The sequence below is a fragment of the Nocardiopsis sp. LDBS0036 genome, from assembly GCF_041228755.1.
Classification (GTDB): Bacteria; Actinomycetota; Actinomycetes; order Streptosporangiales; family Streptosporangiaceae; genus Nocardiopsis; species Nocardiopsis dassonvillei.
Window position 1 is genome coordinate 4,931,513 of the sequence record NZ_CP141103.1, and the last position, 922,746, is coordinate 5,854,258.

Consider the following 922,746-nt stretch of genomic DNA (forward strand, 5'->3'; position numbering starts at 1 on the left):
CCCGCGCCGCCGGGTCCTTCAGCGGCTCGAACGCGTCGTCGTTGAAGATCGGGCAGTTCTGGTAGATCTCCACGAACGACGCGCCGGGGTGGTCGGCCGCCGCCCGCAGCACCGACGTGAGGTGCTTGCGGTCGGAGTCGATCGTGCGGGCCACGAACGTGGCCTCCGCGCCCAGCGCCAGCGACAGCGGGTTGAACGGGTGGTCCAGCGACCCCACCGGCGAGGACTTGGTGATCTTGCCCGGCTCGGAGGTGGGGGAGTACTGACCCTTGGTCAGCCCGTAGATCCGGTTGTTGAACAACAGGATGTTGATGTTGACGTTGCGGCGCAGCGCGTGGACGAGGTGGTTGCCGCCGATGGACAACCCGTCGCCGTCACCAGTCACCACCCACACCGACAGGTCCGGGCGGCTGGTGGCCAGCCCGGTCGCGATCGCCGGGGCGCGCCCGTGGATCGAGTGCATGCCGTACGTGCTCAGGTAGTACGGGAATCGGGAGGAGCAGCCGATACCCGACACCATCACCACGTTCTCGCGCGGCACGCCCAGCTCGGGCAGGAAGGACTGGAAGGCGGCCAGGATCGCGTAGTCGCCGCAGCCCGGGCACCAGCGCACCTCCTGGTCGGACTTGAAGTCCTTCATCTTGTATGCGGTGTCGGTCCTGGGCACCAGGCGCAGCCCGCCCAGGGCCTCCGGGACCCCGTGGACGTGGCCGTTCGCGCCGGTACCCGTCACGTTCTCAGTCACGGTCGATGACCTCCTGAAGCACGCCCGCGAGCTCCTCGGCCTTGAAGGGCAGGCCGCGGACCTTGTTGTAGCCGATGACGTCGACCAGGTACCTGCCGCGCAGCAGCAGGGACAGCTGGCCCAGGTTGATCTCGGGGACCACCACCCGCTCGTACCGGTGGAGGACCGTGCCGAGGTTGGCCGGGAACGGGTTGAGGTGGCGCAGGTGCGCCTGCGCCACCCGGCCGCCCGCGCGGCGCACGCGGCGCACCGCCGCGGTGATCGACCCGTACGTGCCGCCCCAGCCCAGGACCAGCACGTCCGCCTCCCCGCCGGGGTCGTCCACCGCCAGCTCGGGGATGTCGCGGGCGATCGCGTCGATCTTGGCCTGGCGCGTGCGGACCATCAGGTCGTGGTTGGCGGGCGTGTACGAGATGTCGCCGCTCTGCGCGTGCTTCTCGATACCGCCGATCCGGTGCTCCAGCCCCGCCGTGCCCGGCACCGCCCACGGGCGGGCCAGCGTCTCCTCGTCGCGCAGGTAGGGCAGGAAGGTCCCGCCCGGCCCGTTGGGCCCGGTCGCGAAGGCCGGGTCGATCCGCGGCAGCTCCGAGACCTCCGGCAGCCGCCACGGCTCCGAACCGTTGGCCAGGTACCCGTCGGAGAGCACCACCACCGGCGTGCGGTAGCGCACCGCGATCCGCACGGCCTCCAGCGCGGCGTCGAAGCAGTCCGCGGGGGAGGCGGGCGCCACCACGGGCACCGGCGACTCGCCGTTGCGCCCGTACAGGGCCATGAGCAGGTCGGTCTGCTCGGTCTTGGTGGGCATGCCGGTGCTCGGACCGGCCCGCTGCACGTCCACGATGACCAGCGGCAACTCGGTCATCACCGCCAACCCCACCGTCTCCTGCTTGAGCACCATGCCCGGACCCGAGGTGGTGGTCACGCCCAGGGAGCCGCCGAAGGCCGCGCCCAGGGCGGCGCCCACACCGGAGATCTCGTCCTCGGCCTGGAACGTGCGCACACCGAACCGCTTGTGCCGGGACAGCTCGTGCAGGATGTCCGAGGCCGGGGTGATCGGGTACGAGCCCAGGAACAGGGGCAGCCCCGACCGCTCGGACCCGGCGATCAGCCCGTAGGCGGTGGCCAGGTTGCCGGTGATGTTGCGGTAGGTGCCCGCCGGGAGCCGCGCGGGCTTGATCTCGTAGGAGACCGCGAAGTCCTCGGTGGTCTCGCCGAAGTTCCACCCCGCCTGGAACGCGGTCAGGTTCGCGGCCAGGATGTCGGGCTTGGCGGCGAACTTCGACTTCAGGAACGAGGTCGTCCCCTCCGTCGGGCGGTTGTACATCCACGACAGCAGGCCCAGGGCGAACATGTTCTTGGCCCGCTGCGCGTCCTTCTTGGAGATGTCGGCGCCGGACAATGCCTCCACCGTCATGGACGTCAGCGGCACCGCGCTCACCTTGAACGCGTCCAGCGTCCCGTCCGTCAGCGGGTCGGCCGTGTACCCGACCTTGGCCAGGCTGCGCTTGGTGAACTCGTCGGTGTTGACGATCACGGTGGCGCCCCGGGGCAGGTCGCCCAGGTTGGCCTTGAGGGCCGCGGGGTTCATCGCGACCAGCACGTCCGGGGCGTCCCCCGGGGTCATGATGTCGTGGTCGGCGAAGTGCAGCTGGAAGCTGGACACCCCGGGCAGGGTTCCGGCGGGAGCGCGGATCTCGGCGGGGAAGTTCGGCAGGGTGGACAGGTCGTTGCCGAACGACGCCGTCTCCTGCGTGAAGCGGTCACCGGTCAGCTGCATGCCGTCGCCGGAGTCCCCGGCGAAGCGGATGATGACGCGGTCGAGCTGTTCGATCTGTTTGGCCACTGAGATCGACGACCTCCTTGGTGAGCCGCCGGTCGTGACGGGCGGCGGCGCTCGGGTGTCGCCCCCGACCGGACCGCACCGTCGCGGGCCGGGTGCCTGGTTCGGGGACGTGGGGACAGCGTTCGCGGCCCTCGCGAGCGCCGGATGCGCCAACCCGGTCTCGCGCGGTGCGGCCGCGCCGCGACGGCCGGGCCGTGAAGGGGCCAGCCTTCAACGACACGGCCGCCCGCGCACCGGACCGAGGGGCTGGAGTCCCGACGGCCTGGTACACGCAGTGATGAGGGCCACGTTCGCACTATAAGACGTCGGGTGTGCCGGGACCGCGCGCGGGTGGCCATTCTCACACGGAGGGGGTCCGGAGGGGTGCGGCTGTGGACGAAGGTGCGGGTGGTGCGGGGGAGGTGGCAGATGAGAGGGAGATCAGTGATGCCTCGGACGTTGGTCCGGTAACGGGAACGCGGAGCGGCGACCCGCACGTTTGCCACCATGTACGCATTCATCGTCGGCTGAGCGAGGAGGTGGTGGCGTGTACGTCAGCGCGGCCCGCGCGGCCGGTCTGTTCGTCGGCGCCGCGGTGCTCGTCGTCCTGGTCGGCTGGCTGTGCGGAGCGGAGAAGGGCGCCCAGTTCTCCGTGGCCCTGGTGCTGTGCGCCGGCGTCCTGGTCTACCTCTTCGGGGAGTCCCTGGCGTTGCGCGCGATGCGCGCGCGGCCGGTGAGCGAGATCGAGCGCCCCGAGCTGTACCGGATCGTCCGCGAGCTGGCCACGGCCGCCCGGCAGCCGATGCCCCGGCTCTATTTGTCGCCGGTGCGCTCGCCCAACGCCTTCGCCACCGGCAGCAGCCCGCGCCGCGCCTCCCTGTGCTGCACCACGGGGCTGCTGCGCACGCTGGACGAGCGCGAGCTGCGCGGCGTGATCGCCCACGAGCTGGCGCACATCCGCGCCAACGACACGCTGATCAGCTCGGTGGCCGCCACCCTGACCGCGGTGATCACGGCGACGACCGCCATCGCCCTCCTGGTCCCGCTGGGGGACTCCGAGGAGAGCGACATGCCCACCCTCCTGGGCGGCCTGATGACGGTCCTGCTGGCGCCGCTCGCGGCCATGGTCGTCTACTGCGGGGTGGGGAGACAGCGCGAGTTCCGGGCCGACGAGCAGGCCGCGCGGCTGACCGGCGACCCGCTGGCGCTGGCCGACGCCCTGCGCAAGCTGGAGGTGGGCGCGCGCCGGTACCCGCTGCCCCGGGAGCGCAGCCTGCTGGCCTCGGCGCACCTGATGACCACCAACCCGTTCCCGAGCGGCGTGGGCCGCCTGTTCGCCGCGCACCCGCCGACGGCGGAGCGCGTCCGGCGCCTACGGGAGCTGCGCCGCAGCTGGGACCTGGGCCGCTGAGGCGGTGCCGGCGGACCCGCGGGGCGGCTCCGCCGAGGCGGCCCGACCACGCCGGTGCGGTGGAACGGCGACGGCCGCCCTCCCCCTCGGGGACGGGCGGCCGTCGTGCCCTCGCCGCCGGCTACGCCTGCCGGTCCGCCACCGCTAGCGGTAGTTGACGAACTGGAGCGCCAGGTCGAAGTCCTTCTCCTTGATGAGGTTCTGGACGTTCTGGAGGTCGTCCTTCTTCTTGGAGCTGACGCGCAGCTCGTCGCCCTGGATCTGGGCCTTGACGCCCTTGGGGCCCTCGTCGCGGATCAGCTTGGAGATCTTCTTGGCGTCCTCGGAGGTGATGCCCTCCTTGAGGCCGACGGGAAGGCGGTACTCCTTGCCCGAGAGCCGGGGCTCGTCGGCGGGGTCCAGGATCTTCAGGGAGAGCTTGCGCTTGACCAGCTTCTCCTTGAAGACGTCCAGGGCGGCGTTGACCCGCTCCTCGGAGTTGCCCCTGACCTCGATCCCGTCCTCGCCCTGCCAGGCGATGGTGGTCCCGGTGCCCTTGAAGTCGAACCGCTGGGCCAGCTCCTTGGCGGTCTGGTTCAGCGCGTTGTCGACCTCCTGACGGTCGAGTTTGGACACGACGTCGAAACTGGATTCGGCGGCCACGTTCGCTCACACCCCGCTAGGTCTTCATGGGTCGCGGGCGCCCGTGGACGCCCGCGTGGGTTCTCGTCGGTCCGCGCCGGATCCCGCGCGGACGGTCCTCAGAGCTTAGCCGCGCGCTGGTCGGGCGCCCGACGTGCCCGGTCGGGGCGCGCCCGGACAACCGATTTCAGGTTCGGGCGGATCATCCGCTATTCTCGGTGATGCGCCGCGACGAACACGTCGCCGCAGCCCAGGCAGGTTGCCCGAGCGGCCAATGGGAGCGGACTGTAAATCCGTCGGCTTTGCCTTCCAAGGTTCGAATCCTTGACCTGCCACACGGGGAGAAGGCCCCGGTGACCAGCACGAACGCTGGACACCGGGGCCTTCTCGCGTTCCCGGTCGTCCACGGCTGTTCACGGGTGTCCGTGGAACAGCTGCGGAACGCTCCCAGACGGCGCTCCCGGGCGTCCGCGCGGTCCGCGCCCGCCCCGCGCCCGTCCCGGGCCTGTCGCGGCCGCCCGCGCTGGCCGTCGTCCCCGGGGCCGACCGAGGCGGCCCGGGGTCCCCGCGCGGCGGCCCTGGCGCGCCTCCGCTCCGGCGCGGGTGTGACGCCCCGCAGTGGGGGAGACGCGGGTCACATCCCCCTCGCCCCCTGGTGGGTCGGAGGGCGTTCCGGACCCCGCGCGGCGCTGTTTTCCGGATTCGGCCGGTCGCGGATTCATCGCGGTCGGGACACGGGCGGATAACGCGAATGTCCGCTCTCCCTTCGGTGGAGCCGAGGGCCGGTCACGTGCTCGAATGAGGTCTGACCTGCGGTTTCGCTGTTGTCCTTGGAGGGCTGGCGCGCCGACCCCGTCCCTGCTGTGCTGATAGCGGATGGTGTGTCCGCTTCGCCGGTCCGGATCCGTCTTGGCACGGCGTCGGCCCTTTGGGTGGGTCGAGTGGAAAGAAAGCCAATGTGGCCATTCGCGGTCAGCACGAAAAGAATGGTCGAGACAATCTGGACAAAATGCTTCGCGAGTTTCGGCGTTGACAAAAACTGGGGGCCGGATGATGATTGCCCCAGTCCACCGCGACACAGGTGCAACAAGCGCCTGAGTCTTTTTCTGTCAATACCTCGTAACCGATTCTCGGGGGAAGTCATGTTCAAGAAGATGGCCGTTGCTGGCCTGGTCGCCGGTGCCGCGATGGGCGCGCTCCTCATGGGAGCCCCGGCTCACGCCAGTGGTTCGCACGGTGGTGACCAGCAGTTCAACCAGAACCTCCAGCTGGTTCCGATCCAGTCCTGCAACCTGCAGGCCAGCGTCGGCCTGGTCGCCGTGACCGTGCCGGTCCTGTCGCCGCAGACCACGGGCGACTGCACCAACGGCCCCGTCGGCACCAACATCAGCTAGTTCCGGCAATCCGTCCGCAAGAAACGCTATCTCAAACTTTCTCGAAGGGTAATTCAATGCTGCGTAAGCTCGGAGTTGTCGGCCTCGTCGCTGGTGCCGCTTTCGGTGTCGTCCTCGCCGGTTCCCCGGCCTCCGCCAGCGGTTCGCACGGCGGCGACCAGCAGTACAACCAGAACCTGCAGGCCATCCCGGTCCAGCTGTGCAACACCGACGCCACCGTCGGCCTGGTCGCGGTCACCATCCCGATCCTGTCGCCCGACACCACCGGCGACTGCACCAACGGCCCCGTCAGCACCAACATCGACTAGGAGACCCGGCATGCTGCGCAAGTTCACCACCGCCACCGCCATCGCCGGTGTCGCCCTGGGCGCCATCCTGGCCGCCACGCCCGCCTCCGCGGGTGAGTCGCACGGTTCGCACGGCGGCGACCAGCAGTACAACCAGAACCTCCAGCTGGTTCCGGTGCAGCTGTGCAACACGGACCTGACCGTGGGCCTCCTCGTCGGGGTCACCGCGCCGATCCTGTCGCCCGACACCACCGGCGACTGCACCAACGGCCCGGTCAGCACCAACATCGACTAGGAGACCCGGCATGCTGCGCAAGTTCACGGCGGCCACCGCCATCGCCGGTGTCGCCCTGGGCGCAATGCTCGCCGCCTCACCCGTGTTCGCCAGCTCGCACGGCGGCGGCCAGCAGTTCAACCAGAACCTCCAGTTGGTTCCGGTCCAGATCTGCAACGCCCAGCTGTCCGTCGGCCTGGCCGGCGTGACCGTGCCCATCCTGTCGCCACAGACGACGGGTGACTGCATCAACGGTCCCGCCACCACCAACGTCCAGCACGACGGCTCCGAGGACCACGACAGTGGCGCCCCGGAGGGTCACAAGGACGAGGGTGAAGACGGGGGCGACGGGTACTAGCCACCTCCGGGTGGCGGGGTCCCCGATCCCGCAGTGACGGAAGACGCGAGTGGTTCGTCGAGGCCCTCCGGCAGCCTGCCGGAGGGCCTTGTCGCAGGTAGGACATCCGAGGGAACCGACGTGGGGGGAGACGTCAGATGAGGCGCACGGTCCTGACGGGAGCGGTACTGCTGTTGGCCGCCACCGGCTGCGGCGAGCAGTTGAGCGTGCCCGACCCGCCCGAGGCCACGAGTGCTCCGGAGGCGGAGCAGAGCCCGCAGGGGGAGACCGCCGGCCCGCAGGAGCAGGCCAGCCCGCGGGAGACGCAGCCCACTCCGGAGGAGGACGCCAACCAGAGCAGCGGGACCTTCGTCCTCAACCGGTACGGCGACGAGAACGGGTTCGACGACCAGACCCCCACCGAGTACGTGGCCACGGAGTTCACCACCTTCACCGACATGGAGTGGGGCACGTGGGCGGACGAGGTGGCGCGCGGCGAGGGAGGGGTCAAGGGGACCTGGTGCATGCAGGAGGGGTGCCAGGACGATCCCTACGAGGTCGAGGTCGAGCTGGGCGACCCGGTGGACGTCGACGGCACCATGTACTTCTCCACGTACACGATCACCGACTACGGCGAGGAGATGTCCGAGGAGATGATCGGGACGCTGGAGGAGGTCGACGGCGGAACCCTGGCGCTGCCGGAGTCCGAGTGATCCGGACCGGCTGCCGGGGGCACGCCGCCGCGTCCGGCGGAGGTGACCTTCGCCTCCCTCCGCAGAATCATGCCAAAGTTCCTCAAAAGTACATAACTCCTGATCAAAACGGGTGACGCGGCCCTCTTCCCGGGACCGGAGGGGGCCGAAACGGGCGTGGCGCGCCCGCGAGGTCTCTAGTCTGCTGAGTTGTGGGACTCAACCAGTGGACGGACAACCACGCGGACGACGGACGCGGCGCCGACGGGCGGCCGACGCCACGGCACGGCCGCGCCTCGCTGCTGCGCCTGGCCGCCTGGTTCGAGGAGGCCGACCCGGACCGCGCCGACGCCCTCGCCGCCGCCTCGTACGCCCTCCATCCGGCGCTCCACCTGGAGGGGAGGGTGGACGAGGGTGTCGCCGCGACCACCAGCTGGTGGCAGGCCGACGCCGACCGCAGCACCGTCACCGAGCACCCGGGCGCCCGACCGCCCGAGCCGGTGAGCGACCACCGCGCCCAGCAGGCGCGCCTGCGCGACGCCGCCGAGTCCTCCGCCCACTGGCGCCGCGCCGGTGCCGCGCAGATCCGCTCCCTGCTGACCGAGCCCACGGGCCGCCGTGCCCGCCTGGACCTGTCCGGCGCCGGGATGGAGGTCCTGATGGAACTCCTCACCGCGGCCCTGGGATCCGGCGACGCCAGCAGGCGCCCCACCTCCGCCGGGGACCTGGAGTTCGCGCTGCGCCTGCACGTCGTCGCCGCGCCGGGCGCCGACGTCACCATCCGGGGCGAGGGCGGGGAGCTGACCCTGGAGGGGCTGCGCCTGCTGGTGACCCCCTACGAGCAGCACAGCCCCGGTGTCCTCGACCCGCTCCCGGAGGAGCCGGAGGAGGACGGGGCGGACCCCCTCGCGGCCGGTGCCCCGGAGGGAGGGGACGCTGCCCCGGAGGGGGAGGAGGCCTCCGCCGATTCCCGGACCCCCGTGGACCCGCTCGGCCCCGGGACCGACGAGGACCTCTCCGACCCGTCCGAAGAGCCGTCCGAGGACCCGCCGGCCCCCGCCGCCTCCGTAAGCCCGGACGCCCCCGCTGACCCCGAGGCATCGGTGCTCGCCTCCGTTCCGACGGCTCCCGAGGACCCTGAGGCTCCGGCAGGCACGTCCGTGCCCGGCGGCTCCTTGCCCCCGTTCGATCCGCGGGTCCCTGGCGCACCTGAGAGTGCGCAGACCCCAGACGATCCGCTGGCCCCCGCCGACTCTCCGCACTCTGCCGTCGCGGACCGTTCGACGGGCCCGCAAGCCCCTGCTGGCACTGAGGCTCCAACGGCTTCCTCCGCCCCGACAGACACGAAGAACCCCGAGACCCCAGCGGCCCCTTTCGACCCTCGGCTCCCGACTGCCTCGGGCCGCTCAGCCAGCCCGGGCACCCCGTCCGCGCCGTTCGCCCCCCGCAACCCCTTCGCCCCGGCCGCCTCCGAGGACCCGGAGGCCGCACCGTCCCCGGCCGCACCCCGTACCCCCCAGACCCCGGCCGCGTCGACGGAACCCCTCTTCCCCCAGTCCCCGACGGTCCCGCCGTACTCCGCGCACTCCGACGCCCCGCCCGCCCCGGAGATCCCCGGGACGCCCGCCGCCCCGTCCTACGCGGACATCCTGGGGATCCCGGTCCCCTCCGCGACCCCGGAACCCTCCCCGGCCCCCGACGCGGCGCCCCGCCCCGAGGACACCGAACCCACGGGTAACCTCCCTGGACCGGACCCGCGAGCCCCCGGTCCGGACGACCTGTCCGCGAACCCGCCCGAGAAGCCATCGTGGGAGTGATGGAGACGGACACCTACAGCGAGGACGCCGCGCTCATCGGCGAACGCCAGGCCGCGGCCCGCGCCCTCCTGGCCCATCCCCTGCTCACCGAGCGCACCCACCCCGCCGAGTTCGCCCTCGTGCGCTCCCACACCGAGTGGCTCGTCCAGCGCTTCCAACGCGTGCTCGGCTACCGCCTGACCGTCGCCGAGGACCACGCCCGGCTGGTCAAACGCGGTCTCGTCACCGAGGTCGCGCGCCCCCTCGCGCGCGGGACCGGCGCCCCCTTCACCCCGCGCACGCACACCTACCTGGCGCTGTCCCTGGCCGTCCTGGTCGAGGAGCAAGGCCCCACCACCGTCCGCGGCCTGGCCGCGCGGGTCCGCTCCGCCGCGCACGAGGCCGGGGTCGACGCCGACCCCGAGCGCGGCCTCGCCGAGCGCCGCGCCTTCTGCGCCGCCCTGCTCCACCTGGTCTCGCTCGGCGCCCTCACCGAGGACTTCGGCACCATCGCCGACCACCGTGAGGACCCCTCCGCCGACGCGGAGCTGATCCCGCACACGCAGGTCCTGCGCTCGGTCGCCGTCCACCTGCCCCGCGCCTCCGACGACCCCGACTCCTTCCTCGCCGCCGCACGCGACACCGACCCCGACGGCGACCACCAGGGCGAGACCGCCCTGCGCAGGCTCCTCGCAGAGACCGCCGTCGTCTACCGCGAGGAGCTCCCCGACCGCCAGCGCGACCGCCTCGCCGCGCACCAGTGGCGGGCCGCAGCGGCGCTCGGCAACCTCCTGGGCTGCGACACCGAGGTCCGCGCCGAGGGCGTCGCCCTCGTGATGCCCGACGAGGCGGGCGCCCGCCCCGCCTTCCCCTCCGACGACCCCGTCGGACAGGTCGCCCTGGCCCTGGTCCGCCACCTCTCCGGCCGCCTGCACCCCGGCCGCCCCGCCACCTCCGCCCCGGTCCCGGAGGAGGAGATGAACACCGCGCTGGAGGCCCTCTGCGGCGCGGACGCGCCCGCGCGGGCCGAGTGGGCCCGCACCGCGGGACCCGAGATCCCCGACCCCGGACGGCTCCGCGAGCGGGTCCTGGTCCTGCTGGCCGACCTCGGACTGCTGCGGGGCGCCCCCGGACGGTGGCGGCTCACCGCCGCGGCCGCCCGCTACGGGGCCGAAACGGACATCCGTGTCCCCCCGATCCAGGACAATGACGAAGACAGCCGGACACATCCCGACCCGGTGCGTGCCCCCGGCGACGACGAGGGCGAACCCGACGCTCCCGCCGACCCCCGCGGCGACCTGAGCCGGGTGGCGTCCGTGCTGCAAGCGGTGGCGAACGAGAAGGTGAGCGCGACCAGTGGTGACTCAGGAGACCAGCCAGGCCCCGGAAGCGGCGGCGGCGACGGGTCCGGCTGATTCCGCCGGTACCGGCGCCTCCGGCGGCGTCCCCCGCTACCGGCTCGAACGTGCGGGCATCCGCAACGTCTGGCAGTACGACGACCACGTCCTGGACTTCGCCGAGGGGCGGCTGCTGCTGCGCGGCCGCAACGGCGCGGGCAAGTCCAAGGCGCTGGAGATGCTGCTCCCGTTCCTGCTCGACGGCGACGTGCGCCGCCTGGACACCACGGGCACCAACCGCACCAGCCTGCGCTGGCTCATGGCCGAGGACACGCGGCCCGGCCGCCTCCACGGTGCCGAGGATGACGGTCCCGACCTGCTCGGCGGCCCCGGCGCGGAGGACGCGTCCGAGGACGCCCCGCACGGCGCCGACGCCTCCGGCGACCCCGCGGAGGAGGAGTCCGGCCCCGCCACCCGGCTCGGTTACCTGTGGGTGGAGTTCACCACCGAGCGCGGCGACCGCGGACTCGACGCCGCCGCCCGCTCCGGCAACGGCCGGGGGGCCTCCGCGCTGCTCGCCGGTACCGGTGCGAGCAGCGCCTCCGCCCTCCTCGCCGCCAGCGCGGCGGCCAGCGCCGCCGCCGAGTCCGACGCGGCGGCGCGGGAACCCGAGCCCCGAGACCCCGACGCCCCGCCCAGCCACCTGACCCTGGGCGCCGCCGTCATGGCGGTCGGCGACTCCGACCCGCGGTGCGTGTTCTTCGTCACCGACCGCCGGGTCGGCCACGACCTCGAACTCGTCACCGACGGCCGCCCCAAGCCCGTCGACCGCCTCCGCTCGGAGATCGGCGCCGACAACTGCTTCACCAGCCCCGTCCCCTACCGGGCCCGCGTGATGCACGACCTGTTCGGCATCGACGACTCCGTCCGCTACCGCAACCTCATCCACCTGCTCTACCGGCTGCGCCGCCCCACCATCGGCGACCGCCTGGAGGCCGGGGAACTCGTCGGCGTCCTGTCCGAGGCGCTGCCGCCCATGGACGAGACCGTCCTGGACGAGGTCGCCCGCAACATCGCCGACCTGGAGCGGGCCCGCTCCGACAAGGACGCCCTCACCGAGGCCGGGGCGGGCGTCACCGCGTTCCTGGAGGACTACCGGGGCTACCTCGTCCACACCCTGCGCGCCCGGGCCGCCGAGGTGCGCGAGCAGATCGACGCCGCCGCGGACCGCACCGAGGAGACCGAGCGGCTGCGCGCCGAACTCGACGACCTCATCACGGCGGAGAGCCAGGTCTCCGAGGAACGCGACCAGGCCCGCCGCACCCGCGACACCGCCCGGTCCGACGACATGACCCTCGCCGCGGCCCAGGGCGGCGCCGCCACGGCCACGGACGGCGAGCGCCGCGCCTACGACGCCGCCGTGGGCGCCTACATCCGCGCGGCCGAGGCCGCCTGGGTGGCCGCCGAGCACGCCGAACGGGTCGAACGCCACACCGTCGAGCGCATCGGCGAGGACACCGCCACGATCGAGCGCGCGCTCGACGTCCTGCGCCAGACCCACGCCGAGGCCGCGCGCGCCGCCTCCGCGGCGGGCATCGACCCCGGCGTCCTCGGCACCGTCCCCGACCCGGTCGCCACCGTCCACGCCCCCCGCGAGAGCACCACCCGGGTCGACCTGCGGGGACTGGAACAGGCCGTCGAGCGCGAACCCGTCGAGGGCGTGGACCTGGACGCCCTGCGCGAACGCCTGGGCCGCCTCCACGACCGCCTCACCGGAGCCGCCGACCGCGCCGCCGACCGCGCCGACCTGGCCGCCCGCCTGACCGGGCTCACCGCCGCCGAGGCCGCCGCCGACCGCCGCCTCGTCGCGCTGACCAGCGAGGCCGAGTCCGCCGACGCCGTGCTCGAACGCGCCCACCAGCGCGAGCAGGACGCCATCGCCCTCGTACGGCGCCAGAGTGCCGCTTACGCCGAGGGCGTCCGCGCCTGGTCCGCCCGGCTGCGCGACTCCAGCCACGCGCACGCCCTGGGCGGGGCCATCCACGAGCTGGAGGGCAGCGTCGAACTGCCCATCGACGACGCCCTGCGCGTCCTGGACCCCGCGGTCCCCGGCAGGGTGGCCCGCCTGGCGCACGCCGCCGTGGACCCCCTCCTGGAGGAACTGCGCGCACGCCGTGACGTGGCCGTCGGGGAGGAGGGCCAGCTCTCCGGCGAACTCGCCGAACTGGCGGACCGGCGCACCAAGAACGCCGAGCACGCCCCCGAGCGCCCCGGATGGGCCACCTACCCGCGCCCCGAGGGGGACGGCGTCCCGCTCTACCTGGCCGTCGACTTCGCGGACGGGCTCAGCACGCGCGAGCAGGCCGGTCTGGAGGCCTCCCTGGAGGCCAGCGGACTGCTGGCGGGCTGGGTCCGCGCCGACGGCGCCCTGCACGACCCGACCACGCGCGACCTCATGGTCTCCCCGGTGCCGGTCCCCGCGCTCTCGCGCCCCGTCCGCGGCCGGACGCTGCTCGACGTGCTCGTCCCGGCCGCCGGTCCCACCACCGGCCGCGGCGTCGACCCCGACACCCTGCGCGCCCTGCTCTCCTCCATCGCCCTGGACTCCGAGGCGGAGCGGGTCCGCGACCCCGAGGACGCCGAGGCCGAACCCCGCCACCGCAAGGACAGCCCAGGAGCCGTCGCCCTCTCCAGCGCCATGTCCCTGTCCGGCGGCTGGCGCCTGGGCGTGGCCTCCGGCGCCCACTACAAGAGCGAACCCGAGTACATCGGCGAGGCCGCCCGCAAACGCGCCCGCGACCGCACCACCGCCAACACCGACAGGCGCATGGCGATCGCCGAGGCGCTGCTCGCCGAGGCGGGCGAGCGCCGCTGGGCCGTCGAGCACTCCTACGCCGAACTCCTGGAGGTCTCCCGAGACCTGCCCGACGCCGCCCCCCTGATCCGCGCCTGGGCCGTCCTGGAGACCGCCCGGGACGACGTGGCCGCCGCGCGCCGCGCCCACGACGTGGCCCGCGACGCGGCCGAGGACTGCCGGGCCGAACTGCTCGACATCCGCGAGGGGCTGCGCCGCTCCTCCGTGGTGGAGGGCACCGGGGAGGGCGGACCCGCGGAGGGGGAGAAGGACCTGCCCACCGCGCGCGCCGACCTGGACAGCGCCCTGCGCGCCCTGGACCACCTGCGCGTACTCATCGCCTCCGCGCTGCGCGACCTGGACGTCCTGGCCTGGGAGCTCGCCGACCACGAGCACCACGTCGCCGCCTGGCGGGCCGTCCGGGCCGACCGGGTGCTGGCCGAGGACGCCCGCGCCGCGGCGATCGACGACATGATCACCGTCCGCCGCCAGATCGAGCTCGGCGACCGGGCGCGGGGCGTGGCCGAAGAACAGCTCGACGCCGCCCGCGAGCAGGTCGGGGCCAGGGCCGAGGAGGCCGCCCAGCGGCTGCCCGAACTCGAACGCGACGCCCAGCGCGCCCGGGACGAACGGGTCAGCGCCGAGGCGCGCCTGGCCGCGGCCACGCGCGAGCGCGCCGAGCAGGTGAGCCGCGCGCTCGCGGCCGGGGACGGCCTGGTCTCCTCGCTCACCTGGACCGACGCGTCCGGAGCCGAGGCCCCCGACGCCGTGCTGCTGCGCGCCGCGGGACTGGGCGCGTGCGCCGAGGACGACGCGCCCCTGGCCGCCTACCTGGCCGCACGCGCCGAGACCGCTCCCCCCGGGCCCGACGCACGCCTCGCCCTGCTGGAGGCCTTCGTCATCGGGATGGAGGAGGGCCTGGCCGCCCCGGAGGGCGACGACGCGGCGGACGTACCCCGGGTCGACGACAGCACGGTCCTGGCCAGCCGCGAGGACCTGGACCGGGTGCTCGCCTCGGCGGGCTGGACGCAGGTCCGCACCGAGATGAGCGAACCCCGGGGCGTCAAGCGCCTCACGGTCCACGACGAGGACGGCGCGCACGACGTCACCGCCTACGCCGAACGGATCGCCGCAGCGGTCGCCGGGGCCGAGGAGAGCGTCGCGATCGCGGAGGAGGAGGCCTTCGAGCGGCACCTGCTCGGGGAGCTGGCCGGCCACCTGGCGCGTCAGGTCGAGGAGGCCAGGGCCCTCATCGCCACCATGAACGACGTCCTCAAGGACGTCACCACCTCGGCCGGTCTGGGCGTGCGCCTGGACTGGCGGCTCGCCCCCGACGCGGGCGCGGACATCGAGGCGGTCGTGCCGCTCCTGGCCACCCCGGCCCGGGAGCGGACCCGCGTGCAGACGACCCGGCTGCGCGACGCGCTCCGGCGCTGCATCGAGGCCATCCGCCGCCTGGACCCCACCGCCACGGGGGGCGCGCAGCTGCGCGCGGCCCTGGACTACCGGTCCTGGTTCACCTTCACCGTGTACGTGACCGACGGCGCGGGCGACGAACGGCGCCTGGGGCACCGCACGGCGCTCAGCCAGGGCGAGCAGCGCGTGGTGGCCTACCTGGTGCTGTTCGCGGCCGCCGCCGCGCACTTCGACGCCCTGGCGGCCCGGGCGCCGTGGGCGCCGAGGCTGATCCTGCTCGACGACGCCTTCGCCAAGGTCGACGAGCCCACGCACGGACGCCTGCTGGGCCTGCTGGTCGAACTGGACCTTGACTTCGTCCTGACCTCGGAACGGGTGTGGGGCTGCTTCGCCAGCGTCCCCAGCCTCAACATCTACGAGTGCCTGCGGGACCCGAACGTGCCCGGGATCGCCACCCTGCACTTCACGTGGGACGGGAGCAGGAGGCGCCTGGTGGGGGTGTGAGGGGGGCCGCGCCGGGGGAGGAGGCCAGTCGGCCCCTCCCGCGGCGGAGACCGGCGTTCGGCGAGTGCTTCCTCCCGTCCTGTCCTAGTCTGCTTGTGCGGAGACGACACGTGAACGGGGTGACGAAGTGACTCGGGTACCCGAGACGTTCGAGGGTGGGACGGCGCTCCTGGACGCTCTGGCGCGCTCCGGACTGCCCCGGGAGGTCAGCTCCTGGGTCAGCGCGGCCCTGTGGGGAGAGGACGCCCTGGAGGCCCGCCTGAGGGGTGAACGGGTCCCCGAGCCGGAACCCGCCGCCGAGCCGCCCGCGGGCAGGGTCCGGCGGACCTACCTCACGGGGATCAGGGTCCAGGGCTTCCGGGGCATCGGCCGCCCCGCCGAGCTCACCTTCGACGCCGGTCCCGGGCTCACCGTGATCGTCGGGCGCAACGGCTCGGGCAAGTCCAGCTTCGCCGAGGCCGCGGAGGCGGCCCTCACCGGCCGCAACCCCCGGTGGGACTCCATGCCCACGGGCTGGCGCGACGGCTGGCGCAACCTCCACTACGACGAGCGCACCGAGGCGACCGTGGACGTGCGCGTCGCCGGGGACGAGGGCTCCACCCGCATCAGCCGCAGGTGGACGGGCGAGAGCGTCCGCTCCGCGCGCGGCGAGGTCGTCCACCCCGACGGCGAGGTCTCCCCCCTCAGGACCATGGACTGGGGCGACAACCTCGTGCGCTACCGCCCGTTCCTGTCCTACGACGAACTCGGCCGCACGGTCACCGGGCGTTCGGCCGAGCTGTACGACACGCTCACCGGCCTGCTCGGGCTCAGCGGCCTGGCGGAGGCCGAGCGGCGCCTGGCCAAGGTGTGCGACGGGCTCGCCAAGCGCCGCGACCGGCCCTCGCGGGAGCTGCGGTACCTGCTCGACGCGCTCCGGGCCTCCGACGACCCCAGGGCCGTGCAGGCCGTCCAGCTGCTCACCGCCTCCTACTTCGACATGGACGCCCTGCGCAGGCTCGCCTCCGACACCGGGCCCAGCGACCCCGAGCTGCACACGGTCCTGCGCCGCCTGCGGCGGCTGGCCGTGCCCGAGCGGACGCTGATGTCCGACGTGGTCAACGAGCTGCGGGGCGCGTCCATGGAGCTGGCCATGGCCGCGGGCAGCAAGGGCGACCGCGCGCACGGGGTGGTCAGGCTCCTGGAACAGGCCCTCGAACACCACCAGCGCCACCCCTCCGAGACCGAGTGCCCCACGTGCTCCGCGCCGCTGGGCGCCGACTGGGTGCGCCGGGCCAACGCCCAGCTGCGCGCCCTCAAGCCCCAGGCGGCCGTCGTCTCGGCCGCCTACGAGCGCGCCGACGCGGCCAGGGACCAGGCCCGCTTCCTGATGTCCCCGGCGCCGGGCTGGCTGCCGCCGGAGAGCGAGCTGGGCCAGGTGTGGTCGCTGTGGGAGTCCGGCGCGGACATCGAGGACCTGGCCGAGCTGGCCGAGCACATCGAGGCGGTCGGCCGCAGGCTGCGGGCGGCCGCGGTGAGCGCCCGCCGGGACGCGAGCGAGCGGCTGGAGGACCCGACCGGCGGCTGGTCGGAGCTGGCCGAGCAGCTCTCGGGGTGGCTGGACGACGCCCAGGACGCCCTCACCGCGCGCGAGGTCCTCAACGGGGCCGAGGCCGCGCTGAACTGGCTGTCGGAGCAGGCGAGGATCCTGCGCGAGGAGCGGCTGGGCCCGGTCGCGGCGCAGGCCGAGCAGGTCTGGTACCGGTTGCGCCAGGAACGCCACATCGACCTCCAGGGCATGCGGCTGATCGGCCGGGGCGCCCGGCGCCGGGTCGAGGTGGACGTGTCGGTCGACGGCGTCGGCGACCAGACCAGCGCGCCCGGGCTCCTGAGCCAGGGCGAGTTCCAGGCGCTGGCGCTGTCCATCTGCCTGCCGCGCACCCTGGTGGAGGGCAACCCCTTCGGCTTCCTGGTCCTGGACGACCCGGTCCAGGCGATGGACACCGAGACCGTGGAGGGCCTGTCCGCGGTGCTGGCGGAGGTGGGCAGGCACCGGCAGCTGATCGTGTTCACCCACGACACCCGCCTGTCCGACGCCCTGCGCCGACTGGGCCTGCCCGCCGACATCCGCACGATCAACCGGGACGCGATGTCCAACGTGTGGGTCGAGGCGGTCTGAGTCACAGTCGCGGCGCCGAAACCGCCGTGAACAGGGGTTTCGGCGTCCGGGCGCGGTGCGGGGGCATTCGATTTGGCAGACCACCCCCGGATCCCTGTATAGTCATGACCAGCGCAAGGGGGCAACACCCCCGGGGCGGACGAGAGAAAGCCCCACCAGCGCGCCCCTTTAGCTCAGTCGGCAGAGCGTCTCCATGGTAAGGAGAAGGTCTACGGTTCGATTCCGTAAAGGGGCTCCACCACTTGACGGGGTACGGTCCACTCAGGTGGGTGGCCGGAGGGAGCATCCGCCGGCCTGCACCGGGTCACAGCCCTGGTAGGGTTGTGGTCCCGTTGATCGGGGCGGGGTAGCTCAGTCGGTAGAGCAAGCGGCTCATAATCGCTGTGTCGTCGGTTCAAGTCCGGCCCCCGCTACCAACCCGCTGACCCCTGAGCCCACATCTCAGGGGTCGTCGCGGGCGTTTACTACTGTTTCCAGCGAGAAAGGCACTCCGAAGTGGCTGCCACCGACGTGAGGCCGAAGATCACCCTGGCCTGCCAGGAGTGCAATCACCGGAACTACATCACCCGCAAGAACCGTCGGAACACCCCCGACCGTCTCGCGATCAAGAAGTTCTGCCCGAACTGCCGCAAGCACAACGAGCACCGCGAGACCCGTTAGGTCCCGCGCGAGCGCCCCTGTCGAGCGCGATCGTCTCCGCCGCGACGTCGCAGAGGCAGTTCTCGAAGGCTTCCAGCCCGGTGAGCGATCCGCTCACCGGGCTGTTCGCGTGTCCGGGCCCCTTCACGACAGGAGCAGGAGAGAGCGTGGCGATCAACCCTGACTACCTCGGCCGGGAGTACCCCGCGCCGGAGGCCTACGAGGTCACCCGGGGCAAGATCCGGGAGTTCGCCGAGGCGGTCAACGACCCCAACCCGGTCTGCACCGACCAGGCCTCGGCCCGGGCGGCCGGACACCCCGACGTGGTCGCCCCGCCCACCTTCCCGGTCATCCTGGGGATGGCGGGCTCGGCCCAGGCCATCGCCGACCCCGACCTCGGCCTGGACTTCTCCCGGGTCGTGCACGGCGACCAGAGCTTCCGCTACAGCCGTCCGCTGCACGCCGGGGACGTCCTCAGCAGTGTCACCCGCATCACGGCCATCCGGGCCCTGGGCGGCAACGAGCTGATCACCCTGGAGACCGCGGCACACGACGCCGACGGCGAGCACGTGGTCACCGCCACGATGATGCTGGTCGCGCGAGGAGGAGAGGCATGAGCAGGCTGCGCCACGCCGACGTCGAGGTCGGCACCGAGCTGCCCGAGCGCACCTTCCCGGTCCGCCGCCTGGACCTGGTCCGCTACGCGGGCGCCTCGGGCGACTTCAACCCGATCCACTGGAACGAGCGCTTCGCCAAGTCGGTCGGACTGCCCGACGTCATCGCGCACGGCATGTTCACCATGGCCGAGGCCGCGCGGGTGATCACCGACTGGGCGGGCGACCCCGGCTGCGTCGTCGACTACTCGGTGCGCTTCTCCGCGCCCGTGGTGGTCCCCGACGACGACGAGGGCGCCGAGATCACCGTCGGCGGCAAGGTCAAGACCAAGAACGACGACGGCACCGTCACGGTGCTGCTGACCGCGCGGTCGGGCGGCGCCAAGGTCCTGGTGCAGTCCAAGGCCACCGTGCGCCTGGCGAGGTAGACGTGACCGCACTCTCCGAGTACACCACCCTGCGTCTGGGCGGCCCGGCGCGGACCTTCCTGGTCGCGGGCACCACCGACGAACTGGTCGCCGCCGTGACCCGGGCCGACGCCGCCGGCGAGCCCGTCCTCGTCCTGGGCGGCGGCAGCAACCTCGTGGTCTCCGACGACGGGTTCCCCGGAACGGTGGTCCTCGTGGACTCCAAGGGCGTCTCCTTCGAGGAGGCGGGCACCGACGACGAGGGCGAACCGGTCGTGCTGCTGCGCGCCGACGCGGGCGTGGAGTGGGACCCGCTGGTGGAGCGCGTCGTGGCCGAGGGCCTCAGCGGGCTGGAGTTCCTGTCGGGCATCCCCGGCCGGGTCGGCTCCACGCCCATCCAGAACGTGGGCGCCTACGGCCAGGACGTCAGCCAGACCATCCGCGAGGTGCTCGTCCACGACCGGCGCACCGGCGAGCGGCGCCGGATGACCAACGCCGAGTGCGGCTTCAGCTACCGCGACAGCGTCTTCAAGGGCGACGACCGCCACGTGGTGTGCGAGGTGGTCTTCGCGCTGCGCCGCTCCAAGCTCAGCCGTCCGGTCGCCTACGCCGAGGTGGCCCGCACCCTGGGGGCCGAGGCGGGCACCCGGGTGCCGCTGGAGCGGGCGCGCGAGACCGTCCTGGGGCTGCGCAGGGGCAAGGGCATGGTCCTGGACCCCGCCGACCCCGACACCCGCAGCGCCGGGTCGTTCTTCACCAACCCGGTGGTCACCGCCGAGGAGTTCGCGGCCGTGCGCGAACGGGCGGCCGCCCGCCTGGGCGCCGACGTACAGGTGCCCGGCCACCCCGACGCACGGGGGAACGTCAAGCTCTCCGCGGCCTGGCTGATCGACCGCGCCGGGTTCACCAAGGGGTACGGCGACGGCCCCGCGCGCATCTCCGGCAAGCACAGCCTGGCCCTGACCAACCCCGGCGGCGCCACCACGAAGGACCTGCTGGAGCTGGCCCGCGAGGTGCGGGCGGGAGTGGAGGAGGCCTTCGGGGTCCGCCTGGTCAACGAGCCGGTGATGGTCGGCGTCTCCCTCTGAACCGGTGCCCCGCGCCCCGGCCCCAGCCGCGCCCAATTTCGAAGTTGGGCGCGGCAAACTTGTTTTTCAGGGCAGGCTGATAAATCAATTCAGTAAAGCCATGAATTGCATTACCCTTCTGTTCTGCCATAAAGTCGGAGGCGTCGAAGGGGAGTAGTCCCCAATGCGTGCGATCGACACACTGGCCGCCCCGCGGCCCGGTCGTACGAGCCCGGCCAGGCCAGACGCGCCGAGCCAGGAGCGGACGAGACCTTTGACCCGGAAAAGACCGGGTTGAAGTGGTGTCCGCCTCCTTCTGCCCAGACAGCATCGGACGGAAGGGGAAACATGACGGGGTTCGCCGCCGGGCTGGCATTCAGCGCCTTCGCCATCTTCATCGCCGAAATGGGCGACAAGACCCAACTCGTGGCCATGTCCCTGGCCACCCGCTACCGGGCCCTCACGGTCATCCTCGGCATCACCGCCGCCACCGCCGTCGTGCACGCGGGCAGCGTCCTGCTGGCCGAGGTCCTGGGCGCCGCGCTCCCCACCGACTGGCTCACCCTCGCCGCCGGTGTCGCGTTCCTGTTCTTCGGCGCGTGGACCCTGCGCGGCGACGAGATGAGCGACAAGGACGAGGCCCGCGCGGCCTCCCGGCGCATCCGCTCCGCGTTCGCGACCGTCTTCGTCGTCTTCCTCGTCGCCGAACTCGGCGACAAGACCATGCTCGCCACGATCACCGTCGGCACCCAGCACCACTGGCTGCCCGTGTGGATCGGCTCCACCGTGGGCATGGTCGCGGCCGACGCCATCGCCATCGCGCTGGGCGCCGTGCTCGGCAAGAAGCTGCCCGAGCGCGCCATCCAGATCGGCGCGGCCACCCTGTTCTTCGTCGCGGGCGTCGCCATGCTGGGCCAGGGAGCCTGGATGCTCCTCGCCTGAGCCCTGAGCCCTGAGCCCTGAGCCCTGAGCCCTGAGCCCTGAGCCCTGAGCCCTGAGCCGGATGGGGCTGGCGGCTCCGGCGGGGCCGGGACCGCGCCCCGGACGGCCGGAGCCGGGGCGGCTCAGTCCCCGACGGGCTCCGGGTCGGCGGCCAGCCACGCGTCCACCCCGGCCAGCAGCTCCTTGCGCAGCGACTCCGGCGCGCCCGAGCCGCGGACCGACATCCGCGCCAGCTCGGCCAGCTCCGGGTCGGAGAACCCGAGCACCTCGCGGGCGATCCGGTACTGCTCCACCAGGCGCGGTCCGAACAGCAGCGGGTCGTCGGTGCCCAGAGCGACCGGAACCCCGGCGTCGAAGAGCGTGCGCAGCGGCAGCTGCCCCAGGTCGTCGTACACCCCCAGGCCCACGTTGGAGGTCGGGCAGACCTCCAGGGTCACCCCGCGTTCGGCGATCCGCTCCACCAGCCGCGGGTCCTCCACGGCCCGCACACCGTGCCCGATCCGGTCGGCGTCCAGCACGTCCAGGCACTCGCGCACGCTGCGGGGTCCCTGGAGCTCGCCGCCGTGCGGAGCGGAGAGCAGCCCGGCCCGCCGCGCGATCCGGAACGCCCCCTCGAACTCCAGGGCGCGGCCACGCCGCTCGTCGTTGTTCAGGCCGAACGACACCACGCCCCTGCCCGCGTACTGGCGGGCCAGGCGGGCCAGCACCTTGGCGTCCAGCGGGTGCCTGGTGCGGTTGGCCGCCACCATCAGGCCGACGTGCACGCCGGTCTCGCGCTCGGCGGCGCGGGCCGCGTCCAGGAACAGCTCCAGGGTGGCGGTGAGCCCGTCGAAGAGCGACGCGTAACCGCTCGGGTCCACCTGGATCTCCAGCCAGCCGGACCCGGCCGCGCGCTCGTCCTCGGCCGCCTCGCGCAGCAGCCGGTACACGTCCTCGGGTCTGCGCAGCACCGACCGGGCGATGTCGTACAGGCGCTGGAAGCGGAACCAGCCGCGCTCGTCCGTGGCGCGGAGCCTGGGCGGCCACTCCTCGACCAGGGCCTGGGGGAGGTGGATGCCGTGCTCGGCGGCCAGCTCCACCAGGGTGGGATGGCGCATCGATCCGGTGAAGTGCAGGTGCAGGTGTGCTTTGGGCAGCCGGTCCAACCGGCGGGCGCTGGTCGGTGTCTCCATGACGTAAGCCTGCCGTATGCGGGACGCCTCCGGTGCCAGTACGCCCCACCCGGCCGCGCGGGGACCGGTCCCCGTACACGCGGACGCGCCCCGGGGAACCCGTCCCCGGGGCGCGTCCGACGGCCGTGCGGCCTACTTGGCCTCGGCCAGCAGCTTCTGGATGCGGCTCACGCCCTCGGCGAGGTCCTCGTCGCTGAGCGCGTAGGACAGGCGCAGGTAGCCGGGGGTGCCGAAGGCCTCACCGGGCACCACGGCGACCTCGGCCTGCTCCAGGATGAGCTCGGCCAGCTCGGTGGAGGTCTGCGGCGTCCTGCCCCGGATCTCCTTGCCCAGCACGCCCTTGACCGAGGGGTAGGCGTAGAACGCGCCCTGCGGCTCGGGGCAGACCACGCCGTCGATCTCGTTGAGCATGCGCACGATCGTCTTGCGGCGGCGGTCGAAGGCCTCGCGCATCGTCGCCACGGCGTCCAGGTCGCCGGAGACCGCGGCCAGGGCGGCGGCCTGCGAGACGTTGGCGACGTTGGAGGTGGCGTGCGACTGGAGGTTGCCCGCGGCCTTGACCACGTCCTTGGGGCCGATGATCCACCCCACGCGCCAGCCGGTCATGGCGTAGGTCTTGGCCACGCCGTTGACGATGACGGTGCGGTCGGCGATCTCGGGCACCTCGACGGGCAGCGAGGAGAACTCGGCGTCCCCGTAGACCAGGTGCTCGTAGATCTCGTCGGACAGCACCCACAGGCCGTGCTCGTTCGCCCAGCGGCCGATCTCGCGGACCTGCTCGCGCGGGTACACGGCGCCGGTCGGGTTGGACGGGGAGACGAACACCAGGACCTTGGTGCGCTCGCTGCGCGCCGCCTCCAGCTGCTCCACACTGGCCAGGTAGCCGGTGCTCTCGTCGGTGACGACGAAGACCGGGACGCCGCCCGCGAGCTTGATCGACTCGGGGTAGGTGGTCCAGTACGGGGCGATGACGATGACCTCGTCGCCCGGGTCCAGCATGGCGGCGAAGGCCTCGTAGATGGCCTGCTTGCCGCCGTTGGTCACCAGGACCTGGGCGGGGTCGACCTCGTAGCCGGAGTCGCGCAGGGTCTTCTCGGCGATGGCCTTCTTGAGCTCGGGCAGGCCGCCGGCGGGCGTGTAGCGGTGGAACCGGGGCTCACGGGCGGCCTCGACGGCGGCCTCGACGATGTAGTCGGGGGTCGGGAAGTCGGGCTCTCCCGCGCCGAAGCCGATGACGGCACGGCCCTCCGCCTTCATCGCCTTGGCCTTGGCGTCCACGGCCAGGGTGGCGGACTCGGAGATCGCGCTGATACGTGCAGAGAGACGGGGTCGATCAGTCATGCGTCCCATGTTGTCATGCGCCCCTGGTCCGGGCGCGGGCGGGAAGGAGGGCGCAACCGGACGAAGGGGTCGTTCACCCTCCTCGGAGGGACGAACGGTTTGGTCACGGCGCCCCGAGCGCATACACTCTTTCGGGTCGGCCGGTCGTGGCCCAGGTGTTACCTGGCGCACGGTGTGCGCAGCGCACCGGAACCGGCTATGGTGGGATCGCAGTTTCCGCTAAGGGCAGTGGCTCAATTGGCAGAGCACCGGTCTCCAAAACCGGCGGTTGGGGGTTCGAGTCCCTCCTGCCCTGCACCTTCGCGCGTGCGGTGCGGCGCCCCGGCGGGCGCCGCACGGCACGGGCACCGAAACTACGGGGAACAAGTAGCAGCCCGCGACCCTAAGGACCCCAGGTGACTCAGACTGACGCCGACGCCAAGCCCGACAAGGAGCCCAAGCGTCGTACCGGTCCGGTGACGTTCACCAAGCAGGTCGCCGGAGAGCTGCGCAAGGTCCGCTGGCCCACCCGCCGCGAGCTGGTGACCTACACCATCGTGGTCCTCGTCTTCGTGCTGGTCGTCCTGGGATACGTCTCCCTCGTGGACTGGGGCTTCGGCGAGGCGGTCACCTGGCTGTACGGCACGTTCGGCACTCCGCAGGGCGTCTGACCACCACTTCCGCGCCGCGTCCTCCGGCAGGAGCCGGGACGCGGCCTCCTCGTCCGCGCGTTGGTCCCGGTCCGCCCGGAGAGACCGTAAGCTGGCAGAACCGGGTTCGACGTACAGCGCTGCCTCGTGTGCGTCGCCCCGAGAGCGAATCCGACGAGAGAAAGAGCAGCCGTGTCCGAGTCCCCACTGACCTCTGACGACTTCCCCGAAGAGGAGCCGGTTCAGTCGTCGGCGGAAGAGACCGGCCTGGCGGGCGAGCTGCCGGAGGACGCGACCGACGCGGCCGACACCGACAGCCCGGAGCTGACCGGTGACGCCGACCCGTCCGAGGCCGCCGACGACCACGAGGGCGTCGTGGAGGAGGACGAGGAGCAGGGCGAGGCCGCCGAGGAGGAGGCCCCCCGCCTGGACCCCGTTGAGGAGTTCAAGAACGAGCTCGTCCTGCTGCCCGGCGACTGGTACGTCGTGCACACCTACGCCGGTTACGAGAAGCGGGTCAAGGCCAACGTCGAGAGCCGCACCCAGTCCCTCAACATGGAGGAGTACATCTTCCAGGTCGAGGTGCCCGAGCACGAGGTCACCGAGGTCAAGAGCGGCAAGCGCCAGCAGGTCACCGAGAAGGTCCTGCCCGGCTACGTGCTCGTCCGCATGGACCTGACCGACGAGTCCTGGTCGGCCATCCGCAACACCCCGGGCGTCACCGGCTTCGTGGGCCTGTCCAACAAGCCCGCGCCGCTGAGCCTGACCGAGGTTGCCAAGCTCCTCGCCCCCGAGCCGGAGGTGGAGCCGGAGCAGGCGCAGCAGGCCCGGACCGCGGGCGGCGTCGGAGAGGCCCGCATGGACGTGGCCTACGAGGTCGGCGAGTCCGTCACCGTCATGGAGGGTCCGTTCGCGACCCTGCCCGCGACGGTCAGCGAGATCAACCCCGACACCCAGAAGCTCAAGGTGCTGGTGTCGATCTTCGGCCGCGAGACCCCGGTCGAGCTGTCGTTCAACCAGGTCGCCAAGATCTAGCCCGTCCACTCCCCGGCCCCGCCGCCCGGGCCCGCGATCGCGGAACGGCTGTCGGGGCACTCCACGCCCCCGCCGCCCGGGCTCGGGCCCCGCGGTCGTGAGGTGCCTGTCAGGGCACCTCCGTGATCGGCATAGACTTGGTGGGTCCGCCCCGTGGCGGACCCACTCGCGTGTCCCGCTCCGGCGGGGCGCGCCCCGGTCCGCCCGGTCCCGGCGGGCCGGCGCCCCGCGCCCGTCGAGCGCGGGGTCCCCGCCTCCTTCGGCAGCGGTTCCCCGGCCCCCGCGGCCGCGCGGTGCCGTCAGGGAGGCAACGGGACCAGAACACAACGCAGATCAGGCAAAGGACCCGATATGCCTCCGAAGAAGAAACTGGCCGCACTCGTCAAGGTGCAGCTCCCCGCCGGCCAGGCCACCCCGGCGCCGCCCGTCGGTACCGCGCTCGGTCCGCACGGCGTCAACATCATGGACTTCTGCAAGCAGTACAACGCTGCCACGGAGTCCCAGCGCGGCAACGTCATCCCCGTCGAGATCTCCATCTACGAGGACCGTTCCTTCAGCTTCGTCACCAAGACGCCTCCGGCGCCGAAGCTGATCCTGAAGGCCGCCGGTCTGGACAAGGCCGCGACCGACCCGGGCCGCAGCACCGCCGGTTCCATCACCGCCGAGCAGGTCCGCGAGATCGCGCAGACCAAGCTGCCCGACCTCAACACCGAGGACATCGAGGCCGCCGCCAAGATCGTCGCCGGTACCGCCCGCTCGATGGGCATCGAGGTCAAGTAGTCCCCGCACGGTGGCACCGGTCCGCGGAGACCGGAGCGACCGGGGACGCTCGACGTTCAAGAACCACCGTGGCAGGGCCAGGCGCTGGCCCGGTGACCACACGTTCCCCAGGAGAACAGAGTGAAGCGCAGCAAGAACCACCGCAAAGCCAGCCAGCAGGTGGACCGTGACAAGCTCTACGGCCCCGCCGAGGCCGTGAAGCTCGCCAAGGAGACCTCCACCGTCAAGTTCGACGCGACCGTCGAGGTCGCCCTGCGCCTGGGCGTCGACCCGCGCAAGGCCGACCAGATGGTCCGCGGCACCGTGAACCTGCCGAACGGCACCGGCAAGACCGCTCGGGTCCTGGTCTTCGCGACCGGTGAGCGTGCCGAGCAGGCTCTCGCGGCTGGCGCCGACATCATCGGCGACGACGAGATGATCGAGAAGGTCTCGAAGGGCTTCACCGACTTCGACGCCGTCGTGGCCACCCCGGACCTCATGGGCAAGGTCGGCCGCCTCGGCCGCGTGCTCGGTCCGCGCGGCCTGATGCCGAACCCGAAGACCGGCACCGTCACCCCCGACGTCGCCAAGGCCGTCACCGACATCAAGGGCGGCAAGATCGAGTTCCGCGTGGACCGCCACGGGAACCTGCACTTCATCATCGGCAAGGCCTCCTTCGACGACCAGAAGCTCCTGGAGAACTACCAGGCCGCGATCGACGAGGTGAACCGCCTCAAGCCGTCCGCCGCCAAGGGCCGCTACATCAAGAAGGCCGTGGTCTCCACGTCCATGGGCCCGAGCATCCCGCTCGAGGTCTAGCCTTCGCGGCTGCCCAGCGCAGACGAGAGCGGCCCCCGCAGTCCGAGAGGACGGCGGGGGCCGCTCCGCTTCCCCCGGGGTTTGTCCGGCCGCCGCACTGCGGCCGGACAAACCCCGGGGGTCCCAGCGCCTACCTGTCGGTGATCTCGTCATCGGCGGGCATCTCGAAGGAGGTCTCACCCAGGTTGGAGAAGACCATCGAGATGTCGGCCTCCTCGTCGGAGAAGTCCAAGCGCATCGGGAAGCCGTCGTCGGCCACCCAGACGGACACGTCGACGGGTCCGCTGACGCCGCCCAGCAGCTCGTTGACGGCGTCCTTCTGCTCCTGGTTCAGGGCCTCGACGTCCTCGCCGGTCATCGTGCCCTCGATGAGGGTGGTCGAGACGCCGCTGATCTCCTCGGCGCCCGTCTCCTCGATCTGCTCGATCTCCGCGAACGCCCCCACGATGTCGGGGAGCGCGTTGATGTCGAACATCTCCTCCGGGGCGATCTGGTCGGTGTCCTGGGCGCCGCGGACCCAGGCGGTGTCGACCTCCTGGAGACCGTTGTGGTTGGAGACGAGGGCGTCGCCCTCCGCCGGGATGATGACGATGGACGTGCCGATCTCCTCGGCGGTCAGGCCCAGGTCCTGGCCGGCCACCTCGGCCAGCTCCAGGAGCATCTCGCCCATCGAGGGCATGACCATGGTGACCTTGGCCGCCTGCGGGTCCTCCATGACCTCGTAGGTCATGTCCATGTCGATGTCGCCCATGTCGGGGTCGGGCATGACCATCGAGATGTCGAGGGTGTAGTTCTCGATGTCCTGGGTGCTCGCGCCGAGACCGGCGACCAGGTCCAGGACGCTGCCGCCACCGCCCTCCTCGGGCGACTCGGCCGCCGCCTCGGCGGGCTCCTCCTCCGCGGGGCCTCCTCCGCAGGCGGTGAGGGACAGGGCGAGGGTGCCGGCGGAGATCAGGACCGGCATACGGGTCTTCACGGGGTGTTCGCCTTCTTCTTTTGCGCGGGGGACACGGGCACGACTGGGAGCGGGGGTGCCCGGTAGCGTCATGCTGCCACGTCGGAGGGACATTCCGGTCCCTGCCGGCTCCTCCGCGCGGCCACCGATTCGACGCCGGCCGCGCCCAGGCGGTTCCGCGCCCGCCGGGGGAGTGAGCGCGATCACGGTTCCGGTCCTCCGGTGCGGAACGGGGGCTCCCGCGCGTGCGGTACGATGGGTTCTTGCCGAAGACCGCTGGTCGTCACCCGAACGGGTGACCTAAGGGCCCATCCGCGATGGGCGCCCGCGCAGGTGTACAAGAGCTTCCCGTTCCACGCCGCGCCCCGCGCGGCCACCGGAACGCGGTCATGCCCCGTGCGCCTCGCGCCCGGGGCTTTTTCTCGTGCTGACGCCGATCGCCCGGGCCCTTGGAGTCAACCAGCGTTCAATGTTGGAAGGAGTCCCATGGCGAGGCCGGACAAGGCAGCCGCGGTCGCCGAACTCACGGGCGAGTTCCGTGAGTCGAACGGCGCCGTGCTGACCGAATACCGGGGGCTCACTGTCGCGCAGATCACTGAACTGCGTCGCAGCCTCGGCCAGAGCGCGCGTTTTCGCATCGTCAAGAACACGCTGACCAAGATCGCGGTCACGGAGGCCGGTGTCGACGAGCAGGTCAAGGACCTGCTCGAGGGCCCGTCCGCCATCGCCTTCGTCCACGGTGACGTGGTCGAGGCCGCCAAGGGTCTGCGTGACTTCGCGAAGGCGAACTCGCCCCTGGTGATCAAGGGCGGTGTCATCGACGGCAAGTCGATGAGCGCCGACGACATCACCAAGCTGGCCGATCTGGAGTCCCGCGAGGTCATCCTCGCGAAGCTGGCGGGTGCGCTCAAGGCCAAGCAGGGCCAGGCCGCCGCCGTCTTCCAGGCGCTGCCCTCCAAGACTGTGCGTCTCGCGCAGGCCCTGGCGGACAAGCGCTCCCAGGAAGCCGCCTGACCTTTTGAAACCCGCCGGGCGCCGAGGGCGCTCGGACACTGACTCGCACGCGGGCCCGACAGGACCGCGTGTCCGCAGAGAAAGAGAGATCGCACCATGGCGAAGCTCAGCAACGAGGACCTGCTTGCCGCGTTCGAGGAGATGACCCTTCTCGAGCTGGCCGACTTCGTGAAGCTCTTCGAGGACAAGTTCGACGTCACCGCCGCCGCTCCGGCCGCCGTGGCCGTCGCCGCTCCCGGCCAGGGTGGCGGCGCCGCCGCCGAGGCCGAGGAGAAGGACGAGTTCGACGTCATCCTCGAGGGCGCTGGCGACAAGAAGATCCAGGTCATCAAGGAGGTCCGCGGCCTCACGAGCCTGGGCCTCAAGGAGGCCAAGGACCTGGTCGACAACGCTCCCAAGCCGCTGCTGGAGGGCGTCAACAAGGAGACGGCCGAGAAGGCCAAGGCCGCTCTCGAGGGCGCTGGCGCCTCCGTCACCCTCAAGTAGTCCCACGCGGGCCGCTGAGCGCCCGCTGGCCTGCTTCCGGCGGCCGTCCCTCCTTCCGGGGAGGGGCGGCCGCCTTCGTGCGTCCTGGAACCCCTCACCGCCTCCGGGCGGTCCTCCCGCGCCCCTCCGGCCCGCGCTCCTCCGCGCTCCGGCCCGAGACCGCGGCGCCCCCGCGGCCTTCCTTTCCCCGCGCCCCGGGCCCGGGCCGCGGCGCCTCCGACGGCGCGTTGACCTGGGGCGGGCCCGGAGTCCTTTCCCCGCGCACCGCCGTGTCCGTCACCGCTCGTCCCGTCCCCTGTGCGAAGCTGAGGGGGATCCGGCAGGTCCCGGAACCGGGGGTGCGTGTGCGAACTGTCCCCCGGACGCGCTAATCTCCCGTCCCGGGAAACCCGCTGAGGCCCGGAGGACGTGTTTACCCGCCTGAGGCGGGGGAATCCTTCGGATGTCGTTGGCTCCCGACCCCCGGGCCAGGGCAGGCGCACCAGTCCACCGACGAGGTCGCCCGACCGTTCCGGGCAGCCGGAATCCGGGCTCCTCCGCCGGGAGCGGGCTTGACGGATCGCCCTCCAGGGGTGATCCTGCCGGTGTCGTGAGTGGCGCTGTGGACCGTGAGTGGACAGCGGTGTGGTGTTCGGCTACACTGCTCTTTTGCGCTGCCCTTTGGTGATCCCTGTGCCGGTGAAGGCTGCCGCCACTCCATTTTTCCGGACATTCCGGTGGCCCGCTCCCGCTCGATGTGACCGTCTCAACCGCGTTGCGGCGGTCCCTCTCGTGACGGATCGTCTGGCGTGCGCGCTTCAACCGCCACAAGCCTTCGGAAGGACCCCTGTTGGCAGCCTCGCGCAACGCCTCCGCTAACGCCCTTGGTCCGCACCGCGTTTCCTTCGCCCGTATCCAGGAACCACTGGAGGTCCCGAACCTCCTCGCCCTTCAGACCGAGTCGTTCGACTGGCTGCTGGGCAACGACAGGTGGAAGACCCGGGTTGAGACGGCCCGAAACGCTGGCCGCAAGGACGTTCCGGAGCAGTCCGGTCTCGAAGAGATCTTCGAGGAGATCAGCCCGATCGAGGACTTCTCGGGCACGATGTCCCTGTCGTTCCGCGACCACCGGTTCGAGCCGCCCAAGTACTCAGAGGATGAGTGCAAGGACAGGGACATGACCTACTCCGCCCCGATGTTCGTCACGGCGGAGTTCATCAACAACGACACCGGTGAGATCAAGAGCCAGACGGTGTTCATGGGCGACTTCCCGCTCATGACCGAGACCGGCACCTTCATCATCAACGGCACCGAGCGCGTCGTCGTGTCCCAGCTGGTGCGCTCCCCGGGCGTGTACTTCGACAAGTCCGTCGACAAGACCTCGGACAAGGACCTCTACGGCTGCAAGGTCATCCCGTCCCGCGGCGCCTGGCTGGAGTTCGAGGTCGACAAGCGCGACTTCGTCGGCGTCCGCATCGACCGCAAGCGCAAGCAGGGCGTCACCGTCCTGCTCAAGGCGCTGGGCTGGACCACCGACCAGATCCTGGAGCGCTTCGGCCAGTACGAGTCCATCCGCAACACGCTGGAGAAGGACCCCACCGCGGGCACCGACGACGCGCTGCTGGACATCTACCGCAAGCTGCGCCCCGGCGAGCCGCCCACGAAGGAGTCGGCCCAGGCGCTGCTGGAGAACCTGTACTTCAACCCCAAGCGCTACGACCTGGCCAAGGTCGGCCGTTACAAGATCAACAAGAAGCTCGGCCTGGACACCGACTACCGGCAGGGCACCCTCACCGAAGAGGACATCGTCGCCACGATCGACTACCTCGTCCGCCTGCACGCGGGTGAGACCGAGAAGGAGACCGTCAACGGTCCCCGGCCGATCGAGACCGACGACATCGACCACTTCGGCAACCGCCGCCTGCGCACCGTCGGCGAGCTCATCCAGAACCAGGTCCGCCTGGGCCTGGCCCGCATGGAGCGCGTCGTCCGCGAGCGGATGACCACCCAGGACGTCGAGGCGATCACGCCGCAGACCCTGATCAACATCCGTCCGGTCGTGGCCTCCATCAAGGAGTTCTTCGGCACCTCGCAGCTGTCGCAGTTCATGGGCCAGACCAACCCGCTGGAGGGCCTGACGCACAAGCGCCGCCTCTCCGCGCTGGGCCCGGGCGGCCTGTCCCGCGAGCGCGCGGGCTTCGAGGTCCGCGACGTGCACCCCTCGCACTACGGCCGCATGTGCCCGATCGAGACGCCCGAGGGACCGAACATCGGTCTGATCGGCTCGCTCGCCGCCTACGGCCGGGTCAACTCCTTCGGCTTCGTGGAGACCCCGTACCGCCGCATCATCGACGGCAAGGTCTCCGACCAGGTCGACTACCTGACCGCGGACGAGGAGGACCTCCACGTCATCGCGCAGGCCAACACGCCGATGAACCCCGACGGCTCCTTCGCCGAGGCCGGTGTGCTCGTGCGCCGCAAGGGCGGTGAGTTCGAGCAGGTCAGCACGGACGAGGTCGACTACATGGACGTGTCGCCGCGCCAGATGGTGTCGGTCGCCACCGCCATGATCCCGTTCCTGGAGCACGACGACGCCAACCGCGCCCTCATGGGCTCGAACATGCAGCGCCAGGCCGTGCCGCTGCTCATGGCCGAGTCGCCGTTCGTCGGCACCGGCATGGAGTACCGCGCCGCCACCGACGCCGGTGAGGTCGTCCTGGCGCAGAAGGCCGGTGTCGTCGAGGACGTCACCGCCGACTACGTCACCGTCATGGCCGACGACGGCACGCGCAAGACGTACCGCATGGGCAAGTTCCAGCGCTCCAACCAGGGCACCTGCTTCAACCAGCGGCCGATCGTGGCCGAGGGCCAGCGGGTCGAGGAGCGCCAGGTCCTCGCGGACGGCCCCTCCACCGACCAGGGTGAGATGTCGCTGGGCAAGAACCTGCTCGTGGCGTACATGTCCTGGGAGGGCCACAACTACGAGGACGCGATCATCCTCTCCCAGCGCCTGGTGCAGGACGACGTCCTGTCCTCGATCCACATCGAGGAGCACGAGGTCGACGCCCGCGACACCAAGCTGGGCCCGGAGGAGATCACCCGCGAGATCCCCAACGTCAGCGAGGAGGTCCTGGCCGACCTCGACGACCGGGGCATCATCCGCATCGGCGCCGAGGTCGTGGACGGCGACATCCTCGTCGGCAAGGTCACGCCCAAGGGCGAGACCGAGCTGACCCCGGAGGAGCGCCTGCTGCGCGCGATCTTCGGAGAGAAGGCGCGCGAGGTCCGCGACACCTCGCTCAAGGTGCCGCACGGCGAGACCGGCAAGGTCATCGGCGTCCGCGTGTTCAGCCGCGAGGACGGCGACGAGCTCGCCCCCGGCGTCAACGAGATGGTCCGCGTCTACGTGGCCCAGAAGCGCAAGATCACCGACGGTGACAAGCTCGCGGGCCGCCACGGCAACAAGGGCGTCATCTCCAAGATCCTGCCCCAGGAGGACATGCCCTTCCTGGAGGACGGGACGCCGGTCGACATCATCCTCAACCCGCTGGGCGTGCCCGGCCGTATGAACGTCGGCCAGGTCCTGGAGGTCCACCTGGGCTGGTTGGCCAAGAACGGCTGGCTGGTCGAGGGGGTCGAGGAGGAGTGGCAGAAGTCGCTGGAGGCCATCGGCGCCACCGACGTGCCGCCGGACTCCCGCGTGGCCACGCCGGTCTTCGACGGCCTGCGCGGCGACGAGCTCAGCGGCCTGATCAAGTCGGTGCGCCCCAACGCGGACGGCAACCGCCTGATCAACGAGGACGGCAAGGCGCGTCTGTTCGACGGCCGCACCGGCGAGCCCTTCGCCGAGCCGATCTCCGTCGGCTACAAGTACATCCTCAAGCTCCACCACCTCGTGGACGACAAGATCCACGCGCGCTCCACCGGCCCGTACTCCATGATCACCCAGCAGCCGCTGGGCGGTAAGGCGCAGTTCGGCGGTCAGCGCTTCGGTGAGATGGAGGTGTGGGCGCTGGAGGCCTACGGCGCCGCCTACGCCCTCCAGGAGCTGCTCACCATCAAGTCCGACGACGTGGTGGGACGGGTCAAGGTCTACGAGGCCATCGTCAAGGGCGAGAACATCCCCGAGCCGGGCATCCCTGAGTCCTTCAAGGTGCTCATCAAGGAGATGCAGTCGCTCTGTCTGAACGTGGAGGTGCTGTCCAGTGACGGTATGTCCATCGAGATGCGGGACAGCGACGAGGACGTCTTCCGCGCGGCGGAAGAACTGGGAATCGACCTGGGTCGGCGGGAGCCGAGCAGTGTCGAAGAGGTCTAACTTCCGCATTCTTCGAGAGCAGGGGACGAATTAAGTGCTCGACGTCAACTTCTTCGACGAGCTGCGCATCGGCCTGGCCACGGCCGACGACATCCGCCAGTGGTCGCACGGCGAGGTCAAGAAGCCCGAGACCATCAACTACCGCACCCTCAAGCCCGAGAAGGACGGACTCTTCTGCGAGAAGATCTTCGGTCCGACCCGCGACTGGGAGTGCTACTGCGGCAAGTACAAGCGCGTCCGCTTCAAGGGCATCATCTGTGAGCGCTGCGGCGTCGAGGTGACCCGTGCCAAGGTGCGCCGTGAGCGGATGGGCCACATCGAGCTGGCCGCTCCCGTCACGCACATCTGGTACTTCAAGGGCGTGCCCTCCCGCCTGGGCTACCTGCTGGACCTGGCGCCGAAGGATCTCGAGAAGATCATCTACTTCGCCGCCTACATGGTCACGTGGGTGGACACCGAGGCCCGTGAGCGCGACCTCCAGTCCCTGGAGGCGCGGATCTCGGTCGAGAAGCAGCACCTGGAGCAGCGCCGCGACTCCACCGTCGAGGACCGCCACCGCAAGCTGGAGGCCGACCTCGCCGAGCTGGAGGAGCAGGGGGCCAAGGGCGACGCCCGCCGCAAGGTGCGTGAGGGCGCCGAGCGCGAGATGCGCCAGCTGCGCGACCGCGCCCAGCGTGAGATCGACCGCCTCGACGAGGTCTGGAACCGGTTCAAGAACCTCAAGGTCCAGGACCTCGAGGGCGACGAGATGCTCTACCGCGAGATGCGGGACCGCTTCGGCAAGTACTTCCGCGGCGGCATGGGCGCCCAGGCCATCCAGGACCGTCTGGCCAACTTCGAGCTGGACGTGGAGGCCGAGAGGCTCCGGGAGATCATCCGCACCGGCAAGGGCCAGAAGAAGGCCCGCGCCCTGAAGCGGCTCAAGGTCGTCTCGGCGTTCCTCAACACCACCAACAGCCCCATGGGCATGGTGCTGGACTGCATCCCGGTCATCCCGCCGGACCTGCGTCCGATGGTGCAGCTGGACGGTGGCCGCTTCGCGACCTCCGACCTCAACGACCTGTACCGCCGTGTCATCAACCGCAACAACCGCCTCAAGCGGCTGCTCGACCTCGGCGCGCCCGAGATCATCGTCAACAACGAGAAGCGGATGCTCCAGGAGGCCGTCGACGCGCTGTTCGACAACGGCCGCCGGGGCCGCCCGGTCACCGGTCCGGGCAACCGTCCGCTCAAGTCGCTGTCCGACATGCTCAAGGGCAAGCAGGGCCGCTTCCGCCAGAACCTGCTGGGCAAGCGCGTCGACTACTCCGGCCGTTCGGTCATCGTCGTCGGCCCGCAGCTCAAGCTGCACCAGTGCGGCCTGCCCAAGCAGATGGCGCTGGAGCTGTTCAAGCCCTTCGTGATGAAGCGCCTGGTGGACCTGAACCACGCGCAGAACATCAAGAGCGCCAAGCGCATGGTCGAGCGGTCCCGCCCGGTTGTGTGGGACGTCCTCGAAGAGGTCATCACCGAGCACCCGGTCCTGCTCAACCGCGCCCCGACGCTGCACCGCCTGGGCATCCAGGCCTTCGAGCCGCAGCTGGTCGAGGGCAAGGCCATCCAGATCCACCCGCTCGTGTGCACGGCGTTCAACGCCGACTTCGACGGCGACCAGATGGCCGTGCACCTGCCGCTGTCCGCCGAGGCCCAGGCCGAGGCGCGGCTGCTGATGCTGGCCACCAACAACATCCTCAAGCCGTCCGACGGCAAGCCCGTGACCATGCCCACCCAGGACATGATCATCGGCCTGTTCTACCTGACGACGGAGAAGCTCGGAGCCAAGGGCGAGGGGCGCTCGTTCCTCTCCCCGGCCGAGGGCATCATGGCCTACGACCTGGGGGACCTCGACCTCCAGGCGAGGATCAAGCTCCGGATCGCCGACGGCGCCCCGGCGCCGAAGGACTGGACGCCGCCGGAGGGCTGGACGCCGGGGGAGCCGTACACCCTGGAGACCACCCTGGGCCGGTACCTGTTCAACGAGACCACCCCGGTCGACTACCCGTACGTCAACTTCCAGGTGGGCAAGAAGCAGGTCTCGACGCTGGTCAACGACCTCGCCGAGAACTACCCCAAGGTCCAGGTCGCCACGACGCTGGACGCCCTCAAGGACGCCGGTTACCACTGGGCCACCCGGTCCGGTCTGACCATCGGCATCGAGGACGTCGTCGCGCCGCCGCGCAAGACCGAGATCCTGGAGGGGTACGAGCGCAAGGCGGACAAGATCCAGCGCGAGTACGACCGCGGTCTCATCACCGACGACGAGCGCCGTCAGGAGCTCACCGAGGTGTGGACGCAGGCCACCACCGAGGTCGCCCAGGACATGGAGAGCAACTTCCCCGCCGACAACCCGGTGTGGATGATGGTCCAGTCCGGTGCCCGAGGCAACCCGATGCAGGTGCGCCAGATCGCCGGTATCCGCGGCCTGGTCTCCAACACCAAGGGTGAGACGATCCCGCGTCCGATCAAGTCCTCCTACCGCGAGGGCCTGTCCGTGCTGGAGTACTTCATCTCCACGCACGGCCAGCGCAAGGGCCTGGCCGACACCGCCCTGCGTACCGCCGACTCGGGTTACCTGACCCGTCGTCTGGTGGACGTGGCGCAGGACGTCATCGTCCGCGAGATCGACTGCGGCACGGAGCGCTCGCTCTGGCACGAGATCGGCGAGAAGAACGCCGCCGGCGTCGTCGTGCGCAAGCACAACGTCGAGAACACCGGTTTCGGCCGGACCATCGCCGAGGACGCGGTGGACGCGGAGGGCAACATCGTCCTCCCCGCCCTGAGCGACACCTCCGAGCAGAACATCGACAAGCTCATCGAGGCCGGGATCACCCGCGTCCGCGTGCGCTCGTCGCTGGTCTGCGAGGCCAAGATCGGCGTCTGCACCACCTGCTACGGCCGCTCCATGGCGACCGGCAAGCCGGTGGACGTCGGTGAGGCGATCGGTATCATCGCGGCCCAGTCCATCGGTGAGCCCGGCACCCAGCTGACCATGCGTACCTTCCACATGGGTGGTTCGGCCGGTCAGGACATCACCCACGGTCTGCCCCGTGTCCAGGAGCTCTTCGAGGCCCGCATCCCCAAGGGTGTGGCCCCGATCTCCGAGATGGAGGGCCGGATCCGGATCGACGACACCGAGAAGAGCCGCAAGATCGTCGTCATCCCCGACGACGGCACGGACGAGATCGCCTACCCGGTCCCGATGCGCGCCCAGCTGCTCGTCACCGACGGCGACCACGTCAAGGTCGGCCAGCAGCTGATCCAGGGTGCGATCAACCCGCACGAGGTCCTGCGCATCCAGGGCCCGCGCGCGGTGCAGCAGCACCTGGTGTCCGAGGTCCAGGAGGTGTACAAGTCGCAGGGTGTGTCCATCCACGACAAGCACATCGAGATCATCGTCCGCCAGATGCTCAAGCGGGTGAACATCCTGGAGTCGGGCGACACCGAGCTGCTGCCCGGTGAGATGGTCGAGCGGCCGAAGTTCGAGCGGATCAACCGCCGCGTCGTGTCCGAGGGCGGTCAGCCCGCGGCCGGGCGTCCGGTGCTGCTGGGTATCACCAAGGCCTCGCTGGCCACGGAGTCCTGGCTGTCCGCGGCCTCCTTCCAGGAGACCACCCGGGTGCTCACCGAGAACGCGATCCACGGCAAGAGCGACCCGCTCCTCGGCCTCAAGGAGAACGTCATCATCGGTAAGCTCATCCCGGCCGGTACCGGCATTCCGCAGTACCGCAACATCCGGGTGGAGCCGACCGAGGAGGCCAAGGCCTCGATGTACTCGGTCTCCGGGTACGAGGAGCCGAGCGAGTACACCTTCGGACAGGGTTCGGGCGAGGCCGTTCCGCTGGAGGAGTACGACTTCGGACCGTACAACCGGTAGAAGCGGTTTGCTTGACTGACGGCGGCGGTATGCCACCCCTCGCGGGGGGTGGTACCGCCGCCGTTCCGCGCACAGGGTCCGCTGACGCGGACGGAAGACGGCGCTACTGCGCTGGCGGGAGAGGCACAGGTGACTGACAACGGGGGCGAACGGCGGGACTCCGACGCGGAGGACTCGTGGTTCAAGCCGAGCGAGAACCGCTACCGCACACAGTCGGACTACCAGGACCCGCTCGAATCCGAGGGGACCGCTGACACGGTCTTCCCGGACAGCGGGGGGTACGCGGGGCTGAGTTCGTCCCGTCCGGCCATGGTGGAGCCCTATCCGGAGGCGCTGGGCGGACCGCCGCCCCCCGTCTCCCACGGGATCTCCTACCCGGGCGCCGGGTCCGCGGCCTACCAGCCGCTGACCAGGATTCCGGGGGAGGCCGAGGAGCCCTCCCTGCCGAGCGTCGCGGCCAGCGCCCAGGTCCCGCTCCCGTCGGAGCGGGGCACCGACCGGCCCGAGGCCTGGTCCGACGGTCCCCGGACCCAGGAGATCCCCGCGCTGGACGACCGGGACGCCCCGGACACCGGACAGCCCCGGGACGAGCACTCCTCCGCACCCGGCTCCTCCACGGCCGCCGAACAGCCGTGGGGTTCCGGCGCACCGCTGGACGACGACCGGAACGCGCCCTCCTGGGAGGCGCCGTCCGACACCGTCGGCGGCGCGCGCGGCTCCGCGGCCCGGGACGCCGACGCGCCCGCCCGCGGCGATGACCGCGGTGCGTCGGCGCTGTGGCCCGACCCTCCCGCGACCGCGGGTTCGGCGCAGGGCGGTCCGGCCGACGGGCCCCGGTCCTGGGACACCCCGGCCTCCGGTGCGTCCGGACAGCCGTGGGACGACGCTTCCGCCTCCGGTGCGTCCGGTGGCCAGCCCTGGGAGGACGCTCCGGTCGCCGATCGGCGCGATCCGCTCGACGACGGCCTCGGCACGGCCTCGTGGGACGCCCCGGCCTCCGCTGCGGCGGGCGCCGCCGCCCGGCCGTGGGAGGACGACACTCGCTCTTCCCCTTCCTGGGACGCCGACGCGCCCGCCCGCGGGGATGACCGCGGTGCGTCGGCCCCGTGGTCGGACTCCCCCGGAACCGGTGGTTCCCTGGAGGGCGGTCCGGCCGGCGGATCCCGGCCCTGGGACGCTCCGTCCCCCTCCGCGCCGGGGCAGCCCTGGGAGGACGCCCCGGCCCGCGGTCGGGACACCGCCGACGACGGTCTGGGTCCCGCGTCGTGGGAGGCCCCCTCCTCCGGTGTGTCCGGTGGCCAGCCCTGGGAGGACGCTCCGGTCGCCGATCGGCGCGATCCGCTCGACGACGGCCTCGGCACGGCCTCGTGGGACGCCCCGGCCCCCGGCGCCCGGTCGTGGGAGGACGGGACCCGTTCGCCCTCCTCCCGGGACGTCGGCGCTCCCGGCGGCGGCGACCGGGACCCCGCTCCCTGGCCGGAGGCCTCCGGCAGCGGCGGCCCGGCGGAGGGCACCCGGCCCTGGGACCCCGGCTCCGCCGGTGACCGCGGCACCTGGAACGCCGACCGGGGCGCCCAGCCCTGGGACGACGCCCCCGCGGGCGGTACGCGCGACCCGCTCGACGACGGTCTGGGTCCCGCGTCCTGGGAGGCCCCGGCCTCCGGTGCGTCCGGCCGGCCGTGGGACGACAGCGCCCCGGGCCGCGGCCGTGACGCGGCCGACGACGGCCTGGCCCCCGCGTCGTGGGAGACGAGGCCCTCCTCCTCGACCGACCGGCCCTGGGGCCCCGACCCCGCCGGCGACCGCGGTCCGTGGACCGCCGACCGGGGCGGTCAGCCCTGGGAGGACGGCACACGCGCCTCCTCCGGCTGGGACGACGACGCTCCCGTCCGCGACCGCGGCCCGGCCTCATGGACCGACGTGCCCGGCCCCGACGGCAGCTCCTGGGACGACGACGCCCCGGCGGACCGGTCCTGGGACGACCGCGCCCCCCGGCACGGTGCCGACGAGCGCGGTGCCGACGCCTGGGACGACCGCCCCTACGACGACGACCCCCTTGGGGGAGACCGCGCACGCGGCCGCTCCTGGGACGACGACGAACTCGGCGGCGACTTCCGGGGCGCCGACAGCACCCCCGCGGGCGCCGACGCCCCCGACGCCTGGGCGCCCTCCGGCCGCACCGACGACCGGCCCGGCGCGGACTCCGGCGGCTCGTGGGGCGACGGGTACGGCGACGAGCTCTCGCCCTCCGGGCTGGGTACGGGCAGCGGCAACACCTGGGCGTTCGACCGCAACGACCCCCGGCTGCCGGACGTGGTCCGCGAGGCGGAGCAGCGCCGCAGGGAGTCCTCCTCCGGACGGGCCGAGACCGTCGACTGGGGAGGGCCCGACACCGGTGAGCTCTCCGCGGCGGTCCCCGGCGCGGACGACCCCCTGGGCGCGATCGCCGACATGCAGTCGCGCGCCCGGTCCAGGGACCAGGACCTGCCGGACGACCCCGGCGGGGCCACCCAGATGTTCGACGCCCGCGCCCTGGCCGGGGAGGGGGACTGGGAGGACGACGACGAGTTCCGGCGCGACGTCCCCCCGCGCGGTGACGACGGGGCGGACTACGGCCACTACGACGACGACCCCGAAGGGCCGGAGTACGCCCACGACGGGGACGCGGAGCGGCCGGAGCCGGAGTACGCCTACGACGACGACCCCGAGCCCCGCGGTGACGAGCGCGACGACCGCGACGACCCCGAGTACGAGGACGGGTTCACCCCGGCCGACTACGGGATGCCCGCCGCCCCGGCGGGCCGCAGCAAGCGCCGCAAGGACCCGATCGCCGACGAGTTCCCCGGCTTCGGCGACCGCCCCCTGGGCGGCGAGGCCGGTGACGCCTACCCCGGCTACGACAGCATCGACTTCCTCGCCGACACCGAGCGGGGAGCGACGCTCACCCTGTGGCTGGGCGTGGCCTCGCTGCTGCCCGGCGTGGGTCTGGTCACGGCCGTCCTGGCCCTCCTGGTCACCGGGCCCAGGGCCAAGAGGGCGATCCGCGAGTCCCGCGGGCAGCTCGACGGCCTCGGTCTGATCACGACCGGAACGGTCTTCGCCGTCGTCGGCATCCTGGTGACGGTGATCTCCGTCGCCCTCTGGCTGGTCCTGTAGCGCGGCGGCCGCCTCTCGGGGACAATCGTCCCCGGGAGGCGGCCTTCAGCCTTCGTCCGCGCTCTCTGCGAAGCGGGGCCGAGCAGCCCCGGGACCGCGTAGACTGGTGGTGACCCACGGCTGAGCGAGGATCCGTCCCGACGGTTCCCGCCATGTCGCACATCGTTTTGACCGTCCTGACGGCAAGCGGTAGCCTGTGTGATTGTGCCCGTGAGTCGACGGGTCGCACATGTGTGTGCGGCGCCCGGTTCCGCAGACGAGGACCTACGGTGCGCGGCGCATGTGAACCCCCTCCCATGATTCGGCCTTTCGGCCGGGTGTGATCTCGTTTTCGCCATGCGCGGGAACGAACGCGACACGCCCGACATCGGGGGTCGGGGAGGTTCGGGAAATCCAGCAGGTCAATAGCGATATCGGCTACGAGAACCGGCGTAGGTCACGAGGAAGACGGAGACGCGGTGCCCACCATCCAGCAGCTGGTCCGCAAGGGCCGACAGGACAAGGTCGCAAAGAACAAGACCCCGGCGCTGAAGGGGAGTCCGCAGCGTCGTGGTGTGTGCACTCGTGTCTACACCACCACGCCCAAGAAGCCGAACTCCGCTCTGCGCAAGGTCGCCCGAGTCAAGCTGAGCAGCCAGATCGAGGTCACGGCCTACATCCCCGGCATCGGCCACAACCTGCAGGAGCACAGCATCGTGCTCGTGCGCGGTGGCCGTGTGAAGGACCTGCCGGGTGTCCGTTACCGCATCGTGCGCGGCTCGCTCGACACGCAGGGTGTCCGTAACCGCAAGCAGGCGCGTAGCCGTTACGGCGCCAAGAAGGAGAAGTAAGCATGCCGCGCAAGGGCCCGGCGCCGAAGCGCCAGCTCATCACCGACCCGGTCTACGGCTCGCCGCTCGTCACCGCACTGATCAACAAGGTGCTGCTCGACGGCAAGCGCTCCATCGCCCAGAGCGTCGTCTACGACGCCCTGGAGGGTGCTCGCGAGAAGACCGGCCAGGACCCTCTCGTCGTCCTGAAGCGGGGTCTGGACAACGTCAAGCCCGCGCTCGAGGTCCGCAGCCGCCGCGTCGGCGGCGCGACCTACCAGGTGCCGGTCGAGGTTCGCGCCTCCCGGTCCACCACGCTGGCCCTGCGCTGGCTGGTCTCCTACGCGCGCCAGCGCCGTGAGAAGACCATGACCGAGCGTCTGATGAACGAGCTGGTCGACGCCAGCAACGGTCTCGGCGCGGCTGTCAAGAAGCGTGAGGACACGCACAAGATGGCCGAGTCGAACAAGGCCTTCGCGCACTACCGCTGGTAATTCCGGCGGGTTCGAAACAGACCGAGGGACGACGAGCCTCATGGCTGCTAAGACTGTTCTTGACCTGGCCAAGGTCCGCAACATCGGGATCATGGCCCACATTGACGCGGGCAAGACCACCACCACCGAGCGCATCCTGTTCTACACGGGTGTCAAGCACAAGCTCGGCGAGACGCACGACGGCGCCTCGACAATGGACTGGATGAAGGAAGAGCAGGAACGGGGTATCACCATTACCTCGGCTGCCATCACCACCCATTGGAACGACAACACGATCAACATCATCGACACGCCCGGCCACGTCGACTTCACGGTCGAGGTCGAGCGGTCGCTGCGTGTGCTCGACGGTGCGGTCGCGGTGTTCGACGCCAAGGAGGGCGTCGAGCCCCAGTCGGAGCAGGTCTGGCGTCAGGCCGACCGCTACGGCGTCCCGCGTATCTGCTTCGTCAACAAGATGGACAAGATCGGCGCCGAGTTCCAGCGCTGCGTGGACATGTTCCGCGAGCGTCTGGGCGCCAACGCCATGCCGATCCAGCTGCCCATCGGCGCTGAGAGCGACTTCAAGGGTGTCATCGACCTCGTGCTGATGAAGGCCTACGTCTGGAACGACGAGGCCGCGCTCGGCGAGATGTACGACACGACCGAGATCCCCGAGAGCCACGCCGACGCCGCCCGCGAGGCCCGCGACCAGTTCATCGAGACGCTGGCCGAGGCCGACGACGAGATCATGGAGATGTACCTGGAGGGCCAGGAGCCCACCGTGGAGCAGCTCATCCCCGCGATCCGCCGCGCGACCATCGCCGGTACGGCCGTCCCGGTCGTGTGCGGCACCGCGTTCAAGAACAAGGGCGTGCAGCCCCTGCTCGACGCGGTCACCGCCTACCTCCCCTCGCCCCTGGACGTCGAGGCCATCGAGGGCCACGACCCCAAGGACGAGAGCGAGGAGACCAAGCTCGTCCGCAAGCCGAGCAACGACGAGCCGCTGTCGGCCCTGGTCTTCAAGATCGCGAGCGACCCGCACCTGGGCAAGCTCTCCTACGTGCGCGTCTACTCCGGCGTTCTCCAGACGGGCACCCAGGTGCTCAACAGCCTCAAGGGCCGCAAGGAGCGCATCGGCAAGATCTACCGCATGCACTCCAACAAGCGCGAGGAGATCGCCGAGGTCGGCGCCGGCGACATCGTCGCCGTCATGGGCCTGAAGGACACCACGACCGGTGAGACCCTGTGCGACCAGGCGAACCCGATCGTGCTGGAGTCCATGACCTTCCCGGCTCCGGTCATCGAGGTGGCCATCGAGCCCAAGACCAAGAGCGACCAGGAGAAGCTGGGCATCGCGATCCAGCGCCTCGCGGACGAGGACCCCTCGTTCCAGGTCGCCACGGACGACCAGACCGGTCAGACCGTGATCTCGGGCATGGGCGAGCTGCACCTCGAGGTGCTCGTCAACCGCATGCGCGACGAGTTCAAGGTCGAGGCGAACATCGGCAAGCCGCAGGTGGCCTACCGCGAGACCATTCGCAAGAAGGTCGAGGGGCACACCTACACCCACAAGAAGCAGACCGGTGGGTCGGGCCAGTTCGCCAAGGTCAAGATCGACATCGAGCCCCTGGAGACCGAGAGCGGCGACGCCTCGGGCTACGAGTTCGTCAACGCCGTCACCGGTGGCCGCATCCCGAGGGAGTACATCCCCTCGGTCGACGCCGGCTGCCAGGAGGCCGCCGAGCTGGGCGTGCTCGCGCACTACCCGCTCGTCGGCGTCAAGGTGACGCTCCAGGACGGCCAGTACCACGAGGTCGACTCCTCCGAGATGGCCTTCAAGACCGCCGGTTCGATCGCCTTCAAGGAGGCGGTCAAGCTGGCCAAGCCGACTCTCCTGGAGCCGGTCATGGCTGTCGAGGTCACCACCCCCGAGGAGTACATGGGTGACGTGATCGGCGACCTGAACTCCCGCCGTGGACAGATCCAGTCCATGGACGAGCGTTCCGGCGTCCGTATCGTCAAGGCCCAGGTGCCCCTCTCCGAAATGTTCGGCTACGTGGGTGACCTGCGCAGCCGCACGCAGGGTCGAGCCAACTACTCGATGGTGTTCGACTCCTACGCGGAGGTTCCGTCCGCTGTCGCCCAAGAAATTGTGGCGAAGGTCCGCGGCGAATAGTCGCGAACACGTAACCAGCCCGCTCCCCGTCCACGCGGGGAGCGAGCACCAGACAGCTCTGTACGTCTAGGAGACATCCAGTGGCGAAAGCAAAGTTCGAGCGGACTAAGCCGCACGTCAACATCGGCACCATCGGTCACATCGACCACGGCAAGACCACGCTGACCGCGGCCATCACCAAGGTGCTGCACGACGCGTACCCGGACCTGAACCCGTTCACGCCGTTCGAGGACATCGACAACGCTCCTGAGGAGCGCGAGCGCGGTATCACCATCTCCGTCGCCCACGTCGAGTACCAGACCGAGGCGCGTCACTACGCCCACGTGGACTGCCCCGGTCACGCCGACTACGTGAAGAACATGATCACCGGTGCGGCGCAGATGGACGGCGCCATCCTGGTCGTGGCCGCCACCGACGGCCCGATGCCGCAGACCAAGGAGCACGTGCTCCTGGCCCGCCAGGTCGGCGTGCCCTACATCGTGGTGGCCCTGAACAAGGCCGACATGGTGGACGACGAGGAGATCTTCGAGCTCGTCGAGCTCGAGGTCCGCGAGCTCCTCAGCGAGTACGAGTTCCCCGGCGACGACGTCCCCGTCACCAAGGTCTCCGCGCTCAAGGCGCTGGAGGGCGACGAGGAGTGGGGCAAGGCCGTCCTGGAGCTCATGGGCACCGTGGACCAGTTCATCCCCGAGCCCGAGCGTGACACCGAGAAGCCCTTCCTCATGCCGATCGAGGACGTCTTCTCGATCACCGGTCGCGGCACCGTCGTCACCGGTCGCATCGAGCGCGGCATCGTCAACGTCAACGAGACCGTCGACATCGTCGGTATCAAGGACGAGAAGCAGACCACCACGGTCACCGGTGTCGAGATGTTCCGCAAGCTGCTCGACCAGGGCCAGGCCGGCGACAACGTCGGTCTGCTCCTGCGCGGCATCAAGCGCGAGGACGTCGAGCGCGGCCAGGTCGTCATCAAGCCCGGCACGACCACCCCGCACACCGAGTTCGAGGCCCAGGTCGTCATCCTGTCCAAGGACGAGGGTGGCCGCCACACGCCGTTCTTCAACAACTACCGCCCGCAGTTCTACTTCCGCACCACGGACGTCACCGGCGTCGTGACGCTGCCGGAGGGCACCGAGATGGTCATGCCCGGTGACAACACCGAGATGACCGTCCAGCTCATCCAGCCCGTCGCGATGGAGGACGGCCTGAAGTTCGCCATCCGCGAGGGTGGCCGGACCGTGGGCGCGGGTCGCGTCACGAAGATCCTCAAGTAGTACCCGTGCGGGGGCGGCCCCTTCGGAGCCGTCCCCGCCGTGGTGGGCGGGCCGTGGGTCCACGGCCCGCCCACCAGCACACAAGACGTCATCGGGCTCTGTGACGGTGACGCACCGCAGGGGCAAGCCCTGTTGCGGTTTCTCAAGGGAATAGGGGCTCACGGCTACAACGGCGGATCCGCCGGGCCTGGGCGTCTGTGACCGGGAACAGCTCACCGTTACGGACACTGAAGCGAAGGACGAACAGGCCACATGGCGGGACAGAAGATCCGCATTCGGCTAAAGGCCTATGACCACGAGGTCATCGACAGCTCGGCTCGCAAGATCGTCGAGACTGTGACGCGAACTGGCGCACAGGTCGCGGGCCCGGTGCCGCTGCCGACGGAGAAGAACGTTTACTGCGTCATCCGATCGCCGCACAAGTACAAGGACTCGCGCGAGCACTTCGAGATGCGCACGCACAAGCGGCTGATCGACATCATCGACCCCACGCCGAAGACGGTCGACTCGCTCATGCGACTCGACCTCCCGGCGGGCGTTGACATCGAGATCAAGCTTTAAGGACGCACAGACATGGCCACCAAGCAGATCAAGGGAGTTCTGGGCGAAAAGCTCGGCATGACCCAGGTCTTCGACGACGCGGGCAAGATGGTGCCCGTGACGGTTCTGAAGGCCGGTCCGTGCGTCGTGAGCCGCATCCGGACTCCGGACACCGATGGCTACTCCGCCATCCAGCTCGGCTACGGGCAGATCAACCCGCGCAAGGTCAACAAGCCGCTCGGCGACTACCTGCGCGCGCACGACCTGACCCCGCGCCGCCACTACGTCGAGGTCCGCACGACCGACGCCACCGAGTACACGCTCGGCCAGGAGGTCACCGCGGACAGCTTCGAGACCGGCCAGAAGGTCGACGTCACGGGCAAGAGCAAGGGCAAGGGCTTCGCGGGTGTGATGAAGCGCCACGGTTTCCGCGGCCTCTCCGCCTCGCACGGTACCCAGCGCAAGCACCGCTCGCCCGGCTCCATCGGCGGCTGCGCCACGCCCGGCCGCGTGTTCAAGGGCATGCGGATGGCCGGTCGCATGGGCAACGTGCGCAAGACCGTCCAGAACCTGACCGTTCACTCCGTCGACGCGGAGAAGGGACTCATCCTGGTCAAGGGTGCCGTCCCCGGTCCCAACGGCGGTCTGGTGCTCGTCCGCACCGCTGTGAAGGGGGACAAGTAAGCCATGGCCCAGATCGAGGTCAAGAACCCCGAGGGCGGCACCAAGGGCAGCGTCGAGCTGCCGGACACCGTCTTCGCCCAGCAGGTCAGCATCCCGCTGATCCACCAGGTCGTGAACGCCCAGCTCGCCGCTGGCCGTCAGGGCACGCACGCCACCAAGACCCGCGGCGACGTCCGCGGCGGTGGCAAGAAGCCCTACCGCCAGAAGGGCACGGGCCGGGCCCGCCAGGGTTCCATCCGCGCCCCGCAGTACACCGGCGGCGGCACGGTCCACGGACCCCAGCCGCGCGACTACAGCCAGCGCACCCCCAAGAAGATGAAGGCCGCCGCCCTGCGCGGAGCCCTCTCGGACCGGGCGCGCCACGGCCGCATCCACGTCGTCAGCCAGTTCGTGGCCGAGGACCTGGAGAGCAAGTTCACGCAGACCGCTCTGAAGGCGCTGCGCCAGGTCACCGAGTCCGACAAGGTCCTGGTGGTGCTGGCCCGCGACGACGAGCACAACCGGCGCGCCCTGCGCAACGTCGAAGAGGTGCACATCCTCGACGCGGACCAGGTGAACACCTACGACGTCCTGTACTCGGACGACGTGGTCTTCACCGAGGCGGGCTACGCCGAGTTCCTGGCCCACGCGGCCGGTGCCTCCAAGGCCGCGCAGTCCGAGGAGGACGACCAGTGAGGATCGCCGACCACCGGGACATCATCGTCGAGCCGGTGATCTCCGAGAAGAGCTACGGGCTCATGGACGAGAACAAGTACACGTTCATCGTCCGCCCGGACGCCAACAAGACCCAGATCAAGATCGCGATCGAGAAGATCTTCGAGGTGAAGGTCACGAGCGTGAACACGATCAACCGCAAGGGCAAGCGCAAGCGCACCCGCTTCGGTTACGGGAAGCGTCCCGACACCAAGCGCGCGATCGTCAGCGTCGCCGAGGGCGACCGGATCGACATCTTCGGTGTCTGACCTCTCCCGGGTCTGACCGCTACACACCAAGCAACACGTAAAGGAATGCGCGAAGAAGATGGGCATTCGTAAGTACAAGCCGACGACACCGGGTCGTCGCGGCTCCAGCGTGAGCGACTTCGTCGAGATCACGCGCTCGGAGCCCGAGAAGTCCCTGGTGCGTCCGCTCCACTCCAAGGGCGGTCGCAACGGCCACGGCCGCATCACCGCCCGCCACCAGGGCGGTGGCCACAAGCGCGCCTACCGCGTGATCGACTTCCGTCGTCACGACAAGGACGGCGTGCCGGCCAAGGTCGCCCACATCGAGTACGACCCGAACCGCACCGCGCGCATCGCGCTGCTCCACTACGTGGACGGTGAGAAGCGCTACATCCTGGCTCCGGCCGGCCTCAAGCAGGGCGACCGGGTCGAGAACGGTCCGCAGTCCGACATCAAGCCCGGCAACTGCCTCCCGCTGCGCAACATCCCCACGGGTACGTTCGTGCACGCGGTCGAGCTGAAGCCGGGCGGCGGCGCCAAGCTGGGCCGCTCCGCGGGCTCGCAGATCCAGCTCCTGGCCAAGGAGGGCAAGTACGCCACGCTGCGTATGCCCTCCGGTGAGATGCGCATGGTGGAGATCACCTGCCGCGCCACCGTCGGCCAGGTGGGCAACGCCGAGCAGTCCAACATCAACTGGGGCAAGGCCGGCCGCTCCCGCTGGAAGGGCAAGCGCCCGACCGTCCGCGGTGTCGTGATGAACCCGGTCGACCACCCCCACGGTGGTGGTGAGGGCAAGACCTCCGGTGGCCGCCACCCGGTCAGCCCCTGGGGTAAGAAGGAAGGCCGGACCCGGGCCAAGAACAAGGCCAGCGACAAGCTCATCGTGCGGCGTCGGCGTAGCGGTAAGAAGAAGCGGTAAGGAGCACGTCTGATGCCACGTAGCCTTAAGAAGGGTCCCTTCGTCGACGACCACCTCATCAAGAAGGTGGAGTCGCAGAACGAGAAGGGGACCAAGAACGTCATCAAGACGTGGTCCCGGCGGTCCATGATCGTTCCGGAGATGATCGGTCACACGATCGCCGTCCACGACGGCCGCAAGCACGTCCCCGTGTTCGTGTCCGAGTCGATGGTCGGCCACAAGCTCGGTGAGTTCGCTCCCACGCGTACTTTCCGCAGCCACGTCAAGGAAGACCGCCGTAGCCGCCGTTAGCGGTTGCAGCAGCAGAAAGAACCATTTCTCCACGGTGAGTGGAGATGAATTTCCGTGAGCGAGGGAAAAGCGATGGGAACGAGGGCACAGGCACGGTTCGTCCGTGTTACGCCCCGAAAGGCCCGCCGGGTGGTGGACCTTATTCGCGGGTTGCCCGCTGACGAGGCACAGGCGGTGCTCCGGTTCGCGCCCCAGTCGGCGAGCGAGCCTGTTGGCAAGGTGCTGGCTAGCGCCATCGCCAACGCCGAGCACAACGACAAGCTGGACCGCGGGACGCTGGTGGTCGAACGCGCGTGGGTGGACGAGGGTCCGACCCTGAAGCGCATTCGTCCGCGAGGCTTCGGCCGCGCCTTCCGGGTGACCAAGCGCACGAGCCACATCACCGTGGTCGTCGCTGAGCGCTCGGGCGCCTCGTCCAAGACGAAGGAAAGGACCCGATAGTGGGGCAGAAGGTAAACCCGCACGGGTTCCGCCTCGGAGTCACCACCGACTTCAAGAGCCGTTGGTACGCCGACAAGTCCTACAAGGACTACGTCAAGGAAGACGTCGCGATCCGTCGGATGCTGACCCGCGGCATGGAGCGCGCGGGCATCTCCAAGGTGGAGATCGAGCGCACCCGTGACCGCGTCCGCGTCGACGTCTACACCGCCCGGCCGGGCATCGTCATCGGCCGCCGCGGCGTCGAGGCCGACCGCATCCGGACCGACCTGGAGAAGCTGACCGGCAAGCAGGTGCAGCTGAACGTCTTCGAGGTCAAGAACCCCGAGATCGACGCGCAGCTCGTCGCCCAGGGCGTCGCCGAGCAGCTGAGCAGCCGCGTGGCCTTCCGCCGCGCGATGCGCAAGGCCATGCAGACCGCGATGAAGAGCGGTGCCAAGGGCATCCGCATCCAGTGCGGTGGCCGTCTGGGCGGGGCCGAGATGTCGCGCTCGGAGTTCTACCGCGAGGGCCGTGTGCCCCTGCACACCCTGCGCGCCGACATCGACTACGGCTTCTTCGAGGCCCGTACGACCTTCGGCCGCATCGGTGTGAAGGTCTGGATCTACAAGGGTGACGCGCCCGCCACCCGCGCCGAGCGTGAGGCGGCCCAGGCCGCGCAGCGCTCCGCCGGTGGCGGCGGTGGCGGTGGCGGCGGTCAGCGCCGCGAGCGCCCCCAGCGTCGTCGTCGCGGCGGTGCCGGTGGCGGCCAGCCGCAGAACGCCGAGGCCAAGGCCCCGGCCGAGTCCGCGAAGTCCGAGGGGAGCTGACCAGTGCTTATTCCTCGTAAGGTCAAGTACCGCAAGCAGCACCACCCGGATCTGCGCGGCAAGGCCAAGGGCGGCACGACGGTCACTTTCGGTGAGTTCGGCATCCAGGCCCTGGAGTCGGCCTACGTGACGAACCGTCAGATCGAGTCCGCTCGTATCGCCATGACGCGTCACATCAAGCGTGGCGGCAAGGTGTGGATCAACATCTTCCCGGACCGCCCGCTGACCAAGAAGCCCGCCGAGGTCCGCATGGGTTCCGGTAAGGGTTCCCCGGAGTGGTGGGTCGCGCCGGTCAAGCCCGGTCGCGTGATGTTCGAGCTGTCGGGCGTGCCCGAGGCCATCGCCAAGGAGGCGATGCGCCGTGCGATGCACAAGCTCCCGATGAAGTGCAAGTTCGTTACGCGGGAGGGGGAGTGATGGCCAAGTCCGTGACTGCCCATGAGCTCCGTGACCAGTCCGTCGAGGACCTGGTCGCCAAGCTCAAGGAAGCCAAGGAAGAGCTGTTCAACCTCCGCTTCCAGGCCGCCACCGGCCAGCTCGACAACCACAGCCGACTGCGTACCGTCAAGCGCGAGATCGCCCGGATCTACACGATCCTGCGTGAGCACGAGCTGGGTATCGCCCCGCTGTCTGGTGAGTCGGCGCAGGAGAAGGAAGCAGCCGAATGAGTGAGAACCAGACCGCGACCCGCAACTACCGCAAGGTGCGCGAGGGCTACGTCGTCAGCGACAAGATGGACAAGACCGTCGTTGTCGAGGTCGAGGACCGCATCACGCACGCCAGGTACGGCAAGGTCATCCGTCGCACGTCCAAGTACAAGGCGCACGACGAGGCGAACTCCTGTGGCGTGGGCGACCTGGTCCGACTGATGGAGACCAGGCCGCTCTCCGCGACCAAGCGCTGGCGCGTCGTGGAGATCCTGGAGAAGGCTAAGTAACCCCAGCCTGTCGGCGGCCGGCACCCGTGCCGGCCGCCGATCCCGGGGGTGAGACCACCTAGCCGTGCGGCAGTGGACCGCACGCATCACATCAGGAGCAGACGTGATTCAGCAGGAGTCGCGACTCAAGGTCGCCGACAACACGGGTGCCAAGGAGATCCTCACCATCCGTGTTCTCGGTGGCTCGGGTCGGCGCTACGCCGGGATCGGCGACACGATCGTCGCCACGGTGAAGGACGCCCTGCCTGGCGCTGGAGTCAAGAAGGGCGACGTCGTCAAGGCCGTTGTCGTGCGCACCGTCAAGGAGCGCCGCCGGCCCGACGGCTCCTACATCCGCTTCGATGAGAACGCTGCCGTGCTCATCAAGGACGGTGGGGACCCGCGAGGCACCCGCATCTTCGGCCCGGTCGGCCGCGAGCTGCGTGACAAGAAGTACATGCGCATCATTTCGCTGGCGCCGGAGGTGCTCTAAGCGATGAAGATCAAATCTGGCGACGAGGTCATCGTTCTCGCCGGCAAGAACCGGGGTGCCACCGGCAAGGTCGTCAAGGCCCTGCCGAAGGAAGACCGTGTCGTTGTCGAGGGCGTCAACCTGGTCAAGAAGCACAGGAAGGCCAACCCGGCGGGCGGCCAGCAGGGCGAGGTCGTCACCAAGGAGGCCCCGATCCACGTGAGCAACGTCGCGCTCGTGGAGGACGGCAAGGCCACCCGGGTCGGCTACCGCTTCGAGGAAGACGGAACCAAGGTTCGCGTCTCCCGCCGCACCGGTAAGGACATCTGATGACGGTTACCAACGACATCACCGCCCCTCCGATGCCGCGGCTCAAGGAGAAGTACCGTAACGAGATCGTTGCCGCCCTCAAGGAGGAGCACGGCATCGGCAACATCATGCAGGTCCCCGGTCTGACGAAGATCGTGGTCAACATGGGTGTTGGCGAGGCGGCTCGTGACGCGAAGCTGATCCAGGGCGCGATCGCCGACCTGTCGGCGATCACCGGCCAGAAGCCGCGGATCAACCGGGCCAAGAACTCCATCGCGCAGTTCAAGCTGCGCGAGGGCCAGCCGATCGGCGCCAGCGTCACGCTGCGCGGCGACCGGATGTGGGAGTTCCTCGACCGGCTGCTCTCCCTGGCCCTGCCCCGTATCCGGGACTTCCGTGGCCTGTCCCCGAAGCAGTTCGACGGGAACGGCAACTACACCTTCGGGCTGACCGAGCAGGTCATGTTCCACGAGGTGGACCCGGACAAGGTCGACCGGCAGCGTGGGATGGACATCACGGTCGTCACCACCGCCACGAGCGACGAACAGGGCCGCAGCCTGCTCAAGCGGCTCGGTTTCCCGTTCAAGGAAGCCTGAGGGGTAAGCACACATGGCCAAGAAGTCCCTGATCGCGAAGTCGCAGCGGAAGCCGAAGTTCGGCGTTCGCGCGTATACTCGATGCTCGCGGTGCGGCCGCCCGCGCGCCGTCTTCCGGAAGTTCGGCCTGTGCCGTATCTGCTTCCGTGAGATGGCCCACCGGGGCGAGCTGCCCGGTATCACCAAGTCGAGCTGGTAGTTTCCGGCGGGGCCGACCGTTCGCCCACCCCTGGGCGCACGGAGTCGGCCCCCCGAAGCGCCATCCTCGGCGCGTACAGCGTCCGTGACCGCACGATGCGGCACGGTCCGGCAACATCCAACCACCAGGGCACGGCAGTCCCGAAGGGGACCGCGGTGCCCACGACCACGCCGTAGGTCCGTTTGTGCACCTTCGCGGGAGTACCCGCGCAAGGGCAGGCTCTGGGAAAGCCCGCACTCGGAAACCGCGGTGAGGAAGGGCCAGTCGGCCATGACGATGACCGACCCGATCGCAGACATGCTCACGCGTCTGCGCAACGCGAATTCGGCTTACCACGACACCGTGGCGATGCCGTATTCCAAGATCAAGGCGCACATCGCCGAGATCCTCCAGCAGGAGGGCTTCATTCAGGGCTGGCGGACCGAGGAGGCCCCCGTGGGCCAGAACCTCGTCCTGGACCTGAAGTACGGCCCCACCCGGGAGCGTTCCATCGCGGGCATCCGCCGGGTCTCCAAGCCCGGTCTGCGGGTGTACGCCAAGAAGGAGAACCTGCCGCGGGTGCTGGGTGGCCTCGGCGTGGCGATCATTTCGACGTCCGGCGGCCTGATGACCGAAAAGCAGGCCAAGAAGCGTGGCGTGGGCGGCGAAGTCCTCGCCTACGTCTGGTAACAGGGAGAGATTGAAGCATGTCGCGAATCGGTCGACTGCCGCTCTCGGTCCCCAAGGGCGTCGAAGTCACGATTAACGGGCAGGACGTCACCGTCAAGGGTCCGAAGGGCGAGCTGAAGCACACCGTCGCCGAGCCGATCACCGTGGCCCTGGAGGACGGGGTCGTCACGGTGGCGCGTCCGGACGACAAGCCGGAGAACCGCTCGCTGCACGGTCTGACCCGTGCGCTCATCGCCAACCTCGTCGAGGGCGTGGCCAAGGGCTACACCAAGACGCTGGAGATCCACGGCGTGGGTTACCGCGTCCAGGCCCGCGGCTCCAACCTGGAGTTCTCGCTGGGCTACAGCCACCCCGTCGTGGTCGAGCCCCCCGCGGGCATCAGCTTCCGCGTGGAGAAGCCGACCATCCTCCACGTCGAGGGCATCGACAAGCAGCTGGTGGGCCAGGTCGCCGCGAACATCCGCGGTCTGCGTAAGCCTGACCCGTACAAGGCCAAGGGCGTGCGGTACCAGGGTGAGCACATCCGCCGCAAGGCCGGAAAGGCTGGTAAGTAGGCATGGGTAGCACCGTGAGCCGCAAGCGGACCACCAAGCGCGCCACCTCCCGTGCGCGCCGCCAGTTCCGCGTCCGCAAGAAGGTCGTGGGTACCGCCGAGCGTCCGCGCCTGGCCGTCTTCCGCTCCTCCAAGCACATCGTCGCGCAGGTGATCGACGACACCAGGGGTCACACCCTGGCCGCCGCCTCCAGCGTCGAGGCCGACCTGCGCGCCGACGAGGGCACCAAGTCCGACAAGTCCGTCAAGGTCGGTCAGCTCATCGCCGAGCGCGCCAAGGCCGCCGGTGTCTCCGCGGTCGTCTTCGACCGCGGCGGCAACCAGTACGCCGGTCGTATCGCCAAGCTCGCCGACGCGGCGCGCGAGGGCGGGCTGGAGTTCTAGCGATGACCTCTGCAACGGCCAAGATCAACCACGAGAAGAGGAACCACTGATGGCTGCAGCACCGCGGCGCGGCGCCGGTGGCGAGCGGCGTGATCGCCGTGACGATCGCCGCGGCGGCGCCGCAGACAAGGGTGTCTCCTACATCGAGAAGGTCGTGACCATCAACCGGGTCGCGAAGGTCGTCAAGGGCGGCCGTCGCTTCTCCTTCACCGCCCTGGTCGTCGTCGGTGACGGCAACGGCATGGTCGGTGTCGGTTACGGCAAGGCCAAGGAGGTCCCGGCCGCGATCGCCAAGGGTGTCGAGGAGGCGAAGAAGAACTTCTTCCGCGTCCCCCGCATCCAGGGCACGATCGTGCACCGGGTCCAGGGCGAGGACGCGGCCGGCGTCGTCCTGCTCCGTCCGGCCGCCCCGGGTACCGGCGTTATCGCCGGTGGCCCCGTGCGCGCCGTGCTGGAGTGCGCCGGCATCCACGACGTGCTGAGCAAGTCGCTCGGCTCGTCCAACCCGCTGAACATCGTGCACGCCACTGTGGCGGCTCTGAAGGGCATCAACCAGCCCGAGGAGATCGCCGCCCGCCGTGGCCTGCCGATCGAGGACGTCGCCCCGGCTGCCATGCTGCGTGCTCGCGCTGAGGCGAAGGCAGGAGCCTGACCATGGCCAAGCTCAAGATCACGCAGACCCGATCCAAGATCGGCGGCAAGGTGAAGCAGCACGCTGCTCTCCAGTCGCTGGGTCTGGGCCGGATCGGCAAGTCCACCGTCCGTGAGGACCGCCCTGAGGTTCGCGGGCAGATCACGATCGTCGCGCACCTCGTCTCTGTCGAGGAGGTTGCCGAATGAGCGACTACAACCCCGACGAGCTGCTCAAGCTGCACCACCTGCGTCCCGCCCCGGGCTCCAACAAGGCCAAGATCCGCAAGGGTCGCGGCGAGGCGTCCAAGGGCAAGACCGCAGGTCGCGGCACCAAGGGCACGAAGGCTCGTAACACCGTGCGTCCCGGCTTCGAGGGCGGGCAGATGCCCCTCATCCGCCGGGTGCCCAAGCTCAAGGGCTTCAGCAACGCCCGGTTCAAGACGACCTACCAGGTCGTCAACCTGGACCGGCTGAGCGAGCTCTACCCCGAGGGTGGCGAGGTCACCGTCGAGAGCCTGGTCGCCAAGGGCGCGGTTCGCAAGAACCAGCCCGTCAAGGTGCTGGGCACGGGTGAGATCTCCGTCGCCGTGCAGGTGAGCGCGCACGCGTTCTCCTCCTCGGCGAAGGAGAAGATCTCCGCCGCCGGTGGCTCCACCACCGAGCTGTAGGGGTCTTCCCCGCGATGAGCGACTGGGGGCGTTCGCCCGGCAGGTCTAGGACCGGCTGGCGGACGCCCCCACGCGTTGTGAGCGGTGATCGTTATGACTCACGAACTCAACTGCCGAGTGATCACTGTTACAGTGCCATCTGTTTGAGTTCATCGCTTGACGTACTGTGAATACTTCCGAGCAACGGGCGACCGCCCGGAGCTGACGTTCTACGACGATTCAGGATCGGCCGCGATGTCTGGAACCCGTTCCGCCGCCGAAGCTGCGCAGGAGGAGACGTGCTAGGTGCGTTCGTTCGTGCATTCCGCACGCCCGACCTGCGCAACAAGCTGCTGTTCACACTGTTCATCCTGACGATCTTCCGTCTGGGCTCGGTGATCCCGGCGCCGGGTATCAACTCCGCGGCGATCAGGGACCAGATGGAGGCGATCACCTCCTCGGACCAGTCCGGTGTGTACGCGCTCGTCAACCTGTTCAGCGGCGGTGCCCTGCTGCAACTGGCGGTGTTCGCGCTCGGGGTCATGCCGTACATCACCGCGAGCATCATCATCAACCTGCTCACGGTGGTGATCCCCCGTCTGGAGGCCCTCAAGAAGGAGGGCCAGTCCGGACAGAGCAAGATCACCCAGTACACCCGCTACCTGACGCTCATGCTCGGTGTCCTCCAGGCCACCAGCATCGTCGCCATGGCCCGGACGGGCGCCCTGTTCCAGGGGGCCATCCCGGTCAGCTCCTACATGCCCAACCAGGACATCCTCACCCTGGTGACCATCGTCTTCACGATGACGGCCGGTACCGCCATCATCATGTGGTTCGGCGAGCTCATCACCGAGCGCGGCGTGGGCAACGGCATGTCGCTGCTGATCTTCACCCAGGTCATCGCGATGTTCCCCTCCTCCATGGTCGCGCTGTTCCAGGAGCGCTCGATCTGGGTCTTCTCCCTCATCTGCATCGCCGGACTGGTGCTCATCACCGCGGTGGTCTTCATGGAGCAGGCCCAGCGCCGCATCCCGGTGCAGTACGCCAAGCGCATGGTCGGCCGCCGCATGTACGGCGGCAGCTCGACCTACATCCCGCTGAAGGTGAACCAGGCGGGCATCATCCCCGTGATCTTCGCCTCCTCGCTGCTGTACCTGCCGCAGCTGCTCGTGGGACTCATGGGACAGGACTCCACCCATCCCGTGGTGACCTTCGTGCAGGACTACTTCCTCACCGGCACCCACCCCGTGTACATGGCGACGTTCTTCGTCATGATCATCGGCTTCGCGTTCTTCTACGTGGCGATTACCTTCAACCCCGCTGAGGTCGCCGACAACATGAAGAAGTACGGTGGGTTCATCCCGGGTATCCGACCAGGGCGTCCGACCGCCGAGTACCTCGACTACGTGCTGACGAGGCTGACGACCCCCGGATCCCTGTACCTGGGTGTGATCGCTCTCCTGCCGATGGTCGCCCTCGGCGCCACCGGCGCCAGTGCGAACTTCCCCTTCGGAGGGACGAGCATCCTGATCATGGTCGGCGTCGGGCTGGACACGGTGAAGCAGATCGAGAGTCACCTCCAGCAGAGGAACTACGAAGGTTTTCTGCGATAAATGCGAGCAGTATTGGTGGGGCCGCCTGGGGCCGGCAAGGGCACCCAGGCCCAGATCCTCGCGTCCGAGCTGTCGATCCCCAAGGTGTCCACGGGCGACATCTTCCGGGCCAACGTCAGCGGCAAGACCGACCTCGGCAAGAAGGCCAAGGAGTACATGGACCGCGGTGACCTCGTCCCCGACGAGGTCACCAACGCCATGGTCAGGGACCGACTGGCGCAGGAGGACGCCGCCGCGGGCTTCCTGCTCGACGGCTTCCCGCGCAACGTCCCGCAGGCCGAGACGCTCAAGGGCATCCTCGCCGACCTCGACACCACCCTGGACGTCGTCCTGGAGTTGAGGGTGGACGAGGAGGAGGTCGTCAAACGCCTCTCGGGCCGCCGCTCGTGCCCCGAGTGCGGCCAGGTGTACCACGTGGAGTACGACGCCCCGAAGGTCGCGGGCAGGTGCGACAACGAGGGCGCCGAGCTGTACCAGCGCGAGGACGACCGCGAGGAGACCATCCGGCACCGCCTGGAGGTCTACCGTGAGCAGACGGCTCCGCTGGTGCAGTTCTACGAGGCCGAGGGCCTGCTGGCCACCATCGCCGCCACGGGGTCCGTGGAGGAGGTGACGGCCCGCGCCAAGGCCGCCATCGACAAGGTCGGGGCCGGTTCCTGATGTTCGGCAAGAACGATCCGGACGTGCAGATCAAGACGCCGGAGCAGATCGCCAGGATGAGGGCGGCGGGCCAGGTCGTGGCCCGCGCCCTGGACACCCTCCGGGCCGCGGTGCGGCCCGGGGTGTCGACCCTGGAGCTGGACTCCCTCGCGGAGAAGGTCATCCGCGACGCGGGCGCCGTCCCCTCCTTCAAGGGCTACCACGGTTTCCCGGGCTCCATCTGCGCCTCGGTGAACGAGGAGGTCGTCCACGGCATCCCCAGCGCGCAGCGGGTGCTGGCCGAGGGCGACATCATCTCCGTCGACTGCGGGGCCATCCTGGAGGGCTGGCACGGCGACTCGGCGATCACCGTCGCGGTCGGCGAGGGCCGCCCCGAGGACCTGCGCATGATGGAGGTCTGCGAGGAGTCCATGTGGCAGGGGATCGCCGAACTGCGTCCGGGCAGGCGCCTGGGTGACATCGGCCACGCGATCGGCGGCCACATCTCCCGCAACGGCGGCTACGGCAACGTCCGCGAGTACGGCGGCCACGGCATCGGCACCGAGATGCACATGGACCCGCACGTGCTCAACTACGGCAAGCGCGGCAAGGGCATGCGGCTGGTCGAGGGCATGTGCCTGGCGATCGAGCCGATGACCACCCTGGGCCGCCACGACGTGGTGCAGCTCGACGACGGCTGGACCGTGGTGACGCGCGACGGCGGTCGCGCCGCGCACTTCGAGCACACGGTCGCGGTGACCGCGGACGGGCCCGTCGTGCTGACCGCGCGCGAGTCCGACCGCGATAAAATCGCCGACATGGGGTTCGTCCAGCCGACCTGGTAGGGGTCTCGTCCCGCGCGGAGCGCGGGGGCCGCTTCCGGGCGAAGATGCGAGGTGCGCGCAGTGTCCGACCCGGTGCCGTCGATACGAACGTCCGACGCGGAACGCGACCGCGTGGCCCAGCTCCTCCAGGAGCACTTCGCCCAGGGGCGGCTGGACCACGAGGAGTTCACCGACCGCCTCGGCCGCGTCTACAAGGCCAGGACCACGGATGAGCTGGCCACGGTCACCAACGACCTCCCCGAGCGCGACCTCGCGGACATCCGCGGGGCCTCCTCCCGGGACGAGGAGTTCGCGGTGGCCCCTCCGATCAGCATGCGCGACCCGGCGCTGATGGTGCCGTGGGCCCTCTACGCCGGGGTCAACATCCTGTGCTTCGTCATCTGGCTGATCCTGTTCCTCACCACCGACTACGACTACCCGTGGTTCCTGTGGGTCATGGGGCCGTGGGGCATCGTGATGGGCATGGTGACCGTGGGGGTCCTGGCCGGGCAGAAGCACCACTCCGAAGGCGACGGGACGCCCTAGGGCGGAGGCCCGTGCCCGCCCGCGTCCCGGTGCGGTAGTGTGCTCCGTTCGGCGGTTAGGAGCACTTGCCGGAAGGGGATAGACTGTCCATGCCCATACGCGGGCTGTTGGGTCAGTCTGCCTTCTTCGCGCCACGTCCTCCAACCGACGTTCGCCTTTTGCAGTTGGCCTGAACTTCCAGTGTCCCTCGGCGTCGGTGACGGCCATCCGCCGTTGCCGGGGCCGTAGCGTCATGCGGGGCCACTGGGGTCGCGTCGGGTTGTCCTGATCAACCAAACGATGAGCGAGGCGTGGAAGGACATGGCCAAGAAAGACGGCGCCATCGAGATCGAGGGTTCCGTTGTCGAGTCCCTACCCAACGCTATGTTCAAGGTAGAGCTCGACAACGGGCACCAGGTCCTTGCCCACATCAGCGGCAAGATGCGGATGAACTACATCCGTATTCTCCCCGACGACCGGGTCGTCGTGGAGCTGAGCCCGTACGACCTCACGCGCGGGCGCATCGTTTACCGCTACAAGTAGCCCCTCACGGGCCTCGCGGCCCGGGAGAGTATGAGTTCGGAGTCACCATGAAGGTCAAGCCGAGCGTGAAGAAGATCTGCGCGAAGTGCCGCGTGATCCGCCGTAACGGCCGGATCATGGTCATTTGCTCGGACCCGCGGCACAAGCAGCGCCAGGGTTAGTCACCCCCGCTCCGCTCGCCGCGGCTTCACACACCGCGATCGGCCCGGCCGGTGCGCCAGCACCGCACCGGGCGCACGACACAACGAAAACCTGTTCCGACTCCCGCCGCCAGTGCGGCGCGGGAGCCACCCCCGGTCGGAGGCCGGGGCCTCGTCGATTGGGCGACGAGAGGGTGGAACGGGCCAGACCTCCGCATAGGGCATTAGGAGTCTCGCCCACATGGCACGTATCGAAGGCGTTGACCTTCCCCGCGACAAGCGGGTGGAGATCGCTCTCACGTACATCTTCGGGATCGGGCGCACCCGCGCCCTGGAGACCCTGAAGAGCACCGGCGTCGACGGCAACACGCGCGTCTACGAGCTGACCGAGGAAGACCTCGTCAAGCTGCGCGAGTGGATCGGCTCGAACTACCAGGTCGAGGGTGACCTGCGCCGTGAGGTGCAGGGCGACATCCGCCGCAAGATGGAGATCGGTAGCTACCAGGGCATCCGCCACCGCCGTGGGCTCCCGGTCCGCGGTCAGCGCACGCAGACCAACGCGCGCACCCGCAAGGGCAAGAAGAAGACCGTGGCCGGTAAGAAGAAGGCCGGTAAGAAGTAGTCCGCTCGGACTGGACTGTAAACACGCGTCCGGGAACGACAACGGACCGATGATCTCTGGGAGTTTCGCTCATGCCGCCTAAGGGCCGTCAGGGTGCCGCGCGCAAGGTGCGCCGCAAGGAAAAGAAGAACATTGTCCACGGGCACGCTCACATCAAGAGCACGTTCAACAACACGATCGTGAGCATCACCGACCCGACCGGTGCCGTGATCTCGTGGGCCAGCTCCGGCCAGGTGGGCTTCAAGGGTTCGCGCAAGTCGACCCCCTACGCCGCGCAGATGGCCGCCGAGGCCGCTGCCCGCCGCGCCCAGGAGCACGGCGTCCGCAAGGTGGACGTCTTCGTGAAGGGCCCGGGCTCGGGCCGGGAGACCGCCATCCGCTCGCTCCAGGCGACCGGGCTGGAGGTCGGCTCCATCCAGGACGTGACGCCGGTTCCGCACAACGGCTGCCGTCCGCCCAAGCGCCGCCGGGTCTGATCCCGCACCGGCGCCCGCGCACCTACCCGCGCGGGCGCCGCGCCTGGTTCCGCGCGCTCCCCTGCGGGGGGACCGCGCGGACGGGGTAGGAATCCGAGTAGTGGACACCGATGTGGTGTCCGCCGGGTGGCCGTCAAATAGCGGGCGGCCATGTGGAAGGGAAGACACGGACCATGTTGATCGCACAGCGTCCCACGCTCACCGAGGAAGCCTCCTCGGACCTGCGCTCGAAGTTCGTCATCGAGCCGCTGGAGCCGGGCTTCGGCTACACCATCGGCAACTCGCTTCGGCGCACCCTGCTGTCCTCCATCCCCGGCGCGGCTGTCACGAGCATCCGCATCGAGGGCGTCGAGCACGAGTTCACCACCGTGCCCGGTGTCAAGGAGGACGTCACCGAGATGATCCTCAACCTCAAGGGCCTGGTCGTCAGCTCCGAGCACGACGAGCCGGTGCTGATGTACCTGCGCAAGCAGGGCCCCGGTGTGGTGACCGCCGCGGACATCGCTCCGCCGGCCGGTGTCGAGGTGCACAACCCCGACCTGCACATCGCCACGCTCAACGGCAAGGGCAAGCTGGAGATGGAGCTGACGGTCGAGCGCGGCCGCGGCTACGTCTCGGCGACGCAGAACAAGCAGGCGGGACAGGAGATCGGCCGCATCCCGATCGACTCCATCTACTCCCCGGTCCTGCGTGTGACCTACAAGGTCGAGGCCACCCGTGTCGAGCAGCGCACCGACTTCGACCGCCTGATCGTGGACATCGAGACCAAGCCGGCCATCCGTCCCCGGGACGCGGTCGCCAGCGCGGGCAAGACCCTGGTCGAGCTGTTCGGTCTGGCGCGTGAGCTCAACGTCGACGCCGAGGGCATCGACATGGGCCCGTCGCCCACGGACGCCGCCCTGGCGGCGGACCTGGCGCTGCCGATCGAGGACCTCAACCTCACGGTCCGGTCCTACAACTGCCTCAAGCGTGAGGGCATCCACAGCGTCGGTGAGCTGGTTGCCCGCTCCGAGCAGGACCTGTTGGACATCCGCAACTTCGGTGCCAAGTCCATCGACGAGGTCAAGCAGAAGCTCGTCGACATGGGCCTGTCGCTGAAGGACTCCCCGCCCGGATTCGACCCCAGCTCGGCGGCCGACTCCTACAGCTCCGAGGACGACGAGGGCGAGTCCTTCGTCGAGACGGAGCAGTACTAACCGACCTTCGTCGCCCACATGGTCCCCGGCCGAGTGCGGCCGCGGACCGCATCACTAGGAGAACGACACCATGCCCACGCCTACCAAGGGCGCCCGTCTGGGTTCCGGGCCCGCTCACGAGCGGCACATCCTGGCGAACCTCGCCACCTCGCTGTTCCAGCACGGCCGCATCCGCACCACCGAGGCCAAGGCCAAGCGCCTGCGCCCGTACGCGGAGAAGCTGATCACCCTCGGCAAGCGCGGTGACCTGCACGCCCGCCGCCAGGTCCTGACCAAGATCACGGACAAGGCCGTCGTGCACGAGCTCTTCACCGAGATCGGCCCGCGCTACGAGAACCGTCCCGGTGGCTACACCCGGATCACCAAGATCGGTCCGCGCAAGGGTGACAACGCCCCGATGGCCGTGATCGAGCTGGTCGAGGCCCTGAGCGCCCAGGCCGCCGCCCCGGCCGCCAAGCCCGCGGCGCAGGAGGCCGAGGAGCCCAAGGCCGACGCGACCACCGCCGTGGCGGACGAGGCCGGCGACCAGCCGGCGGAGGACACCACCTCCGACCAGACCGCCAAGGCCGACGAGACGGCCCAGGCGGAGGGCCCGGCTGACGACAAGTAGCGTGCGGGGCGCGGGGACGCGAACGCGTCCCGCGCACGCACCGCTCGGCGAGTGCCCGATCCCCGCGGGGGTCGGGCACTCGTCTTTTTCGTGGACGCGGAGGAGTGGCGGGTTATGGACGAGACGACGGTCCGGGTGCGGTTGGACGTGGCCTACGACGGCACGGACTTCTCCGGGTGGGCCGCGCAGCCGGGCCGGCGCACGGTGCAGGGCGAGCTGGAGGCGGCTCTGGCGCGGGTGCTGCGCCTGCCGGAGGTGTCGCTGACGTGCGCGGGGCGCACGGACGCCGGTGTGCACGCGCGGGGGCAGGTGGCGCAGGCTGACATCCCCGCGCGGACGTGGGAGAGCGAGGGGGAGCGCGTGCTCCGGCGCCTGGCCGGGGTGCTGCCCAAGGACGTGCGGGTGCGCGCGGCGCGGCTGGCGCCGCCCGGGTTCGACGCCCGGTTCTCGCCGCTGTTCCGGCGGTACCTGTACCGGGTGAGCGACGCGCCCTACGGAGTGGACCCGCTGCTGCGGCGGGACGTGCTGTGGCACCGCAGCCCGCTGGACGTGGACCGGATGAACGCTGCGGCGGAGCGCCTGGTGGGCGAGCACGACTTCGCGGCGTTCTGCAAGAGGCGCGAGGGCGCGACGACCATCCGGGAGCTGCTGCGCCTGGAGTGGACCCGGGTGGACGAGCACCTGCTGCACGGGACGATCCAGGCGGACGCGTTCTGCCACAACATGGTGCGCGCGCTCGTGGGCGCGCTCCTGGCGGTGGGCGACGGGCGCAGGGACGCGGACTGGCCGGGCAAGGTGCTCGGCGCCGGTACGCGGGACTCGTCGGTGCACGTGGTGGGGCCGCAGGGGCTCAGCCTGGAGGAGGTGCGCTACCCGGCCGACGAGGAGCTGGCCGTGCGCGCCTCGGCGACCCGCCGGGTGCGGGAGCTGCCGTGCCGGGGCCATTCGGACTGAGCGGCGGCTCCGAGAGCGCGGGCAGCACGAGGCGGCGGGGAGGGAACCCCCCCCTTTACCAGGCTAGAGTCGCGCCGGACTCCGCGAAAGCGCGGAATCCGGCCTGTGGACAAGGGGAGGGGCACCGGTCTCCCGGATGCCCCCCGTGGCCTCAGTCGACGTGTGCCGGTCCCGGATCCATCCAGTGCCGGTGCAGCAGCGCGATCTGCTCGGGCAGTACCCGCGACACCGACAGCTCGGGCAGGTCGTCCACGTCGAACCATGCTCTGGCGCTGGTCTCGGCGCTGCTGAAGGCGCGGTCGCTGGTCCCGTCGCTGCTGGAGGCGGGGGCGGGGTCGGTCAGCGGCGCGCACACGAAGAGGAGCTTGTAGATGTGGCGGTCGTAGACCGGCACGTGGGGCCACAGGTGGCGGTCGAGGACCCCGGCGAGGTGGACCGCCCGCACGGCCAGCCCCGCCTCCTCGCGGACCTCGCGTTCGATCGCCTGCCTGGGGCTCTCCAGGACGTCGCACCACCCGCCGGGCAGGGTCCAGCGGTGGCCGTCCGAGATCTCGCGGACGAGCAGGACCCGGCCGGAGGGGTCGAAGACGCCGCCGCGCACGTCGAGCTTGGGGGTGGTGTAACCGGCTGCCGAGGCCACCTCGCGCTCGTACCCGGGGAGCTCCCCGGCGGCCACCATCTGCATCAGGTCGCGGGCCAGGGCGCCGACGCGGTGGAACCGCCCGATGTCGAACTCGTTGGTGCTGTACGCCAGCCCCGACTCCGACTGCGCCGTCAACTCCATCGCGATGCGCCGGATCCGTTCGGCGGGTTCTGTCATCGTCACGCTCTCCTCCGGGGCTCGCGGACCGGCCCGCCGGGACTCCTGCCCGCCGCGGGCGCCGACGGAACCCGCCCGTGGACACGAAGAAGGGGCACCCGGACGCCGGGTGCCCCTCGCGGGTGCCGGTGACCGCTCAGCCGCGGTTCTCACTGAGGCTGGTGTGGGCCTCCTGGAGGAAGCCCTCGCTGATGGCGCGCAGCTCGGTGGCGGACTCGCTCTCGGCGCCCTCCTCGGTGCCGTCGCTGTTGGCCGCCAGGGAGAAGAGCAGGTAGCGGCCCCACTGGCCGCTGCTGCCGTGGCCGCCGGAGTGCCCCAGGCGCTCGGCGGGGCTGCCCTCCTCGCCGGGCAGACCGGCGAACCACTGGGTGGCCACCAGGTCCTGTGCCTCCATCGCGGTGGCCGCCTCCTCGCCGGTGGGCATGGCGGCGACGCCCACGGTCACCGCGTGGCCCTCGTCCTCGCTGAGGTAGGAGGCGCGCACCATCTGGCGGCACTCGTTGTCGGCGAGCACCTGGCCGTAGTCGCCGTGGGCCCCGGCGGCGCAGTCCTCGGTGTCCTCGACGGCCACGCGGGTGAACGTGCCCTGGCCCTCGACCTCCATGCTCTCGGGGAAGAGGGCCTCGACGTCGAGCGCGCCCGGGTCGTCGGCCTCGTCGGCGACGGTCGTGGCGTTCGCACCGCCCGAGCCCATGCTGGTGGCGAGGAAGAACGTCCCGCCGCCCGCCAGGACCAGCAGCACGGCGAAACCGGCGATCATCATGATCCGGCGCTTGCGGGCGCGCGCGTCCGCGCCGCCGTCACCGTACCGGTAGTCGTCGTCGTTGTTGTAGCCGTCGTAGTCGTCGTAGTCGTTGATCCCCTGGGCGTCGAACTGCGCGGTGTCCACACCGGCGTCGTCGGGGACCTCGTCCCGGAACAGGGGACGGCCGCCGGGCGAGGCGGGGACGGGGCTGATGTGCTGCGTGGCGCCCATCGCGTCCGGGGGGAACACGGGCTCCTCCCGGCCGGGCGCCGGGAGCGCGGCGGGGGGCTGCTGCGGGGCCTGGAAGGCCTGCTGGGCGGACGGGGGAGCCGAACCGGGGGGCATGCCCGGGGGAGGGCCGACGGGCGCTCCGGGGTGGCCGGGAGCGCCGGGACGGCCCTGCGGTACGCCCTGCGTGCCGGGGGGGAACCCCGGGACGGGGCCCTGGGGTCCGGGCCGCTGGCCGGGGGCGTGCGGCGGCACGGGGGCGCCGGGAGGGAGGGCCCCGGGCGGAAGGGGCTGGCCGTGCTGTCCGGGCTGGCCCGGGGCGGCGTTCTGTCCGGGGGGTACGTGCGGGCCCGACGGCTGACCCATGCCCGGGTGGCCGCCGGTGGGGGCCTGGTGCGGGGGGTGCGCGCCCGTGGGCGCCCGCATCGGCGCCTGGCCGCCGGTGGGGGCTCCGTGCGGCGGGAACTGGCCGCCGGTGCCCTGCTGCGGCTGTCCGGGGTGCACGGGCGCCTGCTGCCCGCCGGCGCCCTGCTGGGGCTGCCCCGGAAGCGCGGGGGTCTGGCCGCCGGTGGGCGCGCCCACCGGGCCGCCGGGGTAGCCGGGCGCGCCCTGGGGCTGCCCTCCGTGGCCGTACGGCGGGATCTGGGGGTTCTGGGGGTGCTGCGGGCCGCTCGGGGGCTGGGGCGGAGCCTGCGGGCCGCTCGGCCCGCCCTGACCGCCGGGGTAGCCGGGCGCGCCCTGGGGCTGCCCTCCCTGGCCGTACGGCGGGATCTGGGGGCCGCTCGGCTGCGCGGGGGAGTGGTGGTGCTGCGGGTACGGGGGATGCTGGCCGGACGGGGGCGCGCCGTGTGTCTGCTGCGGCCCCGATGTGGGATGCTGGCCCTCGGCGTGGGAGGGCGATGACCCGAGCAGGTCCTGGCCGTCACCGGCCTCCGGTCCGACGGGTCTGCCGTCGGGACCGTACTGTGGCTGGTTCGGATGGGTACTGATGGGAGTCTCCGAGGGCTCTGGGGGTGGGACTGGGCCGCGGTCCACCGGCACGTGGCCTGGGCCGCGCGGTGCCGTCCGTTCCGGGTTCCCGTGGTGTCGGCGACCGTGACGGGCGTCTCCAAGGTCGCGTCGGTGCCCGTCATCACGGGAGCAGACCGGCCTTTCGGTGCAAGCGTAGCCAACGCGGGGGCGGGAACAGGACGAAGCACTCCCGGCAACGGGCATAATAAAAGACGGAGAGGTCACGGATGTGACCCCGTGCCGGTGTTTTCCCCGCCGAGCGCGGTCCGGCCGGTCCGCCCCGCCGCTGGCTTTGACCTGCGCGGCGGTGGCCAGGTAGGATATTCCGTCGTTGTGCGTTGAGTTGCCGTGGGCCCCGACCACCGGGCGCCGATCCACGCACCATCGTCTGCGCACTCACCATTCGGAGAGTCCTGTGACATGGCACGGGATATCCGGCCAGACGCCCCCGCAACCGCGGGTGTGTATACGAGTCCCCCATTCCCGCACGGGATGGGGCAGCCGACTGAAGAGCGAAGGCAAACGATCGTGCGCACATACAGCCCCAAACCAAACGATGTCCAGCGTCAGTGGCACGTTGTCGACGCTACCGATCTCGTGCTCGGGCGTATGGCGAGCCAGGTTGCCACGCTGCTTCGGGGCAAGCACAAGCCGTACTACGCGCCCCACATCGACACCGGCGACTTCGTGATCGTCGTGAACGCCGACAAGGTCGCCCTGACCGGCAAGAAGCTGGAGCAGAAGCGCGCCTACCGCCACTCCGGCTACCCGGGCGGCCTGCGCTCCGTCTCCTACGCCGACCTGCTGGAGAAGAACCCCGAGCGGGCCGTCGAGAAGGCCGTCAAGGGCATGCTCCCCAAGGGCTCCCTGGGCCGCCAGATGGCCAAGAAGCTCAAGGTGTACGCCGGTCCGGAGCACCCGCACCAGGCCCAGCAGCCGGTTGCGTTCGAAATCACCAAGATCGAGCAGCCCGCCTAGGCGTTCGCAGACTTTTACAGAGAGCACGAGGAGAACCGTGGTCGAGCCCACCGGCATCGAAGACGTCGAGCAGGAGTACGTGGAGAACCCGGAGGAGTTCCCCTCCGAGTACACCAGCGAGTCCGACGAGAACGCCGCCGCCTACGTCCCCACCGCGTCCGGCCCCAGCGCCGGTACCGGTCGCCGCAAGCAGGCCGTCGCCCGTGTCCGCATCGCCCCCGGTTCGGGCGAGTGGAAGGTCAACGGCAAGTCGCTTGAGGCGTACTTCCCGGACAAGGTCCACCAGCAGACCATCAAGGAGCCGTTCGTCTCCCTCGGGTTCGACGGCGCCTACGACGTCTTCGCCCGTCTCGACGGCGGCGGCACCAGCGGCCAGGCCGGCGCCCTGCGTCACGGCATCGCCCGCGCGCTGGCGTCCCTGGACCCGGAGAACAACCGCCCGACCCTCAAGAAGGCCGGTTTCCTGACCCGCGACGCCCGCGAGGTGGAGCGCAAGAAGGCCGGTCTCAAGAAGGCGCGCAAGGCTCCCCAGTTCTCCAAGCGCTAGTGCTCATGCGCCGGCACCCGCTCGGCTGAGCTTCGGCCCGTACGCCGTTCCCACCACCGGGGACGGCGTACGGGCTTTCGGTTTTCCCGGTGGCTTGTCTGGGCCACCCTCGCTACTCCACCGGCGCCGTGACCCGGCGCCGTCGTCGAAAGGGGCTGTCCGCCTGTGGCTCGGCTGTTCGGAACAGATGGTGTACGCGGTGTCGCCGGTCGGGACCTGACCGCCGCCCTCGCGCTGGAGCTGTCCGTCGCGGCGGCGCGGGTGCTGACCCGCGGCGGCGACGGGGCGCGGCCCAAGGCCGTGGTGGGCCGCGACCCGCGCGCCTCCGGCGAGTTCCTCGAGGCCGCCGTCGTCGCGGGCCTGGCCAGCACCGGTGTGGACGTGGTGCGCGTGGGCGTGCTGCCCACCCCGGCCGTGGCCTACCTGACCGGCGCGCTCGGCGCCGACTTCGGTGTGATGCTCTCCGCCAGCCACAACCCGGCCCCCGACAACGGCATCAAGTTCTTCGCGCGGGGCGGCCAGAAGCTGGAGGACGCCCTGGAGGAGGAGATCGAGGGCATGCTCGGCGTGCCCTCCACCCCCGCCGTGGGCGACCTCGTCGGCCGGGTCACCGACGCCGACGACGGCGCCGAGCGCTACGTCGAGCACGTGCTGGCCTCGGTGCCCCACAGCCTCAAGGGCCTCAAGGTCGTGGTGGACTGCGCCAACGGCGCCTCCGCCCTGGTCGCGCCCGAGGCGCTGCGCCGCGCGGGCGCGGAGGTCGTGGCGATCGGTGACCAGCCGGACGGCCACAACATCAACGACGGGTGCGGCTCCACCCACCTGGAGGTGCTCCAGGAGGCCGTCCGCCTGCACGGCGCGGACGCCGGTATCGCCAACGACGGCGACGCCGACCGCTGCCTGGCCGTGGACGCCGAGGGCCGCGTGGTGGACGGCGACCAGATCCTGGCGATCCTGGCCACCGAGGCCAAGGAGGAGGGCAGGCTCGCCCAGGACACGCTCGTGGTCACGGTCATGTCCAACCTGGGCCTGAAGCTGGCGATGGAGCGGGAGGGCATCACCGTGGTGGAGACCGCGGTGGGCGACCGCTACGTGCTGGAGGAGATGAAGCGCGGCGGGTTCGGCCTGGGCGGTGAGCAGTCCGGGCACGTGATCCTGCTGGAGCACGCCACCACCGGAGACGGCGTCCTGACCGGCCTGCACCTGCTGGCCGCGATGGCCCACCGCGAGCAGGGCCTGGCGGAGCTGGCCAAGGTGATGACCCGCCTGCCGCAGGTGCTCGTCAACGTGCCCGACGTGGACAAGGCCCGCGCCAAGGACTCCGCGGAGCTCGCGGCGGCCGTGCGCGAGGCCGAGGAGGAGCTGGGCGAGACCGGCCGGGTGCTGATCCGGCCCAGCGGGACCGAGCCCAAGGTCAGGGTCATGGTCGAGGCGCCGGAGCAGGAGCAGGCCACCGCGGTGGCCGAGCGGCTGGCCGCCGTGGTGCGCTCCGCACTCGGCTGAGGGCGGGACTCCTTCGGGGGCTCAACGCCCCGTGCTCGGGCGTCTCGGAGGGGGAACCTCCGGTGCCTGCCGTGCGGTGGCCCGTTCCTGGCGATCGCGCGTCCGGCACCCGCCAGGACCCCACCGGCGCCCGAGCCTCCACGCGCGTCCGGGCACGCGGACGGCCGGGCGCGCGTTCTCATGTGTGGCTGACCCGCGGAGCGCGGGTCCGGGACGCTGGAGTTGGTCACGGTGGCGGACACGCGGTACGGGCACGCCCTGACGATCGGGGTGGACATCGGCGGGACGAAGGTCGCCGCCGGTGTGGTGACGCCCGGCGGGCGCATCCTGGCCAGGCTGCGCACGGAGACCCCCGAACGCAGCAAGAGCCCGGCGGTCGTGGAGGACACGATCGTCTCGGTGGTGCGGGAGCTGCGCCGGGAGTTCCGGGTGCGCGCCGTGGGCGTGGGCGCCGCCGGTTTCGTCGACGAGCGGCGGGCCAACGTGCTGTTCGCCCCGCACCTGTCCTGGCGCCGGGAGCCGCTGCGCGAGGCCCTGGCCCTGCGGCTGGGGCTGCCCGTGGTGGTGGAGAACGACGCGAACGCCTCCGCCTGGGCCGAGGTGCGCGCCGGGGCGGGCCGGGGCGTGGACAACGTCGTGGTGGTGAACCTGGGCACGGGCATCGGCGGCGCGGTCGTACTCGACGGGGACCTGCACCGGGGCCGGTACGGACTGGCCGGGGAGTTCGGGCACATGACGGTGGTGCCGGGCGGACACCGCTGCGAGTGCGGGAACCGGGGCTGCTGGGAGCAGTACGCCAGCGGCAACGCGCTGACGCGGGAGGCGCGGGAGCTGGTGGCCTCGCAGTCGCCGGTGGCGGACGCCCTGCACCAGGCGGTGGGCGGCGACGCCGCCCAGATCACCGGGCCGCTGGTCAGCGAGCTGGCGCGCAAGGGCGACCGCGCGTGCGTGGAGCTGATGCGCGAGGCCGGGCAGTGGCTGGGTTCGGGTCTGGCCAACCTGGCCGCGGCGTTCGACCCGGAGCTGTTCATCGTGGGCGGCGGCGTGTCCGAGGCGGGGGAACTGCTGCTGGAGCCCGCGAGGGAGGCGTTCGGGCGCAACCTCACGGGGCGCGGCTACCGTCCGGAGGCCCGGGTGGCGGCGGCCGAGCTGGGCAACGAGGCGGGCCTCATCGGCGCCGCGGACCTGGCCCGGGAGGCGCTGCCCCGGTGGCACCAGCGGCGCCGACAGCGCCGCCTGGGGCGTTTCGGCAGGAGTTAGGGCCGGTCGGTCCCGTCGGGGGCGGCGGCGCGCGGCCGGAGCGTGGCGCGCGCCGCGTTGCGCGGGACCTAGCGGGACAGCGCCCTCACGTCGATGTCGATCGGGAACGGCAGGTCCAGCTTGAGGCGTTCTCGAGCGACGGTGACAGGGATGTAGCGGGGTTCCTTCGTGCCGTCCAACTCGTAGACGTAGACAGCGGGTCCGTTCTCCTCGTGCTCTATCCGCCAGAAATGCGGGATACCCGCCTGCGCGTACTTGAGCGGTTTGGTGGAGCGATCCCGGTCCTGGGACTCCTTGGACACGATCTCCACAGTGAGGAGTACATCTTCGGGAGGGACGTGGGTGGCCTGGTACCAGTCGAGGTGCTCCTCGGCTCCCTCCGCGAACTCGTAGACGATGAGATCGGGCTCCGGGCGTTGGCGCTTGCCGAGCTTCATGGTCATTTCCGAGAGGACGTCGACGTTGGGAGGCGCCGCTTCCTCCAGACGGGCCGCGAGGCGGATCATGACCTTGGCGTGGAATCGGGTCTGGGGGGAAAGCAAGACAAGCGCTCCGTCGATGAGTTCCATCCGGGGCACTCCCGGGGGAAGGTTGTCCATGTCGTCGGCGGTCCAGCCGCCGGGCGGGGGCATGAACCAGTCGGGGAGCGGCTCAGCGGTCATCGAAACCTCCCGGGTCGATTCCTGAGCCCATGCTAATGCGGTCGTCATCGCCATGACAGGACGGTAGCGCTCCGTGACCACGGTGCGCGGAGGTTCCGCGAAGAACTCCGGATTCCGGGTGAAAGTCCTGTTCGGAGGGGCTACCCGCAATTAACCGAACCTGGTTCTAGTGCGGAGGTCGCATCCTCTGTAGAGTTCCGCCATGGATCTCAACGCAATCTCCGCCCTCGTCTCGGGCGGCGCGAGTGGCCTGGGTGAGGCCACCGCCAGGGAACTCGCCTCCGCGGGCGCGACCGTCGTCGTCGCCGACCTCAACGCCGAGCGCGGGGAGGCCGTCGCCAAGGAGATCGGCGGTGTCTTCGTGCGCACCGACGTCTCCCAGGAGGACCAGGTCAAGGCCGCGGTCCAGGCCGCCGTCGACACCGGCAAACCCTTCCGGGTGGCCGTGTCCTGCGCGGGCATCGGCTGGGCCACCCGCACCGTCGACCGCAGTGGAAACCCCCACGACCTGGACAGCTACCAGAAGGTCATCCAGGTCAACCTCATCGGCACCTTCAACGTGCTGCGCCTGGCCGCGGCCGAGATCGCCAAGACGGAGCCGGTCAACGAGGACGGCGAACGCGGCTCCATCGTCAACACCGCCTCCCTCGCCGGCATCGAGGGCCAGATCGGCCAGATCGCCTACTCCTCCTCCAAGGGCGGCGTCATCGGCATGACCCTCCCGGCCGCCCGCGACCTCGCGGCCGTCGGCATCACCGTCAACACCATCGCCCCCGGCATCCTGGAGACGCCCATCTACGGCGAGGGCGAGGCCGCCGAGGAGTTCAAGCAGCGCCTGGCCGCGCCGGTTCCCTTCCCCAAGCGCCTGGGCACCGCCGAGGAGTTCGGCCGGCTCGCCCGGGCCCTGCTGGAGATCAGCTACGTCAACGGCGAGGTCGTCCGCATCGACGGCGCGCTGCGCATGCCGCCGAAGTAGGGAGGGCACCGTGTCCGACGAGGTTCTCTACACCGCCGAGGACGGCGTCGCCGTCATCACCATCAACCGGCCCCAGGCCAGGAACGCGGTCAACGCCGCGGTCGCCGCACGCGTCGCCGAGGCGCTCGACGACCTCGACGCGCGCAAGGATCTGAGCGTCGGCATCATCACCGGCGCGGGCGGCACCTTCTGCGCCGGGATGGACCTCAAGGCCTTCATGCGCGGCGAGGTCCCGCTGGTGGAGGGGCGCGGGTTCGGCGGCTTCGCCGAGCGCCCGCCGCGCAAGCCGCTGATCGCCGCCGTGGAGGGGTACGCCCTCGCGGGCGGGTTCGAGGCCGTGCTGGCCTGTGACCTGGTCGTGGCCGCCGAGGACGCCAGGTTCGGCATCCCCGAGGTCAAGCGCGGCCTGGTCGCCGGTGCGGGCGGCCTGCTGCGCCTCCAGCACCGCATCCCGCGCAACATCGCGATGGAGCTCGCACTGACCGGCGACTTCGTCGAGACCCCGCGCCTGGCCGAACTCGGGCTGGTCAACCGGGTCACCGCCAGTGGCGGGGCCCTGGAGGGCGCACGCGAGCTGGCGGCCCGCATCACCGCCAACGGCCCGCTGGCGGTGCGGGTGTCCAAGGAGGTCATCACCTCCTCCGGCGACTGGTCCACCGAGCGGATGTGGGAGAAGCAGAACGAGCTGACGGGCCCGGTGTTCGTCAGCCACGACGCCATGGAGGGCGCGGCGGCCTTCGCCGAGAAGCGCGCCCCCGTGTGGAGGGGTGAGTAGGCCCCCGGGCGCCGTACGGCGGTCGTCCCCCCGCCCGGGGGACGACCGCCGTACGCTGTCGGGGGCGACGGGAGCCGGTGCGCGCCCGCGCCCCGGCCCCGCGGGACTCCGGGGCTTTCGGGGGTCCTGACCTGCCGAGGACCCCGAACCGCCGTGGAGTGTCGTGCGTCACGGACGGGGGTGACGGGATCCAAGGCGCGCCGCCGCCCCCGGGCGTACGGGCCGCGGACCGCCGCGGCGGACGCCCCCGGCGCGTTCCCGGCGGACACCGCGGCCGGGCCCTGTCGAGGCCGACACATCCGAGGTGGGAGCGCTTTCGCGGGCGTGTGCCCCCGTCCCCGCGCCCGCAGGCGAAGGGTTCGCCTCCCCCGCGCCGACCCGGCGGCCTCCCCCGCGCCCCCTCCCGTCCGGGCGGGGAGGAAGTTCACGCAATTCCAGACGGTTTGAAGTCATGGGTTAACCTGGGTTCTACTTTGCCCACCTTGTCCTGTCCTGTCAGTCGTCCCGTCTCTGCGGGCTGACAGGAGCGGGAGCCTGATCCACCCTCCCCCCACACCCGGTAGACCGGGCGCGCGCTGGCGCGACCTCCGCTGTGCGACGGGTGTGTTCGGATCCGCGGAGCCTTGGAGTCATTTGTGGTCGCACTCAGTGTCGTCGTACCCATCTACAACGTCGAGAGGTATCTCGACGAGTGCCTGCGCTCCCTTCAGGTGCAGACGTGGGACGATCTCGAGGTCGTGATGGTGGACGACGGGTCCCCGGACGGCAGCGCGGCCATCGCGGCCCGGTACGCCGAGCAGGACCCCCGCTTCCGGCTGATCCAGCAGGAGAACGGCGGTCTGGGCGCCGCCCGCAACACCGGCATCGAGCACGCGCGCGGCGACTTCCTGACCTTCGTGGACAGCGACGACGTGATCCCGTCCTACGCGTTCGGCTACCACCTGGAGAGCCTGCGCCGGAGCGGCTCGGACTTCTCCAGCGGCAACGTCCACCGCCTCAACGAGCTGGGCACGCGCCAGTCGCCGATGCACCGCAGGATCTTCCGCACCGCCAAGACCGGCACGCACATCACGCGCGAGGACACGCTCCTGGTGGACCGGCTGGCCACCAACAAGGTCTGGCGCCGCTCCTTCTGGGACAGGCACGGGATGACCTTCCCCGTCGGCGTCCTGCACGAGGACATCCCCGTGGCCATCCCCCTGCACTTCCTCGCCGAGTCGGTGGACGTGCTCTCCGCGCCCGTCTACCTCTGGCGCGAGCGCCCGAGCGACGACAAGTCCATCACCCAGGACCGGCTGCGACCCCAGGCCCTGGAGGACCGCGTCAGCGCGGTCACCAAGGTCAGCGACTTCCTCAGGGAGAACCAGCCGCCCCTCCAGAAGCGCCGGTGGGACGCGGTGGCGCTCGGCAGCGACCTGCGCCTCTTCCTCCAGGTGCTCGACCGGGCCGACGCGGACTTCACCCGGCGGCTCGTCGAGCTCGGCAACGCCTACCTGGACCAGGTGGACGACAAGGTGCTGCGCGACCTCCCCGCCATCGAGCGCCTCAAGTGGCACCTTATCCGGCAGCGCAAGGTCGAGCAGCTGCGCGAGGTCATCGTCTTCAACAAGAGCGCCGAGCACAAGAAGGCCAAGATCGTCCGGCACGGGATCCGCTACTACGCGGACTACCCGTTCAAGGACGACCCCGCCCAGGGCGTGCCGCGCTCGGTCTACCGCGTGCGCTCGGAGCTCAAGCTCCGCCAGAAGGCCGAGGAGCTCACCTGGGTCGACGGCAAGCTCGTCGTCGGGGGCCGGGTCTGCCTGAAGTACCTGCGGCCCAACAAGCGCCTCCAGCAGCAGGTCCGCGCCTGGGCGGTCAACGCCGAGGACGGCAGGCGCGTGCGGCTGAACACGACCACGCACCAGGCCAACGAGTTCCGGCTCGCCCCGACGGTGGCCACCTCCCGCAAGGACTGGGGCGGCTACCGGATCGTCATCGACCCGGCCGAGCTGGGGGACGAGGGCGACTGGTACGTGGAGCTGGGCGTGGTCAACCGCGGCTTCCGCCGTGTGGACCGCCTCAAGAAGCCCGCCGCGGCCGACGTCCGGATGCTCGGCCCCGAGCAGGTCCGGCCGGGCGTGTGGGCCCGCCCGCACTGGGTGGACGACTTCGAGCTGCGCCTGACCGTCGAGCGCCCGGCGGTCGTCCTGGACGGCTCCGCGGTCGAGGGCTCCTCACTGGTCCTGAGCGGCCGGGCGACGGGAACCCCGACCGAGGGCCTGAGCGCCTACGTCCAGCGCTTCCCCGGCGACGTCGAGGTCCCGGCGAAGGTGGAGACCGACGGCGCGTCCGTGCGCGTGCTCGCCGACCTGGCCGCCCTCACCGACGGCTACCAGGACAGGGACGCCATCGCGGGCAGCGACCCCTACGAGGACTGGTCGGTCCACCTCCGGGACGGCTCCGGCCGCTCCCGGTGGATCCCCTTCGCCGAGGACGGCCCCGAGGGCCGCTACGCGCACTCCGGCCTGAGCGTGCGGGTGCTCCCCGACTTCGCCGGGCGTACCAGGGTCCGGGTGGAGCGGCCCCAGCCCCTGCTCACCGCCGTCTCCTGGGACGACGACGTCCTCGACCTGCGGGGCGACTTCCCCGAGACCCCCACGGGAGAGCTCTCCCTGGTGGTCAAGGCCGTCGGCCGGATGGAGGAGCACCTGTTCCCGGTGGAGGCCGCGGACGGCCGGTTCTCGGCCTCCGTCCCGCCCACCGCGATCCCCAACTTCGGCACGAAGGTGCCCCTCACGCCCGGCAACTACCGCTTCCTGCTGCGCACCGCCACCGGCGACAACCAGTGGGACGACCGCCGGATCGGCTTCTCGCGGGAGCTGCGCACCGCCAAGTTCCCCGCCCCCGAGAAGGAGGGCGGCTTCGACCTGGAGCTCAAGCCGGACGGCCGCGGGTGGCCCGTGCTGCGCCTGGGCTCGGTGCTGCGTCCGGAGGAGCAGGGGTCCTACGCGCAGCAGGTCCTGCGCGAGGAGGTCTACCCCAAGCTGCGCCGCAAGCCGGTGCTGCCCGGCATCGTCTTCGACAGCTACACCGGCAAGCAGTTCTCCGACAGCCCGCGGGACATGTACGAGGAACTGCGGCGCCGCGGCGTGGAGACGCCGATGTCGTGGATGGTGCGCAACCGCCAGATCACCCTGCCCCCGGGGCTGACCGAGGTCCGGCACACGAGCCGCGAGTACTTCGAGGCGCTGGCGCGCTCGGAGTTCATCGTCTCCAACGCCCACCTGCCCATGTGGTTCGAGAAGCAGCCCGGGCAGAAGGTCGTGCAGACCTGGCACGGGTCGATGCTCAAGCGCATCGGCTTCGACATCGAGCACGTCCAGTTCGCGGGCCGCAACTACCACGACCGGCTCCGGCACGAGACCAACCAGTGGGACTACCTGGTCTCCCCGAGCCCCTGGGCGACCCCGATCCTGCGCCGCGCCTTCGGCTTCGAGAACGAGATCCTGGAGACCGGCTACCCGCGCAACGACATCTTCCACCGCCCCGAGCGCGAGGCGGTGACGGAGGCGGTCCGCGAGCGCCTGGGCCTGCCGGAGGGCAAGAAGGTCATCCTCTACGCGCCCACCTGGCGCGACGACAAGTTCTACTCCGTCGGCAAGTACAAGCTGGACCTGCACCTGGACCTGCGGCGGCTGTACGACGCCCTCGGCGACGACCACGTGCTGCTGTTCCGCAGGCACCCCAACATCGTCGACCGGGTGCCGAACGTGGGCAAGGACTTCGTCTTCGACGTCTCGGCCTACCCCGAGATCCAGGAGCTGTTCCTGGTCACGGACATCCTCATCACCGACTACTCGTCGCTGATGTTCGACTTCGCCAACACCGGCCGCCCGATGCTGTTCTTCACCTACGACCTGGAGGAGTACCGCGACAGCCTGCGCGGGTTCTACTTCGACTTCGCCGAGACCGCCCCGGGCCCGCTGCTGCGCACCTCCGACGAGGTCATCGACTCGATCCGCGACATCGACGGGGTCCAGGAGGCCCACAGGGAGCGGTACGAGGCCTTCGTGAACCAGTTCTGCCCCCTGGACGACGGCAAGGCCGCGGCCCGGGTGGTCGAGCAGGTCTTCGGCAAGCTCCTCTGAACCGGGCGGGTTCGGGGGAAGGCAGGGGCCGCGCCGTCCGGCGCGGCCCCACGACAGGGAGGGTGAAGAGGGCCTTGAGGATTCTGCTCACCGGAGGAGCCGGGTACATCGGTTCCCACACGGCGGTCGAGCTGGTCGCGCGCGGGCACCAGGTGGTCGTCCTGGACAACCTGGTCAACAGCAGCGAGGAGGCCGTGCGCCGGGTCGAGAAGATCACCGGCGCGCGGATCCCGTTCGTGCGGGGCGACTGCACCGAGCAGGGCGTCGTCGAGCGCGTCCTGGTGGAGCACGGCATCGAGGCCGTGGTGCACTTCGCCGGGCTCAAGGCGGTGGGGGAGTCCGTCAGCCAGCCGCTGCGGTACTACCGCAACAACCTGGACGCCCTGCTCACGCTCGCCGAGACGATGGACCGCGTCGGGGTGCGCGACCTGGTGTTCAGCTCCTCGGCCACCGTCTACGGCGACCCCGACACGGTGCCGATCGCCGAGGGGAGCGCGCTGCGGGTGACCAACCCCTACGGCGCGACCAAGCTGTTCGGCGAGAGGATCCTGGAGGACCTCGCGGTGAGCGCGCCCGACTGGCGGATCACCGTGCTGCGGTACTTCAACCCGGTCGGCGCACACTCCAGCGGCCTGATCGGGGAGGACCCCAACGACATCCCCAACAACCTCTTCCCCTACATCTCCAAGGTCGCCGCGGGCAGGCTGCCCGAGCTGACGGTCTTCGGCGACGACTACGACACCGCGGACGGCACGGGGGTCCGGGACTACCTGCACGTGGTGGACCTGGCCCGGGGGCACGTCGCGGCGCTCGACCACCTGGCCTCGCAGAAGGGGCTCAGGGCCTTCAACCTGGGGACGGGGAGGGGCACCTCCGTCCTGGAGGCGATCCGCGCCTTCGAGGCGGCCTGCGGCCACACCATCCCCTTCCGGGTGGGGCCGCGCCGCGACGGCGACATCGCCACCTGCTTCGCCGACCCGGGGCTGGCCAACCGCGAACTGGGCTGGAGGGCCGAGCACACGGTGGCCGAGGCCTGCGCCGACGCCTGGCGCTGGCAGTCGGCCAACCCCGACGGCTACAGGTGACCCCGCGGAGCGCGGAGTGAGGCAGTCCTCCGCGCTCCCGGACCGCCGGTGCGCCCCGCAGCCGGGACAACCTTCTCCAAGCGCCGAGCGTCGATGAGACGATGCCGAAAAGAAGGGCAGAGCCGGGCATGGAACACGACTGGGACGAAGAGCTCGAAGAGTACGAAGAAGGCGAAGAGCACTTCTACGACGATGAGGGCGCCTTCGGCGTCGGGCTCCCGCTGACGGCCGGGTCCGCCCACGGGGAGTGGACCCGGCGGGACTGACCCCGGGGCCCGCTCAGCCGGCGGCGGCCCCCTCCGTCCTCCTCGCGGCCCGCTCCCCCGCGTCCCGGTGGGGCAGGAGCACGCCCAGGCCCCAGTGCAGCAGCAGGCCGCTGGCCAGCCCCACGAGCCACCCGTAGTCCGCCAGCGGCGCCAGGAACGGGACCAGACCCTCGGCCGGGAAGGGGCCCGACCCCTCGGGGGAGTGCGAACCGCCCACGGCCAGCACCGAGCCGACGCCGAAGGCCACCAGGGCGCGCCAGTTCCACCCGTGCCGGTACCAGTACTCCGAGCCGCGCTCGTACAGCGCGGGCAGGTTCATCCGCGTGCGGCGCAGCAGCCAGTAGTCGGCGAGCAGGACGCCCGCCACGGTGCCCAGGAGGCCGCCCACCGTGCCCAGCCAGGTGAAGATGTAGACGCTCTCGTTCTCCAGCAGCCGCCACGGCATGATCAGCACGCTGAGCACGCAGGTGGTGATCGCCCCGGCGCGGAAGCTGATCAGCCGGGGCCTGAGGTTGGACAGGTCGTAGGCCGGACCGACCAGGTTGGCCGCGATGTTGGTGGAGACCGTGGCCAGCAGCACGACGAAGACCGCGAAGAGCAGGCCGATCCCGCTGTCCATCCGCGCCACGACGTCGATCGGGTTCCACAGGGGTTCGCCGTAGACGGCCGCGGTGCCCGCCGTGACCATGACGGCCAGCAGCGAGAACAGCGTCATCGTGGTGGGCAGGCCCAGCGTCTGGCCCACCACCTGGGCGCGCTGGGAGGACGAGAAGCGGGTGAAGTCGCTGATGTTGAGGGTCAGGGTCGCCCAGTAGCCGATCACGCCCATCAGCGACGGGAAGAACAGCGCCCAGAAGGAGGGCCCCCAGTCCAGGGGCTCGCCCGAGTCCAGGGACAGCATCGGGGCCAGGCCCCCGGCCTCCACGGCCATCCAGGCCAGCAGCGCGACGCCGCCGAGGATCATCAGCGGCGCGGCCCACACCTGGGTCCGGCGCACGCCCTCCATGCCCCACAGGATGATCGCGAGCTGGGCGACCCAGAACAGGCCGAAGGACAGCCACAGCGTCCACGGCTGGCCGCCCAGCGCCGCCGACCCCGTCCACCCGTCGCCGAGCAGCCGCCCGAGCAGGATGTACACCCCCTGGCCGCCGACCCAGGTCTGGATGCCGTACCAGCCGCAGGCGACCGCGCCGCGCAGCAGCGCGGGCAGGTTGGCGCCGCGCAGGCCGAAGGAGGCGCGCGCGAACACGGGGAAGGGGATGCCGTACCTGGCGCCCGCGTGGCCGGTCAGCACCATGGGCAGCAGGACGACGAGGTTGCCCAGGACCACGGCGAGCATGGCCTGGCGCCAGTCCATGCCCGCCGCGATCAGGCCGCTGGCCAGGGTCCAGGCCGGGATGCTGACCGACATGCTCACCCACAGGGCGCCGAAGCTGCCGGTGCCCCAGGTGCGCCGGGACATCGGGACGGGTTGGAGGTCGGCGTTGACGTAGGGGCCCTCGGGCAGGGAGGTCCCCTCGGCGAGGGACACCCGGCCGTCGGGGTGGGTGACGGCGGCGGGTTCCGCCGGGGTCGGGCTGTGGGTCACGGGTCACCTGGTCTCGGTGGGCGGACGGGGAGGGCGGGGGATACGAGCGCTGCCGGACCCGGCGGGGGAACCCCGGGAAGGGCGGCGAAAAGTCCGGATTCGTTCCGGGCCGCCGAATATCCTCGCACGTCACAAGGCGCACAGGTGTCGTGGGCGGGTCGGGAGGGTTACCACGGGACCGCGCACCCCGAAGGGACGCGCCCGTGCGGTGGGGGACCGCCCCTGCACGACGGTATGCGCCTGGCCCCGGGCAAGGACGCGCCCGTCCGGACGCCCGTCCCGTCCGGGCGGTCCCCCGCCTGCGCGCCGGTCCCCGGCCGCGGCCTTCCTGGTCCCGGCCTTCTCCGGCTCTCCGCCCCGCGGCGCGGGTCAGGACACGGCCGGGACGACGTGGCGCCCGTAGGCCTCGATGACCCCGTCCACGTCGTCGTGCATCGCGTACACCGCGAACTGGTCCACACCCGCCTCCCGGAGCCGCTCCAGCTTCTCCACGTGCTCCTCCACCGGCCCGACCAGGCAGAACCGGTCGACGATGCCGTCCGGGACGAACGCGGTGTCGGGGTTGTCCGCCCGGCCGTGGTGGCTGTAGTCGTAACCCCGCCGGGCCCTGACGTAGTCGGTCAGCTCCCGTGGGACCGCGTCGGAGGAGTCGCCGTAGCGGGCGACCAGGTCGGCCACGTGGTTGCCCACCATCCCGCCGAACCAGCGGCACTGCTCCCGCGCGTGGGCGAGCCCCCGCTCGGAGCCGTCGGTGACGTAGGCGGGCGCCGCCACGCACACCGTCACCGCGTCGGGGTCGCGCCCGGCGTCGGCCGCGGCCGTGCGCACCGCCCTGACCATCCACTCGGTCAGGTAGGGGTCGGCCAGCTGGAGGATGAAGCCGTCCGCCTGACGGCCCGCCAGCTCCAGTGCCCGGGGCCCGTAGGCGCCCATCCACACGGGCAGGGCGCCGTCGCGCACCCACGGCAGGCGCAGGGCCGCGCCCTCCACGTCGGCCTCCCGGCCCTCGGCCAGGTCCTTGATCGCGCGCATCGCCCGGGACAGGCGTTCCAGGGTGGCGGGTCGGCGGCCCGCCACCCGCATGGCCGAGTCGCCCCGGCCGATCCCGCACACCGTGCGGTTGCCGAACATGTCGTTCAGGGTGGCGAACAGCGAGGCGGTCACCTCCCAGGCGCGCGTGCCCGGGTTGGTCACCATGGGCCCCACGACCAGGCCGCTGGTGCGCTCCAGGATCCGGCTGTAGACGACGAAGGGCTCCTGCCAGAGCACGACCGAGTCGAAGGTCCACCCGTGGGTGAAGCCGTACCCCTCCGCGCGGACCATCCGTTCGACCAGCAGGTCGGCGGGCGGGTCGGTCTGGAGGACGAGTCCGATGTCCATGTGCTGCCCTCTCGTTCAGACCAGGTACTGGCAGGTGGACCGGGGCACGTACCGGCCGTGCCCGGCCTCGCCCAGGTAGGCGCCGCGGTCCACCACGACCCGGCCGCGCGAGAGCACGGTGCGGGCCCGGCCGGTGACCCGTCTGCCCTCGTAGGCCGAGTAGTCCACGTTCATGTGGTGCGTCTCGGCCGACAGGACCTGCTCGGCGCGTGGGTCGTAGACCACGATGTCGGCGTCCGAGCCCGGGCAGATCGTGCCCTTGGCCGGGTACAGGCCGAACATGCGGGCCGGGGTGGCGCAGGCGATCTCGATCCACCGGCGCCTGCCGATGCGGCCCTCCACCACGGCCTGGTGCAGCAGGTCCATGCGGTGCTCGACCCCGGGCATGCCGTTGGGGATCCTGGAGAAGTCGCCCCGGCCCAGCTCCTTCTGCCCGGCGAAGCAGAACGGGCAGTGGTCGGTGGAGACCACGGACAGGTCGTTGGTGCGCAGCGCTCGCCACAGGTGCTCCTGGTGCTCCCGGGGCCGCAGAGGAGTGGAGCACACGTACTTGGCGCCCTCGAATCCAGGCTCGGCGAGGTTGTCGGCGGACAGGAACAGGTACTGGGGGCAGGTCTCGCCGAACACGTTGAGCCCCATCCCGCGCGCCCGGGCCAGCTCCTCCACCGCCTCCCGCGCCGAGACGTGCACCACGTACAGCGGCGCGCCCGCCACCCGGGCGAGCTGGACGGCGCGGTGGGTGGCCTCCGACTCCAGCAGGGCCCTGCGCACCTCGCCGTGGTACCTCGGGTCGGTCCTGCCCTCGGCCAGGGCCTGCTCGACCAGCACGTCGATGGCGATGCCGTTCTCGGCGTGCACCATGGTCAGCGCGCCGTTGGCGGCGCCGCGCTGCATGGCCCGCAGGATCCGGCCGTCGTCGCTGTAGAACACGCCCGGGTAGGCCATGAACAGCTTGAACGAGGTCACGCCCTCGTCGACGAGGGCGTCCATCTCCCCGAGCGAGGAGGCGTTGACGTCGGAGAGGATCGCGTGGAAGGCGTAGTCCACCGCGCAGTTGCCCTCGGCCTTGGCCATCCACGCGTCCACGCCCGCGCGCACCGACTCCCCGGGCCGCTGGATGGCGAAGTCGACGATCGTGGTGGTGCCGCCCCAGGCTGCGGCCCGGGTGCCCGTCTCGAAGGTGTCGGAGGAGGAGGTGCCGCCGAAGGGCATCTCCATGTGGGTGTGGCCGTCCACCCCGCCGGGGACGACGTAGTGCCCGGCGGCGTCGATGACCTCGGCGCCGCTGTCGGCCCAGGAGCGGGCGGCGTCGCTGCCGCGCAGCGCGAGCGCGGCCACCCTCTCGCCCTCCACCAGGACGTCGGCCTCGGTCTCCTCGGCCGCGGTGACGACCAGGCCGCCGCGGATGACGGTGCGTCGTGCCATGCCGCGCCCCCTCAGCCCCGGACCAGCGGGCCGTAGGCGTCGGGCCTGCGGTCGCGATAGAAGGCCCACTGTCGGCGGACCTCGTCGACCAGGTCCAGGTCCAGGTCGCGTACGACCAGCTCGGCGGAGGTGTCGGAGGCGACGTCGCCGACGAACTGCCCGCGCGGGTCGGCGAAGTAGCTGGTGCCGTAGAAGTCGTTGTCGCCGTACTCCTCCACGCCCACGCGGTTGATCGCGGCGACGAAGTAGGCGTTGGCCACGGCCGCCGCGGTCTGCTCCAGCTTCCACAGGTGGGCGGACAGGCCGCGGCTGGTCGCGGACGGGTTGTACACCAGCTGGGCTCCGGCCAGCCCCAGGGCCCGCCAGCCCTCGGGGAAGTGGCGGTCGTAGCAGATGTAGACGCCGATGCGCCCGGCGGCGGTGTCGAAGACCGGCCAGCCGAGGTTGCCGGGGCGGAAGTAGTACTTCTCCCAGAAGCCGTGGACCTGCGGGATGTGGTGCTTGCGGTACTTGCCGAGGTAGCTGCCGTCGGCGTCGACGACCGCGGCGGTGTTGTAGTAGAAGCCGGGGGACTCCACCTCGAAGACCGGCAGGACCATGACGATGCCCAGTTCCCTGGCCAGGGCCCTGAAGCGGGTGACGGTGGGGCCGTCGGGGACGGCCTCGGCCCAGCGGTGGTGCTCGGGGTCCTGCACCTGGCAGAAGTAGGGGGCGTTGAACACCTCCTGGAAACCGATCACCCGCGCGCCCCGTGCGGCGGCGTCGCGCGCGTGCTCCTCGTGGACGGCGAGCATGGATTCGGTGTCGCCCGTCCATTCGGTCTGGACGAGTGCGGCACGGACGTTGTGCGGCATGTGTTCCTCGTTCCTGCGTGTGCGCCGCCGGGGCGGGCGAGAACGGTTGTTACGTCCGCGTATGTCCTGCTGGCACGGTGGTGCGAGCGGGTGGTGCGCGTGCCGTCGCACCTTAGGTAACGTCGAATGGCCGGTCAATGTCCGACATCCGCGTTCTCCGCGCGCGGCCGGGTGAAGGAATTGCGCGATCATGCCCTTACGGGGTGCGATGTCCTTTCTGTGGCGCGGAGAATTCGGAGGAAAGGACATGTTTTCCGGCTTTTTCCCGCTGAATTTCGGATGAGGACACACACCCCTCCCGGCCGCCGCGCGGTCAGGCGGTGGTGCGGTCCCCGGTGACGGACGCGCCGCCGTGTCCGAGGGGTCCGAGCGCGCCCTCGCTCCGCTCGGCGCGGTCGTCGAAGACGAGGACGATGAGCAGGACCAGGAGGATCCCGATGAGGAACAGGGCGCCGCAGCCCAGGCTCAGGAACAGCCAGGGGGAGTACTCCCTGGCGCCTCCTGGCTTGCCCGGGGAGGGAGGGCCCGAACGGGCGAAGCCGGGCGCGGGAGGCGGCCCCGGGGGCGGCTGCCAGCCGGTGGGCGGCATGCCTGCGGGGGGAGGGCCCATGGGCGGCTGGTCGCGGTCCGCGGACCCGTCACCGGGACCGTGCGGGGGCTGGCTCATGGCGGGGCCTGGCTTTCTGCTGCGGGCGTCGGCTGGGCGCCGGTGCCGGGTGGCGCCGTGCGGGAGGCGGCGGTGGCGCGCCGCCGCCTCCTAGTGTGGGGGACATGGCACGACTGCTCATCGTTCACCACACGGTCTCGCCCGCGACCCGGCAGTTGCTGGAGGCGGTCCTGGAGGGCGCCCGCGACGACGACATCGAGGGGGTCGAGGTGCGTGCGGAGGCGGCGCTGTCGGCCACGGCCAGCGACCTGCTCGGCGCCGACGCCGTCGTCCTGGGGACCCCGGCCAACATCGGGTACATGTCGGGCGCCCTCAAGGTCTTCTTCGACACGGTCTTCTACCCCGCCCAGGGGGCGACCGAGGGACTGCCCTACGCGCTGTACGTGCACGGGGACGACGACGCCTCCGGCGCGGTCCGGTCGGTCGAGTCGATCGCCAAGGGCATGGGGTGGCGGCGGCACCGCCCGCCGGTCACCGTGACCGGCCGCCCGGCGGCCCGGGACCGCGAGGCCTGCTGGGAGCTGGGCGCCGTCACCGCCCTCGCCGCCCTGGAGCGCGCCTGAGCGGGCCCGCCGCGGGAACCGGGGCCGGTGGGATCCGACGCGGCACACGGCCCGCGGGCGGTTCCGCGGACCCGCCGCCACGGGGGCGGGCGAGCGGTCGGGAAGCCGGAAAAGGGCGGGAAAGTCTGGGTAAGGGGTTGGCTGGGCCGGTGTCGGATGCGGCGTGGCGGTTTCTCCGACTTCGACCGGCAGGTCAGGATGGGCCCAGGTCGTCGGGGAACGCGGGGAAGCGCACCCTTGCCCCGTCCGGCGCCGCAGACCTTCCGTCCGCCTCTCCACCCGCGACCGCCGTCCCCGGACGGGACCGGGCCCCCGACCAGCCCCTCCCCAGACACACCGCGTGGCCGCCCACTGGCCCAAGTCCTCAGGCCGCGCGGTGTTTTCTCGCCGAGGCGGCGCCGGTCCGCGGACCGGCGTCAGTAGCCCCGCCAGGCCCCCTGGTGGTAGCCGATGATCCTCGGGTGCATGAGGGTCGACTCCTCCACGTCCTCCTCGCGGCGGTCCTTGGGGAAGACCTGCGCGGCCTCCAGCAGGGCCGGGTCGAGGAAGCTCAGCGGCGGCGCGTCGTCGGGGACGCGCAGCTCGGGCGCGGACCCGGATGAGGTGAGGTAGAAACCCCAGTTGCCGAAGCTCGGCACGTCCACGTTGTAGGGGGTGGCCGCCAGGTCCGCCGCCTCCAGGGAGTCGCCCACGCCCCAGTAGGCCTCCGGAGCGAAGAAGGGGGAACCCGCCTGCACGACCATGCGGCCCTCCTCGGACAGGGCGTGGCGCAGGAGCGCGTAGAACTCCACCGAGTAGAGCTTGGCGGTGCCCACGGAGTCCCCGTCCGGGAGGTCGGCGATGATGACGTCGAACTCCTCGCGGTTCTCGCGCAGCCACTGGAAGGCGTCGGCGTTGACCACGTCCACGCGCGGGTCCTCGAGGGAGTCCCCGTTGAGGTCGCTGATCACCGGGTCGGTCGAGGCCAGCTCGATCACGGCCGGGTCCAGGTCCACGAGGGTGGCCGAGGCCACGTCGTCGTAGGCCAGGATCTCGCGCAGGGCCAGGCCGTCGCCGCCGCCCAGCACCAGCACGTCCTCGTGCGGTCCCGCCATCGCCGGGTGCACCAGCGACTCGTGGTAGCGGTACTCGTCCAGGCTGGAGAACTGGAGGCTCCCGTTGAGGAACAGGCGCACGTCCTGGCCGTCCAGGGACCGGGTGAGCACGATCTCCTGGTACTCCGAGCGCTCGGCGTGCACGATCGGGTCCCGGTACAGCGCCTGGCGCGCGTCCACCTCGAACTGGTCGGCGTAGGCGTAGGCCAGGCCGAGCACCGCGATGATGAACGCCAGGCCCAGGCTCAGGCCCGCGTAGGCCCGCCGGGTCAGCTCCGCGCGGAACAGCCACAGCACCACCGCCACGCCGACGACGGCGTTGAGCGCGCCCACCATCAGCGCGCCCTTGGGCAGGCCCAGCAGCGGGAGCAGCAGGAACGGGAAGGCCAGGCCGCCGATCAGGCCGCCCACGTAGTCGGCGGCGAACAGGTCGGCGACCGCGTCGGAGGCCTCCTGCCTGCGGATGCGCTGGATCAGCGTCATCAGCAGCGGGATCTCCATGCCGATGAGGAGCCCGATGGCGAACGACAGCACCACCAGGGCGGGCTGGTAGGCGGAGAACCAGGCGAACGCCCCGTACAGCAGCAGCACGGACAGTCCGCCGACCAGCGAGAGCAGGCCCTCGATCACCGCGAAGGCCGCGGCGGGGTGCGCCTGGAAGCGCTTGGACAACAGGGAGCCCACGCCCATCGCGAACACCATCACCGACAGGACCACGGAGGCCTGGGTGATGCTGTCGCCCAGCAGGTAGCTGCCGATGGCGACCAGCGCGAGCTCGTACACCAGGCCGCAGGCGGCGCAGACGAACACCGCCAACAACACGAGGAACCGGGCCGCCCTGGCGGATACCGGCAGTCGGGGCCGTGCGCGGACGGTGGTCTCAGTCAACGGAACTGCCTTCGTGTGGTGGTGCGGTGGTGCGGTTGCCCGGGGCAGGGGGCCGGTGGGGGGAGGGGCGTCAGGTCAGGGCCGCGGCGATGACGACCGCGATCGCCACGTGCGCGGAGGCGCTCACCCAGGTGGCCGGGTGCGGCTCGTCGTTGCTGATCATCTGGGCGATCTTGGCGGGGACGAGGAGGTCGATCAGCACGAACGACAGCGCCATCACGCCCAGGCCGATCAGGCCGTAGACGGCGGTCGAGAGCAGGCCCGCGCCCAGGCCGATCTCGGACTCGCTGGAGAGGATCGCCGAGGTGACGACGATGGCCGAGCCCAGCGTGTTCGCCGACACGAGCAGGACCGCGTTGCGGTTGCGGTTCTCCCAGATCAGCACGTGCAGCTTGCCGGGGGTGAGGAGGTCGGTGAGGAGGTAGCCCAGCACGAGGATGACGATGCCCACTCCGCCGTAGGCGAGGGCTCCGAGCGCGTTGAGGAGGATCTCGTTCATGGTCCTGTTCGCAGGTAGGGGATTTCGGTTGACGTGTTCGTGACGTGTGGGGAAGGAGACTACTTGCCGAAGCCGCTGCCGCCGCCGCGGTAGTTGCTGCCGCTGCCGTTGCTGCTGCTGCCGCCGCTGTAGCTGCTGCTGTTGTTGTCCCTGTAGCTGCTGCCGCCGCCGGTGCCCCCGCCGAAGAAGAAGAACCCTCCTCCGCCGGAGGACCCCGAGGACCCGTCGCAGTCGTCGTCGTCATAGCCCTCGATCTGGACCACGTCGTCGTCGGGGCAGTAGTTGTTGCTGTTGTTGGAGCAGGCGCTGAGCAGGATCAGGACCAGCAGGATGACGCCGATCACGACGAACACCGTGATGATGACGTTCCTGTTGCCGTTGTCCGCGGGCTTCTCGTATGCCTTCATGGTGCGGTTCTCCCGGAAGTGGGGGGAAGGGTCACGGTCGAGGTGGTCGTCACCAGCTCGCCGCTCTGGGGGTAGGCGTGCCAGGTGCGCCAGCCGAGTGGTCCGCCGGGGACCAGGTGCAGCGCGGTGACCGCCAGCGGATCGCCGGGGAAGGCGACGAGCAGGCCGCCGGGGGAGTCGTCCACCTCCCGGTGGATCCCCTCCACCCGGCGGGCCAGCTCGGTGCGGGACAGGGACTCCACGCGCGAGCCGAAACGGTAGCCGCCCAGGTCGGGGCGGTCGGCGCTGCCGGGCAGACCGCCGGGGAGGCCGGGCAGGCAGGCCACCGTCTCCACCAGCGGCTCCTCGGGCACCAGGGCCCCGGGCGACGGCTCCGGCGTGACGACCACCTGGTGGGAGGCGCCGAGCACCCGCAGCTCGACCCGGGCCCCCGGCACCCGGACGGTGCGGGCGGCCAGGGGGTCGACCAGCGGGTGGCGCAGGGCCCAGACCAGGTCGTCGGCGCTGGTGTCGACGAAGGGGGCGCTGATGCTCGCGCGCACGTTCCGGTCAGCTCCCCGGGTAGATGGTGAAGGTGCCCGGGGCGACCTTGGTGCCCGTGCTGGCCTCCCAGCGCCCGTGGTCGAAGCGCTCGAAGGACAGCAGCCGTCCGTCGTCGGACTCGTAGTCGGCGTAGTCCAGGCCCCCGGAGGCCTTGAGCCCGGTGGTGCCCTCGGAGCGGTAGGAGCCGGTGCCCTTCTCCTGGAGCCGGTAGACGGTGCCCTCCAGCTCGATGCTCTTGCCCTGGGGGATGATGTCCAGGTCGGGGCGGCCGGTCCACAGGGCCAGCTCCACGTCGGGGTCCTCCTCCACCGAGAGCCAGCGCTTGCCGCCCTCGACCTCCAGGAAGTGCTCGGACCAGGTGAAGCCGCCCTCGGACAGGCGCAGGGTGCCGCGGATCCAGGTCCGCTCGGTGCCCCAGTCGATCATGTCGCCCGCCTTGATGGCGCGCGGGTCGCCCGCGGTGCTGTCGCCCGTGTCGGCGAAGGGGTCCCGAGGCGGCGCGGGGGGCTCGGGGGCCGTTTTCGGTTTCTTGGCGCGCTGCGCGTAGACCAGGACGCCGATCACGACGGCGACGCCGACCAGGATGAGCAGCAGCAGGAGTTCGATGGCCAATGTTCCTCGTTTCGCGGTGGGGCATGGGGGAGCGAGGCCGTGCACGTCCCCTGCCTGCGTGTTCCCCGGGGCCGGGCAATCCTACTGACGCTCTGACGCCGCGTGCGAGGGGCCGGTTCCACATGTGACCAGATCAGGACACGAAAGACGCCCCGCCCGGGAACCTCTCACGGACGGTGGTCGTTGAGAACGGCCCCGTGTTCGGGAGCGCGCCTCGGCGCGCTCCCGGAACCGCCCCCGGGACACCGGCGCCCCGCGTCCGGCGGCTCGGGCCGAGGCGCCCACGCCCCGGTGCGCGGGGTTTTCAGGCCCGGGGGTCGCCGGTCTCCACAGGGAGGGTGTCGTCGCCTCCCCAACGGCTCCACGACCCCGGGTAGAGGCGGGCGCCGGAGTACCCGGCGTGCTCCAGGGCGAGCAGGTCGTGGCAGGCGGTGACCCCCGACCCGCAGTAGGCGGTGATGGTGTCGGCGGAGTCGGCGCCGAGGGCGGCGAAGCGTTCACGCAGGATTCCCGGGGCGGCCAGGAGCCCGTCATCGCCCAGGTTCGCGGTCCACTCGGCGCTGCGGGCGCCCGGCACGTGCCCCGGCCGGGCGTCGACGGGTGCGGGCCGCTCACCGGTGTAGCGTTCGCGGGCGCGGGCGTCGACCAGCAGGTGTGCCGGATCGCCCGCCTCGGCGCGGACGGTGTCAGTGTGCACGACGCGGTCGGCGGGCCAGGGCAGGGGGGTGCGGTGCACCGGCCGGGGGGTGACGTCGCCCTCCTCCAGTTCGCCGGCCCACGCCTGGAGGCCCCCGTCGAGGAAGGCCGCCGGGGTCCCCAGCACGCGCAGCATCCACACCAGGCGGGCGGCCACGGAACCGCCCGCGTCGTCGTAGACCACCACGGAGGAGTCGTCGCCGATGCCGAGGCGGCCGAGGGCGGCGGCGAAGTCGGCCGCGGAGGGCAGCGGGTGGCGTCCGCCCTCGGGGCTGGCCGGGGCGGCCAGGTCGGTGTCCAGGTCGGTGAAGACGGCGCCGGGCAGGTGTCCGGCGCGGTGGGCGTCGCGGCCGGAGCGCCCGTCGAGGTACCACCGGGAGTCGACGAGGACCACCCGGTCGCGGTGTTCGCGGAGCCAGTCGGCCGACACGGCCACCGGCAGGGTCAGGAGTTCGGACATGGGCACCACACTAGGCGTTCCGTCCCGGCAGGTGGGGAGGGGTGTGCCCGGTGTCCGCCGCCGTACCGGCCCGCGGGAGGGCGCCCGGACGCGGGACCCGGAAGCGGGCCCGGGGGCGCCGTTCAGGCGCCGCGGCCCCCGACGCCCCGGTCCATGCGGTGGACGCGCAGGATCCACCACAGGCCCAGCACCGGCAGCACCAGCGGGATGAACAGGTACCCGGCGCCGAAGTTCGACCACACCGTGTCGTCGGGGAAGACCCCCGGCAGGAGCAGGCTGACCGCGCCCACCGCCAGCACACCGACCAGTTCGACGCTGCACGAGACCAGCGCGACCCTGCGCGAGGTCCGCCCGGCCCGGGCCAGGCCCACCGCCGCCACCAGGTAGATCACCCCGGCGAGCAGCGAGAGCCCGTAGGCCAGCGGTGCCTCGTCGAACCTCGTGGCCAGCTGGTAGCCCCCGCGCGCGGTCGCGGCGAGCGCGAACACCCCGTACACGGCGACGAGCAGGCGGCCGGGGCCGGTGCGCAGGGTTCTGTCCCGGGTCGCGGCGGACTCAGACAACGGGGCTCCAGAGCTGTTCGAGGCGGACGAACAGGACGGGCAGGATCAGGCACGCGAAGGCGATCACCGCCGGGCCCCACCTGCTCCGCTCCATGAAGCCCCACACGGCGCACGCGGGCGGCAGCAGGGCGACCGTGGCCAGATAGGACACGAACATGGCCGTCTCGGCGGGCCGCTCGCCGCCGACCATGGTGACGACGGTGGCGGTCACCTGTCCGAGCACGAGCAGCCACAGGACAGCCATGCCTACCAGGTGCGGGACCACCATGGGCTGGTCGCGCAAGGTCGAGACGAGGCACCACCCGGCCAACGCCAGTGACACCATCTGAATCGTCATGGTCAGCCAGTCGACCACGCCGCCTCCGCTCGTCGTCCTCACGCCATGCCAGCGGGCTTCTACGACACAGCGTAGTACGTCGGGGTCACAGGATCGCACCGTCCCCCGGCGGCGACCGGGTCCAGGCCCGGCCGCCAGCGGAAACGTCCGATTCCGGACAGCTCTGACACGGGGCTTGCGAGGCGGCGGCACACCCGCGTCGGATATGGTCCTCGAAGCCGCATGTGTTCCAGCCGGTACACGGCTCAGGCCCGCGGCACATTCCCTCAGGCATCGTGTACGAAGACCGGAGCACCCCGTTGTCCTATCCCCAGTACCCTTCCGGCCCCCAGCAGCCTCCCCACGGTGACGGCACCGGCGGCTACCAGTCCTACGGCGGCCAGCCCGGCTACGGCGCTCCCGGCGGGGGCTACGGCGACCCGTCCGGCGGTCAGCCGCCCTACGGCGGTCCGGGCGGTCCGCCCCCCGGCCAGCCCCCCTACGGCGGCATGCCCCCCGGCGGTCCCGGAGACCCCTACGGCCCGCCGCCGAAGAAGGGCATGTCCACCGGCGCCAAGGTCGGCCTCGGCATCGGCGGCGGCTGCCTCGGCCTGGTGCTCATCGTGGTCATCGTCATCGTGATCATCGCCTCCATGGCGGGCGGCGGCGACAGCACGTCGACCTCCACGTCCTCGGCCCCCACCCAGCAGGAGGGCACGCAGGAGTCCGAGGGCGGCGCGGCCGAGGAGCCCGCCAACGAGCAGGGCGTCACCCTGACCGCCACCGCCGCGGGCACGGCCGGTGACACCATCGACGACACCGTCTACACGGTGCTCGACGTCGAGCTCACCAACAACGGCGACGAGCCGCTCGACATCAACCCGCTGTACTTCACGACCGTGCTCTCCGACGGGACCGAGCGCACCGACTGGGCCGACGCGATCTTCGCCGACATCCAGCACATCGAGGTCGGCACCCTCGCGCCCGGCTCCTCGGTCTCGGGGCAGATCGCCGTGGTAGGCGAGGTCGTGGTGACCGAGGTCCGCTACGACCCCAGTTTCGGCATGGAGGACCCGATCGTCACGACGGTCCAGTAGTCCACGCACGCACCGCGAAGCCCCGGCCGCGCGCCCCGCGGCCGGGGCTTCACGCTGTGTTCCCGACGTTCGCCGGTGTCCGGTCGGCTCTCCCGAGGTGCCCGGTGGGGCGTCCGGGCCCGACGACGGAGCGTTCGGGGGCGGCGGCAGAGCGGTCGGATCCGGCGGAAGCCGCTTTTTACCGCAAAGGGGATCCTTTTCGCGGCTGGCTCGGATATCGTCGCCGCACGCGCGTGCCCCGCCCGCACGCGCCCGTCCAGCGCGGTTCCCGCTCCGCCGCTCCCTGCGCATCCCCCGGAGCCCCGCCGTGTCCCTGCCCCCGCGTTCCCCCGCCACCGTGTCCACCGGCGGCAAGATCGGCCTCGGATGCCTGGGGTGCTTCGGCGCCCTGGTCCTGACCGTGATGATCGGCTCCTGCGCCAGTGCGCTGGCCGGAGGCGGCTCCGACCAGGCGGGGCCGCCGCCCCCGGCCGCCACGGTGACCGCGACCGTGTCCGAGACGGTGGAGCCGACCGCCACCGCGACCGAGGAGGTCGAGGTGGAGGTGACGGTCACCGCCACGGAGACCGTCACGGAGACGGTGACCGAGCGCCCGGACGACGGCGGCAGTGGCGGGAGCGGCAGCGGCGGGGGCGGCGGAGGCGACACCGGCGGCGCCCCGGCCTACTACGAGAACTGCGACGCGGCGCGCGCCGCGGGTGCGGCGCCCGTACGCCGCGGCGACCCGGGTTACGGCTCCCACCTGGACCGCGACGGCGACGGCGTCGCCTGCGAGTGACGGGGGGTCGGCCCGGGGCCGGTTCCGGGGGCGGCGTCGGAGCGGGTCGGAGCGCGGAGCGCCCCGACCCGTCGGTGCTCCCCCTACGCCGGGGTGGCCTCCTCCGCGGGGGCCTCCGCCTTCGCGGCGCCCCCCGCCAGCGCGCGCTTGATGACGGCGGCCTCCACCTGGTCGACGGCGTGGGCGGTCATCTTGTCGCCGTACCCGGGCAGGGCGCGGCTGCCGACGTACTTGCGGGTCAGTCGCACGGCCTCGGCGGTGGCCTCCCCGTAGTCGCCGTCGACCCCGCCCGCGCCCAGGGTGTCGCCGAAGCCCGCCCGGGTGACCTTGAGCTGGAGGAGCTTGACCGCGTCCCCCGTACTGCCGATCGCGAGTCCGAGCATGTCGTTTACCTCCGTGATCTCCCCGGGGGGCTTTTCGAACGTGCCGTCGCGGACGAGAGCGTAGGCCTTGTCGCCCGGACACGAGGTGGAGACGAAGTCGCGGTGCCCGAGCACCGTTCCGGCGATCGAGGTGTCCGGTTCCATCAGCCACTGGCGGAGCGCGCGCACGGCGTTGATCTGCTCCGGGGTGATGGCGTCCGTGGGACCGGTGGCCAGGGTCACCGAGTAGTGGGAGGTGTTGCCCCCCGGCTGCGCGGCCTGGGTCTTGTACAGCCCCCGGCCTTCAATGACATATCCGTGCGAACAGGACATAAAGGAATATCCGACGTCGGCCCAGCCGCGGGAGGGGCCGGTGTGGAAGGAGCGGGTGTCGCGCCAGTACTTGAGGCAGGCCGAGTGGTCCTTCGCGGCCAGCCCCTGGTCGGTGCTGTCGTAGTGGATGACCAGTCCGGATCGGGGATTGGCCCGGGTCGCGGGCGAGGAACCCCATCCCAGATCGGACCGAGAGACGTATTTGCTCGGTCGAGGCATGCCCCCCATTGTGTCAAGTCGACACTCCGAAGGGTAGAGGGGTGATCACTTTGTGTAGAAAATTCCTTGTTGTCGGCCACCCGGTGTGGCGGAGTCCCCGTACCCGGAGCCCTCTGCGGCACGATGGTGGCCGACCCGAACCTGGGAGGTAACCCGTGCGCTCCGCACACACCGCCGACACCGTCCGCGAGGCCGAGCGCGCGCTCATGGCGCGCCTCCCCGAGGGGGCCCTCATGCTCAGGGCGGCCACCGCACTCGCCGCCGAGTGCGCGCGGCTGCTGCCCCGTGTGTACGGGGCACGGGTCGTCCTCATGGTCGGCGGCGGCGACAACGGGGGCGACGCGCTGTACGCGGGCGCCGCGCTGGCCGCCCGGGGCGCGGCCGTGCGCGCCCTGATCGCCGGGCGGCGCGTCCACGAGGGCGGGATCGCCGCCCTGCGGTCGGCGGGAGGGCGGGTCCGCTGGTTCACCGACGCCCTCGCCGATGAGAGCGACCTGTTCGACGCCGACCTCGTCGTGGACGGGCTCGTGGGCATCGGCGGCAGCGGAGGCCTGCGCAGGCCGCACTCCACCCTGGCCCTGCTCGCCGCCAACGCGCCCGTCCCCGTGGTCGCCGTGGACCTGCCCAGCGGGGTGAACGCCGACACCGGCGAGGTGGCCGGGCACGCCGTGCGCGCCGACGTCACGGTCACCTTCGGCACCCACAAGCCCGGCCTGTTCGTCGATCCGGGCGCCGAACGCGCGGGCCGGGTCCGTCTCGTGGACATCGGGCTGACCCCGGAGCTGCCCGGGCCCGAGCTGGTCAGTCCGCGGGCTGCGGACATCGCCTCCCTCCTGCCGGTCGCCGGGGCGGAGTCGGACAAGTACCGGCGGGGCGTCCTCGCCGTCCGCGCGGGCTCCGACCGCTACCGGGGCGCCGCCGTCCTGTGCGTGGGCGGAGCGCTGCGCACCGGGGTCGGCATGGTGCGCTACGGGGGCGGCCCGGCCGTGGTCGACCAGGTGCTCGCCCGCTGGCCGGAGACCGTCGCCAGCCTCCTCGACCCGCAGAACAGCACCGACCTGTCGCCCGGGCGGGTGTCCGCCGTCGTGGTCGGCTCCGGCCGGGGCACGCACCCGGCCAACGCCGACGAGCTCCGAGCGGTCCTGGACAGCGACGTCCCGGTGCTGGTGGACGCGGACGGGCTCACCCTGCTCACCGGGCAGTGGGGCGAACCGCTGTGCGAGCTGCTGCGGGAGCGGAAGGCGCACACGCTCCTGACGCCGCACGCCGGGGAGCTGGCCCGGATGCTGGGCGCGGACCGGGGGGACGTCGAGGCGCGCCGTCTGGAGCACGCGGCCCGCGCCCGTGACCGTTTCGGGTGCACCGTCCTGCTCAAGGGGTCGACCACGGTGATCGCGCACCCGGGGGCCCCGGTGGTCGTCAACCCGACCGGAACGCCGCTGCTGGCCACCGCCGGGACCGGAGACGTGCTGTCGGGGGTGGTCGGCGCGCTCCTGGCCGCCGGGCTGCCCGCGAGGGAGGCGGCGATGTGCGGCGCCTACCTGCACGGACGCGCCGCCTCGCTGGCCCGGGACGGTGCCCCGATCAGCGCGTCCGACCTGTTGGAGGCGCTGCCGCTCGCGGTGGCCGAGGTCCGCCGGGCGGCCTGAGGCGGAACCGGGCCGGGACCGGGTCGCCCGCCCGGCCGAGGGGACGCCGTCCCCGGAACGCGCACAGCCGAGCCCCCATGGGTTCGCTCCGGTGCGGTCCGCTCGGGGCGGGACCGAAGGGTGCGGGCTCAAGCCCTGTCTGTCCGCCGTTCGCGTGCGGGGCCGGGGGAGGGGTGCCGGACCGCCGTGGGATGCTGGGGTCCCCTCCTCCGGACACGACGGGCATCCCCCATGTTCCCCGCCTCCGCACCCCCGGCCGGTGCCGTGTGATCACCGCAGCGGTCCTCCTCCCGCTGTTCCTCGTCGGAACCCTGGTCGCGCTGTACGCGGAGACGCGTCGCATCGCCGCCCACCGCGGTGGCGACTGGAGGAGCGGTCGTGCGGGGCTGTGGCGCGATGCGCTGCGGGCCGCACGGCTTCCCCGTTCGTGCGCGCGGATCTGGTGGGGGTTCTTCACCGTGGCCTGTGTCCTCTGGAGCGCGCGTGAGGGAGCGCCCCTCGTCGGAGCGGCGGGGTTCGTCTTCTGGGGCGTGATCGGTCTTCCGGGAAGCCCGTCCCACGACCTCCTGCTCCGGCTCCGGGCCGGGCGGGAGGCCGACGACCGGTCCGACCCTTCGGCTGTGCCTCCGGTCACCCTGTACCGTGGCCGGTTTCGGTTCCTGGGTGTCGCCGCGGTGCTGGTGATGGCGTCGCTCTCCGCGGTGCTCGTGTTCGGCGCGGGGGAGGGCGACTGGTACGCGCTGGTGGCGGCCCCGCTCCTGCCGGTCCTCGGGCTGGTGGTCTGGCAGCGGACCGTCTATCCGGAGATTCGCCTGACCGGGACGCGCCTGCTCCTGAAGCGGTACGCCGTGTGGGTCTCGATTCCCGTGGAGTGGGTCGCGCGGGTCGGCGCCGGGAACGGGGTCGCCGTCCACTTCCTCGACGGAAGGGCGTTCTGTTCGAGGGCCTGGGGGAACACCCCGGCCCGGGACGAGGAAGCCGCCCAACGGACCACCCGGTTCGTCCAAGAGGCACGGGAGGGGGTGCCTCCGTCCGCCGACCGGCCCCTGGGGTGGGGCCGGGACCTGGTGGCGGGCCCGTTCGCCGTGTGGCTCGGGCTCGTGCTCGCCTGGATGCCCACCGACATCTGATCCGCCCCGGTGCCGGAGCGCGGCCGGCGGTGGTGAGTCCCGGGGGAGCCTGGGGCGCGGGTACGGGCGCGGGCGCGCTGTGGCTGGCCCTCGCCCTCCACGTCACCGAGGCTCTGACGCACTAACCCTGGTCCCGCGTCGTCCGAGTGCCCAGCGCGCGGGCGGCGTCGATGCCCCGCTGCACGATGTCGGTGATGAAGTAGTCGCCCGGGTCGCGGTCGTCGCGCAGCCGGTGCACCAGGGAGTCGTCCACCCACAGGAACTCGGTGTGCTTGCCCGGCTCCAGGCGGGGCGCGTCCAGGTCGCCCTCCACCCGCACCAGGTAGTCCACCTCGTGCCGGGTCAGGCCGTCCCCGGGGTCCCAGTCCAGCCGGAACAGCTCCGCCAGCACCCCGGTCAGCCGCCAGCCGGTCTCCTCCCCGACCTCGCGCGCCAACCCCTCCAGCATGGTCTCGCCCTGCTCGACGTGTCCGCCGACGATGTCCCAGCAGTGCGGGAACACCTTGCGCGTGGGGGACCGGCGCTGGGCGAAGACCCTTCCCCGGTCGTCGGCGATCACCGCGGCCGCCACGTGGGTCCGGCCGTCGGCGGTGTCGGGGAACTCGATCCCGGGGGCCACCGTGATGCCTGTGCTCATGCGTCCTCCTCGTCCGCGGGCGAGCCTACCCCCCGGTCGCGGCGCGGCAGGCGCAGCGTCAGGAGCTTGGCCCGGGGGGCCAGCCCGCGGGCCAGGTCGAACACCGCCTCGGTGCGCGAGTGGTCCTCGTCGAGCACCGAGAACAGGTTCACCCCCAGGTAGAACGTGATCGCTCCGTAGGCCACCTCGCGGGCGGGCAGCAGCTTCCCGAGGGCGGATCCGCCCAGGACGCGGTTCCACTCCTGCTCGATGAAGGCGATCCACGGCTCCGAGCGGTCCCGGATCTGCGTGCGCAGCTCCGGTTTGGTGACGGCGGCGGCCACCAGTTCGGAGAACTCGGTGATGTAGCCGCGCTCCAGGTCGGTCCGGTAGATGAGCATCGCCGCCTCCACCAGCTCCTCCAGGGTGTTCGCCCGCGCCGCGATCTCCCGGTACATGGCCATGCGCTCGGCGCTGGAGCGGTCCAGCGCCGCCAGCAGCAGCTGGTCGACCCCGCCGAAGTGGTAGAAGACCAGCGCCGAGTTGGCCTCCGCGCGCGCGGCGATGGCGCGCGCCGACGCCCCGGCGTAGCCCTCCTCGCGCACGACCTCGCTGGCCGCCGCCAGGAGCCGCTCCCTGGTCTCCTCGCTCGTGCGCCGTCCTCCGCCGCCCTTGGCCATGGCCCTCCTTGCTCTCGGGGAGGTTTTCAGCATACGGTTTAATCGAGTGATTAAACCAAGCGATTTAATCGCATGCTGAAGGAGTTCCCCCGTGCCCCGAAGCGACTCCCCCGCGCCCTCCAGGGCGCGCCTGCTGCTCGCGGCCCTGGTCCTGGCCGCCTTCGCCGCCCTGCTGGCGCTCCGGATCCACCACTGGGGCGGCCTGGACCAGACCGCGCTGTTCTACGTCGGCCTGCCCGCGACGATCGCCCTGCTCGTGGTGTTCACCGTGCGGGCCCGCAGCGCCATGGGCGTCACCATGGCCGTCACCACCCTCTGCCTGGCCCTGGCCGGACCCCTGCTCGGTGAGGGCATGGTCTGCCTGCTCATCGCCGCGCCGCTGATCTACGGGGTCGTCGCCGTGGTCACCTGGACGGCCGGGGCGCTCGTCGCCTGGCGGGACCGCTCCCGGCACGCCCTGTTCGCGGCGCCGCTGCTGTTCGTGCTCGCCCTGGAGGGCGTCGCCGGAACCTCCCTGCTGCCCCGGGAGGACCGCGGCGGGGGCCACGTCCTGGTTCCCGCCACCCCGCACGAGGTCGCCGCCGCCCTGGCCGCCCCGCCCGCCTACGCCGCCCCCGACGCGCTCTTCCTGCGGGCCGTGCCCTTCCCCGAGCCCGTCTCGGCCTCCGGCGGGGGCCTGGAGGTGGGCGACACCCGGCACGTCCGCTTCACCCCGCGCCGCACGCTGGAACCGGGCGCCGAGCCCACGCCGCGCCACATGGAGCTCCGGATCACCGGGAGCGAGGTCCGCGAGGACGGCGGGCGCGTGGTCTTCGAGGTGGTCGAGGACACCGCCTTCGCGAACTGGATGGACATGCGCCGCGCCGAGGCCGTGTGGCGCGCCGAGGGCGGCGGAACCCGCCTGGCCTGGTCCATCGACTACGAGCGCACCTACGAGCCCTCGTGGTACTTCGGGCCGATCCAGTCCTACACGACCGACCTGGCCGCCGAGTACCTCGCCGTCACCTTCGGCGCCGCCGCCCTGGAGGGCTCCCGATGATCCCGGAACTGCCCGCGGCGCTGGTCCGCGGCGTCGGCCTGTTCGCCCCGCTGCTCCTGCTGGCCGGACTGTGCCTGTGGCGCGCGCCCCGCCCGCGCGAGGTCGCGGCGATGCTGGTGGCCGGGGCGTGGGCCCTGCTCACGCTCGTCCCGCTCAACCTGTACGCGCTGCGCGCGGGCTGGTGGTCCTTCCACGCCGAGGGCGCGGTGTGGCTGGGCATGCCCGTGGACCTGCTGCTGGCCTGGGCGGTGCTGTGGGGCGCGCTGCCCGCGCTGCTGCTGCGCCTGCTGCCGGTGCCGCTGCTCAGCGGCCTGCTCGTGTGGGTGGACGTCATCGTCATGCCGCTCGCCGAACCCGTCGTGGTGCTGGGCCCGCTCTGGCTGCTCGGCGAGTTCGTCGGCTCCGCGCTGTGCCTGATCCCCGCGCTGATGCTGGCCTACTGGACGCGCACCGGCCAGCTGGTGCACGCCCGGATGTGGGCGCAGGCGCTCCTGGCGTTCGGGGCCATGGTGGTCCTGCCGCTGGCCGCGCTGGACTCCCTGCCCGGTCCGGGCACGGCCTTCGTGGCCGCCCAGGTCCTGGCCCCGGTGTGCCTGCCGGGACTGGCGGCGGCCCGCGAGTTCGCGCGGGTGGGCGGCGGCACCCCGCTGCCCTTCGACCCGCCGTCGCGGCTGGTCACCAGCGGCCCCTACGCCTACCTGCGCAACCCGATGCAGGCCACCGTCGCCGGGGTGTACCTGGTCCTGGCCCCGGTGACCGGCGACCCGTGGCTGCTGCTCGGCGCGCTCGTGGCCTTCGCCTACGGCGCGGGGTTCGCCGCCTGGCACGAGGGCGGTCAGCTGCGGGCGGCGTTCGGCGGGGACTGGGATGCCTACCGGGCGGGCGTGCGGTCCTGGCTGCCCCGGTGGCGGCCGTGGCCCGGCCGCGCGCCGGGCACGCTGTACGTGGCCGCGGACTGCGCCATGTGCCGGGGCCTGGGCGGCTGGCTCACCGCCCGCGCGCCGGTGGCGCTGGAGCCGCGACCTGCGGCGGAGCACCCCGAGGTGCTGTACCGCCTCACCTACGAGAACTCCGAGGGACTGCGCTGGAGCGGGGTGTCGGCGCTGGCCCGGGCGCTGGAGCACCTGCACCTGGGGTGGGCGCTCGCGGGCTGGGCGCTCGACCTGCCGGGGGTGCGGCACTTCGCGCAGCTGTGCGCGGACGCCTTCGGAGCCGGACCGCGGCCCTCGCGCGAACCCCTCGGCGAAGGAGGAGGGGAGGCGGGCGCTCCCCGCGGCGGTGGGGCGCCCGCGCCCGGCGCGCGGGTGTGAGTCGGCGGCCGCGGAGCGCGGCGCCCCGGGGAACGGGAGGGCCCGGGAGGCCGGACCGGTGCGTGCGGGAGACCGCGGCGGGGCTCCGCCGCGGACCCGGCGCGCCTTCGGTCCGCGCCCCCGTCGGCAGGGTCGTTCACGCTCCGCGCCGCCCCGTTTCCAGCCGAAACGCAGAGCGCCGCCCGCGTCGAGCGCGGGCGGCACCTGGTGTTCCCCGCGGCCGGGGCCCTCCTCCCCGGCGTCGGAGCCGGAGCGGGCCGCCGCGGTTCCGGCCGGCCCGGACTCCCCGCCCCGGTTCAGGTGTCGGGCTCGACCGCTGATCCCAGGCCGGTCAGCCAGGCCAGGTGGCTCTGCAGGGTCGTTCGTCCGACCGGGGTCAGGCGGAACCAGGTTTTCGGTCGGCGCCCGACCGCTCCCTTGCGGACTTCGAGCAGTCCGGCGTCCTCCAGGGTGCGGCTGTGCTTGGAGACCATCGGATCGCTGACGCCGAGCAGGTCGCGCACGGTGGCGAAGTCGACCCACTTGGCGCTCTGCAACAGCGCGCACATCGCCAGGCGCGGGCCGGTCTCCAGGATCGGTTGGCGTGCGGCGGCGCCTCCGGCGGAGGCGCCGCCGCCGGGGCGGTGCAGCGCGGTCACTACTTGACCCTGCCGTTCTCGATGCTGCGGCGCACGGCCGAGCGGACCAGCATCTGCCCGGCGAGCACGAGGGCGGCCACGGGCACCAGCGCGGCGAGCGCGAAGCCGATCATGCCCTGGTCGACCAGGAGGTTGATGCCGATGTAGCCCACGCCCGCGACGGCCAGGGCGGCGATCCACATCAGCCGGGCGCCGGGGTAGGAGGTGATGTAGCGCGGCATGTACACGCCGCTGCGTCGGCGCTGGACGACCGAGTAGGCGGTGGCGACCAGGACCACGCCGAGGACGGCCCACTGGAAGTAGGGGCCGCTGCCCGGCAGGACGGCGGACCAGATCGGCAGTCCGGCGATGAGCACGCCCGCGGCGGCGAGGAAGACCCAGTAGGCGGCGGGCAGGTCGGTGTGGGCGGCGAGCTTGCGGCGGGCGTCGGCGACCTGGTCGAGCTCGGGATTGCTGGCCATGTCCATCTCCTCTTTCGCATCTACTTTCTATATGGAAAGTAGATACCAAGGATCGGGTCCTGTCAAACACGGCCGCGGCCCGGAAGAAGGCCGCCGGGACGCAGCCACCGCGTCGACCAGCGACGACGCGAGGAACACGAATGACCGACACGCCTCGCGTCCGGCGGACCCGCCGCCGGCCTCCGCCGCCGGGGGAGGGCCCCACGGCGCACTCCCCCGGCCGGACGGCCCACCGTTATGCTCGGTCGGGCCGATCCGTCCGGAAGGCGGCGGAAACGGGCCCGTGGTCTCCGCCCCCGAGCGAGCGCCCGTCCGCCCCCGAGTGAGCCCCCAGGCACGAGGTGACCGATGGAAGAACAGGCCATGCTCGCGCGTGACCTCGTGCTGCGCGTCTGCGCCGGAGCGACCGAGTTCGACCCCCACTGGATCCGGGCCGACGGCAAGGTCACCACCCCCTTCCTGGTCCCCCGCGACCGCAACCTCATCCGCGCGGTCGTCGCCGCGGGCCGCGCCATGGGCGTGGACCGGCTCCTGGTGTGCCGGACTAGGCCCGAGTTCTCCTACGACCCCGTCACCGAGGTCCCCCTCGACACCGACACCCTCATCGACCTCATCCGCGGCTGGGGGCCCGCGCCCACCGACTTCCTGGTCTGCGTCGAGGACTTCTCCGCCGCCGTCCTGGTCACCGCGGACGAGCTCACCGTCGCGGCCGGTCCCGCCGACTTCGTCCGCGAACTCGTCGGCGCCGACATCCCCCAGGCCCGCAGCCACTTCGCCGCGCGCGCCCGACGGGAGGGCGGCCCGGTCCTCACCCGCGCCGCCCAGCTCTACCACTGCGCCGAGACCGGCGCGCGCCACGCCCGCGGTTCGCGCGGGCCCGGCCCGGACCCGGCCGAACTCCTGGCCCGCAGCGCCGAACGCGCGCGGCGGCGCTCGCCGCGCGCGGTCCGCTCCCTGCGGGCCCTGCGCGGGGCCTGGGGGTGGCTCATGGTGGCGGCGCTGCTCGTGGCGCCCCTGGCCGTCCCCGGTCTGGGCGCCGCGTTCCCCGTGCTGGCCGCCTCCTTCGTCCTGCTGTTCCAGCTGGCCCTGCTGGCCCGCTCCCGCACGGTCTCCTTCGCCTCGCTGCTGCGGATGGCCGCGTTCGGCGCGCTGCTGCTGTGGCCCCTGGCGCTCGCCGAGTCCGCCGTCACCGGGCTGCTGGGCGGCGACCCCTACGGCGTCCTCGGCTACACCTACGTCGCCGTGACCGTGGAGGAGGTCGGCAAGCTCCTCCCGCTGCTGCTCCTGGCCCTGGCGGCCCGCCGAAGGCTGCGCCGCCTGGCCGCGGTGGACTTCCTGCTGCTGGCCGCGGCCTCCGGGGCCGGGTTCCAGCTGGCCGAGCGCCTGCTCACGCAGGTGGCCCTCGGAGGGGCCGGCCCGTCCGCCGGGACCGACCTGTTCCTGCCCGGCGGCAGCACCGTCACCGACCCCGCGGGCACCGTGCTCGCGGTCTTCTCCGGTCACGCCGTCACCACCGGCCTGGTCGGCGCCGCGATCGGCCTGGCGGTCGTCGGCCGCCGCTACGGGGCCTGGCTGTGGCTGCTGCCGCCGGTCGCGCTGACCCTGGCGTTCCTGGAGCACCTGAACCTGAACGCGCGGCTGGCCAACGCCCAGCTGCACCCGGCCTCCGACCTCGTGCACGGCCTCCTCGGCGGAGGGGTGCTCACCCCGTGGCTGCTGGTGCTGCTGTTGCTGTGCGCGGTGGCCATGGACTACCGGATGATCGCGACCGCGGCCGAGTCCACGCCGCCGCTGCCCGGGCAGCCGCCGCTGGCCCGCCTGCGCCGCCGGGCGCGGGGGCGTTCGGTGGCCATGCGGGTCCGCGTGCCCGCCGACATCGCGCCGCTGTTCCGCCGGACGGCGCTGTCCTGGGTGGACCTGCCGATCACCCTGGCCACCACGGTGTCCACGATCGCCCACGAGCTGGCCGTCGCGGCCATCGCGGCGCGACGCGGCCCCTCGGTGCTCTGCGACACCTGGCGGTTCCTGCGCTGGCGGCGGGCGAACGCCATGGGCGAGGCCCGGTCGGCGGGGCGGCCCTGGCGCCACTACCCCTCACAGGAGGAACTGACCCGGCAGGCGCGCGAACTGGCGATGCGGCTGGGGCTGGCGGCCACCGGAGGGGTCACCGGGGCGATGGCGGCGATGGGCGCGGCGGCGGTGTTCGCCGCCACCGCGCCCGGCCCGGAAGCGACCGGTACGCCCGCCTACGCGTTCGTGGCCCTCGACCGGATCCAGGGGTGGCTGGGCGGCCTGACCGGTGTGGACGTGGTCTGGGCGGCCGTGGTGCTGGTCGCGGTGCTCACGCTGCTGCTGTCCGGGAACGGGGTGCCGCACGCGCACCCGCGGATGCGCGAGTTCCTGCGCGCGCCGACCGCGAACACCGGGGCGATCCTCGGCATGCTCGCGCCCGGCCAGGTGGGGTACGCGCTCCTGGGCTGGGCGGGGCTGCTGCTGCCCAGGCGCGTGAACCGGCTCCTCGTACGGTGACGGCCCCGGCCCCCCGGCCCTGGGTCCGTTCCCCCGGCCGCGCCGCTCACGTGTGCCCGCCCCGCCGGGAGACTCCGGCGGGCCGGGGCGCCGGAAGCCCGCGTGGGTACGCGGGTGGGGCGGCCCCGGGGCCACGGGAGACAGGCCAGGGCCTCCGACGTCGTGGAGCCGGGCACGCGTCGTGAAGCGCTCGGGGAGGGCCCCGCCGCGGTCAGACCGCGGTGACGCCCCTCGGCGGCTCGAAGGCGCGCACGGGCGGCACTTCTCCGGTGAACGGTTCGACGCGCACGCGCACCAGCTGACCCGTGCACCCCTGGCTCAACGAGGACGTCCCCACGTCCTCCGTCAGCGCGTTCGGGTTCCCGTGCGCGCACGTCACGTCCTCCGACGAGGGGTCGTACCAGGCCCCCGTGGACAGCTGCACGACCCCCGGCCGCAGTGCGTCGCTCACCACCACGCCCGCCAGGCACGAGCCCGTGGCGCTGGACACCCGCACCACGTCCCCGTCAGCCACACCGCACGCCTGCGCCTCCTCAGGGCGCATCCGCAACGGCGCCCTTCCGCGCACCTTCTGCGACATGCTGTGCGCGCCCATGTCCTGCTGGCTGTGCAGCCTGCCGCTCGGCTGGTTCGCGATCAGCACCAGGGGGAACTCCCCGGACCGACCACCGGAGCCGTCCACCACGGGTGCCCCGACTCCGCAACCCGCTACCACTGACCCTCGGGCCCCAGCTCCGGAGGCCGTCGCCTCCGGTTCTCCGGCTCCGGCGTGGGTACCGGAACCCGCTACCACCGACCCTCGGGCCCCAGGCACCGAGTCCGTCGCCACGGACTCCCCGGCACCGGCCCCGAGCCCGGCCTGGGCGCCGGAACCGGTCACCACCGGTCCCGCCAGCCACACCGGATGCCCCGGGCAGTCCTCGTACCCGAACGACGCGATCGTCTCCGAGAACAGCTCGATCCGCCCGCTCGGCGTACGCAGGGCGTGGCCCTCCGGGTCGGCGCGGAACTCGCCCAGCAGCGCCTCGTCCTCCACCCGGCCGGGCATCTCCACCCGCCCGCGCTCCCAGAACTCCTCGAACTCCGGCACCTCCAGGCCCCGCCGCGCCACCAGCGACCGCCAGCGCCCGTACACCACGCGCATCCACTCGCCGCTCGTGCGCCCCTCGGTGAACTCCTCGCGCACCCCCAGCCTCTCGGCCAGGTCGGCGTAGGTGTCGTACTCGTCGCGCGCCTGCCCGTGCGGCGCCACCGCGCGCGGCATCGCCCGCACGCTCAGGTCGCCCTGGCTCGCGGCCATGTCGTCGCGCTCCAGCACCGTCGTGGCCGGCAGCACGATGTCGGCGTGCCGCGCCGTCGCGGTCCAGTGCGTCTCGTTCACCACCACCGTCTCCGGCCGCCCGAACGCCTCGGTCAACCGCCTCAGGTCCTGGTGGTGGTGGAAGGGGTTGCCCCCGGCCCAGTACACCAGCCGGATGTCCGGGTACCGCCTCTCCTCGCCGTCGTGGTCGTAGCGCCCGCCCGGCTCCAGCAGCATGTCGGCCACCCGCGCCACCGGGATGAACGAGTCCACCGCGTTGTTGCCCTGCGGCATCCTCGGCAGCCCCAGCGGCGTCGCGCCGCCCCCGTAGTTGCCCATGGACCCGTACCCGGACGCGAAACCGCCGCCCGGCAGCCCCACCTGCCCCAGGCAACACGCCAGCGCAAGTCCGGCCCACAACGGCTGCTCGCCGTACCGGGCCCGCTGCACCGACCACCCCACGTTGACCAGCGTGCGCCGCGCCGCCATCCGCCGCGCCAGAGACCGCAGCTCGTCGGCCGAGACCCCGCTGATCCGCTCGGCCCACTCCGGCGTCCGCGCGGTCCCGTCCGGGCCGCCCCGCTCGTCGCGCTCGCCCAGCACGTACGCGCGCAGCACGTCCGCGCCCACGGTGTAGCGGTCCAGGAAGGCGGTGTCGGCCAGGCCCTCGGTGAACAGCACGTGCATCAGCGCCAGCATCACCGCCGTGTCGGTCCCCGGGTTGAGGGAGACCCACTCGGCCTTGACGTCCTCGGGGGTGTCGTCCAGCAGCGGCGAGACCGACACGAACTCCACCCCGGCCCCGGACGCGTCGCGCATCGCCGGACCGGCGGTCTGGGCGGCGCGCCCGCCCGAGGAGGTCCACGTGTTGGACACCCGCAGCCCGCCGAAGCTCACCAGCAGCTCGGTGTGCTCGCGGATCCGCGTCCACGACGGGGCCCGGTGCAGCAGCCGGTTCGCCGCCGGGACGCCGATGATCCGCGGGAAGAGGACCTCCACCGCGCCGTGGCTGTAGGTGGTGCGCGAGCGCGTGTACCCGCCGATCACGTTGAGGAACCGGTGCAGCTGGCTCTGCGCGTGGTGGATCCGCCCCGCGCTGCCCCAGCCGTACGAACCGCCGTAGATCGCCGCGTTCCCGTACGCGCCGCGCACCCGGTCCAGCTCACCGGCGAGCAGGTCCAGCGCCGTGGACCACTCCACCTCGACGTAGGCGTCGTCCGGGTCACCCCGGAGCGGGTCCGGGCCGGGTCCGTTCTCCAGCCAGCGCCGCCGCACCGCCGGACGCGCCACCCGCGAGGCGTGGTGCTGGGCGGCGGGGGTGTTGGCGATCACCGGGGACGGCGCCGGGTCGTCCGGGTCGGGGAGGGTTCCGACCACCCGGCCGTCCTCGACGACCACCCGGTAACTGCCCCAGTGGGCGCTGGTCGGATACGACGACGTGCCGGACATGCTCGTTTCCCCCCTGGAATTCCCCTGCGCCCCACCAGGGGCCCGGACTCACTCTATGCACCGCACGGTGCGATGATGGGCGGCGCGGTCCCGCCCGGCGGAGGCGGCCGACCCGGCCGGACGGCCGGCGCCGCGACCGCGCTCCCGCGCGGCCGACCGGTGCGGACCGCGCGCAGGCGGACGAGTGGAGCAGGGGGACGGACGGCGATGGGCGAACTCAGGTCGCGGCGGTCGGTACTCGCGGTGCCGGGGTCCAACCCCCGGTTCGTGGACAAGGCGCGGGAACTGGACGCGGACGCCTTCTTCCTCGACCTGGAGGACGCGGTCGCGCCCCTGGAGAAGGACTCCGCCCGCCACGCCGTCGTCCGGGCGCTCAACGACGGCGGATGGGGAGGCAAGGTGCGGTCCGTCCGCGTGAACGACGTCACCACCGGGTGGGCCTACCGCGACGTCGTCACCGTCGTCGAGGGAGCCGGGGCCGAACTCGACGCCCTGGTCCTGCCCAAGGTCACCTCGGCCCGCGACGTCCAGTGGCTCGACACCCTCCTCACCCAGATCGAGCGCGCCGTCGGGCTGGAGGTCGGCCGGATCGGCATCGAGGCGCAGATCGAGGACGCCCGCGGCCTGGTGGCCGTGGACGGGATCGCCGCGGCCTCGCCCCGCCTGGAGAGCCTCGTCTACGGGCCCGCCGACTTCATGGCCTCCATCAACATGAAGAGCCTGGTCGTCGGCGAGCAGCCGCCCGGCTACGACACCGGCGACGCCTACCACTACGTGCTCATGCGCATCCTCACGGCCGCCCGCGCCCACGGGCTCCAGGCCATCGACGGCCCCTACCTCCAGATCCGGGACGTGGACGCGTTCCGCCGCTCCGCCGGGCGCACGGCCGCCCTCGGCTTCGACGGCAAGTGGGTCCTGCACCCGCTCCAGGTGGAGGCCGCCAACGAGGTGTTCGCGCCCTCCCAGGAGGACTACGACCACGCCGAGCTGATCCTGGACGCCTACGCCCACGCCACCACCGTGGACCGGCGCGGCGCCGTCATGCTCGGCGAGGAGATGCTCGACGAGGCCTCCCGCAAGATGGCGCTCGTGGTCGCGGGCAAGGGGCGCGCGGCCGGGATGGCCCGGACCCGCGCGTTCGACCCCGGGGCCTGAACCCGGACCCCGGCGGAGGGCGGGCGGGCCCCGTGCGGGCCCGCCCGGTCCGCGCGGGCCCTGACCGGCGCGGAGTCTGACACGCGCCCCACCCCGCTCTTACCGCGCTCTCACCCTCATACGGAACCATGGGCGCCATGGAAGCCACCGCCACGGTTCTGGTCGCCGACGACGACCGCGCGATCAGGGACTCACTGGAACGCGCGCTCCAACTGGAGGGCTACAGGGTCAGGACGGTACCGGACGGGGTCCAGGCACTCGCCGCCGTGCACGCCGACCCCGTCGACCTGCTCGTCCTCGACGTGATGATGCCGGGAGTGGACGGGCTCGGGGTGGCCCGCGTGCTGCGCGCCGAGCGCGACCGCACGCCCATCCTCATGCTCACCGCGCGCGTGGAGACGCCGGACCGTGTGGCGGGGCTCGACGCGGGGGCCGACGACTACCTCGCCAAGCCCTTCGAGCTGGAGGAACTCCTCGCCCGGCTGCGCGCACTGCTGCGCCGGGCCGCGCCCTTTCCCGAGGATGCATCGGAACAGGGACCGCTGCGCGTCGGCGAGCTGTCCCTGGACCCGGCCTCCCGCCGGGTCTGGCGCGGCGACCGCGAGGTCGAGCTGTCCAAGACCGAGTTCGACCTGCTCGAACTCCTGGTGCGCAACGCCGGGATCGTCCTGGACCACTCCACCATCTACGACCGCATCTGGGGCTACGACTTCGGCCCCGAGTCCAAGAACCTCGCCGTCTACATCAGCTACCTGCGCCGCAAGCTGGAGGACGGCGGTCCGCCGCTGATCCAGACCGTGCGCGGGGTCGGCTACACGCTCCGGCCGCAGGGTTGAGCCCCGTGCGACCCGACGACGGCACCCCGCGGGAACCCGGACACGGCGTTCCGCACGGCCCTGGAGCCTCGCCCGCCTCCGACGCCCCGCACGGCCCCGGTACCCCGCACGGCTCTGGCGCCGCGTCCGGTCTCAGGGCCCTCGTGTCCGCCGCGCGCACCGCCGTCCCGAGGTGGCGCCGGACACTGCTCCAACCGGGCGACTGGCGGCTGGGCACCCGCTTCGCGGTGATCTTCGCGCTGGTCGCCACCGTCGTCATCGCCCTGGTCGGCACCCTCGCCTACACCACCGCCGCCGCGCTCATCCGCTCCGACGCCCGCACCGAGTTCGAGAGCACCGTCACCGCCCTGTCCGACCAGCTCGTCGACTACCACCAGCAGGGGCGGGGCGGCTCCGCCGGTCCCGGACCGTTCCTGCCCAGCGACAAGTTCCAGCTCCAGCTCCTCGAACCCGACGGCAGCAGGACGGTCAACATCGCCGACCCGTCCGAGATCATCCTGTTCGCACCGTCGCAGAGGGACCTGGAGGTCGCCGAGGAGGCCCGGCCCGGCATCGTCGACATGCGCGAGCAGGCCATCGGCGGGCAGGAGTACCGGCTGGCCACGGTCTCCCTCGGCGACGGCGCCGGGGCCCTCCAGCTCCTCCAGCGCCTGTCCCCGACCGAGCTGATGATCGACCGGCTGGCCACGCAGATCCTGTGGGTGGGCCTGTTCGTCGCCCTGTGCGCGGCCGCCGCGGGCTGGCTGGTGGGCCACCGCACCACCGGCCGCCTGGTGCGCCTCACCGAGGCGGCCGAGTACGTCAGCTCCACCGGGCGGCTCGACCCCGTGGACCCCGGCCGGAGCGGCGAGAGCCGCGAGGAGGACGTCGGCCGCGACGAGGTCGGCCGCCTCACCAGCGCGTTCAACGCCATGCTCGCCCGGCTGGCCCGTTCCAAGGACGAGCAGCGCCGCCTCGTCCAGGACGCCGCGCACGAACTCCGCACCCCGCTGACCAGCCTGTACACCAACGTGCAGGTGCTCGACAGGGTGGACCGGCTCAGCCCGGAGGCGCGCGCCGGCCTCATCGAGGACCTGCGCGGCGAGACCCGCGAACTCACCGCCCTGGTCAACGAACTGGTCGGCCTGGCCACCGGCGACCACGAGGACGAGCAGATGAGCGCCGTCCCCCTCGCCGGGATCGCCGAGAAGGTCGCCAAGCGCACCCGCCGCCGCACCGGCCGCGACATCGTCGTGGACGCCGACGACAGCGTCGTGTGGGGACGCCCCGGCTCCCTGGAGCGCGCCGTCTCCAACCCGGTCGAGAACTCCGCCAAGTTCGACCCCGAGGGCACCGCGCCCATCGAGATCCGCGTGCGCGCTGGGACGGTGGAGGTCCTGGACCGGGGGCCCGGCATCGACCCGGCCGAACTCGACCACGTCTTCGAGCGCTTCTACAGGGCCGCCGTCGCCCGCGGCCTGCCCGGTTCGGGGCTCGGCCTGTCCATGGTCAGGGAGATCGCGCAGGCGCACGGGGGCAGGGTGTTCGCCCGCAACAGGGAGGGCGGCGGCGCCGCCATCGGCTTCCACCTGCCGCTGTTCACACCGCCGCGGGACGGGGAGCAGAAGGCGCGCGGGTGAGGATCCAGCGCTCACGCGGACGCCGCGTCGGAACCGCCGGTCACCGCCCGCTGCGCGTCGCACCGGCTCCGGCGCCGGCCCCCGCACCGGCGGACGCCTCGCGGTAGATCCGCTCGAACCGCTCCAGCGAGTCCTCCAGCCGGTGCAGCTCCGCCATGTCGCGGCTGCGCGCGCCCATTCCGAGCCGTCGGCCCTCGTCGGCGACCACCGACTCCACGCGTGCGGCCAGCGCCCCCGGGCTGCCGGGCGGGTACAGGTACCCGTTGCCGCCCTCCTCCACCAGGTGCGGCAGCGCCATGGCGTCCGCCGCCACCACCGGCAGGCCGCTCGCCATCGCCTCCAGGGTGGCGATGCTCTGGAGTTCGGCGGTCCCGGCGATGGCCCACACGTCAGCGCACCGGTACACGTCGGGCAGGTCGGCGTGCGGCACGAAGCCCAGGAACACCACCCGGTCGGCCGCGCCGACCTCCGCCGCCAGCTCCTCCAGCCGCGCCCGGTGCGCGCCGTGCCCGGCCAGCACGAGCTGCACCCCGTCGGTCAGGGCCACCGCGCGCACGAGTTCGTCCACGCGCTTCTCCTCGTCCAGCCGCCCCACGAACAGCACCGTCCTGTGGTCCGGCACGCCCAGCCGGGCGCGCAGCCGCCGCCGGGTGGCCGCGCCGCCGTCCAGCGGGCTGAACCGGTCCAGGTCGATCCCGCACGAGACCGGTTCGACCGGCCGGGTGAACCCCTGGTCGACCAGCAGCCGCGCCGCCGCCGGGGTGGGCGTGGTCACGTGCTCGGCCCGGGACAGCACCGCGCCCAGGTCCCACCAGGCCAGCCGGGCCGCGTGCGGGCGCAGCGGCGCGGGCACGTGCACGTAGTCGAAGAGGTTCTCCGGCATGAAGTGGTTGGTGGCGACCACGGGCACGCCTCGGGCGTGCGCGGCGGCGGCCAGCATCCGGCCGACGAGGAAGTGGTTCTGGATGTGGACGGCGTCCGGCCGCACCCGGTCCAGGAGCCGGTCCAGGTGGCCGCGCACGCCCAGCGGGACCGCGAGCCGCACGCTGTCGTGGACCAGGGAGGACACCGAGCGCAGCCGGTGCTCGACCACCCCGCCGCGTTCCGCCGTGTACGGGGCGCCCTCGGGGGAGGGGCACACCACGTGCACCCGCGCTCCGCGCGCGGCCAGACCGCGGGCGAGGCGGGCGGTGAAGTACGCGGCGCCGTTCACGTCGGGGGGATAGGTGTCGGTACCGATCAGGACCCGGGTGCGGCGAGTCGCGCCGACGGCGGGCCGGGGCGGTGCCGCCACCGCGGGGGAGGCGAAGGACGTGGACATGACCTGATCTCCTTTGTCGGGTCGCCGCGTACGCCCGAGTGTGGGTCACCCGCGTTGACCCCCGCCGACCTCTCGGTGGCCGCCGGGCGACCGCTCGGTGGCACGCGGCGCGGGGGAGGGAACCCCCGCGCCCCTTCCGCCTACCCACAAGTCCGGCCGCGCCGACAGACAACGGACCGCGGCTCGCGTGCCCCGGACCCGCTCCGCCGCGCACACGCCGCGCGGCCCCGATCCGCCGCGCCTTCGGTCCGTGACCGTCCCGCCCGCCGCCGGGCACACGACGGGCGGCCCCGGACCCGAGGGTCCGAGGCCGCCCGTGTGCGGGGGAACCGGGGTCTCGCCCGTCAGTTCCCGCCCTCCTCGTTCTGGGCCGCCTCCACGCTCTGCTCCCCGAGCGTCACCGTGACCTCCTCCTCGGAGCCGCTGCCGCCGTCGGGGACGACCCCCAGGGTCACCTCCTCGCCGGGCTGGCGGATCCGGATCTGCGCGATCAGCTCGTCCGGCGTGGACACCTGCTCGCCGTCCACGGACACCACCACGTCACCGGCCTGGAGCCCGGCCTCGGCGGCCGCGCCGCCCTCGGTGACCTCCACGATCTCCGCGCCGCCGACGCGGGAGTTGGTGATGGTCGCCTCGATCGCCGGGTAGCTCGCGCTGCCGTCCTCGACCAGCTGCTCCGCGATGGGGCGGACCTGGTTGATCGGGATGGCGAAGCCCAGCCCCACCGAGCCGCTGTCCTGCGAGACGCCCGCGATCGCGGTGTTGATCCCGATGACCTCGCCGTTCATGTTCACCAGCGGGCCGCCCGAGTTGCCGGGGTTGATCGCCGCGTCCGTCTGGATCGCGTTGATCACCGTGGACGTCTGCCCGGACTGCCCGGTGTTCACCGGACGGTTCAGCGCGCTGACCACACCCGTGGTCACCGTGCCCGACAGCCCCAGCGGGGAACCGATCGCGACCACCTCGGCGCCCACGCCGACCTGCTCGGAGTCGCCGAGGGTGGCCGGGGTGAGGTCGTTGCGCCCCTCCGCCTGGATCACCGCGATGTCGGAGACCGGGTCCGATCCCAGGACCTCGGCGCGCGCGGAGCTGCCGTCGTTGAACAGCACCTCGATCGGACCGCCCTCGGCGGCGGCCACGACGTGCGCGTTGGTGAGGATCTGGCCGTCGGAGGAGATGACCACACCGCTGCCGCCGCCGTTGGCGGTGCGGATGGACACCACGCTCGGCAGGACCGTGTCGGCGACCTCGCCCACCTCGCCCTCGGTCTGCGTGCTCTCCTGCTCCTGGTTGAGCGAGCTGATCGGCCCGCTCAGGCCGTTGGGGAACAGGTAGGCGGTGCCCAGGGCCGTCATCGGGCCCACGATGAGGCTCGTGACCAGGGCGGTGATCGCGGCGACGGTCACGATCCTGCCGGAGCCGCGTTTCCCGCCGCTTCCCTGCGGGGGCACCGCCCCGGGGAAGGCGCCGCCGAACGGGGGCTGCCCGCCGTGGCCGCCGTGGTCCCCGGGACCGCCGGGGCCGCCCGCCCCGAACGCGCCGCCGTCACCGTACGGCGGCTGCCCGTGCCCGACCGGCCCGTGGGGGCCGTTCTGCCCGCCGTGCGGGGGAGCGGGGTGGTGGGCGGAGAACTGCTCGTGCTGGCCGCCTGCGGCGGCGCCGTAGCCGCCCCCGGGCGGCGGGAAGGTGTAGGAGGCGTGCTCCGGGTCGTTGGGCCCGGTGGCCCACCTCGGCGGCTGTCCGGGCGGGGAGAAGGTCGGCCCCGTCCCCGCGGGGCCGGTCTCCGGCCACCCGTGCCGCTCGGCCCCCGGGTGTCCGCCCTGCTGGGACGGGAATCCCTCCCCCGTCTGTCCGGCCGCAGCGTACCCGCCGCTCCGCTCGGCGCCGGGGTGCCCGCCGGGCTGCTCGCCGCTCTGCCACACGCCGGTGTACCCGCCGGGCTCGTGCTGCGCGGGCCGCTCCACGCGCTCGCCCGGCTCCCCGGCCCCGGACTCCCCGCCGGCCCCCTGCGACTCGGAACCCCCGAAGGACCGCTGGGGCCCGGCGTGCTCGGCCCCGTGGGTCAGGTCGTCCTGTCCGGCGGGGACACCCCCGTGCTCCCCGCCGGACGCGCCGCGGACATCGGTCCCGTCACCTGTGGAGGAGCCCCCCTCGTGCGGGCCGGAGGGCCCCGCCTGGTCGGCGGGCTCGGCGGGACGGTGCTCGGGAAGCCCGCTCCCGGCCGCCGCACCGGGCTCGGTACCTGCACTCGGTTCGTTGGGGTTCAACTCATCCTCCGGCTGACGGGACGATGTTCAGTGACGTGTTCCATCATGCGGCGCATGGGTTAGAACAGGGTGAGAGCGCGATATGCCGGGGTTTCGAGTCCTTCCGCCCCTGCCGTGCCCCCGCTCGGTCCGCGTCGGCGGTCCCGTGGCCCAGCGCCGTCGGACCGGGCCGTCGGTGACCGGCCCCGAGGTCCGTGAGAGCATCCGAACCCCGACACTGCGACCCGACACGTCGCCCGTTACCCCGGCGCGCTTCCCGTAGGCGCCGTATGCACCACAATGCCCGAAACGATATCGTGCCGAAGCCCAAGCGAGACACCGGAGAAGAGCCGACCTTGATCAAGATCGTGCTGGCCGATGACGAACACCTCGTGCGGGGGGCCATCGCCGCCCTCCTCGGACTGGAGGACGACCTGGAGGTCGTCGCCGAGGTCGGCCGGGGCGACGAGGTGGTCGACGCCGTCCTCCGGCACGGCGCCGAGATCGCCGTCCTGGACATCGAGATGCCCGGCGCCACCGGGCTGGAGGTGGCCGCGCGGCTGCGGACGGACGCCCCCGACTGCGGCGTCGTCATCCTCACCAGCTTCGGCCGCCCCGGCTACCTGCGCCGCGCCCTGTCCTCCGGCGCGCGCGGCTTCCTGGCCAAGGACGCCCCCGTCGACCAGCTCGCGGGCGCCATCCGCCGTGTGCACGAGGGCGGGCGCTACATCGACACCGACCTCGCCGCCGCCGCGATGGTCGGCGGCGAGAGCCCGCTCACCGACCGCGAGACCGAGGTGCTGCGCGCCGCCTCCGACGGCGCCACCGTCGCCAGGATCGCCGCCGCCCTCCACCTGACCGAGGGCACCGTGCGCAACTACCTCTCCAACGCCATCGGCAAGACCGGCGCCGACAACCGCATGTCCGCCATCCGCACCGCCCAGGACATGGGCTGGCTGTAGGCCCCGCCGGGCCCCGGCAGACCGGGGCGCCGGCCGGAGCGGTCGCCGGTGCGGCGTGCGGGGTCCCCCCGCCCCCGGCCGGGCCGCCCCGGGGAGGCCCGGCCTAGAGGAAGCGCAGCACCAGCATCGCGGTGTCGTCGCTGCGCCCGCCCGGGGCGTACTCCTCCAGCTCCCGGTCGATGCGGCTGATCACCGCCTGGGCGGTCAGCCCCGCGCAGCCGGAGAAGATCTCCATCAGCCCCTCGTCGCCGAGCATGTCCGTGTTGCTGCGCCGCTCGGTCACGCCGTCGGTCACCGCCAGCACCACCTCGCCGGGGCGGATGTCCACGTTCTCGGTCGTGAACCCCACGTCCTCGAACGCGCCCAGCAGCGGCTGCGAGGCGCCGAACGGCAGTACCTCGCCCTTCTGGTTCAGCCGCAGCGGCAGCGGGTGCCCGGCCGAGACCATCCGCAGCCGCATCCCGCCCCCGCCGTCCGTGGCCGGGGTCATCTCCCCGTACAGCATCGTCAGGAACCGGGTCGAGGTGTTCTCGTCCAGGATCGCCATGTTCAGCCGCTGCATGATGTGCGAGGGCGTGAACCCCTCCTTGGCCAGCGCCCGCAGCGTGTGCCGCGCCAGACCGGTCACGGCCGCCGCCTCCGGGCCCGTCCCGCACACGTCGCCGATGGCGAAGCACCACCGGCCGCTCGCCGCGAACACGTCGTAGAAGTCCCCGCCCACCACGTTGCGCTCGTCGGCCGGACGGTAGAACACCGCGTGGTCCACGTTCGGGATCACCGGCTCCTTCTCCTTGGCCGGCAGCAGGCTGCGCTGGAGGGCGTCGCTCATCGCGGCCTGCTTCTCGTGCAGCCGCGCGTTCTCCATCGCCGACGCCACCCGGCTGCTCAGGTCGTCGGCGACGTCCACCTCCTCGCGGGTGAAGTCGTCCGACTCGTTCTTGCCGATCGTCATCCGCCCCAGCGCGCGCCCGTGCGCCACCAGCGGGACGCAGATCGCCGGACCGCTCGCCAGCTCCCGGACGAGCTGTTCGTCCAGCCCCTCCTTGGCCAGCTCGGCCGGGGACCACAGCGGCTGCGGCTCCCTCTGCTCGTGCGGCGGCAGCCCGGTCAGCAGCGCGCGCAGGATGTCGTTGTAGTTCTCGTCGCTGTGCACCACGTGCGTCAGCTGCGAGACGCCCATCTCGTTGATCGTCTCGATGGCGCACCACCGGCCCAGCCGCGAGGTGATCAGCTGCGCCGCCAGCGCGCCCGTCATCCGCTCGTCCAGCGTGCCCGCGAGCAGGTCGCTGGCCTCGGCCAGGAAGCTCAGCGAGGCCCGCCTGCTCAGCTCCACCTCGGCCAGCCGGGCCCTCTCCACCGGCAGCGCGATCAGGTTCGCGCCCTCCTGGAGCCGCTTGGCCGCCGACGCCCCGAAGTGCCGGGCCCGCCGGGAGGCCACCCCCAGCAGGCCGACCACCCGCCCGTCCACGATGAGCGGCGCCGTGACCAGCGAACGCATCCCCGCCCGCGACAGGCGCCCCCGGCTGGCGCGGGCGATCATCAGGTCGTCGTTGATCACCGCGCCCGGCTCCGGCGCCGACGACGGGAAGATCTCCTCCGTGCGCACGCGCAGCGGCCGCCACGGGGCGCCGCCCGGGGTCAGCCCGACCGCGGCGCGCACCTCCCACATGGTCTCGTCGGACGTGGCCAGCGTGATGTAGGCCGCGTCCGCGCCCAGCGCCGTGGCCGAGTGCTCCACGGTGCGCTCCAGCAGCTGCGGCAGGGACAGCCGCGAGCCCAGGGCGGAGTCCAGCGCCGACCACGGGGCGGGGCGCCCGGTACGGGAGGGGCTCCTGCGCACCGGCGGGGACTCCAGGGAGGCGCGCTCCCCCGAGTCGTCCTCGATCCGGAACCACACGGCCTTGTCGTTGCGCCCGTAGCTCACGCCCCAGCTCGACGCGATCGCCGACGCCAGGGCCAGCCCCAGACCGCCGGTGCGCCCGTTCTCCCGGGACGGGGAGGTGTCCACCGACAGGGGACCGGCCTGCGGGACCGCGCGTTCGGGCACGGAGTCGGTGACCATCACCTCGGTCGCGCCCTCCGACCGGCGCACGGTCACGTCCAGGGACGAGCGCGCGTGGATGACGGCGTTGGTGACCAGCTCGCTCACCAGCAGGATCACGTCGTCGGAGGGGTCGGTCACACCCCAGGACAGGAGGGTGTCGTGAACGAACTCGCGGGCCGCCGCCGCGGTCTCCGGGGCGGGAGGGAACTCTCGTCGAGCGACCTTCGACGCGTCGTGTGCTGGCAAGCCGTCGGTGTCCTTCGTCACTGGATGCGTGCGCGGGGGGTGGTGGTCACTGCCACGATACGCGTGCCGGGGTGACCGGTGCCGCGCGAACCGTCACTTCCGCCCGGCGGTCCGTGCTCCCGGGGGCCGCCCGGCGGTCGTACTCACGGGGGCCGCGCTCCCGGGGACCGCGCCGAAACCTGCCCGCCTCCGGACGCGGCGACGGGCGGACAACATCGCCAAGCCACCTGTGCGGGGCGGTCCGGGCGGTTAGTGTAAGTCGACACATGCGCTTCTTTCGGGTGGTACCTCTCACCGGTAGCGTGACGGGGGTGCCACCAGGGGGCCGGCGCGGCGGACACCGCGTGGCCCCCCTGTCCCGTGCGCGCTCCGCGGGGCCGATCCGCCCGCGGGCGCCCGGCCCACGGGGGCCGGGACGGGAGGCCGAGGTGGCGGAGCAGGCTGAGGAGGGGGTTCGATGCCCGAGGCGGTCAAGGAACTGGCGGCCGACGACCAGCTCGACGAGATTCTGCGGGCCCTGTACCGCATGCGCGACGGCGACTTCAGCGTCCGTCTGCGCAAGCGCGGCGGCGGCACCATGCGGGAGATCGCGTCCGTCTTCAACGAGGTGGTCGACCACAGCGAACAGCTCAGCGACGAACTCCAGCGCGTCGGCGACGTCGTCCGCAACGAGGGCAGGCTCAACGAGCGCGTCAACGTCAACCCCGCCCGGGGCGCCTGGGGCGAGAGCGCCCAGGCGCTCAACCTCCTGCTCGACGAGGTCGCCGAACCCGTGACCGACGTCGCCGGGGTCCTGGACTCGGTCGCGGAGGGCCAGCTCAGCCGCCGCGCCTCCACCGAGGGCCGCCGCGGCGAGCTCAAGGGCGACCTGCTGCGCCTGGCCACCACGGTCAACCGCATGGCCGACCAGATGAGCGGCTTCGCCGGGGAGGTCACCCGTGTGGCCCGCGAGGTGGGCACCGAGGGCAAGCTCGGCGGCACCGCGCAGGTCGAGGGGGTCTCCGGAGCCTGGCGCGAGGTGACCGAGTCGGTCAACCAGATGTCCTCGCGCCTGACCGACCAGATGCGCGACATCTCCGAGGTGACCACCGCCGTCGCCCGCGGCGACCTCAGCCGCAAGATCACGGTGGACGTACAGGGCGAGATGCTCGACCTCAAGGACACCGTCAACACCATGGTGGACCAGCTGTCCACCTTCGCCGACGAGGTCACCCGTGTGGCCCGCGAGGTGGGCACCGAGGGCAAGCTCGGCGGCCGCGCCAACGTGCGCGGCGTGCGGGGCATCTGGAAGGACCTCACCGAGAACGTCAACTCGATGGCGGACAACCTCACCAACCAGGTGCGCGACATCTCCCAGGTGACGACCTCCGTGGCCCGCGGCGACCTCACCCAGAAGGTCCAGGTCGACGTGCAGGGCGAGATGCTCGCCCTGAAGAACACCGTGAACACCATGGTCGACCAGCTCGACTCCTTCGCCGACGAGGTCACGCGCGTGGCGCGCGAGGTCGGTACGGAGGGCAAGCTGGGCGGCCGGGCCAACGTCAAGGGCGTGTCGGGCATCTGGAAGGACCTGACCGACAACGTCAACTCCATGGCCAACAGCCTCACCTACCAGGTCCGCAACATCTCCCAGGTGACGACGGCGGTCGCCACCGGTGACCTCACCAAGAAGATCACCGTGGACGCCCAGGGGGAGATGCTCGACCTCAAGGACACCATCAACAAGATGGTCGACCAGCTGGACTCCTTCGCCGGCGAGGTGACCAGGGTCGCCCGTGAGGTGGGCACGGAGGGCAAGCTGGCCGGACAGGCCCACGTCCGCGACGTGTCCGGGGTCTGGAAGGACCTGACCGACAACGTCAACTCCATGGCCAACAACCTGACCTACCAGGTGCGCCAGATCTCCATGGTCACGCGCGCGGTGGCCGCGGGCGACCTGACCAAGAAGGTCACGGTCAACGCCAAGGGCGAGATCCTGGAGCTGAAGGACACCATCAACGTCATGGTGGACCAGCTCTCCGCGTTCGCCGACGAGGTCACCCGGGTGGCCCGCGAGGTCGGCACCGAGGGCAAACTGGGCGGCCGAGCCGACGTCAAGGGCGTCTCCGGCATCTGGAACGACCTCACCGAGAACGTCAACTCGATGTCGCACAACCTCACCACGCAGGTGCGCAACATCTCCGAGGTGACCACGGCCGTGGCGGCGGGCGACCTCAACAAGAAGATCGACGTCAACGCCCAGGGGGAGATCCTGGAGCTCAAGACGACGGTCAACACCATGGTCGACCAGCTGTCGGCGTTCGCCACCGAGGTCACCCGCGTGGCCCACGAGGTGGGCAGCCAGGGCCAGCTGGGCGGCCAGGCCAAGGTCGAGGGCGTGACCGGCACCTGGAAGCAGCTCACCGACAGCGTGAACGGCCTGGCGGGCAACCTGACCACGCAGGTGCGGGCGATCGCCGAGGTCGCCAACGCCGTCGCCAAGGGCGACCTGACCCGCAACATCCAGGTCGACGCCCGCGGTGAGATGGAGCAGCTCAAGCACAACATCAACCTGATGGTGTCCAACCTGCGCGAGACCACCGCCACCCAGCGCGACGCCGACTGGCTCAAGTCCAACGTGGCCCGTATCTCCGGCCACATCCAGGGCCACCGCGACCTCAAGGAGCTGGCCCGCCTCATCATGACCGAGGTGACGCCGCTCATCGGCGCCCAGCACGGCGCCTGCTACCTGCCCGAGGACCAGGACGACCAGGAGAACTTCCTGTTCTACGCGGGCTTCGGCTTCGACCCCGACGAGGACCGCCGCCGCGTCCGCGCGGGCATCGGCCTGGTCGGCGAGGCCCTCGCCCAGCAGGTGGAACAGCAGATCTCCAACATCCCGCCGGACTACGTCAAGGTCCGGTCGGGCCTGGGCGAGGCCTCCCCGCGCAACCTGTACATCCTGCCGATCGTCTCCGAGGGGCGCTCGCTGGGCGCCATCGAGTTCGCCTCCTACGACGACTTCCGCGAGAGCCACAAGAACTTCCTGCGCCAGCTGGTGAGCCTGCTCGGCACCACCATCAACACCATCCTGGCCAACAACCGCACCGAGGACCTGCTCGAACAGTCCCAGCAGCTCACCAGCCAGCTCAGGGAACGCTCCAACGAGCTCCAGCGCCAACAGGAGGAGCTGCGCGGCAAGAACGCCGAGCTCCGCCAGAAGGCCACCCAGCTCGCCAACCAGAACCGGGCGATCGAGCTCCAGAACCAGCAGATCCAGCGCTCCCGCAACGCCCTGGAGGAGCGCGCCCACCAGCTCCAGGTCTCCTCCAAGTACAAGTCCGAGTTCCTGGCGAACATGTCCCACGAGCTGCGCACGCCGCTCAACAGCCTGCTGATCCTGGCCCGCCTGCTCGCCGACAACGCCGAGCAGAACCTGTCCGCCAAGCAGGTCGAGTTCGCCCAGACCATCCACAAGGCGGGCAGCGACCTGCTGCTGCTCATCGACGAGATCCTCGACCTGTCCAAGGTGGAGGCCGGGCGCGCCGAGGTGCAGCCCAGCGAGGTCTCCATCGCCCAGCTGGTCGACTACGTCGAGGCCACCTTCCGCCCGGTCACCGGGGACCAGGGGCTCGCCTTCGCCGTGGACGTGTCGCCGGACATCCCCGGCACGCTGTGGACCGACGAGCAGCGGCTCCAGCAGATACTGCGCAACCTGCTCTCCAACGCCGTCAAGTTCACCCCGCAGGGGGAGGTGCGGCTGCTCATCGAGCCCGCGTGGGCGCTGGAGGACGCCGACCTGGAGATGTTCGTCGAGAACGAGGAGGTCATCGCTTTCACCGTGGCCGACACCGGCATCGGGATCGCCGAGGACAAGCTCCAGGTCATCTTCGAGGCCTTCCACCAGGGCGACGGCGGCACCTCGCGGCGCTTCGGCGGAACCGGCCTCGGCCTGTCCATCAGCCGCAACTTCGCCCGGCTGCTGGGCGGCGAGATCCGCGTGCAGAGCGTGCCCAACCAGGGCTCCACCTTCACGCTGCTGCTCCCGGTGCGCCTGCCCGACGACGCGGGGGAGCGGGCCGAGGAGGCCGGGTCCCCGATCCGCGGCCTGAGCGGCATGGACTCGGCGCCGATGCTCGATTCGGGCCGGGGCGCGGACACCGGCGGCTTCGGCTCCTCCCCGCTGGACGACGGCTTCTCCATGCCGGACGAGGACTTCGACGCGGCACTGGCAGCCCTCACCGACATCAGCGACGAGCCGCTGCCCACGGTCCCGGTGCTCAAGGCGCCCGAGACCCACGCGGCGGCCGCCGAGGGCGAGGCGCCCGAGCAGCCGGCCGAGTCCGAGCCGCGCACCGACCCCGAGCGGCGGGCCGTGCTGAGCGGCCAGCGGGTCCTCATCGTCGACGACGACGTCCGCAACGTCTTCGCGCTCACCAGCGCTCTGGAGGCGCAGGGCCTGGAGGTCCTCTACGCTGACAACGGACACGCCGGAATCGCCAAGCTGGAGGCCAACGAGGACATCGCGCTCGTCCTGATGGACGTGATGATGCCCGAGCTGGACGGCAACCAGACCACCCAGCGGATCCGGGAGATGCCGCAGTTCGCCGGTCTGCCGATCATCTCGCTCACCGCCAAGGCGATGCAGGGGGACCGCGAGCGCAGCCTCGCGGCGGGAGCCACGGACTACGTGACCAAGCCGGTCGACCTGGACCACCTGCTGGACGTCATGCGGCGCTGGCTCACCGCGGGACGCGAGGAGACCATCGCCGGAGCGGCGGCCGACGGCGGGGGCGGCGCGGTCCCGGACGGGCACAGCCGCGCGACGTCCGGGCCGGAGGAGGCCGGCGCCGGGCATGACAATGATCCGAACGGGGAGACTGGCACCAGCACCCCGAGCGAAGACCTGGAGTAACCCGACGTGACCCAGAAGGCCAACATCCTTCTCGTCGACGACCGCGACGAGAACCTGATCGCGCTGGAGGCCGCACTCACCTCACTCGACCAGAACCTGGTCAGGGCCAACTCCGGTGAGGAGGCGCTCAAGCACCTTCTGGGCACCGACTTCGCGGTCATCCTGCTCGACGTGGTCATGCCGGGGATGGACGGCTTCGAGACCGCCGCGCACATCAAGCAGCGCGAGAAGACCAAGGACGTGCCGATCATCTTCCTGACCGCCCAGGAGGTCGACCGGCACCAGGTCTTCCGCGGCTACGCCTCGCGCGCGGTGGACTTCCTGCTCAAGCCGTTCGACCCCTGGGTGCTGCGCTCCAAGGTCGAGGTGTTCGTGGAGCTGCACCAGCTCAAGGCGCAGATGCGCGAACAGGCCCGCGCCCTCCAGCGCGGCCTGGGCCAGGAGACCGGCGAGCCCGGAAAGGTCCTGGCCGAGCAGCTGGCGCAGCGCTCCCGCCAGGTCCAGACCGACCTCGCCCAGCTGCGCGAGCACATCGTGACCAACTACCAGGACGTGGACCAGAGCCTCGTGGACGGCGTGCGCCGGGTGGACAGCGCGGTCTCGCGCCTGTCCACCCTGGTGGACACACTCCACGGCCCCGAATGACGAGGGCCCTCATCCTGGGAGGATTCCCCTTCGGGGGCTGGCCCGGGCGCCCGCGGGGCTCTGGAGGTGGCGGAGGCGGGTTTCCGCGGGAGGGCTGCGCCGCAGGCCTCGCTTGAGGGTGGTGGCGGGCGACGGGTGGGAGGAGCGGAGCCCCCAAGAAACGCCCCTCAGGCGGAGGGCCGGGGCGGCAGGGCCAGGCCGATGTGCTCGCCGATCTCCTCGATCAGGCCCAGGTCGGCCAGGCGGAAGCTGCCCCGGTTGCTGCGGCGGATCAGGGTGAGCGCGCCGCGCACGCCCCGGCTGCCCCGCAGGGGGACCGACAACAGCGACCCCGCGCCCAGCATCGACAGCAGCGGCGCTCCGGACGGGGCGTGGCCCAGCACGGCCTCGTCCTCGATCAGCGGGAACAGCAGGGACTGGCCCCGCTCCAGCACCTCGCCCGGGATGGCGGAGTCGCCGGGCGCCGCCGAGGCCACCGCCTCCCTCTGCGCCGGGAGCGCGTCGGCCGGCCCCGCGACCACGGCGCGGCGGGGCGCCACGGAGGAGGTGGGCAGGTCGCACACGTCCACGACCACCCAGTCGGCGTAGGAGTCGGCCAGCAGGTCGGCCGCGTCCGCGAGCGCGAGCGGTTCGCCCGCACCGCCCGGGCCGGCCGAGCGCAGCAGCAGCCGCGTCATCCGGGTCAGCACGTCCAGCCTGCGCGCGGCCAGCACCACCACCTGGTCCTCCACCTCCGTCTCCAGCGGGGCGGGGCCCTCCTCCTCGGCGCCGTTCATCGGCGGCGACATCGCCACCAGCACCAGCGGGTTGGGCTCGGTGGGCAGCTCCAGGCGCGTCAGGGTCAGGTGCACGTCCTCGGCCCAGCCGCGCTGGGCCAGCCGGGACTCCAGCGCGGCGTCGCCGTCGCCGCGCAGCACCGCGGCCAGCCAGGACTGCATGGCCGCGCGCTTGCGCAGGTCGACGAAGTGGGCGAAGGGCTTGCCGGTGAGGTAGCCCGGCGCGCTGCCCAGCCGCGCGGCCCCGGAGTTGTTGATGCGCCGGATGTAGCCCTCGTGGTCCAGCAGCACGGTGGGGACGCTCAGCTCCTGGAACATCGCGCGGAGCAGGGCCCGGTCGCCGTCGTCGCCCTGGCGGCGCGGCTCGGGCTGGGCGTGGGCCCGGGCCAGTTCGGCCCCCGCGTCGCCCAGCAGGCGTTCGGCGTACTCCAGTTCGGCCAGGGCCGCCTCGGCGGTGCCCTGGGCGTCGTCGGGATACATGGTGTGCGTGTTGCGCAGGGCCGCGATGCGTTCACCCAGTGCGGTGATCTCACGCTGCAACCCGGCGAGGTTCTCCGACACGCTCAGGTCTCCCGTCGTGGATGGCGTCTTCCCGAAGCGGGCGGATGTCCGCTGCCGCGGTCTTCCAAGGTTACGGTTAGTCCGAGCCCGGAAACGGCAAGGAGGCCCCGACTGTGTGGATCGAACGCCTGGCCCGGGATATCGGCGCGCTGGGGCAGGCGGATGGCACCACCCTGGAACGGGCCCTGGACCAGATGAGCAGGGCCGCGGCCCTGGGCGTCCCCGGCTGCTCGGCCGCGCTCGTCGTGGTCTGGCGCGAGGTCGAGGGGGCCGACGGCTCCGTGCGGCACGTGGTCACCGACTACGGAGCCTCCCACGCGGACCTGTCCGCGGCCTTCGAGCACCAGTACACCACCGACCAGGGGCCCACCGTCGAGGCCGTCCGCGAGATGGGCCGGGTGCGGGTGGGCGACATCCTGCGCGAACCCCACCGCTGGCCCCGCTACACCAGCATGGCGGTCCAGTGCGGGGACCGCTCCTCCATCACCCTGCCCAGTCTGCTGCCCGGCGAGGGCGACGACCGGGTGATCACCTTCGGCGTGCACTCCGGCCGGGCCGACGCCTTCGACGAGGAGGTCGTCGCCCCGCTGACCGCCCTGCTCGCCGAGCACGCCGCCGTGTCGCTGTACAGTGCCGGACGCCAGGCCGACGTGGCCAGGGAGACCGCCCACATGCGCCGGGCCATGTCCGCGCGTACGGTGATCGACCAGGCCAAGGGCATCATCATGCACGCCCGCGGCTGCGACGCCGACACCGCCTTCGCCGCGCTGCGCGAGGTCGCCCAGCGCAACCGCAAACGGGTGGTGGACGTGGCCCGCGACCTCGTGGCGGAGAACACCGGTCCCCAGCCCCGGATGCGCCCCGACCGAAGGTGAACGGGCGGGCAACACCGGGCGATGAGTCCCGAGCGTGATCGAAAAGCGCCATGATGAGGGCTCGGGGCCCTCCCGGAACTAGAAGGAGAAGTGACCGTGACGTCAGACATCTCGATCCGTCGCGAAGATGACGTCGTCGTCGTCACCCCCGCGGGGGAGATGGACGCGGTGACCTCTCCCGCGCTGGCCGACGTCCTCGACGGCCTCCTGGCCGCCGAGCCTCCCCGGGGGGTGGTGGTCGACCTCGCCAAGGTGTCCTTCTGCGACTCGCGCTGCATCGGCGTGCTCGTCGCCGCCTACCGGCAGGCGCGCGACCTGGGCGTGGGACTGATGGTCGCCGAGCCCCAGCCGCAGGTCAACCGCCTGTTCGTGATAGCCGGGATCGACCAGGTCATCCCGATCGCGGGCAGCACCGGAGCCGCGGCGGACTCCCTCAGGGGCTGAGCGGGGCCCGCGTCCCTGGTTCCCGGACGGTCCCGGACTCCCCGGCCCCGTCCACGAAGTGCAGCCGTACCAGGGAGCCCTCGCCGCTGCCGCTGATCTCCAGGAAGTCGCAGGTCTGCCGGGTGATCCACAGCCCGTACCCGCGCGGGCGCATGCTGTCGGCCGGGCGGTAGCCGGTGAGCGGGTCGAAGAGCCCGCCGCGCTCGTCGAACACGTCGCACACCCACCGCCCGGGGGCGCGCCAGACCTGCACGGTGCCCTTGCCCGCCCCGTGCTCCAGCACGTTGGCGGCCAGCTCGTTGACCGCCACCACCAGGCTGTCGATCCGCTCGGGCGGGAACCCCATGGACTCGCCGAGCGCCGCCAGGTCGGCGCGCAGCCGCGGCAGGGACAGCCCGATCTCCAGCCGGTGCGCGGGTCCGCTGACCGGCAGCGGCTCCGGGGCGACCGGCCGGGTGCCGAACGCGGCCGTGCCCAGGTAGGCGGGGTTGGGGCGGGGCCCGTCGGACTCCACCAGCACCGGGTGGGTGGCCACGACCGCGGACCGCGTCCGCGTGGTCAGGTCGCGGTCGTCGTGGACGCACAGCAGGCTCAGCCGCTGCGGGGCCAGCGCCGTGGACAGCACCGACTCCAGCCGGTGCCACTCGCGCAGCTCCATCCCCGAGACCGGCAGCGGCGGCTCGGCCACCACGACCACCGGCACGGGGGCGTGGACCAGCGCCAGGCGGTGCAGGGCGGCCAGGGTGCGCCCCGGGGCGTCGTAGAACCGGTTCCGCTCCAGGACGTGCACGCGCTCGCGCTCGGAGGCCGACAGCGCCCCGGTGAGCGCTGCCGCGCGTTCGCCGGAGACCGCGAGCACCGTGTGGGCGTTTTCGCGTACGGCTGAGCGCAACCGCTGCCGGGCCACCTCGTGGAACCGCTGCTCGCGGCGGAAGAGCAGTCCCTGGTGTTCGAAGGTCATCGGTACGTGGTGTCCGCGCCCGGGGCCGACCGTCCGGCCGCCGGGCGCCACTGTCTGTGTACCCGCTGCGGCCCCTCGGAGGAAACCCCGGGGGGCGGGTGGGCCGGGCACGCTGTGAGGGCGGGCACGGCTCAGTGCGCGGTCCCGGACAGTAGCAGACCGTCCGTCTCGTCCTCGTCGGCGCGGTCCTGTTCCGTCTGCTGCGGGCGGGAGCGCTCGTAGGCGAGCTCCGTCTCGACGGCGATCCGCTGCCAGGTGAACCGGGAGCGGGCCCGGTCCACGGCGGCGATGCCGTACGCGGTGCTCATGGTCGGGGTGTTGAGGACCGCGCGCACGGAGCGCACGACCTCGTCGGGGCGGCCGAAGCGCATCAGCACGCCGCTGGTGCGGTGCAGGACGGCCCCCGGGGTGGCGCCGGTGGCGGTGGCCACCACGGGCAGGCCGCACGCCATGGCCTCCAGCACGGCCCCGCCGTAGGGGTCGTAGGAGGCGGCGGACACGTACACGTCCGCGGAGCGCAGCAGGCGCGGCAGCTCCTTGCGCTCCACGGGCCCGGCCAGGTGGACGCGGTCGTTCACCCCGGCCTCCTTGGCCAGGAGCTCGATCCGGCGGGCGTTCTCGTCCAGGGCCACGTCCAGGTCCTCGGCGGTGGAGACGAGCAGCAGCTCCGCCTCGGGGAGGCGGGTCATGGCCTCCACGAGCCGGTCGGCGCCGCCGGCCTCGGTCAGGGAGGTGACCGAGACCAGGCGGGCGCGCTCCTCGCGCCGGGAGTGCCAGTGCTCGGCGGAGGCGCTGCCCTCCACGCTGAAGTGGTCGGGGTCCACACCGAAGGGCACGACGTTGACGTGGTGGCGGGGGACGCCCAGGCGGGCCAGCTCGACCTGCTGGTCGGTGGAGTTGACCAGCACGCGGTCGGCGCGCGAGGCGAGGATGGTCTCCATGCGGGCGCGCTCGGGGTGGTGGCCGAGGCCGGAGCGCTGCTCGCTGGCGTTGAGGGAGTGGAAGGTCTGCACGAGGGGCGTGCCGGTCTGGTCGCTCTCGCTGTGCGCCTGCGCGTGCAGGGCGGCCAGGCCGCTGGTCCAGCCGATCGCGTGCAGGACGTCGGGGCGGTCCTCGTCCAGGACGGAGGCCAGGGCGCTGCCGAAGGCGCCGGTGTGCTCGGCGTGCTCCTCGGGGGACAGCGGCCGGGCCGGGCCGGCGTCCAGGTAGGCGACGGAGACGCCGCGCGCCATGCGGGTGCGGCCGTCGGGCTGGTCGGGGTCACTGCGGCGGGCGTAGACCGTCACCCGGTGGCCCCGCTTGGCCAGCTGCCGGGACAGGGCGCACACGTGCAGGCTGGCGGGGCAGGCGGGCTCGCCCCTGTGGGCGGGGAGGGGGTTGGCGTGTTCGGCGACCATCGCGATCTTCACTGGGCTGAACTCCTTGGACACGGTCTCATCCGGTGTCCGTCGTAGGTGTGCCCGAGGCGACTCCGGAGCGGGGATCGGAGTCCTCACGGGCGGGGCTGGGGCCGTGGCGCCGGTTCCCGGGCCGTGGGGCCGGGAACCGGCGGGAAGGTGGCTGCGGGGGGAGGCGGGGCGCGGTCAGGGGAGGGCGGCACACGGTGCCGGACGGCGCGCCGGTGGAGGCCTCCCGGCAGCACGAGGAGCCGTAGGCGCATGGCGCGTACGGCTGCGGCTGAACGGAGGGGGGAGAGGAAGAAAGAAGGGAAGACGCACGGAGATCACACCAAACGACCGGTCGGGGAAGACTGGGGCCACCGTGCGTGACAGGATGATGCCGCACGGGGCTGGTCGTGTGTGTCTGCGTCTTAGACACCCAACGGGGTTCATTCTGCCAGACGGTTCGCGTCTCGACAACGTGACGCGAATCCGACACCAAGAACCGCGGGGGTTCGGTGCTGTCCGTAACCCCGGAGTTCTCCCGGTTGGTCTGCGGTTTCGCGGTACCCGTGGGTGGCCCCTGTCGGGTCGGCCGCACCGCCGCTACTGTCAGACCGGAACACCGGGAGTGCCCGGCGCGCACCGCGGATCGCCCGGCACGGCACGTCCGGCGGCGGGAACCGGGGCGGGAACTGCGTATCCGGGTGTTTTCCGCCATGATGTACGCGGATTTTGACCCACTCCGGCGGTGGCTCGGTACGGTGACAGAATCCAGACGTTGAACGGGACTCGACCAAGGCCCGGCGCGGGGCGCCGGGCAACCGGCCACGGCCGATGAAACGGGAGGAAGGGCGTATGGGTGTCGCTGGTGGGGAAGTCATTGTCACGGCCCTCACGCACCGGGGCGCTATCCGCCCCGCCAACGAGGACGCCGTCGTCATGGGTGCCCTGACCGTCGCCAGTGCGAACATGACCTCGCCGGTGCGTTGCGTCCTCCCGGTCGGGGAGCCCGTCATCCTGGCGGTCGCCGACGGGATCGGCGGTCAGGCCGCGGGGGAGATCGCCTCCGAGCACGCCGTGCACCGCATGGCCGAGATGGGTCCGCGGCTCAGCGGCCCCGAGGAGATAGCCCAGCTGCTGAGCAACATCGACGAGGAGATCAAGGACCACGCCACCCAGCACACCGAGTTCTCCGGCATGGGGACCACGGTCGCGGGCGTCCTGCTCAACAACGACGGCAACTTCTGGTTCAACGTCGGCGACTCCCGCACCTACCGCCTGGAGGGGCGCCGCCTGCGCCAGCTCTCGGAGGACGACTCGCCCGCGCTGCCCCCGTCCGAGGACGGCCGTCCGGTCACCACGAACTTCATCACCCAGTCCCTGGGCGGCAGTTCGGGCGGCACGATGGTCCCGCACGTGGGCCGGGACGACGCGGCCGACCCCAGCGCCTGGCTCATGTGCAGCGACGGCCTGTCCGACCTGGTCCTGCCCGAGGAGATGGAGCGGATGATCGCCGAGGCGGGCAGCGACGAGGCCGCCGTGTACGCCCTGTGGCAGGCCGCCATGGAGGCGGGCGGCAAGGACAACATCAGCATCCTGCTGGCACGCCGCGTCTGACCCGTCCCGCCCGACCCGGCCCCGACGGTCGGCCGGCGTTCCCGACCGAGCCGGTTCCGCCCACCGGCCCCGCCCCCTCCACCCACCAGCCTCCCCCGACGCACGGCCCCCGCGCGAGCGGACGCCGCCGACGCCCCCGTGTCCGCCCTCCCCGTCGCGGGGCGGGCGGACCGGGCACCGAACACGACGAGGGGCCCGCACGCCCTCCCCGCGGGGAGGCGCGTACGGGCCCCTCGGCCTTCCGGTACTACTTCTGCCCGGCGTCCCCGCCCGGGCGCCTGCGCATGCGCACGGCCACGAGCACGACCGCGGCGATGCCGGCGACCGCGACGACGGCCACGACCGCCAGCGCCACCGGTGACACGCCGCCCGACTCCTCCTCGGCCGCGGCCTCGTCCGCGTTCGCCTCGCCGGAGGGCTCCTGCGCCTGCTCCTGCGCCGTCTCCCCGGCGGGCTCCTGCGCGGTCTCGCTCTCCTCGGGCTCCGGCGCCGCCGCGGCGACGGCCTCCTCGGTCACCGAGAACGTCAGGGTGTCCTGGATCGGGTGGCCGTCGGAGGAGACCACGCGGAACCCGATGGTGTACTCACCGGCCTGGTCCAGCGGGGCCAGACCCACCGACACGTCCGTGCCGTCGAAGGTCAGGTCCCCCTCCTCGTAGGTGGTCTCCTCGTCCGGCCCCGTGACGACGACGGCGCTGCCGCTGCCGCCCTCCATCGGCGAGTTGTTGAAGCTCAGCACGACCTCCTCGGGCACGGTGTCCAGGGTGGCCCCGTCCTCCGGGTTGGACCCGGTCAGGACGTCGTGCGCCAGCGCGGGCGAGGGGGCCAGGGCCAGGGCGGCCGCGGCGAGGGGGGCGAGTACGGCGGCGGCCGCGCGCGCAAGCGCGCGTGCGGGGGCCGCGGTGTCGGGGGTGCGGGTGGTGGTCATGTCTTCCCTCAGTTCTCGGTACGTTCCGGCGTGCGCGCGGGGGCGTCGTGGAAGGACGCCCGGGAGGAGGGGAGGTCCGCGCGGGCCGTGCGCCGAGAGCGCGACGGGCGGGGGAGCGGTACGGGAGGCGGCGCACGCGACCGGTACGCGGGCGCCGAACGCGATGCCGGGCACGCGCAGCGGCGGCAGGGCCCGGGTGAGCAGGGCGGTCAGGAACCACAGGGCCGCCTCGCCGTGGGCGAGCAGCGCCGACGCCAGCAGGGCCGCCCACAGGTGCGCGAACAGCATGCCGGGCGCGAGGCCGAGGGTGTGGGTGAGCAGGCCGTGCCCGGTGTGGTCGGCGCCGGTGTCGAGGACGCCGGGGACGGGTTCGCCCGAACCCTGGAACACCAGGTGCAGGAGGATCTGCACGCAGGCCATGACGGCGAAGATGTCGCCGAACCCGCGCATCGTGCGGGTGAAGTACCACAGCAGGGGGAACAGGACCGCGGTCGCCGCGGCCAACCCTCCGAGGGAGGCGGGCGCCGCGGCCCACAGGTTGTGCCCGCCCCAGGCAAGCCCCGTGCACGCAGCGGCCAGAAGGGCCGTGCGCAGGAGGCGGAGTGTGCCGTGAGCGGGTCGCACGAGAAAGAACCTAGGCCGTGCCCCGGAGGGTCGCAAGATCCCCTGGGGACGGCGGACGCGCGGCCCGGGCGGACCGGCGCGGGACGCGGACGAGGCGGGGCCGGACCGGGGGAGGGAGCGAGGGGCTGGACCGCCGGGCGGGCCGACGCCCTCCGGCGGTCCCCGTCGCCCTCGTCAGTGACGACCGGCGGGGACGAGTTCGCGGCGCATGTAGCGGCGCTCCTCGGGGGTGGTCCCACCCCAGACTCCGTGGGCCTCTCCCGCCCGCAGGGCCCACCGCAGGCACTCTTGGCGAACAGTACAGCTGCGGCAGACGGCGATGGCCTGCTCGGTGTCGGCGCGCCCGATCCCGGTGCTGCTCACCGGAAAGAAGATCTCCGGGTCCTGCGAGCGGCAGTTGCCCTGCAGGACCCAGTCCTCGCTCTCGTGGTACAGGCGGTTCACGGGCGCCTCCGATCCGTGGCTGGTGGTCCCTGGCCCCGTGCCGCGTCACCACGGCCGGGTCAGGGGGTTTCTCCGCCCCACCGCCCTCGGGTGATCGACCCGGGAACTGCGGCGCGACGATGCGACCAATTGTAGTACGACTCAACGTAGTACTACACGGAGTCTGCGCGAAAAGACCGGAAATCTCAAGGGCGCCTCCGGGGGGCGGGCCGCCTCCCGGAGGCGGGCGCGCCCCAGGGTGGGGCGGGGGCCCGACCCTCCCCCTGCCCCCACGCGGCCGCGCCAAAGGCCGCGTCCTTGCGCGTGTCGGCGTTTCGGGTGTGCCGGCAGCTCCTTCCGGCGTACCGTGTGGCGCGGGCGCGGAGCCCCCAAGTGGCGTTATGTCGCGAGCTTTCCACCGAATTGATGTGACTTAACGCACGCTTAATATTGCTCCGCGAGGATCTATGTTTGACCCTGACGGTTGTCGGTCCACCGAACGCCGGCGACCGCCCTCCCCGGCGGAGCCCCGAGCCCGCCCCACACGGCCGCGGCGCCGAACCCCCTGTTGGGCGGGGCGTGAGCGTGTGTCCCGTCCGCTCCCGGACGTCCCCCGAAAGTCCAGGTCAGAGCTTTGGGGCGCCGCTAAATAAACAGGCCATACCCGTGGGCGGTCTGCCCAAACATCCGCGAGCGGCCTCCACGAAATGTCATTGACATTCGTTCGCTAAATTCGATCGACGTGCCACATCTACGAACGAACCTCCAAGCACGCGACCGGACTGACACCGGGGCCACGGCCTCGGAAAATCCAGGTGCCGCGGGCCGTGGAGGCGTGCGCCTGTCGCACCCGTCCCCGGAGGACGGACCGCACATGTGGCGGCTGGCGCGGGAGAACGGCATGGACGCCAACTCCCCGTACGCCTACGCGCTCTGGTGCCGGGACTTCGCCACGACCAGCGTCGTCGCCCGCGACGACGAGGGCCGTGTCGCGGCCTACGTCACCGGTTACGTGCGGCCCGACGACCCCGACACCTACTTCCTCTGGCAGGTCGCCGTCGACTCCGCGTACCGCGGACAGGGGCTGGCCCGCCGGATGCTCGACTTCGTCGGCGACCGGATCACCGACCGCGGCCTGCGCTACCTCGAAGCGACCGTCACCGCCGACAACACCGCCTCCCGCGCCCTGTTCGCCTCGTTCGCCCGGGACCGGGGCGCCGAGGCGGTGTGGAGTCCGCTCTTCACCGGGGAACACTTCCCCCAGGAGGACACCCCCCACGACCCCGAGGACCTCGTACGCATCGGACCTCTCGGAGCCGGGCCCGGAGCATGACCGACCGTCCGCACCGGACCCGTTCGACCCACCCCGTCGCCCAAGCCATGAGCCCACGAACCTGGGATAAAGGAACCGAGGAACACACGATGGAGACCTTCCAGCGCCTGGAGTCCGAAGTCCGCGGATACTGCCGGAACTGGCCGGTCGTGTTCGACCGGGCCGTCGGTAGCCACGTCTACTCCGAGGACGGCAAGCCCTACCTCGACTTCTTCGCGGGTGCGGGGTCGCTCAACTACGGGCACAACAACCCCGAGCTGAAGACCTCGCTCATCGAGTACCTGACCGACGACAAGATCGTGCACAGCCTCGACGCCTACAGCGTGGCCAAACGCGAGTTCCTGAAGACCTTCGAGGAGATCATCCTCAAACCCCGGGGCCTCGACTACAAGGTCCAGTTCCCCGGACCCGCGGGCAACAACGCGGTCGAGGCCGCGCTCAAGCTGGCCCGCAAGTACACCGGTCGCGAGACCATCGTCAACTTCACCAACGGCTTCCACGGCATGACCCTGGGCGCCCTGGCCGTCACCGGCAACTCGATGAAGCGCGGCGGCGCGGGCGTGCCGCTGGGCCACGTCGCCACGATGCCGTTCGACAACTACCTGGACGGCAAGACGCCGGACTTCCTGTGGCTGCGCAGCCTGCTGGACGACAGCGGCAGCGGCCTGGACAAGCCCGCGGCCGTCATCGTCGAGACGGTCCAGGGCGAGGGCGGCATCAACGCCGCCAGCGCCCAGTGGCTGCGCGAGCTCTCGGACCTGTGCCGCGAGTACGGCATCCTCATGATCGTCGACGACATCCAGATGGGCTGCGGCCGCACCGGCGACTTCTTCAGCTTCGAGGAGGCCGGGATCACCCCGGACATCGTCACGCTGTCCAAGTCCATCAGCGGCTACGGCCTGCCCATGGCCCTCACCCTGTTCAAGCGCGAGCTGGACGTGTGGGAGCCGGGTGAGCACAACGGCACCTTCCGCGGGTTCAACCCGGCCATGGTGACCGCCGTCGGGGCCCTGCGCCGCTACTGGAGCGACTCGGCCTTCTCCGACTCCGTCAAGGCCAAGGGCGACATGGTCGCCGCCCGCCTGGCCGAGATGGCCGCCGAGCACGCCGAGTTCGGCGCGCACGTGCGCGGCCGCGGCCTGGCCCGGGGCCTGGCCTTCGAGCAGACCGACATCGCCAAGAAGGTCGCCGCCGAGTCCTTCGAGCGGGGCCTGCTCCTGGAGACCTCCGGCCCCGAGGACGAGGTGGCCAAACTCCTGCCGCCGCTCACGGCGAGCGAGGAGGAACTCACGGCCGGTCTTGACATCATGGCTGACGCGGCCCGCGCCGCGGTCAAGGCGGCCCAGCCCGCCTAGGGACTCCCACAGGGGGATTTCCACACCACACGGTGCGGGGCCGGGCGGCGACCCTCGGGACGTCGTCCGGCCCCTCCCCGTGTGCCGTACCACCACAGGAGCGCCGAGAGCGCGTAGAGGGGGAGCACAGTGATCGTTCGCAGCATGGACGAGGTCAACGACACCGACGCCGACATCAAGACGGAGAACTGGCGCAGCCGCCGGATCGTCCTGGCCAAGGACAAGGTCGGCTTCTCCTTCCACGAGACCGTCCTGTACGCGGGCACCGAGTCGACCTTCTGGTACGCCAACCACGTCGAGCTCGTGCACTGCATCGAGGGCGAGGCCGAGCTGACCAACGAGGAGACCGGGGAGAAGCACATCATCACCCCGGGCACCCTCTACCTGCTCGACGGCCACGAGAGGCACACCGTCCGCCCCAAGACGGACTTCCGCGTGCTGTGCGTGTTCAACCCGCCCGTCACCGGTCGTGAGGTGCACGACGAGAACGGCGTCTACCCCCTCGTCGTCGAGGAAGACGCCTGAGGCCTGATCCCAGGACTGTCGGACCACGCGGGCGGGGCCGGTCGGCCCCGCCCGTTCGCGTTCGCGGAAGGCGGCGTCCGGGCGTCCTCGGAGTGTCGCGCGGGTGGCGCCCCAGGGTGACGGAGAATCGGACCCAAAGTTACGAGCACCAGGTGACCCGCCCTGAGCAGGCCAAAGGCCGGGTCACCCCGAGACTGCACGTGAATAACCAGTGCATAACGGACTAATCGGGTCCTGTTACTGCCGGTCCTGCCCGGGGAGGGAGTCCCCCGTACTTGTGCCGCCGCGCCCTGTCCCCGGGCGGCGGCCGCAGCCGCGGCCCGGCGCCGCGGGCCGCCCGCGCCAGTACCTATCCGAATGCGCGGCGCTGTCGTCCAGCCAGGCGAGGGCGCCGCTCCCGCGAGTCTTTCGAGGAGCAGTCGTGAAGAAGCCGGTACCCGCAGTACGCAGAGGAACCTGGGGCCGCCGTGACGCGCTCCGCCTGGGAGGAGTGGGGCTGGCCACCCTCGGACTGGCCGCCTGCACCCGCGTCGACGGCGGAGGAGGAGAGGGGGAGGAGGGCGCCTCGACCCTGGACCGGCTGCGCGAACAGGGCTTCGTGGCCGTCGGCCTCGCCAACGAGATCCCCTTCGGCTTCGTCGACGACTCCGGCAACCCGGCCGGGCAGTCCCCCGCCGTGGCGAAGGCGGTCTTCGAGGAGCTGGGCGTCCCCGAGATCCAGGCCTCCTCGGTGAACTGGGACGGGCTGATCCCCGGCCTGAACGCGAACCGCTTCGACGTCATCGCCGCGGGCATGTTCATCACCCCCGAGCGCTGCGGACAGGTCGCCTTCAGCGAGCCCACCGCGACCTCCCCCGAGGCCTTCATGGTCGCGGAGGGCAACCCGGAGAACATTCAGCACTTCACGGACTTCGTGGACAACCCCGACCTCATGCTCGCGGTCCTCAACGGTTCGGTCGAGCAGACCTACGCCGAGTACTTCGAGGTCCCCGAGAACCAGATGGAGCTCATCCCCAACCAGACCGCGGGCTACGAGCTGCTGGAGGCCGGGCGCGTGGACGCGATGTCCATGCTCAGCGTGTCCCACACCTACCTCCTCCAGGACCGGGGCGGCCCCTTCGAGGTCACCGAACCCTTCTTCCCCGAGATCGACGGCCGGGAGGAGAAGGGCTGGGGCGGGCTGTGCCTGCGCCAGCAGGACACCCAGCTCCTGGAGGAGGTCAACCGGGTGATCGCCGAGTTCAAGGAGAGCGGACGCCTCCTGGAACTGGGCGAGGAGTGGGGCTTCACCGAGGCCGACCTGCCCGACGACACGACCACCGCCGAACTCTGCGAGGGATGAACCCGCAGTGGACTTCCTGATCCAGCGGCTACCGCTCTACGCCGAGGGCGCGTGGGTCACCATCCAGCTCACCCTCGGAGGCATCGCGCTGGCCTTCGTCCTCGCCATGGTCTTCGGGATCATGGGGACGATCCGCCACTGGCTCCCCCGGGCCGTCGCCACGGTCTACGTGGAGGTGTTCCGGGGCATCGCCGCCCTGGTGCTGATGTTCTGGATGGCGTTCGCCCTGCCCCAGCTGACCGGTTACCAGCTGGCCGACAACTTCGCCGCGATCCTCGCCGTGGGGCTCAACCTGGGCGCCTACGGGGCCGAGGTCGTGCGCTCCTCCATCAACGCCGTGCCCAGGCCGCAGGTCGAGGCCACCGTCGCGCTGAACCTCTCCTGGTTCCAGCGGACGCGCCTGGTCGTGCTGCCCCAGGCCTGGGCCCAGATGCTGCCCACGTTCGGCAACCTCAACATCGAGCTGATGAAGGCCACCGCGGTGTCCTACCTCATCGGTGTGGCCGACCTGACGGCCGTGGCGCAGAACATGCGCCAGGCCACGGGTGAGACGGTGATCGCCTTCATCGGCGCCTTCGTCCTCTACTACCTGATCGCGCAGGTGCTCATCCTCGGCATGCGACTGCTCGAACGCCGCGCCAACCGCAAGCTGGGCCGCGCCGCGCCGGGCGGCGGAGGCCTGGCGTCCCTCCTGCGGCCCCCGGCCGTCGACGCGAAGGCGGGGGTGGCCAAGTGATGTTCTGGGACTTCGAGTGGACCTTCGAGGTCATGCCGGACCTGCTGGGCGGCCTGTGGGTGACCGTCCAGATCACCGTGCTCGGTTACCTGATCGCGCTGGTCCTGGGCCTGGCGATCGCCATCGCTCGCCGGACGCCGTTCTTCGGTCCCGTCCTGCACGCGGTCATGGAGTTCATCCGGACGACCCCGCTGATCATCCAGCTGGTGTTCGTCTTCCTCCTGACCCCGGCCGACATCTCCGCGATGACCGTGGGCGTCGTCGTGATCGGCGTGCACTACGCGGCCTACACCGCCGAGGTCTACCGCTCGGGCATCGAGGGCGTGGCCAAGGGGCAGTGGGAGGCGGCCCGGGCGCTGAGCCTGCCCGCCAGCCGCACCTGGGGCGCGATCGTGCTGCCGCAGGCGATCCGCAGGACCATCCCGGCGCTGGGCAACTACCTCATCGCCATGTTCAAGGACACGCCGCTGCTGCTGGCGATCAGCGTGCCCGAGCTGCTCACCGAGGCCCAGCAGGTCGGCAGCGCGGACTTCCGCATCGTGGAGGCCTACACCCTGGTCGGGATCCTGTTCCTGCTCGTGAGCATCCCGTCCGCCATCCTCATCCGACGACTGGAGCGACGCTATGCCGCCGTCTGACACCCCCGTGAACGAAGAACCCCAGGGTGTCGGCAGCGGCCCCCGGGACCAGTCCCTGATCGTCTTCGACGACGTGGTGAAGCGCTTCGGCGACCTCACGGTGCTCGACCACCTGAACTTCTCCGTCGCCCCCGGCGAGCGGGTCACGCTCATCGGCCCCAGCGGTTCGGGCAAGACCACCATCCTGCGCCTGCTGATGACCCTGGAGAAGGTCACCGAGGGCGTCATCTGGGTGGGCGGCGAGCCCTTCAGCCACATGCGCAAGGGGCAGGGCCTGACCCGGGCGAACGAGTCCTACCTGCGCGCGCGCCGCAAGCGCGTCGGCATGGTGTTCCAGCAGTTCAACCTGTTCCCGAACATGACCGTCCGGCAGAACATCACCGAGGCGCCCGTGCACGTGCTGGGCACCCCCAAGGGCGAGGCCAACGCCAAGGCCGAGGAACTGCTGGAGCTGGTCGGGCTCGGCGACAAGATCGACGCCCACCCGACCCAGCTCTCGGGCGGCCAGCAGCAGCGCGTGGCGATCGCCCGCGCGCTGGCCATGCAGCCGGAGATCCTGCTCCTGGACGAGGTCACCTCGGCCCTGGACCCGGAGCTGGTGGCCGGGGTCCTGGACGTGCTGCGCGAGGTCGCCGAGACCACGGACATCACGATGCTGTGCGTGACGCACGAGATGGGCTTCGCGCGCGACGTGTCGCACCGGGTGCTCATGTTCGACCAGGGCCAGATCGCCGAGGAGGGCACGCCGGAGCAGATCTTCGGCGACCCCAAGGAGGAGCGCACCAAGTCCTTCCTCCGCTCGGTGCTCGACAACGGTTTCTGAAGGGGCTCCCGCACCCGCGTACAGCCGGGGCCGCTCCTTGGGGGGCGGCCCCTCGGCGTGACGGGACATGTCGAGGCGAGTGGCGACATACCGTAGTCATTAAGTAGCTTTTAGTTTCCCCTTGGGCAGAATGAGAGTTCTGAGACAGGGGGGACTCTTGTGACCATGGTGCGAAGATGGGGGCTCGTCTGGGGGGTGCTGGCCGCCCTGGTGTTCGTCGCGGTGCCGATGCTCGCCCACCCCGTACTGCGCTCCGACATCCTCGACGACTCCCTGGTCCTCTTCCTGATCTCCTGGTCCCCGATGCTGATCGGCGGCATCCTGGCCTGGGCCATGGTCAGGGGCTTCGGCGCCCGCGACCAGCTGGACCGCCGCGTCGTCCAGGCGATGGACGGCCACCCCATCGGCCGGGAACTGGGCTGGCTGGGACTGTTCCTCGCCGGCTTCGTGGTGTCCATGGCACTGCTGTCGATGGTCTTCGCCACCTACGAGGCCGTGTTCGGGGCCGACCTGGCCATGTCCGAGGCCCTGGTCTCGCGCCTGCTGTTCCTGTTCACCCTGCCGTTGCTGGTCATGGACCGCTCCGGCATCACCCTGGACGGCAAGGGCACCGCCATGCCCGCGGTCGCGCTGAAGGTGTCCGAGCCCTGGCGCTGGCTCGGGATGGTCCCGATCGCCATCGCGCTGGTCCTGATCGGCTACCTGCTCATCCCGCGCCTGGGGCTGCCGGGGCCCTCCCTCCAACTGCTGGGCTACGTGCTCGCGTTCACCGTCATGGCGGTGTGCGAGGAGATCTTCTTCCGGGGGATGGTGCAGACCCGCCTGGAGATCCTCATGGGCCGCTGGGGCGGCATCGTCACCACCTCGGTGGTCTTCGCCCTCACCTACGCCCTCATCCAGCCCTACGACGCGGTGTCCCAGCTGCCGGAGGCCGACCTGGTGTACAACACCGGCCTGGCCCTGCTCACCTACGCCACGGCCAGCCTCCTCTACGGCTACCTGTGGACGTGCTTCCGCAACACGTGGATCCAGGTGGTGATGCGCGTCGGCATGTTCCTGATGCTCATGCCCCCCGATCTCCAGACCGGCGTCATGTGACCGGATCCGACCACCGGACGAACGGTAAAACCCGCGGTCGGAAGGGGAAAACAGCGGCAGGAAAGGGCATAGGGCTACAGAGGGACCACACCAGTCGCGTCGCGGTCATTTTCCCCTCACGGGGTTGTCACCTCGCGGTCATGGAAAAGGGGGAGTCTGCCCACTGTGAGCACGGAAACAGCGCCAACACCCGATGGGCCCGCCGCCGGTACGCCCGAGCTTCCCGCCGACAGGTTCATGGACAGGGAGGAGGGGTGGCTGCGCTTCAACCAGCGCGTGCTCGAACTCGCCGAGGACGAGGACATCCCCCTCCTGGAACGCGCGCGGTTCCTGGCGATCTTCTCCAGCAACCTGGACGAGTTCTTCATGGTGCGCGTGGCCGGGCTCAAACGCCGCCTGGCCACCGGCCTGTCCGTCGCCTCCTCCAGCGGACACCACCCCCGCGCGCTGCTCGGGCGCATCTCCCGGTTCACCCGCGAACTCATGCTCCGCCAGGCCGCCTGCTTCCATGACAGCGTCGCGCCCGCCCTGCGCGAGGTCGGCATCCGCGTCGTGCGCTGGAACGAGCTGGAGACCGTCGAGCGCGAGAACCTGCGCGGCTACTTCCAGCGCTCGGTCTACCCGCTGCTGACACCCTTCGCGGTCGACTCCGCGCACCCCTTCCCCTACATCTCCGGCCGCTCGCTCAACCTCGCGGTCGCCGTCCGCGACCCCCACGACGGGCGCCGCATGTTCGCCCGGGTCAAGATCCCCAGCTCCCTGCCCCGCTTCATCGAGCTGGGCGACCGCGAGGGCGGCCGGTTCGTCCCCGTCGAGGACATCGTCGCCGCCCACCTGCCCCAGCTCTTCGAGGGCATGCAGATCCTGGAGCACAACGCCTTCCGGGTCACGCGCAACGCCGACCTGGAGGTCGACGAGGACGAGACCGACGACCTCGTCACCTCCCTGGAGAACGAGCTGCTGCGCCGCCGCTTCGGCCCGCTCGTGCGCCTGGAGGTCGAACACGACATCAGCGACGAGGCCCTGGCCATACTCACCGAGGAGCTGGGCGCCGAGGAGGAGGAGATCTACCGGGTCCCCGGTCCGCTCAACCTCGCCGGACTGTCCCAGATCGCCGACACCGACCGGCCCGAGCTGCGCTACCCGCCCATGGTCCCCGTCGAACCGCGCGCCCTGACCTCCGGCGACCTCTTCGCCGCCGTCCGCGAGAACGAGGTCCTCGTCCACCACCCCTACGAGTCCTTCGCCACCACCACCGAGCGCTTCCTGGCCCTGGCCGCCACCGACCCCGAGGTCATGGCGATCAAGCAGACCCTGTACCGCACCAGCGGCGACTCGCCCATCGTTGAGTCCCTCATCGAGGCCGCCCGCGAGGGCAAGGAGGTCGTGGTCCTGGTCGAGATCAAGGCCCGCTTCGACGAGCAGAACAACATCCAGTGGGCCCGCAAGCTCGAACAGGCGGGCTGCCACGTCGTCTACGGCGTCGTCGGCCTCAAGACCCACTGCAAGCTGTCGATGGTCGTGCGCCGCGACGACGACGGGCTGCTGCGCCGCTACTGCCACGTGGGCACCGGCAACTACAACCCGAGCACCGCCCGCATGTACGAGGACCTCGGCCTGTTCAGCGCCGACCCCGAGGTGGGCGAGGACGTCAGCGACCTGTTCAACAGCCTCACCGGCTTCTCCCGCAAGAAGCACTACCAGCGCCTGCTCGTGGCGCCCGGCGCCCTGCGCGAGAGCCTGCTCGAACAGATCGCCGTCGAGATCGACAACAGCCTCAGGGGCGAGCCCGCCCGCATCCGGATCAAGGTCAACTCCCTGGTCGACCTGGAGATCATCGACGCCCTGTACCGGGCCTCCCAGGCCGGGGTGAGCGTCGACCTGTGGGTGCGCGGCAGCTGCGTCCTGCGCGCCGGGGTGCCCGGACTGTCCGACAACATCCGGGTGCGCAGCATCCTGGGCCGCTTCCTGGAGCACTCCCGCATCTTCGTCTTCGCCAACGGCTGGCGGCCCCAGGTGTGGATCGGCAGCGCCGACCTGATGCCCCGCAACCTCGACCGCCGGGTCGAGGCCCTGGTACGCGTGGCCGACACCGAGCAGTGCCGCAGGCTGGTGCGCCTCATGGACCTGGCGATGGACGACGGCACCTCGTCCTGGCGGCTCGAACCCGACGGGACGTGGACCCGGTTCACCCGCGACGACGACGGGCGACCGCTCACCGACCTCCAGGACAGCCTGCGCGGCGACCGCCACCTGCGCGTGGTGGAGGGCGGGTGAGCACCGTACAGAACGGGGGAGACGTGGAGGGATCGGTCGAGGGAGCCCACGGGGCCGGGCCCCTGCGCGAGACGGCGGTCGGCGGCTACCTCGAACCGATCCGCGCGGCGGGCGCCCTGCTGTGGCGCGAGGGCCCGGGCGGCACCGAGATCGTCCTGGTCCGCAGGCCCGACCGGGCCGACTGGTCCCTGCCCAAGGGCAAGCTCAAGAGCCGCGAGCACCCCGTGACCGGCGCGGTCCGCGAGGTGGTCGAGGAGACCGGCCTGATCCCCGTGCTGGGCCGCAGGCTCCCCCCGCAGCGCTACCTCAAGGACGGCTGGCCCAAGCAGGTGGAGTGGTGGGCGGCCACCACCGCCGACCCGGCCGCGGGGATCGACTACCCGCCCAACGAGGAGGTGGACCTGGTCGAGTGGGTGCCGGTGGAGGAGGCCCGCGACCGCCTCACCTACGACCACGACGTGCGGGTGGTCGACAACTTCCTGGCCGGGCCCGCGACCACCTTCCCCGTCATCCTGCTGCGGCACCTGTCGGCGGGGGACAAGGGCGCCTGGACCGACGACGACCTCCTGCGGCCCCTGGACGGGACCGGGCGCGCCGACGCCCTGGCCCTGCCCCGGGTGCTGGGCGCCTACGGGCGGCCCCGCGTGGTGACGTCGGCGGCGGCGCGGTGCACCGAGTCGCTGCTGCCCTACACGGTGGAGTACGACGTGCCCACGCGCACCGAGCGGGCGTTCACGATCCGCTCGTCCTCCAACGGCTCCCCGTACGGCGTGGAGGAGGCCCGCGAGGCGTTCGCGCGCGTCCTGGCCGAGGGGAGGCCGACCGTCGTGTGCACGCACGGAGAACTCGTCCCGCAGCTCATGGCCGAGGCGCTCACACGGCTGGGCGCGCCCTTCTCCCAGCAGCTGGGGCTGCGCAAGGGCTCCTTCTGGGTGGTGCACGTCACCGCGGAGGGCGGAGGGCTCGCGGCGGTGGAGCGGCACGCCGTCCGGGCCTGAACCCCGATCCGGCGGGGTGGCCGGGGCCGGTCCGCGCGGCGCTGCCATGATGCGGTCATGGCCAAACACAGGGTTGCGCGGAGCGTCGTGGTCGACGCTCCCGCCAAGCGGATCTTCGACATCATCGCGGCGCCGGAACGGCACGCCGAGTTCGACGGCTCCGACACCGTCCTCTCCAGCCTCTTCGGGCCGGAGCGGCTGGAGAGGGGCAGCGAGTTCGGCATGGACATGAGGATGTTCGGCGTCGGCTACCGGATCACCAACCGGGTGGTGGAGTACGAGGAGGACCGCCTCATCGCCTGGCGGCACTTCGGTCCGCACCGCTGGCGCTACGAGCTGGAGGAACTGGCGGAGGGGGGCACCCGCGTCACGGAGACCTTCGACTACTCCAGGGGCCTGCCGGCCTTCTACGTCCTCATGGGGATGCCCGCGAGGAACGCGCGGAGCATCGAGCAGACGCTGGTGCGCCTCAAGGCCGCGGCGGAGTCGCGGGAGGACTGAGCGGCTGTCCGGCCGGACGCCGACACGACAGACGCCGCCCGCGGATCGGGGGCCGCGGGCGGCGCTGCGGTGAGGAGAGCGGGTCCGCCGCGTCGGCGCCGCGCGCCCCCTCCTGCGCGGGCGCGCCGTGCTCAGCCGGACGCGCGGACCCGGCGACTAGCGCCGGTCGCGGTCCTTGTCCTCGTCCTCGTCGTCCTCGTGGTAGCCGTCCTTGTGGTCCTTGCCCTTGTGGTCCTCGTCGCCGTGGTCGCCCTTCTTGCGGTCGTGGCCCTCGCGGTCCTCGTGGTCGCCCTTGCGCCGGTCGTCGCCGTCGCGGCCGTCGCGGCCCTCGCGGTCGCCCTTCCCGCGCTTGTCCTTCTTGCCCTCGTCCTCGTGGTCGCCCTTCTTGCGGTCGTGGCCCTCGCGGTCCTCGTGGTCGCCCTTGCGCCGGTCGTCGCCGTCGCGGCCGTCGCGGCCCTCGCGGTCGCCCTTCCCGCGCTTGTCCTTCTTGCCCTCGTCGTCGTCCTCGCCCTTGTGGTCCCTGCCCTTGTCACCGTGGTCGTGCCCGTTGTCACCGTGATCGTGGTGCCAGCCGTTGTCGTGGTGACCGTGGTAGCCGTTGTGCTCCTCGTCCGCGACGGCGGGGGAAGCAGCGCCGATGACGGCACCGGCGGTCAGGGCCATAAGGGCGAGTCCAGCGATACGCTTCACAATAATCCTTGCTTTGAGTAGCCAGAAAATCACTGACAGTGATGAATGTAAGCTGGCGACCCTCGTTTGGCCAGTTCATCGGCGCAAGGAAGTCACATTGTTCTCGGGGAGCGTTCGCATTCCGCGACAGAACACGGAACTTCCCCACATGCCCTAAAGTTCGGCAAGGGCCCCTGTTCCACGCGTCTCCCGGCAACCGCGGCGCGCACCGGTGGGCCCGTGCACGATCGGGTCGAACCAGAGTCGGGGGCACACGTGGGAACAACCTTGGGCGACGTCTGGCGGGAAGTGCTGTCGGTCCAGCCCGAACCGGAGCGGTGGATCATCGTCACCGCGGCGGTGCTGGCCCTGGCGGCCGTGCTGCTCGGACCGCCCTGGCGGATCGGGCGCAACGTCGTCACCATCGCCCACGAGGGCGGGCACGCCCTGGTCGCCCTGCTCAGCGGCCGCCAGCTCACCGGGATCCGCCTGCACTCGGACACCTCCGGGGTCACCGTGTCCCGGGGCAAACCGACCGGCGTCGGCATGGTCCTGACCGTCTTCGCGGGCTACGTCGCCTCGTCGGTCATCGGCCTGCTCGGCATCCTCATGCTCATGTCGGACCGCGTCACCGCCCTGCTGTGGCTGAGCATCGTGGTGCTCGCCGCCATGCTCCTGATGATCCGCAACGTCTACGGCGTGGTGTCGATCGTGGTGACCGGCGCGGTGGTGTTCGGGATCAGCTGGTTCACCCCGCCGGAGGTGCAGGCGGCCTTCGCCTACCTGTTCATCTGGTTCCTGCTCTTCGCGGGCGTGCGGCCGGTGATCGAACTCCAGGCCCAGCGCAGGCGCAACCCCTCACCGCACTCCGACGCCGACCAGCTGGCCCGTCTCACCGGCGTGCCGGGAACCCTGTGGGTCGTGGTCTTCTTCCTGGTCAACGCGGCCGTGACCGGCCTCGGTGTCTGGCTGCTGCTCTTCTAGGCCGGTCCGCGCGGGCAAGCGGTCCGCCGACCGCAGGCGCGGCGGCCCCGGACACGACGGAGGGGCGCGACCGCTGTGGTCGCGCCCCTCGCGTGCGTGCTGTGGCCGTGTCCGCTGGCGACGTGTGTCCGGGAGGCTGCCCCGGGGGTGAGCGGCACGGGCGCTAGGCGCGCGGCGCCGTGAGCGCCTCCGAAACCGTCGTGAAGACGGGGATGCGCGTGTCGAGCGAGGTCACCCGCAGGGTCTGGAGCACCCGGTGGATGGGTGAGGCGATGGCCAGGACCGCCTTCTGCTCCTTGGCCGCCTTGTGCGCGCGGATCAGGACGCGCAGACCGCTGGAGTCGATGAACCGCAGGTCGGCGCAGTCCAGGACCACACGGCCGAAGGGCTGCGTGGTCAGAGCCTCGGTCACCGCCTCCTGGAAGCGGTGCTCGGTGGCCATGTCGATCTCCCCGTCCAACGCCAGGACCCGTCCGGCGTCGTGCAGGGTGGAGGAGATGTTCAGGTCGGGCATGGCGACTCCGGCGTATTCGGGCCTCGCCTGACGGATCGGCGCGGTGGGCCGCACGCGGCTCCACGAGCGCGTGCCGACCGGGACGTTGGTCGTGTTACCGCGGTGGCCAAGCTGATGGTTCATCAAGTTCCTTGCGTGATGCCCCCGGTGCGGGGGTGAAACGCCCTTCTCGCCTGGGTCTGCTGGACGGGTCCGCGTGAAACGCAGTCACCGGGCAAACGTACGGACCAGGGCCGGAAGTTCCTGCGTGCCCGTGCCCTTGCGATGGAGGCGGCGAGGACGGACGGTGCGCCGGTGGGCGCCGAGCCGCTGCCTCGGGCCACTCCCGCCCTCGGCAACTGTGCAAACCAGCCCGCGGGGGCGGGCATTCCCCGCCGGTGCGGCGGGGGTGGCCGTCGGACGGCGGTGCCTGGCCTCTTCCGAACGGTCGGTCGGACCGGCTCTGCGCCCGGCGAAGCGCCGGGTGTCTCCCATGAGAGGCCGTCCAGCCACGGACTTTACCACAGCGCCGTGGCCGATTCGTGACGTGAGCGACGCAAGGCCGTGCTCGCGTCCTTTGCTCCCCGTGTGCTTTATGAGGTATGCATCACATGCACTGGGCGTTCTCGACGGGTTCGGGGTCCGGTGTCCGGTCCTCGTCCCTCTGCTGGAGGGCCCACACGCACGCCGACAGTGTGAGCGGCACCACCACCGTCAGCGCGATAGCCGGGATCGCCACCCCCGAGTCGTTGACCGCGAAGCCCACCAGCGCGGTCACCAGGGAGCCGGTCAGTCCGGCCCGCAGCGTCGGCGCGTACTCGTAGGCCACCTGGAGCGCGCCGATCCGCCAGTGGGTCGGCCGGTGCAGCATCACGAACAGGAACACCAGCGCGCACGCCGCCAGCAGGGTCAGCTGCCAGTTGCCCAGGGTCCCCAGCATCGCGCTCAGCTTGCGGGCCACCACCGCACCCGCCTCCCCGCTGACCACCTGGGCCGCGAACGCCCCGAGGTGACTGCGGTCCCCCGGCGGGCGCAGGTAGTCCAGCCACGAGATCAGCGAGATCGCCGCCACCGTCACCAGGGCCACCACGGCCAGACGCACCGCCGTCACGCGCACCCCGGCGATCATCATCGTCGTCACCGCCAGGCCGGGGATCAGCGCGATCACCCCGCCGAAGTCGGTACCCAGGCCCGGCCAGCCCACGATCAGCACGGTCGCCGCCCCGACGACCAGGGTCACCGCCACGGCGGAGCGCCGCCAGCCCCGCGAGACCAGTTCGTGGGAGATCCCCGCCACCGTCATCAGCATGCCGGTCGCGAACGTCGCGAACGCGATGTTGCCGACCCCGTAGAACCGGCCCGCCACGATCGGCGAGTACCCCGTGGGCGAGTTCATCTGGAGGTAGGCGCCGAAGCACAGGTCCAGGAAGAGCACCGCGGTGGTCGCGCCCGCGACCACCGTCATCGGGCCCAGGGCGGTGCGCCGCCACGGTCCCGCCATGGCCAGCGCCACCACCAGGGCGTCCGCGGCCAGGACGCACACCAGCAGCGACAACAGCGGAGAGGACGAGGCCCACCACGGGATGAGGTTGGCCAGGTAGCTGGCCACGGGGAAGGCCGCCCCGGCCAGCGCCACCGCCCGCGTCAGCGTCAGCACGCGCGCGCGTTTGCCGCGCTGCCGGTTGGAGTAGCGGTGCAGCGCGTAGGCCGCCGCCGCGTAGACGAGCAGCTGGAAGGCGACCAGGCCGCTGAAGAAGCCCGGGATGGCGGCGCCCACCACCACCGCGGCGGTGTTGAACTCCACCAGCCGCCCGACGGCCTCGTCCGTCGCCGGCGGCCGGTCGGCCAGGTGCCAGGCCCGGCCGCTGGTCGGCTCGGTGGCCCGCATCCCCAGGGCGGTCAGGATGGTCGGCGTGGTGTCGGTGAGCACCACCAGCCCGGCCCGGCGGGTCGAGTCCGAGGCCAGGAAGGCCCCCTCCCCGGTGAACCCGGCCTCCGCGACCTCCCCGGACACGGCCACCGTGAGCTGGGAGGGCCCGGTGTCCATGGAGACGCCGACCACCATCAGCGACGAGCCGGTCGGCAGCACGCGCTCCAGCGTCCGCAGCCGCTCGTCCATGTCGGCCAGCGCCTTGTCGCGCTCCCATTCGGGGACGTCCTCGGGGTCGGGCTCGGGCGGGCCCTCGGCCTCCCCGTCCGCATCCTCGTCCTCGTCGGCGGCCTCGCCCACCGGCTCCTGCGCGGCCTCCCGGGCCTCCTCGTCGGTGATCGGCGGGTCCGGGTAGTCGGGGTAGAGGCGGGTGAGCCCGGCCAGTTCGACCGCCGCGAGGGAGACCCCCTCCAGACGGTCGGTGGTCAGTTCGCGCACGTCGTCGACGTAGTGGTCCACCCGTCCGGAGGCGTCGGCCACGCCCAGGGCGGCGCCGGGGCCCACGGCGAGCGTGGTCCCGCCCTCCTCGCGCACGGTCTGCCCGAGCAGGCCCACGGGGGCCTGGAAGGCGGTCCGCGCGTTCTGGCTGACGTAGGCGTCGAAACCCGGGACGACCGCGCCCGAGCCGGTGCGCTCGGGCTCCGGGGCGGCCTCGCACACCGTGAAGCGCTCCCGGATGGACAGGGCGCGCTGTCCGGCCGACACCGACAGCCAGCCGTCGGTCGGGCAGGTGCGCGAGGTGGCCGTGCGGATCGACACGTTGCCGATCGAACCCTCCTCGGCCATCCCCCACAGGGTCGGCGTGGTCTCGGGGTTCACGTCCTGCCACAGCAGCCCCGGCACCCCCACGAGCACCACGGGCCCCTCACGCTGCCCGGCCGACCCCTCGGGCCCGGACAGGGCGTCGGTCTCGGCGGGAGCCGAGGCGGACGCGGCGGGCGCTGCGCACAGCAGTACCGCCGCGGACAGCAGCAGGGCACCCAGACGCGTTCCCCAGTGCGCCCCCGATGTGACGAGCCGTCGTGGCATGGCGGACCCCCCGTCGCGCGCTCAGCCGGAACTGGTCGCTCACCCTAGCCATTCTTCGCGCCGCGTAGGGGGATTCACGCGGCCCGGCGCGTGGGGCGGCACGGGCGACGGCGTGCGCGAGAGGGGTTTCGGCCGGGAACCGGGCCGCGCGCGGACGGGGTTTCGGTCAGGGGGTGAGGCCCCACTCCCGGAGGGTCCGCGCGGTGTCGGGCTGCTCGGCGCCCCGGGTGACCCCGCCCGGGGTGCGGTCGAAGCGCGGGGCCGGGCCCGACAGGATCCGGTCGCCGTCGCGCACGAGTGAGCCGCGGGCGCGCACGTGCGGGTGGTCGGGGGCCTCCTCCAGGGACAGGACGGGCATCACGCAGGCGTCGGCGCCCTCGAACACCTCGCCCCACGCGTCGCGGGTACGGGTGCGCAGGACCTCGGCGAACCGCTCCCGCAGCCGGGGCCAGCCCGACCGGTCCCACTGGTCGGGCAGGTCCTCCCCGGCCAGGCCGGTGCCCTCCAGGAACGCGGCGTAGAACTGGGGCTCGATGCAGCCGACCGACACGTACCGGCCGTCGGCGCACTCGTAGACGTCGTACCAGGGGGCGCCGGTGTCCAGGTAGTTGGTGCCGCGCTCGTCGCTCCAGGAACCGCGCGCGCGGTCCTCGTGCAGCATCGACATCAGCAGCGCGCTGCCGTCCACCATCGCGGCGTCCACGACCTGGCCGCGACCGGAGGACTGGCGCTCGACCAGCGCGCCGAGGACGCCGGTGACCGCGAACATGGTGCCCCCGGCGAAGTCGCCCAGGAGGTTGACCGGGGGGACCGGCGGGCCCCCCGCGCGCCCGATGGCGTGCAGGGCGCCGTTCACGGAGATGTAGTTCATGTCGTGCCCGGCGGCGCGGGCGAGCGGCCCGTCCTGGCCCCAGCCGGTGACCCGCGCGTAGACCAGGCGCGGGTTGGCCTCCAGGCAGACCTCGGGGCCCAGGTCCAGGCGCTCCATGACCCCGGGGCGGAAGCCCTCCAGGAGCACGTCGGCGCGGGAGGCCAGGTCGCGGGCGAGCGCGAGGCCCTCCTCGGACTTGAGGTCGGCGGGCAGGACGGTGCGCCCCTCGCTCAGGTGGGGTCCGCCCGCTCCGGAGTTCATCGCGTCGGCGGCCGCGGGGCGGTCGAGGCGGATGACGCTGGCGCCCAGGTCGGCGAGGAGCATCCCGGCCATCGGAGCCGGGCCGATCCCGGTGAACTCGACGACGCGGATTCCGTTCAGGGGTCCCATGGGGAGGTCTCCAAGGCGGTAGAGGGGAGCGCGCGCGACCAGAACGGCGCTCGGTTCATTGTGCAGGCTCCGGTCCCGCCGTGCCACGGCGGCACCCCCGGGGCTGCTCGGGGGGAGAGGGGATCGGAGGGAGGAAAAAGGCGGGCGAAAAGGGAATCCTGTTTCGAAGACCCGCGATCCACTCCCCTTTTCGGTCAGTTACAAAAGCGCTCGCGCAAGCGGTGTTAATGTGTCGATACTCGCTGGCGGAAGAGCCCTTCACGGCTCCGGAAAAAAATTCCGTCACCCCGTCTCCGGTGACAGCGCACCGGAGCGCGCCCGTGCCGGACAGGGCACGGGAAAACCGCACCGACCTTTCCGAAAAGGACGGAAAAGCCATATCCAGCACCCCGGGGACCGTCACCTCGGGGAAGGACGCCCGCCGCCCTCGCCGGGATCCTCACCGCCACCGCCGGAGGACGAGCGCCGCGTCGTGGTCGAGCCCGCGGACGGACTCGGGGAGGACACCACCGCCACCGTCCTGCGCGACGGGAGGGAGGCCGGGCACACACTCCGGGAGGAGGTCGTGACCGAGCCGGTCGAGGGGCTCGTGCGGGTCGGCACCGGAGCCGACGGGGACGACGCGCCCCCGTCGGGAGCGGCGGGCCTGGACTGGCAGGCCCCGGCCCGGTGCGAGTCCGGCGGCGACCCCGGCGCGGGACGGCGACCGGAGGACCGGACGGACCACCGCCCGGAACCGCCGCAAACGGGACGACGCGCGGGAGCTGGCAAGATGTGGGGGTGACACAGACACCCGCACCCGACGACCGCTCCCGCCTGCTCACCCCCGCCGACGTGCGCACACTCGCGGAGCGGTTCGGTATCCGGCCCACCAAGACCCTGGGCCAGAACTTCGTCATCGACCACGGCACCGTCCGCCGCATCGTGCGGGTCGCGGGGGTCACCGAGGAGGACGCCGTCGTCGAGGTCGGCCCGGGCCTGGGTTCGCTCACCCTGGCGCTCCTCCCGCACGTGCGCCACGTGACCGCCGTGGAGATCGACCCGGCGCTGGCCGAGGCACTGCCGGGCACCGTCGCCGACCACGCGCCCGACCTCGCCGACCGGCTCACCGTCGTCCACGGCGACGCCATGCGCGTGACCGGGCTGCCCGGCCCCGAACCCACGGCGCTGGTGGCCAACCTGCCCTACAACGTGTCCGTGCCGGTCCTGCTGCACCTGCTGGAGCTGCTGCCCAGCCTGCGGCGGGTGCTGGTCATGGTGCAGGCCGAGGTCGCCGACCGCGTCACCGCCTCCCCGGGCGGCCGCGTCTACGGGGTGCCCTCGGCCAAGGTCGCCTGGTACGCCGGGGCCCGCCGCGCGGGAGCGGTCGGCCGCAACGTGTTCTGGCCCGCCCCCAACGTCGACTCCGGGCTGGTCGAACTCATCCGCCGCCCGCCGCCCGCCACCACGGCGAGCCGCGAGGAGGTCTTCCAAGTGATCGACGCCGCCTTCGCGCAGCGCCGCAAGACCCTGCGCGCCGCCCTGGCCGGATGGGCCGGTTCGCCGCCCGCCGCCGAGACCGCCCTGCGCGCGGCGGGCGTGGACCCCTCCGCCCGGGGCGAGTCGCTGGACGTGACCGCGTTCGCGGCCATCGCCGAGCAGCGCCCGCGGCCCTGAGACACGGCGGACCGGGCCCGACCCGGGCGGCCGGGGACTGGCCGGGAGCATCCGACCCGCCCGCCTGCGGTGGGTTCCCCGGACGTCCGAACAGGGGCCGCGCCCGCCGCCCGCCTCCGGAGGACAAGCCGCGGGGCGCCTCCCCGTCCCGGTCGGCGCCCCGCGTTTCCCGCGTCCCCAGCGGGTCCCTGTGTTTTCCGTTGTGGCTCTCGCGGCCCCGCCTCACGGGGGCGTGTCCGTCACTCCAAGGTGTCGGAGCGGCTCTTCCCGGCAGGCCGCTCGCGCCGGTGCCGGGCGAGCGCTCGGGCCGCCCCGGCCGCGCCCAGGCCCGCCAACAGCACCGGCAGCACCCACAGGACGTTGAACTCCCAGTCGCCCGTGCCGCGCATGACGAACCCGACCGCCAGGCCGAGGAACAGCAGACCCGCGACCAGCGAGCCCCAGTCAGTCCTACGCTCCGCCACGCTTCACCTCCACGACCCCGACCAGTGAGTCGGTGCGCACGTTGATCCGCGGGGCCCCGGCCCCGTCGCCGCCCCGCGCCTGCCCGTCCCGGGCCCCGGCGTCCGCCGAGGCCCCGTGGACCTCCTCGTGGTCCAGGGAGACCCCGAACATGTCGTCCCGCCCGTCCTCGGCGAAGTCCACGCCCCCCAGACCGATCTTCGAGTGCACCGCGACCTCCGCGTCCTCGGGCAGGACCAGCTCCACGCGGCCGGCCCCCATCCACAGCGACACGTCGACGGCCTCGCCGGGCTCCAGGTCCTCCAGCCCGGTCAGGTCCAGGGTCCCCGAGCCCACGGTGAGCCGGTGGTCGCCGGACTCGGCCGCGGCCACCGTGGTCGGCCGCCACGTCTCGTCGCCGATCCGCACCCGGGTCAGGTCGGTCACCGACGCCAGCACCAGCAGCAGAACGGCCGCCGCGCCCATCGGCAGCAGCCCCCGCGGGTTGCCCGCCCAGACGCCGACCAGCGCGTACACGCCGACCACCGCCAGGGCCCCGGCCAGGAAGAACACCCCGGTCTCCGGCCCGAACAGCAGGTCGGCCGTCCGCCCGCTCCACAGCGAGGACGACCAGCCGAACTCCAGCACCGACACCACGACCGCCCCGGCCACGACCGTCCACAGGGCCATGGAGGCCAGCGGCAGGCACCTGCCCCCGGGGGCGCGGCCCCCGTCCTCCGCCCCCCGCGCGCCGGGCTCGCCCGACCCGCCGGAACGCCCCTCCTCCTCGTCCTCGTCCCCTCCGGCGTCCCGCGCGGCGCTGCGCTCCGACACCACCGCCAGGTCCACCGGCCCGTGCGGCGCGGACGCCCACGGCTGGGCCGGGTTGTAGTAGGTCGCGGTCGGCTCCGGGGACGGCGTCGCGGGCGGCGGATCCGTGGCCCGCAGGTCCTCGCGCAGCTCGGTGAACGCCGTCCGAAGGTCCACGCCCCGGTTGCGCGCGGCCAGGAGACCCAACACCAGGGGCACCGCCAGCACCAGCGTCGACCACCCCAACCCGCCGACCAGGCTGAACGTCGTCGCGACCGCCAACCCCACCGCGAGCAGCTTGGGCACCGTCCGCGGCGGGATGCTGCGGTTGAGCATCTGCTCGAACGTCGCCGGAACACCCTGGGCGTCGCGCATGAGCATCCACGCGGCGATGTAGAGCAGCAGGCCCGTCGCCCCGGCGAACGAGGTCAGCACGAAGGCCGCACGCCACACCACCGGATCCACCCCGGTGTACCGGCCAAGGCCCGCGCACACACCGGCCAGGACCCGCTCCTCGTCCCCCTTGCGCAGCTCACGCGGGGAGGCCCCGGCGCCCGCCTCCGCCGTACCGGAAGCGGACGCGGCCGGGGCGCCCTCCGGTACCGGGTCGTCAGTCATGGTCACTCACCGCGCTCTCCTCACCCACCCATGGTCACCCGTCGCCGCCCACCAGCACATCCGGGACGACCCTGAACCCACCCTGACGGGGGCCTGGCCAGGACCAGGGGCGCGCCCCCGATGCCCGGTCCGCACCGGAGGGGGCATCCTGGACAGCACAGGACCCACGAACGCGGCGGGCGCGTACATCCTCCCCGCCGCACGGACGAAAGCGGTGATCGGGCGGTGGCAGCAACGGCCGCGGACACCCCGCGGCTCACCCGCGCGGTCAGGGGCAGGCTCCTCGGCGGCGTCGCCGCCGGGCTCGCACGCCACCTGGGCCTGGACCCGGTGGTGGTCCGCCTCGCCTTCATGGCGCTGTCCGTGGGCGGCATCGGCATCGCCGTCTACGCCGCCCTGTACTTCTTCGTGCCCAGCGACTCCTCGGAGGAGGAGGCCGCCGAGCCCGAGAGCCGACGCAAGGGCCGCGACCTCTCCCAGCTCATCGCCTACGTCGGACTCGCCGCCGGACTCGGCCTGCTCTTCCTGCTCTTCGGCGGCGTCTTCGACCCGCTGCTGTGGTTCGTGGTCTTCGGCACCCTCGGCGGCATCATCCTCTGGCAGCAGGCCAACCCGTCCCAGCGCGACCAGTGGATGACCAGCACCGTCAGCCGCTCCTCACCCAAGGGCATCATGCGCGCGGGCGCGGGCGTGCTGCTCGTCGTCGTCGGCGCCATCGGCTTCCTCGTCTTCCAGGAACAGCTCCAGAACGCCCGCGCCGGCCTGACCTTCGCCTTCACCGTGCTCGCGGGCATCGCGCTCATCGTGGCCCCCTGGATCATCGGGCTGATCCGCGAACGCGACCAGGAGCGCCGCGAGCGCATCCGCAACGCCGAGCGCGCCGAACTCGCCGCCCACATCCACGACTCCGTCCTGCACACCCTGACCCTCATCCAGCGCCGGGCCGAGGACCCCCGCGAGGTGCAGCGCCTCGCCCGCGTCCAGGAGCGCGCCCTGCGCAGCTGGCTCTACCAGCGGCCCGCCGACGCCGACACCACCGTCTCGCCCGCGCTCGAACGCGTCGCCGCCGAGGTCGAGGAGGAGCACGGGGTCCCCATCGAAGTGGTGTGCGTGGGCGACTGCCCCATGGACGACGCGCTGGCCGCCATGCTCCGCGCCGCCCGCGAGGCCATGGTCAACGCCTCCAAGTACGCCGGGACGGACAGCATCTCGGTGTTCGGCGAGGTCGACCAGGAGGAGGTGCTGGTGTTCGTCCGCGACCGCGGCGCCGGATTCGACATGGACGCCGTCCCCGAGGACCGCATGGGCGTGCGCGGCTCCATCCTGGGCCGGATGGACCGCCACGGCGGCTCCGCGCGCATCCGCACCGGCCCCGGCGAGGGCACCGAGGTGCAGCTGCGCATGCCGCGCGTCCCCGACCTGTTGTGACCCCCGGACCGGGAGCCCGGCGCGGGTGGTCCCGATCGCCGGCCCCGCCGCCGGAGGGACCGCCGAGACGACCGCCGCCGGGATCGGAGGGCGGCCGGAAGCGGACAGCCCCCGACGCCGGTGTCCCCGTCCGCCCCGACGTGGGTAGAGTCCACGGTGTGGCAGACGAGAACACGACCTTCAGTAGCGGAGACGCGGTCCCCCGCGTCGTGATCGTGGACGACCACCGGCTGTTCCGCAGCGGTGTGCGCGGTGAGCTCGGCGACGCCGTGAACGTGGTCGGCGAGGCCGGCGACGTCGACAGCGCCGTCCACGTCATCGGGGAGAAGCAGCCCGACCTCGTCCTGCTGGACGTCCACCTGCCCGGGGGCGGCGGCGTGGAGGTGCTGCGCCGCGTGCTGGCCCAGCACCCCCAGATCCGCTTCCTGGCCCTGTCGGTCTCCGACGCCGCCGAGGACGTCATCGGCGTGGTGCGCGGCGGCGCCCGCGGCTACGTCACCAAGACCATCTCCGGCAGGGAGTTGGCCGACGCCATCGTGCGCGTGGCCGACGGCGACGCGGTCTTCTCCCCGCGCCTGGCCGGGTTCGTGCTGGACGCCTTCTCCGCGACCGACGCCCCGCCGGTGGACCCCGAGCTGGACCGGCTCACCCAGCGCGAGCGCGAGGTCCTGCGCCACATCGCGCGCGGCTACGCCTACAAGGAGGTGGCCAAGGAGCTGTTCATCTCCGTCAAGACCGTGGAGACGCACGTGTCGTCGGTGCTGCGCAAGCTCCAGCTGTCCAACCGCCACGAGCTGAGCCGCTGGGCCACCGCCCGCAGGCTGGTCTGAGCCCGGCGCGGGACGCCGCGTCCCCCCCGGGCGCGGCCCGTCCGGGGCGGGTAGCCGGGGACCGGCGGGCGCGGACCGCGGGGCACGGCGAAGCAGGGGCCCCGGGGACCCCCCTTATCCATGGGACCACCGTCCGGGGGCGCGCCGCCACCCCCTCCCGCGACCTGTGGACAACCCCGGCCGCTCAGCGCAGCGAGTCGAGCATCCGCCCCAGGAACTCGGCCTCGGCCACGCCCGTGACCACCCGCGCGGGGCGGCGCTCGTCGTCCCGCGGGCGCGGGCGCAGGTCCGCCACGGTCATCCCCCGCGTCAGCGTTCCCGTCAGCTCCACCTGCACCGGGGCCTCGAAGGACTCCGTCACCAGGTGCGGGTCCACCAGCACCGCCGCGGCCAGCGGGTCGTGCATCGCGCACTGGCGGACCCCGAAGATCCCCGAGTAGAAGTCGGCGTAGAAGTCCAGGAACGCCGACGTGCGCTCGGCGCGCTCGCCCGCGACCGTCGCCAGCTCCGCCAGCCACTCGGTGGTGGCCACCGTCTTCATGGTGATGTCCAGCGCCACCAGGTCCAGGTCGAACCCGGCCGCGAACACCGCCTCCGCCGCCTCGGGGTCGTTGCTGATGTTGGCCTCGGCGTGTGAGGACACGTTGCCCGCCACGCGCACCGCACCGCCCATCACCACCAGGCGCCGCACCAGCCTCGGCAGCTCCGGCTCCAGGGCCAGCGCGATCGCCAGGTTCGTCAGCGGCCCCACGGCCAGCACGTCGATCCCGCCCGGGTTCTCCCGGACCAGGCGCACCAGCAGCCCGGCCGCCGTCTCCGACACCGGCCGACCCGCGGGCTCGGGCAGCTCCACGTCCCCCAGCCCGTTGCCTCCGTGCACGTGCGCGGCCAGCTTCGGCGGCTGCACCAGCGGACGCGCGGCGCCCACCGCCACCGGGACGTCCGGGCGGCCGTACAGCTCCAGCAGCCGCAGCGCGTTGTCGGCCGTGACGTCCACGCTGTTGTTGCCGAAGACCGCCCCGACGCCGACGATCTCCACCTCGGGCCGAGCGGCCAGGTAGGCGAGCGCGACGGCGTCGTCGATCCCCGGGTCGCAGTCGACGAACACACGCATGCTCAAGGAAACTCCCTCTCAGAACACGAGGGCCCCCGACCGGAGGCCCCTACCGAAACAGGGTAAGACGCCGGTCAGGGAGCTTTTGCCCGACAAAACGGGCCTGTGGGGGGCTGTCCCTGCGCACGGGGGCGGCAGCGTCACCGGACGGCCGTAACCTGGATGCCGTGTCCTCCCAAGAACAGCTTCTCGAAGGTCTGAACGGTCCCCAGCGCGACGCCGTCACCCACAGCGGCTCCCCGCTCCTGATCGTGGCGGGTGCCGGGTCCGGCAAGACCCGGGTCCTCACCCACCGCATCGCCCACCTCATGGCCGCGCGCGGTGTCCGCCCGGGTGAGATCCTCGCCATCACCTTCACCAACAAGGCCGCCGCCGAGATGCGCGAGCGCATCCAGGCGCTGCTGGGCGTGCGCGCCGCCAACAGCATGTGGACCATGACCTTCCACTCCGCGTGCGTGCGCATCCTGCGCAGGGAGGCAGCCAGGCTCGGCTACCCGAGCAGCTTCACCATCTACGACTCCGCCGACTCCGCGCGCCTGATGCAGCTGGTGTGCAAGGAGATGGACCTGGACCCCAAGCGGTTCCCGCCCAAGTCCTTCTCCGCCCAGGTCTCCAACCTCAAGAACGAGCTGGTCGACTACGACACGTTCGCCGGACAGGCCCAGACCGAGCAGGAGAAGAAGCTCGCCGAGGCCTACCAGCTCTACCAGCGCCGCCTGCACGAGGCGGGCGCGATGGACTTCGACGACCTGATCATGGTCACCGTCAACCTGTTCCAGATGTTCCCGGACGTCGCCGAGTACTACCGGCGCCGCTTCCGGCACGTCATGGTCGACGAGTACCAGGACACCAACCACGCCCAGTACGTGTTCATCCGCGAACTGGTCGGCGTGGCCGAGGGCTCCGACACCAGCGTGGTGCCGCCCGCTGAGCTGTGCGTGGTCGGCGACGCCGACCAGTCCATCTACGCGTTCCGCGGCGCCACCATCCGCAACATCCTGGAGTTCGAGCGCGACTTCCCCGACGCGCGCACCATCCTCCTGGAGCAGAACTACCGCTCCACCCAGACCATCCTGTCCGCGGCCAACGCGGTCATCGACCGCAACGAGGGCCGCCCGGCCAAGAACCTGTGGTCGGAGCAGGGCGACGGACCGGCCATCGTCGGCTACGTCGCCGACAACGAGCACGACGAGGCCGCCTTCGTGGTCGGCGAGATCGACAAGCTCACCGACGACGGAACCCTCACCCCGAGCCAGGTCGCGGTGTTCTACCGGACCAACGCCCAGTCCCGCGTGTTCGAGGACGTGTTCATCCGCACCGGGCTGCCCTACAAGATCGTCGGCGGAGTGCGCTTCTACGAGCGCAAGGAGATCCGCGACGTCCTCGCCTACCTGCGGGTCCTGGCCAATCCCGAGGACACCGTCAGCCTGCGGCGCATCCTCAACGTGCCCAAGCGTGGGATCGGCGCCCGCGCGGAGGAGTCGATCGAGCTGTTCGCCGCCCGCGAGCGCATCTCCTTCTCCCGGGCGCTGCGCCGGGTGGAGGAGATCCCCGGGATGGCCGCCCGCTCGGTCAAGGCGGTGCTCAACTTCACCGCCCTGCTGGAGGAGCTGGAGCAGACCGTGCCCGAGGGCACGCCCGCGGAGATCGTCGAGGCGGTGCTGAGCAAGACCGGGTACCTGTCCGAACTGGCCGAGTCCAAGGACCTCCAGGACGAGAGCCGGGTGGAGAACCTGGAGGAGTTCGTCGACGTCGCCCGCGAGTTCGAGCACACCTTCGCCGCCCTCCTGGAGGAGGAGCCCACGGAGGACGGGGAGGAGGCCGCCGGGGCCGTCGATCCGGGGGCGCCGACCCTGGTCGACTTCCTGGAGCGGATCTCCCTGGTCGCCGACACCGACCAGATCCCCGACGAGGACGACGAGGGCGGCGTGGTCACGCTGATGACCCTGCACGCGGCCAAGGGGCTGGAGTTCCCCGCGGTCTTCCTCACCGGGATGGAGGACGGGGTGTTCCCGCACACCCGCACGCTCGGCGACAAGACGCAGCTGGAGGAGGAGCGCCGTCTGGCCTACGTGGGCCTGACCCGCGCGCAGCGCCTGCTGTACGTCAGCCGCGCCGCCGTGCGCAGCGCCTGGGGGACCCCCTCCTACAACCCCGCCTCCCGCTTCCTGGACGAGATCCCCTCGTCCCTGGTCGACTGGCACCGCGCCGAGTCCACCCTGGCCGCCCCGCCCAGCCGCAGCATCGGCGGCCGGGGCTCCGGGGGCTTCGGCGGCGGGGGCGGTTTCAGCGGCACCTTCGGCGGCGGCTCACGGTCGCGCGGGGGAGCGAAGGCGGCCAAGGAGGCGCCCGCGCTCAGTGTGGGGGACCTGGTCAACCACGACTCCTTCGGCATGGGCCGGGTGCAGCTGGTGGAGGGGACCGGGGACAGGACCAAGGCCCGCATCGACTTCGGCGCGGACATCGGCGAGAAGGACTTCCTGGTCAAGTACGCGCCGATCGAGAAGCTCTGAGGCCGGGATCCGGCGAACGTGTCCCGAGCACTCCGGGCCGGGGGTAGAGTTGGGGAAGACCGAGCGAGACGGACGCGGTTCCCGCGGCCGGGCCGGTCGACCCCTTCCTCCGAATCACCGTTCCGAGCACTGCTTCGGTGCGGGTAGGCTCGGAGGGCGCTTCCAAGGAAACACGGAAGCGAAACAGGAAACGGGCTTTACCCCGATCAGAAACACCCCGAACCGCCGATTTGGCGGGGCGCGGAACACCTGATAAAGTAAAGACACAACAAAGCGGAAACGCACAACGCCTTCGGCGGAAAAGCTCACAGCAGCTTGTACACGAAGAGCGGTTGTTTCTTGAGAACTCAACAGCGCGTGTTTGATTTTCTTTAAGCCATGTTTGTTTTGGCCCCGTCACACAGAACCACTCGGTTCGTGTGCGGAGGTTCCTTTGATTAGCCGGGGTGACCCGGTTGGTCAGGATTACTTCTAGGTTTACCCGCCCAGACGGCTCCTTCGGGGGACGCGGGTCGGGTTGAGTGACCTTTATGGAGAGTTTGATCCTGGCTCAGGACGAACGCTGGCGGCGTGCTTAACACATGCAAGTCGAGCGGTAAGGCCCTTCGGGGTACACGAGCGGCGAACGGGTGAGTAACACGTGAGCAACCTGCCCCTGACTCTGGGATAAGCGGTGGAAACGCCGTCTAATACCGGATACGACCCGCCACCTCATGGTGGAGGGTGGAAAGTTTTTCGGTCAGGGATGGGCTCGCGGCCTATCAGCTTGTTGGTGGGGTAACGGCCTACCAAGGCGATTACGGGTAGCCGGCCTGAGAGGGCGACCGGCCACACTGGGACTGAGACACGGCCCAGACTCCTGCGGGAGGCAGCAGTGGGGAATATTGCGCAATGGGCGAAAGCCTGACGCAGCGACGCCGCGTGGGGGATGACGGCCTTCGGGTTGTAAACCTCTTTTACCACCAACGCAGGCTTCCAGTTCTCTGGAGGTTGACGGTAGGTGGGGAATAAGGACCGGCTAACTACGTGCCAGCAGCCGCGGTAATACGTAGGGTCCGAGCGTTGTCCGGAATTATTGGGCGTAAAGAGCTCGTAGGCGGCGTGTCGCGTCTGCTGTGAAAGACCGGGGCTTAACTCCGGTTCTGCAGTGGATACGGGCATGCTAGAGGTAGGTAGGGGAGACTGGAATTCCTGGTGTAGCGGTGAAATGCGCAGATATCAGGAGGAACACCGGTGGCGAAGGCGGGTCTCTGGGCCTTACCTGACGCTGAGGAGCGAAAGCATGGGGAGCGAACAGGATTAGATACCCTGGTAGTCCATGCCGTAAACGTTGGGCGCTAGGTGTGGGGACTTTCCACGGTTTCCGCGCCGTAGCTAACGCATTAAGCGCCCCGCCTGGGGAGTACGGCCGCAAGGCTAAAACTCAAAGGAATTGACGGGGGCCCGCACAAGCGGCGGAGCATGTTGCTTAATTCGACGCAACGCGAAGAACCTTACCAAGGTTTGACATCACCCGTGGACTCGCAGAGATGTGAGGTCATTTAGTTGGCGGGTGACAGGTGGTGCATGGCTGTCGTCAGCTCGTGTCGTGAGATGTTGGGTTAAGTCCCGCAACGAGCGCAACCCTTGTTCCATGTTGCCAGCACGTAATGGTGGGGACTCATGGGAGACTGCCGGGGTCAACTCGGAGGAAGGTGGGGATGACGTCAAGTCATCATGCCCCTTATGTCTTGGGCTGCAAACATGCTACAATGGCCGGTACAATGGGCGTGCGATACCGTAAGGTGGAGCGAATCCCTAAAAGCCGGTCTCAGTTCGGATTGGGGTCTGCAACTCGACCCCATGAAGGTGGAGTCGCTAGTAATCGCGGATCAGCAACGCCGCGGTGAATACGTTCCCGGGCCTTGTACACACCGCCCGTCACGTCATGAAAGTCGGCAACACCCGAAACTTGCGGCCTAACCCCTTGTGGGAGGGAGTGAGTGAAGGTGGGGCTGGCGATTGGGACGAAGTCGTAACAAGGTAGCCGTACCGGAAGGTGCGGCTGGATCACCTCCTTTCTAAGGAGTCTTTACAGGTCGGCATTACTTCTACAGCCGGCCGGACTCGAAAGTGGACCCGGCATCCTTCGGGGTGTTTGGGAGTGGCTGAAGATAGATCGAACTTGACCTCGGGCGACTAGAAGCGTCCGGGGGCGCGCTGTTGGGTGTCTGAGGAAACAACCTCTGCTCCGTAGGGAGTGGGTGTTGGTTCCCGCGGACCGCCTCTGAGAACTCTCAGTGTCGTCAGGACGAGGATCCTGGTGGTGTGAGTGGTGTTGGGGTATGCGGTTGGTGTTTTGATTTGTGAATAGTGTGCGCGAGCATCTTATTATCTGTAGTGGCCAAGTGATAGTGGCACACGGTGGATGCCTTGGCACCAGGCGCCGATGAAGGACGTGGGAGGCCGCGATAGGCCACGGGGAGCTGTCAACCGAGCTGTGATCCGTGGGTGTCCGAATGGGGAAACCTAGCCCGAGTTGTGTCGGGTTGCCGCCATCTGAATGTATAGGGTGGTTGGTGGTGACGCGGGGAAGTGAAACATCTCAGTACCCGCAGGAAGAGTAAACAACAGTGATTCTCCTAGTAGTGGTGAGCGAACGGGGAAGAGGCTAAACCGTAGGCGTGTGATAGACGGCAGTCGTTGCGTTTGCGGGGTTGTGGGACATATCTGTTCAGGTCTGCCGGCCTGGAGCGTTGATGTCGGTGTTAGTTGAAACCGTTGGGAAGCGGTACCGGAGTGGGTGAGAGTCCCGTAGATGAAGGTATCGGCTAGACGTTGATGTGTTCCCGAGTAGCGCGGAGCCCGTGAAAGTCCGTGTGAATCTGGCAGGACCACCTGCTAAGCCAAAATACGTCCTGGTGACCGATAGTGCACTAGTACCGTGAGGGAAAGGTGAAAAGTGCCCCGGTGAGGGGTCGTGAAATAGTACCTGAAACCGTGTGCTGTCAAGCCGTCAGAGCTGAAGCTTGTCTTTGGTGATGGCGTGCCTTTTGAAGAATGAGCCTGCGAGTCATGGTGTGTGGCGAGGTTAACCCGGGTGGGGTAGCCGTAGGGAAACCGAGTCTGAATAGGGCGATTTGAGTCGCATGCTGTGGACCCGAAGCGGAGTGATCTACCCATGTCCAGGGTGAAGCGGGGGTAAGACCTCGTGGAGGCCCGAACCCACCAGGGTTGAAAACCTGGGGGATGAGGTGTGGGTAGGGGTGAAAGGCCAATCAAACTCCGTGATAGCTGGTTCTCCCCGAAATGCATTTAGGTGCAGCGTCGCGTGTTTCTTGCTGGAGGTAGAGCTACTGTTTGGCTGATGGGCCCGACAAGGTTACTGACGTCAGACAAACTCCGAATGCCGGTTAAGTGAAGCGTGGCAGTGAGACTGCGGGGGATAAGCTTCGTAGTCGAGAGGGAAACAGCCCAGATCATCAGCTAAGGCCCCTAAGCGTGTGCTAAGTGGGAAAGGTTGTGGAGTTGCTGAGACAACCAGGAGGTTGGCTTAGAAGCAGCCATCCTTTAAAGAGTGCGTAATAGCTCACTGGTCAAGTGGTTCTGCGCCGATAATGTAGCGGGGCTAAAGCACACCGCCGAAGCTGTGAAGCTCACACGCATGTGTGGGTTGGTAGGGGAGCGTCGTGCGTCCGGTGAAGCTGCCGAGTGATCGTGTGGTGGAGGGCGTGCGAGTGAGAATGCAGGCATGAGTAGCGATAGCAACGTGAGAAACGTTGCCGCCGATTGACTAAGGGTTCCTGGGGCAGGTTAATCCGCCCAGGGTGAGTCTGGACCTAAGGCGAGGCCGACAGGCGTAGTCGATGGATAACGGGTTGATATTCCCGTACCCGTGCACGAGCGTCCAGTACTGAATCAGGTGATGCTAACCACGCTGGTGGTCTTGGGTCCCTTCGGGGAGCTTTGACTTACTGGTCTGGGAACCGAGCTTGTAGTAGGTAAGTGATGGGGTGACGCAGGAGGGTAGCTCTACCCGGCGGTGGTTGTCCGGGGGTAAGCGTGTAGGCTGAGAGGTTGGCAAATCCGCCTCTTATATGAGCTGAGACGTGATGCCGAGCCGTTTTTGGTGAAGTGAGTGATCCCATGCTGTCGAGAAAAGCCTCTAGCGAGTTCGTGTGTGGCCAGTACCCTAAACCGACGCAGGTGGTCAGGTAGAGAATACCGAGGCGTTCGGGTGAACCATGGTTAAGGAACTCGGCAAATTGTCCCCGTAACTTTGGGAGAAGGGGAGCCCTGTCTGGTGACGGATCTTGCATCCTGAGCTGGGTGGGGTCGCAGATAGCGGGGGGAAGCGACTGTTTATTAAAAACACAGGTCCGTGCGAAGTCGTAAGACGCTGTATACGGACTGACGCCTGCCCGGTGCTGGAACGTTAAGAGGACTGGTTAGTGGGGGTTCGCCCCTGCGAAGCTGGGAATCTAAGCGCCAGTAAACGGCGGTGGTAACTATAACCATCCTAAGGTAGCGAAATTCCTTGTCGGGTAAGTTCCGACCTGCACGAATGGCGTAACGACTTCCCCACTGTCTCAACCATGGGCCCGGTGAAATTGCACTACGAGTAAAGATGCTCGTTTCGCGCAGCAGGACGGAAAGACCCCGGGACCTTCACTATAGCTTGACATTGGTGTTTGGGATGGTTTGTGTAGGATAGGTGGGAGCCGGTGAAGCTGTCACGCTAGTGGCGGTGGAGGCGTTGGTGAAATACCACTCTGACTGTTTCGGGCATCTAACTTTGGACCGTGATCCGGTTCGGGGACAGTGTCTGGTGGGTAGTTTAACTGGGGCGGTTGCCTCCCAAAGAGTAACGGAGGCGCCCAAAGGTTCCCTCAGCCTGGTTGGTAATCAGGTGTTGAGTGTAAGTGCACAAGGGAGCTTGACTGTGAGACGGACGTGTCGAGCAGGAGCGAAAGCTGGGACTAGTGATCCGGCACCGGCGTGTGGAAGCGGTGTCGCTCAACGGCTAAAAGGTACCCCGGGGATAACAGGCTGATCTTCCCCAAGAGTCCATATCGACGGGATGGTTTGGCACCTCGATGTCGGCTCGTCGCATCCTGGGGCTGGAGTTGGTCCCAAGGGTTGGGCTGTTCGCCCATTAAAGCGGCACGCGAGCTGGGTTTAGAACGTCGTGAGACAGTTCGGTCCCTATCCGCTGTGCGCGTTGGAGACTTGAGAAGGGCTGTCCCTAGTACGAGAGGACCGGGACGGACGAACCTCTGGTGTGCCAGTTGTCCTGCCAAGGGCATGGCTGGTTGGCTACGTTCGGGAGGGATAACCGCTGAAAGCATCTAAGCGGGAAGCTTGCTTCGAGATGAGGTCTCCTGCCTCCTTGAGGGGGTAAGGCTCCCTATAGACGATGGGGTTGATAGGCCGGGTGTGGAAGCCTTGTGAGGGGTGGAGCTGACCGGTACTAATAGGCCGAGGGCTTGTCCGCTGCAGATAATTGGATGTTCGCGCACACTTTTCACGGGATTTTTCCGCCGTGGACGACTCCCCTTGGTGGGTTGAGTTGTTTGGGGTGGTGTGGTTTCCGTGGTGGTTATTGCTGGAGGGTCACACCCGGTCTCTTTCCGAACCCGGTCGTTAAGTCTCTTTGCGCTGATGGTACTGCCCTGTGGTGGGGTGGGAGAGTAGGTCGCTGCCACGGTTTTTCGTTGGGGGGGGGTCGCCTGTGGGCGGCCCCCCTCTTTTTGTGGTGGGGGTGGGGTGCCCACAAGGCGACCCCTCCCCCTTTTTCACGGTCTTACATGTGCACTTGTGAAATCAGTGGACGCCTAGAACCCGTAGTTGTACATCGAGCCGCCCGGGTAGACGGTTCCGACACCGTTGCGGTAGGCGTAGCCGCCGTAGGCGCCGCCTTCCACGAAGGTCCAGCCGCCCAGGGTCCTGCCGTGCAGGGCGACGTACCAGCCGGCGGCGTTGGGATCGCTGTACCCCCGCAGCGAGAAGTGGATGTGCGCACCGGTCGTCGAACCGCCGGCGCAGAGGCTGTTGCCCTGGGTACCCAGGTAGTGGCCGACCCCGACGTTGTTGCCGGGCAGCCACTGGTAGTTCTCCAGGTGGTAGTAGTCCGTGGAGTACCCGTTGTCGTGGATCACCCGCGTCCAGCCGGTGCACAGGCTGTAGGCGTAGCCGCCGCGGGCCGCGCGGGCCTGTCCGCTGCCGCCCGCGAAGTCCACCGAGCTGTAGGGACGGCCTCCGCTGTTGCCGTGCGGTCCTCCCGTCATGATCATCGACGAGCCGATGGCGAACGGCAGCCCGACGCCGATGTAGCTGCTGGTGGAGACCCCGGAGGGGTCCGTCGAGGCCGCGACGGTCTCCCGCTCGTCCTCCTCCAGCAGTGCGGAGTCGGCCAGGATGGACGAGAACTCCTCGGTCCCCTCCAAACCCACCGTCCACGCGGAGCCCTCGTAGTCGGCGGCGAACAGCCAGGCGTAGGGGCTCTCGTCCACGTTCATGGGCGCGGTCACGATGGCTACGCCGAACGCCGAGCCGTCGGCGGCCTCGCGGACGTCGACCCGCACGTCGCGCTCCTGGCGGGCGAGCGCGCCGAGGGACGAGTCCCTTGCTTGCAGGACGTCGGCGATCACCGATTCGGCCAGGACGTCCTCGGGGGACGCGGCGGCCGACCCGCCCGGGAGGGCTTCGGCGGTGTCGCTGTCGACGGTGATCTCGACGTTGTCGGCGGAGGCGAGCGGGGTGCCCGCCGGGATCGGTCGGGCGTGGGCGGTGGGGGCGGTGACGACCAGGACGGCCGAGGTCGCGACGGCCACGGCGGCGGCACCCAGGGTGCGGGTTCTGGAGCCCAGGGCACGGAGGCCGGGGGCGGAAGGGAGTGGCAACTCTTCTCCTTGTGGGGGGCGGAGCCAGCGGAACCGTGCGCGCAGGGGTGTGAGCGCACAGTTACCGAAGAGTAATGACGAGTTCGTGCCGCGACAAGGGGTGTAAGGGCGGCGCTTCACGCGGTGTCGCACGCAGAGGAAAGCCCCGCTCCCGCACTCGGGAACGGGGCCGACGGCCTCCTTGCCGGGTCAGCGGATGCCCGCGACCCTGCCCTCCAGGCCCAGGAGGAACTCCTTACGCTCCAGTCCACCCGCGTACCCGGTCAGCGAACCGTTCGCACCGATCACCCGGTGGCACGGCACGATGATGCTGATCGGATTGCGTCCGTTGGCCATGCCCACCGCCCGGGAGGCGGTCGGCCTCCCCAGTTCCTCCGCCAGCTGGCCGTAGCTCGCGGTCTCGCCGAACGGGATGGTCGTCAGCGCCGCCCACACCCTCAACTGCCAGTCGGTCCCCACGGGGGCCAGCGGCAAGGTGAACTCGCGCAGCTCGCCCGCGAAGTACGCCCTCAACTGCTCCTCGGCATCGGCGAACGGCTTGTGGTCGGCCACCCAGTCCTGCGGGACCACCCGCGTCAGCCCGTCCTTGGCGGGGGTGAGCACGCCGCCCAGGGCCGCGCCGTCACCGAACAGGGTCAGGTCGCCCACCGGCGACTCCATCGTCGTGTACCGCGTCGGTCCGGGCAGGGGAGCACGGAACTCCACCGTCGCCACCCTCGGGGGCGCCTTCGGCTCCACGTCGAACGCCAGCATGCCCTGTCCCTCCTGTCCGGGTCCCCCGAACGCCTGCGCCTGCCGCGTGCTCATGCCGATTCCTTCCGTTCCTGACGTTCCTTCGAAGCATCCCGCACGCCGTCCCGCACGACCACGTCCGCCCGAACGGCCGTGCCCTCCCGCTCACGGTCGGCCAACGACGCCCACAGCGCGTGGTTGGCGTAGGACCGCCACGGGCTCCACTCCCGTGCCTCGCGCGCGGCCGCCGCGGGGGTCGCCCGTCTGCCCCCCGCCTCCAGCGCCATCCGGACGCCCAGGTCGCCGTGCAGGAACACGTCCGGGTCGCCCAGACCCCGCATGCGCACGTAACCGGCGGTCCACGGACCGATGCCGCGCAGCTCCACCAGACGCCGTTCGGCCTCGTCCCGGTCGCATCCCGGCCCCAGGTCGATCCACCCCGAGGCGATCGCCTCGCACAGCCCCGCCAGGGCGCGTCCCCGCGCGACCGGGACGGAGAAACCGGCCGGGTCGGCCGCGGCGAGCGCGTCAGGGGAGGGGAACACGTGGGTGAGTCCTCCGCCCGGCGCTTCCAGGCCCGGAGCGAGCGGTTCGCCGAACCGCTCGACCAGCCGCCCCGCCAGCGTGCGGGCCGCACGCACCGACACCTGCTGGCCGAGGACCGCCCGGACCGCCAGTTCGGCCGGGTCCACGTGCCCCGGCGATCGCAGTCCCGGGTGGGCGGCCACGATCGGTCCCAGGAGGGGGTCCCCGCCCAGGGCCTCGGCCACCGCACCCGGGTCGGCGTCCAGGTCGAGCAGCCTGCGGCACCTGCGCACCGCGCTGGTCAGGTCGCGCGCCTCCGACAACCGCAGGCGGCACAGCACGTGCCCCCCACCGCTCACGGACACCCCGCCGTCCACAGCGTCCGCCGGACGAACGCCGCCCGTGGCACCAGCGCGGCCGGTCCTGCCCGCCCTGCCGGTCCCGGACCCCTCGGACAACTCCACCACGGCGGGACCGTGCGCCAGCATCAGCGTCCTGCGGTAGACCCCGTCCCGGTACTCCTCCACGCCCGGAACCGCACGGTCTCCGAGGAACCTCAGCATCCGGGCCAGGTCGATGGGCTCCCGGTAGGGCAGCCGCAGCGTGACCGTCCCCGGCTCGGTGGCCGGAGGGCGGGCGTCCCCCGGACGCGACCCCCCGGAAGCCGACGCACGCCGACCGCCCATGGTCCGCATCTCGGTGGGGGAGCGGTCGAACACCGCGCGCATCGTCTCGTTGAACTGGCGTACGCTCGCGAACCCCGCGGCGAAGGCGACGTCCGCCATCGGCATGTCGGTGGTCTCCACCAGCACCCGTGCCGTCTGCGCGCGCTCGGTCCGGGCCAGGGCCAGCGGCCCCGCGCCCACCTCGGCCGACAGCAGCCGGTTGAGTTGGCGTTCGCTGTAGCCGACCGCCGAGGCCAGGGCGCTGACGCCGCCCCGGTCCACGGCGCCGTCCTGGATGAGGCGCATCGCGCGGCCCACCACGTCGGCCCGCAGGTTCCACTCCGGCGAACCGGGGGTGAGGTCGGGACGGCACCGCTTGCAGGCGCGGAACCCCGACTCCTGGGCGGCCGCGGCGGTCGGGTAGAAGCGGACGTTGGCCCGTTTCGGGGTGACGGCCGGGCAGCTCGGACGGCAGTAGATACCCGTGGTGCGCACGGCTGTGTAGAAGACGCCGTCGAAGCGGGCGTCCCTGCTGTGTACGGCGCGGTAGCGCTGGTCGTCGTCCATCACGCCATCCATGTTCGCCGACGCGGCGCACCGAAGCTGGCGGTTTTCGGACATCGACGCGAGGGCCTCCCGGCTCCGGCGCCCACCGGCGCCGAGGGGCCCGCCGTCTCCGGGCCGGTCGACCCCGAGGGGCCCACCGGCCCGGAGGCCCGCCGTCTACGAGGGGCTCAGAGGGGGCCGCCGCGGTCGTCGCGCGTCCCGGGCGCGGGAGGGTTCGCGGGGGCGTCCGCGCCGCCGCGCACGGGGCCTTCCGTGCCGCTGGCCGGGGCGTCGGCGCCGCCGGGGATCCCGGTGGCCCCCGCGCCACCGTCCCCGGTCACGCCCTCGGCGGTCTCACCGTGGTCGAGGAGGTACTGCACGTACACCGGGCGCAACGCCTCCTGGACGTCCGGGTCGGCCTCGGCGGACAGCGCCTCGTACACGAAACCGGACAGCTGGGCGACGCTCGCCTCACTGGCCTCCTCGTTGCCCGCCGCCGCCTCGGCGGCCGGGATCAGCCTGAGGAGCCGCCAGAAGAAGCGCAGGTCCCACCGCTGCCGTGCCAGTTCGACGGCGCGGTCCCGCAGGTCCTCTGTGCTGGTCTGGTCGAATTCGGTGACATCGTCTCCCATGTTCGGACGATACCCGTCCCCGCGCCCGTCACCCGACAGTGACCTGCGTTACGCTTCATGCGAGTTCATCGTCTCGTCCCCGCGCACCCGGGGGCCTCCCACAAGGAGGGCCGGGCGGTCGGGGGAACACTCGTGAGGGGTTTGCCATGGCCGAGGGCGCACCACGGATCGTCGTAGCCAAACCGGGGCTGGACGGACACGACCGCGGTGTCAAGATCGTGGCCCGCGTGCTGCGTGACGCCGGTGTCGAGGTCATCTACACGGGTCTGCGCCAGACGCCCGAGATGATCGTGGCGGCCGCGCTCCAGGAGGACGCCGACGCCATCGGACTGTCCGTGCTCTCCGGCGCCCACATGACCATGTTCTCCCGGGTCCTGGAGCTGCTCAGGGAGAACGGCGCGGAGGACATCCGGGTGTTCGGCGGCGGGATCATCCCCGACGCCGACATCGCCGAACTCGAACGCCTGGGCGTCGCCAAGATCTTCACTCCGGGCGCTCCGACTTCGGAGATCGCCGACTGGGTGCGGGAGAACGTCCGTCCGGCGCACGCGGCCTGAGCCCCTCACGCGCCACAGGAGTTCCCTCCGGCCCCTTCTTCGCCGGGTGATGTTGGTCGCACCCGTCCAGGGGGCCGTATCCGGGCGAAAGGCGCCCCCGTGGTGTTATGTCGTGTCCCTGGTCACATATTTTCCCACGCGGGTGCTTCCGCGACGCCGCCTGAGCGGCTTTTGGGACGGGCCGGGGCCGGTCAACCCCGCCCCCGGTGTCTGGCGGCCGGATTTCAGGCGACTAAGCTTTGCGCATGTCGCGGGTGGCAACGCCGCGGCGATCTCGATCTTCTGTAAGCGGCGCAGACCGCGGGGTTGTGCCTCGTGCGCCCCGTGTGACACGTGTCAGTGGGTCACAGCCGATCCGGACGAGGCCACCCCGGTAGACATCCTGAGCCAGCGAGTTACAAGGACGGACCCTCGTGGACCTGTTCGAATACCAGGCGAAGCAACTCTTCGCAGAGTACGGGGTTCCCGTACCCCAGGGGAAGGTGGCGAGCACGGCCGCTGAGGCGCGTGCCATCGCTGATGAGTTCGCCGCCGCCGGCAAGCCCCGCGTCGTCGTCAAGGCGCAGGTCAAGACCGGTGGTCGCGGCAAGGCCGGCGGCGTCAAGGTCGCCGAGGGCCCCGAGGACGCCCAGGCCAAGGCCGAGCAGATCCTCGGCATGGACATCAAGGGCCACACGGTCCACCGTGTCCTGGTCGAGGAGGCCTCCGACATCGCGGAGGAGTACTACTTCTCCTTCCTGCTGGACCGCGCGAACCGCACCTTCCTGTCCATCTGCTCCGCCGAGGGCGGCATGGACATCGAGGAGGTCGCCGAGACCAACCCCGACGCCGTCGCCAAGTTCCCGGTCGACGCCCTGACCGGCGCTCCCGCCAGCATCGCGGCGGAGATCGTCAAGGCGGGCAAGCTGCCCGAGGCCGCGGCCGAGGGCGCGACCGAGGTCATCACCAAGCTGTGGGACGCCTTCGTCGGCAAGGACGCCACCCTCGTCGAGGTGAACCCGCTCATCCTGACCAAGGACGGCCGGGTCGTCGCCCTGGACGGCAAGGTCACCCTGGACGAGAACGCCGAGTTCCGCCAGGACCTGGAGAGCCTCACCTTCGCCGAGGAGGGTGACCCCCTGGAGGTCGCCGCCAAGGCCAAGGGCCTCAACTACGTCAAGCTCGACGGCGAGGTCGGCATCATCGGCAACGGCGCGGGTCTGGTCATGTCCACCCTGGACGTGGTCGCCTACGCCGGCGAGGCGCACGGCGGCGTCAAGCCCGCCAACTTCCTGGACATCGGCGGCGGCGCCTCGGCCGAGGTCATGGCCAACGGCCTGGACATCATCCTGGGCGACCCCTCGGTCAAGAGCGTGTTCGTCAACGTCTTCGGCGGCATCACCGCCTGCGACGCGGTGGCCAACGGCATCGTCCAGGCCCTGGAGCTGCTCGAGAGCCGCGGCGACGACGTCAGCAAGCCGCTGGTCGTGCGACTGGACGGCAACAACGCCGAGCTGGGCCGCGAGATCCTCACCAAGCGGGCCCACCCGGCCGTGCGACAGGTCGACACGATGGACGGCGCCGCCGCTCAGGCCGCCGAGCTCGCGGCGAAGTAGGGGAAACAAACACCATGGCTATCTTCCTCAACAAGGACAGCAAGGTACTCGTCCAGGGCATGACGGGCTCTGAGGGCACCAAGCACACCCGGCGCATGCTCGCCTCGGGCACCACCATCGTGGGCGGGGTCAACCCCCGCAAGGCCGGCCAGAAGGTCGACTTCGACGGCACCGAGGTGCCCGTCTTCGGATCGGTGGCCGAGGGCATGGCCGCCACCGGCGCCGACGTCACCGTCATCTTCGTGCCGCCCAAGTTCTCGCGCGAGGCGGTCTTCGAGGCCATCGACGCCGGGATCGGGCTGGCCGTGGTCATCACCGAGGGCATCCCGGTGCACGACACCGCCGCGTTCTGGGCCCACGCCCAGGCCAAGGGCAACAAGACCCGCATCATCGGCCCCAACTGCCCCGGGCTGATCACGCCGGGCCAGTCCAACGCCGGCATTATCCCGTCCGACATCACCAAGCCGGGCCGGATCGGGCTGGTGTCCAAGTCCGGGACGCTGACCTACCAGATGATGTACGAGCTGCGCGACATCGGTTTCTCCTCGGCGGTGGGCATCGGCGGGGACCCGATCATCGGCACCACGCACATCGACGCCCTGGCGGCCTTCGAGGCCGACCCGGACACCGACGTGATCGTGATGATCGGTGAGATCGGCGGTGACGCCGAGGAGCGGGCGGCGGAGTTCATCCGCGACAACGTGACCAAGCCCGTGGTGGGGTACGTGGCGGGCTTCACCGCTCCGGAGGGCAAGACGATGGGGCACGCGGGCGCGATCGTCTCGGGTTCCTCGGGCACCGCCGCGGCCAAGAAGGAAGCGCTGGAGGCCGTCGGCGTCAAGGTCGGCAAGACTCCGAGCGAGACCGCTCAGCTGGCGCGCGCGCTGTTCTGACGCGTTCCGGTACCGACAACGGCTCCGCCCCGCCGCTCAGCGGTGAGGCGGAGCCGTTGTCGTGTGCGCCCCGCGCCCGCCGCCGGCGGTCAGGCGGGGCGGCGGAAGTGCCCGGCCACGCCCACGACGACGTGGGGGATGATCATCACGGCGAGGAAGATCCCCCAACCGATGAGGGCCTCGCGGCTTCCGTCCAGGACGGCGGGCAGGCCCCAGAACAGGAAGACGAAGCCCACCCAGGGCAGCACGCCCCACCAGGGCGCCGAGCGGCCCCCGCCGTCCGCGCAGGCCGGTGCGGTTCTCCCCTCCGCCCGGCGGGGCGCCGGAACCTGTGCGCTCCCGCGTCCCGAAGCGGGGGCGCGCGTGTCCGTCGCGGGCAGGTCGTCGAAGAGGGGGACCAGGTCGGAGGAGGTGACGGCGCGCACCGCCAGGGAGGCGCGCTCCTCGTGCTCGTCGACGTCCAGGCGCCCCTCCTCGAAGGCGGTGCGCAGTCTGGCCAGGGCGACGTCGCGTTCGGCGTCGGAGAGGCGGTAGGGGCGCGGGTGTTCGGGGCCTGGCATGCGGGACCGCTCCGTTCGGGCCGGGGAGCCTCGTTCCCAGGGTAGGACGGCCGGAACGGGGATCCGGTTCCGTCCTCGCGGGCAACGACACGCGCGGCCGGGATACCACGGAGCATTCCGGTCCCTGGCAGCATAAGTCGGGTGAGTACGTCAGGATCTCCCCCCGACCGCGGCCGTCCCTCCCAGCGCACGCGGTCCAGCGGTGCGGCGGAGCCCGACGCGGCCGCCGCGCCCCGACCCGTCTACGCGACCGGCGGGATCGCCGCGGCCACCGCCGCGGCGCTGGGGTTGGCCGTGATCGTCACCCTCACCATCATCGGGTGGGTGGCCGCGCCGCACGACACCTTCGGCGAGGACATCATCGACATCCTCCAGGGTGCGGTGCTGGCCTGGCTGGTGGGCCACCACGTGTCGTTCTCGGTGCCCGACGGTCAGATCGCCCTGCTGCCGTTGGGGCTGGTGCTGTTGCCGGGGCTGCTGCTGTACCGGTCGGGACGGTGGCTGGCGCGTTCCTGCGACATCCCCCGCCTGCGGTACGTGTACCGGGCGGCGTTGGCGATCGCCGGGCCGTACGCGGCGATCGCGGGCACCCTGGCCCTGCTGGCGCGGACCGAGGCGGTCGAGCCGAGTATGCCGCGCGCGCTGGTCATGGGGTTCGTGACCGCCTTCCTGGCCGGAGGGCTGGGGGTGCTGCGCCAGCTGATGCGCGACAAGGAGGTGCCCGTCCGGGACCTGCTGCGGCTGATGCCCGCCCGATCGCGCTCCCTGCTGGTGGGGATGCTCGCCTCCACGGGGACGCTCCTGCTGGGCGGGCTGGTGCTGTTCCTGGTGGCGCTGGCGATGAGCCTGCCCGAGGTCGTCGAGACGACCCGGGTGCTCGGCCCGGGCCTGGTGGGGGGCGCGCTGCTGATCGTGGTCCAGTTGGCGTACCTGCCCAACGCGGTGGTGTTCGCGCTCTGCTACGCGCTGGGCCCGGGGTTCGCGGTGGGGGCGGGGACCGTCGTCGCGCCGACGGGGGTGTCGGTGGGAGCCCTGCCGATGCTGCCGATGCTGGCCGCGCTGCCGTCGAACGGGGCCGCGCCGGTGGCCTCGCTGTTGGCGTTGGCGGTGCCGTTCGTGGCGGGTGCGGTGGGCGGTGCCCTGACCCAGCGCAGCGCCCCGGACGTGGTCAGCGAGGCCGCTCCGCTGTGGGGGTTCGTGTGCGGTGTGACCACGGGGCTGCTGTGCGCGGCGCTGGCCGCGCTGGCCGGTGGGCCGCTCGGCGACGAGAGGCTGAGCGAGGTCGGGCCGTCGGCGTGGCAGGTGGGCCTGGTGGCCGCCCTGGAGGTGGGTGTGGCCGCCGCCGTCGTGGCGTGGGTGGCGAACTGGTGGTACACGCGGGGTGAGCGCCCGGCGCGCAGGGCCCCGCGTTGGACGGCCTGGCGTGGGCGGCGCCGCGCGAAGGAGGACACGGCGTCTTCGGCGGGGGAGGCGCCCGCCGCGAGGGCCACGCCGCGCTCCGCCAAGGGCGTGACGCGCCCGGCCAAGGAGGCGGCGCGTTCGGCCAGGGACGCGGCGCGCTCCGCTGAGGAGGAACCGCGGGAACGTCCGGAGGTGGAGCTGCCCCCGGACGTGCCGGTCGGTGAGGGTCTGGCCACGGTCACCCCGCTGCGCCGCCGTGAGCAGGAGGTGCGACCGGACCCCGAAGAGGACGCCTCGCCGGAGGCCCCCGAGGACGAGGAGCCGGACGCGGACCGGGCCGCCGAGCGCGCGGAGCGCAAACGCGCGCGCCGGGAGTTGCGCGACCAGCGGCGCGCGGAGCGCAGGGCCAGGCGGGCTGAGGGCGGGCGCTGGTGGCGCCGCCGGCCCGCCGAGGACGAGGAGTCCGAGGAGATGTACGGGATCACCTACGAGGCCGAACCCGACGGTGTCGACACCCCGCAGCGCTGAGGGGCGGCTGTCCGCGGGCGGGGAGGGGCCGGCCACGGTAGCCGCCGAAGCCCTGGCCCGGCTCCGGCCGCCGGTCGCGTGACCGCCGGACCCTCTCCCCGAACACGGCCGTGGGCCGTCCCGGTCTACCGGGACGGCCCACGGCGTTGACGGATGGTGTTCGCGGGCCCGCTCGTGCTCAGGTCCCGTGGGCCGCGAACCCGTTCGCGACGGGTCCTAGGCGTTCTCCTTGGGCGCGGGCTTCCTCTTCTGCGGTTCGAAGATGGAGTTGACCAGGTCGGTGCACCACTTGAGCAGCTCCAGGTCCCGCAGGGGCCTGCCGCCCAGGCCGCCGGACTTGGGCACCGGCACCAGCAGGGTCCGGGTGGTCTCCTTGCGGATCGACTTGGGGTACAGGCGCCGCAGCCGCAGCTCCTGCGACTCGCGCAGCTCCACCGGGGCGAAGCGGATCTGGTTGCCCTGCATCACCACGTCCGACAGGCCCGCGGACTTGGCCAGCACCCGGAACCGGGCCACCGCCATGAGGTTGTCCACCTGCTCGGGCGGGGTGCCGTAGCGGTCGGTGAGCTCCTCGTAGGCGGCAAGGATGTCCTCCTCGCTGGTGACGCTGGCGATGCGCTTGTAGGACTGCAACCGCAGCCGCTCGCCCGGCACGTAGTCGTGCGGGATGTAGGCGTTGATGGGCAGTTCGACCTTGGTCTCGACCTCCTCGGCCGCGTCCGGGTCGCCCTTGAGCTCGGCCACGGCCTCGCCGACCATGCGCACGTACAGGTCGAAGCCCACGCCCGCGATGGTCCCGGACTGCTCGGCGCCCAGGATGTTGCCCGCGCCCCGGATCTCCAGGTCCTTCATGGCCACGTACATGCCCGCGCCGGTCTCGGTGTGCTGTGCCACGGTGGCCAGCCGCTCGTAGGCGGTCTCGGTCAGCGGCCTCTCCGGCGGGTAGAGGAAGTAGGCGTAGGCGCGCTCGCGCCCGCGGCCCACCCGGCCGCGCAGCTGGTGCAGCTGCGACAGGCCGTAGGTGTCGGCGCGGTCGATGATCAGGGTGTTGGCGTTGGGCACGTCCAGGCCTGACTCGACGATGGTGGTGGAGACCAGCACGTCGAAGTTCTTCTCCCAGAAGTCGACCATCACCTTCTCGAGCTGCTGCTCGTTCATCTGGCCGTGCGCGTACGCCACCCGGGCCTCGGGCACCAGGCGCTGGATGCTCGCCGCCACCTTGTCGATGGACGCCACCCGGTTGTGCACGAAGAACACCTGTCCCTCGCGCATCAGCTCGCGGCGGATCGCGGCGGTGATCTGCTTGTCCTCGTAGGGGCCCACGAAGGTGAGCACCGGGTGGCGCTCCTCGGGCGGGGTGAGGATCGTGGTCATCTCGCGGATGCCGGTCAGGCCCATCTCCAGGGTGCGCGGGATGGGGGTGGCCGACATCGCCAGCACGTCCACCTGGGTGCGCAGCCGCTTGAGCGCCTCCTTGTGCTCCACGCCGAAGCGCTGCTCCTCGTCGATGATGACCAGGCCCAGGTCCTTGAAGCGGGTCTCCGAGGACAGCAGCCGGTGCGTGCCGATGACCACGTCCACCTCGCCGGATCGCAGCCCCTCGCGGGTGGCCTCCACCTCGCCGTCGGTCTGGAACCGCGACATCGGTTTGACGGTGACCGGGAAGGAGGCGTAGCGCTCGGTGAACGTGGACAGGTGCTGCTGCACCAGCAGCGTGGTGGGCACCAGCAGGGCGACCTGCTTGCCGTCCTGCACGGCCTTGAAGGCGGCGCGCACGGCCACCTCGGTCTTGCCGTAGCCGACGTCGCCGCAGATCAGCCGGTCCATCGGGACCGACCTGGACATGTCCTTCTTGACCTCGTCGATGGCGGCGAGCTGGTCGGGCGTCTCCACGTAGGGGAACGCGTCCTCCAGTTCGCGCTGCCACGGGGTGTCGGGGCCGAAGGCGTGCCCGGGGGAGGCCTGGCGCGCCGAGTACAGCCGGATGAGGTCGCCCGCGATCTCGCGGACCACCTTGCGGGCGCGGCTCTTGGCCTTGCTCCACTCGGCGCCGCCCATCTTGGACAGGGTGGGCGCCTCGCCGCCCACGTACCGGGTGACCTCGCCCAGCTGCTCGGTGGGCACGAACAGGCGGTCGCCCGGCTGTCCGCGCTTGGAGGGCGCGTACTCGATGAGCAGGTACTCGCGGGTGGCGCCCTGCACCTGGCGGCTGACCATCTCCAGGTAGCGGCCCACACCGTGCTGTTCGTGCACGACGTAGTCGCCGGGCTTGAGCTGGAGCGGGTCGACGGTGCCGCGCCGCCTGCTGGGCATGCGCCGCATGTCCCGGGTGGAGGACTTCTGTCCGGCCAGGTCGGTCTCGGTGAGCACCACCGTGCGCACCGACCGCAGCAGGAACCCGTGGTCGACCAGGCCGGTGGTGACGGTGGCGACCGCCGGTTTGGGCCGCTCGGTCAGGTCAGCGGACAGGGAGGCGCCCAGCCCGGCGTCGCGCAGCATCGCGACCAGGCGCTCGGCGGGGCCGTGTCCCTGGGTGACCAGGACGACGCTCCAGTTGTCGTGCAGCCATCCCTTGATGTCGGCCAGCGCGCGCTCGGTGTCGCCCCGGTAGGACTCGGAGGGCACCGCGCCGACGACGACGGCGTCGTCCTCCTCGGCCGCGCCGCCCTGCTCGTCCGCGGCGAACGGGGTCAGTCCCCACCAGGGCAGGCCCAGCTCGGCGGCGGTGGAGCGCAGCTCGGAGATGGACATGTAGGCGGACTCGCCCAGGTCGATGGGCGCCTCGCCGCCGGAGGCGGCGTTGATCCACGACGCGTCCAGGAACTCGGCGCTGGTGGCCTCCAGCTCCACCGCGCGGGTGCGGATGCGTTCGGGGTCGCAGCCCACCACCATCGCGCCCTCGGGCAGGTGGGCCAGGAACGGCTCCATGCGCTCGGCGAGCACGGGCGCGAAGGCCTCCATGCCCTCCACGGCGACGCCGTCGGCGATCTTGTGCAGGATCTCGGCCAGGGAGGGGTGCTCCTCGGCCAGCGCCCGCGCGCGCCCGCGCACGGTGTCGGTGAGCAGCAGTTCGCGGCACGGCGGCGCGAACAGCCCGGAGGAGGCGCTGGTACGCGGGTCATCGCCGCCGCCGGACTCGATGGAACGCTGGTCGGCGACCTGGAAGTAGCGGACGTCCTCGACGGTGTCGCCCCAGAACTCCAGCCGCAGCGGGTGCTCCTCGGTGGGCGGGAACACGTCCAGGATGCCGCCGCGCACGGCCATGTCGCCGCGCTTCTCGACCAGGTCCACCCGGGCGTAACCGGTGTTGGCCAGGGCCTGGACGACCTCCTCCAGCGGCACCTCGTCGCCGGGGCGGATGCGCACCGGCTCCAGGTCGCCCAGCCCGGACACCAGCGGTTGCAGGACGCTGCGCACCGGGGCCACGACCACGCGCAGCGGGGTGGTCAGCGGGTCGGAGGGGTCGGGGTGGGCCAGGCGGCGCAGGACGGCCAGCCGCTGGCCGACGGTGTCCGAGCGCGGGGAGAGCCGCTCGTGGGGCAGCGTCTCCCACGCGGGGAAGAGGGCCACCGAGTCCTCGGGCAGCAGGCAGCCGAGGGCGTCGGCCAGGTCGGAGGCCTCGCGCTCGGTGGCGGTGACGGCGAGCACGGGCCGCTGCGCGCCCACGGGGGCGTCGGCGGCCAGCGCCCCCACCATGAAGGGGCGCAGCGCCGCCGGGGCGACGAGGTCGAGGTGGGGATCGCGGCCGCCTCGGGCGGCCTCGATCGCGCTGTGCAGTGCCGGGTCCCTGGAGACGTCGGCGAGAAGTCCAATGAGGCTCATAGCACCAGAAAGTGGAAGTGGTCCGGATCAGGCGGTGATGGTCGCGGCCTGCACGGGAAGAAGGCGGCTGCGTGAGTGGACGCCCGGCACCTCTCAGACTATCGAGTCCGGCGGTCCGGCGCGGGCGGGGTGTGGACAACCGGCGACACGGGGCTGCCCCGTGCCGCCCGCGTCCCCGGCCTGGTGCCGCGGGCGGCGGCGCACCGGGTAGAACCGTCTCCGAGCTGCTTCTATTCCGTCTGACACGGTGCGAGGGCGGGTCGCCCCGCGCCCGCGGCATACGCTGGACGCGTTTGCCGGACCGCCCGAGGAGAGGAAGCGCGTGGTGAGTGCCAACAGGCGTGGGAGTGCGCCGCAGGGCGGTGTCGGGAGCCCGGACGCCCCGGTCTTCGCACCAGGTCCGGACGGGCTCGCCCACCTGGAGCTGATCCTCAACGGCGCCTACCCGTTGCCCGGTTTCATGACGCGGGACGAGGCGGTGTCGGTGGAGCGGGACGGCCGTCTGCCCGACGGGCGCCCCTGGCCGGTTCCGGTCACGCTGGAGGTGCCCGAGGAGCTGTCCGGAGCCGACCACCTGACCCTCTCCGACCCGGAGGGCGCGCCGCTGGCCGGGCTCGACGTCACCGAGCACTGGCGTGACGCGGGGGGCCGCCACCTCCTGGCCGGTTCCGTGACCCTGCTGCGCCCGCCCACCTACGGCGTGCTGCGCGAGCTGCGGCCCTCGCCCGCGGAGGTGCGGGCCCAGCGCGAGCTGGAGCCCTCCGAGCGCCCCCTGCTGGCCGTGGTCACCGACCGGCCGCTGCACCACCGCGCCCTGCACCAGATCCGGGCCGAGGCCGACGCGCTGGGCCTGGTCCACGGCGAGGGCGGGCGCGCCGACGTGCTGGTGATCGTCGACACCGGTCTGGAGGACGAGGGCATGGCCACGGCGGTGCTGGCCGCCGGGCCCCTGCTGCCCGCACGCACCTCCTTCGTGGTGTGCACGCTGCCCAGGAGCGCCGACCGCGCCCGGGGCCTGTTCGGCGGGCCGTGGGGGCCGCGCCAGGTGGGTCTGGCCGCGCACGTGGCCGCGTCCTACGGCGCCACCCACATGCTGGCGGTGACCGGTGGGGACGGCCCCGACGTCGAGCGGGTGATGGCCCTGCGCCCGCCCCTGACCGTGCTGGACCCCGAACCGTGGCGCTACCACTCCTCCGACGGGCTGTGGCTGCCCATGACCCGGACCGACCCGGCGTCCGCGCGGGTCGAGCTGACCGACGAGCAGGTGGAGACGGAGCTGGCGCACGGGCGCGAGCTGCCCTCGTGGTTCACCCCGGCCCGGGTGGGCGCGGAGCTGGCGCGGCTGCGCCCGGCCCGCACCTCCAGGGGCCTGACCGTGCTGTTCACGGGTCTGTCCGGCTCGGGCAAGTCCACGATCGCCCGGGGGGTGTGCGACGGCATCCGCAGGTCGGGGCGCCCGGTGACCCTGCTGGACGGCGACGTGGTGCGGCGCATGCTCTCCAGCGGGTTGACCTTCTCCCGCGAGCACCGGGAGCTCAACATCCGCCGGATCGGCTACGTGGCCTCGGAGATCACCCGGCACGGCGGGGTCACCGTGTGCGCGCCGATCGCCCCCTACGCCAAGGGGCGGGCGGAGGTGCGCGCGATGGTGGAGGAGTTCGGCGACTTCTTCCTGGTGCACGTGGCGACCCCGCTGGAGGTGTGCGAGGCCCGCGACCGCAAGGGCCTGTACGCCAAGGCGCGGGCGGGGGAGATCCCCGAGTTCACCGGGATCTCCGACCCCTACGAGGAACCGGACGACGCCGACCTGGTGGTGGACACCGAGAGCGTGGACCCGGCCGAGTCCGTGGCCAGGGTGCTGTCGGCCCTGCGCGCGGGCGGCTGGCTGCCCGAGCACGACGGCTGAACCGCGGCGCGAACAGTGGAGGACGAGAGTTGAACGACCCCCGAGACCCCCGGGACGTGCGGGACGCACAGGGCGGCAGGGACGGTGGCCCGCCGGTCGGGCACCGGGTGCTGCGCCTGGTCGAGGTGATGGACACCCTGCGCCGGGAGTGCCCGTGGGACCGCGACCAGACCCACGGGTCGCTGGCCAAGTACCTCATCCAGGAGGCCTACGAGACCCTGGAGACCATCGAGGAGGGCGACTTCGCGCTGCTGCGCGAGGAGTTGGGCGACGTGCTGCTCCAGGTGGTCTTCCACGCGGCGGTCGCCGCCGAGCGGCCCGAGGGGGACCCGGCGCGGTTCACGGTGGACGACGTCGCCGACGCCATCATCGACAAGATGACCCGTCGCCACCCGCACGTGTTCGGCGGGGTCGAGGTGTCGGGCGCCGACGAGGTGGGGTCCAACTGGGAGGCCATCAAGGCCGCCGAGCGGGCGGAGAAGGCCAGGGCGGCGGGCGGTGACGGGCGCAACTCGGTCCTGGACGGGGTGCCGTTCGCCCAGCCCGCGGTGCTGCTGGCCGACGAGTTGCAGAGGCGGGCGGTGCGCAACGGCTTCCCCGCCGACCTGGTCGGCGACGACGGGGCCGAGGGCGGGGAGCTGTTCTCGGCGGTGGCGGCCGAACGCGGTCGGGGCCGCGACGCCGAGAGCGACCTGAGGGCGGCGGCCCGCCGGTTCGACGCGCGTGTGCGCGCCGCCGAGGACGCCGCCCGCGCGGACGGCAGGGAGCCCCGCGAGCTGTCCGAGAGGGAGTGGCGGACCTACTGGGACAAGGCGGGCGAGGCCTGACGGGCCGGCCGTAGTGCGGCCGGTGTGAAGCGGGTGCCCTGGCCTGCGCTGATCTCCTGCTTGCGGCCGGTGCCGGCGCCCGGACCCCGCTGTGGGTACGAGACCACGGCGAAGGGGGCGGGTGGATCCGCTGGTCGCCGGTCCGGGTCAGGCCCCGGCGGGTACGGGGGCGTCCAGCTCCAGGGCCTCCGACGCCCGTGACAGCCTGTTGTCGAAACCGCCGAGGGAGGACAGCAGCGGGGCCAGCCGGAGCAGGAGGCCGCGTGCCAGCAGCGCCGGTCGGGTGCGCGGGAGCAGGAACGCCTGGCCCCGGTCGGCGATGTCCTGGTTGGCCGCCACGAACGGCCTCATCCGGGCCTCGTAGGCGGCCAGCGCCGCGCGGTGGTCGTCGTGGCGGGCGAGTTCCCGTGCCAGGACGTGGGCGCCGACCACGGCCAGGCTGCTGCCCTGCCCCGACATGGGGGAGGGGCAGTACCCGGCGTCGCCGAGCAGGGTCACGCGCCCGGTCGACCAGCGGTCCATGCGGATCTGGGCGACGGAGTCGAAGTAGAAGTCCGGGGCCCGCTCCATCGTCTCCAGGATCCGGTCGGCCTCCCACCCGTGCCCGGCGAAGGCGCGGCGCAGGAACTCCCTCTGCTGTCCGGGCGGCCTGCGGTCGACGCCGTTCTCCTCGCGCGCGGACAGCGCCAGCATGGCCTTGGCCCCCCGCGCGCGGGGCGTCTGGTACATGGCCACGAGCCGCCCCGGGGTGTTGAACAGCACGGCCTCGCGGTCCAGCCCCGGGTGGTTGGGCACCGTGAAGATGCTGATGTAGCTGCCCAGGAAGCGGCGGTGGGGGGCCTCCGGGCCGAACGCGAGCCGCCGGGTCGTGGAGTGCAGGCCGTCCGCCCCCACGACGAGGTCGAACACGCTCGGCCTGGACCGCTCGAAGGTCACGCGGACCCCGTCCGGCTCCTGTTCGATCGCGGTGACGGAGTCCCCGTAGAGGTACTCGGTGTACGCGGTGGTCGGCGCGTGGACCAGGCGGACCAGGTCGCCGCGCAGCAGTTCGGCGGAGCGGCCGTCGGCGGTGACCGAACTCGCCTCGAAGCCGCCCGTGCGCCTGCCGCGGGCGTCCACGGTCGTGGCCCTGGACATCTCGGTGGCCGAGGCCCGGACGCCGTCGAGCACCCCCATGCGCTCGGCGACGTCCAGGGCCGTGCCGCGCACGTCGATGGCGTAGCCGCCGGTGCGGGGCGCGGGGGCGCGTTCGACGACGGTGGCCTCGATGCCGTGGTGGTGGAGCCAGTGGGCGAGGGTCGGCCCGGCGATGCCCGCGCCGGAGATCAGGACGTTGCGTACGGCGGTCATGGGTTCTCGCTCCTTCGGGTGCCGTTGCCACCACGCTAGAACTCTACTTACCGTGCGTCAAGTAACTTACCGATCGACAAGTAAACTACTGGCCGGAAGGTCGGCGTTAGACTCGGCTGACCGGGTGGCGAGGGAACGGGAGTGACACGGGTGCCCAGAGCGCGGAGCGACACCAAGGCGCAGATCCGGGCGGTGGCCCTGGAGCTGTTCGCCCGCAAGGGGTTCGAGAAGACCAGCCTGCGCGAGATAGCCGAGCGCCTGGACATCACCAAGGCCGCGCTGTACTACCACTTCCCCTCCAAGAACGACCTGCTCACGTCACTGGTCAGGCCCCTGGGCGAGGACATGGAGGCGCTCTTCGCCAGGTACGGCGGCCGTGGCGGGGCCGACGACCCGCGCGCGCTGCTGGGCGACTACTTCGACGTCTGCGTGCGCCACAGCGCCCTGCTGCTCGCCGTCCTCAACGACCTGGGCGCGCTGGCCGACGTGGGGCTGGTCGAATCCGTCATCTCCTGGCGCCGACGCCTGGACGCCCTCCTCGTGGGGCCCGAGGGCGGCGTGCCCGCCCGGATGGGCGCCGTGATCGCCCTCGGCGGCATCCAGGACCTCTCGGTCATGTTCTCCCCCGAGGAGGCCGCCGACCACCGCGAACGCGCCATCGACATCGCCATGGCCGCCCTGGAGTCGGGCATGTCCGATATGGACTAGACCAATTCCGCCGGGTGCGCGCTTCCTCCCCGGTGCGGGGTCGCTAGTCTCGTGTCGGGTCCTGAACCAGTGGTCCGAGAAACCCCAAGAGACGGAGAGAGACCGTGGCGTCCATCGAGGCAGTACAGGCGCGGGAGATCCTTGACTCCCGGGGCAACCCGACAGTCGAGGTCGAGGTTCTGCTCGACGACGGAACCATCGCGCGCGCGGGCGTCCCCAGCGGCGCCTCCACCGGCCAGTTCGAGGCCGTCGAGCTGCGCGACGGCGGTGACCGCTACGGCGGCAAGGGCGTGACCAAGGCCGTCACGGCCGTCAACGACGAGATCGCCGACGAGCTGCTCGGCCACGCCCCCGACGAGCAGCGCATCATCGACCGCGCGCTCATCGACCTGGACGGCACCCCGGACAAGTCCCGGATCGGCGCCAACGCCATCCTGGGCGCCTCCCTGGCCGTGGCCAGGGCCGCCGCGGCCGAGGCCGGGCTGCCCCTGTTCCGCTACATCGGCGGCCCCAACGCGCACGTGCTGCCGGTGCCGATGATGAACATCCTCAACGGCGGCGCGCACGCCGACAGCAACGTCGACATCCAGGAGTTCATGGTCGCGCCGATCGGCGCTCCCACCTTCTCCGAGGCCGTCCGCTGGGGCACCGAGGTCTACCACGCCCTCAAGTCGGTCCTCAAGGCCCACGGCCTGGCCACCGGCGTGGGCGACGAGGGCGGCTTCGCCCCCAACCTGGACAGCAACCGCGCCGCCCTCGACCTGATCGTGGAGGCCATCGAGAAGGCGGGCTACACCCCGGGCACCGACATCGCGCTCGCCCTGGACGTGGCCGCCAGCGAGTTCTTCAGCGACGGCGTGTACACCTTCGAGGGCAAGGCCCGCTCCTCGGAGGAGATGGCCGCCTACTACGCCGAGCTGGTGGAGGCCTACCCGCTCGTCTCGATCGAGGACCCCCTCGACGAGGAGGACTGGGAGGGCTGGAAGAAGCTCACCGCCCAGCTGGGCGACAAGGTGCAGCTCGTGGGCGACGACCTGTTCGTCACCAACCCCGAGCGGCTCCAGCGCGGCATCCTGGCCGACACCGCCAACTCGCTGCTGGTGAAGGTCAACCAGATCGGCACCCTCACCGAGACGCTGGACGCGGTCTCCCTCGCCCAGCGCAGCGGTTACACGGCCATGATCAGCCACCGCTCCGGCGAGACCGAGGACACCACCATCGCCGACATCGCGGTGGCCACCAACGCCGGGCAGATCAAGACCGGCGCCCCGGCTCGCAGCGAGCGGGTCGCCAAGTACAACCAGCTGCTGCGTATCGAGGAGGAACTCGACGACGCCGCCGTGTACGCGGGCGTGTCGGCCTTCCCGCGCTTCGCCGCGCGCGGCTAGTCTGCCCCAGTGCCCCGCGAATCCGAGCAGCAGCGTCCAAAGGCCAAGAAGGCGGCCAAAGCCGACAGGCCAGGGCGCGGCCCTGCCCGGAAGACGGGGTCCTCGGGCACGGGCACGGGCCGCACCCCCCGGGTGCGGCCCATGCTCACCAGCCGCGCGGCCATCCTCGCGCTCGTGGTGTGCGTGATCGCGCTCAGCCTGGCCTACCCGCTGCGCGAGTACATCGCCCAGCGCGCCCAGCTCGCCGAACTCCGCGAGGAGCGCGCGCGCATGGAGCAGAGCGTGCAGGACCTGCGCCAGCGCGAGGAGGAGATGACCCAGGACGCCTATGTGGAGCGCGAGGCCCGCGTCCGGCTGCACTACCAGTACCCCGGCGAGACCGCCTACATCGTCATCCCGCCCGACTCCGAGGACGAGGACGAGGACGACACCGGCCCCAGCGAGCCCTGGTTCACCACCCTGTGGCGCTCGGTGGAGGAGGCCGACAGCCCGCCGCCCGACGACGGGCTCTGAGCCCGCGCCCTCAGAGCAGGGCGCCCGCGGCCCACGCCCCCGCCGCCAGTGCGGCCAGCGCGCAGCCCCCGGTCAGGGCCGCGTAGCCGGCGGCGGCCGGGACACGCCCCTCCCGGGCCAGGGAGAGGACCTCGTGGGAGAAGGTCGAGTACGTGGTCAGCGCGCCGCACAACCCGACGGAGAGCAGGGCCCACAGCCGCGGGGGGAGCGCCGCCGCCCCCGCCGCGCCGACCAGCAGCCCCAGCAGCAGGGTGCCCGCGACGTTCACGGTGAACGTGCCCCAGGGCAGCCCCGTGCCGACCGCGCGCGAGACGGCCCGGTCCACCAGGTAGCGCAGGGCCGCGCCCGCGCCGCCGCCCAGACCGACGAGCCACACATCCCAGTTCACGGCCGCCTCCTACGGACCAGCGCGCGGACCGCGCGCCCCGTGGCCCACGCGCCCAGGGCGGTCCCGGCCACCGCCCCGACCAGCGTGAGCGCCATGTAGGCCGCGGCCTCGGCGACCCGTCCGGAGGCCGCCAGCGCCCCCGTGTCCAGGACGTGGGCCGAGTAGGTGGTGAACCCGCCCAGGAAGCCGGTGCCGAGCAGCTGCCTGACCCAGGGCGGCGCGGGCCGGGGCCCGGCGGCGGCCGCGACCAGGACGCCGATGAGCACCGAGCCTGCGAGGTTGACGGCCAGGGTGGCCAGCGGCGGACCGCCGTCGGGGGTCGGCCAGGCCTGCGCCACCAGGTGGCGGGCCACCGCCCCCGCGGCCCCGCCGCAGGCGGCGATCCCGGCCATGGCGGCCACGTGCCGGGAGCGGGGCGCTCGGTCGTCGGCGGACATGGTTCTCCCCACACGTCGTGGCCCCGGCCGCGGGAGCCGGAACGCCGGTGCGCAGGGACCGTTGGCGGACGTCGCGGTCGGCTGACGGCAGGCCCCACCGCCGCGCGCCGACCGGTGTGACGGCGCCACGGACGCCTGAGGCCCGTGCGCCGCCATCCTACTCGCGGGACGCGGGGGTGTTCCGTGCCCGGCGACGGCTCCGCGCGGGAGGGGCGACAGGGACGCCCGCGCCTTCGGGTGCGTGTGCGGCCCTATGCTGGGTGCGCCATGACTTCCGCAGATCAGCCCGCGCCCGGGCACGCCGCCGGGCGCCCCGCTCCGGTCGCCGAGCGCGACACCGCCGCCGTCGAACTCCAACTGGGCCGCCCGCCGCGCGGTGTACGCGCGATCGCGCACCGCTGCCCCTGCGGCCTGCCCGACGTGGTGCGCACCGCGCCCCGGCTGGAGAACGGCGAGCCCTTCCCGACCCTGTACTACCTGACGTGCCCGCGCGCCGCCTCGGCCATCGGCCGGATGGAGAACGAGGGCCGCATGCGCCGGATGCAGGAGCGCCTGGGGGAGGAGCCCGAACTCCGGGCCGCCTACACCAGGGCGCACGAGGCCTACCTGGCCGAGCGGGCCGAGCAGGCGCGCCTGGACGGCGTCGAGCCGCTGCCCGAGGGCATGCAGAGCACCGGTGGCATGCCCACCCGGGTCAAGTGCCTGCACGCGCTGGTCGCCCACGAGCTGGCCGAGCCGGGGACCAACCCCTTCGGAGCCGAGGCGCTGGAGGAACTGCCGCACTGGTGGGACAGGGGCCCGTGCGTGTGTGTCGACGAGGACGCCCCCGAGGGCGACGAAGGGAACGCATCATGAGCGGTGTCGCGGCCATCGACTGCGGAACCAACTCCGTCCGGCTGCTGATCGCCGACGTCGTCCACGTGGGCGAGGACGAGGTGCAGGTGGTCGACGTCGACCGGCGCATGGAGATCGTGCGCCTGGGTGAGGGCGTGGACGAGACCGGGGCGTTCGCGCCCCAGGCGCTGGAGCGCACCTTCGAGGCGCTGCGCGGGTACGCCGAGGCCATCGAGGCGCACGGCATCGCCCTGGGCCCGGACGCGGTGCGCATGGTCGCCACCAGCGCCACCCGGGACGCGAGCAACCGCCAGGTCTTCGTCGACGGCGTGCGCGACATCCTCGGCGTGGAGCCCGAGGTGGTCACCGGCCTGGACGAGGCCGAGCTGTCCTTCGTGGGCGCCACCGCCGAGCTGGAGGCCGAGGGCCCGGGCGAGGACCTGGCCCCGCCCTTCCTGGTCGTGGACATCGGCGGCGGCTCCACCGAGTTCGTCCTGGGCGGCGCCTTGTCCGGGGACGACGGCGAGCTGGTCCGCGCGTCGCTGTCGGTGGACATCGGCTGCGTGCGCATGACCGAGCGCCACCTGCGCAGCGACCCTCCCACGGCGCAGGAGGTCGCGGCGGCGACCGCCGACATCGAGGCCGCGCTGGACGAGGTCGAGCGGGTGGTCCCGCTGCGCGAGGCCGCCTCGGTCGTGTGCGTCGCGGGTACCGCGACCACGGTCGCCGGTATCGCCCTGGACCTGCCCGAGTACGACCCCGAGCGCATCCACCACACCCGCGTGGGCGTCGCCGACCTGGACCGCATCACCGGGGAGCTGCTCAAGGCCACCTCGCGGGAGCGGTCGATGATCGGCGTCATGCACCCGGGCCGGGTGGACGTCATCGGCGCGGGCGCGCTCGTGCTGTCGCGGGTGCTCGCCCGCACGGGGGCCGACTCCTTCACGGCCAGTGAGCACGACATCCTCGACGGTGTGGCCTGGAGCCTGGTCGTGTGACGCCGCCCGCGGGAGGGCGCCCCACCGGGCGTCTTCCGCGGTGCGCGCAAGGGCGCCACGGGTGAGACGTGTCACCCCCCAGGGGCCTTGTGAATGCTTTCACAACCGTTCTGACCTGCGAAAACGTCGATAGGGTGGAGCGGGAAGTGGTGGGAAGGTGAGCCGGTGTGAACCTTCTCTGTCGGAGGGGGCTTGTGAAAGAATGCACAAGCGAAGGGACGAAGCACCCCGCTCCGACCCGGGCGGCACCCCGCCGCGACCACGGCGCGGGCGACCGAAGACCGTGACAACCTCGCGGCCCCTGGGAAGGGGCGCCACACAGAAGAACCGTTAGGGCGGAAATGCGATGACCGAGAGCAGGAACTACCGGCTGGTACACGGCGGAGGGGACGACGCGGAGATCCCGCACATCCTCATCGTCGGCGGCGGTTACCTCGGGATGTACACCGCGAGGCGGCTGGAGAAGAAGCTCGGGGCGGGCGAGGCGCGGATCACCGTCATCGACCCCAACTCCTACATGACCTACCAGCCCTTCCTGCCCGAGACCGCGTCCGGCAGCATCTCGCCCCGACACGTGGTCGTCCCGCTGCGCAAGGTCTTCAAGCGGGTCCGCGTCCTGGGCGGCAGGGTCGTGCGCATCGACCACGCCGACCGCACGGTCCGCTACGAGCCCAACGTCGGCGAGGCCCAGACCCTCGCCTACGACTACCTCGTCATGGCCGCCGGAGCGGTCTCGCGCACCCTGCCCATCCCCGGCCTGGCCGAGTGGGGCATCGGGATCAAGACGGTCGAGGAGGCCGCCTTCCTGCGCAACCACGTCCTGGACCAGCTCTCCATCGCCGACTCCACCGACGACGAGGCCATCCGGCGCAAGGCGCTGAACTTCGTCTTCGTCGGCGGCGGATTCGCCGGGGCCGAGGCCATCGCCGAGCTGGAGGACATGGTCCGCGACGCCGTGCGCCACCACCCCTCGATCGGCCTGGAGGACGTGCAGTTCTACCTCATCGAGGCGGCTGACAAGATCCTCCCCGAGGTCGGCCCCGAGGTCGGCAGCAAGGCGCTCAACCAGCTGCGCCGCCGCGGCATCGACGTCCGGCTCAAGACCTTCCTGGAGTCGGCGGTCGACCAGCACATCAAGCTCAGCGACGGCACCGAGTTCGACTCGGGCACGCTGGTGTGGACCGCGGGCGTCAAGCCCAGCCCGGTCGTGGCCGCCAGCGACCTGCCGCTCGGCCCCAAGGGCCACCTGGACACCAGCGAGTACCTGGCCGTCAACGGCGTGGAGAACGCCTTCGCGGGCGGCGACAACGCGCAGGTGCCGGACGGCAACGGCGGCTACTACCCGCCCAACGCCCAGAACGCGGTCCGCCAGGCCCCGGTCCTGGCCGACAACGTGATCGCCGCCCTGCGCGGCACCGAGCCCAAGGCCTACCGCCACAAGAACCTGGGCGCGGTCGCCGGGCTCGGAGTCCACAAGGGCGCCGCCCAGCTGTTCGGCAAGATCAAGCTCAACGGCCGCCTGGCCTGGTACGCGCACCGGTCCTACCACCTGTTCGCGGTCCCGACCTTCAACCGCAAGATGCGCGTGCTCTCGGACTGGACGCTCGCCCTCTTCCTGCGCCGCGACTACGCCGCGCTCCCGGAGATGGCCGAGCCCCGCCAGGCCTTCGAGGAGGCCAGCCACCCGCAGATCGAGGACGGCCGCCTCCGCCGGGTCAGCTGACCGGGCGCGGCCCACGCGACAGGCGCGCGACACGGTCGGCTTCCCCGAGGGGAGCCGGCCGTTTCCTGTCCCAATGCGGCCAAGCCAAGTCAAAGTGGGCAATCAACCCGCCCGGTATGATGGGCCACGCCCTCGTAGCCCAATGGAAGAGGCAGGCCCCCTAAAAGGGTCACAAGTGTCGGTTCGAGTCCGACCGGGGGTACCCACGGCAACCAGCTCCGACGACGCCTGCTCACCGAGCAGGCGTCGTGTGTTTCGCGGGCCGGACGCCGCCCCGTGTTCCCACGGGGCCTCCGCGTCGGTCCCTCAGCGCGTCGGCCCCTGCTGCTCCATCAACAGCTGCAACTGCGTGAACAGGCGCTCCCCGGGGTCCCCCAGGTCGATCCCGCTCACCGACGCCGCCCGGCGCACCCGGTACCGCAGCGTGTTCGGGTGGATGTGCAGCCGCTCCGCCGCCGCCCGCGCGTCCCCGAACGCCTCCAGGTAGGCCAGCAGGGAGCGCACCAGGTCGGCGCCGCCCGCGCGGTCGTGCTCGATCAGCCGGCTCACCCGCGGGTCCCGCAGCGACGGGTCCTCGCGCAGCCGTGCCAGCGTCTCGCTGACCAGCACCCGCGAGCGCACGTCGGAGATGGTCGCCACGTCCCAGCCCGGACCCCGGTCGGGAGAGCGTTCCACCGCGTCCAGGACCCGGTCCGCCTCCGCACGCGAGTCCGGCACGTCCCCCAGCCGCTCCACCAGCGACCCCACCGCCGCGCGCACCTCCAGTCCCAGCGCCGCGCGCGCCGCCGCCACCGTCTTGCGGGTCAGCGCCAGCACCGACCGCTCCACCCCGCGCCGCCCCTCCCGGACGCGCGCCAGGTCCGGCAGCAGCACGTAGACCCGACCGCCCAGCGCGGTCACCAGGGCGCTGCGCCGGTAGGCCGCGGTGTGCACCGACACCAGGTCGATCAGCTGGCGTCGGCGCAACTCGCGCTCGGGCCGGTCGGGGCGCTCCTCAGCCGCGCCCTCGGGCCCCTCGACCAGGGCGAACGCCACCACCAGCGCTCCCCGGTCGGCGTGCACCTCCACGGTGTCGGCCAGCGCTCCGGCGTCGATCCTGCCCTCCAGCAGGCTCGACAGCAGGTCCTCGCGCAGCCGCAGCCCCGCGCTGGCCTGCGTGCGCTGGCGGATCATCTGCAGCGCGGTGGTGCGCGCCGCGCCCAGCAGGGCCTCCTCCGCGTGCTCGGCCAGCGGCCGGTCGCCCTCCTGCACCCAGATCGCGCCCAGCGGCTGGCGTCCCGCGTGGATGCCCACGGCCAACCGGCGCCTGATGCCCAGTTCGGGGTGCTCCTCCACCCGCACCACCTCCTCGCCCGCGCGCAGCTTGGCGAACACCCCCCACTCGCGCAGCAGCGCCAGGTACGACTCCGGGCCGCGCCGCCCCAGCACCGACAGCCGCCGCAGCTCGTCCACCTCGGCGCCGCTGGAGTAGGCCAGCACCCGGCTCGCCGCGTCCTCGATGCTCACCAGCCCGCCGGTGAGCCTGGCGATGGTCTGCGCCATGGAGAACAGGTCGCCGCCGGACTCGCCCAGGTCCTCCGAGGCGGTCAGGCGGGCCTCGTCCAGGATGGACCGGCACACCGACTGCAACTGGTCCCAGCGCACCTCGGGGCGCACCGCGAGCAGGGCGATCCCCGCCTCCCGCGCCTCGGTGCGCAGCGCCCGCGCCTCGTCACCGCCTCCGGGCCGGGGGCGGCCGGGGCGCGTCCCGGCGGTCGGCGGCGCCTCCTCCGACGCCGGGTGCGCGCTGGTCTTGACCGCGACGGCCGTGGCGCCGCGCTCGGCCAGCGCCCTGACCAGGCGCCGCGCGGAGGCGCCCCGCGCCCCGATCAGCAGCACCAGGTCCCCCTCGCGCACCTCCGTGCGGTCCTCCGGGTCGAGGATGACGACGTTGTCCACCTGGACATCGAGCCCGTCCGGGGCGGCGGCCACGTCCACGACGGGGTCGCCCAGGGCCAGCAGCAGTCCGCGCAAGGGCAGACCCGTGGTCCTGTCATCGGATGAACCATCCTGAACAGGAGGAACCTCCGGCCGCGGGTGCGGTCGGGGCGCCCCGCCGCCGGAGGCGGGACGCGGGTCGGAAGCGGGGCGGTCGTCGCTCATGTGTGTCCCATTTTGTCCTGGAGAACAAATAAGGCGGGCAAAGAGTGGCCTGGTCCACAAGGTTCGCACGCCCTGCTTCTGGGAGCGTTGAGTCAGCCAACCCTGCTTGTTTCAGGGACATTCTTCACCGGGAAGGTGCCCATGGACGCCGTGACCAACGTCCCTCTGCCCCAGAACGAGCCCGTTCTGTCCTACGCGCCCGGCAGCGCCGAGCGCGAGGAACTCGTGGCCAAGCTGGAGGAGCTCGGCAGCCGGAGCATCGACCTGCCGATGCGCATCGGCGGCGAGAGCCGCATGGGCGGCGGCGAGCCCATCGACGTCGTGCAGCCGCACCGCCACGCCGCGGTCCTGGGCACCATGCGCAACGCCACCCACGAGGACGCCCGCGACGCCGTCGCCGCAGCCAAGGCCGCCGCCCCCGCCTGGCGCGCGATGTCCTTCGACGACCGCGCCGCCATCCTCCTGCGCGCCGCCGAACTGCTCTCGGGCCCCTGGCGCGCCACCATCAACGCCGCCACCATGCTCGGCCAGTCCAAGACCGTGCAGCAGGCGGAGATCGACTCGGCCTGCGAGCTGATCGACTTCTGGCGCTTCAACGTCTCCTACGCCCGCGACCTGATCGCCCAGCAGCCGCTGAGCGTCAAGGGCGTGTGGAACCGCATGGAGCAGCGCCCCCTGGAGGGGTTCGTCTACGCGATCACCCCCTTCAACTTCACCGCCATCGCGGGCAACCTGCCCACCGCCCCGGCCCTGATGGGCAACGTGGTCGTGTGGAAGCCGTCCCCGACCCAGCAGTTCGCCGCCGAGCTGACCATGCGCCTGCTGGAGGAGGCGGGCATGCCCCCCGGCGTCATCAACATGGTCACCGGTGACGGCCTCGCCGTCTCCGACGTCGCCCTCAACGACCCGGAGCTGGCCGGTGTGCACTTCACCGGTTCGACCAAGACCTTCCAGCACCTGTGGAAGAGCGTGGGCGAGAACATCGCCAACTACCGCTCCTACCCGCGCATCGTCGGCGAGACCGGCGGCAAGGACTTCATCGTCGCCCACTCCTCGGCCGACCCCGAGGTCCTGCGCACCGCCATCGTGCGCGGCGCCTTCGAGTACCAGGGCCAGAAGTGCTCGGCCGCCTCGCGCGCCTTCGTCGCCCGCTCGGTGTGGGAGCAGGTCCGCGACGACCTCGTCGCCGAGACCGAGGCCCTGACCATGGGCGACGTCACCGACCTGTCCAACTTCGTCGGCGCCGTCATCGACCGCCGCGCCTTCGACAAGCTGGCCAAGGTCCTGGAGGACGCCAAGTCCGACCCGACCCTGACCGTCCTGGCGGGCGGCACCGCCGACGACTCCGTCGGCTACTTCGTGCGCCCCACCATCATCGAGGGCACCGACCCGTCCCACGACGTGTTCCGCACCGAGTACTTCGGCCCGGTCGTCGCCGTCCACGTCTACGAGGACGAGAAGTTCGACGAGGTCCTCAAGACCGTCGACGAGGGCTCGGCCTACGCCCTGACCGGCGCCGTCCTGGCCAGGGACCGCGCCGCCGTGGCCAAGGCCAGCGAGGCCCTGCGCTTCGCCGCGGGCAACTTCTACGTCAACGACCGCCCGACCGGCTCCATCGTGGGCCAGCAGCCCTTCGGCGGCGGGCGCGCCTCCGGCACCAACGACAAGGCGGGTTCGGCGCAGAACCTGTCCCGCTGGTCCAGCCCGCGCGCCATCAAGGAGACCTTCGTCGCGCCGACGGTCTCCTCCTACCCCCACCAGGGCTGACGAGGGGCCCGGGCACCCTCCCGTCCTGAGGGGGCCCGGGAACCAGCCCGCATCCACCGGCGCGGCCGGGACGAACCCCGCCGCGCCCCGCCCGCGCCAGCCCACCGGCTCGCGCACGTCTTTCCCGAGGTCACCATGCTTCGCAAACCCCTGCTGCTCGCCGCCAGGTCCCAGACCTGCCGCACCATCGTCGAGCGCACCCCCGTCACCCGGGCCATGGTCAAGCGGTTCGTCGCGGGCTCCACCCAGGACGAAGCGCTCCCCGTGGTCGGGGAGCTGACCCGGGACCGCCACGTCACCCTGGACTTCCTGGGTGAGGACACCACCGACACGGCCCAGGCCGAGGCGACGGTGACCGCCTACCGGGACCTGCTGGCCGCGCTGGGCGAGGCGGGCCTGGCCGAGCGCGCCGAGGTCTCGGTCAAGCTCTCGGCCGTGGGCCAGTTCCTCAACAGCGACGGCGAGAAGATCGCCCTGGACAACGCCCGCCGGATCGCCGAGGCGGCCAAGGCGGTCGGCACCACGATGACCCTGGACATGGAGGACCACACCACCACCGACTCCACGCTGGGCATCCTGCGCGAACTGCGCCAGGACTTCCCCTTCGTGGGCGCGGTGCTCCAGGCCTACCTGCGCCGCACCGAGGCCGACTGCCGCGACCTGAGCGGGGCCGGTTCGCGCGTGCGCCTGTGCAAGGGGGCCTACGACGAGCCCGAGTCGGTGGCCTTCCGCGACAAGGCCGAGGTGGACAAGGCCTACGTGCGCGCGCTGCGCGTGCTGATGGAGGGCGAGGGCTACCCGATGGTGGCCTCGCACGACCCGCGCATGATCGCCATCGCCGGCTCGCTGGCCGCCGCCAACGGCCGCGGTGAGGACGACTTCGAGTACCAGATGCTCTACGGCATCCGCGACGCCGAGCAGGTCCGGCTGGCCGCCGAGGGCAACCGGATGCGGGTCTACGTGCCCTACGGCGACGAGTGGTACGGCTACTACATGCGCCGTCTGGCGGAGCGTCCGGCGAACGTGCTCTTCCTCGCCCGGTCCCTGGTCACGCGCGGCTAGCGCGGCCGTCACGGCTCCGTCGCCCGCGGGCGGCCCGGGCCGAGGGGGAGGGGGTCGGTGTCCTCGGGCGCCGGCCCCCTCCCGCGTGTCCGCGGGGCGGGCGCCCACGCGCCGCGCGAGGGCCGCGGGCCGGCCCCGGCCGGGCCGCGGCGCCGTGTCTGAACAGTGACCTTGCCCGTGGAACTCCGGATGAGGAGCGTACGTTACCTTGTGGGCAGCAATCCACGCGTGAAAGGGTCTTGACTAGACATGCGGATGCGGAGTTCCAACCCCGTCCTCAAGCGGGCGCTCCAGCAGGCCGGTCCTGCCGGGCACGCCCAGCAGGGGTTCAACGGCCAGCCGGGTTACGGCTACGGCCAGCAGCAGGGTCCCTACGGCCAGCCGGGGTACGGACAACCGTACCCGCAGCAGGGGTACGGCCAGCCCTACCCCCAGCAGGGCTACCCCGGCGGTCCGGTGCAGAGCACCGACAACCAGCCGATGACCATCGACGACGTGGTCGTGCGCACCGGTATGACGCTCGGCGTGGTCGCGGCCTTCGCCGTCGTCAACTACTTCCTCTTCAGCTCGGCTCCGGGCATCGCCGTGGTGCTCACCCTCGTGGGTGCGCTCGGCGGTCTGGTGCTGGGCCTGGTGATCTCCTTCAAGCAGATCACCAACCCCGTCGCCATCCTGAGCTACGCCGCCCTGGAGGGCCTGCTCGTCGGCGGCATCTCCGCGATCCTGGCCAACAGCCTGTCGGTCACCACCGGTGACGCCAGCGCGGGCGGCACGCTCGTGACCCAGGCGGTGCTGGGCACCGTCGTGGTGTTCGCCGTGATGCTCGCCCTGTACAAGTTCCGCGTCATCAAGGTGACCGACGGCTTCGTCAAGGTCGTCACGTACGCGGTCATCGGCGCCGCGGCCCTGATGCTGGTCAACTTCGTGGCCAGCTTCTTCATCGCGGGCGGCATCGGTCTGCGCGAGCCCAGCCCGCTCGGCCTGCTCGTCGGCCTGGTGTTCGTGGTCCTGGCCGCGCTGACCCTGGCCATCGAGTTCCGCGGCATCGAGGAGGGCCTCAACGCCGGCATCCCCAACAAGTTCGCCTGGCAGTTCGCCTTCGGCCTGACCGTCTCCCTGGTCTGGCTCTACATCGAGATCCTGCGCCTGCTCTGGATCATCAAGTCGATCTTCGCGGAGTAGTCCGCGCCCGACGCGCGGAGCACTCCCGCGGCCGCCCGCGGCGTCCGCACACCCACGCGAGGGGCCGCCGCCCGGACGGATGTCCGGGCGGCGGCCCCTTCGCCGTGGTCGGCGAGCCCGCGGCGCGCTCAGGCCTTCCCGCGTCGGGGCGCGGGGATGGAGCGGTTCCTGCGACGGCGGTCGTACTCCGTCACGAGGGCCTGCGCGTACCACTGGGGCAACTCGTACTCGTCGGCGAGCCAGTTCGACCGGTCCTGGCAGCGCACCAGGCCCGGTCCCCCGTCCAGGGCGTCGAACCACTCGTGGAGTCCCCGGCCGGTGACGACCGGGATGCGTTCGATGAGCTTGGCGTGGATCTCCGGCGAGTGGGTTACCGACATGGGCACCTCCGGCAGCGCGTTGGCGTGTGGCACTTACCTGCGACCCTGCATCAGGATCACGTTTTGGACAAGCCCCGGTCACCAGCTTTTACCTTGCAGGTGTGAGAACGTTCGTCTTGAAGGGGTATCCAGACGAACCCTGCTGTGACAGGCGGGGTTTCGTGCGTGTTCCGGAGACGGAGGGGCTGCCGGCCAGCTGCGCCCCCGGCGTCCGCGACCCTGACGCGGGGGACGGGAGCGGTCGGTCGCGGCACGGGCCGACGGGAGGGGCCGTGCACGGCGAAGGGCCCGCAAGCACCACCGGGACCCCGGCGGCGCGTTCCGGGCCCCGGGCCTCGCGGAGCGTCAGCTCAGGCGCTCGAAGACGGCGGCCATGCCCTGCCCGCCGCCGACGCACATGGTCTCCAGGCCGAAGGTCCGGTCGTGGAAGCGCAGGCCGTTGATCAGCGTGCCGGTGATGCGGGCGCCGGTGCTGCCGAACGGGTGGCCGATCGCGATGGCGCCGCCGTTGACGTTGAGCTGGGAGTCGATGTCGATGCCCAGCTGGTCGGCGGAGGGCAGCACCTGCGCGGCGAAGGCCTCGTTGATCTCGACCAGGTCGATGTCGCCCATGGCCATGTTGGCGCGGGCCAGCGCCTGCCGGGAGGCCTCCACCGGGCCCAGGCCCATGATCTCCGGGCTCAGGCCGGTCACCCCGGTGGACACGATGCGGGCCAGCGGGGTGATGCCCAGCTGGGCGGCCTTGGTGTCGCTCATGACGACCACGGCCGAGGCGCCGTCGTTGAGCGGGCAGGCGTTGCCCGCGGTGACGGTGCCGTCGGGGCGGAACACCGGCTTGAGCTCGGAGACCTTCTCGTAGGTGGTGCCTCGGCGGATGCCGTCGTCGGTGCTGACCACGGTGCCGTCGGGCAGGGTCACCGGGGTGATCTCGCGCTCCCAGAAGCCGTTGTCCAGGGACTTCTCGGCGAGGTTCTGCGAGCGGACCGCGAACTCGTCCTGGCGCTGGCGCGAGACGCCGGTGGCCTGGGCGACGTTCTCGGCGGTCTGGCCCATCGCGATGTAGGCGTCGGGCAGGTTGCCGTCCTCGCGCGGGTCGGTCCAGGTTCCGGCACCGCCCTCGGCGCGCTTGGCGGTACGGGCCTTGGCGTCGTCGAAGAGCGGGTTCTCGTTGTTGCCGTCGTCGCTGCTGCCGTTGACGAACCGGCTGACGGTCTCCACGCCCGCGGAGACGAAGACGTCGCCCTCGCCCGCCTTGATGGCGTGGTAGGCCATCCGGGTGGTCTGGAGGGAGGAGGAGCAGTAGCGGGTGACCGTGGTGCCCGGGACGGTGTCCAGACCCAGCTGGACGGCCACGATGCGGGCCATGTTGAAGCCCTGCTCGCCGCCGGGCAGGCCGCAGCCGAGCATCAGGTCGTCGATGCTGCCCGGGTCCAGCTCGGGGACCTTGGCCAGCGCCGCGCGGACGATCTGGGTGGTCAGGTCGTCCGGCCGGATGTCCTTGAGCGAGCCCTTGAAGGCGCGGCCGATGGGGGAGCGGGCGGTTGCGACGATGACTGCTTCGGGCATGGCTGCGTCCCTAACGGTTGAGGTGCTGCGTGTGCAGCTGTGGATCCGGAGGGCCGGGCGACCTGCTCCGGCCTCGGTTGTTACCGACCAGTAAACCTGGCCGGGGGTCCCGCACGCCACCCGGGGTCGGCGTTCAACCGCCCTCCCCGGAACGGTCGGCGTTCTCGGTCGTGGCCATCCCGGTCGACCCGTCCGGGTGCCCGCGGCCGCCCCGGAGGTGGAACGGGCCGCGCACGAGCGCCGCCCAGCGCCCGTGCCTGCCGGATGTGATGACCCCGCTGGCCTGGGCGTCCACCCGGGAGACCTCCGTTCCGGGGGTCTGGGCGGCCACCACGGCCGCGCGGTCCACCGGCAGGACGCCGCTGCTGCGCTCGGCGTCGTCCAGCTCGGGCAGCAGCCCCAGGGCGGCGCAGGCCGAGGGCAGGACGGCGAAGGCGGCCTGCGAGTACCCGAGAGCTGACGGATGAAAACGGTCAGGCCCGAACATGGAAGCAGGATCTGTCCGGAAATCGTCCGCCAGCACGTCGCTCATGGAGACCGCGCGGCCTCCGGCCTCGGTGACCGCGATGACCTGGGCGGCGGCGAGCTGGCGGGAGGCGAGGCGGGCCACCGAACGCAGCGGCCAGCCGATGGGCCGGACGGTGCCCAGGTCGGGGCAGGTGCCCACCACCACCTGCGTGCCGTGGTCGACCAGTTTGCGGACGGTCTCGCGGAGCTGGGCGACGGCGTCGTTGGGGCGCACGCGGCGGATGACGTCGTTGGCGCCGACGAAGATGACCGCGAGGTCGTAGCGGGTGGCCTCCTCCAGGGCGCGGGAGCGCTCGATCTGGACGGCCAGGTTGGCCGAGGTGGTGCCGGGGGAGGCGGTGCAGCGCAGGCGCACGGGGCGCTCGGCGGCCGCCGCCAGCCCCGAGGCCAGGAGGACGCCGGGGGTCTGGTCGGCCCGCTCGACCGCGAACCCGGCGGCGGTGGAGTCGCCCATCATCAGCATGCGGATCGGCGGTCCGGAGCCCCCGCCGTAGACGCCGTTGACCACGGGCCTGTCCCAGCGGGGGGAGCCGACCGCGCGCCGGGCCAGCCTGGCCTGGAGGTAGAGGAGCGCGACGGTGCCGCCGCCCACGAGCGTGAGCCCGCCGCCGCCGAACGCGGTGGCAGCGGCGATCCGTCTTGCGCGTGCGGCTCGCAGCACCGGACACCCCCGAGGCTCGGACCCGCCTGCCCTGGGCGGGACGGATACGAGCGAGGTTACCGGTGGGCAACCCCGGAATCACGTACCTGAGCGGTACACAATCCGCGCCCCGGGGTGAGGGGAGCGGTATGGGCGGAACAGGGGCGGACGGCCGTCCCCCGGGTGGGGGCGCGGGGGCCGCCGGGCGTTCGGGCACCGGCCGCTCCGGCCTTCCTCCGCGGGAGGGCGGCCGGTTCCCCGACGCAGCGGAACCGGCTGGTGGAGACCATTAGAGTCTGAACTGAGACGGGTCGGACCGGCCCAGCGCCCCGGGCTCGCCACCGGGGCGAGGACATGGCGGGCCGAAACCCGGCCGCCACGACGCAGAGGGAGCGCAAGTGCGGGTATACGACTCACTGATCGACCTGGTCGGGGACACTCCGCTCGTCCGTTTGAACAAGGTCACCCAGGTCCTCGGCCCGAACGCCCCGACGGTCCTCGCCAAGGTCGAGTACTTCAACCCGGGCGGCTCGGTCAAGGACCGCATCGCGCTGCGCATGGTCGAGGCGGCCGAGAAGAGCGGCGAGCTCAAGCCGGGCGGCACCATCGTCGAGCCGACCTCGGGCAACACCGGCATCGGCCTGGCCATCGTGGCCCAGGAGAAGGGCTACCGCTGCGTCTTCGTCTGCCCGGACAAGGTCGGCCCGGACAAGCTCTCGGTCCTGCGCGCCTACGGTGCCGAGGTCGTGGTCTGCCCGACCACCGTCGCCCCCGACCACCCGGAGTCCTACTACTCCGTCTCCGACCGGCTGGCCACCGAGATCCCCGGCGCCTGGAAGCCCAACCAGTACGAGAACACGAACAACCCGGAGTCGCACTACCACAGCACCGGCCCCGAGATCTGGGAGCAGACCGAGGGCCGCATCACCCACTTCGTGGCGGGCATCGGCACCGGCGGCACCATCAGCGGGACCGGCCGCTACCTCAAGGAGGTCTCCGGCGGCGCGGTGCGTATCGTCGGCGCCGACCCCGAGGGCTCGGTCTACTCCGGCGGCTCGGGCCGCCCGTACCTGGTCGAGGGCGTGGGCGAGGACATCTGGCCCGGCACCTACGACACCTCGGTGTGCGACGACATCGTGGCGGTCAGCGACAAGGACTCCTTCCTCATGACCCGCCGCCTGGCCCGGGAGGAGGCCCTGCTGGTGGGCGGCTCCTGCGGCCTGGCCGTCGAGGCGGCCCTGCGCGTGGCCCGGGACGCCGGTCCCGACGACGTCGTCGTCGTGCTGCTGCCCGACGGCGGCCGCGGCTACCTCGGCAAGATCTTCAACGACGAGTGGATGGCCGACTACGGCTTCCTGTCGGCCGAGACCGAGGAGGCCACGGCGGGCCAGGTGCTGGCCGCCAAGGGCGGGGAGATGCCCGACTTCGTGCACGCCCACCCGGACGAGACCGTCGGCACGGCCGTGGCCATCATGCGCGAGTACGGCGTCTCCCAGGTGCCGGTGATGAAGGAGGAGCCCCCGGTCATGGCCGCCGAGGTGGTCGGCTCCATCGCCGAGCGCGACCTCCTCGACGCCCTCTTCGACGGCCGCGCGCAGCTGGACGACCTGGTGGAGACCCACATGGGCAGGCCGCTGGCCACCGTGGGCACCGGCACCCCCGTGAGCGACTGCGTCCGCCTGCTGCGCGGGTCCGGCGCCCTGGTGGTGCTGCGCGACGGCAAGCCGGTGGGGATCCTCACCCGCCAGGACCTGCTGGCCCACCTGTCGGGCTGACCCCGTCCGCGGGAACCTCCGCGAAACCGCCACGGGGCCCGGACCGCGCTCGAACCGAGCACGGTTCGGGCCCCGCTGTGTACCGACCGGACATGTCGTCGCATACTCGAACACTGCTAATGTTCGCGACAGTTACTGGTAGGTAATAAATGGGGGCACGCGTGTCGCGGCTGTTGTCCTGGGTTCTCCGCTCCGTCTGGTCGTACGCCCGCGCCAAGGCCGAAATCCGCGCCGACTCCAGGGCGGCCCGCAGGTTCGCGCGCTTCGGCACGGGCTCGGCGATCGCCTTCCCCACGGCCACCCTCTACGGCGAGCCCTGGATCGAGATCGGCGTGCACACCGTCCTGGGCGGGGACATGACCCTCGCCGCCGGGATGGGGCCCGACTACGACCTGGGCCCCGGGACGGTCGTGCGGATCGGCTCGGGCTGCGCCATCGGGCGCGGCTCGCACATCGTCGCCCACAGGTCCGTGGACATCGGCGACCACGTGTACACCGGCCCCTACGTCTACATCACCGACCAGAACCACGCCTACGGCAACACCGAGATCCCCGTCGGCCTCCAGTGGCCGGTGGACGACCCCGTCAGCATCGGCGACGGCACCTGGATCGGCGCGAACGCGGTGATCCTGCCCGGCGTGCACCTGGGCCGCAACTCGGTCGTGGCCGCGGGCACCGTGGTCCGGCCGGGCACCTACCCCGACCACGCCGTCATCGCCGGCGTGCCCGGGAAGGTCGTGCGCACCCACGACCCCGAACTGGGCTGGGACCCGCCGCTGCGCGAGACCGGCACCCCCACCCGGGTGCCCACCCCCGTCACCGGGCTGCCGCCGGAGGTGCCCGCCGAGCCGCCCCGGCCCGGGTCCTCCACCCGCTTCCCGCCCGTCTAGGGCCGGTACGCGGGCAGCACGGTGCCGGGGGTCCCCGGGGACCCCCCGTTATCCAGGAAACCGCGGGGAGGGCCTCCGGCGCCAGCCCCGGTCCGGGCCTGTGGACGGCTCCCGGGCGCGCCCGCGCCCATCGGCGCCGGCCTGTGGAAAACGCGATCGGTGAGGTCAGCGGGCACTAAGGTGGCCCCATGAAGTTCGACGGGTTTGAAACGCTGGCCATCCACGCGGGGCAGGAGCCGGACGCCGGAACCGGGTCCGTGGTGGTGCCGATCTACCAGACGAGCACCTACGCCCAGGACGGCGTGGGCGGTCTGCGCCAGGGCTACGAGTACTCGCGCACCGGCAACCCCACGCGCGCGGCCCTGGAGGAGTGCCTGGCCGCCCTGGAGTCCGGGGTGCGCGGCCTGGCCTTCGCCTCCGGCATGGCCGCCGAGGACACCCTGCTGCGCACGGTGCTCTCGCCCGGCGACCACCTGATCATCCCCGGCGACGCCTACGGCGGCACCTTCCGCCTGGTCTCCAAGGTGGTCGAGCGCTGGGGTGTGCAGTGGGACGCGGTCGACCAGTCCGACCCCGAGGCCGTGCGCGCGGCCGTGCGGCCCAACACCAGGGTGGTGTGGACCGAGACGCCCACCAACCCCCTGCTCAACATCACCGACATCGAGGCCGTCGCGCAGATCGCGCACGACGCCGGCGCCCTGCACGTGGTCGACAACACCTTCGCCTCGTCCTACCTCCAGCAGCCGCTGACCCTGGGCGCGGACGTGGTCGTGCACTCCACCACCAAGTACCTGGGCGGGCACTCCGACGTGGTCGGGGGAGCGCTGGTGGTCTCCGACGCCGAGCTGGGCGAGCGGCTGGCCTTCCACCAGAACACCATGGGCGCGGTCCCGGGGCCGTTCGACTCCTGGCTGACCCTGCGCGGGATCAAGACCCTGGGCGTGCGCATGGACCGGCACAGCGCCAACGCCGAGAAGGTGGTGGCGGCCCTGGAGGGCCACCCCGCGGTGCGCCGGGTGTTCTACCCCGGGTTGGACGCCCACCCGGGGCACAAGACCGCCGAACGGCAGATGAGGGCCTTCGGCGGCATGGTCTCCTTCGCCCTGCGCGACGGTGAGAAGGCGGCGCTCGCCCTGTGCGAGCGCACCGAGGTCTTCACCCTCGGCGAGTCCCTGGGCGGGGTGGAGTCCCTGATCGAGCACCCGGGTCGGATGACGCACGCGTCCACCGCGGGCTCCCCGCTGGAGGTCCCGGCCGACCTGGTGCGGATCTCCGTGGGCATCGAGTCCGCCGACGACCTGGTGGCGGACCTGCTCCAGGCCCTGGAGGGCTAGGGAGGGGCGTCGCGCGGATCGGCTCTCGCCGGTCCGCGCCGCGGCTCCGTCGCCGCGGCGTCCGTCTCAGCTCCTCCCGCTCAGACCGCGGTGGGCGTGCGGTCCGTGGAGGGGGTGGACGGGTGCTCCCCGTCGCGGAAGCGCAGCCCCACCACGAGGCTCCCGGTGCGGGAGAGGGGGGTGCCCTCGCCGTCCTCGCGCAGGGAGCGGTAAGCGCCCCGGCGGTCCTGTCGGCGGATGCCGATGGAGACGGCGAGGAAGAACCCCGCGGCCAGGCCCAGGAGTACGACTCCGACGAGGGCGATAACGATGGGGATCATGGTGTTCTCCTCGGGGGGGAAGTTCCTATCCGTGTCCTGCGTGCCCTCCTCCGGAGAGGGGGGACGCCGAGCGGTGTCTCACCGTGGTGTTTCCTTTGCGGTGCCGCGGGGGTCAGGCGCCTGGGTCGAAGGGGAGGGGAACCGCCGACGCCCGTTCTGGGGAGTGTTCTTCCGGCGGTGTCGCGTACTGAGGGTGGCCTTCACTTAAAATGGGCTCATGTTGACCGGATGGACCTGATCTCCTGGTGTTCCGATCATCTTGTTGGTACAAGCTAGGTTGTTGGTCTCATACCCCGGCGAGGACTGATATATGCGGGCCGAAAGCAGATACCGACAGATCGCCCGAACCCTGCGGCGCGAGATCCAGGAGGGCTCCCTGACCCGGGGCGCGCAGCTGCCGTCGGAGAAGCAGCTGGAGGAGCGCTTCGAGGCGTCCCGCAACACGATCCGGCTGGCCCTGGGCATGCTGCGCAACCAGGGGCTGATCGTCAGCCGCCCCGGGCGCGGGCACTACGTCCAGGACGTGGTCCCCGAGACCTTCCACGCCAACCGCGTCGGCCCCGGGGGCCTCCACGAGTCCGGTATGACCGGGCAGGTCCTGGAGGAGCTCCAGCTCCTCAGCGCCACCCCCGACATCGCCAGCCGCCTGCGCGTCCCCGAGGGCGACATGACGGTCGTCCGCCGGATGTACCGGTTCTCCGGGGAGGTCTCGGCCTCCGTCAGCACCGCCTACTACCCCATGGACCTCGTCGAGGGCACCCCGCTCATGCTTCCCGAGGACGTGGAGAGCGCCCTGTCGGTGCTGGCCGAGTACGGACAGCGCCAGGTCGGGTTCGTCGACGAGCTGGAGACCCGCATGCCCAGCCCGCAGGAGGCGGGCCAGCTCGAACTCCCGCCCGGGGTCCCGGTGCTGACCGTCCACCGGACCGACCTGTCCGAGGAGCGCCCCATCCGGCTCGTGCACACCGTCTACGCGGGCCACAGCATCCGCTACCAGTACGAGAACGGCAACATGAACGCCTACCACCGGGACTGAGCACAAGCATGAGCACGTCGAGGAAGACGGTTGTCGCCGACCACCTGCGCGAGGCGCTGGCCAGGGGCGACTACAAGCCGGGGGAGCGGCTGCCGGGGGAGGAGGAGCTCGCCGAGCAGCTCGACGTCTCCCGCGCCACCGCCCGTCTGGGCATGCGCATCCTCCAGGACGAGGGGCGCGTCGCCATCCAGCCCGGACGCGGGGCCTTCGTCGCCGACCACCGGCCCATCGTCCACCTGGCCACCCCCGTGACCGGGGGCGGCGACTCCGAGCGCTTCGAGGCGGGCTACCAGCCCCACCTGCGCGAGGCCGGATACGACCAGGTCCAGGAGAAGATCAAGGTCAGCCTGGACACCATGCGCCCCAAGGTGGCCAAGCGCCTGCGCAGCGACGGGGCCGAGGGCCGTACGCGCGGGGACCTGGTGGTCATCCGCTCCTCCGACCGGTTCGTCGACGGCGGCCTGTGGCAGTCCCAGGTCACCTACTTCCCGTACGGCATCGCCAGCAACACCCCGCTCATGTCCCCCGAACGCCTGGAGGAGGGCGTCGCCGCCGTCCTGCGGTCACTGGGGTACCGGGAGGAGTGGAACTGGGACATCGTCGGCGCCCGGATGCCCTCCCAGGACGAGGCGGACTCCTTCGGGCTGGGGCCGGGCATCCCGCTGCTGGTGCAGGAGCGGGTGGTCTACGAGGGCATGCGCCCGCTGCGGTTCACCGAGACGGTCATGCCCGCCAACCGGCACCAGCTGCTCTACTCCGGCGGCGGCGCCCCCGAGGAGCTGTTGGTGCTGGCCTCCGACGTCAGCATCTTCGAGCGCTGACCCGCCGCGCCGCCGACGCGCCCGGCCGCTGACCGGTCGGGCCGTCGGCAGCCCGCGCGGAGTTCGGAGCCGACCACACCGGGCCGCTGTCCCGGTACCCGGCCGGGCGGGCTCCGGCGGAGTCCCGGTGTCCGCGCCGGTTCCCCGCCGCGGCGGCCAAGTCCGTTCCACGGGGATCCGGTCCGCCCTCGCGGCGCCCGGCTCAGCGCAGGTAGCGGTCCACCACCAGCGGCCCCAGCTCCTCGGCTCCGGCGTGCACCACCCGCGTCCCGCGCCGCCGCTCCACCAGCTCCTGGAAGGCGCGCAGCCGCGGATCGTCCGCCAGCAGGAAGAAGGTCACCTCGGCGCCCCCGCGCAGGACGGCGTCCAGCTCGGCGAAGGTCAGCTCCACCGTGCGGGGGGCCGGGGGCCAGGAGAACCGGGCGTCGCCGTCCTCGCCCAGGTGCGCGGTGGGCTCGCCGTCGGTGACCACCAGTACCTGCGGACGCAGGCCGCCGTGGCGCCGCAGGTGGGCGCGGGCCAGCCGCAGCGCGTGGTGCAGGTTCGTCCCGGGGACGCGGCGCCAGTCGTGCGCCACCAGTGAGGCGGGGGTCAGCTCCCGCGCCCGTTCCCCGAAGCCGACCAGGTGCAGCCGGTCCTGCGGGCGGCGCGTGGACACCAGGGTGTGCAGGGCCAGCGCGGTCCGGGTGGCGGCCTCGTGCAGGGACCGGGTCACCATCGAATGGGACAGGTCCACCAGCAGGGACACGGCCGCTGCCTCCGACGGCTCCGCCCCGGCCACCCGCACGTCCTCGGCCCGCAGCGCCACGCCGCGCTCTCCGGGGCGGGCCCGGCGCAGGGCCGCCTCGCGCACGGTCGCGACCGCGTCCAACGGCCGGTCGCCGTCCTCGTCGCGGGGCAGGGACAGGCCCGTGGGCTCCCCGCCGGGCGCGGTGCCTCCCCGGTGTGCTCCGCCGGGGCCCCCGCGTCCGCGCCGGGAGGCCTCGGCCTCGCGCAGCGCCACCTCGCCCAGGCGGCGCAGTTCGCGCGGGCTCAGGCCGTGGTCGGCCCCGTCCAGGCGGGCCAGGATGCGGCCGGCCTCCCCGCCCAGCAGCCCCGGCAGACGGCCCAGGGCGGTGGCGTCCGCCCGGCCGAGGGCCGCGCGGTCGCCGTCGGCGTACCGGGACAGGACGTCCTCCAGGGCGGACAGCCGCCGCCGGTCCTCCTCGGACAGAACCCCCGGGCCGCTCGCGGAACCCGCCACCGGGCCCCCACCGGTCGCGGAATCCACTCCCGGGTCCTCCTGGTCGGTCGCGGAACCCGTCTCCGGGAACCGCGAAGCGGACGCGGAATCCGCCTCCAGCGCCGAGGCGACCAGTACCAGCAGCTCCCGCGCCGCCGCCACGGCCTCCTCGGGCGGCGGGTCGGGTTCGGCCAGCGGGTCGGGGCCGCCCATGTACTCCCGGTACCGAAACCTCACAGGCGTCCGCCTCCTTCTCGTCCCGCGCACACGCACCGGCTATCTTCCCGATTCGGGAACCGGCAGTCCTGGCCGGGCGAGCCGGCCGCCGAACGGCCGCGCCCGAGAGGGCCCCGGCGCGCGGACGCCTCCGGAGGGCGCCGCCTGGAGACCGCCTAGAAGCGGTAGACCCCTCCGTCGGGAAGCGCGTCCTTGGACAGCCGGCGCTCCAGGTACAGGCCCTCCAGCGCGAACTCCACCACAGCGGCGGCCAGCCCCGGCGTCGGCGGGCCGTCCTCGTCCTCGGGGGCCGCGTGCCCGATCATCGCCGCGAGTCCCGGGACCGCGCCCACCCGCCGCAGCAGTTCGGCGGCGCCCACCAGGTCACCGGTCTCCACCGTGCCGCCGCCCGAGAAGCGGTCGGCGAGTTCGGACAGGTCCGCCGTTCCCAGGCGTTCGCGGAACACCTCCGCCACCGCCCGGCGCAGCAGCGCGTGCAGGATCTCCGCCTCGCGGCCCTCGGAACCCGTCTCGAACTCGACCTTGCCCAGCAGCGGCTCCACCGCGGCGGGCAGGTCGCACACCCGGGCCACCGGAACCTCCCCGCCGGTCAGGGCAGCCCGGCGCAGCGCCGACGCCGCCACCGTCTCGGCCGCGGACACCGAGAAGCGCACCGACACCCCCGAACGGGCGTCCACCTTCTTCGAGGCGCGGACCAGCCGGGTGAAGCGCGCCACGGCCTCCAGCAGGTGCGAGGGCACCGTCGTGCCCTCGGGCAGCGCCGCCTCCTGCCGGATGAGCGTCAGTTCGTCCGCCAGGGTCAGCGGGTAGTGGGTGCGCACCTGCGCGCCGAAGCGGTCCTTGAGCGGGGTGACGATGCGTCCCCGGCTCGTGTAGTCCTCCGGGTTCGCGCTCGCCACCAGAAGCAGGTCCAGCGGCAGCCGCAGGTTGTAGCCGCGTACCTGGAGGTCGCGCTCCTCCAGCACGTTGAACAGCGCCACCTGGGCCCGTGCGGGCAGGTCGGGCAGCTCGTTGACGCAGAACACGCCCCGGTTGGCCCGCGGCACCAGGCCGTAGTGGATGGTCTCGGGATCGCCGAGGGAGTGTCCCCGCGCCAACAGCGCCGGGTCCACGTCACCGATCAGCTCGCCCACGCCGGTGTCGGGCGTGCCCAGCTTCTCGCCGTAGCGCTCCGAGCGGTGCCGCCACACGACCGGCAGGCCGTCGCCCTCCCGTGCCGAACGGCGCACGCAGGCCGGGCAGACCGGTGTGTAGGGGTGGTCGTTGACCTGGCACCCGGCCACCGCCGGGGACCACTCGTCCAGCAGGGTCGCCAGGGTGCGGATCAGCCGGGTCTTGCCCTGGCCGCGCTCGCCCAGCAGGACGATGTCGTGTCCGGCCAGCAGGGCCCGCTCCACCTGCGGCAGCACGGTGGCGTCGAACCCGTGCACCCCGGGGAACCGGGGCTGTCCCGAGGCCATCCGCCGCAGCAGGTTCTCCCGCACCTCGGCGGCGACCGGTCGGTGGACGTGCCCGGATCCGCGCAGGTCCGCGCGGGTGCGCGGGAGCGGGGGCGGGGCGGGGGAGGGGGCTTCGGGAAGGGCGCTCACCCCACGAACCTATCCACAGCCGTCAAGGAGCGTCTGGTTTCCGGGGTTGGCGTGCTGTTTCCTGGATACAAGGGGGCCCAGGGGCTCCGGCCGCATCGTGCTGCCCGCACGCCGCACCGCTGTCGGAGTCCGTGTCAGTTCACCGGAAAACCTCCTGTTCGACGCCGAGGTGGAAGAATGGGACGCGACGGTGGAGTCCTGCGTCCGGCCGCGACGGCCGGCGAGACCGGGGGTGGCAGCTGGTGGCACGGTTCGGCGATGCACTGACGACGGGGGCCGACCTCGTGAACGCGGCCGAGCGCGCCGTACTGAGTGCCCTGGAACAGGTGGACGGCCCTACCGACCTGGTGTGCTTCTTCGTCTGCGGCGCCGACCCCGAGGAGGTCACCCTCGCGGGCAAGCGCGTCATGGAGCTGGCGGGCGACGCGGCCACCCTCGGATGCAGTTCCACCGGGGTCATCGGCGGCGGCCGCAGCGTCGAGGGCCAGGGCTCGGTCAGCGTGTGGTGCGCCGGTCTGCCCGGCGTGGAGATCACACCGTTCCGACTGGACACCGTGGTCGAGGACGACCACCTGGCCGTCATCGGCATGCAGGAGCCCGGCCCCCGCGACAGCGTGGCCATCCTGCTCACCAACCCCTACGAGTTCCCCACCCAGGCCTTCGTCCGCGAGTCCACCGAGGCCCTCGGCGGCCTGCCCCTCGTCGGCGGCATGGCCGACGGCATGCGCGGTGAGGAGTCGGTACGGCTCTTCTGCGACGGCGAGGTGGCCGAGCACGGCGCCATCGGCGTCCTCGTCGGCGGCGAGAACGTCCTCGGCACCGTCGTGAGCCAGGGCTGCCGCCCCATCGGCTCGCCCATGACCGTCACCAAGGCCGAGGGCAACCTCCTGCTCGAACTCGCGGGCACCAACGCCTACGAGAAGCTGGAGGAGCTGGTCGAGTCCCTCTCCGAGGAGGACCGCGAACTCGCCGAGCACGGCCTGCACATCGGCATCGCCATGGACGAGTACGTCGACCGCCACGAGCAGGGCGACTTCCTCATCCGCACCCTGGCCGGAGCCGACCCCGAACTCGGCGCCCTCACCATCGACGACATGGTCGAGGTCGGCCAGACCGTCCGCTTCCAGGTCCGCGACGCCGGTACCGCGGACGAGGACCTGGCCCGCCGCCTCAGCGACTTCGGCGCCGAACACCCCGTCGGCGCCGGTCTGCTCTTCTCCTGCAACGGCCGCGGGTCCTCCCTCTTCCCGCAGTCCGACCACGACGTCCTGGCCGTCCACCGCGTCCTCGGCGTCGACGCCGTCGCCGGGTTCTTCGCCGCGGGCGAGATCGGCCCGGTCGGCGGGGTCAACCACGTGCACGGGTTCACCGCCTGCCTGCTGGCCTTCGCCTAGAACACCGCTCCCCGCACCCGCGGCGGGGCCGGTGCGGGTGCTGCCGGGTCGGCGTCCGAGGCCACCGGGAGCCGGGCCGTGCCCGTTCCCGGAACAGATCCCACCGTGTTCCCGAGTCGGACTTTTACCGCTGTGAGGCCGACACCCGACACGGGCTGCTTGAGTGCGTTCGCGCCGGATTGCTTACTGGAAGTGTTCATTCTGGTAACTCCACGTGTTTGGCAGGGCGGGAATGTTCCACACGAGGCGCGAGCGCGCCAGAAGCACCGCGAAGACCCTGGCGTCCCTGGGCGCTCTCGTGCTCCTCGCGCCCCCGGCCCCGGTCCCGGCGCTCGCGGAGGAGGGCTGGCTGCGCCAGGAACCGGGTTCCGCCGACCGGATCGGCCTGGTCCTGGAGTCCGGAACGCTGCGCCTGGACGGTGACGCGGGCCGCGGGCCCGTGGCCCGCTGGGATCCGGAGCCCCGGCGCGGCGGTCTGGCGGTCTTTCCCCCGCAGCCGCTGGAGGCCCCGGCCGCCACCGTGGACGTGCGGGTGCGGACGGACGGCGGTCCGGGGGAGGTGACCACGGAACTGCGCGGCGACCGGACCGGCGGGGCCTGGACCGAGTGGCACCCCGTCGGGGACGGGCGGGTGACGCTGCCGCACGAGGTCGCGCGGGTACAGGTGCGGGTACGGCTCAGCGGGGAGGGGAACGGCCTCACGGGACTGCGGATCCGCCCGTTGGAGGAGGACGGGGAACCGCCCCGGGGCGGTGCTACCGGGGAGCCCGGCGACGGGCAGGACGGCCACGCGACCGCGCCGACCGGTCCCGCCGCCCCCACCGACCCCTCGGAACCGGTGGAACCGGGAAGCTCCGGCGCTCCCCCCGGCCCCTCCGCACCGGGAGGCCCCGAAACCCCCACCGACCCCTCGGGTCCCGACGACTCCGGCGACCACGGCGATAGCACCGAGCCGTTCTCGGCCACCCTCTTCGCCACCCGTATCGGACTGGTCGGCAACACCACCGCCAACGGCCACAGGATCCGCGAGAACGACCACTTCGCCGCCCTGCCCTCCCGCCGGGGCCTGGCGGTCCGGGGCGGCGGCGAGTACACCGTGCGGGTGTGCACCACCGGCGCCCTGGGCCCCGAGGGACGGGACGTCACCGAGGACCACCGGCCGCGCTGCGCCTACCTGCCGGTGTGGGACGTGGGGCCCTGGAACACCAGGGACGACCACTGGAACGCCGAACGCGAGACCTGGCCCGACCTGGCGCGGGGGCGCCCGCAGGCGCAGGCGGCCTACACGCTGGGGCACAACGGCGGTCTCGACGGGTTCGGGCGCCGGGTGCGCAACCCGGCGGGTATCGACCTGGCCGACGGCGCGTTCCGGCAGGGGCTGGAACTGCCCACCAACGGATGGGTGCGGGTCGACTACCTGTGGACCGGCGAGTACCGCAGGCGCGCGCGGATCACCGCGGCCGACCAGCGGCACCCCGTGGTCGTGCGCGGCGGTCCGGGGCTGGAGCACGAGCCGGTGGGCCTGGCCGCGCACAGCGCCAACGTCGACGTGGCCTGCCAGGCCGTCGGCGACGCGATGGCGGGGACGTTCGGGACGAGTAGCGCCTGGTACCGGATCGGTGAGGGCGACTACGTCCCGGCCGTGTTCGCCGACGGTGGGAACGGCGCCCCGGCCTGCCCGGAGCCGTGAGTCGCGGGGTCGCGGGGCCGTGGGGTGCGGCGACACGCCCCGGGTCGGCGGCGGGGCGCTCCGGGGCGTCGCGCAGATGCGGGCTCGGGCCACGGCCCCGGTCGGCGTCGGGGCGCGGGGCGGGGTATCGATGGTGTGCGGGCAGCACGGGGCGGGGGGAACCCCCTTCACCACGCCAGGCCGCGGCGGAACCGCCCCGGAAGGGGGAGTCCCCGCCTGGGGACAACCCTCCGGCGCACCCGGCCCCGGACGGCTCAGGTGCGGATGACCACGGTTCCGGCGGCCCGGTCGTGCAGGGCGCGCTTCTCTTCGCCGAACGCCGCCATGGACTCGGCCAGCGTGAAGATGTGGCCCACGACGGGCAGGGACTGCGGGAAGCCGAAGAACGCGGATCGGCCCATCGCCTGCCCCTGGCTGAGCCTGCCGCCGTCGGCGGCGCTGACCACCTTGATCCCGACCATCATCTTGCCGAGCGTGCGCCCCCAGGTGACCAGGTACAGCCAGTCGTAGAAGAACAGCAGCAGACCCCACCCGAACACGAACAGCAGCGCCCACAGGGTGCCCTCGGCGTCGGTGGTCTGGTCGCTGCCGGTCAGGACCACCGTCACGACGGCCATGAGGACGAAGAACACGACCGCGGCGATCACCACGAGGACGTAGTCGATGGCGCGGGCGGCCAGACGGCGGCCGAACGCGGCCCTCTCCGGTGTCGGGGTCGGGAACGGGCCCGGCACCGGACCCGGGAACGCGCCCTGCCCCGGCACGCCCCATCCGGCGCCCGGAGGGGACACGCCCTGGCCGGGCACGGGGCCGCCGGGACCCCACCCCCCGTTCGGGGGCGGGTACGCGCCGGGGCGGGGTTCCTGGGGGTTCCAGTGGAGCGAGGACATGTCGGCGGGAATCCCTCGGTTCGTCGGACCGGCGGCCGGGGAAGCCGCCGCGGGAGTGTGCTTCGAGACTACGACGCGGGGGACCCTCCGGAGGATCCCCGCCGCGCACACGAAGGGGCGCCCCGGTGAGGGGCGCCCCCAAAGCGGCGGGGGCGGTCGGACACCGCCCCCGTGATCGCCGAACCGCCGCTACATGCCGGTGTAGGGCACGGCGTCGATGATCTCGACGCCCAGGCTCTTGCCGTTGGGCAGCGTGTAGCTGACGTTCTCCCCCACGCGCTTGCCGTTGATGGCGGAGCCCAGCGGTGACCTGGGCGAGTACACGTCGATGGGAGAGCCGCTCTCCTCGCGGGAGGCGAGCAGGAAGGTGACCTCGTCGTCGTCCCCGTCGAACTTGACGGTGACGGTCATGCCGGGGCCGACCACGCCCTCGGTGTGGGGCGCCTCGCCGACCCGCGCGGTGCGCAGGATCTCGGTGAGCTGGAGGATGCGGGCCTCCATCTTGCCCTGCTCCTCCTTGGCGGCGTGGTACCCGCCGTTCTCCTTGAGGTCGCCCTCTTCCCGGGCCGCCTCGATCTTCTCCGCGATCTCGATGCGCCCACTCCCCGACAGGTGGTCCAGCTCGGACTTGAGCCGGTCGTACGCCTCCTGGGTGAGCCAGGTGACGTTGTCATCGCGGGTCTGGGTCACGGGAACTCCTTGTGTACTAGTAGCAAAGGCCACCAGGCGGCCAGAGCTGAACTTACGAGAATATCACCGTGCGTCGTGACACACGGGTTCCCGCGGTTCGGCGGTGCCTCCGGAGCCGGGCTAAGGGGCTCGGTGGATCAGTCCTGCGAACCTTGTTCCCTGCACGAGGCCACTTCTACCGTGGCGGCCTGACGAACCGTCTCAACGGTCGTGGTGACCATGCGGTTCCCGGCCTCGGCCTTCGAGCGCGTCTGGCCCACCTCGACGAACTGTTCGTCCAACGCCACGACCAGGCACTCGGCGCCGTTCCTGCTGTTCACCTCGTAGCTGATGGTGGCCTCCTCGGGCGTGGGCGCGGAGAAGGTGATCACCTGGTGGTACACACCGCCGCCCAGACCGCTGAAGTTCATCAGGGAGTAGCCCCAGCCGACCGCGCACGCCACCGCGAAGAGGGTGGCGATGACGAAGAAGACCGGCCCGTTCCCGTGGCGCTTGCGCAGCGCGGGAGCGGTACTGGCCGAGGAGTCGGCCGCTGTGTCGGCCGTGGTTTCGGCGCTCTTCACGGCGTCTTCCTCCGGGGTCGGCTGCATCGGGAATCTCCGAACAAGGGGACGGTGTTGTCTAAGATATCCCCGACCTGACAGCCTCCCCACGCGCCCCGCGCGGAAGTCGTCCGAGCCTGTGTACCGGGGGAGCCGGACGGCCGCGCCCCTCGCGTCCGTCCACCTAGTCAAGGAGACCCTTCGTTGTCCGAGCGCCTGCGGCTCATGGCCGTTCATGCCCACCCCGATGACGAGTCCAGCAAGGGCGCGGCCACCATGGCCCGCTATGTGGAGGAGGGCGTCGACGTGCTCGTTGTCACCATGACCGGTGGCGAGCGCGGCGACATCCTCAACCCCGCGATGGAGCGTCCCGACATCCGCGAGAACATCGCGCAGGTGCGCCGAGAGGAGATGGAGCGGGCCAGGGAGATCCTCGGCGTCCAGCAGGAGTTCGCCGGGTTCGTCGACTCCGGCCTGCCCGAGGGCGACCCGCTGCCGCCCCTGCCCGAGGGCTGTTTCGCCACCCTCCCCGTGGAGGAGGGCGCCGCGCCCCTCGTGGAGTCCATCCGCAGGTTCCGGCCGCACGTCATCCTCACCTACGACGAGAACGGCGGTTACCCGCACCCCGACCACATCATGACCCACAAGGTGACGATGCACGCCTTCGACACCGCGGGCGACCCCGACGCCTACCCGGACGCGGGCGACCCCTGGCAGCCGCTCAAGCTGTACTACTTCGTCTCCTTCCCGCCCGAGCGGTTCGAGGCCCTGGCCGACGTGCTGGCCGCGCGCGGGCTGGAGAACCCCTTCGAGGAGTGGATGAAGCGGATCGCGGACCGCGACCACCCCCGCTGGGAGATCACCACGCGCGTGCACTGCAGCGAGTACTTCGACGTCGCCGACGAGGCGCTCAAGGCGCACGCCACCCAGGTGGACCCCAACGGGTTCTGGTTCGCCGTGCCCAACGAGGTCGTCGCGGAGGCCTGGCCGAGTGAGGACTACCACCTGGTGCGCTCGCTGGTGGACACCGAGATCCCTGAGAAGGACCTCTTCGCGGGTGTCCGAGAAGCAGTGAGAGTATGAGTGGCATGAACACCCTTCTCACGTCCGCGACGGTGCTGGCGGGCAGCTTCCAGCTCGACAAGGACACCGTGACCCCCGGTGTGCTCGGCTTCCTCGTCATCTTCGCCATCGGCGTCGGGCTGTACTTCCTCATGCGCAGCCTCCTGGGCAAGCTCCGCGCCCTGCCCAAGGACGACGACTTCGGCGCGAGGGCCACGGCCTCCGACGACGGCGGGCCGGCCGACGCGGCGCAGGTCTCCGCCGAGGACACCGCTCCGCGGAGCTGAGGAGACGTCCCCGCCCTGCCCCAGCGGGACGGCGTGTCCGGGCGCACCGCCCGGGCCCACCGCTCGGTCCGAAGGCTCCGGGCCGCTCCCGCGCCCGCCGGACGAACACCCGGCCTCCTCCCGGGCGGTGGTCCCCGGCCCGCTCCGGCGGGTGCGCGACACCCCACCGCCCCGGGTGGCGGAGTTCACGGGCGCCGGGTCGGCTCCCGTGCCGTGGACTCCGCTCGGGCGGGTGCGCGACGCCCCGCCGCCCCGGATGGCAGAGTTGGGGGCATGTCCAACCGCCTGAGCGACGCGACCAGCCCGTACCTGTTGCAGCACGCCGACAACCCCGTGGAGTGGTGGCCCTGGGGTGAGGAGGCCCTCGCCGAGGCGCGTCGGCGCGACGTGCCCCTCCTCGTCTCCGTCGGCTACGCCGCCTGCCACTGGTGCCACGTGATGGCCCACGAGTCCTTCGAGGACGAGGCGACCGCGGCCCTGATGAACAGCCTGTTCGTCAACGTCAAGGTGGACCGCGAGGAGCGCCCCGACGTCGACGCCGTGTACATGGAGGCGACCCAGGCCATGACCGGCCAGGGGGGCTGGCCCATGACCGTGTTCGCCACCCCCGACGGCGCCCCGTTCTACTGCGGCACCTACTTCCCGCGCGAGCACTTCCAGCGCCTGCTGCGGGGCGTGGCCGACGCCTGGCGGGACCAGCGCACCGAACTGGTCGGCCAGGGCGCGCGCGTGGTGGAGGCGCTGAGCGGCCCGCGCACCCTGGCCGCCGCGCCCCCGCCCTCCGCGGACCGGCTCGACCTGGCCGTCCGCGCGCTGGTGCGCGACTACGACAGCGCCCACGGCGGTTTCGGCACCGCGCCCAAGTTCCCGCCGTCGATGCTGCTCTCCTTCCTCACCGCCCAGGACGAGCGCACCCGGCCCCTGCAGAGCGCGGACGAGTCCACGCCCGCCTGGCTCATGGCCAGCGGCACCGCCCTGGCCATGGCGCAGGGCGGCATGTACGACCAGCTCGGCGGCGGTTTCGCCCGATACTCGGTGGACCGCGAGTGGACCGTGCCGCACTTCGAGAAGATGCTGTACGACAACGCCCTGCTGCTGCGCGCCTACGCCCGGATGGGCCGCCGCCCCTCGGGTCCGGGGGTCTCCGACGCCGCCACCCACGCCCTGCTGCGCCGGGTCGCCGGGGAGACCGCCGACTGGATGCTGCGCGACCTGCGCACGCCCGAGGGCGGGTTCGCCTCGGCGCTGGACGCCGACAGCGAGGGCGAGGAGGGCACCTACTACGTGTGGACGCCCGCCCAGCTGCGGGAGGTCCTGGGCGAGGAGGACGCCGCCTTCGCCGCCGAGGTGTTCGGCGTGACCGAGGAGGGCACCTTCGAGCGCGGCGCCTCCGTGCTCCAGCTGCCCGCCCCGCCCGCCGACGCCTGGCGCTACCAGCGGGTCCGTGAGGCCCTGCTGGCGGCCCGCGCCGAACGGGTCGCCCCCGCGCGCGACGACAAGGTGGTGGCCGCCTGGAACGGCCTGGCGGTCGCCGCGCTGGCCGAGGCCGGGGTGCTGCTGGAGCGGCCCGACCTGGTGGAGGCCGCCCGCGCGGCCGCTGACCTGCTGCTGCGCGTGCACCTGCGGGACGGGCGCCTGGTCCGCACCTCCCGGGACGGGCGCGCGGGCACCAGCGCCGGGGTGCTGGAGGACTACGCCGACGTCGCCGAGGGGCTGCTCGTCCTGCACGGTGTGACCGGGGAGGCGCGCTACGCGCACGAGGCCGGGCGCCTGCTGGACACCGTCCTGGAGCGCTTCGGAGACGGCTCCGGCGGGTTCTACGACACCGCCGACGACGCCGAGCGCCTCTTCAACCGGCCCCAGGACCCCACCGACAACGTCACACCGTCCGGCCGGTCGGCGGCGGCGTCCGCGCTGCTCTCCTACGCCGCGCTGACCGGATCCGAGCGCCACCGCACGGCCGCTGAGGAGGCGCTGTCCCCGGTGGCGGTGCTGGCGGAGAAGGCCGCCCGGTTCGCCGGGTGGGGCCTGGCCACCGGCGAGGCCCTCCTGACCGGGCCGCGCGCCGTGGCGGTGGTGGGCGACCCCGACGACCCGAGGACCGCGGAGCTGGTGCGCGCCGCGCTGGTCTGGGCGCCGCTGGGCACCGTGCTCTCACGCGGCGACGGCCGCGACGACGGAGGGGTGCCGCTGCTGCGCGACCGCGCGCCGGTGGGCGGGCGACCGACCGCCTACGTGTGCGAGGGCTTCGTCTGCAAGCTCCCGGTCACCTCGCCCGAGGACCTGCGGGAGCAGCTGCTGGCCTGACGCGTCGCCGGGGCCTATCCCAGGTGCGTACCGGCGATGATCCGGTCCACCAGGTCGGGCCGGTAGCCCGGCTGGCGGATCTCCATGTACACGGTCGTGGGCTCGCCCGGCTCGTGTACGGCGGCGCTGCTCAGCGACCCGTTGCCGTGGCACTCGGGCCAGTCCCACACCGTGCCCTCCCATTCCCCGGTGTCCAGCGGCCGCTCCTCGGGAGGGTCCCCGCACGGCTGGGCGCCGGCGATCCCGCTCAGGTCGGCGGGGCCGCGCACCACGGTCGCGTACACACCGTAGGCCGTCTCCCGGGTGGAGTCCCAGTCCTCGGCGTCGGTCGCCACCAGCAGGCCCGGACCCGCGCCGGCCTCGGCCGCCGCGGGGAGGGCCTCCTGGGCGGTGTGGATCTCGTGGGCCCACACCGACGGCACCTCCAGGTAGACCCCCTGCGCGGCGTCGTGCACGGTGGTCAGGGACACCCCCGGCCTGCCCAGGGATCCCGAGAGGCTGGCGCCCGTCAGCACCAGCGCCCCCGCCAGGGCGGTCGCCCGCCGCCACGGCATGCGCAGCCGCTGCCACCACGGCACGGCCGCCTTGGGCAGGTCGGGCGCCATACGGATGGTTCTGACCCGGTCGGTGAAGGTTTTGGCGTCCGCCGGACGGCTTTCCCGGTCCACCGAAAGTGCCGACAGGATGAGTTCGTCGAGCGCGGGGGGCAGACCTGGCCGGATCTGGCCAGGAGCCACCTTCACCGGCGGACGCGAGGGCGGACGGCCGGTGATGAGCTCGTAGGCCACCGCGCCCAGCGAGTACACGTCCGACCGGACGTCCAGGTCACCGCCGGGAATGCTCTGCTCGGGGGACATGTAGCCGGGGGTCCCGGCCGCCGCGGTGAACCCCGACGCCTCGTCGATCGACTTGGCGAACCCCAGGTCCGCCACCAGCACCCGCTGTCCCACGGGTGAGGACTGGAGCAGCACGTTGGACGGCTTGATGTCGCGGTGGATCGTGCCGTGGTTGTGCAGCACCGTGATGCCCTGGCCGATCTCGGTGAGCAGCCGCAGGGCCTCGTCCAGGGGCAGTGTGCCCCGGTGGATGAGGTCGGCGACGCTGCCCTGGTCGGCGTAGGTCATCACCATGTAGGGCCGACCGTCGGGGAGCACGTCCACGTCGTGCACCGCCACCAGCCAGGTGGAGTCGGTCTGGCGCAGGATGCGCGCCTCCTCCAGGAAGCGGTGCTGGATGTCCATCTGGTGCGCCCAATTCTCGGCGAGTACCTTGATGGCCACCGAGTAGTTCAGCAGGTCGTCCTGCGCCAACCAGACCGTGGCGAAGGAACCCGACCCAAGGCGCCGGATGACGCGGTAGCGCCCGAAGGCCTCAGGTTGGCTCATCTCCGCCTCGGTCTGTCAGGGGTGAACACGCGGTCGTTGCCCACTAATACACCATCTGTACCTTCACATTGCCTCCCGCCGATATGATCCCCTCTCCGGGTGGCGCCGATCCCCTCCGGACGTGGAGACTGGAGGGGGCCCGACGGGCTCCGCGCCGTGCGCGGCGGCGAAGGCGACGATTTTTCACGAGTGCGGATCCGGACCGGGGCCGTAGACGTCCCGGTGACGTGTGACCCTCGAACGCAAGGGGCGCACCCGCGTCCGCAGCGGACGGCCGGATGTCTGCCGTCAGTCAGGGAGAGACCAGACATGCGCAGTAGTGACCACGCAGACCACGAGGAGAGCCCCGCGCCGCGGCGCCGGGTGGCGAGCAACGTCGACGAGGAGCTGGAGGACCTCGCGCGCCGGGCCAAGGCCGGAGACGCCATGGCCCTGGACGACCTGCTCCGGCGGATCCAGCCCGAGGTCCTGCGCCGCTGCTCCCGCTTCCTGCCCTACCGGCAGGACGCCGAGGAGGCGTGCCAGGACGCGCTGCTGCGCGTGGCGCGCAAGATCGACAGCTTCAAGGGCGACTCCCTGTTCACCACCTGGCTGTACACGGTGGTGTCCAACTCCGCCCGGCAGACCTACCGCTCCATGAAGCGGCGCTCGGCGGAGTTCCCCACCGAGGCCGAGCGCATGCCCCACCAGAGCGACCCCCGCACCACCAGCGTCATCGCCGGTTCCCGCATCGACCTGCTGGAGGCCCTCGACCAGCTGGAGAAGGACCGCCCCAACCTGGTGGCCCCCCTGGTCCTGCGCGACCTGTGCCAGATGGACTACAACGAGATCGCCTCCGAGCTCAACCTGGCCCTGGGCACCGTCAAGTCCCGCATCCACCAGGGGCGCAAGCACGTGCGCAAGTCCCTGGCCGTGACGTAGCCCCCTTCGGGCGAACTACGCTGGAGGCATCCCCGTCGGCACATCCTTTCCAACGGTGTGCTGTTCCAGATCCAGCTCTGAGAGGTTTCGCCAATGGGGCTTCGTGACCCCCTGTACTGGCTCTACGAGCGGCGCCTGGAGCGTCGGCTGACCAGTCAGGAGATCCCCCGCCACGTCGGTGTCGCGATGGACGGCAACCGCCGCTGGGCCAAGGTGAGCGGGCTCGGCGCGGCCGAGCAGGGCCACCAGGCGGGCGCGAACAAGATCTTCGAACTGCTGCGCTGGTGCGACGAGGTCGGCGTGCAGGTGGTCACACTCTGGATGCTGTCCACCGACAACCTCAGCCGGGACGAGTCCGAGCTGGGCCCGCTGGTGCGCATCATCGAGCAGACCATCGCCCGGCTGCGCGAGGAGGGGTGGAACACGCGCCCCGTGGGGGCCCTCGACATCCTGCCCGCGTCCACCGCCCAGGCGCTCAAGGAGGCGGAGACGGCCACATCCGGCAACCCCGGGCTGGTTGTCAACGTCGCCGTCGGGTATGGAGGTAGACGTGAGATCGCTGATGCGGTTCGGTCCCTCCTCCAAGCGGAGGCGGCCAAGGGCACCGGTATCCAGGAGCTTGCCGAGCGCCTGGACATCGAGGACATCGCACGGCATCTCTACACGCGCGGTCAGCCCGACCCCGACCTGCTCATCCGCACGTCGGGGGAACAGCGCCTGTCCGGCTTCATGCTGTGGCAGAGCGTGCACTCGGAGTTCTACTTCTGCGAGGTCTACTGGCCTGCCTTCCGCAGGGTGGACTTCCTGCGTGCACTGCGCTCGTACGGCGCGCGCAACCGCCGCTACGGATCCTGACCCCCCGAAGCCCGACCCCTTAACGCGGAGTTCACCGCGCGGAGGGAGAGGTCCCTTGGAAACGGGAGCACGGACGCGTAGCGTCGGAAGTAGCGGGTGGCGTTCGTCCACCCGTTCGGGAGGCCCCGTCTCATTGATCTCCTCCGCCATCGCGGAACGTCAACGAGGAGGGCCGGACCCGGCCCTCGCGGGCCAGGTCCCGGTCCTCCATGATCCCGTGACAGTAGGGCGCCCCAGCGGTGCCCAAGGGGAGAACGAGTGGCTAGTTCCTCGACCGATCGCCGTGACACCCAGTCCCCCGACCCCCGTACGGAGGTAGGCCAGGACGGACGCGTCTATGTGCTCGACACCAGTGTCCTGCTCGCCGACCCGGCCGCCCTGAGCCGGTTCGCCGAGCACGAGGTCGTCATCCCCGTGGTGGTGATCACCGAGCTGGAGAGCAAGCGTCACCACCCGGAGCTCGGGTACTTCGCTCGTCACGCGTTGCGCCGCCTGGACGACCTGCGGGTCGCCCACGGCCGTCTGGACGCCCCGGTACCGGTGAACGACGCCGGCGGCACGCTGCGGGTGGAACTCAACCACAGCGATCCGCAGATCCTGCCGGCGGGCTTCCGGCTCGGCGACAACGACACCCGGATCCTCACGGTGGCCCGCAACCTCCAGGAGGAGGGCGGGGACGTCGTGCTGGTGAGCAAGGACCTCCCCATGCGGATCAAGGCGGCCTCCATCGGGCTGGCCGCCGACGAGTACCGGGCCGAACTGGCCATCGAGCACGGCTGGACGGGCATGGCCGAGCTGGACGTGCCCGCGCACCAGATCGGCGAACTGTTCACCAGCGGCGAGAGCGACATCGACGCGGCCCGCGATCTCCCCTGCCACACCGGGCTGGTCCTGGTCTCCGAGCGCGGCAAGGCGCTCGGCCGGGTCCAGCCCGACAAGTCGGTGAAGCTGGTGCGCGGCGACCGCGACGTGTTCGGCCTGCACGGCCGCAGCGCCGAGCAGCGCATCGCCCTCGACCTGCTCACCGACCCCGAGGTGGGCATCGTCTCCCTGGGCGGACGCGCGGGCACCGGCAAGTCGGCGCTGGCGCTGTGCGCCGGTCTGGAGGCCGTCCTGGAGCGCCGCCAGCACCGCAAGGTGATGGTGTTCCGGCCGCTGTACGCGGTCGGCGGCCAGGAGCTGGGCTACCTGCCCGGGAGCGAGAACGACAAGATGACCCCGTGGGGCCAGGCGGTGCACGACACCCTGTCCGCGGTGACCAGCGAGGAGGTCATCGAGGAGATCGTGGACCGGGGGATGCTGGAGGTCCTCCCGCTCACCCACATCCGCGGCCGGTCGCTGCACGACGCGTTCGTGATCGTCGACGAGGCCCAGTCCCTGGAGCGCAACGTCCTTCTCACGGTCCTCTCCCGCCTCGGCCAGAACTCGCGGGTGGTGCTCACCCACGACATCGCCCAGCGCGACAACCTGCGCGTGGGCCGCCACGACGGCGTGGTCGCGGTGATCGAGAAGCTCAAGGGCCACCCCCTGTTCGCGCACGTCACCCTGACCCGGTCCGAGCGGTCGCCGATCGCCGCCCTGGTCACGGAGATGCTGGAGAACTGACGCGGTACCGCGGCGGGCCCGTCGGTCTGACGGGCCCGCCGCCCCGTGGAGCCCCCGGCGGGTTCCGGGCCGCGCCCCACGGGCGCGTGACCGGGCTTCTCAGCGCATCTCCGCCACCAGGCGGCCCAGGCGCCGCACCCGTTCCAGGTTGGCCTCGTAGCGGGCGCCGATCACCAGCAGCAGCACACCCGCGACGGCGAACGGCACCCAGTTCGGCACCAGCCGGGTCAGGTCCCACAGGGGCGGCCCGAACGCCCGCAGCGAGGTGGCCACCAGCACCAGCCCGCCCGTCACCAGGGCCGCCTGGAGCCGCCGACGCAGCCCCCACACGGTCACCGCGAGGCCCAGCACGAGCACGGCGGGCACCCGCCACACCATGCCGTCCTCCGTCAGCACCAGCACGACGGTGGGCAGGAACAGCAGGGCCAGGCCGCCGCCGTGGGCGGCCCAGCTCGAAGGCGGTTCGGCAGCCCTGCGGCTCCACTCCCAGCCCACGGCCAGCGCCGCCAGGGCGGGCGGCACCGTGTACGCCTCGGGCACGGCCACGTCCCACGCGGAGAGCACCATCCACAGCGCCGCCAGCATCAGCAGCGCGCCCACCAGCGCGAACCAGCGCCGTTCGGGCCGTGCGGCGGTCGCCAGCGCGACGACCCCGACCACGGCCAGCGCCAGCGCGACCAGTCCCAGCCGCGCCCCCGCCGCCGCGGTGACGCCCAGCGAGACCGCCGCCCACACCCAGGCGGGGACCTCCGCCGCCGGTACGAGCGGTCCGCGCAGACGCGGCGCGGCCACGGCCACCGCGGCGACCATCGCGATCGGCGCCAGCGCCGCGTGCTCCACCGGAGCCCCCAGCAGCAGGGGCAGGGCCAGCGCGAACCCGCCCGTCGCCGCCGTCGCCACCGCCGTGGCGCCGACCGCCGCGACGGTGGTCCGGGCCAGGGCCGCGGCCACCGCGGCGGCCACCGCGACACCCATCAGGGCGCCCGTGGTCGCGTGCTCCTGGACCAGCGCCCAGCCCGTGCCGAGCAGCAGGGTGAGGAGGCCGGTCAGCCCCGCCAGCCAGCCGAGCCGCCCGTCCCGGGTCAGCGCCGACCACAGCGCCAGGGCCGAACCCACCGCGAACACCCACAGCAGGGCGCCGAGGAACGGCGCGTCCAGGACCAGGGGCAGCGCGACGAGCGCGGGCGGCGCGGCGAGGACCGCCGCTGCCGCCGTCCGTCCGCGGTCGAGCAGGGCGACCAGGGCCACCGCCGCCGCACCGGCCAGCAGCATTCCGGCCGCCGTGCCGACGGCCTCCGCCGGGCCCGCCACGCGGTGCAGCCCCAGGACGGAGTAGGCGGGGTCGCCCAGCGCCCGCACGGGCGCCGTCCACGGCCCGTACGCGCCGGACAGCAGCGGCAGGCCGGGACTGTGCCCCCGCCCGGCCAGCAGCGGGGCGGACGAGAGCAGGAGCAGGCCCACCACGGTGAACACCGGCCGGGGGTCGCCCCCGGCACCGCCCGCCCGCGGGAGGGGGATCCGTCCGAGCACCACCGCGTTCGCCCCGGCCAGCAGCGCGCAGGCGGCCAGCAGCCACCACGCCGGAGGCGGCACGGTGTCCGAGATCACGAGGCCGAGCCCGAAGAACGCACCGGTCAGCAGGGCCAGCGCCCACAGGAGCAGGCCCGTCGCGTGGAGCACCGCGGGGCGGCCGGACCGGGCGTACAGCAGCAGCGCGACCAGGACGGTCGCCTCCACCACCACGAGGGCGGCCAGGGAGGTGTACCGGTCCGGGAGCGACCACAGGCCGCCGGTGAGCAGGGTCAGGGTTCCGGTGAGCGCGGGCACCCAGGCGCCGGGCCGACGCGGTACAAGGGCCGTGGCCAGCACCAGCGCGGCGCCGACCAGGAGGGCGCACACCACTGCCACCGCGTGCGGCGGGTCCAGCAGGTGCACGACCGTCAGCAGCGCTGGGGGAGCGGTCAGGGCGGCGGCGGGCACCAGCGCTCGGCGGCGCAGCAGGAACACCGCGCCCAGGGACAGCAGGGCGCAGACGAGCACGGCGAGCAGGTGGAACCCCGCGTCCGGGGCGGTCGTCGCCGGCAGGCCCAGCACGTCGGACACCGGTGTGGTCGGGGGACCGCCGTTCCACGGGGGCAGGGGCGCCCTGGGCAGCGCGGGCAGGTGCGCGGGTCCGGCGACCAGGGGGGCCGCCCCCAGGACCAGCAGGGCGATGGCCGCGGGGACCCCGGACGCGCCGGTACCGCCCGGGGCGCCCGGACCAGCGGCACCGCTCACGGCGCCCACGGGACCGGGGCCCTCCGGGACGTGGCGCAGCGGGCCGCGGGCCGACAGCAGGCCGGTCACGCCCGACAGCAGCAGGACCGCGGCCACGAACCACCGGGCTCCGACGTGATCGGCGCCCGCGGCGGAGGCGGCCAGGACGAAGGCCGTGTACAGCAGCGCCAGAACCGTGGTCAGCACCCACAGCACGGTCGCGCTGACCCGGAGGGCGCGCACGGGGACGCCCGCGCGGGGCCGTCCGAACCAGAGAGCCAGGAGCAGGTCGGCGAGTCCGGTCGCGGCCAGGACGGGCAGCGCCCAGGACCAGAGGCCGGGGGAGCCGGACGCCGCCAGCAGCAGGACGGGCACCGGCTGCAGGAGCAGGACGGCCAGGACGCGCGGCGTCCGCAGCGGCACGAGCAGCGGATAGGACGCCAGCAGCGCGCCGATGACGAGCAGCGCGGTCGCGGTGTAGCCGGGCCCGCTCCCGAGCCGCTCCGACGTCAGCAGCCACAGCGCGAGGGCGTCGACGCACAGCAGCGCGGCGGCCAGGCAGCCGAAGGTCTCCGCGGTCGCCCTGAGACCGCGCCGGTGCAGCGGCAGGGCCAGGGCGGCGAAGGCCGCCGTGGTGAGGCCGAGGACCCCGGCGCGGGCGCCGGTGCCCATGTCGCTCCACGTCCAGATGGCGAAGACCAGAGCCGCGATGCCGACGAGCACGCCGCCCAGCCCGAGGATGACGTTCTGCGCCGAGCGGCGGGTGACCTCCCCGGGCGCCCGCCCGGGGGGAGCCCCTCCCGTCTGCCCGTGCGCGTGGGCTCCGTGCCCGTCGGGGAGCGCGCCACCGGGCAGGACGGCCGGTTCCGGCGCGGCACCGGGCGCCTGTCCGGGGACCCGCGCGGGCCCCGGCGGCCGTCCCTGCGGTCCCGGAGCCCACGGCCGCTCCCCGTCGGCGGATTCGGGAACGGCTCCGGCCGGGGACGCGCCTCGGCCCGACTCCTCGCGCAGCAGTGCCACGACGGCGGCGCGCTCCTCGCGCAGGTGCCGCTCACGGCTGTTGAGCAGCGCGATCTCGGTGTCGATGTGCCACAGGCGCTGGGCGGTGGCGCCGACGAGCAGGAGCCCGCACCGCCGGCAGGAGCGGGGCTGCGCGGCAAGCGGGGCGCGGCAGTCCGGGCAGCTGAGCCGTGGGCCCGCGGGGGACGGCGGGGATCCGTGGACGTTCATGGCGCCATCCTGACCCCTGGAGCCGCCCGCGCACATCCGTACGGGTACTCAGGAACACCGTTCCCGGTGACCCCCGTCTCCTTTCGGCAGGTGTGGAGATCCTCGCCACAGTGCCGGGAGGACTTGACCCCTCCTTGACTGTACGTATCGAAGTGCAGGTCAAAGCACCGCATCGCGGATGCATTCCGTGATGTGATCCAAGGCATAGTAAATCTGGCGTTACTTCATCGTGACGATGATGCAGGCTGAACCCGCTGCACGAACATCCCCTCCCACGTGGGAACCCGCGCCGCGGTCGGTCGAACGGCTACCCCTTCCCTCGCGCGCGACACCCCGGGCCACGTGGTCAGCGGCGGCGAACTCTCACACACGCGGACCCCGTGGGGCGCGTGTGCGTCTACGCGAAAGGGCGATTTTGCTACTCAACCTCATCTCACTGCGACATGCGGGCGCCGTCGGCGCCGCGACCCTCGTCGCCGGCGGCACCTTCTCGGTCGCCGCGTTCGCCCAGAGCGACGCGGCAGACCCGAGCCAGCTCGCCTCCGCCGCGGTGGTCCCCGACCAGCGGTCGGCGGCGAGCGGCGACGGCGGGTCCGACCGGCCCGAGGACTTCTTCGCCGCGCAGGCCGGGCAGAGCGACCAGGAGCGCCAGACCCAGCGCGAGGAGAGCATGGAGCAGGCCAGGGCGGCCGTCGACGGGGCCGTCCGCGCCGACAGCGGGACGGCCAGCGACATCGCCGAGCCCGAGCCCGAACCCGAGGAGGAGCCCGAGGCCGACACCTCCGGCGGTTCCGACTCCTCCGGCGGCGGATCCGCCGGGTCGGCCCCCTCCGGCGACCCCAAGGACATCGCGCTCCAGATGGTCCTGGACGAGGGCTGGGCCGCCAGCGAGTTCCACGACTGCCTGGAGCCGCTGTGGGAGAAGGAGAGCAACTGGAACCACACGGCCGAGAACCCCAGTTCGGGCGCCTACGGCATCCCGCAGTCCCTGCCGGGCGACAAGATGGCCTCCCACGGCTCCGACTGGCGGACCAACCCGGCCACGCAGATCGCCTGGGGCATCGACTACATCAAGGACCGCTACGGAAACCCCTGCGGCGCCTGGTCCCACTCCCAGGCCAACAACTGGTATTAATAGGGCTTTCCCTGCCAATAACCCCCTCTTGGGAAAGGCAATCGTGCTAATCAACCGAATGTCGCTGCGTAGTACGGCGGCGGTCGGTGCGGCGACCCTCGTCGCGGGTGCGACCTTCGCCGTCACCGCGTTCGCGGATGACGAGCTCGATCCGGACACGGTGGCCAGCGCCGCCATTCCGGAGACCGAGGAACCCGCCGCCGACACCGAAGCCGGGGAGGAGTCGTTCTTCTCCGAGCAGTTGTCCCAGGAAGAACTCCAGACCCTGCGCAGTCAGGCTCAGGAGCAGCGTGACGCGGCTCTCACCGAAGGGGTCCTGACGGCCCAGGTCGAGGGAAGCGACATCGAGGAGGAGGAAGAGGAGGAAGAGGAGGAGGAGACTCCCGTCTTCACCGGCGACCCCAAGGGCATCGCCCTCCAGATGGTCACCGACCAGGGCTGGGCCGCCAGCGAGTTCCACGACTGCCTCGAGCCCCTGTGGCAGAAGGAGAGCAACTGGAACCCCAGCGCGCAGAACCCCAGTTCGGGCGCCTACGGCATCCCCCAGTCGCTGCCGGGCGACAAGATGGCCACCCACGGCGACGACTGGCAGACCAACCCGGCCACGCAGATCGCCTGGGGCATCGACTACATCAAGGGCCGCTACGGCACTCCCTGCGAGGCCTGGGCCCACTCCCAGTCCGTCGGCTGGTACTGACCCGCCGGGGCGCCCCCTGACGGAGGGCGCCGTCTCCGGTGCACACGCGAGACGCGGGGGCCGTTCCCTTCCGGAACGGCCCCCGTCGTGCCGGGTCCGCCGCGGTCGGCGGGCGGCGCGCTCACAGCAGCGGGTCGAACGTCTCCATGACGTCCTCGTGCAGGTCGTCGTAGTAGTCGGCGTCCTCGCGCGGAACGTTCACGCTGACCAGGTAGAACACCCGGTCGCCCTCGTGCTCTGTGCTGATCGCGTAGGCCCAGAAGCGCCGTTCCTGGCTCGCCCAGGTCTCGTTGACGAGGTCGGACTCCACCAGGGCGACGTCCCAGCCCTCCTCGAAGTCGCCGTCGTCGAACTCCTCCAGCTCCAGCTGCGTGTAGCCGGTGGTGACGTCACCCTCGACCTTCGTCCCGCCGTTGGTGTCCTCCAGGTACTCGGCGCTCGTCCCGGTGAACTCCTGCTCGGTCCAGCCGGTCACCCACACCTGGTGGTCGCTGCCCGGCGCGACGAACACCGCCAGCGTGTTCTCGATCTCACTGTCGTCCACCTGCCACCCGGCCGGGTAGTCCACGTGGAACCACTGCGACCGGAAGGTCTCCAGCTCGTCGTAGGACGGCGGCTCCCCGTTCTCGTCCCCGCCGCCGGTCTGGCCGCCCTCGCCCCGGCCCTCACCGCCGCCGCTGCCGGCACCGCCCTCGTCCCCGCCGACGGAGGCGGAGGGCTCCGCCGGCGGCCGCGCGCTCTCGGACGCCGACAGCGCCTCGGAGGCACCGTCCTCGGCCTCGGCTCCGGCGAACAGGGTGGCACCGACCACGGCAACGCCGCCGATCAGCGTCAGGACCACCACCGCGGCGCCCACGCCGACGAGGAGCCTGGTGTTCCCCGAGCCCGAGCCCGGACGCGCGCCGCCGTGGCCGCCCGAGTGGAGCGGGACGCCCGGACCCCCGGGTCCACCCGGGCCACGGCCCGTGCCGCCGAGACCGCCTCCCGCGGAGTGGGGCGGCCGGTGCTGGTGGACCGTGCGGTGCCCGTGCGCGAAGGGCGACGCGGGCGTCACCGGGTCGGCCGGTCCGCCCCGCGGCAGGCGCTGCCCCGTCATCGGGCCCTGAGGCAGCGGGGTCCGCGTGTGGGGGTAGCCGCCCCGCGGCCCCGTGCCGGGGTGGCCACCGCTCGGCGTGTGGTGGGGGCTCTGCCGACCGCTGACGCCGGGTGTCGTGTGCGGGCCGCTGCCGGAGGCCGGGGTACCGTCCGCGAACGCGCCCGCCCCCGCGGCTCCCACGGCGCCCGCCGCGCCGAAGCCGCCGCTGTCGTCGCCGCCCGCGTTCGGCCCGCCGCGCTCGCGCAGCAGCGCCAGCGCCCCGTCCGCGCTCAGCCTGCGCTCCGGGTCGCGCTCCAGCAGACCGGAGATGACCGGCTCCAGCCACCCGGCGCGCGTCATCGGCGGCAGCGGCGCGGACATCACCGCCGCGATCGCCGCGGTGATGCTGTCGCGGCGGAACGGGGAGGTGCCCTCGACCGCCGCGAACAGGGTCACGCCGATGCTCCACAGGTCGCCCCGGTGCTCGGCCGGACCGCCCGCCAGCCGCTCGGGCGGCATGTACTCGGGGGAGCCGATCAGCGCGCCGGTGCGGGTGATGCTCGGCCCGCCCTCCATCGTCGCGATGCCGAAGTCGGTGAGGATCACCCGGCCGTCCAGGGACGTCATGATGTTGCCCGGCTTGATGTCGCGGTGCAGGACCCCGGCCGCGTTCGCGGCCCGCACGGCGCGCAGCAGCGACCCGGCGATCTCCGCGACCTCGTCCGGAGGCAGGGCGCCCCGCTCGTCGAGCCGGTCCTGGAGGGACCCGCCCTCGACCAGCTCCATGACCACCCACGGGTTGCCGTCGTACTCGAAGACGTCGTGGATGGTGATCACCGTGGGGTGGCTGATCCGCGCGGCGGAGCGCGCCTCGCGCCGGACCCGGCCGTGGGCGTCCGCCCGCTCGGAGTCGGTGAAGTGGTCGGGAAGCAGCACCTGCTTGATCGCGACGTCGCGGTCCAGCGTCGGGTCGAAGGCCTGCCAGACCACCCCCATACCGCCGCGGCCGAGTTCACGGCGCAGGACGTAGCGGTCCGCGACGATGCGTTCACTGCCGCTGTTGCTCGACATGTACTGCCCTCTCGAAGGCGGGCTTCCAAGGTGCTCTGTTCAAGAATGTCGGACGCCTCCCGCACCCGGAAGGTTCCTGGTCCGGGCCCTTCGCGGCCGGGTGAGACACAACCGCGACCCGTGCGCACCGTGCGCCCCGCCCGGAACACGACCGCCCCGTCCGGCGCGCGCACGGGGCACCCCGCGTGCGGGGTGCCCCGTGGCGGAACGGCTCCGGACTACTGGGAGTTGGTCATCCGCAGCACGTCGAGGGCCTCGTCCAGCTGCGCCTCGGTGAGCTTGCCGTCCTCGACGTATCCGCGCTCGATGACCACCTCGCGGATGGTCTTCTTCTCCTTCAGCGACTGCTTGGCGACCTTGGAGGCCTCCTCGTAGCCGATGTAGCGGTTGAGCGGGGTCACGATCGACGGCGAGGACTCGGCGTAGACGCGGCACTGCTCGACGTTGGCCTCGATACCGGACACGCAGCGGTCCGCGAACACGCGCGAGACGTTGGAGAGCAGGCGGATCGACTCCAGCACGTTGCGGGCGATCATCGGCAGCTGCACGTTCAGCTCGAAGTTGCCGCTCGCGCCGCCGAAGGCCACCGCGGCGTCGTTGCCGACGACCTGCGAGGTCACCTGGAGCACGGCCTCGCACAGGACCGGGTTGACCTTGCCCGGCATGATCGAGGAGCCGGGCTGGAGGTCGGGCAGGAGGATCTCGCCCAGGCCCGTGGTCGGGCCCGAGCCCATCCAGCGGATGTCGTTGGCGATCTTGGCGAAGCCGACCGCGATGGTCCGCAGCTGGCCGGACAGCTCGACCAGGCCGTCGCGGGCGCCCTGCGCCTCGAAGTGGTCGCGGGCCTCGGTCAGCGGCAGGCCGGTGTGCTCGGCGATCTCGGCGATGACCCGGGCGGAGAAGCCCTCGGGGGTGTTGATGCCGGTGCCCACGGCGGTGCCGCCCAGCGGCAGCTCGGCCACGCGCGGCAGGACGGCCTCCAGGCGCTCCACGCCGTAGCGCACCTGGGCGGCGTACCCGGCGAACTCCTGGCCCAGGGTGACCGGGGTGGCGTCCATGAGGTGGGTGCGGCCGCTCTTGACCACGGAGGCGAACTCGGTCGCCTTGGCGCCGAGCGCCTCCTCCAGGTGCCGCAGCGCCGGGACCAGGTCGTTCTGCACGGCGGAGGTGGCGGCGATGTGGATGGAGGAGGGGAACACGTCGTTGGAGGACTGCGACGCGTTGACGTGGTCGTTGGGGTGCACCGGGGCCCCGAGGCGCTCGGTGGCCAGCGTCGCCACGACCTCGTTGGTGTTCATGTTGCTGGAGGTGCCCGAGCCGGTCTGGAAGACGTCGATCGGGAACTCGTCGTTCCACCTGCCCTCGGCGACCTCCAGGGCGGCCTCCCGGATCGCCTTGCCCAGGTCGTCGCTGATGACGCCGAGCTCGGCGTTGACCTTGGCCGCGGCGGCCTTGATCTGGCCGAGGGCGGCGATGTGCGCGCCCTCCAGGCCCTGGCCGGAGATCGGGAAGTTCTCGACGGCACGCTGCGTCTGGGCCCTCCACTTGGCCTCGGCCGGAACCCTGACCTCACCCATCGAGTCGTGCTCGATACGGAACTCGCTCATTGCAACCCAACTCTCCCTGGGAAAACCTGTGAGCCCCAGATTGCCAGACGCACCGGAGCACACCGCCACCTCACCCGGGGTTGGCGGTGTTGCGCGCGTCATGTTGACACCGTCGCCGCCCCCCGTGCCCGGTCGGCGGTCCCCGCAGGTCGGCGCGGTCAGGCCCCGATGCCGCGTCGGCGATCGCGGCGGCGCCAGCCCAGGAGGCGGCGCCTCCTGGGGGCGCGCACGCGCACCACGCCGAACAGGGAGAACCCGTCGATCTCCAGCACGGGGGGATGGGACAGCTCGGAGCGGCGCGCGGTGGTGGTGCGCCTGCCCAGGAACGACCAGCCGGTCATCCGCACCTCGACGCCCTCGGGGACGTCGATCTCCACGCGGCCCAGGACGGCGGTCACGGTCATGCGGTGGTGGTTGTGCATCAGGAGCGCCTCGCGCATGTCCACCTCGACCCTGCCGACCAGCGCCACGGCCAGCTCGTCGGGATAGGCCACCCAGCGGCCCCTGCGCTCGGCCCTGCCGAACAGACCCAGAACGGGCTGGCGGTCCAGGCGGATGGGCTGCTGCTCGGCGGGGAGGAGGTCGGCGGTGATCCCGGGCAGCTCGCCCAGGGTCCGGGCCTCGTGCGCGAGGGAGGAGCGCTCCTCGAACTCCTCCAGGTCCAGACGGCCGTCGGCGGCGGCCTCGCGCAGGACCCGCAGGACCCGTTCGCGGTCGGTGTTGGAGGCGCGGAGCCGATCGGGGGACACTTCCTCACTCACACCGCCCACACTAGGCGAAACCCCGGGCCGGTCGCCCGTCCGGGGAGCACCGCGCGTCGGCGCGTCCGGGGAGCGCTCCGCGTCCGCCCGCCCGGGCTCACGGGCGGACTCCGGCCGGAAGGCGCGGCGCCCCGGCCCGAGCGGAAAGCGCGGCGGGCCGGACCCGGACGGGGCGGAAAGCCCTGCGGCCCCCGCCCCGTCCGCCGTCACAGGTCCATCAGCGCCCGCCGAGCGACCGCGTCGGAGGCGGCGGCCAGCGGCCGGACCGCCACCCTGACCAGCGCGCGGGCGTTGTCGTCGCCCGCCACGCGGTTGGAGCCGAGCTCACCGCACCGCACGCAGCGGTGGACGATCATCCACTCCCCGTCCGGCCGCGCCGCCATGCTCAGCGCGTCCATCGCGCCCCGGCAGCCGGACGCGCGGTCGCCGGGGACCCGCAGGTCCACGTGCAGGCTGGTCAGGCAGTGCGGACAGTGGTTGCGGTGGGCCGTCCCCGGCGCGCGGGCCGGGATCTCCAGACGGCACCGCACACAGCGGAACGAACCCGCGCCGCCCGCCTCGCCGTGGGCGTGCAGCACGGTCTTGGGGCGCTGGGGACGCCTGGTGACACGGGTGTTGCGTCGGCCCACGCTCACACCTCCCCGAACAGGTCGAGCGGGAAGGGCGGTTCGGCCAGCGGCCGGACCGCGATCCGCATGAGGACGAGGTGGTTGTCGTCCGGTGAGACGGCGCTCTCGGACATCTCGTCGCACACGCCGCAGCGGTGGATGAGCGTCCAGGAGCCGCCGCGCGGTACCGCGACCGAGATCGGGGCCATGCGCCCGCCGCAGTCGGAGGCGCCGCCCCCGGCCCGGTCCAGGACGTGGCGGGAGCTCAGGCAACTCGGGCAGTGGTCGCGCGGTTCCCCGTCGGGACCTAGGCGGGACACGGACAGGCCGCAGCGCACGCAGGCGAAGGCGCCGGTGCGGGTGGCGGAGCGGTGGCCGGAGCGGCCGGAGGAATCGGTGGTGGACACCCGGAAGGTACTCCTTGCTGGGAAAGGGTGGCAGACAGCAGGGAGCAGGCCGAGCGCTTCTCGACGGAAAGGGGCGTGGCCGCCTCAGGCACCCGGGACCCGGGTACGGCGGTGGCACGCGTGACTGTGAGGCGCGCTCGGCGCGTTCCGGGGCATACTCACCCTTTTCCGTCCGGAGTCGTCCTCCGGATTCTCGTTCCTACGGGTCCGGAGGACGATCGTAGGCGGGCGCCCCGGCCGGGACAACGGGTTTTTCCGCCGGTCGGACCGCCCCGCGGGGCCCGCACTGCCCGCAGCGCCGCGGCCGCGCACGGCTCGGCGGGAGTGTTTCCACAGCCGGAGAAACCCGCTGGAAATCCCTCGCCCCCGCTGTCCGAGGAAACGCGCTTTCCTTCTCGTGACTTTGTGTTGGATTCGGCTCACGCGACCGCAGGGCGGTCGCTACGGTATGTGCCATGGCCAGGAAGAGCGTGAAGCGGGCGTTTCGGTACCGCTTCTACCCAACCGATGCGCAGGCGGCTGAGCTGTCGCGCACGTTCGGGTGCGTGCGCCTGGTCTACAACCGCGCCCTGGCCGAACACACCGCCGCCTGGAACACCGAACAGCGGCGGCTCTCATACACCGACTCCTCCGCGGCGCTGACCGTGTGGAAGAGGACCGAGGAGCTGGCCTTCCTTACCGAGGTCTCCTGCGTTCCGCTCCAGCAGACGCTGCGCCACCTGCACACAGCTTTTCGGAACTTCTTCGACCGACGTGCGAAGTACCCGCGGTTCAAGTCCAAGAAGAAGTCCCGGGCCTCAGCGGAGTACACCCGGTCGGGGTTTCGCTACCGAGGCGGGCAGTTGACCCTGGCCAAGATGACCGTCCCACTCGATGTGGTGTGGTCGCGGCCCCTGCCCGAAGGGGCACGGCCGTCCACGGTGACGGTCTCGCGTGACACGGCCGGGCGCTGGTTCGTCTCTCTGCTGTGCGAGGACACCATCACATCGGCCCAGGCCACTCGCGTCGTGGTCGGTGTCGATGCCGGAATCACCTCCGTGGTGACGTTGTCGACGGGGGAGAAGGTGGCCAACCCCCGCCACGAGCAACGCGACCGGGCGAAGCTGGCCCGGGCTCAGCGGGCGCTGTCGCGTAAGGCCAAGGGCAGCACGAACCGGGACAAGGCGCGCCGAAAGGTGGCGCGGGTGCACGCCCGCATCACCGACCGTCGCAGGGACTTCCTGCACAAACTCTCTACTCGACTCGTCCGCGAGAACCAAGCGGTCGTGATCGAGGACCTGGCCGTGCGCAACCTGGTCAAGAATCGCAGACTCGCCCGGGCAATCTCGGACGCGGCCTGGCGTGAGCTGCGCACGATGCTGGAGTACAAGTGCGCCTGGCATGGGCGGGACCTGGTCGTGGTGGACCGGTTCCTCCCCTCCTCCAAGGCGTGCTCGACCCCCGGGTGCGGGTACCTCAATGCGTCGTTGCCGCTGCGTGTAAGGGAGTGGACGTGCCCCGTTTGTGGGGTGGCCCATGACCGGGATGTGAACGCGGCGCTCAATCTCGAAGCCGCCGGGCTGGCGGTGTTGGCCTGTGGAGCTGGTGTGAGACCTCAACGGGAGTCCTTCCGGACGGGGCGACCGGTAATGAAACAGGAAGGCCACGGGGCGACCCGTGACGAGGCCCTGGCCTCGAGTCACCAGTAGGTGGTTCCGGATTCTTCTGCCTTCAGGCGGGAGAAGAAGTCAACAAACGCCGCTTCCTGCACACCTACGAGGGCATCCTCGCCGCCCCCGTGGACGTGCGCGAACTCGTCACCGGCGAGGCGCTGTGGCTGGCGATGCGCTCGGGCGTCTACGGGTGTGTCCCGCTGCTGGTCGCGGTCGGTTTCGGGCTGCGCCCCGGCCCCGGCCTGCTGCTCGTGCCGCTCATCGCCTTCCTCTCCGGGTTCGCCTTCGCGCTCTTCGGGATCTGGATCTCCGCTCTGATCAACTCGGTGCGGTCCATGGACTACGTGTTCAGCGGCCTGTTCACCCCGCTGTTCCTGGTGGCGGGCACGTTCTTCCCCCTCACCGAGCTGCCCGACTGGGTGCGTAACGCGGCCATGGCCAACCCGCTCTACCACTCGGTCGAGCTGATCCGCGGGGTGGTCTTCGGCGACCTCGGGGCCGGAGCGGCGCTGTTCCACCTCGGAGTGCTGCTGGTGTTCGTGGTCCTGATGTGGTTCCTGGCGTGCGCACGGATGAGACGACGCGTGGTCGGCTGAAACCCCCCGCACACGCGGACGGCGCGGGGGACACCGCCTCCCGCGCCGTCCGCGCGCTCACGCCTCCCGCGTCTACTCGCCGCCGCTGGGCGACCAGCGCAGCTCCACGCTGCTGCGCTGTCCCTCCTCGGTGACGCTCAGAGCCAGGCCCACGGCGCCCCACTGGCCGGGGGCCTCCACCTCGCTCTCGGTCAGCACCTGGCGCAGGTCCATGTACCCGGCCATCACCGCCGAGTCCATCTCCTGCATGGTCTGCTGGAAGACCGGGTCGTCGCCCAGGCGCCCCGTGGCGCTGCTCCCCTGGGACACCACCACGGCGTCGCCGTCGGTGCTCACCCCCGGCGGGGTGCTGTAGGAGTCGACGACCGCGCTCTCGACGAAGTCGCCCAGGATCTGCTCGTCACCGCCCACCGCGCGGTACTGGAAGGACGCCTCCCCGCCACCGTTGTAGGAGGACCCGAAGAAGCCCTCCAGGTCCATGTCGGTGACACCGAACGCGGTCGAGGAGCCCAGCAGCTGGGTGAACCCCTCCGGCAGCGGGGCGCCCATCGAGTTGAACTGGCGCTCCATCTCCTGCATCTGGCCGCTGCTCGTCATGAACGGGATCGAGTCGCTCTCGTAGGCGTCGGCCAGCGCCGTGTCCAGGCCGCTGGCGCCCACGGCCATGACCGTGCTCTCGGGCAGCGACTCCATCGCCGCCACGCTCGCCCCCGGCGTCTCGGCCAGCCACGCCAGGTCGGTGCCGTCCACCGTGAGGTCGAAGATGTCCGTGCGCGCCTCCAGGTACTCGCCGTCCACCCGCAGGGACGCGGTCATCCGGCCGCTCAGCTCACCGGTCTCGGCGGCCAGGTCGGCCTCGAACTCGCGGGCGAACTCCTCGACCTCCATCAGACCCGCGAGGTCCGACCACGCCGCGGCCAGGCTGCCGCCGGGCACCTCGGCCATGTCGCCGGAGAAGGTGTCGGCGTCGGCCAGGGGACCGTGCTCCTCCACCTGCGCGTGCAGGTCGGCCAGCGCCGCGTCGGAGGTGGTGAGGAGCGCGAAGTCGTTGATCACCTCGAAGTAGAGGTCGTCGTACTCGCCGCTGAGCCGCTCCAGGTTCTCCTGGGCGAGCCGCTCGTCCTCCACCGCGAGCGCGAACGCCCCGGCCACGCCGGCGCCCTCGCCCAGCTCGGCCTCACCGCTGGCGGGCCACATCGCGAAGCCCACGCGCTGGCCGATCCACTCCTCGACCTCGGACTGCCGCGCCTCGGGGAAGGCGGCCACGAAACCCTCGGCGACCAGCCCCGTCATGTCGCCGTCGGGCTCGTCCATCTCGGCCGTGACCTCGTCGGGGAGCTGGTCCACGAACCGCAACAGCTCCATGGCCTGGGAACCGTCGATGGACAGGTCGATCTTGCCGAACGCGAGCGCGCTGCCCGGGAGCACGTCCTCGGGCTGGGGGCCGCCGAAGCTGACCAGCGAGACGGTGGCCCACACCGTGCCGCCCATGAGGAGGAGCGCGGTGCCCGCGGCGGCCGGGATCAGCCAGCGCCTGTTGCGGCCGCCGCCGGAGGGCGGCGGCACCTGACCGCCGGAGTACTGGCCCCCGGGGAAGGGACCCGCGGGCGGCGGACCGCCGGGCGCGCCCGCGCCGAAGCCCGCGGGGTGCTGGCCGGGAGCCTGGGGCGGAGGGTAACCCTGCCTGGGCGGCTGAGGCTGCCACTGGGGCTGCTGTGGGGGATCGGGGTAGGACATCAAACCTCCGGCGGGGAATTCCTCGGCGCGTGCACCGCGCAACCAACGCCGGGTCTGATGCCGCGTCGACCCGGTGTGGTTCGCGTCCCGTGCCTTTTTCGGTAGGCCGGTGGGGAAGGGGCCCGGTGTCCCGTACCGGCCGGGACGGGACACCGGGGTGGAGCTTTCGCGGAGGTCTTCCGGCGGGGGTGTGACAGCCCTAGACCGACTCGGGCTCCTCACCGCGGTAGGGAGCCGAGGTCAGGTCGACGCCGCTGTAGGAGGCCAGCTTGCCCAGGCGGTGCTCGCTGAGCACCTGGCGGACGGTGCCGCTGCGGCCGCGCATGACCAGGGAGTCGGTGACGACCCGCGCGGACTCGTAGCGGACGCCGCCGACCAGCTCCCCGTCGGTGATGCCGGTCGCGGCGAAGAACACGTCGTCGGACGAGACGAGGTCGTCGGTGCGCAGCACACGGTCCAGGTCGTGCCCGGCGTCGAGCGCCTTGCGGCGCTCCTCCTCGTCCTTGGGCCACAGACGGCCCTGGATGACACCGTCCAGGCACTTCATCGCGCACGCGGTGATGATGCCCTCGGGGGTGCCGCCGATGCCCAGCAGCAGGTCCACACCGGTCCCCGCCCGGGCCGCCATGATCGCTCCGGCCACGTCGCCGTCGCTGATGAACTTGATCCGGGCGCCGGCGTCGCGCACGTCCTGCACGATCTGCTTGTGGCGGGGGCGGTCCAGGATGACGACGGTCACGTCCTGCGGCGACTTGCCCTTGGCGCGGGCCACGGCCCGGACGTTGTCGGCCACGGGAGCGGCGATGTCCACCACGTCGGCGGCCTCGGGACCCGTGGCGAGCTTCTCCATGTAGAACACCGCGGAGGGGTCGAACATGGTGTTGCGCGGACTCATCGCGATCACCGACACGGCGTTGGGCATGCCCATGGCGGTCAGGGTGGTGCCGTCGATCGGGTCGACGGCCACGTCCCAGTCCTGGCCGCCGCCGTCGCCGACCCGCTCGCCGTTGTAGAGCATCGGGGCGTTGTCCTTCTCGCCCTCGCCGATCACCACGGTCCCGTTCATGGACACGGTGCTGATCATGTGCCGCATGCCGCGCACCGCGGCGCCGTCCGCCCCGATCTTGTCACCCTTGCCCACCCAGCGGGCCGCGGCGAGCGCCGCGGTCTCGGTGACGCGCACCAGCTCCAGCGCGAGGTTGCGATCCGGGGCCTTGTGCGGGCTGCTGGACTGCGACATGGACACACCTTCCATCGGGAGAACAGGTCGGGGGCAGGTCTTAGGGTAGTCACCCGACGTGACACCCGCGGGGCCACGGGTACCCCTCGGGGCGGTCCCGGGTGGACGGGGACGGACTACTCTGGCGTGACCCGGACTGGAGTGAGGCGTGACAGTGGACAAGACGGACAGGCCCGCGAGGGTCTCCCCGCGCGGCGCGGCCACCCGCGGCGCCCTGCTCAAGGCGGCCTCCCAGGTCTTTCGCACGGTGGGCTTCGCCAAGGCCGGGGTGAGCGAGGTCGTCGCCGCGGCCGGGGCCAGCGTCGGCAGCCTGTACCACCACTTCAGCGGCAAGGCCGACCTCTACCTCGCCCTGTACGAGGAGTTCCAGCAGCGCCAGCAGGACCGCACCCACCAGGCGGTCGTGCGGGCCCGCTCCGAGGGGGAGAAGGACCCCACGCGGCTGATGAACATCGCCGCCCGCGCCTACCTGCTGGGGTGCATCGAGGAGAGGGAGACCACACGGCTGTTCTTCAGCGGTGACGGTCCCCCCGGGTTCGACTACCAGCTGCGGACCCGGCTCACCCAGTGGACCGACCGCAACGTGGCGCTGTTCCGCAAGGCCGACGAGCCCGTGGACGAGGCCCTGCTCATCGTCGTGAGCGGCGCGATGCTGCTGGCCGTGGCCGAGGTGGTCCAGCGCGAGGACGCCGAGGCCCGCCGACTCGCCGACGACATCACCGGACTGCTCACCCAGCTCGAACCCCGGCGCTAAGCGCACCCCGGGTCCGCGGGGCCCCGGACCTGGGGCAAGCTGGAGACGTCATGAGTGAGTACAGCCGGTCCAGCGCGACCTTCAAGAACTACGCCATCTCCCTCGGGATCATCGTCGGCATCGTCCTGATCATGGCGTTCGTGGTCTCCACGCGCTCGGGCGAGAGCATTCCGTCGGTGGAGTACCGGCCCGACGCCGACGTCCTGCGCGACGCGGCGGACTATCCGGTGACGGTGCCCTCCGCCGACCTGGAGCAGGAGGGGTGGACGCCCACCAGCTCCACGGTGGACGTGTCCGGACCGGTCCAGTGGAGCGTGGGATTCGCCACGGCCGAGGACAGCCACGCCATGGTGACCCAGAGCGACGCCGAACCCGGCGCCGTCCTCGCGGAGAGGGTCCCGGGCGCCGAGCGGGTCGGTACGGTCCAGGTCGACGGCCGCGAGTGGGAGCACCACGCCTCCCAGGACGAGAACGCCCTGGTCCTGCGCGAGGAGGGTGTGACCCTGGTCGTGTTCGGCCCCGCCGACATGGACGAGCTGACCCGTCTGGCCGAGGGCCTGGAGACCGACGCCGACGGTGGCGAGGGGTCCGCGGACGGAGCCTGAGCGGGGAACGCGGGCCCCGGCCGTCTCCGGACGCGCCCGCTTCCTTGCCCTGACGTAGACGTCAGGGTTTACGGTCGTCCCATGCGCATCGGTGAACTCGCCCGACGTACCGGGACCACGGCCCGGGCCCTGCGGTTCTACGAGTCCCAGGGGCTGCTCAGCGCACGGCGCTCGGCCAACGGCTACCGGGACTACGGCGAGGACGACTACCGGCTGGTCAGCGAGATCCTGACCCTCCAGGCCGTCGGCCTCAGCCTCGACGACACCCGTCCGTTCGTCGAGTGCCTGCGCTCGGGCCACGAGACCGGGGACTCCTGCCCCGACTCGGTCGAGGTCTACCGGCGCAGGCTCGCGGAGGTGGACGCCTGCCTGGAGCGGCTCGGCGCGATGCGCGACAGTCTCACGGCCAAGCTGTCCGAGGCCCTGGCCCGCGGGGCCGGGGGCCGCGGGGCGACGGGGCTGTGCACCGGTGAAGCGAACGATCCCGAGGAGCCGTGATGCCGTCCACGAATTCGACCGCCGAGGTGTCCGCGGTCACCGACGCGACCTTCGAACGCGACGTCCTCGACGTCGAGGGCCCCGTCCTGGTGGAGTTCTGGGCGGACTGGTGCCCGCCCTGCCGCATGCTGGCCCCGGTGCTCGACCGGATCGCCGACGAGCGCGCCGGAACGCTCGCCGTCCGCAAGGTCGACGCCGACGACAACCCCCTCACCACACGCGGGCACGGAGTGCTGTCGCTGCCGACGCTGATGCTCTTCCGCGACGGCGAGCCGCTGCTGAAGCTGGTCGGCGCGCGGTCCAGGGCGCGGCTGCTGTCGGAGGTGGACACCGCCCTGCGGGGCTGACCGGGCCAGGGGGAGTACCCGTGGGCACGCTGGGCCCTCTCCCGCCCCAGCACGACGGGGCGCCCGGTCGGTTCCTCCGACCGGGCGCCCCGTGTACCGGCTGTGTGCGCTCCCGGGGTGCGGGGGGCTGTGCGCTACTCGGCGCGCAGGTCGCGGCGCAGTTCCTTGGGCAGCGAGAAGGTCAGCGTCTCGTCGGCGGTGGTCACCGGGGTGACCGTGCCGTAGCCGTGCCCGGCCAGCTTGTCGAGCAGCTCGCGCACCAGGATGTCCGGCACGGAGGCGCCGCTGGTCACGCCGACCGTGGTCACGCCCTCCAGCCAGGAGTCGTCCATCAGCGAGGCGTTGTCGATCAGGTGGGCGGCGTCGGCGCCCGCGTCCAGGGCCACCTCCACCAGGCGGACCGAGTTGGACGAGTTGTCGGATCCGACCACGATGACCAGCTCGCACTCGGGCGCCATCGCCTTGACCGCGTCCTGGCGGTTGGAGGTGGCGTAGCAGATGTCGTCGCTGGGCGGGTCGAGCAGGTTCGGGAACCGCTCGCGCAGGGCGTCCACCGTCTGGGTGGTCTCGTCCACCGAAAGGGTCGTCTGGGAGAGCCACGACACGTTGTCCGGGTTGCGCACCTGGACCTTGTGCACCTCGTCCGGGCTCTCGACGATCTGGATGTGCTCGGGGGCCTCACCGCTGGTGCCCTCGACCTCCTCGTGGCCGATGTGGCCGATGAGGATGATGTCCCGGTCCTCGGCCGCGAAGCGCTTGGCCTCCTTGTGGACCTTGGTGACGAGCGGGCAGGTGGCGTCGATCGTCTTGAGGCTGCGCCTGTGCGCCTCCTCGTGCACGGCCGGGGAGACGCCGTGCGCGGAGAAGACCACGATGGCCCCCTCGGGCACCTCCTCGGTCTCCTCGACGAAGATCGCGCCGCGCTCCTCCAGGGTGCGCACCACGTGGGTGTTGTGCACGATCTGCTTGCGCACGTAGATCGGCGCGCCGTACTGCTCCAGGGCCTTCTCGACGGTGATGACAGCGCGGTCGACACCGGCGCAGTAGCCCCGGGGATTGGCGAGGAGCACACGGCGTTGGTTCGTGGCAGTCGTCATCGCAGTCATGTGTTACATCCTAGGTGGCTTGGGCGGCGTGCGACCCGGGTGTGGGAGAGGGCACTGAACAGGCCGCTTCGACGTGCGACCGGTGCCAAGGTGACGGTATCGCAACGGGGCGCATCCGGTTGCGCCTCGAAGTGGCGAAATCGTTCACTTCTCCCCTGCTCATGGTGTTCAACCCTCCTCTATCCTGGTTCACCATCACACGCATTGCAGGCGGTTCGCCCTCACCTCGGCCCTGCCGGTCGGCTGTTCGCGCGCCGCTCACCCCACTCGCCGAGACCACCAGGAGCCCCCGTCCTATGTCGAAACCGACGCTCGCCACGAAGCTGGTCGCCCTGGTCAGGGGCATCTTCGGGCGCAAGGAAACGGCGGCCGCGCCCGAGCCCGCGGCCCAGGAGGCGGCCGGGACCGCCCAGTCCCCCGCCCCCGCGACCGCGGAGACCGAGGACGTGACCGCGCGCGGCACGGACCAGGCCCAGCCGTCCGCGGAGAAGAGCACCGAGGCCGGGGCGCACGGGGCGGAGAGCGCCGACGAGCCGCAGGCCGCGCCGAAGACCGAGGAGCCCGCCGCGGCCGCCGCGCCCGTCGAGGCCGAGAAGGCTGAGGCCGCCGAGCCCGCCGCGGAGCAGGAGTCCGTGAAGGAGGAGGCCGAGGAGCCCGCGGCCGCCGCTCAGGACGAGCCCGCCGAGCCCGCCGTGCAGGAGAAGGCCCCGGCCGAGAAGAAGCCCGCCGCCAAGAAGAAGTCCGCGAAGTCCGCGAAGTCCGCGAAGGCTGCCGAGACCCCCGCCGCCCCCGAGGCCGCCGAGCCGGCCGTGGCCGGGGAGGCCGGAAGCGGTCGGGAGGAGCGGACCGGGCCCGCCACCCCCGCCACCGCGGACGTCCCCGAGGAGGGCGCCGCCATCGCGGAGGAGATCGCCGTCGCCGAGGCGCACACCAAGGTCAGCAGCGACGAGATCCTGGAGAGGGTGCGCAAGGGTGCCGCCCCCTCCCTGGAGGACCTCGCCGTGCCCACCTACGACGAGCTCACCCTGCCCTCGGTCCGCGCCCGTCTGCGCAAGCTCACCATCGAGCAGGTCCGCGACCTGCGCGCCTACGAGGTCGCCCACCAGAGCCGCCCCGAGTTCATCAAGATGTACGACAACCGCATCGCCAAGCTGGAGGCCGAGGCCTGACGCGCACGGACCGCCGGGGCGGGAGCGCCTCCGGCCCCGCCGACGGCCGCGTCCGCCGGGCACGGGAACCGCGGGGCGGTACGGAACGTCATAGGGAGTGACCACACCGGCGCTTCCCGTCCGAAGGGACACCAACATGCGTTCCGCTGCCCCCGCCGCCGCGCTCCTGGCGGCCACCGCGTTCTGGCTGACCGGATGCTCGGTCGGTATCCCCGGGACCGACCAGGAGGTCTCCGTGGACCCCGACGGCGTGTCCGTCGGCAGTGAGGACGGAGAGGTCTCCGTGGACTCCAACGGCGACGTCTCGGTCGGCAACCAGGACGGCGACGTCACCCTCGACGAGGGCGGCGGCATCTCCGTGGACAGCGAGACCGGCGACCTCACCATCGCCACGGTCGAGGGCAGCGTCACCGAGGAGTGCGACGGCCAGAACGTCAACGTGACCGCCAGCGGGGCCGAGGTCGTCCTCAACGGCCAGTGCGGCGAGGTCTCCATCCTGGGCAACGAGCTGACGGTGCACATCGGCAGCGCCGACTCCATCCGCGTGACCGGCGCCGACAACACCGTCCACCACGCCGAGGGCGAGCCCTCCGTCACCGACATCGGCCTCAACAACACCGTCTCCGCGGGCGGCGAAGCGACCGCCTGACCGCGTCCCTCCGCGTCCGGCGTCCACCCGGCCCCGCCGTACCGGGCCCGGCCGCCCGGCCTCCGCGCCTGGCGGGCCTGCCCCGAACTGTCCCCGCCCTGGCCTAGGCTCGGTTGGCATGGGCATGGACAGTTCCGCCGAGGCGCCGCAACCGGTACGCGTCGTCCTCAACGCCGTCGGCCAATGGATCGGCCGCCTGGGTCGCATCTGGGTCGAGGGCCAGATCGCCGAGCTGAACCGGCGCGGCCGCATGGCCTACATCACACTGCGCGACCCCGTCGCCAACGTGTCGGTGCGCGTGGTCTGCCAGACCTCGGTCCTGGACGCGCAGAGCCCGCCCCCCGAACCCGGTGCGCGCGTGGTCGTGCACGCCAAGCCCGACTTCTACGAGGTCCGCGGCACCTTCTCGCTGCGCGCCCTGGAGATCCGCCACGTCGGCCTGGGCGAGCTGCTGGCCCGGCTCGAACAGCTGCGCCGCACCCTGACCGCCGAGGGGCTCTTCGACGCCGCGCGCAAGCGCCCCCTGCCCTTCCTGCCCAATACGGTCGGGCTCATCTGCGGACGCGACTCCGCCGCCGAGCGCGACGTGCTGGAGAACGGGCGCCGCCGCTGGCCCGCCGTGCGCTTCGAGGTGCGCCCGGTCGCCGTCCAGGGGGACCGGGCCGTGCGCGAGGTGACGGAGGCGCTCAAGGACCTGGACTCGCACCCCGACGTCGACGTCATCGTCATCGCCCGGGGCGGCGGTTCCCTGGAGGACCTGCTGCCCTTCTCCGACGAGGCCCTCGTGCGCGCCGTCGCCTCCGCGGGCACTCCCGTGGTGAGCGCGATCGGCCACGAACAGGACGCCCCGCTGCTCGACCACGTCGCCGACGTGCGCGCCTCCACCCCCACCGACGCCGCCAAGAAGACGATCCCCGACGTCGGCGAGCAGCTGGAGATCATCCGCCAGCTCCGCGACCGGGGCCGCCGGGTGCTGCGGGGCGGCGTGGAGCGCGAACTCGCCTGGCTGGAGGGCGTGCGCTCGCGTCCGGCGCTCGCCAGCCCGGTGCGCGAGGTCGACCGGCTCGCCGAGCAGGTCGCGGACCTGCGCGACCGGGCCCGCCGGAGCCTGACCGTGTCGCTGGACCGGTCCGCCGACGGCCTCGGCCACACCCGGGCGCGCCTGCACGCCCTGTCCCCGGCGACCACGCTCGCGCGCGGTTACGCGATCGTGCAGCGCGAGGACGGGTCGGTGGTGCGCTCGGCCCGTGAACCGGACGCGGGGGAGTCCCTGCGCGTACGGTTCGCCGAGGACAGCCTGACCGCGACCGTGGAGTCAGTCCACACCGAAGACACCTCCGAGGAGGGGTAGGAGATGGCAGCCAAGGGCGCCAAGACCCGTGAAGAGGGCACCGCCGAGCCCGAGCTCAGCTACGAGGAGAGCCGGGAGGAGCTCAACAACGTCGTCCGGCAGCTGGAGTCGGGCGGACTCAGCCTGAAGGACTCGCTGGCCCTGTGGGAGCGCGGCGAGGAACTGGCCCGCGTGTGCGAGCAGTGGCTGGAGGGGGCCCGCGCCAAGCTGGCCGCCGCCATGGACGAGCGGCGGGGGGACGAACCGGGGGACGGCGACACGCCCTTCTGAGGCTCGGGGCCACGCCTGTCGGCCCGCGTCCTGCGGCTCGCGGCTACCTGCGGCCGTTCAGCTGGTCGCCCAGGTCGCGGATGTTGCCGGGCAGGCCCCGGAACACCCCGATCACCAGGACCAGCGCCGTACCCAGGAACAGCCAGGGGGCGACCTCGGCCAGCCGTGACGCCAGCCCCAGGAGCAGCACCCGGGCGAACCCCTCGCTGCCCAGGGCCAGCACGCTCTCCGCGGCGACCATGGCGACGAAGAACGCGATGGGCGGGCTGACCGACAGCGACAGCAGGTCGCTGGGCCGGACCAGGAACGCGCCGAGCACGCAGGCGAGGGTGAAGGCCACGCCCGGGGCCGCGGGGGTGCCCGCCCACTGCGCGATCATGGCCCCGGCGAAGCTGAACACGACGATGGCCAGCACACCGCCGCGTCCGGTCAGGCGGGGCGGGGCCCCGGGGACGTTCTCCTTCGGCCTGGGCACCGGACGCTCCCTCTTCCTGACATGCGGCACGTCCCTGACGCGGCCGTCGGGCCGCACGAAGTACGGTGCGCGCCCGCGTTCGGGGCCGTCCGCCTTCCGCGGGGGCATAGCCGTCCGCCTCCCCAGTGTGTTGCTCACGGTGTTTAGTGTGTCACTTCTCGTGAATGTTCGGTGTCTTTTCCACGGATCGTGTCGCCCTTCCGGCTACTTGTCCCATCCGCGACGAACACGCCTTCCTCCCCGTTGGACACCGGCTTGGGCCACTGCGGTTCCGAGGTTTCGCGAACAACGTCCGTTCCGTTCCCCTGCCCGCCCGAGTCCGGCCCACTCCGCTCCCGCGCGGCCGATCCGGCGCCGCCCGGGTCCGACAGCTCGGGCGCCGCCACCGCGCGCGGACGCTCCTCCACGCCCACCGGCCGGTCCAGCTCGCCGTCCACAAGCCCCAGCTCCCCGAACCGGCGGGCCGTCACCAGCACCCGGCTCTCCAGCGACCCCACGGTCTGGTTGTAGGCGCTCACCGTCCGGGTCAGGGCCCGGCCCAGTCCCTCCACGTGCCCGCCGAGGGTGCCCAGCCGCTCGTGCAGCTGCTTGCCCAGGTCGAACACGGCCCGCGCGTTCTCGCTCAGCGCCTCCTGCTGCCAGGCGTACTGCGCCGTCCGCAGCAGCGAGATCAGCGTCGTCGGCGTCGCGATGTGCACCCGCCGCCCCATCGCGTACTCCAGCAGCTCCGGGTCGTACTCCAGGGCCGGGGCCAGGAACGCCTCCCCTGGGATGAACAGCACCACGAACTCCGGTGCCGGGGTGAACGCCGACCAGTACGCCTTGGCCGCCAGCTGGTCCACGTGCGTGCGCAGGTGCCTGGCGTGCACGCGCAGGTGCCGCGCGGCCTCCTCCGCGCCCGCCTCCACGGCGTCCAGGTAGGCCGCCAGCGGGACCTTGGAGTCCACCACGATGTTCTTGCCGCCCGCCAGGCGCACCACCATGTCCGGGCGCCGCGACCCGTCGCGCGTGGCGGCCTGCTCCTCGAAGTCGCAGTGCGAGCCCATCCCCGCCAGTTCCGCCACCCTGCGCAGCTGGAGCTCGCCCCACCGGCCGCGCGCCTCGGGCCGTCGCAGCGCCGTCACCAGCGACTGCGTCTGGTCGCGCAGCCGCTCCGAGCCCTCGCGCACGTACTCGACCTGCTTGGCCAGCTCCGCGTGGGCCGCCGCGCGCCCCGCGTCGGCCTCCCTCAGCTGGCGCTCCACCCGGTCCAGGGTCCGCGTGAGCGGCTCGACCATGCGCTCCACCGCGCGGCGCCGCTCATCCAGGTCACCCCCGGCCTCGGCGCTGACCGCGCGCAGCCGCCCCTCCGCCAGTTCCATGAAGCGCTGGTTGGTCTGGTCCAGGGCCTGCGCGGACAGGGCGCGGAACCGGTCGGCCAGCTGTTCCTCCACGTAGGCCGCCCGCTCCTGGGCCGCGCGGGCGTCGGCCCGCGTCTCGGCCTCCCGGCCGCGGGCCAGGATCCAGCCCACGGCGGTACCGACCGCCAGACCGATCAGGAGCATGAGTACGAGTGCGAGGCCGTCCATGGCCGTCTATGGTGTCAGGCCGCGCCGTCGCGCGGCTCTCCGCCACGCAGGACATCGGTGAGCAGACCCGCCAAGTCCGGCATGTCCGCCGGCCCCGGAACCCGCCGGAACCCGCCGGGGCCCGACACGGGAACGCGGACCCCGCAGGTGCGCGGTTCCAGAGGGGAGCGGGGGCGCGCGCGAGGCCGCTTCCGGACATCCACTTCCCTTGTGCAAAAGTTTTCGAGAACCTGAGGTCTCCGTCCGGGGCCGGACCACCTCTCACCGGTTCCCGCACCCTGGCAGTCCCTCACTTCCCCAGGAGGCCCGCTCCCATGAGACTGGAGACCTACACCCGCGGCACCGGAGACCTCACCGTGCTCCTCGTCCACGGATCCATGGCCACCCACGAGACCTGGCACGCCGTCGAGGACGCGCTGGTCGAACGCGGCCGCCGCGTGGTCAGCGTCGACATGCGCGGCCACGGCGACAGCCCGCGCGGCTCCTACTCCGTGGCGGCGCTCGGCGACGACCTGGCGGACTCCCTGCCCGCCGGAGCGGACCTGGCCATCGGCCACTCCATGGGCGCGGTGGCGCTCTCCCTCGCGGTGGAGAGGCTGCGCCCGGCCCGCGCGGTGTACGTGGACCCGGCCTTCCGCCTGCCCCCCATGCACGCCGACGCGGGCGAGCGCGTGCGCCGCGTCTTCGTCACCGCCGACGCCACGCGCGTGCGCCAGAGCAACCCCAGGTGGACCGACGACGACGTCGAGAGGGAGGTCAGGGGCTTCGCCGCCTTCGACCCGGAGTTCTTCGACTTCGTCGCCGAGGAGATCGCCGGGCGCGACTTCCTCCCCGGCGAACCGGTCGTGCCCTCCCTCGTCCTGCGCGCGGGCGACAGCGTCACCGTCACGCCCCAGACCGCGGAGGAGCTGACCGGGCGCGGCTTCACCGTCCGGGTCGTGGAGGGCGCCGGGCACTGCGTCCACCGCGACGACCTGCCCGGGTTCCTCGCCGCGCTGGAGGGCTGGCTCTAGGGGTCCGGGTTCCCGCGGGAGCCGGGGCGGCAGGACTCCAGCGCCCTGCGCCAGCCGCGCACCGAGGGCCAGAACTCCTCCGGCACCGGCTCCGGCGTGAACAGCCACATCCGCTCCCAGGCGGGGGAGGCCCGGCCCGAGATCTCCGGGCGCGGCTCGTAGGGCGGCGGCCCGCTCACCGGGTACCAGGTGTACTCCAGCGGGTCGAGCAGCGCCATGAGCCGCTCCTCCACGCCCCGGTCGGGCCGCACCTTCACCAGCATCCACGGCCGGTACCGGCGCAGCACCTCCAGACCTCCGGCGACCACGTCCGGCTCCGTGCCGACCGTGTCGATCTTGAGCACGGTCGGGAAGGCCGACGCGTCCTCGTTCCACCGCGCCAGGGTGGTCACCTCCACGGCGATGTGCGACAGGTCGGCGCGCGCCGAGTGCACGAGCGTGTTGCACATGTCGTTGTGCCGGGCCCGCCGCAGGTGCGCGGTGCCGGTGTGGTTGCTCAGCGCCAGTTCCACCACGGTGAAGCCCAGGTCCGCCGAGGAGGACACCACCCGGGCCGCCGCCGCCACCTCCGGGGTGGGCTCGAACGCGAACACCGGGCGGCGTGTGCGCGCGGCGGCCAGCAGCGAGTACACCCCCACCCCGGAGCCCACGTCGAACACCGCTCCGGGGCGGGTGTGGTCGAGCATCGCCATGAAGCAGGCCAGGCTGTCGGGCTCGTGCCGGGCCAGCCCGAAGGCGGCCAGCCGCCGAGGAACGGTGAGGTCGCCGGGCAGCCGCAGGGTGAGGCCGTCCGGGCCGACGCGGCGCGTGTCCGAGTCCAGGCGGGGCAGGGAGAAGGCCACCTCGCGGGTCCACGGCGGAACCCGGTCCGGGTCCAGCCCGCCCAGCCGTCTGGGCAGCCGGACGCGGATCTTGCGGGTCGCGAAGCGCACGAGCGGGTAGCGGCGCACGAGCGCCCTCAGTTGGTCGGTGACCACGGTTGTCTCCCCCCAGGAAAGGTGCTGCGACGGCGGCGCCGGTGCACGGCGTCAGCCGTGTGCCCGGGCGCCTTCGTCCGACGCGGTCCGGGGCCGGTCCCTCCCACCGGCCGCCGTACCGCGCGCCTGCCGTGTCAGCGGCGGTGTGTCGGTCCAGGTCCGGGAGGCGGAGCCGTGCGTGCGACGGGTGGCCCGCGCACCGGACGGCCGCCGCCCCGGTTCCCGGCAGCGTTTGTCGAACCTACTGTGAGTAGCTTCTCCTGTGCACTGCGTTTCGGTGATTGGCCCTGTTTTCCCGCTCGGGCACCGCACGCGGACCCGCGCCCCGTCTTCTGCCCCGCCGTCCGCTGCGGGGGCCGCCCCGTTGACCGGCGCGGTTCGGCAATGGTGAGGTTTCCGGCCGCGGGCGGGGAACCGGCGACCCGGACGCGGCGGGACCGCCCACCCGCGGGTCCGCATAGACTCTGACCTTGTGAGTCTGTCTATCGGGATCGTCGGCCTGCCCAACGTCGGCAAGTCCACCCTCTTCAACGCGCTGACCAAGAACGACGCCCTGGCCGCGAACTACCCGTTCGCGACCATCGAGCCCAACGTCGGGGTCGTGGGCGTTCCCGACGCCCGGCTCGGCAAGCTGGCCGAGATCTTCGGCTCGGCGAAGGTCATTCCGGCGACGGTGGACTTCGTCGACATCGCGGGCATCGTGCGCGGCGCCTCCACGGGTGAGGGCCTGGGCAACAAGTTCCTGGCCAACATCCGCGAGAGCGACGCCATCTGCCAGGTGATCCGGGCCTTCGACGACCCCGACGTCACGCACGTCGACGGCGACGTCGAGCCCTCCCGCGACATCGAGACCATCAACACCGAGCTGATCCTGGCCGACCTCCAGACCCTGGAGAAGGCGCTTCCCCGCCTGGAGAAGGACGCCAAGCGCAACGCCAAGGACAAGGACGCCCAGGAGCTGCTCCAGGCCGCCCGCGACGCGCAGCAGGTCCTCGACGGCGGCACCTCGCTGTCCGCGGCCGAGGGCGTGGACCTGGACCGGCTGCGCGAGCTGAGCCTGCTCACGGTCAAGCCGTTCATCTACGTGTTCAACCTCGACACCGACGAGCTGGCCGACGGGGCGCTGCGCACCAAGCTCCAGGACCTCGTCGCCCCGGCCGAGGCGATCTTCCTGGACGCCAAGATCGAGGCGGAACTGGCCGAGCTGGACGAGGACGAGGCGCAGGAGCTGCTGGAGTCCATGGGCCAGACCGAGTCGGGCCTGGCCCAGCTCGCCCGGGTCGGCTTCGCCACCCTGGGCCTGCAGACCTACCTGACCGCCGGGCCCAAGGAGGCCCGCGCCTGGACGATCCGCAAGGGCGCCACCGCCCCCGAGGCCGCCGGAGTCATCCACACCGACTTCCAGCGCGGCTTCATCAAGGCCGAGGTGGTCTCCTTCGACGACCTGGTCGCCGCGGGCGACATGCAGACCGCCCGCGCGGCGGGCAAGGTCCGCATGGAGGGCAAGGAGTACGTGATGGCCGACGGAGACGTCGTGGAGTTCCGCTTCAACGTCTGACCGAGCCGACGACGAGGGGCCGTGGGAACGCGCCGAGCGCGCGTCCCCGCGGCCCCTCAGCGTGTCCCGGGTCCGGGATCCCTCCGGCCGGCCCGGACGGGGGTCAGCCGGCGCCGCCCTCCTCGCGCAAGCGCGGTTCGACGCGCCGCTCCGGGCTGTGCCCCGCCTTGTCGGCGTAGAAGGCGCGGACGCGGCCCATGTCCTCCGCGACGTCGCCGGTCAGTTCGAAGGTCGGTCCGAGCCCGGTGGTCATCGTGGTGCGGTCGACGAAACCGAGCGTCACGGGCATCCCCGTCTCGCGGGCGATGCGGTAGAAGCCGGACTTCCAGTGCGTGTGCGCCCCGCGGGTGCCGTCGGGGGTGATGACCAGGCCGAAGGTCTCGCCGGACCGCACACGCCGGACGACGTCGTCGACGACCCGGCCGGGATTCGCGCGATCGACGGGGATTCCACCGAGCGCGCGCATGATCGGGCCGCGCCAGCCCGTGAACAGGCTCTGTTTGCCCAGCCAGTGCAGCTCCAGCCCCAGGCGCCAGGAGATGGCGAGCATGAGCACGAAATCCCAGTTGGAGGTGTGCGGGGCACCGATCAGCACGGTGGGCCGTTCGGGCTTGGGTTCGGTGGTCAGCTTCCACCGGCTGAGGGACCAGAACACCCGGGCTGCGAGGTATCGGAGCATGCCGCCAATCTAGGGCACGCTCCCGGGCTCACACGGCGGATCCGTGCTCGGGGCCGGATCGGCCCGAAACCGTGGGGGGAGCGCGGCCGGGAGGCGGCGGCCGCTTCGCCCGGTGCGAGGAGATCCCGGTTACATCCCGTCAACGGTTTCCCGGACCGCGGGGACACATCTTGCTGCCTTCGAGGGAACTAATCCCTTTCCGGTCCGACCATAATTGCGGCGAAGTGTGTGGCCGCAGCAGGAGTTAGTGCAACCCTTGCCGTATTGTGCCCGTTTTGGGAAGTTAAGCCCATGTGCGCAATGTGCGGTTGGCGGGGAAACGCGGAGTCACCAAGGACGCTCCCAACCCGCACAATGCCTCACTATAGGGATGGGGTAGACAAGGGCATGGCGGAGACGCCGTCCGGAGCGGGCGGCACGGACCTGTGTGCAGGAGGCGGGGATGGCGAAGGCGTCGCGGCGCGGTGCCGCCGCGGGTGAGCCGGACGACGGCGGTGCGGGGCTCGAAGCCCCCCGCGCCCGACGGCCCCGGGCCGGAGCCGGAGGGCGCTGGTGGGTCGGTGTGGGCCGCGCCGTCCTGTGGGCCTTCATCATCGTGGTCGTCTTCAACGGCATCTGGTTCCCGCTGCGCGGCGGGTTCGCCCTTCCCGACACCTCCGAGGAGCCCGAGCAGAGCGACACCGTGACCTATCCGGAGACCGCCGCCGCGGCCTTCGGCATGCGGTTCGCCGAGGCCTACCTCGACACCGCCGACCCCGAGGTGCGCCTGTCCGACCTGGCGGCGTACGTCCCCGAGGGGGAGGCCGCCGCCCTGGACGTCCCCGCCGACAGCCTCACCGGCGACAACCTCACGGTGGTCGCCGTGCACGTGGAGGACGACCACAACGGCCTCGTCGTCGTGCGGGCCAACGTCAACGGCCAGCCCATGCGCCTGGACGTGCCGGTCTACGCCGACGGGGAGTCCCTGGTGGTCTCGGGCAACCCGGCGCTGCTGGCCGCGCCGACGCAGGCCGGCCTGCCCGAGGGGTCGGCCTTCGAGACCGACCCGGAGGCCGAGGAGCAGCTCGGGGAGGTGCTGTCCGGCTTCTTCGAGGCCTACGCGGGGGAACCGGCGCACCTGGAGCGCTATGTGGAACCGGGCGTCACCATCGCCCCGCTTCCGGAGAACAGCCTGGAATTTGGTGAACTGTCCGATATCACGGTGCCAACGCGGGCCTCGACCGGGAATGATGACGTACGACAGGTAGCGGCCACCGTCCGGTGGAACGTCCCGGCCTCCGACGGGACCGACACCGGGCAGATCACGCAGAACTACCTGGTCACCGTCGTGGACTCGGGCAGCGAGTGGCACGTGCGTGACATCCAGGGAGCCCCGCGCTCGTTCGGCGGTTGACGGGGCCTGTAGGCAAGGAGAAGAGAAGGACCATGCGCACACCAGAAACGACACCGGGGGGCGGCGCCTGACATGCTCCCCCTGCTGTCCTCCACACCGGACGTGTTCCACGCCGCCGGAGGTGCCGACCTGCTCTTCCTCGCGGCGCAGACCACCGAGAACGCCCCCGACACCGGTGGCCTCGCCGACTTCCTGAGGGGCTTCTTCGGACCCCTCTTCCTCGTCATCGTCTCCATCGTGGCGGTGTTCTTCCTGTTCACGAGGGAGATCACGAGGTTCGCGCAGTTCATCATCCTGGCGATCTTCATCGGGATCGTGTTCTACGTCCCCGGCATCATCGAGGTCATCGCCGTGGCGCTCGCCCGAGCGATGGGCGTATCGACCGAATAGGCGAGGGAGGCCGGGAACGTGGACCTGCCCACGTACACCAACATCTGGCGTATCGAGAAGCGGCTCTACAAGCTCTACGATTTCCGGCTGCCCATGCCGCTCCCGGTGGGCACCTTCGGGGTCGCCCTGGGCGTGTTCGCGCTCTGGGTGGTCCTGCTCAGCCTCGTCAACGCGCCCTTCGTGTTCGGCAACGGCTGGCACCTGGTGCTGTGGGTGGTCCCGCCCGGTGTGATCACCGTGCTGGCCACCCGGCCGGTGATCGAGGGCAAGCGCCTCACCGAGCTGCTCATCTCCCAGGCGCGCTTCCTGGCCGAAGCGCGGGTGTACAACCGCCTGGCCCCCGAGTACGAGCCCGCCGAGGTCCGCGTGACCGTGCGGGTGTGGCACCGCGACCCCGCGTCCGGTCCGCTCCCGTCGGCGTCGCGGCGCCGCGCCGAACCCGAGGCGGAGACGGCCGGGGACGGGGTCGCCGAGACCGTTGGGACCGCTGTCCGCCCGTCCCGCTCCGACGCGCCGCCGCTGCTCGGCGTGCGCGCTCCCGCCGACCCCGCCCCGTCCGCCGAGACCGAGGAGGAGGCCCCCGCCCGGGGCGGCTCCGGGAGGCCGGACCGGGGGCAGGAGAGGGCCCCCGCCGGGGCTCCGCGCATCCGGCCCCGAAGCGACGGGGAGACCGGGAGGCGGGCTCCGGTCCGGGCGAAGGCCGTCCCTGCCCGGTCGGAGACCGTGTCCGCCGGGGCTGAGAGCGCCCCGGCCGAGCCGAAGGCCGTCCCTGTCCGGTCGGAGGCCGCTTCCGCCCGGACCGCGAACGCTCCGGCTCTGGAGCGGGAGACCCCGGCGGAAAAGGCCCCGGCCGCTTCCGAACGCGCCCCCGTGGCCGTCGCCGCGCGCCCCGACCCCGAGGAGCGGCACGCCCCGTCGCGACCGCGCGGGGAGCGGCCCGACGCGTCCGCCGCCTCCGAAGGGGGCGGTGGAGCGCCCGACGGGCCCCGGCGCGGAGTCGGCCGCCGCGTGCTCAACTACTTCGGCTTCGCCCTGGGGTCCGCACCACGGGAACCCCGGGAGGAGGAACCCCGCGGGCCCGAGGCGGACACCGGTGAGGACCCCGAGGACGGCTTCGCGCGGGAGAGGATCTACGAGACCGAGGGCGAGGAGCAGCGCGACAGCGACGAGTGGTTCGCCCGCCTGCGCGCCTCCTCCGGCGAGACCCCCCTCGGCCTGACCTCCAAGAGCGCCTACAGCGTCGGCGACACCGCGGCCATGAGCCGGGGGGAGGTGGTCGACGCGGTGGACGAGCGGCGCGTCTCCGGCTCCGACGAGGAGGAGACCGCCGCGGCCCGGCGCCTGCGCGGCCGTACGCAGGGCCTCAGGGTCGCCAAGGACCTGGAGGAACAGCGCCGCACCGAGCGCGTGCGGGAGCGCGGCCCGAGGGAGCTGCCGACCTCCCGCGCCCGGGGGCAGGGGCTTCCCGGCACCGGCGAGGAGCCGGAGCCGCCCCGCCGCAGGGGGCGCCCCCACGCCGCCCCGTGGGAACTGGAGAAGAAGGCCGAGCCCGCGGCCGGCTACGGCGACCTGTCGGACTACGCCGCCCGTTACGCGGCCGCCACCGGCCGCCCCCCGGCCGAGGCCGGTGCCCTGCCCTGGCTGCCGCCCTCCTCCGCGACGCCGCAGGAGGAGGCCCGCGCGACCGAGGACGCAGACGCGCCCGCGCGCACCGAACGCCGGGAGGACCCGGTCGGGGCCGAGGACACCGCGAGTGCGACCGGTGCGCCCGGGACCACGGACGCGGACGGGGCGGCGGAGACCGCTCGTCCTGTGGCGCGTGCGGAACAGGACACGGCCCGGGACGGGTCCGGAGTCTCCGCGGAGGCCGTTCCCGGCACGGGTACGCGGGACGCCGAGGCCTCCGGGCGCGGGTCCGCCTCCGGACCGGAGGGCCCCTCGGTCGCCCCCCGCCGGAGCACCACCGGCTCCGAGGACGCCCAGCGCGGGCCCGTCACGGGAGACGAGGAGACCGTCCCGCAGCGCGGCCTCGCCGGACACGGGGACACCGCCGGGCCCGGGGACGTCACCGGGAACGGGAGCCCCACCGGGGCAGAGGAGACCGTCGAGCACCGGCCCGCCACGGGGCGCGGCGACACCGTTCTTCCCGAGGACACCGCCGGGAACGGGGACACCACCAGCCCCGAGACCGCCGCCGCGCGGACCGCTCCCCGCGGCGTGGACGCCCGTCCCGCTGTGGACGCGGCGGCTCAGGGCACGACCGCCCCGGACGACACGACCACTCCGGACACCCCCGACACCCGGGTCACTCCGGACACCGCCGTGCCCGTGGCACCCGCGGCCGAACGCTCTCCCCACAAGCCCGTCCTGGAACTCGACCACGGCACCGGCGAGCAGGACGCCATGCCCGGGACGCCGCGCGAGGAGTCCCAGGACCGCGGCCCCGAGTGGAACGAGCACATGTCCGTGCTCGACAACCACCTCATCACCGCCGACACCCCGGCGCCGCCGCGCCCGAAGTTCGCCGACGCCGTTCCCACACAGGAGCGCGACGCCAAGGACCCCTCGCGGTGGTTCGAGGACGGCAGGAAGCGCCACCCCGACCAGCCCAAGGTGGGTGACCGGGGCAACCCCCTCATCCCCGCCAACGAGCTGCGCGAGGAGAACGCCGTCCCGGCCGCATCCGGGGACGCCCCCGAGACCACCGCCGGCGAGGTGGCCGGTGAGGCCGCCCCGGCCGGGCGGGCCCCGGCCGACGAGCCCAAGCCGCCCACCCAGCTCGACCACGGAACCGGCGAACTCGTCAGCTTCGTCGAGGTCCGGGACGACCACGGGCGCGGGGACGGCAACGTCCGCGTGGACCCGGGCACCGACCAGGTCCGCCGACGCACCGCCTCCGACCTGGAGAGGGCCGAGGCCGAGGCCCTGGCCCGCCGCCGGCAGAACGTGCGCCGGGACGAGCGGGACCCCGGCGAGGCCCGGGGCTCCGACGGCGCAGCGGCACCCGCGGCCTCCGGTTCCGCCGGAGCCGACCGCGGCGACGCGTCCTTCCGCGCCCGTTGGAGCATGCGCGCCACCGGCACCGCCGACTCCGCGAGCCGGGACACGGACACCTCCGCCAAGACCGACCCGGCCGCCGGCCGCCGGAGCGGGCACCAGGGTACTGGGACCGCCCGCGCCGCCTCCGGGGCGCGGGAGGACCGCAACGGCGCCGCACGCGACCCGAGGGCCAACCCCAGCATGGCCGACGCCCTCGCGCAGGAGGGGACCTCCACCGAGGAGGAGCGGACCTCCCCGCCGGCCGTCCAGGACACCGGGCGGACCGAGGACGGGGCCCTCACGGACCGTCCCACCCCGACCGCCGGTCAGGAGCACCCCGTCGAGGAGCCGCGGGAGTCCGAGGACCCGCACGACGGCGTCTTCCACCGGGTGGCGCAGAACGCGCGCAGGCTCGGCCAGCTCTTCGGCCAGCCCGCGCCCGGAGAGGAGCCCGAGCCGCCCGCGCGCGAACCCGGGACCGCGCTGGAACTCGACCACGGCACCGGCGAACAGGAGCGCCTGGGCGACACCCCCAACGGCGTCCCCGCCCACCGGACCGAGGAGCCCGAACCCCGACGACGGGCCGAGGAGCCCGCCGCCAGCGACTCCGGCGGCACCCGGGGCTGGCGGCGCCTGGCCAAGGTCGTCACCGGCGGGGCGGCCCCCGTGCGCTCCGACCTGCCGCCCAGCGACATCGAGCGCCTGCGCACCCCGCTGGACGGTCCGCGCAGCCTCGTCGTGCTGGGCTGCACCGGCGGCGCCGGGCAGACCGTCACCGCACTGATGATCGGCCACACCCTGGCCGCGCACCGCGACGACCTCGTCGTGGCCGTCGACGTCAACCCCGGACCCAACGGCCTCTCCCGCCGCGTCGGCGCACAGACGCCCGAGACCCTCACCGGGCTGCTGGCCAACGCCGAGGCGATCCAGGACTACTCCCGGATGAGCGGCTACACCAGCCGGACCGCGACCGGCCTGGAGGTCGTGCAGACCCTGGACGACCCCTACGTGCAGACCCTGGACGACCGCGACTACGGTCAGCTGGCCTCGCTGCTCGGCGGGTTCTACGGCGTCACCCTGCTGGACCCGGCGGCCACGGGCGTGGCTCGGGCCCTGCCGGTCGCCGACGGGCTGGTGCTGGTCGCCCCGGCCAACGCCGACGCCGAGCGCGCGGTCTCCATGACCTTCGACTGGCTGGACGGCAACGGCTACGGCGCCCTGCGCGCCAGGTCCGTGCTCGTGGTCAACGGGGTCAGCAAGCGCAGCCTCCAGGATGTGGACGCCGCCGAGCGGGTGGCCCGCGGCCGGTGCCGCGCCATCGTCCGCATCCCCTGGGACGACCACCTGGGCTCGTCCTACACCAGGATCGACGTGGGCGCCCTGCGCCCCGCCACCAAGCGCGCCCACGGCGCCCTGGGCGGGGTCCTGGTCAACTCCCTCACCCAGCAGTAGCGCCGGAGGCGGGTCTCCCGGTCCCCCCGGACGCGGGCTCGGGCGGCTCCGGTCCCGGAGCCAGGGCCGGGAGGTCCCGGTCCCGGTGGCCGCGGCTTCCCGGCACGGGAGAACCCCCGTGTGGGGCGGGCTGGGGAGCCCGCCCCACACGGGGGCGCGGGACCATGCCCTCCGGGCGGGCACGCGTTCCGCTCGCGGCGGCCTGCGGCCACGCGGCGCGCTCGGGCGCGTCAGCGGCCCACGGGGGTGAACTCGCGGGCGGAGAGGAACTCCGGGCGCGGGGCGGGGGCGCTGAACGGTCTGTCGCAGGCGTTCTCGACGCTGTTGAAGACGATGAAGACGTTGGACCGGGGGTAGGGCGTGATGTTGCCGCCCGAGCCGTGCATGCAGTTGGAGTCGAACACCGTCACCCCGCCCGCCGGGCCGGTGAGCACGTCGATGCCGTGCTGGTCGGCCAGGTAGGACAGGGAGCTCTGGTCCGGGGTGCCCACGTGCTGGCTCTTCAGCGAGTCGCGGTAGTGGTCGTCCGGGGTCTGGCCCACGCAGGAGACGAACGTCCTGTGCGATCCCGGCATGATCATCAGCGCGCCGTTGTACGCGTAGTTGTCGGTCAGGGCGACCGAGAAGCTGACCGCCCGCATCCGCGGCATGCCGTCCTCGGCGTGCCAGGTCTCGAAGTCGGAGTGCCAGTAGAACGAGCCGCCGCCGAAGCCCGGTTTGTAGTTGACGCGGCTCTGGTGCACGTACACGTCCGAGCCCAGGATCTGGCGGGCGCGGTCGACCAGGCGCGGGTCGTTGACCAGGTCGGCGAAGACCTTGCTGACCTTGTGCACCTCGAACACCGAACGCACCTCGTCGGAGGAGGGTTCGACGACCACGCGCTCGTCGCCGCGCAGGTCGGGGTCGGAGCTCAGCCGCTCCAGTTCGGCGCTGTAGGCCCCGACCTCGTCCGGGGTGATGAGGGAGTCGATCTGGGTGTAGCCGCGCTCGTCATAGGCGCACAGCTCGTCGTGGGAGAAGGGGCCCTCGTCGGTCCCCCAGACGGCGGGGTCCCTGCGGTACAACAGGGCGGGTTCGGTGCTCTTACGTGTGGGGTACTCGTCCGCGGTGCTGGTCGGAAGGTCCATCTGCAGAGTCATGGTCGATCCCCTGGCGGGGTTCATCCTCTCCGATGTCGACGGTTTCTCCTACGACATGCGAACTTAACAAAGGGCGGGAAAGCCTACTTACGGCTTCTTTATGTGCGGTGTTTAGTGTCCCTTTTGTCGGGTATGACAGTTATACTATATGGAGGAAAACTGTGAGGGCGGCCGGTTTTCCTTTTCGCCCCCATCTTTACCTCGGGCCGGGGTCGTTCGCTCACCTGCGTTGCGTCACTCAGGGTGAATGAATGCGTACTGCTCGTGCGTCTTCCCAGGTCGTCCGCCCGCGCCCTTCGCCCTCGGGGTCGCTTGTGAAAGAACCCACTTTCGGAGTGCGCTAGATCACACGAATACGGTTCAGGGGCTGGTGCAGAACTCCGGGCGAAGGGTCGGGAGGTCATCCCCGATTTCGACGGAATTTCCCGCGGGGTACTGGTGGGAGAGGAGCGGTTGTCGCACAGTGGTGGGGTCCGTGCTTTCCTCCCACCCGCTCACAGAGGAGAAAAACGTGCCCTCCCCCCGCCCCCGTGCGCTTCCCCGCGCGCTCGCGGCCCTCAGCGCCGCCGTCCTCGCGGTCGTCCTGGGCTGGTCGGCCCCGGCCGCCGCCGACCACGTCCTGCCCCCGGGCATCCCCAGCGCCTCCACCGCCCAGAGCCAGCTCGACTCCCTCACCGTCCGGGCCAAGGGGCCCCAGACCGGCTACGACCGCGGCCTCTTCCCGCACTGGAGCGTCGTCGACAGCCCCTGCACCGCCCGCCAGTACGTGCTCGTCCGCGACGGCCACGACGTGGTCACCGACTCCGACTGCCAGCCGACCTCCGGCCGCTGGTACAGCACCTTCGACGACGTGTGGTGGGACGGCGACGTCTCCCAGATCAGCGTCGACCACATGGTTCCGCTCAGCGAGGCCTGGAAGACCGGCGCGTCCGACTGGACCACCGAGCGGCGCCGCGACTTCGCCAACGACGTCGACTCCCCCCAGCTGTGGGCGGTCACCGTCAGCAGCAACAGCGCCAAGGGCGACAAGGACCCCTCCCAGTGGATGCCGGAGAACACCGCGATCCACTGCGACTACGTCAAGGCCTGGGTCAACGTGAAGCACCGCTACGACCTCACCGTCACCTCCGCGGAGAGGTCCGCCATCCAGGACACCATCGACACCGCCTGCTAGGGCGCCACAGGGCGGGACGCGTGCCGACGAACACGCCACCGCCCCCCGGAAGGTCGGGCCCGTCTCCCCCGGAGGCGGGCCCGTCAGCGTCCTCCGGGGTTCTGGCGCGCCGTAACCCCGTCCGCTTCTCCCGTTCCGGGGCGATACTCCACTATGAAGGGGGCGAGGGCGGCGGGTCCGGGTAGGAACGACGGAACCCCGCCACGCGACGCGACCAGAAGGGCGAAGAGATGACCGGCACCAGGGGGACCCGTGGCACGACCCGCCTCGCGGTCCGCTACTTCGACGACCGCGTGCTGTTCAGCGACAGCGAGGCCTGGGCCTACTTCCGCCTGCCCACGGTCTCCTACGAGTTCACCACGCCCGAGGAGCGCCAGGCGCTGGCCACCAACGTCACCATCGCCCTCGCCGCCATCCGCATGAACGACGCCGAGGTCCACCTGCGCGTCGCCCACCGCACCTACCCGGCCGCGGAGTGGGCCACCCGGCTCGACGCCACCTCCGACTCCGGCCCCGGCTGGTACGACTACCTCGACGAGACGTACCGGCACGTGTGGGCCAAGGACTTCTGGACCAAGGAGGTCTACCTCGGCGTCCGCCTCGGCCAGCGCAACGCCGGCGCCGGACTCGGCCTGTTCTCCCAGGTCTTCGGCGCCTACCAGCGCACCGAACAGGTCCTGGGCCTCAACGACGACGCCGTGGACGACCGCGAGATCGCCCGCTGGACCGACCAGGCCGAGCGGCTCGGCCGCGCCCTGGCCGCCAGCTCGCTGCACGCCCGCCACGCCACCTCCGACGAGATCGCCTGGCTCATCCGGCACGCCGTCAGCGGCACCGCCGAGGAGATCCGCCCCTCGGCGGCCGGACGGCGCACCTGGGGCCGCGGCGAGATCGAGGCACTGGTCGACGGCGTCGTGCACAACGGCCGCTCCGCGCTGCGCCTCGAACAGCCCGCGGGGTCCACCCACGTCGCGTTCCTGTCCTTCGCCCGCTTCCCGGACCTGATGCCCTTCCCGGACGGCGAGCCCTGGATGCACCACGCCGACGCCCTCCCCTTCCCGGTGGAGATGTCCCTGCGGATGAAGCTCATCCCGCCCGCCAAGGCCTCCAAGGACGTCGGCCGCAAGCTCGCCCACGCCCGCGACATGGACGCCCACATCCGCGAGGCCGGGGTGGAGGCGCCCATCGCGCTCGCCGAGCAGATCGACGCCGCCCGCATGCTGGAGCACGGCATCACCAAGGAGCGCCTGCCCTTCGTCTACGGCTGGCACCGCCTCATGGTGTCCGCGCCCACCGAGCGCCTGCTCGGCCAGCACGTCGAGGCGGTCATCGAGCACTACCGCGACATCGGCATCGACGTCATCAACTCCACCGGCGACCAGTTCTCGCTGTTCAACGAGTCGCTGCCCGGCGACCGCATCCGCCTCAACGCCTACGCCCAGCGCCAGCCGCTGCGCACCATCGCGGGCGGCATGCCCACCGCCACCGTCGACGTCGGCGACCGCGTCGACCACTCCGGGGGCGGCTGGGTGGGCCCCTACGTCGGCGAGACCATCGGCCGAGCCCGCTCCATCGTCCACTTCGACCCCATGGTCGCCGCGGCCCGCAACCGCCCCACCGCCATCGCCATCACCGGCGAGCCCGGCGGCGGCAAGACCACCCTCGCCCTCCTGCTCATCTACCAGCTCGCCCTGCGCGGGGTCACCGTCGCCGCCATCGACCCCAAGGGCGACGCCGAGTCCCTGGTCGAACTCCTGCAAAGACGCGGCCGCAAGGCCCGCATGATGTCCCTGGGCTCGGCCCAGCCGGGCCTGCTCGACCCCTTCGCCTTCGGCGACGACCTGTCCGCCAAGAAGACCATGGCCACCGAGACCCTGCGCCTGCTCCTGCCCCGCATGAGCGAGGAGCGCGAGTCCGCCATGATCCAGGCCGTGGCCGCCGTCGCCAACCAGCCCCAGCCCTCCCTGGCCAAGGTCGTGGACCACCTGGTCTCCTCGCCCGGCGCGGCCTCGCGCAACCTGGGCGCCGTCCTGCAGTCCATGTCGGAGATGCGGCTGGCCAGCCTGTGCTTCGACCCCCAGGGCGAGGCGCGGATCGACACCGAGGGCTGGACCACCGTGTTCACCCTGGGCGGGCTCACCCTGCCCGACTCCGGCGTGGGCCGCGACGACTACTCCTACGAGCAGCGCCTGTCCGTCGCCCTGCTCTACCTGGTCTCCCAGTTCGCCCGCCGCCTGATGAACGGCCTGGACCGGCACCTGCCCAAGGCGATCTTCCTGGACGAGGCCTGGGCGGTCACCTCCACGCCCGAGGGCGCCAAGCTCGTCCCCGAGGTCTCGCGCATGGGCCGCTCCCGCAACACCGCGCTCATCCTCGTCTCGCAGAACGCGGGCGACCTCCTCAACGAGCAGGTCACCAACTGCCTGTCCTCGGTGTTCGCCTTCCGCTCCAGCGAGCGCTTCGAGGTGGAGAGCGTCATGTCCCTGCTGGGCGTGGAGACCAACGAGGACCACCTCGCCGTGCTGCGCAACCTCGGCAACGGCGAGTGCCTGTTCCGGGACCTGGACGGCAGGGTCGGGCGGATCGGCGTCGACCTGGTCTCGGAGAACCTGCTGCGCTGGCTGGACACCAACCCCACCCGCCAGCGCCCCGGCGAGGAGGAGAACCTGGTGCCCGCGGGCGGACGCGACGAGCAGCTCTAGGCGGTCAACCCAAACTGTTGCGGGTGTGACGCAGGAGCTCTCTCCCTTCCGGTGATCCTGCTGCCGGAGGCGTTGTGGGACGCCGACGGCCCCTCGGGGAGCAGGATCACCGTGGAGGGGGCGGGACGGCGGGCCCTTCCGGGCAAGGGGTGCGCGGCGCCTGGTTCGGGGCGCTCCCGGGTGGGAATCTCCTACCCTGTCGGGTTCCGCCCCGGGTGCCCGACCTCCCCAGCCCCGGCATTCCGACCCCCCACCGCTCACGAGGGACCGCCCATGCGTGAGGACGCCATCCGGCCGCGACCCGTCATCGACCCCGCCCTGCCCGACCGCCAGCGCCGGGAGGCCTCCCTGGGGGCACAGCCTCCGGAACCCCCGCCCAGAGGCGGCGGAGGGCCCCCCGAGGCCCGCCCTCCGAGGCTGTCCGACAGCGGTGTCCACCTGCTCGGCGTCGGGTTCACCACGACCCTGGCCCTGATCACGGCGGGCTGGTACCTGGGCATGGTGATCGCCAGCGTCAGCCTCGTCGCCTACGTCGCGGCCCTGGCCTTCCGGCGGGACGCCCACCCCGCCGTGCGGGCCGCGGGCGCCGCGGCGGGGGCGGGCACGCTGGTCACCGCGCCGGTTTGGCTGCTGGACGTCGTGCCCCAGGACCCCTCCCCGGGCATCCCGTGGGTGGTGTTCGGGGTGCTCGTCGCCGTGGTCACCGCCGACACCCTCACCTCGCGGGTGCGCCGGACCGACCGGGAGCGGTACCGGGAGCGCGTGGTGCTGCCCGACGACGTCAGCGAGGGCGACCACGCCCTGCTGGTGGAGGTGCAGCGCACGATCGACCTGGTGCGCGGGGCCCGGACCGAACTCGGCGGGGAGTCCCTGGACACCGACCGGGCGCTGACCGTCCTGCACGAGCAGGAGTGGCGCATCGCCTCGCTCCTGGCCCGGCAGCGCGAACTGCGCCGCTCCCACCAGCGCCGCTGGCAGCGGGCGGTCTCTCCCCGCGTCAGGGAGGCGCTCAAGCCCCAGCGAGAGCACCTGCACGCCGTCGAGGAGGCCGTGCGCGCCCGGGTCGCCCAGATCACCGAGTACGGACGCCTGGTCGAGCAGGCCGTCGCGGCCCACCGGGAGTGGGAGCAGTGCCAGGATGCGGTGGACTCGACCGCGGAGTACACCGAACACCTGGCCGCGGCGGGCTTCCTCGGCACCCGGGCCGCGGACGTCGCCGAACTCGCCGCCACCGCAGCCCTCGCCCGGCAGGTCCGCGACGAGCGCGTCAGCCGCCTGGCCGGACACGACCTGGTCGCCCACGGGTGAGCCCCCGCGGCCACCGCGTCCGGGGCGCGCGGCCGTGGGCCCCGGACACCGCGGCACCGGTTGTGACCAGCATCGCGGTAGTTGTCCGGATGCGGACAGTGGGGACTTCGGCAATCGTCCCCAAACGCCTCCGGCTTCTGACACATTGGGCGAATGAGTGAAGTCAGGGAGAGCGTCCACCCCCTCACCTCCGCCAAGGAGACGGTGTCGGTCGGGGTCGCCTCGGGCCGGGGCGGGTTCGTCGAACTCCTCCGGGACGCCCGCCGGAGCCTGCTCGACACGCTGGAGGACGGCGACCCCGGCGGGCGGGAGGTCCGCGAGGCCTCCGCCCGGCTCCACGACCACGTGGACCGGGTCCTGGCCGAACACGTCCAGCGCCAGCGCCGCTGGCCCGCCCGCACCGACGGCGAGCGCCTCACGCGCGCCTTCCGCGCCCTGGACGAGTCCGGCGTCATCGCCCGCGAGGAGTTCACCTGCTGCGAGCGCTGCGCCAGAACCGCCCTGGAGGGCGAACTCGCCGCCCGCAACTCCAGACCCGCCGACACCCCGGCGCGCGGGTACGCCTTCTACCACGACCAGGACGCCGCGCACGCGGTCGCGGGATCCTCGCTCACCATCGGCTTCGGGGCCAGCCACCCGATCCGCCGCGCCGCCGTGGGGGAGGAGGTGGCCGAGGCACTGCGCGCCCACGGGCTCACGGTCGAGTGGGACGGCGACCCCGACCGCAAGCTCCACGTCGGTATGGACTGGAACCGCCGCCGCTTCGGCCGGGGGGCCGCCTTCCCCGGGCCCGCCGTGGACGGCGAGCCCATGGTCCACGTGTCCTTCAACAACCCGGGGCCCTACGAGGTCCCCGAGTGGGTCTCCCACTACCAGGGCCGCGTGAGCGTCCGCGAGCTGTCCCGGATGGTCCTGCCCTGGCTGCCGCGCTTCTTCGTCGCCACGCTGAGCAGCGACCGGGGCCACACCATCGCCCTCGAACGCGACTTCGACCTCCTGCGCGTCCGGCACGGACCGGCGCTGTCCCGCGAGCGCGTGGAGGAGCCCCTCAGCCGCTGGGTGGTGGGCGCCGTCTGGCCGCGCGAGGAGGCCCGCTCCGCCCACACCGGGCTGGTGGAGGTCCACTACGCGGACGCCGCCGAGGAGGGCCTCGGCTTCATGGACTACGCCGAACCCCTGGAGACGGCCGCCGCGCGCCTGGTCGTCCACCAACTCACCCCGAGCAAGGGCACGTTCGCGGTGTTCACCGCCCCGAGCGGCGCCGTCGTGCAGATGGTGTGGGAGAGCGGTCCCCGGCTGTGGATGGAGAGCCCCTCGCCCGCCGAGGCCGTGTCGCGGGGCCGCTACGTCACCCTCTCCGAGGCGGAGGAGACGGTGCGCGTCCTGGCGGAGGAGGGGCGCGTGGCCCTGGCGGAGCTGGGAGAGCTGAAGCTCACCCACTGGTGAGCGGTCCGGGGCGGGCGGGGGCCGGCCGCCCGCGGCCGGCTCCCGTGGGGGCGCGGGTCCTCCGTTCGCCCGCGTTCCGCGCGTGGGGTGCCGGCGTCCCGCGGCGTTGACCGGTGTTCCGTGCCGCGCCCTCAGGCGTCGCCGTTCCCCGGTTCACGCGTTCGCGCGAACCCCAGCGCGGCCAGACCGAAGACGAGTCCGCCGACCAGGAACCAGGGGTTCCACAGCAGCAGCGTCCACATCCGCTGTTCCGGGCTGACGGTGGTCTCCCGGCCCGCGGGGTCGGCCAGCAGCATCACCTCGACGGTGACGGCGCGCAGCAGCAGCACGGCGCAGACACACCAGCCGAGGGTCCTGACCACCCGCCCCGTCGGGCCCGGGGGACGCGGCCTGGCGAGGAGCCAGCCCAGCGCGCCGCCGACGAGGCACAGCAGACCCACGCCCCACAGTCCCACCACCACGAACCACCCCGGGCGTTCCACGGCCACAGGGCCCGCCGAGACGCCCAGGCCCCAGTCGCCGCCCAGCGCCCAGTAGAGGTGGAGCACGGCGAAGGCGACCGCCCAGGCGCACGCGACGCGCCCCCACAGCCCCGACGCCGCCCCGTCCCCCCTGTCCCGCGGATCTTCGTGCATAGCGAGCAGCATGCCACCGCCCCGGCGCCCACGGTGCCGTGAGAACCAGTGCGCCCGGCCCCGGGGCCCCGCGGAGGGGCGCCCGGGACGGGGTCAGCGGAAGTCCGCGCCGAACCCGAAGTAGGCCCGGGCCCTCGCCGGGATCAGCAGCAGGCCCGCGACCGCCAGGTTCAGCAGCAGCACCAGCACGTAGACCGGCAGCTGTTCGGGGGCGTAGACCACCACCGTGAACATGTTGAGCACGAGGACCACCGCCGCGACCATCTGCAGGAGCACGACGCCCCCGTAGACCAGACGCGACCGGGTCAACAGGGCGGGCGCCGCGACCGTCGACAGCAGGCCCCAGACGTAGAGCTGGGCCATGGAGGCCCCGTTCACCTCCAGGGACCCGCTGGTGGACTCCACGGTGAACAGCACCGCCAGGACCAGCAGGTAGAGCCCGTTGAGCACCAGCATCACGGCCGCGGTGACCACGGTCGCGGGCATGCCCGTCCGGGGGCGCTCCCACGGCATCTGGGCGCCGGTGGCCGGGCCGCCGCCGTGCCCGGGGAACATCCCCGGGTGCCCGGGGCCGCCGACCGGCTGGCCGGGCAGCGGGCCCCGCCCCGTCGGCGTGCCCGCGGAGGGGAAGGGGAGGGAGAACTGGCCGGTCGCCCCGGGGGGCGGCTGCGGCGCGGGCTGGCGGCCAGCTGCGTGCGGTGCCTGCGGGTAGGCCCCGGGACCCGTGCCCGGGCCGTGCGCCGCCGTGCCGCCGGGGAGGTTCGGGCCGGTCTGACCGCCCGGGAAACCGGGACCGTGGGGGCCGGAGGGGAACGCCGGGTTGTGGGGTCCGCCCGCGAACCCGGGGCCGCCGGGACCGTGGGGGGTGTGGGGCCCGCTCGGGAACGCCGGCCCGCCCTGAGGAGCGCCGGGGCTGTTCGGGCCGCCCGGGGCCGCGTGCCACGGCGGGTGGGGGCCGGTGCCGGGAGCGCCCTGGCCCGGACCCGCCTGACCGGGGGTCCCCGGACCCGCGACGGGGAACGGCGGTCGGTAACCCCCCGAAGGGCCGGTGGGCACGGCGCCGCCTGGCGCGCTCTGCGCTCCGGTGCCGGGAGCCCTCCACGAGCCGCTGTCCGCCTCCTGGGGGCCGGTGAGGGGCAAGGGCTGCCCCCCGGTGCCGGGGGAGTCCTGCGCCCCGGCGCCGACGCCGCCGTCGCCCTCCTGCGCCTGCTTCTCCCGCTCCAGGAGGGCCAGCGCCTCGTCGGGGCTGGGCCGCGCCGAGGCGTCCCGGGCCAGCAGCGCCGCGATCAGCGCCCGCAGCGGCGCGCTCGCGGGGCTGTGCTCCGCGTCGTCCAACGACAGCCGCGGAGGCATCGGCGCGGTCAGCACCGCGCTGATGATCCCCGTGATGCTCTCCCGTTTGAAGGGTGAGCGGCCCTCCAGGAGCGCGTACAGGGTGACGCCCAGGCTCCACAGGTCCGACGCGGGCAGCGCGCGCTTGCCCTCGAACCGCTCCGGCGCCATGTACTCGGGCGAACCGATGTACACGCCGGTCTGGGTGAGGGCGGCGCCGCCGTCGACGTTCGCGATCCCGAAGTCGGTCAGCACGGTCCGGTCGTCGTCGGTGAGCATGATGTTGGCGGGCTTGACGTCGCGGTGGGTGACCCCGCCCGCGTGCACCGCCTTCAGACCGCCGAGCAGCGACCTGGCGGCCTCCTCGACCCGCTCCACCGGCATCGGACCGTGGTGGTCCAGCTGGTACTGGAGGGACTTGCCGCTGAGCAGTTCCATCACGATCCACGGGCTGTCCTCGTGTTCGAGGACGTCGTGGACCGTCACCACCGCCGTGTTGCTGATCCGCGCGGTGGCCTGGGCCTCGCGCAGTGTGCGGGCGTGCGCCTCGGCGCGGGCCTCGGGGTCCATGCCCTGGGGGAGGAGGACCTCCTTGATGGCCACGTCACGCTGGAGGGAGGGGTCCCAGGCGCGCCACACGGTGCCCATCCCGCCGGCGCCGAGCCTCTCCCGCAGCTCGTAGCGGCCGACGGAGGAGTGACCGGAGGCGGACATAGGCGCGCATCCCTTCAGGGGGTCGGGAGAGGGGTGACGATGCGCAGGACAATCTATCCGAGAAAAGCCCTACAGCAGCACTTTGTGACACTCGTCCGTGTTTCCTGAACCATTCTCCCTCCATTGCGGACAGTTCCCCACACCCCGGTGCGAGGGTGGCCGGTAGCGGTCACCCGCGCGGCACGGTACGGCGCGAAGAGGGGGACGGGACCCCTCGTTTCGGGTGTTCGCGAAATGTCATTCCGTGACCGCCGAGGCGTTCTCCTCGGCCTCTCCCGGCCTGGCCGGTCGGACGTGTCCGGACAGTTCCACCATGCCGATGCGGGGAACTCCGTGGTGGGAACGCCCGTCTCATCGGTCGGCGGATCCGTGGAGAGCGTGGCCCCGACGCCCTCGGCGATCACCATGCGGGCCTGGAGCGACCCGACGGCGTCGTCCGCCGAGACGGCGATGACGACGTCCCCGTGTTCCTCGCACGACCGTGATCCACCCTCCAGGTCGCACCCCTCGTACACAGGCGTCCACGCCGGGTCGTCCGTCCCCTCCAGGGGGTGGCTGCGCGGGGTGGGACCGAACCCGTCGGGCTCGGGGGAGGGGTCGACGGGCACGTACCTCGTACCGGCGGTCCAGGGGTCCTCGTGGAACCACGTCTGCGCCGGTTCCCAGTCGGGCGAGTCCAACACGGCGATCACCGGGGGGAAGCCGGCGACGTCGCGCACGAGCTCGGCCCGGGCCCGCCGGTCCTCCTCCTCGGCCGTCATCCACGACATGCCCGCGAGCAGCAGCGACGCCGCGACGACCGGGGAGAGCGGGAGGGCGAAGAGCTGTCCGGGTGGGAAGGGGCTGTTGAGTCGGAAGGGAACAGGGCGATGCCGTTGTGGACCTAGGTCAGGTTTCGGTCCTGCGGCAATGCGGACTCGGGGTTCCACCGAAGGCGGTTCTGGTATCGGGTGTCAGTCCGGTTGATGTCTCGGTGTCCGCTTTTGATGGTGAAACTGAGTGTGACGCCCCTCATAGTGCGGAGGTGGCTAGGAAATTGTGGCCTTGTGGTTTCTGGGTGTTTCGGAAGGCCGTTCGCACCCGCTACCTGCGCAAACGTTGGCAGAGGTCGTCTTTGTCCTCCGGGGTCTGGCCACATCGGGGGAGAGAAGGGGAAAACCCGACGCGTTGCGCCGGTTCCCCGACCCGCTGATGGCGCACCATAGAGGATGGGGTAGAGACATGCGGGGGCCTTGCGGTCGCGCACGGCCGCGTGCGGTGTGCACGCGTGTACGGGCGCATCGACGGGGCCCCGGTGTCTGCGAACATCGCCTTCGGCCGAACCACGACGCAGGAGCCAGCAGATGACGCATCAGCACGTCCGACGGCGGGGATGGCGACGCCTCCTGATGACGTTCCTCATGCTGACCGGTCTCGTCGTGCTGCCCCTCACCGGGGCCCAGGCGAACCCGCTGTGCCCGGGCGAGCCCGCGCCGCTGCCGGAGTCGGCGGGAAGCGGTTCCGACGGCCTGCTCGTGCCCCCGCAGTCGCAGTCCTCCATCGAGGGCTCCACGGACGGTCTGCCGCCCGACGCCAGCATGTACGGCCAGTACGGCACCGCCGGGCAGCAGTGGCACATGATCACCGAGTCCTGCGTCGACGGGATCAGCAACGGCGCGCAGGCGACCCTGGCCAACACGGCCTGGGACCTGTCCAAGACCATCAACCAGTCGACGATCACGGTGTACCAGGCCGCGACCTCCGACGGTCTCCTCGCCAGCTTCAACGAACTCGTCGAGAACGTGGTCGTCACGCTGAGGGAGGGCATCTGGCGTCCGCTGATCCCCACGGTCGTCATCCTCGGGGCCCTGTGGCTGGGCTGGTACGGGCTCATCCGGAAGCGGATGACGCTCACGATCGAGTCCAGCGTCTGGATGGTCGCGGCGACGGCCCTGGGGCTGTGGATCCTCGTCAACCCGTCCCAGATCATGGGTATGGCCAGTGGCCTGGTGAACTCCGGCAGTCAACTGGTGACGAGCACGATCGGGCAGGTGCCCTACGGAGGCGGTTCGGGGACATGCCCCTCAGGGGCAGAGCCACCGGAGCGCGCTGATTGGGAGTCCGAGGCCGACTTCCAGGTCAGGCGCAACGCGGACATGCTGTGGTCCAGTCTCGTCTGCCAGCCCTGGCTCGCCGGGCAGTTCGGCAACAGCGATGTTGGCGAGGTAGCCGCCTCGTTCCATGCAACTGACCTGATAGCTGCTCAGGGGATCAGCAGAATTGAGCAGCAGCAGATCGCTGACGAGGAGATCGACGCCAACGAACTCGTTGCGGAGAAGCAGGAGGCCTATGAGGCCATCGCCGCTGACGTGCAGGAGTTCTATCCCAGCGTCTACCCTCTCTTCGCGGGCGATGACCAGGGAAGCCGTCTGGGAGTGGCCACGCTCGCGCTTTTCGCCTCGGTCTTCGCCGGGGGACTGATCCTCGCGGGGTCCGTGGCGCTCATCGTGCTGAAGATCGCCTTCCTCCTGCTCTTCCTCCTCGCTCCCATATTCCTGCTCATCGGCATCCACCCGGGCTACGGACGCATGGTCCTGCTGCGCTGGGTCGAGCTGATGATCGGCTTCCTGCTCAAACAGATCTTCGTCGTACTCCTGATCTCGCTCCTGGTCATGTGCTACGGCATGGTCATGTCCACCAGCCTCGGCTGGGGCCTGCAGATGATCCTGCTGGCGCTCTTCACCGTGGCCCTCTTCGTCTACCGCAAGCCTTTCGCTTACCTGTTCTCCTCGGTCAACGCGAACACCTTCACCTCGCGCATCGTCAGTGACGCCGCGCAGAGCCAGGCGCTCAGCCGGAGCGCTGTGGTGCTGCCGCCGGTCGCCAACCTCAAGGCGCAGGCCTGGGGGCTGCGCCGGGGGCCGCAGATCGCCGGAGCGGCCGCGGGGGTCCCCGCGGGCGGGGGAGGGGTCCCGAACGGCGGTGTGGACACCGGGATCGGCGACGAGGTCCCGGCCGACGGCGGTCCGGTCCGCGCGGACGGAGCGCGGGCACGCGGCACCGCCGGGTACGGCAGGGTCCGCGACAACGCGGCCCCGCCGCTCAACGTCACCAGGAGCGCTCCGGCCGGCGGCGGTGGCGGCACCCGGCCCGCCGGGTCCGCGCGCAGCGGTGACCAGGCGCCGAGCCTCTCCGGTGGCAGCGCGGCCTCCGGGGCGATTCCGCCCCGACCCAGCGGCGGCTACACCGGCACCGGCGACAGCGGCTGGGCCTCCGTGTTCGGCACCGCCTCGGGGGGCCGTGGCGGCTCCGAGCGCCGGGACGGCGGTGGAAGCAGTGGCGGCGGTTCGGTGTTCGGCGGGGGCGCCCCCGCGGCCGGGAGCGGACGCGCCGCGAGTTCCGAGCGGCCCGAACCCAGTACCGGCCAGGGCATCTTCGGTGGACGCGCGGACACCCCGGCCCGGGGCAACCCGAACGCCAGGGCGTCGCGCTGGGGCTCACCGAGGGAGCGGCGCGAACGCCCCGCCCCCCAGCGTCCCGCCCGTCCCGCGCCCTCCGGTGAGAGCCGGGGCCGGGGCGATGGCGACGGCGGTTGGCTGACCGGGTCCGGCAAGCGCAGGGACAACGCTCCCATCACCCCCTTCTGGGGGGAGAGCGGTTCCTCCACGACGAGGGACCGCAAGCGGGACGTCCCCTTCTGGTTGAACGACGACTGACGAACAAAGGCCCGAAGCGATGCCCAACCCTCTCCCCGAACGCGCCCAGCGGGCTGTCTTCACCGGACTGATCGTCGTGCTGGTCGTCTTTGGGCTCTACCTGAGCCTCGGAGGCTTCGGGGGCGCCGAGGAGGACGATCCCTCCTCGGCCTCCCCGGAACCCGGAACCGACCAGGAGGAGTCGCCGGGCGGACCCGGCGGCCCGGACGGGCTGTCCACCGTCGAGCCGAGCCCGATCCCGACCACCGCCGCCGAGGACGTGGACGTCCTCGACTGGTTCCCCTTCACGGAGGCGGAACTCCAGGCGGCCGGTGCGGCGGCCCGGGCCTTCGCCGAGGCCTACGGAACCATCGACTACACCCAGTCCCCCGAGTCCTACTACGCCTCGATGGAGGAGCTTGCCACCCCCGAGTTCGCCGGGGTGCTGGCCGAGACCAGCAGGGTCGGCGCCTTCTGGAGCGAGATGTCCGAGGCCGGGGCGGTCGCCGAGGGGCGGGCCCAGGTCGACTCGGTACGGACCTTCGGCGCCGACTCGGTCACCTTCGTCGTGACGGCGCAGTCCATCACCGAGACGGGGAGCGCCGAGTTCGACGAGAACCTCGGTGAGTTCGCCGTCACCGTGGTGCGCAGCGGCGGCTCCTGGAGGGTCTTCGACTTCCAGCCCGCCGACGCCGGGCAGTTCGGAGAGGAGTGACCCCGTGATCTCCCTTTTCACCCGCAGGCCCTCTGATAGGGGTGCGGCGGGCCTGTGGTTCGGCGCAGCCGTCGCTATCGCGGTCGCCCTGATGACCGTGTTCGCGATGCTGGTGATCCCCGTGATCACCAACACCACCCAGCAGATCGGCTCCATGATGGCGAACGGCCTGGTCTGCGGGCCGGACACGGACGCCGAGCAGCCGGACGCGAGCGGCTACGCCATGGACTCCATTCCGGAGAACTACCTGCGGATCTACATGGAGGTCGGGGAGGACCGCGGGATCCCGTGGAACATCCTCGCGGGTGTGGGCCAGGTCGAGTCCCACCACGGGCGCTGGGAGGGCCCGGGGATCACCGAGGGGCACAACGACTGGGGTGCGGCCGGGCCGATGCAGTTCGGTTCCCTGGACGGCTCCGCGGCGGGCAACAGCTGGGGCGGCGAGCCCGTGCAGCCGGTGGACGAGCGCCCCGAGCAGGGGTACGGCGTCGACGGAAACGACGACGGGATCGTCAGCGTCTACGACCCCGCCGACGCGATCCCGGCCGCGGCCGACTACCTGATCGCCCACGGCCTGAAGGAGGACGTCCGGCAGGCCATCTACGGCTACAACCACGCCTGGTGGTACGTGGACGACGTGCTGGAGTGGGCGCAGCAGTACGCGGAGGGGGAGTACGACACGTCGGGTTCCATCGAGACCGCGGTCGCCTGCCAGCTCGACGCGCAGGGCGCCCCGATCGGGAGCGCCCCGGACGAGCTGACCCAGGCCGTGGTCGACTGGGCCCTGGCCCAGCGCGGCAAGCCCTACGTCTGGGGCGGCGTCGGCCCGAACGGGTTCGACTGCTCCGGTCTGATGCAGAAGGCCTACGAGAGCATCGGCGTCACCATTCCGCGGATCTCCCAGGACCAGTGGGGTTTCGGCCCCGAGGTCTCCCAGGGGGAGGAACAGCCTGGCGACCTGGTGTTCTTCCATGTGAGCCGGGCGGGGGAGCCCCCCGGCCCGGGGCACGTGGGCATGGTGATCGGCGACGGGCTGATGGTCGAGGCCTGGTGCACCAACTGTGGTCCGATCGCGGTGCGCGAGTACGATGACCCCAATCGTGCGGACATCATGGGTTTCACGCGTCCGCTGGAGCACCCGGACGTGCAGGCCCAGTTGGAGGCGCAGGACAGTCGTGGTTGACCAGAAGGCACCGCCCGGCAAGCAGGGGCTGCACGGGTGGAAGGCCGCCGCGGCGGTTTTCGGGTGCGGAACCCTTGCTGCCTTCGGTGTTTTCGGCGTCGTCGTTGCACTCCTCGGTAGCTTTCTGACGACCCTGACTTCGGGTTTTGGTGATACGGAGCAGCCTCCGGGAGCAGCCGGGGCAGGGGCAGCTGAAACCACTTCGCCACGAGACGAATTTGTGGCGGACAAGTTTGACCTTTGCCGTATATCTTTGCCTTCTATATCAGGCGTAAGCCTTAATCTTAACGAAGATTCGGAAGGTCCAGTAGACACGGCCATTGAAGGTGGGGAGCCTTCAGAAGATAGCCTTGTCCGTTCCGACGAGTGTTCCGGTGTCGTGCATCCAACGGCCACCACAACTACTCCTTGGAGCTTTCATTTCTCCTATCGCGCTGTTATCTTCTCCCCGGATGGCGGTCGAGACCAACTATCCCAAGGTGATCTGGAGCAGTGGAGGGATGAGGCTGAGGCTTCATTGCCTGGTTTCCAGGAAAGCGAGAATTTGGATTTCCTGGATCAGGCCTACTACGTTTATGGAGCGACCCCCAATGGCGGGTCTGAGTACATAGCGATAGCCCGAAAAAGGAGCGCCGTTCTCCAGTTCTCCATGGTGTCGGAGGATGGAAACACCCCTGCGCACTTCGAGAACGAGGTGGCCAAGTTCGAAGATCACCTCGACCTGGCTTTGCAGAACCTTATCCCGGAGTGAGGCGGCAGGGTGGAACCCATCGTCCTTCCCACGTCCACGGCATCTGGACCGTCGTGGGCATCCACGGTTCTGGACCGGTCAGGCGACTCCGGCCATGAAGTGGTGGCGGCACAGGGTCGCGTACGACTCGTTGCCGCCGATGTGCACCTGCTCGCCCTCGTAGATCATGACCCCGTCCACCACACGCGCGTTGTGGGTGGCGCGGCCGCCGCACCAGCAACGCGCGGACACCGGCAGGACCTCGATCTTGTCGGCGAGTTCCACCAGGCGCTTCGAGCCGGGGAACAGCTGCCCCTGGAAGTCGGTGAGGATCCCGTAGCAGTACACGTCGATCCGCATCCCGTCCACCACGCCCGCGAGCTGTCCCACCTGCTTGTAGGACAGGAACTGGGCCTCGTCGCAGATGACGTAGGGGGCCTTGCGGTCGGCGATGTCGTCGTACAGGTCCAGGTCGTCGCCCACCTCCACGGCGGGGGACTCCAGGCCCAGGCGGGACGAGATGATGCCCGCTCCGGCGCGGTCCTGCTTCGTGTACAGCACTCCTTCGCCGCCGCGTGAGTGGTGCTCCTGGAGGGCCATCGTGCTCTTGCCCGAGTTCATCGAACCTGTGAAGTACTTCAGCTCCGCCATGTCTCTTCCTGTGTCGCGGGCGCTGGCGCTGTCGACGGCTCGGGCTCGTCACCGTGTCGGGCTTCCTGCCGTGGCCAGCAGTGAACATACCAGTGACGTGCGGGACCTCCCGAACCACCGCCCGCCCGCCTTGCGCATCCCCGTTCGCCGCTTCCTCCTCCTCGCGGCCCCTCGCGTCCTCCTCGTTGGGAAGGGCCCTCCCCGACGAGGAGGACGCGAGGGGCGCGGTGTTTTCGGTCTCACCGCCTTCGGACACTGATCGGACCGGAAGCCGGGGGTATGGGATGCGGCACCTGCCATTTCCCCTTCCTGCGCCTTCTGGGCGGCCGTCGGAACCGTGAGGGTGCGCCTTCTGTGAAGTGTGTGCACGGGGTGTGGTCGTGTCTGCCGGTGTGAGCGCGAAGCTGTACACGCCTGACCAAAGGCAGGCGCGCCGCGCAGAAGTTGAGTCCGCTTCGATATATTTGATGCCCCATGTCCGAATCGCTCGGAAGTGGAATTGGCGAGGGGGAAGCGGCATTGCGGCGTGCTCAGGTCACCAGGCTCGTGGAGAGTCAGTGGTTCTCCAACATCGTGCTCGCGGTGATTCTGGTCAATGCCGTGATTTTGGGTTGGATGACTTATGGGGGTTCCGCCCTTCCGTATCTGGTGGTCATCGAGTACGTCGTCGTCGGCGTGTTCGTCGTCGAGATGATCCTCAAGATCCACGCCTGGCGGGGGCGGTTCTTCCGGAGCGCCTGGAACTGGTTCGACTTCCTGGTGGTGCTGGTCTCGGTGATCCCGGCCACCGGCCCGTTCGCCGTGCTCCGCATCCTGCGGGTGCTGCGGATCCTGCGGGTGATCACCGCCGTCCCGCAGATGCGGCAGATCATCACCGCGCTGTTCAAGGCCATGCCGGGGGTGGGAACGGTGATCGGCCTGCTCCTGGTGGTCATCTACACCTCGGCGATCATCGCCCACCAGCTGTTCGGTGAGGCCGTGCCGGTGTTCTTCGGCAATCTGGGCACGTCGCTGTACACGATGTTCCTGCTGATGACGACGGAGGGCTGGCCGGACGTCTCGGACGCGGTGCTGGCGGAGCATCCGACGGCCTGGATCTTCTTCGTGTGCTACATCGTGCTGACGGCGTTCATCATGCTGAACCTGGTCATCGCGGTGATCGTCACCTCCCTGGAGCAGGAGATCAGCGAGGTCCGCTGGGCCGAGGACCAGCAGTTGGAGGAGGTCCAGCACGAGGCGGTCATGGCCCGCCTGGTGGAACTCGGGCAGCAGGTCGAGCGCCTGGACCGGATGCTGCGCGAGCGGGACGCGGACCCCGGCGCCGCCGGCCTTCCGGGGAGCGTCCAGGCGGACCGGGCGACCCAGACAGCCCAGGCCGTCCGGACGATCCAGCCCGGGGAGCCGGCCGAGTCCGTCCGGCGCGGGAACGGGGACGCGGCGCAGCCGCCGCCTCCCTCACCCCTGTAGCCGAACAGACGCGGGCCCGGAGGCGGGCTGCCGGGTGTCCGCGTGCTCGTGTCACGCCCCGCGGACCAGAGGCGGCGACACGGGCGGGGGGAGGACGTGGGCGCTCGCAGCTCCCGGCCACGAACGTCGTTGAGGCGGGTGGACCGCCCGGAGACGGGGAGCGAGTGTTCCTCCGGCCCTGCATCGAGTCCAGCGGCTTCCCCGACTCGGCGGCCTCCGGGCCTCCATGCTCCGCGCGGTTTCCGGTCCCCCGTCTGTCATCCCGAACTGCTAGGCATGGGGGCAGTATTTCACCCCCTGAAGCCCGAGAAGAGAGTCCTCATGTCCGACCTCACCGAGTTCGCGGGCCTGCCCGTGGTCGAGTTCCCCGCCAGAGGCACGTGGGAGGAACGGCTCGAACGTATCCGGGAACGGGGCGGCGACCCGCGCGACCCCGCCTCCAGGGCCTGGCGGCTGCGGACCAGCGAGCACCTCCTAAAGACCCCCGAGGACAAGGGCGCCGACTACCTGGCCCGGTTCCTGTCCGAGGTGGACACCGGGCAGTTGACGGCACTCGTCATCGGTGAATGGGGTTATGCCTCCGACGGGGGTCTGTACCAGGCCGCGGACCTGCTGGTCGAGCACGCCGACGCGCTGCCGAACCTGCGCTCGGTCTTCTTCGGTGACATCACCTTCGACGAGTGCGAGCTGTCCTGGATCTCCCAGCCCGACCTGGCGCCGCTCGTGGCCGCCTTCCCCCGGTTGGAGGAGCTGACGGTGAAGGGCGCCGACGGCATAGAGGGGCAGCTCGGGCTGCACGTGCCCTCACACGAGGCGCTGCGCTCCCTCACCCTGGAGAGCGGGGGCCTGCCGGGCCGGGTCGTGCGCGAGGTGGCGTCCTCGGGTCTGCCCGCGTTGGAGCACCTGGAGCTGTGGCTGGGGATGGAGGAGTACGGCGGCAGCACCTCCCCGCAGGATCTGGCGCCGGTGCTCTCGGGCGAGGCGTTCCCCCGGCTGAGGTACCTGGGCGTGCGCAACGCCGAGCACTGGACCGAGTGGGTTCCGGTGCTGGCCGGGGCACCCGTCGTCAAGCGCCTGGAGGTGCTCGACCTGTCCCTGGGCATCCTGACGGACCAGGGTGCCAGGGAACTCGTCGACCGGGCCGAGGCATTCTCCGGACTGCGCAAGCTCGACCTGCACCACCACTTCCTGAGCGAGGGGATGGTGGAGCGGGTGCGGGCCGCGTTCGCCGGAACCGGGGTCGAGCTCGACCTCGACGAAGGGAGGGACGACGAGGACGAGGACTACGACGAGGACGAGGAGCCCTACTACTACACCGCGGCTTCCGAGTAGCAGGGTCGCGTGCCCGGAGGGAAAGTCCGACCAGTGGGGGGCTCGGTCCGGTCGGGGTGACGCGGGGCCGCGCGTCATCGCCCGTCGCCGTGTGTACCCGTAGGGCGGGTTGGGCAGTGGGATTCCGGCAACGGAAAGACACGACAACGACGGCGAGGAGGTTGTCATGGCTGAGCCCGAGAGCCCGCTCAAGGACAAGAACTACAACCTGGTCTGGGCCGTCCACCAGTCGCTGGAGAACGTCTGGCGCCTGGAGGGCTACATCAAGGACGCCGAGAAACAGGGCGACGACGAGCTCGCCCAGTGGTTTCGCCGGATCCAGGAGAACAACCAGAAGGCCGGCGAGCAGGGCAAGAAGATGCTCGTCGAGCGCATCAAGAAGGAGAACGGCTGAGGCACCGCGAAAGCGGCTCCACCAGCCGAGGCGGTTGACTCCGCCCCTCTCCTGATCCCGGCACCGAAAGGCGCCCTCGTTCCATCGGGGGCGCCTTCTCGCGTTCGAGCCGGCGTTCGGGTGCCACCGAGGCGCGCGTGACCGGTCCCGGCCACGGTGATGGGTTTCCTCGGTCTGGCTCCATGTCACCGTTCCGCGGTAGGAACGAGTGAGACGACTTCTGCGACCCCAGGGAAGGGTGTTATCCGTGAACGACGAGCAGGAGGACGGGCGCTGGACTCCCGAGGAGTGGGAGGAGATCAAGGCGCACCGTTCCCGCTACGCCGAGATCAAGCGCCGCGAGCGTCTGGGTGGGGCAGTGGAAAACGTGATGAGCGTCTATCAGTACTTGCATCATCTGGCAGACGAGGGCTCGGACGAGGCACGGAAGTACGATCGCCTTTTCAACTTCTACATGGACGTGGAGAAGAGCCTTTGGAAGATGACTAGGGAGGAGCAGGACGAGATCCTGGAGGAGTACCCCCGTCTGGTCGCGGCGCTCAAGGAAGAGCACGGCATTGAATGGTGAGGGAAGCCTTTCCGAGTCCCAGCGGGAGTGGCTGGTTCAGACGAGGATCAGGCAGATCACCCCGGCTGAGGAGCCTTCCAGAGCACCTGGTGAGCGTCCACGGGCGGTCATTCTCGGTGGTCAACCTGGATCGGGGAAGAGCTCGTCTCAGAGGCTTGTCCAAGACGAACTCGGTCAATCGCGGACTGCCTTGTACGACGGTGACGACCATGCCAAACGCCATCCTCTCTACGGGAGGATCGCCAAGGAGCACCCCTTCAACGGGCAGCGGATAGTTGAGCAGCATCTTCCCGATGATCTCCACCAGCGGTGCATGGACCATTTGAGAGCTGGTGAGACCAAGTACGACGTCGTCGCCAGCCACCCCCTTGGCCGGAAGGACTGGGCGGAAGGGTGGGTCAGGGGCTTCTCCGACGAGGGTTACCACGTCAGTGTCGCCTTCGTCGCCACCCACGACTCCAACAGCCTGCTGGGTATCGCGGACAGGTACCAGAGCTCACGTGATGAAGAAGGCGTGGGAAGGTGGCTTCGGCCCGAAGCCCATGACCGGTTCTACTCCGAGATCCCCGACGTCGCCCACCATCTGGAGTCCCGGGGGCTCGTCGACTCCATGTACGTCACCAACCGCGACGGCGGCCTCCTGTACGAGAACCATCGCGGTCCCGACGGGAACATGCGCGATCCGCTGGGCGCCCGCGACACCATCGTCCGGGAGCGCGCCCGGGAGCCGACAGCCGCGGAGGTCAGCCACTTCGCGTCACGTATGGCCTACCTACGAGATCCGGAACGGTTAGGGCCTGATCAGGAGGCCGAACCCGTCCACCCCCTCGTCTCCGAGACTGCCGCAGAGGCCGAGCGGCGCCACAGGGAGCACCGGCTGGAGAGCGCGGGCAGAAAGGGACCTTCGGTGTCGGAGACCACCCTCCCCGAGGCACTCCGGAAGGCAGTCGGACGCGACGCCGAACGGATCGCCGGACCTGGGCGGGAAACCCCCGAACCCCGGCACTCCCCTGAACAGTCCTCGCCCCCAAGCCCAGCTCCGTCCCCGCCTCCACCCTCTCCCACTCCGGAGCCCGCCACCGAACGCGTCGGCAGCGCACTCCAGGACCGTTCCAAGGACCTTGACGCCAAACTCGAACGGATCCGGCGGGAGCGGCTCCTCCGCGAGGAATCCCGGAACCCGGTTGCGGAGCGAGACAACCGCCGCCACAGGGAGACCAGCGACGACCTCGGCCGCGAGGTCCTGGAGCCCGAGCGCTGACCACGGCCCCCAGCAGGAAAAGCACCCCCATGCACATGAGCGACCCATCCCCCCAGAGCCCTGGACAGCCCGAGCCGTCTGGACGGTCCGACTCCTCCACCCGGCTCGACAGGATCGAAGATCAGGTGCACCGGCTCGCCGACGAGGTCCTCTCCCTCGTCTCCGTCAGCAGCCCTGAGGCCCCGACCGGCACGGACCGGCCGGGGCAGCCCGCCGCCGCGTGGGTCGACATGGACGGACGGCAGGCAGCGGTCGCCCTGGAGCGCCTCCAGGAGTGGATCACCCGGGTCCTCGTCCACCACCCCCGCACCATGACCCGCCTGCGCCCCTGCTGGTACCGGCACCCCGCCGTGGTCCAGATGCTGTTGGACCTCCACCGCGCCTGGGAACACGCCTACCGCGACAGGTCGGAGGACCCCTACCTCGCCCTGGAGTGGTGGCAGCGCCACCTTCCCCGCCTGGACCAGGACATGTCCGCCGAACTGGGACACTGCACCAGCGTCCGGCACGACCCCGACCGGGTGCCTCCGCCGCACGCCGACCCCGGGGACGTTCGCGCCTACACGGCCTGGTGGGGCGGCGGACGCGCACCCGGAGACGAACCCCCGGCGCTCTGAGGCGGCACCGCCAGTCCGCGCCGCACAGGTCCACCCACATCCGCTCCACACCCGCCCGTCCCCGCACGCTCAGGTCCTGCACGGCCCCGCCCACCCGCTCCAGCCTCCACACACCAGCCCCGTACCCGATTCCCCGTCCACCGGAGAGCCCTCATGTACTGCGACCAGTGCGGCACCCGTCTGCCCGCCGTCGCCAGCACCTGTCCCGGGTGCGGCACGGCGCCACCTCCGTCCGCACTGCGCGGGCGGAGCGGGCCAGCGGCGCGTCGCACTTCCTCCCGCGCCGCAGATGACGCCCTGGCACCGCCCTGGTCTCTGACGCGCTCCTCACCGGAGTCTCCGGGGGAGGGGGTGGCGCGGGAGCCCGGGGGCGACACCGGGGGCTACACGGGGCTCTCCCACATCGCCGGTCCCCACCCGGATCCGTCCCACCACGCCGGTCCGAGTTCCCGCCCGGACCTGGTTTCCCGCACGGAGCCGTCCCGCCGCGCCGACCCGGGGCCCGGTCCCGAACCGGATCCCCGCTCCGACCCGGAGCTCCCACGCCTTCCGCGCTCCACACCCGGCCCCGCAGGGGCGCCTCCGCGTACGGTCTCCGCACCCGAGGAGACCCTGACCGGGCGGCCTCGGCCCGGACAGCCCCGGCCCGAACGAACCGGGGAGGGACGGTCCGCGACGCCGCGCGACGCGCCCCGCCGGGCCGGGCGCGGGCCGGCCCGGCTGCGCGACAACGCGGCGGGCAACGCGGTCGCGCTGCTCGCGGCCTGGTTCAACCTGCCCCTCGCCGTGTTCCTGACCGCTGTCGGCGCGGTCTTCGGCGCGGTCGGCGGACTCGTCTCCGGCACGTTCGCCGGTGCCGGGGTGCTGCGCCAGCTCAACACGGTCTTCGCGTGGATCCTGCCGCTGCCCGTGAGCATGGACGACCTGTTACCGACTGCCGCCGTCCAGATCGGCGGCGTTATCGGCGCGTTGCTCGGGGCCGCCAACGGCGGGGCCACCATGGCCTTCCACGCCCTGGTCTCCCCGTGGCTCATGTTGTGGGAGGCCGACCCCGTCTGGCCGTTCGCCCTCGCCGTCGGCCAGGTCGTCACCGCCGTGGCCGTCGCCTCCGCCTACGTCGCCTACTGCGGCGCAGCCGAGCCTGCGAGGCTGCGCGTCTCCGGCGCCCGCCGCCCCAGCCGCCGCGAGGCCGAACTGCTGGAGCCGGTGGTCGCCCGGGCGGCAGCCCGCATGGGTCTGGAACGCCCGCCGAAGCTCCTCATGGACGACAGTCGCGAGCCCAACGCCTACGCGGGAATCCGGCACATCGTCGTCAACCGCGGCCTGCTCGACGCCCTGGACCACGACGCCGAGGCCGTCGCCGGGGTGATCGCACACGAGGTCGCCCACTACAAGCACGGGGACGCCGTCAGCCTCGCGTGGAACCGGGGCATCGCCTGGCCGGTCTTCCTCGTCCACGAGCTCGCCCACCGCGCCCAGGCCTCCGCCGTGTACTGGAGCTTCCTCCTCGCCCTGGTGCGCGTCCTGCTGTGGAGCGTGACCGTCACCATCCGCCTCCTGGTCATGCCGGTCAACGCCCGGCACTGGAGGCGTGCCGAACTGCGTGCCGACGCCGAGGCGCGGGCCGCCGGGTACGGCCCGGGGCTGTACAGCGCCCTGGCCAGGCTCGGCGAGGGTTTCGACGGAGCCCACAGCGGCTGGGACGCGGCCGTCCTCGCCACCCATCCACCCACCGAACTGCGTCTGGAACACCTGGAGACCCCCGGGACGCACCATCCGCTCTCCCCGACCCGGGTGCCGATGACCGGCCGTCCCCACTCCCAGCTGCTCAAGGACTGAACTCCATGACCGAGACCTTCGCGCCCGCCCCACCGGTCCGGTTGGATCTCCGCGACCGGGTGTACCTGGGCCTGGATCCGGCCGACGGATACAAACGGGTGTGGTCCTCCCCCGCGGACTCTGTCGGCGTGGTCGGGCCTCCCCGCTACGGCAAGACCTCCGGGATCATCATCCCCACCCTCCTGTACTGGGCCGGGCCCGTCGTCAGCACCACCACACGGGGCGACGTCCTGCGGTTCTGCGGGGACCGGCGCCGTCGGATCGCGGCCCCGGGCGGACGGGTGTACGTCTACGACCCCTTCGACAGCGAGGGATTCGGCACGATGCGGTGGTCCCCGCTGGCCGGGTGCGAGGACCCGTCGGTGTGCTACCGGAGGGTGCAGGCGATGACCGCTGCCGCCGGAGGGCTCTCCGACGGGGAGCACTGGCGCGGCGGGGCCGCGCTCGTCCTGCGCGGCCTGTTCCACGCGGCGGCGCTGTCGGGGGCGCCGATGGCCGAGGTCCGCCGGTGGCTGGCCGCCCAGGAGACCCGGCGCCCCGCACAGGTCCTGCACGCCCACCCGGGGGCGGCCCCCGGGTGGGCGGACGACCTGGAGTCCGTGCAGCTGCTGGGGGAGCGTGAACGCGGATCGTTCTACTCGGTGGCCCGCAACTGCCTGGACGCCACCGCCGAGCCCAAGGTCCTGGACTCCTGCTCGGCCGTCGACCTGGACATCGACGCGTTCCTGGACACCAACTCCACCCTGTTCATCGTCGGACCGAGCCACTACCAGGCCGTGGTGGCACCCATGGTCGTGGGACTGGTGGACGCGATCGCCCAGCGTGCGGCGGAGCGGGCCGCGGCTCGGGGAGGGCGCCTGGACCCGCCGCTCCTGCTGGCCCTGGACGAGGTCGCCAACATCGCGCCGCTGCCGAGCCTGCCCGCTCTGGTGTCCGAGGGCGGAGGCCGGGGCGTGGTCACGCTGTGGGCGGCCCAGTCACTCGCCCAGCTGCGGGTCAGGTACGGAGCCGACGAGCAGCAGGCCATCCTGACCGCCACGACCGCCAAGGTCATCTACGGGGGCATGTCCAACGAGACTGACCTCCGCAACGTGTCGTCCTGGGGAGGGGAGGCGCGGGAGACGGACGTGACGACCCACGGCGGGGGTGCCTCCCCGGGACACGGGCGGATGGCGGTCGTCCAGCCCGACCCGGCCCGCCAGTACTCCCTCAGCCCGACCTACCGTCCCGCGCTGCCGTTGGAGGCCATCCAGCGGATGCCGCCCCACAACGCCTGGCTGTGGTGGCGGTCCGAACCGCCACTGCACGTGGAGACCCGGCCCGCGGGGCTCGTCGGGGAGTATCTGCGGGTCAGCGGCTACACCCCGAAGCCATGACCGGGAAGCGTCGTTCGTGCCCGGCCTGCGGGGCCACTGCCGCCCGCCGCGAGTCCGTGTTCTGCACGGAGTGCGGTGCGCGTCTGCCGGAAGGGCGTCGCGGGTGGTGGGTCGGGCGCCACGTCCGGTGGACCGCGGCCGCGGTGTGCGCGGTCCTGGTCGTGGTCGCCCTGGCACGGGTGCCCGCATCTCTGACCGCTGATCCGAGCGCTCCGGTGCAGGAACTCGTCACGGCCCTGGAGGAGCACGACACCGAGAGGCTGTTCGACATGGCGGGGTTCGACGTCGGCGACGCGGAGTCGTTCAGCGGACTCCGGCCGCCGGAGTCCTCCGGGCTGCTGGGGTCCGACGTGCTGGCCGAGGGCTACGACCCTCCGGACATCCGGCTGGGCGAAAGCCACGGGACACACGACCCCGCGACCGGAGACGTCGGGCGTACACGCGGACCTCAGCCGCGTGCCACGCCGGTGACCTTCGACGGCGACTGGACGGTACGCGTCTGGACGGACCGCTCGGACACGGGATGGATCCGGGACTGGGAACTGCGCGAGGAGACGGTACTGCCCGCCGTCCTGGGCGAGATCACCCTGCCGTACACGCCGGTCGGGCCCCTGGTCATCGCCGACGTGAGGTTCGAACCCACCGGGTCGGACCGCGTACCGGGGTCGCGCAACCGTGCTGACGCCCTCGTCGGCACCTACACGGCCACCTACGAGCACCCGCTGTTCGAGCCGGTGTCGGAGGCCTTCGTGGTGCGGTCGGGCGCCACCACCGAACTCGCGCTCCCGGTCGGCGGGGTGCGCACGGGTGTGGCCGATGCGGTTGACGAGCAGATCCGCGCGCACGTCGAGACCTGCGCGGCGGAGGCCACCGAGCTGCGGCCGCCGGGGTGCGTCCTGCACTACGATCCGGGGCACTACTTTCCGCTGCGGGATGAGGCGCGCTGGGAGGTCGAGAGGATGCCGGAGGTGGTCCTGGAAGCCGTGGACACAGCCCATGGGCCGGACCAACCGACGGCCACTGTGACCACGGTCCACCCCGGGACGGCGTCGGTGACCTACGCGATCCTCGACGAGGAGGAGCGCACGGTGTCCGTCGACATCGTGGTCGGCGGGAACGTGGAACTCGACGACTCCGGGCGTCCGGTGTGGCGGCCGTGACCCGCATGGGTTCCCGTCCCGGTACCGGGACTCCGCGGGTATCCGCGCGTACCGGTCCCAAGGCCCCTCCTGCGGACGGCAGCTCCGGGCCGGGTCCTGCCACGGGGCCGCCCGACAACGCGGACGTGGCCGCTCCCGGCCACGCGACCGGACCCTTCGCCCCTGGTTCCGGTCCCCGCCGCACGATAGGAACGGGCTGGGACGGACTCCTCGAAACCCCCGGGAAGGCTGCTGTCCATGAGCGACGGGCCGCACGACGACCGCTGGACCTCCGGGAGGCGGAAGGAGGCCAGGGCGGAGATGGTCTACTTCCACGTGGGCGGGCACCGCGAGGACCTGAGCGGACGTACCTGGTCGGAGTACCCCGTCCTGCCCCTGCCCCCGCACGAGGCGGACACCGGCGAACACCCCGAACTCCGCGGAAGGAGGTTCGTCGAGGTCCCCGAATCCGGCTGGCACGCCCTGGTCGCCTGGGCGGTGGGCCCCGAGCACGCCGTCCGGTGCCCGGAGCGGCACCCGCCCTCCCCGGTGCACGTGACCTGCGAGAACCGCGGCAGGCGCGTCCAGCGGTGGGAGGAGAGGACGCGCACCGACCGGGCGGGCGTCGACCGCGGTGTCGACGACTTCCTGACGGAGGCCGGGGTCCCGCACCAGCCGTGCGGGTACCGGTGGTTCGCCGAGCTGCCCGGGGAAATCCGCGACGGCGACCACCTCTTCGGCTCGTTCTCCTCCCACCTGGCGTCGGTGGGCTCGAACGAGCAGGACCCGCCGGGGATGCGCCGGTCCATGAGGAACCTGGCCCGGCGCCTGTACGGGGACGCCGGACGGTCCGCGCTCCCGGACTCGCTCGGCGGCTCCTGAGGGGTGTTCGGGGGCGGTCCCGCGCGGCGGAGCGGAACCCTGGACGGCGGGGTGCGAGCGGTCGGGGCGGTACCCGCACGGCGCGGCGGTGCGAGGGGCGGCGCGAGCGGGTGAGCGGAACCCGACCCGGGTGGCGGTTCCGGGCGTGCCCGGCTGTCCCCGGGGGCTGCTAGGCATGGGGGAACCACCTCCACCTCCCCGGAAAGAGAGCCCCCATGGCCGATCTCACCGAGTTCGCAGGCCTGCCCGTGGTCGAGTTCCCCGCCGAGGGCACGCGTGAGGAGCGGCTCGAACAGGTCCGAAGGCGCGGAGGGGACCCGCGCGACCCCGCGTCCACGGCCTGGCGGCTGCGGACCAGCGGAAGCGACGGCAGGCGTCCCGAGGACGACTACGACCAGTACTTCTCCCTCTTCATGTCCGAGGTGGACACCGAGCGCGTGACGGCGCTGGTCCTCGGTGACTGGGTCAGCCCCGACCAGTGCGGTCCCGAGCAGGCCGTGGAGCTGCTGGTCGAGCACGCCGACGCGCTGCCGAACCTGCGCTCGGTCTTCGTCGGCGACATCACCGCCGACGAGTGCGAGCTCTCCTGGATCAACCAGGGGGACATGGCACCGCTGCTGGCCGCCTTCCCCCGCCTGGAGCGGCTGGCCACCCGGGGCGCCGACGGTATCCGGGGCGGGGGCGGCCTCAGCCTGCACGTGCCCTCCCACGGCCTGCGCTCCCTCACCCTGGAGAGCGGCGGTCTGCCGGGCCGGGTCGTGCGCGAGGTGGCGTCCTCGGGTCTGCCCGCGCTGGAGCACCTGGAGCTGTGGCTGGGGATGGAGGACTACGGCCGCGACGTCTCGCCCCGGGACCTGGAGCCGGTGCTCTCGGGCGGGGCGTTCCCCGGTCTGCGGTACCTGGGCGTGCGCAACGCCGAGGACGTGGACGCGTGGGTCCCGGTGCTGGCCGACGCGCCCGTGGTCGGTCGCCTGGAGGTCCTGGACCTGTCGTTGGGCGTCCTCACCGACCGGGGAGCCCGGGCGCTCGTCGAACGGGCCGACGCCTTCGCCGGTCTGCGCAGGCTGGATCTGCACCACCACTACCTGGACCAGGAGGCGGTGGAGCGCGTGGGCGCCGCGTTCGCCGGGAGCGGGGTCGAGGTCGACCTGTCCGATCCCCGGGAGCCCGAGGACTACGGAGACGGCGAACTGGAGTACTACACCGCGGCGGCGGAGTAGCCGGGACGCTCGGGGACCGGTCGGCCGGGGCCGGGCAGGGCGGGGGCGGGCCCGCGCCGCCTCACGCGGTGACGGCCTCCACGAGGTCGCGGCGCTCACCGGGCTCCTCGGGGCGCAGCGCCCGGGACACCCCGAGCAGGTCGGTGGGCGTGCCCGGCTCCGGGAGCAGGCTCGCCACCGTGCCGTCGTCGAGGTGCGTGCGCAGCTCGCTCGGGTGGCCGTCGGCGTGGTGCACGACCACCGCCTCCCCCAGGTCGCGGCACCACGTGCCGGGGAAACCGCAGCCCGCGTCCAACCCGGCGTCGGCCGAACGCGTGCCGTCCCACGTCAGCACGTGCAGCGGTGCCCCGTTCCCGTCGCGGTAGGTCAGGCGCAGGCCGTCCTCCACCTCGTGCACCTGGGCCAGCGACCATCCCGGGTGGTCCAGCACCGCGATGGTCCGCTCGAAGGACATGATCTGCGCGCGCGAACGCTCGTCGGCCGCCCGCGCGAGCACCGCGTCCTCCACGGCGGGCAGCGCCGCGAGCAGGACGGCGACCACCGCCACGGCGGGCAGCACCCCCGGCCGCCAGCGGTCGGAGGGCCGGTCCAACAGCATCGACGCGCCCATGCCCAGCGTCGCGACGGTCCCGGTCAGGAAGGCGGTGTTGGCGGCGGTCCCCCAGGGCAGCGTCATGACCTCCGGGGCCAGGAACGCGACGACCACGGGTGTGACCATGGCGGTGGCCGTCACGAGCGCGGCCGACGCGAAGGGATGGTTCACGCCGGACCTCTCCAGCCACTGGGACGCCAGCCAGAACATGAGCAGGACGACCCCGGCGACCACCGGCGCGAGCAGCAGCGCCCCCTGGCCCGCGCCGCTCATCGTCAGGGCGCGGGTGGTGTCCCAGATCCCCACGGGGAACAGGGACATCAGCGGAGCTCCCACCAGGCACAGGGCGAGGACCGCGCCGACCGCGGCGACCCGGGGCCGACCCGATGGTGCTCGTGGCTGCACACCGTCCAAGGCCGCATCATCCTCCTGGCGGAAATGACACGTTACGCCTGTTGTGACTTGGGGGCCAGATGTGCAAGGTGGGATTTCGGGTTGACCCTGAAGCCCCCGGAGTCGGCGGCGGACCAAGAACCGGTGATCCGTTTCCCCCGCGGCGGTGGACAGCCGTCCCGGCCGCTGCCCCGCCGCCGCGCCCTACTCGCCCAGCTGGCGGCGGAACGGCCTGCGCGCGGCGTTGAACTGCGCCCAGGACGGGTCGAGCTGGCTGCGCAGCTTGACCTCCCCCTCGGACCAGTCCGTCAGCACGGCCTCGAACTCGGGCAGCACGCCCGAGTCCGGGTCCAGGTAGTAGCGGTAGTCACGCCTGCCGCCCACGGTCTGGCGCATGAACAGCGCGCCGTTGTCCCCCAGCACACCCGAGATCCGGGCCTCCAGGTCGTCCAGCGCCGAGGCGGAGGCGCCGGCGGGCAGCTTGTCCTCGTCCGTGTGCGTGTACGGCACGATCACCTGCACGAACAGGGTGAACGCCGGGAAGTCGCGACGGGTCAGCGGGTGGCGGAGCAGGATCTCCACCGCGCCCTGGAGGGGGATGCGCCCGTGCAGCGTCGCCCAGCCGCCCGACCCGCCGAGCATGTCCGCCATCTGCCGCACCACGGCGGGCATCGACGTGGGCGGCAGCGGGTCCAGCGGCGGCTCGTCCAGCGGCGCCGTCTCACCGATCCACCGCACCCGGTCGTCCTCGCCCAGCGCCAGCAGGGTGACGTGCTCGGCCACGGCGGCGCGCGTGCTCTCGGGCAGGAACATGTTGTCGGGGTGGTACACGCCCACCTCGACCTTGCCGGTCGCGTGGTCGACCCGCATGGACACCGACACGTGCGACAGGTCGAGCTCGTGGTCGTCCAGGTTGACGGTGGAGGACAGCTGGTCGTGGTCGGCGGGCCGCACCGGCCGGAACAGCCACCGGGAGTCCTCGGGGGCCGAGCGCGCCCAGCGCTCGGACAGGATGCGCGCCTCCTCCGAGCCGCCGGGGCGCAGCGTCAGGGCGTAGGCGGGGCCGTCGGTCAGCCGGGAGGGGTCGTCCAGGGCGGCCAGCTGCTCCAGGAGCTTGCCCGGGTCGACGTCGGTCGACAGGTCGAGGTCCTCCAGGCCGCCGCTCGGCTTCGGGGCGCGGCCCACCTCCCACTCCATGTCCGGGTGGATGGAGCGGACCAGCGCGGTGACGCGCTCGGACACCTCGGCGGGCACGGGCTGGTCCGACTCGACCGCGCTGGCCAGGGCCTCGCGTTCGGCGGGCCAGGCGTCCCAGAAGGCGGTCACTGAGGAGGCGGAGTCGGTGGAGCGGCGACGACGGAACAGAGCCATGCCCCGATTTTCGCAGAAGCGGACGACCACACTCGCCGTCGCGCCCGGGGGCCGCCCGGCGGACGGTTCGCCCTCCCGAGGCCGCGGCCTGGTTCCCCGCCGGGCGTCGCCGTTGACCCCCGGTCGGAGGTTCCCGTCCCCCCAGGCGGGGACTCCGTCCCCTCCACGAGCGCATACCCTGGACCCACTATGACTTTGCGTGTACTCGCCGCCATGTCGGGCGGGGTCGACTCCGCGGTCGCCGCGGCCCGTGTGGCCGAGGCGGGCCACGACGTCACCGGTGTCCACCTGGCGCTCTCCAAGAACCCGCAGTCCTACCGCACGGGCGCTCGCGGCTGCTGCACCGTGGAGGACTCCCACGACGCGCGGCGGGCCGCCGACGTTATCGGCATCCCCTTCTACGTCTGGGACATGTCGGAGGAGTTCGACCGCGAGGTCGTACAGGACTTCGTGGCCGAGTACGAGGCGGGCAACACCCCCAACCCCTGCCTGCGCTGCAACGAGAAGATCAAGTTCGAGGCGGTGCTGGACCGGGCCGTCGCCCTGGGCTTCGACGCCGTGGCCACCGGACACCACGTCCGCAAGGTCGACGGGCGCCTGGTGCGCAGCGTGGACGCGGCCAAGGACCAGTCCTACGTGCTGGGCGTGCTCAACGCCGAGCAGCTGGAGCGCGCGGTGTTCCCGCTGGGGGACTGCACCAAGGACGAGGTGCGCGCGGAGGCCGAGCGGCGCGGCCTGTCGGTGGCGGACAAGCCCGACAGCCACGACATCTGCTTCATCGCCGACGGTGACACGGCGGGCTTCCTCAACCGGCGCATCGGCGAGCGGCCGGGGCCGATCCGGGACGAGGACGGCACGGTGGTGGGCACGCACAACGGCTCGCACACCTTCACCGTGGGCCAGCGCAAGGGCCTGGGTCTGGGCGGCGCCGCCCACCCGCGGTACGTGCTCTCCATCGAGCCGGTCGACAACTCCGTCACGGTGGGGCCGCGGGCGTCCCTGCGGGTGGACGCCATCACCGGCGTGCGCCCGGTGTGGAGCGGCAGCGAGCCCCTGACCGAGCCGACCGACTGCCACGTGCAGCTGCGCGCCCACGGCGAGGTCTACCCGGCGAGCGTGTGGCAGCGCGAGGCCGACGGCGGTCCCGAGCTGGTCGTCCGGCTGGCCGAACCCGCGACCGGCGTGGCCACCGGGCAGGCCGTGGTGGTCTACCAGGGCGACACGGTGCTGGGGTCGGCCACGATCTCCGCCACCTCCAGAACCGGCGCCGCGGTCTGAGGGGGCCGGTGCGGCGGTCCGGGCGGGCGCGGGGACGTGCCGCCCGGGGGCCCGGCGGCGGAGTGGGCTGTCCCACCTGGTTCGTCGCCCGCGATCCCTTGCCGAACTTAGGTAAGGCATAGCATAGTTGCGGGGCGAGGTGAGGGGGCCTGCCCATGCCGGAGTTCGATTTCCTCGACGGCCAGCCGTTCTGGATCGTCTACTTCACGCTGCTCGGCGTGGTCCTGTGCCGTGCCCAGGCCACGTACTGGATCGGCCGCGGCCTGGGCGCCGGGGTGACCCGCAGCCGTATGGGCGCCAGACTCGGCCCCCGGCTGGACGCCGCCCGGCGGCGCATCGACCGCTACGGCGCGCCCGTGGTCACCCTGAGCTTCTGCACCGTCGGCGTGCAGACCGCCGTCAACCTCGCCGCGGGCGCGATGCGCATGCGCTTCCCGCGCTACCTCGCCGCGATGTTCGTCGGCTCGCTGATCTGGGCGGGCCTGTGGGGCGTGGTCATCGGCGGCCTGGTGGGCACCTGGTTCTCCCTGTTCCTGGACTCGCCCTGGGCGGCCCTGGGCGTGGCCGCGCTGGCCTCGGCCGTCGTGGCCGTGATGGTGCTGCGCGCCCGCCGCTCCCGCGCCGCCGAAGAGCCCTCCGAGGAGCCCGAGGACGCCACCGACGCCCACCGCGCCTCCGCGGGTTAGCCCCGACGCGTCCCGACGGTAGCGCCTGACCGGGGCGCGTTGCCCTAACCTTGGGCGATGTGAGCGAACAGCACCCCTACCCCTGGCCCGCGGCGTCCTCCACCGGGGTCGGGTCCTGGCCGGGCGAGGACCCCGACGAGGCGATGCGCACGGTCCTCGGCGAACTCCCCGACCTGCCGCACCTGCCCGAGCTGCCCGCGCGCGGCGTCGGCGCCGACATGGTCGGCCGCACCTGCGGCCTCCTGGTGGAGTTCCCCGTGCAGGTCCAGCCCAGCGGCTGGCGGGTCGCCGACAGCCCCGGACGCGACCTGGGCCGCGCGGCCAGCCTCATGTCCTACGACCTCGACGCCCTCACCGAGCACGCCCACGGCTTCACCGGCACCCTCAAGGTGCAGGTCGCCGGGCCGTGGACCCTGGCCGCGTCGGTCGAACTGCGCAACGGCCAGCGCCTGGTCTCCGACCCGGGGGCCTGCCGCGACCTGACCGAGTCCCACCTGGAGGGCGTCCTGGCGCACCTGGGCGAGGTCCGCAGGCGGGTCCCCGGCGCCCGGCTCCTCGTCCAGGTCGACGAGCCCTCCCTGCCCGCCGTCCTGCTCGGCGCCCTGCCCACCGCCAGCGGCTACGGCCGCCTGCCCGCCGTCGACCGGGTGCGCGTCGAGGCCGCCCTGCGCGTCCTCTTCGCCGCGATCGACGCCACCGGGGCGGTCCCCGCCGCGCACTGCTGCGCCCCCGGAGTCCCCGTCGACCTGCTGCGCCGCAGCGGCGCCCGCGCGCTGAGCCTCAACGCCCTCCTCCTCACCCGCGACCACGACGAGACGGTCGGCACGGCCGTGGAGGCGGGCACCGGACTCCTGCTCGGCGTGGTCCCCTCCAGCGACGGCGCCGAGCCCGCGAGGACCGCCCGAATGTCCGACCCCGCCGCTACTGTCGATCCTGTTCGCGAGTTGTGGAACCGGCTGGGATTCTCCCCCGACCTGCTCTCCCGCGCGGTGGTCACCACGCCCACGTGCGGGCTGGCGGGCGCCTCACCCGGCCACGCGAGGGCGGCCCTGAACGCCTCCCGAGCCGGTGCCCGGGTCCTGCGGGACGAACCCCGAAGGTAGCGCCCGCAGCAGGCGAGCACGAGAGCGAGAAAGGTACCGAGTGAGCGCGCCCGACACCACCACCGACATCCCCGACGAGGTTCGCGCCCGGCACACCGAGCTGTGCCAGGAACTGGACGACCACAGTTACCGGTACTACCTGGGCACACCGGTGATCTCCGACGCCGAGTACGACACCCTCATGCGTGAGCTGGTCGGCATCGAGGACTCCTACCCCGCCCTGGCCACCCAGGACTCGCCCACGCAGAAGGTCGGCGCGCCCATCAGCGTCGACTTCGCCGCGGTCGAGCACCTGGTGCGGATGGAGAGCCTGGGCAACGCCTTCGACGTCGACGAGCTCAACGCCTGGGCCGACCGGGCCAGCGCCGAGGTGCCCGTCAACGGCTACCTGTGCGAGCTCAAGATCGACGGCCTGGCCGTGGACCTGGTGTACGAGAAGGGCCGCCTCGTGCGCGCCGCCACCCGCGGCGACGGCCGCGTCGGCGAGGACATCACCCTCAACGTGCGCACCATCGGGGTCGTCCCCGAGCGCCTGGACGAGAGCGTGCGCCCCGCCCCCGAGCTGCTGGAGGTGCGGGGGGAGGTCTTCCTGCCGGTGGAGGACTTCGGAAAACTCAACGAGCGCATCACCGCCTCGGGCGAGCACACCCCCTTCGCCAACCCCCGCAACGCCGCCGCCGGGTCGCTGCGCCAGAAGGACCCCCGCGTCACCGCCACCCGGCCGCTGTCGATGATCGTGCACGGCGTGGGCGCCTACTCTCCGGCGAAGGACGGCGGCGGGGAGGTGGCCTTCACCAGCCAGTCGCAGGCCTACCGGCTGCTGGGGGAGTGGGGGCTGCCGCTCAGCGACCGCTACCGGGTCGTCACCACCATGGACGAGGTCCGCGAGTACGTGGCCCACTACGCGGCCCACCGCCACGAGCCCGCCTACGAGATCGACGGCATCGTCATCAAGGTCGACGACTTCGCCCTCCAGCGGCGCCTGGGCTCCACCAGCCGCGTCCCGCGCTGGGCGATCGCCTACAAGTACCCGCCCGAGGAGGTCACCACCCGCCTGCTCGACATCAAGGTGGGCGTGGGCCGTACCGGGCGCGTCACCCCCTACGGGGTCATGGAGCCGGTGGTCGTGGCCGGGTCCGAGGTCGAGTTCGCCACCCTGCACAACGCGCGCGAGGTCGAGCGCAAGGGCGTGCTCATCGGCGACACCGTCGTGCTGCGCAAGGCGGGCGACGTCATCCCCGAGATCGTCGCCCCGGTGCTCGACCGCCGCGACGGCACCGAGCGGGCCTTCGCCATGCCCGAGTCCTGCCCCGAGTGCGGCACCACGCTCGGCCAGCAGAAGGAGGGCGACGTCGACCTGCGCTGCCCCAACGCCCGCTCCTGCCCGGGCCAGCTGCGCGAGCGCCTGTTCTTCGTGGCCAGCCGCAAGGCCCTGGACATCGAGGCGCTGGGCTACGTGGCCGCCACCGCCCTCACCCAGCCGCTGGAGCCCGCCCGGCCGCCGGTGCGCGACGAGGGCGACCTGTTCGACCTCACCGTCGACATGCTGCTGCCCATCCGCACCCACGTGCTCGACCCCGACACCACCGAGCCCAAGACCGACCCCAAGACCGGCGAGCCCAAGGTGGTGTCCTTCTTCGCCAACAAGAAGGGCGAGCCCAAGAAGACGGTCGAGAAGCTCTTCGAGCAGCTGGAGGAGGCCAAGTCCAAGCCGCTGTGGCGTGTGCTGGTGGCGCTGTCCATCCGGCACGTGGGTCCGCGCGCGGCGGAGGACCTGGCCCGCCACTTCCGCTCCATGGACGCCATCCGCGCGGCCAGCGAGGAGGAGCTGGCTGCGGTCGACGGCGTCGGCCCGACCATCGCCGCCTCCATCCGCGAGTGGTTCTCGGTGGACTGGCACGCCGAGATCGTCCGCAAGTGGGCCGACGCCGGGGTGCGCATGGAGGACGAGGACGACGGCTCCAGGCCGCGCCACCTGGAGGGGGTCACCGTGGTGGTGACCGGATCCCTGGAGGGCTTCAGCCGGGACGGGGCCAAGGAGGCGATCGCCGAGCGCGGCGGCCGGGCCACGGCGTCGGTGTCCAAGAAGACGGGTTTCGTGGTGGTCGGCGACAGCCCCGGCTCCAAGTACGACAAGGCCGTCAAGCTGGGGGTGCCGGTCCTGGACGAGGAGGGCTTCCGCGTCCTTTTGGAGGCCGGTCCCGAGGCGGCCGAGGCCATGCGGGTCAACCCCGCGCCCCGGGAGCCCGGGACCGAGGACGCCGAGGCCGGGGCCACGGGGACCGACGCCGTCCCCGGAACGTCCGAAACCGTCGCCGACGCCGAGGAGGCCGTCAGGGACGAGGCCTGAGGGCACGGGCCGCTCCCGCCGACCACGGCCGCGGAACCCGGGGCGTACCGGGCCCGCGGCCGTATCGGACCCGCGTACCTTTTCGGGGATCCCTCACCGCGCGCAGCCCCGCCTTGGTTAACTGATAGTTCCTGGCAAGCGACAGTTGGTGACGAAACCGCGTAAGGTGGACAGCAACGCACAGGATGCGGGTGTATCCGAAACCGGAATTCGGCCATGAGGGGTGGCCGGGTGCTGGGAACCCCGAGCAGGAGCGGCGGCGCCGTCCGGCGCCGCCGTACTCCGCGGCCCCCTCGCAAGGACCAGGCATGAAGGATCCCAACAGCACAAGGGACATCGGTCCCCGGGTCGGGACACCGCTCTGGCTGTACATGCTGGGCGCCACGGCCGCCGGGGCGGTCCTGCTCCTCGTCTCCGGACTCGGCCTGCGCACGGACGAGCTGCGCGCTCTCGCCGTCGAACCGCTCACCTGGGTTCTGCTGTGCATGATCGTCCTCGGCGAACTGCGCCCCCTCACACTCCCCGGCCAGGCGCCCGGCGACGGAGTGCCCACCTCGCTGCCCTTCTCCCTCGCGCTCGTCATCCTGCACGGCCTGCCCGTGGCCGCCCTGGCCCAGGTCACCGCGACCGCGGTCTCCGGGTTCGCGCGCGGCCACGCCCCCCACCGCATCGCCTTCAACGCCGCCCAGTACACGCTCTCGCTCGGCGTCGCCGACGCCGTCCTGCGCCTCCTGCTGCCCGGAGCGGTCCAGGGCACGTGGCTGCCCGCCGCAGGCGAACTCCTGACCGTCGCCCTCGCCGGGGCGGGCTACTTCGCGGTCAACCGCGTCCTGGTCCTGTGCGCGGTGGCCATGCACGAACGCGTGCCCCTGCGACAGGTCATGTCCAAGGGCCTGGCCCAGCAGGTGCACGTCAACAGCGTCCTGCTCAGCCTCGCCCCGCTCGTGGTCGTGGCCGCGACCCACTCGGTGCTCTACGTCCCGCTGTTCGCGCTCCCGCTCGGCGCGCTCTACACGAGCGCCATGCTGTCGGTCCAACGCGACCACCAGGCCAACCACGACGAGCTCACCGGCCTGGCCAACCGCAAGCTCCTCACCCTCCGGGCCCGCGAGGAGATCGCCCACGCCCAGCAGCGCGGCGGCAGCGTCGGCCTGCTCCTGCTCGACCTCGACCGGTTCAAGGAGGTCAACGACACCCTGGGCCACCCCACCGGCGACCGCCTCCTCCAGACCGTCGCGCGCAGGCTCACCCACAGCGTCCGACCCGGAGACCTCGTCTCCCGCCTGGGAGGGGACGAGTTCGCCGTCCTGCTGCCCCAGGTCCGCGACAGCGCCTCCGCGTGCGAGGTGGCCTTCCGGCTGCGCGGCGCCCTCGCCGAACCGGTCCGCCTGGACGGCATGGACTTCGACCTCCAGGCCAGCATCGGCATCGCCCTGCACCCCCACGACGCGCCCGACTTCGCGCTCCTCATGCAGCGCGCCGACGTGGCCATGTACGTCGCCAAGGCCGACCGCACCGGTGTGGAGTCCTACGACCCCGGCAAGGACCGCAACTCCACCGCCCGGCTCAGCCTGTACACCGAACTGCGCCGCGGCCTGTCCGAGGGCGCCCTGGAGATGCACTACCAGCCCAAGGTCGACCTGGGCGACGAACGCCCCATCGGCCTGGAGGCCCTGGCCCGCTGGCGCCATCCCAGCCGCGGACTGCTCACCCCCGAGGAGTTCATGCCGGTCGTGGAGCAGTCCAACCTGCTGCGAGCCTTCACCGGCCAGGTCCTGGACATCACCCTGGCCCGCGCCGCCGGCTGGCACGCCGAGGGCCTCGACCTGCCTGTCGCCGTCAACCTCGGCGTGCGCGAACTGCTCGACCCCGCGCTGCCCGCCACCGTCGCCTCCGCGCTGCGCGAGCACGGCGTACCGGCCGACCGGCTGGTCCTGGAGATCGGCGAGCACGCGCTGATCACCGACACCGACGCCGCCACCGCGGCCGTCCGCCGCCTGCGCGACCTCGGCGTCGGCCTGTCCCTGGACGACTTCGGCACCGGCCACTTCACCCTCGCCCAACTCGCCGGTCTGCCCCTGGACGAGGTCAAGATCCACGAGTCCTTCACCGCCCGCCTGGTGGACCGGACCGACAACGGCCACACCGTCGTCCGCGCGGCCATCGCCCTGGTCAAGGCGCTGGGCATGCGCGCCACCGCCGAGGGCGTCCAGAGCGGCGAACTCGCCCGCGCCGCCCGCGACACCGGCTGCCACGCCGCCCAGGGCCACCACTTCTCCGCGCCGCTGACCGCGCGGGAGGTCGCCGACTGGGTCGCCGCCCGCGACGGCGGGACCGCGGCCGGCACCCGCGTCTGACCGGGGAGCCGCCGAGCGGCGCCGGCCCCGGGGACCGCGCCGGTCGGCCGACCGGCGTTCGCGGACCGACCGGCGCCGGGACCGGCCCCGGAGCCATAGGATTGGTCCCGATAGTCCTTCCGCCGAAGAAACGGTTCGCATTCCATGACCGCCATCACCCGCGATGAGGTCGCGCACCTCGCACGGTTGTCGCGGCTGGCGCTCGACGAGAGCGAGCTCGACACGCTCGCCGCCCAGCTCGGTGACATCCTGACCGCCGTGGCCAAGGTGCAGGAGGTCGCCCAGGGCGACATCCCGCCCAGCTCGCACGCCCTGCCGCTGACCAACGTCTACCGCCCCGACGAGGCCAGGCCCGGCCTCGCCCACGACCAGGCACTGGCCGGTGCCCCGGCGGTGGAGGACCAGCGCTTCCGGGTTCCGCGGATCCTCGGGGAGGGTGAGTAGCGGTGAGCGACGTCATCAGCCTGACCGCCGCCGAACTCGGCGAGGCCATCCGGGAGGGACGGGTGACCTCCGAGGAGGCCACCACCGCCTACCTGGACCGGATCGAGTCCGTGGACGGTGAGATCAACGCCTTCCTGCACGTGCGCCGCGAGACCGCGCTGGAGCAGGCCCGCGCGGTGGACGCCCGCCGCGCCGCCGGTGAGGAACTCGGCCCGCTCGCCGGTGTCCCGGTCGCCCACAAGGACGTGTTCACCACCAAGGACATGCCCACCACCGCCGCCTCGAAGATCCTCGAGGGCTGGCAGCCGCCCTACGACGCCACCGTCACCGCGCGCCTGCGCGAGGCCGGGCTGGTCATCCTGGGCAAGACCAACATGGACGAGTTCGCCATGGGCTCCTCCACGGAGAACTCCGCCTACAAGGTCACCCGCAACCCGTGGGACACCGACCGCATCCCGGGCGGCTCCTCCGGCGGCTCCTCCGCGGCCGTGGCCGCGTTCGAGGCGCCCCTGGCCACCGGCACCGACACCGGCGGCTCCATCCGCCAGCCCGCCGCCGTGTGCGGCCTGGTCGGCGCCAAGCCCACCTACGGCGGCTCCTCCCGCTACGGGATGATCGCCTTCGCCTCCTCCCTGGACACCCCGGGCCCCTTCGCGCGCAACGTGCTCGACGCCGCCCTGCTCCACGAGGCCTTCTCCGGGCACGACCCGCGCGACTCCACCTCCATCGACGCACCGGTCCCGCCGGTCGTGGACGCCGCCCGCCTGGGCGACGTCGAGGGCCTGCGCGTGGGCGTGGTCAGCGAGCTGGACAGCGACGGCTTCCAGCCGGGCGTGCGCCAGCGCTTCCACGAGACGCTGGAGCTGCTGGAGTCCCTGGGCGCGAAGATCGTGGAGCTGTCCTGCCCGAGCTTCGACGCCGCCCTGTCGGCGTACTACCTCATCGCGCCCAGCGAGTGCTCGTCCAACCTCGCCCGCTTCGACGCCATGCGCTACGGCCTGCGGGTGGGCGACGACGGCACGCGCAGCGCCGAGGAGGTCATGTCGCTGACCCGGGCCCAGGGCTTCGGCCCCGAGGTCAAGCGCCGCATCATGCTGGGCACCTACGCCCTGTCGAGCGGCTACTACGACGCCTACTACGGCAGCGCCCAGCAGGTGCGCACGCTGATCAAGCGCGACTTCGACGCCGCGTTCGAGAACGTGGACGTGCTGGTCTCGCCGACGACACCGACCACGGCGTTCCCGATCGGCGAGCGCGCCGAGGACCCGATGGCCATGTACCTGGCCGACCTGTGCACGATCCCGTCCAACCTGGCCGGGAACGCGTCGCTGTCGGTGCCGTGCGGCCTGGCCCCGGAGGACGGCCTGCCCGTCGGCTTCCAGATCATGGCCCCGCCCCTGGCCGACGACCGCACCTACCGGGTCGCGGCCGCGGTCGAGCGCGCGCTGACCGAGCGCGACGGCGACCTGCTGGCCCGCAGCCCCTACGCGGTCGCCCGCTAGGAACCAGCGGCCGCGGCGGAGTCGTCGAGCGCCCGCCGTCCCCGCGAGGGACGGCGGGTGCTCCGTCCACAGGCCGGAACCGGGTCTGGTGCGGCGTCCGCGCGCGGCCCTAACGTGGATATCGGGGGGTCCCCAGGGGCTCCTGGCCTCGTGCTGCCCCGGCGGCACGGGACGGCGCAAAACCGAGGGCCCGCTCCGGAACTGCGCCGGAACGGGCCCTCGGTCACGACCGCTCCGCGGCGGCCGGAAGGGGACTAGCCCTCCAGGTCCTGGCTGCCCGCCGCCTTGCGCCTGCGGCTCAGGTAGAGGGCGCCGCCGCCCGCGCCGAGCGCGGCCACACCGGCGGCGACCAGACCGACGAGCGCGCCACCGGTCACCGGCAGGCTGGGCTCGTTCTGGTCGTCGGCGGGCTCGGACGGCTTGTCGACGGGCTCGGAGGGCTCGTCGCTCGGGGTCGGCTCCGGGCTCTCGGGCTCGCTCGGCTCCTCGGAGGGCTCCTCGCTCGGCTCCTCCGTGGGGGGCGGGGTCTCGCCGCCGCCGGTCCAGGAGACCGAGGCCGAGGCGGAGACGGTGACCTCGCTGTCCTGGGCGGTGATCAGGGTCTGGGTCGGCTGGTACTCCTCCTCGCCCTTGAACAGGCGGCCGGACCGCACGGTGGCCGTGGTCTCCAGGGAGAAGGAGGCGGTGCCCTCCGCCGCGCCCTCCGGAACGGCCAGGCCGACGGTGTCACCGTTGTTGACCGTGGTGACGGGCTGGCCGGTCTCCAGGTCGACCAGCTCGACCTCGACACCCTCGGGGGCCTGGACGCTGACCTCGATGCCGTCCGCGTCGCTGGTCTCGACGAGGAACTCGCCGATCGTCTCGCCCGCGCTGCCGGAGGCCTCGCCCGGGGTGATGCTCAGGGTCGGACCGGGCTCCTGCGGGAGGTCCTGGGCTTCCCCGACCAGGTAGTCATAGACCGCCCTGACGCCGTTCGGGTCGTTCGCGGTCACCTCGGCGCCGTTGCTGAAGTGCCAGATGGCGGCCTGGGTGGCGGCGATCGCCTCTTCATCACCGAAGTGGCGGGCGTTGCCCCGATTCAGCCCCGCGTTCTCGGCGAGCTGGGCGGCGCTGACGGTCGGGTAGCTGTTCTGGAGGATCCAGTGCACCTTGCCCGGCTCCGCGAAGTCGCCCCTGCCCGGGTAGTTCGCCCAGTCGTCCTCCAGGTACCAGGCGTTGTCCTTGATCCTGGTCTCAAGGTCGATGCAGTAGGCGGTGAGGGCGGTGCCGTTCTCCAACCGGAGGTCGAAGAGACTCGTGCTCTCCATCTCACCGTTGATCCGAACGTCCACGCCGGACGCGGCGGTGGCGGGGTACTGGGCGCGGACGGAGCCCTCGTAGGTCTCCACCGGGTCGGCGGAGGCCGGAGCGGCGAGCCCGAAGGCGAGGAGCGCGGCGGCGGAGGCGGCGAGAGTCGCGCGCCCGACGGAATGGGGGAGGGACACGTACGTCACGTCTTTTCCTGTGGGTGGTCTCAAGAGGAGCCAACCGGGTCTTTCACCGGGGCCGGAACGCCGGGCGGCGGACTGGTTGGTCCGATGGGAGTTCACAGAGAGGACGTCGAGCCCTCCTGCCGGGTTGTCCGCTTCCTGCGTGGAGGACATGAATTCCGGGAGAACGTGACGGGTTCGTTCCCGGAGGCCACGAGGCGTCCGTGCCCGAGGAACACCGGGGTCTCCCGTCCCCTCGGCCGGGTCCCGGACGCCGCCCCCGGTGGTCCGGGCCTCCCGTACCCCTGCGGCGGCCCCAACCACCGGGGCCGGCGCGCTTCCTCCGGCGTGCCCCCTCCGGGCGGGGCACGGACCCCGGCGGTACGGGTTCCGGCAGCACGCGTCCTGGCGACACGGGCCCCGGCCCCACATCCGCCAGGGCCCGCTACGAAGCGGCGGCCTGGGCGATGGACTGGGCGCGCCCCCGGACGTTCTGCCAGGCGATCCACTTGACCACGCGGTTGGCGACGGCCCGGTGCTTCAGGCCGTTGCGCCAGGACCAGCGCAGGCGCAGCCTGGAGCGCTCCCCCAGCGGTTCGATGAGGATCCGCAGCGCGCGTTCGCTGCCCTCCTGCGTCCAGGTGACCTCACGGCCGGGCACGCTGTGCGTGATCGACTCCCTGACCGCGTCCTCCGTGAGTCTGTTGGTCAGCTCCACGACGCCGTCCCCGAGCTGCCGCGACGAACCGGAGGCCGGATCCCACTCGCCCCGGCGCTCCGGGTCGCTGACCAGTTCCCACACCCGGCCGGCCGCCACGGGCACCTCGAGGTCGTAGTTCGTGTACTCCCACCCCTCGGGCGGCTGTTCGGCGGTGGCGTCGCCGTCCGCCGGGGACGGCTCCGGGGCCTGCGGACTCTCCGCCAACGCGCCGAGGTCGCGCCGGATCCGGTCGGTGTCCGCGCCCAGCCGGTCCAGGACCCGCCGCACCCGGCCGCCCTCGTCGTCGATCAGGGCCGTGAGCAGGGCCGCGTCACCCCCGGCCAGCGGGACGTCGTACTCGATCTCCTCCAGGCGGGGAGTGAACCGGAGCCATCCCTTCTCCTCCTCGTCGGACGGGACCGGCACGGTGACGTCGACGCCCAACAGGGCGAGGTCCTCGCGGAGGAGCCCGTCGATCGCCGCGCGCGCCTCCGCCAGGCCCACCCCGGAGTCCATGAGCAGGCGGGCCCCCGGTCCGCCGGTGACCAGCACTCCCAGGAACAGGTGCTCGAAGCCGACTTCGGTGCGGCCCGCGCGGGCGGCCTCGCGGCTCGCGGCCCCGGAGATCGCGATCCGGTCGAAGCCCCTGTTGAGGATGCTCCGTTTCGCCGACGGTTTCGTCATCGTTGTCCCCTCTTGGCTGCTTCGATGTGGCTCAACCGTTTCCCGTACTTCTTGTGGACGGCCTGACGGGTCACCCCGAGCGCGGCGGCGATGGAGCTCCATGACTCGCCCGACCGCAGCGCCTGTTCGACCTGCCGTAGCTCCAGAGAGTCGACCACCGCGCGCAGGGAGGCGACGGCGCGCAGCCCCTGCACGGGGGTCGAGGTGTCCGAGGCGGTGGCCGCCAGCTGTACCGCATCCATGGCGTCAACCTAGGTTGCGCGGCTACGGTTGTCAACCTAGGTTGCGCGGCTAAGGTTGTCAACCTAGGTTGCGCACTCTCGTGTTGTCAACCCGGGTTGCGCGCGTGCCGGAGCGCCCCCGCGCGACAGGCGGATTCGGTGCCCCGAACCCTTCCGGGGCCGTCCCGGGGCACGGCCGTCCGCCGTCCCCGCCGGGCAACGCGAAGGGCCCGTTTCCGTGGTCTCCCACGGAAACGGGCCCTCAGGCTCCACCGTCCTCGGACGGCGGGAGGGGTGTTAGCCCTCCAGGTCCTGGCTGTTGGCGGCCTTGCGCTTGCGGCTCAGGTAGATGGCGCCACCACCGGCGCCCAGGGCGGCCACACCGGCGGCGACCAGGCCAGCGAGCGCGCCACCGGTCACCGGCAGGGTCGGCTCGTTCTGGTCGTCGGCGGGCTCGGACGGCTTGTCGGCGGGCTCGGAGGGCTTGTCGCTCGGGGTCGGCTCCGGGCTCTCGGGCTCGCTGGGCTCGGGGGACTCCGGCTCGCTGGGCTCCGGGGACTCCGGCGGGGTCTCGCCGCCGCCCACGGTCCAGTCGGCCGAGGCGGACGCGGACACGCTGGTCTCGCCGCCCTCGGCGGTGATCAGGGTCTGGGTCGGCTGGGACTCCTCGTCCCCCTTGAACAGGCGGCCGGTCGCGACGGTCGCGCTGGCCTCCAGGGAGAAGCTGGCCTGGCCCGCCTCGGCGTCGGCCGGGACGGCGAAGCCGACGGTGTCACCGTTGCCGACCTCGGTGACGGTCTCGCCGGTCTCCAGGTCGACCAGCTGGACGCCCTCGGGGGCCTGGAGGTCCACCGGGATGGAGCTGGCGTTGGTCTGGATGAGGAACTCACCGACGGTCTCGCCGGCGGTGCCGGAGGCCGTGCCCGGCGTGATGCTCAGGGCCGGGGCGGGCTCGGCGGTCTGCGGCAGCTCCTCGGCGTTCTCGATCAGGTAGGTGTAGACCGTCCTGACAGCCTGGGAGTTGCCCTCGTCCTCGAGGTCCACGCCGTTGCTGAAGTGCCAGATCGCGGCCTGGGTGGCGCCCAGGGCGTCCCGCTGGCTCAGGCCCTCGACACCGGCGGCCGCGCCCAGCTCCTCGGCGCTCAGGGCCGGGTAGGCGTTCTGCAGGATCCAGTGGACCTTGGCGGGCGCGGCGAACTCGCCCTTGCCGGGGTAGTTGGCCCAGTCGTCCTCGTTGTAGAAGGCGCCGCCGCGGATCTGGGTCTCGAAGTCGATGCAGTAGGTCGTCAGGACCGTGCCGTCTTCGAGCTCCAGGTTGAAGAGGCGGGTGCCGATGGTTTCGCCGGTCATGCGGACGTCGGCGCCGTTCTCGGCGTTGCCGATGTACTTCCCGCGGACGGCACCATCGTAGGTCTCCGCGGGGTCCGCGGCCGCGGGGGCGGCCAGGCCGAAGGCCAGGAACGCGGCTGCGGTGGCCGCCAGGCCGGTACGGCCGACGGTGCGGGGGAGGGAGGAGATACTCAAATTGTGTCCCGGTGTGTTCTAGGGGTAACCGGATGGAAGGATGTCCGCCCAAAGGACGACGGGAACCGATGGGACGGACGGCGGTGGCCACGGTGCGACGGTCGCCGGAGGGAAAAACCGGTGCCGCCTGCTGCGTTCACCCGTTCCGGGGGGTCACCACGTCGGGGTCGGATCGTGGCGCCGTGTGGGGTGGGCGCGATCTTCCGGTGGGGCTCGCTGTGACGCGGGAGCCGGTCGCGCTTGCCGTGGGGGCCAACGCTCGCCTGATACTAGCGATCCCCTTCGCTACTTCCAAGCTGGTTCGCGGAAAATGTGACCGGATACGGGCAGGAAAAAATTCCTCGCAGGTAGATCCGCATTATGTCCAAAAGCTATGCAACGAAATCGGGACTTCCGCGTCCCCCAGCGCGGTCAGTCGCGTCGTTTACGTCCCACAACCAGGATGATCAGGCCGGATACCACCAGGGCCCCCGCGATCACCAGCAGCCCGGACAGCCAGGTTCCGGTGAGGGCCAGATCGTCCTCGGGGATTCGGTCCTCCGCTGTGGGAGATACCTCCTCGGCGGGAACCTCCTCCTCGACGGCCTCCTCGGTGGCGGGGGGCTCCTCCTCCGGCACGGGCTCCGGGCTCGCCGCGGCCACCGGCTCCTCGGTCTGCTCCGGGTGCCACGTGAACGTCGCGGTGGCCGAACTCGTCGCCGAACCCGCCTCCGCGGTCACCAGGGACCGGGTGCGCACGCCGTCCCTGCCGGTGAACAGGCGCCCCTGCGGCAGCGGGAAGTCCCGGCCGTGCAGGTGCAGGGTCGCCACGCCCGCCGGGACCGACGGGTCCACGTCCAGGAAGACCCGCTCGCCGTCGCCCAGCTGCGTGACCTGCTCCCCGTCCGCGTCGATCAGCCACGACGCCGGGGCGCCGCGCACCGACACCGACACCGGCTCCGCTCCGGAGCTGTGCACGGTCAACGGCCCCAGCGGCTCCTCGGGGGCGACCGCCTCCACGTGGGACGGCGACACCGCCAGGGACCGGGAGACGGTGTTGTCCGGCGCGGACGCGCTGCCCTCCACCAGGTGGTCGTACAGCGCCATGACGCCCGGGTCGTTGGCGCCGGGGTCCGGCCGCACCCCCTCCAGCACGTGCCACAGGGCGGCCTGGGTGCCCGCGATCGCCCGTGCCTCGTCCAACCGGGGCAGGTCGCTCCCCTCCAGTAGGGACTCCAGACCGACCGTCGGATAGGAATGGGAGACGATCCAGTCCGCCCGGTCGGCGGGATCCGTTTCCTGCGGGGTTTCGGTCCACTCCGGAACGTCCGACCACGCTGACTCCACGTAGGCCGCGTACGGGTGGACCTCCTCGTCCGCGGTCACCGTGTAGGCCCGGACCGAGGCGTGTTCGGCCACGCGCAGGCTGAACAGCGCCGTGTCGGCCTCCCGGCCGTCGGCGAGCACGAGCGGCGCGCCCTCGACGGGGTCGCGGTCCACACGTGAGAAGTCGTCGGCGCTGGCCGCCGGGGCGCCCAGCAGGGTGCCGATCAGGGCCGAGGTGGAAAGCAGCGCGGCGTACCGACGCAGGATGCCGGACATGCTCGTGCGCTCCCGTGAGAAGGCGGCGGCCGCAGTGCGGGGCCGCCGGCGAAATCGTCTTCCTGGGCCACCCAGACTAACGGTCCGGCACCCGGTGGCAGCGGACATTCCCCTGACAGCGTCCCAATCGTGTACTGGCCGTGATGTCCGGTGACCCGGCCGTGACTCCGCTGTCGGGCACCCCACTCCCGCGCGCTCGGTAGGCTGAGCTGGAAGGTATGTCGTCTACGGAAGCGGGTTTGCGGCGATGGCCCACGCGGTACGTCCCAGTTCTGCCACGAACAGCGGTCCTGCGCCGGTGGCCTACGAGCAGGCACTGGCCAGGTACGAGCCCGTGCTCGGCCTGGAGACCCACATCGAGCTGGGCACCGCCTCCAAGATGTTCTGCTCCTGCCCCACCGCGTTCGGCGCCGCCCCCAACACGCAGGTGTGCCCGGTCTGCCTGGCGCTGCCCGGCTCCCTGCCGGTCGTCAACGAGAAGGCGGTCGAGGGCGCCATCCGGCTGGGCCTGGCGCTGAACTGCTCCATCGCCCCCTGGGGCAGGTTCGCCCGGAAGAACTACTTCTATCCGGACATGCCGAAGAACTACCAGATCTCCCAGTACGACGAGCCGATCTGCGTCGACGGCCACCTCGACGTCACCGTCGACACCCCCGACGGCCCCCGCGTGTTCCGCGTGGACATCGAGCGGGTCCACATGGAGGAGGACACCGGCAAGACCTCCCACGTGGGCGGGGCCACCGGCCGCATCCACGGCGCCGACTACTCCATCGTCGACTACAACCGCGCGGGCATCCCGCTGCTGGAGATCGTGACCAGGCCCGTCACCGGCACCGGCGACCTGGCGCCCCTGGTGGCCCGCGCCTACGCCGCCGAGCTGCGCGACCTGGTCCGCTCCCTGGGCATCTCCGACGTGCGCATGGAGGAGGGCTCCATGCGCTGCGACGTCAACGTCTCCATCAACCCGCGCGGCGCCTCGGAGTGGGGCACCCGCAGCGAGACCAAGAACGTCAACTCGCTGCGCTCGGTCGAGCGGGCCGTGCGCTCGGAGATCGAGCGCCAGGCGGGTGTGCTCGACGCCGGGCAGAAGGTCGTGCAGGAGACCCGCCACTTCCAGGAGAACACCGGCCGCAGCATCTCCGGCCGCTCCAAGGAGGAGGCGCAGGACTACCGCTACTTCCCCGACCCCGACCTGGTGCCCGTCGCGCCCTCCGAGGAGTGGGTGGAGGAGCTGCGCGCCACCCTGCCGGAGCTGCCCGCCGCCAAGCGCGCCCGGATCCGCGCCGAGTGGGACCTCACCGACACCGAACTGCGCGACCTGGTCAACGCCGACGCCATCGACCTGGTCGCGGCGACCGTGGCCGAGGGCGCCCCGTCGGCCGAGGCCCGCAAGCTGTGGCTCAACGAGCTGTCGCGCCGCGCCACCGAGCAGGAGGTGGAGCTGGCCGCCCTGCCCATCACCCCGGCGCAGGTCGCGCGCGTCATCGCCCTGGTCGCCGAGGGCACGCTCACCAACAAGCTCGCCCGCCAGGTGGTGGAGGGCGTGCTGGCCGGTGAGGGCGAGCCCGACGCCGTGGTCGAGGCCCGCGGCCTCAAGGTGGTCAGCGACGACGGCGCCCTCGGCGCGGCCGTGGACGAGGCCATCGCCGCCAACCCCGACGCGGCCGACAAGGTGCGCGGCGGCAAGGTCGCCGCGGCCGGAGCCCTGGTGGGCGCAGTGATGAAGGCGACCCGGGGCCAGGCCGACGCGGGACGCGCCCGCGAGCTCATCCTGGCCAAACTCGGCGCGAGCTGATCCGTTACGGCGGCCTCCGTGCGGCACCGGGCCCGTGTGCCCGGTGCCCTCCGTCCGTCCCCCCCGCGGCGGACGGCCGTTCCGGGGAGGCCGTACTGTCTGTCACCCGGTTCGTCCCGTTCTGTCGGTGCCGGGTGGCACCCTGCATGGGCCGTGGGCTGCCGGGTAGGCGGGAGGGGCCCGGGACCCGCTTCCGGGAACCGCGCCGTGCCCGGAGAACGGGGGCGGATGCCCCGCGGGGCCGCGACGCGCCGGGGCGGGTACCGGAGGGGCGGGAGTCGGACATCACTGTGGGTGATGGTTCTGTCGTCATCTCTCATCCGGTCCTCAATCGCTGTGTGACCTTGGTTGCGTAGGGTTGCGACGCACGGGGACGTGTACGGTCCCCCGGGCCGTTCCGCCACCGGGCCCGTCCCAGTCCCGCGAGATCCTGGGCGGCAGACGCGGTGCCGGGTGCTGTGCCGCGCCCGGACTCGAACGACGCGAGGTGGGTGCTCCATGTCCGAGGAGAGAGCGTGACCGCGGCAGGACGCCGCGTCGACCGTGACGCGCCCGCTGGGAGGTCGGTGATGGGAACCCGGGCACGCCGCCTGTGGATCGTGGCCCTGGTGGCGCTGTTCCTGCTCTACCTGGTGGGGACCCTCGTCCCCTCGGCGCAGGACAGCGTGACCGCCGCGCTCGGCGAGTGGCCCACGTCCGTCGCGGCCGGGGCCGCCGGACTGTCGCTGCTCTACGCCTCGCGCCGCTGGGCGGCCACCGGCGCCGACCGGGACGCCCACGCCGACGGCGCGGACGGACCCTCCGCCCTGCGCCACCTCGGCTTCGCCGCGCTCGCCTGGTGCGCGGGTGGCGTCACTCACGGTCTGATCCGCCTGTTCAGCTCCGCCACGGCACTGTCGCTCACTCTGGGTGACCTCTTCGCCCTCGCGGCCCTGCCACTCTTCGTGATCGGTTTCACCAAGTTCGCGCCGTGGCCGGGCGGCCTGCGGACCGCCGTGCGCCACGTCACCGACAGCTACGTGTGCGCCGCCGCGGTCTTCTCCGTGGTCTGGCTGCTGCTGTTCTCCCCGCTCTACCAGGAACTCGGGGAGGGCGCCGGGTTCCTCGGCTTCGCCCTGGTCTACCCGGTCGCCGACATCGTCGTGCTGTGCCTGCTCGTGCCGCTGGTCTTCATGTCTCCGCACAGCACGCGGCGCGCGGTGCTGGTGGCCATCGGCGCCCTCATCGTCATCGCCGGGGCGGACATCCTCGGCGCGCTCACCCGCCTGACCGGCCCGCCCTTCCTCGGCGGGGTCGAACACCCGGTCAGGTTCCTGGGCTTCGCCCTGCTGGGGGCCCTGCCGTGGCTCGTGGAGCACCGGCCCGGCACCGACCCGCGCCGGATCACCGGCCGGGGGCTCTACCGGTTCGCGCCCGAACTCGCCGCGATCGGCGCCGTGTTCGCGGCCGCCGTGGTGCTGACCGTGGCGGGGGTCCGCCTGGTCGGGGTGGCGCCGGTGCTGCCACTGGCCGCGGGCACCGCGGTGGTGGTGCTCCTGGTGCGCATGGTGGGCATGCTGGAGGAGAACGCCACGCTCTCCCGGATGGTGCGCAACCGCGAGGTCCACTTCCACGAGCTGGCGCGCAACAGCGGCGACGTCATCCTCGTACTGGACCGCGACGGCGGCGTGAACTACGTCAGCCCGGGCACGGCCGAGGCCTTCGGCTACCGTCTCGACGACGTGCTCGCCGCCCCCGTCACCGCGCTCATCCACCCCGAGGACCTGGGGCGCACCAAGGCCGTCACCGACCTGTTCTCCGAGCGCGGCGCGCAGGGGGTGCACATGCGGCTGCGGGTGCGGGCGGCCGACGGGACCTGGCGGCACACCGAGTCCACCATGTCCCTGTACGAGCAGCCGGGTGAGCCCGACCGGCTGCTGGTGACCACCCGCGACATCAGCGCGCAGGTGGCGCTCCAGGACGAGGTGGAGCACCTGACGTTCCACGACGGTGTGACCGGCCTGCCCAACCGCGCCTACCTGGAGGAGCGGGCCAGCGACGTCCTGGCGCACCGGGTGATCAACGAGGAGCCCGCGGGCGAGGTCGCGGTGATCTTCCTGGACCTGGACGGGTTCACGGCGGTCAACGACTCCGCCGGGCACGTGCGCGGCGACCACCTGCTCGGCCAGGCGGCCCGCAGGCTGCGCGGCGAGGTGGACTCCGACGCTACCCTGGCGCGCTGGGGCGGCGACGAGTTCGCGGTGCTGGTCGAGAACGTGCCCCGGGTCCAGCGGGTGGTGGACCTGGCCGAGCGCCTGGGGAGGGTGATCGCCTCGGAGCCGTTCCCGGTCGCCGACCGGGACATCATGCTGACCGCCAGCATCGGCGTGGCCTTCGCCGAACAGGTCACCGACAGCGGCGAGCTGCTGCGCAACGCCGACGTGGCCATGACCCGCGCCAAGGAGCGAGGGGCGGGCCACGTGGAGGTGTACGCCGCGCACATGCACGACACGGTGGTCTCGCGCCTGGAGCTCCAGATCCGCCTGCGCGAGGCGCTGGCCAAGGACGAGTTCTTCCTGGAGTACCAGCCCGTCGTGGACCTGGGCAGCTCCCAGGTGACCTCGGTGGAGGCGCTGGTGCGCTGGGACCGCGACGGCGAGAGGGTCGGCCCGGAGGACTTCATCGGCGCGGCCGAGGAGTCGGGCCTGATCGTGCCGCTCGGCGAGCGGATCCTGCGCGAGGCCTGCGAGAAGGTCGCGGTGTGGCGGCTCTCGGACTGGGACATCGGCCTGTCGGTGAACCTGTCGGTCAAGCAGGTGCTGTCGCCGCGCTTCGTGGAGTCGGTGGCGGGGATCCTCGCCGAGTCGGGGCTTCCGGCCGAGGTGCTGACCCTGGAGGTGGACGAGGAGGTCCTGCTCGACGACGGCGGGGAGGCCGTGCAGCGCCTGGGCGAGCTGCGCGAGCTGGGCGTGCGGCTGGCCATCGACGACTACGGGATGGGCTACGCGTCCCTGGCGCACCTGCGCAGGTTGAGCGTGGACGCGATCAAGATCGACCCGTCGTTCGTGGCGGACCTGGGCCGCGACGACACGGTCACGCTGCTCACGCACACGATCATCCAGCTGGGGCGCGACCTGGGGGTGCAGGTCGTGGCCGAGGGCATCGAGCGCTCCGAGCAGCTGGAGCAGCTGCGCGCCATGGGCTGCGACCACGGCCAGGGGTTCCTGGTGGCCCGGCCCATGCCCGCGAGCGGTGTGGAGTCGCTCGTCGGCGGCGAGGCCGGGGTCAGCCTCTGACCGGACGGAACGCCGCCCGCGGCCCTGTCCGCGGCCGCCCCAGGCTCCCCGGAGGAGACCATGGCCGCGCGGCCGCGGGTTCCGGGCCGGACCGGTCGGCCGTCCTTCCGGGAGGGCGGATCGGGGGAACCCCCGGCCGCCGCCCGTGCGGTGTGCGTCACACGAAACCGGGGTGGCTTGTCAGCATTCGCCCAGTTCGTAGGGGTTGTCACGTCATCGGGCGAGGCCGCATGCTGACATTGACGTCTCAATATATGAGACAATATGTCGTTCTGGTTGACGGGCGCCCTCTCCGTCGGCCAATGTGGTCAGCATGCAGAGCAACTCCCTGATTCTCGTACTTGGTCGGCGCGCAGCCCGCTGAGTTTCCTCTGCTGCGCGCCACCCCTCAACCGCCGTCGGCGGTGGGGGTTTTTTTATTGCCAGGCCCAGAGTCAGACCCACCAGGCCAGAGCCCCCGTGCCGCTCTGACCCTCGCTGAAGGATCTTGAGATGACCGAGCAGATGACCGGCGCCCAATCGCTGATCAGGTCGCTGGAACAGGTCGGCGTTGACACTGTCTTCGGGATTCCCGGCGGCGCCATCCTCCCGGCCTACGACCCGCTCTACGACTCGGCCAAGGTGCGCCACATCCTCATGCGCCACGAGCAGGGGGCCGGTCACGCCGCCGAGGGCTACGCCTACGCCACCGGCCGTCCGGGGGTGTGCATGGCCACCAGCGGGCCCGGCGCCACCAACCTGGTCACCCCGCTCGCCGACGCGCACATGGACTCGGTCCCGATGGTCGCCATCACCGGCCAGGTCGCCTCCCCGATGATCGGCACCGACGCCTTCCAGGAAGCCGACATCTGCGGCATCACCATGCCGATCACCAAGCACAACTTCCTGGTCAAGGACGTGCGGGAGATCCCGCGGATCGTCGCCGAGGCCTTCCACATCGCCTCCAGCGGACGCCCCGGCCCCGTCCTGGTCGACATCTCCAAGGACGCCCTGCAGAACTCCGCCGAGTTCGTCTGGCCCGAGCGCCTCGAACTGCCCGGCTACCGCCCGGTCACCAAGCCGCACGGCAAGCAGGTCCGCGAGGCCGCCCGCATGATCGCCGAGGCCCGGCGCCCGGTGTTCTACGTCGGCGGCGGCGTCCTGCGCGCCGGCGCCTCCGCCGAGCTGCGCGTCCTGGCCGAGCTCACCGGCGCCCCCGTCGTCTCCACCCTGATGGCCCGCGGCGTCTTCCCCGACAGCCACCCGCAGTCGGTGGGCATGCCCGGCATGCACGGCGACGTCGCCGCCGTCGGCGCCCTCCAGAAGGCCGACCTCATCGTCGCCCTGGGCGCGCGCTTCGACGACCGCGTCACCGGGCGCCTGGACAGCTTCGCCCCCGACGCCAAGATCGTCCACGCCGACATCGACCCGGCCGAGATCTCCAAGAACCGCCACGCCGACGTGCCCATCGTCGGCGACTGCCGCGAGGTCCTCGCCGACCTGGTCGTGGCCGTGCGCGCCGACCAGGAGAAGGGCCGCCAGGGCGATTACGAGGCCTGGTGGCAGCAGCTCAACCGCCTGCGCAACACCTACCCCAAGGGTTACGAGGCGCCCGAGGACGGCAGCCTGTCCCCGCAGGCCGTCATCGAGCGCCTGGGCAAGGTCGTCGGCCCGGAGGCCACCTACGTCGCGGGCGTGGGCCAGCACCAGATGTGGGCCGCCCAGTTCATCGACTACGAGCGCCCCGGCTCCTTCGTCAACTCCGGCGGCCTGGGCACCATGGGCTTCTCCGTCCCCGCCGCGCTCGGCGCCAAGGTCGGCGACCCCGACCGGACCGTGTGGTCGGTCGACGGCGACGGCTGCTTCCAGATGACCAACCAGGAACTGGCCACCTGCGCGATCGAGGGCATCCCGGTCAAGGTCGCCGTGGTCAACAACGGCAACCTGGGCATGGTCCGCCAGTGGCAGACCCTGTTCTACGAGGGCCGCTACTCCAACACCGACCTCCAGACCTCCCCGCGCGACGAGAAGGTCCGCATCCCCGACTTCGTCCGCCTCGCGGAGGCGTACGGTTGTGTCGGCCTGCGCTGCGAGCGAGCCGAGGACATCGACGCCACCATCGAGAAGGCCATGGCGATCGACGACGCCCCCGTCGTCGTGGACTTCACCGTCAACCACGACGCCATGGTCTGGCCGATGGTCGGCCCCGGCGTCAGCAACGACAACATCCAGTACGCGCGCGACATGGCGCCGAACTGGGAACACGAGGACTAAGAGGAACAGGCGGAACCACCATGAGCAGTCACACGCTTTCCGTTCTGGTGGAGGACACCCCGGGTATCCTCGCCCGCGCCTCCGCCCTCTTCTCCCGTCGAGGCTTCAACATCGACTCGCTCAGTGTGAGCAACACCGAGTACCCAGGACTGTCCCGGATGACAATCGTGGTCAACTGCGACCTCCACCCCTTGGAGCAGGTGACCAAACAGCTCAACAAGCTGGTCAACGTCGTCAAGATCGTGGAGATGGACACCACCGCGTCGGTCCGACGCGAGCTCCTGCTCGTCAAGGTCAAGGCCGACGCGTCCAGCCGCACCCACGTGCTACAGACGGCCGAGCTGTTCCGCGCGCACGTCGTGGACGTCAGCCCGGACGTCGTCGTCATCGAGGCCACCGGCGACCCCGAGAAGCTCGATGCCCTGGTCAGGAACCTGGAGCCGTTCGGCATCCGGGAACTCGTCAAATCAGGGCTGGTCGCCCTGGGACGCGGACCCCGGTCGATCACCGACCGATCCCTCCGCACGGTCGAGCGCAGCGCGTAGCGGTGACCTTCGGTTCACCGCTCCCGCTGGTGGACCCGGGGCCCGGGCGCACGGACCCCACCGCGTCCCACACGAAACCGAGAAACAAGGAGCAACCCCAAGTGGCAGCACAGATGTACTACGACGACGCCGCGGACCTCTCGCTCATCCAGAGCAAGAAGGTCGCCGTGATCGGCTACGGCAGCCAGGGCCACGCGCACGCGCTGTCGCTGCGCGACTCGGGCGTGGACGTGCGGATCGGCCTCGCCGAGGGGTCCAAGAGCCGGGCCAAGGCCGAGGAGGAGGGCCTGCGCGTCCTCACCCCCGCGGAGGCCACCCGCGAGGCCGACGTCATCATGATCCTGGTCCCCGACCACATCCACCGGGACCTGTACGCGGCCGAGATCGCGCCGAACCTGGAGGCGGGCAACGCCCTCTTCTTCGGCCACGGCTTCAGCATCCGCTACGGCCTCATCACCCCGCCCGAGGGCGTGGACGTGGCCATGGTCGCCCCCAAGGGCCCGGGCCACCTGGTCCGCCGCCAGTACGAGGCCGGGCGCGGCGTGCCCTGCCTGGTCGCGGTCGAGAAGGACGCCAGCGGGCAGGCATGGGACCTGGCGCTGTCCTGGGCCAAGGGCATCGGCGGCACCAAGGCCGGCGTCATCAAGACCACGTTCACCGAGGAGACCGAGACCGACCTGTTCGGTGAGCAGGCCGTCCTCTGCGGCGGCACCGAGGAGTTGGTCAAGGCCGGTTTCGCCACCCTGGTCGAGGCGGGCTACCAGCCGGAGATCGCCTACTTCGAGTGCCTGCACGAGCTCAAGCTCATCGTGGACCTCATGTACGAGGGCGGCATCTCCAAGATGAACTGGTCGGTCTCGGACAACGCCGAGTACGGCGGCTACACCCGCGGCCCGCGCCTGATCACCGAGCAGACCCGCCAGGAGATGCGCAAGATCCTCGGCGAGATCCAGGACGGCTCCTACGCCAAGGAGCTCATGGAGGAGTTCGACGCCGGGCAGCCGACCTTCACCAAGCGCCGCGAGGCCGAGCAGAACGAGCAGATCGAGAAGGTGGGCGCCGAGCTGCGCCCGCTGATGAGCTGGCTCAAGGCCTAGGCAGTGCCTTTTGGGGGCTCCGCTCCGCTTCGCCCCGTGCTCGGGACCCGGTGAACCACGGGGACGGGCGGCCCTTGGCCACCCGTCCCCGTCGGGCTTCCCTACCTCGCCGGTAGACTTCCGACCAGCCGTCACCCCCGATCCGGGCAGCGCCCACCACCTGCGCGGTCGGGCCGCACCACCCGAAAAGGAACCGTTGTGCCCAAACCCGCCGTACTCGTAGCGGAAAAGCTCTCGCCCGCCGGAATCGCGCTGCTCGAGGAGGACTTCGAGGTACGCCACGTCGACGGCGCCGACCGGTCCCAGCTCCTGCCCGCCCTCGCCGACGTCGACGCCCTCATCGTGCGCAGCGCGACGCAGGTGGACGCCGAGGCGATCGCCGCCGCCTCCCGTCTCCAGGTGGTGGCCCGGGCCGGTGTCGGTCTGGACAACGTGGACGTGGAGGCCGCCACCAAGGCCGGCGTCCTGGTGGTCAACGCGCCCACCTCCAACATCATCAGCGCCGCCGAGCAGGCCATCAACCTGCTGCTGGCCAGCGCGCGCAACACCGCTCCGGCGCACAACGCCCTGGTCAACGGCGAGTGGAAGCGCTCCAAGTACACCGGCGTCGAGCTCTACGAGAAGACCGTCGGCATCGTCGGCCTCGGCCGCATCGGAGCCCTGGTCGCGCAGCGCCTGTCGGCCTTCGGCACCCAGGTCATCGCCTACGACCCCTTCGTGCAGCCCGCCCGCGCGGCCCAGATCGGCGTGGAGATGACCACGCTCGACGAGCTGCTGGAGCGCTCGGACTTCATCACCATCCACCTGCCCAAGAACAAGGACACGCTGGGCCTGATCGGTGACGAGGCCCTGAGCAAGGTCAAGCCCACCGTGCGCGTCATCAACGCCGCGCGCGGCGGCATCCTGGACGAGGACGCGCTCTACCGGGCCCTCAAGGACGGCCGCGTGGCGGGCGCGGGCATCGACGTGTTCGCGAAGGAGCCGTGCACCGACAGCCCCCTCTTCGAGTTCGAGAACGTGGTCGTGGCCCCCCACCTGGGCGCCAGCACCGCCGAGGCCCAGGAGAAGGCGGGCACCCAGGTCGCCCGCTCGGTCAAGCTGGCCCTCTCCGGCGAGTTCGTCCCCGACGCCGTGAACGTGCAGGGCACCGGCGTGGCCGAGGACGTCAAGCCGGGTCTGCCGCTGACCGAGAAGCTCGGCCGCGTGTTCACCTCCCTCGCGGGCACCATCGCCAGCCGCATCGACGTCGAGGTGCGCGGTGAGATCGCCTCGCACGACGTCAAGGTGCTGGAGCTGGCCGCCCTCAAGGGCGTGTTCGCCGACGTGGTCGAGGACACCGTGACCTTCGTCAACGCCCCGCTGCTCGCCAAGGAGCGCGGCGTCGAGGTCAACCTGGTCACCAGCGACGACAACACCGACTGGCGCAACCTCATCACGGTCCGCGGCGTGCTCGCCGACGGTACCCGCGTGTCGGCCTCGGGCACCCTGACCGGTCCCCGCCAGGTCGAGAAGCTGGTGGAGATCAACAACTACACCATGGAGATCGGCCTGGCCGAGCACATGGTGTTCCTGTCCTACGAGGACCGTCCCGGCGTGGTCGGCACGGTCGGCGCCCTGCTGGGCGACGCCGGTGTCAACATCGCGGGCATGCAGGTCATCCGGGACCAGGAGGGCGGCAAGGCGCTGATCGCGCTCACCGTGGACTCCGCGGTGCCCGACGAGACCCTCGCCTCGATCTCCGCCGAGATCGACGCCGACATCAGCCGCCAGGTCGACCTGGAGGACTAGGGAACCGGGAGTTCCCTCCGGGTGGTCGCGGCAGGGGGCCGCACCGCATCCGGCGCCCGCGGGCGCCGGATGCGGTGCGGCCCCTCGTTCTGTCCGGGGTCCGCACGGCGCGGTGAATTGTGCGGCCTTCGCGGCTCTTCTCCGCTTCTGTGTGGTTGCGGCCTAAGCCCGAGGCGCGTCGCGTCCGCGCCCTGACCGGCGATGACAACAGGGCGTCTCGTATGGTGAGAAACCCTGGCCATATAGTTGGACATCCGATATTCTGAGGTCCTAGGAGTCAGCGGCACCGGTTCCACAGCCGGAGGCCGCCGCCCGGCGCCGCGAGCGCCCCCACCGGGGCCCGTGCGGGCGTTCCACGGCAGTCGATCCCGCCCGGAGGGCTCCTCGTCCCCGTGGACACCGTCGCCCACGTTCCGCGCTCCGCCGCCGTTCGGCGCGATCCGCCCCGAACCCCGGTCCCGTAGTGCACCTCGTCGCAGAGCATTCCCTGGCCGCGCCGTTCCCGGCTCCGGTCACGCAACGCATCCGGAGGATCGCATGTACGACATGATCGAGTACCCGTCCGCGCCCGACTCCCAGGACGAGATCAACCGCGCCCTGCAGGACGCCCTCAACCGGCGGGCCTGAGGCTCCGGCGGCGGAGACGGCCGCGCGACCCCCGGCCGGAGGCGTCCGCACTCCGCCGGGGCGGTAGGGTTGTCTCATTCAGTGTTCATCCTGGTCTCACCATATGAGAAGCGGCCGGTGGGGCCGTGTCGAAGCAGAGGCAGTCCGTATGGCAGCGCGCACCGTGAAACTGGCGGTCATTCCCGGCGACGGGATCGGTCCCGAGGTCATCGCCGAAGGGCTCAAGGTGCTGGAGGTCGCGGCCTCCCAGCACGACCTCGCCGTGGAGACCACCGAGTACGAGCTGGGCGCCAGGCTCTGGCACCGCACCGGTGAGACCCTGCCCGACTCGGTCGAGGCCGAACTCGCCGGGCACGAGGCCATCTACCTCGGCGCAGTCGGCGACCCGTCGGTCCCCAGCGGCGTCCTGGAGCGCGGCCTGCTCCTGCGCCTGCGCTTCGACTTCGACCACTACGTCAACCTGCGCCCCGTCCGCCTCTACCCGGGGGTGGACAGCCCGCTCGCGGGCGTGGGCCCCGAGGACATCGACATGCTGGTGGTCCGCGAGGGCACCGAGGGCCCCTACGCGGGCGCCGGGGGCGTCCTGCGCAAGGGCACCCCGCACGAGATCGCCACCCAGGACAGCGTCAACACCCGCTTCGGGGTGGAGCGCGTCGTGCGCTACGCCTTCGACAAGGCCGCCTCCCGCCCCCGCCGCAAGCTCACCCTGGTCCACAAGGACAACGTCCTGACCTTCGCCGGCGAGCTGTGGCAGCGCGTGGTCCGGGAGGTCGGCGCCGAGTACCCGCAGGTCTCCGTGGACTACTGCCACGTCGACGCCGCGTCGATGTTCTTCGTCAACCAGCCCGCCCGCTTCGACGTGGTGGTCACCGACAACCTCTTCGGCGACATCATCACCGACATCGGCGCCGCCATCACCGGCGGTATCGGGCTGGCCGCCAGCGGCAACATCAACCCGGACAACACCTTCCCCAGCATGTTCGAACCCGTTCACGGCTCCGCGCCCGACATCGCGGGCCAGGGCAAGGCCGACCCCACCGCCACGGTGCTCTCGGCCGCGACCATGCTGGAGCACCTCGGAGTGCCCGAGGCGGCCCGCCGGATCGAGGCCGCGGTCGCCACGGACCTCAAGACCCGTGCCCAGAACGGCGCGGTCCGCTCCACCTCCCAGATCGGCGACGACCTCGCCGCGCGAGTAGCCGAGCAGGGCTGACGCACACGCCGGAAGCCCTGCCCTCCCTCCCTGCGGCGCGGCTGACGGCCTGGTCCACCCTCACCGTCGACGGGCGCGCCCGGGTTCCCGAGCGCGCCCGTCGCCGTGTCCGCGTGCGGCTCCGCTCCCCGAGCGGTGCCGCCCTCGCGTGCATCACTCCTGCTCTGGCACCGGGTGCGCTCTTCAGACAGACTAGATCCCAGGCCGGCGATGCTGCCGGCCTGATGCACCCGAGAGGACCACCGACACCATGAACAACGACACCACCACAAGCGGGTTGACGTTCGACATCCAGCTCTCCGACAGGCGGAAGACCCCGCAGGAACGAGAGGCGCTGCTGGAGAGTCCCGGGTTCGGCAAGGTGTTCACCGACCACATGGTGAGCATCCACTACACCGAGGGGAAGGGGTGGCACGACGCTAAGCTGGAGCCGTACGGCCCGCTGAGCCTGGACCCGGCCACCGCCGCCCTCCACTACGCCCAGGAGATCTTCGAGGGCCTCAAGGCCTACCGGCACCCCGACGGCTCGCTCGCCTCCTTCCGCCCCGAGTCCAACGCGGCCCGCTTCAACCGCAGCGCGGCGCGCATGGCGATGCCCGAGCTCCCCGAGGAGCTCTTCCTGAAGTCCATCGAACTCCTCCTGGAGCACGACGGCGACTGGGTGCCGACCAAGGAGGACTTCAGCCTGTACCTGCGCCCGTTCATGGTCGCCACCGACGTCGGCCTGGGCGTCAACCACCCGTCCCGCTCCTACGTCTACCTGCTGATCGCCTCGCCGGTCGGCTCCTACTTCTCGGGCGGCGTCCAGCCGGTGACGGTGTGGCTGTCCAGGGACTACACGCGCGCCGCGCCGGGCGGCACGGGCGCGGCCAAGTTCGCGGGCAACTACGCGGCGAGCTTCCTCGCCCAGGCGCAGGCGGTGGAGCAGGGCTGCGACCAGGTGGTCTGGCTCGACGCCCGCGAGCACCGCTGGGTCGAGGAGATGGGCGGCATGAACCTGTGGTTCGTGTTCGGCTCGGGTGAGAACGCGCGTCTGCGCACGCCCCCGCTGACCGGGACCCTGCTGCCGGGCATCACCCGCGAGTCGCTGCTGACCCTGGCCCCCGACCTCGGCATCCCGGCCGAGGAGGCGCCCATCTCCACCGACGAGTGGCGTGAGGCGGCCGAGTCCGGCGAGCTCACCGAGGTGTTCGCCTGCGGCACCGCGGCCGTCATCACCCCCGTCGGCCGGGTCAAGGGCGACGACGGCGAGTTCACCGTCGGCGACGGCACCCCGGGCCCGGTCACCATGCGCCTGCGCGAGGAGCTGGTGGGCATCCAGACGGGTCTGCGCGCCGACAAGCACGACTGGATCACCCGGTTCTGACACGTCCCCGGCGGGCCGTCCTCCCCCGGGCGGCCCGCCCCGGTTCTCCCCTCCCCCTCCTCCGGGAGCCTCCGTGCCCGGCGTCCGAAGCGGCCGACGCCGACGGGGCCGCCGCTGTCGGACCCTCCACCGGGGAGGCGGGACCGCCGCGTGCCCCTGCCCGTGGCCGCGGACGGATCCGGGGAGGAAGGTCGCCCCTTCCCCCGGTGACGTCGGTCACCGCCGCGCGTCGACCCGCCCGATCCGGGGGCGTGCCCCCGGGCGGTTCACGAGGGGCGACGGTGCTCCCGGGCGCCTTCGGCGGGGTGTCGGGTATGTCCGGTACGAGAAACCGACGTCTCGCATGGTGGGACAATCCGCCGTTGAGCACCGAGAACTCCGCCACCGTGTGGCACACTGACCTCATGCCGTCTCAGGTGCTCATTATCGTGAGGCGCGCTGGCTGACCATCGGACGCCGCCAGCGCGCTGACCTCTCGTGTCCACGAGGGGTCTTTTTTGTTGGCGGGGCCCGGTCGGCCACACCACAGCATCCACCTTCGGGAGTTCCACCCATGAGGGACGACAGTTTCCACGTCTTCGACACCACGCTGCGCGACGGGGCCCAGCGCGAGGGGATCAACCTGCGGGTCTCCGACAAGCTGGCCATCGCCAAGCTGCTGGACGACTTCGGGGTGGCGTTCATCGAGGGAGGGTGGCCGGGGGCCAACCCCAAGGACACCGAGTTCTTCCAGCGGGCTTCACGAGAGCTGACGCTGGAGCACGCGCAACTCACCGCGTTCGGCGCGACCCGCCGTGCCGGTGTGCGGGCCGCCGACGACCCACAGGTGGCCGCACTGCGCGACAGCGGCGCACCGGTCGTCACCCTTGTCGCCAAGAGTGACGACCGGCACGTCGAGCGCGCGCTGCGCACGACCCTCGACGAGAACCTCGCCATGATCGCCGACACGGTGTCCCACCTGAGCGAACACGGCCAGCGCGTATTCGTGGACTGCGAGCACTTCTTCGACGGATACCTCCACAACCCCGACCACGCGCTCGACGTGGTCCGCGCCGCCGCCGGGGCCGGTGCCGACGTCGTCGTCCTGTGCGACACCAACGGCGGCATGCTCCCCACCGACGTCACCCGTATCGTCACCGAGGTCCGCGAGGCCACCGGCGCACGCCTGGGCATCCACGCCCAGGACGACACCGGCTGCGCCGTCGCCAACACCCTCGCCGCCGTGGACGCGGGCGCCACCCACGTACAGTGCACCGCCAACGGCTACGGCGAGCGGGTCGGCAACGCCAACCTCTTCTCCGTGGTCGGCGCGCTCACGCTCAAGCGCGGCCAGGAGGTCCTCCCCGAGGGCTGCCTGGCCGAGATGACCCGCGTGGCCACCGCCATCGCCGAGATCGTCAACCTCACCCCCGACACGCACCAGCCCTACGTGGGGGTGTCGGCCTTCGCGCACAAGGCGGGGCTGCACGCCTCCGCGATCAAGGTCGACCCCGACCTGTACCAGCACACGGACCCCGCGCTGGTCGGCAACGCCATGCGCATGCTCGTCTCCGACATGGCCGGGCGGGCCTCCATCGAACTCAAGGCCAAGGAGTTGGGCCTGGACCTGTCCGGAGACCGCGCCCTGTCGGGGCGGGCCGTGGAGCGGGTCAAGGGCCTGGAGCTGTCGGGCTACAGCTTCGAGGCCGCCGACGCCTCCCTGGACCTGCTGCTGCGCGAGGAACTGGGGCAGCCGGTCCGCTACTTCGACACCGAGTCCTGGCGCGTCATCACCGAACGCCGACCCCGGGCCGGGTCCAGCCCCCTGGCCAGCGACTACGAGAGCCTCACCGAGGCCACCGTCAAACTGCGGGTCAAGGGCGAACGCGTGATCGCCACCGCGGAGGGCAACGGCCCCGTCAACGCCCTGGACCGGGCGCTGCGCAGCGCCATGGAGGGCGTGTACACCGCGCTGGCCGGGCTGGAGCTGACCGACTACAAGGTCCGCATCCTGGAGGGCAGCTCCGGCACCAACGCCATCACCCGCATCCTCATCACCTTCAGCGACGGGGTGGGGGAGTGGACCACGGTGGGCGTGGGCCCCAACGTCGTCGACGCGTCCTGGGTCGCCCTCGAACAGGCCGTCACCTACGGGCTCCTGCGCCAGGGCTACCCGCAGGGCTGATCCGGAAGCCGGAGCCCTCCGGGGAGCGGACGAGGGGGCGGGGCGGCAGCCGCCCCGCCCCCTCGCGACGACCGCGGCCGCCCTCCAGGACGACCTCTCCATCGCTTTTCGTGTCCATATCGATACCCAGAGTCATGGAATGGGCGTGCGCGGTCGGCCGGAAAAAGCACGGACGGCATCCGGACGGGCCCTCAGTCCCCGGAGCCGTTCTCGGGGTGGACCCAGCCGTTGGGCTCGCACCCCTGGAGGCCCAGGGTCTGCTGCTGCATCACCGGGGCCGGCTCCCCCTCGCCGGGGCAGTCCACGTGGCCGTGGCCCAGGGTGTGGCCCACCTCGTGGTTGATCAGGTAGATCCGGTAGGTCTCCAGGTCGTCCTCGAAGTGGGGGACGCCCGACACCCAGCGGTTCTGGTTGATGATCGCCCGGTTCCCGTTCGCGCAGGACACGTACCCGTCGGTGTTCAGCGGGGCGCACAGCCGGTCCACGGTGTCCGGGGCCGCCAGCAGCACGCGGACGTCGGCGTCGTCGCCGTCCACCCGCTGCATCGCGCGCTCCCCGTCGTCGCCCCAGCTGCGCGGGTCGCCCAGGATCTCCTCCACGGCGGCCGCGAAGTCCTCGGACTCCCCGGGCAGCCCCTTCTCGACCTCCACGGCGAAGGTGGTCACCGGGCCGTCGCCCATGACGTCGCTCTCGCCCTCCAGCACGGAGAACTCGCCGTCAGCGCTCTCGACCTCCTCCTCCACGGAGCGGAGCAGCAGCGGGGCCTCTTCCTCCCCGGCCCGCTCGGCGGAGGAGCCCGCTTCGGGCGCGGCGGCCCCGCCCGCCGAGTCCCGGTCCTCCGCGGAGGTGCGCCGGTCGCCGCCCTCCTCGGGGACCCCGTCGCCGACCGGCCCCGTCGCGGAGGTCTCGGCGGGCTCTCCGAAGTCGGGTCCGGAACCGGGCACGCTCACCATGAGCACGGTGGAGGCCCCGGAGACCAGGCACAGACCCAGCGCCAGACCCATCGGGTACCGGCGGCGCTTGCGGTGCCGGGCACGGGGACGACCCCCGGGCGAAGCGGACGTGGGCACGGGAACCAGCCTCTCGACGGCGGACGACGGACCCAGCATGCCAGAATCCGGCCCAAGGAAAGGCCAAGGCATTGTCCGGGAAGAGCAGGTATGAGAGGGAGTCAACGTCCTGCGGTCTTTCACGGCTTCCGTGTGCTTTGGTACCGTCCGCGGCGCGGTCCGGATGTGTCCTTCCACTCCCCCCGGACGGGTCCCGTCCGCTCCCGGCCACCCGCCGCGCCGATACCCTTCAACCGCAAGCGAGACAACAGGGCTGCTGGGAGGCATCAGGTGCGCATCGCGCGGTTCGCGTCCGGTGACGAGGTCGGGTTCGGCCTGGTAGAGAAGGATTCCGACACCGGGGAGGAGTTCGTCGCCCGGCTGAGCGGCCACCCCCTCATCGGCGACATCCAGCTGACCGGCGAGCGGGCCAAGCTCTCCGACGTCCGGCTGCTGTCGCCGGTGCTGCCGACCAAGGTGGTCTGCATCGGCAAGAACTACGCGGACCACGTCGCGGAGATGAAGGACGTCACGGGGGAGTCCACCGACGAGCCCGTCGTCTTCCTCAAGCCCTCCACCGCCGTGACCGGGCCCCGCGACCCGATCTTCCGCCCCGCCGTCTCCGAGCGGGTGGACTACGAGGGCGAGCTGGCCATCGTCATCTCCCGCCCCTGCCGCGAGGTGCCGCGCGAGCGCGCCAAGGACGTCATCTTCGGCTACACCGTCGCCAACGACGTCACCGCCCGCGACCTGCAGAAGAAGGACAAGCAGTGGACGCGGGCCAAGGGCTTCGACTCCTTCTGCCCCATCGGCCCCTGGATCACCACCGGGATGAGCATCGAGGAGGCACAGGACCTGGCCGTCACCACCACCGTGGACGGCCAGACGCGCCAGGACGGGCGCACGTCGCAGTTCATCCACGACATCCCGGACATCATCGCCTACGTCACGTCCTTCATGACGCTGCTCCCCGGTGACGTGGTCCTCACCGGAACCCCCGCCGGGGTGGGTCCGGTCGAGGTCGGCCAGGAGGTCGCGGTCACGGTGGAGCGGTTGGGCACCATCACCAACCGCGTGGTGGCCCGCGACTGAGGGCCCCGCTCCGCGCGCCGGTCCGGCGCGGGCCAAGGGGTCGGCGGCGCCCGCGCCGCCGACCCGCGCACGAGTGGAAGGCAGTCCGTTGACCATCCCCCGACGCCGCCGCACCGGTGCCCTCGTCCTCGCCGGTGCGCTCGCCCTCGTGCTCCTGGCCGGGGGAACCGCCTACTGGACGGCCGCGCGCACCGACGACGGCGGCACCGGCACACCGACAGGGGGACCCGTGAGCGAACCGCACCGCATCATGCTGGCGGGAGACTCGATGACCCAGGGCGCCAACGGCGACCGGACCTGGCGCTACCACCTGTGGAACCACCTCTCCCCGCACGTGGAGGAGTTGGACTTCGTCGGCCCCTACAGCGACCCCGCGAGCCGCGACATGATCCTGCCGGTCCCCACCGCCGAGGACGAGGCGACGCCGAGCCCGGACGGCGACCCCGCCGGGGACTACCGGGAGGACGGCGCCGACGGGACCGCTCCCGGGCCGGGCCCCTCCGCTCCCGGTGAGCGGATCCCGCAGGACGGTGCCGTCTGGCCCGGCGCGGACGGCGACCCGGACACCGCCGAGTACCGGGACCCCGACTTCGACCAGGACCACAACGCCCTGTGGGGCCGCACCCTGCGCGACGCCTCCTCCTCCATCCGGGAGGACGTCCGCGTCCACCGCCCGGACGTGCTGTGCGTCATGCTCGGCGTGAACGACCTGCTGTGGCCGGTCACGATGGAGGAGATGGAGTACCGGCTGCGCGGCTACGTGGAGGCGGCGCGCGAGGCCAACCCGCACCTGCGCGTCGTGCTCGCCGAGACCGTGCCCATCGCCCTGGCCGAGTCCGACGAGGGCTTCGCCCTGCGCGTGTACGCCTACAACGTCCTGATCCGCGAGGTCGCCGCCGACATGTCCACGGAGCGCTCGCCGGTGATCAGCCTGGACGTGGCGGGCGGCGAGGACTGGGACCCGGCAGCCGACACCTACGACGGCACCCACCCCAACGCGCGCGGGGAGGTCAAGATCGCCGCGGCCTTCGCCGACGCCCTCGCGGAGGGCTACGGGATCGGGCGCCCCTACCCGCGCCCGCTCCCCACGGCCTCCGCGGGGGAGTGAGGCGGGGCGCCGGGCCCGCCCCGGCCCGTTTTCCGGACGGGGGCGGTTCCGTGCGCGCGGCGGGGACCAGCGGGTTCCCCCGGGCCCCCGTCCGGCGCGGATACCCTGGGCGCGTGACTGAGACTTCGATTCGTACCCGCTTCGCCCCGTCCCCCACGGGCATGTTCCACGTCGGCGGCGCGCGCTCCGCGCTGTTCAACTGGGCGCTGGCACAGCAGCGGCCCGAGGGCCGCATGGTGCTGCGCGTCGAGGACACCGACGCCGCACGCAACCGCCCCGAGTGGACCGAGGGCATCATCCGCGCGCTGGCCTGGCTGGGCATCGGCGAGGAGGACCCGCACTTCGAGGGCCCCTACTTCCAGTCGGAGTACGCGGACAAGCACCGCGAGACCGCGCAGGAGCTGTACAAGAACGGCCGCGCCTACTACTGCGACTGCACCCGCGAGCAGGTGCAGGAGCGGCGCGACAACCCCAACCTGGGCTACGACGGCTTCTGCCGGGACCGGAACCTGGCGCCCGGCCCGGGCCGGGCGCTGCGCTTCCGCGTGCCCGAGGGCGGCCCCACCGTCGTGGACGACCGGATCCGCGGCCGCGTGGAGTTCGAGCACTCCGCCATCGAGGACTTCGTGATCGCCCGCGCCGACGGCTCGCCGCTGTTCGTACTGGCCAACGTCGTCGACGACGTCGAGATGCGCATCACCCACGTCGTCCGCGGCGAGGAGCACCTGTCCAACACCCCCAAGCAGCAGTTGCTGTGGGAGGCGCTGGGGCTGACCCCGCCGGTGTGGGCGCACCTGCCGGTCATCGTCAACGAACAGCGCAAGAAGCTCTCCAAGCGCCGGGACAAGGTCGCCCTGGAGTCCTACCAGGAGGAGGGCTACCTGCCGGAGGCGATGGTCAACTACCTCATGCTGCTGGGCTGGGCGCCGGGCGACGACCGCGAGATCATGCCGTGGTCGCAGATGCAGCCGCTGTTCCGGGTGGAGGACGTCAACAGCTCCAGCGCCTTCTTCGACGAGAAGAAGCTGCGCGCCTTCAACGGCGAGTACATCCGCGAGCTCTCCGCCGAGGAGTTCGTCGAGCGCTGCCAGCCGTGGCTGACCGGCGACGCGGCCCCGTGGGACCCGGCCGACTACGACCCGGCGGTCTTCGCCGCCGTCGCCCCGCTCGCGCAGAGCCGCGTGGCGGTACTCAGCGAGATCGTGCCGAACGTGGACTTCCTCTTCCTGCGCGAGCCCGTGGAGGACGAGAAGAGCTGGGCCAAGGCCATGAAGCCGGGCGTGGGGCGGGAGATGCTCCAGGCCGCCCTGGCGCGCTTCGCCGACCCGGAGCTGCCGTGGGCCGCCGAGGACCTCAAGGCCGCCACCGAGGAGGTGGGCGCCTCTCTGGGCCTGAAGCTGGGCAAGGCGCAGGCCCCCGTGCGCGTCGCGGTCACCGGCCGCACCGTCGGCCTGCCGCTGTTCGAGTCGCTGGAGCTGCTCGGCCGCGAGCGCGTCCAGGAGCGGCTGACCGCGGCCCTGGCGAAGCTGGACGCACAGGACGGCCCCGCCGGGTCCTGAGGCGGACGGGGGTGGTCGGAGCCACAGCCCGGCCGCCCCGATTCCGGTTCGCGACCACTCCGAATGTCCGCTAGAGTTGTCCACGTCGCCGAGGGGGACGGGGAAGCGAAAGCGGACCGGGTCCTCCCAGAGCACTGGGGTATGGTGTAATCGGCAGCACGACTGATTCTGGTTCAGTTAGTCTAGGTTCGAGTCCTGGTACCCCAGCGCAGGTCAGCGTTGAGGCGCTGACCGCGCGGGTCGCAGACCCGAAAGCGCGCCCCCGTCGTCTAGTGGCCTAGGACGCCGCCCTCTCAAGGCGGTAACGGCGGTTCGAATCCGCTCGGGGGTACACAGAGGGAGAAGCTCTCACCAGGTGGGGGCTTTCTTTCTGGCCGGTGCATGCCACCGGTGTCCGGTTGGGGCGGGTATCTCGGTAGAGGTCCGCCCGGACCAGTCCGGCCCCCGTCGTCTAGTGGCCTAGGACGCCGCCCTCTCAAGGCGGTAACGGCGGTTCGAATCCGCTCGGGGGTACCAGCAGGCGAGGCTCCATCCACCAGGATGGGGCCTTTCGTGTTCTCCGGCCCCGGAAGCCCTCCGGAACCGCGCGGCCCCCTCCCGGGCCGCGGAAGGCGGGTCCGCGGCGCTGAGACGCCCCTGGGATACTGGGTGGGCGCGGTTCCCCGGCCCCTCAATCCCTGTCGGAGCGTATGAAGAGCGACCCTGCCTCCCCAGCCGTCCGGACCGGACCGGCGCCCCCGGGCGCGCCGTGACCGGCCGTGAGCTCGGCCCGGGCAACCACCAGGACAAGGAGCTGCGCGAGGTCCTCAAGGATCTGTGCGAACAGGGGTGGGTGCTGAGGCAGGAGGGACACTGGGGGCGTCTGTACTGCGACTGCGGCTGCACCCGCATCCAGGTCCCCGGGACGCCGCGCAACTCCGGCCGGGCCGCGCGCCGCATCCGGCAGGAGGCGCGGCGCTGTCCGATGCCCCCGGACGACCCCCGGCGGGGCGCGGGCGGACCCCGCGAGTGAGGACGGTCCGGGCGTCGGCGGTTCCGGCGGCCCAGGCCGTGGTGGGGCCCGGCCGTTCCGGGTATCCTTGTGTTGACGTTTGCCAACGGATGGGTGGCGCCCGGCGGGTTCGGGGGCCTCGCGGCCGTTGACCGCGGCCGGTAGCCCGGCGCACATCGGAGGACGCTCCGGAGGAAGGCGAGGCCGATGGCCGAGTACGAGTTCGTCTTCGTCGTGGACGGGTTCGACCTGGACGACCACGACACCGTCCAGGCCCTCAGCGAGGGCTTCGACGCCCTCGTCTCCTCCTGGCACGGGTCCCTGCGCCTGTCCGTGGCCGCGCTCGGCCCGGACGCGGTCACGGCGGCCAGGTCGCTGGTGGAGCGCGTCCACGTGACGGTGCCCGGCGTGCGGATCGTCCGCCTCGACCGGGAGCTGGTCGGGATCTCCGACATCGCCGAGATCACCGGTAGGAGCAGGCAGAACGTCGACCAGTGGGTCCGCGGGCAGCGGCACGACGGCGTCCCCTTCCCCGCGCCCGAGGCGGCCGTGGGCCGATCCCTGGTGTGGCTGTGGTCCGAGGTCAACGCGTGGCTGCGCGGGATCGGCCTGGACGACGGTCAGCTGCGGCCCACGCGGACGGAGATGTCCGAGATCGACTGGCTGCTCCAGACCTCGCGCAAGGTCGAGCTCGCCCTGGTCCGCCACGCCAACAGCCCCGACGCGCGCCGGGTGGCCAGGCTGCTGGCCGCGCACGCCCGCACCACGCGCGAGTTCATCCACTACCTGGTGAAGAACCCGCGGGTGCGCGACGCCCGCGGCCGCTACACGGTGCTGGTCTGCTCGCCCCGGGACGAGGCGGTGGACGTCTTCCGCAGGCTGGAGGCGTTCGAGCACCCGGTCGTGCTCGCCACGGTGACCAACCGCATCCACGCCCTGGTCATGGTCGACGGGGAGGGTGAGCGCGGTGACGCGACCGAGCTGGTGCCCGGGATGACCGTGCGCGACTGGCTGGGGATGATCGCCCTGTCGCCCGAGAGCGAGTTCACCGTCGCGTCGGAGGGCGCGTCCACCAAGACCGCGCCCATCACCGCGCGGTCGCCGATGGACCTCGTCGGCGCCTGACCCCGCCTCCGGGCGCTTCACCACGACCCCCTCCGGTGGGCCGCCTTCGGGGCGGCCCGCCGGGGTGGGGCGGCCCGGCTAGTGCGCGCCCTCGTAGCTGTGCAGGGACTCGCTGATCTTCTCCGCCGCCGACAGGACCGCCTGGGAGTGGATGCGGCCGGGGGAGCGGGTCAGGCGCTCTATGGGGCCCGACACCGACACGGCGGCGATCACGCGCCCCCCGGGGCCCGACACCGGCGCGGACACCGACGCCACGCCCTGCTCGCGCTCGGCTACGCTCTGGGCCCACCTGCGGCGGCGCACCTGGGCCAGGCTGGCCGCCGTGAACCGCGCCCCCAGCAGGGAGCGGCGGATGCGGTCGGAGTCCTCCCAGGCCAGCAGTACCTGGGCGGCCGAACCGGCGTTCATGGGCAACTCGCTGCCGACCGGGACCGTGTCGCGCAGCCCGCTGCTGCGCTCGGAGGCGGCCACGCACACCCGCAGGTCCCCCTGGCGGCGGTAGAGCTGCGCGCTCTCCCCGGTCAGGTCGCGCAGCTGCACCAGGACGGGGGAGGCCACGGCCAGCAGCCGGTCCTCGCCGGTCGCTATCGACAGCTCACCCAGGCGCGGGCCCAGCACGAAGCGCCCCTGGCTGTCGCGGGTGACCATGCGGTGGCGCTCCAGCGCCACCGCCAGCCGGTGGGCCGTCGGCCGGGCCAGACCGGTGATCTGTACCAACTGGGCCAGGGACGCCGGTCCCGACTCCAGGGCGTCGAGGACGGACATGGTCTTGTCCAGGACACCGACGCCGCTGGATGAGCTAGAGTTGTCCATGGCTTGATATTGCCGTCTCGAAATATGGAATGCAAGTCAGGCCGCAGTCCGCGCAGGGCTCCACACGAGACGCGCCCGAGACGATTACGAGAGAGGCGATCGCCCATGGCACGCACGATGGCCGAGAAGGTCTGGGAGGAGCACGTCGTCCGGCGTGCCGACGGCGAGCCGGACCTGCTCTACATCGACCTCCACCTCGTCCACGAGGTGACCAGCCCGCAGGCCTTCGAGGGCCTGCGCCTGGCGGGCCGGTCCGTGCGCCGCCCGGACCTGACCATCGCCACCGAGGACCACAACGTCCCCACCCAGGACCTGCTGGCCCCCATCGCCGATCCGGTCTCCCGCAAGCAGGTCGAGACGCTGCGCAAGAACTGCTCCGACTTCGGCGTGCGGCTGCACCCGATGGGCGACATCGAGCAGGGCGTGGTGCACGTGGTCGGCCCCCAGCTGGGCCTGACCCAGCCGGGCATGACCATCGTCTGCGGTGACAGCCACACCAGCACCCACGGCGCGTTCGGCGCCCTGGCCTTCGGCATCGGCACCAGCCAGGTCGAGCACGTCCTGGCCACCCAGACCCTGCCGATGGCCCCCTTCAAGACGATGGCCGTCACCGTGAACGGCACGCTGCGGCCGGGAGTGTCCGCCAAGGACGTCATCCTCGCGGTCATCGCCAAGATCGGCACCGGCGGCGGCCAGGGCTACGTCATCGAGTACCGGGGCGAGGCCATCGAGGCCCTGTCCATGGAAGCCCGCATGACCGTGTGCAACATGTCCATCGAGGCGGGCGCCCGCGCCGGGATGATCGCCCCGGACCAGACCACGTTCGACTACATCCGCGGCCGGGCGCACGCGCCCCAGGGCGAGGACTTCGACGCCGCGGTCGAGCACTGGAAGAGCCTGCGCACCGACGAGGGCGCGGTCTTCGACGCCGAGGTCGTGCTGGACGCCGACGAGCTCAGCCCGTTCGTCACCTGGGGCACCAACCCCGGCCAGGGCGTGCCGCTGGACGCCTCCGTGCCCGACCCCGCCTCGTTCGAGGACCCCTCCGCCCGCGCCGCCGCCGAGAAGGCCCTGGCCTACATGGACCTCGCGGCCGGAACGCCGATGCGCGAGGTGAGCGTGGACACCGTCTTCCTGGGCTCGTGCACCAACGGCCGCATCGAGGACCTGCGCGCCGCCGCCGAGATCATCCGCGGCCGCAGGGTGGCCGAGGGCGTGCGCATGCTCGTCGTCCCCGGCTCCATGCGGGTCAAGGAGCAGGCCAACGAGGAGGGCCTGGGCCGGGTCTTCGAGGAGGCCGGCGCCGAGTGGCGCGAGGCCGGCTGCTCGATGTGCCTGGGCATGAACCCCGACCAGCTCAAGCCCGGCGAGCGCAGCGCCTCCACCTCCAACCGCAACTTCGAGGGCCGCCAGGGCCGCGGCGGACGCACCCATCTGGTGTCGCCGCAGGTGGCCGCCGCCACCGCGGTGCGCGGCACCCTGTCCTCGCCCGCCGACCTGGCCGCCCTCTAGCGCGCCCCGTTAGGAGAGACCTCTCATGGAGAAGTTCGACGTCCACACCGGTCGGGCCGTGCCGCTGCGCGCGAGCAACGTCGACACCGACCAGATCATCCCGGCCGTCTACCTCAAGCGGGTCAGCCGGACCGGCTTCGAGGACGGCCTGTTCGCCGAGTGGCGCAAGTCCGACCCCGACTTCGTCCTCAACCGCCCCGAGTACCAGGGCGCGTCCGTGCTGGTGGCCGGGCCGGACTTCGGCACGGGCTCCTCGCGCGAGCACGCCGTGTGGGCGCTCCAGGACTACGGCTTCAAGACCGTGCTGTCCTCGCGCTTCGCCGACATCTTCCGCGGCAACTCGCTCAAGGGCGGCCTGCTGACGGTCCTGCTGGCCCAGGAGGTCATCGACCGCGTCTGGGCGGCCGTCGAGGCCGACCCCGCCACCGAGGTGACCGTGGACCTGGTCGAGCGCGAGGTGCGGGTTCCGGCGGCGGACGTGCGGGAGCCCTTCGAGCTGGACGACTACACCCGCTGGCGGCTCCTGGAGGGCCTGGACGACATCGCCCTGACCCTGCGCCACACGGACGAGATCGGGGAGTTCGAGGGCACCCGCAAGCCCTGGCTGCCGGTGACCCTCTAGACACTGATCGGCTTCTGGGCCGGGGATTCGCGGCCTGTGTGACGCAGGCCACCCCCGGTCCAGAAATATTTTACCTTTACATGCTGTGAGCGCCTGCTTACGGGTCTTCCGTCCTTAAGCTCAGCGTGTCTCGTGCCCGGAATCCGGTTATACGTAGGCATTTGAGGCTCGCAGAAGGGGTCAAAAGGGACTGAAGCCGGGGGTGTCTCCGGTCTGGACCGGAGTCCCGCGGAAGCTGCCGCGCAGGTGGGGATGGGCCCGACACGCCCTGCCCGTAGGCGTTTGTATTTGTGTAAGGGCCTCTGCTTCCCCTAATTTCGTGCGAGCAAGGGGGAACCGGAGGAACCTTATGAACAAGCGTGACCTGATCGACGCGATCTCCGATCGGCTCGGAGACAAGAAGACCGCGACCGAAGCGGTCAACGCTGTGCTTGACACCATTCAGGCCACCGTGGCGTCGGGCGACAAGGTCGCCATCACCGGCTTCGGTGTTTTCGAGAAGTCCGAGCGCGCGGCCCGCACGGCCCGCAACCCCGCCACCGGCGCCACCATCAACGTCCCCGCGAGCTTCGTTCCGAAGTTCCGCGCTGGCGCTGACTTCAAGGCTCTGGTCAACGGCGACAAGAAGTAACCCGCCACCGCACGGCGACGGGTCCGTCCGCCCGGGTCCCCTTCGAGGGGCCCGGGCGGAACGCGTTTGTGGGCCCTGTGAGGTCCATGGGACGTACGGGGAGCCCAGGAGGGGTGCGCCAGAGTCTTTGCGAGGCTCATGTGGCGCAGGAGGAGCTCCAGGAAGGCGCGTCAGGGCCTCATGAGGCCCGTGAGGCGCATGAGGGGCACCAGGAAGGCGCGCCAGGGCCTCATGAGACCCATGTGGACGCATGAGGGGCGCCCAGGGCCTCTGCGGCGCCCGAGCGGCGGGACGGGGGTGTTCCGGCCTTCAGGAGGGCTCAGGGCGCGTTCTGCGGACACAGGCCGCCGTCCACGAGTTCCCACAGCCCGCGCGTCCTGGGGCCCACGCCCAGCGCCACCGCGGCGCGCAGGTCCTCGAACGTGTCCACGTCGCGCCGCACCGACGCCACGTCCGGCACCACCAGCTCCCTGACGCCCCCGGACAGGTGGCGGACCCGCGAGGGCCCCTCGAAGGCCGGGGTGAACGGGTGCCCGGGCGCGGCGGCGAACAGCGTCGTGCCCACACCGGGAGCATCCGCCAGGAAGGAGCGGCCGTGCCCGGCCGCCGCGGCCAGGACCCGCTCCAGTTCCTCGGGACGCAGCGCGGGCAGGTCGGCGGACAGGGCGCACACCCCGAGCCCGGGCAGACGCCGCCGCGCGAAGGCCGCCCCGTGCTCCAGCGCCGGGTTCAGCCCCGTGCCGGGCTCTCCGCCCACCACGACCGCGCCCAACCGGGCCAGTTCGGCGCCCGCGCGCGCGTCCTCGGTCACCGCGAACACCGCCGCCACCCCGGGGCAGGCCCGCGCCGCGGCCACCGTGTCGCAGGCGATGGCCAGCGCCAGGTCCTCGCGGCGGCCCCCCGCGACCGGGGCCAGCCGCGTCTTGGCGCGGCCGAGGCGCTTCACCGGGACGACCAGGGACCAGCGCGCCCCGGGCCGCGGCGCCCCGCCCTGTTCTCCACAGCCGGTCACGGTCCCCCCGGAACGTCGGTACGGCACGACAGTGACGAGGGTAGGCGTTCGGCGGGGAGCCGTCGGCGGCGACGCCCGCGACGGGCCGTATCCGCCGAACACGCCCTACACTGAATCGGTTGTGCTGTGCGGCCTCGACGGGCCCGGAGTGATGGAGTGAGGAGTCCCGTGGCCAAGCAACGAGAATCCCGGTGGGTGAAAGCGGTCGTCTCCCGGATCGTCCGGTTCGTCCTGTGGTTCGTGACCAAGCCGGACTGGAGGGGCACCGAGCACGTCCCCGCCAAGGGCGGCGCGATCATCGCCCTCAACCACCTGTCCCTCGCGGACCCGCTGACGGTCGCCCACTTCCTCTACATCGGCGCCCGGCGCTGGCCGACCTTCACCATGAAGGAGGGGGTCATGCGCATCCCCGTGGTGAGCGCGGTGGCCAGGAGCACCGGCCAGATCCCCGTCAAGCGCGGCAGCACCGACGCCGTCAAGGCGCTCCACGAGGCCGAGCTGGCGCTCACCCGGGACGGGGCCTCGGTGATCTTCTACCCCGAGGGCACCTGCACCCGGGACCCGAACCTGTGGCCGATGACCGCCAAGACCGGCGTGGCGCGCCTGGCCCTCACCACGGGCGTGCCCGTGGTCCCGGTTGCGCACTGGGGCGAGCAGCACATCATGCCCTACGGCACCAAGAAGGTCAGGCTGTTCCCGCGCAAGCGCGTGGAGTTCCTGGCCGGACCGCCCGTGGACCTGTCCCGGTTCCGGGACCAGCCGCTGACCGGAACGGTCCTGCGGGAGGCCACCGAGGCGATCATGGCCGACATCACCGCCCTCCAGGCGCGGATCCGCGGCGAGGAGCCGCCCGCGGTCCCCTACGACCCCAGGAAGGCGCGGGCCGCGGCCGCCGGGAGCGAGGAGCGGCCCCCCGTGGAGGGCGGCACGGCCGCCGCGGCGGACAGCACGGCGCCGGCCGACGACCAGGCCGGGGCGAAGAGCGACAACGGCGGGAACAGCGTGGGGGCATGACGGAGCCGATGGGTAGCGACGACGTGAGGATCGCCGTTCTCGGCGCGGGATCGTGGGGCACCGTGTTCGCGAACATCATCGCGGACGCGGCCGACCTGACCAGGGAACGCCGTCCGGACGGCCCCGCCGCCGAGGTGGTCCTGTGGGGGCGGCGGTCCTCGGTGGTCGACGCGGTCAACGAGACCTCGCAGAACCCCGACTACTTCCCCGGGATCGCCCTCAACCCGCGCCTGCGCGCCACCACCGACGCCCCCAAGGCGCTGGCGGAGGCCGACGTGGTGGTGCTGGCGGTGCCGTCGCAGACGCTGCGGGCCAACCTCGTGGACTGGCGCCCCCACCTGCGCGAGGACGCGGTGGTCGTCAGCCTCATGAAGGGCGTGGAACTGGGCACCCGCATGCGGGTGAGCCAGATCATCGCCGAGGTCCTGGAGTACTCCGAGGAGCGCATCGCGGTCGTCTCGGGCCCCAACCTGGCCCGCGAGATCGCCGAGCGCCAGCCCGCCACCGCCGTGGTCGCCTGCCCGCACGAGCCGACGGCCGTGCGGCTCCAGAGCCTGTTCAGGTCGGCCTACTTCCGCCCCTACACCAGCACCGACCTGGTCGGGGTGGAGATCGGCGGCGCGATGAAGAACGTGATCGGCCTGGCCGTCGGCGTGGCCGAGGGCATGGGCTTCGGGGACAACACCAAGGCGTCCCTCATCACCCGCGGCCTGGCCGAGACCACGCGCCTGGCGGTGGCCCTGGGCGCGGACGAGCACACCCTGTCCGGCCTGGCCGGGATGGGTGACCTGGTCGCGACATGCTCGTCGCCGCTGTCGCGAAACCGGACTTTCGGTGAGAAACTGGGCGCTGGTAAAACCCTCGAACAGGTCGTCGCGGAGACCAAGCAGACGGCCGAGGGGGTCAAGTCCTCCGAGTCCGTCCTGGAACTCGGATGGGCCCACGGGGTCGACATGCCGATCACCGAGGCCGTCGTCAAGATGATGCACCACGACCTGAGCCCGGCCGAGGCGCTGGCCGCCTTCATGGCGCGCAGCGCCAAGCCCGAGCGCTACGGGGTCTGAGAGCGAGCACGATGTCACACACACCAGGGTCCGCGGCGGGAGCCGGGGCCGAGGGCGAGTACACGCGGGCGGTCTCCCTCCCGCAGGCGCCGGTTCCCGCCGAGCGCCCGATGCGCATGCCCGTCCACCGGGCCACCACCTACGCGTTCGACACCTCCCAGGAGTACGCGGACGTGCTGGCGGGCACCCGGCCGGGTTACTCCTACGCGCGCATCGACAGCCCCACCGTGGACGCGTTCTCCGACGCCGTCGCGGCCCTGGAGGGCGCCGGTGTACCGGGTCCGGTGCGCGGACAGGCCTTCTCCTCGGGCATGGGCGCGCTCAGCACGGTGTTCATGGCGCTGACCGAGGCCGGGTCGCACGTGGTGGCCTCACAGTCCATCTACGGCAACACCCACTCGCTGCTGGACCGGCTGCTGCGCCGGTTCGGCGTGCGCACCGACTTCGTGGACATCACCGACCTCGACGCCGTGCGCGCCGCCGTGGGACCCGACACCCGGATGGTGTTCACCGAGACGCTGTCCAACCCCACCATGACCGTCTCCGACCTGCCCGAGCTGGCACGGATCTCCCACGAAGCCGGCGCCGCCCTGGTGGTGGACTCCACCTTCGCCTCCCCGGCCGTGTGCCGACCGCTGGAGCACGGCGCCGACGTGGTCGTGCACTCGGCCACCAAGTACATCGGAGGCCACAGCGACACCACCGGTGGCGTGGCCGTGGCCTCGCCCGACCTGATCGGGCGCATTCGCTCCGCGCGCGTGGACCTGGGCCCCTGCCTGGCCCCCGACGAGGCCTACCTGCTGCACCGGGGGCTGGAGACGCTGCCGCTGCGGGTGCAGCGCCAGTGCGAGAGCGCGGCGGCCCTCGCCGCGGCACTGGAGGGACACCCCCTGGTGGAGCGGGTGGACCACCCCTCGCTGGCCTCCCACCCCCAGTCGGCGCTCGCCGACAAGCTGTTCGACCGCGGCCGCTACGGCGCGGTCGTGACCGTGCACCCGCGCGGCGGACGCGAGGCCGGGATGGCCTTCGCCGACCGGTTGCGCGTGGCCACCATCGCCGCCTCGCTGGGCGGCACGCACACGCTCGCCGGACACGTCGCCTCCACGTCGCACCGCAGCATGAGCGAGCGGGAACTGGCCGCCGCGGGCATCTCCCCGGGGGCGGTGCGCTTCTCCGTCGGCCTGGAGGACCCCCGTGACCTCGTCGAGGACGCCCTGGCGGCCCTCGGCGGGGACAGCTGACACACCGCGGGGTTCCACCCGCTCCGGTTCCAACCAACGGCGAGATAGGGTCAGGCAGCATGTCGTCCGAACAGCGCAAGATTCGGGTGGCCGTCGTCTTCGGCGGGCGTAGCTCCGAACACGAGATCTCCTGCGTCACCGCGGGCAGCGTGCTGTCCGTCGTCGACCACGACCGCTACGAGATCGTGCCGGTCGGTATCACCCGTACGGGCAACTGGGTGCTGACCTCGGGCGACCCCGAGAGCCTGCGCATCGACGCGGGCACCCGAGCGCTGCCGTCGGTGTCCGAGGACGGCGTCGACCTCGCGCTGCCCTTCGACTCGGCGGGCCAGCTGATGGTCGTGGACCCGGTCAAGGGCCCCGAGCGCCTGGCCGGGGTGGACGTGGTGCTGCCGCTGCTGCACGGCCCCTTCGGCGAGGACGGCACCATCCAGGGGCTGTTCGAGATGATGGGCGTGCGCTACGCCGGGGCCGGGGTGTTCTCCAGCTCCGCCTCCATGGACAAGGTCTTCATGAAGGCCATGCTGCGCGGCAACGGCATCCCCACCAGCGACTTCGTGGCCATCACCGACCGCCAGTGGCGCACCGAGCGCAAGAGGGTGCTGGACGACGTGGCCGAGCTGGGCGCCACCGTGTTCGTCAAGCCCGCCCGCGCGGGCAGCAGCGTCGGCATCAGCAAGGTGGAGGACTCCTCCGACGCCGACGCGGTGGTCGCCGCGGTCGAGGCCGCCCGCGAGCACGACCCCAAGGTCCTGGTGGAGGCCCAGGTCGTGGGCCGCGAGGTGGAGTGCGGCGTGCTGGAGTCCGAGGACGGCGGCACGCCCGACGTGTCCCTCCCGGCCGAGGTGCACGTCGCCGACGGCTTCGACTTCTACGACTTCGAGGCCAAGTACCTGTCCACGAGCAGCCTGACCATCCCGGCCGAGCTCCCCGAGGAGGCCACGGCGCGTCTGCGCGCGCTGGCCGCCGAGGTGTTCGAGGCGATGGGGTGCGAGGGCCTGGCCCGAGTGGACTTCTTCTACACCGAGGACGGCGACATCCTCGTCAACGAGCTCAACACCATGCCCGGCTTCACCCCGGCGTCGGCCTTCCCGCAGATGTGGGCCGCCACCGGCGTGGACTACGCGGCCCTGGTGGAGCGGATGATCTCCACGGCGCTGCGCCGCGCCCCCGGCCTGCGGTAGCAGGGTCCCTCCCCGGGCGGGCGGCCCGAGCGTTCGCCCGACCGTGTACTCTCTGGGGTTTCTCTCCGAAAACGCGTACGCTGGAACGGTGCTCTCGTTACGCTCAGCAGCGTTCCGGATACCGCAGGGGGTACAGATGACGTGTGCTGCTCAAGAGCGGGTGGAGGAGACGAAGATGGACCTCCCGACGCTGGCTGAAAGCCTCGAACTCCCGGATGGTTACCGCACGGAGATCATCAACGGGAGCATTATCGTGTCGCCGACACCGACCTACCGGCACGCCAGGGCTGTTAGGAAGCTTGAAAGGGTTCTCTCTCACGTAGAGGAAGAGGGGCTCGACATGCTGCAGACGGCGACGGTGGAAGCCAGTGGGACCGGGGACCGCTACGTTCCCGATCTCCTGGTTATACCGACGGCTCTGGCCGAGGGCGAGGGGTGGGACGGTCCGGAGTGGATTCGGCCGGCAGAGGCGTTGGAGCTCGCGGTGGAGGTCGTCTCTCCGAGCAGTGCCCTCCACGACTGGCAGGCCAAGGCACGGGGGTACGCCAGAGCCGGAGTACCCCTCTACTTGGTCGTCGACCCCCGCAGGAGTGAGGTCGCGCTCTTCTCCGACCCCAAGGGCGACGAGTACCAGGAGGTCGCTCGCGCCGTACGGGGGGGATCGGTGAACCTCCCCAAACCCTTCGACGTCGAGATCGAGGCCTCCGCGCTGCTCACGTGAGTACGGGCACGCCCGAGTCGGGCGGCGGAAGTATCCACAGGCGGGCGACCGGGTGGTTGCCCGCCTTCTGCGTTCGCGAGGACACTGGTACACGGGGGCGGGCCCACCCGGGTAGACGGGGCCACGGAGGTCCCTCCGCGAGCGTACGCCCACCGCGACCGAGCCACCAGCCCTCCCCGCCAGCCTGTGGACGACCCCGGCTCCGGCTGGCGGAACGCTGATCGCCGCCGGTGGCGCCGGGAGGGTCCGGCTCCGGTCAGCCCTGACCGTGTCCGCCCGGGAAGGGACCGCCGGGAAGCTGCCCGTCCGGAGCGCCCGGTCCCGGCAGGGGGCCCTTGGGGTCCGGCCGGTACGGCGGGGTGGGGACCAGCTCGCGGGTGAGGAGCACCGCGCCCGCGGTGGCGGCGGGGAAGACCACGACCGCCAGGAACGGGATCGCCAACAGGAAGTACGTCGGCACCGCGTAGCCCAGCACCCGCGCCCGCCGCGTGCCCATGTGCCGGCGCCGCTCGCGGATGGTCGTCAGCCCGCGCCGGTCGAACGCGCTCGCCAGCAGCTCGACCGCCAGCAGCCACCCGCCCAGCACGGCGGCCAGCACCGGACCGACCACCTGGCCCACCAGCGGGATGAAACCGATCGCGAACACGAACACCGTCACCAGCAGGGATACCGCCACGATCGCCAGCGACTGCCGGACGGCCCGCCACATCGACGCCATCAGCGGCTCGTCGAGCTCGCCGGGGTCGTTGCCCAGCTCCTTCTCGACCAGTTCGGTGACCTTGTCGTAGATCGGCCCGCCCAGGGTCAGCGTGACCGTCGTGAACAGCACCACCATCAGCAGGAGGGACCCGGCCAGGACCGCCACGGACACGGCGCCGCGCAGCAGTCCCTGCCACAGGGGGTCCCAGCCGTCGGCGAAGGGCGTCGCCCAGTCGGCCAGGTCGGTCAGGTTCACCACCAGGAGCACGAACAGCGTCAGGAACACCAGTGACGTGATCAGGGCGGGAAGGGCGCCGAGCAGGAACAGGCGCGGTTTACGCAACAGCAGGGTGAAGCCGCGCAGGAGGGCGCCGACGCCACCGAGGAACTCACGAACAGGATTGGCCACGGGGGAACCCTAGAGGAGACCGCTCCCGCTGTCAGATCCGGGCCGGGCGCCCCCGGCCGTCATCCTCCGCGCTGGGACCGGCGCTTGAGCGTGCGCCGGTAGTCCTGGAAGCGGGCTTTGGCGATCACCGACCGGTCCGTGGTGCGCAGCACGATCCCCTCCGCCCGGCCGCCAGCGCCCCCGTCCAGCGCCACCCGGGTGCCCGGCAGGTGTTCGGCGATGAACTCCGAGGTCTCGGCGACGCCTTGGGGAAGCTTGTCGGCGGGCACGGTGGCGAGCCGGGGTGTGAGCTCGATCCCCTCGCGCTCGGCGAGCAGGGAGAGCGCGTCCTCGGGGAGGAAGCCCTGGCCCCCGCCCTCGCGCCAGGCGGAGATCTCCTGACGCTGCCGGGACAGCACCTCGGCCGTGACGGCCGCCGAGTCGAACATCCGGTACCCGACGGCGCGGTCGCCGGTGTACTCGCGGCTGGCCGCGGTGACCTTGCCCCCGTACACCTCCAGGTAGTGGACGGCGATCCCGGTCATCGGAGGGGTGATCCGGTCGGCCAGGGCGCGCAGGGCCTCGACGATGCCCAGGGCGGGGTTCCCGATCAGGTCGCCCCTGGCGTACAGCAGCTCCTCGCGGCTGCCCAGCACGTAGTCCCCGGAAGGAAAGGAGACAATACGGGCATTCGCCCCATCCACCTTCTCGGTCAACACGACGTCGCCGGTGAAGGCGGTGGCCTCCTCCAGCAGTTCCCCGTTCTTGGGGTCGAGGGTGTGGTAGGTGGGGATGCTGGGGTACTTGGTGGCGGAGTTGAGAACGGACAGGTCGAGCGCGCGCAGGTCGGGGGCGGTCATGATCACTCCAGGGGGCTCATCCGGCTCATCGGGCTCGCCCGTTCCAAACGGTCTGTCGGGGCGGCACGGTGGGACGGTATCCCAGTGCCGCCCGTCCCGTCCCCCCGTTTTCGGTCAGCCCCCCGCACGCGTGCACCGCGGACTCCGGGGGAGTACGGCCTGTCCACAGGCGCGAACCAGGGGTGGTGGTGGAGGGCCGGGCGGGGCATGCTCGTGATGGGGCTCCCGCCGGTGCCACAGCGCAGTACGCCCCCGTACCAAGGTCTGCACCGCCGTCCGCCGTCCCGAACACCGCGGCCCGGGCCTGTGGACAGGTGTGCCGGTTCCCCGGCCTCGGTCAGTCCGTGCTGACGTCGCGGTACCAGCCCTTCTGCCGGGACAGCTCCTCGTGCGTGCCCTGCTGGATCACCCGGCCGTCGCGCACCACGTAGATCCGGTCCACACGGTCCAGGCCCGTCAGGTCGTGCGTGACCAGCAGGGTGGAGTACCCCTCGGCCGCGGCCAGCAGGTCCTCCACCACCGCGTCGCGCGTGTCCGGGTCCAGGTGGGCGGTCGGCTCGTCCAGCACCAGCACCCGGGGCGCCGCCAGCAGGGCGCGGGCCAGTGCCAGCCGCTGCACCATCCCGCCGCTCAGGCCCAGGCCGTGCGTGCCCACCCGCGTGTCCAGCCCCTCGGGCATCGCCGTCACCTCGTCGGCCAGCCGCGCGCGCCGCAGTGCCTCCCACAGCTCCTCGTCCTCCGCGCCGGGCCGGGCCAGCCGCAGGTTCTCCCGCAGCGTCGAGGCGAACACGTGCGGGTCCTGCGGCACCCCCGACACCACCCCGCGCACCTCGTCGGCCGGGTAGGACGTGACGTCCTCCCCGCCGATCTCCACCAGGCCGCCGTCCGGATCGCGGAACCGCAGCAGCACCGAAGCCAGCGTGCTCTTGCCCGCGCCGCTGGGGCCGATCACCGCCACCGTCCATCCGGCGGGGATCTCCAGGTCCACCCCGTCCAGCGCCCACGGTTCGCCGGGTCCGTAGCGCACCCGCAGGTCCCGTACCCGCACCGTCGCGTCCCCGTGCGGGTCCAGGCCCGTGCGCGTGGGCGCGGCGACCGCGGGCGGGGTGTCCAGGACCCCGAACAGCCTGGCGCCGCTCGCCCGGATCGCCCCCAGCCTTGCCGCCACGGCGGGCAGCGGCGCCACGATCTCGAACGCCGCCAGCGTCACCAGCACCAGCACCGCCAGAGACACCGCGTCCAGCGTCCCGCCCGCCACGGCGGCCACACCCAGGAACAGCGCGCCCCACACGGTCAGCCCGGTGATCAGCGCGCTCGCCCCGGCGCCCAGCCCCAGGATCGCGGAGTCCCTGCGCGCCAGCCGGGTCAGCTCCTCGTCGGCCGCGTACACCCGCGCCACCTGCTGGTCCATGGCGCCGTAGGCGACCAGGTCGGGCGCCCCGTGCAGGGTGTCCACCAGGGTCGTCGACAGCTCCCCGCGCGCTCTGGCCTGGCGCCTGCCCGGTTCCCGGCCCAGCGCGGCCGCGGCCAGCGGCACCGCCAGCCCCGCCAGTAGCAGGCCCGCCGCCAGCAGCAGCCCTCCCGGGACGTACAGCGCGGTCAGGACCAGCACCGTGACACCGCCCGTCACCACCGAGACCAGGGGCGGCGTCAGGCCGCGCACCAGCAGGTCCAGGGTGGCCTCGGTGTCGTTGACCAGTCGGGACACCAGGTCGCCGGACCGGAAGCGGCCGAACGGCTCGGTCCTGGCGAGCCGCTCGTACACCCGCACCCTGACCTCGGCCAGCGTGCGGAACGCGGCGTCGTGGGTGACCAGCCGCTCCAGGTAGCGGGCCACTCCGCGGCCCACGCCCAGCGCGCGGGTGACGACCACGGCCACGCCCAGCGCGGTGATGGGCGGGTGGTCGGCGGCGGTGGCCAGCATCCACGCGGCCACGCCCAGCAGGGCCACGGCCGCGCCGGTCGCTGCGGCGCCCAGCAGCACGCCGAGCGCGAAGCGGCCCCCGCGGGGCCGGGCCAGTGCCGTCATCCGCAGCAGCGGGTCGCGGCGGCGTTCGCGCCCGGGCACCCGGAGCGTGTCGGGGGCGGCGGTGTCGGCGCTCATCGCGACACGTTCCCTTCCTGGGTCGGCAGTGGTAGCGACGCGGTCCGCAGGGTGTCCCCGAGGACGCCGCGCGCCCACCCGGTGTCGTGGGCGACGATGACGGCGGTCCGTCCCTCCAGGAGCCGGGCGACGGCCGTGCGCACCGCCGCGGCGCTCTCCGGGTCCAGGTGGGCGGTGGGCTCGTCCAGCAGGACGAGCGGGGCGTCCCGGCACAGCGCCCGCGCCAGCGCGATCCGCTGCCTCTGCCCGGCCGACAGCCGGGCGCCGCGCTCGCCGAGCCGGGTGTCGTAGCCGTCGGGGAGGGCGCGGACGAACGCGTCGGCCTCGGCCAGCCGGGCCGCCTCGCGGACCCGCTCCAGGGAGGCGTCGGGCGAGCCCAGCCGGATGTTGTCGGCCACGGACACGTCGAACAGGTAGGGGTTCTGGGGGACCCAGGCGGTGCCGAGGCGCCAGTCGTCGGCGTCGATCCCGCCGAGGGGCTCCCACCGCCCGCCCGGCGCGCGCACGCTGACGCGCCCGCGGGTGGGCTCGTTCAGCCTGAGGAGCAGTGACAGCAGGGTGGACTTGCCCGCCCCGCTGGGGCCGGTGAGCAGCAGGTGCTCCCCGGCCGCCACCTCCAGGTCCAGTCCGGACAGGGCGGGCACGTCCCGTCCTGGGTAGAGCAGTTCCACGTCCTCGAAGCGGATGTCGCCCCCGGCTGCGGGGGCGGGCCGGCCGGTCGCCGGGGCGGGGGAGGAGGGGCGGCCGGATCCCGCCGCCGGGCCCTCGGCGGTGTCGTCGGAGGCTGCGGCCCCGGTCCGCGCCGTTCCGCGTCCGCGTTCCAGCTCGGTGAACACCTGCTCGGCGGCGGACACGCCCTCCATGCTCGCGTGGAACCGGGCGCCCACCTCGCGCAGCGGCAGGTAGGCCTCCGGCGCCAGGATCAGCACCAGCAGCGCCGTCTGGTAGTCCATGTGGCCGCCCAGCAGGCGCAGGCCCACCTCCACCGCGACCAGCGCCACCGCCAGGGTGGACAGCAGCTCCAGCGCGAACGCCGACAGGAAGGCGATCCGCAGCGTCCCCATCGTCGCCCGCCGGTGGTCCTCGCCCACCCGGCGCAGGATCTCGGCCTGCGCCTTGGCCCGGCGGAACACGGCCAGGGTCGGCAGCCCCTCCACCACGTCCAGGAAGTGTCCGCCCAGACGGCTCAGCAGCTTCCACTGCCGGTCGGTGCGCTGCTGGGTGTGCATGCCGATCAGCGCCATGAACACCGGGATCAGCGGCACCGTCACCAGGATGACGATCCCCGAGATCCAGTCGGCCCAGAACACCACCCCCAGCACGGCGAGCGGCACGATCGCGGCCAGGACCAGCTGGGGCAGGTAGCGGGCGAAGTAGTCGTCGAGCGCGTCCAGGCCCCGGGTGGCCAGGGTGACCAGCTCTCCCGCCTTGGGTGAGCCCTGCTCGCCTCCGGGTTCGGCGGCCCACACCCTGCCCGACCCGGTCACGTGCGCCACCAGCCGGCGGCGCAGCTGCGACTTGGTGCGCGCGGCGCTGTGCAGCGCGGAGGTCTCGGCCACGTAGGACAGCAGGGCCCGGACCACGGCGACGGCCGCGACCGCGCCGACCACCCAGCCCAGGGTGTCCAGCCCCTCGCCCCGCCAGGCGCCGGTGACGGCGCGGGCCAGCAGCCAGGCCTGGACCAGGATCAGGCCGGTGATGAGCACTCCGCTGGCCACGGAGACGGCCAGGTGCGCGCGTACCGCGCTGGCGGTGCGCACCAGGCGCGGGTCAAGGGGCTTCATGGGTGCGGGACCTCACGACGTCGTTCGGGTCGGGTGCACGGCTGACCCGGAGTGGCTGGGGCCTTCACGGTGGCACGGTGCCGTCCCGGTCGGCCGGAGCGGGCGCGACGGCCCCAGTATCCACCGGGTGCGCCCCGCGGACCGGCCGACCCCGCGGCCCTCCTCCGGACGGGGCGGCCGGAAGCCTCCCGGGCGGGTGCGTCCGCCGGGAGGCTCCGCGGCGCGCTCAGGCTGCGGGTTCGGGGTTCCTGTCCCCGTGGTCGGTGCGGGTGACGGTCGCCCCCGTCACGGTCTCGCCGGTCACCCTCCTGCGGAACACCCAGTAGCTCCACCCCTGGTAGAGGAGCACGAGCGGCAGGAACACCACCGCCACCCACGACATCACGGTCAGCGTGTACTCGGCGGAGGAGGCGTTCGCGACGGTCAGGCTGAACGCGGGGTCGGTGGTGGAGGGCAGCACGTTCGGGAACAGCGCGGTGAACAGGGCGGCGAACGCGGTGAGGATGGTCACCGCGGTGCAGGCGAACGACCACCCCTCGCGGCGCCGCCAGGCCGCCGCGACCCCGCCCGCCAGGGCGGCGGCGGAGAGGGCGACGAGCGGCAGGGTCGTGGTCCCGTCGCCGTGGGCGAGCTGGGTCCAGGCCAGGAAGACCGAGCCCAGCGGTACCGCGGCGCACGCGGACCACAGGGCGGCCCGGCGCGCGCGGGTCCGCACCGGCCCGTCGGTCTTCAGGGTCAGGAAGATCGCCCCGTGCAGGGTGAACAGGGACAGCGTCGTCAGCCCGCCGAGCAGGGCGTAGGGGTTGAGCAGGTCGGCCACCGAGGAGGTGACCACCTGGTCCGAGCCCATGGCCACACCCCGGACGACGTTGGCGAAGATCACGCCCCACAGGAAGGCGGGCGCGGTGCTGCCCGCGAAGATCGCCCGGTCCCACCAGGCGCGCCACACGGAGCTGTCGCGCTTGCCCCGGTACTCGAACGCCACGCCGCGCAGGATCAGCGCGACGAGGATGAGGAACACCGGTGCGTAGAACCCGCTGAGCAGGGAGGCGTACCAGGCGGGGAAGGCGGCGAAGGTCGCGCCGACGGCGGTGATCAGCCACACCTCGTTGGCGTCCCAGACCGGCCCGATCGCGTTGATGGCGACCCGGCGGTCGACGGAGTCGCGCCTGCCCATGAAGGGCATGAGCGTGCCCACCCCGAAGTCGAACCCCTCCAGGACGAAGTACCCGATCCACAGGACCGAGATGGCGGTGAACCAGATGACGGCCAGTTCCATGGTCCTTGGCTCCTAGTAGCTGAAGTGCGGGATCTTGGACTCGTCCTCGTCGTCCTCCAGGTCGGGGACGAGGTGGGAGGGTCCGGCCTTGACGTACTTCAGGAGCAGGCCGACCTCGACGACGAAGAGCACCCCGTACACCGCGGTGAACCCGGCCAGGCTCGCCGCGACGGCCCCCAGGCTCACCCCGGGGGAGACGCTGGCCGCGGTGAGCAGCTCACCGTGCACGGTCCAGGGCTGGCGGCCCATCTCGGTGAGCACCCAGCCGAAGATGTTGGCGGCCAGCGCCGAGGGCAGCGCGAGCATGGCCGCGTAGTAGAACCACTTGCCGGTCGGGGTGCGCTCCCTGCCCCAGGTGAGCAGGAGGCCGAGCGCGGCCACCGCCACCCCGAACATGCCCAGGCCCATCATCAGGCGGAAGGACCAGTACACGACGAACACGTTGGGGGTGTAGTCCCCGGGGCCGTAGTACTCGTCGTAGGCCTCCTCCAGGTTGTTCATCCCGTGCACCTCGCCGTCGAACTGGCCGGTGGCGAGGAAGCTGAGCACGTTGGGGATGGTGATGTCGATGGGGTTGTAGCGCTCCTCGGTGTCGCCGACGGCCAGGGCGGAGAAGGCCGCGCCCTCCTCGGTCTCCCACAGGGCCTCGGCGGCGGCGAGCTTCATCGGCTCGTACTCGGCGGCGAGCTTGGCCTGGTGGTCGCCGGAGAAGACCACCAGGGCACCGGCTACCAGGGTGAAGACCAGGCCGACCTTGAGCGTGCCGCGGAACAGGGCGAAGTCCTTCCGGGGCGGGACCACACCGGGGACGCCGGTGTCGTTGTGGTGGCTGTTGCGCCAGAGCTTGTAGGCGCTGACCGCCACGACGAACAGCCCGGCGGTGACGAACGCGGCCGAGACGGTGTGCAGGTAGGTGGACCAGGCCTGGTCGTTGCTGAGCACGGCCCAGATGTCGGTGAGCTCGGCGCGCCCGTTCTCCTCGTTGACCGTGTAGCCCACGGGGTGCCGCATCCAGGCGTTGGCGGCGAGGATGAAGTACGCCGAGAGGTTGGTGCCGATGGCGACCGCCCAGATGCAGGCCAGGTGGACGCCCCGCGGCAGCCGGTGCCAGCCGAAGATCCACAGCCCGATGAAGGTGGACTCCAGGAAGAAGGCGAGCAGGGCCTCCATGGCCAGCGGGGCGCCGAAGACGTCGCCGACGAAGCGGGAGTACTCGCTCCAGTTCATGCCGAACTGGAACTCCTGCACGATGCCGGTGACCACGCCCATGGCGAAGTTGATGAGGAAGAGCTTGCCGAAGAACTGGGTGGCCTGCAGGTACTCGTGCCTGCCGGTGCGGTACCAGAGGGTCTGGAGCACGGCCACGATGAACGACAGCCCGATGGTCAGGGGTACGAACAGGAAGTGGTAGATCGTGGTGACACCGAACTGCCACCTCGCGAGTTCAAGGGCTTCCATACCCGCCTCTCCAAGTACCGACCGCCGGTAGTACTACAAATCGTAGTTCTACAGCGTGTCGTAGTTCCAGCGGGTCCCGCGGAAAACGGTGTTCCGTGCGTCTCGCTGGTAGGTGTGCGGGCTCTCCGGGGCGCGTCGGGGAGGGCTGTCGACGGACCTCCACCGCCGTCACCTGCGGGGAAGCCGCCCGGGAGGGAGGGGCGAGGCCGCGAGACGAGCCGTCGTGTGCGTTCGGACACACGCGCTCCGGGGCGCCTGGCGCTCCGGGTGGGGCCGGGCGCGGACGGTCGCGGGCGGGACCGGCTCGGTCCACGCGACGGCCGGGCGCGAAAGGTTCCGGACACGGCGACGGCGGCCCACCCGCGAGTGGGCCGCCGTCGCCGTGTCCGGGGAAGCGGGGTCAGTCGCCGGAGGCGCCGTCCCGGCGCTGGTCGATCATGCCCTCCATCAGGTCGATCTCCTTGAGCTGGGAGTCGGCCATCCCCTGCGCGAAGTCGGTGACCAGGTCCTCCTGGCCCAGCTCCACCTCCGCCTCGGCCATCTCGATGCCGCCCTTGTGGTGGGCGATCATCAGCTCAAGGAAGAGGAGTTCGGCCTCCTCGCCCGTGGCCTCCTCCAGGGAGACCATCTCCTCCGAGGAGGCCAGGCCCGGCATCGTGTCGGGGACCTCGCCGCCCCCGCCGCCGTGGTCGTGGCCCTCCATCCAGGCCATCGGCTCCCGCACGCCGCGCGCGTTGAGGTCCCAGGCCATCAGCCACCCCTGCATGATCCCGATCTGGGCCTGCTGGGTGCGGGCGATGTCGGTGGCCACCGTGCGCAGCTCGGGATCCTCGGTCCTCTCCAGGATGAGCATCGACATGTCCACGGCCTGGGCGTGGTGCGCGCTCATGTCGCGCAGGAACCCGGCGTCGGCGCCGGTGTCCAGCGGGTAGGACGGGCGTCCCAGCAGGTAACCCCCGCCCAGGGCCAGTACGACGAGGATCACAGTGATCCACATCGGTACCGAGCGCCAGGACACCCGCGACGGGGTCTCCTCGTCCGCCGCCCCGTCCTCCCACGGGGGCCCGTCGTCGTCCGGGACATCGCCGACGTGGTCGGCGGTCCCGGCCGCGGGACCGTTTTTCTGTTCCATAGGAACCATCCTGGTCGAATCGCCCAACTCTGGTGCCAAAGTAGAGGATAGGTAAGTCCCTAATGTCACCATCCATCCCAGGAGACCCAGTGGCCAAGAAGAAGACGGCGGAGGAGCGTCGCCGCCGCGCCGCCGAGCTGAAGGCGCAACGCCTCAAAGAGGAACGCCGCCGCAAAATCCTTACCACCACCGGTATCACGACCGCTGTGGTCCTGGTCGTGGGTTTGATCGGTTTCCTCGTCTTCATGGAGTTCCGCAGCCGCACGATCTCGGGGGTGGAGGAGTACGAGGTCGGCTCCTACGTCCACGTGGACACCGGGCAGCGCGTGAACTACGAGCAGTCCCCGCCCGTGGGCGGCGACCACTGGAACGCCTGGCAGAACTGCGGCGTCTACACCGAGCCGGTGACCCACGAGTTCGCGGTGCACTCCCTGGAGCACGGCGCGGTGTGGATCAACTACCGGCCCGACCTGCCCGAGGACCAGGTCCAGACGCTGACCGACATGTACAGCTCCGGCGACTACCTGGTGATCAGCCCCTACGCGGGTGAGCTGGACGCGCCGATCGTCGCCTCCAGCTGGGGACGCCAGATCACCGCCGAGAGCGCCGACGACGAGAACCTCCAGCGCTTCGTGCGGCTGTACGAGCGCGGCACCGACGTTCCCGAGCCGGGCGCCGCCTGCTCCGGCGGCGTGGCGGAGAACGCCGAGGAGGTCGACGCCATGCTCGGCAGCGGCGCCGGCGTGGACGCCGAGACCATGGAGGGCCCCGAGGGCGGCGACGCCGGAGCCGAGGAGGGCACCGGGGACGAGGCGTCCGACGCCCCCTCCGACGCCGCCGAGGACGAGCCGTCCGCGGAGGAGTCGGCCGGGGCGGAGAACTGACGGGACTTTCCGCCGTCACCGTGACCCCGTGATGACCGACGTGGGGCCGTCAGCGTCCGCTGGCGGCCCCACGCGCGTGTCGGCCACAGGTCGTACGGGTCGTCCACAGGCCGCGCGGGCCGCTGGTGGGCGGGCTTGGCGGGGTAAAGAGGCCGCGCCTTCGCCCGCCTCGGTGTGCCCGCGCACCGGGCCCCGTCGTCAGCGCACGCGCCCGTCCCGCCCGGCCGGGAACGCCGCCGCGCCGCGGCCGTGCCGGTGTCCGTCGGGAGGGCCCGCCGGGGACTCCCGCGCCACCGCGCCGGTCGCTCCGAGCGCGGGCGCGGACACAACCCTCTCGACGGGAGAACGCTCCCGGCCCCTCATCACGGGTGCCGGGTCACAGCTCCCCTTCGGGAAGCGCGGAGACGTGTTCGACGATCAGGTCGCTGACCGTGGACAGCGCGGCGGCGGGGGCGCCGTGGGCGGCCGGGATCGACAGCTCCACGTACGCTTCGTGGCCGATCGCCGTGTACATGGTGGGGGCGTCCTCCGGCTGCGGCAGCCACGGAACACCGTTGACCTCCTGTAGGTAGGAGGTGCTGGTCAGCGTCACCGGGCGCTCCACCCCGCAGCGCAGTCCGATGGGCGGGTCGCCCCAGGCCGCCGTGAGCTCCGAGTCGGGCCGCACCTGTGCCCGCTCCGCCCCCAGCAGGGTGTCGGGGAGCGCCGCGACGAGGTCGGCGCAGACCTCGGCGGTCGCCGCGTCCGCCTCGGGCGGCTGCATCCGCACCGTCTGCGCGCCGCAGCCCGTCGCCACCAGGGCCAGGGCCGCGACCACACCGGCGCACGCGAACCGACTCAGCACAGCAGACCCCGCTCCGGACGACGCGATGCGTCAGATGTTGACGATGGGACAGGTGAGAGTCCGGGCGATGCCGTCCAACCGCTGGATCCGGGCCACCACGAGGGTGCCCAGGGAGTCGATGTCTTCGGCGCTGGCCTGGACGATGACATCGTAGGGCCCGGTCACGTCGTGGGCCTTCTCGACCCCCTCGATGCCCCGGATGCGCCCCGCCACCTCGGCTGCCTGACCGACCTCGGTCTGGATCAGGATGTATGCCTGCACCATGAGTACTCCTTCGTGTCGCCGGTCGGAGCGGCGAGTGGTTCACGGCCGAGCCAGGGTGCGGCCGATGACGGACGGATGACAAGCGTGGGTCCGGACCACCGCGCCGGAGCGTCACCGTACCCTGATCCCTGTGCGGAACACCATTGGGGGTCTTGGTGAGTTCGCTCTGATCGCACGCGTGACGAGCCAATTCCCCACCACGGACGATGTAATCCTCGGACCAGGGGACGACGCGGCCGTCGTCGCGTCCCCCGACGGCCGGACGGTCGCGACCACCGACCTGCTGGTCGAGGGCCGCCACTTCCGGCGCGAGTGGTCCACCGCCCGTGACGTGGGGCACCGGGCCGTCGCGCAGAACTTCGCCGACGTCGCCGCGATGGGCGCCCGCCCCACCGGCCTGCTCATCGGCTTCGCCGCGCCCGCCGACCTCCCGGTGCCCTGGGCGGAGGAGTTCACCGCCGGGGTCCGCGACGAGTGCGCGGTCGCGGGCGGCGCCGTCGTGGGCGGGGACATGGTCGGCTCGGACACCCTCACCATCGCGGTCACCGCGCTCGGCGACCTCCAAGGGCGGGCGCCTGTCCGCCGCGACGGCGCCCGCCCCGGCGACGTGGTCGCCTACACCGGCCACCTGGGGCTGTCGGCCGCCGGGCTCGCCCTGCTGGAACAGGGGATCGACGGCCCGGCCGAGTGCCTGTCCGAGCACCGCAGGCCCAGCCCGCCCTACGCCCGCGGGGCGGAGGCGGCCCGGCTCGGGGCCACGGCCATGCTCGACGTCAGCGACGGCCTCGCCCAGGACCTCGGGCACGTCTGCCGGGCCAGCGGGGTGCGCATCGACCTGGAGGGGGAGGCGCTGCGCCCCGAGCCCGCGCTCGTCGAGGCGGTCCGCGTCCTGGGGGCCGGAGCCGACACGGCCGAGCGGGCCGCGCGGGACCTCATGGTCGCCGGGGGAGAGGACCACGCCCTCGCCGCCGTGTTCCCGCCGCACACCGTTCTGCCCGCCCACTGGTCCAGAGTGGGAACCGTCGTGCGAACAACAGGTGAAAACGCTGAGGAAAACACAATTCCGGTCACGGTCGACGGGCGGGTTCCACCTCGCGGAGGATGGGATCATTTCCGGCGCTGAGGTGCCCGATGGGATTTGTCCTGTTTAACTCTCGCGCTAGGCTTTGCGAACGCGGCCTTTCCGGGCGCGGCACCCGCCCTGCGGGAAGCGGCGGCCCCAGGAAGTCCCCGGGAGCGACCGACGGTCGGAGCAGGAAGCCACGGCTTCGCCGGTGTCCCCCGCACCGGACGGGGCACACACGGCGGAGGGCGACGGGGGAGGGACCGGAAACCGGCGGCTCTCGGCGGAGGGCGCTGGCAACGTCGAGGGGCGGTTTATGGGGCGGCATGGCTGGCGGAACGGCAACCGCCGGGGTGTGCACCGCAGCGAGCCGGAGGACGTCGGCGTGCTGCGGCGGCTCGGCGGCCTCATCGAGAGCACGGTCCCCAAACGCGTCGAACCCCCGCGGCTGCTCAACGTGCTCGTCGTCTCCGGCGTGATCCTCGGCCTGCTCCTGTTCGGGTACAGCACCACCCAGATCTACCTCCAGTTCGGCGGCACCCCGGGCGCGACCGAGGCCCCCGGAACCCAGGACGGGGTCCAGCCCACGCACGACGCCTCGCCGGGGACCGACACCGAGGAGCCCGCGGCCCAGGGCGAGGGGGAGCAGGGGCCGCAGACCCAGGCGGGTTCGGAGCCGACCACGGTCGTCTACCGCGTCACGGAGTCCACGGCGGTCGGTTTCAGCGGCCACGTCACCGTCACCAACACCTCGCACGCCAGCCTGGACGGCTGGGAGCTGGCCCTGGCCTTCGACTCCGCGGAGATCACGCACGTCAACGGCGCGGACTGGGCGGAGATCGAGAACGGCATCCTGGCCCGCCAGCCCGCCGACCAGAACAGCCTGGAGCCGGGCGACTCGGTGGCGCTCACCTTCGAGGCGGTCGGCGTGCCGCAGAGCCCGATCCGCTGCTCCCTCAACGGGCACGTCTGCGAGCTGTGAACCGGGGGAAGCGGGGACGCGGGCCGTCTCCGGGTCCGCAGGGGCCCCGCCGGGATGCCGGGGCGGACCCGGCCTCCGACAGGTCCCCGACAAAGGGCGAAGGCCTCCGACCGAGAGGGTCAGAGGCCTTCATGGAAGGTCCGGAGGGCTGGGAACCCTAGCGGGTCACCTTGCCGGCCTTGATGCACGAGGTGCAGGCGTTCACGCGCTTGGGCGTGCCGCCCACACGGGTGCGGACGGTCTGGATGTTGGGGTTCCAGCGGCGGCGGGTGCGACGGTGCGAGTGGGAAACACTGTTACCGAACCCTGGTCCCTTGCCGCAGACGTCGCAGACAGAAGCCACGGTAACTCCATTCAAGCGCTCGGGATCGCGCACGTCGCCGCACGCGAAGGTTCATCCGACCGGGAGAGGTCGGGCGGACTGGTCGGCGGTGACGCCAACCGTGGAAGGTTACACGAAGGACATGGCCAGGCGCGCAGCGCGGGCCGACGACCGGTGTCCGTACGCGTGATGGCGGGCCGCACCGTGGTCGAGAACGACCGGGGCGAGCGCCGGGAGCATCGAATACGCCACGCGGGCATGGCGGGAACGCGATGAACTTCCACGAGTATATCCCGGTTGGGAGGGGCGGGAACCGCGGGCGGGGAACCGCCGCCGGAATCCGGAGAGCCCGCCCTCCCGAGACGCGCCCGCACAGCCGAGGGGCGTCCGCCGGAGCCGGGGCGCCCGCCCTCCGGTGGGACGCCCTCCAGGACCGGCGATGCCGCTGGAACCCTCCGGCCCGGGGGTCCCCGGGTTCCAGCGGGCCGACCGGGGCGGTGGGAAGGCACACGAGCGTCGCACCGGAGGACTACCGTGGCGGTGACCGGCGATCCGAGACGGGAAGCACACGTGAGCACCTGGGACGAACCGCTGAGCAGGGGGCCCCTCAGGGGCAAGACGGCCAAGGCCCTCGCCGAGAAGCTCGATCTGCACACCCTCGGCGACCTGCTGCGCTACTACCCGCGCCGCTACGACCGGCGCGGCGACCTGACCGATCTCGCGGCACTGCGCGAGGGCGAGGAGGTCACCGTGCAGGCCCGCGTCCTGGACGCCAAGCGGCGCACCGTGCCCGCGCGGCAGGGACGACGCCGCATGGACATGATGGAGGCCACCGTCACCGACGGCACCGGGCGCCTGCACCTGACCTTCTTCAACCGGGGCTCCTACCACCAGGGGGCCCTCGTCCCCGGGCGCCTGGCGATGTTCTCCGGCCGGGTCTCCACCTTCAAGGGCCGCCGCCAGCTCGACCACCCCCAGTACGAACTCCTCGACGAGGACGGCCACGAGGGCGAGCGGGCCCGGGCCTACGCAGAGGAGCTCATCCCCGTCTACCCGGCGGTCAAGGGCCTGGACTCCACCACCATCGCCCGCACCGTCGACATCGTCCTCGCCGACGTGGACAGCCTGCCCGACCCGCTGCCCCCCGAACTGCGCGAACGGCGCGGGCTCCTCGGCGTCGCCGACGCCCTGCGCCGGATCCACCGCCCCGCCGAGTGGTCCGACGTCGGCGCCGCCCGCCGCCGGTTGAAGTGGGACGAGGCCTTCGTCCTCCAGCTCGCGCTCGCCCAGCGGCGCCACCGCGCGGAGGACCTGCCGGCCAAGCCCCGGCCCGGCGCGGTCGGCGGTCTCCTGGACGCCTTCGACGCCCAGCTGCCCTTCACGCTCACCGAGGGCCAGCGGGAGGTCGGCGAACGCCTCGCCGAGCGGCTCGACGCCGCCCACCCCATGCACTGCCTGCTCCAGGGCGACGTCGGCGCGGGCAAGACCCTGGTCGCGCTGCGGGCCATGCTCCGGGTCGTGGACTCCGGCGGCCAGGCCGTCATGCTCGCGCCCACCGAGGTCCTGGCCCAGCAGCACCACCGGTCCATCAGCGCCATGCTCGGCGCGCTCGGCCGCGCCGGACAGATCGACGGCGCGGAGAACGCCACGCGGGTGGCGCTGCTCACCGGTTCCATGAACGCCGCCGCCCGCAGGGAGGCCCTGCTCGACGCGGCGTCCGGCGCCGCGGGGATCGTCGTGGGCACCCACGCCCTGCTCCAGGAGCACGTGTCCTTCGCCGACCTGGGGCTGGTGGTGGTCGACGAGCAGCACCGGTTCGGCGTGGAGCAGCGCGACGCCCTGCGGGAGAAGGCCGTGGACGGGCGCCCCCACGTGCTGGTCATGACGGCCACGCCCATCCCGCGCACCGTCGCGATGACCGTCTACGGCGACCTCGACGTGGTCGCGCTCACCCAGCTGCCCACCGGTCGCGCGCCCGTGTCCACGCACGTGGTGCCCGCGAGCGAGAAGCCGCACTTCCTGGCCAGGGCCTGGGAGCGCATCCGGGAGGAGGCGGGCGGCGGGCACCAGGCCTTCGTGGTCTGCCCGCGGATCGGCGACGACGCCAAGGAGGAGGCGGAGGAGGAGGTCGGCGCGGGCGACGGCGAGGAGGCCGCGGGCGCCCGGCCGCCCCTGGCGGTGCTCGACGTGGCGGCGCGGCTGCGGGAGGGGCCGCTCTCCGAACTGCGCGTGGAGGTCCTGCACGGCCGGATGGCGCCCGACGACAAGGACGCGGTGATGCGCCGGTTCTCGGCCGGGGACACCGACGCCGTCGTCTCCACCACCGTCATCGAGGTGGGCGTGGACGTGCCCAACGCCACAGTGATGGTCATCATGGACGCGGACCGCTTCGGCGTCTCGCAGCTGCACCAGCTGCGCGGCCGGGTCGGCCGGGGCCAGCTGCCGGGGCTGTGCCTGCTGGTCACCGACGCCGAGGAGGGTTCCCCGGCGCGTGAACGGCTGGCCGCGGTGGCCGCGACCACCGACGGCTTCGAACTCTCCCGGGTGGACCTGGAGATGCGCCGCGAGGGCGACGTGCTGGGCGACTCGCAGTCCGGAGCCCGGTCCAGCCTGCGGATGCTCACCCTGCTCAAGGACGAGGAGCTCATCGGGGAGGCGCGCGAGGAGGCCACGGCCTACGTGGCGGCCGATCCCGGGCTGACCGGGCACCCGCCGCTGGCCCAGGCGCTGGAGACGCTGCTGCCCGAGGAACGTGCGGAGTACCTGGACAAGGCCTGAGCGGCCGGGGCGCCCGCGCACCCCGGCCGCTACCGTGGGGGCATGACCCGCATCATCGCCGGTACGGCCGGTGGACGGCGCATCTCCGTCCCCGAGGGCCGTAACACCCGCCCCACCAGCGACCGGGCCCGCGAGGCGCTGTTCTCCTCCGTGCAGTCCGACCTCGGCTCCCTCGACGGCGCCCGGGTGATGGACCTGTACGCGGGCTCGGGGGCCATCGGCCTGGAGGCCCTGTCCCGGGGCGCCGCGCACGCGCTGCTGGTGGAGGCCGACCGCCGGGCGGCCCAGGTGCTGCGGGACAACATCCAGACGCTCGGGCTCCCCGGGGCGCGCCTGGTCGCCGACCGCGTGGAACGGGTGGTCGGCGCGGACAACACCGGCGACCCCTACGACGTCGTCGTCGCCGACCCGCCCTACGCCGTCACCGACGCCGAGGTCGCCGGGGTGCTGGCCGACCTGGTCGGCCGCGGCTGGCTGGCCGAGGACGCCGTGGTCGTCGTCGAACGCTCCAAGCGCGGTGCCGAACCCTCCTGGCCCGAGGGCCTGGAACGCGACCGCAGCCGGGGGTACGGGGAGGCGGTTCTCTGGTACGCCCGCCCGTCGCCCACCACCACCCTCACCTGACGCCTGCGGCGCGGTACTTCCGTGCCCGTCGCCCACCACCACCCTCACCTGACACCCGCACCACACCCGTCCCAGCCCCGCGCGCTGGGCCTCCCGCCCCGTACGCCTCGCCCCCAGCCCCGGCGCGCCTCCCGGGCGACGGAGGGAAGCGGGGTTAGAACACGGCCAGGAGGAGGACGCCGGTTCGGGAGGGGGGAGGCCCGGTTCGGCCGTCATGGCCGGCGGTGCGCCCAAAGCGCGCACACGTCCCGACCACGGGCGGAGACGACCGCTAAGCGGGTGTTGCCCGTATCCGCGCGGGGACCAACCCCTACCATCGCGGTACCCGAACGTCGTTCGTTGCTGAAAGGGGCGATCCACCGTGCGCCGTGTCGTCTGCCCGGGTTCCTTCGACCCGGTGACCTACGGTCATATCGACATCATCGGCCGGGCGGCCAAACAGTACGACGAGGTCGTCGCCGCCGTGCTCAACAACGTCAACAAGCGCGGCCTGTTCACGGTCCCGGAGAAGCTCGACATGCTCCGGGAGGGCGCCTCCGGGTTCGACAACGTCCGGGTCAGCGAGTTCGACGGCCTCCTCGTCGACTTCTGCCGGTCGAATGGCATCGAGACCATCGTCCGCAGCCTGCGCTCGGTCAGCGACTTCGACTACGAGCTCCAGATCGCCCAGATGAACTACCAGCTCTCCGGCGTGGAGACCGTGTTCATGACGGCGAACCCGCAGTACTCCTTCCTGTCCTCCAGCCTCGTGCGCGAGATCGCCCAGCACCGCGGGGACGTCTCCAGCCTGGTCACCCCCTACGTCCAGGAGCGACTGCGCGAGAAGTACGAGCAGAAGAGGTCCGAGGGCCTCTGATCCGGGGCCTCCGGGCGCCCGGCTCCGCCGTCCTCCCCGCCACCGGGCCGGGGGCTGATTTGGGCGGCAGGGTACATGCTGGGTACAATCTCGGTTTGACCATGGGTACCGTCGGTTCTCGGCGTGCCCCGACACCGGCCGTGCCCGTCGCACGCGACGCCTCCCGCGCGTCCGGTGCTGCGCCCGCAATCCTCGTGAAAGCCCGATGACCCTGTCTCGCCTAGATCCTCGTGACCCGTTCGTGGTCGACACCCGCCAGCTGGGCCGCCAGCCGGGGTCGATGCGGACCGTCAACCGCATCGTGACCGTCCCCGAGGCGTTCGCCACGGCGATGGCGGCCGTGCCCGAGGGCAGCGAGGTCGAGTTGGACCTGCGCCTGGAGGCGGTGATGGAGGGAGTCCTCGTCACCGGCACCGCCCGCGGCCAGCTCACCGCGGAGTGCTCGCGCTGTCTGGACCCGATCTCGGAGGGCGTCGAGGCCGGATTCCAGGAGCTGTACCGGTACTCCGCCGACGACGAGGCGGCGGTGACGGGCGAGGACGCGGACGACGAGGATGAGGACTACTATCTGGAGGGCGATCTCCTCGACCTCGGACCCGTGGTCCGAGACGCCGTCGTGCTCGCGCTCCCGCTCACGCCGTTGTGCGGTCCGGACTGCCCCGGCCTGTGCTCCGAGTGCGGTGCCAAAATCGCCGAGGCCGGGCCCGACCACGGCCACGGCGACAACATCGACCCGCGTTGGGAGGCGCTCCGCGAGATCGCGGACGACCCCGGCGAACGATGAGCTCGTGCACCGATCGCGGACGGCCGCCCCCGGGCGCGCCCCCGCCGACCGGGGCACACCTTCCCCGCCACAGTGCGCGGGGTGACCGAGAGAAGCGACCTCCCGCGACCGCGCGGGGGTGACCCAGGAGGATTGAAGTGGCCGTCCCGAAGCGGAAGATGTCGCGGAGCAACACCCGGACCCGCCGTTCCCAGTGGAAGGCGTCGCGCCCGGTGCTGGTCAACTGCCCGCGCTGCCGCGACCCCAAGCAGCCCCACATCGCGTGCCCGACCTGCGGCACCTACAACAACCGCCAGGTCACCAACCCGGCCTAGGCGCGCCGTGGATCACATCGCTGGTCCTGCGCACCGCAGCCGAACGCGTCCGGCGGATGACGGGTCCGGGTCCTCGTACCCGGTTCCCCAGCCATCTCGGGGCGGATCCCGCACAGGGGTCCGCCCCGAAGTGCTGTCACCGGTCGGCGGGCGGTCTGAGCGGCCGCGCCCGTGCACGTGCTGAGTCACGTGCCCGTGCCCGTGCCTCCCCGCGTGCGCGGCGGGTGCCCGCGCCGGTGCGGGCGGTGTCCGCGCGGATTCGGACCCCTGTCCCCGTACTCCCCGAGCGCCGCCGTACGCGGGTTTGTAGAGTGATGTCGAGGAACAAAGCGTGATACACGACGAGCACCGGCGCGCGGGAGCGTGCGCGCGCCGCACGGCGGTCCGGGTTCTCCCGGGTTCCCGAGTTCGTGGTGGCTGCCGGGGGAGCGGAGCCTCCCGCGACGGTCACCTCGTTTTCGAGCACCCTGACGGAGCCGCGGGGGCCGCACCCGACTCCAGCCGTCCGCGCGCCGCAGCCCGGCGCGTACGAACAGGGAAGTGAACGAGTGGCCAACCAACTCCCCGTCTCCGAAGCCAAGGCGTTCCACCAGGCCATCGGCGTCGAAGTCGATCCGAAGATCCTGCTCAGGGCGCTGACCCACCGCTCCTACGCCTACGAGAAGGGCGGTCTGCCCACCAACGAGCGCCTGGAGTTCCTCGGGGACTCCGTGCTCGGCCTGGTGGTCACCGACACCCTCTTCCGCAAGCACCCCGACCTGCCCGAGGGGCAGCTCGCCAAGCTGCGCGCCGCCGTGGTCAACATGCGCGCCCTCGCCGACGTCGCCCGGGGGCTGGGCGTCGGCGCCTACATCCGGCTCGGCCGCGGTGAGGAGGGGACCGGGGGCCGCGACAAGTCCTCGATCCTCGCCGACACCCTGGAGGCCGTCATCGGCGCCGTCTACCTGGACCGCGGTCTGGACGTGGCCTCGGAGTTCGTGCACCGCCTCTTCGACCCGCTCATCGCCACCGCCTCCGGGCTGGGCGCGGGCCTGGACTGGAAGACCTCCCTCCAGGAGCTGACCGCGGCCGAGATGCTGGGCGTCCCCGAGTACCACGTGGACGAGAGCGGGCCCGACCACCAGAAGACCTTCCGCGCGACGGTCCGCGTCGCGGGGGAGAGCTACGGCCTGGGCGAGGGGCGCAGCAAGAAGGAGGCCGAGCAGCAGGCCGCCGAGTCCGCGTGGAAGGCCATCAAGGCCCGCTCCGAGGCCGCCGGCGCGGCCGGTGCCGTCTCCGGCGACGGGCAGGGGTGAGGCGGCCGTGCCCGAACTCCCCGAGGTCGAGGTCGTCCGGCGAGGCCTGGCCGAACACGCCCTGGGCCGCACGGTCGGCGCCGTCGAGGTCCTGCACCCCCGCGCGGTGCGCCGCTACCTGCCCGGTCCCGCCGACTTCGCCGCCCGCCTGTCGGGCCGCGTGCCCACCGCCGCGCGGCGCCGCGGCAAGTACCTGTGGCTCGTCCTGGACAACGGCGAGATGCTCCTCACCCACCTGGGCATGAGCGGGCAGATGCTGGTCCAGCCCGAGGGCAAGCCCGACGAGAGGCACCTGCGGGTGCGCCTGCCCCTGTCGGACGGCACCGAGCTGCGCTTCGTCGACCAGCGCACCTTCGGCCACCTGATGGTGGACGTGCCCGGGGTACGCGAGGACGTGCCCTCGTCGGTGGACCACATCGCCCTGGACCCGCTGGACCCCGACTTCGTCGCCGAGGACTTCGTGCGGGCGCTGCGGGCCCGGCGCACCGAGGTCAAGCGGGCTCTGCTGGACCAGTCGCTGATCAGCGGGGTGGGCAACATCTACGCGGACGAGGCGCTGTGGCGGTCCCGGCTGCACTGGGCGCGCTCCACGCGGGAGCTGTCCGACGCCGAGGCGGTGGAGCTGCTGGGCCACGTGGTCCAGGTGATGAACGAGGCCCTGGAGGTGGGCGGCACCACCTTCGACGGCCTGTACGTCAACGTCAACGGGGAGAGCGGCTACTTCGAGCGCGGGCTCAACGCCTACGGCCGCCGTGACCGCCCGTGCGGGCGGTGCGGCGCCCTGATCGTCCGCGAGGCGTTCATGAACCGCTCCTCCTACAGCTGTCCCACCTGCCAGCGGGCACCCCGCGGCCGCGCATAAGGCCCCTTTGGCGTGTCGGCAAGCAAAGTATGTCTGCCAGGTAAGTAAGGAGTCCGTCCGTGGGGGACGAGGTCGAGGCCGTCCGGGTGACCGCGTGGGTGCGCGGGCACGTGCAGGGCGTGGGTTTCCGCTGGTGGACGCGGTCCAAGGCGCTGGAACTGGGTCTGGTCGGGGCGGCGACGAACCTGCGGGACGGCCGCGTCGAGGTGGTCGCCGAGGGCCCCAGGGGCGCGTGCGAACGGCTTCTTGGCCATCTCAGGGGCGGTGCAACACCCGGTCGTGTGGACTCCGTGGTCGAACGTTGGTCCTCGTCTGGGGGGACGTTCACCGGATTCGACGAACGGTGAGTATGCTTGTGGGGTAACGCGATTCGAGCACACCGCGCGACCGCGGCGGTCCCCAGGGACTCGCGGCGGGACCTCGCGGGGTGTGAGGCGACCGTCGTGCGGCCAGTCCGCGCGTTCCGGCTGGACCCGGGGTGGCCGTGTTCGGATCGTGCGCTGCCACCTGCCCTGGATGCCTGTCCGGGGCGTGGCCGTTACTGACTGTCGTAATCCAATCTTGACCAGCGGCGCGCACAGTGAGACTCTGGAAGACACATCGCGCAGATCTTCCACCCGGGCCGGACCACCATCGGTCGGCTTTCCACGGGACATCACGTGCGCGGATCACCACTGGTCACTCAGTGTGGAGGACCCACATCATGGCGAAGGCTCTGTTTGGCCACGTCGGCGTCTCCGACCCCCGGATGGTCTCGGAGGTGCGGCGGCTCCGGAACCGGGTACGCGACCTTGAGGACGAGATCAGCCGTCTCCAGGCACAGAACGACCAGCTCAGCATGGCCGTCACCGATGCCGCCTCCGGCGCGACCGACCGCGAGCCGGCGCTCGCCTGACCTGACGACGTCGACGTTTCGGGCGCAGCCAGAGCTGCTCTTTCCGATGTGCTCGACCCACTGACGGGGACGCCGAACACGCGAGCCAGGCGTCCCTGGCCGAACCGTCGACGGACCGGGTCTGCTTGTCCCCAGTCCGCTTCGCCGCAGTCTTTCCTTTCCCTTGCGGCTCTTTTTACCGTTGTACCCGGCGGACCCTTTCGCAACCCTACGTGTCCGCCGGACATCCCCCCTCTTCCCCGCCCGGGCGCGGGCCCCAGGGCCGTCCGCCCGGGACACCAGCCCGAACCCCACCCTCAGGTCACCGCTTCGTGGCACCCTTAGGTGGTCGCGCTGTGTATCAACGGTGACCGTCGTGGGAGGTGTGGGTGTACCTGAAGAATCTGACGCTGCGCGGCTTCAAGTCGTTCGCGTCGGCCACCACCTTGCGTTTCGAGCCCGGGATCACCTGTGTGGTCGGTCCCAACGGCTCGGGCAAGTCCAACGTGGTGGACGCCCTGTCCTGGGTGATGGGGGAGCAGGGGGCCAAGTCCCTGCGCGGCGGCAAGATGGAGGACGTCATCTTCGCGGGCACCTCCACCCGCCAGGCGCTGGGCCGCGCCGAGGTCAGCCTCACCATCGACAACACCGACGGTGCGCTGCCCATCGACTACACCGAGGTCACCATCCGGCGGACCATGTTCCGCAACGGCGGCTCGGAGTACGCCATCAACGGCGACACCTGCCGTCTCCTGGACATCCAGGACCTGCTCAGCGACTCCGGCATCGGCCGTGAGATGCACGTTATTGTCGGCCAGGGGCAGCTGGACACCGTCCTGCACGCCGGTCCCGAGGAGCGCCGCGCCCTCATCGAGGAGGCCGCGGGCATCCTCAAGCACCGCAAGCGCAAAGAGAAGGCGATCCGCAAGCTCAACGCGATGCAGGGCAACCTGGACCGGGTCACCGACCTCACCGCGGAGCTGCGCCGCCAGCTCAAGCCCCTGGGCCGCCAGGCGGAGCTGGCCCGCAGGGCCGCCGTCATCCAGGCCGACCTGCGCGACGCCCGCCTGCGCCTGCTCGCCGACGACATCGTCACGCTCACCGGTCAGCTGGCCAAGGAGGAGGCGGACGAGAAGGAGGTCCTCGCCCGCCGCGGGGCCGCCGAGGCCGCCCTCACCCAGACCCAGGAGCGCGAGACCGAGCTGGAGGCGCAGGCCGCCGAGGCCGCGCCCGCCCTGGCCCGCGCCCTGGAGACCTACCACGCGCTGTCGCGCCTGACCGAGCGCCTGGACGCCGTGCGCGGCCTGGCCAACGAGCGCCACCGCAACCTGGCCTCCGTCTCCGACGAGCCCGTCCACCGCCGCGACCCCGAGGAACTGGAGATGGAGGCCGAGGAGGCCGCCGCCCAGGAGGAGGAGCTGCTCACCCGGCTGGAGGAGGCCCGCGAGGCCCTGGAGGCCACCGTCATCGAGCGCTCCGCCGCCGAGGACGCCCTGCACCGCGAGGAGAAGCGGCTGGAGGCCGCCAACCGCGCCTCCGCCGAGCGCAGGGAGGGCCTCGTGCGGCTGTCCGCGCGGGTGGAGAGCCTGCGCGGCCGACTGGCCTCGAACGGGGACGAGATCACCCGGCTGGAGGAGTCCGCCCGCCAGGCCGCCGAACGCGCGGAGCGGGCCCAGGCCGAGTACGAGATGGCCGCCGAGGAGGCGGCCGGTCTCGACGAGGGCGACGCCGAACTCGACGCTGCCCAGGAGGAGGCGGCCCGCCGCCTGTCCGAGGCCGACGCCGGGATCAACCGGCTGCGCGACGCCGAGCGCACCGCCGAGGGGGAGCGGGCCGCGCTCGCCGCGCGCAAGGAGGCTCTGGAGCTGGGGCTGGCGCACAAGGACGGCGCCGGCACCCTCCTGGGCGCCGACCTGCCGGGGATGCTCGGCAGCCTCGCCGCCCTCGTCCAGGTCGAGTCCGGTCAGGAGACCGCCGTGGCCGCGGCCTTCGGCACGGCCGCGGGAGCGGTCGCGGTCAGCGACCCCGACACCGCCGTGGCCGCGCTCGACCTGCTCCGGTCCGAGGACGCCGGCCGTGCCGGGATCGTCATCGCCCAGGCGGTCCCCGCGGTGCCCCGCGGGGAGTGGCCCGTGCTGCCCTCCGGGGTCCGCTACGCCCTCGACGCCGTCGTCGCCCCCGAACACCTGGCCGGAGCGGTCACCGCCCTGCTGGACCGCACCGCGCTGGCGGCCGACGCCCACGCCGCCCGCGACCTGGTCCGCAAGGTCCCCGGCGTGCGCGCCGTCACCCCCGAGGGGGACGTGTTCTCCGCCGCGCTGGTGCACGGCGGTTCGGCCGCCGCGCCGAGCCTGCTGGAGGTCCAGGCGGCCGTGGACGAGGCGGCCGGGAGGCTGGAGACGGCCACCGAGGCCGCCGGACGGATCGCCGCCGAGCTGGAGGAGCGCAGGCGCGAGCGCGCCGACCTGGCAGCCGAGGTCGAGGAGCTGACCGCGCGCCGCCGCCAGGGCGACCGCAGGCGCAACGAGTCCGCGCAGCGCTTGGGCAAGCTGGGCGGGCAGGCCCGTTCCGCCGAGGCCGAGTCCGAGCGGTACGCGGCCGCCGCCGCCAAGGCCGCCGCCGCGCGCGGCGAGGAGGCCGCCAAGCTGGAGCGGCTGGAGGAGGAGCTGGCCGAGGCCGAGGAGGTGGCCGCCTCCATCGAGGAGGACGCGCCCGACCCCGAGACCCGCGACGAGCTCGCCGCCCAGGCCTCGCGGGCCCGCGCCACGGAGATGGAGCGCCGCCTGTCGGTGCGCACCGCCGAGGAGCGCGCCCGCTCGATCGAGGGCCGCGCCGAGCGGTTGCGCGCCCAGGCCTTCGAGGAGCGCCGCGCCATGGAGCGCGCCGCCGAGCGCCGACGCACCCGCGCCGCGCAGGCCACCATCGCCGAGGCCGCCGCCGAGGGCGCCCGCCTGGCCCTGGAGCGGATCACGGTGTCCCTGGCCGCGGCCGAGGCCGAGCGCACCGCCGCCGAGGCGGACAAGGAGGCGCGCGACGCCGAGCTGCGGACCGTGCGCGCCCGCGTCCGCGAGCTGTCCGTCGACCTGGAGAAGCTGACCAGTTCGGCGCACAGCGGCGAGGTGGCCCGGGCCGAGCGCCGCCTGCGCCTGGAGCAGCTGGAGGTCAGGGCGAGCGAGGAGATGGGCGTCGACGTGCCCACCCTCGTCGCCGAGTACGGGCCGAACGTGCCCGTGCCCCCTCCGGGCGACGCCGAGGAGGACGCGGTCCCGCTGCCGTACGTGCGCGAGGTGCAGGCCAAGCGGGCCAAGGCCGCCGAGCGCCAGCTCAACCAGCTGGGCAAGATCAACCCGCTCGCGCTGGAGGAGTTCGCGGCGCTGGAGGAGCGGCACGCCTTCCTCAACGCCCAGCTGGAGGACCTCAAGAAGACCCGCCGGGACCTGATGGACATCGTCCAGGAGGTCGACGCCCGGGTGCAGGAGGTGTTCTCCTCCGCCTACCTGGACGTGGAGCGGGAGTTCGCGGCGATCTTCGGGCGGCTCTTCCCCGGGGGCGAGGGGCGGCTGCTGCTCACCTCGCCCGAGGACATGCTGACCACCGGTGTGGAGGTGGAGGCCCGTCCGCCCGGCAAGAAGGTCAAGCGCCTGTCCCTGCTCTCCGGCGGCGAGCGCTCCCTGACCGCGGTGGCCTTCCTGGCCGCGATCTTCAAGGCCCGGCCGTCCCCGTTCTACGTGATGGACGAGGTCGAGGCGGCCCTGGACGACACCAACCTCCAGCGCCTGCTGGTGATCTTCGAGGAGCTGCGGGCCGCCTCGCAGCTGATCGTGATCACCCACCAGAAGCGCACCATGGAGGCGGCCGACGCGCTGTACGGCGTGACGATGCAGGGTGACGGCATCTCCCAGGTGATCAGCCAGAAGCTGGAGCGCCCCGCCTGACGCACGACCGGGGCCGCCCTCCCGGAGGGGAGAGCGGCCCCGTGCCTTCTTCGGGCCTCCGCTTCGCTTTGGCCCGACCGTCGCCCGCCATCGCCCGCCGGGGGCGCTTCGCGCTGAGGCGGGCTACCACCCTCAACGGGCGCTGCGCGCGGTTTTTCCCTGTTCGGGCGTCCGAAGAACGGGAACCTTCGGATCCTCCGGTGTGACGGCTCGTTCCCCGCAGTCCCACCCACGAATCCTCCAGAACCCCGTGGACGCCCGAACCAGCCCCCTTGGGGAACCGGCCTGAGCGGAGCCCCGAGGGGTGCTGCTAGCCGCGGTCGATGGTGATGACCGGGGAGGTCCAGGTCTCCCAGTGGTCGGGGTTGTCCGGGTCGCCGAGCGCCTTGAGCGCGCGGGCCTCCAGGCGGTACTGGCCGTCCCGGACCGGGGTGATCCGGTCGTGGCGGTCCAGGACCGTGCCGTCCCACGCGTAGCTGAAGAACGACGTCCCGGTCGCGCTGCGGTTCACGTGGTCCACCGACACCCCGACGTTGCGGTCCGGGTGCACGGGGCGCCCGGTGCGCTCGTCGACGACGGTCATCTCCAGCAGCGTGACGTGGTGGTCGAAGTGCGCGATGACGTACGGGACGTCGGGCAGGCCGTCGACCCACTCCAGGGTGTAGGCGGCGCCCTCGGGCTGGTTCTCGAACGTGCCGCCGCCCTCGCCCACGCACTCCAGGCCGGAGAACGCGCCGCACTCGGTGATCCTGGTCAGCCACGGCAGTTCGAGCACGTTGCCGCTGCCGTCGGTGATCGGGGTCATGGCCTCGATCTGCTGGTAGTCGCCGTTGTAGGCGGCGTAGGGGACCCGGTAGGTCTCGCCGCCGGTCTCGGCCACGGAGACGTAGCCGCCGTAGATCATCTGCTGGAAGTCCTGGGCGGGCGGGGTGAAGGTCACCTGCACCTCGGCCGTGCCGCCCGGCGCGACGGTCACCTCGTCCCGGTCGAAGGCCACCTCGGCGGAGGCGTCGTTGTAACCGGGGGTGAAGGTGTTGCCGTGGGTGCCCAGAGCGCTTTCGTGGTCCAGGGTGTAGGTGGCCTCCTCGTCACCGTCGTTGGCGATGGTGATCGTCTCGGTCACCTCGCCCTCGGTGGCGCCCAGGGACAGCTTGCCCGGGGTCACGGCGGTGGTGGCCAGCACGGCGCCGGGCACGTCCATCATGCCCGCGCCCTGGCGGTGGACGTTGTCGGTGTAGCCCGCGTCGGGGTCACCCCACCAGGCCTTGGGGTCGGCGCTGTTCTGGAGGACGTCGCGCACCTCGTGCGCGCCGAGGTCGGGGCGGGCCTCCAGCAGCAGCGCGACGCCGCCCGCCACGTGCGGCGAGGACATCGAGGTGCCGCTGATGGTGGCGTAGCCGCCCTTGGCCATGGGGTAGGTGGAGTTGATCAGGCCGCCGGGCGCGCCGATGTCCGGCTTCAGGGCCAGGTCGGGGGACAGGCCGAAGGAGCTGAAGGAGCTGATCAGCCCGCCGGTCGGGTTGGGGATGGTGGTGCTCTCACCGGTCCAGGACAGGGTGACGGGCTCGTCGCCCTCCAGGAGTTCCAGCAGGTGGGCGCCGGAGGTGTCGGAGATCCCGATGGAGAACGCGCCCTGGTCGACGATGCCGCCGCCCGCGAACATGCCGGGGACGTTGTTGTACATCACCACGCCGGTGGCGCCCGCGGCCACGGCCGCGTCGTACTTCTCGGCGAAGGTGCACGCGCCGCGCACCATCAGGGCTGTTCTGCCCTCGGGGTCGGCCTCCAGTTCGTCGCCCAGGGACGGGCAGCCGCGTCCGACGTGGACGAGTTCGTCGGTCTCGCCCGAGGCGGGCGGCGGGGAGGCCTCGCCCATCTCCATGTAGGCCAGGGTCTCGCCGCTGGGGTTGGCGGTCGCCGACGCGGACCGGATGTGGGTGTTGTCGTAGGAGGCGACGCCGATCACGTCCTCGCCCAGGCCGGGGGCGCCCGCGGAGTACAGGCCGGTGTCGCCCTCGTTGCCGATGGAGGCGACCACGACCATGCCCTCGTCGACCAGGTTGTCGGAGGCGACCGCGGTGGGGTACTGCGGCCAGGAGTGCGCCGAGCCGATGCTCATGTTGAGCACGTCCATGTCGTCGGCCAGGGCCCGCTCCATGGCGGCGATCATGATGTCGGAGGTGGTGGAGCCCTCGCAGCCGAACACCTTGTAGGCGCCGAAGTCCACGCCGGGCGCCACACCGGTGACCTCGCCCCGGGCGCCGACGATCCCGGCCACGTGGGTGCCGTGGCCGTGGCAGTCCTGGGGGTCGTCGTCGGGGGCGGGCACGGTGGTGGGGTCACCCGCGTTGAAGTCGTCGCCGACGAAGTCGTACCCGGTGACCACCCTGTCGTTCGGGAAGCCGCCGCCGCCCAGGTCGGGGTGGGTGTAGTCGACGCCGGTGTCCATGACTGCCACGCGCAGTCCCTCGCCGGTGAGGCCGAGTTCGTTCTGGGCGATGTCGGACCCGGTCATCGGCAGCGCGGTGTCCAGGTCGGGGACGCTGGTGTCGCCCTCGGGGACCTCGTAGGTGACGACGGGGTAGATGGCGCTGACACCGGGGATCTCCCGTGCCGTGCCCACCTGTGCGTCGTCCATCTCCACGGAGAAGCCGTTCCAGAGGTCGCCGAACGAGTGCCGTTCGGTGTACTCCAGGCCCGACTCCTCGGCCTCGGCGCGGAACGCCTCGTGCTCGTTCTCGACCTGTGCCGAGGAGGTGCCGGCGGTGGTCGGGGGGCTCTCCAGTTCGATGAACCACAGGCCGTCCGCCTGGTGGGTCAGTTCGCCGTTCTCGGCGGAGGGGGCGGGGTGCAGGGGGGCGAGCTCGGAGGCGTCGTCGGCGCTGGCCGGTGCGGCCGCGACCAGGCCCGCGACGAGTGTCAACCCGGCGAGCGACGCCAGGCGCGTGCGGTGGGGTACCACCTTGTCAACACATCCCTTCTCGGTGCGCGCCTCAGGACACCGGGGGAGCGGGGGTACCCCACTGGGTAAGGCTGTGGTGCTCAGGGGGATACGCCGCTTAATGTCCGTCATCGGTTAGTCGGCGCGCATAGCAACGAGATCATTGCCGTGCGCCATGAAAGTGTCAATGCTCACCAAGGCTCAATCTGGACACACAGGGGCCTGAACCATCCCTCTGCTTTGCAGAAGTAATCAAAACCGGCATTCTTCTCTTTTTTCGCGAAAGCAATAAAAGATGCGAAAAAGGGTGGTCCGTTACCGTGCGGCGCCTTCCCTGCCGCCCTCGGTGAAGAGGCGCGGCCCCGCCGGAGAAAGCGCAGGCCAGAGTAGCCGTCGGGGTGACCGCGGGGGCATGCGGCGGGCCGAGTACGCTGGGGGTTCCGGGCCGCCCGCGGGCGGCCCGAACGGTGTCGACGGAGCGAAGTCCGGTGGCGCGGCCACAACCGGCCGTCCAACCCGGCGCTGTCCCGCAACTGTGAGGCCCCCTCGGGGGACGAGCCAGGTCGCCTCCCCGACACCGACGTCCCCGTCCTCGTGGGAAGGACAGGCCGCCTCCGTCGGGACCGCGCAGCTCCTTCCCCCCGCCCGACAAGGAGCACCGTGCGGACCGCACGCCACCTTTCCCCCGTCCTTCTCGGCGCCGTGCTCGCCCTGACCGCCTGCGGTGCACCGGACGGCGGCGAGCCCGAGGCCGAGCCCGCCACCGAGGCCGCCTCCGTCCCCTGCGGGCCCCCGGAGCCCGACCCCGAGCGCCTCTCCGTGGGCGACGGCACCTTCCCCGTCACCGTCACCGACGCCACCGGCGAGGTCACCGTCGAGGAGGCCCCCGAGCGGATCGTCTCCCTGTCGGCCAGCCACACCGAGATGCTCTTCGCCATCGGCGCGGGCGACCGGGTCGAGGCCGCCGACGAGTACTCCGACTACCCGGAGGAGGCCCCCACCACCTCGCTGAGCGGCTTCGAACCCAGCGTGGAGGCCATCACCGAGTACGACCCCGACCTGGTCCTGCTCGCCCGCAGCGCCGAGGCGACCGCCGCCCAGCTGGAGGACGTCGGCATCCCGTCGCTGGTCCTGGACGCCGCCCAGGACCTGGAGGACACCTACGCCCAGATCCGCATGCTCGGCGACGTCACCGGCCACACCGAGGAGGCCGACGCCGAGGCCGCGCGGGTCGAGGACGAGTTCAACGCGATCGTCGAGGGCGTGTGCGAGGAGACCGGCGACGCCGGCCTGTCCTTCTACCAGGAGCTCGACGAGACCTCCTACTCCGCCACCTCCGACACCTTCGTCGGCCAGATCTACGCGTCCTTCGGCCTGGTCAACATCGCCGACGAGGCCGACGCCGACGGGGCCTCGGGCGGCTACCCGCAGCTGTCCCAGGAGTACGTCGTGGAGCAGAACCCGGACCTGATCTTCCTGTCCTACGGGGACGAGTCGACGGTCGCCGACGTGGCCGGGCGCCCCGCCTTCGACACCGTCACCGCGGTGCGGAACGACGCCGTCTACCTGCTCGACGCCGACATCGCCTCCCGCTGGGGGCCGCGTGTGGTCGAGTTCGCCGAGCTGGTCGGCCGGGCCGTCACCGAGAACGCGGCGGACTGACGTGCGGGGCGGTGCCGGCTTCCCCCTGGGGTGGGTCGCGGGCGGGTCGGTCGCGCTGCTCGCGGCGGCCCTGCTCGGCGTCTCCGCCGGAGCGGCCTCCCTCTCCGCGGCCGACATCGCCCGGCACCTGCTCAGTCTCCTGCCGTTCGGTGCGCAGTCCCCCCTCACCGAACGGGAGGCGGCCGTCCTGGTGGAGCTGCGCCTTCCGCGCGTGGTGATGGGCGCGCTCGTCGGCGCCCTCCTGGCCACCGCGGGCGGCGCCTACCAGGGCGTGTTCCGCAACCCGCTGGCCGACCCCTACCTCCTCGGCGCCGCCGCCGGGGCCGGGCTCGGCGCGACGACGGTCATCGTCTTCGGCGCGCAGTTCAGCGACTCCCCGCGCGCCCTGGTCCCGGTCGCCGCGTTCGCCGGCGCCCTGCTCGGCGTGGCCGCCGCCTACCTGCTCGGGTCCACCGCGGGCGGGGGCGGCACCGCCGCGCTCGTCCTGGCGGGCGTGGCCGTCTCCTCGTTCCTGTCCGCCGCCCAGACCCTGGTCCAGCAGATGGGCGTGGACGAACTCCAGCGCATCTTCGCCTGGCTGCTCGGCGGACTCGGCAGGGGCGGCTGGGACGACGTGCGGCTGGTCGCCCCGTACGCGGTGGTCGGACTGGCCGTCCTGCTGGCCAGCGGTTACCTGCTGGACATGCTCGCCCTGGGCGACGACAAGGCGGTCAGCCTGGGACTGAACCCGGCCGCCGTGCGCATCGTGGTGATCGGCGCGGCGTCCCTGGCCACGGCCGCCGCCGTGTCGGTGAGCGGCCTGATCGGCTTCGTGGGGATCGTCGTCCCGCACGTCGTGCGCCGCCTGGTGGGCTCCAACTACCGGGCGATCCTGCCGGTCACCGTGCTCCTCGGCGGCGCCTTCCTGGTCCTGGTGGACATCGTCGCCCGGACGCTCATCGCCCCCGCGGAGCTGCCCATCGGCGTGGTCACCGCCTTCCTCGGCGCGCCCTTCTTCGTGCTCATCCTGCGCACCACGCGCCACCGCGGCACCTGAGTTCCCGCTGTCACCGGTGGTTCCGGGGCGCCCCGGAAGGGGAGGGGCCTACCGGTACCCGCTTCGTTCCCGGCGCGCCACCCGGCCGTGACGCGAACGCGTCGCACACTCTGGAACACTGGAAGGTGCTATGGACATCACCTTGCTCGTCGCCATCATCATCGCCGTCGTGCTCCTGGCCGCCGGTGGGTTCTTCCTGGTCACGACCCGGCGCTCGGTCGAACCGGGCAAGGACGAGACCGAACCCGAACCCACCGGCGCCGCCGCCGGGGCCACCGCCGTGGAGGACCGGGAGCGGGATCCGGGGACCGTCAGCACGCCCCCCGCCCAGGCGCCCCCGCCCGTGCGGGAGACCGTCGAGCCCGCCCCGCCGGAGCTGGAGACCCCGCCGCCCTCGGCCGGGCGCATGGTCCGCCTGCGCGCGCGGCTGGCCCGCTCGCAGAACGCCTTCGGCAAGGGGCTGCTCAACCTCCTGTCCTCCGACTCCCTGGACGAGGACACCTGGGAGGAGATCGAGGACACCCTCATCACCGCCGACATCGGTGTCGCCTCCGCCGCGCAGATCGTGGAGAACCTGCGCACGCGCGTCAAGGTCCTGGGAACCCGCGGCACGGAGGAGGTGCGGACGCTGCTGCGCGAGGAGCTGCTCGCCCAGATCACCACCGGGGCCGACCGCGCCGTGCGCACCGGCCCGCACGACGGACGCCCGGGCGTGGTCATGGTCGTCGGGGTCAACGGCACCGGCAAGACCACCACCACCGGCAAGCTGGCCCGCGTCCTGGTCGGCGACGGCCGCAGCGTCGTGCTCGGCGCCGCCGACACCTTCCGCGCCGCCGCCACCGAACAGCTGGAGACCTGGGGCAGCCGCGTGGGCGCCCCGGTCGTGCGCAAGGAGGAGGGCGCCGACCCCGCCAGCGTGGCCTTCGACGCCGTGGCGCGCGGCGTCGAGGAGGGGGCCGACACCGTCATCATCGACACCGCCGGACGCCTGCACACCAAGACCGGGCTCATGGACGAGCTGGGCAAGGTCAAGCGGGTGGTGGAGAAGAAGTCCCAGGTGGACGAGGTCCTGCTCGTCCTGGACGCGACCACCGGGCAGAACGGCCTGCGCCAGGCCCGGGTGTTCGGCGAGGTCGTCAACGTCACCGGCATCGCCCTGACCAAGCTCGACGGCACCGCCAAGGGCGGCATCATCGTGCAGGTCCAGCGCGAACTGGGCGTGCCGGTCAAGCTCGTCGGGCTCGGCGAGGGCCCCGACGACCTGGCGCCCTTCGACCCCGAGGTCTTCGTGGACGCGATCCTGTCCACGGAGTGACGGGGGACCCGACGACGCACGGCCGGACATCCGCACGGGTGTCCGGCCTTCTCGTGTCCGGCCCCTCGCGGCCGGGGCGGGTCCGCCGACGCGCGTCGCCGCCCGCGCCCCCGTCCGCCCCGCCCGTGTCCGGGGGCGGAACGCGGATGTGACGCACGACACGTGACGGAAACCCCGGCGCAACACGGGCGCGCCGGTACCTGACCGCGCCCGCGCCGAACCCGTGAGATGTGACCCTGCGTGCCCGCGGTGTCGCCCACCGGTGGTGTGACGGGGGTCGCTCTGTGCCGATGCACGTGCGTTCGCGCGGACTGGGGCTTCGGTTCATGGCGCCTTAACACTGCCGTCTGTCCTTTTACCGGCGCGCAACACACCGGGTCCTGGCGAGAAACACCCCGGTCCGACAGTTGCCTGCGTGGTGTTCTGCATCGGGCCCGATGATGCGCTCGCTGACCGCCGCCCTCACAGACACAATCCCCCGTCCGTCCTATGGAGGCGACGCAATGATTGACTCCGGCAACACGGCGTGGCTGCTGATCAGCGCAGCCCTCGTGATGCTCATGACCCCGGGCCTGGCCTTCTTCTACGGAGGCATGTCACGGGCCAAGAGCGTCCTCAACATGATGCTGATGAGCTTCGCGAGCATCGCGGTCGTGAGCGTGCTCTGGGTCGTCATCGGCCACTCGCTCACCTACTCCGACGGGCCCGGGGCGCTCGACACCTTCATCGGCGGCCTGGACTACGTCGGCCTGTCCAACCTGATCGGTGAGATCGAGCCCGCGGCCGAGGACGGCACCGGCGGCTACCCGCTGCTGGTCGACGCCGGGTTCCAGATGATGTTCGCGGTCATCACCGTGGCCCTCATCAGCGGCGCCATCGCCGACCGCGCCAAGTTCGGCGCCTGGCTGCTGTTCGTCCCGGTCTGGGCTCTCCTGGTCTACTTCCCCGTCGCCCACTGGGTCTGGGGCGAGGGCTGGATCGAGCAGCTGGAGATCGGCGGCTACACGGTCATCGACTTCGCGGGCGGCACCGCGGTGCACATCAACGCCGGCGCCGCCGCGCTGGCGCTGACCTTCGTCCTGGGCCGCCGCAAGGGCTTCGGCTCGGAGTCGATGCGCCCCCACAACCTGCCGTTCGTCCTGCTGGGCACCGCGCTCCTGTGGTTCGGCTGGTTCGGCTTCAACGCGGGCTCGGCCTACGCCGCCGACGGCACCGCCGCCCTGGCCCTGGTCAACACCCAGGTCGCCACCGCCGCCGCCACCGGCGCCTGGATGCTCGTCGAGCGCTTCCGCTACGGCAAGGTCAGCGCGCTGGGTTTCGCCTCCGGCGCCGTCGCGGGCCTGGTCGCCATCACCCCGGCCGCCGCCAACGTCACGCCGCTCGGCGCCATCGTCGTCGGCCTGCTCTCCGGTGCGGTCTGCGCCTACGCCATCAGCTGGAAGTTCAAGTTCAAGTACGACGACGCGCTCGACGTGGTGGGCATCCACATGGTCGGCGGTATCGTCGGCTCCCTGATCCTCGGCCTGGTCGCCGCGGGTGTGGCGGGCGGCTCCGACGGCCTGCTCTACGGCGGCGGCATCGGCCTGCTGGCCGTCCAGACCATCGCCGTCATCGGCGTCATGCTCTACTCCTTCGCCGTCACCTGGGTCATCGCCAAGGTCATCCACCTCGTCATCGGGTTCCGCATCCCCGAGGAGGTGGAGACCAACGGTCTGGACCACGAGCTGCACGCCGAGTCCGCCTACGCCTTCGACGAACTCGACGAGCTCGAGGACGCGACGGAAGCGGTCTCCCTGCCGACGCCTCCGGGCGGGGAGACGGCCTCGCCGAAGGCCAAGGCCTAGACCTCAGCGTCGAGGCCGCGGGCCTTGCGCCACTGATCCGGCGAGGTGTCCAGGGGCTGACGGAGAGAGATCTCCGTCAGCCCCGTTCGTGTGCTCAGCCACTTTTCATGGCATATATGGGCATTTCTGGCACCGTATTGGCTGTGGCCTGTGTATCCGTTCGGTACCCTCTGAGCGGTACGGCGGTAGAGCCCGGGCGCACGGCGCCCGACCGACGGCTCCGCCACGCGGGCGGCCCCGTTCCCGGCTCCCCCGAAAAGGGGCACGCGGCACAACCGGGAGCCGCGCATTCGCATCCCACACCAGGAACGGGTCGGGGACCGGCGCGTCCACCCCGCCGTCCACCCGGAAACCATGCTGATTCGTACAGTGCCCCACATGTCGGGGTCAGGAGGCAAGATGGCGCCGGTTAGTCACATCACGGGTCGCAGAGGCGGGCGCGTGGCCCTCGCCGCCGCGGGCGCGGTCGTCGCCCTCGGCTTGTCCGGCTGCTCCATCGACCTCAGCCACCTGCGCCCCGGGGGCGGCGGCGAGGAGGAGCCCAGCCCGGAGGCCGCCGAGCCGGTCGCCGCGGCGCCGCTGATGGAGCAGGCCCTGGCCGACCTGGCCGCCTACCCGGCGCTCACCGCCACCGGTCAGGTGGCCGAGAGCGTCGGCTCCGCCGACGTGCGCGACGCCTCGCTGACCGTCGCCGACGGCGGCACGGCCAGCGGCACCATCCGCGCCAACGGCATCGAGGCCGAGCTGATCAGCGCGGACGGCAGGATGTTCCTGCGGGCCGCGGAGGACTTCTGGCTCGACCAGGGCGTCTTCAGCCCCGACTTCGACGACTTCGACGGGAACTGGGTGCGGGCCTCCTCGGCCCAGGCCGGGTTCAACCCGAGCGTCTCCCTGGCCCCGCCGGAGCTCTCCGCCATCCTGGGCGGCATCGAGCTGGACTCGGAGGAGGCCGTCGAGGAGAACCTGGATGGCACGCTCACCTACCGGATCGACCTGGCGGGCGAGCGCAACCAGGTCTGGATCAACGCCGAGACCAGCCAGATCCAGCGCATCGCCATCGAGGAGCTCGTCCCCGAGGAGGCCGAGACCGGCCCCCAGGTCCGCCTGGACCTGGCCGAGGCCGAGACCGCCGCCGTCGAGGAGCTCTACGACGGCGTCACCGCCGCCACCGAGGAGGAGCTGACCTCCTCCCGGGACGCCCGCATCGAGGTCGGCTGGGAGGGCAGCCCCTCCATGACGTGCGAGGACGGCCCCAACTGCACCTGGACCGGGACCGTGCGCGACGCGGGCGGAGACGGCAGCGGCGAGGTGGCCGTGAGCATGGCCGTCACCTTCAGCAACGCCGACATCGGCGAGCAGACCTGCGAGGACAGCGGCACCCTGGAGGCGGGCGGCACGCTGGAGCTCTCGTGCAGCGCCGACTACAACATCGTCAGCTCCGTCCAGCAGACCTACCCGATCGACGGTGAGGCCCAGCTGTCCACGCGCGGCCTGACCGGCGGCCAGCAGGAGGAGATGCTGGCCGCCCTTTCCGAGCAGCGCGAGGCCACCCTGTCGGGCGGGGCCTCCCCCTCCGAGGAGGCGTCGGAGACGGCCGAGGAAGAGGGCAACTAGAGGTACCGGCGGGGCCGCGGCCCCGAGCGCACGGCTGCCGAGGGCGGGGACGGTGTTCCCGCCCTCGGCCGTGTCCGGACCCGCCCGCCGAGGGATACTGCAAGGTGGTCCCGGCCGGTAGGCTGGGAGACCAACTCCGAGACGAAGGACTGGCCACACTCGTGTTCGAGACGCTTTCCGACCGGCTGACATCGGTCTTCTCCTCGCTGCGCGGTAAAGGGCGCCTGTCCGAGGAGGACATCAACGCGACCGCGCGGGAGATCCGTCTCGCGCTGCTGGAGGCGGACGTCGCGCTGCCGGTGGTCCGCGAGTTCATCGCGCGGATCAAGGAGCGCGCCCGGGGCGAGGAGGTCTCCAAGGCCCTCAACCCGGCCCAGCAGGTCATCAAGATCGTCAACGAGGAACTGGTCGGGATCCTCGGCGGCGAGACCCGGCAGATCCGCTTCGCCAAGAACCCGCCGACCGTGATCATGCTCGCGGGTCTCCAGGGCGCCGGTAAGACCACCCTGGCGGGCAAGCTCGCCCGGTGGCTGGCCGCCGACCGCAACACGCCGCTGCTGGTCGCCGCCGACCTCCAGCGCCCCAACGCCGTCACGCAGCTCCAGGTGGTCGGTGAGCGCGCCGGGACCCCCGTGTTCGCGCCCGAGCCCGGCAACGGCGTCGGCGACCCCGTCCAGGTCGCCCGCCAGTCCGTCGAGCACGCCCGCCGCAACAACCACAACGTGGTGATCATCGACACCGCTGGCCGCCTCGGCGTGGACAGCGAGATGATGCAGCAGGCCGCGGACATTCGCGACGCGGTCAACCCGGACGAGATCCTCTTCGTCGTCGACGCGATGATCGGCCAGGACGCGGTCAACACCGCGCAGGCCTTCCTCGACGGGGTCGGCTACGACGCGGTCGCGCTCACCAAGCTCGACGGCGACGCGCGCGGCGGCGCGGCCCTGTCCATCCGCCACATCACCGGCCGCCCCATCATGTTCGCGTCCACCGGCGAGAAGCTGGAGGACTTCGACCTCTTCCACCCGGACCGGATGGCCTCGCGCATCCTGGACATGGGTGACGTCCTCACCCTCATCGAACAGGCCCAGCGCACGTTCGACGAGGCCGAGGTCGAGAAGATGGCCTCGACCATGGCGTCGGACGAGGACTTCACGCTCGACGACTTCCTCCAGCAGATGCAGATGGTCCGCAAGCTCGGCCCGATCGGCAACCTGCTCGGCATGATGCCCGGCATGGGCCAGATGCGCGAGCAGATCGACAGCATCGACGACAAGGACCTGGACCGCATCCAGGCCGTCATCCAGTCGATGACCCCGGGCGAGCGCGCCAACCCCAAGATGATCAACGGCTCGCGCCGCCTGCGCATCGCCAACGGTTCGGGCACCCAGGTCAGCGATGTCAACGGCCTGGTCACCCGCTTCTTCGAGGCGCAGAAGATGATGCGCAAGATGAAGAGCGGCGGCATGCCGGGTATGCCCGGGATGCCGGGCATGGGCGGCGGTGCCAACCGCAAGAAGGCCAAGGCCCAGGCCAAGAAGGCCAAGAAGGGCAAGCAGCGCAGCGGCAACCCGATGAAGGCCCGCCAGCAGGAGGCCGACCGCGCGGCCGAGCGCCAGCGCCGCCAGGAGGAGGGCGGCCAGCAGCCGCCGCAGCTGCCCCCGGGCCTGGGAGGCGGCGGCCAGCCCACGCTCCCGCCCGGCTTCGGCGGCCCCAACATGCCCGACCTGTCCAACTTCAAGCTGCCCAAGCAGTAGGCGCGGCCGGTAGCGGCCCTCGCGCCCGTCGGCCGACGGGCGGAGCGCTACCATGCGTGTGGCGCGACCGACCGCACCGCGGACGCGGACGGGCCCACGGCCCGGATCGCGTGCCCGCCTCCCCGGAGGCGGGCGGTCGGCGCCGCCCGGGAGACCGGGCGGGGCGGCCCGTCCACGTTCCGGGGACGGGCCGCCTCCGCGTCCGCCGCCCATCCGTGCACAGATGTTCCGGTGTCGTGTCCGGGGAACACGTCCGCGTCTGGCACAATGAGTAGTCGACTAACGGTGCCGGGCCAGCCCTCTAACTAGCCCGCCACCCACGTCTGTCCCGTCGGGTGCCGCAACCCCACGTGGTTTCGCCGCCGGGCGCCTTACACCGTTAATCGGGAGAAGACCACTCCAGTGGCTGTCAAACTGAAGCTCAAGCGTATGGGCAAGATCCGTACGCCCCAGTACCGCATCATCGTCGCCGACGCCCGCACCAAGCGGGACGGCAAGGCGATCGAGGAGATCGGCAAGTACCACCCCAAGGAGCACCCGAGCCTCATCGAGGTCGACTCCGAGCGGGTCCAGTACTGGCTGTCCGTGGGCGCCCAGCCCTCCGACGCGGTCAAGGTCCTCCTGCGCAAGAGCGGTGACTGGCAGAAGTTCAAGGGCCTGCCCGCCCCGGCTCCGCTCCAGGTCGCCGAGGCCAAGGACCCCGAGGCCAAGGAAGCCGCCTTCCAGGCCGCTCTGAAGGAGCTCGTGCTCCCCGGCGCCGAGGGCAAGGGCAAGGGCCGCAAGTCCGAGAAGAAGGCGGACAAGGCGGACAAGCCCGCCGAGACCGCCGAGACCACCGAGACTGAGAAGTCCGAGGGCGAGGCCTGACGTGCTGGAAGAGGCGCTTGAGCACCTCGTGAAGGGGATCGTTGCGAACTCCGACGACGTCCAGGTGAGAGCCAAGCGGCTCCGCAAGGGCAAAGTCCTGGAGGTCCGGGTCCATCCCGACGACCTCGGCAAGGTGATCGGCCGCAACGGCCGCACCGCCAAGTCCCTGCGGACCGTCATCGGCGCCCTGGCCGGGGGCCGCTACGTCCGCGTGGACCTGCTGGACCTGCACGAAGTGCGCTGACGCGCCTCTCGGGGCGCCGACCGCCAGCGGTCGGCGCCCCGCAGCCGTGCCCGGGACCCCGGGGCCCGTGCCCACCGCACGCGCCCGGTCCCGGGCACAGTTTTCTCACCCCCCGAGGGGCGGAAGGAAGAATCCCCATGCGACTCGTTGTCGGCCGGATCGGCCGCGCGCACGGCGTCCGCGGCGACGTCGCGGTGGACGTGCGCACGGACGACCCCGCGGCCCGGTTCGCCGACGGCTCCGTGCTGGCCACCGACCCGGCCGAGGCCGGTCCGCTCACCGTCGTCTCCACGCGCCGCCACAGCGGCCGCCTGCTCGTGCGCTTCGAGGGCGTGGCCGACCGCGACGCCGCGGAGGGGCTGCGCGGCACCGCCCTGCTCGTGGACTCCGAGGACATCCCGCCGCTGGAGGACCCGGACGAGTTCCACGACCACGAACTCATCGGCCTGGCCGCGGTGACCACCGGCGCGGAGCCGGTCGGTACGGTCGCGGACGTGCTCCACCACGCGCAGGACCTCCTGGTGGTGACCACCCCGGACGGCGCGGAGGTGTACGTGCCCTTCGTGGCGGCCCTGGTCCCCGAGGTGGACGTGGCCGGCGGCCGGATCGTCATCGACCCGCCGCCCGGCCTGCTCGACCTCGCCGACTGAAGGGGCGCGCCGTGCGCATCGACATCATCAGCATCTTCCCCGAGTACTTCGGCCCCCTGGACCTGTCCCTGATCGGCAGGGCCCGCGTGTCCGGGCTGCTCGACGTGCGCGTGCACGATCTGCGCTCCTGGACCCACGACCGCCACAACACCGTGGACGACACCCCCTACGGCGGCGGCCCCGGCATGGTGATGAAACCCGAGCCGTGGGGCGAGGCGCTGGACGAGGTCGTGGGCGAGGGCCCCGCGCGGCTGATCCTGCCCACTCCCAGCGGACGCCCCTTCCGGCAGGCCGACGCCGAGCGCCTGGCCAAGGAGGAGCGGCTGGTCTTCGGCTGCGGCCGCTACGAGGGCATCGACTCGCGGGTCGCGGCGGACGCCGCGGAGCGGATGCCCGTCGAGGAGGTCAGCATCGGCGACTACGTGCTCAACGGCGGCGAGTCCGCGACGCTGGTGATGGTCGAGGCGATCACCCGGCTGCTGCCGGGCGTCCTCGGCAACACCGAGTCCGCGGTGCAGGACTCCTTCGCCTCCGGCGGCATGGAGAACCTCGTGGAGGGGGCGGTCTACACCAAACCCGCCACCTGGCGCGGCCGGGAGGTGCCGCCGGTGCTGCTGTCGGGCAACCACGGCGCCGTGGACCGCTGGCGCCGCGACCAGGCTCTGCGCAAGACCGCGCGCAACCGCCCCGACCTGGTGGAGGCCCTGCCCGAGGAGGCGCTGGACCGGCGCGACCGGGAGGTCCTGGCCGAGGAGGCCGTTCGAGACGCCACCTGAGATGTGGCAGACTGGGTGGGTTCCCCCTCGGTGACCGGCGGCATCCGCATGCCGGCGGTACGACGTCGGCCTCTGTGACGGTCACCCGGGCGGTTCGACAGTACAGACCCATTCGGGCCCTCGCCCGCGTACCCCCTCCCCTGCCGGGGAGCAGGACGCGGAGCGCTATCGATGAGGATTCGCGAGATGCACACCGCCATTCAGGAGCTGGAGAAGGCCCAGCTTCGTTCCGACGTCCCGGAGTTCCGTCCGGGTGACACCCTCAACGTCCACGTCCGTGTGACCGAGGGCAACCGTACCCGTGTCCAGGTCTTCAAGGGCGTCGTCATCCGCCGCCAGGGCTCGGGCAACCGCGAGACCTTCACCATCCGCAAGGTGAGCTACGGCGTGGGCGTGGAGCGTACCTTCCCGATCCACACCCCGGCCATCGAGAAGTACGAGGTCGCCGCCCGCGGCCGCGTGCGTCGCGCCAAGCTGTACTACCTGCGCGACCTGCGCGGCAAGGCCGCCCGCATCCGCGAGCGCCGCTAGTCCGCGACCGGGTGGCCCGGGGCCTCCTCCCGGCGTTTTTCCGTGTCGAATCTCTCCGCTCCCGCCAGGGAGGCAGGATAGGCTTCGGCTCGATGAGCAAAGACGAGAAGGACCTCGGCTCGGACGGGGTCCAGGACGAGGAATCCGCCCAGCCCGGTCCGGAGGAGCACGACTCCGCCACTGGCTCCCGAGCTCATGAGAGCTCGGGAGCCAGTGCTGTCTCCGGTACCGACGGCGAGGAGCCGGATGAGGGGGCGGACGACGAGATGAGCAAGTCCCAGAGCACCGAGAAGAAGGGGTCGTTCTGGAAGGAACTCCCCGTCCTGATCGTGATCGCCGTGGTCCTGGCGTTCGTGATCAGGACCTGGCTGGTGCAGGCCTTCTACATTCCCTCCACCTCGATGGAGAACACCCTCCTCGTCGGGGACCGGGTGCTCGTCAACAAGGTCGTCTACGAGCTCCGCGACATCGAGCGCGGCGAGGTGGTCGTCTTCGACGGCAACGGGTCCTGGGACGATCCGAACACCGTGTCGGTCCCCGAGCCCACCAACCCGGTCTCGGCCGCGTTCACGTGGGTGCAGCAGCAGCTGGGCGCGGCGCCCACGGGCAAGGAGTACATCAAGCGGGTCATCGGCCTGCCCGGTGACACCGTGGAGTGCTGTGACGAGCAGAACCGCGTCCTGGTCAACGGGGTCCCCCTCGAAGAAGAGGCCTACCTGTACCCGGGCAGCGTGGCCACGCACACCGAGTTCGGCCCGATCGAGGTGCCCGAGGGACACCTGTGGCTGATGGGGGACCACCGGGCGATCTCCTCCGACTCGCGGCTCAACCAGAACAACCCCGGCGGCGGCGCGGTCCCGATCGACCACGTCGTGGGACGGGCCTTCGTGATCATCTGGCCGGCCGGGCAGATCGGCCCGCTCAGCATCCCCGAGTCCTTCGAGGAGCTCAACGCCGCGGACGAGTGACGTACCGCGCGGGCGGTCCGACGAGAAAATCCGCACGGCGGAGTACACGGGGCCCTTCCGTGACGCATGATGGAGGCTGGACGGTATCGGCGTCCCCCGACGCGCGGGGCCGCCGTCGACCGGGAACATCCCGGCCGTCGGCGGTGTCCGGGTGGGAGGGGACCGGCACACCACGACCGGAGAGTGCGACGAAAGCGAGCGCGTGGATGAGTTCTGAGGACCTGGAGAAGTACGAGGCCGAGATGGAGCTCCAGCTCTATCGCGAGTACCGCGACGTCGTCGGTCTGTTCAGCTACGTGGTGGAGACCGAACGGCGGTTCTACCTCACCAACCACGTCGACCTCCAGCCGCGTTCGACCGAGAACGGGGAGATGTACTTCGAGGTCGTGATGGAGGACGCCTGGGTCTGGGACATGTACCGTCCGGCCAGGTTCGTCCGCAACGTCCGCGTGGTGACGTTCAAGGACGTCAACGTCGAGGAGATCACCAAGGCCGACCTGGAGATGCCGCCCGCAGAGGGGAGCGGGCAGAGCTGATCCGGCCATCGGGCGGCCGGGGAGACCCCGGGGGCCCGGCCCCCGGGTCCGGCCTCCCTCCTCCGGACGCCGCCGGGGTTTTCCACAGGAGAGAACCGGCTCTGGCGCCGTGAACGGAGATCACCGACCGTGGTTACGGGAGGTGGTCGACCTTGGACCGGTGGGCCGAGTACCGAAGGACGCTGGGCGGCCGCGGCGAGGACCTCGCCGCGGCCTTCCTCCGACGCGCCGGGATGCGGGTGGTCGCCCGCAACTGGCGCATCCCCGACGGGGAGATCGACATCGTCGCCCGGGACGGTCCCGTCCTGGTCGTCGCGGAGGTCAAGACCCGTACCTCCGTCCGGCACGGGCACCCGGTGGAGGCCATCACCCCCGACAAGAGGCGCCGCCTGCGCCGCCTCGGACACGCCTGGGCGGTCCGGCACCGGGTGCCCGCCCACCCCCTGCGTGTGGACGGCGTCTGCGTCCTGATCAGCGGCGGGCGCGTGTTCGTCTCCCATGAGCGGGGGATGGCATGATGACGCTCGCCCGCACCCGCTGCATCGCCCTGCTGGGCGTCCAGGGGCACATCGTCGAGGTGGAGGTGCACCTGGGCGGCGGCGACTTCGGGGTGACCTTGGTGGGGCTGCCCGACGCCGCGCTCCGCGAGGCCAGGGACCGCATCCGCGCCGCCGTCGTCAACAGCGGCGAGGAGTGGCCCAGCGGCCAGATCGTCATCAGCCTGTCCCCGGCCAGCCTGCCCAAGTCCGGGAGCCTGTTCGACCTGGCCATCGCCGCCGCCGTCCTCGCCGCGGCGGGCTCGGTGCCGGTGGAGCGGCTGGAGGACAGCGTCCTCATCGCGGAACTCGGCCTGGACGGCCGGGCACGGCCGGTGCTGGGGGTCCTCCCGGCGGTCGTGTCGGCCGCCGAGCAGGGCTACCGCAGGTTCGTCGTCGCGCGGGGGAACGCCGCCGAGGCCCGGCTGGTGCCCGGCGCCGAGGTGACGGCGGTGGACAGCCTGATGGACCTGTGCCAGTGGCTGCGCGGGGAGTACTTTCCCGAGGCGCACGAGGCGGAGGCCGTGCCCCGTCCCCGGGAGCCGCGCGGCCAGGGGCCCGACCTGTCCGACGTCCTGGGGCAGCCGGTGGCCCGCCGCGCGGTGGAGATCGCCGCGGCCGGCGGCCACAACCTCATGATGCTGGGGCCTCCCGGCACCGGCAAGAGCCTGCTCGCCGAACGCCTGCCCACCGTGCTGCCCCCGCTCAGCCCCGCCGAGGCGCTGGAGGCCACCGCGATCCACTCGGTGGCGGGCATGCTGCCGCCCGGCGCGCCCCTGGTCACCGCGCCCCCCTTCGCGGCTCCGCACCACACCTCCACCCGGGCCTCGATCATCGGCGGGGGCAGCGGCTACCCCACGCCTGGCTGGGTGTCCAAGGCCCACCGCGGCGTGCTCTTCGTCGACGAGGCCCCGCAGTTCGGGCGCGGGGTGCTGGACTCCCTGCGCGAACCCCTGGAGCGCGGCGAGGTGGTCCTGGCCCGCGCCTCCTCGACGGTGACCTTCCCGGCCCGCTTCCAGCTGGTGATGGCCGCCAACCCCTGCCCCTGCGCCAAACCCGGCGCCCTGTGCACCTGCCCCGCCGGTGAGCGGCGCCGCTACTTCTCCCGCCTGTCCGGGCCCCTGCTGGACCGGATCGACCTCAAGGTGGAGCTGCAACCGGTGTCGAGGGCCGAGCTGCTCGCCGACCGCGCCTTCGCCGAGTCCTCCGAGGTGGTGGCCGCCCGGGTGGAGAAGGCCCGCGCCCGCGCCGCCGAGCGGCTGGCGCACACGCCCTGGACCACCAACGCGGCCATCCCCGGGGCGCAGCTGCGCCGGGAGTTCCCGGTGGAGACCGCCGCGCTGCGGGTGCTGGGCAGAGCGATGGACCTCGGACAGATCAGCGCCCGGGGGGTGGACCGCGCCCTGCGGGTCGCCTGGACCCTGGCCGACCTCGCCGACCGGGACCGCCCCGGCGAGGAGGAGGCGGCCTACGCCTTCGCGCTCTGGGCGGGGCGCGCGTGGTGAACACGGACACGACGGAGGGGAGCGGGGGGACGGTGCGGGACGCGGAGGACGAGGCGGACGCGCGGGCGCGGGCCTGCCTGACGGCGGTGGCCCCGCCGGGGGACCTGTGGCTGGGGGCGATGCTCGCCGAGCACGGCGCGGAACGGGTGTGGGCGCTGCTGGCGGCGGGGGCGCACCCGCCGCCGGTGCCTGTCGAAGCCGGGGAGGACGGCCCGGGACCGGAGGCGCAGACCCTTCTGGAACGCAGGTGGGCGCGGTGGGGCGCCGCGGCGCGGGCGGTGGACCCCGACGGGCTGCTCGGCGACTCGGCGGCGGCCGGCATCCGCTTCGTGGCCCCGCGGGACCCCGAGTGGCCGGGCCGCCTCGACGAACTGGACCTGCCCGGAGGGCGGCGCTCGCACGGACTGTGGGTGCGCGGCGCGGGGGACCTGCGTCACCTGTGCCTGCGCTCGGTGGCCGTGGTGGGCGCGCGCTCGGCCACGCCCTACGGGGAGCACGTGGCGGCGGAGATGGCCTACGAGCTGGCCGAGCGCGCGGTCGTGGTGGTCTCCGGCGGCGCCTACGGGATCGACGGGGCCGCGCACCGGGCGGCCCAGGCCCACGGCGGCACGGTCGTGGTGCTGGCCTGCGGGCTGGACGTGGACTACCCGCGCGGGCACGCGGGCCTGTTCGCCGACGTCGCCCGCACCGGGGTGCTGGTGAGCGAGCGGCCGGTGGGCGCCACCCCGCGCGCACCGGACTTCCTCGTACGCAACCGGCTGATCGCCGCGCTCACCCCGGGCACGGTGGTGGTGGAGGCCGGACGGCGTAGCGGTGCCCTCAACACCGCCTCGCACGCGGCCGAGCTCAACCGGGCGCTGATGGCGGTCCCCGGCCCGGTCACCTCGGCGATGTCGGTGGGCTGCCACCTGCTGCTCCGAGACTGGAACGCGAGCTGCGTCACCTGCGCGGACGACGTCGTCGCCCAGGTGAGCGCGCTGGGTGAGCTGCCGCCGGAGTCCGGGCCGCTGCGGGTGTCGGCCGAGCTCGACCAGGACAGCGCCCGCGTCCTGGCGGCGGTGCCCAGGTCCGGCGCCGGGCCCGCGGTGATCGCCGTGGCCAGCGGGACCCGTCTGGAGAGGACCCTGCGCTCCCTGGGGATGCTGGCCGCGGCCGGACTGGTGGAGCGCTGTCCGTCGGGCTGGCGGCTGCCGCAGTGAGCGGGCGGAGGCCGCGACCGGCAAGCCGGTTCCCGGCGTGCGCCGCGGGGTCGGGGCGGTCAGGGGCCGCCGGACGGCCGCCGGGGCCGTGCGGCACCGTGGACGGCTACGGCCGCCGGGCCTGGCGAAGACGGGTCCCGCGCGCCGCGTACGCTCCGTGGTCCGCTCCCGCCACATCCGGTCTTCGGCCCGGGCGGGGCGAAGCGGTGGCGGAACTCCATCCGGGCTACCCGCGGTCCCGGGGGCGGCACGCGCGGGGGCGGAGCCGGTACGCGGTCCCGGGGGTGGCACGCGGACCGGCGTGCGGCGACGGTAGCGCGCCCCGCATGACGGGTACGGTGACGCCATGACCAAACCCTACAGTGACGCCCTGGTGGCGGACGGGCCGCTGTTGTTCGTCTCCGGACAGACCCCCGAGGGGCCCGGGGGAGAGGTCGCCGGGGACATCGGGGGGCAGACGCGCCAGATCTTCCGCAACCTGGAGGCCGTCCTGTCCCGCCACGGCGCGGATCTGGGCCACCTGGTCAAGCTCACCTACTACCTGCGCCACATCTCCGACCTGGAGGAGTTCCGCTCCGCCCTGCTGGAGTGCCTGCCCGACGGGCACCTGCCCGCCGCCTCCCTGGTGGAGGTGAGCGGACTGGTCGACCCCACCCACCTCGTGGAGGTCGAGGGGGTCGCCTGTCTGCCCTCCGGGAGGTAGGCGTGCTGGAGAGCTTCGCCGCGCACCTGTCGGGCGAGCTGGGGCGCTCGCCCCACACCGTGCGCGGCTACCTGGCCGACCTGCGCTCCCTCCTGGCACACCTGGAGGAGCGGGGGCGGAGCGTGCGGGACCTGGACGTGGACCTGGTGCGCGGGTGGCTGTCCCGTGCCCGCGACGCGGGCGCGAGCCGCGCCACCGTGGCCCGCCGCGTGGCCGCCGTCCGCGCGTTCACCCGGTTCCTGCACCGCGAGGGCGTGCTGGCGGCCGACCCCGGCCCGCGCCTGGCCAGCCCGGCGCAGCAGCGCTCCCTGCCCATGGTGCTCGACGAGCGCCAGGCCGCCGCGGCGCTCGCGGGGGAGACCGAGGGCACCCCGACCGGCCTGCGCCGCCGCGCGGTGGTGGAGACGCTCTACGCCACCGGCGTGCGCGTCGCCGAGCTGTGCGCTCTGGACCTCGCCGACGTGGACCGCGAACGCGACACCGTGCGCGTCCTGGGCAAGGGGGCCAAGGAGCGCACGGTTCCCGTGGGCGGTCCGGCCCTGGACGCCCTCGACGCCTGGCTGAGCGGCGGCCGCCCGGAGATGGCGGGCGCCACCAGCGGCTCCGCGCTGTTCCTGGGGGCGCGGGGCGGCCGCCTGGGCGTCCGCCAGGCCCGCGAGGACGTGCACGCCCACCTGCGCGCCGTCGGTGCGGACAGCGCGCCGCACGGTCTGCGGCACAGCGCGGCCACCCACCTGCTCAACGGCGGCGCCGACCTGCGCAGCGTGCAGGAGTTCCTGGGCCACGCCAGCCCGCGCAGCACGCAGATCTACACCCACGTGTCCGTGGAGCGCCTGCGCGACACCTACCGCCGGGCCCACCCCCGCGCCTGACCGCTCCCCGCGCCGCCTCGGTCCCGTCTCGGCGCGCCCGGTCGGCGTACCGCGCGCCCGCGGCCCCGCCCGCGGTGGCGGGCGGGAGGGCGCGGACGCGGCACCGCCCGCACGGGGCGGTCCTCCGGGGCCCGGGAGCCGTCCGCTCCGCCGTCGGTGGGCGTCGGCGGGGCCGGGGCCGTCCGCGCCCGTGTGGCGAGGCGGGCGGCGGGACCGGCAGCAGGCGGAACTCGCCCAGGCCGAGCAGGGAGAGCGGATCGAGGTGGTCGTCGCCGCGGAGCAGGCCCCAGTGCAGGCAGGGCCGGTCCGGGCGGTGCGGCGGCGCGGCGGCGAGCGTGCCCAGAACGTCCCCGGCGGCGACCGGGTCGCCGCGGACCAGGTCGGACTCCACCGGCAGGTAGGTGGTGCGCAGGTCGCCGTGGGTCACGCTCACCAGCGGTGTGCCCGCCACCCGGCCCGCGAAGTGCACCCGCCCGGCACCGGCCGCGCGGACCTCCTGGCCGGGCTCAGCGGCCAGGTCCACGCCCAGGTGCCCGGGCAGCCAGCGCTGTTCGGGCGGGTCGAAGGGGCGCAGCACCCGGACCGGCGGGTCCACCGGCCAGCGCCAGTCGGCCTCGGCGGGGTGGTGCGGGGACAGGAGGGAGAACACCAGGGACAGGGTCAGGAGCAGTGAGGGGGCCATACCTCCAGGGTCCGGACGCGGGGGCCGCGACACCAGGGGGAGTCCGTGCCTGTGGACGACCCCGCCGCGGAAAGGGGGCGCCACGCGGCGCAGGTCCCGACGTATTCCCGATGGAGATAGAATCATCTGTGGCCCGTCGGGCCGATCACAATACGCACGTCCACGAGCCTCCTCAGCGAGGGGCCGCACCCGCGGTCCGTGCCGCCTCCGGGCGGTGCGGCGGTACGGCCGGGGCGTCAGGAACAACCGAGGGCGGGGCCCCTCCCCGCCACCATCAAGGAGGACCAGGTCATGGCCACAGTCGTGACGATCCGCCAGCTCCTGGAGAGCGGCGTCCACTTCGGGCACCAGACCCGTCGCTGGAACCCCAAGATGAAGCGCTTCATCTTCACCGAGCGCAACGGCATCTACATCATCGACCTCCAGAAGTCGCTGGCCTACATCGACCGCGCCTACGAGTTCGTCAAGCAGACGGTCGCCCACGGCGGCACCGTCCTGTTCGTCGGCACCAAGAAGCAGGCGCAGGAGGCCATCGACGAGCAGGCCCGCCGCGTCGGCATGCCCTACGTCAACCAGCGCTGGCTGGGCGGCATGCTCACCAACTTCTCCACCGTGCACAAGCGGCTCCAGCGCCTCAAGGAGCTGGAGGAGATCGACTTCGACGACGTCGCCGGCTCCTCGCTCACCAAGAAGGAGCTCCTCAACCTTCGCCGTGAGAAGGAGAAGCTGGAGCGCACCCTCGGCGGTATCCGCGACATGTCCCGCGTGCCCAGCGCGGTCTGGATCGTGGACACCAAGAAGGAGCACATCGCGATCAGCGAGGCTCGCAAGCTGAACATCCCGGTCGTGGCCATCCTGGACACCAACTGCGACCCGGACGAGGTCGACTACCCGATCCCGGGTAACGACGACGCGATCCGCAGCGTCAGCCTGCTCACCCGCGTGGTCGCCGACGCCGTCGCCGACGGTCTCATGGCCCGCTCCGGCGCCTCCGAGGCCTCCGGCGAGCGCAAGTCCGCCGAGGAGCCCCTGGCCGAGTGGGAGCGCGAGCTCCTGGAGGGCAAGGCCGACTCGGCCGAGGCTCCCGTCGAGGCCGCCGAGGCCGCCGCCGAGCAGGCCCCGGTCGAGACCGCCGCCGTCGCCCCGGCCGACGAGGTCGCCGCCGAGGCCCCGGCCGAGGCCACCTCCGAGGACTCCCCGGTCGACGCGCCCGCGAAGGCCCCCGACGCCGAGTAGTTCCGTGCCTCCGAGCACCGTCGCCGCCCCGCCGCTCCCGGCGGGGCGGCCGCTCGGTGCCCGGGACCGGATCCGCTTCACTTTCCGTACAGACTCTCCACTCCAAGGGAATCCGAGAACAGTCATGGCGAACTTCACCGCCGCGGACGTCAAGAAGCTGCGCGACATGACCGGCGCCGGCATGATGGCCTGCAAGAAGGCCCTGACCGAGGCCGACGGCGACTTCGACAAGGCCGTCGAGGCCCTGCGCGTCAAGGGTGCCAAGGACGTCGGCAAGCGCGCCGAGCGCACCGCCGCCCAGGGCATGGTCGTCCTCAAGCAGGAGTCCGAAGGCAAGGCCACCCTCGTCGAGCTCAACTGCGAGACCGACTTCGTCGCCAAGAACGACCAGTTCATCGCGCTGGCCGACCAGGTCGCCGACTTCGTCGCCGCCCAGGACAGCGACGACCTCGCCACCGTCGCCGCCGCCGAGATCGAGCCGGGCAAGACCCTCCAGTCCTTCATCGAGGCCAAGAGCGCGGTCATCGGCGAGAAGCTGGAGTTCCGCCGCTTCGCCAAGTTCGAGGGCGCCTACGTCGCCAGCTACCTCCACAAGTCCGACCCGGACCTGCCCCCCACCATGGGCGTCCTGGTCGAGCTGGACAAGGCTGACGAGGAGGTCGGCAAGGACCTCGCCCAGCAGATCGCCGCGCTGGCCCCGCAGTACATCGGTCGGGACGACGTCCCCGCCGAGGTCGTGGAGAACGAGCGCCGCATCGCCGAGCAGACCACCCGCGAGGAGGGCAAGCCCGAGCAGGCCATCCCCAAGATCGTGGAGGGCCGCCTCAACGGTTACTTCAAGGACGTGACGCTGCTCGGCCAGCCGTTCGTCAAGGAGAACAAGAAGACGGTCCAGAAGGTCGTCGACGAGGCGGGCGTGACCGTCAAGCGCTTCGTCCGCTTCAAGGTCGGCCAGGCCTGAGGGTTTTGAGATGATGGAGGTGCCGGGGAGACTGCTCCCCGGCACCTTCGGTGGATATGGGCGGGTGGCGGGGCGCGTGAGCCCGGCCGACCGCATCGAGGATCACTCGGGGGACCCTGTGCCGCTCGGGGACGACAAGGGAGGCCACAGGCTGTGAACGAAGCGACGAGCACCGAACCGGCGATGCACGGTTCCGGGTGGAAGCGCGTGATGCTCAAACTCTCCGGAGAGGCGTTCGCGGGCGGCGGCGGCCTGGGCATCGACCCCGAGGTCGTCCAGTACGTGGCCGAGTCCATCGCCGAGGCGGTCTCCGAGGGCATCCAGGTCGCGGTGGTCGTCGGCGGCGGCAACATGTTCCGCGGCGCCCAGCTCACCGAGGGCGGCATCGAGCGCGGCCGCGCCGACTACATGGGCATGCTCGGCACCGTCATCAACTGCCTCGCCCTCCAGGACTTCCTGGAGCGGCTCGGTGTGGACACCCGCGTGCAGACCGCGATCCACATGAGCCAGGTCGCCGAGGCCTACATCCCCCGCCGCGCCGTCCGCCACCTGGAGAAGGGCCGCGTGGTCATCTTCGGCGCCGGTCTGGGCGCACCCTTCTTCTCGACCGACACCACCGCCGCCCAGCGCGCGCTGGAGATCGGCGCGCAGGCGGTCCTCAAGGGCACCCAGGTCGACGGGGTCTACGACTCCGACCCCCAGCGCAACCCCGACGCGGTCAAGTTCGACAAGCTCAACTACAACGAGGTCCTCACCCGCGGCCTCAAGGTCATGGACGCCACCGCGGTCAGCCTGTGCATGGACAACGGGCTGCCCATCGTCGTGTTCGACCTGATGAGCCAGGGCAACATCCTGCGCGCGGTACGCGGTGAGAAGATCGGCACCATCGTCGGGCCGACCCCGGTCTAGACAGCCTCCGCGACCACAGCAAGCCACGACACCAGGGAGCGCCCACATGATCGAAGAGACCCTCCTCGAGGCCGAGGAGAAGATGGAGAAGGCCGTGACCGTGGCGAAGGAGGACTTCGCCACGATCCGCACCGGACGCCCCACCCCGGCGACCTTCAACAAGATCACCGTCGACTACTACGGTGCCCGGACGCCGATCAACCAGCTGGCCTCCTTCTCGGTCCCCGAGCCGCGCATGGTGGTCATCTCGCCGTTCGACGTCAACTCGCGCACCGACATCATCAACGCCATCCGCAACAGCGACCTGGGCGTGAACCCCTCCGACGACGGCCAGGTCATCCGCGTGGTCTTCCCCGAGCTGTCCGAGGAGCGCCGCAAGGAGTACGTCAAGGTCGCGCGGACCAAGGCCGAGGACAGCAAGGTCTCGATCCGCAACGTCCGCCGCCGCGCCAAGGACACCTTCGAGAAGGCCGTCAAGTCCGGCGACATCGGCGAGGACGAGGCGCACCGCGCCCAGGCCGAGCTGGACGAGCTGTCTTCGAAGTACGTCGCGTCCGTCGACGAGCTGCTGAAGCACAAGGAATCGGAACTGCTCGAGGTTTAGCCGGTGACCCTTCCTTCCTCCAGCGACTCGGGAGGCGATGACCGCTCGCCCGAGCACAGACCCGGCGGCGGGCCGCGGGGCGGTCCCGATCCGGACGGGCAGCGCTTCGTGCTGCACAAACCGGGGGGTGAGCCGGTCCGGACGGGCCGCAACCTCCCGGTGGCCATCGCCAGCGGGTGCGCCCTGGGCGCCCTCGTGTTCTTCTCCATCTTCCCCCTGCCCCAGCTGTTCACGATCATCACCTCCCTGGGGGTGCTGATCGGCCTGCGCGAGGTCAACCGGGCGTTCGCGGGCAAGGGCATGGGCCTGGCACTGGTACCGCTGGCCGTCGGCGGCGTGGCCATGCAGGTCGCCGCCTACTTCGGGGGAACCGACTGGCTGGTGGGCACGACCGCGCTGACCGCGATCGTCGCCCTGGTGTGGCGGCTGCGCGGAGGTACGGAAGGGTTCGTGGCCGACGTCGCGGCGAACCTGTTCACCCTGGTGTACCTGCCGTTCCTCTTCGGCACGTGGCTGCTGCTCATCTCCCATCCCGAGGACGGCCAGTACCGCCTGGTCACGTTCATCGTGGTGACGATCTCCAGCGACATCGGCGGGTACTTCGCCGGCATCCTGCTGGGCCGGCACAAGATGGCGCCGGTGATCAGCCCCAACAAGACCTGGGAGGGCTTCGGCGGATCGGTCGTGGGCTGCGCCGTCGCGGGCGCGCTGTGCGTGACGCTCATGCTGGACGGCCCCTGGTGGGTCGGCGTGGTCCTGGGCCTGGCGGTCGTGCTGGCCGCTACCGTCGGGGACCTCATCGAGTCGCTGTTCAAGCGCGACCTCGGGGTCAAGGACATGGGCAGGTTCATGCCCGGGCACGGCGGCCTCATGGACCGCCTGGACTCGCTGCTGATCGCCGGTCCCGTGACGTGGATGGTGCTGAGCCTGCTGCTGTAGGCGGCGGCGGACGGGGCGGGTCCTCCCGGGGGCCCGCCCCGTCGGCGTCCCCGCGTCTGGCCCGCCGACCGGGCGGGTGGATACGCTCGTCGGGTGGAAGAACCGCTGATCGAACGAATGCGCGTGTACGGCGAGACGGTCTTCGCCGAGATGACGCGGCTGGCCGTGGAGACCGGATCGGTCAACCTGGGGCAGGGGTTCCCCGACACCGACGGTCCCCGCTCCCTGCTGGAGGCCGCCTCCGGGCACATCCTGGAGGGGGTGAACCAGTACCCGCCCGGTCCGGGCCGTCCCGAGCTGCGGCGGGCGGTGAGCCGGTACCGGGCCCGCCACTACGGCATCGAGCTGGACCCGGACACCGAGGTCTACGTGACCGTCGGCGCCACCGCCGGGATCGCGGCCGCGGTGCTCGCCCTGGTGGAGCGCGGTGACGAGGTGATCGTCTTCGAGCCGATGTACGACTCCTACGCCGCCATGATCACGCTGGCGGGCGGGGTGCGCAGACCGGTGACGCTGCGGCCGGACCCCGTGTCCGGCCGGTTCACCTTCGACCCCGCGGAGCTGCGCGCGGCCGTGGGCCCCCGCACCCGGATGGTGCTGGTGAACACGCCGCACAACCCCACGGGGACCGTGTTCACCGCCGAGGAGCTGGAAGAGGTCGCGCGGGTGTGCCGCGAGCACGACCTGATCGCGTTCACCGACGAGGTGTACGAGTTCCTCACCTTCGACGGGCGGCCGCACGTGCCGCTGGCCACCCTGCCGGGCATGCGCGAGCGGACGCTGTCGGTGTCCTCGGTCGGCAAGATGTTCGCCGTGACCGGGTGGAAGACCGGCTGGGTGATGGGGCCCGAACCGCTGGTCAGCGCGGTGCGCACGGTGAACCAGTTCCTCACCTTCTCCGCGAACGGCGCGCTCCAGCTGGCCACGGCCGACGCCATCGACCAGGAGGAGGAGTGGGTCGCCGCCCAGCGCACCGCCCTCCAGGGCAAGCGCGACCGCCTGGTGGAGGGGCTGACCGGGGCCGGTTTCGAGGTGGACGCGTGCGAGGGCACCTACTTCGTCATGGCCGACATCCGTCCGCTCGGGTACGCCGACGGGGTGGAGGTGGCCCGCGCGCTGCCCCGGGAGGCCGGGGTGGCGGCGGTGCCCGCCCAGGTGTTCTACGACCATCGGGAGGAGGGCGCGCACCTGCTCCGGTTCGCGTTCTGCAAGAGGGACGAGGTCCTGGACGAGGCGGTCGCCCGCCTCTCCGGCTGGCACGCGCGCGGGCGGTAGGAACCCGCCGCCGTGCGCTCAACCGGAGCGCACGGCGGCGTCCGTCAGGCCCGCGGGTCCGGGCGCGAGCGCGCGTCCATCACCTCGACCAGGCGCCGCTCGGCGTCGGGGCCCGCGGTGATCCGGGGCAGACGCCACATCAGGGCGGCCCCGGCCACCCACCACACGAGCACCATCAGCCACTCGTTGGGCCAGCTCAGCGCCGCGGGCATGCCGGGCAGGTAGAGCAGGAGCAGCCCCACGGACAGCACGAGGGCCACCACGCCGACGGGGACGCCCGCCGGAACGGTGAAGGGCCGCTCCATGGCGGGTTCGCGGCGTCGCAGTACGAGGAAGCTGACCACCACCGTGACGAAACCGACCACGATGTTCAGGCCGCCCGCGTTGACCAGCCAGCCCAGCATCGGCTCGCCGAAGAACGGGGACACCAGGGAGAGCGCTCCGACGAACAGCACGGCGTTGGACGGGGTGCGAAAGCGCGGGTGCAGGCGGCCGAACCAGGCCGGGAGCATCCGCGAGGCGGCCATGGCGTAGATGAGGCGGCTGCCGCCGATGAGGAAGGCGTTCCAGCTGGTGAGCAGGCCCGCGACGCCGCCGAGGACGAGCAGGTTGCCCATGGTCGCGCTGTCCCACATGGCGGCGACGGCGTCGGCGGAGGCCAGTTCCGAGTCCGCCAGTTCGGCCGGGCCCAGACCCGAGCCCGCCGTCAGCATGACCATCACGTACCAGGCGGTCGCGCAGAACACCGACAGCACCAGCAGGGTGCCGACCACGCGGTACGGGAGTCTGATCTCGGAGGCCGACTGCGGGATGACGTCGAAGCCGACGAAGAGGAACGGGACCGCGACCAGGACCACGAACATGCCCGGGGCGCCGCCGGTGAACAGCGGCCGCATGTTGTCCACGGAACCGCCGACGAACGCGCCGGTGACCATGGCGGCCCCGGTGAACAGCAGGAACAGCACCGCGATGGTCTGGAAGACGCTCGCGGGCTTGATGCCGACGTAGTTGACGGCGGTCATCAGCACGGCCGCGGCCACGCCGACGGCGACCAGACCGGCGTGGACGTCGTACCCGGCGACGGTCCACAGGCGGCCGACCGCCATGTCGGGGAAGAGGTAGACGAGGGTCTGGGGGACGGCCACGGCCTCGAAGGCGACGACGGAGACGTAGCCCAGGATCATGGCCCAGGAGGCGGTGAAGGCCCCCTTGGGGCCGATGGCGCGCATGGCGTAGTGGTGCTCCCCGCCCGCGTGCGGCATCGCGGCGACGAGCTCGGCGTAGGCGAGGCCGACGAAGGCCATGATGACGCCGCCGATCACGAAGGCCAGCGCCGCGCCCGCGCTGCCCGCCGCGCTCACGAAGTCGCCCACCAGCACGATCCAGCCGAAGCCGATCATCGCGCCGAAGCCGAGGGCGAGGACGTCACCCCTTCCCAGCACCCGGACGAAACTCTGGCTGTTGTCGGACACGGGGTCTCCCAACGGTCGTGCCTGTGGTGCAGGACACACAAGCACGCGGCGGCGGTGAGCGGAAGGGCCCGTCGCGGAGGTTTTTGCTCCTGTTTCGCTTCCGCCACTCACACCACTTGCGTACCGGGGCGGCGTCCGGGCCCCGCCGCCGACCGGCGCGGACGTCCCACCCGCGAACGCGCGGTTCGGCGGTCGGACGCGGTGGGTGTTCCTGGCGGACGGCCAGGCGTCCGTCCGTGAGCGCGGCCTCTCAGGACCGGGAGGCCGACGGACTCCACACCATGGTCCGCTGGTGCACGTGCCCTCCCTCGAAGCGCACGCCCGGCACCACGGGGGCCGGTCCGTGGGGTTCGAACCCGGCCCGCGCGAAGAAGCGCACGGCACCGGTGTTCTCCACGAGGGTCTGCAGGTGGCAGCCGCGGGATCCCTGCTCGCGCAGCCGGTCCTGCCACTCGCGCACCAGAGCGGCGCCCACGCCGGTGCCGCGTGCCCGGGACTCGACGTTGACGTGCAGGTGGGCGGGCCAGCGCGGGTCCGAGAGCTCGCCCGCGGCAGGCCTGCGCCGGAGGGCGGACACCGCCGTGTCCAGCAGGGCCCGGGCGAAGAAGGCCGCCGGTCCTCGCCGCAGCGCGAGCCGGTGCTCCCGGATCGCGCGGTCCATGAGCTCGCTCTCCCCGGGCATCGCGGAGGGGTCGGGGCAGCCGGTCAGGTAACCCGCCATCCGTCCGTCGACCAGGGCGACCAGGAGTGATTCGGGCACGTGGTCCATGTAGGGATCCAGGTAGATCGCGGCCTCGGACGGCAGGTGCCCCCAGAGCGTTCCCGACGGCGACCCCTCGCCCGCACGGGCGAACAGCGCCCGCAGTTCGGCGCGGTCGTCCTCGCGGAAGGTCCGGATCTCGGTACTGGCCACAACGGCACCCCTCAACTGTGTATCAAATACAGTGTATAAGATACACAGTTCGGCGCCCGGGCCGAAAGGGGCCCGGGCGCCGCACCGGTCGCTCCGCTGGGATGCTGCTTTCCGACCGGCCTCAGCTCACGGGGGCCGGTTCGGGCGCCCACAGGGTTCTGGAGGCGGCGGGCGGCGGGTGGGACGAAGCGAAGCGAAGGCCCGGAGAGGACACCGCCTAGGACCCGGGCTCGAACCAGACCGCGCCGAGCGGGGGCAGGACGACCTCCGCCGAGAACGGCTGCCCGTCCCAGGGCACGGGCTCGGCGTCCACGCGGGCGGGCGCCGGGTGGTCCGACCCGCCGAAGCGCGCCTCGTCGGTGTTGAGCACCGCGTTCCACCGGCCCCCGGAGGGCAGGCCCATCCGCCGCCCCGTACGGGGCACCGGCGAGAAGTTCACCGCGCAGGCGAGCACAGAGCCGTCGTCGCCGTGGCGCAGGTACGACAGCGTGTTTCCCTCGCGGTCACCGCCGTCCAGCCAGGTGAAGCCCGCCGGTTCGGTGTCCTGGGACCACAGCGCGGCCCGGGGCCGGTAGGCCTCGTTGAGCGTCCGCACCAGGCGCTGCACCCCCGCGTGGTGCTCGAACTGGAGCAGCCACCACGGCACGCCCTCCCGGTGCGACCACTCGTCGCCCTGGGCGATCTCCCCGCCCATGAACAGCAGCTGCTTGCCCGGGTGGGACCACATGAACGCCAGGAGCGCGCGCAGGGTCGCCGACCGCTGCCACTCGTCGCCGGGCGGCTTGTTGAACAGCGACTGCTTGCCGTGCACCACCTCGTCGTGCGACAGCGGCAGCACGTAGTTCTCGCTGTAGGCGTAGACCATCGAGAACGTGACGTCGTCGTGGTGGTACTGGCGGTGGACCGGCTCCTTCTTGACGTACTCCAGGGTGTCGTGCATCCACCCCATGTTCCACTTGAACCCGAAGCCGAGCCCGCCGTGGTCCACCGGCGTGGTCACGCCCGTGTAGGCGGTGGACTCCTCCGCGATCATCGCCACGTGCGGGTTGCGCCGGTAGACGGTGGTGTTGAGCTCCTTGAGGAAGTCGATCGCCTCCAGGTTCTCCCTGCCGCCGAACACGTTCGGCTCCCAGGCCCCGGAGTCGCGCGAGTAGTCCAGGTAGATCATCGAGGCCACCGCGTCCACCCGCAGGCCGTCGACGTGGAACTCCTCCAACCAGTACAGGGCGTTGGCCACGAGGAAGTTGCGCACCTCGGTCCGCCCGTAGTTGAAGATCAGCGTTCCCCAGTCCGGGTGCTCGCCCCGGCGCGGGTCGGGGTGCTCGTACAGCGCGCTCCCGTCGAAGCGGGCCAGCGCCCACTCGTCCTTGGGGAAGTGCGCGGGCACCCAGTCCAGCAGCACGCCGACCCCCGCGCGGTGCAGGGCGTCCACCAGGTGGCGGAACTCGTCCGGCGTGCCGAACCGGGGCGTGGGCGCGTAGTACGAGGTCACCTGGTATCCCCAGGAACCGTCGTAGGGGTGGCCCGCCACGGGCAGGAACTCCACGTGCGTGAACCCCATGTCGGTCACGTACGCGACGAGTTCCTCGGCCAGTTCGGCGTAGCCCAGCCCGGGCCGCCAGGAGCCCAGGTGCACCTCGTACACGCTCATCGGCGCCCGGTGCTGCTCCACGCCCTTGCGCTCGGCCATCCACTCCTGGTCGGACCACACGTGCGTGGAGGAGGTGACCACGGAGGCGGTCGCGGGCGGCATCTGCGTGCACCGCGCCATCGGGTCGGCCTTGTCGCGCCAGTGCCCGTCGGCGCCCAGGACCTGGAACTTGTACAGGCCGCCCTCACCGATCCCGGGCACGAACAGCTCCCACACACCGCTGGATCCCAGGCTCCGCATCGGGTGCCCGACGCCGCTCCAGTGGTTGAAGTCGCCGATCATCCGCACGCCGCGCGCGTCCGGCGCCCACACCGCGAACCGGGTTCCGGCCACCTCGCCCATCGCGGTGTCCTCGACCCGCACGTGCGCTCCGAGGGCGTTCCACAGCTCCTCGTGGCGGCCCTCGCCGATCAGGTGCAGGTCCAGCTCGCCCAGGGTCGGCGCGAACCGGTACGGGTCGGCGGCCACGTGTTCGGCGCCGTCCTCGTAGCGGGCGCTGATCCGGTAGTCGGGCACGGAGCCGAGCCTGCTCCGGGACACCTTCGCGGAGAACACGCCCCGGTGCAGGTGGTCCAGGCGCAGCCGCGAGCCGTCGGCCAGGACGGCGTGCACCTCCACCGCGCCCGGCCGCAGGGCCCGCACCACGGTGCCCCGGCCCTCGGCGTGCACGCCCAGCAGCGCGTGCGGGTCGTGGTGGTGGCCGTCCACCAGCCGGTCCAGGGCGGCGACCAGTTCGGGGTCGGGCCCCTTGCGCCGGGAGGCGGCCGGTGGTTTCGCCGTCGCGGCCCTGCCGTTCGTCGCGGCCCTGCCCTTCGCTGCGGCCCTCCCGTTCGCGGAGGCCCTGCCCTTGGAGGCTGCCGGGGCCTTCTCACCGGTCCCCGCCGTCGCGGCCTTCCTGACGGCCTTGGCCGCCTTGCCCCCCGCGGGCTTCCCGGCGGCGGGTTCCACCGCGGCCGCCGTCTCGGCGACCGACACCTCCTCCACGACCGGGATGCTCTCCACGGCCTTCTTCTTCGGGTTCTTCCCGTTCGTCGCAGTCTTGGCTGCGCTGGCACGCGGACGTTGTTCGCTGCGCGGCGAGGTCAATGCGGACTCCGTGGTACTCGTGCGGACGGATCGGGGGGCGTGGTGGTCGAAGGGGCGGCCGCCGCGCTCGGGAGGCGGCCGCCGACGTGCTCAACCGGGCACGGGAGGCGCGGCGGCGGTGGCGATGGACTCCAGCGGGACCCGCAGCCAGTTCGGCCGGTTCCGGGCCTCGTACAGCACCTCGTACACGGCCTTGTCGAACTCGAAGGCCCGCAGGACCGCCAGGTGCTTCTCCGGGTCGGCCCCGCCGCCGTCGGCGTAGCCCCGGCAGAACGCCTCCCGGTTGTGCCGGGCCCAGGAGCGGGCCGCCCACTCCAGACCGGGGTCGCCCGGGTGCCCGATCAGCAGGTACCCGGCCGCGTAGTCGAAGGAGCGGAGCATCCCCGCCACGTCCCGCAGCGGGCTGGACAGGCGCTGGCGGTCGCGCACCGGCACGGTGGGCTCGCCCTCGAAGTCCAGCAGCACCCATCCGGACGCGGTCCGGATCGCCTGCCCCAGGTGGTAGTCGCCGTGGATGCGCTGTATCGGCAGCGGCTCGTCCACCTCGGAGAAGTCGGCGTAGGCCTCCATCACCCGGGGCGCGTGCTCGGCCAGCTCCGGCACCTCGGCGCTGGCCATCGCCAGGCGCTCCACCATGGCGTCGGCCATCTCGGCCGCGCCCGTCGGGGTGAGCACGTCCGTGGGCAGGGTCCGGGCCAGCGACCGGTGCACCTCGGCGGTGGTGCGGCCCAGCTGGGCCGCCTCGTCGGTGAACGCGGACTCGCGCCCGTCCCCCGGCCCCTCCAACAGGGCGCGCACGTTGGCGGTGGCGAGCACCCACCCGTCCGTGGCGTGCGGGATGTAGGTCTGGAGCATGGCCAGCGTCGTGGGTGTGGAGTGCCCGGCCAGGTCGGCCTCGATCCACCCGCACGGCCGGGCCACGTACGGGGTTCCCGACAGGGCCATGTTCAGCTCCAGGTCCGGGTTGGGCCCGGGCCAGAGTCTGCGGAAGGTCTTGAGGATGTAGTCCTCGCCGAAGACCAGCGACGTGTTGGACTGCTCGCCGGTGAGCAGCCGCCCGGATGACCCGGTGCGGACGCTGTCGCCCGGCAGGCTGCGGAAGCGCACCTTTCCGGAGGGTTCGGCCCCGGTGGGGGCGGCGAACCGCTCCAGGAGCATCCGGGTCAGCTCCTCGTCGTGGGCGGCGTCGTAGACCACCCTGGGTCTGCCGCCCGCCACCTGGCACACGCCGATGGCCACGCGCGCCAGGTCCGGTGGCAGGGAGCGCGGCGGCCGCGAACCCAGCAGCACCTGGTAACGGGAACTGCGGCCCCGCTGCCCGGCCTGGAGGACCAGGACGTTCAGGTCCGGGCCGTCGGGGCCCGACGTCACCAGCGTGTACCTGCTCTCGACCCGGATCTGGCGGATGGGGATCCCCTTGCCGGAGAACCAGCGCTGTCTCGGTAGCCAGACGGCCAGGAGTTCTTCGAGTTGGGACATGTCAGAGCGACCCGTTTCCCTTCTCGCCCCCACCCCGGCCCGTGCGCTCCGCGGCCGGGCCGGAGAGGCCCGACGCGCGCACCGCGCTCCCGTGGGAGGGGGTGCGGGCGCCGTCGCCGAACGCGGGGGAGAACCCGGCCGGGATGCTGGACGTCGTGCTCACTGGATGGTCCGGTGCGTGCGTCCGGGCCGCGGCCGCCGACACCGGCGAGGTCTCGAAGGTGGCGTGCACCCGGGCCCCGGCCTCGGGCAGTCCGTAGGACGGCATACCGTCCCGGTTCGTGCCCGCGGACTCCCGGTCGGCGGTGGTGGGCAGCTGGAACCAGTAGAAGCCGTGCCCGGGCAGGGTGAGCAGGTAGGGCAGCTCCCCGATCTCGGGGAAGCGCACACCGCCCACGCACTCCACCGGGGCGACCCCGGCGTAGCGCCCCAGGTCCAGCTCCACGGGCTGCGGGTACCGCGACAGGTTGTTGACGCAGAGCATCCGGTCGTCGCCGTGCTCGCGGATGAAGGCCAGCACGCTCGGGTTGGTGGCGTTGAGTTCGGTGAAGGCGCCGGTGCCGAACACGGGGTGGCGCTTGCGGATCTGGATCATGCGCCGCGTCCAGTGCAGCAGCGAACCGGGGTTGTCGCGCTGGGACTCCACGTTGAGCGCTTGGTACCCGTAGACCGGGTCCATGATCAGCGGCAGGTACAGGCGGGCCGGGTCGCCCTTGGAGAACCCGGCGTTGCGGTCCGAGCTCCACTGCATGGGCGTGCGCACGGCGTCGCGGTCGCCCAGCCAGATGTTGTCGCCCATGCCGATCTCGTCGCCGTAGTACAGGACGGGCGAGCCCGGCAGGGACAGCAGCAGGGCCGTGAACAGCTCGATCTGGTTGCGGTCGTTGTCCAGCAGGGGCGCGAGCCGCCTGCGGATCCCCACGTTGGCGCGCATGCGGGGTTCCTTGGCGTACTCGGAGTACATGTAGTCGCGCTCCTCGTCGGTGACCATCTCCAGGGTCAGCTCGTCGTGGTTGCGCAGGAAGATCGCCCACTGGCAGTTGCGGGGGATCGGCGGCGTCTGGGCGAGGATCTCCGAGATCGGGAAGCGCTGCTCCTGCCGGACCGCCATGAACATGCGCGGCATCAGCGGGAAGTGGAAGTTCATGTGGCACTCGTCGCCGCCGGACTCGAAGTCGCCGAAGTAGTCGACGACGTCGGACGGCCACTGGTTGGCCTCGCTCAGCAGCACGCGGTCGGGGTAGAGCCGGTCCACCTCGGCGCGCACGCGCTTGAGGAACTCGTGCGTCTCCTTGAGGTTCTCGCAGTTGGTGCCCTCGCGCTCGTACAGGTACGGCACGGCGTCCAGGCGGAACCCGTCGATGCCCAGGTCCAGCCAGTAGCGCAGGACCTCCAGGATCGCCTCCTGGACGGCCGGGTTCTCGAAGTTGAGGTCGGGCTGGTGGGAGAAGAACCGGTGCCAGTAGTACTGGCCGCGGACCTCGTCGTAGGTCCAGTTGGACGTCTCGGTGTCGACGAAGATGATGCGGGCCTCGTCGTAGCGGTCGTCGGTGTCCGACCACACGTAGAAGTCCCCGTAGGGCCCGTCCGGGTCCTCGCGGGAGGCCTTGAACCACGGGTGCTGGTCACTGGTGTGGTTCATGACCAGGTCGGTGATGACCCGGATCCCGCGCCGGTGCGCCTCGTCCAGGAGCTCCACGAAGTCGGCGGTGCGGCCGAACTCCGGGAGGATCTTGAAGTAGTCGGAGATGTCGTAGCCGCCGTCGCGCAGGGGCGACTCGTACATCGGCAACAGCCACACGCAGTCGATGCCCAGCCACTGGAGGTAGTCCAGCTTCTGCACCAGCCCGGCGAGGTCGCCGGTGCCGTCGCCGTTGGAGTCGAAGAAGCCCCGGGCGAGGACCTCGTAGAAGACGGCGTGTTTGTACCAGTGGGGATCACTGGTGCCGCCGGAGGACATCAGCGGGCCGGTGGCGGCCCCGGTGGCCGGGGCGAGCGGACCGTGTTCGGCGTGACCGTGTCCGCCGGGGCCGGGCTCGTCTTTGCTCATCTACTACTCCCCACCAAGAATGTTCGACGTCGGTTCAACAGGCGTTTCGGACACGGCGGGGCTCCGGCGGAGCAGCTCCGCCGGGCCCCGTGCGCTGGTTTCGGGGCCGCTATCTGCCGCTGACGGTGAACACGTGCGCGGAACCGGCCGCGGGGTCGAGACGGACGTAGTTGTCCGCACCCCAGGTGTAGGAACGGCCGGTCAGCTCGTCGGTCACCCTGAACTCCTCCTCCCTTGTGAGGCCGATGGACGGCAGATCCAGGTGCACCGTCGCCTCGCGTGCGTGGTGCGGGTCGAGGTTGACGACGGCGATCACGGCGTCGTCGGGGTCCTTGGGGCCGGTTCCGGGCCGGTGCTTGGAGAAGCAGACGATCTCGGGCCGGTCCACGTGGTGGAAGCGCAGGTTGCGCAGCTCCCGCAGGGCCGGGTGCTCCCGGCGCAGCCGGTTGAGCAGCGTGATGAGGCCGGTGAGGGTCTCGCCGGAGGCCTCGGCCGCGGCCCAGTCGCGGGGGCGGTACTGGTACTTCTCCGAGTCGAGGTACTCCTCGCTGCCCGGCCCGGCGGGGGTGTTCTCGCACAGTTCGAAGCCGGAGTAGACGCCCCAGGTGGGGGAGAGCAGGGCCGCCAGCACGGCGCGGACGGCGAACGCGGGCCGACCGCCGTGCTGGAGGTAGGCGTGCAGGATGTCCGGGGTGTTGGCGAAGAGGTTGGGGCGCAGGTAGTGGGCGCTCTCCCGGCTCAGCTCGGTGAGGTAGTCGGTCAGCTCGTCCTTGCCGTTGCGCCAGGTGAAGTAGGTGTAGGACTGGTGGAAGCCGACCTTGGCCAGCGTGCGCATCATGGCGGGGCGGGTGAAGGCCTCGGCGAGGAACAGCACGTCGGGGTGCCTGTCGGCGACGTCGGCGAGCAGCTTCTGCCAGAAAGCGACCGGCTTGGTGTGCGGGTTGTCGACGCGGAAGACGCGTACGCCGTGCGCGATCCAGTGCTCGACCACCCGCAGGACCTCCGCGTACAGGCCCTCGAAGTCGCGGTCGAAGTTGAGCGGATAGATGTCCTGGTACTTCTTGGGCGGGTTCTCGGCGTAGGCGATGGAGCCGTCGGCCCGGGCGGTGAACCACTCGGGGTGCTCGGTCACCCAGGGGTGGTCGGGGGAGCACTGCAGGGCCAGGTCCAGGGCGATCTCCATGCCGTGCTCGCGGGCCTCGGCGACGAAGGCGTCGAAGTCGGCGAGGGTGCCCAGGTCGGGGTGGACCGCGTCGTGGCCGCCGTCGGCCGACCCGATGGCCCACACCGAACCGGGGTCGCCGGGACCGGCGGTCAGCGCGTTGTTGGCGCCCTTGCGGTGGGTGGTGCCGACCGGGTGGATGGGCGGCAGGTAGACCACGTCGAAGCCCATGTCGGCGATGGCGGGCAGGCGCTTGGCCGCGGTGGCGAGGGTGCCCGAGAGCTCCTGGCCGGGCGCGGTGTCGACCTGGGCGCCCTCCGAGCGCGGGAAGAACTCGTACCAGGAGCCGAACAGCGCGCGCTCGCGGTGGACGACGACGCTGGTGCGCTTGGACCTGGTGACCAGCTCGCGCAGGGGCGCGCGCTCCATCTCGGCCAGGACCTCGGGGGTGAGCGCCGCCTCGAAGCGCTCCACCGGGGTCATCGAGGTGTCGCGCAGCGCCTTGGCGGCGGCGTTCAGGAAGGGGCGGCGCGGGACCCGTCGCCCGGCGCGGGCGAGCAGGCGGGCGCCCTCCTCCAGGACGAGTTCGGTGTCCTGGCCCAGCGGGAGCTTGACGCCCGCGACGTGGTGCCAGGTGGCGAAGGGGTCGGTCCACGACTCGACGGCGAAGGACCACGTCCCCTCCGTGGGGAGGCTGACGCAGGCCTCGTAGCGGTCGGTGCCGGGGGCGTGCTCGCGCATGGGGACGAGCTGTTCGCGGCGTCCCTCGGGGGAGTAGACGACGACGCCCGCGGCGAGGGAGTCGTGGCCCTCGCGGATCACCGTCGCTCCCACGGTGAAGCGTTCGCCCGGAACGGCTTTCACCGGTCCGAGGTCGTTCTCTGGAGAGATATCGAGGATGGGCAGGCGTCCGATCACTGGCTACACCGTAATTGTCGTGGTTCGACGTTCGGAACCGTGCTGTTTTTCGGCAGGCGGAAATAACCGGGAGTTAATCCGGGGCAAGACGGAGTTCACGGAGCATCCGGAACAGAAACTGTCCGGATTAAGGCTTCGGTGCCCTCCGCTGTCTATCGTCTGCCCTCTTGTGGTGTTTGGCGGAGTGCCAGGGCCGGATAATTTCTGTGATCCTCGCCACACTGGATGCGTGTGCTAAGAGCCGGTGTTTGTCGGGTTTCTGCTGAGTAAACCTCTCAAAGCGGTCATAAGGATGCAGCAGATTCAGGTGTCTCTGTGGTTGTTTTCCGATGCATTCTGTGGAAATGACGGAAAACTGATCGGTCATGTTGGACGGTGTGCTGCGGTGGGTAGGGATGACCGAATGCACGCGCGAGCTGTATGGCCGTATTCCGGACATCCGCGCGTGACCGAATAGTCGTCTAAGGAACTTTTGTCACGGATTCGGGCATCCGTGGCCCGGGAGTCTCCTCGGTGCTCGCTCTCCCTCCCTGCTCCGGGTGTGTGACGCGCCTGTTTCGTGGTGATTGAAGAAATATGTTCGTTCTGCGGTGCTTTGCTTGGCATTGAGGAAGTTTTTCGCTGACGCGCCCGTTAACCCGGCCTGCCCTTTGCGTCCGCCCTGAGACCGTGGTCGATGGAGTTGTCCGCCCGCACGTCCCGCGGGCGGGGCGGCACACGGCCGTAGGGGGCGACGTGACGGAGTCCAACCAGCGCCCGCCGCGTGGGCGGCGGCACGAGGCCCCGCGCCGGAACTGGCGCGGGGCCCTCTCCCGTGCGGTACCGGCCGCCGCGGGTCCGCGTGTGCGGCGGTGGGCCGAGGCCCTGCGCCGGAAGGTGTCGGAGCCGACCCCGGCGGGGGACCGCCGGGAGACGGTCCAGCGCCTGGCCGGAACCGGCGCGGTCGCCGGTCTGCTCACGGCGGCGCTGGTCATGCCCTGGGTCGGCGGCCTCGGCCTGGCGGCCAGGGACTCCGCGGCGGCCTTCATGGCCCTGCCCAGCGACCTGGCCGTGCCGCACCCCGCCGAGCGCGTGCTGCTGACCGACGTCGACGGGGAACCGATCGCCGAGGTCGCCGAGCGCGAGCGCGACGTGGTGCCGCTGGACGAGATCAGCCCCTGGGTGCCCGCCGCCCTCATGGCGATCGAGGACGACCGCTTCTACGAGCACGCCGGACTGGACCTGCGCGGCACGCTGCGCGCCGCCGTCCGCACCGTCCTGGGCAACACCCAGGGCGGGTCCACCATCACCCAGCAGTACGTGAAGAACCTCCTCATGGAACAGGCCGACACCGAGGAGGAGCTGGCGAGCGCCAACGCGCGCACCCTGACCCGCAAGGTGCTGGAGCTGCGCTACGCCATCGAGCTGGAGGAGAAGCTCACCAAGGACGAGATCATGGAGGGCTACCTCAACCTCGCCTACTTCGGCCAGAACGCGTACGGCATCGAGGTCGCCGCCGAGCGCTACTTCTCCGTCCCGGCCTCCGAGCTCGACCCCGCGCAGGCCGCCACGATCGTGGCGCTGGTGCGCGCGCCCTCGTACTACGACCCGCTCACCAACCCCGAGGCCTCCGTCGAGCGCCGCAACCTGGTGCTGGACCGGATGGTCGCCACCGGACACCTGGAGAGCGCGCAGGCGCAGGAGTACAAGAGCCGGGGCCTGGAGGTGGACGAGACCCCGCGCGCGGGCAGCTGCTTCAGCAGCGAGCAGCCCTTCTTCTGCGACTACGTCATGCGGTGGCTGGGCGGCTCCGACGCGCTCGCCGGGACCCAGGAGGAGCGCGACCGGATACTGGAGCGGGGCGGCATCACCGTGCGCACCACCCTGGACCTGGACATGCAGGAGGCCGCCGAGCAGGCGATCGAGCGCTACGTCCCCGCGGGCGACTCCCACAAGTTCGCCGCCGAGGTCCTCGTGGAGCCCGGTACCGGCCGGGTGCGGGTGATGGCCCAGAACATGCGCTACGGCTTCGACGACGAGCCGGGCACCACCTCGATCAACCTGTCCGTGGACCACGAGGACGGCGGGTCGCTGGGCTACCAGGCGGGTTCGACGTTCAAGCCGTTCACCCTGGCCGCCGCCCTGGACGCCGGGCTCAAGTACGACACCAGCTTCTCCTCGCCCGAGTCCACGACGGTGAGCGGCCTGGAGAACTGCGAGGGCGGCAGGATGGCGCCCTGGGACGTGCGCAACGCCGGGGAGAGCGACGGCGGCAGGCACAACATGATCAGCGGGACGAAGGGCTCGGTGAACACCTACTTCGCCCAGCTCCAGGAGCGCGTCGGCCTGTGCGAGACGGCGGAGATGGCCCAGAGCCTGGGCATCCACCGCGCGGACGGCGAGGACCTGCAGGTGTGGAGCTCCTTCACCCTGGGCGACCAGGAGGTCTCCCCGCTCACCATGGCCAGCGCCTACGCCGTCTTCGCCTCCCGGGGCACCTACTGCGAGCCGGTCCCCGTGGCCTCGGTCCTCTTCGAGGGCGAGGACGGCGAGGAGGTCGAGATGGGCACCGAGTGCGAGGAGGGCGCGCTGGACACCGAGGTCGCCGACGGCGTCAACCACCTGCTCCAGCAGACCTTCGAGGGCGGTACCGCCAACGGCCTGGAGATCGGACGCCCTGTGGCGGGCAAGACCGGCACCACCGACAGCGCGGCCTACGCGTGGTTCGCGGGCTACACCCCGAACCTGGCCGGGACCGTGGTGGTCGGCGACATCCGGGGCGGGGAGCAGCACACGCTCCAGGGCGTGACCATCGGCGACCGCTACTACGGCATCGTCTACGGGGCCACGCTGCCCGGCCCGATCTGGCAGGCCACCATGCGCGAGGCCGTGGCGGACCTGCCGGAGGAGGAGTTCGCCCCCTCGCCGAAGGTCTACGGCAAGGCCTCGGACAAGCCGTCGGGCGGCGGTGGCGACAACGGTGACAGTGACGACAGTGACGCCGGTGGAGGCGATGGAGGCACGGCTGGCGGTGACGGCGGCGTCGCGGCCGGTGGTGGTGGCGGTGGCGGCGGTGCCGGGGGTGACGATGGCTCGACCGGCGGCGGTGGCACCGGTGACGGCGGTGGGGGAGCCACCGGCGGTGGTGGCGGGGGTTCGACCGGGGGTGGTGGCGGTACCGGAGGCGGCGGAGGATCGACCGACGGCGGTGGAGGCACCGGTGACGGCGACGGCGGGGGTTCAACCGGTGGAGGCGGCGGTACCGGTGGCGGCGGCGGTGGTGGTGGAGACGGCAGCGGTACCGGCGGAGGCGGCGGCGGTACCGGTGGCGGCGAGTCCCCGGGCGGGGACGGCGGCGCGCCCTGGGGCGGCGCGACCCCGGGACCGCAGGTGCCCGAGGGCGGCGCCAGTCCCGGGGGCTGAGGCCCCGACGTGCGCTGACGCGACCCGGGAACACCCCGGCGCTCCCCCTTGTTCATAATGGACGAAACCGACAGGGGAGCGCGCGAGCGCTGAGAGTGCGGCACCAGGCCGCAGACCCTTACACACCTGATCTGGGTCATGCCAGCGAAGGAAGTCGTAGGAACCGTCACCGGTGGCGTGCTCCCGCGCACCGGGGACGTCCCGGCGCGCACGGAACGCGTTCCGGCGCCGCTCTCGGCCGCACGGGCCCCTCGCATCCCCCGGCGAAGGGACACCATATGAAGAGGGACACCACCCCCCAGGGCGCCGGCTTCCGGCGCGACCTCCTCGGCCGACTGCGGAGCTGGCGCACCGTCGACATCGTCGTGGCCTCCGTGATCGGCGTCGCGGTCGGCGTGGTCTTCTGGCTCTGGAACATCGTCTGGTCGGTCACGACCCCGCTGTTCGTCGGCTTCCCGCCCGCGCAGGCCGTCGTCTACGGCATGTGGCTGATCTCCGGCGTACTGGGCGGCCTGATCATCCGCAAGCCCGGTGCGGCCCTGCTCACCGCCATCGCCGCCGCCTCGGTCTCGGCGCTCCTGGGCACCCAGTGGGGGATCATGGTCATCCTCGACGGCGCCCTCCAGGGCATCCTGCCCGAACTCGTCTTCCTCGCCTTCGGCTACCGCCGCTGGGGCATGGGCGTGGCCGTCCTCGCGGCGGCGGTCGCGGGCGTCTCCCCCGCCATCCGCGACAACCTCGCCTACAACGTGACCTGGCCGCTGTCCTACCAGGTCACCTACGGCGTCATCGTGGTGGTCAGCGCCGCCCTCATCGCGGGCGTGGGCTCCCGCCTGCTCACCACCGCCCTGGCCCGCTCCGGGGCGCTGGCCCCCTTCCCGTCCGCGAGGGGCTGACCGTGGCCTCCGCGAACGGGCGCCGGACGGCGGCCGGGGGCCCGGGCGCGCGCGTGGAGCTCTCCGGCTGGGGCTGGCGGCACTCGGGCCGCGGGTCCCACGCGCTGCGCGGCGTGGACCTGGTGATCGAGCCGGGCGAGCGCGTGCTGCTGCTGGGCGCCTCCGGCGCGGGCAAGTCCACCCTGCTGCACTCACTGGCCGGTCTGACCGGCGAGGACGCCGCCATCAGCGGCGACCACGAGGGCACCCTGCTCCTGGACGGCGAGCCCGCCGACCGGAGCCGGGGCTCGGTCGGCCTGGTCAGCCAGGACCCCGAGACGCAGCTGGTGATGGCGCGCGCGGGCGACGACGTCGCCTTCGGCCCGGAGAACCTGGGCGTGGCACCCGACCTCATCTGGCCCCGGGTCCACGAGGCACTGGAGGCCGTGGGCTTCCCGTACGGACCGCGCCACCCCACCGGGGCGCTGTCGGGCGGTGAGAAGCAGCGCCTGGTGATCGCCGGGGCCCTGGCGATGCGCCCCCGCCTGCTGCTGCTGGACGAGCCCACCGCCAACCTCGACCCCGCCGGGGCCGCGCTGGTGCGCGGCGTGCTGGCCCGCCTGCTCGCCGAGACCGAGGCGACCCTGGTGCTGGTCGAGCACCGCGTGGCCGACGTCGTGGACCTGGTGGACCGGGTCGTGGTCGTGGCGCCCGGCGGCGGGGTCGTCGCCGACGGCCCGCCGGGAACGGTGTTCGCCGAGCACGGGCGCTCGCTGGCCGCGCAGGGAGTGTGGGTGCCCGGGCACGAGCCCGCGCCCGTCCTGGCGCCCGCGCCGGGCGGGGAGCCCCTGCTGGAGGCCGTGGGCGTCACGGCGCGCACCCCGAGCCAGCTCGGCGTGCGCGCGGCGCCCCGGCGCACGGTGTTCGAGGGGGTGGACGCCACCGTCCGAGCCGGAACCGCGACCGCCCTGACCGGACCCAACGGCGCGGGCAAGTCCACGCTGCTGACCCTGCTCGCCGGACTGTCCAGGCCCCACCGGGGGGCGGTGCTGCCGCGCGGGCCGTTGGCCGGGGCCGACCCGCGCCCGCTCGTGCGCTGGCCCGCCCGCAGGCTGGCCCGGCACGTGGGCACGGTCTTCCAGCACGCCGAGGACCAGTTCGTCACCGCCACCGTGCGCGACGAGCTGCGCTTCGCCCCGCTGCGCGCGGGTATGGGCGAGGCCGAGACCGAGGCCTGGGTGGGCGAGCTGATGGAGCGTCTGCGCCTGTCCGCGCTGGCCGACGTGCACCCCTACACGCTCTCGGGCGGGGAGAAGCGGCGGCTGTCGGTGGCCACGGCGCTCAGCTCGGGCCCCGCGCACGCGCCCGACGCGCTCGTCCTCGACGAGCCCACCTTCGGTCAGGACACCCGGACCTGGACCGAACTCGTGGAGCTGCTCGCCACCCTGCGGTCCGCGGGCCGCGCGGTGGTCATGGCCACCCACGACGACCTGCTGCTGCGCAGTCTGGCCGACGCGCGGGTGCGCGTGGCCGGGGGCCGGGCCGTCCAGGAGGCCGCCGCACCGGGCGCCGGGGCGGAGCCGCCCGGCCCGCCGGAGCCGACCGGGCCCGCGGGGCACGCGGCGGCGGGAAGGGGGAGCCGTGGCTGACCGGAGGCCGTCGGACACACCCGGGAAGGGAACCCGTACGCCGGACGGGATCCGGGAGGCGGACGAGGTCCCTCGCGCACCGGATGAGCTCCGTGAGCCGGAAGGGGTTCACGGGCCGGACGAGGTCGGCGCCTCCGCTGAGGCCCGGGGGTCTGGCGGGGTCAGCGCCCCGGCAGGGGACGCGCTCACCCTGGAGGCTCCCGAGGACGGCGGGGCGCGCTTCTGGCTGGTCGGGCTCAACCCGGCGGCCAAACTGCTCGCCGCCCTGCTGCTGGGCGTGGGCCTGGTCCCGGCCGTGGACGCCGTCACCGGCGGCACCGTGCTGGCGGGCGTCCTGCTGCTCCTGCCGTTCAGCGGGACCGACCGGCGCACCCTGCTCGTCCTGGGCGGGCCCTTCCTGCTCATGGGGCTCTCCAGCGGACTGGTCAACTACCTGTACGGGGAGCACGGCGCGGAGGGCGCGCTGGGCGCCGCGGTGCGCCTGCTGGCCATCGCCCTGCCCGGACTGCTCGCCGCCGTGAGCAGCGACCCCACGGAGACCGCCGACGGCCTGGTGCAGCGGCTCCGGGTCCCCGAGCGGCCCGCCATGGGCGTGCTGGCGGCGCTGCGGCTCGTCCCGATGCTCGCCGACCAGTGGCGCACGATCACGCTGGCGCGGAGGGCGCGCGGGCTGGAGGCCGGGCGCAACCCGGTCAGGGCGGTCACGCTGTTCTTCGGCCGCCTGTTCGCCCTGCTGGTGCGCTCCATCCGCACCGGGACGCTGCTGGCCGCGGCGATGGACGCGCGCGCCTTCGGGACCGGGCCGCGCACCCGGGCCCGGGAGAGCCGCTGGCGGACCGCGGACACGCTGCTGCTGGCGGGGGCCGCCCTGCTCCTGGCGGCGGCCTACACCCTGTCCGCTCGGCTGGGCACCCTGGTGCTGCTCTTCTCCTGAACCGGGTGGTAAGCAGTTCGGAGACAGTGACGTCCGAGTAGTGAGGGGCAGTGGACCGTGGGCGAGTTCGTGCGTGTGGAGACCGATCCGGACCACCCGGCCGTGGCCGTGATCCGGCTGGACAGGCCGAAGGTGAACGCGCTCAACGCCGCGCTCACCGCGGAGATCGCCGAGGCCGCGACCCGGGTCGCCAAGGACCCGGACGTGCGCGCCGTGGTGGTCTACGGCGGCGAGCGGGTGTTCGTCGCGGGCGCCGACATCAAGGAGATGGCCGACCTCACCGCCGCGCAGATGCTGGGCTACGCGCGCGACCTCCAAAACGCCCTGAACCTGGTGGCCCGCATCCCCAAGCCGGTCGTGGCGGCGGTCACCGGGTACGCGCTCGGCGGCGGCCTGGAACTGGCCCTGGCCGCGGACTTCCGCGTGGCGGGGGCCGGGGCCAGGCTGGGCGTGCCCGAGATCCAGCTCGGCGTCATCCCCGGCGCGGGCGGGACCCAGCGCCTGCCCCGCCTGATCGGTCCCTCGCGGGCCAAGGAGATGATCTTCAGCGGCCGCCACGTGAAGGCGGACGAGGCCCGGGAGATCGGCCTGGTGGACCAGGTCGTCCCGGACGAGGAGGTCTACCGGGCCGCCGTGGCGCTGGTCGCCCGGTACGCCGGGGGACCGGCCGTCGCGCTGGCCGCGGCCAAGGAGGCGGTGGACCGGGGCCTGGAGACTGACCTGGACACCGGTCTGGAGATCGAGCGCCTGCACTTCGCGGGTCTGTTCTCGACCGAGGACCAGAAGGACGGCATGCGCAGCTTCGTCGAGCAGGGACCCGGCAAGGCCGCTTTCAAGGGGCGCTGAAGAGGCGCCGCGCAGAGCTGATCGGGCACCGAAACAGCAGGTCGGGGCGGCGGCACACGGTGCCGTGCCGTCCGTCCCGCCGCCGTTTCGGTGGATTCGAGAACTTTTCGCCCCGCTCGTCGGATCGAACGGTGTCACGGGGGGTTCGGCCGAACGTCCGCATCCGGCCAGTCCGGACGGGAGGGAGGGAACCGCCCACGCCAGTTTTCCGTCATACTCGTGAGGGTCGCCCCCGGACGGACGCGCCGCCTGAACCCCGGACGCCCGGCGGTGCGGAAGCGACCACACGGGCCCGAGACGGGACGAACAAGCCAATGGTGACCCATCCCCCGGCCGTTAAGCTGGACGCGGTGGTATGTGGTCTTTTGAGGGGATGAGTTCTCGATGGCAATGTCGGCAGGTTTCCCCATGGGTGAGGAGCTGCCGGAGCGCATCGGCCACTACGTCATCCGCCGCCGCATCGGGCAGGGCGGCATGGGCGTGGTGTACCAGGCCGAGGACCCCCGGACCGAGCAGTTCGTCGCGGTGAAGGTCCTCAAGCCGGAGGTCGCGGGCGACCAGATCGCCCGGGCCCGCCTCGCCCGCGAGGTCGAGACCATGCGCCGCGTGCACAGCCCCAACGTGGCCGAGGTCATCGAAGCCGACACCCAGGCCGAGCTGCCGTGGGTGGTCACCGAGCACATCCCCGGCCCGACCCTGGACGCCACGGTCACCAACCACGGCCCCCTGCGCGGCCGGGCCCTGACCCGCTTCGTCACCGGCATGGCCCGCGCGATCCGCGACATCCACGCGGTGGACGTGATCCACCGCGACCTCAAGCCCGGCAACGTGATCATCTCCAACGGCGAGCCGATCGTCATCGACTTCGGCATCGCGCACGCGGTGGACGGCGCCAAGCTGACCCAGACCGGCACGTTCGTGGGCACGCCCAGCTACCTGTCCCCGGAGGTCATCGAGGGCACCGACCTGGGCCCGGCCACCGACATCCACGCCTGGGGCGGCACCGTCGCCTTCGCCTCCACCGGCCGCCCGCCCTACGGCGCGGGCACCTTCGAGGTCATCTTCTTCCGCATCCTCAACGGCGAGATCGACATGGACGGGATGCACGAGGCGCTGCGGCCGCTGGTCAACCGCGCCGTCTCCCGCGACATGCGCAGCCGCCCCACGGCGGAGGAACTGCTGGAGGAGGCCAGCCGCCTCAACCTCGACCTGCCCTGGACCGAGGACGCGGGAGGCCGTCCCAGCGGGCTCACCGGCAGCCACACCGTGTACCACCCGACCACGGCCGGGGGCACGGGGGAGGAGCCGGGCAGCGGCGGCCCGGGCGGCGCAGCCGCGGCGGGCGCGGCCGGTGCCGCGCTCGGCGGTGCGGCGGGCTACCTGGCCGGTCGCGCGGCCCAGGGCGACCAGGGCTGGGGTCCCCCGCACACGGGCGGCGGTCCCGCCTCCAGCGCCTGGTCCCCGTCCGGGGACCCCGCGCGCCCGACCTCCGCCGCGCACTCCGGCGGTCTGCTCGACGACCCCGGGTCCACCGACGACCTCTCGGGCGCGGCGAACGGCCGCCGCGTCGACGACCCGGAGTCCACCGACGACCTCTCGGGCGCCCGGCGCGGCTGGGGCGACGAGGACGACGGGCTGCCGGGCACCGAGCGCATCGCCCCGCGCGACGCCGGGGACCCGGACGACCCGCAGGGGACGATGCGGATCAGCCCGGTCCGCGACGAACCGGACGACGCGCTGGGCACGCGTCACATCCAGCCCGACGAGTTCTCCCGCGAGGACCCGCAGGGCACGATGATGATGGACCCGGTGGACCGGGACGGGTACGCCCGGCGCCCCGTCGACGAGCGCGAGGACGAGGGCTACCAGGCCCCGCACACGCAGTTCTTCAACACCCCGCTGCACAAGGGCGACTTCGCCGACATCCTCACCCCGGTGGACGACGGCCGGGGCAGCAACCAGACGCAGGAGTTCGACGAGGACGGGTACGAGGAGCGGCGCGGCGGCCTGCTGGGCCGGTTCCGGCGCGGCGGCAACGACCGGGTGAGCGACTACTTCCAGGACGACTCCGACGAGGAGGGCGAGGAGTACGAGGAGCGGTCGTGGCGGATGCACCCGCTGACGATCCTGCCCATGCTGGTCTCCGTGGCCGGTGTGTCGCTGCTCTTCCCCTGGTTCGGGCTGATCCTGGGCGTCGTGCTCATCGCCGCGCTGGGCGCCCTGGACGTGGTCAAGGCCGAGCACGCCCGCCGCCTCCAGACGCGCGGCCCGCGCAGCTCCGACAACATGGTGGTGGCGCTCAGCTTCCCGTGGGCCTTCGGGCGCATGGCGCTGCGCACGCTCGGCTTCGGGCTGGTCTACCTGCTGGCGGGCATCCTGGTCGGCATGATCTACGCGCGGATCGCGGACGTGCCGGGTCAGGGCGCCAACTACACCGGCGCCTTCGCGATCTTCGTGATGATCCTGCTCAGCTACGTCATGCCGAGCGGGCGCGAGGCGCGGCACCAGGCGGTGTGGCTGGTGCGCCGGGTCCACTACCGCAACCTCTACGTCTACATCGGCGTGTGCATCGGCCTCGTGCTGCTGACCATGCTCATCCTGTCGTTCGGCCTGTCGGCGGCCCCGGACTGGGTGCCGATCGGCGGTCCCTCGGACTGGTTCGACGGACAGTGACCCCCGCCCGGTGGCCGTACGGCTCACCGGGCACCGCGAAGGCCCCGGGCTCCGGCCCGGGGCCTTCGGCGTCTCCGCCGGGCGGGGGAGGCCCCCACCTGTTACCGGTGGTGTGACCGGTTCCGGCGGGATCGGCGGCGACTAGGGTGGGAGCGGGAGGCGGGCGCCCACGACCGGTGTCCGGCGCCGGCGGTCCGGCCCGGGTCGGAGCATCAGCGGCGGACCGGCGGTACAGCGGTGGTTAGGGTTGCCTCAGTCACACCGGGGGCCAGGGGTTGGCCTCCAAGCTACTAGCCAGTAACATCTGGGCTATGAGCACATCGCGGGACCTGCCTGGACGTGAAGGCGGCCCCGCCGTCGGATGACCGAACGGCATTCGGCATTGTTGGCAGTAGGGGGCGCGCCAGCGTCCGGCCGCCGCACGGCGGATCATGGAGTGCAGGGAGGTCGGCCACCGGCCATGAATATTGTCGTTTTGGTCAAGCAGGTCCCGGACACGGCGACCGAGCGGAAGCTCAACCCCGATGACAAGACGCTGGACCGCGCCGCGTCCGACGGTGTCATCAACGAGCTCGACGAGTACGCCATCGAGGAGGCTCTCCAGCTCAAGGAGAAGCACGGCGGCGAGGTCACCATCCTGACGATGGGACCGGACCAGGCCACGGACTCCATCCGCAAGGCCCTGTCGATGGGCGCGGACAAGGCCGTCTTCGTCAACGACGCCGCCCTCCACGGCTCGGACTCGCTCCAGACCGCCTACGCCCTCGCGCAGGCCCTGGGCACCATCGAGTTCGACGTGGTCGTCCTGGGCTCGGAGTCCACCGACGCGCGCACCGGCGTGGTCGGGGCCGCGCTCGCCGAGTACCTCGGCCTGCCGCAGCTCACGTTCGCCCGCAAGGTCGACATCGACGGCAGCACCATCAGGATCCAGCGCCAGACCGACTACGGCTACGACCTCGTCGAGGCCCAGCTCCCGGCGGTCGTCTCCGTGGTCGAGAAGATCAACGAGCCGCGCTACCCGTCCTTCAAGCTCATCATGCAGGCGAAGAAGAAGCCGGTGGACAAGAAGTCCGCCGCCGACGCGGGCATCGACACGGCCAGGGTGGGTCTGGCCAACGCCACCACCGAGACCGTCGACTTCGACGCCGCACCGCCGCGCGCCGCGGGCACGGTGGTCAAGGACGAGGGCGACGGCGCCGCGAAGATCGCCGAGTTCCTCGTCGAGAAGAAGTTCGTCTAGGTCGAACGAGAGACTCAGGGAAGGTTCAAGGGATATGGCTGAGGTCCTCGTCCTCGTCGACCACGTCGACGGACAGGTCAAGAAGGTCACCACCGAGCTGCTGACCGCCGCCCGCCGCATCGGCGAGCCCGCGGCCGTGTGGATCGGTGACGGCGCCGAGACGGGCAGGGGCACCCTGGCCGAGTACGGCGCCGAGAAGGTCTACGTGGCTTCGGCCGAGCTGAACGACCACGTCGTGGCCCCCAAGGCCGAGCTGCTCGCCAAGCTCGCCCAGGACAAGGGCGCCGCCGCCGTCCTGGTCTCGGCCACCGCCGAGAACAAGGAGATCGCGGGCCGCACCGCGGTCAAGCTGGGCTCGGGCGTGCTCACCGACGTCGTGGACGTCAACGCCGAGGTCGTCGCCGAGCACAGCATCTTCGGCGGCACCACCATCACCCACGCCCGCGTGCGCACCGGCGTGCCGGTCGTCGCGGTCCGCCCGAACTCCGTCCCGGCCGAGGCCGCCTCCGGTGCCGCCGCCGAGGAGCAGGTGTCGGTGGAGGTCTCCGACGCCGCGAAGACGGCCAAGGTCGTCGAGCGCGTCCACGAGGAGCAGGGCGAGCGCCCCGAGCTCACCGAGGCCGCCATCGTGGTCTCCGGCGGGCGCGGCGTGGGCTCCGACGACTTCTCGGTCGTGGAGAACCTGGCCGACTCGCTGGGCGCGGCCGTGGGCGCCTCCCGCGCCGCCGTCGACTCCGGCTGGTACCCGAACCAGTTCCAGGTCGGCCAGACCGGTAAGACGGTCAGCCCGAACCTGTACGTGGCCCTGGGCATCTCCGGCGCGATCCAGCACCGCGCGGGCATGCAGACCGCCAAGAACATCGTGGCGATCAACAAGGACCCCGAGGCCCCGATCTTCGAGCTGGCCGACTTCGGCGTCGTGGGCGACCTGCACGCGGTCACCCCGCAGCTGACCGAGGAGATCAACAAGCGCAAGTAGTAGCGCGTTTCGACACGCGAACGCCCGGCCGGGGACCTCCCCGGCCGGGCGTTCGCGTGCCCGGGGGCCGTTTCCGGGCCCGCCGCCCGGGTAGGCGGGCCGCACGGCGGCGAACGGGGGGCCATGGCGACGGAGACCGCGAAGGTGCGCGCGGGACGGCGCGTGGTGGAGGTGCGCAGGCCCGGCAAGCCGCTGTTCGGCGAGGGCGGGGCGACCAAGGAGGACCTGGCGCGGTACCACGCCCGGATCGCCCCCCTGATGCTGCCGCACGTGCGCGACCGGCCGGTGGCCCTGGCGAGATTCCCCGACGGGATCGACGCGCAGGGGTTCTTCGTCAAGCACCCGTCGGTTCCGGACTGGGTGGCCACTGTGGAGACCAGCGGCGGCCGGATGATGCTGTGCCCGGACGCGGCCGCGCTGGTCTGGTGCGCCGACCAGGCTGCGGTCACCCTGCACGCCTGGCAGTCCCGGGAGCCGAGACTGGGCCTGCCCGACCGGATGGTGATCGACCTCGACCCCGCCGGGGACGGCCCCGAGGCCTTCGCCGCCTGCCGCGCCGCGGCGCGGGACGTGCGGGAGGTGCTCGACGACCTGGGCCTGGCCGCCTACGTGATGACCAGCGGCTCCCGGGGCCTGCACGTGCGCTCGCCGCTGCGGCCCGAGGCCGACGACCAGGAGGTCCGCGTGCTGGCGGAGGCGGTCGCGGACCGGGTGGCGGCCCGGCGGCCGGAAGAGCTGACCACCGAGGTGCGCAAAGCCGCGCGCGGGGACCGGTTGTTCGTGGACTACCTGCGCAACGGCCGCGAACAGCTCGCGGTGGTGCCGTACTCGGTGCGGGCCAGGCCGGGCGCGCCCATCGCGGCGCCCCTGACCTGGGAGGACCTGGAGAAGGTGGAGACTGCCCGGGACCTCACGATCGACCTGGAGCGCGAGGAGTGCCCGTTCGCGGGGATGGGCGGGCACGCCCGCTCCCCGCGCCGGGCCCTGGAGCGCTTGGGCTGAGGCGCGCGGGGAATGTCAGGAGTCCGGGGCGCCCTCGGGCTGGACACAGGGTGAGGAGGCGGAGAGTGCCAAGCTGCCGTCTCCCGCCACCTGCACGGTCATCCCGAAAGCGTCCTCCGCGTGTTCGACGGACAGGAACATGTCCTCGGGCCGCAGATCCTCGAACACCTGGTAACCGTTGGAACTCCAGTGCTCGTGGAGCAGTTCGAAGGTGGCGTCGTTGTCCTCGACGGGCAGGCCCCGCACCCAGAACGTCTCGCTGACGGTGACCCGGTCCCTGGACCCGCCGTCCGTGGGGTCATCGCAGGCGGCGACGATGGTTCCGCGCCGTTCCTCCAGTTCCGCCTCCTCCGGGAGCGCGGTCATCGTGTTGTCGATGTGCTCCCGGACCTTCTCCGCGGCCTCGTCCTCGGTCATAGTCGCCTCCGTTCCCGATCCCCCGGACTCGCCGGGGCCACAGCCGGTCGCCACCAGGGCGAGGGCGATAACCCACGCCCACGGTCTGAATCTGATCACGTGCCGCTTCCTATCCCTTATTCCGCCTGCCCCGCGATGACCCTGCCCATGTGGAGCAAGGATTTCGTCCTGGGGTCGAAGTACTCCGAGTGAGCGGGGCCGAGCGGCCAGGAGCCCCCCACACTGCCGGGGTTGGACTCGAACACGTTCGCTCCGAATTCCGGATCGGTCGGGTCCATGCCGTGCGTGAGGCCCGTCAGGTTGGTGATGCCGTCGTTCTCCGCTGTTGAGACGTGCACGTTCTCGGCGGGAAGGTTCAGGTCGGTCACGTGGTCGGCGTTGGTTCCGGGACTGCCCACGAGTATCACTTCGTCCGTGTCGAGTCCGGCGTCGCTCTGCGCGGTGTGCCCGACCACCGTGGAACCGTAACTGTGGCCTATGACGGTGTTGTGGGACGGCGGTCCCTGGTGGGTGGAGCGCAGTCCGTCCTGGAAACTGCTCAGCTCGCTGACCGCGTCCTCCGCCCGTCCTTCGAAGGCTGCCTCGGGAACGTTGGGGGCGTCGTACCCGATCCAGCTGATCACGGAGTGGCTGCCGTTCGGGTCCGCGTTCGTCGCGGACTCCAGGAGGTTGTCTCCTCGGCCGACCTGGTCGTTGATGCTCTCCCAGGTCGTCGTGGTGCCCGGCACCAGGGTCGCCACGTTGTCGGCGGTGTCGGGGTTGCCGTTGGCCACGATCGCCCGTCCGTCGCCCCCGGTGTCCAGAGCCAGCAGGTACCTGTCAGCGCTTTCGTCCTCCAGGCTCTCCCGCAGCTCCTTCAGCTCCTGGAGCTGGTTGTCGAGCGTGTCGTCGTTCGCCATGGCCAAAGCGATCGCGTCGGACCCGTTGCTGCCCCGGGCGGCCGCCTCCCCGATCTCCTCGTCCCGTTCGGCGATCTCCTCCTCGAACCGCTCGATCTCGTCGTCGAGATGGTCGCGGTTCAGTCGGTCGCGCACGGCCGCCGGGATGCCGTCGAGCTCGCGCAGCAGCTCGGGATGGTCCCGCACGGCCTGGTCCTGCTCCTCCTCGGTCATCGAGGTCCACCACAGGTTGACGACGGACGGGTGCTCGTCACCGCTCAGCTCGTCCGGGACCATGCTGGGGACCGCGTCACCGAAGTAGGACAGCTGGCCGCCGGTGAGCAGGGACGACTCGATCAGACGCTCCAGGCTGTCCTGGCTGGGGCCGTCGCGCAGGTCCCTCTCGGTCTGCTCGGCCTGCTCCATCAGGGTTTCCCAGTGCCCGGAGTGCTCGGAGAGCAGTTCCGCGCGCAGCGTTTCCAGCTGGGCGACCTTCATCCCCTCACGGGTTCCCTCACCGAGGATGGAGCCGCTCCCCTCGGAGGCGCCGACGGCCGCTTCGGCGTCGGCCTTCTCCTCCTCCCAGCGGGTCTCCAGCTTGGCGCGCTCGGCACGGTAGGTCTCGATGTCGAGCCCCCACTGGCGCAGGACCGCCGCGCCGTAGGTCAGGGAAGCGGCGGCCTCCTGCCAGGAGGACAGTTCCTGGGACGAACTGGAGACGATGTTCCAGGCGACGAGGTCGGTGAACTCCCCGGCGGAGGACCGGAACCGGCTGTGGGTGCCCTCGGACTGGCCGAGCATGTTCTGTCGGACGGCGTCGAGCTGGTCGGCGCCCGTCTCGATGGCGCCGACGTCGGCGGCGATGTCCTCGGGCAGACCGAGGGACATGGAGGAGAGGTCGCTCACGGCAGGGGTCTCCGCGGTTGGTGGGGGCGGGGGACAGGGGTCAGAAGTTGATCTGGATGTCGAGGGACTCCAGACCCTCCTGGTACTCCTCGGCGTTCTCGTGGTCGGTGTCGGTGATGGCCAGGTCGGCGCCCTGCACGTTCTGCGCCAGGTTGATGCCGTTCTGGGCGACCCTCCGGATGTGCTCCATGGTGTCGAGGCCGTAGTCGTCCAGACCGCCCGTCACGTGCTCGGACACGGCTCCCGTCAGGCCTTCGACGGCGGCCTCGAAGTCGGTGCCGAGGAAGACCATCGCCTCGGCCAGGGCTTCGGCCTCCTGGGCCTCGGACATGGCGTCGACGGGGTTGACGCCGGTCGAACCGGACACGGGAACTCCAGAGGGTGAAAGAGGGGTATCGGAGAGGAAGGTTACAACAGGTGCGTAAGAGCCTCCGGGAGGGGGCGGCCGCCCTTCGCGGTGATCCCTGTGCGTTCCTACCTGCGGTAACAGCGCTGAAGCGAACGAGAGGCCATTCAGACTCGTCTTTGTCCGCATGTGGTCAGGCCGTGCCGCGGGCGGGGCCCGCGCGGCGCGCGGACGACGGCCCCTGGTGGTGTGGCCCTCGGGTTTCGGGGAAGGAATCCCAGCTCAGACACCGGCAGTCGACCGCGGGGGAGTCCCATGGAGGGCATCGGGGCCCAGATCGGCCTCGTCCTGGTCCTGGTCGTGGTGAACGCCGTGTTCGCGGGCAGCGAGATCGCCCTGATCACGCTGCGGGAGGGGCAGATCAGGCGGCTGGAGGAGCGCGGCCCGGGTGGGCGCGCGGTGGCCCGGCTGGCCCGCGACCCCAACCGGTTCCTGGCCACCATCCAGATCGGCATCACCCTCGCGGGCTTCCTCGCCTCCGCCACCGCCGCCGTCTCCCTGGCCCGGCCGCTGGTCGAGCCGCTGGGCTTCCTCGGCTCCTACGCGGCCCCGGTGTCGGTCGTGCTGGTCACCGTCGTGCTCACCTTCGTCACCCTGGTCCTGGGCGAACTCGCGCCCAAGCGCATCGCCATGCAGCGCGCCGAGCCCTGGGCACTGCTCGTGGCCCGCCCGCTCAACGCGCTGGCGCTGCTCTCGCGCCCCGCGATCTGGCTTCTCAGCGCCTCCACCGACCTGGTCGTCCGGCTCGGCGGGCTCGACCCGCACGGCGCCAGGGAGGAGGCCACCGAGGAGGAGCTGCGCGACATGATCGAGGCCCAGGGCCATATGACCCCCGAACAACGCACCATCCTCTCCGGGGCCTTCGACATCACCGGGCGGACGCTGCGCCAGGTCCTGGTCCCGCGTCCCGACGTGGACACCGTCCCGGCCGACCTGCCCGCGTGCGAGGCGGCCCTGCTCCTGGCCGAGCACGGCCACTCGCGCGCCCCGGTGGTCGGCCGGGACGACGTGGACGACGTCGTCGGCGTGGTGCACTGGTCCGACCTCCTGCGGGGCGAGGGCGCGGCCCGGGAGCTGGCCCGCGAACCGCTGCTGCTGCCCGACTCGCTGACGGTCTCCGCCGCCCTGCACCGGCTCACCGTCGAACGCCAGCAGCTGGCCGTCGTGATCGGTGAGAGCGGCGAGGTCAGCGGCATCGTCAGCCTGGAGGACCTGCTGGAGGAGGTCGTCGGCGAGATCTACGACGAGACCGACACCGACGAGCGCGCCCCCGCCCGGCTGGACGGCGGCGCCCTGCGCCTGCCCGGCGTGTACCCCGTCCACGAGCTGGAGGACCTCGGCGTCGTCCTCACCGACCGGCCCCGGGGCAGTTACGTGACCGTCGCCGGGATGGTCCTGGTCCTGCTCGGCCACATCCCCGACGAGCCCGGGGAGAGCGTGGACCTGGGCGGCTGGACGGCCACGGTCACCGAGGCCGACGGCCGCGTCGTCAGCGAACTCCTGCTCACCCCCGCCCGCTGAGGACACCGGGCGACAAGGGCGGTCTCGGAGTCGCTGAACAGTTGGCCAAGAGGCGGCAAGTCCCGTTGCCCGCGCCCCGGGCAGGGGTGACCGTGGCACCAGTGACGCCGAAGCAGGGGAGGGCCGATGCACGCGGACCGCAGGCCGGACGCCTACACGGGACTGGACCGGATGCCGATCGGGGACCAGTGGCGGCACGGGTCGTCCGGGAGCGTCGTCCAGGACGTGGACCCCTACGACGACACGGTCCTGACCGAGTTCCGCCTGGCCGACGAGGGCGACGTGGACCTGGCCTACCGCGAGGCGCAGCGGGCGTGGCCGGGCTGGGCCGCGACCCCCGCCGCCGAGCGCGCCGAGGTCTTCGTCCGCGCCCTGCGCGTCCTGGACGCGCGCCGCGAGGAGATCGTCGACTGGCTGGTCCACGAGGCCGGGGCGATCCGCGAGCGCGCCGAGTTCGAGTGGGGGCTGGTGCGCAGCGGCATGGTCGAGGTGACCTCCTACCCCACGCGGGTCATGGGCCGGATCCTGCCCGGCATCACCCCGGGCAAGGAGAACCGTGTCTACCGCGAACCCCTCGGCGTGGTCACGGTGATCAGCCCGTGGAACTTCCCGTTCCAGCTCTCCCACCGCTCCCTCGCGCCCGCCGTCGCCCTCGGCAACACCGTGGTCCTCAAACCCGCCGAGAACACCCCGGTCACGGGCGGGCTGCTGCTCGCCCGGATCTACGAGGAGGCCGGACTGCCGCCCGGGGTGGTCAACGTGGTCGTCGGCAGGGGCGGTGAGATCGGCGACGCCCTGGCCACCCACGAGCTCTGCCGGATGATCTCGTTCACCGGTTCCACCGAGGTCGGCCGCCACATCGCCCGGCAGGCCCCGCTCACCAGGCGCGCGCTCGAACTCGGCGGCAACGGGCCGCTGGTGGTGCTGGAGGACGCCGACCTCGACCTGGCCGCGGACGCCGCCGTGTTCGGCTCCTACTACCACCAGGGCCAGATCTGCATGGCCACGAACCGGGTCGTGGCCACCGCCGCCGTCCACGACGAGCTGGTCGAGCGGATGCTCGTGCGCGCCCGGGCGCTGCGGGTGGGCGACCCCTCCGACCCCGCCACCCGGATCGGCCCCGTCATCGACGACGAGCACTGCGCGGGCGTGCGGGACGTGGTGGAGCGCTCCGTCGAGCAGGGCGCACGGCTCCTGCTGTCCGGCGAACCGACCGGCCCGGCGGGCAGGGTCCTGCCGCCCCACCTGCTGCTGGCCGACAACAGCGCGCCGAGCGCGGCCGAGGAGGTGTTCGGCCCGGTGGCCACGGTCATCCGCGCGGAGGGGGAGGAGGACGCGCTGCGCATCGCCAACGACACCGAGTACGGGCTGTCCAGCGCGGTGCACACCCGCGACGCCGAGCGGGGGGTGCGCTTCGCCCGCCGCCTGAGGGCGGGCATGACGCACGTCAACGACTCCACGCTCAACGACGAGGCCAACACCGCCTTCGGCGGCGAGAACCACTCCGGGATCGGCCGGTTCGGCGGCGAGTGGGCGATGGAGGAGTTCACCGCCGACCACTGGGTCAGCCTCCAGCACACGCGCCGCAGGATGCCGTTCGGCCCGGAGTGAGCGGGCCCGGACCTCCGGTTTCCTTCGCCGCGACCCCGTACCCGTGGCGGGCCCCGACCGTCCGACCCCGCCAGGAGCACGCGACCGTCGCGGGTCGGAGCCTCATCTGCCCCACCGGCCAGAACCCGGGCCCGCCGGTCAGCGCCTGCGCAGGACCAGCAGCAGGTTCCAGGTGACGACCTCGCGCAGCAGCGGCACCCGTACGACCGGCCTGGCCCATCCGGGCAGGTAGCGGGGGCGCACGTCCACCACGTCCACGTCGGTGCGCCCGCGCGTCCAGCGCAGCATCTCCCCGGCGTGCGCGGCGTACATGGTGCGGCCGAAGTCGTTCTTGGGACGGCGGCCGTGGCGCCGCGCGAACCGCTCCGCCGCGTACGCGCCGCCCAGGTAGTGCCACGGCGAGGTCTCGTGCCCGCCCCACGGGGACAGCCACAGCGTGTACGACAGGTACACCAGCCCTCCCGGCCGGGTCACCCGCACCATCTCGTCGGCCATCCGCGTCCGGTCCGGCACGTGCTCCAGCACGTTGGAGGAGAAGCACACGTCCACCGAACCGCTGCGCAGCGGCAGGTCCAGGGCGCTGCCCTGGACGCCGTACGCGTCGGCGTCGCGCCCGTGCAGCGTCATCTCGTGGGCGTCGGCGTCCACGCACAGGCAGCGGGCCCCGGCCGCCCTCAGCTCGTCGGCGAAGTAGCCCGGGCCGCCGCCCACGTCCACCACGAGCCTGCCGTCCAGGGGCGTGTAGGAGCGCAGCTGGGCGACGGTGTCGCGGGCGAGCGTGCCGTAGAAGAACGCCGGGTCGGTCTGCTCCACGCGGAAGGCGGTGAACAGCCGCACCGACCGGCCCAGGGTGGCGCGGAAGGGGACGGTGCCCTCCTCGGCGGCGTTCGCGGTCACGTGCCCGCCTCCGACACCACGAAGTGGCGCAGGTGGCGCCAGTGGTCGCCGCCCCAGTACTCGTCGGAGGCGGCGATCCGGCCGCCCGGGACCAGCTCGGCGATCCGCTCGGTGCGCAGGGTGTGCATCCGCATCGGCGCCGGGTAGCGCAGCAGCACCCGCTGGGCGAGGGCCACCAGCGGCCACGGCGCGTACCGGAACACCAGCCCCTTGAAGGTGCGCCGCTCGGACTCGGGCACGCCCAGCACCATGGCCCCGCCGGGGCGCAGCACCCGCGCGAACTCGCGCACGTAGCCCTCGGCCAGGACGGGAGGCAGGTGCTGGAGGACCAGGTCGGTGTAGACCAGGTCGAAGGAGGCGTCCCCGAACACCGACAGGTCCGGGCGCTCGTTCAGCACGAACTCGATCCGCCCCCCGGAGCGGTCCAGGCGGCGGGCCTCCTCCAGCATCGGCGCGGAGATGTCCACCCCCACGACCTCGGGGAAGTGCGCGGCCAGGGCGTTGGACAGCCGTCCCGCGCCGCACCCGAAGTCCAGCACCCGGCCCCCCTCGGGGCGGATGCCCAGCTCCTCCAGGCGGGCGACGGACGGGTCGATGTCGGCCCGTCCGGAGGCGAGGAACTCGTCGTCGTCCCAGCCGCCGCCCCTCTTGGCGGGGTCCACGCACACCGCCCACAGGGGTTCGGTGGAACCCAGCCGCGTCCAGTCGCGGCGGACCTGTTCGAGTCCCACCCGCATCACCTCCACGGTGCTCGCGACCCGCCGGAACACAGCACCTGGATCGTGTTCCTGTTCCGGGCATCCAGGCCGGGAAGGCCTGCGACAAGGGTCCAGGGAAAAAGTGGAACGTGTTGTATTCTGGCACCCCTTCTCCGGATCGGCCAACTACGGCGGGAGAGATGCCGATGCCGCCTGTTCCCCCCACCGCGCGCGGGCACGACGGTCCGGGCGCCGAGGCCGCGCGGCCCGGCCCGGTCGGGGCACCCAGGGTACGCCGCCCCTCTGAGGAACCCCCCGGGAAGGGCCCCGGCCCCGGCGGAACGGTCCGCGCCGCGTGGGCTGCCGCCCGCCGCCTGGCCCGCGACCGGCTGGCCCTCGTGGGGTTGGCGGTGGTGCTGGGGGCCGTGGGGCTGCGGGCCTACGTCCTGGGCGAGTCCTACTTCGTGGAGGACGACTACCTCTTCTTCGCCAACGCCCACGCCAGCGACCTGGGGCCGGACTACCTGCTCACCCTGCACAAGGGCCACCTGATGCCCGGGGCGCTGTTCCTCGTCTACCTCCAGACCGCCCTGTGGCCCTACGAGTGGTGGGTCAGCGCGGGCACCATGCTCGCCCTCCAGGCCGCCGCGCTGGTGGGGTTCCTGCGCCTGGTGTGGGAGCTGTTCGGCCGCCGCTGGGCGCTGCTCGTCCCGCTGACCGTGTACGCGCTGGCACCGCTGACCGTGCCCGTGCTGGGCTGGTGGTCGGCGGCGCTCAACGCGGTACCCCTCCAGCTGGCCCTGGTGCTCGCCGTGCTGTGGACCGTGCGCTACCTGCGCACGGACGACCACCGCCTGGCCTGGCGGGCGGGCGGCGCCGTCGTGTTCGGCATGCTGTTCACGGTCAAGGCGATGTTCCTGCCACCGGTGCTGTTCGCCGTGGCCGTCGCCCACCTCTACCCCGGCGGACTCGTCGCCGGGGCCCGGCGGGCGTGGGCCCTGCACCGCCCGTTCTGGACGGCGATGGGCGCGCTGCTGGCCGCCTACGCGGTGTTCTACCTGGTGCGGATGCGCGCGGCCGGGGGCGGGGAGGGCGCGGGCGTGCCCCAGAGCGAGCCCGCCCTGACGATGCTGCGCGGACTGCTCACCGAGGTGTTCCCGGTCGGCGCCCTGGGCGGACCCCTGGAGTGGGGCCCGGTCACCCCGACCGGCGGCCTGGTCGACGTGCCGGGCGTGACCGTGCTGGCCGCCTGGGCGGTCTTCGCCGTGATCGTGCTGGTCAGCCTGCGGATGCGGCGCGGGGCGTGGCGGGCCTGGGCGCTGCTGCTGGCCTACCTGGTGGTCGTGGACGTCATTCCGACGATCATCGCGCGCGGCCGGTTCCAGGACGTGGCCGCCGCCGACCCCCGGTACGTGGCGGACGCGGCGCTGGTGTTCGCCCTGTGCCTGGCCCTGGCCTACCTGCCCACCAGGGAGGAGCGGGCGCGCGCCCTGGTCGGCGGCGCCTCGTCGGCCCCGGTGGGCGGGGAGCCCTACCGCGTGCGGCCCCGGTGCGCCGCCCGGGTCGCGGCCGCGCTGGCGACGGCGGTGTACGCGGTGGCGGCGGGCTACTCCACCCACGCCTACGCGCAGACACTGAGCGGCGACCGCCTCCAGTGGTACCTGGACACGGTGCGCACGGCGCTGGCGGACGTCCCGGAGGAGGGCGGCCTGTACGCGCGCCCGGTCCCCGAGGACGTGGTCCTGGAGTGGAACGGCCAGCGCCGCCTGAGCTCGTGGGTGCTGCCGCCGCTGGCGTCGGACGACGTGGCCGAGCGGATGGCCGCGCCCGAGGAGGCCGCCACCGCGTACGTGTTCAACGACGCCGGGTTCCTGGTCCCGGCGCGGCCCTCCGACGACAGCGACATGTTCGCCCCCGGGCCCGCGGACGAGTGCCTGGAGCCCTGGGAGGGGCTGGTGTCCTGGCCGGTGCAGGCGCACGGCGGCGTCGCCCAGGTCGTCACGCTCGGCTACACGGCCGAGGAGGACGTCGGCGTGGTGGTGGCCCTGGGCGACGACTGGATCGAGGTCGAACTGCCCGCCGCGGAGGAGAACGGCACCTGGTACGTGCCCGCGGGCGCCCCCGGCGAGCAGCTGTCGGTGTTCGTGCCCGAGGACCCCGAGGACCGGGGCGGGCTGTGCCTGAACTGGGTGTCGGTGGGCGGTATGGCGCCGACGGTGGAGGGCAACCCGTGGGCGCCCGAGGAGGACGACCGGGCCGGGAGCTAGGCGGAGGACCGTCCGCGGGAGAGGCGCTGGGACCATCGGCGGCTGGGCTCCTCCACCCACCGGTGGCTCGCGGCGGCCAGCAGCACGGTCCCGATCGTCACCGGCACCGCGTCCAGCCAGAACGACCCGGTGAAGATCTCCTGGCCGGTGAAGTCGCGCCACAGGTAGAGCACCATGAACTGCCACAGGAACACGCCGTAGGAGATCCGCCCCAGGAACTGGCACACCCGGTGCCGCAGCAGCGAGTCCAGCCACCGGCCCCCGCGCCAGGCCCGCGCCTCCCGCAGCGGGAGGGCGGGCCCCGCCGGGCGCGGCGCCAGCGCGCACGGGGCGATCAGGAAGAACGCGAACCCGATCCCGGCCAGCGAGTCCACGGCCGAGGTCCAGATGTCGCCGGAGCCGATGAAGCGGCCGCCGGAGGCCTCGGTGGCCTTCAGGGCGAAGAACCCGCCCGCGACCAGCCAGCACACCCCGGGAGAGGAGCCCAGGGTCCGGCACAGGCGGCGCACCGGGCCGTCGGCGCCGGGTTCGCGCCAGGCCCACTCCGAGAGCACGGCCAGCGCCATGCCGACGGCGAACAGGCCCGCAGCACGGGGCAGCCAGGCGTGCATGTACTCGCGGGGCTCGGGATAGAACTGCGGGACCAGCGCGGCCAGGCCCAGCAGCGCCATGACCCCCAGGCCCGCGAGCAGCCGCCGGCCCCGGGCGTCCACGCTCCGGCCGCCGCGCGCCCACAGCGCCAGGACCAGACCGAACAGCGGGAGCAGCAGGTAGAAGCTGACCTCCACCGACAGGCTCCACATCTGGCCGAGGCCGTAGGGGCCGGTGCCCACCCACGGCGGGTCGGTGTTGAAGGGGAAGGTGAGGGTCAGGACCTCCCACCAGTACCGGAGCGAGCCGAGTTCGTCGCGGGAGTAGACGAGCAGTGCCGTCACGGCCACCAGCCAGTAGGCGGGCAGGACGCGCACGGCGCGGCGCCACAGGTAGGGGCGGGCGCGCGGCCCGCGCGTCCCGTCCAGGGCCGCGCGGGCCCAGGGGCGGTACAGCAGCACGCCCGAGAGCGCGAAGAACAGCGGCACGGCCACGTCGAAGGCGGACAGCAGGCCGCCCAGCACCCCCGGCGCCAGGGAGTCGCCGGTCTCGGTGGCCACGTGGAACACCAGGACCATCAGGGCGGCCACGGCGCGGACGCCGTCGAGGGACTCGTGGCGGCCGTCGACCTGCGGCAGCACCAGCGAGGGATCGGGGGTGCGCGCGCTGGCGAAGTGGGCACCGGCGGCGGGGTCCCCGGGCGCGGAGGAGGAGGTGGGCGCCATGGGCCTTCCCGGACTGGGTGGAGGGAGGAACGAGTAACACTAGAACGCGTTATAAAAATTTCGACACGCCCTGGTGACGTCGTTCGCTACTGGGCAGTACTCTACCCGGAACTGAACCTAGTTCCACTAGACCCAGTTCCAGATCTGGACTCTCATACGCCCAGGAGGGCACATGCGCCGTACTGTTGCGGTCGTTCTCGTCGCGTTTGGGGTCTTCTTCCTCGCCTTTGCCCCCATGATGCGCACGTGGCTGTCGAGTTCCCTGATGAAGACCCCTCTGGACTACTACAGCGAAACGGTCCTCGAGGCGGACGGGGCCACCTACTTCAACATCGAGGACGTCGAGCTCGTCGAGGACGCCGCCCTGGAGGCGCGTTCGACCATCCGGGCCGACGTGGCCTCCAGCACCGACGAGACGGTGGTGTGGGACCAGTTCACCTGGGTCAGGGACGCCGAGACCGACTTCGGCATCACCTCCAGCAGCCGCCGCGCCGGGCACGACCGCGTCACCGGGGAGGCGGTCGACTGCTGCGACTCCATGGTCAACGACGAGTCCGTCGCCCAGAGCGGCCAGGCCTGGAAGTTCCCCTTCTTCACCGAGCAGCGCGACTACGACTTCTACGAGACCACCGCGCGGGAGGTCGTCCCCATGGAGTTCCAGGGGATCGAGGAGGTCGGGGGCGTCGAGGCCTACAGGTTCGTCCAGGAGGTCGAGGACGAGGTCATCGGCGAGCGCACCCTGCCCCGCTCGGTGGCCGGGATGGAGGGCGAGGGCGACGTCACCGGCGACGAGGTCTTCTCCATCACCCGCACCTACTGGATCGAGCCCGTCACCGGCTCCCCCCTCAAGATCGGCGAGGACCAGAACCGCGTCGTCGTCGTGGACGGCGAGGAGGTCCTGACGCTCTTCGACGCCGAACTCGTCTCCAACGACGAGTCCGTCCAGAACGCGGTCGCCAACTCCGAGCAGGGACGCACCGTGCTGCCCCTCCTCCAGACCACCCTGCCCGTCGTCTGCCTCGTCGTCGGTGTCGGATTCATCGGCGTCGCGGTCGTCCTGTTCGTCACGGGCCGCCGTCGTGACCACCACCACTGACCCCCGCGCCCGTCCCTCGCCGGCGCGCCCAACCGGGCGCGTCGGCGTGCGTCACCGCGCCCCCCGGCCGCGGTGACGGAGAGGACGCGGGCCACGGGGCCGGCGGCGGCCGGGGCTCCGCGCGGCGACGGGGGGACGGTCGGCGCGCTCGTCCGCGCGTGCCGCCCCCGGCAGTGGCTCAAGAACCTCCTCGTCCTGGCCGCGCCCGCCGCGGCCGGGGCCCTGACGCAGACCGGGGCGCTGCTGACCAGCGCGGCGGTGTTCGCCCTGTTCTGCGCGGCCGCCAGCGGCACCTACCTGCTCAACGACGTCCACGACGCCCGACGCGACCGCGCGCACCCGCGCAAGCGCCACCGCCCGGTGGCCTCCGGCGCGCTCCCCGTCCCCGTGGCCGTCGCGGCCGGGACCGCGCTCAGCGCCGCCGCGCCGCTGGCCTCCCTGGCGCTGGGCGACCCCGTGCTGTCCGCGCTGGTCGCCGGGTACGTGCTGCTCACGCTCGTCTACACCCGCTACCTGCGGGACCTGGTGGTGTGCGACCTGGTCGCGGTCGCCGCCTGCCACGTGCTGCGCGCGGTGGCGGGCGGGGTGGCCGTCGGCGTGCCGCTGACCTCGTGGTTCGTGATCGTGGTGTCGCTGGCCGCGCTCCTGGTGGTGGTCGGCAAGCGCGAGGCCGAACTGCGCGCGTCCGGTGCCGCGATCGCCGGGAACGGCGACGCCCCCGCGGGAGCGGTCGCCGCGGCGACCGCGGTCCGGCCCGCCCTGCGCGGCTACAGCACCGCCTACCTCTCCCAGACCCGCACCATGGCCTCGGGCGCCATGATCGTCACCTACTGCCTGTGGGCGCTGGAACCGGGCGACGGCCCCAGGACGGTCTTCCACGCGCTGAGTATCGTGCCGTTCATCATGTTCGTCCTGCGCTACAACCTGCTCGTGGACCGGGGGGTGGGGGAGGAACCCGAGGAGATCGCCCTGCGCGACCGGCCCCTCCAGCTCATCCTCTGCGGACTCGCGGCCCTGGTCGCGGCGGGGATCCACCTGTGAACCCGCCGCCGGACCGGCCGGTCCTCCTGCGCGGGTGGGGGCGCACCGCGCCCACGGCCGCCCGCGTCGTGCGCCCCCGCACGCCCGCCCAGGTCGCCGAGGCGCTCGCCCGGGCGGGGGAGCGCGGGGCGCTGCCGCGCGGACTCGGGCGCTCCTACGGCGACGCCGCCCAGGACGCCGGGGGCCTGGTGCTGGACTGCACCGGGCTCACCGGCCCCGTGCGCGTGGACGCCGAACGCGGCGAGGTCACCGCCCCCGCGGGCACCAGCGTGGACGCCCTGCTCGCGCACCTGCTGCCCCGCGGCCTCTTCGTCCCCGTCACCCCCGGGACCCGCCGCGTCACCCTGGGCGGTGCGGTCGCCGCCGACGTCCACGGCAAGAACCACCACACCGACTCCTCCCTGGGCGCGCACCTGCGCTCCCTCACCCTGGTCACCCCGGACGGGCGCACGCGCCGCCTGGGACCGGAACCCGGCGGCGACCCCGACCTGTTCTGGGCGACCGTCGGCGGCATGGGCCTGACCGGGGTGGTCACCGAGGCCACCCTGGGCGTGCTCCCCGTCCGGACCGCGTACATGCGGGTGGACACCGACCGGACGCCGGACCTGGAGGCCACCCTGGAGCTGATGGCGCGCCCCGGCCACCGGTACTCGGTGGCCTGGCTGGACCTGTTCGCCCGCGGGGACGGTCTGGGCCGGGGCGTGGTCACCCGCGCCCACCACGCCGAGACCGGCGACCTCCCGGAACCGCTGCGCCGCGACCCGCTGCGGTACCGGAACACGAGCCTGCCCGTGCCGCCCCTGACCCCGCCGGCGGCGACCCTGAACCGGTGGACCGTCGGCGCGTTCAACGCCCTCGAACACGGCCGGGCGCCCAGGAGGCGGCGCGGCCGGATCCAGCCGGTGGGCGGCTACTTCCACCCGCTGGACGCGCTCGACGGGTGGAACCGGCTGTACGGCAGGCACGGCGCCGTGCAGTACCAGTTCGTGGTGCCCTTCGGCGCGCAGGACGTCCTGGAGTGGATCGCCGGGGAGCTGTCGCGCACGCGCGCGCCCTCGTTCCTGGCGGTCCTCAAACGGATGGGGCGCCCCACACCGGGACCGCTCTCCTTCCCCCGGCCGGGGTGGTCGCTGGCCGTGGACCTGCCCGCCGACCTGCCCGGTCTCGGCCCCCTGCTGCACCGCTTCGACGAGCGCGTGGCCGGCGCGGGGGGCCGCCTGTACCTGGCCAAGGACAGCCGGGCCAGCCCCGAGGCCGTGCACGCCATGTACCCCGGCCTGCCCACGTGGCGCCGGGTGCGCGGGCGGGCCGACCCGGACGGGGTCCTGGTCTCGGACCTGGCCCGCCGACTGCGGCTGCTGTGACAGCACGGCCCTTCGGTGGCACGATGACGGCCGTCCCCGGCAGCCGGGGACGCACACTCCGGAAAGGCAGGGACAGCCGTGCGCGACTCGGTGGGAGCGGTGCGGAGCGTGCTGCTGCTCGGCGGCCGCAGCGAGATCGGCCTGGCCATCGTCGAACGGCTGGTCCGCGAGGGCGCCCGCGAGGTGGTGCTGGCCGCCCGGGGCGGGGTGTCCTCGCCGCCGGGCGCGCTCACCGCTCTCGGGGCGCGGACGCACTCGGTGGACTTCGACGCCGGTCTGCCCGACACCCACACCGGTACCGTGGCGGCCGCGGTGGAGCTGGTGGGCGACCTGGACGTGGTGGTGGACGCGTTCGGGGTGCTGGGCGAGCAGTCCGGGTACGAGGCCGACCCGGCCGCCGCCGCCCGCGCCGCCGCCGTCAACTACACCGGGCACGTGTCCGCCGACCTGGCCGTGGCCGCCCGCCTGCGCGAGCAGGGCCACGGGACGCTCGTGGTGCTCTCCTCCGTGGCGGGGGTGCGGGTGCGCAGGTTCAACTTCGTGTACGGGTCGGCCAAGGCGGGCCTGGACGGCTTCGCGCAGGGCCTGGCCGACTCCCTGCACGGGTCCGGCGCGCGGGTGCTGGTGGTGCGGCCGGGCTACGTGCCGACGCGGATGTCGGCGCACGTGGCGCCCGCCCCCTTCCCGGCGACGCCGGAACAGGTCGCGGACGCGGTGTCGGCCGGGCTGCGCTCGGGGGCCACCACCGTGTGGGCGCCGCGCGTGCTCCAGCCGATCTTCGCGGGCATGCGGCTGCTCCCGCGCCCGCTGTGGCGCCGCCTGGGCCGCTGAGGCGGGGCCCCGGGTGCCGCGCCAGCCGCGCCGCCGGTCAGCGCGGGCCCGCCTCCTCGGCGGTCAGCCGGTAGAACGCCAGCGGCACCAGGCAGCACAGCATCACCGCGGCGGGCACCAGCGTGCTGCCGACCAGCATGCCGCGCAGCGCCTCGTCGCTCTGCCGGACCGCCTCCCCGGCCCCGGACTCCACGTAGCCGCTCACCGCCAGGGCCAGCGACAGCAGCCCGGTTCCCACCGACTGCGCCATGGCCTCCCCGGCGGTCCACACGCCCGAGAGCACGCCGCCCTGCCGCCGCCCGGAGGCGTCGGCGGTGGCCAGGCAGTCGGCCAGCATCGACCACGGCAGCAGCGTCGTCCCCGACAGGCCCACGCCCACCAGCACGGAGGACAGCACGGCGCCGGGGAGGCCCCAGATCGGGATGAGCAGCAGACCCAGACCGCCCAGGGCGAACACCGCCGCCGCGTACCCGGCGGCGCGGCGCTTGTCCACCCGCAGGGACAGCCGCCGCCACAGCGGGGCCGAAGCGATCAGCGGCACCAGCACGCACACCATGAGCACGCTCGTGTAGCCCGGCTCGCCCATGACGTTGGCCGTCACGTACGGCACGCCCGCGACCATGGTGCCGCCCGCCGTGGCCATCAGGAGGTTGGCGGGGAAGAGCACCCGGAAGTGCCGGTGGGCGAAGGCCACCCGCAGCTGGGCCGCCAGACCCTCCGTGCGGTGCGCGAACACCGGGCGCGGCGCCCGGCGCGTGCCCACCACCGAGCCCAGCATCGACACCAGCACCACGCAGCCCATGAGCAGGCCCATCAGCCGGTACCCGGCCACGGGGTCCGCGGGGGCCGACTGGACGACCGGCGCCAAGGCGCCGCCCAGCATCAGGGCGAGCCCGACGAACGCGGTCCGCCACGTGTTGAACGTGGACCGCTCGTGGTAGTCGGAGGTGATCTCCCCGGGCATGGCCGTGTGCGGCACCTGGAACACCGACGAGGCCAGCGCGGCGGCCACGAACACGGCCGCCACGTACACCGCGGCGGAGCCGCCCTCCAGCGGCGGCCCGGCGAACATCGCGGCGAACAGCACCGGCAGGGTCAGCGCCCCCGCCAGCATCCACGGGCGCCGCGGCCCCCACGGCGAACGCGTCCTATCCGACCAGATCCCGATATACGGACTGACCAGAAGGTCGACCACCTTGGGCAGGAGCACCACCGCCCCGGCCAGGGCGGGGCTCACCGCGAGCGTGTCGGTCAGGTAGATGAGGAGCAGCAGCCCGGGCACCGTGTTGAAGATCCCCGTGGCCACCGCGCCGCTGCCGTACCAGGCGTGCACGGAACGGGGCAGCGGAGCGCCCGGCCCGCCGACCGTGCTCCGGGCGGCGGCCTCCGGAGCGGCCCCTCCCACCGCGGCGCCCCCGGGCCCGGTGCCCCCGGACGCCGCGGAGTCGGCCGCGGCGGTCACACGCGCCCGTCCGCGGACGTCGTGGCCTCCGGCGCCGCGGCGGATCGTGCCGTCCTCGGGGCCTCCCGGCCCTCGGGAGCCGCGCCGCCCTCCCCGCCGCCGTCGCCGTACAGCTCCTCGTGCCCCACCGGGTCCACGTCGTGCGCCACGGGGCAGCCCGCCGGGAAGGTGCCGATCCGGTTGACGTCGTACCCCTTCGGGTAGCTGCGGATGTTCGGGTTGTCCTCCGCCCACAGCGGCTCCTCGCGCGGCTTCATCCGGCGCACCACCAGGGCCCGCAGCCTCAGCGCCAGGTCCGCCGCCCGCCGCCACGCCCTGCTGGGCGGCTCGTAGCGGAAGGTCTCGATGAGCGACTCGTCCAGGATCGCCATGGAGAACTTCCGGGCCAGCCCGGACACGCGCCGCGGGTAGAAGGACACCATCAGGTCGAGGGTGGCGTCGGAGACGGCCCGGCCGCCCTCGGTGTAGGCGAAGCGCTCGCGCTCGTAGGAGTCGAGGAGCTCCCGGAACTGTTCGTAGGTCTCGGGGATGTCCTTGATCCCCATGTACCGGCCGAGCCTGCGGTAGTAGTGCGTGATCGCCGAGATCTCGTGCTGGCTCAGCCTGCGCCAGCCGTAGCCGCGGTCGTTGATCCAGCGCACCGGCATGACCACGAACGTGCTGAGCACGTAGCGGTAGTCGTCGTTGCTGATGTCGTAGGAGCGGTGCATCTGGTTCATCCGGCGCAGCGCGTCGCGGCCCTGACCGGGCTCGAACCCGTACCGCATCATGTTGTTGAGGATCAGCGCGGTGTCGTCGTAGCGCTTCTGGGTGCTGCCGGTGAACTCGTCGGTGCGGCCCAGGAGTTCGCCGATGCTGGGCACGGCGTAGGTGCGGTACAGGGCGATGCCCAGCGCCCGGCCCATGTCCCAGGGGAACTCCTGGGAGTTGAGGATCTGCATGATCCGTACGCAGTCGGCCTCGTGGTCCAGGTGGTGGATCTCGTCTCTGAGGTCGAAACGCTTCATCTGCGGTTCCTTCGGGGAGAGGGGGTCGGTCGGGCGGGGGAGGGGGATCGGGGCGCGAGGGGACGCGCGGCGTGGGGGCCGGGGGCCGCTACCTCTCCGCGTCCTCCCCGGCAGACCCCGCGGGCGCCTCCCCGCCCGCCGGTGCGACCGCCTGGTCCGGCGCGGGCACGCGGGCGCCCGTGGCGGCGACCTCGCGGGTCACCATGCCGTGCGGGACCGGGCAGCCCTGGGGGAAGGTGCCGATCCGGGACGGGTCGTAGCCTTGGGGGTAGCTGCGGATGTTGGGGCTCATCCTGGCCCAGCGCGGCTCCCGGCGCGGCGGCATCAGGCGCACCACACGGGCCCGCAGCCTCAGCGCGCCCGCGCTCAGCCGCCGCCAGGCGGCCGAGGGCTCGGGGTAGCCGAAGGCGCGGATGAGCCGGTCGTCGAGCAGGGCCTTGGTGAAGGGGCGCACCACGGGCCGCTGCCAGGCCGGGTAGAGGTCCACCATCAGCCCCAGGGTGGCGTCGGAGACGGCCCGGCCGCCCTCGGTGTAGGCGAAGTGCTCGCGCTCGTAGGAGTCGAAGAGTTCGAGGAACCCGGCGTAGGTCTCGGGGATGTCCTTGATCCCCATGTGCCTGCCGAGCTTGCGGTAGTAGTTGGTGCTGGCGGCGATCTCGTGGTCGCTCAGCCTGCGCCAGCCGTAGCCGTGGTCGTTGATCCAGCGCACCGGCATGACCACGAAGGTGCTCAGGACGTAGCGGTAGTCGTCGTTGCTGATGTCGTAGGAGCGGTGCATCTGGTTCATCCGGCGCAGCGCGTCGCGGCCGCGGCCCGGACCGAATCCGTGCTCCATGATGTCGTTGAGGATCAGCGCCGTGTCGTCGTAGCGGTGCTGCGTGCGCTCGGTGAACTCGCGCGTGTGCGCCAGCAGCTCGCCGATGCTGGGCACGGCGTAGGTGCGGTACAGGGCCAGGCCCAGGGCCTGTTCGATGTCCCACGGGAACTCGTGGCTGCCGAGGATGCGCACGATCTGCTCACAGTCGTCCTCGGCGTCCAGGGCATGGATCCGGTCGCGCCACTCGAACCGCTTCATGGGCAACTCCAGTCACCTTCGTGCGGGCCCGCTCGGACGGGGCCATGGTCTGCGGGTGTGGCGCGCCCGCGGCGCTCCACGGGGCGCACTTTACCTGGAAGCCCCTTGTGTACACCGGTTCCGGGGGGGACGAACGTGTCCGCAAACCCGGCAGGGCGTCCGAAACCCCGAAGTCCGTCCCCGGCGGGCCACGCGAAAGGGGCGGGGGACCGGCCCCCGCCCCTTCGGTGGAGCGGACTCAGGCGGCCATCCGCTCGGCCACCCGGTTCACCAGCGTCACCAGCACCGCCTTGGCCGACTCGCGCTCACGCGCGTCGCACAGCACGACCGGGATCGCGGGGTCCAGGCTCAGCGCGGTGCGGACCTCCTCGGGCTCGTACCGGTGGGCGCCCTCGAAGCAGTTCACCGCCACCACGAACGGCACGCCGCGCCGCTCGAAGAAGTCCACCGCGGCGAAGCACGTCTCCAGGCGGCGGGTGTCGGCGATGACCACCGCGCCCAGCGCCCCCTCGGACAGCTCCTCCCACATGAACCAGAACCGCTCCTGACCCGGGGTCCCGAACAGGTACAGCACCAGGTGGTCGTTGATGGTGATGCGGCCGAAGTCCAGCGCCACGGTCGTGGTCGTCTTGGCCTCCACGCCCGACAGGTCGTCGATCCCGTAGCTGGCCTCGGTCATCACCTCCTCGGTGCTCAGCGGCGCGATCTCGCTGACCGATCCGACCATCGTGGTCTTACCGGCCCCGAAACCCCCCGCCACGAGGATCTTGAGCGCCGCCGGAACGGGCGCCTGCGTGTCGTCAGAGTCGCTGGATGCCATCGAGAACCGCCTGGAGTACGTCCCGGCTGACCGGGCTCTTCGCTGTGTAGGGGGCGCGGGCCAAGGCGAGGCCGCGGTTGAGCAGGTCGCTGAGCAGGACCTTGACCACGGCCACCGGGATGTCCAGGTGCGCGGACACCTCGGCGACCGACTGGGGCCGTCGGCACAGCTCCAGGATGCGTATCTGCTCGGGCTCCAGCGCCATCTCGTCGACCTCGGCCCGCTTGGCCGCGATCACGACGCTGATCATGTCCAGCTGCACGGTGTCGGCGTGCTCGCGGCCCTGCGCGATCACGTACGGCCGTACCAGCGGTCCGGCGTCCTGCTGTCCGACCGCCGCGCCCTCGTCGAACCCGCCGACCGCGTCCCTCTGGGGCAGGCCGTGCGGATCCTCCTCGGGCGGCAACTCGTTGTGCGCTTGCATGGCGTCCCCTATCGCGTGGCTTCCCCTGAAGCGCCCTCGCGTCTGGGCGCGGCGTCCAGATAACGGCCCACCTGCTCGACCAGCACGTTCATCTCGTAGGCGATGAGGCCGACGTCGGCGCTCTCCTCGGCCAGGACCGCCAGGCACGCCCCCCGGCCGGCACCGGTGACGAACAGGTACGCGCTCTCCATCTCCACGACGGTCTGGAGCACCTCGCCCCCGCCGAAGTGTCGGCCGGTGCCCCGGGCCAGGCTCTGGAACGCGGACGCCACCGCGGACAGGTGCTCGGCGTCCTCCTTGACCAGCTCGCGGGAGCGGCCGATCAGCAGCCCGTCGGCGGAGAGCACGATCGCGTGGCGGGAGCCCACCGCGCGGTCGAGCAGCTCGTCCAGCAGCCAGTCGATGTCCTTCTTGCCCGCGCCGCTTCCACTGTCACGCTGGGCGCTTTCGGGAGTACTCGTCACGGTTACGCGTCCTTGTCGGTGTCGTTGGTCTGCTGCTTGCCTTCGCGCCGTCCGCGGTCCGTACCCTTCTGGAACGCGGACATGTTCCGGCGCAGGCGCGCCAGACGCTCCTGGCCGTCCTGGGCCGCGTTCGAGGAGGACCCGCCCGCCGTCGCGGGGCCGCTCTGGGGGTCGGCGGCCAGCTGCGGAGCCAGGTTCTCCTGGGGCCGCCGCTTGGGCAGCGGCGGCCGTCCCCCGCCCGCCTCGACCATGGCGGGCGGTTCGGCGGCGGAGGGGTCGGGGACCGCGCTGACGGACGGGGTCCGCGTGGGCAGCGGCGTCCGGGTGGGCAGCGGGGGGCGGTCGCCGTCCGCGTCGAGGAGGTCCGCGCCGCCCGCCGGGGCCTCGGCGGCCTCAGCGGTCACGGTGTCGTCCCCCTCGCCCCCGGCGGAGTCCCCGGAGTCCTCGTCCTCGCGGTCGGGGGCCTCCTCCTTCGGCGCGGACACCGAGGTCAGCACGGGCTTGACGCGCCTGCCGGACGACAGCTCGCCGCCGGGCGTGCGGTCCAGGATCTCGCGCACGTCCCACACGTGCTCGCCGCTCTCGTCGGAGGGCAGCGGGGAGCGGTCGCCGGAGATCAGCTCGTGCGGCAGCAGCACGATGGCCTGCACGCCCCCGTACGGCGACGGGCGCAGGTGCACGCGGATGCCGTGGCGGTGGGCCAGGTGCGAGACCACGAACAGGCCGAGGCGCATCTTCTCGTTCAAGCGCATCACGTCGAACTCGGGCGGGCTGGACAGCAGCGCGTTCGCCGAGGCGAACTCGCTCTCGGTCATGCCCAGGCCCCGGTCCTCGATCTCGACCGTCACGCCGTTGGGCACGTCCTCGCTGCTCAGACGCACGTGCGTGTGCGGCGGGGAGAACATCGCGGCGTTGTCGACCAGCTCGGCGACCAGGTGGATGACGTCGGCCACGGCCGGGCCGTTGAGGTGCACACGGGCGATCCGCTCGCGCTTGACGCGGGTGTAGTCGCCCGACTCGGAGATGGCGCCGCGCAGCACGTCGATCAGCGGCATGGGGCGGTGCCAGGTGCGGCCGGGCGCCTCTCCGCCCAGGATCAGCAGGTTCTCGGCGTTGCGGCGGGAGCGGGTGGCCAGGTGGTCGAGCTTGAACAGCTGGGCCAGCTGCTCGGGGTCCTCCTGCTCGCGCTCCATCCGGTCCAACAGGCGCAGCTGGCGGTGGACCAGCGTCTGGCTGCGGTGCGCGATGTTGAGGAACACGCGGTTGACGCCCTGGCGCAGTTCGATCTGCTGCACCGCCGCGTTGACGGCCGCGCGCTGGGCGGTGTTGAACGCCCTGGCCACGTCGCCGAGCTCGTCGTCGTCGGCGGCCAGTTGGGGAACGGCCGTGCAGGTGTCCACCTGCTCGCCCGCGTGCAGGCGGCGCATGAGGTCGGGCAGGCGGTGCTCGGCCATGTCGTTGGAGTCCTCGCGCAGGCGCAGCAGGCGCTCGGTGAGCGTGTGCGAGGAGCGGCGGGCCAGCAGGAAGGCGGCCACGGTGACGACGCCGACGCCGAGGCTGCCCGCCACGGCGAGGAACACGGCCTGGTTGGCTTGGGCGCGGGTGACGTCCGCGGCGTACAGGGCCTCGTCGGCGCCGATCGCGGTGAGCTCGGAGAGGACGTGGTCGTAGGACTCGTCCCACGCGGCGTAGTCCACCGGCATGGACAGGTCCTGGACCTCGCTGGGCACCAGGGTCACCGGGTCGGTGACCGTCTCGGTGGTCGCCTGGCGGTCGATGATCTCGTCCTGCATGCGCTGGAGGTCGGCGTACTCCTGGCTCGCCAGCAGGTTCTCCAGCCGGGCCTCCTGGCCCTCGCCTCCCAGGTAGTGGCCGTTGGCCGCGAGCGTGCTCTCGTAGGAGCCGACCAGCTCGGTGAACCGGCGCTGGTCCTCCAGGGTCAGCTCGTCGGTGGCGAAGGCGCGGGCGACCTGGGCGTCGGACTGCGCGAACAGGTCGACCGTGCGGAACATGTACGTCGCGGTGAAGCTGGAGCTGACCGCGTTCCCGAGGTCGCCCTCGCGTGCCTGGCTGTCGAAGCTGTCGGCGCCGTGCAGGATCAGCTCGTTGTAGTAGTCCAGGACGTCGGCGCGGGAGGCCTCGCCCGCGTCCACCGCCGAGCGGATCGCGCCGATCTCGCCGTACTGCGCGTGCAGCATCTCGATGTGGTGGCCGCTCTCGCCGGGGGCGATGTCGGCGAAGCCGATGAGCTCGCCCACGACCTCGCCCAGGGAGGCGTCGGTGCTCTCGCGGGCCTCAGCCAGCTGGCCCTCGATCTGCGCGTCCCCCGGGTTCTCGATGTGGGCGATCGTCTGCGACCGCTCCCGCATCACGTCCACGAGGCCGACCGCGGCGGGGGTGACCAGTTCGTCGGTGGCGTTGGCGCGGAGGATCTGGATGACCGCGTCCCCGGCGAGGGCCGCGGTGAGGACCAGCCAGAGCACCACCAGGGCGGTGGTGGGGATCATGACCATTGCGCGGATGCGGGAGGTGATGCTCCGACCGCGTCGCTCGGGTACTGCCTGCACGGTTCTCCTGTCGATCCGCGTCCGGGGTCTTGTGGGGGTGGGGCCGCCGGGGGAGTCGGCGCGTCCCGGTCCGCCTGTGCGCGGCCTCGTGCCCCGCGGGCTGCGTCCGTGGGGGCTCTCGACACGGGACGTACCGCAGGGTAACCACAAACGCGGTATTTCGGCGTGGGGGATCGTACCTCGCCGGTGAAACGCTGAAATATCCGGGTGGTGGAGGCAGTCTGCCATGGGAGGCGAGAATGTCCACCTCTCGGGTGGGCGGTAGGGGTGTTTCCTCCTGTGAAGCCTTGTGACAATAGGGCAAAGGTCACATATGGCGGAGAGTATGGCAAGTCCTGCTCCGGGTGACCGAACCGGCCCTCCCCCGGACCCGGCCGCCGCCGCGAATGTCCGCGTTCGCCCCTCGCCCCGGCGCCGCACGCACTAGCGTTGCGTGTCGAAGAGGGAACACCACGTGACGGGGGGACGCGCATGGGCCAGCCGACGGGCGGGGGAGCGCTCGCCGTGGAGGCCGCGGTCGCGGGGGTCCCGCTGCTGGTGGCCTGCGCGGCGGCGCTCTACCTGAGCCTTCAGTACCGCCGCTACGGCCGCCCGCACGGCTGGCCGGGCCTGTGCACCGCGGCCGCCCTGGCCACGGGCGCCGGTCTGGCGGCGTACGCGGTCTGGCCGCTGCCCGCCTCCGTCGACGGCCTGTGCGCGGATCCCCTCGGCGGCGGCCGGTCCGACCGGGAACTCCTGCCCGCGCCCGGGGAAGCCGGGATCCTCGCCCTGTTCCTGGCCGTCGGTCTGCTGGCCCGGCACCGCTTCCGCCGCGGCGCCGCGTTCACCGTGCTGCTGGGGGCGGCCCTGGCCGCGGCCGTGGTCGCCGTCCGCGCCACCGGCCTCCTGGGCCTGTACCCGTGCGCCTACGCCGAGGCCCCGCCGGGGCTCGTGGCCTGGGGCGCGGCCGCGACCCTGCTCGGCTGGCTGCTCGCCCGGTGGGCGCTCCCGGCCGGGTACGCCCGTGGCTGGCCCGCGGCCGTCGCGGACCGCGCCGTGCCCGGACCGGTGCGCAGGCTCACCGGCGCCCTGCTGGACCTGGGCCTGTGGTGGTTCGGCGCGGCCGCCCTCGCCGTCTCGGCGCACGCGCTCGGCGCCGAGGGACCGGGAACCGGGACGCGTACGACCGCCCTGCTGTGCCTGGGCGGGGCCCTCGCCCTGGTCCCCGCGCTGACGCGTCGCGACCGCGCCACCCCGGGCGCCGCCTCGGTGCGGCTGGCGTTGCGCGATCGCGGGTACCCGGCCCCGGCGGCCCGCTGGCGGGTCCTGACGCGCACCTGCCTGCTCCAGGGGCCCGTCGTCGTCCTCCTGGCCCTGGGCCTGCCCTGGTACGCGCTCGCCGTGGCCGCGGTGCACGTCAGCAGCGCCCTGGTCCGACCCGACGGCGCGGGCGCGGCCGACCTGCTGTGCGGGGTGCGCGTGTGCGCCCGCGCCACCCTGGACGGCGCCCTGCCCTCACGCCTGGTCCGCTACTCCGCCCCGCGCGGGGAGCCCCTCAGCGCCAGGCCAGGTAGCCCAGCAGCAGCCCCGTGAACACCAGGATCGCGCCCAGGCCCCCGAACAGCACCCGCACGTAGTGCGACAGCCAGGGCGCGGACACGATCCGGGCCCGCTCGGGCGTGTCGGGGTCGTAGGCGACGGTCACGATCTCCCCGGCACGGGAGGCCGTCCACCCGGTGTTCTCGTGCTCGGCGTGCACCTCGTGCCCGTCCTCGGTACGGAACTGCACGATCATCCGGGAGGCCGTGGAGGTCTCGTGGTAGCCGATCACACGCGCCTTGGCGCGCATCCCGTGGCGGCGCAGCCGCAGTTCCAGGCGCGTGTCACGTGTGACCGCCCAGAGCATGACCACCCCGGCCAGGAGCGGGATCAGGGGATAGAGGGTGGCCATCGCGCAGTACGTCCTCTCAGGTGTCCGGGGTGCTCGTACGGTCGGGGGAGCCGGAGGGGCCGACCAGGCCGCCGACCATGCGGGCCAGCGTCGCGTGGACCTCCTCGACGGGGCGCCCGGGCTGGAGCGTGCGCCAGTCCAGAGCCACCGTCACCACCATGCCGAACAGGGCGGACCCGGCCAGGCCGGTGTCCAGGTCCGGTCGCAGCGACCCCTCCGCGGCCAGGTCGTCCAGCAGGCCGGTGATGACCCCGATCGCCTTGTTGCGGATCTGGAGGATCGTCGCGTACCAGGCCCGGTTGGTCCGCCAGGCCTCCGCCATGAGCAGGCGGGCCAGGGACTCGTGCTCGCCGATGAACACCACCCCGGCGCGCAGCACGGCGGCGAGCGCGTCGCGGGGGGCGGCGCCGGCCCCGGGCGGGGGCACCGCGTCCTTGAGCGTGTCGGCCAGCCGGGTCACGCCCCACTCCATCAGGGCCGCGTACAGCTCGCCCTTGCCGCCGAAGTTGTAGTAGACGGTGCCCTTGGCCACCCCGGCGCGCTCGGCGATCTCGTCGACGGTCGTGGCGCCGTACCCCTGCTCGGAGATCAGCGTGACCGCGGCCTCGAACAGGCGGCGCCGGGTGGCCTCGCGGCGGCCGCTCACGGGGTGGTCGGACGTGCTCGCACTCATCCGGTCCATTCTCGCCCATACTCGTACAGGTCGCGCCATGTCCGTCTCCCCGGCGCACGTCACAGCTTCAGCGCCGGGTGGAGCGCGCCCATCGTCCACACGCGCTTGCGTTCCACCGTCCACCATGTGAGCAGCAAGGGCACCACCAGCCACAGCGCCATCACCCCGAACGCCGCCCGGACCAGGTCCGGGTCGCCGCCGCCGATCATGTGGCGCAGCGCGGTCACGCCCCAGTGCAGCGGCAGGAACGGCCCCACGGCCTGGAAGAAGGCCGGGCTGGTCTCGATCGGGTACGTTCCGCCCGCTGAGGTGAGCTGGAGCACCAGCAGCGCCAGCGCCACCACCCGCCCCGCCGCGCCGAAGGCCACGTTCAGGTACTGCACCGTCGCGGCGAACGCGGCGGCGGTCAGCACCAGGAAGGCGATCAGCAGCGGCCAGTTCCCCGCCTCCAGGCCGAGCAGCAGGTGCAGGGCGGCCATCATGACCAGCACCTGGCCGACGCCGAGCAGGAGCGGGGCGACCCGCCCGGCCAGCGCCACCCGCCAGGAGGGGGCCGAGGAGGCCAGGGCCCGCGAGGACAGCGCGGGCAGGACCATGAACACCACCATCGCGCCCACCCACAGCGACAGCGGCACGAAGAACGGCGTGAACCCCGTCCCGTAGTCGGGCGCCTCGTTGGAGACGGCGCTGTCCAGCCGCACCGGACGGCTCATCGTCGAGGAGGCGTCGTCGCGCCCCTGTTCGGAATAGGTGGGAACCTGGTCCGCGCCCTCGTCGAGCCCCTCGGCCAGCTCGTCGGAGCCCGAGGCCAGCTCCTCCAGGCCCGAGTGCAGCTCGTCGGCGCCGCCGCTGAGCTCGCCCAGCCCCTCGTCGAGGTCACCGGCGCCGTCGGCGGACTCCGCCAGCCCGTCGCGCAGCTGCGCGGACCCCTCGGCCAGCTCGGCCAGGCCCTCGTCCAGCTCGTCGGCCCGCTCCCGTGCGTCCTCCGCCCTCTCCACCATCGCGGGCAGGTCCTCCGAGAGCGCGGCGGCCTCCGAGCTCAGCGCGGCGGCGTCCTCGGCGGTCGCGGTGATCGCGTCGCGGTTGTCCTCGACGAACCCGGCCGCCGACCCGGCGACATCCAGGGCCTCCTGGAGGTCGCACAGCAGGGTGTACAGGTCGGGGTCCTCGGTCTCCAGCTCGGGGTGCTCCTCCAGATAGGCCGCCAGGCGCCCGTCCACCTCCTCCAGGGCCCCGGTGTCGACCTCCGGCAGCTCCTCCAGGGCCGCGGACAGGGCCGCGGTGACCTCGGCGGCGTTCCCGGCGTGCTCCTGGAGGGAGGGGATGTCCTCCTCCAGCTGCGGGAGCCACTCGTCGGCCAGCGCGTCGAGCTTGTCCACCTGGGCCGAGACCTCCTCGGAGGCGGTCGCGGCGCCGCTGGCCAGGTCCTGCGAACCGGCGTACAGCTGGTCGAGGCCGCCGCTGAGCTCCCCGGCGCCCGTGTGCGCCTCGCCGACGCCCCCGGACAGCTCCGAGGACCCCTCCTCGGCCTCGCCCGCGCCGCCGGAGAGCTCGTCGGCCCCCTCCGCGGCCTCCTCGGTCCTGCCGTGGATCTCGTTGAACCCGAGGAAGATCTGGTCCAGGTAGCCGTTGATCGCCGACGCCGCGGCGGCCTCCTGGATCTCGCGGAACGCGCTTCCGGCCAGCTGGCGGACGATGAAGCTGTTGGAGTCGTTGTAGTGCGCCTCCAGGGTCGCCGGGGAGGGGGACTCCCGGTCGCGGGAGGGGGAGGTCAGGTCGGCGCTGAAGTCGGAGGGGATGGTCAGGGAGACGTAGTAGGTGCCGTCGGCGACACCGCGCGCGGCCTCCCGGGCGCTCACCAGGTGCCAGTCCAGGTCCCCCCGCTCCAGGAGGGTGTCGGCGAGCTCGCCCCCGGCGTCGACCTCGCGGTCCCCGACCTCGACCGGCTCGTCCTCGTTGACGAGGGCGACCGGCAGGCGTTCCATCCGGCCGAAGGGGTCCCAGAACGACCACAGGTACATCCCCGAGTAGAGCAGCGGGATGAGCAGGAGGGCGGCCAGCGCGGCGGCGGGCAGCGGCGAGCGCAGGAAGGAGCGCACGGTCAGCAGCCCGAGCCGGGGCACCGCGAGGGGGCGCACGAGCGGGCGCGAACGCCTACGCCCGGCCACGGTCCCCGCCCTCCTCCCGGCCGCCGCGCAGGATGTCCAGGCCGACGTGGCGGCGGTGCCGACCGCGGCGTCCGCCGGTGCCCGGCCCCGCGGCGGACGCGCCACCGGGGGAGTCCGCGCCTCCGGTACCGGTCGCGGAGGCGGACGGGGACCCGGCGCCGGAACCGGACGGGTCGCCAGCGTCCTGGCGCAGCGGGATCGGCCCCTGGGTGTCCGGCCCCGCGACCTCGGCCAGTTCGCCGGAGTCGGCACAGGTGGCGACCACCGTCAGCCCCTCGTCCGACAGCGCCTTGAGGGTGCGCCACAGGTCGGCCTGGTGCCCGGGTTCCAGGCCGCCGTCGACGTCGTCCACGGCCAGCAGCCGGGGTTCGGCCAGCAGGGCCAGGGCCAGCCCGAGGCGGCGCCGTTCGACCATGGACAGCTCCCGCACCAGCGACCGGCGGTCCAGCCCGCCCAGCCCCGCGGCCTCCATGGCCTCGTCGGCCAGGCTCCGCGCGGCGGGGCGCATACGCAGCAGCAGCCCCTCGGACAGGTGCTCGCGGACCCGGAGCCGCTCGTCCAGGGGGTTGACCTCGTCCATCAGCCCGAGCGAGCTGATCCGGCGGACCCGGCGCGCGTGCCGGGGCAGGGCGTGGCCGTCCACGTACAGGGTTCCCTCGGAAGGGCGCATCCGGCCGGTCAGGGTGAGGAGCAGGGCGCTGCGCCCGCCCCCGGAGTCGGCCCGGAAGACGGTGAGCGTGCCCGGCCGGGCCGTGAATCCCACGTCGGTGTACACGGGGCCCTCCCGGGTGGCGAGCCCGACGCCCTCGGCCTGTACACGAGCTCCGGTCGCCCGTCGCATCCCTCGGCCCCCTCCGGTTTTTGAACTGACCAGTCAGTGCAAAACTGCGAAAACCACCGTACAGCGCGCATACGCCTCCTCCGGGCACCGGGAGCTGTGGAGTGTCGCACAGCGCCGCCGCCCGCTTCCGTGCGCCGCGCGCGAACGGGTAATGGGATTGGATGGGAGGACGCGTACCACCGAATGAACGGGAGGATCGGGATGTCGGAGATCTCCGAGCGGGTCGCGAGGGTCCTGGACGACCCGGAGAACTGGCCGCGCGACCCCAAGGAGGCCGTCGCGCTCCAGCGCAGGCTCGCCGACCGGGTCCGCGTGGAGCCGTTGGACGTGGACGCGGTGCGGCTGGTGGCCGGGCTGGACGTCAGCTACTCCACGGACAACACGGCGCTCTCCGCGGCGGCCGTGGTCATGGACGTGCGGACCCTGGAGGTGGTCGAGTCCGTCGCCATCTCCTCCGAGCCGTCCTTCCCCTACATCTCGGGGCTGTTCGGGTTCCGCGAGTCCCCGCCGGTCCTGGAGGCGCTGGGGCAGCTCAAGGTGACCCCGGACGTGTACCTGTGCGACGGCTTCGGCCTGGCGCACCCCCGCCGCTTCGGGGTCGCCTGCCACCTGGGGGTGCTGCTGGACCTGCCGGTGGTGGGGTCGGCCAAGTCGGTGCTGTTCGGCAGGCACAGCGTGCCCGGTGAGGAGCGGGGGTCGTGGACGCCCATGGTGGCCGGGCGCTCGGAGGTGGTCCCCGACTCCTTCGCGCTGGCCGACCAGGGCAAGGAGGTCCTCGGACGCGTGCTGCGCACCCGCAGGGGGGTCAAGCCCGTCTACGTGTCCGTCGGCCACCGGGTGGACCTGGAGGGCGCGGCCGAGCTGGTGCTGCGGCTCTCACCCAAGTACCGCGTGCCCGAGCCGGTCCGGCACGCCGACAAGCTCTGCGGCGAGCACCGCAAGGCGGTACTCGCCGCGAAGGAGGGCCGGACCGACTGACCAGGGCGGGGACAGGGCCCCCTGGCTCCCGGTGTCCTGAGCCCCGGCCGAGCCCGCGAGGGCGCGGGAACGCGAGGGGCGCGCCGGGGTTGTGCAGGACGAGCCGAGCCGCTAGCGAGGAACGAGCGTCAGGCGTGGGCGAGGACGAAGAACTCCTGGCTCCCGGCGCCCTGAGCCCCGGCCGAGCCCGCGAGGGCGCGGGAACACAGCCCTACCAGCTGGTGGGGACCGGGCGCCCCTCGTTGTACCCGGCGGCGCTCTGCACGCCCACCACGGCGCGCTCGTGGAACTCCGCCAGCGAGGAGGCGCCGGCGTAGGTCATCGAGCTGCGCACACCGGCGACGATCTGGTCGATCAGGTCCTCCACGCCGGGGCGCTCCGGGTCCAGGTACATCCGGCCCGTGGAGATGCCCTCCTCGAACAGCGCCTTGCGGGCACGCTCGAACGGGGAGTCCTCGGCGGTGCGCAGCCGGACCGCGCGGGCCGACGCCATGCCGAAGCTCTCCTTGTACTGCCTGCCCTCGGCGTCGCGCATGACGTCGCCCGGCGACTCGTAGGTGCCCGCGAACCACGAGCCCACCATCACGTTGGACGCGCCCGCCGCCAGGGCGAGGGCCACGTCGCGCGGGTGGCGCACACCGCCGTCCGCCCACACGTGCCCGCCCAGCTCGCGCGCGGCCTCGGCGCACTCCAGCACGGCGGAGAACTGGGGGCGGCCCACGGCCGTCATCATGCGGGTCGTGCACATCGCGCCCGGGCCCACACCGACCTTGACGATGTCGGCGCCCGCCTCGATCAGCTCGCGCGTGCCCTGGGCGGTGACGATGTTGCCCGCCACGATCGGCACCCGCGGCGACAGCGCGCGCACCTTGGAGACCGCGGTCAGCATCTTCTCCTGGTGGCCGTGCGCGGTGTCGATGACCAGGGTGTCCACCCCGGCCTCCAGCAGCTCGGCGGCCTTGCCCGTCACGTCGCCGTTGATGCCGACGGCGGCGGCCACGCGCAGGCGGCCGTCCGCGTCCACGGCGGGCGTGTACAGGGTGGAGCGCAGCGCGCCCGTGCGGGTCAGCACGCCGACCAGGGCGCCGTTCCCGTCCACGACCGGGGCCAGCCGGTGGCGGAAGTCGTGCAGCATCCCGAACGCCTCACGCGGCTCGGTGCCCGCCGGGATGGTCATCAGCTCGGCGGACATCACGTCGCGCAGCTGCGCGAAGCGGTCCGTTCCGGCGCAGTCGGCCTCGGTGACCACGCCGACGGGCCTGCGGTCCCCGTCCACCACGATCACGGCGTTGTGCGCGCGCTTGGGCAGCAGGTTGAGCGCCTCGCCGACGGTGCTGGACGGGTTGAGCGTGATGGCGGTGTCGTAGACCAGGTGCCGCTTCTTGGTCCAGGAGACGACGTCGGAGACCACGTCGAGGGGGATGTCCTGCGGGATGACCGCGACACCGCCGCGCCTGGCGACGGTCTCGGCCATCCTGCGCCCGGCGACCGCGGTCATGTTCGCCACGACCAGCGGGATCGTGGTTCCGGTGCCGTCCGGCGACGACAGGTCCACGCTGAGCCGGGAGCCCACGGAGCTCCGGTTGGGGACCATGAACACGTCGCTGTAGGTCAGGTCCTGCTGGGGTGCCTTGTCGTTGAGAAAACGCAATGCCTCTACCTCGGTCGAGACCGAAGGGGGTGGACCATCCGCCGCATGCCGCGCGCGGCCGCCTGTTGATCCCCCTCTTACCGGTCAAGTATGCCGTCACGAATTAGGTCGGTCGACATCCGATCTGGCATGATGACCCGGATCCCCGCCGACACAGCCCTTCCCCGCCCCTGTCAGCGCGTCGTCGGGCGCCGGGGCCCGGATGGGCGTTCCTGGAGAGCCCGCATGCCGCGTTTCACTTTCGCGCAAGTCAAGGAAGAGACCTACAAGGCGAAGGACGCCTGGTGGACGGTCTTCCTGGTGGACCCCCTGGCCGGACGCCTCGTCGTCTGGACCGCGAACCGCACCGACATCACGCCCAACCAGCTGACGCTGGGGGCGGGGGTCTTCGGTCTGCTCTCCATGCTGTGCTTCGTCGCGCCGGTCCTCGTGCCGGGCGGTGAGGGGTGGAACTGGGCCTGGCTGCTGGCGGGCGGACTGCTCTTCCACCTCAGCTTCGTGCTGGACTGCATGGACGGCAAGATCGCCCGGCTCAAGGGCACCGGCACGGTCTTCGGCAGCTGGGTGGACTTCGTCTTCGACCGCATCCGCTTCTTCGGCTGCGTGATGGCGCTGCTGATCGGCCAGTGGCTGCTCACCGGACACGAGATCTACCTGATCGCGGCGCCGGTGGTGGTCTTCTTCGACCTGCTGCGCTACCTCAACGGCCCGCAGGTCGCCAAGACCCGCCGGACCATGAACCAGAACCTCGCCGAGCTGACCGGGGACACCGACCGGCTCGCCGCCGCCCAGCGCGAGGCCGACCCCGAGGACGAGGACATGGGGGAGGCCCCCGCCCGGCCGGGCGCCCCCGCCCCGACCGGCCTCTACCCGCGCGTGCGTGACCGGCTCCTGCGCCACCGGGTGCGCCCGCACCTGTTCAGCGGCATCGAGTTCGAGATGTTCCTGTGCGTGGTGGCTCCGGTGACCGCGCTGGTCTCCCTCTTCACCCCGCTCGACAGCCTGATCATCCCGGTCGCGGTGTTCTCCGTCCTGGCGCTGGCCTTCTTCGAGGTGATCCTGGTGCTGCGGCTGTGGAAGGACACGAACAGGTTCGAGGCGCGCCGCCGCCAGCTGCTGGCCTCGGGCGCCGTCCCCGGCACCGCCGCGGCGCCGCACCCGACCAGCGGGAGCTGAGCCGGCCCTCCCCACCGCGGGCGGGATCGACACGGGAGGGGCGGGTCCGCTTCGGCGCGGACCCGCCCCTCCCGTGTACGTCGCGCCCCTCGCGCGGGGCCGGGTCAGACCCCGGCCTTCTCCTTCTCGCGTCCGCCGTCGCCGTTCCCGCCGCTGCCGGTGTTCCCGTCTGCGTCGGTCCCACCGGCGCCGCTCGGCGCGCGCAGCGCGGAGTCCTGGCGCAGGAACCACGTCAGCTGCGGTTCCACCGCCCAGCGCAGGCCCGCGCGCACCCACGGGGTGCACAGCAGCAGCGTCAGGGCCACGCCCAGCAGGACCGTGACGACCATCTCCGTGGCCCCGGACATCAGGCTGTACCAGGGCGAGGCCTGCAACAGGACGATCACCACAGAGTGCCCCAGGTACACGTACAGCGTGTAGGCCCCCAGGGACGTGAACCACGTGCGCTGCTTGGGCATCAGGGCCAGGACCGCGAAGGACATCACCAGCGCGAGGGCCATGAAGCCGACCCGCACGCCCAGACTCGGCAGGATCGGGTCGATTTCGCGGTCGGTGAGGCTGTTGGTCCAGAAGAGCCAGGAGCGGCTCATCTGCTCGGAGATGGGCACGGCCAGCGCCGCCGTCACCCCCAGCACCAGCACGGACGCGATCCGCACCCAGAGCCGGTCCAGGTAGGCGAAGTGCTCGCGGCGCAGGCTCAGCCCCAGGACGAAGAACGGCAGGAAGCTCACCACGCGGCCCAGGGAGAGCGTCTCCCCGAGGCTCGCCGTGGCCCCGAACACGGAGATGAGCACCGCGACGAGCACGGGCCAGCGCAGCCGCTTCCAGACCGGCACGCTCAGGCGCCACACGAACAGGGCGACCAGGAACCACAGGGCGTAGGTCGGCTGGAGCACCGACATGGTCTCGGGCAGGCCGCCGCGTTCGACCGCGTAGATGGACTGGTGGATGGTCCAGAAGATCAGGTAGGGCACCGCGAGCGACACGACCAGCTTCTCGACGCGGTTCGACGAGGCGTCGAAGGACCGCGAGAGGTAGCCGCTGATCATGATGAACGCGGGCATGTGGAAGAAGTAGATCCAGTAGTAGAGGGCACTGGCGGGCCCGTACTCGCGTAGTGGGCCGATCGCGTGGCCGACGACGACCAGGGCGATCAGGACGAACTTGGCATTGTCCAGACGGGCGTCACGGCCTGGACCCGGGGCCGCCGTGGTGGGGGCGACCGCGCCGTGCCCCGGTTCCTGACGCTGGGATGCCGGACTGGTCATGGATGAGGCCACGAGTGGACTCCGAGATCATCTGCTTCTGGGACGTGTGTGCTCTCCTCCGGCCGTGCACGCGGCCCGTGGGCCGACCGCGGGGCCGGAACGCGGGTGGCGCGGTGCCGCGTGGGGCGCGAGGGGGACACCGTAAGGTCGGATGAATGAACATGTGCTGCGTTACCTTACTGTGATGTAGCAAAGTATGCCAGCGGTTCTCCGGAGATCGGTGGAAAGTCGCCGGAGTCCTGCCTCGGTTGAGGTGGGGTTGGGGCTCGTGAAACATGTGTGGCACGAGCGGCTCGGCAGGGGGTAGCTTTCCGTGTGCAGACCCTAACCCATCAGCGCCACCGTCTTCTACAGAGGGTGACGGGCCGGGTCTGCTCCGGACCCGGCCCGCGGAGGTCACGCCGCTGACTGTGTGGCCTCGGCGGGCGCGCCGCTAGGCTGCTCTCGTCAGACGGGCGGTTCCGACCCGGTCGAGATACGGAAGAAGGCGGTGGAAGCCGTGCCGCACGCGGTGGACCCCAACCGTGCCGCTCAGCACGGGAACGTGGTCATGCGACTCCTCGACGAGCTCTTCCCGCTCGTGGAGGGGTTCTACGTCGACCTGCACAAGAACCCCGAGCTCTCCCACGCGGAGCACCGCACCGCCAGCGGTGTCGCCGAGTGGCTCACCCGGACCGGTTACGAGGTCCACAAGGGTGTCGGGGGGACCGGCGTGGTCGGCATCCTGCGCAACGGACCGGGGCCCACGGTGATGCTGCGCGCCGACATGGACGCGCTCCCGCTGGAGGAGCGGACCGGACTGCCCTACGCCAGCACCGCCCGCGCCGTCAACGACGAGGGCGCCGAGGTCCCCGTCATGCACGCCTGCGGGCACGACGCCCACACCGCCTGCCTGGTGGGCGCCGCCGACCTGCTCTCGGAGACCCGCGACGAGTGGGCCGGAACCGTGATGGTCGTCGCCCAGCCGGGCGAGGAGACCCTCGACGGGGCGCAGGCCATGCTGGAGGACGGGCTGTTCGACCGCTTCGGCCGCCCCGACGTCATCCTCGGCCAGCACCTGGGCCCGCAGCCCGCCGGACTGATCTCCCACCGCGCCGGGGTCATCCTCGGCGCCTCCAACTCCTACCGCGTGCGCGTGTACGGGGAGGGGGGCCACGCCTCCCAGCCGAACACGACCGTGGACCCGGTGCTCATCGCGGCGAGCATCGTCACCCGCCTCCAGGGCGTGGTCTCCCGCGAGGTCAGCCCGAGCGAGATGGCGGTGCTCACCGTCGGCAGGATCCAGGCGGGGACCAAGGCCAACATCATCCCCGACGAGGCCTACCTGGAGATCAACACCCGGGCCCTCAACGACAACGTGTCCGCCCAGCTCGAAGCGGCCATCGAACGGATCGTGCGCGCCGAGGCCGCCGCCTCAGGAGCCGCCCGCGAGCCGGAGATCGAGCGCTTCCAGGGCGCGGGGGTCACCCGCAACGACCCCCAGAGCACCGCCGACGTGGCCGCCGCGCACCACGCCTACTTCGGCGACGAGTACGTCATCCACCTGCCCGACCCGTTCCCGGCGACCGAGGACTTCAGCTACTTCGGCCTGCCCGGCGACCCGCAGCCGATCCCGTACGTGTTCTGGTTCGTCGGCGCCACCCCCCACGACGTGTGGGAGGCCGCCCCCGGCGACACCCCGTACGAGAAGATGGGCAACGTCCCCAGCACCCACTCTCCGTTCTTCGCGCCCGCCCGGGAACCCACCCTGCGCGCCGGGCTGGCCGCGATCACCGTGGCCGCGCTGTCCTACCTGGGTGACGACAGCCCGAAGGCGTCGGCCGAGGACACGCCCAACGACGCCTACGACAGCGCCTACCTCGCCTCGTCCTGGCCCGCTCCGGAGGAGGACCGGGCCCAGACCGCATGGCCCGCTCCGGAGGAGGACCGGCCCCAGTCCCCCTGGCCCGCCCCGGACGACGACCGGGCCAAGTCCACCCACGAGGCCGACATGGACTCCGTGATGGAGGCCCAGGACGAGGAGCACCGCCAGGAGTGGCGCGACGGCAAGACCGAGGAGTCCACACTGTCCGCGGACATGGCCGCGCTGCTGGAGGACGACGACCGGCCGCGCCCGCCGTCCGGCCCCTCCTACGGGGGCCCGCCCCCGCCCCCCGACGACGACCGCCCCGGCTCCGAGTACCGCCTCTGACCACGGATGGCCGAACGCCGGCTGCGCCATCCCCGGGAGATCCCCCTCCTGGTCGTGTGCGTGGGGGTGACCCTGCTCGCCGTGGTGGGCGCGGTCAGCCGCGCCTACTCGGGTGAGCCCAACCAGCCGCTGCTCCTGCTGAGCATCCCCGCGCTCGTGTACTTCGTGCGCGGGCAGCAGTACGCGCGCCAGCGGGTCAACGGGGTGCGCATCACCGAGAACCAGTTCCCCGAGGCCCACCGGATGGTCACCGAGGCCGCCGCCGCGTTCCGCATGAAGAAGGTGCCCGAGGCCTACGTCGTGCTGGGCAACGGCGAGCTCAACGCGTTCGCCTCCGGGCACGGCTTCCGGCGCTACGTGGCCGTCACCAGCGACCTGTTCGAGGTGGGCGACCGGCTGGCCGACGCCGACACGCTGCGGTTCGTCATCGGCCACGAGGTCGGCCACATCGCGGCGGGCCACACGTCGTTCTGGCGCCAGTTCGGGATCTCGGTGGCCAACGTGATCCCCGGCGTGGGCACCAGCCTGAACCGCGCGCAGGAGTACACCGCGGACAACCACGCCCACGCGTTCTGCCCCGAGGGCATGCAGGGGCTGCGGGTGCTCGCCGCGGGCAAGTACCTGTACCCGGCCGTGGACTTCCACGACATCGCCGCCCGCGCGCGCACCGACACGGGCTTCTTCGTGCTGCTGGTCAACCTCCTGTCCAGCCATCCCGTGAACACGTTCCGCTTCGCCGCCCTGGCCGACCGCACCAGACCGGGAAGGGTCTTCTAGAGGCGGGGTCCGCCCCGTGCGGGACGGGGTCGTTCCGGGCACAGGGACCGGTCCTTCCAGCTTCCGCGCGGTCCGCCCGTGCGGGACGGGGACCGTCCTTCCGCCCTAGCCCTGCCCGACCCGCCCGGCCAGCCGCGCCGCCGCCTGCGCGGGCAGCGGCTCGTGGCGCGCGTACTCCCGGCTGAACACGCCCGTGCCGTGCGAGATCGACCGCAGGTCCACCGCGTACCGGACGATCTCCAGCTCCGGCACCTCGGCGCGCACCACCGCCCGACCGCCCCGCACCGACTCGGTCCCCACCACCCGGCCGCGCCGGGCCGACAGGTCGCTCAGCACCGCGCCCAGGTAGGCGTCGTCCACCTCCACGGACACCTCGTCCACCGGTTCCAGCACCGCCAGCCGCGCCGCGGCCGCCGCGTCCCTGAGCGCCAGCCGCCCCGCCTTCTGGAAGGCCATGTCCGAGGAGTCCACCGAGTGCGCCTTGCCGTCGTAGAGCGTCACCCGGATGTCCACCAGCGGATACCCCGCTCCGGAGCCCGCTCCGTCCCCCGACCCCGCGCCGCCCTTCGCGCCGGTCCCCGTCCCGACGCCGTCCGCCATCTGCGCGCGCACGCCCTTCTCCACGGACAGCACGAACTGGCGGGGCACCACCCCGCCCACGATCTCGTCGACGAACTCCAGGCCCGCGCCCGACTCCAACGGCTCCACGCGGATCCGGCAGACACCGAACTCCCCGTGCCCGCCACTCTGCTTCACGTTCCTCCCGGTGCCCTGCGCCGGAACCGCGAAGGTCTCCCGCAGCGGCACGCGCACCTCCCCGGTGCCGACCCGCACCCCGTGGCGGTGCTCCAACCGGTCCAGCGCGGCGTCCAGGTGCGCCTCGCCCAGGCTCCACAGCACCATCTGGTGGGTCTCGGCGTTCACCTCCACGCGCAGCGACGGGTCCTCCGCCACCAGCCGGGCCACCGCCTGCGAAAGCTTGTCCTCGTCCCCCGAGGACTCCGCGCCCACCGCCACCGGCAACAGCGGACGCGGGAAGCGCCACGGCGCCACGCGCACCGGCCGCTCCGGCTCGGAGAGGGTGTCGCCGGTGCGGGCGTCGGGAAGCCTCGCCACCAGGCACAGGTCTCCGGCGACCACCTGGCCCACCGGCCGGTTCTCGCGGCCCAGCGGCACGGACAGCGGTCCCGTGCGCTCGTCGTTGCCGGTCCGGTCCAGCTCGTCCTGGCCGGTCAGCCCGCACGGGACTCCGTGGCCGTGCAGGTGGACACGGGTGTCGGGGCGCAGGGTCCCCGAGAAGACGCGCACCAGGCTCACCCGGCCCACGTACGGGTCACCGGCGGTGCTGAGGACCTGCGCGACCAGGGGGCCGTCCGGATCGCAGGACAGCCCCGCCACCGGTTCGCCCTCCGGTGTGGAGGTCTCGGGAAACGGGCGCCGGGTCGGGTCCGGGCACGAGAGCGGCAGTTCGCGCAGCAGTTCGCGCACACCCACCCCGGTCGTGGTGCTGATCGCCAGGACGGGATGGAAGCCGCCCGCGGCGACCGCCTTCTGGAGGTCGTCGATGAGCAGGTCGGGGTCGAGTTCGCCGCCCTCCATGTAGCGCTCCATGAGGGCCTCGTCCTCGCTCTCGGTGATGACCTCCTCGACGAGGGTCTCCCGGAGCGGTCCGGCCGCCTCGCGCAGCCAGTCCGGCACCGGACGCGCCGAGGGGGCGGATCCGGGCCCGCCCCCTCCGGCGCGGCCGGAACGCTTCGCGCGCTCGGAGCCGTCGGAACCGCCGACGCCAGCGGACGCGCCGGAGTAGTCGTAGTACCGCTCGGAGACCAGCCCCCACACGCCGACCACGCGGCGGTCGTCCCCCGTGCCCTCCACGGCCGGGACGTAGGCGGGGTGCACGCCCGGACCGAACGCCTCCCGGCACTGGGCGACCACCTCGTCGTAGTCCGCGCGCGGGTGGTCGATCCTGGTGACGGCCACCGCCCGGGGCATGCCGACGGCGGCGCACTCCTCCCACAGCACGCGGGTGCGGCCGTCCACGCCCTCCAGGGCGGACACGACGAACAGGGCGGCGTCGGCCCCGCGCAGCCCGGCGCGCATCGCCCCGATGAAGTCCGCGTACCCGGGGGTGTCCAGCAGGTTGACCTTGACGTCGCCGACCATGACCGGGTTGACGGTGAGGTTGACCGACCGCCCCTGCCGGATCTCGACCTCGTCGTGGTCGCTGACGGTCGTGCCCTCCTCGACGCTGCCGGGGCGGCCGACCTCCCCGGCGGCGGCGAGCAGCGCCTCGACCAGGCTCGTCTTACCGGCGCCGGACGGCCCGACCAGCGCGATGTTGCGGATGTCGCGGGGCCCGTCGGCCCTCGGTACGGCTCCGGCTGAGGCTCCGGTTCCGTTGACGTTGCGATCTGCCATCCCTGCTACCCAGCCCTTCGTGGTCCGAGCGGTGGCCGCACGGAACGGGCGGACCCGCTCATGCTGTGACCTGTGTCACTTCTACGGTCGCCCTTCTCGGGCCGCACGGCAAGAGGTGGTCAGGAGCTGGAGCAGCCGTGGATGAAATACGGCACGTGCACTATGACTCGTTTCGGACCCCTACTATTGCCCCGTGCCATGGTCGGAGTCTCTCCCTCAGTTCAGCCTCGCCGGGACCGTCCTGACGGTCCTGCTGCTCCTCTTCGCGGCGTTCGGCGAACCCCTCCTCGGCAGGAAGGCGTTCACGTGGCTGTCCCGTAGGCGCGACGGCGACGCGCGCGCCCTCACCCTCCTGCACGCCGTCACCATGGGGATCCACGTGCTGTGGGGCCTGGTGGTCTTCGGGGTGCTGCTGCTCTCGCCGAACCTGGTCGCCGCGGACCTGGGCCTGCGCCTGCCCGACGCGTGGGGGCCGATCGCGGGCGGCGCCGTCGGCGGCCTGCTCGCCCTCACGGTGTTCTGGCTGCTGGTCAACGGGCTTCCGAGGGGGTCGGGGCGCTCCGGCCGCGGCGGGAGGCCGGCGCGCGGCAGACGCGCCCAGGGCGTGAGCGCCCGAGGACGGCGCTCCTCCGCGCCGCTCAGCCTCCCCCAACCCGAGCGCGACCGGGGGCTGCTCGCACCGCGCACCACCGCCGAACGGGCGATGGCCGCCGGGGTGGCCGTCACCGGGGGCGTGTTCGGGGAACTGCTCTACCGGGGCCTGTTCATCCTCCTGGTCGCCAGCATGGGCGTGCCGCTGTGGATCGCCGCCGCGCTGTCGGTGCTGCTGTTCTCCGTCGCGCACCTCTACCAGGGCTGGTGGGGCCTGGTCAGCGCCGGCGCCTCCGGCACCCTCTTCACCGTCCTGTACCTGGGGACCGGAAGCGTCTGGGTGCCGGTCCTGGTCCACGTGGCGCTCAACCTGCGCTCCCTCGTCTTCCCACCCGCCGACGTCCGCGAGGCGGGGGAGCGGGAGCGCCGCGAGGACGAGGGGGACCCCGAGGCCTACGAGGAGTACGACGAGTACGGGGAGTACGACGAGTACGAGCACCACGGCCACGGGTACGAGGACGGATCCTCCACCGGGGAACAGCCGCTGACCGACGCCGAGGAGGGCGGGAGCGCGGACACGGCGGTGGCGCCCGCGCCGCCGGGCACGGGGACTCCCGCCCACGGGACCCCGTCCCACGGAGCCGTGCCGGGCTACGGCGGCACCCCCGGCCATGGCGGCCCCTCGGTCTACGGGGACCTCCCGGACCAGGGACGGAACCTCGGCCACGGCGACCCCTACGGGCACGGCGGCAACCCCGGACACGGCGGGCACTCCGCCTATGGGGACCTCCCGGCCCGGAGCGGGGACTTCGGCCCCGGCGCCCCCCACACCGACAGCGGTCCCCACACCCACGGCGGCGCCTTCCAGCAGGACCTGTACAGCGGCCTGTCCACCTCGGGACCCGCCTCCGGGCACGGCGACCCCCTCGGCGACGGCGGCCCGCCCGGCCACGGTGACCGCTTCGGCGGCGGTGACCAGGGCGGTCACGTCGGTCAGCCCGGTTACGGCTATCAGCCCGGTTACGGCGGCCACCGCTCGGACGGCACGCCCCACCCCGCCCCGCCCCGCCCGGGCCCCTCCCACGGCGGTCCGCCCCCCAACGCCCCGCTGTACCCCGGTGCCTCCCGCCCCGACCCCCTCCCTCCCCACGGGGCGCCGGCGGACCCCTCCCACGACGGCCTCCTGGGCGGTGGCCGCCGCGACGAAGGCCGCGGAGAACGCCGCCTGTACCCCGACGAGTGGATCGACCGCCGCTACGGTGACACGAACACCACACCGGGGCCCGAACCCGACCGCTGGAGCTGATCGGGCACGATGGTGGGGTGTCCGACGCCATTGACCACCCGCGCGCCCAACCCCGTGAGCACCGCTACCGGCTGACCACCTCCGACGGGGTCGGCATCGACGCCGTGCTCCTGCGCGGCGCCGGGTCCCGCACCACCGCCGTGATCCTCGCCAACGGGTTCACCGGCACCCACCGCAACCCGAGCACGCGTGCCGTCGCCGAAGCACTGCTCCCGTTCGGCGACGTGATGACCTTCGACTTCCGCGGCCACCACGGCTCCGGCGGGCTCAGCACCGTCGGCAACGCGGAGATCCACGACCTGGAGGCGGTCGCCGTCCGCCTGCGCGAACTCGGCTACACCTCCCTCTCCACCGTGGGGTTCTCGATGGGCGCGGCCGTCGCGATCCGGCACGCGGCCATCTACGGCGGAATGGACGCGGTGGTCTCGGTCAGCGGACCCAGCCGCTGGTACTACAGGGGGACGCGCGCCATGCGGCTGCTCCACCTGGGCATCGGCCGCAGGGCGGGACGCCTGTTCCTGCGCGGCTTCCGCAAGGTCAGGGTCATCGACAAGGAATGGGACCCCGTGCCCGCCGAACCCCGGGAGATCGCCGGGGAGGTCTCCCCGACGCCCCTGCTGGTCGTGCACGGCGACTCCGACGCCTACTTCCCCGTCTCCCACGCCAGCGCCATCCACGACGCCGCCCGGGAACCGCGCGACCTGTGGATCATCCCGGGGATGGGGCACGCCGAACGCGCCGTGACCCCGGAGCTGACCGCGCGCATCCGCGACTGGCTCGTGGGGAAGGTCGGCGGCGAGAACGCCTGAGCGGGCGGCTGAGCAGGGCGGATCGGCACCGCGTCGACAGGTGTGCGCGTGTCGGCTACAAAGGACGGATGATCCGATCTCGTTCTTCCCCATCCGGGAACGGAACACCCTCGGAGGCGGCCCCGACCGGGGCGGCCGACGACAGCGGCACCACCGACACCACCCCGCCCGCCCTCCCCGGCCTGCGCGGACGGGGCTTCGCCCTGCTCATCGCGGCGACCGCGGTCGGCCTCTGCGGCTTCGCCGCCGTCCTGCCCCTGGTCCCCCTGTGGGCCAGCCGGGGCGGCGCGGGCGAGTTCGGCGCCGGGAGCACCACCGCCGTCTTCATGCTCACCACCGTGCTCACCCAGCTCGCCATGCCCTGGCTGCTGGAGAGGGGCGGTTACCGCTGGGCCTTCCCGGCCGGCGCCCTGGTGATGGGGCTGCCCACCCCGCTGTTCGCCCTGACCGCCGACCTGGGACCGCTGCTGGCCGTCTCGGCGGTGCGCGGAGTCGGCTTCGGCATGGTCAGCGTCGCCGGAACCGTGCTCGCCGCCCGCCTGGTCCCGCACCACCAGGTCGGCCGGGCCACCGGTTACTACGGGCTGGCGGTCGGTCTGCCGCAGGTGCTCATCCTGCCCGGCGGCGTGGCGCTGGCCCTCAACATCGGCTTCGACACCGCGTTCTGGCTCACCGGTCTGTGCTCGGTCCTGGGCGGGGTCCTGGCCTGGGGCATCTGGTACGCCGACGGCGGCCGCAACCGTGCGGCGCTGCGGAGCACGGTCCGGGCCGCCCCCGAACCCGGCCCCGCCCCGGACGCGTCCGCGGGCCGTCCGCTGCTGCGGGCGCTGGCGGCGCCGCTGGTGCTCATGCTGCTGACCGCCTCGTCGGCCGGCGCGATCATCACCTTCCTGGCCATCCCCCTGGAGCAGGCGGCGTGGCTGGTGGGCGGCGCCCTGGCCGCCTACGCGCTGGCGGTGGTGGCGGGCCGCTGGACCGCCGGGATGCTGCACGACCGCCACCGGCGCGCCCTCCTGCTGCTGCCGGGCATGGTCGGCGCGGTCGCGGGGATGGCCCTGGTCACCGCCGCGCTGTGGTCGGTCGGGGACGCGCCGGGTACGGGGACGGCGCTGCTGGTGCTCCTGGGGTCGGCCGTGTTCGGCCTCGGCTTCGGCGCGGTCCAGAACGAGACCGTCACCCTCATGCTGAACCGCGCCGGTCCGGCCGGGTACGGCCGGGCCAGCGCGGTGTGGAACATCGGCTACGACGCGGGTTCGGGCGCCGGGGCGATGGTCCTGGGGCTGCTGATCCAGCTGACGGGGTACGGGCCCGCGTTCGCGGTCACGGCCGTGGCGCTGCTGGCATCGGTCCCGCTCGCCCTCGGCGGGCGCGCGGGGCGCGGGGCCCGCGCGCGAGGCTGATCCCGCCGGTCAGGCAGGGCCCGCCCGGGCCGGGACGGCCGGTCCCCGGACGACTAGTACGACGAGATGTGCACGTGGTCGTAGTGGTTCTGGGTGTTGTCGCCCCGGTCCTCCATCCACTTCCACTGGCGGGAAGCGGAGTGCCAGATCTGCTGCTCCCAGATGATGTACTTGATGCCCAGCCGGTCGGCGTTGTCGATCCCGAACTGGGAGATCTGCGAACCCAGGGACTGGTTGGCAGCAGAGGGCAGCGCACCGCCCGCGCTCATCATGAAGTCGCAGGCCTGGCCCGTGCCGTGGTCGTCGGCGCTGGAGCGCAGGCAGCCGACCGGGTAGGGCGCGCCGAACGTCTGCACGATCTCGTCGCGGATCGCCGCCATGCGCGGCGTGGCCCCGTCCCAGCCCCAGCCCCGCGCGCTGGCCGGGATGCTGCCGTCACCCGGGGTCTCGGGGATCTGCTCCGCCTCGTACTCCTCGATCCTGGCCTCGACCTCCTCGCGCTCCTCCTCCAGCGTCTCGACGAGCTCCTCGGCCTCGGCCAGCTCGGTCTGGAGCTCCTCGTTGACCAGGGCGGCCTCGTCCCGCGTCTGGATGAGGTCGTAGATCTGCTCGGACTGGCTCTGCCCGAGGTAGTTCAGCGTCGCGGCGTCGGCGAACATGCTCTCCGGGTCGCTGGAGAAGATCACCTGGAACGCGGGGTCGAGGCCGCCGCCGCTCTTGTACTGGGTGGAGGCGATGGTGGACACACCGGTCCGGGAGGCCTCCAGGCGCCCCTCGACCTCCTCCAGGTCCTCCTCCGCCTTCTCCACGCGGTCCTTGATCTCGTTGAACTGGAGGAGTTCGCCGTCGTAGCTCTCCTCCAGCTCCTCGGCCCGCCGGTTCAGTTCGTCGATGTCCACCTCGTCGTTGTCCGGCTCCGCCAGAGCCGTTCCGGGCAGGGCGACCAGCAGGGCCGCCGCCAGGGCGCTGAGGGACAGGGCGGCACGCCTGCCGCGCGCGAATGAGGGAGGAGTGGGTGTCATGTCTGCTCCGAGGATGGTCCGAGCGCATCCGGTCGGCCTGCGGCGTGTGACGGGGGGAGCCGCGGCGGTGGGAGATACTCAGCAGACCATACGAGATCTTGGCGTTACATGCCTAGTGCGTTACTCACGTGACTTGGGAGACTGCGCGGGGATGTGTCCGAAGATACCCGGAGCCGGGGACCGGACCGGACCCCGGCCAGCCGTTCCGGGTCCGGGCCCGCAGGAGGGAGGCCGGGACCCTCAGCTCGCGCCGCCGAAGGCGCTGGGCAGCTGTACGCCCGCGGGCTCGGGGGGCTCGGCGGGCATGAACCAGTCCGAGCGGCGGATGTCGCGCAGGGCCCGCTTGCGCGTCTGCGGGTCCAGGCGCTCGATGTAGACCATGCCGTCGAGGTGGTCGGTCTCGTGCTGGAGGCAGCGGGCCATCAGCCCCGTGCCCTCCACGGTGACCGGCTCGTTGCGCAGGTCCACCCCGGTGACGACGGCGTACTCGGCCCGGGTCGCGGGGTACCACAGCCGGGGGACCGACAGGCAGCCCTCGTCGCCCTCCTGGACCTCCTCCGAAAGCTCGGCGATCCTCGGGTTGATCACGTAGCCGATCCGGCCCTCGACGTTGTAGCTGAACACGCGCAGGCCCACGCCGATCTGGTTGGCGGCCAGACCCGCCCGCCCGGGGGCCTCGACCGTCTCCAGGAGGTCGTCCACCAGCGCCCTGGTGTGCTTGTCGAAGCGGGTGACGGGTGTGGTGGGCGTGACGAGGACGGGGTCGCCGAAACGGACGATGGGGCGCATGGTCATGTGCCCCAGGGTAGTCGGAAGCGTGCTCCCGACGGTACGGAAGCGGAGAATCCGGACTCGGGGCCCGGAGGCGGCTCCGGGCGGCTCAGGCCGCGGCCAGACCGGGGCGCAGGGAGTCGTCCAGCACCATCTCGATGTAGTCCAGTGCGGCCCTGCGCCGGGCCAGCGCACTCTCGTACAGGGAGGGGGCGCTGACGTTGCGCCGCACGCGCAGGCACTCGTTGACGATGCGCTGCCACCGGTCGGGGAAGGCGTGCAGGGCGTAGGCGCCCGCGCCGCTCTTGGAGGTGATCTCCCCGGTCTTGAGGGTGAAGTGCAGGCGGCTGACGCTCAGCACGCTCCAGGAGGGCGCCAGGGAGCCCAGGGCGGCCAGGCCGCGCGGCGTGACCAGGCGGCCCGCCTTCTCGCGCCAGCGCCGCCACTGCTCGTCCAGGGAGCCCAGCGACCAGGCGCGCAGGCTCTCGGGCTCGTCCCACACGTCCAGTTCGAGCGGGTGCGGGCCGCGCACGGTCACGCCGTGCTCGGCGAGGATGTGCCATGTGACGGGGTTGACGTCGGCGCTGGCCCGGTTGCGGAAACGGCCGCCGATCACCGAGGCGACCGGGCCGCAGGCCGCGGGGTCGCGGGTGAGGTCGTCCCAGGTGACGTGGACGCCGTTGAACTGGGGTCCGGTGGCGGCGGCGCGGGTGCGCGCGTGGACGCGTCGCAGCAGCTCCAGCTCGCGCCTGCCGGGCGTGTGACCGGTGACGATCACGAAGTCGACGTCGCTGGTGTGCGGGCGGAAGTCGCCGAGGGCGACCGAACCGGTCAGGTAGAGGCCTTCGACCAGGCCGGGGGCCTCCTGGTCGGCGTACGCGAGAAAGGTCTGGGCCAGCGTCTGCACCCGAGGGTGGACGGCCATGCTCACTCCAGTCTGGATGGTTCGGTGCGGATCTGGGGGCGCGGTCCGTCCGGAGGTGGGGAGTCCGGTCGGGCGGCGGCCCGGAGCGTTCCCGCGGCGTGTGCCGCCTGCGAGTACACGCTCCATCGGTACCAAGTGTGAGCGGGCCGAGGGGGTCATGGCAAGTGATCGCGCCGGACCCGCATCCTGTCTCCCCACGTCAGGTGGTGTGCGGCTATGGAGACTTGGGGGAGTGCACACCCTTGACAGAGAACGGCGTGATGTGCAAAGGGTCCTCGCGCGCGTGCGGGGCGGTCCGGGCCGGCCGGAGCGGGGCGGGGCGCGGCGCTCCAGCCGTGGCCCCGAGGCGGCCGGACGGGAACGGACACCGGCGGAAAACGGCGCGCTCCGAAGACGGCCGAGAATCCGCGTCCTCTCAGGCAGGAAGGCTGCCGCACATTCCGCGGCACGTGCATCCGCACCTGACGAATGCATGAGAAAAGCTTTGCTGGGTATTTCTCTAGAGAGGTCGGGGCGAAAGCGGTTATTCGTCCGCCGGAGAATGGGTGTGGTGTCCGCCATGCCCCGCCGGGGACCGGTTGCGGGGCGGGAGGGAAGGAGCGGTTCGTCGGAGCAGGTGGGGGCGGCTTCCTCCCTCGGCGTCAAGGATAGCCCCCTTCGTCCTCCGGAACCCGTGAGTCCTACACCACTCTCTCCAGAAGTGGACATGCCCTGTTTTTTAGGCGATTGTTATGGTTCACGCAGACCCCCGGTGGTCATAACCACCACAGCCATTGTTCGCTTTTTTCCTCCGCGTAACACCGCACAACCCCCGTGAAACTGAGCCGCTTTACGCTCGGCGGGCAAGGCAGTTCCCCCCGCAGATGTACCGAAGGAGACGCGCATGGTCCCGACGATGGTCCTCGTAGCCGACGACTCACGTGACACCCACCGCCGGGACGCCCTGTGGGGCCTGGCCGAGGCGGTGGCGAGCAGGGGAGAGGTGCCGGTGACCCCGGCCTTCGGCAGCCCCGACGACGTCGCCGCCACCGTCCACTCCGTCCGGGGGCCCAAGGTGGTCGTCCCCGCCTTCGTCGCGGGCGGCGACGTCGCCAGCGCCCACCTGCTCTCCCGGCTCGGCCTCGGCCGTATGAGCGACTCCTGCCAGACCCCGCCCCTGGGAGCGGTTCCGTCGATCGTGGCCGACCTCGCCGGGCGGCTGGCCGACTCCGGCTGGGGTCCGTCCGACGGCGTGGTCCTGGCCGCCGACGGCACCACCGGCACCGAGGAGCACCAGGTCGTCATGGACGTGGCGCGCATGCTCAGCCGCCGCCTCGACTCCCCGGTCCAGGTGGGCTACCTGCGCACCTGGGCGCCCTCGGTGGTCGACGCCGTCGACCGGCTGCGCCGCCACGGCCAGGACAACGTCGCCGTCGCCGCGTGGAGGCTCGTGGACGGCCCCGACTTCGACCTGCTGCGCGGTCTGGACGTCACCGCGATCACCGAGCCCCTGTGGCCCTCCGAGCTGGTCGTGGACACCCTCCTCGCCCAGCACCGGGCGGTCAGGGGGCGCCTGGCCTGAGAACGCGGTCCCCGACGAGCCGACACCGACGGTGACACCGTCCGCCGCACGGGTGATCGCGGGAGTCCGGGGCGCCGCTGCGCCGTTACCGGGGGCGCGCGGATGGGTAGGGGGCAAACGGGCGGGAACTCCCCGCACCCACAAACACGGCATCCGTACCGCGCCGCCTCCCGCACGGCGCGGTGGCGACCGGACGCGACTCCTCCGGCGGCCCCCGCCTCCCCCCGCCGGCGCGGAGGTCTACCCGCGACCGGTCCGGGACCCGAACAGAGCCAGTGCGCCGCGGACCGTGCGGTCCGCGGCTCCGCCGACCCGCGAGGGGCCCACCCCGAACCGTCATCGACGCGAGCGAACCTAAGGTGGATGTATGAACGACGTCACAGCGCAGTTCGTCGATGACCGGCAGCGTCGGCGGCTGGAACGGCGCTTCGGCAGCCACGTCGGCGAGTGGCTGACCGAACTCCCGGGGATCGTCTCCGGGATCGCCTCCGACTGGGGGCTGACCGTCGAGGGCCCGGCCCCCCACGGCCGGACCTCCGTCGTCGTCTGCGTCGTGCGCCCGGACGGCGACCGCGCGGTCCTCAAGCTCTCACCGGACACCGGCCTGGCCGCGTCCGAGGCACGGGTGCTGCGGATGTGGGAGTCCTCCGGGCGCGTACCCCGCGTGTGGGAGGTCGACAACGCGCGGGGGGCCATCCTCATGGAGTGGATCGGCGGCGAGACCGTCGCGGCGGGCGGGCGGGTGCCGCCGATGGAGACCGTCGGCGCGCTCATCTCCCAGCTGCACTCCGTCGAGGTGCCCCGGCGCGAACTGCTCGAACTGCGCCCGCTGACCTCGCGGGTGCAGTTCATCTTCGACCTGTGGAACCGCGAGCGCGCCGAGGGGCCCGCCGCCGAGGTGGTGTCCGCGTCCGCCATGCACCAGGGCTTCTGCCGGGCCCGCGACCTGGCCAACGGCACGGTGGACGTCGTGCCCGTCCACGGCGACCTGCACCCGGGCAACGTCATCGACGGCGGCCGGCGCGGCCTGGTGGCCGTCGACCCGCGCGCCTGCCTGGGGGACGCGGCGGTCGACGCCGTGGACTGGGCCCTGTGGAAGGCCACCAGCCTGCCCGAGGTGGTGCAGCGCGTGGACGTGCTCTCCCGCGTCCTGGGTGTGGACGGCGACCGGTTGATGGCGTGGGCGCGCGCGTTCGCGCCCTGCCTGGCGGTGGCCAAGGCCAACCGCGGCCACGGCGGCACCGACGAGTTCGACATGCTCGTCGAACTCTCGGAGGGGGAGGCCTTCGTCCTGTGACGCGTGCCGGGCGGCCCCGGCGGCCGACCGCCCCGGCACGCGCCGACGGGTTCAGTCCCCGGGCTGGGCCGAGCCCGCCCTCTCGAAGCGGTAGCCCCGGCCCGCCTCCGTGATCAGGTAGCGCGGGCACGCCGGGTCGGGCTCCAGCTTGCGGCGCAACTGCGCCATGTACACCCGCAGGTAGTTGGTCTCGCTCTGGTAGGCCGGGCCCCACACGTCGTGCAGCAGCTGGCGCTGGCTGACCAGCTGGCCCGCGTGCCGGGCCAGGATCTCCAGGATGTGCCACTCCGTCGGGGTGAGCCGGACCTCCTCGCCCTCCCGCAGCACCCGCTTGGCGCCCAGGTCCACGGTGAAGGAGGGCGTGCGCACCACCGGGGCCTCGTCCACGCGCACCGACCGCCGTTCCGCCGCGCGCATGCGCGCCAGCAGCTCGTCCATCCCGAACGGCTTGGTGACGTAGTCGTCGGCGCCCGAGTCCAGGCAGCGCACCTTCTCCCCGGCCGAGTGCCGCGCCGACAGCACGATGATCGGCACCTGAGACCACCCGCGCAGCCGCTGTATGACCTCCATGCCCTCCATGTCGGGCAGCCCCAGGTCGAGCAGGACCACGTCGGGGTGGTTGTCCGCGGCCAGCCGCAGAGCGGACGCCCCGTCGGCCGCGGTGTCCACGTCGTGCCCGCGCGCCCTCAGGTTGATCCGCATGGCCCGAATGATCTGCATGTCGTCGTCAACGACCAGGACCCGCATCGGTCCCCTCCCCGTCTCCGGTGTCCGTCTCGCTCTTCTCCACAGCACGGAGCGTGAACACCATGGTCAGACCGCCGCCGGGCGTGTCCTCGGGGTCGAGCCTGCCGTGCATCGCCTCAACGAAACCACGCGCGACCGCCAGACCCAGACCCACCCCCGTGCCCTGGGGGGCGTCGCCCAGGCGCTGGAAGGCCTCGAACATGCGCTGTTTGCCCTCGTCTGAGACCCCCGGCCCGCGGTCCACCACGCGCAGCTGCACGCTGTCGCCGTGCGCGCTCGCCGAGACCAGCACCGGCAGGCGCGGGTCCGGGTTGTACCGGACCGCGTTGGAGACCACGTTGGCCACCGCCCGCTCCAGCAGCCCGGCGTCGGCGCGGACGCGGGGCAGGCGGTCGGGCACGTCCACCACGACCGCCTCGTGCGGCAGGCCCAGCAGGGTGACGGGCACGACCTCCTCCAGTCCCACCGCGCGGAGTTTGGGGCGCACGTTGTCGGTGTGCACCCGGCTCATGTCCAGCAGGTTGTCGATCAGCCGGTTGAGCCGGTCGGTGGACTCCTCCACCGTCTCCAGCAGGTCCTCGCGGTCCTCCTCGGTGAGGGTGATGTCGGTGGCGCGCAGGCTCGACAGGCTCGCCTTGATCGAGGTCAGCGGGGTGCGCAGGTCGTGCGAGACCGCGGCCAGCAGAGCCGTGCGGATGCGGTTGCCCGCCACCTGGCCGCGCGCCTCGGCCGCGTCCCACTCCAGCCTCTGGTGCTCCAGGGCGATGCCGATGTGCGCGGCGAAGGCCCGCAGCACGCCCCGGTCGGCGGCGGGCAGCACCCGGCCGCGCAGCGCCAGCGCCAGGTTGTCGGAGATCGAGACCAGGACGTCGGCCTCCTCGGGGGACTCGCACGCCGGGGCGCCCACGCTGTGAGCCGCGCGCCAGCGCTCGTCGTCCAGCCGCTCCAGCAGGGTCGCCGACCGCTGCCCGAAGGTCTCCCGGATCCGCCGCAGCAGGGCCTGGAGGGGCTCCTTGCCCGCCAGGACGCTGCTGGCCAGCAGCGTCACCGCGTCGGCCTCGGCCCGGGCGCGCGCGGCCTGCGCCGACCGGCGCGCCGCCATCTCCACCACGATCGCCACCAGCGCCCCCACCAGGGCGAACGCGGTCAGCGCCAGTATGTTGTCCAGCGATACCGAGGGCCGACCGTGCAGCGGGGACAGCAGCACGGTGAGCAGCACCGCGCTCCACAGCGCCGACACCAGGGCGGGGCGCAGGCCGCCCACCGCCGCGGTGGCCACGGTGGCCAGCAGCAGGAGCATCGCGTCCGAGGCGGCGCCCACGTCCTCGAACAGGGGCAGCGCCATCACCAGCGACAGCAGGGTGGGCGCCAGCAGCGCCAGCGACCAGCCGGTCACCCGGCGGTGCTCGCCCAGTCCCCGGCCGGGCGGCGGCAGCGGCCACCGGCCGCTGCCCACCCGCTCGTGGGTGACGATGTGCACGTCGATGTCCCCGGAGTCGCGCGCCACGATCGCCCCGACCCCGGGGCCGAACACGTACTGCCAGGTGCGGCGGCGCGAGGACCCCAGCACGATCTGGGTGGCCTGGACGCCCCGCGCGAACTCCAGCAGCCCGGTCGGCACGTCGTTGCCGACCACCTGGTGGTAGGTGCCGCCCAGCTCCACGAGCAGCCTGCGCTGCCGCAGCAGGTCGTCTGTGGGCGCCTGCGCCATGCCGTTGGGCGGCACCACGTGCACCGCCAGCAGGTGGCTGGGCTGGGGGTGCCCGCCCCGCGAGCGTGCGGCCACGCGGGCGGCCCGCCGGATCAGCGTCTCCCCCTCGGGGCCGCCGGTGAGCGCCACCACGACCCGCTCCCGGGCCTCCCAGGTCCGCCGGATCTCGTGCTCGCCGCGGTAGCGGGCCAGGCTCTCCTCCACACGGTCGGCGGTCCACAGCAGCGCCAGCTCGCGCAGCGCCGCCAGGTTGCCCTCCCGGTAGTAGTCGGCCAGGGCCGCGTCCACGCTCTCGGCCGGGTGGATGTCGCCGCGCGCCATCCTGCGGCGCAGCTCCTGGGGGGTGACGTCCACGAGTTCGACCTCCGCGGCGCGGCGCACCACGTGGTCGGGGACGGTCTGCCGGGGGCGCACGCCGGTGATCTGGTGGACCACGTCGTTGAGGGACTCCAGGTGGTGGATGCCCACGGTGGACAGCACGTCCACGCCGGCCTCCAGCAGCTCCTCCACGTCCTGCCAGCGGGTGGCGTTGGGCGAGCCGGGCGGGTTGGCGCGGGCGAGGTCGTCGACCAGCGCCGTCCCCGGAGCGCGCGCGATCACGGCCGCGGTGTCCACGGAACCGGACGGCAGCGGCGGGACCCGCTCCAGCCCCTCCAGGAGCGCGGAGGTCCGTGCCCGGCGGTGGGTGTGGGCGGCGGCGACCACGACGTCGGTGCCGCGCTCGGCCCGGCTGCGGGCCTCGGCCAGGGCGTTGTGCGTGGTGCCGACGCCGGGGGCCGATCCCAGGTAGATGCGGAGCTTTCCTCGTGCCACGGGATCCATTGTCGGGGCAGGGAAGGGCCGCCGCGGACGGTTCGGGCCGCGGCGCGGGCCGGTCGCGGCCACGGGCATGACGCGGCGGCCCCGGTTGGCGATACTGGGGGGACATACCGACGCACACGCCCGGGCGCTCCTCGCGCGGCGGGCGGTGCCCGGCCGCCGCGCGCGGCCGACGAGCATTGGTGAGGAGGCCGGCGTCCGCCCGCCGGACGGGGCGACGCCGCGGAGCCGATGACCTATCCCCCCGACGACGGTTCGTTCCCCGGTCCCCCCGGCGGGGAGCCCTTCCCCGGACGGCCGGGACAGCCCCATCCGGGACCACGGCCCCAGCCGGGCTCCCCCGGGCGGCCGCACCCCGGCCCGGAGCCCGCCGGGGGCTTCCCCGGACAGCCGGGGCAGCCGCCGGGCGGCCGGCCGCCCCACGGGCCCGGCCACCCCCGCGTCCCGCCCGCCCAGCCCGGGTACGGCGCGCACGGGGGCACGCCGCCGCTGCCGCCCGTTGCCGGCCACCCGGCACAGCCCGGTCCGCGCCGGCGCCCCCGCAGGGGCCTGGTCGTCGGCGGCGCCGCCGCGGCCGTCCTGCTGGCGGCCTCCCTGGGCGTCGTGGTGTGGAACATCGCCGACGGCCGCCCCTACGCGGGACTTCCCGACTGCGGACGGCTGCTGCCCGCCGAGGTGGTGGACTCCGTACCCGGCACCGAGAGCCCCCGCGCCGAGGGCGAGTACACCACCGTCGAGGACGACGGGACGGCGTACCTGGCCGAGGCGGGCGTGCTCGGCTACCTCAACTGCAGTGTCGGGAACGTCGACGGCTTTCCCCTGCACGTCACCGCCTCCCTCTTCGAGTACGAGGACGGCGGGGAGGCCGTCGAGAGGTTCCACGGGGAGCTCGAGGACCAGCTCCGCGACCGCGAGCTGGGGCACCACGAGGAGGAGCAGGACCAGACGGCGGTGCTCCTGGACTGGCGCCCCGTGTCCGCGGGCGACACCGGGTACGCGGTGCTCTTCGAGGGCGACGGGCACACCGACGGCGACGCCTACGGCTCGGCGGTCTTCGTCACCGTCAACGTCGGTGTGACGGTCTCCTACACCGTCGGCGGAGGCGACGGCGTCGGCGAGGCCGAGGCCCTGGACTTCCTCGCCGACTTCGCCGGACGGGTGGAGCGCCAGCTCTCCCGAGAGGGGGAGCGGGCCTGAGGTCCTCCCGGGGGGCGGACGGCCGCCCCCGGGGCCCGGCCGGACGCCGCCCTACGGGGCGGGGATGAGCTTGCCCGGGTTCAGGACCCCCTCCGGGTCCAGCGCGGCCTTGACCGCGCGCAGCACCTCCCCGCCCAGGGGGCCGATCTCCGCGGCCATCCACGGCAGGTGGTCGGTCCCCACCGCGTGGTGGTGGGTGATCGTCCCGCCGTTGGCGGCGATCGCCTCCGAGGCGGCCCGCTTGGCCCGGCCCCAGCGCTCCAGCGGCGCGGCCCCGGCCGCCGTCACCACCGTGAAGTACAGCGAGGCGCCCGTGGGGTAGGTGTGCGACACGTGGCACATCACCACGGCGCCGCCCTCCCCGTCCTCCAGCGCCCCGGTGAGCGCGCCGGAGACCGCCGCGTACAGCGGGAGCAGGCCGCTCCAGGGGGCCGCGGTCTCCAGGGTCTCGGCCAGCACCCCGGCCGACAGCAGGGAGTCGCGCAGGTAGGGCGCGGAGAACCGGTTGCCGCGCCAGTGCGCCACCGGCCCGGGGCCCAGCGGGGTGCCGCCCGCCCCGGCCATGGCCTCCCGCGCGGCGGCCGCGCGGACCTCCACCTCGGCGCCGGTGCCCTCGAAGCCCAGGACCGCCTGGCAGCCGGGCGCGGACTCGCGCCCTCCCACGGCCGCTCCCACGAAGGTCTCCGCCTCGTCCAGGACCCGCGCCATGGTCGGCCGGATCCCGGACTGGGCCAGGGTCCGCAGCGCGTCCACGCCCGCCGCGAAGTCGGGGAAGGACCACGCCTCGTCCAGCACGCGCTCGGGGCGGCGGCGGATCCGCAGGCCCACCTCGGTGATCACGCCCAGCGTCCCCTCCGAGCCCAGCAGCAGGCGGCCCAGGTCCGGACCGGCCGCCGAGGCGGGCGGTCCGCCCGTGTCCAGGGTGCCGCGCGGGGTGGCCGCGCGCAGCGAGACCACCATGTCCTCGAAGCGGCCGTACCCGGAGGAGGCCTGCCCGCTGGAGCGGGTGGCCGCGTAGCCGCCGAGGCTCGCGTACTCGTAGCTCTGCGGCAGGTGCCCGAGCGTGCACCCGTGCTCGGCCAGCAGCGCCTCGGCGCGCGGGGTGCGCACGCCCGCGCCCAGGACGGCGGTCATCGAGGCGGTGTCCACCGACACCAGCCGGTCCAGGCGGCGCAGGTCCAGGCAGACCACGGCGCGCAGACCGCCGCGCAGGGGCGCGACCCCGCCCACCACGCTGGTGCCGCCGCCGAAGGGCACCACGGCCACGCGCTCGGCCGAGCACACCTCCAGGACGCGCCGGACCTGGTCGTGGTCGGCGGGGTACAGGACGGCGTCCGGCGCGGGGTCGGCCCTGCCCGCGCGGCGCAGCAGCAGGTCGGGGGTGCTCTTGCCGCCGCTGTGGCGCAGCCGGGCGGCGTCCCCGTCGTCCACGTGGCCGGGCCCGACCACACCGGCGAGCAGTCCGCGCAGCCGCTCGTCCAGCCGGGAGGGGGGCAGCTCCACCCGCTCCTCGGGGACGGGGGGCAGGTCCGCCAGAGGGGCCCGCAGCACCTGGGAGACCAGGTCGCGCAGGCCGGGGTCCAGCGCGCGCGCCCGGGCGGGGTCGCCCCATCCGAACCAGCTCATCTCGGGCGCCGCCTCCGAGGAAGTGTCGTCAGTCATGCTCTACAGTTTTACATATGGCGTCAATACGTAACGTTGAAGACCGCATCCTGGACGCGGCCCGCGCCTGCGTCGAGGCCTTCGGGGTGCGCCGCACCACCCTGACCGACGTGGCGCGCCGCGCCGGGGTCAGCCGACCCACCGTGTACCGGCGCTGGCCCGACGCGACCGCGCTCGTGGCCGACCTGCTCACCCGGGAGCTGCGGCGGATCCTCGCCGACCAGGGCGACGGCCCCGGCGGGCCCGCCGGGGAGGACGTGCGCGCCCGGCTGGTCCGGCACGCGGCCGGGGTCGCCCGCGCGCTGCTCGCCCACCCGCTGTTCGTCCGGATCGTGGACACCGAGCCCGAACTCCTGGCCACCTACACCTTCCAGCGGCTGGGCACCAGCCACCGGGCGGCCCTCGAACTGGTGGAACCGGTCGTGGCCGAGGGCCAGCGCGACGGGTCGGTGCGCGCGGGCGACCCCGCGGTGCTGGCCCGCCTCGTACTGGTCACGGTCCAGGGCACGGTCACCTCCCGCCGCCTGTTCGCCGACGTCACCGACGAGTCCGGCCTCGTCGACGAGCTCGCCGCCCTCCTGGACGGCTACCTCCGCCCCCCGAACCAGGAGAGCCCATGAGCCTCGCGGTCCCCGCCTCCTCCTCCCTCAACACCGCCCGGCGCGCGGCCGACCTCGCCGCGCTGGAGCACGACCCGCGGATCGACCTCCTGGTCGTCGGCGGGGGAGTGACGGGCGCCGGAGTCGCGCTCGACGCCGCCGCGCGCGGCCTGTCCACCGCCTTGGCCGAACGCCACGACCTGGCCTTCGGCACCAGCCGCTGGAGCTCCAAGCTGGTCCACGGCGGCCTGCGCTACCTGGCCGGGGGACAGGTCGCCATCGCCTACGAGAGCGCCCGCGAGCGCGACGTCCTCATGCGGGTCACCGCGCCGCACCTGGTGCGGCCCCTGCCCATGGTCGTCCCCGTCCACCGGGGGAGCGGACTCGCGCGCGCCCTGTTCGTCCGCGCCGGGGCGGGGGCGGGCGACCTGCTGCGGATCATGGCCGGGACGCCCGGCGGCGTGCTGCCCCGGCCCCGCGTGGTCGGTCCGCGCCAGACCCTGCGCCTGCTCCCGGGCGTCGCGCGGCGGGGGCTCCTCGGCGGTGTCGTGTCCTTCGACGGCCAGCTCGTGGACGACGCCCGCCTCGTGGTGGCCCTGGCCCGCACCGCCGCCCGCGAGGGCGCCCGGATCCTCACCCGCTGCTCGGCCGAGAGCCTTGCCGCCGACGGCGCCGTGCTGCGCGACGGGGTGACCGGCCGGATCGTCCCCGTGCGCCCGCGCGCGATCGTCAACGCCACCGGGGTCCACGCCGACCGGCTCGACCCCCACGTGCGGTTGAGCCCCAGCCGGGGCAGCCACCTGGTACTCGACGGCGCCGCCCTGGGCCGCCCCCGGGCCGCGCTCACCGTGCCGGTCGACGGCAGCGCCAGCCGCTTCGTGTTCGCCCTGCCCCAGCCGGACGGCCGGATCCTGGCCGGGCTCACCGACGAGCCCGTGGACGGCACCGTGCCGGACGTGCCCGAGGTGCCCGACAGCGACGTGGACTTCCTGCTGGACCAGTTCAACCGGGCCCTGGAGACCCGCCTGGAGCGCTCCGACGTCCTGGGCGCCTTCGCCGGGCTGCGCCCGCTGGTGCACGGGGTCGGGGACAGCGCCGACCTGTCCCGCGAGCACGCCGTCACGGTCGCCCCGAACGGCACCGTCACCGTGGTCGGCGGCAAGCTCACCACCTACCGCGCCATGGCCGAGCAGGCCGTCGACACCGCCGTGCGCTCCCGCGGGCTGTCCGCGGGCCCCTGCCGGACCCGCGCGCTGCCCCTGGTCGGCGCGGCCCCGCGCGAGGAGCTCGACGCCGTGGCCGCCCCGCGCCGCCTGGTGGCCAGGTACGGCACCGAGGCGGTCGCCGTGCTGGCCGAGGCCGACGCCGACCCGGAGCTGCTCGCTCCCCTCGTCCGCGGGGTCACCGGGGCCGAACTCCGCTTCGGGGTGCGCCACGAGGGAGCCATGGACGCCGCTGACCTGCTGGACCGCCGCACCCGGGTCGGGCTCGTCCCCGCCGAGCGCTCCGCGGCCGAGGCCGCCGCCGAGGAGGCGCTCGGGGCCGTGGACTGAACGGCGGGACGGGCCGGGGGGAGACGGGCTGGAAAACGCGCGGGATTTCGGGGACTCACCACACCCGCATCCCCTGTCCCACAGGGTTCTGATCGCGTAAGGTCGTAGCCGTTCCCGCCGCCCCTCCCCCGAAGGCGGTTCCAGGACGCTCCCGCAGCCGCCCCCTTCCCCCGGTTCGCCTGCCCACTGAACCGCCCCGCCGAAGGAGTCCTCCCATGCCCACGCTCGTCTCCGTGCCGGCTCTGGCCAAGGCCGAGGACACCGTCCTCACGGGTGTACCGGACGAGTACCGGCACTACTTCAGCGGACGGCCGCCGGTCCCCTTCACCAAACGCCACTGGGAGTTCCCCGGCGAGCCCGCCAGCGTGCCGCTGGCCCGCGCCTTCCTGGACACCTGCGCGGCCGCCCGGGACAGCGACTACCGCTACGTCTTCTCGCTGCTGGGGACCGAGCTGGCCACCAACGCCATCCGGCACAGCCGCTCCGGCGAGGAGGGCCAGACCTTCGTGCTGCGGGTGACCCGGGCGCCCAACGGGCTCACTCTGGTCTGCCGGGACAACGGCAGGCCCACGCGCTCCCAGCCGGGAGAGGACCGCCCGCTGAGCGCCGGACCGCTGGAGGGCGACCGGCTCACCGCGGAGAACGGCCGGGGCCTGGCCCTGGTCGACAGCTTCGCCACCGCCTGGGGCGACAACGGCCACCCCAGCATCCGCAAGGTGTGGTTCCACCTGGCCTACGACCTCACCGGCAGCTCCTGGCCCGCCGCCTGAGCCCTCCGAGGGCGGGGAGGCCCGGGCGGGGCGCATGAGCGACTGATCCTTCCGGGGGAGGGCAGACGCGGGAGGCGCGTGCGCGTTCCGGACGCGTCCGGTCCCCGCCGCGCGGACGCGCCCGCGGCCACCCGGCCCCGGCGGGCCGGGCGTGCGCTCTTGCCACCCGGGCGCGGGCGTGTCAGCATACCGACCAGTAGCCACATGTGGCGCGGATCACGGGACGGCGCGATCCCCGGTCCGCACGGGCCCGCGGGCCCCGTAACACCGCACGCGGCGCCCCGGGCCGACGCCCTCACCTCCGCGGTCCGCGCCGGTCTGCCACTCCCCCCGACCGCCCCATCGCGCCCCCCGCGCGGCCCGCCCCGAGGTGTCCGCCCATGGATTCCACCATCGCCACGATCGCGCTCCCGGCGGCACTCGCCGTCATCATGCTCGGCCTCGGCCTGAGCCTGACCGTCGGGGACTTCGTCCGACTGACCAGCATGCCCGGCACGGTCGCGCTCATTCTGGGCTGCCAGATCCTCGTCCTGCCCCTGGTCTGCCTCGCCCTCGTCCTGCTCTTCGACCCGCCGCCCGCCCTGGCGGTGGGCATGATGCTGCTCGCCGCCTCGCCCGGCGGCACCACCGCCAGCCTGTACAGCTACCTGTTCCGCGGCAACGTCGCGCTCAACATCTCCCTGACGGCGCTCAACTCCCTCACCGCCATGGTGACCCTGCCGCTGATCACCAACCTGGCCATCGCCCGCTTCATGGGCGACGGCGACACCCTCGGCCTCCAGGTCGGCAAGGTCCTCCAGGTGTTCGCGGTCATCCTGGTCCCCGTCGCCGTCGGCATGCTCGTCAGGGCGAGGGCGGACGCCTTCGCCCGGCGCATGGAGAGGCCGGTCAAGATCGCCTCCGTCGCTGTGTTGTTCGGCGTCATCGCCGTCGCGCTCTACCAGGAACTCGACAGCATCGGCGACTACATCGTCTCCGTTGGGCTGATGGTGCTGCTGTTCAACATCGCCAGCCTCACCATCGGCTACTGGGCGCCGCGGGTCCTGGGCACCGGCCGCCCCGAGGCGATCGCCTCCTGCATGGAGATCGGCCTGCACAACACCACGCTGTCCCTGGCCATCGCGCTCAGCCCGGCCCTGCTCGGCAGCACCGAGATGGCCGTTCCGTCCGCGGTGTACGGCGTGCTGATGTTCTTCACCGCGGCCGCCACCGGCCTGCTGGTCACCCGCGGGGGAACCCGTGAGGAGGCCCCGGCGTCCGGCCGCTGACCCGCCCCCGCCGGGGGCCGGCCCGCCTGATCCGGCCGGGGCCGCTCACCTGCTGTCGAGGTAGGCGAGCACCGCGCGCACCCGGCGGTGCCCGCTGTCGGAGGGCGACAGCCCCAGCTTCGCGAAGATGTTGCCGACGTGCTTGTGCACCGCGTTCTCGGTGACCACGATCCGTTCGGCGATCTCCCCGTTGTCGAGCCCCTCCGCCATCAGCGCCAGGACCTCGTTCTCGCGGCGGGTGAGCGACTCCAGGGGGTCGCGGACCCGGCGGGCCAGCAGCTGCTGCACCACCGCCGGGTCCATCACCGTGCCGCCCCCGGCCACCCGCCGCAGCGCGTCCACGAACTCGCTGACCCGGCCCACCCGGTCCTTGAGCAGGTAGCCCACCCCGCCGCGGCCGTCGGCCAGCAGCTCCCCGGCGTAGTCCCTCTCCACGTACTGCGAGAGCACCAGCACCGGCAGCGCCTCGTGCCTGCGGCGGGCACCGATCGCCGCGTGGATGCCCTCGTCACGGAAGTTCGGCGGCAGCCGCACGTCCACGATGGCCAGGTCGGGCCGGTGGCGGTCCACGGCGTCGGCGAAGGCCGCCGCGTCCGCGGCCACCTCGGCCACCTCGAAGCCCCTGGTGGAGAGCAGCAGCTCCAGCCCCGCCGACAGCAGCACGTTGTCCTCGGCGATCACGATCCGCACGGCATCTCCACGTCGATCACGGTCGGCCCGCCCGCCGGGCTGTCCACGCGTACCGTACCGTCCAGGGCGGCCACCCGGCGGCGCAGTCCCCGCACGCCGCTGCCGCGCTCCTCGTCCACCCCGCCCGAGCCGTCGTCGCGCACCGTCACCCGCAGCACGCCGTCCTCCCGTCCCAGGCGCACGGAGATCTCCTCGGCCCCGCTGTGCTTGACCGCGTTGGTGACCGACTCGGTGACCACGAAGTAGGCCGCGGTCTCCACCGCCACCGGGAGCGCGCCCAGCTCACCCACGTCCAGGCGGGTGGGAACGGTGGTGCGGGCGGCCAGCGCGGTCAGCGCCCCGGACAGTCCCCGGTCGGCCAGGATCGGCGGGTAGATGCCCTGGATCACCTCGCGCAGCTCGGCCATCGCCTCCTCGGCGCCCTCGTGGGCGTTTCGGAGCAGCGCGGCCACGGCCGGGTTCTCCACAGCCTCCCTCGCCACACCCAGCTGCATCGCGATCGCCACCAGCCGCGCCTGGGTGCCGTCGTGCAGGTCGCGCTCGATCCGGCGCAGCTCCGCGCCGTGCGCGTCCACCACGTCGGCGCGCGTGCGGCTCAGCTCGTCCACCCGGGCCGCCAGCAGCTCCGCCTCGGTGGGGGCCAGCAGCGCCAGGGTCATGCGGGCGTGGGCCCGGGCCGCAGGGACGGCCGCGCCCAGGCCCAGCGCGCACCCGATCACCGCGTAGGCGGCCCCGGTGACCAGAGCGGTGCCCCAGTCCAGCACCGGGAGCCACAGGAGCTGCAACGGCTCCTCCCCCGGGACCGCCCACCAGAACAGGTACTGCGGCGCACTCAGCGGCATCGCGAGGGCCAGCAGCCCCACGAGCCCCAGCACGATGCTGGCGGGCGCGAACACGGGCAGCCACAGCAGGACGCGGCGGGTGGACGGCCGACCCCACAGCTCCCGGAAACCGGACGCCTCCCGCCCGCCCACGCGCGGGACCGGCACGCCCAGGAAACGGGAGGCCCACCCCTGGTGCCAGGAGGCCCACCGGCCCAGCAGCCCCACCCAGCGCGGGAGCAGCACGAATCCCAGGCCCCCGATCGGGATGGTCAGCGCCACGGCCAGGGTCAGCGGCAGCATCGCCAGCGTCACCAGACCCGAACCCAGAACCACCAGCAGGTACGTGCTGGCCCGCAGCGCCTGCCTCCAGACCGCACCCATGCCCGCCGTCCCTTCCTCTCGCCCGTCGACCAACGACAGTCTGGCCCATCGCGGACACCCCGGGCACTACAGCCAGCCACCCTCTCCGCCCCGCGGCCGCCGCCGACCGCGCGAGCGCGTCGACGGACCCGCCGGACACTGCCATCGTGGACGGGGAACCCCCACCCGCCTCCGGAACGGAGCCCGACCGGTGACCACAGCGACCGACCCCCCGCCGACCGGTGCGTCCGCCCCCGCGCCGTCCCGACACTGGACGGCGTTGGACGCCCGGCCCGGTCCCACGCGCCGCAGGTTCGCGGTGGACACCGCCGTGGCCCTCCTCCACCTGCTGCTCTCCGGAGGCCTGCCCGACCCGCACACCCTGGGCGCCCAGCCGCTGGACTGGGTGCGCCCGGTCCTGTGCGCCGTCGTCGCGGCCGGGATCGTGCTGCGCTGGAGATGGCCCGCCGCCTCCTTCGGCGCGGTGCTCGCCGCCGGTCTGGCGGCCACCGTCGCGGGATGGGGCCAGATGCCCCTGGCCGCCGCCGCGTGGGCGCTGTACCCGCTCGCGCTGACCGCCGAACGCGGCCCCACCCGGCCGCGGCACGGGTTGTATCTGCTGGCGGGCGTCCTGGCTATCGTGGCCTTCGGAACCAACGGCGCGGCCCTGGACGGAGTGCTCCGCGACCTCGGCGTCGGCTCGGTGCTCCTCGGCCTGTCCTGGCTGCTGGGCCGCTCGGTCCGGGAACGCAGCGTCCAGGAGGCGCGCGCGGTCGCCGCGGTGGCGCGCGAGGCCCGGGTCCGGGAGCGGCTGCGGGTGGCCCGCGAGGTGCACGACGTGGTGTCCCACACCCTGGGCGCGGTCGGCATGCGCGCCGGGGTGGCCCGCTACACGGGAGGGGACGCCGAGGACCTGCGGGCGGCCCTGGCCGACATCGAGGCCGCCAGCCGCCAGGCCTCGGACGAGCTCCGCAGGGTTCTGGTGTCCCTGCGCGGCGACCACGACGCGCCCCTGGGACCGCGGCCGGGACCGGCCGACCTGGAGGCCCTCGTCGCCACCGCGGAGAGCACGGGGATCACCTGCCGCCTGCGGACGGAAGGGGCCGGGGCGCTGCCCCCGGCCGTGGCGGACAGCGTCCACCGCGTGGTCCAGGAGGCGCTCACCAACGCCATCCGGCACGCGCCCGGCTCCGCCTGCGAGGTCACCGTCCTGGGCGGCGCCGCCGCCGTGGAGGTGGAGGTCATCGACACCGGGCCCGCGCCCGGCCGCGTTCCCGTACCGGGCAGCGGAACCGGCCTGGCCGGGATGGCGGAGCGTGTCGCCGCGCACGGCGGCACCCTCTCCGCCGGGCCCCTCCCCGGCGGCGGTCACCGCCTCCGCGCGCACATCCCCTTCGGACCCGGGCCCGGGTGAGGCCGTGCGGCGACTGCCAGCGCCCCGTCGCACACGGCGAGCCGCGTTCCAAGGCCCGTCCACCGGGAACGCGCGGCGCGCCCGTGTGCCGGACGGTGCCCGTGCGCTTCGCGGAACCTGTGTACCGAAGGAGTTACGTGTGACTATGACTCCTTGGGTGCCGGGTGACATTTGTGTGCTGGACAGTGTCTGAGCGTCGGGTGACACCCGTGCGCCGACAGGCGGCGGAACACGGGAACCCACCCGCGAGCGGAGTCCGCCAGACTGTGTCCCGGGGCCCGCGCGCCGCCGCGGCGACGCGCCCCGGTATCCGTCCGAGGGCAGGGGGACAGACATGGGTGAGGCGGCGCCGGTGCGGATCGTGGTCGCCGACGACCAGGACCTGCTGCGCGGTTCGCTGCGCATGCTCATGGACAGTGACCCCGGCCTCACCGTGGTCGGCGAGGCGCGCACCGGGCACGAGGCGGTCGACCTGGTCGTGCGCACCCGGCCCGACCTCGTCCTCATGGACGTGCGCATGCCCGGACTCGACGGGCTGGCCGCCACCCGCCAAATCTGCGCGCGGACCACCGCTACCCGCGTGGTCGTCCTGACCATGTTCGACCTCGACGAGTACGTGTACGGGGCGCTGCGCGCCGGGGCCAGCGGGTTCCTGCTCAAGAACACCGCCCCCGAGGAGCTGCTGCGCGCCGTCCGCGTGGTCGCCGACGGCCAGGCGCTCCTGGCCCCCGAGGTCACCGGCCGCCTGATCGCCGAGGTGGTCCGGTCCAGGCAACCCGAGTCGGACGGGTGGGCCGACGTCCCGCTGACCCCGCGCGAGCGCGAGGTCGCCGCCCTGGTCGGCGGGGGGCTGTCCAACGCCGAGATCGCCGACCGCCTCGTCCTGAGCCGCGCCACCGTCAAGACCTACGTGAGCCGCCTGCTCACCAAACTCGACGCCCGCGACCGCGCGCAACTGGTGGTCTTCGCCTACGAGACCGGCCTGGTCCGGGCCGCACGCCGCGACTGACCCGGCCGCCCGGCCCCACCGGTAACACGTGCGCCCGCCTCGGACGTCCCCCGGGGTTGACGGTGCGACTGTCCACTCCGGGCCGACGCGCCGGTCCGCCCCCGGGCCCCACGATGGTCGCCATGATCGAGATACGCGGACTCACCAGGCGCTTCGGCGCCCACACGGCGGTGGACGGGCTCACCTTCACCGCCCGCCCCGGCCAGGTCACCGGATTTCTGGGGCCCAACGGGGCAGGAAAGTCCACCACGCTGCGGACACTGCTCGGGCTGGAACGGCCCGACGGGGGCCGCGCCCTGGTGAACGGGGTGCCCTACACCTCGCTGCGCAGACCCGCAGCCACCGTCGGCGCCCAGCTCGACGTCGGCGGCGCCCACCCTTCCCGTACGGCCCGCGCCCACCTGGGGTGGATCGCCCGGGCCAACGGTCTGCCCGCCTCCCGGGCGGAGGAGGTTCTGGAGTGGGTCGGCCTGGCGCACGCCGCCCGCTCGCGGGTGCGCACGTTCTCGCTGGGCATGGGACAGCGGCTCAACCTGGCCGCGGCCCTGCTCGGCGACCCGGAGGTGCTCGTGCTGGACGAACCGGTCAACGGGCTCGACCCCGAGGGCATCCGGTGGATTCGCGGGTTCACCCGCGGGCTCGCCGACCGCGGGCGCACCGTCCTGCTCTCCAGCCACCTCATGGGAGAGGTGGCCAGGATCGCCGACCACCTGGTGGTCATCGACAGGGGACGGCTGGTCGCCGAGGGCGGACCCGCGGAGCTGACCGCCGGACACGACTCACTGGAGGAGGCCTTCTTCGCCCTCGTCGGCCGGGGCCACGAGGAGTGGACCGGGGGCCAGCGGTGAACGGCGTCCTGCGCGCCGAGGCGGACAAGTTGCGCACTCTCGTCTCGGTCTGGATCACCTGCCTGGCGACCCCGCTCCTGACGGTCGGGCTGGCCTGGCTGTCGGGTTGGTCGGTCGGCCGGGCCCTGGAGAACGACCCCGGGATGCTGGTGCGCGAGGTCGTCCCCGAACAGAGCGGCTTCGACGCGATCATGTACGGGCAGGCCGGAATGGTGGTGCTGGGCGTGCTCGCGGTCAGCGGCGAGTACACCGGCGGACAACTGCGCACCTCGCTGCTGGCGGTGCCCGACCGGCCCCGACTCCTCCTCGCGAAGGCGACGGCGGTGGTCCTGGCCGCACTGCCCGTCGCGGCGGTGACCGTGACCGCCGCCTTCGCCGCCACCCAGTTCGGGCTGGGGGAGCACGGCTACCCGCTGGCGGACGTCGTCGGCGGCCCGGTGCCGGGCGCCCTGGCGGGCGCCGTCCTGTACTGGGTCCTGCTGGCCCTGCTCGCGGCCGGGCTGACCGTCGTCGCGCGCAACGCGATCGTGCCGCTGACCGTGCTGATCAGCACGGTGCTGGCGCTGTCCTTCTTCCTCTCGATGCTCACCGACGCGGCCGACTACCTGCCCGACCGCGCGGGGGTCCAGATGTTCCTGCTCGGAGGACCCAACCGGACCGACCTGTCCGCCCTCCAGGGCGGCGCGGTCATGGCGGCCTGGGTGGTGCTGGTGTGGGCGGCGGCGGTGTGGCTGTTCCGCCGGCGCGACGCCTGACCCGGGGGAGGGGCCGGGGCGCCGCCGCGCGTGCCCCGGCTCAGTCCCCCGGCCCCTCCTCGTCCTCGTCGCGGGTGAGGGTGTCCACGGCCACCGCCACGCTGATCACCAGGGCGGGGTCCCCGGCGAGGTCGGTGCGGTGGGTGTTCACGTCCACCGCGTAGGTGTCCAGGACGCGGAACCACTTGCGGGACACGTGCGCGACGGTGCCGTGCTCGTCGCTGATCACGTACTCCTTGCCGAGGAAGTCCCCGGTCACCTCCCAGTCCGGCGCGCCCTCCACCTCCACCACGAGCTTGTCGCGCAGCGGGTTGACCAGGCGCTTGCGCACGGTGGCGGTGGCGCCGCCCTCCCGCTCGACCCTCATCTGGTCGCGCAGTCTGAACAGCTTCTTGCGGATGACGGCGAGGACGGTGTCGCCGGTGTCCTTGAGCTCGAAGGTCGTGCGCAGCCGCAGCGCCTTGCCGTCCACGAGGAAGACCTTCTCACCCGCCTCGTCGGTCACCCAGTAGTCGTCACCGATGTCGAAAACGCGTTCGCGTACCAGGAACTTCATGCCTCGAAGTTAGGGCACGCGCGCCCGCCGCACCAGAGGCCGTCCGCGCCTGTGGACAACGCCTCCCGGGCAGGGCCGTGCGGGCACGCGCAGGACGGGGGACCGCTCGACGCGGCCCCGCGCCGGCACCGCCGCCGGACGGGATCGTGCCCGCGAAAGTCCGCCCGCTCCGGCACAACACGCGCCGGAGCGGGTACCTATGGGCACATCCCGACCCGGAAAGGTCCCCATGACCTGGCACACCCGGCCCATGGCCGCGTTCGACACCGAGTCCACCGGCCTGGACCTGGCCAACGACCGGATCGTCACCGCCGCCCTGTGGCGCATCGACCCCGCGGCCCGCACCAAGGAGGTCACCACCTGGCTCATCGACCCCGGGATCGACATCCCCCAGGAAGCCACCGACATCCACCACATCACCACCGAGCACGCCCGCGAGCACGGCCGCCCCGCCGCCGAGGCGGTGCCCGAGATCGGCGCCGCCCTGGAGAAGGCCGCCGCGGACGGAGTGCCGGTGGTGGTCTACAACGCCCCCTACGACCTGGGCCTGCTCTCCGCCGAACTCCGGCGCCACGACGCCGGGGCGCGCTTCGACGGGACGCTGCGCGTCCTGGACCCGCTGGTGATCGACAAGCGCTTCGACACCTTCCGGCGCGGCTCGCGCAAACTGGTCGACGTGTGCGCCCACCACGGCGTGCGCCTGGACGCCGAACAGGCGCACGGGGCCGCCGCGGACGCGCTCGCCGCCGCCCGGCTGGCCTGGAAGCTCGCCGCCGCACACCCCGAACTGGCGGCCATGGACATCGACGACCTGCACGCCGCACAGGCGGTCTGGAAGGCCGAACAGGCCGCGAGCTTCCAGGACTACCTGCGGCGCAGGGACCCCGAGGCGGTCGTGGACGGCTCCTGGCCGCTGCCCGGTCCCGCCTGACCGGGCACCGCCCGCCGCTCCGGGGCGGCCGGACGACCACGGGCGGCCCCAACACGCGGGGCGGTGGCACCGGGAGTTCCCGGTGCCACCGCCCCGCGTGGCGTCACACGTCCTGCCCGCCGCGTGCCCCGTCCACCGTGTGTCCGGGGAAGTCCAGGAAACGTGGTGTCGGGTGCCGTGGAACGAAAAACGCCGACCGTGGCGGTCGGCGTCGTTCTGGCTGGTCAGCGGGGTGAATCCGCTGGTTCGTCCTGTGTGCCCCCTGCAGGATTCGAACCTGCGCACACGGCTCCGGAGGCCGTTGCTCTATCCCCTGAGCTAAGGGGGCTGGCTTGCGTGAACAACTGTAGCAGGGGCGCGCCGCCCTTCGTCCACCCGTCGCCGCCGCGCCCGCCCCGGCCCGGCGATGACCGCAATCCGGTGGTGCCGTGTCGCCCGGCGGCGGTAGTGTCGCGCCCGTGAACGCCCTACCCACACGGGTTCTCGTCGTCGAGGACGACGACGTCATCCGCGAACTCATCCGCCTCAACCTCGAACTGGAGGGGTTCGAGGTGTTCACCGCCGTGGACGGCCAGGACTGCCTCGACCGCGCCGCGCACATCGACCCGCACGTGGTCACCATGGACGTCATGATGCCCCGCGTGGACGGCTGGACGGCCGTCGAGCGCCTGCGCGCCGACGCCCGCACCCGCGACCGCCCCATCATCATGGTCACCGCGCGCACCCAGGAGACGGACCACCAGCGCGGCAGGCGCGTCGGTATGGACGCCTACCTCACCAAGCCCTTCGACCCCGACGTGCTCATCGACATCATCCGGAGCCTGGTCGACAGGGGCCTGGAGTGACCCCCGGACACCTGGAGGCCGCCGTCCGCGCGGCCGCCGCGCGGGCCCTGGACCTGGCCCCGGACGCGATCCCCTTCGTGTGGCCGCGCAACGACCACGCGGACGGGGGCGCCGACGCCGCCACCGCCCTGCCGCCCCGCCTGGCGGGCGTCTCCGGCGGCCGGGAGACCGACCGCCGGGGGGACCGCCGCGCCGAGGTCCGCGACCGCGTCGCCGCCGAACTCTCCGCCATGCGCGACGAGGGCCTGGTGGACTTCGACCGCGTCACCGGCGACGGCCGCGGCTTCCTCAACGTCACCTTCACCGGGCGCCAGCGCGACGCCCTGCTCGCCGCGGCGGCCGACGGGCCCCGCTTCCTCACCGGCCGGGACTGGGACGGCGAGGGGGAGTGGCCCGCCTCCGCCCTGCACGAGGCCGGGCCGGTCGCCCAGGCCCGCAGGCTCGCCCGCGCCGACGCCCGCGCCCGCGTCGCCCTGGCGGTCGGCCCCCAGGCCCCTCCGCCCGCCCCCGGCGAGGCCTCCTGGCGCGACCCCTACCTCGACGGCGGGCACCGGGAACTGCTCACCCCCGCCGCGCGCGCCCTCGGCGCGGTCGGCGAGGACAGCGCGCGCGTCGCCTTCTGCCGCTCGGTGCCCGAGCACCCGCGCGGCACCGAGACCACCGGGCGCGACCTGCCGGTGCTGCCCTCCGCCGAGTACCCCGGGGCCTGGGCGCGCCTGACCGACGCCAACCCCGCCTTCCGGATGCGCTACGCCCACGCCCACGCGACCAGCCTCGTGCGCTGGAGCGCCGAGGGCGCGCCGCCCCCCGCGGCCAGCCCCGACCGCACCGCCGCCGTGCGCGGCCTCCTCTTCGACGGCCCCAGCGCCCTGGACACGGCCGCCCGCCGAGAGGAACCCCATATCCTGGTCCGATACCTGGAGGCGCTGACCAGTGCCTACGATGAGTGGCGGACGTGTTCCGCCGCGGTCCCAGAAGCCTCTGAGCGGACCGCCGCGGACCCGGCCCTGCCAGCAGCCGTCGCCGGGGTCCTCCGCACCGGACTCCTCCTGCTCGGGGTGTCAGCGCCCACAAGGCTGTAGACGCCCCGTGCCTCCCGGTGGGCCGTACCCGTCCCTGGTGTTCCGATCGGTTCGGTGGACAATGGGGGGTGCCGCCGACCCGCACAGCCGTACAGTCCCAGCCGAAAGCCCATCATGAGCCGCTACGCCCACCCCGCCGGTTCCCGCCACGCGGAGATCCTGCCGGAGGACAACCCGCCGCTGCCGCCCGAGGACCTCAACGCCCTCGACCCGCGCGTGTGGCCCGCCACCGCGCGCCGAACGGGCGGTGAGCTCACCGTCGGCGGCGTCGGCGTGCGCGAACTCGCCGCCACCCACGGCACACCGCTCTTCGTCATGGACGAGGAGGACTTCCGGGGCCGCGCCCGCGACTACCGCACCGCCTTCTCCGACGCCGACGTCTACTACGCGGGCAAGGCGCTGCTGACCAAGGCCGTCGCGCGCTGGGTCAACGAGGAGGGGCTCAAGCTCGACGTGTGCTCGGGCGGCGAACTCACCGTCGCCCTGGCCGCCGGGGTCCCCGCCGAGCGCATCGGCATGCACGGCAACAACAAGTCCGCCGCCGAGCTGCGCCGCGCCGTCGAGGCCGGGGTGGGCCGCGTCATCATCGACTCCCTCGACGAGATCGAGCGCCTCGGAGCGATCGCCGCCGAACTCGGCGCCCGCCCCAAGGTCCTCATCCGCGTCACCACCGGCGTGGAGGCGCACACCCACGAGTTCGTGGCCACCGCCCACGACGACCAGAAGTTCGGCTTCGCGATGAGCACCGGCGCCGCCGCCGAGGCCGTCCGCCGCGTCCTGGCCGCCCCGCACCTGGAACTCGTCGGCCTGCACTCGCACATCGGCTCGCAGATCTTCGACACCTCCGGCTTCGAGGTCGCCGCCCGCCGCGTGACCCGGTTCCTCACCGGCGTCCACGAGGAGCTGGGCGTCACCCTGGCCGAGCTCGACCTCGGCGGCGGCCTGGGCATCGCCTACACCTCCGGCGACGACCCCCTGGACCCCAAGACCATCGCGGGGAGCCTGACCTCCATCGTGCGCCGCGAGTGCGAGGAGGCCGGACTGCCGGTGCCCCGCATCGCGGTCGAGCCCGGCCGCGCCATCGCGGGCCCGGCGGGGATCACCGTCTACGAGGTCGGTACCGTCAAGGACGTGGAGGGCATCCGCACCTACGTCAGCGTCGACGGCGGCATGAGTGACAACATCCGCACCGCCCTGTACGGCTCGGAGTACACCAGCCAGCTCGTCTCCCGCGAGAGCGACGCCGAGCCCATGCTGTCCCGCCTGGTCGGCAAGCACTGCGAGAGCGGCGACATCATCGTCCACGACCTCTACCTGCCCGCCGACCTGCGCCCGGGCGACCTGGTGGCCGTCGCCGCCACCGGGGCCTACTGCTACTCCATGGCGAGCAACTACAACCACCTGCCCCGGCCGGCCATGGTCGCGGTCCGCGGCGGGAGCTCCCGCGTCATCGTGCGCAGGGAGAACGAGGAGGACCTCCTCCGCCTCGACGTCGGCTGAACGGTCCCGACGGCGGCCGGGGCCGCCCCGAGACGAGGATTCACGAGAGAAGTGGGAGTCACGCCCAAATGGCGATGAAGGTGGCGCTGCTCGGATGCGGCGTGGTGGGCTCGGAAGTCGTCCGCCTGGTCAACGAGCAGTCCGAGGAACTGGCCGCGCGGGTGGGCACGCCCATCGAGATCGGGGGCATCGCGGTGCGCCGCCTGGGCCGCGACCGCGGCGTCGACCCGGCGCTGCTGACCACCGACGCCACGGCCCTGGCCACGCGTCCCGACATCGACCTCGTGGTGGAGGTCATCGGCGGCATCGAACCGGCCCGCTCGCTGATCCTCGCCGCGATCAAGTCGGGCAAGTCCGTGGTCACGGCCAACAAGGCCCTGCTCGCCGAGGACGGCCAGACCCTGCACGCCGCCGCCCGCGACGCCGGGGTCGACCTGTACTACGAGGCCTCCGTGGCGGGCGCGATCCCGCTGCTGCGGCCGCTGCGCGACTCGCTCGCGGGGGACAGGGTCAACCGCGTGCTGGGCATCGTCAACGGCACCACCAACTACATCCTCGACCGGATGGACTCCCTGGGCGCCGGGTTCACCGAGTCCCTGGAACAGGCGCAGGCCCTCGGGTACGCCGAGGCCGACCCCACCGCGGACGTGGAGGGCTTCGACGCGGCGGCCAAGGCCGCGATCCTGGCCCGGCTGGCCTTCCACACCCAGCGGGTGACCGCCGCCGACGTGCACCGCGAGGGCATCACCGGCGTGTCCGCGGGCGACATCGCCAGCGCCCGCGCGATGGGCTGCGTGGTCAAACTCCTGGCCATCTGCCAGCGCTCGCAGGACGGGGGGTCGGTGGGCGTGCGCGTCCACCCGGTGATGCTCCCGGTCGAGCACCCCCTGGCCAGCGTCAAGGAGGCCTACAACGCGGTGTTCGTGGAGGCCGAGTCCGCGGGCCGCCTGATGTTCTACGGGGCCGGGGCGGGGGGCACCCCCACCGCCAGCGCGGTCCTGGGCGACCTGGTCGCGGTGGCGCGCAACCGCCTCGCCGACACCTCGGTGGCCGAGGGCGGGCACGACACCGGGCTGCCGGTGCACGACATGGGCGAGACCATCACCAGCTACCACGTGGCGCTGGACGTGGCGGACCGCCCCGGCGTGCTGTCCAAGGTCGCGGAGATCTTCGCCGACCACGGGGTGTCCATCAAGAACGTGCGCCAGGAGGGCAGCGGGGACGACGCCCAGCTGGTGCTGGTGAGCCACCCCGCCCCCGACGCCGCGCTCAGCGCCACGGTCGAGGACCTGCGCGTCCACGACATGGTGCGCGAGGTGGCCAGTGTCATGCGCGTGGAGACCTTCGCCGACTGAGCGGACCGCGCGCCGCGGAGGGCCGGGACCCCGCGCAGGGCCGCACGGGACCCGTGCGGCCCTCCGCCGACCCCCATGTCCGTATGATGAGACATCAGACCGCGATTCGAGATAGTGCGGGCGTGGTCATAGACTCGTAGCTGGTGGGGACGACGGACGCGCCGCCGGGCCGTCCGGGAACCCCGCCGCTTCCACCGCGCGTCAAGCGAAGCCGCATCCACCCGAAAGGGACAAGTCGTGAGCATGGCACGGGCGTGGCGAGGCATCGTCGAGGAGTACCGCGACCGCCTCCCCGTCAACGAGAGCACCCCCGTTGTCACCCTCCAGGAGGGCGGCACGCCCCTGCTGCCCGCCACGCGCGTGTCCGAGCTCACGGGCTGCGAGGTCTTCCTCAAGGTCGAGGGGCTCAACCCCACCGGGTCCTTCAAGGACCGCGGCATGACCATGGCCATCACCAAGGCCGCCGAGGACGGCGCCAAGGCCGTCATCTGCGCCTCCACCGGCAACACCAGCGCCAGCGCCGCCGCCTACGCCATCCGCGCGGGCATGACCTGCGCCGTGCTGGTGCCCCAGGGCAAGATCGCCATGGGCAAGCTGGCCCAGGCCCTCGTCCACGGCGCCCGCCTGCTCCAGGTCGACGGCAACTTCGACGACTGCCTCGAACTGGCCCGCAAGCTCAGCGTGGACTACCCGGTCGCCCTGGTGAACTCGGTCAACCCCTACCGCCTCCAGGGGCAGAAGACCGCCGCCTTCGAGATCGTCGACGCCCTCGGCGACGCCCCCGACGTCCACTGCATCCCCGTGGGCAACGCGGGCAACATCACCGCCTACTGGATGGGCTACACCGAGTACTCCAGGGACGGGATCTCCACCCGCAACCCGCGCATGCTCGGCTTCCAGGCCAGCGGCTCCGCGCCCATCGTCAACGGCGCGCCCGTCACCAGTCCGAGCACCATCGCCACCGCCATCCGCATCGGCAACCCGGCCTCCTGGAAGCTGGCCGAGCAGGCCCGCGACGAGTCCGGCGGCCTCATCGACAAGGTCACCGACCGCCAGATCATGGCCGCCTACAAGCTCCTCGCCGCCGAGGAGGGCGTGTTCGTGGAGCTGGCCTCCGCCGCCAGCGTGGCCGGTCTGCTCCAGTCCGTCCAGGCGGGGCTGGTCGAGCCCGGCAGCCGCGTGGTGTGCACCGTGACCGGCAACGGCCTCAAGGACCCCGACTGGGCGCTTGCCGGAGCCTCCTCCGCCACCACCGTCCCGGTCGACGCCCTCGCCGCGGCCCAGGCCCTCGACCTGGCCTGAGACCGGTCGTCCACAGGGCGGAGGGAGTGCCTTCCGCCCTGGCGGGGACGCCGGTAACCTCCGACCGGGAGGGGTGCGGCCCCGCGCCCGCGAGGGTGTGGGCCCCCGACAACCACCCTCACCGCGCACCCATCATCCTTGCAAGACCCCGGTCCCGCCTGTGGACGAGTACCACGCGGGGGCTTCCCGAGAGCCCCCGCCAGGAGAGAGCCCCACGTGAGCCCATCACGCCCCACCCGGGTGTCCGTCCAGGCCCCCGCCACCAGCGCCAACCTCGGACCGGGCTTCGACGCCCTGGGCCTGGCACTGCGCCTGTACAACACGTTCGAGGCGTCCCCGCGCGAGGACGGCGAGCTGCGCGTGCGCGTCGAGGGGGAGGGCGCCGACGAGGTCCCCCTCGACGAGCGCCACCTCGTGGTGCGCGCCATGCGCGAGACCTTCGAGCGGGCCGGGGAGCAACTGCCCGGGCTCGACCTGACCTGCGTCAACGGGGTCCCGCACGCACGCGGTCTCGGCTCCTCCTCCTCGGCGATCGTCGGCGGCGTGGCCGCCGCCAGCGCCCTGCTGGGGCGCACCGGCCCCGACGGCGGACCGGACCGCGACGGCATCTACCAGATCGCCGCGGACATCGAGGGACACCCCGACAACGTGGCCCCCTGCGTCTACGGCGGATACACGGTCGCCTACCGCGACGGCGACCGCTGGGGCGCGGTGTCCCTGGCACCGGACCCCCGCGTCCTGCCGGTGCTGTGCGTGCCCGAGTGGCGGCTGTCCACCGAGCGGGCCCGCGGGCTGCTGCCCGAACGGGTGCCCCACGGCGACGCCGCGTTCAACGCCGGGCGCGCCGCGCTGATGACCGCGGCCGTTTGTGGCCATCCCGAGGCCCTGTACGCGGCCACGCGGGATCGGCTACACGAGTCCTACCGCGCCCCGGCCATGCCGGACACCCTCGATCTCATCCGTGACCTGCGGCAACACGAGAAACTGCCCGCGGTGGTCTCCGGGGCGGGGCCGACGGTCCTGGTCCTGTGCTCCACGGGGGCGGGGGAGGCGTCCGCGGATTCGCCGGAAATCGCGGACCAGATTGATTCGATCCGCCGGAGGGCGGGTAAGAATTGGGACATACGCCCCCTGCTCGTGGAGCTGGCGGGGGTGCGGTCCCCATCTCCCCATCCGTAGCACCTGTGTCGAGGAATAGCCGTGGCCTGTGGTGGTGTTAGGCTAGGTGAAGCACCAGATGCCCCGTTGCGGGGCGAGTGCTCATCCGCCACAACGGCCTTCGCGTCCCATACTCCGGTGGTCCGGTCCCACGACCAACCGGAAGCGGCGGCCGACGTGTCGAGTCCGCGGTTCTCCCGCGACTGTCGCCAACGTCATCGCAGCCCGCTCCTCCTCGGATGAGCGTGTCTCCACGATGGACGGGCAACACCACCGAGCCATCCGCCCCGACGTCTGGCTGTACCCAGAGCCCGTCGCGATTGGGTACGGGACCGCCTTCACGCCGGTTTCCGAACATCCACGTGGGGCACGCCCTACCCGGCCCTGCCGGTTCGCACCACCGGGCCGGCCGCTCCAGCACCCGCTGACGGCCGACGCCCGCTCCTTGGGAAGGACCCTTAGTGAGCGACACCACCGAACTCCGAACGGACGCGGCGGTCGAAGACAAAGCCACCACCGGCGTTTCCGTGACGGAGGCTGGCGATGGCGCGCCGACAGCCACGCCCTCGCGGTCCCGCACGGCGTCGCGCGGCACCGGTCTCGCGGCCCTGAAGCTCCCCGAGCTCCAGAAGCTCGCGTCCAGCCTGGGTATCACCGGTACGGGGCGCATGCGCAAGAGCGACGTCATCGCCGCGATCGAGGCCAAGCAGGGCGGCCCGGTCGGCGGCCCCACGAAGGCCAAAACAGCAAAGAGCGCAGAGACGGCGTCCAAGGCCGGTAAGGTCGAGGCAACCGACGGCCGGGCCGAGGCTCCCGAGACGCCGGGCACGGACGAGGCCCCGCGCAAGCGCGCGGACAAGCAGCCGTCGGACCAGGCCGTGACCGACCCCCAGGGCGGACGGGGCGACAAGCCCTCCCGCGGTCGTCGTTCGTCCCGCCGACGCGGTGACGAGCCCGGCGACCAGCCCCGGGCCGTGGACGGCGCCGAATCCTCTACCTCCGCGAGCAGCGTGACCAAGACATCCAGCACCCCCCAGAAGAACGGCCCCGACTCCGCCGAGGACCGTGACAACAGGTCCGGGCAGGGTCGCGAGCGCCAGCGCAACCGCCGCAACCGCAACCGCGGCGGTGACGACCAGAACGCGAACAGCAACGCCCAGCAGGGTGGTGGCGGCCAGAACCAGGGCCGCGGCTCCGGTGGTGGCGGTGGCGACGACGACGACTTCGGCGGACGCCGCCGCGGACGCCGCCGGGACCGTCGGGACCGCCGCGGACGCGGCGGGGGCCAGGAGCCGGAGCCGGTGATTGGCGAGGACGACGTCCTGCTGCCGGTCGCGGGCATCCTCGACATCCTGGACAACTACGCCTTCGTGCGCACCACCGGCTACCTCCCCGGCCAGAGCGACGTCTACGTCTCCCTGGCCCAGGTCCGCAAGCACGGCCTGCGCAAGGGCGACCACATCATCGGCGCGGTCCGCCAGCCCAAGGACGGCGAGCGCAGGGAGAAGTTCAACGCCCTGGTCCGCCTGGACTCGGTCAACGGCATGTCGCCCGACCAGGCCAGGGGCCGCCAGGAGTTCTCCAAGCTGGTCCCCCTGTACCCCCAGGAGCGCCTGCGCCTGGAGACCGAGCCGCAGATCCTCACCACGCGCATCATCGACCTGGTGGCGCCCATCGGCAAGGGCCAGCGCGGGCTGATCGTCTCCCCGCCCAAGGCGGGCAAGACGATGGTGGTGCAGGCGATCGCCAACGCCATCACCGAGAACAACCCCGAGTGCTACCTGATGGTGATCCTGGTCGACGAGCGGCCCGAGGAAGTCACCGACATGCAGCGCACGGTCAAGGGCGAGGTCATCCACTCGACCTTCGACCGGCCCGCCGAGGACCACACGGTCGTCGCCGACCTGGCCATCGAGCGCGCCAAGCGGCTCGTGGAGATGGGCATGGACGTCGTCGTCCTGCTGGACTCCATCACCCGCCTGGGCCGCGCCTACAACCTGGCCGCCCCGGCCAGCGGGCGCATCATGTCCGGCGGTGTGGACTCCACGGCGCTCTACCCGCCCAAGCGCTTCTTCGGCGCGGCCCGCAACATCGAGGGCGGCGGCTCGCTGACCATCCTGGCCACGGCGCTGGTCGAGACCGGCTCGCGCGCCGACGAGGTGATCTTCGAGGAGTTCAAGGGCACCGGCAACATGGAGCTCAAGCTCAACCGGAGCCTGGCCGACAAGCGGATCTTCCCGGCGGTGGACGTGGACGCGTCCAGCACCCGCAAGGAGGAGATCCTCATGTCCTCCGAGGAGCTGGGCGTGGTCTGGAAGCTGCGCCGGGTGCTGCACGCGCTCGACACCCAGCAGGCCATCGAGCTGCTCCTGGACAAGATGAAGGAGTCCAAGAGCAACGCCGAGTTCCTGCTCCAGATCCAGAAGACCACCGTGGGTCCCGAGCGCTGACCCGCGGCCCCCGGGTCGAAGCAGGCCCCTCTCCCGTTCCGGGAGGGGGGCTTCGTCGTGTCCGCGCGGTGTGTCCGCGGCAGGCGGTCCCGCCCGGGCGGGACCGCGCTCCACCGCTTTCCTTTCGAATCGCGGAAGAGTCAGCCCGTGAGACGAAAAAGATCACTACTGTGTTGCGGATCACAGAAGGGTGTATCCCGCGGCGGGAAAACGATTTAGGGTCTCGCCGTCGAGTAGTCCCCGCACCAGGGAGCCGCCCGGATGGACAACCTCGCCCCACTCAGCCTCCTCGCGCTCGCCCCGATCGTCCTCGTCGGCGTCCTGCTCGTCGGATTCCGTCTCCCGGCCATGTACGCGATGCCCGCCGGATACGTCGTCGTGGTCGCCGTCGCCGTCCTCTTCTGGCAGACCGACTGGGTCGCGATCGCCGCCTCCACCGTCCAGGGCCTCATCCTCGCGATCGGCCTGCTCTACATCATCTTCGGCGCGCTCCTGCTGCTGTCCACCCTCACCAAGAGCGGCGCCATCGCCACCATCCGCACCACCTTCACCGACATCAGCCCCGACCGCCGCGTCCAGGCGATCATCATCGGCTGGCTGTTCGGCAGCTTCATCGAGGGCGCCTCCGGCTTCGGCACCCCCGCCGCCGTGGTCGCGCCGCTCCTGCTCGCCCTGGGCTTCCCCGCGATGGCCGCCGTCATGGTCGGACTGGTCATCCAGAGCACGCCGGTCAGCTTCGGCGCGGTGGGCACACCCATCCTCGTCGGCGTCTCCGGAGGTCTGGAGGGGTCGTCCGCGGTCGCCGTGCGCGCCGCCGAACTCGGCCTGGACATGCCCGGGTTCGTCAGCCTCATCGGGTTCCAGACCGTCCTGCTGCACGCCGTCGCCGGAACCCTCGTCCCGCTCTTCATCTGCTGCATGCTCTGCGGCTTCTACGGCGGGAACCGGCGCTTCTCCGACGGCCTCGGAGTGTGGAGGTTCGCGCTGTTCGCCGCCTTCGCCATGACCGTCCCCTCGGTCCTGTACAACCACTTCCTCGGCGTGGAGTTCACCAGCCTCCTCGGCGGCCTCACCGGTCTGGTCATCGTCGTCCTCGCCGCACGCCGGGGCTTCCTCATGCCCAAGCGGACCTGGGACTTCCCGCCCCGCGAGGACTGGCTGGCCCGCTGGAGCGGCACGCTCTCCCCGGGGGACGGCGAGACCGCGCGCGCCGACGGCGGACGCGTGGGGTTCCTGGCCGCCTGGGCGCCCTACCTCATGGTCGCCGCGCTGCTGGTGGCCACCCGCACCATCACGCCCCTGGAGGACTGGCTGACCGGCGTCGCGGTCGGAGCCACCGACATCTTCGGCACCCCCGTCTCCCAGCTCGTCGAACCCCTCTACTCTCCCGGCGCGACCTTCATCCTCGTCTGCCTGCTCACCTACGGCCTGCACCGCATGACCCGCCGCCAGATCGCCGACTCCTGGCGGATGGCCGGATCACAGCTGGCCGGGGCGGCCGTCGCCCTGCTCTTCGCCGTCCCGCTCGTCCGCGTCTTCATCAACACCGGAGGCGACTTCGGCGACACCGCCATGGAGAGCATGCCGCTCACCCTCGCCGCCGGAGCCGCCGAACTGGGCGGGACCGCATGGCCGCTCTACGCCCCCTGGATCGGCGCCCTGGGCGCCTTCGTCGCGGGCTCCAACACCGTGTCCAACCTGATGTTCTCCCTCTTCCAGTTCTCCACCGCCGAACGCATCGGCATCCCGCCCGAGACCGTCGTGGCCACCCAGGCCGTGGGCGGAGCCGCGGGCAACATGATCACCGTGCACAACGTGGTCGCCGCCTCCGCCGTGGTCGGACTGGCCGGACGCGAGGGAGACCTCATCCGCCAGAGCCTCCTGCCCATGACCTACTACGTGCTGCTGGCGGGGTCGGTGAGCTACGTCCTCGTCTACGGGTTCGGCCCCGGCGCCGGCACCGTCATGCTCCTTCTGCTCCTCGCCGTGCTCGCCGCGCTCGTCCTCCTCATGCGCCGGGCCGACGCGGACAAGCCCCCCTCCCGCACCGCCGGAACCGCCCCCGGAGGAGGCCGCGGGAAGGGGGAGGAATAGGTACTGGTCCCGGCAACGTTGTGGGTCTGGCAAACTGGTAGCGGGGAGTGGCCCGCCCTGCTTCGGCTGGGCCCGCCGCCCCGTTACCCGGATCGCCGCGACACCGGTTCGCGCATGGCCCACGACGACCGACCCGCCCCTGGCGGCCCGGCCCGTCATGCGTCCGGCGGTTGCGCCCCTGATGAGGAGACACACATGAAGGCCGACATCCACCCCGAGTACGTCGCTACCGAGGTGACCTGCACCTGCGGTGCCCACTTCACCACCCGCAGCACCGTCACCGAGGGCAAGATCCGCGCCGAGGTGTGCTCCGAGTGCCACCCGTTCTACACGGGCAAGCAGAAGATCCTGGACACCGGTGGCCGCGTCGCCCGCTTCGAGAAGCGCTTCGGCAAGCGCAAGTAGCGCCGCCCGCTGTCCCGCGGGGCCGGAGCACCCGGCCCCGCGGGACCAGGCTGACCCCCGAGGGGGAGACGGACAGGCGAGGTAAGCACAACACGACGGGGACGGGCGAACGTGAAGCTGGACGACCTACTGGGGGAGTACTACGAGCTGGAACAGCAGCTCGCCGACCCCGAGGTGCACGCCGACCAGGCCAGGGCGCGCACGCTGGGCAAACGCTACGCACAGCTCACCCCCATCATCGAGACCTACCGCGCGCTCAAGGAGGTCGAGAGCGACATCGACACCGCGCGCGAGCTCGCCGCCGAGGACTCCTCCTTCGCCGAGGAGGCCGACCGCCTGACCGAGGAGGCCGAGCGGCTCACCGAGCGCCTGCGCGTCCTGCTCATCCCCCGCGACCCCGCCGACGACAAGAACCTCATCATGGAGGTCAAGGCGGGCGAGGGCGGTGAGGAGTCCGCCCTCTTCGCCGGCGACCTGGTGCGCATGTACCTGCGCTACGCCGAGCGCCAGGGCTGGAAGACCGAGGTCATCGACTCCACCCACTCCGACCTCGGCGGGTACAAGGACATCACGATCGCCTTCAAGAACAAGGGCACCCCCGAGCCCGGTTCGGGCGTGTGGCCGATGCTCAAGTTCGAGGGCGGCGTGCACCGGGTGCAGCGCGTCCCCGTCACCGAGTCCCAGGGCCGCATCCACACCTCCGCGGCCGGTGTGCTGGTCGTCCCCGAGGCCGAGGACATCGAGGTCGAGATCCACGAGAAGGACCTTCGCGTGGACGTCTACCGCTCCTCCGGACCCGGCGGCCAGAGCGTCAACACCACCGACTCCGCGGTGCGCATCACCCACCTGCCGACCGGCATCGTCGCCTCGTGCCAGAACGAGAAGAGCCAGCTCCAGAACAAGGAGCAGGCCATGCGCATCCTGCGCGCCCGCATCTACGCCGAGGCCCAGGCCAGCGCGGACGCCGAGGCCGCCGCCGAGCGCAAGAGCCAGGTCCGCACGGTGGACCGGTCCGAGCGCGTGCGCACCTACAATTTCCCCGAGAACCGCATCTCCGACCACCGGGTCGGATACAAGGCCTACAACCTCGACCAAGTCCTCGACGGGGAACTCGGCGGGGTCGTCAAGGCCCTCGTGGACGCGGACACCAAGGAAAGGCTCGAAGCGGCTCAGTCGTCATGAACGTCCTGCTCGACGAGGTCGCCCGCGCGACGCGCAGACTCGCGGAGGCGGGCGTGGCCTCACCTCGCGCCGACGCCGAGGAACTCGCGGCGTTCGTGCACGGTGTCCGTCGAGGGGAGCTGCACACGGTCGCCGACTCCGACTTCGACGCCCGCTACTGGGAGTGCGTCTCCCGGCGCGAGGCCCGCGAACCCCTCCAGCACATCACCGGCCGCGCCTACTTCCGCTACCTCGAACTCCGCGTCGGGCCCGGGGTCTTCGTGCCCCGCCCCGAGACCGAGATCATGGTGGACTGGGCCATCCAGACCCTGCGCGCCATGGACGTCGCCGACCCCCTGGTGGTCGACCTCGGCACCGGCTCGGGAGCCATCGCCATCTCCATCGCGCAGGAGGTGCCGCGCTCGCGCGTGCACACGGTGGAGGTCGACCCCGACGCCCTGGCCTGGGCCCGGCGCAACATCGACGCCAGCGGCCACGCCGACCGGGTCACCTCCCACCACGGCGACATGCGCACCGCCCTGCCCCAGCTCAACGGGCGCGTCGACCTGCTCATCAGCAACCCCCCCTACGTCCCCACCCGCGAGGCCGGAGCCATCCCGCCCGAGGTGCGCGACTACGACCCCGCCCCCGCGCTGTGGTCGGGCGAGGACGGCCTGGACATGATCCGCGCGCTGGAGGCGGTCGGCCGCAGGCTGCTGCGTCCCGGCGGCGCGATGGCCGTGGAGCACCACGACGGCCAGGGCATCGACATCCCCTGGCTCTTCCCCGAGGACAGGGGCTGGCGCGACGTCCTCAACCGCAAGGACCTGGCCCGGCGCGACCGCTTCGTGGTCATGCGCCGCGCCGACGAGGACGGCTGACGTGCTTTCCCCCGCCCCCCGTATCCCGGTCCGACCGTGAACCCGGTGGACTCCGTTCAAGAGTGAGGTGAACGCAGGTGAGCCGCATCTACGACTGCGCGGACGAGACCGCCCGCAAGGACGGCATCGCCGACGCCGCGTCCGCGGTACGCCGAGGCGACCTTGTGGTGCTGCCCACGGACACCGTGTACGGCATCGGTACCGACGCCTTCAGCCCGACCGCCGTGGCCAGGCTGCTCGCCACCAAGGGCCGGGGCCGCGAGATGCCCCCGCCGGTGCTGGTCGGCTCGATGCGCGCCGCCAACGCCCTCGTCGACGACCTGGGCAACCACGGCCGCGACCTCATGGAGGAGTTCTGGCCCGGTCCGCTCACCCTGGTCTGCACCGCCACCCCCAGCCTGTCCTGGGACCTGGGCGACACCAAGGGCACCGTGGGCGTGCGCATGCCGATGGACCCGGTCGCCCTGGACCTGCTCAAGGAGGTCGGGCCCATGGCGGTCAGCAGCGCCAACAAGTCCGGCCAGCCCTCCGCGACCCTTGTGGAGGAGGCCATCGAGCAGCTCGGTGACGAGGACGTCGCCGTCTACCTGGACGGCGGCGAGACCGAGTCCCGCGTCTCCTCCACCATCGTCGACCTGACCTACGCGGTCCCGCGCGTGCTGCGCGCGGGCGCCATCTCCATCGAACAGCTGCGCGCGGTGTGCGGCACCGTGATCGGCGAGCTGCGCAAGGGTCCCCGCAAGCCCGTGCGGCCGGAGGGCGGCGAGGCCGGGGACGCGCAGGCCCCGGCACCGGAGCCGCAGACCCCGCGGGACGAGGACGAGAGCGCTCCCGGGACCGCTCCCGACGGCGACAAGAACTAGAGGGGCCAGGACGTGCGTGAGTACGCGCTCACCTTCGTCATCGCCGCCGCGGTGACCTACCTGCTCGTTCCGCTGGTGCGCCGGTTCGCCATCGCCTTCGGCGCCACGCCGCCGGTGCGCGACCGCGACGTGCACACCGAGCCCATCCCGCGACTGGGCGGGCTGGCCATCTACGGAGGGTTCGCCGCCGCCCTGCTGATCTCGGCCCAGCTGCCCCACCTCCAGGACGTCTTCCTCGCCGACACCTGGATGGGCCTGCTGCTCGCGGGCGGGCTCATCACCATCGTCGGCGTCATCGACGACCGCTGGGGCATGGACGCGCTGAGCAAGCTCGCCGGGCAGACCGCCGCCGCGGGCATCCTGGTCTGGCAGGGCGTGCAGCTGCTGTGGCTGCCGCTGCCCGGCACCCAGCTCTCCCTGGGCCCGTGGCTGGGCGCGATGGTCTCGATCCTGCTGATCGTGGTGACCATCAACGCGGTCAACTTCGCCGACGGCCTCGACGGCCTGGCGGCGGGCATCGTCGCCATCTCCTCCCTGGCCTTCTTCGCCTACTACTACGTCGTCGCGGTGGAGCAGGGCTTCGTGCGCCAGTCCTATCCGGCGATGATCGCGATCATCCTCGCGGGCACGTGCGCCGGGTTCCTCTGCCACAACTTCCACCCGGCCAAGGTGTTCATGGGCGACACCGGGGCCATGCTGCTGGGCCTGCTGCTGACCTCGATCACCATCACGGTGACCGGACAGTTCGACGCCAACACCGCGCGCGAGGGGTTCAACTCCGGCCTGGTGGTGTTCCTGCCGATCGCGCTGCCGCTGCTGGTGATCGCTCTTCCGCTGGCCGACCTGGTGCTGGCCGTCGTGCGCAGGACCCTGGCGGGCAAGTCCCCGTTCGCGCCGGACCGGGGCCACCTGCACCACCGCCTGCTGGACATGGGCCACAGCCACGTGCGCGCGGTGCTGCTGATGTACCTGTGGGCGGGGATCGTGGCCTTCGCCGCGGTCGCCCTGTCGGTGTTCGACTCCTGGGTCATCGTGTTGGCGGTGACCGCGCTGGTGGCCACGTGTGCGGTTGGCCTCATCGCGCTGCCCCGCCTGCGGCGACGCGGACTGCTGTTCCCGCGGCGCAAGGAAAGCGTCAAGACGGCCCCAGATCACGATTCGCCAACTGATGGCTGAGCGGGCCCTCGGGGGCCGTACCTTGGAGCCGAGGAAAGGCGCTTCTGACCTGCGGATACGGTGGCGGAACAGGTGTGGCGAAGGCGACATGAGCGTGGAAGACCGCCTGGATCGGGCACTTTGCGGGCCGTTAAGGTCGCGTTAAGGAACCCCCGGATTCAGCACCAAAAACCTTGTGATAGCTTTCACGAGCAGGCAACCACGACCCCAGACGGAGCTTCGCCATGCAGGAAAACGACGCCTGGAGGGCCTTCCGCGGTGCCGCGCTTCCCGGTGTGGCGTGCGCCCTTCTGGCCTTGGCGGTATCGGCGCTTCTCGCCGGTGCGCCGGGCCTGGCCGGCTCCGCGCTGGCCTCGGTGGTCGTTCTCGGCTGCTTCGGTCTGGGACAGGCGGGCGTCATCCTCGTCACCCGCCGGAACAAGGACCTCTTCCTCGCGGCGAACCTCGTGGGCTTCGTCATCAAGATGGCGGTGCTCGGCGTTGTCCTGGTCACCCTGGGCAACAGCTCCTTCGTGGCCAGCCTGAACAGCCCGGCCTTCGTGTACAGCGCGTTGGCCGTCGTCCTGGCCTGGCTGGGCGGCCAGACCTGGACGATCTCCAGGACGAAGACGCTCCACGTCGACCCGGTCGAGAGCGCGGAGAACGGGTGATGGAGTGCCCCGGCCGTGCCCCTCGAAACGGGCGTAATACGATGCTTCCCGACGGCTGGGACTCCGAGTCCCCGTCCGAGCTCACATGCTATATTCCGGAGCGAGATGAGCAGCGAACCGACCAGGAGGACAGACGCGCACGAGGATTCGGTGCCGCGTCAGTCCGACGGGTGGGCCCTCTTCTCCACTCTGCTCTCGGGCGTGCTCGTCTGGAGCGCGATCGGCTGGGCCGCGGACGAGCTGTTGGGTTTCCAGGCACTGTTCCTGCCCATCGGGGCGGTTCTGGGAATGGCGGGCGCGATCTACCTGATCGTCGCCAAGTCCCGTCGCTCCTGAGTCCCCCCACCAGTCCGGCGTCGCGGTTCGCGCGACAACGCTCCGCAACAACCATCAACGAGGCTTTCTTGCGTCACGACGAAAGGATTCGCCGTGAGTGCTGACGTGCGCATTCTCGCGGCCGAACCGAATTGCCACTTGTTCGGTGACAACGGGTGCGGTTTCACGCCGCCCACGATCGGGATGTTCTTCCCCGAACCGTGGTATACCAACATCCCCGGCAGCGCGGGTATCGACCTCTACCTGGTCCTGCTGCTCGTCGCGGTCGGTGCCGTCCTGCTTCTGTGGTCGTGGTTCAGCCGCAAGCTGAGCCTCGTCCCCGGGCGCAGGCAGAGCGTCGGAGAGATGCTGGTCCTCTTCGTGCGCGACCAGATCACCCGTCCCACGATGGGTGCCAAGGGCGACCGGTTCCTGCCGTTCATGACAGCGGTGTTCACGCTGATCCTGGCCATGAACTTCACCGGCCTGATCCCCGGTATGTTGCCGGTCAACAGCAACCTGGCCTTCACGGCCATGCTGGCGGCGGTCATCTACGTCATGACCATCGTGATCGGAATCCGCAACCAGGGCGGCTGGGGCTATTTCCGGAACCAGATCTTCCCCCCGGGAATGCCCAAGGTGATCTACATCCTGGTCACCCCCATCGAAATCCTCTCGGTGTTCCTCATCCGGCCGGTGACGCACGCCCTCCGTCTCTTCGCGACCATGTTCGCGGGCAGCCTGCTGCTCGCCGTGTTCGCCTACGGCGGCTGGTACATGCTGAACCTGACGGCCGGACCGGTCCTGAGTACGGTTTCGGTGCTCTTCTCCGGTGCCGCTCTGCTCGGCTACCTGGCCTTCTTCCTCTTCGAGATCCTGATCATGGCCGTCCAGGCGTTCATCTTCACGCTGCTGGCCAGCCTGTACATCAACCAGTCCCTCGAAGCGGCCCACTGAACCCCGCACACCCCCAGGTCCCCCCGGGCCGGGCAGGGGTGTGGGAAGCCACAGATCCGTCCACACCGGCGAACTGACCCACTTGCGAAGCGCAACGCCGGACGTCGAGTAAAAGGAAACATCAATGGACATCGCTGCGATCACCGGCAACATCAACACCATCGGTTACGGCATCAGCGTCATCGGCGCCGGTATCGGTGTCGGTATCGTCTTCGGTCTCGGTATGCAGGCCATCGCCCGCCAGCCCGAGGCGCGCGGTCCGCTCCAGACCAACATCTACCTGGGCTTCGCCCTCATCGAGGCCCTGGCCATCCTGGGCTTCGTTCTCGCCTTCGCCGCCCCCACCGGTTCCTGACCAAGGTTTGCCGGCGGAATCTGATGGCAACTGACGCGAAGGAGGGCTGACCATGTTGGTGGAGTTGGCAGCCGATTACAACATTCTGCGGATCGACTGGGTGAAGTTCACCTTCGGTGCGATCGCGCTCGCCGTGGTCTACTTCTTTGTCGCCCGCAAGGCGGTGCCGAAGGTCATGGCGGTCCTCGACGAGCGTCACGACGCCATCGAGGGCGGCATCGAGCGCGCCAAGAAGGCCGAGGCCGAGGCCGAGGTGATCCGCCAGCAGTACCGCGAGAAGCTCGAGGAATCGCACCGCGAGTACGCCCAGGAGCTGGAGAAGGCCAAGGAGCAGCGGGCCGCGATCATCGCCGAGGCGCGCGAGGAGGCCCAGGCCGAGGCGCGACGCATCGTCGAGGCGGCCCACGCCCAGATCGAGGCCGACCGCCAGCAGGCCCTGGTGCAGCTGCGCAACGAGGTCGGTGCGCTCTCCACCGAGCTGGCGAGCCGCATCGTCGGTGAGACCCTCAGCGACAGCGCCGCCCAGAACCGCGTCATCGACCGGTTCCTGGACGAGCTGGAGCAGACCGACAGCACGCAGCAGGCAGAGGTGCGCTGATGCGTGGTATCAGCCGCACGTCGCTGGCCGAGGTGACCCGGCGCCTGGACGAGAACGTCCTGGCGTCGGCGGGCACCCCGCAGAGCGGCGTCTCCCTGGGCAGCGAGCTCTTCGAGGTCGTCGCCCTGCTGGGGAACGAGCACTCGCTGCGCCGCTGGCTCGCCGACCAGGCGAACCCGGCCGAGGCCAAGAGCGGCCTGATCGGGCAGCTCCTGGAGAGCAGGGTGTCGCCGTCCGCGGTCCTCGTGGCCGGTGACGTGGTCTCGGCCAGGTGGTCGGGTCCGCGCGACCTGGTGGACGCGATGGAGCGGATGGCGGTCTACGCGACCGTCGCCCAGCTCCAGACCGCCTCGGGGCTCGACGAGCTGGAGGACGAGCTGTTCCGCTTCCAGCGGATCGTCATCGCCCAGCCCGCGCTCCGCGACGCCCTCACCCGTGACGGGGCCGCCCCCGAGCTGCGCCTCTCCCTCGTGGAGAACCTGCTCTCGGGCAAGGTGCACCCCGCGACGCTGGTCCTGGTCGGTGAAGCGGTCGCCCGACCCAGGGGACGTACCCTGGAGCAGGCGCTGGACAACTTCGGACAACTCGTCGCCGAGCGCGCCAAGCGCTACGTCGCCGTCGTCCGCAGCGCCGTCGCCCTGAGCGAGCAACAGCAGTCCCGGCTCGGAGCCGCGCTCTCGCGCGCCTACGGCCGCGACATCCACCTCAACATCGAGGTCGCCCCCGAGATCGTGGGTGGCCTGTCCATCCAGGTGGGTGACGAGGTCATCGACGGGACCATCGCCGGGCGTATCGCCGAGGCCCAACGCCGCCTGGCCGGCTGACAGAACGCAAGGCAAGCACGCACGGCGCCAGCCCGGCGCCATTTGAGAGCAAGGACAACGTAGAGATGGCGGAGCTGACGATCCGGCCGGACGAGATCCGGGACGCGCTACAGCGCTTCGTCCAGTCGTACGAGCCTGAAGCCACCCGCGCGGAAGAGGTCGGTACCGTCACCTACTCCGGTGACGGCATCGCCCGCGTCGGTGGCCTTCCCTCGGCGATGGCGAACGAGCTGCTCCAGTTCGAGGACGGCACCCTGGGCCTGGCCCAGAACCTCGAGATCGGTGAGATCGGTGTCGTCGTGCTGGGTGACTTCACCAGCATCGAGGAGGGCCAGAAGGTGCGCCGCACCGGCCAGCTCCTCTCGGTGCCGGTGGGTGACAACTTCCTCGGCCGCGTGGTGGACCCCCTGGGCGCCCCCATCGACGGCAAGGGTGAGATCGAGTCCACCGAACGCCGTGAGCTGGAGCTCCAGGCGGCGACCGTGATGGAGCGCAAGCCCGTCCACGAGCCGCTCCAGACCGGTATCAAGGCGATCGACTCGATGACCCCGGTCGGCCGCGGCCAGCGCCAGCTGGTCATCGGCGACCGCCAGACCGGCAAGACCGCGGTCTGCATCGACGCGATCATCAACCAGAAGGCCAACTGGGAGTCGGGCGACCCCGACAAGCAGGTGCGCTGCATCTACGTCGCGATCGGCCAGAAGGGCTCGACCATCGCCGGTGTGCGTGGCGCCCTCGAAGAGGCCGGCGCGATGGAGTACACCACCATCGTCGCCGCCCCGGCGTCCGAGGCGGCCGGCTTCAAGTACCTGGCCCCCTACACCGGCTCGGCCCTGGGCCAGCACTGGATGTACGAGGGCAAGCACGTCCTCATCGTCTTCGACGACCTCACCAAGCAGGCCGAGGCCTACCGTGCGGTGTCGCTGCTGCTGCGCCGCCCGCCGGGCCGCGAGGCCTACCCCGGTGACGTCTTCTACCTGCACTCCCGGCTGCTGGAGCGCTGCGCCAAGCTCTCCGACGAGATGGGCAAGGGGTCGATGACCGCCCTGCCGATCATCGAGACCAAGGCGGGCGACGTCTCGGCGTACATCCCCACCAACGTCATCTCCATCACCGACGGCCAGGTCTTCCTGGAGTCGGACCTGTTCAACCAGGGCCAGCGCCCGGCGATCAACGTCGGTGTGTCGGTCTCCCGTGTCGGTGGCGCCGCGCAGACCAAGGCCATGAAGAAGGTCTCGGGCACCCTGCGGCTGGGCCTGGCCCAGTACCGCGAGCTGGAGGCGTTCTCCGCCTTCGGTTCGGACCTGGACGCCGTCTCCAAGCAGCAGCTGGAGCGCGGTGCCCGCCTGATGGAGCTCCTCAAGCAGGGCCAGTACTCGCCGTTCTCCATGGAGAAGCAGGTCGTCTCGATCTGGGCCGGCACCACCGGCCGCGTCGACGACGTCCCGGTCGAGGACGTGCGCCGCTTCGAGGAGGACTTCCTCGACCACCTGAGCCGCGAGCACCAGGGCATCCTCGACACCATCCGCGAGAGCGGCAAGTTCGAGGACGAGACCGAGAAGTCCCTCGACTCGGCGCTGGAGAAGTTCAAGCAGGGCTTCCAGACCTCCGCCGGGACCCTCCTGGGCACCGAGGCCGAGGCCGAGGCGCTGGACGAGGAGAAGGTCGGCCAGGAGACCATCAAGGTCGCCAAGGGCGGGAAGTAACCCATGGGTGCACAGCTTCGCGTCTATCGCCGGAGGATCCGCTCGACGAAGTCGATGGCGAAGATCACCCGCGCGATGGAGCTCATCGCCACGACGCGCATCACCAAGGCGCAGCGTGCGGCGGAGGCTGCTGGGCCCTACGCGCGGGAGATCACCCGGGCGGTCTCGGCCCTGGCCAGCCGGGTGACCGATCACCCTCTGCTGACCGAGGCCGAGAACCCCACCCGCGCCGCCGTCCTGGTCATCACCAGCGACAAGGGCCTGGCGGGCGCCTTCTCGACCAACGTGCTCAAGGAGGCGGACTCCCTCACCCAGCTCCTGCGCGAGCAGGGCAAGGAGGTCCTCACCTACATGGTGGGCCGCAAGGGCGTGGGCTTCTACAAGTTCCGCGACCGCCCCCTCGAGGCGCAGTGGGAGGGCTTCACCGAGCGCCCCACCTACGCGCACGCCCAGGAGATCGGCTCCGCCCTCATGGAGAAGTTCTCCGCCGACGCCGCCGACGGCGGGGTCGACGAGATCCACGTGGTCTCCACGGAGTTCGTCTCGATGCTGACCCAGCGCGCGGGGGCCGTCCGGGCCCTGCCGCTGGAGGTGGAGGAGGTCGACAGCTCCGAGCTGGAGGCCGTGCACGGGAGCGAGCCGCTTCCGCTGTACGAGTTCGAGCCCTCGGCGGAGGAGGTCCTGGACCAGCTGCTGCCGCAGTACGTCGTCAACAGGATCTACTTCTCGCTCCTGGAGTCGTCCGCCTCCCAGCAGGCCTCCCGCCGCGCCGCCATGAAGGCGGCCACGGACAACGCCGAGGAACTCGCCAAGAACCTGACCCGTCTGGCCAACCAGGCACGTCAGGCTGAGATCACCAATGAGCTCAGTGAGATTGTCGGCGGTGCCGACGCGCTCGCTGCTGCCAGCGCGGGAAGTGAGTAACAAAAGTGACTGCGACAGTTGAAGGGACGGCTGGGGCTGGCACCGCCACCGGCCGGATCTCCCGGGTCACCGGCCCGGTCGTCGACGTGGAGTTCCCCGTCGGCTCCCTGCCTGCCATCTACAACGCCCTGCACACCGACGTGACCATCGGCGGCAAGGCCAAGACCATCACGATGGAGGTCGCCCAGCACCTGGGTGACAACCTCGTGCGCACGGTCTCCCTGGCCCCCCAGGACGGCCTCGTCCGCGGCGCCGAGGTGCGCGACACCGGCGCGCCCATCAGCGTGCCCGTCGGCGACGTCGTCAAGGGCCACGTGTTCAACACCCTGGGCGAGTCCCTGGACGTGCCGACCGCGGAGCTGGGCGTCACCGAGCGCTGGCCGATCCACCGCAAGGCCCCGGCCTTCGACCAGCTCGAGTCCAAGACCGAGATGATGGTCACGGGCATCAAGGTCATCGACCTGCTCACCCCGTACGTGCGCGGTGGCAAGATCGGCCTGTTCGGCGGCGCCGGTGTGGGCAAGACCGTGCTCATCCAGGAGATGATCACGCGTATCGCCCGCAACTTCGGTGGTGTGTCCGTGTTCGCCGGTGTCGGCGAGCGCACCCGTGAGGGTACGGACCTCTTCCTGGAGATGGACGAGATGGAGGTCCTCCAGGACACCGCCCTCGTCTTCGGCCAGATGGACGAGCCCCCGGGCACCCGTCTGCGGGTGGCCCTGTCCGCTCTGACGATGGCGGAGTACTTCCGCGACGTCCAGAAGCAGGACGTGCTGCTGTTCATCGACAACATCTTCCGTTTCACCCAGGCGGGTTCGGAGGTCTCCACGCTGCTGGGCCGCATGCCCTCGGCCGTGGGCTACCAGCCCAACCTGGCGGACGAGATGGGCCAGCTCCAGGAGCGGATCACCTCGACCCGCGGCCACTCGATCACCTCGATGCAGGCGATCTACGTGCCCGCGGACGACTACACCGACCCGGCTCCGGCGACCACCTTCGCCCACCTGGACGCGACGACCGAGCTCTCCCGCCCGATCTCGCAGAAGGGCATCTACCCGGCGGTGGACCCGCTGACCTCCACCTCCCGCATCCTCGACCCGCAGTACGTGGGCGAGGAGCACTACCAGGTGGCCCAGCGCGTCAAGGAGATCCTCCAGCGCAACAACGACCTCCAGGACCAGATCGCCATCCTCGGTATGGACGAGCTGTCCGAGGAGGACAAGATCGTCGTCAACCGGGCGCGCCGGATCGAGCGCTTCCTGTCGCAGAACATGTTCGTGGCCGAGAAGTTCACCGGCACCCCGGGCGTGTTCGTCCCCCTGGAGGAGACCATCGCCTCCTTCAAGGGCCTGTGCGACGGTGAGTACGACCACCTGCCCGAGCAGGCGTTCCTCGACGTCGGCAACATCGACATGGCCGTCGAGAAGGCCAAGAAGCTGCAGGGTTAGTTCTCCGGCCGGGCCGGTCCCCGACAGCGGTCGGGGACCGGCCCGGCCGAATCACCCGCTAGCCGAGGAGTTTGTGGCAGTGTCGAAGAAGCTTTTCGTCGAGATCGTCTCGCCCGAACGTGAGATTTGGGCGGGCGAGGGCGACATGGTCATCGCGAAGACCGTCGAGGGTGAGATGGGCGTCCAGCCCGGGCACGTCCCGGTGCTGTCGCTGCTCGCCCACGACGCGGTCGTCCGCGTGCTGGGCGCGCGGGAGACCGGCGAGGTCCGGGCCGCCGCGCACGGCGGGTTCGTCTCGGTCTCGGGTGAGGGACGCGTCTCCATCCTCGCCGAGACCGCCGAGCTCGCCGAGGACATCGATGTGGACCGCGCGCGTACGGCGCTGAAGGGCGCGGCCGAGTCCGGCGACAACGTCGCCCTGGGCCGTGCCCGCAGCCGTCTGCGGGCCGCGGGCGAGGAAGTCGCCTAGCGTAGGACGGCGGGACGAGTGGTGGGCATGCAACGGCTCCGGCCCGGAGCACCCTGGTGGGAGTCCGCGCTGTGGGTGTTCCTCGCCCTGCTCGTCGTCCTGCTGGCGCTGGCGCTCGCCGTCACCCTGCGCCGCTGGATCCTCGTACGGCGCGGCGGCGCGGTGGAGTGCTACCTGCGCGCCGTCGGGGCGCGGGGCCGCAGGGGGTCCTGGCGTATCGGCTTCGGCCGGTACGGCACGGAGAACCTGGGCTGGTTCCCGATCTTCTCCCTCAGACCGCGGCCGACAGCCAGGCTGTCGCGCCGCGGTCTCGTCGTCGTGGGGCGGCGCGCCCCCGCCGGGGACGAGGGCCTGCCCGCGGACCTCACCGTGCTCCAGGTGGGCTGGTTGCTCGCCGACGGCTCCGACCCCCGCGAGGCGGCCTACGAGATCGCCATGGGCGAGGGCACCCAGACCGGCTTCCTGTCGTGGCTGGAGTCGATGCCCCCGGGAACGCACTGGGAGAGCTGAGTTTGCGCGTGGGTGGTTCCCCCGCGCGCCCCCGTGTGCCTAGCATGGCCGACATGAGTACGATCGTCGCTTTCTCCGTCGCCCCTCTCGGAACCGGTGAGTCCGTCGCCCCCGCCGTCGCACGCGCGGTGCGGGTGGTCCGGGAGAGCGGACTGCCCAACGAGACCTCCGCCATGTTCACCAGCGTCGAGGGTGAGTGGGACGAGGTCATGGACGTCGTCAAGCGCGCCGTGCAGGCCGCGGGGGAGGGCGCCTCCCGGGTCAGCCTCACCCTCAAGGCCGACGTCCGCGAGGGCGTCACCGACGGCTTGCGCAGCAAGGTCGAGGCCGTCGAACGCGAACTCGGCGACGCCTGAGACCGGGCCTTTCGCGGGGCGCGGCGCGGCCGTGCCCCGTGTCCTCTTCCCCTGGGCGGCCGGACACGGCAGGATGCGGTTCCATGCTCGCCTCGCGACTTCCCCGGCTCCTGGGCCCCGCCCTCCTCGTCCCCCTGCTCGCCGCCTGCCAGCCCTCGGGCGGCCACGTCGGCGCCGTGGCCACGGGCCACTTCTCCGCCGCGCACGTGTTCCCCGTGCTGGTCGTGGCCTGGTGCGGTGACGCCTCCCCCCGCCAGATCGACCTGACCGGCGGCGGACAGCGGATCCACCTGATCGCCACCCGCGACTTCGACGGCAACCGGACCGAGGTGGACCTGGCCGCCCCCGGTGACGCCTGGCGGATCACCGACGGCGACGGACGGCAGGTCTACCGTCTGGTCCCGGAGTCGGAGGGGGAGGAGTACACGGTCGGAATCGGCTCGCGGGAGGCCCCGCCGGGCGAGGAGACCGAGCACGACATCGGCACGGTCGCGTTCACGACCGGGGTGCTGGCCGAGGAGCAGGGCGTGTACGCCGCCGCCGGGGGGTCGGCCGAGGCGGAGTTCGTCCCGGAGGAGGAGTTCCCGCCCGAGTGCTGAGGGGCCGGGGCCGCCCTCGTCCCGGAGTGTCCGGCGCCCCCGCCCTCCCGGCCCCGGGCCGCGGCCGCGCCGCGTGTGTGCCTCCCGTGCCCGCGTGTCTGCCGCCGTGCCGCGCCGACCGCGCATAGTGTGCCCACGGCCGGAGCGGCCCCGCTCCGCGGAACGGGGGGGACATGGAAGGCGACGCCGCGCAGACACTGGGCATGCTGCTCCTGATCCTCATGGCGGCCTTCCTCGCCCCGCTGGTCACCGACCGGCTGGCCGCGTTCGTGGTCGTCCCCTCGGTCGTGCTGGAGATCGTCTTCGGCATCGTCCTGGGGCCCTCCCTCCTCGGGCTGGTCCGCGAGACCGAGACGGTGGCGATGCTTGCCGACCTCGGGCTCGCGCTGCTCATGTTCATGGCCGGGTACGAGGTCGACTTCGCGCGGATCAGGGGCAGGCCGCTGCGACGGGCGGCGCTGGCCTGGCTGTGCTCGGTCGCCCTCGGGCTGGGGACGGGGTGGGCCCTGTTCGGCGCCTCCCAGACGGCCCTGATCATCGGCCTGGCCCTGATCACCACCGCGCTGGGCACGGTGCTGCCCATCCTGCGGGACTCCGGGGGGCTGGAGGGCGCCTTCGGTGCCCGTTTCATGGCGTCCGGGACGATGGGGGAGTTCGGGCCGATCGTGCTGATCACCCTGCTGCTCAGCGGTTACCGCCCGTTGGAGGCGACGCTGCTGCTGGTCGGGTTCTTCGTCCTCGCTGGTCTCTCGGCCTGGCGCGCGACCCGTCCGCCCTCGGAGCGGCTGACGCGGCTCATCCGGGCCACCCTCGGCTCCAGCACCCAGGTGGCCGTGCGCCTGTGCATCCTGGTGATCGTGCTGTTCGTGTGGCTGGCGGCGAGCCTGCGGCTGGACGCGCTGCTGGGCGCCTTCGCGGCGGGGATCATCGTGCGGCTGATGTTCACCACCCACCATCCGGGCTCGGTCGAGCGGGTGGAGTCGAAGATGGACGCCGTCGGTTTCGGCTTCCTGATACCGGTGTTCTTCGTGGTGACGGGGGTGCGCTTCGACCTGTCGGCCCTGCTGGCCGACCCGGTGGCGCTGCTGCTGGTCCCCCTGCTGCTGGCGGCCTTCCTGGTCGTGCGGGGCGGCCCCGAGTACCTGCTGTCGCGGGGCGACGTCCCCGGGCGCCAGCGGCTCCCCCTGGCGCTGTTCTCGGCGACCGCGCTGCCCCTGATCGCGGTCCTGGCGACGATCGGGACCGACACGGGCGCCCTCGACGGCGCCACCGCCGCCGCGCTCCTGGGCGCGGGCGTGCTGAGCGTGCTCGTCCTGCCCCAGGTGGGCGGTGCCCTGCTGCGCCGCTCCCGGACCGCGGCGGGGGAGGCGGAGCGTTAGCCCCTGCCGCCGGGCCGACCGAACGGTGCGGACGGGGGCGCGCCCGGCCCGTGGGAGGGTGCCGGGCCGGGCGCGGTCAGGGGGCGGTCAGCCGACCTGCGGGTGGGCGTGTCCGGACGGGACCGCGGCGCCGGAGAAGTACTCCCTGGCGGTCGCGGTGTTGGCCAGGACCGCCACGGTGACGGCGAAGAGCGCCGCGACGATCTCGGGGACCCCGCTGACCGGGGTGAGCAGCAGGGCCAGGATCACGACGGCGTAGACCGCGTTGACCGCGGTCACCGAGGTGCGCACGCCGCCGCGGTTCCGGTTGACCATGACGGCCAGGACGGCCGACAGCGCGCCGTAGACCAGGCCGACGGCCGCGCCGGTCAGCACGGCCCAGACGGGCACCTGAGCGCCCTCGGCGATCATCGGGACGGTGGCCATGGCGGTGGCGCCGACGAGGGCCATCAGGCTCATGATGATCTGGTAGACCGCGATCAGGACCAGCAGCACGAAGACCGCGGTGACGGTCGCCGGTCTGGCTCCGGTGGTCATCTGCGTTCCTTCCTTCGTCCGTTCCCGTGTCCAGAACCCATAACCCCAGTCCGGCCGAAGACACGCGTCCCACCGGACGATTTCCGTCCGCGCAGGTCGCGGACGCCCACTGGGACGGCGTTCCGGGGCGCGGGCGGCCCGGGGCGGCGTGGGGAGCGCGAAGGGGTCTCGTTCACGCGGAGCGGGACCCCTCGGGGTGCGGACGGGCGGCCGGGCGCGGCCCGGAGGCCGCGGCGGGCAGCGGGCGTCAGCGTTCGCCGCCGGGCTTCCACAGGACCTCGTCGCCCTCCCGGGCGACGTACCGGCCGAGGATGAACAGCAGGTCGGAGAGCCGGTTGAGGTACTGGGCGGTGAGCGGGTTGACGGTCTCGCCGTGCTCCTCGACGGCCGCCCACACGCTGCGTTCGGCCCGCCGGACCACGATCCGGGCGGTGTGCATGAGCGCCACGGTGGGGGAGCCCCCGGGCAGGATGAAGCTGCGCAGGGTGGGCAGGTCGGCGTTGTAGGCGTCGCAGGCCTCCTCCAGCCGGGTGACGTACTCGGTCAGGACCCGCAGCGGCGGGTACTCCGGGTCGGGCACGATCGGCGTGGACAGGTCGGCGCCCAGGTCGAACAGCTCGTTCTGGATCCGTCCGAGCAGGTCCCGGACGTCGTCGGGCAGCTCGCCCAGCGCCAGGGCGGTGCCGATCGCGGCGTTGGCCTCCTCGGTGTCGGCGTAGCCCACCAGGCGCGTGTCGTTCTTGCCGGTCCGGCTCATGTCGCCGAGCGCCGTCGTCCCGGAGTCGCCGGTGCGCGTGTAGATCTTCGACAGCACGACCGGCTTGTCGGTGTCCCGTTTGGTCATGCCCTCCACCCTAGGGTTCGGCCGCGCTCCGGCGGGTGCTGCGGTGGGCCGGAGCACCTGGCGTGACGGAGGATAACTGTTCCATATCAGCGCGTGAAGGTGATGCAACTCACTGATACATTGGGGAGCCAGGGAGCTACCGAAAGTAGTTGCCCGTGGTGTCCATGTGCGGTACCCGGATGCGAGAGGGGGTCATCCGGGAACCGCGGAGGGGGAGACACCGCGGCGGGCGGCGTGGAACCGGGGGGTTCACGCCGCCCGCCCTGTTGCGCGGGGGGCGTACGCCCCTCACACGGATCGTGCGCGGACTACCTGAGCCAGCCGTCGCCCAGGCGCGGGAAGTCGGGCGCGGCCGTCGTGCGCAGCACACCGTTCACCGGCAGGGTGCTCTCGGCGAAGAACTCCACGCCGTGCGCACCGGCCGCCGACAGCTCGGCCACCGAGTCCCAGTTGATGTGCTCCATGGTGTCGTCGGCGGTGTGGTAGTACGGGTCGAACTGCTCGCCCGCCGTACCGCCGTACCACTCGACCTGCTCCTCGGTCTTGACGCCGTCGGCGCCGCTGAACAGGCCGCCCGACGGGATGCCCGCGGTCATGAAGGCCTGGTAGTCGCTGCGCCCGCTCAGCACGCCGGGCTCGCTGACCTGGTCCTGGGCGGCGAAGTAGTCCTCGAAGACCTTCGCGATCGCGCCGGAGCCCGACGGGGCGGCCACGGACCCGGGCAGCTCCATCCGGCCGTCCAGCACGAACCGGCCGTAGTTGTGCGAGCCGATCATGTCGAAGTTGAGGTAGAGGGCGATGTCCTCGACCTCCTGCGCGGTCAGGTCCTCCACGTACCGGGTGGAACCGACCAGGCCCTCCTCCTCGGTGCCCCAGAAGGCGAACCGCACCTTGTTGTCGGGCTCCTCCTGCTCGGCCAGCTGGATGGCGGTCTCCAGCAGGAAGGCCGCGCCGCTGCCGTTGTCGTTGATGCCGGGGCCGTCCTCGACGCTGTCCAGGTGGCCGCCCACGACCACCACGTTGTCGTCCCGGCCGCCCGGGGTCTCGGCCAGGACGCTGTAGGAGGTCTCGTTGCTGACCTCGGCGTCCACGCTCACCCGCAGCTCCAGGCCCTCGGCGGCCAGCAGCTCCGCGCCCAGCGTTCCGGACACGCCCAGGGCGGGGATGGCCGAGTGCTCGCCCACGGTGCCCAGGAAGACCTCGTCCTCGTTGTTGACCACCAGGGCGGCCGCGGCCCCCGCGGCGGCGGCGTTGTCCACCTTGTCCGAGAACGGGCAGGTGCCGCGCACGGTGATCGCGACCGCGCCCTCGGGGAAGTCGGCGAAGTCGTCGGGGGAGCAGCCGCTCGCGGCGCTGTCGGCGTTGACGGCCACCGCCGGGGCGGTGACGTCGCCCGAGCCGGAGTAGCTCATGGTCGCGTAGTCGGTCTCGGCCTCGTAGGCGACCTGCTCCGGCGCGGTCTGGGCGAGGACGGCCGGGGAGTTCTCCCGCCACAGCTCGTACTCGTACTCGTGCCGGTAGGGCTCGTACCCGGCGCGCTCCAGCTGGTCCTCGATGTAGAGGGCGGCGACGTCGTAGCCGGGGGTGTTCGTGGCCCGGTTGCCGCCGTTGTACTCGGCGATGGTGTCGAGGTTCTCCAGGTGCTCGCGGATGGCCTCCGCACTCACCCGCTCCGACAGCGGCGGGTCCTCGCCCGGCCTGCCCGCGTGCGCGGGCGGCCCCGCGTGCCCGGGGGCTCCGGAGTGGTCCGGGGGCCCGGCGTGCCCGGGCGGCCCGGGTTCGGCGTGGGCGGGGGAGGACGCCAGGGCGGCGACGGCCATCAGCACGGCCGCGGCGCCGGCCGTGGCGGCGCGGCGCCGGGAGGCGGGGGCGGCCGCTCCGCGCGGCGGCTTCCCTTCGGAACTGGTGCGCAAGGATCTTCCTCCGGAGTGCGGGGGTCCACCGCTCCTGGGAGTCGGGGGATGGACACCTTGGGTAGGCGAAGTACCGGTGCAGCCTGACACCGCGGAGGTGCTCCGGGCAAGGACCGATGGCCACAATTGCCACAATCAGCCACAGACCTTACGCATGGGGTGGCAGTGTGGTTCCATGGACGGCCCCGCGTGAGCAGAACGTCTCGTCGACCCGTGCCCGCCCGGGGAGGCGGGCCTACTCCTCGTCCTGGTGTTTGCGCGGCTTGTACTCGACGCCCACCCCGCCCATCACGGCGATGCCCCGCACGTGCACGATCGGCGCGTCCGGGTCCACCACGCTGGGGGTGTTCTCGGAGACGCCGAAGCCTCCCATGAGCGGCAGGCCGTGCACCCGCACCTGCACGTCGTCGGGCACGGTGATGCCCACCCCGCCCATGACGGCGCAGACCCAGATGGTGGTCTCGCGCTGGGTGAACCGGGCCTCGCGCAGGTCCAGGTCGATCCCGCCCAGCGCCGCGAAGGCGGTGAAGGCGCCCGGCACGACCCAGTTGCCCGACCGGGCGGCACCACCCAGGACGACGACCGCGGCCCGGCTGGTGGGTTCCTGGTCCACGACCCGGCCGCCGCCGTAGAGCGGCCGGGGCGAACGGAAGTCGGTGGGGGCCACGGAGGCGCCGGGAGCGTTCGGCGCCGGGAGGTCCTCGGTGAGGGGGACCAGCTCGCCGACGGTCTTGGCCCGGTAGACCGCGTCGAGCCGCTCGCTGTGCTCGTCCGGGTCCAGGCGCCCCTCGGCGAGGGCTTCACGCAGGCGGTGCGCGACGGAGTCGCGGTCGGCGTCGGAGGCGCGCATCCGACCGCGCTCGGGGGGAGTGATCTCGCTCATTGCTTCCACCATAGAACCATTCTCCCGGCGCCGCGCGGTGTGCCGCATCGGGGAAAATCCCCCAGAGATCCCCGAGACCCGGCACCGCGGCCCGGGGTCAGTCCTCGGGGAGCAGCCCGCGTCGGATCGCCTGGCTCACCGCCGACGTCCGGTCGCCCACGCCGAGCTTGTCGTAGACCCGCATCAGGTGGGTCTTGACCGTGGTCGGACTGATGTGCAGGGCTCGCCCGATCGCCGCGTTGGTGCGCCCCTCGGAGGCCAGGCGCAGCACCTCCACCTCGCGGGGCGACAGCACGGCGGCGGGCTCTCCGCGCCGGCGCATGCCGGTGAACAGCCTGCCCGCCAGCCGTCCGGTCAGGACGGTCTCCCCGCGCGCCGCGGCGCGCACGGCCTCGGCCAGCTCCGCGCGCGGGGTGTCCTTGAGCAGGTACCCGGTGGCGCCCGCCTCCACCGCGCGCAGGATGTCGGCGTCGGTGTCGTAGGTGGTGAGCACCAGCACGTGCGCGCCGGGCCGCTCGGCGCTGATGCGCCCGGTGGCCTCCACGCCGTCTCCACCGGGCATGCGCAGGTCCATCAGCACCACGTCCGGCTCCAGTTCGGCCGTCCGCACGACCGCCTCGGGGCCGGAGGCGGCCTCGCCCACGACGGTGAGGTCGGCCTCGGCGGCGAGCATGCCGCGGATACCCTCGCGGACCACCGGGTGGTCGTCGACCAGCAGGACACGGATCACGGTGCGCACTCCTCGTCGCCTCGGGGGGTCTGCGGGGGCAGGGGCAGCGACATCCGGACGCGGGTGCCGCGCCCGGGGGCGCTGCCGACCTCCACGGCGCCTCCGGCGTCGTCGGCCCGGCGCCGCATGTTCGCCAGCCCGTTCCCGGGCGCGGTCCGCCCGGGGTCGAAGCCGACGCCGTCGTCGGCGACGGTCAGCTCCACCGGACCGGGGCTCCCGTCGGGGGCCCGCGTGTACTCCAGGGCCACCCGCACGTGCCCGGCCCGGGCGTGCCTGCGGACGTTGGCCAGGGCCTCCTGCGCGGTGCGCAGCAGACAGATCTGCAGGTCGTTGGACAGGGCGGCCGGGGCGCCGAGCACCTCGGTGTCCACGGGGACGCCGAGCTCGCCGCCCAGCCGGGAGGCGATCCTGTCCAGGGCGGCCTCCAGGGTCTGGCTGTCCAGGCCCACCGGCTGGCGGGCGGCCACCATGGCCCGCGCCTCGGCGAGGTTCTCGGCGGCGGTCTCGCGCATCAGGGCGAGGTGGCGCCGGGCCAGCTCCGGGTCGGAGTCCATCTCCGACTCCACCGCCTGGGTCAGCGCGACGATGCTGGTGAAGCCCTGGGCCAGGGTGTCGTGCACCTCGCGGGCCAGGCGCTCGCGCTCGGCCATGGCCCCGGTCTCCTCCGACAGCCGCACGACCTCCAGGCGGCTCTCGCGCAGTTCCCTGATCAGGTTGGCCCGCTCGTAGCTCTGCTCGATGATCCGTCCCAGCCAGCCGCCGAACCACAGCGTGTAGCCCACCATCACGCCGTTGATCAGGAGGTTGACGGCGATGTCGTCCCACTCGCTCAGCCCGAGCAGGCCGCGCAGCGGCATCGGGACCAGCAGGATCGCGCCTACCGTCGAGACGGCGGCCGGGACCGGGGAGGTGATGAAGCACAGCGGGGCCACCGCCACGACCAGGAAGGTCAGGGCGGGGTTGACCGTCACCGCGGGCAGGCACAGCACGAGCAGGACGGCCATGAGGACCGCCGGGCGGATCCGCTCCTCGCGCATCACCAACCGCCTGGCGAACAGGTAGTACACGGCCGTCACCGCGGCCATGAGCCCCACGAGCGGCCACCGCCAGAAGGGGTCGCTGGTGACCAGTGCGATGGCCGCCATGGCGGCCATCACGGAGGTGAAGTACACGTCCCACCACACGCCCAGGTCCCAGGCGTGCCGTTCGTCGCGCCCCTCCTCCCCGGCCGGGGCGCCTTCCCCGGACGGGGCGCCGCCGGGCCCGGGGGACGGCGCGGGCGTGGCGTGGCCGCCCCCCGGAGCCCGTGCGGCCACGGCGATCACCCGTCCTTCCGCGTCTTCCACCGGAACGTCAGCAGTACCAGCGCCAAGCCCACCACACACCACACGCCCAGCGCGAGGGCGACCCCGGACAGGTCCCACGAACCGCCGGGTTCGAGGGCGGCCATCTCGGCGGGGAAGAACGCCGCGCGCAGGCCCTGCGCCATCCACATCAGCGGGAAGAGCGCGGCGGCGTCGAGCACCCAGTCGGGCAGGGCGACGACGGGCACGAAGATCCCCGAGATGAACTGCAGGATCAGGAAGGGCACGACCACGATGCCGGAGGCGGAGCGGACGTTGCGGGCCAGGGAGCTGACCGCGATGCCCAGCAGCGAGCAGGAGACGGTGCCCAGCACGAACACCCACCCGAGCGTCGCCCAGGCGGCGGGCCCGTCGGGCATGCGCGCCCCGAAGGCCAGGACGGCCACGCCCAGCAGCAGGACCAGCTGGCCCAGGGCCAGGAACAGCACCACCACGGTCTTGCCGACGAAGTAGGCGGTCGGGGGCATCGGCGTGCCGCGCAGGCGGCGCAGACCGCCCCGCTCGCGCTCGTTGGCGATGCCCAGGCCCAGCTGCTGGAAGCTGACCGACATCAGGCCCATCGCCACCAGGCCCGGCAGGTAGTAGTCCACGGCGGGCATGCCCATGTCGAACATGCCGTCGAAGATCGACGAGAACATGACCAGGATCAGCGCGGGCAGGGAGAAGGTGAAGATCACGCTCTCCCACTCGTGCGTGAACTCGCGGATCTCCAGCCAGCCCCGGGACAGCCCGACGCGCAGCGCGCCGGGCAGGCGTCCGGAGGGGGCCGGCACGGCGGGGTCCGTGGGAGTGCGGTCGGTCGCGGTGCTCACGCGGACACCTTCCTCTGGGCGGGGCGGCCGTCCCTGCCGTCGCCCTCCCCGCGGTTCCGGTCCTCCTCGCCGATCAGGCCCAGGTAGACGTCCTCCAGGGTGGGGCGGTGCACGCTCAACCCCGGGACCTCACCGGAGAACAGGGCGGACAGCTCGCCCACCACCCGGGCGGGCTCGTCGGTGCGGGTCTCGCGGCGCTGCCCGTCGACCGTCCAGCCGACGGTGGCCCGGGCCGAGGCGCGCCCGCCCAGGGTGGCGGGGGATCCCTGCGCGCGCACCCTGCCGCGCGCGACCACGCACACGCGGTCGGCGAGCGCCTCGGCCTCCTCCAGGTAGTGCGTGGTCAGGACGATGGTGGTGCCGCCCCGGGCCAGGTCGCCGATCAGCGTCCAGAAGTCGCGCCGGGCCCCGGGGTCGAAGCCGGTGGTGGGCTCGTCCAGGAAGAGCAGTTCCGGCCTGCCGATGATGCCCAGGGCCACGTCCAGGCGGCGGCGCTGGCCGCCGGACAGAGACGTGACCCGCGCCCGGGACTTCCCGCCCAGACCGACCAGGTCGACCACCGCGTCGGGGTCGCGGGGGGCGGGGTAGTAGCCCGCGAAGTGGCGGACCACCTCGCGCACGGACAGCTGGGGGATCAGCGTCTCCCCCTGCCACACCACCCCGATACGCGAGCGCCACCGGCGACCGGCGGCGCCGGGGTCCTCGCCCAGTACGCGGACGGTGCCGTCGTCGCGGCGACGGAAGCCCTCCAGGATCTCGACCGTGGTGGACTTGCCCGCGCCGTTGGGGCCGAGGAGGGCGAAGACCTCGCCGCGCCGGACGCTCAGGTCGACTCCGGCGACGGCCTCGTCGTCGCCGTACTTCTTGCGGAGGCCGTGGACCTCGATCGCTGTCTCGCTCATGCCACCGACTCTCCCGCGGGCGGGACCCCCGGGGTATCGGCCGCCGGGTCGCACCCGTGTCCTCCGGATGGAGGACGCCACCCCGACCAAGGGAGGGGGCGGCCCCGGGAGCGGGGGCTCCCGGAGCGGACGCGGACGGGCCCCGGGCGCGCGCTCGCGCCCGGGGCCCGTCAGGAGAAGGGGGCCGCTCAGAACAGGCGGAGCACGTCCGGCTCGATCCCGCGCAGCTCGTCGTAGTCCAGCACCACACAGGCGATGCCGCGGTCCTCGGCGAGCACACGGGCCTGCGGCTTGATCTCCTGGGCGGCGAACACGCCGCGCACCGGCGCGAGCTGCGGGTCCCGGTTGAGCAGTTCCAGGTAGCGGGTGAGCTGTTCGACGCCGTCGATGTCGCCGCGGCGCTTGAGCTCCACCGCGACGGTGGCGTTGGCGCCGTCCCGGCACAGGATGTCCACCGGGCCGATCGCCGTGGGGTACTCGCGGCGGATGAGGGTGTAGCCGTCGCCGAGGGTGGTGATGTGCTCGGCCAGCAGCTCCTGGAGGTGGGCCTCCACACCGTCCTTCTGCAGGCCGGGGTCCTTGCCCAGCTCGTGCGAGGAGTCGTGCATGACCTCCTCGACGGTCAGCACCAGCTTCTCACCGGACTTGCCGTGGGTGACCGTCCACACGTCGGGTCCGTCGGCGACGGTCTCCTCGCGCAGCTTGCAGGGCGGGTTCATCCAGTTCAGCGGTTTGAACGCCCGGTCGTCGGCGTGGATGGACACGCTCCCGTCGGCCTTGATGAGGATCAGGCGGGGAGCCATGGGCAGGTGGGCGGTGAGGCGGCCGACGTAGTCGACACTGCACCGAGCGATGACGAGACGCACGAAACGTCACGTTACCGCCTCCGCCGCACGCGCGGGGCGCAACCGCGTATCGTCCGCCCTCCCCGTTCGGCGCTGGCGACCGCACCCACAGGGATGTGCCCCCGAGGGAAGACAGGTCTGTCCCCTCGGTGCCATGACGGGGCGCGGCCGGGCCCCTAACGTCGCCAGGGGCGCGCGCATCCGCGCGCCCGCGACGACGAAGGGACCCCCATGTCACTGACGGTCTCCCCCGACCTGCTGGAGAAGGCGAAGCACGGCCCGGTCGAGGACGCCGACTTCATCGCCTGCATCAAGGACTCCCTGCCCTACGCCTGGGAGGTGGTCAGCGGACTGGCCGAGGGCGCCCGGACCGCCGAGTCCGGCTTCGAGACGAACGAGGTGCCCCCGCCCGGCGAACAGGAGAGGGGCCAGCTGCTGCGCCTGCTCGCCAGCGACGCCATGCGCGGCGCGGTGGAGCGGCACTTCGGCCTGCGCCTGGCCTTCCAGAATTGCCACCGCGTGGCCCTCTTCGCGCCCGGGGCCGAGGAGGCCCGCGCCGAGTTCACCTCCCCGCGCGCCCAGCTGCTCAACCAGTCGCCCGAGCTCGTCGACTGCTAGAGGCGGTCCTGTCAGGGGTGGTCGCGCCCTCCAGGAGGGGCGGTGCTCCCGCGCCGCGGCCGGGGTGCGGCGGCACCGCCACCGCCGCACCGGATGGCACCGAGTGCCCGACTCGGGCATCCCGTGCGCGGGACGGTTCGGCCGGGCCCGTAGTCTGGGCGTATGGTGCAGGAATTTGACAAGGTCGGTGTCGTCGGACTCGGCGCGATGGGCGCGGGTATCGCCGAGGTGTTCGCCCGCGCGGGGTTCAACGTCACCGGGGTCGAGATCGACCAGGCCGCCGTCGACCGCGGCCGTGCCCACGTGGACCGGTCCCTCTCGAAGGCGGTGGACAAGGGCAAGCTCACCGAGGACGAACGCACCGGGATCGACGCCCGGCTGACGTTCACCACCTCGCGCGAGGACCTCGCCGACGCGGACTTCGTCGTCGAGGCCGTCCCCGAACGGATGGACATCAAGAAGGACGTCTTCGCGGACCTGGACCGGATCTGCCCGCCCGGCACGATCCTGGCCACCAACACGTCCTCGCTGTCGGTCACCGAGATCGCCGCGCTCACCGGCCGCGCGGACAAGGTCGTGGGGCTGCACTTCTTCAACCCCGCCCCGGTCATGAAGCTGGTCGAGGTCATCACCACGGTCTCCACCAGCGCCGAGACCGTCGACGTGGTCTGCGAGGTGGCCAAGCGCATCGGCAAGACCCCCGTGGCGGTCGGCGACCGCGCCGGGTTCGTGGCCAACGCCCTCCTCGTGCCCTACATCAACGACGCGATCCGCCTGTACGAGCGCAAGGTCGCCACCCGCGAGGAGATCGACGCCTCGGTGCAGAAGGCCGCGGGCCTGCCCATGGGCCCGCTGGCCCTCGCCGACCTGGTCGGCCTCGACATCTGCCTGGCCGTCATGGACGTCCTGTGGGAGGAGTATCGCGACCGGCGCTACGCCGCCTCGCCGCTGCTGCGCCGCATGGTGGCCGCGGGCCGCCTGGGCCGCAAGTCCGGCCAGGGCTTCTACGCGGGCACCGACGACGCCCCCGAGCCCCGCCCCACCGGCCGCTACGCGCAGATGATCCAGGAGGAGGAGACCCTGGACCTGGGCGAGGTCCTCCTCGCGCCGCAGATCGACGACGCCATGCGCATGGTCGGCGACGGCTACGCCTCCGCCAGGGACGTCGACACCGCCATGCGCTTCGGCTGCGGTTACCCCAAGGGCCCCACCGAACTGCTGGAGGAGCGCGGCGCCGAAGCCGTGGTCACCACCCTGGTCGCGATGGGCGAGTACGGCCTCACCGACATCCCGGTGCCCGCCCCGCTGCTGATGGACCAGCTGCCCGACGCGCCGGAGGGCGAGGGCCACGGCGGCTGCGCCTGCCACGCCTGACGCGCCGAGCGGAGGCGTCGCCGTCGCGGGGCGCGGGCCCCGGTCCGCGGTACGCCTCCGCGCCGGCCCCGCGCCGGGCACAGGAGCGCCACGGCGCACGGGACCGCTCCGGCCACCGTGCCGGGCCGCCCGTCGCGCGGGGAGGCGAAGACGGCCGCCGCCGATCCTGTGGCGGCGGCCACTGCCGGTCCTCTTCTAACCTGGACGGTGTGAGCCCGCGCCGTAACTCTCCCCGCCGCACATCCGCCCGGGGCCGCAAGGCCCCCGGCGGCGCCCCCGACGACGAGGACGCCCTCATGCTGCGCGTCACCGGCGGACAGCGCCGCGAGACCGGCCCTGACGGCGAGTGGGTGACGCGCCGCATCCCCGGCGCCGCCGCCACCAAGGTCTACCGCTGCCCCGGCTGCGCCCAGGAGATCCCGACCGGCATGGCGCACGTCGTGGCCTGGCGCCCCTACGGTGACGGCGACGACCGGCGCCACTGGCACTCCTCCTGCTGGGACCGGCGCTCCCACCGCGCGCCGCGCTCCCCCCGCCGCTGAACCCCGGCCACCTACCCCGGACACGAGGAGCCATGGAGATCCGAGCCACCACGGTGCTGCCCGCCGTGAGACGACCCGTCACCCTGCACACCGCCGACGGCCTGGAACTGGTCGGCGAGCTGGCCCTGCCCGAGGGCCGCGACCCCAAGGCCACCCTGGTGTGCCTGCACCCCCTGCCCACCGCCGAGGGCATGATGGACAGCCACGTCCTGCGCAAGGCGTCGTTCCGGCTGCCCGCGCTGGCCGACATCGCGGTGCTGCGGTTCAACACCCGCGGCACCGGTTCGCGGCACGGCACCAGCCAGGGCGAGTTCGGCGAGGGCGAGACCGAGAAGCACGACGTGCTCGCCGCCATCGAGTTCACCGAGTTCGAGGGACTGCCCGAACCCTGGCTGCTGGGCTGGTCGTTCGGCACCGAGCTGGCCCTCAAGTGGGGCGCCGACCCGCAGGTCAAGGGCGCGATCCTGCTGTCGCCGCCGCTGCACCGCGCAGGCGAGGCCGACATGGAGGTGTGGGCGCGGACGGGCAAGCCGGTGGTCGCCCTGGTCCCCGAGCACGACGACTACCTGCGCCCCGACGAGGCCAGGAAGCGCTTCGAACCGCTCTCCCAGTGCGAGGTCGTCGGGGTGGAGGGCGCCAAACACCTGTGGGTGGGCGAGCCCTACGTGCGCCGCGTGCTGGACGAGATCGTCAAGCGGGTCAACCCCGAGGCCTACCCGCTCCCCGTGGAGTGGGACGGCCCGTACGAGAAGGACGTCCAGACCCTCGGTTAGCCCCGCGCGGACCTGACGGTCACTGCCGCCGCTGTCGTCCCCGGCCTCCCCGCTGACGGTCAGGTGCCGCCGCCGCGCCCGGCCCCCGGGCCCGCCGCGGGAGGCGCCGTCCCGCCTCCGACACGACGAAGGACCCGCTCTCCCCGGCGTCAGCCGGGGGAGGCGGGTCCTCGCACGTGGGGGAGAGCGTCAGCCCCGAGTGGGCCGCGACCCTACTCCTGCCACCAGTCCTCGTCGTCGGCGCCCTTGCCGGAGTGCACCGGCTGCCGGGTCTCCTCGGCGGCCGGAGCGGGCTCCTGCGGGATCGCGGCCGGGGCCGGAGCGGGGGCGACCGGCGCGGCGGGAACCGGGGCCGGGGCGGCCGGGCCGCCACCGCCGAGCAGCTGGCGCAGCTGCTGGAGGTGCGACTGGATGCTGTCGCGCTGGCGGTTGAGCTCGTCGACCTCCTTCTTGGCGGCCGTCATGATCCGGTTGGCCTCGGACTTGGCGTCCCCGAGCTGGTGCTCGGCCTTGGACTTGGCCTCGGCCTCGATCTGGGCGGCGTTCTTCTTGGCGTTGCCGACCAGCTGCTTGGCGTGGTTCTCGGCGTCGCGGCGGGTCTGCTCGGCCTGCTGGCTCGCCTTGGTGGCGCGCTGCTCGGCGCTGGCGGCCCGCTCCTCGGCCTCGTTGACCATCTTCTGCGTGGCGGCCTGGGCGGCGGCGAGGCGCTCGGCGTCCTGGCGCTCGGCCTCGGCGCGGCGGTCGGCCAGCTGGAGCTCGAACTGGTCCTCGGCCTCGGTGCGCCGGGCCTCGGACTCGGCGTAGGCGCGCTCGGCGTTCTTGCGCAGCTCCTCGGCCTGGCTCTTGGCCGACTGGATGGTCTCGTCGCGCTCGCGCTTGGCCGCGGCGCGGGCCTGGGCGCACTCGCGCTCGGTGGTGGTGCGCAGCTTGGCGATCTCGCCCTCGAAGGTCGCCCGCTTCTCGGCGATCTCGTGGTCGACCGCGGAGCGCTTCTTCTGCACCTCGCGCTCGGTGGTGGAGGTGAGCTCGTCGGCCTCGCGGCGGGCGGTGGTGGAGATCTCCTCCGCCTCGGACTCGGCGGTCTGACGGGTCTCGTCGGCCTCGCGCTGGGCGAGGGCGCGCACCTCGGTGGCCTCGGACTCGGCGGCCGCGCGCATGTCGGCGGCCTCGATCTTGGCGGCCGAGCGGATGTCGTTGGCGTCGATCTGCGCGCTCTGGACCAGCTCGTTGGCCTGCTCCTCGGCCAGGCGCAGCAGCTCCTCGATACGCGAGCCCAGACCGGAGTAGGAGGGGCGCTCGCGCTCCTGGAGCTGGCGGTTCTTGGCGTTGAGCTCGGCCTTGAACTTCTCGACCTGCTTGGAGTACTGCTTGAGCTCGTTGCGCAGGCTGGCCGCGTAGTCATCCACCTGGGTGCGGTCATACCCACGCAGCACCACGTCGAATTCGTGCGGGGTGTTGTCCTCGTCGAAGATGTTGTTGAGCTGGGTGTCGATGTTGTTTGACGGCATGTGGCGGAATCCTGAACGGGTGCGAGACGGCTACTTGCAAGGGGCCGGGGACGGCGGGGAGGGCGGCAGTGCTGTCCCCGGGGACGGGTCCGGTCGCGAGCCGGGGGAGGGGACGGGTGACGACGGGCTGGTGAGCCCCTGACCGCCCCGAGATCGTCCGCGTGCGCCACGTCACCTGACACGGCGGTACGGCCGACCCGACTCGGCTACCGGACTGCAAGACATGGACCAACGCCGGAATAGCGCATCCGGCAGCTAGCCGACTTTATCAAGCGCGGAACACCTGGGAAGGGGGTTTCGGGTAACTTCCGGTGGGCTCCGAGGCTAACCACGCCACTGGCGTTCAACCTGTGACTTGTCCGGAACGCCCCCGTGACGCTATCCGGAAATTCCGGGACGGTTGTCGTCCCTTTCCTCGTGCGCCCCATCCGCACTCTGGACCAGCTCGGTGAGCACGCCGCCGCAGTCCTTGGGGTGCAGGAAGACGATCCTCGACCCCGCCGTCCCCCGTCGAGGCCGGGCGTCCAGCACGCGCACGCCGCTCTCGCCGACGCCCGCCGCGGTGGCGGCCACGTCCGCGGTACCGAAGGCGACGTGGTGGACGCCCTCGCCGTTGCGCTCCAGGAACTTGGCCACCGGGGAGTCCGCGCGGGTGGGTTCGAGCAGCTGGAGGTAGGTGGCGCCGCCGTCGTCGGTGCCGTTGACCCGGAGCATGGCCTCGCGCACGCCCTGCTCCTCGTTCACCTCCTCGTGCTCCACCTCGAACCCGTACGTGGACCGGTAGAAGGCCACCGAGGCGTCGAGGTCGCGGCAGGCGATGCCCACGTGGTCGAGCCGGGTCAGGCCGGAGAACGGGACGGCGGGTGAGGACGGGGCCGCGGGTGCGGAGGGGGAGGAAGGGGTGGAGGAGGAGGGCGGGGTGATGAACTCGCTGGCCGAGTGCGGTGCGTCACTCATGGGGTGAACCTCCCGGGGATCGCTGACGGCGGTGTGGGTATCGTTGCAGACCAGGTGCGTCACCCATGCATTTGGAGGCCAGTTACGATGCCCGGTTCCGTCATCGTCGGTGGGGCACGGACCCCCACCGGCAGACTCCTCGGCTCCCTCGCCGGGTTCTCCGCCGCCGACCTCGGGGGCTTCGCGATCAAGGCCGCGCTGGAACGCGCCGGCATCACCGGCGAACAGGTCGGATACGTGGTCATGGGACAGGTGCTCCAGGCGGGCGCGGGCCAGATCCCGTCCCGCCAGGCCGCCGTCAAGGCGGGCATCCCCATGAACGTGCCGTCGGTGACGATCAACAAGGTCTGCCTGTCCGGCCTGGACGCGATCGCCCTCGCCGACCAGCTCATCTCCGCGGGCGAGTTCGACGTGGTGGTGGCCGGGGGCATGGAGTCCATGACCAACGCGCCGCACCTGCTGCCCAAGTCGCGCAAGGGCTACAAGTACGGGTCGGTCGAGGTCCTGGACGCGACCGCGCACGACGGCCTGACCGACGCCTTCGAGGGCGACTCCATGGGCGCCTCCACCGAGCGCCACAACGGCAAGCTCGGCATCGGGCGCGAGGAGCAGGACGCCTTCGCGGCCCGCTCCCACCAGCGCGCGGCCGCCGCGGCCGCCGCCGGGTACTTCGACGCCGAGATCGTCCCCGTCCAGATCCCGCAGCGCAAGGGCGACCCCGTCGTCTTCTCCGCCGACGAGGGCGTGCGGGCCGACACCACCGCCGAGAGCCTGGCCCGCCTGCGCCCCGCCTTCGACAGCGAGGGCACCATCACCGCGGGCTCCTCCTCGCAGATCTCCGACGGCGCCGCCGCGGTGGTCGTGATGAGCCGCGCCAAGGCGGAGGAACTGGGCGCCACGGTCCTGGCCGAGATCGGCGCGCACGGCAACGTCGCCGGTCCGGACAACTCGCTGCACTCCCAGCCCTCCAACGCCATCCGGCACGCGCTGGGCAAGGCGGGCCGCTCGGTCGAGGACCTGGACCTGATCGAGATCAACGAGGCCTTCGCCGCGGTGGGTCTCCAGTCCACCCGCGACCTGGGCGTCTCGGAGGACATCGTCAACGTCAACGGCGGCGCCATCGCGCTCGGTCACCCGATCGGCGCCTCCGGGGCCCGCATCGCCCTGCACCTGGTCCACGAGCTGCGCCGCCGCGGCGGCGGGTTCGGCGCGGCCGCCCTGTGCGGCGGCGGCGGCCAGGGCGACGCCCTGCTGTTCACGGTCCCCGCCGAGTAATCCAGCTGACGACGCCCGCCGAGCGGTGCCGCTGACGGTTTCCGCCCGGTAGTGCCGTTCGGTACCGCCGCCCGGGGCGCCCATCGAGCGGTGCCGCGCCGGGCCCAGGGCCAGGCAGCCACGGCCGCCGGACTGCGGCCGACCCCCTCGTGGACGCCGTCCGCGGGCGCCGGGAGATCCCCGGACGCCCGCGTGGCGGACCGCGCGGGGGACCCGATCCGAAGACACTGTGTACCCGGGAGAGCCCCGGGGACACGACGCACCTGACAGCCGCGGGGCGGGGGCCACGAGCCCTCGCCCCGTCCTGCTCCGCCCACACCGAGGAGTTCCATGGACACCCCCCGACTGGTCGAACGGGTCCGCGAGGGCGACCGCCGGGCACTGGCCCGCGCGATCACCCTGGTCGAGAACGGGGCCGCCGCCCTGCGCGAGATCATGGCGGGCCTGGCCCCGCACACCGGCCGTGCCCGGGTGGTGGGTTTCACCGGCTCCCCGGGGGTGGGCAAGTCCACCACCACCAACGCCGTCGTGCGCGCGGCCCGGGCGAAGGGGCTGACCGTCGCCGTGCTCGCCGTGGACCCGTCCTCGCCGTTCACCGGCGGCGCCCTGCTCGGCGACCGCGTGCGGATGCAGGAGCACGCCACCGATCCGGGGGTGTTCATCCGCTCCATGGCCAACCGCGGGCACCTGGGCGGGCTGTCCTGGGCCACGCCGCACGCCCTGCGGGTGCTCGACGCGGCCGGGTTCGACGTGATCCTGGTGGAGACGGTGGGCGTGGGCCAGGCCGAGGTGGAGATCGCCGGGCAGGCCGACACCACCGTGGTGCTGTGCGCCCCGGGCATGGGCGACTCGGTGCAGGCCGCCAAGGCGGGCGTGCTGGAGGTCGCCGACGTCTTCGCGATCAACAAGGCGGACCGGGAGGGCGCCAAGTCCACCCTGCGCGAGCTGCGCCAGATGATCGCCATGAAGGATCGCACCGACCAGGAGTGGAAGCCGCCGATCGTGATGACCGTCGCCTCCAGGGACGAGGGCGTCGACGAGCTGTGGGAGCGGATGGACCAGCACTTCGCCCACCTGGAGGCCAGCGGCGACCTGGCCCGTCGCCGTCGCGCCCGCGCCCGGGACGAGGTGCAGGCGATCGTGCTGGACCTGCTGCGCTCGCGGATGGGCGGGGCGGGCGACGACACCGGCCTGGACGCGCTGGCCGAGGACGTGGCGGAGGGGAGGAGGGACCCCTATGCCGCCGCTGACGTGGTGCTGAAGGAGTTGGGCACTGACCTGGGGTGAGGCTGGTGCTGGTGCTGGTGCTGGTGCTGGTGCTGGTGCTGGTGTGTGGTGTTGGTGCTGTGCTGGTGCTGGTGTTGGTGCTGGTGCCGGTGCCGGTGCCTGTGGTGATGTCAGTGGCGGCCGTGTTTTCCGCAGGTGGTCGGGTTTTCCACAGGGCGCGTATTGGTGCTGGTCGTGGGTGGGGTGGTGATGGTTTCCTGGAAATAGGGGGGATCCCACCCAGTAGGCGTTTTGGCATGCCCCTAAATGTCCCATGTCCGGCGCCTCCATGTCCCATATTTCAACGGGGATGATGAATTGAGGGGCAGGGAGGGGCCGCCCACAGGTCTCTCCCCTACGCCCTTCTTGTCGGGGGTTTCTGGCGGCAACGAAAGCGCGCCAGCTGCCGCGAAGTGGGATGGCCCGCGGAAAACGGTGAGCGTCGGGTGAGGGCGGGGGCGGCCGACGAAAAGCGGCACCAAAGGCGGGAGCGACCACCGGAGGGCGACCAACGCCCAGGGTGTAGGGATGGTCGGGCTCTGCTGCGTCGGCACCAACGGCAAGCAGGCCCTCCAGCCTCGGGCAACGACCCCGACCCCTGCGGCCGGGGAGGGCGACAATCGCTCTAACGTCGAGTGCTCATTCTGGCCGTGCCTTTTTGGACACCTTTCAAGCCCGCCCCAATTGCAGCCTTTCAATCAAGAGCGACCCCAGGAAAGAAAGGCTTCTAATTCCGGCTGTGAATAGTGGAGAAATGGCGGACGCTGGCCTATAATAAGAAGCATGGAGATGATGATCGCAGCACCCAAAGTGGCCCCCGGGGAATGTTCCCCGGCCGTGGCCGCGCTGGCCGGTGCGCGCAAGATCATCGACCAGGCGTTGAACGCCGAAGTGCCACCCGGAGCCGATGAGGCCGCCGCTGAGGAGATCGCGGCGCTGTGGGCCCAGCTGGACCAGATCCGGTATCAGGCGTTGGCGCAAATGGCGCGCCTGTACGCGCGCGGTGAGGTCGCCCGCTACAGCGGCTACAGCACGCTGGACAAGTGGTTGGTGCACCACGGCACGATGCCCACCGCTCAGGCCAAGGATTTGGCCCGCCTGGCCCAGCACGTGCACGAGGAGACGCTGCCCGCCACTGCCCAAGCAGTAGCTGAGGGCAGGGTGGTGTTGGGTGAGGCGGTCGCGATCGCCAAAGCCACCGACAAGGCCGTCCAGACCCGCGATGAGGACCACTTTCCCGATGAGGGGGAGTATCGGCACGGGTTTGAGTCCGCCCTGGTGGCCGCCAAGGCGGAGCGGCCCGCGTTGTCGGTCAACCAGCTCCAGTCGGTGGCCCGCCAGGTCGCCTACCGTTTGGACCCCCACCGCCTGGACCGCGACCACGAGACCGCTCATGCCGCCCGTGGACTGACGGTGCATGACACGTTCCAGGGCAGCTACCAACTTCAGGCCTGGGGTGGGGCTGGGGATGCGTTGGTCGTGCGCGCGGCCATCGACACCTTCACCACCCCACCCAGCGAGGACGACACCCGGTCCCGGTCCCAGCGTGAGCACGACGCGCTCATCGCGGCGCTGCGTTTCGCCACCACCCACACCGGATGCGACAACGCTCCGGCTCCGTTGGCGCAGATCCGCATCGTGGTGCCCGTGCAGACCTATCTGGACGCTCAGGGTCAGGAAAGGCCCGCGTTGGACGAGCACGGTCGGGTGATTCCGGTCGGGCTGGTGCACGAGTTGGCCGCCGATTCTGAGGTGGTGCGGATGCTCACCGCCCCGCCCACCGGGCAGGTGTTGGATGTGGGCCACAGCCGCCGCCTGGCCTCAACCCGCCAACGCACCGCCGCCTTCCACGGACACGCCACCTGCGCCCACCCGGGCGGATGTGAGGTACCGGTGGCGTTGTGCCAGGCCGACCACGTGCAGTCGTTCTCCCGAGGAGGGCGCACCGTGGTCGCCAACCTGCAACCGTTGTGCGGGCCGCACAACCGGGCCAAGTACCAACGCGAACTGCGCACACACCGACAGCGGGAACGGCACCATCCGCCCGACAGGATTCCGGTTCCCCCACTCCGGGAATGACCCCCGGGTCGTGCCGGTCCCCGGCATGCCCGCGCCCGACAGGCGGCCCGGGCCCCGTGCCCACCGTGGTCGCTGCCACCGTCGCCCGCCCCCGCCCCGGGGGCCGGTACCGCTGCCCGAGGCCCGACAGCCCCGCTGCCTTTGGTGCCAACGCAGCAGAGCTCCACCACGCGCGAAGGCCGACCGTTGGTCACCCTCCCGGGCCACTTCGCGGCAGCTGGTGCCGCTGCCTTCGGCCACCACCCGCAACCAGGTCGTTGATCGGAGTCCCCGGACACCCGCCGCCTTCGCTGCCACCGCAGCAGAGCCCAACCGCCCCCGAACACCAATCGTTGGTCGCCTTCCCGCACCGCTACGCGGCAGCTCGTGCGCTCTCACCATCGCCAGCCCCTTCCCCCGTGTGCCGGTCCGGAGCAAGGGTCCTCTGGGAGAGCCCGACACGGAAGCGGCCGGTACGGACCGCGACGGTCCGCACCGGCCTACTTCCGGCCAGGCCCATTTCCAACGGGCCCGCCTCCAGCCCGGCGTGTGCCGGACCGGAAGCCGACTACCCGGCCAGCGCCGTGTCGATGGCGTTCATGAGGCTGCCGTTGGCGTCGTCGCCGTCAACGGACCAGATCATGACGCCGCCCAGGCCCTGGGCCTGGGCCCAGTCGGTCTTCTGGGCCATGGAGATCTCGTCGTCGTAGGTCCAGAAGGTGCTGCCGTTGTACAGCCAGGCGGTGCCCAGCGCGTCGTCGCGGTACAGCTCGTAGCCGCCGGTGCCCACCAGGTCCTTCAGGACCTTCCAGTCGTCGATCCCCGCCTCGTAGCTACCGGGGGCGGGACCGGTAGCGCTCTGGAAGAGACCGTCGCCGTTCGGACCGGGCTCCACACCGGTCCAGCCGCGGCCGTAGAACGGCACGCCGAGCACCATGTCGGCGGGGTCGACGCCGCGGTCGAGGTAGGCCTGGACCGTGGTCTCGGTGGAGTACAGGTCCGGGCCGGGGTCGGCCGGGTCCAGGAGCAGGTTGGACTGGTGGTTGGCGGCGGTCTCCCAACCGCCGTGGTAGTCGTAGCCCTGCACCGTGATGAAGTCGAAGTCGGTCATGAGCTGCGGCATCTCGAAGCCGAGCTCGACCTTCTCCGGGTCTGCGGGCAGGAACGCGGTCAGCTCGTACTGGCGGCTCGTCTCGGCCTCCAGGGCGTCCAGCTGGTCGCGGAACTCCTGCACCAGGGCGGTGAAGTTCTCCTTGTCCTCGGGGCGGACGGTGTTGTGCTCGTGGCCCGCCGATCCCGGCCACTCCCAGTCCAGGTCGATGCCGTCGAAGACGCCGTAGGCGGAGCCGGGGCCGCCCGCGCCGTCGAACACGGGCAGGTTGCCGCGCAGGAACTGGTCGATGCACGAGGAGACCATGCGCTCACGCGACTCGGCGGTCAGCGCCGCGTCGGAGAAGTGCTCGGACCAGGTCCAGCCGCCCAGGGAGATGTTGACCTTGAGGTCGGGGTACATCTCCTTGAGCTCGCGCAGCTGGTTGAAGTTGCCGCGCAGGTCCTGGTCCCACGTGTCGCCGACCCCGTCGACGCTGTCGGCGGCCCCGAAGGAGCGGCCGTAGTCGGCCCAGGCGTCGCCCTGGCCGAGCTGGTTGGCCATGAAGCACTCGCCGTTCGCGTTGATGTTGCCGAAGGCGTAGTTGATGTGGGTGAGCTTCTCGGCGGTGCCCGAGGTGACCAGGTCGTTCACCAGGTAGTCGCGGCCGTAGATGCCCCACTGGGTGAAGTAGGCGACCCGGCGCTCCTGGGGCGGGTCGGTGGGGCCGCCGCCGTCCGCGTCGGTGGTGGCGGTGACGGCGCCGCTCTCGGGACCCCTGTTGTTGGAGGTGTCGTAGGCGCGCACGGTGAACGTGTGCTCGGTCTGGGGCGCCAGCCCGGTGACGGTGGCGGTGGTGCCGGTGACCGCGCGGACGACCTCGCCGCCGGAGAGGACCTCGTAGCCCGCGACCCCGGCGTTGTCGTCCGCGGGGCCCCACTGCAGGGCCACGGTGGTCGAGGTGGTGCCGGTGACGGTCAGGCCGGTCGGCGCGGTGGGAGGCTCGGTGTCCTCCTCGCCGGGCTCGCCCGAGCAGCCGCCGCCGTTGACCGTGCAGTCCACGGGAGCGGTGTCGCCGCCGCCGTGGGTGCCGTTGAACCCGATGGAGTAGCTGCCGCCCGCCGGGACGGAGGCGCCCCACGAGGGCGGGGTGACGGTGTAGGCGTCGCCGGAGCGGCTGAGGGTGGCGTTCCACAGGCTGGTGATGGCGGTGCCGGACGGGAGCCGGAAGCCGATGCTCCAGTCGGTCAGCGCCGACCCCGAGCCGTTGGCGATGGTCAGCTGCCCGCCGTAGCCGGTCTCCCAGCGACTGGTCTCCACGTAGGTGACGGTGACGCCCGCGGTGTCGGCCGACGCGGCCGGGACGGGTGCCAGTGCGAGGGGTAGGACGACCGCGGCGGCCAGTGCCGCGATTCGTTGGCGAAGTCGTGCTCTCACGGTTGCTCCTGGTGCGTGAGCGGTGTGGGGGTTGGCCTTCCGCCGCGGGGGCGGAGGGCTGCGGGGTGTGCGCCCAGGGAGTGCGGTGTCGCGAGCTGACCGGTGGCGGGCTCGGCGGCGCGCGTGAGAGGTGGCGTGTGCGCGGCAGGGGCATGGCGGGCCTCCGACCTGGGGGAGGAAGGGGGAGGGCGGTGTGGGGGGCCGGTGCGGACCGTCGCACATCGGTCCGCACCGGCCGTGGCGGCGGTGCTCCCCGGATCAGAGCACCGACGCCGCTCGGTCCCGGTCCGGGGTCGCCGGACCGGAAGTCTGTCGGCTGCGGTCGCGGGGCGCGTTCCGGGTGCCCGGGCCGCGCGCGGAGCCCGTCCCCGCCGATCCCGCGTCACCCGGAGGGCGCGCGGTCGCGGCGGGAGTGGACGGCTCCTAGTCGCTCAGCGCCGTGTCGATGGCGGCCATGAGGCTGCCCTCGGCGTCGTCGCCGTCGATGGACCAGATCATGACCCCGCCGAGGCCCTTGTCCCGGGCCCAGTCGGTCTTCTGCGTCATGGCGGTCTCGTCGTCGTAGTTCCAGAGCGTCTGGCCGTCGTAGATCCAGGCGGTACCGGCCCCGTCGTTGCGGAAGACCTCGAACTCACCGGACTCGACCTTCTCCTCCAGGACCTTCCAGTCCTCGGTGCCCGCCGCGTACGTCCCCTGCGCGGGGCCCGTCGCGGTCTGGAAGAGGCCGTCACCGTCGGGGCCGGGTTCCACGCCCGTCCACCCCTGTCCGTAGAAGGGCACGCCCAGGACGAGCTTGCCGGGGTCCACGCCCCGGTCCAGGTAGGCCTGGACGATGAGCTCGGTGGAGATCACCGGCTGGGGGTCGCGGGCGTCCACGACCAGGTTGGACTGGTGGTTGGTCGTGCTCTCCCAGGTGCCGTGGTAGTCGTAGCCCTGCACCGTGACGAAGTCGAAGTCGGTCATGAGCTCGTCCAGCTCGTACCCGGCGTCCAGGCGCCAGCCTCCGGCGGGCATGAACGCGGTCAGCTCGTAGTGGCGGTCGGTCTCCTCGCCGAACGCGTCCAGCTGGTCGCGGAACTCCTGCACCAGGGCGGTGAAGTTCTCCTTGTCCTCGGGGCGGACGGTGTTGTGCGGGTGGCCGTCGGAGCCGGGCCACTCCCAGTCCAGGTCGATGCCGTCGAAGACCCCGTAGGCGGCGCCCTCGCCGCCCGCGCCGTCGACCTCGGGCAGGTTGCCCCGCAGGTACAGGTCGACGCAGGAGCTGACCAGCCTCTCGCGGGACTCCTCGGTCAGGGCCGCGTCGGAGAAGTACCGGGACCACTCCCAGCCGCCGAGGGAGATGTTGACCTTGAGGTCGGGGTACATCTCCTTGAGCTCGCGCAGCTGGTTGAAGTTGCCGCGCAGCTCCTGGTCGGGGTCGTCGGCGGTCCCGTCGACGCTCTCCGCGGCGGGCACGGGGTGCGCGTAGTCGGCGACGGCGCCCTCCTGGCTGGTCCCGTCACCCGTGGCGCACACGCCCTCGGCGGTGACGTTGCCGAACGCGTAGTTGATGTGCGTGAGCTTCTCCGCGCTGTCGCTGTCGACCAGGTCGCGGACGTGGTAGTCGCGCTCCCCGGCGCTCCACTGGGTGTAGTAGGCGACGCTGTAGCTGTCGTGGGAGGGGCCGCTCCCGTCGTCCCCGGCGCAGGGGGAGCCGTTGACCAGGCAGTCCACGAGGTCGGTGGCGCCGTCGGAGTGCAGCCCGTTGAAGCCGAAGGAGTAGCTGCCGCCCGCCGGAACGCTGGCGCCCCAGTGCGGCGGGGTGATCGTGTAGCCGCCGGGGGTGCCCGCGAGGGTGGCGTTCCACAGCTCGTGGATGCGGCTGCCGTCGGGGAGCGAGAACTCGACGGCCCAGTCCTCGACGGGGGTGTCCGAGGCGTTGTGGACGGTGATCTGGCCGGTGTAGCCGGTGTTCCACCGGGCCGACTCCGTGTAGGTCACCGTGAGGTCGGCGGGGCCGGTCTCCTCGGCGGCCGCGGCGGGGACCGCGGTCACCGCGAGCGGGGCGAGCAGCACGGCGGCCGCGGCGGCCGCGAGGCGGGTACTGAAACGTCGTGCTCTCACGTCGTGGCATCTCCTGGTGCGGGGGCGGGGGCGGGGGCGGGGGGACGGACGACCGTGCTCCTGGAGCGGATGACCCCGCTCTCAAAGCGGATGGACCCTGCTCTCGGAGCGGAGGGGATGGGCTGCGGTCGTGTGCGGGGGATCGCGGGGAGAACCGCGGTCCGTCAGCGGGGTTCGGCGGCCTCCCAGGGGGTGGTCCACGGGCCAAGTGAGGACAGGTCGTCACCTTGAGCCTCTGACGTGGGGGGATAAATTTTTAGGAAACTTAACTAATAATTCCGCGCTCCGTCAAGACCCGGCGGGGACTCTCCGTTCTCCCCCGCGTGCGCGGCGGTGGGCTCCGCGTGCCCCTCGCCGGAGGACCGGTGGATTTGCCGAGCTGGCGGGGTGGACCAGTTCCGAGCGCGGAACCTGTCCCTTTGTGGCCACGGAAAAGTCTTGCCTTCTTTCTCGTCCGCTGTTAGGCGCTCTGTGTGTTTCCCGCTCCGGGGCCCTCCCGGCCTCATGCAACCCCCATGTCACACCCGCCTCGGAGTGCCGGTTCCGTCACTGCGGTCGACCTGGGTGGAGGCCCGGGCCGTGCCCGGCGCGGCGCCCGGCGGCCGGGCCGCGCGGGAGCGGGGGCGTGCCCCCTTCCGGTCAGGCGGGCGCGCCCTCCCCGCTGACTAGAGTGAACCCGTGGGTAACCCGTTGAATCTTCCGTTCGACCCGATCGAGCGGGCACACGACAACTGGACGCGCAGATGGGGGCCCTCGCCCGCCATGGCGGCGGTCACCTCGGTCATGCGCGCGCAGCAGATCCTGATCGGGGAGCTGGACGGCGCCCTCAAGCCGTTCGGCCTGACCTTCGCCCGCTACGAGGCGCTCGTCCTGCTCACCTTCAGCGGTTCCGGCTCGCTGCCCCTGGGCAAGATCGGCGAGCGTCTCATGGTGCACCCGACCAGCGTCACCAACACCATCGACCGGTTGGAGGGGCAGGGCTTCGTGCGCCGCCGCCCCAACCCGAGCGACGGTCGCGGCGTGCTGGCCGAGATCACCGACGCCGGGCGCCGGGTCACCGAGGAGGCGACCGGGGCGCTGCTGTCCATGGACTTCGGCCTGGGCTGCTACTCCGACGAGGAGCTGTGGCGCATGCACGAGATGTTCACCCGGCTCAGGGTGGACTTCGGCGACTTCCCCGAGCCCGTCGCGGAGGCCGCCGAGGGCCGCTGACCGCCCGCCGCGCCCCGGCGCCGCGGGCGCCCTCCCTGTACATCATTAGTTGGACGTCCTACTATCTCGGTATGGCGAACACCACGAGCGGTCCCAGCGGCGGCGGGGCCCGGGAGATCGAGGCCGGACGCGAGCGCTGGCAGCGCCGCTACGACTCGGCGCGCACACGCGACGCCGACTTCACCTCCCTGTCCGGGCGCACCCTGGAACCCGTCTACGGTCCCCGTCCCGGCGCCGAGGTCCCCGGTTTCGAGCGCATCGGTTGGCCGGGGGAGTACCCCTACACCCGCGGCCTCCACGCCACCGGCTACCGGGGACGGGCGTGGACCATCCGCCAGTTCGCCGGGTTCGGCAACGCGCGCCAGACCAACGAGCGCTACAAGATGATCCTGGCCTCGGGCGGGGGCGGGCTCTCGGTCGCCTTCGACATGCCCACCCTCATGGGCCACGACTCCGACTCCCCCCACGCGCTGGGCGAGGTCGGCCACTGCGGCGTGGCCATCGACTCCGTCGCCGACATGGACCTGCTCTTCGACGGGATCCCGCTCGGCGAGACCACCACCTCCATGACCATCAGCGGTCCGGCCGTCCCGGCCTTCTGCATGTACCTGGTGGCGGCCGAGCGCCAGGGGGTGGACATCCGCACCCTCAACGGCACGCTCCAGACCGACATCTTCAAGGAGTACATCGCCCAGAAGGAGTGGCTCTACCCGCCGGAGCCGCAGCTGCGGCTGATCGGCGACCTCATGGAGTACTGCGCGGCCGACATCCCCGCGTACAAGCCGCTGTCGGTGTCGGGCTACCACATCCGCGAGGCCGGGGCCACGGCCGCCCAGGAGCTCGCCTTCACCCTCGCCGACGGCTTCGGCTACGTCGAACTCGGCCTCTCCCGCGGGCTGGACGTCGACACCTTCGCGCCGGGGCTGTCCTTCTTCTTCGACGCGCACATCGACTTCTTCGAGGAGATCGCCAAGTTCCGCGCCGCCCGCCGCATCTGGGCGCGCTGGCTCCGTGACGTCTACGGCGCCAGGACCGAGAAGGCGCAGTGGCTGCGGTTCCACACCCAGACCGCGGGGGTCTCCCTGACCGCCCAGCAGCCCTACAACAACGTCGTGCGCACCGCCGTGGAGGCGCTCTCGGCGGTCCTGGGCGGCACGAACTCGCTGCACACCAACGCCCTGGACGAGACCCTGGCGCTGCCGACCGAGCAGTCCGCCGAGATCGCCCTGCGCACCCAGCAGGTCCTCATGGAGGAGACCGGGATCGTCAACGTCGCCGACCCGCTCGGCGGATCCTGGTACCTGGAGTCGCTCACCGACGAACTGGAGGCCGAGGCGGAGCGGATCTTCGCGCACATCCTGCGCATGGGCGGGGGCGAGGGCGCCGAGCACGCGATCGGCCCGATGACCTCCGGCATCCTCGCCGGGATCGAGAACGGCTACTTCAGCTCCGAGATCGCCGAGTCCGCCTTCCAGTACCAGCAGGCACTGGAGAAGGGCGACAAGAAGATCGTGGGCGTCAACTGCCACACCAACACCGTCTCCGGCGAACTGGACATCCTCCGGATCAGCCACGAGGTCGAGCACGAGCAGAAGCGCGCGCTCGCCGAGCGCCGCGCCGCACGCGACGGCGCCGCCGTGGACCGCGCCCTGGCCGCCCTGCTGGCGGGCGTGCGCTCCGGCGGGGGCAACCTCATCCCGCTGATCATGGACGCGGCCCGCGCCGAGGCCACGCTCGGCGAGATCTGCGCGACCATGGGGGAGGAGTTCGGGACCTACACCGAGGACCCGCGGTTCTGACCCGTCCGAGGCGCCCGGGGGCGCCGCCCGTCGTCGTGCACCCCCGGGATGCCCGAACGGAGCCCCCTCGGCCCTCCGCCCGCGGCCGCCCCGCGACGCGGGGAAGCGCGACCCGTTCGCGTCCGGACCGACTCGTCCACAGGCGGTCCACGTCCCGCCCGCGCATACGGCAGGATGGAGGCATGCAGCCTTCGGACTTTTCACCGAACAGTGCCGTGGACCTCGGCGCGCGCAAGGCGGCCATGGAACGCGAGGCCAAACAGCGCGCGGCGGAGTCGGCGGGTCGATCCAACCCCTACGCCGTCAACGTCGACGAGGCCACCTTCCAGGCCCAGGTCCTGGAGCGGTCGATGTCGACCCCGGTCGTGCTGGCCGTCCTCGCGGGCTGGTCCGAGCAGTCCAAGCAGGTCGAGGACGCCCTGGACAAGATCTCCGCGGCCTCCGGCGGCACCTGGTTCCTGGCCAAGGTCGACAGCGAGGCCAGCCCGCAGCTGGTCCAGGCCCTGCGGGTGCCCACCACCCCGATGATCGTCGTGGTGATCCAGGGCCAGCTCCTGCCCGGCCCGGCGGGTCCGGCCACCGAGGAGCAGCTCACCGCCTGGCTGGTCGAGGCGTTCGCCGCCCTCAAGGAACAGGGCGCGCTGCCCCCGGGCCACCCCGGCACCATCACCGGTGAGCCCGGCGCCGAGGGCGCCCAGGGCGCGCAGGCGGCCCAGCCCGAGGAGCCCCAGGGCCGTCCCGTGGACATCGAGGCCCAGGAGGCCCTGGACCGCGGCGACTTCGAGGCGGCCGCGGCCGTCTACGCCAAGGCCGTGGAGGCCGACTCCGGCGACACCGAGTCCAGGGCCAAGCTCGCCCAGGTCCGGCTGGTCGGCCGCCTCCAGGAAGTGGACGCGGGCGCCGCCCTCCAGGCCGCGGCCGACCGGCCCGAGGACGTCGCCGCCCAGACCACCGCGGCCGACGTCGAGATGTACGGCGGCAGGTTCGAGGACGCCTTCGCCCGCCTCGTCGACACGGTCAGGATCACCTCCGACGAGGACCGCGACAGGGCGCGCACCCACCTGCTGGGCCTGTTCGAGCTGCTGCCCCCGGGCGACCCGCGGGTCAACGCCGCCCGCCGCAAGCTCACCTCCGCGCTGTTCTAGGAGCCGTGGTCGGCGGGCAGGCCGCCGACCACGGCTTTCCCGTCGGCCACGGGCAGGCCGCGCCGACCGCGGGACATAACCCGCGCACAGCGGGTACAACCCCGTCAGGAGACGGGCTCACCGCCCGTCGCGGAAGTGGCAGGTTCACCCCATGGCTACCGACGACACCACCGACAGACGCGGCGGACCCCTGGTCACGATCTCGGCCACCTACGGCGCGGGAGGCAGCGCGGTGGGCCCCGCCGTCGCCGCCCGGCTCGGCGTGGCCTTCCTCGACCGGGCCGTGCCCAGCGCGGTGGCCGCCCGTATCGGTTGCTCGCTCGACGAGGCGCTCCAACGCGACGACCGCGCTCCCGGCAGGCTCGAACGCCTGCTCTCCAGCGCCGCGCGCCTGCCCACCGTCACCCTCGGCAGCGTGGACACCGCCCTCATCGGCAGCACCGACGAGGAGGGCCGCCTCCTCTACGACCACGAGTTCGTGGAGCAGACCGAACGGGTCCTGGGCGAGGTGGCCCGACAGGGCGGCGTCGTCCTCGGCCGCGCCGGGGCCGTGGTCCTGCGCGACCGTCCCGGCGCCCTGCACGTGCGCCTGGACGGCGACCCCGACGCGCGCCTGCGCCGGGCGCGCGGGCTGTGGGAGTCCGGAGACCACGGCGAGTGGACGGGCACCGACTCCGACGAGCCGCCCAACGCGCGCCTGCTCGACGACAACGACCGCGCCCGGGCGGCCTACGTGCGGCGCTTCTACCGCGCCGACCCCGCCGACCCCCGCCACTACCACCTGGTCCTGGACGCGGTGTCGCTGTCGCTGGAGGCCTGCGTGGACCTCGTCGTGCGCGCCGCCCGCGACCGCGCGACCGTCCCCTCCGGGGGCGCCTGAGCCGCCGTGCATTGTCCGCCGTGACACCCGCGCGCTGGCGTAATTTATGCGATTTTTTACCAGCGCGGTAATTGTCACCTTGTGCTGACGGTTGGGGCTTGACTCAGGTAAGGTAAGGCGACTCGGTCACGGGTCAGCCCCCGCCCGGAACCGGGGTCCGAGTGGCGGTGCGCGAGCACCGTGCCCACAGGACACACGGCACCCCCCATCCCGCGCACGCGCGCAGGCGGCGCCGTGCACCGGCGAGCGCCCCGGCGGGGCGCCCCGGACGCACCACACCAGCCAGAGCCAAGGAGCAACACGTGGCCACCCTTCCCAGCGTTTCCTACTCCATCACCGTCCGCCTCGAACTGGACGCTGGGGGCAGTGCGGTCGGCAGTCTCACCAACGCCGTCGAGCAGGTGGGCGGCATGATCACCGCGCTGGACGTGGCCGCCGCCGGACACGAGCGCATCCGCATCGACGTCACCTGCGCCGCCCGCGACACCGAGCACGCCCAGGCCATCGTCGACGCCCTGGGCGCCGTCGAGGGCGTGGTCGTGCACAAGGTCAGCGACCGCACCTTCCTCATGCACCTGGGCGGCAAGATCGAGATGAAGTCCAAGGTGCCGCTGCGCAACCGCGACGAGCTCTCCATGGCCTACACCCCCGGCGTCGCCCGCGTCTCCCAGGCCATCGCCGCCAACAAGGACGACGCCCGGCGCCTGACCATCAAGCGCAACAGCGTCGCCGTGGTCACCGACGGCTCCGCGGTCCTGGGCCTGGGCAACATCGGCCCCGAGGCCGCCATGCCCGTCATGGAGGGCAAGGCCGCCCTGTTCAAACGCTTCGCCGACATCGACGCCTGGCCCATCGCCCTGGACACCCAGGACGTGGACGAGATCGTGCGCACCGTGCAGGTGCTGGCGCCCGGGTTCGGCGGCATCAACCTGGAGGACATCTCCGCCCCCCGCTGCTTCGAGGTCGAGGCCCGCCTGCGCGAGCTGCTCGACATCCCCGTCTTCCACGACGACCAGCACGGCACCGCCATCGTCGTGCTCGCCGCCCTGCGCAACGCTCTGCGCGTGGTGGGCAAGAAGCTCGGCGAGGTCCGCATCGCCATGTCCGGCGCGGGCGCGGCCGGAACCGCGATCCTCAAGCTCCTCATGCACGCCGGGGCGCGCGACGTCATCGTCAGCGACGTGCACGGCGCCGTGCACGCCGGGCGCGAGGACCTCGACCCCAACCTGCGGTGGATCGCGGAGCACACCAACCCCGAGGGCTACAGCGGCGACCTGCGCGGTGCCGTGGCCGGGGCGGACGTCTTCATCGGCGTCTCGGCCCCCAACCTCCTCAACGGCGACGACATCGCCGAGATGAACGAGGACGCCATCATCTTCGCGCTGGCCAACCCCGACCCCGAGGTCGACCCGGACGTGGCCCACCTGCACGCCTCCGTGGTGGCCACCGGCCGCAGCGACTACCCCAACCAGATCAACAACGTGCTGGTCTTCCCCGGCTTCTTCCGCGGTCTGCTGGACGCCCAGAGCCACGACGTCACCTCGGACATGATGGTCGCCGCGGCGGAGGCCCTGGCCGACGTCGTCACCGAGGACGAGCTGGGCCCCAACTACATCATCCCCAGCGTGTTCCACTCCGACCTGTCCACGCACGTGGCCACGGCCGTGCGCGAGGTCGCCCAGCGCGGCCAGGCGGCCGCACAGGCATAACGGCCCGGAAACACCGGCGGTCCGCCCGTCGTTCCGGGGTAGGTGGGAGGGCATGGACCAGCCGATGACCGGGCGCCTCCTGGTGGCCGCCCCCATGCTCCAGGAGGACTCCTTCCGCCGCTCGGTGGTGTTCGTCGTGGACGACGCCGACGACGGCACCCTGGGGGTGATCCTCAACCGCCCCCTGGGGATGGCCGTGGACGAGGTCGTCACCGACTGGGGCGCCTACGCCAGCGAACCGGCGGTGATGTTCTCCGGGGGTCCCGTGGGCCTGGGCTCCGGCATCGCCCTGGGGGCGGCCGGGCCCGGTGAGCCCCCTCCCGGCTGGTCCCCGCTGGAGGGCCTGGACCCGCACCTGGGCCTGGACGGGATCGGCGTGGTCGACCTCGACGGCCCCGCCCAGGTGCTCGGCGGGGCGCTCGGCGCGTTCCGCCTCTTCGCGGGCTACGCGGGGTGGAGCGCGGGCCAGCTGGCCGGGGAGATCGAGGAGGGGGCCTGGTACGTCGTCGACGCGGTCGCCGACGACGTCTTCACCACCGCGCCCGAGGGGCTGTGGTCGCGGGTGCTGCGCCGCCAGGGCGGGGAGATGGCGCTCCTGTCCACCTTCCCCGACGACCCCGCCATGAACTGAGCAGCCGGGCGGGGCGCGGCACCCTATACCGTGGAACGCAGACGTCGAAAGGTGTGAGGCACGATGGCGATGGACATCCTCAACAAGGTCCTCCCGGACAGCGAGACCAAACCGGACATCTCCCACGACGGCGGGGACCGGGAGCGGTTCGCCCACTACGTGCAGAAGGACAAGATCACCGCGAGCGCCGTGACCGGCGACCCCGTGATCGCCCTGTGCGGCAAGGTGTGGGTGCCCAACCGCGACCCCAAGAAGTTCCCCGTGTGCCCCGAGTGCAAGAAGGTCTACGAGGAGATGATGAAGTAGCCCTCCCGCCCGGACGGCCGACGGCTTCCGAGGAAGCGGCCGCGTGTCCGGCGCGGACCCCGCCGTGCCCGGGCACCGCGCGCGGCGGACACGACGAAGGCCTTGACACACGGCGTGTGCCAAGGCCCTCGTGTCACCCGGGGGCCGACCGGTCGCGTGACGGGGCCCCGCGGACCCCGCTCCGCGCGGGCGCGCGGGAACCGGTCAGGCGGTCCTAGACCGCGGACTCCCCGTCCCCGTCGGGGGCGGGACCGCGCCTGCGGGCCGCGTACACCGCCGCGCCGCCCGCGCCGACGGCCACCGCGGCCGCGGTCAGCAGGCCGGCCAGCGCGACACCGGTGTTGGGCAGGCCCGGAGTGCCGCCGCCGTCTCCGTCACCGGGGCCGGGCGTGGGGCCTCCGTCACCGCCCCCGCCCGGAACCCGGACCTCCTCGTCCACGCTCACGGTCAGCGAGACCGGGTCCAGCTGCTCCCCGGCGGCGTAGAAGTCCGCGAACGCGGGCACGCCCTCGGCGGTCAGGGTCGCGGGGATCGGCTCCCAGCTCAGGACGCCCTCCTCCAGCGTGTAGTCCACCCCGGTCAGGTCCAGGTCGGCCAGCGCCACGTCCTCGTACGTGACCGGCTCCTGCCCGCTCAGCGGCTTGCTGGTCACGTCGGCGTACAGCACGCCCGCCGCGCCGTCGACCGTCACGCGCGGGTCGCTGACCGTCATGCTCAGCAGCGGGTCGGCGCCGTCATGGACGTGGCCCTCGAAGAGCACGGTGCCCTCGAACGCGATGTCGGCGGTGGACGCGGACAGGTCCACCTCACCGCTGCCGTCGGTGAACGCGAAGGTCCCGTCCTCGTTCTGGCTGGCGCCGTCGCTCGGGGTGATCTCGCCCCGGGCGATGCTGCCGGTGATGTAGTCGCGGAAGGACTCCTTGACGCCCCAGTCCGCGCGGCCGTTGTGGACGGTGAGCGGGCCCTCGGCGGGGTCGGTCGGCTCCCCGGTCGGGTCGGTCGGGTCCGTGGGCTCCTCGGTGGGTTCCTCCACGGCGGTGAAGGAGACCGGCGTCCACACGTCCTGGTCGCGGTTGGCGATGTCGGTGTGGTCGTTGAACACCGCCACGTAGCACTGCGTCCGCGCGCAGTCGTGGACGGTGCCGTCCGTCTCGTAGGAGCCGGTCACCCGGAGTTCGGCGCTGAAGGAACCGTCCTCGCCGGGGGCGTCGGCCCCGCGCAGCCACACCGCGCCGGTGTGGTGGGCCGGGTAGGAGTCGGCGGACTGCGGGACGGCGGTCAGGGCCGCGTAGACGCCCTGGCCGGGGCGGAAGCCCGTGCCCTCGACGGTGACGGTGTCGCCCGCGGGGTCCAGGTCGCTGGCCGGGGCCACCGTGACGCGCGGGTCGTGCACCGGCTCCCCGGGGCCGCCCGGGTCGGTGACGTCGTCGATCCCGGCGGTGAAGGAGAGCGGGTCCATCGGGGCGCCCGCGGCGTAGAAGCCCGCGAACGGCTCCACCGCGTCGGCGTGCAGCGTGCCCGCCGTGGAGGTGAAGGTGATCTCCTCGCCCTCCACGGCCACCTCGGCGCCGGTCAGCTCGGTGACCGCGACCTCGCCGTACTCGACCAGGCCGCCCGGGGGCAGGTTGGGGTTGGCCCCGCCGAACTCGCGGCTGGTGACGTCGGCGAAGACCGTGGCGGTGTCGCCCTCGAACACCACCCGGGGGTCGGAGACGCGCACCTCCAGAACCGGGCCCTGGCCGTAGTCGTGGCCGCTGAAGACGACCGTCCCGGAGAAACTCACGTCACCGGAGGCGTCCTCCTTGGAGACCGTGCCCCCGGCGGTGGGGAAGTCGACGGTGCCGTCGGCCAGGAGGGTCGCCCCGTCGGAGGCCTCGTAGCCGCCGTGCGCGATCGGGCTGCCCACGTAGTTGCGGAAGGACTCCTTCACGCCCCAGGAGGCGGAGCCTCCGGTGAGGGGAAGCACCTCGTCGGCGGAGGCGGTCGGGGCGGCGGCCACGGCGAACGTGCCGCCCAGGGCGGCCGCGCCCGCGTAGGCGGTGAGGAGGCGCAGCGTCCGGCGGAGTCCGCCCGGTGCCGTGCTCCCTCGGGTCGGGGTGGTGGTCATCGTCGGTCCAATCCGTGAGGGGGATGGTGGTGGTCGGTCCCCGGCGACTGCCGGGGCCTGTCGTGCGGCGGATCCCCGTGGAGCGGGCGCGGTGGGGTGCGCCTGGGGCGAGGGGGGTGGGTGGGGTGCCGCGGCGGCGTGCCGAACGGGGGTTCGGCACGCCGCCGCGGGTTCCCGCCGTGCCCGCCGGGGGACGGGCGGGCACGGTGGTCGGGGGAAGCGGCGGTCGGGGGAAGGGCCTCGGAGGAGCCCTTCCAGGGGTCTCCAGGAGGCGCCCTTCGGGAGGCGGCTTCCCGGACGGGTTTTCTCCGGAGGGGTTCTCCCCGGAAGGGCCGCTGTGGGCGGGGCCGGGAGGGGTTCGCCGAGGCGGCCTTCAGAGCGGCTCCCACGGGAGCCCCGGGCGGAGGAGTCCGTCGGGGCACCGGCGTCAGACCGTGTCCACGGGGGCTCCCCGGGCCCGGCGGCGGGTGGCGACCAGTGCCGCCGTACCTGTCAGGACGGCGACCGCGGCGGCCAGGACCAGTCCGTACAGCGTGCTGCCGGTGCGGGGCAGGGGGCCGGAACCGCTGCCTGAGCCCCCGCCGGTTCCGGCGTCACCGGTACCGCCCGAACCGCTGCCCGAGCCTCCGCCCGATCCGCTGCCTCCTGAGTCCCCGGAGTCTCCTGAGCCGCCGGAGCCCCCGCCGGTCCCGGAGTCCCCTCCGTTTCCGGAGCCGCCGAAGGAGACGGGAACGAACACGTCCTGGCCGCGGTCGCTGGAGCGGGTGTGGTCGTTGCGCGTGACCACCGCGCACTCGGTTGCGGGGTCGGCGCAGTCGGTGTTCTCGTCGCTGGCCCTGACCCTCAGTTCGACGCTGAACCCGCCGTCGGTACCGCCGCCGGTGTAGGGGACGGCCAGCCCCTCCCCGTAGGGCGGCGGGTTGCTGGAGACCCAGACCGAGGCGCCGCTCGACCCCTCCATGTCCACGCCGCCGACGCAGGGGCTGGGCGCCCGGTCGGGACCGGCGCCGCTGGTGTCGCACAGGGCCACGTAGATCCCCTTGGCGGTGTCGTATCCGGAGCCGGTGACCGTGACGGTCTCGCCCTCGGGGTCGAGTCCGCTGGTCTTGGAGACGCTCAGGGTCGGGTCGCCCGGCTCGCGGGGCACGGGGGCCGCGGGCACGGCGGACTGCGGCCGGCTCTGCGGGCTCGTCCCGGGCTCGGTCCGAGGGGCGGGGGCCGAGAAGGCCACCGGGACCCGGCCCACGACCGCGTCGGGGGCCGGAGCCGAGAACAGGGTCACCGGGGCGCTCCTGCCCGGTCCGGCGAGGACCTCCGGAGCCCGCCGGGCGGTGTCCCCGCCCCGGGTGCCGACGGCCGCCCCCGCCGGGTCCGCGTCGGCCGCGTCGGTCGTTTCCGCGGCGGCGCGGTCCTCCTCGGAGGACTCCGCGTCCGCGTCGGCCTCCGGGGCCGGGGGAGCGCCCTCGGCGGTGTCCTCGCCTCCCGGCCCGGCGCCGACCTCCACCAGGCGCACCTCGAAGGGGGTGACGGAGGCGTCCAGGCCGGCGTCGGCGGCGAACCCGGTACCGGTGGCCAGGCTGAGGCTGAAGGTGCCGCGCGCGTCGACCTCGACGGTCACCGCGTTCGCGGTGTCGGCGACCGGTTCGCCCCCGCCGTCCTCCGCGCCGGGGACGGCCCAGGTGGCGGCCTCCAGCAGGGAACCGGGGTCGTGTCCGATCCCGGAGACGGTGACGGTGTCGCGCCCGGGGTCCAGGCCCCGGGCCCGGTCCACGGTGGTGACGCGTGGACGGGCGGGATCCTGACCGGGGCTCCGGTCGGGCGAGGGGTCGGGGACGGACTGGGCGAGTGCCGCCGCCGGGGCGGACAGCACCAGCGCGGCGGTGAGGACCAGGGGCGGGACGAGCCCGCGGCGCCGCCCGTTCCTCGGGCGGAGGGAAAGCGCTGCTTGCATCGGGGGCCTTCGCGTTCGTGCGGGTTCGGTCGGGGTCCACCACCCGCGTGAGGAGAACTTCGGTGAGGTTATGCTTACCTTTGCTAAGTGAGCCTTACCTAACCTGAAGTTCGCGCCGGAACAGTTGAACACCGAACCATCGGGCTTGTCAAGATGATGACGAGGTGTCATAAAAAGCGTTGTCGCGTCCCGCCCTCCCGGCGACAGCGCCCGTGCCCCCGGCACACGGAACCCCGAAAGCGACCGCCATGCCCCACACCGTCCCCCGGCCCCTTCCGCGCGAACGCTCCCGCCCCACCGGCCCCCGACTCGCCGCCCTCCGCGTCCGCCCCGCCGCTCCCCGCGCCCTCGCCGCCGCCTGCGCGCTCGTGCTCGCCCTGACCGGGTGCACCGGCGGCGCCTCCGGAGGCGCGGACCCCGCGGCCTCCGGCGACGCGCCCGGCATCCCCGACCTCGCCGAGAACCGCCTCCAGATCCTGGAGGAACCCGCGGCGCCCGAGCTGCCCGTGACCGTCGACTCGGTGGTCCTGGACCCCTACCGCACCAGCTCCGACCCCCTGGAGTACGAGCAGGTCGAGGTCACCGACGCCAGCCGCGTCCTCCCGCTCACCGGCAGCCTCGCCGAGATCGTCTTCACCCTGGGCCTGGGCGACAACGTCGTCGGCCGCGACGTCGGCGCCACCTTCGAGGAGGCCGCCCACCTGCCCACGGTCAGCGAGGCGCACGAGGTCTCCGCCGAGAGCGTGCTGTCCCTGGAGCCCACGGTCGTCCTCGCCGACACCCAGACCGGGCCGCCCGAGGCCATCGAGCAGATCCAGAGCTCCGGCGTCCCCGTCGTCATCGTGGAGGAGGCCTGGTCCATCGACGACATGTACCCGCGCTTCGAGCGCGTGGCCGAGGCCCTCGGCGTCCCGGCCAGCGGCACGGCCCTGGCCGAACGCACGCGCGGGCAGATGGCCGAGGTCAGGGCCGACTCCACCGCGGTCAGCGGCGACCCCCTCGTCGCCTTCCTCTACCTGCGCGGCACCGCCGGGGTCTACCTCCTGGGCGGACCCGGCTCGGGCGCCGACGCCATGCTGGCCGAGATCGGCGCCCGCGACGCCGGGGTCGAGATGGGCCTGACCACACCCTTCACCCCCATCACCACCGAGGCCCTCATCGCGGCCCAGCCCGACGTGCTCCTGGTGATGACCAAGGGACTGGAGTCGGTCGGCGGGATCGAGGGGCTCGTCCAGATCCCCGGCGTCGCCCAGACCCCGGCCGGCGCCGCGCGCGCCGTCGTCGACTTCGAGGACGGCGTCCTGCTCAACTTCGGCCCCCGCACCCCGCAGGTCGTCGCGGCCCTCGCCGACGAACTCGCCGCCGTCAGCGCGGGGGAGGGGGAACGGTGACCGCTCCCCGCAGGCCCGCGGACGACGACGCCCAGGGCCTCCCCGAAGGGTCTGTTCAGGCGGCCACCGGCACGCCCTCCCCCGAGCAGGGCGGAACCAGCACCCGCGAACCCGTTCCTCCCGCAGTCCCGTCAGGCACATCGTTCACTCCGGCCACCCCGAAGGTCCCTTCCGAAGCAGCCGTTCCCACAACCGCACCGGCCGCCTCGAAAGCCACGACCGCACCAGCCGCCCCGCGGGACCGGCGCGCCCTACACCGCCTGCGCGCCGCGCTCCTGCTCGCCTCGCTCACCGGCGGCCTCGTCGCGGTCGCGGTCGTCGCCGCCGGGGCCGGGGCCTACCCCATCCCGCCCGGGCAGGTCGCCGCCTCGCTCCTGCACGCCCTCGGTCTGGAGGCGGGCACCCCGCCCGACCGGATCGGCCACACCGTCCTGTGGGACGTGCGCCTGCCCCGCGTCGTCCTGGCCGTCATGGTCGGCGCAGCCCTGGGCGCGGCGGGCGCCATGATGCAGGGCGTCTTCGGCAACCCCCTGGCCGAACCCGGCGTCATCGGCGTCTCCTCCGGTGCGGCCGTCGGCGCTATCGCCGTCATCTTCACCGGCCTGACCATCCTTGGCCACTGGACGATCATCGCCTCCTCCTTCGTGTTCGGCCTGGCCACCACCCTGTTCGTGTACGTGTTCGCGCGCTCGCGCGGACGCACCGAGGTCGTCACCCTGCTGCTCACCGGTATCGCCGTCAACGCGATCGCCGGTGCGGCCATCGGCCTGATGACCAACTTCTCCCAGGACGCCGAGATCCAGACCATCACCTTCTGGCAGCTCGGCAGCGTCTCCACCGCCACCTGGGCCAAGGTCGCCGCCATCGCCCCGTGCCTGCTGCTCGGGCTGTCGGTCATCCCCTTCCACGCGCGCCGCCTGGACCTGCTCGCCCTCGGCGAGGGGCCCGCCCGCCACCTGGGCGTGGACGTGGAGCGCACCCGCCTGGTCCTCATCTGCGCCATGGCCCTGCTGACCTCGGCCGCCGTCGCCTTCGCCGGGATCGTCTCCTTCGTGGGCCTGGTCGTCCCGCACATCATCCGCATGGTCACCGGCCCCGGGCACCGGGTCCTGCTGCCCGCCAGCGCCCTGGGCGGCGGCCTGCTCCTGCTCGCCGCCGACCTGCTCGCCCGCACCGTCGCGGCCCCCGCCGAGATCCCCCTGGGCGTGGTCACCGCGGCCCTGGGCGGGCCGTTCTTCTTCTACCTGCTGTACCGCACCCGTGCCCGGCAAGGAGGCTGGTCGTGAGCGCCCTCGTCCGACTGCGGCGGCGGGTCGCCGCCGCGGCCTCCCCGCTGTACCGGCCGCCCGTGCGCCCCGCCCCGGTCCCACCCGGCGAGGAGATACTCCGGGCCGAGGGCGTCACCGTCCGCCGGGGCGGCCGCGCCCTGCTCGACGGGGTCGGCCTCACCGTGCGGGCCGGGGAGCTGCTGGCCCTGGTCGGGCCCAACGGGGCGGGCAAGTCCACGCTGCTCGCCGCCCTGTCCGGGGACGTCACCGGGGCGCCCGGCCGGGGGGAGGCCGACACCGGGACCGTCCGCCTCCACGGCCGCCCGCTCGCCGACTGGACGCCCCCCGAGCTGGCGCTGCGCTGCGCGGTCCTGCCCCAGGAGGCGGCGGTCAGTTTTCCGTTCCCCGTCGCCGACATCGTGTCCATGGGCCGCGCCCCCTGGGCGGGGCTGGCCGCCGCGGCCGAGGACGAGGCCCTCACCGCCGCCGCTATGGAGGGCACGGGCGTGTCCGACCTGGCCGAACGGCGCTTCCCGACCCTGTCGGGGGGTGAGCGCGCGCGGGTGATGCTCGCCCGCGTCCTGGCCCAGGACACCCAGCTGCTCCTGCTGGACGAGCCGACCGCCGCCCTGGACATCCGGCACCAGGAACTCGTACTGGATCTGGCTTCCCAACTCGCGGAGCGCGGCGGTGCGGTTATCGTGGTCCTGCACGATTTGGGGCTTGCGGCAGCCTACGCCCATCGTGTGGCGATACTCTCCCGAGGACGGGTCGCCGCGCAGGGCTCCCCCGCCGACGTGTTCACCGCGTCGCTGCTCAGCTCCGTCTACCAGCACGAGGTCGAAGTCCTACCGCACCCGCGTACCGGAGTCCCGCTGGTCGTCCCCCTCAGGTAGGGGACGGGTGCACACGGAAGCGTCCACAGGAGTAGGTCGTATTGGTGTCCACAACTGAACGGCAGTTCCACGAGGGTCCCCGGCCCGGACGCGGGGAGGGGCGTGGACGTCGGGCCTCCGGCGGCCGACGGCGCCGCCGCCCCAGGCCCAGGGCCACCCCCGGCGACGTCGTGCGCGGCATCGTCCGGTTCTTCGGCGAGATCATGCTGACCGCCGGTCTGCTCATGCTCTTCTACGCCGGATACGAGGTGTACGGCTCCCAGTGGGAGACCGACCGCGAACAGCAGGACCTGGCCCAGGGGCTGGAGGAGGCCTGGTCCGCCGAACAGGCGGCCGCGGAGGCCGGTCCGGACTCCGAGCCCCTGCCGGGCAGCGCCGACAGCCGCCTGTACGTGCCGAGCCTGGACCTGGACTGGGTGGTGGTCAACGGCACCACGCAGGAGGACATCCGCTACAGCCCCGGCCACTACACCGAGTACCCCAGCTCTCCCGGCGGCGAGGGCAACTACGCCGTGGCCGCCCACCGCACCCCCGGCCTGTTCTGGGACCTGGACCTGCTCCGGAACGGCGACGTCATGGTGCTGGAGGACGGGGAGAACTTCTACACCTACGAGGTCTTCCGCGACGAGACGGTCCTGCCCACCGACGTGTGGGTGATCGAGCCGGACCCGTTCGACGAGGCCACCGACGAGGAGCCGGGCAGGTCCCTGCTCACCCTCACCACGTGCGCGCCCAAGCTGAACAACACGCACCGCCTCATCGTCTGGGCGGAGCTGGTGGAGACCACGCCCAAGTCCGAGGGGATGCCCGACTCGATCGCGCACATGGCTCCCCAGGCCAGCGAGTAAGGAACGCGAATGTACGGTCTGATCTGGCGCGTCCTGCCCGGTCCGTGGATCGCCAAGCTCATCATGGCGCTCGGACTGGTGGTGGGCGCCGCCCTGCTGCTGTGGTTCTTCGCCTTCCCGGCGATCTCGCCGCACATGCCCTTCAACGACGGCGCCGTCGACGTGGGGGGAGCCCAGACCGGGAGCGGCGCGGAGTCCGGGGGCGGTTCCGGCGGGGAGGCTGGGACGGACGGGGCCTCCGGGTAATCCGGGACGATGGTGGACGACGAGGCGACCGGCGGGGACCGGCGGCCTTCCGGGCGGTCGGGACACGCCGTGTGCGCGGCGCCACTGGCCTGCCTCCCGGAACGGTCCACGGCGCCCGCTAACCTCATGGGGGTGAGCAACGGGGGACGATTCGCAGCATGACGGTGACGCAGACCACGACGGAGGACCGGCTCAGAGGCCTCCGCGCATGGCAGCGGGAGGCGTTCGAGGAGTACTTCCGCCGGGAACCGCGGGACTTCCTCGCCGTGGCCACCCCCGGTGCGGGCAAGACCACCTTCGCCCTCACCCTGGCCAGCGAACTCCTCCAACGCCACACGGTGCGCGCCATCACCATCGTGTGCCCCACCGACCACCTCAAGAAGCAGTGGGCCGAGGCGGCCGCCCGGTTCGGCATCGCCATCGACCCCGAGTTCCGCAACGGCCAGGGCGCCCTGGGCCGCCAGTACGTCGGCGTGGCCGTCACCTACGCCCAGGTCGCCGCCCACCCGATGCTGCACCGCAACCGGACCGAGGCGCGCAAGACCCTCGTCATCTTCGACGAGGTCCACCACGCCGGGGACGCCCTGTCCTGGGGCGACGCGGCCCGCGAGGCCTTCGACCCGGCGGCGCGCCGCCTCTCCCTGACCGGGACCCCCTTCCGGTCCGACATCAACCCCATCCCCTTCGTCGACTACGTCCAGGACAGCGCCGGGGTGCGCCGCTGCTCCTGGGACTACAGCTACGGGTACGGGCCCGCCCTGGCCGACGGGGTCGTGCGCCCCGTCATCTTCATGGCCTACTCCGGCGAGATGCGCTGGCGCACCCGCGCGGGCGACGAGCTCGCCGCCAGGCTGGGCGAACCCCTCACCCAGGACGCGCTCTCCCAGGCGTGGCGGGCCGCGCTGGACCCCAAGGGCGACTGGATCAAGCGCGTACTCCAGGCCGCCGACCGCCGCCTGACCGAGGTCCGCAAGACCCACCCCGACGCGGGGGCCCTGGTCATCGCCAGCGACCACGAGAACGCCCGCGCCTACTCGCGCATCCTGCGCCAGATCACCGGCAAGGGCGCCACGGTCATCCTGTCCGACGACCCCGGGGCCTCCAAGAAGATCTCCCGGTTCGCCGCGGGCGACGACCGCTGGATGGTCGCGGTGCGCATGGTCTCCGAGGGGGTGGACGTGCCCCGGCTGATGGTGGGCGTGTACGCCACCTCCACCAGCACCGCGCTGTTCTTCGCCCAGGCCATCGGCCGCTTCGTGCGCGTGCGCCAGCGCGGCGAGGTCGCCTCGGTCTTCCTGCCCTCCGTGCCCACCCTGCTGGAGTACGCGGGCGAGATGGAGCGCGAGCGCGACCACGTGCTCGACCGGACCCCTGGGGAGGGCGACGAGTACCCGGAGGAGGACCTGCTCCGGGAGGCCAACAAGAAGCGGGACACCCCCGACGCCGGGGAGGAACTGCCCTTCGAGACCATGGAGTCGGCGGCGGAGTTCGACCGCGCCCTCTACGACGGGGCCGAGTACGGCGGCGTGCCGGGCTCCACGGAGGAGGAGGACTTCCTGGGCCTGCCCGGTCTGCTCGACCCGCAGCAGGTCTCCCAGCTCCTGCGCAAGCGCAAGGCCGACCTCAAGGCGAGCGAGGTCAAGGCCCGCAAGGTGGAGGAGCCCGCCGAGGAGGACGGGCCCACCCACCAGGTCCTGGCCGACCTGCGCCGCGAGTTGAGCGGTCTCGTGGGCGCCTGGCACCACCGCACCGGCAAGCCGCACGGAGTGATCCACAACGAGCTGCGCCGCGCCTGCGGCGGGCCGCCCGTCGCACAGGCCACCCCGACGCAGATCCGCGAACGGATCGCCAAGATCCGCGTCTGGGCCGTCGGCGGGCGATAGGCCACCCGAAACGGGCAAACACTTCGCAAGCTCGCGCATGTCCCATAAGCCCTTCGTGTCCGCTTCATTACCTTGTGTGAGATGAGTGGACACAGCCCTCGCGGCGGCTCAGCCGCGCTCTGCACCGGACTGCTGATGTGCGGGTTCGCCCTGGCCGGGATGGTCACGGTCACGGCGCCCGGCACCGTGGCGACCGACTCCCCGCGCGCCCAGCTGGCGCCGGGGGAGTCCGAAGCTCTGGAGCCCTGCCTGCCCGGCGCCGCCAGGGTCACCGACCCCGACGCGGCCGGTCGGCCTCCCGGCGGCAGCGAGGTGACGCCCCGTCAGGCGGCCCTGTACGAACAGCAGCTCCAGGAGGCACTCGTGCCCCTGCGGGGACAGGACCTCCAACCGCCCCACACCGTCCCGGTCGTGGTGCACGTCATCTCCGCCGAGGACGGCCGCGGCGAGGTCAGCGACGAACGCGTCCAGCGGCAGATCGACGTGCTCAACGCCGCCTACGGCGGCGACACCGCCGCGGACCCGGCCCGGGCCGCCGAGGCGGCCCGGGCCGGGGGCACGAGCGACGCCGAACCCATCGACACCGGCTTCCGCTTCGAGCTCAGCGAGGTCACCCGCACCACCAACGACGAGTGGTTCACCAGCTTCGCCGAGCACCGCGACACCGTCCACGCCAGACTGCGCCAGGGTGACGCGGCGACCCTCAACATCTACACATCGAACCTGGGCACCGGCCTGCTCGGCTACTCCTCCTTCCCCCAGGACTACGAGGACGCGCCCGAACAGGACGGCGTGGTGATCTCCCACGACACCCTTCCCGGCGGCGACCGCGACCGGTTCAACCTCGGCCACACCGGTACCCACGAGGTGGGCCACTGGCTCGGGCTCTTCCACACCTTCCAGAACGGCTGCTCCTCGCCCGGCGACTACGTGGACGACACCGCCTACGAGCGCGAGGCCGCCTCCGGCTGCCCCGAGGGCCGCGACACCTGCCCCGAGCAGGAGGGCGAGGACCCCGTCACCAACTTCATGAACTACAGCGACGACGCCTGCATGACCCACTTCACCAAGGGCCAGGCCGAGCGCATGGTCGAGCACTGGGCGGCCTTCCGCGCCTGACGAGGCGGCGCCCCGCCGCGCGTGGCCGGGACCGTGCGCGGGCCCGGCCGCCGCTAGGCTTGGTCCCATGGCAGCGAACACGTACCTGACCGGGATCAAGCCCACCGGCGACTTCCACCTGGGCAACTACATCGGCGCGATCAAGCCCGCCCTGAGCGCGGCCACGGCCTACGACACCTACTACTTCATCGCCGACTACCACGCGCTCAACACCATCAAGGACGCCGACGAGCTCCGCCACAGCATCCGGTCAGGCGCTGCCACCTGGCTCGCGTGCGGGCTCGACCCCGAACGGACGATCGTCTACCAGCAGTCCCGGGTGCCCGAGACCTTCGAGCTCACCACCATCCTGAGCGCTCTGACCCCCAAGGGCCTCATGAACCGCGCGCACGCCTACAAGGCCGCCCGCGACCGCAACAACGAGGCCGGGATCACCGACCTGGACGCCGGGATCAACATGGGGCTGTACAACTACCCCATCCTCATGGCCGCCGACATCCTCGTCATGGAGGGCACCCACGTCCCCGTGGGCCGCGACCAGTCCCAGCACATCGAGTACACCGCCGACATCGCCGGGTACTTCAACCACCGCTTCGGCGAGTCCTACAGCTTTCCCGTCCCCAAGGGCGTCATCGACGACAGCGACGCGAGCATCCTGCCCGGCGTCGACGGCCGCAAGATGAGCAAGTCCTACGACAACCACATCCCGCTCTTCCTGCCGGAGAACAAGCTCAAGAAGGCCGTGCGCCGCATCCCCACCGACTCCACGCCGGTCGAGGACCCCAAGGACCCCGACAGCTCGGTGCCCTTCCAGCTGCTCACGCACTTCGCCGACGCCCAGAAGGTCTCCGAGGTGCGCAAGCGCCTGGAGGCGGGCGGCATGGGCTGGGGCGACCTCAAGAACGAGCTGTTCGAGGCGATCAACGCCGAGCTGGGCCCCAAGCGGGAGCGCTACGAGGAGCTGATGGCCGACCCGGGGCGGATCGACGCCGTCCTGGCGGCAGGGTCCGAGCGCGCGCGCGAGCGCGCCCGCGCCACCCTGGAGCGCGTGCGCGCCGCCGTCGGCGTCGCCTGACACACGGGGGCGGCGGGTCAGCGCGCTGACCCGCCGCCCCCGGTCTCCGCAGGAGACCTCAGCCGACCAGCGGCTCGCCCTCCAGGTCCACACCCGCCTCGCGCAGCCGCTCCAGCGCCGCGTCCACGGTCGGGCGCGACACCCCGGCGGTCAGCCCGAGCAGCACCCGCGTGCGCAGGCCCTCGGCCACCGCGTCCAGGGCGGTCGCCTTCACGCAGTGGTCCATGGCGATGCCCACCACGTCCACCTCGTCCACGCCGCGCTCGCGCAGCCACGAACCCAGCGTCACCCCGCCCTCCCCGGTCACGCCCTCGAAACCGCTGTAGGCGGCCGTGTAGTGCCCCTTGTCGAAGACCTCCTCGGCCAGCGAGGCGTCGAAGCCGGGATGGAACTCCACCCCCGGCGTGCCCGCCTCGCAGTGGCGCGGCCAGCTGTCCACGAAGTCGGGCTCCTCCGAGAAGTGCTCCCCCGGGTCGATGTGGAAGTCGCGTGTGGCCACCACGTGGTCGTAGTCGCTCGCACGGGCGTACTCGGTGACGGCGGCCGCGGTGCTGGCCCCGCCCGCCACCCCCAGGTTCCCTCCCTCGCAGAAGTCCTTCTGCACGTCCACCACGATGAGCGCCCTCACAGCGGCACCCCTTTCCTTGTCGTCGGATCCGCCCGGGCCCGTGCACCACCGCCGGCCCGACCCGCGCTGACCACCGTGTCGGAGATCACCCGGACGGCCGTCCGCCGGTGCGCGTGCCCTCACGCACCATCCTCTAGTGGAACACCGTCGGCAGCGCGGCCTCACCGCGCGACATGCGCAGGGCCTCCTCGGGCAGTTCCGCCACCGCCGCCCGGTGCCGCTCCCGGGCCTCGTGCACGCTCTCGTGGCCCACCACCACGCCGTCGGCGACCAGGGGCCGCAGCAGCGGGCGCGTTCCCACCTGTGAGGACGGCGGGTGGGGGTAGATCTCCTCGGACACGGCCGTCCCCTTGTCGTCCAGCCGCCGCACCGCCCACTTGCGCCCGCCCCGGCTCGGCTTGCCCACCGAGCGCTTGGCCACCGGCTCCAGCGGGGCGTCCGCCTCCAGACCGCGCGCCCGCGCCACCAGCTTGTACACCAGGGACACCGTCGGCGCGCCCGAGCCGGTCACCAGGGAGGTGCCCACCCCGTAGCCGTCCACCGGCGCCACCGCCAGGGCCTGGATGGAGTGCTCGTCCAGGTCCCCGGTCACCACGATGCGGGTGTCCGTCGCGCCCAGGGAGTCCAGCTGCGCCCGCACGCGCCCGGCGTGGGCGGCCAGGTCGCCCGAGTCGATCCGCACCGCGCCCAGCCCGGGGCCGGCCAGCTCCACGGCGGTGCGCACCGCGCGCTCCACGTCGTAGGTGTCCACCAGCAGCGTCGTCCCCTCGCCCAGGGACTCCAGCTGCGCCTTGAACGCGTGCCGCTCGCTGTCGTGCAGCAGCGTGAACGCGTGCGCCGCCGTCCCGCCGGTCGGCACGCCGTGGGAGCGCCCGGCCTCCAGGTTGGAGGAGGTGGAGAACCCCGCGACGTAGGCGGCGCGGGCCGCGGCGACCGCGGACCGCTCGTGCGTGCGCCGCGAGCCCATCTCGATCAGCGGCCGACCGCCCGCCGCCACCGCCATCCGCGTCGCGGCCGAGGCGATCGCGCTGTCGTGGTTGTACACCGACAGGGCCAGCGTCTCCAGGAGCACGGCCTCGGCGAAGGAGGCCTCCACCACCAGGATCGGCGAGCCGGGGAAGTACGCCTCGCCCTCGCCGTAGCCCCACACGTTGCCCGAGAACCGGTAGTCGGCCAGCCACTCCACGGTGCGCTCGTCAACGACCCCGTTGTCCGACAGGAAGTCGAGTTCCTCCGTGCCGAAGCGGAACCGCTCCAGCAGTTCCAGGAAGCGGCCCGTTCCGGCCACGACCCCGTACCTGCGTCCCTCCGGCAGCCGCCGGGCGAACATCTCGAACACCGAGTGGCGGGCTGCGGCGCCGCTGTGCAGCGCCCCCTGGAGCATCGTCAGTTCGTAGTGGTCGGTGAGCAGCGCGCTGCTGCTGTCCTCGCTCATGCGCACGAGCCTAATCTGTGCCGGGTGGGACGGAGGAGGTCGCCCCCACCAGCACCGGGCCGCCGTAGCCTCGGCGTTCGCCAACAATACCCATTTGGTTGGTAGGGAACCGGATGTAGGTACTCTGGGGAGCATGCTGAGGATTGATCGCGCGATCTACGACAGGATCGTCGCACACGCCCGCCGCGACCACCCGGACGAGGCGTGCGGCGTCGTGGCCGGACCCGAGGGCTCCGACAGCCCCGAACGCCTCGTCGAGATGGTCAACGCCGAACGGTCGCCGACCTTCTACCGGTTCGACTCCCTCGAACAGCTCAAGGTCTGGCGGGAGATGGACGACCGCGACGAGGAACCCGTCGTGATCTACCACTCCCACACCGCGACCGAGGCCTACCCCTCGCGCACCGACGTCTCCTACGCGTCCGAGCCGGGCGCCCACTACGTGCTCGTGTCCACGCGCGAGCCCGACACCGTCGAGTTCCGCTCCTACCGGATCATCGACGGCCAGGTCACCGAGGAACCGGTGGAGGTCACCGGTCCCGGCGACGGCGCCGCGACCGCCCCGTAGGTTCCACACCACAACGGGCGTCGCCCAGGAATGGGCACCGCGCGCCCCCTGTTGGCAATGAACGCACACCAACGACCGCTAACGGAGAAACCCTCATGGCCATCGAGGTCCGCATCCCGACCATCCTGCGCAACCTGACCGGCGACGCCAAGGTCGTCGAGGGGTCCGGCGACACCCTCGGCGAGCTGTTCGCCGACCTGGACAGCCGACACCCCGGCATCGCCGGGCGCCTGGTGGACGATGGCAAGCTGCGCCGCTTCATCAACGTCTACCTCAACGACGAGGACGTGCGCTTCGTCGGGGGTCTGGAGGCCAAGCTCTCCGACGGCGACAACGTGACGATCCTGCCGGCCGTGGCCGGCGGAAGCCGCTAGGCCGCACATGCGCTACGACTCCCTGCTCGACTCCCTCGGCGGCACGCCGCTCGTCGGCCTGCCCCGGCTCTCGCCCTCGCCGCAGGTCCGGCTCTGGGCGAAACTGGAGGACCGCAACCCCACCGGCTCGATCAAGGACCGCGCCGCGTTCTTCATGATCGAACAGGCCGAGAAGGACGGGCTGCTCTCCCCGGGGTGCACCATCCTGGAGCCGACGTCGGGGAACACCGGCATCTCGCTGGCCATGGTCGCCAAGCTGCGCGGCTACCGCATGGTCTGCGTCATGCCGGAGAACACCTCCGCCGAGCGCAAGCAGCTGCTGGCCATGTGGGGTGCCGAGGTCCACTTCTCCGACGCCGCGGGCGGCTCCAACGAGGCCGTCCGCGTCGCCAAGGAGATGGCCGCGGCCCACCCCGACTGGGTGATGCTGTACCAGTACGGCAACCCGGCCAACGCCCGGGCCCACTACGAGACCACCGGGCCCGAGATCCTCGCCGACCTGCCGGGGATCACCCACTTCGTGGCGGGGCTGGGCACCACCGGCACCCTCATGGGCGTGGGCCGCTACCTGCGCGAACACCGGCCCGGTGTGCAGATCGTGGCGGCCGAGCCCCGGTACGGCGAGCTGGTGTACGGGCTGCGCAACCTCGACGAGGGGTTCGTGCCCGAGCTCTACGACGAGTCGGTGCTCACCACCCGCTTCTCCGTGCCCTCCGAAGCCGCCCTCAGGCGGACCCGGGAGCTCCTGGACAAGGAGGGCATCTTCGCGGGCGTCTCCACCGGCGGCGCCCTGCACGCCGCGCTGGGCATGGCCCGCAAGGCCGAGAAGGCGGGGGAGAGCGCCGACATCGCGTTCGTCATCGCCGACGCCGGGTGGAAGTACCTGTCCACCGGCGCCTACGAGGGCACGCTGGAGGAGGCCGAGGAGCGCCTCGACGGCCAGCTCTGGGCCTAGGCTCCAGGGTCTGCACGACCCGCCCGGCACCCGCCTCGACCCCTCCGGAAGCGGCGGCCCGGGCCCGGCGGAGGCCGGCACCTTCGGGTGCCGGCCTCCGCGCCGTTCTGAACACCGGGGAAACACGCCCCGAACAAACAAGACATACGTCGTCAAGCGGTGTGAAAAATTCACACGTGATCGAGGTCGCGTGAGACGCGGGCCACATTTTGTACCACCCGGGCGGGCATTGGGGTACACCCGTAACAACGGGACATCCGCAGAACCAGCCGCCATCCGCACTCCGCACAGTCTCTCGGCGGGAGTGCCACGGACGCCGCGCGGCCCATCGAGAAGGCGACGACGACGTGCGACTCACGATTATCGGGTCCTCGGGGAGCTTCCCCGGGCCGGACAGCCCGGCTTCCTCCTACATGCTCGAAGCGGACGGCTACCGCCTCCTGCTCGACATGGGCAACGGCGCGCTCGGAACTCTCCAGCGGCACGTCGACATCTACTCCGTCGACGCCGTCTACCTGAGCCACCTGCACGCAGACCACTGCTTCGACCTGTGCTCGTACTGGGTGGCCAGGGCGTACCACCCGGGCGGCGCCAAGCCCCGCATCCCGGTCTACGGGCCCGGCGGGGTGGCCCGGCGGATGGCCGAGGCCTACGGTCTGGAACCCGACCCGGGTATGACCGAGGTGTTCGAGTTCCACGAACTCTCCCCCGGGCCGTTCCGGATCGGCCCCTTCCAGGCCCGTGTCGACCACGTCAACCACCCGGTGGAGGCCTTCGGTATCCGCCTGGAGCACGGCGGCGCGTCCATGGCCTACTCCGGTGACACCGGGGTGTGCGACTCCCTGGTGGACCTGGCCGCCGACACCGACCTGTTCCTGTGCGAGGCCGCCTTCCAGGACCACCTCGACCACCCCAAGGACATGCACCTGACGGGCAGCGAGGCGGGAGAGCACGCCAGCCGGGCCCGCGCCCGCAGCCTGCTGCTGACCCACCTGGTGCCGTGGAACGACGACGACGTCACCCTCACCGAGGCGCGCTCCACCTACGACGGGCCCATCGGCCTGGCCCGCAGCGGCCAGGTGCACGAAGTCGGCGGCTGACCGGGGACGGGGCCGGGGCAGGCCGCGCGGTTGCGCACTCCAGCACCGCGGGGCACTCCACGGATATACGCTCTTGTCCATGGCCCGACCTGACGGACGCGTTCCGACCCAACTCCGCCCTGTGACCATCACCCGCAACTGGCTCCGCCACGCGGAAGGCTCCGTACTCGTCGAGTTCGGGGACACCCGCGTGCTGTGCGCCGCCAGCGTCGAGGACGGCGTCCCGCGCTGGCGCCGGGGCACCGGCGAGGGGTGGGTCACCGCCGAGTACGCGATGCTGCCCCGCTCCACCGACACCCGGGGCTCCCGAGAGTCGGTCCGCGGCAAGATCGGCGGCCGCACCCACGAGATCTCCCGCCTGGTCGGCCGCTCCCTGCGCGCCGTCGTGGACTTCAAGGCGATGGGCGAGCACACCATCACGCTGGACTGCGACGTGCTCCAGGCCGACGGAGGCACCCGCACCGCCGCGATCACCGGCGCGTACGTGGCGCTGGCCGACGCGATGAAGTGGCTGCGCAAGCGCCGCAAGCTCAAGAACAACCCGCTGACGGGCTCCCTGGCCGCGGTCAGCGTCGGCGTGGTCCAGGGCCAGCCCCGGCTGGACCTGAACTACCTGGAGGACTCGGTCGCCGACACCGACATGAACGTCGTCATCACCGGCGACGGCAAGTTCATCGAGGTGCAGGGCACCGCCGAGGGCGCCCCCTTCGACCGGGACCTGCTCAACCAGCTGCTCGACCTCGCGGTCTCCGGCTGCGGGGAACTGACCGCGATCCAGAAGAAGGCACTGTCGGAGTGACCGCCACCCCACGGGCCCATGCCCGTACCGGCGGTGCGCCCCGGGGAGGGGGAACCGTGAAGATCGTCCTGGCCACGCGCAACGCGAAGAAGGTCCCGGAGATGCGGGCCATCCTGGCCGACGCCGGGGTGGAAGCGGAGGTGCTCTCCCTCGACGCCTTCCCGGACGCACCGGAGGTGCCCGAGACCGAGGCGTCCTTCCTGGGCAACGCGCTGCTCAAGGCTCGGGCCATCGCCGCGCACACCGGGCTGCCCGCCGTCGCCGACGACTCCGGCATCGCCGTGGACGAACTGCGCGGGATGCCCGGAGTGCTGTCCGCGCGCTGGGCGGGCCGCTTCGGCGCGGGCGACCAGGACCGGGCCAACCTGGACCTGGTCCTGGACCAGATGGCCGACACCCCGGCCGAGCGCAGGGGCGCCGCGTTCGTGTGCGCGGCGGTGCTGGTGATGCCGGACGGGACCGAGGCGGTCGCCGAGGGCGTGCTGCGCGGCCGCCTGGTGCGCGAGCGCCGCGGGGAGAACGGCTTCGGGTACGACCCGGTGTTCGTCCCCGAGGGGGAGAGCCGCACCACGGCGGAGCTGTCCCCGGAGGAGAAGAACGCGATCAGCCACCGGGGGATCGCCTTCCGCAAGCTCGCCCGGGAGCTGGCGGACATCCTCTGAGGTCCCGGACGTGTTCCGGGGGCCGCGTCGGTCCCCGTCCCCGGGGCGGTCTCGCCCCGGGGACAGAAAATCCCGTCCTCCCATGTTTGGCCCCGCGGGACCCGGGAAGGGTCTGTGTCAGACGACAAGCAAGCCGACGAACGACCAGGCCCCGGACTGGAGTCCCCTCCGAGTCCAGGCGGATTTGACGCCGCCGCTGAGGTTGCCTAAACTCGATCGGGTCGCTGCGGGACGGCGAGACACCCCACGGGGTCGACTCGGAACCGGACCGCTGTCCTGACCTCCTCTCCAAGCTTCGATGGTTCGAGCACGCGCTCGGAGCGTGTAGGCTCGGGGAGTTGCCTCGAAAGAGGAACTGGTCTTCTTGGTCCGGTGCAATTTCGCAAAAACCGCCGATTTGGCGGGGCGCGGAACACCTGATAAAGTAAAGACACAACAAAGCGGAAACGCACAACGCCTTCGACGGAAAAGCTCACAGCAGCTTGTACACGAAGAGCGGTTGTTTCTTGAGAACTCAACAGCGCGTGTTTGATTTTCTTTAAGCCATGTTTGTTTTGGCCCCGTCACACAGAACCACTCGGTTCGTGTGCGGAGGTTCCTTTGATTAGCCGGGGTAACCCGGTTGGTCAGGATTACTTCTAGGTTTACCCGCCCAGACGGCTCCTTCGGGGGACGCGGGTCGGGTTGAGTGACCTTTATGGAGAGTTTGATCCTGGCTCAGGACGAACGCTGGCGGCGTGCTTAACACATGCAAGTCGAGCGGTAAGGCCCTTCGGGGTACACGAGCGGCGAACGGGTGAGTAACACGTGAGCAACCTGCCCCTGACTCTGGGATAAGCGGTGGAAACGCCGTCTAATACCGGATACGACCCGCCACCTCATGGTGGAGGGTGGAAAGTTTTTCGGTCAGGGATGGGCTCGCGGCCTATCAGCTTGTTGGTGGGGTAACGGCCTACCAAGGCGATTACGGGTAGCCGGCCTGAGAGGGCGACCGGCCACACTGGGACTGAGACACGGCCCAGACTCCTGCGGGAGGCAGCAGTGGGGAATATTGCGCAATGGGCGAAAGCCTGACGCAGCGACGCCGCGTGGGGGATGACGGCCTTCGGGTTGTAAACCTCTTTTACCACCAACGCAGGCTTCCAGTTCTCTGGAGGTTGACGGTAGGTGGGGAATAAGGACCGGCTAACTACGTGCCAGCAGCCGCGGTAATACGTAGGGTCCGAGCGTTGTCCGGAATTATTGGGCGTAAAGAGCTCGTAGGCGGCGTGTCGCGTCTGCTGTGAAAGACCGGGGCTTAACTCCGGTTCTGCAGTGGATACGGGCATGCTAGAGGTAGGTAGGGGAGACTGGAATTCCTGGTGTAGCGGTGAAATGCGCAGATATCAGGAGGAACACCGGTGGCGAAGGCGGGTCTCTGGGCCTTACCTGACGCTGAGGAGCGAAAGCATGGGGAGCGAACAGGATTAGATACCCTGGTAGTCCATGCCGTAAACGTTGGGCGCTAGGTGTGGGGACTTTCCACGGTTTCCGCGCCGTAGCTAACGCATTAAGCGCCCCGCCTGGGGAGTACGGCCGCAAGGCTAAAACTCAAAGGAATTGACGGGGGCCCGCACAAGCGGCGGAGCATGTTGCTTAATTCGACGCAACGCGAAGAACCTTACCAAGGTTTGACATCACCCGTGGACTCGCAGAGATGTGAGGTCATTTAGTTGGCGGGTGACAGGTGGTGCATGGCTGTCGTCAGCTCGTGTCGTGAGATGTTGGGTTAAGTCCCGCAACGAGCGCAACCCTTGTTCCATGTTGCCAGCACGTAATGGTGGGGACTCATGGGAGACTGCCGGGGTCAACTCGGAGGAAGGTGGGGATGACGTCAAGTCATCATGCCCCTTATGTCTTGGGCTGCAAACATGCTACAATGGCCGGTACAATGGGCGTGCGATACCGTAAGGTGGAGCGAATCCCTAAAAGCCGGTCTCAGTTCGGATTGGGGTCTGCAACTCGACCCCATGAAGGTGGAGTCGCTAGTAATCGCGGATCAGCAACGCCGCGGTGAATACGTTCCCGGGCCTTGTACACACCGCCCGTCACGTCATGAAAGTCGGCAACACCCGAAACTTGCGGCCTAACCCCTTGTGGGAGGGAGTGAGTGAAGGTGGGGCTGGCGATTGGGACGAAGTCGTAACAAGGTAGCCGTACCGGAAGGTGCGGCTGGATCACCTCCTTTCTAAGGAGTCTTTACAGGTCGGCATTACTTCTACAGCCGGCCGGACTCGAAAGTGGACCCGGCATCCTTCGGGGTGTTTGGGAGTGGCTGAAGATAGATCGAACTTGACCTCGGGCGACTAGAAGCGTCCGGGGGCGCGCTGTTGGGTGTCTGAGGAAACAACCTCTGCTCCGTAGGGAGTGGGTGTTGGTTCCCGCGGACCGTCTCCGAGAACTCTCGGGTCCTTGCCGTTGTGGTTGGGGATGTGAGTGGTGTTGGGGTATGCGGTTGGTGTTTTGATTTGTGAATAGTGTGCGCGAGCATCTTATTATCTGTAGTGGCCAAGTGATAGTGGCACACGGTGGATGCCTTGGCACCAGGCGCCGATGAAGGACGTGGGAGGCCGCGATAGGCCACGGGGAGCTGTCAACCGAGCTGTGATCCGTGGGTGTCCGAATGGGGAAACCTAGCCCGAGTTGTGTCGGGTTGCCGCCATCTGAATGTATAGGGTGGTTGGTGGTGACGCGGGGAAGTGAAACATCTCAGTACCCGCAGGAAGAGTAAACAACAGTGATTCTCCTAGTAGTGGTGAGCGAACGGGGAAGAGGCTAAACCGTAGGCGTGTGATAGACGGCAGTCGTTGCGTTTGCGGGGTTGTGGGACATATCTGTTCAGGTCTGCCGGCCTGGAGCGTTGATGTCGGTGTTAGTTGAAACCGTTGGGAAGCGGTACCGGAGTGGGTGAGAGTCCCGTAGATGAAGGTACCGGCTAGACGTTGATGTGTTCCCGAGTAGCGCGGAGCCCGTGAAAGTCCGTGTGAATCTGGCAGGACCACCTGCTAAGCCAAAATACGTCCTGGTGACCGATAGTGCACTAGTACCGTGAGGGAAAGGTGAAAAGTGCCCCGGTGAGGGGTCGTGAAATAGTACCTGAAACCGTGTGCTGTCAAGCCGTCAGAGCTGAAGCTTGTCTTTGGTGATGGCGTGCCTTTTGAAGAATGAGCCTGCGAGTCATGGTGTGTGGCGAGGTTAACCCGGGTGGGGTAGCCGTAGGGAAACCGAGTCTGAATAGGGCGATTTGAGTCGCATGCTGTGGACCCGAAGCGGAGTGATCTACCCATGTCCAGGGTGAAGCGGGGGTAAGACCTCGTGGAGGCCCGAACCCACCAGGGTTGAAAACCTGGGGGATGAGGTGTGGGTAGGGGTGAAAGGCCAATCAAACTCCGTGATAGCTGGTTCTCCCCGAAATGCATTTAGGTGCAGCGTCGCGTGTTTCTTGCTGGAGGTAGAGCTACTGTTTGGCTGATGGGCCCGACAAGGTTACTGACGTCAGACAAACTCCGAATGCCGGTTAAGTGAAGCGTGGCAGTGAGACTGCGGGGGATAAGCTTCGTAGTCGAGAGGGAAACAGCCCAGATCATCAGCTAAGGCCCCTAAGCGTGTGCTAAGTGGGAAAGGTTGTGGAGTTGCTGAGACAACCAGGAGGTTGGCTTAGAAGCAGCCATCCTTTAAAGAGTGCGTAATAGCTCACTGGTCAAGTGGTTCTGCGCCGATAATGTAGCGGGGCTAAAGCACACCGCCGAAGCTGTGAAGCTCACACGCATGTGTGGGTTGGTAGGGGAGCGTCGTGCGTCCGGTGAAGCTGCCGAGTGATCGTGTGGTGGAGGGCGTGCGAGTGAGAATGCAGGCATGAGTAGCGATAGCAACGTGAGAAACGTTGCCGCCGATTGACTAAGGGTTCCTGGGGCAGGTTAATCCGCCCAGGGTGAGTCTGGACCTAAGGCGAGGCCGACAGGCGTAGTCGATGGATAACGGGTTGATATTCCCGTACCCGTGCACGAGCGTCCAGTACTGAATCAGGTGATGCTAACCACGCTGGTGGTCTTGGGTCCCTTCGGGGAGCTTTGACTTACTGGTCTGGGAACCGAGCTTGTAGTAGGTAAGTGATGGGGTGACGCAGGAGGGTAGCTCTACCCGGCGGTGGTTGTCCGGGGGTAAGCGTGTAGGCCGGTGTGTTGGCAAATCCGCACACCATGAAGGTTGAGACGTGATGCCGAGCCGTTTTTGGTGAAGTGAGTGATCCCATGCTGTCGAGAAAAGCCTCTAGCGAGTTCGTGTGTGGCCAGTACCCTAAACCGACGCAGGTGGTCAGGTAGAGAATACCGAGGCGTTCGGGTGAACCATGGTTAAGGAACTCGGCAAATTGTCCCCGTAACTTTGGGAGAAGGGGAGCCCTGTCTGGTGACGGATCTTGCATCCTGAGCTGGGTGGGGTCGCAGATAGCGGGGGGAAGCGACTGTTTATTAAAAACACAGGTCCGTGCGAAGTCGTAAGACGCTGTATACGGACTGACGCCTGCCCGGTGCTGGAACGTTAAGAGGACTGGTTAGTGGGGGTTCGCCCCTGCGAAGCTGGGAATCTAAGCGCCAGTAAACGGCGGTGGTAACTATAACCATCCTAAGGTAGCGAAATTCCTTGTCGGGTAAGTTCCGACCTGCACGAATGGCGTAACGACTTCCCCACTGTCTCAACCATGGGCCCGGTGAAATTGCACTACGAGTAAAGATGCTCGTTTCGCGCAGCAGGACGGAAAGACCCCGGGACCTTCACTATAGCTTGACATTGGTGTTTGGGATGGTTTGTGTAGGATAGGTGGGAGCCGGTGAAGCTGTCACGCTAGTGGCGGTGGAGGCGTTGGTGAAATACCACTCTGACTGTTTCGGGCATCTAACTTTGGACCGTGATCCGGTTCGGGGACAGTGTCTGGTGGGTAGTTTAACTGGGGCGGTTGCCTCCCAAAGAGTAACGGAGGCGCCCAAAGGTTCCCTCAGCCTGGTTGGTAATCAGGTGTTGAGTGTAAGTGCACAAGGGAGCTTGACTGTGAGACGGACGTGTCGAGCAGGAGCGAAAGCTGGGACTAGTGATCCGGCACCGGCGTGTGGAAGCGGTGTCGCTCAACGGCTAAAAGGTACCCCGGGGATAACAGGCTGATCTTCCCCAAGAGTCCATATCGACGGGATGGTTTGGCACCTCGATGTCGGCTCGTCGCATCCTGGGGCTGGAGTTGGTCCCAAGGGTTGGGCTGTTCGCCCATTAAAGCGGCACGCGAGCTGGGTTTAGAACGTCGTGAGACAGTTCGGTCCCTATCCGCTGTGCGCGTTGGAGACTTGAGAAGGGCTGTCCCTAGTACGAGAGGACCGGGACGGACGAACCTCTGGTGTGCCAGTTGTCCTGCCAAGGGCATGGCTGGTTGGCTACGTTCGGGAGGGATAACCGCTGAAAGCATCTAAGCGGGAAGCTTGCTTCGAGATGAGGTCTCCTGCCTCCTTGAGGGGGTAAGGCTCCCTATAGACGATGGGGTTGATAGGCCGGGTGTGGAAGCCTTGTGAGGGGTGGAGCTGACCGGTACTAATAGGCCGAGGGCTTGTCCGCTGCAGATAATTGGATGTTCGCGCACACTTTTCACGGAGCTTGCTGCTCACTGTGATTCCCTGTCCTTTGGGGTGGGTGGAGTTGGGTGGGTGGTGTGTGGTTTCCGTGGTGGTTATTGCTGGAGGGTCACACCCGGTCTCTTTCCGAACCCGGTCGTTAAGTCTCTTTGCGCTGATGGTACTGCCCTGTGGTGGGGTGGGAGAGTAGGTCGCTGCCACGGTTTTTCGTTGAGGGGGGTCGCCTGTGGGCGGCCCCCCTTCTTTTTGTGGTGGGGGTGCGGGTTCCTGGGTGGGCCCCCCTGTTTCCAGTCAACCGGGTGCGGGGGTGGCGGTGCCAGAGCGTCTCGCGTCCTGTGGACAACCAGCCGTCCCCTCGAAGACGCGGCAGCCCGCCCGGGCCCCTGCCCGTTTCTGTTTTCGCTGGTGGGACAATTTCCGCATGACGAAGACAATCCCCTCAGAGCTTCTGGCCGCGGCGGAGGCCGCGAAGGGTTTCATGCCCACGGACGAGGGCGCCGCCCTCTTCGAGACCGCCGTCGCCTACGCCCAGGTCGGGCCGATCGTGGAGATCGGCACCTACTGCGGCAAGTCCACGATCTTCCTCGGCGCGGCCGCCCGCGCCACCGGGGCCAAGGTCCTCACTGTCGACCACCACCGGGGCTCGGAGGAGCACCAGGAGGGCTGGGAGTACCACGACGCGTCCCTGGTGGACGAGGCGACCGGCAGGTTCGACACCCTTCCGCACTTCCGGCGCACGATCACCGAAGCGGGCCTGGACGAGGAGGTCATCGCGCTCGTGGGCCGGTCCACCGATGTCGCGGCTGTCTGGGGTACCCCGCTCGGCATGGTCTTCATCGACGGCGGCCACAGCGAGGAGGCCGCCCAGAACGACTACGATGGTTGGAGTCCCCACGTCGCCCCCGGCGGGGCCCTCGTCATCCACGACGTGTTCCCCGACCCCGAGGACGGCGGCCGACCGCCCTACAACATCTACCGGAAGGCCCTCGACTCGGGGGAGTTCAAGGAGATGCGCGCGGTGGGCTCCCTGCGGGTGCTCGAACGCATCCGGGGGAAGTGAGCGGGCTAACAGTCTTTCCGATACACAGCTGCCCAGGGTAAGCCTTGGGTAAGAAGTGACAGTACGCTTACCTGCTCGGACTTGACATGGTTACGGGCGGGTATCGTGGCCTGGAGGGCTGAGCGATGGCGGCGTTATTCCCCGAATTACCGCTTCGGTCCTGACTCGAACTGAACGATCCGGGGCACTTGCGCGTCAAACATCAGGACGGCACGGTGCCGGACGTGATTTGCCATGGGGGCGGGGAACTGAGCGAGAGCACACACGGCGAAAGCGGGGCGGACGGACAGCGTCCCGGGAAGGACACGCCGGACACCAGGAACACCTCTGCCGAAGAGCTGTCCAACAAGCACAGTCCCGAGAGTGGAGTACCCAACATCGAGGGGGACCAATCCACTCATGACACTCCTGGAGGAGAAGAAAGCGTAGGAGAACAGCCCGAACCGGAGTTCATCAACCCGGTCACCTTCAAGACCAGCGGTACCTTCCTCCGTGACAAGGTCGCCCAGAACCTCGCGGAACAGGGCTTCGGTTCCGACGACACCGGCGACGACGCCGCGGAGGACTCCGGCGTTCCCGCCGACGCGCACGGCACCGATGCGGTTCACACCTCTCCCGCGGCCGGCTCCCCCGCCTCAGCCGGCAGCACGGGCACGGAGGAGTCCGACACGCGCGAGGACGGGGGTCGGGGGGACGGACGGTCCTCCCAGGCCGCCCCGCCCTTCGCGGCCGACGACACGTCCGTCGACCAGGACGGTACGGCCGGCGCCGACGAGCCCCCATCGCCGGTGTCCGACCGGACCGAGCCCATCTCGCTCGACTCCGTCCGCGCCGCCGCCTCCGCGGAGGCGGCGGAGACGTCCGACGACGCCTCCGGCAACGCCGGTGCCGAAGAGGGCGGGACAGACCTCTGGAGCCCGCGCGGGCAGGAGCGCACGGGAGTTCCCAAGAGCCCCGTGGCCGGAACCGTGACCGACGTCCAGGACTTCGAGGACGGGTCCGCCGAGGCCGCCACGTCCGCTGTGCCCGCCGCACCGGACGCGGTCGCTCCGGACCGTGACGGAGAGCAGAGGATCGACGAGTCCTCCGCGGCCGAGACGGCGTCCCTGTGGCCCGAGCCGCGTCGCCTCTCCTCCTACGTGGCCGATTCGCCCTCCCGGGAGCAGGACCGGGGCGCCCGCCCCGGTTTCGCCGCGGCCGCGGCCGGAGCGGCGGGTGCCGCGGGAGCGGCCGCCGCCCACTCCGGGGCACACGGCGACCCCAGCGGTCCCGGTGACACCACCAGTTCCAGTAACTCCGGTGGACCCAGCGGTCCCACCGGCCCTGGCGGCCCCAAGGGTCCGGCTGGGCCTGGCGGTACCGGGCCCGGCGGGCCCAAGGGCCCGGGTGACCCCAAGGCACGGGGTAAGAAGAAGGGCGCCGGTCAGAAGGCCAAGAAGCCCATGTGGTGGAGGATCCTGCGGGTCTTCCTCATCGTCACCGGCGTGTTCTTCATCATCGGGTGCGGTGTCTTCGCCTTCTTCTACAGCACCGTGGAGGTTCCGGACGCGGCCAAGGCCGACGTCCTGGAGGAGGGTTCCACCTTCTACTTCGCCGACGGCGAGACCGAGTTCGCCTACCGGGGCACCCACCGGGAGATCCTGTCCTACGACGAGATGACCGCGGGCGGCGACCACGTCGTCGAGGCGGTCATCTCCGCGGAGGACCGCGGTTTCTGGACCGAGCCCGGGGTGTCCGTGAGCGGCACCGCCCGCGCGGTCTGGTCCACCGTCACCGGCCAGCAGGTCCAGGGCGGCTCCACCATCACCCAGCAGATGGTCCGCAACTACTACGAGGGCATCTCCCGGGACGTGTCCATCACCCGCAAGGTGCGGGAGATCATCATCGCCCTCAAGGTCGACCGGAGCGAGTCGAAGGAGTGGGTGATGGAGCAGTACCTCAACACCATCTACTTCGGCCGCAACGCCTACGGAGTCCAGGCCGCCTCGCAGGCGTACTACCACAAGGACGTCCAGGACCTGGAGCCCGCCGAGGCCGCGTTCCTGGCCGCCGCCATCCAGCAGCCCACCCCCTTCGGTGAGGCCGACGTGGAGACCACCCCCTCCATGGAGCGGCGCTGGGAGTACGTCGTCAACGGCATGGTCACCACGGAGGCCATCACCCAGGCCGAGGCCGACGCGATGGAGTTCCCGGCGCCCGAGCCGGAGCGGCCCAGCGAGGGCACCGACCTGAGCGGCTACAAGGGCTACATGCTCCAGGAGGCCATGAACGAGCTGGAGCGGCTCGGCTACACCGAGGACCAGATCAACCGCCAGGGCTACAGGATCGTCACCACGTTCGACCAGGACATGATGGACGCCGCCTACGCCGCGGTGGAGGAGATGGTCCCGCCCGAGAACCGGCCCGAGGGCGTCAACGTCGGTCTGACCACCGTCGACCCGGCCACGGGCGAGGTCCTGGCCTTCTACGGCGGCCACGACTACTGGGAGAACCAGTACGACAGCTCCTTCCTCGGCGCCGCGCAGACCGGTTCGGCGTTCAAGCCCTACGTGCTCGCCACCGCCCTGGAGCAGGGCTACAGCCTCAACTCCACGGTGGACGGGCGCGGGCCGCGCACCATCGCGGGCTCGCGCATCCAGAACGCGGGCAACTCGCCGGGCGGCATCATGACGCTCACGCAGGCCACCCAGGTCTCCAACAACCTCGGTTTCATCGAGCTGGCCCAGGAGGTCGGTTTCGAGAACGTCCGCGACACCGTCTACGCCGCCGGGTGGCCCGAGGGGAGTGTGCCCGACAGCCAGCTGGTTCCGGTCATGCCGCTGGGCGCCTCCAGCGCCCGCACGGTCGACCAGGCCAGCGGGTACGCCACCTTCGCCAACGGCGGCGTCCACGTCGAGACGCACGTGGTGCGGGAGATCATCGACTCCGAGGGCGAGAACGTGCGCCCGGAGGTGGAGAGCAACAGGGCTCTGGAGGAGGAGACCGCGGCCGACGTCACCCACGCCCTCCAGCAGGTGGTCAACGGCGGTACCGGTACCGGGGCGCGGCTGGCCAACCACCCCACCGCGGGCAAGACCGGTACCACCGACGGCAGCGTCGCCGCCTGGTTCGTCGGTTACACCCCGCAGCTGTCCACGGCGGTGGGGATCTACAGCGGCAACAACGAGGGCTTCAGTATCCCCGGATACGGCTCTCTGTCGGGCGGTACGCTCCCGGCGTCGCTGTGGAACCGGTACATGAGCACCGCGATGGAGGGTTACGAGCCCGGTTCGTTCCCGAGCCCGGCCTTCAGCGGCACCACCGAGAACTGGGCTCCGGACGTGTCCACCGAGCAGCCCCAGCAGCCGCAGCAGCCGGAGGCGCCCGCGGAGCCGGAGACGCCGGTGGAGCCGGAGGTGCCCACCACGCCGGAGACGCCGGTGGAGCCGGAGGTGCCCACCACGCCCGAGTGGCCGGAGATCCCCGGTCCCGGGACCGATCCGGGTCCCGGTGAGGGCGGCGGCGGAGAGGAAGGCGGTGGCGGTGGCGGCGGTGAGAGCCCGCCGGCCAGACGCGACGACCTCTGGTGAGGTCCGGATCCGGTGGTGACCGGAGCCGGTGAGAACGGGGTGAGGGCCCGGCGGTGCGCACCGCCGGGCCCTCACCGTGTGTCGGGTCCTTCGTGTCCGGCCTCCGACGCATCCGCACCGGTCGGCGGACCGTGCCCTGTCCGCCCGAACCGACCTCGGTTCGCGGGGGCGGGCGTCCACGGGGTTCTGGAGGTGCCGGAGGCGGGTTCGTGAGGAACGGGCGAACCCGCCCTGGGCGCCGAAGGCGCCCGCATCGAAGGGCGCCCGGACACGAGCGGGACCGCGCCGCAGGCGTCCGCTGAGGGCGGTGGCGGGCGACGGGCGGGACGAAGCGGCGGTCCAAAAACACCGCCTAGTCGGCGGGGTCCCCGTCCCAGGTGTGCAGGAAGACCCGCGAGCCCGGTGTGGTCCCGGTGAGCGCGTCCACCGCCAGGATCACGGCGGCCGAGGTCCACGTGCTGCGCTCCACCGGCCAGCGCACCTGCTCGGCGAACTGGTAGCCCGTCCAGTACGCGCCGTCGTCGGCGTCGCGCAGGTGCTGCACGTCCCGCAGGAGGCGCACGCCCGCGTCCACGTCGCCGACGGCGGCCAGGGCCAGCACCAGCTCCGAGGTCTCCGCCGCGGTCACCCACGGCTGGTCGCTCACGCAGCGCACGCCCAGCCCGGGCACCACGAAGCGGTCCCAGCGCTCGGCGATGCGCTCCTTGGCGGCGGCGCCGCGCACGGCGCCGCCCAGGACGGGGTAGAACCAGTCCATCGAGAAGCGCCCGCGGTCGGCGAACAGGTCCTCGTGCCCGTTGATGAGCACCGCGAGGCGGTCGGCGGCGGCCGTCCACGCGGGGCGGGAGCGGCCCAGGCGCGCGGCCAGGGCGGCGCCGCAGCGCAGCGCGTGGTGCACGCTCGCGCACACCGTCAGCAGGGCGTGGTCCCCGGGGGCGCCGTTCTCCGAGCGGGCCCACAGGATCTCGCCGTGCTCGCCGCGCAGGGCCAGGACGAACTCCAGTCCCTCCTCGACCACCGGCCACATCCGCTCGGCGAACGCGGTGTCGCCGGTGACGAGCAGGTGGTGGAACAGGCCCACGGCGGGGTAGGCGGCGTGGTTGGCCTCGCGCAGCCGCGTCACCGGGACGCCCTGGCGGAACTTGGCGGGCCACCCGCCCCCGGGCGCACGGCTGTCGGCCAGCCACAGGTAGGCGCGTCGGGCCGCCTCGGCGTGTCCGGGCGCGCTGCGGCCGGTCACGGTCAGGGCCATGGCGCACTCCACGTGGTCCCACACGTCGGTGTGCCCGCCGGGGAACCACGGGATGGCCCCGCCGTCCTCCTGACAGCGCGCGAGGTAGGAGGCCGAGCGGTGCAGCTGCCCGGCGTCGAGCACGCCGGGCAGGCTCAGGGCGTCGTGAGGGGCCGGTCCGGCGGTGGGCGCGGGCGCGGGGGTGACGGACATCAGGCGTCGTGCGGTTTGCGCACGTACACGACCACACTCTTGCCGATGACCGGGTTGAGCAGGCGCTCGGCGACGCGGGTCACCGCGGGGGCCTTGAGCATGTCCCACACCAGCATGTCGTGGTAGGCCTTGGCGAGCGGGTGGTCGTCCCGGTCGGTGCCCACCGCGCACTTGATCCACCAGTAGGGCGCGTGCAGGGCGTGCGCGTGGTGGTGCGGGCCGATCTCGAAGCCGGTGGCCTTGAGCTTGGCCTCCAGTTCGGCGCGCGTGTAGATGCGGATGTGCCCGCCCTCGTTGGTGTGGTACTCCTCCGACAGGGCCCAGCACAGGCGCTCGGGCAGGAAGCTGGGCACGGTCACCGCGGCGATGCCGCCGGGCCGCAGCACCCGGAAGAGTTCGGCCATCGCGGCGGTGTCGTGCGGGAGGTGCTCGAAGATCTCGGCCGCGACCACCCGGTCGAAGCTGGCGTCGTCGAAGGGCATGTCCAGGGCGTCGCCCTTGACGGTCTCGGCCCTGGCCTCCTCGGGAGCCTCGCCCTCGTGGCGCATCGCGGCGAACATGGTCTCGACCTCGGCGAGGTCGGCGACGTTCTGGTCGAAGGCCACGATGTCGGCGCCGCGTCGGTAGACCTCGAAGGCGTGGCGGCCGCCGCCGCAGCCCAGGTCGAGCACGCGGTCGCCCGGGCCGACGGGGAACAGGTTGAAGTCGACGGTGATCAGTGGAGGCTCCCTGGGGATCTGGCTCGGGGATCTGGGTTGGGGGCTCCGCGGCCGCGGACGCGGGGCGGTGGATCGCCGCGTGGCCCGACGGGGCGGCGCGCGGCTCGGGCCGGTCAGGCGTCGTTCGCGCGGGCCCGCTCGGGTGCTGGCGGGGACGCGGGCTCGGCGGGCCCGGGGCGCGTGTCGCCGTCGACGGGGCGGTTGCCCCTCACGGCGTCGATGGTGGAGGCGTAGCGGCGCGCGGTCAGCTCGGCGACGGCTCTCCACGTGAAGCGTTCCTGGACCCGGCGCCAGGCGGCGGCGCCCATGCGCTCGCGTTCGGCGTCGTCGTCGAGCAGGGCGGCGAGCGCCTCGGCGAGCACCTCGGGGTCGCCCGGGGGCACCAGGCGCCCGGCGTCCCCGTCGGTGCCCACGACCTCGGGCAGCGCTCCGGCGTGGCTGGCCACCAGCGGCGTGGCGCAGGCCATGGCCTCCACCGCGGGCAGGGAGAACCCCTCGTAGAAGGACGGGACGACCGCCACCTGCGCGCTGGCGATGAGTTCGGCCAGGGCGGTGTCGTCGATGCCGCTGACGAACTCGACGCGGTCGCGCAGGCTCAGCTCGTCCACCAGCTGGTCGGTGGGGCCGCCGGGCTTGGGTCTGCTGACGACGGTCAGGGTGATGTCGCGTTCGGTGGCGAGTTTGGCCGCGGCGCGCAGCAGGACCGCCACACCCTTGAGGGGGCTGTCGGCGCTGGCGGTGCACACGATGCGTCCCGGTACGCGCTCCAGTGCGGGGCGCGGGTGGAAGTGGCGGGTGTCCACGCCCAGCGGGGTGACCTCCATGGCGGAGGGGGCGACGCCGAACTCGCGGGCGATGTCGTCGGCGGAGGACTGGGAGGGCACCAGGATCGGGTCGAGCCGGCGGGCGACCCTGGCCTGCATGCCCACGAACCCGTACCAGCGGCGCTTGGTGAGCCTGTGCAGGCCCCGGGCCTCGGCCAGTTCGATCCTGCGGTCCACGCTGATGGGGTGGTGGATGGTGGTGACCAGCGGCAGCCCGGCGGACCTGATGCCGAGCAGTCCCCAGCCCAGTGTCTGGTTGTCGTGGACGACGTCGAAGTCGTCCAGGCGGCGGCGCAGTTCGCGGTTGGCGCGCAGGGAGAAGGTGAGGGGCTCGGGGAACCCGGCGGTCCACATGGTGGCGACCTCCAGGGCGTCGATCCAGTCGCGCCACTCGCGTACGGGCGGGGCCTTGAAGGGGTGGGCGTCGTTGTACAGGTCCAGGGAGGGGACCTTCTCCAGGGTCACGCCCTCGTCCAGGACGGGGTAGGGCTGGCCGGAGAGGACGGTGACCTCGTGGCCCAGGGCGGCCAGTTCGCGCGAGAGGTGGCGGACGTACACGCCCTGTCCGCCGACGTGCTGCTTGCTGCGGTAGGACAGCAGGGCGACGCGCAGGGGGCGCTCGGCACGGGGCCGTGGGCTCGGTGTGGTGCCCGACTGGGTCAAGAGTCCACCTCTTCGTTGGGTCGCGGGCCCGGTCGCCGTGGGCGCGGATGCCGTCGGCCGGTGACAGGCGTGCGCGTGCCTATGTTACTCGGCAGTTGTGTTCGGACCGGCGTCGGGCCGGTTGGTAAGGGATCCTATGTCGGGTGCCCTGCGGTGGCGCTCCGGCGGGGCGCGTCGCCGCGTTCGGCGCGGCGGGCGCCCGGACGGCCGGGGGAGGGGTGGTGTTCATGCGCGGTACACAAATGAGAACAAATTCTACAAAGCCTGTCAGGCGATCCGAAAACCCCGGTCCTCTTTTCGTATTGCTACTGCTACGTCGGGCGATGAGGTGAGGATCATGGGCTTGGCCGGCCGTCTTCGGGGGAATCCGTTGGATAACGTGTTCTCGTAACAGCCGCCGCCTCCGGGTGGGCGTCGGCGACGGGCATCAGTGCCGCGGCGAGCGGGCAGCGCGCGGGCTGACGACGAAGGGGAGATCCTGTGGCGGTGCGGGCGGCGAGTGGAACGATGTCACGAAGTCAGACCCAGCGCCGCAGGCGCATCGTGCAGACCGCGGCCGCGCTGGCCGTGCGCGGTGGTGTCGAGGCCATGCAGATGCGTTCGGTGGCCGAGCGCGCGGGGGTCGCCCTCGGCACGCTCTACCGGTACTTCCCCTCCAAGATGGACCTGGTGGTGGCCGTGGTCACCGAGGAGCTGGACCTGTTGGAGGGCGGTATCGTCCGCCGCCCGCCCACCGCCGACACCCCCGCCGAACGCGCGGTCGACGTCCTGCTGCGGGCCACGCGCGGGCTGATGCGCGAGCCGGAGCTGGCCGACGCGCTGGTGCGCTCGCTCATCATGGCCGAGGTCAAGATCGAGCTCGACGTGCGCATCTCCGACCTGGTGTGGCGGGTGGCCACCGGCAACCTGGAGGGAGCCGAGGAGGAGGGCGGCGCCGAGGTGGACCGCGACAGCACCGGCTACGTCCTGGCGGGCTCGTTGACCAGCGTGTGGATCTTCGAGCTGGTGGAGGTCCTCAAGGGGCGCCGCGACGTGGACGAGGTGGAGCGGCGGCTCCAGACGGCGGCCGAGCGCCTGCTCGCCCCGTTCTGACCCGCTCACCCTCCCCCCGCGCCGGCGGGGGACCGGCGTCAGCCACCGCCGAAGAGCAGCCCCAACAGCCCGTCGAGCAGACCTGTACCGCCCCCGTCGTCGTCCCCGTCCTCCTCGGGCGGGCCGCCGGGGGCGTCGTCGTCTCCGGGTTCCTCCCCCTCGGGCGCGTCCGGACCGCCGTCGGGGCCCTCGCCTCCGGGGGGCGGGCTCGGCTCCTGCGCGGGCGGTGCGGGCGTGGTCCGCTCCGGAGCCGGGTCGGGGGCCTGGTGCCCGCTGCCGCCGCCGTCCTCCTGCCGCGGCTCCGTGCCGGCCCCGGGTTCGGCGGACTCCGTCGACGCGGCCGGGGGCTCCACGGTCGGTCCGGCCTCCGGTTTGGTGTCCGCGCTGGTCGCGTCGGTCTCCACCTGCGGGACCAGCGGACCGCGCTCGGCCTCGTCGGGCCCGGAGCCGATCATCGTCGAGGGGCCGCCCACGGCGCTGGCCCAGCCCCACAGCGCGACCGCCAGCACCACGGTGGCGAGGCCGGAGACGGCGGGCAGCGGCCAGCGGCGGCGGGCGGTGCGATGGTCGTCGGGGTCGTCACCGGAGTCGGGTCCGGCGGGGGATCGGGGGCCGGCCAGCGGGGTGACCGCTTCGTCGCGCACCGGGTGGTCGCGCGTGGTCAGCCGGTCGCCGGGCAGGGCGCGGGGCGGCGCCTCGGGGCCGGGCTCGGCCGCCTCGGCCTCCTCCTCGACCGCCCCGGCGGCGCGGGAGCGGTGCATCGGGTACCCCTCGCCGGTGAGGGGGTGCATCTGCGCGGCGATGCGCTCGCGGGCCGCGGCGAGGCCGGGGTCGGTGCAGGTGCGCACCACCGCCTCGCGCAGGCCGGGCGGAGGGCCGGGCGGGCGCAGCAGGGCCAGGGCCTGGGAGACGTCGTGCACCTGGGCGCGCCAGGCGGCGGTTCCCGGGCCGCCGGTGTCCCCGGCACCGTCCGGCGCTCCCGCCTCCCGGGAGGGGCGGGGGTCCGGGACGCGGCGCCCGCCGTCGCGGCCGTCCAGGTTCTCGGCGGCGCGGCGGATCGCCGAGCGCGACAGCTCGCCGCAGATCTGGGGGTCCAGGCCCAGGACGCGCGCGACCGCGGAGGTGGGCAGCGCGTGCCGCAGGTTCAGCTCCACCAGTTCGCGGTGGCTGGCGGGCAGCCGGGCGAACATGCGGGCCACCGGCTCCTCCGCGGGCACCGTGGCCAGCCGGGTGTAGGGGCTCACGTGGGCCAGGCCGCGGCGCTGGCAGGCCGAGCGGACCAGGGCGTACAGCCAGGAGCCGAGGTCGGCCGGGTCCGCGCGCCGCGAGTCGAGGACGACACCGGCGACGAGGCCGTCGTGCACGGCCTCGGCCGCCTGCCCGGTGTCCTCCTCACCCAGTAGCGACCAGGCGTACCGGTACAGGGACGGGGCGAAGGCGTCGTAGAGCGCCTCGACCGTCGACGGTTCGCCTGGTTCGCTACCTCTGGTCACTTTTCTAACCCCCCGTTTCCCGCGACGGTAGCGAGGGGCGCGGCGACGCGTGGGTGAATCGTCTACCTGTGTCTTGAAGGTAAGTCTTCTGTAACCTCGGGGCCGGACGCGGGACCCGACGGTCGCGGATCGGCTACTCTCCGCCGCGTGACGGCGACCCTATGGCGATCATCCGCTCGACGGAGCGGCGGGCGCGCGCGGAGGTGTCGGCGTCGACCGTGATCTCGGTCGTGCCGAACCGCAGCGCGTTGAGCAGCTTGTCCGCGTCGATCATCTTCATGTAGTGGCACTCGGCGCGCGAGTTGACCGCCTCGAACTCCGTGTTCGGGTTGGCGTTGCGCAGCTGGTGCAGCATGCCGGTCTCGGTCGCGATGAGGACCTTCTTGGCACTGGTGTTCTCCGCGGCGGTCAGCATCCCGCCGGTGGAGAGGACCTTGACGCGCTCCTGCGGTACGGCGCCGCTGCCCACGAGGTAGAGGGCGGAGGTGGCGCAGCCGCACTCGGGGTGGACGTAGACCTCGGCGTCGGGTTCGGAGGCGACCCGCTCGCGCAGGGTGTGCCCGTCGATCCCGGCGTGCACATGGCACTCGCCCATCCACACGTGGATGTTGTCGCGGCCGGTGACCCGCTTGACGTGGGCGCCCAGGAACTGGTCCGGCAGGAAGAGGATCTCGCGGTCCTCGGGGATGGAGCGGATGACGTCCGCGGCGTTGGAGGAGGTGCAGCAGATGTCGGTCTCCGCCTTGACCGCGGCGGTGGTGTTGACGTAGGCGACCACGACCGCGTCGGGGTGCTCGGCCTTCCAGACGCGCACGTCCTCGGCGGTGATGGTGTCGGCCAGCGAGCACCCGGCGTTGGGGTCGGGCAGCAGGACGGTCTTGTGCGGGGCGAGGATCTTGGCGGTCTCGGCCATGAAGTGCACACCGCAGAAGACGATGGTGCTCGCGTCGACACCGGCGGCCAGGCGGGACAGAGCCAGGGAGTCGCCGGTGTGGTGGGCGACGTCCTGGATTTCCGGGCGCTGGTAGTTGTGCGCGAGGATGACAGCGTCGCGCTCCTTCGCCAGGCGGTGGACCTCTGCGGCCCATTCCTGCCTGGTCATGGTGTCCGCCGTGGCGGTGACCGGTGCCATGTCCAACTACTTCCTTGAGGCTGTGGGCAACGCCGCGCGGGCGCCGTGCCGGGGAGGGTCGGTGCGGATGAGGACAAGTTTTTGTCTGTCAGGCACAAACCTGATGAAGCTTAACATGACGGGTAACGGAAGGGACAGGGTGGACATCCCTCAGGAAAACGGACAGGTCGCGGCGTCCGTCTGCTCCGCGTCCGACCACGCGGAGCTGTCGGTGCACGAGGCGCTCGCGGTCGTGCTCCAGATCCGTGCCGGAGAACTGTGCGTCCTGCTGTGGCGCAGGGCCCTGCCGCCCTGCGAGGGCGCCTGGGCGCTGCCCGGCGGCAGGCTCGGCCGGGGGGAGAACCTGGGCGCCTCCATCCGGCGCCAGCTCGCCCAGAAGGTCGACGTGAGGGATCTGTCACACCTGGAGCAGCTGGAGACCCGCAGCGACCCCGACCGCGTCCCCCGGCGCCGCACCCTGGCCACCGCCTACGTGGGGCTGGTCCCCGCCGACGTGGACCCGGTCGTGCCCGACGACACCGGCTGGCACCCGGCCGCCGACCTGCCGACCATGGCCTTCGACCACGCCTCCATCGTCCGCTCCGGACGCCAGCGGCTGCGCGCCAAGCTCAGCTACACCAACGTCGGGTTCGCCCTCGCGCCGCCGGAGTTCACGATGTCGGAGCTGTCCGGCTACTACCGGGCCGCGCTGGGCCACGACGTGGCCGCCACCAACCTGCGCCGCGTCCTGCTGCGGCGGGGGCAGATCGAGGAGACCGGCCGCTCGGTGCCCTCGGGCCGCTCCGGGGGCAGGCCCGCCGCCCTCTTCCGGTTCCGCGACCGCAGCCTCCAGGTCACCGACGCCTTCGCGGTGCTGCGCCCGCCCAGCTGAGGCCTCCGCGGGCGGGCCCGCCCGGTCCCGCCCCCGTGAGCCGGTCCTCCCGACCGGGCGCCGCGGCCGGGCCGCGCCGTCGGGAGCGCGCGGTGCGCGCCGGTCCCGGGCCGCGGCCCCCTCCCCTGCCCGGGGACCGTCGTCGGCGGCTTGTACACTCCCTGACCGTGGCAATTCGTACTGCGGTCTTCGACGTCGGCGAGACACTCGTCGACGAGACGCGGATCTTCGCTCGCTGGGCCGACCGCTTCGGCATCCCGCACATGGCCTTCTTCGGGACCATCGGGGGCGTGCTCGCCTCCGGCGGCACCCTCACCGACGGCTTCCGCCTGCTCGTGCCCGGGTTCGACCTCGCGGCCGAGAGCGCGCGCTGGCGCGCCGAGGACCCCGACGGGGAGCGCGAGCACTTCGGCGAGGCCGACCTGTACCCCGACGTGCGCCCCGCCTTCGCGGCCATGCGCGCGTCCGGGATCTCCCTGGTCATCGCGGGCAACCAGCCGCCCGAGGCCGGGCCGACCCTGACCGCCATGGACCTGGGCGTCGACGGCATCGGCATCTCCGACGTCTGGGGCGTCAAGAAGCCCGAACCCGCGTTCTTCGACCGCGTCCTGTCCCTGGTCCGGGCCGCCAGCCCCGGCACCGAACCCGGCGAGATCGTCTACGTCGGCGACCGCGTCGACAACGACGTCCTCCCCGCCCGCGCCGCCGGGATGCGCACCGTCCTGCTGCGCCGGGGCATCTACGGCTACCGCCACGCCGCCGCCGAGGAGGCGGCCCGCGCCGACGCCGTCCTGGACGACCTGCACCAGCTCGCCGACTGGATCGGCCGTCAGAACTGAGGCGGCACGCCGAGGGGCCGGGTCCCACGACCCGGCCCCTCGGCGTGTCCGCGCCACCTTCGGTCCCGGTACGGTCACGGCCTCCACCTCACGGTTTGACCAGCGCGCGCGGGGGTAACGTGCGAACGGCCTGCCCCTCGCCACACCTCACCTTTCCGGACCCTCCGGTTCCCCGAATGGAGACGACACCGCCGATGATCGCGTTCGAGGGCGCCGCCAAGCTCTATCCCGACGGCACGGTGGCCGTCGACCAGCTGGACCTGACCGTCGAGACCGGCCAGACGACGGTCTTCGTGGGTCCCTCCGGCAGCGGCAAGACCACGTCGCTGCGGATGATCAACCGCATGGTCGAACCGACCGGGGGCACCGTCCGCATCGACGGCGAGGACGTGCGCGAGCGCGACCCCGCCGCGCTGCGCCGCTCCATCGGCTACGTCATCCAGCAGGCCGGGCTCTTCCCGCACCGCACCGTGCGTGACAACATCGCCACCGTGCCCCTGCTGCTCGGCTGGGGCCGGGCCAGGGCCAGGGCGCGCGCCGCGGAGCTGATGGAACTGGTAGGTCTGGAGCCCGCCCAGGCCAGGCGCTACCCCCACCAGCTCTCCGGGGGTCAGCAGCAGCGCGTCGGCGTCGCCCGCGCGCTGGCCGCCGACCCGCCCATCCTGCTGATGGACGAACCCTTCAGCGCCGTGGACCCCGTCGTGCGCGCCAGCCTCCAGGACGAGCTCCTGCGCCTGCAGAAGGAGCTGCACAAGACCATCGTCTTCGTCACCCACGACATCGACGAGGCCGTCCGGCTCGGTGATCGCATCGCCGTCTTCCGCCCCGGCGGGAGGCTCGCCCAGTACGACACGCCCCAGAACCTGCTGGCCGCGCCCCAGGACGCCTTCGTGGAGTCCTTCATCGGCTACGACCGGGGAGTGCGGCGCCTGTCCTTCTTCCCGGCCGACAGGCTCTCCCCGCGCCAGGACGCCGTCCTGGAGGAGAGCGTGCGCGCGGGCGCCGCGGTCGCCCCGCTCGGGAACGAGCCCTGGGCCCTGGTCGTCAGCGGCGACCGCATGCCCCTGGGCTGGGTCAGCGCGCGGCAACTGGCCGACGCGCCCGCCGACACCGCCCTGGGCTCACTCGAACTCGCGCCCTTCGGCCACACCTTCGACGTGGGCACCGACTCCCTGCGCGCCGCCCTGGACGCGGCGGTGCTCTCGCCCGCGGGCCGCGCGGTCGGCGTCGACGCCGACGGTCGGGTGGTCGGCGTGGTCTCGCAGGACGACCTGGGCGCCGCTCTGTGGTCGGTGACCGAGTGATCGCCGAGGCCGTCGCCGGGGTCTGGGACGCCGGGTCCGCGGCCGGATCCGGCACCGGGGCGCTCGCCGGGGCGTGGGACTGGGTCGTGCGCGTCGTGGACTGGGGCGTCGGGAACTGGAGCCACCCCGGCGACCCGGACCGGGGCGTCCTGCCCCGCCTGACCGAGCACATGCGGCTGTCCTACCTGTCCATCCTCATCGGACTGGCGGTCGCCCTGCCCCTGGGGCTGGCGTGCGCGCGCTGGAAGCCCCTGTACCCGCCGGTGCTGACCGGTGTGAACGTGCTCTACGCGGTGCCCTCCATCGCCCTGTTCTTCCTCATGCTGCCCTACACCGGGTTCAGCGACTGGACGGCCGTCGTGCCGCTGGCCCTGTACACCCTGGTGATCCTGCTGCCCAACGTGGTGGACGGGCTGCGCCAGGTTCCCGACCACGTGCGCCAGGCGGCCGTCGCCATGGGCTTCGGTCCGCTGCGGCGCCTGCTGTACGTGGAGATGCCGGTGGCCGTGCCGGTGGTCATCGCCGGGTTGCGGGTGGCCTCGGTGGCCACCATCAGCATGGTCAGCGTCGCCTCGCTGGTGGGCCTGGGCGGGCTCGGCCGGCTCATCCTCAGCGAGGGCTTCCGGCGCCAGTTCGACGCGCCCATCGTGGTCGGCATCGTGCTCACCGTGGCCCTGGCGTTCGTCACCGACGCGGTGCTCGTGCTCGCTCAGCGCCTGCTCACCCCCTGGTCGCGCCGCGACGGCGCCGTACCGCGCCGCAGGCGCCGGGCGGTCGCGGCGGAGGCGGCCGCGGCGGACCCGGCAGTGGGTTCGGCAGCGGAGCCGCAGGCCGCGACCGCGGCTGGGGGACGGTCGCCAGCGGACCCGGGCACCGGTGGCACGGCGGGGGAGAGGTAGCCATGGACATCCTCAACGACCTGGTCGCGTGGTTCGCCGACCCGGCCCAGTGGACCGGCGGCGCGGGCATCCCCGCGCGCCTGGGCGAGCACGTCTACTACTCGCTGCTCGGGCTGCTGCTGTCCGCCGCCGTCGCGGTCCCCCTGGGACTGCTCACCGGGCACACCGGTGTGGGCGGCTTCCTCACCACCAGCCTCGCCAACTTCGCCCGCGCCCTGCCCACCATCGGCGTCCTGTTCCTCATCGTGCTGGCCGCCGGTATCGGGATCGTGCCCGTGCTGTGCGCGCTGGTGGCGCTGGCCGTGCCCCCGATCCTGGTCAACACCCACGAGGGCGTGCGCGGTGTGGAGCCCCGGCTCAGGGACGCCGCCGTCGGGATGGGTATGCGCGGCCACCAGGTGCTGCTGCGCCTGGAACTGCCCGTGGCCACGCCGCTCATCCTCATCGGGATGCGCACCGCCGCCGTCCAGGTGGTCGCGACCGCGACCATCGCCGCCTACGTGGGGGTCGGCGGCCTGGGCCGCTACATCGTCGACGGCCAGGCACGCCAGGACCTGACGATGATGCTCGGCGGATCGGTGCTGGTGGTGCTGCTCGCGGTCCTGACCACGCTCGTGTTCGCCGGACTGCGGCGGCTCCTGGTCGCCCCCGGCCTGCGCCAGGCCGCGCCGCAGGGCTAGGCGGAGCCGGACCGCGCCGCGGAGCCGGGCCACACCACAGAACCGGGCCGGGTCACAGGGCCAGGCCACCCCAGAGAGAAGGTCCCATGTACAAGAGAATCGCCCTGCCCCTGGCCGCGCTGCTCCTGACCGGGTGCGGCGCCAGCGACCCCTACGCGGAGGAGGGCGGCGGCGGGTCCGGAGGCGGCTCCGGCGACGCGGTCGTCATCGGCTCCGCCGACTTCCCCGAGTCCACCCTGCTCGCCGAGATCTACGGCCGGGCCATGGAGGCCGAGGGCGTGGAGGTCGACTACCAGCTCGGCATCGGCAGCCGCGAGGTCTACTACTCGCAGATCGAGTCCGGCAACCTGTCGGTGTTCCCCGAGTACAACGGCGCGATCCTGGCCTACCTCGACGAGAACGCGCCCACCGGCAGCAGCGAGGAGACCAACCAGAGGGTCACCGAGGCGCTGCCCGAGGGCCTGGAGATCCTGGACTCCTCCAGCGCGGAGAACAAGGACTCGGTCACCGTCACCAGCGAGGTCGCCGAGGAGCACGGTCTGGCCAGCCTGGAGGACCTGGCCGGTGCCGCGGGGGAGCTGACCCTGGGCGGCCCGCCGGAGTTCGAGACCCGCCAGCAGGGCGTGGTGGGCCTGGCCGACGTCTACGGTGTGGAGTTCGGCGAGTTCCGTTCCCTGGAGGTGGCGCTGCTGACACAGGCGCTCCTGGACGGTGACATCCAGGCGGCCAACCTGTTCACCACCGACCCGCAGATCACCGCGAACGACTTCGTGGTCCTGGAGGACCCGGAGAACCTGTTCGGCGCGCAGAACATCACCCCGCTGGTCAACGGCGAGCAGGTGGACGAGACCGCCCGGGGCGCGCTGAACGCCGTCTCCGCCGCCCTGACCACCGAGGCCCTCACCCAGCTCAACGAGCGGGTGGTCATCGGCAACGAGAACGCCGCCGACGTCGCCCAGGAGTGGTTGGAGCAGGAGGGGCTGGCCTGAGCGGTCGGCTCCCGGCGGTCGAGGGGGAGCCGGGGTCGAGGCGGCGGCGGAGTCCGCGCGCCTCGACCCCGCGGGGGTGAGCCGTCCGCACGCGCCCACCCCCGGGGCCTCGGCCCTTCGCCCACCGCACCGGCCGCCTACTCCACCAGCCGGTACCGGCCGGAACGGCGGGCCAGGGCCGCGCCCTCGCCCCGTACCCCCGGCAGGTTGGTGACGTCGGCGAAGAAGACCACGTGGTCGCCGACCGCTACTTGCTGGCGCACTGAGCACTCCAGCGCGGCCAGGGCCTCGTCCAGCACGATCGCGCGGGTGTGCTCGCCCCGGTGGTGGGGCTGGTCCGTCACCAGCAGGCGCGCGCTGGGACGGCCCTCGGCGGAGAAGCGCCCGGCCACCGCCCGCTGGCCGACCCCCAGCACGTTGACGGCGAAGGCGCCGACCTCCTCGATCACCTCGGCCATGTAGCCGCTGGCGTCCACGCTGACCGACACCACTGGCGGGTCGGCCGAGACCGACCCGAAGGCGCTGACGGTGGCCCCCACGTCGTCGCGTCCGTCGGCGACGGTCACCACCGTGACGCCGACGGGCAGCAGGGCCATCGCTTCCAGGTACGTCAACGGATCTCCCACAGCCCCGGCATCATCAGCGGGCCGCCGACCGGCAGCCCCATCGCCACGGCCACGTGCTCCAGGGGACCCCAGGCGCTGACCACGGTCTGCGGGCCCGAGGCACCCACGTCCTCGCTGGACTCGTGCTGGCGGATCCGGTCGAGCGGGTTCGGGCGGGGGAAGGGCCGCACCGGGAGCGGCCCCGCGCCGGCCTTCTCACGGGCCAGCCGGACGGCGGTCTCCAGGCCGCCCAGCTCGTCCACCAGACCGCGCTCGTGGGCGTCGCGGCCGGTCCACACCCGGCCCCGGGCCACCTCGTGCACCTGCTCGCGGGTCATCCCGCGCGCGGCGGCGACCTTGCCGGTGAAGTCCTCGTAGATCTCGTCCAGGAGCGCGTTGACCCGCTCCCACTCGGACTCGGTGAAGGGCCGGTCGGTGTCGAACATGCCCGCGTGCTCGCCGGTGCGCACGGAGTCGCTGGTCACGCCGTACTGCTCCTTCAGCGCGCCCAGGACCGGTTTGCCGGTGATCACGCCGATGGAGCCGGTCAGGGTGCCCGGCTGAGCGACGACCGCGTCCGAGCCCAGGGTCACGTAGTAGCCGCCGGAGGCGGCGACGTCGCCCATCACGGCCACCACGGGGATGCCCGCCTTGCTGGTCAGCTCGGTCTCGCGGCGGATCGCGTCGGAGGCGGTCGGGGAGCCTCCCCGGCTGTCCACCCGGAACACGACCGCCTTGACCTGGGGGTCCTTGCGCGCGGCGCGGAAGGCCGCCGCCACGGTGTCCGAGCCCATGACGGTGCCGCCGCCCAGGGGCGAGCGCCGGGTCCGGCCCAGGCTGATCGTTCCGGTGGCCGAGATCAGCGCGATGTGGCCCCCGGTGTTGCGGGACAGCTGCTGGGGCGCGGTGTGCTTGCGGTGGTAGCGGGTGACGAACTGCAGCTGAGGCTCACCGCTCAGCTCCCCGAACAGCTGCGCGTACACCTCGTCCCGGTGGGCGAGCCCGTCCACCAGCTTGTGCTCGACCGCCTCGCGGGCCAGGAAGGGGCCCTTGGAGACCAGCGCGCGCACCTCCTCCCGGGGCAGCCCCCGGGCCAGGGAGACCGCCTCGACGATCTGGTCGCCCAGCGAGGTGACGATCCGGTCGCTGGCCTCGCGCTGGGCGGCGGTGTAACCGGTCTCGGTGACGCTGTTCATCGCGTTCTTGTACTCGTGGCGCGCGCCCACCTCGTAGGACACGTCCAGCTTGTCCAGGGCGCCCTTGACGAAGGTCGTGCGCATCATCAGGCCGGTCAGGCCGAGCACGCCGGTGGGCGCCATGACCACGCGCGAGAACGCGCAGGCCAGGTAGTAGGGCAGGTTGCCCTCGCCGGTCTCGCCGAAGGAGTCGGCCCAGGCCACCGCGGGTTTGCCCGCCGCGCGGAAGTCGGCGACGGTGTCGCGCAGCTCCTGGACCTTGGCGAATCCCAGGGACCGGGCGTCCACCCGGACCAGGAGGGCCGCCACCCGCGGGTCGCGCGCGCCGCGGCGGATCCCCTCCAGGACGTCCAGGTACTGCTGCCTGCGCCGGTTCATGATCTGGCTGAGCGGATCCCCGGGGGCCTGGTCGGCGACCCCCTCCGTCAGGTCCAGCTCCAGCACCAGCGGCCCCTGGGGGCGCTGTCGGGTCTTCATGATCTTCGCGAGGTCCACCATGGGCCCAGCGTAGTGCTCCGGGGTGCGGGACGCCGTCCGGAACGGGTTGAATCGGGCGATGCGGTCGTCGGGCGCGCTAGGGTCAACGGTGGTTCGAGCACGGGATCCACGAGAGGGACGACGGCATGGCGGGCATCCACGGGCGAGGGCGGCGGGCGCGCGCCGCACGCGTCGGCACGGGAACGGTCGCGGCTGCCGCGGCGCTGCTGCTCCTGTCGGCCTGCTCCGGAGGGAGCGAGGCCGAACTTCAGCTCGGCGAGAGCGGGCCCCTGCCCGCGGCGGAGCCCCCGGCGCCGGAGGAGTTCGCCACCGAGAGCATCGAGGGCGTGTCCCTGAAGGTCCCCGAGGGCTGGCAGACCCAGAACGAGGGCGGCGTGCTCTGCGTGAGCCCGCCCGGACAGGAGCCCTGCGGGTACGGCTCCGTGCAGTTGACCCCGCACGCGGCGGAGAACCACCCCCAGGGCTGGCCGGGCGAGGGCGAGGCGTTCAGCGAGGAGGGCGGCTGGGCCGCCGACACCGGCAGCTGCCGCAGCCTCAACACCGCCGCCTCCGGGGGCATCGGCGTGGAGGGGGCCGAGCTCGCGGTCTCCGACTTCACCGACCACGCCGACGGCCTCACCTCGCACCACTCGGTGTGGAACGTGGCGTGCGTCAACGGCGACACCTTCGAGGTGCGCATGTGGTTCCTGCCGGTCAGCGACGTCCTGCTCTACGTGTGGTCGGCCGACTCCCAGTACTCCGCCGTGTACGACGAGATCGCCCTGTCCATGGACACCAGCGAGTACCAGAGCTGACCGCCACGGTTTCGGTTCGACCGATTACCCGATCGGGTGTCCCCGGGGTCCGATGAGGCCGTAGGGTCGTACTCGTTACGACGACGGCCGCCCGCGCGGGCGGCGCGGTCGCAGGCGACGTGAATCGGGGGCAGCACTGGTGACCACCATCGGAGCGGCGGGACGTGTCGTTCAGTACACGCTCGACAACGGATTGCGTCTGGTGACCGCTGCGGCCTCCACGGGCCAGGTCGCCTCCGTGAACCTGTGGTACGGCGTGGGGTCCCGGCACGAGGTCCCCGGGCGCACGGGGTTCGCGCACCTCTTCGAGCACCTGATGTTCCAGGGCAGCGGCGGCGTCGCCAAGGGCGAGCACTTCGAGGAGGTCGAGAGGCTCGGCGGCGACATCAACGCCTCCACCTCGACCGACCGCACCAACTACTACGAGACGGTCCCCGAGCACGCCCTGGACCGGATCCTGTGGCTGGAGGCCGACCGGCTGGCGACCCTGCGCGAGGGCATGACCCAGGAGGTCCTGGACAACCAGCGCGACGTCGTCAAGAACGAGCGCCGCCAGCGCTACGACAACCAGCCCTACGGCACCGCCCTGGAGCGCATCCTGCGGCTGGCCTACCCCGAGGGCCACCCCTACCACCACCCGACCATCGGCTCCATGGCCGACCTGGACGCCGCCGACCTCGACTACGTCAAGTCGTTCCACAGGGCCCACTACGGCCCGGACAACTGCGTGCTCACCGTGGTCAGCGACCTCGACCCCGAGGACGTCCGGGGCCGCGTGGAGAAGTTCTTCGGTCCCATCCCGGCCCGCGAGAGCGTCCCCGAGGCGCCCGACGCCGCCCTGGAGGCCCCGCTGGGCGGCCCGGTCCGCGACGCGGTCACCGAGACCGTGCCCGCCGCCGGGGTGTTCCTCGGGTTCCGCGTCGCCCCCTACGGCGAGCGCGGGTTCGACGTCATGCACCTGGCCTCGGCCGTCCTGGGCCAGGGACAGGGCAGCCGCCTGTACCGCTCCCTGGTGGTGGACCGCCCCATCGCCGCCGACGACGGCGGCGGCGCCGCCGACATCCTGCCGTTCCGCTACACCGACAGCCTGATGCTGGTGAACATGCTCGCCCGCGAGGGCGTCAGCGGCGACGTTCTGGAGGAGGCCATGCGCGAGGAGATCGCCAAGCTGGCCGCCGGGATCACCGAGGAGGAGCTGGACCGGGCCCGCGCCGTCCTGGAGCGCGACCACCTCCAGTCCATCTCCAGCCCCTCCGGGCTCGCCGACAGCATCAGCAGCTGCACCCAGCTGTTCGACGACCCCGAGCTGGCCTACACCTGGCCCCGGCGCTGGGACGACATCACCGCCGAGGAGGTGCGGGCCGCCGCCGAGCGCGTGCTGGTCGACGACAACCTGCTCGTCGTCCGCTTCGACCCCGAGGAGTCCGGGGCCGCCGAGGCGGCCGGGGCCGACACCGTCGACGCCTGATCCGGGTTCCGTTACCGCAAGCCGCAGAAAGAGCCGCAGAGCATGCCGCACAAGTCGCGTCCGGACCTCGGTGCCGTAGCGTCCTACACCTTTCCCAAGCCCCGCCGCCTCACCGTCGGCGGCGGCACGGTCGTCGCCATCGACGTACCCGGCCAACAGCTCGTCTCCCTCCGCCTCGTGCACCCCCACGGCGGTGCCGCCGAGCCGCTCGACGCCATGGGCGTCAGTGCTCTGACCAGCGAGGTCCTGGAGGACGGTCCCAACGGCAACAGCTCCCTGGCGCCCGCCCTGGAGCGCCACGGCGCCGAGTGGGTCTCCCGCGTCAACTGGGACGCCTTCATCACCGGCCTGGACGCCCCCGCGGGCCGCCTGCCCGAGGCGGTGCGCCTGTTCGCCGACGCGGTGCGCCGTCCCGCGCTGAACCCCGACGACGTCGTCCGCCGCCGCGACCAGCTGCTGGAGCGGTTCTGGCTGGAGGCGGCCTCGGCCAGCACCCTGGCCATGCGCAGCCTGGGCGGGCAGCTGTTCACCGGCCGCTACGCCACACCGCTCGCGGGCGGCCCGGTCAAGCTGGCCGACGTCACCCCCGAGACCGTGGCGGCCTTCCACGCCGACTCCGTCGCCTCGGTGGCCGGAACCCTCGTGGTCGTCGGCGACCTCACCGGGATCGACCTGGAGGACCTGGGCAAGACCGTGTTCGGCGACGCCGCCGCCGTGCGCGCGCCCGAGCCGACCGAGCCCGCCCCGCCGCCCGGGGAGCTGCCCCGCGTCCTGATCGTGGACCGGCCCGGCTCCGTGCAGTCCGCCCTGGTCATCGCGCACCGCGCCCCCTCCCGCTCGCAGGTGGACCTGCCGCGCGCCGAGGGCGTCAGCGAGGTCCTGGGCGGCATGTTCACCTCCCGGCTCAACCTGGAGCTGCGCGAGCGCCTGGGCTACACCTACGGCGCCGGGTCCCGCTTCGACCTGCGCCGCGACAGCGGGGTGTTCTTCATGTCCGCCCAGGTCGAGGCGGACACCACCGCCCACTCGGTCACCTCCTCGCTGGAGCAGGTCGCCAAGCTGCGCGAGTCGGGGGTCACCGAGGAGGAGCTGGCCGCCGTGCGCGACTCCAACACGGTGGGCCTGCCGGTCACCTACGCCACGGCGCGCGCCATGGCCGGGGCCCTGGTCGACATGGTGGTGCACGACCTGCCCGAGGACCACGTGGACCGCGTCCGGGCCGGGTACGAGAGGCTCACCAAGGAGTCCCTGGACAGCGCCGCCACCGAGTACCTGCGCCCCGAGGAGTCGGTCGTGGTGGTCGTCGGCGACGCCGAGCGCCTGCGCCAGCCGCTCACCGACACCGGGGTCGGCCCGGTCGAGGTGCGCACCCCCGACTCGCTCTGGACCTGAGGCCGACGGGTGCGCGGGCGGTCCGCCCGCGCACCCGCGCCACCCCGGCCAACAGGCACGGGAGTCTCATAATGAGACCTACGTCACTGCATGCTCGGGTCGTCGTCGGACATAACGAAAGCGAACCTATGTGTCCGTGATGTGGCAACCACCAGCATGGATCCGGCGTCCTGCTGGTATAACGAGTGATCCGTGCACCTACGTGGTGACAGCGACCGCAATGCTCCCGCAGGAGGCCACCATGGCCGGTGAATGGACCCGTGGATAACCGTGTCCTCCCTAGAGAACCCCCACACGCAGCGCCCCGAGGCGTCGCGCTCCTCCGCACGGGCGGAGGCGGTCGACGCCGCCGAGCCCCGTCCCGAGGGACGCCTGCTCAAGGGGCGCTACCAGTTGGTGTCGGAGATCGCCCGCGGCGGTGTCGGCACGGTCTGGCGCGCCACCGACCTGGTCATCGACCGCGAGGTGGCCGTCAAGGAGCTGCGCCTGCCCGCGGACCTGAGCCGCTCCGAGCGCGAGTCGCTCCTGCAGCGCACCACCCGTGAGGCCCGCGTCGCCGGACGCCTCACCCACCCCAGCCTGGTCACCGTCCTGGACGTCGTGGACGAGGACGACCGCCCCTGGATCGTCATGGAGCTGGTGGAGGCCTCCACCCTGGAGGAACTCATCCAGGTGGGCGGCCCGCTGCCCTACCAGCGCGTGGCCGAGATCGGCCTCCAGCTCATCGACGCCCTCAAGGTCGCGCACGCCGAGGGCATCGTGCACCGCGACGTCAAGCCCGACAACGTGATGATCAGCCAGGCCGGTCGGGTCGTGCTCACCGACTTCGGGCTGGCCGCCTGGAACGGCGAGTCGGCGCTGAGCGCGTCCGGGCGCATCATCGGCTCCCCGGCCTACATCCCGCCGGAGCGGGCCAAGGCCGGCCCGGTGGGACCCGAGTCCGACCTGTGGTCCCTGGGCGCCACCCTGTACGCGGCGGTGGAGGGGCACCCTCCCTACGACCGCAAGGGCTACATCAAGATCCTGCGCCAGGAGCAGCTGGACGAGCCCGCCGAGGCCGCCAGCGCGGGCCCGCTGGCGCCGGTGCTGGCCGGTCTGCTCCGGGTGGAGCCCTCGGAGCGGTTGACCGCCGAGAACGCCACCAAGATGCTGCGGATCGCCGCTCTGGCGCCGTGGGCGCCCGAGACGAGCCCGGAGACGGCCGCGCAGGGCACCGCCACGCCGGCCGAGCCCCGTCCCGAGGGCGAGGAGCGCGAGTCGGCCCGCGAGCACTTCAAGGCGGGCGCGCACGTGCTGGCGGAGTCCATCAACGAGCGGCTGCGCAACAGCCCCGAGGCGATGAACTCGATCATGACCTCGATCCGCGAGTCCACGGACACGCTGGGGCTGACCAGTTCGGGCAAGCACGCCGAGCGCAGCCGCCTGCCCGCGGTGGCCACCATCGCCGCGGTCTCCCTCGGCGTCCTGGTGCTGCTCGCGGTCATGCTCTGGGCGCTGCTCGGCCGCTAGCGCCGCCGCGGCGGGACCCTCCGCGCGGGCTGAGCGGGGTGGGATGGGTGGGGCCGGCGGGATTCGAACCCGCACTGTACAGCACCTAAAGCTGCCGTCTCCTGCCAGTTGGACTACGGCCCCTCGCGGACAACTGTACCGGTGCCGGGCGCGGGGCCCGGCCGCGGCGTGCACACGGGCCCGCCGCGCCCGGGGGCCGCCCCCGGCACCCGTGTCACAGGCCCAGTTCCCTCTTGATCCGGTCGACGTGGCCGGTGGCCTTCACGTTGTAGAAGGCCTTCTCCACCCGGCCGTCGGTGCCCACGACGACGGTGGAGCGGATGACGCCCTGCACGACGCGGCCGTAGTTCTTCTTCTCGCCGAAGGCGCCGTAGGCGCGCAGGGTGTCCTTGCCCGGGTCGCCCAGGAGCGGGAAGGTCAGACCCTCCTTGTCGCGGAACCTGGCCAGCTTGTCGCTCGTGTCCGGGGACACGCCCAGGACGGTGAGGCCCGCGGAGTCGAAGTCGCGCAGGTTGTCGCGGAAGTCGCAGGCCTGCGTGGTGCACCCGGGGGTCATGGCCGCCGGGTAGAAGTACAGGACGACGCGCTTGCCGGTGGAGGCCAGCACCTCGCTCAGGGTGACGGGCTTGCCGTCGGCGTCGTCGAGGGTGAAGTCGGGTGCCTGGTCGCCGGGCTCCAGGCGGATCGGGTCGCTCACGTGGTGTCCCCCTTGGGTTCGCGGGCGGGGCGCCGCCCCGCCGACTCTCGCCCTCACCCTAACCACACCCGCCTTCCGGTGCCCCGTGAGTCGACGCTTCGCGGGCTGTGCCAGGCTGGGGGTACGGTGTTCGGTTGCGATTCCGGTTCGGTTCGCCCGCATCCGGAGTGACCAGCGACGCGATCACCTATTGTTGACCGCACTCGTCCCGTCGTTCGGCCCCGGCGACGTCCGCCGCGCACCGGGGACGCCGCGTCGGCGGCGCCCGGCGGGCCGGAACACACCCGCTTCGCTTGGAGAGTATTGGCGACGATGCCTGGATTCACACTCGACGAGGTCAGGGCCCGGACCCTCAAGGAGCGCGACTCCTGGTGGACGGTCTACCTCGTGGACCCCATCGCGGTCCGGCTCGTGCGCCTGGTGGCCAACCGCACCTCGATCACACCCAACCAGCTGACGGTGGTCGCGCTCTTCCTGGGGCTCGGCGCGGCCGTCTGCTTCTCGCTGGGCTACCGCCACTTCCTGGCGCTGGGCGCGCTGCTGTACCTGCTGTCCTTCCTGATGGACTGCACGGACGGCAAGCTGGCCCGGCTCACCGGATCGGAGTCGCTGTTCGGGTCGTGGATGGACTACGTCTCCGACCGGTTCCGGGTGCTGGTGTGCGTGGTCGCCCTGATGGGCGGGCAGTACGTCGTCGCCGAGAACGCCGAGGGCGACGGGCCGGTGTGGTTCGTGTGGCTGGCCCTGGCCGTGGTGTTCCTGGACATGCTGCGCTACCTCAACGCGCTCCAGGTGTACAAGGTCCGCAGGGAGATGCGCTCGCACCTGGCCGCCGCCCTGGAGAGGGCCCGCGCCACCCTGTCGATGCTGGAGCCGGAGGAGGACGACACCGGCTCGGCCACCGGCGCGGGCGGGCGGACGATGAGCGACGGCGGCGAGCAGGCGGTGCTGCGCCACGGCATCGGCGTGCTGGAGCAGATCCTGCACAGCCAGAACGAGCGCGAGGCCCGCAACCAGCGCACGGCGGGCAAGCAGCCCGACCTCACCCTGCCCAAGGTGGACCTGCACCAGGAGTTCCGCAACCGCTTCCCCTGGTACCAGCGGTTCTGGTCGGCCCTCAACGCCAGACGGGTCAGGACGCACCTGGTGGGCGGCATCGAGTTCCAGATGTCGGTGTTCGTGATCGCGCCGCTGGCGGCCGCCGTGTTCGGCGCGCCGTCCCTTATCGGGTGGATCACCGCTGTGGCGGGTGTTTTGCTCCTCGCCTTCGAGATCGCCATCATCTATAAACTGTGGTTGTCCACGCGGGACTTCTTCCGCGTGGTCGACGGAATCGACAGCGCGCTGAGATTCTCCGGTCCGTCCGACGGCGCGGAGGAAGGGAGCCGGGACACCGGCTCGGACACGGGTTCTCAGACGACCCTGCGCTAGTGGAGAGAGGCACCCATGACGGGACGTGACACCGAACCGCGCCTGACCCCGGCGGACGTCGTCGCCGAGATCAACCGCGAACAGCGCCAGCTCGCCGAGACCCTGGACGAGTTGAGCGTGCAGGCCCGGCCCGCCAACATCGCCCGCAAGCAGATGGAGAGGGTCCGCGAACGCGGCGCCCGGATCGTGGACGAGGCGCGCGCCCTGGTGGTCGGGGGCGGCGCGGTGCGCGTGGAGAGCCACCCGGTGGAGCCCGAGGAGGGCAGCATCGTCGTCAAGGGCGACGGCCACGTCGTCACCACCTACCAGTCGCGCGGTCAGCTCCCCCCGGAGGCGCTGCTGCTCGCGGTCGGCGTCGGGGCGGTCGTCGCGGTGGGCGTGGTGGCCTGGGCGGTGCACCGCAGGAGGAAGTAGCGCCGGAGCGGCGCACGTTCGGAGGGGTCCGCGTCAGCGGGCCCCTCCGTGTGTGCGGCGACCGTCGGGCCGGGCGTCCAGGGGGCGCTGGGGCGGTGTCCGGCACGGGCCGCGGGCCACGCGCGGGCCCCGGGGCGCCGCCTGTTTCCCCCGCGGGAGTGCCGCCGGCTTCAGCCGGTGGGTGGATCGCGGGCGCCAGGACGTGGGGCCCGCGCCGCCAGGCGGGCTTTGAGGCGTGGACCACCGGCGGGCGGGTTCCGTCAGCTGGCTTCTCCCGCCTTCAGGCGGGGGAGGAGGTCAAAGGAAGGTCTGGCCCTCGCCCCGGTAGGTGGGCACGGCGCCCGCGTACTCGCCGGTGTCGGAGTCCACCAGGTGCAGGGTGTCGAAGCGCTCGCACAGTTCTCCCGCCTTGGCGTGGCGCATCCACACCCGGTCGCCGACGGACAGGCCGTCGGCCGCGGCGCCGAGCAGGGGCGTCTGCACCTCGCCCGCGCCCTCGTTGACGCTGTAGGAGAGCCCGGCGGGCAGGTGGGGGAGCGGGGCGCGGTGGGCGTTCACGGGGCCCGAGGCGGGGTAGCCGCCGCCCAGGGCGGTGGCCACGCCCGGTCCGGGCCGGCGCACGACGGGGAGCGCGAACAGGGCGGCGGGGCGTCCGCCGAAGGAGCGGTAGTGGTCGAACAGGTGCGGGTGGTAGAGCCCCGAGCCCGCCGCCAGCTCGGTCACGGCCCTCTCCCGGCCGGTGGTGTGCAGGCTGCCGGTGCCGCCGCCGTTGACGAAGCGCAGGTCGGCGACCTCCCTGACGGCGTGGACGATGGCGGCGCGGCGCTTGGCCAGCTCCACGGCCGAGCGGCGCTGGACGGCGCGCAGGAGGCGTCCGTAGAGCGGTCTGCCGGGCGGGGCGTCGCCCACCCCGGCGATCTGGCCCTCGTAGGCCATGATCCCGTCCAGCTCCAGTCCGGGGCGGGCCGCGACCGCGCGGGCGAACGCGGCGGCCTGGGCCGGGGTGCGCACGGGGGAGCGGTAGGTGCCCACGCGCAGGCGCGGTCCCACGGGCTGCCAGCTGGTGTCGACGTCCAGGCACACCCGGACCGGCGGGGCGTCGGGGCCGCGGGATTCGGCGGCGTCGGCGACGGCGGCGCCGATCAGGTCCAGGTGCGCGGTGTCGTCCACCATCAGGGTGATCGCGCGGGCGGCGCGGGGGTCGCGCACGAGCCTGGCCAGGGCCTGGCGGTCGACGGTGGGGTAGGCGACGAGGACGTCGTCGCTGAGGGGGCGGTCGCCGGTGGCCAGCCAGAGGGCCTCGGGCAGGGTGAAGGCCATGACGCCCGCGTAGCCGGGCAGGGCGAGGACGGTGCGCAGCAGTTCGCGGCTGCGCACGGACTTGCTGGCGATCCGGATGGGCCTGCCGTGGGCGCGGCGGGTCAGGTCGGCCGCGTTGGAGCGCAGGGCGGCGAGGTCGACGAGGGCGAAGGGGGCTTCGAGTCCGCGTGTGGCGGACTCGTACGTTTCGCGCAGACTTGTCATGTCCTGAGCATGCCAGAACATGAATGTCTTTCATATTCTCGGCGGAAAAGGGGACCCGGTACCCCCGTGGCGGGCGGTCCGCGGACAACCTCGCGACAACCGGCCCCCGGTGTCGCGGGGGCGATACCCTGGGGTGTCACGGCTGATCAGCCGTCCGACCCCGGGAGTGGTTCTTTCCATGAGTGAGCGTGAGTACGTCCTGACCCTTTCGTGCCCCGACAGCCGGGGCATCGTCGCCGCTGTGGCCAACCTGCTGTCCGACCACGGTTGCAACATCACCGAGAGTCAGCAGTACGGCGACCACTACACGGGGCGCTTCTTCCTGCGGATGCAGTTCGTGGCGGAGCGGGGCGGCGACGGCGTGGTGGGGGAGGACGTCCTGCGCGGCGCCTTCGCGGCGCTGGCGGGCGACTTCGGCGGCCGGGGCGGCGACGCGTTCGTGGAGTGGACCCTCAACCCCCGCGACGTGCGCCCGCGCATGATCGTGATGGTGTCCAAGTTCGGCCACTGCCTCAACGACCTGCTCTACCGCCAGCGCAGCGGCCTGCTGGACGCCGACATCGCCGCCGTGGTCTCCAACCACCCCGACCTGGAGTTCCTGGCCGACTCCTACGGCGTGGACTTCCACCACCTGCCGGTCACGGCCGGGAGCAAGAAGGAGCAGGAGGCGCGCCTGCTGGAGCTGGTCGACTCCTACGACGTGGACCTGGTGGTCCTGGCGCGCTACATGCAGGTGCTCTCCGAGCAGCTGTGCGCCAAGATGTCCGGCCGGATCATCAACATCCACCACTCCTTCCTGCCCAGCTTCAAGGGCGCCCGGCCCTACCACCAGGCCCACGCGCGCGGTGTGAAGCTGATCGGCGCGACCGCCCACTACGTCACCGCCGACCTCGACGAGGGCCCGATCATCGAGCAGGAGGTGTCCCGGGTGGACCACACGCACAGCCCGGAGCAGCTCACGGCGATCGGCCGGGACCTGGAGTCGGTGGCGCTGGCGCGCGCGGTCAACTGGCACGCGCAGCGCCGCGTACTGCTCAACGGGGACAAGACGGTCATCTTCGGCTGAGCCGGACGCCCGCCGCGCGGCGGCGGGGTGCGGTCCGCGCACGGGGGCGCCCGAGGGCGCCCCCGTGCGTTTTCCTGCCCCGACCAGATCCTCGACGCTGTTTTGGGTCGGAGATGGGACTGACCTTGCCCGTTCCGACCAGGAAAAATTACTCACAGTGCTTTGTCGGATACAGTGTGTATGTATATGGTGTGGTCAGTTCGACATCCTTCCGGCCAGGACACGGGCCCGGGTTTCGGTCCGGCCCTCTGGGAGGGCACATCCGCCGGGAAGACGCGGGGAGCGGTCCGGGGGCGCCTTCGGCGCCGCGACCGTCCGTGCGGCCCGCACACTGCGTAGGGGGACCCAGTGACGGACATGAGAACCGAGACCAAGGTGCCGGGAGCCCGCGAGTCGGGCCGGACCAGCCGGGGGGACTCCTCGCGCGATGAGGGCGGGCGCACCCAGATCGCGGACGGCGTGGTCGCCAAGATCGCCGGCATGGCCGCGCGTGAGATCGGCGGCGTCCACGCCATGGGCGGCGGGACCGCGCGTGCGGTCGGCGCGGTCAGGGACGTGGTGACCCGGGGCGGCGACAGCGGCTCGGTCGCGCGGGGCGTCTCGGTCGAGGTGGGTGAGCGCCAGGCCGCCGTCGACATCGACCTGGTCGTCGAGTACGGAGCCGCCATCCAGGACCTGGCCGCGGCCGTGCGCCGCAACGTCACCTCGGCGGTGGAGCGCATGACCGGGCTGGAGGTCACCGAGATCAACATCCGGGTGGACGACATCCACCTGCCCGACGACGACCGCGGCGAGGACGACGGCGAGTCCGCGCCCCGGGTGCAGTGATGGCGGCCGCCGACGGGGACCCGGGCGAGGTCGCCCGGCGCCTGGTGCGGGAGGCCGAGCGCTTCCCGGACGTGGTGGAGCTGTCCTCGGGGGGTTTCGGCACGCTGACCACGCCCGTCCCCGGAGGACGGGTCCTGGGGGTGGCGGTACGCGACGACAGCGTCGAGGTCGGCGTCGTGGTCCGGTTCGGGCGGCCCCTGCCGGAGATCGCCGCCGAGCTGCGCCGCGGCCTGACCCCGGTCGCCGGGGGCCGTACCGTCCACGTGTCCGTGGAGGACGTGGTCGCGGGACTGCGGGACGGCGCCCGTACGGGTGGTTGAGCAGGCAGCATCGGGTGCTGGACAAGAGGGGGAAGCCATGTGGCCCATCGTCGGACTGTCCTACGGGACGGTACTGGGTCTTGCCGCCGCGTTCGGCGGGTTCACGGCCTTCGCGCTGGTCCTGATCCTGGGGCTCGCGGGGTTCGTCGCCGGTCGGGCGATGGAGGGCGAGATCGACCTCACCGCGATGTTCTCGCGGCGCTCCGCCTGAGATGTGAGGGAGCGGACGTGGCCGGAGTGCGGACCAGTACGGTTCCCCGACAGAGGGAACGCCCGGGCGACGAGGTCGCCCGGGAGCGGAGCGGGGGCGGGGGAGGACGCGACCCCGGCGGCCGCACCGTCATCGAACCCGGTGTGGTCGAGAAGGCGGCCGCGCGTGCGGTCCGCGAGGTCCCCGGCGCCCTCCCCGCCCGGTCGCGCACGGCGCGGGCCCGGGTGAGCGGCGAGGTCGTGCTGCTCAGGCTGAGGGTCGGCGTCCGCTACCCGCACTCGGTGCGCGAGGTCGCCGCACGGGTGCGCGGGCACGTCGGGCGGCGGATCGAGCAGATCACCGGAAAGCGGGTCCACCACATCGACATCGAGATCGCGGAGTTGGTGCGCTGACATGACCACCGTGGAAGAGGTGCTCGGACGCCCCGACCAGGGCGTCGACCGCCGGGCCAGGCGGGTGGCCGTCCACACGTTCCGTCCGCGGCGGTCCTGGCCCGCGGTGATCACGGGCTTCGTGATCCTCCTCGTGGCCGTCGTGGCCGCCGCCGAGGTGATCTCGGCCCTGGCGGGAAGCCCGCTGGGGCTGATCCCGGTCGGCGCGGCCAGCGGGTACGCGGCGACCACGACCTGGTCGATGCCGTCGGTGCAGATCGCCTCGGCGGTCCTGGCGCTGATCGGGCTGGCCCTGATCGTGGCAGCCCTGGCCCCCGGACGGGGGCGCTGGACGGCCCTGCGCACCGACGACCCCGCCCTGGTGGTGGGGCTGACCCGGCCCGCGCTGCGCCGGGCGGTGGCCGCCGCGGCCGAGGGCGTCAGCGGCGTCGACGGCGTGCACGTGACGGTGCGCGGCAACAGGATCCGGGTGCACGCGCGCACCGGGATGCGCGGGTCGGCGGGGCTGCCCGCCGAGGTGACCGCGGCAGTGGAGCGGCGGTTGGAGGAGCTGGCGCCGCTGCGCAGCATGCGGATCGCCACCCACGTGCGGTACGCGGAGGGTTGACCATGGCTGGTGACAGGTCGCGCAGGTCGGCGCGGGGAAACCGGTGGGGGCTGGCGGTCGTGGGGGCGGTGCTGCTCGTCGCCGGGCTGGCGTCGCTGGCCGCCGGGCGCGGCCTGTTCGGCGGGGGAGCGGCCGACAGCGCCCTGCTCGGCCCCGGGGCCCGGGAGGCGCTCGACCAGCAGTGGGTGCCCTACGCGGTGGTCGCGGTGGCCTTCGTCGCCGGTTTCCTGGCCCTGCGCTGGCTGATGTCCCAGGGGCTCAACGACACGGTGGGGCGCCTGGTCCTGGAGCGCGGGGAGCAGGGGCGGGTGGAGATGTCCGAGAACGTGGCCCGCGGGGCCCTGGAGCAGGAGGTCGCCGACTACCCGGGCGTGCGCCGCGCCCGCGCGAGGCTGACCGAGTCCGCCGAGGCGCCGCACCTGCGCCTGGCGCTGACCCTGGACGACGACGCGGACGTGGCCGGGGTGTGGCGGCGGGTGAGCTCGGAGGCGCTGGCGAACCTGCGCCGGGCGCTGGACCTGGAGCAGGTCCCGGCCGTCGTGCGGATGTCGATGACGGCACCTGCCAAGAACCCGCGGCGCAGCCTGGCCTGAGCCGTTGCCGCCGATTGTCGGTGCCTGCTGTTAGCTTCGCCACATGACTCGAACGACTTTCGTGAACCTGCCCGTCAAGAGCGTCGACGCCACCCGGGAGTTCTTCAGCGCGCTGGGCTTCGGCTACGACGAGGCCTTCTCCGACGACAGGGCGCTGTGCATGGTCGTCAGCGACACCTCGCGCGTCCTGTTCCTGTCCGAACCCTTCTTCGCGGAGTTCACGCCCTCGGGGATAGCCGACACCTCCGCGGGCGCGGAGGTGATCACCTGCCTGAGCGCCGACAGCCGTGAGGACGTGGACCGGATCGCCGAGGCCGCCGCCGTGGCCGGGGCGACCCACGCCAGGACCACCGAGCACACCGGCATGTACTCGCGCTCCTTCGCCGACCCCGACGGCCACCTGTGGGAGTTCCTGTACATGGACGCGACCGCCACCATCTCCTGAGCGACGGCGGGCGCGGGCCCCGGGGCCCGCACCCGCCGGCCGCGTCAGCGCACGGCGTCGCGCTCGTGGCGGATCCGGCCGTCGCGCAGCACGGTGCGCACGCTCGTCTCCGGCGAGGCCAGGACCCCGATGTCGGTGAGCGGGTCGCCGTCGACCACGACGAGGTCGGCCCGCGCCCCGTCGCGCAGGGTTCCGACGACCCCCTCCAGCCCCAGCAGGCGGGCGGCGTTGACGGTGGCGGCGCGCAGCACGTCCGCGGCGGGCTGGACCCGGCCGCGGATGGCGAACTCCTGGCTCTGGCGGTCCTGCATGCCGCCGAGCAGGTCGCTGCCGAAGACCAGGTTCACCCCGGCCTCGTGGGCCATGCGCAGGGCGTCCAGCCCCCGGTCGAGCACGGTGTCCACCTTGGCCTGGCTGGCCGCGGGCAGCCCGTTGGCGGCCCCCTGCCGGGAGAGTTCCTGGTAGGTGACCAGGGTGGGCACCAGGTAGGCGTCGTGCTCCAGGAACAGCTCGATGCTGCTCTCGTCGATGAGGTTGCCGTGCTCGATGCAGCGCACGCCGAGGCGGAGCCCGCGGTTGACGGCGCGGGCGGTGTAGGCGTGGCCGGTCACGTAGCGGTTGGCCGCCTCGGCCTCCTCCACCACGGCCCGGATCTCGTCCTCGGAGGACTGGGTGGAGTCGATGCGGTCGGTGGGGGAGGCGACGCCGCCCGAGAGCATGATCTTGAGGTGGTGGGCTCCGGTGCGCAGCTGCTCGCGGGCCGCGCGGCGGAACTCCACGGGCCCGTCGCAGACGATGCCCGCGCCGGGGCAGCAGGCGTGGGTGTCGTTGCCCTGGCGGCCGGGCGTGCGGAAGTCGCCGTGGCCGCCGGTCTGCGACAGCGCCTTGCCGCCGAACATGAGCCGGGGGCCGTCGACGAGCCCCTCCTCGACCGCCCTGGCCAGCCCCCAGTCGCCCCCGGCGACGTCGCGGACGGTGGTGAAGCCGCGCCTGAGCATGTCGCCCAGGGACCGTCCCGCGTAGCTGGCGATGTAGGCGGGCGACTGGTCCATCGCGGCGCCGAGGTCGGCGCTGAAGGCGGTCGGGTGCACGTGGGCGTCGATCAGGCCCGGCATGAGGGTGGCCCCCGCCAGGTCCACGGTCGGCACCCGCGGTCCCACCTCGGGCGGGGTTCCCCGGCCGCTGCCCGCGACGAGGCCGTCCCGCACCAGGAGCCAGGAGCCGGGGGTCCTCGTGCCCGCCTCGGGGTCGAGCAGCCCGGCGCCCGTGAAGAGGATGTGCGGTTCTGACTGGCGGGTCATGGATACCTCCGTCGGGGTTCGCGTTGTTGCAATATATGTTGCACCACGGGGAGGGGGCCACCCCGAGGGGGTGGTATCGCTTGGGGTGCGGCGCAGTCCGGGGCGCCGGGACGGAGGGGTGATGGCGGACTGGATCGAGGCCGCGCTCGGCGGCGGACGCCTGGGCCGCGCGGCCGAGCGCGTGGTCAGGGTGCTGCGGGACGAGCCGAGGTTCGCCTCCTACGCGAGCACCGCCGAGCTCGCCGAGCGGGCCGGGGTCAACGTCGCCACGGTCGTGCGGGCCGCGCAGGCCCTGGGGTTCACCGGCTGGCCCGCCCTGCGCGTCGAACTGCGCTCGCGCTACCTGGCCTCGCTCAGCGCCGGAGAGGTCCTGGCAGAACACGCCGGGTCCGACGCCGACCCCGTGCGCGAGGCCTTCCGCGCCGACCGCGAGGGGCTGCGCGACCTGGAGCGGACCCTGGACCCCGCCCGGGTGCGCGCCCTGGCGGGCGCGGTGCACGGGGCGCGCCGGACGCGGGTGGTGGGTTCGGGCACCTTCGCGGCGCCGGGCGTGCAGCTCGCGCACGCCGCGGGGATCATGGGCTACGACGTGGAGCGCCTGGAGCTGGGCGGAACCGGCCTGGTCAGCGCGCTGGCGCGGATGGGCCCCGGCGACCTGTTGCTGGCGTGCGACCTGTGGCGGCTCCCGGTCGCGCTGCGCTCGGCGGCGCGGGTGGCCCGTGAGCGGTCGGTGCCGGTCGCGGTGATCACCGACCGCAGGGACTCCCCGCTGGCGGAGGGGGCGGCGCACGTGCTGCTGGTGCCCAGCGAGGGTGTGGGCATGTTCCCCTCGCTCACCCCGGTGATGGCGGTCGTCCACGCGGTGCTGGCCGAGCTGGCCCGCCTCGGCGGGGACGAGGTGCTGGCCGCGGTGCGCGACACGGAGCGGCTCTGGGAGAGCACGGAGCTCTTCTGAGCGACGCCGGGGGGAACGACCTGGGAAGACGCGGTGACACGACTGTGACGTGATCAGGGTCACGTTCGCTGCAATAAGTGTTGCATTTCACGCGGCGGGGCTGCTTACATGGCCCGGTCGGGCCGCCCCGCGGGCGGTCCCTCCCGTGCACGTCCCCCGAACCCAACCTCGCCGCGAAGGTGGCCCATGCAGACGACCCATCTCGTGATCCTCGCCGTGTACATCCTGGCCATGATCGGGATCGCCCTCTACTTCGTGCGCTCGGGCAGGCTGCGCGGCGGTGACGACTTCCTGTTCGCCGGACGCAGCCTCCCCCGCCCGGTCATGATCGCCACCATGCTGGTCACCTGGGTCGGCTCGGGCACCATCATCGGCGGCGCCAACTTCGCCTACACCTACGGCCCGACGGCCGGGATGGTCTTCTTCGCGGGGACGCCGCTGGGCATCCTGGTCCTGCTCCTGGCGGCCCGCCGGATCCGCCGGGCGTCCCGGCACACCATCCCCGAACTGCTGGAGGTGCGCTTCGGCATCGGGGTGCGCACCGTCGCCGCCGTGGTCACCACCATCGCCTTCCTGGGGCTGACCGCCTCGCAGTTCGTCGGCGGCGGATACGTCGTCAGCCTGGTCACGCCGCTGTCCGCCACTCAGGGCACCGTGCTCATCGCGGTCGTCGTGACGCTGCTGACCGTCACCGGAGGCCTGTTCTCGGTCGCCTACACCGACTTCGTCTCGGCCATCCTCATCCTGCTCAGCCTGTTCGTGTCGGTGCCGTTGGTGTTCGCCGCGATCGGCGGCCCCGGCGCCTACTGGGACGGCCTTCCCGAGCAGGCGACCACCTTCAGCGGCGGACTCACCGCCCTGCAGCTGCTCGGCTACTTCCTGCCGCTCTTCCTGCTCCTGCTCGCCGACCAGAACATGTACCAGCGCCTGGCCGCGGCCAAGGACGAGCGCGAGGCGCGCTCCTCCACCCTGGGCATGTTCGTGGGCAGCTTCTTCGTCTTCGTGCCCGTCGTGCTGCTCGCCACCTGCGCCGCCATCCTCATGCCCGGCATCAACGGCGACATGGCGGTGCTGAGCCTGGCCTCCGAGGGCTACCTCCCGGTGGTGCTGGGCGGTCTGATCCTGGCCGGGGCGGTCGCCTTCGTCATCACGACCGGGTCCTCGTACATGCTCTCCTGCGCCTCCAACGTCGCCTACGACCTGTACGCCCGCTTCGCCGGGGACGGTGTGGACGAGCGCCGCAAGCTCGTGGTCCAGCGCCTGTCGGTCCTGGGCATCGCGCTCGCGGGCCTGGCGCTGAGCCTGTTCTTCCCGACCGTGCTGGAGCTGCAGATGTACTCCTACACGGTCTACGGCGCCGCGATCACCCCGGTGGTCCTGTCGGTGCTGTTCTGGAAGCGCGCGACCACCGCGGGCGCCGTCGCGGCGCTGGTGGTCGGCGCGGCCACCACCATCGGCTGGCAGATCGCCGGGACCCCGGGCGGCCTCAACGCGGTCATCGTCGCCCTGCCCGCCGCCCTGGTCGCGCTCGTCGTGGCCAGCCTGGTCACCAAGGCCCCCGACCCCGCGCGGGTGGCCGCGGCCGAGGAGCCCGCGCCCACCGGAACCGACGCCTGACACACGCGGGGACCGCTCCCGACCGGGCGCGGTCCCCGTACTCTCTCCCCGCGCCCCGGCGGGCGGCCACGTCGGCCGCGAGGAAGACGGATCCCTCAGCACTCGATGACGTTGACGGCCAGGCCGCCGCGCGAGGTCTCCTTGTACTTGTCCATCATGTCGCGGCCCGTGTCGCGCATGGTCCGGATGACCTTGTCCAGCGACACGAAGTGGCTGCCGTCGCCGCGCAGCGCGATGCGCGCGGCGCTGATCGCCTTCACCGAGGCCAGCGCGTTGCGCTCGATGCACGGCACCTGCACCAGGCCGCCGATGGGGTCGCAGGTCAGCCCCAGGTTGTGCTCCATGGCGATCTCGGCGGCGTTCTCCACCTGCGCGGGGGTGCCGCCCAGCACCTCGGCCAGCCCGGCGGCGGCCATCGAGGAGGCCGAACCCACCTCGCCCTGGCAGCCCACCTCGGCACCCGAGATCGACGCGTTCTGCTTGAACAGGATGCCCACGGCCCCCGCGGTCAGCAGGAACCGCACCACGCCCTCGTCGCCCGCGCCCGGGCTGAAGTGCAGGTAGTAGTGCAGCACGGCGGGCACGATGCCCGCGGCCCCGTTGGTCGGCGCGGTCACCACACGGCCGCCCGCGGCGTTCTCCTCGTTCACGGCCAGCGCGTAGAGCGTGATCCAGTCGCTGCCGCGCATGGGGTCGGAGTCCACCCCCGTCGGCGCCAGCAGGCCCGACTCGTCGCAGTTGCCGCCCAGCTGCCGGTACAGGCGGTGCGCCCGCCGGGGCACCTTCAGCCCGCCGGGCAGGCTGCCCTCGGTGGTCACCCCGCGGCGCACGCACTGGCGCATCGCCTCCCACAGCACGAGCAGCTCGGCCCTGATCCGCTCGGGGGAGCGCCCGAACGCCTGCTCGTTGGCGAGCATCACCGCGCTGATCGACATCCCGGTGTCGGCGCAGATGCCCAGCAGCTCCTCGGCGCTGGAGAAGGGGTGGGGCACCCGGGTGTCGTCGGCCTTGATCCGGTCCGCGCCCGCCGCGCGCTCGTCCACGACGAACCCGCCGCCCACCGAGTAGTACACCTTCGCCGCCAGTTCGGCGCCGGAGGAGTCCAGCGCCACGAACCGCATCCCGTTGGGGTGGTCGGGCAGGCTCTCCCTGCGGCGGAAGTCCACGTCCACGGCCGGGTCGAAGGCCACCGGCGGCCCCTCGGGCTCGCCCAGGTACAGGGTCCCCTCCCGGCGCACCCCCTCCACCAGTTCGGGCACCGCGTCCACGTCCACGTGCTCGGGGGTGTGCCCCATCAGCCCCAGGACCACCGCGCGGTCGCTGCCGTGCCCCTTGCCGGTGAGCGCCAGGGAGCCGTACAGCTCCGCGCGCACGCGGGCCACGCCGTCGAGCAGGCCCTCCTCGCGCAGTCCGGCCACGAACGTGCGCGCGGCCTTCATCGGCCCGACCGTGTGCGAGCTGGACGGTCCGATTCCGATCTTGAACAGGTCGAACACGCTGATGGCCATGGCTGTCCTCCTCGTCGAGTACAGGGCCCGGGCATGGGATCGCCGTGCGGGGCCGCCCGGCCCCGCACGGCGCGGCTCTACAGGTTCGGGTAGAGCGGGTACTTCGCGGTCAGCGCCTGGACCCGGCCGCGCAGCGCGGCCTCGTCGAACTCCGGCTTGAGCGCCTCGGCGATGACGTCCGCGACCTCGGCGAAGTCCTCGTCGCCGAAACCGCGGGTGGCCAGCGCCGGGGTGCCGATCCGCAGACCGGAGGTGACCATCGGCGGGCGCGGGTCGTTGGGCACCGCGTTGCGGTTGACCGTGATCCCGATCGAGTGCAGGCGGTCCTCGGCCTCCTGGCCGTTGAGCTCGGAGTTCACCAGGTCCACCAGGACCAGGTGCACGTCCGTGCCCCCCGAGAGCACCTTCACGCCGACCTCGGCCGCGTCCGGCCGCGTCAGCCGCTCGGCGAGCAGCCTGGCGCCCGAGACCGTGCGGCGCTGGCGGTCGGCGAACTCCTCGCCCGCGGCGACCTTGAGGGCCACCGCCTTGGCCGCGATCACGTGCTCCAGCGGCCCGCCCTGCATGCCGGGGAACACCGCGGAGTTGATCTTCTTGCCCAGCTCGGCCTTGGCCAGGATCATGCCGCCGCGCGGGCCGCCCAGGGTCTTGTGCGTGGTCGTGGTGACCACGTCGGCGTGCGGCACCGGGTTGGGGTGCAGCCCCGCCGCGACCAGACCGGCGAAGTGCGCCATGTCCACCATCAGGAGCGCGCCGACCGAGTCCGCGATCTTGCGGAAGCGGGCGAAGTCCAGCTGGCGCGGGTAGGCCGACCACCCGGCGACGATCATCTTGGGCCGGTGCTCCTCGGCGAGCGCCTCGACCTCGTCGTAGTCGACGGTGCCGTCCTCGTCGCGCACGTGGTAGGCCACCGCGTTGAGGATCTTGCCGGAGTAGTTGATCTTCATGCCGTGGGTCAGGTGGCCGCCGTGGGCCAGGTCCAGGCCCAGGATGGTGTCACCCGGCTTGAGCAGCGCGAAGTACACGGCCGTGTTGGCCTGCGCGCCCGAGTGCGGCTGCACGTTGGCGTGCTCGGCGCCGAACAGCGCCTTGGCGCGGTCGATGGCGAGCTGCTCGACGACGTCGACGTGCTCGCACCCGCCGTAGTAGCGGCGGCCCGGGTACCCTTCCGCGTACTTGTTGGTCAGGACGGTGCCCTGGGCCTCGATCACCGCCTGGGGGGCGAAGTTCTCCGAGGCGATCATCTCCAGGGTGTCGCGCTGGCGGGCCAGCTCCGCGTCGACCGCGGCCGCCACCTCGGGGTCCAGTTCGCCCAGCGTCTGGTTGAGCGTGTTGTCAGTAGCCATCGGGGGCCTACTCCTCGCCTTCGGTCAGCTTGGTGTACTCCTCGGCGGAGAGAAGGTCGGTGGGCTCCTCGGAGATCCGGGCCCTGAACAGCCAACCGTCCTCGAAGGGCGAGGAGTTGATGGTCTCGGGCTCGTTCTCCAGGATCGCGTTGACCTCGGTGACCTCACCGCTCACGGGCGAGTAGACGTCGCTGACGGACTTGGTGGACTCCACCTCGCCGCACGGCTCGTCCGCGGTCACCTCGCTGCCGACCTCGGGCACCTCGACGTAGACGATGTCGCCCAGGGACTCGGCGGCGAACGAGGTGATCCCGACGGTGGCGATCCCGTCCTCGACCACGACCCACTCGTGTTTGGCGGTGTAACCCAGCTCCGTGGGAACGCTCACTTCAACTCTCCTTGGAGGTGTTCCATTTTCCTGCCGCGCGCCCGTACGGCTGCCCGGCCCGGCCTACGCCCGGTCGCGCCCCGTGCGTGCGGGTCCCCTGTGTGGGGATCCCGCCGCGCCGGGGCGTGCGGGCCTTCGGGGTGTGAAGGCCCCTGCTCCTACGACTGCCGCTTGTAGAACGGCAGCTCGACCACGTCGACGTCCTCGCCCCGCCCGCGCACGTCCACGGTGAACGCGCCGGTCGAGGTGTCGAGGTCGCCGTCCACGTAGGCCATGGCGATGGGGCGGCCCAGGGTGGGCGAGGGCGCGCCGCTGGTGATGGTTCCGACGGGGGTGCCGTCGCGCAGGACCTCCTGGCCCTGGCGCAGCGGGCGGCGCCCGCGCGCGACGAGGCCGATGAGGCGGCGGGGGCGGGAGGAGCGGGAGGCCTCCTCCAGGGCCGCGCGGCCCACGAAGTCGCCCTTGTCGAACTTCACGACCCGGCCCAGACCGGCGTCGAAGGGGGTGAGGTCGGCGGTCAGCTCCTGCCCGTACAGCGGCATCCCGGCCTCCATGCGCAGGGTGTCGCGCGCGGAGAGCCCGGCGGGGACGAGGCCGTGCCGCTCACCCTCGGCCATGAGGGCATCCCACACCTTGGGGGCCCTGTCCGCGGGGCTGACGAAGATCTCGAAGCCGTCCTCACCGGTGTAGCCGGTACGGGCGAGCAGGACGGGCTCGCCGGCGACGGTGTGCTCGTACCCGGCGTAGTAGCGGATGCCGTCCAGGTCGGCGTCGGTCAGCGGAGCCAGGACGTCGACGGCGCGGGGCCCCTGGACGGCGATCAGCGCGTACTCGGCCGACTCGTCGCGGACCTCGACGTCGAAGCCCGCGGCCCGCTCGGCCAGGGCCGGGGCGACGACCGCGGTGTTGGCGGCGTTGGCCACGACGAGGTACTCGTCCTCGCGGAGCCGGTAGACGATGAGGTCGTCCAGGACACCGCCGTCCTCGGCGGTGATCATGGAGTAGCGGGCGCGCCCCACCTTGACCTGGGACAGGTGGCCGACCAGCGCGTGGTCGAGGGCCTGGGCGGCCTGCGGGCCGGTCAGCCGGATCTCGCCCATGTGGGAGAGGTCGAACAGGCCCGCGGCCTCGCGCACCGCACGGTGCTCGGCGGTCTCGCTGCCGTAGCGCAGCGGCATGAGCCACCCGGCGAAGTCGACGAGGGTGGCGCCGGCCTTCTCGTGGACCTCGCGCAGCGCTGTCGCGCGCGGCGCGGATGCGGCATCTGACATGGGCACTCCCGAGAGGATGGGCGTCGTGACGTGCGTGGCGTTGCCATCCTCCCCCTCTGTCATCTGTGCCTGAGAGCTTCGCCGCGCGCTCGGCGCGGCTTGCACCTTCGGCGAGGGACGGCTGTCCCTGCTTTCCAGAGTGGTCTCGCCCGTACGGTCCGCTGTGCCTGAGAGGTTGTCTTCGGGGAGGGATTGCTCCTTCGGCGGCCCGCGCTGGATACGCGGGCACTCTCCCGTACGGGGTCAGCAACACGTTCAGCCTAGCAGCGGCCGTGAACGGCGCCCAAGGGTGCCCGGTGCCGCGCGGGAGCTCCCGCGCGGCGCCCGTGAGCGGCGCCGTCGCGCGCCGTCCGCGCCGTGTCCGGCGCGCCCCCTCCGGTCTTCGACACTCCGTCCGCCTCCACCCTGGAGCGGGAACGCGGGGATTAGCGTGTGCGGAGAGTACCGACCGGGGAGGGAGACGGATGCGAACCGACACCGGGAGGACGGCGCGCTCGCTCGCGGCCGGATGCGTCCTGTCCCTGGCCGCGGGCACGGGGTGCGCCGGGGCCGTGGACGGACCGCGGGAGCCGGATGGGCACGCCCGGGAGGGGGCGGAGGCCGGGCCCCCGCCCCTGACGCGGGGCGACGTGGCCGCCGTCGAGCGCGAGGACCTGGAGGCGGTGTTCGCCGACGCGGGTGTGGAGGGCGCCTTCGTGCTCCACGACGTGATGGAGCGGGAGGCGACCGTGGTGGGTCCGGAGCGGGCCCGCGAGCGCGCGGTCCCCGCGTCCACCTTCGACCTCGTCAGCACACTGGTGGGGCTCCAGACGGGCGCGGTCGGGGACGTGGACGAGGTGGTGCCCCACGGGGGCGGATCCCGGTCCGCCGACCGGCGGGAGCGGGACACGGCCCCGCGCGAGGCCCTGCCCGACTCGAACGTCCCCGTCTACCAGGAGGTGGCCCGCCGGGTCGGGCACGGGCCGATGGCGGCCTGGGTGGACCGGCTGGACTACGGCAACCGTTCGGTGGGCGACGCGAACGCGCTGGACCGCTTCTGGCTGGAGGGGCCGCTGGAGATCTCCGCGATGGAGCAGACCGCCTTCCTGGCCAGGCTGGCCCGCGACGAACTGCCCGTGGACGACGCGCACCAGGAGGCGGTGCGCGCACTCGCCCTCCTGGAGGAGGGCGACGGCTACGCCCTCCACGCCAAGGCCGGGCGGGGCCGGGAGGCCGACCCCGCGCCGGGCTGGTGGGTCGGCTGGGTCGAGCGCGGCGAGGACCTGTACACGTTCGCGCTGCGCGTCGAACCGGAGGGGGACGAGGACGCCGAGCTGGCCGAGTCCCTGGGACGGGAGATGCTCGTGGAGCTGGAGGTCCTGCCCGAGGAGGGGCGCACCGCCTGAGCGCCGCGGGGCCCGCGACGCGCGTCGGCCCGCCCCCGTCACGGGAGCGGGCCGACGCGCGCAGGAGAGTCCGTTCCTGGACGGGCCTCAGCGAAGCGGAGGTCCCAAGACCACCCGCTAGGCCTTGCGGCGCTGGCGCACGGCCTCGGCCAGCTGGGTCAGCACCTCGCCGGTGGTCTCCCAGCCCATGCACTTGTCGGTGATCGACTGGCCGTAGGTCAGGGCGGCGGGGTCGCCCAGCTTCTGGGCCCCCTCGACGATGAAGCTCTCCAGCATCACGCCGATGACGCCCGTCTGGCCCTCGGCGACCTGGGCGGCGATCGCGGCGGCCACACCGGGCTGGCGGGTGTGGTCCTTGCCGCTGTTGGCGTGGCTGGCGTCGATCATCAGGCGGCGGGGCAGCCCGGCGCCCTCGATGACGTCCAGGGCGGCGTTGACCTGCCCGGCGCCGAAGTTGGGGCCGCTGCGGCCGCCGCGCAGGATGACGTGGCAGTCCGGGTTGCCCTCGGTGACGACCACCGAACCGGCGCCGGTGGGGTCGATACCGAAGAAGGTGTGCGAGGCGGCGGCGGCGCCGACCGCGTCCACGGCCACCTGGACGTCGCCGTCGGTGCCGTTCTTGAAGCCCACGGGCGTGCTCAGGCCGCTGCTCAGCTGGCGGTGCACCTGGCTCTCGGTGGTGCGCGCCCCGATCGCGCCCCAGGAGACGACGTCGGCGATGTACTGCGGGGTGATGGGGTCGAGGAACTCGGTCCCGGCGGGCAGCCCGAGCGCGTTGATGTCCAGCAGCAGCTTGCGCGCGGTGCGCAGGCCCCGGTGCACGTCGTAGGTGTCGTCCAGGCCGGGGTCGTTGATCAGGCCCTTCCAGCCGACGGTGGTACGCGGCTTCTCGAAGTACACGCGCATCACGACGCACAGCTCGTCGCGCAGGGAGGGCACCAGCTCCTTCAGGCGGCGGGCGTAGTCCATGGCGGACTCGGGGTCGTGCACCGAGCAGGGGCCCACGACGACCAGCAGGCGGTCGTCCTCTCCGTCCAGCACCCGCTTGACCTCGGCGCGGGACTCCTCGACCAGGGCGCTGCGCTCGGCGCCCAGCGGGAGCTCGGCCAGCAGGTCCCGGGGCGCGATGAGCGGCTTGTAACTGGCCACCCGGGTGTCGTTGGTGCTCGGCATGGTGTTCCCCTCGGGTCCCGTCTGTCGTGTTTTCCGCTGTCGCCACGAAAACCGTCTTATGAAAACAGTAGCGCGGACGGTTCGGCGCTCCGCTGCCGCGTCGGCCGGCACGGTTCGCGTGACAGAAAACACCACACCGGTTTCGGGTGCCGAAAAGCGTCTCATTGCGTGAGACGGAATTCTCCCGGTTCCCGCGGCCATTTCCGTCGGGGGCGGCTCCGGAGCCCGGTCGGTCACCGCTCCAACCCCGGGAGGTCCTCCTCCCAGTACTCGCGCGGGTTGCGCGCGCCGTCGGCGACCGTGCCGCGCTCGGCCTCGGCCCGACGCAGCTGCACGCGACGGATCTTACCGGAGACGGTCTTGGGCAGCTCACCGAACTCCAGGCGGCGCACCCTCTGGTGCGGTGACAGGCGCTCGCGCGCGTGGGCCAGGATCGACCGCGCGGTCTCGGCGTCGGGGGCCACCCCCTCGGCCAGGGCCACGTACGCCTTGGCCACCGCCAGCCGCAGCGGGTCGGGGGAGGGAACGACGGCCGCCTCGACCACGTATTCGTGCTCGACCAGAACGCTTTCGAGTTCGAATGGTGAGATGCGGTAATCTGAGGCCTTGAACACATCGTCGGATCGACCGATATAGGTAATGTAACCGTTCGAATCCCGGCTGGCGATGTCACCGGTGCGGTAGCGGTCCCCGCGGACCACCTCGCGGCTGAGGCCGGGGTTGTCGGCGTAGCCTTTCATCACCCCCACCGGCTCCCGGGCCAGGTCCACGCAGATCTGCCCGGTGTCGGCGGGCTCGTCGGTGGCCGGGTCCGTCAGCACCACGTCGTAGCCCGGCATCTCCCGCCCCATCGACCCGCGCACCACGCGCTGACCGGGGCCGTTGCCCAGCAGTACGGTCGTCTCGGTCTGCCCGAACCCGTCGCGCACGGTCACGCCCCAGGCCTCGCGCACGCGGTCCACCACCTCGGGGTTGAGCGGCTCCCCGGCGGCCACCGCCTCGCGCAGCCCCACGTCCCACGCGGCGGGGTCGGCCTGCGCCAGAGTCCGCCACACCGTCGGCGGCGCGCACAGCGTGTCCACCCCGCAGCGCACGATCGCGTCCAGCAGCCCCGCCGCGTCGAAGCGCTCCTGGTTGACGACCAGCACCGTCGCCTCGGCGTTCCACGGCGCGAACACGCTGCCGTAGGCGTGCTTGGCCCACCCCGGCTCGGACACGTTGAGGTGGACGTCGCCCGGCCGCACACCCAGCCAGTACATGGTCGACAGGTGCCCCACCGGGTACGAGCGCTGGGTGTGCACGACCAGCTTGGGCAGGGTGGCGGTGCCGGAGGTGAAGTACAGCAGCAGGGGGTCGTCGGGGTGGGTGGTGTGCGGGGGGTGGAAGTCCAGACCGGCGTGCTCGGAGTCGGCGTAGTTCAGCCACCCCTCCATGTAGCCCGTGCAGATCCGCGTCCAGTGCCCCCGCAGCGGGGCGAACTTCTCGGTCTCGGCGGCCGAGCACACCACGTGCGCGATCTCGCCGCGCTCCAGCCGGTCCAGCAGGTCGCCCTCGGACAGGGAGGTGGGGGTGGGGCAGACCACGGCGCCGAGCTTGGTCGCGGCGAGCAGGGTCTCCCACAGCTCCACCTGGTTGCCCAGCATCAGCAGGATCCGGTCGCCCGGGTGCACGCCCTGGTTGTTCAGCCAGTTGGCCACCTGGGCGGAGCGCTCCGACATCCGCCGGTAGGTGTACCTGGCCTGGCCGCCGTCCTCCTCCACGATCCACAGCGCCGTCCGGTCCGGACGGCGCCCGGCCACCTCGTCGAAGTAGTCCAGCGCCCAGTTGAACCGGTCCGACCGGGGCCAGGTGAACTCCCGGTGCGCCCTCCCCTGGTCCTCGCGCAGGTCCAGGAGCAGGTCCCGGGCGGCGCGGAACTCGGCCGCGCCCGCGGCTGCCGTCTCTCTCGACATGTGGCGACCTCCGGTTCGTGGACAGGGCGCCGACCGCACTGTCCGCCGGTCCCGCCCGGGCTGGGCGGTGCAACGGGTGTGCCCCGCTGGTCCTACCCGGGATGCGCCGCCGTGACGCTTGGGGCCCGTGGTCCGGACGGGCCCTTGACCTCGGGTGACGGTTCGGGCGTCCGGACGGGGAGGCGCCGGGCGTGGCGTGCGTCGGTGGCGGTGGGCGGCGCGCGTGCGGTGGGGCGGAGGCACGGGAGAGCACAACCCCGTCCGCAGTCGGGCGCCCGGCGCCGCGGGCCGGGACGGTGACCGCATGCGGCCCCGCGGGGCGGGTTCCGCTGGCTCTAGGATGTGTGGACATGGAGGAACTTCGCGGACACCACGGAACCTGGCGGATCGACGACGAGACGATCCGTGTCCGCTTCGACTCCGGCCGCAAGGTGCCCGCCCTGTTCCGGTCGCTGGGGAGCTGCTCGGTTCCGCTGGCCGCCGTCCGCGAGGTCGACTTCGACCGGGGCACCCGCAAGCACGGGTGGCGGCTGCGGCTGCGGCTGGTGGAGGGCGGCGACCCCTACGCGCTCCTGGGCGTCCCCGGCCGGGACGCGCTCACCCCGCTGCTGATCACCGGCCCGCACGACGGAGAACTCCTCGCCGAGTACTACTCCGAGCAGATCGCCTCCTCGGCCCGCTTCGCCCGCGAGACCCTGACCGGGGAACTCGACCCGCGCGAGGTCGCCCGGGGACTGGTGGCCCGGCCCCCGCTCCAGGTCCGCACCGCCGAGGGCACGGCCTCCTTCGACGGCACCCGCGTGCGCCTCCAGTGGGACAACTGGCTGGCCAGCACGGCCAAGCAGAAGGAGAAGGCCCGCGACTACCAGCTCTCCGAGATCGAGACCGCCCACTGGCACCCGCCGGTCGACGTCACCGAGGGCTACCTGCGCATCGTGCTGCGCGGGGTGACCATCCCCGAGGCCACGGCGCTGGACCACGACTTCTTCACGCTCGCCTCGCACGGGACCAAGGGCAGCGAGGAGACCCTGCTGATGGCCGCCACCGTCAACGCCCACGTCGCGGCGGCCGAGGACCCCCGGCAGGAGCGCGCCGCGCTCGGAGCGGCGGACGACGACGGCAGCGAGGCGGTCTTCGCCAAGATCCGCGAACTCGGGCGGCTGCACGCCGAGGGCCTGCTCACCGACGACGAGTTCAGCGCCAAGAAGGCCGAGCTGCTCGACCGCCTCTGACGGCGTCCCGTGCGTGTTCGCGCCCGGTGGACACCTGGGACGCCGTACCCTCTCCTCGTCGTTCTCCGTCAGGCGTCCGCCGGACACCTCCGTCCGCGGCGCCCGACTCCGCCGGGGTCCCCGGGGAGGAACCACGTCCACGAACACGTCCACGAAAGGCCCCACGCTTTGCGTACCTTGTACCCGCCCATCGAGCCGTACGACTCGGGGATGCTCGACGTCGGCGACGGACACCGCGTCTACTGGGAGCTGTGCGGCAACCCCGCGGGCAAGCCCGTGGTGTTCCTGCACGGTGGCCCCGGCGGCGGATGCGTGCCCGACCACCGCAGGCTCTTCGACCCGGAGCGGTACCGGATCCTGCTGTTCGACCAGCGCAACTGCGGCCGCTCCACCCCGCACGCCAGCCAGATGGACACCGACCTGTCCACCAACACCACCTGGACGCTGGTGCAGGACATGGAGCGGCTGCGCGAGATGATCGGCGCGGAGTCCTGGCAGGTCTTCGGCGGGTCCTGGGGCAGCTGCCTGGCGCTGGCCTACGCCCAGCGCCACCCCGACCGCGTCAGCGAGCTGGTCGTGCGCGGCATCTTCACCCTGCGCGAGAGCGAGCTGCGCTGGTTCTACCAGGAGGGCGCCTCCCAGCTCTTCCCGGACCTGTGGGAGTCCTACCTGGCGCCCATCCCCGAGGAGGAGCGCGGCGACCTCATCGCCGCCTACGCGCGCCGCCTGAACTCGCCCGACCGTGAGGAGCGCCTGGCCGCCGCGCGCTCGTGGAGCGTGTGGGAGGGGTCCACGGTCACCCTGCTGCCCAACCACGAGCTGCGCGAGCACCACGCGGACGAGGACTACGCGCTGGCCTTCGCGCGGATCGAGAACCACTACTTCGTCAACCGCGGGTTCCTGGAGCCCGACCAGCTCATCGACGGGGCGGAGGCGATCCGGCACATCCCCGGCGTGATCGTGCAGGGCCGCTACGACGTGTGCACCCCGGCCCGCACCGCCTACGACCTGCACAAGGCGTGGCCGGAGGCGGAATTCCACATCGTGGACGACGCCGGGCACGCGTTCAGCGAGCCGGGCATCCTGGACCACCTGATCGAGGCGACCGACCGCTTCGCGAAGTAGGCGGTCCGGCCCCGGGGCGGGAGGGCCGCCCCGGGGCCGCGGGCGGGACGCGGGGGTGGAGTCCCCGTGCTCCTGCGCGCCCCTGAGCCCCGAGCGCCCCGACCGGTCCGGCCGGGGCGCGAACGCGGCCGGGGCCGTGCGCGGGAGGGACCGCGCGAGGCGTCCGCCGGGAGCGGGACGGTGGGGACGTGCGCCCGCCGCCCTCCCTAGTAGCCGCGCTCGTAGGAGCAGCTCATCCCGGCCTGGCCGCCGATCTCGAACAGGCCCAGTTCGTCCAGCTGCTGGAGGCCCCGGTGGCGGGACAGGTTCCACGACGCGAACCCGGCGTCGTCGGCCTCCTCCACGAGGTCCTGGAACCCCACCAGGGCGCAGTCGCGTTCGTCGCCCTCCAGTTCGAGCAGACCGGGGATCGCGTCGGCGGACAGGTCGCGCAGGTACCAGGTGTCGATCGTGGACAGGTCCAGGTCCCGGTGGCTCTCGGCGATCCGCAGGTCCGGGTTGCCGTAGGCGAACACGGCCAGTGCCGTTCCGGCCAGGGCCGCCGTGACCCGGGGCAGCCAGGCCGCCGAACGGCCCAGGGTGTCGAGCGCGCCCGCCACGAGCAGCAGGCCGAACACCCCCGCGCTCCACACGATCCACGCCTCGGCGCTGGCCCGCATCCGGGTCAGCCCGTAGGTGTCGATGTACAGCTGCAGGCGCAGCATCGCCGAGGCCAGGATGACCAGGGTGAGCGTGCACAGCAGCCCGAGCAGGACGTTGCGCAGGACACGGGTGGTGCTGGAGGGCAGGATGCGTACGACCACCGCGATGACGCACAGGACGAGCAGGCTGACCACGACCAGCTGGAAGAAGCCCTGGCGCGCGTACTCGGCGTAGGTGACCCCGGCGACGCGCTGGACGTACTCGTCGCCGCCGAACATCGCGACGGCCTGCACCGCGAGGAAGGCGGTGAACAGGAGGACCAGGGCGCCGAGCGGGATCGTCCACACCCACACCGGCAGGGGAGTCCGCTCGGGGGAGGGGTTCACGGGGAGGGGGTCCACGGGAGTGGCGCGGGGGGCGTGCCTCGGCGCGTGGCGGCGGCGCGCGGCCAGCACGGCGGAGCCGGTGAGCAGCATAGCCGTCACCATGGCGAACAGGTCGCCGAACGGGTTGAGGTCGCCCTCCCGGAACAGGTCGGTGAACATCCGGCCCAGGTAGCTGCCGAACACCGGGTCGGCGAAGGCGAAGAGCACGCCGAAGACGAGCAGCAGCCCGACGGTGGCCACCGTGGTGACCAGGACCGGCCCGACCAGGCGGCGGGATCGCGAGCTCTGCAGCGGAGCGGCCAGGAACCGCGGTGTGGAGGGCAGGTTGCGCAACAGGGCGAGCGAGCCGGTGACGACGCCCGCCGCGCCCTGGCGGGAGGCGGGGTTGCGCGCGGCGAAGGCCATGGAAGCGAAGAGGAAGGACGCGGTCAGGGTCCACAGGAGCACCCAGCCCGCGTCCCGGAACACCGCCGTGAACAACAGGGCGGCGGCGAGCACGCCGTAGACCGCCGACCAGGTGTGGGAGTAGCGGTCAGGTGTGGGTTCGGGGTCAGGGGCGGCAGAGGAGTGAGGAGCAGAGAGGCGGGGGGCAGAGGCCGCTGGGGTGTGCGGGGCCGCGGGGTGGGAGGAGGTCTGAGGGGTGGGGGCGGTCTGAGGACCGGAGGCGGATGGGGAGGCGGTGGCAGTGGTGTGTGGGACTGCGGGGCGGGCGAGAGGTTGAGGTGAGGGCGTGACGGCTGGAGCGGCCCCGGCGGCCTCAGCGGTAGCGGTTTCGCCAGCACCGGTGGAGGCGGTATTGGTGGCCTCGCCAGCCTCGCCAGCCTCGCCAGCCTCGCCAGCCTCGCCAGCCTCGCCAGCCTTGGTGATGCCGGTGGCACCGGTGGCCTCTTCGCTTCCAGGCGTACGTGTTCCGCTGCTGTCGGATTCACCGGCCTCCGTGGCCTCCGGCGCCCCTTCCATCTCGGCCGAGGGATCGGCCCCGCAAACCGCACGGGTCTCTGCGGCCCCAGAAGCCGGATCTCCGGTCTCAGGGGAGACCCCGGCGTGCTCCGCGTCCGCTGCGGCTACGGAGGAGTTCCCGGGTCGCGGTTGTCCGTCGTCCTTGGCGGGGACGCTCTGGGCGACCGGATCGGGGACACCCGAACCCCCGGCCACGGGGGTCCGCGTGCTCCCAGCGGTGCCAGAAGAGCTCCCGGGCCCCGGTTCCCCGTTTCGTTCCTCCTCGTCCTCCATACCGCTCTCGGGGATGGCCGGGCGCACCATCAGCGCGGCGAAAGCGGTCAGACCCGCGACCACACCGGTGATGACCAGGCCGATCCCGGGCCGGTCGAACGTGGCCAGCAGCGCGGCCACCACGCCGACGCCGAGCACGGCGACCGGCAGCCACGCGGGTGCACGGGGCAGGGGCACCCGCGGCCGCTCCCGGTACCGGTAGGCCGGGTCGTGGTACGTCTGCTGGTAGTGCTGCGCGTAGGACAGGTGCGCGAACGTCGTGCCGTACTGCTGCGGTTCCCGGTGGGCGCTCCGCGGCCTTGCCTGCCCCACCTGTCCCGGGTGTTCCGTCTGGTCTGGAGGGACCGGATGCCTCTCCTGCTCCGGCGGGCCCGGCCGTCCTGAGACTTCCGACGGACTCAGTCGCCCCGTCCGTAACGGTGGATCCACCCGCCCCGGTTGCCCCTCCCGCTCCACCTGCTCCGCTGGACCCGGTGGCACGGGGGTCCCTTCCGGTCCCGCCACGGGGGCGGCCTCCGCCGCCGACCTACGGTTCTCGGGATTCCCGGTGGTCTCGTCCTCGCTCACCCGTGTGCCCCTTTCCCGACGGCACCGGACGGCCCGGTGCTGTCGGCAGTGGGACAGCGTGTACGCACTGGTGGTTCACACAACATCCGCTTTATGGACAAAAGCGAAGTCATGGACGTGCGCCGGTGCGCCCGTCCGAGCCGTACAGCACGGCCGTCCCGGCTAGAGTCGGGGATCACACCCCTTCCGCGCGAGGAGTCCGGCGACGATGCGAGTCGAGGTCGACTACGACCAGTGCGAGAGCAACGCCCTGTGCATGGCCGCCGCACCGGAGGTCTTCGAGGTCCGCGACGACGACTTCCTCTACCTGCTCACCGAGGAACCCGCCGCCGCGTCCCGCGAACGCGTCCGCCAGGCCGAACGCATGTGCCCCAAGAGGGCCATCACCGTGCGGGAGTGACCCCCGCGGCCGCCAACGCCTCGTCCCACGTCGTCGGCTTCTCCAGCAGACCCCGGTAGCGCATGGTCTTGGGCGTGGAGCGCAGCCCCAGCACACCGGTGAGCATTCCGCCCCGGCCCAGGAAGGCCACGAACTTTCGGTCCTCCGGGGAGCCGTGCACGAAGGCGACCTGATCGGCGGGCGCGCCCTGGCCCAGCAGCTGGACCTTCATCCTGTATTGGTCGGACCAGAAGTAGGGCACCGGCGTGAAGGGCGTGCGCCCGCCGTCGCCCGCCAACAGGTTGTGCGCCGCGGCCTCGCCCTGCTCGCCCGCGTTGGTCCAGTGCTCCAGGCGGATCCGCCCGCCGTAGCGCGGGTGCGGCCAGTTCGCCAGGTCCCCGACCGCGTACACGTTCGGCACCGAGGTCGCGGAGTACTCGTCGCACGCCACCGAGCCGTCGGCCAGCAGCTCCACCCCGGACCCGCGCAGCCACTCGGTGTTCAGGTGCACGCCGATCCCGGCGACCACGAGGGAGGCCTCCACCGCCGAGCCGTCGGCGAGCCGGACCCGCTCCACCCGGCCCCGGCCCTCGAAACCGGCCACGCCCACGCCCAGGCGCACGTCGACGCCGTTCTCCCGGTGCAGCTCCGTGAGGACCTCGCCGATCCTCGGGTCCACGACCCGGGTCAGCGGTGTGGGCGCCGCCTCCACCAGGGTCACGTCCATGCCCACCGCTCGGGCGCTGGCCGCCACCTCGGCGCCGACGAAACCGGCCCCGACCACCACCAGCCGACCACCGGAGTCGAACTCCGACCGCACCGCCTCGGCGTCGTCCAGGGTGCGCAGCACGTACACGCCCGCCAGGTCGGTGGCGGGGCGGCGCGCCCGCGCGCCCGTGGCGATCACCAGGCCGTCGTAGCGCACCGTCGAGGCGGCGCCGCCCGGACCGGACACGCTCACCTCACGGGCGGCGGTGTCCAGCCCCACGGCCCGGCTGCTCGGACGGAAGTCCAGGTCCAGCGCGTCCACGGCCTCGTCCTCGCGCAGACGCAGCGCCCGGTGGCCCACCAGCCAGCCCGGGCCGCCGCCCGGGGGCTCCATACCCACCCCGGTCAGGACCTCCTTGGACAGCGGAGGCCGCGAGTAGGGCCGGTGCGCCTCCTCGCCCAGGAGCGTCAGCCGCCCCTCGTACCCGCGTTCGCGCAGCGCCTCGGCCGTGTGCAGCCCGGCCATCCCCGCTCCGACGACGACGATGTCGTTGAGGGTGTCCCGCACGGTGGTGTCCCTTCCGGTGGTGGTTCCCGAGGTCGGGGTCGGTCAGAGCGGGCGGACCTCGCCGACGGGGGCGCCACCTCCGAGGACGTCCACGCGCAGCCGGTCCTGGACGGGGGAGACGTCCACACCGAGGGTCCGCAGCGCGTCGAGTGCGACCAGCGTACGCGCCCGCTCCTCGGCGTCCCCGTCGCTGATCTTGACGGCGACGGTCTCGCCGGTGGCGGCGCTGAGCACCAGCACCCCGTCGGCTCCGCCCTTGGCCACCAGGCCGGGCATACGCCTCATGAGGTCGGTGTCGATCCGGTCGCTGCCCGCCACGTACAGCGGGTGGGCGCTCATCGCCTCGACCACGGCCCGTTCAGGACCGCCCTCGGGGGCGGTGCGCATGCGCCACAGACCGCGGGCCAGACCGGTCAGGGAGACCGCCATCTGGGGCGCCCCGCAGCCGTCCACGGCGGTGTGCGCGACCGGCTCCTCGCACAGCTCCTCGATGGTCTCGCGGACCAGGACCTGGAAGGGGTGCTCTGCTTCCAGGTAGTCCCCGGTGCTCCACCCCCGGGCGACGCAGGCGGCGAGCATGCCCGCGTGCTTGCCCGAGCAGTTCATCAGCACGCGCTCGGGCTCGCGTCCGGCGCGCACGAACGCGGCGCGCGCCTCCCTGCCGCCGGGGGCGGCCGGGGGACAGCCCAGGGCGTCGGCGGTGAGCCCGGCCGCGGCCAGGATGCGTTCGGTCTCGGCGGTGTGCGCCTCCTCACCGGAGTGGCTGCCCGCGGCGATGGCCAGCGAGGGCCCCTCCAGGCGCGCGCCCGCCCGCAGCATCGCCAGCGCCTGGAAGGGCTTGGCCGAGGAGCGCGGGAACATGGGCTGGTGCACGGGGCCGCGCGCGTAGGCGATCCGGCCGTCCGCGGCCAGTCCGACGACCGCGCCGTAGTGGACGCTCTCCAGCATTCCGGACCGGACGACCTGTGCCAGGGGGACGTACTCGGGCAGCGGGCTCTGGGGCATGCGGGCTTCTCCTCGCCGTTGAGGTCGGGGCAGGGTGCGCGTGGAGTGTCCTCCTGTGGGTGGACACGACTGAGAACGTTACATAACCCCCCTTTCTTCCGGTCGCCCCGCGGTCGCGGAACCGGCCCGACCGCAGACGCCTCGCGGTCCGGGGGCTGACCGGAGCGGTCGGCCCCCCGCCGCCGGGAGGGGCCCGCCACGTGCGCGGGGTCCGCTGTCGGACGCGGGGAGTAAGGTCGTTGCCGGTACGCGGCGAGGTGGGACGGCCGTTCGACACGAGGTACGAGGGAGTGGGTCACACGATGGGAACGCTGCGGATGGGCGCGCTGACCCGGCGCAGGGTCGGCATGCGGGCGGCGGACCTGGAGTACGCGGTGCTCGACATGGAGACCACTGGCCTCGAACCGCGCGAGGGCGCGCGCATCGTGGAGATCGCCGTGGTGCGCGTGTGCGGCGACGGCAAGTTCGTGGAGGAGTTCAGCACTCTGATCGACCCGCGCGCGCCGGTGGGCGGCCGGGAGTTCCACGGCATCGGCGAGGGCGACACGGTGGGCGCCCCGACCGCGGCCCAGGTGGTGCCCAGACTCACCGAACTGCTCTCCGGGGCGGTCGTGGTCGGCCACAACCTCGACTTCGAACAGCGCTTCCTGGCCTCGGAACTGGTGCCCGCCGGGCTTCCCACGGGCCAGGCCGGGCTGTGCACGCTGCGCGCGCTGCGCTCCCAGGTGGAGCTGGAGCGGTACTCGCTGCCCAAGGCCTCCCACCGGCTCAGCGGAGACTGGCCGACCGGACAGCACACCGCGCTGGGAGACGCCCGTGCCTGCGCCAAGCTGCTCGCGGAGATGCTCACCAACGCCCCCGGCGAACTGCGCTACGGCGGTCCCGCGCCCAAGCGGCTCACGGTGCCGGACCCGGTTCCCGGCCCGGTCGGCGCTGCGGGGCCCGTCCGCTGGAAGCCGCGCACGTCCTCGGTGCCCGGCGGACTGCCCCCGTTGAGCCCCTGGCAGGCGCGGTGGCGGCCCCACGAGCTGGACCCGCTGCTGTGCGGCGGGGCCTTCGGCGCCACGGACCGCGCCATCGCGGAGATGGCCGCGCACCGGGACACCCGCTTCCGCGAGCGGCTGGCCGCGGCCGCCGCGGTGACGGGCGGGCTCGCGGCCACCGCCGCGGGCGGCCTGCTGCTGCGCATGGCCGGCGGCGGGGGCACGCGCGACCTCGGTTACCCGGCCGGACGCGGCGACGGCTCCCCGGAACGGCTGCTCGGCCGGATCGGCCGGTCCGTGCTCAGGGACCGGCCGGGGTTCACAGACCGGACAGGGTGAGGAAGAACGCCACGATCAGCGCGCTTCCGCCGAATGTGGTGAGCAGCGCCTTGCCCGGTTCGGTGAGCCGGGCCGACACCAGTCTCACGCGGGGGCGCACCATCTCCGGGCTCCGCGCGGCGGCCACGGAGCCGCCGCGGCCGGGGCGGGGCGCCGGGATCCGCCCGGGGACGTAGCTGGGGACCTTGTTGAACATGGCGACCGCCACCAGGACGGCGCCGAGGAGGATCAGTACGAGGGACACGTCGGAGAGGGCCTCACACTCGGTCGAAGGGGCGCCCGCCCCGAGGGGCGGGCGGGGTCACCGATTCTGACCGATGTCGCCGTACCGTTGCGACTTGATATCGCCTCGCCAACGTTGTGGCGCAGGTTATGGGCCAGCCCTTATGACTGCGTGTTTACGAGTCACCACTCCGGGTGTTCTTCGTGGCGGTTTGCGGAAGAACGGTGTCCACGGTTTCGGTCGCCACGCCGAGGGCGCGGAGTACGAACCGTGTGACCAGGGCGTGGGTCTCGTCGAGGTCGATCTCCCCGCTGACGAGGGGCAGGCGCTGGGAGCCGACCATCGACAGGGCCAGCCGGGAGACGGGCTCGGCGGGCAGGGGATCGAACTCGCCCGCGGCGGTGCCCTCCTCCAGGATCTCGGTCAGCAGGCGCTGCATGGGCGCCACGTGGGCGGCGAGCGCCTGGTAGGCGTCCGGGCCGAGGCTGGCCCCGAGTTCGGCGGCGGGCGGGTGCGGATGCGCCAGGATGCCCTCCAACTGGAGGCGGACGAACGCCGAGAGCCGCCGCGCCGCCGAGACGCCCGAGGGGAGTTCGCGCCTGTACCGCTCGACGAACGCGCTGTTGACCTGCTCGGTGAAGGCCAGGAGCAGCGCGGGCTTGTCGGGGAAGTAGTTGTACAGGGCGGTACGGGTGATCCCCGCGGAGTTGGCCACGTCGGTCATGGAGATGCGGTCGATCCCCTGGGTCCGGATCAGCTCGTCGACGGCGTCCATGATGCGATCCCGTGTGCGGGCACGGTGGGCGGCGATGGTCGGCGCCGTGATCTTGGGCATCCTCCTATGGTGTCACGCCCGGGGGCGGACCGTGGCGGTCTTCGGTGACCGTGCGCGACGGTGGTGGCAGGGCGGCCGGGAGGGCCGGAGCGGGTCCGGGCACGCTCCGGAACGACCGGGCCCCGCCGGGGCGGGCCCCGCCGGGGCGGGGCCCGGCGGGCGGTCGGCGGCGCGCCCGCCCGGCCACCGGTTCCGCCCGCGCGGGCGTCATCCCCGGGGCGCCGTCAGCGTACGGGTCAGGAAGTCCCGGATGCGCTCGGCGGTGCCGTCCAGGTGGCTCTCCAGCAGGAAGTGGCCGCCTCCGGGCACCAGGCGGATCTCGGCGTCCGGCAGGTCGCGGGCGAAGGCGCGCGCGCCGTCGGGGCCGAAGATGCGGTCCTCGGCTCCCCACACGGCCAGGAGCGGGACGCGGCTCTCCCGGAAGTACGCGTGCACCCGCGGGTAGAGGGGCGGGTTGGTGGCGTAGTCGCGCAGGAGGGCGAGCTGGACGAGGTCGTTGCCGGGGCGGCTGATGTCGCGGTGGTCGGCCGTCCAGGTGTCGGGATCGACCAGTTCGGGGCGGTTCACCCCGTGCAGGTACTGCCAGCGGACCGCGTCCAGGTCGAGGGCGGTGCGGACCGCCGGTTCCGTCGCGGGCCCCGGATCCTTCGCGTAGGCCCACACGGGCGCCCAGAACTCGGGGACGAAGCCGTCCTCGTAGGCGTTGCCGTTCTGGGTGACCACCGCGGTGACCGCCTCCGGGGCGCGCAGCGCGAGCCGCCACCCGACGGGAGCGCCGTAGTCCTGCACGTACATGGCGTAGCTGGTGACGCCGAGCCCGGCCAGGAGCGCCTCCGTGACGTCGGTGAGCGCGTCGAACGTGTACGCGAACGCGTCGGCGGGTGGAGCGTCGGAGTGGCCGAAGCCGAGGTGGTCGGGGGCGATGACGCGGAACCGGTCGGCCAGCCGCGGGATCAGTCGGCGGAACATGCGCGAGCTGGTGGGGAACCCGTGCAGGAGCACCAGGGCGGGCGCGTCGCGGGGCCCGGCCTCCCGGTAGAAGACGCGGTGTCCGCGCACGGTGGCGTACTGGTGGCGGATCTCCGTCATGACTAACCCTCCAGGGCAACTTTGATGGTTATCTCTGCCACCAGTGGAGCGGATGCGGGGTAACCTGTCAAGTCGATGAAGAGGGTTAGTTCGGGAGGCGGGTGGACATGGTCGACGAGGAGGCGCTGCTCGAAGCGCTGAACAGCACCCCGGTGGTGGACGGCCGACGGCGGGACCTGTGGGCCGACGACGCCGCGCCGCGGCGGTGGGCGCGCGAGCACGGCGGTTCCGATGACGCGGCGGCGATCGACTGGCTGCGGACGGCGAGGGACGTGCTCCAGGCCGCCACGCGCGGACCCGTGCCCGAGGCGCGGATGCGGGGGATGCTCGCCGGGGTAACCCGGGTTCCCGACATCGACGGGGCGGACCTGCGGTGGACTCTCCGGGCGCCGCCCGAGCGGACGCTCGCGGTGGAACTGGTGCTCGCCTGGTACGACGTCCAGGAGCGCAGGCCCGGGCGGCTGCGCCCCTGCGGCAACGACGAGTGCCGCCTCTTCCTCCTCGACCGCAGCCGCGCCAACACCGCCCGCTGGTGCTCGATGAGGACCTGCGGCAACCGCCTGAAGGCCCGCCGCCACCAGGAGCGCGCCCGCCGGGCCCCGGAGGCCTGACGGGCGCGCGGTCGGGGCTCAGGCGGCGTCGGCGTCCGCCCCGGTCCCCGGCGCGTACATCCGGCCCAGGTTGGCGAACACCTCGGTGTTGAGCTGGTAGGCCAGCCGGGTCTCGGCCACCAGGCGGGCGGCCGCGGCCTCATCCAGGGCCAGGGAGTCGAGCCGCTCCCGGTACCCGGCGCGGAAGCGGGGCAGGCTGCCCAGCGCGTCGAAGACGTAGAAGGAGACGCCGGCCGCGTCGGTCAGGCCGTAGGCGCTGGCGGCCACGCGGCGGATGAACTGCCCGCCGGACACGTCGCCCATGTAGCGGGTGTAGTGGTGCGCGACGAACCCCTCGGGGTGGTCGGCCATCTGCTCGATGCGCGCCGCGTAGGTGCGGGTGGCCGGGGTGGGGGCGATCCTGTCGCGCCAGTCGGCGCCGAGCAGGTGCTCCAGGTCGCGGACCAGCGCGGGGACCCGCTCCAGTTCCGGGTAGTGGAACCTTCCGGCGACGGGGTCGTCCGCCAGGCGCCGGCCGGTCTCCTCCAGCGCGACGTAGGCGAAGTAGTGCTGGGCGACCATGCCGGTGTACCCGTCCAGGGGGAGCGTGCCGTCCATGAGGGCCCGGGTGAAACCGTGGTCCTCGGCGGCCTGGTGGTCGCTCCAGGTCGCCGCGCGCAGGCGTTCGGAGAAGGTCCCGGGGGTGTCGGGGGCGGTCGTCGCGGGAACCTCGGCCGTTGCGCTCATCGGTGCTCTTCCGCCTTCCGTCCGGCACGTTTATGACATCATGTCATTTAGACGGAGGCCGCTGTCAAGGGGGATATGACACCCTGTCATGAAAATCTGCCGGCGTGCCGAGGGGTGCCGGGCCCGTCTCCCCCTCCGCCTCCGGGCCCGCCGCCCGGGCTCCCTCCCGGAGGCCGCCGCACCGCTTCCGTGCGCGTCTCCCGCAGGGGCGCCGACCTCTCCGGAGGGGCCTCGGGTACGCTCGAAGAAATCCAGCGCGTGTCCCCCGTCACACCCTGCATGTGCTCGTGCATGGGCGCATGCTCGTTCCGTCCGCACGTCGGGGCGGAGCGTCAGCGGGTTCCCACCGCGGGCCAACAGGCCCTCACACAGGGAGAACAGGGCTGTGATCCCGGTCTCCGGCGTCGGATGTGTCTCGTCACGGCCGCTGGTCAACAGGTCACCGGGGCGATTATCGTTTGGGTGTCGTGCGGTCCGGACCGCCGGGAGAACCCGGGGCGCCCCCCGGGGTCACACGGCGCGACACGGCACCCACGAACCGGCAGACCAAGGGCGATGAGTGGATACCAGGAGAACAGGGCACGATCCCGTGACGGTGATCGGCGGGGAGGCGGCACGGGCCGCCTCCGCCAACGACGCTGCCCCGCACGACGGGGCCTTCCTGGGCGACGACACCGTCCCGAACGAGCGGGTGGAGGCTGCTGTCGAACCGGTTGACGTCCTACTCATAGAAGACGACCCCGGGGACGCCTTCCTCGCCGAGGAACTGCTCGACGAGACGGCCCTGCCCACGCACATCACCTGGGTCCCCACGCTCGCCGAGGCGCGCCGGCACCTGGAGGGCTTCCGGGGCTGCGTGCTGCTCGACCTCAACCTCCCCGACGCCCACGGGCTGGACCTGCTCCGCGAGGTCCTGGAGGGCGCACCCGAGGCCGCCGTCGTCGTCCTCACCGGACTCGACGACGAGCACGAGGGCGTCGCCGCCGTGGCCGCGGGCGCCCAGGACTACCTCGTCAAGGGCCAGGTCGACGGCTCCCTGCTCGGCCGCAGCCTGCGCTACTCCCTGGAGCGCCGCCGCGCCGACGAGAACGCCCGCCAGCTGCGCGAGGCCCGCATGAGCGCCCGCGAGAACATGCGCCTCGAACGCGGACTCCTGCCCCAGGTCCTGCTCCAACGCTCGCCCCTGGAGCACCTGGCCTACTACCGCCCCGGCCGCAAACGCGCCCTGGTCGGCGGGGACTTCTACGACGCGGTCGAAAAGGACGGCACCACCCACGTCATCATCGGCGACGTCAGCGGGCACGGCCCCGACGAGGCCGCGCTCGGAGTCAGCCTGCGCATCGCCTGGCGCGCCCTCATCATGGGCGGCGTCGATGAGGACAAGGTGCTGACCAGCCTGGAGGACATCCTGGTCACCGAGCGGGCCCAGGAGGAGATGTACGCCACCCTGTGCATGGCCAGCCTGGACACCGGCGACGACCGGGTCAGGCTCCGCGTCCTGGGCCACCCGCCGCCCATGGTCCTGCGCGGCGGCGCCGTCGAGGAGACCCGCGTCACCCCGCAGCCTCCCCTGGGCGTCTTCCCTGTCGAGCAGACCGACACCGACACGGTCGTGCTCCCCACCGGGGCGACCATGCTCTTCTACACCGACGGCCTCGTGGACGCCTACGACGGCGCCCCGCCCGCCCGCCTGGAGGTCGCGGGCCTGCGCCGGATGGTCTCCGGCGTGCTGGAACGGGGCACCTCCCTGGCCGGGCTGCCCGAACGCCTGGTGGACGAGGCCGAGCGCAGCAACGGCGGACCGCTCCAGGACGACGTGGCGATGCTGCTCATCACCCACGGAGAGCCCGAGTGACACCGGCGACCGGAGAGGGGACGGCCATGGAGACCGAGGGATCCGGGCCCGCCCCGGACACCGGCGTGCACGGCGCGGCCTCGACCGGCGGCACGCACTTCGTCAACGGCACCAACCGCGAGGGGAAGCGCTCGGCCCACCAGTCGTGGAGCCTGCGGCGGCGCGTCACGAGCCTGCTGGCCGTGGTCGCCGTCGTCCTGGTCGTGGCGGTGTCCGTCATCACCCTGGCGGCGTTCCAGGCCCGCGAGTCCCTGGCGCTCCAGGTCGACTCCCTGACACCCGCCGTGAGCGCGGTCGAGCAGACGCACTCGGCCTACCTCACCCAGGACCACGCCCTGCGCGGCTACATCCTCACCCAGGACCGCGAGTTCCTCCAGCCCTACGTCGAGAGCCAGCTGACGCTGACGGAGAACCAGGCCGTCCTGGCCCAGCTGGCCGAGGACAACCCCGAGGTGGCCACCAACGTCGACGACCTGCTCACCGCGGGCCGGGTGTGGACCGAGGAGTTCGCCGAGCCCGCCTTGGAGCGGGTCAGCGGCGGCCAGGAGGTCACCCAGGAGGAGCTGCGGCGCGGCCGGGTCCTCTTCCTGGAGCTCAGCCGGATCAGCGACGCCACCACCAGCCAGCTGGAGGCGGAGATCAAGGAGGCCCGCGAGGGCCTGACCCTGGCCACCCAGCAGGTCGTGGCCCTGCTGGTCCTGGTCGGCCTGGTCGTGGTGTTCCTGTCGGTGTTCCTGTGGGTGATGCTCCAGCAGTGGGTTCTGCGCCCCCTGGAGGAACTCGCCGGGCACATGCGCCAAGTGTCGGAGGGCTACTACGCCCACCGGATCTCCCTGCACGGCCCGCCCGAGATCGTCCGGCTCGGCCAGGACGTGGACGCCATGCGCGAGCGCATCGTGCAGGACCTGGACGAGGTCGCCTCCGCGCGGCGCAAGCTCCAGGAGCAGTCCGTCCTCATGGAGAACCAGACCGAGGAACTGCGCCGCTCCAACCTGGAGCTGGAGCAGTTCGCCTACGTCGCCTCCCACGACCTCCAGGAGCCGCTGCGCAAGGTGGCGAGCTTCTGCCAGCTGCTCCAGCGCCGCTACCAGGGGCAGCTGGACGAGCGCGCCGACGCCTACATCGACTTCGCGGTCGAGGGCGCCAAGCGCATGCAGACCCTCATCAACGATCTACTGGCCTTCTCCCGGGTCGGCCGGGTCAGGAACTTCGCGCCGGTCGCCCTCGACGACGCGCTGGACGACGCCCTGAGCAGCCTGTCCACCCGTCTGGAGGAGGCCGACGCCGAGGTCACCCGGGACCCGTTGCCGACCGTGCAGGGCGACCGCACTCTCCTGACCCAGGTGTTCTTCAACCTCGTGGGCAACGCCGTGAAGTTCCGCGGCGAGGAGGACCCCCGGGTCCACATCAGCGTCGAACGGCGCGGTGACGAGTGGGTGTTCTGCTGCTCCGACAACGGGATCGGAATCGAACCGCAGTACGCGGAGCGCATCTTCGTGATCTTCCAGCGGTTGCATACCAGGGACAAGTACACGGGAACCGGTATCGGCCTGGCGATGTGCAAGAAGATCGTGGAGTTCCACGGGGGACGGATCTGGCTGGAAACCGGCTCCCGGGACCCCGGGGAATCCGAAACCTCAGGTGACCGGGACTCTGGTCGAACCGGAACGCGCATATGCTGGTCCTTGCCCGCCGACCCCGCGGAGGACGAGGACCCGGCCCCCGACAGGGGAACCGCCGAGCCCCTCGCCGTCGATAACGGGGACGAGGGCACCGAGGACGCCGAGACCACCCCCGAGGACTCGGCTCCGACGGCCGCACGACAGCCCACGGGTACGGACAACCCTGGGGAGGACGGCGCCGAACCGGGCGACAGGCCCGGCGGCGTCCGCTCCGCCCAGCCCGACACCGGTGGCGGTACGGTTCCCCCCGGTCACGGGGCGGGACCCTGAGCAGGGGTCTGGAAGCTTGAGCGAGGTCATGTTGGTGCATCCCATCGAGGTGCTGCTGGTCGAGGACGACCCCGGCGACGTCCTGATGACCAGGGAGGCGTTCGAGGAACACAAGCTGGGCAACCGCCTGCACGTGGTCTCCGACGGTGTCGAGGCGCTGCGCTTCCTGCGCCGCGAGGAGGAGTTCGCCGACGCGCCCCGTCCCCACCTGATCCTGCTCGACCTCAACCTGCCCCGCAAGGACGGCAGGGAGGTGCTGGAGGAGGTCAAGAACGACGAGGACCTCGCGCACATCCCCGTCGTGGTGCTCACCACCTCGGAGGCGGAGGAGGACGTGCTGCGCAGCTACCGCCTGCACGCCAACGCCTACGTCCCCAAGCCGGTGGACTTCGACCAGTTCATACGGGTGGTCCGGCAGATCGACGACTTCTTCGTCAGCGTGGTGCGCCTGCCCAAGGGGTAGGCGGCGCGCCCGTCCCACGGGAGGGCCGCGGCAGCGCCAGAGACCCGCGCGGGGACCGGCGGGGGAGGCCCGCGCGGTCGGCCCTCCGCGGGGTTTTCCGCAGCCGCGCACGGGGACTACCGCGGTGTGTCCGCCCGCGGTTCCATGGATATAGGGGGCCACCCACCCCTCCCGCTTCGCGCTGCCCCGCCCGGCCCGGCGAACGCGCGGGAGCCACAACACGTGGCCGCAGCGGTTTTTCGTTACGGTAAGGGCATGAGCTTGCCGGAACCGCGTGACCCCGCTGGTCCCTACCGCGTCAGTGTGGTGTGCCTGGGCAACATCTGCCGCTCGCCCATGGCGGAGAAGATCCTCGCCGCCGACCTCGAACGCGCCGGGATGAGCGACCTCGTGGCGGTGGACAGCTTCGGCACGGGCGACTGGCACGTGGGCGGCGGCATGGACCCGCGCGCGGCCTCCACCCTGCGCGTGCACGGATACCTCACCAGTCACACCGCCCGCCAGTTCGCCCACGAGGTCCTCGCCGACCGGGACCTCGTCCTCGCCATGGACCTGGACAACGTCGACGAGATCCGGCGCATCGTCGACGAGTACGGTGAGGAGTACGGGTTCGACATGTCGCGGGTCCGCCTCTTCCGCTCCTTCGCGCCCGGCACCGGACCCAACCCGGAGGTCCCCGACCCCTACTACGGAGGCGACGACGGGTTCACCGCCGTACTCAACATGGTGGAGTCCGCGGCCAAGGGCCTCACCGGCGAACTCGTCACCCGGTTGAGGCGGTAGCGCGGGTGAGGGGGGAGCGGATCGTGCGGGACTTCGGAGGCGACGGCGGCGACGGGCACGGGGAGGGCCGCCGCAGGGACCCGGTCAACGGAACCATGGCCGAACGCCTCACCGTCCTGCTCGACCGCGACGTCAGGCGCGCCGCCCGCGCGGGCAGCAGCCACGACTGGGACATCTACTACGCCGAACTCACCGACGGCACCCGCCTGTTCGTCAAGTCCCTCGTGCGCGGAGCCCCGCCCAACGGGGTGCTCACCGCTGAGGCGCGCGGCCTGGACTGGCTGGGCCGGACCTTCGGCTCACCCGCCGTCGACGTCGTGGCCTGGGACGACCGCATCCTCGTCCTGCCGTGGATCGAGGAGCGCGAACCCACCGCCCAGGCCGCCGAACGCCTCGGCCGCCAACTCGCCGGGATGCACCTGACCGGCGCCGACCACTTCGGCGCCGACTGGCCCGGCTACATCGGCCCCCTCACCATGGACAACACCCCCTCCCGGGACTGGCCGCGCTTCTACGCCGAGCAGCGCCTGCGCCCCTACCTGCGCCAGGCCCTGGACCAGGGCTCCCTCACCCCGTCCGACGGCCGCGTGGTCGAGAAGGTGGTCGACGCCGTCGCCGACCTGGCCGGAGAACCCGAGGAGCCCGCGCGCGTCCACGGCGACCTGTGGAGCGGCAACGTCCTCTGGCGGGCTCAGGACGCGGTGGTCATCGACCCGGCCGCGCACGGCGGGCACCGTGAGGCGGACCTGGCCATGCTGGCCCTGTTCGGCCTGCCCCACCTGGAACGGGTCCGCGACGCCTACAACGAGGTGGCGCCGCTGGCCTCCGGGTGGCGGTCGCGGGTCGCCCTGCACCAGCTGCACCCGCTGCTGGTCCATGTGTGCCTGTTCGGCGCCGCCTACCGCACCACGACCCTGGAGGCCGCGCGCACCGCCCTGCGCGGCGGCTGACCGTGCTGGTCGTTCCGCGCGGCGGCTGACCGTGTCGGCCGGTCTGGACGGTGTTCGGCCGTGCCGAGCGTCCCGTGTGTCGGCCGCTCCGCGTGCTGTTCCTCCTGAGGGGTGGCTGGGGCCGTGCCGACAGTCCGGTGCCGTCGGGACCGGGGGAACCGCTGACCCCCTCCGGCGGGAACGGCTGGGGGGTCCCGCACTATGCTCGCCAACGTGCCAGGCGGATCGCTGAACCCTCCTGTAACTGAGCCCCCACACATTCCGGGTGGCGCAGCGGAGGAACCTAGGGAGCGCTTCTCGTGACTTCACCCTCCGACATAGACGTGATCGTCTTCGACGTTCTGGGGACCATGGTCGATGAGCCCGCCGGTATCGGGCGCGGCATCCGGACACTGCTCCCGGACATCGACGACGTGAGGGCGCGCGAGTTGGTCCAGGTGTGGAACAGGCATGTCGATGAGCAGCAGCAGGAGATCCTCGCGGGCCGCCGCCCCTACGCCAACAGCACGGTGATCGACCTCGAAGCGGCCACACGCGTCGCGGCCGAGGCCGGTGTCGACGACGCGGACGCGATCCGCTCGCTGGCGGCCTCCGCGCAGCGGTTGGCGCCGTGGCCGGACTCCGCCTCCGCGCTGGACCGGATCGCCTCGTACTTCCCGGTGGTCGGACTGTCGAACGCCAGCCACCCGGCGCTCACCCGTATCAGTGCACATGCCGGGCTCCGCTGGCACCAGGTGCTCTCCGCCGAGGACGCGCGCGGCTACAAACCCCATCCCGACGTGTACCGGCTCGCGATCGCGAACGCGGACTGCCCGCCGGACCGCCTGCTCATGGTCGCCGCCCATGCCTGGGACCTTCGGGGCGCGCAGGCCCTGGGTATGCGGACCGCCTACGTCGAACGCCCCGTCGGGGATCCTCCGCGCGCGACGGACCGCTTCGACCTGGCCGTGAAGAGCCTCGACGAACTGGCCATAAGCCTCAACGCGATCTGACGGCCCGAGAGCTCCGCCCCTTGAACCAAGGGTGTGGATTCCGGAGCCTGAGTTCTTGAATCGAGGGTCGAGGACCTGGGAACCGAAGCCTGGAGCCTCGAAACCTGGGACCGAGTGTCCGGTCTCCCAAGCCCGGTGACCCAAACCCGGATTCGAGGCTGTGGAAGCCGAAGCCCGGAACCTCGGACGGAGAGCCCGGGGAGCGGAGCCGGTGACCCGTGTCCGGCGGCCTGGACCGGCCCTATTCGGCCGGGTAGACCCGGCCGGGCGGTTCCCGGAAATTCCCTCGCTCCCGCTCGCCTCACCCGGTACGGTCTGGGAGTGCCGCCGCCGCGGAGTCCACGAGACCCGCGCGTGGCCACCCCGTCGGTTCCCACGAGGAGAGCAGGCTTCGTCCATGGCATGTCGTATCAGTGAACTCGTGCTCTCCTGCCGCGACCCCGAGGTGCTGGCGCGGTTCTGGTGCGAGGTCCTGGACTTCGTCGTGCTGGACCGCGAGGAGGGCTGCATCGAGATCGGGCCGCGTGAGGGGTTCGGCGGCCTGCAGCCGACGATCATCCTCAGCCGCACCGAGGAGCCGGAGAGGGCGAAACCCCGGCTGCACATCGACGTCAACGCCACCGACCGCGACCAGGACGCCGAGCTCGAACGCCTTCTCGCCGCCGGTGCCGTGTTCGCCGACATCGGTCAGAGCGGGGAGGAGCCCTGGCACGTCCTCGCCGACCCCGAGGGCAACGAGTTCTGCCTGCTCAGGGCCCGCCTCGACCGGCTCTGACGGCCTCCGTCCGCACCGGCGGCCAGCCCGCCTGCGTGGTCGCGGCCGGTAACGGCACCAGCCGCTCCCACCGTTCACCACCCGCCGCGCACCGGCCGGGCCGGACCCGCCGGAGGCTCGCCTTCCTGACGCCTACCGCCGAGGTCAGCGGGGGGAGTCCCCCGGCGGCCGCCGCGTGCGCCGGACACGGGCGGCGGTGGGCGGTAGGCCCTCACCCGGCGGTGAGCTCCAGAACGGCCTTGCCCCGCAGGCGGCGTTCGAGGAGGGCGGCCACGGCCTCGTCGGCCCGGTCCCACGAACCTCGCCAGGAGATCCCCGGATCGAGGTCTCCCGAGGCGACCCGACCGGCCAGCCAACCCAGGTCCCCGGCCGGAGCCACGCCGTTCTGGAGGTGGAACGCGGTGATGGAGCGGCTGTGCCGCCCGTCGTCCACGAGGAACGCGTCGAGCGGGAAGTGCTCGGGCTGCCCGGTCACGTGTCCGACGGCCACCAGGGTTCCCCCGGCGTTCAGCCTGTCGAAGGCCGTGACCAGCTGGGGGCCTCCGACACAGTCCACGACCCCGTCGAACAGGTAGTCGGGTTCCCCGGGTTGCGACACCACCTCGTGGGCGCCCAGGCCGCGCAGTTCGGCGCCGTGGGTCCGGGGTCCACCGGTGCAGGCGGTCACATGCGCGCCGCCCATGCGGGCGAGTTGGACCGCGTACCGTCCCACGCCACCGGTGGCCCCGGTGACCAGGATCCTTCTGCCGAGGAGGAACCCCGCTTCGCGCAGGGCGCGCAGAGCACTGGTGGCCGCCACCGGGACGGTGCTGAGGGCTCCGTGGTCCGCGCCCTCCGGGGCGGCCCCCAGGGAGGCCGTGTCGACGGCGCGCAGTTCGGCCCAGCCCCCCGCCGCACCCAGGGTGACCACCGCGGTTCCAACGGCGGGGCCGGACCCGTCGGCGGCGGGGCGTTCCACGAATCCCGCGGCGTCCCACCCCGGCACGGTCCCGTCGGGCAAATGGGAGACGGTGGACACCTCGCCGAAGTTGAGGGACGTGGCGGTGACGCGGACCAGCGCCTGGTGCGGGGCCGCAACCGGTTCGGGGGCCTCTCCGAGTCGCAGGTGGTGGGGTGCGGTGCGGTCGACGACCAGGGCGCGCATGTCCGGGCTCCTTCGCGGGACGGGGTGGACGGGATCAAAATATGGCACTCAGGGGCATTATGCGTCAAGAGGCTAAAGCGTCCAAGGAGCCAAAGCTGCCAAGGGGCTATGGGCGTCGAGTGGCGGTCTGCTTCGGTACACTGCGGCCATGGCCAGCACCCGTCCCCGCCCCGCCGCCTCCGAGGAGTCCCTGCGCGAACGCAAGAAGCGCCGCACCCGCCGGGCCCTGGTCGACACCGCGCTGGAGCGTTTCACCCGGGCGGGGTACGACCAGGTCACGCTGGACGAGGTCTGCGCGGAGGCGGAGGTCTCCAAGCGCACCTTCTTCCGCTACTTCGCGAGCAAGGAGGAGCTGGCCATGGCTCCGTTGCAGGACCTGTGGGGGGCGTTTCTCCGGGTGCTGGAGGAGAAGGGGCCCGACGGCCGGCCCCTGGTGGAGCTGGCACGCGACGCGATCCTCGAAGCCGTGGAACACGTGGCCGACCGGGAGTGGACGCACGCCGCCCGGCTCAGCCTCAGCCTGGCCGGGAGCACCCCGGCGATCAGCGCCCACAACCTCCAGTTCTGCGAACGCACCACGGTCCGGGCCCTGGCCGTGCTGGGGGTCGGCGACCAGGGCGACCCGCGTTCGCGGCTCGCCCTGGACATGGTCGCCTCCGCGGCCCGGTACGCGCTGGCCGACTGGGCCGCCGCGCCGGGCACCCCCACGGTCCCCGACCTGCTCGCCCGGTACCGTCGGGCCTTCGACGCCCTGCCCGGCGGCCTCACCGTGTCCGCCCCCGAGCGCTGACGGCGTCCGCAGGCCGCGAGGGAACGGCACGTGCCGCCCGCCACCAGCGGGTCGGGGCGGCACGCCCTAGATTGGTGGCATGGCTGACGCACCCGAGGCACAGAGCACACCCGAACACGACGGCCCCGAACTGCACGTCGCCCTCATCGGTTACGGCAAGGGCGGTGAGGTCTTCCACGCGCCGCTGATCGACGCGGTTCCGGGACTGCGCCTGTCCGCGGTGGTCACGGGCAACCCCGACCGCCGCAGGGCCGCCGAGGCGCGCTACCCCGGCGTCACCGTGTACCCGAACGTCGCCGAACTGTGGGCCGACGCCGAGCGTTACGAGATCGCGGTCGTCACCACGCCCAACGACACCCACGCCCCGCTCGCCCAGGCCGCCCTGGAGGCGGGCCTGGCGGTGGTGGTGGACAAGCCCTTCGCCCTCACCGCCCTCCAGGCCCGGGAGCTCACCGACCTCGCGGACAAGCTGGGCCGGGTGCTCACCGTGTACCAGAACCGCCGCTGGGACGCCGACTTCCTCACCCTGTGGGGTCTCATCGAGGAGGGGAGGCTGGGCCGCGTACACCGCTTCGAGTCGCGGTTCGAGCGCTGGCGTCCCCAGGCCAAGGGCACCTGGCGCGAGAGCGGCGGGGTCGAGGCCGGGGCCGGGCTGCTCTACGACCTGGGCCCGCACCTGATCGACCAGGCGGTCAACCTGTTCGGCCCGGTCTCCTCCGTCTACGCCGAGATCGACGCCCGGCGCGAGGGCGTCAACGCCGACGACGACGTCTTCCTGGCCCTCGACCACGCCCGGGGCACGCGTTCCCACCTGTGGATGAGCGCGCTCACCGCCCAGGGCGGGCCGCGTTTTCGCGTGCTGGGGGACGAGGGGGCGTTCACCAGCCACGGCATGGACGGCCAGGAGGCCCGGCTGACGGCGGGGGAGCGGGCCGACGCCGACGACTGGGGCGTGGTTCCCGAGGCGGACTGGGGCGTGCTCGGGGTGGACGGCCACACCCGGCCGGTGCCCAGCGCGCGCGGCGCCTACCCGGAGTTCTACGCCGGGGTGCGCGACGCGGTCGGCGAGGGCGAGCCCCTGCCGGTGGACCCGCACGAGGTGATCCACGGACTGGAGGTCATCGAGGCCGCCCGGCGCAGCGCCCGCACGCGGTCGGTGGTCGACGTCTGATTCCCGGCTCCCGCGGGAGGCCCGGGCGCTCCCCGGACCGCCCGCATGGGCCTATGTTGGAAGGACCCGCCCCAGCTCGCCCCGGGGTTTCGCCGAACGCCGAAGGAGACGCACCGTGGCCCAGGTCCTCGTGGTCGCCGACGAACTCACCGGTGCCAACGCCACCGGTGCCCGGTTCGCCCGTACCGGGATGCGTGTGGCCACGGTGACTCCCGAGCACGTGAGCCGGGTCGTGGGGGACTACGACGTGGTCGTGGCCAACCTGGACAGCCGCCATGTTCCCCCCGAGCACGCCGCAGACCTGGTCACGGACGTGGTCGAAGCGGTGTGGCCGGTGGGGCTGGTGGTCAAACGGACCGATTCCACGCTGCGCGGCAACATCGGTGCCGAACTGGAGGCCACCTACGACGCCGTGCGCGAGCGCGTACCCGCCGGAACACGGGTGCGGGTGCTGTTCGTTCCGGCCTTCCCGAGTTCGGGGCGCATCACCGAGGACGGGTTGCAGTTCCTCAACGGGTTGCCGCTGGAGCGCACCGAGCTGGCCGACGATCCGCTGTGCCCGATGACCACCAGTTCCGTCGCCGACATCCTCGCCGTCCAGACCGACCTTCCGGTGCGCCACGTGCCCGTGCGGCAGGTGACGCAGACGATGCTCACCGCCGAACTGCTCGCCGGTGACGAGCCCGTGGTCGTGTGCGACGCGAGCACCGAGCAGCACCTGACCGACATCGCCGAGGCCGCGGCCGCCGCGCACCACGACACGGGGATCGTGTGGCTGGCTGCCGACCCCGGGCCCACGGGGGCGCTGTTGGCCTACGCGCTGCGGTTGAGGGGCCAGGCGGGTTCGCGCGGGCCGCTGCTGGGGGTGGTGGGCAGCACCACCGAGCTGACCCGGCGGCAGTTGGCCACCGTCGCGCGCACGGGCGCGGTGCGGTTCGTGGACCTGGACGCGGTGGAGTTCAGCGTGGGGGACCGCGCGGACGAGGTCGCCGAGCAGACCGCGCGGGAACTGTCCGAGCAGCTGACCTCCTCGGGCTTTCCGGAACTGTGCGTGCTGCGGGTGGTGACGCCCTCCGACCGGGTGCGCGAGCTGCCAGTCCAGGTCCGCGCGGAACTGCCCGGCCGGATCGCGCGGCTGGTGGCGGACGTGGTCAACGAGGTCGCCGACACCACGGGGGCGCACGCGCTGCCCAGCGGGCTGTACCTGACCGGCGGGGACCTGGTGGCGAGCCTGTTGGACGAGCTGGACGTGCACGCGTTCGATGTCGGGGGCGAGATCGTTCCGCTGACGGTGCACGGCCACCTGAGCGGGGGACCGCTGGACGGAACACCGGTGGTGGCCAAGGGGGGTCTGGTCGGGGACGACATCACCCTGGTGGAGTGCCTGACGAAGCTCCGGCGGGCGGTGCAGACCCGGTTGCACCAGGTGCACTCGGAGGTGTCGGAGCACGTGGTGCCGACGCCGCTGCGCGACACGGTCTGACTCGACTCGGCCGGGGGGACCCTACCCATCGGGCTGGTCGAGGCCGCCGAGGCCGAGGTGGTGTTGCCGGTACTCTGCGGCCATGGTCTTTCCAGGGCCGGGCCCATCATCCGTTTTTCCTGTTTCTCAAGAAGTTGGGAGAACGGCTGCTTGCCGCTGGTAAGTTCGCAGGTCGTCGGCGCTCCCCGCGCACGCGGGGATGGTCCCTCGACACCGGCGTTGGGATACACGTCCGCCAGGTGCTCCCCGCGCACGCGGGGGTGGTCTGTTGACGCCATCCAGCCAGGGTGCGCGGCACCCAGGTGAAGCGCGGCCTGGTCACCCCTCCTTCCGTCACCGAGGGTGGAGAGCGTTCCCGAGACGCACCCACACCCTTCGGAAGTAGGCCATGAGCACCACGTTCTTCGACGAGGACCTGCTGAGGACCGTCGCCGCCGAGCCGCACCGCCCGCTGATGTTCGTCAACGCCGCCGTGTACACGTTCGACCCGCTGATCGGCGACCTGACCGGTGCCGACCTTCTCCTGGACGGGAAGGAGATAGCCGGGGTCGGTACCGGCCTGCACACGGCCGCCGAGGACGACGGCGCGGTCGTCGTGGACTGCTCGGGGCTGACCGTCGTCCCGGGCGTGGTCGAGAACGACACCGTCGCCGGACTGCGCAGGAGCCCCTCCGACAGGGTCGGCACGCTGGCACCCGGGAACCCGGCGACCTTCGTCGTGCTCTCCGGGCACCGTCCCGGGACCACCGCGCTGGAGCAGGTGGTCTGGAGCCCTGAGCGAGCCGCCGCGGTCGTCATCGACGGCGAGTTCGCCCTGTTCAACGGCCGACGTCTGGTCGAGCCCCGGACCGAGCGGTTCCCGGGGCCGACGCGGACACCGGCGGACAGCCCGTACCTGGGGATGTGGATCGACGAGACGGGCTTCATCCACCAGGAACTGACCGCCGACGGCCGCTACGACGAGACGCGCGGCGGACGCCCCCACGCCTACCAGGGGTCGTTCTGGATCGAGGGGGACCGCATCGTCTACCGCGACGACCTGGGATTCTGGGCCTACGGCCGCTTCGCCGACGATGTGCTCCACCACGCGGGCTACGTCTTCCACCGCGGGTGAGCGCACCCGCCGGACACGGGCCGCACCTCGCAGGTCAGCGGGGGAGGCCGCACACCGCCCACCGGCGGGGTCCTCGCCACGACGGCCCCGAGGCCCGGCCCCCGCGCGCAGACGTCGGGGGCCGGGCCTTCAGGGGCGGTTGTGCCTTGTGTGACGGGGATGGACATCCCGGGACAACAGACCCGTTGTCAGTTGTCGATCGCCTGGTAGAGCGTGGTCCAGAAGTCGTGGATCAGCCGCGCCGAGTCCGGGACGGACATCCCGACCTGGGTGAGCACGATGCCGGTGAGCCGGTTCTCCGGGTCGGCGTAGGTCGAGGTGCCGCTTCCGCCGTCCCAGCCGAACTGGCCGACGGGCGTGTAGTCACCCCGGTAGGTGCGCACCGCCATTCCGAAGCCCCAGCCGCCGTGCTGCCCCTGGCCGAACGACACGTGGACGTTCTCGGTGGCCATGGCGTTCCGGGCGGCCTGCTGCGCGGGCGTGAGGCGGTTGGTGGTCATCAGCTGGACGGCGGGCCGGGACAGGATCCGCTCGCTCCCGTGCATCCCCTGGTTCAGCAGCATCCGGAAGTAGGCGTGGTAGTCGTCGACGGTGGAGACCAGCCCGCCGCCACCGCCCTGGAACGCCGGAGGCTGGCTGTGCCGTCCTCCTTCGGCCGGGTCCCACACGTGGAACTCCCCGGTCTGCGGGTCGGGGGCGTAGAGCGGCGGCAGCCGGTCCGTCTTGTCGGCGGGCACGTGGAAACCGGTGTCCCCCATACCCAGGGGCTCGAAGACGCGCTCGCGCAGGAACGCATCGAACGACTTCCCCGTGACCCTGGAGACGAGCACGCCCAGCAGGTCGTTGCCGACGTGGTACTGCCACTGCTCGCCGGGCTGGTGCATCAGCGGAAGCGTGCCCAGGCGGCGCATCCACTCGTCCGGCTCGGGCATCGGCTCCGGCAGGTCGGGCGTGAGCCCCTGCGCGAAGAGCGCGTTCATGATCGGGGTGCCCAGCGCGCTCCGGTCGATGCCGAGCCCGAACGTGGAGGTCAGCACGTCCCGTACGGTGATCGGCCGCCGCGCCGGAACGGTGTCGTCCAGCGGGCCGTCGATCCGCCTCAGCACCTGCCGGTCGGCCAGTTCGGGCAGCCACTGCTCCACCAGGTCGTCCAGCCGCAGCCCGCACTCGTCGAGCAGGACCATCGCCGCCGCCATCGTGACCGGCTTGGACGTCGAGGCCATCCGGAAGATCGTGTCCCTGCGCATCGGGGCGCCGCCGTCATGGCGCATCGTCCCGATCGCCTCGACGTGCGTCTCACCGCCCCGGCTGACCAGGGCGACCAGCCCGGGGATCCGCCCGCTCTCGACGTGCCGTGTCAGTACGTCGCGCATCCGCCGCAGTCCCGCCTTGGAGAAGCGGCCGTTGTCGTTTTCCATCGTGGATCTCCGTGAGTCGTCAGGTGGTCGGGGGATACGGCTGCTCAGAGGCTGCGGGCGGTGATGTCGCCGTGGGAGGTGGTGGCGCGGATGTCCAAGGTGGTCTCGCCGTCGTTCTTGAGGGCGTTGTGGACGCGGCCGTGGGGGGTGCCCGCGTCCAGGGCGGCGGAGACGCCGGGGGCGGCGCTGACGGTGATGTCGCCGGACTCGGTGCGCACCTCGACCGTGCCCTGGGTGGCGTGGGCGATGACGATGTCGCCCCTGGCGGTGCTGACCTGGGCGGGGCCGCCCAGGCGGCCGAGCGTGACGTCGCCATCCTGGAGGGTGAGGTGGGCGCTGGCGGCCTCGTCGAGCTTGACGGGGCCCCGGGCGGCCTCGAAGGCGACCCGGCCCAGGCGTCCGACGCCGCGCAGTCCGGCGCTGGCGGCGGTGGCCTGGAGGTGGGAGCCGGTGGGCAGCTGGACGGTGATCTCCACCGATCCGGAGGGGCCGAAGGCCTGGTTCTTGGCGGGCGGGGCCTGGACGCGCAGGACGCCGTCGTCGTAGGTGACGGTGGTCTGCTGGGCGGCCTTGACGTCGCGGTTCTTGTCGGGGTCGGCGGGCTGGACCTGGACGGTGGTGTCGGTGCGGTCGGCGGCGATGAGCTGGACGCGTCCGGCGGGGATGTCCAGGACGGTGGTGATGGCGGTGGGGGTGGGGAAGGTGTGCATCGTACTTCTCCTTCTTCTGGTGCGGCGCCGGTGCGGGCCGCTGTTTCTGATGATGGAAAAGCTACGTTGCGTTCATGGTTATGGCAACAGATTTCTCGCGAGAAAACACCGTATTAGCAGGTAGATTCAGGGAAATTGTTGCAATGATTCTGAATCTAATGCAACGGACTTCACTCGTTTCGTTGCAATGGGTGGAAGTGAACGCTAGGGTGGGCGCACCCACGCCCCACGAAGGAGACCGCGATGCCCGGAGGCAGGCTCACCCAGTCCGAACGCCAGCGCATCGAGCTGGGACTGGCCCAGGGACTGGCCTACGCGCGGATCGCCAAGGACCTGGACCGTCCCACCTCGACCGTCACCCGCGAGGTGACGCGCAACGGCGGCCCCACCTCCTACCGCGCCGACCTGGCCCACCGCGCCACCCAGCACCGCACCCGCCGCCGCACCAGGACCGCGACCCGGGCCGGGCAGGCGCCTCCGCAGGCCTACGGACGCGACGCCGAGGCCGTGCGCGAGTACGAGGAGGCCTTCACCGCCGTCTTCATGCAGTCGGGCCTGCCCAAGATGACGTCCCGGGTCCTGGTGTCCCTTTACACCACCGACGAGGGCAGCCTCACCGCGGCCGAACTCGTCCAGCGCCTCCAGGTCAGCCCGGCCTCGGTCTCCAAGGCGATCACGTTCCTGGAGGGCCAGGGCCTGGTGCGCCGCGAACGCGACGAACGCCGCCGCGAACGCTACGTCGTCGACGACGACGTCTGGTACCAGTCGATGCTGGCCAACGCCCGGGCCGAGGCGCACCTCGTCGAAGCCGCGCGTCAGGGAGTCCAGGTCCTGGGTCCCGGCACTCCGGCCGCCGTGCGTTTGGAGAACATCGCCCGCTTCGTCGACTTCGTGCGCGAGAGCATCATCCGCGCCTCGGAGCAGGCACGCGAGGTCCTGCACACCAAACCCGAACCCGTCCCGGACGGCGCCGACGAGCCGTCCCCGGAACCCCGGTAGGCATCCGCTTCGGCGGTCACGGCCACGTGCGGACGCTTCTCCGAAAGGCCGCCCGGGAGCACGCGGTGGGCCCGGCGCGCACGCGGACCGGACCGGGCCGTCCCGGTCCGCGCGGTCCGGCGTGCGTGTCCCCCGCGCCTTCGGGGTCCTCGCACGCCAACGCCCCCGGCCGGGGAGCCGGGGGCGTCAGCGCGGAGCCGGGGGTCAGGCGGCCCGTGTCCGCGGCTCCAGGTGCTCGGCGGCGAGCCTGTCCACCGTCTCGGCGAGGGCCCTCGGGTACTCCAGCGGTCCCATGTGGCCCGCGCCGGGGATCTCCCGCACCTCCCGGCAGTCCTTCAACAGCGACGCGATGTGGTGCGCGTGCCACGGCGGGGTCAGCTTGTCGTCGGTGCCCACCATCACCACCGTGGGCACCGAGATCTGCCGGGCGGTCTCCTCCGCCTCCAACGTGCAGATCACCCGTCCCCACGCGCCTCGGGACACACCACCGCACGCGTGCACCATCCTCATGCACAGCCGCACCATGCGCGGATCGGCTCTCCTGCCCATCACCATGGACTTCAGTACCGCCGTGGTGAGGGCGTTGCGCGGACCCAGCGGTATCGGGGCCCTGAGGAAGACCTGCGCGCCGAACGTGCCCAGCGGGCCGGGCAGCGGGATCGCGGTCGACCGCATCGGCAGCTCCTTGCACCCGGTGTTGGTGAGCAGCACCGCGGCGGCCCTCTCCCGGAACACCGGGTGCGCACCGGCCGACATGATGGTCATACCGCCCATGCTGTGCCCGGCGACCACGGCCTTCTCGCCCTCGGGCACGGTCGCCTCCAGGACCGCGCACAGGTCCTCGGCCAGCTTCCGCGCGCCGTACCCCGCCCTGGTCAGCGGCGCCTGGGTGCGTCCGTGGCCGCGCTGGTCGTAGAGCACCACCCGCAGGGACGGGTCCAGTTCGCGCACCACCGGCCCCCAGGATGCGAGCGAGGTCGCCCAGCAGTGCGCGAGGACCACGGTCGGCCCGTCCTCCGGGCCGCGCACCTCGACGTGCAGCAGTGTGCCGTCGTCGGAGCGCACCTGGAGTTCTCGGACCTGACCCACGTGTCGGGTTGCCATCGGGGATACCTCTCACTCGGGGGAGACCGCGCCGGGTGCCGGAAGGCGCCGCGCCCCGGGTCGGCGCGGGCCGGGGCGTGCGCGGACGCGTTCAGTCGTCGGACGCGTCGATGTCCACGTGGGGCACGGCGAAGGGCGGTGAACCGGCCCCGTTGACCGGATGGCCGCCCCACAGGTTGGGTTCGTCCAGAACCCCGGTGCCCTCGAACCCGTCGGGGGTGCGCACCACGACCGTACGCGCGCCCGCGCGGAAGGCCGCGGTCACCTCGGGGCTGGGGGACAGCCGCCCCCGCCAACGGTAGTCACCGGTCAGGGGGGAGAAGTGGCCCGCTAGGTGGGCCTGGACCCGCACGGCGACGCCCTTGTCCTCCGTACCCTCCGCATCTGCCGTATCTCGCGTATCCGCCGCGTTCTCGACACCCGACCCATCCTTCACACCGTCAGTATCCGGTGACTCCGGCGACCCCTCAGCATCAACCGCAACCTTCGTACCGGGCGCCCGCTCCGACCGCTGCGCGCCGCTGTTGACGGGCAGCACGACCGTCACCGGGCCCCGGTACTCCTCCTCCTCGTCACCGAACCCGCTCATACCGCTCCCCTTCCGGAGCCGCTTCGGCGCGGACCGCGGGCCGTCGGGCGCCGCGGCCGCGGGAGCGGTCCACCCGCAGGTCGTAGTTGTGGGGGTCGAACCAGCGCGTGCGCAGCGCGAACTCCCAGGTGAAGGTCGGCCACAGCGTGGTGTTGCGGCCCTGCTCGTTGAGGTACCAGCTGTCGCAGCCGCCGGTCACCCAGACCGTGCCCTCCATGGCCTTGGCGACCATCTCGTTGTAGTCGCGCTGGGCCTTCGGGAGCACGTCCATGCGGTCCAGGCCGTTGCGGCACAGGTACTTCAGCGCCTGCATCGTGTACCGGATCTGGGCCTCGATCATGAACAGCTGCGAGGTGTGCCCCAGCCCGGTGTTGGGCCCGGCCAGCACGAAGGCGTTGGGGAACCCGGCCACGGTGGTGCCGCGGAAGGCCTGCACGTCCGTGCCCCAGTGGTCGGAGAGCGAGCGCCCCTCGGCGTTGAAGATCCGCCGCGCCACGGGCGGGTCGCTCACGTGGAAACCGGTGCCGAGGATGATCGTGTCGACCTCGTGCTCGGTCTCGCGGCCCGAGGCGTCGCGGGTGACCACGGCGTGGGGGCGCACCTCCACGATGCCGTCGGTGACCACGTCCACGTTGGGCCGGGCCAGCGCCGGATAGTAGTCGTTGGACATCAGGATGCGCTTGCAGCCCGCCCGGAAGCTCGGCGTGAGCTTGGCCCGCAGCTCGGGGTCCTTCACGCTGCGGCGGATGTTGGCCCGGCCCAGCCCCTCCACGATAGAGAGCAGCCTGGGGTTCTTGGCGAAGCCGAGGACATAGGTCTCCCTGCCCCAGTAGATGCTCTTGCGGGCGATCTGCTGGGTGAGCGGCACGTTGCGGTACAGCCAGCGCTCCAACCGGGTGATGTCGCGGTCGTGCCGGAACATCACCCACGGGGCCGTGCGCTGGAACAGCGTCAGCCTCCCGGCCTTGGGCTGGATCCTGGGCACGAACTGGATCGCGGACGCCCCGGTGCCGATCACCGCGATCCTGCGGCCGGTGAGGTCGTGGTCGTGGTCCCAGGCCGCCGAGTGGAACATCGTCCCCTCGAAGGTGTCCAGGCCCTTGATGTCGGGATAGGAGGGGTCCGCGAGCGGTCCCGCCGCGCTGATGAGGAACTGGGCGGTGACGGTCCCCCGGCTGGTCTCGATCCGCCACCGGTTGCCCTCGGGCTCCCAGTGCGCGGACCTCATGTCGTGGTCGGGACGGACGTGCTCCCGCACCCCGTGCTCCCCGGCGACCCGCTCCATGTAGTCGTGGATCTCGGGTTGGGGGGAGAAGCTGCGGCTCCAGTGCGGGTTGGGCGCGAAGGAGAACGAGTACAGGTGGGAGGGGACGTCGCAGGCGGCGCCCGGGTAGGAGTTGTCACGCCAGGTGCCGCCGATCCCGTCGGCGCGTTCCAGAACCACGAAGTCCTTCAGACCGGCCTGCTTGAGGCGGACGGCCATCCCGATCCCGGCGAAGCCGGAGCCGATGACGGCCACCCGGAAGTGGGGTGGTGCTTCGGTCACGTCTTGGTCCCTTCGTGCGGACCGGCCCGGACGCGTCGCCGTCCGGATCGGCGGGTGTGTCCCCCGGGGGCGCGGCGCGTTTCGCCCCCGGGGAAGTTGTCACCCCGTGAGGCGCGGCGTGTTCCGCCTCCGGGGAGCGGGCTCCCGGGGACGTGGCGCGTTTCGCCCCCGGGAGGCGGGTCCACCGCCGGGGGACGCGGCGCGTTTCGTCCTCCGGCGGTGGGGTCTGGGGCCCGCAGGCCGCGGTGCCTCCGGACCGGAGTCCGCGGCCTGCGGGTTCGGGGGCGGACGGGGAGCGGGCCCGTTCCCCCGAGGGGGCCCGGCCGCGGGGCGTCGACAGGAGAGACGTCCGCGGCCGGGGAGTGGCAGGGTCAACCGAGCAGGCCGGCCTTCTTCCAGAAGTAGCGGCCCAGGCCGGTGATGGCACCGGCGGTGTCCAGGGTGCTCACCACCTTGCGGGCGGCCCAGGTCTTGGTGCCGATCCAGTGGGGGTTGTCGCGGGCGACCCGGGAGGCCTCGCGGGGGTCGAGTCCGACCTGCGCGTACACCTTGGGGTTGATCAGCCGGGTGGCCGAGTAGTAGGTGACCAGGCCGAGGATGATCCGGCTGTAGGCCCGGTTGAGCGGGCCGCGCGTGGCCCAGTCGCGCTGGAACTCCTCGCGGGCGTAGCGCATGTGCCGCGCCTCCTCCACCACGTGGATGCGCGAGACCGAGCGCACCAGCGGCAGGATCTGCTCGTCGGGCACCGCCTCGCGCTGGAGCTGGTCGAGGACCTCCTCGACGAACAGCGCCCCGGCGAAGATCAGCGGGCCGTGCGCGATGGTCTTGAAGAGGTTGCCGAGGTGGAAGGCGACGGGGTCGAGCTTGTGCGTCTGCCAGCCGAGCTTGCCCACCATCTTGGCGAACATCACCGTGTGGCGGCACTCGTCGGCGATCTCGGTGTAGGCGTACTGGACGTGGTTGGTGCTGGGGTCGTGGTGGTAGGCGTGGCGGACCAGCATCTGCATGAGGATGGTCTCGAACCAGATGCCGATGGTGGCGACGCTGGCGATCTCCAGCCGGGAGAGCTCCTTGCGCTGCTCCTCGGTGAGCCGGTCCCACAGGTAGGTGCCGTACAGCGAGAGGCGCTCGGGGCGGATCGCCCACATGTCCTTGTCCACGGGGGCGTCCCAGTCGATCTCGACGAGCGGGTCGAAGGAGGCCTTGGCCGAGCCGCGCAGCAGGCGCTTGGCGATGTCCTCGCGGTCGGTGATCTTGGGCTTGGCGGTGATCTCAGCGGTCATCTGTGTGTTCCTCCTCAGGACGCGTCCGGCCGGACCAGGGGGTTGGCGTGCCGCGAGTGGAGTCCCCGGGCGATCTCCGCGTCGCCGAAGGCGCCGTCCGACAGGAGCAGGCCCACCTGGAGCGACACGATCTGTTCGGTGGTGCCGGGGAAGTGCCGGAACAGGTGGAGCCCGGCGGTGCCGAGCGCGGTGGAGGCGGTGTCGCGGCGGGCGTACCTGGCCCCGGCCGCGCGGACCACCGCCATGACGGTGTCGCGCGCGCTCTCGGCGGGGACGAGGCCGTCGAGGGCGACCCCGGTGGCCCGGGAGCTGTTGTGGATCGGGGTGTCGACGTAGCCGGGGTGGACGGTGGTGACGCCGATGTGCGAGCCGTACTCGGCGCGCAGGCAGTCGGCGTAGGCGGTCAGCGCCCTCTTGGAGACCGTGTAGGCCCCGGCGAAGGGCAGGGACAGGTTCGCCAGGAGCGAGGCGGTGATGAGGACGCGTCCCCTGCTGCGCAGCAGCGCGGGCATCGCGGCGGCGGTGACCCGCCAGGTGCCCAGCAGGTTGACCTCCAGCGCCTGGTGCACGTGGACGTCCGGGGCCTGGCCGATGTCCACGGCCGGTCCGACGCCCGCGTAGTGGATCAGCAGGTCCAGGCGTCCGTCGAGCCGGTCCAGGGCCTCGGCGACCCCCTCGCGCACCTGTGCGTCGTCGGTGATGTCGCAGCCGACGACTCCGGGGGCGGGCTTGCGGTCGATGCCGACCACGTTCACACCGAGGTGGCGGAGGACGGCCACCGTGGCGCTGCCGAACGCGCCGGAGGCGCCGGTGACGAGGGCGTTCTGGCCGGGCAGTCGTCGCAGGTGACGCGGCAGGGGGGTCCTCATGTGATCTCCTCCACAGTTCCTGCCGGAACGTTACAACGAGCATTGTCACAATGCAATGGGGTGACGCGGGAAATTTACTGACGAGTAAGGTTCGCGGTTGTCCCTAGGCTGGACCCATGGCCGAATACCGCATTGACGAACTCGCCCGGCTCGCCGACACGACGGTGCGCAACGTCCGGGTGTACCAGGACCGTGGCCTGCTCGCGCCTCCCCGCCGGGAGGGCCGCGTGGGCATCTACTCCGAGGCGCACCTGGCGCGTCTGCGGCTGATCGGCCAACTGCTCCGGCGCGGCTACACCTTCGCCAACATCGGCGAGATGTTCCGGGTGTGGGAGCGCGGAGGGGACCTCTCCGACATCCTGGGCTTCGAATCGGCCATAGGGGACGCTTGGAGCGACGAGATCGCCGGCTACCTGACCATGGGCGACCTGCGCGAACTCTTCGGCCACGGCGTCACCCCCCGCACGGTGAAGCGCTCCCTGGACCTGGGCGTGCTCGAACGCGACGGGCTGCGCTTCCGGGTGCCCAGCCCGCGGCTGCTGCACGCCGGGGTGGAGCTGGTGAAGCTGGGCATGACCGTGGACTCGGTGCTCGACATAGCGGAGAACCTGCGCGACAAGGTCGGCCACGTCGCCGAGCACATGGTCCGCCTGGTCGCCGACCACATCATCGCCGAGTACGCGCCCGGCACGGTGGTCCGCAGCGAGGAGACCGCCGAGATGGCCGAGCTGATCCGCCGGGTGCGCCCGCTCGCGCAGCAGGCCGTGGACGCGGTGCTGGCGCAGGCGATGGCGGAGAACCTCACCAACGTCATGGGGGAGCACTTCGCCCTGGCGATGGAGTACCTGGACAGGGAGGGCGCGGGCAAGGAGGGCGTCGGAGGGGGCGCGGCGGCGCCGCCGAAGGGCTGACGGGGGTGCGCCTGAGGGCCTTCGGCGCGCTCGTCGGCCTTCGCGGCCCGCGGATGCCGGGTTCGCGGGCGGTTCCGGTGCGCGGGCACGTCTGAGCGCTGGCTACCTGTTCGAGGACCGGGTGTCGCGGCGGTTCCGGCGCGCGAGCGCGTTTCCACAGGCCGAGGAGCGGTCTGGCGGATGCTGGGCGGGCGGGGGACACTGGAATCCGGGGGCGGTACGCCCGCCCGGAAGCGGCACGTGGCGCCCCCGAAATCCAGCCTAGACCGGTTCCCCCGACGCCACCAGGGCTCCCGCCGTCCCTGTGGACGACCGGCCCCGGGGCACCGGTCTCACGTTCGTGCGTCCTCCCCAACGGCCCCGGTCTCCCCAGCGGCCCCGGTCGTCCCGCCGGTGGCCGCCGCGTCCGCTGACGGCGCCTCCGAGTCCACCACCGAGAGCGGGAGCGAGGCGGTGAACCGCAGCTCGGCGAAGGCGCCGGCCGGAACCGCCGGGGAGGCCGGGAACACCGGCCCGACCCGCTGGTACCGCTCACCCTGCTCCGGCCGGGTGTCCTCCTCGCCCTTGTTGGGCCACATCGACATCGCGCGCTCGGCCTGCGCGGTGATGGTCAGCGACGGGTTCACCCCCAGGTTCGCGGTGACCGCCGAGCCGTCCACCACGTGGACGCCCGGGTGGCCGTACAGCCGGTGGTAGGGGTCGATGACCCCGGTCTCCGGGCTGTCGCCGATCGGGCAGCCGCCCAGGAAGTGCGCGGTCATCGGGACGTTGAACACGTCGCCCACCGTGCCCCCGGGAAAGCCGTCGATGCGCTCGGCCAGCCGGGTGGCCGCGTCCTGTCCCGCGGGGATCCACGTCGGGTTCGGCTCGCCGTGGCCCTGCCGGGAGGTCAGCCTCTTCCTCCCGCCCAGCGGCCCCCGCCGCACCGACGTCGTCAGCGAGTTGTCCAGCGACTGCATCACCAGGCCGATGATGGTCCGCTCCGACCAGCGGCGGGCGGAGAGGCTGCGGGCGAACACCACCGGGTGGCGCGCCGCCAGCCCCAGGAACCGCAGCCAGCGCGGGATCCGCCCGCCGCCGGGCACCTGCATCGCGGTGAGCAGCGCCATCGCGTTGGAGCCCTTGCCGTAGCGGACCGGTTCGATGTGGGTGTTCTCGTCCGGGTGGATCGAGGACGTGATGGCCACGCCCCGGGTCAGGTCCTCCTGCGGCCTCACCCGGCGGGTCATCGCGCCGACGAGAGCCTCGGAGTTGGTGCGGGTGAGCGTGCCCAGCCTCGCCGACAGGCGGGGCAGCGCGCCCGAGTCGCGCATGCGGTGCAGCAGCGTCTGGGTGTTGTAGGTCCCGGCGGCCACGACCACCTGGCGGGCGGTGAACGTGCGGGCGTTCGAACGCCGCCGGGGCGCGTCGGTCCTGACGGTGTCGGCGGCGAAGCCGCCGCCCGGCAGTTCGCGCAGCCGCTCGACGGTGGTCAGTGGGTGCACCTCGGCGCCGTCGCGCTCGGCGAAGTACAGGTAGTTCTCGGTCAGGGCGTTCTTGGCGCCGTGGCGGCATCCGGTCATGCACTCCCCGCACTCCGTGCAGGCACGCCGGTCGGGGCCCGCGCCGCCGAAGTAGGGGTCCCCCACGGACGCGCCGGGCTCGGCCCGGCGGCCGTCGCCGTCCCGTCCGTCGCCGAAGCACACGCCCACCGGGGTGAGACGGAAGGTGTGCCCCACGCCCATGTCCTCGGCGATCGCCTTCATGTGCACGTCGGAGGGGGTGACGGTGGGGTTGGTGCGCACGCCGAGCATGCGGCGGGCCTGATCGTAGAACGGCGCCAGCTCCGACTTCCAGTCGGTGATGTGCCGCCACTGCGGGTCCTCGAAGAACGGGTCCAGCGGGTGGTACAGCGTGTTGGCGTAGTTGAGGGAACCGCCGCCGACGCCGGCCCCCGCCAGGATCACCACGTCGCGCAGCAGGTGGATGCGCTGGATGCCGTACATACCGAGCCGGGGCGCCCACAGGAAGTTGCGGACGTCCCAGGACGAGGAGGGCAGCGTCTGGGGCGTGAAGCGGCGCCCCGCCTCCAGGACGCCGACGCGGTAGCCCTTCTCGGTGAGGCGCAGGGCGCTCACCGAACCGCCGAAGCCCGAGCCCACGACCAGGACGTCGTAGTCGAAGCGGTCGGCGCGGTCACCGGTCGCGGATCCGGTCTCGGCCCTGGTTCCGGTCGGGGTTTCGGTTGGGGTTTCGGCCGCGGTCTGTGAGGTGGGAGCGGAGGGGCTGGGGGTGGCGGTGGGATCTGTGCTGCGCTCTGGGGGCACGGTGGGACTCTCTCCAGGTCAGACGCGGTTTCCCGTAGTGCGCCGGATACGGGTCCGCAACATTGAATGCGCCATCTAGAAATGTGACAACAACTATTGTAATGTTCGTCACTACCGCCGAGTAGGGTGTGTTCCATGTAACACACGTGGCGTGCCTCGGCGCAAGTTCGGCTCCCCCTCGCCGCCCACGGGCGGCGGAACACTGGAGGTACTCATGCCCAAGGCTTCCGGCGAGGCGTCCGAGGCGCCTCAGGACGCGCCTGAGCAGCACGAAGCCGGTGGCGGGACGCGCTGGCGCAGGTTCGCCCTCGTGGCCGTCCCCGGGTTCGCGGCCGCCGCGGTCCTCGGAGGCATGACCACCCAGGGCCTGCTCGCCGCCTCCTTCGCGGTGTCCGGGGACAGTTTCAAGATGTCCGCCGACCAGCTCGTCGGCACCGGCTTCACCCAGTACGGCGACGCCGCCACCTCCGTCGACGGCTCCTCCCGCCCGGTCGGCCTGTCCTCGGTCGGCTCCGCCGAACTGACCAACCTGTGCATGTCCTCCCTGTGGGACCTGCCCATCGGCCAGGCCACCCTCGTCATCACCGCGGGCGAGTCCACCCCCGTCCAGGGCACCAACCTCGTCCTCGACATCGAGCAGCTCCAGGGCGACGCCGAGTTCGGCTCCATCGAGATCGGCCGCGACGCCAGCACGCTGGACCGGGCCGAGGGCGGCCAGGGACCGGCGGGCGGCTTCGGCCTCCAGTCCCAGAACATCACCGTCTCCGACATGGAGCTGACCACCTGGGCGGTCACCTCCGGATCCCTGAAGCTGTCCGGTCTGAGCCTGGCCGTCCGGCCCGGCGAGCACGAGTGCTTCTGATCCCATGGCCCACGCACTGACCCTGCTCCGCGGGGGCCGGGCGCGCCTGCGCGACTGGCGGCGCGGCCGCCCGTTCTGGGGCGGGCTCCTCCTCGTCATCGCCGGAGTCGAGCTGCTGGTCGCACCGGCCGCGCAGAGCCTGATCCTGCCCATCGACCTGATCGCCTACACCGGTATCGCCGGTGTGTCGGGTCCGCTCATCGCGGTACTGCTGATCACCCTGGGAGCGCTGAGCTGGTTCCAGCCCGCGCAGCACCTCTTCTTCGGGGTGGTCGGGCTCATGCTCGCCCTGGTGTCCTTCGTGACCTCCAACTTCGGCGGCTTCGTCATCGGGATGCTGCTCGGCATCGTCGGCGGCTCCCTCGTCTTCGCGTGGGCGCCCCGCGTGGTCCGCCGCCGAAGGCGCGGCCGGGGACGCCGACGGGTCGCGGACGCCGACGCCGCCGGTCCAGGGGTGTCTGCCGGGGCCCCTCCAGGGGCCGCCGTCCCCCGCGGCCCCGAAGCGCCCGACGGGACCGGTGGGCGCGCGGCCGGGGAGGAACCCCCGACCGCCGTCCCCGCCGAGACCGCGCCCGACGCGGGCGTTCCCGGGGCCCCTCCCGACAGGGACACCGGTTCCGCGACACCCGACGGGTCCGTCAGCGCCCCCCGGCCTCCGTCCCGGCCGCTGGCCGCGCTCGCCCTGCCCCTGGCACTGGCCGTGACCCTGGTCGGCGCCGCCGCGCCCGCCGACTGGCCCTGGGACTGGTTCCTGCCCCCGGGCGACGAGGAGGAGCAGCCCTCGCCCTCGCCCTCCCCCTCCCCCTCCCCCTCCCCCTCGGACGAGCCCTCGGCGAGTCCCACCGACCGGCCCACCCCGCCGGGGCCCGGGCCCGGCGCGGGCGAGGGGGACGGTCCGGACGAGCGGCCCGAGGACGGGGAGACCGAGGAGGAGCCGGAGGAGGGCGGTCGGGACCGGGAGGCGAACCCGGACGAGTGCGAGATGGGCACCGGTGAGTCCGCCCTGGCGGGGTCAGAGGAGGAGTTCCTGGACGCCGTCCGCGCCTGCCAGGCGGCCCAGGACGCGGGGGAGCTGCCCGAGGTTCCGCTGGAGGAGGCCCACGACTGCTCCACCGGCTCGGTCCGCGCCTCCGGCCTGACCGCCGACCGGCTGACGATGAGCGGCGCCCGCTACGACGGCGTGGTGGAGTGCCCCACCCTCGACGGCCCCCGCAGGTACATCCGGCTGACCATGAGCCGGGCCGACTTCGTCAACGCCGAACTGTGGTTCGAGGACGCCGGAACCCGGATGAGCCTGGGCCTGCCCACCATGGTCATGGACGGGTCCGTCCAGATGCACATCACCCGCATGCACGTGCGCATCCTGGGGATCCCGCTCACCTTCACACCGGACTTCCCGCCCCCGCTGCTGCTGCCGTACATGATCGTCACCGACGTGGACGTGGACGACCCGCTGGCCAGCACCGACGTCATGAACATCCCCGACCTCAACGGCCGCTACGGCGCCGCCTCCGCGACGCCCGCGCCCCCGCCCCGTCACAGACCGGGGTCGATCAGACGGCTGGCCCGGCCCACGTGCGACACGTACAGCGCGTCACGGGCCCGGGTGCAGGCCACGAACAGCAGCGTCCGCTCCTGCTGGAAGGCGTGCTCCAGCGCCACCTGGTCGCCGTCGGCGGCCTCGATCGCGGCCTTGGGCGGCAGCAGGTGGTCGCTGACGCCGATCAGCGCCACGCACCGGAACTCCTGGCCCTTGAGCCGGTGCATCGTCCCCACGCGCACCGCCTCGGCGGCGCCGCTGTCCTCCAGCTGGGCGGTGGGAACGCCCCTGGCCTCCAGCTCCTTGGCGATGCCGCGCACGATCCACTGGTTGCGCCCGGCCACCGCGATCTCCGCCGGGTTGACCCCGGCCTCCAGCCACACCCGCACCCAGTCGCCCAGCGCGGTGAGCTCCTCGGCGCGGTCCTCGCAGCCGCGCACCACCGGCGCCGGACCGCGCAGCAGCGAGCGGTACCCGGCCAGGGTGTCGGCGTTGTCGTCCATGCCCAGGGCCGCACGGCGGTCCAGGATCGGCATGCTCCAGTCCAGGATCTCCTGGGTCACCCGGTAGCTCACCCGCAGCCGCTGGCCGCGCCCGCGCACGTTGATGCCGAGCGAGGCCAGCGACACCCGGTTGTCGGACACCCGCTGGTGCGGGTCACCGACGATGAACAGGTCGTCCGGCCCCTCCGGGACGGCGGCGCGCAGCATCCGCCACTGGGCCGGGTGCAGGTCCTGGGCCTCGTCGACCACGGCGTGCCGGAACAGCGGCTCGCGGCGGCCCAGGATCCGCGCGGCCTCGGCGGCCAGCTGGGGGTAGGACCACATCCCCTCCACCCTCATGGCGCCGACGTAGCGCCGCACGGTCTCCCACACCTGGCGGCGGTGCTCGGGCGCCAGGTGCTGCACCCGCCCGCTGCGCTCGCAGCGGATGTAGTCGGGCAGCAGCTCCAGGCCCTTGGCGAGGATCACCTGCTCCCACTCGTCCACCAGGAAGCGGCCGGAGAAGGGCAGGCCGTCGGCCACCGCCACCGCGCGCCAGCGCCGGGCCAGCTCGTCCTTGCCGACCATGCGGGGCGCCACGCTGGTGTGGGTCTGCACGACGGAGCGGGCGAGGCTGTCGATGGTGGCCACGCGCACGCGGGCGCGTACGGCGGGGTCGGGCAGCAGCTGGTCCATCCGCTCGGCCAGGGACTGCGCCAGCGCCCGATTGTAGGTGGTCAGGAGCACCGACTCGCGGGTGTCCTCGGGGCGGGCGGCGGCGTCGCGCTCGGCCAGGTAGGCGGCGCGGTGCAGCGCGATCACGGTCTTGCCGGTCCCCGGGCCGCCGGTGACCTGCGTGGACCCGTTGTAGTGCGCCTCGGTGATCCGGTGCTGGTCGGGGTGCAGGGTCAGCTGCCACTGGTCGAAGGGGGCCCTCAGGGCCCCGGCCAGCTCGGGCGGGCCGCTGGGCGTGGGGTCGGCCTCGGCGGGGTCGATCCCGGCCGACACCTCGGGGCGCAGGTCGCGCGCGAAGCGCAGGGCCTCGTCGCGCGGGCGCACGGTGACCAGGCGGTAGTGGGTGCCGTCGGCGAGGCCGCCGTCACCGGTCCGGCCGTGGCCCGCGGCGTCGGGGACGACGACGCCGGACCAGTCGGGGGCGATGCTGACGACCCGGACGCCCGGGTCGGCGGCGCCCGCGACGGACTCCAGGTCGGGCTCGTCGCCGACCTGGCAGGCGCGCATCACGGCCAGGGTGTTGAGCTGGACGTCGGGCGTGAGGCGGGTGAAGTCGCTGAGAAACGTCGGGGCGATCGCGAGGGCGGACACGTCGTGGTTTCCTCCGGTCTTCGACCAAGGTGGTGTCTGTGGTGCTCGGGGAGGTCGGAGCGGATGGTCTGGCCTGGGAGAACGGCCTGTGCGGCCGCGGCTCCCATAGGAAGGATGCTCGCCGCGCAATTCCGGCAAACGCCGCTCCCGACGCGTTTCCCGCCGGGTTTCGGAGGCGCTGGTGCCTTTGTGTTATGCCTGTTCGGAGGGGTGTTTGCGGAGGTGTGTTCGAGAGGTGCGCGAAGGTTTTCCGGGACGGCCGGGCGCGGCTCGCGTGACCTGCGGTTCTCCGGCCGGATGCTATGTCCGTAACAGGGGTTATGTATCTGACCGAAATCCGCTCGGCGGCAGGGTCGGGTGGCGGAAGAGTCCCTGTCCGCGTGGGCACAGCGGGGAGTGCGAGGAAGCCCCGACCGAGCGCGGAGGGTGGGACCGAAAACCGGAAGGGGAGGGAGGGGAGCGCCGGGCCCGTACGGCGGGCCGCGCGGCGGGGGAGCGGTTCACGGGGTGGCCGGTTGCGGACACGCGCTGTGCAGACGCGCGCCGACGCGAGATCGTGTACCAGGGGGAGGCAGGAACCACGTGTGGTTCAGGACTCTGCCGGGGTCCGTCCTACCCCGGCAGAGTCCTCAACCACCCTAGAGAAGCGGTACCCAGTCCCCGACCTCCCCAAAGCGCGCCGGGCCGCGAACCTGCGGTGATCGGGGACGCGGGTGCCGGTCGCGACCCCGCGGCCGCTCCCGCCCGTGTGAGGGGCCGGTCCGCGGCGGCGCCGGTTCCGCACCGCGCTCCTTTCCGCCCATGCTCTACCGTGGTGGTGACAAAAGGAGCGGGAAAGGACCGGGCGAGCGACAGTGGCCTCCAATGACATGAGTCGGATGCGTGTCTCCGACGCGGAGAGGGACCAGGTGGCGGAGGTCCTGCGGGAGGCGGCGGCACAGGGGCGCATCACCCTCGACGAACTCGACGAACGGCTCAACGCCGTCTACGCGGCCAAGACCTACGCCGACCTCGAACCGGTCACCGCCGACCTGCCGACGGGCGCCGAGACGCTGCCGGGCGCCGTCGCGCGGCCGGTGGAGGGCGTCCTCCCGGAGCGCCACGACGGCGGTGACGCCCTCGTCATCCGCTCCCAGGGCGGTGGCCCCGTCATCCGCAGGGGCGCGTGGCAGGTGCCGCGCCGCGTCGAGGTGCACAACAAGTACGGCCTCACCCGGCTCGACTTCCGCGAGGCCTCCCTGACCAGCGCCGTCGTCGAGGTCCACGTGGACGCCTCCTGGGGGAACGGCACCGTGATCCTGCCCGAGGGCGCCACCGCCGAGGTGGAGGCGGACGCCTCCTGGTTCGGCACACTGCGCAACAGCACCGACTCCCTGCGCCGGGCGTCCGCCCCGCACTTCGTCATCACCGGTTCCTGCCAGGGCGGCTCCCTGACGGTTCGGTACAAGCGGTCCTTCTCCTGGGGCGGCCTGGCGGGTCTGGGGAGCTGAGCCCGGGATCCCGCGCGGGGGCGGCAGGCCTTCGCGAGCGGGAACCGGTCCCGTGCGCGGCCGGTCCCGGGCGTCCCGGGGGCGGCAGGCCCGGCACGGAGGTTCCGACGCGTCCCGGTTTTCGGCCCCCCGCACGGGTCCGTGCGCCTTCGTCCGGATACCGGGCCTCCGCCGGTGCGCCATGATGGGTGCGGCGCGCGGCCCCGCGCACGCGCGCCGGACGACGGAGAGGGGCGGCAGGGTGGGCTTGTGGATCGCGGCGGTCGGAGCGGGCGCGTGCGCCCTGGCACTGGGCCCCTACGCCTGGACCTTTCTGGGCAGCGCCGGGCGCCGCGGGGAGGTCGACACCGTCCCGCACCGGCCCGTGGCCGTGGTCCTGGGGGCCGCCGCCTGGAACGACGGACCCTCACCGCTGCTCGCCCGCCGCCTGGACCTGGCCGTGCGCCTGTACGAGAACGGCCGGGTCGAACGGATCATCGTCTCCGGCGACAACCGCGAGGTGTCGCGCCGCGAGACCGACACCATGACCGCGTACCTGGTCGCGCAGGGCGTGCCAGCCGACCGGATCGACGCCGACCGCCACGGCTACCGCACGTGGGACACCTGTGTGCGGGTGCGCGACCTGTTCGGGGTGCGCGAGGCGACCATGGTCACCCAGTCCTTCCACCTGCCCCGCACGGTCGCCCTCGCCCGCGCCGCGGGGATCGACGCGGTCGGGGTGGGCGACTCCAGCATGGGCGCCCGCCGCCGCTCCACCGTGATCGGCTACGCCCGTGAGGTCGCCGCCGCGGTCAAGGCCCTGCGCGACGCCGTGCTGCGCCCGGCGCCCGCCCGGAGCGAGCTCTAGCGGCCCCCGCCCGGACTGAGTCCCGGCGGGTCCCGCCCGGACCCGCCCCGTCGCACCGCCCCGGTCGTCCACAGGCGTGAACCGCCTCTGGTGCCGCCGCGCGGCGCGGGCCTAGCTGTACTGACCACGGAGGTTGGTAACACCCACCCCGCCTGACACACACAAAGAGGGCCTCCGGTATCGGTGTGGATTGCGACATCTACCACCGAACCGGAAGGCCCTCGATGCCCCACACTACCCACGCCAACGCCACACTCACACCCGCAGGGCGCCTGGCGTTGGCCCGCTGCGTGGTCGAAGACGACTGGCCGCTCAGGCGTGCCGCCGAACGCTTCCAGACCAGTACCACCACCGCCAAACGCTGGGCCGACCGCTACCGCACCCAAGGCCAGGCCGGGATGGACGACGCCTCCAGTCGCCCGCACCGCTCACCCCAGCGCACCCCCGCCCGCCGCGAACGCCGCGTGATCAAACTCCGCTGCACCCGCCGATGGGGCCCGGCCCGCATCGGCGGCCACCTGGGCATGCATCCCTCGACCGTGCACCGGATCCTGACCCGCTACCGCATGCCCCGACTGTCCCACCTGGACCGGGCCACTCACCGGGTAGTACGCCGCTACGAGCGCGCTCGACCGGGCGAGCTCGTGCATGTGGACATCAAAAAGCTCGGCAACATCCCCGCCGGGGGCGGACACCGTACCCAGGGACGCGCTCAAGGCCGCCGCAATCGCACCACCACCGCGCACGCCCCGCGCAACAACCACGGCAACCCCAAGCTGGGCTACGGCTACCTGCACACCGCCATCGACGACTACTCCCGCCTGGCCTACACCGAGATCCTGGCCGATGAGAAAAAGGAGACCGCCACCGGGTTCTGGGAGCGAGCGCACGCCTACTTCGTCTCAGCGGGGGTCGTGGTGGAGCGGGTGCTAACCGACAACGGGGCCTGCTATACGTCCCACCTGTGGCGCGGCCTGCTCTATGGCCAGGGCATCAAGCACAAACGCACCCGCCCCTACCGGCCCCAGACCAACGGCAAGGTGGAGCGCTTCCATCGCACCCTGGCCGACGAATGGGCCTACGCCCGCCCCTACCAATCCGAGAGCGAAAGGCGGGAGGCGTTCCCCGGGTGGTTGCATCACTACAATCACCACCGGTTCCACACCGCGATCAGCGGCCCTCCCGCCTCCCGCGTTCCTAACCTCTCAGGTCAGTACACCTAGCGTGGTAACAGGGGGGTCCCCGGGCTCCTCCGCTTCGTGCTGCCCGCCCCCGGCCTCGGGGTTCGGCGCCGTCGCACCGTCCCGGTTGTCCACAGGTGGATTCGCGCGTACCGGCTCAGGCGGGATAATCGGCACCATGAACGCGACCACCGACCCACACGACGGCGCGGAGAACGTGGACTGGGCGACCCTGGCCCCCGAGGGCGGCGCTCGCATCCCCGAGCTCCTCGGCCAGCTCGCCGGGAGCGACAGCGCGCTCTCCGAACTCCACGACATCATCCACTTCCCCGCGCCCGGACACCTCGCCGCACCCAAGGCGGTCGACTTCCTGGTCGACCTCGCCTGCGCCGAGTCCACCCCGGCCACCGACCGCTGGCGTCCCCTCAGCCTGCTCCTGGAGCTGGTGGCCGGGCACGCCGAGGACCGCTTCCCCGAGACCCGCGACCTGGACCAGTGGCGCGACGAGGTGGCCTGGGCGGCCTCCAACGACGCCGAGAAGGTCCGCCAGCAGTACCGCGACTGGGCCGAGGAGGCCCCGGACGAGCAGCACTACCACCGCATGCGCAACCGGCTCGCCGTGATGGAGCAGCCCGACGGCGCCGCGATCCTCCAGGCCGAGCTGGACACCTACGAGGCCGTCCGCGCCCGCGTCCCCGACCTGGTAGCACTGCTCCACGGCGGCGCCAACCGCGGCGGCATGGACCGCGCGGGGGAGTGGGTGAGCTACCTGCTGGCCTTCCTGCCCGACGACGCCGAGCGCATCACCACCGAGATCACCGGAGCCTCCCAGGTCCTGCTCGCCAAGGACCTGCGCCCCGCCCCGCAGGCGCCCACGAGCCTGCGCGACGTGATGAACGCGCTGGACAGCGGCGGCGACCCGCTCCCCGCGGAACTGTTCGCCCTCGGCCTGCTGGCCAGCCCGAACGACATCGACGTCTCGGTCGGCCTCACCCACCAGATGGCGGGCGGGAACCTGTACAACTCCTTCGCCGCCTCGGTGGCGATGCTGCTCATCCACGGCGAGAAGACCCCGCGCGAGGCGCTGCGCCGCGTCGGCCGCGGCGGCGGCACCTCCATGGGCTACCAGGGCCTGTTCAACGAGTCCTGGCCGCACTGCGGCGGGCACTCCCCGCAGGTCCTGGGCTTCCTGGCCCTGGGCCGCGCGGGCGACCGCGCCCGCCGTCTGCGCCTGGACATCCTGCCCGGCCTGATCAATGGCGAGGAGGACTCGCGCGCCCTCGTGACGGGTGTCGGCCTCGAACTGGTGCTCGGCCCCCGCAGCAAGGGCCACACCGCCGAGGAGCACGCCGAGGCCGACTACGACGAGGAGACCCTCAAGGTCCTCTGGACGATCGCCGAACTGCCCGCCTCCGCCTGGGAGGACGAGGAGTTCACGCGGACCCTGAGCGCCTGGGCGCTGCCGGACAACGCCGAGGACTTCTGCGCGCTCGTGGGTGTGGAGTCCCAGCCCGAACCGGAGCCGGAGCGGGCCGCGGTCCCGCAGCCGCAGCAGCCCGCCGCCCCCCAGCCCGGCGGGCTGCTGGGGCGCCTCTTCGGCGGAGGACGGTAGGGCGCGCCCGGTCCACCGGCGCGGCGTAACCCCCGGCGCCGGTGGACCGACCGGTCGCGATCGCCCGCCGCGGCCCCGGGCCGTCGCGTACGGCTCCGGGGCCGGGGCGGCCTCAGCCGTCCGTCGGGCCCGGTTCGCGCTCCAGCGCCAGGGCCTCGTCCACAGCGGTCTCGTAGTCGCCCAGGAACGTCGGGTCGGGCCGCAGCACCACCGAGCCCAGCGCCGCCACCGCCGCCGGGACCTCACGGAACCACCCGTACACGGTGGCGAAGGTGCGCTCCTCCAGGCTGGAGTCGGCCACGCCCACCGCGTCGATGCCCGCCGAACGGCACAGCCGCACGGCGCGGGGCAGATGGAAGTCCTGTGTGACCACGGTGGCCTCCCGCACTCCGAACACCTCGTGGGCCCGCACGCACGAGTCCCAGGTGGAGAACCCGGCGTAGTCGCCGACGATGTGCTCTCCCGGCACCCCGGCGTCCACCAGGTAGGCGCGCATCGTGTCGGTCTCGTTGTAGTGCTCGACGCTGTTGTCACCGGTCACCAGGACGACGTCGACCTTCCCGGCGAAGTAGAGGTCGGCCGCGGTGTCCAGCCGCCGGGCCAGCAGCAGACTGGGCCGCCCGTCGGGGCGCACACCGGCGCCCAGCACCAGCGCCACCGGGCGTTCCGGCACGGAGGCGGCTGTGTGGCGGTGGTCGGAGGTGGAGGAGAGCACCCACAGGAACGGCACGCAGCCCGCCACCATCGCGAACACGGCCAGCACGGCGAGGCGCCCCAGCCACGTCCGGCGTCCGCGGCGGCCAGCGGAGGCCCCGGCGCTCCCGGTGCCGGAGACGGCGTCGCCGGTGCCGCCCCCGGAGCCGCCGGAACCGGGGGAGGGTTGGTCACGGAGGACACCGGTGTCGTCGTCGGACGGGGGACTCTGGGATGTGGCGGGATCTGGGATCGTCACGCTTGGGAAGACGCCCGGCCCCGCTCCGGAGTTCCGGTGCGGCGCAAGTTCCGGTACGGCACAGCGGACCCGGCCGCTCCGGTGCGGACCGTCCGGTTGTGGCCGGGCTTCGCCCGGTTCGGGTTCGGCACGGCCCCGGTTCCGACCCGGCTCCGGCTCAGGCCCGCGAAGCAGTCGGCGTTCCGGTCCCGGTTTCCGGCCGGATCCATGCCCGGCTCGGGCCCGTTCCAGGGCCGCTGACCGTCTGTCCGCACGGCCCCCTCCGGGGCTAGAGTCGCCGCATGTCCTTCCAGCCACAGCACGAAGACCTGCCCGCGCGGCTCCGGCGCCTGGCCGACCTCAGGCCGAGGAACATGCGCGACGGCTCCGGCATGCACGAGTACGACGGCAAGGCCGCCGACCTGTCGCCCGAAGGGGTCCGGGAGGCCCTGGCCGGACTCGGCGGCGACCCCCTCGACGACCCGCACGACGAGGCCCACCTGGCCGCCTTCGAGAACGCCCTGCGCTACGAGCTGGGCGAACTCCAGCTGCACCGCGCCAACCCCCTCTACCACGTCAACGAACTCGACCTGTCGGGCTACGACCGCGCGTACGCGCCCCAGGCTGAGCGCGACGCCGCACGCGTCGCCCACCTGGCCGAGTGGCCGCGCGTGGTCGACAACGCGATCGCGGCCCTGGACCGGCTGCCCGCCCCCCTCGCCGAGTCCCTCCTCGGCGCCGTCCGGGGTGTGGCCGACGGTCTCCCCGAGGACGTGCCCGCCGACGTGCGCGACGCGGCCCTCGCAGCGCACGCGCGCCTGCTCGCCCACGTCGAGAAGGCGGTGCGGGAGGGTCCCCGCAGCGCCGGGCTCGGCGCCGGGCCGCTCGCCCGACTCATGGGCAGCGGTGAGGCCGTCGAGGTCGACCTCGCGGACCTGGCCGTCCGCGCCGACGCCGAACGCGACCGCCTGCGCGCGCGTCTGGCCGAGGCCGTCGGGCGCCTCGCGCCCGGTCGCGACACCATGGAGTTCGTCCGCGAGCTCACCCGCCAGCACCCCGACACCGACGGAGTCCTGGACGCCGCCCGCCGCTGGACGGAGCTGGCCGTGGCGTTCACCGCCGAACGCGGCCTGGCGCCCCACAACGACGGCGAGTGCCGCGTGGACGTCTCCCCGCCCTCCCAGCGCTGGGCCACCGCGATGATGGCGTGGTCGGGCCCGTGGGAGGCCGACACGCCCTCCTTCTACTTCATCACCCCGCCCGACGCCTCCTGGACCGCGGAGGAGGCCGACGAGTGGCTGGAGATGTTCAGCCACACCACCCTGCCCGCCGTGAGCGTGCACGAGGTGGCTCCCGGCCACTTCTCCCACGGCCGTGCGCTGCGCCGGGCGCCCGGGCCGGTGCGCCGCGCCCTGCACTCGATGACCTTCGCCGAGGGCTGGGCGCACTACGTTGAGGAGGTGTGCGTGGACGAGGGCTTCGGCGCCTACGCCGCCGAACGACTGGGCGACCCCGCCTGGACCGCCGACCACTACGAGACCGGGGTGTGGGTGGAGGCGCTCATCCGCGTCACCCGCCTGTCCGTGGCGATCGGCATGCACAGCGGCACCATGACCGTGGAGGAGGCGGCCGCCCGCTTCGCCGAGGACACGCCGCTCCAGGGGCCCGCGGCCCTGGCCGAGGCGCGCCGCGCCACCTTCGACCCCACCTACGGCCGCTACACCTGGGGAAAACTGGAGATCCTGCGGCTGAGGGAGCGGGCGCGCGAGCGCTGGGGCGACGGATTCACCCTTGAGCGCTTCCACCGGGCCCTGCTGGACCTGGGCTCCCCGCCGATCGGTCTGATCGGCACCGCGGTCGAACGCGGCTGAGCCGGAGGGCCGGGGCCGTCCACAGCCGCCAACAGGGGCTGGCGGGGCGGGCGGCGGCGCGGGACACTCGGATACGGGGGGACCAGCCCCTCCCACGGCGGCGCACGGCGCCCCCGGCATCGAGCCTACGCCGCCCGCCCCGCCCCGGGCCAGAGCGACCTTCGGCCTGTGGAAGACCCGCGCGGGCCCGGCCCGCGCGGGACTCAACTCGTGCGGGCCCGGCCCGCGCGGGACTCAACTCGTGCGGGCCCGGCCCGCGCGGGACAGCGGCCGTCCCGACCGCCCCGCCGCCTACTCCGGGGCGACCCGGCCCGGCAGGCCCAACCCGGCCAGCGCGGGGCGGACCCGGCCCCGGGCCTCGCCCAGGGCCCGGGCCGCCGTGTCCGCGTCCACGTCGGCCAACAGCGACACCAGCGCGACGCGGGTGTCGCCCCCGGCCGCGTTCAGCGCCCGCGCGCACACCCGCTCGTCCAACCCGGTGGCCTGCGTCAGGATGGTCACCACGCGGCCGCGCAGCTTGCCGTTGGTGGCGTCCACACCCACCATCAGGTTCGAGTACGTCCGCCCCATCCGCACCATCACCGCGGTGGAGAACGCGTTCAACGCCAGCTTCTGCGCCGTGCCCGCCTTCATCCGGGTGGACCCGGCGATCACCTCCGCGCCGGTGGCCATGCCCACGTGCACGTCCGCCTCCCGCGCCAGCGGCGCCTGCGGGTTCGCGCTGATCAGCACCGTCGCGGCCGAGCGCTCCCGGGCCGCCTCCAGCGCCCCGCCCACGTACGGGGTGCGCCCGCTGGCGGCCAGGCCCACGGCCAGCGACCCCGGGACGATCCCGGCGGCGTCGGCCCGGCCCGACTCCCAGTCGTCCTCGATCCCCTCCACGGCCCGCGCCAGGGCCTCCCCGCCGCCCGCGTGGTGGGCCACCACCCACGAGGCGGGCACGCCGTAGGTCGGCGGCAGTTCGGCGGCGTCCTGGGCCGCGATCCGCCCCGAGGTGCCCGCGCCGAAGTAGTGGATGGCCGCCCCGCTCTCCAGGGCGGCCACCCCCAGCTCCACGGCCCGCGCCAGTTCCGGCAGGACCGCGCCCACCGCGCCGGGGACCGTGACGTCCTCGGCGTTGATCTGTCGCAGCACGTCCAGCGCCGGGAGCAGGTCGATGTCGTGGGTACCGGAGTTGCGGGCCTCCGTGGGCGCGCGCACGATCACGGCCGCACCGCCCCCGTTCTCCCCGGAGGGCAGCGGGGCGCCGGCCTCCCGAGGGGCGTCCCCGCCTTCCGGCCGGGTTCCGCGCCCGTCGTCGTGCACAGCGCTCTCCTGTTCGGTCCGCACCGGTGCCGTTCCTTTCCCTCGTTCGACCGTCCCGCCTCCGCCGTCGGCCGGAGCCGGGCGGCGGAGGCGGGACGCGTACGGTCAGCCGTCGTTGTCGTCCGTGCTCCCGCCGGGGGCCTCGCCCCTGCGGCGTCTGCGGTCGTCGTTGATCCGCAGCCCCCGCACCGCCTCGAAGGTCGTCTCCAGCGCGGTGCGGCTGTCGGTGTAGCGGCTCTGCGCCAGGCCCACGAACAGGCAGTCCACCACGGTCAGCTGCGCGAGCCTGCTCGCGGTGGCCCCCGAGCGGAACGTGGTCTCGCGGGCCGCGGTGGTCAGCACGTGGTCGGCGAACCCGATCGGCGAGCGGGGGAAGTTGGTGACGGCGACGGTCCGGGCGCCGCGCCGCCCCGCCTCCGTGAGCGCCTGCACCGTGTCTATGGTCGTTCCGCTGTGGGAGATGCCGATCGCCACGTCGCGCTCGTCCAGCAGCGCCGCGCTGGTGAGCATCACGTGCGCGTCCGACCACGCGAACGAGGTGAGCCCGATCCGGTGCAGCTTCTGCTGGAGGTCGGCGCCGACGAACGCGCTCGCGCCCACCCCGTACACGTCGATGCGCCGCGCGCCCGCCATCGTGTCGATGACCGTGCGCAGCACCTCCACGTCCAGGGCGGCGCCGGTCTCCTCCACCGCGCGCGCGTCGGTGTAGGCGATCTTCTGCACCACCGTGACGAGGGTGTCGTCGGGATTGATGTCGCTGGACAGCTCCGGAGCCGCCCCGCGGGCGCCGCGCGCCTGACCGGCCTCGGTGGCCAGGGCCAGGCGCAGCTCCCGGTAGCCGCTGAAGTCGATGGTGCGGCAGAACCGGATCACGGTGGCCTCGGACGTGGCGCAGTCCTTGGCGAGCTGGGTGATGGAGGAGGCGGCGGCCCGCTCGGGGTCGTCGACGACGTGCTGCGCGACCCGTCGCTCCGCGGGCGCGAGGGAGGGCAGGAGCGACCGGATGCGCAGGACCGTCGTGGGGACGGACGGCGCGGAGACGTGTCCGCTCTCCGCCCGGCCGCCCGCAGGCTTCGGGATTTCCGCCATGGAGGAAAGTTTCTTTCGGTCGTGGTGAAGAGTCAACGAGGTGAGGGGAAAAAGCGGGAGAATCCAGGATTCCAAGGGACGGCCGCGGCGGCAAGTGCGGGGTGCGTGATTGCGATATCCCAGCTCAGGCGGCACCCTGGAGCCAGGGGCGTCGGGGTTCACCCGCTCGCACGCGCGCCCCGCGAGGGGGAGGGTGCTGTGTCGCTGAGCGACCCGGCGAGGCGGTGGCACGACACGGCCGGACAGGCCCGGCAGGGCGCGTCCGGGCACACCGCCCGCGGGCTGCGCGTCGGACTGCTCGGGCAGTTCGGCGTCGAGATGGACGGGGCCCCGCTGCGCCTGCGCGGGGACAAGCGCCGTGCCCTGCTGGCCACGCTCCTGCTCAACACCGGGCGCACCGTCCCCACCGCGCACCTCATCGAACGCGTCTGGGGGAGCCCGGCCTCCCCGTCCGCGCGCAGCGCCCTCCAGGTCCACGTGACCCGCGTGCGCGCGGTCCTGGACCAGCACTGCGGCACCCCGCTCATCACGGGCGGCGACGGCGGCTACCGGGTCGACCTCGCCGAGGACCAGTGCGACCTGCTGCGCTTTCGCTCCCTGGTCCGCCGCGCCGACGGGGGCGCCGACCCCTCCGACCGCGCCGACCTGCTCATCAGCGCCCTGCGCCTGTGGCGTGGCCCGGTCCTGGCCGACATCGTCAGCCCCGTCCTGCACGAGCGCGACATCCCGCCCCTGAACGAGGAGCTCCTGCGGGCCGCCGAGGAGGGGTTCGGCGCCGCCCTGGCCCGGGGCGACCACGAGCGGGTGGCCGACCAGATCGGCCCCATCGCCACCGACCACCCCGAGCGCGAACCCCTCATCCGCGTTCAGATGACCGCCCTCTACCGCTGCGGGCGCCCCAGCGAGGCCCTGCGCGTGTACGCCCGCACCCGCGACGCGCTGGCCGAGCACCTGGGCGCGGACCCGGGCCGCGAACTCCAGGAGACCTTCCACGGCATCCTGCGCGGCGACCTCGACCGCGCCCCGGGCACCAGCGTCCCGCGCCAGCGCGCCTCCGTCGAGGAGGGCGCCGGGGTCCGGCCCCTCTCCGCGGACACCGGACCGAACACCGGGTCAGCCGACGCGCCGGGCACCGAACCGGAGGCGGGATCCCACGCCGGACCCGGGCCGGGCGCCGATCCCGACGTCCCGGCGGGGGCGGAGGAACGCGACGACCGCGGCGACGGTCCGGTCCACGCGCCCGCCCCGGTGTCGGCCGCCCTCGCCCCGGCGGAGCTGCCCGCCGCGCCCTCCGCGCTGCTGGGTCGCGAGGAGGCCCTGGCCGAACTGGACCGGCTGGTGGACCCCTCCAGCACCGCCCCCGGCAGCGCGCTGGTGCGCGGCCCCGCGGGCGCCGGGGCCAGCGCCCTCGCCCTGAGCTGGGCCCGCGCGGCCGCGCCGCACTTCCCCGACGGACAGCTCTACGTCGACCTCCGCGGCGGCGACGGCAGCCCCCGAGACCCGGTCGAGGTGCTGCGCCGTCTGGTGCGCTCCCTGTCCACCGGCACCCGCGGCACCGAGGCCATGGACGCCGACGAGGCCGCCGCGCGGGTCCGGACGCTGTTGGCGCACCGGCGCGTCCTGCTGGTCCTGGACAACGCGGCCTCCGTGCGCCAGGTGCGCCCCCTGCTCCCCGGCGGCACCGGGTGCGCGGCGCTCGTCACCAGCCGCTACTGGCTGACCGACCTGCTGGTGCGCGACGGTCTGCGCGCCCTGCCCGTGGGGCCGCTCCCCCCGGACGCCGCGGTGGACCTGTTGCGCCCGCGGGAGGGGCGGGACCGGCGCGCCGAGTCGGTGCTGCGCCGCCTCGCCCAGGTTCTGGGACACCTGCCCCTGGCGCTGCGCATGGCGGCGGTCTGGCTCGACGACACCCGCCCGGACCGGTCCGCCGCGGAGCTGGTGCGCCGACTGGAGGGGGCGGACCCGGCACGCGGGAGCACGCCCACGGCCCGGATGGCCGCCGTGCTGCGTGCCGGGCCCCGGGAGGGACGGCACGGCCGCGGGGAAGTACCGGCCGAGCCCCGTCCTCCCGACACCAGTGTCGAACGGGGATCTTACGTTCGGCTTTCACCCAGGTGAGAAAGCGGCCGCCCCCGGGGGGACGCGGAGTGCGCGCCGCGTCGCCCAGCGCGGTGTCCGCAGGTGCGCGGCGGGGGATGGCCAAGAGCGTGTAGCGAAAAGGATGAGATATACCCACGGGGGTCCTCATCACTCCCATGAGTCGCTAGGGTCAACCTCATGACAGAGAACAACGATCCCAACATGGACCCGGCGGGAACCACGCAGCACTTCCGCCGCTTCGTCGACGAGAACCCGAGCACCGAGGAGCCCGCGCGCCGCCCGGTCATGCCGATCGTGCTGGCCGTCGTCGGCGCGGTCCTGCTCATCGCCGTGATCGTCGCGCTGTTCCTGGCCTTCGCCTAGGCACTTCGAGGCAGGGGACCGAGGGGAGGACCGCCACTCCCGCCGGTTCGTAACCGGTTCGCGGCCCTCCTGCGGTCCTGCTAGAGTTAACGACGTCGCCAGGGGAGGCCCGCAGGGCCGGTACCATGGCATGACAGGCGCCATTAGCTCAGTTGGTCAGAGCAGCTGACTCTTAATCAGCGGGTCCGGGGTTCGAGTCCCTGATGGCGCACAGACAACGGCCCCGGGTCGAAGGCACCGCCTTCCGCCCGGGGCCTTCGTGTTGCCCGCCCGCGCCGCCACCGGCGCGGGGGAGGCGGCCGCGGTGGTGTGCCCCACATCGTGCGGTTCGCGGCGCGGGGCACTCCGTCGGTCGGGTAGAGTTGTCCCTGTCGCCGCGGCCGGAAGGCAGGGCGATGAACAACAGGCGTCATTAGCTCAGTTGGTCAGAGCAGCTGACTCTTAATCAGCGGGTCCGGGGTTCGAGTCCCTGATGACGCACCCGAGGCGAGGGCCCCGGCCGGAAACGGCCGGGGCCCTCGCTTTCTCTGTGGGGACGCCCTGTACGGGAACACTGTGCGGCGACACCCTGCCGCGTCCTCACGCTTTCCGCGCGCCTCCCCGAAGGCGTTCACCCCCCGCGCCCCGCCGGAAGCTCTCCGCCGCCCCTTCCGGAAACCGCTCCCGGAACCCGCGTGCGCGCGGGCCGCCCTCCGTGCCCGCCCGGACGAGGACGCGGCTCCGGAAAACGTCATAGGTCTGTGATGTGCTGCTTCGTGTTTGCGGCATCCCATAGGGGTGAAGCGGGGGAGAGGCCGTGGAAGCACACCGTGACGGTCCACTGCCATTCCGTCGTTTTCGCAGATGAAATTGACATAAACCCCCAGGTAGTGAATTGTTACCTTCTCGCCGCTTCTCTCAGGTCGGCGAGCCCCATGCATAACTTTCGGAGTATCCCCATGTCGAATTTCTCCCCCCTCCTGCGTACCGCCGGCGTCTCGGTGCTCGCCGCGGGCAGTGTGTTCGCCCTCAGCGGCTGCGGCGCCCTCATGTCCTTCATGGGTGCCGGCAACGTGATGGAGCTCAACGTCGGCGACTGCTTCGTCGAGGAGCAGATGAACACCGCTCTCGCCAGCGGCGAGGTCAGCAACATCCCGCTGGTGGACTGCGCCGAGGAGCACGACTCGGAGTTCTTCTTCGCCTACGACATGACCGAGGCCGAGTACCCCGGCGAGGACGCGACGCTGACCCAGGCCGAGGAGCTCTGCACCGGCGAGGAGTTCACCAACTTCATCGGCGTCCCCTACTCCGAGTCGGAGATCTACGCCGGTCACCTCTACCCCACCCAGGAGTCCTGGGACCAGTTCAACGACCGCGAGATCATCTGCTACGCGACCACCTCCACCTCGGGCGAGATGGTCACCGGTACCCTCTCGGGCGCCAACCGCTGAGCGTCCCCCGGACAGCGCAGGCCCTGCCCCGCCTTCGCCCCCCCGGCCGCACGAGCGGCCCTTCCCCCCTCCCCATCCCCCTCCCACCTGCGGCGACGAACGCCGCGCGGTGTTCGGAGCCCTCGGTCCGGCGAGTCCGGACCCGGGATGACGACGTCCGCGAGCCCCGTGCACCCGGACAGGTGGCGCCGATCCCCTCCCCCCGCGTCGGCATCAGTACCCAACGACCCAGTGGAGTTCCCCATGCTGTCCGCAACGCACCGCCCGCTCTTCGGCCGTGTCGTCCTGGGAACCCTGGCCGTCGGCGCCACCCTGGTGGCCACGACGGCCTGCGGTTCGCTTCCCCTGCTGCCCCCCGCCCTCCAGGGCGGAGGGGAGACCGTCTCTCCCGCGCCCCGGGAGACCGTGGAGCCGACCGAGTCCACGGAGACCGCCGAGCCGGTGGAGACCGAGACCACCGAGCCCGTCGCCCCGGGAGACGGTGACGTGTTCTCCCTGGAGGTGGGCGACTGCTTCATCGAGGAGGAGATGAACACCGCGCTGTTCAGCGACGGGATCAGCGAGGTCCCGCTGGTGGACTGCTCCCAGGAGCACGACTCGGAGTTCTTCCACTCCCACCAGATGACCGACGCCGAGTACCCCGGCGAGGACGCGACGATGACCGAGGCCGAGGAGGTCTGCACCGGCGAGGAGTTCACCAGCTTCGTCGGTGTCGAGTACGCCTACTCGGAGATCTACGCGGGCCACCTCTACCCGACCCAGCAGAGCTGGGACATGCTCGGCGACCGCGAGATCATCTGCTACGTGACCACCTCCAACACGGGCGAGATGGTCACCGGCACCCTTGAGGGCGCCAACCGCTGAGGGCCGGGACCGCGGGGCCCTGTCCCCACCCCGCTCCTCCCTCCCGCCGCTCCCCCCTGAGGCGGCGCGCGTCACGCGGTGCCCCGGGAGGTAACAGAACCTGACACATCCGGACCTGGGACGAAACCTTCTCCACGTCCCCGGCATCTGGGTATGTGTCGCCGATTCCGTCCCCCATCGGCATCAGTACCGAACGATCCAGTGGAGTCCCCATGTTGTCCGAAATGCGCCGCCCGCTCTTCGGCCGCGTCGTCCTGGGAACCCTGGCCGTCGGCGCCACCCTGGTGGCCACGACGGCCTGCGGTTCGCTTCCCCTGCTGCCCCCCGCCCTCCAGGGCGGAGGGGGGACCGTCGCCCCCGAGCCCACGGACGCCGCGGCGCCGACCGCGTCCGAGGAGACCGCCGAGCCCGTCTCTCCCGGGACCGTCGACGTGTTCTCCCTGGAGGTGGGCGACTGCTTCATCGAGTCCGAGATGGAGACCGCGCTGTTCAGCGACGGGATCAGCGAGGTCCCGCTGGTGGACTGCTCCCAGGAGCACGACTCGGAGTTCTTCTACTCCCACCAGATGACCGACGCCGAGTACCCCGGCGACTCGACGGTCCAGACCGAGGCCGACGAGATCTGCACCGGTCAGAACTTCACCGACTTCATCGGCGTCGACTACCTCGACTCGGAGATCTACGCCTACTACCTCACCCCGACCCAGGACAGCTGGGACCAGGCCAACGACCGCGAGATCATCTGCTACGCGACCACCGCCAACATCGGTGAGATGGTCACCGGTACCCTCGCGGGCGCCAACCGCTGAGCAGCGGGGACCGCGGGGCCCTGTCCCCACCCCGCTTCCCCTCCCGTCGTCCCCGTGGACGGGTGACCCCCGGCACGCGGAGCCCCGAGAGTCCGATTCGTCCGATCCTGGGATGAAAAATCCTCCGTGGCCGCGGTGAGAACGGCCCGCGCCGCCCCTCGCGGGGCGGCGCGGGCCGCCGTCGTCTCCGGGGTCAGATCCCCAGACCGCTCGGGCCGGTCCGGTCGCGCAGTGCCACGAGGTCCTCGGCCTCCACCTCGATCTCCCCGTCCACCTCCGCCGGGGGCAGGCCCTGGCAGGTGAGGTCCTCGGGCCGGGCCCCGTCCACCAGGTAGGCGTCCACCGCGTCGGCCACGCAGTCCAGGCCGCCGGGGAGGTAGAAGCCGTGCCCGCCGTCACCGGCGACGGTGATCAGGGAGCTGTCCAGCCGGTCGGCCATGGCCGGGCCGCCCTCGTAGGCGGTGTTGGCGTCGAACTCACCGGCGATGACCAGTGCCTCGGGGTAGCCCTCCCGCTCCAGCTCGACCGGGGGCTCGGGCCGGTCGAGGCCGTTGAAGGTGCACGGGTGGGGAACCGCCCAGTAGGCGCCGCTGCCGTAGGGGTGCTCCTCCCGGTACTCCCGGGCGTCCGCGTGGTAGGTGCTGATCCGCTCGGGCCACTCGGCCTCGCACAGCACCGCCGTCTGCAGGTCGATGGTGGCCGTGCCGTACTCCTCCTCGGCCAGAGCGCCCGCCTGGGCGGCGATGGGCTGGGGCAGGGGCTGATCGTGCACGATGTACCCCAGGATCTCCGAGACCACGTCCCACCGGTCCTGGAAGCGCGAGTACATGCCCACCTCCATGTGGAACAGGTGGTTGTCGTAGAACACGCCGGGCGCGACCTCGAGCGGTTCCTCCCGCAGCCGCTCGGCGGTCGCCTCGAAGGTCGCGTAGACCTCCTCCCGGGTCGAACCGAAGCCGAAGACGTCGTCGTACCCCGCCACCCATGCCGTGTAGCGGTCCATGTTCTCGCTGTATGCCGGCGCCTGCATCATGAAGACGTCGCGCCAGACGCCGTCGGGGTGCACCGACGAGTCCAGCACGCTGCGGTCCAGCCGCTCGGGGAACAGGCTCCCGTAGACCGCGCCCAGGTAGGTGCCGTAGGAGTAGCCCAGGTAGTTGGTCTTCTCCTCACCCAGGGCGGCCCGGATGACGTCCATGTCGCGGGCGGTGTTGGCGGTGGTCATGTGCGGGCGGACGTCGCCCTCGGCCTGCTCGCAGGCGCGCTGGTAGCGGATCGCGGACCGGGTGGCCTCGGAGATCTCCTCGTCCGTGGGACTCGGGTACACGGGCGGCGGCTCCGAGTCGCAGTCCAGCCTGGGAGAGGACCCGCCGGTGCCGCGGGGGTCCATGCCGATGACGTCGTACACCTCGGCGACCCGCAGGCCGCCGACGAGTCCGGTGCCCGTCTGCGGGTCCAGCGGCAGGGGCATGCTCCGCCCGTGCCCGCCCGGCCCCCCGGGGTTGGTGAGCAGGATGCCGCGCCGCTGTTCGGGGTCGGCGGCACGGGCCCGGCTGATGGCCACGGTGACGCGCTCGCCTCCGGGGTCGGAGTAGTCGAGCGGGACCACGACGTCGGCGCACTCCAGTCCCTGGAGCACCTCCTCGGTACAGGGAGCCCAGGCCAGTTCCTGGTCGTGGAACTCGGCGAGCGCGGTGTCGTCGGCGGGGGAGTCCAGGGGATCGGCCGCGGCGGGGGAGGCCGCTGCGAGGGATGCGGCCAGGGCCGTCACCAGGACGGTCGAGGCCAGTGTGGTTGCGCGTGCTGTGCGCACGGGGGTCGCCTCCGCGTCTTCGGTCCGTTCGGGGGAACGGGATCGTGTACTTCGGAGACGTAACCGTACGAACCGCCCGTGTGATGACAACACCCACAAATGTCATGAGTGTGCTCATGTGGCCGGGTTCGGCCAATCGACGCGGCAACCATATGTGACGGTTTATCGATTTTTGTTCGTTTTGTGATGTCGATCGTGTCGCTCGGAAGACGCCGTTTGGTCACGAAGGTGGTCTGGACCACACGGATCGGGTTACCGTGAACCCTCTATTAGGAAACTTTCCTAATAGAAACGGAGTCCCTGCGCCCCCGAAGGAGCCCCGTGGCCACCGAAATCGCGGCCTCCCCGCCACCGCCGCGCGCCGGAAGCGGCGCGTCGGCCCGCACCGACGAGCCCGCGCCCCCGCTGAGGCGGATCTGGCGCCACTACGCCGCCGTCAAGGTCCGCAAGGCCGTCGTCGTGGTGTTCGTCGTCGCCAACGTGACCTTCTTCCTCGGCCGCGCCATGCCCGGCGACCCGATCGACGTGATGGCCGGACGCCTCACGCAGGGCGGCATGTCGATGGAGGAGGCCCGGGTCATCGCCATGAACTCGCTGGCCTACGACCCCGACGCCCCCCTGTACCAGCAGTGGTGGGACTTCCTGGTCGGCCTGGTCACCTTCGACCTGGGCATGACCATCAACCGGCCGGGCCAGAGCGTCATGGAGGCCATCGGCGCCTACCTGCCCTGGACCCTGTTCAGCATCGGCGTCGGCACCGTCATCGCCGTCGTCCTCGGCCTGGCCCTGGGCATGGTGATGGCCTACTGGCGCAACCGCCTCCTGGACCACGTGCTCAGCGTCCTCGCCTCGGTCCTGGGCGCCGTCCCCAACTACCTCATCGCGATGGCCCTGGTCTTCGGCGGAGGCATGTACCTGGGGTGGTTCGACCCCATCGACCTGCGCGGCACGATCAGCCCCGGCGTCCAGGCGGGGTTCAACGCGGAGTTCCTCGGCGACGCCCTGTACCACGCGGCCCTGCCGATCGTCACCTACGTGCTCGCCATCATCGGCACCTGGATGCTCATCATGAAGGCCTCCACCACGGAGGTGCTCGGCGAGGACTACGTGACCGTCGCACGCGCCCGGGGGCTGCGCGACCAGCGCATCGCCGTCTCCTACGTCGGGCGCAACGCGGTCCTGCCGCTGGTCGCCCAGATCGCCATCTCCTTCGGCACCCTCGTCGGCGGCGCGATCTTCGTCGAACAGGTCCTGGTCTACAAGGGCGTCGGCGGCCTGCTCCTGGACGCCGTCAACTACCGCGACTACCCGCTCCTACAGGGGCTGCTCATCATCATCACGTCCTGCGTGGTGGTCGCCAACCTCGTCGCCGACCTCCTCTACAGCCGCCTCGACCCGCGCATCCGAACGTAGGAGCCCACCGGACATGGCCGTCACCACCACCGCAGCCCCCGGGGTCTGGGGAACGATCTGGCAGGGCCTCACCCGCAGCACCAGCGGGTTCGTCGGACTCTGCCTGGTCCTGAGCGTCCTGCTCTTCTCCTTCGTCGGGCCGCTGCTCATCGACCACCACAACCCCACGGACGTCACCGCGATCTGGGGACCGATCACCGCCGAGCACTGGCTCGGCACCAACCACCAGGGCAAGGACACCTTCACCCAGCTCGTGCTGGGCGGACGCGAACCCATCTGGGTCGGCTTCGTCGCCGCCGTGATCACCGTGGCGATCGCGGTCGTCCTCGGCGGCGTCGCCGGCTACGTGCGCGGCCGGATCGACCACTTCCTGCTCCAGCTCACCGACATCACGATGACCATCCCGTTCATCGTGCTGATGCTGGTCATCGCGTCGTTCTTCCGCACCTCCTCGCCGCTGGTGGTCTCCTTCATCATCGGCCTGGTCACCTGGCCCTACCTCATGCGCTCCATCCGAGCCCAGGTGCTCACCCTCAGGGAGCGCGAGTTCGTCGAGGCCGCCCGGCTCCAGGACCTGGGCACCGCGCGCATCCTCTTCGTCGAGGTGCTGCCCAACATGGCGGGCTACATCTTCATCAACTTCATCATCGCCATCACCAACGCGATCTACGCCGTGGTCGGCATGTACCTGCTCGGCCTGCTGCCCAGCACCGCCGACAACTGGGGCCTGATGATCCAGCAGGCCTGGAACAACAACGCCTTCCTGCTGCCCCAGGCCGCGCCCTTCCTCATCGCCCCGATGGTGATGATCATGCTCTTCCAGATCGGACTGGTCACCATGACCCGGTCCCTGGAGCAGGCCCTCAACCCACGACTCCGGGACAGGTGAGCCATGACCGACCACACCGCCGCCCCGCCGTCCGCCGAGGGCCCCCTCCTGTCGGTGAGGGGGGTCGACGTGGGCTACCGCACCGGCCGCAGGAAACAGGTCACCGCGGTACGCGACGTCTCCTTCGACCTCCACCCCGGTCAGTCCATGGCCCTGGTGGGGGAGTCCGGCTGCGGCAAGACCACCCTGGGCCTGGGCCTGCTCCGGCTGCTCCCGCGCACCGGCGTCCTCTCCGCGGGCGAGGTCCTCTTCCGCCGCAAGGACGGCCGCCTCGTCGACGTGCGCACCCTCGCCCGCGAGGACCTGCGCCGTTTCCGCTGGAACGAGGCGGCCATGGTCTTCCAGGGCGCCATGAACGCCTTCAACCCCGTGCTGCGGGTGCGCGACCACTTCCTCGACACCTTCCGCGCCCACGACCGGGGCCGCCGCACGCGCGCCGAGGTCCTCGAACGCTCCGCCGAGCTGCTGAGCATGGTCCGGCTCGACCCCGCCCGGGTGCTGGACAGCTTCCCCCACGAACTCTCCGGCGGCATGCGCCAGCGCACCCTCATCGCGCTCGCCCTGGCACTGGAGCCGCAGCTGCTCATCCTGGACGAGCCCACCACCGCCCTGGACATCCTCACCCAGCGCTCCATCGTCGAGCGCCTCGCGGAGCTGCGCGAGGAACTGCGCTTCTCGATGGTCTTCATCACCCACGACCTGGGCCTGGCCGCCGAACTCGCCGACCGCGTCGGCACCATGTACGCGGGACGGCTGATCGAGACCGGCACCACCCGCGACATCTTCCACCGCGCCCGGCACCCCTACACCTCGGCGCTGATCAACTCGGTGCCCCCGGTCACCGGCGACCTCAGGGTTCCCGAGTCGCTGCCCGGAGGCCCGCCCAGCCTCTCCGCGCTGCCCCCCGGCTGCTCCTTCGCGCCGCGCTGCAAGCACGCCGTCGAGCGGTGCGCGTCCACCCGGCCCGTGCTCGACGTGCTCACGCACCGCCCCGACGGGCTGAGCCACGCCGCGGCCTGCCTGCGTTCGAACGAACTCTCCACCGAGGGGGCCACCCGTGACTGACCGGACCGTTTCAGCGGACCCGCGGCCCGAGCCCGGTGCCGCACCCGCCGGCGACGCAGGGGACGCCCCGCCGCCGGTGCTCAGCCTGCGCGGCGCGCACCAGGTCTTCTCCACCCCGCGCGGCGACGTGCCCGCCGTGGCGGGGGTCGACCTGGACGTGCGCCCCGGACGGGTGCTGTGCCTGGTCGGGGAGTCCGGCTGCGGCAAGACCACCAGCGCCCGCATGGCCGCGGGCCTGGCCGACCCGGTCCGGGGCTCCGTGCTCTTCCGGGGCAGGGACGTCGCGGAAATGGACCGGAGCGAGCGGAGACGCTTCCGCCGCTCGGTCCAGTTCATCCACCAGGACCCCTACGCCTCGCTCAACCCCGTGCGCACCGTCTACTCGACCGTCTCCGCGGGGCTGCGCCGCCACGGCCTGGTCAAGGACAGGCACGAGGCCCGCCGGGCCACCGCCGAACTCCTGCGGCGGGTCGACCTCACCCCGGCCGAGGAGTACCTCGACAAGTACCCGCACCAGATGTCCGGCGGCCAGCGCCAGCGCGTGGCCGTGGCCCGCGCCCTGGCGATGGAACCCGAGGTGATCATCGCCGACGAGTCCACCTCGATGCTCGACGTGTCCATCCGGGTCAGCCTGCTCAACACCCTCGGCGCGCTGCGCGACGACCTCGGCGTGGGCTTCCTGTTCATCACGCACGACCTGGCCGTGGCCAAGTACTTCGCCTGGGAGGGCGAGATCGCCGTCATGTACCTGGGCAGGATCGTCGAGCACGGTCCCACCCCGCGCGTGGTCAACGATCCCCGACACCCCTACACCAAGGCGCTCATCGACGCCGTCTGCGAACCGGACCCCGACCTGGCGCACGGCCGGGAACGGATCAGGCTGCGCAGCTCCGAGATCCCCGACCTGACGGACCTGCCGTCCGGGTGCGACTTCCACCCGCGCTGCCCCCTCTACGAGGAGGGCCGCTGCGACACCGTCCGGCCGCCGCTGGCCCCCGCGCACGACCGGCTGCTCGCCTGCCACGTCGTCGGCCGGGGCTGAGTCCGTGCTCGCCGTCGTCGGCCGCTTCGGACTCCTCGCCGGAGCCTTCCTCGCCCTGACCAGCGCACTCATGCTCGTCCTCACACCCCCCGGCACAGCCGAGTTCGTCATCAGCGCCCTCACCGTCGTGATCGGCCTGGTCGTGCTCTCCCTCGGTCTGCTCGCCGTCCTACTCGGAAGGAATCGCCAATGACCCCTCCCACCCCCCACCCCCTGATGCGGGACCTGAGCCGCAGGCGCCTGCTCCGGACGATCGGCCTCGGCGCGGCGGGCGTCGCCGGCGCCGGAGTGCTGTCCTCCTGCGCGGGCGGCGACAACGCCGAGAGCGGCGCCACGCAGTTCACCGGCGTCTTCGACTTCGACCTGGCCGCCCAGACGCGCAACGTCGCCGTGGAGGACGGCGCGCTGCTGATGAACTCCGTGTACGCCGACCTCTTCCTGCCCGCGGGCGCGTTCTACAACTGGGAGACCCACGAGTGGGACTACCTGCTCCTGGAGAACAGCGCCTGGGAGGGCGACGACCTCGTCGTGACCCTGCGTCCGGGCCTGAAGTGGAGCGACGGCACCGACCTGACCGCCGAGGACCTGCACCAGAACTACGCCATCCGGGTCCTGGAGGCGCCCGCGTGGTCGGTGGGCTTCCCGCAGATCACCGAGTTGGAGCGGCTGGACGACCTCAGCGTCCGCGCGCGCTTCGACAACCCCTTCCCCGGCATCGAGCTCCAGGTCGTCAAGCACCGGATCTTCTCCAAGTCGACCTACGGCGACTTCGGGGAGCGCGCGATCACGATGGTGGCCGACGGCGTCCGCCAGGGCGACGACGAGCACACCGAGTTCAACGCCGAGTTCATCGAGTTCAACCCCGAGGAGATCATCACCAGCGGGCCCTACACCTTCGACCGGGCCCAGATGTCCGACGCGCGGATCACCCTGGTGCGCGAGAGCACCGGCTACCGGGGCGAGGAGGTGAACTTCGAGGAGGTGGTCGTCCACAAGGGTGACAACCGCCAGGCCTCCCTGCTCATCCAGCAGGGCGAGGTCGACTACTCGACCCTGGCCACCTCCGCCGCCGACCAGCAGGCGTTCCGCGGCGTCGAGGGGTTCCGGTGGATCGAGCACCCCGGCTACGACGGCTGCGGACTGATGTTCAACTACGCGGCCAAGCCCGAGCTCAAGGACGTTCGGGTGCGCAAGGCGCTCAAGCACCTGCTCGACAGCGACCAGATCGGCCAGGTGGCCCGGGGCGAGGCCTACGACCGGGTGCGGTACTACTCCGGGCTGGTCGACCTCCAGACCGAGCAGATCTTCACCCCCGAGGAGCTCGCGGAGTTCGCCGCCTACGACCACGACCCGGACCGGGCCACCGAACTGCTGGAGGAGGCGGGCTGGACCAAGGAGGGCGGGGTCTGGCACACCGCCGAGGGTCAGGAGGCCAGCTACGAGATCATCGGCGTCGCGGGCTGGGGCGACTTCGAGCTGACCGCCACCCAGGTGGAGGAGGCCTGGAACGCCTTCGGGATCAAGACGACCGCGCGCAACGTGCCCGCGGACAACCCGTGGGGCATCTGGGCCGCAGGTGACTTCGAGGTGGCCGTGCGCCACTGGGGCAACCCGGAGATCCCGCAGTACTGGGGCGCCTTCCAGATGAACTTCCTGGTGGAGAACGCCCGCACCGGCGAGACCCCGGGGCAGGACTTCGACCTGAAGGTGGACAGCCCCAGCCGGGGCGAGGTGGACCTGGAGGCGCTGGTCGAGGTCGCCAAGACCGCGCAGACCGAGGAGGAGCAGACCGAGGCCCTCAAAACGATGGCGATCGTCTTCAACGAGCTGCTGCCGCGCATCCCGATCTGGACCTACAAGTACCTGGCCCCGGCCCTGGAGGGCGCGCGGGTGGAGTCCTTCCCCGAGGACCACCCCGCCGCCCAGAACCAGATCTACCGGGACAACCACATCATCCTGTCGCTGATGCAGGGCGGCCTGGAGGCTGCCGGGTAGGGGCCGACGGGACCGGGGGACCGGACCGCACCCGGGGGCGGGGCCGCACGGCCCCGCCCCCGCTGTGCGCACTCTCTCTTTTGTGCCGGAATGATGACCCTTGATGTGCATTCGCGGCTGAGGAAGGTAGTCTCCTGTGCGTCAGAAGGGTGGTGCCGCAAACACCGCCCGTTTCCTCTGCGAACGTCTCCGGAAGGGAAGCTCCGACTCCCTCTCCGGCGACGCGGAATGCGTTTTGGGCCCGCCGTCGCGGCAGTTTGACGGATGCGTTCGCGTACGTTCGAAAGCACGGGAAAAGACACTGTACTCCCAGTTCAAGGCTGTTCTCGGAAGGGTTCCGGGTGCGGCGGGGGACAGGGCGACAAAGAACGACAGGAGAGCCATGACCCCCGCTCCCCGCTGTTCCGCGCCCCGGGCGTCCCGGCCCGGAGAGGAACGCCGGAGAACCGTCGCACCCCGGTGGCGGCGCTTCCGCGCCACTGTGGACTTGGATTCGGTCAGTCCGTACACCTATTTCCGGACTTGCAGCTGCGAACGGGAAGATGCACGTGCGCCCTCCCGGACCGCGTCCCGCGCGGTCGCGCGTGCATGCGTCCGTGCCGGCCGCCGCGCGGACGCGCGTGCGCTTCCCGGGAGTGTTCCGCCGGGGGTCCGCGGACCCGTGACCCGAGGAACACGACCCGGACGAGTCGCCGTCCGGTGAGCCCGGACACCTCCTCCACACCCCCGGTCGCTGAAAGGAACCTCCCCATGCCCAAGGACCTGTACGACCTCGGCGAGGTGCCCCCGCTGGGCCACGTGCCCGCGCGCATGCACGCCTTCACCCTCCGGCGGGAGCGCTACGGCCAGCCCCGCGAGGCCTTCGCGCGCGAGGTCGTTCCCGTGCCCCGCCTCGAACCCGGGCACGTCCTCGTCTACACGATGTCCGCGGGCATCAACTACAACAACGTCTGGGCGGCCATGGGCCACCCCGTGGACGTCATCGCCATGCGCGAGAAGGTCGGGGCCGCGGAGGAGTACCACATCGGCGGCTCCGACGGCGCCGGGGTCGTCTGGGCCGTGGGCGAGGGGGTCCGCGGCGTGGAGGTCGGCGACCACGTCATCATCGCCCCGGGCCAGTGGGACGAGAGCGCCGACGACATCCGCATGGGCCGCGACCCCATCGCCTCGCAGAGCATGCGTGTCTGGGGCTACGAGAACAACTTCGGCTCCTTCGGCCAGTTCACCCTGGTGCGCGACATCCAGTGCCACCGCAAGCCAGAGAACCTGCCCTGGGACGTGGCGGGCGGCTTCCTGGTGAGCGCGGCCACCGCCTACCGCCAGCTCTTCGGGTGGGAGCCCAACGTGGTCCGCCCCGGCGACCCCGTGCTGATCTGGGGCGGGGCCGGGGGCCTGGGCACCTCGGCCATCCAGCTGGCCCGGCAGGTGGGCGGCAAGCCGGTCGCGGTGGTCTCCACCGAGGACAAGGCGCGGATGTGCCGCGAACTGGGCGCGGTCGGTGTGATCCAGCGGACCGAGTTCGACCACTGGGGGAGGGTTCCGGATGAGGGGGACACCCAGGCCTACGCCTCCTGGATGCGTGGGGTACGCGCCTTCGGCAAGCGCTTCTGGGAGGAGCTGGGGGAGCGGCGCGCGCCCCGGATCGTGTTCGAGCACACCGGCGCCGACACCCTGCCGACCTCGCTCTACCTGTGTGACAACGCCGGGATGGTGGTGCTGTGCGGCGCCACCTCGGGCTTCCAGGCCGACGTTGACCTGCGCTTCCTGTGGATGCGGCTCAAGCGCCTCCAGGGATCGCACTTCGCCTCCCCGGCACAGTGCCGTATGGTGATCGACCTCGTCGCGGGCGGCCAGCTCGACCCGTGTGTGACGAGGATCGTGGAGTTCGACGAGATCGGGGAGGCCCATCAGTTGATCCGGGACAACGCCCAGCCGCCGGGGAACATGTCCGCGCTGGTCAACGCCCGCGCGGGGCAGACCGGGCTGGACGTCTAGCCCCGGTGCGGACGGGTTGCTGACACCTGGCCGGAAACAGACACGGGTCCATAAATCTCACAAAAACATCTGGGGTCACAGCACCTCCACGAGAGTGTTCTCGCACGTCAGAGATGCTCCCCCGAGTGCTTTTCTGAGGCTTCCCCGATTCGTCTGCCAAGGCTGTCGACCTTTGTTAGTCTGGCGAACCGAACGACGGTTCTCGGTGGAAGTACAGGAATTGTGCGGGGCATGGATACTTGTCTCCGGATGGGGTGTCGCACCCGTCTGGTCCCCGCTCGGGCGGGGGCGCCCCGGCCGAGACCTTCTTCCGGCGCACGGGGCACCCGGCTGCCACGGGGGTCCCGCCCGGGATCCCGGGGCGGCCGCCTCCCCGGGCAGGGCGGTGGAGCGGCGCCGCCGCCGAGCCAGCCCCACCGACGCGAGGAGACGAGATTGTGGCAGAGGCGCCGTCGCCGCGAGACAGCCCCGCTCCGCACCCGCGCGGGGGCGGGTCGATGACGTCAGCGGAGGACGGGCAAGCAGCCAGGCGGGAGGGACGGTTCCGACGAGCCATCTCCCGTATGGTCAGAGCCCAGGAACCCCCCTCACCGGAGACCCAGCAAGGAAATCCCGTGCATCATCCCGTGCATCCGCACTCGCAGAATTCCGGCCGCGCGTCGGACCGGGACAGCGCCCAGCCCACGGGCGGGTCCGCTCCCGAGTCGGGCGCGACGGAGCGCGGCGACGCCGCGCCCCCCGCGACCGGCCCCTTCTCCGGCTCCGCCGAGAACGGGTACCGACCCGCCTCCAGGACCAGCGTCCCCAACCCCTACACGACCCGGCGGGTGAACGTCGACGACGTGGACACCGGGGCCTCCCCGGTCAACCAGTGGCGCGGCGTGGGCCTGGACGAGCCCGAGCCGCGTACCCCACCCATCACCGCCACCACGGACACCATGACTGACACCTCCTCACCGACAGAGCGCGCGGAGCGGCCCCAGGCCCCCGCGGCGCAGACGCAGGCGGCGCCCGCGGACACCACGCCGCAGCCGGCCCCGCGGCCCGAGCAGGCGGGGCGGCAGCGGGCCGAGGCTCCGCACGGGCGGACGCGGCTCCCCGAGGAGCAGGGCCGCTCGCCCCGGCCCGAACAGGCGGACTCCCACCGACAGGACCCGCCGCAGGCCGCTGACGACCACCGCCGGACCGAGCAGCCGCAGGCCGACGCACCCCAGGCCGACGACCACCGCCAGCCGGAGCAGCCGCAGGCCGCCGCGCCCGCCCAGGGCCACCAGCAGCCTCCCCAGGCGTGGCCCGCGCCCCAGCCCTACCAGGTGCCGGGCGAGCGCCCCGCGGCCCCGCAGGTGCAGGGCCAGCACGGGTACGCCCAGCAGCCGGTCCCCGGTCCGGTCGGCCACGACCCCTACGCGGCCCCCGCGCCCTACCAGGCGCCCCCCGGCGCGCAGTACGGCCCCTACCACCCGGCCGGGCAGGAGCCCCACCACCCCTACCCGCCGCACCCGCAGGCCGCCCCGGCGCCCTACCCCGCCGCGCCGCCGCAGCACGGCGGTTACGCGCCCCAGCCGCAGGGCCAGCACCCCTACCCGGCGCAGCCCGCGCACTACCCGGCGCAGTACCCGCCCCAGCCGCTGGTCACCTACCAGAGCGCCTACCCGGCGCCCTTCCAGCCCCCCGGCTACGTCATGCACGGCCAGCCGATGTTCTACCCGGGCCAGTACAACCCCTACGGCCAGCCGGTCCAGCACATCATCGTGCTCACCGCCGGACAGCAGCCGCAGGTGATCAGCGCCGAGTCGGCCAGCACGCTCTTCGCCGAGCACGCCGAGACCCGGACCGACTCCGCCGAGCGCGAGGACCGGGCCCTGACCCGTGCGGGCTCCGGCACGGACGCGGGCAAGGAGCAGCCCGAGCGGGAAGAGGAGCGGGAGGCCCCGGCCGAGGCCGCCGCGGAGCCCGCCGAAGCGGCTCCCGAGGCCCCCGCCGAGACGCTGACCGAGCGCAGGGCGGCCCTCATGGACGCGATCGCCCCCGCCGCCGCGGCCGCCCCCGCGCCCTCCGAGGGCGGCGACAGCCTCCTCAACGAGGCCCTCGCGGGTCTGGCCATGCGCGACCTGTCGCTCGTGGACGCCCTGCTGGAGATGGTCGAGGAGCTGGAGACCGACGCCCAGGACCCCGACCTGCTCGACAAGCTCTTCCAGATCGACAACTTCGCGACCCGTATGCGGCGCAACGGGGAAAACTTCCTGGTGCTCACCGGACATGACGGCGGCGAGTCCGACGCCCACGACGAGATCGTCCCCCTGCTCGACGTGGCCCGCGCCGCCACCTCCGAGATCAAGGACTACCCCCGCGTCCGGATGGGCAAGATCCCGCAGACCTCCATCACCGGTATGGCGGCCGACGACATCAGCCACCTGCTCGCCGAACTGCTGGACAACGCCACCGCCAACTCGCCCGAGCACTCCCAGGTCGTCATCAGCGCCCAGCAGATGACCGACGGGCGCCTCATGATCGTCGTCGAGGACGAGGGCGTGGGCATCCCCGAGGGGCAGCTCGCCGAACTCAACGACCGCCTCGCCGGCGAACCCGTCCTGGACGCCGACGTGCCCCGCCACATGGGCCTGTACGTCGCCAGCCGGATCGCCAAGAAGCACGGGCTGGAAGCCAGGCTCGAACCCCGATCCTTCCGCGGGGTGAGCGCCTACGCGATCATCCCCAAGGAGCTGCTGCGCGTGGCCACGCCGCGAACCCCCGGACAGGCCCGCACCTCGACCGTCCCGGCGAGCGCCCCGCCCGCCAAGCCCGTCGCGCCCGCCCCGGCTCCCGCCCGCCCCGCCGCCAACGGCACGGGCAGGCCCTCCGCGGCGAGCGGTTCGGCGGTGACCTCCGCCGGGCTGCCCCGGCGCAGCGCCACCCCGCACGGATCGCCCCTGCGGATGATGCCCCGCCCCGGGCAGAAGCCGGACGCCGCGCCCCAGGCCCGCGAGGACACCCCGCCCAGGCTCACCGGCGAGGCCCGGGCCGAGCAGATCCGCGACGAGCTCGGCGACTTCTTCGACGGCGAGCGCGAGGCCCGCGAGGGCGGCGACGAGCCCAAGGACGACAAGAAGTGACGGTTCCCGACCCCGTCCAGGGCGCCCCTCCCGGCGTGCCCCCGCAGACACCACAGCAGCGAACACGACCCTCGGCCCAGGCAGGTAAGGCACAGCGATGACTGAATCCGTGAACGACAGTGTTGAGAACTTCTCCTGGCTCATCGACCGCTTCGTCCGTGACGTGCGCGGTGTCGAGCACGCCGTCGTGGTCTCCTCCGACGGCCTGGTCCTGACACACTCCAGCGACTTCCCCGAGGAGCACGCCGAGCAGCTCGCGGCCATCGCCAGCGGCCTGCACAGCCTCGCCGTCGGCGGCGCCAACCTCTTCCAGAGGGGCGAGTGCGAACAGCTGCTGGTCCGCTTCAACCACGGCCACCTGTTCATCATGGCGATCAGCGACGGCTCCTGCATGGCGGTGCTCACCGCCCCGGGCACCGAGCTCAAGATCGTCGGCTTCCAGATGACCAAGCTCGTGGAGAACGTCGCCCACGTGCTCACGCCGCAGCTGCGCTCGCAGCTGCGCGAGGTCATCCAGAACTGACGACGGTGCCCGTTCGGGAGGAGAGGTTGCCTCGGCTATGAGCTTCCGCAGGCGAAGGAGTAACCGTGTCCGTCCGTTCACCTTCACGGGTGGGCGGACACGGTCGCGGCATCCGCTGATGGTGCAGACCCTGGTCTCGACGTCCGAGCCCGGGCAGGAACCTCCTGGCACCCTCATGCCGGAGTCGATCAGTATCTACAAGCTGTGCCGGGAGACCCGGTCGCTGGCCGAGGTGTCGGCCGAGTTGAACATCCCCCTGGGCGTCACCCAGGTCCTGGTCAGCGACCTGGCCGAACAGGACCTCGTGTACATCCACCCGACCATCACCGGCAGCAGTCCATCGGAAAACCAGGTTCTGGAGAGGGCTCTTCGTGGTCTCGAACGACTTTTCCAGTGACAAGAGGTCGAATCGCAAGAAGATGTCGAGCAAGATCGTCATCGCCGGGGGCTTCGGCGCCGGCAAGACGACCTTGGTGCGCTCGGTGTCGGAGATTCCCCCTGTCACGACCGAGGCGATCATGACCGAGGCCAGCATCGGTCATGACGACACCTCGATCACACCCGACAAGACGACCACCACCGTCGCGATGGACTTCGGTCGCATCACCATCGACGACGAACTGGTCATGTACATGTTCGGCACACCGGGCCAGGCGCGTTTCTGGTTCATGTGGGACGATCTGGTCCGCGGCGCGGTGGGTGCCGTCGTCGTGGTCGACTGCCGGAGGCTCGCGGACTCCTTCGACGCGGTCGACTACTTCGAGACGAACAAGCGCATCCCCTACATCGTGGCGCTGAACAAGTTCGAGGGCCGCCTCGAGTACACCTCCGAGCAGGTCCGCGAGGCGCTGGAGGTCAGTCCCGAGGTGCCGATCATCGACTTCGACGCCCGGAACCGCCTGTCCGGGGGTGAGGTGCTCAAGACGCTGCTCCGGTACGCGTTGGAGCACAACCGCGCCAGCGAGCCCGTCGCCTGACGGACGGGGAGACCCCGGTCTTCCCACCGCCCCGCAGATTCCCCAGGAAAGTTAGCGACAATGCGCAAGATCCTTATCGTCGGCGCGGGCCACGCCGGCCTGCACCTGGCCCATGGGCTCCTCACCCATGGATACGACGTCACGGTGATCACGGGGCAGTCCTCGATGGAGATCCGGACCGGTCGTTGCTCGGTCGCCCAGTTCACCTTCCCCACCGCTCTGGAGTACGAGCGCAAGTTCGACCTCGACTTCTGGAGTGCGCTGGCTCCCCAGATCCGTGAGCAGAAGCTGTTCATGTACATGGAGGGCGGGGTGTCGAGCGCTTTCAGCGGTAGCTCGCATCCGGGCAACGGTTACTCCGTCTCGGTCGACCGCCGGGTGAAGATGGCCGACTGGCTGGAGTTCTTCGAGGACCGGGGAGGCAAGGTGGTGATCCACGGGGTCACCGTCACCGATCTGGACTACTTCTCGCGGATGTTCGACCTGATCATCGTGGCCGTCGGCCACGGTGAGCTGGGACAGCTCTTCGACAACGACACGAGCCGCTTCAGCGGTGCCAGGCCCCGCTCCATCGCCCAGGCACACATCTACGACGTGTGGCCCGACCCCGAGGGCAACGACAACATCGGCTGGGCGGCCACGGCCCAGAGCGCGGGCAACCTCATGCTCATCCCGATGCTCGGCCAGGACGGGCCCTGCCACAACCTCCTGCTCGTGGACCGCAAGGGCGGTCCGATGGACGCCTGGCCGGACCGGCCAGGCCAGGAGGAGCAGCTGCGCCGGATGAAGGACCTGCTGAGGAAGCACGCGCCCGACGCCTTCGAGCGGATCAAGGACGCCAACCTCACCGACGGCCGCAGCACACTGGTCGAGGAGCTCACGCCGCAGGTCCGCAACCCGGTGGGCAAGCTGCCCAACGGGGGCAGCGTCCTGGGCATGGCCGACGTGGTGGTCACCATGGACCCCTACACCGGACAGAGCTGGAACAACTCCACCCGGTGCGCCCAGGCCTACCTGGAGGCGATCATCGAACGCGGCGACCAGCCCTTCGACGACGACTTCCTGGTCGCGGCGTTCGACCGTTTCTGGGAATTCGGTCAGGACAATCAGGAGTGGGCGGAGTTCGCCTCCACGCTGTGGGAGCGCGAACTGCCTCCCCACCTGGGAGTGGTGATGGAGGCCGCCGCCCGTTACCGCGAGGTCGGCGACCGTTGGATCCAGGCGTGGGACAACCCCTCCGACTTCAAGAACTGGCTGTTCAACCCGGAGGCCGCCATGCGGTACATCGAGGAGGTCAAGGAGAGGCACGGGGACTGAGGGCGAACGTGCCGCCTCCGCGATCTGGTGCCCGGTGCCCTGAGGGGCGCCGGGCACTTTGTGTTCCGCCCCCATTCTGGCATGCATTAATTCCCCATACGGTTGTCCGAATCAAGCGTCCGAAAAAGCGGAGTTCGTTGTCAGCGGTTGTGAGCAACCGTTACGCTCTTTCGGGTTGGTGCCTGTTAGTCCCCAATGGACCATTGTGGGGCAAGTTACTCCTTGTCCCCTCGGCGGTCTTCCGTGGACATGGAACGAACCGTCACACCGAAACCGCCCTTGACGCGGCGGGGAAACCCCGGTCTTGTGCATATGCACGGACGCGAATACCGCCGGGTCTCCTCGGACGCGAGGTGGGGGTAAGCGCCCCCGGGTGTTTTCCGGGGCGGCGGGTGACGGGTGGGCGAGAGGAAAGGCAGCGATCGTGAGCGGCAGATCAGACGGAGCCCCGGCCCACGGCCCCTGGGAGCCCATCGCAGTCGTCGGACTCTCCTGCCGGCTCCCGGGCGCGCGCACGCCCGACGCCTTCTGGCGGCTGCTGTGCGAGGGGCGCGAGGCCATCACCCCGCCGCCCGCCCGGCTGGGCGAGTCCCCCACGGGACGCGGGAGTACCTGGGGCGGCTACCTCGACAACGCCGAGGACTTCGACGCCGCCTTCTTCGGTATCTCCCCGCGCGAGGCGCTGGCCATGGACCCCCAGCAGCGCCTGATGCTCGAACTGAGCTGGGAGGCGGTCGAGAACTCCCGGACGGCGCCCGGCACGCTGCGGGGCGCGCGGGTGGGCGTGTTCACCGGGGCCATCGGCTCCGACTACGCGCTCCTGTACGACCGCGGCGGGGCCGGGGCCATCACCCACCACACGCTGACGGGTACCCACCGCAGCATGATCGCCAACCGGGTCTCCCACGCCCTGGGCCTGGTCGGGCCGAGCCTGACCGTCGACGCCGGGCAGTCCTCCTCCCTGGTGGGCGTGCAACTGGCGGTGGAGAGCCTGCGCCGGGGCGACTCCGACGTCGCGCTGGCGGGCGGGGTCAACCTCATCCTGGTCGCCGAGAGCACCGAGAGCGTCGCCAGGTTCGGCGGGCTCTCCCCGGACGCGCGCTGCCACACCTTCGACTCCCGGGCCAACGGCTACGTGCGCGGTGAGGGCGGGGCCGTGGTCGTGCTCAAACCCCTCGGCCGGGCCCTGGCCGACGGCGACCGCGTCCACGCCGTCATCCACGGCGGGGCGGTCAACAACTCCGGCGCGGGCGAGTTCCTCACCCGCCCCACCGTCGACGGGCAGGAGGCGGTGATCCGCGCGGCCTACGCCGACGCGGGCAAGGACCCCGGCCAGGTCGCCTACGTGGAGCTGCACGGTACCGGGACTCCGGCGGGCGACCCGGTGGAGGCGGCGGCCCTGGGCGGCGTCTTCGGCCGGGGCGCCGAGGAACCGCTGCGGGTGGGCTCGGCGAAGACCAACGTCGGACACCTGGAGGGCGCGGCGGGCGTCGTCGGCCTGGTCAAGACGGTGCTCAGCCTGGACCACCAGCAGATCCCGCCCACCCTGAACTTCGCCGAACCCCACCCCGACATCGACCTGGACGGCCTCGGGCTGTCGGTGCAGACCCGGCGCGAGCCCTGGCCGACCCACACCCCCCTGGCGGGGGTGTCCTCCTTCGGCATGGGCGGCACCAACTGCCACCTGGTCCTGGGGCCGGGGCCCGTGCCCGAGCGGACCGGCTCCGACCCGGTGACCAAGCGCGTCCTGGACCCGGTGCCCTGGGTGCTCACCGCCCGCTCGCCCGAGGCCCTGCGCGCCCAGGCCTCCGCGCTGCACGCCTACGTCTCCTCCCGGCCCGGCGTCAGGGCGCACGACGTGGGCCTGTCCCTGGCCACCACCCGCGACGTCATGGAGCACCGCGCGGTGGTCCTGGCCCCCGGGGAAGACAGCGACCGCGAACTGGAGTCGGTCCGACTGGAGGGCGGTCCCGACACCGAGCCCGGCCACGACGGCCCCGTCCTCGTCTTCCCCGGACAGGGCGGCCAGTGGGCGGGGATGGGCCGCAGCCTGCTCGACGGCGAGGGGGTGCTGGCCGAGGCCTTCACCCGGCGCCTGCGCGAGTGCGAGAGGGCGCTGGAGCCCCACACGGACTGGTCGGTCTCGGCGGTGCTGCGCGGCGACTCCCAGGCACCCCCGCTGACGGGCGAGGGCTCCAGGGCGGACGTGGTGCAGCCGGCGCTGTGGGCGGTCATGGTCTCCCTGGCGGGCGTGTGGGAGGACCTGGGGGTGCGGCCCTCGGCGGTGGTCGGGCACTCGCAGGGTGAGCTGGCCGCGGCGTGTGTGTCGGGTGCGCTGTCCCTGGAGGAGGCGGCCCGTATCGTGGCGCTGCGCAGCCGGGCGCTGACCGCGCTGTCGGGCAGCGGCGGGATGGCCTCGCTGGGCGTCACGGCCGAGGAGGCCGCCGAGCTCGCGGCCGACATCCCCGACCTGAACGTGGCCGCGGTCAACGGCCCCGAGGCGGTGGTGGTCTCGGGGAGCCCGCGCGCGGTGCGCGAGGCCGTGGAGCGCTGTGTGGACCGGGGTGTGCACGGGGCGCTGGTCGACGTGGACTACGCCTCGCACTCGGCGCACGTGGAGCGCATCCGCGACACGATCGTCCGTGACCTGGGCGAGGTGCGCTGGCGGGCGCCGCGGATCCCCTTCTACTCCACGCTCGTCGGCGCGCGCCTGGACGGGGACGGCCCCGCCCTGGACGCCGGGTACTGGTACACGGCGTTGCGCGAGCCGGTCCTGTTCGCCTCGGCGGTCGGCGCGCTCATCGCCGACGGGAGGCGCGTCTTCATCGAGGTCGGCCCGCACCCGGTGCTCTCCTACGGGGTGCGGCGCTCCCTGGAGGCGGCGGGTGTGCGGGGGCACGTGCTGGAGACCCTGCGCCGGGGCGACGGCGACCAGGCCCAGTTGCTCACGGCGGCGGCGCGGGCCTTCACCACCGGTGTGGACATCGACTGGCCCATGCTGTTCGAGGGCACCGGCGCGCGGCGCATCGACCTGCCCCCCTACCAGTTTCAGCGCCGGCGTCACTGGCCCGACGACCTGGCCGCGCGCCGTCCCGCCTCCGGGGCCCCGGCCCCCGAGAGCGAGGACGACCAGCGGGCGCGGGAGCGCACGGCTCCGGTCCTGGAGCTGGTGTGCGAGCACACCGCCCGCGTCCTTGACCGGGAGGCACTGGACCCGGGTGAGGAGAAACGGGCCTTCCGGGACCTGGGCTTCGACTCCATCATGACGCTCGAACTGGGCGACGAGCTGGAGGAGCGGACCGGGGTCCGCCTGGAGGACACCGTCCTGTTCGAGTTGCCCACCCCGGCTGAGCTGGCCGCCTTCCTGGTCACCGAACTGGGGCGGGAGGAGGTCACCACCGCCTCCGCGCCGTCGCGGTCGGCTCCCGTGCCCGCGCCCGCCCCCGCACCGGCCCGGCCCGCCGACGAGGACGACCCCGTCGCCATCACCGCGATGGCCTGCCGCCTGCCGGGAGGCGTCTCCTCGCCCGAGCAGCTGTGGCGCCTGGTCGAGGACGGCGTGGACGCCACGGGCGATCTGCCCGACAACCGATTCTGGGACCTGGACTCCCTCTACGACCCCGAGCCGGGCGCGCCCGGGCGCACCTACACCCGTCGGGGCGGCTTCCTGTACGACGCCGACCTCTTCGACGCCGACTTCTTCGGTATCTCCCCGCGCGAGGCCGACGCCATGGACCCCCAGCAGCGGCTGCTGCTGGAGACCTCCTGGGAGGCGGTCCGGCGCGCCGGGCTGTCCGACGAGGCCCTGCGCGCGGAGAACGTGGGCGTCTTCGTGGGGGCCATGCCCAGTGACTACGGTCCGCGCCTGGCCGACCCCGTGCGCGGCAACGACGGCGGGTACCGCCTCACCGGGTCCACCCTGAGTGTGGCCTCGGGCCGCATCGCCTACGTGCTGGGGCTCAACGGCCCGGCCATGACCATCGACACCGCCTGCTCCTCCTCCCTGGTCGCCGTCCACCAGGCCGCCGAGGCCATCCGCCGGGGCGAGTGCGCCATGGCACTGGCCGGGGGAGCGACCGTCATGGCCACGCCCGGCATGCTCCTGGAGTTCGCCGCCCAGCGGGGGCTGTCCGCCGACGGCCGCTGCCGTGCCTTCGGGGAGGGCGCCGACGGCACGGCCTGGGCCGAGGGCGCCGGAGTACTGCTGCTGGAGCGCGCCTCCCGGGCCCGCCGGGCCGGACGCCCCGTCCTGGCCCTGATCCGGGGCGGCGCGGTCAACTCCGACGGCGCCAGCAACGGGCTCACCGCGCCCAACCCGCAGGCCCAGCAGCGGCTGATCCGCAGCGCCCTGGCCGACGCCGGACTGGAGCCGGGCGAGGTGGACGCGGTCGAGGCGCACGGCACCGGCACGCGTCTGGGCGACCCCATCGAGGCCAAGGCGCTCATCGCGGTGTACGGCCGGGACCGGGACGGGGAACCGCTGCGCCTGGGCTCGCTCAAGTCCAACATCGGGCACGCCCAGGCCGCGGCCGGGGTCGCCGGGGTGATCAAGACCGTGCAGGCCCTGCGCCACGGACGGCTGCCCCGGACCCTGCACGCCGACGTTCCCACCACGCAGGTGGACTGGGAGGACGCCGGGGTGCGCCTGCTCCGGGAGAACGAGCCCTGGCCCGACACCGGCCGTCCCCGGCGCGCCGCCGTGTCCTCCTTCGGCATCAGCGGCACCAACGCCCACCTGGTGCTGGAGGGGGTCGTCGACGAGGGCGCCCCGGTCAGCATGGTGGACCTGCCCTTCCAGCGCCGCAGACACTGGACCCGGCCCCCCGCCCCGGAGGCGGCCCCCGCCGCGGCCCCGCGGCTGCTGGACGGACCGGGTCTGGAGCTGGTCGACGGCAGCACCGTGTTCGGCGGCCGGATCGGTGAGGCCGCCCACCCCTGGACGCGCGACCACCGGCTCCTGGGCCGGGTCGTCCTGCCCGGGACGGCGCTGGCCGAACTGGCCCTGTACGCCGGAGCGCACACCGGCGCCGCCGCCGTGGCCGACCTGACCCTGGAGCGGCCCCTCATCCTGCCCCGGGGCGGGGAGACCTCCGTGCAGGTGACCGTCGCCGCGCCCGACGCGCGCGGGCGCCGCGCGGTGAGCGTGCACTCGCGCGGCCCCGACGCGGGGGAGTGGACCCGGCACGCCTCGGGCGCGCTGGAACCCGACACCGGCGGGGAGGCTCCGTCCGCGGGGGCCTGGCCGCCGCCGGAGGCGGCCCCGGCGCCGTTCGGGTATGACGAGGACTACGGGCGGCTGGCGCGGCGCGGCTACGCCTACGGGCCGGTCTTTCGCGGGCTGCGATCGGTGTGGCGGGGGCGGGGTGACACGCTGCTGGCCACGGTCGCCCTGCCCGAGGGGCGCCGCGGGGGAGCCTTCCGCGGCCCCCACCCGGCGCTGCTGGACGCGGCCCTGCACGCCGTGCTGCTCTTCGGCGAGAGCCGGGACGGTCCGCCCCTGGTCCCGTTCGCGTGGAGCGGGATGCGCGTCCCCGACCGCGACGGCCCGCCGCCCGCCGAGCTGCGCGTGGTCCTGGAGCCGCTGGGCGGCGACCGCCACCGTCTCACCGCCTTCGACGAACGGGGAGACCTGGCGGTCGGCGTGGACGAGCTGGCGCTGCGCCCGATCGACGCCGAGGACCTGCCCCCGGCCCCCGACGAGGAGCCCGGGCTCTACCGGGTGCGCTGGGACCCGGTTCCGGCGCCGGAACCGGCCGCGCGGGTGCCCGTCGGACTGGCCGCCCTGGGCGACCTGGCCCCCGACGCGCCCGTCCCCGACACCGTCTACGCCGAGCTGCCCCCGCGCGCGGTCTACGCCGACCACGACCCCGTCCCCTCCTCGGTGTACGAGGGGCTGCACGCGGTCCTGGACACCGTGCGCACGTGGCTGTCCGAGGACCGGTTCGCGCACGCCCGCCTGGTTCTGGTGACCTGGCGCTCGGTGTCCACCTCTCCCGAGGACCGGCTGGGCGGCCCGGCGGCCTCACCGGTGTGGGGCCTGCTGCGCTCGGTCCAGCGCGAGCATCCCGACCGGTTCGTGCTGGTGGACTCCGACGGGTCAGAGGACTCCCACCGCGTCCTGCCCGCGGCCGCGACGCTCGGCGAGCCTCAGCTGGCCCTGCGCTCGGGTCGGGTCCTGGCGCCGCGCCTGGTCCCGGCGCATGCGGACGACGTCCCCGTGCCGCCCGGTCCGGCCTGGCGGATCGAGGTCGACGGCCCGGACGGTTCCGCTCTGTCGGCGGCACCCGCCGCCGCGGCGCCGCTGGAGGGGCACCAGGTGCGTGTCGCGGTCCGCGCCGCCGGTGCGGCCCCCGACGTGGAGGCCTCCGTCCGGCGCACCGGCGCACAGGGCGCAGGCGTGGTCCTGGAGACGGGCGCGCAGGTGCACGACCTGGTCCCCGGCGACCGCGTCACCGGCCTGTTCGACGACGCCTTCGCCACGACGGCCGTCGCCGACCGGCGCCTGCTCGCACGGGTTCCGCGCGAGTGGGGCCTGGAGGAGGCCGCGGCCGTCCCGTTCCCCGCGCTGACGGCCTACCACGCCCTGGTCGACCTGGCGGCCGTGCGCCCCGGGGAGAGCGTCCTGGTGCACGACGCGGCCCGCGGCGCCGGACCGGTCGCGGTGCAGCTCGCCCGCCACATGGGCGCCCACGTCCTGGCCACCGCCGACCCGCGCCAGTGGCCGCTGCTGGTCGGCCTGGGGCTGTCCGAGGACTGCCTGGCCTCCAGCCGCGACCCCGGCTTCGCCGCCGCCGTGCGCGAGGCCAACGGGGGCAGGGGCGTGGACGTGGTCCTGGACACGCGTGCCGGGGACGGTGTCGACGCCCTGATGGGCCTGCTCGTCGCGCCCTCCGACGGCGGCGGAGTGGGCGGCCGGTTCGTGGAGATGACCGGGACCGGTCCCCGCGACGGGGCCGAACCCCCGGTCGCCGACCACCCGGGGCGCGGCTACGAGGCCTTCCGACTGGCGGACGTGGACGCCGAGCGGGTCGGGCAGATGCTCACCCGCGTCATGGAGCTGTTCGCCTCCGGTGTCCTCAGCCCGCTCCCGGTGGACGTCCACGACCTGCGTGACGCGCACCTGGCACCCACCGACCCGGACGGGGCCGTGGTCCTGGCCGTCCCGGCGCCCTTCCCCCAGGACGGCACCGTCCTGGTCACCGGGGGCACCGGCACCCTGGGCCACCAGGTGGCCCGGCACCTGGTCACCGGGTACGGGGTGCGCCACCTGACCCTGATCAGCCGCAGCGGTGCCGCCGCGCGGGGCCAGGACGGGCGCACCGACGAACTGCGGCGCCTGGGCGCGCAGGTGGAGGTGCACGCCTGCGACGCCGCGGACCGCGACGCGCTGGCCCGCCTGATCGACTCCCTGCCCGGGGAGCGGCCGCTGCGCGCCGTCGTCCACACGGCGGGGGTGCTCGACGACGCCACCGTGCTGTCCCTGGACGCCCAACGGCTGGAGGCGGTGCTGCGGCCCAAGGTGGACGCCGCCTGGAACCTGCACGAGCTGACCGCGGACCTGGACCTGGGCGCCTTCGTCCTGTTCTCCTCGGTGACGGGGACCCTGGGCAGCCCGGGGCAGGCCAACTACGCGGCGGCCAACGTCTTCCTGGACGTGCTCGCACGCCTGCGCCGCGAGCGCGGGCTCCCCGCCCTGTCGCTGGCCTGGGGCCTGTGGGACGAGGCCAGCGGGATGACCGCCCACCTGGACGGCGGTGACCTGGGCGCCCTGGGCCGCGCCGGACTGCTCCCGATGCCCGTCGACCGCGCCCTGGCCAAGATGGACGCCGCCCTCTACCTGGGGGGCGACGTCCTGGTTCCCGCCCTGCTCAACCTGGGGGACGGCGCCGACCTGCCGATCCTGCGCGAGCTCGCCGGACCCGCCGGGGAGGATGACCCGGGCACGGGCGGCGGCGGGGAGCCGCCGCTGTCGCGGCGGAGTCTGACCGGGCTGGCCCCGGCCGAACGCGGACGGTTGCTGCTCACCGAGGTGCGCGAGCGCACCGCGCTCGTCCTGTCCCGGCAGGACGCGGGCCAGGTCCCGGCCGACCGCCCCTTCCGCGAGCTGGGCCTGGACTCCCTGACCGGGGTCGAGCTGCGCAACCGGCTGGGCGCCGCCTCCGGCCTGCGCCTGCCCGCGACCGCGGTGTTCGACCACCCCACCCCGCGAGCCCTGGCCCGGTTCCTGGAGGGCCTGCTCTTCCCCGCCGAACCGGAGGAACCCGGGGACGCGCGGAGGTCCGGGAACGCCGAACCGGAGACGGAGCCCGGTGACGCGGGCAGCAGCATCGACGACATGGACGTGGAGGACCTCCTGCACCTGGCCCTGGGCCGGGAGGGGGCCGCGTCCGACGGTGAACAGGAGACGGCTGATGGCTACCGATAGCGCTCAGAACACCAAGCTCGTCGCCGCGCTGCGCTCCGCTCTCAAGGAGAACGAGCGCCTGCGCGGCCGCAACCGGGAACTGGACCGCAGAAGCGACCCCGTGGCCGTCGTGGGCATGGGGTGCAGGCTGCCGGGGGGAGTGGACTCGCCAGAGGGTCTGTGGGATCTGGTGGAGCAGGGCACCGACGCGATCGGGCCCTTCCCCGAGGACCGGGGCTGGGACCTGGACGCCGTGCTCGGCGGTTCCGAGCCCCTGTCCGCGATGGACCAGGGCGGCTTCTTGGAGGGCGCCGCCGACTTCGACGCCGCGTTCTTCGGGATCTCCCCGAAGGAGGCCGCCGCCATGGACCCCCAGCAGCGCCTGCTGCTCGAACTGAGCTGGGAGGCCCTCGAACGCGCCGGGATCGACCCCTCCTCGCTGGCCGGGACGCCCACTGGCGTCTACGTGGGGCTGATGGCTGCCGAGTACGGCCCCCGGCTCTCCGACGCCCCCGAGGACGGGCACCTGCTCACCGGCACCATGCCCAGCGTGGCCTCCGGCCGCATCGCCTACACCCTGGGCCTGGCGGGTCCCGCGCTGACCGTCGACACCGCCTGCTCCTCCTCCCTGGTCGCACTGCACCTGGCGGTGCGCGCCCTGCGCGAGCGGGAGTGCTCCCTGGCGCTGGTGGGCGGCGCCACCGTCATGGGAACCCCCGGAGTGCTGGCCGAGTTCAGCCGCAAGCAGGGGTTGTCCGCCGACGGCCGCTGCCGGGCCTTCGGCGCGGGGGCCAACGGCACCGGGTTCGCCGAGGGGGCGGGCGCGCTGGTCCTGGAACGCCTCTCCGACGCCAGGCGCAACGGACACCGCGTGCTCGCCCTGGTCCGGGGCAGCGCGGTCAACCAGGACGGCGCCTCCAACGGGCTCACCGCGCCCAACGGGCCCTCCCAGGTGTCCGTGGTGCGGGCCGCCCTGGACGACGCCGGAATCTCCCCGGACGGGGTGGACGCGGTCGAGGCCCACGGCACCGGGACCACCCTGGGCGACCCCATCGAGGCCCAGGCCCTCATCGAGGCCTACGGGGGAGAGCGCGGGGCCCCGCTGCTGGTGGGCTCGCTCAAGTCCAACATCGGCCACACCCAGGCCGCGGCCGGGGTGAGCGGTGTGGTCAAGGCGGTGCAGTCCCTGCTGCACGGGACCGTCGCGCCCACCCTGCACGCCGAGGAGCCCTCGACCCACGTGGACTGGGACTCCGGCGCGGTCCGCCTGGCCACCCGGGCGCACCCGCTGCCCGACCTGGGCCGGCCCGCCCGGATCGGGGTCTCCTCCTTCGGGATCAGCGGAACCAACGCCCACGTCATCCTGGAGGCGCCGCCCGCAGAGGCCGCCGACACCGGGACCCCGGCCTCCGCGCGGGAGAGCGGACCCGTCCCGGCCCCGCGGACCCTGCCGTTCGTGGTCTCCGCGCGAGGGGAGGAGGCCCTGCGGACACAGGCCGCGCGCCTGTCGGCCCACCTGGGCGCCGCGCCGGCCACCGATCCGGGCCGCGAACCCGAGGGCGGCCCCGGGGAACACGCGGCCCTGGTGGCCACGGCCCGTGCCCTGGCCACCACCCGCGCGCGCCTGGAGGACCGCGCCGTCGTCCTGGCCTCCGACACCGGCGGCCTCACCGCCGCCCTGGACGCCCTGGCCGAGGGGCGCCCCGACGCCGCCCTCGTGCGCGGGCGCGCGGACACGGGCGGCTCCGTGGCCTTCGTCTTCTCCGGTCAGGGATCCCAGCGCCTGGGCATGGGCCGCGGCCTGTACGAGGCCCACCCCGCCTTCGCCCGTGCGCTGGACGAGGCCGTCGACGCCCTGGACCGCCACCTGCCGCGTCCGCTGCGCACGGTGATGTGGGCGCGGGAGGGCACCGCCGAGGCCGAACTGCTGGACCAGACCCTCTACACCCAGGCCGGGGTCTTCGCGGTCGAGGTGGCCGTGGTGCGGCTGCTGGAGTCGCTGGGCGTGGTCCCCGACCACGTCGTCGGCCACTCCATCGGCGAACTGGCCGCCGCGTACGCGGCGGGCGTGTTCACGCTGGAGGACGCCGCCGCCCTGGTCGCCGCCCGCGGTGCGCTCATGCAGGACCTGCCCGAGGGCGGCGCGATGGTCGCGGTCCAGGCCGAGGAGCGGGAGGCCCGCCAGGCGGTCGCCCGCTCCGGCGGACAGCTCTCCGTCGCGGCCGTCAACGCGCCCGACAGCGTCGTGCTGTCCGGGGAGGAGACGGCCGTGGCCGCCCTGGCCGACCACTTCGCCCGGCAGGGCCGCCGCACCAAGCGGCTGACGGTCTCCCGCGCCTTCCACTCCCCGCTCATGGACCCCATGCTCGGCGCCTTCGCCCGCGCCGCCGAACGCGTTTCCTACCACAGGCCCGTCCTCCCCCTGGTGTCCAACCTGACCGGAGCCCGTGCGGGGGAGGAGGTCCGCGAGCACGGCTACTGGGTGCGGCACGTGCGCGAGGCCGTCCGCTTCGCCGACGGCGTCGCCCACCTGCACAAGGCCGGGGTCACCGAGTTCGTGGAGGTCGGCCCGGGCGGCGTGCTCAGCTCCATGGTGCAGTCCTGCCTGGGCGGGGACCGGGGGGCGCGGGTCACCGCGCTGCTCGGCGGGGAGCGCGACGAGCAGCGCGGGTTCGCCGAGGGGCTGGCCGCCCTGCACGCCCGGGGCGCGCACGTGGACTGGTCCGCCTACCTGCCGCCCGGTCCGGTGACCGCCCTGCCCACCTACCCCTTCCAGCGCGAGCGCTACTGGATGAACCCGCCGGCCGGGGGCCGCGTCGTGGTCGAGACCGGCGCCGGGGCGACCGCCGCCGGGGGCGGTGCCGCGCCCGGCGCGCGCGCCGACCTCACCGCTCTGGGCGATGACGAGCGCACCGAGGCGCTGCTGGACCTGGTGCGCCGGGAGTCGGCCGCGCTGCTCGGCCACGCCTCCCCGCGCGACGTCCGCTCCGACCAGGGCTTCCTGGAGATGGGCCTGGACTCCCTGGGCGCGGTCCGCCTCGGCGAGCGCCTGAGCGCCGCGACCGGTCTGGACGTGTCGGCCACCACCGTGTTCGACCACCCCGAGCCCCGGGTCCTGGCCGCCCACCTGAGCGCGGAGCTCGCCCCCGAGGACATCGACGCCTCCCAGGCGGCCGGGGGCGACGAGCGGGTCCGCGCCGCGCTCGCCCGGATCCCCGTGGACCGGCTGCGCTCGGCCGGACTCCTGGAGGCCCTGCTCGCCCTGGACACGGGAGTGGCGGCGGGGGACGCGGGGGAGGACGGCGCAGCCGAGGAGGAGGGCGCCAACACGGACGTGGACTCCATGGACGTCGACGACCTCATGCGCATGGTGTACGGCCGAGACTGAGGAAGCGAAGGACACGCGATGCACAAGCCAGCCGACGGCCGCCCCGACGAGCGTGTGGTCCAGGCGCTGCGCGCCTCCGTCAAGGAGAACGAACGCCTGCGCGAGCAGAACCGGCGCCTGGTGGAGGCCGCGACCGAGCCGGTGGCGATCACCGGGATGGCCTGCCGCTACCCCGGCGGCGTCCAGACCCCCGAACAGCTGTGGGACCTGCTGATCGCCGAGCGGGACACCGTCTCGGCCTTCCCCGACGACCGGGGGTGGGATCTGGCGGGGCTGTTCGACGACGACCCCGACCGGCCCGGCCGCAGCTACGTGCGTGCCGCCTCCTTCCTCGACGACCCGGCCGGGTTCGACGCCGCCTTCTTCGGGATCTCCCCCAAGGAGGCCCAGGCCATGGAGCCCCAGCAGCGCCTGCTGCTGGAGTGCGCCTGGGAGGCCGTCGAGCGCGCCGGAACCGACCCCACCACGCTGCGCGGCACCCGCACCGGCGTGTTCGCCGGGGTGGTCGCCGTCCCCTACGGGCCGCGCGCGGTGGACGCCACGGACGGCAGCGAGGGCCACCTGATCACGGGCACCGCCCCCAGCGTCGCCGCGGGCCGCGTCTCCTACACCCTGGGGCTGGAGGGCCCGGCGGTCAGCTTCGACACCGCCTGCTCCTCCTCCCTGACCGCGCTGCACGCCGCCGTGGAGTCCCTGCGCCGCGGCGAGTGCGAGCGCGCCCTGGTCGGCGGGGTCAGCGTGGTCACCGACCCGGCCGTGTTCGCCGGGCTCAGCGGCCAGCGCGCGCTCTCGCCCGACGGCCGCAGCAAGGCCTTCGACGCCGCGGCCGACGGCACCGGCTGGAGCGAGGGCTGCGGAGTGCTCGTGGTGGAACGCCTCTCCGACGCCCGCCGCCACGGCCGCCCCGTCCTGGCCCTGGTGCGCGGCGTGGCCGTCAACCAGGACGGTGCCAGCAGCGGGCTCACCGCGCCCAACGGATCGGCCCAGCGCAGGGTCATCACACGGGCGCTGGAGGCCGCCGGGGTCACCGCCGACCAGGTCGACGCGGTGGAGGCGCACGGCACCGGCACCGCCCTGGGCGACCCCATCGAGGCCGAGGCCCTCATCGCCACCTACGGCAGGGCGCACACACCCGAGGCCCCGCTCCACCTGGGCTCACTCAAGTCCAACATCGGCCACACCGTCGCCGCCGCCGGGGTCTCCGGCGTCATCAAGACGGTGCTGGCGCTGCGCAACGAGACGCTGCCGCGCACCCTGCACCTGACCGAGCCCACCCCCCGAGTGAACTGGTCGGCCGGGACCGTCGTCCCGCTCACGGAGGCCCGGCCCTGGCCGCGCAGGGAGGACCGCCCCCGCCGGGCCGGAGTGTCGGCCTTCGGTATGAGCGGCACCAACGCCCACGCCGTGCTGGAGGAGGCGCCTGCGGCGGAACCCGCCCCGGCCGCCCCCGCCGACGCGCCCCCCGCCGCCAGCGACCTCGTGCCCTGGCCGGTCTCGGCGCGGGGCGCGGCCGCGCTCGCCGCCCAGGCCGCCCGTCTCGCCGACCACCTCGACGCCCACCCCGACCTCGCTCCCGCCGACGTCGGGCACACCCTGGCCACCGCTCGCGCCGACCTGCCCGACCGCGCGGTGGTCCTGTCCGCCGACACCGACGGCTTCCGCGAGGCCCTGCGCGCCCTGGCCGAGGGTCGCGACACCGCCGCCGTCGTGCGCGGGCGCGTGCGCGAACAGGCCAAGACCGCCCTGGTCTTCCCCGGCCAGGGGTCGCAGTGGATCGGCATGGCCGTGTCCCTGATGGACACCGTCCCCGAGTTCGCCGACCGGATCGACCAGTGCCAGAAGGCGTTCGCGTCCCACCTGGACTGGTCCCTGGCCTCCGTGCTGCGCGGTGAGCCCGGAGCGCCCGGTCTGGAGCGCATCGACGTGGTCCAGCCGGTGCTGTTCGCCGTGATGGTCGCCCTCGCGGACCTGTGGCGCGCCCACGGCCTGCGCCCCTCGGCGGTCGTCGGCCACTCCCAGGGCGAGATCGCCGCCGCCCATGTGGCCGGGGCCCTCAGCCTGGAGGACGCCGCGCGCGTGGTCATCACCCGCAGCCGCCTGCTCACCTCCCTGGTCGGCCGGGGCGCCATGGCCACCCTGGCGCTGTCCGCCGACGAGGCTGCCAAGCGCATCGGGCCCTGGGAGGGGCAGCTCTCGGTGGCCGTCGTCAACGGACCCGGCACCGTGGTCGTGGCCGGGGACAAGCAGGCCGTCGCCGAACTGGTCGGGGACTGCGAGGCCGACGGGATCAAGGTCCGCCGCATCCACGAGGACGTCGCCGGGCACTCGCCGCACGTGGAGGCCCTGCGAGCGGACCTGGTCGCGGCGCTCGCCGGCATCCGTCCCCGGCCCACCAACCTCCCCCTGTACTCCACCGTCACCGGGGAGCGCATCGAGGGCACCGCCCTGGACGCCGAGTACTGGTACCGCAACCTGCGCCGGACCGTGCTGTTCGAGCCCGCGGTCCGCGCCCTGCACGAGGCCGGATTCACCGCGTTCGTGGAGGTCAGCAGCCACCCGGTGACCACCTACGGCATCCAGCAGACCGTGGAGGCCGCGGGCGGCGACGAGTCCGCGGTCCTGCACACCCTGCGCAGGGAGGAGGGCGGCTACGGGCACTTCCTCACCGCCCTGGCCCGGGCCCACGTGAGCGGCGTGGCCGTGGACTGGACGCGCGCCCACGCTCCCCACGCTCCCCGGGCCGTGGAACTGCCCACCTACGCCTTCCAACGCGACCGGTACTGGCTGGTCCCCGGCCGGGCCTCGGACGTGCTCGGCTCCGGTGCGGACCCGGCCGGGCACCCGCTGCTCGGCGCCGCGGTGGACCTGCCCGACGGGGAGGGGCACCTGTTCACCGGCCAGCTGTCCCTGGCCACGGCACCCTGGCTCGCCGACCACGCCGTGGGCAGCACGGTCGTCCTGCCCGGCGCCGCCCACCTGGACCTGGTCCTGCACGCCGCCGAGCACGTGGGCCTGCCGAGCGTGGCCGAGCTGACCCTGCTCGCGCCCCTGGCCCTGCGCCCGGGCGCCGACACCCGGCTCCAGGTAGCGGTGTCCGGACCCGACGCCTCCGGGCGGCGCTCCGTCCGGGTGCACGCGCGTCCCGCCGACCGGTCCGACGGGTGGACCCTGCACGCCGAGGGCCTCCTCGAACCCGCCTCCGCACCCGGAACCGCGTCCGCCCAGACCGCCCCGCCACCGGAGGCCGAACCCGTGCCCGTGGACGGCCTGTACGCCGACCTGGCCCGCGACGGCTACGGCTACGGCCCCGCCTTCCAGGGACTGCGCGCGGCCTGGCGCGAGGGCGGACGGGTGTGGGCCGAGGCGCGCCTGCCCGACGGCCACCGCGAGGACGCCGCCGCCTTCGGCGTGCACCCCGCCCTGCTGGACGCCGCCCAGCACGCCATCGCCCTGACCACGCCCGGGGAGAGCGGCCGGGTACGGCTGCCCTTCTCCTGGACGGGCGTGCGCCTGTACGCGTCCGGGGCCGATCACCTGCGGGTGCACGTCAGCCCGGTGGGCCCCGACGAGTACGCGCTGACCATGACCGACACCGACGGCAACCCCGTCCTGACCGCCGAGTCCCTGGCCGTGCGCCCCGTCGACGCCGCGCGTGTGGAGGAGGAGGCCAGGCGGGCCCTGCCCCGGGAGCTGTACGCCCTGGAATGGCCCACCGTGGACCTGGCCGACACCGGGCCGCTCCCGGCCCTGGCCGTCCTGGCTCCCGACACCACCGGACTGACCGAGGCGCTCGCCCGCACCGGTGCCGTCGTGCACCTGGTCACCGGCCTGGAGGAGCTGCGCGAACTGCCCGGGGAGACCGTCGTCCTGGCGCCCTTCGCCGCCGCGGTCCCGGAGGCGGGCACCGCGCGGGTGGAGACCGCCGAGGAGACGCCCGCGGCCTCGGGCGCGGGCGTTCCCGAGGCCGCGGGCGCCAGTCTGCGGCGGGCGCTGGAACTGCTCCAGGAGTGGAGCGCCGACGAGGGCGCGACCGACCACCGCCTCATCGTCGTCACCCGGGGCGCGGTCGCGGTGGCCCCGGAGGAGGACGTCACCGACCTCGTCCACGCCCCGCTGTGGGGTCTGCTGCGCTCCGCGCAGGCCGAACAGCCCGACCGGTTCACCGTCGTGGACCTGGACGGCTCCGACGCCGCTGCCGCCACGCTCACGAGGGCCCTGGCCAGCGGCGAACCGCAGCTCGCGCTGCGCGGTTCCACCGCGCACGCCCCCCGCTTCACCAGGGCGCGCGTCCCGGGGGAGTCCGCCGCCCCCGACCTCGGCGGCGGAACCGTCCTGGTCACCGGCGCCACCGGCGTGCTCGGCTCGGCGGTCGCCCGCCGCCTGGTCGAGCGCCACGGCGCGCGCGACCTGCTGCTGCTCAGCCGCCGGGGCGGCGGCGCGCCCGGCGCGACCGCGCTGGTGGAGGAGCTGACCTCCCTGGGCGCACGAGCCGCGTTCGCGGCGTGCGACGTCTCCGACGCGGACGCCCTGGCCGCCGTCATCGACGCGGTGCCCGAGGAACGGCCCCTGCGGGCGGTGGTGCACGTCGCCGGGGGCATCGACGACGGTGTGCTGGCCACCCTGACCCCCGAGAGCCTCGACGCGGTGATGCGGCCCAAGGCCGACGCCGCCCACCACCTGCACCGGCTGACCGAGCACCTGGACCTGGCGGCGTTCGTGCTCTTCTCCTCGGCCGCGGGCGTCCTGGGCAGCCCGGGCCAGGCCAACTACGCCGCCGCGAACACCTTCCTGGACGCCCTGGCCCACCACCGCCGCTCCCGGGGCATGGCGGCCCAGTCGCTGTCGTGGGGCCTGTGGGAACGGCTGGGCGAGGCCGGTTCGCACCTGGAGGCCGCCGACATCTCACGCCTGCGCCGTCTGGGCATGGCGCGGACCCTGGAGCAGCGGGAGGCCCTGGACCTGCTGAACGCCGCGCTGGCCTGCGGAGCGCCCCACCTGGTTCCGCTGCCGCTGGACCTGGAGGGCGTGCGCGACCGCGCCGCCCGCACCGGTCAGGTGCCGCCGCTGATGCGCGGACTGGTCCGCCAGCCCCGATACCGCGCCTCCAAGGGCGGGGCCGCCGAGGGGGCGGGCGTGTCCGCGGCGCTGGCGGCCAGCACCGGGGAGGAGCGCGAGCGCCTGCTGCTGGAGCTGGTGGGCGCGCTCACCACCGAGGTGCTGGGCCGTCCCGGGGACGAGAGCCCCGACCCCGACCAGGACTTCCTCGAGTTGGGCATGGACTCGCTCACCGCCGTGGAACTGCGCAACGAGCTGCGCGCTGCGACGGGGCTGCGTCTGACCGCGTCGGTGGTGCTGGCGCACTCCACGCCCGCCCGGCTGGCCCGCCACCTGGCCGCAGAACTTCCCGAGCCGGGGAGCGCCGCGCCGACCGCCGTCGCGGACACGGCCGGGGCCGACCCCCTGGAGGGGACCGTGCCGCTGTTCCGCGAGTCGTGCCGCCAGGGGCGGATCGCCGACGGCATCCGCATGGTCCAGGCGGCCTCCCGCCTGCGCCCGGAGTTCACCGGTCCGGAGGACTTCGGCGCGCTGCCGCGCCCGGTCACGGTGGCCCGGGGACCGGTGCTCCCGCGCATGGTCTGCCTGCCGTCGCTGGTCATGGTGTCGGGCGTTCAGGAGTACGCGCGCTTCGGCGCGGCCCTCCAGGGGCTGCGCGAGGTCGTGGTCCTGCCCCAGCCCGGCTTCACCCCGGGGGACCCGCTGCCCCGGACCCTGGAGGCGGCCCTGGCCGTGCAGGCCCGGGCCGTGCGCGAGGTGGTCGGCGACGAACCCTACGTGCTGGTCAGCCGCTCCTCCGGCGGGTGGGTGACACACAGCGTCGCCACCCTCATGGAAGCCGGGGGGCACGCGCCCGGGGCGGTGGTCCTGATGGACACGCCCATGCCCGAGGAGCCCACCGCCTTCCCGATCATCCAGGCCGGAGTGCTGGAGCGCGAGACCCGGTTCGGGCTGATGGACGGCACCCGGGTCACCGCCATGGGACGCTACATCGGACTGTGCGCGGACTGGGAGCCCGCGCCCACCGCTGTGCCGACCCTGGCCGTGCGCCCCGGACAGCAGATGCTCGACGCCTCGGGGACGCCGATCGGCGGCCGGGACTGGCGGTTCGACTGGCCGCTGCCGCACGAGGCCGTCGACGTGGACGGCGACCACATCACCATGCTGGAGGAGCACGGGCCGGACACGGCGCTGACCGTCCACCGCTGGTTGGAGGAGCACGTCCGTTAGCGCGCGGACGGACCCGTGCCCTCCGCCGTGGGGCTTCCTGCGGCGAGATCCGAGAGCCGACTCCGGCGAGGGCACGGGCCAGGGCCCGGGCATCACATCGGGCACGCCTTCGGCCGGTCCGCCGGGCGGCGGCGTACGGACGGGTCCCGGCGCCGCGCCGCCGGGAGGGGCGCACGCTACGGTTTTCCGCCGCGTCCGGGCCCGCGGAACAGAACTGGCCCGCCGGGCGTTGGCCGGTACGTGCCCGCGGCGCCCCTTCGCCCGCCCGCGACCGCGCGCCCACCGCGCGGACCCGGCGGCGAAAACCGGTTGCCGTCCCTCCTACCCTTGACTACTGATGAGCACCACCACGCCCGCGCCCGCCGCGGACACGCTGCGTTCCCGGCTGCGCGACCTCATGCCCTCGGACCGCCACCGGCTCCGTCGGCGTATCGACGGCCTGGCCAAGATCGGCGACGAGCGCCGCCGCGCCTCCGTCGCCGCCCAGATCTCCGGGGACGTCGACGAGGCGCTCCTGCGCGTGAACCTGCGCCGCGAGTCCGTGCCCGAGCTGAGCTACCCCGAGTCCCTGCCGGTCAGCTCCCGGCGCGACGACATCGCCGAGGCCATCCGCGACCACCAGGTCGTCATCGTCGCCGGTGAGACCGGCTCGGGCAAGACCACCCAGCTGCCCAAGATCTGCCTGGAGCTCGGGCGCGGCGTCATGGGCACCATCGGCCACACCCAGCCCCGGCGGCTGGCCGCCCGCACCGTCGCCGAGCGCATCGCCGAGGAGATCGGCACCCCGCTGGGCGAGACGGTCGGCTACAAGGTCCGCTTCACCGACTCCTCCAGCGACAGCACCCTGGTCAAGCTGATGACCGACGGCATCCTGCTCGCCGAGATCCAGCACGACCGCATGCTGCGCCAGTACGACACGCTCATCATCGACGAGGCCCACGAGCGCAGCCTCAACGTCGACTTCCTTCTGGGCTACCTCAAACAGCTGCTGCCCCGGCGCCCCGACCTCAAGGTCGTCATCACCTCGGCCACCATCGACCCCGAGCGCTTCTCCCGCCACTTCGACGACGCCCCCATCGTCGAGGTCTCCGGGCGCACCTACCCGGTCGAGGTCCGCTACCGGCCCATCTCCGAGGAGATCCTCGACCCCGAGGAGAAGAACCCGGGCGGCGGCACCGACCGCGACCAGACCCAGGCCATCCTGGACGCCGTGGACGAGCTCGGCCGCGAGGCCCCCGGCGACGTGCTGGTCTTCCTCAGCGGCGAGCGCGAGATCCGCGACACCGCCGAGGCCCTGGAGAAGAGGAAGCTCCCGGGAACCGAGGTCCTGCCGCTCTACGCGCGCCTGTCCACGAGCGAGCAGAGACGCGTGTGGTCCTCGCACAGCGGACGGCGCATCGTCCTGGCCACCAACGTCGCCGAGACCTCCCTGACCGTCCCCGGCATCAAGTACGTCATCGACCCCGGCACCGCGCGCATCTCCCGCTACTCCCACCGCACCAAGGTGCAGCGCCTGCCCATCGAGGCGGTCTCCCAGGCCTCCGCCAACCAGCGCAAGGGCCGTTGCGGCCGCGTCTCGGAGGGCATCTGCATCCGGCTGTACTCGGAGGAGGACTTCCTCTCCCGCCCCGAGTACACCGACCCCGAGATCCTGCGCACCAACCTGGCCTCGGTCATCCTCCAGATGGCCGCCCTGGGGCTGGGCGACGTCGCGGCCTTCCCGTTCGTGGACGGCCCCGACCACCGCCAGATCAAGGACGGCGTCAACCTCCTCAACGAGCTGGGCGCCCTGCACCCCGACGAGTCCGGGGGCAAACGCAGGCTCACCCCGATGGGCCGCCGCCTGGCCCAGCTGCCCATCGACCCCCGCCTGGGCCGGATGGTCCTGGAGGCCGAGGAGCGCGACTGCCTGGGCGAGGTCCTGGTCATCACCGCGGCCCTGTCCATCCAGGACCCGCGCGAGCGGCCCGCGGACAAGCAGCAGCAGGCCCAGCAGGCGCACGCCAGGTTCACCGACAAGGAGTCGGACTTCCTGGCCTACCTCAACCTGTGGAACCACCTGCGCGAGAAGCAGCGGGAGCTGTCGGGCAACCAGTTCCGCAGGTTGTGCCGCGATGAGTACCTCAACTACCTGCGCGTACGCGAGTGGCAGGACATCCACGGCCAGCTCAGGCAGGTCCTGCGCTCCATGGGAGTGGAGGTGCCGCACCCCCGCGAGGAGGCCGCCGACCCCCGCGGCGTGCACATGTCCCTGCTGGCCGGACTCCTGTCGCACGTGGGCCTCAAGGACCCCGAGAAGCACGAGTACCTGGGCGGACGGGGCGCCCGCTTCGCCGTCTTCCCCGGTTCGGCGCTGTTCAAGAAGCAGCCCCGCTACGTGATGGCCGCCGAACTGGTGGAGACCTCCAAGCTCTGGGGCCGCATGGTGGCCCGGATCGAACCCGAGTGGGCCGAGGAGCTGGCCGGGGACATCGTCAAGCGCAGCTACAGCGAGCCGCACTGGGAGCGCAAGCGCGGCGCCGTCATGGCCTTCGAGCGCGTCACCCTCTACGGCGTGCCCATCGTCGTGCAGCGCAAGGTCTCCTACGGAAGGATCGACCCCGAACTGTCCCGGGAGCTGTTCATCCGCCGCGCCCTGGTCGAGGGCGACTGGGAGACCCGCCACCACTTCTTCCACGACAACCGCAAGCTCCTGGACGAGGTGGAGGACCTCGAACACCGCGCCCGGCGCCGCGACATCGTCGTGGACGACGAGACGCTGTTCCAGTTCTACGACGCCCGCCTGCCGGACTCGGTGGTCTCGGCCGCGCACTTCGACTCCTGGTGGAAGAAGGCCCGCCGCACCGAGCCCGAGCTGCTGGACTTCACCCGCGAGGAACTCATCAACGAGGGCGCGGGGGCGATCAGCGAGGACGACTACCCGGACGTGTGGCGCCAGGGCGAGTTCACCTTCCCGCTCAGCTACCAGTTCGAGCCGGGCAGCGACTCCGACGGCGTCACCGCGCGCGTCCCGGTGAAGTTCCTCAACCAGGTGGAGGACACCGGGTTCGACTGGCAGATCCCGGGTCTGCGCGACGAGCTGGTGACCGCGCTCATCCGCTCGCTGCCCAAGCCGCTGCGCCGCAACTTCGTCCCCGTCCCGGACAACGCCGCCCGCGCCCTGGCCGGGCTGGTCCCCTACGAGGGGCCGCTCACGGCGGCGCTGGCCGCCGAGCTGACCCGGATGGCGGGGGAGCGGATCGCCCCCGGCGACTTCCAGCTGGACCGGGTGCCCGACCACCTGCGCATCACCTTCCGGGCCGTGGACGACCGGGGCCGGACCCTGGCCGAGTCCAAGGACCTGGAGAAGCTGCGCGCCAAGCTCAAACCGCGCCTGCGCGAGGCCATCTCGGCCGAGGCTAAGGGCGTGGAGAAGAAGGGCCTGACCTCCTGGGACTTCGGCCCGCTGGAGCAGACCCTGGAGCGCAAGGCGCTGGGGCCCAAGGTCAAGGGCTACCCGGCGCTCGTGGACGAGGGCGACAGCGTCGCGATCCGCATCTTCGACACCCGTCCCGAACAGCGCGCCGCGATGTGGGCGGGCACCCGCCGACTGCTGCTGCTCACCGTGCCGTCCGTGGCGAACGTGGTGAGCAAGGGGCTCAACAACCCCGACAAGCTGGCCCTGGCCGACAACCCGCACGGTTCGATCCGCAGGATGCTCGACGACGCCGAGGCGGCCGCGGTCGACCACCTGCTCGCCCGCGAGGGCGGGCCGGTGTGGAACGGCGAGGACTTCGCCAAGCTCGCCGACCGGGTGCGCGCCGACCTCGGCGACACCCTGGCCGAGATCCTGGACAGGTCCGCGCGCGTCCTGGTGCTGTGGCGCAAGGTGTCCAAGAAGGTCAAGGGGACCACGTCCCTGGCGGTGCTGCCCTCGCTCAACGACGTGCAGGGCCAGCTCGGCGACCTGGTGGGCGAGGGGTTCGTGACCCGCACCGGCCTGGCCCGCCTGGACGACCTGCACCGCTACCTGCGCGGGGTGGAGTACCGACTGAACAAGCTGCCGGAGAACCCGCGCCGCGACCAGGTGAACATGTCCAAGGTGGAGCAGATGCGCCAGGCCGTGGCCAAGCTGCGCGGGAGCCTGCCGCCCGGCCGCGCGGCCGACCCGGACGTGGCGGAGCTGCGCTGGATGCTGGAGGAGTACCGGGTGAGCCTGTTCGCGCAGGAGCTGCGCACGGCCTACCCGGTCTCGGACAAGCGCATCCTGAAGGCGGTCGAGGCCGTCAAGGCCGCCGAACGCAAGTAGGGGTCGCGGCCGTCGGGGCGTCCCGGCGGCCTACTGCGAAAGAGCCCTGCCCGGTTGACCGGGCAGGGCTCATCGTCATTCGAGCGTCTTGGCGATGTCGCTCATCTTGCGGTACAGGCGCATGCTCCCGGGGATTCCGCGGAACCCGTGTTTCTCGTAGAAGGTGTGCGCGTCCTCGTCCAGGGCGTCGACCACGAGGAACCGGACCGCGAAGACCTGGTTGCCCGCCAGCGCCCGTTCGAAGGCGTCCACCAGCAGAACCGGGCCGAGACCCTGTCCCTGGTAGCGGGTGTGCAGTGCGAGCCGCGCCAGCAGCACCGCGGGAATCCTGTGCATGCTGCCCCGCGCCAGGGTTTTGGGCAGCTCCTCCCTCTCCAGGCTCATGGAGGTGAAGGAGTAGTAGGCCGCCACCTCCGTGCTGCCCTCCTCGCACCAGACGAAGGTGGCGGCGGTGTTGTTGGCCCGGGCGTGCAGCGCGCTTCTGCGCAGCCAGGAGTCCAGTTCCTCCTTCCCGCAGGAGAAGGAGTCGGTCCGGTGCGCCCGCTGGAGGGGCTGGCAGACGAACACGTTCGGATTACCTCTTCACGATGGAACGGTGCTTGCGCACCGCGGAGGCCAGTTCCTCGATCGGCTGCGCGGGTTCCTCCAGGGACTCGACCATGGCGTCGAAGAACGCTGCGGGGACCGTCGTGGTCTGCTCGCGTTCCACGATCTCCTCGGCCGCCTCCCGGGCTACCCGGACAACGAACTTGGAAGTGGACTCGTGGCTGATACGGGCCGCCTCGAGGAGCAGGTCCTTGTCCTCGGGCGTAAGGCGGACTTCGATGCGTTCTGTGGCGGTGCTCATACGATGGGTTCCTCTGGGGTGGGCGACCTTCCGCCCAGTTGCTGTCACAGCCAGGCGGGAGTGTAACCAATTGTACGGTACTTGTACGTAACTCTCCATCGGGAAGTGGTGTTCCATGGAGTAGGCGCACCATCGCGTTCTGTTCAGGTGGCGGGCCGGAGGCAGGTTCTGCACCGTTTGGGGCAGTCTTGCGCCGGGCTGGGAAAGTACTTCGGGACACCGGGCTCGCCGGGTCCGCTCTCATAGCTGAGGATCAGGGCCTGTAGCATGCGCCGTGTGCCTCAGTGGTGTAGACCACTGTCGGGCGGACATCACAGGCGCGAGGGAAGCGAGGCCCCCGGTGGGCGAATCGGCGGACAGCTCGGTGGACGGCAAGCGGCTCCTGCTGGTGGGCACCTACACCCCCGACTCCGACCCTCCCGGGGAGGGAGAGGGGATCTACCGCGTCTGGTTCGACCCCATGACCGGCGAGATGACCCACGGCGGCGCCGCCGCCCGTACCCCGGGCCCCTCCTTCCTCGCCTTCCGCGAGGACCCGCCCACGGTCTACGCGGTCAACGAGCGCGAGAAGGGCACCGTCACCGCCTTCCGGATCGACGGCGCAGCCGGGCTCACCGAACTTGGCCAGTCCCCGACCGGCGGCGGGTCGCCCTGCCACGTGCTCGCGCGCGGCTCCGAACTGGCGGTGACCAACTACGCCAACGGCGTGGCCACGCTGTACGCCCTGGCCGAGGACGGCTCCCTCGACGGAACGGCGGCGGAGTTCGCGCACTCCGGAAGCGGCCCGGTCACCGACCGCCAGGAGGGGCCGCACGCGCACAGCACCGCCGCCCCCGACGACCATCACCTGCTGGTGGCCGACCTGGGCACCGACGAGCTGCGCGTCCTGCGCGGCGGCGAGGAGGTCGGCGCCGTCTCCCTGCCCCCGGGCACCGGCCCCCGGCACACGGCCGTCCTCGGCGAGTACCTCTACGTAGCGGGTGAGCTGGACTCGCGCGTGCACGTCCTGCGATGGAACCCCGACGAAGGCACCGCCGAGCACCTGGGCTCCGTCGAGGCCACCGGAGAGGAGGCCGCAGGCGAGAACTTCCCCGCCGAGATCCTCAGCAACGGCGACCACGTGTACGTGTCCAACCGGGGCGCGGACACGATCGCCACCTTCGCCGTCCGCGACGGCGGCGCCCGTCTGGAGCACGTCGCCGACACCCCGGCCGGAGGGCCGTGGCCGCGCAACTTCACCGTCGTGCGCGGCCACCGCGAGGAACCCGACCACCTGGTCGTGGCCGCCCAGAACGGCGGCTCGCTGGCCTCGCTTCTCCTGGACCCCGGCACGGGCGTCCCGGCCGACACCGGCCACCGGCTGCGCCTGCCCGTCCCCGTGTGCGTGCTCCCGGTCCCGATCACCCGCATCCGCCGCGCCGGGGGAACCCGGGGCTGACACCGCGTCCCCCGCGACGTGAGCGGGACGCCGCGCCCGCTCCCTCGCGTTGGCCGTGGCCCGGGAACACCCCTTCCCGGGCCGCGGCCGTCACCGCCTTCCACCGGCCGTGGTGTCCGCCCGTCCCCGGGAGACACACGGCCGGGGTTTCAACAGCAGCACCAGCTCCGTGTGCCGTCGCCGCGCCTGAGTCGGAACCGCCTCCACCGGCCTGCCCGGCTGTGTCCTCTCGATCTCCGCCGCCAGCTCCTGGGCGGTGTCACCGCTCAGCATCACCATGCGGCCGGTGTGCGCCGCCCAGTACTGGCCGGTCGCGTTGCCGTGCCACACCGTCCACCCCCGCTTGCGGTAGGTGGCGCGTAGGCGCCCCACCTCCTGGGGGACGGAGGCCTCCACGGTCTCCAGGGTCATGACCGCGCCCATCCTGCACCGCCTTCCAGAACCCGTAGTGCCTTCCGCAGCTCCCCGGCGCCCGCGCACACGACCAGTCCGGGCACGTTCCATCGCAGTTCGAAGAACATCCCAGGTCCGCGCGGGGATTGGAAGCTCCCCCACCGAGAGGCGGAAGCGTTCGCCAGAAGCGGGCCGTGCCCGCTCCCGGAGCGGCTGCCGGGGGTGACGCACCGGAGGGGGCGGCCCCTATCCGCCGATGGGGAACCGTTGACGTTTTCCCCTCGGTCCCGCCGTGCCTTCCCACTTACGGACCACGGCATAGTCACAATGTGTGCATTATTGATAACGCAAAGCTTACGCGCCGGTCGGTCCCGAGGAGGACCGGCCGGACCTTCCTGGTCACAGCCGCCACCCTGGCCCTGGCGGCGGGCGCCCTGTCGACCGCCCCGGGGTTCCGGGGCTGGTGGGCCCCGGCCCCCGCCTCCGCTGCCGTCACGGTCAACCCCGTCGCCCCCGCACTCGGGTTCAACGCCATCTCCGAGGGCGACACCTACCTGGCCGGGACCGAGTCCGAGGGTCCGATCGCGGTCGGCGGCGACCTGTCCTTCGGCCGCGACTACCGGGTGCGGATCCACAACGACGGCACCTTCACCGACACGGGGGAGAGCAACCCCGTGGCGCTGCTGGTCCAGGGCGAGGTGGACTTCGAGGACAGCGATCCGCAGGGTGTGCTCAGCATCCCCACGGGCGCCTACGTCAAGATCGGCGACCTCGACGACGCCGACGTCTACACCACCGACCTCAACAACGCCTCGGCCAACACCCGGATCGTCCCCCAGGGCGCCGGTTACGAGGGCTATCCGCGGGTCCAGCTCAGCACCATGCAGCCCGCCGACTCCGTGGGACCGGCGCCGGACCTGATCGACTTCGAGGAGGCCTTCTCCGCCTTCCGCTCCTACTCGTCCGGGTTCGCGCTCTGCTCCACCACGGCCACGCTGACCACCCCCAACGGCGACCCGATCGACCCGGACGCCATCCCCGAGGGCGCGGACCTGCACGTCAGCCTCACCCCCGGAGAGCAGAACGTCCTCAACCTCACCGCCGAGGAACTGAACTCGCTCTCCCAGCTGACCTTCGACGACCCGCCGAGCCAGGACACCCCGCTGATCATCAACGTCGACACCTCGGGCGTCGGCGGCGACTTCACGTGGGAGGGCCCCACCGGCGCCGGGTTGAGCTCCTCCACGGCCCCCTACACCCTGTGGAACTTCTCCGACGCCCGGACGGTCACCATCCCCGTGGGCACCGACAGCATCGAGGGCACCGTCTACGCCCCGAACGCCGCGGTCAACCACTACTCCTCGGCCAACATCGAGGGAACGGTGGTCGCCCGCGAGTTCACCCAGGACGTGGGCGGCCCGCGTGAGAGCCAGCGTGACACACGCGTCGTCCGGCCCTTCGAACTGCACTACCACCCGTTCGACGCCGAGCTGACCACGTGTGACGCCGGTCCGTCGCCGGACCCGGACGAGCCCACGGACCCGGATGAGCCCACGGATCCGGACGAGCCCACGGATCCGGACGAGCCCACGGACCCGGACGAGCCCACCGACCCCGACGAGCCCGGGGACCCGGACGAGCCCGGCCGTCCGGACGAGACGGACGACCCCGACGACCCGGCCCCGGGCTACCGGTAGGGGACACCGGCCGCCCGGGCCCTACCCCTCCGGGGAGGCCGCGCGGGTCCGCGGGGCGGGGTGAACCCCGCCCTGTGACCCGCGTCTCAGGCGACCCCCTACAACCCCGGGGCCCGCAGAACTGTGCGCCCCGGCCTTCGTCCTGGTCACCGCCATAACGGACAATGGGCAAAGATCCGCCTCCGCGACCTCCCGAGGGAACCGCCCATGCCCACGACCAGGACCAACATCCGCCACAGGGGCCTGACCGCCCGCGACCTCGCGCTCATCGCCGTGTTCGCCGGGCTCATCGCCGCCCTCAGCGTCACGGTCGCCATCCCGCTGCCGTTCTCGCCGGTGCCCATCACCCTCCAGACCCTGGGCATCATGCTCGCCCCCAGCCTCCTGGGCTGGAAGCGCGGCCCCCTCGCCGTGGCGGCCTTCATCGTGCTCGGCCTGGCCGGGCTCCCGCTCTTCGCGGGCGGCATGGGCGGCGTCGGCGTCCTGGCCCGGCCCTCGGCCGGGTTCATCGTCAGCTGGGTCTTCGCCGCCCTGGTCATCGGCCTGCTCACCGACCTCATGGTCCGCGGCTCCCGGGGGCGCTACCGGTTCTGGGCGGGCCTGGGGATCAACGTCGTCGGCGGCATCCTCGTCATCTACGCCATCGGCGTCCCCTGGATGGCCGTCGTCATGGGCGACGGGGTCCTGGCCGCCGCCTACTCCATGGTGGCCTTCCTGCCGGGCGACCTGGTCAAGGCCGTGGTCACCGCGCTCATCGCCAGCGCCGTCTACCGCGCCTACCCCATCCCGCCCGCGGGCCGCCCCGTCGTGGAGGCCGGTACCGGCCGCGGGGAATCCTGATGCTGCGCCTGGAGGGCGTCTCCCACTCCTACGACGACCGCGCCGTGCTGCGCGACGTCACCCTCGACCTCGCCGAGCACCGCATCGGCGTGATCGGGGCGAACGGATCGGGCAAGTCCACGCTCGCCCGCACCCTCAACGGCCTCGTCGTCCCCGACGAGGGCCGTGTGACGCTGGGGGAGTGGGACACCCGGCGCCACGCCAAGCAGATCCGGCGCAGGGTCGGCTTCGTCTTCTCCGACGCCGCCAACCAGATCATCATGCCCACCGTCGCCGAGGACGTGGAGATCGGCCTGCGCTCCCTGCGTCTGGGCCGCGAGGAGACCGCCCGCCGGGTGGAGGCGGCCCTGGTCCGCTACGGGCTCGACGGCCACCGCGACCACCCCGGCCACCTGCTCTCGGGCGGGCAGAAGCAGCTCCTGGCCCTGGCCTCGGTACTGGTCACCGAGCCCGAGGTGCTGGTCTGCGACGAGCCCACCACCCTGCTCGACCTGCGCAACACCCGCATGGTGCACCGGACCCTGGACGGCCTGGACCAGCAGGTCGTCCTGTTCACCCACGACCTCGACCTCCTCGACGGCTTCGACCGGGTCCTGGTCATGGACGCGGGCCGGGTGGTCTTCGACGGTGTTCCCGGCGACGCCGTGCCCCACTACACCAAGCTCATGGACGAGCGGTGAGCGCGGTCGGCCTCTACGTCCCCGGCGCCGGGTTCCTGTACCGGGTCCCGGCCGGGGCCAAGCTCCTCGCGCTGCTGCTGGTCGGCGTCGGCCTCGTCGTCTGGGGCGGTCCCCGGGTCGCCGTCGGCGCCCTGGCCGCCGCGCTCGCCGTGTACCCGCTGGCCGGTCTCCCGCTGGGGCGGGCCTGGTCGGCGCTGCGCGCGCTGTCGCCGTTCCTGCTGGCCATCGGCCTGTTCCAGGTCCTGTTCGCGGACTGGCAGACGGCCCTGCGCCTGTGCGCGCAGCTGGCCGCGCTCGTCCTGTTCGCCAACCTCGTCACGCTCACCACCCGCGTGCGCGCGATGCTCGACCTCTTCGAACGCATGGCCCGCCCGCTCAGGCACGTCGGCGCCAACCCCGACCGCGTCGCCCTCGTCCTGGCGCTCACCGTCCGCTCCATCCCGATGGCCGCCTCCGCCTGGCAGGCCGCACGCGAGGCCTACCGCGCGCGGGGCCTGTCCGGCCGCCCCCACCTGCTCGTGGTCCCGGTCATCGTCCAACTGCTGCGGATGGCCGACGCGACGGGGGAGGCCCTGGTGGCCCGGGGTATCGACGAGGACACCCACCGCTGAGGATTCGCCCGCGGAAGCGGACGAAAAGAAGGGCCCGGGTACCGATTCGGTATCGAGATGTTCGTATTCGCGACATTTCATTGAATAATGGCGGTACTTCAGCCCATCCGCGTGTCAGCGAACCGGTGATAGCGTGCCCCGGCATCCCCCCGCCGACACCCGAGCCCGGTCCGTCGCCGTCGTGGCGGCCGTCCTCGCGGTGCTCATGGCCTTCACCCTGCCCGGCGCCACCCCGGCCTCCGGGGCCGTCCCGCCCGGCCCGGACCCCGCTCTGTCCCGGTCGCCGGTCTCCAGGGACGCGTTCCCCCCGGTGCCCTTCGCTCCCGTTGACGCGCCCGCCACCGGAGGGCGGGGCCTCACACCGGTCCAGCGCGAGGAACTCACCGAGCGCATCGGGGCGATCGGGGAGGAGCACCCGGCCGACTTCGCGGTCGCCGTGCAGGACCTGCGCACCGGCGCCACCTTCAGCCACGGCGCCCACCGGCAGTTCCCCACCGCGAGCGTGGCCAAGCTGACCATCCTCACCATGCTGCTGCTGCGCGCCGAGGAGGAGGGCCGCGACCTCACCGGGGCCGAGCGCGCACAGGTCTCGGCCATGATCCGCCACAGCGACAACGAGGTCACCGACGGCCTGTACTCGCGGATCGGGTTCACCGACGGCTTCGTCGAGGGCGCCCGGACGCTGGGCTTCACCGACACCGACCCCCATCCCCGAGGCAGGTGGGGCGCCACCATGACCACCGCCGCCGACCAGGTGCGGCTGCTGCGCGCCCTGTACTGCGACGGGAGCCCGCTGGCGGAGGAGGACCGGGCCTACGCGCGCGGGCTGATGGAGTCCGTCGCCGCCGAGCAGTCCTGGGGGATCTCGGCCAGCGCGGGCCCCGCCGACACCGTCGGGCTCAAGAACGGGTGGACCCCGCGCGAGGCCAACGGCGGCCTGTGGAACGTCAACAGCGTCGGCTACGTGGCCGGACCCGGGCGCGAGTACCTGATCGCGGTCCTGACCGACGGCAGTCCCGACTACACCGCAGGCGTCACCCTTGTGGAGGAGGTGGCGGCCACGGTCACGGCGGCGATGGAGGAGGCCCGCGCCGCTGGGCCCCCGGACGAGTGACCGCCCCGGGCTCCGGCCCACGTGTGTGCCCCGCCCGGAGGGCTCCGGACGGGGCACAGGCCGGGCCCTTTGCGAACCCGCCTCACCCACGGGGGTCGGTCCGGGCGTCCGAACACGGGACGGGGCGGAGCGCAGGCCCGGAGCGTACTGCCTAGTCCAGCGGACCGCCGGCGACGTAGAGGACCTGGCCCGACACGAACCCGGCCTCCTCACCGGTGAGGAAGGCGACGGCGTTGGCGATGTCCTCGGGCACGCCCACCCGGCGCACCGGGATCTCGGCCTCCTTGAAGGCCTTCATGTCCTCGTACTTGACGCCGATGCGCTCCGCGGTCGCCCTGGTCATGGCGGTCTCGATGAAGCCGGGCGCGACCGCGTTGCAGGTCACGCCGAACTTGCCCAGCTCGATCGCCAGGGTCTTGGTGAACCCCTGGAGTCCGGCCTTGGCCGCCGAGTAGTTGGCCTGGCCCCGGTTCCCCAGCGCGGAGGAGCTGGACAGGTTGACGATCCGGCCCCAACCGCCCGCGGTCATGTGGGCCTGGGCGGCCCTGCTCATCAGGAACGAGCCCCGCAGGTGCACGTTCATCACGGTGTCCCAGTCCTCCACGGACATCTTGAACAGCAGGTTGTCGCGCAGGACGCCCGCGTTGTTCACCAGGATCGCGGGCGGGCCCAGGCGCTCGGCCACGGTGTCGACGGCGGCGGTCACCTGGTCGGGGTCGGACACGTCGCAGCCCACGGCCAGGGCGGTGCCGCCCGCGGCCGTGACGCGGTCGACGACCTCCCGGGCGTCGGACTCCCTCAGGTCCAGCACGGCGACGGACCGGCCCTCGCGCGCCAGGCGCTCAGCGACGGCGGCACCGATCCCACGGGCCGCACCGGTCACGATGGCCACACGGGGCGTTGGTGACATGGGATTACCTCCAAGAGTTCGCGTGGTGGGCGCGAGGAGATCCTATCCACATGCCAACCGGTCGGTAGGTGGACGGGGTGCGCTCGGGACGGGGCCGCCCGCGGGTGGGGAGGTCCGCGGCGACCCGCCTCACGGGTCGGACGAAGTCGTCTCCCCGTTTGCCTGCACATCGTCGGGGCTTGGCCTACGATTGCCTGCAAGACGAAGATGCACGTGCATTCGAGTCGTGCAGCGGCACGCGCCCGACCTGCACGCGGACACGGTCCGTCCCCGGCCGTGTCACCGACGCCCACACAGCGGTGCGTCAGGGAGGAGTGGAAGGCATGGAGTGCGCTGAGGCGGTGGCCGACCCGGCCGGTGGCTGGTGGCTCAGGGTCCTGACGCACGGTTCCCGCCGCTGGAACACCCCCGTCTGCGGAGACCGGCACGACGCCGTCACGTGGAGCTTCGAGCCGCGCCCCCACTCGGTGGGGGCCGCGCGCGAGATTTCCGAGGCGCTTCTCCACGAATGGGAGATGCACTACTTGTCCAGCGATGTCGCGGTGGTCGTTTCGGAATTGGTCACCAATGCGCTCCGGCATGGTGGCCCTCTGCCCTTGACAGGGCAGAGCGAGGGCGGTATTCAGCTCTCGCTCATGCGCAGCGGCAGTGAATTCATCTGTGCGGTTCGCGACGGTGGGGACCGGCTGCCGGAGAGAAGGGAAACCGATCTCGACCTGGAGGGCGGCCGGGGGCTTGCCCTGGTGAGCGCTTTCGCGCGAGAGTGGGGCGTGATTCCCACGCCGCCCGGTGGAAAGTTCGTTTGGGCGCAATTCGTGTGAGTGCCGGGGTTCCCGCCGGGCGCCGCGCCGGATCACTCCCGGCGGCGGGCCCTCCCCGGAGGTGCTGGGGGATCCGCCAGCGAGGCGAAGGCACCACTGCTCTATCGTTCTATCGTGTACCTGTAGTGTCTTGTCCGCACGGCAAAGGTGTCCCTTCACACGGATACCCTTGTGCGAGGAATGAGGGAGAGGCGGCGAACGTGGATATCGCTCGATTGCGCCAGGGGAGCGGCCCCACTGTGCGCCGCATGCTGATCGGGCACGAGCTGCGCCAGCTTCGCGAAGCGCGTGGTATCAGCCGAGAGGACGCCGGGAACAAGATTCGGGCATCGGCGTCGAAGATCAGCCGTATGGAACTCGGCCGGGTCGGTTTCAAGCTGCGCGATATCGAGGACCTCCTCAAGATGTACGGGGTCTCCGACCGCAAGAGGATCAAGGAAATCCTCGAAGTCGCGCGCGAATCCAACAAGCCCGGTTGGTGGAAGGAGTACGGGGAGTCACTGCACAAGTGGTTCATCCGCTACGTCGGCTTCGAGGAGGCCGCCGACCACATCCGCATCTACGAGTCCCAGTTCGTCCCGGGGCTGCTCCAGACCGAGGAGTACGCGCGGGCGGTCATCTCCGGCGGAGTGGAGACCGACGAGGTCACCGAGCAGCGCGTCGACGCCAGACTCAAGAGACAGCGGCGCCTGCGCACCGACACGAGCATGCGCATGTGGGTGATCCTCGACGAGGCGGCGGTCCGCAGGCCCATCGGCGGGCCGGAGGCCGGGCGCGAGATCATGCGCGGTCAGCTGGAGTGGCTCATCCAGCTCAGCAAGGAGTACGACAACATCACCCTCCAGATCGTCCCCTTCGCGGTGGGCGCGCACGCGGCCGAGGCGGGATCGTTCACACTCCTGCGCTACTCGGAGTTCGAGCTCGCGGACATGGTCTACCTGGAGCAGCTCACCGACGGCGAGATCATCGACCGCAGGCCGGTGGTGGAGGCCTACACCAAGGCCATGACCCGGCTCAGCGTCGCCGCGGCCACGCCGGACGAGACGCTGGAACTGCTGGAGCAGATGCTGGAGGACCTGGACAAGGAAGTCGGCTGAGCAACGGCGTGGGACGGGAGGAGGGGATCCCGAACACGCTCCCAGGGATACGAGAGGCTCGCCGAGGCGGGCCTTTCCGGGTTTCGGGGCAGGTGCGCGCGGGTGGGCGGCCGGCGGCCGCGGACCGGTCGGGGCGCGGTGACCGGGGAAGGGGTCACCGCCGAGCGGTAACCCCTCCTGTATGTCTCGGGGCGGAACGCGCCCGATGGGACGAAAGGTCCTAGCTGAGCAGGTTGTCGAAGTCCCCGTCCTTGGCGCCCAGAATGAGGCAGTCGATCTCCTCCTGGGTGTAGACCAGCGCCGGTCCGGACGGGAACCGCGAATTGCGTACGGCGATGGAACCGTCGCCGAGGCGGGCCATCTCGACGCAGGCGCCCTGGGAGTTGCTGCGCCGGGCCTTCTGCCAGGCCGCCTCGGTGAGCTGGGTCGCGGGGATGCCGTTGTGTGCGGTCATGCTGCTCCTTTTTCCGTCGAGGGGAACGTCCGTGCTTATGCACCGCCAAATGCACGTGCATTGGCACCGACATGTTCACAAGCATAGCGTGACCCCCGCCACTTGTCCGAGGGTTTGGTGGTATGTAAGCGCCATGTAACCCATGGCCTTCCCACGTGTCGTTCCCATGTATCCCGGGGGCTGTTTCGGCCGGGAGGTAAAGGTGCGTGAGAACACGCGGCTTTCTCCGACCGGGGAACAGGGTGCGAGAACACGCGGACACGCCGGACCGCGGGTGCGCGGGGGCGCGAAAGCGGAGACCCCGCCCGCCGGGAGAGCGGTGCGGGAGGGCGCGGGCACGCGTCGGCCCCGTCGGCCGGGGCGGGAGCCCGGGGCCGACGGGGCCGGTGCGGTGGGACGCGGTGAGGGTCAGGAGCAGGACAGCGCGGTGCTCAGCGCCTCCAGGTTGCCCCGCATGATCGACGGGTAGTCGTCGCCGGGGGAGTCCTCGGTGACACCCTCCAGCGGGTCGAGCACCTCCACCTGTGCGCCGGTCTCGGCGGCGATGGTCTCGGCGGTCGCCGCGGGCATCAGCGGCTCGGTGAAGATCGTCTCGATGCCGCGCTCGTTGACGACGTCGGTGATGGCCGCGATCTGCGAGGGGGAGGGCTCGGTCTCGGGGTCCACCCCGCTGACCCCGATCTGCTCCAGGCCGTAGGCCTCGGTCAGGTAGGTGAAGGCGGTGTGCCCCACGACCACCTCGTCGTGCTCGCAGGAGGACAGCCCCTCCTCGTACTCCTGGCCGATCGCCTCCAGTTCGGCGGTCACCGCCTCCACGCCCTGCGCGTAGCCGTCGGCGCCCTCGGGGTTGACCTCGGCCATCCGGTCGCCGAGCGCCTGGGCGGTCTGGGCCATCAGGTCCACGTCCAGCCAGAAGTGGGGGTCGTACTCGCCGTGGTCGTGCTCCTCCTCGGCGGCGGCCTCCTCCTCCGCGTGCGCCTCGTCCTCGGCGTGGTCGTGGCCCTCCTCGCCGTGGCCGTGCTCCTCCTCGGCGTGCTCGTCACCTTCCGCGTGGTCGTGGCCGCCCTCTCCCGCCGGGTGCAGCTCCACGACGTCGGCGACGTTGAACGCGCTCTCGGAGGCCTCCTGCGCGATCGCCTCGTCCACGGCGGGCTGGAGGCCCTCCACGTAGAAGGCGATGTCGGACTCGCTGACCTCGGCGACCTGTCGGCCCGTCAGCTCCAGGTCGTGGGGCTCGGTGCCGGGCTCGGTGAGCTGGACGACCGCCACCCGGTCGCCGCCGATCTGCTCGGCCAGCCACTCCAGGGGGTAGACGCCGGTGACCACGGTCAGGTCCGCGTCGGCGGGTGAGACACCCGAGTCGTCCGCCCCCTCGCCGCCGCTTCCGCAGGCGGTGATCGTCAGAAGTGTGGCGGCGCCGAGGGCGGCGGCCCGCACGGTTGTCCCAGTTCGCATGGGTCAATTGTCGGAAGAATGAAAACGGTTGTCAATTTGTCTCTTTGGATCGGAACGCTCACGCGTCCCGGAACCGCCGCCCGCGGGCGCGCGGAGCGGGCGGCCGGACGCGGGACCGGAGGCGCCGCGCGGCTCCCCGCCGCCCTCCCCGTCCGACCGGTTTCCACCGCCCCGCAGCGGTTGCGGACCCTCCCGCCGCCGTGCGGCCCGGCTCAGGTGGACTCGGAGAAGCGCTCCACGTCGTCGGTGCGTCCTGCGACCACGATCACGTCGCCCTTGTTCAACACCGTCTCCTGGGTGGCGTAGGTGAACTCCTCGCCCATCCGCTTCACCGACACCACCGTGATCCCGTAGTGCTGGCGGACCCGCGTCTCGCGCAGCGTCTTGCCGATGAGCTCCTTGGGCGCCTTGGTCTTGCCCAGCGAGAAGCCCTCCTCCAGCTCCACGTAGTCGAGCATCCTGCCCGACAGCAGGTGCGCCACCCGCTCGCCCATGTCGTGCTCGGGCAGCACCACGTGGGTGGCGCCGACCTGTTCCAGGATGCGGCCGTGGCGGCGGCTCGTCGCCTTCGCCCAGATGTTGGACACGCCCATGTCCACCAGCAGGGAGGTGGCCAGGATGCTCTCCTCCAGGTGGGTGCCGATGGCCACCACCGCGCTGTGGAACTGGCCCGCGCCCACCTGGCGCAGCGCCTCCTCGTCGGTGGCGTCGGCGATCACCGTGTGCGTGAGCGCGTCGGCGAAGGACTGCACCAGCCGCGGGCTGGAGTCCACGCCCAGGACCTCCCACCCCCGGCTGACCAGCTCCAGGCCGAGCGAACTGCCGAACCGGCCCAGTCCGATGACCAGGACCCGCTTGTCGGTGAGTCTCCTGTGCTGCTGCACGGTGTCCCTTCCTTCCCTCGGCGTGCCCTCAGCCGATGATCGGCCGGGCCTCGGCGAGATCGTAGCGCCGGCGGTGGTCCCGGAAGGCCAGCGCCGTCACGAAGGTGATGGGGCCGATCCGGCCCGCCACCATCAGCAGGGCCAGCAGGAACTGGGCCCACGGCGCCAGGTCCGCGGTGATGCCGGTGGACAGGCCCACCACTCCCACGGCCGACACCACCTCGAACATCACCGGGAGAAGCTCGAAGGGGGTGGTGCGCACCAGCAGCACGGTGGTGAAGGCCACCACCGTCGCGGACAGGAACACCAGGCTCAACGACTGCCGGATCACCTCGGGCGACAGCTGGCGCCCGTAGACGTGCACCTTGTCGTTGCCGCGGACCTCGGCCGCCACCACGAGGAAGATCACCGCCAGGGTGGCCACCTTGATGCCCCCGGACGTTCCGGCGCTGCCGTTGCCGACGAACATCAGCATGATCGTCACCAGCAGTGTGGCGTCCTCCATCTCCCCGGTGTCGACGGAGTTGAGGCCGCCGCTGCGGGGCATCACGCCGTGGAAGAAGCCGTCGACGAGCTTGGCCCACCAGTGCATCTGCCCGAGGGTCTGGGGGTTGTGCCACTCCATCACCGTGACCAGCAGCGCCCCGGCCGCGAAGAGGATCGCGGTGGTGGTGACGGTGAGTTTGGTGTGCAGGCTCCACAGGCGCGGGGTGCGCAGCTCGCGCCGCAGCTCCAGCAGGACGGGGAAGCCGATGCCGCCGAGGATCACCGCGAGGGCGATCGGCACCAGGACGAACGCGTCGCCGGAGAACCGCATCATGCTGTCCCCGTACAGGGAGAGCCCGGCGTTGTTGAAGGCCGAGATCGAGTGGAAGAAGCCCGAGTAGGCGGCCTCCCCGAGCGGCATGTCGTAACCCAGCCACATCCTGGGGGTGATCAGCAGGAACGTCAGGCCCTGGCAGATGAGGAAGATCAGGGCCACCCGGCTGACCAGACCGCGCACGTCGCCCACCCACAGGCTCCGGGTCTCGGTCTGCACGGTGAGCTGCATGCGCAGCCCGAATCGGCGGATCATCGCCGTGCCCAGCAGGGAGGCCAGGGTCATGATGCCCATGCCGCCCACCTGCATGAGCGCCAGGACCACCCCTTGGCCGAAGGTGTTGAGGTCGTTGCCGATGCTGACCACGCTCAGCCCGCACACCGAGAGCGCCGAGGTCGCGGTGAAGAAGGCCTCGACGAACCCCAGCCCCCGGTGGTCGGGCGTGGTCAGCGGGGTCATCAGCAGCGCCGTGCCCAGCAGGTCCACGATCACGTAGGCCATGAGGAACACACGCGCGGGCTGGCGCCACGTGCTGGCCTCACGGGTGGCGCTCAGTTCCCGGCGCAGTTTGTACGACAGCCTCGCCGCCCTGAGCGGCAGGAGCGAGCCGCGCAGCCTGCGCAGCCCCACTCTCAGCCGGTTCTCGCTCATCGCCGACCGCGGGTCGGGAAGGGTGCCACGGTGTCTCCTTAGACGTTCCTGGGCGCGGGGAGGTGTGCCGGAGGGTTGCGATCATGGCACGCCGACGGTCCGTCCAGCATCGTAACCGCGCGGGGGGTGTGCCGGTGGCGCCCGCGGCGGTCTCCACCAGCGGGGACGCGGTCCTGCGAACGGGCCCGCGGCGGCGCCCCGGCGCGGCCCGGCCGCGGTGCCCGGGTGCGCCGCGCCCCAGGTCAGGCGTGGCGTGCACCCTCGTGGTCGGCGTGGCCGGGCGGCTCCAGCTGCAAGGTGGAGTGCTCGACGTCGAAGTGACCGGTCAGGCACGCGTGGAGTTCGTCCAGCATGCGGCCGCTGTCGCGCAGGTGCTCCTCGGCGACCACCACGTGCGCCGACATCACGGGCACCCCGGAGGTGATGGTCCAGGCGTGCAGGTCGTGGACGTCCAGGACGGCGGGGTGCCCGAGCAGGTGGTCGCGGACCTCGCTCAGGTCCATGCCCTGCGGTGTGGCCTCCAGGAGGATGTGCACGGCCTCGCGCAGCAGCGCCCACGCGCGGGGCACGATGATCGCCGCGATGCCCAGTGAGACGAGGGTGTCCACCCGGTCCCATCCGGTCAGCCAGACGACGACGCCGCCCGCGATCACCCCGACCGAGGCCAGGGCGTCGCTCAGGACCTCCAGGTAGGCGCCCTTGACGTTGAGGCTCTCGCGTGCGCCCGAGCGCAGGACGAGCAGCGCGCCGATGTTCATGACCAGGCCGAAGGCGGCCACGGCGATCATGCCCGGCCCGGACACGTCGGCGGGCTCCCGGAGCCGTTCGACCGCCTCCACCACGATGAACCCGCACAGGACGAACAGCACCAGCGCGTTGACGGCGGCGGCGAGGATCTCCGCGCGCTGGTAGCCGAAGGTGCGCCTGCTGGTGGCGGGCCGGGCCGCGATCCACACGGCCACCAGGGCCAGCGCCACCCCGAAGGAGTCGGTGACGGTGTGCCCGGCGTCGGCGAGCAGGGCCAGGCTGTCGCTGAGCGCGGCGCCGACCACCTGGACCACGGCGACGGCGAGCATCATCCCCAGGACCACCGCCAGCCGCCTGCTGTTGGCGGCCCCGGCGGTGACGCCGTGCCCGTGCCCGTGGTCGTGTCCCAGGCCCATCAGCCCTCCCGTCGCGACGTCCTCTCCCGGGGCCGCCGTCCGCGGCGCCCATGGTTCAGCCTCCACTGTTTATACAGCCTGCGCTGTCTATACAGCAAGCCATGTACAATGGTTTTCATGTTGACCTCCGAGCAGCGCCTGTCCGCCATCCAGCGGCTCGGACGCGCCCTGTCCGACCCCACCCGCTGCCGCCTCCTGCTGGCGCTCCTCGACGGTCCCCACTACCCCGCCGGACTCGCCGACCAACTGGGGCTCACCCGCCAGAACGTCTCCAACCACCTCGCCTGTCTGCGCGACTGCGGCCTGGTGAGCACCTCCGCGCGCGGGCGCCAGGTCAGCTACGCGCTCGTGGACGACTCCCTGGCCCACGCCCTGGAGGACCTCCTGCGCGTGGTGTGGGGGACCGCCCAGCCGCACGAGGCCCCCGGGGAGCCCCGGTCCGCCTGAGCGCCGCCGCCGCGGGGGCGCCGGCGGTGACCGGCCCGGTGCGCGTGCCCGGCGCGCGGGCTTCCCGCCGTCGCGGGCCGGGCGCCCGGCTCCCCGCCGCGCCCGCCTCGTCACCCCCGGTGCCTCCGCGTTCCGCGTGTCCGGGTCCGTTTTCCGGTTGGCCGGAAGTTGCCACCGTGATGTCCGTTACAGGGCGCGCCCCCTGTGCGGCCACAGGAAGCCGCATTTCATCCCGTCCGACTCCGACTTACGGATGAGGACACCTACTTTGGTCAGAAACGGACCCTGACAGAAGGCTGACGCTTCCCTGAGACTTCCCTGAATCGTGCGGGGGAAGCCCCAAGTCCCGATATAACGCGACGTATGGTGAGTAGTGCGCCCGGCAGGTGCACGAGGCCCGGGAGAGGCGGCCGACACGGCCGTCCCGCACCCGGCAGCCAGACACCGGCACCCCTGTCACCACACCTTCGATCCCGGTCCCAGCACCGGCGGACGACCGTGTGCTGCCCCGGCGCGTACACGCGCTCGACGACCCACACATCACGGCCCGCCCCGTGTCCGCAGTGAACTAGGAGCGAGAACCTCTCATGTCCAGATCGGCCGCAAGGGCCCGCGCCGCGGGTCTCCCCCGGACGGGGACCGCTGCCACCAGCGTGGAAGGGACCCAGGTATGAACCGCGCCGCGGTCATGTCGCTCGGCAACCGGGCACTGGTCCTGCTCATCACCCTGGCAGTCCTCTTCTTCGGAGTCCTCGCAGCGGCGTCGGCCAAACGCGAGCTCTTCCCCGACATGTCCCTGCCGATGGTGATGGTCTCCGGCACCTACCAGGGGGCCGCCCCCCAGGTGGTGGAGAGCCAGGTCACCGAGCCGCTGGAACAGGCCGTCCAGAGCGTCCCGGGCGTCACCACGGTCACCTCGACCTCCAGCACCGGCTCCTCCCAGGTCACGGTCGAGTTCGACTACGGCCAGGACCAGGACGACCTCGTCCGCCAGACCCAGATCGCCGTCGACCAGGTCGCGGGCATGCTCCCCGAGGGCGTCGACACCAGCGTCATGTCCTTCAGCACGGACATGATGCCGGTCGTGATGCTCGCGGCGGGCGCCGGGGACGGCGACGACCAGGCCATGGTCGACCCGCTGGAGACCCACCTCATCCCCGAGCTGGAGTCCGTCGAGGGCGTGCGCTCGGCGACGATCACCGGCGCGGTGGAGTCCGACGTGGTCGTCACGCCGGACGAGGACGAACTCGCCGCCAACGGCCTGTCCCCGCAGAGCCTCGTGGACGCCCTGCAGTCCAGCGGCCTGCTCCAGCCGGGCGGGGACGTCGAGTCCGACGGCCGCAGCCTGAGCGTGACCACCGGTGACCAGTTCACCTCGATCGAGCAGGTCGAGGAGGTCTGGCTCCAGCCCGCCGCCGCGGGCGCGGACATGTCCGCCGCGGCGCCCGGCGCGCCCCCGGCCGCTCCTGCCGACCCGGTCCGGCTCTCCGAGGTCGCCGACGTCGAACTCGTCCAGGACGAGGCCGCCAGTCTGGCGCGCGTCAACGGTGACCCGAGTATCGGCGTCATGGTCATGAAGACCCCCGACGGCAACACCGTCGAGGTCTCCGAGGGAGTCCAGGCGGTCCTGGACGAGCAGGCCGACGTCCTGGGCGAGGACATCGACATCAGCGTGGTCTTCGACCAGGCCCCCTACATCAACGAGTCCATCATCGCGATGCTCGAAGAGGGCGGCATGGGCCTGCTCGCCGCCGTGATCGTCATCCTGGTCTTCCTGTTCTCGATCCGCTCCACCCTGGTGATCGCGGTGTCGATCCCGGTCTCGGTGCTGATCGGGTTCCTGGGCATGCAGGCGTTCGACTTCTCGCTGAACATGCTCACCCTCGCCGCCATCACCATCTCCATCGGACGTGTGGTGGACGACTCCATCGTGGTCCTGGAGAACATCCGCAGGCACCTGGACTACGGCAAGGAGCGGATGGCCGCGGTCAAGCAGGGCGTGCGCGAGGTCGCCGCCGCCGTGGTCTCCTCCACGCTCGCGACCATCGCCGTGTTCCTGCCGCTGGCCTTCGTCGGCGGCCAGGTCGGCGAGCTGTTCCTGCCGTTCGCGGTCACCGCCAGCCTGGCCCTGGCCGCCTCCCTGATCGTCTCCATCACCCTCATCCCGGTGCTGTGCTACTGGTTCATGCGCCCCAAGGAGATCGGGGACGCCACCCAGGAGGAGATCGAGCGCGAGGAGTACGAGCGGGAGATGCGCAGCCCGCTCCAGCGCGCCTACCTGCCGATCATCCGCTGGATCACCACCAAGCGCAGGACCGCCACGATCACCACGCTCCTCGCCAGCGTCGCGATCTTCGTCGGCACGGTCTTCATGGCCGGCGGCATCGAGACCGACTGGATGGGCCAGTCCGAGGAGAACACCTACCAGGTCGTCCAGGAGCTGCCCCCGGGCACGTCCCTGGAGGTCGCCGACGAGGAGGCGGCCAAGGTCGAGGACCTCCTCGCCGGCTACGCCTGGGTGGAGTCCTACCAGACCAACGTCGGCGGCGGCGGTATGGCCGCCATGTTTGGCGGCGGCGGTGCTGCCCAGGTGGACTACAGCATCACCGCGGACCCCGACACCGACCAGGCCCGCAACCGCGAGGTGCTGCGCACGGCCCTGGAGGACCTGGACACCGAGTACGAGCCGCGCCTGAGCGCCATGGCCGCCATGGGCGGTTCGGGCATCGAGGTGCGGGTCAGCGCCGACGACCAGGACACCCTGGTCGAGGCGGCCGGGATGGTCGAGGAGGAGCTGCGCGGCATCGACGGCGCCGACGACGTCGCCAACAGCATCTCCGAGTCCCAGCCCGCCCTGGAGGTCCGCGTCGACGGCGAGGAGGCCGCCGAGCGGGGCATGACCGAGGCCATGATCGGCCAGCAGGTCACCGCCGCCTTCAACGGACAGAACGTCGGAAGCGTCACCCTCGACGACACGCGCCGCGACATGGTGGTCCGCGTCGACGAGGCGCCCCAGACCGTGGCCGAGCTGGAGGACCTGCCCGTCACGGGCCCGAGCGGCCAGGCGGTCCCGCTGTCCGACGTCGCCGAGGTGGCGGAGGTGCAGCAGCCGCCGGAGCTCACACGGATCGACGGCATCACCAGCGCCACCGTGTCGGCGAGCGCCACCGGTTCCGACCTGGGCGCGGTCAGCGCCGAGATCACGCAGGCCCTGGACACCATGGACCTGCCCGAGGGCGCCACCGCGACCCTGGGCGGCGTCAGCCAGGACCAGAGCGAGGGCTTCGCGCAGCTGATGCTGGCGATGGTCGCCGCGATCGTCATCTGCTACCTGATCATGGTGGCGACCTTCAAGAGCCTGCTCCAGCCGCTGATGCTCCTGATCTCGGTGCCGTTCGCGATCACCGGTTCGCTGGGGCTGCTGCTGGTCACCGGCACCCCGCTGGGTGTGGCGGGCATGGTCGGCATGCTGATGCTCATCGGTGTGGTGATCACCAACGCCATCGTCCTGATGGACCTGATCAACCAGAACCAGAACAACGGGATGCCGCTCAGGGAGGCGATCGTGGAGGGTGCCCGGCACCGTCTGCGGCCCATCCTGATGACGGCGCTCGCGACCGTCGCGGCGCTGACCCCGATGGCCCTGGGCATCACCGGCGGCGGGGCGTTCATCTCCGCGCCGCTGGCGATCGTGGTGATCGGCGGTCTGCTGTCCTCCACCGTGCTCACGCTGATCCTGGTCCCCGTCCTCTACCAGTTGGTGGAGTGGGGCAGGCAGCGCGGTGCGGCCCGCAGGCAGGCGCGCCGCGAGCTGCGCAGGGAGCGTAAGGCCGCGGTCGCCGGGACCGAGCGCACCAAGGAGCCGGTCGGCTGATCCCAGGCCGTTCCCGGTTCGGGGGCGCTCCGCGCACGGCGCGGGGCGCCCCTCGCCGTTGTCCGGGCGGGTCGGCCTCGCTCCGGCGGAGTATCGACCGGCTACGACGGTGCGAACTTGAGTTCGATCATGAAAAATTCGGCAAAAGTGTTTCATGGGACGACTTGGCGGTAGTGGCGTGGTATCCGCGCCCGGCCCGCCGGGCGGGAAGGGTGCGGTCGCCGTGTCCCGTGGGTCTGCGGGTGTGGAAGGGCGGAGTGCAGCGCCCGCCTCCGTGTGCGGAGAGTGACCACACGGGGATCGAAAGATATTTGTCGCGCGACAACTTTTTTCGCCCCGTCGCTTTTGAAGGCGTTTCTGAGGGAACGTACTCCCCGCACGGCGACCGTACCCCGCCCGACGAGAGCTCCCGACAGCGCGTCAGGAGCGAGGGCCGCGCCGCAGGTGCTGACAGGCGACACAAGCACAGAAGGACAGAGCACCGGGGGGTCCTCTCTTGTCCGAGAACACCGCACCGAAGTCCCAGGCCGCCGCAGACCACACGACCGTCATCCCCAGGCCGCGCAGGCCGATGCCCGACGAGGACGCCACGGCGGAGGAGCTGCTGTCCGTACTCGTGAGGCTGGGGGAGGGGGACCCGCAGGCCAACGGGCTGCGTGAACGGGTCATGGTCCTCTACCAGCCGTTGATCAACAAGATCGCGCGCCGCTACGGGGGGCGCGGCGAGCCGCTGGAGGACCTGAAGCAGACCGCGATGGTGGGGTTGGCCAAGGCCGTGCGCGGTTACGACCCGGCCCGCGGCAAGCCCTTCATCTCCTACCTGCTGCCCACGGTGACGGGGGAGATCAAGCGGCACTTCCGCGACCACACCTGGGCGGTGCGGGTGCCGCGCCGCCACCAGGAGAACCGGGTGAAGCTGCGCCGGGTCACGAGCGAGTTCCAGCAGCGGCACGCGCGCACGCCCACGATCGCGGAGCTGGCCCACGAGATGGGGCTGCCCGAGGCCGAGGTCAGCGAGCTGACACAGGTCTCGGAGTCCTACCGGTCGCTGTCCCTGGACGCGCCCGACTCCTCCGATTCCGAGGGGCAGGAGGGCACGCGCCTGGAGGACCACCTGGGCTGTGAGGACGCGGCGCTGGACCGGGTGGTGGAGCGCGAGTCGCTCAAGCCCGCGCTGGGGCGCCTGCCCGCCCGCGAGCGGGAGATCCTGCGGCTGCGGTTCTTCGGGGACCACACCCAGTCCGAGATCGCGGACCGGTTGGGGTACTCCCAGATGCACGTGTCCCGGCTGCTGTCGGGGGTGCTGGAACAGCTGCGCGAGGAGGTCGGCGCGGCCGGACCGGACCGCTCCTGAGGTCTTCCGGAGGGGGCCGCGGGGCCCCTCCTCCGGACGGCGGGGGACCACCCTTCGCGGGCCCGGGGTGGGAAGCGGGAGCAGCGCATCGTCCTGCTGCTCATCATCGGGCGCGGCGCCCCTCAGCGGCGGACGCCCCGGTACCTCATGCGGGTGCGCAGCGGCAGCGCCGAGACGTAGCGGTCCAGGCGGTCGGCGTAGCCGTCGGTGGTGATCTGCGCATAAGCGCTCCTGGCTGTCTCGCGGGTGTCCTTGTCACCGCTGACCAGCAAGGGGAACAGCAGGTCCCCGCGGCGCAGCGCCGATGCCGCGTCCTCGCGGACGCCGCTGTCGGGATGGGACAGCAGCCTGTGGAGCATGCGCATCGCCCGCCCCGGGTTGCGCGTGTCGGCGCCCAACGGCGGCAGCATGTCCAGGGCCGCCCGGAGGACGTCGGTCGGCGGACGGAGCCCGATCAGCCCCCGGACGGCCTGGAGGCCGTCGGGGCGGGCCGAGACCAGATTCGCCAGCCGCGCGTCCAGCTGTCCGCCGAACACCCCCGGCGAGCGAAGAGCCAGCCCGATCACCGAGGCCAGAAGCGGGGGGTGAGAACGCGGGTGGCGAGGTCGGGGTACGTGTCGGGTTCCGCCCGCTGGCCCCGCTCCATCTGCTCCAGGGCGTCGACGGCCCGCCAGCCGACGGACTTCTCCCCGTCGACCGCCAGAAAGAGCAGTATCTCGGTCCAGGCCGGGTCGGGATCGTGGCCGTCGGCCCGCCACACACGGAGCACGCCCTCGATCGAGGCCCACCGCACCTCGTGGAACGGGTCCCGGGCGGCTTCGAGGAGAACCGGCACCGGGACGTCGCCGTGCCCGGCCAGCAGCCTCATCAGGTTGGCGCGCCCCCGCGGGCTGGGCTCGGTGCGCCAGCGCGCTTGGGCGTGTTCGGGTGAGACGCCGTGGACCATGAGCGTGTCGATGAGGTCGTCGACCATCGTCCCGTTGGGCAGCATGCGGGCCAGGGCGTCCAGCAGGGGCTCCACCGCCTGGTCGTCGGGCGTCTGACGCAGAGCGGCCGCGGCGTAGGGGACGCAGGCGTCGTCGTCCAGCGCGGCGATGAGCACGGCGGTGGCGCGTTCGTCGCCGATCCGCGCCAGAGCTTGGAGCAGCCCCTGGCGCAGATCGAGGGACTCCCGGTCATACCTCGCGCGGTCGGGAACACCGTGGTGGTCACGGGGGCGGCGCGAGGACGCGAGCAGCGCCTGCAACCGCTCGATGAGCGCGGGAACGACGTGCGGGCTTCTCCGCTGGAGTTCGGCGATCGCCATGTCCCGGTGGCTGGGCCGGCCTTCGCGGGTCCGCCACAGTTCCAGGTCTTCGATCAGGCTGTCGACATCCTCGGTCATGTCGTCAGTACACCATGGGTCGTCGGGCCCTTCCACGGGGTGAGGAAGCCGGTGACCCCCGGTGGCGCTGCGCGGGGTCGAAGCCGGATCCTCAACCCCCGGGGATTCTGCCATCACCCCGCCATCGCGGGGGTCGCGAAACGACCGGAGGCGGCAGGGGACCGCGGGGGAGCCGACGGGGCCCTCTTCGGGCGTTATGCGCGGCTCGGGTTGGGTTTCGCTCCGCAAACCCCTACAGTTGGGGCGTTCGGGCCCTTGGCGCTGCGTCACCGGAGCGGCGATTTGTGCTATCCGCGCACTCCAGGCAGGCTGCGTCACATGGACGAAACGAACAAGAGCCTCGACGACCTGGTCCGCGACGAGCTGGGCGAGGAACCGTCGCAGGAGGCCAAGGACTACGCGCGCGAACTCTACGAGCGCTACCGACTGCCCGCGCCCGGCCAGGACGGCGGTGCGGCGGCGCCCCCGAGGGCCGGCGCCGAGGAGTAGGCGCGCTCTCCCGGACGCGGCGGCGTACCGGCGCGGCTCCGAGCGGCCCGTGCTCAGGGGCTCCGCTCCGCTTCGCTCCGTGTCCGGGGGAGTGGGCCCGCCCACGGCGCGGGCGGTGACCCGCGTACCGGGTCAGTCGGAGAGGACGGCCTCGTCGGCGTCCTCCGCCGAGGTGTCGCGGTCGCGGTCCCACACCAGCTCGAACCAGACCTTGCGCCCCATCCCGTCACCGCGGGGCTCGGTGCCCCACTTGCTGGAGAGCGCCTCGACCAGGTCCAGGCCCCGACCGTGCTCGGTGGTGTCGTAGGGGTCCCGGTGCTGGGGCTCGGGCGTCTCGGCCACGTTGCCCAGGTCCCGCACCTCCACCCGCGCCCATCCGGGCGCCAGGTGGACACAGACCTCGAACTTGCCGGTGGCCCGGCCCGAGGCGCTGTGCGTGATGGCGTTGGTGGCCAACTCGCTGGTGAGCAGCGTCGCCGTGGTCAGCTCCGGTGAGGCGACCAGCTGCCGGGCGACGAACCTCCTCGCGTAGGCGATCTGGCTCGGCAGGCCGGGGAAGCGCCGCCGCGCCGGTCTGGAGGCGGTCTCTGTGCTGTACGGGGTGCGCTCTTCCATGGAACTCGCCGGACGTTGAAAGGGACGGGACGAAGACACCGGGACCTGGAGTGCGTCCGGCTGAGGGGAGGCGGCCCCGGGGGTGGGGTCGTGGGTGTGAAGCGCGACGGGGGGACTGTGGGGTGCTGCGGTGTCACACATGAGGGTTCACTCCCCGAGGACGTGTGTTCGCGGCGGGCATGGCAACGGGAGTGCCGGGCCCTCGAAGGCGTCCGTGCCCGTGGAACGGGTCACGGCGCGGGGTGGTCACACGGGCCCGGACCCCCTGGGACAGGGAGGGGTGCGTCGGTGTGCCACGCGTCACGCGCAAGGGCGGCGACAGGAGGGAGGAGGGAAGCCGCGAGACTTCCTCCGAGGCGGTGGTGGGGCCTGGGAGCGGGCCGGGACGGTGGGTCATGTCGGGTGGCGGATGTGCCCTACGACACTGAAGGGCGTATTCGCGCTTAGCATACGCTCCGTGCCTCCCCGGAAACCCAGCTGACCTGGCTTGGCCAGGATAACCCCGGCTGAGCTGGAAAAAGGGCCCGTTCGGTCGGATCGCGGGGGTGGTCGGGAACGGATATGGGCCGTGTTTCGGAACTGGTGGGGCCTGTGAGCATGGATAACGATTAGGTCAAGCTCTCGGAAACTTTGTGCCTCCCACGGTCTTGCGCGCTTGTGTTCGACCGGTCAGGGTGTGGACATGCCCTCCCGCACGCCCCTGCCTCCCGGTCTCGGCATCGAGATCGACCGCGCGGCGCGCCTGGCCGACGAGGGGCACGTGCTCCTCGGCGGTAGCCCGCCGCGGGCGGTGCGCCTCGGCCCGGAGCGGGTCAGCGCGCTGATCCGCTGGCTGAGCCGGGCGGTGCCGCGGGACGCGGACGAGGGCCTGTTCGCACGCGGCCTCATCAGGGCGGGCCTCGCCCACCCCCGCCCCCTGCCCCTCGCCCCGGGGGACACGGTCGAGGTGGCCGTCGTCGGGCGGGCCGACTCCGCCGCGCTGCACGCCACCCTGGACCACCTCGACGAGCACGGCCACGGGACACGGACCGTGGTCGTGGGCGCCACCGGGCCCGAAGCCCGGGCGGCCCGCCGCCGGGGCGCCCGCGTCGTCCCCGGCCCGGCCGGGGGAGCCGGGGCCCGGGCGGCGGCGCTGCGCGCGTGCTCCGCCGAGTTCGTGGCCCTGGTCGAGGCGGGCACCCGTCCCGCCCCGGGGTGGCTGGAGACCGCGCTCGGCCACTTCGCCGACCCGGACGTGGCGGCCGTGGTGCCCCGGGTCCTGACCGACCGCTCCGCCTGCCTGGGCCACACGCGGATGACCGTGGCCTCCGTCGCCGCCCGCCGGACGGGCGCGGACCGGGGCGCCGACCCCGCCCCCGTCCTGCCCTGGGGGCACGCTCTGCCCTGGCAGGAGCGCCCGGGCCCCGCCAACGAGCACACCGACCCGCTGCGGCCGGTCCCCGTCCTGGTACTGCGCCGCGGTGCCGCCGGCCTCGACCCCGGCCTCGGCGCCGCCGCCGGGCTCGACCTGTTGTGGCGGCTCGCCGAACAGGGCTGGTCGGTGCGCTACGAGCCCCGTTCCAGGGTGTGGGCACCGCCGACCACCGACCTGGGCGCGTACCTGCGCGCCTGCTTCACCTCCGGGGCGGTCGCCGGTCCCCTGGCCCGCCGCCGGGGCGCGCACGCGGCCGGCCCCGCGCTGTCCTGGCCGGGTGCGGTCGGACTCGCGCTGTTGTTCGCGGGACGGCCCGGCGCCGCCCTGGCGGCCGGTGCGCTGGGCGGCGCGGCGGTGACGGGCGCCCTCGTGGCGGGAGCGGGCACCCCGCTGCCCGAGGCGGTGCGGCTGGCCGGGCTGGACCTCGCGCACACCGTGCGCACGGGCACGCGCGCGGTCCGCACGGCCTGGTGGCCGCTGGCCGCGGCGGCGGTGGGCGCGGCGGCGCTCGGACGGCGCGGCCGTGGGGCACCGGGCGTGTCCGGTCCGACCGCCTCGGGCCCGCTCGCGGGTCGAGGCCGGTCAGCGCGGCGAGGCGGTGCCGGGGGACGCGCGGGCCGCGTCGCCGCCCTGGCCGCGGGAGCGGCCCTGGTCGTGCCGCACGTGGCGGCCTGGCACCGGGGCAGGGGCGCCGCCCTGGCCGGTCCGGTGACCTGGACGGCCCTGGGGATGGCGGGCGACGCGGCGCGTTCCCTGGGCACCTGGTGGGGGATCGCGCGGTCGGGTTCGCCCGCGCCCCTGGTGCCCCGGCTCGTGCCCCTGGCCGCGACCGGCACGGTCCCGCCGGAGCGCACCGGCGGGACGCGTCGTGCGCGGGGGACCAAGGACGGCTCAACGGCTGCCGTGAGCCGGGCTTAACACCTCCGGGGCGGGGAGGGGCGACCCTTCCGGGCGGACCACGGGTGTTCTCCGAGCACTTCCGCGCCTTTCGTGAAACCGTCCTGTGGTGGTACCCGGACCCGGGGGAGGGGGGTTTCGACCATGCTGCGCTAGATTACCGTTGAGCGACGCTTCTGGGGTCGTATGTCCGAATGTCAGGCCGCCGGAGGCGTGCCCACGGGGCTTGCGGGGTGTGTTTCCCCAGCTCGCGCCAGTTGTCGATTACTGTACAGAGTTATTTCATTGCAGAACGTGTGAAACTTGACAAATCGACTGCAATCGGGTGCTCAATTGGGCACTGTTGTCTTTTCTTGATGCAGTGTTTACCGTCGAGTGTCTAGCTCATCGCAGACTCTTGACATTCCGGTCACGGAACGTGAACCGGGCGCAAGTGTGTTTCGGCAGTCACCGGGAGCAACCCCCGCCGGTGGCCGTGGGATCGCGAAGGCTTAACGACGCCATCCACCGATGGCATCGTCCTCCTGGTGCTTCGGACCCCCGGCCACGGGCGCCCCCAGTAACGACCGCGCACAACAGGACGAGTGCCGGGCTCGGCTGTGAGGTTCGGAGATGGTTTTGGGCAAGTTCCTGGCCAGGCGGCTGCTGAACTACGTCGTGCTGATCTTTCTCGCGACGAGTTTCGCCTACCTGCTCGCCGCGACGAACCTCTATCCGCGCGGCTACTTCGAGCAGATGCAGCCGCCGCCGACGCCGGAGGCGGTCAACGCCCAACTGGACGCGCTCAACCTCAACGACCAGGCGCCGCTCGCCGAGCGGTACGTCACCTGGCTCGGCGGTGTGGTCCAGGGCGACTTCGGCAAGACCATCCAGGGCGGCGACGTCACCGACCAGATGTGGATGAAGGCGGGCGTGACCCTGCGCCTGATCACCGTCGCCACCGTCCTCGGCAGCGTGATCGGCATCGCGGTGGGCGCCTACGCCGCCGTGCGCCAGTACCGGCGCTTCGACAAGGCGGCCACGGCGGCCTCCTTCTTCGTGCTGTCGGTGCCCACGGTCGTCATCGCGATCGTGGTCCAGGTGCTCGCCGTCACGATCAACGACGGACTGGGTTTCCAGCTGCTGCGCTACTCCGGTGAGTACGCGGCGGGCTTCGACGGAACGTGGTGGGAGCTGCTGCTCAACCGCGTCCACCACGCGATCCTGCCCACGATCGTGCTGGCCGTCGCGCTCTTCGCCTCGTTCGCGCGCTACCAGCGCAACATGATGCTGGACGTGCTCAACGCCGACTTCGTGCGCACCGCCATGGCCAAAGGGCTCACACGCCGGAAGGCGCTGTTCAAACACGCACTGCGCACCGCGCTGATCCCCACCATCACCTACTTCACCTTCACCTTCGGCGCCCTCGTGTCAGGGGCCACCTTCACCGAGAAGATCTACGGCTGGCACGGCATGGGCGCGTGGCTGATCGACTCCATCTTCCGCCACGACGTCCACGTGGTCGCGGCCGTCTCCTGGTTCATGGCGATCACGATCATGGCCGCCTCCTTCCTCTCGGACATCCTCTACGCCTGGCTGGACCCGAGGGTGCGGGTGTGACCGTGTCCCTCGCCACCGCCCGCAACGTTCCACCGCGCACGACCGCGCCAGTTCGGCTGGAGACCACGCCATGAGCACGATCGAGAAGAGCACGGGGCACGGCAAGGCGCCGACCATGCCCCCGGCGCCCAACCGGTTCAAGGACGTTGTACGCCAGCTCATGGGTACCCGGCGGGTCATCGTCGGTTTCGTCATGCTCGTGCTGCTGGCGGTCTTCGCCTTCGTCGGCCCTCACATCAGCGGCTGGGAGGTGGGTCAGCGTGACTTCGGGGCCACACTCGAGGCGCCTTCCGCCGAACACTGGATGGGGACCAACCGCACCGGCCAGGACATCTTCACCCAGGCCACCGCCGGCCTGCAGAAGTCGCTTCTCATCGGACTGCTGGTCGCCGTGGCCTCCACGTGTATGGCCGCCCTCGTCGGCGCATTCGCCGGTTACTTCGGCGGTGTGACGGACCGCGCCCTGATGTGGGTCGCCGACCTGGCCCTGGTTCTGCCCAACTTCGTCATCCTGGCGATCCTGTCCAGGCACTTCGTCGGCCAAGGCGGCTGGTTCGTCCTGGTCATCCTCCTGGCGGCGTTCAGCTGGATGGTCACCTCCAAAATGGTCCGTGGTCTGAGCATCTCCCTGCGCGAACGCGAGTACATCCACGCGGCGCGGTTCATGGGAGTGCCCCCGTACAAGATCATCCTGCGCCACATCCTGCCCAACATGTCGTCCCTGCTCATCGCGGACGCCACGATCACGGTCAGCACCGCCATCATCGGCGAGACCGCCCTGAGCTACTTCGGCCTGGGCGTGCAGTCGCCCGACATCAGCCTCGGCATGGTCATCGCCGAAGGGTCGTCCTTCTCCACCACCGCTCCGTGGATGTTCGCGTTCCCCACGGTCCTGTTGGTGCTGATGGTGCTCGCCGTCAACATGATCGGGGACGGGCTGCGCGACGCCCTCGACCCGCAGTCCAAGTCGCGCCGGTCCTAGGGGGAGGCACACATATGAGCACCGACACCGTCGCGACCACCGAAGCCGCCAGCGCGGCACCCCTCGGCGACACCCCGGTCCTGGAGGTCACCGACCTCACCGTCACCTTCGGCGGACTCAACGGCAACCCCGACGTGCGCGCCGTGCGCGGAGTCAGCTACTCCGTCCGCCGCGGCGAGGTCCTGGGCATCGTGGGCGAGTCCGGCTCCGGCAAGTCCGTCTCCTCGATGGCCGCCATGGGGCTGCTGCCCGACCACGCCCGGATCACCGGCTCCGTGCGCCTGCACGGCGAGGAGATCCTGGGCCTGGACGACCGCGCCATGGCCCGCAAGCGCGGCAAGGTCATCTCCATGGTCTTCCAGGACCCGCTGTCCGGGCTCACCCCCGTGTACACGGTCGGCGACCAGCTCGCCGAGGCCGTCCTGGTCCACGACCCCTCCACCCCCAAGGCCAGGGCCCGCGCCCGCGCGGTGGAGCTGCTCGAACTCGTCGGCATCCCCAACGCCGAGCAGCGCTACCGCTCCTTCCCGCACGAGTTCTCCGGCGGCATGCGCCAGCGCGTCATGATCGCCATGGCGATGGCCAACGACCCCGACGTCATCATCTGCGACGAGCCCACCACGGCCCTGGACGTCACCATCCAGGCGCAGATCCTCGACCTGCTGCGCACCGCCCGCGAGGAGACCGGCGCGGCCATCGTGATGATCACCCACGACCTCGGCGTCGTCGCCGGTTTCGTCGACCGGGTCCTGGTCATGTACGCGGGCCGCCCGGTGGAGACCGGCCGCGTGGACGACATCTACTACCGCAGCAGGATGCCCTACACCATGGGCCTGCTCGGCGCCGTCCCCCGCATGGACCTGGAGCACCAGGGCGCCCTCGTCCCCATCAAGGGCACCCCGCCGTCGCTGTCGGACCTGCCGCCCGGATGCCCCTTCGCGCCGCGCTGCCCCCTGGCCCGGCCCGAGTGCGACGCGGCCGAGCCCGAACTCCTCACGATCGGCGCCCAGCCCTCGGGCGGGCGGATCCGTGCGGGCGGGGCCGCGGCGCGACCCGACGCGGGGGAGGCCGACGCCCAGCGGGTGGCGTGCGTCCGCTCCGGGGAGATCACCGACCGGGGGTGGACCGCCCAGGACATCTACCCGGTGCCGGAGATCCCCGACTCCCCGGCCTCCGCGGTGGACCGCGCGGACCGCGCGGAGATGCTGCGGGTGCGGGACCTGGTCAAGCACCACCCGCTCACCAAGGGCGCGGTGTTCAAACGCCGGGTCGGCTCGGTGTACGCGGTCGACGGCATCGACTTCGACATCCGCGAGGGGGAGACCCTCGCCCTGGTCGGCGAGTCCGGCTGCGGCAAGTCCTCCACCCTCATGGAGATCATGGACCTGGCCAGGCCCCAGCGCGGCTCCATCTCCGTCATGGGCCGCGACGTCGCCACCCTGGGCCGGGCCGACCGGTTCGCGCTGCGCCGGGACATGCAGATCGTCTTCCAGGACCCGATGAGCTCGCTCGACCCGCGCATGACGGTGTTCGACATCATCGCCGAGCCCCTGCGCACCCACGGCAGGAGCGTGGACGAGGTCACCCGCCGGGTGTACGAGCTGATCGACCTGGTGGGCCTCAACACCGAGCACGTCACCCGCTTCCCCGCCGAGTTCTCCGGCGGCCAGCGCCAGCGCATCGGCATCGCCCGGGCCCTGGCCCTGGAGCCCCGGCTGCTGGTGCTGGACGAGCCGGTCTCGGCCCTGGACGTGTCCATCCAGGCGGGCGTGGTCAACCTCCTCCAGGAGCTCCAGGCCCGGCTGGGCCTGTCCTACCTGTTCGTGGCGCACGACCTGTCCGTGGTCCGGCACATCGCCGACCGCGTCGCGGTCATGTACCTGGGCCGGATCGTGGAGATCGGCGACACCCGCTCGGTCTACTCCAGACCCTCCCACCCCTACACCCAGGCGCTGCTGTCCGCCATCCCGATCCCCGACCCGGAGAAGGAGCGCGCGCGCACGCACATCGTCCTGGACGGCGACCTGCCCAGCCCCGCCAACCCCCCCTCGGGATGCCGGTTCCGGACCAGGTGCCAGAAGTTCGCCCTGCTCCCCGAGGCCGACCGGGAGCAGTGCAGGACCGTCGAGCCCCAGGTCCTCGCCGTGAACGACGGTGACCAGGCGGCAGCCTGCCACTTCGCGGAGCGCTAGGAGGTCGTCCGACCCCCGACGACCGGCTCGTCACGGCCAGCGCCACACCGTGCGCTGGCCGCATCACCCCAGAGAGGAAATCCCCATGCGAATCGGGAAGGTGCGCTACCTCGCCCCGGTCGCGGCGCTGGTTCTCGTGGCCAGCGCCTGCGGCGGAGGCGACGACCGGGAAGACGCCCAGGAGCAGGTGGCTTCCCTCGCCGCCGAGGACCTGAACCCCGCGCCCCGCGAGGAGTTGCGAGAGGGCGGCAGCTTCGTGTGGGCCATCAGCGCCTACGACCAGCAGCACAACATGTGGCACACCCAGGGCAACATGGCCAACGTGCGCCGCGTGGCCGCCGCGGTGCTGCCCAACCCGACCCGGTACGACGTTGAGGGGCTCCCCTCCCCCAACGAGGACTTCGTCCTCGACTTCGGGGTCAGCGATGACGGGATCGAGGTCTTCTACGAGCTCAACCCCGACGCGGTGTGGTCCGACGGCAAGCCCATCACGTCCGAGGACTACGAGGCCCAGGTCGAGACCGTCAGCGGTTCGCGCGAGGGCGACTGGGAGCTCGGTGGCACCGACGGGTACGACCAGATCGCCGAGTTCGTCCCCGGAGACGATGAGTACTCCTTCACCCTGAGGTTCGACGCGCCCTTCGCTGAGTGGCCGTCCCTGTTCTCCCCGCTGTACCCCAAGGAGTACATGGAGGACGAGGAGCTCTTCAAGGAGGGCTACGTCAAGGACTACCCCGTCACCGCGGGGCCCTTCGGGAACGTGGAGTTCGACGACGTCACCGAACGCATCACGATCACGAGGAACGAGGACTGGTGGGGCACCGAGCCGCTGCTGGACGAGATCGTCTTCGACGCCATGGGCACCGATGCCATGGCTGGCGCCTTCAACAACGGTGAGATCGACGGCTTCTACCTCGGTTACGACGCGGCCGGCTACGAGTTGCTCAGAGACCGCGAGGGCGCCTACTTCACCAGGGCCGTCAACCACGCCTACCGGTTCGCCTCGCTCAACGGCGCGAGCCCGAACCTGGAGGACGTTCGCGTCCGTCACGCGATCTCGCTGGGCCTGGACACCGACGCCCTCGCCGAGATCGCCCTGGGCGCGGTCGACTGGCCGATCACCGGTGAGACCAACCGCCTGCTCCGCTCCAGCCAGAACGGCTACCAGGACAACAGCGAGGGATACGGGGAGTACGACCCCGAGCGCGCGGGCGAGCTGCTCGACGAGGCGGGGTGGATCCTGGAGGAAGGCGCCGAGTTCCGCACGAACGCCGAGGGCGAGACGCTGTCCTTGGACTGGGTGGCCTCGGACGACATGGCCATCGCCCAGGACGAGGCTGAGATCGGCCGCGACATGCTCGCTGAGATCGGTGTCGAGGTCAAGGTCCAACAGGTGCCGAACAACGCCCTGTTCTCCGAGTACGTCATCCCCGGAAACTACGAGGTCGCCACGTACGTTCTCGCCGGTTCCCACCCCTACGCGGGTGACGCCCAGGAGAACTACGGTATGCCGGACCAGGACGGGGAGTGGGGTAACAACCTCACGCGCATCTCGACCGAGGAGATCGACCGGAAGTTCGGTGAGATGCGTTCCGAGACGGACCCGGACCGCTATGCCGAGCTCGCCAACGAGATCGACCGCCTGTTGTGGGAGGAGGTCGCGACCATTCCCTTCTTCGAGCGTCCCGGCCTCTACGTCATGAATGAGGACCTGCACAACTGGGGGGAGTTCGGTCTGGCCTCCGAATACGTCTACGAGGACATCGGCTGGGCCGCCGAGTAGCCCCGTGACGTCACCGCCCGCCGCGTGAGCGGGAGTGCCAGGGCGCCGGTCCCCCTGCGGGACCGGCGCCCTTCGCCGTGTACCGCCCGGGCCGTCGCGCTTCCCGAGCGGCTCGGCGTCGTGAGCGCCGTTCGCCCGCGGCTCAGGGCCGTGCGGGGCCGTGCGCCACCTCCCAGGCCGTCCGGGGCCGACCCGGCCGCGCGGCCCCCGTGCGGTGTGTCATCCCCCACACACCGCGCGTGCACCGCTCCGGGGCGGGGGTTGGGGTTGGGGCCGCGGACCCGGCTGTGGCAAGGTCTAGGCATCGTTTCCGGCCCGCCCCGCCCGTCCGCCCGGGCAGGCGGACGATCGGGAACACCGGGGTCGTCCGCCGGGAGGCCCGTGCTCCCCCGTGGCCGTGCGGTACCGCCACGGGTCCACGCCGCCGCCCGGCAGCGCCCCAGCCCCCACACCCCCTGTCCCGCTGCGTTGGAAAGCCCTTGATGAGACCTCACCCGATCGCCGCCGCGGCCGCGGCGGCGCTGCTGTGCGCTGCCCTCACCTCGTGTTCCCCGGAAGGGGAGGAGGCCGCGACACAGCCGCAGACCGGTGCCGCCGCCGAACCGGACACGGAGGCCGACGAGTCCGGGTCCCCGGCGGAGCAGACCCCGGACGAGACTCCGTCGGAGACACCGGAGGGGGAGCGGGGCGGGCCGGTCGGCTGGGCGGGCGAGCCGCTGGAGCGCGACGGTGAGGAGTACCCCGGCGCGGTCGGCGGGGCGGAGGGGGAGACCGTCACCGCCTCCGACGCCGGGGAGCTGGCCGACCACCTGTCCGCCGAGGAGCCGCTCACCGTCGAGGTCACCGGAGCGATCGACCTGGACGGGACGGTGGAGGTCGGCTCGGACAAGACCCTGGTGGGTGTCGAGGGCGGCGCCGAGCTCACCGGCGGGCGGCTGGTGGTCGACGGAGCCAGCAACGTCATCCTGTCCAACCTGCGGGTGGAGGCCGACGGGACCGCGCTGTCCGTGCGCGGTGGCGCCCACCACGTGTGGGTGGACGGCTCCACGTTCTCCGGCGGCGGGGACGCCCCCCTCGTCTCGGTGACCGGCGGCGCCGACCACGTCACCCTGTCCTGGAACCACTTCGCCGACGCCGAGTCGGCGCTCGCCGTCGGCGGCGGGGAGGAGGAGCCGGGGGCGCTGCGGGTCACCGTGCACCACAACTACTTCGACGGGACGGCGGGACGCCACCCCAGGGCGCGGTTCGCCGAGCACGTGCACGTGTTCAACAACTACTTCCGGGCCAACGAGGAGTACGGGGTGGAGTCGGCCGACGACTCCAACGTCCTGGTGGAGGGCAACTACTTCGAGGGCACCCGGCTCTCGGTGGCCACCTCGGAGGAGGAGCCCGGCAACGTGGTCACCCGCGACAACCTGCTCGTGGACTCCGCGCAGCCCGACCTGCTCGGCGAGGTGGCCGACCCTCCCTACGCCTACGAGATGGACGACACCGCCCGCGTCCCCGACGTGGTCTCGGCGGAGGCCGGGGTCAGCTGAACGAGTGGTACTCGTAGCTCTCCCCTACACCGCTCTCGGTGCGGTAGTCCAGCCTGCGGGGGTACCCCTGTTCGTCGATCCACAGCTCGAACTCGGCGTCCCTGACGGTGGTGAGGGTGTTGCGCCCGCTCTCGGGGTCGTAGCCGCCCAGCATCGCCGTGAACGTGCCCGTGTAGTGGTAGGCGCTGTGCGTGCTGTGCAGCTCCGGCCACTCCAGGCTCACCTCCTCCCGTCCCTCCAGCGCGAGGTCGGTGGAGGTGGCGAGCACCTCGCGCAGCTTGACCGACCCGTACGCGCGTGAGCACAGGTACCGGTCGGCGTGGCTGGGCGGGTCCAGCAGTTCCAGGCCCCGGTCGGCGGTCATCATGAGCTGGCCGCCGCCCACGTCGTAGCGGTACACGCTCAACCCGCCCGTGGTGGAGAAGTAGTGGTCGAACTCCGGCTCGGCCCCCGCGTCGTACATGGCCTGCCCGCGGCCCGAGGTGATGGGGTCGGCGGCGGTCGTGGGATGGGACGCGGGCGGCCCGGGAAGGGCGTCGGCCGATCCGGCGCCGGGATCCGGTGCGTCCCGCGGGTCGCTCTCCCCGTCGTGCACGGTGAAGGTGAGGTGGAAGGCCGAGGAGTCCTCCACGAGTTCGACGGCGGCCTCCAGGTAGGCCTCGGCGTCCTCGGGGTCGGCCGCGGTACGGGCGGAGCCGCTGCGCGGCGGACGGGACTCCGGGCCCTCCGCGACGTCCAGCGGGGGAAGGGGGTCGCCCACGACGAGCCGGGCCACAGCCCATCCGCTGGCGACCACGGCCAGGCAGACCAGCACCATGAGGAGGGAGACGAGCCAGTTGGGCCGCCCTCCAGGGGAGGAGGGCTGCTCGTCGGGGTCGGAGGGGTGCGGCATCGACGGAATCGACACGGCCTGGGCCTCGTTTCTGCGGATCTTCGCGCGACCGCCGGGGGACGCGGGGGGTTTGCTGATCGTTCTCGTCTGGCACCGGAGGGTGACGGTTGCTACGACGCGGTGACGCAGTGTTCCGTTCGATGGTCCCACGCATGTGATCGCCTCCGACATCCACGAAAGTGAGCACCCAGTCGCGGTGGGGTGACTCCAGGAACGGTGCGAGGAAGCCGAAGGTGTCGGTCCGCGACAGCCGCCGCAGGGTCTCCTCGGCGGCGTGCTCCCACAGCAGCCGGACCGCGGTCCGGGCCGCGGCGGAGGCGGCGAAGGTCGGACTGCGGAAGAGTTCGTGCAGATCCTCGCCCTCCAACCGCAGGACGGTGGCCTCCAGCACCCGTGCGTCCAGCAGGCCCAGGAGGGACAGCGCGCAGTCCGTCCGGGCCACCGGATCGGGGAGGGCTCCGGCCCGCGCGCAGCGCAGGACCGCCTCCGCGGCGGCGGCGGAATCCAGCCTCCAGTCCCCGTCCGGTGCGGGTTCGTGGCCGGTTGCGGCCGTGCCGTCACCGATGCCGGTCCCGTCCTCGGGGCGGGAACCGGACGCGTCGCCCAGCGCCCGGTGCACGGCTCCCCGCAGCTCCGAGGGGAGCCGTCCCAGCGCGCCGTGCGCGGCGGCCGCGACGAGCAGGGACAGCACGACCAGCAACAGGGCGGCGTACTCCAGCAGGGTGTTGCCCCGGTCCACGTGTCCACCTCCTGTCGCTTCGTGCCTGCCCACGGTCCGGACCCGTGTCGAGGGAGCCGTCGGGGCTGGTACGCGCCCCGTGCCGTTCGTGGTCCGGGCTGTGCGTGCGCTGTTCCGTACGTGTTCTGGGCCGTACGTGTTCTGTTGTGCGCGCCCTGTGCGGTGCCGAGAACCGGGCTGTGCGCGTCCTGTGCGGCGGCCCCGGCACCCGGCGGGCCTCCGTCGGGGGAACCGGCCCCGGAGACCCTCTAGGGCCGCCGGGGTGTGAAGAGCTGGGGCGGCTCCCTCTCGTAGGCGCGCACGCGGTCGCGGATGAGCTCCAGGTGCTCGGGAGGGCACGACCAGCCCTGGCGGACGAGCGTGTGCAGGATGCGGCGCAGCAGCCGTCCCGGACGCAACTGGAGGTCGTACACGCTCGCCGAGACCACCTCCCAGTCCTGCGCCCGCATCGCCGCGTACCGGACCCGGTCGCTCGCCCCGGCCACCGTCGAGGAGTGGAAATCCAGGCTGTCGTACTCCAGCGCCACACGTTGGCCGGGCCAGCCGAGGTCGGCGTGGAACACGCCCTCGTCGGTGGGGACCGGGCACCGCGGGACGGGAGGAGGCAGGAGCGCCTCCAGGACCAGCACACGCGTCCACGACTCGGCGGGCGACTGGCTCAGCGCGGAGGAGTAGCGCAGGGCGGTGCGCAGCTGCCTCAACTGCCGCTGGGACCGGGCCCGCTGGGCGGCACGGAGCAGGTCGCCCTTGGCGACCAGCCCCCGGGAGAGGAAGGCGTCGAGGCGGGCCGTGGCCATGAAGACCGAGGGCGCGCGGGCGGCGACGTCGACGGCCGCGCGCACCGCGCTGGTGACGCGCACGCCCTCCACCACGTCGCGGTCCGCGGCGGGCACGTGCTCCCGGTGGGCGACCACCGGCATGCCGCTGGTGCGTACGCCCCGGGGGACCGCCACGTGCGGGCGGGTGCGTGTGGCGCGGGTGCCCGCCGGGTGCAGGTCCACGCCCCAGACGTAGGAGGCGGTGATGTCGCAGACCACCGCGTCGGGGGAGATCGGACCGACGATCGGCGCGAGCGTGCGCAGGAGGAGGGAACGGTCGGGAAGGGTGTGCTCACGGACTGTCATACCCTCCAGGTTCGGGGGCGGGCACCGCCCCGGCAAGCCCCTTCCGCCGCCTGTGGACAACTCCCGGGACCCCCGCGCGGGGTCCGGTCACTGCATCAAACCGACGCCCGCCGCCAGGTGGATGTGGTCGATGTGGTTCTGGGTGTTGCTGCCCCTGTCGTCCATGGCGCGGCTCACGCTCGCCCAGGGGCCCACCGGGTCCGGGTTCCCGCCGGTCGCGTTCCAGATGCGCTGCTCGTAGATGATGCCCTTGACCCCGAGCTGGTGGGAGTTCTGGATCACCCAGTCGATCACGGTGATGGCGTTGGCGTGCATCTGCGGGGTGGGGACGCCGCCCAGTTCCGCCATCATGTAGTCCACCGCCTCGCCGCTGTCGTGGTCGCTGCCAGGTTCGTTGCGCCGGCCGCCCGCGGAGAGGAAGAAGCCCGGGAACTCCTGCTGGAGGCGCTGGTGCGCCGCGCACATGATGGGGTGCAGTGACCCCAGCGAGTCGCAGTCCACGGCGGGCCCGCCCCCTCCGACGAAGTTGGGGTTGAAGCTGTAACGGCCCTCCTGGTCGACCAGGTGCACGTCGATCAGCCGTTTGGCGGAGGCGAGGTCGTCGACGGTGCCGCCGTCGCAGACCAGCTCGCCCCCGTCGCGCCCGCACTGGTGGGGGATGCGGACGATGGCGATGGCCGAGGCGTTGCCGACCACGGTGTTGGTCTCCTCCTCGCTGCCGTCGCAGACCACGTCGTTCCAGTGCCGGGACCCGTCCTCCTCCAGTTCGCGCTGGCACACGGCGCCGCGCACCTCCACCCGCACGATGTTCCCGCTGCGTCCCATGACGTTGTCGCTGGCGCGGATGTCGGTGAGGACCGCCCCGTTGCTGCGCGCGTACTCCTCGGCGCGCGCCTCGGCGGCCTCCTCGTCGAACCAGGGCATGGGGTACGCGCCGTCGACGATGTCCTGCGCTGCCCGGTCCTGGAGGGCGCCCACCGCCGCCAGCGCGGCGGCGTCGGCCGCGGTCTGGGTCCGCGAGCGCTGGTCGTTGGCGGCGCCCACCCGTACGAACAGCAGGGTCAGCGAGAGCAGGGCCAGGGTGAGCCCGAACAGGAGCAGGACGTTGGCCTGTCCGTCGTCGCCTCTGCCCGGGGCGCGCCGCCGGGACGGAGGGGCGGTGTGGGGGAGGATCCGTCGCAGTCCCATGCCTTTTCCATCAGGGGAGGGGGTGCTCCCGGGAGGAGGGGAGCGGAGGAAGGGGGGAGGGCCGATCCGCGTCGCGCGTGGTGAGCACGCGAACACGCCCGGACAACGTCCCGACCAGCGCAGCTTATCCGGGCATGTCGGGAAGCGGTAGGGCCTGTGGACGACCGCGGCCGCTTGCGGGACCGGTGTGACGGGTGTTCGCCCTGTTGGGACGCGAGATGGCGGAGCGGCGATCGGGGGCCCACGCGCAACGGGTCCCGGGGCCGCGCGACTTCGTAGGAATTGTCCGGCGGTTTTCTGGCGAGTGTGGGGCCCATGACGGGTTCCGCACAGGGAGGATGGACCCTGTCCGACGCGTGTCGAGTCGTGGTGCGTGGTCGGATTCGCACCCATTCCACCGCAGAAGAAGCGAAGGCGAGGACATGAGCGCCCGTAAAGCGATGACCCCCGTCGAACAGGACGAGCTCCTCCGCAGGATCGGGACGGACCTGCTCCGGGCGGCCCCCGACGACTGGGTCAAGCTCCGGCTCGTGTACTCCGGACTGGGCGCCTGCGAGACGGCCCTCTTCGAGGTGATGTTCGAGGGCGGGCGCAGCAGCGGCTGGGTTCCTCCGCTGTCCACCCTGGAGCGGCTGCGGGAGATCCGCACGGGGATGTACGCCGAGGGGACGGGTACCTGGTACACCGCCTACTACGAGATCGACCGGCCCGCGAGCTACCGCGTCCGCTACGACTACGAGAACGAGCCGCACTTCGACGAACCGCGGGAGGACGCCAGCTACCTGCTCGACCTGGAGCACTTCCCCCGCGACGACGAGCACGTCCCCGCCTGGCTGCGGGACCGGCTGGAGGGAGACCGCGTACCCGAGACGCAGGACGGCGGGTCTCCCTGGAGCCTGCTCATCGCCTCGCGTCCCGAGTCGCGGGCACGGATGTCCCCGGGGGACATGACCCCCGAGGAGATGATGGACACCGTCCAGGAGATCGTGGACCGCACCCTCGACGCCGTCCACGGCCCCTGGACGGAGGTGGTCGTCGACTACCGGGGCCTGTTCGGGATCTCCTCGTCACGGGTGAGCGTGCGCAGACCCGACGGCGGCACGGAGTGGGACCTGCTCCTCCCCGAGGTCGGACGGCTGCTGGACCGGCTGCGCACCGGCATGTACCAGCCGGGCAAGGGCACGTGGTTCACCGCCCGCTTCACGGTGCAGGAGTCGCGGGAGATCGGGGCGCACTTCGACCACGACGCCCCGCCCGAGTTCGACGTCGAACCCGACCCCCGCAACTTCCACCAGGACATCCAGCACTTCCCCCGCGGCGCCGACCACCTGCCCGACTGGCTGCTGGACCGGCTCAGCCTGGCCCAGCGCATGATCCGCACCGGGCAGGCCTGAGGGCGTTCCCCGGTCAGGGCATCCGTCGCCGGACGGCCTCCCACGCGTGGACGTCGGCGACGGTGACCTGGAGGTCACCGGACCCCAGGGGCGTCACGGTCGCCGAGCGCACGTACGGGCCGCGGCTCCAGCGGCGCGAGGTGCTGTCCGGGACCGCCGTGGCGCCCAGGCGCCCCAGAGCCCCCGGCTGCCCCGCCAGCAGCCGCAGCCGCCACGTGGCCCGGATCGCGCCGGAGCCGCCGTACCCCGACCCCGTCAGCAGCGGCAGGGAGCCCACCAGACGGCCGCCGGAGGCGGAGCCGCCCTCGACCCGCAGCGGGAAGCGCCGGCCCACGTCGGTGCCGCGCACCACCTCCACGGCGTACTCCGCGCCCTCCGGGAGCGGGGAGGCCAGACGCACCTCGAACCGCAGGCGACCCGCGCCACGCCCCGCGGGGCTCGCCCGCACGAGGTCCACCTCCAGGGTGGGAGCCAGCGGCGACGCCACGAGCCCCAGCCGGTCGTTGACCGTGTAGTAGGGGCGCACCCGCGAACCGAACCCCTCGCCCCGCTCCACCTTCTGGTCCGGGTACCGGATGATCTTCTGGTAGCCCGCCACACCGGACAGGTGACGCCCCACGGTGCACTCGGTCCCGTCGGAGAGCACCAGGCGCAGCTCCCACTTCTCCGATTCGCCGTACCGGCCGTGCACCACGACCTCGGGGTCCACCACCGCCGTGAAACGGCCGTCACCGGCCACCGGCGCGGAGAACTCCCGCAGGGCCCCGGGAGACGTGCGCAGCCGCACCGCCAGGCGCGCGTGGGCGTCGGGCGCGTCGCGGCCCAGCACCCGGCCCTGCACGGTGATCAGCCCGTCGGCCGACTCCACGTGCTCCACCTCGGCGTGGTGCGCCGAGCGCCGCACGTGCAGCACCAGGCGGCCCTTCGCCGAACGGGAGGGCAGCACCAGGGACAGGCGCCCGACCCGTTCCGGGTCCAACGGGAAGCCGTGCTGGCGGATCTCCACGTCGTGGACCGGGGTCTCCCGGTCGCCGTCGAGCCGCAGCACCTCCCACGTGCGCGCGGCCAGCCGACCGCGCGCGGCGTCCACCACCACGTCGCCGCCGTCCGGCTCCAGCTCCACCCGCTTGCCCTCCAGGGTCAGCACCACCCGGTCGGGCGGGTCGGTGAACGACAGCACCGCGGCCCCGTCCCCGTCCACGCGCACCCGGCAGGCGGCGGCCGGTTCGGGGCGCGGCGCGGGCACCGACACCGGCGGCGGAGGCAGCTCGTGGCCGGAGAGGTCGGAGAACAGCTCCTCGTGCATCAGCATGACGTTGGCCGGGTCGAAGCGCTCGGACCCGGTCAGCGCGGCGGACGACATCCGCCGGCGCAGCTCGTCGTCGGCCATCAGCTGGGCCAGCCCGTCGGCGATCCCCGGGGCGGACCGGTTGGGCACCAGCAGCCCGTCCTCGCGGTCGCGGATGATCGACGCCGGGCCGTGCGGGCAGTCGGTGCTCACCACCGGCAGCCCCGAGCGCATGGCCTCCACGATCGTCATCCCGAACGGCTCCTCACTGGAGGTCACCGCCGCGAACGAACCCTGGGCCCAGGCCTCCTCCACGCGCGGGTGCGCGCCCATCAGCCACACGCGGTCCTGGAGCCCGAGCGAGTTGACCAGCCGGGCCAGCGCCGCACGCCGGTTGCCGCGCCCGTAGATCCGCAGCGTCCACTCGGGGAAGTCCTCGCTGACCATGGAGAAGGCCTGCACCAGGAGGTCGTGCCGCTTGCTGGGGGCCAGCCGCCCGGCGGACACGATCGTGCGGCTGTTGTGCCCGTTGGCGGTGAACGCGGGCGCGGGCACCGAGTTCGGGATGGACAGCACCCGCACCCGCGGCATCGGCATCCGCTCCCGGTACGTGCGCGCGTCGGCCTCGGTCACCGTCACGAAGGCGTCCAGATGGGGGTAGGTCTCCTCCATCACCCGGCGCAGCGGCTCGGAGTGCTGGTCGTAGGTCAGGTGCTCCTGGCCTATCTTGACCACCCGGCTCGGAGCGGCCCGGGCGATCACCACGTTCAGCCCAGGCCGGGTGCCCACCACCACGTCGGCGTCGGTGGTGGCCAGGTACTCCTCCAGCCGGTCGTCGGTCAGACGGCTGTGTGTGGGACCGCGCGCGTCCTCCGGCGGGAAGAGCAGCGGCGGTACACCGGCCCGTTCCGATCCCTCGTACAGCGGGCGGCCGTCCGTCCCCGTGCCCTGGTCGCCGTCGTACCCGCGCACGTCCACGAGCGGACGCAGGCGCACCTGCGCGGGTACGGGCAGAACGGGCTCGGCGCGGTGCCGGAACACCGAGACGATCTCGACCTCGTGCCGGGCGGACAGCGCCGCCGCCTGGTTGGCGACGGTGCGCACGGTTCCGCCGATGCCGTACATGTCGTTGATCAGATAGGCGATCTTCACCGAACCCCCGTGTGGTCAGTGCCGACCCGTGCCCCCACGAGACGGCAGCGATGCCCGTCTTCCACACCAGAGCCCCCGCAGAGGCGGCGTGGGAACGTCCAGGGTACGAACGCTCCGCAGAGAGAAATGCCCCTTATGTCTGATAAGACCCTGGTATTTACTAATTTCTGTGGGTGTTTTGCGGAACCTTAACAAGCCGCGAAGACGCCTCGCCCGGCTCCGTGAGCGGCGCTCGTGTAAGGAGGCGCGAGCGCGAGGCGGTCGGGGAAGGCGGGTCGGAAAGGGGATGGGCGGCACCCTCAGTAGGTGCCGGTGTCCTCCCAGTAGGCCCAGGCGGCGCAGGGCGACCCGTAGGCGTCGTCGATGTGGCTGATCCCCCAGGAGATCTGCGTGGACGGGCTCTCCCGGAAACCCTCGGGCATGGAGCCGTGCCTGGCCGGGTTGAACCCGGAGATGCCGTGGTCACCGGTCTCGGTGTTGACGAACGTGTGGTCCCAGTGGGAGACGACGCTCCACAGGTTGCTCAGGCACTCCCACTCGTTCTCGGTCCAGCCGCGGTCCGCGGCCATGCCCATCGCGAGGGTCTCGTTCTCCAGGGCGTTGGAGTTGCCCTGGCCCCACTCGTACTCCTCGGGCTCCTCCGGCCGGTCGGCGTCCACCCAGGTCTCGTCGCCGCAGCCGGGGCCCTCGACCAGGCACACCATCTGCCGGACCCCGCTGTTGAAGGTCTGGCTGAGTTCGAGCTGGTAGACCGCGACCATGATCGCCGCGGCCAGCACGGTGACCGCCGCCAGCTCGACCAGTGCCGCGCCCCGGTCGTCCGCCGTCCTCCGTGCGGGGCGGAACCGCTGCAGGAACCGGCTGTCCCGGTGCCGCCTCGGCGGCCCGTTGCGCTCACCGGACCGCCCGGGCGGCCCGGTGGGGGAGGGCCGTCGGTTGTCCCCGGGCTCGGGGCGGTGGGGAGTGGGCAACGCCGCCTCCTGGGTGGTCTGGGTGGTGGGGGACTTCAGGAGATGGGGATGTCCTCGATGGGATCGAAGTTCGGGATTTCGACCGTCACGGAGTCGATGTCGTCAGGAACCGAGAAGAGGGACCAGTAAGCAACCTCATCCCCACTCCCCAAGTTTTGGACAAGATCGTTTGAGATGCTTCCCGAACACAGGCAGGAACCGTTTTCATCCATTATCGGATGATATCTTGTTCCTTCGTCTGGATCCGCCATAGTAACTCCTGCGAAATTTTGCCCGGTGTAGGAGTATGAGCGGTCCCTTAACCAGAGCATGGACGCCTGTCCATCGCCGTTATTTTTGATTACCCAAGTGAGCGAGAGGAAGGATCCAGAGTCATCCTTCTCTGCTTGATGGACCTCTGCGACGAGATCGCGTGACTCTTCTGCGTTTCCGGGGGAGGTTCCCAGGACTTCAAGGTCATTTGCTGGATGCGCTGAGGTGGTGCTGGCCCCTGCTGAAGTGGTAAGCGGAATCGAAATGGCGAGGAACAGCAGGCCTAGGGAACGAGTTATATTTTTCATATTGATCCCTCGCTATTTTTCGAAGGTGACACTGACTCGACGGTTGCGCTCGCGACCTTCCTCTGTGTCGTTGCTGGCGATGGGTTCGCTGGATCCGTAGCCTTCGACTTCGAAGCTGATGCCGTCTCTGGTGATCAATTCAGAAAGGGATGATTCGACGGCTTCGGCTCGGTCCCGGGATAGGGGGAGATTGACTGATTCGCTGCCGGTGTTGTCGGCGTGTCCAGCGATGTTCACAGTGTTGGAGCTTGCGTCGTCAATTTCTGTGGCGACCTGCTGTAGAATCTCCTCTGCGTCTGTGCTGAGTTCATCGCTGCCTGTTTCGAACAGTACGTCAGAAGAGAGTATAATGCTGACTTCTTCGCTGCTTTCCGTTCGGCCAGTCTGATCCTCAAGGTCGTCGGTGATAGTGACGAGATCAATGATTCTCGGTTCTGAGAGTTCCGGGTTGTCAATTGCTTCGGAAGATTGACTGATTGGAACATTGAGCAGGGGTGGCGTCAGGGGGTTGGTTATCGTCATGGATTCTACGTCATTCGGCGGCGTGGGGTAGATAATCCACATTTCCAGGGTTTCGCCGACTGCTATATTTCCCCCGGTGGAGGAGCAAAAGCAAGAACCGTCGCTTTGCTCATAGTTCAGGTGGCGTTTTCTGTTGACTGGATCCAATAGGGTTACGCCGCTGGCTTCCTGTGGATTGTCTGGCGCTCCTAGGCCACTGTAGAGCAGGAAAGAAGAACTAGAGTTGTTGGTGACTCCGAAGCGGAGTCTGAGGCGGCCTTCGCCGATATCCTCTAAGGCGTAGACGTCCAGTTGGAAATGCTGGCCTATGCTCGTTGCTGAAGTGGTGCTGCTGACTATGGCCTCTTGGTTGCCCGTCCCATTGGGTGCTGTTGGAGAGGGAAATGAGGAGGATTGGTTATTCCCTTCCCCTCGGGGCGTGTCACCCGTATTGACCACGCAGCCAGTCACCAGGAGCAGCGTGCAGACGCCAACTGTGGCTGCCTCCAGATGTTTGCGGTCGCCCCTCGTGCGAGAAAGGAAGGGTGGCATGGAAAATCCTATTATTCTCTCTGGGGGGGCGATGGGAGGTCATGCTGTTCGGCTCGGGCAGTATTTGACCTTAGGGGGTGGTGCTAACGCCTTCGACCCCCGGCCCTTGGAGGATGGACGTGATGGAGGCGCCGATGCTGTCGCTGATTCTCCCGGCCAGTCCAAGCTGGTAGACCGCGACGGCGATACCTGCGACCAGAATAATGACGGCAACGTACTCGACGATCCCGGCGCCCTTGTCCTTCTCCTTGGAGGTCGGCACGAGGAAGGTGCTCAGCGTCACCCAGAGTTTGGTCAGGCTGTTCACGGGGCTTAACTCCTTGAGGAGGGGGTCTTACGGCACCACATCTTCGCGGTCTGCGGGCAGGTGGGTCCCTGCCCGCGGCCGCCGGGGGGAGTACGTGGGCGACGCGTGCTCACGGAGTCCCACTATCCGGCATGAACACCGACGCCATCCCGCCTTCTGACCGGATGTGGCCATCTTCCTTCAGGATGCCCCATGGATCCCGGAACCACACGTTGTCCACAGGGCTGGATGAACGCCCAGGCGGAAGCCGGTGGTCGGGTCGATGCGCGGTCACAGTTCCTCGCCGAGACGGGGTCACGTTTGGTGGTCGGCGGGTCACCATGATGGCACGTGTGCTGTGGGGGCGCCATGGCCGGACGGCGAATACCAGACCACCGTCGGGCTCTCCGGGGCGCCCGGTGCCGGACGGAACCCGTACTTGCGCGCGAAGACGCCACGGTGACCGGGCACGGCGCGGGGAACAAGGGTGCCCGTGGGGCACACCGCTTCCTCTCCCCGGGCGCGATCACCCGGCCTGCCGGGACCTCCCCTGGTTTGCGACGGCTTCGGACAGAACCACGTGCCTTCGGACGGCATCCCCCCAGTCAGGACTCCGATCCTGGCGAACCCCCTCCTCCACGACCGCTCATCCCCCGCTCCCGCACCCCCCACGACCCCGAACCCCCGAGACCGAAGACAAGAGGTGGCGTCTTGGACCCCAGCTTGGCCCTTCCCCTGGTGGCAGCTCTGATCGTGGGACTGGTGGTCGGAGGCGTTCCGCTCTCCGCGGTCCTGAGGGGTGCCTCCGCCCTCAGATCGGCGCTCCGCCGTCCCGCACCCACCCACCAGTCCCCGCCCGACCCGGACGAACTCGAACCGAACGAACTGGCCCTGCTCGCGGGAGGACCGGTCCGCGTCGGGGAGGCCGCGGTCATGGACGCCTTCCTGCACGGGCGCATCCGCCAGCAGCCCGCCGGCGGGCTCTTCACCCTCGTGGGCCCCTCCCGCCCCTACACACACGAGAAGGACGCCGTTCGCCGGGAGCTGGTGAGGGTCTTCCGCAAACGCGTCGGTGTCAGCGCCCTGGAGATGCTGCGACGGGTCGTCGCGGGCCGGGGCGTGGAGGAGCTGCGCACCGGCCTGGCCGGGTCCGACCTGATCGTCGACTCCCCGCAGCTGCGCCGGGCGCTGCGGCGCCGCGAAAGGGCCCCGAGGACGATCCGGCGCCTGCGCTCCGTCGCGATCCTGGCCGCCGCCGCGGGCGCGGCCGTGCTCTTCCTGGTGGAGCCGGGCGCCGTCGCGCTCGGCCTCCTCGTCGCGGGGCTCAGCGCACTGGCCTCCCTGGTCGCCGCCCAGGTGGTCATGGCAGCGACCGGAGGTCCCACGCTCAGCCCCAACACCCCCATGGGGAACGCGGTGCTGGAGTCGGCCCGCCGGAGGTACGGCGCCTTGGAGACCGGGTCCACCGGGACGGACTCCACCGGTACGCACCCAGCCGACGTGATGACCCGTGACCAGGCGGTCCGGCGCACGGCGCTAACGGGCTTTCGTTCGCTGCGCGCGTCCGCGTCCCGCCGACAGGTCGGCAGGGCCCGTTCGGACCAGGAGTCCGCGCAGGTCCAGCAGGAGCCGGTCCCCGTCGCCGCCCACGCGGGCGGCGACGGCCCGGGCGACACCGCGGGCACGGGCGGCGCGGACTCCGAATCCGTCACTCTGGAAAGCCTGTGCCTGTTTGCCGAGCTGTGCCAGGGGCCGGGCGGTTCCGACGACCGTTCGGTCGGCAACGAGGGCTGGGGCGGTGACTTCGGTCACTACGGTGACGGCGGCTGGAGTGGAGGAGACGGCGGATCCGGCGGCAGCGGCTGGGGAGGCGGCGACGGCGGCGGTGGCTGGGGAGGAGGCGGTGACGGCGGTGGTGGCGGGGGCGGCGGAGGGGGCGACTGAACCCCTCAACCCGAACGTCCTGGCCCGCCCCGGAGCCTCACCGCGCTCCGGAGCCAGGCGCCGGGCGGAGTTCTACGCGAACCCCGCCCGGCACTCCCGCACGGGGAAGGCGGCGCCACTGCCTGCCCACAGATTCGGCGCCGCCACCCTTGACCGTCTCCCCGTGCGGGGAGGTGGGGTCAGCCCTGGTCCGGACGCTTGAGGTCGGCCAGTTCCGCCAGCAGCTCGAACGAGCGCAGGCGAGCCTTCTGGTCGTAGATCATCGACGACACCATCAGCTCGTCCACACCCGTGTCAGCGACGAACAGATCGAGCTTGCGACGGACTGTTTCCGGGGAACCCACGAACGAGTAACGAAGCATGTGGTCCAGTCGTTCCTTCTCCCCCGGACGCCATGCGGTGTCCAGGTTCTCCACCGGCGGGCGCAGCCGTCCCCGCGCACCGCGCAGGGTGCCGAGGAACGCCTGCTGCATCGTCGTGAACAGCTGCTGGGCCTCCTCGTCGGTGTCGGCGACGAAGGCGTTCACCCCCGCCATGGCGTACGGCTCCTCCGACTGCTGTGAGGGGCGGAAGGCCTCCCGGTAGGCCTTCAACGCCTCGTACAGCGCGTCCGGAGCGAAGTGCGAGGCGAACGCGTAGGGCAGGCCGAGCTGCGCGGCCAGCTGGGCTCCGAAGAGGCTGGACCCCAGGATCCACAGCGGCACCCGCAGTCCCTCGCCGGGGATGGCGCGTACGGGCTGGCCTGGCTCGGCGGGCTCGAAGTAGGCCTGGAGCTCCTGCACGTCGTTGGGGAACGTCGCCGAGGCGCTGTGGTCGCGGCGCAGTGCCATCATCGTGCGGGGGTCGGTGCCCGGCGCGCGGCCCAGGCCGAGGTCCACCCGTCCCGGGTAGAGCGACTCCAGCGTGCCGAACTGCTCGGCGATCACCAGGGGCGAGTGGTTGGGCAGCATGACACCGCCCGCCCCGATCCGGATGGTCGAGGTCCCCTCGGCGATGAAGCCCAGGGAGACGGAGGTGGCAGCGCTCGCGATGGCCTGCATGTTGTGGTGCTCGGAGAGCCAGAAACGCTTGTAGCCCAGCCGCTCCGCGTGCTGGGCGAGTTCCCTGGCGGAACGCAGCGCGTCACCGGGCGTGGACCCCTCGGCGATGCTGGCGTGGTCGAGCACCGACAGCGCGACGTCGGACATGGTGGCTCTTCCCCCTGTTGCGTGGCGGGTCCGGCTGCGAGGCCGTGACGGGAGGATCCGCTTCCCCGGCCGACCTGCGCGTTCGATATTCGACGAACATCGAATTACGAAGGTACACTTCCGACTGTCCATGAGCCAAATCTCGCCTGGTCCCGGCCGGGCGCCGCATGAGGAGGACCGCCTTGGCTCCCAGGGAGCACGCGCACCCCGCCCTCCACGAGGTGGAACTGGTCACGGTTCTCGCCGCGCTGGCCGAGCCGACCCGGCTGCGGCTCGTGCGGATGCTCGCCGACATGGACGGGGAGCACGCCTGGAAGGACATCGACCTGCCCATCGCCCAGTCGACGCTGAGCCACCACCTGAAGATCCTGCGCAACGCCGGCCTGGTGCAGAACCGCACCGAGGGGACGCGGTGCTTCATCTCGCTGCGCGACGAGGAGCTCGAGGGACGCTTCCCCGGTCTGCTGGAGTCGGTGCTGGCGTGCCGCGACGCCACGGCCCCGCGTCCCGATGAGGAGAGCGCTTCGGCCCGGTAGCGGCGGGATGACCGGCGGAGCCCGTGCCGCCACCGACCACGGAGCGTTGTCCGGCCCCGGCTCCCCATTGCCCGGGTGCCGGTGCCAGATGCGTGACTCGCGTCCCGGAAGGCCCGTGGACCGACCCGACACGGGGTACGTCCGGGAATGTACGGTCGGTACAGGTCTACGCAACCATGGGTCGGCGGTCCAGGCAGTGCGCGTTCCCCCGGCCCAGGAGAGTGGAAGGCGCCCCCCATGGCTCCGAACCCGCCAGCCTCCCTTCCGGCGCACGTGCGCCCGCTCAACGCGGGCGATCCCGCCGAGATCAGCGGTCACCGGCTGATCGGCCGCCTCGGCGGCAGCACCATGGGCGTGGTCTACGCCGCCGTGGCCCCGGACGGTGAGGCGGTCGCCCTCAGGGTCGCCCACGCCGAATGGGTCCCCGCCGCTGACCCCGACCGCAGGATCACGCTCCTGCGCCGGTCCGTCGGGGTGTGCGCCGTGGGCGTCAGCGCCAGCGGAACCTTCCACGGAAGGCCGTGGGCCTCGGTCCAGTACCTTCCCGGCCCCGACCTGGCCCGCCGCGTGCGCGAGGACGGCCCCCTCCCCGAGCCCGCCCTCCTGGTGCTGGCCGCCGGAACCGCCGAGGCACTGACCTCGGTCCACGCAGCGGGCGTACCGCACGGGGACGTCAAACCCGGAAACGCCCTCCTCACCCCGGAGGGCCCCCGGCTCGTGGACCACGGGATCGCCCGCCGGGTGGACGACACGGACTCCCTGACCACCGCGGGCAGCGTCGGCTGGCTGGCCCCGGAGCGCTACGCGGGCGCGCGGCCCGACACCGCCTCCGACGTCTTCTCCTGGGCCTGCCTGGTGGTGTTCGCCGCGACCGGGCACGCCCCGTTCGGTACGGACGCCGCACCGCCGGAGGCGGCCCGCCGGGCCGGTGAGGACACCGTCGACCTCACCGACGTTCCCGAGGGGCTGCGTCCCCTGCTGGCCCGGGCACTGTCGAAGGATCCCGGGCGGCGCCCCGCGGCGGAGGAGGCCTACCTGGAGTGCCTGCTGCTGGCGGGCGTGGAGGACAGCGCCACCCCCGACGTGTGGGCGGACCGGCTGCGCGCGCTCGTCCGCGCCCACTGGCCGCGCGTGGACGCGGACCGCGGTCAGCCCGCGGAGTGGATCAGCTCCGCCCTGCACATGGCGGAGCGCGAGGCCGAGGCCGCGAAATCGGATGCCTCCCCCCGGTGGAGTCCGCGCGCCCGGGGCCGCGGAACCCGGGGCCGGGCGACCGGGACCGTCCGCGATGGTGGGACCGGTGGGCGTGAGCCCGGTAGGCGCGCGACCAGCGGGCGGGCAGCCGACGGGCAGGAGACCGGCGGAGGAGCGACAGGAGGACGCTCGCGTGGTCGCCGCCGCGCGGAAGTCCGGCGCCGGCTTCCCGTTCTGGCGGTCGCCGCGGCCGTGCTCCTGGCCGTGTCCGTCGGCGGCGGCTACCTGCTCCTGAACGCCCTGTCCGGGGAGTCCGGCACCACCACGGCCGACTCCGGCTCCGGGGCGGACGGGGCCACCGCGGGGGATCCGCCGACCGGGCCCCTCAGCGGAACGGAGCTGGTGGCGGCCTCGCTCGACACCCTCCTGGCCGCGGACTCCTTCGAGCTGACCCTGCTCACCCACGCCGGGAACGGGGAGGGCCACGGCCAGCCGCTTCCCACCGGTACCGACCCCACCCTCTTCGACCGGGTGCTCTACCAGGCGGGACCGCCGGAGGCGCTGCGCTGGACCAGTACCGTCAGCGGCGCACGCACCAGCGACCTGCTGATGGTCGACGGCGACCTGCTGCGCGCGGAGAACTCCGCCTGGAACGCGACGCCGACCTGGTACGCGGCCGAGCCGGGGCTGACGGAGGAGGTGTTCTCGCCCGCGGAGGTGGTCGCACCGCTCGTCCGCGCGGCGGAGGAGGGGACCGTCACCGCGGAGGAGGAGGTGGTCCTCGCCGCGCCCCCGCCCGCCCAGGACGCCTTCGGACACCTGGGCGGTGAGGCCCCCGACGGCGTGCCCGCGATCCGGGTGGAGGGCACGTTCCCCGCGGAGGCAGGGCCGGGGGAGGCGGACACGGTGTTCGCCCTGGTCGCGACCGAGGACGGGGTCCCGTTGAGCTTCGCCACGGAGGGCTCCGGCGGAGGCGTGCTCAACGGACGCCCGGTGTCGGAGGGGGTCCCGGTCTCGTTCCTGGACCCCTCCGCCCCCGAACCGGAGCGGTGGTACACGCGGTACACGTTCGTGGAACTCGGCGGAGCCCCCGACCTGGGCATCCCCGACCCCGGGCAGGTCCGGCCCGCCGCTCCCGCGCCCGTCGGCGACTGAGCACGGGGTCCGGTCGGGCGGCCCCCGCCCTGTGGCGCTCCTCCCGCCCGATGGTGTAGGTTCACCCCCGTGTCGCGTGCCACCGACCACAGAGCAGTGGGCCGGTCGGTAGGTATGGAGGCACCTTGACATCCGGGAGCGCACTGTGAGCACACACACCGCGGACCGCGTCTAGCCGTTCCGACGGCGCCGGCCCCAGCCGCGCCCGAACGCGCCCAGACCCCTCGCGACCTCCCCGGAGTCCTCTTCCGGCCCGGCCACGCCCGGGCTCCCTGTCACGTCCACCCGCCACCCGTGCGCCTGCGCGCCCGGGCCGCCGCGGGTGCCTTCGGGGACGGTCGCGCCCATGACCACCATCCCGAAGGAGACCTGTGACCGAAAACCCGCACGTCCGGACCGCCGAACCCCACGTCAGCGACTTCAACGTCCCCGTCGTGGAGGAGTTCCGCGCCAACGGGGGCCGCGTCGGCGGCATGTTCGAGGGCGGCGACCTCCTGCTGCTCACCACCGTCGGGGCCCGCTCCGGCCGCGAGCACACCACCCCGCTCGGCTTCGTCCGCGTCGACGGACGCGTACTCGTCGTCGGCTCCGCGGGCGGCTCGGACCGCCATCCCGACTGGTACCGCAACGTCCTCGCCCACCCCATGGTGCGCGTGGAACTGGGCACCGAGACGTTCGACGCCGTCGCCGTCCCCGCCGAGGGCGCCGACCGCGACCGCCTGTTCGCCGAGTTCGTCCGCGCGGACTCCGGATACGCCGACTACCAGGCCGGAACCGAGCGGGTCCTGCCGGTGGTCGCCCTGGACCGCGTCCACGCGGACGGACCCGCGGAGGTGGCCAACCTCGCCGACAAGCTCGTGGAGATCCACACCTGGCTGCGCGGCCAGCTCGCGCACGTGCGCACCGAGGCCGAGGCCCACCTCGCCGAGCGCACCGCCGTGGCGGACGGGGACGGCCCGCCACCGCTGGGGCTCAGCCTCCAGCTGCGCCAGCACTGCCTGGCCTTCTGCGAGTCCCTGCACTTCCACCACTCCAGTGAGGAGTCCGGCCTCTTCCCGGCACTGGGCCGGCAGGCCCCTCACCTGGAGGAGGCGCTGCGGCGGCTGTCGGAGGAGCACCGCACCGTGGACCGCGTCCGCGGTGAGCTGGAGGCGCTCATCTCCGACCTGTCCACGGCCGATCCCGAACGGTTCCGCGCGGAGCTGGACCGGATGACCCGGGAACTGGAGGCCCACCTGGACTACGAGGAGGCCCAGCTGATCCCGACCCTGGCCGAGATCCCGTTCCCGCCCACCGGTCCGGCCTAGAGCCCTGCCGGCGGCCCCTCACCCCGTCCCCGGGGCAGGGGCCGCCCCCGTCAGCCGCCCAGGATGAGCCCGAGGTTGACCTCGGTGCCCAGGAACATCGACCCCACGATGAGGATGAGCAGGCCCGGAAGCAGGGTCACCGCGGTCACCATCGTCACCCGGGGGTTCATCCGCTGCGCCTTGCGGCGCATGTACTGCGCGTCGGCGCGCCGCATATCCTGGCTGATGGCGACCAGGGTGTCGCTGAGCGGGGCGCCCAGCTCCTCCGCCTGCTGGATCGCGGTCACGAACTTGCTCAACGACTCGTTGCGGTTGCGTCGGCGCAGCATCTCGAACGCCTCCCGCCGCGAGGTGCCCAGCTCCATCTGCTGCAGGGCCAGCGCGAACTCGTCGGCGAGCACGCCCGGCATCGACTCCGCCACCCGGGCCACCGCCGCCCGGAACGACATCCCGGCGCTCACCGTCACCGCCAGCACGTCCAGGAAGTCCGGCAGCTGCGACTGCACCTTGTCGCCGCGCTCCTGGCCCTGCACGTACAGGCTCAGGTCGGTCAACCCCATGAAGGCCAGCACCACCAGTCCGACCAGCGGGTTCCCCGAGGCGAACATCAGCAGTCCCAGGGTGCCGTACAGCGCCACCTCGCCGACCTTGCGCCGCAGGTAGCGCTCCAGGGTCAGCCCCTCCGGCCTCCCCGCCGCCTCGATGCGCTCGGCGATGGAGACCAGGCGGCGCTGGCTCAGCGACGCGTGCAGCGACCGGGCGAACGGCCGTCCGATCGCCTCGGTGATCCGGTGCAGCACGAACGTGTCGTCGGACCGGATCCGCGTCGGGCGCGCGGCCGGGTCGGCCACCCGCACCCGGGTCTGCGACATCATCAGGTACAGGCCGTAGCACGCGACCAGCGCGACCAGCGCGCTGGCCAGAGCGGCGGTCAGCGGCACCAGCAGGGAGAGGGGGGCGTTCATCGGGGAGCGGTCCTCACAGGTCGAACTTGGTGATGCGGGACACCAGCACGAAGCCGATGGCGAACAGCGCGGCCACCACCAGCAGCACCGCCACCCCCGCCACGGACGTGGTCATGACGCGCATGATGCCCGGCTCGATGGCGTTGATCAGGAACAGGGCGCCCACCGACATGAACCCCAGCGCCCACACGGTGCTCGTAGTCTCGCTGAGGATGGTCTGCACCTCGCGCCGGGTCTCCTTGCGGTTCTCCAGGGTGGTGGAGATGTTGCGCAGCGCCGTGACCAGGGAGCCGCCCGAGCGCGAGGCCACCACCAGCGTGGACAGCAGGACCCCCAGCTCGCGGGAGGGCATGCGCTCGCGCAGCTCCGCGACGGCCTCCTCGAAGCTGGCGCCCAGCTTCATGGACTCGGCCATGCGGCTCAGCTCCTCGCCAGCGGGCCCGTCCAGCTCGTCGGCGGCCATCGCCACGGCCGTGGGCAGGGCCAGGCCCGCCGAGGTCGCGTTGCCCAGCACCCGGGCCAGGTCCGGCAGCTGGGAGGTGAACTCCTCGCGCCGCTTGGCCTCGGCGCGGTTGAGGTAGGAGAAGAACAGGAACGCCACCCCGGCCGCCGCCAGCAGGCCGAAGAAGGGCGCCAGCACCTGCCAGACCACGACCACCGCCAGCAGCGATCCGCCCAGCAGCGCGAGCACGAACGTGGACAGGCGCACCTCCGTGCCCGACCGGGCGATCCTGCGGTACAGCCGCCCGCCCCACTGGGTGCGGTAGATCGCCGCGTCCAGCCGCGCCATGGGCGTGGACGCCTCGTACTCGGCCTGGTCCAAGGCACTGCGGGCGGCGATCATCCGCCGGTGCTGCGCGCTGGCCACGAACTCCCACAGCGCCCACAGCGCCAGGGCCAGCACCGCGGCCAGGCCGCCGAGGATCGCCACGAACTGCCAGGTCACCGGAGCTCCATTCCGATCGGGGGACGCGCCCGCCGGGGCGCGGGGGAGGGCCTCACCAGCCGCTGCGGGGGCGCTCGTCGGTGACCACCCCGAAGGCCGCCGGGATGGCCTCGCCCACGTGGTAGATCCGCCCGGCGATGTGCCGGGGCAGCGGGAAGTGCCGGAACTCGCCCTCCACGGCCCGGTTGGGGCCCATGGGCAGGGCGGAGAACTGCATCACCGGGTCCAGCCGGAACTCCTCGCGCCGCCGTGAGGAGACCACCGCGATCTCGTTGACCCGCCGCGACCCGTCCGGCCACCGGCCCAGGTGCACGATGGCGTCCACCGCGTTGTTGATCTGGTCGCGGATCGCCTCGTAGGGCACGTTGACGTCGCTCAGCGTGGCCAGGGTCTGCAACCGGTGGATGGCGTCGTCGGCCGAGTTGGCGTGCACGGTCACCAGCGACCCGTCGTGGCCGGTGTTCATGGCCTGGAGCATGTCGATGGTCTCCGAGCCGCGCACCTCGCCGACGATGATGCGGTCCGGGCGCATCCGCAGCGCGTTGCGCACCAGGTCGCGGATGGCGATCTCACCCCGGCCCTCGATGTTGGGCGGTCTGGACTCCAGGCGCACCACGTGGTCCTGCATCAGCTGGAGCTCGGCCGAGTCCTCGATGGTGACGATGCGCTCGTCGGAGGGCACGAACGCCGACATCGCGTTGAGGAAGGTCGTCTTTCCGGTACCGGTGCCGCCGGACACCACGATGTTGAAACGGGCCCGCACCATCGCCGCCAGCAGGATGCCGGTGGGCGAGTCCAGGCTCCCCATCCGCACCAGTTCGTCGATGGGATAGGGCTTGGGGAAGCGTCGGATGGTCAGCACCGGGCCCGACAACGACAGGGGCGGGATGATCACGTTGACGCGCTCGCCGGTGGGCAGCCGCGCGTCCACCATCGGCGAGGACTCGTCCACGCGGCGGTTGACCATCGACACGATGCGGTCGATGGTCTGGTAGAGCTGCTCCTCGCCGTTGAAGGTGGCGTCCACCCGCTGCATCCGGCCTCCGCGCTCGATGAACACGTTGTCGGGGCCGTTCACCATGATCTCGGTGACGGTCTCGTCGGCCAGCAGCGGCTCCAGGACGCCCAGCCCCAGGGCCTCGTCCACGACCCGGCGGATGAGCGCCGAACGCTCCCGGTCGGAGAGCACCGGGCCCTCGCGGGTGAGGATGTGCCCCACGACCTTCTCCAGGCGGACCCGGCGCTGGGCCAGGGTCAGCCTGGTGAGGTCCTCCAGGTTGATCTCCTCCAGCAGGCGCCTGCGCCAGTGCGTGACACTGCTGCGCTCGGAGCGCCCCTCGACGGCGCGGTCCTCCTCCAGACGGTCCTTCAGACCCATGGCCCCGCTCTCCTTCCCCCGGGGGCCGGCACGGCGGGGACGCACCCCGCCGCGCGGCGCCCCGACACGACTTCCGCTGCGTTCTCCCCTGGCGCCGGGGCGGTGCCCCGGCGCCCGCGGCGCACCGCCCCGACCTCACACATCGGGCATCTCCACGCGCCGGGTCAGCGTCAGGTCGAAGCCCGCCGCGGAGAACACGATCGGCAGCGGGTGCGAGACCTCCACGTAGAAGCCCTCGTGCTCGTTGACGCCGCTGGTGACGGTCGCCTCGTCCAGCCACGACGGCAGCGCCGCGCGGGCGGCGGCCTCCGCGCCCTCCAACCGCTCGGCTCCGGCCACCCGCGCACCGGCGCGGGCCGCGGACTCCAGCCGCTCGACCGCGACGAAGGCCAGGAAGGCCTCGATCGCGATGACCGCGACCAGGAGCAGGATCGGGAAGATCGCGGCGAACTCCAGCAGCGGGCCGCCCCGGTCGCCGTCCCGGCGCGGTCGGCCCCCGAGCAGGAGGCGCCGCGCTCCGCGGTGCCCTGCGTCCCGGCGGTCCCCGGCCGGCGGACGCCGCCCTTCCCGGCCTTCGGCGCCCTGCTGGACCCCGGGCAGGGGGTCGTGGTCCCCGATGCCTCGGCGGGTGCGGCCCGGAGCGGTCCGCCCGACCGGTCGCGCGCTCACGGTGTGGCCCCCCGCGGCTCGACCTCGGTGACCACGCGGGCCTCGCCGGTGACGTCCCAGGGCCCCGAGGCCCCGGGCAGGAAGATGGGCATGGCCATGGTCACCCGGGCGTAGCGCGCGCCGTCGCGCTCCACGATCTCCACGGACATCACGTCCGCCCCGTCCCACGGTGGCCGGACGCGCTTGCGGGCCTCCTCGTCCACACGCGCCATGTCGTCGGGGGTCACGGCGGCCTGACGGGCGGCCTCGGCGGCGCCGTGCGAGGCGTACATGGCGGTGACGCCGAGCAGCAGCACCTGCCACACCAGGGCCAGCGCCAGCATCATGAACGGCACCGCCGCGGCGAACTCCACGATGACCCCGCCGCGGTCGCCGCGCCGCCCCCGTCGGAGGCCGGGCTCAGCTCCCGAAGCCACCGCGTCCCCCTCCGCCGCCGTGCGGCCCGGAACCCGGGCGCCCGCCGAAGGGCTGGCCCAGCGGCGGCACGGAGGCCTGCCCGTTGGCCGCCGCGCGCGAGGGGTTGGCCCCCGACGCGTTGAGGAAGCCGGACACGTCACGGGTGGACGGTCCGCCGCCGCGTCGCTCGGACAGGGAGGCGAACCTGCCCAGCCCCGCGGGCGGGGTGGCCGAACCCCCGCCGCCACCGGGCTGCGCGGGCGGATTCAGCAGGTCCAGCTCCGCGGCCAGCCGCGAGAACGCCCTGCGCAGCCCCTCGTCGGTCACCTTGGTCGGGTCGCCGTTGTTCTCCCCGGGCTCCAGGGCGCGGTAGGCGGCGGGGACCGGTGTGCGCAGCACCCGGGTGCCCAGCAGCTGCTGGAGGAAGTCCGGCTGGATCTCGTTCTTGCGGCTGTGCCGGGTGACCAGCGAGTACACGTCCGTGTGCGAACGCACCTGCAACCGCTCCCACATGCTCATCAGCCGCTGGGCGCCGCGCATCGCGGGCACGTCCGGGGTGACGGTGACGACCGCGCTGTCGGCCAGCTCGACCGCCATGGCGGTGGCCTCGTTCATGGTGGACCCGCAGTCCACCACCACCAGTTCGTACCGGGAGCGGAGCGCGCTCAGCACCCGCCGGGCGGCGCTGGCGCCGACGTCCTCGCCGCGTTCGCCGTGTTCGGGGGCGAGGAGTACGTGCGGACCCCGCGGGTCCACGTACAGGGTCTCCGCGAGCATGCCGGGGGTGATGTTGTCCCCGGCCTCGACCAGGTCGCTGATGGAGCGGCGGTGGCGCAGGTTGAGGAACGCGGGCAGGTCGCCGGTCTGCAGGTCCAGGTCGACCAGGCACACCACCCGCTCGGCGGCGGCCGCGGCCATCGCCAGGTGCACGGCGCACGTGGTCGTGCCCACGCCGCCCTTGGCGCCGCTGATCGCCACGATCCGGCCCCGCACGCCCGACGCGGGCAGGTCCATCGACGCCGACTCCAGGTGGCGGCGCAGCGTGCGCGACCACTCGGCGGCCTTGGTGACCCGGCTCTCCAGCTCGGCGATCCCGCAGTCGTCGGGCATCACCCCGCGCGCCCCGGCCTCCATGGCCCCGGTGAAGGTGTCGGGGTCCATCGTGGGCGACACCAGCAGGATCGCCACCTGCGGATGGCGGTGCGACAGGTCGCGTACAGCCTCGAACACCGGCGCCGGGCCCAGATCCTGGTGGATGAGGACCACGTCGATCTCCGGGAACTCCCCGGCGGCGTCGATCAGCGCCGTCGTGGTGGCCCTGGAGGCCACCAGGGAGGCGCTGCCCAGCTCCTCGAAACGCGCGGCGAGCACCATCTCCGACTCCGAGGTCGGCATACCCGCCAGGACACGGAAGTTCAACGCTTACCCCCCATGCGGCGCGCGCCGCTCGTCGGCCGCCCCGCCCTCGTCCGGTGTCGTGCTCTCGTCGGCCGTTCCCCCGGCGACGAGGTCGTCGAAGTCCCCGCTGCAGAACTCGGACTCCTCCGGGGTGCCGCCGCCGTCGGCGCTCACCAGGGCCAGCCTGAGCCCGCTGGAGAAGTCCTCGGCGTAGGCGAGTCGGAGCGCCGCCTGCGGGTCCAGGCGGAAGGTCACCGGGACCACCCCGGCCACGCCGCCGCCCTCCTCCTCCTGGGTGCGCAGCTCACCGATGTCGAGGACCTCCACCTCGGTGATGACCCGCACCGCGCACGCCTCGCCGTGGTCGCGCGCCGGGAAGGTGCCGTAGATGTCCACGAACGACCCGCGCCGCACCTTGCCCGCCACACCGGTCTCGGCGTTGACCATGATGGCGATCTCCCGCTCCCCGGCGGTGAGGGTGGGCTGGGGCTGCACCATGCCCCGCTGGAGGTAGACGCCCGCCTCCAGGTGGGAGGCGGCGACGAGCTGCTGGTCGGCCGGGGTCTCCACCTGGGACAGGTCGGTGAGGAAGACCTCCGGGTCGAAGTACATGCTGGGCACCTCGACCCGCTCCACGGACTCCTCGCCGATGGGCTGGTAGGCGTCCACGGCCTCGGTCAGCCGCAGGACGGTCGCGAACTCGCCGAGGCGCTCCTGCTGGCTGTTGAGGTAGGTGAACACGGAGGCGAACACGGCGACGGCGCCGATAGCGGCAACGACCATGAGCAGGACGCCGCGTCGCTGACGGGGGTTCATAGGGGTGGCTTTTCCGTTTCCAGTGTCGTCGCGGGCCGTCCGCTCGCCTCGGGGGCGCGGTGTCGGTCCCTAACGGGAGTAGGTCCGGGGCGCGTCGGGGCGCGGGGCGCGGCCCGTGAACGGCGGACCCTGCGGTCGGTCGGTGGAGGGAGGGGGAGGCGGACCCGGCACGCGCCCCCCTTCCACGGGGGGAGGGGCCTGGCCGGGTCCTGCGGTGCCGCCGGGGGAGGAGGTGTCGGTTCCGCCCGAGGCGCCGGGCGAACCCGGAGCGCCGTGTGCGCCGGGAGGGCGGGTGGCGCCGTCGGAGAGGGGTCCGGCGGCTTCCGCGGAGGAGCCCGGAGCCGCCGGGGGACCCTGCCCGCCGGACGGCCGGGGGCCGGACCGGGGAGCGGACTGCTGCGCGGGGGTCCGTGCGGCGGTGGCCGAGCAGAAGGGGCAGGTGCGTGCCGACATGGGCTCGCCGCACCAGGAGCAGGAGGCGGCGCGGATGGAACTGGCGGCGTAGGCCAGGGCCTGTGGGTGGGCGCTCAGCGCCACGAACTCCACGTACTTGGCGGTTCCCCAGTACAGGGGGCCGAGGGGCTGGGCGGGCAGGGTGCGGGTCGCCACGGGCTGGATGGCCTGCGGGAGGTGGTCGTCGAAGATCCCGGTGATGCCGGGATCGGGGGTGGAGCACAGCAGCTGGACCGGTTGCACGGGCCGGAAGGGCAGCGTGCGGGAGACGTCGGACGCGCGCATGCGTCCCACCTGGCGGGTGGGCGCGCAGTAGGCGAGGAAGGACACGGACGGGGCGTAGGAGCCCATGTGCTGGCGCATCGAGGTCGGGATGGTGGTCAGGCCGGAGACGGTCCTGAGCCAGGCACCCGCCAGCAGGTGCCGGGGCAGTTCGTCGCACAGCGCGGCGACCATCCCCGGCGGCAGGTAGGGGGCGAGGTAGGCGAGCTGGTCGGCGACCAGGGACAGGGCCAGGGGCGACAGGTCGACGCCGATCCCGGCGATGTGGTCGGTACGCATCGCGCCGCGGGCGAAGTTGACCGCGCGTTCGGCGTCCGCGGAGTGCCACGCGGGGTAGAGCGCCACGACCTTGCGGCCCGCCTCGACCTGCTCCCTGGCGAAGGCGACGAACGCTGCGCTGCGCTCGCCGATGCCCTCACCGCGCATCGCGAACCGGTGGGCCCCGGCCTCACCCACATGACCCGTGCTGGGGATGTCCGCCAACAGGGTGACGGTCGTCGCCGACCGAGGTAGGGCTCTGGACACTGGGCAAGCTCCATCGGTTCTGCGCGCTGGGGCGAGATGGCTGAGCGGCCTTGCGAAGGGTGGCACTCGGACGCATCGTAACGAATGTGTGGCTGAGCGCGGGAGGCCTCGCGTTTGTCGCCCCGGAACGCGGGGTGTGCGGTGGTGGAGTGGTCGGGGTGCGGGGGGTCGGCGGGGGTGACACGGGTGGCGCGGACTCCACGCTGGCCGAAGGGGATCGGATCGTGTCCGTGTGCACCGCCTCCTTCCTGGGCAGACGCGTTTCGTGCTGGCCGCATGTGGCCAACGCGTGGACAGATCGGTATGCGACCGTTTTCGGGTCGTATGGGTTCTGTGTTGGTCTGTGGGGGTTGGGATGCCTCCCGGTGGCGTTTGGTGCCTCTCATCCTTTCTTCTCCAAGGATGCCCTTCCCCTCCCTGCCCCACCAGTCCCCTTCGCGGCCTGTGGACAACCCTCTCGGCGTACGGACGCTCCGTCCGGGGGCGGGGAGGGCGGTCGGGGTGTCGCGCCGGTCACGTACGGGATTGGACCCGCGCCACGCGGGAACGAAACAGGAAGGCTTCGCGTCATATCTTGAGAAGCCACGTCCTCACCGAGGAGACCGAACGATGCGCAAGGCAAACCGCGCCGCGGCGGGAGCCGCCGCCTGGCAGGTCGTCCGCAACACCGACAGCGACATGTCCGTCTGGCAGCGGGCCGGAGCCGTCCCGCGGATGATCGGCGCCAAGGTGCGTGGACGCTACCCCGAGCTGAGCAGCGGCAAACTGCTCGGGATGCTCGTGCTGGCGGCCTACATCCTCTCTCCCGTCGACTTCGTCCCCGAACTGTTCGTTCCGTTGCTCGGCCTGGCCGACGACGTCGCCGTCGCCGTGTGGCTGACCACCATGGCGCTCGGCGAGAGCGAGCGCTTCGTGCTCTGGGAGCGCCAGAACCAGGCGCAGCAGGCCTTCCACGAGGCCAACCAGCCGGGCGGACACGACCACGGCATGCGCGGCGGCCAGGCGGGACCGGAACGGGGACACGGCGTCTCCGGCCACGACGGCCACCGCTCCTCCACCGACGGCGCACGCCCCTGACCGGAACCGTCCCGGCCAGCGACGTCGCCGACCGGGACCGCCGCCGTCCGTTGACGCCCCCGGACCGCACCCGAACCGCACACGGGCCCCGCGCGCACCGCGTGGGGCCCGTGGCGTCGGATCCGGTCGAGCCGCAGGGCGTCGGGGGTCACACCGCCGAGCGCGCGACCGGATCCCGCTTCCGTCACCAGCTGGACTTGGTCACCCCGGGCAGCTCGCCCCGGTGGGCCATCTCCCGGAAGCGGATCCGCGAGAGTCCGAACTTGCGCAGGTGCCCTCGTGGCCGCCCGTCCACGGCGTCGCGGTTGCGCAGCCGGGTGGCGCTGGCGTCGCGGGGCTGCCGGTTCAGCTCGGCCACCGCCGCGGCGCGCTCCCGCTCACCGGTGTGCGGGCTGCGGATGATTCGCTTGAGTTCGGCCCTGCGCTCGGCGTAGCGGGCCACCACGCGCCTGCGCTGCTGGTCGCGGGCGATCTTGCTCTTCTTGGCCATCAGACCCTCCCGCCGCGGGCGCGGATCTGGGCGACCACCCGCTCGATGCCGCGGGCGTCGATCACCTTCATGCCCTTGGTGCTCACGCGTAGCTTCACGTAACGCCCCTCACTGGGCAGCCAGTACCTCTTCGTCTGGATGTTGGGGTCGAACCGGCGCCTGGTGCGCCGGTGGGAGTGCGAGACCGAGTTTCCGAAGGCCGGAGCCTTCCCGGTCACCTGACAGACACGGGACACGGCGGTCCCTCCTCTCGTTCGCGGCCCGCGGACCCGCGGACCGTTCGGGCTCCCCGGTGTCCGGGGCCCTCCCGTCGTGGCGCCGTCCCTCTACAGGGCGTCGGCGAAGGGGTCGGACCGCAGCGGCTGTCCCGCCTCGTCCTCGGTCATCAGGCACGAGTCCAGCAGGGCCACCAGGCGTCGGGCGTCCAGGTCCACACCCGTGAACGCCAGGTGCTGGCCGCGGTCGCCCAGCACCGGGTCCCAGTCCAGGAGCGCCGAGACCCGGCGGGTCTCGGAGACCATCTCCACCGCGGCCTCGGGCAGCGCGTCCAGCCAGGGGCCGCCGCTCTCCAGCAGCAGGGCGTCGTTGTAGGCGTCCCACACCAGCAGCGTGTCCGGGCGGCTGGCCAGCCAGATCCGGCCCCGGCCGCGCAGGCCCGCGGACACGATCCGCTCCAGCGCCTCGTGCAGCCGCACGGGGTGCAGGGGGCGCCTGCGGCTCCAGGTCACCGTGCTCACCCGCCCGTCCGCGCGGTCGGCGTAGTGCGCCCAGGCCGGGTTGAGCCGGTGCGCTGCCGCCTCGGGGTCGAACCGGCCGTGCGTCAGGTCCGCGAGCCCGCCTCCCCCGGGGACGACCACGGCGGCCGGGTTGAGGTGCTCCACCAGGGCGCGGGCCTCGTCGAGGTGGCGGGTTCCGTGCACGGCGACCGCCGTCGGGTACTCGACCTGGTGGGCGAGCACCTCGGCGACCGTGCGCTCGTCCTCCACCGCGATGTCCAGGTCCCGGTCGCTCAGGTCGTCGTGCCCGGACAGGTCCGGCAGCAGGCGGTCGGCGTCCACCGCCGCGATGACCGCGGCCAGCCTCAGCTCCTCCCGGGCCGCGACGACCTCGGCCACCTGCCGGGGTTCGACCCCGTCCCAGGTCTCCACCACGCACAGGGTGTGCTCACCCCGCTCGGCCAGCCGCAGCAGCGTGGGCACGAGGTCCTCGCGCAGCGTGCAGGACGCGCACAGGTGGTCCAGGTCAACACGGCTGTGGTCCACGGGACCCCAGCGGTCACGGGTGACGCGGTGGACGATCCCCTCGGCGATCCCGTCGAGGTCGTGGTGCACGGCCACGGACCCCGGGACCTCCGCCAGCAGGTCGTCCACGCTTCGTCCGCGCGCGTGGCGGTGCAGGCCGCAGACCACGGCCACGCGCATGGGGGTTGTCGGCTCCATCGGGGGACACCCTCCTTTCAAAGAAAACGATAATCATTATCGTATAGCACCCGCGTGGCACCCGGGCGGGAAAAGTCGGTTGCCATGACCACGATGCGTGTAGTACTTTGATTGAAGTGGTTGGAAGCGATCCCCTGGAGGCACCGTGAATATCGATCTCGTCGGACTGGCCGTGCTCTGCGACGACCCGCGCGCCAGCGCCGCGTGGTTCTCCGAGCACTTCGGCTTCAACGTCAACATCGACCTCGGCTGGTACCTGAACACCCAGCACGAGGACCACCCCAAGCTGTCGATCGACTTCGTGCTGCGCGACCATCCGTCCACGCACGAGGTCCTGCGCTCGGGGAGGGCGGAGTCGCTGGTCGCCTTCCTGGTCCCGGACGTGGACGCCGAGGAGAAGCGGCTTCGGGAGGCGGGGGTGGAGGTGATCATGCCGCTGGTCAGCGAGCCCTGGGGGCAGCGCCGCTTCCAGGTCTCGGGTCCGGAGGGCCTCTACATCGAGATCCTCCAGATGGTGGCCCCCGACCCGCAGTGGATGAGGGACAACGGCTTCGCCGAGGAGTGACGCCGGGGGCGGCGGGGCGGGTCCAGGGGGTTCGGCGGCCCGGTCGTGCCGGAGGAGGCGCGGGGCCGCCGCACACGACGCCGGCCGGGACGGAAGGGGTTCCGTCCCGGCCGGCGTCGCCTGCTCTCCGGAGGGTCGTGCCCTCCGGCGGGCTCAGAAGTGCTCGGCGAGCGGGCCCAGCACCGGGAGCCACTCCCTGACGTCCACCTCGGAGACGAGCCCCTGGACGCGGAAGGGGTCCTTCTCGGTCAGCGCGAGGACCTCCTCGCGGGAGTCGGCGCGAAAGAGCAGGAGGGCGCCGGGCGCGTCCTCGGCGCCGAAGGGGCCCGAGCAGAGGTTGGCGTCCTGCGCGGCCAGGTACTCGCGGTGCGCGGGGCGGTGCTCGTCGCGCGCCGCGGCGCTGTCGGGGGCGTAGGTGTAGGTGACGGCGAAGATCGCCATGGTTTCCCTCCCAGGGTGTGTGACGGCTGGTGCCGCGATCGCCGTCACTGTGCCACAGGCGCAGGTGGGAGGGTGCGGCCGGGTCGGGCGCCCCTGCCGTCACGGGGATGCCCTCGGGACTGGCCCGAGGGGCCTACCGCGGTTCGGGGGCGGCTCAGGGGCCCTCGGTGACGCGGGACAGGGCGTGGGCCCACACCCCCTGGACGGTGACCGCTCCCAGCCAGACGGCCGCCGCGAGCACGGCCACGGTCACCGCGCCCGCGAGCGCGTACGTCACCACGGCCACGGTCCGGCGCGTGCTCCGGTGCCCGGCTCCCCGGTAGGTCATCGGCTCTCCTCCGCGTACTCGGGGCGGTCCGGCCCGGTCCGCTCCGGCCGCGCGTGCCGGGGACTGCGGCCCGCGGGGCGCGGCCCCCGCGACGCCCCGCGATCCCCCGCCGCCTCCTGCACGCCCGTTCCCCTTGGTGCTCCGGGTTCCTCCCGCGACGCGGCGAGCATCGCGGTGAAAGCGTCGTGCTCCCCGGCCAGCGTCCACCGCAGGAGGGCGTTCAGGCTGGGGTCGGCCCTCCCCTCCCGGTCGGTGACGGCCGAGGTCAGGAACACCCGCGCCTCCCCGAAGTCGGCCTCGGCGTCCCGCAGCAGGTTCCCCAGTCCCAGGGTCCGTTCCGCCCACACGCGCTGGTCGGTCTCCCCGGGCGCGATGGCCGTGCCCCGCACCAGGTCGCCGCGCGTGACCACCACCGCGAGGCGGGCCTGGCGCAGTCCCCGCCCGCCCCGGCGCCGGGCCAGCATCCGGTACTGTCGCCGGATCTCGTCGCGCACCGCCCCGTAGGCCAGTTCCGGATCGCGGGTGTGCGACCGGTCCCCGGCCAGCCGGGCCCTCTCCCGCGTGGTCAGCGAACGCCACACCGACTCGATCCCCAACGGGTCCACCGCCAGCACGAACGTCGTCGCCCGGCCCAGGTAGGCCAGCTCCTCGACGGTCGCCGACCGGTTGAACCGCTCGCCCGCCGCGTCGAACAGCTGCATGAGCAGGGTCCTGCCGCTCGCGCCCACCCGCACCGTCAGCCCCCGCACCTCGCGGCCCGGGGGAGTGGGCGCGGTCCGGGACCCGGCCGCGAGCACCCGCTCGCCCTCCCGAAGCCGCCGCACCGTCTCCTCGCCCACCGGCTCCACGTACGCCTCCGGCGCCCGGCGCGCGGCCTGGGCCAGCGCCAGGTTCATAGCGGTCACCAGCCGCGTCTTGCCCGCGCCCGTGCCCCCGAACAGCGGCAGCACGAACTCCCTGGCCTCGCCCGGACGGTGCTCCAGCCCCCGGTCGCAGTGCGGACACCGCGCCTCCAGGTCGGCCGAACCCAGCAGGAGCAGCGTGGGCAGGCGCGCTCCGCACAGGCACTCCCGCCGCCACAGCCCCCGCCCGCCGGGGCGTATGGCGCCGTGCCGCCGACCGCAGCGCGCGCACAGGTAGGCCGGGTAACCCAGCCGCAGGAAGCACCCCGGGCACACCATGCGGATCCGGCGCACCAGCAGCAGTCCCGAGTCCGCGAGCCGCAGCGCTCCGACGGCGGTCCACGCCGCGGCCAGATAGAGGCCCACCACCAGGGCGTGGGCCAGGAACTGCGGCAGCAGGAACACGCTCCAGGGCGCCGCGGCCCCCCAGTTGTGCGCCACCACCGCGCGCAGGTCCCACCAGGCCGGACCGCCGTGGTAGGCCAGGTGCGCGGGGTCGTCGCGGGTGCCGGGCAGCGGCTCGTCCGGGTGGTCGCCCGCCCACATCACCTCGCGCACACGGCGCAGGTAGGAGAGCACCAGCACGCACCACCCGGCGAGGAGGGCGGCACCTCCCCCGAGCACCACGGCGCTCACCAGTCCCGCGAGCAGCCACCACCGCAGCAGGTAGACGACCACCAGGCCCAGGCCCGCAGCGGCGGCGACCAGGAGCGCCACCCCCATCTGTGCGCCGCCGTCGTCGCGCCGCGACCGCGCCGCACGCCCCGCGGACGCCGCCCGCCTGAGCGCCGACCACCCCGTGAGCGCGCTCCGCCCTCCGGAGGCCGCCCGCCTCGGCGCAGACCGCCCCGCGGACGCCGCCCCCCTCATGACCGCCGCTCGCCCGACCGCGAACCCAGTCCCAGGAACCCGCGCCCGCGCGGTTCGCGCGAGCGCTGCGCCCACTCGTCGAAACCGGCCGCGGACTCGCGCGGCAGCTGTCTGCGCATCCTCGCCAGGTGGCGCCGCCGCCACCCGCCCACGGCCGGTGCGAGCACCGACGCGTCCAGGTGCCCGGCCCGCCGGTGCCCAGCCAGGATCCGGTGCCTCGTCGCCCGGTAGACCAGGGCTGCCGTGGCCGTGTCCGGACGGTCGTCGGCCAGCCGGGCCGACACCGCCTCGCCGTAGGCCTCGAACACCTGCGCCGGGCAGTCCCGCAGGGCCTCGGCCAGCAGCGAGCACTGACACCATCCCAACAGCACGCGCACCACCAGCCGCCAGGCCACCTCCTCCACCGCCGGATGGGCTCCCCGCACGGCCGCGTACACGGCGGCGAGCCGGTCGTGCGCACGGTCCTCCCCGGCCGCGCGCAGTGCGACCAGGGACGGGCGGACCTCCGACCACTCCACGACGACCCGTCGGCCGGAATCGGGAAGCCGGGTCCGCAACCAGTGCCGGGACACCTCGTCCACCAGCTCACGCCACGTCCGCTCCTGGCCCGCCCCGGGGGGCGCCGCCATCGCCTCGGCCACCCAGCCGCCCACCCCCGGCGCCACCAGGACCCCGGGACGCAGCACCCTCAGGACCAGCAGGGCGGCCCGCGGCCCGTGCCCGGGACCCCACACGTCGGTGAGCAGATCCTCGTCCAGGTCGTGCGCGGCGAGCCCGGCGGCGCCCGCCGCCCGGCCCTCCCTGCGTACGGACACCAGGTACGACAGCAGCCCCGGAAGGTCGTTGCGGGGGTCGGTGGCCAGCAGCCTCAGTTCGCGCAGCAGGGCGCTGGACCCGTCGCGGTCGTTGGCGAACAGGGCGCCCACCGGCCCGGCCGCGAGGGCCGCCAACCTCTCGCGGGGCAGCGCGGCCAGGCGCGAGGCCGCGCCCCTGCGCACCCCGGGGTGGGCGGCGACCAGGGCGCGCGCCTCCGGGGAGGGCAGGTGCGAGGCGGCCAGCAGCGGGGCGAGCACCCCGCCGCCGTACCGCTCCATGCTCTCCTCGGAGGGGAGCAGACCACCGGCCCGGGCCCAGCGCAGCAGCACCACCGCCCGGTCGGGGGCGAGTTCGCCGCACTCGCCCCCCAGCAGGGCGGCGACCCGTTCCCGCGCCGCGCCGCGCACCGACTCCGTGCGCATCGGTGTCACCGCGGGGGCGCCCCCGCCCGCGGCGATGTCGTCCAGGGAGCGGCGGACCATCACGTGTTCGAGCCGCTCGGTGGTCCCGTCCGCGCCGCCCAGCCGGTGCGCCACCCGCTGCAACCCGGCCAGGTCGGCCGGGTCGAGGACTCCCGACGACGGCTCCGTGAGCAGGGCGGAGCCCCCGGACGCTCCGTCGCGGTTCCTTCCGGACAGCCGGCCCTGCCCCCCGCCGGGCACCTCGTTCCGGTCACCGACGGGCGCCCCGCCGCGGCTTCCCGCGGGCGTTCCGCCCGCACCGCCGGCGAACGCCCGGTCCAGCACGCCGCCGACCGGCCCGCGAGCGGCCCCGCCCGGGGACCGGCCGGACCCCGCGCCCACCAGGTTCCGGTCCGGCCCCCGGTCGCCGGCCTCCATCCCCACGCGGCCCTCCTCCGACGCCGCGGCGTCGGCGTCCAGGATCCGGTGGACCAGCGCCGCCGCGTCCTCGGGGGCGAGCCACTCGACCGCCTCGGACAGCCACTCGCGCACCTCCCGCAGGTCCTCGCGCGCGGGAGCGTCCGCGTCCAGCAGGGACGCCGCGGCCAGCACCGGGAGCCAGTCCGCCAGCGCGCCCTCGCGGCCCGAGGCGTACGGCCGCGCCCGGTGCCACAACACGGCCGCCCGGCGCGTGCCCAGCCGGACCAGGCGATCGGCCACGGCGCGTGCACGGGGGTCGGGTTCGGGGAGCGCGTCCGGCGGGTCCTCCTCCGGGTCGTACACCGTGAACCTGTCGCGCCACAGCGCGGTGTCGGAGTCGGGCGCGACGCCGACGACCTGCACGAGCGCCTCGTCGGGGTCGCCGCAGTAGGTCGCGAACGACAGCAGCCGCGCCCGCCGCGGCGGAAGCAGGTGGCTCAGGGCCGCCACCCAGTGCGCCACGGACGTGCTGTCGGCCACCAGCACCAGCGGGCGGGAGTCGTCCACGGCGTCGTCGACGGCGAGCAGCAGCCGAGCCACCACCTCCGCCGAGCGGCCCCGCACCCACGCGTCGGTGCGCGGGCGGTCCAGCGGGCCGGGGCCGATCTCCGGCTCCGACAGCTCCGGCAGCTCGGACAGGCCGGGGTCGCCGACCGGCTCCTCCGCCCAGAAGTCGGCCTCCCACAGCTCCGCGGGCAGCGGGCCGGACTCCCCGGGCCCCGCGGCCACCAGGCTGTGCGCGAAGTAGTTGCCCGGCCTCCCGGACGGGTCGTCGCCGCTGGAGACCACGCGGCTCACCACCGGCACCCCGCCCACGTCGGGGGAGTAGCACAGGTTGACCGGATGCTCGTCGACGCGCTCGCGGGACCGCGGCGGCTCGTACACGGTGAACCGCTCGACCTCCCTGAGCACCCGGGGGTCCACCCCGGGGGTCGCCGCGTTGAACTGGTACCCGGCGTAACCGGACAGGCCGTGCTCGCACGAGGTGTAGTACAGCTGCGCGAAGCCCATCGGCGCACCCCTTCGGTCTGGTCGTCGCGGGGGGTCTGGTTCTGGGTCGGTGGTGGTTCACGGGGGCCCGGACACCCCGGCCCGGCGGGTCCGCCGGGCCGGGCTCAGGACCAGGACGCCTCGCGCGAGGGGATGACCCCGAACTCGCTGAGCATCCACAGGAACGGGTCGGCGACCCGGTAGGGGCGCACCCCGCCGCGCACGCGGTTGCCCGCGTCGGGGACGCCGCCCAGGGCCGACACCCCGAAGTAGCGGGCGTTGCGGTAGTGGTTGCGCACGTGGCCGTCCACCCCGCCGCCGTCCCACCGGTGCAGCAGCTGCTGGATCTGGGCGTGCACGTCCTGGCTGTCGGACTCGTCGAAGAACGGCGCGGTGGGCTGCGGCCGGTGCAGGGGCGAGCCCTCGTCCAGTTCGCCGTGCAGCGCGTCGATCTTGGTCAGGCACACCGCCATGGGCACCTGGATCAGCCTGTTGACGGCTCCGGGGCGGCTCATCAGCAGGTCGGTGACGCGTCCCAGCATGTCCAGCGGTCGGCTCCGCGCCCTGTCCGGGGCGGGCGGTCGCCCGCCCGCTGCGGCCAGCTGCCGGGTGCCCTCCATCCGGAGCGGATCCAGCAGGAGGATGATCCCGTCGGCGCTGTTGAGGTAGCGCAGGTTCGCCTCCACGCTCGCCTCGGAGGTCAGGTCCTCCCCGGCGGTGTCGAAGAACGACAGCAGCGTGTGCTGCGGCCGCCTGCCGCCCAACCCCCGGCGCTGGGTGGTGAACCGGAACACCAGCGGTTCGCGGGTGACCCCGGTGCGCCGGGTGGCGCCGAGCAGCCGCGCCTCCTCGTAGAGCGGGGTCTCGTAGTCGGCGTGGAACCGGTGCCGGGTCTGGTCGTCCGAACCCCCCACCGACGCGTCGAACCGGGAGCCCACACGGTTCATCAGCTCGTGGATGAGCACCGTCATGAACACCGTCTTGCCCGCGTCGCGCGCCCCGACCAGGGCGATCATCCGGCTGCGGATCCGTCCGAAGTTCACGGGGAGCTGGGCGTGGCAGGTGGCGCACACCTGTCTGCCGGTGGTCGACGCGCACTCCGGGCACACCGCCCGGGCACTGCGCCCGTCGGCCTCGAAGACCGGCGGCAGCCGTTCGCGCCGCCCCAGGTGGGCGCGGATCGCGGCGTCCTCCACCGGCGCGCACACCCGCCCGTCCGGCCCCGGGCGCCCCGTGCACCGGAAGCGGATGCGGCGCTCGGCGAACCGCGAGTAGCAGTAGGGGCACACCAGGAGGCGGCCCTCGACGGGGATCAGCGAGCGCACGGCGTCCAGGCTCCTCAGCACCTCAACTCCCTCACCGGGGGCTGGCGCAGCCGCACCCCCGTCCCGTCGTCGTCCGCCGGGAAGCACATCAGCCAGCCCTGGCCGGTGCCCCGCGGAGGCCGTACGCGCACCGAGACCCACTCGCCCGCCGACAGGTACTGGGCGGGCAGGACCGCCAGCACCGTCCCCTGGTCGGCGGTGTGCGGCTGGACGGGGCCGTCGGCGTACACCACGACCACCTCGGGCATGGTGCAGTCCTCCTCCGCGACCAGGTGCACCACCCGGTCCCGGCGCAGCAGGCCCGCCGACTCCACGCGGTAGTCGAGCACGGCCCGGCCGGGAACGGTGACGGTCGCGGCGGAGCTCACCGCCTCCCCGCCCTCGAAGGGGACGACGGCGCGCACGTCCACCCGCACCGACTCGGGGCCCATGAGCGTCTCGAAGCCCCCGTCGGAGGAGTACTGGCGGCGGGTGCAGCGCAGTTGGCCGCCGGTCCAGGTCTCCGTGCCGCGCTCCTCGGGGCGCCAGGAGATGATCGCCGCGCAGGCGTCCTCGGGCCAGGTCCACCCGAGCCGGACCGAGGTGTCGAACCGTTCCGCGCGCAGCCCCTCCACGGGCGGGGCCGCGGTCACCCGCACGGAGACGCCCACGACCGCCTGGTCGCCCGCCACCGTCACCGCCAGGACGTGGTTGGTGCCCGACTCCAGGGTGAACGCCACCCGCTCCCGTTCCTCCCGAGGGGCCTGTGCCTGGTGCGCGCCCTGTTCCTCGGCCGCGCTCATGCGGTTTTCCGGTACCGCCGTGGCGGCCGACCCGCGGTTCCACGGGGCCGCTCCGGCCGCTGGCGTCCCGGGAACCCGCTGAGTACCAGCGTGGGCGGTCGGCCCGCGGTTCCCGGTTGTTCCGGGGGTTCCCGGCACACCGGTGGGCGCCGTCGTTCCGGGGGCGTGGTGTGTGACGCCGGTGGTCGCCGCTGGCCCGGGGTTTCCGGTTGTCCCTGTTCCGAGGCCCCCCGGTGTGCTGGTGACCGTTTCCGCGTCAGGAGCCCCCGCGGTGTCAGGAGCCGCTGACGCCCCGTGGTTCCCAGTTGCCTCGGGAGCCCCGGCCTTCGCATGTCCTCCGTGCGTGCCGCCGGGCGCGTCCGGGCCTCCCGCCACCCGGTCGCCGGGAACCCCCGGACCTTCCGGTCTCCCGGGTCCGGAGTGCGTGGCCGTACCGCCGTGCCCGGCCCCGTGGGACGCCGCGTCCGTGAGCAGGCCCTTAGCGGCGCGGCCCTCGGCGCGGTCGTGGAGGGCGACGCCCTGCGGGGGCACCACCGGCCCGCCCCCCGGCCGGTCGCCCGCGGCCGCGCGGTGCGACGGCGGGTTCGCCGTGCGGGTCCCGTCGTCGTGGAGGTCGGCGCCGGTCCGCCCCGCGGAGCCGAACACGCGGGCGCCCTCGCCCTCCCCGCCCGCGGGCGGGGAGGGCAGCACCACGCGCGGCAGGTCGGCGCCGTCGGCCGCGGGCACCGCCTGGGCGTTCACGGAGCGCTCGCGCCCGTCGCGGGCGTCCGCCCCGGTGCGCGCGGGAGTGCCGAGGGCACCGTCCCCCACCCCGGTGGCCGCCGGTGCCGGGGACTCCGCGGCGGGGGAGAGCCTGGCGTGCCTTCCGACACTGCGGATGCGCTCACCGGGCCCCTCGGCGGGGGCGGGAGCACGGTCCCCCGCGGTACCTCCGGGCGCCGCGGAACCGCTGGAGGGCGCGTGCGGTGTGCGGGCGTCCTGGCCGGGAACGGTCCGGGTCCGCCCCGGGGGCCGCTCAACGGGGGCCAGGATCCGGACCCCCTCTCCCCCCTCGTCCGCGAAGCCTCCGCGTCGGGCACCCGTGCCGTGGTCGGCGTCCCGGCTCCGGGCGGGGCTCCCCTCGCCCGGACCCAGGACGCGGATGCCCTCGGTCCCCCCGTGCCCGTCCTCCTCGGAGGGCGCTGTGCTCGGGTGGCCCGCGGCGTGGAACGCCCCCTCAGAGGAGCGGATCCCGCCCTCCTCCGAGGGCACTGTGTTCGGCTGGTCCGTTACGTGGGACGCGCCCTCACGGGGGCTGGCCCCTGTCTCCTCGGATGGCATGGTGCGCGGGTGGCCCGTGTCGCGGAACGCGCCCTCACGGGGACGGGCCCTGCCCCCCTCGGGCGCCGCGGCGCCGGCGCGCGGCGCGTGCGGGGCGCGGGCGTCCTGGACGGGGGCGGTGCGGGTGTGGCCCGTGCTTCTCTCCCCGGGCCCGAGTACGCGCACGCCCTCCCTCTCCTCGCCGGGCGTCCCCCCGCGCCCGGGGTCCGCGTGGCCGTTCGCCGACCCCGGGGGCGGCCCCGAGGCACGGCCCGCGCCCGCGCGAACACCCGTTCCGCTGCTCCTGTCGGCTCCCCTGCCCTCAGAGGACCCCTCGTCGTCGGCCACCGGGGTCTGGGCCACCTCACGGCCGTAGGACTCCAGGTCGTCGGGGCCGAGCACCGTGCCCAGAGGCCACTCGGGCGGCTCCTCCCCGACCCGCAGCACGACCCTCCCCCGGGAGGGCCGTGTCCACGAGGCCCGGAAGTCCGCGCCGCCGTCCGGCACCACGGACAGGTCCCGCACCGCTTCCGGGCACGGACCCGGGCTGGCCCGGCGCACGAGCCCCGCCGACCCCCGCGCGTGCCCGTTCGAGGTCACGTAGACCGCGCGGATCCGGTAGTGGTACTCCACGTCCATCTCGACGTCGGTGTCGCAGAACCCCGACCCGTCCGTCTCCACGCGCACGCCGTCGCCCGCGCCGCGCGGCGGCGCCCCCACACCGCGCAGCACCTCCACGCGCACCGCCTCCGCCGGGGCCTGCCAGGAGCCGGACACCGACCGCTCCCCGGCGCGCACCCGCAGCGAGGAGACCTCCGGCGCGATCATCACCGGCGCGGACGACGCCTCCTCCGACACCCCGAGGCCGTCGCGCACCGCCACCACCGCGTAGCGCGCCTCAGCTCCCACGGGTGCTCCGGTGTCGGTGACCTCGTTTCCCGACGACTCGCCCACCAGCGCCTCGCGGGCGCTCCCGTCCCGTCCGGTGCGCCGCGTCACCCGGTAGGTGACCGACTCGTCCGGAGCGGGGCCGGGCTGCCAGGAGACCACCACGTTCCGGCCGTCGACCCGGGCCTCCACACCGCGCGGCGGCGGCGTCGCCACCTCGCCGAGCCGGGCGGCGAGCGCCTCGTCGTCGGCCGCGGCGTCCGCCGCCGCGGCCAGGGCCCGGGCGGCCTCCTCCCGGTCGCCCGCGCGCAGCGCCCGCTCCGCCTGCGCGGTCAGCTCCTCCACCTGCTGCATCCGCGCGCGCAGGCGCTCGTGCAGGTCGTGGTCCTCGGGCAGGTCCTCGGCGGCCTCCTGCGCCTGGCGCAGCCGGTTGTCCGCGAGCAGGTCGTGCACGTCGCGCTCCGCCCGTGCGGGCGCGTCGGCGCCGGAGGCGGACCGCCGCACGGCCGCGGACAGCAGCAGCGCCTCCTCCTCGGCCAGCCCCCGGCTGACCCAGTGCCGGGCCAGCCCGGACTCGTTCAGGGACTCCGGGCGCTCCCGCAGGTCGCCGACGATCTCCCCCAGCACGAGGGCGTCGGCCCGGTCGCCCTCGGCGCGCAGGATCTCCAGCACGTTCTCGGCCGCCGCCCTGCCCTCGGACTCCGGTTCCAGCCGTACGCGCTGGACCGCCTCGTCGAGGGCGGCCTTGTCCAGGGCGGTGCCGTCGTGGAGCCGGAAGCCGTCCAGCACGGTGAACCCCTCGGCCAGGCGCTGCTCCCCGAAGACCTCCATGGGGGAGAAGGGCACGCCCCGGGCGCGCAGGTGTCCGCGCAGGGCGCGCAGGGTGTCCTCGGACGGGGCGTCGTCCAGTTCGGGAAGCCGGTCCACGACGCGCACGTCGTGTTCGAGCAGGACGCGCTCGGCGTCGGCCTCGGTGACGCCCACCGGCGCGATCATCGACCGGAGGGTGTCGCGGTCCAGGAGGGAGGTGGTCAGACCCCCGGCGATCTCGGACCACGCGCTCAGGACCCGTCGGGCCTCGTCGGCGCGGACCTGCCGGAAGTGGGCGTGCGTGAGCGCGCCCTCGCCCTCCAGCCGCTCGTGCTCGGCGATGAGCTCGTCCAGCACCTCCCTCAGGGAGCGGCGGCTGCTCCGGAGCGCGCGCCAGTGGGCGCACACCTCGTTGACGTGCTCGGTGAACGCGGCCGGATCGGCGCACAGCCGCAGCTCCAGGCGGGGTTCGACACCGTAGCGCGTGAACAGGTCCGCGGGCAGCCCGTGGGCGCGCGCGGCCACCAGCACCTCGTCCTCGTAGCGTGTGCGTTCCTGTGCGTCCCAGGGCATCGTGCGATCCCGCTCCCCTCGTGTGGTCGTGGTCGTACGGTCCGGTGAGGGGGGTGGGCGGCGGGCCCCGGAGGCGGTGCCGGTCAGTTCACGCGGCTCCTCTGGGGCCGGAGGCGGTGATCGCTACCGCCCCGCCGGTCCCGGTCGCTTCGTGTCCCTGCATCGGCTCCGCCTTTCACGGCCGGGGATTTCCCGTGTTCTCCCTGTGCGGCCGTTTCGGGTCACGAGCATACCCCTCATGCGTGCGTTGACGGGGAGAACACGGGCCTTTTGGTTTCGCGCGTGTCCGTGGGTGTTCTCCGTGCGCGCAGAACCGGCTTGAACTGCTCATACTGCGACATCGGCCAAGAAAAACACCCCTTTTCTCGTTTCATGAGAAAAGGGGTATTTCATGCGGGGAAAGGCGCCATCGCGGGATATTCCGCGCCGCTTCGCGCTTTTTCCGCGCTGCCCGCGCGGGGCGCGCTCAGGACTCCAGCGCCTCGTCCATTCTCGCGGCCAGGTCATCGGTGAGCAGGTCGATGTAGGTGCTGGTGATGTGCCCGGAGTCGCGGTAGACCATCACGTTGCCGATCACCGCCGGGCACCCGCCGTCCACGCAGAACCGGTCGGTGAGGTCGACCCAGTGCACCTCGCCCCCGGACTCGCGGGCCGCGATCTCCTGCGGGTCGGCGTCCTGGAGCGCGTCCCGCTCGGACCGCTCGCACGGTGAGGGGTCCTCCAGGTTGGCCGCCACGCACTCCACCACGTCCCGGCGGGCGCGCGGGGTGTCGCGCAGCGCCACGACCTCGCCGCTGACCCGCGCCACCTCCTCCCACAGACGACCCATGCCCTCGGCCACCACGACCAGGTCCTCCTCCGGGGTGGTCTCCTCGGCGGGGTCGCTGGCGGTGGAGGAGCTGGTGAACACCAGGTCCGGCCGCAGCTCCTCCAGTTCGCCGATCACCGCGCGGTTCCAGTCGCTGCACGCCGTGTACGGGCCGCCGTCGGGGCCCTTCATCACCGTGTCGGTGAAGGCGCACGAGGACTTGGTGTACAGGTGCAGCCGCCAGCCCCGCTCCTCGGCCATCCCCTCCAGCGCGGTGACCCACTGGGCGCTGTGCGAGTCCCCGAGCACGGCCACGTCCTGGGTGGCGTCCTCGGGGCCGTACACGCACGGGTCGGAGGGGTCGGTCTCGGAGTGCGAGGCCTGGCAGTCGTCGTCGTACAGCGTGGGCACGTCGTCCTCCGCGTTGACGGGGGAGGGGTAGAGCGGCCCCGCGTCGGCGGTCTGGCCGAGGGCGGCGGGACCGGTGTGCACCGCCGGGTCGAAGGTCACCGACCGCTCCTGGTCGGCCCGCACGTACACCGCGCCGCTCACCGCGGCCACCGTCACCACGCCCGCCGTGGCCACGGCCAGGGCGGAGCGGCCGCGGCGGACCAGGCCACGGTCGCGCACGGGGTCCTCCACCCACACCTTGGTCGCCCACGCCAGCAGCACGGCCGCGGCCGCGACCGCCAGGGCCTCCACCGCGCCCAGGCTCTCCCGCCCCAGCAGCACCAGGGCGAAGACGATCAGCGGCCAGTGCCACAGGTACAGCGAGTACGACACGTCGCCGATCCACCGGGCGGGCGCGGTGCTCAGCAGCCGGGACGCCGACAGCCTCACGGGGGAGTCCTCGGCGGCGATCACCGCCGCGCTGCCCAGGACCGGCAGGACCGCCGCCCAGCCGGGGAAGGGCGTGGCGTCGTCATAGGCCACCGCGGAACCGGCGATGGCGACCAGGCCGAGCCAGCCCAGGGGCGCGCGCCAGCGCTGGGGCAGGCCGCCGTGCGCCAGCCCGATCGCGAGCAGGCCGCCGACGGCCAGCTCCCAGGCGCGGGTCGTCGGCAGGAAGTACGCCGAGGCCGCCTCCCGCGAGGTCAGAAGCACCGAGCAGGCCAGGGACAGCACCAGCACCGCGCCCAGCAGGACGGTGAGGGTCCCGGCGGAGGCCCGCCAGCGTCGCCGGGCCAGGGACCACACCACGAACAGGAGCGGCCACACCAGGTAGAACTGCTCCTCCACCGACAGCGACCAGAAGTGCTGGACGGGGCTGGGCGGGTCGTCCGCGGCCAGGTAGTCCACCGCCTGCCGGGCCAGGTAGAGGTTCTCCACGTAGGCGGCCGACGCCACCAGCTGCCAGGCGGTGTCCACCAGGCGGGTGACGGGCAGCAGGAAGAGCGCGACCGCGCCGGTGACCAGGAGCACGGTCGTCGCGGCGGGCAGGAGGCGCCGGATGCGGCGCACGTAGAAGCCGCCGATCGACACCTTGCCGTGCTCGGTGGCCTCGCGGTACAGCAGCGACGTGATGAGGAAGCCGGAGATCACGAAGAACACGTCGACGCCGACGTAACCGCCCGGTAGCAGGGCGGGGTTGAGGTGGTAGACGAGGACCAGGAGGACGGCGACGGCGCGCAGACCCTGGACCTCGGGCCGGAAACGGCGTCCGGTCCGGGCGGGTGCTGAGAACATGGGCTGGCTCCGAGAGCGGGCTCGGCGACGAGGGTGGGTCCGGGGGGTGAGTCGCGGGGGATGATCGCATTCTGTGCCGTTTCGAAGACCCGAGGCGACCCCGGAGCCGACACGGTGGCAGGTGTTCGTCCAACAGGGGTGCGGACGACACGTTCCCTTGGTCGGGTGTTCGCCTGGCGGGTTCGGGAACCGTCGGCGGGGCGGTGGTTTTCCGGGGGCTCGCGGGGCCCTGGTCTCCGGTGGTGTGAGCGCCTCGTAGGCGTGCCGGGAGGGTGCGTCGGGGGGGCTCACACGGGGTGTCGTGGCCCGTGGTTTCCGCTGGTGCGGCGCGTCCCGCCGGGGTGCCGGGGAACGCTCGCAAGGGCGGGGCTCACGGGACGCGTGGGACGCGTGGGAACGTGCGGCTCGGGGCCCGGATCACGGGGCCCGTCCGGTGGATGTGACGTGCTCGTAAGGCGTGTGCACCGGTTCGTGACGCGTCCGCTCCGGATCTGGGGCAGACTGTCGGATGTCGCCGGAAGGGATCGCGCCGGTTCGCCCAGGACCGTGCCGCGCCGCGGAGCCCCGTTCTCCCGAGCGGGTCCGTCCGGTGCGACCGCGCCGCGAGAGGAGGCACACCGTCACCCCCGTCACCCCCCTGACCCGCGCGCACCTCGTGGCGGCCGCCACGGTCGTGGTCGTGGTGCCCTGTGTCCTGTACCCCCTGATCGGCCTGTGGACCCTGCTGTGGATCCCGGCCGTGCTGGTGCTGGGCGCCCTCGTCCCCCACCTCGGTGACGCCGCGGCCGCCGTGGCGGCTCCGGACGCCGCCGACGCCTCTTCCGCTTCCGCGCAGGCCCACGGCGGACAGGACGGAACGCTCCGCGCCTTCGGTGAACGCGGCGGCACCCGGATCCGCCCGGTCGCGCTGCCCAGCGCCGCGCGGGACTACGACCTGGTGTTCTCCGCCGTGGTCCACTGGCGGTGGGAGGGCCACGTGGACCTGAGCCTGCGCAACCCGGTCGCCCCCGCCGTCCTGGCGGTGGTGACCCGCGCGTCCGGGCTGACCCGCGGCGTCCGACCCGGCGACCACGGGACGGCCGAGTGCGAGCTGGCCGCCCGGCTCGCGGTGGAGACGGCGGTCACCGGAGCCGGGGTCGTGGTGTGGGCGGAGGAGGTGAGCCTGCGCCTGCCGGAGGAGGACGCCGAACGGCTGCGCCGCATGGCCGCCCTCCGCAAGGACCGCGAGCTGCGCGAGGCCGTCCGCGACGCCGAGGAGGAGCTGGAGGACCTCCCGCCCTCCCGGGTCGGCCAGGCGCCTCCCCCGCATCTGACCGCCTCGCCCTCCCCGCGCCCGAAGGTCCCCTCGGCGCCGGCCGTGGACGGGGGCCTCGACGCCTTCGGCGGTCCCGACCCGCTGGACGACCCGCTCGACCTCGGTGGGGACGACGGGCCCGAGCCGTCCCCGGGCCCGGGCAGCGACGTCGACGAAGAGGGGTACGAGAGCTACTGGTGGCCCGCCGAGGAAGGCCCCGAGTCGGCTGAACGCGACGTGCAGGTGGCCATCCTGCGCGGGCTGGCCGACTCCTTCGAGGACGCCGGGGAACGCGCGAAGTTCGTCCATGAACAGGTGATCGTCCTGGAGCGGGGCGGCTTCAGCGAGCTGGCGCTGCGCATCCGCGAGGAGTACCCCGAGCCGGACGGGCGGGAGGCGCCGGACACCGAGGAGCCCCGGTGAACGCCGGGGGCCCCGATCACCCGGATCGGAGCCCCCGTGCGGGACTCTGGCGGACGGTGCCGACCGCCGCCGAGGCTCCCGCCGCCGGCGTCCCGGTCACCGGACCTGCGGCCGGTCCCGTGCCGCCTTTCCCGCGGACCTCCCTCAGACGGAGGACCCGGACTTCCTGCGCCTGGTGAACACGAAGGCCGCCACACCGGCCCCGATCGCCACCACTGCCGCGCCGACCAGCCCCCACAGGCTCGCGCCGGTCACGGCCAGACCGCCGTCCGATCCGGCCGCCTGCTCGGGTGAGGGGGACGCGGAGGGCTCCGCGCCGGGCGTCTCCTCCGCGACGGGAGCCTCGGTCGGCTGCTCCTCCTCGGGGGCCCCGGGCTCCTCACCGTCGGGAGTCGGCTCGGGTTCTCCCGGCTCCTCGGGGGTCTCGCCCCCGCCGGGCCCGCACGGAGTCAGCTCCGCGGAGAAGTCGCCGTTGTGCAGCTCACCGTTGCCGACGACGCCCGCCGACAGGGAGCCGTGCTCGAAGGAGGCGGCCACGACGTTGCCCTCGATGTTGCTCGGCGACAGCCAGCTCACCTTCGCGTCGGGGGCGAAGACGGTGCCCTCCAGGGTCCGGCTGTCGGGGGTGAAGGTGACGGAGGCGGCCTCCCCGAAGTTGAACAGCACGTAGCGGGCCTCCTCCAGCCCGATCCCGGCCATGTTGGGGGTGCGCCACTCGAACCGTCCGCCCACGCCCGAGGTGTCGACGTTGACCAGGAGCGGCGCGTCCGGTCCGGGCTTGTCCTCGAAGGTGATGACCTCCAGGGCGGCCAGGTCCTCGGCGGCGACGTTCCACACGTTCTGGGCGCCTTGGGCCAGCGGCAGGGTGACGTTGGCGCCCTGCTCGAAGGGCGGCAGGGCCTCGGAACCCTCGCCCGTCCGCAGCGGGACGACCCCGCCCTCGCACGCGGCGAGTCCGGCCGAGCGCTCGCGGTAGGCGGGGAACAGCCCGGCGACGTCGAGGGCCGGGCCGGTGACGGACTCCTGCGGCTGGCGGACGGTGAGCGAGACCCGCGGTGTGCTCTCACGGCCCTCGGGGCCGGCGACCACGGTGTTGACCTGGGCGCCGTTGTGGTCCGTCGTGCTGATGTCGGCGTCCGCTGCCGCGCCGACCTTGACGTACCCGCTCTGGAGCACCTTGAGGTCGCCCTCGCTGGCGCCGAAGTCCACCCGGCCGTTCACCAGGAGGGCGGTGGGGTGCTCGTCCCCCTCGGCGGTGTGGGAACCGGCTGTGTGGGCGGCCACGTTGTAGTCGCCGAACACGAGGTCGCCGCCGACCGCGACGGCTCCCTCGGACTCGTTGCCCGCCAGGACCGCGTCGCCTTCGGTGACCACGAGGAAGCCCTGGTTGCCGGACACGGGGTTGACGGCGGTCTCCGCCAGCGCGGGGGCGGCGGGCAGCAGCCCGAAGGCCAGGAGGGCGGAGGTGGAGGCGCAGGCCCCTCTCAGGAGCAGTGAGGGGGTCTGGGGACTTCTCGGCATCTCGGATGTTCCGTTCCGGAGTCTTCGTACGGGTGGGGAATGCGGACTGGTGGGGAAGGGGCGGACGAGCGGGGCGCGGGAGAACGGGGAAGCGTTCCTCCGGGGTGCGCCGGACGGGGACGACAGCGGTCGTCCCGGCCGTGGACCCCGTCGAGCCCTCCGCTCCCGGGCGGGAGCCGGGAACGCGTCCCGTGGTCACGGAACGTGTTGGGAGCGCTCCCGGACCTGGCACGCACGGTGTCCTCTCCTTCCACGCGCGACACGTGCCGCCGGTTGCCATGCCGTCGCCGTTGTTCCGCTTCCGTGTCCTGCGCGGTGCCGCCGCCGTCGGCTGGGGGACCGGGCGGGTCAGAGGTCACGGGACCCCGGTTCCGCGTCGGCCAGGCGGGTGAGGAGTTCGCCCAGCAGGATGCGCTCGCCGTGGCTGAACTCCGCCCGCGACCGGTCCAGGACCGAGCGCAGGGCGATCGCCCGCCGCGCGGGTTCGCGGTCCCGGTCGGCTCCGGGGCCGGTACCGGCCGCCACGCCGGTGTCGGCGCCGGGAGCGGACGTGATCGCCGTGAGGACCGCCTCGCGCGTCCTGACGGACAGCGACAGGTCGGGCCGGTCGGAGCCCGCCCTGATCAGGCTGAGGGTGACGCCCATGCCCGCGGCGTGCACCATGTCCGCCGCCTGTTCGACACCGACCACGAGCCGGCCGGCCTCCGCGACCCGGTGCACCAGCGTGAGCAGGACGCGCCGGGCCTCCCGTGCGGTCTCACCGCTCCCGCCCGGCGCGGGGTCGCCGTACATCAGCAGGTAGTGGGCCGGGTTCTCCACACCGAACCCGACGTGCAGGTCCCAGCCGCCCCGCAGGTCCTCCACCGGGTCGGACGAGGCGGGCTGGGCCGCCTTGCGCGCCAGGTAACGGGTGAAACCGTCCGCGGCCACGGCGTTGAGCAGGCCGTCCATGTCCCCGAACAGGCGGTAGATCGTCGGGGGCTGCACCTCGGCCGCGGTGCTGACGGCTCGCGTGGTGACCGCGGTACGCCCGTGGTTCCTGAGAAGGTCTGCGGCGGCCTCGATGACCTTCTGCCGGTTGTCGCTGCGAGAAGCCATGTATCGATGATAACGGGATTCTGGTATCACCTTTGTGTTATCGTCGATCAAGAACTATTGTTATCGGCGTTATCAAAGGTGGGCGGAAGGCCGCCCCGACGGGAGGACGATCATGAGCAGCACCGAACAGCGTGTGGCGCTGGTGACCGGCGGATCGCGCGGTATCGGACGGGCGGTGGCCGAACGCCTCGCCGCCGACGGCCAGGACGTCGCGATCGTGTACGCGGGCGACACCCCCGCGGCGGAGGCCGCCGTCGCCGCGGTCACCGACGCGGGCGGCGGCGCCGTCGCGATCCGGGCCGACGTCGCCGACGAGGACGCCGTGCGCGCGGCCTTCGACGCGGTCGAGGAGCGGTTCGGCGGCGTGGACGTCGTGGTCAACTCCGCCGGGATCATGCTCCTGGACACCGTGGCCGACTTCGATCTGGCCGACCTCGACCGCATGCACCGGACCAACATCCGTGGCACCTTCGTGGTCAACCAGCAGGCGGCCAGGAGGGTCCGCCGGGGCGGGGCGATCGTCAACGTCTCCACCTCGGTCGGCAAGCTCGCCCTGCCGACCTACGCGGCCTACGCCGCCTCCAAGGGCGCCGTGGACGCGATCAGCCCGGTACTGGCCAAGGAGCTGCGGGGCCGGGACGTGACGGTGAACGCCGTCGCCCCCGGGCCCACCGCCACGGACCTGTTCCTGGCGGACAAGAGCGAGGAGCAGGTGGAGCGGCTGGCCGGGATGAACCCCTTCGGGCGCCTCGGCGCCCCCGAGGACATCGCCGAGGTGGTCTCCTTCCTCGCCGGGCCCGGCCGCTGGGTCAACGGCCAGATCCTCTACGCCAACGGCGGCATGGTCTGAGCCCGACGAGGAGTCCGAAGACCGGTGGGGGAGCGGGACCGGGTGTCGCCCGTTGGCGGACCTCCCAGCGGTGAACCGGGGGAGCGGAGCACGGCGTTAACCCGGTGAGGACAGGCAGCCCCGCGTGTGGCGAGCACGCGACGACGGAACGGAAGAGACCATGGCCGCAGACACGGAGAAGCCCGCGACCGCGACCGCACCCGCCTCCCCGAGCGCCCTGCTGACCCCTCTGGGCGCGGCCGTCGGCGCGGGGCTCCTCACGGGGTTCCTGACCTCCTACGCGCAGGGACTGCTCCCCCACGGCCTGGCCCCGCTGGCGAACTCGGCCGGGAGCTGGAGCCTGGTCGCCTTCCTTCTCGGCATGCTCTCCCCGCGCCCCTGGGTCTCGGCGATCGCGTGCGCGCTGTCGCTGGCGGCGATGGTCCTCGGCTACGACATCGCTTCCGTCCTGCGCGGATTCTCCGCCTCGCCAGGGGGGACGTTCTTCTGGCTGACTGCCGCCGCCCTGGTGGGGCCGGTCCTCGGCTGGGGCGGTAACGCGCTGCGCACGCGGTCCCGCCTCGCCCCGCTGGCTGCGGGCGCCATGAGCGGCGTGCTCGTCGGCGAGGGGGTGTACGGACTCCTCTACATCGCGGACACCACGTCCCCGGTCTACTGGTCCTGCTCCATCGCCGCGGGCGCCGCGTTCCTCGGATGGGCCGCGGTCCGGCGCTGCCCCGCCCCGCGCCCGCGCTCCCTCGCGCTCGCCGCGGGGACCGCGGCCGTGGTGGCTACGGCCTTCGTCCTGGTCTACTCCGGCGAACTGATCCTGTGGTTCACCGGCTGACGTCCCCGCGCTTCCACGCAAAACCCGCATCTTCCACGCAGACCCAGCCTCTTCCACGCGAACTCCACGCCTTCCCCGCGGCCCCACCGCTTTCCACGCCGAACCCACGCCTTCCACGCCCTGACGGCCCCGCGCCCGGACCGGCCGGTGCCCGCCCGGCAGCTGGTCAGGTGGGGGCGCCTCCCGCCCGGGCCCGCCGACGTACCGGTTCCGGCAGCGGGGCGGGCGGCGGAGGCGGGGCGGATGCCTGCTCGGGATGGCTCGAAGGTGCCCTGAGCAGGGAGAACCGTTTTGGAAGGGCGGCCGGGGGTACATGGGGCGAACATGCACGCATAACTCTCAAACGGCAATAAATCGGACGGGCGGTCGGGTGTCCGCGACACGGCCGACGGCGCGGGCCGTCGCCGGGAGGCGGGGACCCCGGGGCGTGTCCGGACCGTTCAGAAGGGTGCGCAGAAGGTGAAACGGAGTACTCAGGACAGCGGAGGAAGCACGGGCCGGTCCGCCAAGGGCGGAGGCGGCAAGGCCCGGGGGGACGTCGCGCCCACCGAACGGGAGGCCGTGGCGGGGCCCGCGCGGGCCAAGCGGCCGGCGGCCGCGCCCAAGGCCCCCGAAGCCGAAGCCGCCGAGCCTCAGGTCCCCCAACCCGAAGCCACCGAGCCCCGGGCCTCCGAGCCGGGCGTCGAGCACACCGGCCGCGTCCCAGGGGCCGGACGCCCGGTCCGCGCCCCCGGGGTCGAGGACCCGGACGTGCTCCTCGACGTCCCGGTGGTCAAGGTCGACGAGATCGGACTGGAGGTCGAGAACCTGCGGGCCTCCGTCTCCCTCCAGGCCGAGGTGCTGGACCTGCTCAAGCTCAAGGTGGGCGCGGACGTCGAACTCGGCCGCGTCAGCCTCACCCTCAAGGGGGTCGAGGCCCAGGCCCTGCTCAAGGTCCAGCTCGACAACGTCCGGGAGATCATCACGCGGGTCCTGCAGACCATCGACACCAACCCGCAGATCCTGGAGCACGTGACCCGGGGGGTGGAGTCCTCGCTCGACCAGGTGGCGGGCGGTGCGGGGCAGGCCGTGGGAGCCCTGGGCCGGGGCGCGGGCGGCGCGGTGGAAGACGTGGGCCGGGGAGCCGGGAGCGCCGTGGAGGGTGTGGCCCGCGGAGCCGGGAACGCGGTGGAGGGTGTGGCCCGGGGCGCCGGGGAGGCCGCGCGGGGCGTCGGCCGGGGCGCGGGGAAGGCCGTGGAGGACGTCGGGGACGTCGCGGAGGTCGTGGAGGACTCCGACGACACGGCGGAGAAGTAGGGCGGTGGAGAAACCGGGCGCCGGGGGAGCCGAGCGCCGGGGGCCGTGGCCGCTGTGCCCGGGGCGGCCTGGAGCGGCCTGGGGCGCACCATTCGGAGATCGGGAGGTGGGAGGCCGTGGACGACCGGACCGGGCCCGAGTACGACGTGGAGATCAGCGCCTCGGTGTCCGCGGACGAACTGACCTTCGGAGAGGTGCCGGAGGTCAGGTCCCGGACCCGGGGGGAACCGGACCACGAGGGCACCTCCGGCAGCGAACGCTCGGGGCTTCCCCACGGCGTCCGCTCCGGGGTGGTGTACACGGACATCCGCGTCGACTACCGGCTCGCGAGCCGCCTCAGGCCGCCCGGGGAGGCGACGCCGGACCCGGACGCCGAGCGGGAGTGACCGCCTCGCTGGACCGCCGCGGGAGGCCGGGAGCCCGGTGTGCCCGTGCCGGTGTGTCTCTGCGTGTGCGAGCCGGGACCGGGCGCCGACCGGGTCAGTACCCGGCGGACTTGTCGACCACGTTCACCAGCGGTCGGCCCCGCGCGTGGCGCTCCAGGTTCTCGACGAACACGTCCACGCCCCGGCGCCGCGTCGCGGCGGTCGTCGCCCCGTTGTGCGGGGTGACGATGACGTTGGGCAGGTCCCAGAAGGGGCTGTCCGGCGGCAGCGGCTCCCGGCCGTGGGCGTCGAGCCCGGCTCCGGCGATCCATCCCTCGGTGAGGGCCCGCAGCAGTGCCCCGTCCGCCACGATCCCGCCGCGTGAGACCACGACGACGTACGCCGTGTCCTTCATCGCCCTCAGCTCCGCCTCGCCGAGGAGGTGCTCGGTGGCGGGCGTGTCCGGGGCCGTGACCACCACGAAGTCGGACTCGGCCAGCATGCGGTGCAGGTCCTCGGGAGGGTGGACGGCGTCCACACCTGGGGAGGGCAGGTCGGTGCGGCGCCGCACCCCCACCACCCGCATGTGGAAGGCCCGTGCCTTGGCCGCCAGGTCGAGCCCGCAGTTCCCCAGGCCGATGATCCCGCAGGTGAGGCCGTTGAGCTCACCGTGCTGGAAGCGTTCCCAACGGCGCTCGGACTGGGCCCTGGCCCACCGGGGGGCGTCCCTGTTCAGCATCAGCATGAGCATCATGGCGTGCTCGGCCAGCGGGACCGCGCCGTTGCCCGCCGAGGAGGTCAGGACCGCGGGGTGCGCGTCCAGCCCGGCCGCGAGGTCGTTGTTCACCCCCGCCGCCCAGCTGTGCACCCAGCGCACGGCGGGAGCGAGGGCCAACTGCTCGCCGCTGAGGGTTCCGGCGATGACCGTCGCCGTCCCCAGGAGGTCGGTGCGGTCACCGAGCCCGTCCACGAAGTCCACCGGGACGCCCGCGGCGGCCGTGCGGATCCGCTCCCTCTCGTCGGGCTCGAAGCGCCCGCTCACGAGTACTCGCCCGCGCTCGGGCACGAACATCACGTCCTTCGTACGCTCTGGTAATTTGTGGCTCGTATTGGTCCGACCGGTCAGGTGAGTATAGGGAAGGTGTGTGCCGGATGCCACAGGAGGGCCGTTCCGTCTTCCGCGCCGTCGAGCACGCCAAGGTCTACTCCTCGGTGGTCGACCAGATCCTCGCCGGGGTGCGTTCGGGGACCTTCCCGCCCGGGACGCCGCTGCCCGCGGAGCGCGTGCTGGCCGAGAGGTTCGAGGTCGGCCGCGGCTCGGTCCGCGAGGCGATCCGGGTCCTGGAGCACGCCGGGGTGCTCGACGTCCGCGTGGGCAGCGGGACCTACGTGGTCGGCGACGGGGGGTCGGAGGAGAACGCCCTCCGGGCCCGGGCCGCGGTCGCCGGAGAGCACAGCCCGCTCGACCTGATCGTGGCCAGGGCCGCCCTCGAACCCGTGTGCGCCGAGCACGCGGCCACCGCGAGGACCTCCAACGACCTGCGGGTACTCGAAGACCTGGTGCTCAAGCAGGAGCGCGTGCTCGAAGAGGGCGCGGACCCCTCGGCGGTGGACGCCGACTTCCACCTGGCGGTGGCGGCGGCCTCGCACAACAGCGTGCTCTTCGCCCTGGAGCGGACCCTGGTCGACCTCATGCGCGAACCCATGTGGAGCGAGCTCAAGGGCCGCTCCCGCGGCCGCCGGGACCAAGCGCGTCACTACCTCGAACACCACCGGCAGGTCCTCGGCGCCATCGAGCGGCGCGACCACCGCCGGGCGCGGCAGCTGATGGCCGTCCACATGAGCGAGATCGAGACGGGACTGCTGACCGAGCTGGGCTCCGCGCGGGACCGGACGGACGGGCCGGGCCGCTGACCCGTTGACACGGGACGCGGTACCCGTTTAGCTTCACCATCGGTCAGGTGGTCGGACCAATTGTCAGAGGTCCGTCCGGTTTCCCACCGTGGTGAAGGAGAGAACCGTGGGCACACCCCGCTACGCCGTGAACTGTTCGATCATGATGAAGGACCGGCCGCCCGAGGAGAGGCTGGCGGCGGTCCGGGAAGCCGGGTTCGAGGCGGTGGAGTTCTGGTGGCCCTTCGCGGAGCCCGTCCCCGCCGAGGCCGAGGTCGAGTCCTTCGTCGACACGGTCCGCGCCTCGGGCCTGCGCCTGGTCGGGCTCAACCTCTTCGCCGGTGACATGCCGGGCGGCGACAGGGGCGTGGTCTCCTGGCCGGATCGCGCCGAGGAGCTGCGGGCCAACGCGGCGGTGGTCCGCCGGATCGGGGAGGCGCTGGGCTGCCGGTCCTTCAACGCCCTGTACGGCAACCGCCGCTCGGACGTGTCCGACGCCGAACAGGACGCCGCGGCCGTGCGCGTCCTGGGCGAGGTGGCGGGCACCCTGGCCGAGATCGGCGGCACGGTGCTGATCGAGCCGGTCAGCGGCGCCCCGTCCTACCCGCTGCTCACGGCGGACGACGCCGTGGCGGTGATCGAGCGGGTCGAGCGCGAGACGGGCGCGGACAACCTCGGCCTGCTGTTCGACGTGTACCACCTGGCCGTCAACGGCGACGACGTCCCGGCCGCGCTCGCCCGGCACCGGGGGCGCGTCGGGCACGTCCAGGTGGCGGACGCGCCCGGCCGGGGCGCCCCCGGGACGGGCGGCCTCCCGCTGCGCGACTGGGTGAGGGACCTGGCCGGGGGCGGGTACGACGGCTGGACAGCGCTGGAGCACGCGGGCGACGGACCCCACCCCTTCGGCTGGACGCGCTCGTCGGACCTGCCGGGCCTGCCCGGCGAGGCGGCGTGATCCGGCCGCGACGGCCGTTGCGACCCGCAGAGCACACCCCGGCGGGCCGTCCGGCCCGCCGGACCGACACCGAATCGACCAAGGAGTCCGCAGTGAGCGTGCGAACGATCGCCTTCATCGGCCTGGGCGTCATGGGCGCCCCCATGGCGACCAACCTCGTCCGTGCCGGGTTCGACGTGGTGGGGTACAACCGCAGCGCCGCGAAGACGGAGCCGCTGGTGAGAGCGGGGGGCCGCGCCGCCTCCTCGGTGGCCGACGCTGTCGGCGGGGCCGACGCCGTCATCACGATGCTGCCCGACTCCCCGGACGTGGAGTCCGTGGTCCTGGGCGGGGGCGGCGCCCTGGAGCACATGCGCCGCGGCGCGCTGCTCATCGACATGAGCACGATCCGCCCCGACACGGCCCGCGCCGTGGCCGAGGCCGGGGAGGCCGCGGGGGTCGCGGTCCTGGACGCGCCCGTGAGCGGGGGTGAGCAGGGGGCGGTCGAGGCCAAGCTCTCGATCATGGTCGGAGGCGAGGAGCGGGCCTTCGCCCTCGCGAAGCCGGTGCTGGACGCGCTCGGCACGACGGTCGTCCACGTCGGTCCGGCCGGAGCCGGGCAGACCGTCAAGGCCGCCAACCAGCTGATCGTCGCCGGGACGATCGAGCTCGTCTCCGAGGCGCTGGTCTTCCTCCAGGCCCACGGCGTCGACCGCGACAGCGCCGTACGCGTGCTCTCCGGTGGGCTGGCCGGCAGCACGGTGCTCGACCGCAAGGCCGCGTCCATGCTCGCGCGCGAGTTCGACCCGGGGTTCAGGGTGGACCTGCACCACAAGGACCTCGGGATCGTGACGGCCGCCGCCCGCGAGGCCGGGGTGGCCCTGCCCCTGGGAGCGCTCACGGCGACCCTGATGGGATCGTTGCGCGCCCAGGGCCACGGGTCCCTCGACCACTCGGCGCTGCTGTTGCAGGTGGAGCGGCTGTCGGGGCGTGACGCGGACGCGCGGGACTGATCGGGGGGCCCTCGTAGGCACATTCGTAGGCACATTGTCAGTCTTGAAATCTTGACTGACAATGTGCCTATACTGTCCTGCCTCCGTCGCGGAGCGCCACCGGCGCGCGAGCCGAGCCGCGGCCGCGGCGGCCGAGCCGACGAGAGGACCAGCCACATGGCACAGGGTGTGACGGAGAGCGTGCCCGGGAGCGCGGCCAGCGCGCCGCGCGAAGCCGACTGGCATCTGGGCGCGACGCGCTGGACGCAGCTGACGCTGACCGAGAACGACCCCGGACGCTTCGACCCCGACTTCTGGATCCAGGTCATGCGCGAGACCAGGTCCAACGCGGCCTGCATCAGCGCGGGCGGGTACGTCGCCTTCTACCCGACCGACGTCCCCTACCACCACCGCAGCGTCCACCTCGGCGACACCGACCCCTTCGGCGCCCTGGTCGAGGGCGCGCGCGGCCTGGACATGCACGTCATGGCCAGGGTGGACCCCCACGCCGTCCACGCCGACGCCGCGAGCGCCCACCCCGAGTGGCTGGCGCGTACCGCCGACGGCAGCCCGGTGGAGCACTGGGGCTACCCCGGTATCTGGCTGACCTGTCCGTTCGGCCCGTACAACCGCGACTTCATCACCGAGGTCGCCCGCGAGATCGTCACCCGCTACGACGTGGACGCCGTCTTCGCCAACCGCTGGCAGGGCCACGGCATCTCCTACAGCGAGGCGGCGCTGCGCAGCTTCCGCGACGAGACGGGGTTCGACCTGCCGCGCCGGGAGGGGGACACCTCCGACCCCGCCTGGCGCGCCTACGTGGTGTGGCGCAGGCGCAAGCTGAGCGACCTGGTGAGCCTGTGGGACCAGGCGGTCCGCGACATCCGCCCGCACGCCCGCTTCATCCCCAACCTGGGCAGCATCGCCGCGCGCGACCTCGACCGCGGCATGCTGGCCCGGCACTTCCCGTTCTTCCTCATCGACAAGCAGGGCCGTTCCGGGGTGGAGGCGCCCTGGTCGGCCGGGCGCAACGGCAAGCGCAGCCGGGCGGTCTTCCGGGACAGGCCGGTCGGACTCATCACCTCCATCGGTCCCGAGCACCACCAGCACCGCTGGAAGGACTCGGTATCGCCCGGGGCCGAGACCACCATGTGGATCGTCGACGGCTTCGCGCAGGGCGCCTTCCCCTGGTTCACCAAGTTCAACGGCATGGTGCCCGACCGGCGGTGGGTGCGCCCCGTAGCCGAGGCCTTCGCGCTCCACGAGCGCCTGGAGCCCGAACTCGCGGGCCGCCGCATCACGGCGGACGTGGCGCTCCTGGAGACGGGGGCCCCGAGAGGGGGCGCTCGCACGAGGACGGCTTCTACCACGCCCTGGTCGAGGCCCGCATCCCCTTCGAGATCGTCGCCGAGCAGAACCTGTCCGAGAGCGAGTTGGGCCGGTTCAGGGTGCTCGTCCTGCCCGACGCCGAGCGGTTGAGCCAGGACCAGTGCCGCGCGATCCGGGCCTTCACCGAGTCGGGGGGAAGCGTCGTGGCCGCCCACCGCTCCTCCCTGGACGACGAGTACGGCACCCCGCGGGCCAACTTCGGGCTCGCCGACGTGTTCGGCGTGGACCTGAGCATGCCGGTGCGGGGACCCGTCAAGAACAACTACGTCGCGCTCACCGGAGAGCACCCCACCACGGACGGATTCGGGGGAGCGGAGCGCGTCATCGGCGGCACCGAACTCATCGGTGTGACCGCCCGCCCGGGGACCGGCGTGCCCCTGCGCTTCGTGCCCGACTACCCCGACCTGCCGATGGAGGAGGTCTACCCGCGGGAGGAGCCCGCGAGCCCGGCCCTGGTCACCCGGGAGCTGCCCGGAGGCGGGCGCTCGGTCTACGTCGCCTTCAACCTCGGCTCCCTGTTCTGGGAGGCGCTCCAACCCGACCACGGGACGCTCGTCGCCAACGCCGTCCGCTGGGCCCTCGGGGAACCGGAACGGGTCCGGGTCCGCGGACGCGGACTGGTCGACCTCGCGCTCTGGGAGGACCCGGATTCGGTCGCCGTGGTGATCGTCAACCTCACCAACCCCATGGCACTCAAGGGGCCCATGCGCGAGATCATCCCGCTGCCCGCGCAGAAGGTCTCGGTCGCCCTGCCGGAGGGCGCTGTGGGCGCCGACGCGCGCCTCCTGGTCTCCGGGTCCGACGTCCCGGTGCGCGTGCGCGCGGGGCGCGCCGAGGTGACCGTGGACTCCGCGGACCTGCTGGAGGCCGTCCGCTTCACGTGGATCCGGGGTGAGCGGGCATGAACGAGCACGACCTGTGGTGGCGCCGGCCCTTCCGGATGTTCCAGACCAACCTCAGGGAGATCGACGCGACCCTCGACGTCGAACGGGTCCTGGACTACCTGGAGGGCTTCGGCGCGCGCGCCTGGCTCCTCAGCGTCGGCGGCATCGTGTCCAACTACCCCACGGAGCTGGAGTTCCAGACCCGCAACCCCGCCCTGGACCAGCGGCCCTCGGGAGACCTCGTGGGCGACGCGGTGGCGGCGGCACGCGAGCGGGGCGTGCGGGTCCTGGCCAGGATGGACTTCTCCAAGATCGACCACCGCCGGGCCGAACGCCACCCGGAGTGGTGCTTCACGGGGGCCGACGGGACGCAGCAGGTCTACAACGGCCTGACCAGCGTGTGCCCCAGCGGGGACTACTATCAGCACCGCCTCCTGGAGGTGGTCGACGAGGTCCTGGACCGCTACCCCGTGGACGGGTTCTTCTTCAACTGGATGTCCTTCAACGAGGTCGACTACAGCGGTGTCCACCGGGGGACGTGCCACTGCCTGCCCTGCCAGCGGGCGTTCGCGGTCTTCGCGCCCGGAGTCGAGATGCCCACCGGGCCCGCCTCCCCCACCTACCGGGTGTGGAAGCGCTTCACCGAGGCGGTGCTCGACGACCTGACCTCCCGCGTGCGCGACCACGTCAGCGCGCGCCGCCCCGAGGCGCCGCTCATCCTCGGCGACCGCGCCGACATCGTCTTCCACGAGGCCAACAACGCGGTCGGGCGGACCCTGTGGCACCATCGGACCGCCGAGCACGTCAGCGCGGCCCGGACGTACCGGCCCGGGGTGCCCGTGCTCACCAACGCCGTGGGCTTCGTCGACATGCCCTACCGCCTGGCGGGCGAGGAGCCCCACCACTTCGCCCAGTACCTGGTCCAGGCCTTCTCCCGGGGGGCCAACCCCTCCACGTACATCATGGGGACCCCGGACGACGTCACCTACGAGTGCCTGGACGCGGCCGGTGAGCTGACCCGGTTCCACCGTGACCACGAGCGCTTCTACCGGGACCTGGTGTCCGCGGCCCGGGTCCTCCTCGTCCGGCCGGACCCGCTCAAGCTCGCCCCCGCCCGGTGGGAGGAGGCCGTCCACGAGTTCCGGGGACTGTACTCGTCGCTCCTCGAACGCCACATCCCCTTCGACGTGCTGCCCGAGCCCCGTGTCCGCGACGTCGACCGCCAGGGCCGACTGGGGGACTACGGGCTGGTCGTCCTGCCCGACCTGGGACCGCTGGACCAGGAGACGGTGGACGCCCTGGGGCGCTACGCCGAGGCCGGCGGCGGCGTGCTCGCCACCGGCACGAGCGGGTTCGACGGTGACGCCTCCCTTATCGAGGGCTCACCGGTGCTGCGCCGGACGGCGGTCCGGGACACGGTCGAGTCCGTGCGCTCGCTGCACCTGCGCCGCCCCGGCCGAGACGGCGCGCGACGCGGGGGCGACCTGCCCGTGGTGGGCGCCTTCCACGTGGTCGAACCCGTCGCGGACGCCGACACCGACCTCCCCGTGCTGTCCCGGGCCCCCTACGGTCCGCCCGAGAAGTGCCACGGCCACCTCCTCCTCGACCACCCCGGCGCGCTGTGGCGCGCCCACGGGCGCGGCCGGGTGGCCGTGCTGCCCTGGACGCCGGGCAGGGCCTACCACCAGCTGGGCCTGAGCGGGCACCGCGACGTGTTCGTCGAGACCGCGCTGCGCGCGGCCAGCGGCCCGGTGGAGGTCGATACCGACCTGCCCGAGCAGGTCGAGGTGGTCCTGGGCGTCTCCGAGGCCGGGGGAGTGGTCCACCTGGTCAACCACTCCGGTGCCGTGCCCCAGGGGTTCCGCACCCCGCTGCCGGTCGACGGACGCCGCCTGCGGGTGCCGTGGTGGACGGGCCAGCCCACCCGCGCCCTGCGCGCTGACACGGACCTGACGGTCGCGGAAAAGGGCGGCGAGGGCGTCGCGCTGCCCCGCGTCGATCTCTTCGAGGTCCTGGTCACGGAGCGTCCCGTCAACGCCCGGTAACTTTGTAAAACAAGTATTCATGAGTTATTGACTTACCAAATCAGCACCGGAAACATGTCCTGTGAAGCTGCACACTCACTGGGGTGACCTCCCCCGCAGCGAAGGGAACGTGATGAGAGATTTCGATCGGCGCGCATTTCTCGCGTTGACCGGCATGGGCGCGGTGGGGGCCTCCCTGCTCCTGTCCGGCTGCGGCGGCAGCGGCTCGGGGAACGGCCTCCGGTACGCCTGGTGGGGCAACACCGTCCGCCAGCAGAACTACACCGAGGCCCTGGAGGCGTTCCAGGAGGCCAACCCCGACATCACGGTCGAGCCGGAGTTCGCCGAGTACACCGCCTTCCAGGAGCGCATGACCACGCAGATGGCGGCCCGCAACGTCGCCGACGTCTTCTGGATCGCCTCCCCCCAGGTCCTGACCTACAAGGCGAACGGGCTGTACCGCAGGCTCGACGACATCCCCACCCTCGACCTCTCCGACTACAGCGCCGAGGACATCGAGTCCTTCTCCCTGGGCGGTGAGCTCCTGAGCATGCCGCACGGGGTCTTCGTCCCCGTGGTGCGCCACAACGAGACCTTCCTCGAAGAGGAGGGCGCGCGGATGCCCGGGGAGGACTGGACCTGGGACGACCTCGCGGAGTTCCTCATCGACTACAGCGCGAACAACGCGCAGGGGCGTCGGGGCGCGACCTACACACCCGACCAGGACATGGCCTTCGAGGCGTGGCTGCGCCAGCGCGGCCAGGACCTGTGGACCGAGGACGGGAACGTCGGCTTCGACGAGGAGGCCCTCGGCGACTGGTTCGAGTGGTGGCGCGTCCTCCTCGACGAGGGGGCGGTCCTGAGCCTGGGCGAGCAGGAGGGCATGCAGCCGGACTTCTCCGCAGTCGGCGACCGGGTCCTGCTCAACTTCGGCAGTTCCAACCACATCATCGACGAAGCCGCCATGTTCCCCGACTGGAAGTACCGTCTGCGGTCCGTGCCGGTGGGCGCGGACGCCGCCGACGGCCACCGCTTCCTCTACTACCCCCGGCTGGCCGTCTACCAGGGCATCGACGACGCCAACGTCGAGGCGGCGGGCAAGCTCATCGACTTCAACGTCAACAACGTCGAGTTCCTGCGCACCGTCGGCCTCACCATGGGCGCGCCGCCCAACCCCCGCCTCCTCGCCGAGGCCTACGACTTCGCCTCCGACGACGAGAAGGAGATGCTGGCCGTGGTGGAGGCGGACCGCGCCGAGCCGCAGCGCCCCCGCTACGAGGCCCCGCCCGGGACGGGGACCTGGCGCGAGGCCATGTCACGGGCCTCGGAGAACGTCGCCCTGGGCAACGCCGGGGTCGCCCAGGTGACCGAGGAGCTCATCGCCGAGATCCGCTCCGGCATCGACCGGGGAGCGTAGGGCGTGCCCCCCTCCACGAGAACCCGCCGCCCCGCCGCGCCGTCCTCGCGGCGGCAGGGCCGCGCCGCCTACGTGTTCCTCTCGCCCTGGCTGCTGGGCCTGGGCCTGGTGACGGCCATCCCGCTGGGCGCCTCGCTCTACCTCGCCTTCACCGACTACAACATCCTCAGCACACCGGCCTTCACCGGGCTGGCCAACTTCGAGCGCATGCTCGGCGACGAACGCTTCTGGGCGGCCTCCTCGGTGACCCTCCGGTACGTGGTCGTCTCGGTGCCGCTCCAGCTGATGTTCGCCCTCCTGCTGGCCGTCATGCTCGACCGGGGCCTGCGCGGCCTCTCGTTCTACCGGGGCGCCTTCTACCTGCCCTCGCTGCTGGGCGCGAGCGTCGCGGTCGCCATCCTGTGGCGCGAGGTGTTCGGGCACAACGGCCTGGTCAACGACTTCCTCGGCCTGCTGGGCATCGAGGGGCAGAGCTGGCTCCAGAACCCGTCCACGGCCCTGTCCACCCTGATCGTGCTCAACGTGTGGACCTTCGGGTCGCCGATGGTGATCTTCCTGGCCGGCCTCCGGCAGATCCCCGAGGAGTACTACGAGGCGGCGCGCGTGGACGGCGCCTCACGCCTGCGGCAGTTCCGGCACATCACCGTCCCGATGCTGACGCCGATCATCTTCTTCAACCTCATCCTGCAGACCATCGGCGCCTTCCAGACCTTCACGCAGGCGCACGTCATCAGCGGCGGCACCGGGGGACCCGTCGACTCCACCCTCTTCTACACGCTCTACGTGTACCAGCAGGGGTTCAGATCCTTCGACATGGGCTACGCCTCCGCGCTGGCCTGGGTCCTGCTGCTGGTGATCGGCGCCGTGACCGCGGTCCACTTCTTCCTGTCCAAATACTGGGTCTTCTACGGAGACGACTGATGACCGAAGCCCCCACGGTCGCGGGCGCCAGCGGTCCGCGGCAACGCCGCCGCCGACCGCGGACCGCGATCCTCAAGCACGGCGCACTGCTGCTGTTCCTGGTCGTGATGGTCTACCCGCTGGTCTGGATGGTCGTCAGCGCCTTCAAGCCCGCGCACCTGATCCTGACCGAGCCGGGCCTGGTGCCCACCGAGGTCACCTTCGAGAACTTCCGGGAGGGCTGGCACGCCCTCAACCAGCCCTTCTCGGTGTTCTTCGTCAACTCCCTCGTGGTGACCGTGGGCTCGATCCTGGGCAACCTCGTCTCCTGCTCACTGGCCGCCTACGCGCTGGCCCGGCTGGAGTTCAGGGCCCGGCGCCTCTTCTTCGGGATCACCCTCGTCACGGTGATGCTGCCGATGCACGTGCTCATCATCCCGCAGTACATCTTCTTCGCCCAGCTGGGATGGGTGGACACCTACCTGCCGCTGCTGATCCCCAAGCTGCTGGCGACCGACGCGTTCTTCGTCTTCCTCATGGTGCAGTTCATCAGGGGCATCCCGCGCGACCTCGATCGCGCCGCCGAGATCGACGGGGCCGGGCACTTCCGGATCTTCTGGCACGTGATCCTGCCGCTGATGCGCCCCGCTCTGGTGACCACGACGATCTTCACGTTCATCTGGACGTGGAACGACTTCTTCACGCCGCTCATCTACCTGACCTCGACGGACATGTACACCGTTCCGGTCGCGCTGAGCTCCATGGTCAGCTCGGAGAGCCAGCAGGGCATCGGGATGCTGTTCGCGATGTCCCTGATATCCCTGCTGCCGGTCATCCTGTTCTTCGTCTTCGCGCAGCGCTACCTGATCCGCGGGATGGTCACCAGCGGACTCAAGTGAGCCCTACTCGGCTCCAGCCGCCTCCTGGGTCCCCGCGTCCAGCAGTGCCAGGAGGCGGCCGCGCGCGTGGTCGAGGTGCTCGGCCAGCCTCAGGCGCGCCGCCTCGGGGTCCTGCGCCCTGATGCCCTCCAGGATCGTCGCGTGCTCGTGGGCCACGGTGCTGCCCTGCGTGGACCGGTGCGCCTGGAAGCGGCCCATGGTCAGGTGCACCTCGCCCATGATCAGCTCGTGCATCCTGCTCAGGCGCTCGCTGCCCGCACCGGAGACCAGCGCGGTGTGGAAGGCGATGTCGGCCTCCACCTGGCGCTCGAAGTCGCCGTCCCTGGCCGCCGCCTCGATCAGCGCCTGCGCCTCCGTGGCCTCCCTGGGGACCGCCCCCTCGGCCGCCAGGACGGTGACCGCCGCGCTCTCCACCGTGCCCCGGCTGAAGAAGAGGTCGCGGATCTCGTCGGCGTGGAAGTCGGGGACGACCGCCGTCTTGTGGGCCGACCGGCGCAGGAGGCCGAGGGCGGTGAGCCGCTCCAGACACGCCTTGGCGGTGGGGCGCGCGACGTCGTACTCGCTGGCGATCCGGTGCTCGGTGAGCTTCTCGCCAGCCGCGATCTCCCCGTTGACGATGCGAGCGCGCAGCGACTGGTAGAGCGCGTCGGTCAGGGACGAGGGGGCGAGGGTGAAGTTGGCCTGTCGGTTCACGTCTTCATCGTGCCACAGCCGCGCCGCTGACACATACATCTGTCTTACCAGTGCACTGGTAAGTCCTGATGAGAGCGTCGGACGTGTTCACTCTGTGACCGCCCGCACAATGGCACGGCCGGGAAAGCGGCCCACGCGAGGCCTCGCGCGCCGGGCGGGGAGGGCGCGGGTTCCCGTGCGGCACGGGGATTCCCGTGCCGCACGAAGGCGCCCACCGGCAGCCGCGTCCGCGCGGGCGCAGCGGATCCCGTCTCCCCCCCACGGCCTCACGGCGGGTCACCAGGGAAACGCCCACACCTTCCGCAGCCGGGTGCTGGTACGCCCCGGTAACCGAACGCAGGAAGGAAGCATGCCCACCAACGCTGACGCTCACCCCGCTCCCTCCGCGGCCCACGGCCCCCGACACACAGGGCGGGAGTAGGCGCCGGGCCGGATGGCCCGAGATCATCGTCGGTACGGTCGTCACCCTCGTGCTCTACGCCGTCGGAACCCTGCTGTTCCTCCAGATCCCCGCGGAGGGCGGGGAGTTCGGCGGACTCGCCCAGTACGCGATCTCCGGGCTCGCCCCGCTCGGGGGCTTCGCCGCCGTTCATGGCCCTCATGGCCTGAGAACTCGTCTGGCTCCGGGCCCGGGGACGAGGACACGGGGCTCCGGGCGGTGCCGCGACGGGTCGGGGCCGCCGCCGGTGTGCGCCCGCCATGAGCGGTAGCCGGTTTCCGGTCTGACGTGAATGGTTTTTCCTGGCTGTCGAATAAAGGATTCCCGCGTGTTCGCGTGCTTCTTTTCGGGTGGGTCGGGTTCGCGCGGCGCCGTTGTTTCTTCGGGTGATAACTAGGGTTTTGGTCAGCGTTTATATCCCTGAGGTTTGTGGGGTGCTAGGGGAATTTGGTAAATTCCTCGTGGCTGAAGCGGGATGTGAACGTTTCTCCTGAATTCTTTTTCGGTCATAGCTGGAATGTGTAGGCACCACCCGTAATGCGTCGTTCCCTGACCCGTGCGACGGCGGTCTGTGCGGTTTACGCCCTGGTCCTCGTGCTGGGGGCGGTCGCTCCCGCCGCAGCTGACGAGGGCGTTCCCACCGCCGACGGCGCCGCCGTCCCCGGAGAGCCCGGCGCCCCGGGGGAGCGGAGCGGTGGACCGCGCGGGAGCGAACCGGACGCGGAGGGGACCAGCGGCCCGGCCGGACCCGGGGCCGCGTCCGCCGCCGACGGTCCCTTCGCCCCGGCGCGCCCCCACGGTGAACGGACCGAGGTCCAGAGCTCCTCGTGGACCTACGTGGACCGTGCCTTCCCCGACCGGCCCCACGACGGCGCCGAAACCGCGAGCGTGGGCACCGGACGCCTCGAATGGGACCGGAACTACACCCGCAGGGCCCTGTTCGGGTTCCCCGTCGTGCCCGGCCCCGGCGCCGTCGTCGAATCCGCGGTGCTGCGCACCGAGGTGGCCTGGTCCTACGACTGCGGCAGCGACTCCTTCGTGCAGCTGCACCGGGTCGACCCCTTCGATGAGGGGGCCACCTGGAACGACCAGCCGCGGGCACGCGCCCTGCTCGACACCCGAAGGATCAGGGGCGGGCGGTCCGCCTGCCCCGTGCCCGGCGGCGTGGAGTTCGACCTGACCGAGGCCTACCAGCGGGCCGTGGACGCAGGAGAACCCCACATCCACCTCCGGCTCGGCGAACGCGACGAGTCCGGAACCACGGCCTGGCGCCGCTTCGACGTCGAGGACCACCCGCCGGTGCTGGTGGTCGACCACAGCACGCTGCCGTCCCCGGACGCGACCGCCGATCCGAACGTCCCGCGCAGCGACCCCGAGGAGGGCGCGGCCGACGACGGGGTGCCCGGCGGGCGCGCCGCCGTCCGCGGGGAGGGTTCCCCGGACCCCGCGCCGACCCGGTTCGCCGAGGGACTCGACCTCTTCGGCGTCACCGCTCCCGGGGCCCGGGGAGACCACGACGCCCGTGCTCCAGACCTTGTCTCCGCTGACCGCCTGCCGGGCGGGGGTGAGCGGATCCGTCCCCGGCGGGGGAGACGGACCGGCCGCCCCACCGCTGCGGACGGCCACCGGCGACGGGGCGGGGACACGCCGCCAAGGGTCCGGGGGCCACCGGTCGCCGCCCGGTCGGAGACCGTTTCGGTCCACCGATCATGAATGAGGAACCGGTTGACGGACGACGGCACCCGCCTTTCCCGGTGCGTCATCCAGTTGGGTGCGAGGACGCGCCGGCGGCAGCCCGAGGGGGTCGGGCGGGCCGCTCCCGGAGCACCGTGAGGTGGGCGGAGCTCGGAAGCGGCCACGGAGCCACGCCACCGCCGCACCGGCCACAGGGCACGGTGGCCGTCTGCGGCGAGGGCACGGTTCCGTGCTGGCGGGAGAGGTGCTCGTCCCCGATACCGGACGCGTCTGCGGCAGGGCCCGGCAGGGGGCTCTGCCGCCGGAGGCCGCAGCGGCCCGGAACCTCCTGTGTGCGTGGGCACCACCCAGGAGGACACCGGGCCGCCGTCCGGCCTGACCGCAGAGACACCGCGGGCTTACCCCGGAAGTGGATGCGGCGTCCGCTCATGTACAGACACGCCGTTGCGTCCCGGTGCTGTGCCCTTCTCATGCGCGGACTCTTCGGAATCGGGCCAGTCGGGCATGGACCCGGACGGCGGGTCCACATCGCGTTCGAACCACAGTTTGCCCTCAGCGGCGATGCCTTCGAGGATGCGGAGCGTGTGGAAGAACCCTGCGGCGTCGAGGCTGGTCTCCGACGCCTTGGTCGCCAACTCTGCCTCCTCCGCGTCGTGGGTGGGCGCTTCGGCCACCACGATGCTCTTGGCCGGTCCGTTGGTCAGGGTGATGTTCAGGGTGTAACGGCGTGTGCTCTCTATCTCCACCTGGACCGAGGAGAACGCCTCGAAGCGGTAGTTGTCCCGTCCGCTGAGGTGCCGCCGCGCCCGCTCGAAGTCGAGGTCGGCCGTGGCCTCGCGAACCCCCTCGTCGGTGACCAGGAAGACCCGGATCTCGTATTTCGAATGGCGCCAGGGGCCGCGCCGTACGTGGGCCGACTTGCAGGGGCGTTTGGGTGTCACAAGGAAGGCGTGGGCGACGACTTCATGCCATGACAGACGATGATGCCTCAGAGCCTTGTCGAGGATCAGGGTCTTGTCCGCGTCCAGCCAGGCCTCCATATCCGTCTCTGTGGGGCGCAGGGTGTCGAGTTTGCCCTTCCACCGCTCGTATTCGGCCTCGCGGGCGCCGAGGATCTCCTCCCTCTCCCGCGACTCCTCGTCGTAGCGTCGGCGCTCGCTGTAGATCCGCAGCCACAGGGGAAACGCGAACCCGCTGGTGACCACCGTGAGCAGGGCGCCACCGACTGCGGCCACGGGTGCCTGCTGGAACGCGGTGACCACGGTGGTCGTGGCTGCCGAGATCAGGGCCAGGCACAGGACCACGCACCGGACCTTGGTCGCCGTGTCCACCCTGTGCAGTTCGCGCGGTTCCAAGGGCTGGCCCGTGAGCCAGCGCCGTCGCACGTCACGGACCAGGAACCGGACCAGCCAACGCACCCGTTCGGCCTTGACCCCGGTTTCCCGGTAGAGCCGGGCGACCTCGTCGCGCAGGGAACGGCGTATACCCTGCGTTTCCTCCAGCCACGTGCCCCTGCTCTCCGTTTCGGGGGCGTACTTGGCGAAGTAGTGGTCGAAATCGTGGGTCACCTGGTCGGTGAAACCTCCCTTGGGCGGGGACGGGGATGAGAACAGGTAACCGTACTCGTGTTCCTTGGCCATCCTTCGCCGGTACTGGTGGTTCCAGAGGGCGATGTGCCATACCGCGACCGGTCCGAAGACAAGTACGGCCAGACAGGTGACCAGCGCCAGCAGACTGCCCTGTGCGAGGGCGGATTTCATGATGGTCGCAACGGCGAACAGGAACACACCCGCCAGGAGCAGCCCTCCGAGGACGTTCCAGGCAGTAGTGGACTTCGGTGCGGGGTACCTGGCCCGGGCCTCGGCGGGTTTCGGCGCGAAATAGGTCCAAACACGGTCAACCCGTCCACGGGCACACTGTTCCTCCACGGCGTTCCTCCGGAGCTGGTGCCACACACCCTGCTTCATACTGCCGGTGAGCACCAGCCCTAGGTGGCGCAGGATCAGTCCGTGCTGTGGATCGGGCAAGCTGTGCAGTTGGGCCATCGCTGACTCAGGGTCCCCACTGGAGCCGTCCACGCAGGACAGCAGCGCGAAGACGACGTTGAGTCCCTGCCGCCATCCGTCGCGCTCTCCCAGTTCTGTTCGCGCCGACAGATCAGCCAGGAGTACGCGCTCTTTCTTCGTGAGATCCCGGTAGGAGCGTTTGCTGAGGATCGCCAGGACCCAGTGGAAGCGAACCTCAGGGCCATCGAACCCTCGTGCCCGGGCGAGTTCGATGTGTTCCCGCGCCTTGACCGGGACTCCGTCGGCCAGATAATTGCACCCAACGTCGTAATCGCGCTCGGGCGGATCGCCGGGGTTCACAACGTACACGCGGGAGTTGTGCATCTGCCCGACCTGGGCCCCGACGAAGGAGCCGGATTCGGCGGTGTTCGTGGTGTCGTGCTCGTTCACGAGAGCCCCTTCACCGCGGTGATCAGCGTCGCGACCTGCGCGGCCAGCGACGCCAGGTCGCCGAGCAGTCCTCGTAGGCGCTTCAGGGCCAGGACCGAGTTCTTCCTGCTCTCGGACGTCCCTTCCTCGATCCCCTTGTCGGCGATGTCGATCTCGGCCGACGCCGCCTCGTGGGTGTCCTCGTCGATGCGTCCCGCAGAGCGCTCCCTCGCCAGTTTCTCCCTGAGGGCGGCGAGTTCGTCCGCGATCCCGGTCCCGCCGGACCCGGGTCCGGCGAAGGACACGTGGAACGTGCTGTCGCGCACGTGGCCCGCCTGGACGCCGACACTTCCGTAGGCGGTGTTGGTGACGTTGCCTCCGTCACCGGAGTTGCCGTCCTTGCGCATGCTGGGGGACTCCTCCTGCCTTATGAGTTCTTCCGCGAGGTCCAGAGCGAAGGCTGCGGCGTTCGCGGCGGCGACCGGCTGCCATTCGCGGTCCGCCTCGCTGGCCTTCGTGCCGTCGGCACGGTCGCTGATGCCGCGCACGATCGCCACCGGTGCGCCGCTCAGGTGTCCGGCCTGGGCGACTCCAGCGCCCTCCATCTCGATGGCCAACGCGTCGTTGTAGGTCTGCCTGATCCACTCGGCCTCGCGGGAGATACGCGAGTTCTGCACGATCTCTCCGGCGGCGATAGGACCCAGGTGCGCCTGGGGGCGCGGCCTCTCCGGTGGTGCGTGCCGGGACCATGCGCCGAGCCTGGCCAGGTGTGCGGCCGTCTGGGCGATGCCGTGCGGTGACTCCCACGCGCGGGGCCGGGCTTTGAGGCCGTCGTCCTCGCTGGTTCCGCCGTGGTAGGCGTACACGTGCGTCGCCACGACCACGTCACCCAGCGGAGGCGTGTCCCACAGGGCTCCGGCCACGCCCACGAAGAGCACTGCGGCCGGTGAGAACTCCTGGACGGCCCGCTCGACCAGCACTGCCGACGACTGGTTGCCCTTGCCGGTGAGTCCGAGGACGACACGGCCGTGGCCGCCGGGCAGTGTTCCGATCTCGAACCGGGTGCCCCTGGGGTGCAGGTGTGGTTCCGGGGAGCGGAGCCGATCCCGCACGGCCTGGTACTCCAGGTTCAGGGCGGTCAGCACCACTACGAGGTCATCGCTCATTCTTCGTTCTCGTTCTGGTTCGGGGTCAGGGGTCGCATCATCGGTGGGCGCAGCACCTGTTGGGGTCCTGCTCGGAAGAGGCGCGCGGGGCGTCCCTTGGTCACGCGTCGGCTCGAGACGACCGGAGTGAGGAAATCCGTCACCGCCTGAACCTTGCGGTAGAAGTTGCGCGGGTCGAGTTCGAACCCCCACACCGCCTCGTAGACCCGTTGCAGCTCGGCGATGGTGAAGATCTCGCCGCAGAAGGCCGTGGCCAGCGAGGTGTGCTCGATCTTCGAGCGGGCCCGTTCCAGCCCGTCGTCGAGGATCTGCCGGTGGTCGAAGGCGAGTCGCCCGCGGCCTGCGGAGAACTCCTCGACGGGGCGCCAGGAGGCCGCCGAGGCGTCGGTACCGGCCTCGGGTTCTGGCAGGCCGGGGGCTATGGCGAGGTAGGCGACGGAGACGATGCGCCCTCGCGGGTCCCGGCCGGGGGTTCCGTAGGCGCCTAACTGCTCCAGGTGGAGTTCGGTCGCGTCGAGGTTGGCCTCTTCGCGCAGTTCCCGACAGGCGGCGTCGAAGACGTCCTCACCGGAATCGGCGATGAACCCGCCGGGCAGGGCCAGTTCGCCTTTGTAGGGGTCGATGCCTCTCTCGACGAGGAGGACGTGGAGGGCTGAGGACCGCAGGGTCAGGATGACCAGGTCAACGGTCAACAGCACGGGGGGTGGTTGCCAGGTTTCGTTCGGCATGCGGCGAGTCTAGCTTTCTGTCAGATCGACAGGAAGCAGTTCTCAGAAATTGGTGCTCGCGGTTATTGATTGCCCTGTGTTGTTAGTGTTTCTGGTGATTTACAGGTGATTCTTGGGTCTGGGTCTGGGTCTGGGTCTGGGGCTCGGTCGAGAGGAGTCGGCTCTTTCGAGGGAACGGTGTCTTGCTGCTTTGGAACAGCACCGGTACGGCGTCACGGGACGAAGGGCTCGGAGGTTCGGCTGCCGTGACGGGGCGCCAATGATGACGCCATGCGGTAAAGGGGGTATACGTTGGCTGCGTGGTTGACGATGAGGAGTTCCGTCTGGGGACCGAGGCGGCTCATCACCTCATGGATGCTGACTGCTGTGAGATCGAGCCGGGGCTGAGCGATGCCGAGTTCAGCCGTATCGAGGCCGAATGCAGGTTCGAGTTCTCAGCGGATCACCGTGCTTTCCTGGTCGCCGGGCTGCCAGTGGCCTCTCCGTTTGAGGAAGGAGCGAGCTGGAAGCGCCCCTGGCCCGACTGGCGTAGCGGCGCTTCAGGGGAACTCCAGTACCGACTGCGATGGCCCGTGGAGGGTGTGTTGGCCGGTGCCGAGAACGGTTGGTGGCACGAGGGCTAGGATCCGCAGCCGCCCCGGTCGTCGAACGCGCTGGCCGTGGCGGAGCGGAAGCTGGCTCAGGCGCCGGTGCTCGTTCCCATCTACGGTCACCGGTTCGTGCCCGCCGGACGCGGTGCCTGGGGCCACCCGGTTCTTTCCGTGGTGGGCGGCCTCGACACCATCTGTTACGGGAGGGATCTGGCTGACTACGTTGACCGGGAGTTCGGTGTGCTGGCCGACGAGGGCGCTCCGTGGGAGCAGCAGGTGTCCGTTCCCTTCTGGAAGGACTTCCTCGGCTGAAGGGTGTCAGGGTCTCGTGCGCCCAAGGGCCGAAGGAACGCGCAGGATCCCTGCGGGTGGCAGGTACCCGGGTGAGCGCACCCACCGGCGCTGAGTCCCTGGCAACGCGAAAGCCCCTGACTACCGCGCGTTTGCGCTGGTCAGGGGCCTTCGCCTCTGGGGTGAGTGACGGGACTTGAACTGGGGTCGGCAAGCGCCCTGAACTGCGCGGATCTGAGAATCCGCAGGAAGCGGCGATGCCGTCTGCTCGGTTGTGCCGTGTTGTCCCGCGTTCCCCTGGTCACCGTGCACCCTCTGGGTGCACAGGGGCTGTCCACTGTGGTGCACCCTCACAGGTGCACCACAGGGATGGTCTTCACGGAAGGCCTACCTGGCGCTTCGTCCGGATCCTTGTCGCATACTCATGAACCCGGTTCGGATGGCGGCCGACCGCTCTTATCGGCCTTGCGCGGTGAGCCATTCCCTGCACTGCTCTCGGAACCAGACCAGGATCTCCGGCAGGGATTCCTTGTTATCCGACAGAGCATGGATTGGGAATCCCGGTCGGCGTTTCAGGCTGCCCTCGGGAAGGTCGACACCGGTGAGCGAGTTGAGCCGGTCGTACAGTTCCTGACGCAGGTCCATACGGTCGAACGGGGGCCGTGTCGCCAGGTACTGGAAGACGACCTCCACTCGACCCGACATCGGATACAGGACCAGTGCCCAGCGCTCCTCCGGCGATACGTCGCGGTCCCATGCCATCAGGAAGCAGCTCGTGTCCGTGCCGCCGCCCCACAGCAGGTCTCCCCCCTGGGACAGCCAGTGCTCCAGCAGCCTGTTGACGGCTTCGACCACCGCGGTCGGCTGGTGCTTCGCCAGCAGCGAGCGGAAGCGGTGTTCACGTTCGACGTTCGGATCCACCTCCAGGCCGACCAGGCCTGCCAGTACCGCTGCGGGAACGAACTCGCTCTGGGACCGCCCGCTGCGCAGCGCCGTCTCCGCGTCCAGGAAGACGCTGTTTTCATGCGGCAGCCCCTGTGCCTTCGCGAGGTACTCGTTCACCACTTCGGTGCCGACCCCGGCCAGCAGGGCGAGTTCCCGGTGGGTGGTCCAGTTGTCGGCTCCCACCATGGTCACCGCGTCGAGGATCGGCCCGGAGATCCGGTCCTCCCGTGTCGGTTCAACGGAGCTCGGAAGAGGAGCCGGCCACAAGCGGATCGCCCGCTCGATCAAGCGGGCCGCTCGCGCCTCGATCTCCGGCCTTCCCCAGCTGGGGGCCTCGGCGATCTCCTGGTTCATGCGCAGAGCGCTGGTCTGGAAGATCTTCTGCTTGCGCTCGAACATGTGATTGGACAGCTTCGAGTTCTGGCCGCTCAGGGTGATGTTCCCCAGAGTGTGCAGCAGGCGCTCGTGCAGCTCGATGTCGGTCTCACCGGGATCCGTCTGTCCACGCAGTACCTCCAACCACTCGTGGGTCGGGCTCTGCGGCATCACGTGCTCGATGGTGAGCTTGGCCTGCTCGAAATCCACCGGTTCTGCCGCCCCGTAGCTCTCCTCTAGCCTGCGCAGCACGAAGGTCTTCTGGAAGGGTTTGCCGGACCAGTAGAAGCTGCGGGTCGCGATGGCCTCGGAGAACGCCTTGTCCCCGGGCCACAGGCGCCGTGGGTGCGAAAGATACCGGTGCACCGCGTCGGCCACGGTGCTGCCGGGCTCGATCTCCTTGGGCGCGGACATGAAGATGCGATTGAGGTTGTTGGTCGCGGTACCGGCGAGCATGCGCCGGACGAGGAAGCTCTCCACGTACTCCAGAGCCCTCACCACGTCCTCGGTCGCGGCCTGCCCCTGGTCGCGCAGCACCATCAGGTGCAGCGCGAGCGGGCGGTAGATCGCATTCCCCCAGGACTCCAGCCGGTGAAGGCACTTCGCCAGCTCCGGATCGTCCTCATATCCGTGCGAGTCCATCACCTTCAGCAGCAACTGTCCCAACCTGCGAAGCTGTTCCAGCTCGGCGCGGATCGCCTTCTCTCCGCCCTTGGCCGAGATCTTGTCCAGGCGGCTCTTCTGCAGGTTGTAGACCTCACTCTGCTTGGCCTTCTCGTCACCGCGCAGCACCAGGTCCAGCCAGGCGAGGGTCTCCAGGGTGTCGGGCCCCAGCTCGTCCTGCATGGGAAGCCAGACCTCGTCGTAGACCTCCTGGCCGGTCTGCGGCAGGAGCATGAACACGAAGTTGCGCAGGAGATCGGTCTGGCTGAGCTTCTTGCCGGTATTGTTCAGCGACTCGAAGATGCGGTAGACGTTGTCCCCGGTTTCGGCCTGGATCTCCACCAGGCTCAGCCTCCGACCGATGGCCGCTTCCACGCGCACCAGCTCTTGGACGGTGTGTGAAGTGAGGTTGCTGAGAAAGAAGTTGTACGCGTACCCGATGGTGTCCGAGCCTCCGGCGTTGGGATCGCCGTTGACCAGGGCCCGATAGGCGTGGCGGTCCAGCTGGGTCGGCATCAAGCGGTACTTGTCGTCTCCGACCTCGTGCCGGTTCACCAGGTAGATCTCATGGATGCGGTCGGCGTTCGCCTTCGCCGCGGCGTCCTCGTCCGCCATCGACAGCAGGCGGTCGCGTACGGCTGCCAGGGCCACGGAGAGCGTGGTCAGTCGCTGCTGTCCGTCGATGACCAGCCACCGGTCGAGGCCGCTGGCCGAGGACGAGCCCGGCGCCAGCACCACGGAGCCGATGAAGTGGCCGACCGCGGAAGGCCGGTGGTGGCCCTGGTCCTCGTCGGATTCCATCTGTTCGGTCAGATCGGCCCAGAGCTGCTCCAGCTCTTTGCGGCCCCAGGAGTAGGGCCTCTGGTACAGGGGGACCTGGAACTGCTTGAGCCCTCCGGCGAGCTTCTGGAAAGTGGTCTCGTATGCCTTCATAAAGCGTGCATTCCGGTTTCGGGGGTGGTCATCGGATCGGAATCTGTCGCGGGATGAGCTCTGCGCACGTGGACAGGGGCGCTGCGATCACTTCGGTAGGAACGGGCTCGGTTCACCCGAATAGGACACATAGAGGGAGTCGCGGGCCCGGGTGCAGGCGACGAACAAGAGGTTGCGCTCCCGTTGGAGGTCGTGCGAGTGGGCCACCGGGTCTTCCGACACGTCCGTGACCTGTGAGTCCAGGGGGAGGTGCTCCCTGTCGGCCCCGACGACCGCCACGCACCGGAACTCCAGCCCCTTCATCGAGTGCATCGTGCCCGCACGCACCCCCGTGTTCTCGGAGAGGGCGCACACGGAGATGCCGGCCTCACCCAGATGTGAGGCCACCAGCCCGGCCAGGGCATCGGTGCGCGCCGCGATGCCGATCGCATCTGCTTCGACGCCTTCGTCCAACCAGGCGTTGACGGTCCGGACCAGGGCTGAGAACTCGGCGTCCCGTGAGTCGAACCCGCGCACCTCGGGCCGCCTGCCCCTCAACGGGGAGCCGTAGTCGTTCAGGCGGGAGCGCGATCCGTCGAACCCCTCCACCACGGCCGTCCCCAGCAGGGGGACCGCCCAGGACAGGATCTCCCGGGTGCTGCGGTAGCTCACGGACAGACGGCGGCTGCGTCCGCGCACGTTGATGCCGACCGATGCCAGGGACACCCTGTGGTCGTAGATGCGCTGGTGCGGGTCTCCTGCGATGAACAGGTCGTCAGGGCCTTCAGGGGCGAGAGCCCGCACCAGCCGCCACTTCGCCGGGTGCAGGTCCTGGGACTCGTCCACCACCACGTGCCGATACGGCCGACGCCCGCTCCGATCAAGGATGTCGGCCGCTTCGGCGGAGAGCCAGGTGAAGGTCCATTGCCCTGCCCCGCGCATGCGGTCGGTGGCGGCCAGCACCGCCCCCCACACCCTGCGGCGCTGTTCAGCGCTCAGACGGCCGCCCCGGCCGCGGCGCCGGGCCTGGAGGTAATCGTGCTCGGTCCTCAGATTCTGGGCCAGGATGACGTGTTCCCACTCGTCCAGCAGGAACCGGGAGCTCACCCCACTGCCTTCGGCGTGCTCCTCCCACAGGGCGTTGAGCTCCCTTCGCCGGGGAAAAGCGGGCCGCTCGCCCCGGGACTCCCATACCACCTGGTAGGCGACCTTGCCGAGGTTGCGCACATCCACACGGGCGCGGTGGGCCTCATCCCGGATGAGCAGGTCGGCCTGGGCTCCCAGCTCCGCATCGAGGGTCTTGGTGAAGGTGGTCAGCAGCACCGGCTGAGGGGGGACCCCCTCATTCGCGGAGTCGTACCGCGCGGCCAGGTGGGCGACCCGGTGCAGTGCGGTGACGGTCTTACCCGTGCCGGCCCCGCCGGTCACCATGGCCGGACCGGCGAACCCCTCCTTGTAGGCGATGCGTTCCTGGCGGGGATGGAGGAAGGTCCGCCACACGTCGAACGGGTGGGCGAGGAGCTCGCGCAGCTCGTCCGGGCCTTCCACGAACACGGCCTGGTCCGGGCTGCGGCGGATCGCAGCGGCCAGGTCGTCGGGGTCGACGGTGCCGGGGGCGACCTCTTCCACCAGGTCGGCGCTGAGCTGGGTCCACGCCTCGTCCGGCGTCATCCCCGAAGCCAGGGCGACCAAGGCGTTGTGCTGGGCGGGCGGCAGCATCAGGCTGAGCGCGTCCAGATGGTTCTCGTCGGGGATCAAGCGGGCGATCCTGGCCGTGTGCTCGTCCACCCCCAGCTGTGCGAAGTGCTTGTCGGGGACGCCGTCGAACAAAAGAGAGGAGGCGGTCTCAGCAGCCGGGGCCAGAGCGGTTCCCACGGATTCCAGCGTCGCCTCATCGCGGAATTCCAAGACGCCCAGAGCCAGGTTGACCGACGAACGCCGTGTACGGCAGTACACATAGGCGTCGTCGTGGGGCAGCACCGTGACCAGGAGGAAGGTATCGCCCGATTCCGGGGCCAGCACCACACCGCGATAGCCGAGTGTGATGCGCAGCGTCCGCCACCGGGGGTCCCGCGAGTCGGTGACCTTCTCCAAATGGCCACCGGCATAGAAGGTCTCGGCGAACTTCTCCAGGGCCTCGTCGACGGACTTGCGCAGCTGTTTTTCCAGATCGGCGTACCTGCTCAAGAAGTCCTTGGCGATCGCGAGCTCGGGCATCGGGGAACCCTTCCAGGGACGGGGGGTCGGGGAGAGCCGGTCCGCCCAGCATAGGCAACAAGAACCCTTACTGGCACTGGGTTCCTGTAAAGGACCATTCGCCCTGTGCCCCAGTCTTCGTTACTGGTAAGACAGAACAGAACAACGTGCTGCCAGGAAGTCCTGGATTTCGTACACAGCAGGAGAGGCGGGCCGCGCATGGAGGCCGAGACGGCCGAGGTCATCGAGGCTGCGGGTCCGGAGACAGCGGAACGGATCCCGCAGGCCGGGCAACTCGTCACGGTCCGCAATCGGCAATGGGTCGTCACGGATGTCTCCGCCGGCAGTATCGCCTCCAGCGACGCGTACAGGATGACCGCCCGGCCGCAGCATGTGGTCTCCCTGTCGAGCATGGGGGACGATGCGACCAACGACCGCATCCAGGTCCTCTGGGAACTGGAAGTGGGCACCCGTATCCACGAGGACCGTGAACTGCCCACCCCCGTGCAGGGCTTCGACGACCCCCGGAAACTCGACGCGTTCCTGCACGCCGTGCGCTGGGGCGCCGTCGCCTCGGCCGACACGACCTCGCTCCAGGCTCCCTTCCGGTCCGGTATCGAGATCGAGGAGTACCAGCTGGAGCCCGTCGTGCGCGCGCTGTCCATGCCGCGCACCAACCTGCTGATCGCCGATGATGTCGGCTTGGGAAAGACCGTTGAGGCAGGCCTGGTCATGCAGGAACTGCATCTGCGGCACCGGGCGCGCACCATGCTCATCGTCTGCCCTGCCGGGCTCACCACACAGTGGCACGACGAGATGCGGGACAAGTTCGGGCTCGATTTCAAGATCGTGGACACCGAACTGGTGCGGAGACTGCGTCGCGAACGCGGTCTTTACGCCAATCCGTGGACGCACTACCCGCGTCTCATCGTCAGTATCGACTGGCTTAAACGGGAACGGCCCCGGCGGATGCTGCGCGAGATCCTTCCGGCGAGTCCGCGCTACCCGCGAACCATCGATCTGCTGGTGGTCGACGAGGCGCACAACTGCGCGCCGTCCGGAGGCGGGAAGTACGCCGTCGACTCCCAGCGGACAAAGGCCGTCCGGGAACTCGCCCCGCACTGCGAGCACCGTTTGTTCCTGTCGGCGACCCCGCACAACGGCTACCCCGAGTCGTTCTCCGCTCTGCTGGAGCTGCTCGACGACCAGCGTTTCGCCCGCGGTGTTCCTCCCTCGAAGGAACAGCTGGACCGTGTCATGGTGCGCCGCCTCAAGAGGCAGCTCCCGCTCCGCTGGGACGGCAGCCCGCGCTTCCCCCGGCGCGAGCTGGGCTACCTGGAGGTCGCCTACAGCCAAGCCGAGCGCGACGCGCACCGCGCACTGGTGGAGTACGCGCAGAGCCGCCGGGGCCGGACCGGAAGGGCGCATGCGGCGGACTTCGTCACCACGCTCCTCAAGAAGCGCCTGTTCTCCTCTCCCAAGGCCTTTGCGGAGACGGTCCGGACCCACCTGGCCACGATGTCCGGGAAGACGGGGGAGGTGCGCGAGCGGGAGCTTCCCGCCGCCTCGGAACAGCTGGTCCTCACCTCTCTGGCCGAGCGGCTGGAGGCGACCGCTGAACATGAGGAGGACTACCGCAGGGCCGAGGAGGAGGCGTTCATCACGGCCGACCGGGGTGCGCCCCCGCTGACCGACCACGAGCGCGGCCTGCTGAAGAAGCTGCTGTCCTGGGCCACCGGTGCGCAGGACACCGCCGACGCGCGGTTCACCGCGCTGTGCGACTGGCTCGATCCCATCCTCTTCTCCGGCGCTGCGAGTGCCGACAGCGCGGTCGAAGGGACCCCGGGGCCCGACGGGAAGGGTCAGTGGACGGATGAACGCGTCATCATCTTCACCGAGTACAGGGACACCCAGCGCTGGCTGCACCAGCGCCTGATCTCCGCCGGCTACGGGGGCGAGGGCGGACGCCGCATCTCCCTGCTGTACGGCGGGCAGGACGCCGAAGAGCGCGAACGCGTCAAGAACGTGTTCACCGACCGGCCGGACCTGGACGACGTGCGCATCCTCATCGCCACCGACTCCGCGAGCGAGGGCATCAACCTGCAACGTCACTGCCATCGCCTGCTGCACTGGGAGATTCCCTGGAACCCGAACCGCCTGGAGCAGCGCAACGGTCGGGTGGACCGCCACGGGCAACCCGCAGACCGCGTCGAGGTCGTGCACTTCGTTCCCGCGGGTTGGGAGCAGGCGGACCCTGGCTCCCTGGAGGACGAACTCGGCTTCCTCCGCATGGCCGCCGAGAAGGTCGACCGGATCCGGGAGGACCTGGGCAGTGCCGGGGACGTGATCGCCTCCCAGGTCGAACAGAAGATGCTCGGGCGGCGGGTCGACTGGTCCGAGAGCGACGCCGAGATCCGGGCCCGGGCGGTCAATGCCAAGCTGCGGGTGGAGCGCGACCTGAACCGCGACCTGCAACGCCTCAACGAGGAGCTCACCGGAAGCCGGAGCCGGCTCGACCTGACCCCTGACACGCTGGAGCGCGTGGTCCGCACCGGCCTGGACCTCGCCCACCGCAAGGACCTCATCGAGGCACAGGCTCCGGCCGGTGTGAAGGCACGCTGTTTCCGCCTGCCCGAACTGGCCGGGGCCTGGGCCAGCGCACGCAACGACGGTCTCCTGCACCCGGTCACTGGTGAGGAGCGTCTGGTCACCTTCGATCCCGACGCCGTGGTGGGGCGCAACGACATCGTTCTGCTGCACCTCAAGCACCGCCTGGTCGACCTGTGCCTGAACCTGCTCAGGGAGGAGCTGTGGTCGCGGGGTTCCAGGCTCACGCGGGTCACAGCCCGTGTGGTCGACGGCGACGTGCTGCGCGCCCCAGCGGTCGTCGCGCACGGCCGGGTCGTGATCACCGGAGCTGAGGGAACCCGCCTGCACGAGGAGGTCCTGGTCGCGGGCGGACGGATCGAGGGGGGCAGGTTCGTGCCTGCCAGGGGTGAGGACGCCGAGGCATGGCTGGACGCGGCCTCCGAACGCCTGGTGGCGGAACCCGTGCGCAAGCGGCTGACCGCTCTGTGGGGCGACCTGGAGAAGGGCGTGGGGGGAGCCTTGCAGCGTCGCGCCACCCAGCGTTCCAAGAGTCTGAACAGGGTGCTGAAGGACCGCTGTGAGGAGGAGGTCGCGGCGGTCGGCGTGGTTCTGGACGAACTCGCCGCCAATATCCGATCGGCACTCGATGAGACCCCTCGCTGGATCCAGGACAGCCTGTTCAGCGTTGGTGAGCAGAAGCAGCTGCGGCAGGACCGGGAAGCGCTCACCGCGCGCCTGGAGGAGCTCCCACAGCTCAAGGAACGGGAGGAGGCCGCGCTCCGCCGCCGTTACGACGACCTGAAGGCGCGGTGGTTCCCGGTCGCCGTCACCTTCCTCGTGCCGGCCTCCCTGGCCGACCGGTAGCGGGAACAGGGGGCCTAACGGTTGCGGCGGGAGTTGATCCGGTCGGCGAGCTCCTCCAGGGAAGGTGCGGGGGCGGGGCGCTGGGGCCTGCGTCCCCCCTCGGGGGTCTTCAGGAGCTCCTCCCGGCGTTCGGCGATGGCGGACCGAAGGCCGTCCTCCTCCGGTCGGGGGAGGGGCACAGAGCGCTTCGAGGAGGTGGAGGAGCCGTTGTTGCGGACCCTCTTCCTGTCAGGCGTGGAACGTCGGCGGTCCGCACAGGGGTAACTCTCAAGAATCCAGTCGATACGGTGCCTGTCGCCCGGTGAAGCCGAGTCCCTGCGTTTGCGAAGGACCGCTCTGATCTGGCGCAGCGCGTTCTGGTCGTCGGAACGGTACGCGCCGGCGGCATCGTTCATCAGGGTGTTCAGAGTGCGTCTCTCCGGGGGGTGCTTCCCTGCTTTTCCCCTGTCCGGGGTGGTCCGGTCCTTTCGGAGGTCGGATCTGTTCCTCCCCGAGGAAGCCGGACGGTAGAGGGGGCCCTTACCAGTGTCGGGCGACCGTTGGCCCTGTTCGAGTCGGCGCGAGCTCCAGGCCAACAGGGCGTCGATCTTCTTCTGGAAGCCGGTGATGCCGGGATCCTGGGATGTACGCACCTCCAGTCTCAGCTGATCGCTCAGGCGGCGCACACTCGCCTGATCGTTCTGTTCCAGCGCGAACTGCAATTCTGTGAGGAGCGGATGCGGTTTCTCCTGCGGAGATCCCCCCGGTGCCGTCCTGGTCACGGTGGGTACTCGGAGGGGTGCCGCGGCCGGTGCCCGGTGCCGGACCTTGGCGAGTTCCTCCATGCGTCGAGTGGTGATCCCCTGCTCGGTCAGGGAGCAGTCGGCGATCGGCTCCCACCGGACCATTCCGCTGAGGCCGACCGTGCCGACTTCGAGGATCCGTTCCAGGTTCCGCGTTCGCATGCGGAAGCGGAGGGCGAAGCCGTTCTCTTGCAGGAGGCGCCGGCTCAGCTCCCGGTTCTCCTTTACCAGCCACGACGGGGATTCGTCGCGTGTGCGGGTGAAAAGGCGGTCGAGCTCTTCGGTCATGCTCGTGGAGAATTCGAAGAAGATCGCGGGGTGCTCGTCCGTTGCGGGAAGAATGACCCTCCGGCATGTGCCCCCGGTGTCGAAGTCTCCCGTGAACCGCGGCTCCCGTCGGGGTTTCCCCTGGCGGCCCAGCCAGTGATTGACCTGCTTGCTCGCGTACAAGTGGTCGGCGCTCTCGATACCGCCGTGCTGTCGGGGGCAGGCATTGGTACTCGCATGATGGGCGAAGTGGCTGACCTTCTCCCGGTAGACCTTCGGCCCGAGCCGACCGCCGCAACCACCCAGGAGGAGGCCGCACCAGAAGGTCGCGTGGGGGTGCCGCCGCCGGAACTCCAGCGCGTCCTCCCGTTCCATGGGGAGGTAGACGGGATCCGCTGACCGGCGGTCGCCCAGTACCGCGGTCTGCACGAGTCTGTGGTCGAACACCATGACGAAGAGCTATCAGAAGCGTATTGCCGGACGACAGGGGCGAGGGGCCGCTGTCCGGAATCGGCCACCAGCAAGCGAGGGCGGGTTCCGGCGCCAGGGCATCTTTCTTTTTCGTTTTTAGTATGAGTGTTCGAATTTTCGATGCCCTGATCAGAGATGTGTGTGCGCGTGGGATTTTCTTGGCCTTAAGTCCGTTTTGGGACTCTTGTCTTTCTTTTTTCTCTGGTTATTGTCTGAAATGGGAGGTCGGGTTAGCGTCAATGTCGACGGTCAGCTCGCCGACGTTCCCCGCTCGCTCGAACGCCGCTGCCGAACCCTCTGGCGCGTGACCCCGCACGCGCCGTTTCCCTGATGAGGAGTTCGCCGTGCCCGACCACCCCTTTCGCGTGCCCGCGAGTACACTCCCGAGTCCTGGTGGAGCGGTGAGCGGCTGAAGGCGCGGTATCGAAAGTGTCTTCGCGTTCTTCGTCCCTTTCCCGTGCCGCGCGCGACCAGATCGCCGAACTCCACGCTGAGTGGCTTTCCCTCCTCTCGCCGGAGGGCCCGTTCCTGTCGGCGGGTGTGCTCATGGAGGTGTTCCCCGTCGGGCTGCCCACCGTCGATCCCGAGGTGCGCAAGCGCCTGGGTCGGGCCTGGCGCGAGGTCCAGGAGGCCCCGGAGCTGCTGGGTGATCGTTGGTTCGACTGTGTCCTCACCGAGCTGCTCGGCTGGAAACCGGACCACCGGGGCCGCCCCGAACCCTCTGGGGCGGGACCGGACTTCGTCCTGTGCGGGCCGCTGGACCGGGGCCGTGCCGAACGCTTGTCGTTCCACCGGCTGCCCTGGGGCGCCGGGCCCACCGGCTCCACCGTTGACGCACGCTCACCGGTGGAGGAGGCAGCCGCCCGGTGCCGGGAGAGCGGGATCCCCCTCGCCCTCGTCTGCGACGGGCGCCAATGGGCCCTGGTCCACGCCCGCCCGGGAGAACCGACCTCGTGCGGCGTGTTCGACGCCGACATGTGGGCCGAGGAACCGATCCTTCTCCAGGCGTTCGTCGCCCTGCTCACCGCCGGACGCCTGAGGCTGCCCGCGACCACGAAAGACGGCTCCGCCCCGACGGACTCCACAGCGGCGTTGTTCGAACGGACCGCCGACCGGCAGGACGAACTCACCGATGACCTTGGCGAGCAGGTGCGGCAGGCGGTGGAACTGCTGGTAGGCGAGATCGCCCGGCAGGACCGTGCCGCAAGGGGATGCCTACTGGCGGGCGTGGACGGAAGAGAGGTCTATCAGGGTGTGGTCACCGCCCTGATGCGTGTGGTGTTCCTGCTCTTCGCCGAGGCCCAGCGGCTCATGCCGGTCGACCATCTCTATGAGGATCACTACTCGGCGACCCGTCTGCACGCCCAGCTCACCGAGGAGCGCTCACTGCATGGTGAGGAGGTCGGCGACCGCAGGGCCGCGGCGTGGCCGCGCCTGCTGGCCCTCTTCGCCGGGGTCTACCACGGCGTCGAGCATCCCGACCTGCGGTTGCCGGCCTATGGCGGCTCCCTGTTCGACCAGTCCCGGTATCCGTGGCTGCGGGAGTTCGACGTTCCCGACCGGGTCGTCTTCGCAGTCCTCGACGCGCTGCTCCTGTTAAAGCCGAAGCGGCGCAACGGCACGCCCACTCGGATTTCCTACAAGGGCTTGATGGTGGAGGACATCGGGCGCGTGTACGAAGGCCTGCTGGAGTACTCCTGTGTACGGACCGAGGAACCGCATGTCGGACTGCGCGGCAAGTGGGAGCCGGAGATCGCGCTCGCGGAACTGGAGTCCCGTGCGGCTCAGGACCCGGAGGACTTCACCTCCTGGCTGGTGGACCGCACGGGTGCCACTCGACGCCAGGTCGAGCGGATGCTCGCCGAGCGTCCCAAACCCGCGCAACTGGCGGCGCTCGACGCCGCGTGCGGGTCCGACGCCGCGCTGACACACAGGACCGTGCCTTTCTGGGGGCTGCTCCGCTCCGATCTGCGCCAAGAGCCGACAGTGTTCCCCGCGGATTCCGTAATGCTGACCAAGGTCGGCGAGCGGCGGGCGACGGGTACCCACTACACGCCGCGTCCCCTTGCGGACGAGATCGTGCGGCACACGCTCGATCCGCTCGCCTACGCCCCCGGCCCGGCTGAGGGGGCGGCGGAAGAGCAGTGGCGGGTCAAACCGGCGGAGGAGCTGCTGAAGCTCAAGGTGTGCGACCCCGCCATGGGATCGGGGGCGATGCTCGTCTCGGCCACCCGGTACCTGGCCGAACGGGTCTGTGAGGCCTGGCGGCGCGACGGGTTCCCCGACCACGTGGCCCACAGCCTGGAGAGCCGGTACGAGGCACAGGACGTTCTCCTGCTCGCCAAGCGCCAGGTGGCCGCCTCGTGCATCTACGGTGTCGACCGCGACGGGCTCGCGGTCGAGTTGGGGAAGCTCTCGCTGTGGCTGGAAACACTCTCCAAGAGCCGTCCCCTCACCTTCCTCGACCACGCACTACGCTGCGGTGACTCCCTGGTCGGCCTGGTCGGTCCCGACCAGGTCCAGGCCTTCCACATCGACCCCGCGGAGGGACGGCGGCTCAACCTCAGGTTCGGCGGCAACGTCGAGGAGCTCATCGATGCCGCACTGGCCGAGAGCGCCGCCCTGCGTGCACGCATCGCGGCCATGCCCCAGTGCGATGACCCGGAGGACACCGCGCGCAAGGCAGCGCTGCTGCGGCGGGCGCAGGAGAGTTCCGAACGGCTGCGCCTGGTCTGCGACGCGGTGGTCGCCGCGGCCCTGGGGGCGGGCGCTTCGGCGGGCGGGAACTGGCACGAGTCGCACGGCACGCTGCTCACCGAGCTGTCGGTGGGGGTGCAGGGCCTTCTCGGGGCCGGGTTCGATAGCGCGGAGGCGGAGGAGGCCTTCCGGGCTCGTGTCCATGCGCTGTTGAGCAGATCGGACGGATCCCTGGTCCGTCCTCTCCACTGGATACTCGAATTCCCCGAGGTTTTCGGGTCCGGGCGGTTCTCTGCGTTGGTGAGCAACCTGCCCTTCTCCGGAGGGCAGCGGCTCACCGGGACCCTGGAGCACTGGTTCCGCGAGTTCCTGGTCGAGGGGATCGCCGGCGGGAAGCGGGGCAGCGCCGACCTGTGCTCGTACTTCCTGCTGCGCACCACCGCTCTGGCCCCCCAGGGGCGCACTGGGCTCATCACCACCAACACCATCGCCCAGGGTGATACCAGGGAAGTGGGCCTGGACCAGGTGGTGGAGGGCGGTTGGGACATCTACCGTGCGAGCAAGAGCCGCCCGTGGCCGGGCGGTGCGAACGTGCACGTGTCGCTGGTGTGGACCGGTCACCGGGGCGAGCGGGAACAGCCGGTTCTCGAGGCTGCCGAGACCCGCGGGATCACCCCTTCCCTGGACGCCAGGTCCAGGGTCAGCGGGAATCCGAAGAAGCTTGCGGCCAATGCGGGGCAGTCCTTCCAGGGCTCCATCGTCCTGGGGGAGGGGTTCGTGCTGGAGCCCGAGCAGGCCCACGAGCTGATTCGACGGGACCCGCGGAACCGAAAAGTACTGTTCCCCTATCTCATAGGCAAGGACCTCAATTCGCGTCCGGACTGCTCTCCGAGTCGATGGGTGATCAATTTCGGATCGATGAGTGAGGAGGAGGCTCGGGAGTACCCGGAGCCCTTTGAGATCGTTGAGCGCAAAGTCCGGCCTATTCGAGAGAAGAACAACCGAAAGGTCTATCGCGACTACTGGTGGCAATACGGGGAGAAACGTCCCGCGATGATGAAGGCGATCGCCGACCTTGACTTTGTGTTGGCGATCACTCTGGTGAGTCGCACAGTGATGCCAGCACTGGTGCCTTCAAATCAGGTGTTCGCGCATAAGCTCGCGGTGTTCGCCACAGACAGCTTTGCCTCCCTCGCTCTGCTATCGAGCTCGATGCATGTGAACTGGGCATGGTCTCGGTCGTCGACTATGAAGTCTGACCTGAACTACTCGCCTTCTGACGTGTACGAGACTCTTCCGATGCCCGCACCGACTGTGCGTATGGAGGAGGTCGGCGAGCGCCTGGACCGGGAGCGGCGGGAGATCATGCAACGGCGCGGCCTCGGTCTGACCAAGCTCTACAACCTGGTCCATTCACCCTTTGGTGAGGGCGGGCCCGACATCGACCGGCTGCGGGAGATCCATGTCGAGATCGACGAGGCGGTCATGTCCGCTTACGGCTGGTCCGACCTCGACCTGAAGCACGCCCATCACGAGACCCCTCAGGGGACGCGCTGGACGGTCGTCCAGGACGCGCGCGTCGAAATCCTCGACCGGCTGCTCGAACTCAACTTCGCACGTCATGACGAGGAAGCCGTGGGCGGAGTCCGGTCGCGGTACAGGCACCTCCAAGGGGCCGCGCCCGTCCCCGATCCGCGGAGGTCCCACGAAGAGGCGGAAGGAGTGCTCTTCTGACCGGATGTCCTTGCCACGGCCGATAATCTCGTGCCATGCCTGCACCTCGTCGCCGCATTCCCTCCGTCAAACCGGCCGAACAGCACGCCGAGTGGCTCGGGCTCCTCGCGCCGGACGGCCCCTTCCTCTCCGCCGACGTCCTGACGGAGGCGTTCCCCTCGGGACTGCCCGCCGTGGACACCGAGCTGCGCAAGAGGCTCCGCCAGGGGTGGGGGGAACTCCAGGCCTCGGAGGGGGCGCTGGCCGCTGAGTGGATCGAGCTCGTCCTCGACGAGGTGTTCCGCTGGAGCGACAAGTACCGGGTCCGGAGTGTCACCGAGGGAACGGGGGCGCTCCCGGAGTTCGCCCTGGTCGGCCCGAAGGACAAGGACGGGCGCACGGAGCGCCTGCATTTCTACCGGCTGCCGTGGGGCGCCAACCCCGCCGAGTCGAGTCCTGATAGTCCCTCGCCGATCGAGGCGGCGGCGGCCCGGGGCCGCGAATCGGGTGTCCCGCTGTCTCTGGTCACCGACGGCCAGCTCTGGGCACTGGTGCACGCACGTCCAGGGGAGCCGACCTCCTACGGGGTGTTCGACGCCGACCTGTGGTCGGAGGAGCCGCTCCTCTTCCAGGCGTTCACCGCATTGCTGGAGGGCAAGCGGGTCCAGATCCCGGCGACCACGCGCGACGGCAGGGACCCGTCGGACTCCACCGCGTCGCTCTTCGCCCGGACGGTCGACAAGCAGGGCGAACTCACGGACGACCTGGGCCATCAGGTCCGTCAGGCCGTGGAGCTGCTGGTCGCCGAGATCGCCCGTATCGACCGCGGTTCCAGCGATCGGTTCCTGGAGCACGTGGGCGAGCGCGAGGTGTACAAGGGGGCGCTGACGGTGCTCATGCGCCTGGTGTTCCTGCTGTACGCGGAGGAACAGAGGCTGCTGCCCACCGACGACCTGTACGCCGAGTACTACTCGGTGAGCCGGTTGCACCACCAGCTGGCGGACGACCGGAACCGGCTCGGTGAGGAGGTCGGGGACCGGCGCGCGGCGGCGTGGCCCCGTCTGATGGCGCTCTTCGCGGGTATCCACGGTGGTGCCGAGCACCCGGACCTGCGCCTGCCCGCTTACGGCGGCTCGCTGTTCGACCCGGAACGGTACGGGTGGCTGGCCGAGTTCGCCGTCACCGACAGGGTCGTGTTCGAGGTGCTCGACGCCCTGGTGATGTTGAAGCCCAAGAGGAAGAGCGGGACGCCGACCCGGATCTCCTACAAGGGGCTCGGGGTGGAGGACATCGGGCACATCTACGAAGGCCTGCTGGAGTTCTCCGTCCGCAGGGTCCATGAACCGTACGTCGGCCTGCGGGGGAAGCTGGAGCCGGAGGTTCCGCTCGCGGAGCTGGAGGAGCAGTACTCCGAGCACGAGGAGGTCTTCTTCGACTGGCTGAAGGCGGAGACCGGGGCGACCGCCAACCAGTTGCGGAAGATGCTCAAGGAGCAGCCGGATCCCGCACAGCGCGCCAGCCTGGGCTCGGCCTGGGACAACCGGGAGGACCTGGCCGAGCGCACGTTGCCGTTCTGGGGGCTTCTACGGTCGGATCTGCGGAACGAGCCGACGGTGTTCCCAGCGGACTCGGTGGTGTTCACCCAGGTGGGGGAGCGGCGTAAGACCGGAACCCATTACACGCCGCGTGACCTGGCGGAGAAGGTCGTCAAGTACACCCTGGAGCCCCTGGCCTACAGCCCCGGTCCGGCAGAGGGGGTGGAAGAGGCGGGCTGGCGGGTCAAACCGGCGGAGGAGCTGCTGAAGCTGAAGGTGTGCGATCCCGCGATGGGATCGGGGGCGTTCCTGGTGGCGGCGACGCGGTTCCTGGCCGACCGGGTGGTGGAGGCCTGGCAGCGCGACGGGATACCGGACGAGGTGCGCACCGCGCTGGGTGCCAACTACGAGCTGGACGACGTGCGGCTGTTCGCCAAGCGGCGCGTGGCGGCGTCGTGCATCTACGGGGTGGACCGCGACGACATGGCGGTGGAGCTGGCCAAGCTGTCGATGTGGCTGGAGACCCTGGCTAAGAACAAGCCGTTCAGCTTCCTCGACCATGCGCTGGTCTGGGGGGATTCGCTGGTGGGGTTGGTGAACGAGGAGCAGGTGAAGGCCTTCCACACCGACCCGAAACGGGGGCGCACCATCAACGCCCGGTTGACGGGTGATGTGGGGGAGTACATCGACCGGAAGCTGGGGGAGGCCCGAGAGCTCCGACGGCGGATCGAGGCGCTGCCGCCGGTCAATGATCCGGAGGATGTCGACAAACGACGGGAACTGCTCGACGAGGCCAACAGCACCGTGGATCAACTGCGCCTGGCCTGTGACGGGGTGGTGGCGGCGGCCCTGGCCGCTGAGCGGTACGCAGAGCTGGACCTGGAGGACTACGAGAAGAAGCTCCAGGACGGGGAGGTAAAGAAGCTCAACTGGCAGGACGCCTACGACGACCTGCTTACCCGGCTCTCCGACGAACTCCTCGCGCTTGTGAGCGAGGACGGGCACGACTTCTACGCCGAACAGGCGACGGAGTCCAAGATCCGGGAATGGTTGAAGGGCGGCCGGGACGAGCCGATCAAGCCGCTGCACTGGGCCCTGGAATTCCCCGAGGTGATGGGGGAGGAAGGCCGGGGCGGGTTCGACGCAGTAGTGGGGAACCCGCCGTTCATCGGTGGGCAGCGGCTCACGGGGACCATCGGTAAGGACGTCCGCGAGTACCTGGTCGTGGATATCGCCGAGGGGAAGCGGGGGAGCGCGGACCTGTGCTCGTACTTCCTGCTGCGGAACCTGGCGATCGCCCCGAAGGGGCGAACCGGCATCATCGCCACGAACACGATCGCGCAGGGGGACACCCGGGAGGTGGGCCTGGACCAAGTGGTGGAACGGGGCTGGGCCGTCTACCGGGCGGTGAAGAGCCAGGTGTGGCCGGGTACCGCGAACGTTCACGTGTCGCTGGTGTGGGCGGGGCATGCGGGAGAGCGGGAACAGCCTGTCCTGGGGGAGGTGTCGGTTCCGGGGATCACCCCGTCGCTGGACCCGAAGTCAAGGACTACTGGGAACCCGTGGAAGCTGGTGGCCAACGCCGATGAATCCTTCATCGGCTCGTATGTACTGGGTGAGGGCTTCGTGCTGGAGCCCGAGCAAGCGCGTGAGCTGATCCGGCGGGACCCGCGGAACCGGGAGGTGTTGTTCCCCTACCTGATCGGCAAGGACCTCAACTCGCGTCCGGACTGCTCGCCGAGCCGATGGGTGATCAACTTCGGTTCGATGACGGAGGAGGAGGCCCGGGAGTACCCGGAGCCCTTCAAGATCGTTGAGCGTGACGTGAAGCCGGTACGTGCCCAGAACAACGACCGTCAACGTCGAAAGATCTGGTGGCGTTTCACACGACCGACACCTGAGCTATATAGCGCGATCTCCAATCTCGATTTCGTGCTGGCGATTTCTTTGGTGAGCCGCACAGGCCTTCCTGTCAGACAACCTACAGGACCGGTCTTTTCCCATGCGGTGGCTGTTTTTGTGGATGGTGGGTTCGGGAAACTTGCTCTGCTCAGCAGCGGCATCCATTACTCATGGGCAGTGTCCCGGGCATCCAGCATGAAGGGAGACCTTCGGTACACGCCTTCAGACGTGTACGAGACGTTCCCGAAGCCCGAGCGGATGGAAGCGCTTGTTGCCGCTGGTGAACGCTTGGACCAGGACCGGAGCGAGATCATGTTGCAGCGGAATTTCGGGCTGACGAAGCTCTACAACCTCGTACACGACCCGGCATGCCAAGGTGACGAGGACATCGACCGGCTACGAGAGATCCACGTCGAGATTGACGAGGCCGCGAAGGAGGCTTACGGATGGTCGGACCTCGACCTTGAGCTTGGGCACCACGAGACAGCCCAAGGGCCCCGGTGGACGTTCAGTCCAACAGTCCGCGTAGAGATCCTGGACCGGCTCCTTGAACTGAATCACGCTCGGCACGAGGAAGAGGTGCGTAAGGGGATCTGGCCCCCGAAGAAGAAGCGTTCGGCGGCCAAGGCCATGCCGGTTCCTGATCTTGGCGACGGGTTGTTCCCACCGGAAGGCACCCTCTTCTGAATACGGAGCCCAACCGTGGCCGGAGAGGGCCGACCGCGGTTGGGCTTCGTGCTTGCTCGGGCTATCTGCTGAGGGCAGCGGTGAGGAAGCTGCTCCATTCGGCGGCTGCGAAGGGGAGATGCCCGGCATTGGGGTGCTTGGAGTCGCGGATGGCGGCGCCGCACGGGATGTCGGCAACCTCCACACAGTTCTGGGCATGCCCGCTGTAGCTACTCTTCCGAAAGTCAAGGACGGTGGTGTTCATGAGGGGCTCTCTAGGGACTTCAGGATGCTGGTGATGAGATCAGCTGACTGCACGGTGCTCAGGGCGGACCCCTGAATGTCACTGAAGGTAGCACTGTGTGCCTCTACCTCATCGTGCTCCTCCAGGAAGAGCCCGTTAGAGGCGGTGTCGATGTACACGATGGGGAGATCCAGTGGGTCAGGGAAGTCCAGGATGGTGAAGGGGGCGCACAGCCCCGCGTGTGATCCAGCGTCTGCGGGAAGCACCTGGATGTCGATGTTGGGCAACTGGGCCATGTGGTAGAGGTGGGCAAGCTGCTCGCTCAAGACCTCGCGGCCGCCGATCCGCTTGTGAAGGGCGCTCTCCTCAATCACTGCGCGGAGGCGGGCGGGATGGTGGCGAACCAGGATTTCGCGCCGAGCCATACGGGCCTCGACCTTCTTCTCGATGATGTCCGGACTGGCGAGACGCCCGCCTCGAAGCAGTCCTTCCGCGTAGGCCGGAGTCTGAAGCAGGCCTGGGATCATCTGAGTCTCAAAGGTACGGATCACCGATGCTTCGGCTTCGAAGTCCGGCAAGGCTCGGTCCGTGAAGACCTCCTTGTACTTTGACCACCAGCCGCGCTGTCTTGCGTCCCTCGCGAGTGCGTGCATAGATGATCGCTTGTCGGGATCGGTGATCCCGTAGAGATCCATTAGTTTGTCCAGATCGTCCGCTTTTATACGCTTCGTCTCTGTTGTCTCCATCTTGGAGACCTTGCCAGAGCTCCATTTGAACTTGTCGCCGACTTGAGCCGCCGTGTAACCGGCCGATTCCCGGGACTGGCGGAGCATCGTCGCCAGGCGGCGCAAGCGGAGGGTCGGGCTGCTGTGAGAGGTCATGGGGGCACTCTAACGAAAAAATTCGGGAGAGTAGAGGATCTTCTTGAAAACTCTACGATTGCTTATTATCTTGTCTGTGTAGTCAGTGACCGGTGCATCACCGAAGGTTGTTATCGGTCAGGCTACGCCTTGCCCGTTGCTCACATCGCGGCAACCGTGAGACTCCCCCTACGGGCTCTCGAAAACCCCTGCTCACGCGTCACTGCGCCAAGGAGTGTGTTCGTCATGCCCGTCAAAACCCCTGCGCCCGTGCCCGCGCTGGGTGAGGCCACGGTTCCCCTGTCCAGCTTCATCCGGCCGGTCCACCGGCACTACTTCTCCGGTCGGCCCGAGCGTCCGCACTACCGCCTGCGCCGCTACGACTTCGCCGGGACCCCGGCGGTGATGCCGCTGGTGCGGGCCTTCCTCGACACCTGCGCCGCCGCCCAGTCCGCCGACTACCGGTACCTCTTCACCCTGCTCGGCAGCGAACTCGCGAACAACGCGATCCGGCACAGCCTCTCTGGCCGGCCCGGCATCGGCTACACCCTCCTCGTCCACCGCTACCGCACCGGACTGCACCTCACCTGCCGCGACCGCGGCGGCCTGCGGGACAAGGACTCCCGCCTCAAGCCCGAGAAGGACGGACTCGATCCCAACGCCGAGTCCGGGCGCGGCCTGGCGATGGTCGACGCCTGCGCCTCCGAGTGGGGCGACAACGGCAACGCCCACTACCGCAGCGTGTGGTTCCGCCTGGCCTACGACCTGAGCGGCAGCCGCTGGAACACCACCGACGACTGACCATGCCGCCGGCATGAGACGGGCCCAGGAGAGCGCGGCAACGCTCTTCCGGGCCCTGGATCCCCCGAAACCCAACCCAGACATAAGCCAGGAAAGAGGATCTGATGCAGCACCCTATCCCCTCGCCCCGCCGCCCCGATGATTTCCGCCCCATCCCGCTGCTCCCGCGCCGGACCCCGCTCATCGGCCCGGTCTGCCCCGCCTGCGGACATCCCTCCTGCCGCGAACGCCGTGCCCAGCGCCTGCCCCGCCTGGGCGGCCACCGCACCGAGTTCGCCGACGAGCACGCCCGGGCCGCCGCACTCCAGTCCCGCCACCGCCACCTGATCGTCTACTACGGCGAGGCCACGCAGTCCTTCTGGGCCGTCACCCCCACCGGCCTGGTGGAGGCCGCCGACATCGATGCCCTCTTCCTGGCGCTGTGGCCGTACACCGATGCGCCCACCGCCCGTTCCTCCCTCGCGGTCGTCGGCTGATTCCAGCCAGCCCGGGAACCCCCGTCCTCCGGGCCGCTCCGGCGGCCCGGAGGACGGGGCGCACCGAAGGCAAGGCCCACCACGGTCCCCTCCGCATGAGCCCGACAGGTTCTCGCGACCACTGGACACCCTGTCCCCACCGCCCTCTAGCCTGGTGCCATGGGCGATGACAGGGTCCTCACACCCCCGACACCACGTGAGATCCGGGCCGAGCTGGAAGAACTGGTCGTAGGCGACCTCTACGGCCCGGTCGGCGGCGACGAGCACGAGCAGTTCCCCACCACCGAACGCGTCACCGACCGCTACATCCTCGGCAGACTCGCGCCCAACGGAGCGCTGGTCGACCCCGACGACCAGGACCGCCTCGCCGAGTCCGGTGTCCACGACTCGGTGAGCTTCGCGGACGCCGACACCGACGGCGACACCGAACCCGAGGCGCCCTCCGTCCCCAGCATGTTCTGCAACGCGCACGGCTTCACCGTGTGCGTGGAGCCCGGGACCACCGAACTCCTCGCCAGGGCCTCCTGGGCGGTCTACCGGACCGTGGCGAACCCGGAGGGGGAAGGGCGCCTGTACCAGCGCCACCCCCACAGCGCCGAGGTCCGTGTTCCCCTGCCCGAACAGGACACGCTCCTCCGGCAGATCGAGCTCGACCCCGAACAGCCCGCGATCGTGCTGCGCGGCCGGGTGCGCTCCTATGACGGCCGCCGCCTGGTCACCCTCTTCCTCGTCAACGGCCAGCAGGGCAAGGAGAGCTCCCAGAGCAAGTGGCTCTTCCAGGCCGAGTTCTCCGTGAGCGCTCCCGACGGGCACAGCCCGGTGTTCGTGCCCCGGCCCGAGAGTTTCTCCGGCGGGGACAAGAGCGACAGGGACGAACAGCGCAACCTGGCCATGACCCACCGCTTCCACGCCGAGTTCGCGGTAGGGCACAGCACCGCGGTCACGGTCGAGACCGCCCCGGGGGACCCGCTCCGCGCCGTCCGGGTGGGCACGTCCGCCGTTCCCGGCCACGAGCTCCGGCACACCGACGTCCCCAGCGCGGACAAGGACGAGGACCTGCCGGAACTCGCCGACCTCGTCGTGGACATGTCGGTGCTGGGCCGCGAGGACGGCACCGCTCCGAACACACGGGAGGCCCTGTCCCCCCTGGTGGACGGCTACCGCTCCTGGATCGCCCGCCAGCGGGACCGGATCGACGACCCCGCCACCCGCCTGGTGCACGACGGCGCCGACTTCCGGGACAGCGCTCTGGCCAACCTCCGTGAAGCCTCGCGGGCGGCCGACCGCATCGCCGCCGCCATCGACCTGCTCGACCGTGACCCCAACGCCCTGGCGGCCTTCCGGTTCGCCAACCGGGCCATGCACCGCCAGCGCGTCCACTCCATCGCCGCGGCGGGTGATCCCCGGATCGCGCTCGACGACCGTGTGGCCGCCGTCGACGAGCCGCGCAACCGCAGCTGGCGCCCCTTCCAGCTGGCCTTCCTCCTGCTCAACCTGCCGTCCTTGACCGACCCGGCCCACCCGGAGCGCTCCGGAGGCGGTCCGGGCGGGGAGCGGACCGCGGACCTGCTCTGGTTCCCCACCGGTGGCGGCAAGACCGAGGCCTATCTCGGCCTGACCGCCTACACCCTCGCCATCCGCCGCCTCCAGGCCCCCACGGCGGTGCCGCGCACCGACACGGGGGTGGCCGTGCTCATGCGGTACACCCTGCGCCTGCTCACCATCCAGCAGTTCCAGCGCGCCGCCGCGCTCATCTGCGCCTGCGAGGTCGAGCGCAGACAGGACCCGGACCGGTGGGGCGCCGTCCCCTTCCGCCTCGGACTGTGGGTGGGCGGCAAGGTCACCCCCAACTCCTTCAAGGGCGCCGAGGACTGGGTCAAGGACAAGCGCACCGGCAAGGGCGGGGGCGGCCACGGCTCGCCCCACCAGCTCATGGCCTGTCCCTGGTGCGGTCACGCCATCAACCCGGGCCAGGACATCGAGGTCGACGCCGTGGCACGGCGCACCCACGTGCTCTGCCCCGAGTTCGAGTGCGCCTTCAGCTCCTTCGAGAGCGACGGGGAGGGGATCCCCGTCGTGGTCGTCGACGAGGAGATCTACCGCCTGGTCCCCTCCCTGGTCATCGCCACCGTCGACAAGTTCGCCCAGCTCACCTGGAAGGGGGAGGCGCAGACCCTGTTCGGCCGCGCGGAACGGTACTGCCAGCGGCACGGCTTCCTCGCGGGGGAGATGAACAGGCAGGCGTGCGAAGGGGCCGCCTACCACAAAGCGGGGAACAAGAGCCCCTACCACCCCGCCGCCCATGTGGTCCACTCCGAGCCGGTGCGGCCGCCGGATCTCATCGTCCAGGACGAGCTCCACCTGATCACTGGGCCGCTCGGTTCTCTGGTCGGGTTGTACGAGACCGCCGTCGACCTGCTCGCCGGGTGGAACCACCTCGACCCGCTGACCGGGACCAGCCACAAGGTCCGCCCCAAGGTCATCGCCTCCACCGCCACGGTCCGCCGGGCCAACCGACAGATCGCCATGCTCTTCGGCGGCAGGAGGACCCGCGTCTTCCCCCCGCAGGGTCTGGACGCCGAGGACACCTTCTTCTCGCGTCAGCGCCCCATCGACCAGCACGACGGCCGCCGCTATGTCGGTATCTGCGCCCACGGTGTACGCGTCAAGTCCACCCAGATCCGGGTCTACGTGGCCGTCATGGCCGCGGGGCAGAGGCTCCACGACAAGTACGGCGCCAACGAGGTCACCGACCCCTACATGACCCTGGTCGGCTACTTCAACAGCCTGCGGGACCTCGGCGGGATGCGCCGGATGGTCGATGACGACGTCGCCACCCGCCTGTCCCGGGCCGATGAGCGCGGGCTCGCCCAGCGCGATCGACCCTGGGTGGAGGAGCTCACCTCCCGACTGGGATCAGACGACATTCCCCGCATCCTCGAACACCTGGGCAAGGCCTTCACCGGAGGAAAGGGCAAAGGCACCAGGCCGCTGGACGTGCTGTTGGCCACGAACATGATCGCTGTGGGCGTGGACGTGCCCCGGCTGGGCGCGATGGTCGTCAGCGGCCAGCCCAAATCCGCCGCCGAGTACATCCAGGCCACCAGCCGTGTCGGCCGCCGCCACCCCGGCATCGTCTTCACCGTCTACAACTGGGCCCGGCCCCGGGACCTGTCCCACTACGAGAGGTTCGAGAACTTCCACGCCACCCTGTACAGGCATGTGGAGGCCCTCTCGGTGACCCCCTTCGCGGCACGCGCCATCGACCGCGGCCTCACCGGCCTCCTGGTGGCCATGGCCCGAAACTACGACGGGATTCTCAACCCGAACCACGGGGCAGGGAGGTTCGACCGTACCGGGCAGACCGCCGACCACGTGGCGGCCGAGATCAAGCGCCGGGCCCAGCTCGTCTCCGGTAGCACGGCGCAGGCCCGCAGGGTCGCCGAACAGGTGGACCAGCGGATGGACCTGTGGCACGAGCGGCGCAGCCGCCAGACCACGGACGGCGTGACCCTCGCCTACCGCCCCCCGAAGAACTCGCCCAACACCGTCGGGCTGCTCACCCGGCCGGAGGAGGGGCGATGGCGGCTCACCACGGCCCCCAACTCGTTGCGCGAAGTGGAACCCGGAATCCGACTCATCCTGAATCCCGAGGACACCCTGGGCGACGCCGCCGCCCACCCCTTCACCCCTCCCATTGAAGAAGGGCAGGACCAGTCATGAGCACGCCGTCCCAGCACCAGAGGGTGGGCGAACTCCGCACCAGCCAACTGCTGCACACCTTCGGGATCGGCGCGGTCGTGGACCTGCCCAACCTGTCGGTGATCGTACGCGGGCTCCAGGAGTGGAACCCGGCCCATTCCACGGTTCTGCGCGAGAACCGCCTGCTCGAACTCGTGCAGAAGAAGCTCGGCAAACAGGTCACCGAACTGCGGACACCTCCCTACACACCGCCCAACCTCGCCAACCCCTTCGAGGAGTGGGCGCGGATCGGGGTTCCGGTGTCGGTCTTCCCCCGATGGCTCAGGTGCACCTGGTGCAGGGTTCTGGCCTCCGCCGACTCGGGGCTGTTCGAACTGCTCCCCGATGTCTACCGGCCCGACCGGGTGCGCTACGTGCACAGTTGCCAGGGCCAGGGGCGCAAACGGCCTTCCGCCGTGCCCGCCCGTTTCGTGCTGGCCTGCCGGGAAGGGCACCTGGACGACTTCCCGTGGATGTACTTCGTCCACAAGGGAGCGGAACCCACGGAGGGCGAGCACCAGCTCAAGCTCACCGAACGCGGTACTTCCGGTGAGACCGCGAACGTCTTCGCCGTGTGCGGCTGCGGAGAGCGACGGCCCATGTCCGACGCCTTCGGCGAGGAGAACGCCGCCAAGAACCTGCCCGGGTGCCGGGGCCGCCACCCCCATCTGGGGACGTTCAACGGTTGCGGACTGCCCACCCGCACCATGTCGCTGGGTGCCACCAACGGCTGGTTCCCCACCCAGATCCCCGTGTTCAGTCTGCCCGAAGGGGAGACCGGACCGGAGGACGAGGTCGCCAGGAACTGGGACGTCCTGGCGACGATGGCCGCACTGCCCAAGGAAAGGGCGCGGCCGGTCATCGTCAACCTGGCCTTCTGGCCCGAACTGGAGCCGCACGGCTTCGAGAGCGTCTGGGAGGAGATGCAGCGCCGCCATGCGGCCGGCGAGAGCCTGTCCACGGCAGCGGACCCGGACGAAGAGCCCGACGTGGAGAAGCCGGAATGGGAGGCGTTCACCAGGTCCGAGCCGGTGAACCTGGCGGATTTCACCACGCAGAAGGTCTCCACGCCGCGCAACACCACGCGGTACCTGGAACGCGTGATCCTGGTGCCGCGCCTGCGTGAGGTGAGGGCTCTTTACGGGTTCACCCGTATCGACGCGCCCGAGTACGACGTGTTCTCCACGGAGGCGTCCCGGGTCGCCGCGCTGTCCGCCGACCCGCCGACGTGGGTGCCGTGCGCCGAACAGCGGGGAGAGGGGATCTTCCTGAAGTTCCGGGAGGAGCCGCTGGCCGCATGGGAGGCGTCGCCTGCGGTGAAGGAGAGGGAGAGGTACCTGCGGGCGGGACACGATGCCTGGCGCAGCAACCGTAGGTTGCAGCCCGGGGAATGGCCGGGGATGCGGTACGTGCTGTTGCACTCACTGGCGCACTGCCTCATCCGGGAGTTCGCCCTGGAATCGGGCTACGGCGCCTCGGGAATCGCCGAGCGGATCTACGCGCGCGGGGGAACCGATGCGATGGCGGGCATCCTCCTCTACACCGCGGCCCCTGACAGCGAAGGCACCCTGGGCGGCCTGGTCTCACTGGGAGAACAGCCTGAGAGGTTGGGCGGCCTGTTCGACCAGGCCTTGGACGCGGCCCGTCTGTGTAGCTCCGACCCTTTGTGCGCCGAGCACGACCCCATGGACCACGCCCGCCTGTACGGAGCCGCCTGTCATGTGTGTTTGTTCGCCTCCGAGACCTCCTGCGTGCGCAACAACTACTACCTGGACCGGACCCTGCTCGTGGAGACCATGGCCTCCGGTGATCAGAAGGGCCTCGGGTATTTCGAATGAGCACCGAACCGGGAACGGTCGGGCCCTCGAACACCTCCGCCCGCGAGCAGTGGGCCCGGGATCTCGGCCGGTTGGCCGGGCGGCTACCCCTGCCGGTCACGCGGACCTGGGCCGCGGTCCTGGAGCGGAGCAAAGGTCCGGACCGGGTGGAGGCCGAGCTGCTCAGGGCCCATCCGGTCGCCGGTATGGCGCAGCACACCACGGCCCTGGCCCGGCTGTGGCGACTGCGCCCGCGCCTGACCGGGGAGGCGCTGGGGCTCGCGTTGCTGTCCGCGGCCACCGTCGCCGACCGCGCCGAGCGGCAGAGGTCCACGGTGGTGGCCAGCGGACCGGTCACCGGGCCCGACTTCGGTCAGGGCGGTCCGACCCGGATGACCGCCGCGGTGCTGACCGAGGTTCTGCGCGTGGCCCGTGAGCGGCTGCTGGTAGTGGGGTACGCCCACCACCCGTCCGCGGGGGCCGTCGACGAGCTGGGAGCGGCCGTCGGCCGGGGTGTGACCGTGGACGTGGTCCTGGAGGAGAAGACCGGTGCACTCGGTGCCTTCCAGGGGCACTTCGGGAACGATCCGAGGGTACGGCTGTGGCGCTGGCCCGAACACCGGCGGGGAGCGGGGGGCAAAGCCTCTCTGCACGCCAAGGTGGTCGCGGCCGACCAGAGCCTGGCCCTGGTCGGCAGTGCGAACCTCACCGGGTACGCCCTGCACCACAACATCGAGGCGGGCGTCCTGGTTCGTGATCCGGCCCAGGTGAAACGGCTGGTGGGGCACTTCCGCTCATTGATGGGGTCGGAGGGTCCGCTGGAACGGGCTTGAGCCCGTTCCCGTCCGGGGGCGGGTGCCCGGCCGCGATCACCTCAGTACGGAGACGGCGGGCCGTCGATGAACACCTCCACCACCCCGCCGTCCTGCGCGTCGCGACGGCTGATCATGTCCGAACCCGAGTAGTCCTCGCCCGATCCCGGGATCGGGCGCCCGCTCTCCCCGGTCGGCGCCGTGGCGGTGATCTCCACCTCGTAGACCTCTGCCGGAGGAACGTCCAGACTGATGGGCAACAGGCACAGATCGTCGTCCAGAACCTCACCCACCGCGGTCCCGTCGGTCCCGGTGGTCGGGACATCCCCCACATCCAGCACGGTGCCCGCCCCGTCCCGTAGCACGTAGGCCGGGGCGTGCCATACGCACGTGTCGTCGTCCCCGCGGCCCGCCAGCCAGTGGTTGTCCGTGGTGACCTCCACGGCCAGTGTCACCAGATCGCCCGAGCCGCCTTCGGCGCCTCGCGTGTCCTGTACGGGGCGGTGAGGAGCAGAACAGGCAGCCAGACCGGCCACGGCGGCCACGGCGGCGATGGGCACAAGAGCACGGGGCACAGGATCTCCAAGGGTTGGGGCGGGGGCGGTGGAGCCGTATCCCACAGCGAGGTTTCAGGGCGTCGGTATCGCGTCATCGGGGCGGATCTGTGTGCGCCCTCACAGGCGGGTGTCCGGGGCGGTCACCCCTTGCGGAGCGGCAGGTGCAGTCCGAGCGTCTTGAAGTGGTGCCGGTGCGCCCACGCCGTGTGGTCACCGATGACGTAGAGCCTGCGCTTGGCCCGACTGGCCGCCACGTTCAGCAGGTTGGGGGTCCTGCTGGCCCACTCCAGCGCGCCTTCCCGGTCCGGAGCGCCGCCGAGGACGAAGACCACCACCCCGGCCTCCTTGCCCTGGGAGGTGTGGATGGTCCCGGTCCTGTCCTGGCGGACCCCGAACTCCGTGGAGATCTTTCGGACCCGGTCCGCCACGTCGCGGAACGGCGCGAGCACGAACACCTCGTCCATGGGGTGGCCGTGGTTGTCACGCAGGCCCTTGAGCAGCCACTTGAGCCTGTCGCCCTCCAGAGGCCGCCAGTGTCCTTCGGCACCGGACGCGGGTACGTGCACCCACTGGCTGGGCGGTAGGGTGAGCTCTCCGCGCTCCGGGGTACCGAACACCATCATCCCGCTGTAGGCGACCGTGTTGGAGACGGTGAACATCGGGTCGTCGCAGCGTCGGTGCACGCGCAGCGGGCACCCCACCCAGAGCGGTTCGCCCTCCTCTCGTTCGAGCAGTGTTCCCAGCGGGGTGACCGAGTCCGCCAACGCCTGCACCGAGGTCCAGGCGGGTAGCCAGCGTTCCTCGACCTCGAAGCGCTTGCGCAGGTGCTGCTGGGCGGGAAGGGTCAGGGTGGTGACGGGTTCGAGCTGGAGCGGGTCGCCGACCACCACGGCGCGCCGCGCCCGCCACAGGGCCCCCACCACCTGCTGAGGGGTGGCTTGCCCCGCCTCGTCGACCAGCAGCCACCCGAGGGACTCGGAGTCGAAGGCCCCGAAGGTGCGGGAGAAGGAGGCGAAGGTCGACGACACCACCGGTACCACGAGGAACAGACCGCGTATCGCTTCACGTACGGCCTCGTCGGTCGCCTGCTTGGCTCTGCCGCCCAGCACCTCCATGGCGGCGCCCAGGATCTGGCGCATCTTGCCGGGGACCGCGCGGATGAACGCCTCGTGCAGGGCGAGCGCGGAGAGGAACACCTCGGTACGTGCCCGGGCCAGCTCGGGGTCGTTCCACGGGGCGCTGAGCTCGAGTTCGCGATCACCGGTGACCACGTCGCCGACCGGTACGTATCCCGGCCACCGTTGCTCCGCGGCGGCCACCGCCCTCTCCAGCGCGGACAGGCGGGATCCGGCGGTCCGCCTGTCGTGGTCGGCCGCGGCCAGGCCTCGGTCGGCGTTTTCTCTGACCAGCAGCGCCGCCTCGGCCGCCGCGGCGCACTCGCGGCTGTGGGCCTCTGCGGTGCGCAGCCGCGAGACGATCCCGTCGTCGGTGCGCTGCCACTCCTTCAGGCGGCGTCCCAGAGAGAACAGGACGTCTCCGAAACCCGGTTTGAATTCCCAGTGCCGTGAGCGCTCGGCTTCGATTCCCTGGAGGTCGGCGACCGCTTGGTGACTGTACCGTTGGCGCACTTCGTGTTCGGTGCGGGCGTCATCCGCTGAACGCTTCCGATCCCGGTACAGGCGTTCGGCTTCCTGGAGGAGACGGCGTGTCGAAGGGATCTGCTCCAGTTTCCCCGCCACCGCTGCGCGTTCGGCGACCAACCGGTCCCGCTCGTGTACTGCCGCGTTGAACGCCTCGACGACCTCCCGCCAGCGGCGCAGCCCTGGCTGGGAGTCGGCCCGTTCGGCCTTGTCCAGCGCGATGAGGAGTGTGCGCATACCGTGTTCGGTCTGGGTGCGGTCGGGGCGGTCGCCCCACCAGAACCGGCTGACGAAGTTGCGGCGGTTGCCGGCGTTGCCCAGCTGCGCGGCCAGGGTTCCCCAGGCCCCCTCCGAGTCCTTGATCATGTTCGACGCGGTCGCGGCGAAGTAGTCGGCCTCCGCCCACCGTTCATCGACGGCTCTGCGTCCGGGGATCTCCTGAGTGACGTTGTCCACCGCGCCGTTGTTGGCGGAGGCCACCACGATCTCGAATCCGGCCAGCTCAGAGACCAGCCGGGGGAAGGAGGTGCGACCGCGCTCGTGGTCCCATCCGGTCCACTTCTCGGCGAAGGCCTTCCAAGGTTTGGCGAAGCCCGCCAGGACCGTGGCACGTTCCACGACGATATGGGCGACCAGGTCGCGCAGCAGGGTGGTCTTGCCCGTGCCGGGGGGACCGTTGACCGCGAACACGCCAGTACTCCGCCCCAGGGATCCGGTGATGGAGTTGATCGCGATCTGCTGGCTCAGCACCAGTGGATGGACATCCTTGGCCGGCCACCGGCCCGCGGGCGTCAGCTCGGGGTGGACGCGGCGGACGACAGCGCCCTGTTCCCGGCGTACGTCCGTGCGCCGCAGTGCTGCGGTCTCCGCTGAGGAGGACAGGTAAGTGCGCAGTGCCACGCCGTACCCGCCTTTGCGGACAGCCTCGGAGACGGTGGCCAGGTCCTCGGCGATGAAGCTGTTGAGGAGCGGTGCGTCGGTGGTGTCCCCGAAGGGATCCCCCTTGATCTCGGTTTCGCCTCGCTGCTGGGCGAGGAGGAACTCCTGGTGCTCCTGTTCGGCCTCGTCGTCCTTGACGGAGACGGTATGGCTCCGGATGCGGATGTTGAGCACCAGGTGGCGGTCCACACCCAGTAGGGAGGCAACCACGCGTTGGAGGGCCTCCAGTTCCCGGTAGTGCAGGACGCGGCCGTCCTCTCCCGTCGTGCGGAGTCGGGGAGGGGAGGCGCCGGGGTCGTCGGAGGAGAGTTCCGCTTCGACGGAGGCCGATACCTCCACGTTCGCATCCGGAATCGCCACTGCCCCCGTCATCTCCGCGGACAGCTTCAGTGACGAGCGCACGGCCTCCCAGAGATCGACCAGAGGGCCGGAGACCAGCCCTCCGTCCACCGCGGTGAGAAGGGCCCTGGTTGGTTCGGGGCCGGGGTCGGAAACGAGCCAATCGTAGAGTTCGCCGAAACGCTCCTCGGACTGGTCGAAGCCCTCCAACCAGTTCCGTGACCGGGGCCCGGGAGAGATGGTCCGTCCGAGCGCCCACCCGCACGTGGCCAGGGCCTGGGTGGCCAGCAGCGCCCGCCCTCGCTCGTCGACCTCGAACGCCGCCAGCGCGGCCTCTCCCACCGGGCGTTCGTCACCACGCGTCGGATCGGCGCCGAAGGCGTCGGTGAGAATCGCGTGCATCTGTTCGATCTTGAACACGCCGAGGTGGACCGTGTGCCGCCAGACCCTGTTTCGGGGCGCGGGGCGCTGCCGGACCGGATGCCCCCGCTCCCAGGGCAGCGAGCGGCCGGGCTCGACGTGGGAGACGGGAGCGTCATCGCGTAGGTTCGGCTTGTCCACTTTCTGTGGTTCGAACAGTTCGACGGCCCGCCAGAAATCAATGACGCGTGCACGTTCCCGGTCGCCTCTGTTCACACGTTCCCTTCCCGGATTCGGAGTGCGGCGCTCCCAGCGCGCCCACGGGGCACCACTCGTCGTTGATACCAGGCTTTGGTGCGAGTGCCGTCGGAAAAAGTCCCCATTCGGACATCGGGGCCAGCGGGGAGGGTGGTGGGCCCTGGGAGGGTGTGCCGCTGTGCCTTCACCCGAGAGGATCTCAGCGAAGACTCCTTCGCTTTGGCGGATGCTGTGGCGCGACCCTTCTGTGTCCAGCGAGTGTGATGTGAGTCACATATTGAGCTGAGTTCTTGATGGATGAGTTCTATTTGGGCTGGTAAAGCGTCTCAGGTGTACAGGGGGCCATGGGGTGGAGAGCGGCGCTGGGTGGACTCTTGGGGATGACATTTGATTCGAAGGCGCCTTCGCTTGAAAATCCTGCTACTCTCAAAGAGGCAAAAAAGAAGCCTTCCAGGATCCGGTGCCCGAGCCCTGCGCCGACGAACACATGGAAAGCCCCCATCGCCCGATCGGCTCCCTCGGGAATGCCGAGACCAGTCGGGTGGAGCGACCCGGGAGGAACGCTGACCATCACCGCCGACAACAACGACCGGCCGTCTCACACCGACGGTCCCACTTCCGCGATCGGCCGGTGGCGCCGGATCGTGATCTACATTCTCATCGCCATCATCGTGGTCGTCCTCGTCGACCACATCGGACCGGCGGGTGCCGCCGCACTGGCCCTCGCCGCGCTGGAGAAGGGCGCTGCGGAGGCGATCGCGACCAAGACCAAGGAACTCTTCGCCGACAGGGGCGGGAACTGCCGGAGCTGCGAGGCGTGAACCGTGCGGGGCGCCCGGAACGGGCGCCCCGCACGGTCTTCGGCGCCGGTCCGCCATCGAAGAACGGAGAACATGGACCGCGGAGTGAAATATCAAAACCGGCTGCTGCCGCTCGGTGAGATCGCGGAGGTCAAGGCCGGACCTTCCGGTGCCCTTCTGAAAGAGCTGGGAGACATTCCCGGAGGGATCCCGGTCGTCACCCCCGCCGAATTCTCCGCAGACCACAGGATCGATCCGCGCTCTGTGCGCAGCATCCCCGGTGCGAAGCGGGCCAAGGCGGCAGCGTACATGCTGGAAACCGGTGACGTACTCATCGTCAGACAAGGGGCCCTCGGTAGGGTCGCTCTCACGGAACCAGGCCAGGTCGGCTGGATCTACGGATCCTCCTGCCTGAGGATCCGCCTTTCGCGGACTGCCGAGGTGTCCCCTGAGTACCTGGTGGCCTACCTGGCCCAACCGGGCACCATGGAACTACTGAGGGGAACGGCGCTCTCCGGCACGGTCCCGTCGTTCAACGCTGAGGCGCTGCGTTCCCTGGAGGTCGTGGTGCCGAGCCAGCGGACACAGCTGCGGATCGTGCACACCCTGGGGGACATGGACGCGGCGATCAGCGCGAAGAAGGCCGTCGTCGAGCGTATGGAGGCACTTCGCCCATCGGTGTTCACCGCACTCTTGACAGAGGAGGGAGCCTGATGTCCAAGCGGACACCCGGTGAGTACGCGAGCGAACTTCTGCACGTCTCGATGGCGCTCGCGGGCAAGAGCGGTCTCACCGGATCGGCCAAGGCCGTCACGGCGATGCTCATCCTCGGCACCTCCGAACTCGGAGCACGTAGTTTGCACGCCCCCGTGCTGCCAGAGGAATGGGAGAAGTGGAGGGGCCACCCCCAGCGCGCGCACCTCTTCACCGACGCGGACCCCTTCAAGGACCTGCCACCGCGTCGACTCGCCGAGGCCGCCGACAGTGTCAGAGCGCTGCTCGAGGACATGGGGGGACCACGACCTGGGCCCGTGGTCGGAAAGGTGTACGACCTCTACCTCAGCCTGATCGGTGAGCAGACGGGAAAGGCCGCGGGGGAGTTCTTCACTCCGCGTTCGGTGAACGAGCTCATCATCCGCCTGGCCGACCTGCGGCTGGGTATGTCCGTGACGGATTTCTATGCCGGAGTGGGCGGAACCCTCATCGGCGCACTGGAACACGTGGGGGCGCCGTCCCAGGGCGAGACTCCCGTCAGCGGTGCGGACAGCGTCTCGGAGGTGGTGTACCTCGCTCGGGCCAACTTCCACTTGAACGGGGCGGACCCCTCTCTGATTCGGCATGAGAACACCCTGACCTCGTGGAAACCTGTGGACGAGAACGGTCGGAGGTTCGATCGGGTACTGACGAACCCACCCTTCGCCCTGGTCTACGACCATGCCGACTACCGGGTTCCGGAGAACTTCCATGGAAGGGCACCGGCCGGCCGGGCCGAACTGATGGTGGTGCAGCAGATCCTCGCGTCTCTGGGCGCCGAGGGGCGTGCCGTGGTGGCGATGACGCACGGCCCGCTGTTCCGTGGCGGGCGGGAACGGGAAATCCGGAAGAAAATCCTAGGCGCAGGACAGATCGAGGCCGTCATCGGGATTGGACCCAACCTCTTCTACGGAACCACGGTTCCGGCCTGCATCCTGGTCCTGGGACGAGGTGGCTGCGGGGACGTCCTGTTCATCAACGCGGAGCGAGAGGTCACCACCGGACGCAACCAGAACCGGTTGGAGCCCCAGCACATCGAGAAGATCGTCCGTGTCTTCGACAACCGGGCCGCCTTGCCGGGATTCTCCGCGGTAGTTCCCCTTGAGGAGATCGCTCACAACGACCACGACCTCAACGTTCGCCGGTATGTCGAAGCTCCGGGTGCGAAAGAGGACGTGCCGGATTTGCGCGGGGCTGTACTGGGGGGAGTCCCACCGCAGGAGCTGGAACGGCTGCGGGCCCGGTTCGAGGCCCTGGGCATCGATGTATCCAGCCAGTTCGGCGCACGTGGGGACGGGTACCTGGAAACTCGTATGCGCGGGGCGTTCGAGGACATCGTCGAAGACCTCGAGCGCAGGGGGGAATCCACTCTGGCCGGATTCGGGGACTTGTTCCGACAGGAGTGGCCACAGGTACTGAAAAACGCGCACAGGGCGTCGTTCCGGCGTACTGTCAGTGTGTTCCGAAGGGCCCTGGCCGATGAGTTCTGCCGTCGAATGGCGCCCGCGAAGGTTCTCGACGAATACGAGTTGGCCCAGGCGTTCGCGCGGTGGTGGGACCTGCATCGCTACGAGTTTCCCGACCTCTTCCAGGCCAGCCGGGACGGCGAACCGGGCGCGCGTCTGGTGGCCTTGGGCGAGGGCCTGTGGACACAACTCGAAGGGATGGTTCGCGAACACAGGATCTCCCTGGCCAAGACCCTGGACACCTGGCGGAACTGCTACGGTGCATCGCTCAGCCGGTTGCTGGAGAGGAGCGAAGTGGCGGACCGGCGTTTCGAGGCCAGGCTCGGAGAACTCGGTGTCAGCCTGACCGAGGGAGCGCAAGCCAGATCCTCGTACGGCATGCTGAGGCCCGGTGCGGGAAGCGGAGATCCCTGGGGCGAGAACTCGGGGGATCCCTGGCCTCGACTTTGAACACCCGTTCGGCGCGCCTGAAAAGCGCGCCGAACGCTTCAGCCCCACCGCCCACTGTCCGCTGTTCTCCTCAGTTGTTCAAAGGTTCTTTGACCGTGCTGTGAACTGCGGTTCCCATCGGGGCCCGGGCGCTGGCCCTGTGCGTCACCTGTTCCTATGGATCGGCGAAAAGGACAAGGTGAACAAGGCGCTGCGGCGGCTGTTCCCTGACCCCGGCCCGGTCGGGGAGAAACGGGGGTCTCCCGGGGAGGATGCGGGGCTCGCCTTCTGGGTCCGGGGCCCTGGCCTGATCGTCTACTACGGGGAGGCCACCGGGTCCTTCTGGGCCATCACCCCTACCGGCCTGCTGGAAGCCCCCGACACCGACGCCCTGCTGCTCGCCGTGTGGCGGTACACGGCAGTCTCCGAACGGGTTCGGGCGACGACGTTCACCTAAACGGTCGATCATCCCGACCGTCGACGGGGGCGGTGCCGCGTACGCGCAGTATCGCCCCGTTTGGTCGTATCTGAAGGCTATTTGAGTACGGTTTGAGTGTCGTGTGAGAGTGATCTGATCACCACGGCCCACCCCCACCCCCAGGCTTTGGCGTCTTCGATGTCGCATCCCCGCCCCGGTCCGTCTTCTTAAGAGAACAGAAAGCAGGAAGAAGGCAAGACCACCACGGGAGGGTGTACATGGGTGACGGGGACGACTACGAGCAGGCGTTGATGCGGCTGCTGCCGCGGATCACCGACCGGGACCGCAGGATCCTGGTGGGGTTGTGGGAGCACCGGGTGATGACCACCCACCACCTGCACCGCATCTTCTTCCCCCACGCCGGAGGACGCCGGGCCCGGTACCGGCTGCTGGTCCTGCACCGCTACGGGCTCATCGACCGGTTCCGCCGCCACACCCACGACCGCAACGCCCCCGACCACTGGGTGCTCGCCCCCACCGGGGCAGCCCTGGTCGCCCTGCACCGCGGCGAGGACCCCCTCCCCCTGGGCCGCCACCGCCACGACCGGGCCCTGGCACTGGCCTACGCACCGAACCTGCCGCACATCCTGGGCCTGGCCGAGACCCGCGCCGCCCTGTACGAGGCCGCCCGCGAAGCAGGAGCCGAGGTGGTGCGGTGGGTGGGCGAGCGCGAGAGCGCCCGCCGCTGGAACGACTACGCGGTGCGCCCCGACGCCCACCTGCGCTGGCGCCAGCACGGGAGGACGTTGGACGCCTTCCTGGAGTACGACACCGGCACCGAGAACCTCAACCAGGTGCAGTGGAAGATGCCCGGGTACCGGCGCCTGGCGGAGGCGACCGGTCGGCCGGTGGTGGTGCTGTTTTTGTTCCACTCCCAGCAGCGCGAAGACAACGCGGCCCGCAAGCTCGCCGAGTACTGCACCGGCACCCTGGGGGTGTACATGAGCACCTACACGCGGCTGTACACCCTGGGGGCGGCGGAGCCGATCTGGAGGCTGGCGCACTGCCGCGACCGGGCACCCCTGGGAGAAATCTCCCTGGCCTACCCCCAACAGGTCAGGAGGCAGATGGAGTGACCTCCCCTTGAGGCGGGGTGTGGGAGGGGTGCCGATCGGTGGGCCTGTGACCGCTCCGGCCCCTGCTCCAGGCGGTACTCCCACCACCGCTCCAGCTGATGGTCCGGCCTTGGGTGGACCACCCCTGGCGGCGTTATCAGTGCAGGTCGCGCGGGCTTGAGGGTGGTCCACCGGCCGCCCAGGCTGTATACCGAGTTCGGTAGTCCTCTTCACGTAGGGCGGGCGGCGCCCGGTGTCAGCCCGGGGGTGTGCGGGGGCGCGGGCGTCCCCGCACACCCCGGAACCGTGCCCTGCCTCGCCCGGAGTCTCTTGCTTCTCCGCGTTGCGGACAAGCATCCCCTCGACCACCAGGAAGGTGGAGTTTCCCCCGGGAGCCCGGCGCGCGGTCGGGCGCCGGCCGGTGCGAGGGCGAGGTCGATGATGCACACCCTGCCGTGCCACCTCCGCCCGGCCGGTGGTGTTCTCTCGCGAGGGTGTCGTATCGGCCGCCTCGCGGGTCTTCTTTTAGGGACGACATCGGGGAGAAGAAGCGGCCAGGACGGGCTGCCCTGCCCCGGTGGCTGAACAGGGGGTGCGTGTTGGGCGATCGGCGGCAGCGGGCACGTGGGGCGGACGTCGGGCCACCGGCCCCGGGCCGGGCGGCCAGACACCAGGCCGGGGCGGCGGGCGCTTACGGGCCGTCTGGCGGCCCCGCAGCGCCCGGTCGCGGGGCCGGGGGCTGGTGGGCGTACGCGGCCTGCCGGGGGATGGACCCGGATCTGTGGTTCCCGCCCCAGGGCGGGTCGGTGCGGGCGGCCAAGCGGGTGTGCCGGGTCTGTCCGGTCCGGTTGGCGTGCCTGGCCGAAGCGGTGCGGCGGGGCGAGTTGTACGGGGTGTGGGGCGGGGCCTCGGAGGAGGAACGGCGCGGGTTCCGCACCGCCGCCCGCGAGCACGCGGATGGGGGTGGGCGTGGCCGGGAGCGCGCCGCCTGACAGCGGGGGGAAACCAGAGGCGGGGGAGGTGTCGGGGCGGTTGTTGACGATCCCGGAGGCGGCCCGGCTGCTGGCGGTGCCGGAGTCGTGGCTGCGCGAGCGGGTCCGGCTGCGCAGGGTCCCGCACCGCAGGCTCGGCAAGCACGTGCGGTTCACCGCCCGGGACCTGGAGGAGATCGTGGAACGCGCCGCTCAACGCGAGGTGGCGCCGAGACGGTTCGGCCCCCGGTAGCCCGGAAGCCGGGGGAGGGGCGGGCCCTCGCGGACCCGCCCCTGTGGTGCGCCGACGGTTCAGGAGATCAGGCGCAGGTGCTGTTCTCCGCCCGGGTCGGTGTGCGGGTCGGTGCCCGTGGGCGGGCCGTCGATGGCCTCGATCATGGTGTCGTCGATGTCGGTGACCAGGTGTCCGTAGCGGTCCATGGTCGTGGTGATCGAGGTGTGCCCCAGGCGGCGCTGGATCTTGAAGACGTGCACGTCCTTGTCGATCAGCCACGCCACATGGGTGTGGCGTAGGTCGTGGATGCGCGGTTTCTTGCCCAGCCCTCGCCGCTGGGCCTCCTTGACGCCGGGCGCCCACCTGCGCCCGTAGAAGGAGGAGTGCCGCCACCACGACCCCTGGTCGGTGGTGAACACGAACTCCTCGGCGCCCTTGCCCTCCAGTCGGGGCCGGATGAGGTCGATGGTGCCCGGGGACAGCGGTATGCGGCGGCGGGAGCTGCGGGTCTTGGGAGATCCCAGGTGGAAGGTGTTGTCCGGGCCGCGCTTCCAGGCCCGGCGCACGTCCAGGTGGCCGCGCGCCCGCCGCTGCCCCTCGGGCCCGATCACGGGTGTGAGGGTGATGTCGCGGACCTGGAGCGCGACCAGTTCGCTGTAGCGCATCCCCGTGCGCACCAGGACCTCGACCATGTCGCGCACGTCCGGATGCATCGAGTCCCGCAGCAGGGCGAACTCCTCGCGGGTGAGGAAGCACATCTCGCGGTCGGCGGTGTCGACGCGGGGCAGGCGGGTGCGGGCGGCCGGGTTGGAGGGCCGGACGGGCGGGTCCTCGCGGACGGCGGCCTCGCAGATGGTGAACAGCAGGCCGTGGAGGTTGTGGATCGACTTCGGGGACAGGGGCCGCTGGAGCCAGCCGTCGCGGCCTGCGGACGCCGGGGCCGCGCTGGGCCGGTGGCGGGGGTCGGGGACGCCGGTGCGCAGGTGGTTGACCCAGGCCCGGACGTCCTTGGGTGTGAGCTGGGCGGTGTCGCGCAGGTCGGCGGTGCCGAAGCGGGGGATGAGGTGGCGTTCGAGGTCGCGGCGGTAGTCGGCGCGGGTGCGCTCCTCGATGCCGGTCATCGAGCCGATGAGGTCGCGGGCGAAGTCGGCGAACAGGACCGGTTCGGCCTCGGTCTCGGGTTCGGTGTCCTTCTCGGGCTTGACCCAGCCGTGTCCGGGAATCCAGCCCGGTGCCCAGCCCTGGCGGGGGATCCAGTTCTCGGGCCAGTGGTGTCCGGCGGCCTCGACGTGGAGTTTGAAGGTGTGGGCGTCGGCGCGGGTGTCGAACGGTTCGGACTGGGGTGCGCCCTTGCGGGTGCCGCCGAGCCGCCATTTCACCCAGTAGCGGGTGCGTCCGTCGGCCAGTTTCCGCTGGTTGATGGTTGCCATGGTGCAGACCATCGCTTGGGTTCGGGCCGAAGCGAAGGGAATCGGCGGAAGATCTCCGGAGATCTTCTGCGCTGTTCAGAGCGGGTGTGGTCGTGGTCGAACGCGTGGTCGGCGTGGCGCTGGGTGCACCCCCGCTTCATCGGTGAGTGACGGGATGGGTGGTGCGCACTCACCGGGCGGATCTCTTACCCCCGTGCACCCGCCGGTGCACCCCCGGACACGCGAAAGCCCCTGACCACATTGCGTTTCCGCTGGTCAGGGGCTTAAGCCTATGGGGTGAGTGACGGGACTTGAACCCGCGACTTCTTGGACCACAACCAAGTGCTCTACCGGCTGAGCTACACCCACCACGTGCGCCGGGCCTCTCGGCCCCGCGTACGTATGAAAGCTTAGCGGACTCCGGGGAGTGCTTCGATCAGTTTTCCGTCGCGTCGTTCCCGGGAGCCGCCTCGCGCGCCTCCGCGCCGGTGCCCCCGGCCACCACCTCGGCGGCGATGGCGCGGGCGGTGGCCGAGTTCGGGCCGGGCTCGGGCACGAAGGCCGCGGCGCGGTAGTAGCGCAGCTCGTGGATGCTCTCGGTGATGTCGGCGAGCGCCCGGTGCCCGCCGTTCTTCTCCGGGCTCGCGTAGTACACGCGCGGGTACCAGCGGCGCAGCAGCTCCTTGATCGAGGACACGTCGACCATCCGGTAGTGCAGGAACTCGTCGATGCGCTTCATGTCACGGGCCAGGAAGGTGCGGTCGGTGGCGATCGAGTTGCCGCACAGCGGAGCCTTGCGCGGCTCGGTCACGTACCGGCGGATGTGCTCCAGGACGAGGTCCTCGGCCTCCTGGAGGCTCACGCCCTTGTCCAGCTCCTCCAGCAGGCCGGAGGTCGTGTGCATGTCGCGGACGAAGTCCCCCATGCGGTCCAGTGCGGCCTGCGGCGGTCTGATCACGACGTCCACGCCCTCGTCGAGGATGTTGAGCTCGCCGTCGGTGATCAGGCAGGCCACCTCGATCAGCGCGTCGCGCTCGAAGTCCAGGCCCGTCATCTCGCAGTCAATCCACACCAAACTGTCATTCATACCGGTCAGCTTAGGGGTTGTGGGGAGTCGCGGGGGATGACGAAGGGGGCGGCCGGACCGTGTCCGACCGCCCCCTCGAGCCTGGGTCAGTCCCAGATCCAGGGGTCCGAGACGCCGGGCGGCTCACCGACGCCGAAGATGGCGTACATCCAGTCCCACACGCCCCAGAACTGGAGGTAGCCCAGGACCAGGAGGACGAGCAGGATGAGCAGGAAGGTGAAGCAGCCGCAGCCGCATCCCCTGCACCCTCCCCGCTTCTTCTTGGGCTTCTGCGGGCGGTGCTGCTGGTAGGGCTGTCCCGGCCCGGGGGGCTGCCCCGGACCCGGCTGGCCCCACTGCGGGCCCCCGGGGTGTCCGCCCATCGGCGGCTGTCCGCCCGGGGTGTTGGCCATGGGGCCGACGGCCGGCGGGTACCCGGGCGGCGGGCCCGACCGCTTGTTCCGCTGGCCGGGTGGCGGACCGACGGGGGGCATGCCCTGCGGCGGACGCCCCGGAGTGTTCGGGCCGCCCATGTGCTGCGGGGGCGGGTATCCGGGCGGACCGAAACCACCCTGCTGGGGCGGCGGGGGCTGGCGGTAACCGGCCTGGGGCCCCGACGGCGGGTGCTGCGGTCCCGACTGGTGCTGGGGCGAGAACATGCCCTGCTGCGGTCCGGACGGGGCCGCGGGCGGAGCGGAGTGCCCCTGCTGGGGGCCCGAGGGCGGCTGCTGCGCGGCGGGCGGGAAGCCCGGGGGCTGCTGGGCACCGGGGAACGGCTGGGCGGAGGGCTGCGGCCCCGAGGGCTGCCGGCCCGGGGCCTGCTGCTCGGAGGAGTGCTGACCGGGCTGGCCGGGCTGCTCGGGCTGACCGGTCGGGGACCACGGGGCTCCCGGCTGCGCACCGACCGCCGAACCGGCGGCGGCAGCGGCGCCCGGCCCCTGCGCGCCCGGGGGCTGCTCCTCGGCGCGGCGCCGGGCCTCCTCCTCGCGGCGCTTGGCCTCCTCCTGGAGTTCGGCCTCCCTGCGGACCCGCTCCTCCTCACGCCGCTTGGCCGCCTCCTCCTCGGAGTGGCGGCGCTGCTCCTTGCGCTCCTCGGACAGGTCGGACCAGCCCTCCTTGAGGCTGCCCAGGAACTTGTTGAACTTGCCGCCCTTCTTGTTCCCCTCGTCCGTGCCTCCCGAGAAGGCGGGGTCGCCCGGGTTGAACACGGCCGTACCGGAGGGTTCGCCACCCGAGGGGTTGAACACCGCGGTACCGGCGGTCCCGCCCCCTGCGGCCCCGCCTCCGGAGAAGGCCGGGTCGGCCGGGTCGAACACGGCCGTACCGGAGGTCCCGCCGCCCGGGAGCGCGGGGTCGTTCGGGTCGAACACGGCGGTGCGCGGCGCCTCACTCGGAGTCCCCGCCGACCCGGGGGCACCGGGGGCACCAGGAGTGCCGGAAGCACCGGGACCACCCGGGTCGAACACCGCGGTGCGCGGCGCCTCACCGCCCAGGTCGTCGTCGGTCAGGTTGGACGTGGGGATCTCGTCGTCGGTGAGGTCGGCGGTGGGCAGTTCGTCCTCGTCGCGCCGGGGAAGGTCGCCCGGGTTGACCCGCACGGTCGCCCCGTCGCCCGACCCGTACCCGCCGTCCGTCCCCGGGCCGCCGCCGCGGCCCGGGAGGTCGGCCGGGTCGACGCGCATCGTGGAGTTCGTGCCGCTCAGGTCGGCGGTGGGCTCCTCGTCATCGTCGCCGCCCCGCGCCCAGGAGGGGTTGATGCGCATGGTGCTGGGCTCGTCGTCGATGGGGGCGCCGGGGGGCGGTGAGGCGGGGGAGGGGGAAGAGGGAGAGGAGGAACCCTGTGTCCACGACGGGTTGATCCGCATCGTGCTGGGTTCGTCGTCGATCGGGGGCTGGGGGGAGGGCGGGGTGGTGTCCTGCTGGGGGGATCCCTGTGCCCAGGAGGGGTTGATGCGCATGGTGCTGGGCTCGTCGTCGATCGGTGCCGCCGACTGCGTCTGGGAGGGGCCCAGCCGCACCGTTCCGGGATCCTCCTCGTCGGAGGCGGGGGCGCCCTGTCCGGACCCGCCCTGTCCGGATCCGCCCAGGTGGGTGGTCGCGGCCTCCTCGTCTCCCGGATCACCACGGCCCTGGAGCTCGCTCAGGGAACGGGTATGCCGTGTCCACTCGCTGCCGTTCCACCATCTGAGCGTCTGCGCGTCGCCCTGCGGGTCCGCGTACCAACCCGGCTCGATAGATCCACCCATGGGCGACAGACTAAAGGGTTGCGGAACGGCGATGAACCAGTGGTGTCCGATTACCGGTGGTCAGGACACCCGGACCATTTTTCTCCTGCCGTGTTGTACTCACCTCATCGCGGAGGGTCGCGGGTCGGCGGGAGCGCGCGGACCGCTCGGCGGCGGGACGAGGCCGGTGGCCAGCAGCCGTGCGGTGTCCAGTCCTCCGGGTCCCTTGGCGCAGGAGCCGGGGACCTGGTCGTGGCCGAAGTGCCCTCCCCTGGCCCACGCGCGCGCCACCCGCGCCGCGCGCGTGGCCTCGGCGGAGTGCGGCGCCGTCGCACTGTGCGCGGCCGCGCTACCCGTCGCCGCGACGCCCGCCGCCACAGTGTCCGACACCGCGCTCCTCATGCCCGGTATCCGCGCTTCCCCGCTCCTCTTCTCCGGGCTCCCCGCGTCCACGGCCCCCGCCACCGACTCCGCGGGGTCCGCGCGCCAGACCCGCTCCACCCCCCAGGAGTCCAACCACGTCAGGATCGGGGACAGCCCGCGCATCGGGCCGTCGGTGAAGGGGATCTCCCACGAGGACACCACCGCCACCACCAGACACACCCGCCCCTCATGGCCGTGGTCGTGGTACAGCTCGTACTGGTGCGTGCCGCCCAAGGGCAGGCGTCCGCGGCAGGTCGCGGCCAGGGTCTGGACCACGTCGCCGGTCAGCGGGTTCCACACCAGGTGCGCCTCGCGCTCCTCGTTCACCAGCCGCCGCGCCTCCTCGCGCGCGGACCAGGCCCCGGGGTCGGACCCCGTCACCGTCCACACGGCGCGCGGAGCGCCGATCCCGGGGGGTGTCCGGTTGCTCGTCCCACCGCCGAACCTCTCGGCGCCGGGCATCCACGCCTCCGTCATGGCCTTCCCCCAACCGGTCGTCGTGTGCCGGGCCTCTCCGGTACCGCGGGGCACCCCCCGACTCCTCTCTGAGTACGCCAACGCAACGGAGAAGTCCAGAGCCCCTCACTCAGAGGACAGGGACTTGTCACCGCCCGTCGGCGTCCCGTGGGAAGGGGCCGTATCCGCGTGTGGGGGAGGGCGGGGGAGAGGAGGCGTCCGGGCCCGCGGCCCGGACGCCGTTTCCGGCTACTCCGTGGTCTCCTCGGAGTCCTCGGAGATGCGCAGGGAGAACGCCTGGAGGAAGATCTCGCCGATCTCGGTCGGGTCCTCGGTCATGTAGGCGGCACCGCCGGTGGCGGCGGCGATCTCCTGGAGCGGCTCCAGGTTCTGCACGTCGGGCCCGAACGCGATCGTGATGATCGGGATCGGCCGTGACGGGCTCGCCAGGGACTCGATCTGGGACATCAGCTCGTCCAGCCCCAGGCCGCCGGGGTTGTCGTTGTCGCCGTCGGTCAGCATGAGGATGACGTTGGTCCGGTCGGGCTGGTAGGTGCGCGACATCTCCTGGTAGGCCGCCAGGTAGGTCTCGTACAGCGCCGTGTCCCCCTGCGGCAGGGGCTGGAGCGAGGCCAGCGCGCCCGCCAGGACGTCCCGGTGCGCGGTGCCGTCGTCGGCGGCCGCCTGGAGTTCGCGGATCGGCGCGATCTCCTGGTAGTGCAGTTCGTTGTTGACGTTGGTGGAGAACTCCCACAGGCCCAGCTCGGAACTGGGCGTGAACATCTCCAGGCCCTGCGTGGCGGCGGCGCTGGTCACCTGCATGCGGGTCATCCCGGTCCCGGGCACCTCGGCCAGCATCGAGCCGGAGATGTCCACGATCGCGAGCACCCGGGAGTCCATCTTGAGCTGGTTCCAGGTGCGGATCAACCCGGTGATCGAGTCCGCGGCGGGCGTGGGCAGTTCGGTGGGCGGCTCGGCGGCGAAGCCGACCTCCTCGGTGAGCACGGAGGCGTCGATCTGCCCCTCTGGGCCGCGGAACCCCTCCGCGAGCAGCCGGGTCCGCGCCTCCTCCCCGCGCACCGCCTCGCGGAACTCCTCGGCGGCGCGGGTGACGGCGCTCTCCTCGCTGCGCACGACGTAGGGGTAGTCGAGGTAGTAGGTGCCGCCCTCCATGTAGCCGACCTGGGCGGGGGCGTCCCCGTGCGCGGCGTTGTAGCGCCACACGGCCTGCTCCGACATCACCATCACGGGCGGGGCCTCGGCGCCGCCGCCGCTGAGGGCGAGGAAGGCGGCCTCCTCGTCCGAGGACGCGCCCCGGTGCAGGCCCTGCAGGACCGCGGTCATCCGCGCGTTGAACGTGGCGGTGTCCGGGCTGGCCTCCTCCAGCGCTCCGTGCAGGAGGTAGAGGGTGCCCAGCCCCGTGGCGTTGCGGGCGGGGTCGACCACGCGGACGGTGCGCTCCGCCTCCTGGCCCGGGGCGGTGGTGGGCACGACCTCCGCCCAACTGCTCGGGGAGTTCCCGTCGGCGAACTCGGTGAGTTCGGCGAGGACCAGAGGCGAACGGGCCACGGAGGTGCCGGTCTCGGTGATGACGGCGTCGCCCGCCTGGCTCTGGACCAGGCGCGGCCACAGGGAGGAGTCCGGGATCCACACGTCGGAGTCGGTGTCGCCCATGGTGGCTCCCGCGCCGGTGATGCCGAAGGCGACGTTGGCGGAGTCGACCTGGCGCACCTGCACCTGTACGCAGCTCCCGTCCACCTGGTGCTCCTCCGCGTTGAAGTCGGAGGCGACGTCGGTCAGGGCCGGGGCGAGTTCGGGGCTGACCGCGACGTCCAGCGCGATGTCGGAACCGCCGCAGCCGTCGGACCGGCCGAACACGTAGACGCCCACCGCGGCGAGGCCGACCACGATCACCAGCGCGGCGGCCAGGGCGGCGAAGGCGCCGCCGCGGCCGCGACGGCGCCTGGACCGGCCGGAGGTCTCTTCTGCGTATCTTCCGCGGTGACGTCCCACAGCTTTCCTCACGGGTGGTGTACGGACGGGGGTGCAGGGGGAGTGTTACTGGTGGGAAACGGTACTCAACAGTCCAGACCGGGTGAATGCCGACCGTGCCGCTCTCACGTCGGCGCTGTCGGGAGCCCGCCGGTGTGAACCCGGGCACAGTGCCGGTCATCTCAGGGATTCCGTCCGTTCCCCTCGTGTTCTCCTCTCCGTGCGAGACGGAACGAAATTCGATTCCGATACCCAATCGAGACCGCGTCGGCCGGAAAAGCGGCTCCGGTCGTCAGCTGTCGCAGTCGGGCACGCAAAGACGCCGTGAGATGGAGCTGAGGAAGATGTCGCCGATCTCGTCGGGGTCGTCGGTGACGGACAGCGAACCGCTGGTGGCGGCCGCGATCCGCCGCAGCTCCTCCTCCGCGACCTGCTGCTCACGCGACCCGAAGGCGATGATGAACATGCTGACCGGCCGCTCGGGGTCGAAGCGGTCCTGGAGCGCCGCCACCAGGTCCGCGTGCGCGATGTCGCTGGACCCCTCGTCCTGGCCGGCGGTGAGCAGGATGACGCTGTTGATCTTGTCCTCGTCGTAGTCGTCCTGCACCCGGTCGTAGGCGGCCAGGATGTTGTCGTACAGGCGCGAACCGCCGCCGCGGACCGCGATCTCCTCGGCCACCCCGATGAGTTCCCGGCGACGGGTGGCGGTGTCGCCCTGCTCCGCCCCGCCCAGGGGGTGCATGTCCGCGGCCTCGACGCGGCCGCTCGCGTTCTCGTCCGACATCAGCCACAGACCCATGTCGGTCTCGTCGGGGAACAGCGACAGGCCCATGAGCGCCGCCTGCTGGGCGACCTCCATCCGGGACGGGCCCCCGTCGAGGTCCTCCGCCATGTTCGCGGAGGTGTCGGCGAGCACCAGGGTGCGGCTGGGCATCGACAGCCGGTTCCAGTCGGTGACCGAGGCCAGCAGGGCGTCCCCGGTCAGGTCGTCGTGGGTGGGCGGCTCATCCGCGGTCACACCGAACCCGTCGGGGTCCGCACCGGCCGTACCGGACAGGGTGCCGTCGGGGTCGCGGAAGCCGAGCTCCCGGAGCCGGGCGCGGTAGGAGTCCCGGCGCAGCACCTCGTGCAGGTCGGCGGCCGCGGACCGCAGCGAGGCCGTGTCGGTGGTGGTGACGTAGGGGTAGTCGAGGCTGACGGTGCCCTCGGTGGGGTAGTGGGCCTCCAGCGGCGGCGCGGACTCGGCGCGGTCGGCGTTGTAGGACACCACGGCCTGTTCGGGGACGGCGATCAGCGGGTCGACGCGCCCTCCGCCGCCTTCGCCGCCGGTACGGCCGGAGCTGTAGAAGGTGGCGAGGTCGATCTCGCCGAACGCGCTGTCGAGCTGCACGTCGCGCACGAAGTCGGTCATGGCGGTGTCGGCTCCGTCACCGGTGCCCAGGTGTCGGCGGACCGCGTGCATGACGGCCATACCGTCCGCGCCCCGGTTGGGGTCCACCATCACCAGGGGGCGTTCGCGTTCGTCGGGCAGGACCAGGGGCCACCCGGCCTCGTCGGGCTCGGGCAGGCCCCCGCCGCCCCGCGGCGCGGCCAGGACGACCGGTGAGCTGGCCAGCGAGGGCGGTTCGGTGTCGATGCGGTGCGTGCCGCTCCCGGATACGCGGGTCAGTTCGACCCAGGCCGAGGACTCGGGCACCCACACGTGCGGGGCGATGGTGGAGTCGCCCGCCTGGCCGCCGGACAGGGCGGTCATGATGCGGTGCGGCGCGATCTCGTCCACCTGCGCGTACACGCACTCCCCGTCGTAGCTGGGGCGCTCGTCGTTGAACTCGCCCGCGGCCTCGCGGAGCACGGGCGCGATGCTCTGGGTCGCCGACACGCGCAGGTAGCGGGTGTCGCCGCAGCCGAGCATGTCGAGTCCGACCGGGACCGCGACCGCGGCCACCGCGATCAGGGCGACGGCGATCGCGGTGATCCCCAACGGCGACGCGACCACCCTGCGGGTGTTCGCGGCGGTCGGTGAGGCCTGTCGGTGACGTCCACTGGGCACGGGCACTCCGGGGGGTCAATGCGGGGTCAACGCGGGCACGCGGGGGCAGGGGTGGAGCGGGGCCCCGCGGTGCCACGGCGACGGCCCCGCGGAAGAGAGGTGCGAACCCCCGCGCACCCGACGGCGTCACACGGTAGGGAGGACGAACAACCACACCATGAGGCGCGAACGACACTTTTCCAGGACCTTACTCGTTGGTAACGCACGAGAGGAAGCCCCTACCGACCCGACCAGGGTGATCGCTTTGTTACCGTGCCCGTCAAGGGCCACTCGGCGCTCCCCGCTAGGCTTAGGCCCCGCGTCCACACCCAGCCCACACTCCCCAGTGGACGTCCCGTGACACCGACCCCCGAGGGTTTTTGGCATGTCCCCATCGCATCGTGAACACCGGAGCCGAGGCACTCTCGGCACCGCCATGCTCGCCGGAGCGTGCTGCCTCGGCGCGGTCGCCTACGGGGCGATCGTCGGTCCGTCGATGCTGCCGCCGGACCAGCGGGACGTGCAGGCCACCACCGCGATGACCCCGGACCTGGCCCCCGACGCGGACGAGCCCGAGGAGGTCGTGGCGGAGGGGCCGAGCGGCCGGCTCCAGGTCCAGGTGAGCGACCGCGGACGCGCCTGGGTGCAGACGCTGATGTGCACCGGGAACCTGGAGGAGGACCCCGCCGCCTGCGCCGAACTGGCCCGGGTCGCGGAGGAGTTCCACGCCGACACCGGCGAGCCGGCCACCGTCCAGGAGGAGTCGGTCGACGCCGAGGGCGGCGGTGAGGACGGGGTTGGGGCCGCGGAAGACGCCGAGGGCGCGGAGGACGGGGCCCAGCCGTCGGAGGCCGTCAACACGGGCGGCGCGCTGCTGTTCACCGAGGTCCGCGAGGGAACCGTGTGCACCGACAAGGTGTACGGACCCCAGGAGGCCACCATCGTGGGCGTCTGGGAGGGCCACGAGGTCGAGACCACGCTCACCCGCAAGGGCTCCTGCGAGGAGGCGCGCTGGCAGCGCCTGCGCGCCCTCACCGAACAGATCAGCTGACGGACGCGCGGCCGGGCCTCGGGTGCGGTGAGACCCGCCGCGTGGTCGGACCCGCGATGTGGCCCGATACGTGGCATGCCGGGGCCCGCGGCGCGGCTGGATCCGTGTCCACGGTCGGACCCGCGGCGCGGCCGGGCCCGTGTCGCGGGGCGCTTGTCCACAGGCCGCGATCGGGGCTTTCGGGCGCGTTGGCGCGAACGTAGGCTCGATGACGGGGGCGCCACGCGCAGCCGACAGCAGGGGGTGGTCCCCCCGTTCTCCAGTGTCCCGTGCCGCCGACCGCGCTACCAGGCCTCCGCGGCCCCTGTGGACGGCCTCGGATCGGATCTCCCGTCAACCGTGAGGACGGCCTCGGGCCGGGACCCCGGCGGACCCTGCGGACAGCCTTGGACCGCAACCCTCGCGGACCGGCGATAATCGACCCCCATGGACGTCATCAAGGTCAGTGACCCCGCGGACCCGCGCCTGGCCGACTACACCCGCCTGCGCGACGTGAACCTGCGCCGCCACCTGGAGGCCGAGCACGGGCTGTTCATGGCCGAGGGCGACAAGGTCATCCGCCGGGCCGCCGCGGCCGGTTTCGAACCCCGCAGCTTCCTGCTCACCGAACGCCGGGCCGAGGCGCTCGACGACGTGGTCGCCGCCTCCTCCGCGCCGCTGTACGTGGTCGGGGAGGACACCGCCGAGAAGCTCGTCGGCTTCGACCTGCACCGCGGCGCGCTGGCCGCCTTCCACCGCCGCGCCCTGCCCCCACTCGACGACGTCCTGTCCGGGGCGCGCACCATCGTGGTCCTGGAGGACCTGGTGGACCACACCAACGTGGGCGCCATCTTCCGCAGCGCCGCCGGTCTGGGCGTGGACGCGATCGTGCTCGCGCCCCGCTGCGCCGACCCCCTGTACCGGCGCGCGGTCAAGGTGTCCATGGGCGCGGTCTTCACCCTGCCCCACACCCGCCTGGACGACTGGTACGGCGGTCTGGACACCCTGCGCGCGGCCGGGTTCCACCTCATGGCGCTCACACCGGGGGAGGGCTCCCTGCCCCTGCGCGACGCCATGGCCGCCCTCGCGCCGGGCGACCGGGTCGGACTCCTGCTCGGCACCGAGGGAGACGGGCTCTCCTCCCGCTGGCTGGAGCGGGCCACCGCCCGGGTGCACATCCCCATGGCCGACCGCGACGTCGACTCCCTCAACGTCACCGCCGCGGCCGCCATCGCCTGCTACGAGCTCACCCGCGCCACCGGCTGAGCCGGTCGTGCCCCCGGGCGGACCGACCCGTTCCCGGGCCGACCCGTCTTCCGTTCGCCGCAGGTCAGGACCCGCACCGGCGGCCTCCGCGGCCGTCCCGCTAGGGTGGCGCCTGAGACGGACCGAGGGGAAGGGCGGCGCGACATGGGCGGCCGAACGCTGGTGCAGTGGGAGCAGAACAGGGACAACGCCCCGGACTCCCTGACCGTGGACCTCTACGCGGGAGGAGCGGCGCCCGACAGCGGACTGGACGAGGTCACCTTCTACCAGGTGCCCTACACCCCCTCCACCCAGGGCGTCGACGCGCGGCTCGACATGATCGCGCGGATGCCGTCGCTGGAGGTCGTCCAGCTCCTGTCCGCCGGGTACGAGCAGGTGCTCCCGCTGCTGCCGGACCACGTGACCCTGTGCAACGGGCGCGGCCTCCACGACGCCAGCACCGCCGAGCACGCCCTCGCGCTCATCCTGGCCGCCCAGCGTGACCTGCCCCGGTGGGCGCTCGCGCAGAGGGAGCACCACTGGGGCTCCGCCCAGCTGCGCTCCCTGGCCGACTCGCGCGTGGTGATCGTCGGCTACGGCAGCATCGGCCAGGCCGTCGAGAGCCGCCTGCTGCCCTTCGAGGCCGAGGTCGTGCGCGTGGCCAGCCGCGCCCGTCCCGACGAGGGCGTGCACGGCGTGGACGAACTGCACGCCCTGCTGCCCGGGGCCGACATCGTCGTCCTGGTCACCCCGCTCACCGAGGCCACCCGCGGCCTGTTCGGCGCCCGCGAGTTCGCCCTGCTGCGCGACGACGCCCTCGTGGTCAACGTGGGCCGCGGCCCCGTCCTGGACACCGGCGCCCTGCTGGAGCAGGAGGGCCGGGTACGGGCCGCACTCGACGTCACCGACCCCGAGCCCCCGCCCGCGGATCACCCGCTGTGGAGCGCGCCCGGCGTGTTCCTCACCCCGCACGTCGCGGGGGGTTCGGCCGCGTTCTACCCGCGTGCCCGCGCCTTCGTGGACGCCCAGCTCGCCCGCTGGGCCGCCGGTGAGCCGCTGGCCAACGTGGTCCGCACCGGATCCGCCCGCGACCGCTGACACCGCGTCGGCGCCCCCGGCCCGGGGGCGCCACCCGCCCGGGCCCGCACCGCGAGTCCCGGAGAGCAGGACCCGGGCGCCCGCCCCCGCCCTGACGGAACCGGACGGGGTCTCCCGCGCGGCGCGTCCGCGAAACTGTCGCGGGCAGGCGGCACACTGGGGAGGATGCGGATCGCGGTGGTCGCCGACGGCGAGGGCGGCGGCTGGCTCCAGGAACTGGACGAGGCCCCCGGCCCGATCCGCCGCGTCGGCGACCTCGCCGCCGCCGTGCGCGAGGCCGAGCACGCCCGCCCCCAGCCGCCCCGCTGGGTGTGGTCGGCCGGTGAGGACGTCTACCCCGACCTGGTCCGCGCCGGGGTACGGGTCTCGCGCTGCCACGACGCCGCGCTCACCGAGGCCCTGCTCCTGGGTTATCACGCCCGCCACGGCGAGGCCTCCTCGTTGGGCGCCGCCTGGGCCCGTCTGCACCGGCTGCCCGTCCCCGACGACCCCGTGCGCCCCCTCGGAGAGGGCGGCACCGCCCACGCCCAGCCCGCGCTCTTCGAAGCCGACCGCTCCACCCTGCCCCCGGGCACCGACCGCCTCGCCGCCCTGGTCGAGGTGCACGCCGACCAGCTGCGGCGCCTCGCACAGCTCCCCGACCCCGCGCCCGGCCGCATGCGCCTGCTCGCCGCCGTGGAGTCGGCCGGGGGGCTGGCCGCCGCGGAGATGAGCCACGACGGCCTGCCCTGGCGGCCCGACGTCCACGACGAGATCCTCACCGGCCTCCTCGGACAGCGGCCCCCCTCCGGGCAGCGCCCGCCCGTCCTCGCCGACCTCGCCGCCCGCATCGGCGAGGCCGTGGGCCGCGAGGTCAACCCCGACTCCCCGGCGCAGGTCCTGCGGGCCATGGCGTGGATCGGCCATCCCGTCGACTCCACCCGCTCCTGGGTCCTGGAGAGGATCGACCACCCCGTCGTCCCGCTCCTGCTGCGCTACAAGGAGCTCTCCCGCCTGCACTCCGCCAACGGCTGGGCGTGGCTGGACGCCTGGGTGCGCAGGCGCCCCGGCCCGGACGGAACCACACTCGGACGCTTCCACCCCGACTACGTGGTCGGCGGCGTGGTGTCGGGCCGATGGGCCACCCGGGGCGGCGGCGCACTCCAGATCCCCCGGTCGCTGCGCGGGGCGGTCCGCGCCGACCCCGGCTGGGTCCTCGTCCGCGCCGACGCCGGACAACTCGAACCCCGCGTGCTCGCCGCCGTCTCCGGCGACGACGCCCTGGCCGCCGCGGCCGCGGAGGAGGACCTGTACGCGCGCCTGGCCGTGCACGTGGGCGGAGACCGCGACCGCGCCAAGATCGGCATGCTCTCGGCCATGTACGGCCAGACCTCCGGCGACGCCGCGCCCCTGCTGGCCACCATGCGCCGCCTCTACCCGCGGGCCCTGGAGTACGTGGACTCCGCCGCGCGCACCGGAGAGGGCGGCGGCATCGTCCGCTCCTGGCTGGGGCGCACCTCGCCCGTCCCCGAAGGGTGGGACGCCGCCGTCTCCGGGCCCGGCGGGGAGCGCCGCCGCCGGGCCCAGGGCCGGTTCACCCGCAACTTCGTCGTCCAGGCCACCGCCGCCGAGTGGGCCCTGGTCCTGCTCGCCTCGCTGCGCCAGCGCCTGCCGGACATGCCCGAGGGGGCGGGGATCGTCTTCTTCGTCCACGACGAGGTCGTGCTGCACGTGCCCGCCGACCTGGCCGGGGAGGCGGTGCGCGCGGTGGCCGAGGCCGAGGCCACGACCCGCGCCACCCTCTTCGGGGACACCCCGGTGCGCTTCCCGCTGACCCCCGTGGTGACGAGGAACATCGGGTGAGCACCGGGTGGCGGTCCGGTATCGGACGGCGTGGGCTTCTTGAAAACTCGTCCCGGTACGCCCATTCTTGGATCCGGAAAGTGCAAAACCGGCAACAGGCCGTACGCCGCAGGGGTCCCCCACCCCCGGTCGGCTCACTCGCAGAAAGGTGAGATCCCCCCGTGCGGAGCCGCTTGAGAACGTGTGCGGGAACCACGGCCGCCTTCGCCGTCGCCTTCACCGCCTTCGGGACCACCCCGGCCTGGGCGGAGCCGGTGGTCGAGGACCGTCCCCCCATCAGCGAACAGCTCTCCTCCGAGGCCTCCGGCGCCACCGGCCCCCGGCAGGAGACGTCCGAGCAGTCCCCCGAGGTCTCCGACTCCCAGCTGCGGCGCGACGCCTACGTCGCCCCCTTCCGCGAGGCCCGCAGCACCGAGTACTTCGCGGTCGCCCCCCGCGCCCTGCCGCGCGAGGCCGTCGAGGCGGTCCGCGGGATCGAGGGCGTCGAGAGCGTCCTGGCCGTGGACGCCGCCCGTGTCGAGATCGATGGCGAACCCACCTCGGTGCTCGGCGTCAACCCCTCCAGCTTCCGCAACCACGCCCCCGAGCCCTCGGCCGGGTCCGACGAGATCTGGCAGGGCGTCGCCGAGGGCCACGTCGCCCTGTCCAAGGACGTCGGCACCGAGCGCGGACTGGAGGTCGGCCGCGAGGTCACCGTCGCGGGCGGGCGCGGAGAGGTCCCCCTGGAGGTGTGGACGCACGCCACCTCCGGCATCGCCGGGATCGACGCGCTGGTCTCCCGCGAGCGCGCCGCCGAGCTGGGCATGCCCAGGGGCAACGCCCTGGTGGTCTCGGCGCCCGAGGCCGACCTGGCCGAGCTGCACGAGGCCCTGGCCGAGGCCCTCGGCGAGGACGTCTCCCTCCAGCTCGTCGCCGACTCGCCCGAACCGCTCGTCGAGGGCGAGGCCGTGGCCCCCTCGGTCATCGAGCAGGTCATCGACCACGCCGAGAGCCAGCTGGGCGTCCCCTACGTCTGGGGCGGCGAGACCCCGGAGGGCGGTTTCGACTGCTCGGGCCTGCTCCAGTGGGCCTTCGCCCAGGCGGGCGTGTCCATCCCGCGGGTCACCCACGACCAGTGGAACGCCGGACAGCGCGTGGAGTTCGACGACCTCCAGCGCGGCGACCTGCTGTTCTGGCGCACGGACCCCACCGCGCCCGACTACATCTCGCACGTGGCCATCTACCTGGGCGAGGGCATGATGCTGGAGGCGCCGCGCACCGGACTGGACGTGCGCGTCACCCCGGTACGCACCGCCAACTACGCCGGAGCCGTGCGCGTCAACACCTGACGCCGCGCGGCCCGAGCGCACACACGGAGCGGGCCTTGGCACCACCGCGCCGGTGGTGCCAAGGCCCGCTCGTTCTCCTTGTCCGAAAAACCCAGCCGGGAGGGGAGGGCAGGCCTCGGTCAGGAGGGGGAACAGGGCCGTCACTGAGGGAGGGGGAGACAGCGCACGAACCCTGATGCGGTGGTATTGAGTTCTGACGGAACGCGGTCGGGAGCTTTCCCGGAGTGCCGTCGCACAAGGTCTACATAAGCAGTGACCGGGCGATTTGGCAAGAGCCCAGATCAATGCAGGTAAGCGCTGTCAACCCCCCTGCGTCGGGCATCCCGGGCAACGCCGCACCGCGTTGCGTGCCGTTTCGTCTTCCTCCGGTCCCGTGCAGTTCAGAGCCGGTTCAGCGGCCGACCGCGTACCCCTGCGAGGCCCGCGCGTCGGCGGCGGCGCGCAGCTCGCCGGTCTCCGGGTCGCGGGCCACGGCGGCCAGGCGCCCCAGCGTCCACTCCTGGGCGACCTGCACCCGGTGGCCGCGCCGACGGAGTTCCTCGACGGTCCGTGCCCCCGCGCCCGGTTCCACGACCAGGCCGCCCGGAACCGTCTCGCGGGGGTGGAAGGAGCTGGGGAAGGCGGTGGTGTGGAACATCGGGGTGTCCAGGGCCTCCTGGAGGTTCTCCACCCCGTTGAGGATCCGCAGCAGGGCGGTGAACGTCCACTGGTCCTGCTGGTCGCCGCCCGGGGTGCCGATCGCCAGCACCGCCTGGCCGTCCTCCCTGGTCACCAGGGTGGGGGACAGGGTGGTGCGGGGGCGCTTGCGGGGCGCCAGGGCGTTGGGGGAGGCCGGGTCGAGCCAGAACATCTGCGCCCGGGTTCCCAGCGGGAACCCGAGGGCGGGGATGACCGGCGAACTGCTGAGCCAGCCGCCGCTGGGGGTGGCCGAGACCATGTTGCCCCACGCGTCCACGACGTCCACGTGGCAGGTGTCCCCGCGCAGGTCGGCGGGGTTGGCGACGGCGTCCTGGCGTACCGTGGGCTCGCCCGTGGTGCGGTCGCCGGGGGTGCGGCCCGGCACGTACAGCGGCGGTTCGAAGGGTGTGCGGCCGCCGACGGTGCCGGGGCGCTGCTCCATGCTGGCGTGCGCACCGTCGACCAGTGCCGCGCGGCGCGCGGTGTAGTCGGCGCCCAGCAGCTCCTTGAGGGGCACGTCCGTGAAGTCGGGGTCGCCGTACCAGGCCTCGCGGTCGGCGAAGGCGAGCTTGGCCGCCTCGGTCACCCCGTGCACGAAGTCGGCGCTGACCCCGTCGAGCACGTCGCGTCCGGTGCCCAGGACCTCGGCCAGGCGCAGCTGCTGGAGCATGACGGGCCCCTGCCCCCACGGGCCGGTCTTGTGCACGGTGTGGGTGCCGTAGGCCGCGCTGGCGGGCTCCTCGTAGGAGGCGCTCCAGTCGGCCATGTCCTGCGCGGTGAGCAGGGCCCGCTGGGGCTCGCCCGTGCCGCTGGGGACGGGCGAGGACAGGAAGTCCCCGACCGCCTCCGCGACGAAGCCCTGCGACCAGGACCGCCGGGCCGCCTCGATCTGCGCCTCGCGGTCGCCTCCCGAAGCCTCGGCCTCGGCGACGATCCGCCGGTAGGCGGCGGCCAGGGCCGGGTTGCGCAGCCGGGAGCCGGGGCGGGGCGCGGCGCCGTGCGGGAGGTAGACGGCCGCCGAACCGGCCCAGTGGCGGGAGAAGACGGGGGTGAGGGCCTCGACGGCGGCGGCGATGCGGTCCAGGACGGGGTAGCCGCGCTCGGCCAGCCCGATCGCGTGGTCGAGGACGTCGCGGACGGTCATGGTGCCGTGGTCGCGCAGCAGCAGCATCCAGGCGTCGAAGGAGCCGGGGACGGTGGCGGCGAGCACGCCGCTGCCGGGGATGCGGTCCATGCCCGCGAAGGCGTCGACGGTCGCCGCGGCGGGGGAGACGCCCTGGCCGCACAGGACGCGGGGGGAACTTCCGGCGGCCTGGAAGATGACGGGGACCTCCCCGCCGGGGCCGTTGAGGTGGGGCTCGACCACCTGGAGGGTGAACCCCGCGCCGACGGCGGCGTCGAAGGCGTTGCCGCCGCGTTCGAGCAGGGACATGCCGGTGGCGCTGGCCAGCCAGTGGGTGGAGGCGACCATGCCGAAGTCGCCGCGGAGCTGGGGGCGGGTGGTGAAACCGGGGGGCATCTGAGCGGGTCCTCCTCAGGGGGCGGTGGTGGCGGGGTCGCCACCGCGGACCGGTCCAGGCCTGCCCCCGGTGGGGGACGCGGAGGCCGGGAGGGCGACCACGGTCACCCGGACGCGGACTTGAGGTGACGTTACATCATGGGTTGTCCATACGAATGGGCTGATGTCTGGTTCGTGGGAGCGGTGCCCGGTGCCCTGGCAGGGGCGGCCGAGCGGGACGCCGGTGGGAGGGGTGTCCGCCCTCAGGGCGGCTGTGCGCGAGTGATCCGTGGGGCCGTCGCCGGTTCTCCGGGGGGAGGGACGGGCGCCCGGCCGGGGCGGGCGCTGCGGCGTCGTCCACAGGGAGAACCCGGGGCTGGTGCGTGCGCCCGGCCCCGGGTTGACTGGATGTAGGGGGCCCTCAGGGCCGGCCCGCATCGTGCTGCCCGCCGACCGCCGCCTGGCGGCCGGCGGGCGGGCGCGGTGCTCAGGAGGTCCCGGTCGGGAAGCTCCACGGCAGGGACTGCGCCAGCTCGGCCCACTCCTGGGCGCCGATCGGGTCCAGGACCTCGGTGGCGTCCACCTCCACGGGCAGGGTGGCGTTCACCTCCTCCAGCGTGCGCGCCACGTTCTCCTCGTGCGTGGCGTCGTGCTTCTCGGCCTCCTCCACGAGCACGGCGATCATCTCGCCGAGGTCGGAGATGAGCCCCTCCAGTTCGGTGCGCGACATCTGGACGTCCTCGGCGCAGTGCTCGACGGCGACGGTCTTGACGCCCTCGTCGCCGTAGTACCAGACGGTGGCCAGCAGGCGGTCGAGGTCCCCGTCGCCGAGCCGCTCCGCGGCCACGGCCCGCTCCACGAACTGCGTGCTGGCCGGGGTCATCTCGCCCAGGCGGGTCTCGCCGGTCTCGAAGCTCACGAACCGGCTGACGACACATTCCTTGGCCATCCGGACGCGGGCCACCCCGGGCTGCTCGGAGTCCGCGGTCCCTCCGGTCTCCGCCGGCGCCCCCTGCGCGCCGTCCCCGGTGGCGGGCTGCTCCTGCGCTGCCTCTCCGCCCTGCGCGGACGGGCTCTCGGGGGTCTGTGAGGTCTCGGAGGTTTGGGTGGCTTCGGGGGTCTCCGGAGTCTCGGGCCGTCCGACGGGGGCGGTGTCCACCGGAGTCCCGTCGGCGGAGGACGTGCTTCCGTCCGCACCGGCGGGCTCCTGCGACTCCTTCTCCCCGGTCGTCCCGGACGCCGGCTCCGCGGGCTCCTGCGGGCTTTCCTCCTCGGCGGGCCCGTCCTGCGCCGCCTCGGCACCGGCCTCGCCGCCGGAGCTTCCGTCCGACGCGGCGCCGCCCGCCTCGGCACCGGCCTCGCCGCCGGAGCTTCCGTCCGACGCGGCGCCGCCCGCCTCGCCGCCGGACCCCTCCTGCGCGGGCTCCTGCGCGTTCGGCTCGTCCTGCGCGGGCTCCTCGGCCTCCGGTTCCTGCGATCCGGACCCCTCAGGGGCGGGCTCCTCGGTCCCCTCCGCGGGCGCCTCCTCCTTCCTGGTCAGCGACTCCGCCATCCTGACCAGTTCACCGCTGCCCCACTTGTCCGGCTGGAGGTACAGGGCCACGGCCACGCCCGGCTCGTCGAGCCAGAACAGGTCGCCGGTCTCCGGAGACAGGTAGGCCTCACTGCGCAGCGCCTCGCCCGAGTCCAGGCGCTCCAGCGTCCTCTCGGGAAGGTGACCGTACCGGCGTTCGCGCAGGTCGTCGAGCTGCTCCATGCTGTCCGAGCGCAGGATCGAGACCCTGCCGAGCAGCTGGTCGGGTCCGCGCATCCAGGACAGCTGCGACTGTCTGTTGCCCAGCCGGTCGGTCGTGGTCGAGGCGTGGATCCCGTTCCGCTCCAGCTCGGCGGGCAGGTAACCGATCTCGTAGCCGTCCAGGCTGTACGAGGAGACGCTCTGGCTGATCTCCGGCCAGGCCAGCGTCCGCATGTCCTTCTCGTCGGCCGCCACCGCCCCCGGGAGACCGACCAGTCCCGACGACGCGATCGCGGCGGCGCCGAGCAGCGCGACCCACCTCTTGTGGTGCTTGCGCATCAGTGTTCCTTCCCATCGACTACTCATAGTGATGTTCGCAGCCTCTGGGTAATCGCTCACGGGCGCGGGGGTCAAAAACCGTACATGAAGTAACCAAATGGATGCATTAAGTGAGAATGTCGTCGAACTGTCGGACACATCACCAGATGATGGGCGGCGGATCACCGACTGCTCCGCAGACGGTAACCACGAGGTCACCATCCGCACCCAGCCTGAGGAAGCAGCCGACAAGTTCACGCGCACTTGGGAGGTCCGGTGCAGCGCATCGGCATCGTCGTCGCAGCCGTGTCGTTCTTCGTCGTCACCGGCGCGAGCGCATCGTCCGCGACACAGGACGCCGACCCCCGGTGGTCGGACGTCACCAGATCCGCAGTCATCGAGTACACGACGACATCCGAACGCCCGCTGATCGCCGTCTCCCACCGCGGAGCCTCCGGTCACGCGCCCGAGAACACCCTGGCCGCCCTCGACGCGGCCGACCGGCTCGGAGCCGAGACCGTGGAGGTGGACGTCCAGCGCACGAAGGACGACGTCCTCGTGCTCATGCACGACACCACCCTCGAACGCACCACCGACGTCGAGGAGGTCTTCCCCGACCGCGGCTCCTACGAGGTCGGCGACTTCACCATGGAGGAGGTCCGCAGACTCGACGCGGGCGCGTGGTTCGACTCCTCCTTCGACGGCGAGCCCGTCCCCACCTTCGCGGAGGGGCTCGACCGCATGGAGCAGCTGGACCTCAACCTCTTCCTGGAGCTCAAGGAGCCCGGACTCTACCCCGGCATCGAGCAGGAGATCGCCGACGAGCTGACCGGGCGCGGAACCTGGCTGGAACCCAACCCGGACGGTGAGCCCCGACGCCTCGTCCTGCAGAGCTTCGACTGGGAGTCGGTGCGGCGCTCCAAGGACCTGCTCCCGTCCGTGCCGCACGCCCTGCTCGGGCGGGTCCCCGAGAGCAGCATCGACGAGCACGACTGGGCACAGATGATCAACCCCAACCACACCACCATCGACGCCGCCTACGTGGAGCGGGTCCACGAGGCGGGGATGGAGATCATGCCCTACACCATCAACGAGCGCTCCCGGATGGACACCGTCCTGGGCTGGAAGGTCGACGGCTTCATCACCGACTACCCCGACGTCGGCCAGGAGGCCATCGCCGCCCGGACCAAACGGTCCCAGCCGGTGGTCAGGATCCCCACGCTGCCCCTGCCCCGCTGACCCGCGTCGGCCCGGGAACCGCGTCCGCCCCGCAGGGGGCGCGATCCCCGGACCGAGCCCGGAGCGCTCCCTGGCCCCGGGCGGTGTCAGGTGGGATGATCGGTCCGACCCACACGAGGACCCCGCTTCCGGGGAGACCGCGCCGCGGTCTCCCCGGAAGCGGGGCGTTCGGACCAGGAGGCGGACACCACGTGAGCGATCGGCTGACCATCCCCCGGGAACACGTCGACTGGCGCACCAAGGGCCTGTGGTGGACGGACGCCCCGATTCCCCTGGAGGAGTTCGCGGCCCGCCGCGACCACCTGTTCACCGGCCCCTTCACCTGGCCGCTGATGGTCCTGCGCGCCTCCGCGCTGGACCGCAACATCGCCGCGCTCGCCGACTTCGCCGAGCGCCACCGGCTGCTGTTCGCCCCGCACGGCAAGACCTCCATGGCTCCGGCCCTCATCCAGCGCCAGCTGGACGCGGGCGCCTGGGGGGTCTCCGCCGCCAGCGCCAACCAGGTCCTGGACTTCCGGCGGTTCGGCGTGCGCCGGATCCTGCTCGCCAACGAGCTGCTCGACGGCCGGGTGCTGCGCTGGGCGGCCGGTGAGCTGGACGAGGACCCCGACTTCGAGTTCCTCTTCTACGCCGACTCCGCCGAGGGGGTGGCGGTCGCCGCGGAGGCGGCCGCCGACCGGCCCGGCGGAGGCCCCGCCGGGCGGCCCCTGCGGGTGCTGGTCGAGCGGGGGGTCCCCGGCGGGCGCACCGGCTGCCGCACCCGGGAGGAACTGCTCGCGGTGGCCGAGGCCGTCGCCGGGGCGCCGGGCCTGGAACCGGCCGGGGTGGCGGGCTACGAGGGGTCGCTCGGCGACGCCGACGGCGTGCGCGGTTTCCTGCGCGACCTGGTCGGCGACGCCGCGGCGCTGGCCGCCCGGCACGGCCTGGAGAGGCCGGTGCTGTCGGTGGGCGGCAGCGCGTGGTTCGACCTGGTCGCCGAGGAGCTCGGCGGACGCGGGGACGTCCTGCCGATCCTGCGCAGCGGTGCCTACGTGGTCCACGACGACGGCCTGTACCGGCGCACCACGCCCTACCGACGCCTGCCGGAGGGCCCCGACGCGCTGGCCGGGGCCCTGGAGCTGTGGGCCCAGGTGACCTCCGTCCCGGAGGAGGGGTTGGCGATCGTCGGCATGGGGCGACGCGACGCCAACCACGACCAGGGGTTCCCCGTGCCGCGCCGCCTGCGCCGCGCGGACGGCGCGACCGTGGAGGCCGGGGGCATGGAGGTGACCGACCTCAACGACCACCACGCCTACCTGAGGATCGCGCCGGGACTGCGGGTCAGCCCCGGCGACCTGGTCTCCTTCGGGATCTCGCACCCGTGCACGGCCTTCGACCGCTGGCGGGTCCTGCCGGTGGTGGACGACGCCGACACCGTCGTGGAGATGGCGGCCACCTACTTCTGATCCCCGGGGGAGGCGCCCGCAGGACCGGCGCCGCAGGGGCCCGGGCCTCCCCGGCCGTGCTTTCCGGGCTCCGGCGCCCCGGGAGCGCCTCCGGCTCCCGGGGTCGCGGGGTCACCCCCAGCCCACCACCCCCGGGCGGGTGTGCCACGGGCGCGGCCCCTCCAGCGGCCGGTACTCCACCCCGGCCGCGTCGAGCCGCTCCAGGTGCCGCCTCAGCCGGGGCTCGAACTCGGCGTAGTCGCGCTCACCGGACGACCACACCTGCTCGGCGAAGGCCGACAGCCTGGGAAAGACCATGTAGTCCAGCCTGCGCGGCGAGTCGATGTGCTCGGTCCACACGTTCACCTGCGCGCCCAGCACGTGCCGGGCCTCCTGCTCGGTCAGCCCCGGGGGGACCGGCTCGGCCAGGTACACGTCCTCGGTCCGCAGCAGCGTGCCCACCGGGACGGGCTCGTCCCCGGACTCCGACTGCCGGTAGTCCAGGTAGGAGGTGCGGGTGGGGCTCATGACCACGTCGTGACCGGCCCGCGCGGCCGCGACACCCCCCTCCTCGCCGCGCCACGACATCACGGTCGCCCCCGGCGCGAGCCCTCCCTCCAGGATCTCGTCCCAGCCGACCAGGCGGCGGCCGCGCGAGGTCAGGTGCTCGTCCAGCTGGCGGATGAACCAGCTCTGCAGCTCGTCCTCGTCGGCCAGCCCCTCCTCCTTGATCCGCCGCTGCGCGGACGCGCTCGCCCGCCACTGGGTCTTGGGGCACTCGTCGCCGCCCACGTGCACGTACGTGCTCGGGAACAGTTCGATCAGCTCGTCCAGGACGTTGCGGTAGAACTCCAGGACGTTGTCGGTGACCGCGAGCACCTCCTCGAAGATCCCCCACTGGTCGCCGACCGGGATCCGTCCGCACTCGCCCAGCTCGGGGTAGGCGTGGATGGCGGCCTGCGAGTGGCCGGGCACGTCGATCTCGGGGACGACGGCCACGTGCCGGGCGTCGGCGTAGGCGACGATCTCGCGGATGTCGTCCTGCGTGAAGAAGCCGCCGTGCGGGCGCTCGTCGAACACCGGCGGCTTCGCGGCGCCCACCTGGCTCCGGGTCCGCCAGGAGCCCACCTCGGTCAGCTTCGGGTAGCGGCGGATCTCCACGCGCCACCCCTGGTCGTCGGTCAGGTGCAGGTGCAGGACGTTGAGCTTGTGCATGGCCAGCAGGTCGATGAACCGCAGCACCTCGCGCTTGGGCACGAAGTGACGGGCCACGTCCAGCATCACGCCCCGCCAGCGAAAACGGGGCGCGTCGGTGACGCTCACGGCGGGCAGGGCCCACTCGGCACCGCCCAGCGGGGCGTCCCGGTAGACGTCGGCGGGCAGCAGCTGGCGCAGGGTCTGCGCACCGTAGAACACCCCGGCGGGGTCGTTGCCCACGATGATGGCTCCCTCGGCGTCCACGATCAGCCGGTAGCCCTCGCGGCCCAGACCCGCCTCGGGGTCCACGCTCAGCCGGATCTGGGCGCTGGCCTCGTCGCCGGTGGCCAGGGGGAGGCCGGTGGCCGCCCCGAGTTCACGCTGGAGCCACGCGAGCGTGCCCCGGGCGTCGGGGTCGGCGGACACCCTGGTCGAGGCGGTCAGCGTGAGGCCCCCGGCGTCTCCCGGAGCCGAGGTGTGGGGACGGGGGACGAGGGAGGGGGAAGTGTCGGGCACGGCGAACCGCTCCTATCCGGTCTAGACCAATACCGGCCATAGTGTCACGTGGCTCCTCCCGGGCACACCCCCCACGGACAAACGGTCGCCCGTACCCCGAGACGACGTGGTACCGAAACCGGTACCGGGTAGGTGCGGACGTGGTGGGGTTACCACCACGACGGATGGGGGGCTGGCGTTATCGCCGTGACGCGGGGCCCGTCCGTACCGTTGCCGAGACGGCGGGACACAGGGGGTTCGGCGATGTTCAGGAGACGGGGGACACCCGTGGGGCGGTGGCGCTGATGCTGGTGCCGATCCTCATCGCCGTGGCCGGGGCGTTCACCCTGGCACTGGGTTCCGCCCTCCAGGAGCGCGACGCCGTCCGCGCCCCCGGCGGCCGGGTGGCGAAGGCGGGGTTCCTGCTGCACCTGCTGCGTCAGCCCCGCTGGATGATCGGCAGCGCGGCCGCCGTCCTCGGCGCGGGACTGCACCTGCTGGCCCTCAGCGGCGCGCCGCTGACCATCATCCAGCCGATCGGCGTGACCGGCCTGCTGTTCGCCATCGTGCTGTCGGCCCTGTTCAACCGCCGCCGGGTCAGTCCCTCCCAGATCATCGCCGGAATCGCCGTCATGGTGGGCCTCACCGGGGTGATCTCCCTGTTCCCGCACACCGCCGACAGCCCCGTCATGAGCACCGGCACGGCACTGGCGCTCACCGGGGTCGTCCTCGGCGCGGGAGCCGTCGTCCACTTCACGGCGCACCGGATGAACAACGGGGCCCGGGCCCTCCTGCTCGCCCTGGCGGGCGGGGCGGCCATGGGCACCACGTCCGGCCTGGCCCGCGTCCTGGCCGCCAACGCCGTCGGGGACTGGACCAGCCTGATCAGCTGGCTGACCCCGCTCGCGGTGGTCGCGGCGGTCTTCGGCGCCCTCCTGATGCAGAACGCCTACCGCACCGGGCACTTCACCGCCGCCTACGCGACCCTCCTGATCACCGACCCCGTGGTCGGCGTGGCCATCGGCGCCCTCCTCCTGGGCGAGGGCGCGCCGCGGACCCTTCCCGCCCAGATCGGCGCGCTGGTCTTCGCCTGCCTCGCCGTCGCCGGGACCATCGCCCTCGCCCAGGCGCGCCACCGCAACCCCGAGGTCGTCGCCGCCGACACCGAACGCTGAGGAGAGACCACCATGGCCGAACGCCCGCTGCGCGTCCTGATCGCCAGCGACACCTATCCCCCCGACGTCAACGGGGCCGGATACTTCACCCACCGCCTTGCCGAGGGACTGGCCGGACGGGGGCACCGGGTCCACGTGGTGTGCCCCTCCGAGCGGGGCGAACCCCACGTCACGGTCAACGGCGCGGTGACCGAGCACCGCCTGCGCTCGGCCCCCATCCCCTTCATGCGCGCCGCCGTCCCGCTGGGGATGGGCGGGCACATCGCCAGGGTCATCGAGCGCCTGGACCCCGACGTCGTGCACGCGCAGAGCCACTTCCCGCTCAGCCGCTCGGCGATGCGCAGGGGCCGTGCCGCAGGCGTCCCCGTCGTGCTCACCAACCACTTCATGCCGGACAACCTGTACGCGCACGCCCGGATCCCCGCGCCGATGCAGGAACTCGCGGGCCTCCTGGCCTGGAGGGACATGGTCCGGGTGGCGGGGGAGGCAGACCACGTGACCACGCCGACCCCGCGGGCGGCCCGGCTCCTGCGGGAGAAGGGGTTCACGCGTGAGGTCGAGGCCATCTCGTGCGGGATCGACCTGGAGCGGTTCCGCCCCCACGAGGACCCCGCCGCGGCCCGGCGCCGGTTCGGTCTGCCCGACCGGGACACGATCGTGTTCGTGGGCAGGCTGGACGCGGAGAAGAGGATCGACGACACCATCCGGGCGCTCGCGCGGATCGTGCCCGAACGCGACGCCCAGCTGGCCCTGGCCGGGACCGGTCAGCGCAAGGAGGAGCTGCGCGCGCTGGCCGCGGAGCTGGGGGTGGCGGACCGGGTGTTCTTCCTGGGGTTCGTCCCGGACGAGGACCTGCCCCTGGTCTACGCGGCGGGGGACGCCTTCGCCATCGCGGGTGTGGCCGAGTTGCAGAGCATCGCCACCCTGGAGGCGATGTCCACCGGTCTGCCGGTGGTGGCCGCGGACGCGATGGCGCTGCCGCACCTGGTGGAGGAGGGGCGCAACGGGTTCCTCTTCCCGCCGGGCGACCCCGTGCGCCTGGCGGACCGGCTGCTCCTCGTGCTCGGCCCCGGTCGGCGCGCGCTCGGCGCGGCCAGCCGTGAGCTCGCGCGGCGGCACGACCACCACCGGTCCCTGGAGCGGTTCGAGGAGGTCTACACCCGTCTGCGGGGCACGGCTCCCGCGCGGGTGGAGGGGCTGGTCGCCGCCTGAGGTGTCCGAAAGAGCCGTTTGGTTGATGTTTCGATTCTTCTGCCACTTTCCGTATTCTTTGCGTAGCGACCGGTGATGTTGTCCCCGTGCGGGATACACAAGATGTTGTGTGGTTCGAAGGGATCAGTGCACAGACCGGCCGGGGCAACCCCACCGAGGGCCTCACCGATCGGCTCGTCAGCGCCGAGCGGGAGGCGGGGTTCCACGAGCGCGACATGTCGGTGTTCGAACGCGAGCGCATCGACCTGGAGCACCGGGTGAACCGGATGGAGGCCGAGCTGGAGGCACTGCGCAAAAGGAGACTGGAAGCCTACGCCCGATGGTGGAACGCCCGAGACGACCGTGACCGGGCACTCCACGTCTGCCGCAGACTGCGCCGCCGGATCGACCGGACACGCGGCAGGGAGAAAGAGTGAACGACGACGAACGTGGTCCGACCCCGGGGGGTTCGGGCCACGCGTCGTTCCAGGAGGCCCCTCCCGGAGGGTTCGCCCCGGGGCCGGAACGGACCGTGGTGCCCCGCCGAAGGGGACCGGCCCTCGGCGGGTCCGGCCGCGTGCCCGTGGAGCACGGGCCGACGGGGCCCGGCGGGGTCGGCGCGCAGCGGACCGGTGCCAGCGGCCGGGCACCCGTGGAGCGCGTGCTGACACAGGACCCGGTCGCGACGGTGCGTGGCGGCCCGGAGCCGGTGGTCAGGCCACCATGATCCCGGCGATCTCCCTGTTCACCTGCTGCGCGGCGTCCCTCAACGCCGCCAGCGTCACCTGCACCGCCGGCCGCCTCGCCGCCACCGACCGCACCACCGCGTACACGTGCCGCTCGGGCGCGGACGCGGGCAGCCTCCGGTAGACGAGCCCCGCCGGGGCCCCCACCATCGCCAGGGCCGGGACCGCGGCGATCCCGATCCCGCGCGAGACCAGGCTCAGCACCGTTCCCAGCCCCTCGAACTCCCAGGCCGCGGAGGGCAGCCCGCCCACCTCGGACAGGAGCCGGTCCGTTCCGTAGCGCGAACGCTCGCTCTCGGGCGTCACGATCCACGACTCGTTCAGCAGTCCCTCCAGCACCACCGGGGTCGAGGGATCGGCCAGCGCGTGCCCCCGGGGCACCGCCAGCACCATCGGGTCGCGCATCAGGTTGATGTGCCGCAGGCCGCCCTCCGGCCCGCGCCCGGGGTGCTGTCCGGACCAGTCGTCGACCAGGGCGATGTCCACCTCCCGTGAGCGCACCTGCTGGGTCCCCGTCGCCAGCAGGGTCTGGCGCAGCAGCAGCTGCATCCCCTCGTGCCGGCGCAGCGGCGGTACCAACAGGGGCGCGAACGCCACGGCGGCGGTCGGGAACGCCGTGACGGTGACCACGCCCAGCGCCAGGTCGGACTGCTCGGCGAGCACCGACTCGGTCGCCTCCACCAGCGCCAGGATGTCCTCGGCCTGGGTCACCAGCAGCCGTCCGGCGTCCGTGAGCTCGGCGCCCCGCGCGGAGCGGTCCAGCAGCGCGACGCCCGTCTCCCGCTCCAGGGTGGCCAGTTGCTGGGACACGGCCGAGGGCGTGTAACCGAGGGCGGCGGCGGTGGCGGCGATGGTCCCCCGGACGCTGAACTCGCGGAGGACGTGCAGACGACGCAGATCGAGCATAAGAGAAGCTTACGCTCAGCATCGAAAAGACGCGCTTGTACTGATGCCCGAACCTGGGCAGTCTATGGGGTGACGGGCCGTCTTCCCAGGTGGAGCGGCAGTCCACGCATCACCCGCATTCACGACAAACCGGAGATGAGTCCTCGATGACCGTCACTGTGTCCGCGACCCTCGCCGTCAACGAAGCGCTCGCCGAGAAGCGCCGCCAGGGAGTCCGCGTGCTCCCCCTGGGCTTCGGCGAGGCCGGACTCCCGGTCCACCCGGTCATGCGCGACCGGCTCACCGCGGGGAACGGCGCCAACGCCTACGGGCCCGTCGCCGGGTCCGCGGCCCTGCGCGAGGCCGCCGCCGGGTACTGGGAGCGCCGCGGGCTGCCCACCGACCCCGGACTGGTCATCGCCGGGCCCGGCAGCAAGCCGCTCCTGTACAGCCTCCTGCTGGAGATCGGCGGCGACACCGCGATCGCCGCGCCCAGCTGGGTCAGCTACGCCGCGCAGAGCCGCCTGGTGGGGCAGCGGCCCGTCATGGTCCCCACCGCCACCGGTGAGGGGGGCGTACCCCAGCCGGACCTGCTGCACGCCGCCGTCACCGCCGCCCGTGAGCAGGGGCGCGCTGTCAACGCCGTCATCGTCACCGTTCCCGACAACCCGACCGGCACCGTGGCCGGCGCCGACACCGTCCGGCGCCTGTGCGAGGTGGCCCGCGAACTCGACCTGATCGTCATCTCCGACGAGATCTACCGCGACCTCCTCCACCCCGCGGCCCCCGGCGAGGAGCCCGCCGAGGTGCACAGCCCCGCCGAGTACGCGCCCGAGCGCACCGTCGTCTCCACCGGGCTGAGCAAGAACCTGGCCCTGGGCGGCTGGCGCATCGGCGTCGTACGCCTGCCCGACTCCGAGATCGGCCACCGCCTGCGCGGCGGGCTGCTCGGGGTGGCCAGCGAGATCTGGTCGAGCCCGGCCGCCCCCGTCCAGGAGGCAGCGGCGCACGCCTTCACCGAACCCGCCGAACTCCTCGACCACGTCGACCGCAGCCGCCGTCTGCACGGCATCGTCGCAGGGGCGGTCACCGGGGCCTTCGCCCGCGCGGGCGCGACCGTGGCCGCGCCCCGGGCGGCCTTCTACCTCTACCCCGACTTCGAGCCGGTCCGGGAGCGGCTGGCCGCCCTCCACGGTGTGGCCACCGGCCCGGACCTGACCGGGCTGCTGCTGGACCGCTTCGGGATGGGCGTGCTGCCCGCCGCGGAGTTCGGGGAGAGCGCGGAGGCCCTGCGCATGCGGGTCGCCACCAGCCTGCTCTACGGCGACACCGAGGAACGCCGCTACGCCGCCCTCGCCGCCACGGACCCGCTGGCGCTGCCCTGGATCCGCGCACACCTGGACCGCCTCGACGAGGTCCTGGGCACGCTGCTCCCCACGGGCGCCGACACCGGGGCCGTCCTGCCCCGGTCCGCCGAACCACAGGCGGTCAGCTGACCGCTCCCCGCGTCCGCCCCGTTGTAAGGGGGCGGGGCGGACGCACCGTCATCCGGCCTCCCCCGGCCGCTCCTTCCGGGGGAGGCCGGATCCCTGTCCGGCTCCGTGCGGCGGGAGGTCGCGGTCCCTCCGCGGCACACCGCCCCCACTCCGGCGGCACGTCCGCGCCCCGGCGCCGAGGGTCCGGTACGGTCCGCCGCGTGGGCGCCGCCCCGGCGCTCACCTCGGACCCGACGGTGCGCCTTCCGCCCCCGCCTCGCGTGCGGCCAGTTCCGCGCTGGAGGCGATCACCGCCCGGTAGTGGTCGAGCAGCTGCTCACCGACCGCCTCCCACGTACGGTGCTCCACCGAGGGCCGTGCGCCCCGCGCCATCCGCTCCCGCACCTGGCGGTTGTGGGCCAGCCGCCCCACCGCCACCCGCAGTTCGCGCACCGAGTCCGGGGCGTACAGCAGTCCGTTGTGTTCGGGCACCACCAGGTCCAGCGGCCCGCCCGAGGCGGGGGCCACCACCGGCACCCCCGAGGCCAGCGCCTCCTGGACGGCCTGGCAGAACGTCTCGTCCGCCCCGGTGTGCACGAACACGTCCATGGACGCGTACAGGCGCGACAGGTCACCGCCGGTGCGCTGCCCGGTGAACACCGCGTCGGGCAGGCGCCTGCGCAGGCGCGCACGCTCGGGGCCGTCCCCCACCACGACCAGCCTGATCCCGCGCAGGCGGGACACGTGTTCGAGCATCTCCACCCGCTTGTCCCTGGCCAGCCGCCCCACGTAGCCCACGATCGTCTCCCCGTGGGGAGCGAGCCCGCGCCGCAGTTCCTCGTCGCGGTGCGCGGGGGAGAAGCGCTGGGCGTCGACCCCGCGGCGCCACAGGTCCAGGCGGGGGAACCCCCGCGCGGACAGCGCCTCCATGGTGGCCGAGGACGGCGCCAGCGTGCGGTCCACCGCGGCGTGCGTGCGCCGCAGCAGCGACCACAGGGCGTCCCCGCCGGGCAGGCGGTAGCGCCCGGCGAAGCCGGGGAGGTCGGTCTGGAAGACCGCCACGGTCGGCAGCGCCCACCGCCGTGCGGTCTCCACGGCCGCCGCCCCGAGCAGGGCGGGCGAGGCCAGGTGCAGCACGTCGGGGGCGAAGGCGCGGATCGCCGCGGTCATCACGCGCCGCGCGGGCAGCCCCACGGAGAAGTCGCGGTAGAACGGCAGGGGCACGGAGGGGAGTCGGACCACCGGGAAACCCGCGTAGGAGGAGGGACCGGGCCCGGGGGCCAGTACCAGGGCCTCGTGGCCGCGCGCGGCCAGCAGGTCGGCGACCCGGCACACGGAGTTGGTCACCCCGTTGACCTGGGGGAGGAAGGACTCCGTCACGATCGCCACCCTCAGCGGCCCCCGGGCGTCGGCCGGGAGCACGCGGTCGAGCGGGGGCGTGTGGGCGGCCGGAGCCCGGTGCCCGGCAGCGGGAACGCGGGCGGACGCGTGGTCGGCCGCCGTTCGGGGAGCGGCCGAGGGCACGGAGGGTACACGTGTGGCCGGGGACGGGTGAGCGGCCGGGGACATGCGCGTGGCCGGAGACGTACGGTCGGTCGGGGACATGCGGGTGGCTCCCAACGCCGGGGGACGGCTGCCTACGCCGGGGACGGCTGTCTCCGACGCTAGGCTCGTGGGATGAACCTCGGTTTGGGTGCGGGGGAACCGCGCCCGAAGACCAGGCGTGGGCAGTCCGAGCGGTCGGTGACCGTGCCCGTGCGCCCGTGTGTCCACCGGGTGACCCCCCGGTGGATATGATTGCTGAATGTAGCCAATATATTGCTCTAAGGAGTCATGCGGTGACCCTCGTGGAATGGGCCGAAGCAGTCCGAAGCGAACTGGGCCTGACCGGCACCGAACCGCTCCGCAAGGAGGACGTCGACCGGGTGCTCGACCTCGCCCGGGACGCCGCCCACTCCGTGGCCCGGCCCGCCGCGCCCCTCACCACCTACCTCCTGGGCGTGGCGGTGGGTCAGGGCGCGGACCCCGACGAGGCCGCGGCGGCCCTCAGCAGGCTCGCCCTGGCCCAGGCCGACGAGGAGGACCGCGCCTAGGACCCCCGCGGTCCACACCGGTCGGGGCCGCTCCGTCCGTGCCGGTCGGGTCCGTTCGGGACATGGTGACCCGGAGCCCGTCGTGGTCGTACCAGGCCCACAGCGGCTGCACCGGCCCGCCGTCCGTACGACCGGACCGCGTGCCGTGCCGTGCCGTGTTCCGCGTGGGCCGCACCGGCTCCATCTGGTGTGCCGCCGTCCGGGCGGAGCCCCGGGACCGAGCCCCCGACGAGCGCGGAAGCCTCCGGAGGACACCGCCCCACCCGCGCGGTACGCGGAAATGGAACCGGAAGTTCCCGAAGAAACAGGCATGTGGAACACATGTGATGTGTTCGTTACGCGTCGATGCGATTCTTTGCCGATATCGCGGGCCTCCACCAGTGCCGAAGCGATCGCGAGGGCGTCGGATCCCCCGTACTTCGGTACCGGCGGCCTTCGTCCCCACACACTCACCGATAGGGAGATCCCCTGTGGACCAACTGCTCGAAATGGCGAGCCTCGCCAGCAGCATCATCTGGGGGCCCTTCGTCCTCATTCCGCTGCTGTTCGGTGTCGGCCTGTTCCTCACCGTCCGTCTCCGGTTGCTCCAGCTCTTCCGCCTGCCGCACGCGCTGTGGCTCGCCATCGTCCGGCGCAAGGAGGACGACTCCGTCGAGGGCGACATCTCCCACTACCAGGCGCTGAGCACGGCCCTGGCCGCCACCGTCGGCGTCGGCAACATCGCCGGCGCCGCGCTCGCCATCGGCGTCGGCGGCCCCGGCGCGCTGTTCTGGATGTGGGTCGTCGGCTTCCTCGGTATGGCCACCAAGTACAGCGAGGCCCTCCTTGGCGTGAAGTTCCGCCGCACCGACGCCAAGGGCGAACAGAGCGGCGGCCCGATGTACTACCTCAAGTACGGGATCCCCGGCGGCCTGGGAACCACCCTGGGCGTGGCCTTCGCGGTCTTCGGCGCCATCGCCGCCTTCGGCATCGGCAACGGCACCCAGGCCAACGCCGTCTCGCAGCAGATCACCAGCATCACGCCGCTGGAGCCGTGGATGGTGGGCCTGGCGCTCGTGGTCCTGGCGGGCGCCGTCATCCTCGGCGGCATCAAGAGCATCGGCCGCGTCGCCTCCGGCCTCGTGCCGATCATGATCGTCGGCTACGTGGGCATCTGCCTGGTCATCCTGGCCGTCAACTGGGCCGCGATCCTCCCCGCGCTCCAGCTCGTGGTGACCGACGCCTTCACCGGCACCGCGGCCACGGGCGGCTTCGCCGGCGCGGGCATCATGCTCGCCATCCAGCAGGGCTTCGCCCGCGGCATCTTCTCCAACGAGTCGGGCCTGGGCACAGGCGGTATCGCCGCCGCCTCGGCCAAGACCAACCAGCCGGTCCGCCAGGCCATGGTCTCGATGACCCAGACCTTCATCGACACCATCATCGTGGTCACCATGACCTGCCTGGTCATCATCACCACCGGCGTCTGGACCGACGGCCAGGCGGACGGCTCGCTGATGACCAGCAACGCGGTCTCCGAGGGCCTGGGGGCGATCAGCCCCGCGCTCGCCCCGGCCGGCGCCGTCATCGTGGCCGTCGCGGTGGCCGTGTTCGCCCTCACCACCCTGCTCGGATGGGCCTACTACGGCGAGCGCTGCATGGTGTTCCTGGGCGGCCGCCGCCTGGTCCTGCCCTACCGCCTGGTGTTCATCGCCGTCATCTACGTGGGCTCGGTCGCCAGCCTGGACTCGGTCTGGCTGTTCAGCGACATCGCCAACGGCCTGATGGCCCTGCCCAACCTCATCGGCCTCCTGCTGCTGTCCCCGGTCATCGTGGCTGAGACGCGCAAGTTCTTCGCCCACCCCGACTGGAGGGACCCGGACAAGGTCATGGAGGACGTGACCAAGGTCTGACCCGGTAGGGGCCGCGCCTCCAGCAGAGGGCGGAACGAGGAGGGGGGACCGGCGCGGAGCCGGTCCCCCCTCGGCGTTCCCTCATCCGGACGCCGCTGCTACCACCAGGCGTGGAAGTGGTGCACCGGGCCCTGCCCGCCGCCCGCGTCGATCTCGTCGGCGCGCCGGATGGCCTCGGTCAGGTAGTCCTTGGCGTCGCCCACAGCGGCGGCCACGTCCGGCCGCTGCGGCAGCAGGGCCGCGATCGAGGAGGACAGCGTGCACCCGGTGCCGTGCGTGTTGCGGGTGACCACCCTCGGGGCGCGGAACTCGACCGGGTCGGCGTCCCGGGCGACCAGGACGTCGACGCTCTCCCCGCCGGGCAGGTGGCCGCCCTTGAGCAGGACCCGGCGCGGGCCCAGCTCCAGCAGCCGCCAGGCCTGGGCGCGCATGGACGCCAGGTCGGTCGCCTCGGGCTCCTCCAGCAGGTCCGCGGCCTCGGGCAGGTTCGGGGTGACCAGGTCCGCGCGGGGCAGGAGCTTGGTGCGCAGCGCGTCGACGGCCGAGGCCTCCAGCAGCCGGTCCCCGCTCTTGGCGACCATCACCGGGTCCACCACCACGTTCGGCAGCGCGTGGCGGTCGATCGCCTCGGCCACGGCCTCGGTGACCTCCGAGGTGCCCAGCATGCCCACCTTGACCGCGTGCACGACGGCGTCGGCGAAGAGGGTGTCCATCTGGTGGGCGACGAAGCGCGCGGGGATCGGGTGGACCCCGGTGACGCCGAGCGTGGACTGGGCGGTCAGCGCGGCGATCACCGTCATCCCGAAGGTCCCGTGCGCGGAGAAGGCCTTGAGGTCGGCCTGGACGCCCGCGCCCCCGCTGGGGTCGCTGCCGGCGATGGACACGATGTTGTACGCGCTCATGGCGTTCCTTCGCTAGTGCTAACTAGGGCAGGTTCGACGGGTGTGCTCTCAGCCGGGAACGTGTCCCGGCACCCCGCGCCTCCGGAGCCGCCTCGGCGGCCCCGGTCATTATGTGTCTGTGGTGCGTTCCGGGCAGGATACCCACACAAGCGCGAAGGGGTCCGCCCGGGTACGCGGGCGGACCCCTGGAGGGTTTTCACGGGGGACGGAACCCCGAGGGAAAGGCGCCTCAGGCGGAGGTGCCCTCGGTCCGGCGGGCCCTGGTGCGCTTGTAGACGCGGGCCAGGATGAACCACAGCACCAGCAGGCCGATGATCACGACCACGATGTTGCTGATCACGCCGCTCCACTGGGCGAGGATGGGCTCGATGGCCGGGCCGAAGACGTAGCCGAGGCCGATCCAGATCGTGTTCCACACCGCCGAGCCGATGACCGTGTACAGCGAGAACTTGAACAGGGGCATCCGCTCGATCCCGGCGGGCACCGAGATGAAGCTGCGGACCAGGGGCACGCACCGGCCCAGCAGGACGGCGACGCCGCCGAAGCGGGTGAAGAAGCGCTCGGCCTTGTAGAAGTCCTCGATCTCCAGCAGCGGGGTCTTCTCGACCAGCCAGGCCGTGCGCTCGCGGCCCAGGAGCGCGCCGATCGCGTAGAAGCCCCACGCGCCGACCAGGCAGCCGATCGTCGCCCACAGGATGGCGAGCCACACGTTCATGTGCCCGGCGTAGGCGAGGAACCCGGCGCCGGGCAGGACCGCCTCACTGGGCATCGGCGGGAAGAAGGTCTCGATGAACAGCGCCACGCCGACACCGGGTTCGCCCAGGGTCGTCATCAGGCTCAGGACCCACCCGATGAACCCCTCGTACTCGTGGGCGACGTCGACGTCCGTCGTCGAGGCCGCGGTCATCAGCAGATTCGTTGTCATGCGGTTGTCGTTCCCGTTCTCAGACGTGGGTGGGGGTCCGGTGGAGTTCGGCTTCCTCCATGTGGAGGCGCTTGCGGCGCTCCCAGACGATGGCCGCCGCCACGATCGCGAAGCCGACCGCCATCAGGCCGACTGTCACCGGGACGTCGGTGGGGGCCAGGAACGTGCGGTCCTCGTCCTGCCAGGGCCACAGGGCGCGCAGCGAACCGGCCATGAGGCCGGTGAGGACCACCAGGGTCATGTGGTGGAAGTTCTCCAGCAGGTGCTGGAGCAGCTTCACGAACAGCGACAGGCCCGTGAGCATGCCGAGCGCGAACACCGAGAGGTAGGCGACGTCCATGTCCCCGACCGCGCTGATCGTGGGTTCGTACAGACCCAGCGTGAGCAGGATGAAGGATCCGGACAGCCCTGGCAGCACCAGGGCGCAGACGGCCACCGCCGCGGCGAGGAAGACGACGACCGGGTGGGTGGGCAGGTTGGCGCCGGGCAGGCCGGTGAGGAAGAACGCGCCCGCGGCGAAGACCAGGGCGACGAGGTAGTGCCAGGCCCGCCACCTGTGGCCCGCACCGGTGTAGGGAATCCACAGGCAGGCCAGGACCAGGCCGAAGAACAGCGCGTACGCGTACTGGGTGTGCGACTCGACCAGCGGGGCGAGGACCACGGCCGCCATGCCGAGGAAGGCCACCATGCCGACGAGCGCGGGGACCAGCACGCTCCAGTCCACCTGGCGGAACTGCTCCTGGGCGCGCTCCCTCCCGCGTCCGCGCGGGACGTCGGTGACGTAGCGCCTGACACCGCTGACCATGTGGCCGGCGCCGCCGATGAGCTTGTCGTAGAGACCGACGATGAGGGCGACCGTGCCGCCGCTGATACCGGGAAGGGCCTCCGAGGCGCCCACGGCGCCGCCGCGCACCGCGTTGAAGATGTAGCTGCCTACTGAGTTGGGCATCTGGGTTCTTGGGAGCGCTTCGGGCGGGGCCCGGGGAAGCGCGCCGTCCTCCGTCCTAGTGGTGTCACCGCACGCGCACCGTGTGCACGGGTGGAGGGGTGGGTCAAAGGTGGTCCTCGCGGTCCACGGCCTCGACCGGAGGCGGGGTGGGCCGGTCGGCCCCGGCCGGGAGTGTGCGAACCGGTCGGAGCGGGGGAGGGGAAACCGTGGGGCCTTGGACCAGGCGACGCCAGTCTAGCGGTGGCGGAGGGGGTCCAGAGCGGCCGACGGCCTGCGAAACCCCTGTTTCGGCTGGGTAAGTCCATATTGACCCTGTGCCCGAAATGAAGGGTCCGGTACCGCCCGGGTGCGGAGTTCCGCAGCAGACCGCCGAGGAGGCCGGCTGCCCGGCCGCGAGCGCCGTCTCCGGCACGGTCAGGCTCCCGTTCCGGAGTCCGGCCCCGGGCCCGTCGCGGAACCCGGCGGGGGTCCTGGGATCCGGAACGGGCTCAGGAAACGGTCGGGACGGCCGGAGCGGGCGCACCGGTCCCGGTGACCGACGTCGCCCACCGGTAGTCCTGCTTGCCGACCGCCGTACGCCGCACCCGGTCCACGAAGTGCACGGTACGCGGCACCTTGAACCCCGCCAGCCGCACACGGCAGTACGCGCGCAGTTCGGCCTCCTCCAGACGGGCGTTCGCGGCCAGCGAGACCAGCGCGGTCACCCGCTGCCCGAGGTACTCGTCGGGCGAGGGCACCACGATGGCGTCCTCCACCGAGGGGTGAGCCTTGAGCGCGGCCTCCACCTCCTCGGGGTAGACCTTCTCCCCGGCGGTGTTGATCACCGCGCTGCCGCGTCCCAGCAGCGCGATCGAACCGTCGGCGTCCCAGGTCCCGAAGTCGCCCGACAGCGCCCATCGGCGCCCCTCGGCGTCGGTGGGGAAGGTGCGCGCGGTCGCCAGGGGGTCGTTGTAGTAGCCCAGCGGGATCCGTCCGGTGCGCGCGATCCGCCCCACCTCCCGCGAACCCGGGGGCAGCGGGCGCAGGGACGCGTCCAGCACCGCGATGCTGCCGCCCATGGTGAAGCTGCGGCTGCCCGAGGGGCCGGGCCCGGACGGGGCCTCCGCCGGACCGGCCGGTTCTGCGCCGGTCGCCGACCCGCACACACCCGTCTCCGAGCCACCGTAGGCGTCGGAGAGGGTCACGTCCTCGCGCCAGGCGTGCCACAGCGCGCGCACCGCCGGGGTGAGCGGGGTGCCGCCGGAGCGGATCGAGGCCAGATCAGGGCACAGCCCCGGTTCGGTGAGCAGGTGGCGGGCCAGCGGGCGGGCCATGGCGTCGCCCACCAGCTGGAGCACGTGCACGCCCTCCCGGTGCGCCGTCTCCAGCACCCGGTCCGGGCGGAAGCTGCGGTCGGTGGACAGCACCACCCGCTTGCCGCACAGCAGCATGCTCAGCGCGTTCCACTGCCCGGCCGCGTGCATGAGCGGGCCGAGGACCAGCATGCGCTGCTCGAAGCAGCGCGCGGCGCGCTCGGCCACCTCCTGCGGGGTCCGGGCGCTGGGCGTGCCCGGAGCGCGGCGCTCCAGGGCCGCGCGGAAGATGTCCGCCTGCCGCCACAGCACGCCCTTGGGGTAGCCCGTCGTGCCGCCGGTGTAGAGCAGGTAGTGGTCCTCGCCGCTGGTCGGGGGCAGGGGCGCGTCGTCGGGCGCCGAGGCCAGCGCCTCCTCGTAGTCGCGGCCCCGCGTCCCGCGCGCGGAGCCGTCCGCGACGAGCAGGACGTGGCGCAGCCGGGGCAGGTCGGAGCGGACCGTGGCCACCGCCCCGGCCAGCGAGTCCTCCGCGATCAGCGCGACCGCGTGCGAGTCGGCCAGGACGTGGCGCAGCTCTCCCGCGACGTAGCGGTAGTTGACGTTGACCGGGACCGCTCCCGCGCGCAGGATTCCCAGGAAGGACTCCACCCACTCGGCGCGGTTGAACGCCAGGACGGCGACGTGCTCGCCGGGGCGCACGCCCGCGCCGACCAGGTGGTGGGCCAGCCGCAGCGAGCGCTCGTGCAGGGCGCGGTAGGTGAGCCGCCGGGGACCGGCGACCAGGGCGGTCCGGTCGGGCACGGCCTCGGCGACCGCCGCGAACAGGCGGGAGAGGGAGAAGGGGGCGTCCGGGGACGCGGAGGTGGGCACGCCTGACCTCCCGGGCACGGTCGACGGGGCCGTCCACGGCTCGGGGCTCGCGGCGGCTGAGTGGCTGTTGGTGCGACCGTACCCCTCGGGGGAGGGCTCGACCGCCGTCGGGGCTGTGGAGCGCGTCACCAGGGGCGTTATCGCAGGTCACCATGGATGTGACGACCCCGCTCAGAGGGTGTGCGCGGCGTTTCGCGGACGGGTTTTCGGGCATCGCCCCCCAGCTGTGATCTCCCCCACCCCTTGTGGGCTCACCGGATCATCTGCTCAACTCTTGGGGACCCCCCGCCGAAGGGGCGCGATCCGGCCCGACGGTGGGTATCAACTGTCTGACATCGGTCAATGGTGATCGGAGCGGCTAGATGGGCAACACCCAGAACCTGGGACAGCGGGACTCCGCCGGGAACCCCGGTGGAGAGGCACTCTCCGGCGCGGACCACATCGCGCTCGCACGCGCGCGGTCGGCGCACAACTACTCACCCCTTCCCGTCGTGATCGCCGAGGGCCGTGGCGCCTGGGTGACCGACGTCGAGGGCAGAAGGTACCTGGACTGCCTGGCCGGGTACTCCGCCATGAACTTCGGCCACCACAACCCCGACCTGCTCGCGGCGGCGCACCGGCAGATCGACCGGGTGACCCTCACGAGCCGGGCCTTCTACAACGACCAGTTCGGCCCGTGGGTCAGCGCCCTCGCCGACATGGTCGGCAAGGAGAAGGTCCTGCCGATGAACACCGGCGCCGAGGCGGTGGAGACCGGCATCAAGGTGGCCCGCAAGTGGGCCTACGAGGTCAAGGGCGTGCCCGAGAACGAGGCGACCATCGTCGTGGCGGGCGCCAACTTCCACGGCCGCACCACCACCATCGTCTCCTTCTCGTCGGATCCGGAGGCCAGGACGGGTTTCGGGCCCTACACGCCGGGTTTCCGGTCCGTGCCCTACGGTGACGCCGAGGCCGTCGAGGCCGCCATCGACTCCACGACCGCGGCGGTCCTCATCGAGCCCGTGCAGGGCGAGGCGGGGGTGATCGTGCCGCCGGCGGACTTCCTGCCCCGGGTCAGGGAGATCTGCGACCGCGAGCGGGTGCTGTTCATCGCCGACGAGGTGCAGTCGGGCCTGGGCCGCACCGGGACGATCCGGGCCTGCGAGCACAGCGGGGTGGTCCCCGACGCCTACCTGTTCGGCAAGGCGCTGGGCGGCGGCATCCTGCCGGTGTCGGCGATGGTCGCCGACGAGGACGTGCTCGGCGTCATCCAGCCCGGCCAGCACGGCAGCACGTTCGGCGGCAACCCGCTGGCCGGGGCGGTCGGGAGCACGGTCGTGCGGATGCTCACCGAGGGGCCCTACCTGGAGAACACACGCCGTCTGGGCGAGGTGCTCAAGCGCCGCCTCAAGGAGTTCGTCGGCGACGGGGTGGTGTCCGCGCGCAGCATCGGGCTGTGGGCGGGCATCGACGTCGACCCGTCGCTGGCCTCGGGCCGGGAGCTGTGCGAGCGCCTCGCCGACCACGGGGTCCTGGTCAAGGACACCCACGGCTCGACCGTGCGGATGTCGCCGCCCCTGGTGATCAGCGAGGAGGACCTCAACTGGGGTCTGGACCGCTTCGCCGAGGTGATCAAGGAGCTCCAGGCGGGCCGGTAGCGGTGACGCGGGGCCGACGCCCCCCCCGGGTCAGGGGGCGTCGGCCTCGTTGCCGGGCGGCTCGGTGGCGAACTCCGGGTCCAGCGGACCGCCCAGTTCCGACCTCAGCTGCTCGGGATCGACCTTGTCCAGGGTCTCCCGGGCCACGTAGACCTCCCGCTCGGGGCCCTCGACGATCTGCAGCCGCACCCGCTCGGCGATGGACAGCTGCCCCTGGGCGGTGGGGTGGAAGCTCGCCCGGTCCACGCGCAGGCCCTCGCCCAGCTGCCCGAGCACGATCCCGTTCAGCCAGGCCGCGTCGGCGCTCACCTCGTGCCCGGTCAGGGCGGAGAAGGTGTTCACGTACTCCACGCTGCCGGTCTCGCGCCCGCCGTAGACGTCGCCGTCCACCCGGTAGACCGTGTCGCGGATGAGTTCGTTGAACCGCTCGGCCAGACCGTTCAGCCACAGCTGGTCGCTCCTGGTCAGCGTGTAGTACATGCCCGGGGGGTCCTCCGGGAACAGCCGCGGGTAGCCCAGCACCAGGACGCGGGCGTCGGGCGCGCGGTCGCGGACCTCCCCGAGGATCTCGGTCAGGGTCTCCTCGAAGGTCCTCATCCGCCTGTCGACCTCCTCCTCCTGCTCGACGCAGACGCTGCTCTCCAGGAGCGGCATCCGCACCATGCAGGTGCGCAGGACGGGGATGAAGCCCAGGTCGTTGCCGCCGATGCCCAGGGTCACCAGGGACGTGTTCTCGGTGACCCGGTCGATCTGCGACTCGGAGGTGCCGATCTGCTCGATCATCTCCGAGCCCTTGTGGCTGCTGCACGCGTAGAAGGCCAGCGAACCGGTGAAGTCGAACTCCTCGGCGACCACCCGGGGGTAGGCGTTCTCCGAACGCCAGCAGCCGCCCGCCTCGGCGGTGTCGGGGGCGTAGTCGCCCGCGCCGTCACCGGAGGAGTAGGAGTCGCCCAGGGCCACGTAGTTGCCCCACAGCGCGGCCTCCTCCGGCTCCATCCGGACCCGCCAGTCGGTCTGCTCCTCCTCGGTGATCGGGGGGAGCTCCTCGGCCGGGCACACGCCGTCGGTGGTCTCGCACCACAGGGCGACCAGGCCCTCGCGGGTGGCGGGCAGCGCCAGGACGGCCACCATGACCAGGATCAGCGTGACCGAGACGGCGATCGCCACCCGGGACCGCCGACGCCGTCGGCGCGGGCGCCCGTCCCCGCCGGAGTCGTCCCCGCCGCCGTCGCCGGCCCCGTCACCGGAACCGGCGCCGCCGTCCGAGCCGCCGGTGCCGCCCGGTTCCGCGCCGGTCGCGCCGTCGTCGGATCCAGCGGTGTCCGCCGGACCGCCGGTGCCGTTCGCGTCCTCGCCGCAGGGGTCCGCGGGGACCGGCTCCGGCGCCTCGGGGCCCTCACCACGTGCTGACACGGCCGCTATCGCCTCCCCGGGTCCCGGCGGACTGTCGTCACCTCCGCAAGACTATCCGGGACGGTTCGCCGCGATGACGTCCACGACCCGGTCGAGGTCGGCCCCGCCCAGCGTCGCCCGGGCGGTCAGCCGCAGCCGGGACCGGCCGTCGGGGACCGAGGGCGGGCGGAAGCAGCCCACGCGCACGCCCGCGGCCAGACAGGCGTCGCGCCAGGCCAGAGCGGCCTCGGGGGAGGGCGCCAGCACCGACACCACGGCGGCGTCCGGGGTGCTCGCGGGCAGCCCGCGCCCGCGCAGCCCCTCCGCCAGCCGCCGCGCGCGGTCGCGTACCGCGTCGGCCAACCAGGGCTGGGCGCGCAGCACGCGCAGCGCGGCCAGGGCCGCGCCCGCCGAGGCCGGAGCCAGGCCGGTGTCGAAGACGAACGTGCGCGCGGTCTCGGTCAGGTGGCGGACCACCCGGTGCGAGCCCAGCACCGCGCCGCCCTGGGAGCCCAGCGACTTGGACAGGGTCACCGACACCGCGACGTCGTCCGCGCCGCGCAGTCCGGCGGCGGTCGCCGTCCCGCTCCCGCCGGGCCCCACCACGCCCAGGCCGTGCGCGTCGTCCAGCAGCAGGGCGGCGCCGTGCCCGCGGGCCGCGCGCGCCAGGGCGGCCGCGTCGGTGAGGTCGCCGTCCACGGAGAACACGGTGTCGCTCAGCAGCAGGGCCCGTCCCCCGGCGGTCGCGAGCGCCTCGGCGGCCCGGTCGGCGTCGGCGTGGTCGTAGAGGGCCACGCGCGCCCCAGAGGCCCGGGCCAGCCGGGTGGCGTCGATGAGGGAGGCGTGGTTGTGCCGGTCGCACACCAGCAGGGGAGGGGCGCCGCCGTCCGGCGCGGCCAGCGCGGTGACCATAGCCAGGTTCGCCGCGTACCCGGAGGAGAACACCAGCGCGGACTCCGTGCCGTGGAAGTCGGCGAGTTCGCGCTCCAGTTCCCGGTGCAGGCCGGTGTCCCCGGTGACCAGCCTCGATCCGCCCGCGCCCGCGCCCCACACGCGGGCGGCGTCCCCGGCGGCGGCCACCACGTCCGGGTGGCGCAGCAGCCCGAGGTAGTCGTTGCCCGCAAGGTCCAGCAGGCCGTCGGCCGCGGGCCGTGGCGTGGCGCGCCGCGTCAGCCCGGCCTCGGCGCGTGCGCGGGCGGCGCCGTCCAACCACGCGAAGGGGTGTCCCGGCGGCAGCGCCCGGGCCGTGGCGCGCAGGGGCCACGGGCGGCGGGTGGGGGCGGCGGTGCTCGGCATAGGCGGGACGGCCTCCTGGGTCGTGGGCTCGGTCGGGCCGGGAGGCGAGGGCGCGTCCCCGGCGGGGACCGACCCAGCGGCGGCCAATCCCGCTGGGGCGGTCCGGTCCTTCGTGCCAGGGAGGCGTCTACGACTCTGCCCTCCCGCGCACCCGCGCGTCATTCGCCGAAGCCCACAAAGATCCGCCCGGATTCCTGGTGGGACCGCACGGGGGCGCGCGCGGGCGCGGGGTGAACAATGGATCCCCATGACGCCGACGTCCCCCGCGGTCCCCGGAGCCCGGGCGCCCGCGGACCGCTCCGCCCGGATCCGCGCCGCGGACACCGCCCACCTGTGGCACCCCTACACCACCGTTCCCGCCGCGGAGCGGCCGTACGTGGTCACCGGGGCCGAGGGGGCGACGCTGACCCTGTGGTCGGAGGAGGGCGAGCGCCGTGTGGTGGACGCGATGTCGTCCTGGTGGTCGGCTGTGCACGGCTACCGCCACCCGGTGCTCGACGCCGCGGTGCGGCGGCAGACCGACGCGTTCAGCCACGTCATGTTCGGCGGGCTCACCCACGGGCCCGCCGCGGACCTGGCCGAGGCCCTGGTGGCGATCACTCCGCGGCCGCTGGAGCACGTCTTCCTCGCCGACTCCGGCTCCGTGGCGGTGGAGGTCGCCATGAAGATGTGCATGCAGTACCACCGCTCCACCGGTCGGCCCGAGCGGCGCCGATTCCTCACCTGGCGGGGCGGCTACCACGGCGACACCTTCCACGCGATGAGCGTGTGCGACCCCGACGGCGGCATGCACTCCCTGTGGGGCGACGTGCTGCCCGCCCAGGTGCACGCGCCCGCGCCGCCCTCCGGGTTCGACGCCGAACCCGACCCCGGCTACGTGGCCGCCTTCGAGCGCCTGGCGGCCGAGCACGCCGACGAGCTGGCCGCGATCATCGTCGAACCCGTGGTGCAGGGCGCGGGCGGCATGCGCTTCCACCACCCGGGCTACCTGCCGGAGCTGCGGCGGATCGCCGACGAGTACGGGCTGCTGCTCGTATTCGACGAGATCGCCACCGGCTTCGGCCGCACCGGCGAGCTCTTCGCCGCCGACCACGCCGGGGTCGCCCCCGACGTCATGTGCCTGGGCAAGGCGCTGACCGGCGGCTACCTGACCCTCGCCGCGACGCTGTGCACCGCGCGGGTGGCCCGCGGCATCGCCGGGGGCGAGGTGCCGGTGCTCGCCCACGGACCCACGTTCATGGGCAACCCGCTGGCCTGCGCGACCGCGCTGGCCTCGGTGGACCTGCTGACCGGCGGAGACTGGAGGGGCGACGTGGCGAGGATCGGGACGGGTCTGCGCGAGGGCCTGGCTCCGTTGGAGGGGCTGCCGGGCGTGCGCGAGGTGCGGGTGCTCGGCGCGATCGGGGTGGTGGAGCTGGAGGCGCCGGTGCGCATGGCCGAGGCCACGCGGGCGGCGGTGGAGGCGGGGGTGTGGCTGCGGCCCTTCCGCGAGCACGTGTACGCGATGCCGCCCTACGTGTGCACCTCGCAGGAGGTGGCCGCCGTCGCCGACGGGATGGCCGCCGCGGTGCGGGCCTGCCTGGGGGAGGAGCGCCGATGAGCGTCCTGGTGGTGACGGGGACCTGCACCGAGGTCGGCAAGACGGTGGTCACCGCGGCGGTGGCCGCGCTGGCGGTCGCGGCGGGACGGCGGGTGGCCGTGCTCAAACCCGCCCAGACCGGGGTGGGGCCCGGCGAACCCGGCGACGCCGACACCGTGGCCGCACTCGTCCCGGACGTGACGACGGCGGAACTGGTCCGCTACCCCGAGCCGCTGGCCCCCGCCACGGCCGCCGCCCGCAGCGGGGCCGAACCCGTGCGGGCCGAGGCGGTGGCCGAGGCCGTGTGGCGCCTGGCGGGCACACACGACCTGGTGCTGGTAGAAGGGGCGGGCGGGCTGCTGGTGCGGCTCAACGCCGAGGGGCAGACCCTGGCCGACGTCGCCGTGCTGCTGTCCGCGCCGGTCCTGGTGGTGGCCCGACCCGACCTGGGCACCCTGAACGCCACCGCACTGACCGCCGAGGCGCTGCGCACCCGCGGCCTGTCCCCTGCCGGGGTGGTGGTGGGGTCCTGGCCGGACCGTCCGGACCTGGCCATGCGCTGCAACCTCACCGATCTGTCCGCCATGGGGGCGGGTCCCCTGGCGGGCGCCGTGCCGCGGGGCAGCGGGGCGCTGGACCCGCGCGCGTTCGCGGACGTGGCCCGCCGTTCCCTGGCGCCCCGCCTCGGCGGGGTCTGGAGGGCCGGCGCCGGAGCCGGGATCAGGCCGGAGGGGGAACCGGCGAGGACAGGGTGAACGCCCGCGCGCCCGGTCCGTGCGCGCGCAGCCACGCCGCGCGCTCCCCGGCCTCCCCCGGCGGCACCGGGGCCCCCGCCGCCGACCACCACAGCGTGCGCTCCACCTCCGGGAAGGCGCCGCTGGCAGCGCGGAAGGCCAGCACGTCCCGGTGCGCCGCCTCCACGAAGGACCGCAGGTCGCCGGGGGAGCGCCACAGCGAGACGAGGCGGACGCGCTCCCCCTCGTCGAGGAAGTGGACCTCCTCCAGGTGGCCGGGGTCCCGCCGGGCCCGTTCGCGCAGGGCGGCGGCGAACGCGCCGAGGTGACGGCGGTCGCCCCGCAGGACACGCGCCTCCACCAGCACCGGCCAGCCGGCGCGGAGCGCGGAACCGCCCTCCCCGACGGGGTTCGGACGGCGGCGGGGTGTGCGGCGGACGGTGTCGTGTCGGCGCTGTGCGAGGAATGGCATGACCGCTCCCGGGAAACTGGACTGCTTGCGGGGGTCCACCCCGGCTCTGGTGGTATCCCCTCTGGCGATGCCAGTATGGAATCCGGGGACCACTCACCACAGATCCAATGGAGGGGAAAATGGACTCTTCCCGGAGTTCCGCCGAACTCGCCGACCTCCTCGGCGCCTGGCCCCGGGGCGGCGGGCCCCTCTACCGGCGCCTCGCCGACACCCTGCGCCAGCTGGTCGACCAGGGCAGCCTCACCCCCGGTGAGCGCCTGCCCTCCGAGCGCGCCCTCGCCGCCAGCCTCCGGGTGAGCCGCACCACCGTGGTCTCCGCCTACGACGCCCTGCGCGCGGACGGCATCCTCGACAGCAGGCAGGGCAGCGGCACCCGCGTCAGCAGCCGGGTCGCGCCCGTGCGCTCGGACGGCTGGACCGCCAACGGCACGGGCAACCCCATGTACCGCAACCTCTTCCAGCACGAGGAGGGACTCATCTCGGCCGCCTGCCTGACCACCCCCGCGCTCCCCGGCGTGGAGGAGGCCATCCGCCGGGTCGTGGCCGAGGACCTGCCCGCGCTCATGGCCGAGGGCAGCTACCACCCCAGCGGCCTGCCCGCGCTGCGCCGGGCCGTCGCCGACCACTACACCGCCCGGGGCCTGCCCACCACCGCCGACCAGATCGTCGTCACCACCGGCGCCCACCAGGCCGTCAACCTGGTCGCCCAGCTCTACCTGCGCAACGGCTCGCCCGTCGTGGTGGAGGACCCCAGCTTCGCGGGCTGCCTGGACCTGATGGGGGACCGGGGCGCACGCTTCCTGCCCGTGCCCCTGGACGAACAGGGTCTGGACGCCAACGGCGTGCGCCGCGCCGTGGCCGAGCACGCGCCCCACCTCGTCTACACGATGCCCTCGTACCACAACCCCACCGGCACGATGATGTCCGCGGCGCGCCGCCGCGAGCTGGGTGAGCTGTCCGCCCGTCACGGCGTTCCGGTGCTGGAGGACCACGCCTACACCGGCCTGCGCGCCCCCGACGAGCCCCCGCCGCTGGCCGCGTTCGCCCCGCGCGGGGCCGAGGTCATCACCGTGGAGTCGCTGTCCAAGGTCGGCTGGGCCGGGCTCCGGCTGGGCTGGCTTCGCGCGCCCGCCGAGATGGCCCTGCGCCTGAGCCGCCGCAAGGTCCTCGCCGACCTGGCCAGCCCCCTGCTCGACCAGGCGGTGACCGTGCGCCTCCTGGAGCGCTACGACGAGCTGTCCCGGCAGCGCTCCGAGCTGATGCGCGAGGCCCTCGACCACATGGAGGAGCTGCTGCGCGGTGCCCTGCCCTCCTGGGAGTGGCGGCGCCCCGACGGAGGGGCGGCGCTGTGGGTGCGCCTGCCCGGGGTGGAGGCCCGCGCCTACGTGCAGGTCGCGCTCTGCCACGACGTGGAGCTGGTCCCGGGCTCGGTGATGTCGGCCTCCGGAGGGGAGCGCCACGCCGAGTGGTTCCGGCTGCCCTTCGCCTACGACGCCCCCACCCGGGAGGAGCTGGTCTGGCGGCTGGCGCGGGCCTGGCGCGAACTCGACCGGCACGGGCCGGTGGAGGCCGATCCGGTCCGCCTCGTGGTCTGACCCTCCGGGGCGGGGCGGGTCTCGGCGCGAACGGGGCCCGGGCGAGGTGGACTTGTACACGCGCGAGGGCGGCATCACCGGTGGGTGGTGCCGCCCTCCGCCGTGTCCGGCGACGAACCGGACGGGGGACCGGGACTAGCCGATCTTGACCCCGCGGGCGTTGGTGAAGCGCTCCTGGACGTCGGCCCAGTTGACCACGTTCCAGAACGCCTTGGCGTACTCGGCCTTCACGTTCTTGTACTGGAGGTAGAAGGCGTGCTCCCACATGTCCAGCATCAGCAGCGGAACGGAGCTGAGGGCGGTGTTGCCCTGCTGGTCGTAGAGCTGCTCGATGACCAGGCGCTGACCCAGCGCGTCCCAGGCCAGGATCGCCCAGCCCGAGCCCTGGATGGTGGTGGCCACGGCGGTGAAGTGCGCGCGGAAGGCGTCGAAGGAGCCGAACTGGTCGTCGATGGCCGCGCCCAGCTCGCCCTCGGGCTTGTCACCGCCCTCGGGGGACAGGTTCTTCCAGAAGACGGAGTGGTTGACGTGGCCGCCCAGGTTGAAGGCCAGGTTCTTCTCCAGCATCGGGATGGTGCCGAAGTCGCCGGTCTCCCGGGCCTCCGCCATCTTCTCCAGAGCCGTGTTGGCACCGGCGACGTAGGTCGCGTGGTGCTTGTCGTGGTGCAGCTCCATGATCTGACCGGAGATCCACGGCTCCAGGGCCGCGTAGTCGTAGGGCAGTTCGGGAAGCGAGTACGGCGCAGACATCTCTGACGCACCTTTCCAATGACGCGGTTCGTCGTGTTCACCAGCGATGGGATCGCCTAGGCAGCAAGCTATCAGTCGGGCGGCGGCTCACCCGATGTCAGGCTCTTTACACTCCGGCACGGGAATAAACCGGGGCTGCCGACCCCGGTCCGGAGCGCCCGGCCCCGTGCCCGCGGCCGCCGCCCCTCGGGGAGCGGACCGCGCACGGACGGTCCGCGCGCTCCGCGTCCCACCGCCGCCTCCTCCCCGCACTGCCCGGTACGGCCGCTCCCAATCCTGGCTTTCGTGGTGAAATCGCCCGGGACGCGGACGCGATCACGGCGGACTCCGCGGAAAACATCGGCCGGTGTCCGCCGTGATCGCGTCGAATTCGCAGGTGGGTGGGGAAGAATTGGCAGTCGTGCTCCAAACGCCGCACGGCCGCCCGCGGCCGGGCCCCGCGCCGCCGCGCGGGCGGTCCCACGGGAGGCCAGCGGGCGGCGGGGACGGGTCCGCCGGCGCTCCGGGAAAACCCCGGATGCGCGCACATGAGAGGCGCGTGATGCGCGGGTGAACGGAAGGCGAATTGCGTGTAATCCAGGTTTCGATTCCCCTTCGGGGGCGTCCGTTATTTCCTCGAAGGGCTAAGGTCGAAAGCGTCTGAGCGGATTGCCGACCTGCCCGAAACACCGGGCGAAGCGGCAGTTCAGTGCCGGGAAACCAGCCCTTCCCCTCTCGTCCCCCCGCGGCCCGCGCCCGGCGGAACCGTGTCGAAACTCCCGTGGAGGTATCCGCCCATGCGGTCGCTTCGCAGCCGTCTCCGTCCACTCCTGGTCACCGGCGCGGTGGTCGGCGCCGCCGTGCTCTGCGTGCCAGCCGCCCTGGGGATCGCGGGCCTGATCGGCTGGACGGACGTGCTCATCCTCACCTTCCTCGGCCTGCTCGCCGGTGCCGTGGGCGTGCTCGGGCTGGGCACGCTGCTCCTGTCCCGCAGGGTGGGCGCCCTCTCCAGGAGCGTGTCCACCTCGATGGAGGCCCACAGCCGCAACGTCGCCGAGACGCTGGGGCGCGACCGCCTGGAGGCCGCCCTGGCCATGGACGGCGTCCGCGAACGCGTCGCCCACCTCCAGGACCACACGCTCCCCAAGGTCAGCCGCGAGATCAGGAACGCCGTCACCGCGCGGGGCCGCGACGACTACGAGCAGCAGGTCGCCTGGACCGAGCTGCGCGAGTACCTCGACACCGCCGCGTTCATGCCGCCCCTGCGCGGCTGGGCGGCCTCCCCCGACGTGCTCCGCATCCTGGTCCGCCAGATCGACCGACTGCGCCCCGGCCTGGTCGTGGAGTGCGGCAGCGGCGCCTCCAGCGTCTGGATCGGCTACGCCCTGCGCCGCGCGGGCACCGGCAGACTCGTCGCCGTCGAGCACGACGCCCGCTACGCCGAGCTCAGCCGCGAACTGGTGGCCGCGCACGGGCTCGACGACATCGTCGAGGTCCGGCACGCCCCGCTGGTCCAGACCCCGAACACGACGGTCACCGTCAACGGCGAGGAACTGCCCACCGCCGACCGCTGGTACGACACCTCGGTCTTCGCCGACCTGGAGGGCGTCGGCCTGGTGTTCGTCGACGGCCCGCCCCAGGCCACCGGCCTCCAGGCCCGCTACCCCGCGCTGCCCGTCCTGCTGCCGCGCTGCACCGAGGACGCCGTCATCGTCCTGGACGACGCCGCGCGCGTGGACGAGCGCGCCATCGGTGACCGCTGGCTGGCCGAGCACCCCGAACTCCAGCGCGTCGAGGAGGCCGCCGAGAAGGGCGCCCACGTCTTCAGCCGCAAGGGCGTCTAGCGGACGCCGCGTTCCCACGCACCGCCTGACGGGCTCCCCGCGGAGCCCCGACCGACACACCCGAGGTCACCCGATGATTACCACCGCCCTGCGGCAGGCACTGCGCGCCCGTGGCACCGAGGCCGCCGTGCTCTGCCACGCGGGTGCCGACACCCGCTCCGTCCTGGCCGAGCTGCCGCTACGCCCCGACGACATCCTGGTGGACCTGGACGCCCACCCCCTGGGCCGGCCCCTGGAGCTTCCGCGCGCCTGGATGCGGGACGAGGAGCCCGAGGTCGGTCTGGTCGCGGTCGTGGCCGCCACGACCACCGACCTGCACCGTGCCCTCACCGTCTCCACGCACCTTCCCAGAGCCGTGCACATCGTGGTCGCCATGGTCGCCACGTCCGGCCACCAGGAGCCCCCGATCCCGGCCTCCCCGGGCATGGGCCAGTGGCGCGAGCTCCAGGAGGTGCGAGTCCGCCGCGTCAACAGGAACGGCTGGCTGTGCGAGCTGTTCTTCCCCAACGGGATGGACACCGTCCAGGTGGTCGACGCCGTCGTGCACGGCACCCGGGGTCGGCGCCGGGGGCCGGCAACCGCGCCGCTGGCCGTCCTCAACGGGCCCGAGGCCGCCCTGTGGCGGCCGGGCGACACCGGCGTGCGGGGCGTGGAGGCACAGGGGCCCGTCCCGCTGCGCCGGGTGACCCCTGTGGGGGACCTGGCGCTGCGCGTGTCCGACGACGTCGCGCGGCCCGAGTGGACCGACCCGGTCGTCCCCGTCCTGGACCGCGCCACCACCGCCGCCGACTCCTGGGCCCGGATCTCCGGGCCGGACGGGCACGTCCGGGCCCACGAGGCGGTGCCGGACAGCGCGCACGCGGTCGCGCCCGTGGACGAGCTCACCGTCAACCCCACCGGGTTCACCAGGGTCAAGGACGGGAACCTGGCCGACCTCACCGTCCACGGCCCCCACGCCGTGGTCAGGGAGGGCGGCAAGGACCTGGTCACCGTCGCCGCCGACGGCACGGTCACCGACGTCGACCTGGCACGCCTGCGCCACCTGCGCGGGGTCAGGGTGGACTGGTCCGGGCACACCGGACCCAGCGCCGCCGTACGCGCGGTCGCCTCCCTGGCCGCCGGCGGGGTGCCCCTGATCAGCGGCGAGGTGCCCGCCTGGGCCTCGGGCCTGGGCGCGCCGCTCACGGACCTGATCACCGGCGCCCGCGACGAGGACCTGCGCGACCAGCTGCGTCGTGAGGAGTACAGCGTCCGCCTGCGCCGCACGGCCCTGCGCGCCCACGGCCAGCGCTCCCGCTGGCGGGCCCTGGGGGCGGAGGCCGGGATCCCCCTGCCCAGGGAGCCCCGGGTGTCGGTGATCCTGTGCACGCGCCGCCCCGAGATGGTCGGGTTCGCGCTCGCCCAGATCGCCCGGCAGCGCGACGTGGAACTGGAGGTGGTCCTCACCCTCCACGGGTTCACGGCGGACCTGCCCGAGGTGCGCGCGGCGATCGACGCGTTCCGGGAGACGGGGCTGCCGCTGGTCCTGCACGAGGCCGACGCGGGCCAGATCTTCGGCTCGGTGCTCAACGACTCCGTCGACCGCGCCTCCGGAGACCTGATCTCCAAGTGGGACGACGACGACTGGTACGGCCCCGACCACCTGGCCGACCTGCTGATGGCGCGGACCTACTCCGGCGCCGAGCTCGTGGGCACCGGACAGGACTTCATCTACCTCCAGGAGGTGGACCTGACCGTCTGGCGCAACCGCAGGTCGGAGGCGGCGACCCGGTTCATCGCCGGGGGCACGATCCTCACCGACCGCGTGGTGATGGAGGAGATCGGCGGCTTCCGGCCGCTGCCCCGCGCCATCGACACCCAGCTGCTCCTCGCCGTCATCCGGGGCGGCGGCCGCATCTACCGCGCCCATGGACTCGGGTACGTGCTCCGCCGCACCGGCGGCGGGCACACCTGGTCCGAGGACATGGCCTTCTTCCTGCACAACCACACCCAGCAGTGGTTCGGCTGGCGTCCGAGCGCCATCGTGGAGGGCGAGCCCTCGCCCCTCGGCCAGCCCGCCACCGAGTACACGGGGGAGATCCGTTGACCACGCTTGACATGACTCCGGAACCGGTCTCCGGCGACCGCGCGACCGCGCCGATCCTGCCCCGCGCGGAGATCGACTACCGAGACCAGCCCCGCGCGCGGCGCAACGACTACTCCGTGCTCCAGCCGCCCGCGATCGGCGAGTGGACCCCGACCCTGTCGGTGTCGGTGGTCATCCCCGCCCACGGGCACCAGGAAAAGCTCGAACTCGTCCTGGCCTCCCTGTCCGCGCAGAGCTACCCCGCGCACCTGATGGAGGTGATCGTGGTGGACGACGGCACGCCCGAACCCCTCACGCTCCCACCGGTGCGCCCGGAGAACACCCGGCTGATCACCTCGGCCCCCGGCGGCTGGGGCTCGGCGCACGCCGTCAACAGCGGCGTGGCCGTCTCCTCCGGCCAGGTGGTCCTGCGCCTGGACGCGGACATGCTGGTCTACCGCGACCACGTCGAGTCGCAGATGCGCTGGCACCACCTGGTCGACTACGGGGTCGCCCTGGGCCACAAGATGTTCGTGGACTTCGACCCGAAGGCCATGACCGCCGAGTACGTGGCCACCGAGGTGCGCGAGGGACGCGCCGCCCAGCTGTTCGACCGCGAGAGCGCCGACCCGCACTGGGTGGAGCAGACCATCGACGGCAAGGACAAGCTGCGGACCGCCGACCGCCTGGCCTACAAGGTGTTCATCGGCGCCACCGGCTCCCTGCACCGCACCCTGTTCGACGCCGCGGGCGGCCTGAACGGGGAGCTGGTCCTGGGCGGCGACAGCGAGTTCGCCTACCGGGTCTCCCAGCAGGGCGCCCTGTTCGTCCCCGACCTGGACACCAGCAGCTGGCACCTGGGCCGCACCCAGATGCAGACACGCCGCGACGCGGGCACCCGCTACCGCGCCCCCTTCGTGGCCAACCGGGTGCCCGACTTCCACCTGCGGCGCAAGCGCCCCGACCGGCAGTGGGAGGTCCCGCTGGTCGACGTGGTGATGGACGTGGACGGCGCCACCCTGGAGGACGTGGACACCACCGCGTCCGCGCTGCTGTCCGGTACCACTCCCGACATCCGGCTGTGGCTGGTCGGCCCCTGGGACGTGCTGGACGAGGGGCGGCGCTCGCCGCTGGACGAGGAGCGGCTCGACCTGCGGCTGATCCGGGAGACCTTCCGGGGCGACCCCCGGGTGCGCCTGGTGGAGGACGCGCCTGGCCACGACCCGCTCGTCAACTTCCAGCTGCGTGTGCCCGCCGGTCCGGCCCTGAGGGAGCGGGCGGTCGTCGAGCTGGTCGACATGGCCAACAAGAACAAGGCCGGGCTGCTGTGCTCTCCCGTGCCCGGCGCCACACGCGGTGACGGCGTCATGCGCCTGGAGCGGATCGCCGCCTACGCCAGGGCCCGCCACCTGTGGCCCGAGGCGACCTCCGAGGAGCTGGACCGCCGGGTGGAGGAGGTCTACGGCACCCACTGGGTCCCCGGGACGGACTTCGTGTTCCCGGAGGAGGGGGAGCGGACCAAGCCCGAGAACCCCGAGACGCTGCGGCGCAAGCTCGACCAGGCGCTCGCCGAGGTGGAGCGCATGCGTGCCCGGGCCAGGCGCGCCGAGCGCAAGCTGCGCTGGTTCACCCCGGGGCTCACCCGCAGGGCGCTGCGCAAGCTGGCGCGCTGAGACACGGCCCCGGCCGGCGGGAGGACCGCCCGGCCGGGGCCGCGCCCGCACTTCGGGGGCGTCCCGGGGCCTTCGCGGGAACGGAGGGCCTCAGGGCACCCACAGGCCGAGCGACTCGGCCACCAGGGCGGGCCGCTCCTGGCCCTCGATCTCCACGGTGTGGGTCGTGGTGACCAGGTATCCCTTGGGGGTCTCCTGGACCGAGCTGAGCTCGACGCCGTCGCGGATGCGCGAGCCGGACACGACCGGCTGGAGGAAGCGCACCTTGTTGAGCCCGTAGTTGATGGACATGCTCGGCTTCCTCGTCACCGAGATCACCGACTGGGAGAAGTGGGCCAGCATCGACAGGGTGAGGAACCCGTGCGCGATGGTGCCCCCGAAGGGGCCCGCGGCCGCCCTCTCGGGTTCGGTGTGGATCCACTGGTGGTCCTGCGTCGCGTCGGCGAACAGGGAGATCCGGTCCTGGTCGATGGTCACCCAGTCGGTGTGGCCCAGGTGTTCGCCCTGGGATGCGAGCACCTCTTGGATGTCGGCGAATACGCGCACCGCGCCTCCACGGTCGTCGGGTCCGGAAACGGGGGCCGGACGGTGCCGCAACTCTACCTAACGCTGTTCGGTTAGGGGAGGAGGGAACCCGGCCGGGCGCGGCGGAGTTCCACTGCGGTTGCTGCGGTTGCTGCGGTTGCTGCGGTTGCTGCGGTTGCTGCGGTTGCTGCGGTTGCTGCGGTTGCTGCGGTTGCTGCGGTTGCTGCGGTTGCTGCGGTTGCTGCGGTTGCTGCGGTTGCTGCGGTTGTGCGGGACTCTCCGGTCAGCGCCGCCGTCGGGCGCCGTTGGCGCGCCCGCGCTCCACGCGGGCCTCGCGCGGGCCGTCGGCGTCCACGACCAGGGCCCGGGCGGTGCGCTCGGCCACCGCCGCGCGGTCCACCGTGTGCCCCAGGCCGCTCTCGGTCAGCGGAACCGGCACCACCCCGTCGTGCGCGCGTACGGGCGGGAGCATCAGGTCGCGGCCCCGGCTCCCGGCTCCGGGCATCTCCACCGGCAGCGAGGCCCCCGACAGCGAGCCCAGCGCGACCGTCGCGGCGCGGCCGATCCCCGTCACCGCCGACGAACCGCACCACACCCGCCAGCCAGCGTCCACGGCGCGGTCCACCGCGCGGCGGGCCGCCGTGAGGCCGCCCATGCGGGTCGGGTCCACGTTCACCGCGCCGCCCGCCTCGGCCCGGATCGCCTCGGTGAGGTCGTCCACCGACTCCAGGGACCGGCCCAGCGCCACCGGCGTGCGCAGTTCGGCGGACAGCCGGGCGTGCGCGGCCAGATCGCCCGGGGCGAAGGGGTCCTCGACCGCGAGCAGACCGAGCCCGTCCAGGACGCGCAGCGCGTCCAGGTCGGCGGGGGACTCGGTGTAGCGGCAGCCCGCGTCCGCCTGGAGGACCAGGAACGGGAAGCTCGACTGCACCGCGCGCACCACGTCCGCGTCCCAGCCCGGGGCGATCTCCAGCCGGATCCGCCGGAACCCCGCCCCCACCTGGCGGTTCACCTCCGTGACCACCGACTCCACGGCCACCTGGCGGGGCAGCGTCACCCCGGCGGTGAGCGCGGTGCGCTCTCCGCCCAGGGCGTGCGAGAGCGGGGTGTCGCGCTGGCGGCTCCACAGGTCCCAGCACGCGGTGTCCAGGGCCCCGGCCACGGCCGGGTCCCAGGGCAGGTCGGCCCAGGCCTCGCCCGCCTCGGTCGGACGCCGCCAGGAGTGGCCGAGCAGGGCGGGGGCGAAGGCGCCGGTCAGGGCGTCCCACTGGGCTCCGCTGGCCTCCGGCAGTTCTCCCCAGCCGCTCACGCCGTCACCGTCGGCCACCCGGACCAGGACGGGGCCGTCGGCGCCGGGGCCTCGGCCGCCGGCCGGGGGCCGCAGCCGGATCAGCTCGAGTTCGACGATCCGGGTCGCGGTCGCCGAGCCGGTGTGTGCCACGCTGTCCCACCTCGGTACTCGTCCTCCCGCGACCGGCCGCAGAGCCGGGCGCGCGGGCTTTCCCCTCGACCGTACCCCCGGCCGACCTGCGCGACCACCCCGAACGGTGCGGTCCGTGCCACCCGTGCGGCCGGGCGGCGCGGACCCCGGACGGGCTCCGCCCGCGTTCTGCGGGCCCTACCCCCTCCTAGCCCTGGACCAGCACCTCGTCCAGCGGACGGTGCTTGACCCCGTGCGCCTCGGCGACCGGGGCGGAGACCACGTCGCCGTCGAAGGTGTTCAGGCCCCCGGCCAGCGCCTCGTCCTCGTTCATGGCGCGCCGCCAGCCCTTCTCCGCCAGCGCCACCGCGTACCGCAGGGTGTCCTTGGTGAGGGCGTGCGTGGAGGTGTTGGGCACCGCGCCCGGCATGTTCGCCACGCAGTAGAACACCGTGTCGTGCACGTGGAAGGTGGGGTCGGCGTGTGTGGTGGGGCGCGAGTCCTCGAAGCACCCGCCCTGGTCGATCGCGATGTCCACCAGCACCGCGCCCGGCCGCATCCGCGACACCAGCTCGTTGGTCACCAGCTTGGGCGCCCTGGCCCCCGGCACCAGCACCGCGCCGATCACCATGTCCGACTCCAGCACCGACAGCTCCAGCTCGAAGGCGTTGGACACCACCGTCTTGACCCGGCCCCGGTAGAGGGAGTCCACGTGCCGCAGCTTGTCCACGTTCAGGTCCAGCACGGTCACCTCCGCGCCCATGCCCACCGCGATCTGCGTCGCGTTCAGGCCGGAGACGCCCGCGCCGATCACGGTCACGCGTGCCGGGCGCACGCCCGGCACCCCGCCCATCAGCACGCCGCGCCCGCCGCTGGGCCGCTGGAGGGTCACCGCGCCCATCTGCGGGGCCAGGCGGCCCGCGACCTCCGACATCGGGGCCAGCAGCGGCAGGGAGCCGTCCGGCAGCTGCACGGTCTCGTAGGCGATGCCGGTCACCCGCCGCTCCAGCAGGGCGTCGGTGCACTCGCGCGAGGCGGCCAGGTGCAGGTAGGTGAAGAGGGTCTGCCCCTCCCGCATGCGGTGGTACTCGGCCGCGACCGGCTCCTTGACCTTCAGGACCAGCTCACCGGCGGCCCACACCTCGTCGGGGGAGTCCAGGACGCGCGCGCCCGCCGCCTCGTACTCGGCGTTGGAGATGGAGGAGCCCAGGCCCGCGTCGCGCTCGACGACCACCTCGTGGCCGCGTCGGACCAGTTCGTGGACCCCGGCGGGGGTGATGGCCACCCGGTACTCGTGGTTCTTGATCTCGCGGGGCACGCCGATGCGCACGGTTCCTCCTACGGCTGTCTCCGTTGATACCCCCACTGTGAACTGCGGGGGTGCCCTGGCGCTATCGCCAACATGCATCGCTGTCGGCGATCTTGTTGACAGGGTGTAAGGACGATGTGTGGTCTGGGACACGGGTACCTGCCCGTGACGGGCGGGCTCAATCCCCCGGGGCCCGACGCCCTGGAAGCCGCCGCCCCGGGCGCTCGCTGTCCGGACGCCGTCCCGCCGTGCCCCGTCGGTCCAAGGCTCTGTCGGTGCGGGTGTCGTCCCGCCGGGAACCGCCCCACGGGCCGCCGCCCCACCGGGTGCCGCCCCGCTGAACGCGTGCGGTCCGGGTGCCGCACCGCGGGTCGCCGTGGGCCGGGCCGCCGCGCGACCGGCCGCCGTCCTAACGGACGCCGTCCGCCGGGCGGCCCGAGATCCACACCCGCCGCACCCGGCCGGTCAGCTCCCGGCCCGCGTAGGGGCTCGGGTCCGCCGCGGGGACCGCCACCCGCGCGCCGGGGTCGAAGGCGACCAGGTCGGCGTCGAACCCCGCCGCGATCCGGCCCTTGCCCACCAGTCCCAGCAGTTCCGCCGGGGCCCGCGCCGTCCACCGTGCGAGGTCGGCCAGCCCCAGGCCGCGCCGGTGCGCCGCCGTCCACAGCGCAGACAGGCTCCACTCCAGCGTGTACAGGCCGTGGGCGGGCAGGTGCCCCGAGCCCACGGTGGTGATCGCCGAGTCCCGCGCCAGCAGCGCGCTCCACAACGCCTTGCGGTTGGCGTCCGAGCGCAGCGGCGGCCGACAGGCGTGCGCGGGCGACTCCGGCCCCAGCGACTCCGAGGGCAGGCACAGGTAGTGCGGGCAGGTGTGCGCCGTCAGCGCCACCCCCACCGTCCCCGCCGCCGCCAGCAGCGCCGCGCACTCGGCCGCGGTGAACGACCCCACGTGCGTGCGCGTCCCCACCGCGCGGGCCGCCGCGATCACCCGCTCCAGCCCGCGCCGCTCCGCCCGGGGCGGCCGGTGCTCCGCCGCCGTCGGCGGGGTCCCCAGCTCGGCCGCGTCCTCGGCGTGCACCAGCAGCACGCTGTCCAGCGCCGCGAGTTCGGCCATCGCCTTGCGCAGCTGGGCGTCGTTGAGCGCCGCGATGTCCGGGGCGCCCCCGTCCGACAGCGAGCAGTGGAAGGCCACCGCCCCGGCGGCCTGGAGGTCGGCCAGGTCAAGCGGGCCGGTGCCCGGGGCCACCCCGCCCAGGAAGAGCACCGGTACGGGGGACAGGGCCGCCGCGCGCTGGTGCGCCCCGAGGGCGTCCGCGCAGGTGAGGGCGGGCCGGGCCGGGGCGGGGGAGGCCACCACGCAGGTCACACCGCCGCGAAGGGCGGCCGTCCCCGTCCGGCGGTAGGACTCGGACAGGTCCTGCCCGGGCACGTGCGCGCCGGTGCCGACGTCCACCGCGCCGGGCAGCAGGGCCACGTCGCCGAGGTCGGTCGTCTCGTGGGCGGGCATGTGCGCGCCGTGGGCGCCCACGGCCTCGACCCGCCCGTCGCGCACCCCGACCGAGGCGGGCCGGACCCCCTCGGGGAGGACCACGCGCGTGGACCTGACCACACTGTCGTACACGGTCATCCGCCGTCCCCTTCGCTGCGCTCGCTGGAGGATGTGCTGAGAGGCGCCGCGGGCGACCGCGGCACGGGAGGGGAGGCCGGACGCCGAAGGCGGGGAAACCGTCGTCTCGACCGGATACGAGCGTATCGCGAAGAGCCCCTCCGCAAGGGGGGAATCCGACATCCCGGCCCCGGCACCGCCGCCCGGCCGGACGGGCGAGGGGCGCCGCCGCCCACCTCCCGTGACCGCCCTCCAGACCGCCCCGGCAGGGCCCGTCCCCACCTGCGCGGGCGCCCCGGATCCGCCAGCGGGGGTGTACGGGGACGCCCAAGTCCGACACTGTGTAGTAGACGGACTAACCTTGGTCGAGGTGTTCCTCCGTGCGCGGCCCCTGCCGGAAAAGTCCCGGACAGCGGCGAGGCGGTCACACGGCCAAGGGCGCTGACCAGCCAGTTGTAACGAGACCGACGACGGAGTGGCGCGTGGCTCCTCCCGCACAGAACCAGAAGTCCCCCCTCAAGGAACACCATGACGACGCCCCGGGCACGGGACGGGCGCCCCTCTTCGCCGCCGCGGCCGCCGCCCTGTGCCTGACCGGCCTGAGCCTGACCCTGCTCCTCGGCGGAGCCGCCTTCCCCGAGGTCATCCCGGGGCTGCCCGACGCCGGCGAGGCGGTCCGCTGGGGCCTGCCGCTGGCCAAGGTCACCATGGACGCCTCCGCGGTCGTGGCGATCGGCCTGCTGCTGCTCGCCGCGGTCCTGCTGCCCTCCCACAAGGGCAGGCTCTCCCCGCAGGCGACCTCCTACGTGCGCGCGGCCAGCTGGGCGGGCCTGGTCTGGGCCCTCGCCGCCGTGTTCACCCTGTACTTCCAGGCCGCGGAGTTCCTGGCCCGCAAGGTCGGCCAGATCAGCGTCGACGAGGTCACAGCCTACGCCGGATCGGTCTCGGGCGGCATCGCGCTGATGTTCGTCGTCCTGCTCACGACCGGCATCGCCCTGTTCGGCCGCACGGCCACCACCGCCACCGGCGGCCTGTGGCTGCTCGTCCTGGCCCTGGCCGCCACCACGCCGCCCGCGCTGACCGGCCACTCGGCCTCCTCCGGCTCGCACGAGCTGGCCGTGACCGGGCTGGCCCTGCACGTGATCTCCATCAGCGTGTGGGTGGGCGGCGTGGCCGCGCTGACCTACCACGCGCTGCGCCGCGACGCCCAGGACCCGTCGGTGGCCGCCAACCGCTTCAGCCGCCTGGCCCTGTGGGCCTACGTCGGCGTGGCCGTCAGCGGCGCGGCCAGCGCGCTGGCCCGCCTGTACTCGATCGGGGACCTCGTCGCCACCGAGTACGGCCTGATCATCCTGGTCAAGGTCATCCTGTTCGGGGTCCTGGGCGCGTTCGGCTACATGCACCGCGAGTTCGTCTTCAAGCGCCTGGAGGGCGCCCCGCAGGGACCGGCGGGCGAGGCCTTCCGGCGCCCGCTGTTCCTGCGCGCGGCGCTGGCCGAGGTGCTCATCATGGCCACCGTCATCGGCGTGTCCGTCGGCCTGGGGCGCACCGCGCCGCCCCCGCCGCTGGAGGGCACCGTGGATCCGGCCGCGGCCATCCTCGGCTTCCCCGTTCCGCCGCCCATGACCGCCCAGACCCTGCTCACCCTGTGGCGCCCCGATCTGTTCTTCATCATGATCGTGGTCGTCGCGGGCGGGCTGTACGCGGGCGCCGTGGTCCGGCTGGTGCGCCGGGGCGACTCCTGGCCCGTGGGGCGGACGGCGGCCTTCGCGGCCGGGCTGCTCACGATCGTGGTCACGCAGCTCACCGGGTTCGCGACCTACTCCATGGTGCTGTTCTCGACGCACATGATCCAGCACATGGTGCTGTCGATGCTCACCCCGATCCTGCTGGTGCTGGGCGCGCCGATCACCCTGGCCCTGCGGGCGCTCAAGCCCGCCGCGCGGCGCGGGGACCGGGGACCGCGCGAGTGGCTCAACCTGTTCCTGAACAGCCGTTTCTCCAAGCTGGTCACGCACCCGGCGATCGCTGCCCCGCTGTTCGTGTTCGGCCCCTACGCGCTGTACTTCACGCCGCTGTTCGGCACGCTGATGAACGACCACCTGGGCCACCTGCTCATGGGCGTGCACTTCCTGCTGGTGGGCTTCCTCTTCTACTGGATCATCGTGGGCGTGGACCCGGCGCCGAGGAAGGTGCCCTTCCTGCTGCGCATCCTGCTGCTGCTGGTGGTGATGGGGTTCCACGCCTTCTTCGGCATCACGATCATGATGCAGTCCGAACCCCTGGCGATGGACTACTACGGCCAGTTCGACATCCCGTGGCTGGAGGACCAGGCCGCCGACCAGTACGCGGGCGGCGGCGTCGCCTGGGCGCTGGGCGAGATCCCCACCGCGCTGGTCATGATCGCGCTGGTGCGGCAGTGGTCGCGCGACGACGAGAAGCAGGAGCGCCGCCGGGAGCGCCACAGCCGCCGGGGCGGCTCCGACGACGCCGACATGGACGCCTACAACGCCTACCTGGCCGAGCTCGAACGCCGCTCGCGGGGCGGGGCCCCGGCCGCGGCCACCGCGGCCCCGGAGGCGCCGCCGCGCACCGGTGAGGAGCCGAAGGCGCGGAGCGCACCGGCGGCCGAGTCCGGGGACGACGACCCCGGCCCCGCCGCCGGCAAGGGCGGCTGAACCCGCACGCGGGGGCGCACCGGCCGGTGCGCCCCCGCCGTCGTCGCGGGCCCGACCGGAGCACGCCGACCCCTGGCGCCGGGGCACACGGTGGTGTCGGCCCGGTCCTATGAGGGGATTCCGTTTCGGAGCCGACATGCTCGCGGACGGGCCCGGGGGCCGGGTCGGGGTCTGTCGCGCCGTCGGGGCACCTGTCGCGCCGTCGGGGCACAGGGCTTCGACGTCCTGCTCCGCCCCGGCCTCCGCTGCCGATCGGCGGCCGCGGTCCCGCGTCCCCGGCCATGGCCGCCGAGCGGGCCGTCGTCGTGGGCTCCAGCGGGCTCACGCAGCGCAGGCGCCGCGGACCGGGGGAGCGGACCGACGGGTCTACCGGCGCAGCGAAGCGCCCCGCACCGCAAGGGCGCGGGGCGCGCGGAGGCAGGAGTACGGGGTCAGACGACCAGGGCGGCCACGGAGGCCCCCACCAGTCCCAGGGCCAGGCAGACCAGCAGGGCCGCGGCCAGCAGCGGCAGGGAGGGCCGCAGCGCGGACACCGCGGACTGGCCGCCCCCCGAGGACTGGCGGCGCGCCACCATCGGCAGCATGACCACGTTCACCGCGGACACGACGGCCGCGACGCAGGCGGACGCGGCGAACCCCGCCCAGAAACCGGACCCGGCGGCCAGCGCGTTGGCCGCGGCCAGCGTCGGCAGCGCCACCAGCACCACCACGGAGGCGATCCCGAACGCGGCCCGCGACCGGGGCGACGCCCCGCGCGAGCTCCCGGAGACGACGAGGAGCAGACCGAGCAGGGCCGCCATCAGGATGGCGCCCACGACTCCGAACACGGCGATGTTGACCAGCGAACTCACGCTCGCCATTGTCGCACCGAACCGCGGATGCCCGGATCCGGGGTGGACGTGCGCGCTCAGCCGGTGTGCTCCACCCGCGAGCCCGCCGCCGTCTTGACCACCTTCAGCCGGGTGGACACCCTCTGCCGCAGGTCGGCGACGTGGCTCACCACACCCACCGCCCGGCCGCCGTCCCGCAGCCGGTCCAGGACGTCCAGCACCTCCTCCAGGGTGTCCTCGTCCAGCGTGCCGAACCCCTCGTCCACGAACAGCGTGTCGATGTCGGCGCCGCCCGCCTCGGCACTGGCCACGTCGCCCAGCCCCAGGGCCAGCGCCAGCGAGCTGAAGAACGTCTCCCCGCCCGAGAGCGTGGCCGGGTCGCGCTCCACACCCGTCCAGGCGTCCACCACCCGCATGCCCAGGCCGCCGGCCGAACGCGCGCGCCCGTCCCCGGCGGCCTTGTCCACCGTGTACCGCAGCTCGTACCGGCCGTCCGACATCGTCACCAGGCGGTCGTTGGCGGCGGCCACCACCTGCTCCAGGCGGGCCGCCAGAACGTACGCCGACAGACGCACGTTGTCGGCGTTGTCGGAGGAGGTCCCGGCGGTCAGGCCGCGCAGCCCCTCGGCCACCGCGTAGCGGCGCAGCGCCGGTTCGCAGTCCCTCAGCCGCAGGTCCAGCTCCCCGCGCAGGGAGGCGAGCCGACGCGCCCGCTCCTCCAGCATGCTCCGCCAGGCCACCGCGCGGTCGGCGGCCTCCGACGCGGTCCGCGCGGCGCGGGCCAGCTCCTCCAGGTCGGGGACGGGCAGCTCCCCGGCCGCGGTCAGCTCCGGATCGGCCAGCGACGCCTCGACGGCGGCCAGGGCGTCGTCGAAGGAGCGGGCGCGTTCGCGCAGCGCGCGGCGCCGCTCCTCGTCCAGCGCGGCCTCCCACACCCCGGCCTCGTCGGCGAAGCGGGCCTCGGCCCGCTGCCGCTCGGCCTCGGCGACGGCGGCGCGCAGTTCGTCGGCCGCGCGGTCGCGGTTGACGGCCGCCTCGGCCGCGGCGCGCAGCAGGTCGGCCTCGCCGCCCAGCCTGGCGATCCGCTCGTCCAGCCCGGCGTCGTCCCCGCGCGCCCGGTCCAGCAGCGCGGTCAGCCTCCCGTGCTCGCGGACGGCGTTGTCCCGGTCGGCCCCGACCTGGGCCTCCTGCCGGACCAGCTCGCCCTCGCGGGTGCGGGCGCGCTCCAGGTCGCCGGTGGTGCGCTCCAGCTCCTCCTCCACCCGCCGGGCCTCACCGGCGGCGGCCCGGGCCTCCGCCAGCGCCGCGGTGTGCGCCTCCACCTCCTGACGGGCGGCGTCGGCGGTGGCGTCCTCGGCGCGCTCCCGCGCGGCGGTGCGCCGCTCCCGCAGGGCCACCGCGGCGCTCTCGGCCTCCGCGCGGCGCGAGGCCGCGGCGTCGGCGGCCGCCTGGGCCCGCCGCTCCTCCTCGGCGGAGACCAGGCCCTCGCCGGAGGGCCGGGCGGGGGAGGGGTGCGCCACCGACCCGCACACCGCGCACGGCTCCCCGTCGACCAGGCCGGACGCCAGTTCGGCGGCCATGTGGGTGATCCGGCGCTCGCGCAGGTCGAGGGCGCGGTCGCGGGCGGCCTGGGCCCCGTCCACGGCCTCCCTGTGACGCTCCTGCGCCTCCGAGAGCTCCCGGCCCAGGCGCTCGTACTCGGCGGCGGCGTCGAGGCGCCTGCGGGCGGCGGCCAGGGCGGTCTCGGCGGCCCCCTCCTGTCCGGCCTGGTCGTGGAGGCGCCGCAGCTCGGCGGTGAGCGCCTCCACCCGGGCGGGCAGGGAGGCGGCCAGCGCGCGCTGGCGATCCAGCTGCGCGGCGATCTCGTCCAGGCGCCCCGTGAGCGCGGTGACGGAGCGGCCCAGGGACCGGCGGCGCTCGGCGTCCGCGCGCAGCGCGTCCAGACGGGCCAGTTCGTCCCGGCGCTCCCGCTCGGCGGCACCCAGCTCCTCGCGCGGCACCGCCCCGTCGGACCGCGCGGAGAAGCCGGGCAGCCCGCCCACCAGCGCCAGGTGGTCGGCGACGGCGAGTTCCGCCTTGTCCAGCTCGGTGCGGCGGTTGTCGCGGGCGCGCAGGAAGGGCAGCACCGACTCGGCGCGCCCGGCGTCGTCGAGCTGGGCGTCGAGCGCGGCCCGCCACGCGGTGTGCTCGGCCAGCTGGGCGCGGCGCCCGCGGGCGGCGGCCAGCCGCTCCTGGAGCGCGCGCAGCTCACGCCCCTCGGACAGGGCGCGCTGGGCCTCCTCACGGGCCCCGGTGAACTCCCCGGCCACCCGCCCGGCGTCGCGTGCGGTCGCGGCGGTGACGCAGGCCAGCTCCGCGGCCCAGGCCGACAGCTCCTCGGGCGGTTCGGGGGCCCGGGACCCGCCGACCTCGGCGATGCGGTCCGCGACCGCGCGCACCTGGGCGTTGGCCGTCCGGACCTCGTGTTCGAGCCGTTTGGCGTGCGCTCCCAGCCACGTCTCCACGTCCCGGAACAGCCGGGTGTTGAAGATGCGCTCCAGGGACTCGCGGCGCTCCTCGGACTTGGCGCGCAGGAACCGCGCGAAGTCGCCCTGGGGGAGCATGACGGTCTGGCAGAACTGCGCGAGGGTCAGGCCCAGCAGGTCGCCGACGAACTGCCCCGCCTCGTCGGGGCGGGTGGTGACGCCCTCCCACCTGCCGCCGGTGAACTCCTTGACGACGACCTTGGTGTTCTGCGACACCGTGCCGGTGCCCCGCTTCTTGGGGCGGTCCCAGCGCGGCTTGCGCTCGATCCAGATGCGGCGCCCCTGGACCGTGAACTCCAGGACCACCCTGGGCTCGGCGTCCAGCGGGGCGTGGTCGCTCTTGGGGGAGCGGTCCTTGCCCCGGGCGCCCGGCACGTTGCCGTACAGGGCGAAGCACACCGCGTCCAGCACGGTGGTCTTGCCCGCGCCGGTGGGGCCGTGGATGAGGAAGAGGCCGCCCGCGCTGAGGCGGTCGAAGTCCACCTCCTCGGTGCCCGCGAACGGGCCGAACGCCTGGACGGTGAGGGTGTGCAGCCGCATCAGCTCGTCCCCTCCTGGAGCCGGACCTGCTCGACGGCGGTGTTCACGAGGGCCTCCTCCTCGGGGGTGGCGGGGGTGCCGCGGGCCCACTCCACGAAGTCGCCGACCACCTGGCGCTCGCTGCGGTCGGCGACGGAGGCGGCGATCGGACGGGTGTCGGGGGCACCGCCCTCGGGGGCGAAGTCCAGGACCAGGACGTGGGGGAAGCGTTCGCGCAGCCGGTCCATGGGGTGGGCGGGGCGGCGCGGGTCGGTCAGGGTGATCTGGAGCCAGTGGCCGGTGCGGGACTCCCACTCGGGACGGGTGAGCAGGTCCTCGATCCGGCCGCGGATACGGGCCAGGGGGCGGGGGACGGGCGCCGCGGCGAACTCGGCGCCCGCGAGGCCGTCGGCGTCCAGGTCCACCAGCCAGTAGCCCTTGACGTGGTGCTCCTCGGAGAAGGAGTAGGCCAGCGGGCTGCCCGAGTAGCGCACGGACGGGGTGATGGTCTGCCGCCCGTGCAGGTGGCCCAGGGCCACGTAGTCGACCCCGTCGTAGACCGGGACCGGCACGTGCGAGGCACCGCCCACCGAGATGTCGCGTTCGCTGTCGGAGGGCTCGCCGCCGGTCACGAACGCGTGCGACAGGACCACCGACCGGGTGCCGGGCCGCTCGGCGAGGTCGGCGCGCACCAGGTCCATGGCGTGCCCGAGCGCCGCCGCGTGCCCCCGCTCGGGCAGGTCCCAGTGGTGGCGCGCGATCTCCGGTTCCAGGTAGGGGATGCCGTAGAAGGCCACGGGTCCGTGTTCGTCCTCGATGACCACGGGCGTGCCGACGCCGTCCAGGGAGCTGCGCAGGTGGACGCCGGAGGCGTCGATGAGGCCGGTGGCGAAGGACATCCGCGCCATGGAGTCGTGGTTGCCGCTGATGAGGACGGCCCGGGCCCCGGTCTCGCGGATCCGGCCCAGGGCGCGGTCGAAGAGCCGGACCGCGTCCACCGACGGCAGGGCGCGGTCGTAGAGGTCACCGGCCACGACCACCACGTCGACCCGGTGTTCGCGGATGGTGTCGACGAGGTGGTCCAGGAAGGCCGCCTGGGCGTCGATGAGGTTCTCCCGGTGGAAGGAGCGGCCCAGGTGCCAGTCCGAGGTGTGCAGCAGGCGCATGGCACTGGACATTACCGAAGCCCGACCCTTGGCGTGCGGGACGAGAGCCGTCCTGTGGACGACGTCAGGGGCCGGCGCCCTCCGCGGCGCGTCGGTGCCTCGGAACCCGGGGCGTCAGTGCTTGCGGGCGAGGGTGAGGCCGTCGCCGATGGGCAGCAGCACCTGCGTGACGCGCTCGTCGGCGACCAGCCGGTCGTTGAAGTCGCGGATCCCCCGTACGGCCGCCGACGTGTTCTCGCGGTCCACGACCCGCCCGTGGGAGAGGGTGTTGTCGGCCAGGATCAGGCCGCCCGACCGGACGCGGGGGACCAGCTCCTCCCAGTAGCCGACGTAGCCCTCCTTGTCGGCGTCCACGAAGGCCAGGTCGAAGCGCGGCTCCTCGGCAAGCTCCCGCAGCGACTCCAGGGCCGGGCCCAGCCTCAGGGTGATCCTGTCCGCGACCCCGGCGCGCTCCCAGTACCGCCGGGCCACGGAGGTCCACTCCTCGCTGACGTCCAGGGCCAGGAGGCGGCCGCCCTCGGGGAGGCCGCGCGCGAAGCAGATCGACGAGTAGCCGGTGAAGGTCCCGATCTCCACCACCTCCCGCGCGCCGCAGATCCGCGTGAGCATCGTGGTGAAGGCGCCCTGCTCGGGGCCGATCTGCATGCCCCGGTGGTCCGGGAACAGCCGCGCGGTCTCCTCGGCCAGGTCCGCCAGGACCTCGTCCACGGGCTCGCTGTGCTCGACGACGTAGGCGTGCAGTTCGGGGCTGAGGCCCTCTGTGGATCGTGTCACGCCCGACAGCCTAGGCCAGCCGGGGCCCGGCCGACAGGTGCCGGGCCGTCGCGGGGGGTACGGGAGCGGACCCGGCGGCAGCGGGATGCGTCGTGGGGCCTGGCACGGCCCCCGGGGCAGCAGCGCGGGAACGTCACCGCCCCGGCCCCGGTCAGTACTCGGGCAGTAGCGCGGGCCAGTCGAACAGGTAGATGGTCCCTACGATGACGCCGATGGTCAGCAGCGGGGTGACGAACTTCTGCTCGACCGGGCCGTCGGTGACGAAGCCCTTCCCCTGCCCGAAGCGCTTCTTGAAGAAGGGCCAGAAGATGGGCACGCCCATCTTGGTGATCATGTCGCCGAAGAAGTGCAGGACCACGCCGAAGGCCACCGCCAGGCCCAGCCAGCTGTAGTTCACCCCGGCGGTGAACAGCGCCAGCGTGATGCCCGCCGTGGCCATCGCGTTGATGACCCCCGACGCGACCTTGTTCTTGTCCAGGCCGAAGCCCAGGCCCTGGAGGGCGATGCCGATCAGCAGGAACACGAAGACCTGGACGGCCAGCTCGGACCACAGCGCCAACAGCTGTACCAGCACGCCCATGAGCACCGCGAAGAAGAACGAGTGCGTTCCCATCCGGTGCCCGCCGAACAGGAAGCCCAGCATGCCGCTCAGCACCTCGGTGACCTTGCCGTAGGTCTTGGTCACCGTGGCGCTCTTGTGGTCCAGATCGGGCAGCAGGGCCGCACCGGCGCAGACCAGGGAACCGGCGATGATCTCACCGGGACCCAGGTGGAAGCTGAGTCCGAGGAATTCCCTGCCCTGGACCAGCGGAACGACCGCCATCCAGCCGACCACGCCGCTCAGTGCGTGCGAGTGCCCCATCATGGCGGGAACCGTAGCGGAGTACGGCATTTACTGCCAACGCGGGGTGTCCGCCAACGGCGCACCGGTCACCCAGAGCACACGGCCGACGCCCCCGCCGCCCTCCCGGCGGTACCCCTTCGCCACCCAGCGTGTGACCGCGACCCCTCTCCGTGGGAACGCGGGCCCGCGGTGCGCCCCTCCGCGCCTCCTCCGTGCCGGTCGCGCACTCCGGCCGCCCTTTTCCCGCGTGTCCCGGACATTTCCGGTGACGGTTTCCGGACGCTTTTACGGCGACATTTTTCGGACCGAATCCAAACCGATGTCACGGCGCTCCACGAAGGTCATTGACGCTCGTCGTCGTCCGTTGGTAAACAACCACCAACCCCCAGGTGGCGTGCCACCGACCCACGATCCTCTGACAGGAGGGGCCGCACATGAACGCCCACCACCCTCCCCCCGGTTCCCCCGTGCGCCGCACCGTCCCTCCCCACGCCCCTTCCACCGGCGCGTTCCCGCGCCGGGCCCCGCGCCGTACCGCCGCCACGGCCGCCGCGCTGCTCCTCCTGGCGGGCACCGCCGCGGCCCCCGCCGCCGCGGACACCTCCGACGGCCAGACCCTCAGCATCGCCACCTCCCAGCAGGTGGACTCCTTCAACCCCTTCACCGCGCAGCTCGCGATCACCACCAACGTCCTGCGCCACGTCTACGACTCCCTCGTCACGGTCGACCCCCAGACGAACCAGCCCGCCCCCTCCCTCGCCGAGTCCTGGGAGTCCAGCGACGACGGCCTCACCTGGACCTTCCACCTGCGCGAGGGCGTCCGGTTCTCCGACGACGAGCCCCTGACCGCCGACGACGTGGTCTGGACCTTCACCACCATGATGGAGAACGAGGCCGCGGCCGTCGCCAACGGCAACTACGTCTCCGGCTTCGACACGGTCACCGCCGAGGACGACCACACCGTGGTCATCGAACTCGACGAGCCGCAGGCCACCATGACCTCCCTCAACGTCCCGATCGTCCCCAGGCACGTCTGGGAGCCGATCCTGGAGCGCGAGGGCGACGCCTTCGCCGACTACGGCAACGAGGACTTCCCGACCGTCGGCAGCGGCCCCTTCGTCCTCACCGGCCACGACCGGGGCCGCTCCATCACCCTGGAGGCCAACCCCGACCACTGGCGCGGCGCACCCGCCTTCGAGCGGGTCGTCCTGCGCTACTACTCCGAGAAGGACGCCGCGGTGGAGGCGCTGCGCAGCGGTGAGGTCTCCCTGGTCTACGAACTCACCCAGGCGCAGGCCGCAGCGCTGGAGTCGGCGCAGGACGTCCGGGTCAACATCGCCGACGGCAAGCGCTTCCAGGCCTTCACCATCAACCCCGGCGCGGTCACCCAGGACGGGGAGGAGTTCGGCGACGGGCACCCCGCCCTCGCCGACCGCACCCTGCGCCAGGCCATCGTCATGGCCATCGACAACCAGGAGATCGTCGACAAGGCGCACGGCGGCGAGGCCGTGGCCGCGGGCGGCTACATCCCGCCCCGCTACGAGGACTTCCACTGGGCGCCCGAGGGCGAGGAGGCCGTCCTCGACTTCGACCCCGAGGCGGCCAACGCCATGCTCGACGAGGCCGGGTACGAGCGGGGTGAGGACGGCGTGCGCGTCTCACCCGAGGGCGACCGCCTCGAACTGCGGATGCACGTCCACCAGGACCGGCCCGACAACGTCAACACCGGGTTGGTCATCGTCGAGCGCCTGGCCGACATCGGCATCGAGGTGGAGAACCTCACCGTCGACCCCGGCGTGCTCAGCGACGCCCTCTTCGCGGGCGAGTACGACCTCATCTTCACCGGCTGGACGGTCAACCCCGACCCCGACTACGTGCTGAGCATCCACACCTGCGGCGCCCTGCCCACCGAGCCGGGCACCATGCAGGGCGACGCCTACTTCTGCGACGAGGAGTACGACGAGCTCTACGAGGCCCAGCTCGCCGAGTACGACCGCCAGGCCCGCGCGGAGATCATCCACCAGCTCCAGGAGGTCCTCTACCGCGAGGCCGTCGTGAACGTGCTGGCCTACCCCAACATCATGGAGGCCTACCGCACCGACCACATCGCCTCCATCCAGTACGAGCCCGCCGAGGGCGGCAACATCTGGGGACAGGACGGCTACTGGGCCTGGTGGTCGGCCGAACCCGCCGCCGAGCGGACCGCGGGCGCGGCCTCCGGTCCCTCCGCCGGGGTCTGGATCGGCGTCGGGGCCGTCGTGCTCGTCCTCGCCGCGGTCGGGGGCTTCCTGCTGCTGCGCCGACGTTCCACCATGGAGGACCGCGAGTGACCACTACTCCCACCGCCGCGGGAGGCCCGCCCGGGGAGGAGGCGATCACCGCCCCCTCCCCGGCCGAACCCGCCGGACCGGGCCGCGCCCGGCGCGCCGCGCGCTACGTGGCCGGACGCCTGACGACCGCGGTGGTCTCCCTGGCCGCCGTGGTCGTCGCCGGGTTCTTCCTCTTCCGGATCCTGCCCGGCGACCCCGTGCGCGCCATGACCGAGGGCCGCGAGGTCACCGCCGAGCAGCGCGAGGAGCTGCGCCGCCAGTTCGGGCTCGACCAGCCGCTGTGGCAGCAGTTCCTCGACTACGCGCTCGGCCTGCTGCGCCTCGACCTGGGTGAGTCCTTCCAGTACCACGAACCCGTCGCCGAACTCATCCTGGACCGGCTCGGCCCGACCATCCTGCTCGCCGGGACCGGCACGGTCATCGCCGCGCTGCTGGGCCTGTTCCTGGGCGCCCGGGCGGGCTGGAGGCCGGGCAGCCGCTCGGACCGGGCCAACACCGCCGTCGCCCTGTTCTTCTGGTCGGTGCCCACGTTCTGGCTCGGCCTGCTGCTCATCGTCTTCCTGGCCTCGGGGCGCGGGTTCGTGCCCGGCATGTTCCCGACCGGCGGCATGGTCGACCCCCGCACCGGCGGGGGCCTGGAGACCGTGCTGAACACCGCCTGGCACATGGTGCTGCCCGTCA

At 72.1% G+C, this 922,746-nt stretch carries 749 protein-coding genes, 13 tRNA genes, 6 rRNA genes, 3 pseudogenes and 3 riboswitches (2 of these 774 only partly in view); of the genes and pseudogenes, 494 read left to right on the forward strand and 277 right to left on the reverse strand.

Annotated features, from left to right (window positions below; all coding sequences use genetic code 11):
• On the reverse strand, positions 1–745 hold the 5' portion of the coding sequence (locus tag UIS43_RS21060) for a 2-oxoacid:ferredoxin oxidoreductase subunit beta (RefSeq protein WP_013156076.1). The gene continues 347 nt to the left of window position 1, outside the view; the window shows 745 of its 1,092 coding nt (coding positions 1–745); it begins with the start codon at positions 743–745; its stop codon lies beyond the left edge, outside the window.
• Positions 738–2,588: a 2-oxoacid:acceptor oxidoreductase subunit alpha gene (locus tag UIS43_RS21065; protein WP_013156077.1), complete on the reverse strand. Its 1,851-nt coding sequence runs from the start codon at positions 2,586–2,588 to the stop codon at positions 738–740. Before UIS43_RS21065 ends, UIS43_RS21060 begins: the two co-directional genes overlap by 8 nt.
• Before the next feature lie 526 nt (positions 2,589–3,114).
• Here UIS43_RS21065 and UIS43_RS21070 point away from each other — a divergent pair.
• Positions 3,115–3,978, forward strand: a complete 864-nt coding sequence (locus UIS43_RS21070) for a M48 family metalloprotease (RefSeq protein WP_013156078.1) — start codon at positions 3,115–3,117, stop codon at positions 3,976–3,978.
• A 144-nt stretch (positions 3,979–4,122) separates the two neighbouring features.
• On the opposite strand, the gene UIS43_RS21075 is transcribed toward UIS43_RS21070, so the two are convergent.
• Positions 4,123–4,620 carry a YajQ family cyclic di-GMP-binding protein gene (locus UIS43_RS21075; RefSeq protein ID WP_013156079.1) on the reverse strand — a complete coding sequence of 166 codons (498 nt, stop codon included), beginning with the start codon at positions 4,618–4,620 and terminating at the stop codon, positions 4,123–4,125.
• Positions 4,621–4,852: 232 nt separating this feature from the next.
• Here UIS43_RS21075 and UIS43_RS21080 point away from each other — a divergent pair.
• The 17 genes from UIS43_RS21080 to UIS43_RS21160 all read left to right on the forward strand — a co-directional run bounded on the left by UIS43_RS21080 (position 4,853) and on the right by UIS43_RS21160 (position 21,317).
• Positions 4,853–4,934, forward strand: a tRNA-Tyr gene (locus UIS43_RS21080).
• A gap of 807 nt (positions 4,935–5,741) precedes the next feature.
• Positions 5,742–5,993 carry a hypothetical protein gene (locus tag UIS43_RS21085; protein WP_013156080.1) on the forward strand — a complete coding sequence of 84 codons (252 nt, stop codon included), beginning with the start codon at positions 5,742–5,744 and terminating at the stop codon, positions 5,991–5,993.
• Positions 5,994–6,049: 56 nt separating this feature from the next.
• Complete coding sequence (locus UIS43_RS21090) at positions 6,050–6,301, forward strand: hypothetical protein (protein WP_013156081.1); 252 nt, start codon at positions 6,050–6,052, stop codon at positions 6,299–6,301.
• A gap of 10 nt (positions 6,302–6,311) precedes the next feature.
• On the forward strand, positions 6,312–6,575 hold the full coding sequence (locus UIS43_RS21095; protein WP_013156082.1) for a hypothetical protein: 264 nt from the start codon (positions 6,312–6,314) through the stop codon (positions 6,573–6,575).
• Positions 6,576–6,585: 10 nt separating this feature from the next.
• Positions 6,586–6,912 carry a hypothetical protein gene (locus UIS43_RS21100; RefSeq protein ID WP_013156083.1) on the forward strand — a complete coding sequence of 109 codons (327 nt, stop codon included), beginning with the start codon at positions 6,586–6,588 and terminating at the stop codon, positions 6,910–6,912.
• Between the two features lie 137 nt (positions 6,913–7,049).
• On the forward strand, positions 7,050–7,604 hold the full coding sequence (locus tag UIS43_RS21105; RefSeq protein ID WP_013156084.1) for a hypothetical protein: 555 nt from the start codon (positions 7,050–7,052) through the stop codon (positions 7,602–7,604).
• Positions 7,605–7,795: 191 nt separating this feature from the next.
• On the forward strand, positions 7,796–9,400 hold the full coding sequence (locus UIS43_RS21110) for a DUF2397 family protein (protein ID WP_071621229.1): 1,605 nt from the start codon (positions 7,796–7,798) through the stop codon (positions 9,398–9,400).
• Positions 9,400–10,794: a TIGR02678 family protein gene (locus UIS43_RS21115; RefSeq protein WP_013156086.1), complete on the forward strand. Its 1,395-nt coding sequence runs from the start codon at positions 9,400–9,402 to the stop codon at positions 10,792–10,794. The genes UIS43_RS21110 and UIS43_RS21115 overlap by 1 nt, the downstream gene beginning before the upstream one ends.
• Positions 10,736–15,490, forward strand: coding sequence for a TIGR02680 family protein (locus UIS43_RS21120; protein ID WP_370011433.1), 4,755 nt, complete (start codon positions 10,736–10,738; stop codon positions 15,488–15,490). Before UIS43_RS21115 ends, UIS43_RS21120 begins: the two co-directional genes overlap by 59 nt.
• A 127-nt stretch (positions 15,491–15,617) precedes the next feature.
• Entirely contained in the window at positions 15,618–17,648 is a 2,031-nt protein-coding gene (locus UIS43_RS21125; protein ID WP_013156088.1) for an ATP-binding protein, read from the forward strand.
• 162 nt (positions 17,649–17,810) lie between these two features.
• Positions 17,811–17,886, forward strand: a tRNA-Thr gene (locus UIS43_RS21130).
• 102 nt (positions 17,887–17,988) lie between these two features.
• Positions 17,989–18,064 (forward strand) — tRNA-Met (locus UIS43_RS21135).
• A 79-nt stretch (positions 18,065–18,143) separates the two neighbouring features.
• On the forward strand, positions 18,144–18,308 hold the full coding sequence (gene rpmG, locus UIS43_RS21140; protein ID WP_013156089.1) for a 50S ribosomal protein L33: 165 nt from the start codon (positions 18,144–18,146) through the stop codon (positions 18,306–18,308).
• A gap of 146 nt (positions 18,309–18,454) precedes the next feature.
• Complete coding sequence (locus tag UIS43_RS21145) at positions 18,455–18,904, forward strand: MaoC family dehydratase N-terminal domain-containing protein (RefSeq protein ID WP_370011436.1); 450 nt, start codon at positions 18,455–18,457, stop codon at positions 18,902–18,904.
• Positions 18,901–19,329 (forward strand): MaoC family dehydratase, encoded by a 429-nt coding sequence (locus UIS43_RS21150; RefSeq protein WP_013156091.1) that lies wholly within the window; start codon positions 18,901–18,903, stop codon positions 19,327–19,329. The genes UIS43_RS21145 and UIS43_RS21150 overlap by 4 nt, the downstream gene beginning before the upstream one ends.
• Before the next feature lie 2 nt (positions 19,330–19,331).
• Complete coding sequence (locus tag UIS43_RS21155) at positions 19,332–20,396, forward strand: UDP-N-acetylmuramate dehydrogenase (RefSeq protein WP_013156092.1); 1,065 nt, start codon at positions 19,332–19,334, stop codon at positions 20,394–20,396.
• A 327-nt stretch (positions 20,397–20,723) separates the two neighbouring features.
• Positions 20,724–21,317: a TMEM165/GDT1 family protein gene (locus UIS43_RS21160; RefSeq protein ID WP_013156093.1), complete on the forward strand. Its 594-nt coding sequence runs from the start codon at positions 20,724–20,726 to the stop codon at positions 21,315–21,317.
• 122 nt (positions 21,318–21,439) lie between these two features.
• Here the strand turns inward: UIS43_RS21160 and UIS43_RS21165 are convergent, their stop codons facing one another.
• On the reverse strand, positions 21,440–22,489 hold the full coding sequence (locus tag UIS43_RS21165; protein WP_013156094.1) for an adenosine deaminase: 1,050 nt from the start codon (positions 22,487–22,489) through the stop codon (positions 21,440–21,442).
• A 132-nt stretch (positions 22,490–22,621) separates the two neighbouring features.
• On the reverse strand, positions 22,622–23,830 hold the full coding sequence (locus tag UIS43_RS21170; protein ID WP_174547194.1) for a pyridoxal phosphate-dependent aminotransferase: 1,209 nt from the start codon (positions 23,828–23,830) through the stop codon (positions 22,622–22,624).
• A gap of 222 nt (positions 23,831–24,052) precedes the next feature.
• On the opposite strand from UIS43_RS21170, the gene UIS43_RS21175 reads away from it, so the two are divergent.
• The 5 genes from UIS43_RS21175 (at position 24,053) to rplA (ending at position 27,072) form a co-directional block, all read left to right on the forward strand.
• A tRNA-Trp gene (locus tag UIS43_RS21175) sits at positions 24,053–24,125 on the forward strand.
• Positions 24,126–24,225: 100 nt separating this feature from the next.
• Positions 24,226–24,480, forward strand: coding sequence for a preprotein translocase subunit SecE (secE, locus tag UIS43_RS21180; protein ID WP_013156096.1), 255 nt, complete (start codon positions 24,226–24,228; stop codon positions 24,478–24,480).
• Between the two features lie 171 nt (positions 24,481–24,651).
• A complete protein-coding gene (gene nusG, locus UIS43_RS21185) occupies positions 24,652–25,494 on the forward strand; it encodes a transcription termination/antitermination protein NusG (protein WP_013156097.1) in 843 nt (280 codons plus the stop codon).
• Positions 25,495–25,845: 351 nt separating this feature from the next.
• Complete coding sequence (rplK, locus tag UIS43_RS21190) at positions 25,846–26,274, forward strand: 50S ribosomal protein L11 (protein ID WP_013156098.1); 429 nt, start codon at positions 25,846–25,848, stop codon at positions 26,272–26,274.
• Between the two features lie 120 nt (positions 26,275–26,394).
• Positions 26,395–27,072 carry a 50S ribosomal protein L1 gene (gene rplA / locus UIS43_RS21195; RefSeq protein ID WP_013156099.1) on the forward strand — a complete coding sequence of 226 codons (678 nt, stop codon included), beginning with the start codon at positions 26,395–26,397 and terminating at the stop codon, positions 27,070–27,072.
• A 130-nt stretch (positions 27,073–27,202) separates the two neighbouring features.
• Here rplA and UIS43_RS21200 read toward each other — a convergent pair whose 3' ends face one another.
• On the reverse strand, positions 27,203–28,048 hold the full coding sequence (locus UIS43_RS21200) for a hypothetical protein (RefSeq protein WP_335582481.1): 846 nt from the start codon (positions 28,046–28,048) through the stop codon (positions 27,203–27,205).
• A 465-nt stretch (positions 28,049–28,513) separates the two neighbouring features.
• Here UIS43_RS21200 and rplJ point away from each other — a divergent pair, with 465 nt between their 5' ends.
• From rplJ to truA, 41 genes are all read left to right on the forward strand, one after another.
• Entirely contained in the window at positions 28,514–29,041 is a 528-nt protein-coding gene (gene rplJ / locus UIS43_RS21205) for a 50S ribosomal protein L10 (RefSeq protein ID WP_013156102.1), read from the forward strand.
• Positions 29,042–29,137: 96 nt separating this feature from the next.
• Positions 29,138–29,527, forward strand: a complete 390-nt coding sequence (rplL, locus tag UIS43_RS21210) for a 50S ribosomal protein L7/L12 (RefSeq protein WP_013156103.1) — start codon at positions 29,138–29,140, stop codon at positions 29,525–29,527.
• Positions 29,528–30,356: 829 nt separating this feature from the next.
• Positions 30,357–33,824, forward strand: coding sequence for a DNA-directed RNA polymerase subunit beta (gene rpoB / locus UIS43_RS21215; protein WP_013156104.1), 3,468 nt, complete (start codon positions 30,357–30,359; stop codon positions 33,822–33,824).
• Positions 33,825–33,858: 34 nt separating this feature from the next.
• A complete protein-coding gene (locus tag UIS43_RS21220; protein WP_071621241.1) occupies positions 33,859–37,737 on the forward strand; it encodes a DNA-directed RNA polymerase subunit beta' in 3,879 nt (1,292 codons plus the stop codon).
• Between the two features lie 129 nt (positions 37,738–37,866).
• Entirely contained in the window at positions 37,867–40,893 is a 3,027-nt protein-coding gene (locus tag UIS43_RS21225; RefSeq protein ID WP_370011446.1) for a hypothetical protein, read from the forward strand.
• 458 nt (positions 40,894–41,351) lie between these two features.
• Positions 41,352–41,723 carry a 30S ribosomal protein S12 gene (rpsL, locus tag UIS43_RS21230; RefSeq protein ID WP_013156106.1) on the forward strand — a complete coding sequence of 124 codons (372 nt, stop codon included), beginning with the start codon at positions 41,352–41,354 and terminating at the stop codon, positions 41,721–41,723.
• A 2-nt stretch (positions 41,724–41,725) separates the two neighbouring features.
• Positions 41,726–42,196 (forward strand): 30S ribosomal protein S7, encoded by a 471-nt coding sequence (gene rpsG / locus UIS43_RS21235; protein WP_013156107.1) that lies wholly within the window; start codon positions 41,726–41,728, stop codon positions 42,194–42,196.
• A gap of 40 nt (positions 42,197–42,236) precedes the next feature.
• On the forward strand, positions 42,237–44,351 hold the full coding sequence (gene fusA, locus UIS43_RS21240) for an elongation factor G (RefSeq protein WP_013156108.1): 2,115 nt from the start codon (positions 42,237–42,239) through the stop codon (positions 44,349–44,351).
• Between the two features lie 80 nt (positions 44,352–44,431).
• Positions 44,432–45,625: an elongation factor Tu gene (gene tuf, locus UIS43_RS21245; RefSeq protein WP_013156109.1), complete on the forward strand. Its 1,194-nt coding sequence runs from the start codon at positions 44,432–44,434 to the stop codon at positions 45,623–45,625.
• Positions 45,626–45,877: 252 nt separating this feature from the next.
• Positions 45,878–46,186: a 30S ribosomal protein S10 gene (rpsJ, locus tag UIS43_RS21250; RefSeq protein ID WP_013156110.1), complete on the forward strand. Its 309-nt coding sequence runs from the start codon at positions 45,878–45,880 to the stop codon at positions 46,184–46,186.
• A 12-nt stretch (positions 46,187–46,198) separates the two neighbouring features.
• Positions 46,199–46,849, forward strand: coding sequence for a 50S ribosomal protein L3 (gene rplC / locus UIS43_RS21255; protein ID WP_013156111.1), 651 nt, complete (start codon positions 46,199–46,201; stop codon positions 46,847–46,849).
• A gap of 3 nt (positions 46,850–46,852) precedes the next feature.
• Positions 46,853–47,524 (forward strand): 50S ribosomal protein L4, encoded by a 672-nt coding sequence (gene rplD, locus UIS43_RS21260; RefSeq protein ID WP_013156112.1) that lies wholly within the window; start codon positions 46,853–46,855, stop codon positions 47,522–47,524.
• The gene (gene rplW, locus UIS43_RS21265) at positions 47,521–47,811 is read left to right on the forward strand and encodes a 50S ribosomal protein L23 (RefSeq protein WP_013156113.1); all 291 of its coding nucleotides are present in this window, start codon (positions 47,521–47,523) and stop codon (positions 47,809–47,811) included. The genes rplD and rplW overlap by 4 nt, the downstream gene beginning before the upstream one ends.
• Before the next feature lie 58 nt (positions 47,812–47,869).
• Positions 47,870–48,709: a 50S ribosomal protein L2 gene (rplB, locus tag UIS43_RS21270; protein WP_013156114.1), complete on the forward strand. Its 840-nt coding sequence runs from the start codon at positions 47,870–47,872 to the stop codon at positions 48,707–48,709.
• A gap of 12 nt (positions 48,710–48,721) precedes the next feature.
• Positions 48,722–49,000 (forward strand): 30S ribosomal protein S19, encoded by a 279-nt coding sequence (gene rpsS, locus UIS43_RS21275; protein WP_013156115.1) that lies wholly within the window; start codon positions 48,722–48,724, stop codon positions 48,998–49,000.
• Positions 49,001–49,072: 72 nt separating this feature from the next.
• On the forward strand, positions 49,073–49,441 hold the full coding sequence (gene rplV / locus UIS43_RS21280; protein ID WP_013156116.1) for a 50S ribosomal protein L22: 369 nt from the start codon (positions 49,073–49,075) through the stop codon (positions 49,439–49,441).
• A complete protein-coding gene (gene rpsC, locus UIS43_RS21285; protein ID WP_013156117.1) occupies positions 49,441–50,247 on the forward strand; it encodes a 30S ribosomal protein S3 in 807 nt (268 codons plus the stop codon). Before rplV ends, rpsC begins: the two co-directional genes overlap by 1 nt.
• A 3-nt stretch (positions 50,248–50,250) precedes the next feature.
• Entirely contained in the window at positions 50,251–50,664 is a 414-nt protein-coding gene (rplP, locus tag UIS43_RS21290) for a 50S ribosomal protein L16 (RefSeq protein WP_013156118.1), read from the forward strand.
• On the forward strand, positions 50,664–50,915 hold the full coding sequence (gene rpmC / locus UIS43_RS21295; protein ID WP_013156119.1) for a 50S ribosomal protein L29: 252 nt from the start codon (positions 50,664–50,666) through the stop codon (positions 50,913–50,915). Before rplP ends, rpmC begins: the two co-directional genes overlap by 1 nt.
• Positions 50,912–51,184: a 30S ribosomal protein S17 gene (gene rpsQ, locus UIS43_RS21300; protein WP_013156120.1), complete on the forward strand. Its 273-nt coding sequence runs from the start codon at positions 50,912–50,914 to the stop codon at positions 51,182–51,184. Before rpmC ends, rpsQ begins: the two co-directional genes overlap by 4 nt.
• A 103-nt stretch (positions 51,185–51,287) precedes the next feature.
• Entirely contained in the window at positions 51,288–51,656 is a 369-nt protein-coding gene (gene rplN, locus UIS43_RS21305) for a 50S ribosomal protein L14 (protein WP_013156121.1), read from the forward strand.
• 3 nt (positions 51,657–51,659) lie between these two features.
• Positions 51,660–51,965 carry a 50S ribosomal protein L24 gene (rplX, locus tag UIS43_RS21310; protein ID WP_013156122.1) on the forward strand — a complete coding sequence of 102 codons (306 nt, stop codon included), beginning with the start codon at positions 51,660–51,662 and terminating at the stop codon, positions 51,963–51,965.
• Positions 51,965–52,540, forward strand: coding sequence for a 50S ribosomal protein L5 (rplE, locus tag UIS43_RS21315; protein ID WP_013156123.1), 576 nt, complete (start codon positions 51,965–51,967; stop codon positions 52,538–52,540). Before rplX ends, rplE begins: the two co-directional genes overlap by 1 nt.
• A 13-nt stretch (positions 52,541–52,553) precedes the next feature.
• On the forward strand, positions 52,554–52,739 hold the full coding sequence (locus UIS43_RS21320; RefSeq protein ID WP_013156124.1) for a type Z 30S ribosomal protein S14: 186 nt from the start codon (positions 52,554–52,556) through the stop codon (positions 52,737–52,739).
• Positions 52,740–53,009: 270 nt separating this feature from the next.
• Entirely contained in the window at positions 53,010–53,408 is a 399-nt protein-coding gene (gene rpsH / locus UIS43_RS21325) for a 30S ribosomal protein S8 (RefSeq protein WP_013156125.1), read from the forward strand.
• Between the two features lie 17 nt (positions 53,409–53,425).
• Complete coding sequence (rplF, locus tag UIS43_RS21330; protein ID WP_013156126.1) at positions 53,426–53,962, forward strand: 50S ribosomal protein L6; 537 nt, start codon at positions 53,426–53,428, stop codon at positions 53,960–53,962.
• A 2-nt stretch (positions 53,963–53,964) separates the two neighbouring features.
• On the forward strand, positions 53,965–54,345 hold the full coding sequence (rplR, locus tag UIS43_RS21335) for a 50S ribosomal protein L18 (RefSeq protein ID WP_013156127.1): 381 nt from the start codon (positions 53,965–53,967) through the stop codon (positions 54,343–54,345).
• A 49-nt stretch (positions 54,346–54,394) separates the two neighbouring features.
• Complete coding sequence (rpsE, locus tag UIS43_RS21340; RefSeq protein ID WP_013156128.1) at positions 54,395–54,997, forward strand: 30S ribosomal protein S5; 603 nt, start codon at positions 54,395–54,397, stop codon at positions 54,995–54,997.
• 2 nt (positions 54,998–54,999) lie between these two features.
• The gene (gene rpmD / locus UIS43_RS21345) at positions 55,000–55,185 is read left to right on the forward strand and encodes a 50S ribosomal protein L30 (protein ID WP_013156129.1); all 186 of its coding nucleotides are present in this window, start codon (positions 55,000–55,002) and stop codon (positions 55,183–55,185) included.
• Complete coding sequence (gene rplO, locus UIS43_RS21350; protein WP_013156130.1) at positions 55,182–55,646, forward strand: 50S ribosomal protein L15; 465 nt, start codon at positions 55,182–55,184, stop codon at positions 55,644–55,646. Before rpmD ends, rplO begins: the two co-directional genes overlap by 4 nt.
• Before the next feature lie 278 nt (positions 55,647–55,924).
• Positions 55,925–57,238 (forward strand): preprotein translocase subunit SecY, encoded by a 1,314-nt coding sequence (gene secY, locus UIS43_RS21355; RefSeq protein WP_013156131.1) that lies wholly within the window; start codon positions 55,925–55,927, stop codon positions 57,236–57,238.
• The gene (locus UIS43_RS21360; RefSeq protein WP_013156132.1) at positions 57,239–57,898 is read left to right on the forward strand and encodes an adenylate kinase; all 660 of its coding nucleotides are present in this window, start codon (positions 57,239–57,241) and stop codon (positions 57,896–57,898) included.
• On the forward strand, positions 57,898–58,722 hold the full coding sequence (gene map / locus UIS43_RS21365) for a type I methionyl aminopeptidase (protein ID WP_013156133.1): 825 nt from the start codon (positions 57,898–57,900) through the stop codon (positions 58,720–58,722). The genes UIS43_RS21360 and map overlap by 1 nt, the downstream gene beginning before the upstream one ends.
• A gap of 60 nt (positions 58,723–58,782) precedes the next feature.
• Complete coding sequence (locus tag UIS43_RS21370; RefSeq protein WP_358417829.1) at positions 58,783–59,247, forward strand: DUF1707 domain-containing protein; 465 nt, start codon at positions 58,783–58,785, stop codon at positions 59,245–59,247.
• A gap of 300 nt (positions 59,248–59,547) precedes the next feature.
• Entirely contained in the window at positions 59,548–59,769 is a 222-nt protein-coding gene (infA, locus tag UIS43_RS21375; protein ID WP_013156135.1) for a translation initiation factor IF-1, read from the forward strand.
• Between the two features lie 47 nt (positions 59,770–59,816).
• Entirely contained in the window at positions 59,817–59,930 is a 114-nt protein-coding gene (gene rpmJ / locus UIS43_RS21380; protein WP_013156136.1) for a 50S ribosomal protein L36, read from the forward strand.
• Positions 59,931–60,150: 220 nt separating this feature from the next.
• Positions 60,151–60,531 (forward strand): 30S ribosomal protein S13, encoded by a 381-nt coding sequence (rpsM, locus tag UIS43_RS21385; protein ID WP_013156137.1) that lies wholly within the window; start codon positions 60,151–60,153, stop codon positions 60,529–60,531.
• Between the two features lie 71 nt (positions 60,532–60,602).
• On the forward strand, positions 60,603–61,007 hold the full coding sequence (gene rpsK / locus UIS43_RS21390) for a 30S ribosomal protein S11 (protein WP_013156138.1): 405 nt from the start codon (positions 60,603–60,605) through the stop codon (positions 61,005–61,007).
• Between the two features lie 173 nt (positions 61,008–61,180).
• Complete coding sequence (locus tag UIS43_RS21395) at positions 61,181–62,203, forward strand: DNA-directed RNA polymerase subunit alpha (RefSeq protein ID WP_013156139.1); 1,023 nt, start codon at positions 61,181–61,183, stop codon at positions 62,201–62,203.
• A gap of 70 nt (positions 62,204–62,273) precedes the next feature.
• Positions 62,274–62,813: a 50S ribosomal protein L17 gene (gene rplQ / locus UIS43_RS21400; RefSeq protein WP_013156140.1), complete on the forward strand. Its 540-nt coding sequence runs from the start codon at positions 62,274–62,276 to the stop codon at positions 62,811–62,813.
• 114 nt (positions 62,814–62,927) lie between these two features.
• Positions 62,928–63,767, forward strand: coding sequence for a tRNA pseudouridine(38-40) synthase TruA (truA, locus tag UIS43_RS21405; RefSeq protein WP_013156141.1), 840 nt, complete (start codon positions 62,928–62,930; stop codon positions 63,765–63,767).
• A 151-nt stretch (positions 63,768–63,918) separates the two neighbouring features.
• Here truA and UIS43_RS21410 read toward each other — a convergent pair whose 3' ends face one another.
• Positions 63,919–64,587: an NUDIX hydrolase N-terminal domain-containing protein gene (locus tag UIS43_RS21410; protein ID WP_013156142.1), complete on the reverse strand. Its 669-nt coding sequence runs from the start codon at positions 64,585–64,587 to the stop codon at positions 63,919–63,921.
• A 136-nt stretch (positions 64,588–64,723) separates the two neighbouring features.
• Entirely contained in the window at positions 64,724–65,677 is a 954-nt protein-coding gene (locus UIS43_RS21415; protein ID WP_013156143.1) for a hypothetical protein, read from the reverse strand.
• Positions 65,678–65,857: 180 nt separating this feature from the next.
• Here UIS43_RS21415 and UIS43_RS21420 point away from each other — a divergent pair, with 180 nt between their 5' ends.
• From UIS43_RS21420 to UIS43_RS21440, 5 genes are all read left to right on the forward strand, one after another.
• Positions 65,858–66,463: a hypothetical protein gene (locus tag UIS43_RS21420; protein WP_358170194.1), complete on the forward strand. Its 606-nt coding sequence runs from the start codon at positions 65,858–65,860 to the stop codon at positions 66,461–66,463.
• Positions 66,464–67,099: 636 nt separating this feature from the next.
• On the forward strand, positions 67,100–67,549 hold the full coding sequence (rplM, locus tag UIS43_RS21425) for a 50S ribosomal protein L13 (RefSeq protein ID WP_013156145.1): 450 nt from the start codon (positions 67,100–67,102) through the stop codon (positions 67,547–67,549).
• Positions 67,550–67,586: 37 nt separating this feature from the next.
• Positions 67,587–68,096, forward strand: coding sequence for a 30S ribosomal protein S9 (rpsI, locus tag UIS43_RS21430; protein WP_013156146.1), 510 nt, complete (start codon positions 67,587–67,589; stop codon positions 68,094–68,096).
• A gap of 165 nt (positions 68,097–68,261) precedes the next feature.
• Positions 68,262–69,599 carry a phosphoglucosamine mutase gene (gene glmM / locus UIS43_RS21435; RefSeq protein WP_013156147.1) on the forward strand — a complete coding sequence of 446 codons (1,338 nt, stop codon included), beginning with the start codon at positions 68,262–68,264 and terminating at the stop codon, positions 69,597–69,599.
• A 231-nt stretch (positions 69,600–69,830) separates the two neighbouring features.
• Complete coding sequence (locus tag UIS43_RS21440) at positions 69,831–70,859, forward strand: ROK family glucokinase (protein ID WP_358170197.1); 1,029 nt, start codon at positions 69,831–69,833, stop codon at positions 70,857–70,859.
• Positions 70,860–70,927: 68 nt separating this feature from the next.
• On the opposite strand, the gene UIS43_RS21445 is transcribed toward UIS43_RS21440, so the two are convergent.
• On the reverse strand, positions 70,928–71,521 hold the full coding sequence (locus UIS43_RS21445; protein ID WP_013156149.1) for a Uma2 family endonuclease: 594 nt from the start codon (positions 71,519–71,521) through the stop codon (positions 70,928–70,930).
• A gap of 202 nt (positions 71,522–71,723) precedes the next feature.
• On the opposite strand from UIS43_RS21445, the gene UIS43_RS21450 reads away from it, so the two are divergent.
• The 5 genes from UIS43_RS21450 (at position 71,724) to UIS43_RS21470 (ending at position 78,753) form a co-directional block, all read left to right on the forward strand.
• Positions 71,724–72,497, forward strand: a complete 774-nt coding sequence (locus tag UIS43_RS21450) for an SDR family NAD(P)-dependent oxidoreductase (protein ID WP_019610109.1) — start codon at positions 71,724–71,726, stop codon at positions 72,495–72,497.
• A gap of 10 nt (positions 72,498–72,507) precedes the next feature.
• Positions 72,508–73,272, forward strand: coding sequence for a crotonase/enoyl-CoA hydratase family protein (locus UIS43_RS21455; protein ID WP_019610110.1), 765 nt, complete (start codon positions 72,508–72,510; stop codon positions 73,270–73,272).
• 635 nt (positions 73,273–73,907) lie between these two features.
• Positions 73,908–77,402 (forward strand): bifunctional glycosyltransferase/CDP-glycerol:glycerophosphate glycerophosphotransferase, encoded by a 3,495-nt coding sequence (locus UIS43_RS21460; protein WP_071621247.1) that lies wholly within the window; start codon positions 73,908–73,910, stop codon positions 77,400–77,402.
• Positions 77,403–77,476: 74 nt separating this feature from the next.
• Positions 77,477–78,487: a UDP-glucose 4-epimerase GalE gene (gene galE / locus UIS43_RS21465; protein ID WP_013156153.1), complete on the forward strand. Its 1,011-nt coding sequence runs from the start codon at positions 77,477–77,479 to the stop codon at positions 78,485–78,487.
• Between the two features lie 128 nt (positions 78,488–78,615).
• Positions 78,616–78,753 carry a hypothetical protein gene (locus UIS43_RS21470; RefSeq protein WP_013156154.1) on the forward strand — a complete coding sequence of 46 codons (138 nt, stop codon included), beginning with the start codon at positions 78,616–78,618 and terminating at the stop codon, positions 78,751–78,753.
• A 13-nt stretch (positions 78,754–78,766) separates the two neighbouring features.
• Here the strand turns inward: UIS43_RS21470 and UIS43_RS21475 are convergent, their stop codons facing one another.
• From UIS43_RS21475 to UIS43_RS21495, 5 genes are all read right to left on the reverse strand, one after another.
• Positions 78,767–80,341, reverse strand: coding sequence for an NCS1 family nucleobase:cation symporter-1 (locus UIS43_RS21475; protein ID WP_013156155.1), 1,575 nt, complete (start codon positions 80,339–80,341; stop codon positions 78,767–78,769).
• A 369-nt stretch (positions 80,342–80,710) separates the two neighbouring features.
• Complete coding sequence (locus UIS43_RS21480) at positions 80,711–81,721, reverse strand: TIGR03842 family LLM class F420-dependent oxidoreductase (RefSeq protein WP_013156156.1); 1,011 nt, start codon at positions 81,719–81,721, stop codon at positions 80,711–80,713.
• 15 nt (positions 81,722–81,736) lie between these two features.
• Positions 81,737–83,146: a dihydropyrimidinase gene (gene hydA / locus UIS43_RS21485; protein WP_071621251.1), complete on the reverse strand. Its 1,410-nt coding sequence runs from the start codon at positions 83,144–83,146 to the stop codon at positions 81,737–81,739.
• Positions 83,147–83,157: 11 nt separating this feature from the next.
• Complete coding sequence (locus UIS43_RS21490; protein WP_013156158.1) at positions 83,158–84,000, reverse strand: nitrilase-related carbon-nitrogen hydrolase; 843 nt, start codon at positions 83,998–84,000, stop codon at positions 83,158–83,160.
• 313 nt (positions 84,001–84,313) lie between these two features.
• Positions 84,314–84,667: a hypothetical protein gene (locus tag UIS43_RS21495; protein WP_013156159.1), complete on the reverse strand. Its 354-nt coding sequence runs from the start codon at positions 84,665–84,667 to the stop codon at positions 84,314–84,316.
• Between the two features lie 104 nt (positions 84,668–84,771).
• On the opposite strand from UIS43_RS21495, the gene UIS43_RS21500 reads away from it, so the two are divergent.
• Positions 84,772–85,230 carry a flavodoxin family protein gene (locus tag UIS43_RS21500; RefSeq protein WP_013156160.1) on the forward strand — a complete coding sequence of 153 codons (459 nt, stop codon included), beginning with the start codon at positions 84,772–84,774 and terminating at the stop codon, positions 85,228–85,230.
• A gap of 416 nt (positions 85,231–85,646) precedes the next feature.
• Here UIS43_RS21500 and UIS43_RS21505 read toward each other — a convergent pair whose 3' ends face one another.
• From UIS43_RS21505 to UIS43_RS21540, 8 genes are all read right to left on the reverse strand, one after another.
• Positions 85,647–87,212, reverse strand: coding sequence for a polyamine aminopropyltransferase (locus UIS43_RS21505; protein ID WP_013156161.1), 1,566 nt, complete (start codon positions 87,210–87,212; stop codon positions 85,647–85,649).
• A 70-nt stretch (positions 87,213–87,282) separates the two neighbouring features.
• Positions 87,283–87,711 (reverse strand): DUF350 domain-containing protein, encoded by a 429-nt coding sequence (locus tag UIS43_RS21510; RefSeq protein WP_013156162.1) that lies wholly within the window; start codon positions 87,709–87,711, stop codon positions 87,283–87,285.
• 59 nt (positions 87,712–87,770) lie between these two features.
• Entirely contained in the window at positions 87,771–88,118 is a 348-nt protein-coding gene (locus UIS43_RS21515) for a hypothetical protein (RefSeq protein WP_370011472.1), read from the reverse strand.
• Entirely contained in the window at positions 88,115–88,660 is a 546-nt protein-coding gene (locus UIS43_RS21520; RefSeq protein ID WP_013156164.1) for a DUF2617 family protein, read from the reverse strand. The genes UIS43_RS21515 and UIS43_RS21520 overlap by 4 nt, the downstream gene beginning before the upstream one ends.
• A gap of 7 nt (positions 88,661–88,667) precedes the next feature.
• Positions 88,668–89,273 carry a DUF4178 domain-containing protein gene (locus UIS43_RS21525; protein WP_013156165.1) on the reverse strand — a complete coding sequence of 202 codons (606 nt, stop codon included), beginning with the start codon at positions 89,271–89,273 and terminating at the stop codon, positions 88,668–88,670.
• 304 nt (positions 89,274–89,577) lie between these two features.
• Complete coding sequence (locus UIS43_RS21530; RefSeq protein WP_013156166.1) at positions 89,578–90,429, reverse strand: sulfurtransferase; 852 nt, start codon at positions 90,427–90,429, stop codon at positions 89,578–89,580.
• Between the two features lie 122 nt (positions 90,430–90,551).
• Positions 90,552–90,992, reverse strand: coding sequence for a hypothetical protein (locus tag UIS43_RS21535; protein ID WP_013156167.1), 441 nt, complete (start codon positions 90,990–90,992; stop codon positions 90,552–90,554).
• A complete protein-coding gene (locus UIS43_RS21540; RefSeq protein WP_013156168.1) occupies positions 90,985–91,347 on the reverse strand; it encodes a hypothetical protein in 363 nt (120 codons plus the stop codon). The genes UIS43_RS21535 and UIS43_RS21540 overlap by 8 nt, the downstream gene beginning before the upstream one ends.
• A gap of 281 nt (positions 91,348–91,628) precedes the next feature.
• Between UIS43_RS21540 and UIS43_RS21545 the strand changes: the two genes are divergently transcribed.
• Entirely contained in the window at positions 91,629–92,405 is a 777-nt protein-coding gene (locus UIS43_RS21545) for a DUF4352 domain-containing protein (RefSeq protein WP_013156169.1), read from the forward strand.
• Positions 92,406–92,712: 307 nt separating this feature from the next.
• Positions 92,713–93,183, forward strand: coding sequence for an excalibur calcium-binding domain-containing protein (locus UIS43_RS21550; RefSeq protein ID WP_013156170.1), 471 nt, complete (start codon positions 92,713–92,715; stop codon positions 93,181–93,183).
• A gap of 83 nt (positions 93,184–93,266) precedes the next feature.
• Here UIS43_RS21550 and UIS43_RS21555 read toward each other — a convergent pair whose 3' ends face one another.
• Positions 93,267–94,097, reverse strand: coding sequence for an N-acetylmuramoyl-L-alanine amidase (locus UIS43_RS21555; protein ID WP_049800401.1), 831 nt, complete (start codon positions 94,095–94,097; stop codon positions 93,267–93,269).
• 155 nt (positions 94,098–94,252) lie between these two features.
• Between UIS43_RS21555 and UIS43_RS21560 the strand changes: the two genes are divergently transcribed.
• Complete coding sequence (locus UIS43_RS21560) at positions 94,253–95,746, forward strand: NAD(P)H-hydrate dehydratase (protein ID WP_370011478.1); 1,494 nt, start codon at positions 94,253–94,255, stop codon at positions 95,744–95,746.
• A 266-nt stretch (positions 95,747–96,012) separates the two neighbouring features.
• A complete protein-coding gene (locus UIS43_RS21565; protein WP_370011480.1) occupies positions 96,013–96,876 on the forward strand; it encodes a hypothetical protein in 864 nt (287 codons plus the stop codon).
• A 121-nt stretch (positions 96,877–96,997) separates the two neighbouring features.
• Here UIS43_RS21565 and UIS43_RS21570 read toward each other — a convergent pair whose 3' ends face one another.
• Positions 96,998–97,513 (reverse strand): NUDIX hydrolase, encoded by a 516-nt coding sequence (locus UIS43_RS21570; protein ID WP_013156174.1) that lies wholly within the window; start codon positions 97,511–97,513, stop codon positions 96,998–97,000.
• Complete coding sequence (locus UIS43_RS21575; RefSeq protein WP_013156175.1) at positions 97,510–98,172, reverse strand: TetR/AcrR family transcriptional regulator; 663 nt, start codon at positions 98,170–98,172, stop codon at positions 97,510–97,512. The genes UIS43_RS21570 and UIS43_RS21575 overlap by 4 nt, the downstream gene beginning before the upstream one ends.
• A gap of 91 nt (positions 98,173–98,263) precedes the next feature.
• Between UIS43_RS21575 and UIS43_RS21580 the strand changes: the two genes are divergently transcribed.
• Positions 98,264–99,211, forward strand: a complete 948-nt coding sequence (locus tag UIS43_RS21580; protein WP_013156176.1) for a hypothetical protein — start codon at positions 98,264–98,266, stop codon at positions 99,209–99,211.
• Positions 99,208–100,521, forward strand: a complete 1,314-nt coding sequence (locus UIS43_RS21585; RefSeq protein WP_013156177.1) for a methyltransferase — start codon at positions 99,208–99,210, stop codon at positions 100,519–100,521. The genes UIS43_RS21580 and UIS43_RS21585 overlap by 4 nt, the downstream gene beginning before the upstream one ends.
• A 296-nt stretch (positions 100,522–100,817) precedes the next feature.
• Here UIS43_RS21585 and UIS43_RS21590 read toward each other — a convergent pair whose 3' ends face one another.
• Together UIS43_RS21590 and UIS43_RS21595 are read right to left on the reverse strand one after the other, a co-directional pair.
• Positions 100,818–101,159, reverse strand: a complete 342-nt coding sequence (locus UIS43_RS21590; protein WP_013156178.1) for a transcriptional regulator — start codon at positions 101,157–101,159, stop codon at positions 100,818–100,820.
• Complete coding sequence (locus UIS43_RS21595; protein WP_013156179.1) at positions 101,159–101,620, reverse strand: hypothetical protein; 462 nt, start codon at positions 101,618–101,620, stop codon at positions 101,159–101,161. Before UIS43_RS21595 ends, UIS43_RS21590 begins: the two co-directional genes overlap by 1 nt.
• Positions 101,621–101,968: 348 nt before the next feature.
• Between UIS43_RS21595 and UIS43_RS21600 the strand changes: the two genes are divergently transcribed.
• Complete coding sequence (locus tag UIS43_RS21600; RefSeq protein ID WP_013156180.1) at positions 101,969–104,149, forward strand: PrsW family intramembrane metalloprotease; 2,181 nt, start codon at positions 101,969–101,971, stop codon at positions 104,147–104,149.
• A gap of 211 nt (positions 104,150–104,360) precedes the next feature.
• Here the strand turns inward: UIS43_RS21600 and UIS43_RS21605 are convergent, their stop codons facing one another.
• A complete protein-coding gene (locus UIS43_RS21605) occupies positions 104,361–106,898 on the reverse strand; it encodes a molybdopterin-dependent oxidoreductase (RefSeq protein ID WP_013156181.1) in 2,538 nt (845 codons plus the stop codon).
• Positions 106,899–107,105: 207 nt separating this feature from the next.
• Between UIS43_RS21605 and UIS43_RS21610 the strand changes: the two genes are divergently transcribed.
• From UIS43_RS21610 to UIS43_RS21620, 3 genes are all read left to right on the forward strand, one after another.
• Entirely contained in the window at positions 107,106–108,053 is a 948-nt protein-coding gene (locus UIS43_RS21610) for a CoA ester lyase (protein ID WP_013156182.1), read from the forward strand.
• A gap of 137 nt (positions 108,054–108,190) precedes the next feature.
• Positions 108,191–108,889 carry a response regulator transcription factor gene (locus tag UIS43_RS21615; RefSeq protein ID WP_013156183.1) on the forward strand — a complete coding sequence of 233 codons (699 nt, stop codon included), beginning with the start codon at positions 108,191–108,193 and terminating at the stop codon, positions 108,887–108,889.
• A 143-nt stretch (positions 108,890–109,032) separates the two neighbouring features.
• A complete protein-coding gene (locus UIS43_RS21620) occupies positions 109,033–110,508 on the forward strand; it encodes a HAMP domain-containing sensor histidine kinase (protein WP_013156184.1) in 1,476 nt (491 codons plus the stop codon).
• 40 nt (positions 110,509–110,548) lie between these two features.
• Here UIS43_RS21620 and UIS43_RS21625 read toward each other — a convergent pair whose 3' ends face one another.
• Together UIS43_RS21625 and UIS43_RS21630 are read right to left on the reverse strand one after the other, a co-directional pair.
• A complete protein-coding gene (locus tag UIS43_RS21625) occupies positions 110,549–111,829 on the reverse strand; it encodes a glycosyltransferase (RefSeq protein WP_013156185.1) in 1,281 nt (426 codons plus the stop codon).
• 344 nt (positions 111,830–112,173) lie between these two features.
• The gene (locus UIS43_RS21630; protein ID WP_370011485.1) at positions 112,174–114,096 is read right to left on the reverse strand and encodes a trypsin-like peptidase domain-containing protein; all 1,923 of its coding nucleotides are present in this window, start codon (positions 114,094–114,096) and stop codon (positions 112,174–112,176) included.
• 335 nt (positions 114,097–114,431) lie between these two features.
• Here UIS43_RS21630 and UIS43_RS21635 point away from each other — a divergent pair, with 335 nt between their 5' ends.
• Positions 114,432–115,037: a response regulator transcription factor gene (locus UIS43_RS21635; RefSeq protein ID WP_019610142.1), complete on the forward strand. Its 606-nt coding sequence runs from the start codon at positions 114,432–114,434 to the stop codon at positions 115,035–115,037.
• A gap of 103 nt (positions 115,038–115,140) precedes the next feature.
• Here UIS43_RS21635 and UIS43_RS21640 read toward each other — a convergent pair whose 3' ends face one another.
• Complete coding sequence (locus UIS43_RS21640) at positions 115,141–117,327, reverse strand: SpoIIE family protein phosphatase (protein ID WP_013156188.1); 2,187 nt, start codon at positions 117,325–117,327, stop codon at positions 115,141–115,143.
• Between the two features lie 457 nt (positions 117,328–117,784).
• Here UIS43_RS21640 and UIS43_RS21645 point away from each other — a divergent pair, with 457 nt between their 5' ends.
• Entirely contained in the window at positions 117,785–122,221 is a 4,437-nt protein-coding gene (locus tag UIS43_RS21645) for a HAMP domain-containing protein (protein ID WP_013156189.1), read from the forward strand.
• Between the two features lie 6 nt (positions 122,222–122,227).
• A complete protein-coding gene (locus tag UIS43_RS21650; protein ID WP_013156190.1) occupies positions 122,228–122,866 on the forward strand; it encodes a two-component system response regulator in 639 nt (212 codons plus the stop codon).
• A gap of 167 nt (positions 122,867–123,033) precedes the next feature.
• Here UIS43_RS21650 and UIS43_RS21655 read toward each other — a convergent pair whose 3' ends face one another.
• Complete coding sequence (locus tag UIS43_RS21655) at positions 123,034–124,203, reverse strand: GAF domain-containing protein (protein WP_013156191.1); 1,170 nt, start codon at positions 124,201–124,203, stop codon at positions 123,034–123,036.
• Positions 124,204–124,316: 113 nt separating this feature from the next.
• Here UIS43_RS21655 and UIS43_RS21660 point away from each other — a divergent pair, with 113 nt between their 5' ends.
• Positions 124,317–125,078 (forward strand): GAF and ANTAR domain-containing protein, encoded by a 762-nt coding sequence (locus UIS43_RS21660; protein ID WP_013156192.1) that lies wholly within the window; start codon positions 124,317–124,319, stop codon positions 125,076–125,078.
• A 96-nt stretch (positions 125,079–125,174) separates the two neighbouring features.
• Positions 125,175–125,522 carry an STAS domain-containing protein gene (locus UIS43_RS21665; RefSeq protein WP_013156193.1) on the forward strand — a complete coding sequence of 116 codons (348 nt, stop codon included), beginning with the start codon at positions 125,175–125,177 and terminating at the stop codon, positions 125,520–125,522.
• On the opposite strand, the gene UIS43_RS21670 is transcribed toward UIS43_RS21665, so the two are convergent.
• Together UIS43_RS21670 and UIS43_RS21675 are read right to left on the reverse strand one after the other, a co-directional pair.
• A complete protein-coding gene (locus UIS43_RS21670) occupies positions 125,512–126,483 on the reverse strand; it encodes an anti-sigma factor RsbA family regulatory protein (RefSeq protein ID WP_013156194.1) in 972 nt (323 codons plus the stop codon). The two genes, UIS43_RS21665 and UIS43_RS21670, sit on opposite strands and share 11 nt — an antisense overlap.
• 131 nt (positions 126,484–126,614) lie before the next feature.
• Positions 126,615–127,892, reverse strand: a complete 1,278-nt coding sequence (locus tag UIS43_RS21675) for a glycosyltransferase (RefSeq protein ID WP_358170215.1) — start codon at positions 127,890–127,892, stop codon at positions 126,615–126,617.
• Between the two features lie 828 nt (positions 127,893–128,720).
• Here UIS43_RS21675 and UIS43_RS21680 point away from each other — a divergent pair.
• On the forward strand, positions 128,721–129,482 hold the full coding sequence (locus UIS43_RS21680) for a PP2C family serine/threonine-protein phosphatase (protein ID WP_013156196.1): 762 nt from the start codon (positions 128,721–128,723) through the stop codon (positions 129,480–129,482).
• Positions 129,483–129,729: 247 nt separating this feature from the next.
• On the opposite strand, the gene UIS43_RS21685 is transcribed toward UIS43_RS21680, so the two are convergent.
• Both UIS43_RS21685 and UIS43_RS21690 read right to left on the reverse strand, forming a co-directional pair.
• Entirely contained in the window at positions 129,730–131,034 is a 1,305-nt protein-coding gene (locus UIS43_RS21685) for a copper resistance CopC family protein (protein ID WP_358170217.1), read from the reverse strand.
• Positions 131,035–131,208: 174 nt separating this feature from the next.
• A complete protein-coding gene (locus tag UIS43_RS21690; protein WP_013156198.1) occupies positions 131,209–131,478 on the reverse strand; it encodes a WhiB family transcriptional regulator in 270 nt (89 codons plus the stop codon).
• 814 nt (positions 131,479–132,292) lie between these two features.
• Here UIS43_RS21690 and ectA point away from each other — a divergent pair.
• The 11 genes from ectA (at position 132,293) to UIS43_RS21745 (ending at position 143,083) form a co-directional block, all read left to right on the forward strand.
• On the forward strand, positions 132,293–132,790 hold the full coding sequence (gene ectA, locus UIS43_RS21695) for a diaminobutyrate acetyltransferase (RefSeq protein WP_019610152.1): 498 nt from the start codon (positions 132,293–132,295) through the stop codon (positions 132,788–132,790).
• A gap of 89 nt (positions 132,791–132,879) precedes the next feature.
• Positions 132,880–134,145: a diaminobutyrate--2-oxoglutarate transaminase gene (ectB, locus tag UIS43_RS21700; protein ID WP_013156200.1), complete on the forward strand. Its 1,266-nt coding sequence runs from the start codon at positions 132,880–132,882 to the stop codon at positions 134,143–134,145.
• A 129-nt stretch (positions 134,146–134,274) separates the two neighbouring features.
• Positions 134,275–134,670 carry an ectoine synthase gene (locus UIS43_RS21705; RefSeq protein ID WP_013156201.1) on the forward strand — a complete coding sequence of 132 codons (396 nt, stop codon included), beginning with the start codon at positions 134,275–134,277 and terminating at the stop codon, positions 134,668–134,670.
• A gap of 490 nt (positions 134,671–135,160) precedes the next feature.
• A complete protein-coding gene (gene ehuB / locus UIS43_RS21710) occupies positions 135,161–136,012 on the forward strand; it encodes an ectoine/hydroxyectoine ABC transporter substrate-binding protein EhuB (protein WP_041553421.1) in 852 nt (283 codons plus the stop codon).
• A gap of 7 nt (positions 136,013–136,019) precedes the next feature.
• A complete protein-coding gene (ehuC, locus tag UIS43_RS21715) occupies positions 136,020–136,748 on the forward strand; it encodes an ectoine/hydroxyectoine ABC transporter permease subunit EhuC (protein WP_013156203.1) in 729 nt (242 codons plus the stop codon).
• Positions 136,748–137,386 (forward strand): ectoine/hydroxyectoine ABC transporter permease subunit EhuD, encoded by a 639-nt coding sequence (ehuD, locus tag UIS43_RS21720; protein WP_013156204.1) that lies wholly within the window; start codon positions 136,748–136,750, stop codon positions 137,384–137,386. Before ehuC ends, ehuD begins: the two co-directional genes overlap by 1 nt.
• Positions 137,373–138,209 carry an ectoine/hydroxyectoine ABC transporter ATP-binding protein EhuA gene (gene ehuA, locus UIS43_RS21725; protein ID WP_071621261.1) on the forward strand — a complete coding sequence of 279 codons (837 nt, stop codon included), beginning with the start codon at positions 137,373–137,375 and terminating at the stop codon, positions 138,207–138,209. Before ehuD ends, ehuA begins: the two co-directional genes overlap by 14 nt.
• A 165-nt stretch (positions 138,210–138,374) precedes the next feature.
• Positions 138,375–139,307 (forward strand): CPBP family intramembrane glutamic endopeptidase, encoded by a 933-nt coding sequence (locus UIS43_RS21730; protein WP_198048826.1) that lies wholly within the window; start codon positions 138,375–138,377, stop codon positions 139,305–139,307.
• 165 nt (positions 139,308–139,472) lie between these two features.
• Positions 139,473–141,584, forward strand: coding sequence for an RNA degradosome polyphosphate kinase (locus tag UIS43_RS21735; RefSeq protein ID WP_013156207.1), 2,112 nt, complete (start codon positions 139,473–139,475; stop codon positions 141,582–141,584).
• The gene (locus UIS43_RS21740) at positions 141,581–142,582 is read left to right on the forward strand and encodes an NUDIX hydrolase (RefSeq protein ID WP_013156208.1); all 1,002 of its coding nucleotides are present in this window, start codon (positions 141,581–141,583) and stop codon (positions 142,580–142,582) included. The genes UIS43_RS21735 and UIS43_RS21740 overlap by 4 nt, the downstream gene beginning before the upstream one ends.
• Before the next feature lie 57 nt (positions 142,583–142,639).
• Positions 142,640–143,083 (forward strand): SRPBCC family protein, encoded by a 444-nt coding sequence (locus UIS43_RS21745; protein ID WP_013156209.1) that lies wholly within the window; start codon positions 142,640–142,642, stop codon positions 143,081–143,083.
• A 156-nt stretch (positions 143,084–143,239) separates the two neighbouring features.
• On the opposite strand, the gene UIS43_RS21750 is transcribed toward UIS43_RS21745, so the two are convergent.
• Positions 143,240–143,773 carry a hypothetical protein gene (locus tag UIS43_RS21750; protein ID WP_370011493.1) on the reverse strand — a complete coding sequence of 178 codons (534 nt, stop codon included), beginning with the start codon at positions 143,771–143,773 and terminating at the stop codon, positions 143,240–143,242.
• 267 nt (positions 143,774–144,040) lie between these two features.
• Here UIS43_RS21750 and UIS43_RS21755 point away from each other — a divergent pair, with 267 nt between their 5' ends.
• Complete coding sequence (locus UIS43_RS21755; RefSeq protein ID WP_013156211.1) at positions 144,041–144,736, forward strand: M50 family metallopeptidase; 696 nt, start codon at positions 144,041–144,043, stop codon at positions 144,734–144,736.
• A gap of 163 nt (positions 144,737–144,899) precedes the next feature.
• On the opposite strand, the gene UIS43_RS21760 is transcribed toward UIS43_RS21755, so the two are convergent.
• The 3 genes from UIS43_RS21760 to UIS43_RS21770 all read right to left on the reverse strand — a co-directional run bounded on the left by UIS43_RS21760 (position 144,900) and on the right by UIS43_RS21770 (position 149,449).
• The gene (locus tag UIS43_RS21760) at positions 144,900–145,250 is read right to left on the reverse strand and encodes an STAS domain-containing protein (protein WP_017567895.1); all 351 of its coding nucleotides are present in this window, start codon (positions 145,248–145,250) and stop codon (positions 144,900–144,902) included.
• Between the two features lie 586 nt (positions 145,251–145,836).
• The gene (locus UIS43_RS21765; protein ID WP_013156213.1) at positions 145,837–148,188 is read right to left on the reverse strand and encodes a hypothetical protein; all 2,352 of its coding nucleotides are present in this window, start codon (positions 148,186–148,188) and stop codon (positions 145,837–145,839) included.
• 166 nt (positions 148,189–148,354) lie between these two features.
• On the reverse strand, positions 148,355–149,449 hold the full coding sequence (locus tag UIS43_RS21770; RefSeq protein ID WP_370011495.1) for a CaiB/BaiF CoA transferase family protein: 1,095 nt from the start codon (positions 149,447–149,449) through the stop codon (positions 148,355–148,357).
• 229 nt (positions 149,450–149,678) lie between these two features.
• On the opposite strand from UIS43_RS21770, the gene UIS43_RS21775 reads away from it, so the two are divergent.
• Complete coding sequence (locus tag UIS43_RS21775) at positions 149,679–150,233, forward strand: G5 domain-containing protein (RefSeq protein ID WP_269473035.1); 555 nt, start codon at positions 149,679–149,681, stop codon at positions 150,231–150,233.
• On the forward strand, positions 150,224–151,105 hold the full coding sequence (gene rsmA / locus UIS43_RS21780) for a 16S rRNA (adenine(1518)-N(6)/adenine(1519)-N(6))-dimethyltransferase RsmA (protein ID WP_013156216.1): 882 nt from the start codon (positions 150,224–150,226) through the stop codon (positions 151,103–151,105). Before UIS43_RS21775 ends, rsmA begins: the two co-directional genes overlap by 10 nt.
• Positions 151,106–151,344: 239 nt before the next feature.
• Here rsmA and UIS43_RS21785 read toward each other — a convergent pair whose 3' ends face one another.
• Together UIS43_RS21785 and UIS43_RS21790 are read right to left on the reverse strand one after the other, a co-directional pair.
• On the reverse strand, positions 151,345–151,569 hold the full coding sequence (locus tag UIS43_RS21785) for a hypothetical protein (RefSeq protein WP_013156217.1): 225 nt from the start codon (positions 151,567–151,569) through the stop codon (positions 151,345–151,347).
• Complete coding sequence (locus UIS43_RS21790; RefSeq protein WP_370011498.1) at positions 151,556–152,980, reverse strand: PspC domain-containing protein; 1,425 nt, start codon at positions 152,978–152,980, stop codon at positions 151,556–151,558. Before UIS43_RS21790 ends, UIS43_RS21785 begins: the two co-directional genes overlap by 14 nt.
• 219 nt (positions 152,981–153,199) lie before the next feature.
• On the opposite strand from UIS43_RS21790, the gene UIS43_RS21795 reads away from it, so the two are divergent.
• The gene (locus tag UIS43_RS21795; RefSeq protein WP_013156219.1) at positions 153,200–154,402 is read left to right on the forward strand and encodes an ATP-binding protein; all 1,203 of its coding nucleotides are present in this window, start codon (positions 153,200–153,202) and stop codon (positions 154,400–154,402) included.
• A 158-nt stretch (positions 154,403–154,560) separates the two neighbouring features.
• A complete protein-coding gene (locus tag UIS43_RS21800) occupies positions 154,561–155,232 on the forward strand; it encodes a response regulator transcription factor (RefSeq protein WP_013156220.1) in 672 nt (223 codons plus the stop codon).
• A 184-nt stretch (positions 155,233–155,416) separates the two neighbouring features.
• Here UIS43_RS21800 and UIS43_RS21805 read toward each other — a convergent pair whose 3' ends face one another.
• Positions 155,417–156,346 (reverse strand): nucleoside hydrolase, encoded by a 930-nt coding sequence (locus UIS43_RS21805; RefSeq protein WP_013156221.1) that lies wholly within the window; start codon positions 156,344–156,346, stop codon positions 155,417–155,419.
• A 167-nt stretch (positions 156,347–156,513) separates the two neighbouring features.
• Between UIS43_RS21805 and pcrA the strand changes: the two genes are divergently transcribed.
• The 4 genes from pcrA (at position 156,514) to rrf (UIS43_RS21825) (ending at position 164,545) form a co-directional block, all read left to right on the forward strand.
• Positions 156,514–158,859, forward strand: coding sequence for a DNA helicase PcrA (gene pcrA / locus UIS43_RS21810; protein WP_370011500.1), 2,346 nt, complete (start codon positions 156,514–156,516; stop codon positions 158,857–158,859).
• A gap of 527 nt (positions 158,860–159,386) precedes the next feature.
• Positions 159,387–160,919, forward strand: a 16S ribosomal RNA gene (locus tag UIS43_RS21815).
• Positions 160,920–161,239: 320 nt separating this feature from the next.
• Positions 161,240–164,333: ribosomal RNA gene (locus UIS43_RS21820) — 23S ribosomal RNA — on the forward strand.
• Positions 164,334–164,429: 96 nt separating this feature from the next.
• Positions 164,430–164,545 (forward strand): 5S ribosomal RNA (gene rrf / locus UIS43_RS21825).
• The 16S, 23S and 5S rRNA genes sit together here, the layout of an rRNA operon.
• A 127-nt stretch (positions 164,546–164,672) precedes the next feature.
• On the opposite strand, the gene UIS43_RS21830 is transcribed toward rrf (UIS43_RS21825), so the two are convergent.
• The 4 genes from UIS43_RS21830 to UIS43_RS21845 all read right to left on the reverse strand — a co-directional run bounded on the left by UIS43_RS21830 (position 164,673) and on the right by UIS43_RS21845 (position 168,840).
• Positions 164,673–165,740 carry a M23 family metallopeptidase gene (locus UIS43_RS21830; RefSeq protein WP_013151114.1) on the reverse strand — a complete coding sequence of 356 codons (1,068 nt, stop codon included), beginning with the start codon at positions 165,738–165,740 and terminating at the stop codon, positions 164,673–164,675.
• Positions 165,741–165,929: 189 nt separating this feature from the next.
• The gene (locus tag UIS43_RS21835; protein ID WP_041552996.1) at positions 165,930–166,493 is read right to left on the reverse strand and encodes a methylated-DNA--[protein]-cysteine S-methyltransferase; all 564 of its coding nucleotides are present in this window, start codon (positions 166,491–166,493) and stop codon (positions 165,930–165,932) included.
• A gap of 50 nt (positions 166,494–166,543) precedes the next feature.
• Positions 166,544–168,229, reverse strand: coding sequence for a DNA-3-methyladenine glycosylase 2 family protein (locus tag UIS43_RS21840; protein WP_071621264.1), 1,686 nt, complete (start codon positions 168,227–168,229; stop codon positions 166,544–166,546).
• 167 nt (positions 168,230–168,396) lie between these two features.
• A complete protein-coding gene (locus tag UIS43_RS21845; RefSeq protein WP_071621265.1) occupies positions 168,397–168,840 on the reverse strand; it encodes a hypothetical protein in 444 nt (147 codons plus the stop codon).
• A 146-nt stretch (positions 168,841–168,986) separates the two neighbouring features.
• Here UIS43_RS21845 and UIS43_RS21850 point away from each other — a divergent pair, with 146 nt between their 5' ends.
• The 3 genes from UIS43_RS21850 (at position 168,987) to sucD (ending at position 171,885) form a co-directional block, all read left to right on the forward strand.
• Positions 168,987–169,397 carry a cobalamin B12-binding domain-containing protein gene (locus tag UIS43_RS21850; RefSeq protein ID WP_013151118.1) on the forward strand — a complete coding sequence of 137 codons (411 nt, stop codon included), beginning with the start codon at positions 168,987–168,989 and terminating at the stop codon, positions 169,395–169,397.
• Between the two features lie 413 nt (positions 169,398–169,810).
• On the forward strand, positions 169,811–170,992 hold the full coding sequence (sucC, locus tag UIS43_RS21855; protein WP_019608556.1) for an ADP-forming succinate--CoA ligase subunit beta: 1,182 nt from the start codon (positions 169,811–169,813) through the stop codon (positions 170,990–170,992).
• Between the two features lie 14 nt (positions 170,993–171,006).
• The gene (gene sucD / locus UIS43_RS21860) at positions 171,007–171,885 is read left to right on the forward strand and encodes a succinate--CoA ligase subunit alpha (RefSeq protein ID WP_071621266.1); all 879 of its coding nucleotides are present in this window, start codon (positions 171,007–171,009) and stop codon (positions 171,883–171,885) included.
• Between the two features lie 89 nt (positions 171,886–171,974).
• On the opposite strand, the gene UIS43_RS21865 is transcribed toward sucD, so the two are convergent.
• Entirely contained in the window at positions 171,975–172,445 is a 471-nt protein-coding gene (locus tag UIS43_RS21865) for a DUF1707 domain-containing protein (protein WP_370011504.1), read from the reverse strand.
• Positions 172,446–172,703: 258 nt separating this feature from the next.
• Here UIS43_RS21865 and UIS43_RS21870 point away from each other — a divergent pair, with 258 nt between their 5' ends.
• Positions 172,704–174,374, forward strand: coding sequence for a DUF6350 family protein (locus tag UIS43_RS21870; protein WP_041552998.1), 1,671 nt, complete (start codon positions 172,704–172,706; stop codon positions 174,372–174,374).
• Positions 174,375–174,590: 216 nt separating this feature from the next.
• Here UIS43_RS21870 and mfd read toward each other — a convergent pair whose 3' ends face one another.
• Positions 174,591–178,196 (reverse strand): transcription-repair coupling factor, encoded by a 3,606-nt coding sequence (gene mfd / locus UIS43_RS21875; protein ID WP_370011506.1) that lies wholly within the window; start codon positions 178,194–178,196, stop codon positions 174,591–174,593.
• Positions 178,197–178,518: 322 nt separating this feature from the next.
• On the opposite strand from mfd, the gene cysC reads away from it, so the two are divergent.
• Both cysC and UIS43_RS21885 read left to right on the forward strand, forming a co-directional pair.
• A complete protein-coding gene (gene cysC / locus UIS43_RS21880; protein ID WP_013151124.1) occupies positions 178,519–180,102 on the forward strand; it encodes an adenylyl-sulfate kinase in 1,584 nt (527 codons plus the stop codon).
• A gap of 128 nt (positions 180,103–180,230) precedes the next feature.
• Positions 180,231–180,929 (forward strand): MazG family protein, encoded by a 699-nt coding sequence (locus UIS43_RS21885; protein WP_049800335.1) that lies wholly within the window; start codon positions 180,231–180,233, stop codon positions 180,927–180,929.
• A gap of 147 nt (positions 180,930–181,076) precedes the next feature.
• Here UIS43_RS21885 and UIS43_RS21890 read toward each other — a convergent pair whose 3' ends face one another.
• Positions 181,077–182,279, reverse strand: a complete 1,203-nt coding sequence (locus tag UIS43_RS21890) for an FAD-dependent monooxygenase (protein ID WP_370011509.1) — start codon at positions 182,277–182,279, stop codon at positions 181,077–181,079.
• 150 nt (positions 182,280–182,429) lie between these two features.
• Between UIS43_RS21890 and UIS43_RS21895 the strand changes: the two genes are divergently transcribed.
• The 3 genes from UIS43_RS21895 (at position 182,430) to UIS43_RS21905 (ending at position 184,888) form a co-directional block, all read left to right on the forward strand.
• Positions 182,430–182,987, forward strand: a complete 558-nt coding sequence (locus UIS43_RS21895; RefSeq protein ID WP_013151127.1) for a TetR/AcrR family transcriptional regulator — start codon at positions 182,430–182,432, stop codon at positions 182,985–182,987.
• A 104-nt stretch (positions 182,988–183,091) separates the two neighbouring features.
• Positions 183,092–184,375, forward strand: coding sequence for a phosphopyruvate hydratase (gene eno, locus UIS43_RS21900; RefSeq protein ID WP_013151128.1), 1,284 nt, complete (start codon positions 183,092–183,094; stop codon positions 184,373–184,375).
• 141 nt (positions 184,376–184,516) lie between these two features.
• Complete coding sequence (locus UIS43_RS21905) at positions 184,517–184,888, forward strand: septum formation initiator family protein (protein WP_013151129.1); 372 nt, start codon at positions 184,517–184,519, stop codon at positions 184,886–184,888.
• 10 nt (positions 184,889–184,898) lie between these two features.
• On the opposite strand, the gene crcB (UIS43_RS21910) is transcribed toward UIS43_RS21905, so the two are convergent.
• Positions 184,899–185,276, reverse strand: a complete 378-nt coding sequence (gene crcB / locus UIS43_RS21910; protein WP_013151130.1) for a fluoride efflux transporter CrcB — start codon at positions 185,274–185,276, stop codon at positions 184,899–184,901.
• A complete protein-coding gene (gene crcB, locus UIS43_RS21915; RefSeq protein WP_013151131.1) occupies positions 185,273–185,713 on the reverse strand; it encodes a fluoride efflux transporter CrcB in 441 nt (146 codons plus the stop codon). The genes crcB (UIS43_RS21910) and crcB (UIS43_RS21915) overlap by 4 nt, the downstream gene beginning before the upstream one ends.
• Before the next feature lie 267 nt (positions 185,714–185,980).
• Here crcB (UIS43_RS21915) and UIS43_RS21920 point away from each other — a divergent pair, with 267 nt between their 5' ends.
• The 4 genes from UIS43_RS21920 (at position 185,981) to UIS43_RS21935 (ending at position 189,470) form a co-directional block, all read left to right on the forward strand.
• Positions 185,981–186,568: a DUF501 domain-containing protein gene (locus UIS43_RS21920; protein WP_013151132.1), complete on the forward strand. Its 588-nt coding sequence runs from the start codon at positions 185,981–185,983 to the stop codon at positions 186,566–186,568.
• Entirely contained in the window at positions 186,565–187,545 is a 981-nt protein-coding gene (locus UIS43_RS21925) for a Ppx/GppA phosphatase family protein (RefSeq protein ID WP_013151133.1), read from the forward strand. Before UIS43_RS21920 ends, UIS43_RS21925 begins: the two co-directional genes overlap by 4 nt.
• Positions 187,546–187,891: 346 nt before the next feature.
• Positions 187,892–189,268: an NAD(P)/FAD-dependent oxidoreductase gene (locus tag UIS43_RS21930; protein ID WP_013151134.1), complete on the forward strand. Its 1,377-nt coding sequence runs from the start codon at positions 187,892–187,894 to the stop codon at positions 189,266–189,268.
• A gap of 128 nt (positions 189,269–189,396) precedes the next feature.
• Positions 189,397–189,470, forward strand: a tRNA-Leu gene (locus UIS43_RS21935).
• A gap of 104 nt (positions 189,471–189,574) precedes the next feature.
• Here the strand turns inward: UIS43_RS21935 and UIS43_RS21940 are convergent.
• Entirely contained in the window at positions 189,575–191,410 is a 1,836-nt protein-coding gene (locus UIS43_RS21940; RefSeq protein ID WP_370011515.1) for a helix-turn-helix domain-containing protein, read from the reverse strand.
• A gap of 141 nt (positions 191,411–191,551) precedes the next feature.
• On the opposite strand from UIS43_RS21940, the gene pruA reads away from it, so the two are divergent.
• From pruA to UIS43_RS21955, 3 genes are all read left to right on the forward strand, one after another.
• Positions 191,552–193,177: an L-glutamate gamma-semialdehyde dehydrogenase gene (gene pruA, locus UIS43_RS21945; RefSeq protein WP_071621271.1), complete on the forward strand. Its 1,626-nt coding sequence runs from the start codon at positions 191,552–191,554 to the stop codon at positions 193,175–193,177.
• 135 nt (positions 193,178–193,312) lie between these two features.
• Entirely contained in the window at positions 193,313–194,239 is a 927-nt protein-coding gene (locus tag UIS43_RS21950; protein WP_013151137.1) for a proline dehydrogenase family protein, read from the forward strand.
• A gap of 249 nt (positions 194,240–194,488) precedes the next feature.
• Complete coding sequence (locus tag UIS43_RS21955) at positions 194,489–195,421, forward strand: Bax inhibitor-1/YccA family protein (protein WP_013151138.1); 933 nt, start codon at positions 194,489–194,491, stop codon at positions 195,419–195,421.
• A 128-nt stretch (positions 195,422–195,549) separates the two neighbouring features.
• Here the strand turns inward: UIS43_RS21955 and UIS43_RS21960 are convergent, their stop codons facing one another.
• The 3 genes from UIS43_RS21960 to UIS43_RS21970 all read right to left on the reverse strand — a co-directional run bounded on the left by UIS43_RS21960 (position 195,550) and on the right by UIS43_RS21970 (position 198,556).
• Positions 195,550–195,801, reverse strand: coding sequence for a DUF4287 domain-containing protein (locus tag UIS43_RS21960; RefSeq protein WP_013151139.1), 252 nt, complete (start codon positions 195,799–195,801; stop codon positions 195,550–195,552).
• 345 nt (positions 195,802–196,146) lie between these two features.
• Positions 196,147–197,367: an acetyl-CoA C-acetyltransferase gene (locus UIS43_RS21965; protein ID WP_013151140.1), complete on the reverse strand. Its 1,221-nt coding sequence runs from the start codon at positions 197,365–197,367 to the stop codon at positions 196,147–196,149.
• Positions 197,368–197,500: 133 nt separating this feature from the next.
• Positions 197,501–198,556, reverse strand: a complete 1,056-nt coding sequence (locus UIS43_RS21970; RefSeq protein WP_013151141.1) for an SGNH/GDSL hydrolase family protein — start codon at positions 198,554–198,556, stop codon at positions 197,501–197,503.
• 377 nt (positions 198,557–198,933) lie between these two features.
• Here UIS43_RS21970 and UIS43_RS21975 point away from each other — a divergent pair, with 377 nt between their 5' ends.
• The 3 genes from UIS43_RS21975 (at position 198,934) to UIS43_RS21985 (ending at position 202,534) form a co-directional block, all read left to right on the forward strand.
• The gene (locus tag UIS43_RS21975; protein WP_013151142.1) at positions 198,934–200,310 is read left to right on the forward strand and encodes a cystathionine beta-synthase; all 1,377 of its coding nucleotides are present in this window, start codon (positions 198,934–198,936) and stop codon (positions 200,308–200,310) included.
• A 149-nt stretch (positions 200,311–200,459) separates the two neighbouring features.
• A complete protein-coding gene (locus tag UIS43_RS21980) occupies positions 200,460–201,200 on the forward strand; it encodes an acyltransferase (protein WP_370011519.1) in 741 nt (246 codons plus the stop codon).
• Positions 201,201–201,388: 188 nt separating this feature from the next.
• Positions 201,389–202,534, forward strand: coding sequence for a cystathionine gamma-synthase (locus tag UIS43_RS21985; RefSeq protein ID WP_013151144.1), 1,146 nt, complete (start codon positions 201,389–201,391; stop codon positions 202,532–202,534).
• 80 nt (positions 202,535–202,614) lie between these two features.
• Here UIS43_RS21985 and UIS43_RS21990 read toward each other — a convergent pair whose 3' ends face one another.
• Positions 202,615–202,854 carry a hypothetical protein gene (locus UIS43_RS21990; RefSeq protein WP_013151145.1) on the reverse strand — a complete coding sequence of 80 codons (240 nt, stop codon included), beginning with the start codon at positions 202,852–202,854 and terminating at the stop codon, positions 202,615–202,617.
• Positions 202,855–203,164: 310 nt separating this feature from the next.
• On the opposite strand from UIS43_RS21990, the gene UIS43_RS21995 reads away from it, so the two are divergent.
• Together UIS43_RS21995 and UIS43_RS22000 are read left to right on the forward strand one after the other, a co-directional pair.
• Positions 203,165–203,890: a GntR family transcriptional regulator gene (locus UIS43_RS21995; RefSeq protein ID WP_013151146.1), complete on the forward strand. Its 726-nt coding sequence runs from the start codon at positions 203,165–203,167 to the stop codon at positions 203,888–203,890.
• Between the two features lie 8 nt (positions 203,891–203,898).
• Positions 203,899–204,711: a GntR family transcriptional regulator gene (locus tag UIS43_RS22000; protein ID WP_013151147.1), complete on the forward strand. Its 813-nt coding sequence runs from the start codon at positions 203,899–203,901 to the stop codon at positions 204,709–204,711.
• A gap of 202 nt (positions 204,712–204,913) precedes the next feature.
• Here the strand turns inward: UIS43_RS22000 and UIS43_RS22005 are convergent, their stop codons facing one another.
• Together UIS43_RS22005 and UIS43_RS22010 are read right to left on the reverse strand one after the other, a co-directional pair.
• Entirely contained in the window at positions 204,914–206,170 is a 1,257-nt protein-coding gene (locus tag UIS43_RS22005) for a VWA domain-containing protein (RefSeq protein ID WP_041552140.1), read from the reverse strand.
• A 155-nt stretch (positions 206,171–206,325) separates the two neighbouring features.
• Positions 206,326–207,759: a sigma 54-interacting transcriptional regulator gene (locus UIS43_RS22010; RefSeq protein WP_370011524.1), complete on the reverse strand. Its 1,434-nt coding sequence runs from the start codon at positions 207,757–207,759 to the stop codon at positions 206,326–206,328.
• Between the two features lie 242 nt (positions 207,760–208,001).
• Between UIS43_RS22010 and UIS43_RS22015 the strand changes: the two genes are divergently transcribed.
• Together UIS43_RS22015 and UIS43_RS22020 are read left to right on the forward strand one after the other, a co-directional pair.
• Complete coding sequence (locus UIS43_RS22015) at positions 208,002–209,153, forward strand: FIST N-terminal domain-containing protein (protein WP_013151149.1); 1,152 nt, start codon at positions 208,002–208,004, stop codon at positions 209,151–209,153.
• A gap of 232 nt (positions 209,154–209,385) precedes the next feature.
• Entirely contained in the window at positions 209,386–210,843 is a 1,458-nt protein-coding gene (locus UIS43_RS22020; protein WP_071621274.1) for a hypothetical protein, read from the forward strand.
• 254 nt (positions 210,844–211,097) lie between these two features.
• On the opposite strand, the gene UIS43_RS22025 is transcribed toward UIS43_RS22020, so the two are convergent.
• From UIS43_RS22025 to UIS43_RS22035, 3 genes are all read right to left on the reverse strand, one after another.
• Positions 211,098–211,733, reverse strand: coding sequence for an RDD family protein (locus UIS43_RS22025; RefSeq protein WP_013151151.1), 636 nt, complete (start codon positions 211,731–211,733; stop codon positions 211,098–211,100).
• 189 nt (positions 211,734–211,922) lie between these two features.
• A complete protein-coding gene (gene greA, locus UIS43_RS22030) occupies positions 211,923–212,423 on the reverse strand; it encodes a transcription elongation factor GreA (protein ID WP_013151152.1) in 501 nt (166 codons plus the stop codon).
• A 137-nt stretch (positions 212,424–212,560) separates the two neighbouring features.
• The gene (locus UIS43_RS22035; protein ID WP_013151153.1) at positions 212,561–213,013 is read right to left on the reverse strand and encodes a DUF4307 domain-containing protein; all 453 of its coding nucleotides are present in this window, start codon (positions 213,011–213,013) and stop codon (positions 212,561–212,563) included.
• Between the two features lie 156 nt (positions 213,014–213,169).
• On the opposite strand from UIS43_RS22035, the gene mca reads away from it, so the two are divergent.
• The 3 genes from mca (at position 213,170) to UIS43_RS22050 (ending at position 216,621) form a co-directional block, all read left to right on the forward strand.
• A complete protein-coding gene (mca, locus tag UIS43_RS22040; protein ID WP_013151154.1) occupies positions 213,170–214,048 on the forward strand; it encodes a mycothiol conjugate amidase Mca in 879 nt (292 codons plus the stop codon).
• Between the two features lie 5 nt (positions 214,049–214,053).
• Positions 214,054–214,314 carry a hypothetical protein gene (locus UIS43_RS22045; RefSeq protein WP_013151155.1) on the forward strand — a complete coding sequence of 87 codons (261 nt, stop codon included), beginning with the start codon at positions 214,054–214,056 and terminating at the stop codon, positions 214,312–214,314.
• Between the two features lie 273 nt (positions 214,315–214,587).
• Complete coding sequence (locus tag UIS43_RS22050) at positions 214,588–216,621, forward strand: thioredoxin domain-containing protein (RefSeq protein WP_370011529.1); 2,034 nt, start codon at positions 214,588–214,590, stop codon at positions 216,619–216,621.
• A gap of 14 nt (positions 216,622–216,635) precedes the next feature.
• Here the strand turns inward: UIS43_RS22050 and UIS43_RS22055 are convergent, their stop codons facing one another.
• On the reverse strand, positions 216,636–218,006 hold the full coding sequence (locus tag UIS43_RS22055) for a serine/threonine-protein kinase (RefSeq protein ID WP_013151157.1): 1,371 nt from the start codon (positions 218,004–218,006) through the stop codon (positions 216,636–216,638).
• Positions 218,007–218,315: 309 nt separating this feature from the next.
• Here UIS43_RS22055 and UIS43_RS22060 point away from each other — a divergent pair, with 309 nt between their 5' ends.
• The 3 genes from UIS43_RS22060 to UIS43_RS22070 all read left to right on the forward strand — a co-directional run bounded on the left by UIS43_RS22060 (position 218,316) and on the right by UIS43_RS22070 (position 221,387).
• Positions 218,316–218,927: an RNA polymerase sigma factor gene (locus tag UIS43_RS22060; protein WP_013151158.1), complete on the forward strand. Its 612-nt coding sequence runs from the start codon at positions 218,316–218,318 to the stop codon at positions 218,925–218,927.
• A gap of 93 nt (positions 218,928–219,020) precedes the next feature.
• Positions 219,021–219,782 carry an isoprenyl transferase gene (locus UIS43_RS22065; RefSeq protein WP_013151159.1) on the forward strand — a complete coding sequence of 254 codons (762 nt, stop codon included), beginning with the start codon at positions 219,021–219,023 and terminating at the stop codon, positions 219,780–219,782.
• A gap of 339 nt (positions 219,783–220,121) precedes the next feature.
• Positions 220,122–221,387: a PhoH family protein gene (locus UIS43_RS22070; protein WP_086000750.1), complete on the forward strand. Its 1,266-nt coding sequence runs from the start codon at positions 220,122–220,124 to the stop codon at positions 221,385–221,387.
• A 99-nt stretch (positions 221,388–221,486) separates the two neighbouring features.
• On the opposite strand, the gene UIS43_RS22075 is transcribed toward UIS43_RS22070, so the two are convergent.
• Positions 221,487–224,873: an SCO7613 C-terminal domain-containing membrane protein gene (locus UIS43_RS22075; protein WP_370011533.1), complete on the reverse strand. Its 3,387-nt coding sequence runs from the start codon at positions 224,871–224,873 to the stop codon at positions 221,487–221,489.
• 415 nt (positions 224,874–225,288) lie between these two features.
• Between UIS43_RS22075 and UIS43_RS22080 the strand changes: the two genes are divergently transcribed.
• A complete protein-coding gene (locus tag UIS43_RS22080; RefSeq protein WP_370011535.1) occupies positions 225,289–226,008 on the forward strand; it encodes a lytic transglycosylase domain-containing protein in 720 nt (239 codons plus the stop codon).
• 58 nt (positions 226,009–226,066) lie between these two features.
• Entirely contained in the window at positions 226,067–226,705 is a 639-nt protein-coding gene (locus tag UIS43_RS22085; protein ID WP_019608589.1) for a transglycosylase SLT domain-containing protein, read from the forward strand.
• Positions 226,706–226,826: 121 nt separating this feature from the next.
• Here the strand turns inward: UIS43_RS22085 and UIS43_RS22090 are convergent, their stop codons facing one another.
• The 5 genes from UIS43_RS22090 to UIS43_RS22110 all read right to left on the reverse strand — a co-directional run bounded on the left by UIS43_RS22090 (position 226,827) and on the right by UIS43_RS22110 (position 232,234).
• Positions 226,827–228,851 (reverse strand): serine/threonine-protein kinase, encoded by a 2,025-nt coding sequence (locus UIS43_RS22090; RefSeq protein ID WP_370011537.1) that lies wholly within the window; start codon positions 228,849–228,851, stop codon positions 226,827–226,829.
• A gap of 218 nt (positions 228,852–229,069) precedes the next feature.
• Positions 229,070–230,458: an aspartate ammonia-lyase gene (locus tag UIS43_RS22095; protein ID WP_013151165.1), complete on the reverse strand. Its 1,389-nt coding sequence runs from the start codon at positions 230,456–230,458 to the stop codon at positions 229,070–229,072.
• Positions 230,459–230,616: 158 nt separating this feature from the next.
• Positions 230,617–231,207, reverse strand: coding sequence for a DUF1707 domain-containing protein (locus UIS43_RS22100; protein WP_041552148.1), 591 nt, complete (start codon positions 231,205–231,207; stop codon positions 230,617–230,619).
• 218 nt (positions 231,208–231,425) lie between these two features.
• The gene (locus tag UIS43_RS22105; protein WP_081461683.1) at positions 231,426–231,854 is read right to left on the reverse strand and encodes an RNHCP domain-containing protein; all 429 of its coding nucleotides are present in this window, start codon (positions 231,852–231,854) and stop codon (positions 231,426–231,428) included.
• Positions 231,851–232,234 carry an RNHCP domain-containing protein gene (locus tag UIS43_RS22110; protein ID WP_071621280.1) on the reverse strand — a complete coding sequence of 128 codons (384 nt, stop codon included), beginning with the start codon at positions 232,232–232,234 and terminating at the stop codon, positions 231,851–231,853. The genes UIS43_RS22105 and UIS43_RS22110 overlap by 4 nt, the downstream gene beginning before the upstream one ends.
• A gap of 455 nt (positions 232,235–232,689) precedes the next feature.
• Between UIS43_RS22110 and UIS43_RS22115 the strand changes: the two genes are divergently transcribed.
• Both UIS43_RS22115 and UIS43_RS22120 read left to right on the forward strand, forming a co-directional pair.
• The gene (locus tag UIS43_RS22115) at positions 232,690–233,922 is read left to right on the forward strand and encodes an RNA-guided endonuclease TnpB family protein (protein WP_013151169.1); all 1,233 of its coding nucleotides are present in this window, start codon (positions 232,690–232,692) and stop codon (positions 233,920–233,922) included.
• A 32-nt stretch (positions 233,923–233,954) separates the two neighbouring features.
• A pseudogene (locus UIS43_RS22120) lies at positions 233,955–234,482 on the forward strand (ABC transporter permease); the annotation flags it as partial.
• Between the two features lie 72 nt (positions 234,483–234,554).
• Here UIS43_RS22120 and UIS43_RS22125 read toward each other — a convergent pair.
• Both UIS43_RS22125 and glpX read right to left on the reverse strand, forming a co-directional pair.
• Positions 234,555–236,219, reverse strand: a complete 1,665-nt coding sequence (locus UIS43_RS22125; RefSeq protein WP_370011540.1) for a hypothetical protein — start codon at positions 236,217–236,219, stop codon at positions 234,555–234,557.
• 199 nt (positions 236,220–236,418) lie between these two features.
• A complete protein-coding gene (gene glpX, locus UIS43_RS22130) occupies positions 236,419–237,459 on the reverse strand; it encodes a class II fructose-bisphosphatase (protein ID WP_013151171.1) in 1,041 nt (346 codons plus the stop codon).
• Positions 237,460–237,613: 154 nt separating this feature from the next.
• On the opposite strand from glpX, the gene UIS43_RS22135 reads away from it, so the two are divergent.
• The 4 genes from UIS43_RS22135 to trxA all read left to right on the forward strand — a co-directional run bounded on the left by UIS43_RS22135 (position 237,614) and on the right by trxA (position 239,663).
• Entirely contained in the window at positions 237,614–238,213 is a 600-nt protein-coding gene (locus UIS43_RS22135) for a TetR/AcrR family transcriptional regulator (protein WP_013151172.1), read from the forward strand.
• 50 nt (positions 238,214–238,263) lie between these two features.
• A complete protein-coding gene (locus tag UIS43_RS22140) occupies positions 238,264–238,818 on the forward strand; it encodes a DUF4245 domain-containing protein (protein ID WP_013151173.1) in 555 nt (184 codons plus the stop codon).
• An 81-nt stretch (positions 238,819–238,899) separates the two neighbouring features.
• Positions 238,900–239,316, forward strand: coding sequence for a MerR family transcriptional regulator (locus UIS43_RS22145; RefSeq protein ID WP_013151174.1), 417 nt, complete (start codon positions 238,900–238,902; stop codon positions 239,314–239,316).
• Positions 239,316–239,663 carry a thioredoxin gene (gene trxA, locus UIS43_RS22150; RefSeq protein ID WP_013151175.1) on the forward strand — a complete coding sequence of 116 codons (348 nt, stop codon included), beginning with the start codon at positions 239,316–239,318 and terminating at the stop codon, positions 239,661–239,663. The genes UIS43_RS22145 and trxA overlap by 1 nt, the downstream gene beginning before the upstream one ends.
• A 134-nt stretch (positions 239,664–239,797) precedes the next feature.
• Here the strand turns inward: trxA and UIS43_RS22155 are convergent, their stop codons facing one another.
• Positions 239,798–240,769 (reverse strand): 4-hydroxy-3-methylbut-2-enyl diphosphate reductase, encoded by a 972-nt coding sequence (locus UIS43_RS22155; protein WP_174546873.1) that lies wholly within the window; start codon positions 240,767–240,769, stop codon positions 239,798–239,800.
• 296 nt (positions 240,770–241,065) lie between these two features.
• Here UIS43_RS22155 and UIS43_RS22160 point away from each other — a divergent pair, with 296 nt between their 5' ends.
• From UIS43_RS22160 to UIS43_RS22175, 4 genes are all read left to right on the forward strand, one after another.
• Entirely contained in the window at positions 241,066–241,938 is an 873-nt protein-coding gene (locus UIS43_RS22160; protein ID WP_370011544.1) for a hypothetical protein, read from the forward strand.
• A 136-nt stretch (positions 241,939–242,074) separates the two neighbouring features.
• Positions 242,075–242,587, forward strand: coding sequence for a DUF3060 domain-containing protein (locus tag UIS43_RS22165; protein WP_013151183.1), 513 nt, complete (start codon positions 242,075–242,077; stop codon positions 242,585–242,587).
• 118 nt (positions 242,588–242,705) lie between these two features.
• Positions 242,706–243,938: an exodeoxyribonuclease VII large subunit gene (xseA, locus tag UIS43_RS22170; RefSeq protein WP_013151184.1), complete on the forward strand. Its 1,233-nt coding sequence runs from the start codon at positions 242,706–242,708 to the stop codon at positions 243,936–243,938.
• Between the two features lie 3 nt (positions 243,939–243,941).
• On the forward strand, positions 243,942–244,208 hold the full coding sequence (locus UIS43_RS22175) for an exodeoxyribonuclease VII small subunit (protein WP_013151185.1): 267 nt from the start codon (positions 243,942–243,944) through the stop codon (positions 244,206–244,208).
• A gap of 43 nt (positions 244,209–244,251) precedes the next feature.
• Here UIS43_RS22175 and UIS43_RS22180 read toward each other — a convergent pair whose 3' ends face one another.
• On the reverse strand, positions 244,252–244,791 hold the full coding sequence (locus UIS43_RS22180; RefSeq protein ID WP_013151186.1) for a DUF6542 domain-containing protein: 540 nt from the start codon (positions 244,789–244,791) through the stop codon (positions 244,252–244,254).
• A gap of 35 nt (positions 244,792–244,826) precedes the next feature.
• On the reverse strand, positions 244,827–246,251 hold the full coding sequence (rmuC, locus tag UIS43_RS22185) for a DNA recombination protein RmuC (RefSeq protein ID WP_013151187.1): 1,425 nt from the start codon (positions 246,249–246,251) through the stop codon (positions 244,827–244,829).
• A gap of 314 nt (positions 246,252–246,565) precedes the next feature.
• Between rmuC and UIS43_RS22190 the strand changes: the two genes are divergently transcribed.
• Complete coding sequence (locus UIS43_RS22190) at positions 246,566–247,264, forward strand: alpha/beta fold hydrolase (protein WP_013151188.1); 699 nt, start codon at positions 246,566–246,568, stop codon at positions 247,262–247,264.
• Here UIS43_RS22190 and UIS43_RS22195 read toward each other — a convergent pair.
• Positions 247,261–248,241 carry an FkbM family methyltransferase gene (locus UIS43_RS22195; protein ID WP_013151189.1) on the reverse strand — a complete coding sequence of 327 codons (981 nt, stop codon included), beginning with the start codon at positions 248,239–248,241 and terminating at the stop codon, positions 247,261–247,263. The two genes, UIS43_RS22190 and UIS43_RS22195, sit on opposite strands and share 4 nt — an antisense overlap.
• 472 nt (positions 248,242–248,713) lie before the next feature.
• Here UIS43_RS22195 and ychF point away from each other — a divergent pair, with 472 nt between their 5' ends.
• Positions 248,714–249,799: a redox-regulated ATPase YchF gene (ychF, locus tag UIS43_RS22200; RefSeq protein ID WP_013151190.1), complete on the forward strand. Its 1,086-nt coding sequence runs from the start codon at positions 248,714–248,716 to the stop codon at positions 249,797–249,799.
• Between the two features lie 103 nt (positions 249,800–249,902).
• On the opposite strand, the gene UIS43_RS22205 is transcribed toward ychF, so the two are convergent.
• Positions 249,903–250,478, reverse strand: coding sequence for a 1-acyl-sn-glycerol-3-phosphate acyltransferase (locus UIS43_RS22205; RefSeq protein ID WP_013151191.1), 576 nt, complete (start codon positions 250,476–250,478; stop codon positions 249,903–249,905).
• A gap of 442 nt (positions 250,479–250,920) precedes the next feature.
• Here UIS43_RS22205 and UIS43_RS22210 point away from each other — a divergent pair, with 442 nt between their 5' ends.
• From UIS43_RS22210 to UIS43_RS22220, 3 genes are all read left to right on the forward strand, one after another.
• Positions 250,921–251,871 carry a conjugal transfer protein gene (locus UIS43_RS22210; protein WP_370011553.1) on the forward strand — a complete coding sequence of 317 codons (951 nt, stop codon included), beginning with the start codon at positions 250,921–250,923 and terminating at the stop codon, positions 251,869–251,871.
• A 72-nt stretch (positions 251,872–251,943) separates the two neighbouring features.
• Positions 251,944–252,261 (forward strand): hypothetical protein, encoded by a 318-nt coding sequence (locus UIS43_RS22215; protein ID WP_013151193.1) that lies wholly within the window; start codon positions 251,944–251,946, stop codon positions 252,259–252,261.
• Between the two features lie 18 nt (positions 252,262–252,279).
• Positions 252,280–256,752 carry a TcpE family conjugal transfer membrane protein gene (locus UIS43_RS22220; protein ID WP_370011556.1) on the forward strand — a complete coding sequence of 1,491 codons (4,473 nt, stop codon included), beginning with the start codon at positions 252,280–252,282 and terminating at the stop codon, positions 256,750–256,752.
• A gap of 230 nt (positions 256,753–256,982) precedes the next feature.
• Here the strand turns inward: UIS43_RS22220 and thpD are convergent, their stop codons facing one another.
• Entirely contained in the window at positions 256,983–257,891 is a 909-nt protein-coding gene (thpD, locus tag UIS43_RS22225; RefSeq protein ID WP_013151195.1) for an ectoine hydroxylase, read from the reverse strand.
• A 511-nt stretch (positions 257,892–258,402) separates the two neighbouring features.
• On the opposite strand from thpD, the gene UIS43_RS22230 reads away from it, so the two are divergent.
• From UIS43_RS22230 to UIS43_RS22245, 4 genes are all read left to right on the forward strand, one after another.
• Positions 258,403–259,065 carry an HNH endonuclease family protein gene (locus tag UIS43_RS22230; protein ID WP_370011559.1) on the forward strand — a complete coding sequence of 221 codons (663 nt, stop codon included), beginning with the start codon at positions 258,403–258,405 and terminating at the stop codon, positions 259,063–259,065.
• A gap of 230 nt (positions 259,066–259,295) precedes the next feature.
• The gene (locus UIS43_RS22235) at positions 259,296–261,767 is read left to right on the forward strand and encodes an ATP-binding protein (RefSeq protein WP_370011562.1); all 2,472 of its coding nucleotides are present in this window, start codon (positions 259,296–259,298) and stop codon (positions 261,765–261,767) included.
• Positions 261,768–262,040: 273 nt separating this feature from the next.
• A complete protein-coding gene (locus tag UIS43_RS22240) occupies positions 262,041–263,075 on the forward strand; it encodes a hypothetical protein (RefSeq protein WP_370011563.1) in 1,035 nt (344 codons plus the stop codon).
• A gap of 153 nt (positions 263,076–263,228) precedes the next feature.
• Entirely contained in the window at positions 263,229–264,521 is a 1,293-nt protein-coding gene (locus UIS43_RS22245; protein ID WP_013151199.1) for a hypothetical protein, read from the forward strand.
• A gap of 131 nt (positions 264,522–264,652) precedes the next feature.
• Here the strand turns inward: UIS43_RS22245 and UIS43_RS22250 are convergent, their stop codons facing one another.
• The 3 genes from UIS43_RS22250 to UIS43_RS22260 all read right to left on the reverse strand — a co-directional run bounded on the left by UIS43_RS22250 (position 264,653) and on the right by UIS43_RS22260 (position 267,963).
• A complete protein-coding gene (locus tag UIS43_RS22250) occupies positions 264,653–265,156 on the reverse strand; it encodes a DUF3995 domain-containing protein (protein ID WP_083555192.1) in 504 nt (167 codons plus the stop codon).
• 93 nt (positions 265,157–265,249) lie between these two features.
• On the reverse strand, positions 265,250–267,202 hold the full coding sequence (locus UIS43_RS22255; protein WP_071621290.1) for a serine/threonine protein kinase: 1,953 nt from the start codon (positions 267,200–267,202) through the stop codon (positions 265,250–265,252).
• A gap of 53 nt (positions 267,203–267,255) precedes the next feature.
• A complete protein-coding gene (locus UIS43_RS22260) occupies positions 267,256–267,963 on the reverse strand; it encodes a hypothetical protein (RefSeq protein ID WP_370011567.1) in 708 nt (235 codons plus the stop codon).
• A 582-nt stretch (positions 267,964–268,545) separates the two neighbouring features.
• On the opposite strand from UIS43_RS22260, the gene UIS43_RS22265 reads away from it, so the two are divergent.
• From UIS43_RS22265 to UIS43_RS22280, 4 genes are read left to right on the forward strand one after another with little or no spacing between them, the layout of a single operon-like run.
• Positions 268,546–270,897, forward strand: coding sequence for a type IV secretion system protein (locus UIS43_RS22265; protein WP_370011569.1), 2,352 nt, complete (start codon positions 268,546–268,548; stop codon positions 270,895–270,897).
• A 19-nt stretch (positions 270,898–270,916) separates the two neighbouring features.
• On the forward strand, positions 270,917–271,591 hold the full coding sequence (locus tag UIS43_RS22270; protein ID WP_370011572.1) for a hypothetical protein: 675 nt from the start codon (positions 270,917–270,919) through the stop codon (positions 271,589–271,591).
• A 4-nt stretch (positions 271,592–271,595) separates the two neighbouring features.
• Positions 271,596–272,774 (forward strand): NlpC/P60 family protein, encoded by a 1,179-nt coding sequence (locus UIS43_RS22275; protein WP_370011574.1) that lies wholly within the window; start codon positions 271,596–271,598, stop codon positions 272,772–272,774.
• Positions 272,767–273,525 (forward strand): hypothetical protein, encoded by a 759-nt coding sequence (locus UIS43_RS22280; protein WP_370011577.1) that lies wholly within the window; start codon positions 272,767–272,769, stop codon positions 273,523–273,525. The genes UIS43_RS22275 and UIS43_RS22280 overlap by 8 nt, the downstream gene beginning before the upstream one ends.
• Positions 273,526–273,603: 78 nt before the next feature.
• Here the strand turns inward: UIS43_RS22280 and UIS43_RS22285 are convergent, their stop codons facing one another.
• On the reverse strand, positions 273,604–274,155 hold the full coding sequence (locus tag UIS43_RS22285; RefSeq protein WP_013151206.1) for a thymidine kinase: 552 nt from the start codon (positions 274,153–274,155) through the stop codon (positions 273,604–273,606).
• 615 nt (positions 274,156–274,770) lie between these two features.
• Between UIS43_RS22285 and UIS43_RS22290 the strand changes: the two genes are divergently transcribed.
• The 11 genes from UIS43_RS22290 (at position 274,771) to UIS43_RS22340 (ending at position 286,250) form a co-directional block, all read left to right on the forward strand.
• A complete protein-coding gene (locus tag UIS43_RS22290) occupies positions 274,771–275,622 on the forward strand; it encodes an ion transporter (RefSeq protein WP_370011581.1) in 852 nt (283 codons plus the stop codon).
• A gap of 321 nt (positions 275,623–275,943) precedes the next feature.
• Positions 275,944–276,954, forward strand: coding sequence for an STM4015 family protein (locus UIS43_RS22295; protein ID WP_370011584.1), 1,011 nt, complete (start codon positions 275,944–275,946; stop codon positions 276,952–276,954).
• A gap of 166 nt (positions 276,955–277,120) precedes the next feature.
• Positions 277,121–277,348, forward strand: coding sequence for a hypothetical protein (locus UIS43_RS22300; protein ID WP_013151209.1), 228 nt, complete (start codon positions 277,121–277,123; stop codon positions 277,346–277,348).
• A 247-nt stretch (positions 277,349–277,595) separates the two neighbouring features.
• Entirely contained in the window at positions 277,596–277,916 is a 321-nt protein-coding gene (locus UIS43_RS22305) for a hypothetical protein (protein ID WP_094800922.1), read from the forward strand.
• On the forward strand, positions 277,906–279,177 hold the full coding sequence (locus UIS43_RS22310; protein ID WP_358456212.1) for a zeta toxin family protein: 1,272 nt from the start codon (positions 277,906–277,908) through the stop codon (positions 279,175–279,177). Before UIS43_RS22305 ends, UIS43_RS22310 begins: the two co-directional genes overlap by 11 nt.
• 35 nt (positions 279,178–279,212) lie before the next feature.
• Positions 279,213–279,794, forward strand: coding sequence for a DUF4913 domain-containing protein (locus UIS43_RS22315; protein ID WP_358456209.1), 582 nt, complete (start codon positions 279,213–279,215; stop codon positions 279,792–279,794).
• 786 nt (positions 279,795–280,580) lie between these two features.
• Positions 280,581–281,633 carry a M48 family metalloprotease gene (locus tag UIS43_RS22320; protein WP_358456206.1) on the forward strand — a complete coding sequence of 351 codons (1,053 nt, stop codon included), beginning with the start codon at positions 280,581–280,583 and terminating at the stop codon, positions 281,631–281,633.
• Positions 281,634–281,638: 5 nt separating this feature from the next.
• Positions 281,639–283,009, forward strand: coding sequence for a type IV secretory system conjugative DNA transfer family protein (locus UIS43_RS22325; protein WP_019608621.1), 1,371 nt, complete (start codon positions 281,639–281,641; stop codon positions 283,007–283,009).
• Complete coding sequence (locus tag UIS43_RS22330) at positions 283,006–284,169, forward strand: hypothetical protein (RefSeq protein ID WP_358456203.1); 1,164 nt, start codon at positions 283,006–283,008, stop codon at positions 284,167–284,169. The genes UIS43_RS22325 and UIS43_RS22330 overlap by 4 nt, the downstream gene beginning before the upstream one ends.
• A gap of 237 nt (positions 284,170–284,406) precedes the next feature.
• On the forward strand, positions 284,407–285,030 hold the full coding sequence (locus UIS43_RS22335; protein ID WP_370011589.1) for a DUF5956 family protein: 624 nt from the start codon (positions 284,407–284,409) through the stop codon (positions 285,028–285,030).
• A gap of 215 nt (positions 285,031–285,245) precedes the next feature.
• Complete coding sequence (locus UIS43_RS22340) at positions 285,246–286,250, forward strand: STM4015 family protein (RefSeq protein ID WP_370011592.1); 1,005 nt, start codon at positions 285,246–285,248, stop codon at positions 286,248–286,250.
• Positions 286,251–286,311: 61 nt separating this feature from the next.
• On the opposite strand, the gene UIS43_RS22345 is transcribed toward UIS43_RS22340, so the two are convergent.
• Both UIS43_RS22345 and UIS43_RS22350 read right to left on the reverse strand, forming a co-directional pair.
• Positions 286,312–287,163, reverse strand: coding sequence for a hypothetical protein (locus UIS43_RS22345; RefSeq protein ID WP_370011594.1), 852 nt, complete (start codon positions 287,161–287,163; stop codon positions 286,312–286,314).
• A gap of 276 nt (positions 287,164–287,439) precedes the next feature.
• Positions 287,440–288,606 (reverse strand): DUF695 domain-containing protein, encoded by a 1,167-nt coding sequence (locus UIS43_RS22350; RefSeq protein ID WP_013151213.1) that lies wholly within the window; start codon positions 288,604–288,606, stop codon positions 287,440–287,442.
• Between the two features lie 189 nt (positions 288,607–288,795).
• On the opposite strand from UIS43_RS22350, the gene mnmA reads away from it, so the two are divergent.
• The 7 genes from mnmA (at position 288,796) to gatA (ending at position 298,326) form a co-directional block, all read left to right on the forward strand.
• Complete coding sequence (gene mnmA / locus UIS43_RS22355) at positions 288,796–289,884, forward strand: tRNA 2-thiouridine(34) synthase MnmA (protein ID WP_013151214.1); 1,089 nt, start codon at positions 288,796–288,798, stop codon at positions 289,882–289,884.
• Between the two features lie 155 nt (positions 289,885–290,039).
• On the forward strand, positions 290,040–290,570 hold the full coding sequence (locus tag UIS43_RS22360; protein WP_013151215.1) for a DedA family protein: 531 nt from the start codon (positions 290,040–290,042) through the stop codon (positions 290,568–290,570).
• 59 nt (positions 290,571–290,629) lie between these two features.
• Positions 290,630–291,673 carry a methionine synthase gene (locus UIS43_RS22365; RefSeq protein WP_013151216.1) on the forward strand — a complete coding sequence of 348 codons (1,044 nt, stop codon included), beginning with the start codon at positions 290,630–290,632 and terminating at the stop codon, positions 291,671–291,673.
• Between the two features lie 40 nt (positions 291,674–291,713).
• A complete protein-coding gene (gene ligA / locus UIS43_RS22370) occupies positions 291,714–294,023 on the forward strand; it encodes an NAD-dependent DNA ligase LigA (RefSeq protein ID WP_370011599.1) in 2,310 nt (769 codons plus the stop codon).
• 308 nt (positions 294,024–294,331) lie between these two features.
• Entirely contained in the window at positions 294,332–296,380 is a 2,049-nt protein-coding gene (locus UIS43_RS22375) for a bifunctional diguanylate cyclase/phosphodiesterase (protein WP_013151218.1), read from the forward strand.
• A 144-nt stretch (positions 296,381–296,524) separates the two neighbouring features.
• Complete coding sequence (gene gatC / locus UIS43_RS22380) at positions 296,525–296,824, forward strand: Asp-tRNA(Asn)/Glu-tRNA(Gln) amidotransferase subunit GatC (protein WP_013151219.1); 300 nt, start codon at positions 296,525–296,527, stop codon at positions 296,822–296,824.
• A gap of 2 nt (positions 296,825–296,826) precedes the next feature.
• Entirely contained in the window at positions 296,827–298,326 is a 1,500-nt protein-coding gene (gatA, locus tag UIS43_RS22385; RefSeq protein WP_013151220.1) for an Asp-tRNA(Asn)/Glu-tRNA(Gln) amidotransferase subunit GatA, read from the forward strand.
• Positions 298,327–298,580: 254 nt separating this feature from the next.
• Here gatA and UIS43_RS22390 read toward each other — a convergent pair whose 3' ends face one another.
• The 5 genes from UIS43_RS22390 to UIS43_RS22410 all read right to left on the reverse strand — a co-directional run bounded on the left by UIS43_RS22390 (position 298,581) and on the right by UIS43_RS22410 (position 304,505).
• On the reverse strand, positions 298,581–299,819 hold the full coding sequence (locus tag UIS43_RS22390) for a thioester domain-containing protein (RefSeq protein ID WP_013151221.1): 1,239 nt from the start codon (positions 299,817–299,819) through the stop codon (positions 298,581–298,583).
• A gap of 421 nt (positions 299,820–300,240) precedes the next feature.
• Entirely contained in the window at positions 300,241–301,179 is a 939-nt protein-coding gene (locus UIS43_RS22395; protein WP_370011605.1) for a Clp protease N-terminal domain-containing protein, read from the reverse strand.
• Positions 301,176–301,421, reverse strand: coding sequence for a hypothetical protein (locus UIS43_RS22400; protein ID WP_013151223.1), 246 nt, complete (start codon positions 301,419–301,421; stop codon positions 301,176–301,178). The genes UIS43_RS22395 and UIS43_RS22400 overlap by 4 nt, the downstream gene beginning before the upstream one ends.
• A 276-nt stretch (positions 301,422–301,697) precedes the next feature.
• Positions 301,698–302,924, reverse strand: a complete 1,227-nt coding sequence (locus UIS43_RS22405) for a thioester domain-containing protein (RefSeq protein WP_013151224.1) — start codon at positions 302,922–302,924, stop codon at positions 301,698–301,700.
• Between the two features lie 411 nt (positions 302,925–303,335).
• Positions 303,336–304,505 (reverse strand): thioester domain-containing protein, encoded by a 1,170-nt coding sequence (locus tag UIS43_RS22410; protein ID WP_071621298.1) that lies wholly within the window; start codon positions 304,503–304,505, stop codon positions 303,336–303,338.
• Between the two features lie 298 nt (positions 304,506–304,803).
• On the opposite strand from UIS43_RS22410, the gene gatB reads away from it, so the two are divergent.
• The 9 genes from gatB (at position 304,804) to cimA (ending at position 320,628) form a co-directional block, all read left to right on the forward strand.
• On the forward strand, positions 304,804–306,300 hold the full coding sequence (gene gatB / locus UIS43_RS22415) for an Asp-tRNA(Asn)/Glu-tRNA(Gln) amidotransferase subunit GatB (RefSeq protein ID WP_013151226.1): 1,497 nt from the start codon (positions 304,804–304,806) through the stop codon (positions 306,298–306,300).
• A 569-nt stretch (positions 306,301–306,869) separates the two neighbouring features.
• A complete protein-coding gene (locus UIS43_RS22420; protein ID WP_013151227.1) occupies positions 306,870–309,575 on the forward strand; it encodes a bifunctional diguanylate cyclase/phosphodiesterase in 2,706 nt (901 codons plus the stop codon).
• 492 nt (positions 309,576–310,067) lie between these two features.
• Entirely contained in the window at positions 310,068–311,828 is a 1,761-nt protein-coding gene (locus UIS43_RS22425; RefSeq protein WP_013151228.1) for an acetolactate synthase large subunit, read from the forward strand.
• 20 nt (positions 311,829–311,848) lie between these two features.
• A complete protein-coding gene (gene ilvN, locus UIS43_RS22430; protein ID WP_013151229.1) occupies positions 311,849–312,373 on the forward strand; it encodes an acetolactate synthase small subunit in 525 nt (174 codons plus the stop codon).
• A gap of 101 nt (positions 312,374–312,474) precedes the next feature.
• Positions 312,475–313,470: a ketol-acid reductoisomerase gene (ilvC, locus tag UIS43_RS22435; RefSeq protein ID WP_013151230.1), complete on the forward strand. Its 996-nt coding sequence runs from the start codon at positions 312,475–312,477 to the stop codon at positions 313,468–313,470.
• 198 nt (positions 313,471–313,668) lie between these two features.
• Entirely contained in the window at positions 313,669–315,258 is a 1,590-nt protein-coding gene (gene serA / locus UIS43_RS22440) for a phosphoglycerate dehydrogenase (RefSeq protein ID WP_013151231.1), read from the forward strand.
• A 775-nt stretch (positions 315,259–316,033) separates the two neighbouring features.
• Positions 316,034–317,098 (forward strand): 3-isopropylmalate dehydrogenase, encoded by a 1,065-nt coding sequence (locus UIS43_RS22445; protein ID WP_013151232.1) that lies wholly within the window; start codon positions 316,034–316,036, stop codon positions 317,096–317,098.
• 250 nt (positions 317,099–317,348) lie between these two features.
• Positions 317,349–318,464, forward strand: coding sequence for a branched-chain amino acid aminotransferase (locus tag UIS43_RS22450; RefSeq protein WP_013151233.1), 1,116 nt, complete (start codon positions 317,349–317,351; stop codon positions 318,462–318,464).
• A 553-nt stretch (positions 318,465–319,017) separates the two neighbouring features.
• Entirely contained in the window at positions 319,018–320,628 is a 1,611-nt protein-coding gene (gene cimA, locus UIS43_RS22455) for a citramalate synthase (RefSeq protein WP_013151234.1), read from the forward strand.
• Between the two features lie 191 nt (positions 320,629–320,819).
• Here cimA and UIS43_RS22460 read toward each other — a convergent pair whose 3' ends face one another.
• On the reverse strand, positions 320,820–321,632 hold the full coding sequence (locus UIS43_RS22460; RefSeq protein WP_013151235.1) for a DUF3152 domain-containing protein: 813 nt from the start codon (positions 321,630–321,632) through the stop codon (positions 320,820–320,822).
• Positions 321,633–321,968: 336 nt separating this feature from the next.
• Between UIS43_RS22460 and UIS43_RS22465 the strand changes: the two genes are divergently transcribed.
• The 8 genes from UIS43_RS22465 (at position 321,969) to UIS43_RS22500 (ending at position 327,552) form a co-directional block, all read left to right on the forward strand.
• On the forward strand, positions 321,969–322,769 hold the full coding sequence (locus tag UIS43_RS22465) for a fumarylacetoacetate hydrolase family protein (RefSeq protein WP_013151236.1): 801 nt from the start codon (positions 321,969–321,971) through the stop codon (positions 322,767–322,769).
• Positions 322,770–322,857: 88 nt separating this feature from the next.
• On the forward strand, positions 322,858–323,877 hold the full coding sequence (locus UIS43_RS22470) for a GDSL-type esterase/lipase family protein (RefSeq protein ID WP_370011613.1): 1,020 nt from the start codon (positions 322,858–322,860) through the stop codon (positions 323,875–323,877).
• A 113-nt stretch (positions 323,878–323,990) separates the two neighbouring features.
• Positions 323,991–325,436: a glutamate--tRNA ligase gene (gltX, locus tag UIS43_RS22475; protein WP_013151238.1), complete on the forward strand. Its 1,446-nt coding sequence runs from the start codon at positions 323,991–323,993 to the stop codon at positions 325,434–325,436.
• 135 nt (positions 325,437–325,571) lie between these two features.
• Positions 325,572–325,643: transfer RNA gene (locus tag UIS43_RS22480), tRNA-Gln, on the forward strand.
• 51 nt (positions 325,644–325,694) lie between these two features.
• A tRNA-Glu gene (locus UIS43_RS22485) sits at positions 325,695–325,767 on the forward strand.
• 109 nt (positions 325,768–325,876) lie between these two features.
• Positions 325,877–325,952 (forward strand) — tRNA-Glu (locus tag UIS43_RS22490).
• 232 nt (positions 325,953–326,184) lie between these two features.
• The gene (locus UIS43_RS22495; RefSeq protein WP_013151239.1) at positions 326,185–326,448 is read left to right on the forward strand and encodes a hypothetical protein; all 264 of its coding nucleotides are present in this window, start codon (positions 326,185–326,187) and stop codon (positions 326,446–326,448) included.
• 186 nt (positions 326,449–326,634) lie between these two features.
• Positions 326,635–327,552 carry a hypothetical protein gene (locus UIS43_RS22500; protein WP_358170786.1) on the forward strand — a complete coding sequence of 306 codons (918 nt, stop codon included), beginning with the start codon at positions 326,635–326,637 and terminating at the stop codon, positions 327,550–327,552.
• Between the two features lie 78 nt (positions 327,553–327,630).
• On the opposite strand, the gene UIS43_RS22505 is transcribed toward UIS43_RS22500, so the two are convergent.
• The gene (locus tag UIS43_RS22505; protein ID WP_013151241.1) at positions 327,631–328,365 is read right to left on the reverse strand and encodes an IclR family transcriptional regulator; all 735 of its coding nucleotides are present in this window, start codon (positions 328,363–328,365) and stop codon (positions 327,631–327,633) included.
• A 105-nt stretch (positions 328,366–328,470) separates the two neighbouring features.
• Between UIS43_RS22505 and leuC the strand changes: the two genes are divergently transcribed.
• From leuC to UIS43_RS22520, 3 genes are all read left to right on the forward strand, one after another.
• Complete coding sequence (gene leuC, locus UIS43_RS22510) at positions 328,471–329,877, forward strand: 3-isopropylmalate dehydratase large subunit (RefSeq protein WP_013151242.1); 1,407 nt, start codon at positions 328,471–328,473, stop codon at positions 329,875–329,877.
• Between the two features lie 25 nt (positions 329,878–329,902).
• Positions 329,903–330,499 carry a 3-isopropylmalate dehydratase small subunit gene (leuD, locus tag UIS43_RS22515; RefSeq protein ID WP_013151243.1) on the forward strand — a complete coding sequence of 199 codons (597 nt, stop codon included), beginning with the start codon at positions 329,903–329,905 and terminating at the stop codon, positions 330,497–330,499.
• Between the two features lie 349 nt (positions 330,500–330,848).
• Positions 330,849–331,130, forward strand: coding sequence for an HU family DNA-binding protein (locus tag UIS43_RS22520; RefSeq protein WP_013151244.1), 282 nt, complete (start codon positions 330,849–330,851; stop codon positions 331,128–331,130).
• A 319-nt stretch (positions 331,131–331,449) separates the two neighbouring features.
• Here UIS43_RS22520 and cofC read toward each other — a convergent pair whose 3' ends face one another.
• Positions 331,450–332,142 (reverse strand): 2-phospho-L-lactate guanylyltransferase, encoded by a 693-nt coding sequence (cofC, locus tag UIS43_RS22525; protein ID WP_013151245.1) that lies wholly within the window; start codon positions 332,140–332,142, stop codon positions 331,450–331,452.
• A 168-nt stretch (positions 332,143–332,310) separates the two neighbouring features.
• Here cofC and UIS43_RS22530 point away from each other — a divergent pair, with 168 nt between their 5' ends.
• The 5 genes from UIS43_RS22530 to UIS43_RS22550 all read left to right on the forward strand — a co-directional run bounded on the left by UIS43_RS22530 (position 332,311) and on the right by UIS43_RS22550 (position 337,366).
• The gene (locus UIS43_RS22530) at positions 332,311–333,156 is read left to right on the forward strand and encodes a 1-acyl-sn-glycerol-3-phosphate acyltransferase (RefSeq protein ID WP_013151246.1); all 846 of its coding nucleotides are present in this window, start codon (positions 332,311–332,313) and stop codon (positions 333,154–333,156) included.
• An 8-nt stretch (positions 333,157–333,164) separates the two neighbouring features.
• Positions 333,165–334,220, forward strand: coding sequence for an NAD(P)H-dependent glycerol-3-phosphate dehydrogenase (locus UIS43_RS22535; protein WP_041552173.1), 1,056 nt, complete (start codon positions 333,165–333,167; stop codon positions 334,218–334,220).
• 11 nt (positions 334,221–334,231) lie between these two features.
• Complete coding sequence (locus UIS43_RS22540; RefSeq protein WP_370011618.1) at positions 334,232–335,461, forward strand: PLP-dependent aspartate aminotransferase family protein; 1,230 nt, start codon at positions 334,232–334,234, stop codon at positions 335,459–335,461.
• A gap of 59 nt (positions 335,462–335,520) precedes the next feature.
• Entirely contained in the window at positions 335,521–336,645 is a 1,125-nt protein-coding gene (locus UIS43_RS22545; protein ID WP_013151249.1) for a D-alanine--D-alanine ligase family protein, read from the forward strand.
• Positions 336,646–336,820: 175 nt separating this feature from the next.
• Positions 336,821–337,366: a Uma2 family endonuclease gene (locus UIS43_RS22550; protein ID WP_370011620.1), complete on the forward strand. Its 546-nt coding sequence runs from the start codon at positions 336,821–336,823 to the stop codon at positions 337,364–337,366.
• A 256-nt stretch (positions 337,367–337,622) separates the two neighbouring features.
• Here UIS43_RS22550 and UIS43_RS22555 read toward each other — a convergent pair whose 3' ends face one another.
• From UIS43_RS22555 to UIS43_RS22585, 7 genes are all read right to left on the reverse strand, one after another.
• Positions 337,623–338,474, reverse strand: coding sequence for an EI24 domain-containing protein (locus tag UIS43_RS22555; protein ID WP_071621302.1), 852 nt, complete (start codon positions 338,472–338,474; stop codon positions 337,623–337,625).
• Positions 338,475–338,533: 59 nt separating this feature from the next.
• Positions 338,534–339,313, reverse strand: a complete 780-nt coding sequence (locus UIS43_RS22560; protein ID WP_370011623.1) for an RNA ligase family protein — start codon at positions 339,311–339,313, stop codon at positions 338,534–338,536.
• Between the two features lie 337 nt (positions 339,314–339,650).
• The gene (gene cydC, locus UIS43_RS22565) at positions 339,651–341,417 is read right to left on the reverse strand and encodes a thiol reductant ABC exporter subunit CydC (protein WP_370011625.1); all 1,767 of its coding nucleotides are present in this window, start codon (positions 341,415–341,417) and stop codon (positions 339,651–339,653) included.
• Complete coding sequence (gene cydD, locus UIS43_RS22570; RefSeq protein ID WP_013151254.1) at positions 341,414–343,201, reverse strand: thiol reductant ABC exporter subunit CydD; 1,788 nt, start codon at positions 343,199–343,201, stop codon at positions 341,414–341,416. Before cydD ends, cydC begins: the two co-directional genes overlap by 4 nt.
• Positions 343,202–343,427: 226 nt before the next feature.
• Positions 343,428–344,480 (reverse strand): cytochrome d ubiquinol oxidase subunit II, encoded by a 1,053-nt coding sequence (cydB, locus tag UIS43_RS22575; RefSeq protein ID WP_013151255.1) that lies wholly within the window; start codon positions 344,478–344,480, stop codon positions 343,428–343,430.
• 12 nt (positions 344,481–344,492) lie between these two features.
• A complete protein-coding gene (locus UIS43_RS22580) occupies positions 344,493–345,938 on the reverse strand; it encodes a cytochrome ubiquinol oxidase subunit I (RefSeq protein ID WP_013151256.1) in 1,446 nt (481 codons plus the stop codon).
• Positions 345,939–346,338: 400 nt separating this feature from the next.
• Entirely contained in the window at positions 346,339–347,070 is a 732-nt protein-coding gene (locus tag UIS43_RS22585) for a DUF305 domain-containing protein (RefSeq protein WP_013151257.1), read from the reverse strand.
• Positions 347,071–347,159: 89 nt separating this feature from the next.
• On the opposite strand from UIS43_RS22585, the gene UIS43_RS22590 reads away from it, so the two are divergent.
• Positions 347,160–347,954: a DUF3105 domain-containing protein gene (locus UIS43_RS22590; protein WP_013151258.1), complete on the forward strand. Its 795-nt coding sequence runs from the start codon at positions 347,160–347,162 to the stop codon at positions 347,952–347,954.
• Positions 347,955–348,330: 376 nt separating this feature from the next.
• Here the strand turns inward: UIS43_RS22590 and UIS43_RS22595 are convergent, their stop codons facing one another.
• Both UIS43_RS22595 and UIS43_RS22600 read right to left on the reverse strand, forming a co-directional pair.
• Positions 348,331–348,798, reverse strand: coding sequence for a DUF3515 domain-containing protein (locus tag UIS43_RS22595; protein WP_370011629.1), 468 nt, complete (start codon positions 348,796–348,798; stop codon positions 348,331–348,333).
• Between the two features lie 30 nt (positions 348,799–348,828).
• Positions 348,829–349,062 (reverse strand): Lrp/AsnC family transcriptional regulator, encoded by a 234-nt coding sequence (locus UIS43_RS22600; protein ID WP_013151260.1) that lies wholly within the window; start codon positions 349,060–349,062, stop codon positions 348,829–348,831.
• Between the two features lie 130 nt (positions 349,063–349,192).
• Between UIS43_RS22600 and UIS43_RS22605 the strand changes: the two genes are divergently transcribed.
• Together UIS43_RS22605 and UIS43_RS22610 are read left to right on the forward strand one after the other, a co-directional pair.
• On the forward strand, positions 349,193–350,185 hold the full coding sequence (locus UIS43_RS22605) for a thiamine-phosphate kinase (protein WP_117198783.1): 993 nt from the start codon (positions 349,193–349,195) through the stop codon (positions 350,183–350,185).
• Between the two features lie 256 nt (positions 350,186–350,441).
• The gene (locus tag UIS43_RS22610; protein ID WP_013151262.1) at positions 350,442–351,107 is read left to right on the forward strand and encodes a cellulose binding domain-containing protein; all 666 of its coding nucleotides are present in this window, start codon (positions 350,442–350,444) and stop codon (positions 351,105–351,107) included.
• 157 nt (positions 351,108–351,264) lie between these two features.
• Here the strand turns inward: UIS43_RS22610 and rpmB (UIS43_RS22615) are convergent, their stop codons facing one another.
• Positions 351,265–351,450 carry a 50S ribosomal protein L28 gene (gene rpmB, locus UIS43_RS22615; RefSeq protein ID WP_013151263.1) on the reverse strand — a complete coding sequence of 62 codons (186 nt, stop codon included), beginning with the start codon at positions 351,448–351,450 and terminating at the stop codon, positions 351,265–351,267.
• Positions 351,451–351,999: 549 nt separating this feature from the next.
• Between rpmB (UIS43_RS22615) and recG the strand changes: the two genes are divergently transcribed.
• The 10 genes from recG (at position 352,000) to smc (ending at position 363,751) form a co-directional block, all read left to right on the forward strand.
• Positions 352,000–354,207, forward strand: coding sequence for an ATP-dependent DNA helicase RecG (gene recG / locus UIS43_RS22620; protein ID WP_041552176.1), 2,208 nt, complete (start codon positions 352,000–352,002; stop codon positions 354,205–354,207).
• A gap of 42 nt (positions 354,208–354,249) precedes the next feature.
• Positions 354,250–354,831: a 16S rRNA (guanine(966)-N(2))-methyltransferase RsmD gene (rsmD, locus tag UIS43_RS22625; RefSeq protein ID WP_013151265.1), complete on the forward strand. Its 582-nt coding sequence runs from the start codon at positions 354,250–354,252 to the stop codon at positions 354,829–354,831.
• Between the two features lie 361 nt (positions 354,832–355,192).
• Positions 355,193–355,687, forward strand: a complete 495-nt coding sequence (coaD, locus tag UIS43_RS22630) for a pantetheine-phosphate adenylyltransferase (protein ID WP_013151266.1) — start codon at positions 355,193–355,195, stop codon at positions 355,685–355,687.
• Positions 355,688–355,928: 241 nt separating this feature from the next.
• The gene (locus UIS43_RS22635; protein ID WP_041552178.1) at positions 355,929–356,471 is read left to right on the forward strand and encodes a DUF177 domain-containing protein; all 543 of its coding nucleotides are present in this window, start codon (positions 355,929–355,931) and stop codon (positions 356,469–356,471) included.
• 137 nt (positions 356,472–356,608) lie between these two features.
• The gene (gene rpmF, locus UIS43_RS22640; protein ID WP_013151268.1) at positions 356,609–356,785 is read left to right on the forward strand and encodes a 50S ribosomal protein L32; all 177 of its coding nucleotides are present in this window, start codon (positions 356,609–356,611) and stop codon (positions 356,783–356,785) included.
• Positions 356,786–357,333: 548 nt separating this feature from the next.
• Positions 357,334–358,080 (forward strand): ribonuclease III, encoded by a 747-nt coding sequence (gene rnc / locus UIS43_RS22645; RefSeq protein WP_013151269.1) that lies wholly within the window; start codon positions 357,334–357,336, stop codon positions 358,078–358,080.
• A 7-nt stretch (positions 358,081–358,087) separates the two neighbouring features.
• Positions 358,088–358,942, forward strand: coding sequence for a bifunctional DNA-formamidopyrimidine glycosylase/DNA-(apurinic or apyrimidinic site) lyase (gene mutM, locus UIS43_RS22650; protein WP_370011636.1), 855 nt, complete (start codon positions 358,088–358,090; stop codon positions 358,940–358,942).
• A gap of 59 nt (positions 358,943–359,001) precedes the next feature.
• Positions 359,002–359,289, forward strand: a complete 288-nt coding sequence (locus tag UIS43_RS22655; protein ID WP_212641399.1) for an acylphosphatase — start codon at positions 359,002–359,004, stop codon at positions 359,287–359,289.
• A 356-nt stretch (positions 359,290–359,645) separates the two neighbouring features.
• Positions 359,646–359,837, forward strand: a complete 192-nt coding sequence (locus UIS43_RS22660) for a hypothetical protein (protein WP_013151272.1) — start codon at positions 359,646–359,648, stop codon at positions 359,835–359,837.
• Between the two features lie 368 nt (positions 359,838–360,205).
• The gene (gene smc / locus UIS43_RS22665) at positions 360,206–363,751 is read left to right on the forward strand and encodes a chromosome segregation protein SMC (protein WP_370011639.1); all 3,546 of its coding nucleotides are present in this window, start codon (positions 360,206–360,208) and stop codon (positions 363,749–363,751) included.
• A gap of 310 nt (positions 363,752–364,061) precedes the next feature.
• Here the strand turns inward: smc and UIS43_RS22670 are convergent, their stop codons facing one another.
• Positions 364,062–366,713: a S8 family serine peptidase gene (locus tag UIS43_RS22670; RefSeq protein WP_013151274.1), complete on the reverse strand. Its 2,652-nt coding sequence runs from the start codon at positions 366,711–366,713 to the stop codon at positions 364,062–364,064.
• A gap of 639 nt (positions 366,714–367,352) precedes the next feature.
• Here UIS43_RS22670 and UIS43_RS22675 point away from each other — a divergent pair.
• The 18 genes from UIS43_RS22675 (at position 367,353) to UIS43_RS22760 (ending at position 385,307) form a co-directional block, all read left to right on the forward strand.
• Positions 367,353–368,354, forward strand: coding sequence for an ABC transporter substrate-binding protein (locus tag UIS43_RS22675; RefSeq protein ID WP_358170959.1), 1,002 nt, complete (start codon positions 367,353–367,355; stop codon positions 368,352–368,354).
• A gap of 1 nt (position 368,355) precedes the next feature.
• On the forward strand, positions 368,356–369,390 hold the full coding sequence (locus tag UIS43_RS22680) for an iron ABC transporter permease (protein WP_013151276.1): 1,035 nt from the start codon (positions 368,356–368,358) through the stop codon (positions 369,388–369,390).
• Positions 369,391–369,520: 130 nt separating this feature from the next.
• Complete coding sequence (gene ftsY, locus UIS43_RS22685) at positions 369,521–370,705, forward strand: signal recognition particle-docking protein FtsY (protein WP_013151277.1); 1,185 nt, start codon at positions 369,521–369,523, stop codon at positions 370,703–370,705.
• 503 nt (positions 370,706–371,208) lie between these two features.
• Complete coding sequence (locus tag UIS43_RS22690; RefSeq protein WP_370011643.1) at positions 371,209–372,549, forward strand: ammonium transporter; 1,341 nt, start codon at positions 371,209–371,211, stop codon at positions 372,547–372,549.
• Positions 372,550–372,948: 399 nt separating this feature from the next.
• Positions 372,949–374,163 (forward strand): hypothetical protein, encoded by a 1,215-nt coding sequence (locus tag UIS43_RS22695; RefSeq protein ID WP_013151279.1) that lies wholly within the window; start codon positions 372,949–372,951, stop codon positions 374,161–374,163.
• A 161-nt stretch (positions 374,164–374,324) separates the two neighbouring features.
• Positions 374,325–375,920, forward strand: coding sequence for a signal recognition particle protein (gene ffh, locus UIS43_RS22700; RefSeq protein ID WP_013151280.1), 1,596 nt, complete (start codon positions 374,325–374,327; stop codon positions 375,918–375,920).
• A 402-nt stretch (positions 375,921–376,322) separates the two neighbouring features.
• Positions 376,323–376,787 carry a 30S ribosomal protein S16 gene (gene rpsP / locus UIS43_RS22705; protein WP_013151281.1) on the forward strand — a complete coding sequence of 155 codons (465 nt, stop codon included), beginning with the start codon at positions 376,323–376,325 and terminating at the stop codon, positions 376,785–376,787.
• A gap of 1 nt (position 376,788) precedes the next feature.
• Positions 376,789–377,031, forward strand: coding sequence for an RNA-binding protein (locus UIS43_RS22710; protein WP_013151282.1), 243 nt, complete (start codon positions 376,789–376,791; stop codon positions 377,029–377,031).
• A 137-nt stretch (positions 377,032–377,168) separates the two neighbouring features.
• Positions 377,169–377,681, forward strand: coding sequence for a ribosome maturation factor RimM (gene rimM / locus UIS43_RS22715; protein ID WP_013151283.1), 513 nt, complete (start codon positions 377,169–377,171; stop codon positions 377,679–377,681).
• An 11-nt stretch (positions 377,682–377,692) separates the two neighbouring features.
• Positions 377,693–378,457: a tRNA (guanosine(37)-N1)-methyltransferase TrmD gene (gene trmD / locus UIS43_RS22720; RefSeq protein WP_013151284.1), complete on the forward strand. Its 765-nt coding sequence runs from the start codon at positions 377,693–377,695 to the stop codon at positions 378,455–378,457.
• Between the two features lie 186 nt (positions 378,458–378,643).
• Entirely contained in the window at positions 378,644–378,988 is a 345-nt protein-coding gene (rplS, locus tag UIS43_RS22725; RefSeq protein ID WP_019608682.1) for a 50S ribosomal protein L19, read from the forward strand.
• Between the two features lie 92 nt (positions 378,989–379,080).
• Positions 379,081–379,956, forward strand: a complete 876-nt coding sequence (lepB, locus tag UIS43_RS22730) for a signal peptidase I (RefSeq protein WP_117197733.1) — start codon at positions 379,081–379,083, stop codon at positions 379,954–379,956.
• Positions 379,957–380,162: 206 nt separating this feature from the next.
• Positions 380,163–380,492: a DUF2469 domain-containing protein gene (locus tag UIS43_RS22735; RefSeq protein ID WP_013151287.1), complete on the forward strand. Its 330-nt coding sequence runs from the start codon at positions 380,163–380,165 to the stop codon at positions 380,490–380,492.
• Between the two features lie 152 nt (positions 380,493–380,644).
• Positions 380,645–381,010, forward strand: a complete 366-nt coding sequence (locus tag UIS43_RS22740; protein ID WP_013151288.1) for a YraN family protein — start codon at positions 380,645–380,647, stop codon at positions 381,008–381,010.
• On the forward strand, positions 381,010–382,533 hold the full coding sequence (locus tag UIS43_RS22745) for a YifB family Mg chelatase-like AAA ATPase (RefSeq protein WP_013151289.1): 1,524 nt from the start codon (positions 381,010–381,012) through the stop codon (positions 382,531–382,533). The genes UIS43_RS22740 and UIS43_RS22745 overlap by 1 nt, the downstream gene beginning before the upstream one ends.
• A 32-nt stretch (positions 382,534–382,565) precedes the next feature.
• Positions 382,566–383,732, forward strand: a complete 1,167-nt coding sequence (locus UIS43_RS22750) for a DNA-processing protein DprA (RefSeq protein ID WP_041552183.1) — start codon at positions 382,566–382,568, stop codon at positions 383,730–383,732.
• A 346-nt stretch (positions 383,733–384,078) separates the two neighbouring features.
• Entirely contained in the window at positions 384,079–384,435 is a 357-nt protein-coding gene (locus UIS43_RS22755; protein WP_013151291.1) for a RidA family protein, read from the forward strand.
• A 2-nt stretch (positions 384,436–384,437) separates the two neighbouring features.
• The gene (locus UIS43_RS22760) at positions 384,438–385,307 is read left to right on the forward strand and encodes a tyrosine recombinase XerC (protein WP_370011649.1); all 870 of its coding nucleotides are present in this window, start codon (positions 384,438–384,440) and stop codon (positions 385,305–385,307) included.
• Positions 385,308–385,572: 265 nt separating this feature from the next.
• Here the strand turns inward: UIS43_RS22760 and UIS43_RS22765 are convergent.
• Positions 385,573–386,115, reverse strand: a pseudogene (locus UIS43_RS22765) (M23 family metallopeptidase); the annotation flags it as partial.
• Between the two features lie 165 nt (positions 386,116–386,280).
• Between UIS43_RS22765 and rpsB the strand changes: the two are divergent.
• From rpsB to UIS43_RS22795, 6 genes are all read left to right on the forward strand, one after another.
• On the forward strand, positions 386,281–387,225 hold the full coding sequence (gene rpsB, locus UIS43_RS22770) for a 30S ribosomal protein S2 (RefSeq protein ID WP_013151293.1): 945 nt from the start codon (positions 386,281–386,283) through the stop codon (positions 387,223–387,225).
• A gap of 124 nt (positions 387,226–387,349) precedes the next feature.
• Complete coding sequence (gene tsf / locus UIS43_RS22775) at positions 387,350–388,186, forward strand: translation elongation factor Ts (RefSeq protein ID WP_013151294.1); 837 nt, start codon at positions 387,350–387,352, stop codon at positions 388,184–388,186.
• A gap of 183 nt (positions 388,187–388,369) precedes the next feature.
• Positions 388,370–389,095, forward strand: a complete 726-nt coding sequence (pyrH, locus tag UIS43_RS22780; protein WP_036552624.1) for a UMP kinase — start codon at positions 388,370–388,372, stop codon at positions 389,093–389,095.
• A gap of 46 nt (positions 389,096–389,141) precedes the next feature.
• Positions 389,142–389,699 (forward strand): ribosome recycling factor, encoded by a 558-nt coding sequence (gene frr / locus UIS43_RS22785; protein WP_013151297.1) that lies wholly within the window; start codon positions 389,142–389,144, stop codon positions 389,697–389,699.
• A 3-nt stretch (positions 389,700–389,702) separates the two neighbouring features.
• Positions 389,703–390,638 (forward strand): phosphatidate cytidylyltransferase, encoded by a 936-nt coding sequence (locus tag UIS43_RS22790; protein ID WP_013151298.1) that lies wholly within the window; start codon positions 389,703–389,705, stop codon positions 390,636–390,638.
• A gap of 93 nt (positions 390,639–390,731) precedes the next feature.
• Positions 390,732–391,913 carry a pyridoxal phosphate-dependent aminotransferase gene (locus UIS43_RS22795; RefSeq protein WP_013151299.1) on the forward strand — a complete coding sequence of 394 codons (1,182 nt, stop codon included), beginning with the start codon at positions 390,732–390,734 and terminating at the stop codon, positions 391,911–391,913.
• Between the two features lie 44 nt (positions 391,914–391,957).
• Here UIS43_RS22795 and UIS43_RS22800 read toward each other — a convergent pair whose 3' ends face one another.
• From UIS43_RS22800 to UIS43_RS22825, 6 genes are all read right to left on the reverse strand, one after another.
• Positions 391,958–393,385, reverse strand: a complete 1,428-nt coding sequence (locus UIS43_RS22800; RefSeq protein ID WP_370011654.1) for an APC family permease — start codon at positions 393,383–393,385, stop codon at positions 391,958–391,960.
• A 250-nt stretch (positions 393,386–393,635) separates the two neighbouring features.
• Positions 393,636–394,298, reverse strand: coding sequence for a GNAT family N-acetyltransferase (locus UIS43_RS22805; protein ID WP_013151301.1), 663 nt, complete (start codon positions 394,296–394,298; stop codon positions 393,636–393,638).
• A gap of 217 nt (positions 394,299–394,515) precedes the next feature.
• Positions 394,516–396,657 carry a 1,4-alpha-glucan branching protein GlgB gene (glgB, locus tag UIS43_RS22810; protein WP_041553017.1) on the reverse strand — a complete coding sequence of 714 codons (2,142 nt, stop codon included), beginning with the start codon at positions 396,655–396,657 and terminating at the stop codon, positions 394,516–394,518.
• 468 nt (positions 396,658–397,125) lie between these two features.
• Entirely contained in the window at positions 397,126–398,514 is a 1,389-nt protein-coding gene (locus UIS43_RS22815; protein WP_013151303.1) for a phosphotransferase, read from the reverse strand.
• Between the two features lies 1 nt (position 398,515).
• Positions 398,516–400,564 carry a maltose alpha-D-glucosyltransferase gene (gene treS / locus UIS43_RS22820; protein ID WP_117198193.1) on the reverse strand — a complete coding sequence of 683 codons (2,049 nt, stop codon included), beginning with the start codon at positions 400,562–400,564 and terminating at the stop codon, positions 398,516–398,518.
• Between the two features lie 109 nt (positions 400,565–400,673).
• Positions 400,674–402,644: an alpha-1,4-glucan--maltose-1-phosphate maltosyltransferase gene (locus UIS43_RS22825; RefSeq protein ID WP_358170974.1), complete on the reverse strand. Its 1,971-nt coding sequence runs from the start codon at positions 402,642–402,644 to the stop codon at positions 400,674–400,676.
• Positions 402,645–403,379: 735 nt separating this feature from the next.
• On the opposite strand from UIS43_RS22825, the gene UIS43_RS22830 reads away from it, so the two are divergent.
• The 9 genes from UIS43_RS22830 (at position 403,380) to ligD (ending at position 416,244) form a co-directional block, all read left to right on the forward strand.
• Positions 403,380–406,046, forward strand: a complete 2,667-nt coding sequence (locus UIS43_RS22830) for a transglycosylase domain-containing protein (protein WP_358455931.1) — start codon at positions 403,380–403,382, stop codon at positions 406,044–406,046.
• 62 nt (positions 406,047–406,108) lie between these two features.
• Positions 406,109–406,216: riboswitch (TPP riboswitch) on the forward strand.
• Positions 406,217–406,324: 108 nt separating this feature from the next.
• Positions 406,325–406,942, forward strand: a complete 618-nt coding sequence (locus tag UIS43_RS22835) for an ECF transporter S component (RefSeq protein ID WP_013151307.1) — start codon at positions 406,325–406,327, stop codon at positions 406,940–406,942.
• A gap of 2 nt (positions 406,943–406,944) precedes the next feature.
• Positions 406,945–408,570: an ABC transporter ATP-binding protein gene (locus tag UIS43_RS22840; protein ID WP_071621309.1), complete on the forward strand. Its 1,626-nt coding sequence runs from the start codon at positions 406,945–406,947 to the stop codon at positions 408,568–408,570.
• A 190-nt stretch (positions 408,571–408,760) separates the two neighbouring features.
• Complete coding sequence (locus UIS43_RS22845) at positions 408,761–409,504, forward strand: energy-coupling factor transporter transmembrane protein EcfT (RefSeq protein ID WP_041553023.1); 744 nt, start codon at positions 408,761–408,763, stop codon at positions 409,502–409,504.
• 57 nt (positions 409,505–409,561) lie between these two features.
• Positions 409,562–410,350, forward strand: a complete 789-nt coding sequence (locus tag UIS43_RS22850) for an enoyl-CoA hydratase/isomerase family protein (RefSeq protein ID WP_013151310.1) — start codon at positions 409,562–409,564, stop codon at positions 410,348–410,350.
• 408 nt (positions 410,351–410,758) lie between these two features.
• Positions 410,759–413,023 (forward strand): protein kinase, encoded by a 2,265-nt coding sequence (locus UIS43_RS22855; protein WP_013151311.1) that lies wholly within the window; start codon positions 410,759–410,761, stop codon positions 413,021–413,023.
• A gap of 460 nt (positions 413,024–413,483) precedes the next feature.
• The gene (locus tag UIS43_RS22860; RefSeq protein WP_013151312.1) at positions 413,484–414,263 is read left to right on the forward strand and encodes an electron transfer flavoprotein subunit beta/FixA family protein; all 780 of its coding nucleotides are present in this window, start codon (positions 413,484–413,486) and stop codon (positions 414,261–414,263) included.
• Between the two features lie 34 nt (positions 414,264–414,297).
• On the forward strand, positions 414,298–415,242 hold the full coding sequence (locus UIS43_RS22865; RefSeq protein ID WP_013151313.1) for an electron transfer flavoprotein subunit alpha/FixB family protein: 945 nt from the start codon (positions 414,298–414,300) through the stop codon (positions 415,240–415,242).
• Positions 415,243–415,365: 123 nt separating this feature from the next.
• Positions 415,366–416,244 (forward strand): non-homologous end-joining DNA ligase, encoded by an 879-nt coding sequence (gene ligD / locus UIS43_RS22870; RefSeq protein ID WP_370011661.1) that lies wholly within the window; start codon positions 415,366–415,368, stop codon positions 416,242–416,244.
• A gap of 15 nt (positions 416,245–416,259) precedes the next feature.
• On the opposite strand, the gene UIS43_RS22875 is transcribed toward ligD, so the two are convergent.
• From UIS43_RS22875 to UIS43_RS22885, 3 genes are all read right to left on the reverse strand, one after another.
• Positions 416,260–416,661, reverse strand: coding sequence for a hypothetical protein (locus UIS43_RS22875; protein WP_174547120.1), 402 nt, complete (start codon positions 416,659–416,661; stop codon positions 416,260–416,262).
• Positions 416,662–416,777: 116 nt separating this feature from the next.
• Positions 416,778–418,445, reverse strand: a complete 1,668-nt coding sequence (locus UIS43_RS22880; protein ID WP_117198315.1) for an alpha/beta hydrolase — start codon at positions 418,443–418,445, stop codon at positions 416,778–416,780.
• A gap of 40 nt (positions 418,446–418,485) precedes the next feature.
• A complete protein-coding gene (locus UIS43_RS22885; RefSeq protein ID WP_013151317.1) occupies positions 418,486–418,812 on the reverse strand; it encodes a hypothetical protein in 327 nt (108 codons plus the stop codon).
• Between the two features lie 294 nt (positions 418,813–419,106).
• Here UIS43_RS22885 and UIS43_RS22890 point away from each other — a divergent pair, with 294 nt between their 5' ends.
• A complete protein-coding gene (locus tag UIS43_RS22890) occupies positions 419,107–420,372 on the forward strand; it encodes a hemolysin family protein (RefSeq protein ID WP_358170984.1) in 1,266 nt (421 codons plus the stop codon).
• 126 nt (positions 420,373–420,498) lie between these two features.
• The gene (locus tag UIS43_RS22895; RefSeq protein ID WP_013151319.1) at positions 420,499–421,983 is read left to right on the forward strand and encodes an aldehyde dehydrogenase family protein; all 1,485 of its coding nucleotides are present in this window, start codon (positions 420,499–420,501) and stop codon (positions 421,981–421,983) included.
• Between the two features lie 138 nt (positions 421,984–422,121).
• Here UIS43_RS22895 and UIS43_RS22900 read toward each other — a convergent pair whose 3' ends face one another.
• Positions 422,122–422,880: a class I SAM-dependent methyltransferase gene (locus UIS43_RS22900; protein ID WP_013151320.1), complete on the reverse strand. Its 759-nt coding sequence runs from the start codon at positions 422,878–422,880 to the stop codon at positions 422,122–422,124.
• Positions 422,877–423,611 carry a class I SAM-dependent methyltransferase gene (locus UIS43_RS22905; protein WP_331998136.1) on the reverse strand — a complete coding sequence of 245 codons (735 nt, stop codon included), beginning with the start codon at positions 423,609–423,611 and terminating at the stop codon, positions 422,877–422,879. Before UIS43_RS22905 ends, UIS43_RS22900 begins: the two co-directional genes overlap by 4 nt.
• A gap of 173 nt (positions 423,612–423,784) precedes the next feature.
• On the opposite strand from UIS43_RS22905, the gene UIS43_RS22910 reads away from it, so the two are divergent.
• The gene (locus UIS43_RS22910) at positions 423,785–425,845 is read left to right on the forward strand and encodes a hypothetical protein (RefSeq protein ID WP_358170988.1); all 2,061 of its coding nucleotides are present in this window, start codon (positions 423,785–423,787) and stop codon (positions 425,843–425,845) included.
• On the opposite strand, the gene UIS43_RS22915 is transcribed toward UIS43_RS22910, so the two are convergent.
• Positions 425,842–427,161 carry an acyltransferase gene (locus UIS43_RS22915; protein WP_013151323.1) on the reverse strand — a complete coding sequence of 440 codons (1,320 nt, stop codon included), beginning with the start codon at positions 427,159–427,161 and terminating at the stop codon, positions 425,842–425,844. The genes UIS43_RS22910 and UIS43_RS22915 overlap by 4 nt on opposite strands.
• A gap of 172 nt (positions 427,162–427,333) precedes the next feature.
• On the opposite strand from UIS43_RS22915, the gene UIS43_RS22920 reads away from it, so the two are divergent.
• The 4 genes from UIS43_RS22920 to UIS43_RS22935 all read left to right on the forward strand — a co-directional run bounded on the left by UIS43_RS22920 (position 427,334) and on the right by UIS43_RS22935 (position 431,493).
• A complete protein-coding gene (locus UIS43_RS22920) occupies positions 427,334–428,257 on the forward strand; it encodes a DUF3068 domain-containing protein (RefSeq protein WP_013151324.1) in 924 nt (307 codons plus the stop codon).
• A 72-nt stretch (positions 428,258–428,329) separates the two neighbouring features.
• Complete coding sequence (locus UIS43_RS22925) at positions 428,330–429,298, forward strand: decaprenyl-phosphate phosphoribosyltransferase (protein WP_370011668.1); 969 nt, start codon at positions 428,330–428,332, stop codon at positions 429,296–429,298.
• Positions 429,295–430,662, forward strand: coding sequence for an FAD-binding oxidoreductase (locus UIS43_RS22930; protein WP_071621317.1), 1,368 nt, complete (start codon positions 429,295–429,297; stop codon positions 430,660–430,662). The genes UIS43_RS22925 and UIS43_RS22930 overlap by 4 nt, the downstream gene beginning before the upstream one ends.
• A gap of 78 nt (positions 430,663–430,740) precedes the next feature.
• Positions 430,741–431,493: an SDR family NAD(P)-dependent oxidoreductase gene (locus UIS43_RS22935; protein WP_370011669.1), complete on the forward strand. Its 753-nt coding sequence runs from the start codon at positions 430,741–430,743 to the stop codon at positions 431,491–431,493.
• Between the two features lie 37 nt (positions 431,494–431,530).
• Here the strand turns inward: UIS43_RS22935 and UIS43_RS22940 are convergent, their stop codons facing one another.
• The 7 genes from UIS43_RS22940 to UIS43_RS22970 all read right to left on the reverse strand — a co-directional run bounded on the left by UIS43_RS22940 (position 431,531) and on the right by UIS43_RS22970 (position 439,312).
• Positions 431,531–432,898 (reverse strand): MFS transporter, encoded by a 1,368-nt coding sequence (locus UIS43_RS22940; protein WP_358171027.1) that lies wholly within the window; start codon positions 432,896–432,898, stop codon positions 431,531–431,533.
• Between the two features lie 53 nt (positions 432,899–432,951).
• Positions 432,952–433,962, reverse strand: a complete 1,011-nt coding sequence (locus UIS43_RS22945) for an oxygenase MpaB family protein (RefSeq protein ID WP_071621318.1) — start codon at positions 433,960–433,962, stop codon at positions 432,952–432,954.
• Between the two features lie 88 nt (positions 433,963–434,050).
• On the reverse strand, positions 434,051–435,037 hold the full coding sequence (locus UIS43_RS22950; RefSeq protein ID WP_013151330.1) for an oxygenase MpaB family protein: 987 nt from the start codon (positions 435,035–435,037) through the stop codon (positions 434,051–434,053).
• Between the two features lie 238 nt (positions 435,038–435,275).
• Positions 435,276–435,857 (reverse strand): ATP/GTP-binding protein, encoded by a 582-nt coding sequence (locus UIS43_RS22955; RefSeq protein WP_013151331.1) that lies wholly within the window; start codon positions 435,855–435,857, stop codon positions 435,276–435,278.
• On the reverse strand, positions 435,838–436,281 hold the full coding sequence (locus UIS43_RS22960; RefSeq protein ID WP_013151332.1) for a DUF742 domain-containing protein: 444 nt from the start codon (positions 436,279–436,281) through the stop codon (positions 435,838–435,840). The genes UIS43_RS22955 and UIS43_RS22960 overlap by 20 nt, the downstream gene beginning before the upstream one ends.
• An 8-nt stretch (positions 436,282–436,289) precedes the next feature.
• Complete coding sequence (locus UIS43_RS22965; RefSeq protein ID WP_013151333.1) at positions 436,290–436,745, reverse strand: roadblock/LC7 domain-containing protein; 456 nt, start codon at positions 436,743–436,745, stop codon at positions 436,290–436,292.
• 2 nt (positions 436,746–436,747) lie between these two features.
• Positions 436,748–439,312: a nitrate- and nitrite sensing domain-containing protein gene (locus tag UIS43_RS22970; RefSeq protein ID WP_071621319.1), complete on the reverse strand. Its 2,565-nt coding sequence runs from the start codon at positions 439,310–439,312 to the stop codon at positions 436,748–436,750.
• A gap of 471 nt (positions 439,313–439,783) precedes the next feature.
• Between UIS43_RS22970 and UIS43_RS22975 the strand changes: the two genes are divergently transcribed.
• Positions 439,784–440,884, forward strand: coding sequence for an antibiotic resistance protein VanZ (locus tag UIS43_RS22975; RefSeq protein ID WP_358171000.1), 1,101 nt, complete (start codon positions 439,784–439,786; stop codon positions 440,882–440,884).
• Here the strand turns inward: UIS43_RS22975 and UIS43_RS22980 are convergent.
• From UIS43_RS22980 to UIS43_RS22995, 4 genes are read right to left on the reverse strand one after another with little or no spacing between them, the layout of a single operon-like run.
• Entirely contained in the window at positions 440,847–441,242 is a 396-nt protein-coding gene (locus tag UIS43_RS22980) for a DUF3592 domain-containing protein (protein ID WP_013151336.1), read from the reverse strand. The genes UIS43_RS22975 and UIS43_RS22980 overlap by 38 nt on opposite strands.
• A 16-nt stretch (positions 441,243–441,258) precedes the next feature.
• Positions 441,259–441,924 carry a TetR/AcrR family transcriptional regulator gene (locus tag UIS43_RS22985; RefSeq protein WP_041552191.1) on the reverse strand — a complete coding sequence of 222 codons (666 nt, stop codon included), beginning with the start codon at positions 441,922–441,924 and terminating at the stop codon, positions 441,259–441,261.
• Positions 441,925–441,974: 50 nt separating this feature from the next.
• Positions 441,975–444,083 (reverse strand): YhgE/Pip family protein, encoded by a 2,109-nt coding sequence (locus tag UIS43_RS22990; RefSeq protein WP_370011673.1) that lies wholly within the window; start codon positions 444,081–444,083, stop codon positions 441,975–441,977.
• On the reverse strand, positions 444,070–444,924 hold the full coding sequence (locus UIS43_RS22995; RefSeq protein WP_358455896.1) for an ATP-binding cassette domain-containing protein: 855 nt from the start codon (positions 444,922–444,924) through the stop codon (positions 444,070–444,072). The genes UIS43_RS22990 and UIS43_RS22995 overlap by 14 nt, the downstream gene beginning before the upstream one ends.
• A 201-nt stretch (positions 444,925–445,125) precedes the next feature.
• Here UIS43_RS22995 and UIS43_RS23000 point away from each other — a divergent pair, with 201 nt between their 5' ends.
• Positions 445,126–445,902: an endonuclease V gene (locus UIS43_RS23000; RefSeq protein WP_013151340.1), complete on the forward strand. Its 777-nt coding sequence runs from the start codon at positions 445,126–445,128 to the stop codon at positions 445,900–445,902.
• A gap of 211 nt (positions 445,903–446,113) precedes the next feature.
• Here UIS43_RS23000 and UIS43_RS23005 read toward each other — a convergent pair whose 3' ends face one another.
• Positions 446,114–447,553, reverse strand: a complete 1,440-nt coding sequence (locus UIS43_RS23005; protein ID WP_013151341.1) for a GuaB1 family IMP dehydrogenase-related protein — start codon at positions 447,551–447,553, stop codon at positions 446,114–446,116.
• Between the two features lie 225 nt (positions 447,554–447,778).
• On the opposite strand from UIS43_RS23005, the gene UIS43_RS23010 reads away from it, so the two are divergent.
• Positions 447,779–448,729 (forward strand): CDP-alcohol phosphatidyltransferase family protein, encoded by a 951-nt coding sequence (locus UIS43_RS23010; protein ID WP_013151342.1) that lies wholly within the window; start codon positions 447,779–447,781, stop codon positions 448,727–448,729.
• Between the two features lie 104 nt (positions 448,730–448,833).
• On the opposite strand, the gene UIS43_RS23015 is transcribed toward UIS43_RS23010, so the two are convergent.
• Positions 448,834–449,997 carry an acyltransferase family protein gene (locus UIS43_RS23015; RefSeq protein ID WP_041552194.1) on the reverse strand — a complete coding sequence of 388 codons (1,164 nt, stop codon included), beginning with the start codon at positions 449,995–449,997 and terminating at the stop codon, positions 448,834–448,836.
• 490 nt (positions 449,998–450,487) lie between these two features.
• Between UIS43_RS23015 and UIS43_RS23020 the strand changes: the two genes are divergently transcribed.
• Both UIS43_RS23020 and UIS43_RS23025 read left to right on the forward strand, forming a co-directional pair.
• Complete coding sequence (locus tag UIS43_RS23020; protein WP_370011677.1) at positions 450,488–452,188, forward strand: amidohydrolase; 1,701 nt, start codon at positions 450,488–450,490, stop codon at positions 452,186–452,188.
• A gap of 6 nt (positions 452,189–452,194) precedes the next feature.
• Positions 452,195–452,965 (forward strand): M48 family metallopeptidase, encoded by a 771-nt coding sequence (locus UIS43_RS23025; RefSeq protein ID WP_013151345.1) that lies wholly within the window; start codon positions 452,195–452,197, stop codon positions 452,963–452,965.
• Positions 452,966–453,070: 105 nt separating this feature from the next.
• Here UIS43_RS23025 and UIS43_RS23030 read toward each other — a convergent pair whose 3' ends face one another.
• Entirely contained in the window at positions 453,071–455,383 is a 2,313-nt protein-coding gene (locus tag UIS43_RS23030) for an elongation factor G-like protein EF-G2 (RefSeq protein ID WP_013151346.1), read from the reverse strand.
• Between the two features lie 193 nt (positions 455,384–455,576).
• Here UIS43_RS23030 and UIS43_RS23035 point away from each other — a divergent pair, with 193 nt between their 5' ends.
• The 3 genes from UIS43_RS23035 to UIS43_RS23045 all read left to right on the forward strand — a co-directional run bounded on the left by UIS43_RS23035 (position 455,577) and on the right by UIS43_RS23045 (position 459,489).
• Entirely contained in the window at positions 455,577–457,280 is a 1,704-nt protein-coding gene (locus UIS43_RS23035; protein WP_370011680.1) for a CPBP family intramembrane glutamic endopeptidase, read from the forward strand.
• A gap of 17 nt (positions 457,281–457,297) precedes the next feature.
• Entirely contained in the window at positions 457,298–458,089 is a 792-nt protein-coding gene (locus UIS43_RS23040; RefSeq protein ID WP_013151348.1) for an alpha/beta hydrolase, read from the forward strand.
• Between the two features lie 68 nt (positions 458,090–458,157).
• Positions 458,158–459,489, forward strand: coding sequence for an MFS transporter (locus UIS43_RS23045; RefSeq protein ID WP_198048827.1), 1,332 nt, complete (start codon positions 458,158–458,160; stop codon positions 459,487–459,489).
• A gap of 53 nt (positions 459,490–459,542) precedes the next feature.
• Here the strand turns inward: UIS43_RS23045 and UIS43_RS23050 are convergent, their stop codons facing one another.
• The 3 genes from UIS43_RS23050 to UIS43_RS23060 form a co-directional block, all read right to left on the reverse strand.
• The gene (locus tag UIS43_RS23050; protein WP_013151350.1) at positions 459,543–460,511 is read right to left on the reverse strand and encodes a hypothetical protein; all 969 of its coding nucleotides are present in this window, start codon (positions 460,509–460,511) and stop codon (positions 459,543–459,545) included.
• 240 nt (positions 460,512–460,751) lie between these two features.
• The gene (def, locus tag UIS43_RS23055) at positions 460,752–461,306 is read right to left on the reverse strand and encodes a peptide deformylase (protein ID WP_013151351.1); all 555 of its coding nucleotides are present in this window, start codon (positions 461,304–461,306) and stop codon (positions 460,752–460,754) included.
• Positions 461,307–461,391: 85 nt separating this feature from the next.
• Positions 461,392–462,207 carry a nucleotidyltransferase domain-containing protein gene (locus UIS43_RS23060; protein ID WP_013151352.1) on the reverse strand — a complete coding sequence of 272 codons (816 nt, stop codon included), beginning with the start codon at positions 462,205–462,207 and terminating at the stop codon, positions 461,392–461,394.
• Positions 462,208–463,090: 883 nt separating this feature from the next.
• Between UIS43_RS23060 and UIS43_RS23065 the strand changes: the two genes are divergently transcribed.
• A complete protein-coding gene (locus UIS43_RS23065; RefSeq protein ID WP_013151353.1) occupies positions 463,091–463,768 on the forward strand; it encodes a sirohydrochlorin chelatase in 678 nt (225 codons plus the stop codon).
• A gap of 367 nt (positions 463,769–464,135) precedes the next feature.
• Positions 464,136–465,065 (forward strand): aminoglycoside phosphotransferase family protein, encoded by a 930-nt coding sequence (locus UIS43_RS23070; RefSeq protein WP_013151354.1) that lies wholly within the window; start codon positions 464,136–464,138, stop codon positions 465,063–465,065.
• Between the two features lie 51 nt (positions 465,066–465,116).
• Here UIS43_RS23070 and UIS43_RS23075 read toward each other — a convergent pair whose 3' ends face one another.
• Positions 465,117–465,812, reverse strand: coding sequence for a response regulator (locus UIS43_RS23075; protein WP_013151355.1), 696 nt, complete (start codon positions 465,810–465,812; stop codon positions 465,117–465,119).
• The gene (locus UIS43_RS23080) at positions 465,793–468,345 is read right to left on the reverse strand and encodes an ATP-binding protein (RefSeq protein WP_358455891.1); all 2,553 of its coding nucleotides are present in this window, start codon (positions 468,343–468,345) and stop codon (positions 465,793–465,795) included. Before UIS43_RS23080 ends, UIS43_RS23075 begins: the two co-directional genes overlap by 20 nt.
• A 228-nt stretch (positions 468,346–468,573) precedes the next feature.
• Here UIS43_RS23080 and UIS43_RS23085 point away from each other — a divergent pair, with 228 nt between their 5' ends.
• Entirely contained in the window at positions 468,574–469,539 is a 966-nt protein-coding gene (locus UIS43_RS23085; RefSeq protein WP_358171017.1) for a hypothetical protein, read from the forward strand.
• 51 nt (positions 469,540–469,590) lie between these two features.
• Here UIS43_RS23085 and UIS43_RS23090 read toward each other — a convergent pair whose 3' ends face one another.
• The gene (locus tag UIS43_RS23090; RefSeq protein WP_197724864.1) at positions 469,591–471,201 is read right to left on the reverse strand and encodes an FAD-binding oxidoreductase; all 1,611 of its coding nucleotides are present in this window, start codon (positions 471,199–471,201) and stop codon (positions 469,591–469,593) included.
• A 17-nt stretch (positions 471,202–471,218) separates the two neighbouring features.
• Here UIS43_RS23090 and UIS43_RS23095 point away from each other — a divergent pair, with 17 nt between their 5' ends.
• The 4 genes from UIS43_RS23095 (at position 471,219) to UIS43_RS23110 (ending at position 475,391) form a co-directional block, all read left to right on the forward strand.
• A complete protein-coding gene (locus UIS43_RS23095; RefSeq protein WP_013151359.1) occupies positions 471,219–471,821 on the forward strand; it encodes a TetR/AcrR family transcriptional regulator in 603 nt (200 codons plus the stop codon).
• Complete coding sequence (locus UIS43_RS23100; protein WP_370011687.1) at positions 471,818–473,353, forward strand: glycerol-3-phosphate dehydrogenase/oxidase; 1,536 nt, start codon at positions 471,818–471,820, stop codon at positions 473,351–473,353. Before UIS43_RS23095 ends, UIS43_RS23100 begins: the two co-directional genes overlap by 4 nt.
• 215 nt (positions 473,354–473,568) lie before the next feature.
• On the forward strand, positions 473,569–474,123 hold the full coding sequence (locus UIS43_RS23105) for an ATP-binding protein (RefSeq protein ID WP_013151361.1): 555 nt from the start codon (positions 473,569–473,571) through the stop codon (positions 474,121–474,123).
• 380 nt (positions 474,124–474,503) lie between these two features.
• Positions 474,504–475,391 carry a bile acid:sodium symporter family protein gene (locus tag UIS43_RS23110; RefSeq protein WP_071621331.1) on the forward strand — a complete coding sequence of 296 codons (888 nt, stop codon included), beginning with the start codon at positions 474,504–474,506 and terminating at the stop codon, positions 475,389–475,391.
• 45 nt (positions 475,392–475,436) lie between these two features.
• On the opposite strand, the gene UIS43_RS23115 is transcribed toward UIS43_RS23110, so the two are convergent.
• Together UIS43_RS23115 and UIS43_RS23120 are read right to left on the reverse strand one after the other, a co-directional pair.
• A complete protein-coding gene (locus tag UIS43_RS23115; RefSeq protein WP_013151363.1) occupies positions 475,437–476,081 on the reverse strand; it encodes a response regulator transcription factor in 645 nt (214 codons plus the stop codon).
• Positions 476,069–477,286: a histidine kinase gene (locus tag UIS43_RS23120; RefSeq protein ID WP_370011691.1), complete on the reverse strand. Its 1,218-nt coding sequence runs from the start codon at positions 477,284–477,286 to the stop codon at positions 476,069–476,071. Before UIS43_RS23120 ends, UIS43_RS23115 begins: the two co-directional genes overlap by 13 nt.
• Positions 477,287–477,476: 190 nt before the next feature.
• On the opposite strand from UIS43_RS23120, the gene UIS43_RS23125 reads away from it, so the two are divergent.
• The 4 genes from UIS43_RS23125 (at position 477,477) to UIS43_RS23140 (ending at position 481,291) form a co-directional block, all read left to right on the forward strand.
• Complete coding sequence (locus UIS43_RS23125; RefSeq protein ID WP_013151365.1) at positions 477,477–478,679, forward strand: sensor histidine kinase; 1,203 nt, start codon at positions 477,477–477,479, stop codon at positions 478,677–478,679.
• 334 nt (positions 478,680–479,013) lie between these two features.
• Positions 479,014–479,688, forward strand: coding sequence for a response regulator transcription factor (locus UIS43_RS23130; protein WP_071621332.1), 675 nt, complete (start codon positions 479,014–479,016; stop codon positions 479,686–479,688).
• Positions 479,689–479,810: 122 nt separating this feature from the next.
• Complete coding sequence (locus UIS43_RS23135) at positions 479,811–480,536, forward strand: ABC transporter ATP-binding protein (RefSeq protein WP_041552197.1); 726 nt, start codon at positions 479,811–479,813, stop codon at positions 480,534–480,536.
• Positions 480,533–481,291: an ABC transporter permease gene (locus tag UIS43_RS23140; RefSeq protein WP_013151367.1), complete on the forward strand. Its 759-nt coding sequence runs from the start codon at positions 480,533–480,535 to the stop codon at positions 481,289–481,291. Before UIS43_RS23135 ends, UIS43_RS23140 begins: the two co-directional genes overlap by 4 nt.
• A 40-nt stretch (positions 481,292–481,331) precedes the next feature.
• Here the strand turns inward: UIS43_RS23140 and UIS43_RS23145 are convergent, their stop codons facing one another.
• Positions 481,332–481,847 (reverse strand): LURP-one-related/scramblase family protein, encoded by a 516-nt coding sequence (locus UIS43_RS23145; protein ID WP_370011694.1) that lies wholly within the window; start codon positions 481,845–481,847, stop codon positions 481,332–481,334.
• A 229-nt stretch (positions 481,848–482,076) separates the two neighbouring features.
• Between UIS43_RS23145 and UIS43_RS23150 the strand changes: the two genes are divergently transcribed.
• Complete coding sequence (locus UIS43_RS23150) at positions 482,077–482,778, forward strand: exonuclease domain-containing protein (RefSeq protein ID WP_071621335.1); 702 nt, start codon at positions 482,077–482,079, stop codon at positions 482,776–482,778.
• A gap of 256 nt (positions 482,779–483,034) precedes the next feature.
• Here the strand turns inward: UIS43_RS23150 and UIS43_RS23155 are convergent.
• Positions 483,035–483,106, reverse strand: a tRNA-Arg gene (locus UIS43_RS23155).
• A gap of 130 nt (positions 483,107–483,236) precedes the next feature.
• On the opposite strand from UIS43_RS23155, the gene UIS43_RS23160 reads away from it, so the two are divergent.
• From UIS43_RS23160 to UIS43_RS23290, 27 genes are all read left to right on the forward strand, one after another.
• The gene (locus UIS43_RS23160; protein WP_041552199.1) at positions 483,237–483,623 is read left to right on the forward strand and encodes a response regulator; all 387 of its coding nucleotides are present in this window, start codon (positions 483,237–483,239) and stop codon (positions 483,621–483,623) included.
• Positions 483,620–484,705, forward strand: coding sequence for a DALR anticodon-binding domain-containing protein (locus UIS43_RS23165; RefSeq protein ID WP_013151371.1), 1,086 nt, complete (start codon positions 483,620–483,622; stop codon positions 484,703–484,705). The genes UIS43_RS23160 and UIS43_RS23165 overlap by 4 nt, the downstream gene beginning before the upstream one ends.
• Before the next feature lie 114 nt (positions 484,706–484,819).
• A complete protein-coding gene (gene lysA, locus UIS43_RS23170) occupies positions 484,820–486,205 on the forward strand; it encodes a diaminopimelate decarboxylase (protein ID WP_013151372.1) in 1,386 nt (461 codons plus the stop codon).
• Between the two features lie 68 nt (positions 486,206–486,273).
• Positions 486,274–487,560, forward strand: a complete 1,287-nt coding sequence (locus UIS43_RS23175; RefSeq protein WP_013151373.1) for a homoserine dehydrogenase — start codon at positions 486,274–486,276, stop codon at positions 487,558–487,560.
• Between the two features lie 243 nt (positions 487,561–487,803).
• A complete protein-coding gene (gene thrC, locus UIS43_RS23180) occupies positions 487,804–488,862 on the forward strand; it encodes a threonine synthase (RefSeq protein WP_013151374.1) in 1,059 nt (352 codons plus the stop codon).
• A 240-nt stretch (positions 488,863–489,102) separates the two neighbouring features.
• Complete coding sequence (gene thrB / locus UIS43_RS23185; protein WP_041552202.1) at positions 489,103–490,041, forward strand: homoserine kinase; 939 nt, start codon at positions 489,103–489,105, stop codon at positions 490,039–490,041.
• Between the two features lie 440 nt (positions 490,042–490,481).
• Positions 490,482–492,470: a transcription termination factor Rho gene (gene rho / locus UIS43_RS23190; RefSeq protein ID WP_013151376.1), complete on the forward strand. Its 1,989-nt coding sequence runs from the start codon at positions 490,482–490,484 to the stop codon at positions 492,468–492,470.
• Between the two features lie 261 nt (positions 492,471–492,731).
• Entirely contained in the window at positions 492,732–494,564 is a 1,833-nt protein-coding gene (locus UIS43_RS23195) for an L-lactate permease (RefSeq protein ID WP_370011696.1), read from the forward strand.
• A 195-nt stretch (positions 494,565–494,759) separates the two neighbouring features.
• Positions 494,760–494,969 (forward strand): 50S ribosomal protein L31, encoded by a 210-nt coding sequence (rpmE, locus tag UIS43_RS23200; RefSeq protein ID WP_013151378.1) that lies wholly within the window; start codon positions 494,760–494,762, stop codon positions 494,967–494,969.
• A gap of 111 nt (positions 494,970–495,080) precedes the next feature.
• Entirely contained in the window at positions 495,081–496,151 is a 1,071-nt protein-coding gene (prfA, locus tag UIS43_RS23205; protein WP_013151379.1) for a peptide chain release factor 1, read from the forward strand.
• Positions 496,148–497,011, forward strand: coding sequence for a peptide chain release factor N(5)-glutamine methyltransferase (gene prmC / locus UIS43_RS23210; protein ID WP_013151380.1), 864 nt, complete (start codon positions 496,148–496,150; stop codon positions 497,009–497,011). The genes prfA and prmC overlap by 4 nt, the downstream gene beginning before the upstream one ends.
• Before the next feature lie 77 nt (positions 497,012–497,088).
• A complete protein-coding gene (locus UIS43_RS23215) occupies positions 497,089–497,874 on the forward strand; it encodes an L-threonylcarbamoyladenylate synthase (protein ID WP_370011699.1) in 786 nt (261 codons plus the stop codon).
• 12 nt (positions 497,875–497,886) lie between these two features.
• Entirely contained in the window at positions 497,887–499,050 is a 1,164-nt protein-coding gene (locus UIS43_RS23220) for an MraY family glycosyltransferase (RefSeq protein ID WP_013151382.1), read from the forward strand.
• Between the two features lie 224 nt (positions 499,051–499,274).
• Positions 499,275–499,700, forward strand: a complete 426-nt coding sequence (locus UIS43_RS23225; protein WP_013151383.1) for a hypothetical protein — start codon at positions 499,275–499,277, stop codon at positions 499,698–499,700.
• A gap of 105 nt (positions 499,701–499,805) precedes the next feature.
• Positions 499,806–500,036 carry a hypothetical protein gene (locus UIS43_RS23230; RefSeq protein ID WP_013151384.1) on the forward strand — a complete coding sequence of 77 codons (231 nt, stop codon included), beginning with the start codon at positions 499,806–499,808 and terminating at the stop codon, positions 500,034–500,036.
• Positions 500,037–500,141: 105 nt separating this feature from the next.
• Positions 500,142–500,972 carry a F0F1 ATP synthase subunit A gene (gene atpB / locus UIS43_RS23235; RefSeq protein ID WP_026338246.1) on the forward strand — a complete coding sequence of 277 codons (831 nt, stop codon included), beginning with the start codon at positions 500,142–500,144 and terminating at the stop codon, positions 500,970–500,972.
• Between the two features lie 124 nt (positions 500,973–501,096).
• The gene (gene atpE, locus UIS43_RS23240; protein WP_013151386.1) at positions 501,097–501,327 is read left to right on the forward strand and encodes an ATP synthase F0 subunit C; all 231 of its coding nucleotides are present in this window, start codon (positions 501,097–501,099) and stop codon (positions 501,325–501,327) included.
• Positions 501,328–501,382: 55 nt separating this feature from the next.
• On the forward strand, positions 501,383–501,925 hold the full coding sequence (atpF, locus tag UIS43_RS23245; RefSeq protein ID WP_197724865.1) for a F0F1 ATP synthase subunit B: 543 nt from the start codon (positions 501,383–501,385) through the stop codon (positions 501,923–501,925).
• A complete protein-coding gene (locus tag UIS43_RS23250; protein WP_013151388.1) occupies positions 501,925–502,749 on the forward strand; it encodes a F0F1 ATP synthase subunit delta in 825 nt (274 codons plus the stop codon). The genes atpF and UIS43_RS23250 overlap by 1 nt, the downstream gene beginning before the upstream one ends.
• A 65-nt stretch (positions 502,750–502,814) precedes the next feature.
• A complete protein-coding gene (gene atpA / locus UIS43_RS23255) occupies positions 502,815–504,455 on the forward strand; it encodes a F0F1 ATP synthase subunit alpha (protein WP_013151389.1) in 1,641 nt (546 codons plus the stop codon).
• A 3-nt stretch (positions 504,456–504,458) separates the two neighbouring features.
• Positions 504,459–505,379 carry a F0F1 ATP synthase subunit gamma gene (locus tag UIS43_RS23260; RefSeq protein WP_013151390.1) on the forward strand — a complete coding sequence of 307 codons (921 nt, stop codon included), beginning with the start codon at positions 504,459–504,461 and terminating at the stop codon, positions 505,377–505,379.
• 5 nt (positions 505,380–505,384) lie between these two features.
• Positions 505,385–506,827 carry a F0F1 ATP synthase subunit beta gene (atpD, locus tag UIS43_RS23265; protein WP_013151391.1) on the forward strand — a complete coding sequence of 481 codons (1,443 nt, stop codon included), beginning with the start codon at positions 505,385–505,387 and terminating at the stop codon, positions 506,825–506,827.
• A gap of 79 nt (positions 506,828–506,906) precedes the next feature.
• The gene (locus UIS43_RS23270; RefSeq protein ID WP_013151392.1) at positions 506,907–507,296 is read left to right on the forward strand and encodes a F0F1 ATP synthase subunit epsilon; all 390 of its coding nucleotides are present in this window, start codon (positions 506,907–506,909) and stop codon (positions 507,294–507,296) included.
• Positions 507,297–507,323: 27 nt separating this feature from the next.
• The gene (locus tag UIS43_RS23275) at positions 507,324–507,806 is read left to right on the forward strand and encodes a DUF2550 domain-containing protein (protein WP_013151393.1); all 483 of its coding nucleotides are present in this window, start codon (positions 507,324–507,326) and stop codon (positions 507,804–507,806) included.
• A gap of 44 nt (positions 507,807–507,850) precedes the next feature.
• Positions 507,851–508,162, forward strand: coding sequence for an MTH1187 family thiamine-binding protein (locus UIS43_RS23280; protein ID WP_013151394.1), 312 nt, complete (start codon positions 507,851–507,853; stop codon positions 508,160–508,162).
• 83 nt (positions 508,163–508,245) lie between these two features.
• A complete protein-coding gene (locus UIS43_RS23285; protein ID WP_013151395.1) occupies positions 508,246–508,761 on the forward strand; it encodes a hypothetical protein in 516 nt (171 codons plus the stop codon).
• 173 nt (positions 508,762–508,934) lie between these two features.
• Entirely contained in the window at positions 508,935–510,140 is a 1,206-nt protein-coding gene (locus UIS43_RS23290) for a cation:proton antiporter (protein ID WP_117198391.1), read from the forward strand.
• A gap of 87 nt (positions 510,141–510,227) precedes the next feature.
• Here UIS43_RS23290 and UIS43_RS23295 read toward each other — a convergent pair whose 3' ends face one another.
• From UIS43_RS23295 to nucS, 9 genes are all read right to left on the reverse strand, one after another.
• Positions 510,228–510,677 (reverse strand): hypothetical protein, encoded by a 450-nt coding sequence (locus UIS43_RS23295; RefSeq protein ID WP_071621337.1) that lies wholly within the window; start codon positions 510,675–510,677, stop codon positions 510,228–510,230.
• 247 nt (positions 510,678–510,924) lie between these two features.
• On the reverse strand, positions 510,925–511,521 hold the full coding sequence (locus UIS43_RS23300; protein WP_370011705.1) for a cob(I)yrinic acid a,c-diamide adenosyltransferase: 597 nt from the start codon (positions 511,519–511,521) through the stop codon (positions 510,925–510,927).
• A gap of 308 nt (positions 511,522–511,829) precedes the next feature.
• Entirely contained in the window at positions 511,830–513,434 is a 1,605-nt protein-coding gene (locus UIS43_RS23305; protein ID WP_013151399.1) for a M28 family peptidase, read from the reverse strand.
• 235 nt (positions 513,435–513,669) lie between these two features.
• On the reverse strand, positions 513,670–514,329 hold the full coding sequence (locus tag UIS43_RS23310) for a DUF1707 domain-containing protein (protein ID WP_013151400.1): 660 nt from the start codon (positions 514,327–514,329) through the stop codon (positions 513,670–513,672).
• An 85-nt stretch (positions 514,330–514,414) separates the two neighbouring features.
• A complete protein-coding gene (locus tag UIS43_RS23315) occupies positions 514,415–515,047 on the reverse strand; it encodes a response regulator transcription factor (RefSeq protein WP_013151401.1) in 633 nt (210 codons plus the stop codon).
• Positions 515,044–516,372, reverse strand: a complete 1,329-nt coding sequence (locus UIS43_RS23320) for a sensor histidine kinase (protein ID WP_370013270.1) — start codon at positions 516,370–516,372, stop codon at positions 515,044–515,046. The genes UIS43_RS23315 and UIS43_RS23320 overlap by 4 nt, the downstream gene beginning before the upstream one ends.
• Positions 516,369–517,223 (reverse strand): ABC transporter permease, encoded by an 855-nt coding sequence (locus UIS43_RS23325; protein ID WP_358455874.1) that lies wholly within the window; start codon positions 517,221–517,223, stop codon positions 516,369–516,371. Before UIS43_RS23325 ends, UIS43_RS23320 begins: the two co-directional genes overlap by 4 nt.
• The gene (locus UIS43_RS23330; protein ID WP_013151404.1) at positions 517,220–518,125 is read right to left on the reverse strand and encodes an ABC transporter ATP-binding protein; all 906 of its coding nucleotides are present in this window, start codon (positions 518,123–518,125) and stop codon (positions 517,220–517,222) included. The genes UIS43_RS23325 and UIS43_RS23330 overlap by 4 nt, the downstream gene beginning before the upstream one ends.
• A gap of 188 nt (positions 518,126–518,313) precedes the next feature.
• Positions 518,314–518,991 (reverse strand): endonuclease NucS, encoded by a 678-nt coding sequence (nucS, locus tag UIS43_RS23335; protein WP_013151405.1) that lies wholly within the window; start codon positions 518,989–518,991, stop codon positions 518,314–518,316.
• A 210-nt stretch (positions 518,992–519,201) separates the two neighbouring features.
• Between nucS and UIS43_RS23340 the strand changes: the two genes are divergently transcribed.
• The 4 genes from UIS43_RS23340 to UIS43_RS23355 all read left to right on the forward strand — a co-directional run bounded on the left by UIS43_RS23340 (position 519,202) and on the right by UIS43_RS23355 (position 522,277).
• Positions 519,202–519,588, forward strand: coding sequence for an SCO5389 family protein (locus tag UIS43_RS23340; RefSeq protein WP_013151406.1), 387 nt, complete (start codon positions 519,202–519,204; stop codon positions 519,586–519,588).
• 162 nt (positions 519,589–519,750) lie between these two features.
• Entirely contained in the window at positions 519,751–520,962 is a 1,212-nt protein-coding gene (locus tag UIS43_RS23345) for a 3-hydroxybutyryl-CoA dehydrogenase (protein WP_013151407.1), read from the forward strand.
• A gap of 209 nt (positions 520,963–521,171) precedes the next feature.
• Positions 521,172–521,504: a hypothetical protein gene (locus UIS43_RS23350; protein WP_013151408.1), complete on the forward strand. Its 333-nt coding sequence runs from the start codon at positions 521,172–521,174 to the stop codon at positions 521,502–521,504.
• 32 nt (positions 521,505–521,536) lie between these two features.
• The gene (locus tag UIS43_RS23355) at positions 521,537–522,277 is read left to right on the forward strand and encodes an alpha/beta hydrolase (protein WP_013151409.1); all 741 of its coding nucleotides are present in this window, start codon (positions 521,537–521,539) and stop codon (positions 522,275–522,277) included.
• 212 nt (positions 522,278–522,489) lie between these two features.
• Here the strand turns inward: UIS43_RS23355 and UIS43_RS23360 are convergent, their stop codons facing one another.
• A complete protein-coding gene (locus UIS43_RS23360) occupies positions 522,490–523,785 on the reverse strand; it encodes a DivIVA domain-containing protein (protein ID WP_013151410.1) in 1,296 nt (431 codons plus the stop codon).
• A 378-nt stretch (positions 523,786–524,163) separates the two neighbouring features.
• A complete protein-coding gene (gene mce, locus UIS43_RS23365; protein ID WP_013151411.1) occupies positions 524,164–524,742 on the reverse strand; it encodes a methylmalonyl-CoA epimerase in 579 nt (192 codons plus the stop codon).
• Positions 524,743–524,829: 87 nt separating this feature from the next.
• Between mce and UIS43_RS23370 the strand changes: the two genes are divergently transcribed.
• The 4 genes from UIS43_RS23370 (at position 524,830) to UIS43_RS23385 (ending at position 529,362) form a co-directional block, all read left to right on the forward strand.
• Positions 524,830–526,017 carry an acetyl-CoA C-acetyltransferase gene (locus tag UIS43_RS23370; RefSeq protein ID WP_019608783.1) on the forward strand — a complete coding sequence of 396 codons (1,188 nt, stop codon included), beginning with the start codon at positions 524,830–524,832 and terminating at the stop codon, positions 526,015–526,017.
• Positions 526,018–526,347: 330 nt separating this feature from the next.
• Positions 526,348–527,304 carry a methylmalonyl Co-A mutase-associated GTPase MeaB gene (gene meaB / locus UIS43_RS23375; RefSeq protein ID WP_013151413.1) on the forward strand — a complete coding sequence of 319 codons (957 nt, stop codon included), beginning with the start codon at positions 526,348–526,350 and terminating at the stop codon, positions 527,302–527,304.
• A 5-nt stretch (positions 527,305–527,309) separates the two neighbouring features.
• On the forward strand, positions 527,310–527,597 hold the full coding sequence (locus UIS43_RS23380; RefSeq protein WP_370011706.1) for a hypothetical protein: 288 nt from the start codon (positions 527,310–527,312) through the stop codon (positions 527,595–527,597).
• Between the two features lie 478 nt (positions 527,598–528,075).
• Entirely contained in the window at positions 528,076–529,362 is a 1,287-nt protein-coding gene (locus UIS43_RS23385) for a DUF222 domain-containing protein (RefSeq protein ID WP_370013271.1), read from the forward strand.
• A gap of 547 nt (positions 529,363–529,909) precedes the next feature.
• Here the strand turns inward: UIS43_RS23385 and UIS43_RS23390 are convergent.
• Both UIS43_RS23390 and UIS43_RS23395 read right to left on the reverse strand, forming a co-directional pair.
• Complete coding sequence (locus UIS43_RS23390) at positions 529,910–531,868, reverse strand: glycosyl hydrolase family 18 protein (protein WP_370011707.1); 1,959 nt, start codon at positions 531,866–531,868, stop codon at positions 529,910–529,912.
• Between the two features lie 423 nt (positions 531,869–532,291).
• A complete protein-coding gene (locus UIS43_RS23395; protein ID WP_370011709.1) occupies positions 532,292–533,971 on the reverse strand; it encodes a glycosyl hydrolase family 18 protein in 1,680 nt (559 codons plus the stop codon).
• A gap of 690 nt (positions 533,972–534,661) precedes the next feature.
• On the opposite strand from UIS43_RS23395, the gene UIS43_RS23400 reads away from it, so the two are divergent.
• From UIS43_RS23400 to UIS43_RS23430, 7 genes are all read left to right on the forward strand, one after another.
• A complete protein-coding gene (locus UIS43_RS23400; RefSeq protein WP_041552213.1) occupies positions 534,662–535,183 on the forward strand; it encodes a MarR family winged helix-turn-helix transcriptional regulator in 522 nt (173 codons plus the stop codon).
• Between the two features lie 71 nt (positions 535,184–535,254).
• Complete coding sequence (locus tag UIS43_RS23405) at positions 535,255–536,982, forward strand: methylmalonyl-CoA mutase (RefSeq protein WP_013151418.1); 1,728 nt, start codon at positions 535,255–535,257, stop codon at positions 536,980–536,982.
• Between the two features lie 182 nt (positions 536,983–537,164).
• The gene (locus UIS43_RS23410) at positions 537,165–538,127 is read left to right on the forward strand and encodes a tetratricopeptide repeat protein (RefSeq protein WP_013151419.1); all 963 of its coding nucleotides are present in this window, start codon (positions 537,165–537,167) and stop codon (positions 538,125–538,127) included.
• 151 nt (positions 538,128–538,278) lie between these two features.
• The gene (locus UIS43_RS23415; protein WP_013151420.1) at positions 538,279–539,007 is read left to right on the forward strand and encodes an AAA family ATPase; all 729 of its coding nucleotides are present in this window, start codon (positions 538,279–538,281) and stop codon (positions 539,005–539,007) included.
• A gap of 302 nt (positions 539,008–539,309) precedes the next feature.
• On the forward strand, positions 539,310–540,716 hold the full coding sequence (locus tag UIS43_RS23420) for an NAD-dependent malic enzyme (protein WP_013151421.1): 1,407 nt from the start codon (positions 539,310–539,312) through the stop codon (positions 540,714–540,716).
• A 52-nt stretch (positions 540,717–540,768) separates the two neighbouring features.
• Positions 540,769–541,347 (forward strand): YqgE/AlgH family protein, encoded by a 579-nt coding sequence (locus tag UIS43_RS23425; protein ID WP_370011711.1) that lies wholly within the window; start codon positions 540,769–540,771, stop codon positions 541,345–541,347.
• Positions 541,348–541,410: 63 nt separating this feature from the next.
• Positions 541,411–541,653: a DUF3039 domain-containing protein gene (locus UIS43_RS23430; protein WP_019611444.1), complete on the forward strand. Its 243-nt coding sequence runs from the start codon at positions 541,411–541,413 to the stop codon at positions 541,651–541,653.
• 214 nt (positions 541,654–541,867) lie between these two features.
• On the opposite strand, the gene UIS43_RS23435 is transcribed toward UIS43_RS23430, so the two are convergent.
• Positions 541,868–543,760, reverse strand: a complete 1,893-nt coding sequence (locus UIS43_RS23435) for an HtaA domain-containing protein (protein WP_013151424.1) — start codon at positions 543,758–543,760, stop codon at positions 541,868–541,870.
• 427 nt (positions 543,761–544,187) lie between these two features.
• The gene (locus tag UIS43_RS23440; protein ID WP_370011714.1) at positions 544,188–545,711 is read right to left on the reverse strand and encodes an LPXTG cell wall anchor domain-containing protein; all 1,524 of its coding nucleotides are present in this window, start codon (positions 545,709–545,711) and stop codon (positions 544,188–544,190) included.
• A gap of 248 nt (positions 545,712–545,959) precedes the next feature.
• On the opposite strand from UIS43_RS23440, the gene UIS43_RS23445 reads away from it, so the two are divergent.
• The 8 genes from UIS43_RS23445 (at position 545,960) to UIS43_RS23480 (ending at position 554,437) form a co-directional block, all read left to right on the forward strand.
• Positions 545,960–547,102 (forward strand): hemin ABC transporter substrate-binding protein, encoded by a 1,143-nt coding sequence (locus UIS43_RS23445; RefSeq protein WP_013151426.1) that lies wholly within the window; start codon positions 545,960–545,962, stop codon positions 547,100–547,102.
• Positions 547,099–548,388, forward strand: a complete 1,290-nt coding sequence (locus UIS43_RS23450) for a FecCD family ABC transporter permease (protein WP_370011715.1) — start codon at positions 547,099–547,101, stop codon at positions 548,386–548,388. The genes UIS43_RS23445 and UIS43_RS23450 overlap by 4 nt, the downstream gene beginning before the upstream one ends.
• On the forward strand, positions 548,385–549,266 hold the full coding sequence (locus tag UIS43_RS23455) for a heme ABC transporter ATP-binding protein (protein WP_370011717.1): 882 nt from the start codon (positions 548,385–548,387) through the stop codon (positions 549,264–549,266). Before UIS43_RS23450 ends, UIS43_RS23455 begins: the two co-directional genes overlap by 4 nt.
• A 41-nt stretch (positions 549,267–549,307) precedes the next feature.
• On the forward strand, positions 549,308–550,114 hold the full coding sequence (locus UIS43_RS23460; protein ID WP_013151429.1) for a class E sortase: 807 nt from the start codon (positions 549,308–549,310) through the stop codon (positions 550,112–550,114).
• A 9-nt stretch (positions 550,115–550,123) separates the two neighbouring features.
• On the forward strand, positions 550,124–550,360 hold the full coding sequence (locus UIS43_RS23465) for a hypothetical protein (protein WP_013151430.1): 237 nt from the start codon (positions 550,124–550,126) through the stop codon (positions 550,358–550,360).
• 158 nt (positions 550,361–550,518) lie between these two features.
• On the forward strand, positions 550,519–552,243 hold the full coding sequence (locus tag UIS43_RS23470; protein ID WP_013151431.1) for a DEAD/DEAH box helicase: 1,725 nt from the start codon (positions 550,519–550,521) through the stop codon (positions 552,241–552,243).
• A gap of 135 nt (positions 552,244–552,378) precedes the next feature.
• On the forward strand, positions 552,379–553,362 hold the full coding sequence (locus tag UIS43_RS23475) for a zinc metalloprotease (protein ID WP_013151432.1): 984 nt from the start codon (positions 552,379–552,381) through the stop codon (positions 553,360–553,362).
• Positions 553,363–553,429: 67 nt separating this feature from the next.
• On the forward strand, positions 553,430–554,437 hold the full coding sequence (locus UIS43_RS23480) for a tryptophan--tRNA ligase (protein ID WP_013151433.1): 1,008 nt from the start codon (positions 553,430–553,432) through the stop codon (positions 554,435–554,437).
• A gap of 58 nt (positions 554,438–554,495) precedes the next feature.
• Here UIS43_RS23480 and UIS43_RS23485 read toward each other — a convergent pair whose 3' ends face one another.
• Together UIS43_RS23485 and UIS43_RS23490 are read right to left on the reverse strand one after the other, a co-directional pair.
• A complete protein-coding gene (locus UIS43_RS23485; RefSeq protein ID WP_041552217.1) occupies positions 554,496–555,065 on the reverse strand; it encodes a nicotinamidase in 570 nt (189 codons plus the stop codon).
• Positions 555,066–555,198: 133 nt separating this feature from the next.
• On the reverse strand, positions 555,199–556,500 hold the full coding sequence (locus tag UIS43_RS23490; protein ID WP_013151435.1) for a nicotinate phosphoribosyltransferase: 1,302 nt from the start codon (positions 556,498–556,500) through the stop codon (positions 555,199–555,201).
• 133 nt (positions 556,501–556,633) lie between these two features.
• Here UIS43_RS23490 and UIS43_RS23495 point away from each other — a divergent pair, with 133 nt between their 5' ends.
• The 10 genes from UIS43_RS23495 (at position 556,634) to UIS43_RS23540 (ending at position 567,672) form a co-directional block, all read left to right on the forward strand.
• Positions 556,634–557,068, forward strand: coding sequence for a Mov34/MPN/PAD-1 family protein (locus UIS43_RS23495; protein WP_013151436.1), 435 nt, complete (start codon positions 556,634–556,636; stop codon positions 557,066–557,068).
• Positions 557,069–557,163: 95 nt separating this feature from the next.
• Entirely contained in the window at positions 557,164–557,442 is a 279-nt protein-coding gene (locus tag UIS43_RS23500) for a MoaD/ThiS family protein (protein WP_013151437.1), read from the forward strand.
• 7 nt (positions 557,443–557,449) lie between these two features.
• Positions 557,450–558,397, forward strand: coding sequence for a PLP-dependent cysteine synthase family protein (locus UIS43_RS23505; RefSeq protein WP_013151438.1), 948 nt, complete (start codon positions 557,450–557,452; stop codon positions 558,395–558,397).
• Between the two features lie 347 nt (positions 558,398–558,744).
• The gene (locus tag UIS43_RS23510; protein WP_013151439.1) at positions 558,745–559,497 is read left to right on the forward strand and encodes an MBL fold metallo-hydrolase; all 753 of its coding nucleotides are present in this window, start codon (positions 558,745–558,747) and stop codon (positions 559,495–559,497) included.
• A gap of 79 nt (positions 559,498–559,576) precedes the next feature.
• Positions 559,577–560,296 (forward strand): ribonuclease PH, encoded by a 720-nt coding sequence (rph, locus tag UIS43_RS23515; protein ID WP_013151440.1) that lies wholly within the window; start codon positions 559,577–559,579, stop codon positions 560,294–560,296.
• A 56-nt stretch (positions 560,297–560,352) separates the two neighbouring features.
• Positions 560,353–560,958 (forward strand): RdgB/HAM1 family non-canonical purine NTP pyrophosphatase, encoded by a 606-nt coding sequence (gene rdgB / locus UIS43_RS23520; protein WP_019611460.1) that lies wholly within the window; start codon positions 560,353–560,355, stop codon positions 560,956–560,958.
• 694 nt (positions 560,959–561,652) lie between these two features.
• Positions 561,653–563,185, forward strand: a 16S ribosomal RNA gene (locus UIS43_RS23525).
• Positions 563,186–563,502: 317 nt separating this feature from the next.
• A 23S ribosomal RNA gene (locus UIS43_RS23530) occupies positions 563,503–566,596 on the forward strand.
• Positions 566,597–566,699: 103 nt separating this feature from the next.
• Positions 566,700–566,815: ribosomal RNA gene (gene rrf / locus UIS43_RS23535) — 5S ribosomal RNA — on the forward strand.
• Positions 566,816–567,033: 218 nt separating this feature from the next.
• Complete coding sequence (locus UIS43_RS23540; RefSeq protein ID WP_117198434.1) at positions 567,034–567,672, forward strand: class I SAM-dependent methyltransferase; 639 nt, start codon at positions 567,034–567,036, stop codon at positions 567,670–567,672.
• Positions 567,673–567,818: 146 nt separating this feature from the next.
• Here UIS43_RS23540 and UIS43_RS23545 read toward each other — a convergent pair whose 3' ends face one another.
• Positions 567,819–568,280 (reverse strand): hypothetical protein, encoded by a 462-nt coding sequence (locus UIS43_RS23545; protein ID WP_358457241.1) that lies wholly within the window; start codon positions 568,278–568,280, stop codon positions 567,819–567,821.
• A gap of 180 nt (positions 568,281–568,460) precedes the next feature.
• On the opposite strand from UIS43_RS23545, the gene UIS43_RS23550 reads away from it, so the two are divergent.
• Entirely contained in the window at positions 568,461–571,241 is a 2,781-nt protein-coding gene (locus UIS43_RS23550; RefSeq protein ID WP_370011720.1) for a transglycosylase domain-containing protein, read from the forward strand.
• A gap of 352 nt (positions 571,242–571,593) precedes the next feature.
• Here the strand turns inward: UIS43_RS23550 and UIS43_RS23555 are convergent, their stop codons facing one another.
• From UIS43_RS23555 to UIS43_RS23565, 3 genes are all read right to left on the reverse strand, one after another.
• Positions 571,594–572,685: a prenyltransferase gene (locus tag UIS43_RS23555; RefSeq protein WP_013151444.1), complete on the reverse strand. Its 1,092-nt coding sequence runs from the start codon at positions 572,683–572,685 to the stop codon at positions 571,594–571,596.
• Entirely contained in the window at positions 572,685–573,356 is a 672-nt protein-coding gene (locus UIS43_RS23560; RefSeq protein ID WP_081461687.1) for a class I SAM-dependent methyltransferase, read from the reverse strand. Before UIS43_RS23560 ends, UIS43_RS23555 begins: the two co-directional genes overlap by 1 nt.
• Before the next feature lie 161 nt (positions 573,357–573,517).
• Positions 573,518–574,891: a glycosyltransferase family 4 protein gene (locus UIS43_RS23565; RefSeq protein WP_370011721.1), complete on the reverse strand. Its 1,374-nt coding sequence runs from the start codon at positions 574,889–574,891 to the stop codon at positions 573,518–573,520.
• A 480-nt stretch (positions 574,892–575,371) separates the two neighbouring features.
• Between UIS43_RS23565 and UIS43_RS23570 the strand changes: the two genes are divergently transcribed.
• Complete coding sequence (locus tag UIS43_RS23570; protein ID WP_041552222.1) at positions 575,372–575,983, forward strand: TetR family transcriptional regulator; 612 nt, start codon at positions 575,372–575,374, stop codon at positions 575,981–575,983.
• A 38-nt stretch (positions 575,984–576,021) separates the two neighbouring features.
• Here UIS43_RS23570 and UIS43_RS23575 read toward each other — a convergent pair whose 3' ends face one another.
• Both UIS43_RS23575 and nadA read right to left on the reverse strand, forming a co-directional pair.
• The gene (locus UIS43_RS23575) at positions 576,022–577,476 is read right to left on the reverse strand and encodes an RNA polymerase sigma factor (protein WP_370011723.1); all 1,455 of its coding nucleotides are present in this window, start codon (positions 577,474–577,476) and stop codon (positions 576,022–576,024) included.
• Between the two features lie 133 nt (positions 577,477–577,609).
• The gene (gene nadA, locus UIS43_RS23580; RefSeq protein ID WP_013151449.1) at positions 577,610–578,608 is read right to left on the reverse strand and encodes a quinolinate synthase NadA; all 999 of its coding nucleotides are present in this window, start codon (positions 578,606–578,608) and stop codon (positions 577,610–577,612) included.
• 139 nt (positions 578,609–578,747) lie between these two features.
• Between nadA and UIS43_RS23585 the strand changes: the two genes are divergently transcribed.
• The 6 genes from UIS43_RS23585 to UIS43_RS23610 all read left to right on the forward strand — a co-directional run bounded on the left by UIS43_RS23585 (position 578,748) and on the right by UIS43_RS23610 (position 584,190).
• Entirely contained in the window at positions 578,748–579,479 is a 732-nt protein-coding gene (locus UIS43_RS23585) for an NUDIX domain-containing protein (protein ID WP_013151450.1), read from the forward strand.
• A 167-nt stretch (positions 579,480–579,646) separates the two neighbouring features.
• Complete coding sequence (locus tag UIS43_RS23590) at positions 579,647–580,318, forward strand: HAD family hydrolase (RefSeq protein WP_013151451.1); 672 nt, start codon at positions 579,647–579,649, stop codon at positions 580,316–580,318.
• Between the two features lie 194 nt (positions 580,319–580,512).
• Positions 580,513–581,622 carry an ABC transporter ATP-binding protein gene (locus UIS43_RS23595; protein ID WP_013151452.1) on the forward strand — a complete coding sequence of 370 codons (1,110 nt, stop codon included), beginning with the start codon at positions 580,513–580,515 and terminating at the stop codon, positions 581,620–581,622.
• Positions 581,619–582,521 carry an ABC transporter permease gene (locus tag UIS43_RS23600; RefSeq protein WP_013151453.1) on the forward strand — a complete coding sequence of 301 codons (903 nt, stop codon included), beginning with the start codon at positions 581,619–581,621 and terminating at the stop codon, positions 582,519–582,521. Before UIS43_RS23595 ends, UIS43_RS23600 begins: the two co-directional genes overlap by 4 nt.
• Before the next feature lie 2 nt (positions 582,522–582,523).
• Entirely contained in the window at positions 582,524–583,201 is a 678-nt protein-coding gene (locus tag UIS43_RS23605) for an ABC transporter permease (protein WP_013151454.1), read from the forward strand.
• Between the two features lie 86 nt (positions 583,202–583,287).
• Positions 583,288–584,190 (forward strand): ABC transporter substrate-binding protein, encoded by a 903-nt coding sequence (locus UIS43_RS23610; RefSeq protein ID WP_013151455.1) that lies wholly within the window; start codon positions 583,288–583,290, stop codon positions 584,188–584,190.
• A gap of 137 nt (positions 584,191–584,327) precedes the next feature.
• Here UIS43_RS23610 and UIS43_RS23615 read toward each other — a convergent pair whose 3' ends face one another.
• The gene (locus UIS43_RS23615) at positions 584,328–584,786 is read right to left on the reverse strand and encodes a flavin reductase family protein (RefSeq protein ID WP_370013272.1); all 459 of its coding nucleotides are present in this window, start codon (positions 584,784–584,786) and stop codon (positions 584,328–584,330) included.
• A 14-nt stretch (positions 584,787–584,800) separates the two neighbouring features.
• Positions 584,801–586,489 (reverse strand): signal peptide peptidase SppA, encoded by a 1,689-nt coding sequence (sppA, locus tag UIS43_RS23620; protein ID WP_370011726.1) that lies wholly within the window; start codon positions 586,487–586,489, stop codon positions 584,801–584,803.
• A gap of 125 nt (positions 586,490–586,614) precedes the next feature.
• Between sppA and UIS43_RS23625 the strand changes: the two genes are divergently transcribed.
• From UIS43_RS23625 to UIS43_RS23640, 4 genes are all read left to right on the forward strand, one after another.
• Entirely contained in the window at positions 586,615–587,283 is a 669-nt protein-coding gene (locus tag UIS43_RS23625) for a hypothetical protein (RefSeq protein ID WP_013151458.1), read from the forward strand.
• Between the two features lie 139 nt (positions 587,284–587,422).
• Complete coding sequence (locus tag UIS43_RS23630; RefSeq protein ID WP_013151459.1) at positions 587,423–588,751, forward strand: pitrilysin family protein; 1,329 nt, start codon at positions 587,423–587,425, stop codon at positions 588,749–588,751.
• A 42-nt stretch (positions 588,752–588,793) separates the two neighbouring features.
• On the forward strand, positions 588,794–590,143 hold the full coding sequence (locus UIS43_RS23635) for a pitrilysin family protein (RefSeq protein WP_013151460.1): 1,350 nt from the start codon (positions 588,794–588,796) through the stop codon (positions 590,141–590,143).
• Between the two features lie 252 nt (positions 590,144–590,395).
• Entirely contained in the window at positions 590,396–591,652 is a 1,257-nt protein-coding gene (locus UIS43_RS23640) for a serine/threonine-protein kinase (protein WP_232238613.1), read from the forward strand.
• Between the two features lie 48 nt (positions 591,653–591,700).
• Here the strand turns inward: UIS43_RS23640 and UIS43_RS23645 are convergent.
• Together UIS43_RS23645 and bcp are read right to left on the reverse strand one after the other, a co-directional pair.
• Positions 591,701–591,775, reverse strand: a tRNA-Leu gene (locus UIS43_RS23645).
• A 91-nt stretch (positions 591,776–591,866) separates the two neighbouring features.
• Entirely contained in the window at positions 591,867–592,349 is a 483-nt protein-coding gene (gene bcp / locus UIS43_RS23650; RefSeq protein ID WP_013151462.1) for a thioredoxin-dependent thiol peroxidase, read from the reverse strand.
• 312 nt (positions 592,350–592,661) lie between these two features.
• Between bcp and UIS43_RS23655 the strand changes: the two genes are divergently transcribed.
• On the forward strand, positions 592,662–593,780 hold the full coding sequence (locus UIS43_RS23655; protein WP_117198827.1) for a CDP-alcohol phosphatidyltransferase family protein: 1,119 nt from the start codon (positions 592,662–592,664) through the stop codon (positions 593,778–593,780).
• Positions 593,781–593,795: 15 nt separating this feature from the next.
• A complete protein-coding gene (locus tag UIS43_RS23660) occupies positions 593,796–594,194 on the forward strand; it encodes a DUF3618 domain-containing protein (RefSeq protein ID WP_013151464.1) in 399 nt (132 codons plus the stop codon).
• Positions 594,195–594,491: 297 nt separating this feature from the next.
• Here UIS43_RS23660 and UIS43_RS23665 read toward each other — a convergent pair whose 3' ends face one another.
• Entirely contained in the window at positions 594,492–595,718 is a 1,227-nt protein-coding gene (locus UIS43_RS23665) for an amino acid deaminase/aldolase (RefSeq protein WP_041552230.1), read from the reverse strand.
• Positions 595,719–595,896: 178 nt separating this feature from the next.
• Here UIS43_RS23665 and purU point away from each other — a divergent pair, with 178 nt between their 5' ends.
• The 8 genes from purU (at position 595,897) to UIS43_RS23705 (ending at position 600,180) form a co-directional block, all read left to right on the forward strand.
• A complete protein-coding gene (purU, locus tag UIS43_RS23670; protein WP_013151466.1) occupies positions 595,897–596,784 on the forward strand; it encodes a formyltetrahydrofolate deformylase in 888 nt (295 codons plus the stop codon).
• 357 nt (positions 596,785–597,141) lie between these two features.
• Positions 597,142–597,612 (forward strand): Asp23/Gls24 family envelope stress response protein, encoded by a 471-nt coding sequence (locus tag UIS43_RS23675; RefSeq protein WP_081461688.1) that lies wholly within the window; start codon positions 597,142–597,144, stop codon positions 597,610–597,612.
• On the forward strand, positions 597,612–597,932 hold the full coding sequence (locus tag UIS43_RS23680) for a hypothetical protein (protein WP_013151468.1): 321 nt from the start codon (positions 597,612–597,614) through the stop codon (positions 597,930–597,932). The genes UIS43_RS23675 and UIS43_RS23680 overlap by 1 nt, the downstream gene beginning before the upstream one ends.
• Before the next feature lie 37 nt (positions 597,933–597,969).
• Positions 597,970–598,143 carry a hypothetical protein gene (locus UIS43_RS23685; protein ID WP_013151469.1) on the forward strand — a complete coding sequence of 58 codons (174 nt, stop codon included), beginning with the start codon at positions 597,970–597,972 and terminating at the stop codon, positions 598,141–598,143.
• Between the two features lie 17 nt (positions 598,144–598,160).
• Positions 598,161–598,535, forward strand: coding sequence for a hypothetical protein (locus tag UIS43_RS23690; protein ID WP_013151470.1), 375 nt, complete (start codon positions 598,161–598,163; stop codon positions 598,533–598,535).
• A 1-nt stretch (position 598,536) separates the two neighbouring features.
• Positions 598,537–599,142 (forward strand): DUF6286 domain-containing protein, encoded by a 606-nt coding sequence (locus UIS43_RS23695; protein ID WP_013151471.1) that lies wholly within the window; start codon positions 598,537–598,539, stop codon positions 599,140–599,142.
• A 2-nt stretch (positions 599,143–599,144) separates the two neighbouring features.
• The gene (locus UIS43_RS23700) at positions 599,145–599,735 is read left to right on the forward strand and encodes an alkaline shock response membrane anchor protein AmaP (RefSeq protein ID WP_013151472.1); all 591 of its coding nucleotides are present in this window, start codon (positions 599,145–599,147) and stop codon (positions 599,733–599,735) included.
• A gap of 43 nt (positions 599,736–599,778) precedes the next feature.
• Positions 599,779–600,180 carry a VOC family protein gene (locus tag UIS43_RS23705; protein ID WP_013151473.1) on the forward strand — a complete coding sequence of 134 codons (402 nt, stop codon included), beginning with the start codon at positions 599,779–599,781 and terminating at the stop codon, positions 600,178–600,180.
• Positions 600,181–600,224: 44 nt separating this feature from the next.
• On the opposite strand, the gene UIS43_RS23710 is transcribed toward UIS43_RS23705, so the two are convergent.
• On the reverse strand, positions 600,225–601,481 hold the full coding sequence (locus tag UIS43_RS23710) for an amidohydrolase family protein (protein WP_117197807.1): 1,257 nt from the start codon (positions 601,479–601,481) through the stop codon (positions 600,225–600,227).
• 121 nt (positions 601,482–601,602) lie between these two features.
• On the opposite strand from UIS43_RS23710, the gene UIS43_RS23715 reads away from it, so the two are divergent.
• The gene (locus tag UIS43_RS23715; protein WP_013151475.1) at positions 601,603–602,436 is read left to right on the forward strand and encodes a MurR/RpiR family transcriptional regulator; all 834 of its coding nucleotides are present in this window, start codon (positions 601,603–601,605) and stop codon (positions 602,434–602,436) included.
• A gap of 186 nt (positions 602,437–602,622) precedes the next feature.
• Positions 602,623–604,053, forward strand: a complete 1,431-nt coding sequence (locus UIS43_RS23720; protein WP_013151476.1) for a sodium:solute symporter — start codon at positions 602,623–602,625, stop codon at positions 604,051–604,053.
• A 95-nt stretch (positions 604,054–604,148) separates the two neighbouring features.
• On the opposite strand, the gene UIS43_RS23725 is transcribed toward UIS43_RS23720, so the two are convergent.
• From UIS43_RS23725 to gcvT, 4 genes are all read right to left on the reverse strand, one after another.
• The gene (locus tag UIS43_RS23725; protein ID WP_370011731.1) at positions 604,149–605,561 is read right to left on the reverse strand and encodes an L-serine ammonia-lyase; all 1,413 of its coding nucleotides are present in this window, start codon (positions 605,559–605,561) and stop codon (positions 604,149–604,151) included.
• Between the two features lie 77 nt (positions 605,562–605,638).
• Entirely contained in the window at positions 605,639–606,907 is a 1,269-nt protein-coding gene (gene glyA, locus UIS43_RS23730) for a serine hydroxymethyltransferase (protein ID WP_013151478.1), read from the reverse strand.
• Between the two features lie 7 nt (positions 606,908–606,914).
• Positions 606,915–607,295, reverse strand: coding sequence for a glycine cleavage system protein GcvH (gene gcvH, locus UIS43_RS23735; RefSeq protein WP_013151479.1), 381 nt, complete (start codon positions 607,293–607,295; stop codon positions 606,915–606,917).
• 158 nt (positions 607,296–607,453) lie between these two features.
• A complete protein-coding gene (gene gcvT, locus UIS43_RS23740) occupies positions 607,454–608,566 on the reverse strand; it encodes a glycine cleavage system aminomethyltransferase GcvT (RefSeq protein WP_041552235.1) in 1,113 nt (370 codons plus the stop codon).
• A gap of 144 nt (positions 608,567–608,710) precedes the next feature.
• Positions 608,711–608,812: riboswitch (glycine riboswitch) on the reverse strand.
• A 218-nt stretch (positions 608,813–609,030) separates the two neighbouring features.
• On the opposite strand from gcvT, the gene UIS43_RS23745 reads away from it, so the two are divergent.
• Positions 609,031–609,951 (forward strand): penicillin-binding transpeptidase domain-containing protein, encoded by a 921-nt coding sequence (locus UIS43_RS23745; RefSeq protein WP_370011732.1) that lies wholly within the window; start codon positions 609,031–609,033, stop codon positions 609,949–609,951.
• A gap of 117 nt (positions 609,952–610,068) precedes the next feature.
• Here UIS43_RS23745 and UIS43_RS23750 read toward each other — a convergent pair whose 3' ends face one another.
• Positions 610,069–611,124: a 3-deoxy-7-phosphoheptulonate synthase gene (locus tag UIS43_RS23750; RefSeq protein WP_013151482.1), complete on the reverse strand. Its 1,056-nt coding sequence runs from the start codon at positions 611,122–611,124 to the stop codon at positions 610,069–610,071.
• 233 nt (positions 611,125–611,357) lie between these two features.
• Positions 611,358–613,076 (reverse strand): AMP-binding protein, encoded by a 1,719-nt coding sequence (locus tag UIS43_RS23755; RefSeq protein WP_013151483.1) that lies wholly within the window; start codon positions 613,074–613,076, stop codon positions 611,358–611,360.
• A 350-nt stretch (positions 613,077–613,426) separates the two neighbouring features.
• Here UIS43_RS23755 and UIS43_RS23760 point away from each other — a divergent pair, with 350 nt between their 5' ends.
• Both UIS43_RS23760 and pip read left to right on the forward strand, forming a co-directional pair.
• Complete coding sequence (locus UIS43_RS23760; protein WP_013151484.1) at positions 613,427–614,308, forward strand: DUF4429 domain-containing protein; 882 nt, start codon at positions 613,427–613,429, stop codon at positions 614,306–614,308.
• A 168-nt stretch (positions 614,309–614,476) separates the two neighbouring features.
• Positions 614,477–615,433, forward strand: a complete 957-nt coding sequence (gene pip / locus UIS43_RS23765) for a prolyl aminopeptidase (RefSeq protein WP_013151485.1) — start codon at positions 614,477–614,479, stop codon at positions 615,431–615,433.
• Between the two features lie 206 nt (positions 615,434–615,639).
• Here the strand turns inward: pip and UIS43_RS23770 are convergent, their stop codons facing one another.
• Positions 615,640–616,959, reverse strand: a complete 1,320-nt coding sequence (locus UIS43_RS23770) for a DUF4153 domain-containing protein (protein ID WP_071621396.1) — start codon at positions 616,957–616,959, stop codon at positions 615,640–615,642.
• A gap of 1,510 nt (positions 616,960–618,469) precedes the next feature.
• Here UIS43_RS23770 and UIS43_RS23775 point away from each other — a divergent pair.
• A complete protein-coding gene (locus UIS43_RS23775; protein WP_013151487.1) occupies positions 618,470–618,661 on the forward strand; it encodes a ferredoxin in 192 nt (63 codons plus the stop codon).
• On the opposite strand, the gene UIS43_RS23780 is transcribed toward UIS43_RS23775, so the two are convergent.
• Both UIS43_RS23780 and UIS43_RS23785 read right to left on the reverse strand, forming a co-directional pair.
• Positions 618,645–619,916: an NAD(P)/FAD-dependent oxidoreductase gene (locus UIS43_RS23780; protein WP_370011735.1), complete on the reverse strand. Its 1,272-nt coding sequence runs from the start codon at positions 619,914–619,916 to the stop codon at positions 618,645–618,647. The genes UIS43_RS23775 and UIS43_RS23780 overlap by 17 nt on opposite strands.
• A 42-nt stretch (positions 619,917–619,958) precedes the next feature.
• Complete coding sequence (locus UIS43_RS23785) at positions 619,959–620,921, reverse strand: asparaginase (RefSeq protein ID WP_013151489.1); 963 nt, start codon at positions 620,919–620,921, stop codon at positions 619,959–619,961.
• Between the two features lie 302 nt (positions 620,922–621,223).
• On the opposite strand from UIS43_RS23785, the gene UIS43_RS23790 reads away from it, so the two are divergent.
• Positions 621,224–622,243, forward strand: a complete 1,020-nt coding sequence (locus tag UIS43_RS23790; RefSeq protein ID WP_370011736.1) for a PolC-type DNA polymerase III — start codon at positions 621,224–621,226, stop codon at positions 622,241–622,243.
• Here the strand turns inward: UIS43_RS23790 and UIS43_RS23795 are convergent.
• The 3 genes from UIS43_RS23795 to UIS43_RS23805 all read right to left on the reverse strand — a co-directional run bounded on the left by UIS43_RS23795 (position 622,224) and on the right by UIS43_RS23805 (position 624,390).
• Positions 622,224–622,487: a hypothetical protein gene (locus UIS43_RS23795; protein WP_013151491.1), complete on the reverse strand. Its 264-nt coding sequence runs from the start codon at positions 622,485–622,487 to the stop codon at positions 622,224–622,226. The genes UIS43_RS23790 and UIS43_RS23795 overlap by 20 nt on opposite strands.
• 154 nt (positions 622,488–622,641) lie before the next feature.
• Entirely contained in the window at positions 622,642–623,301 is a 660-nt protein-coding gene (locus UIS43_RS23800; protein WP_370011737.1) for a TetR/AcrR family transcriptional regulator, read from the reverse strand.
• Positions 623,302–623,508: 207 nt separating this feature from the next.
• On the reverse strand, positions 623,509–624,390 hold the full coding sequence (locus UIS43_RS23805; protein WP_370011738.1) for an alpha/beta fold hydrolase: 882 nt from the start codon (positions 624,388–624,390) through the stop codon (positions 623,509–623,511).
• 107 nt (positions 624,391–624,497) lie between these two features.
• On the opposite strand from UIS43_RS23805, the gene UIS43_RS23810 reads away from it, so the two are divergent.
• Positions 624,498–625,001: a CGNR zinc finger domain-containing protein gene (locus UIS43_RS23810; RefSeq protein ID WP_013151494.1), complete on the forward strand. Its 504-nt coding sequence runs from the start codon at positions 624,498–624,500 to the stop codon at positions 624,999–625,001.
• A gap of 18 nt (positions 625,002–625,019) precedes the next feature.
• Here UIS43_RS23810 and UIS43_RS23815 read toward each other — a convergent pair whose 3' ends face one another.
• Positions 625,020–625,727, reverse strand: coding sequence for a heme oxygenase (biliverdin-producing) (locus tag UIS43_RS23815; protein ID WP_370011739.1), 708 nt, complete (start codon positions 625,725–625,727; stop codon positions 625,020–625,022).
• A gap of 589 nt (positions 625,728–626,316) precedes the next feature.
• Here UIS43_RS23815 and UIS43_RS23820 point away from each other — a divergent pair.
• The 7 genes from UIS43_RS23820 to UIS43_RS23850 all read left to right on the forward strand — a co-directional run bounded on the left by UIS43_RS23820 (position 626,317) and on the right by UIS43_RS23850 (position 633,497).
• Positions 626,317–627,582: a PP2C family protein-serine/threonine phosphatase gene (locus tag UIS43_RS23820; RefSeq protein WP_013151496.1), complete on the forward strand. Its 1,266-nt coding sequence runs from the start codon at positions 626,317–626,319 to the stop codon at positions 627,580–627,582.
• Between the two features lie 26 nt (positions 627,583–627,608).
• Entirely contained in the window at positions 627,609–629,534 is a 1,926-nt protein-coding gene (locus UIS43_RS23825; protein ID WP_013151497.1) for a sensor histidine kinase, read from the forward strand.
• 28 nt (positions 629,535–629,562) lie between these two features.
• Entirely contained in the window at positions 629,563–629,997 is a 435-nt protein-coding gene (locus UIS43_RS23830) for a response regulator (RefSeq protein ID WP_013151498.1), read from the forward strand.
• A gap of 255 nt (positions 629,998–630,252) precedes the next feature.
• Positions 630,253–630,780: a low molecular weight protein-tyrosine-phosphatase gene (locus UIS43_RS23835; protein ID WP_026337862.1), complete on the forward strand. Its 528-nt coding sequence runs from the start codon at positions 630,253–630,255 to the stop codon at positions 630,778–630,780.
• 23 nt (positions 630,781–630,803) lie between these two features.
• Positions 630,804–631,730, forward strand: coding sequence for a fructosamine kinase family protein (locus UIS43_RS23840; RefSeq protein WP_013151500.1), 927 nt, complete (start codon positions 630,804–630,806; stop codon positions 631,728–631,730).
• Between the two features lie 299 nt (positions 631,731–632,029).
• A complete protein-coding gene (locus UIS43_RS23845; protein WP_013151501.1) occupies positions 632,030–632,722 on the forward strand; it encodes a haloacid dehalogenase type II in 693 nt (230 codons plus the stop codon).
• A 397-nt stretch (positions 632,723–633,119) separates the two neighbouring features.
• Positions 633,120–633,497, forward strand: a complete 378-nt coding sequence (locus tag UIS43_RS23850; RefSeq protein WP_013151502.1) for a VOC family protein — start codon at positions 633,120–633,122, stop codon at positions 633,495–633,497.
• Positions 633,498–633,708: 211 nt separating this feature from the next.
• Here the strand turns inward: UIS43_RS23850 and UIS43_RS23855 are convergent, their stop codons facing one another.
• Positions 633,709–634,641 carry a zinc-binding dehydrogenase gene (locus tag UIS43_RS23855; protein WP_370011741.1) on the reverse strand — a complete coding sequence of 311 codons (933 nt, stop codon included), beginning with the start codon at positions 634,639–634,641 and terminating at the stop codon, positions 633,709–633,711.
• Positions 634,642–634,789: 148 nt separating this feature from the next.
• Here UIS43_RS23855 and UIS43_RS23860 point away from each other — a divergent pair, with 148 nt between their 5' ends.
• From UIS43_RS23860 to UIS43_RS23875, 4 genes are all read left to right on the forward strand, one after another.
• Positions 634,790–635,431, forward strand: a complete 642-nt coding sequence (locus tag UIS43_RS23860) for a TetR family transcriptional regulator (protein ID WP_013151504.1) — start codon at positions 634,790–634,792, stop codon at positions 635,429–635,431.
• Between the two features lie 79 nt (positions 635,432–635,510).
• Positions 635,511–636,602, forward strand: coding sequence for a Gfo/Idh/MocA family oxidoreductase (locus tag UIS43_RS23865; protein ID WP_013151505.1), 1,092 nt, complete (start codon positions 635,511–635,513; stop codon positions 636,600–636,602).
• A gap of 115 nt (positions 636,603–636,717) precedes the next feature.
• Positions 636,718–638,085 carry a four-carbon acid sugar kinase family protein gene (locus UIS43_RS23870; RefSeq protein WP_071621407.1) on the forward strand — a complete coding sequence of 456 codons (1,368 nt, stop codon included), beginning with the start codon at positions 636,718–636,720 and terminating at the stop codon, positions 638,083–638,085.
• Positions 638,086–638,473: 388 nt separating this feature from the next.
• Positions 638,474–639,199: an Atu4866 domain-containing protein gene (locus UIS43_RS23875; RefSeq protein WP_117199069.1), complete on the forward strand. Its 726-nt coding sequence runs from the start codon at positions 638,474–638,476 to the stop codon at positions 639,197–639,199.
• A 188-nt stretch (positions 639,200–639,387) separates the two neighbouring features.
• On the opposite strand, the gene UIS43_RS23880 is transcribed toward UIS43_RS23875, so the two are convergent.
• Both UIS43_RS23880 and UIS43_RS23885 read right to left on the reverse strand, forming a co-directional pair.
• A complete protein-coding gene (locus tag UIS43_RS23880) occupies positions 639,388–640,617 on the reverse strand; it encodes a serine hydrolase domain-containing protein (protein WP_370011744.1) in 1,230 nt (409 codons plus the stop codon).
• A 44-nt stretch (positions 640,618–640,661) separates the two neighbouring features.
• Entirely contained in the window at positions 640,662–641,327 is a 666-nt protein-coding gene (locus tag UIS43_RS23885; protein ID WP_013151509.1) for a DUF4097 family beta strand repeat-containing protein, read from the reverse strand.
• A gap of 243 nt (positions 641,328–641,570) precedes the next feature.
• Here UIS43_RS23885 and UIS43_RS23890 point away from each other — a divergent pair, with 243 nt between their 5' ends.
• Complete coding sequence (locus UIS43_RS23890) at positions 641,571–642,326, forward strand: GbsR/MarR family transcriptional regulator (protein WP_013151510.1); 756 nt, start codon at positions 641,571–641,573, stop codon at positions 642,324–642,326.
• A gap of 204 nt (positions 642,327–642,530) precedes the next feature.
• Here UIS43_RS23890 and UIS43_RS23895 read toward each other — a convergent pair whose 3' ends face one another.
• From UIS43_RS23895 to UIS43_RS23915, 5 genes are all read right to left on the reverse strand, one after another.
• Complete coding sequence (locus UIS43_RS23895) at positions 642,531–643,430, reverse strand: alpha/beta fold hydrolase (protein WP_013151511.1); 900 nt, start codon at positions 643,428–643,430, stop codon at positions 642,531–642,533.
• Positions 643,431–643,521: 91 nt separating this feature from the next.
• On the reverse strand, positions 643,522–644,019 hold the full coding sequence (locus tag UIS43_RS23900) for a DUF4873 domain-containing protein (RefSeq protein WP_370011747.1): 498 nt from the start codon (positions 644,017–644,019) through the stop codon (positions 643,522–643,524).
• Positions 644,003–645,565, reverse strand: coding sequence for an NAD(P)/FAD-dependent oxidoreductase (locus tag UIS43_RS23905; RefSeq protein ID WP_198662545.1), 1,563 nt, complete (start codon positions 645,563–645,565; stop codon positions 644,003–644,005). Before UIS43_RS23905 ends, UIS43_RS23900 begins: the two co-directional genes overlap by 17 nt.
• Before the next feature lie 371 nt (positions 645,566–645,936).
• Positions 645,937–646,848 carry a diiron oxygenase gene (locus UIS43_RS23910; protein ID WP_013151514.1) on the reverse strand — a complete coding sequence of 304 codons (912 nt, stop codon included), beginning with the start codon at positions 646,846–646,848 and terminating at the stop codon, positions 645,937–645,939.
• Positions 646,849–646,862: 14 nt separating this feature from the next.
• A complete protein-coding gene (locus UIS43_RS23915; RefSeq protein WP_071621420.1) occupies positions 646,863–647,717 on the reverse strand; it encodes an SDR family oxidoreductase in 855 nt (284 codons plus the stop codon).
• 116 nt (positions 647,718–647,833) lie between these two features.
• Between UIS43_RS23915 and UIS43_RS23920 the strand changes: the two genes are divergently transcribed.
• Positions 647,834–648,628 (forward strand): MerR family transcriptional regulator, encoded by a 795-nt coding sequence (locus UIS43_RS23920; protein WP_370011750.1) that lies wholly within the window; start codon positions 647,834–647,836, stop codon positions 648,626–648,628.
• Positions 648,629–648,960: 332 nt separating this feature from the next.
• On the opposite strand, the gene UIS43_RS23925 is transcribed toward UIS43_RS23920, so the two are convergent.
• Positions 648,961–650,934 (reverse strand): GMC oxidoreductase, encoded by a 1,974-nt coding sequence (locus UIS43_RS23925; protein ID WP_370011753.1) that lies wholly within the window; start codon positions 650,932–650,934, stop codon positions 648,961–648,963.
• Between the two features lie 214 nt (positions 650,935–651,148).
• On the opposite strand from UIS43_RS23925, the gene UIS43_RS23930 reads away from it, so the two are divergent.
• Together UIS43_RS23930 and UIS43_RS23935 are read left to right on the forward strand one after the other, a co-directional pair.
• Positions 651,149–651,796 carry a DUF6230 family protein gene (locus UIS43_RS23930; RefSeq protein WP_013151519.1) on the forward strand — a complete coding sequence of 216 codons (648 nt, stop codon included), beginning with the start codon at positions 651,149–651,151 and terminating at the stop codon, positions 651,794–651,796.
• Between the two features lie 4 nt (positions 651,797–651,800).
• Positions 651,801–653,306, forward strand: a pseudogene (locus UIS43_RS23935) (DUF6114 domain-containing protein); the annotation flags it as partial.
• A 26-nt stretch (positions 653,307–653,332) separates the two neighbouring features.
• Here UIS43_RS23935 and UIS43_RS23940 read toward each other — a convergent pair.
• A complete protein-coding gene (locus UIS43_RS23940; protein ID WP_013151521.1) occupies positions 653,333–655,144 on the reverse strand; it encodes a UvrD-helicase domain-containing protein in 1,812 nt (603 codons plus the stop codon).
• Between the two features lie 878 nt (positions 655,145–656,022).
• Between UIS43_RS23940 and UIS43_RS23945 the strand changes: the two genes are divergently transcribed.
• The 4 genes from UIS43_RS23945 (at position 656,023) to UIS43_RS23960 (ending at position 660,274) form a co-directional block, all read left to right on the forward strand.
• Positions 656,023–656,634 carry a DUF1707 domain-containing protein gene (locus UIS43_RS23945; protein WP_370013273.1) on the forward strand — a complete coding sequence of 204 codons (612 nt, stop codon included), beginning with the start codon at positions 656,023–656,025 and terminating at the stop codon, positions 656,632–656,634.
• Between the two features lie 241 nt (positions 656,635–656,875).
• Positions 656,876–657,481, forward strand: coding sequence for a vancomycin high temperature exclusion protein (locus tag UIS43_RS23950; protein WP_013151523.1), 606 nt, complete (start codon positions 656,876–656,878; stop codon positions 657,479–657,481).
• Between the two features lie 224 nt (positions 657,482–657,705).
• Positions 657,706–658,704: an IS481 family transposase gene (locus tag UIS43_RS23955; protein ID WP_013152155.1), complete on the forward strand. Its 999-nt coding sequence runs from the start codon at positions 657,706–657,708 to the stop codon at positions 658,702–658,704.
• A 136-nt stretch (positions 658,705–658,840) separates the two neighbouring features.
• Positions 658,841–660,274 (forward strand): hypothetical protein, encoded by a 1,434-nt coding sequence (locus tag UIS43_RS23960; protein WP_013151524.1) that lies wholly within the window; start codon positions 658,841–658,843, stop codon positions 660,272–660,274.
• Between the two features lie 112 nt (positions 660,275–660,386).
• On the opposite strand, the gene UIS43_RS23965 is transcribed toward UIS43_RS23960, so the two are convergent.
• Positions 660,387–661,226, reverse strand: coding sequence for a vancomycin high temperature exclusion protein (locus UIS43_RS23965; protein WP_370011759.1), 840 nt, complete (start codon positions 661,224–661,226; stop codon positions 660,387–660,389).
• A 281-nt stretch (positions 661,227–661,507) separates the two neighbouring features.
• Here UIS43_RS23965 and UIS43_RS23970 point away from each other — a divergent pair, with 281 nt between their 5' ends.
• Positions 661,508–663,076, forward strand: a complete 1,569-nt coding sequence (locus UIS43_RS23970) for a DUF885 family protein (protein ID WP_013151527.1) — start codon at positions 661,508–661,510, stop codon at positions 663,074–663,076.
• Positions 663,077–663,367: 291 nt separating this feature from the next.
• On the opposite strand, the gene UIS43_RS23975 is transcribed toward UIS43_RS23970, so the two are convergent.
• Positions 663,368–664,405, reverse strand: a complete 1,038-nt coding sequence (locus tag UIS43_RS23975) for an N-acetylmuramic acid 6-phosphate etherase (RefSeq protein ID WP_041552246.1) — start codon at positions 664,403–664,405, stop codon at positions 663,368–663,370.
• Between the two features lie 81 nt (positions 664,406–664,486).
• Positions 664,487–665,470, reverse strand: coding sequence for a MurR/RpiR family transcriptional regulator (locus tag UIS43_RS23980; protein WP_013151529.1), 984 nt, complete (start codon positions 665,468–665,470; stop codon positions 664,487–664,489).
• 198 nt (positions 665,471–665,668) lie between these two features.
• On the opposite strand from UIS43_RS23980, the gene UIS43_RS23985 reads away from it, so the two are divergent.
• The 7 genes from UIS43_RS23985 (at position 665,669) to UIS43_RS24015 (ending at position 671,036) form a co-directional block, all read left to right on the forward strand.
• Positions 665,669–667,588, forward strand: coding sequence for a BTAD domain-containing putative transcriptional regulator (locus tag UIS43_RS23985; protein ID WP_013151530.1), 1,920 nt, complete (start codon positions 665,669–665,671; stop codon positions 667,586–667,588).
• Between the two features lie 159 nt (positions 667,589–667,747).
• Positions 667,748–667,933: a hypothetical protein gene (locus tag UIS43_RS23990; protein WP_013151531.1), complete on the forward strand. Its 186-nt coding sequence runs from the start codon at positions 667,748–667,750 to the stop codon at positions 667,931–667,933.
• A 137-nt stretch (positions 667,934–668,070) separates the two neighbouring features.
• Positions 668,071–668,144, forward strand: a tRNA-Lys gene (locus UIS43_RS23995).
• Between the two features lie 195 nt (positions 668,145–668,339).
• A tRNA-Lys gene (locus tag UIS43_RS24000) sits at positions 668,340–668,413 on the forward strand.
• Between the two features lie 458 nt (positions 668,414–668,871).
• Positions 668,872–669,363: a septum formation family protein gene (locus UIS43_RS24005; RefSeq protein WP_013151532.1), complete on the forward strand. Its 492-nt coding sequence runs from the start codon at positions 668,872–668,874 to the stop codon at positions 669,361–669,363.
• A 243-nt stretch (positions 669,364–669,606) separates the two neighbouring features.
• Positions 669,607–670,227 carry a septum formation family protein gene (locus tag UIS43_RS24010; protein WP_013151533.1) on the forward strand — a complete coding sequence of 207 codons (621 nt, stop codon included), beginning with the start codon at positions 669,607–669,609 and terminating at the stop codon, positions 670,225–670,227.
• 212 nt (positions 670,228–670,439) lie between these two features.
• Positions 670,440–671,036 carry a septum formation family protein gene (locus UIS43_RS24015; protein WP_071621436.1) on the forward strand — a complete coding sequence of 199 codons (597 nt, stop codon included), beginning with the start codon at positions 670,440–670,442 and terminating at the stop codon, positions 671,034–671,036.
• A gap of 193 nt (positions 671,037–671,229) precedes the next feature.
• On the opposite strand, the gene UIS43_RS24020 is transcribed toward UIS43_RS24015, so the two are convergent.
• Positions 671,230–672,849 (reverse strand): alpha/beta fold hydrolase, encoded by a 1,620-nt coding sequence (locus tag UIS43_RS24020; RefSeq protein WP_071621437.1) that lies wholly within the window; start codon positions 672,847–672,849, stop codon positions 671,230–671,232.
• Positions 672,850–673,170: 321 nt separating this feature from the next.
• Here UIS43_RS24020 and UIS43_RS24025 point away from each other — a divergent pair, with 321 nt between their 5' ends.
• The 16 genes from UIS43_RS24025 (at position 673,171) to hrpA (ending at position 709,543) form a co-directional block, all read left to right on the forward strand.
• A complete protein-coding gene (locus UIS43_RS24025) occupies positions 673,171–674,262 on the forward strand; it encodes an ABC transporter permease (RefSeq protein ID WP_013151536.1) in 1,092 nt (363 codons plus the stop codon).
• A 13-nt stretch (positions 674,263–674,275) separates the two neighbouring features.
• Complete coding sequence (locus UIS43_RS24030) at positions 674,276–675,151, forward strand: ABC transporter permease (RefSeq protein ID WP_013151537.1); 876 nt, start codon at positions 674,276–674,278, stop codon at positions 675,149–675,151.
• 3 nt (positions 675,152–675,154) lie between these two features.
• Positions 675,155–676,216, forward strand: a complete 1,062-nt coding sequence (locus UIS43_RS24035; protein WP_071621438.1) for an ABC transporter ATP-binding protein — start codon at positions 675,155–675,157, stop codon at positions 676,214–676,216.
• Complete coding sequence (locus tag UIS43_RS24040; protein WP_013151539.1) at positions 676,209–677,258, forward strand: ABC transporter ATP-binding protein; 1,050 nt, start codon at positions 676,209–676,211, stop codon at positions 677,256–677,258. Before UIS43_RS24035 ends, UIS43_RS24040 begins: the two co-directional genes overlap by 8 nt.
• Positions 677,259–677,262: 4 nt before the next feature.
• Entirely contained in the window at positions 677,263–677,451 is a 189-nt protein-coding gene (locus tag UIS43_RS24045) for a hypothetical protein (protein ID WP_013151540.1), read from the forward strand.
• On the forward strand, positions 677,448–679,253 hold the full coding sequence (locus tag UIS43_RS24050; protein WP_071621439.1) for an ABC transporter substrate-binding protein: 1,806 nt from the start codon (positions 677,448–677,450) through the stop codon (positions 679,251–679,253). Before UIS43_RS24045 ends, UIS43_RS24050 begins: the two co-directional genes overlap by 4 nt.
• Positions 679,254–680,003: 750 nt before the next feature.
• Positions 680,004–681,248 carry a crotonyl-CoA carboxylase/reductase gene (ccrA, locus tag UIS43_RS24055; protein WP_013151542.1) on the forward strand — a complete coding sequence of 415 codons (1,245 nt, stop codon included), beginning with the start codon at positions 680,004–680,006 and terminating at the stop codon, positions 681,246–681,248.
• Between the two features lie 614 nt (positions 681,249–681,862).
• On the forward strand, positions 681,863–684,361 hold the full coding sequence (locus tag UIS43_RS24060; RefSeq protein WP_013151543.1) for an ATP-binding protein: 2,499 nt from the start codon (positions 681,863–681,865) through the stop codon (positions 684,359–684,361).
• Between the two features lie 97 nt (positions 684,362–684,458).
• Positions 684,459–684,884: a roadblock/LC7 domain-containing protein gene (locus UIS43_RS24065; protein ID WP_013151544.1), complete on the forward strand. Its 426-nt coding sequence runs from the start codon at positions 684,459–684,461 to the stop codon at positions 684,882–684,884.
• Between the two features lie 37 nt (positions 684,885–684,921).
• The gene (locus UIS43_RS24070; RefSeq protein WP_013151545.1) at positions 684,922–685,281 is read left to right on the forward strand and encodes a DUF742 domain-containing protein; all 360 of its coding nucleotides are present in this window, start codon (positions 684,922–684,924) and stop codon (positions 685,279–685,281) included.
• Positions 685,282–685,303: 22 nt separating this feature from the next.
• The gene (locus UIS43_RS24075) at positions 685,304–685,861 is read left to right on the forward strand and encodes an ATP/GTP-binding protein (protein WP_041552253.1); all 558 of its coding nucleotides are present in this window, start codon (positions 685,304–685,306) and stop codon (positions 685,859–685,861) included.
• Between the two features lie 60 nt (positions 685,862–685,921).
• On the forward strand, positions 685,922–687,178 hold the full coding sequence (locus UIS43_RS24080; RefSeq protein WP_370011775.1) for a styrene monooxygenase/indole monooxygenase family protein: 1,257 nt from the start codon (positions 685,922–685,924) through the stop codon (positions 687,176–687,178).
• Between the two features lie 424 nt (positions 687,179–687,602).
• On the forward strand, positions 687,603–695,603 hold the full coding sequence (locus UIS43_RS24085; RefSeq protein ID WP_370011778.1) for an SDR family NAD(P)-dependent oxidoreductase: 8,001 nt from the start codon (positions 687,603–687,605) through the stop codon (positions 695,601–695,603).
• Positions 695,590–698,970, forward strand: a complete 3,381-nt coding sequence (locus UIS43_RS24090; protein WP_370011780.1) for a type I polyketide synthase — start codon at positions 695,590–695,592, stop codon at positions 698,968–698,970. The genes UIS43_RS24085 and UIS43_RS24090 overlap by 14 nt, the downstream gene beginning before the upstream one ends.
• Before the next feature lie 18 nt (positions 698,971–698,988).
• A complete protein-coding gene (locus UIS43_RS24095) occupies positions 698,989–705,255 on the forward strand; it encodes a type I polyketide synthase (RefSeq protein ID WP_370011783.1) in 6,267 nt (2,088 codons plus the stop codon).
• 337 nt (positions 705,256–705,592) lie between these two features.
• Positions 705,593–709,543, forward strand: coding sequence for an ATP-dependent RNA helicase HrpA (gene hrpA, locus UIS43_RS24100; protein WP_370011785.1), 3,951 nt, complete (start codon positions 705,593–705,595; stop codon positions 709,541–709,543).
• A gap of 75 nt (positions 709,544–709,618) precedes the next feature.
• On the opposite strand, the gene UIS43_RS24105 is transcribed toward hrpA, so the two are convergent.
• Positions 709,619–710,110 carry a GNAT family N-acetyltransferase gene (locus tag UIS43_RS24105; RefSeq protein WP_013151552.1) on the reverse strand — a complete coding sequence of 164 codons (492 nt, stop codon included), beginning with the start codon at positions 710,108–710,110 and terminating at the stop codon, positions 709,619–709,621.
• 7 nt (positions 710,111–710,117) lie between these two features.
• Positions 710,118–710,390, reverse strand: a complete 273-nt coding sequence (locus tag UIS43_RS24110) for a DUF1778 domain-containing protein (protein WP_013151553.1) — start codon at positions 710,388–710,390, stop codon at positions 710,118–710,120.
• Between the two features lie 340 nt (positions 710,391–710,730).
• Between UIS43_RS24110 and UIS43_RS24115 the strand changes: the two genes are divergently transcribed.
• Positions 710,731–711,828: a lactonase family protein gene (locus UIS43_RS24115; protein WP_013151555.1), complete on the forward strand. Its 1,098-nt coding sequence runs from the start codon at positions 710,731–710,733 to the stop codon at positions 711,826–711,828.
• 90 nt (positions 711,829–711,918) lie between these two features.
• Here the strand turns inward: UIS43_RS24115 and UIS43_RS24120 are convergent, their stop codons facing one another.
• Positions 711,919–712,239: a hypothetical protein gene (locus tag UIS43_RS24120; protein ID WP_232051634.1), complete on the reverse strand. Its 321-nt coding sequence runs from the start codon at positions 712,237–712,239 to the stop codon at positions 711,919–711,921.
• 311 nt (positions 712,240–712,550) lie between these two features.
• Between UIS43_RS24120 and UIS43_RS24125 the strand changes: the two genes are divergently transcribed.
• From UIS43_RS24125 to UIS43_RS24145, 5 genes are all read left to right on the forward strand, one after another.
• Complete coding sequence (locus UIS43_RS24125) at positions 712,551–713,918, forward strand: collagen-binding domain-containing protein (RefSeq protein ID WP_370011789.1); 1,368 nt, start codon at positions 712,551–712,553, stop codon at positions 713,916–713,918.
• Positions 713,919–714,125: 207 nt separating this feature from the next.
• Positions 714,126–714,758 carry a biotin transporter BioY gene (locus UIS43_RS24130; protein WP_013151558.1) on the forward strand — a complete coding sequence of 211 codons (633 nt, stop codon included), beginning with the start codon at positions 714,126–714,128 and terminating at the stop codon, positions 714,756–714,758.
• Positions 714,758–715,438: an energy-coupling factor ABC transporter ATP-binding protein gene (locus tag UIS43_RS24135; RefSeq protein WP_019606721.1), complete on the forward strand. Its 681-nt coding sequence runs from the start codon at positions 714,758–714,760 to the stop codon at positions 715,436–715,438. The genes UIS43_RS24130 and UIS43_RS24135 overlap by 1 nt, the downstream gene beginning before the upstream one ends.
• The gene (locus UIS43_RS24140) at positions 715,435–716,049 is read left to right on the forward strand and encodes an energy-coupling factor transporter transmembrane protein EcfT (RefSeq protein ID WP_013151560.1); all 615 of its coding nucleotides are present in this window, start codon (positions 715,435–715,437) and stop codon (positions 716,047–716,049) included. Before UIS43_RS24135 ends, UIS43_RS24140 begins: the two co-directional genes overlap by 4 nt.
• A gap of 133 nt (positions 716,050–716,182) precedes the next feature.
• Positions 716,183–717,163, forward strand: coding sequence for a serine hydrolase (locus UIS43_RS24145; protein WP_071621447.1), 981 nt, complete (start codon positions 716,183–716,185; stop codon positions 717,161–717,163).
• 151 nt (positions 717,164–717,314) lie between these two features.
• Here UIS43_RS24145 and fabG read toward each other — a convergent pair whose 3' ends face one another.
• On the reverse strand, positions 717,315–718,073 hold the full coding sequence (gene fabG / locus UIS43_RS24150) for a 3-oxoacyl-ACP reductase FabG (protein ID WP_071621448.1): 759 nt from the start codon (positions 718,071–718,073) through the stop codon (positions 717,315–717,317).
• Between the two features lie 323 nt (positions 718,074–718,396).
• On the opposite strand from fabG, the gene UIS43_RS24155 reads away from it, so the two are divergent.
• Both UIS43_RS24155 and UIS43_RS24160 read left to right on the forward strand, forming a co-directional pair.
• A complete protein-coding gene (locus tag UIS43_RS24155; RefSeq protein ID WP_013151573.1) occupies positions 718,397–718,894 on the forward strand; it encodes an ATP-binding protein in 498 nt (165 codons plus the stop codon).
• A gap of 248 nt (positions 718,895–719,142) precedes the next feature.
• Positions 719,143–719,991: a helix-turn-helix transcriptional regulator gene (locus tag UIS43_RS24160; protein WP_036552062.1), complete on the forward strand. Its 849-nt coding sequence runs from the start codon at positions 719,143–719,145 to the stop codon at positions 719,989–719,991.
• A gap of 220 nt (positions 719,992–720,211) precedes the next feature.
• On the opposite strand, the gene UIS43_RS24165 is transcribed toward UIS43_RS24160, so the two are convergent.
• The 5 genes from UIS43_RS24165 to UIS43_RS24185 all read right to left on the reverse strand — a co-directional run bounded on the left by UIS43_RS24165 (position 720,212) and on the right by UIS43_RS24185 (position 725,418).
• A complete protein-coding gene (locus tag UIS43_RS24165; protein ID WP_013151575.1) occupies positions 720,212–720,445 on the reverse strand; it encodes a DUF397 domain-containing protein in 234 nt (77 codons plus the stop codon).
• Positions 720,446–720,853: 408 nt separating this feature from the next.
• A complete protein-coding gene (locus UIS43_RS24170; RefSeq protein WP_232832947.1) occupies positions 720,854–721,900 on the reverse strand; it encodes a metal ABC transporter substrate-binding protein in 1,047 nt (348 codons plus the stop codon).
• 212 nt (positions 721,901–722,112) lie between these two features.
• Entirely contained in the window at positions 722,113–722,784 is a 672-nt protein-coding gene (locus UIS43_RS24175) for a TrkA family potassium uptake protein (RefSeq protein WP_013151577.1), read from the reverse strand.
• A gap of 28 nt (positions 722,785–722,812) precedes the next feature.
• A complete protein-coding gene (locus tag UIS43_RS24180; protein WP_041552261.1) occupies positions 722,813–724,255 on the reverse strand; it encodes a TrkH family potassium uptake protein in 1,443 nt (480 codons plus the stop codon).
• Positions 724,256–724,497: 242 nt separating this feature from the next.
• A complete protein-coding gene (locus UIS43_RS24185; protein ID WP_013151579.1) occupies positions 724,498–725,418 on the reverse strand; it encodes a cation diffusion facilitator family transporter in 921 nt (306 codons plus the stop codon).
• A 117-nt stretch (positions 725,419–725,535) separates the two neighbouring features.
• On the opposite strand from UIS43_RS24185, the gene UIS43_RS24190 reads away from it, so the two are divergent.
• The 3 genes from UIS43_RS24190 to UIS43_RS24200 all read left to right on the forward strand — a co-directional run bounded on the left by UIS43_RS24190 (position 725,536) and on the right by UIS43_RS24200 (position 731,093).
• Positions 725,536–725,865, forward strand: a complete 330-nt coding sequence (locus tag UIS43_RS24190) for a helix-turn-helix transcriptional regulator (protein ID WP_019606728.1) — start codon at positions 725,536–725,538, stop codon at positions 725,863–725,865.
• A gap of 670 nt (positions 725,866–726,535) precedes the next feature.
• Positions 726,536–729,739 carry an efflux RND transporter permease subunit gene (locus UIS43_RS24195; RefSeq protein ID WP_013151581.1) on the forward strand — a complete coding sequence of 1,068 codons (3,204 nt, stop codon included), beginning with the start codon at positions 726,536–726,538 and terminating at the stop codon, positions 729,737–729,739.
• A gap of 496 nt (positions 729,740–730,235) precedes the next feature.
• A complete protein-coding gene (locus UIS43_RS24200) occupies positions 730,236–731,093 on the forward strand; it encodes a SigB/SigF/SigG family RNA polymerase sigma factor (protein ID WP_358455748.1) in 858 nt (285 codons plus the stop codon).
• A gap of 122 nt (positions 731,094–731,215) precedes the next feature.
• Here UIS43_RS24200 and UIS43_RS24205 read toward each other — a convergent pair whose 3' ends face one another.
• Positions 731,216–731,659, reverse strand: coding sequence for a hypothetical protein (locus tag UIS43_RS24205; RefSeq protein WP_232832977.1), 444 nt, complete (start codon positions 731,657–731,659; stop codon positions 731,216–731,218).
• Positions 731,656–732,477 (reverse strand): HEAT repeat domain-containing protein, encoded by an 822-nt coding sequence (locus tag UIS43_RS24210; protein ID WP_370011798.1) that lies wholly within the window; start codon positions 732,475–732,477, stop codon positions 731,656–731,658. The genes UIS43_RS24205 and UIS43_RS24210 overlap by 4 nt, the downstream gene beginning before the upstream one ends.
• Before the next feature lie 318 nt (positions 732,478–732,795).
• On the opposite strand from UIS43_RS24210, the gene UIS43_RS24215 reads away from it, so the two are divergent.
• Positions 732,796–732,966 carry a hypothetical protein gene (locus UIS43_RS24215; protein ID WP_013151584.1) on the forward strand — a complete coding sequence of 57 codons (171 nt, stop codon included), beginning with the start codon at positions 732,796–732,798 and terminating at the stop codon, positions 732,964–732,966.
• Positions 732,967–733,098: 132 nt separating this feature from the next.
• Here UIS43_RS24215 and UIS43_RS24220 read toward each other — a convergent pair whose 3' ends face one another.
• On the reverse strand, positions 733,099–733,581 hold the full coding sequence (locus UIS43_RS24220) for an ATP-binding protein (RefSeq protein ID WP_071621452.1): 483 nt from the start codon (positions 733,579–733,581) through the stop codon (positions 733,099–733,101).
• Between the two features lie 682 nt (positions 733,582–734,263).
• On the opposite strand from UIS43_RS24220, the gene UIS43_RS24225 reads away from it, so the two are divergent.
• The 6 genes from UIS43_RS24225 to UIS43_RS24250 all read left to right on the forward strand — a co-directional run bounded on the left by UIS43_RS24225 (position 734,264) and on the right by UIS43_RS24250 (position 743,986).
• Positions 734,264–735,913: a glycosyltransferase gene (locus UIS43_RS24225; RefSeq protein WP_071621453.1), complete on the forward strand. Its 1,650-nt coding sequence runs from the start codon at positions 734,264–734,266 to the stop codon at positions 735,911–735,913.
• Positions 735,914–736,510: 597 nt separating this feature from the next.
• Positions 736,511–737,491 carry an ABC transporter permease gene (locus tag UIS43_RS24230; RefSeq protein WP_041552264.1) on the forward strand — a complete coding sequence of 327 codons (981 nt, stop codon included), beginning with the start codon at positions 736,511–736,513 and terminating at the stop codon, positions 737,489–737,491.
• 70 nt (positions 737,492–737,561) lie between these two features.
• Entirely contained in the window at positions 737,562–738,473 is a 912-nt protein-coding gene (locus UIS43_RS24235) for an ABC transporter permease (RefSeq protein WP_013151588.1), read from the forward strand.
• A gap of 14 nt (positions 738,474–738,487) precedes the next feature.
• Positions 738,488–740,665 (forward strand): ABC transporter ATP-binding protein, encoded by a 2,178-nt coding sequence (locus tag UIS43_RS24240; protein ID WP_013151589.1) that lies wholly within the window; start codon positions 738,488–738,490, stop codon positions 740,663–740,665.
• Positions 740,666–740,750: 85 nt separating this feature from the next.
• Positions 740,751–742,448, forward strand: a complete 1,698-nt coding sequence (locus UIS43_RS24245) for an ABC transporter family substrate-binding protein (protein WP_013151590.1) — start codon at positions 740,751–740,753, stop codon at positions 742,446–742,448.
• A gap of 482 nt (positions 742,449–742,930) precedes the next feature.
• Positions 742,931–743,986 (forward strand): polysaccharide lyase family 1 protein, encoded by a 1,056-nt coding sequence (locus UIS43_RS24250; RefSeq protein WP_013151591.1) that lies wholly within the window; start codon positions 742,931–742,933, stop codon positions 743,984–743,986.
• Here the strand turns inward: UIS43_RS24250 and UIS43_RS24255 are convergent.
• From UIS43_RS24255 to UIS43_RS24265, 3 genes are all read right to left on the reverse strand, one after another.
• A complete protein-coding gene (locus UIS43_RS24255) occupies positions 743,979–744,878 on the reverse strand; it encodes a hypothetical protein (RefSeq protein ID WP_117197724.1) in 900 nt (299 codons plus the stop codon). The genes UIS43_RS24250 and UIS43_RS24255 overlap by 8 nt on opposite strands.
• A gap of 987 nt (positions 744,879–745,865) precedes the next feature.
• Positions 745,866–746,741, reverse strand: a complete 876-nt coding sequence (locus tag UIS43_RS24260) for a hypothetical protein (RefSeq protein ID WP_117197725.1) — start codon at positions 746,739–746,741, stop codon at positions 745,866–745,868.
• An 87-nt stretch (positions 746,742–746,828) separates the two neighbouring features.
• Positions 746,829–747,929: a pilus assembly protein TadG-related protein gene (locus tag UIS43_RS24265; RefSeq protein ID WP_013151594.1), complete on the reverse strand. Its 1,101-nt coding sequence runs from the start codon at positions 747,927–747,929 to the stop codon at positions 746,829–746,831.
• A 422-nt stretch (positions 747,930–748,351) separates the two neighbouring features.
• Here UIS43_RS24265 and UIS43_RS24270 point away from each other — a divergent pair, with 422 nt between their 5' ends.
• Positions 748,352–749,323 carry a hypothetical protein gene (locus UIS43_RS24270; protein WP_013151595.1) on the forward strand — a complete coding sequence of 324 codons (972 nt, stop codon included), beginning with the start codon at positions 748,352–748,354 and terminating at the stop codon, positions 749,321–749,323.
• 13 nt (positions 749,324–749,336) lie between these two features.
• Here the strand turns inward: UIS43_RS24270 and UIS43_RS24275 are convergent, their stop codons facing one another.
• The 5 genes from UIS43_RS24275 to UIS43_RS24295 form a co-directional block, all read right to left on the reverse strand.
• Positions 749,337–751,763 (reverse strand): glycosyltransferase family 4 protein, encoded by a 2,427-nt coding sequence (locus UIS43_RS24275; protein WP_013151596.1) that lies wholly within the window; start codon positions 751,761–751,763, stop codon positions 749,337–749,339.
• Positions 751,764–752,062: 299 nt separating this feature from the next.
• Positions 752,063–752,734 carry a hypothetical protein gene (locus UIS43_RS24280; RefSeq protein WP_370011805.1) on the reverse strand — a complete coding sequence of 224 codons (672 nt, stop codon included), beginning with the start codon at positions 752,732–752,734 and terminating at the stop codon, positions 752,063–752,065.
• A 35-nt stretch (positions 752,735–752,769) separates the two neighbouring features.
• Complete coding sequence (locus UIS43_RS24285) at positions 752,770–753,294, reverse strand: hypothetical protein (protein WP_370011807.1); 525 nt, start codon at positions 753,292–753,294, stop codon at positions 752,770–752,772.
• A 12-nt stretch (positions 753,295–753,306) separates the two neighbouring features.
• Complete coding sequence (locus tag UIS43_RS24290) at positions 753,307–754,347, reverse strand: OmpA family protein (RefSeq protein WP_370011810.1); 1,041 nt, start codon at positions 754,345–754,347, stop codon at positions 753,307–753,309.
• A gap of 70 nt (positions 754,348–754,417) precedes the next feature.
• On the reverse strand, positions 754,418–754,654 hold the full coding sequence (locus UIS43_RS24295) for a hypothetical protein (protein WP_370011813.1): 237 nt from the start codon (positions 754,652–754,654) through the stop codon (positions 754,418–754,420).
• A gap of 690 nt (positions 754,655–755,344) precedes the next feature.
• On the opposite strand from UIS43_RS24295, the gene UIS43_RS24300 reads away from it, so the two are divergent.
• Positions 755,345–756,577, forward strand: coding sequence for a TIGR04222 domain-containing membrane protein (locus UIS43_RS24300; protein WP_071621460.1), 1,233 nt, complete (start codon positions 755,345–755,347; stop codon positions 756,575–756,577).
• 179 nt (positions 756,578–756,756) lie between these two features.
• Here UIS43_RS24300 and UIS43_RS24305 read toward each other — a convergent pair whose 3' ends face one another.
• Complete coding sequence (locus UIS43_RS24305) at positions 756,757–757,764, reverse strand: LLM class flavin-dependent oxidoreductase (protein WP_019606747.1); 1,008 nt, start codon at positions 757,762–757,764, stop codon at positions 756,757–756,759.
• Between the two features lie 182 nt (positions 757,765–757,946).
• Here UIS43_RS24305 and UIS43_RS24310 point away from each other — a divergent pair, with 182 nt between their 5' ends.
• The 3 genes from UIS43_RS24310 to UIS43_RS24320 all read left to right on the forward strand — a co-directional run bounded on the left by UIS43_RS24310 (position 757,947) and on the right by UIS43_RS24320 (position 761,956).
• Complete coding sequence (locus UIS43_RS24310) at positions 757,947–758,300, forward strand: helix-turn-helix transcriptional regulator (RefSeq protein WP_019606748.1); 354 nt, start codon at positions 757,947–757,949, stop codon at positions 758,298–758,300.
• 237 nt (positions 758,301–758,537) lie between these two features.
• Positions 758,538–760,649 carry a protein kinase gene (locus UIS43_RS24315; RefSeq protein WP_370011815.1) on the forward strand — a complete coding sequence of 704 codons (2,112 nt, stop codon included), beginning with the start codon at positions 758,538–758,540 and terminating at the stop codon, positions 760,647–760,649.
• A 371-nt stretch (positions 760,650–761,020) separates the two neighbouring features.
• Positions 761,021–761,956: a nitroreductase/quinone reductase family protein gene (locus UIS43_RS24320; protein ID WP_071621463.1), complete on the forward strand. Its 936-nt coding sequence runs from the start codon at positions 761,021–761,023 to the stop codon at positions 761,954–761,956.
• A gap of 50 nt (positions 761,957–762,006) precedes the next feature.
• Here the strand turns inward: UIS43_RS24320 and UIS43_RS24325 are convergent, their stop codons facing one another.
• The 8 genes from UIS43_RS24325 to UIS43_RS24360 form a co-directional block, all read right to left on the reverse strand.
• Positions 762,007–762,921, reverse strand: coding sequence for a type II secretion system F family protein (locus tag UIS43_RS24325; protein WP_071621464.1), 915 nt, complete (start codon positions 762,919–762,921; stop codon positions 762,007–762,009).
• 13 nt (positions 762,922–762,934) lie between these two features.
• Positions 762,935–763,867 (reverse strand): type II secretion system F family protein, encoded by a 933-nt coding sequence (locus UIS43_RS24330; protein WP_071621465.1) that lies wholly within the window; start codon positions 763,865–763,867, stop codon positions 762,935–762,937.
• A gap of 52 nt (positions 763,868–763,919) precedes the next feature.
• A complete protein-coding gene (locus UIS43_RS24335) occupies positions 763,920–765,245 on the reverse strand; it encodes a CpaF family protein (protein ID WP_019606754.1) in 1,326 nt (441 codons plus the stop codon).
• A 135-nt stretch (positions 765,246–765,380) separates the two neighbouring features.
• On the reverse strand, positions 765,381–765,749 hold the full coding sequence (locus UIS43_RS24340) for a TadE/TadG family type IV pilus assembly protein (protein ID WP_071623136.1): 369 nt from the start codon (positions 765,747–765,749) through the stop codon (positions 765,381–765,383).
• 161 nt (positions 765,750–765,910) lie between these two features.
• Positions 765,911–766,330, reverse strand: coding sequence for a pilus assembly protein TadE (locus tag UIS43_RS24345; RefSeq protein WP_083555204.1), 420 nt, complete (start codon positions 766,328–766,330; stop codon positions 765,911–765,913).
• Complete coding sequence (locus tag UIS43_RS24350; protein ID WP_071621466.1) at positions 766,314–767,729, reverse strand: AAA family ATPase; 1,416 nt, start codon at positions 767,727–767,729, stop codon at positions 766,314–766,316. Before UIS43_RS24350 ends, UIS43_RS24345 begins: the two co-directional genes overlap by 17 nt.
• 3 nt (positions 767,730–767,732) lie before the next feature.
• A complete protein-coding gene (gene cpaB, locus UIS43_RS24355; RefSeq protein ID WP_019606758.1) occupies positions 767,733–768,524 on the reverse strand; it encodes a Flp pilus assembly protein CpaB in 792 nt (263 codons plus the stop codon).
• A gap of 69 nt (positions 768,525–768,593) precedes the next feature.
• Positions 768,594–769,742, reverse strand: coding sequence for a hypothetical protein (locus tag UIS43_RS24360; protein WP_071621467.1), 1,149 nt, complete (start codon positions 769,740–769,742; stop codon positions 768,594–768,596).
• Positions 769,743–770,393: 651 nt separating this feature from the next.
• On the opposite strand from UIS43_RS24360, the gene UIS43_RS24365 reads away from it, so the two are divergent.
• The gene (locus UIS43_RS24365; protein WP_019606760.1) at positions 770,394–770,861 is read left to right on the forward strand and encodes a YkvA family protein; all 468 of its coding nucleotides are present in this window, start codon (positions 770,394–770,396) and stop codon (positions 770,859–770,861) included.
• A 184-nt stretch (positions 770,862–771,045) separates the two neighbouring features.
• On the opposite strand, the gene rpsN is transcribed toward UIS43_RS24365, so the two are convergent.
• From rpsN to UIS43_RS24380, 3 genes are all read right to left on the reverse strand, one after another.
• Positions 771,046–771,351, reverse strand: coding sequence for a 30S ribosomal protein S14 (gene rpsN / locus UIS43_RS24370; RefSeq protein WP_047871987.1), 306 nt, complete (start codon positions 771,349–771,351; stop codon positions 771,046–771,048).
• Positions 771,351–771,587, reverse strand: coding sequence for a 50S ribosomal protein L28 (gene rpmB, locus UIS43_RS24375; RefSeq protein WP_047871988.1), 237 nt, complete (start codon positions 771,585–771,587; stop codon positions 771,351–771,353). Before rpmB (UIS43_RS24375) ends, rpsN begins: the two co-directional genes overlap by 1 nt.
• Before the next feature lie 90 nt (positions 771,588–771,677).
• Positions 771,678–772,772 carry a GTP-binding protein gene (locus tag UIS43_RS24380; RefSeq protein WP_117198959.1) on the reverse strand — a complete coding sequence of 365 codons (1,095 nt, stop codon included), beginning with the start codon at positions 772,770–772,772 and terminating at the stop codon, positions 771,678–771,680.
• A 163-nt stretch (positions 772,773–772,935) separates the two neighbouring features.
• Between UIS43_RS24380 and UIS43_RS24385 the strand changes: the two genes are divergently transcribed.
• Entirely contained in the window at positions 772,936–773,355 is a 420-nt protein-coding gene (locus tag UIS43_RS24385) for a VOC family protein (protein WP_019606764.1), read from the forward strand.
• Positions 773,356–773,508: 153 nt separating this feature from the next.
• Here UIS43_RS24385 and UIS43_RS24390 read toward each other — a convergent pair whose 3' ends face one another.
• The 7 genes from UIS43_RS24390 to UIS43_RS24420 all read right to left on the reverse strand — a co-directional run bounded on the left by UIS43_RS24390 (position 773,509) and on the right by UIS43_RS24420 (position 786,754).
• Positions 773,509–773,796 carry a YciI family protein gene (locus tag UIS43_RS24390; RefSeq protein WP_071621469.1) on the reverse strand — a complete coding sequence of 96 codons (288 nt, stop codon included), beginning with the start codon at positions 773,794–773,796 and terminating at the stop codon, positions 773,509–773,511.
• 154 nt (positions 773,797–773,950) lie between these two features.
• Positions 773,951–774,124, reverse strand: coding sequence for a hypothetical protein (locus UIS43_RS24395; RefSeq protein WP_156910826.1), 174 nt, complete (start codon positions 774,122–774,124; stop codon positions 773,951–773,953).
• Complete coding sequence (locus UIS43_RS24400) at positions 774,121–775,749, reverse strand: hypothetical protein (protein WP_232238622.1); 1,629 nt, start codon at positions 775,747–775,749, stop codon at positions 774,121–774,123. Before UIS43_RS24400 ends, UIS43_RS24395 begins: the two co-directional genes overlap by 4 nt.
• 143 nt (positions 775,750–775,892) lie before the next feature.
• A complete protein-coding gene (locus UIS43_RS24405) occupies positions 775,893–778,604 on the reverse strand; it encodes a GTPase-associated protein 1-related protein (protein WP_358168592.1) in 2,712 nt (903 codons plus the stop codon).
• 104 nt (positions 778,605–778,708) lie between these two features.
• Positions 778,709–779,929, reverse strand: coding sequence for a hypothetical protein (locus UIS43_RS24410; RefSeq protein ID WP_198048829.1), 1,221 nt, complete (start codon positions 779,927–779,929; stop codon positions 778,709–778,711).
• Positions 779,923–784,260: a hypothetical protein gene (locus tag UIS43_RS24415; protein ID WP_370011823.1), complete on the reverse strand. Its 4,338-nt coding sequence runs from the start codon at positions 784,258–784,260 to the stop codon at positions 779,923–779,925. The genes UIS43_RS24410 and UIS43_RS24415 overlap by 7 nt, the downstream gene beginning before the upstream one ends.
• A gap of 466 nt (positions 784,261–784,726) precedes the next feature.
• Positions 784,727–786,754, reverse strand: a complete 2,028-nt coding sequence (locus UIS43_RS24420; RefSeq protein WP_013151598.1) for an acyltransferase family protein — start codon at positions 786,752–786,754, stop codon at positions 784,727–784,729.
• Between the two features lie 589 nt (positions 786,755–787,343).
• On the opposite strand from UIS43_RS24420, the gene UIS43_RS24425 reads away from it, so the two are divergent.
• A complete protein-coding gene (locus tag UIS43_RS24425) occupies positions 787,344–788,471 on the forward strand; it encodes a hypothetical protein (RefSeq protein WP_083555206.1) in 1,128 nt (375 codons plus the stop codon).
• Between the two features lie 144 nt (positions 788,472–788,615).
• Here the strand turns inward: UIS43_RS24425 and UIS43_RS24430 are convergent, their stop codons facing one another.
• Positions 788,616–789,992 (reverse strand): choice-of-anchor A family protein, encoded by a 1,377-nt coding sequence (locus UIS43_RS24430; protein ID WP_358168597.1) that lies wholly within the window; start codon positions 789,990–789,992, stop codon positions 788,616–788,618.
• 348 nt (positions 789,993–790,340) lie between these two features.
• Positions 790,341–791,090, reverse strand: a complete 750-nt coding sequence (locus UIS43_RS24435; protein WP_013151601.1) for a TetR/AcrR family transcriptional regulator — start codon at positions 791,088–791,090, stop codon at positions 790,341–790,343.
• A 112-nt stretch (positions 791,091–791,202) separates the two neighbouring features.
• Between UIS43_RS24435 and UIS43_RS24440 the strand changes: the two genes are divergently transcribed.
• From UIS43_RS24440 to UIS43_RS24455, 4 genes are all read left to right on the forward strand, one after another.
• Complete coding sequence (locus UIS43_RS24440) at positions 791,203–791,940, forward strand: SDR family oxidoreductase (RefSeq protein WP_071621473.1); 738 nt, start codon at positions 791,203–791,205, stop codon at positions 791,938–791,940.
• A 160-nt stretch (positions 791,941–792,100) separates the two neighbouring features.
• Entirely contained in the window at positions 792,101–792,766 is a 666-nt protein-coding gene (locus tag UIS43_RS24445; RefSeq protein ID WP_071621474.1) for a DUF6518 family protein, read from the forward strand.
• A 459-nt stretch (positions 792,767–793,225) separates the two neighbouring features.
• Positions 793,226–794,062 (forward strand): hypothetical protein, encoded by an 837-nt coding sequence (locus UIS43_RS24450; protein WP_370011827.1) that lies wholly within the window; start codon positions 793,226–793,228, stop codon positions 794,060–794,062.
• 116 nt (positions 794,063–794,178) lie between these two features.
• A complete protein-coding gene (locus UIS43_RS24455) occupies positions 794,179–794,448 on the forward strand; it encodes a hypothetical protein (protein WP_013151605.1) in 270 nt (89 codons plus the stop codon).
• A gap of 94 nt (positions 794,449–794,542) precedes the next feature.
• Here the strand turns inward: UIS43_RS24455 and UIS43_RS24460 are convergent, their stop codons facing one another.
• Positions 794,543–795,499: a D-2-hydroxyacid dehydrogenase gene (locus UIS43_RS24460; RefSeq protein ID WP_013151606.1), complete on the reverse strand. Its 957-nt coding sequence runs from the start codon at positions 795,497–795,499 to the stop codon at positions 794,543–794,545.
• Between the two features lie 80 nt (positions 795,500–795,579).
• On the opposite strand from UIS43_RS24460, the gene UIS43_RS24465 reads away from it, so the two are divergent.
• From UIS43_RS24465 to UIS43_RS24505, 9 genes are all read left to right on the forward strand, one after another.
• Positions 795,580–796,341 (forward strand): FadR/GntR family transcriptional regulator, encoded by a 762-nt coding sequence (locus tag UIS43_RS24465; protein ID WP_013151607.1) that lies wholly within the window; start codon positions 795,580–795,582, stop codon positions 796,339–796,341.
• Between the two features lie 106 nt (positions 796,342–796,447).
• Positions 796,448–797,275, forward strand: a complete 828-nt coding sequence (locus tag UIS43_RS24470) for a hydroxypyruvate isomerase family protein (RefSeq protein WP_013151608.1) — start codon at positions 796,448–796,450, stop codon at positions 797,273–797,275.
• The gene (locus UIS43_RS24475; RefSeq protein ID WP_255418203.1) at positions 797,272–798,267 is read left to right on the forward strand and encodes a 2-hydroxy-3-oxopropionate reductase; all 996 of its coding nucleotides are present in this window, start codon (positions 797,272–797,274) and stop codon (positions 798,265–798,267) included. Before UIS43_RS24470 ends, UIS43_RS24475 begins: the two co-directional genes overlap by 4 nt.
• A gap of 156 nt (positions 798,268–798,423) precedes the next feature.
• Entirely contained in the window at positions 798,424–799,725 is a 1,302-nt protein-coding gene (locus UIS43_RS24480; protein WP_370011832.1) for a family 10 glycosylhydrolase, read from the forward strand.
• A complete protein-coding gene (locus tag UIS43_RS24485; RefSeq protein WP_370013274.1) occupies positions 799,647–800,540 on the forward strand; it encodes a hypothetical protein in 894 nt (297 codons plus the stop codon). The genes UIS43_RS24480 and UIS43_RS24485 overlap by 79 nt, the downstream gene beginning before the upstream one ends.
• Positions 800,537–802,564, forward strand: coding sequence for an alpha-amylase family protein (locus UIS43_RS24490; RefSeq protein WP_117197866.1), 2,028 nt, complete (start codon positions 800,537–800,539; stop codon positions 802,562–802,564). Before UIS43_RS24485 ends, UIS43_RS24490 begins: the two co-directional genes overlap by 4 nt.
• 112 nt (positions 802,565–802,676) lie before the next feature.
• Positions 802,677–803,960 (forward strand): ABC transporter substrate-binding protein, encoded by a 1,284-nt coding sequence (locus UIS43_RS24495; protein WP_071621479.1) that lies wholly within the window; start codon positions 802,677–802,679, stop codon positions 803,958–803,960.
• A gap of 3 nt (positions 803,961–803,963) precedes the next feature.
• Positions 803,964–804,881 carry a carbohydrate ABC transporter permease gene (locus UIS43_RS24500; RefSeq protein ID WP_071621480.1) on the forward strand — a complete coding sequence of 306 codons (918 nt, stop codon included), beginning with the start codon at positions 803,964–803,966 and terminating at the stop codon, positions 804,879–804,881.
• Positions 804,881–805,759 carry a carbohydrate ABC transporter permease gene (locus tag UIS43_RS24505; protein ID WP_013151614.1) on the forward strand — a complete coding sequence of 293 codons (879 nt, stop codon included), beginning with the start codon at positions 804,881–804,883 and terminating at the stop codon, positions 805,757–805,759. Before UIS43_RS24500 ends, UIS43_RS24505 begins: the two co-directional genes overlap by 1 nt.
• 3 nt (positions 805,760–805,762) lie before the next feature.
• Here the strand turns inward: UIS43_RS24505 and UIS43_RS24510 are convergent, their stop codons facing one another.
• On the reverse strand, positions 805,763–806,452 hold the full coding sequence (locus UIS43_RS24510) for a GntR family transcriptional regulator (RefSeq protein ID WP_041552272.1): 690 nt from the start codon (positions 806,450–806,452) through the stop codon (positions 805,763–805,765).
• Positions 806,453–807,428: 976 nt separating this feature from the next.
• Here UIS43_RS24510 and UIS43_RS24515 point away from each other — a divergent pair.
• A complete protein-coding gene (locus tag UIS43_RS24515; RefSeq protein ID WP_370011837.1) occupies positions 807,429–808,604 on the forward strand; it encodes a DNRLRE domain-containing protein in 1,176 nt (391 codons plus the stop codon).
• Between the two features lie 380 nt (positions 808,605–808,984).
• Here UIS43_RS24515 and UIS43_RS24520 read toward each other — a convergent pair whose 3' ends face one another.
• The 3 genes from UIS43_RS24520 to UIS43_RS24530 are packed head-to-tail and all read right to left on the reverse strand — an operon-like array spanning position 808,985 to position 812,915.
• Positions 808,985–811,042: a hypothetical protein gene (locus tag UIS43_RS24520; RefSeq protein ID WP_232238623.1), complete on the reverse strand. Its 2,058-nt coding sequence runs from the start codon at positions 811,040–811,042 to the stop codon at positions 808,985–808,987.
• A complete protein-coding gene (locus UIS43_RS24525; RefSeq protein WP_071621482.1) occupies positions 811,039–812,187 on the reverse strand; it encodes a 5'-methylthioadenosine/S-adenosylhomocysteine nucleosidase in 1,149 nt (382 codons plus the stop codon). Before UIS43_RS24525 ends, UIS43_RS24520 begins: the two co-directional genes overlap by 4 nt.
• The gene (locus UIS43_RS24530) at positions 812,184–812,915 is read right to left on the reverse strand and encodes an NUDIX domain-containing protein (RefSeq protein ID WP_071621483.1); all 732 of its coding nucleotides are present in this window, start codon (positions 812,913–812,915) and stop codon (positions 812,184–812,186) included. Before UIS43_RS24530 ends, UIS43_RS24525 begins: the two co-directional genes overlap by 4 nt.
• A 299-nt stretch (positions 812,916–813,214) precedes the next feature.
• Between UIS43_RS24530 and UIS43_RS24535 the strand changes: the two genes are divergently transcribed.
• Complete coding sequence (locus tag UIS43_RS24535; protein ID WP_358168614.1) at positions 813,215–813,538, forward strand: hypothetical protein; 324 nt, start codon at positions 813,215–813,217, stop codon at positions 813,536–813,538.
• 36 nt (positions 813,539–813,574) lie between these two features.
• Entirely contained in the window at positions 813,575–813,817 is a 243-nt protein-coding gene (locus UIS43_RS24540) for a hypothetical protein (protein ID WP_198662360.1), read from the forward strand.
• A 435-nt stretch (positions 813,818–814,252) separates the two neighbouring features.
• Here UIS43_RS24540 and UIS43_RS24545 read toward each other — a convergent pair whose 3' ends face one another.
• Both UIS43_RS24545 and UIS43_RS24550 read right to left on the reverse strand, forming a co-directional pair.
• The gene (locus UIS43_RS24545; protein ID WP_370011841.1) at positions 814,253–816,712 is read right to left on the reverse strand and encodes a DUF262 domain-containing protein; all 2,460 of its coding nucleotides are present in this window, start codon (positions 816,710–816,712) and stop codon (positions 814,253–814,255) included.
• 87 nt (positions 816,713–816,799) lie between these two features.
• A complete protein-coding gene (locus UIS43_RS24550) occupies positions 816,800–818,908 on the reverse strand; it encodes a UvrD-helicase domain-containing protein (protein ID WP_370011843.1) in 2,109 nt (702 codons plus the stop codon).
• A gap of 198 nt (positions 818,909–819,106) precedes the next feature.
• Here UIS43_RS24550 and drmD point away from each other — a divergent pair, with 198 nt between their 5' ends.
• Positions 819,107–822,340, forward strand: a complete 3,234-nt coding sequence (gene drmD / locus UIS43_RS24555) for a DISARM system SNF2-like helicase DrmD (RefSeq protein ID WP_370011845.1) — start codon at positions 819,107–819,109, stop codon at positions 822,338–822,340.
• A 14-nt stretch (positions 822,341–822,354) separates the two neighbouring features.
• Here the strand turns inward: drmD and UIS43_RS24560 are convergent, their stop codons facing one another.
• The gene (locus UIS43_RS24560; protein ID WP_370011848.1) at positions 822,355–823,839 is read right to left on the reverse strand and encodes a hypothetical protein; all 1,485 of its coding nucleotides are present in this window, start codon (positions 823,837–823,839) and stop codon (positions 822,355–822,357) included.
• Between the two features lie 450 nt (positions 823,840–824,289).
• Between UIS43_RS24560 and UIS43_RS24565 the strand changes: the two genes are divergently transcribed.
• Positions 824,290–828,291: a type IIL restriction-modification enzyme MmeI gene (locus UIS43_RS24565; RefSeq protein WP_370011851.1), complete on the forward strand. Its 4,002-nt coding sequence runs from the start codon at positions 824,290–824,292 to the stop codon at positions 828,289–828,291.
• Positions 828,292–828,326: 35 nt separating this feature from the next.
• Positions 828,327–832,394: a DNA methyltransferase gene (locus UIS43_RS24570; RefSeq protein WP_370011854.1), complete on the forward strand. Its 4,068-nt coding sequence runs from the start codon at positions 828,327–828,329 to the stop codon at positions 832,392–832,394.
• 61 nt (positions 832,395–832,455) lie between these two features.
• Here the strand turns inward: UIS43_RS24570 and UIS43_RS24575 are convergent, their stop codons facing one another.
• Positions 832,456–832,638, reverse strand: a complete 183-nt coding sequence (locus UIS43_RS24575; RefSeq protein WP_370011857.1) for a DUF397 domain-containing protein — start codon at positions 832,636–832,638, stop codon at positions 832,456–832,458.
• The gene (locus UIS43_RS24580; RefSeq protein ID WP_370011859.1) at positions 832,635–833,498 is read right to left on the reverse strand and encodes a helix-turn-helix domain-containing protein; all 864 of its coding nucleotides are present in this window, start codon (positions 833,496–833,498) and stop codon (positions 832,635–832,637) included. Before UIS43_RS24580 ends, UIS43_RS24575 begins: the two co-directional genes overlap by 4 nt.
• Positions 833,499–833,723: 225 nt before the next feature.
• On the opposite strand from UIS43_RS24580, the gene UIS43_RS24585 reads away from it, so the two are divergent.
• The 5 genes from UIS43_RS24585 to drmC all read left to right on the forward strand — a co-directional run bounded on the left by UIS43_RS24585 (position 833,724) and on the right by drmC (position 841,145).
• Positions 833,724–834,278: an ATP-binding protein gene (locus UIS43_RS24585; protein ID WP_370011861.1), complete on the forward strand. Its 555-nt coding sequence runs from the start codon at positions 833,724–833,726 to the stop codon at positions 834,276–834,278.
• Positions 834,279–834,382: 104 nt separating this feature from the next.
• On the forward strand, positions 834,383–834,754 hold the full coding sequence (locus tag UIS43_RS24590) for a hypothetical protein (RefSeq protein WP_370011864.1): 372 nt from the start codon (positions 834,383–834,385) through the stop codon (positions 834,752–834,754).
• 159 nt (positions 834,755–834,913) lie between these two features.
• Entirely contained in the window at positions 834,914–838,477 is a 3,564-nt protein-coding gene (drmA, locus tag UIS43_RS24595; RefSeq protein ID WP_370011867.1) for a DISARM system helicase DrmA, read from the forward strand.
• Positions 838,474–840,333, forward strand: a complete 1,860-nt coding sequence (gene drmB, locus UIS43_RS24600) for a DrmB family protein (protein ID WP_370011869.1) — start codon at positions 838,474–838,476, stop codon at positions 840,331–840,333. Before drmA ends, drmB begins: the two co-directional genes overlap by 4 nt.
• On the forward strand, positions 840,330–841,145 hold the full coding sequence (drmC, locus tag UIS43_RS24605) for a DISARM system phospholipase D-like protein DrmC (RefSeq protein WP_370011871.1): 816 nt from the start codon (positions 840,330–840,332) through the stop codon (positions 841,143–841,145). Before drmB ends, drmC begins: the two co-directional genes overlap by 4 nt.
• 41 nt (positions 841,146–841,186) lie before the next feature.
• Here drmC and UIS43_RS24610 read toward each other — a convergent pair whose 3' ends face one another.
• Both UIS43_RS24610 and UIS43_RS24615 read right to left on the reverse strand, forming a co-directional pair.
• A complete protein-coding gene (locus tag UIS43_RS24610) occupies positions 841,187–841,699 on the reverse strand; it encodes a hypothetical protein (RefSeq protein WP_370011873.1) in 513 nt (170 codons plus the stop codon).
• 122 nt (positions 841,700–841,821) lie between these two features.
• Positions 841,822–845,019, reverse strand: coding sequence for a DEAD/DEAH box helicase (locus UIS43_RS24615; RefSeq protein ID WP_370011875.1), 3,198 nt, complete (start codon positions 845,017–845,019; stop codon positions 841,822–841,824).
• Between the two features lie 722 nt (positions 845,020–845,741).
• Here UIS43_RS24615 and UIS43_RS24620 point away from each other — a divergent pair.
• The 7 genes from UIS43_RS24620 to UIS43_RS24650 all read left to right on the forward strand — a co-directional run bounded on the left by UIS43_RS24620 (position 845,742) and on the right by UIS43_RS24650 (position 851,422).
• Positions 845,742–846,038, forward strand: a complete 297-nt coding sequence (locus UIS43_RS24620; protein WP_370011877.1) for a hypothetical protein — start codon at positions 845,742–845,744, stop codon at positions 846,036–846,038.
• Between the two features lie 72 nt (positions 846,039–846,110).
• Positions 846,111–846,731 (forward strand): restriction endonuclease subunit S, encoded by a 621-nt coding sequence (locus UIS43_RS24625; protein ID WP_370011880.1) that lies wholly within the window; start codon positions 846,111–846,113, stop codon positions 846,729–846,731.
• Positions 846,731–848,686 carry an N-6 DNA methylase gene (locus UIS43_RS24630; RefSeq protein WP_370011882.1) on the forward strand — a complete coding sequence of 652 codons (1,956 nt, stop codon included), beginning with the start codon at positions 846,731–846,733 and terminating at the stop codon, positions 848,684–848,686. Before UIS43_RS24625 ends, UIS43_RS24630 begins: the two co-directional genes overlap by 1 nt.
• Before the next feature lie 178 nt (positions 848,687–848,864).
• Positions 848,865–849,122 (forward strand): hypothetical protein, encoded by a 258-nt coding sequence (locus tag UIS43_RS24635; RefSeq protein WP_370011885.1) that lies wholly within the window; start codon positions 848,865–848,867, stop codon positions 849,120–849,122.
• Positions 849,123–849,361: 239 nt separating this feature from the next.
• On the forward strand, positions 849,362–850,219 hold the full coding sequence (locus UIS43_RS24640; protein ID WP_370011887.1) for a replication-relaxation family protein: 858 nt from the start codon (positions 849,362–849,364) through the stop codon (positions 850,217–850,219).
• A 746-nt stretch (positions 850,220–850,965) separates the two neighbouring features.
• The gene (locus UIS43_RS24645; protein WP_370011888.1) at positions 850,966–851,190 is read left to right on the forward strand and encodes a WhiB family transcriptional regulator; all 225 of its coding nucleotides are present in this window, start codon (positions 850,966–850,968) and stop codon (positions 851,188–851,190) included.
• Between the two features lie 40 nt (positions 851,191–851,230).
• Positions 851,231–851,422 carry a helix-turn-helix domain-containing protein gene (locus UIS43_RS24650; RefSeq protein ID WP_370011889.1) on the forward strand — a complete coding sequence of 64 codons (192 nt, stop codon included), beginning with the start codon at positions 851,231–851,233 and terminating at the stop codon, positions 851,420–851,422.
• Positions 851,423–851,481: 59 nt separating this feature from the next.
• Here UIS43_RS24650 and UIS43_RS24655 read toward each other — a convergent pair whose 3' ends face one another.
• The 7 genes from UIS43_RS24655 to UIS43_RS24685 all read right to left on the reverse strand — a co-directional run bounded on the left by UIS43_RS24655 (position 851,482) and on the right by UIS43_RS24685 (position 861,025).
• The gene (locus tag UIS43_RS24655) at positions 851,482–852,834 is read right to left on the reverse strand and encodes a tyrosine-type recombinase/integrase (RefSeq protein WP_370011890.1); all 1,353 of its coding nucleotides are present in this window, start codon (positions 852,832–852,834) and stop codon (positions 851,482–851,484) included.
• Between the two features lie 272 nt (positions 852,835–853,106).
• Positions 853,107–853,182: transfer RNA gene (locus UIS43_RS24660), tRNA-His, on the reverse strand.
• A gap of 67 nt (positions 853,183–853,249) precedes the next feature.
• Entirely contained in the window at positions 853,250–853,900 is a 651-nt protein-coding gene (gene orn / locus UIS43_RS24665) for an oligoribonuclease (RefSeq protein WP_071621509.1), read from the reverse strand.
• An 86-nt stretch (positions 853,901–853,986) separates the two neighbouring features.
• On the reverse strand, positions 853,987–856,125 hold the full coding sequence (locus UIS43_RS24670) for a DUF2510 domain-containing protein (protein WP_370011891.1): 2,139 nt from the start codon (positions 856,123–856,125) through the stop codon (positions 853,987–853,989).
• Positions 856,126–856,224: 99 nt separating this feature from the next.
• Positions 856,225–857,004 carry a hypothetical protein gene (locus UIS43_RS24675; protein ID WP_041552276.1) on the reverse strand — a complete coding sequence of 260 codons (780 nt, stop codon included), beginning with the start codon at positions 857,002–857,004 and terminating at the stop codon, positions 856,225–856,227.
• A 228-nt stretch (positions 857,005–857,232) separates the two neighbouring features.
• Positions 857,233–858,996, reverse strand: a complete 1,764-nt coding sequence (locus UIS43_RS24680; protein WP_358455323.1) for a substrate-binding and VWA domain-containing protein — start codon at positions 858,994–858,996, stop codon at positions 857,233–857,235.
• 271 nt (positions 858,997–859,267) lie between these two features.
• The gene (locus UIS43_RS24685; RefSeq protein ID WP_370011892.1) at positions 859,268–861,025 is read right to left on the reverse strand and encodes a substrate-binding domain-containing protein; all 1,758 of its coding nucleotides are present in this window, start codon (positions 861,023–861,025) and stop codon (positions 859,268–859,270) included.
• 415 nt (positions 861,026–861,440) lie between these two features.
• Between UIS43_RS24685 and UIS43_RS24690 the strand changes: the two genes are divergently transcribed.
• The 5 genes from UIS43_RS24690 to UIS43_RS24710 all read left to right on the forward strand — a co-directional run bounded on the left by UIS43_RS24690 (position 861,441) and on the right by UIS43_RS24710 (position 867,547).
• Complete coding sequence (locus UIS43_RS24690) at positions 861,441–862,055, forward strand: hypothetical protein (RefSeq protein ID WP_197724867.1); 615 nt, start codon at positions 861,441–861,443, stop codon at positions 862,053–862,055.
• A gap of 426 nt (positions 862,056–862,481) precedes the next feature.
• Positions 862,482–863,300: an RNA methyltransferase gene (locus UIS43_RS24695; protein ID WP_117197987.1), complete on the forward strand. Its 819-nt coding sequence runs from the start codon at positions 862,482–862,484 to the stop codon at positions 863,298–863,300.
• 144 nt (positions 863,301–863,444) lie between these two features.
• Positions 863,445–864,377: a 2-hydroxyacid dehydrogenase gene (locus tag UIS43_RS24700; RefSeq protein ID WP_071621515.1), complete on the forward strand. Its 933-nt coding sequence runs from the start codon at positions 863,445–863,447 to the stop codon at positions 864,375–864,377.
• A gap of 165 nt (positions 864,378–864,542) precedes the next feature.
• Positions 864,543–866,219, forward strand: a complete 1,677-nt coding sequence (locus UIS43_RS24705) for a bifunctional 3'-5' exonuclease/DNA polymerase (protein WP_041552279.1) — start codon at positions 864,543–864,545, stop codon at positions 866,217–866,219.
• 161 nt (positions 866,220–866,380) lie between these two features.
• Positions 866,381–867,547 (forward strand): C40 family peptidase, encoded by a 1,167-nt coding sequence (locus UIS43_RS24710; RefSeq protein ID WP_198048833.1) that lies wholly within the window; start codon positions 866,381–866,383, stop codon positions 867,545–867,547.
• A gap of 391 nt (positions 867,548–867,938) precedes the next feature.
• Here the strand turns inward: UIS43_RS24710 and UIS43_RS24715 are convergent, their stop codons facing one another.
• Both UIS43_RS24715 and UIS43_RS24720 read right to left on the reverse strand, forming a co-directional pair.
• Positions 867,939–869,744, reverse strand: a complete 1,806-nt coding sequence (locus UIS43_RS24715) for a gamma-glutamyltransferase family protein (RefSeq protein ID WP_370011893.1) — start codon at positions 869,742–869,744, stop codon at positions 867,939–867,941.
• 466 nt (positions 869,745–870,210) lie between these two features.
• Positions 870,211–871,797 carry a hypothetical protein gene (locus UIS43_RS24720; protein ID WP_370011894.1) on the reverse strand — a complete coding sequence of 529 codons (1,587 nt, stop codon included), beginning with the start codon at positions 871,795–871,797 and terminating at the stop codon, positions 870,211–870,213.
• 255 nt (positions 871,798–872,052) lie between these two features.
• Here UIS43_RS24720 and UIS43_RS24725 point away from each other — a divergent pair, with 255 nt between their 5' ends.
• Positions 872,053–873,015 carry a glycerophosphodiester phosphodiesterase family protein gene (locus UIS43_RS24725; RefSeq protein ID WP_013151630.1) on the forward strand — a complete coding sequence of 321 codons (963 nt, stop codon included), beginning with the start codon at positions 872,053–872,055 and terminating at the stop codon, positions 873,013–873,015.
• 191 nt (positions 873,016–873,206) lie between these two features.
• Positions 873,207–874,460: an alanine racemase gene (locus UIS43_RS24730; RefSeq protein ID WP_013151631.1), complete on the forward strand. Its 1,254-nt coding sequence runs from the start codon at positions 873,207–873,209 to the stop codon at positions 874,458–874,460.
• Between the two features lie 111 nt (positions 874,461–874,571).
• Here UIS43_RS24730 and UIS43_RS24735 read toward each other — a convergent pair whose 3' ends face one another.
• On the reverse strand, positions 874,572–876,152 hold the full coding sequence (locus UIS43_RS24735) for a beta-N-acetylhexosaminidase (RefSeq protein ID WP_013151632.1): 1,581 nt from the start codon (positions 876,150–876,152) through the stop codon (positions 874,572–874,574).
• A 284-nt stretch (positions 876,153–876,436) separates the two neighbouring features.
• On the opposite strand from UIS43_RS24735, the gene UIS43_RS24740 reads away from it, so the two are divergent.
• From UIS43_RS24740 to UIS43_RS24750, 3 genes are all read left to right on the forward strand, one after another.
• The gene (locus UIS43_RS24740; protein ID WP_197724868.1) at positions 876,437–877,306 is read left to right on the forward strand and encodes a DMT family transporter; all 870 of its coding nucleotides are present in this window, start codon (positions 876,437–876,439) and stop codon (positions 877,304–877,306) included.
• A gap of 12 nt (positions 877,307–877,318) precedes the next feature.
• Positions 877,319–878,518, forward strand: a complete 1,200-nt coding sequence (locus UIS43_RS24745) for a glycosyltransferase (RefSeq protein WP_370011897.1) — start codon at positions 877,319–877,321, stop codon at positions 878,516–878,518.
• A 107-nt stretch (positions 878,519–878,625) separates the two neighbouring features.
• A complete protein-coding gene (locus tag UIS43_RS24750) occupies positions 878,626–878,934 on the forward strand; it encodes a hypothetical protein (RefSeq protein ID WP_013151635.1) in 309 nt (102 codons plus the stop codon).
• 276 nt (positions 878,935–879,210) lie between these two features.
• Here the strand turns inward: UIS43_RS24750 and UIS43_RS24755 are convergent, their stop codons facing one another.
• Entirely contained in the window at positions 879,211–880,149 is a 939-nt protein-coding gene (locus tag UIS43_RS24755; RefSeq protein WP_013151636.1) for a LysR family transcriptional regulator, read from the reverse strand.
• A gap of 146 nt (positions 880,150–880,295) precedes the next feature.
• Here UIS43_RS24755 and UIS43_RS24760 point away from each other — a divergent pair, with 146 nt between their 5' ends.
• On the forward strand, positions 880,296–881,624 hold the full coding sequence (locus UIS43_RS24760) for a pyridoxal phosphate-dependent aminotransferase (protein WP_370011899.1): 1,329 nt from the start codon (positions 880,296–880,298) through the stop codon (positions 881,622–881,624).
• Positions 881,625–881,843: 219 nt separating this feature from the next.
• On the opposite strand, the gene UIS43_RS24765 is transcribed toward UIS43_RS24760, so the two are convergent.
• On the reverse strand, positions 881,844–882,983 hold the full coding sequence (locus UIS43_RS24765) for a glycosyltransferase family 1 protein (RefSeq protein WP_232051635.1): 1,140 nt from the start codon (positions 882,981–882,983) through the stop codon (positions 881,844–881,846).
• 458 nt (positions 882,984–883,441) lie between these two features.
• Between UIS43_RS24765 and UIS43_RS24770 the strand changes: the two genes are divergently transcribed.
• Together UIS43_RS24770 and UIS43_RS24775 are read left to right on the forward strand one after the other, a co-directional pair.
• The gene (locus UIS43_RS24770; protein ID WP_013151639.1) at positions 883,442–883,696 is read left to right on the forward strand and encodes a DUF6457 domain-containing protein; all 255 of its coding nucleotides are present in this window, start codon (positions 883,442–883,444) and stop codon (positions 883,694–883,696) included.
• A 470-nt stretch (positions 883,697–884,166) separates the two neighbouring features.
• Positions 884,167–885,585 (forward strand): sodium:alanine symporter family protein, encoded by a 1,419-nt coding sequence (locus UIS43_RS24775; RefSeq protein WP_013151640.1) that lies wholly within the window; start codon positions 884,167–884,169, stop codon positions 885,583–885,585.
• Positions 885,586–885,683: 98 nt separating this feature from the next.
• Here UIS43_RS24775 and thiD read toward each other — a convergent pair whose 3' ends face one another.
• The 4 genes from thiD to UIS43_RS24795 form a co-directional block, all read right to left on the reverse strand.
• Positions 885,684–886,487, reverse strand: a complete 804-nt coding sequence (gene thiD, locus UIS43_RS24780) for a bifunctional hydroxymethylpyrimidine kinase/phosphomethylpyrimidine kinase (protein WP_013151659.1) — start codon at positions 886,485–886,487, stop codon at positions 885,684–885,686.
• A riboswitch (TPP riboswitch) is annotated at positions 886,475–886,573 on the reverse strand. (Overlaps the previous gene by 13 nt.)
• Before the next feature lie 143 nt (positions 886,574–886,716).
• Positions 886,717–887,412 carry a DedA family protein gene (locus UIS43_RS24785; RefSeq protein ID WP_013151660.1) on the reverse strand — a complete coding sequence of 232 codons (696 nt, stop codon included), beginning with the start codon at positions 887,410–887,412 and terminating at the stop codon, positions 886,717–886,719.
• 19 nt (positions 887,413–887,431) lie between these two features.
• Positions 887,432–888,361 carry a DUF368 domain-containing protein gene (locus UIS43_RS24790; RefSeq protein WP_071621527.1) on the reverse strand — a complete coding sequence of 310 codons (930 nt, stop codon included), beginning with the start codon at positions 888,359–888,361 and terminating at the stop codon, positions 887,432–887,434.
• A 488-nt stretch (positions 888,362–888,849) separates the two neighbouring features.
• Positions 888,850–890,523 carry an acyl-CoA synthetase gene (locus UIS43_RS24795; RefSeq protein ID WP_370011903.1) on the reverse strand — a complete coding sequence of 558 codons (1,674 nt, stop codon included), beginning with the start codon at positions 890,521–890,523 and terminating at the stop codon, positions 888,850–888,852.
• Positions 890,524–890,885: 362 nt separating this feature from the next.
• Between UIS43_RS24795 and rocD the strand changes: the two genes are divergently transcribed.
• Positions 890,886–892,160 (forward strand): ornithine--oxo-acid transaminase, encoded by a 1,275-nt coding sequence (gene rocD / locus UIS43_RS24800; protein WP_013151663.1) that lies wholly within the window; start codon positions 890,886–890,888, stop codon positions 892,158–892,160.
• A 30-nt stretch (positions 892,161–892,190) separates the two neighbouring features.
• Here rocD and UIS43_RS24805 read toward each other — a convergent pair whose 3' ends face one another.
• Both UIS43_RS24805 and UIS43_RS24810 read right to left on the reverse strand, forming a co-directional pair.
• On the reverse strand, positions 892,191–893,573 hold the full coding sequence (locus tag UIS43_RS24805; protein WP_117198321.1) for an SGNH/GDSL hydrolase family protein: 1,383 nt from the start codon (positions 893,571–893,573) through the stop codon (positions 892,191–892,193).
• Positions 893,574–893,624: 51 nt separating this feature from the next.
• Entirely contained in the window at positions 893,625–894,848 is a 1,224-nt protein-coding gene (locus tag UIS43_RS24810; RefSeq protein ID WP_013151665.1) for an 8-amino-7-oxononanoate synthase, read from the reverse strand.
• A gap of 247 nt (positions 894,849–895,095) precedes the next feature.
• Here UIS43_RS24810 and UIS43_RS24815 point away from each other — a divergent pair, with 247 nt between their 5' ends.
• Positions 895,096–896,448: an adenosylmethionine--8-amino-7-oxononanoate transaminase gene (locus UIS43_RS24815; RefSeq protein WP_013151666.1), complete on the forward strand. Its 1,353-nt coding sequence runs from the start codon at positions 895,096–895,098 to the stop codon at positions 896,446–896,448.
• Positions 896,445–897,182, forward strand: coding sequence for a dethiobiotin synthase (gene bioD / locus UIS43_RS24820; RefSeq protein ID WP_013151667.1), 738 nt, complete (start codon positions 896,445–896,447; stop codon positions 897,180–897,182). The genes UIS43_RS24815 and bioD overlap by 4 nt, the downstream gene beginning before the upstream one ends.
• On the opposite strand, the gene UIS43_RS24825 is transcribed toward bioD, so the two are convergent.
• On the reverse strand, positions 897,148–897,633 hold the full coding sequence (locus UIS43_RS24825; RefSeq protein WP_358168702.1) for a DUF3291 domain-containing protein: 486 nt from the start codon (positions 897,631–897,633) through the stop codon (positions 897,148–897,150). The two genes, bioD and UIS43_RS24825, sit on opposite strands and share 35 nt — an antisense overlap.
• 119 nt (positions 897,634–897,752) lie before the next feature.
• Between UIS43_RS24825 and UIS43_RS24830 the strand changes: the two genes are divergently transcribed.
• Positions 897,753–899,228 (forward strand): PLP-dependent aminotransferase family protein, encoded by a 1,476-nt coding sequence (locus UIS43_RS24830; protein ID WP_013151669.1) that lies wholly within the window; start codon positions 897,753–897,755, stop codon positions 899,226–899,228.
• 135 nt (positions 899,229–899,363) lie between these two features.
• Here the strand turns inward: UIS43_RS24830 and UIS43_RS24835 are convergent, their stop codons facing one another.
• Positions 899,364–899,978 carry a superoxide dismutase gene (locus UIS43_RS24835; protein ID WP_013151670.1) on the reverse strand — a complete coding sequence of 205 codons (615 nt, stop codon included), beginning with the start codon at positions 899,976–899,978 and terminating at the stop codon, positions 899,364–899,366.
• Between the two features lie 776 nt (positions 899,979–900,754).
• Here UIS43_RS24835 and UIS43_RS24840 point away from each other — a divergent pair.
• The 3 genes from UIS43_RS24840 to UIS43_RS24850 all read left to right on the forward strand — a co-directional run bounded on the left by UIS43_RS24840 (position 900,755) and on the right by UIS43_RS24850 (position 905,539).
• Complete coding sequence (locus UIS43_RS24840; RefSeq protein ID WP_117197728.1) at positions 900,755–901,801, forward strand: class I SAM-dependent methyltransferase; 1,047 nt, start codon at positions 900,755–900,757, stop codon at positions 901,799–901,801.
• A gap of 73 nt (positions 901,802–901,874) precedes the next feature.
• Positions 901,875–903,887 carry a glycosyltransferase family 2 protein gene (locus tag UIS43_RS24845; protein WP_013151672.1) on the forward strand — a complete coding sequence of 671 codons (2,013 nt, stop codon included), beginning with the start codon at positions 901,875–901,877 and terminating at the stop codon, positions 903,885–903,887.
• Positions 903,884–905,539, forward strand: a complete 1,656-nt coding sequence (locus tag UIS43_RS24850) for a glycosyltransferase family 2 protein (RefSeq protein WP_013151673.1) — start codon at positions 903,884–903,886, stop codon at positions 905,537–905,539. The genes UIS43_RS24845 and UIS43_RS24850 overlap by 4 nt, the downstream gene beginning before the upstream one ends.
• A gap of 90 nt (positions 905,540–905,629) precedes the next feature.
• Here UIS43_RS24850 and UIS43_RS24855 read toward each other — a convergent pair whose 3' ends face one another.
• The 4 genes from UIS43_RS24855 to UIS43_RS24870 all read right to left on the reverse strand — a co-directional run bounded on the left by UIS43_RS24855 (position 905,630) and on the right by UIS43_RS24870 (position 910,420).
• The gene (locus UIS43_RS24855; protein ID WP_013151674.1) at positions 905,630–906,085 is read right to left on the reverse strand and encodes a MaoC family dehydratase; all 456 of its coding nucleotides are present in this window, start codon (positions 906,083–906,085) and stop codon (positions 905,630–905,632) included.
• 262 nt (positions 906,086–906,347) lie between these two features.
• A complete protein-coding gene (locus UIS43_RS24860; RefSeq protein ID WP_358168709.1) occupies positions 906,348–907,505 on the reverse strand; it encodes an enolase C-terminal domain-like protein in 1,158 nt (385 codons plus the stop codon).
• 187 nt (positions 907,506–907,692) lie between these two features.
• Complete coding sequence (ald, locus tag UIS43_RS24865) at positions 907,693–908,814, reverse strand: alanine dehydrogenase (protein WP_071621540.1); 1,122 nt, start codon at positions 908,812–908,814, stop codon at positions 907,693–907,695.
• A gap of 388 nt (positions 908,815–909,202) precedes the next feature.
• The gene (locus tag UIS43_RS24870) at positions 909,203–910,420 is read right to left on the reverse strand and encodes an amidohydrolase family protein (RefSeq protein WP_019606833.1); all 1,218 of its coding nucleotides are present in this window, start codon (positions 910,418–910,420) and stop codon (positions 909,203–909,205) included.
• 461 nt (positions 910,421–910,881) lie between these two features.
• On the opposite strand from UIS43_RS24870, the gene UIS43_RS24875 reads away from it, so the two are divergent.
• The gene (locus UIS43_RS24875; RefSeq protein WP_358168712.1) at positions 910,882–913,077 is read left to right on the forward strand and encodes a cytochrome c oxidase assembly protein; all 2,196 of its coding nucleotides are present in this window, start codon (positions 910,882–910,884) and stop codon (positions 913,075–913,077) included.
• A gap of 431 nt (positions 913,078–913,508) precedes the next feature.
• On the opposite strand, the gene UIS43_RS24880 is transcribed toward UIS43_RS24875, so the two are convergent.
• The 5 genes from UIS43_RS24880 to UIS43_RS24900 form a co-directional block, all read right to left on the reverse strand.
• Positions 913,509–913,937 (reverse strand): hypothetical protein, encoded by a 429-nt coding sequence (locus tag UIS43_RS24880; RefSeq protein ID WP_013151679.1) that lies wholly within the window; start codon positions 913,935–913,937, stop codon positions 913,509–913,511.
• A 47-nt stretch (positions 913,938–913,984) separates the two neighbouring features.
• On the reverse strand, positions 913,985–916,972 hold the full coding sequence (locus UIS43_RS24885; protein ID WP_071621543.1) for an AAA family ATPase: 2,988 nt from the start codon (positions 916,970–916,972) through the stop codon (positions 913,985–913,987).
• The gene (locus UIS43_RS24890) at positions 916,972–918,129 is read right to left on the reverse strand and encodes an exonuclease SbcCD subunit D (protein ID WP_370011908.1); all 1,158 of its coding nucleotides are present in this window, start codon (positions 918,127–918,129) and stop codon (positions 916,972–916,974) included. The genes UIS43_RS24885 and UIS43_RS24890 overlap by 1 nt, the downstream gene beginning before the upstream one ends.
• A 102-nt stretch (positions 918,130–918,231) precedes the next feature.
• Positions 918,232–918,891, reverse strand: a complete 660-nt coding sequence (locus UIS43_RS24895) for an O-methyltransferase (protein ID WP_013151682.1) — start codon at positions 918,889–918,891, stop codon at positions 918,232–918,234.
• A gap of 151 nt (positions 918,892–919,042) precedes the next feature.
• Positions 919,043–919,756, reverse strand: coding sequence for a metal-dependent hydrolase (locus UIS43_RS24900; RefSeq protein WP_013151683.1), 714 nt, complete (start codon positions 919,754–919,756; stop codon positions 919,043–919,045).
• A gap of 413 nt (positions 919,757–920,169) precedes the next feature.
• Between UIS43_RS24900 and UIS43_RS24905 the strand changes: the two genes are divergently transcribed.
• Together UIS43_RS24905 and UIS43_RS24910 are read left to right on the forward strand one after the other, a co-directional pair.
• Positions 920,170–922,065 carry an ABC transporter substrate-binding protein gene (locus UIS43_RS24905; RefSeq protein ID WP_358455300.1) on the forward strand — a complete coding sequence of 632 codons (1,896 nt, stop codon included), beginning with the start codon at positions 920,170–920,172 and terminating at the stop codon, positions 922,063–922,065.
• On the forward strand, positions 922,062–922,746 hold the 5' portion of the coding sequence (locus UIS43_RS24910) for an ABC transporter permease (protein ID WP_117198372.1). The gene runs 386 nt beyond the window's last position; 685 of the gene's 1,071 nt are visible here — the first part of the coding sequence; the start codon lies at positions 922,062–922,064; its stop codon lies off the right edge, out of view. The genes UIS43_RS24905 and UIS43_RS24910 overlap by 4 nt, the downstream gene beginning before the upstream one ends.

Coding starts and splice junctions, on each gene's coding strand:
- UIS43_RS21085 (WP_013156080.1), top strand. CDS start 5,742: ATGTTCAAGAAGATGGCCGTTGCTGGCCTGGTCGCCGGTGCCGCGATG.
- UIS43_RS21090 (WP_013156081.1), top strand. CDS start 6,050: ATGCTGCGTAAGCTCGGAGTTGTCGGCCTCGTCGCTGGTGCCGCTTTC.
- UIS43_RS21095 (WP_013156082.1), top strand. CDS start 6,312: ATGCTGCGCAAGTTCACCACCGCCACCGCCATCGCCGGTGTCGCCCTG.
- UIS43_RS21100 (WP_013156083.1), top strand. CDS start 6,586: ATGCTGCGCAAGTTCACGGCGGCCACCGCCATCGCCGGTGTCGCCCTG.
- UIS43_RS21105 (WP_013156084.1), top strand. CDS start 7,050: ATGAGGCGCACGGTCCTGACGGGAGCGGTACTGCTGTTGGCCGCCACC.
- UIS43_RS21115 (WP_013156086.1), top strand. CDS start 9,400: ATGGAGACGGACACCTACAGCGAGGACGCCGCGCTCATCGGCGAACGC.
- UIS43_RS21150 (WP_013156091.1), top strand. CDS start 18,901: ATGAGCAGGCTGCGCCACGCCGACGTCGAGGTCGGCACCGAGCTGCCC.
- UIS43_RS21160 (WP_013156093.1), top strand. CDS start 20,724: ATGACGGGGTTCGCCGCCGGGCTGGCATTCAGCGCCTTCGCCATCTTC.
- UIS43_RS21165 (WP_013156094.1), bottom strand. CDS start 22,489: ATGGAGACACCGACCAGCGCCCGCCGGTTGGACCGGCTGCCCAAAGCA.
- UIS43_RS21170 (WP_174547194.1), bottom strand. CDS start 23,830: ATGACTGATCGACCCCGTCTCTCTGCACGTATCAGCGCGATCTCCGAG.
- rplK (WP_013156098.1), top strand. CDS start 25,846: ATGCCTCCGAAGAAGAAACTGGCCGCACTCGTCAAGGTGCAGCTCCCC.
- rplJ (WP_013156102.1), top strand. CDS start 28,514: ATGGCGAGGCCGGACAAGGCAGCCGCGGTCGCCGAACTCACGGGCGAG.
- rplL (WP_013156103.1), top strand. CDS start 29,138: ATGGCGAAGCTCAGCAACGAGGACCTGCTTGCCGCGTTCGAGGAGATG.
- rpsG (WP_013156107.1), top strand. CDS start 41,726: ATGCCGCGCAAGGGCCCGGCGCCGAAGCGCCAGCTCATCACCGACCCG.
- fusA (WP_013156108.1), top strand. CDS start 42,237: ATGGCTGCTAAGACTGTTCTTGACCTGGCCAAGGTCCGCAACATCGGG.
- rpsJ (WP_013156110.1), top strand. CDS start 45,878: ATGGCGGGACAGAAGATCCGCATTCGGCTAAAGGCCTATGACCACGAG.
- rplC (WP_013156111.1), top strand. CDS start 46,199: ATGGCCACCAAGCAGATCAAGGGAGTTCTGGGCGAAAAGCTCGGCATG.
- rplD (WP_013156112.1), top strand. CDS start 46,853: ATGGCCCAGATCGAGGTCAAGAACCCCGAGGGCGGCACCAAGGGCAGC.
- rplB (WP_013156114.1), top strand. CDS start 47,870: ATGGGCATTCGTAAGTACAAGCCGACGACACCGGGTCGTCGCGGCTCC.
- rpsS (WP_013156115.1), top strand. CDS start 48,722: ATGCCACGTAGCCTTAAGAAGGGTCCCTTCGTCGACGACCACCTCATC.
- rplV (WP_013156116.1), top strand. CDS start 49,073: ATGGGAACGAGGGCACAGGCACGGTTCGTCCGTGTTACGCCCCGAAAG.
- rpmC (WP_013156119.1), top strand. CDS start 50,664: ATGGCCAAGTCCGTGACTGCCCATGAGCTCCGTGACCAGTCCGTCGAG.
- rpsQ (WP_013156120.1), top strand. CDS start 50,912: ATGAGTGAGAACCAGACCGCGACCCGCAACTACCGCAAGGTGCGCGAG.
- rplX (WP_013156122.1), top strand. CDS start 51,660: ATGAAGATCAAATCTGGCGACGAGGTCATCGTTCTCGCCGGCAAGAAC.
- rplE (WP_013156123.1), top strand. CDS start 51,965: ATGACGGTTACCAACGACATCACCGCCCCTCCGATGCCGCGGCTCAAG.
- UIS43_RS21320 (WP_013156124.1), top strand. CDS start 52,554: ATGGCCAAGAAGTCCCTGATCGCGAAGTCGCAGCGGAAGCCGAAGTTC.
- rpsH (WP_013156125.1), top strand. CDS start 53,010: ATGACGATGACCGACCCGATCGCAGACATGCTCACGCGTCTGCGCAAC.
- rplF (WP_013156126.1), top strand. CDS start 53,426: ATGTCGCGAATCGGTCGACTGCCGCTCTCGGTCCCCAAGGGCGTCGAA.
- rplR (WP_013156127.1), top strand. CDS start 53,965: ATGGGTAGCACCGTGAGCCGCAAGCGGACCACCAAGCGCGCCACCTCC.
- rpsE (WP_013156128.1), top strand. CDS start 54,395: ATGGCTGCAGCACCGCGGCGCGGCGCCGGTGGCGAGCGGCGTGATCGC.
- rpmD (WP_013156129.1), top strand. CDS start 55,000: ATGGCCAAGCTCAAGATCACGCAGACCCGATCCAAGATCGGCGGCAAG.
- rplO (WP_013156130.1), top strand. CDS start 55,182: ATGAGCGACTACAACCCCGACGAGCTGCTCAAGCTGCACCACCTGCGT.
- UIS43_RS21360 (WP_013156132.1), top strand. CDS start 57,239: ATGCGAGCAGTATTGGTGGGGCCGCCTGGGGCCGGCAAGGGCACCCAG.
- map (WP_013156133.1), top strand. CDS start 57,898: ATGTTCGGCAAGAACGATCCGGACGTGCAGATCAAGACGCCGGAGCAG.
- infA (WP_013156135.1), top strand. CDS start 59,548: ATGGCCAAGAAAGACGGCGCCATCGAGATCGAGGGTTCCGTTGTCGAG.
- rpmJ (WP_013156136.1), top strand. CDS start 59,817: ATGAAGGTCAAGCCGAGCGTGAAGAAGATCTGCGCGAAGTGCCGCGTG.
- rpsM (WP_013156137.1), top strand. CDS start 60,151: ATGGCACGTATCGAAGGCGTTGACCTTCCCCGCGACAAGCGGGTGGAG.
- rpsK (WP_013156138.1), top strand. CDS start 60,603: ATGCCGCCTAAGGGCCGTCAGGGTGCCGCGCGCAAGGTGCGCCGCAAG.
- UIS43_RS21395 (WP_013156139.1), top strand. CDS start 61,181: ATGTTGATCGCACAGCGTCCCACGCTCACCGAGGAAGCCTCCTCGGAC.
- rplQ (WP_013156140.1), top strand. CDS start 62,274: ATGCCCACGCCTACCAAGGGCGCCCGTCTGGGTTCCGGGCCCGCTCAC.
- truA (WP_013156141.1), top strand. CDS start 62,928: ATGGACGAGACGACGGTCCGGGTGCGGTTGGACGTGGCCTACGACGGC.
- UIS43_RS21410 (WP_013156142.1), bottom strand. CDS start 64,587: ATGACAGAACCCGCCGAACGGATCCGGCGCATCGCGATGGAGTTGACG.
- UIS43_RS21415 (WP_013156143.1), bottom strand. CDS start 65,677: ATGCCCCCCGGTTCGGCTCCCCCGTCCGCCCAGCAGGCCTTCCAGGCC.
- UIS43_RS21445 (WP_013156149.1), bottom strand. CDS start 71,521: ATGACCGCTGAGCCGCTCCCCGACTGGTTCATGCCCCCGCCCGGCGGC.
- UIS43_RS21450 (WP_019610109.1), top strand. CDS start 71,724: ATGGATCTCAACGCAATCTCCGCCCTCGTCTCGGGCGGCGCGAGTGGC.
- UIS43_RS21470 (WP_013156154.1), top strand. CDS start 78,616: ATGGAACACGACTGGGACGAAGAGCTCGAAGAGTACGAAGAAGGCGAA.
- UIS43_RS21480 (WP_013156156.1), bottom strand. CDS start 81,721: ATGGACATCGGACTCGTCCTCCAGACCGACCCGCCCGCCGACCTGCTG.
- hydA (WP_071621251.1), bottom strand. CDS start 83,146: ATGGCACGACGCACCGTCATCCGCGGCGGCCTGGTCGTCACCGCGGCC.
- UIS43_RS21490 (WP_013156158.1), bottom strand. CDS start 84,000: ATGCCGCACAACGTCCGTGCCGCACTCGTCCAGACCGAATGGACGGGC.
- UIS43_RS21495 (WP_013156159.1), bottom strand. CDS start 84,667: ATGAGCCAGCCCCCGCACGGTCCCGGTGACGGGTCCGCGGACCGCGAC.
- UIS43_RS21500 (WP_013156160.1), top strand. CDS start 84,772: ATGGCACGACTGCTCATCGTTCACCACACGGTCTCGCCCGCGACCCGG.
- UIS43_RS21510 (WP_013156162.1), bottom strand. CDS start 87,711: ATGAACGAGATCCTCCTCAACGCGCTCGGAGCCCTCGCCTACGGCGGA.
- UIS43_RS21515 (WP_370011472.1), bottom strand. CDS start 88,118: ATGAAGGCATACGAGAAGCCCGCGGACAACGGCAACAGGAACGTCATC.
- UIS43_RS21530 (WP_013156166.1), bottom strand. CDS start 90,429: ATGTCCGAACTCCTGACCCTGCCGGTGGCCGTGTCGGCCGACTGGCTC.
- UIS43_RS21555 (WP_049800401.1), bottom strand. CDS start 94,097: ATGCCTCGACCGAGCAAATACGTCTCTCGGTCCGATCTGGGATGGGGT.
- UIS43_RS21570 (WP_013156174.1), bottom strand. CDS start 97,513: ATGAGCACAGGCATCACGGTGGCCCCCGGGATCGAGTTCCCCGACACC.
- UIS43_RS21575 (WP_013156175.1), bottom strand. CDS start 98,172: ATGGCCAAGGGCGGCGGAGGACGGCGCACGAGCGAGGAGACCAGGGAG.
- UIS43_RS21585 (WP_013156177.1), top strand. CDS start 99,208: ATGATCCCGGAACTGCCCGCGGCGCTGGTCCGCGGCGTCGGCCTGTTC.
- UIS43_RS21595 (WP_013156179.1), bottom strand. CDS start 101,620: ATGGCCAGCAATCCCGAGCTCGACCAGGTCGCCGACGCCCGCCGCAAG.
- UIS43_RS21600 (WP_013156180.1), top strand. CDS start 101,969: ATGGAAGAACAGGCCATGCTCGCGCGTGACCTCGTGCTGCGCGTCTGC.
- UIS43_RS21605 (WP_013156181.1), bottom strand. CDS start 106,898: ATGTCCGGCACGTCGTCGTATCCGACCAGCGCCCACTGGGGCAGTTAC.
- UIS43_RS21610 (WP_013156182.1), top strand. CDS start 107,106: ATGGGCGAACTCAGGTCGCGGCGGTCGGTACTCGCGGTGCCGGGGTCC.
- UIS43_RS21615 (WP_013156183.1), top strand. CDS start 108,191: ATGGAAGCCACCGCCACGGTTCTGGTCGCCGACGACGACCGCGCGATC.
- UIS43_RS21625 (WP_013156185.1), bottom strand. CDS start 111,829: ATGTCCACGTCCTTCGCCTCCCCCGCGGTGGCGGCACCGCCCCGGCCC.
- UIS43_RS21645 (WP_013156189.1), top strand. CDS start 117,785: ATGCCCGAGGCGGTCAAGGAACTGGCGGCCGACGACCAGCTCGACGAG.
- UIS43_RS21670 (WP_013156194.1), bottom strand. CDS start 126,483: ATGACCTTCGAACACCAGGGACTGCTCTTCCGCCGCGAGCAGCGGTTC.
- UIS43_RS21680 (WP_013156196.1), top strand. CDS start 128,721: ATGGGTGTCGCTGGTGGGGAAGTCATTGTCACGGCCCTCACGCACCGG.
- ectB (WP_013156200.1), top strand. CDS start 132,880: ATGGAGACCTTCCAGCGCCTGGAGTCCGAAGTCCGCGGATACTGCCGG.
- ehuD (WP_013156204.1), top strand. CDS start 136,748: ATGTTCTGGGACTTCGAGTGGACCTTCGAGGTCATGCCGGACCTGCTG.
- ehuA (WP_071621261.1), top strand. CDS start 137,373: ATGCCGCCGTCTGACACCCCCGTGAACGAAGAACCCCAGGGTGTCGGC.
- UIS43_RS21730 (WP_198048826.1), top strand. CDS start 138,375: ATGGTGCGAAGATGGGGGCTCGTCTGGGGGGTGCTGGCCGCCCTGGTG.
- UIS43_RS21745 (WP_013156209.1), top strand. CDS start 142,640: ATGGCCAAACACAGGGTTGCGCGGAGCGTCGTGGTCGACGCTCCCGCC.
- UIS43_RS21760 (WP_017567895.1), bottom strand. CDS start 145,250: ATGCCCGACCTGAACATCTCCTCCACCCTGCACGACGCCGGACGGGTC.
- UIS43_RS21765 (WP_013156213.1), bottom strand. CDS start 148,188: ATGCCACGACGGCTCGTCACATCGGGGGCGCACTGGGGAACGCGTCTG.
- UIS43_RS21770 (WP_370011495.1), bottom strand. CDS start 149,449: ATGGGACCCCTGAACGGAATCCGCGTCGTCGAGTTCACCGGGATCGGC.
- UIS43_RS21805 (WP_013156221.1), bottom strand. CDS start 156,346: ATGCGTGTGTTCGTCGACTGCGACCCGGGGATCGACGACGCCGTCGCG.
- UIS43_RS21835 (WP_041552996.1), bottom strand. CDS start 166,493: ATGCTGGCGTTCGACGTGGAGCCGAAGGCGCCCCCGAGGGTGGCGACG.
- UIS43_RS21840 (WP_071621264.1), bottom strand. CDS start 168,229: ATGGACGACGACCAGCGCTACCGCGCCGTACACAGCAGGGACGCCCGC.
- UIS43_RS21845 (WP_071621265.1), bottom strand. CDS start 168,840: ATGGGAGACGATGTCACCGAATTCGACCAGACCAGCACAGAGGACCTG.
- UIS43_RS21850 (WP_013151118.1), top strand. CDS start 168,987: ATGGCCGAGGGCGCACCACGGATCGTCGTAGCCAAACCGGGGCTGGAC.
- sucD (WP_071621266.1), top strand. CDS start 171,007: ATGGCTATCTTCCTCAACAAGGACAGCAAGGTACTCGTCCAGGGCATG.
- UIS43_RS21865 (WP_370011504.1), bottom strand. CDS start 172,445: ATGCCAGGCCCCGAACACCCGCGCCCCTACCGCCTCTCCGACGCCGAA.
- mfd (WP_370011506.1), bottom strand. CDS start 178,196: ATGAGCCTCATTGGACTTCTCGCCGACGTCTCCAGGGACCCGGCACTG.
- UIS43_RS21885 (WP_049800335.1), top strand. CDS start 180,231: ATGGACACCCTGCGCCGGGAGTGCCCGTGGGACCGCGACCAGACCCAC.
- UIS43_RS21890 (WP_370011509.1), bottom strand. CDS start 182,279: ATGACCGCCGTACGCAACGTCCTGATCTCCGGCGCGGGCATCGCCGGG.
- UIS43_RS21905 (WP_013151129.1), top strand. CDS start 184,517: ATGCTCACCAGCCGCGCGGCCATCCTCGCGCTCGTGGTGTGCGTGATC.
- crcB (WP_013151131.1), bottom strand. CDS start 185,713: ATGTCCGCCGACGACCGAGCGCCCCGCTCCCGGCACGTGGCCGCCATG.
- UIS43_RS21920 (WP_013151132.1), top strand. CDS start 185,981: ATGACTTCCGCAGATCAGCCCGCGCCCGGGCACGCCGCCGGGCGCCCC.
- UIS43_RS21925 (WP_013151133.1), top strand. CDS start 186,565: ATGAGCGGTGTCGCGGCCATCGACTGCGGAACCAACTCCGTCCGGCTG.
- UIS43_RS21930 (WP_013151134.1), top strand. CDS start 187,892: ATGACCGAGAGCAGGAACTACCGGCTGGTACACGGCGGAGGGGACGAC.
- UIS43_RS21940 (WP_370011515.1), bottom strand. CDS start 191,410: ATGAGCGACGACCGCCCCGCTTCCGACCCGCGTCCCGCCTCCGGCGGC.
- pruA (WP_071621271.1), top strand. CDS start 191,552: ATGGACGCCGTGACCAACGTCCCTCTGCCCCAGAACGAGCCCGTTCTG.
- UIS43_RS21950 (WP_013151137.1), top strand. CDS start 193,313: ATGCTTCGCAAACCCCTGCTGCTCGCCGCCAGGTCCCAGACCTGCCGC.
- UIS43_RS21955 (WP_013151138.1), top strand. CDS start 194,489: ATGCGGATGCGGAGTTCCAACCCCGTCCTCAAGCGGGCGCTCCAGCAG.
- UIS43_RS21960 (WP_013151139.1), bottom strand. CDS start 195,801: ATGTCGGTAACCCACTCGCCGGAGATCCACGCCAAGCTCATCGAACGC.
- UIS43_RS21965 (WP_013151140.1), bottom strand. CDS start 197,367: ATGCCCGAAGCAGTCATCGTCGCAACCGCCCGCTCCCCCATCGGCCGC.
- UIS43_RS21980 (WP_370011519.1), top strand. CDS start 200,460: ATGGGGGCACGCGTGTCGCGGCTGTTGTCCTGGGTTCTCCGCTCCGTC.
- UIS43_RS21985 (WP_013151144.1), top strand. CDS start 201,389: ATGAAGTTCGACGGGTTTGAAACGCTGGCCATCCACGCGGGGCAGGAG.
- UIS43_RS21990 (WP_013151145.1), bottom strand. CDS start 202,854: ATGATCCCCATCGTTATCGCCCTCGTCGGAGTCGTACTCCTGGGCCTG.
- UIS43_RS21995 (WP_013151146.1), top strand. CDS start 203,165: ATGCGGGCCGAAAGCAGATACCGACAGATCGCCCGAACCCTGCGGCGC.
- UIS43_RS22000 (WP_013151147.1), top strand. CDS start 203,899: ATGAGCACGTCGAGGAAGACGGTTGTCGCCGACCACCTGCGCGAGGCG.
- UIS43_RS22020 (WP_071621274.1), top strand. CDS start 209,386: ATGTTCCACACGAGGCGCGAGCGCGCCAGAAGCACCGCGAAGACCCTG.
- UIS43_RS22025 (WP_013151151.1), bottom strand. CDS start 211,733: ATGTCCTCGCTCCACTGGAACCCCCAGGAACCCCGCCCCGGCGCGTAC.
- UIS43_RS22035 (WP_013151153.1), bottom strand. CDS start 213,013: ATGCAGCCGACCCCGGAGGAAGACGCCGTGAAGAGCGCCGAAACCACG.
- UIS43_RS22045 (WP_013151155.1), top strand. CDS start 214,054: ATGAACACCCTTCTCACGTCCGCGACGGTGCTGGCGGGCAGCTTCCAG.
- UIS43_RS22050 (WP_370011529.1), top strand. CDS start 214,588: ATGTCCAACCGCCTGAGCGACGCGACCAGCCCGTACCTGTTGCAGCAC.
- UIS43_RS22055 (WP_013151157.1), bottom strand. CDS start 218,006: ATGAGCCAACCTGAGGCCTTCGGGCGCTACCGCGTCATCCGGCGCCTT.
- UIS43_RS22060 (WP_013151158.1), top strand. CDS start 218,316: ATGCGCAGTAGTGACCACGCAGACCACGAGGAGAGCCCCGCGCCGCGG.
- UIS43_RS22065 (WP_013151159.1), top strand. CDS start 219,021: ATGGGGCTTCGTGACCCCCTGTACTGGCTCTACGAGCGGCGCCTGGAG.
- UIS43_RS22075 (WP_370011533.1), bottom strand. CDS start 224,873: ATGAACGTCCACGGATCCCCGCCGTCCCCCGCGGGCCCACGGCTCAGC.
- UIS43_RS22085 (WP_019608589.1), top strand. CDS start 226,067: ATGTCGCTGCGTAGTACGGCGGCGGTCGGTGCGGCGACCCTCGTCGCG.
- UIS43_RS22090 (WP_370011537.1), bottom strand. CDS start 228,851: ATGTCGAGCAACAGCGGCAGTGAACGCATCGTCGCGGACCGCTACGTC.
- UIS43_RS22095 (WP_013151165.1), bottom strand. CDS start 230,458: ATGAGCGAGTTCCGTATCGAGCACGACTCGATGGGTGAGGTCAGGGTT.
- UIS43_RS22115 (WP_013151169.1), top strand. CDS start 232,690: ATGGCCAGGAAGAGCGTGAAGCGGGCGTTTCGGTACCGCTTCTACCCA.
- UIS43_RS22125 (WP_370011540.1), bottom strand. CDS start 236,219: ATGTCCTACCCCGATCCCCCACAGCAGCCCCAGTGGCAGCCTCAGCCG.
- glpX (WP_013151171.1), bottom strand. CDS start 237,459: ATGTCGCAGTCCAGCAGCCCGCACAAGGCCCCGGATCGCAACCTCGCG.
- UIS43_RS22140 (WP_013151173.1), top strand. CDS start 238,264: ATGAGTGAGTACAGCCGGTCCAGCGCGACCTTCAAGAACTACGCCATC.
- UIS43_RS22145 (WP_013151174.1), top strand. CDS start 238,900: ATGCGCATCGGTGAACTCGCCCGACGTACCGGGACCACGGCCCGGGCC.
- trxA (WP_013151175.1), top strand. CDS start 239,316: ATGCCGTCCACGAATTCGACCGCCGAGGTGTCCGCGGTCACCGACGCG.
- UIS43_RS22155 (WP_174546873.1), bottom strand. CDS start 240,769: ATGACTGCGATGACGACTGCCACGAACCAACGCCGTGTGCTCCTCGCC.
- UIS43_RS22160 (WP_370011544.1), top strand. CDS start 241,066: ATGTCGAAACCGACGCTCGCCACGAAGCTGGTCGCCCTGGTCAGGGGC.
- UIS43_RS22165 (WP_013151183.1), top strand. CDS start 242,075: ATGCGTTCCGCTGCCCCCGCCGCCGCGCTCCTGGCGGCCACCGCGTTC.
- xseA (WP_013151184.1), top strand. CDS start 242,706: ATGGGCATGGACAGTTCCGCCGAGGCGCCGCAACCGGTACGCGTCGTC.
- UIS43_RS22175 (WP_013151185.1), top strand. CDS start 243,942: ATGGCAGCCAAGGGCGCCAAGACCCGTGAAGAGGGCACCGCCGAGCCC.
- UIS43_RS22180 (WP_013151186.1), bottom strand. CDS start 244,791: ATGCCCCCGCGGAAGGCGGACGGCCCCGAACGCGGGCGCGCACCGTAC.
- rmuC (WP_013151187.1), bottom strand. CDS start 246,251: ATGGACGGCCTCGCACTCGTACTCATGCTCCTGATCGGTCTGGCGGTC.
- UIS43_RS22190 (WP_013151188.1), top strand. CDS start 246,566: ATGAGACTGGAGACCTACACCCGCGGCACCGGAGACCTCACCGTGCTC.
- UIS43_RS22205 (WP_013151191.1), bottom strand. CDS start 250,478: ATGCTCCGATACCTCGCAGCCCGGGTGTTCTGGTCCCTCAGCCGGTGG.
- UIS43_RS22210 (WP_370011553.1), top strand. CDS start 250,921: ATGGCGAAGGCGTCGCGGCGCGGTGCCGCCGCGGGTGAGCCGGACGAC.
- UIS43_RS22215 (WP_013151193.1), top strand. CDS start 251,944: ATGCTCCCCCTGCTGTCCTCCACACCGGACGTGTTCCACGCCGCCGGA.
- thpD (WP_013151195.1), bottom strand. CDS start 257,891: ATGACTCTGCAGATGGACCTTCCGACCAGCACCGCGGACGAGTACCCC.
- UIS43_RS22235 (WP_370011562.1), top strand. CDS start 259,296: ATGACCGGCACCAGGGGGACCCGTGGCACGACCCGCCTCGCGGTCCGC.
- UIS43_RS22240 (WP_370011563.1), top strand. CDS start 262,041: ATGCGTGAGGACGCCATCCGGCCGCGACCCGTCATCGACCCCGCCCTG.
- UIS43_RS22245 (WP_013151199.1), top strand. CDS start 263,229: ATGAGTGAAGTCAGGGAGAGCGTCCACCCCCTCACCTCCGCCAAGGAG.
- UIS43_RS22250 (WP_083555192.1), bottom strand. CDS start 265,156: ATGCACGAAGATCCGCGGGACAGGGGGGACGGGGCGGCGTCGGGGCTG.
- UIS43_RS22255 (WP_071621290.1), bottom strand. CDS start 267,202: ATGTCCGCCTCCGGTCACTCCTCCGTCGGCCGCTACGAGCTGCGGGAG.
- UIS43_RS22260 (WP_370011567.1), bottom strand. CDS start 267,963: ATGACGGCCGAGGAGGAGGACCGGCGGGCCCGGGCCGAGCTCGTGCGC.
- UIS43_RS22265 (WP_370011569.1), top strand. CDS start 268,546: ATGACGCATCAGCACGTCCGACGGCGGGGATGGCGACGCCTCCTGATG.
- UIS43_RS22270 (WP_370011572.1), top strand. CDS start 270,917: ATGCCCAACCCTCTCCCCGAACGCGCCCAGCGGGCTGTCTTCACCGGA.
- UIS43_RS22285 (WP_013151206.1), bottom strand. CDS start 274,155: ATGGCGGAGCTGAAGTACTTCACAGGTTCGATGAACTCGGGCAAGAGC.
- UIS43_RS22290 (WP_370011581.1), top strand. CDS start 274,771: ATGACTTATGGGGGTTCCGCCCTTCCGTATCTGGTGGTCATCGAGTAC.
- UIS43_RS22295 (WP_370011584.1), top strand. CDS start 275,944: ATGTCCGACCTCACCGAGTTCGCGGGCCTGCCCGTGGTCGAGTTCCCC.
- UIS43_RS22300 (WP_013151209.1), top strand. CDS start 277,121: ATGGCTGAGCCCGAGAGCCCGCTCAAGGACAAGAACTACAACCTGGTC.
- UIS43_RS22315 (WP_358456209.1), top strand. CDS start 279,213: ATGAGCGACCCATCCCCCCAGAGCCCTGGACAGCCCGAGCCGTCTGGA.
- UIS43_RS22325 (WP_019608621.1), top strand. CDS start 281,639: ATGACCGAGACCTTCGCGCCCGCCCCACCGGTCCGGTTGGATCTCCGC.
- UIS43_RS22330 (WP_358456203.1), top strand. CDS start 283,006: ATGACCGGGAAGCGTCGTTCGTGCCCGGCCTGCGGGGCCACTGCCGCC.
- UIS43_RS22335 (WP_370011589.1), top strand. CDS start 284,407: ATGAGCGACGGGCCGCACGACGACCGCTGGACCTCCGGGAGGCGGAAG.
- UIS43_RS22340 (WP_370011592.1), top strand. CDS start 285,246: ATGGCCGATCTCACCGAGTTCGCAGGCCTGCCCGTGGTCGAGTTCCCC.
- UIS43_RS22345 (WP_370011594.1), bottom strand. CDS start 287,163: ATGTCCCTGTTCCCCGTGGGGATCTGGGACACCACCCGCGCCCTGACG.
- UIS43_RS22350 (WP_013151213.1), bottom strand. CDS start 288,606: ATGGCTCTGTTCCGTCGTCGCCGCTCCACCGACTCCGCCTCCTCAGTG.
- mnmA (WP_013151214.1), top strand. CDS start 288,796: ATGACTTTGCGTGTACTCGCCGCCATGTCGGGCGGGGTCGACTCCGCG.
- UIS43_RS22360 (WP_013151215.1), top strand. CDS start 290,040: ATGCCGGAGTTCGATTTCCTCGACGGCCAGCCGTTCTGGATCGTCTAC.
- UIS43_RS22375 (WP_013151218.1), top strand. CDS start 294,332: ATGAAGGATCCCAACAGCACAAGGGACATCGGTCCCCGGGTCGGGACA.
- gatC (WP_013151219.1), top strand. CDS start 296,525: ATGACCGCCATCACCCGCGATGAGGTCGCGCACCTCGCACGGTTGTCG.
- UIS43_RS22395 (WP_370011605.1), bottom strand. CDS start 301,179: ATGACGAAACCGTCGGCGAAACGGAGCATCCTCAACAGGGGCTTCGAC.
- UIS43_RS22400 (WP_013151223.1), bottom strand. CDS start 301,421: ATGGATGCGGTACAGCTGGCGGCCACCGCCTCGGACACCTCGACCCCC.
- UIS43_RS22410 (WP_071621298.1), bottom strand. CDS start 304,505: ATGTCCGGCATCCTGCGTCGGTACGCCGCGCTGCTTTCCACCTCGGCC.
- UIS43_RS22420 (WP_013151227.1), top strand. CDS start 306,870: ATGGGAACCCGGGCACGCCGCCTGTGGATCGTGGCCCTGGTGGCGCTG.
- UIS43_RS22425 (WP_013151228.1), top strand. CDS start 310,068: ATGACCGAGCAGATGACCGGCGCCCAATCGCTGATCAGGTCGCTGGAA.
- ilvN (WP_013151229.1), top strand. CDS start 311,849: ATGAGCAGTCACACGCTTTCCGTTCTGGTGGAGGACACCCCGGGTATC.
- UIS43_RS22445 (WP_013151232.1), top strand. CDS start 316,034: ATGGCAGCGCGCACCGTGAAACTGGCGGTCATTCCCGGCGACGGGATC.
- UIS43_RS22450 (WP_013151233.1), top strand. CDS start 317,349: ATGAACAACGACACCACCACAAGCGGGTTGACGTTCGACATCCAGCTC.
- cimA (WP_013151234.1), top strand. CDS start 319,018: ATGAGGGACGACAGTTTCCACGTCTTCGACACCACGCTGCGCGACGGG.
- UIS43_RS22460 (WP_013151235.1), bottom strand. CDS start 321,632: ATGGGTCTGGCGCTGGGTCTGTGCCTGGTCTCCGGGGCCTCCACCGTG.
- UIS43_RS22500 (WP_358170786.1), top strand. CDS start 326,635: ATGGCCGAGTACGAGTTCGTCTTCGTCGTGGACGGGTTCGACCTGGAC.
- UIS43_RS22505 (WP_013151241.1), bottom strand. CDS start 328,365: ATGGACAACTCTAGCTCATCCAGCGGCGTCGGTGTCCTGGACAAGACC.
- leuC (WP_013151242.1), top strand. CDS start 328,471: ATGGCACGCACGATGGCCGAGAAGGTCTGGGAGGAGCACGTCGTCCGG.
- leuD (WP_013151243.1), top strand. CDS start 329,903: ATGGAGAAGTTCGACGTCCACACCGGTCGGGCCGTGCCGCTGCGCGCG.
- UIS43_RS22520 (WP_013151244.1), top strand. CDS start 330,849: ATGAACAAGCGTGACCTGATCGACGCGATCTCCGATCGGCTCGGAGAC.
- UIS43_RS22535 (WP_041552173.1), top strand. CDS start 333,165: ATGGGTAGCGACGACGTGAGGATCGCCGTTCTCGGCGCGGGATCGTGG.
- UIS43_RS22540 (WP_370011618.1), top strand. CDS start 334,232: ATGTCACACACACCAGGGTCCGCGGCGGGAGCCGGGGCCGAGGGCGAG.
- UIS43_RS22545 (WP_013151249.1), top strand. CDS start 335,521: ATGTCGTCCGAACAGCGCAAGATTCGGGTGGCCGTCGTCTTCGGCGGG.
- UIS43_RS22550 (WP_370011620.1), top strand. CDS start 336,821: ATGGACCTCCCGACGCTGGCTGAAAGCCTCGAACTCCCGGATGGTTAC.
- UIS43_RS22560 (WP_370011623.1), bottom strand. CDS start 339,313: ATGACCGCCCCCGACCTGCGCGCGCTCGACCTGTCCGTTCTCAACTCC.
- cydC (WP_370011625.1), bottom strand. CDS start 341,417: ATGAGCGCCGACACCGCCGCCCCCGACACGCTCCGGGTGCCCGGGCGC.
- cydD (WP_013151254.1), bottom strand. CDS start 343,201: ATGAAGCCCCTTGACCCGCGCCTGGTGCGCACCGCCAGCGCGGTACGC.
- cydB (WP_013151255.1), bottom strand. CDS start 344,480: ATGGAACTGGCCGTCATCTGGTTCACCGCCATCTCGGTCCTGTGGATC.
- UIS43_RS22580 (WP_013151256.1), bottom strand. CDS start 345,938: ATGGAAGCCCTTGAACTCGCGAGGTGGCAGTTCGGTGTCACCACGATC.
- UIS43_RS22585 (WP_013151257.1), bottom strand. CDS start 347,070: ATGGAACAGAAAAACGGTCCCGCGGCCGGGACCGCCGACCACGTCGGC.
- UIS43_RS22600 (WP_013151260.1), bottom strand. CDS start 349,062: ATGGTGCAGGCATACATCCTGATCCAGACCGAGGTCGGTCAGGCAGCC.
- UIS43_RS22610 (WP_013151262.1), top strand. CDS start 350,442: ATGGGGCGGCATGGCTGGCGGAACGGCAACCGCCGGGGTGTGCACCGC.
- rsmD (WP_013151265.1), top strand. CDS start 354,250: ATGACCCGCATCATCGCCGGTACGGCCGGTGGACGGCGCATCTCCGTC.
- UIS43_RS22660 (WP_013151272.1), top strand. CDS start 359,646: ATGGCGAAGGCTCTGTTTGGCCACGTCGGCGTCTCCGACCCCCGGATG.
- ftsY (WP_013151277.1), top strand. CDS start 369,521: ATGGACATCACCTTGCTCGTCGCCATCATCATCGCCGTCGTGCTCCTG.
- UIS43_RS22690 (WP_370011643.1), top strand. CDS start 371,209: ATGATTGACTCCGGCAACACGGCGTGGCTGCTGATCAGCGCAGCCCTC.
- UIS43_RS22695 (WP_013151279.1), top strand. CDS start 372,949: ATGGCGCCGGTTAGTCACATCACGGGTCGCAGAGGCGGGCGCGTGGCC.
- rimM (WP_013151283.1), top strand. CDS start 377,169: ATGCGACTCGTTGTCGGCCGGATCGGCCGCGCGCACGGCGTCCGCGGC.
- rplS (WP_019608682.1), top strand. CDS start 378,644: ATGCACACCGCCATTCAGGAGCTGGAGAAGGCCCAGCTTCGTTCCGAC.
- lepB (WP_117197733.1), top strand. CDS start 379,081: ATGAGCAAAGACGAGAAGGACCTCGGCTCGGACGGGGTCCAGGACGAG.
- UIS43_RS22735 (WP_013151287.1), top strand. CDS start 380,163: ATGAGTTCTGAGGACCTGGAGAAGTACGAGGCCGAGATGGAGCTCCAG.
- UIS43_RS22745 (WP_013151289.1), top strand. CDS start 381,010: ATGACGCTCGCCCGCACCCGCTGCATCGCCCTGCTGGGCGTCCAGGGG.
- UIS43_RS22755 (WP_013151291.1), top strand. CDS start 384,079: ATGACCAAACCCTACAGTGACGCCCTGGTGGCGGACGGGCCGCTGTTG.
- rpsB (WP_013151293.1), top strand. CDS start 386,281: ATGGCCACAGTCGTGACGATCCGCCAGCTCCTGGAGAGCGGCGTCCAC.
- tsf (WP_013151294.1), top strand. CDS start 387,350: ATGGCGAACTTCACCGCCGCGGACGTCAAGAAGCTGCGCGACATGACC.
- pyrH (WP_036552624.1), top strand. CDS start 388,370: ATGCACGGTTCCGGGTGGAAGCGCGTGATGCTCAAACTCTCCGGAGAG.
- frr (WP_013151297.1), top strand. CDS start 389,142: ATGATCGAAGAGACCCTCCTCGAGGCCGAGGAGAAGATGGAGAAGGCC.
- UIS43_RS22815 (WP_013151303.1), bottom strand. CDS start 398,514: ATGTCCCAACTCGAAGAACTCCTGGCCGTCTGGCTACCGAGACAGCGC.
- treS (WP_117198193.1), bottom strand. CDS start 400,564: ATGAGCAAAGACGAGCCCGGCCCCGGCGGACACGGTCACGCCGAACAC.
- UIS43_RS22835 (WP_013151307.1), top strand. CDS start 406,325: ATGAAGAGGGACACCACCCCCCAGGGCGCCGGCTTCCGGCGCGACCTC.
- UIS43_RS22855 (WP_013151311.1), top strand. CDS start 410,759: ATGGGTGAGGAGCTGCCGGAGCGCATCGGCCACTACGTCATCCGCCGC.
- UIS43_RS22860 (WP_013151312.1), top strand. CDS start 413,484: ATGAATATTGTCGTTTTGGTCAAGCAGGTCCCGGACACGGCGACCGAG.
- UIS43_RS22865 (WP_013151313.1), top strand. CDS start 414,298: ATGGCTGAGGTCCTCGTCCTCGTCGACCACGTCGACGGACAGGTCAAG.
- ligD (WP_370011661.1), top strand. CDS start 415,366: ATGGCGACGGAGACCGCGAAGGTGCGCGCGGGACGGCGCGTGGTGGAG.
- UIS43_RS22875 (WP_174547120.1), bottom strand. CDS start 416,661: ATGACCGAGGACGAGGCCGCGGAGAAGGTCCGGGAGCACATCGACAAC.
- UIS43_RS22890 (WP_358170984.1), top strand. CDS start 419,107: ATGGAGGGCATCGGGGCCCAGATCGGCCTCGTCCTGGTCCTGGTCGTG.
- UIS43_RS22895 (WP_013151319.1), top strand. CDS start 420,499: ATGCACGCGGACCGCAGGCCGGACGCCTACACGGGACTGGACCGGATG.
- UIS43_RS22910 (WP_358170988.1), top strand. CDS start 423,785: ATGCCGCCTGTTCCCCCCACCGCGCGCGGGCACGACGGTCCGGGCGCC.
- UIS43_RS22915 (WP_013151323.1), bottom strand. CDS start 427,161: ATGGCGCCCACCTCCTCCTCCGCGCCCGGGGACCCCGCCGCCGGTGCC.
- UIS43_RS22920 (WP_013151324.1), top strand. CDS start 427,334: ATGCGCCGTACTGTTGCGGTCGTTCTCGTCGCGTTTGGGGTCTTCTTC.
- UIS43_RS22945 (WP_071621318.1), bottom strand. CDS start 433,962: ATGAAGCGTTTCGACCTCAGAGACGAGATCCACCACCTGGACCACGAG.
- UIS43_RS22950 (WP_013151330.1), bottom strand. CDS start 435,037: ATGAAGCGGTTCGAGTGGCGCGACCGGATCCATGCCCTGGACGCCGAG.
- UIS43_RS22955 (WP_013151331.1), bottom strand. CDS start 435,857: ATGGCATCCAGCGACTCTGACGACACGCAGGCGCCCGTTCCGGCGGCG.
- UIS43_RS22960 (WP_013151332.1), bottom strand. CDS start 436,281: ATGCAAGCGCACAACGAGTTGCCGCCCGAGGAGGATCCGCACGGCCTG.
- UIS43_RS22975 (WP_358171000.1), top strand. CDS start 439,784: ATGGGCCAGCCGACGGGCGGGGGAGCGCTCGCCGTGGAGGCCGCGGTC.
- UIS43_RS22980 (WP_013151336.1), bottom strand. CDS start 441,242: ATGGCCACCCTCTATCCCCTGATCCCGCTCCTGGCCGGGGTGGTCATG.
- UIS43_RS22985 (WP_041552191.1), bottom strand. CDS start 441,924: ATGGACCGGATGAGTGCGAGCACGTCCGACCACCCCGTGAGCGGCCGC.
- UIS43_RS22995 (WP_358455896.1), bottom strand. CDS start 444,924: ATGCGACGGGCGACCGGAGCTCGTGTACAGGCCGAGGGCGTCGGGCTC.
- UIS43_RS23000 (WP_013151340.1), top strand. CDS start 445,126: ATGTCGGAGATCTCCGAGCGGGTCGCGAGGGTCCTGGACGACCCGGAG.
- UIS43_RS23010 (WP_013151342.1), top strand. CDS start 447,779: ATGCCGCGTTTCACTTTCGCGCAAGTCAAGGAAGAGACCTACAAGGCG.
- UIS43_RS23015 (WP_041552194.1), bottom strand. CDS start 449,997: ATGACCAGTCCGGCATCCCAGCGTCAGGAACCGGGGCACGGCGCGGTC.
- UIS43_RS23025 (WP_013151345.1), top strand. CDS start 452,195: ATGGCCGAACGCCGGCTGCGCCATCCCCGGGAGATCCCCCTCCTGGTC.
- UIS43_RS23030 (WP_013151346.1), bottom strand. CDS start 455,383: ATGGCAGATCGCAACGTCAACGGAACCGGAGCCTCAGCCGGAGCCGTA.
- UIS43_RS23045 (WP_198048827.1), top strand. CDS start 458,158: ATGATCCGATCTCGTTCTTCCCCATCCGGGAACGGAACACCCTCGGAG.
- UIS43_RS23050 (WP_013151350.1), bottom strand. CDS start 460,511: ATGACACCCACTCCTCCCTCATTCGCGCGCGGCAGGCGTGCCGCCCTG.
- def (WP_013151351.1), bottom strand. CDS start 461,306: ATGACCATGCGCCCCATCGTCCGTTTCGGCGACCCCGTCCTCGTCACG.
- UIS43_RS23060 (WP_013151352.1), bottom strand. CDS start 462,207: ATGGCCGTCCACCCTCGGGTGCAGACGCTGGCCCAGACCTTTCTCGCG.
- UIS43_RS23065 (WP_013151353.1), top strand. CDS start 463,091: ATGGTCCCGACGATGGTCCTCGTAGCCGACGACTCACGTGACACCCAC.
- UIS43_RS23070 (WP_013151354.1), top strand. CDS start 464,136: ATGAACGACGTCACAGCGCAGTTCGTCGATGACCGGCAGCGTCGGCGG.
- UIS43_RS23075 (WP_013151355.1), bottom strand. CDS start 465,812: ATGCGGGTCCTGGTCGTTGACGACGACATGCAGATCATTCGGGCCATG.
- UIS43_RS23080 (WP_358455891.1), bottom strand. CDS start 468,345: ATGGATCCCGTGGCACGAGGAAAGCTCCGCATCTACCTGGGATCGGCC.
- UIS43_RS23085 (WP_358171017.1), top strand. CDS start 468,574: ATGACCTATCCCCCCGACGACGGTTCGTTCCCCGGTCCCCCCGGCGGG.
- UIS43_RS23090 (WP_197724864.1), bottom strand. CDS start 471,201: ATGACTGACGACACTTCCTCGGAGGCGGCGCCCGAGATGAGCTGGTTC.
- UIS43_RS23095 (WP_013151359.1), top strand. CDS start 471,219: ATGGCGTCAATACGTAACGTTGAAGACCGCATCCTGGACGCGGCCCGC.
- UIS43_RS23100 (WP_370011687.1), top strand. CDS start 471,818: ATGAGCCTCGCGGTCCCCGCCTCCTCCTCCCTCAACACCGCCCGGCGC.
- UIS43_RS23105 (WP_013151361.1), top strand. CDS start 473,569: ATGCCCACGCTCGTCTCCGTGCCGGCTCTGGCCAAGGCCGAGGACACC.
- UIS43_RS23110 (WP_071621331.1), top strand. CDS start 474,504: ATGGATTCCACCATCGCCACGATCGCGCTCCCGGCGGCACTCGCCGTC.
- UIS43_RS23120 (WP_370011691.1), bottom strand. CDS start 477,286: ATGGGTGCGGTCTGGAGGCAGGCGCTGCGGGCCAGCACGTACCTGCTG.
- UIS43_RS23130 (WP_071621332.1), top strand. CDS start 479,014: ATGGGTGAGGCGGCGCCGGTGCGGATCGTGGTCGCCGACGACCAGGAC.
- UIS43_RS23135 (WP_041552197.1), top strand. CDS start 479,811: ATGATCGAGATACGCGGACTCACCAGGCGCTTCGGCGCCCACACGGCG.
- UIS43_RS23145 (WP_370011694.1), bottom strand. CDS start 481,847: ATGAAGTTCCTGGTACGCGAACGCGTTTTCGACATCGGTGACGACTAC.
- UIS43_RS23150 (WP_071621335.1), top strand. CDS start 482,077: ATGACCTGGCACACCCGGCCCATGGCCGCGTTCGACACCGAGTCCACC.
- lysA (WP_013151372.1), top strand. CDS start 484,820: ATGAGCCGCTACGCCCACCCCGCCGGTTCCCGCCACGCGGAGATCCTG.
- UIS43_RS23175 (WP_013151373.1), top strand. CDS start 486,274: ATGGCGATGAAGGTGGCGCTGCTCGGATGCGGCGTGGTGGGCTCGGAA.
- thrC (WP_013151374.1), top strand. CDS start 487,804: ATGGCACGGGCGTGGCGAGGCATCGTCGAGGAGTACCGCGACCGCCTC.
- UIS43_RS23195 (WP_370011696.1), top strand. CDS start 492,732: ATGGACAACCTCGCCCCACTCAGCCTCCTCGCGCTCGCCCCGATCGTC.
- rpmE (WP_013151378.1), top strand. CDS start 494,760: ATGAAGGCCGACATCCACCCCGAGTACGTCGCTACCGAGGTGACCTGC.
- prmC (WP_013151380.1), top strand. CDS start 496,148: ATGAACGTCCTGCTCGACGAGGTCGCCCGCGCGACGCGCAGACTCGCG.
- UIS43_RS23225 (WP_013151383.1), top strand. CDS start 499,275: ATGCAGGAAAACGACGCCTGGAGGGCCTTCCGCGGTGCCGCGCTTCCC.
- UIS43_RS23230 (WP_013151384.1), top strand. CDS start 499,806: ATGAGCAGCGAACCGACCAGGAGGACAGACGCGCACGAGGATTCGGTG.
- atpE (WP_013151386.1), top strand. CDS start 501,097: ATGGACATCGCTGCGATCACCGGCAACATCAACACCATCGGTTACGGC.
- UIS43_RS23250 (WP_013151388.1), top strand. CDS start 501,925: ATGCGTGGTATCAGCCGCACGTCGCTGGCCGAGGTGACCCGGCGCCTG.
- atpA (WP_013151389.1), top strand. CDS start 502,815: ATGGCGGAGCTGACGATCCGGCCGGACGAGATCCGGGACGCGCTACAG.
- UIS43_RS23260 (WP_013151390.1), top strand. CDS start 504,459: ATGGGTGCACAGCTTCGCGTCTATCGCCGGAGGATCCGCTCGACGAAG.
- UIS43_RS23275 (WP_013151393.1), top strand. CDS start 507,324: ATGCAACGGCTCCGGCCCGGAGCACCCTGGTGGGAGTCCGCGCTGTGG.
- UIS43_RS23280 (WP_013151394.1), top strand. CDS start 507,851: ATGGCCGACATGAGTACGATCGTCGCTTTCTCCGTCGCCCCTCTCGGA.
- UIS43_RS23285 (WP_013151395.1), top strand. CDS start 508,246: ATGCTCGCCTCGCGACTTCCCCGGCTCCTGGGCCCCGCCCTCCTCGTC.
- UIS43_RS23290 (WP_117198391.1), top strand. CDS start 508,935: ATGGAAGGCGACGCCGCGCAGACACTGGGCATGCTGCTCCTGATCCTC.
- UIS43_RS23295 (WP_071621337.1), bottom strand. CDS start 510,677: ATGACCACCGGAGCCAGACCGGCGACCGTCACCGCGGTCTTCGTGCTG.
- UIS43_RS23300 (WP_370011705.1), bottom strand. CDS start 511,521: ATGACCAAACGGGACACCGACAAGCCGGTCGTGCTGTCGAAGATCTAC.
- UIS43_RS23310 (WP_013151400.1), bottom strand. CDS start 514,329: ATGGTGGAAGCAATGAGCGAGATCACTCCCCCCGAGCGCGGTCGGATG.
- UIS43_RS23330 (WP_013151404.1), bottom strand. CDS start 518,125: ATGAGCGAGACAGCGATCGAGGTCCACGGCCTCCGCAAGAAGTACGGC.
- UIS43_RS23340 (WP_013151406.1), top strand. CDS start 519,202: ATGTCACTGACGGTCTCCCCCGACCTGCTGGAGAAGGCGAAGCACGGC.
- UIS43_RS23345 (WP_013151407.1), top strand. CDS start 519,751: ATGGTGCAGGAATTTGACAAGGTCGGTGTCGTCGGACTCGGCGCGATG.
- UIS43_RS23355 (WP_013151409.1), top strand. CDS start 521,537: ATGGAGATCCGAGCCACCACGGTGCTGCCCGCCGTGAGACGACCCGTC.
- UIS43_RS23360 (WP_013151410.1), bottom strand. CDS start 523,785: ATGCCGTCAAACAACATCGACACCCAGCTCAACAACATCTTCGACGAG.
- mce (WP_013151411.1), bottom strand. CDS start 524,742: ATGAGTGACGCACCGCACTCGGCCAGCGAGTTCATCACCCCGCCCTCC.
- UIS43_RS23370 (WP_019608783.1), top strand. CDS start 524,830: ATGCCCGGTTCCGTCATCGTCGGTGGGGCACGGACCCCCACCGGCAGA.
- meaB (WP_013151413.1), top strand. CDS start 526,348: ATGGACACCCCCCGACTGGTCGAACGGGTCCGCGAGGGCGACCGCCGG.
- UIS43_RS23385 (WP_370013271.1), top strand. CDS start 528,076: ATGATCGCAGCACCCAAAGTGGCCCCCGGGGAATGTTCCCCGGCCGTG.
- UIS43_RS23405 (WP_013151418.1), top strand. CDS start 535,255: ATGGCGAACACCACGAGCGGTCCCAGCGGCGGCGGGGCCCGGGAGATC.
- UIS43_RS23410 (WP_013151419.1), top strand. CDS start 537,165: ATGCAGCCTTCGGACTTTTCACCGAACAGTGCCGTGGACCTCGGCGCG.
- UIS43_RS23415 (WP_013151420.1), top strand. CDS start 538,279: ATGGCTACCGACGACACCACCGACAGACGCGGCGGACCCCTGGTCACG.
- UIS43_RS23425 (WP_370011711.1), top strand. CDS start 540,769: ATGGACCAGCCGATGACCGGGCGCCTCCTGGTGGCCGCCCCCATGCTC.
- UIS43_RS23430 (WP_019611444.1), top strand. CDS start 541,411: ATGGCGATGGACATCCTCAACAAGGTCCTCCCGGACAGCGAGACCAAA.
- UIS43_RS23435 (WP_013151424.1), bottom strand. CDS start 543,760: ATGACCACCACCCCGACCCGAGGGAGCACGGCACCGGGCGGACTCCGC.
- UIS43_RS23440 (WP_370011714.1), bottom strand. CDS start 545,711: ATGCAAGCAGCGCTTTCCCTCCGCCCGAGGAACGGGCGGCGCCGCGGG.
- UIS43_RS23445 (WP_013151426.1), top strand. CDS start 545,960: ATGCCCCACACCGTCCCCCGGCCCCTTCCGCGCGAACGCTCCCGCCCC.
- UIS43_RS23465 (WP_013151430.1), top strand. CDS start 550,124: ATGTACGGTCTGATCTGGCGCGTCCTGCCCGGTCCGTGGATCGCCAAG.
- UIS43_RS23470 (WP_013151431.1), top strand. CDS start 550,519: ATGACGGTGACGCAGACCACGACGGAGGACCGGCTCAGAGGCCTCCGC.
- UIS43_RS23475 (WP_013151432.1), top strand. CDS start 552,379: ATGTGCGGGTTCGCCCTGGCCGGGATGGTCACGGTCACGGCGCCCGGC.
- UIS43_RS23480 (WP_013151433.1), top strand. CDS start 553,430: ATGGCAGCGAACACGTACCTGACCGGGATCAAGCCCACCGGCGACTTC.
- UIS43_RS23490 (WP_013151435.1), bottom strand. CDS start 556,500: ATGAGCGAGGACAGCAGCAGCGCGCTGCTCACCGACCACTACGAACTG.
- UIS43_RS23495 (WP_013151436.1), top strand. CDS start 556,634: ATGCTGAGGATTGATCGCGCGATCTACGACAGGATCGTCGCACACGCC.
- UIS43_RS23500 (WP_013151437.1), top strand. CDS start 557,164: ATGGCCATCGAGGTCCGCATCCCGACCATCCTGCGCAACCTGACCGGC.
- UIS43_RS23505 (WP_013151438.1), top strand. CDS start 557,450: ATGCGCTACGACTCCCTGCTCGACTCCCTCGGCGGCACGCCGCTCGTC.
- rph (WP_013151440.1), top strand. CDS start 559,577: ATGGCCCGACCTGACGGACGCGTTCCGACCCAACTCCGCCCTGTGACC.
- UIS43_RS23540 (WP_117198434.1), top strand. CDS start 567,034: ATGACGAAGACAATCCCCTCAGAGCTTCTGGCCGCGGCGGAGGCCGCG.
- UIS43_RS23555 (WP_013151444.1), bottom strand. CDS start 572,685: ATGTCCGTCACCCCCGCGCCCGCGCCCACCGCCGGACCGGCCCCTCAC.
- nadA (WP_013151449.1), bottom strand. CDS start 578,608: ATGGCACCGGTCACCGCCACGGCGGACACCATGACCAGGCAGGAATGG.
- UIS43_RS23595 (WP_013151452.1), top strand. CDS start 580,513: ATGATCGCGTTCGAGGGCGCCGCCAAGCTCTATCCCGACGGCACGGTG.
- UIS43_RS23605 (WP_013151454.1), top strand. CDS start 582,524: ATGGACATCCTCAACGACCTGGTCGCGTGGTTCGCCGACCCGGCCCAG.
- UIS43_RS23610 (WP_013151455.1), top strand. CDS start 583,288: ATGTACAAGAGAATCGCCCTGCCCCTGGCCGCGCTGCTCCTGACCGGG.
- UIS43_RS23615 (WP_370013272.1), bottom strand. CDS start 584,786: ATGGCCCTGCTGCCCGTCGGCGTCACGGTGGTGACCGTCGCCGACGGA.
- sppA (WP_370011726.1), bottom strand. CDS start 586,489: ATGGTGGACCTCGCGAAGATCATGAAGACCCGACAGCGCCCCCAGGGG.
- UIS43_RS23625 (WP_013151458.1), top strand. CDS start 586,615: ATGGCGGGCATCCACGGGCGAGGGCGGCGGGCGCGCGCCGCACGCGTC.
- UIS43_RS23635 (WP_013151460.1), top strand. CDS start 588,794: ATGCCGCACAAGTCGCGTCCGGACCTCGGTGCCGTAGCGTCCTACACC.
- UIS43_RS23640 (WP_232238613.1), top strand. CDS start 590,396: ATGGACCCGTGGATAACCGTGTCCTCCCTAGAGAACCCCCACACGCAG.
- UIS43_RS23655 (WP_117198827.1), top strand. CDS start 592,662: ATGCCTGGATTCACACTCGACGAGGTCAGGGCCCGGACCCTCAAGGAG.
- UIS43_RS23660 (WP_013151464.1), top strand. CDS start 593,796: ATGACGGGACGTGACACCGAACCGCGCCTGACCCCGGCGGACGTCGTC.
- UIS43_RS23665 (WP_041552230.1), bottom strand. CDS start 595,718: ATGACAAGTCTGCGCGAAACGTACGAGTCCGCCACACGCGGACTCGAA.
- purU (WP_013151466.1), top strand. CDS start 595,897: ATGAGTGAGCGTGAGTACGTCCTGACCCTTTCGTGCCCCGACAGCCGG.
- UIS43_RS23675 (WP_081461688.1), top strand. CDS start 597,142: ATGAGAACCGAGACCAAGGTGCCGGGAGCCCGCGAGTCGGGCCGGACC.
- UIS43_RS23680 (WP_013151468.1), top strand. CDS start 597,612: ATGGCGGCCGCCGACGGGGACCCGGGCGAGGTCGCCCGGCGCCTGGTG.
- UIS43_RS23685 (WP_013151469.1), top strand. CDS start 597,970: ATGTGGCCCATCGTCGGACTGTCCTACGGGACGGTACTGGGTCTTGCC.
- UIS43_RS23695 (WP_013151471.1), top strand. CDS start 598,537: ATGACCACCGTGGAAGAGGTGCTCGGACGCCCCGACCAGGGCGTCGAC.
- UIS43_RS23700 (WP_013151472.1), top strand. CDS start 599,145: ATGGCTGGTGACAGGTCGCGCAGGTCGGCGCGGGGAAACCGGTGGGGG.
- UIS43_RS23705 (WP_013151473.1), top strand. CDS start 599,779: ATGACTCGAACGACTTTCGTGAACCTGCCCGTCAAGAGCGTCGACGCC.
- UIS43_RS23710 (WP_117197807.1), bottom strand. CDS start 601,481: ATGACCCGCCAGTCAGAACCGCACATCCTCTTCACGGGCGCCGGGCTG.
- UIS43_RS23715 (WP_013151475.1), top strand. CDS start 601,603: ATGGCGGACTGGATCGAGGCCGCGCTCGGCGGCGGACGCCTGGGCCGC.
- UIS43_RS23720 (WP_013151476.1), top strand. CDS start 602,623: ATGCAGACGACCCATCTCGTGATCCTCGCCGTGTACATCCTGGCCATG.
- UIS43_RS23725 (WP_370011731.1), bottom strand. CDS start 605,561: ATGGCCATCAGCGTGTTCGACCTGTTCAAGATCGGAATCGGACCGTCC.
- glyA (WP_013151478.1), bottom strand. CDS start 606,907: ATGGCTACTGACAACACGCTCAACCAGACGCTGGGCGAACTGGACCCC.
- gcvT (WP_041552235.1), bottom strand. CDS start 608,566: ATGTCAGATGCCGCATCCGCGCCGCGCGCGACAGCGCTGCGCGAGGTC.
- UIS43_RS23745 (WP_370011732.1), top strand. CDS start 609,031: ATGCGAACCGACACCGGGAGGACGGCGCGCTCGCTCGCGGCCGGATGC.
- UIS43_RS23750 (WP_013151482.1), bottom strand. CDS start 611,124: ATGCCGAGCACCAACGACACCCGGGTGGCCAGTTACAAGCCGCTCATC.
- UIS43_RS23755 (WP_013151483.1), bottom strand. CDS start 613,076: ATGTCGAGAGAGACGGCAGCCGCGGGCGCGGCCGAGTTCCGCGCCGCC.
- UIS43_RS23760 (WP_013151484.1), top strand. CDS start 613,427: ATGGAGGAACTTCGCGGACACCACGGAACCTGGCGGATCGACGACGAG.
- UIS43_RS23775 (WP_013151487.1), top strand. CDS start 618,470: ATGCGAGTCGAGGTCGACTACGACCAGTGCGAGAGCAACGCCCTGTGC.
- UIS43_RS23785 (WP_013151489.1), bottom strand. CDS start 620,921: ATGCCCCAGAGCCCGCTGCCCGAGTACGTCCCCCTGGCACAGGTCGTC.
- UIS43_RS23790 (WP_370011736.1), top strand. CDS start 621,224: ATGGGAACGCTGCGGATGGGCGCGCTGACCCGGCGCAGGGTCGGCATG.
- UIS43_RS23800 (WP_370011737.1), bottom strand. CDS start 623,301: ATGCCCAAGATCACGGCGCCGACCATCGCCGCCCACCGTGCCCGCACA.
- UIS43_RS23805 (WP_370011738.1), bottom strand. CDS start 624,390: ATGACGGAGATCCGCCACCAGTACGCCACCGTGCGCGGACACCGCGTC.
- UIS43_RS23810 (WP_013151494.1), top strand. CDS start 624,498: ATGGTCGACGAGGAGGCGCTGCTCGAAGCGCTGAACAGCACCCCGGTG.
- UIS43_RS23815 (WP_370011739.1), bottom strand. CDS start 625,727: ATGAGCGCAACGGCCGAGGTTCCCGCGACGACCGCCCCCGACACCCCC.
- UIS43_RS23825 (WP_013151497.1), top strand. CDS start 627,609: ATGGAGACCGAGGGATCCGGGCCCGCCCCGGACACCGGCGTGCACGGC.
- UIS43_RS23830 (WP_013151498.1), top strand. CDS start 629,563: ATGTTGGTGCATCCCATCGAGGTGCTGCTGGTCGAGGACGACCCCGGC.
- UIS43_RS23835 (WP_026337862.1), top strand. CDS start 630,253: ATGAGCTTGCCGGAACCGCGTGACCCCGCTGGTCCCTACCGCGTCAGT.
- UIS43_RS23850 (WP_013151502.1), top strand. CDS start 633,120: ATGGCATGTCGTATCAGTGAACTCGTGCTCTCCTGCCGCGACCCCGAG.
- UIS43_RS23855 (WP_370011741.1), bottom strand. CDS start 634,641: ATGCGCGCCCTGGTCGTCGACCGCACCGCACCCCACCACCTGCGACTC.
- UIS43_RS23860 (WP_013151504.1), top strand. CDS start 634,790: ATGGCCAGCACCCGTCCCCGCCCCGCCGCCTCCGAGGAGTCCCTGCGC.
- UIS43_RS23865 (WP_013151505.1), top strand. CDS start 635,511: ATGGCTGACGCACCCGAGGCACAGAGCACACCCGAACACGACGGCCCC.
- UIS43_RS23875 (WP_117199069.1), top strand. CDS start 638,474: ATGAGCACCACGTTCTTCGACGAGGACCTGCTGAGGACCGTCGCCGCC.
- UIS43_RS23880 (WP_370011744.1), bottom strand. CDS start 640,617: ATGGAAAACGACAACGGCCGCTTCTCCAAGGCGGGACTGCGGCGGATG.
- UIS43_RS23885 (WP_013151509.1), bottom strand. CDS start 641,327: ATGCACACCTTCCCCACCCCCACCGCCATCACCACCGTCCTGGACATC.
- UIS43_RS23890 (WP_013151510.1), top strand. CDS start 641,571: ATGCCCGGAGGCAGGCTCACCCAGTCCGAACGCCAGCGCATCGAGCTG.
- UIS43_RS23895 (WP_013151511.1), bottom strand. CDS start 643,430: ATGGCAACCCGACACGTGGGTCAGGTCCGAGAACTCCAGGTGCGCTCC.
- UIS43_RS23900 (WP_370011747.1), bottom strand. CDS start 644,019: ATGAGCGGGTTCGGTGACGAGGAGGAGGAGTACCGGGGCCCGGTGACG.
- UIS43_RS23910 (WP_013151514.1), bottom strand. CDS start 646,848: ATGACCGCTGAGATCACCGCCAAGCCCAAGATCACCGACCGCGAGGAC.
- UIS43_RS23915 (WP_071621420.1), bottom strand. CDS start 647,717: ATGAGGACCCCCCTGCCGCGTCACCTGCGACGACTGCCCGGCCAGAAC.
- UIS43_RS23920 (WP_370011750.1), top strand. CDS start 647,834: ATGGCCGAATACCGCATTGACGAACTCGCCCGGCTCGCCGACACGACG.
- UIS43_RS23930 (WP_013151519.1), top strand. CDS start 651,149: ATGCCCAAGGCTTCCGGCGAGGCGTCCGAGGCGCCTCAGGACGCGCCT.
- UIS43_RS23945 (WP_370013273.1), top strand. CDS start 656,023: ATGCGTGTCTCCGACGCGGAGAGGGACCAGGTGGCGGAGGTCCTGCGG.
- UIS43_RS23955 (WP_013152155.1), top strand. CDS start 657,706: ATGCCCCACACTACCCACGCCAACGCCACACTCACACCCGCAGGGCGC.
- UIS43_RS23960 (WP_013151524.1), top strand. CDS start 658,841: ATGAACGCGACCACCGACCCACACGACGGCGCGGAGAACGTGGACTGG.
- UIS43_RS23970 (WP_013151527.1), top strand. CDS start 661,508: ATGTCCTTCCAGCCACAGCACGAAGACCTGCCCGCGCGGCTCCGGCGC.
- UIS43_RS23980 (WP_013151529.1), bottom strand. CDS start 665,470: ATGGCGGAAATCCCGAAGCCTGCGGGCGGCCGGGCGGAGAGCGGACAC.
- UIS43_RS23990 (WP_013151531.1), top strand. CDS start 667,748: ATGACAGAGAACAACGATCCCAACATGGACCCGGCGGGAACCACGCAG.
- UIS43_RS24005 (WP_013151532.1), top strand. CDS start 668,872: ATGTCGAATTTCTCCCCCCTCCTGCGTACCGCCGGCGTCTCGGTGCTC.
- UIS43_RS24010 (WP_013151533.1), top strand. CDS start 669,607: ATGCTGTCCGCAACGCACCGCCCGCTCTTCGGCCGTGTCGTCCTGGGA.
- UIS43_RS24015 (WP_071621436.1), top strand. CDS start 670,440: ATGTTGTCCGAAATGCGCCGCCCGCTCTTCGGCCGCGTCGTCCTGGGA.
- UIS43_RS24030 (WP_013151537.1), top strand. CDS start 674,276: ATGGCCGTCACCACCACCGCAGCCCCCGGGGTCTGGGGAACGATCTGG.
- UIS43_RS24035 (WP_071621438.1), top strand. CDS start 675,155: ATGACCGACCACACCGCCGCCCCGCCGTCCGCCGAGGGCCCCCTCCTG.
- UIS43_RS24050 (WP_071621439.1), top strand. CDS start 677,448: ATGACCCCTCCCACCCCCCACCCCCTGATGCGGGACCTGAGCCGCAGG.
- ccrA (WP_013151542.1), top strand. CDS start 680,004: ATGCCCAAGGACCTGTACGACCTCGGCGAGGTGCCCCCGCTGGGCCAC.
- UIS43_RS24065 (WP_013151544.1), top strand. CDS start 684,459: ATGACTGAATCCGTGAACGACAGTGTTGAGAACTTCTCCTGGCTCATC.
- UIS43_RS24070 (WP_013151545.1), top strand. CDS start 684,922: ATGAGCTTCCGCAGGCGAAGGAGTAACCGTGTCCGTCCGTTCACCTTC.
- UIS43_RS24075 (WP_041552253.1), top strand. CDS start 685,304: ATGTCGAGCAAGATCGTCATCGCCGGGGGCTTCGGCGCCGGCAAGACG.
- UIS43_RS24080 (WP_370011775.1), top strand. CDS start 685,922: ATGCGCAAGATCCTTATCGTCGGCGCGGGCCACGCCGGCCTGCACCTG.
- UIS43_RS24090 (WP_370011780.1), top strand. CDS start 695,590: ATGGCTACCGATAGCGCTCAGAACACCAAGCTCGTCGCCGCGCTGCGC.
- UIS43_RS24095 (WP_370011783.1), top strand. CDS start 698,989: ATGCACAAGCCAGCCGACGGCCGCCCCGACGAGCGTGTGGTCCAGGCG.
- hrpA (WP_370011785.1), top strand. CDS start 705,593: ATGAGCACCACCACGCCCGCGCCCGCCGCGGACACGCTGCGTTCCCGG.
- UIS43_RS24110 (WP_013151553.1), bottom strand. CDS start 710,390: ATGAGCACCGCCACAGAACGCATCGAAGTCCGCCTTACGCCCGAGGAC.
- UIS43_RS24120 (WP_232051634.1), bottom strand. CDS start 712,239: ATGACCCTGGAGACCGTGGAGGCCTCCGTCCCCCAGGAGGTGGGGCGC.
- UIS43_RS24130 (WP_013151558.1), top strand. CDS start 714,126: ATGCCCACGACCAGGACCAACATCCGCCACAGGGGCCTGACCGCCCGC.
- UIS43_RS24135 (WP_019606721.1), top strand. CDS start 714,758: ATGCTGCGCCTGGAGGGCGTCTCCCACTCCTACGACGACCGCGCCGTG.
- fabG (WP_071621448.1), bottom strand. CDS start 718,073: ATGTCACCAACGCCCCGTGTGGCCATCGTGACCGGTGCGGCCCGTGGG.
- UIS43_RS24155 (WP_013151573.1), top strand. CDS start 718,397: ATGGAGTGCGCTGAGGCGGTGGCCGACCCGGCCGGTGGCTGGTGGCTC.
- UIS43_RS24160 (WP_036552062.1), top strand. CDS start 719,143: ATGCTGATCGGGCACGAGCTGCGCCAGCTTCGCGAAGCGCGTGGTATC.
- UIS43_RS24165 (WP_013151575.1), bottom strand. CDS start 720,445: ATGACCGCACACAACGGCATCCCCGCGACCCAGCTCACCGAGGCGGCC.
- UIS43_RS24170 (WP_232832947.1), bottom strand. CDS start 721,900: ATGCGAACTGGGACAACCGTGCGGGCCGCCGCCCTCGGCGCCGCCACA.
- UIS43_RS24180 (WP_041552261.1), bottom strand. CDS start 724,255: ATGAGCGAGAACCGGCTGAGAGTGGGGCTGCGCAGGCTGCGCGGCTCG.
- UIS43_RS24185 (WP_013151579.1), bottom strand. CDS start 725,418: ATGGGCCTGGGACACGACCACGGGCACGGGCACGGCGTCACCGCCGGG.
- UIS43_RS24190 (WP_019606728.1), top strand. CDS start 725,536: ATGTTGACCTCCGAGCAGCGCCTGTCCGCCATCCAGCGGCTCGGACGC.
- UIS43_RS24195 (WP_013151581.1), top strand. CDS start 726,536: ATGAACCGCGCCGCGGTCATGTCGCTCGGCAACCGGGCACTGGTCCTG.
- UIS43_RS24210 (WP_370011798.1), bottom strand. CDS start 732,477: ATGACCGAGGATGTCGACAGCCTGATCGAAGACCTGGAACTGTGGCGG.
- UIS43_RS24215 (WP_013151584.1), top strand. CDS start 732,796: ATGGACGAAACGAACAAGAGCCTCGACGACCTGGTCCGCGACGAGCTG.
- UIS43_RS24220 (WP_071621452.1), bottom strand. CDS start 733,581: ATGGAAGAGCGCACCCCGTACAGCACAGAGACCGCCTCCAGACCGGCG.
- UIS43_RS24225 (WP_071621453.1), top strand. CDS start 734,264: ATGCCCTCCCGCACGCCCCTGCCTCCCGGTCTCGGCATCGAGATCGAC.
- UIS43_RS24235 (WP_013151588.1), top strand. CDS start 737,562: ATGAGCACGATCGAGAAGAGCACGGGGCACGGCAAGGCGCCGACCATG.
- UIS43_RS24240 (WP_013151589.1), top strand. CDS start 738,488: ATGAGCACCGACACCGTCGCGACCACCGAAGCCGCCAGCGCGGCACCC.
- UIS43_RS24245 (WP_013151590.1), top strand. CDS start 740,751: ATGCGAATCGGGAAGGTGCGCTACCTCGCCCCGGTCGCGGCGCTGGTT.
- UIS43_RS24250 (WP_013151591.1), top strand. CDS start 742,931: ATGAGACCTCACCCGATCGCCGCCGCGGCCGCGGCGGCGCTGCTGTGC.
- UIS43_RS24255 (WP_117197724.1), bottom strand. CDS start 744,878: ATGCCGCACCCCTCCGACCCCGACGAGCAGCCCTCCTCCCCTGGAGGG.
- UIS43_RS24260 (WP_117197725.1), bottom strand. CDS start 746,741: ATGACAGTCCGTGAGCACACCCTTCCCGACCGTTCCCTCCTCCTGCGC.
- UIS43_RS24265 (WP_013151594.1), bottom strand. CDS start 747,929: ATGGGACTGCGACGGATCCTCCCCCACACCGCCCCTCCGTCCCGGCGG.
- UIS43_RS24270 (WP_013151595.1), top strand. CDS start 748,352: ATGAGCGCCCGTAAAGCGATGACCCCCGTCGAACAGGACGAGCTCCTC.
- UIS43_RS24285 (WP_370011807.1), bottom strand. CDS start 753,294: ATGAAAAATATAACTCGTTCCCTAGGCCTGCTGTTCCTCGCCATTTCG.
- UIS43_RS24290 (WP_370011810.1), bottom strand. CDS start 754,347: ATGCCACCCTTCCTTTCTCGCACGAGGGGCGACCGCAAACATCTGGAG.
- UIS43_RS24305 (WP_019606747.1), bottom strand. CDS start 757,764: ATGTCCGACGTCGCGCTGTCGGTGCTCGACCACGCCAGCATCGCCGAG.
- UIS43_RS24315 (WP_370011815.1), top strand. CDS start 758,538: ATGGCTCCGAACCCGCCAGCCTCCCTTCCGGCGCACGTGCGCCCGCTC.
- UIS43_RS24325 (WP_071621464.1), bottom strand. CDS start 762,921: ATGAACGCCCCCCTCTCCCTGCTGGTGCCGCTGACCGCCGCTCTGGCC.
- UIS43_RS24335 (WP_019606754.1), bottom strand. CDS start 765,245: ATGGGTCTGAAGGACCGTCTGGAGGAGGACCGCGCCGTCGAGGGGCGC.
- cpaB (WP_019606758.1), bottom strand. CDS start 768,524: ATGAACCCCCGTCAGCGACGCGGCGTCCTGCTCATGGTCGTTGCCGCT.
- UIS43_RS24365 (WP_019606760.1), top strand. CDS start 770,394: ATGCGCAAGGCAAACCGCGCCGCGGCGGGAGCCGCCGCCTGGCAGGTC.
- rpsN (WP_047871987.1), bottom strand. CDS start 771,351: ATGGCCAAGAAGAGCAAGATCGCCCGCGACCAGCAGCGCAGGCGCGTG.
- UIS43_RS24380 (WP_117198959.1), bottom strand. CDS start 772,772: ATGCGCGTGGCCGTGGTCTGCGGCCTGCACCGCCACGCGCGCGGACGA.
- UIS43_RS24390 (WP_071621469.1), bottom strand. CDS start 773,796: ATGGCGATCTTCGCCGTCACCTACACCTACGCCCCCGACAGCGCCGCG.
- UIS43_RS24395 (WP_156910826.1), bottom strand. CDS start 774,124: ATGACCTACCGGGGAGCCGGGCACCGGAGCACGCGCCGGACCGTGGCC.
- UIS43_RS24400 (WP_232238622.1), bottom strand. CDS start 775,749: ATGGGGGTGGCGCTCCTGGTCGCCGCCGCTGCGGGCCTGGGCCTGGTG.
- UIS43_RS24405 (WP_358168592.1), bottom strand. CDS start 778,604: ATGGGCTTCGCGCAGCTGTACTACACCTCGTGCGAGCACGGCCTGTCC.
- UIS43_RS24415 (WP_370011823.1), bottom strand. CDS start 784,260: ATGCCCTGGGACGCACAGGAACGCACACGCTACGAGGACGAGGTGCTG.
- UIS43_RS24420 (WP_013151598.1), bottom strand. CDS start 786,754: ATGTTCTCAGCACCCGCCCGGACCGGACGCCGTTTCCGGCCCGAGGTC.
- UIS43_RS24430 (WP_358168597.1), bottom strand. CDS start 789,992: ATGCCGAGAAGTCCCCAGACCCCCTCACTGCTCCTGAGAGGGGCCTGC.
- UIS43_RS24435 (WP_013151601.1), bottom strand. CDS start 791,090: ATGGCTTCTCGCAGCGACAACCGGCAGAAGGTCATCGAGGCCGCCGCA.
- UIS43_RS24440 (WP_071621473.1), top strand. CDS start 791,203: ATGAGCAGCACCGAACAGCGTGTGGCGCTGGTGACCGGCGGATCGCGC.
- UIS43_RS24445 (WP_071621474.1), top strand. CDS start 792,101: ATGGCCGCAGACACGGAGAAGCCCGCGACCGCGACCGCACCCGCCTCC.
- UIS43_RS24460 (WP_013151606.1), bottom strand. CDS start 795,499: ATGTTCGTGCCCGAGCGCGGGCGAGTACTCGTGAGCGGGCGCTTCGAG.
- UIS43_RS24465 (WP_013151607.1), top strand. CDS start 795,580: ATGCCACAGGAGGGCCGTTCCGTCTTCCGCGCCGTCGAGCACGCCAAG.
- UIS43_RS24480 (WP_370011832.1), top strand. CDS start 798,424: ATGGCACAGGGTGTGACGGAGAGCGTGCCCGGGAGCGCGGCCAGCGCG.
- UIS43_RS24490 (WP_117197866.1), top strand. CDS start 800,537: ATGAACGAGCACGACCTGTGGTGGCGCCGGCCCTTCCGGATGTTCCAG.
- UIS43_RS24495 (WP_071621479.1), top strand. CDS start 802,677: ATGAGAGATTTCGATCGGCGCGCATTTCTCGCGTTGACCGGCATGGGC.
- UIS43_RS24505 (WP_013151614.1), top strand. CDS start 804,881: ATGACCGAAGCCCCCACGGTCGCGGGCGCCAGCGGTCCGCGGCAACGC.
- UIS43_RS24515 (WP_370011837.1), top strand. CDS start 807,429: ATGCGTCGTTCCCTGACCCGTGCGACGGCGGTCTGTGCGGTTTACGCC.
- UIS43_RS24525 (WP_071621482.1), bottom strand. CDS start 812,187: ATGAGCGATGACCTCGTAGTGGTGCTGACCGCCCTGAACCTGGAGTAC.
- UIS43_RS24530 (WP_071621483.1), bottom strand. CDS start 812,915: ATGCCGAACGAAACCTGGCAACCACCCCCCGTGCTGTTGACCGTTGAC.
- UIS43_RS24545 (WP_370011841.1), bottom strand. CDS start 816,712: ATGAAGGCATACGAGACCACTTTCCAGAAGCTCGCCGGAGGGCTCAAG.
- UIS43_RS24550 (WP_370011843.1), bottom strand. CDS start 818,908: ATGCCCGAGCTCGCGATCGCCAAGGACTTCTTGAGCAGGTACGCCGAT.
- drmD (WP_370011845.1), top strand. CDS start 819,107: ATGGAGGCCGAGACGGCCGAGGTCATCGAGGCTGCGGGTCCGGAGACA.
- UIS43_RS24560 (WP_370011848.1), bottom strand. CDS start 823,839: ATGGTGTTCGACCACAGACTCGTGCAGACCGCGGTACTGGGCGACCGC.
- UIS43_RS24570 (WP_370011854.1), top strand. CDS start 828,327: ATGCCTGCACCTCGTCGCCGCATTCCCTCCGTCAAACCGGCCGAACAG.
- UIS43_RS24575 (WP_370011857.1), bottom strand. CDS start 832,638: ATGAACACCACCGTCCTTGACTTTCGGAAGAGTAGCTACAGCGGGCAT.
- UIS43_RS24580 (WP_370011859.1), bottom strand. CDS start 833,498: ATGACCTCTCACAGCAGCCCGACCCTCCGCTTGCGCCGCCTGGCGACG.
- UIS43_RS24585 (WP_370011861.1), top strand. CDS start 833,724: ATGCCCGTCAAAACCCCTGCGCCCGTGCCCGCGCTGGGTGAGGCCACG.
- UIS43_RS24590 (WP_370011864.1), top strand. CDS start 834,383: ATGCAGCACCCTATCCCCTCGCCCCGCCGCCCCGATGATTTCCGCCCC.
- drmA (WP_370011867.1), top strand. CDS start 834,914: ATGGGCGATGACAGGGTCCTCACACCCCCGACACCACGTGAGATCCGG.
- drmB (WP_370011869.1), top strand. CDS start 838,474: ATGAGCACGCCGTCCCAGCACCAGAGGGTGGGCGAACTCCGCACCAGC.
- drmC (WP_370011871.1), top strand. CDS start 840,330: ATGAGCACCGAACCGGGAACGGTCGGGCCCTCGAACACCTCCGCCCGC.
- UIS43_RS24620 (WP_370011877.1), top strand. CDS start 845,742: ATGCCGAGACCAGTCGGGTGGAGCGACCCGGGAGGAACGCTGACCATC.
- UIS43_RS24625 (WP_370011880.1), top strand. CDS start 846,111: ATGGACCGCGGAGTGAAATATCAAAACCGGCTGCTGCCGCTCGGTGAG.
- UIS43_RS24630 (WP_370011882.1), top strand. CDS start 846,731: ATGTCCAAGCGGACACCCGGTGAGTACGCGAGCGAACTTCTGCACGTC.
- UIS43_RS24640 (WP_370011887.1), top strand. CDS start 849,362: ATGGGTGACGGGGACGACTACGAGCAGGCGTTGATGCGGCTGCTGCCG.
- UIS43_RS24645 (WP_370011888.1), top strand. CDS start 850,966: ATGGACCCGGATCTGTGGTTCCCGCCCCAGGGCGGGTCGGTGCGGGCG.
- UIS43_RS24655 (WP_370011890.1), bottom strand. CDS start 852,834: ATGGCAACCATCAACCAGCGGAAACTGGCCGACGGACGCACCCGCTAC.
- orn (WP_071621509.1), bottom strand. CDS start 853,900: ATGAATGACAGTTTGGTGTGGATTGACTGCGAGATGACGGGCCTGGAC.
- UIS43_RS24670 (WP_370011891.1), bottom strand. CDS start 856,125: ATGGGTGGATCTATCGAGCCGGGTTGGTACGCGGACCCGCAGGGCGAC.
- UIS43_RS24675 (WP_041552276.1), bottom strand. CDS start 857,004: ATGACGGAGGCGTGGATGCCCGGCGCCGAGAGGTTCGGCGGTGGGACG.
- UIS43_RS24690 (WP_197724867.1), top strand. CDS start 861,441: ATGCTCGCCGGAGCGTGCTGCCTCGGCGCGGTCGCCTACGGGGCGATC.
- UIS43_RS24695 (WP_117197987.1), top strand. CDS start 862,482: ATGGACGTCATCAAGGTCAGTGACCCCGCGGACCCGCGCCTGGCCGAC.
- UIS43_RS24700 (WP_071621515.1), top strand. CDS start 863,445: ATGGGCGGCCGAACGCTGGTGCAGTGGGAGCAGAACAGGGACAACGCC.
- UIS43_RS24705 (WP_041552279.1), top strand. CDS start 864,543: ATGCGGATCGCGGTGGTCGCCGACGGCGAGGGCGGCGGCTGGCTCCAG.
- UIS43_RS24715 (WP_370011893.1), bottom strand. CDS start 869,744: ATGCCCCCCGGTTTCACCACCCGCCCCCAGCTCCGCGGCGACTTCGGC.
- UIS43_RS24720 (WP_370011894.1), bottom strand. CDS start 871,797: ATGCGCAAGCACCACAAGAGGTGGGTCGCGCTGCTCGGCGCCGCCGCG.
- UIS43_RS24740 (WP_197724868.1), top strand. CDS start 876,437: ATGCTGGTGCCGATCCTCATCGCCGTGGCCGGGGCGTTCACCCTGGCA.
- UIS43_RS24745 (WP_370011897.1), top strand. CDS start 877,319: ATGGCCGAACGCCCGCTGCGCGTCCTGATCGCCAGCGACACCTATCCC.
- UIS43_RS24755 (WP_013151636.1), bottom strand. CDS start 880,149: ATGCTCGATCTGCGTCGTCTGCACGTCCTCCGCGAGTTCAGCGTCCGG.
- UIS43_RS24760 (WP_370011899.1), top strand. CDS start 880,296: ATGACCGTCACTGTGTCCGCGACCCTCGCCGTCAACGAAGCGCTCGCC.
- thiD (WP_013151659.1), bottom strand. CDS start 886,487: ATGAGCGCGTACAACATCGTGTCCATCGCCGGCAGCGACCCCAGCGGG.
- UIS43_RS24785 (WP_013151660.1), bottom strand. CDS start 887,412: ATGACAACGAATCTGCTGATGACCGCGGCCTCGACGACGGACGTCGAC.
- UIS43_RS24790 (WP_071621527.1), bottom strand. CDS start 888,361: ATGCCCAACTCAGTAGGCAGCTACATCTTCAACGCGGTGCGCGGCGGC.
- rocD (WP_013151663.1), top strand. CDS start 890,886: ATGGGCAACACCCAGAACCTGGGACAGCGGGACTCCGCCGGGAACCCC.
- UIS43_RS24810 (WP_013151665.1), bottom strand. CDS start 894,848: ATGCCGAGCACCGCCGCCCCCACCCGCCGCCCGTGGCCCCTGCGCGCC.
- UIS43_RS24815 (WP_013151666.1), top strand. CDS start 895,096: ATGACGCCGACGTCCCCCGCGGTCCCCGGAGCCCGGGCGCCCGCGGAC.
- bioD (WP_013151667.1), top strand. CDS start 896,445: ATGAGCGTCCTGGTGGTGACGGGGACCTGCACCGAGGTCGGCAAGACG.
- UIS43_RS24825 (WP_358168702.1), bottom strand. CDS start 897,633: ATGCCATTCCTCGCACAGCGCCGACACGACACCGTCCGCCGCACACCC.
- UIS43_RS24830 (WP_013151669.1), top strand. CDS start 897,753: ATGGACTCTTCCCGGAGTTCCGCCGAACTCGCCGACCTCCTCGGCGCC.
- UIS43_RS24835 (WP_013151670.1), bottom strand. CDS start 899,978: ATGTCTGCGCCGTACTCGCTTCCCGAACTGCCCTACGACTACGCGGCC.
- UIS43_RS24840 (WP_117197728.1), top strand. CDS start 900,755: ATGCGGTCGCTTCGCAGCCGTCTCCGTCCACTCCTGGTCACCGGCGCG.
- UIS43_RS24845 (WP_013151672.1), top strand. CDS start 901,875: ATGATTACCACCGCCCTGCGGCAGGCACTGCGCGCCCGTGGCACCGAG.
- UIS43_RS24870 (WP_019606833.1), bottom strand. CDS start 910,420: ATGACCGTGTACGACAGTGTGGTCAGGTCCACGCGCGTGGTCCTCCCC.
- UIS43_RS24880 (WP_013151679.1), bottom strand. CDS start 913,937: ATGGCGAGCGTGAGTTCGCTGGTCAACATCGCCGTGTTCGGAGTCGTG.
- UIS43_RS24885 (WP_071621543.1), bottom strand. CDS start 916,972: ATGCGGCTGCACACCCTCACCGTCCAGGCGTTCGGCCCGTTCGCGGGC.
- UIS43_RS24890 (WP_370011908.1), bottom strand. CDS start 918,129: ATGTCCAGTGCCATGCGCCTGCTGCACACCTCGGACTGGCACCTGGGC.
- UIS43_RS24900 (WP_013151683.1), bottom strand. CDS start 919,756: ATGATGGGGCACTCGCACGCACTGAGCGGCGTGGTCGGCTGGATGGCG.
- UIS43_RS24905 (WP_358455300.1), top strand. CDS start 920,170: ATGAACGCCCACCACCCTCCCCCCGGTTCCCCCGTGCGCCGCACCGTC.